Genomic DNA, 907650 nt, shown 5'->3' on the forward strand with positions numbered 1-907650 from the left:
GTGCGGGTACCCGTACGGCGTGCGGTACGCGACGCGGGCAATCCCGTACCCCACAGGATTTAGCAACTGAAGCCAAAGGCCGGTAGTGTACGCCTTTGGCCTGCCAGGCGGACCGTTACTGCGAGCTGAAGAATCAGAAGCGCTGGGTGACATCTGCTGCCAGATGTGACAAACCGGGCACTGGTGGGTACAACAAGGGGCGGCATACGACGGCGACGCATAACCCTGAACGGGAATCTTTACCGCCGACCGGACGTTGACCGGATGACGACGACAGCGACACCTGTCCTGTGGGCGACAAGCCCGGGAGGCACGATTCATGAGTGAGCGAGCTCTTCGCGGCACGCGCCTCGTGGTGACAAGCTACGAGACCGACCGCGGCATCGACCTGGCACCTCGCCAGGCCGTGGAGTACGCATGCCAGAACGGACATCGTTTCGAGATGCCGTTCTCGGTCGAGGCGGAGATCCCGCCGGAGTGGGAGTGCAAGGTCTGCGGGGCCCAGGCACTCCTCGTGGACGGCGACGGACCTGAGGAGAAGAAGGGCAAGCCGGCGCGTACGCACTGGGACATGCTCATGGAGCGCCGCACCCGAGAGGAGCTCGAAGAGGTCCTCGAGGAGCGACTCGCGGTTCTCCGGTCCGGTGCCATGAACATCGCGGTGCACCCGCGTGACAGCCGCAAGTCCGCCTGACGACGGACGCTGCGGCACACCGCATCACGAAGCACCAGGCACAACGCAGTACAAAAGGGCCGGGGCCACTGCTGAGCAGTGGCCCCGGCCCTTTTGCGTGTCCGGCCCTTCTTCGTGTCGGCACTCAATGGGGCAGCTGCGGGTCGTCCGGGCGCGGGCCGCGCATGGGCGGCTCGTCGTCCCTGATGACCTCACCCTGCACGACCTTGCCGTCGGGGCGGTGCATCCGCGCCTGCTGATAGGCGTCCCCCAGGCCGCCGGGCGTCGCCTCGCGCACCTTGCGCTCGAAGGTCCGCTCCGCGTACTTCCCCAGGGCCTTCTGGACCGGCGGGATGAGCAGGATCAGCCCCAGGGCGTCCGAGATGAGCCCCGGCAGGATGATCAGCAGGCCGCCCAGCATCGTCAGGGCGCCGCCTCCCCCGGTCTCCCGGGCGGGCGTCACACCGCTCTGCTGCTGTTGCACCGCCTCGCTGAGCTTCCGGAACGCCCGGCGCCCCGCGCGCTTGATCACCGCGGAGCCGAGCACGAGGCCGCCCACCAGGAGCAGGAAGACCACGAACCCGCTCGTGGCCCCCGCCACGACGGTGAGCAGCCAGATTTCCAGGACCAGCCACGCGGCGATGCCGAGCGGCAGGAACCTCAGGGGCCCGGAGCGCCGGGGCCGGGCGGGTCGGATGGGAGGCGGTGCGCCAGTCGTCATGCTCCCAGTGTGCCTGGGCCCGCCTCAGTCCGGCATAAGGGGATGATCAAGCCCCCTCCGCGCCTCAGTCCTGCTTGCGTCCGATCGCCTTGCCGACCTTGCCGACCCGCTCGCCCACACCCCAGGCCGTGACCCGCCAGAGCGCCTCGACGACGATGTTCTGGCTCATCTTGCTGTCGCCGAGCTCCCGCTCGACGAAGGTGATGGGCACCTCGACGACGTGGTGGCCCGCCTTGACCGCGCGCCTCGCCAGGTCGACCTGGAAGCAGTAGCCCTGCGACTCGACCTCGCCGAGTCCGAGGTTCTCGAGGGTCTCGCGGCGGAAGGCGCGGTAGCCGCCCGTCACGTCGCGGATCGGCACGTCGAGCAGGAGGCGCGAGTACGTGCTGCCGCCGCGGGAGATGAACTCGCGGTGCTTGGGCCAGTTGACGACCCGTCCGCCCGGCACCCAGCGCGAGCCGAGCACGAGGTCGGCGCCCTTCAGGGCGGTGAGCAGCCGGGGCAGCTCCTCCGGCTGGTGGGAGCCGTCCGCGTCCATCTCGACAAGCACGCCGTAGTCGTGGTCGAGGCCCCAGCGGAAGCCCGCGAGGTAGGCCGCGCCGAGCCCTTCCTTGCCCTTGCGGTGCAGGACGTGGACCTGCTCGTCCTCGGCCGCGAGCTCGTCGGCGATCTTGCCGGTGCCGTCGGGGCTGTTGTCGTCGGCGACCAGGATGTGCGCGTCCGGCACGGAGGCGCGCACCCGGCCGACGATGGACTGGATGTTCTCCGCCTCGTTGTAGGTCGGAATGATCACCAAGGCCGTGCCGAGCGGGCCGAACCGCCTCCCCTGGTCCCCTGCTTCGGAGACCCCGCCGCCGTCGTTCACTGATGCCCCTTCGTTCGTACGCAGAGGACCACCATAATGGCCGCTGCCTGCGACGCCGCGACGGCACGGGACGTACTGCGGATCGGGGCCCGGCGCCCTTCGGGCCGGCCCGGGACCCGCTGGCTGCGGATCGACCGAAAGCCGTTGTCTACTGAGCGTCCGGGCCCCACCCGGGTCACACCTGCCGATTCGGCTGATACGTTCCCTCGCCTCCGCGTCGCGGGCGCTGGACCTGGCTCCCAGTGGCGGTGCGCCGGTGCGGCACACCACCCGTGACCCAGCGGCGTTCGACGACTGCGTGGAGGTTCGCCGGTCGGACGTCCTGTGGTGGACCCGGCCGAACCTACCGGCCCACGGCGGCTCTCTGTCAATACCCGGCTGAGCTGGGGCGACTTAACGGACCGCCAGGTCAGTGCCGAGGATTCCCAGGTCGTACGGAGCCCTGACCGGCCACGATCGGCACCGCGCACCGCCGGGACATCACTCGTCCGGCCCCACGAACACGGTCCTTCCGCCCACCACCGTGCGCAGGCAGACAGGGAGTTCGGCGCCCGGCGAGAGGTCCGGCAGGCCGGGCGTGCCGGAGCGCGGGTCGGTCGACCAGCGGGCCACACGGTCGTCCGGGGCCTGCACCACCAGATCGGAGGTGCGCCACACGGCGTAGTCCGCGGGCGCGCCGGGCACCAGGATGCCCGCGTCGTCACGGCCGACGGCCCGCCAGCCGCCGCGGGTGTGCGCGGTGAACGCCGCCCGCACCGAGACCCGGTGCTCCGGCGTGCGGTGGAAGGCGGCGGCGCGGACGGTGCCCCAGGGGTCGAGGGGGGTGACGGGGCTGTCGGAGCCGAAGGCCAGCGGCACACCGGCGCGCAGGAGGGCCGCGTACGGATTGAGGGTGCGGGCGCGTTCGGCGCCGAGGCGCTGGGCGTACATGCCGTCCTCGCCGCCCCACAGGGCGTCGAAGACGGGCTGGACGGACGCGGTGAGGCCGAACTCGGCGAAGGCGGCGATCGTCTCCGGGGTGAGCATCTCGGCGTGCTCGACGCGGTGCCGCGCGGCGCGGACGCGGGCCGCACCGACCTTCTCGGCGGCTTGGCGCATGCCGTCGACCACCGCGGCCACCGCGGCGTCCCCGATGGCGTGGAAGCCCGCCTGGAGGCCTTCCTCGGTGCACGCCACGACGTGGGCGGCGACGGCCGCGGCGTCCAGGTACGCGGTGCCGGTGTGGGCCGCGTCGGCGTACGGCTCGTGCAGGCAGGCGGTGTGCGAGCCGAGGGCGCCGTCGACGAACAGGTCGCCGGCGGCACCGATCGCGCCGAGCTCCTTCGCGCGCCGCACGTCCCGCTCGGCCCAGTAGCCGACGACGCGCGGTCCCGGCTCGTCGGCGGCGAGCCGCAGCAGCCCGGTGAAGTCGTCCTCGTCGGAGATCTCGGGGCCCGCGCACTCGTGCACGGAGCCGATGCCGAGCGAGGCGGCGCGGCGGAGCGCGGCGCGCTGGGCCTCCGTGCGCTGCTGCGGGGTGATGGCGCCGAGTGCCGCCGCGCGCACGCCGTGGTGGGCGTCGGCGGTCAGCGGGGCGTCCGGGTGGTATCCGGCGCGCTCGGTGACGCCGGGCACCAGGTCGAGCAGCGCGGTGGTGACGACCGCCGAGTGGACGTCGATGCGGGAGAGGTAGAGGGGCCTGCCGCCGGCCGCCTCGTCGAGCTCCGCGCGCGTGGGCGGGCGGCCGCCGGGCCAGCGGGCCGCGTCCCAGCCGTGGCCGAGGAGGACGGTGTCGTGCGGCCGCGCGGCAGCGTGTTCGCGTACGGATACGAGTGCGTCGGCCAGCGAGCGGGCCCCGGTGAGGTCCAGGCCCGTCAGGGCGAGGCCGGTGGCCGTGGTGTGCACGTGGGCGTCCGTGAACGCCGGGGTGACCAGGGCTCCTTCGAGGTCGACGACGTCGTCGACGCCGTCGGCGAAGGCGTCGGCCGCGCCCTCGGAGCCGACCCAGGCGACATGTCCGCGCTCGACGACCATTGCGGTGGCGAACGGGTCGGCGGGGCTGTGGACGTCGCCGCCGCGCAGCAGCACGGTGCGGTGGTTCGATGGGTCGCGGGGGTCGTTCCCGGGGGCGGTGCTCTGGCTCATGGGACCAGTCTCGCCCCTGCGGCCGTGCGGCCGGCGCGGGGGTCACACCTGGGGCGGGCGCGCCTCGTACGGAGTGGAGAGGACGACCGTCGTGCGCGTGGAGACGCCCGCGAGCGCCCGCAGCCGGCTGAGCAGGTGCTCCAGCTCCAGCGGGGTGGCGACGCGGACCTTCAGGATGTAGTTCTCGTCGCCGGCGACGCTGTGGCACGCCTCGATCTCCGGGACGCCCGCGAGCCGTTCGGCGATGTCGTCGGGGGCGCTGGGGTCGAACGGTTTCACCGAGATGAAGGCCGTGAGCGGCAGCCCGACGGCCTCGGGGTCGACCACCGCGGCATAACCGCGGATGACACCCCGCTGCTCCAGCCTGCGCACCCGCTGGTGCACGGCCGAGGTGGACAGGCCCGTGGCCTTGCCCAAGTCGGTGTAGCTCATCCGCCCGTCCTTGACGAGCAGCTGCACGATCTGTCGGTCCAGCTCCTCCATGCGCCGAACCTACAGGGCTCTTGATCCGTTCGGATAGCCGACTCGTCTCCCCGCTCGAGGGCAACTTTAATTGGCATGTGACGAACGACACACCTCCGTGGCCGTGTCCGACGAGATGCAACGATTACCTCTACGACGGGACGGGAAGTGCTTGCTGTGGTCGAGGCCGCAGTGCCTTGTCGGCCCACCCGAGGGGGAGATTCCCATGCAGAATTTGAAGCGCCCCGGCCGGTCTGCCCGCGCCAAGCAGCAGCCGGTCGCCGAGCCCGAGCCGGAGGGCGTCGAACCGGCTGACGCCTTTCTCGACTCCTACGACACTTTTGAGATGTACCGGGTGAACTGCCCCGACTGCGGGCAGCCCATCGCGCTCCTCGCGGACGAGGACGTGCTGCCCGAGCACGCGCTGTGCCCCACGCCCTGGAACCCGTTCGGCCTCACGGTCTGTGCGGGCACCGGCCGCGCGGCGACCGACGCCGAGCCCACCGACGAGTCGATGGAGGCCCAGGAGCAGGACACCGCCCTGCTCCTGACGCTCCCTCAGGGGCTCGACTGGCGGACCCAGCCGTTCTCGCACGTGGGCGGTCCGGGCTCGCGCCCCATCCGGGTGCCGCAGCAGCACCGGCCCGCCGCCTGATTCACCAGTAGGTGCCCTGCACCATGGCGGCCAGGCTGTCGTGGTGCAGGATCAGCGTGTCCGCGGCCCTGGCGTCCGCCGGCACCGCGGCCTCGCCGAAGTGGACCTGCCGGTAGGCGACGCGCAGCATGACGATCGCGTGCCGCAGGGCCGCGTAGAGCGTGTAGAAGTCCATGTCGCGCGGTGTGTGTCCGGTGAGCCGGGCGTACGCCGCCTCGACGCGGTCGCGGCGCTGGAAGTCGGGCAGTCCCGGCTGGCCGAAGCTCACCGTCAGGTCCTGGAAGAAGCGGTGGAGGTAGACGGTCCAGCCGAGGTCGACCTCGCGCGGGGCGAACGCCGCCATCTCCCAGTCCAGGACGGCGGCGGGCTCGAAGCCGTCGTAGATGATGTTCCCGATGCGCGCGTCGCCCCAGTTGAGCACGGCGTCGCCCTCGTGGCGGGGCCACAGCTCGTCGAGACGGTCGAAGGCGCTCTCGATGAGGGGTGAGCGGGGCAGCCCGGCCACCACCCATGCGTAGTAGGCGCGTTGGGCCGTCACGTGGCGCCGCAGCGGGCTGCCGTCGCCCGGCGGCGTGAGGAACGAGGCCTTCTCCGGCGGAACTTGGTCGTGCAGGTGGGCGAGGACGCGGATGGAGGCCTCTTCGAGGTGCGCGCGTTCGGCGTCGGTCGCCGCGTGCAGCCAATTCCCCTCGTACGTATAGGGCATGACGTCCGGCGGGACGCGCCCTTCGATCCGCTCCATGACGAAGAACGGCGCCCCGAGCGCGCCCGGGTCCTCCTCCAGCCACAGCGCCCGCGGGACCGGCACGTCGGTGTGCTCGGCGACGAGCCGCATCGTGCGGTACTGACGCGGCATGTCGTAGACGGGGAAGATCGTGTACGCCGCCGGGTCCGCCGCGAGACGCAACGCGCAGGCGCCGACCGGCGGTTCGGGGTGTTCGAGGGTGAAGAGCAGGGTCTCGCTGGACATGCCGTTGGACTCGGGGACGGTCACGTCGGCCGCCTTGGCGCCGGGCAGCCGGGTGTCGAGCCAGGCGCCGAGGCGACGGGCGAGGTCTTCCGGGTCGCGTGTGGTGGTACGGGGGCGGGGTGCCGTTGCCATCTCCGTGCTCCTTCCTCCGGGTGCGGGCCCCGGGCGTGCTCTCAGGGCGCCACGGAGTCGAATCCGGTGAAGCCGCTCGGGTCGTGGCGGCCGAAGCAGCCGTGCTCGAAGATGCCGTAACCGGTGCGGCCTTCGAGGGTGAAGCGTGCGGCGTGGTCGATGACGCCGTACGCCGCGAGAGGGTGGGCGGCGGGGTCCGACAGGTCGTAGCTGCGGCGGTCGGTCCAGTCGCGGCCGCGCCAGGTGCCGTGCTGCCAGTCGTCGGCGGGCGGGTAGCCGGCGCCCACGGCCAGGGGCAGCGAGGCGAGCACCTCCACGCCGACCTCCAGGGGCTTGTGGCCGTCCGGGTCGGTGAGGTGGATGACGGCGCGCTCGGGGTGGCGGGTGCCGGAGCGGTAGGTGATGTCGGTGCGGGGCCAGCCGAGTTGGCGGTCGGGCCGGCCGGGGCGGACGAGAGTGGCGTCGTTGAGGGTGCGGTAGCCGTCCGCGTCCTCCTGGGCGATGACCATGAGGAAGCGGTCGTCGAGGTGGACGGGGCACCAGATCCAGTGGAAGCCCTCGGTGGCGAACTCCTCCTCCAGGCGGCCCCGTTCCTCGCCGGGGACGGGTCGCACGCCCCAGCTGCGGTCGCGGGTCGCGGTCCACTCCCCCGCCGTCACGGCGATCTCCTCGCCGCCCGCACGGATCGCTCCGGCGGGCCGTCCCGCCTGCACGAAGCGGCGCCCTTCGAGGGTGAGGCGGTCGCCGCGGCGCTGGATGTGGTGGGGCTCCCACAGGGCGGGGAAGTCGGCGGTCCACGTCAGGTCGTACGAGAGGGACGCGGGGTCGTTCGGGTCGGCGGCGCACGTCAGGCGGATGCGGTGCAGGGGTTCGTCGACGGTGATGCGGAGCGGGCCGACGCCGAGGTTCATCCGGTCCTCGCCCAGGGCGTCGCTCGCGCGTACGGCGTGGAGCGTGTCCCCGATGCGCAGAGTGGCGTACGCGTCGATGACGCCGAGGTTCGGATAGACGCCGAGCCCGAGGATGAGCAGGGCGCGGCCCTCGTGGTCGAAGAGGTGGAAGATGCACCGGTCGTAGGCGTTGCGGTCGCCCGTCGCGACGTACTTCATCGAGAGGGGGACCTGGTGCACGGGGTACTCGTCGAGCGGGACCGGACGGTCGTCTGCCACGGCAAACCTCCCTGGTCGCACGGCAGTTCAGGGTGGCGGGAGGCGGACGGGACCTCCGGCGCGGAGTTGACGGTACGTCAGTTCGCGGGGCGGAGCCAGACACGTGCGGGCCGGACGCGCAGGGAGCCGGACACATGCGGGGCGGACACATGCGGCGCCGGGCAGGCGCGGGGTCGGACGCGTGCGGGTCGGACACGTGCGGGTCGGACACGTGCAGGCGGGCACCTGCGGGGCCGGACGCCCGCGGAGCCGGACACCTCACCACGCCGCCGCGGGCCGGCGCGGAAACGGTCGCGGGCGGGCCAGGAACAGACGCTCGATTCCCCGAGGCGGTGACTTCCGCACGGCGGCGGGCGTTGGCCTTGCATGACCCCCACGGACATGGGACCGGCGCACTTCCCCACCGGACACCGGCGACGCACCCTGGTGACGGTGCCCGCCTCGGCAGAATCGGTTGCCCAGCGACCCCAAGGACCTCAGGAGCCCCCGCAGCACCAGGCTCCGTTCCAGTTCGTACAGCAGCTCCCGCACCATCCGCAGCACACGCACCAGCACGCGCCGCACCAGCAGCAGCCCGTGCACCAGCAGCACGCACCGCACGCGCACCACCCGCAGCAGCAGACGCATCAGGCCTATCCGCAGCAGACGTACCAGCAGCCGTACCAGCACCAGCAGCCCCCCGCGCCCTACCAGCAGCCCCACTTCCAGGACCCGCCGATCTACCGCGCCCTGATCCGCCACTGGGCGGACCGGGGCCGCACGCTGCCGGGGCACCACGACGCCGAGTGGGTCAGGCTCGCGGCGCCGCCGGTGCGCCACGGCCAGTTCAGCGCGAGTCGGGACCCGCGAGGTGACGTGCGATGACCATGCGCTGGATCTGATTCGTGCCCTCGACGATCTGCAGCACCTTCGCCTCGCGCATGAGGCGCTCCACCGGGAAGTCCGCCGTATAGCCGTACCCCCCGAGGACCTGCACGGCGTCCGTCGTCACCTTCATCGCGGCGTCCGTGCACAGCAGCTTGGCCATGGCCGCCTGCTTGGCGAAGGGCCGCCCCGCGTCCCGGAGCCGGGCCGCCGAGAGGTAGAGCGCCCGACCCGCCTCGATCTGCGTCGCCATGTCCGCGAGCATGAAGCGCAGCCCCTGGAAGTCCGCGATGGGCCTGCCGAACTGCCGGCGCTCGGTCGCGTACCGGACGGCCTCGTCGAGCGCCGCCTGAGCCACCCCGATCGCACAGGCCGCTATGCCGAGCCGCCCCGAGTCGAGCGCGGAGAGCGCGATGGCGAAGCCCTGGCCCTCGTCACCGATGCGGCGGGAGTCGGGGACGCGCACGCCGTCGAAGTTGATCTGGGCGGTGGGCGAGCCCTTCATGCCCATCTTCTTCTCGGGCACCGCGGCGCTCAGCCCCTCCGCGTCGCCCGGCACCAGGAAGGCCGTGATCCCGCGGGCGCCGTCCGCGCCCGTGCGGGCGAGCACGGTGTAGAAGTCGGCGACGCCGCCGTGCGTGATCCAGGCCTTGGTGCCGCTGATGACCCAGTCGTCGCCGTCCCGGACTGCCTTCGTGCGCAGCGAGGCGGCGTCCGATCCGGCCGCGGGCTCGGAGAGGCAGTACGCGCCGAGGAGACCGCCGCCGAGCATGGCGGGCAGGTGGTCGCTCTGCTGCTCCTTGGTGCCGTACCCGGCGAGGGCGTGGCAGGAGAGGGAGTGGACGCTGACGCCGAGACCCACGGTGAGACGCGCGGCGGCGAGCTCCTCAAGGACCTGGAGGTAGACCTCGTACGGCTGGTCGCCGCCGCCGAACTCGGAGTCGTAGGGCAGTCCGAGCAGGCCCGACTCGGAGAGCAGCGTGAAGAGCTCACGGGGGAAACGCCCGGCGTCCTCCTCCTCGGCCGCCTTCGGGACGATCTCGCGCTGGGCGATGTCCCGGACCAGCGAGAGCAGATCCCTGGCCTCATCCGTGGGCAGCTGACGCTCCACCGACTGCGTGATGTGGTCGGGCATGACGCTCTCCTCCCTGTGGGGCTGCGGCGGACGCCCGCGCTGGGTAGGGGCGGCGCCGCCGGGAAACGTGCCGAGCCGTGGTGGTCTTCCGGGTCTCGAAAGCAGCTGACCAGCGGCTCCGGCGCGTTGAGTATGCCCGATCGGCGGCGACCCGTCACTAGTTAACGACCGCTTACTCGAAAGATAGCTGAAGATCACTGGTGACCGGTTGGCGGGCACGGCCACGAGCGGGATCACGGGTGCCGTGGATTGGTACGAACCATTGACCGCACTGGTCTAGTCCTCCTACTGTTCCCCCGAACGCCTTAACGCGTTCATGCCAAGTCACACCCGCAGGTCCTCAGCAGCACTTTCCCCCTCCCGGTTTCCCCCCACGAGGAGTCACGATGCTCAGACCGCACACCTCCCGCGCCTCCTTCCGGGCGCTCGTCGCCACCACCTGTTGCGCCGTACTCGGCGCCGGTCTGCTGGCCGGCGCGGGCACCGCCTCCGCCGAACAGGACAAGGGCACCGCGACGAAGGCCGCCGCCGGCTCCAAGGTCGTCGGCTACTTCACCGAATGGGGCGTCTACGACCGGAACTACCACGTCAAGAACATCGAGACGTCGGGTTCGGCCAACAAGCTGACGCACATCAACTACTCCTTCGGCAATGTCCAGGGCGGCAAGTGCGCGATGGGCGACGCCTACGCGGCCACGGACAAGGCCTACACCGCCGACCAGTCCGTGGACGGCGTGGCCGACACCTGGGACCAGCCCCTGCGCGGCAACTTCAACCAGCTCCGCAAGCTGAAGAAGAAGCACCCGAACCTCAAGGTGCTGTGGTCCTTCGGCGGCTGGACCTGGTCGGGCGGGTTCACGGAGGCGGCGAAGAACCCCGCGGCCTTCGCCCAGTCCTGCTACGACCTGGTCGAGAACTCCAAGTGGGCCGACGTCTTCGACGGCATCGACATCGACTGGGAGTACCCCAACGCCTGCGGCCTGACCTGCGACACCAGCGGCCGTGACGCGTACAAGAAGCTGATGTCCGCGGTCCGTTCCAAGTTCGGCAGCGGCAACCTGGTGACCTCGGCGATCCCGGCCGACGCCTCCGCGGGCGGCAAGCTCGACGCCACCGACTACGCGGGCGCCGCCCAGTACGTCGACTGGTACAACCCGATGACGTACGACTACTTCGGCGCCTGGGACGCGAAGGGGCCGACCGCCCCGCACTCGCCGCTCACGTCCTACACCGGCATCCCGAAGGACGGTTACAACTCCGACGCCACCATCAAGAAGCTCAAGGGCCTCGGCATCCCGTCGAACAAGCTGCTGCTCGGCATCGGCTTCTACGGCCGCGGCTGGACGGGCGTCACGCAGAAGGCGCCCGGCGGCACCGCGACGGGCCCGGCGGCGGGCAAGTACGAGCAGGGCATCGACGACTACAAGGTCCTGAAGACGAAGTGCCCGGCCAACGGCACGGTCGGCGGGACCGCGTACGCGCACTGCGGCAACAACTGGTGGAGCTACGACACCCCGGCGACCATCGCGACCAAGATGAACTACAAGAACCAGCAGGGCCTCGGCGGCACGTTCTTCTGGGAGCTCAGCGGCGACACGTCCAACGGTGAGCTGATCAAGGCCATCAACTGATCAAGACCATCAACTGACGTACCGCACACAGCAGTAGGGGCGGGGGCCGCATCGGTCCCCGCCCCTTCGCGTGCGCCGGGTTCGCCCGCTCAGGGCCGCGCGGGCGCCGGGTACGACGGTTCGAAGTCCTCGATCACCCGCAGCGTATCCCCGAGCGTGCGCACCAGGAGGCAGCAGACCGTCTCCCGCGCCAGGCCGGGACGGTCGATCCAGTCCAGCGTGATGCCCTCCACGCCGCACAGCCAGCCGATCAGCGCTGTCCGCGCCAGCTGCGGGATGTCCTTGCGGCCGTACGTCCCTTCGGCGATCGCCCCAATCAGCGCCTCGCGCACCCCGTCCCGTATCGCGTGCACCTCGGCGTCGAAGCCGACGCCGCCGCTGATGATCGTGCGGTACGCCGCCTGGTGGTGCTCGGCGTAGCGGAGGTAGCCGTCGACGGTGCGCTGCACCCGCTCCACGGGCGGCAGGTCGTCGTGGCGGCCCGCACGGGCCACGAGGTCGGCGACGGAGTCCTCGATGATCGCGAGGTAGTAGCCGCGCTTGGACTTGAAGTAGTAGTAGATCAGCCCTTTGGCGACGCCCGCGTGCCCGGCGATGTCGTCCATCGACAGCGCGTCGTAGGACGTGTCGGCGAACAACTTCCGGCCGATGGCGATGAGTTCGGCACGGCGCGCCGCCGAGCGGTCGCTGCCGCGCTGTTGACTATTATTCAATTTCGGCCCTAGTCTCCAACTGCCTCGGAATCGTCCGCAGTATGGCAGAACGCCGCCATGCGCCGGTCGGCTCCCGACGGCTCTTCACGCACTCCCCTTACGCACGCTTGGCGACGCGGAACGACGTACGGGAGGAAGACAGTGAGCGCAGCACGCACCGCGTTACGCGAGGGCAGAACCTCCTGGAAGAAGACCGCCGCGATGGCCCTGCCGGCCGTCCTGGCCGTCGGTGTGATGGCCTCCGTGATGGCCGAGGGCGCGCTCGCCGCGTCCTTCGCGGTCTCCGGGACCAGCTTCCAGGTGTCCTCCGGGAAACTGACCAGCCAGGGCCTCTCCTCCTACGTACAGACCGACCGGGACATCGACGGCAAGGGGCACCCGGTGGCGCTCCTCGGGATCGGTGACGCGACCCTCTCCGACATCTGCCAGGCCGCCGAGGTCAAGACGCCGGTGGGCACCGTCGTGTTCAAGCTGACCGCGGGCGGCGACGCGGGCAACGTCACCGCGAGCAACCTGATCATCGACGGCGAGGACCTGGTGGGCGACGCCCGCTTCGGCACCGCGCAGATCGGCAGGGACGCCTCGACGCTCGACGAGGTGCCGGGCATCAAGGGCGAGAGGGGCAAGTTCGGACTGCAGGCCGGGGACATCACGGTCTCCGGGGTGAAGTCGCACGCCTGGTCGGCGACCGGCGGCAACTTCCGGCTCAAAGGCATGCGGGTCGACGTCAGCCTGGGCGGCAAGAAGTGCTTCTGACCGGCGGCGGCAGAAGCGGCGTCAGACCGTTCCGCACGGACGGCGGCGGCTGGCTCGACCGGCGGCTGCCGTGGCCCGACCAGCGCCGCGTGATCCGCAGATGGCGGCGCACCCGCCCGTTCTGGGCGGGTCTGCTGCTGATCCTCGGCGGCGCCGAGCTGCTCCTGATCCCGCTCTCCCCGCTGACCGTGCTCGTCAGCCTGGGACTCGGCGGCATCGCGGCCCTCGGCATCGGGATCGCGCTGGTCGTGGCGGGCCTCTTCCTGTGGCTGCTGCCGCACACGCACCACTACGTGAGCGTCAACGCCATGATCCTCTCGGTGCTCTCGTTCGCGGCGACGAACCTCGGCGGGTTCCTCGTCGGCATGCTGCTCGGCATCGCGGGCAGCGCCATGGGATTCGCGTGGACGCCGGTGCCGCGGGACGCCGAGGAGGATCCGGCGCGCCCCAGGGTGCGCGACGGGCAGGGCACCCGGACGCTGGCCGTGCTGCTGCCCGTGGCGATGGCCGCCGGGCTCGTCGCACACGGCGGCAGCAGGGCGGAGGCGGTTCCGGGGGCCGCGGCGGACGCGATCGTGGCGGCGCGCGTGCCGCCGACCGTCACCACGACGCTCTTCGCGCCGCAGGGCTTCCTCCTGGCCGGGGTCCGGGAGATCCCGACCGCGGACGGGCCGCTGAAGGTCATGGTGCTGCGGATGAAGGCCGCCTCGCTCACCGATTACCGGCTGAAGACACGTGATGGCAGCGACGAACTCGCCCTGGGCGCCGACACGCTGGACCTCAGCGGTGAGGTCACCCTCTACCTGACCAAGTTCAAGGGGTGCCTGGAGGGCATCCTCTGCCTGACCTTCACGCCCGACAAGCTGCCGGTGCCGCCCGTGGTGCCGCCCTTCGTCTTCATGACGGACGTGAGCGCCGAGCAGGCGCTGGTCACGTCGGACTCGATCGTGGCGGGCGGGCTGACGTTGAAGGCCACGGCATGATCCAGATTCAGGCGGCGCTGTTCTGGGCGTACGCGATCGGCGCGACGTTCGCCCTCTCCGCCGGGCGGCAGCTGCAGGTGTGGGAGCGGATCAACGCGGGCGAGGGCCCGCGCACCCGCAGCCGCGCCGCCAACCCCTACCTGGCGCTCACCGCGCTCTTCGCGTCCGTCCTCCTGGTGCCGACCGGGCTCTTCCTGCTCTGGCAGAACCCGTCCTGGTCGACCATGCACGTGGCGGACGGCCACGACGGCGTGTGGGCGGGGTTCGTCCTCTTCTACGCGGGCGGCATCCCGGTCGCCGCGATCCTCGGGTTCCTCGTGGCGCAGGGACTCGTGCTGGTCGGGGCCGGCTACTGGGCGTACCTGAACTGCGTCGGAGGGTATTTCCTGCTGTTCGGGACGCTGGTCCACGGGTGGGACGGGAGGGGGTACGAACGGTTCCTCTCGTCCGGTGCCGGGGACTTCGCCGACTGGCGCCGGGACAGCGTCGTCAACCACGTCCTGGACTTCGCGACGTCCGGGACGTTCCTCGCGCTGCTGCTCTTCGGGGCCGCCGTGATCGGCGTCATGCTGATGACGGAGATCGGCTGGCTCATGGAGGGCTGGTCGCTGCCCGGCGCGGACGAGGACCGCAGGGTGCCGCGGCTGCTCGCCGTCGCCATCGCGGCGGCGGGGGTGTACGGCCTGCCGTTCGTGGGCGCGGTCTTCGCGAGCGTCCTGGTGCGCCTGGTCGGCGGGTGGCTCGGGCTGCCGCTGTTCGCGGTCGTGGCGGGCGTCGTGCTGCTGCACGGGCGCTCGCCGGTGCGGTGGCTGTACGGCCTGGTGGGGGTGCCGAGGCGGCACTGGCGGGCCGGCCTCGACGAGACCGGCCGCGATCAGGAGACGGGCGTCACAACAGACCGGTCTGCGTGACGAGCATCGCGAGGACGACGACGAGGGTCCAGCCGGCGAAGTGCTCCAGCAGGTTCGGCCCGTCGTCCTTGGGGCCGCCGGTGCGGGCCTTCGCGCGGACGGCGGTGGCAGAGGTCGCGGTCATGTCTTTCTCACTGACGTTCGTCTGGCAGGGATCCCCCACGAGGTCCCGGTGACGGCTCCACCCCACGGGACCCCTCTACCTTGCCAGCAGGAGGCGCTCTTGCGGGCGAGACCTTGGTCACCCCACAACTACGGCGTCACGTTGCGCGTCTAAGTACCGACGGCGGGGTGTGACCCCGTCCGTCCGCCCGTGCACCGTACGACCGAGAGGTTTCCGATGAGCACGAACCGGACGATGCCCCGCCGCAGGGCGCGGCTCGCCCTCGCCGCCGCGATCACCGCGACGGCCGCCCTCACCGCCCCGGTCTCGCAGGCCGCCCCGGCCCCCGCGGAGAAGCCGTCACCGGGTGCGCCCGGACTCGGCGACCCGATGTTCCCGCTGGACGGGAACGGCGGATACCAGGTGGAGCGCTACTACCTGGACTTCGACTGGCAGGCGCCGAAGACCCCCTTCGAGGCGACGACGACGATCAAGGCCCGGTCCACGCAGGCGCTCTCGCGCTTCAACCTGGACTTCGGCGGCAACACCCTGCACAAGGTCACCGTCAACGGCTCCGCCGCGGGCACGTCGCGCGAAGGGGACGAGCTGGCGGTCACCCCCAAGTCGCCGATCACGAAGGGCAGTTCCTTCACCGTCAAGGTCGCCTACACCGCCGACCCGAACCAGACCCGGCACCGCGACGACGCGATCGAGGACTACGGCTGGATACCCACGCCCGACGGCACGGTGGTCTACCCGCAGCCGAACGGCGCGCGGCTGATCTTCCCGGCCAACGACCACCCCAGCCAGCGGGCACCGATCACCTTCCGGATCAATACGCCGGGCGACCGTACGGCGGTGGCCAACGGCAAGCTGGTCTCGCGTGTCACGCGGCCCGACGGGCGGGTGCAGTGGACGTACGACTCCGAACAGCCGCTCTCCACGCAGCTGGTGCAGCTGGCCGTCGGCAAGTTCCAGCTGGTCGACGGCGAGGGCCCCGGCGGCATCCCGCTGCGCGACGTCGTCCCCGACGCGCTGGTCGAGCCGACGGCCGCCTACCGCAAACTCACCCCGGACCACCTGAAGTGGCTGCAGGACAGGCTCGGCCCGTACCCCTTCAACCGCTACGGCCTGCTGGTCGGCGACACCGACCTCGGCGTGGCCCTGGAGACGCAGACCCTGTCGCTCGTCCCGAAGGCGGACCTGCTCGGCACGAAGGTCGACGCCGAGCGCAACATGGTGCACGAACTGACCCACCAGTGGTTCGGCGACAGCGTGGCCCTCGACAGCTGGTCCGACCTGTGGCTGAGCGAGGGGCATGCCCGCTTCTACGAGAGGGAGTACTCCGAGCAGCACGGCGGGGACAGCTTCGAGGCCGCCATGAAGACCGCCTACCAGGCCCACGACCAGTGGCGCAGGGACTACGGCGCCCCCGCGGAGCCCACCGAGCCGAACCTCTTCAAGCGCATGCGGTACGACGGCTCGGCCCTGGTCCTGTACGCGCTGCGCGAGGAAATCGGCGACGCGACGTTCCAGAAGCTCGAACGCGCCTGGGTGAACGGGTTCAAGGGGCGCACGGCGAGCACACGGCAGTTCGTCGACCTGGCGTCGAGGATCGCGGGCCGGGACCTGGCGGGCTTCCTGCACCCCTGGCTGTACGGAAGCAAGACGCCGCCGATGCCCGGGCACCCCGACTGGGTCGTGGACCCGGCCACCTGAGTCGATGAATCGTCCGAGATGCGGCCTTCGTCCACCGCTCATAGCGTGGAGGCATTCCTACCGAAGGAGCGTCATGGGCGAGAACGCCATGGACAAGGCAAAGGGCAAGGCCAAAGAGATGATGGGCAAGGCCTCCGGCAACGACCGCATGGCGGCCGAGGGCAAGACCGATCAGGCCAAGGGCAAGGCGAAGGACGCCGCGGACGACATGCGCGACAAGGCCGAGGGCGTGCGCGACTCGTTCCGCGAGGACCGCTGAACCCACGTCGTGTGCCCGCCCTCCGTTGAGAGGGCGGGCGCACACGCGTGCCCCGCCTTTCCGCGCCCGCGAGTGCAGGAAAGATCCAGGGCAACTCCACGTCCCCTACAGACGCGGTGGAGAGCGTGCCGGGCCACCCGCGACCTCGCCGCGCGCGCTGGCTAGGCTTGCGCCACGAACTGTGATCGCGTTGATGCCGACCTGCGGGCGACACGAAGGGGACGGGCAAGTGCAGCCGGACGAGCAGGACTTAGAAGGTTGGACGCCGATGGGTGCGGTCTGGCGGACGGTCGTCGAAGGAGTCACCGGCTCGATGGCCTACATCGCCGACAAGCACTGGAACGTCGTGGCGTGCAACGACGAGTTCAGAGCACTCATCCCGGACGGCGAGCCACCGACCAACATCATGCGGTGGATGCTCCTGGACGACCGGGCCCGCCACGACGTCCTCATGAACTGGACGGAGGACTGGGCGCGCGGCGCCTGCCCGGCCCTGCGGCGGGCCGTCACGAACCATCCGACCGACCCCACACTCATCGACCTGGCGAGCGACGTGCGGCGCGATCCCCTCGCGGGGCCCATCTACCTGGCGACCGCGAGCTCCCACGCCCTGCACCCCGACGGCGCCGTGCGGCAGGTCAACCACCCGACGAAGGGCCCCGGCTGGGTGATCGCGTCCGCCGCCAACCCCCTTCCCGAGACCGACGCCATGTTCGTGATGATGCAGTACAGGCCCGGTGAGGTCCGCCCGCACCAGCCACCACCGCTGAGCACGAACGCCCGCTGACGGACGCCCGGCAGGCCCGGCGGCGTCCGTCAGCGGATGCCGACCGCGGCCAACGCGGCGCGCTGACGCTCGGAGAGTTTCGTCGGGAAGTACAGATAGCAGACGCCTCCCGTGCCGGAGACGACCTTGCCCGAGGCGTTGTAGCGCTTCGTGCGCAGCCAGATGTTCTCCCACTCGCGCCGCTTGTAGACGCGGCGCACCGCCGCGTTGCTCGGCGACGCCGGGTCATTGGCGATCACGTCGCCGTCCGCCGTGAACCCGATGACGGTCATCAGATGGCCCGCCGTTCCATAGCCCGCGCCGGTCAGCTCGTCCCTGAGGAACGACTGGGACGTTATGGCCGGCAGGCCCGCCGCGATCAGGGACTCCAGCTCCGTGAGCGAGCCGAGCCGGGTCACCACGCCCTGGAGGTTCTTGTACGTCGAGGCGTACGCGGCGTTGAAGGGCCAGTTGCCGCAGCCGTTGTACTGGTAGTCGAACGTGTACCGGGCCGCGTGGCACACCTGCGGGTCCGCGTAGGCGGGGTCGACCCAGGCCAGGTCGTCCGCCGTCGGCTCACGCCCCCAGAACTCGATGATCATCTGCGAGGACGTGGGGCTGCACCAGGCCTCGCCCCCGTTGTCGTACTCCGGGTACTGGCCCGCGTGGATCTCCTGCGAGTACCGCGGCACGGCCAGCTCCTTGGCGAGGCCCGGCTGCGAGGCCGGGACCGTGAACCGGTCGGGGACCGCGGAGGCCATCGCGCCGATCCGCCAGACCGTGGGGGTCCCGGTGGAGCCGGGTTTGCGGTAGAGGGTCAGGCGCAGCTGGTACGAGACGACGCGCAGGCCCGTGGTCGCGTCGTCGAGGGAGAGCGTGTCCGTCCAGACCGTGGACTTGCCGTCGGTCTGGTCGTCGACCGAGGTCCGCCGGATGTCGGCCTCCTTGTCGTCGCCCGAGGTCCAGCGGCCCATGACGTACCAGGGCGTCTTCGTCCCGTCCGAGTACGTGCCACACAGCTCGACCTGGAGCCACGTCCCGGTCGGGGTGCGTGCGTTCCAGGACGCGATCAGCTCCGTGGCGGGGACGGTGGAGCGGTGCGCGGGCGTGGTCCAGCGGGCGTACTCCCAGGTGGCGGTCCTGCCGGTGTGCGGGTCCGCGTAGTCGGTGCGGCCCGCGGGCTTCACGATCCGCAGGCCGGGGCGGGCGCCCGCGACGGCGCCGGTGCCCTGGTGGGTGCCGGAGCTCCAGTCCTTGTGCGAGGTCCAGAAGCGGTTGTCCACGAGTCGGTCCGCCTTGGGCCCGCGGGCCGTGGAGCCGGTGGCGGCCAGGGCGGGCGCGGCGGCGGTGGCCGCGAGGGCGGCTGCGGCCGCCGCGGTGGCGAGCACGGTTCTGCGGGACATGTCGTCGGTTCGGTCGGTTCGGTCAGCTCGGTCAGCTCGGTCCATGGAGGGGACCCCCAGTCGACAAGGTTTCCGGCGGGATCCGGAAAGTCGGGTCAGGTGCACGGAAGTGGGCCAACTATGGCCGGTCCCCGCCGACTTCTGCCAGCGCTTCGGACACCGCCGTACGCACCAATATTGGCCTCAACCAATGGCATGACCTGCGACGGCGCGCGGAACACATCGTTCCGTGCGCCGTACCCTTGCCGTGATGACCGCGCACCCGCACACCCCGCTCCCCCGTCTCGCCGACACCCTGCGCCGCCTGCCGCCCTCCTGCGGCCCGGTCCGGCTCGTCGCCGTGGACGGACACGCGGGCTCCGGCAAGTCGACGTTCGCGGGCCGTCTGGCCGAGGCGCTCGGCGGCGCGCCCGTTCTGCGCCTCGACGACATCGCGAGTCACGACCGGCTCTTCGACTGGACGCAACGACTGCGGGAGCAGGTCCTCGGGCCGCTCTCCCGGGGCGAGACCGCGCACTACGCGACGTACGACTGGCACGCGCGGCGCTTCGGTCCCGCCGACCGGCCCCTGCCGCCCGCACCCGTGGTGCTCGTCGAGGGCGTCGGCGCCGGCCGCCTCGCGCTGCGCCCGTACCTCGCCGCCGTGCTGTGGATGGACGTGCCGCACGAGGAGGCGTGGCAGCGGGGGCGCCGACGGGACGGAGCGGTCCAGCGTGATTTCTGGGACGGATGGGAACCGGAGGAACTCCAGCACTTCACCGGGGACCCCACACGGCCCTTCGCGCACCTTCTGGTGCGCCAGTGTCCGGAGGGGTACGAGGTACTTCCGGGGCCCAATGTGACACTTACAGAGGCCTGAATCATCACGCTGAGTGAGCGATCATCGGCGGTCCGCTGAACCCCCGGAAACGCGCTTCCAGTTGACCCGACGAGTTTCGGCGAGTGCCTCAACTCTGCTTGACCCAGGGCCCTTACAGGACTTACGTTCTGAATGTGCGGTCTTGCGAGACCGCCCGCAGACGCGAAGCCCCCGGTTGTTCCCCCGTGATCGGGGGCTTCGTTCTGCCTTCCGGGCCCGAATTCCGGCCGCTGCGCGCCCCCATTCGCTCACCGTCGGTGACCGCCGGGCGGAACCTGCGGGGTCGCTTTCCGGCCGATCGTCCGGTGCGGCACCCTACGGCCGACCGCTCCCCCGCAGGTACGATGCATCTCGGTGCGCTTTTTCGGACGAGTGCTCTGCGCACCGGAACAACTGCCGTCCGCAGCACGATGGTTCAGCGCAGTCGCCGGCGGGCACCGGTCCGGCGGTACGCAAACGGGGGCACGGTTTGTGGGGGACCTGATGGACTTCGACGCGGTGGGCTCACCCGCCCCGGCCGACCTCGCCTGGCTGAGGGGCGTCGACGCCTACACGATGGGCGCCTATCCGCAGGCGGAGGACGAGTTCCGGACGGCGGTGCGGATGGATCCCGGGATGGCCGACGGCTGGCTCGGGCTGCACGCGCTGCGCATCGACACGACGACGGCGCTGCTGCGGATGTTCCAGCACAGGGACCGGTTCGGTGAACAGCGCACCCGGCACGGCCGCGCCCTCAACTCCTGGTACTGGCTGGGCTGGTGGGTGCAGCCCGTCCTGGAGAGCACCCGCGACCTGCTGCTCGCGCACGCCTCGCACTGGCTCGACGGCCGCCATGTCCCGGAGCTCGACCGGGCGTTGGCGGGGCTGCCGCCGGTCGACGCGGACCCGCAGGTGCGCTTCCTGCACGCCTGCCGCGCCTACCTGGTCAAGGACTGGGAGCAGCTGGTGCGGCACACGGACCCGCTGATCGACGACCCGATGCTGGGCATCGAGGCGGGGCTCTTCGGCGGCATGGCGCGCGTCCGCCTGGAGACGTACGGCCAGGCCGAACCGCTGCTGTCCGCCGCCCTCATGCGCTGCCGCAGCGAACAGCCGCAGCGCAAGGAGCTGCGCTACTGGCTGGCCCGCGCGCACGAGGGCACGGGCCGCTCGGCCGCGGCCCTGCCGCTGTACCGCGCGGTGCACCGGGTCGACGCCTCCTTCATGGACACCTCCGCGCGGCTCGCCGCGATCTCCGAGGGCGACGGGTACGACGAGGCCGCCGACCTCGCCGCCGCGATCAGCCTCACCGGGGCGGGCCAGGACGTGCTGGAGGGGCCCGACGGCATCGACGTCCTGTTCGGCCCCGAGGGACGCGACGTGAAGGTCACCGGTCCCGAGCTCCCCTCGAACGGCGGCCCTTCGGCCCCCAACGGCCCCGGCGCTCCCCCGGGTCCGCCGGGCACCAGTGGCCCCACGGGCGTCCAGGGGCCCTCCGGGTCCGCGGTGCCTCCCGACCCCGAGGCCGTCCGCGAGAAGGCGATCATCCCGATCAAGGCAGGCCCGCCGCAGCTGCCCCCGGGCCCCACCGACCCCGCGCTCCTGGAGGCCGCGCTCTCCGAGCTGGAGGGCATGGTCGGCATGGAGCCGGTGAAACGGCAGGTCAAGGCGCTCTCGGCGCAGCTGAACATGGCCCGTCTGCGGGCGGCACAGGGCCTCCCGGTGCAGCCGCCGAAACGACACTTCGTCTTCTCCGGCCCGTCGGGCACCGGCAAGACCACCGTGGCCCGCATCCTTGGCCGGGTCTTCTACGCCCTCGGCCTGCTCGGCGGCGACCACCTCGTGGAGGCGCAGCGCGCCGACCTCGTCGGTGAGTACCTGGGCCAGACCGCCGTGAAGGCCAACGAACTGATCGACTCGGCGATCGGCGGGGTCCTCTTCGTCGACGAGGCGTACTCGCTCTCCAACTCCGGCTACGGCAAGGGCGACGCGTACGGCGACGAGGCCCTGCAGGTCCTCCTCAAGCGCGCCGAGGACAACCGCGACCACCTCGTCGTGATCCTCGCCGGGTACCCCGAGGGCATGGACCGCCTCCTCGCGGCCAACCCGGGTCTGTCCTCCCGCTTCACGACGCGCGTCGACTTCCCCTCGTACCGCCCGCTCGAACTCACCGCCATCGGCGAGGTCCTCGCGGCGGACAACGGCGACGTGTGGGACGAGGAGGCGCTCGAAGAGCTGCGGTCCATCGCCGGGCACGTCGTCGACCAGTCCTGGATCGACGAGCTCGGCAACGGCCGCTTCCTGCGCACGCTGTACGAGAAGAGCTGCGCCTACCGCGACCTGCGGCTCTCCGGCTACCCCGGCGAACCGGGCCGCGACGACCTGTCGACCCTCCGGCTGCCCGACCTGATGCAGGCGTACGGCGAAGTGCTCTCGGGCCGCGGGCCGCAGGACACCCCGGGGATCTGACGGCCCCGGGGGTCCTGGCCGCGCTCAGCTCGCGCGGACGACGGCCAGCGCGGACTCCCTGGAGCCCTCCGGCGGGGTCCTCGGCACCGTGACCCGGTGCGTCGGGTCGCGGACCTCCCCCACCAGGAGTTCTAGGACGTCCTCCAGGGCCACCAGGCCGAGGACCTTCCCCGACGCGTCGGCGACCTGCGCCAGATGCGTCGCGGCGCGTCGCATCACGGTGAGGGCGTCGTCCAGCGGGAGCTCGGCGCCCAGCGTGGTCATCGGGCGCCACACCTGCTGCGGCACGGCCCGCTCGGTCTCCTCCAGGTCCAGTACGTCCTTGACGTGGAGGTACCCCATGAACGCGCCGTTCTCCGCGCGGACGGGGAAGCGGGAGTAGCCGGTGCGGCCGGTGAGCTCGATGACCCCGGCGGGGGTGACCGAGGGGCCGACGGTGATCAGCGAGACCGGGTCGAGCAGGACGTCGGTGACCGGGCGCGAACCCAGCTCCAGGGCGTCCTCAAGGCGCTCCTGCTCGACGGGGTCGAGCAGTCCGGCCTGGCCGGAGTCCTCGACGAGGCGGCCCAGCTGCACGCTGGTGAACACCGCCTCGACCTCGTCCTTGGGCTCCACCCCGAAGAGCCGGAGCACGACCCGCGCGCATGCGCCGAGCGCCGCGGTCACCGGCCGGCACAGCCGCGCGAAGGCGACCAGGCCGGGGCTGAACCAGAGGGCGGTCTTCTCGGGCGCCGCCATCGCCAGGTTCTTCGGGACCATCTCGCCGATGACGAGGTGGAGGAAGACGACGACGGCGAGCGCGATCACGTAGCCGAGGGGGTGGATCATGCCCTCGGGCAGGTGGACCGCCTCGAAGACCGGCTCCAGGAGGTGGGCCACGGTCGGCTCGGCGACCGCGCCGAGCGTCAGCGAGCAGACGGTGATGCCGAACTGGGCGGCCGCCATCATCTGCGGCAGGTGCTCCAGGCCGTAGAGGACCTGGCGGGACCGCTTGGTGTCCAAAGGCTCGATCTGGCTGCGGCGCACGGACACGAGTGCGAACTCGGCCCCCACGAAGAAGCCGTTGGCGAGCACGAGGAGAAGAGCGAAGAGGAGTTGCAGCAGGCTCATCGGAGTGCCTCCGCGGCTTCCATGACGGCGAGTGCCTCCTGGGTGCGTACGATCCGCACCCGCTCCGCGCGGTAGTGCCCGACCTGGCGCACCGAGAGCCGCAGGCCCGGGAGTTCGGCCCGGTCGCCGGGGGCCGGGATGCGGCCGAGCAGGTCGGCGACGAGTCCGGCCACCGTTTCGTACGGGCCCTCGGGCACGTCGAGGCCGATGCGCCGGAGCGTGTCGACGCGGCAGCTGCCGTCGGCGTCCCACGCCGCCCTGCCGTCCTCGGCGGGCGCCGGGCAGAGCTCGGGCAGGTCGAAGTGGTCGTGCTCGTCGCGGACCTCGCCGACGAGCTCCTCGACGATGTCCTCCAGGGTGACGACGCCCGCCGTGCCGCCGTACTCGTCGACGACGACGGCGATGGGCTGCTCGCTGCGCAGCCGCTCCAGGAGGGGCTGCACGGGCAGCGTCTCCGGGACGAGCAGCGGGGACTTCGCGATACGGCCCACGGGGGTCCTGAGGCGTGCGTGGGCGGGCACCGCGAGGGCGTCCTTGAGGTGGACCATGCCGACGACTTCGTCGATCCGCTCGGTGTAGACGGGGAAGCGGGACAGACCCGTGGCGCGGGTCAGGTTCACGACGTCCTCGGCGGTCGCCGACGACTGCAGCGCGCTGACCTTCACGCGCGGCGTCATGACGTGCTGCGCGGTCAGCTCCGCGAGGGAGAGCGTGCGCACGAACAGGTCGGCGGTGTCCTGTTCCAGGGCACCGGCCTGGGCCGAATGCCGGGCCAGGGAGACCAGTTCGCCGGGGGTGCGGGCCGAGGCCAGCTCCTCGGCGGGCTCGACGCCGAGCGTGCGCACCAGACGGTTGGCCACGGCGTTCAGGAGGGCGATCACGGGCCGGAAGAGCCGCGCGAACACGTGCTGCGGGCCCGCGACGAACCGCGCGACCTGCAGCGGCCGCGACACGGCCCAGTTCTTGGGCACGAGCTCGCCGACCACCATCTGCACGGCGGACGCGAGCAGCATGCCGACCACCACGGAGACACCGCCGACGGCTCCCTCGGGCACGCCGACGGCCGTGAACGGGCCCGCGAGCAGGTGCGCGAGGGCCGGTTCGGCGAGCATGCCGACGACGAGCGAGGTGATGGTGATGCCGAGCTGGGTGCCGGAGAGCTGGAAGGACAGCTCCTTGAGGGCGTCGACGACCGTACGGGCCCTTCGGTCGCCGTCCGCCGCGGCCTTCTCCGCGTCCGGCCGCTCGACGGTGACGAGGCCGAACTCGGCCGCCACGAAGAAGCCGTTGGCGAGAATCAGCAGGAATGCCGCCCCGAGAAGCAGCAGGGGCACTGTCATGCCGCCGCCTCTCCGGTCGTACCGGTCCCGGTATGTCGGGAGGGGGCGGCGCAGGTACTACAGGACGATCCGTCCATCGCCGGAGGGAGTCACTCCTCGGGTAGCAGGAGCCCCTGGGAGCCGGGCGGGCCCGTCAGGGGCGGGGCGGGCACTCCATGTGCGCCCCGCCACCAGATTAATCAAGACCGGGCGCGGAACGTCCAGTCGCGCGGGCGTCCGCGAGGGCACGCAGGGCGCGGGCGTCGCCGATCGCCTGCTGCTTGGCGATGCCCGGCTGGATGCCCAGGGCGGGCAGGCTGGTGCCGTCGCTGAGGTTCAGGAACACCCAGGGGTCGCCGGGACGCAGGTTGACCTGCACGATCTCGGCCCAGGCGAGGCGGCGGCTGGTCGCGATGTTGACGACGGTGACGCCGGACTCGTCGGCGACGACCTTGGGCCTGCTGAGCAGCACGAGCACGCCGCAGAGCAGCGCGCCGGTGAAGACGAAGCTGGTCCGCTCCCCCGGGCTGAGCGCGGGCAGCAGGAACGCGATGGCCGTGATGACCACGAAGATCGCGACGCCCGCGGTGAGCAGGACGGCCCGGGTCCGCGTCGGCCGGAAGGTGACGGGGAGGGCGGGGACGGCGGGGTTCTCGGTCATGCGGCGGGTGCTCCTGCCGGGTCGGGGCCGGTCAGAGGCGGCAGGCGTGGATGGCCGTGGTCAGGATGGCCCGCGCGCCGATGGCGTACAGGTCGTCCATGATCCGCTGGGCCTCCTTGGCGGGGACCATCGAGCGGACGGCGACCCAGCCCTCGTTGTGCAGCGGGGAGATCGTCGGCGACTCGAGGCCCGGGGTGAGGGCGACGGCCTGCTCCAGGTGCTCGGCGCGGCAGTCGTAGTCCATCATCACGTACGACCTGGCGACGAGGACGCCCTGGAGGCGGCGCAGGAACTGCTGCACCTTCGGGTTGTCGGTCTCGGCGCCGGTGCGTCGGATGACGACGGCCTCGGACTTCATGATGGGGTCGCCGAAGACCTCCAGGCCGGCGTTGCGCAGGGAGGTGCCGGTCTCGACGACGTCCGCGATGACCTGGGCGACGCCCAGCTCGATGGCGGTCTCGACGGCGCCGTCCAGGTGCACGACGGAGGCCTGGACGCCCTGCTCGGCGAGGTGCTTGGCGACGATGCCCTCATAGGACGTCGCGACGGTCTTGCCCGCGAGGTCCTGGATGTCGTCGGCCGTGCCGGGCTTCGCGGCGAAGCGGAAGGTGGAGCGGGCGAAGCCGAGCGGCAGGATCGCCTCGGCGTCGGCGCCGGAGTCGATCAGCAGGTCCTCACCGGTGATGCCGATGTCGAGCCTGCCGGTCGCGACGTAGATCGCGATGTCCTTGGGCCGCAGGTAGAAGAACTCGACCTCGTTGTCGGGGTCGACGAGGACGAGCTCCTTCGACTCCTTGCGCTGCTGGTAGCCGGCCTCATGGAGCATCGCCGACGCAGGTCCGGACAGTGAACCCTTGTTGGGGACGGCGATGCGCAGCATGAGGTCAGCTTCCTTAACTGGAGGGGTTACGGGAACGAGTTGAGCGTGCGGCTCAGAGGTGGGCGTAGACGTCGTCGAGGGAGATGCCGCGGGCGACCATCATCACCTGTACGTGGTACAGGAGCTGCGAGATCTCCTCGGCGGCGGCTTCCTTGCCCTCGTGCTCGGCGGCCATCCACACCTCGGCGGCCTCCTCGACGACCTTCTTGCCGATGGCATGGACGCCCTTGTCGACCAGCTCGGCGGTGCGGGAGGTCGCGGGGTCGCCGTTGGCGGCCTTGTGCTGGAGCTCGGCGAAGAGCTCCTCGAAAGTCTTCTTGGACATGATGGTCGCCACTCTACGCGGCCGGGCGGTCCCCCTCAGCGCCAGGGTTCGGAGACGGTACGGAGCGTGGTCGCGGTGGCGACCGCCGCGGTGACCGCTTCGTGGCCCTTGTCCTCGCTGGATCCCTCGATGCCCGCGCGGTCCAGCGCCTGCTCCTCCGTGTCGCAGGTCAGCACGCCGAAGCCGATCGGGACGCCGGTGTCGACGGAGACCTGGACGAGGCCCTGGGTGACGCCCTGGCACACGTACTCGAAGTGCGGGGTGCCGCCGCGGATGACGACGCCGAGCGCGACGATCGCGTCGTATCCGCGTCCGGCGAGGACCTTGGCGACGACGGGCAGCTCGAAGCTGCCGGGGACGCGCAGCACGGTCGGCTCGCTGATGCCGAGCTCGGTCAGGGCGCGCAGGGCGCCGTCGACGAGGCCGTCCATGACCTTGTCGTGCCACTGCGCCGCGATGACCGCGACCCGCAGGTCGCCGCAGTTCTTCACACTCAGTTCGGGTGCACCCTTGCCGCTCACGTGCTTCTCCTCAAGGTGTTCTCGACTTGGAGCCTGTGTCATGACCCCGCCCGGGTGGTCGCCGCCTGGCACGCACGCTCGCCGCGTTGCCGAAACGCCCAGGTAGCTCCGCTACCAGGACGCTCCGGCGCCTTGCGATCGCACGCACCAGACGACGCCCACTGATCCGACCGGGGTCATGACACAGGCTCTTACTGGTTGCCGCAGGCGGACACGTCGGTGGCGTCCAGCCAGGGCAGGTCGTGCCCCATCCGGTCCCGCTTCGTGCGCAGGTACCGAAGATTGTGTTCGCCGGCCTCGACGGGCATGGGCTCGCGCCCGGTGACCTTCAGGCCGTGCCGCAGGACCGCGTCGGTCTTGTCGGGGTTGTTGGTCATCAGACGGACACCGCGGACGCCGAGGTCGCGCAGGATCTGCGCGCCCGCGCCGTAGTCCCGGGCGTCGGCGGGCAGGCCGAGCTCCAGGTTGGCGTCGAGGGTGTCGCTGCCCTGCTCCTGGAGGGCATACGCGCGCAGCTTGGAGAGCAGGCCGATGCCGCGGCCCTCGTGGCCGCGCAGGTAGACGACGACGCCGCGGCCCTCGTCGGTGATGCGCCGCATGGACGCCTCCAGCTGCGGGCCGCAGTCGCAGCGCAGGGAGTGGAAGACGTCGCCGGTGAGGCACTCGGAGTGCAGGCGCACCAGGACGTCCTCGCCGTCGCCGAGGTCGCCGTGGACGAGGGCGACGTGCTCGACGCCGTCGACGATGGAGCGGTAGCCGTGCGCCGTGAACTCGCCGAAGGCGGTGGGCAGGCTGACCTCGGCCTCGCGGCGGACGGTGGGCTCCGCGGAGCGGCGGTAGGCGATGAGGTCCTCGATGGAGATGATCGTCAGGCCGTGCTTGCGGGCGAACGGGATCAGTTCGGGCAGGCGCAGCATCTTGCCGTCCTCGCCGGCGATCTCCACGATGGCGCCCGCGGGGCGCAGTCCGGCGAGCCGGGCGAGGTCGACGGCGGCCTCGGTGTGGCCGTCGCGGGTGAGGACGCCGCCGGGCTTGGCGCGCAGCGGGAAGATGTGGCCGGGGCGCACGAAGTCGTCGGCGGTGGCCGCGCCGCCCGCGAGGAGCCGGAGCGTGGTGGCGCGGTCGTCGGCGGAGATGCCGGTGCTGACGCCGTGTGCGGCGGACGCGTCGACGGAGACGGTGAAGGCGGTGCTCATCGACTCGGTGTTGTGCTCGACCATCTGCGGGAGCCGGAGCCGGTCGAGCTCATCGGCCTCCATGGGCGCGCAGATCAGGCCGCGGCACTCGCTCATCATGAACGCGACGATCTCGGGGGTCGCCTTCTCGGCGGCTACGACGAGGTCGCCCTCGTTCTCGCGGTCCTCGTCGTCGACGACCACGACGGGGCGGCCCGCGGCGATGTCGCGGATGGCCTGCTCGACGGGGTCGAGGGAGAGGTCGAGGGTGTCTTCTTCGCTGGCGGTGCCGTGCCAGACGGGTGCCACAGTCATGCCGGGGCTCCTTCCATGACGGGCTGCGAGGCGGCGGTGCGGGAGCGCAGCCACCAGTCGCGCAGGCCCCAGAGGACGAGGGCGAGGTAGACGACGTACACGAGTCCGGAGAAGGCGAGGCCGCTGCTGAAGGCGAGCGGCACGCCGACCACGTCGACGAGCAGCCAGGCGAACCAGAACTCGACGAGTCCGCGGGCCTGGGCGACCATCGCGGCGAGGGTGCCGACGAAGATGTACGCGTCGGGCCAGGGGTTCCAGGACAGGTCGGGGACGGCGCTGAACAGGGCGCCGACGGCGAGGGTGCCGACCGCGGTGCCCGCGACGAGGACGCCCCGCTCCTTCCAGGTGGCGAAGCGGATGGCGATGGAGCCGTCCTGCGCCTGCTGCCTGCCGCGCGTCCACTGCCGCCAGCCCCACAGCGCGACGCCGATGACGAGGAGCTGCTTGCCGACGCCGCCGGAGAGGTGCGCGGAGGCGTACGCGGCGACGAGGATGACGCCGGACAGGAACTGGGCGGGCCAGGTCCAGATCGAGCGCCGCCAGCCGAGCGCGAGGGCTATGAGGCCGACGGTGTTGCCGATCATGTCGGACCAGAGGATGTGCTGGTCGAAGGCCGCGAAGGCTTCGGAGTTGAGCCAGTTCACTGTGCGGCCCCCTGCTGGTGTGCGCGGTCGCCGAGCAGGCGCTCGACGTACTTGGCGATGACGTCGACCTCGAGGTTGACCGGGTCGCCGGGCTGTTTGATGCCGAGCGTGGTCAGCGCGAGGGTGGTGGGGATGAGGCTGATGGTGAAGAAGTCGGGGCCCGCGTCGACCACTGTGAGGCTGACGCCGTCGACGGTGATGGAGCCCTTCTCCACCACGTAGCGGGAGAGAGCGGCGGGGAGCGAGACCTTGACGATCTCCCAGTTGTCGGACGGCTTGCGCTCGACGATCTCGCCGGTGCCGTCGACGTGGCCCTGCACGATGTGTCCGCCGAGACGGGCGCCGACCGAAGTGGGGCGCTCCAGGTTGACGCGGGAGCCGACCGCGAGCGCCCCGAGGCTGGAGCGGTTCAGGGTCTCGGCCATCACGTCGGCGGTGAACTCGTCGCCCTCGTGCTCCACGACCGTCAGACAGACGCCGTTGACCGCGATGGAGTCGCCGTGCTTGGCGCCCTCGGTGACGACGGGGCCGCGCAGGCGGAAGCGAGAGGCGTCGGGGAGGTTCTCGACGGCGGTGATCTCGCCCAGCTCTTCGACGATTCCGGTGAACACTTCAGTGCTCCTTCGCTACGAGGGTCGCGGTGATGCGCAGGTCGGGGCCGATGCGGACGGTCTCGCTCACGTCGAGCCGCAACGCTTTGGTGATGGTCGTGATTCCGCCGCCGTCCAGGGCTGCGGGGCCCGCGCCGAGGAGGACGGGGGCGAGGTAGCCGACGACGCGGTCGACGCAGCCGGCGGCGACGAAGGCGCCGGCGAGGGTCGGTCCGCCTTCGAGGAGGACGGATCGCACGCCACGCGCGTGGAGCACGTCGAGGAGGGTTCGGATGTCCAACCCGCTTTCCGCGCGCGGGAGCCGCACGGTCTCGCCGTCGTGGGCGGGGGTGCTGTCCTCGGCGACGGCGATCAGGGTGGGTGCCGCGTCGTCGAGGACGCGGGCGCCCGGCGTGACGGCGGTGCCGTGGGTGTCGACGACGACGCGCAGCGGCTGTACGACACCTTCGACGCCGCGTACGGCGAGGTGGGGGTCGTCGGCGCGCTGGGTGCCGGAGCCGACGACGACGGCGTCGCACTCGGCGCGCAGCCGGTGCACGTCGGCGCGGGACTCGGCCGAGGTGATCCAGCGGCTCGTGCCGTCGGCGGCGGCGATGCGGCCGTCCAACGTGGCGGCGTACTTCCAGGTGACGTGCGGGCGGCCGAGCCGGACGGAGGTGAGCCAGGCGGCGTTCACCTCGGCGGCCTCGGCCTCCAACAGGCCCTGTTCGACGGCGATTCCGGCCGCGCGCAGGGTGTGCGCGCCGCCGGTCGCGGCCGGGTTCGGGTCGCCGACCGCGTAGACGACACGGGTGACGCCCGCGTCGATGAGGGCCTGTGCGCACGGTCCCGTGCGGCCGGTGTGGTTGCAGGGTTCGAGGGTGACGAGGGCGGTGCCGCCGCGGGCCCGTTCGCCGGCCGCGCGCAGGGCGTGGACCTCGGCGTGGGGGCCGCCGGCGCGCTGGTGCCAGCCCTCGCCGACGCTCTCGCCCGCGGCGTCGAGGACGACGCAGCCGACGACGGGGTTGGGGCTGGTGGAGCCGAGGCCGCGGGCGGCCAGCGTGATGGCGCGCCGCATGGCGGCTGCTTCGGCTACGGCGGTGGCCACCGGGTCCTCCTGCCTCTTCGGGCACGGACTCCGGGGCGCTGTCGATGACGACAGAACGTACGGACGAATACACCTGTGGCAACGCCTGCGCCGGATGACACCTGTCCCCGGAGATCCGGAGACCGTTCCGGGCCGAGGCCAGGAACGAGCCACTACGGCGGCGTGCACGGATGCCCGCCCGCCGCGCACTGCCTCCCATCCGGACTTTCACCGTCGGTCCAGGAATTTCACCTGGTCAACCGGTCACTGGAGGTGACCGGGTCGCGGACTGTAACCGCCGGTTCGGAATTACACCGACCCCGGAGTGCGCTGCTTCTGGTACGAGGCCAGTGTGCCATGACCGGATGTGGCCCATACGAGTGAACGTATGTGGGCTGGCTCACAGAATGACCATTCAACATCACATTCAACCAACTTGGTCCAGACCTATTGACGCACTGGTCTAGTCCTCTTAATCTCACCGTCACCTCCGAGGAGCCGGAGCCGACGGCGTGCACGCCCGGGGCCCCAGAACGATCCACATCTGTGCCAGTTGTGCTGTTCCGCCCCGCTCGTTCCGTGTCACGCCCCGCTCGTGTTCCGCACCTGCCCAGGAGGCTCCCTTGCCGTCCCTCTACCGCGCGAGACCCACGCTGCTCGCGTCCGGCGCGGCCGTCGCCGGACTGCTGCTCAGTCTGGTCTCCGGCGGCGCCGCCCCGGCCGCCGCAGCCGACGACGCGTCCTGTCGCCCCGACGGCCTCTACCAGACGCCCGGGGTGAACGTCCCCTACTGCTCCGTCTACGACAGCGACGGCCGCGAGAAGATGGGCGCCGACCACAAGCGCCGCACCATCGGCTACTTCACCGGCTGGCGCACCGGCAAGAACGGCGAGCCCGCCTACCTCGCCAAGGACATCCCGTGGGACAAGATCACCCACATCAACTACGCCTTCGCGCACGTCGACAAGGACAACAAGCTCTCCGTCGGCTCCGACAGCGGGACGAACGCCGCCACCGGCATGACGTGGCCCGGCGTCGCGGGCGCCGAGATGGATCCGGCGCTGCCCTACAAGGGTCACTTCAACCAGCTCACCAAGTTCAAGAAGCAGCACCCGGACGTCAAGACGCTGATCTCGGTCGGCGGCTGGGCCGAGACCGGCGGCTACTTCGGTGACGACGGCAAGCGCGTCAACTCCGGCGGCTTCTACTCGATGGCCACCAACGCGGACGGCTCCGTCAACCAGGCGGGCATCGACACGTTCGCCGACTCGGCGGTCGCCTTCATCAAGAAGTACGGATTCAACGGCGTCGACATCGACTACGAGTACCCGACCACGATGAAGGACGCGGGCAACCCGCTCGACTACTCGATCTCCAACGCCCGCCGCGGCGGCCTCGTCAAGGGCTACGCGGCGCTCATGAAGTCCCTGCGCCAGAAGCTGGACAAGGCGGGCGCGGCCGACGGCAAGCACTACATGCTGACGGTGGCGGCCCCCTCCTCCGGCTATCTGCTGCGCGGCATGGAGACCTTCCAGGTCCAGAAGTACCTGGACTACGTCAACATCATGTCGTACGACCTGCACGGCGCCTGGAACGAGTACGTGGGCCCCAACGCCTCGCTCTTCGACGACGGCAAGGACGCAGAACTGGCGGCCGCCAACGTCTACGGCAGCTCCCAGTACGGCGGCATCGGCTATCTGAACACCGACTGGGCCTACCACTACTTCCGCGGCTCGATGCCGGCGGGCCGCATCAACATCGGCCTGCCGTACTACACCCGCGGCTTCAAGAACGTGCAGGGCGGCACCGACGGCCTGTGGGGCAAGGCGGCCGCGACCAGCTGCCCGGCGGGCTCAGGACTGACCAAGTGCGGTGACGGCGCGGTCGGCATCGACAACCTCTGGCACGACAAGGACGACAACGGCAAAGAGTCCCCGGCGGGCTCCAACCCGATGTGGCACGCCAAGAACCTGGAGAAGGGGATCGTCGGCGACTACGTCACCAAGTACGGCTTCCCCGCGGACACCAAGCTGACCGGCACCTACGCCCGCAAGTACAGCTCCACGCTCGTCGCGCCGTGGCTGTGGAACGCGGACAAGAAGGTCTTCCTGTCCACGGAGGACGAGGAGTCGGTGGCGAAGAAGGCCGACTACGTGGTCGACCGGGGCATCGGCGGCACGATGATCTGGGAGATGGCGGGCGACTACCGCTGGAACGCCACCAAGGGCCAGTACGAGATGGGCGACACGCTCACCTCCCTGATGCACGACAAGTTCAAGAACGCGACGCCGTACGGCGCGAAGGTCTCGAACAAGGAGCTGCCCACCAAGGCCGTCGACATCGGCGTGGAGTTCGGCGACTTCAAACTGGGCGACTCCAACTACCCGATCACGCCCAAGGTGAAGATCACCAACAACACGAAGACGGCGCTGCCCGGCGGCACCGAGTTCCAGTTCGACTACTCCACCGCCGCTCCCGGCAACGCCTCCGACCAGTCCGGTTTCGGTACGAAGGTGATCAGCAGCGACCACACGGGAAGCAACGTCGGCGGCCTGAAGGGCGACTTCCACCGGGTCTCGCTGAAGCTCCCGGCCTGGCAGTCCCTCGCGCCCGGCGCCTCCGTGGACCTCTCCTTCAACTACTACCTGCCGACGTCCACGCCGTGGAACTGGACGGTGAACATCAGCGGCACGACGTACGCCCTCGCCGGTGACCTGGCGCGCGGCACCACGCTCGTCGAGCCGGGCGGCGGCACGGGCCCGACCGACCCGCCGGGCCCGACCGACCCGCCGACGCCGGGCAAGTGCACCGCGCCCGCGTGGGGTTCGGGCACCGAGTACGGCAGCGGGTCCACCGTGTCCCACAAGTCCCACACGTGGAAGGCCAAGTGGTGGACGAAGGGCGATGAGCCCGGCGCCGGCGGCCAATGGGGTGTTTGGCAGGATCTCGGCGCCTGCTGACTGTCCGCAGTGCTCACGCCCGTGGGATTTGGCACCCTATGGGCGTGAGCACTGCAACGGCACTGGCCGAGGAGTTCGAGTCACACCGCCCCCGGATGTTCGGCCTGGCCTACCGGATACTCGGCTCCGCGCAGGAGGCGGAGGACGCCGTTCAGGACGCGTATCTGCGGTGGAACGGCACGCGGCGCGAGGACATCGAACAGCCCGCCGCCTGGCTGGCCAAGACCGTCACGAACCTCTGCCTGAACCGGCTGACCTCGGCCCGCGCCCGCCGTGAGCAGTACGTGGGCACCTGGCTGCCCGAGCCCGTCATCACTTCCGGCGGCACGCTGGGGCCGCTGGAGTCCGCGGAGCAGCGGGAGGCGGTCTCGATGGCCCTGCTCGTCCTCCTGGAACGGCTGACGCCCAGGGAGCGCGCGGTCTACGTGCTGCGGGAGGCCTTCTCGTACAGCCACCGGGAGATCGCGGGCGTGCTCGACGCGAGCGAGGCGGGCTGCCGCCAGCTGTACCGCAGGGCGGCCCGGGCGGTCGCCGACGCGCGGCCCCGGTTCGCGCCGGGGCACGAGCTGCGGCAGCGGTTCGTCGAGTCGTTCGTCGCCGCGGCCCGCGACGGCGATGTCGTCGGCCTGGAGAAGATACTGGCCAGGGACGTCACGTGGTGGGGCGACGGCGGCGGCAAGGTCGCGGCGGCGACCGCACCGATCCTCGGGCGCGACAACGTCCTGCGGTTCCTGGCGGACATCATGGCGAAGTTCGGGTCCGCGGAGGTCTCGTACGCCGAGGTCAACGGCGCGCCCGCGATGGTCATGCGGGCGGCGGGACATCTGACGGCCGTCGCCTCCTTCGAAGGGGGCGACGGGGTGGTGACCGGGGTACGGTCGGTCGTCAATCCGGACAAGCTCGCGTTCGTGGAACGCCAGTTGGCCGCGGCATGACGGAAGGAGCCCTGTGATGAGCACGATCCTGGTGACCGGTGGCACGGGAACCCTCGGCCGCCTCGTCACGGAGCGGCTGCGCGCGGACGGCCACGAGGTGCGGGTGCTCAGCCGGCACACTCAGCCGTACGCCGTCGACCTGCGCGAGGGCACGGGTCTGGACGCGGCCGTCACGGGCGTGGACGTCGTCGTGCACTGCGCGACCACGGTGCGCGGCGGTGACGAGCGCGCCGCCCGGAACCTGATCGCGGCGGCCCGGAAGGCCGGCGTCGCCCATCTGGTCTACATCTCGATCGTCGGCATCGACCGGGTGCCGCTCGGCTACTACAAGTCGAAGCTCGCGGTGGAGCGGCTCATCGCCGAGTCCGGGCTCGGCTGGACGGTGCTGCGGACCACCCAGTTCCACGACCTGGTGCTGCGGATCCTGGAGGCCTCGGCGAGGCTCCCCGTCATGCTGCTGCCCGGCGGCGTCAGCGACCAGCCGATCGAGGTCGGCGAGGTCGCGGACCGGCTCGCGGAGCTGGCGGCGGCGCCTCCCGCGGGGCGGGTCGACGACATGGGAGGGCCCGAGGTCCGCACCTTCCCCGACCTGGCCCGCGCCTATCTGCGGGCGAGCGGGAAGCGGCGCCGGGTGCTGCCGGTGCCGCTCGCGGGCCGCACGTACCGCGCGGCACGGGCGGGCGGCCATCTGACGCCGGACCGGGCCGTGGGCAAGCGGACGTTCGAGGAATACCTGGCGGTCCGGTCGGGGCGCGCGGCCCCGTGAGGCGGCGCCGCGGGGGCTCAGAGCCTGTCTTTGAACCCCCGTCGTTCGCGCGGAGCGCGGGCGCAGCGGCGGTCGGTGCGTGCGATCGGTGTGCGGCGTCCCAGGTCATGTGGCGGAGCCACCTGTCCTGGGACGCCGCGCGCCGAGCGTGCGTGCCGGGCGTCGGGGCGCAGGCGGGGGTTCAAAGACAGGCTCTCAGATCCCGGGTCACCACCCCGGTCGGACCAGCGGGCGTCGTCCGGTGCGTGCCAGGCGGCGACTGCCCGGCCGGGGTCGTGACACAGGCTGCAGAGCCTTGTCGCAGCCCCCGTTCTCAGTGACCCGCGCGTGGTCCGAACAGCTCGTCCTGGGCCGCGTCCCGCGCCGCGAGCAGCGCCCCGCGCAGCACCGCGGCCCCGCCCAGCGTGCCGGCCCGCACCTCCGTGCGCAGGGGCGACATGGCCGTGACGCGGTCCGTGACGCGGGCGGCGAGTTCGGCGCCGCCCGCGCGGCCCACCTCGCCGCCGAGGACCACACAGCCCGGGTCGAGGATCGCGACCATCGCCGCCGCGCCGACGGCCACCCGGTCGGCGACGGCGTCCAGGAAGGCGTCCTCGCCGGTCTCGACGGCGCGCCGCACCACGTCGGCGCCGGACATGCCGGGCTCCAGGATGCCGTGCTCCGCGCCGAGTTCACGCAGGGCCGCCGCGCAGGCCAGCGAGTGGAAGCCGCCCTCGCAGCTGGTGGCCGAAGGCAGCGTGCTCGTGCCCGGCACCGGCAGGAAGCCGATCTCGCCGGTGCCGCCCGAGGCTCCCCTGCGCAGCACGCCGTCGAGCACGACGGCGGCGCCGACGCCGTCGCCGAGCCAGAGCAGCACGAACGTGTCCCGGTCGTGCGCGGCGCCGTCCCTGCGTTCGGCGCGGGCCGCGAGGTTGGTCTCGTTCTCCACGAGGACGCGGGCGCCGAGCCGCTCGTGGAGGGCGCCCGCGAGGCGGCGGTGCCAGGCGGGCAGCGAGGACGTGTCGTGCAGGTCGCCGGTGGCCGGGTCGATGAGGCCCGGGGCTCCGATACCGACGGTGTGCAGGCGCTGGACACCGCCCTCCGCGGCGGTGCGCTCGACGAGGGCGAGGGCGCGTTCGAGGGCGGGTCCGGTGTCCGTACTGCCGCCCATGGGCGCGGACGCCTCGGCGAGCACCGCGCCGAGCAGGTCGGTGACGACGACGGAGACGCTTTCGGTGCGCACGTCGAGCGCGGCGAGGTGGGCGCGGTCGGCGACTATGCCGTACAGACGGGCATTCGGGCCGCGCCGCCGGGCACCCGCCTCGCCGACGACCGTGATGAGCCCGGAGCCCTGCAGCCGCTCGACGAGATCGGCGACCGAGGGCCGCGACAACCCCGTGAGCTGCTTCAACTGGTTCGCGGTGAGCGGCCCTTCGCTCTGCAGGAGCCCCAGCGCGAGCCGGTCGTTGATGGCTCGGGCGGTACTCGGTGAGGCGGGCGACACAGGCATGGCCGGATCCTCCCACAGGAATCTTCTATTTATCAGGCAGGGTTCCTGATAGTTTACGTCGCCGGATCGGGACAGTACTCGGGAGGGCGGTACGGGATGAGTGAAGTGGTCTACGACAAACAGCGGTTGAAGCGGGCGCGGCTCGCCGTCGCGGCCGTCTTCTGCGTGCACGGCGCGGTCGCCGGGTCCTTCGCGACCCGGGTGCCCTGGATCCAGGACCACGCGGACGTCAGCGCGGGCATGCTCGGCCTGGCACTCGCCTTCCCCGCGATCGGCGCGTCCGTCGCCATGCCGCTCGCGAGCCGCATCAGCCACCGCTTCGGGGCCCGCAACGCCCTGCGCGGGCTCCTCGTGATGTGGACGCTCGCGCTGATCCTGCCGGCGCTCGCGCCGAACCTGCTCACGCTCTGCCTGGCACTCTTCGTCTACGGCGCGACCTCCGGCATGTCCGACGTGACGATGAACGCGATCGGCGTCGAGACCGAGGCCCGCATGCGGAAGTCGATCATGTCGGGCCTGCACGGCATGTGGAGCGTCGGCGCCCTGATCGGCTCCGCGGCGGGCACGGTCGCCGCCCACCTCGGCTCGGACGCCCGCCTCCACCACGTGCTGGCCTCCGCCACCCTGACCGTGCTCGGCCTCCTCGCCTGCCAGGGCGTCCTAGACCTGCAACCGGAACCCGAGGAGGAGGCCCCGCCCCGGTTCTCGCTGCCGCCCAAGTCGGCGCTGCTCATCGGCGCCGTCGGCTTCTGCGCGGTCTTCGCGGAGGGCGCGAGCCTCGACTGGTCGGCGGTCTACCTGCGGGACGTCCTGGACACGTCGGCCGCTGTCGCCGCCGCCTCCACCACGGGCTTCACGCTCACCATGGCCGTCGCACGGCTCGCGGGCGACAAGGTGGTCGACCGGTTCGGGGCGGTGCGCACGGTGCGGGCCGGTGGCGTCCTCGCGGCGGCCGGCGGCCTCCTCGTGGTCCTCGCCACGCATCCCGTGATGGCCATGGGCGGGTTCGCGCTGCTGGGCCTCGGCATCGCGGTCGTGGTGCCGCTCGCCTTCGCCGCGGCCGGGCACAGCGGCCCCAACCCCAGCCAGGCCATCGCGGGCGTCGCCACCATCACGTACACCTCCAGCCTGATCGCCCCCTCCGCGATCGGCGCGCTCGCCGAGGCCACGAGCCTCGTGGCCTCCTTCGGCCTGGTCACCCTGCTCGCCTGCGGCCTCACGGTCTTCGCGGGCGTCCTGCGCACGGGTGGCCGCAAGGCGGCGCAGGGGGCGCCCGCGGACACGGCGGCTCACGGACCGAGGTCCTGACCCTCGGGGGCACACGTCCCGATCCCGCCCGGAACACCCCGCGTAGGCGAGGACCGGCACTTACGTCGCATTAACATGGCGTCGATCATTTCCGGCCATCCGGCCGGGCCCGGTTCGGCGGACAGAAAGCGACTGACTCACCATGGATCTCGGCGTGCGCTGGAAGCTGCACGGCGACGGGCGCACCCCCGCGCCCGGAGCCGTCGTCCGTCCCGACGAGCGGCTCTCCTGGCCGCGCACCTTCGGGCTCGGCGCGCAGCACGTGGTCGCGATGTTCGGCGCGTCGTTCGTGGCCCCCGTGCTCATGGGCCTCGACCCGAACCTCGCGATCATGATGTCGGGTGTCGCCACCGTCATCTTCCTGCTCGCCACGCGCGGCCGGGTGCCCAGCTATCTGGGCTGTTCGCTCTCCTTCGTCGGCGTCGCCGCGGTCATCCGCGCGCAGGGCGGCTCCAGCGCGACGGTGACCGGTGCGGTCCTCGTCGTCGGCGCCGCGCTGTTCCTGGTGGGCCTGGCCGTGCAGAAGTTCGGCGCGCGGATCATCCACGCCGCGATGCCGCCGATCGTGACCGGCGCGGTCGTCATGCTGATCGGCTTCAACCTGGCGCCGGTGACGGCGTCGACGTACTGGCCGCAGGACCAGTGGACGGCGCTCCTGGTGATGCTGTTCACCGGCCTCGCCGTGGTGTGCCTGCGCGGCTTCTGGTCGCGCATCGCGATCTTCCTGGGCCTGATCTTCGGGTACGGCATCTCGTGGGTCTTCGACCAGGTCTTCGGCAAGATCCACTCGGCGGACGCCTCGGGCAAAGTCGTCGACCACTGGCGCCTCGACCTGTCCGCCGTGGGCGACGCCGACTGGATCGGCCTGCCCTCCTTCCACGCGCCGAGCTTCGAGTGGTCCGCGATCCTCGTGGCGCTGCCCGTCGTCATCGCGCTGATCGCCGAGAACGCGGGCCATGTGAAGGCCGTCGGCGAGATGACCGGCGACAACCTCGACGACAAGCTCGGCACGGCGATCTCCGCCGACGGCGCCGCGTCCGTGCTCTCCACCGCGGTCGGCGGCCCGCCCAACACCACGTACTCCGAGAACATCGGCGTGATGGCGGCGACCCGCGTCTACTCCACGGCCGCGTACTGGGCGGCGGCCTGCTTCGCCCTGCTCTTCGGCCTCTGCCCCAAGTTCGGCGCGGTCGTGGCCGCGATCCCCGGCGGCGTGCTCGGCGGCATCACCGTCATCCTGTACGGCATGATCGGCCTGCTCGGCGCCCAGATCTGGATCAACGCCAAGGTCGACCTGCGCAATCCGCTGAACCTCGTGCCGGCCGCCGCGGGCATCATCATCGGCGTCGGCGGCGTCTCCCTGAAGTTCACCGACAACTTCCAGCTGAGCGGGATCGCGCTCGGCACGATCGTCGTCATCACGGGCTACCACGTGCTGCGCGCCTTCGCGCCCGCCCACCTCAAGTCCCAGGAGCCGCTCCTGGATTCGGGCACGTCGACGTACGACGAAGAGGGCCGCGAGGACCGCGAGCGCCGCGGCTGAAACCGTTGGACGTGGTGCGTCACACCTGATTAGGGTGCGCACCATGTCCACTCCCGAGTCCGACAGACTCACGCCACCGGTCGTCCGGTGGCTTCCCGCGCCACAGCGCTGACGTGCCGGCCCCCGGGCCGCCGCCGCCACCGGATCACCGCCCCGTGCCCTGATCCTTTCGATCCACATCGTGGTTGCGGAGTCCTGCTGTGCCCTTTGCCCTGTATCTCCTCGGGCTCGCCGTTTTCGCGCAAGGAACCTCGGAGTTCATGCTGTCGGGGCTGATCCCCGACATCGCGCGCGACCTGTCCGTCTCCGTTCCGGCCGCGGGCCATCTGACCTCGGCGTTCGCCGTGGGAATGATCGTCGGTGCGCCGCTCATGGCCCTCCTGAGCCGCCGCTTCTCCCGCCGCGGCGCGCTCCTGGTCTTCCTCGTCACCTTCCTGCTCGTCCATGTCGTCGGCGCGCTGACGACGAGCTTCGCCGTGCTGCTCGTGACCCGCGTCGTGGGCGCCCTCGCCAACGCCGGGTTCCTCGCCGTCGCGCTGGTCACCGCCACGGGCATGGTCGGTCCCGACGCCAAGGGGCGCGCCACGTCGGCGCTGCTCGGCGGCGTGACCGTTGCCTGTGTGGCGGGCGTGCCCGCGGGCGCGCTGCTCGGCGAGGCGTGGGGCTGGCGCTCGGCGTTCTGGGCGGTGGCCCTGCTCTCGCTGCCCGCCGTGCTCGCCATCGCGCGGGCGGTACCGGCGGGGGCACCCGAGACCGGGAAAACCAGTGTGCTCGGGGAGCTGCGCGCGCTGCGCGGCCCGCGACTCCTGGTGACACTGCTGCTCGGCGCGCTGGTCAACGGCGCGACGTTCTGCACGTTCACCTACCTCTCCCCCGTCGTCACCCACGTCACCGGTCTCGGCTCGGGCTGGGTGCCCGCGATGCTCGCGCTGTTCGGCGTCGGCTCCTTCGTGGGCGTCACGGTGGCCGGACGCGTCGCAGACGTAAGCCCTCTGCCCGTCCTCATCTTCGGCTCGCTCGCGCTGCTCGCCGGATGGGTCCTGTTCGCCGTGACGGCGGCGCACCCGGTGGCGGTGGTCGTGCTGGTCCTCGTCCAGGGCGCACTGTCGTTCGGGGTCGGCTCCACGCTGATCGCGCGGGCACTGTACGCGGCGGCCGACGCGCCCCACCTGGCGGGCGGGTTCGCGACGGCCGCGTTCAACGTGGGCGCGGCCCTCGGCCCATGGCTCGGCGGCCTCGCGATCTCCGCGGATCTCGGCTACCGCTCACCGCTCTGGCTCAGCGCGACGCTGGTGGCGACGGCGCTGCTCGTCGGAGGCACGGCGGCCGGGCTCGACGGACGGCGCCCGCCCCGGGCCCCGGCCGGGGGTGCGGCGGCGGAACCGAACGGGTCCCTGGGCCGCTCGTAGGCGTACGTGGGGGTGGGCGTGGTTGGGTGTGTCCACTCCCCGCCCGGCCCGCGCGCCGTCCGTTCCCTCGTTTCGGGGAAGCGTCCGGTGCGCTGGCGTCCGGGGCGGGCCGGGGCTGGGACCCTGCCCCCATGGCGCAGGTGGAGCGTTTCGCAGAGTTCAGGGCCCCGGCCCGCGGGGCCGACGACGTCGACGGCGTGCTGGCGCGGATGCGGGCGCTCGGCGCCGACTGGCCGCCGCGCGACGGGGTCGCCGTCTTCAACCGTGTCTACCTCACGGTGACCGAGGAGGTCGCCCGGCACCTCGGCGGGGGCGCGTTCCCCGACGTACACGCGGCGTCGACCCTGGCCGTCCGCTTCGCCGGGCGGTACCTCGCGGCCGTCGACGCGGCGGCCGATGGTCGCCGCCCGCCCGCCTGCTGGCGCCCCCTGTTCCAGTACCGGCGCCACCCCGGCGTCCACCCCCTGCAGTTCGCACTCGCGGGCATCAACGCACACATCGGGCACGACCTCGCGCTCGCCGTCGTGGACAGCTGCCGTGCGCTCGGGTGCGAACCGGCCGATCTGGAGGACGAGTTCGACCGCGTGGGCGACTCACTCGTCTCCCTGGAGGAGCGCATCCGCGAGGAGCTGATGCCCGGCCCCGACCTCCTCCAGGTCGCCGACCCGCTGACGCACCTCGCCGGTTCCTGGAGCCTGGAGCGGGCCAGGGACGGCGCCTGGGCGTCGGGGCGGGCCCTGTGGGCGCTGCGGGAACTTCCGTGCGTGGCGGAGGAGTTCGGGGAACGGCTCGACGGGGCGGTGGGTCTGGTGGGCCGAATCCTGCTCACGCCGCTGCCGGACTGACGGCGGTCGTTGTACGTTGAAACGACCGTTCTCGACGTACCCGACGCAAAGGAGCACCGGTATGGCGACCCCTCTCGGACTCGGCCTTCCGCAGGGCAGTCAGTACGCGATCGGACGCGACGTCCCCGCGGTGGCACGGGCCGCCGAGGACATGGGATACGAAAGCCTGTGGGTCTACGAGCGCATCCTCTACCCGGAGCCCGCCACGGAGGGCCTGTACGGGATCCCGGGCCGCCCCTGGCCCGACACGTACCGCTCGGTCGCCGACCCCCTGGTCACCCTGACGCTGGCCGCCGCGGCCACGCAACGGGCGCGCCTCGGCACCAGCGTGCTGGTCGCCCCGCTCCACATCCCCTTCCAACTGGCCCGCTCACTGGCCTCGTTGGATGCGGCGAGCGGCGGCCGGGTCGTCGCGGGCTTCGGCACGGGCTGGTCCCGCGACGAGTACGCGGCCGCTTCCGTCGCACCCTACGAGCGGCGCGGCAGGGTCCTGGACGAGCTCCTGGACGTCTGCCACGCGGTGTGGGGCCCCGACCCGGTGGCGTACGAGGGCGAGCTGACCACCATCACGTCGTCCGTCGTGCGCCCCAAGCCCGCCCGGCCGATCCCGATCCTGCTGCCCGCCAACAGCCCCCGCGCCCTGCGCAGGCTGGTGGACCGCGCGGACGGCTGGATGCCGGTCGCCGCGGGCGCCGAAGCGCTCGCCGAACAGGCCCAGTCCCTGAAGGAACTGGCCGCCGAGCGCGGACGAACCCGCCCGGTCCGGACCGTCCTGCGGGCCAACACCCGCTACACCCCCAAGCCGTACGAGGGCGCCCGCCGCGCCCCCTTCCAGGGCAACGTCGCCCAGATCGTCGAAGACCTGGAAGCACACGCTGCCACAGGCGCGGTGGACGAGATCCTCATCGAACTGGCGGGCAGCACAAGGGACGCGGAGGAGCTGAAGGACGTGGCGGCGGAAATGTACGGGGCGGCGCGGGCGGCGGGGGTATAGGCCCAGGCTGCTAGTCCTCCGGCAGCTCGACGGGAGCAATCTCCTCGTACACATCCCCCGGCCCGGGATTCGTCGCGTCCGTCGCCCCGCCGAAGTGATGCATGACGCCCCACACCGCGTTCAGAGCGGTCTGCACCGCCCCCTCGGCCCACCCCGCCGTCCACGAGATGTCGTCGCCCGCGAGGAAGATCCCCCGCTTGTCCTCGGGCAGCGACTCCTGCATGAAGTGCGTGAACAGCCGCCGCTGGTAGCGGTAGTGACCCGGCAGGTTCGCCTTGAACGCGCCCATGAAGTAGGGCTCGTTCTCCCAGGACACGGTCACCGGGTTGCCGATGATGTGCTTCCGGATGTCGACCTTCGGGTAGATCTCGCCCAGCGACTTGAGCATGACCTCCATGCGCTCGTTCGCCGACAGCGGCAGCCACTTCAGGCTGTCGTCGCACCAGGTGTAGGAGAGGCAGATGACGGCGGGCTTGTCGGGCCCGTCGTCGAGCAGGTAGGTGCCACGCGTCATCCGGTCGGTGAGCGTCATCGACATGACGTCACGGCCGGTCTCCTCGTCCTTGTCGAGCCAGAACGGCCGGTCCACCGGAACAAACAGCTTCGAGGACTCCATGTAGTGGGTCCGCTCCATCGCCGTCCAGTGGTCGATGGGGAAGAGCGAGTCGTCGCACTCGATCTTCGAGAGCAGCAGCCACGACTGGGCGGTGAAGATCGCGGCCCGGTAGGTGCGGATGTCGCCGGACGCGTCGGTGACCGTCACACGGTTCCCGGCGGTGCGGTTGAGACGAGTCACGGCGGGCTTCGGCGCGCCGCCCTCGTGCAGCGAGGACAGGGACGTACCCGGCTCCCAGTGCACGATCTTCTGCGGCTCGCGATCCCACAGGCGCAGCGGCAGCTGCTGGCTGCCGCCGACGATGCCGCGGTGGTGGTCGTCGGCCTCGGTGTAGACGACGCGCAGGATCTCCAGGATGGAGTTCGGGAAGTCGGTGTCCCAGCCGCCCGTGCCGAAGCCGACCTGGCCGAAGATCTCGCGGTGCCGGAAGGACTTGAACGCCTCGGATTCGCAGAGGAAGCCGTAGAACGTCTGGTTGTCGAGCTTCTCGACGAGCTTCGACCAGATCTCGCGGATCTTCGGCACGTCGCGCTCGCGCAGGGCGCGGTTCATGTCGGAGAAGTCCGCGCCCTCTTCGAGGCAGTCGTTCCACGCCTTCGCGACGTCGCGGTAGACCTGCGGCAGGTCCTCGACGGTCTCGGCGTAGTGCGACTCGCCCTTGAGGTCCACGACGGTGGAGGGGGTCGACTCGGCGAGCGGGTTGGGGAACGCGCTGGTCTTCAGGCCCACGAGGTCGATGTAGTGCTGCAGCGCCGTCGACGACGGCGGGAAGCGCATCGCACCCATCTCGGCGGTCAGGTCGGCGTCGCAGCCCTCGAAGCCGACGGTGCGCAGCCGGCCGCCGATCTGGTCGGCTTCGTAGACGACGGGCTTGAGGCCCATCTTCATCAGCTCGTACGCGGCGATGATGCCGGAGAGACCGCCGCCGATGACGGCGACCTCGGTGCCGTGCTCGGTCGCGGGTATCTGGCCGAGGCCCGCGGGGTGGGCGAGGAAGTCGTCGTAGGCGTACGGGAAGTCCGGACCGAACATGGTGATCGGCGGCTGGGCGTCGGTGTGCTGGATGGCCGTGGGCACAGTGGACGTCATGGGGTACGGACTCCTTGCGGGGGAACTGGAGCAGAAGGCTGCGGGGCTGCGGGGGGGGCTCAGACGAGGGACGCGTACAGCCCGGGGCGGCGGTCGCGCAGGTACGGGTTGTTCTCGCGGGAGGCCCTCAGGAACTCCGGGTCGACGTCGCCGAGGACGATTTCCTCGCCGCGGCCGGCACGGGCACGCGACACGCCGTCGGGGCCGACCAGCGTGGAGAGCCCGACGAACTCGAACTCGCCCTCGGGTCCGACGCGGTTGACGTACGCGACGTACAGCTGGTTCTCGAAGGCGCGCACCGGTACGAGGGACTCGGCGACGAACTGGAAGGGATGCATCTGCGCGGTCGGCACGACCAGCAGGTCGGTACCCGCGAGGGCGTGCGCGCGGACGTTCTCGGGGAACTCCACGTCGTAGCAGATCATCAGGCCGACGCGGACGCCGCCGAGCTCGGCCTGGACGACGGTCTGTTCGCCGGGGGTGAAGGAGTCGCGCTCGAAGCCGCCGAAGAGGTGGGTCTTGCGGTAGTTCGCGAGGCGGGCCCCGTCCGGGCCGATCAGCTGGACGGAGTTGAAGACGAGGTCGCCCTCGCGCTCCGGGTAGCCGTAGGCGACGCCGACCGCGTGGCGGGCCGCGATCTCGGCGACGGCCTTCGCGGACTCCCCGTCGACGGGCTCGGCGAGCCGGGCGATGTCGTCGCCGATCGCGTACCCCGTGAGGTACAGCTCGGGCGCGATGAGCAGCCCGGCGCCCGCCGCGGCGGCGCGTCCGGCGGCCTCGTCGAGCGCCGCGAGGTTCGCGTCGACGGATCCGGGCCGCCCGGAGCTCTGGAGCAGGGCGGTGCGCAGCGCAGGCATGGCGGAACCTCGGGGCGTACGAAGGGGAAGGCGGGGTCGATAAGACGGTACGGTCGGCGGCTGTGCCCGGACAAGGCGCGACCGTTGCGGGCAGCTGCGTGATCCGTTGCGCGTGACCGGGCGTGCGCGGCGATTCGTTGCGTGCCCGCGTGGGCCCCGGGTATCAGGGGTGTCCTCCTGAAGGCGCAGGGTGCGGGTGAGGTTCCCCGCCGCGCGGCGGAAGAGGAGTGCGGCCCGTGGCCGGACGTGCCGGGCCCCCCATCCGCGAGAACGTGATCACGCCCGGACGGACCGGGTGCACGCACTCGAAGACGGAGGCCTTCCATGGGCCGCACGACCACCAGCCGCACAGCGACCACCCGCACCACCACCCCGCACCCCCGCGCCGTCGCCGTGGCGGCCGCGTTGCTGCTGACCGCGGGGGCGACGGGCGCGGCCGTCGCGTCGGCCGACGGAGGAACGCACGCGGTGACGGCGGCGAAGAAGGCACAGCAGCGCGAGGCCGCCGCCCTCACCGGCTCGGCGAAGATGTACCGCAAGACGACCGAGGACGTGACGTTCACGTTCGACGCGCATCTGGCGGCCAGGCACATCAAGGACCCGTCGAAGGCGACCGGCACCTTCCACTTCGTCCACCTCGACAGGCCGGGCGGCGAGGGAGGCTGGGCGAAGGGCCGTATCGACTGCCTGATGACGGGCGGCAAGGTGGCCACGGCGACCGGCATCATCACCGAGAGCAGCTTCAAGGAGATGAAGGGCAAGCGGGTCGGCTTCACCGTCGACGACCGGGGCCGCAACGACCGCGTCGGATACAGCTGGGCGGCCTACGGAGCCACGCAGGGCCAGCCCGACACCCTCGCCAAGTGCGCGAGCTCGGCCCCGTACGAGAAGGTCAGGAAGGGCACGGGCGACTTCGACGTCGTCCCGTGGAAGGTCCCGTACCCGGAGCCGCAGGGCTCCTAAGCGGGAGAGCCCGACGAGAAGCGGCGCATCAGGGGCGAGAGCACCAGCACGGACTTCGTCCGCTCCACGAACGGCTCCCCCGCGATCCGCTCCAGGACCCGTTCGAAGTGCCGCATGTCCGCGGCGAAGACCTGGACGATCGCGTCCGCGTCACCGGTGACGGTGGACGCGGACGCGATCTCCGGGTAGCGCTCCAGGCCTCGCTGGATCGCTTCCGGTGAGGTGTTGCGGCGACAGTAGATCTCGATGAACCCCTCGGTCTCCCAGCCGAGGGCCGCCGGGTCCACGCGGACCGTGAAGCCGGTGATGGCTCCGGTGGCCCGCAGCCGGTCCACGCGCCGCTTCACGGCGGGCGCGGAGAGTCCGACCAGCTGGCCGATGTCGGCGTAGGAGCGGCGGGCGTCCTCGGCGAGGGCGTGCACGATGCGTTCGTCGAGATCGTTCAGTCGCACGGGGGGTGGATCACTTCTCTGCTGTGGCCAATCGGGAGCGGCTCATGCCGTACAGGAAGTAGAACACGAGGCCGACGGCCATCCAGACACCGAAGACCTTCCAGGTCGCGGAGTCGAGGCTGAACATGTTGTACGCGCAGAAGCCGAAGCCGAGCACGGGGAAGAGCCAGCCGAGCGGCACCCGGAAGGTGCGCGGCATGTCGGGGCGGGTCCTGCGCAGCACGATGACGGCGATGTTGACCAGACCGAAGGCGAACAGGGTGCCGATGCTGGTGGCGTCGACGAGCTTGCCGAGCGGGATGACGGAGGCGAGGGCTCCGCAGAACAGCGACACGATGACGGTGTTCACGCGGGGCGTGCCCGTCTTCTTGCTGACCCTGCCGAACGCCTTGGGGACCAGGCCGTCGCGGGACATGGCGAACAGGACGCGGGTCTGGCCGTAGAGGACGGTGAGGACGACGGAGGCGATGGAGATGACCGCGCCGGCGGCGAGGATCGTGCCCCACATGTGCTGGCCGCTGACGTCGTTCATGATCGCGGCGAGCGTGGCCTCGGAGCCCTCGAAGTCCTTCCAGTTCCAGGCGCCGACGGCGACGGCGGCGACCAGGACGTAGAGGGCGGTGACGATGACCAGCGACAGCATGATCGCGCGGGGCAGGTCGCGCTGCGGGTTCTTCGCCTCCTCACCGGCGGTGGAGGCGGCGTCGAAGCCGATGTAGGAGAAGAAGAGGCTCGCGGCGGCGGCGCTGACGCCGGCCGTACCGAGCGGCATGAAGTCCGCGTAGTTGCCGGACTTGAAGCCCATGAAGCCGATGGTGCAGAAGAGCACGAGCGCGGCGATCTTCACGACGACCATGATCGTGTTGGCGGTCGCCGACTCCTTGGCGCCGCCGAGCAGGAACACCATGGCGAGCAGGACGACGATCAGGCCGGGCAGGTTGATGATCGCGCCGTCGACCTCGCCGGGCGCCGCGGAGAGCGCGTCGGGGATGGTGACGCCGATGGTCCCGTCGAGCAGCTCGTTGAGGTACTCGCCCCAGCCGACCGCGACCGCGGCGACCGAGACGCCGTACTCCAGGACCAGGCACCAGCCGCAGACCCAGGCGACGAGTTCACCCATCGTTGCGTACGCGTACGAGTACGAGGAACCGGCCACCGGGATGGACCCGGCCAGCTCCGCGTACGAGAGCGCGGAGAAGAGCGCGGTGAGTCCGGCGATCACGAAGGAGATGGTGACGGCCGGGCCGGCCTTGGGGACGCTCTCGCCGAGGACGACGAAGATGCCGGTGCCGAGCGTGGCACCGATGCTGATCATGGTCAGCTGCCACATGCCGAGCGAGCGGCGCAGCGATCCTCCGTCGCCCTGGCCACCCTCCTCGACCAGGCGTTCCACCGGCTTGCGGCGCATGAGACGGCTGCCGAGGCCAGGGCTGCCCGGGGGGCTTGGGCGGTTCTGCGGGGGTGCGCCTTGGTCGAGCACGCGCTGGCTCCTTCATCGCTGCCGGTCAGAGCGGCGAGGACCCGCGGCACCCGCGCTTGGCGACGGGAACCACCGAGCAGGCAGTCCCCGCCACACCACGTTCAGCGCCTGACTCTAGAGTCCATGGCTTCCCGACCGTAATGCAGCAACCTTGCGTACCGCCGAATGATCATTGCGCACTTCCGTCATATGCGTCTCTTCGTTGCGCGGTCCGTTTCGTCCGTTGCGTTCCGGGTCCCGCTCCGCGTACGACGAAGGCCCCCGCGGATGCTCCGCGGGGGCCTTCGTGCAGGTCGGGAAGGGTCAGCTCCAGCTGGCGTGCAGCGGCTTGCCCTCCGCGTAGCCAGCGGCGCTCTGGATGCCGACGGTGGCCTTCTCGGCGAACTCCTCGAGGGAGGCCGCGCCCGCGTACGTGCAGGACGAGCGGACGCCCGCGATGATCGAGTCGATCAGGTCCTCGACGCCGGGCCTCGCCGGGTCGAGGAACATCCGGGAGGTCGAGATGCCCTCCTCGAAGAGCGCCTTGCGGGCGCGGTCGTACGCGGACTCCTCGGAGGTGCGGTTGCGCACGGCGCGCGCGGAGGCCATGCCGAACGACTCCTTGTACGCGCGGCCCTGGGCGTCGTGCTGGAGGTCGCCCGGGGACTCGTAGGTGCCCGCGAACCAGGAGCCGACCATGACGTTCGAGGCGCCCGCGGCGAGCGCCATGGCGACGTCGCGGGGGTGGCGGACTCCGCCGTCGGCCCAGACGTGCTTGCCGAACTTCTTGGCCTCGGCGGCGCATTCGAGCACCGCGGAGAACTGCGGGCGGCCCACGCCGGTCATCATGCGGGTGGTGCACATGGCGCCGGGCCCGACACCCACCTTGATGATGTCGGCGCCGGCCTCGATGAGGTCGCGGACGCCCTCGGCGGCGACGATGTTGCCCGCCACGATCGGGACCTGCGGGTCGAGGGCGCGCACGGCCTTCACCGCGGCGATCATCGACTCCTGGTGACCGTGCGCGGTGTCGACGACGAGCGTGTCGACGCCCGCGTCGAGGAGCTGCTTGGCCTTGCCCGCCACATCGCCGTTGATGCCGACGGCGGCGGCGATGCGCAGACCGCCGTTGGCGTCGACGGCGGGGGTGTAGAGCGTCGCGCGCAGCGCGCCCGTACGGGTGAGGATGCCGGCGAGGCGGCCGTCCTTGTCCACCGCGGGTGCGTAACGCCGGTTGGCGGCGTCGAGCTTGTTGAAGGCGTCGCGCGGGTCGATGTCGGCGTCCAGGAGCAGCAGGTCCCTGGACATGACCTCGGAGAGCTGCGTGAAGCGGTCCACGCCCGTGAGGTCGGCGTCCGTGACGACACCGAGAGGCTTCTGGTCGGCGTCGACGACGACGCCCGCGTCGTGCGCGCGCTTGGGGAGCAGGGCGAGCGCGTCCGCGACGGTCTGCGTGGGGGCCAGGACGATGGGGGTGTCCAGGACGTGGTGGCGCGTCTTGACCCAGGAGACGACCTCGGTGACGACCTCGATCGGGATGTCCTGGGGGATGACGACGAGGCCGCCGCGGCGGGCGACGGTCTCGGCCATGCGCCGGCCGGCGATCGCGGTCATGTTGGCGACGACCAGCGGGATCGTGGTGCCGGTGCCGTCGGGCGACGAGAGGTCCACGCCCTGGCGGGATCCGACGGCGGAGCGCCTCGGGACCATGAAGACGTCGTCGTACGTCAGGTCGTACGCAGGCTGGATGTCATTGAGGAAGCGCACGTGCTGCTCATCCCAGTCGATCAGAGGTGGCCCCCGGACAGTTAGCCGGGGGAAAAGCACGTACTTCATTGTCCCATGCCGCCGGGGTTGTGCCGCCTGGGACGATCACCCAGGGGGCCGGGTGGGCCGCTGGTCCGATCGTCCAAGAGCCACCCCGAAGTGGAACAGCGGGTTCAGCGAGCGCCACGCTCCGTGACAGCGGGACCAGCGTCAGGACCGAGGTCAAGAACGATCTCAAGACCCGCCTCCGCCACACCCCGCCAGTGCTCGACGGCCGCCGAGAACACCTCCTGGGCGATCCGCCACTCCCCCGGCGCCGCGTCGGCGTACTCCTGCCATCCGGACACGACGAGCAGCCTCCCGCGCGCAGGGGACTCCCACGACAGATCGGTGAGGCAGTCGGCGAGCGCGTCCCAGTTGCGCCCGAACCAGTCGGGCAGGCCGAGCGCGCGGGCGCAGCGCTCCATGAAGGCGGCCTTGTCCGTGACTCCCGAGAGGGAGAGCGCCGTGGTGGCCCAGCCCGCGCCGCGCACGGCCTCCAGCACGGGCGCGAACGGGTCCCCGCCTACGTCGTGGCTCATTGCCTCAGCACCGCCTTGAAGGACGCGTAGTGGTCGTCGGTGTAGTAGACCTCGTCGTGGCTGCCGGTGACGATCCGCCGGGCCCCGCGGTTCCGTTCGCCGGGCGTACGGACGGTGTACTCGTGGTAGTAGCCACGCCTCTGCTTCGGCAGCTCACGCTCGTAGTTCCCGAAGACGGCACCGTCCTTCGGGTACGGGAAGGGCCCCCCGTCGTCGATGAGACGCAACGTCTTCCGCGCCTCGGCCGGCAGCCGCTCGGCCTGAACGGTGGCCATGCCACGGGCCCAGCCGGGGGCGTCCCGGCCGCCGCCCCCGGACGAGCACCCGGCGACGAAAACCGCGAGACAGACGAGCAGAGCTCCCACGACGCGGGGAACAAACCGGTACACCATGCGTCCGACCTTGCCACGGCGCCCTTAAAGGGGCGCGGGGAACTGCGCGAACAACCCCCACGACCCGCAGACGCTCAGCTCCCGTCCGGGTCCGCCCGGTTCAGCGCGGGCCGAGGCGCAGCCCCGGCGACAAGCAACTGATCAGCCGCAGCCGTATCCGTCACAAGGCTGGTGACAAGCCCGGACCGCAGCACCGCGTCAATCGCGGCAGCCTTCCGCTGCCCGCCCGCAATGGCGACGACTTCAGGAATCCGTCGGAGCCGATCCGCTTCGACAGTGATGCACCGCTCCCCCAGGTCCCGCCCGACCCGACGCCCCTCGGCGTCGAACAAGTGGGCCGACATCTCCGCCGCCACTCCCAGCGAAGCGTAATGCGCCCGCTCCTCGTCGCTGAGCATGTCGTGGACGGTGGAGATCCCCGGCTCCCAGGAGCCGATGGACACGCAGGCGACCGTGACCTTGTCGAAGTACTCGAAGGCGCGGGCGATCCCGGTCTGGTTGCGCAGCGCCGCCGCGGTCGCGGGGTCGGGCAGCAGCATCGGCGCGTAGATGGGGTGCGCCTCGCCGCCGGACACCTGGGCGGCGCGGCGGACGGCCTCGACGGAGCCGCGCTCCGCGGTCCCGGCGTCGTACACCCCCGTCAGCTGCACGACCGTGCACGGCGGCAGCTGGTCGAGCGCGGCCGCCATGTGGATCGTGGAGCGGCCCCAGGCGAGGCCGAGCACGTCGCCCTCGGTGACCAGCTCGCCGAGGAGGTCCGCCGCCACCTCCCCGAGGTTCTCCGGGTCGGGCGACTCGTCGATCTCGTCGGCGGGCGCCGGCGACTCGACGACGACGGCGTGCCGCAGGCCGTAGCGGGCGCGCAGCGCGTCGGAGCGCTCCGCGTCCAGCTCGGCGGGCACCCGGATCTCGATGCGCACGAGATCACGCTCCAGGGCGGTCTCCAGGACCCGGGCCACCTTGAAGCGGCTGACGCCGAACTCCTCGGCGATCTGGATCTTGGACTTGCCCTCGAGGTAGAAGCGGCGGGCCATGGCCGCCGCCTGCACCAGCTCCGCGGGTCCCATCCGCATGGCTGACCGACCCGCCGACATGGCCGACACGGCGCTCTCCTCACTGCTGTTCACAAACTGGATTCGCCGTTCATCCTTGCAGATCCGGCCTGGTCGATCAGCCCTGGCGGACTGCGTTCACGTTCCCTTGGCTCAGTGGTCGCACGCCCAGCCGCTTGACGAGGTCTTTGCCTCGGCTTGGGTGCGCAATGAACGTACCGCGTCCGCGGGATCCTTGGCGCCGTAGACGGCGGAGCCGGCGACGAAGACGTCGGCGCCCGCCTCGGCGCAGCGCTCGATGGTCTCGGCCGAGACACCACCGTCGACCTGCAGCCACATCTCCAGGCCGTGCTTGGCGATCAGCTCACGGGTGCGGCGGATCTTGGGCAGCATGATGTCGAGGAACGCCTGACCGCCGAAGCCGGGCTCCACCGTCATGATGAGCAGCATGTCGAGCTCGGGGAGCAGGTCCTCGAACGGCTCGATGGGGGTCGCGGGCTTCAGCGCCATCGAGGCGCGGGCGCCCTTGGCGCGGATCTCGCGCGCGAGCCGGACCGGCGCGGCGGCCGCCTCCGCGTGGAACGTGACGGATCCGGCGCCCGCCTCGACGTACTGCGGGGCCCAGCGATCGGGGTCCTCGATCATCAGGTGGCAGTCCAGCGGCGTGTCCGTCGCACGGGCCAGGGACTCTACGACCGGCACCCCGAGGGTGAGGTTCGGGACGAAGTGGTTGTCCATCACGTCGACGTGGAGCCAGTCGGCGCCTTCGACTGCCTTTGCCTCCTCGGCAAGACGGGCGAAGTCCGCGGACAGGATGCTGGGGTTGATCTGCACGGCCATGCCCCAAGCCTGCCATGCCCGGCGCTGGTTGCTGACCGCAGTCCACCGCCATGGGCACAACGGCTCCCGCGACCGCGTGCCCAGTGCCATGCTGGACGGTCCAGCGGCACCGCGCACGGCGAGCGGGGGGAAGCCATGGCGGAGGAACGGCGGCGGGAGCGGCGCGGCGTCGCGTGGCTGGTGTGCGGGCGGCGCACCAAGTGGCTGGTGGTGCTGTTCTGGCTGGTGGTGATCATCGTCGCCGCACCCCTGGCCCAGAAGCTCACCGACGCCCAGGAGAACGACGCGGAGTCATGGCTCCCCGGCTCCGCCGAATCGACCCAAGTCCTGGACATCTCGGCCGAGTTCAGGCCCGAGGTGATCCCCGCGATCATCGTGTACGCCCGCGAAGGCGGCCTCACCGCGGCGGACCGCGTGCAGATCGCGCAGGACGTGCGGCAGGCCAAGGAGCTGCGCGCCCACGGCATCCGCGGCGCCGAGACCCGCGGCCCTCTGTACGACGAGAAGGCGGGCGCCGAGGCGGCCCAGGTGGCCGTCCCGATCACCATGGACGCCGAGGGCTGGGAGCGCATCGGGCCCGCCGTCGACAGCATCCGGGAGCGGGTCGGGGACGGTGGCGACGGCCTCGCCGTGCACATCACCGGTCCCGGCGGCACGGGCGCGGACTCGGCCGAGGCGTTCGAGGGCATCGACTCGACGCTGCTGCTCGCGGCGGCCGGCATCGTGATCGTCATCCTGCTGTTCACCTACCGCAGCCCGACGCTGCTCCTGGCCCCGCTGCTCTCCGTGGTCACCGCGCTGTTCACCGCCCAGGCCCTCATCTACCTCCTGGCCGAACACGCGGACCTCACCGTCAACGGCCAGAGCGCGGGCATCCTGACGGTCCTCGTCTTCGGCGCGGGGACCGACTACGCGCTGCTCCTGGTCGCTCGCTATCGCGAAGAACTGCGCCGTCACGAGGACCGGCACGAGGCGATGGCCCTGGCCCTGCACCGGGCGGGCCCCGCGGTCCTCGCGTCGGGTGCGACGGTCGTCCTGAGCATGCTGGTGCTGCTGGCCGCCGAGATGAACTCGACGAGCGGTCTCGGTCCGGTCGCCGCGATCGGCGTCACGGTGGGGCTCCTGGCGATGCTGTCGCTCTTCCCGGCCCTCCTGGTCATCTTCGGCCGGTGGTTCTTCTGGCCGCTGATCCCGCACGTGGGCTCCCCCGAGCCGACCGAGCGCGGCCTGTGGGCGCGAACCGGCCGGCGCATCGACCGCCGCCCGCGGCTGATCTGGGGCGTCACGGCGGCGACCCTCGCCCTGCTCTCGCTCGGCCTCCTGCAACTGCGGGCCGACGGCCTCAGCAACGCGGACGCCTTCACCGACAAGCCGGACTCGATCACCGGCCAGGAGGTGCTCGCGCGGCACTTCCCCGCGGGCTCCGGCGATCCGCTGGTCATCGTGGCCGGTCAGGCCCAGGAAGACGCCGTCGCCCGCGTCGTACGGGACACCCGTGGCGTGGTGCCCGCGAGTGTCGCGCGGCCGCCGGGGACGAAGGCCGCATACGACGGCAAGGTCCTGTTCGAGGCGACGCTGACGGACTCGTCGGACAGCGCGGCCGCGAAGCGGACGGTGGAGCGGGTGCGGGACGCCGTCCACGCCGTACCCGAAGCGGACGCGCGGGTGGGCGGCGGCACGGCGGCCCTGGTCGACATGGAGCACGCCACGGCCCACGACAACAAGCTCATCATTCCGCTGGTCCTTGCCGTGGTCCTGCTGATCCTCGCCGTGCTGTTGCGCGCGGTGGTGGCCCCGCTGCTCCTCATCGCGACGGTGGTCCTGTCCTTCGCGACGGCGCTCGGGCTCAGCGCGCTCGCCTTCCGCCACCTCTTCGACTACGCGGGCGAGCCGACGGACTTCCCGCTCTTCGTCTTCGTGTTCCTGGTGGCGCTCGGCATCGACTACAACATCTTCCTGTCCACCCGCGTCCGCGAGGAGGCGGGCCGTCAGGGCACGCGCGCGGGCGTCCTGACGGGTCTCGCCGCGACCGGCGCGGTGATCACGTCGGCGGGCCTGGTCCTCGCGGGCACGTTCGCCGCGCTGGGCACGCTCCCGATGGTGGCGTTCGCCGAGATCGGCTTCGCGGTGGCGCTCGGCGTCCTGCTCGACACCTTCGTCGTACGTTCGGTCCTGGTGACGGCCCTGTTCCTGGACGTCGGCCCGAAGGTGTGGTGGCCGCACCCGCTGGCACGGCGTGGCGACTAGGCCTTCTTCGCCGCCCTCATGGGGATGGTGAGGCGCCGTACGTGTGGCAGTGCCAGCGGGAGCAGCGCCGCGGTGGTGACCGCGGCCGCGGCCCACGCGAGGGTGGTGTGCAGTCCGAGCCGGGCGGCGGCGGGGCCGGTGAGGAGGTAGGCGACGGGGATGGGCAGCATCTGGCCGAGCGTGGAGTACGACAGGACGCGGCTGAGGCGGTCGCCCGGGATGCGTTCCTGGAGCAGGGAGAGCCATACGACCATGGCGAGCTCCAGGCCCGCGCCCGCCACAACGAACGCGGCCACGAGCGCGGGCAGCGGGGCGCGGACGGCCATCGCGGCGAGGGGCAGGGCCAGCATCACGGTCCCGCCGCACACGACGGCGCCGGCGGCGGACGGCCGCCACGCCAGTGCCAGTGCGGCCCCCGCGATCAGGCCGCCGGTGAAGGCGGACACGACCACGCCCCACAGCGCGGCCCCGCCGAGGACCCGTTGCGCGTACAGCGGCCCGAGCATCTGGTAGCCCGCCAGCCACGCGGAGCCGGTGACAGCGGCCTGGCACACCATCACCGCCAGCCAGCGCCGCCGCCACACCTCCTGCCAGCCGCGGCCCATCTCGCCCCGCAGACCGGTGCCCGGCCTGCCCTCCCGCGGCGCCGTGGAGTCCGGGCGTACGGCCGCCCGGGGCACCTTGATCCGCGCGAACAGCACGGCCGACACCGCGAAGGTGACCGCGTCCCAGACGAGCGCGAGGGCGGGGCCCGCCGCGGCGATGAGCACACCGCCGAGCGCCGGGCCGGCCATCTTCCCCACGTTCTGCCCGAACTTCAGGAGCGCGTTGGCCGTGCGCCGCTGCTCGGCCGGTACCACCTGGACGACGGCGCCGTCCGCCGCCGGAGCGAAGAACGCGCCCGCGGCACCGCACACCCCCGACGTGACCGCGAGCTGCCACGTGTGGACGGCGCCGGACCAGATCAGACACGCGGCCGCCGTCTCGGCGAGCGCGCAGACGACGTTGGACCACACCATCACGCGGAAGCGGTGGTACCGGTCGGCGATGACACCGCCGACCGGCAGCAGGAAGATCTGCGGCAGGACACCGGCCGCGAGCACGATCCCCAGGGCCTGCGGGCCGCCGCCGGTGGCGAGCGCGGCGAACGCGAGGGCCAGCGGCGCGACGGCCGATCCGGCCCACGACAGCAGGTAGCCGCACCAGTGCAGCCGGAAGCCGCGCCGGGCGAGCGGCACGACGGCTTCACGCAGCCGGGCCCGCCCCTTGTTCCGTACACCGGGCCGGGGCTCCGTCGGATCCGGCGGCGCCGCGCTGACCGGCTTCATCCCGGAGACTCTAGGGCGGCGCCGGTCCCGCGCACGCCGGGCGCGCCAACCTCCCCCGAACGGTCAGCCATCCGAGGGAGAGCGAGCCGTACGCCTTGATCGTGCAGCCGTCAGGCGGTGCGCCGGATCAGCGCCAGATACATCGCGTCCGTGCCGTGCAGATGCGGCCACAGCTGTACGTCGGGTCCGTCGCCCAGCGCCGGGACGCCCGGCATCAGGGGCCGCGCGTCGACGAGTTCGGCGCCGCCGTTGTGCTTGAGGACGTCGTCCACGACGGCCCGCGTCTCGGCGAGGTGCGGGGAGCACGTGGCGTATCCGACGATGCCACCGACCCGCACCGACTCCAACGCCGTGCGCAGCAGCCCGCGCTGCAGCGGGGCGAAGCCGTCCAGGTCCTGCGGGCGGCGGCGCCAGCGGGCCTCGGGGCGGCGGCGCAGGGCGCCGAGTCCCGTGCAGGGCACGTCCATCAGGACGCGGTCGAACGTGCCGGGCCGCCACGGCGGGCGGGTGCCGTCGGCCGCGATGACCTGGTAGGGCCCGGGGTTCCCGGCGAGCGCCTGGGCGACGAGGCCGGCCCGGTGCGGCTGCTTCTCGGCGGCGAGAAGAGCGGCGCCGCGCTGGGCGGCGAGTCCGGCGAGCAGGGCCGCCTTGCCGCCGGGGCCCGCACAGCCGTCGAGCCACTTCTCGTCGGGTCCTTCGAGCGATGCGTTCGCGAGTGCGAGCGCGACCAGCTGGCTGCCCTCGTCCTGCACACCCGCGCGCCCCTCGCGCACCGCCTCCAGGGAGCCGGGCTCGCCGCCCTCGCTGAGCCGCACGGCATACGGCGACCAGCGTCCGGGCAGCGCGGAGTCCTCGCCGACGGAGTCGAGGAGTTCGTCGGCGGTGGTGCGGCCGGGGCGTGCCACGAGCGTCACCTCGGGCCGCTCGTTGTCCGCCTCCAGCAGGTCCTCGATGCCGGCGCGGCCGCCGCCGAGGGAGTCCCACAGCGCCGAGACGACCCAGCGGGGGTGCGAGTGGACGACGGCGAGGTGGTCCTCAGCGTCCTCGTCGTAGGACGGCGCGACCTTCGCCACCCAGCCGTCGAGGTCGTCCTGGGAGACCTTGCGCAGCACGGCGTTGACGAACTTGGCGCGCCCGTCACCGAGCACGACGCGGGCCAGCTCCACCGACGCGGAGACGGCGGCGTGCGTCGGGATGCGCGTGCCGAGCAGCTGGTGCACGCCGAGGTTGAGCACGTCGAGGACCGGCGGGTCGACCTCGCGCAGCGGCCGGTCGATGCAGGCCGCGACGATCGCGTCGTACGTCCCCTGACGGCGGAGCGTTCCGTAGACCAGCTCGGTGGCGAGCGCCGCGTCCCGCGTGTCGAAGTCGCCCTTGTCGCGCGCCTTCTTGAGGAGCGGCGGCAGCACGAGGTTGGCGTACGCGTCGCGCTCGTCGACCGCTCGCAGCGCCTCGAAGGCGAGGTAGCGGACGGGGTCCTTCTGCGGGCGGCGGTACGGCTTGCCGGACTTCCCGGAGGGTTTACGGGGTCGCCGGTTCGGCTGGTCGTTCAAAGGTGCTCCGCTGCTGGGATGGGTCGAATGCGGGGTGGTCCGGATGCCGAGGGGATCCGGGTGCCGGAGGGGTCCGGATGCCGGAATGGTCCGAACCCGCTCAGCCTACGTCGCCGCGCCCCATCCGCTCACCCGGGGCGATCCGGACCCCGCGCGCCCAGTCCGCGCCACGCATCGGCTTCTTGCCCTGCGGCTGGACCCAGAGCAGCTCGACGGCGTGCGAGCCGGAACCGACGTACACGTTGTTCTTGGCGGCGGAGATCTCACCGGGCGCGAGGTCGGTGCGGTCCTGGATTGGCGCTGCCTGGATGATCTTCAGCCGCTCGCCGCGGAAGACCGTCCAGGCGCCGGGCGCGGGGGTGCAGCCGCGCACGACGCGGTCCACCCGCATCGCGGGCGCCGCCCAGTCCACCTCGGCGTCCTCGACGGTGATCTTCGGGGCGAGGGTGACGCCGTCGGCGGGCTGCGACACCGCCTTGAGGCTGCCGTCCTCGATGCCGTCCATCGTCGCGACAAGCAGTCCGGAGCCCGCGAAGGCGAGGCGCGTGAGCAGGTCGCCGCTGGTGTCGGTGGGCCGCACCGCCTCGGTGACCGTCCCGTACACCGGCCCGGAGTCGAGACCCTGCTCGATCAGGAACGTCGAGGCTCCGGTGATCTCGTCGCCCGCCATCACCGCGTGCTGCACCGGCGCGGCACCGCGCCACGCGGGCAGCAGCGAGAAGTGCAGGTTGACCCAGCCGCGGGCCGGGATGTCCAGGGCGGCCTTCGGCAGCAGCGCGCCGTACGCGACGACGGGGCAGCAGTCCGGGCCGATCTCGCGCAGCCGCGCCAGGAAGTCCTCGTCGCGCGGCTTCGCGGGCTTCAGCACCTCGATGCCGGCCTCCTCGGCGCGCTCCGCGACCGGGCTCGCGACCAGCCTGCGGCCCCGCCCCGCGGGCGCGTCCGGGCGGGTCACCACGGCGGCCACCTCGTGCCGGTCGGAGGCGATCAGGGCGTCCAGTGCGGGGACGGCGACCTCGGGAGTGCCGGCGAAGACTAGCTTCACTGAGGGGTACCTCGGATCTCTGGTCAGTGGTGGTCGGTGGGTGGTGCGACGGCAGCACACCAGTCTATGGGCCGCGCACGGGCCCCGCCCGGGCCGGTCGTCCCCGCTGATGGGCGACGCTCCCCCGCCGGGGGCGTACGAAGCGGCGCGCGCCCTGTGCATATGCATATACGCCCCTGCACCGTGACCCCACACGAACTAGCGCGTTGGTCAAGAAAGAGTTGACCACAACGGGCCGCCGACGCGGCCCGATCCTTTTCAACGCCGGTTCGAGAGGCTTGTTCATGGCCGACCACGCAACCCACGACGCCCAGGCACGGGCCAGCCTGCACCTCCTGGTACGGGACATCGAGCGGGTCCGGCGGCAGGTGGACGCGCTGCGCACCCTCACCGCGCAGCTCGGCAACGTCTACCGCCCGCGCCGCTCCAGCCCGTCCGCGGGCTTCGTCGTGTACGGGCGGGCCCCCGCCCCGACCGTCCGTCTCGCCCAGGAACTCCGGGACAGCGTCGAGACGCTGGTCACGGCGGCGGTGGACTTCGACCGCTCGCTGGGGTTCTCGTGGGACGCGGTGGGCTCGGCCCTCGGCGTCACCAAGCAGGCGGTCCACCGCCGTTACGGCGCGCGACGGGCCACCACGCAGGCGGCGGCCGAGGCGGAGCGCGCGGCGGAGAACCCGACGCCCGCGGTCACGTCGACGGCGACGGCGACGCGTCCCCTCCCGGTCGGCGTACCGCTGCCGTCCGTGCCCGCGGCCCGCACGATGCCGACGCAGCCCACGGCGGGCAGCCCCACGCTCCGCGACGAGCCCAGGCCGACGGCTTTCCCCGGCCCCCGCAACGGCTGACCCCGCCCCACCGACCGCTGCCCCCTCGCTCCTCCGCCAAGGACGAGGGGGCAGCTTCACGTACAGACGTCGTCCACCGTCAGCTCAGAGCCGCGTCATCACCCGATGTCCAACGGATCCACCCGCACCCGCACGGGCTCTCCCCCGGCCTCCCTGGCACCCTTCGCCCCCCGCGCCATCCGCGCGGCCTGCGCCGTCTTCAGCGAGGCGGCGAGTGCGGCGCCGCTGCCGGGCGGCACCCGGATCAACACGCGCTCCCACGGCTCGGACCCGGGCGGCGCCCCGGCACCGCGCCGCGACCCCCCGGGACCGGCCCCCGCGGGCCCCCCAGCTGCCCCGCCCCGCACTGGAACCGGCCCCAACACCGCCGCGTCCGCGGGCAGTTCGGCACCCGCCAGGAACTCGGCGAGCGCCTCCGGCGGGCCGGACACCGACGCCATGCGCGACACCGGCGGGAAGCCCAGCTCGGCGCGTTCCGCGAGTTCACGCACCGCGTGGCCCACCGGATCCCACCGCACCAGCGCCTGCACCGGCCGCAGGGTCGGCTCGGCCACGACGACCACCGTGCCGCCCGCGCCCTGCGGCCGGACCAGTGACGCGGCGCCGACCCAGCGCCGCAGCGCGTCCTCGCCGGCCCGCAGGTCGGGGCGGCCCAGCATGGCCCAGCCGTCGAGCAGCAGGGCGGCCGCGTAACCGCCCTCGGCCACGGGCTCCGCACCCGGTGTGCTGACCACCAGCGCCGGCGCCCCCGGCACCGTGTCGAGCACCTGCTCACGGCCCGACGTCCGCACCGGCACCGCGGGGAACGCCCGGCCCAGCTCCTCCGCGGTCCTGCGTGCCCCGACGACCTGCGCCCGCAGCCGGAACCCGCCGCAGGACTCGCAGTGCCAGGCAGCCTCCTCCACCCCGCACCAGCCGCACCGCAGCGCGGACCCGCTCTCCTGCGCCTCCAGCGGCCCCGCGCACCGTCTGCACCGGGCCGGCTCACGACACCGCTCACAGGCGAGCCGCGGCACATAGCCACGCCGGGGCACCTGCACCAACACGGGACCGTGCTTCAGCCCCTCACGGGCGACCTGCCACGCCAGCGTCGGCAGCCGCGCGGCCCGTGCCGCCTCGTCCCGCGCGAGGTCCAGGTCGCCCACGGTCCGCACGAGCGGCGCGGCGCCCCGCACCTGCTCGCGGTCGGCGACGAGCGGCGCGGCCCACCCGCTCTCGACGAGCTGCGCCGCCTCGACCGTGCAGCTCCAACTCCCCAGCAGGAAAGCGCACTTGTCGCGCGTCGCCCGCAGTTCGAGCACTTCGCGCACATGCGGGAAGGGGGCCCGGTCGTCACTGTGGTTGGAGTCCCCGTCGTCCCAGACGACGACGAGGCCCAGGTCCCGTACGGGCGCGAACATGGCGGCCCGCGTGCCGACGACGGCCCGGACCGTCCCGCGCCGCACGGCGAGCCACTCCTGATAGCGCCGTTCCTGCCCGGCGTCGGCGGTGAGCAACGCGTGCTGTCCCGGACCGAGCAGCTCGCTCAGCGCCGCGTCCACACGCGCGGCGGGCCGCCCGGTCGGCACGACGACGAGCGCGCCCCGCCCTGAGGCGAGCGTGGCCTGCACGGCGCGGGCGATCTCCTCGGCCCACTGGGGCCCCGGCAACGCCGTCCACACGGCGCGGGGCGCGCCCCCGGAGGCCAGGGAGCGCAAGAAATCAACCCCGTGCCCGTACCTCCCCCAACTCCCCGGTTCGGGCGCGGTCGGCGGGGCGGGCGGCTCGGGAGCCGCCTTGGCCTCGGCGCGCGCGTGCCGGGGCGGCACGGCGAGCTGCAACACGTCGGCGAGGCTGCCCGCGTAGCGATCGGCCACGGCCCGCGCGAGTTCGAGCAGCCCCGAGTCGAGCACCGGCTCCGGCGACACGACCTGCGCGAGCGCCGCCAGGGGCCCGTTGTAGTCGGTCTCCGCGCACCGCTTGACGATGAACCCGTCGATCAGCCCGCCGCCCTCGCGCCGCCCCTCCCGCACGTTCCGCGACCCGGCCCCGAACCGCACCCGGACCCGCACCCCGGGCTGCGCCTCGGCGTCCAGCTCCTCCGGCACGGCGTAGTCGAAATAGCGGTCGAGGTGCAGCACACCCTTGTCCACGAGCACCCGCGCGACCGGCAGCTCCTTGGCCAGCGCGGCCCCCCGCCAGGTCCGGGGCTTGGCGCGCGGCACCTTGGCCCTGCGCACCGACTCCCGGATCAGCGCAAGCTGCTCCGGCTCCTCGGCTCCCCCACCCTCGCCCCCTGCATTCTCCCTGCTCACAGCTGCATTCCTACCAGACCGCACTGACACGGCCGCCCGGCCGCGGAGACGCCGAGGCCCGGCACCCCCGCAGGGGTACCGGGCCTCGACCGTGATCCGGTGGGGGCGGGGACTACAGCCCCGCCGCCTTCCGCAGCGCCTCCACCCGGTCCGTGCGCTCCCACGTGAAGTCGGGGATCGCACGGCCGAAGTGGCCGTACGCGGCGGTCTGCGAGTAGATCGGGCGGAGCAGGTCGAGGTCGCGGATGATCGCGGCCGGGCGGAGGTCGAAGACCTCGCTGATGGCCGTCTCGATCTTGTCCGTGTCGATCGTGGCCGTGCCGAACGTCTCGACGAAGAGACCGACCGGCTCGGCCTTGCCGATCGCGTACGCGACCTGGACCTCGCAGCGGGACGCAAGGCCCGCGGCGACGACGTTCTTGGCGACCCAGCGCATCGCGTACGCGGCGGAACGGTCGACCTTGGACGGGTCCTTGCCGGAGAAGGCGCCGCCGCCGTGGCGGGCCATGCCGCCGTACGTGTCGATGATGATCTTGCGGCCGGTGAGGCCCGCGTCGCCCATCGGACCGCCGATCTCGAAGCGGCCGGTGGGGTTGACCAGCAGGCGGTAGCCCTCGGTCTCCAGCTTGATGCCGTCCTCGAGGAGGGCCTTCAGCTCGGGCTCGACCACGAACTCGCGGATGTCGGGAGCGAGCAGCGAGTCCAGGTCGATGTCGCTCGCGTGCTGCGAGGAGACGACGACCGTGTCGAGACGGACGGCCTTGTCGCCGTCGTACTCGATGGTGACCTGGGTCTTGCCGTCGGGGCGCAGGTAGGGGATGGTCCCGTTCTTGCGGACCTCGGAGAGGCGGCGCGAGAGGCGGTGCGCGAGGTGGATCGGGAGCGGCATGAGCTCCGGGGTCTCGTCGCAGGCGTAGCCGAACATCAGGCCCTGGTCGCCCGCGCCCTGCTTGTCGAGCTCGTCCTCATCGCCCTCGACACGCTTCTCGTACGCCGTGTCGACGCCCTGCGCGATGTCGGGGGACTGCGAGCCGATGGACACCGAGACGCCACAGGAGGCGCCGTCGAAGCCCTTCTTCGAGGAGTCGTAACCGATCTCGAGGATCTTGTCGCGCACGAGCTGCGCGATCGGCGCGTACGCCTTCGTCGTGACCTCGCCGGCCACGTGGACGAGGCCCGTGGTGATCAGCGTCTCCACGGCGACCCGGGAGGTCGGGTCCTCCCGCAGAAGCGCGTCGAGAATGGTGTCGCTGATCTGGTCAGCGATCTTGTCGGGGTGACCCTCGGTCACAGACTCCGAGGTGAAGAGGCGCCGGGACACATCGCTCCCTGTGGTTGCAGCGGCTGCTGGCTGATCATGGGTGGACGGCCGGGAGCTGCGCCCGGCGTCGTCCGAGACCAGTTTATCGGTCACACTCGGCCGCCGGACCACATGTCTCGCCACTTGGGAGCCCTGTGACCTGCGACACTGCGTTGCGCGGTACGACGATCGGCCCTCGCCGGGAAGCCTCGTGCCCGATTTTGCCGGGTTTGAGGCGCCCGATGAGGCGAAGATGACATTGAGCCCTGCCCGTGGACACCTCGTCAAGACAGGTGCTCGAATATGGCCGAGTTCCGGATGGTGAGACGGGGAACACCGGCAGCACGGGGAACACGGGCAGTACCGAGCGGCCCTCAGACGAGGCGCTGTGCGACCAGGTCCCAGACCGTGTCCGCGAGGGCCTCCTTGGGGCCGTACGGCACCGGCGTCTCGCTGCCGTCCGCGCCGAGCACGACCGCTTCGTTCTCCTCGGAGCCGAACGTCTTGCGCTCGCCGACCTCGTTGACGACCAGCAGGTCGCACCCCTTGCGGGCGAGCTTGGCGCGGCCGTTGGCCAGCACGTCGTCGGTCTCGGCGGCGAATCCGACGATCACCTGGCCAGGGCGGGGCCGCTCCCCCGCGATCTCGGCGAGGACGTCGGGGTTGCGGACCAGCGCGATCGGCGCGGGCTCCTGGCCGTCCTTCTTCTTGATCTTCCCTGTGGCGTACGTCTCGGGGCGGAAGTCGGCCACTGCGGCGGCCATGACCACCGCGTCGGCGTCGGCCGCGGCCTTCACGACGGCCTCGCGCAGCTGCACGGCGGTGCCGACCGGCACGACGTCCACGCCGGCCGGGTCGGGCAGCGACGCGTTGGCCGCGACGAGCGTGACGCGGGCGCCGCGCGCGGCGGCGCTGCGGGCGAGCGCGTAGCCCTGCTTGCCGGAGGAGCGGTTGCCGAGGAAGCGGACCGGGTCGAGGGGTTCGCGGGTGCCGCCGGCGCTGACGACGACGTGGCGGCCCGCGAGGTCCTGGGCCAGGTCTCCTCGCGAGAGGACGCGACGTACGACCTCGAAGAGCTCGACGGGGTCCGGGAAACGGCCCTTGCCGGTGTCGACGCCGGTGAGGCGGCCGACGGCGGGCTCGACGACGAGGGCGCCGCGGCGGCGCAGGGTGGCCACGTTCTCCTGGGTGGCGGGGTGCTCCCACATCTCGGTGTGCATGGCGGGGGCGAAGACCACCGGACAGCGCGCCGTCAGGAGGGTGTTGGTGAGCAGGTCGTCGGCGAGTCCGTGGGCCGCCTTGGCGAGCATGTCGGCGGTGGCGGGGGCGACGATCACGAGGTCGGCGTGCTGGCCGATGCGGACGTGCGGCACCTCGTGGACGTCGGACCAGACCTCGGTGGAGACGGGGTTCCCGGAGAGCGCGGACCAGGTCGCGGCGCCGACGAAGTGCAGCGCCGACGCGGTCGGCACGACGCGTACGTCATGGCCTGACTCGGTGAGCCGCCGCAGCAGCTCGCACGCCTTGTAGGCGGCGATCCCGCCGCTGACCCCCAGGACTACCTTCGGCTTCTCGGCCACTGCCTCTGTCTCCCCGCACTCGGATGCGTACTGCTCCATGACACACCACAGGCCCGGCAGTCGTACTGCCGGGCCTGTGGTGAAGGTACGAAACGCTTACTGCGCGGGGCCCTCGATGGCCTCGGACGTCAGCAGGCCCGCGTTGATCTCGCGGAGCGCGATCGAGAGCGGCTTCTCGTGGACGTGCGTGTCCACGAGGGGGCCGACGTACTCCAGGAGGCCCTCACCGAGCTGCGAGTAGTACGCGTTGATCTGGCGCGCGCGCTTGGCGGCGTAGATCACGAGGCTGTACTTCGAGTCGGTGGCTTCGAGCAGCTCATCAATCGGCGGGTTGATGATGCCCTCGGGCGCGGTGATGGAAGAGGACACTCTTCGCCTTCCGATGGGGTCAAGACCAGAAGGGTCAAGACAGGGGTAAAGATCAAAGAACCTTCATCAAGGCTAGCAGCTCACGGGCCACGTCCTCGACGGAGGTGTTGACGAGCGTCGTATCGAACTCGGCTTCGGCGGCGAGCTCCACCTTGGCTGCGGCGAGCCTGCGCTCGATGACCTCGGGCGCCTCGGTGCCGCGGCCGGTGAGCCGGCGGACCAGCTCGTCCCAGCTCGGCGGGGCGAGGAAGACGAGCTGTGCCTCGGGCATCGACTCGCGCACCAGGCGGGCGCCCTGAAGGTCGATCTCCAGGAGGACGGGCTCGCCCGCCTCCAGGCGGTCGAGGACCGCGCGACGGGGGGTTCCGTAGCGATTGCCCGCGAACTCGGCCCACTCCAGGAGCTCGCCGTTGGCGATGAGCTTGTCCATCTCGTCGTCGGAGACGAAGAAGTACTGGACACCGTGCTTCTCACCGGGCCGCGGCTTGCGGGTGGTGGCCGAGACCGAGAGCCAGACCTCGGGGTGTTCTTTGCGCATATGAGCGACGACCGTGCTCTTGCCGACCCCGGAGGGGCCGGAGAGCACGGTCAGCCGCGGACGTACGTCCGGGGGCACGGGGGTCGTCCCCCGGGATGTTGCAGCCATGCAGCGATTATCCAGGTTCTCAGGAGTGCCTGAGAACATCAGCCGGCGGCACCCCCACCGAACTCTCGCTCGAGCGACGCGATCTGGTTGGAGCCGAGACCGCGCACACGGCGGCTCTCGGAGATGCCAAGACGCTCCATGATCTGCTTGGCACGGACCTTGCCCACGCCCGGCAGGGACTCCAGGAGGGCGGAGACCTTCATCTTGCCGATGACATCGTTCTCCTGGCCCTGCTTGATGACCTCGTGAAGCGAGGCACCGGAGTGCTTGAGTCGATTCTTGACCTCGGCCCGCTCCCGGCGAGCCGCGGCGGCCTTTTCGAGCGCGGCTGCGCGCTGTTCAGGGGTAAGGGGCGGAAGAGCCACGCCTACGTCACCTCGGATGTCGAACTGTCGGATACGGACCGGTGAGGAACCTAGTCGCCCCACACCTGGTGAGCAACGTGCAACGCGCTTGCCCGTTCGCTCTCGTCGGAGACTAGCGGGCATGGCCGCCAGAGTCAGCGAGAACAGACGAAAAGTCCTGGTCAGCCTGCGCCGAGCCGTACATATCGGGCATATCTCCCCGGATTTGGCCGGGGAGCTGTCAAGGAAACATAAGGACGGGCCCCTTCGCCCCGCTCAGCGCGGCTCGACAGCCGCCCTGATCTCGTCCGCGAAGCGCGTCGCGGAGTCCCGCAGCGCCGTGACGTCGGGTCCGTGCCGCAGCACTCCCCGGCTGACGTTCGGGACGACGTTGCGCACCGCCGCGCCGAACACCGAGGGAAGATCGGCCGGGGTCGCGCCCTGGGCGCCGATGCCGGGGGCGAGCAGCGGGCCGTTGATCGCCAGGTCGTACGAGGACAGGTCCCCGAGCGTGGCGCCGACGACCGCGCCGAAGGACCCGAGGGGCTCCGCGCCCGCGTTCTCGGCGGCGAGGTGCCCGAGGACGGTGGCGCCGACCGTGCGGCCGTCCTCGCGCACCGCGTGCTGCACCTCGGCGCCCTCGGGGTTGGAGGTGAGGGCGAGCACGAAGAGCCCGGCGCCGTTCTCGCGCGCGAGGTCGACGGCCGGCTTCAGGGAGCCGTAGCCGAGGTAGGGCGAGACGGTGAGCGCGTCGCTGAACAGCGGCGAGTCCTTGTGCAGGAAGGTCTCGGCGTACGCGGCCATGGTCGAGCCGATGTCGCCGCGCTTGGCGTCCATGACGGTCAGCGCGCCGGCCGCCCGCAGCTCCTCGACGGCCTTCTCCAGGACGGCGATGCCGCGCGACCCGAAGCGCTCGAAGAACGCGCTCTGCGGCTTGAACACCGCGACGGTCCCGGCGAGCGCCTCCACGACGGTGCGCGTGAACCGCTCCAGACCCGCGATGTCGTCGTTCAGTCCCCACGCGGTCAGGAGCGAGGCGTGCGGGTCGATGCCGACGCACAGGGGGCCGCGCTCGTCCATGGCGTGGCGCAGGCGCGTGCCGAAGGGCTCCAGGGGGCTCATGCGGTGACCTCGGGCTTCCTCACATCGGCGCCGACCGCGTCGGCGAGGGTGGCGTACGGGCTCGTGCGCAGGCGTGCGGCGAGGCCCTTGTGGATGGCGCGGCCCCAGAAGGGCCCTTCGTAGATGAAGGCGCTGTAGCCCTGGACGAGGGTGGCGCCCGCGAGGATGCGCTGCCAGGCGTCCTCGGCGTTCTCGATGCCGCCGACGCCCACGAGGGTGATCCGGTCCCCCACGCGCGCGTAGAGGCGCCTGAGGACCTCCAGGGAGCGCTCCTTCAGGGGTGCGCCCGACAACCCGCCGGTCTCTTCGTAGAGGGCGGGTGCGGAGGCGAGGCCCAGGCTTTCGCGGGCGATGGTGGTGTTCGTGGCGATGATGCCGTCCAGGCCGAGCTCGACGGCGAGGTCGGCGACCGCGTCGATGTCCTCGTCGGCCAGGTCCGGCGCGATCTTGACGAGCAGCGGGACGCGGCGGCCCTCGACACTGCGGTCGGCGGCCTCGCGCACGGCGGTCAGGAGGGGCCGCAGCGACTCGGTGGCCTGGAGGTTGCGCAGGCCCGGGGTGTTGGGCGAGGAGACGTTGACGACGAGGTAGTCGGCGTGGCGGGCGAGCCGCTCGGTCGACTTCACGTAGTCGGCGGCCGCCTCCTCCTCGGGGACGACCTTGGTCTTGCCGATGTTCACGCCGACGATGGTCTTGAAGACGGGCGTACGGGTCGCCAGGCGCTCCGCGACGGCCGCGGAGCCCTCGTTGTTGAAGCCCATGCGGTTGATCAGCGCGCGGTCCGCGACGAGGCGGAAGAGGCGCTTCTTGGGGTTGCCGGGCTGCGGCTCGCCGGTGACGGTGCCGATCTCGATGTGGTCGAAGCCGAGCATCGACATGCCGTCGATCGCGACGGCGTTCTTGTCGAAGCCGGCGGCGAGCCCGAAGGGGCCGTGCATCCGGAGCCCGAGGGCCTCGGTGCGCAGTTCCTTGTACCGGGGCGCGAGGACGGCCGCGACGAAGGTGCGCAGCACGGGGACGCGGGCGGCGAGGCGGATCCAGCGGAAGGCCGTGTAGTGGGCCCTCTCCGGGTCCATGCGCTTGAAGACGAGGTTGAAGAAGAGTTTGTACATGGTGGGGTCCTCGGAGGTCCTCAGGGTGCTCAGGGGTGCTCACCAGAAGGGGGACACCGTTTTCGGTGTCCCCCTTGTGGGCTGCTAGTCGCGGGTCGCGGTCAGGTGTTCCGCGTGTTCCTGGAGCGATCGGACGCCCACGCCGCCGTGGTTCAGCGCGTCGATGCCCTGGACGGCCGCGGCCAGCGCCTGGACGGTCGTCAGGCACGGCACGGAGCGCGCCACGGCGGCCGTGCGGATCTCGTAGCCGTCGAGGCGGCCACCGGTGCCGTACGGGGTGTTGACGATGAGGTCGACGCCGCCGTCGTGGATCAGCTGGACGATGGTCTTCTCGCCGTTCGGGCCCTCGCCCTCGGACTGCTTGCGCACGACCGTGGCGTTGATGCCGTTGCGCTTGAGGACCTCGGCCGTGCCGGAGGTGGCGAACAGCTCGAAGCCGTGCGCGACCAGTTCGCGCGCCGGGAAGATCATCGAGCGCTTGTCGCGGTTGGCGACGGAGATGAAGGCGCGGCCCTTGGTCGGCAGCGGGCCGTAGGCGCCGGCCTGCGACTTGGCGTACGCGGTGCCGAACACCGAGTCGATGCCCATGACCTCGCCCGTGGAGCGCATCTCCGGGCCGAGGACGGTGTCGACTCCCGCGCCGTGGATGTCGCGGAAGCGCGACCACGGCATGACGGCCTCCTTGACGGAGATCGGCGCGTCCATGGGGAGCGTGCCGCCGTCGCCGACGGCGGGGAGCATGCCCTCGGCGCGCAGCTCGGCGACGGTCGCGCCGAGGGAGATGCGCGCGGCTGCCTTGGCCAGCGGCACCGCAGTCGCCTTCGAGGTGAAGGGGACGGTGCGCGAGGCGCGCGGGTTGGCCTCGAGGACGTAGAGGATGTCGCCCGCCATGGCGAACTGGATGTTGATCAGTCCGCGTACGCCGACGCCCTTGGCGATGCCCTCCGTGGAGGCGCGCAGGCGCTTGATGTCGAAGCCGCCGAGCGTGATCGGGGGCAGCGCGCACGCCGAGTCGCCGGAGTGGATGCCGGCCTCCTCGATGTGCTCCATGACGCCGCCGAGATAGAGCTCCTCGCCGTCGTAGAGCGCGTCCACGTCGATCTCGATGGCGTCGTCGAGGAAGCGGTCGACGAGGACCGGCCGCGAGGGGCTGATCTCGGTGGACTCCTCGATGTACGCCGAGAGCCGGGTCTCGTCGTACACGATCTCCATGCCGCGGCCGCCGAGCACGTACGAGGGGCGCACCAGGACGGGGTAGCCGATCTCGTCGGCGATCGCCTTGGCTTCCGCGAACGTCGTGGCGGTGCCGTGCTTGGGCGCGGGGAGGCCGGCCTCGGCGAGCACACGGCCGAAGGCGCCGCGGTCCTCGGCGGCGTGGATGGCCTCGGGCGAGGTGCCGACGACCGGGACGCCGTTGTCCTTGAGGGCCTGCGCGAGGCCGAGCGGGGTCTGGCCGCCGAGCTGGACGATGACGCCCGCGATCGGTCCTGCCTGCGCCTCGGCGTGGACGATCTCCAGGACGTCCTCGAGCGTGAGCGGCTCGAAGTACAGGCGGTCGGAGGTGTCGTAGTCCGTCGAGACGGTCTCGGGGTTGCAGTTGACCATCACGGTCTCGTAGCCCGCGTCGCTGAGCGCGAAGGAGGCGTGGACGCAGGAGTAGTCGAACTCGATGCCCTGGCCGATGCGGTTCGGGCCCGAGCCGAGGATGATCACGGCGGGCTTCTCGCGCGGGGCGACCTCGCTCTCCTCGTCGTACGAGGAGTAGAAGTACGGGGTCTTCGCGGCGAACTCGGCGGCGCAGGTGTCGACCGTCTTGTAGACCGGGCGCACGCCGAGAGCCTGGCGCACCTCGCGCACCACGTCCTCGCGCAGGCCGCGGATCTCGGCGATCTGGGCGTCGGAGAAGCCGTGCCGCTTGGCCTCGGCCAGCAGGTCGGCGTCCAGGCGCTCGGTGGCGGCGAGCTCGTCCGCGATCTCCTTGATCAGGAAGAGCTGGTCGACGAACCAGGGGTCGATCTTCGTCGCGTCGAAGACCTCGTCGGGCGTGGCGCCCGCGCGGATGGCCTGCATGACGGAGTTGATACGGCCGTCGGTGGGGCGCACCGCCTCGCGCAGCAGTTCGGCCTTGTCGCCGGGCTCGCCGACGAAGGTGAACTGCGAGCCCTTCTTCTCCAGGGAGCGCAGCGCCTTCTGGAGCGCCTCGGTGAAGTTGCGGCCGATGGCCATGGCCTCGCCGACCGACTTCATGGTGGTCGTCAGGGTCGAGTCCGCCGAGGGGAACTTCTCGAAGGCGAAACGCGGCGCCTTGACGACCACGTAGTCGAGGGTCGGCTCGAAGGAGGCCGGCGTCTTCTCGGTGATGTCGTTCGGGATCTCGTCCAGCGTGTAGCCGACGGCCAGCTTGGCGGCGATCTTCGCGATCGGGAAGCCGGTGGCCTTGGAGGCGAGCGCGGAGGACCGGGACACACGCGGGTTCATCTCGATGACGATGACCCGGCCGTCCTCGGGGTTCACCGCGAACTGGATGTTGCAGCCGCCGGTGTCGACGCCGACCTCGCGGATGATCGCGATGCCGACGTCGCGCAGGATCTGGTACTCGCGGTCGGTCAGCGTCATGGCGGGCGCGACGGTGATCGAGTCGCCGGTGTGGACGCCCATCGGGTCGAAGTTCTCGATGGAGCAGACGACCACGACGTTGTCGTTCTTGTCGCGCATCAGCTCCAGCTCGTACTCCTTCCAGCCGAGGATGGACTCCTCGAGGAGCACCTCGGTGGTCGGCGAGAGGGTGAGGCCCTGGCCCGCGATGCGGCGCAGCTCCTCCTCGTCGTGCGCGAAGCCGGAGCCGGCGCCGCCCATGGTGAAGGAGGGGCGGACGACCACGGGGTAGCCGCCGAGCTCGTCGACGCCCTTGAGGACGTCGTCCATGGAGTGGCAGATGTACGAGCGGGCGGACTCGCCGTGCCCGATCTTCTTCTTGACCTCTTCGACGACGCCCTTGAAGAGGTCGCGGTCCTCGCCCTTGTTGATGGCCTCGACGTTGGCGCCGATGAGTTCGACGCCGTACTTCTCCAGGACGCCCTGCTCGTGCATGGAGATGGCCGTGTTGAGGGCCGTCTGGCCGCCCAGGGTGGGAAGCAGCGCGTCGGGGCGCTCCTTGGCGATGATCTTCTCGACGAACTCGGGGGTGATCGGCTCGACGTACGTGGCGTCGGCGATCTCCGGGTCGGTCATGATCGTCGCCGGGTTGGAGTTGACGAGGATGACGCGCAGGCCCTCGGACTTGAGGACGCGGCACGCCTGGGTGCCGGAGTAGTCGAACTCGGCGGCCTGGCCGATGACGATCGGGCCGGAGCCGATGACCAGGACGGACTGGATATCGGAGCGCTTAGGCACGCTGACCCTCCATCAGGGATACGAAGCGGTCGAAGAGGTACGCGGCGTCGTGCGGGCCCGCGGCCGCCTCGGGGTGGTACTGGACGGAGAAGGCCGGCTGGTCGAGCAGCTGGAGGCCTTCCACCACGTTGTCGTTCAGGCAGACGTGCGACACCTCGGCACGCCCGAAGGGGGTCTCGGCGGCCTTGTCGAGGGGCGCGTCGACGGCGAAGCCGTGGTTGTGCGCGGTGACCTCGACCTTGCCGGTCGTGCGGTCCTGCACCGGCTGGTTGATGCCGCGGTGGCCGTACTTCAGCTTGTACGTGCCGAAGCCGAGGGCGCGGCCGAGGATCTGGTTGCCGAAGCAGATGCCGAACAGCGGTGTCCTGCGCTTCAGGACGGCGCTCATCAGGGCGACGGGGCCTTCGGCGGTGGCCGGGTCGCCGGGGCCGTTGGAGAAGAAGACTCCGTCGGGGGCGACGGCGTAGACCTCCTCCTCGGTGGCCGTGGCGGGCAGCACGTGGACCTCGATGCCGCGCTCCGCCATGCGGTGCGGGGTCATGCCCTTGATGCCGAGGTCGATGGCGGCGACGGTGAACCGCTTCTCGCCGACCGCGGGGACGACGTAGGCCTCCTTGGTGGCGACCTCCTCGTACAGGCTCGCGCCCTTCATCTGGGGCTGTGCCTTGACGCGCTCGACGAGCTCGGCGTCGGCCGGCAGCGCCTCGCCGGAGAAGATGCCGGAGCGCATGGAGCCGCTCTCGCGCAGGTGGCGGGTGAGGGCGCGGGTGTCGATGCCGCTGATGCCGACGATGTCCTGGGCGGCCAGCTCGTCGTCGACTGAGCGCTTTGCGCGCCAGTTCGAGGGGATGCGGGCGGGGTCGCGGACCACGTAGCCGGAGACCCAGATGCGGCCCGACTCGTCGTCCTCGTCGTTCCAGCCCGTGTTGCCGATCTGCGGGGCGGTGGCGACGACGATCTGGCGGTCGTACGAGGGGTCGGTCAGGGTCTCCTGGTAGCCGGTCATGCCGGTGGAGAACACCGCTTCGCCGAAGGTCTCCCCCACGGCCCCGTAGGCGCGACCGCGGAAGATGCGGCCGTCCTCCAGGACGAGTACGGCGGGAACCTTGCTGGTTCCCCTGGTGGAGGTCGTCATCGTGCGGTGCCTTCCGTAGTGCTGTTCTTGTCGTTCGTGTCGTCGGGCGTACCGACCATGTTGTTGAGCGTCTCGACCCACTCCGCCTGCTCGGCGGCGTGGTCCGAGCGGAAGCCGGAGTCGAGCAGCTTGCCGCCGTGTTCCCACGTGACGATCAGGAGACCGCCCTCCGTGAGGACCTTGCCCGCGATGCCCTTGTCGAGGCGGGCCTCGCGCAGCCGGGCGACCGGGATGAAGAAGTCGGTCGCGCCGGGGCGTACGACGTCCAGGCCCGAGTCGGTGAGCGTCAGCTCGACGCGGCTGCGGGTGCCCAGGCCGTGCGCCACGATGCGGTCGAGCCACTGCCCTGCCGTGGTCGAGCCGTGGTACCTGCCGCTCAGCTCAAGTCTCGCCGGACCCTGCTCGCTCGGCGCGGTGGGCAGCTCGGGCAGGTCGCCCTGGAGCGTGCCGCGCCACTTCCAGCCCTCGCGCATCAGCCAGTAGACGAGCGCGATGAAGAGCAGCAGCCCCACGACCCAGCCGAGCCGCGCGGCCCAGTCGGTCACCTCCGCCGACTCCTTGTCGGCGGCCAGTTCCAGAAGTGATGTCACGTGAGCTTCCCGTCGACGAGCGTGGCCCGACCCCGGAGCCACGTGTGGGTGACGCGGCCCGGCAGCTCACGGCCCTCGTAGGGCGTGTTGCGGCTGCGCGAGGCGAAGCCCGCGGGGTCCACTGCCCCACGGTAATCGGCGTCGACCAGGACGAGGTTCGCGGGCTCACCTGCCGAGACGGGGCGTCCGTGACCGGCGGCGCCGCCGATGGCTGCGGGCTTGAAGGACATCCGGTCGGCGACGGCCTCCCAGGTGAGCAGGCCGGTCTCGACCATCGTCTGCTGCACCACGGACAGGGCGGTCTCCAGGCCGACCATTCCCATGGCCGCCGCGGCCCACTCGCAGTCCTTGTCCTCGTGCGGGTGCGGGGCGTGGTCGGTGGCGACGATGTCGATCGTGCCGTCGGCGAGGGCCTCGCGCAGCGCCATCACGTCGCGCTCCGTGCGCAGCGGAGGGTTCACCTTGTAGACGGGGTTGTAGGAGCGCACCAGCTCATCCGTGAGGAGGAGGTGGTGGGGGGTGACCTCGGCGGTGACGTCGATGCCGCGGGACTTGGCCCAGCGCACGATCTCGACCGATCCGGCAGTCGACAGGTGACAGATGTGCACCCGCGAGCCGACGTGCTCGGCGAGCAGCACGTCACGCGCGATGATCGACTCCTCGGCGACGGCGGGCCAGCCGCCGAGGCCCAGCTCGGCGGAGACGACGCCCTCGTTCATCTGGGCGCCCTCGGTGAGCCGCGGCTCCTGCGCGTGCTGGGCGACGACGCCGCCGAAGGCCTTCACGTACTCCAGGGCGCGGCGCATGATCACGGCGTCGTCGACGCACTTGCCGTCGTCGGAGAAGACGGTGACCCCGGCGGCGGACTCGTGCATGGCGCCGAGCTCGGCGAGCTTCTTGCCCTCGAGGCCGACGGTGACGGCGCCGATGGGCTGCACGTCGCAGTAGCCGGACTCCTTGCCGAGGCGGTAGACCTGCTCGACGACGCCGGCGGTGTCGGCGACGGGGAAGGTGTTGGCCATGGCGAACACGGCGGTGTAGCCACCGGAGGCAGCAGCGCGCGTGCCGGTGAGGACGGTCTCGGAGTCCTCGCGGCCCGGCTCGCGCAGGTGGGTGTGGAGGTCGACCAGGCCCGGCAGGAGCACCTTGCCGTCGGCCTCGACGATCTCGGCGCCTTCGGCGGAGAGCCCCGTGCCCACGGCCTCGATCGTCTCGCCGTCGATCAGGACGTCCTGCGCCTCGCCGCCGAGCACCTTCGCACCACGAATCAGGATCTTGCTCATGCTTACTTGCTCTCCTCGGAACGGGTGTGGGTGACGGCGGGCTCGTTGCCGCCCAGAAGCAGGTAGAGGACGGCCATGCGGATGGAGACGCCGTTGGCGACCTGCTCGACGACCGTGCAGCGGTCGGAGTCGGCGACCTCGGCGGTGATCTCCATGCCGCGGACCATCGGGCCGGGGTGCATGACGATGGCGTGCTCGGGCATCTTCGCCATGCGCTCGCCGTCCAGGCCGTAGCGGCGGGAGTACTCGCGCTCGGTGGGGAAGAACGCGGCGTTCATGCGCTCACGCTGCACCCGCAGCATCATCACGGCGTCGGACTTGGGCAGCACCCGGTCGAGGTCGTAGCTGACCTCGCAGGGCCACTGCTCGACGCCGACCGGTACGAGGGTGGGCGGGGCGACGAGGGTGACCTCGGCGCCGAGGGTGTGCAGCAGGTCGACGTTGGAGCGGGCGACGCGGCTGTGCAGGATGTCGCCGACCAGGGTGATGTGCTTGCCCGCCAGGTCCTGGCCGAGGCCGGCGTCGGGGCCGACGAGGCGGCGTCGCATGGTGAAGGCGTCGAGCAGGGCCTGGGTGGGGTGCTGGTGGGTGCCGTCGCCCGCGTTGATGACGGCGGCGTCGATCCAGCCGGAGGTCGCCAGGCGGTAGGGCGCTCCCGAGGCGCCGTGCCGGATGACGACGGCGTCGACGCCCATCGCCTCCAGGGTCTGCGCGGTGTCCTTCAGGGACTCGCCCTTGGAGACGCTGGAGCCCTTGGCGGCGAAGTTGATGACGTCGGCGGAGAGGCGCTTCTCGGCGGCCTCGAAGGAGATCCGGGTCCGGGTCGAGTCCTCGAAGAAGAGGTTGACGACGGTGCGGCCGCGCAGGGCGGGCAGTTTCTTGATCGGCCGGTCGGCGACGCGCGCCATCTCCTCGGCCGTGTCGAGGATGAGGACGGCGTCGTCGCGGGAGAGGTCGGCGGCCGAGATGAGGTGTCGCATCATCTGCGTGTACTCCGGTGTGTGGAGGTCTGCGGGCGCGCGGGCGCACAGGGGTGTGCCCCTGGGCCCGTGAGGGAGGAAACCGGTCCTATGCGGAGGCGGGCTTGGCGCCGAGCAGCACGGCGTCGCGGCCGTCCTCCTCGGCGAGCTGCACCTTGACCGTCTCCCGCAGCGACGTGGGGAGGTTCTTGCCCACGTAGTCGGCACGGATGGGCAGTTCGCGGTGGCCGCGGTCGACGAGGACGGCGAGCTGCACCGCGCGGGGGCGGCCGATGTCGTTCAGCGCGTCGAGGGCGGCGCGGATGGTGCGGCCGGAGAAGAGCACGTCGTCGACGAGGACGACCAGGCGGCCGTCGATGCCGTCACCGGGGATGTCGGTGCGGGCCAGCGCGCGCGGGGGGTGCATGCGCAGGTCGTCGCGGTACATGGTGATGTCGAGGGAGCCGACCGGGATCGTGCGGCCGGTGATCTCTTCGAGCTTCTCGGCGAGCCTGCGGGCGAGGAAGACGCCACGGGTGGGGATGCCGAGGAGGACCACGTCGTCGGCGCCCTTGGCGCGCTCGACGATCTCGTGGGCGATGCGGGTCAGTACCCGCGCGATGTCGGGGCCCTCGAGTACGGGGCGCGCGACAGCGGAGTCTTTGGTGTCCTGCGTGTCCATATGAAACGGACCTCCTTCTCCGCCTCACGGGACGGACATTAAAGGACGTCGAAATTGCGCCAGCCAGACTACCAGTACTTACGACCGAGCACGTCATGGGCCTCCACCGAAGGGGCGGTAAGGACCTTTCGGCTTGACGCAGGCAAGTAACGCTGCGTAACCTCACAGTGAGTTACCAGCCACGCGGCGGAGCCGCCTGATTGTCGCAGCGTCCGGGGAGCTATATGTCCAGCGAATACGCCAAGCAGCTCGGGGCCAAGCTCCGCGCGATCCGTACCCAGCAGGGCCTTTCCCTCCACGGAGTCGAGGAGAAGTCCCAGGGACGCTGGAAGGCGGTCGTCGTGGGGTCGTACGAGCGCGGCGACCGTGCCGTGACCGTGCAGCGCCTCGCCGAGCTGGCGGACTTCTACGGCGTCCCGGTCCAGGAGCTCCTGCCCGGTACGGCGCCCGGTGGCGCCGCCGAGCCGCCGCCGAAGCTCGTGCTCGACCTGGAGCGTCTTGCCCACGTCCCGCAGGAGAAGGCGGGCCCGCTGCAGCGGTATGCCGCCACGATCCAGTCGCAGCGCGGTGACTACAACGGCAAGGTGCTCTCGATCCGCCAGGACGACCTGCGCACCCTGGCCGTGATCTATGACCAGTCGCCCTCGGTCCTGACCGAGCAGCTCATCAGCTGGGGCGTCCTGGACGCGGACGCGCGCCGCGCCGTCGCCCACGAAGAGGTCTGAGCCCGCTCCGGGAGACTTCAGCAGAAACGTACCGCCGGGGTTGTGGTGGCCGAAAGGCCGCCGCAACCCCGGCGGTTTTCTGTGTTGTCGGAGGTTGTCGGACGTTGTCCGACAGAGAGGCCGTACGGAGAAAAGTCGGAGGGCCCGCAGCGTATTGCTGCGGGCCCTCCGGATGACGATACCGAGGTTTTACGCCTCGTCCCGGCGCAGGGACGGCTTCAGGTCCTTGAAGCGTCCGAGCAGACCGTTCACAAAGGACGGCGACTCGTCCGTGGAGAACTCCTTGGCGAGCTGGACCGCCTCGTCGAGCACCACCGCGTCGGGCGTGGCGTCGACCCAGACGAGTTCGTAGGCCCCGAGCCGCAGGATGTTCCGGTCGACGACCGGCATGCGGTCCAGGGTCCATCCGACGGCGTACTGCGAGATGAGTTCGTCGATGCGGCGTTCGTGCTCCGCGTATCCCTCGACGAGCTCCATCGTGTACTCGCTCACCGGCGGCTGCCGGGTGTCGGACCGCGAGTGGCGCACCCAGTCCGCGAGGACCGTCAGGACGTCGGTACCGCGCTGGTCTGCCTCGAAGAGGATCTGGAAGGCGCGCTTGCGGGCCGTGTTACGAGCAGCCACGGTTAGCTGTTCACCCGGCCGAGGTAGCTGCTGTCACGGGTGTCGACCTTGATCTTCTCGCCCGTGGTGATGAAGAGCGGCACCTGGATCTGGTGGCCGGTCTCCAGCGTGGCGGGCTTGGTGCCACCGGTGGAGCGGTCGCCCTGGACGCCCGGCTCGGTCTCCTGGATGACCAGCTCGACGGCGGCGGGGAGCTCGACGTAGAGCACCGAGCCCTCGTGCTGGGCGACGGAGGCGGTGAAGCCCTCGATCAGGAAGTTGGCGGCGTCGCCGACGGCCTTGCGGTCGACGTGCAGCTGGTCGTAGGTCTCCATGTCCATGAAGACGAAGTACTCGCCGTCCATGTAGGAGAACTGCATGTCGCGCTTGTCGATCGTGGCCGTGTCGACCTTGACGCCGGCGTTGAACGTCTTGTCGACGACCTTGCCGGAGAGCACGTTCTTGAGCTTGGTGCGCACGAAGGCCGGGCCCTTGCCGGGCTTGACGTGCTGGAACTCGACGACGGACCAGAGCTGGCCGCCTTCGAGCTTGAGCACCAGGCCGTTCTTGAGGTCGTTCGTGGAAGCCACGGTTGCGGAATCTCCTGCACTGACTGACTGGTGGACGACCCCGGGCGCGCACGCGCCTTCAGAGCGCGAGCAGTTCCTTGGTCGTGATGGTGAGTAGCTCGGGTCCGCCGTCCGCCTCGGGGCGCACGACGAGCGTGTCATCGATCCGGACACCACCCCGGCCAGGGAGGTGAACCCCCGGTTCGACGGTGACCGGCACGCAGACGTCCAGTTTACCCATGGCCGCGGGCGCCAATTGAGGGTCCTCGTCGATTTCGAGCCCCACACCGTGTCCGGTGCTGGGAGCGAGCCCTTCCGCATGGCCCGCGGAGTCCAGTACGTGGCGTGCGGCGCGGTCGACGTCGCGGCAGGCGGCGCCGGGTGCGAGGGCCTCGCGGCCGGCCCGCTGCGCGGCGAAGACGACGTCGTACAACTCGATCTGCCAGTCGGCGGGTGACGTGCCGATGACGAACGTACGCCCGATCTCGCAGCGATAGCCGCGGTAGCTGGCGCCCAGACATACGGAGAGGAAGTCCCCCTCCTCCACGCGCCGGTCGGTGGGCCGGTGGCCGCCCCTGCCGGAGTTCGGTCCTGTCCCGACGGAGGTCGCGAAGGCGGGTCCGTCCGCGCCGTGGTCGACGAGCCGCCGCTCCAGCTCCAGCGCCAGATGCCGCTCCGTTCGCCCGACGAGGATGGACTCGAGCAGCTCCCCCAACGCCTGATCGGCGATTTCGGCGGCGACCCGCAGACAGGAGAGCTCGTCCTCGTCCTTCACGAGCCGCAACTGCTCGACGGCCGTCCCGAGGTCCATGAGCCGCAGCCGCGGCGCGACGGAACCGACCGCCCGGTGCCGGGCGACGGTCAGGTGATGCTCCTCGACGGCGAGGGCGTCGACGCCCTGGGCGGTGGCGAGATCGGCTCCGGCGACGGCGGGGTCGGCACTCGGCTCGGCCAGCACCTGCACCCGAAGCGCCCCGTCGGCCCGTACCTGCCCCGACTCCCCGCCGGGCGGACGCCCGCACACCAGAACGTCCTGGTCCTCCCCCTGACCGACGAGAAGCACGGCGCCGTCGGGCGCCGCACCCGCGAGATACCGCACGTTGGCGGGCCGGGACACGAGCGCCGCCCCACCGCCCCCGGCAGCACACCGTTCCCGAACCCGCTCCCTGCGGACCGCGTACACCTCTGACATGGGGCGAGCCTAAGAGCCCACCCACGCGGGAGCCCGCCAGACGCGTCCGACCGGGCGTCACCCCTATGCCTGCCGAGAGGGCACAACCGCCCCCGCTACCACTGCGGCGGGCTCGCGATCGCTCGGGTCAGGACCTCGTCCAGGACTCGGGCCGTGGCGGGGACGTCCAGTTGGGAGTTGTCGATGATGGGGAGGCCCGAGCCGTACCAGCCGGCCATGCGGCCGTGGATGCGGGCCACTTCCTCGTCCGTGAGGCGGCGGTTGCCGCTGCGTTCCGCGTTGCGCTCCAGGACGATCTCCAGGCCGGGGAGGAGGACCACGGGGAGCAGGCCGGGGCCCACGTGCCGTTTCCAGCCGCCGAGGCCGACGACCGGGCGGTCCGGGAAGACCGCGTCGTCGAGGATGCACGAGATGCCGTTGGCCAGGAAGTTCCGCGCGGCGAAGCCGCAGGTGCGGCGGGCCAGGCGGTACTGCGCCTCGGAGTGGTCGTTCCAGCCCGACTGGGGGTCGGCGAACCCCGACCGCACCCATTCGCGTACGTCGTCGAGGCTGATGTGGGCCGTGGGCACGCGACGGTGCTCCGCCCAGTACTTGGCGACGCTCGTCTTGCCCGCGCCCGCGGGGCCGATGAGCAGGACCGCGAGTGTCGTGGCGCCGGTGTCCGTGGGGGCCGCTCCCTGCGGGGGGCTCGGCATGGCGACCGGGCCGCCCGGCGGGAGTTGGATGTGGCTCGTCGTGCCGACGGCGGGGGGTGGGGAGTCGGGCGTGGGAGGGACTGCGCCCGGTCCGTGCAGGGGGGCCTGCGGCATCGGGGGGCGGCCCTGCGCCTGCGGGGCGTGACCGCCCGCGAACCCGGGCGCGGGAGGCGCGTGCGGCGCCGCTCCGGGAGGCGGAGCGGTCGGGTGGTGTGCGGCCTGCGACCAGCCGGTGGCCGGTCCGTGCCCCGGCTGGTGGGGCGGCGGCAGCGGAGATCCCACTGCGTGCTGCATCCGGTGCCACTCCGTCTCGTGCGACTGTCGCTGGTAGGCAGCGACCTGGCCGCCCGTTACCGAACGGTACCGTCCCCGGCCGCTGTTGTGTGAACGGCCGGGGAGGCCGAGACGTGCCCGTGGCCGAATCAGAAGGCCACGGTGAGGGGGAGCGAGGGCTTCTACTGGCCCACTTCTCCGTACGCGGCCAGGAGCACCGCCGGGTCCGGACCCTCCAGGACGGTCGGCTTGCCGAGGCCGTCGAGGACGATGAAGCGCAGCAGGTCACCGCGGGACTTCTTGTCGACCTTCATGGTCTCGAGGAGCTTGGGCCACTGGTCGTAACGGTAGGTCAGCGGCAGACCCACCGATTCGAGCACCGTACGGTGCCTGTCGGCCGTCGCGTCGTCCAGCCGGCCCGCCAGACGGCCGAGTTCGGCCGCGAAGTGCATGCCGACGGAGACCGCGGCGCCGTGCCGCCACTTGTAGCGCTCGTTCTTCTCGATGGCGTGCGCGAGCGTGTGCCCGTAGTTGAGGATCTCGCGCAGGCCCGCCTCCTTCAGGTCTCCCGAGACGACCTCGGCCTTGACCCTGATGGAGCGCTCGATCAGTTCGGCGGTGTGCGGCCCGGCCGGGGTGCGCGCGGCCTGCGGGTCGGCCTCGATGAGTTCCAGGATCGCCGGGTCGGCGATGAAACCGGCCTTGATGATCTCCGCGAGCCCGGAGACGTAATCGTTGACCGGCAGCGAGTCGAGCGCCGCCAGGTCGCACAGGACTCCGGCCGGCGGATGGAACGCGCCCACCAGGTTCTTGCCCTCGGCGGTGTTGATGCCGGTCTTGCCGCCGACCGCCGCGTCCACCATGCCGAGCACCGTGGTCGGCACGGCGATCCACCGCACCCCGCGCAGCCAGGTCGCGGCCACGAACCCGGCGAGGTCCGTGGAGGCGCCGCCGCCGACGCCGACGATGACGTCGCTGCGCGTGAAGCCGGACTGGCCGAGGGCCTTCCAGCAGTACGCGGCGACCTCCGCCGTCTTGGCCTCCTCGGCGTTCGGCACCTGGATGGCGACCGCTTCGTAGCCCTGGTCGGCGAGGTCCTGGCGGAGCGCGTCGCCGGTCTCGGCGAGCGCCTCGGGGTGGATCACGGCGACCCGCTTGGCCTGGTCGCCGATGAGGCCGGGCAGCTCGCCGAGGAGCTGCCGACCGACCAGGACCTCGTACGGATCCGTGCCGGCGGTCCCACCGACGTGGATACGGGTGGGGGTCTGCTCCGTCGTCATGCTTCCTTCAACTCCAGTGCGTCGAGGACCGCCTGGGCGACCTCATCGGGGGTGCGGCCGTCGGTGGGGACGACCGCGCGGGCGACTTCGGCGTACAGCGGCCTGCGCGACTCCATCAGCTCGCGCCACTGCTTGCGCGGGTTGACCGCGAGCAGGGGGCGCGCCTGGTTGAGCCCGGTGCGCTGGACCGCTTCCTCGACGTCCATCGAGAGGCAGACGACGGGGTGCTCGGCGAGGAGCGCGCGTGTCGACTCGTCGAGGACGGCACCGCCGCCGAGGGCGAGGACGCCGTCGTGCTCGCCGAGGGCCGTCGCGACGGCGGCCTTCTCCAGGGCGCGGAAGTACGCCTCGCCCGCGTCGACGAAGATGTCGGAGATCTCCCGGCCCTGCGCGGCCACGATGTCGGCGTCGGTGTCCCGGAACGAGACGCCGAGACGTCCGGCCAGGAGCTCGCCCACGGTCGTCTTGCCGACGCCCATCGGCCCGACCAGGACCACCTTGGGACCGGTCACCGGATCTGCAGGTTGTCGAGGTAGGACTGCACGTTGCGGCGCGTCTCGGGAACGCTGTCCCCACCGAACTTCTCCGCCACCGCGTCGGCGAGCACCAGCGCGACCATCGCCTCCGCGACGATCCCGGCCGCCGGCACCGCACACACGTCCGAGCGCTGGTGATGCGCCTTGGCCGCCTCACCCGTCGCCACATCGATCGTCGCCAACGCCCGCGGCACGGTCGCGATCGGCTTCATCGCCGCCCGCACCCGCAACAACTCACCCGTGGTCAGACCACCCTCCGTACCACCCGAGCGACCCGAGGTACGCCGGATGCCGTCCTCGGTCGTGACGATCTCGTCGTGCGCCTTCGACCCCGGCACCCGCGCCAGGTCGAAGCCGTCGCCGACCTCCACACCCTTGATCGCCTGAATGCCCATCAGCGCGGCCGCCAGACGCGCGTCCAGACGCCGGTCCCAGTGCACATGCGAACCCAGCCCCACCGGCACCCCATACGCCAGGACCTCCACGACACCGCCCAGGGTGTCGCCGTCCTTGTGCGCCTGGTCGATCTCCGCGACCATCGCCTTCGACGCATCCGCATCCAGACAGCGCACCGGATCCGCGTCCAGCCTCTCCACATCCGCAGGCGTCGGGTACACCCCGTAGGGCGCCTTGGCCGCCGCCAGCTCCGTCACATGCGAGACGATCTCGATGCCCGCCGTCTCCTTCAGGAACGACCGCGCCACCGCACCCAGCGCCACCCGCGCCGCGGTCTCCCGCGCCGACGCCCGCTCAAGCACCGGACGCGCCTCGTCGAACCCGTACTTCTGCATCCCCGCCAGATCGGCGTGGCCGGGACGCGGCCGCGTCAGCGGGGCATTGCGGGCGAGGTCGGCCAGTACCTCCGGATCCACCGGATCGGCCGACATCACCTGCTCCCACTTGGGCCACTCCGTGTTGCCCACCATCACCGCGATCGGCGAGCCCATGCTCAGACCATGCCGGACCCCGCCCAAAAACGTGACCTCATCACGCTCGAACTTCATCCGCGCACCCCGGCCATACCCCAGCCGCCGCCGCGCCAGATGATCCGCCACCATCTCCGTCGTCACCGGAACGCCGGCGGGAAGACCCTCCAACGTCGCGACAAGCGCGGGTCCGTGCGACTCCCCCGCGGTCAGCCAACGCAACCTGCTCAACGGTGCTCCTCATGCTCGCGCCTCGAACTGCTGTCTTCGACGGCGCGGCCGGGTGCGCGGCCCTGGCCCGCCACCCCCGATCCTCCCACGACCTGAGGGGCGACCCGGCGTCCGGTCCATCTGACGGACGTCCCTCGGCCGCGCCTCGACCACGGCGCGACCAGGGATTTACCGTGCGGTCCGGGGTTTACCGTGCGGTCAGCGCGTGTTCCCCCGCCTTGCGCATGGCGGCGAGGGGCGCGGGGGTGTGTCCCGTCATCTGCTCGACCTGGAGCACGGCCTGGTGTACGAGGAGGTCGAGGCCGCTGACGACGGCCCCTCCGTACGCCGACCAGCGGGCGGCGAGCTCGGTGGGCCACGGGTTGTACAGGACGTCGAAGAGGGTGGCGGGCCGCTCGGGCACGGTGGCCGACAGCGCGTCCGTGGTCCCGGCCGGCGTCGTGGCGATCACCAGCGGCGCGTGCAGCGCCTCGGACGCGTCCTCCCAGGACTCGGTCCTGACCTGCACGTCGAGGCGGTCGCCCCACTCGCGCATCTCGGCGGCACGGGCGTCGCTGCGCACGTACGCGACGACCTCACCCGTGCAGATCCGCGCCAGCGCGGCCAGCGCGGACGACGCGGTGGCGCCCGCGCCCAGGATCGCGGCGGACTCGACCTGCTCGATGCCCCGCTCGCGGAGCGCGGCGACCATGCCGGGGATGTCGGTGTTGTCACCGACGCGCCTGCCGTCCGCGCCGAACACCACCGTGTTCACCGCCTCGACGGACGCCGCGGTCTCGCTGACCTGGTCGAGCAGCGGGATGATCGCCCGCTTCAACGGCATGGTCAGCGAGAGCCCGGCCCATTCGGGCCCCGCCTTCTCGATGAATTCCGGCAGCGCCGCCTCGTCGATCTCGAAACGGTCGTACGTCCAGCCGGTCAGACCCAGTTCCTCGTACGCGGCGCGGTGCAGCACCGGGGAGAGGGAATGGGCGATCGGGGAGCCGAGAACCGCGGCTCGTCGCTTTTCCGCGCTCACTGCCCCTCCAGGTATTTCTTGCGGTTCTGGTTCTGTTCCTCGTTCGTCTCGGCGAAGAGCGTCTTGTCCTCGCTGACGGAGACGAAGTAGTACCAATTCCCCTTGGCCGGATGCAGCGCCGAATTCAGCGCCACCTCGCCCGGGTTTCCGATCGGTCCGGGCGGCAGGCCCTTGATCTTGTACGTGTTGTACGGGTCATTGAGCTTGCGCAGCTCGTCGACCGAACCCGTCGCCAACTCGGACTTGCCGCGCAGGTAGTTGACCGTCGAGTCGAAGTCCAACAGGCCGTACGTTTCGGTGTTGTTGGGCTTGAGACGGTTGTAGACGACCGTGGCGACCTTTTCGAAGTCGTGTTTGTACTTTCCTTCGGCCTGGACCAGGCTCGCCACGGTGAGAACCTGGAGCGGATCCTTCAGGTTCAGTTCCTGGGCCTTCGACTTCAGGCCGAGCTCGTCGTACTTCTCCGTCGCGTGGGCCACCATGTTCTTGAGGACGTCAGCGGGCTTCTGGCCCTTGGCGACCGGATAACTGGAGGGATAGAGGAATCCTTCCAGCGGGTCCTTGATGTCCTTGTTGGTATTCGCCCAGTCGGGAAGCCCGAGAGTGCGCCAGTCCTTCTTGGCGACATTCTCCGTGGTGCCCTTGGGGACATGGAGGCGGCTGTCGATCTGCGCGTATACCCAGACGTTCCGCTTGCCCTCGGGAATGATGAGGTTGCTGCGGCTCTTCGGGCTGAGCATCAGCGCGACGGCGCTCTGCGCGGACATCTGCTTCTTGAGCGTGTAGACACCCGACTGGATGGACTGACCGTCCGGGTTCTTCTTCTGGGCGGAGACGAACGCGTCGACGCTCTTGACGACGCCCGCCGCCTTGAGCTTCTGGCCGATCGCGTAGCCGCCGGAGTCCTTGGGGATCTCGACGACGGCCGTACCCGAGCCCTCGCCCGCGAAGTCCGGCGCCGTGCCGAAACGGTCCTGGTAGAACTGGTAGCCGAAGTAGCTGACGCCGCCGAGGCCACCCGCGAAGACGAGGGTGACGACCAGACAGGCGCATCCGTTGCGGCGCTTCTTGGGCTTCTTCCCGCCACGACCGCGCCGGTCGCCGCCGCGGCGGCCGGGGTCGTCGTCGGAGTCGTCGTCGCCACCGGCGAAGAACGCGTGCTCTCCCTGGTCCGGCCCCGGGTCCCAGTCGGCCTCCGACTCGGGGTCCGCCTCGGCGGGCGCTGGCCTGCGGCGACCGGGCGGCTCCGGCGGGGAATAGGCGTCGGGCGTGGAGTAGTAGTCGTGGCTCTCCGAGCCGTAACCGGACTGCTGGCCGCCGTACGGATCCATGGGGTCGCCGCCGTACGGGACCTGCCCCTGACCGCCGGTGTCCCAACCGCCGTTCGAGTGGCCCTGGTCGGAACCGCCGCCGTACCCCTGATCGGGGTTCCCGTTGTAGCCGTACGCGGCCCCGCCGTCGTACTGCTGCTGTCCGTCGTACTGCTGCTGGCCATAGGCCTGCTGCTGCCCGGTGCTCCACTCCCCGCCGTACTGCTGCTGGGACTGGTGGGACTGCTGATGCTGGTGCGGCTGCTGCGGGTGGTACTGCCCCTGGCCGCCGTAGGTGGACGTGCCGCCCGCGGGCTGCTGTCCTCCCCATCCGCTGTCCCCGTACAACGGGTCCTCCGGATGCCACGGTTCGGAGCCTGGGCCCCGGCCATACTCAGTCATCGATCCCCTACATGCCGCGAGGCGGGGCCGCCGTCGGGATGGCCGGGCAACCGTTCCGCCTCTTGATGCTGTGCGGCAGCTGTTCGAACACCGCCGCATCGCGCGGAACGTTACCGTATCGCGATCAGATGACCACTTCGACGCCCTCGCCGGGAGCTTTACCTGACGCCCGTTCGGACTCCAGGGCCTGCTGAAGGATGATCACGGCCGCGGCCTGATCGATGACAGACCTGCCCTTTTTGGACTTCACGCCGGAGGCGCGCAGACCCTGACTGGCCGTCACTGTGGTCATCCTCTCGTCCACGAGCCTCACCGAAATGGGGGCGACCATGCGGGCGAGCTCCTGGGTGAAGGCGCGGATCTTGGCGGCCGCCGGGCCCTCGCCCCCGTTGAGGGAGCGAGGGAGGCCGACGACGATCTCGATCGGCTCGTACTCGTCGGCGAGCTGCTTCAGCCGACGCCGCGCCGCCGGGACGTCGCGTCCCGGCACGGTCTCGACCGGCGTGGCGAGGATCCCGTCGGGGTCGCACGAGGCGACCCCGATCCGGGCGTCACCGACGTCGATGGCGAGCCGACGGCCCCGGCGCATGCCCGGTGCAGGCTCGGTCATCAGGCCGTCTCGGTGACGAGGCGCTCGACGGCGGCGATGGCCTCGGGCACCGCGGCCGCGTTCTGACCGCCGCCCTGGGCGACGTCCGGCTTGCCGCCGCCACCGCCACCGAGGGTCTTGGCGGCCGTGCGGACCAGGTCACCGGCCTTGAGACCGCGCTCACGGGCCGCCTCGTTGGTGGCGATGACCGTCAGCGGGCGGCCGTTGGCCGTGGTGAAGAGGGCCACGACGGCCGGGCGGTCGCCCTGGATGCGGCCGCGCACGTCGAGGACCAGCTTGCGCAGGTCGTCGGCGCCCGTGCCGTCCGGCACCTGACCGGTGACGAGTGCGACACCGCGTACGTCCTTGGCGGACTCGACGAGACCGGCGGCGGCCTGGAGGACCTTCTCCGCGCGGAACTTCTCGATCTCCTTCTCGGCGTCCTTCAGCTTGGCGAGCATGCCGGAGATCTTCTCGGGGAGCTCCTCGGGACGGCCCTTGACCAGCTCCTGGAGCTGGGCGACGACCGTGTGCTCCTTGGCGAGGAAGTTGTACGCGTCCACGCCGACCAGTGCCTCGATGCGGCGCACACCGGAGCCGATGGAGGACTCGCCGAGCAGCTTCACCAGGCCGAGCTGAGCGGTGTTGTGCACGTGGGTGCCGCCGCAGAGCTCCTTGGAGAAGTCGCCGATGGTGACGACGCGCACGCGCTCGCCGTACTTCTCGCCGAACTCGGCGATGGCGCCCTGCTTCTTGGCGTCGTCGATCGACATGACCTCGGCCTGCACGTCCAGTTCCCTGGAGAGCACCGCGTTGATCTTCTGCTCGACGTCCGTCATCACGGCCGTGGGCACGGCGGACGGCGAACCGAAGTCGAAGCGGAAGCGGCCGGGCTGGTTCTCGGAACCGGCCTGGGCGGCCGTCGGGCCGAGCGCGTCGCGCAGCGCCTGGTGCGTGAGGTGCGTGGCGGAGTGGGCGCGGGCGATGGCGCGGCGGCGGTGCGCGTCGATCGAGGCCCAGACGGGGGCGCCGACGGTGATCTCGCCGACCTGGACGACACCCTTGTGGACGTGGACGCCGGGCACCGGCTTCTGCACGTCGCGGATCTCGACGACGGCGCCGCTGTCCGTGCGGATGCGGCCGGTGTCGCCGATCTGGCCGCCGCCCTCGGCGTAGAACGGGGTGCGGTCGAGGACGATCTCGACCTCGTCGCCCTCGGTGGCGGCGGGCGAGGAGACGCCGTTGACCAGCAGGCCGACGATCTGAGCCTCGTTCTCCGTGAGGGAGTAGCCCGTGAAGTCGGTGGCGCCGGCGGCGTCGGCGATCTCGCGGTAGGCGTGCAGGTCGGCGTGGCCGGTCTTCTTGGCCTTGGCGTCGGCCTTGGCGCGGTCCCGCTGCTCCTTCATCAGGCGGCGGAAGCCGTCCTCGTCCACGGAGAGGCCCTGTTCGGCGGCCATCTCCAGGGTGAGGTCGATGGGGAAGCCCCACGTGTCGTGCAGGAGGAACGCCTTGTCGCCGGAGAGGACCTTGCCGCCGGCGGCCTTGGTCTCGGTGACGGCGGTGTCGAGGATGTTCGTGCCGCCCTTGAGGGCCTTGAGGAAGGCGGCCTCTTCGGCGAGCGCGACGGTCTCGATGCGCTTGCGGTCGGTGACGAGCTCCGGGTACTGCTGGCCCATCGTGTCGATGACGACGTCGACGAGGGCCTTGACGACGGGACCCGTGGCGCCGAGCAGGCGCATGTTGCGGATGGCGCGGCGCATGATGCGGCGCAGCACGTATCCACGGCCCTCGTTGCCGGGGGTGACGCCGTCGCCGATGAGCATCGTGGACGTACGGATGTGGTCGGCGACGACGCGCAGGGAGACGTCCGAGCCGTGCTCCGCGCCGTAGCGCACGCCGGTCAGCTCGGTGGCCTTGTCCATGACGACGCGGAGGGTGTCCGTCTCGTACATGTTCTGCACGCCCTGCAGGATCATCGCGAGGCGCTCCAGGCCGAGGCCCGTGTCGATGTTCTTCGACGGCAGCTCGCCGAGGATCGGGAAGTCCTCCTTGCCGTCGCCCGCGCCGCGCTCGTACTGCATGAAGACCAGGTTCCAGATCTCCACGTAGCGCTCGTCGTTGACGGCGGGGCCGCCCTCTTCGCCGAACTCGGGGCCGCGGTCGTAGTTGATCTCGGAGCACGGGCCGCAGGGTCCGGGCACGCCCATGGACCAGAAGTTGTCCTTCTTGCCCAGGCGCTGGATGCGCTCGGCGGGGACGCCGACCTTCTCGCGCCAGATCTGCTCGGCCTCGTCGTCGTCGAGGTAGACGGTGATCCACAGGCGCTCGGGGTCGAGGCCGAAGCCGCCCTTCTCGACCGGGCTGGTCAGCAGCTCCCAGGAGAGCGTGATGGCGCCTTCCTTGAAGTAGTCGCCGAAGGAGAAGTTGCCGCACATCTGGAAGAACGTGCCGTGGCGCGTGGTCTTGCCGACCTCTTCGATGTCGGGCGTGCGCACGCACTTCTGCACGCTGGTGACGCGCGGCGCGGGCGGCTTGACCTCACCCAGGAAGTAGGGCTTGAACGGCACCATGCCGGCGGGGACGAGCAGCAGAGTCGGGTCGTCCGCGATGAGCGACGCCGAAGGGACGACGGTGTGCCCGCGCTCCTCGAAGAAGCTCAGCCAGCGGCGGCGGATTTCAGCCGACTCCATCAGTGGTCCTCATTCCGGTTGTACTGCGTCTTCATGTCGTTCTTGTAGCTGCTGTGGTTCTCGATGACCGCGAAGCGGCGCGGCGGGGCCAGTTCGGCCTCGGGGTCGTTCCGCAGGCCCAGCGCCTCGCCCAGTTCGGCTTCGCGCTCGACCATGCCGTCACGGATGTCGAGTGCGAAGTCCTTCAGGCGGTGCCCCGTCTCGATCGCCTTGTTCGCGGCCTGCGCGGCGAGGCTCTCGGGGGTCAGCTGCTTGAGCTTGCGGTTGACCTTGGTGGTGGCCCATACGCCGGCGGCTGCGCCCGCGGTGAACCAGAACGTACGGCGGAACATCGCTGCGTCAGTCCCTCTTGGTCCGGTTGGCCCGCTTGGTCCGTCGCGCGGACGGGACGGTGCGACCCACGATCACCGTACGACGGGACGGCTTGGCGGGCATGTCCTTTGTTTCGGGGGCGGTCTTGCGGCCGATGGCCCTGCGCACGCCGTAGCCGAACGCGGCGACTTTGACGAGCGGGCCGCCGAAGGTCGAGGCGACCGTCGTGGACAGCGCCGACGCGTTCGACGTGACCTCCTGGACGTCGGAGGCGATGGCGTCGACCCGGTCGATCTGCGTCTGCGCGGTGCGCACCGCGGTGGAGGCGTCGGCCAGGAGCGGGACCGCCTGCTCGGTCACGTCCGCGACGAGCTTGGTGGTCGCCCTGAGCGTCTGGGCCAGCCTCGCCAGTGCCACCGCGAGGAAGGAGACCAGGATCGCCCAGAAGACAGCCACCAGGATCCCGGCAACCTCTCCACCGGACACTTGGCACCGCTCCCTGGATCTCGTCCCTGAACTTCGTTCTGAACATCGAAAAGTCGTCCCCCGACCCTATCGCGCCGGGGGCGCCGCTCCGTACCGCATTCCTCCGCGCGCTTCCAGGAGTTGTCCGCAGCGATTGTACGGACCGCATACGGATGAGTACCCTCCGTACCCTATGCGACCTTCTCAGTCCGGCAATCTTCCCCTGGAACTGAACGCCTTCGTCGGTCGGGACACCGAACTCGCCGAACTCGCCACGGCTTTGGAGGCGGGTCGGCTGGTCACGGTGACGGGGGTCGGCGGGGTCGGGAAGTCGCGGCTCGCGGTGCGGGCGGCGGCGCGGAGCAGAGTGCGCGACGGCGCCTGGCTGGTGGATCTCACGGCGCTGCGGGACGCCGAGCTGCTCGAGCACGCGGTCGCCGACGCCCTGGGTCTCACGGACCACACGAAGCGGCCGCCGCGCCAGGTGCTGCTCGGGCACCTCGCGGAGCGGGAACTGCTCCTGGTCGTCGACGGCTTCGAGCTCCTCGTCGACGCGTGCGCCTCGCTGGTGCGCGATCTCCTTGTGCACTCCCCCGGCCTCCGCGTGCTCGCGGTGGGGCGCAGGCCGCTGGAGATCGAGGGCGAGCGGCTCTTCCCGCTCGCGCCGATGCCGGGCCCGGACGCCGCGGCGCTCTTCACCGACCGGGCGGTGGCGGGCCTGCCCGGCTTCGCCCTGGACGACGGCAACCGCGCGGACGTCATGGAGCTGTGCCGCCGTCTCGACGGGATTCCGCTCGCGGTGGAGCTGGCCGCGGGACGGCTGCGGGCGCTCTCGCCCGCGCAGCTGCTCGCCCGGCTCGACGACCGGTTCCGGCTGCTCACGGGCGTACGACGCGACGCGCCGCCGCGGCATCAGACACTGCGCACCGCCATCGGCTGGAGCCACGAGCTGTGCGCGCCGCGGGAGCGGCTGCTGTGGTCGCGCCTCTCGGTGTTCGCCGGGCAGTTCGACCTGGAGGCCGCCGAGTACATCTGCGCCGGGGACGGGCTGCCCGCCGACGACGTGCTCGACGTACTGGACGAGCTGCTCGCCCAGTCCATCGTGACCCGTGAGGTCGGGCCGTCGGGCGTGCGCTACCGCATGCTCGACACGGTCAGGGCGTACGGCGCCGACTGGCTGGCGGCGGCGGGCGAGAGCGGCCGGCTGCGGCGCAGGCACCGCGACTGGTTCATGGGGCTCGCCACCTGGTGCGAGCTGGACTGGTTCTCGCCGCGCCAGCCGGAGGTCGCCGCCCTCGTCGACCTCGAACTGCCCAACCTGCGCGCTGCCCTGGAGTTCTGTTTGACCGAGGACGACCAGACCCACCTGGGGCAGTACCTCGCCGGCACGCTCTGGTTCTACTGGGCGGGCTGCGGCCGTCTCGCGGAGGGCAGGCACTGGCTCGACCGGGCCCTTGAGCTGGACGGCGGGCACGACGACTCGCGGCTCAAGGCACTGTGGGTGCTCGGCTACGTGGCGGTGCTGCAGGGCGACACGGTCGCCGCGCTGGCCGCGCTGCACGAGTGCCGGGAGGGCGCGGAGCGGGCGGGCAGCGCGCTCGCGGCGGCGTACGCGGAGCACCGCATCGGCTGCCTGGCCCTGGTCACGGACGATCTGCCCCGCGCGGAGGCACTGCTGCGCTCGGCGCTGGAGCGGTACCGGGAGATCGGTGAGCTCAACAGCAACGTCCTCATGGGGCAGACCGAGCTCGCCATGGCGCTGGTCTTCCGGGGCGAGCTCGCGGTGGCGGTGGAGCTCTGCGAGGAGGTGCGCCGGGTCTGCGACGACCACGGGGAGCGCTGGACCCTCGCGTACGCCCTTTACGTGCTGGGGTTCGCGGCGTGGACCCGCGGTGAGGCGGGGACGGCGCGGGAGCTGCTCGCCGAGTCGCTCCGCACCGACCACCGCTTCCACGACCTGCTCGGCACGGTCCTGTCCATCGAGCTGCTGGCGCTGTTCACGGCAGCGGAGGGCGATCCGGCGGAGGCGGCGGTGCTGCAGGGCGCCGCGGCGAGCATCTGGCCGTCGGTGGGGCTGCCGCTGTTCGGCTCGGTGCACTTCGGCAGGCCGCATCTGATGTGCGAGCGGCAGGCGCGCGAGGCGCTGGGCGATGTGCGGTACGAGGAGTGCGTGCGGGCGGGTGCGGGCCTCGGCCTGGACGCGGCGGTCGCCCGGGCGCTGGGCAGCGGGCCCGGAAACGAGCGAACCCGCCGCCTGCCCCGCCGGGAAGGGCGGGGAGGCGACGGGCTGCAGCAGGGTGAGCTACGTCCGGGTCAGCGGGCGTAGTACTCGACGACGAGCTGCTCGTCGCAGATCACGGGGATCTCCTTGCGGTTCGGGTCGCGGTCCAGGCGGAAGGCCAGGGCCTTCAGGTTCACCTGGAGGTAGCGCGGGGTCTCACCGTCGGGGGCGAAGCCACCCTCGCGCGCGACCTGGAACAGCGGCTTCTCGCGGCTGCGCTCGCGGACCATCACGACGTCGTCGGGACGGACGCGGTACGACGGCTTGTCGACCTTGCCGCCGTTGACCTCGATGTGGCCGTGCACGACCATCTGGCGGGCCTGGTAGATCGTGCGGGCGATGCCCGAACGCAGAACCAGGGCGTCGAGACGACGCTCCAGCTCGATGACCAGGGCCTCACCGGTCTTGAGCTGCGTCTTGGACGCGCGCTCGTAGGCACGGACGAGCTGGCGCTCCGAGAGGTCGTACTGCGCGCGCAGCCGCTGCTTCTCGAGCAGACGGACCTTGTAGTCCGAGTTCTGCTTGCGCCCACGGCCGTGCTCGCCCGGCGGGTAGGGACGGGCCTCGAAGTACTTGACGGCCTTCGGGGTCAGCGCGATGCCGAGGGCACGCGACTTCTTGACCTTGGGGCGGGACTGGTTCGGCATGAACCAACCTCTCTGTTCTCTGTGAAATCGGCTTCACCAGGGTTAGGGGAGGTCGCAATCCGCAGCCTGGGAAACCTCGCGGGCCGTGGGCTCGAAAGCCGTGGGGCCGTGAGGCAGCCGCTCCCTGGTCTGGGCACAATGTGCAGCACGCGAGTGGCCCACCGACCGATTCCGCGGGGCCGTGGGCTCCGGGTGGTGGTGGGCTGCCCGCGACACCTTCGACGGTGCGCGACGCTCCTGGATCCCCTCGCGCCTTACGGCGGCGGGGTTCCGGCTGGATGTCCCGTTCTGGTGGTGCCGGTACGAGACCGGACACGGGACGCAGCACTTCGGGCAAGTGTACCGGGTACGGCGGGGTGCTTCAGCCCTCGGGCTGCTCGCCCCGCAGGCGGGCGCGGACCCGCTCGACCACGTCGGCGTACCGGGCCTCCGCGCCGTACCTCGTCGGGTGGTAGTAGCGCTTTCCCTCGATGGTGTCCGGTGCGTACTGCTGGGTGGCGATGCCGCCGGGGACGTCGTGCGGGTACACGTACCCCTGGGCGTGGCCCAGCTTGGCCGCGCCCTTGTAGTGCCCGTCGCGCAGGTGGGGCGGGACGGGGCCCGCGAGGCCACCGCGGACGTCGGCCTGGGCCTGCTGGATCGCGATCGTCGCGGCGTTCGACTTCGGGGCCAGGGCCAGCGCGATCGTGGCGTGGCTGAGGGTGAGCGCGGCCTCCGGGAAGCCGATCATGGCGACGGCCTGGGCGGCGGCGACCGCGGTGGGCAGGGCCGTCGGGTCGGCGAGGCCGATGTCCTCGCTGGCGGAGATCATGAGGCGCCGGGCGATGAAGCGGGGGTCCTCGCCCGCCTCGATCATGCGGGCCAGATAGTGCAGGGCGGCGTCCACGTCCGAGCCGCGGATGGATTTGATGAGGGCGCTCGCGACGTCGTAGTGCTGGTCGCCGTCGCGGTCGTACTTCACGGCGGCCCGGTCGACGGACTCCTCCAGCGTCTGGAGGGTGATCTCCTTCTCGCCCTTGGCGAGCGCCGAGCCCGCGCCCGCCTCCAGTGCGGTGAGCGCACGGCGGGCGTCGCCGCCCGCGATCCGCAGCAGGTGCTCCTCCGCCTCCTCGGGCAGCTCGACCGCGCCGGCCAGGCCCCGCTCGTCGACGATCGCCCGGCGCAGCAGGCCGCGCAGGTCGTCGTCGGTGAGCGGTTCGAGCGTGAGGAGCAGGGAGCGGGACAGGAGCGGCGAGATGATCGAGAAGTACGGATTCTCCGTCGTCGCCGCGATCAGCGTGACCCAGCGGTTCTCCACGGCGGGCAGCAAGGAGTCCTGCTGCGCCTTGCTGAAGCGGTGGATCTCGTCGAGGAAGAGGACGGTCTCCTTGCCGTGGCCGCCCATCGCCCGGCGGGCGCCGTCGATCACGGCGCGCACTTCCTTGACGCCCGCGGTGATCGCGGAGAGCTCGACGAAGCGCTTGTTCGTGGCCTTGGAGACCACGTACGCGAGGGTGGTCTTGCCGATGCCGGGCGGGCCCCACAGGAAGACCGAGGACGGTCCCGCGGGCCCTCCGCCGCCCTCGCCGACGAGGCGGCGCAGCGGCGAGCCGGGCTTCAGCAGGTGCTGCTGGCCGACGACCTCGTCGAGGGTGCGGGGGCGCATCCGGACGGCCAGGGGGCTGCTGGACGGGTCCTTCTCCTGGCGGTCTTCGGCTGCGGCGGTGAACAGATCGGGCTCCACGTCAAGAACCCTATGTCACCCCACTGACAATCCCTCCGGGCAGCCGGTCAGGCCCAGAGGTCGGCGCCCCAGCGGGTGAGGATCAGCATCGCGATGACGCCGGTGTGCATGACCGGCAGCGCCCAGGTGAAGTCCGCGAGGAAGCTCCTGGCCCAGGCGGGCGCGGGCAGGAAGCCGGCGCGGATGTTGGACGAGGTGACGTACCAGAACATGACGAGCGTCATGATCCAGGCGAGCGTGCACCAGAGGCAGAGCGCGTTGATGTGGTAGAGCGACTGGATCATCAGCCAGGTGCAGAAGCCGACGCCGAAGAGCGTGCCCGCGTTGAACGTGAGCCAGTACCAGCGGGGGAAGCGGGCTCCCGCGAGGAGGCTCATGCCGACGCAGATCACGATGCCGTAGGCGACCAGGCCCAGCATCGGGTTGGGGAAGCCGAACGCCTCGGCCTGCTCGCTCTTCATGATGCTGCCGCAGGCGACGACCGGGTTGATGCTGCAGCCCGGCTGGAAGTTCGGGTCCTTCAGGAGCTCGAACTTGTCGAGCGTGATGACCCAGGAGGCGAGCAGACCGCCCGCGCCGGTGATCACCAGGAGCAGGGCGAGCGCGCGGCTGCCGCCGACGGAACGGGGCGCGGCGGTGCGCTCCTGCTCGTCCAGGGCGCCGTCCTTCGCTGACATCGTTTTGCTCATCACGCCGTTCCGTCGCTTGTGGTGGCCGCGGGCAGGGACATTGTGCCGTACGTACCTGTGTGTCCGTCCCCGGAACGGCAACGCGGGGTCCGTTTCCGGACCCCGCGTGGAAAAGTGCCTCTCCGGCGCGCTACGCCAGCTTCGCCGTGAGCACCGCGACGATGTCATCGACCGCGACGGCGCTCTGCTCCCCGGACTCCATGTCCTTGAGCTGGACGACGCCTTCGGCGAGGTCGCGCTCACCGGCGACGACGGTGAAACGCGCGCCGCTGCGGTTGGCGTTCTTCATCGCGCCCTTGAGGCCCTTCCCGCCGTACGAGAAGTCCGCCGCGACGCCCGCCTTGCGCAGCTCGGTCACCTTGGCGAACAGGACGCGGCGCGCCTCGTCGCCGAGCGGCACCGCGAACACGCTGGTGGACGCGGGCAGTTCGAGCTCGACGCCCTCCGCCTCCAGGGCGAGCACCGTGCGGTCCACGCCGAGCGCCCAGCCGACCGAGGGCAGCGAGGGGCCGCCGATCATCTCGGAGAGGCCGTCGTAGCGCCCGCCGCCGCCGACCGCGGACTGCGAGCCGAGGCCGTCGTGGACGAACTCGAAGGTCGTGCGGGTGTAGTAGTCCAGGCCGCGGACGAGCTTCTCGTCGTCCTCGAAGGCGACGCCCGCCGCCGTGATCAGCTCGCGGACCTGCTCGTGGTACGCCTTGCAGGCGTCGCACAGGTAGTCGCGCAGCGAGGGCGCGCCGACGAGCTGCTTCTGGACGTCGGCCCGCTTGTCGTCGAGGACGCGCAGCGGGTTGATGTCGATACGTCGACGTGTCTCCTCGTCCAGGTCCAGGCCGCGCAGGAACTCCTGCAGCGCGGCGCGGTAGACGGGGCGGCACTCCTTGTCGCCGAGCGAGTTCAGCAGGATCCGGAAGTTCCGCAGGCCGAGGGCGCGGTACGCCTGGTCGGCCAGGATGATCAGCTCGGCGTCGAGCGCCGGGTCCTCGGCGCCGATCGCCTCGGCGCCGACCTGGGAGAAGTGCCTGTAGCGGCCCTTCTGGGGGCGCTCGTACCGGTAGTAGGAGCCGGAGTACCAGAGCTTGACGGGGAGGTTGCCCGCCTTGTGGAGGTTGCCCTCCAGGGCCGCGCGCAGGACGGAGGCGGTGCCTTCGGGGCGCAGCGCGAGCTCGTCGCCGCCCTTGGTGGTGAAGGCGTACATCTCCTTGGTGACGATGTCGGTGGACTCACCGACACCGCGCGCGAACAGCTCGACGTTCTCGAACCCGGGCGTCTCGATGTAGCCGTAGCCGGAGTTGCGCAGCGGCGCGGCGATGGCCTCGCGGACCGCGAGGAACTTCGCGGAGTCCGGCGGAAGCAGGTCGTACGTGCCCTTGGGGGCCTTGAAGGTGCTCACGGAATTTCTCTCGTCACATTCCTCGTCGCGGGCCGGACATGTCGCCCGGGCCCAGGCCGGCGGCCACCTGCCGCAGATACGGATTGGTGGCGCGCTCCTGGCCGATGGATGTCTGGGGGCCGTGGCCGGACAGCACCACGGTCGAGTCGTCGAGCGGCAGGCACACGCGGCCCAGCGATTCGAGGATCTCGGTGTGGCTGCCGCCGGGCAGGTCGGTGCGTCCGATGGAGCCGGCGAAGAGCAGGTCGCCCGAGAAGAAGACCGAGGGGATCTCCTCGGTCTCGGGCATCCGGAACGTCACCGACCCCTTCGTATGGCCCGGGGCGTGCGCGACGGAGAAGTCGAGGCCCGCCAGCTTCAGGTCGGCGCCGTCGGACAGCTCCCGCAGGTCGTCGGGCTCCCCCACCGTCAGCTCGCCCATGAGTGGCATCCCGATGGAGCGGCCGAGCGCCTTCTCGGGGTCGCTCATCATGTACCGGTCGGAGGGGTGGATCCACGCGGGTACGTCGTGCGCCCCGCAGACCGGGACGACCGAGGCGACGTGGTCAATGTGGCCGTGGGTGAGGATGACCGCGACGGGCTTGAGCCGATGCTTCTCGAGTGCGTCCTCGACTCCCTGGGCGGCCTGGTGGCCCGGGTCGATGATCACGCACTCCTCGCCTGCGGCGGGGGCGACCAGGTAGCAGTTGGTGCCCCAGGCCCCGGCGGGGAACCCGGCAATGAGCACGATCGTCCTTCGTTCGTCGTCCGGCGGCGGGTGACCGCGGCCCCCGGCGGGAGAACGCGGCAGATCAGAGCCTACCGGCGCTGCCGATTTCACAGGTAACCCATATACGGTACGGGGCACTACGCGGCGCATGCCGAGACATGCGCGGGAGAAGGGGAGAAAAGCCGGTGGTCAGCCAGGAACAGCGGCGCAAGCAGCTCGCCCGGGAGAAGATGGCGCGCCAGCAGGAGCGGCGAGAGGCCGCGCGGCGCAGGGCACGGGCGCGCAACGCGGTGATCGCGGGCGCCCTCGCGGTGGTCGTGGCGGGCGGCGCGGTGTCGTACGCCGCGGGAGCCTTCGACGGGGACGACACCAAGGACGACGCGAGCGCGAGTCCCAGCAGCACCCCGAAGGATCCGTGCGCGAAGGCGGCGCCCGGCAAGGTGAAGCCGCTGACCTTCGACAAGGAGCCCGCACTCAGCATCGACAAGTCCGCGGACTACACGATGGACTTGAGGACGACGTGCGGCGACATCGCCCTCGACCTGGACGCGGCGAAGGCCCCGCGCACGGTCAACTCCTTCAACTTCCTGGCGAAGAAGGGCTATCTCGACCACACCAAGTGCCACCGGCTGACGACCGGCGGCATCTACGTCCTGCAGTGCGGCGACCCCAAGGGCGACGGCACGGGCACTCCCGGCTACAAGATCCCGGACGAGAACCTCAAGGACGAGCGCCTCAAGGGCAAGGTGTATCCGGCGGGCACGGTCGCGATGGCGAACCAGTACAACGCGCAGACGAAGAAGGGCAGGAACAGCGGCGGGAGCCAGTTCTTCCTCGTCTACCAGGACAGTCAGCTGCCGCCCGACTACACACCGTTCGGGACCATTTCCGATTCGGGGATGAAGGTCCTGAAGAAGATCGCCGCCGCGGGCGAGAGCACCGGCCAGGGCGACGGCGCCCCGAACGCGACGGTCGTCATCGACAAGGCCACCGTCACCAGATCCTGAGCGCCGCCAGGCAAACTTCGGTCGTGCGGGATGCGGACAGCCGCCCCGCCGGTCGCCTATGTTGGCGGGGACGAAACTGTGGACGATGCCGGGGGCCCCGAGGCCCTGCGCAGGCATCATGTGGAGGAGGCGCTGTGAGCAGCGACCCGTGGGGCCGCGTCGACGAGACGGGGACCGTGTACGTGCGTACGGCCGACGGCGGCGAGCGAGTGGTCGGTTCGTGGCAGGCAGGATCCCCGGACGAGGCCCTGGCCTACTTCGAGCGCAAGTACGACGGTCTGGTCGTCGAGATCGGACTTCTCGAGCGCCGGGTGAAAACCACCGACCTGTCGGCCAAGGACGCGATGACCGCCATCGATCACCTGCGTCAGCAGGTCGACGAGGCGCACGCGGTCGGCGATCTGGACGCCCTGGGCAAGCGGCTCGACAAGCTCGTGGAGAGCGTCGAGGCGCGCCGCGAGGAGCGCAAGGTCCAGAAGGCCAAGCAGTCCGACGAGGCGCGTCACGCCAAGGAGGCGCTGGTCGTCGAGGCGGAGGAGCTGGCCCAGAGCGAGCAGTGGCGGGCGGCCGGCGAGCGGCTGCGGGCCCTGGTGGACACCTGGAAGGGGCTGCCGCGGCTCGACCGCAAGTCGGACGACGAGCTGTGGCACCGCTTCTCGCACGCCCGCTCGGCGTTCTCCAAGCGCCGCAAGGCGCACTTCGCGTCGCTGGACGCGCAGCGCGAGGAGGCCCGCAAGGCCAAGGAGAAGCTGGTCGGCGAGGCCGAGGCGCTGTCGAACTCGACGGACTGGGGTCCGACGGCCGCGCGCTACCGCGAGCTGATGGCCGACTGGAAGGCCGCGGGCCGCGCCCAGCGTGAGCACGAGGACGACCTGTGGAACCGGTTCCGCGGCGCCCAGGACGTGTTCTTCGCGGCGCGCAGCGCGGTCTTCGCGGAGCGCGACGCGGAGCAGGGCGAGAACCTGAAGCTGAAGGAGGAGCTGGCCGCCGAGGCGGAGAAGCTCGTCCCGGTGACGGACCTGAAGTCGGCCCGTGCCGCCTTCCGTGCCATCAACGAGCGGTGGGAGGCCATCGGCCACGTCCCGCGTGACGCGCGGCCGAAGGTCGAGGGCCGGATGCACGCCGTGGAGCGGGCGCTGCAGGAGTCCGAGGAGGCCGAGTGGCGCCGGACGAACCCGGAGGCGCGGGCTCGGGCCGCGGGCCTGACGGGGCAGCTGCAGGCGGCGGTGGACAAGCTGACGGAGCAGATCGAGAAGGCTCGCGCCGCGGGCAACAACGCCAAGGCCGACAAGCTCCAGAAGGAGCTCGACGGGCGCCAGGCGCTGCTCGACCAGGCCCTCAAGGGTCTGCACGAGTTCGGCGGCTGAGTTTTCGGCACGCTACGTAGAGGGGCTCCCGCACATCGCGTGCGGGAGCCCCTCTACGTAGTACCGCGTTTACGGCCTGCGCGCCGACGTCACCCGATAGACGTCGTAGACGCCCTCCACGCCCCTGACCGCCTTGAGCACGTGGCCGAGGTGCTTCGGGTCGCCCATCTCGAAGGTGAAGCGGGACGTGGCGACGCGGTCGCGGGAGGTCTGCACGGCCGCCGACAGGATGTTCACGTGCTGGTCCGAGAGGATGCGCGTGACGTCCGACAGGAGGCGCGAGCGGTCCAGGGCCTCGACCTGGATGGCGACCAGGAAGACCGAGGACTGGGTGGGCGCCCACTCGACCTCGAGGATGCGCTCGGGTTCGCGCGAGAGCGAGTCGACGTTCACGCAGTCGCTGCGGTGAACCGATACGCCGCTGCCGCGCGTGACGAAGCCGATGATGGGGTCGCCCGGCACGGGCGTGCAGCAGCGGGCCAGCTTGACCCACACGTCCTCGACGCCCTTGACGACGACGCCCGGGTCGGCGTTGGAGCGGCGCTTGCTGCGGCCGCGGGACGGCGGCGCGCTCTCGGCGATGTCCTCGTTGGCGGCCTCCTCGCCGCCGAGCGCCTGCACGAGCTTCTGCACGACGGACTGCGCGGTGACGTGGCCCTCGCCGATCGCCGCGTACAGCGAGGAGATGTCGGGGTAGCGCATCTCGTGGGCGAGGGTGACCAGCGAGTCGCCGGTGAGGATCCGCTGGATCGGCAGGTTCTGCTTGCGCATGGCGCGCGCGATGGCGTCCTTGCCCTGCTCGATGGCCTCGTCGCGGCGCTCCTTGGAGAACCACGCGCGGATCTTGTTGCGCGCCCGCGGTGACTTGACGAAGCCGAGCCAGTCGCGGGACGGGCCCGCGCCCGCCGCCTTGGAGGTGAAGACCTCCACCAGGTCGCCGTTGTCCAGGGTCGATTCGAGCGGTACGAGACGGCCGTTGACCCGCGCTCCTATGGTGCGGTGGCCGACCTCGGTGTGCACCGCGTACGAGAAGTCGACGGGGGTGGCGCCCGCCGGTAGCGCTATGACGTCGCCCTTCGGGGTGAAGACGAAGACCTCATTGCGCGACAGGTCGAAGCGCAGCGACTCCAGGAACTCGCTGGGGTCCTCGGTCTCCTTCTGCCAGTCCAGGAGCTGGCGCAGCCACGCCATGTCGTTGAGGTGGTCGTCCTTGCCGCCGGCCTTCTTCGGCACGTCGGTGCGCACCTTGGAGGCTCCTGCGACGGCTTCCTGCTTGTACTTCCAGTGCGCGGCGATGCCGTACTCGGCGCGGCGGTGCATGTCGAACGTACGGATCTGCAGCTCGACGGGCTTGCCGTTGGGGCCGATGACCGTCGTGTGCAGCGACTGGTACATGTTGAACTTCGGCATCGCGATGTAGTCCTTGAACCGGCCGGGGACCGGGTTCCATCGCGCGTGGACGGTGCCGAGGGCGGCGTAACAGTCGCGGACCGTGTCGACCAGGACACGGATCCCCACCAGGTCGTAGATCTCCGCGAAGTCACGGCCGCGGACGATCATCTTCTGGTAGACGCTGTAGTAGTGCTTGGGGCGTCCGGTGACGGTCGCCTTGATGCGGGCGGCGCGCAGGTCGGCCTGGACCTCGTCGGTCACTATGGCCAGGTACTCGTCGCGCTTGGGGGCGCGCTCGGCGACGAGCCGCACGATCTCGTCGTACATCTTGGGGTAGAGGATCGCGAAGGCGAGGTCCTCCAGCTCCCACTTGATGGTGTTCATGCCCAGGCGGTGCGCCAGCGGAGCGTAGATCTCCAGCGTCTCGCGGGCCTTCTTCTCCTGCTTCTCGCGCTTCAGATACCGCATCGTGCGCATGTTGTGCAGGCGGTCGGCGAGCTTGATGACCAGGACGCGGGGGTCCTTGGCCATGGCGACGACCATCTTGCGCACGGTCTCGGCCTGCGCGGCCTCGCCGAACTTGACCTTGTCCAGCTTGGTGACGCCGTCGACGAGCAGGGCGACCTGGTCGCCGAAGTCGCGCTTGAGGGTGTCCAGGCCGTACTCGGTGTCCTCGACGGTGTCGTGCAGGAGCCCGGCCATCAGGGTGGCGGGGTCCATGCCGAGCTCGGCGAGGATGGTCGTCACGGCGAGTGGGTGCGTGATGTACGGATCGCCGCTCTTGCGCTTCTGGCCGCGGTGCCAGCGCTCCGCGACCTGGTAGGCCCGCTCGATCTGGCGGAGCGTCGACGTCTCGATCTTGGGGTCGTTGCTGCGCACTATGCGCAGCAGGGGCTCCAGGACGGGGTTGTACGGGTTCGAGCGCTGGACGCCGAGGCGGGCGAGCCGGGCCCGTACGCGGTTGGAGGAACCGGAGCGCGAGGGCTGGCCGGTGGCGGGCCGGATCGCCGGAGCCGTCGGATGGTGGTCCGCGGGCGGCTTCGGGCGGGGCTGCTCGGCGGGCTTGTCGCCCCGGGACACCTCTCCCTGGACGCGCTGCGCGGACGTGCCGCCCTGCGCGCCCGCGGGCTTCTTCGCGGGCGCCACGGATCCGGCCGAGGCCTCCTTGCCCTGCTGGGCGGCCTTGGCGGCGGTGAGTGGCTGGGACTCGTCTGGCAAGAGCGCTCCCTGTGCGCGATCGGGGTCCCCCGGACAGGCCCCGAAGAGTCCATGGTATCGATCCTGGGGCGTCGGCTCTCCTCCGGCCGGTGAGACGCCTCTGTACTGGAGAAACGCGAAAGACGTACAGCAGATTCCCCCGGCCCCGTCCAGAGCGGGATCCGGCCGGAGACGACGACGGGCGTCCCGGTGGGTACCGGAACGCCCGTCGTGCTGTCCTGCGAGCCGTCTCAGACGGTGATCAGCGCCTCCAGCGGCGCCCCGTCCAGAGCCTGCTCCAGCCTGCGGCGGCCGTCGAGGAAGCCGAGCTCCATGAGGACCGCGACGCCGGCCACCTCGGCGCCCGAGCGCCGGACCAGGTCCAGCGAGGCCGCCGCGGTGCCGCCGGTGGCGAGGACGTCGTCGATGACCATGACGCGGTCGCCCGCCGCCAGGTCCTCGGCGTGCACCTCGATCTCGGCGCTGCCGTACTCCAGGTCGTAGCTCTGCCGGAGCGTCGCCCCGGGCAGCTTGCCCGCCTTGCGCACGGGGATGAAGCCGAGGCCCGCGCGGAGCGCGACGGGGGCGCCGAGGATGAAGCCGCGGGCCTCCAGGCCGACGATCTTCGTGGCGCCGTGCCGCGTGCTGAGGTCCGCCAGTGTCTCCGTGAGCGCCGCGAACGCGACCGGATCGGCGAGCAGCGGCGTGATGTCCTTGAACATCACGCCCGGCTTCGGGTAGTCCGGGACGTCACGGATGCGGCTGAGCAGCAGCTCCGTGACGCCTTCCAGCTCGGTCATCGGCGCTTCCCCGAGGGCCGGCCACGGCCGCGGTTGCGCGACGCGGGCTGGCTGCGGGGACCGACGACGGCAGGAGCGGCGTCACCGGGCACGGCGTCGTCCTGCGGCTCCTCGTCGGCGTAGGACTCCGGGGCCTCCGCGGACTCGCCCTTGGCGGCGGCCGCCGCGCGCTTGGCGAGCACCCGCTTCTTGAGGGCCTTCATCTGCGGCTCGCGCTCCTTGAAGTCGGCGACGAGCGGCGTGGCGATGAAGATCGAGGAGTACGCACCGGCCGCGAGGCCCACGAACAGCGACAGCGAGATGTCGTTGAGCATGCCCGCGCCGAGGGCGCCGCCACCGATGAACAGCAGGCCCGCCACCGGAAGCAGCGCGACGACCGTGGTGTTGATGGAGCGCACCAGGGTGCCGTTGATGCTGCGGTTGGCGAGCTCGCTGTAGGTGTACTTCGTCTGCTTGGTGATGTCCTTCGACTGCTCCTTCAAGCTGTCGAAGACCACCACCGTGTCGTAGAGCGAGTAACCGAGGATGGTCAGCAGACCGATCACCGTGCCCGGGGTGACCTCGAAGCCGACCAGCGCGTACACACCCACGGTGATGGTGATGTCGTGGATCAGCGCGATCAGTGCCGCCAGGGCCATGCGCCATTCGAAGGCGATGGCCAGGTAGATCACGACGAGGACCATGAAGATCGCCAGGCCCTGCCAGGCCTTATTGGCGATCTGGTCGCCCCAGCTGGGGCCGACGAGGTCGGCGTCGATGTCGCCGGCCTTGACGTCCAGGTCCTCGGCCAGCGACTTCTTGATCTGGTCGGACTTCTTGATGTCGACGCCCGCGATCTGGATGCGGAGCTTGTCGTCACCGAGCTTCTGGACGATCGCGTCGTGACCGGACGCCTTCTCCGCGGACTCCTCGGCCTGGGCGACCGAGACGCTGGTCTTCGGCGTGTTGAAGACGGCGCCGCCCTCGAACTCGATGCCCATGTTCAGGCCGCGCACCGCCAGGCCGACGATGGCCGTGATGGTGATCAGTATCGAGATGCCGTACCAGATCTTGCGCTTGCCGACGAAGTCGTAGCCGACCTCACCGCGGTAGAGCCTGGCGCCGAGATTGCCGAGCTTCGACATCTCACGCCTCCTTCGGGTCGACAGGGCCGGCGGGGGGAGCGGTGGTGCGGCGCGACCGGCGCAGCGGCGGCTTGGCGCCGAGCCGCTCCGGGTCGAGACCGGACCACTTGTGGCCGCTCGCGAAGAACTTCTTGCGCGCCATGAGCGTCATCAGCGGCTTGGTGAAGAAGAACACCACGACGACGTCGAGCAGCGTGGTCAGGCCGAGCGTGAACGCGAAGCCCTGCACCTTGCCGACGGTGACGACGAAGAGGACGGCGGCGGCGAGGAACGACACGAAGTCGGAGACCAGGATGGTGCGCCGGGCGCGCGGCCAGCCCCGCTCGACGGCGGGTCGCAGCGTGCGGCCCTCGCGGATCTCGTCCCGTACGCGTTCGAAGAACACGATGAACGAGTCCGCGGTGATACCGATCGCAACGATCGCACCACACACCGCGGGCAGGTTGAGCGCGAACTTAATGGTCGGGCCGAGCAGCGTCATGATCGTGTACGTCAGCGCCGCGGAGACCAGGAGGCTCGCGATGGCGATGAGCGAGAGGCCTCGGTAGTAGGCCACCAGGTAGATGATGACGAGCGCGAGGCCGATGGCGCCCGCGATCAGGCCCGCCTTGAGCTGCTCGCCGCCGAGGGCCGGGCTGACCGTGGTGACGCTCTGCTCGTGGAAGGTCAGCGGCAGGGCGCCGTACGACAGGATGTTCGCCAGGTCCTTGGCGGACTCCTGGTTGAAGCTGCCGGAGATCTCGGCGTTGGTGCTCAGGGTCGTGTTGACGCTGGGGGCCGAGGCCACTTCGCCGTCGAGGACGATCGCGAACTGGTTCTGCGGGGACTGCTGCTGCGACAGCTTGCTGGTGGTCTTCGAGAACTTCTTCGCGCCGCCCTTGGTGAACTCCATGTTGACGACCCAGGCACCGGACTGCTGGTTGATGACCGCCTTGGCGTCGTCGACGTCCTTACCGTTCAGCTCGGCCGGGGCCAGGATGAACTTGTCCCAGGTCTTGCCGTCGGGGCTCTTGCCGCACGCGATAGTGGGGTCCGAAGGCTTGATGCCACGGCCGGCCGCGGCACGCTGCTTCTTGTCGGTGCAGTCCAGCTTGGTGAACTGCTCCTGGAGCTTGGCGGTGGCCGGGTCGGGCTTGGGCGTCTCGTCCTTCTTGCCGCCCTTGTCCTTGTCCTTGTCCGAGGCGGACGGCGTCGGGTCGGCCTTCAGGGCCTCGCTGACGGCGCGGCCCTGGGAGGTGGGGGTGCCGCTCGGGGAGCCGGCCTTGTCGGTGGCCTTGTCGGTCGCCTTGTCGGTCGCCTTGTCCTTGTCCTTCTCCTTGTCCGTCCCGGACGAAGGGCTGGTGGACGGCTCCGGCGTGGGCTGACCGGGGGCCTGCGTGATCACCGGGCGGAAGTAGAGCTGAGCGGTCGTACCGACCTGCTCGCGCGCCTGCTTCTCGTTCGAACCCTTGGGGATGTTGACGATGATGTTCTTGTCGCCCTGGGTCTGAACCTCGGCCTCGGAGACACCCAGACCGTTGACACGGTTGTTGATGATGTCAACCGCGGTGTTCATGTTGTCCGGGTTGATCGCGTTCTTCTGACCCGGCTCGTTCTTCGCCTCGAGCGTGATGCTCGTACCACCGGCGAGGTCGATGCCCAGGCGTGGCGTCGTGTGCCCGGAAAGGAACATTCCCCCGGTCAGCGCCACGAGGGCAATCAGGATGAAGACCAGCGAGCGTCCCGGCTTGCCCGGGGCGCTCTGCCTTCGGCCCTTCTTCGGTGCTGCCACCTTCTCGTTCTCCCTGTCCAACCGCCCGGACTCCGGTCTGCCCCCCTGCAGTGCGGGAGCCCGGGCGGGCGGCCATGAAGTGGTGTCGAGATTCGGCGCGAAATGCACGTGGTCCGGTATCCGTGGCGCGCGAGCGGCGCGCCCCACGGATACCGGTCGTGACTACTTCGCGTCGGACTCGCCGTCGGTCTTCTTCGGCTCCGCGTCGTCGGCCCCGGCGGCCGCGTCCTTCTTGCCGAGGTCGATGGGCGAGTCGTCGGAGGCGTCGGCGGGCTCGTCGGTCTTCTCGGTGAGGGAGGAGGCGTCGTCCGGGACGACGGGGGCGTCCTCGTTCAGGTCGTCCTCGGTGCCGTGCACGATGCGGTTGTACTCGTCGTCGTCGAGGACGGCGCCGATCGAGTTCTTCGCGTACACCGCGTGGACACCGGGGGCCACCTCAAGGAGGACGGCTTCGTCGTGAACCTCCTTGACGGTGGCGTACATGCCACCGATCGTGCGGATGCCGGTGCCGGGCTGCATCTCGTTACGCATCTGCGCGGCGGCCTGCTGCTTCTTCTTGGCAGACCGGGTCATCAGGAACATGGCCCCGATGAGCACGATGAACGGGAGGAGGGTCACGATATTCACGGGACGGAGTTTCCTTCGCAGGCCGCGCAGGTAAGCGGCCATGGGGATGGGGGTGGGCACGCCGCCCACAAGGGCGGCATCGGCGGAGTCTAAGCGAGTCCGCACCTAACGAACAACGCTCAGCATGGCACCGCAGTTCCTGACGGGTCGACTCTCCGCGCCGTTGTTCTCCGGCCGCGGCGCTGTCTCGCCTTTATCACGTCCCGAACAAGTCCTGTTGTCCCTTTCCGCCCGCCTGACGCGGGGGAACGAGGCCGAGGTGCGCCCACGCGGCGGGCGTGGCGACGCGGCCGCGCGGGGTGCGGGCCAGCAGTCCCTCCCGTACCAGGAAGGGTTCCGCCACCTCCTCGACCGTCTCACGCTCCTCCCCCACCGCGACGGCGAGCGTCGACAGGCCGACCGGGCCGCCGCCGAACAGCTTGAGCAGGGCCTCCAGAACGGCGCGGTCGAGGCGGTCGAGACCGCGCCCGTCCACCTCGTAGACGGCAAGGGCCGCTGCGGCGATGTCCTGGGTGATCGAGCCGTCGGCCTTCACCTGCGCGTAGTCCCTGACGCGGCGCAGCAGGCGGTTGGCGATACGGGGCGTGCCGCGCGAGCGCCCCGCGATCTCGGCGGCGCCCCGCGGGTCGATCTCCACGTCGAGCAGCTGAGCGGAGCGGTGGACGACGCGCTCCAGCTCGGTGGGTTCGTAGAACTCCATGTGCGCGGTGAACCCGAAGCGGTCGCGGAGCGGCGGCGGGAGCAGGCCCGCGCGCGTGGTGGCGCCGACGAGCGTGAACGGGGGCAGTTCGAGGGGGATGGCGGTGGCGCCGGGACCCTTGCCGACGATCACGTCGACGCGGAAGTCCTCCATGGCCATGTAGAGCATTTCCTCGGCGGGCCGCGACATCCGGTGGATCTCGTCGAGGAAGAGGACCTCTCCCTCCTGGAGGGAGGAGAGGATCGCGGCCAGGTCGCCCGCGTGCTGGATGGCGGGGCCGCTGGTGATGCGGATGGGGGCGCCCATCTCGGCGGCGATGATCATCGAGAGGGTCGTCTTGCCGAGGCCGGGGGCTCCGGAGAGCAGGACGTGGTCGGCGGTGGCGCCGCGCGCGCGGGCCGCCCGCAGGACGAGGTCGAGCTGTTCGCGGACCTTCTCCTGGCCGATGAACTCGCCCAGGTCCTTGGGGCGCAGGGCGGCCTCGACCGCCTGGTCCTCGCCGTCGGCGGACGCACCGACGAGCCGCTCGGCCGCGTCGGCGGCTTCGGCGGCGTCGTGGGTGGGGTCGTCCCAGTTCATGCGGTGTGCCTCGCGATGCGGTCGGTTCCGGGGTGGTCGTCGGCGGGGGCCGACGGGCGGGGTGCCCGTGTCAGCGGGTGCGGTTCAGGGTCTGGAGTGCGGCCTTCAGGAGCTGGCCGACCTGCGGGGTGCCCTCCATGGCCTCGGCCTGGGGGGTGACGGCGACGACGGCCTCGTCGGCCTCGCGCGTGGCGTACCCGAGGCCGATGAGTGCCGCGTGCAGCTGGTCGCGCCAGCCCGCGGTGACGGCCTTGCCGATCGCGGGGCCGCCGGTGCCGAGGGGCTCGCCGAGGCGGTCCTTGTACTCCAGGAGGAGCTTCTGGGCGCCCTTCTTGCCGATGCCGGGGACGGCCGTGAGGGCCTTCTCGTCGCCGGTGGAGACCGCGCGGCGCAGGGCGTCGGGGCTGTGCACGGCGAGCATGGCCTGGGCGAGGCGCGGGCCGACACCGCTCGCGGTCTGCAGCAGCTCGAAGGTCTGGCGCTCGTCGTCGTCCGCGAAGCCGTACAGGGTGAGGGAGTCCTCGCGCACGACCAGGGAGGTGGCGAGCTTGGCCTGCTGGCCGACGCGGAGGGTGGAGAGCGTGTTCGGCGTGCACTGGACGGCCATGCCGATGCCGCCCACCTCGACCACCGCGGTATCGGGGGCGAGGGCGGCGACGGGGCCGCTGACGAAGGCGATCATGCGGTACGGCCTTTCTGTGCTGTCTGTGCAGGCTGTGTTGTCCGTGCCGGCTGTGCTGGCTGTGTTGTCCGTGCCGTCGGGTTCTTGGCTGCATGGGCGGCCACGGCCTGCTGGAGGCGGTTCTGGGCGACGGCCTGCTGCAGGCGGTTCTGCGCGGGGGCGCGCCAGATGTGGCAGATGGCCAGGGCGAGGGCGTCGGCGGCGTCCGCGGGCTTGGGCGGTGCGTCGAGCCTCAGGAGGCGGGTGACCATCGCGCCGACCTGCGCCTTGTCGGCGCGGCCGCTGCCGGTGACGGCGGCCTTGACCTCGCTGGGGGTGTGCAGGGCGACGGGGATGCCGCGGCGCGACGCGCAGAGCATGGCGACGGCGCTGGCCTGGGCGGTGCCCATGACCGTGCGCACGTTGTGCTGGCTGAAGACGCGCTCCACAGCGACGAATTCCGGCTGGTGCTCGTCGAGCCACTGCTCGATGCCGCGCTCGATGGCCACGAGCCGGTGCCCCAACTCCGCGTCGGCCGGGGTCCGCACGACTCCGACGCCGCGCATGGTCAGCGGGCGCCCCGCGACGCCCTCGACGACTCCCACACCGCACCGGGTCAGCCCCGGGTCGACCCCCAACACGCGCACGCAGCCCCTCCAATCGCCTGTCCGTGCAGGCTATCGGGTCCCTCTGACAACGCGATGGGCCGACGGGGCGTGTCCCGTCGGCCCATGCGCACACCCCAGAGGGGCGCGGGGAACTGCGCGAGTGCCGCTTACGCGTCGACCTTCGCCATGACCTCGTCCGAGACGTCGAAGTTGGCGAAGACGTTCTGCACGTCGTCGCTGTCCTCCAGCGCGTCGATCAGCTTGAAGATCTTGCGGGCGCCGTCCTCGTCCAGTTCGACCTGCATGGTCGGGACGAAGTTGGCGTCGGCCGAGTCGTACTCGATGCCGGCTTCCTGGAGCGCGGTGCGCACCGCGACCATGTCGGTGGCCTCGGAGAGGACCTCGAAGGACTCGCCCAGGTCGTTGACCTCTTCGGCGCCCGCGTCCAGGACGGCGCCGAGGACGTCGTCCTCGGACAGCTCGCCCTTGGGGACGATGACGACGCCCTTGCGGTTGAAGAGGTACGAGACGGAGCCCGGGTCGGCCATCGAGCCGCCGTTGCGCGTCATGGCGACACGCACGTCGGAGGCGGCGCGGTTGCGGTTGTCGGTGAGGCACTCGATGAGCACCGCGACGCCGTTCGGGCCGTAGCCCTCGTACATGATCGTCTCGTAGTCGGCGCCACCGGCTTCGAGACCGGCGCCGCGCTTGACCGCGGAGTCGATGTTCTTGTTCGGGACCGAGCTCTTCTTGGCCTTCTGGATGGCGTCGAAGAGCGTCGGGTTACCGGCGGGGTCGGCGCCGCCGGTACGGGCCGCGACCTCGATGTTCTTGATCATCTTCGCGAAGAGCTTGCCGCGCTTGGCGTCGATCACGGCCTTCTTGTGCTTCGTCGTAGCCCATTTAGAGTGGCCGGACATCTGCCTGTCTCCTTCGCGTTACCCAACAACCAGTAAGAACTCTCCCAGACCTTAAGGCTCCGGGGGGATCCCCGGAGATCCTACTAGGATCCCGCCTCCGGGTTACCGCGCGCCATCTCCACGAACAGCGCGTGGATCCGGTGGTCGCCCGTCAGCTCGGGGTGGAACGACGTGGCGAGGGCGTTCCCTTGGCGTACGGCGACGATGTGGCCCTCGTGCTCGGCGAGCACGTCGACCTCGGCGCCGACGGACTCCACCCAGGGGGCGCGGATGAAGACGCCCTCGACAGGGGCGCCTGCGACGCCCCGGACGTCGACGGCGGCCTCGAACGACTCGTTCTGCCGCCCGAACGCGTTGCGCCGCACGATCATGTCGATGCCGCCCACCGTCTCCTGGCCCGAGCGCGGGTCGAGGATCTTGTCGGCGAGCATGATCATGCCCGCGCAGCTGCCGTAGACCGGCATGCCGTCGCGCACGCGCGCGCGGAGGGGCTCCATCAGGCCGAAGAGGGTGGCCAGCTTGGAGATGGTGGTGGACTCGCCGCCGGGGATGACCAGGCCGTCGACCTCGGCGAGCTCCTCGGGGCGCCGGACCGGCCTGGCCACGGCGTCCGCCGCGGCCAGGGCGATCAGGTGCTCCCGTACGTCCCCCTGGAGGGCGAGGACGCCCACTACAGGGGTGTCCACCCTGGAGGTGTCACCTACGGGAGTGGTCATCACCAGCCCCGGTTCGCGTAGCGCTCGGTCTCCGGGAGGGTGTCGCAGTTGATGCCGACCATGGCCTCGCCGAGGTTGCGGGAGGCGTCGGCGATGATCTTCGGGTCGTCGAAGAACGTCGTGGCCTTCACGATGGCGGCGGCGCGGCGGGCCGGGTCGCCGGACTTGAAGATGCCGGAGCCGACGAAGACACCCTCGGCGCCGAGCTGGCGCATCAGGGCGGCGTCGGCGGGGGTGGCGACACCACCGGCGGAGAACAGGACCACCGGGAGCTTGCCGAGCTCGGCGGTCTCCTTGACCAGCTCGTACGGGGCGCGGAGGTCCTTGGCGGCGGCGTACAGCTCGTTGTTGTCGAAGCCGCGCAGCTTGGCGATCTCGTTCTTGATCTGGCGCAGGTGGCGGACGGCCTCGACGACGTTGCCGGTGCCGGCCTCGCCCTTGGAGCGGATCATCGCGGCGCCCTCGGCGATGCGGCGCAGGGCCTCGCCCAGGTTGGTGGCGCCACACACGAACGGCGTCGTGAAGGCGAACTTGTCGCTGTGGTTGACCTCGTCGGCCGGGGTGAGGACCTCGGACTCGTCGATGTAGTCGACGCCGAGGGACTGCAGGACCTGGGCCTCGACGAAGTGGCCGATGCGGGACTTGGCCATGACCGGGATCGAGACGGCCTCGATGATCTCTTCGATCATGTTCGGGTCGGACATCCGGGCCACGCCGCCGTCCTTGCGGATGTCGGCGGGCACGCGCTCCAGCGCCATGACGGCGACCGCGCCGGCGTCCTCGGCTATCTTCGCCTGCTCGGCGTTGACGACGTCCATGATCACGCCGCCCTTGAGCTGCTCGGCCATGCCGCGCTTGACGCGGGCGGTGCCGGTCTCGGGGGACGGGTTGTTGCTGGAGAGGGTGCTGGACACGGAGTTGACCTCACTCGCTGAAAGAGGATTTCTGCAGCTCCGAGGAAACTCCCGGTGACCAGGCCACAGCAAGGGCCAATGGGTGACCGGTGGCTCGTTTTTGGGGGATGTGCCTGGTCAGGGCGGTTTACGTGCCGCCGTGCCGCCATGGTTTGGCTGGTCCCGGCGTCATGCCGTCGCGCGGTCCGCCAGTGCCGTCGGCGGCTCGTCGTCCATCTCGAACGCCATCGGGAACGGGGCGTGACCCGCGAGCCGGAACCAGCGGACCGTGCGGTGGCGGCGGAGGGCGCGGGCGGCGCGTACGGCGTCGTTGTGGAAGCGGCGGGCCATCGGCACACGGCGTACGGCCGCGGCCAGCTCGGTGGCCGCCTCGTCGCCGCCGGGGGCCTCCCGTACGGCCTCGACCTGCTGGACCTCTCCGAAGATGGCGCGCAGCGCCTGGCTGAGCTCGCTCTCCGCGACCTCGCGCTGTTCCTCCTCCGCCTGGCGGGCCGCGTGCGCCGCTTCGTAGAGCACGATCGACGCGGCCGGATCGAGCACTCCGGAGGTGGCCAGCTCCTGGGCCACCGAGGCGCGGCGCAGCAGTTGGGCGTCCAGGGCGGCGCGTGCGGCGTCGATCCGCGCGTGCAGCCGGTCGAGTCGGCCGGCGGTCCAGCTCAGGTACAGGCCGATCGCGAAGAGGGCCGCCGCGATCCAGATCAAGGTGGAGGTCACAGGCCGAGGCTACCTTCGGGCGTGGTCGCCTTTGACCGGGCCTCGGCGCCCGGCACCCCACGCACCGTCTTCGGGGGCTCCGCCCCCTGGCCCCCGGTCCTCAAACGCCGGACGGGCTGAAATTCAGTGCCCGGCACCCTCCTCGGGGGCTCCGCCCCCGCACCCCCGGTCCTCAAACGCCGGACGGGCTGAAACTCGGCACCCCGGTCCGCAAAAGACCGGACCGGCTGAAACTCCGCACCCCGGTCCGCAAAAGACCGGACCGGCTGAAACTCGGCACCCCGGTCCGCACAAGACCGGACCGGCTGAAACTCGGCACCCCGGTCCGCAAAGGACCGGGCCGGCTGGAAAGCAGCCCCCTCACCCCTTCGACGCCAGCCCGAACCTCGCCCGCAGGCCCGAGCGTTCGTCCTCGGCGACGGCAGTCGCGCCGTCCGTCACCGTTTCGTAGACCGCGAGGATGTCGGAGCCGACCGTCGACCAGTCGAAGCGGCGGACGTGGGCGCTGCCGCGTTCGCGCAGGCCCTCTCGGCGTTCGGGGTCGGCGAGAAGGCGTACCGCGGACTTCGCGAGGGACTCCGCGTCCTCGTTGGTGAAGAGGTCGCCCGCCGCGCCCTGGTCCAGGACCTGCGCGAACGCGTCCAGGTCGCTGGCGAGCACGGGCGCGCCCGCGGACATCGCCTCGACCAGGATGATGCCGAAGCTCTCGCCGCCGGTGTTGGGCGCGACGTACAGGTCGACGCTGCGCAGCAGCCGCGCCTTGTCCTCGTCGCTGACCATGCCGAGGAACTCCACCCGGGGGCGCAGCTCTGTGGGGAGGGACGCGACCGCCTCCTCCTCGTCGCCGCGGCCCGCGACCAGCAGGCGGGCGTTCGGGCGCTCGGCGAAGATCTGCGGGAGGGCCCGCATGAGGACCGGCAGGCCCTTGCGGGGCTCGTCGATGCGGCCGATGAAGCCGATCGTCTCGCCCTGCCACTCGGGCCGCGGCTCGGCGTCGGCGAAGAAGTCGACGTCGACGCCGTTCGGGATGACGACCGCGTCGCCGCCGAGGTGTTCGACGAGGGTGCGGCGCGCGTACTCGCTCACCGCGATGCGTGCGCTGATCTTCTCCAGGGCGGGCTGGAGGATCGGGTACGCGGCGATCATCGCCCGCGAGCGCGGGTTGGACGTGTGGAACGTCGCGACGATGGGACCCTGCGCGGCCCAGCAGGTGAGCAGGCCGAGGGAGGGCGACGCGGGCTCGTGGATGTGGATGACGTCGAACGTGCCCTCGTGCAGCCAGCGGCGTACCCGCGCGGCCGACAGGAAGCCGAAGTTGAGGCGGGCCACCGAGCCGTTGTAAGGGACGGGAACGGCGCGTCCCGCCGAGACCACGTACGGCGGGAGGGGTGTCTCGTCGTCGGCCGGGGCGAGGACGGAGACCTCGTGCCCGAGGCGGATGAGGTGCTCCGCCAGATCGCGGATATGGAACTGGACGCCGCCCGGCACGTCCCACGAGTAGGGGCAGACGATGCCGATTCTCACGACGTCTCACCCGCCGGAGCGGCATCGGCGCGGGGTTCCAGGTCGGCGAGCCACAGACGCTGCAGCATGTGCCAGTCCTCCGGGTGTTCGGCGATACCGGTGGCGAAGGCGTCGGCCAGCGCCTGTGTCATGACAGACGTCTTCTCGGCCCGCGTACCTGTCTCGGGGACGTCGACGGGCGGGTGGACGCGGCCCTTCATGACGGGCGAATCGTCATACCAGAGGGTGACGGGCAGCAACAGGGCTCCGGTCTGCTGGGCGAGCATCGCGGGGCCCGCCGGCATCCGGGCGGTGTCTCCGAAGAACTTCACCTCGACGCCGGAGGCGGACAGATCGCGGTCGGCGACGAGGCAGACGAGGCCGCCGGCGCGCAGGCGCCGCGCCAGGGTCCCGAAGGCGGAGCCTCCGGTGTGGGGCAGGACCTCCATGCCGAGGCTCTCGCGGTAGGCGACGAAGCGGTCGTACAGCGTCTCGGGCTTGAGGCGCTCGGCGACCGTCGTGAAGGGGGTGTCGAGCTTGGTGGTGACCCAGGCTCCCGCGAGGTCCCAGTTGCCCAGGTGCGGCAGGGCGATGATGACGCCCTTGCCGGCGGCGAGCCCGTCGGTGAGGTGGTGGACGTCCTTGACGTCGAAGCCGTTCTTCACCCGCTCCTTGCTCCAGGACGGCAGCCGGAAGGACTCCATCCAGTAGCGCAGGTAGGAGCGCATGCCCGCCTTGGAGAGCTCGGTGAGCCGTTGCGGACTCGCGTCGGGCACCACGCGCGCGAGGTTGGACTCAAGGCGGAGCACGCCTTTGCCGCGGCGCTTCCAGACCGTGTCGGCGATGGTCCTGCCGAGCCGCGCGGCGACGGGTTCGGGGAGCTTCTTGACGGTGCTCCAGCCGAGCCCGTACAGCCCGTCGGTGAGTCGGTCCTTCACTGCGCGGCCTCACTCTCCTGGGCCCCGGATGCCGTGGCGGCGTCCGCCTCCGCGGACTCCCTGCGCACGGTCACCACGCGCTGGACGAGGGTGACCATGCTGCCTGCCGCGACGGCCCACAGGGCGATGGGCAGCAGGATCTGGATGCCCGGGACGCCGAACTTGTGCAGGCCCGCGAGGCCCGCGGCGACCAGCGTGATCACCAGGCGCTCGGCGCGCTCCACCAGGCCGTTGACGGCGACGGGCAGGCCGATCGCCTCGCCGCGCGCCTTCGTGTACGAGACCACCTGGCCGCTGGCCAGGCAGAAGATGGAGACGGCGCAGAGGATGTTGTCGTCGCCGGACCCTGCGTACCAGAGGGCGAGGCCGCCGAAGATGGCGCTGTCGGCCACCCGGTCGAGCGTCGAGTCCAGGAACGCGCCCCAGCGGCTGGAGCGGCCGAGCTGGCGGGCCATATTGCCGTCGACGAGGTCCGAGAAGACGAACGACGTGATGACGATCACGCCCCAGAAGAGCTCACCCCGGGGGAAGAAGACCAGCGCTCCCGCCACCACACCGGCCGTGCCGATGAAGGTGACCGCGTCGGGGCTGACCCCGCGGCGGATGAGAAACGCGGCGAACGGCGTGAGGACACGCGTGAAGAATGCACGCGCGTACTTGTTCAGCATGGCCTTCCCGAGGGTTCGGTGCGCCGCGCGGCCCCGTTGGCCACCGGCGGGCCCATCGTAGTCACGCTGTTGACGGACCGGCTCGCCCCCTCACGATCGCGTACGACGTATGGACGCACAGTGACCCGAGTGGAAAGCTCGAAAGCATGACGGGCGCCGCCGGTGCCGCCCCGCATCCGGCCCCGCGCGTCCACGAGCAGCCAGCATCCCCGAGGGGGCTGAGCCTCCTCACCGTGCACGTAACCGGGAGGCCAAGGCATGGGCGACAAGGCGAACGCACACCCCGGAGCCGCCGGCAGGGCAGCATCGGCCGACCACCCCGCGTCCGTACGGAATGTGGTGCTGGTCGGCCACAGCGGATCCGGCAAGACGACGCTGGTGGAGGCCCTCGCGCTGACGGCGGGGGCGGTGAACCGGGCGGGCCGCGTGGAGGACGGCGGCACCGTCTCCGACTACGACGAGATGGAGCACCGGCAGCAGCGTTCGGTGCAGCTGTCACTGGTTCCCGTCGAATGGGACGGGTTCAAGATCAACCTACTGGACACCCCGGGGTACGCCGATTTCGTCGGGGAGCTGAGGGCCGGTCTGCGCGCCGCGGACGCGGCCCTTTTCGTCGTCTCGGCGGCCGAGGGCGTCGAGGGCATCACGGGCGCGACGCGCATGGTGTGGGAGGAGTGCGCGGCGGTCGGCATGCCCCGGGCCATCGTGATCACGCACCTCGAGTCGGCCCGCGCGGACTTCGCCGCGATGACCCGCACCTGCGCGCAGGCGTTCGGCGGCGACGACCCGGACGCCGTGGTGCCGCTGTACCTGCCGCTCCACGGCGAGCCGGGACCGGACGGCCACGCCCCGGTGACCGGCCTGATCGGGCTGCTCTCGCAGCGGATATTCGACTACGCCTCCGGGGAGCGCAAGGAGTCCGAGCCGGGCGCCGACCAGCTTCCGCTGATCCAGGAGGCGCGCAACACGCTGATCGAGGGGATCATCGCCGAGAGCGAGGACGAGTCCCTCATGGACCGTTACCTCGGCGGCGAGGACATCGACTTCAAGACCTTGGTGGACGACCTGGAGCGCGCGGTGGCGCGCGGCATCTTCCATCCGGTGCTCGCCGCCGCGCCGGCCGCGGAGGGCGCCCGCCAGGGCATCGGCACGGTCGAGCTCCTGGAACTCATCACGGGCGGCTTCCCGACGCCGCTCGAACACCCCGCACCGGCCGTCACCACGCCCGACGGCACGGCGCGGCCCGCGCTGACCTGCGACCCCGAGGGCCCCCTCGTGGCCGAGGTCGTGAAGACCGCCTCCGACCCGTACGTGGGACGGGTCTCCCTCGTCCGTGTCTTCTCCGGCACCCTGCGTCCCGACGAGACGGTGCACGTCTCCGGGCACGGCCTCGCCGACCGCGGCCACGAGGACCACGACGTCGACGAGCGCGTCGGCGCGCTCTCCTCCCCCTTCGGCAAGCACCAGCGCACCCTCACGCACTGTGTGGCGGGTGACCTGGCGTGCGTGGCCAAGCTGAACCGCGCCGAGACCGGCGACACCCTCTCCGCCAAGGACGACCCGCTCCTCATGGAGCCCTGGGACATGCCGGACCCGCTGCTGCCCCTCGCGATCCAGGCGCACAGCAAGGCCGACGAGGACAAGCTGTCGCAGGGCCTGTCGCGGCTGGTCGCCGAGGACCCCACGATGCGGCTCGAACAGAACCAGGACACGCACCAGGTCGTCCTGTGGTGTCTGGGCGAGGCACACGCGGACGTCGCTCTGGAACGGCTGCGCAGCCGGTACGGCGTGCAGGTCGACGTGGTGCCGTACAAGGTCTCCCTCCGGGAGACGTTCGCGGGCAAGTCCGGTGGCCGGGGCCGCCATGTGAAGCAGTCCGGCGGGCACGGGCAGTACGCGATCTGTGAGATCGAGGTCGAGCCGCTGCCCGGCGGCAGCGGCATCGAGTTCGTCGACAAGGTCGTGGGCGGCGCGGTCCCGCGGCAGTTCATCCCGTCCGTCGAGAAGGGCGTGCGTGCGCAGGCGGCCAAGGGCGTCGCCGCCGGGTACGCGCTCATCGACGTCCGGATCACTCTCCTCGACGGCAAGGCGCACTCGGTGGACTCCTCCGACGCCGCGTTCCAGACGGCGGGCGCGCTGGCGCTGCGGGAGGCCGCGTCCGGCGCGAAGATCCATCTGCTCGAACCGGTCGCCGAGGTGCAGGTCCTCGTCGGCGACGACTATGTCGGGGCGGTGATGAGCGACCTGTCGGGGCGGCGGGGCCGGGTGGTCGGCACGGAGCAGGCGGCCGGCGGGCGCACCCTGGTGCGGGCCGAGGTGCCCGAGATCGAGATCGGCCGGTACGCGGTGGATCTGCGGTCCCTCTCGCAGGGCACCGCGCGCTTCAACCGTACGTACGCGCGCCACGAGCCGATGCCCCCGCAGCTCTCCGAGAAGATCCGCGAACGGGCGCACGACGCCTCGTAGTTGCGGAGCATGGGCGCATGCCGTCCGCCCCTCCCCCGAGGGCGGGCGGCATGCCGTTGCCCCCTGACGGATGTCGGTGCGCCCGGATACGCTGATGACCTGATCAACAGATGCGCCGGGCGGCAACAGGTGTGCCGGGCAGGGAAGTCGGGAAGAGCCGCAGCAGCGAAGGCACCGCGGCGATGGGGGCGGCAGTGGCGGACGATGTATTCGACTTCAGGCCCGGGGCCCAGGTTCCGCTGTCGGGCGCCGCGGGACAGACCGCGGCGACCCATGCCCTGGCCTCGGCCGCGTACCGCGACGGTGATGTCGACGGCATCCTCGCGGCCAACAACGAGTGGCACAAATCCGAGGTGAAGCCGGGCATTTGGTCGCTCTTCAAGCCGAATCTGGGCGAGGCGTTCGCGCGGACCGTGCAGGTGCGGATGCTGGGCGGCGGCCGCAGTCCGCTCATCCAGTCCTTCGGGACCGAGCCGCAGGCGGTCGTCGAGCACTGCCTCGCGGCGAACCGCATCCGCAAGGAGCGCGACAGCTGGCTGACCGCGGTGACGGTGCTGTGCGGAGTGCTCTTCCTGCCGGGATTCATCTTCTGGCTGCTGGTCTTCACCATCCGGCGGCAGGTCGCCAAGAGCGACGACAAGCGTGCGGGCGCGCTCGCGACGGCCGTGCTGGTCGCCGTGGGCGTGCTGGCCGCCGTCGCCCTGCTCAAGCTGCCGTTCGGCGGTTTCTGGGCCTGGTATCTGCGTGCGGCGATCGTGCTGCCCGTGGTGGGCTGGTTCTGGGCGAAGCAGATCGCCGAGCGCACCGCCAGGGACCTGCGCGACCGCTGGTCGGGCCTGCTCGCGGGCGGCGGCATCGGCGCCAAGATCCCCGAGGCGGTGCCCGGCAGCCCGGGCGAGACGGCCGCCGAGCGGCTCCGTCAGGGGCTCGCGAGGCTCTCCGCGGAGCAGCAGAGCAACTCCGTGTTCTACGCCGGGCCCAAGGGCATATTGGGCATGGGCACGCGGTGGGGCAGCTGGCAGCTGGCGGAGGAGCTGGTGCCGGCCGACCCGGCCAAGGAGATCCATCCCTTCCGCGCCTGGGACGTCATAAAGGCGGTGCACGACCAGCTGCGCATGCTGGAGCGCGGCCCGCTGCACACCGGCGGCTTCCCCACCCCCGACATAAACCACTGGATCGTCTCCCCCATCGGGGAGAACGCGAAGGCGGTGTCCCGCCCCACCGGCACGGACGTCGAGGCCTTCCAAATCCGCGGCCACGAGATACAGCGGATCTGCAACGAGCAGCAGTTCGGCAGCGGCAACCGGCACTATTTGGGCGTGCAGTTCACGCTCTGGGACGGCCAGCTGGTCATCACGATGCTGATCACGGTGACCGTGCTGCACGAGACGCTGCGCATCGAGGTCACGGGCCACGCCCTGGGCCCCGTGCACCCGCTGTTCACCACAAAGCCCTCGCCGAAGACGAAGACGGTCGCCAAGCCGATCAGGTTCTGGGAGACCACGACCCGCAACCTGCCGCTGATCGACGCGGACGAGGTGGTGCGCCTCGCGGTCCGCGCCCCCTTCACCTGGTATCCGCCGATCCTGGACCACCTCGGCGGCAAGCTGGTCCTGCCCGAGCCGTTCGGCCTGCGGCACGCCTGGGCCGACAAGCCGTGGCGGCACCGTTTCATGGCGGACGACGCGCTGCGCGCCGCCACGCCGGTGCTGCGCGTGGTCCACGCCGCCGCGATCAGGGTCCTCGACGAGAACGGCGTGAACACGGAGAAGTTCGGCGCGCGATCCGGCTTCCTCAGCGGGGCCATCCAGGACCCGATGCCGAGGAAGGCGGATGTCTACGACGCGTGAGGCGGCGGGCCGACGATCAGCCGGCCCGCCGCGGGTCGGTCAGATGGCCTGCCAGAGGGCGGGGACGTTCGGCGGCTCCCAGCCCGGATAGGCGGTGTGGCCCTGGATGCAGCGGTAGCGGACGCCGTTGTAGGTGACGACGTCCCCGGCCGCGTAGGTGGCGCCCAGCTGCCAGGTGGTCTCGCCGCCGCCGGGCACGGTCAGGGTGTAGGTCGTGGTGTGGGTGGCCTGGCCCGCACCGGTGAAGGTCAGCGTGTAGGTGCCGGCGGTGGTGCCCGCCGCGACCTCGACGGTGGCCGTCGCCGATTCGCCCGAGAGCACCGACTCCGGGTTGATGGAGACGCTCACTCCGGCCGGGGCCCCCGAGGCCGAGAGTCCCACCTTCTGTGCCTCCCCACTGGTCGTGGCGGTGGCGAGGGTGACCTTCGCGGAGGAGCCGGGCTGGACGGTGCCCGAGGCCGGGTCGGCGGCGAGGGAGAAGTCGTCCGTCGGGGCGGGCTTGTCGCCGACGGAGGTCTTCCAGAGCGCGTACGCGACACCGTCCGAGCTGCGGTCGAGCGCGGTGGCGCTCACGTTGGCGGTGGTGTCGCACGCGGAGTGGTAGCACGAGTCGTACGAACGGCCCGCGGTGCCGCCCCACTTCGCCGCCTCTGCCGCGGACTTCGTGGCGGAGGCGCCGGTTGCGTAGCCGGACGTCGGGATGCCGAGGCGCTGGAAGGAGGCGTCGTCCGACCGCCCCTGTCCCTCGACGTTCTCCTGGGGCGCGAGGTTGAGGGAGGTCCAGTAGTCCCGCAGCGGGACCGACGCCGCGGAGTTCACGTTGTTGATGAAGTACCCGGCGTTCGTCGAGCCGACCATGTCGAAGTTGTAGTACGCCTTGATCTTGGTGCGTTCCGCGGCCGGCAGCGACGAGGCGTAGTAGTCCGAGCCGTTGAGGCCCTGCTCCTCGTCGGTCCACCAGGCGAAGCGGACGCGGTTCTTCATGGTGGGGTTGTTCTGCGCCAGGGACAGCGCCGCCTCCAGGATCGCGGCGGATCCGGAGCCGTTGTCGTTGATGCCGGGCCCTGCCGCGACGCCGTCGAGGTGCGCGCCGAACATGTAGACGTTGTTCGCTTCGCCCTGCGGCCACTCGGCGATCAGGTTGTTGCCCGCGCCGGCGGAGCAGCCGGAGGCGCAGGTCTGCTCGGTGACCTTGTATCCGGCGGCCTCCAGCTTGCCCTTCACGTACGCGAGGGAGGCGCGGTAGCCGGCGCCGGTGGCGCGGCGGTTGCCGCCGTTCTGCGAGGCGATGGTGTTGAACTGGGCGAGGTGCGCCCGGACCTTCTCCACGTCGATGTCCGGCGGGGGCGTCGGGTTGCCGCCGCCGCCCACGGTCAGCGTGTACCGGGCGGTGTGCGTCTTGGTGCCCGCGGTGCCGGTGACGGTGATCGGATAGGTGCCTGCGGTGGTGGACCCGGCGGTCGTGATCTTCATGGTGGCGTTGGAGCCGGACGTGACGGTCGTCGGGTCGAACGTGACGTTCACGCCCGCCGGGGCGCCCGAGGCGGTCAGCGTGATCTGCTGGGCGCTGCCGGTGACGGTCGTGGTGTTGACCGTGCCGGTGGTCGAGGCGCCGGGTTCGACCTTGCCCGAGGCGGGGCTGAGCCCGAGGGAGAAGTCGTTCTGCTGCCCGGTGCAGGTCGGGTCACCGCTCTGGGCCGGGATGCTGATGGCGTCCCAGGCCGCCTTGGTGGCGTTGAACAGGTCGCAACTCGCGTCCAGGTTCTTCGCCGCGGTGAGCGTGGCGGTGCGGTAGCGCTTGTACGTCATGCCGCTGGTCTTGAGCAGCATGGCGCCGTAGAAGATCTTGCCGGCGTTCTTGACGCCCACGCCGGTCACCTGCTGGTTGTTGCAGGTGGGGCTGGAGGGCTTGCCGCCGCCGGGGTTGGAGCCCTCGGCGAGCAGGTAGAACCAGTGGTTCATGGGTCCGGCCGCCTTGTGCTCCTCCGTGTTGGGGATGGAGGCGGAGTAGCAGTTGGGGTCGTTGTTGACCCGGCTCGGGTCGTACATGTTGCGGATCGGGCCGCGCCCCTGGAGGTTGATCATCTCCCCGACCGTGTAGTCCGGGGTGTCGTAGGGGGCGGGCTGGTTGATGTACGCCTCGGTCAGGGCGCCCATGATGTCGCCGGTCGCCTCGCCCAGGCCGCTCTCGTGGTTGGCGCCGCCGGGCGTGTTGGAGTCGAGGCCGTGGCCGAACTCGTGGGCGACGACGTCGACTCCGGCGATCCACTCGTTGGCGCTGTTGTGGCCGATGGTGACGGAGGAGCCGTCCCAGTAGGCGTTCAGCTCGTTGAGGCCCACACTCACCGGCCAGCTGCCGCCGTTGCCGTTGTGTCCGTTGCGGCCGACCCACTCCTTGAGCATGTTCCACTGCTTCTGCGCGGCGAACATCACGTCGACGCAGCCGGTCTCCCGGCTCGTGGGGTTGCCGGTGCCCCAGTCGTCGGTCGCCTTGCTGAAGACGCTGCCCTGGTAGCTCGAACACTGGAGTCCGGGGCGGGTGGTGTCGCGCAGCACGTAGTTGCTGCCCGAGCGCGAGGTGTCGATGGTCAGCGGGTCGGGGCCGTTCCACTTGCTGTGTCCCGTGCCGGCGCGCACGTCGTCGTAGGTGTCGATGACCTTGCCGGTGAGCGCGTCGACGAAGACGTGCAGCCTGCTGGGGTCGCCGGCCTTCGTGCGGCCGGTCAGCTCGGTCTCCCAGGCGAGCGCGGGCGCGTCCTTCTTGACCCGGACCACGAGGCGCTTGGAGTCGACCTTCTTGACCTTCGCGAGCTTCGTACGGCTCGTCCTGACCGCCTGCGCGGCTGTCACCTTCGCCTCGGTGGTGACCGAGATCGTCGCGTCGGTGGCGGCCCGGACGGAGCGGACCTTCCCCTTGCCGTCGGCGAGGACCACCGCGTCGCCGCCCACGACCGGCAGCCCGCGGTAGGTGCGTTCGTACGCGACCGAGTAGAGGCCCTTGAGCCAGGGGGTGACCTGCTGGCGGTCGTACTGCTCCTGCGGCCCTCTGGCCAGCCCGTCGAGGCCGCTGCGCACCGCCTTGTCGGCGGCGGCGACGGCCTTGGCGAGGGGGTCCGGTCTGTCCGCGGTGGGTGCGGACCGCGCCGCCGATGCGAGGGAGGCGGGGACCGTCACCCCCGCCAGTGCCAGGGCCAGGGTTATCCCGGCCGCTGCGGATCGTCTGAGCATCACGGCTCCTTGTGAGAGGTGTTGCGGCTCGTTCGAGCCAGGGGGAGCCCGTGCGTCAGGCTGTGCGGTCGTACCCGCTGCTCCGCTTACGACCTGGCGGTGACATGACACCCTCGTGGCTGGCGGAACCCTCACACCGGCCCGGTCCCCGGTCAATGGATTCCAGCCCTCCGGAACACCCTGTCAAGAACTGGCAAGCGCGCCGGGACCGCGCCTGGCCTCACTCCGACACGGCCCGCACCCGTTCCCGGTACTCCCGCACCTCCGGCAGATCGCGCCACCGCCCCGCGAGCCGTCGGTGCAGCCCGCGCAGTTCGTCGGCGACCGTCAACTCCCGCGCGCCCAACGCCTCGTCCAGGACGGGCCCCGCCAGGGTCACCGCCGCGACGGGGTCGCCCGCGCACGCCCAGCTGTCCGCGAGACGCAGGGTCAGCAGCAGACGCGTGGAGCGCATCACCGGTGGCAGCAGCGCATACGACCGGGCCGTGGCCTCGACCGCGCGCCGGGCCACCGCCCGGTCCCCCGTCACCACGGACAGATCCCGCAGCGCGCCGCCCACCGCCGACTCCACCCGCAGCACACCCTCCGCACCCGAGAGCCAGGGCGCCTCGAGCCGGTCCCGGTCGTCGAGCCGGGCGAACCTGCGCCGCGCCGTCGACAGATGCCGTCGGCACGCGGCGACGTCGTGGCTCAGCGCGTACGCCCGCGCCTGATACAGGCCGGACAGCATCACCATCCAGCGCCGCCTGACGTCCACCGCCCCGATGGCCTGCGCGTACACGAGCATCGACGCGGGGTCCCCGTCGAGTCGCACAAGAGTCGACATGTCACTCAGGAGCGTGGCCCGCGCCTCGGCGTCCTGCGCGGCGTCCGCCCACCGCAGGCCGTGCCCGAACCAGGCCATGGCCACCCCGCTCTGCCCGCGCTCCATCCGCAGCCGCCCCGCGACCTGCGCGTACTGCGCGGCGAGCCGCAGCTGCCCGTACGGCAGCCGTCCCGCGGCGTTGTCCGCCTCCGCCCACCGCACCACCCCGCGCAGCAGCCGCTCCACGGTGCCCGCACCCGCGTCGGTGGCCCGGCCGGACGTCTCACGGATCAGGCAGGCCAGCACGGCGGTCAGACCGTGCAGCAGCTCGGCCTCGGCACCCGCCGTGTCGCCGACGCGGTCGTACGGTCCCGTCAGACCGGCCAGGAGGTCCGTCACCGCTTCCCGGTCGGGCGTCGCGCAGCCCACCCTGCCGTGCAGCGGACAGGCAAGACCCTCCGCGGGCAGCCGCACCGGCCAGGGCTGCGCGGTGAGAGAGGCCGGGTCGCCGGGAGCGTCGGTCCCGGGGATCGGCGCGAACAGCGTGGGCGACGCCGGGGGCAGGCCGGGCGCACACGGCGACGCGGGCGGCGAGGCGACGAGAGCGGCGAGCCGGCCACCTGTGCCCAGGACGGCGTCGAGCCGGTTCACCAGGTCGTAGGGCGGTTCCCGCAGCCCGCCCTCCAGCCTGCTGATGAACGTGTGGTGGTAGCCCACTCTGCTGCCGAGCTGCAGCTGGGTGAGCCCGGCCCGCCGGCGGTGGAACCGCAGCAGCCGCCCGAACTCCGCCCACCCCGGATCGACCGGGTCGGCCGCCCGTGACATGCCGACGGACATGACCCCTCCCTGACCAGGTGCTCCGCGAGGTGCTCCGTGAGGGCAGGGTGGCAGGTGGGGCAGCCGCCTCCAACCCCCCTCTTGGCACAGGGGGGTCGACGGTATGGAACGGCGTCAGCTGCCGCTCTGCGGCGTCGGCCAGGCGTCCGCCAGCATCTTGCGCGTGTCGGCGAGCAGCTGCGGCAGCACCTTGGTGTGCCCGACGACCGGCATGAAGTTGGTGTCGCCGCCCCAGCGCGGAACGATGTGCTGGTGCAGGTGGGCCGCGATGCCGGCGCCCGCCACGGCTCCCTGGTTCATGCCGATGTTGAAGCCGTGCGCGCCGGACGCGGTGCGCAGCGCCCGCATCGCCTGCTTGGTGAGCTCGCCGAGCTCGAGGGTCTCGGGGGCCGTCAGGTCCGTGTAGTCGGCGACGTGACGGTAGGGCACGACCATGAGGTGGCCGCCGTTGTACGGGTACAGGTTGAGGACCGCGTACACCTGCTCGCCGCGCGCGATGACCAGCCCGTCCTCGTCGGACTTGGCCGGGATCGAGCAGAAGGGACACCCGTCGTCGGCCCCCGGGCCCGTGGGCTTGTTCTCGCCCTGGATGTACGCCATCCGGTGGGGCGTCCACAGGCGCTGGAACGCGTCCTGCGACCCGACTCCGATCTGCTGCTCCGGCTCACTCGTCATGAGGTGAAGCATATGACCAGGCCCCGGGGAGAGGTCCCCGGGGCCCGAGCTCAACGCGGTGTCACCGTTCAGACCTGGACGCGGTCCTCGACGGCCTTGGCGATCTTCGCGATGGCCTCGTCGACGGGGATGCCGTTCTCCTGCGAGCCGTCGCGGTAGCGGAAGGACACGGAGCCGTTGCTCATGTCCTCGTCGCCCGCGATGACCATGAAGGGCACCTTCGCCTTCTGCTGGTTGCGGATCTTCTTCTGCATGCGGTCGGACGACGCGTCCACCTCGACCCGCAGCCCCTGCTCCTTCGCCTTCTCGGCGAACTCGCGGAGGTAGGGGATGTGCGCGTCGCCGATCGGGATGCCGACGGCCTGCACGGGCGCGAGCCACGCAGGGAACGCACCCGCGTAGTGCTCAAGGAGCACGCCGAAGAACCGCTCGATGGAGCCGAACAGGGCGCGGTGGATCATGACGGGCTGCTGGCGCGAGCCGTCCGCCGCCGTGTACTCCAGGTTGAACCGCTTGGGCTGGTTGAAGTCGACCTGGATGGTCGACATCTGCCAGGACCGCCCGATCGCGTCCTTGGCCTGCACCGAGATCTTCGGCCCGTAGTACGCGGCGCCGCCCGGGTCCGGCACCAGCGGCAGGTTCTGCTTCTCGGCGGCGAGCCGCAGCGCCTCCGTGGCCTCCGCCCAGTCCTCGTCCGTGCCGATGAACTTGTCGGAGTCGTCGCGGGTGGAGAGCTCCAGCTCGAACTCGGTCAGGCCGTAGTCACGCAGCAGGTCGAGCACGAAGGTCAGGAGCGTGTCGAGCTCCTGCGGCATCTGCTCCTTGGTGCAGTAGATGTGCGAGTCGTCCTGCGTGAAGCCGCGCGAGCGGGTCAGGCCGTGCACGACGCCCGACTTCTCGTACCGGTACACGGTGCCGAACTCGAAGAGGCGCAGCGGCAGCTCGCGGTAGGAGCGCCCGCGCGACTTGAAGATCAGGTTGTGCATCGGGCAGTTCATCGCCTTGAGGCGGTAGTTCTGCTCGTCGAACTCGATGGGCGGGAACATGCCCTCCGCGTAGTGCGGCAGGTGCCCCGAGATCTCGAAGAGCTTCTCCTTCGAGATGTGCGGGGTGTTCACGAACTCGTACCCGGAGACCTCGTGGCGGCGCCGCGAGTAGTCCTCCATGACCTTGCGGATCACACCGCCCTTGGGGTGGAAGACCGCGAGGCCCGGGCCGAGCTCCTCGGGGAAGGAGAAGAGGTCGAGCTCGGAGCCGAGCTTGCGGTGGTCGCGCTTCTCGGCCTCGGCGAGGAACTCCAGGTGCGCCTTCAGCTCGTCCTTCGACGGCCACGCGGTGCCGTAGATGCGCTGGAGCTGCGGGTTCTTCTCGCTGCCGCGCCAGTAGGCGGCGGCGGAGCGCATCAGCTTGAACGCGGGGATGACGCGGGTGCTGGGCAGGTGCGGGCCTCGGCAGAGGTCCTTCCAGCACAGCTCGCCGGTCTTCGCGTCGAGGTTGTCGTAGATGGTCAGCTCGCCCGCGCCCACCTCGGCGTCGGCGCCGTCGGCGGCCTGTGCGGCGTTGCCCTTGAGGCCGATGAGCTCCAGCTTGTACGGCTCGTCGGCGAGCTCGACGCGCGCGTCGTCGTCGGTGGTGACGCGCCGCGAGAACTTCTGCCCGCGCTTCTGGATCTCCTGCATCTTCTTCTCGATGCGCTTGAGGTCCTCGGGGGTGAAGGGCTCCTTGACGTCGAAGTCGTAGTAGAAGCCGTCCCGGATGGGCGGGCCGATGCCGAGCTTGGCGTCGGGGAAGAGCTCCTGCACGGCCTGCGCCATGACGTGCGCGGTCGAGTGGCGCAGGATGTTCAGGCCGTCCTCGGAGGAGATCTCGACGGGCTCGACCTCCTCGCCGTCGGCCGGCACGTACGCGAGGTCCTTCAGCTCGCCGGCCACGCGCACGGCGACGATGGTGCGCTCCCCGGGGAAGAGCTCGGCGGCCGTAGTGCCCGTCGTCACCACGCGCTCTTCCCGCTCGGAATCGCGTTGGATGATCACACGGACGTCTGACACCGGTCTCTCCTACCTGAAGGGGGCTGCGCCGCTCTCTGTCACGCGTACGCAAGGGGAATCGTACCGAGCCGCGGGGCCCGCCCGCGAAACGGATCTCTCCGTGCCCCCATCGGGCCCTTCAGTCCGTGCTGCACGCCTCCTCGAAGAAGTCGATGTTCTCCTGGAGCGACTTCATGAGCCGGTCGCGCTCCGCCTCGTCGACCTGCACGGGCACCACCCCGCTCGCCCCGGTCAGCCTGCGGAACCCGCCCCTGCTCTCCAGGCGCCCCTGCACCCGGATCGGCAGCCCGAGCAGGTGCGCGTGGCCCGCGATGCGGTACGCCTCCTCGTCCAGGGTCATCCGCACGTGCGGGACGTCGGCGCCCGCGATCACCCTGATCCGCACGGTGCCGTCCTCGTGGGGCGCCGACCGCCGCATCCGCACCACGGCGCCGGTGACCCGCACCGGCACCGACGGCTCGTCGCGGAGGTACCGGGCGCCCGCCTCGCGCAGCGCCGGGAGGTCGCCGGGCGAGAACTCGACGGGTTCGGCGCGGGCGGCACAGCCTTCGGGCACCCCGGCGCCCGGTGCCCACTCCACGGCGACGCGCGCTCCTTCGGTGCCGCGCACCATGGCGACGATCGCCTCGGTCAGCTCGTGGCTGACGCCCGCCTCGACCGCGCCGTCGAAAGCGTCCATGCCGCCGGTGGCGCGCTGGTAGTCGATGGCCTCGCGTGCGGCACACAGCGCCTGGTGGAGGCGGACCGTGAGGGGCCGCCCGGTGCTGACGGGCACGAAGGCGGTGAGCCGCTGCCCGCCCGTGGCGGGGCCGACGAGCACGTTCTCCAGGGACGCGGCGGCGGGTCCGCGGTGCCGCGCGCCGTAGTAGCCGGCGCGGCCGCGTGCGGCGAGCGCGCCGGCGAGGAGCATCTGCCGGGCGGCGGAGCGCAGCTGTTCCTCCTCGGGCCAGGTCGCGGTGTCGGCGGGCCCGCTCCGCACGTCGCGCGACCAGTGGATCTCGTCGCTGGGCACGGCGAGCCCGACGAGCACTTCGCGGGCGGCGGGCGAGGCGCTGCGGGACAGCGCGACGAGCGCTTCGGCGAGGAGGTCCTCGCAGTCGGGGAAAGCGCGGCTCTCGGGGACGAGCAGGCTGGTGCCGGTGCCGCCGGGGCCGGGGGGCGTCCAGCGTGCGTAGCGGCCGGGGGCGCCGCCGCGGCGCTGCCAGCCGTGCCGGGCGAGGAGCGCGCCGAGGACGGAGGGGTCGACGCGGGAGGGTTCGGGGGGTTCGGTCCAGCCGCCCGGGGCCGGGACGGGGTGCGGGCGGACGGGCGGGGCCGACGGGTCGTGGTCGAACTCGTCGTGGTCGAAGGGGCGGTGCATCAGGGTTTCCCTCCCGTTCCGACGCGCGTCATGATCTCGCAGAGGGCGCGGTCGTCGAAGATCCGCGAGGTCGGGACGCGCACGGTGGTCCTGCGCCGGCCGGTCACGGGGTGCCCGGCGAGATTGGTCCAGTAGCAGCAGTGCCGCAGGTCGAGCCGGTCGTGTCCGGCGCGCAGCCAGTCGTCCTGGGACCGGGGCACGAGCATCACGACCAGTATTTTGTGGACCGAGACCGGGGTGCGGGCGAGCTTCTCCAGGTGCGGGTTGTCGAGCGTGAAGGAGAAGGCGGGCCCGGCGGGCTTCGGCGGTATCTGGTACGTGCACTTGAGCTGGACCTTGATGGTGACCTCGTCGTCGACCGTGTGCCCGGGGGCGCTGTGGCTGACGTGCCAGTCGATGCCGTTGTCCGGAAAGGGCTGGGAGAGCGAGCAGCCCGCGGCCGCCGCGACGGCGTGCAGGTAGCCCACCTGAAGCGTCTCCATGCAGGCGGTGGTGGCGAGTGTGCCGCGCGGCGGTGCGATCCGCTCGGGCAGCAGCCCACCCTGGTCGGGCTGCGCGAGCGCCATGGTCAACGTGCCTTCCGAGCCTGGTAGTTGCGCCGAGGCGGTGAATTCAAAAGCCCCTCACCTCTGTTGTCTCCGGGCCGCGTACAGCGCAAACGGCCCGGGTATCACCTGCGTGGGCAGGGGACCGAACGTCATCTGCCGGGACCGAACGAGGAGTTGCACCACCATGACGTGCTGGTACGAGGGCCCCTTGGCCGCATTCGACACGGAGACCACGGGCGTCGACGTCGAGACCGACCGGATCGTGTCGGCCGCCGTCGTCGTCCAGCAGGGCGCGGGAACCCGGCCGCGCATCACTCGCTGGCTGGTGAATCCGGGCGTACCCGTGCCCGAGTCCGCCACCGCGGTGCACGGGCTGACGGAGGATCACCTGCAGCGCACGGGCCGCTGGCCGGCGCCGGTGATGGAGGAGATAGCGCGCGATCTGGCCGAGCAGGGAGCAGCGGGCCGACCCATCGTGGTGATGAACGCGCCGTTCGATCTGACCATTCTGGACCGGGAGTTGCGCAGGCACCGCGCCTCGTCGCTGAGCCGCTACACGGAGGGCTCCGCGCTGTGCGTGATCGACCCGCGGGTCCTGGACAAGCAGTTGGACCGGTACCGCAAGGGCCGCAGGACGCTCTCGGATCTGTGCGCGCACTACGAGGTGGAGCTGTCGGAGGCGCATGACGCCGCGGCGGACGCGCAGGCGGCCATGGATGTGGTGCGTGCGGTGGGGCGGCGCTTCGCGGGCCGTCTGGAGCGGCTCTCGCCGGCCGAGCTGCACACGTTGCAGGCGGTCTGGCACGCTGCTCAGGCGCGCGGTCTGCAGGCGTGGTTCGCGAAGAGCGGCACTCCGGAGACGGTGGACCCGGCGTGGCCGCTGCGTCCCGAGCTTCCGGCGGCGGCCTGAGCCGGGCACACCGAGCACGGACACAGGGCGCAGGCATGAAAAAACCGGTCCGTCTGCTGACGGACCGGCATTCTCCGGGTGGGCGATACTGGGTTCGAACCAGTGACCTCTTCGGTGTGAACGAAGCGCTCTCCCACTGAGCTAATCGCCCGGGAACGCACTGAACAATACAGGTCCCGGCGCCTTTCCTTCAAACCGTCTTCAAACCGCCTTCAGGCCGCCCGCAGCCGGGCCGCGAGGCCGCGCCGCCCGGCGCGCATCATCAGGGCGTGATTGAGCCGGAACAGTGGACGCCCGGGGACGGCGAGGCGCCGCATCAGGGCTTTGCGCACCTCGACCTCCTGGTCGTAGCGGGCCCGTGTGCCGGCCGCGGTGGCCGTGAGCGTCCAGCGCGCCCAGCCGTCCAGGTCCCCGCTCATGACGATCTCCAGGACCCCGGCCGCGGGGTCGTTGCGCCGCTCCCGTGCGGTGACGAACAGGTCGTACGGCAGGAAGGACCGGAAGCGGACGGTGCCGCCGCGGTCGTCGAGCCGTGTCACCTCGCGCACCTGCGGCCACCACAGCGGATAGTCCTCGGCCCGTTCCAGGGCGGCGAAGACGGCGGGGGGCGCGGCGGGGAGTTCCCAGACGCTGCGGAAGCGGTAGTGGCACCAGTCCATGGGCGGCAGTCTGCCGGACGCGCCGGGACCCGTACCCGATGACCCGTACCCGATCTGAGTACGTTCTGAGTATCCGCGCCCATGCCGTGCGGTGTGCCGCGGACCACACTCCCTGGCATGACGAACATTCCGCCTCCTGCCGAGGAGCTCCGCGTCCTCGACTGGGAGCTGCGCCAACTGGATGCGCGCAGGACGCAGTTGCTGCAGCGCCGGGCCTGGCTGCTCGGTGTCCTGCGCGCGGCGGGCCCGGCCGGGCCGCCCCCTCGTCCGGCCGGGCCGCCCGCCCCCGACGCCACGCCGCCGAGCGCGCAGAACGTCCTGCTCGCCCTGGGCGGGGTGCTCCTGACCGTCGCGGCGATCGCGTTCACGGTGGTGAGCTGGGGCCACTTGGGGATCGGGGGCCGCAGCGCGGTCCTCGGCGCGGTGACGCTCGCGGCGCTCGGCACGCCCGCGTTCCTGCTGCGCCGCTCGCTGCGCTCGACGGCGGAGGCGGTGGCGGGCCTCGGCCTGGCGCTGACGGTCCTCGACGCGTACGCGCTGCGCTACCTCGCGCTCCCGGACGTGAACGCCTTCGGCTACGCGGCCGCCACCTCGGCGGTCCTGGCCGCGATCTGGGCCGGGTACGGCCTGCTGCTCCGGGAGTTGCGCCTGCCGCTGCCGGTCGCGGTCGTGGCGGCGCAGCTTCCCCTGGTCCTGTGGGCGGGCGCGGCGCAGGCCGATGAGTACGTGATGACGGCCGCGCTGCTCGCGACGGCGGCCTTCGACACGGCGCTCGCGCTGTGGGCGGGGGTCCGTACGGTGCGGGTCGCCGCCGCGGCGGGGGCCGGTGTGCTGGGTCTGTGGGGTGCGGCGAGCGCCGGCTGGCTCTCCGTGCAGGCCTCGGACGCCGGTGAGGCGGCCCGCGCGGGCGTGCTGCTGCTGTTCGCCGCGGGGATCGCGCTGGCCGTCGCCCGGTGGGCGAAGGGCGCCGAGGTGGTGAGCGGCGCGGCGGGTGCGTGCGGTCTGCTGGTGGTGGCCGCGGCGGGCGGGGTGCTGCGGACCGTGCTGCCCGCGGCATGGACGGTGCCGGCGTATCTGGCGTGCGGCATGGCGCTCTTGGCCGTGGTCCGCGCCTCGCTGGCGTGGCCGCTGCGGCGCGGGGTCCTGGCGGCGTCGGCCGTGGTGCAGGGGCTCGCGGTGCTGTGGGCGCTGCCGGTCGCGGCGGTCGCTCTGCTCGGCCCGTTCGGCTGGGGGACCCGCGTCTGGTCGGGTGCGCACGGCGACGCCCGGGACGCGCTGCTGCTGGCACTGCCGCTCGCGCACCCGCTGCTCGCCCCGCTGGTGCTGGGCGCCGTCGCCGCCGTGCTCGCCGAGACGGCCGGGCCGCTGGGCGAGTCGGCGCGGCGGGCGGCACGGTACGGCGCGCCGGTGCTCCTGTGGTCCGCGGCCGTGGCGCTGCCGGCCGCGCTCCGCCTTCCCTACGGGGCCGGGGTGGCGACCCAGCTCCTGGTGGCCGCGGTCCTCCTGGGTGTGGCCGCGCGTGCCGCGTCGGCCGTTCCCGCGGTGACCGCGTCGGTTCTCGCGCTGGTGTCGTCGGCGAGCGTCGCGTTCCTGTCGCTGGCCACCGAGACGGCCACCCTCACCGCGCTCGGCGTCCTGGCGGCGCTGCATCTCGCGGCCTGTGTGCGCCTGGCGCGGGCCGGGTCGCCCGCTCCTGACACCGCGGCGCTCGCCGCCTGCGCCTCCCTGGTCTCGGCCCTCGCGCTGGTCTGCGCGTCGGGTGCCGCGTGGGGGCTGCGCCCCGAGCACATCGGGCTGCTCTCACTGACGGTCCCCGCGCTCGCCGCGGCGGCCGCCGCCCGTCTCGGTACGCATCCGCTGACGCCACCCGTGGAGATCATGGCGGCCGTCTCCGGAGCCGTCGCGGTCGTCCTGGCCGCGGGGGACGCTCCGGTCCTGTCGCTCGTCCTGGCGCTCTGCGGGGTCATCGCGTCCGGCACCGCGCTGCGGGCGGACCGGCATGACGTCGGGTACGCGGCCGGGGCGCTGTTCATCCTGGCGAGCTGGGTGCGCCTGGCGTCGTGGGAGGTGTCGGCCCCGGAGGCGTACACCCTGCCGGTGGCCATCCCCGCGCTGCTCATCGGGTGGCTGCGGCGCCGCCGCGACCCGGCGGCCTCTTCCTGGACCGCCTACGGTCCCGGCCTCGCGGTGACACTGCTCCCGAGTCTCGCGGCCGCGTGGAGCGACGTGCACTGGCTGCGTCCCCTGCTGCTCGGCACGGCGGCCCTCGCCGTATCGCTGGCGGGCGCTCATTACCGCCTGCGCGCCCCGCTGGTCCTGGGCGGCACGGTCCTCACCCTGGACGCGCTGCACGAATTGGCCCCGCACATCGTGCAGGTCGTGGACGCGCTGCCCCGCTGGCTGCCGCCCGCGCTCGCGGGTCTGCTGCTGCTCGCGGTCGGCGCCACGTACGAGCAACGGCTGCGTGACGCGCGCCGGTTCCGGAATGTCCTGAACCGAATGCACTGATTACCGGCCGCCGCGGAACATGTGGACCCGTCAATTCCCTTAAAGGGCGCGGGAATACGAGAACGGCCCGGAGGCTCAATAGCCTCCGGGCCGTAATCCGGGGTGGGCGATACTGGGTTCGAACCAGTGACCTCTTCGGTGTGAACGAAGCGCTCTCCCACTGAGCTAATCGCCCCGGGCGCAGGAAGAACATTACCGCATGTCAGCGGGTGCTCCCGACCGCCCCGGACCGGACGGTCACTCCTTGATCTTCCACGGCATCGTGATGCCGAACTTCCACACGTAGACGGCGACGAGCACCGCGACGATCACGAGGCCGATCGTGGTCAGGATGATGTTGCGGCGGCGGACCTTCGGGTCGAGTGCACGCTGTGCCGCCTCGGTGACCTTGCGTTTCGTCCAGCGGAGCACCAGCTGGGCCCAGACGAACTCGGTGGCCCAGATCGCCATGCCGCCGAAGATCACGAGCCAGCCGGGGCCCGGCAGCGGCAGCATGATGATGCCCGCGACGACGACCGCGAGACCGACGATGAAGACGCCCACCTGCCAGCTCAGGTGCAGCACCCGGCGGGACTGGACGTACTGCGGAGCCCGCGAACCGAGCGGCGGGTCGGACTTGGCTCCGGCGGTCGGATCCGTGACCCCCGCCGAATCGTTACTCCCCGTATTCATGCGGCCAAACCCTACCGGACGGAAACCCATCACCGGAATGGGTGCACGGGCGGATGGGACAATCCGCCATACGGGGCGTCTAAAGACACGCAAATCCCTCAGAGGGGTTTACAACGGCACCGTAGGTGGCATGTCGATTTCGCCGACGTGCGAATCCCCGAGCGCACACTGAGCGAAAGGCCCTGGCGCTTATGAACACCACGGTCAGCTGCGAGCTGCACCTGCGCCTCGTTGTGTCGAGCGAGTCCTCACTGCCTGTTCCCGCAGGACTGCGGTATGACACGGCCGATCCCTATGCCGTGCACGCCACCTTCCACACCGGAGCCGAGGAAACCGTCGAGTGGGTGTTCGCCCGCGACCTCCTCGCCGAGGGCCTGCACCGGCCCACCGGTACCGGCGACGTCCGAGTCTGGCCGTCCCGGAGCCACGGTCAGGGCGTCGTCTGCATCGCCCTGAGTTCCCCGGAAGGTGAGGCTCTGCTCGAGGCCCCGGCGCGGGCCCTGGAATCCTTCCTCAAGCGAACGGACGCAGCCGTGCCACCCGGCACGGAACACCGCCATTTCGACCTCGACACGGAGCTCTCCCACATCCTTGCCGAGAGCTGAGCGCCGCCCGGCGCGTCGAGGACCGCCACGCCGTCCGACTCGGGGCGACGGCGCAAGCAGTCACGACACAACGACACAAGGCGAACAGATGCAGACACCGGCGCCGTCGCCGCGGGCTCTCCCGCGGCGACGGCGCCGGTGCGTCCGCCGACGAAACCGCTAGCATCGGCCAGCATCGGCGGGCACCGGCCCGACCCCCAGGCCAGGGAGCAAATCGTGCTGATCACCCACGACACCCGGTGTTCTCTCGACGCCGTGGTCGATCTGGTGAACACCGCACCGGAGACGAACGGCACGGACGGGCTCGCGAGCGTGGCGGCGCTCGGTGATTTCGTACGCGGCCACGACGTCAGCGACGTCGGGACGCTCTCGGAGGGCGACCTCGCCGACGTGCACCGCATCCGCGCCCGCTTCGGCGAGGTCTTCGCGCACCCCGAACCGCAGGCCGCGTCCGCGATCCTCAACGACCTGATCGCGCGGGCCGGCACCACGCCCCGCCTCACCGACCACGACGGCTACGACTGGCACATCCACTACTTCGCGCCCGGCGCGTCCGTCGCGGACCACCTCGCGGCCGACTGCGGGATGGCCCTCGCGTTCTTCGTGGTCGCGGGCGAGCAGGAGCGGCTGCGGCGCTGCGAGGCACCGGACTGCCGGCACGCCTTCGTCGACCTCTCGCGCAACCGGTCCCGCCGCTACTGCGACAGCCGCACCTGCGGCAACCGCCTGCACGTCGCCGCGTACCGCGCCCGCCGCAAGGAGGCCTCGGGAGCCTCGGAGCAGAGCGTCCCCTAGGGCCTGTGTCCTAGAGCAGCAGCAGATCGTGGAGCGTCGCCACCAGGATCAAGGTGCTGATCACCGCCAGGAAGATCATCAAAGGTGGCTGGGAGAGGGCGAAGAGGCACCCCTGCCGCTCCTCGTCACCGTGGGGCAGCTCCGCTTCGCCGTCGGTGGCGGGCCGCTCGGCGGCCGCAGGTCGTCGCTCATGGGCCGGTGCCGTGGATTCGCCGTCGTCCGGCGGGGCGGCATCGCCCTCTGTGGTGGTGTCAAGCATCTCGCGGTGATGATGACGCACCGCGGGCGGGTTGCCGACCAACACGCCCGGTCGGGGCGGGAGTTCGCCGGCTCCCGTGAACAGGGAAAAGTCCAGCGCCGAGCGCGTGACGCCCCTCGCTCAGCCCCACGTCAGCCGTGGCACCGGGCCACCCCGTTCCTACCCGAACGAGGGAACCTCAGATGCCGTGCTTCTTCAGGATGGCCTCGATGTCGCTGAAGTCCTCGGCGGGCGCGGCCGACTGCGGCTTGGCCGCGGGCCTGCCCGCGGCCTGCCGGGTACCGCCGCCGAGCGAGGGCGCCGAAGCCGCGGGGGCGACGGCCTCACGCTGGGCGGCCTTCGCGGCCTTGCGCTCCTTGCGGGTCCCGCCGGTGCGCCGCTCCACGGCGCGCGTGCCGAGGAACACGAGCCAGGCCGCGCCGAGCATGCCGAAGCCGACCCACGCCTTGAGGCTGAACGCCGTGTCCGCCGCCCAGCCCACGACGCCCGTGAGCACCAGGCCTATCGGAACCAGCGCGTACCCGGCGAGGCGGGCGGCGGGCAGGAAACGCTTGCGGTAGGCCATGACCGCGGCGATGCCGAGCCCGGCCGCGGACACGGCGGAACAGACGGTCTCGGCAATCATCCGGTCCTCCAAGCGTGCAGGCGTACGTCGGGAAAAAACACTGTCGTCCCTTCCATCCTGCACCGGGTGGGCGCCGCTGAGCCACGTCCGGAGCGGACCTCGGGGACATTTCCGGGTCATCTCGGGGTCGGTCCTCCTCCGCAGGTGCCGGTCGGTGACGCCCTGTCCCGATTGGGGGGCGGATCCGCGGGCTGGGAGACTGTGCCCATGAGCGACTCCCCTGCCGACCGCCCCGCCCGTCCCGTCGTCATCGACGTCTGGTGCGAGCTGCAGTGCCCCGACTGCCGTACCGCCCTCGACGACGTGCGCGCCCTGCGCGCACGCTACGGCGACCGCGTCGAGCTGCGCCTGCGGCACTTCCCCCTCGAGAAGCACAAGCACTCCTTCGCCGCCGCGCAGGCCGCCGAGGAGGCGTTCGAGCAGGGCCAGGGATGGCCGTACGTGGAGGCCGCGCTGGCCGGGGTCGAAGACCTCGACCGCAAGGGCGAGGCCCACCTCGTGGACACGGCCCGGGAACTCGGCCTGGACGCGGAGGAGTTCGACACCGCCCTGATCGACGGGCGGCACATCCTGATCGTCGACGCCGACCAGGCCGAGGGCAAGGCCATCGGCGTCACCGGCACCCCGACGTACGTCGTCGGCGGCGAGCGCCTGGACGGCGGCAAGAGCCAGGAGGGCCTGCGCGCACGCGTCGAGGAGATCACCGACCGCCTCCTGGGCCTCTAGAGCAGCGGTTTCCAGAAGTAGTACGACGCCGGTTCGTAGCCGAGCGACGCGTACAGGTTCAGGGCCGGGGTGTTGTCGGAGAGGACGTTGAGGCCGATGCGGTCACGGCCCGCCGCGCGGCCCTGCACCTCCGCGAGGCGCATCAGGGACCGGCCGTGCCCGTGCCCGCGGTGGTCGGCGTGGACCGCGACGTCGTAGACGAACGCGTCGCCGTCGACGACGGAGAGCCACAGCGTGCCCACCTGGACGCCGTGGTGGGTGAGAACGCTCAGCCAGGTGTCCGATGTCGCGAGGCCGCGCGGCAGGGCGCGCGCGTGGTCGTCCTCGGCCTTGGCGCGCGCCTCGTCCTCGGGGAGGCCGCGGTCCGTCCAGGTGCTCGCGTAGAGCTCCTTCGCGCGCACCAGCCACGGTCCGGCCTCGGCCTCGGTCATGGGCCGGCCCTCGGTGCCGACGGGCAGGGCGGGCACCGGGTCCGTCAGCGGCTTCGTCAGCCGGCGGCTCCGCTCGACGTAACCGAGGGCCGTGACGAGCCGCAGCGCGGCGGCCGCGTCGGCGGGGACGGTCGTCTCGATGCGCGTACACCCCCAGCCGCGCGCCACTTCCTCGGCGGCCAGCGCCGCGACCGTGCCGCGGCCGCGCCTGCGGTCAGGCTCCGCGATCCGCAGGTCGTGGAGACGGCAGACGCGGGGTCCGAAGACCTCGTGGGTGGCGAGGCCTATGGACCCGACGGGACGGCTGTTGACGCAGACGTCGTACGTGCGCGCCTTGGCGCCGTCGGCGCCCTGCTGAAGCGGCCCGGTCGGCCGCAGGGTCGTGGTCATCCCTCTGGTTCTACCCGCACCGGGCCCGTACCGTCACCGGGGTTTCCCCGGACTTACGGCCTCACGGCCCTACGGGTCCAGGTCGTCGGCGGCACGCTCCGTGAAGATCCGCATCGCCTTGGTGGTCACCGGGCCCGGCGAGGCGGGAAGTTCGCGCTCGTCGACGCGGTGCACGCCCTGCACGTCGCGCAGCGTCGACGTCAGGAAGACCTCGTCGGCGCGGTCCAGGACGTCCAGCGGCAGGTCGGTCTCGCGTGCGCCGGTCCACTCGACGGCCAGCGCGCGCGTGATGCCCGCGAGGCACCCGGAGGCGACCGGCGGGGTGTGGATCTCGCCGTCGAGCACGACGAAGACGTTGGAGCCCGTGCCCTCGCAGAGCTGTCCGACGGTGTTGGCGAAGAGGGCTTCCGTGGCGCCGTGTTCGTGCGCGCGGGCCAGCGCCACGACGTTCTCCGCGTACGAGGTGGTCTTGAGGCCGGTCAGGGCGCCGCGTTCGTTGCGGGTCCACGGCACGGTGATCACGGCGGTGGTGTCGGGGCGCTGCTTGGCCTCGCCGAGGGCGACGACGAGCGTGGTGCCCTGGTCGCCTCGGTCGGAGCCGAGCGGTGAGAGACCGCCGGTGTAGGTGATCCGGAGCCGGCCGAGCGGGAGCGGGTTGGCGTCGAGGACGGCGGCGCAGGCGTGGCGCACCTCGTCGAGGTCCGGCTCGGGCAGTCCGAGGCCGCGCGCCGACTGCGCGAGCCGGGCCAGGTGGCGGGTCAGGGCGAAGGGGCGCCCCTCGACCGACTTCACCGTCTCGAAAATGCCGTCTCCCACCGTCAGCCCGTGGTCGAGCACGGAGACGCGGGCGTCGTCGAGGTCCTGCAGCCCGCCATTGAGCCATATCTTCACGTTGGGGTTCCTCCGCTCGCTGCGTACGTGCCCGACGCTACCGCCAGCAGGCGCGCGGCCTTCAGCTCGGTCTCCCGCCACTCCCCCTCGGGGTCCGAACCCCAGGTGATGCCCGCTCCGGTCCCGAAGCGCAGCACGCCCTCGCCCCGGTCGATCCAGAAGGTGCGGATGCCCACGGCGAGCTCTCCCGTCCCCCGGTCGGCGTCGACCCAGCCGATGCCGCCGCAGTACGGGCCGCGGGGCGCCGTCTCCAGCTCGTCGATGATCCGCAGGGCGCTGGACTTGGGGGCGCCGGTGACGGAGCCCGGCGGGAACGCCGCGTCGAACAGCTCCGGCCAGCCCGCCCCGGGGGGCAGCTCGCCCGCGACGGTGGAGACGAGGTGGACGAGCCCGGGGTGCTTCTCGACCACGCAGAGGTCGGGGACGGTGACGGAGCCGGTGGCGCAGACGCGTCCGAGGTCGTTGCGGACGAGGTCCACGATCATGACGTTCTCGGCGTAGTCCTTCTCCAGGAGGTCCGCCTCGGTGCGGCCGGTGCCCTTGATGGGGCCCGACTCCACGTGGCGCCCGTCGCGGCGCAGGAAGAGCTCCGGCGAGGCGGTGGCGAGCTCCACGCCGTGCTCGGGCAGCCGGATCGTTCCCGCGTACGGGGCGGGGTTCCCGCGCGCGAGGAGGGCGGTCAGGGCGTCCACGTCGGCGTCGGCGGGGACGGGCGCGGACAGGACGCGGCAGAGATTGGCCTGGTAGACCTCGCCGGCGGCTATGTACGCGCGTACCCGCCGAACGCCTTCCGTGTACGTGGCCCGGTCGAGGGACGACGTCCAGTCCCCGGCGGCCGGGCCGTGCCACCTGCCGGGGACGGGGGCGGGCACGTCCTCCTCGCGTACGTCGTCGAAGCGGGCGCAGACCATGCCGCCCTCGAAATCCGCGGACACCGCCCAGAAGCCCGTGGAGTCCAGGGCCGCGGGATCGCTGGTCACGTCGCGCAGACCGGTGGCCACGAGACGGCCGAAGCGCGCCATGGGAGGAAGCGCGGGAGACGTAGTCAGAGGGGGGTTGTGCACGGCTGCGAGTCTATGACCGGCGCGTCGGCGGCGCCTCGGACCAGGGACAGCGCAGCACGCTGCGCAAACGCGTTTTTGTACTGGCCCAGGAATCCGCTAGAGTTCAACACGTCGCCGGGACGCGCAAGCGGACCGGGAAAGACAAGCGGACGTAGCTCAGTTGGTAGAGCGCAACCTTGCCAAGGTTGAGGTCGCCAGTTCGAACCTGGTCGTCCGCTCGCAGGAAAGTGGGGGATCTTCCCGAACCCCCATACTCCTGGTGGAGTGGCCGAGAGGCGAGGCAACGGCCTGCAAAGCCGTCTACACGGGTTCAAATCCCGTCTCCACCTCCAAGCGCGATTAGCTCAGCGGGAGAGCGCTTCCCTGACACGGAAGAGGTCACTGGTTCAATCCCAGTATCGCGCACGCAGCCCAGCTCGGCTGGCAGCACAGCACAACCGAAGATCCGGTCCGCAAGGATCCCCGCGCGATTAGCTCAGCGGGAGAGCGCTTCCCTGACACGGAAGAGGTCACTGGTTCAATCCCAGTATCGCGCACGCAGTACGCAGCACACGCAGGTTCACCTGCGCGATTAGCTCAGCGGGAGAGCGCTTCCCTGACACGGAAGAGGTCACTGGTTCAATCCCAGTATCGCGCACCATCCACACGAAGCCCCGGCCGTTCTCACGGCCGGGGCTTCGTCGTGTGCTGGAGCTTTCGCCGCTTACGACGAGAAGAGCATGTGCCCGAAGCTCTTGTGGCGCTTGTGGCCGTAGTGGTCCCCGTGGCCGTGGTGACCGCCGTGCGGGGCGCCCCAGGCGGGGGCCGGGGCCGCGGGGTAGCCCTGGGGGGCGGTCGGAGGGGCGGGCGGCGGCGGGGCCTGCTGGCCCCACTGGGCCTCCAGGCGGGTCAGGGACTCCAGCTCGCCGTAGTCCAGGAATATCCCGCGGCAGCCGCTGCACTGCTCGATCTGGACGCCATTGCGGTTGTACGTGTGCATCGGTGCGTGACACTTGGGGCACTGCATGGACGGCTCAACTCCTCGCCGGTGGTGACTGCTTCGCCGGGAGACTGCCCGGCTTCGGTGCGTTGCACCCTACTTCGTGGCATCCGGGGCCAACTCTGGCGGGCGGACGTCGACTCCACTCATGCGCGCACAGGCGTCCACCAGGGCTTGCTCCACTTCGTCCAGGGCGCGGCGGCCCGCCACGGCCTTGCTGATCGCGAGTGCCGCGGTCTGCACGGTCAGGGCGCGGGCGGGGACGTCCAGGGCGGGCCAGGGGTCGGCGGCGCCGGCGGGGACGGCCGGGCCGCCGGCGTCCCGGTAGGCGTCCAGGAAGCGGGTCCACTCCCGCGGTGAGAGCAGGCCGCACGCGAACCAGGCGGCGGGACGGGCCAGGTCCCACGCCGGGTCGCCCATCCCCAGGTCATCCACGTCGATGAGCAGCCAGTGCCCGTCGGGGCCGCGCACGAGCTGGCCCAGATGCAGGTCGCCGTGGCAGAGGGCGAGGGGTCCTGGCGCGGCGGCCTCGTCGCGGGCCCAGGGCGGCAGGCCCGCCCAGGCCCGCAGGACCGGGGGCGCGGCGGGGTGCGGCTCGGCGGCCCGCAGCCGCGCCACGGCACGGGCCGCTTTGGCGGGCCCGCGCATGGGCGGGATCGTCCCCGGCACCGGGGCGGCGTGGAGCCGCGCGAGGAGAGCACCGGCGGCTTCCCAGGGGGCGGAGTCGGGATCGTCGCGGTCGACGGGGGTGCCGTGGGGCCAGAAGGTGACGAGGCGCCCGTGCAGGCGGGTGGCGCCGGGCGCGGAGGGCGCGAGCAGGACCCCGGGCAGCCGGGCGGCCACGTCGAGGCGCACGGCGAGCTCCGCGGGGTCGGTGTCCGGGGCATGCGCCTTCGCGACGACGTCCCCGTGCCGGACGACACTGGCATCCGCCCGGTCCGCGAGCACGGCGCCCCCGTCCCCACAGACACAGGCCCCACCGGACCGCCGGTGGGCGACGGCACGGGCGGAATCGGCAAGGGCGGCGAGCACGGGGACGGTCACGAAACTCCGTAGGTCGAGAGCAACGTCGAGAGCAACACGCCCGAAGCGTACGCACCCGGGCGAGGCCCGGGCCGACCTCTCCCTAGGGGCCCGGACCCGGGGGCCGGGTGTCCGTCGAGGAACGGCCCCGGTGTCGGCGCACCCACCGGGCAATCGCGGGGGCGGGCCCACAGGGCACCCGGCCGTGGGGTACAGCGGCCGACGCTCCCGGCGCCGGTCGCGGACCAGCGGATTTCCGGCAGGTGCCGGGGCGTAGGGCGTGCCGATCCGCACGAAGGGACGCGCCCCGCCTCGGGGCGCACCGAGGGCCGCCCCAGCGCCCGTTTCCGGCGGGTCAGGCAAGGGTGCGGACGTGGCTTCCCGTCCCGCGGGCCCAGCAGGGGGCGCCCCCTCCGGCAGGGGCTAGCCCCCGCGGGCCGGATGCCGCAAGGAACCCGTCGGGCGTCCCGCCGGACATGGCAATGCCCGCGCAGCTCCCCAGCTGCGCGGGCATTCTGCCGTCCGCCGCACCCCCGTCCCCACGGGGTTTCATGGCCGGATGTCCCCGCCCGGACCGCTCTTCCGGGCCTGGGGCGCCGCTCAGCGCCCCAGCATCACGCCCACGGACGACGCTTGTGTGACCACTGCTTCCCAGCCGCCGAAGACGACCACGAGCAGGGCTGCCAGGGGGAGGACCATGGCCGTCGCCACCAAGGGGTGGCGCGTGCCGGACGGGCGGACGCCGAACGCGGAGAACCTGCGCCCTTGCGTGCGGATCATGGTCCGCGGTGCCGTGTCCGCCATGATTCCTCTCCTGACCGCTTCGATGTGGTTTTGGCAAGCGGCGAGTGTCTGACCTCGGGGGACGAGTGCTACACCCGCCGCTTGACCTCAAATCTAGGTCCGCGGGACCTGCCGGGCGTCATGCCCTCGTACCGAATGCCTGGCCTCCCGGAGGATGACCGACCGGCGCGCACGTACTCCCGTGGGTGGAGACGGGGGCCTAGGACGTGGTCCTAGGACTCGGGGAAGACCCTGAGGGGACGGCTTTGACCTCGGAGGAGTCCTCCCTGGGGACCGGTTGCTCGACCAGGGCCAGGACCCGCGTGGCCATGAACCGCGCCGTGCGGACCACTGAGCCGCTGCGGGTGACTTCGCTCACTTCCACCACTCCCCTGCGCACCGCCGTCTCCACCCGGCGCCCCGCCCTGCTCGCCACCACTTCGTACGTCCGGGTCGTGTCACCGGCATCCACGACTATCTCCACACGGTCACCCTTCACGGGATCAATCCCCCTTCAGTGATGGACGGTTGGGGCAGGGGGCGGCGACAACGGCCCTGGCTTCCCCGGCCCCTGACCACTCTTCAAGTTTCCCACCCGGCACTGACAATCGATCGGCCCGCGAGGGCGCGGCCTCTGCACGTGCCCGGCCGCGGAAACGTAAGCTGTGGCTCGTCAGACGGACCGGGTAGCGGGGATGGACATGGCGATGATGCGGCTCCGGCGCGAGGACCCGCGTGTCGTCGGCTCGTTCAGGCTGCACAGGCGCCTGGGCGCCGGCGGCATGGGGGTCGTCTATTTGGGGTCGGACCGGCGGGGGCAGCGCGTCGCCCTCAAGGTGATCCGGCCCGACCTGGCGGAGGATCAGGAGTTCCGGTCGCGGTTCGCCCGCGAGGTCTCCGCCGCCCGCCGGATCAGGGGCGGCTGTACCGCGCGGCTCGTCGCCGCCGACCTCGACGCCGACCGGCCCTGGTTCGCCACGCAGTACGTCCCCGGGCCCTCCCTGCACGACAAGGTGGCCGCCGAGGGTCCGCTCTCCGCGGCCGACGTGGCCGTGGTCGGTTCGGCGCTCGCCGAGGGGCTCGTGGCCGTGCACGAGGCCGGTGTCGTACACCGCGACCTCAAGCCGTCCAACATCCTGCTGTCCCCCAAGGGGCCGCGGATCATCGACTTCGGCATCGCCTGGGCCACCGGCGCCTCGACGCTGACCCACGTCGGGACCGCCGTGGGCTCCCCCGGCTTCCTCGCTCCCGAGCAGGTGCGCGGCGCCGCCGTCACCCCCGCCACCGACGTCTTCGCGCTCGGCGCCACCCTGGCCTACGCGGGCATGGCGGACTCGCCCTTCGGGCACGGCAGTTCCGAGGTCATGCTCTACCGGGTGGTGCACGAGGAGGCGCAGCTGCACGGTGTGCCCGACGCGCTCGCGCCGCTCATCAGGGCCTGCCTGGCCAAGGACCCGGAGGAACGGCCCAGCACGCTGCAGCTGTCGCTGCGGCTCAAGGAGATCGCCGCCCGCGAGGCGCAGGGGATCAGCGACGTCCGGCCGCCCGCGCCCCGCCAGGACCACGACCGTCCCACGGGCCGGCTCGCCGACAGCTACCTGGACGAGCGCACACAGCGGCGTGCCGCCCCGGGCTCCACTCCCCCGCCGCGGTCCGGCGCGTCCAGGACGGCGGCGCCGCGGACCGGTCCCTCGCGGACCGGCTCGTCCCGTACGGGCGCCTCCCGGACCGGATCGTCGCGTACCGGATCATCGCGGACCGGGGCATCCAGGCCCGGCGCCCCGCGCTCGGGTCCGGGCTCCCGGCCCTCGGGGCCCCGCAACACGACGCGCGGTGGCTCAGGGCGTCCGGGGCCGCGGACCACGGGGACGGGCCGCAGGGGTCCCGCCAATCCGCGGCTGCTGCGTCAGCGGATCTTCGTGTTCGTGGTCGTGACGCTGCTCGTGGCACTCGGCATCGCCGCGGCGCAGGGGTGCCAGGGGCCCGCGCGGAGCCTCGGTGACACGGGCGTGCACCAGCAGCAGCCGTCACAGGCCGGGCCGATCGGGCCGGTGCAGCACGACCCCCGCGGCTGATCAGAGCTGCGGGCGGCCCGTCGCCACCGCGTAGAACGCGACCGCCGCGGCCGCGCCCACGTTGAGCGAGTCCACGCCGTGCGCCATCGGGATGCGGACCCATTCGTCGGCCGCGACCAGCGCCTGCGTGGAGAGGCCGTCGCCCTCCGCGCCGAGCATCAGCGCGATGCGGTCCATGCGGTGCGGTGCCGCCTCGTCCAGTGACTTGGCCTTCTCGTCGGGGGTGAGGGCGAGCAGGTTGAAGCCCGCCTCGCGCACTCCCTCCAGCCCCTTGGGCCAGGAGTCGAGACGGGCGTACGGCACGGAGAAGACCGCGCCCATCGAGACCTTCACCGAGCGGCGGTACAGCGGGTCCGCGCAGTCCGGCGAGAGCAGCACCGCGTCCATGCCCAGCGCGGCGGCCGAGCGGAAGATCGCACCGATGTTGGTGTGGTCGTTGACCGCCTCCATGACGACCACGCGGCGGGTCGTCGCGAGGAGCTCGTCGGCGGTGGGCAGCGGCTTGCGCTGCATGGAGGCGAGGGCGCCGCGGTGCACGTGGTAGCCGGTGACCCGCTCGGCGAGGTCGGGGCTGACCGCGTACACCGGGGCCGGGAGCTCGTCGATGACGTCGCGCATGACGTCGACCCACTTGGCCGAGAGCAGCATCGAGCGCATTTCGTACCCGGCGTCCTTGGCCCGTCTGATGACCTTCTCGCCCTCCGCGATGAACAGCCCCTCGGCCGGTTCGCGCTTGCGGCGCAGCTCCACGTCGGTCAGGCCTGTGTAGTCGCGCAGGCGCGGGTCGTCGGGGTCGTCGACGGTGATGAGATCAGCCACAGGGTGATACTGCCTTGTCCTGGGTGTGGTGCCAACGGCTGCGGACCGGTTCCGTTACCGCTGGTTACTTGGAGGTGGGCGGAGCGGACGCTACGCGAGGGGCTCGGGGCCGACCTTCACGACGTCGCCGATGACGATGACCGCGGGGGGCTTCACCTCGTGGGTGCGGACCGCTTCGGCGACCGTGCCAAGGGTCGCGTCGACGCGGCGCTGGGCGGCCGTCGTGCCCTCCTGGATCATGGCGAGCGGGGTGTCGGCGGACTTGCCGTGGGCGATCAGGGCCGCCGCGATCTTGCCGATCTTGTCGACGCCCATGAGGATCACGAGGGTGCCACGCAGCTTGGCGAGGGACTCCCAGTCGACGAGGGAGCGCTCGTCGTCCGGCGCCACATGGCCACTGACCACGGTGAACTCGTGGGCGACGCCGCGGTGGGTGACCGGGATGCCGACCGCCGAGGGGACCGAGATCGAGCTGGAGATGCCGGGTACGACGGTGCAGGTGATGCCCGCTTCGGCGAGGGCCTGGAGTTCCTCCATGCCGCGGCCGTAGACGTAAGGGTCGCCGCCCTTCAGGCGGACGACGGCCTTGCCCTGCTTGGCGTGCTCGATCAGGGCGTTGTTGATCGCCTCCTGGGCCATGAAACGGCCGTACGGAATCTTCGCGGCGTCGATGATCTCGACGTGCGGCGGCAGCTCGTCGAGGAGGTCGCGGGGGCCGAGGCGGTCGGCGATGACGACGTCGGCGGCGGCGAGGAGGCGGCGGCCGCGGACCGTGATGAGGTCGGGGTCGCCGGGGCCGCCGCCGACCAGGGCGACGCCGGGGGTACGGGTGCGCAGGTGCGGGGCGACGAGGCTGCCGTCGCGCAGGCCCTCGACGACCGCGTCGCGGATGGCGGCGGTGCGGCGGGGGTCGCGGTCGTTGATGTCGGAGGAGAGGACGGCGACCGTGACGCCCTCGGAGCGGCCCGTGGCCGGGGTCCAGGCGGTGGCCTCCTCGGCGTCGTCGGAGCGCACGCACCAGACGCGGTGGGCCTCGGCCTCGGCGGATGCGCGGGTGTTCGCCTCCGCGTCGCTGGTGGCGATCAACGCGTACCAGGCGTCCTGGAGGTCGCCCGTCTCGTACCTGCGCCGGGCCCAGGTGAGCTCGCCCGCGTCGGCCATCGCTTCCACGGAGGGGGTGGCCGAGGGAGATACGAGGGTGATGTCCGCGCCCGCCTTGATGAGCGCCGGGAGACGGCGCTGGGCGACCTGGCCGCCGCCGAGGACGACGACGCGGCGGCCCTTGAGGCGGAGGCCTACGGGGTAGGCGGGGTATTCGGCCATGGCTCTGGGGCTCCTCGTGCGGGGCGTTGCGGCTGCCGCTGCGGCGGTGGAGCGGCGAGGTGTTGACGTGCGGGTTCAGTATGGCTGGGGCGGTCGGGTTCTCTTCCCCGAGCCCGCCCCTTCCCGAAAGACGGGGCTTCGCCCCGGGCCCCGTCGTTCGTCTGCGGACCGTGGGCGTTTGTGCCCACGAACAGGACTGGTTACTTCTCGGTCACGCCCGCCGAGTCGAACGTGGCGACCTCGTGCATCGCGCGGGCCGCGCTCTGGACCACCGGGAGGGCCAGGAGTGCGCCCGTGCCCTCGCCGAGGCGTAGGTCCAGGTCGACCAGGGGGCGCAGGCCCAGCTTGTTGAGGGCCGCCACGTGGCCGGGCTCCGCGCTGCGGTGGCCCGCGATGCAGGCCGCGAGGACCTCGGGGGCGATCGCGCGGGCCACGAGCGCGGCGGCGCCGGCGCTGACGCCGTCCAGGATCACCGGCGTACGCAGGGACGCGCCGCCGAGGAGGAGGCCCACCATGGCCGCGTGCTCCAGGCCGCCGATGGCCGCGAGGACGCCGATCGGGTCCGCCGGGTCGGGCTGGTGGAGTTCCAGCGCGCGGCGGACGACCTCGACCTTGCGGGTGTGCATCTCGTCGTTGATGCCCGTACCACGACCGGTGACCTCGGCCGGGTCGGTGTCGGTGTAGACGGAGATGAGGGCCGCGGACGCCGTCGTGTTCGCGATGCCCATCTCGCCCGTGAGCAGCGCCTTGTTGCCTGCCGCGACGAGGTCGCGGGCCGTCTCGATGCCGACTTCGATGGCCGCCTTGACCTCTTCGCGGGTCAGGGCGGGCCCCGTCGTCATGTCGGCCGTGCCCGCGCGGACCTTGCGGGGCAGCAGGCCGGGGGTGGCGGGCAGTTCGCTCGCCACGCCGACGTCGATGACGCAGACCTCGGCGCCCACCTGGTTGGCGAAGGCGTTGCAGACCGCGCCGCCGCCGAGGAAGTTGGCGACCATCTGCGCGGTCACCTCCTGGGGCCAGGCGGTGACGCCCTGAGCGTGCACACCGTGGTCGCCCGCGAAGATCGCGACGGCCGCGGGCTCCGGGATGGGCGGCGGGCACATCCGGGAGAGACCGGAGAGCTGGGCGGAGATGATCTCCAGCATGCCGAGCGCGCCCGGCGGCTTCGTCATCCGCTTCTGCCGTTCCCACGCCTCGCCGAGCGCCTTGGCGTCCAGCGGGCGGATGTTGGCCACGGTCTCGGCGAGCAGGTCGTGCGGGTCCTCGCCGGGCAGGGCGCGGCGGCCGTACGTCTCCTCGTGGACGACCCAGGAGAGCGGGCGGCGCTTGGACCAGCCGGCCTGCATCAGCTCGGGCTCGTCCGGGAACTCGTCGACGTAGCCCACGCAGAGGTAGGCGACGACTTCGAGGTGCTCGGGCAGGCCGAGGGCGCGGACCATCTCGCGCTCGTCGAAGAAGCTGACCCAGCCGACGCCGAGGCCCTCGGCACGCGCGGCGAGCCAGAGGTTCTCGACGGCGAGCGCCGAGGAGTAGGGGGCCATCTGCGGCTGGGTGTGCCGGCCGAGGGTGTGGCGGCCGCCGCGGGTGGGGTCGGCGGTGACGACGATGTTCACCGGGGTGTCGAGGATGGCCTCGATCTTCAGTTCCTTGAACTGCTTGGCGCGGCCCTTGGGGAGGGACTTCGCGTACGCGTCGCGCTGGCGCGCGGCCAGTTCGTGCATCGAGCGCCGGGTCTCGGCGGACTTGATGACGACGAAGTCCCAGGGCTGGGAGTGGCCGACCGACGGCGCGGTGTGCGCGGCCTCCAGGACGCGGAGCAGCACCTCGTGCGGGATGGGGTCCGCGCGGAAGCCGTTGCGGATGTCGCGGCGCTCGCGCATGACGCGCAGGACGGCCTCGCGCTCGGCGTCGGCGTAGCCGGGAGCGGCGGTGCCGGGGGACGTGACGGGCTCGGCGGGCTCGGGGGCGGCCCCGGCGACGGCGGCGGTCTCGGTGTCGGTTCCGGCTGCGGGCGCGACCATCAGGATCTCCGGGGCGTCCGGGTCCTCGCCCTCCTCGGGGGCTTGCGCCGCGGCGGCGGGGGCGAGGAGCTCGGGGCCCTCGTGCTCCGCGGCCGCGGGAGCCGCGACGGCGTCGGCCGTCTCGGGCTGGGAGGCGGGCGCAGGCGCGGGTGCGGCTGCGGCCGGTACGGCTGCTTCAGGCGCTTCGGCCATCTCGGGTGCTTCGGCCACTTCGGTCACTTCGTTCGCTTCGATCGGTTCGAACGAGATGACTTCGTCGGCCTCGTCCAACTCGTCGGCCGGGTCGGCCGTCTCGGGGGCGGCCGGGAACTCGGTCGGAGCCGCCGCAGAGGAGACAATACGGGGCACACCGGAGACGGGCGGGACCTGGGGGGTCTCCGTGACCTCGGGCGATGCGTCGGGTGCGGCTTCGGGCGTCACGTCGAACGCTGCCCCGGACGTCGCCTCGGGTGCCGCCTCCCCCGTCGTCCCCTCCGGTACGGCGTCGGGCAGCGGCGTGGGCTGGGCGCCGTCGCGCGGGGCGGGGACGGTGACGGCGGGCTGCTGGACGGCCTCCGGCGTCACGTCGGCGTGCGCCGGGGCTTCCGGGGCGACGGGCTCGGCGGCCGGAACCTCGGCGACGGGTGCCTCTTCGACCGGAACCTCCGCGACCGGGGCCTCGGCTGCCTCGGCCTCGACCGGCGCGGGCGCCGCCTCCGTGACCTCGGCGCCCTCGGATGCGGGCTGCGGAGCCGGGTCCTCCCGCGGAACGGCCATGGGGTGCGGCGGCGTCGGCGCCAGGTGGGGCGTGGTCGGGACCGTGCCGTCCACCGGCACGAACTGGCCGATCGGCGCGGAGCCTTGGGCGCCCTCGAATCCGCCGGGAAGCGAGCCGTCCATGGGTGCGGCGGGGCCCTGCGCGGGCTGCCCCTCGGAGTGCTGCGGGCCCGGCGCGGCGTGCCGGGCCTCGACGGCGAAACCGGGCTGCGCGGTTTCGGCGGCGTGCGGGACCTGCGTGCCGTCCCAGGGCTGGGCGGAGGCGACGGCGAACGCGGGCACGGCCTGCGCGAACGCCGGCTGCTCCGCCGCGGGGAACTGCGGCTCCTCCGTCAGGACCTGGCCGAGCTCGGCGCCCTGCTGGGCCACCGGGCCGGCCTGACCGGCGCCGGCGTCGGCGGCGTGCGGGAAGTCGGGGGCTTCCACGGCGGCGGAGACGGGCGCCTCGGGTGCCACAGCCTCCGGGGCCGCGGTCTCGGGCCCCTCAGTGGGCAGCGCGAAAGAAACGGCGTCCTGGGCCTGCGGCGCTTCCGTTGCCTGTGGTGCCGGTGTGACGGATGCGTCGCCCGCGGCTTCCGGGGCCCCTGCGTCGACCGGGGCCTCTGCGACGGGTGGGACGACCGTTTCTGCTGGTCCGGCTTCCGCTGGTACGGCGTACGTCTCGGACCCGGTCTGCTCCTGCGGTGTCCCCCACGGCGTCCCGGCCTGCGGCGGGATCTCGCCGAGCTGCGGTCCCGGCAGCGGCTGCCCCGCGTCGTCCCGCGGGATGTCGAGGTACTCGGGTCCGGTCGGCGGCCCCGCGTGGCGGGCCGGCGCGGGCCCCCGGTCGGCGAGCGAACGCACCGGGCTCCCCGAGCCGTCCGGCACGGCGGGGCCCGACGGGCCGTGGTGCAGCGGACGCCTGGCGGGACCCGGGTGGGAGGGCGCGGGCGCCGAGCCGGGCAGCCGGACGCCGTTCAGGTCGACCGAACCGCTGTCCCTGCCGGACGTCTCGTGCGGTCCCGGCTGGTGGACGGCGTGCGCCGGCTGGCCGGCGTACCCGCCCTGCGCCGCGAGACCCTCGCCCCACGCGCCCTGGGCGCCCGGCATCAGCAGCAGGTCGTCCTCGTCGGCGGCAGCCGCGGGGGCCGCGGGGTCGGCAAAGGGATACGCACCCGGAGCGGGAACGCCCGGCTGCTGCGCCCCCATGCCCTGCACGGGCCCGGACGGCACATCGTTGCCTGCGCCCTCCGGCAGTCCCTCACCCGGGACCTGGCCGGTGTCGGTCATGCGTAACCCCTCGCCCATCGGTTAGTGCTTCTTCGACCGCCCCTCGGCCTTCGGCCGGGGAGGTCCCATCGCCCGGAGCGGCGCACCAACCGCCCGTCATCCTCAACGAGCGTGTGCGCCCCGCGGCACGAACCGCGCACCGGACAACAGGCATTGTCCCTGTCCGTCCGCCGCCGTGGCAGCTTGATCGGCCACGGCCCGCTGTGGACTGCGCCACGTTGCGCGTCCTCCGGTCATGCCGTACCACACACCCCCCGAAACCGGACGAGCTTTCCGGACATCGGCCAACGAACTGCTTGGCACCCGGGTGCAGTACAACGATCGGCCAGCCTACCCCGCACCGCGCGCCGGCAGGGTCACGGGGAACGGTCGGGCAACCGCCCCGAGAGCAGGAACACCACGGTCCGCTTCTCTTCGCGCCAGGCCCGTGTGTCGAGCTCGACGGATTGCAGGAGGGCGCACTCGACGGCGTATCCGTGCTCGCTCAGATCCCTGCCGATGAGTTCGGCGGCGTCGCGTGTCGCGGCGTGGGTCACGATGCGCTCGGGACGGCGGTCGGCGACCGCGGAGACCACCGCGGCTCCCCCGCCCCCGACGCGTACGACATCGGGTTCGGGCAGGTCTTCGAGGACGTGCGGCGCGACGCCGTGCACGGTCTGCGCCTGGACGCCGAAGCGGCGGACGGCGGCCGTCGTGCGGCCGAGGGCGTCGGGGTCGCTGTCGACCGCGATCACCGCGGCGCCGAACCGCGCCGCCTCGGCGGTGAAGGCGCCGCTGCCGCAGCCGATGTCCCAGACGAGGTCGCCCACGCGCGGCCCCAGGCGGGCGAGTTGCGCGGCCCGCAGCCGGTCGCTCTCGCCCTCGCCGAGCCAGATGTCGCCGCCGTACTCCGCGGCGGGCAGCGCCCAGCCGCGCGGTGCCGCACCGGGTTCGCGGCCCATGATCCAGCCGGTGTCGGCGGCCGCGGCGGCGCCGCCGATGACGATGACGACGTTCGGGTCGCGCCAGCTGTGGTCGGCGGCCTTCTCGGAGGTGACCACGGAGACCTGCTCGCGTTCGGTACCGAGCTCCTCGCAGATCACGAAGGTGCGGTGGACGCCCTGGAGCAGCAGGCCGAGCTCGGCGGGTCCGGCGCCGGGCGAGGTGAGGACGGCGACCTTGGGGTGGGCGCGGCAGACGTTCACGGCGCGGCGCAGGGTGCGGCGGTGGGCGACCACGACCTCGGCGTCGTCCCACGGCATGCCCGCGCGGGCGAAGGCCTGGGCGACGGAGGAGACGGCGGGCACCACTTCGACCTCCAGGCCGAATTCCGGGGCGCGCAGGGTGCGTACGACACCGAAGAAGCCGGGGTCGCCGTCGGCCAGGACGACGGCGGTGCCGCGGTGGGCGGCGATGCGGCGGGCGGCGAGGCCGACGCTGCCGAGGCGGATCCGTTCGGCGCGGGCGGGGATCTCGTCGAGTGCCAGGTGGTGGGCGGCGCCCGCCACGAGCGTGGCGGCACTGAGCGCGGAGCGTGCCGCGTCGGTCAGCGGCGTACCGTCCCAGCCGATCACCGTGACCCGGTCGGCCATCGTCGTCTGTCTCCTGGGTTCTCGCGGGTCGTCAGTGCGGGGGCGGCGGCTGCGGGGGTGGGGCAGGGCACCGGACCAGGGCGAGCGTACCCGCTGTGACCGGAGTCAGTTCCAGTCGGAGTAGGCGGAGAATCCGCTGTCGGCGAGCGCCTCGGAGACGCCTTCGAGGTCTTCGGGGAGCAGGCTCCACACGATGAGGTCGGTGCGCAGCTCGAGCCAGCCGCCGAACGGGTCGCCGCCGTTCCTCGTGCGCGCTATCCAGGCGCCGCGCAGGACGCCCTCGCTGATGCAGCCGATCTTCTGGGCGACCTGCTGGGCGGCGGTGTTGTCGGCGGCGGTGCGCAGCTCGATGCGTTCGAACTTCTGGTCGTGGAACAGCCATTGGGCGGTGGCGAGCGCCGCCTCGGATGCGTACCCCTCGCCGCGGGCCCAGGGGGCGACGACGTAACTCAGCTCGGTGGAGCGCACCCGCCAGTCGGTGGACCGGAGTTGGATGATGCCGACAAGTCGCTGGGTGAGGAACTCGGTGACGGCGAGGACGATGCCGCGGCCCTCGGAGCGTTCGGCGGGGGCGCGGTGGGCGATCCAGTCGCGTGCGACGGTCTCGGTGTAGGGCTGGGGCACGGAGGTCCAGGCCGTGACGAGTTCGTCGTTCATCATCTCCGCGTACGCGGGGACGTCCGCCTCTTCGAGAGGGCGCAGCACCAACCGCTCCGTGCTGATGGAGATGTCGGGGAACCCCGATGTGCCCGCTGTGCCCGAGGAGGCTGTAGTCATGCGCCGCTCCATACCCTTCATAGACCTGAAGGACCTTCACCTTTCGGTCTTCTGAAGTGCCCAGCATGCAGCATGCACGGGCACAGACGCACCACGGGGTCCTCTCCGGGTGGCGGAGAGGACCCCGTCGGCGTCACGCGCGCGGGAGGCCGTTCAGCCCGCCCCGACGGGCAGGACGGATCCCTTGTACTTGTCCTCGATGAACTTCTTCACCTCGGGCGAGCGGAGCAGTTTGGCGAGCTTGCGCACCCGCGGGTCGTCCTTGTCGCCCTTCTTGACGGCGAGGACGTTGTTGTAGGGATTGCCCTTCGACGACTCCAGGAGGATGGCGTCCTCCTTGGGGCTGAGGTCGGCGTCGAGCGCGTAGTTGTTGTTGATGACCGCCGCGTCGAGGTCGTCGAGCGAGCGCGGGAGCTGCGCGGGTTCGAGTGCCTTGACGGTGAGCTTCTTCGGGTTGGACGTGATGTCCTCGGGCGTGGCGGTGCCGCCGACGCCCTTCTTGAGCCCGATGAGGCCCTTGGAGGCGAGCAGCTGGAGTGCCCGTCCCTCGTTGGTCGTGTCGTTCGGGACGCCGACGGTCGCTCCCGCGGGGAGCTCGGCGATGTCCTTGATCTTCTTGGCGTACACGCCCATGGGGGGCAGGTACACCTCGGTGACCGGCACGAGGTCCGTCTTCTTGGACTTGTTGAAGTCTTCGAGGTACGGGGTGTGCTGGTACAGGTTGGCGTCGAGGGAGCCCTCTTGGAGCGCGGTGTTCGGCGTGACGTAGTCCGTGAACTCCGTGATCTTGAGGTCGAGCCCTTCCTTCTTCGCCAGGTTCTGCTGGATGTACGTGAGGACCTCGCCGGCCGGGGTCGGCGTGGCGCCGACCACGAGCGCGCCGTCGCTCCGGTCGTCCGCGCCGCACGCGGTGAGGCCGAGCGCGAGGGCCAGGGTCCCCGCCGCGGCGGCGATGGTGGACGTACGCACGGTCAGAACGCCGCGACGACGGCGCCGTCGTACTTCTCGTCGATGAACTTCTTGACCTCGGGCGAGGTGAGGAGCTTGGCGAGCTTCTTCACGCGCGGGTCGTTCTCATCGCCCTTCTTGACGGCGAGGAAGTTGCCGTAGGGGTTGCCCTTGGCGGGCTCGGCGACGAGGGCGTCCTTGGCGGGGCTGAGCGCGGGCTTGGCCTCCAGCGCGTAGTTGCCGTTGATCACCGCGGCGTCGACATCGCTCAGGGTGCGGGGCACCGTGGGGGCTTCGAGCTCCTTGAACTGGATGTTCTTGGGGTTCTTGGCGATGTCCTTGGGGGTGGCCTCGTAGCCCACGCCCTTCTTGAGCTCGATGATGCCGTTGTCCGCGAGCAGCTTGAGCGCGCGGGCCTCGTTGGTGGTGTCGTTGGGAATGGCGATGGTGGCGCCCTTCTCCAGCTCACCGAGCTTCTTGACCTTCTTCGAGTACACGCCGAGCGGCTCCAGGTGAACCGTGGCTCCCGGGACGGGCACGATGTCGGTGCCGCGCTTCTTGTTGAAGTCGTCCAGGTACGGCTTGTGCTGGAAGTAGTTGGCGAAGACCTCGCCCTGTTCCACGGCCGTGTTCGGCGTGACGTAGTCGGTGAATTCCTTCACCTCGAGGTCGAGGCCCGCCTTCTTGGCGAGGTTCTTCTGGACGTAGTCCAGGATCTGGCCCTGCGGCGTCGGGGTCGCGGCGACGACGAGCGGGCCGTCCTTGTCGCCGGAGCCCTTGTCGGAGCCGCAGGCGGAGAGTCCGAGGGTGAGGGCTCCGGCGGCGAGGACAGCGGTGGTGATCTTGGCGGTGTTACGCACGAAAAGTGCCTTTCTCCATGGGTGGTGCAGCCCCGCGGGGTGCGCGGGGAAGTCCTGGTGGCCGTGGGGCCGGGTGGCCGTCGCGTCAGCCGGTCTTGGTGACCGATTCGGCGGCGGCGGTGCCGGGCAGTACGCCCCGCAGCGGCCGGAACAGCAGCAGCGGGGCCGAGCCGCCGCCGCGCTTGTGCAGACGGCGGGCCGCGTAGTCGCCCGCGAACTGGATGATCGAGATGACCACGGCGAGGATCGCCACGGTGATCCACATCAGCTCGGTCTCGAAGCGCTGGTAGCCGTAGCGCAGGGCGAGGTCGCCGAGGCCGCCGCCGCCGACCGTGCCCGCCATGGCGGAGTAGCCGATGAGGGCGACGATCGTGGTGGTGGCGCCCGAGATCAGCGAGGGCAGCGACTCGGGGACGAGGACCTTGCGCACGACGGTCCAGGTGGAGCCGCCCATCGACTGCACGGCCTCGACGAGCCCGCCGTCGACCTCACGGATGGAGGTCTCGACCAGGCGCGCGAAGAACGGGATGGCGCCGACGGCGAGCGGCACGAGGGCGGCCTCGCGGCCGATCGTGGTGCCGGTGATCCACCGCGTGAAGCCCATCAGGGCGACCATCAGGATGATGAAGGGCATCGAGCGGGCGATGTTCACGATCTGCCCGATGACCTTGTTGAGGAAGGCGTTCTGCAGCAGTCCGCCGCGCTCGGTGAGGACGAGCAGGACGCCGAGCGGCAGTCCGGCCACGACGGCTATCAGCGTCGACCAGCCCACCATGTAGAGGGTGTCCCAACAGGCCTGCTCCAGCAGGGGCTGCATCTCCGACCAGGTCACTTGGCACCTTCCTTGACCAGCAGCGTCGCGTCCTTCGGCGTGGGCGCCGCGTCTTCGCCCGCGATGTCGACCTGGAGGCCCTGCTCGCGCAGGAAGCCGATGGGGACGACGTTCTCCTCGAAGCGGCCCGGCAGCTCGATGCGCATGCGGCCGACCTGCTTGCCCGCGACGGTGTCCATCGCGGCGCCGAGGATCGAGATGTCGATGTTGTACGTGCGCGACAGCTGGGAGATGACCGGCTGGGTCGCGGCCTCGCCGTGGAACGTCACGTCGACGACGGTGCGGTCGGCGCCTGTGGCCTCGCCGCTGACCGGGAAGAGCGCGGCGGCGAGTTCGGAGCCGGGGGTGGCGAGCAGCTCGCTGACGGTGCCGGACTCGATGATCTGTCCGCGCTCCATGAGGGCGGCGGAGTCGCAGACGCTCTTGACGACGTCCATCTCGTGCGTGATGAGCAGGACGGTCAGGCCGAGCTGCTGGTTGAGGTCGCGCAGGAGCTGGAGGATGGAGCGGGTGGTCTCGGGGTCGAGGGCGCTGGTCGCCTCGTCGGAGAGGAGCACCTTCGGGTCGCCTGCGAGGGCGCGGGCGATGCCGACGCGCTGCTTCTGGCCGCCGGAGAGCTGGGCCGGGTAGGACTTGGCCTTGTCGCCGAGTCCGACCAGGTCGAGGAGTTCGAGGGCCTTGCGGGAGCGCTCCTGGCCGGAGAGGCCGAGGATCTCCAGGGGCAGCTCGACGTTGTCCTGCACGGTGCGCGAGGACAGCAGGTTGAAGTGCTGGAAGACCATGCCGATGCGGCTGCGGGCCCGGCGCAGTTCCTTGCCGGCGCGGGGGCCGCGGCCCGCGAGGGCGGTGAGGTCCTGACCGGCGACGGTCACGGTGCCGGAGGTGGGGCGCTCCAGGAGGTTGACGCAGCGGATCAGGGAGGACTTGCCGGCGCCGGACTGGCCGATGACGCCGTACACCTCGCCCTCGCGGACGTGCAGGTCGACTCCGTCGAGGGCGGTTACTTCACGACCGCGTGAGCGGTAGACCTTGGTGAGGCCGGAAGTGGTGATCACAGGATTTCCGTCACTGTCGAGTGCGCGGCGCGGGGTGGCCGGGCACGGGGCATTCGTTCGGAACGCGGCACGGTTCTCGCGGTGGTGGTGCGGTGGAACCGGAGGACGTGTGCGCGGGGCAGGCTCGCTTCCTACGTCGACTTGTCGACTCCGTTGAGTGCGACGGTTGCGTCGGTCAGGAGCGCGGCACAGCGGCTTCGCTTCGGGGCGCGAGGCTCTTCAGTGGTGCGGGGGCCCTCAGAAGGCGCACATTCGACACATACAACGAGCACCGGGCGTCGTGATCGCCTCGGTCGCAAGGGTGCGGCTGCTCGTCGTGGTCATGGGCCCAAGTAAAACACGCGTGAGGTGGCTGTCCACCACCGCTGTCCGGTATACGGACAGCGGTGGGACGGCCGCGGACACCGGTGGCAGGCGGGTCAGTCGGCGACGACGATCTCCACGCCGCCCTCCGTGGCCTGCGCGGACACGGCGGAGAGGTCCTTGACGACGACGTCGGCGAGGCCGCCGGAGAGCTCGGACGCCGGGTGGGTTGTGGTCAACGCCACGGTCTTCATGCCGGCGGCGCGGCCCGCCTGCAGACCCGCGGGGGCGTCCTCGAAGACGACGCAGCGCGCGGGGTCGACGCCGAGCTTGGCGGCGGCGAGGAGGAAGGGCTCCGGGTCGGGCTTGCCGCGCGTGATGTCGTCGGCGGCGATGACGAGGCCGGGGCGCAGGCCGACCTCGGCGAGCCTGGCCTCGCCCAGGGCGCGGGTCGCGGAGGTCACCACGGCCCAGCGGTCGGCGGGCAGGGACTCCAGGAGCTCGCGGGTGCCGGGCAGCAGGACGACACCGCCCGCGACGTCGGCGACCTCCAGCTCATCGATGCGGGCGACGGCCTCGGCGAGCTTCTCCGGCGGCAGCAGGTCGGCGGCGATCTCGGCGGCGGGCCGCCCGTGCAGCTCGACCGCGGCGAACTCCTCGGCGGTGATCCCGTACTCCTGTGCCCACCGCGACCAGCAGCGGTACACCGACTCCAGGGAGGAGACGAGGGTGCCGTCGTTGTCGAACAGGAGCGCGTCAGCGTGGATCTTCATGACCATCGAGCCTACGGGGCGCCTCCGGGGGCCGTGCAACGGGCCGAGGGCCGCGCGCACCGGGCCGAAGGCCCCGTAATAAAGTCACGGACATGCTTGTTGCCCTGACGATCGCGGTCTCCGTGGCCGCGCTCGCCCTCGCCGCATGGTGCGGTTTCGCCGCTTACCGCGACCAGCCGACCAAGGACTGGCACTTCATCGGGATGGGTGTCGTGACCCTCCTGGCCGCCGTCCAGCTGATCGCCGGCATCGTCCAGCTCGCGCGCGGCGAGCACGCGGACCAGGGCACGACGATCTTCGTGGCGTATCTGATCGGCGCGTTCGCCTGTGTGCCCGCGGCCGGTTTCATGTCCCTCGCCGAGCGCACCCGCTGGGGCTCCCTGACGGTCGCCGCGGGCGGCGTGGTCCTCGCCGTGCTCGAAGTGCGGCTCTACGACATCTGGGGAGGCTGAGGTGACGGTGACCGGAGAGAGCGAGACCCCCGAGTCCCCCGGGACCCGCCAGAAGCTCATCACGGGGCCCGGCATCCTGCTGGTGTGGCTGTACGGCGTGATGGTGGTCGGCGCCGTGTCCCGCTCGGCCGTGCAGATCTCCACGGACTTCGACAAGGCCCCGCTCGCGTACTCGCTGTCCGCGGTCGCGGGCCTCGTCTACGGCTTCATCACGTACTCGCTGGTGCGCGGCGGCTCCACGGCCCGCACGGCGGCGCTGGTGTGCTGCGCCGCCGAGCTGGTGGGCGTGCTCGGCGTGGGCACGTGGACGCTGGTGGAGCCGTCCGCGTTCCCGGACGCCACGGTGTGGTCGGACTTCGGGATGGGCTACCTCTTCATCCCGGTGATCCTGCCGGTGACGGCGATCTTCTGGCTCAACCGGGCGCGGAAGGCTTCGGCGGAACGTTAGGCGCTGGCCACGTACGTCCCCGCGGCCGCCTCCTTCGCGAACGTCAGCACCGTGAGCCGGTCGTTCACGTGCTGGGTGCTCACCGGCGCGTACCCGTGCTTGCGGTAGAGCTGGAGGTTCTGCTCGCTGCGGTGACCGGCGGAGAGCTGGAAGCACTTGGCCGTGCCCCCGTCCCCGAGCCGGTGCTCGATCGCGTCGAGGAGGCGGCCGCCCAGGCCGTGGCGCTGCATCCTGGGGTGGACGATGAGCTTGCCGATGTGCGCCGTACCGTCGGCGTCGACCGTGCCGCGCACGGACGCCACCACCTCGGTGCCGAGCCGGGCGACGAGGACGGTGCCCGCGGCCAGTTCGCCCCTGAGGGACTCCAGGGACTGCGTCAGGGGTTCGATCGAGTAGTCGCCGTAGATCGCGGCCTCGCTCTGGTAGCAGAGGTACTGCAGTTTGAGGATCTGCTCGACGGCGTCCTGGTCGTCCGCCGCCGCCACCGAGATGGTCACGCTCATGCCCATGTGTGCATGCCTCCCGCTCACCTGCTCCACCGGTTGTCTAACGCTCCATTCCCCACGGTGCAGGAGCCGCAACCTCCGCCGCCAGCATTCTGCGCAGGCATCCCAGGCAACGGGAACGTTCCGGCCCCAGACTCCCCTGTGACATTCCCAACTCTCCTGCGATTTCGCGGTAGGTGAGGTCCTTGGGGGACAGCAGTGCGGCCATGAGGCCGGGGCAGCGTCCGGGCAGCCTGCGCACGGCGGCGTGCAGGATGCGGTTCCGGTCGGCGGACAGGGCGCGCTCCTCCGGGCCGCGCTCGGTGTCGTCCGCGGGTTCGGTGGCGTACGCCGCTTCCTGACGGCCCCTGCGCCGGGTGAGGAGCGCCTCGGCCTCCACGGCGCCGCGCAGCCACAGCGCGGGGTCGGCGGGCGGTCCGTCGGACTCCAGGCGCTCCAGGAGGCGGAGCCAGACGGCCTGTTCGAGGTCGCCGGGGTCCGTGCCGGAGCCGAGCGCCTCCGCGGACGCCTCGGCGGCGAGCAGCGGGCGCAGGGCGGGGATGAGCGTGGGGATGGGGTCGTACGTCATGCACGGCGGGACGCGGCCGCTCCGGCGCGAGGTTTCCGGAGCGGCCGTGTCTCACCCCAACCGGGGCCCATACCTCAGCGGTTGACGAAGTCCGCGGCCGCGAGCAGGGCGGTGTCGCAGTTGTCGGAGAAGATCCCGTCGATGCCCGTCTCGAAGTACGCCTTGAAGGCGCCGAAGGCGTCGCCGTAGGCCGTCGGGTCGGTGCCCTTCCTGAAGTTCGTGGGCAGGAAGGTGTTCTCGTTGCGCATCGTGTACGGGTGCAGGATCAGGTCCGCCGCGTGCGCGTCCCTGACCAGTGTGGTCGGGGTGCCGAGGCTGCCGTCGGCCTTGCGCGGGATGACCAGGTCGAGGGTCGGGCCGATGCCCTGGGCGAAGCCGGCCATCCAGCGCAGGCCCTTGGGCGTGATCAGGTCGGCGACGGTGCGCGGGTCGTTCGCCTCGACGAAGTCCCAGGGGCGGGAGTTCGCGGTGGACAGGAGCACGACGCGCGGCGCGGAGACCAGCTTGGCCAGGCGCTGGATGCTGCTGGGCTCGAAGGACTGGAGGAAGTTCGGCGAGTTCTTCTTGTGGCGGCCGTAGCGGCGCAGGAGCTTGGCGAGGGGCTCCTCCAGGCCGAGGCCCAGCTTGCGGAAGTAGGTGGGGTGCTTGGTCTCGATGTGCAGCCAGACGGGCTTGCCGCGCTTGCGGCCCTCCTTCTCGGCCCACCGGAAGACCTCTTCGAGGGTGGGCACGTCCCAGCGGCCGTCGTAGAGGGTGTTGCGCTGGCGGGTGCCGGGGATGCGCTCCTTGGCGCGCAGCGTCTTCAGCTCGGCGAGCGTGAAGTCCTCGGTGAACCAGCCGGTGAGCGAGGTGCCGTCCACGGACTTGGTGGTCTTGCGGGACGCGAACTCGGGGTGCGCCGAGACGTCCGTCGTCGCGGTGATGTCGTTCTCGTGACGGCAGACGAGGTGGCCGTCCTTGGTCGGCACCACGTCCTGCTCGATGACGTGTGCGCCCATGTCGAGGGCGAGCTGGTACGAGCCGAGGGTGTGTTCCGGCCGATAGCCGCTGGTGCCGCGGTGCGCGACGACGGTCGGTACGGGCAGGGACGTATATCCGCCATGTCCGCCGTGCCCGCCGTGTCCACCGCCGTGCCGCTCGCCGGCTCTCGCCACGCCGGGCAGTCCGACCGCGGCGGCGCCCGCACCGGCGATCGCCGCTCCCAGTAGCGCGCGGCGCCCCGGGCTCGTCCCCGGCTGCTGCTGACCCGAATCCTGCGTCGCCATTGGCGCTCCTCCCGATGTCTCGCTGCCTTGCACCTGACAAAGCGGGACTGATCGTAGGTGGCCGCGAGTGACGTGTGGGAGACCCTGGAGGGAACGGCGGGATGACGCGGCGTGGCGAGTGGGCGCACGATGGGCGTTGCGGCGCGTGTTCGGGGGCCGCCACGCTGAGCGAAGTGTGCGCGTGACAAGGACCACTACTTCGGGCCACACCCGCCCCAGGGGGATACGGTCGTCACACAGGCGACAACCCCGGGCAACACGGCACAGAATCAGGTCAACACTGTGTATCGGGTCCATGAACCCGATGTGCAAAGGGCGGTGACCCGCGAGTACCGTACTCACCTGCACTTACTCGTCGTCGACCCGTTGACACCGGAGGGCCTGTTGTCCCGTCTAGCGCTCATCAAGGCAGTGCTCGGACCGTTCTTGCGCCTGATGTTCCGCCCACGGGTAGAAGGCGCCGAGAACATCCCGGGGACCGGCCCCGTCATTCTGGCCGGAAACCACCTCACGTTCATCGACTCGATGATCCTGCCGCTGGTCACCAACCGTCCGGTGTTCTTCATCGGCAAGGACGAGTACGTCACCGGCAAGGGCCTCAAGGGCCGCCTCATGGCGTGGTTCTTCACGGGCGTCGGCATGATTCCCGTGGACCGTGACGGTGGGCGCGGAGGTGTCGCGGCGCTCATGACGGGGCGGCGGATCCTGGACGACGGCAAGGTGTTCGGCATCTACCCCGAGGGCACGCGTTCGCCCGACGGGCGGCTGTACCGGGGTCGTACGGGCATCGCCCGGCTCACCCTCATGACGGGCGCGCCCGTCGTCCCCTTCGCGATGATCGGCACGGACAAGCTCCAGCCGGGCGGCAAGGGGCTTCCCCGGCCGGGGAAGGTGACGGTCCGCTTCGGCGAGGCGATGGAGTTCTCGCGGTACGACGGGATGGACCGGGACCGGTATGTGCTGCGGGCGGTGACGGACTCCGTGATGACGGAGGTCATGTTGCTGTCGGGGCAGGAGTATGTGGACATGTACGCCACGAAGGCGAAAGCGGCGTAGCCGCTGGGTAACGGTTTTTACGGTGCGCCCGCACCGGGGCTGGGGTCTCTTCCCCCTGCGCCGGGGCGGGCGTTCGCGTTTCCTCGCCGCTTCGCGGGGGTGCCGGTGGCTTTGACCGCGGGCCGGTGGGGGCTGGTCGCGCAGTTCCCCGCGCCCCTGAGTGCCACCGCGCGTCGGTTGTTCGGTGCGGGTCGTGCCCCGTTAGGGGCGCGGGGAACTGCGCGATCAGCCCCCACCGGCCCGCACCCGAAAGCCCACCCCCGGGGACCCTAGTGCTCCACGCCGTCCTCCAGTTTCTGGTGTTTCAGGAGGAACCACGCCGCCGCCGCCGTGGCGAGGAGGACCCCCGCGCCGACGCCCGCCGCCAGGCGCAGGCCGTCGACGAAGGCCGACTGGGCGGAGTGGAGGAGGACGTCCGCCTGGGCGGAAGGAAGGGACGCCGAGGATTCCACCGCGCCGCCCAGCGACTCGTGCGCCGCCGACGCCACGTCAGCCGGCGTACCCGGCGGCGCGGTGAAGTCGCGGTAGACGCCGGTGACGATGGAACCGAGCAGCGCGATGCCGAGCGCCGCGCCCAGCTCGTACGCCGTCTCGGAGACCGCGGACGCCGCGCCCGCCTGCTCCTTGGGGACGCTGGACAGGATGACGTCGGCGGTGACGGTGAAGGAGAAGCCCGCGCCGATGCCCACCACCAGGAGCGCCGCTCCCAGGAGCGGATAGCCCGTGCTCTGGTCGAGTGCCGTGAGTACCGCGAGGGACAGGCCCACCGCCGCCAGGCCGCCGGCCACCACGATGCGTACCGAGAAGCGGCGGGCCACCATGCCCGCGATCAGGCCCGCCCCCACCGCGCCCACCGCCGCGGGCAGTTCGGCCAGGCCCGCCTCGAACGGCCGTCGCCCCTGTACGAGCTGCAGGAACTGGGAGAGGAAGAAGACCAGGCCGGAGAGGCCGAGGACGGTCAGCAGGTCGGCGAGGACCGCCCCGGAGAACCCGCGGTTGCGGAAGAGCCGCATGTCCAGGAGCGGCGCGGAGAGCGTGAGTTGGCGGCGTACGAACCAGACGAGCGCGGCGACGCCGACGACCGCCGCCGCGGCGACGTCCCAGCGCATCCCGTGCGCGGCCGCCTCCTTGATGGCGTACACGACAGCGATCATGCCGATGAGGGAGAGCACGACGCTGACCAGGTCCCAGGGGCCCGGCGCCGGGTTCTTGGACTCGGGCAGGAACTTGATGCCGACCAGGACGAGCACGGCCATCACGGGCAGGTTGATGAGGAAGACCGAGCCCCACCAGAAGTGTTCGAGCAGGAAGCCGCCGACGACGGGACCGACCGCGGCGCCCGCGGACGCCATGGCGCCCCAGATGCCGACAGCGAGGCTGCGTTCGCGCGGGTCGTGGAAGATGTTGCGGATCAGCGCCAGCGTCGACGGCATCAGCGTCGCGCCCGCGACCCCGAGCAGCGCGCGGGCCACGATCATCATCTCGGGACTGGTGGCGTAGGAGTTCAGGACCGACACCGCGCCGAAGGCGACCGCTCCGGTGAGCAGCAGCTTCTTGCGGCCGATGCGGTCGCCGAGGCTGCCCATGGAGACGAGCAGACCCGCGATGACGAACGAGTAGACGTCGCCGATCCAGAGGAGCTGGGTGCCGGAGGGCTTGAGGTCTTCGCTGATGTACGGCGTCGCCAGGCCGAGGACGGTCGCGTCGACGGCGACGAGGAGCACGGCCAGCGCGAGCACGGCGAGGGCGAGCCAGCGGCCGGGGCTGCGCTCGATCTCGGGTGCCGCGGCCTCCTTGTGGGTGCTGGTCATGATTCCACTCTCCGCTGTGCGCCGCCGATCAGCAGCTCGGCGATCATGTACGAGAAGTCGTTGGCGGCCACCCGGCCGTCCTGGACGGCCCACGCGCCGGAGCCGATGAGGCCGTAGAACGCCTCGGTGAGCCAGACGGGTGTCAGGTCGATACGGAACTCGCCGTTCTCCTGACCACGCCGGAAGAGGGCGGCGAGCCGGTCGTCGATGTGGGACCAGCCGTCGTTCTGCGCGTCGCCCTCGAAGAGCTGGTTCTCGGTGTAGAGGAACGCGAGCAGGCCCGCGGCGGGTTCGATCTCCTTCACCAGGCGCCGCAGCGCGTCCCCGGCGCCGTCGTCGTCGAGCCGGGCGCGGACGAGGGCGGCCTCGCACTCCTGGAGGCCGAGGTCTTCGAGGGCACGCACGAGCGCGTCGCGGCCCGCGAAGTGGCGGTGGAGGGTCGCCCTGCTGATGCCCGCGGCACGGGCGACCTCGTCCATGGTGGAGGTGGCTTTGCGGGTGAGCAGGGCGGCGGCGCTGCGCAGGACCTGGTCGCGATCGACTGACATGAGACAAGCATAAGCCGCGTGAGACATTCATGTCTCACGGGTTTCTCGCGGTGGCCTTCCCTCGTCCCGCTCCGCCCCCTCAGTTCCAGGGCAGCCGCGCGCGCCCCTCCCAGTACGCCGCCGGGTCCTGCGCCAGTCCCACCAGCCGTTCCACCTGACCGGCGTCGAGGTCGACGGCCGCGGCGTGGAGGTTGGAGACCAGCTGGGCCGACGTGGCCGCGCCGGAGAGGACGACGCCCGCCCACGGTTCGGCCAGGAGGACGGCGAGCGCCACCGCGTCGCAGCCGAGGCCCGTCTCCTCGGCGACCTCGCGCAGCGCGGTGGGCGCGTACGGGTCGGCGAGGCGGCCGTTGGCCAGGCCCTCCTTGACGAGCACGGTGAGGCCCGCGTCGTGCGCCTCGGCGAGCGCGCGGCCCGCGGAGGTCTCCAGGATGTTGTACGTCGCCTGGACGGTGCGGAAGAGCGGCTCGCCGTCGACGGTCACGTCGAGGGCGGCGCGGATCGCCGCGGCCTGCTGGGGGCCGCTGACGGAGAGGCCGACGGTGACGCCCTCCGCCGCGAGCGCGGCGAGGCGGGCGTGGAGTTCCTTGTCGGTGAGCGCGGGGCTCTCGGGCGTCACGGAGTGCACCTGGTAGAGGTCGAGCCGGTCGCCGAGGAGCTCGGCGGTCTCGGCGCGCTGCCGGTCGTACGCCGCCGGGCTGTGGTCCTTGACCTCGTGCGGGCCCTCGGCGTCGGTGCGCCAGTCCGCCGTGTACGTGTAGCCCCACTTGCTGCCGATGACGACGTCACGGATGTCCGGCCTGGACGTCAGCCAGTCGCCGAGGAATTCCTCGGAGCGGCCGTACGAGCGGGCCGCGTCGATGTAGCGGACCCCCGACGCGTAGGCGGCGTCGAGGAGTTCGAAGGTGCGTTCGCGCAGGGCCTCGACGGTGCGGGCGTGCGGCAGGTCGGTGTCGCGGCCCAGCGTGATGTAACCGGGCCTGCCGACGGCGGCGAGACCGAGCCCCAGGTGCGCGGTCGGGGTCGTGGCTGCGGCCAGCCTGGCGAAGGGCATCGCGGGCTCCTCGTTGTAGGGGATCTCCCCGCCAACGTAACCCGCGACGCCCTCTCGTCACTTGCGGGCGCCCGCCCACTCCTTCTGGACCGACAGGTCCGCCTTGACGTCGGCGAGCTGGTCGGCGACGGCCGAGGGGGCGGTGCCGCCGCGGCCGTTGCGGGAGGCGAGCGCGCCCGGCACGTTGAGGACGGTGCGCACCTCGGGCGTGAGGTGCGCGGAGATCTTCGCGAACTGGTCGTCGGTGAGGTCGTCGAGCTCCTTGCCCTCGGCCTCGGCGACCTTCACGCACTCACCCGCGACCTCGTGCGCGACACGGAACGGCACGCCCTGCTTGACGAGCCACTCGGCGATGTCGGTGGCGAGCGAGAAGCCGGCCGGGGCCAGCTCCTCCATGCGCTCGCGGTGGACGGTGAGCGTCGCCATCATGCCGGTGAAGGCGGGCAGCAGGATCTCCAGCTGGTCGCAGGAGTCGAAGACCGGCTCCTTGTCCTCCTGGAGGTCGCGGTTGTACGCGAGCGGCAGGGCCTTGAGGGTGGCGAGGAGGCCCGTCAGGTTGCCGATGAGGCGGCCGGACTTGCCCCGCGCCAGCTCGGCGATATCCGGGTTCTTCTTCTGCGGCATGATCGACGAGCCGGTCGAGAACGCGTCGTGGAGGGTGACGAAGGAGAACTCCTTCGTGTTCCAGATGATGACCTCCTCGGCGATCCGGGAGAGGTTCACGCCGATCATGGCGGTGATGAAGGCGAACTCCGCGACGAAGTCGCGCGAGGCCGTCCCGTCGATGGAGTTGGCCGACGAGCCGTGCTCGAACCCGAGGTCCTTGGCGACCGCTTCCGGGTCGAGGCCGAGCGAGGAGCCCGCGAGCGCGCCGGAGCCGTATGGCGACACGGCCGTCCGCGCGTCCCACTGCCGCAGCCGCTCGGCATCCCGGGACAGGGACTGGACGTGCGCGAGGACGTGGTGCGCGAAGAGGACCGGCTGGGCGTGCTGCAGGTGCGTGCGGCCCGGCATGGCGACGTCGGGATGCGCCTCGGCGAGGCCGACGAGCGCGCCCTGGAGTTCGGCGAGGAGGCCGCCGATGATGCGGGCGTGGTCGCGCAGGTACATCCGGAAGAGCGTCGCCACCTGGTCGTTGCGGGACCGGCCGGCCCGCAGCTTGCCGCCGAGGTCCGGGCCGAGCCGCTCCAGCAGGCCGCGCTCCAGGGCGGTGTGGACGTCCTCGTCGGCGATGGTGCCGACGAACGAGCCGTCGGCGACGTCGGCTTCGAGCCGGTCGAGTCCGTCCAGCATGCCGGTCAGCTCGTCCTCGGTCAGCAGGCCCGCCGTGTGGAGCACGCGCGCGTGGGCGCGGGATCCGGCGATGTCGTACGGGGCGAGGCGCCAGTCGAAGTGGACCGATGCCGACAGCTTCGCGAGGGCCTCCGCGGGTCCGTCGGCGAACCGTCCGCCCCAGAGCCGGACGTCACCGCCGTTGTTGCTGCTCACTGCACGTGCTCCTCAAGGCTGTCCGCTGGTGCAACCATCCACTGCTGTGCATGATTATGCAAAGGTTCGTATGTTTCGTCAACTCGACGACGGCGCGAGCATAGTCTTCGGACATGGGAAAGACACACGACCGCATAGACGGCAGGCTCCGCACCTTCATCGAGGAACAGCCCATGTTCTTCACGGCGACCGCGCCCCTCGCCGGCGACGGCACGATCAACCTCTCCCCCAAGGGCCTCAAGGGCTCCTTCGCGGTGGTCGACGAACGGACGGTCGCCTACCTGGACTTCGCGGGCAGCAACGCCGAGACCGTCGCCCATCTGAGGGAGAACGGCCGCATCACGCTGATGTGGTGCGCCTTCCAGGGACCGCCGAACATCGTGCGGGTGCACGGCCGCGGTGAGCCCGTCTTCCGCGACGACCCGCGCTTCACGGAGCTCCTCGGCCACTTCCCGGGCATCGATCCGGCCCCGCACGGGCTGCGCGCCGTCATCGTCGTGACGGCCGACCTCATCCGCGACACCTGCGGGTACGGGGTGCCCTTCACGACATACGACGAGGACCGCGACCTGCACGGCAAGCGGTTCGCGCGCGAGGACGACGTGTCGCTCAGCGCGTACTTCGCCAAGAAGGACCACATCGCGCAGAGCATCGACGGGCTTCCCGGCCTCCCCCTCCCCCTGCCGCCCACCCCCGCCCCGGCCGAACCCTCCGTGTAGCGACCACATATCGAGACGGGGTTGCACGCGCAGACGGCCGGGGCGTTGCATCGCGCCGTGCACCCCGAACAGATCACCGCGCAGACGGACCCGGCCGACAAGGCGGCCCGCCGCGCCGTCACCGTCTTCCCCGTCCTCGTCCTGGCCGCGGGCGCGCTCGGACTCGCCCTGCCGGACACGTTCGACGGCTGGGGCACGAACGTCCCGTACCTCCTCGGCGTGGTGATGTTCTGCATGGGCCTGACCATGACCCCGCTCGACTTCCAGGGCGTGGTCAGGCGGCCCTGGGCCGTCGCGCTCGGCCTGGTCGCTCATTACCTGATCATGCCGGGCCTCGGCTGGCTGATCGCCCACGCGCTCGGCCTGTCGCCGCAGTTGGCGGCCGGCGTGATCCTGGTGGGCTGCGCGCCGAGCGGCACCGCGTCCAACGTCGTGACGTATCTGGCACGCGGCGACGTGGCGCTTTCCGTCTCGGTCGCCACGGTCTCGACGGTCCTGGCCCCGCTCGTCACCCCACCCCTGACCCTGCTGCTCGCGGGCGAGTACCTCCCCGTCGACGCGGGCTCGATGGTCACGGACATCTTCAAGACCGTGCTGCTCCCGGTGATCGCGGGCCTGCTCGTACGCCTGCTCTTCGGGCGGTACGTCGACCGGGTGCTCGGCGCGCTGCCGTGGCTGTCGGCGCTGACCATCGCCGCGATCGTGGCGATCGTCGTCGCGGGCAGCGCCGCGGCGATCAAGTCGGCGGCGGCGCTGGTGTTCCTCGCGGTCTTCCTGCACAACGGCCTCGGCCTGGCACTGGGCTACGGCGCGGGCAGACTCTCCCGGCTCGGCCCGCCCGCGTCCCGCGCGATGGCGTTCGAGGTGGGCATGCAGAACTCAGGCCTGGCAGCCTCCCTGGCCACGGCCCACTTCAGCCCCCTCGCCGCCCTCCCGGCGGCGGTGTTCTCCGTGTGGCACAACGTCTCGGGGGCGTTGGTGGCGGCGTGGATGGCACATCGGGCGCGGCGGGACGGGCGGTCGCGGGACGGCGAACGCCTTCCGGCCTAGTGTTCGTTGGAGGCCAGGCGGAGCAGGTGGTCCGCCAGGGCCTGGCCTCCCGAGGGTTCCCTGCTGATGAGCATCAGCGTGTCGTCGCCCGCGATCGTGCCCAGGATGTCGTGGAGTTCGGCCTGGTCGATCGCGGAGGCCAGGAACTGGGCGGCGCCCGGTGGCGTGCGCAGGACGACGAGGTTGGCCGAGGCCTCCGCGGAGATCAGGAGTTCCGCGGAGAGGCGGCGCATCCGCTCCTCCTTGGCCGACTCGCCCAGCGGTGCGCGCGGGGTGCGGAAACCGCCCTCGCTCGGGACCGCGTAGATGAGGTCGCCCTCGGCGTTGCGGATCTTCACCGCGTTCAGCTCGTCCAGGTCGCGGGAGAGCGTCGCCTGAGTGACCGTCAGGCCGTCGTCGGCGAGCAGCTTCGCCAGCTGGCTCTGGGAGCGCACCGGCTGCCGGTTGAGGATGTCCACGATCCGGCGGTGACGTGCGGTGCGGGTCTGCGGCACGGCGGGACCCGCGTGGTCGGCGTGCTCGTTGCCTTGCGCCTGGCTCATCGTCGTCTCATTCTCCGGATCGTTCGTCCCCGTCGGCCTCAAGAGCCTTGTTCAGGATGCCGGGCAGGGCCCCGAGGAACGCGTCCACCTCTTCGTCGCGCACGTTCAGCGGCGGCATCAGCCGTACGACATCGGGGGCGGGCGCGTTCACGAGGAAGCCGGCGTCCTGAGCCACCTGCTGCACCTTCGGCGCGAGCGGCTCGGTGAGCACGATACCCAGCAGGAGGCCCGAGCCCCTTACATGCCGTACCAGCGGGTGTCCCTGTGACTCGATTCCGTCGCGCAGCTTCTCGCCCGCGCGCTTGGTGTTGTCGAGGAGGCCCTCCGCCTCGATCGTGTCGATCACGGCGCGGCCCGCGGCGCACGCGACGGGGTTCCCGCCGAACGTCGTGCCGTGGTGACCGGGCTTGAAGAGCTCGGCGGCGGTGCCGAACGCGACGGTCGCGCCGAGCGGGAGCCCGCCGCCCAGACCCTTCGCGAGCGTGACGACATCCGGCTGTACGCCGTCGTGCGCCAGGTACTCGAACCAGTGGCCTGTGCGGCCGATTCCGGTCTGCACCTCGTCGAGGACGAGGAGCGTCCCGGTGGCCTCGGTGATCTCCCTGGCCGCCTTGAGGTAGCCCGCGGGCGGCACGACGACGCCGTTCTCGCCCTGGATGGGTTCGATGATGACGAAGGCGGTGTCGGTGGTCACCGCTGCGCGCAGGGCGTCCACGTCGCCGTACGGGACGTGTGTCACCTCTCCCGGCAGCGGTACGAACGGCTCCTGCTTGCCGGGCTGTCCGGTGAGGGCGAGCGCGCCCATCGTGCGGCCGTGGAAGCCGCCCTGCGTGGCGACCATGTGCCGGCGGCCGGTCAGCCTGCCGAGCTTGAACGCGCCCTCGTTGGCCTCGGCGCCGGAGTTGCAGAAGTACACCCGGCCCTCGCGGCCGAAGAGCTGCAGCAGCTTCTCGGCGAGCGCGACGGGCGGCTCGGCGACGAAGAGGTTGGAGACGTGGCCGAGGGCGCCCATCTGGGCGCTCACGGCCTCGACGAGCGCCGGGTGGGCGTGGCCGAGCGCGTTGACCGCGATGCCGCCGACGAAGTCGAGGTACTCCTTGCCGTCGGCGTCCCACAGCTTGGTGCCCGCGCCGCGCACCAACGGCAGCCTCGGCGTGCCGTAGTTGTCCATGAGTGCGTCCCGCCAGCGCGCGGTCAGCTCCTGGTTGCTCATGACTCCCCCTCCGTACCGGTGCTCTCGTCGTCGGGCACGACCATCGTGCCGATGCCTTCGTCCGTGAAGATCTCCAGCAGGATCGAGTGCTGGACGCGCCCGTCGATCACGCGGGCCGTCTCGACGCCGTTGCGCACGGCGTGCAGGCAGCCCTCCATCTTCGGGACCATGCCGCTGGCCAGCTCGGGCAGGAGCTTCTCCAGCTCCTTCGCGGTGAGGCGGCTGATGACCTCGTCGGAGTTCGGCCAGTCCTCGTAGAGGCCCTCGACGTCGGTGAGGACCATCAGGGTCTCGGCACCAAGCGCCGCAGCGAGTGCCGAAGCCGCCGTATCAGCATTGACGTTGTAGACATGGTGATCGTCCTGGGAGCGGGCGATCGAGGAGACGACCGGGATGCGGCCGTCGGCGAGCAGCGCCTCGATGGCGCCCGTGTCGATCTCGGTGATCTCGCCGACCCGGCCGATGTCGACCAGTTCGCCCTCGATGCGGGGCTGGTGCTTGGTGGCGGTGATGGTGTGGGCGTCCTCGCCGGTGAGGCCGACGGCGAGCGGGCCGTGCTGGTTGAGCAGGCCGACGAGCTCGCGCTGCACCTGTCCGGCGAGCACCATGCGTACGACGTCCATGGCGTCCTCGGTGGTGACCCTGAGGCCCGCCTTGAACTCGCTGACGATGCCGTGCCGGTCGAGTGCCTTGCTGATCTGCGGTCCGCCGCCGTGCACGACGACGGGCTTGAGGCCCGCGTGGTGCAGGAAGACGACGTCCTGGGCAAAGGCGGCCTTGAGTGCCTCGTCGACCATGGCGTTGCCGCCGAACTTGATGACGACGGTCCTGCCGCGGTGCCGGGTCAGCCAGGGCAGCGCCTCGATGAGGGTCTGGGCCTTGGGGAGCGCGGTGTGCTTGCGCGCGGTGGGCGTGCTCATGAGCTGTACGCGCTGTTCTCGTGGACATAGTCCGCGGTGAGGTCGTTGGTCCAGATCGTCGCGGACTCGGTGCCCGCCGCCAGGTCGGCGGTGATGACGACCTCCCGGTAGCGCATGTCGACGAGTTCGCGGTCCTCGCCGACGGAGCCGTTCTTGCAGACCCAGACGCCGTTGATGGCGACGTTCAGCTGGTTCGGGTCGAAGGCGGCGGAGGTGGTGCCGATGGCGGAGAGCACCCGGCCCCAGTTGGGGTCCTCGCCGTGCAGGGCGCACTTGAGGAGGTTGTTGCGGGCGATGGAGCGGCCCACCTCGACGGCGTCGGCCTCGCTCGCGGCGTTGACCACGTCGACCTTGATGTCCTTGCTGGCGCCCTCGGCGTCGCCGATGAGCTGGCGGCCGAGGTCGGCGCAGACCTCGCGGACGGCGTCGGCGAACTCGGCGTACTCGGGGGTGACTTCGGCGGCACCGGAGGCGAGCAGCAGCACGGTGTCGTTGGTCGACATGCAGCCGTCGGAGTCGACGCGGTCGAAGGTGAGCCGGGTGGCGTCGCGCAGCGCACGGTCCAGGACGTCCGCCTCGACGTCGGCGTCGGTGGTCAGCACGACGAGCATCGTGGCGAGGCCGGGGGCGAGCATGCCCGCGCCCTTCGCCATGCCGCCGACGGTCCATCCGTCCTTCGTCACCACGGACGTCTTGTGCACGCTGTCGGTGGTCTTGATGGCGATGGCGGCCTTCTCGCCGCCGTGCGCGGAGAGTTCACCGGCGGCCTTGTCGACGCCCGGCAGGAGCTTGTCCATGGGGAGGGTCACGCCGATGAGTCCGGTCGACGCGACGGCGACCTCGCCCGCGTTCACGGAGAGGACGTCGGCGACCTTCTCGGCGGTGGCGTGCGTGTCCTGGAAGCCCTGCGGTCCCGTACAGGCGTTGGCGCCACCGGAGTTGAGGACGACGGCGGAGACGAGGCCGCCCTTGAGGACCTGCTCCGACCACAGGACGGGGGCGGCTTTGACGCGGTTGGAGGTGAAGACGCCCGCGGCGGCCAGGCGGGGCCCGGTGTTGACCACGAGGGCCAGGTCCGGGTTGCCGTTCTCCTTGATGCCGGCGGCGATGCCCGCCGCCGTGAATCCCTTGGCTGCCGTCACACTCACGGCGCGACTCCGATCGTAGTGAGCCCGGTGGCCTCGTCGAGGCCGAGGGCGATGTTCATGCTCTGCAGGGCGCCGCCCGCGGTGCCCTTGGTGAGGTTGTCGATGGCGCTGATGACGATGACGCGCCCGGCCGTCTCGTCGTACGCGACCTGGATCTGCACGGCGTTCGAGCCGTACACGGAGGCGGTGGCGGGCCACTGCCCCTCGGGGAGGAGCCGCACGAACGGCTCGTCGGCGAACGCCTTCGCGTACGCGTCCCGCACGGACTCGGCCGTGACGCCCGCCTTGGCCTTCGCGCTGCAGGTGGCGAGGATGCCGCGGGGCATCGGGGCCAGCGTCGGCGTGAAGGAGACGGTGACGGGGGCGCCCGCGGCGGCGGAGAGGTTCTGGACGATCTCGGGCGTGTGCCGGTGCCCTCCGCCGACGCCGTACGGGGACATGCTGCCCATGACCTCCGAGCCGAGGAGGTGCGGCTTGGCCGCCTTGCCCGCGCCGGAGGTGCCGGACGCCGCGACGATCACCGCTTCGGGCTCGACGAGGTCCGCGGCGTACGCGGGGAAGAGCGCGAGGGAGACGGCGGTGGGGTAGCAGCCGGGCACGGCGATGCGCTTGGTCCCGGCGAGCGCGGTGCGGGCACCCGGCAGTTCGGGCAGGCCGTAGGGCCAGGTCCCGGCGTGCGGGCTGCCGTAGAACTTCTCCCAGTCGCCCGCGTCCTCGAGTCGGAAGTCCGCGCCCATGTCGACGACGAGGACGTCCGGGCCGAGCTGCTCGGCGACGGCGGCGGACTGCCCGTGGGGCAGCGCGAGGAAGACGACGTCGTGTCCGGTGAGGACGTCCGCCGTGGTCGGCTCCAGGACCCGGTCGGCGAGCGGGTGGAGATGCGGCTGCAGCACACCGAGGCGCTGGCCCGCGTTCGAATTGCCGGTGAGGGCGCCGATCTCGACCTCGGGGTGCGCGAGCAGCAGACGCAGCAACTCGCCGCCCGCGTACCCACTCGCTCCTGCCACTGCTGCGCGTACCCTCATGGAACCCTCCTCTTGGATGGCATGACTATACGTATCGCCGCACTTTTATGCAATCCAAGAGGGTCGGAGCGTGATCGGAGGGCCGCGACGCCCGCGCTACGACAGGATCTCGACGTATCCGGATGTCCCGTGGACACGGATCCGCTGGCCGTCCCGGATCAGACGGGTCGCCTTCTCCACGCCCACCACGGCGGGCAGGCCGTACTCCCTGGCGATCACCGCGCCGTGCGTCATCAGGCCGCCCACCTCGGTCACCAGGCCCGCGACGGCGACGAACAGCGGCGACCAGCTGGGGTCGGTGAACGTGGTGACGAGGATGTCGCCCGCTTCGAGGTCGGCGTCCGCGATGTCGAGGATGACGCGGGCCCGCCCCTCGACGGTCCCGGCGGAGACCGCGAGGCCGGTCAGGGCGCCTTCGGGCACGTCGTCGCGACGGTACGCGCCGGTGAGGGCCTCGCCGTCCGAGGTCAGGACGCGGGGCGGCGTGAGCTCCTCGTGCCACCGGAAGTCGTCCTTGCGCCGCTGGACGAGCCCGGCGTCCAGGCGGTGCGTGCGCACGACGTCACGGAGTTCCTGGAAGGTGAGGTAGAAGACGTCCTCCTTCTCGGCCAGCACGCCCGCCCGCACGAGGCGTTCGGCCTCGCCCATCAGGGCCTGCTTGTAGACGGAGTAGCGCTGGATGATGCCGTACTTCGGGTACTCCCTGTACCCGATGAACGTCCTGACCCGGTCGATCATCCGCTTGGTCTCGTCGGCCTTCACGTCGCCGTCCGGCAGGGCCCGCAGCCGCGTCAGTACGTCGCGCTCCTTCTCCGCCGCCTTCCGCCGCCCCTGCTCGAAGCGGTGCGCGGCGGCACCGGGGCCGAAGTTCCTGACGTTGTCGAGGATGACGGGGACGAGCGCGGTGGGGCGCTCGCGCCACCGCGGCCTCGTGATGTCGATCTCGCCGACGCACCGCGCGCCGTACCGGTCGAGGTACGCCTCGATGGCGTCCCGCGCCTCGGCTCCGCCCGGGAGCGCCGCCAGTTCGCCGCCGCGCAGGAAGTCCTCGTCCTCGACGCCCTGCAGATACGCCACGACCTCCGGATGCGGTCGGACCGCGTCCGCCACGTCGAGCAGCGCGAGGCCCATCTCGGACGTGACGTTGTCCGGGGCGGACAAGGTGAGCGTGTCGGCCGCGTTCGTCTCGCCGAGCCATTCCCGCAGTCTCTCGTTGAGCCACCAGGTGGCATCCATGCCCGCCATCAGCGCCTGGAAGCTCAGCGGATCGCTGAGGACCTCCTTGTGCTCCACGAAGGCCTCTTCGAGGAAGTCGAACAGCTCCGGCCCTGTCTTCGTGCGGATGTCGCGTTGCAGGGCGGCGACGGACGCCTCGCTGCGGGCGATCAGCCCGGTGACGATGGCGGGGTCGGGGCCCGAGCCGAGGGCCGGGTCGGGGCCCGGGGCGGGTGCGGCTGCGTCCTGCTCATCCGGCTCGTTCGGCTCGTCCGGGAGCGCCGTTGCCACGAAGTCGCCGCGGTCGATGACGGTCTCCAGCGCGTCCCTGGTCAGCGGGTCGTGCTTCCCGATGGCATCGAGGAGGGCGGCGCGGGTGCCGGGCGCGGCCAGGCGCGGGGTCACGTCGACGAAGAGCCGTCCGCCGGCCTCGTACATGTCGGCCATGGCCGTCCGCTGCCACATCGAGTACCCGAGGGGCTTCATGGCGTCGGTCATCATCTGCTGGTGGCCGACGGAGACGTAGACGCGGTTCTCCGGGCCGCCGCCTTCGCCGGTCTCCCTCCCGGGGACGGGGAAGAGCGTGGTGATCGGTCGGCTCTGCACGATGTGGAAGCCGTCGTCCGTCAGACACCACTCGATGTCCTGCGGCCGCCCGAAGTGCGCCTCGATCCGCCGCCCGATCCGTACGAGCTCCACGACCTGGTCGTCCGTCAGCGACGGCTCCTTCTGCCGCCGCGCGTCGAGCGTCACTTCCTCCGTGCCGCCGGCGGGCAGGGCGTACACGGCGCGTTCCTTGGCGGCGATGGTCCTGTCGACGACCGCGCCGTCCCGCACGGTGAAGACGTCCGGGTTCACGATCCCGGAGACCAGGGCCTCGCCGAGGCCGAAGCCCGCGTCCACGGTGGCGGTCTTCCGGTCGCCCGTGACGGGGTCGGCGGTGAAGAGGATGCCCGCGGCGTCCGGGAGGACCATCCGCTGGACGACGACGGCCATGTGGACCGTCCGGTGGTCGACGCCGTTGCGCCGGCGGTAGATCACGGCGCGCTCGGTGTAGACGGAGGCCCAGCAGCGCGTGATGTGCCGGAGGATCTCCGCCGTCCCCACGACGTTGAGATACGTGTCCTGCTGGCCCGCGAACGACGCCGTCGGCTGGTCCTCGGCGGTCGCGCTGGACCGTACGGCATAGGCGGCCCGCTCGCCCCCGTCGGTACGGGCGAGCGCGCGGGTGACCGCTTCCGCGAGGACGTCCGGGAGGGCGATGCCCTCGATGACCCGGCGGATCTCCGCGCTCAGCGCCCGGACGCCCTCCTGGTCGTCCGGGCTCAGCCGCGCCAGACGGTCGAGCCGGTCGCCGAGGGCGGGCGTCTCGGCGACGATGTGCCGGTACGCGTCGGTGGTGACGCAGAAACCGGGCGGCACGTGGACGTCGCCGATCCGTGCCAGTGCGCCCAGATGCGCGCCCTTGCCGCCGACGGCGGCGGTCTGTCGCTCGTCGACTTCAGCGAGGTCGATTACGTACTGCGTGCCCATCGTTCGGCGCCCCGTTTCCGCAGGTAGTGGCTTCGGCCGACGATTGTGCGCCGTCCTGGGGGCCTTGTGGCAAGCCCCCCAGGACGCTATAAGTTGAGAGTGGCAAGGAGAGCTCGCTCTCCTTGCCTTTTTGTTTTTCTCCTCAAGCCACCACGCGTGGCACCATAACCCTTCGCGATGGCGCCACATGTGTGCCATGATGGCACCACAGGCGACACGAGGGATTGTCGCAACGGGGTTTACGGGGCAACGGGGTGGGGAGCCGGACATGGCATCGACAGAGCACGGAGAGAGACAGGGCCGAGGCCGGGGCCCCGGCGCCTTACACGCCTTCGCCCGCTTCGTGCTCTGCGGCGGCGGCGTGGGACTCGCCTCCAGCTTCGCCGTGGCGGGCCTCGCCCACTCGGTTCCGTGGGCCATGGCCAACGCGCTGGTCACCGTGGTGTCGACGCTTCTCGCCACCGAGCTGCACGCCCGCTTCACCTTCGGCGCGGGCGGCCGGGCGACCTGGCGCCAGCACGTGCAGTCAGCGGGATCCGCGGCGGCGGCGTACGTAGTGACCTGTGGAGCGATGCTGGTCCTGCACCAGGTGGTGGCCGCGCCCGGCGCGGTTCTGGAGCAGGTCGTCTACCTGTCCGCGTCCGCGCTCGCCGGGGTCGCGCGGTTCGCGGTGTTGCGCGCCATCGTCTTCGCCCGCACCCGCCGCCCGCGCCCCGCACCCGCCGACGCATCCCGCCCGGTCACCGTTGCCGCATCCCGCCCGGTCACCGTGCCCATGGCCCGCGCCGCCGCCCCGGCCGAGGCCGCGGCGCTCTGCCCCGCGGCCTGACCGGAGGGGCCACCCCGACCGCCCTGCCGTCTCTCCACGTCACACCGCGGACCTCGACTCCGCGGGACGTCGGCGCAGGGCCCGCGCCGTGAGCGAGGGCGGGGTCCACACGCCGTCCGGCGGGTAGATGTCGGTGCCGGGAGGCACGATCTCGTCGAGCCGGTCGAGGGTCGCGTCGTCCAGGGACACGGACGCCCCCTTGAGGGTGGCGCGCAGCTGCTCCATCGTGCGGGGACCGATGATCACCGACGTGACGGCGGGGTGCGCGAGCGGGAAGGCCGTCGCCAACTCCGGCAACGTACAGCCGAGTTCGTCCGCCACGGCGACGAGCTGCTCCACGACCTCCAGCTTCGCAGCCGTGCGCGGCGCCGCGGGGTCGAAGCGACCCGGGTGCAGGGTCGGACGGCCGCTGCTCAGATCGAGGGCCCGGCCCTTCCTGTACCGCCCGGTCAGGAACCCCGAGCCGAGCGGGCTCCACGTCAGCACCCCCATGCCGAGCCGCTGCGCCACCGGCAGCACGTGCCGCTCGATGCCCCGGGCGAGGAGCGAGTAGGGCGGCTGCTCGGTACGGAACCGCTGAAGCCCGCGCCGCTCGGCCACGTGGTACGCCTCGACGATGTCGTCGGCCGGGAACGTGGAGCACCCGAACGCCCTGATCTTGCCCTGCCGCACCAGGTCGGTGAGGGCGGAGAGGGTCTCCTCGACGTCGGTCGTGTGGTCCGGCCGGTGCACCTGGTAGAGGTCGATCCACTCCGTGCCGAGCCGCCGCAGACTGTCCTCGACCGCCCTGACGATCCAACGCCGCGAATTGCCGCCGCGGTTGGGCCCCTCCCCCATGGGGAAGTGCACCTTGGTCGCGAGCACCACGTCGTCGCGACGGCCCTTCAACGCCTTGCCGACGATCGTCTCCGACTCCCCCGCCGAGTACATGTCGGCGGTGTCGACGAAGTTGATCCCTTCGTCGAGCGCGGCATGGACGATCCGGGCACAGTCGTCGTGATCACCGTTGCCGACGTGCCCGAACATCATGGTGCCGAGGCAGTACGGGCTGACCTGGATCCCGGTCCCGCCCAGAACGCGGTAGCGCATGCAACTCTCCTTGGGGTTCGCCCTCTTGGAGCGCCAGACGTTACGACGTGGAGTGCGCTCCAGGGCAACAGCTCCGAGACGCAGGTCACATCCAGGTGTGTCACAGGGGGATCCGCTGTCTCGTCCCAGGGGGTGTAGAAGCCGGGGGTCGGGAAGGGCCGTCGGGGAACGTCACCGTAGGGAGCACAGCATGGACGCGCGACTGAACTACATGAGCCGGCCCAACGCCGGGAAGGCCATGAAGTACTTCCTGTCGGGGGTCAAGGCGCTGCAGGACACGACGCTGGCGCCGGCGACGCAGGAGCTGGTGGCGTTGCGGGTCAGTCAGATCAACGGGTGTGCGGGCTGCATCGACATGCACACCAAGGAGGCCGCGCTGGCGGGTGAGACCCCGGCGCGGCTGAATCTGGTGGCGGCGTGGCGCGAGGCCACCGTCTTCACCGAGGCCGAACGCGCCGCGCTGGAGCTGGCGGAGGAGGGCACCCGGGTCGCGGACGCGGCCGGTGGCGTGGCCGATGACGTGTGGGAGCGCGCCGCGCGCCACTACGACGAGGACGAACTCACCGCGCTGGTGGTCCACATCGGGTTCATGAATATGGTGAACCGGCTGAACGTCATCACGCGGCAGCCGGCGGGCGACTACGTGCCGGGACAGCTGCACTGACCGGGCCGAACAGGGAGCAACGGGGGGCCATATGAGCAAGGTCGAGGAGTTCGAGGAGCTGCGGCCGCTGCTGTTCTCGATCGCGTACCGGATCCTCGGCAGCGTGGGCGAGGCCGAGGACGCGGTGCAGGAGACATGGCTGCGCTTCGACGGCTCCACGACCCGGCCCGCGTCGACCAAGGCGTATCTGTCCGCCGCGGTCACGCGGGTCGCCATCGACGTGCTGCGGTCGGCGCGGGTGCGGCGCGAGCAGTACGTGGGTCCGTGGTTCCCCGAGCCGCTCCTGAACGATCCGTACGAGGATCCGGCGCGGGCGGCGGAGCTCGCCGAGTCGGTGTCGATGGCCGCGCTCGTCCTGCTGGAGCGGCTCAGTCCGCTGGAGCGGGCCGTGTTCGTGCTGCGGGACGTGTTCGGGTTCGAGTTCGACGAGGTCGCGGAGGCGGTGGAGCGGTCCCAGGCGGCCTGCCGGCAGCTCCTCGTGCGGGCGCGGCGGCACATGCGGGCGGGGCAGCCGCGGTTCGCTGCGGCGCGCGACGAGCGGGAGAGGCTGGCGTCCCGCTTCTTCGACGCGCTCAGCGAGGGCAACCTGGCCGGGCTGCGGGACCTGCTCTCCGCCGAGGTGTCGATGATCGGCGACGGCGGCGGCAACGCGCCGCAGCTGTCCAGGCCGCTCGCCGGTCCCGACCAGGTGGCCCGGATCCTTGCGATGGCGTTCCCGCGGATGGCGGGGATCGGCGTGACGTACGAGACGTACGAGATCAACAGCCGGCCCGGCGCGGTCTTCCGCGACCGCGACGGCAAGGTCGTCCACACGCTGGGCCTCGACGTGGCCGACGGGCGGATCCAGATGATCCGTCTCGTCATCAACCCCGACAAGCTGCGGCACCTGGGGCCGACGGCGGACATCTGGGCCATCGACCACGCGACGCGGCACGCGCATCGGCTCCCGCAGTCGGCGGAGTAGGCCCCCCGGAAGGCGCGGCCATCTTGGCCGCCTTGCCTCCGGACGCGCCCGCGGAGCATGCTCAGGTATGACGATCTTGAGCGATGCGCGGCGCGGCGCACGGTCCGGTGCCGTACTGGCCGCCGCCATCGCCGCCTTCGGCCTGACGGCCGGCTGCGGAGGCGGGGACGGGGACGGGGACGAGGGCGACGGTGCCCGGGGCGGGCTCGGTGCCGACCAGCGGCGGCGGGCGGACCAGCTGGTGAGCGTCTTCGAGAACGGCACCACCAGGATCCAGTACGCGTACGCGGAGAACCTCGGCGACGGCCGGGGCGTCACCGCGGGCCGCGCGGGCTTCACGACCGGCGACGGCGACGCGCTCGAAGTGGTCCGGGCCTACACGAAGCGGGTGCCGGACAATCCCTTCGCCCGCTTCGTCCCCGGTCTGGAACGCGAAGCCCGTGGGACCGGCGGGAAGGGTTCGGGCGGGTCCGGGGCGCCGTTCCCCGACGCCGAGTTCATCGCCGCCTGGAAGCGCGCCGCCGCCGACCCCGCGTTCCGCGACGTGCAGGACGCGCAGGTCGACGAGCGCTACTTCACGCCCGCCGCCCGGGCCGCCGAGAAGGCCGGTCTCCGCAGCCCGCTCGCGCTCGCCGAGCTGTACGACGCCTCGATCCAGCACGGCAACGGTCCCGACCGGGACGGGCTGCCCGCCCTGATCAAGCGGACGACGGCGGAGGCCGGGCCGCCGTCGAAGGCGGGCGAGAAGGCGTGGCTGGACGCGTTCTTCGACGTACGCGTCGACGATCTGACCCACCCCGCGAACCCTGACACCGCCGAGGAGTGGCGCAAGTCCGTCGATCGCGTCGAGGCGCTGCGCCGCATCGCGAAGAGCGGCAACCGCGACCTCGACGGGCCGTTCGAGGTCACCGCGTTCGGCAGTACGCACACGATCAAGTGAGGGCGGCCGACAGCCGGATCGGCGGCGCGGAACCGGTCAGTCGCGCGGGTCCTCGCCGCGTGCCGCCCGCTTCTCGGCCTGCTCCGCCTGCTTCTCCTTGATGCGCGCCGCGTCCTTGCGCACCTCGGCCTGCGTGGCGCGCTCCTGGCGCAGCCAGCCGGGCTGCTCCTCCTTCAGCGCGTCGATCTGCTCCGTGGTGAGCGGCTCGGTCACTCCGCCGCGCGCGAGGCCCGCGATGGAGACGCCGAGCTTGGCCGCGACGACGGGGCGCGGGTGCGGGCCGTTGCGCCGCAGTTCCTGGAGCCACTCGGGCGGGTCGGTCTGCAGCGCGTTGAGCTCGCTGCGCGAGACGACGCCCTCCTGGAACTCGGCGGGCGTGGCCTGGAGGTACACACCCAGCTTCTTCGCCGCGGTCGCGGGCTTCATGGTCTGGGTGGTCTGGTGCGACGTCATGGGTCCAGGGTATCGAGCATGTGCGCTGGTCCTGACCACGGCGGGTAGCCTGGCGAGGTGACAGGCTCGGAAGTATCCCCTTCGTTCCGGCTCGCCTACGTCCCGGGGGTGACGCCCGCCAAATGGGTGCGTATCTGGAACGAGCGGCTGCCCGACGTCCCGCTGACCCTCCGGACCGTGGCCGCCGCCGAGGTGCCCGACGTGCTGCGGGCGGGTGGCGCGGACGCCGGTTTCGTACGGCTGCCCATTGACCGTACGGACCTCAGCGCGATCCCCCTCTACACCGAGACGACGGTCGTCGTGATCCCCAAGGACCATGTCGTCGCCGCGGTCGACGAGGTGTCCGTCGACGATCTCGCCGACGAGGTCGTGTTCCATCCGCTGGACGAGACGCTGGAGTGGGAGCGGCGGCCGGGCCTGTCCGCGTACGAGCGTCCCGCGACGACCGAGGACGCGGTGGAGCTCGTGGCGGCGGGGGTGGGCCTCCTGGTCGTCCCGCAGTCGCTGGCCCGCTTGTACCACCGCAAGGACCTCACCTACCGGCCCGTCACGGGTGCGCCGGAGTCGCGCGTCGCCCTGTCGTGGCCGGAGGCCGAGACGACGGACCTGGTCGAGGACTTCATCGGGATCGTCCGCGGCCGGACGGTCAACAGCTCCCGGGGCCGCGCCCAGAACCCGCCGAAGGGCAAGGGCACGGGCACGGACAAGGACGTGGCCAGGGCGAAGGCCGCCCAGGCGGCCAAGGCCAAGCGGAAGCCGGGCGCCTCGTCCGGGAAGCCGAAGGCCAAGGGCGGGCAGGGCGGCCGCTCCGGCGGCGCACCCAAGCGCGGCAAGCCCCGCCGCCGCTCCTAGCCCACGACGAGGGGCCTCCCACCAGTAGGGCGGGAGGCCCCTCGCTCTTGTTGCCGCGCTACGGCAGCGTCAGGACGTCAGCCCAGGATCGACAGCGCCTGGTTGAACGTCGCGGACGGGCGCATGACCTTGGAGGCCTTCTCCACGTCCGGCTGGTAGTAGCCGCCGATGTCGGCCGGCGAGCCCTGCACGGCGATCAGCTCGTCGACGATGGTCTGCTCCTGCTCGCCCAGCGTCTTCGCGAGGGCCGTGAAGGCCTCGGCGAGCTGCGCGTCGTCGGTCTGCTGGGCCAGCTCCTGCGCCCAGTACAGGGCGAGGTAGAAGTGGCTGCCGCGGTTGTCGATGCCGCCGAGGCGACGCGACGGCGACTTGTTCTCGTTGAGGAACGTGCCCGTGGCGCGGTCGAGGGTGTCGGCGAGCACCTGGGCGCGCGCGTTGCCCGTCTTCGTGGCGAGGTGCTCGAAGCTGACCGCGAGGGCGAGGAACTCGCCCAGGCTGTCCCAGCGCAGGTAGTTCTCCTTGACCAGCTGCTGGACGTGCTTCGGGGCGGAGCCGCCGGCGCCCGTCTCGAAGAGGCCGCCGCCGTTCATCAGCGGGACGACCGACAGCATCTTGGCGCTGGTGCCCAGCTCCAGGATCGGGAAGAGGTCGGTGAGGTAGTCGCGCAGGACGTTGCCGGTGACGGAGATCGTGTCCTCGCCGCGGCGGATGCGCTCCAGGGAGAACGCGGTCGCCTCGACCGGCGCCATGATCCGGATGTCCAGGCCCTCGGTGTCGTGGTCGGCGAGGTACCGCTCGACCTTGCCGATGAGCACGGCGTCGTGGGCGCGGGTGTCGTCCAGCCAGAAGACGGCCGGGTTGCCGGTGGCGCGGGCACGCGTGACGGCGAGCTTCACCCAGTCCTGGATCGGCAGGTCCTTGGTCTGGCACATGCGGAAGATGTCACCGGCGGCGACGGTCTGCTCCAGGACGACGTTGCCCGCGCCGTCGAGGACCCGCACGTTGCCCGTGGTGGGGATCTCGAAGGTCTTGTCGTGGCTGCCGTACTCCTCGGCCTTCTGCGCCATGAGGCCGACGTTCGGGACGGAGCCCATCGTCGACGGGTCGTAGGCGCCGTTGGCGCGGCAGTCGTCGATGACGGCCTGGTAGATGCCCGCGTAGCTGCTGTCCGGCAGGACCGCGAGGGTGTCGTGCTCCTCGCCGTCCGGGCCCCACATGTGGCCGGAGGTGCGGATCATGGCCGGCATGGAGGCGTCGACGATGACGTCGCTGGGGACGTGCAGGTTGGTGATGCCCTTGTCGGAGTCGACCATGGCGAGCTCCGGGCCCTCGGCGAGCTCGGCCTCGAAGGACGCCTTGATCTCCGCGCCCTCGGGGAGCGACTCCAGGCCCTTGAAGATGCCGCCGAGACCGTCGTTCGGGGTCAGGCCGGCGGCGGCGAGGGTCTCGCCGTGCGCCGCGAAGGTCTTCGGGAAGAAGGCGCGGACGACGTGGCCGAAGACGATCGGGTCGGAGACCTTCATCATCGTGGCCTTGAGGTGCACGGAGAAGAGGACGCCGTCGGCCTTGGCGCGGGCGACCTGCTCCTTGAGGAACTCGCGCAGCGCGGCGACGCGCATGACGGAGGCGTCGACGACCTCGCCCTCGAGGACCGGTACGGACTCGCGCAGGACGGTGGTGGAGCCGTCGTCACCGGTGAGCTCGATGCGCAGCGAACCGGCCTCGGTGATCACCGCGGACTTCTCGGTCGAGCGGAAGTCGTTCTCGCCCATGGTGGCGACGTTCGTCTTCGAGTCGGCCGTCCAGGCGCCCATGCGGTGGGGGTGGGCCTTGGCGAAGTTCTTGACCGACGCGGGGGCGCGGCGGTCGGAGTTGCCCTCGCGCAGGACCGGGTTGACGGCGCTGCCCTTGACCTTGTCGTAGCGGGCGCGGATGTCGCGCTCCTCGTCGGTCTTCGGGTCGTCCGGGTAGTCGGGGAGCGCGTAGCCCTGGCCCTGCAGCTCGGCGATCGCGGCCTTGAGCTGCGGGATCGAGGCCGAGATGTTAGGCAGCTTGATGATGTTCGCCCCGGGCGTCTTGGCCAGCTCGCCGAGCTCGGCGAGGGCGTCGGAGATGCGCTGGCTCTCCTCCAGACGCTCCGGGAAGCTCGCGATGATGCGCCCCGCGAGCGAGATGTCGCGGGTCTCCACGCCGACACCGGCCGTCGAGGCGTAGGCCTGGACCACCGGCAAGAACGAATGGGTCGCCAGGGCCGGGGCCTCGTCAGTGTGGGTGTAGATGATGGTCGAGTCAGTCACCGGGTGCTCCGCTCCGCGTCTGCAACATTGCTCGACATCAAGATATCTCCTACCCACCCCCTTACGGACAGTGCCTTCCGGTCCGTTCTTCGTAGACACTGTCTACGAGGTGTAGTAGACAGTGTCTATGACCGAACGGGATGATCAAGAGGCCGGGCTGCGCGCCCGGCTCGTGGACGTGGGTGTCGAGCTCGTGGCGACGCAGGGGGTGCAGGCGCTGACCCTGCGGGAGATCGCACGCAGGGCGGGCGTCTCGCACGGCGCGCCCCGGCGGTACTTCCCCACGCATGTGTCGCTGCTCTCCGCCATCGCCCGGCGGGGCTTCGGGGAGCTGGCCGTCGAGGTGCGGAAGGCGGTGGGCGACGGTCCCGACGACGACGCCCGGGTACGGCTGCGTGCCCTGAGCCGCGCCTACCTCGGCTTCGCCGTGACCCGTCGCGGCATGTTCGAGCTGATGTTCCGGCACGACCTGCTGGAGAGCAATCAGCTCGGTCTCCGGGAGACCAGCCTCCCCCTCTTCGACGTCCTGACCGGCCTGGTCGCCGAGGCCCGCCCCGCGTCCGGCGCCGGAGCGCGGGTCGTCGCGGGCGCGCTGTGGGCGAACCTGCACGGCATCGCGCAGCTGTGGGGGTGGGGCAGCCTGAGCCTGGCGACGGGCGAGGACGACGTGGAGGCGCTGCTGGACGCGGCACTCGACGCGCACCTCGGGCCGGAGGCCTCGTGACGACCACCGCGGAGATACCGCCCCCGGAGATCCGGACCACGGGACTGCGGCACCGGCTCACCCTCGCCTGCAGCGTCGTCGGAGCCATGGTCGTCGCGCTGGACGGCACCGCGCTGACCGTCGTCCAACCCGCTCTGCAACGCGACCTGGACGCCTCCTTCGCACAGGTGCAGTGGACGAGCACCGGCTATCTGATCGCCGTCGCGAGCCTGCTCGTCTTCGCGGGGCGGCTCGGCGACCGGTACGGGCACGGGCGGCTCTTCGCCGTCGGAACGCTCGGGTTCGCCGCCGCCTCGGCGGGGGTCGGCCTGGCGTCCGGCATCGGCTGGGTGATCGCATTGCGCGTGGCCCAGGGTGTCTTCGGGGCGCTTCTGCAACCCGCGACGCTCGGGATGTTGCGGGCCGCATTCCCGCCGGACCGGCTCGGGATGCCGATCGCGCTGCGGATGAGCGCGATCGGGCTCGCGGCGGCCACGGGACCCCTGGTCGGCGGGGCTCTCGCCACGCACCTCGGCTGGCGTTCGGTGTTCTACCTGAGCGTGGTGCCCGCGGTGGTGATCGGCGTACTGGCGCTGGTGGTACGGGTACCGGCGGCACGCCGGGAGGCCCCCGCGCCCGGGCTCGACCTGCCCGGCGCGGGGCTGCTCGCGGTGACGCTGGCCTGCCTGGTGCACATCCTCGTGACGGTGCCGGAAGAGGGGTGGACGACGGTGGCCGTGGTGAGTCTCGTGGTGGCGACGGCCGCGGGAGGCGCGTTCGTACGGCACGAGAGGCGTGCCGCGAGCGCGCTGGTGCCGCCGCGCCTGCTCCGCTCGGCCGGGGTCGGGGCGGCGCTCGGCATCCTGGTCGCGGCGTCCGCGGCGATGTTCGGGGCGCTCTTCGTCGGCACGTACTTCCTTCAGGACGTCCTGGGCCTCGACCCGCTGGACTGCGCGCTGAGGGCGCTGCCGCTCGCCGTGATGATGGTGGTGAGCGCGCCGCTCGCGGCGGTGGTGCTGCGCAGGCATGGGCCGCGGCGGACGATCACGGCGGCGATGACGGTGCTCGCCGCGGGGATCCTGGCCCTGTCGCGCGTGGACGCGACGTCGGGCCCGGTGGCGACCGGTGCGGGGTTCCTGTTGCTCGGGGCGGGGTTCGGGACGGTGATGGTCGCGGCGACGGCGGTCGTCGTGCGCCATGCTCCGGTCGCCGACGCGGGGGTGGCGGGCGGCCTCCAGCAGACGGCGATGAACGTGGGCCCGACGGTGGGGGTCGCCGTGGCGACGACCCTGATGACGGCCCTGGCGCCGCGTACGGCGGAACGAGGCGCCCCCTGGCAGGACGCCGCGTTCCTCTCCGCGATGACTCCTACGCTCACGACGCTGGCGTCGGTGGCCGCGCTGGGCGCCCTGGCGGCGACGGGCCTGCCGCGACGGAACGCACCACGCCCGGAGCGCGCGGCGCCGGGCGCGTAGGCCTGGGCGGGGCGCAGGGCCGGGCGGGGGCGTTGGGCCGGGCGGGGGCGTTGGGCCCGCCGGGCACAGGCCGGGCGGGCACAGGGCCCGCCAGGCACAGACCCCGCCGGGCACAGGACCGGGCGAACGCAGACCCCGCCGGGCACAGGACTGGGCGGGCGCAGACCCCGCCGGGGGCAGGCCCGCCAGGCACAGACCCCGCCCCGAGAACAGCAGCGCCTCTCGGTGATCGCGCACCGGGACGGAGCACGGACGCTGAGCGCCTACCGCCGGGAGCAGGACACGCTCGGCGACCAGACCCAGGTCCGTGGTGTGCAGAAGGGTCGGGCACAGACCCGGGCGAATACAGACCCCGCCGGGCGCAGGCCCGGGCGGGTACAGGCCCGAGCGGACGCAAGCCCCGCCGGGCACAGACCCGGGCGGACGCAGACCCCGCCAGGCAGACGCAGGGCCGGGCGGACACAGACCCCACCGGGCACAGACCCCACCGGGCACAGACCCGAGCGAACACAGACCCCGCCAGGCGCAAGGCCGGGCGGGCGCAAGGCCGGGCGGGCGCAAGGCCGGGCGGGCGCAAGGCCGGGCGGGCGCAGGCCCGGGCCTACGTCGGGGTGGGGTGTTCGCCTACGCGTTCGTGCTCAACACCTCGTCCACCATCCCAAGCGCCGCCCGCGCCTGGCGCAGGTGGGTCTCCTCGCTGTCGAGGCGCAGCGTGAACGCCGCGGCGGTGACCGCCGTCGCGCCGTCCGGGGTCACGCCACCCTCGCTGACGTAGCCGAGGCTCGTGCCGCCGTGGAACCAGATGCCGTCATCGCGGCCGGCGAGAGGGCGGGAGGCGATGCCGAGGCCGTAGCGGACGCCGTCGGCGGGGATCCAGTCGCTCACCGGCACCGTCGACTTCATCGCCGCCAGCTGTGCGGGGCGCAGCAGTCGGCCGCCCAGGAGCGCCCGCAGGAAGGTGCCGTGGTCGTGTGTCGTCGAGATGAGGCAGCCGTCCGCTCCCCCGCCGAAGCCGAGCGTGGTCTCGGTGGGTCGCGTCTCGTCCGGGAAGTACGTGTAGCCCGTCGCCGTCGGCTGCGGCACGTACGACGAGGTCCCGGGGATGAGCGTGTGGCGCAGGCCGAGCGGTTCGATGATGCGCTCATGGACCTCCTGGGCCCAGGGGTGTCCGGTGACCGCCTCGACGAGCATCCCGGCGACGACGTAGTTGGTGTTGCAGTATCCCCAGCGCCGCTCCTCCGCCGGGTCGTCGGCGTCGGGCAGCCACTGCGGGGGCTCGGCGAGGGCCACCGCCAGCTGTTCCTGCGGGGACTGCGGACGGAAGCGGTTGCGCCGGTACGCGTCGGGGGTGAAGTCGCCGCTCTCCGCCGTGATGTATTCGTTGAGGCCGCTCGTCTGGCGCAGCAGGTTGGTGACGGTGATCCGGCGCCCGTCGTTGCCGTGTCCGCGGACCACGCCGGGCAGCCAGCGCTCCACGGTGTCCGTCAGCTTCAGCCGCCCCTCCCCGACCAGTTGGAGGACGACGGTCGCCGTGTACGTCTTGGTGTCGCTGCCGATGCGGTAGTACGCACCCCACGGCACGGGGCCCTTCGCCGGGGCGTCGAGGTCGCCGACTCCTGCCCGTGCGGTGGTGCGGCCGCGTGCGTCCTGCACCTCGGCGAGGACGCCGCTCGCCCCGGTGGCGCGGATGGCGTCGACGCCGCGCTGGAGGGCGCGTCCACGCGGGCCGTTCGGGGTACGCGGGGCGGCGGCCGACGCCGGGACGCCCGCCGTCCCCGCGAGAAGTGCGGCCGCGGCCGCCGTGAGGCCCGTGCGCCTGCTGATGTCGGTCATCGGGTCTTCTCCGTCGTGCTCGGGCTCGGCTTCAGGTTCGGCTTCAGGTTCGGCTTCGCGCAGGTGACGTCCGCCGCGGGCAGCTTGCCGTCGCGCAGGTAGGTGTTCACGGCGTCGTCGGCGCACGGGACGGGGGTGAGGCCGCTGGTGCCGCGTGCGTAGACGCCGTGGGAGCGGATGTCCGCCGTGACGAGTCGGGATCCCTTGAGCTTCTCGTGCAGGGCGAGAGCGCCCTCGTACGGGACGTTGTTGTCGTACTTGGCCTGGAGCAGCAGGACGGGCACGTCGTTGTGGATCTTCGTTCCGGGTTCGCGGGGCTCGGTCCCCCAGAACGCGCAGGGCGCGATCATTCCGTTGACGTACGGCCCGAAGACCGGCTGGGTGGCGCGGCTGCGCTGCATGTTCTTCCAGTACGTCGCCGGGTTCTTCGGCCAGCCGCCCGCCGGCCAGCCCCCGTCGCCGCACATGAAGATCGCGCCGCCCGTCATGCTGTCCGCCAGCTCGGGCGACGAGAGGAGGTCGAGGAGTCCGCTCAGCGCGGGCCCGGGTTCGAACTCCTCGCCCGCGGCGGCCTTCTTCAAGTCGTCGACGACGCTGATGAGTTGTGGGTCGTACTCCTCGTGCTGCACGAGCTGCTTGAGGAGCAGCCGCAGCAGTGGTGCGTCGAGGCGGACGTCCTTGACCGGGATGGGGTGCCGTTCGGCGCGCGCAAGGAGCTCCAGGACGTCGGAGCGCACGTGTCCGCCGAGTCCGTCGAGCGCCGCCTCCGCGGGCGCGCCGGACCGCTGGAACAGTTCGTACTGCGTGGCCGCCGGGTCGGTGGAGGAGTCCAGGACGATCCGGTCGCTGCGGCGCGGGAAGAGCTGGGTGTAGACGGCGCCCAGGTCGGCGCCGTACGAGATGCCGTAGTACGACAGTTTGCGCTCGCCGAGCGCCGCGCGGATGGCGTCCATGTCGCGGGCGACGTTCCTGGTCGACGCGTGCGGCAGCAGTTCGGCGTTGTCGCCGTGCTCCTGGCACCTGCGCGCGGTGTCGCGTGCGGACCGCACCGAGGCCTCGAAGTCCCGGCGCGGGGTGGTGGTTTCGGCGGGCGGCGTGGGCTGCGGGGCCTTGCCGCAGGTGACGGGGGTGCTCTCGCCGAGGAAGCGCGGGTCGAAGCCGATGAGGTCGTAGTGGTCGGCGACGTCCTTCAACGCGGGGCGCAGGGCGAGGGTGTTGGCGAGTCCCGTGCCGCCGGGCCCGCCGGGGTTCGAGAGCAGGATGCCGCGCCGCTCCTTCGGCGACTTCGCCCTGATGCGGGAGACGGCGATGTCGATCGTACGGCCGCGGGGGTCCGCGTAGTCGAGGGGTACGGCCACCTTCGCGCACTCCGCGCCCGCCTCGTTGAGCTCCTTCTGATCGGCGGAGCAGGCGCCCCAACTGACGGACGGGCTATGGGGCTTGGCCGCCCCGCCCCCGGTGAGGTCCGCGGCGGCCCCGGGGCCCGCGAGCAACCCGACGAGGCCCAGGCCCGCGGTGACTGCTGACACGACGCGCATCGTGCTCCTTGGTTCGGTGGGAAGTGATCAACGGTGGGAAGTGATCACCACGTTAGGAACGCGCGCGCCGCCGGACCATCGGGCTAGCGGGCCGGACCACCCGGGGGAAATCCCCCGGTTCCCCGCACGCCCTCGCCTTGACCTGGAGTCCGCTCCAACTTCTACTGTCGTCGACGATCACCGGGCACACTCAGGAGGTACCACCATGACCAGCCTTCCCGGCACCCTTCCCACGCGCCGCCTCGGCGCGCTGACCGTCTCGGCGCAGGGCCTCGGGTGCATGGGGATGAGCCACGGCTACGGCGCATCGGACGACGCGCAGTCCATCGCGACGATCCACCGAGCCCTCGACCTCGGCGTCACCCTGCTCGACACCTCCGACTTCTACGGCAGCGGCCACAACGAGGAGCTCATCGGGCGCGCCCTCGCCGGCCCGCGACGCGAACAGGCCGTCGTGGCGACGAAGTTCGGCTTCGCCAACCGGCTCGGGGAGCCCACGCTCATCCGCGGCGACGCGGCGTACGTACGACAGGCGTGCGACGCGTCGCTGCGCCGCCTCGGCATCGACCACATCGACCTGTACTACCAGCACCGGGTGGACACGACCGTGCCGATCGAGGAGACCGTCGGCGCGATGGCCGAGCTCGTCGCGGCGGGCAAGGTGCGCCACCTCGGGCTCTCCGAGGCGAGCGCGCGGACCCTGCGGCGGGCGCACGCCGTGCATCCCATCGCGGCGCTGCAGAGCGAGTGGTCGCTGTGGACCAGGGACCTGGAGGCGGAGATCGCGCCGGTCTGCCGCGAGCTCGGCATCGGCCTCGTGCCGTTCTCGCCGCTCGGGCGCGGCTTCCTCACCGGCCGCTACACCTCGGTCGAGGGGCTCCCGCAGGACGACGTGCGCCGCACCCAGCCCCGCTTCGCCGCCGGAAACCTGGAGCGGAATCTGTCCATCGTGGAGACCCTGGACGCGCTGGCCGCCGAGAAGGGTGTCACCGCGGGGCAGCTCGCGCTCGCCTGGGTGCAGCACCGCGGCGCCGACGTCGTGCCCATCCCCGGCACGCGCCGGCAGAAGTACCTGGAGGAGAACCTCGGGGCGGTCGCGATCGAACTGTCCGCCGACGAGCTGGCCGCGATCGACGCGGCGGCGCCCGCGGGCGGCGTGGCGGGCACGCGGTACGACGAGCGCAGCCTGGCCGTCGTCGACAAGTAGACAAGGCGTCCCGAACAGGCGGACGCGGAGGCAAGTAGCCTGCACGTATGACCGCGCCGTTGCCGTCGGACCTCACGTTCCGTCCCGTCCCCGACGTCCTCGCCCACCTAGCGGGTGAGTGGCACGTCGAGCGCACGGTCCGCGATCTCGCGGACGGCTCCGAGGGCCGCTTCACCGGTACGACGCGCTTCTCGCCGCTGCCCGCCCCGGACACCGGCGGGCTCCTGCACCACGAGTCCGGCACGTTCACCTGGCACGGGGTGACGCGCCCCGCCGAGCGCACGCTCCGCTTCCTGCCCGGCGAGGAGCCCGGCACCGCGCGCGTGGAGTTCGCCGACGGCCGCTTCTTCCACGACCTCGACCTGCGCGCGGGCCGTTGGACGACGGACCACCCCTGTTCGGACGATCTCTACCGCGGCGAGTTCGAGGTGGTCGACGCGGACCGCTGGCGCAGCCGGTGGCGGGTCGGCGGCCCGGCCAAGGACCTGCTGCTGGTCACGGAGTACCGGCGCGGATCATCCAGTCCTCGGGCGCCGGAAGGGCCGTGAAGCCGATCTTCTCGTAGACCCCGTGCGCGTCGGCCGTGGCGAGCAGCGTCCTGCGCAGCCCGAACGGCTCCAGGTGCGCGCAGACCTGGGTGACGAGCGCGACGCCGATGCCCTTGCCGCGTACGTCCGGGGAGACGTACACGTCGCAGAGATAGGCGAACGTGGCACGATCGGTCACCACGCGCGCGTACGCGACCTGCTCGCCCGAAACCTCTTCGTACACCCCGAAGTTGAGCGACCCGGCCATCGCCGCCTCGTGCTTGTCGCGGGGGCGTCCGATGGCCCAGTACGCGTCGGTGGAGAGCCAGTGGTGGACGCGAGCGGCGTCGATGCGGGCGGTGTCGGCGGATATCTCGTACCCGTCGGGTAGCGTGGCGCTTTCGTTCATACGGGCGAGCCTGGCAGCCGCGGCGCCATGGCGTCGACCGCATTTCACCAGGCGGGACGGCCGGATGACGGACACCTCGGAGGCAGGATCCCGCGGGCGCTGGTCCGCGGAGACCGACCGCGTACTGCGAGCGGCCGGCTGGCGACCCGGGCGATCCGTGCCGACGGCCGAGTGGGAGCGCGTCCTGCACGAGCACGGCGGCTTCGAGATGCATGAGGCGGCACGGCGCTTCCTCGCCGAGTTCGGCGGTCTGGCGAGTGAAGAGCGGGGCCCCGGGCGGACGATGGCCCGCATGGGCTTTCGGCTCGATCCGCTCGCGGCGGAATGGGACGACGAGATCTTCGACGTGCTCAGCGAGGAAGCGGGGGCGTATCTGTATCCCGTCGGCGAGGCCGATCGTCGCAACACCTACCTGGGGATCGCGCCGGACGGCAAGGTCTACGCCGGGATGGACAGCGTCACGCTGCTCGCCGAGACCGCCGACCGGGCGCTGGAGAAGCTCATGGAGGGGATCCGGTGAAGCGTGCGGTCAGCGGAGGTCCAACACCTCGTCGCAGGCCGCCCGCAAGCGACGTACCCCCTCCGTGATCTCCCCCACCCCCGGAACCGCGGCGAAGCTCAACCGGACGTGCCCCGCAGGGGGTTCGGCCGCGAAGTACGGGCGGCCCGGCGCCACCGCCACGCCCGCCCGCAGCGCCGCGGAGGCGAACGCCGCCTCGTCGGCGCCGTCGGGCAGCCGCACCCACAGGTGGTAGCCGCCCGCCGGGATGTGCTCCACCGTGAGCTCGGGCACCCGCAGCCGCAGCGCCGCCGACATGGCGTCCCTGCGTTCCTTCAACTCGCCCGCGACCGCCCGCAGATGGCGCGGCCAGGCCGGTGAGCCGACCAGTTCGAGTGCCGCCTCCTGGAGGGGGCGCGGCACGAAGAAGTGGTCGACGACCTGGATGGCGCGCAGCCGTTCGAGGACGGGGCCGCGGGCCGCGAGCGCGCTGACGCGGAAGCTCGGCGAGGTCGCCTTGGTGAGCGAGCAGACGTGGACGACGACTCCGTCGGGGTCGTCGGACGAGAGCGGGCGCGGCAGCGGCCCCGCGTCCTCGTGGACGAGGCGGCGCACGAAGTCGTCCTCGATGACGAACGCGCCCGCCTCGCGGGCGATCCGCAGGACCTCGGGGCGGCGCTCGGCGGAGAGCACGGCGCCGGTCGGGTTCTGGAAGAGCGGCTGGCAGACGAAGACCCGGGCGCCGGTCGCCCGAAAGGCGGCCTCCAGGAGCCGGGGCCGCACCCCGTCCGTGTCGACGGGCACCGGCACGGGACGCAGCCCCGCCGCCCGCGCGATGGCGAGCATGCCGGGATACGTCGGTGACTCGACGAGGACCGGCGCGCCGGGCGGGGCGAGCGCCCGCAGCGCGGTCGTCAGCGCGCTCTGGCCGCCCGCCGTGATCAGCACCTCGGCGGCGGTGACGGCCCCGCCGATCCCCCGCGCGAACCATTCGCGCAGCTCGGGCAGGCCGTCGACGGGCGGCCGCCCCCACGCGCCGGGCCGCCGTCCCGCGCGGGCGAGGGCCGCGGCCATCGCCTGTCCGGGCTGCAGTGCGGGGTCGAGATAGCCGCCGTTGAACTCGATGACGCCGGGCGGCGGGGCGGCGAGGGTGGCCAGGACGCCGGTCGCGTCGACCGAGCGCGGCACGAGCTCGGCCGCGGCGTCGGCGCTCAGCGTCACCTCCTGCCACGAGGTGTCCCCGGCGGGGGCGGCCGGTGCCGCGGGCTCGGCGCGGAAGACGCCCGCTCCGGGGCGGGTGACGACGAGGCCTTCGGCGGCGAGCTGCGCGAGGGCCCGCGACACGGTCACGGGGCTCACCCTGAACCGCTCCACGATCGCCCGGCTCGACGGCAGCTTTCCACCTGGCGAGTAGCGGTCCAGCTCACTCCGCAGCCGTTTCGCCAGTTCGCCCACACTGCTACTGTCATGCATGACAGCACAGGATAGCGCTACTCGCCCGACCCGGATAGCGGTCCCCGCCCCCGCGCCCCGCGGCCAGGCCCCCGCGGGGACGCACCGCACCGGCACCCTGATGGCCGCCCTCGGCGTCATCGCCTTCTCCCTCACGTTCCCCTCCACCGCCTGGGGCCTCGAAGGCATCGGCCCCTGGAGCTTCGTGACCCTGCGCGGGGTGCTCAGCGCGCTCGTCGCGGGCGGCTGTCTGCTCGCGCTGCGCGTCGCGGTCCCCGACCGCCGCCACTGGGCGGGCCTCGCGGTCGTCGGCGCCGGTGTCGTCGTCGGCTTCCCGCTGCTCACCACGCTCGCCCTGCAGACCTCGACGACCGCCCACGCGGCCGTGGTCGTCGGCCTGCTCCCCCTCACGACCGCGGTCTTCGCGGCGCTGCGCACGGGCGCCCGCCCGTCGCGCACGTTCTGGACGGCGGCGCTCGCCGGGGCCGCGGCCGTCATCGGGTTCACCGTGCAGCAGAGCGGCGGCGCCCTCACCACCGCCGACCTCTACCTCTTCGGCGCGCTGCTGATCTGCGCGGCCGGCTACACCGAGGGCGGCCGCCTGGCCCGCGAGATGCCCGGCTGGCAGGTCATCGGGTGGGCGCTGATCCTCTGCCTGCCGCTCAACATCGCGGGCGCCGCACTGGCCCTGCCCCACGAGTCCTTCCACCTCACCGGGCACAGCACGGCGGGCCTGCTCTACGCGGCGCTCGGCTCGCAGTTCCTCGGCCTGGTCGTCTGGTACCGGGGCATGGCGGCGATCGGCGTACCCAAAGCCAGCCAGCTGCAGCTCGCCCAGCCGCTCCTGACCCTGGTGTGGTCGGTCTTCCTGCTCGGCGAACACCTCACCGTCGCCGCGCCCCTCACGGCGGCCGCGGTCCTCGTCTGCATCGCGGTCACCCAACGCGCGCGCGGGTGAGAACCTGCCCGACGGGTCCCAACTCCCGCCACCCGTCGTACACTTGCCGCCACGGATCGCGACCGCAGAGCGGGACGAGGGGGCACTCCAGATGCGTGCAACCGTAGGCGACGAGCTGGTGGTGCACGGCAGGATCGTCGGGCAGCACGACAGGATCGCGCAGGTCGTCGAGGTGCTGGGGGCGAACGGCGGACCGCCGTACCGCGTCCGCTTCGAGGACGGCCACGAGACCGTGATGTCGCCGGGCCCCGACACCGTCGTACGGCATCAGGACCCGGCTTCCTGACAGACGAGGATCAGCGCGGCGGCTTCGCCGGCTTCTGGTAGTGGTCGGCGACCACCCGCGCCATCGCGCCGATCTTGTCGACGCCGACCTCCTTCGCCGAGAAGTAGACGTGCCCGCGCACCTCGTGGAAGCCCTCGGCGTACGTGAGGTGCCGGGACAGCTCCGCCGGGTCCTGCCAGGCGGCGGGCTGCGCCGGGTCGCCCGCCTTGTACAGGGCCTCGCCGATGTAGAGGTTCACACCCGTGCCGCGCACGACGTCGTTCCACCACGGGATGAGCTTCGCGTAGTCCGCGGCGGGGAATCCGATGTTCCAGTACACCTGCGGGACGATGTAGTCGATCCAGCCCTTCTTCACCCAGCCGCGGGTGTCCGCGTACAGGTCGTCGTAGGTCTGCACGCCCGCCCGGGTGTCCGAGCCCGTCGGGTCGGTGGCGATGTTCCGCCAGACCGCGAAGGGGCTGATCCCGAACTGGGTGCGGCCCCGCGCCTTCTTCACCCGCCGGGCCATCTCGCGCACCAGGCGGTCGATGTTGTCCCGCCGCCACGAGGCCCGGTCCGGGAAGCCGCCGCCGTACCGCTCGAAGGCGTCGTCGTCGTCGAAGACCTGGCCCGCGACGGGGTACGGGTAGAAGTAGTCGTCCCAGTGCACGGCGTCGATCGGATAGCGCCGCACCGCGTCGAGCATCGCGTCCTGCACGAAGCGCCGCACCGCGGGCAGCCCCGGGTTGTAGTACAGCTTCCCGCCGTACGGCACGACCCAGTCGGGGTGGACCCGCGCGGGGTGCGTGGCCACCAGACGGGACGGGTCCGTGTGGTTGGCGATCCGGAACGGGTTGAACCACGCGTGCAGCTCCAGGCCCCTGCGGTGCGCCTCGTGGACGGCCGTGCCCAGGGGATCCCAGCCCGGGTCCTTGCCCTGGACGCCGGTCAGATACTCCGACCACGGCTCGTAGGGCGATGGCCACAGGGCGTCCGCGGTGGGGCGCACCTGGAAGACCACCGCGTTGAGTCTGCGGTTCACGGCCGAGTCCAGATAGGCCAGCAACTCGCTGCGCTGCTGGGCCGCCGGGAGACCCGGCTTGGACGGCCAGTCACGGTTCACGACGCTCGCCAGCCACATGCCGCGCAGTTCGCGGCCGTCCTTCGGGCGTCGGCCGGACGCGGCGACCGCGTCACCCGCCGTCGCCAGGCCGGCCACCGTCGCGGCGGCCACCAGAGAGAAACCCCGACGTGACATACGCCTCATCTGCATGCCCCCTGAGCTCGCTGTGCACCGGCACCCCTTGCCGGTTGGGCACAGCATGCCCGACCCGGCCCGTCATGGCCCCCTCATTGCGGAGTAACGTTCACGGCCGAGGCAGGCACCGCATCCACATTCGGGGGGGGTCCTGCCGGCCCCGTTGATCAGCGAAAGGCACGAGGTGACCGACTCCATGACCGATATCGCACGCGTCGGAGTGGTGGGCTGTGGCCAGATGGGCGCCGGAATCGCAGAGGTCTGCGCCCGCTCCGGACTGGACGTGAAGGTCGCGGAGACCACCGGTGAAGCCCTGGAGATCGGCCGTACGCGGCTGTACAACTCCCTCTCCAAGGCGGCCGAGCGCGGCAAGATCTCCGAGGAGGAGCGCGACGCGACCCTGGACCGCCTGAGCTTCACCACCGACCTCGGCGAGTTCTCCGACCGTGACCTGGTCATCGAGGCCGTCGTCGAGAACGAGCAGGTCAAGACCGAGATCTTCCAGGTGCTCGACCAGGTGGTGACCCGGCAGGACGCGATCCTCGCCTCCAACACCTCCTCCATCCCGCTGGTGAAGCTGGCCGTCGCGACCTCGCGTCCCGACCAGGTCATCGGCATCCACTTCTTCAACCCGGCGCCGGTGCAGCAGCTCGTCGAGCTGATCCCCGCGCTGACCACGTCAGAGGGCACCATCAGCCGGGCGCAGGCCGTGGTCGAGAAGGTCCTCGGCAAGCACGCGATCCGCGCCCAGGACCGCTCGGGCTTCGTGGTGAACGCGCTGCTCATCCCGTACCTGCTCTCCGCCATCCGGATGTTCGAGTCGGGCATCGCGAGCCGCGAGGACATCGACAACGGCATGGAGATGGGCTGCGCCCACCCGATGGGTCCGCTGAAGCTCTCCGACCTGATCGGCCTGGACACGGTCGCCTCGGTCGCCGACTCCATGTACACCGAGTACAAGGAGCCGCTGTACGCCGCTCCCCCGCTGCTGCAGCGCATGGTGGACGCGGGCCGCCTCGGCCGGAAGTCCGGCTCGGGTTTCTACACGTACGCCTGACGACCCGTACGCCATGCGGCGTACGCGCGGATCACTCCCCGTACGAACACGCTCTGTACCCGACGGGCCCGGCACTCCTGCGAGTGCCGGGCCCGCGGCGTTCACACAGGGTGTGCGCCATGGGCTCGCATATGCCCTTCGCACACTCTCCCGCCCTGGTCACCACGCGAGTTGACTGCCGGTGCGGATGAAGGGGGGACGCGCCACTACAGAGAGGAGTGGACTCGTGACCATCGACGGCGAGAGTGCCGTGGTCCCGGAAGAACTCGCTGAGTTACGCCGAAGCCTGGAGGTGGGCCTGGCCCGCGTCGACGGACGGCTCGCGTTGCTCAGTCAGCACGACGAACAGACCGCCAAGAACGTGGAGACCATGGAGGCCCGGGTCGCCGCGCTGGAGAACACACGCTGGCCCCTGCCCACGATCGTCGCGCTCGCGGCGGTCGCGGCAATCGCGGTGTCGGTCTGGCAGGCACTCGGCCATTAGCTAGCGCGCGTCCTGGCCGAGGCGCAGATGGTGCAGGAGGAGGAGTGCCGCGGCCATGTTGGCGGCCGGGACCTCCCCACGGGTCACCATGTCGGGAACCAGTTTGAGCGGGACCCACTCGCGGCGGTCCGACTCGAAGGCGTCCTCGGGATGACCGATGTACGTCCCCTCGTCGGACCAGTAGATGTGGTGCCTCGCGTCAGTGAGCCCGTTGGACGGCTCGACGCTCATGAGGTGCCGCAGCGGGCCCGGTCGCCACCCGGTCTCCTCCTCCATTTCGCGTGCCGCCGCGTACGCGATGTCCTCGCCGTCCTCGACGACGCCTGCCGCGAGTTCCCAGCCCCAGCTGTCGGTGATGAAGCGGTGCCGCCACAGCAGGAGCACTTCGTTGGCGTCGTTGACGACGGTGGCCACGGCGACGGGCCGCATCCGTATGAGGAAGTGGTCCAGATGCCGGCCGTCGGGGAGTTCGACATCCGCGAGATTGACCGTGAACCACCGATTTCCATACACAGTTTGTTCGCTCTGTTTCGTCCACTGCACGGTTCTGCCACCTTCCGATCGGTAGATGGCAATATCGCAGCAGACAAAGTTCATGAGCAGCGTGTGTGCGCCTCGGAACGGTGAGTGCACGCGATCGCGGACCGGGGGCGCTGCGCGTTACAGGGGGACGCGCAGCGCCCCTGCGATGAGCTCGGCCGCCTCCGCCGTACCCGCGCAGTCGCTGCGGACCAGGTGCTCGCGCACAGCACGGAGTCGGTCGCGCAGCCGCTGGGACTCCATGCCCCGGGCCTGTTCCGCCATTTCCACGGCCGTGACCACCGCCTCGTCGGTGTTGCCCTGGCGCAGTTCGATCTGGCTGAGCATGGCCAGGCGGTGCACCCGCCCGCGGTCGTGCGCCGGAGTGTCCACGGCCGCCGCGGCGTGCTCCCGGGCGCTGGCGAGATCACCCAGACTGAGCAGCGCCTCCGCCACTTGCACGTTGACCAGGCCGGGCTGGACATAGCCCGTCTCGTCCGGCTCACGGCCGCGCAGGATCCGGTCGGCCGCCGCCTCCGCACGCCGGATGCAGGACAGCGCGCTCCTGCCGTCGCCCAGGTGCGCGTACGCCTTGGCCTGCATCGCGTACAGGTCGGAGGCGAGGGCCGGGGTGAGGTCGCGCCCGGCGGCCCGCAGCGCGGCCTCCGCGAACGCCACCGCCTGGCGGTACTCACGCATGAACAGCGACTGGTTGACCAGGAGCGCGATCACATACGCGCCGAGCCCGGTGTCGCCGCTGGCCTTGGAGAGGCGCAGCGCCTGGTGGAAGTAGCGCTGGGCCAGGCCGTGGGCGTCGGAGTCGTAGGCGCAGATCCCGGCGATGGCGACCAACCCGCCGGTGGAGCGGTGGAGTTGGCGGCCCATCTCGTCGGTGTAGCTGCCGCGCAGCAGGGGCGCGACCTCGGCGTTGAGGAAGCCGACGATGCGGGAGCGCGTCGCGATGCCGCCGGTCTTGCGGTACATCTGCTCGTAGTGGGCGCGGGCCGCGCGCATCATCTCGATGTCGGCGGTGCTCACGGGGTGCCGTCCACCGCGTGACACGTCGACGTCCTCGGGCGGGTTCTCCCACTCCCAGACCGGCATCACGGCGGGTGTGCCGGTGACGGCGGGCGCCCCGAGCAGGTGCGGGCGCTGCTGTTCGTCCGAGCGCCACAGCGCGGTGGCCCGCTCCACGAAGCCGGAGAGGGTGGAGGCGGCCGTTCCGGTCCGGGCGGCGGGAACACCGGGCAGGCCGAGGCCGATGTCGTCCAGGGTGACAGGTCGGTGCAGGCGGGCGGCGAGGACTTCGCAGATCAGGTCCGGCACCTGGCCGCGCGGCCGCTGGCCTTTCAACCAGCGTGACACGGCCGTGTGTTCGTAGCGGAGCGCGAGTCCTCTGGCCCTTCCGGCCTGGTTCACATGTGCGGCGAGTCCCGCGTGGGAGATGCCGGCCTCGTCGAGGATCGCGTCGAGCAGGGTGTTGGGCTGCATGGATGCCCTCCGGTGGCTCAGTGCTGCACACACTAATGGAGGTCCCTTCACACGGGGTGTGAACGGAGTGCCCGGATCCGGGGGGTGTGCGCTCTGCCGCATGGGGTGTGGGATCGCTTGACTGAGATGCCTCATCAGTTAAGGAGGCCGGCCGGGTCGCCGAGCTCCCCCCTCTTACAGTGCGGCGGCCCTCATCGGCGCCGTTCGTCCCGCCGTCTGCCCGACAACTCCATGGCGGGGCGGGCGGCGCATGCCGTCTCCCGTTGCTGTGGAGGGACCCGCGTGCGGTCGTTGCGCAGGACGAGGAGCGCCGTGTCGTCGGACGGCAACCGCCCGGTGTGGCGCAGGAGTCGGTCGTAGACCGCGCGGATGACGCCCTGCGGGGAGACCGGCGGGACGCGGGCCGCTTCGGTCAGCGCGGCCCGCAGCGGGAAGAACTCCCCCGCCGCGTCGCGGGCGTCCTCGATGCCGTCCGTGTGCAGGACGAGTGCCTCGCCGGGCAGCAACCGTCCGCAGCGGAGCACGGGCAGGTCGGCGGGGAGCGGGAAGGGTCCGAGCGGCGGCAGCGGATCGCTGTCCGTCAGGGGCCGCGCGGTGCCGCTGAGCAGATGGGGCCAGGGGTGGCCGCAGTTGAGGGCGGAGATCCGGCCGTCCCGGTCGATCTCCAGGAGCAGGACGGTGACGAACTCCTCGGCCACCGGGGTCTCCGGCGGGTCACCGCCGCACGCGGGGTGTTCGGCCCGCGCGCGTTCGCGCAGGTGCCGACCGAGGGCGCGCTCCAAACGGCGCAGGACCATGGGCAGTTCCGGTTCGTCGTGGGCGGCCTCGCGGAAACTGCCGAGCACGGCGGCGACGGTCGCGAGGGCGGCGAGACCGTGGCCCCGGACGTCGCCCATGACCACGCGCACGCCGTGCTCAGTGGCCGCCACCTCGTACAGGTCGCCCCCGACGGTGGCGCCCCGGGACGCGGAGAGCCGCCCGGCGGCGACAGCGAGGCCTTCGACGCGGGGCGGCAGGGGCCGCAGGAGTACGTTCTGCGCGGCCCCCGCGACCTCGCGCATCTGCCGCAGCTCCCGAAGCAGCGCCCGCCGGGCGTGGCATATCAGCGCGGTCCCGACGGCGAAGAAGACGGCGCTGCTGACGATCCGCGCCCCCATGCCCTCCTCCTGGGCGAGCGGACAGGCCAGTTTGTACGTGATGGCGACGGCACCCCACACCGCGGGCAGAGCCAGTGACCTCCCGAGACGGATCATGGCGGTGGCCCCCCTCCAGGGTTCAGCGCGCAGGCCCACCCCTACGGCCGGACTGATTCTGTCGACCGCATGGGCCGATCGGGTCAGGGCGCCGAATGAAGTCACTCGAACGAGTGAGGGGCTCATCCGGTGGTCCGGATAAGCCCCTCTTTGCGCCCCTTGTGCGCCTGTTATCGCCTACGGGCAGTCACTACGCTCCGCGCAGCACCGCTCCCGTCCGCTCGGCCGCCGCAGCGACGGCCGCGTCGCGGGCCGCCGAGGCCTCGTCGACGGTCAGCGTGCGGTCGGCGGCGCGGAAGCGCAGCGCGTACGCCAGCGACTTCTTGCCCTCGCCGATCTGCTCGCCCTCGAAGACGTCGAACAGCCGGATGGACTCCAGGAGTTCACCCGCGCCGCCGCGGAGGTAGTACTCGACCACGGCGGCCGGCACCTCCTTGTCGACGACCAGCGCGACGTCCTGCGTGGCCACGGGGAAGGTGGAGATCCGCGGCGCCCGCAGCTCCCCGTCCCGCGCCTGCTCCAGGCGGTCGAGGTCGAGCTCCATGGCGCAGGTGCGCGCGGGCACGCCGAGCGCCTTGACGACGCGCGGGTGCAGCTCACCGGCGTGGCCGACGGAGACGATGTCCCCGTCGACGACGACCTTCAGCTCGGCGCAGCGGCCCGGGTGCCACGGGCCGTACTGTCCCTGGTCGACGATGAGCTCGACATTGGCCTCGCGGGCGATGGTCCGCGCCGCCTCGACGGCGTCGGCCCAGTCGGCCGGGCGGCCCTTGCCCCACCAGCCGGCCTGCTCGCGGGCGCCCGCGAGGACGACGGCGGCGTGCCGGGGCTGGACGGGCAGCGCCGCGGTGAGGGACGCGATCTCCTCGTCGGTGGGACGCCGGTCGACGGGCAGCCGCCCGGCGATCTTCAGCTCGTCCTGCGGGTGGAAGACCAGCCCGGTCTCGAAGAGCGCCAGGTCGTGCGAGCCGCGGCCGTCGTTGCGGCGCAGCGCGGACAGCAGGCCCGGCAGCAGCGTCGTGCGGAGCGCGGGCTCCTCGTCGGAGAGCGGGTTGACGAGCTTGACCACGCGGCGGTTCGGGTCGTCCGCCTCCAGGCCCAGCTGGTCGAAGACGCCCTCACCGATGAAGGGGTAGCTCAGCGACTCCACGTAGCCCGCGCCGGCCAGCGCGCGGCCCACCCGGCGGTGCAGCCGCTGCCGCTCGGTCAGACCGCGGCCCGCGGGGGGCTTCGGCAGGGTCGAGGGCAGGTTCTCGTACCCCTCCAGGCGGATGACCTCTTCGGCGAGATCGTTCGGCTCGGCGAGGTCGGGGCGCCACGACGGGACGGTGACCGTCAGGTCGTCCTGGCCGTAGACGTCGCAGCCGACCTGCTGGAGGCGGCGTACGACGGTCTCGCGGCCGTAGGCCACACCGGCGACCTTGTCCGGGTGGTCGGCGGGCATCGTGATCGTGCGCGGCGCGGTCGGCGCGATGACCTCGGTGACGCCGGCCTCGGCGCTGCCGCCCGCGAGGAGCACGAGCAGGTCGACGGTGCGCTGCGCGGCGGCGGCCGCGGCCTGCGGGTCGACGCCGCGCTCGAAGCGCTTGGACGCCTCGGAGGCCAGCTTGTGGCGGCGCGCGGTGCGGGCGATGGAGATCGCGTCGAAGTGCGCGGCCTCGACGACGACCTCGGTGGTGCCGCGGACCTGCCCGGTCTCCGGGTCGGTCTCGGAGTCGGCGATCTCGGTGTTCGCGCCGCCCATGACGCCCGCGAGGCCGATCGGGCCGCGGTCGTCGGTGATGACCAGGTCACCGGCGTCCAGGACGCGCTTGGTGCCGTCGAGGGTGGTGAACTTCTCGCCCTGCTCGGCGCGGCGCACGCCGATCGTGCCCTGGATGCGGGAACGGTCGTACGCGTGCAGGGGCTGGCCGAGCTCCATCATCACGTAGTTGGTGATGTCGACGGCGAGCGAGATCGGGCGCATGCCGACCTTCTGCAGACGGCGCTGCAGCCAGATCGGGGAGCGCGCCTCGGGCTGCAGGCCCGTGACGGTGCGCGCGGTGAAGCGGTCGCAGCCGATCGGGTCGGCGATCTTGACGGGGTAGCCGAAGGAGTTCGGCGCGGGCACGTCCAGGAGCGCCGGGTCGCGCAGCGGCAGGCCGTACGCGATGGCGGTCTCGCGGGCGACGCCGCGCATCGAGAGCGCATAGCCGCGGTCGGGCGTGACGGCGATGTCCAGGACCTCGTCGACGAGCTCCAGGAGCTCGATGGCGTCGGTGCCGGCCTCGTGCTCGGGCGGCAGGACGATGATGCCGCCGCTGCCGTCGTCGCCCATGCCCAGCTCGTCGCCGGAGCAGATCATGCCGTGCGACGTCTTGCCGTACGTCTTGCGGGCGGCGATGGCGAAGTCGCCGGGCAGGACGGCGCCGGGCAGGACCACGACGACCTTGTCGCCGACCTGGAAGTTCCGGGCGCCGCAGACGATCTCCTGCGGCTCGCCGGTGCCGTTGGCCATGCCGACGTCGACGGTGCAGAAGCGGATGGGCTTCTTGAAGCCCTCCAGCTCCTCGATGGTGAGGACCTTGCCCACGACGAGCGGGCCCTTGAGGCCCGCGCCGAGCTGCTCGACGGTCTCGACCTCGAGGCCGACCTCGATCAGCTTGGCCTGCACGTCACGGCCGGTCTCGGTGGCGGGGAGGTCGACGTACTCCCGCAGCCAGGAAAGCGGGACCCGCATCAGATCTCCATCCCGAACGGCCGGGTGAACCGGATGTCACCCTCGACCATGTCTCGCATGTCTTCGACGTTGTGGCGGAACATCAGCATCCGCTCGATGCCGAACCCGAAGGCGAATCCGCTGTACTTCTTGGGGTCGACGCCGCAGGCGGTCAGCACCTTGGGGTTGACCATGCCGCAGCCGCCGAGCTCGATCCAGCCCTCGCTGCCGCAGGTGCGGCAGGCGCGGTCCGGGTTGCCGACGGACTCGCCGCGGCACACGTAGCAGACCATGTCCATCTCGGCGGACGGCTCGGTGAACGGGAAGTAGTTCGGCCGCAGCCGGGTCTTCATGTCCGGGCCGAAGAGCGCCTGGACCATGTGGTCGAGGGTGCCCTTGAGGTCGGCCATGGTGAGGCCCTCGTCGACGGCGAGCAGCTCGATCTGGTGGAAGACCGGGGTGTGCGTGGCGTCGAGCTCGTCCGTGCGGTACACGCGGCCGGGGCAGACGATGTAGACCGGCGGCTCACGGCGTTCCAGGAGCGCGCGGGCCTGCACGGGCGAGGTGTGCGTACGCAGCACGACACCGGACTCGTCGCCGTCAGTCCCCTTCGGGCCCTGGACGAAGAACGTGTCCTGCATCTGCCGGGCCGGGTGGTCGGGCGTGAAGTTCAGGGCGTCGAAGTTGAACCACTCCGCCTCGACCTCGGGACCCTCGGCGACCTCGTAGCCCATCGAGACGAAGACGTCGGCGACGCGCTCCATCATCGTGGTCAGCGGGTGCCGGGCGCCGGCGGGGATCCGGTCGTACGGCAGCGTGACGTCCACCGCCTCCTCGACCAGGACGCGGGCGTCGCGCTCGGCCTCGAGCTCGGTCTGGCGGGCGGCCAGGGCCTTGCTCACGGCGCCGCGCGCCATGCCCACGCGCTTGCCCGCCTCGGCCTTGGCCTGCGGGGGCAGCGCGCCGATCTCGCGGTTGGCGAGCGCCAGCGGCGACGTGCCGCCGGTGTGCGCGACCTTGGCCTCCTGGAGCGCTTCGAGGGAGTCCGCGGCGGCGAAGGCGGCGAGCGCCTCGTCCCGCATCCGCTCGATCTCTTCAGGTTTCAGTGCCTCGACCTCAACAGGGTCGTACGACTTGTTCGGTGCCGACATCTCTTCCCGTGCTTCCGGTTGGCTGGCGGATGGGTCCCCGTCAACGACTCGGAGACAAGCTGTCCCAGGTGTGGGGACACAAAGTGCCAACGACCGAGTCTAACGGGGGTGCGGTGAACGAATGAGCCCGCGGGCGACTCAGGGCGTCCTCGACAGGGTCACTGGAGATACGCCGGGGCCCCCACGGGCAACGTAAATCGGAATCGGGCGCCGCCGCCGGGTGCGCGGCCGACGGTGATCGTTCCGCCGTGCACTTCCACGATGCCCTTCACGATGTACAACCCCAGTCCCGTCCCGCCGCGCTTGCTGCCCCGCCAGAAGCGGGTGAAGACGCGGCCCATCGACTCCTCCGGAATGCCGGGACCTTCGTCGCTCACGGTCACGGCGGTCTCGGCGCCGCCCCGCTCGCGCGGAGACGAGGAGGGCGCCACCTCGATGGTGACGGTTCCCTCGCCGTGCCGCACGGCATTTTCCAGCAGGTTGCTGAGCACCTGGTCGACCTTGTCGGGGTCGGCCCAGCAGTCGGGCAGCGGACGCTGGACGCGGACGAGGAAGCGGTCCGCGTCCTGTCCGGCGGCGACGTGCGCCTGGATGTGGCGTCCGACGGCGGCGCCTATGTCGACGGGCTGACGGCGCAGCTCAAGCCGTCCGGAGTCGATGCGGGAGATGTCGAGGAGCTCGGCGATCAGCCGGGTGACGCGGTTCGCGTCGGCGTCGACGGTCTCCAGCATCAGTTTCTTCTGGTCGTCGGTGAACCGCTCCCACTTGGCGAGCAGCGTCGCGGTGAAGCCCTTGACGGAGGTGAGCGGCGAGCGGAGCTCGTGGGCGACCGTGGCGATCAGCTCGGCGTGGCTGCGCTCGGTGCGGCGGCGGGCCTCGGTGTCGCGCAGCGAGACGACGACGCGGCGGACGGGGCCGGTGCGGGCGGTGCGTACGTAGCGGGCGGAGACGAGGACTTCGCGGCCGCCGGGCAGGAGGAGGTTGCACTCGGGCTGGCCGACGCGGATGGCGAGGCCGCCGTAGGGATCGGTCAGCTGCCACCAGCGGCGGCCTTCGAGGTCTTCTAAGGGGAGCGCGTGCTCCAGGGGCGTGCCGAGGGCGTCGGCCGCCGGTACGGCGGTGATCCGCGCCGCCGCCGCGTTGAAGCAGATGACGTGGCCCGTCTCGTCCGCGACGACGAGCCCATCAGGCAGCTCGTCGGGGTCGAGTCCGAGGCCGCCGAGGTCACCGGAACCGCCGTGGTCCGCGCGAGCACGGACGAGGTCCTGTACCCCCGGTGCTCTGCTCGTGCCCACACTCATTCCCCGTACCCCACCTCTCGGACCTGTCGGGGCCCCCGAGCCCGTCACACTACTAGCTCGATGTGACGGAGCGGACCCCCTCAGCGAGTACCGGAGGCGCGCTGCGCACGGGCGGACGCATAGAGGCACACGGCGGCGGCCGTCGCGAGGTTGAGGCTCTCGGCTCTGCCGTGGATCGGAACGCGCACCACGGCGTCGGCGAGTGCGCGGGTCTCCTCCGGCAGCCCCCATGCCTCGTTGCCGAAGATCCAGGCGGTCGGGGTGCCCATGGTGCCCTGGTCGAGCTCCGCGTCGAGGTCGTCCTCACCCGCCCCGTCGGCGGCGAGGATCCGTACGCCCACGTCCTTGAGTCCCCGCACGGCCTGCTCCACGGGTACGCCCACGGCGACCGGCAGATGGAAGTGCGAGCCGACCGACGCGCGCACCGACTTGGGGTTGTAGAGGTCCACGGAGGCGTCCGTGAGGATCACGGCGTCGGCGCCCGCGGCATCGGCGCAGCGCAGGACGGTCCCCGCGTTCCCGGGGTCGCGGACGTTCGACAGGACGGCGACGAGCCGGGGCCGGGCGGCGAGGATCTCCTCGAACGGCACGTCGAGGAACCGGCAGACACCGACGAGGCCCTGCGGGGTGACGGTCGTCGAGATGTCGGCGATGACATCCTCGTCGGCGAGGTGCACGCGGGCGCCGGCGGCGCGGGCCTCCCCCACGATGTCGGCGTACCGCTCGGCGGCGTCGACGGTGGCGAACAGCTCGACGAGCGTCTGCCCGTGCCCGGCGGCCTCCCGCACGGCCTGCGGCCCCTCGGCGAGGAACAGCCGCTCCTTCCCCCGAAAGTTCCGCTTGGCCAACCGCCGCGCACCACTGACGCGGGGCGACTTGGGGGAGATCAACTCGGGAGCGGCGGGCATGGACTCACCTTCGACAGGGGGACGGCTGGGGCGCCCCGCCAGGGGCGCCTTCAGGGGCGCGGGGAACTGCGCGATCAGCCACAGCGGACCCGCGGGCGGGGGCGAACGGACCTTGGCACACGAGAAGCCGAACAAAGTCGGACCCGCAGGCCAGACGGCCTGCGGGTCCGAACCTCACGCTCAGCTCAGCGAAGCGTCACGCCGCCTTGGGGGCGTTGACGTCCGACGGCAGCGCCTTCTGCGCAACCTCGACGAGCGCGGCGAACGCGTTCTCGTCGTTGACGGCCAGCTCCGCGAGGATCTTGCGGTCCACCTCGATGTTGGCGGCCTTCAGACCCTGGATGAAGCGGTTGTAGGTGATGCCGTTGGCGCGGGCAGCGGCGTTGATGCGCTGGATCCACAGCTGACGGAAGTCGCCCTTGCGCTTCTTGCGGTCGTTGTAGTTGTAGACCAGGGAGTGGGTGACCTGCTCCTTGGCCTTGCGGTACAGGCGCGAACGCTGGCCGCGGTAGCCGCTGGCCGCTTCGAGGATCGCCCGACGCTTCTTGTGGGCGTTGACTGCCCGCTTGACGCGTGCCACTTGTTAACTCCTTGTAGCGGGGCCGTGGTTGGACTCACACGACCCGGTATCGATTGGGTCCCGGTCAGAGGTCAGGTGCCGTGTCCGGCACCCGAGCTCACTTGCCGAGAAGCTTCTTGATCTTCTTGGCGTCGCCCGGGGCCATCTCGGCGTTGCCGGTGAGGCGACGCGTCAGACGGGACGACTTGTGCTCGAGCAGGTGGCGCTTGCCGGCGCGCTCACGGAGCACCTTGCCGGAGCCGGTGACCTTGAAGCGCTTGCTGGCACCGCTGTGCGACTTGTTCTTCGGCATAGCGCCGTTCTCTCCTCGTCAGTGGCACTCCGATGCCCGGTCGTGAAACCGGGCATCCGGGAGCCATATGTGTCAGTTGCAATCCCCTGGGCCTGCGCCCCGGGGATCAGGCCTCGGCGGGAGCTTCGGCCGGGGCCTCGGCGGGAGCCTCGGAGGGCTCCTCCCCCTCGGCGGAGTTCTGCGAGCGGCCCGGGTTGGCCTTCGCGTCCGCCTTGCGGGCCGCCTGGGCCTCACGGGCCTCGGCCATCGCCTCGGTCTTCTTCTTGTGCGGACCGAGAACCATGATCATGTTTCGGCCGTCCTGCTTCGGGTTCGACTCGATGAACCCAAGGTCCTCGACGTCCGAAGCGAGGCGCTGCAGCAGTCGGAAGCCCAGCTCGGGGCGGGACTGCTCGCGACCACGGAACATGATCGTGATCTTGACCTTGTCGCCCTGCTTGAGGAACCGGACGACGTGACCCTTCTTGGTGTCATAGTCGTGCGGGTCGATCTTCGGCCGGAGCTTCATCTCCTTGATGACCGTGTGCGCCTGGTTCTTGCGCGCTTCACGGGCCTTCATGGCCGACTCGTACTTGAACTTCCCGTAGTCCATGAGCTTGCACACGGGCGGACGGGCGTTCGCCGCGACCTCAACCAGGTCGAGGTCGTACTCCTGCGCAAGCTCCAGGGCCTTGGCAAGCGGAACAATCCCGACCTGCTCGCCGCTGGGACCGACAAGTCGCACCTCGGGAACGCGAATCCGGTCGTTGATGCGGGGCTCGGCGCTGATGGATCCTCCTCGGTAGCACCACGCGACCGTCTGGCGGACAGCCGCGTTACGTCTGTTAACTGGACCAACCGCGCGGAGCCATAAAAAATGCCCCGACCGATCACTGAGGGGCTCCATGTACTACCGGAGCACCTCCGCGGTGATCGCGGGGCGCACATCGGGCGACCCGAAGCCTCGGGGACTTCGGCCGCCTGACCGGTGACCCGCCGCTCCGGGGAGCGGTCAGGTGGGAGAACGGAGCCTCCACTTGTGGGCCGGATCCTTGCGCTGACACGCGGGTATCCAGCCGGTCGTTACACAAGGTTAGCAGCTCCCCGGGGGTGGGGCGAACCACTGTGCGCAACCGCTCCCGCGGCTCGGGCGCTCCGTGGCTCGGCATATCGTGTGGGACATGAGCGACGCGACCCCCACCCCCGAGTCCGCGGCCCCCGGGCCCGACTCCCCCGACTTCGACACCCTGACCCGTGACATCGCGGACGTCCCCGCGGTCGAGGTGATCACCACGGTGGCGGTCCACCTGATGAGCGCCGCCGCGGTGAACCTCGGTCTCGCCGAGGGCGGCGAGGGCCACAAGGACCTGGACGAGGCCCGCAAGCTGATCCACTCGCTGGCCGGTCTGCTCGACGCGAGCGCCACCGAGGTCAGCTCGTTCCACGCGGCTCCGCTGCGCGACGGCCTGAAGTCGCTGCAGCTGGCGTTCCGCGAGGCGTCGGTGGTGCCGGACGAGCCCGGTCAGGGCCCCGGCGAGAAGTACACGGGCCCGGTCTTCGGCTGAGCCCGGCGCTTCACACCGTTCACTTGCGTACGTAGAGGGGCTCGCCCGGTGGCGTCGCCTCGGCCGGCAGGAGTGCCAGGTCGAGGCCGCGCACCAGGCGGGCCCTCAGTGTTTCGTCGGCGGCGATCCGCCGGGCCACGCGCTGGGCTGCCTCGGCCTGGTCGGCGGCGGGGTCGAGGACGAGGGCGAGGGTGCCGTCCGCGCTGCCGGGGCCGAGGTGGGCACGGAGCACGGCGGGCTCGGCGGCGACGGCGGCACGGACCGCTTCGGTGACGGCGGGGTCGGCGAGCGGGTCGGCGCTGGCGCGGCCCTCGGCGAGGGCGAGCAGCGCGGAGCGTCCCAGTTCGTAGGGGACGGGGCCCGCGAGGTCGAGGACGATGGTGTCGGCCTGCTCGTGGGCGGCGGCCTGGAGCGCCTGGTGGAGCGGTACGGCGACGGGGCGGGCGGCCGGGTCCCAGAGCGCGAGGGCCTCGATGGAGGTGAACGCGGGCAGCGCCTTGCGGTCGCCGGCCTTGAGGGTGGGGACGGCCATGTCGCTGGTCTTCTCGCGGCGCAGCCCGTTCTCGTCCTCCTCGACCTCGCCGAGCACGGCGACGACCGGCACGAGGAGCCTGGCTCCGACAAGAGCCTCAAGGACGGGCCCGTGGGCCGTGCGGTCCGCGGCCCACCCGGCGAGCGCGGCGGCCAGCCGGGGATCGGCGGTCCCGTCGTCGTCGGAGAAGCCGGGGTCGGGAATGTTCTTGTTCGCCGTGTTCGCCATGTTCACCACGGTGTCGACCCTACAGAGTGACCGTGCGGCCGGATCAGGCGCGTCGGGAGGTCCTCGGCCTGGTGCGCCAGAGGTGGACCGCCAGGGCCAGGAGGCCGATGCCGAGGGCGCCGGCCACGGGGCCCACCCAGCCCGCGGGACCGTCGTCGGACGCTGTCGCGTCCGGGCCGCTGCCGAAGTACTTCGTGCCGTACGTCGCCGTGCGCTGCCCCTGCGGCTCGGTCCGCGCGGCGCGGTCCAGCGCGGCCGCCGGGTCGATCAGGCCGAAGCCCCGGGAGTCGTCGCGGCCGCCGGAGGGTGCGTCGCGGGCCGTGTCCTCCAGCACCTCCTTGATCTGTGCGGGCTTCAGGCCGGGATGCGCGGCGCGGATCAGGGCGACGGCGCCCGATACGAACGCGGAGGCGGCGCTGGTGCCCCAGCCCTCGTAGTACTTGCGGTCGGGGTCGGCGATGACGATGTCGTCGCCGGGGGCCGCGACGGTGGCGTACCAGCGGCGGGTGGAGAAGGAGGCGCGGGCGCCGTTCTCGTCGACGGCCGTCGCGGCGATGACGCCGGGGTAGGCGGCGGGGTACGAGATGTGGTCGCCGCGCTCGCCGCCGTTGCCCGCGGAGGCGACGACGGCGACGCCCTTCTTCAGGGCGTACTGGACGGCGGCGTCCTCGGCCGGTTCGGGGTGGGCGGACTTGGAGTCGTCGCCGAGGGAGAGGTTGATGACGTCGGCGCCGTGGTCCGCGGCCCACCGGATGCCTTCGGCGAGGGCGTTGCCGCGCGTGTTGCGGGCCTTCTTGCGGGCGGGGTCGCCGTCTTCGAGGATCACGCGGATCGGCAGGATCTTGGCCTCGGGCGCGACGCCGAGCACGCCGTCCGCGCGGCCCTCCCCGTGTCCGTGGCCCGCGATGATGCCCGCCATGGCGGTGCCGTGCCTGGCCCAGGGCCGGTCGCCGCGACCCGCACCAAAGCCCACCATGTCGGTGCCTTCGAGGACGTTGCCCTCGAGGTCGGGGTGCTCGTCGTCTATGCCGGTGTCCAGGACGGCGACGGTGATGCCCTGGCCCTTCGTGGTCTGCCAGGCCCGGCCGGTGTGCAGGGCGTCGAGGGCCCACTGCTGGGCGCGGATGCCGTCGTCGGCGTGGGCGGTCGTGGCGGTGACGGGGACGAGTGCCGTGGCGGCGGCGAGGGCGGCCGCGACGAGGGGGCGGCGCACCCTCCGCACACGCTCTCCTTCCGCGGAGCCCCTCATGACGACTTCTCCGCGGCCGCGATGGTCTTGCGCAGGCCCCGCTCGACGCGGTCGGCGATGCCCTTCGCCTCGTGGCCGAGGCCGGACTGGGCGGGCGCGGACGTGGTGTTGCTCCCCATCGCCTCGGTGGCGGGTTCGGGGTCCGTGACGGCGCGGCCGTCGGCGAATCCGGAGACGGCGTACGCGACGACCGGCGCGTCCGGCAGCACGGACATGGTCCAGGACGCGCGCTGCGCGTCGCCGAAGCCTTCGGCGGCCGTGCCCTTGGCGGCGTACGCGCGGGGCATGAGGTCGGGGCGCCGGTCGAGGCCCTCCTCCGTGAAACGGTTCCGCAGCGTCTGCATGGCGTCGGCGTCCGCCTTCGTGAACAGCAGGCCGACGGTGGTGACGTGGCTGCGGGTCGCGTCCGCGTAGGTGGCGCGGAGCAGGCGCAGGCAGCCGACCGGTGCGAGCACCTTGCTCAGGAGCGGGTCGAAGGCGTCCGTGCAGCCGCTGTCCGGGGCGACGGCGATACGGGTCCAGGAGCGGTCGGCGCCGCCCGGGCCCGCGCCCTCGCCCTTCAGCTCGGGCGGGAAGAGCCGGTCGACGGGGACGCTGTGCCAGAGGGCGCCGGTGACGGTGTACGCACTGCGTGTGGTGCCGCCCGCCACGGACTCACCGGTCAGCCAACTCCCCGTAGCCGCACCGCCGATGAGCCCGAGCCCGAGCACGACGCAGACCACGGCGGCGGCCGCGCGGGGGCGGGCCCAGGTGCCGATGGGGCGCAGCCGGGTGGTGGTGTCGTCGTACACGGCGGGCCGCGCGAACGCCACGAAGGGCCGCCCGGCGCCGGGCCCCGGCGACAGGTCGACGGCTCCGACGGCCCGCCGCGCGGCGACGGCCCGGGGGTCATGCGACTCGTCCGGAACGGGCCGTAGCCGGGTGGTCGTCTCCTCGCGCGAGACGGGCGGCGCGTCGCCGGTACGTGAGGTGCCGGTGGCGGGTCGCGTGCCCTTCGGCGCCACGGAACCGGTCGGCGACGCGTCGGGCGCGGAGCGCGGCCGGACGGCGGGAACGGTGTCGGGCCGCCCGGGAAGGACCGGCCCGGGGTCCTCGGCCGGGGCCGACACGTGGGACCGGTGGGCCTGTTGGCCTTCCGTCACCGCAGGCGGCGCGGCCGCCTGAGCCACGGGGGGCTCGGTCCGCTGCGGCGGGGCACCATCGGCACGCGTGCGTGACGTGGTCGTGCGGAGCGGAGTGGCCGGTACCGGGGGGACGTCCGGGCGCGGGGGCGCGGGGAGCGCGGCTCCCTCACGGAGCAGGGACACACGCTCGGCCGGAGCCGAAACGTCATCACCCGCCAGGCCCGCGCCGTCCTCCCCGTCCACCGGCGCCGCACCGCTCACGCCGCCCTTTCCGGCCGCGGGGGTGCGCGGCGGGGCATCGGGCAGGCGGGCCGAGGACGGTGGGGGCGGGAGGGGGGACGTCGCACCTGACGCCTCGCGTTCCGCGCGGGCCTTTTCGAAGGGGGCCAGCAGGTCGTGGATGCGCGCCGCGCGGGTGGGCTCCGACTCGGCGCGGGAGGGTGCGAGCACCCAGTCCTCGTCCACGGGCGGGCGCACGTCGGGAAAGCGTGCGGACGCCACGGGCGGCGGCTCGACCGCTCCGTCGGACTGGTCCGCGACGGAAGCCGGCGGGGTCGAAGGGCGGGGTGGCGGGGCCGACGGGCGAGGTGGGGCGGTGGGGCGTGGGGGGACCGGGGTGCCTGGCGCCTCCGTGCTCATGCTCCCCCGTTTCCTCGCGCTCGGCCGGCCGGAGCGCTCGGCGGGCGAGGCTCCGTGCGCACCGCTCGGCCAGGCTCCGTGCGCGTCACTCTACGGGCAGACACAGGCCGTACGGGAACTCGGTCCGCACCCCCGGGCGATCTGCCCGGATCATCCCCCTACCCTCGGGTAATCGCGTCTGGCAGGCTTCGCCCATGACTGCCCGTGCCGCAGACCGTGCCACCGACCGGGCCCGTTACGACCGGGCCACCGCACACCTCGACGCCCCCGTCGCCGTCGTCGATCTGGACGCCTTCGACGCCAATGCCGACGATCTCGTGCGGCGGGCCGGGGGCAAGCCGATCCGGGTCGCCAGCAAGTCCGTGCGCTGCCGCGCCCTGCTCGAACGGGTCCTCGCCCGCGACGGTTTCGCCGGGATCATGTCGTTCACGCTCAGAGAGTCCCTGTGGCTGGCCCGCTCCGGCTTCGACGACGTGCTGCTCGCCTACCCCTCGGCCGACCGCGCCGGTTTCGCGGAGCTGGCCGGCGACCCCAAGCTCGCCGCCTCGGTGACCGTCATGGTCGACGATCCGGCGCAGCTGCGGTTGATCGACGACGCCAGGGATGGCGGGAGCGAGGAAGTGCGGGTCTGTCTGGAACTGGACACCTCCTTCAAGGCGCTGGGCGGCAAGGTGCGGATCGGCGCGCTCCGCTCACCGCTGCACTCGCCCGCGCAGGTCGCCGCGCTGGCCCGCGCCATCGAGCGGCGGCCCGGCTTCCGGCTGGTGGGCGTCATGGCGTACGAGGGACATGTCGCGGGCGTGGGCGACGCGGTCGAAGGGCATCCGGCGCGCTCGCGGGCGGTCCGTCTCATGCAGACCGCGGCCCGCAAGGAGCTCGCCGCGCGCCGCGCGGAGACGATCGCCGCGGTGCGGGCGGTCGCGCCGGACCTGGAGTTCGTGAACGGCGGCGGCACCGGCAGCGTGCAGCACACCGCAGCCGAGCGGGCCGTGACGGAAATCGCCGCCGGATCGGGGCTTTTCGTGCCGCGGCTCTTCGACAACTACACGTCGTTCAGCGGGCGTCCGGCCGCGCTGTTCGCGCAGCCCGTGGTGCGGCGGCCAGGACCGGGAACCGTGACGGTGCTCGGCGGCGGCTATCCGGCGTCGGGCGTCGCGGGCACGGACCGCTCGCCGGAGCCGTACCTCCCCGAGGGGCTGCGGTACGACGCGCAGGAGGGCGCGGGTGAGGTGCAGACGCCGCTGCACGGGCCGCCCGCGGACGACCTGCGGATCGGCGACAAGGTGTGGTTCCGGCACGCCAAGGCCGGGGAGTTGTGCGAGCGGTTCGAGACGCTGCACCTGGTCGAGGGCGACCGGGTGACGGGGAGCGTGCCGACGTACCGCGGCGAGGGCCACACCTTTCTCTGAGCGCCCCGGCCCCGGCCCCGGCCCCGTACGCGCTACGGCGTCGGCTCCACGTCGTTGCCCACGCCGCCGCCCGTCGCGCTGTCGTCGACCGAGCGGATCCCGTCGGTGATCTCGTCGAAGACGGAGACGGGCGGCGCGCCGTCGCCCGCGCCGACGCTGAAGCGGACCATGATCATCGACTCGGAGCCGACGCTCGACGCGAAGGACAGCGACTGGACGTATCCGCCGTCGCCCTTCGCCGTGTGGACGCGCCAGCGCACGAAGTATCCGGTGCGGCCCGCGACCGCGACCTGGCCTTCCTTGACCTTTTCGTGGCGGGTGATGCCGCCGTAGGGCTGTTGGTCCAGCTTGTCCTTGTCGTAGGCGGCGTCCGCCGCGTCCTTGATGTCGCCGAGGGCGAGGGCCTTGGGGTCCGTCTCGTCCTTGCCCGTGACGGTGGTGGACGTGACGGTGCCCTCGCGGCAGAGGCCGGAGTCGCCGGGGCAGTCGACGATGTCCGGCGTCTGGATGGTCGCGCCGCTGCCGAAGGAGTCGTCGTCCTTCTCCCAGCCGTCGGGCACGGGGAGCGTGATGCCGTTGAGGTCGTCGACGAGGGTGTCCGGGTCGGGGTCGGCCGTCGGCGACTTCGACTCCTCGTCCTTCGAGGCGACCGGCGTCGGGCCGTCCTTCGCGGACGTGCTCGGCGCCGGTGTGCCGCCCTGCGGGTCGTCGTCGCCCCCGGTGAGGGTGATGGCGCCCGCGACGATCGCTCCGACGAGGACGACCCCGGCGACGCCCAGCGCGACGACCTTCGCCCGGCCTCCTCCGCCGCCGCCCGACGCCACCGGCATGACCGACGTCGTGGCCTGCGGCGGCCCGAACCCCTGCTGTGCGGGGGCGGCTTGGGCGTACTCGGGAGTGCGCCGGTGCTCGGTCCAGGCGGAACCGTCCCACCAGCGCTCGACGGACGGCTGGTGCGGGTCCGGGTACCAGCCGGGCGGGGTCGACATGCTCATCCCGGCACTCTAAGCGCTTCGCCGAGGGGCAGGTGAAAGCAGGCCCCGGTGCCACCTGCGGGCCGGGGGTGGCTGGTCGCGCAGTTCCCCGCGCCCCTATCGGGGCACGGAAGACGCATGCACCGAATCGCCCTGGTCAGGCACGACGGAACCGTCCTCGCGCAGCACAGGCCCCTTGCTCCCGTCGTGCTCGTTGTACGCGGCCGTCGAGCACGGGTAGGTGCCGTCCTTCCGCGGCAGCGGTTCGATGAACATGGGGTTCACGACCCAGCGGCCGTCCGCGTTGTCGTACGCCCGGCACATGAACTCGCTCTTGTTGCGGTTCAGGACGAGGTGCGCGCCCGTGGCGTCGCCGACGAACGTCACGTCCGTGTCGGCATCGCCGCCGCCGAGAGCGATGCGGTGCCTGAAGTCCTGCTTGTCCCAGGCCTTCTTGCCCTTGATCTTGAAGATCTCCTGGTTGATCCAGCAGCGCTTGCCGTCGATGTACGGGATGGCCTCGCCCTTGTTGCGGGGGACGCCGCCGCAGCCCTCGTTCCAGGTGCTGATGCGGCCCTTGCGGTCCAGGACGGAGCGGATGGCGACGGTGTGCGCGCGGTCGATGCCGACACCCTTCGACCAGACCTCCGTCACCGGCTCCGAGCCCGCCGAGACGATGTAGACGTCGAAGCCGGCCTTCTTGAGGGTGCGGATCAGGTCGCGCTGCTGGTCGTAGTAGCGGACGTAGCCGGGGATCTCGTGCGTGCCGACGGTCTGCGTCGCGCCGATGGGCGCGGCGAGCGCCTCCTTGCGGGCCTTCGCGGCGTACGACTCCAGCTCGGGGACGGTGTGCCCGGCGAAGAGCTGCGGCACCCAGGCGTACTGCGGGACGGTGTGCCGGTGGTCCCACTCCCCCGCGAACGCGGGGGCGCCGCTCATCGTCTTTCCGTCCTCGCGGACCTCGAAGATCTCGTCGGCGCAGGCGGCGTTCCTGGAAGTGGGCAGCGGCTTGCCGACGGGCACCTTCGTGCCGCACGCCTCGGTGAGCGCGCGGTCCGCGTCGTCGGTCATCCACTTGCTGGTGGACTTCCAGCTCTTGGGGCGCAGGATCTTGTCGTGCCGCAGCGACCAGGCGATGGTCGCGTCGGTGACGTCGTTCTTCGTGATGGTGTTGTCCCAGTCGAACGCGGCGACCGGGCGCTTGCTCTTCCCGTGCCCGAGGTCCGGGTTCGCGCAGGTGCCGCGCTCGTCGATGGTCCGCTGGAGCTTGGTGCGGTTGTTTCCGTACCACTCCAGCTTCTTCGACAGCTGCGGGCAGTCGCCGCGCGCGGTGCGGGAGTTCGCGGGGTGCGCGGCCGTGGCGGCGGCCGCGGGGAGTGCTGCGGGCACGGCCGCCAGGGTGGCGGCCGCGGCCAGAGTCAGCGCCAAAATGTTTCTGTTACGCATGTGAGTGGACCGTACATCAGTCCTGTGGGCCTGACGATGCCGTCGACGCCCCGAACACCGTGTCCCTCTGATCGGGGATCACGGAGCCGTCCGTACGGCGCACCGGGCCCTGTCCGCCGTCCCGTTCGGTGTATCCGGTGGAGGCGCAGGGGTAGGGGTCGGCCTTGCGGCCCTTCGGCTCGATGAACATGGGGTTCACCAGCCAGCGTCCGTCGCCGTTCTCGTAGGCGCGGCACATCAGTTCGTTCTTGTTGCGGTTCAGGACGAGCCTGAGCGCGGTGGCGTCGCGCAGGAAGGAGATGTCCGTGTCGGAGTCGCCCGCCGCGAACACCTGTCGCCTCGCGGCCGGTTGGACCTTCTCGGCCGCCGCGCCGCGCACGCCGAGGATCTCCTTGTTGATCCAGCAGCGCTTGCCGTCGATGTACGTGATCATCGAGTCGTCGCCGTCCCGGACGGTGCCGCAGCCCTTGAGGTGCGCGGTCAGCTTCCCGCGCGCGGTGACGTTGCGGATGCCGAGGGTGTGGCGGGCGTCGATGCCCACGGCCTGGCCCCACACCTCGGCGACCGGCTCGGGCGACGCGGAGACGACGTGGACCGCGAACCCGGCCTTCTTGAGCGTGCGGATCAGGTCACGCTGCTGGTCGTAGTAGCGCACCCACCCGGTGACCTTGTGACTGCCGACCTTCTGCTCGGCCCCGACGGGCGCGGCGAGGTTCTCCTTGCGGGCGGCGGCCGCGAACTGCTTCACCTCGCGCGTGGACCAGCCGCGGGTGAGCTGGGCGAGCCAGGCGTACTGCGGCTCCATGCGCCGGTGGTCGAAGCCGGCGAAGGCGGCCTTGCCGGAGGTGGTGGTGCCCTCGGTGTAGACGGAGAGGATCTCATCGGCGCAGGCGGTGTCGCGCTGGGTGGGCAGGGTGGCGCGGGTGGCGGGGCAGGCCTTGGCGAGGGCCGTGGCGGCGGTGTCGGTGAGGTAGCGGCTGGTGGTGTGCCAGTCGCCGTGCTCGGGCGTGCGGATCTTGCCGTTCCGCAGCAGCCAGAACATGGTGGCGTCGCCGATGTCGTTCTTGATGACGGTGTTGTCCCAGTCGAAGGTGGCGACGGGCTTGGCGCCACCCTTGTGCCGCTGGGGCCCGCACTGGCCGTACGTGTCGATCATGCGCTGGAGCCGCGCCCTGTTCTTGCCGTACCAGCCCTCGGAGACGGTGAGTGTGGGGCACTTCGCGGCCTTCGGCCGGGCGTGCTGCGTGGCTTCGGCGGTGGCCTGTACGCCGAGGAGGCCCGCCCCCGCGACGGCGAGCACGGCGGCTGCGGCGGTGCAGCGGCGCTTGAGGTTCATGTACACGCTCCCATGTCTACGCAGGTCAGCCGGGCGTCGTGCGACGCCCGGCTGACGGGTGGGTGGCCCTGGGGTGAACTGTCCGGTGAGGCCTAGAGCGGCGTGACGTACGCCCCCGTGAGGCCACCGTCGACGAGGAAGTCCGTCGCGTTCACGAACGAGGAGTCGTCGCTGGCGAGGAACGCCACCGCGGACGCCATCTCCTCGGCCTCGGCGAAACGGCCCACGGGGATGTGCACGAGGCGGCGGGCGGCGCGCTCGGGGTCCTTGGCGAACAGCTCCTGGAGGAGCGGGGTGTTGACCGGCCCCGGGCAGAGCGCGTTGACGCGGATGCCCTCGCGGGCGAACTGCACGCCGAGCTCGCGGGACATGGCGAGGACGCCGCCCTTGGACGCGGTGTAGGAGATCTGCGAGGTCGCCGCGCCCATGCGGGCCACGAACGACGCGGTGTTGATGATGGAGCCCTTGCCCTGGCGCCGCATGTAGGGGATGGCGGCCTTGCAGCACAGATAGACGGAGGTGAGGTTGACGTCCTGAACGCGCTTCCAGGCCTCCAGGCCGGTGTCGAGGATGGAGTCGTCGTCCGGCGGCGAGATGCCCGCGTTGTTGAACGCGATGTCGACGGATCCGTAGGTGTCGAAGGCCGTCTTGAAGAGCGCCTCGACCTGCTCGGCGTCGGTGACGTCGACCTTCACGAAGGTCCCGCCCACCTCGTCCGCGGCGGCCTTGCCCGCGGTCTCGTCGATGTCGCCGCAGACCACGTTGGCGCCCTCGGAGGCGAGGCGGCGCGCGGTGGCGAGGCCGATGCCGCTGCCGGCGCCGGTGATGACGGCGGTGCGGCCCACGAGGCGGCGGCAGATGTTTTCTGTCATGGGGTCAGGCCTCCGTGCTGATGAAGACGTTCTTGGTCTCGGTGAATGCGGTGAGTGCGTCGGGGCCGAGTTCGCGGCCGAGCCCGGACTGCTTGTAGCCGCCGAACGGGGTCCAATAGCGCACGCTGGAGTGCGAGTTGACGGACAGGTTGCCTGCCCTGACCGCCCCGGACACGCGCAGGGCGCGCCCGACGTCGCGCGTCCAGACGGAGCCGGACAGGCCGTGGTCGGTGGCGTTGGCGAGGCGGATCGCGTCGGCCTCGTCGTCGAAGGGGATGACGACGGCGACGGGCCCGAAGACCTCCTCCGTGGCGACCGGCGCGTCCGGGTCGACATCGGTGAGCAGCGTCGGCGGGAACCAGAAGCCGGGGCCCTCGGGCGCCGTCCCGTGGATGCCGTCGCCGGGGGTGACGTGGGAGCGGACGCGGTCCAGCTGGGTCCGGGAGATCAGCGGTCCCATCTGCGTCTTCTCGTCGGTCGGGTCGCCCACGACGATGGACTCGACGGCGGGCGCGACGACCTCCAGGAACCGGTCGTACACCGAGCGCTGGACGAGGACACGGGTGCGGGCGCAGCAGTCCTGTCCCGAGTTGTCCAGGTACGCCATGGGGGCGGCGAGGGCCGCCGCTTCCACGTCGGCGTCGGCGAAGACGATGTTGGGGCTCTTGCCGCCGAGTTCGAGGGTCAGGCGCTTCACGCGGTCGGCGCACCGGGCCATGATCTGCTTGCCGACGCGCGTGGAGCCGGTGAACACGATCTTGGCGACACCGGGGTGCTCGACCAGCGCGTTGCCCGCGACTCCGCCCTCGCCGGGCAGGACCTGGAAGAGGTCTTCGGGCAGGCCTGCTTCGAGGGCGAGTTCGGCGAGGCGGAGCGCGGTGAGCGGGGTGGTCTCGGCGGGTTTGAGGATGACCGCGTTGCCGGCCGCGAGGGCGGGGGCGGTGCCCCACGCGGCGATCGGCATCGGGAAGTTCCAGGGGGCGATGACGCCGACGACGCCGAGGGGTTCGAGGACGGTGATGTTGAGGCCGCCGGGGGCCGGGATCTGGCGGCCGTTGAGGCGTTCCGCTCCCCCGGCGGCGTAGTCGAACAGGTCGCGGACGTTGCCTGCTTCCCAGCGGGCGTTGCCGATGAGGTGGCCCGCCTCGCGGACCTCAAGCCGGGCGAGCTCTTCGATGTGTTCGTCGACGGTGGTGGCGAAGCGGCGCAGGAGGCGTGCGCGGTCGGCGGGGGCGGTGGCCGCCCACTTCTCCTGGGCCCTGGCGGCCCGTGCGACGGCGGCGTCGACGTCCGCGGCGGTGGCGGCCGGGACGGACGCGACGACCTCTTCGGTCGCCGGGTTGAGTACCTGCAGCAAGTCGTTCCTCACATGCGTTCGAAGGAGCGGCGGAGCTCCCAGTCGGTCACCGCGGAGTCGAAGGCCTGCAGCTCGACCCGCGCCATGTTGCGGTAGTGCGCGACCACCTCGTCGCCGAAGGCGGCCTTGGCGATGGGGCTGTTCTCCCAGAGCTCGGCGGCCTCGCGCAGGGTGGTGGGGACGTGCTCGTACTCACCCGTGTAGGCGTTGCCGGTGCACTCCTCGGGCAGTTCGAGCTTTTCCTCTATGCCGTACAGGCCCGCGGCGACGAGGCCCGCGACGGCGAGGTGCGGGTTGACGTCTCCGCCGGGGAGCCGGTTCTCGAACCGCAGGGAGCGGCCGTGGCCGACGACGCGGAGTGCGCAGGTGCGGTTGTCGTATCCCCAGGCGGCGGCGGTCGGCGCGAACGTGCCGGGCTGGAACCGCTTGTAGGAGTTGATGTTGGGGGCGTAGAGGAGGGAGAAGTCGCGGAGGGCTGCGAGCTGGCCCGCGAGGAAGTGCCGCATGACGGGCGACATGCCTCCGGGGTCGTCCGCGGTGCCCGCCATGACGTTGGTGCCTTCGGCGTCCTGCAGCGAGAGGTGGATGTGACAGGAGTTGCCCTCGCGCTCGTTGAACTTGGCCATGAAGGTGAGGGAGACACCTTCCTGGGCCGCGATCTCCTTGGCGCCGGTCTTGTAGATGGCGTGCTGGTCGCAGGTGACGAGGGCTTCGTCGTACTTGAACACGATCTCGTGCTGGCCGGGGTTGCACTCGCCCTTGGCCGACTCGACGGTGAGCCCGGCGGCCGCCATGTCGTTGCGGATGCGGCGCAGCAGGGGCTCGATGCGGCCGGTGCCGAGGACGGAGTAGTCGATGTTGTACTGGTTGGCGGGTGTGAGGTCCTTGTACCCGGCGTCCCAGGCCTGTTCGTAGGTGTCCTTGAAGACGATGAACTCGAGCTCCGTGCCGACGTGCGCGGTGTAGCCGAGCTCCGCGAGCCGGTCGAGCTGGCGGCGCAGGATCTGCCGGGGCGCGGCGACCACGGGCGAGGAGTCGTTCCAGGCGAGGTCCGCGATCAGCATCGCGGTGCCCTCGTTCCAGGGGACCCGGCGCAGGGTGGAGAGGTCGGCGTGCATGGCGAAGTCGCCGTAGCCGCGGTCCCAGGAGGACATCGCGTAACCGTCGACGGTGTTCATGTCGGCGTCGACGGCGAGGAGGTAGTTGCAGCCCTCCGTGCCGTGTTCGAGGACCTCGTCGAGGAAGAAGCGGGCGGCGAACCGCTTGCCCTGGAGCCGTCCCTGCATGTCGGGGAAGGCCAGGACGACAGTGTCGATCTCGCCGCTCGCGACGAGGGCCTTCAGCTCCTCGACGGCCAGCGGGGGTGTGCGGTCTGCCACGGGAAAAGCCTCCTTGGGTCAGCCGGGAGCCATAAGGTATTGCCGAGAACCATTGCTTGGGAAGGGGGTACGGAGATGTCGCACCCGGAAGAGGGCACGGCGGCGTCCGCGCCGGACGACGAGCGCCTGACGGCGGTGCTGCGTCCGGTGCGGGCGGGCAACGGCTTCGAGGAGGCCCTGGAGCAGATCCTCCAGGTCGTCCGCCTCGGCCTGGTGCCCGGCGGCGAACGCCTGCCGTCGGAGCGGGAGCTGGCCGACCGCCTCGGCATCAGCAGGGTCACGCTGCGCGAGGTCCTGAAGGTGCTGCAGGACCAGGGCCTGGTCGAGTCGCGGCGCGGGCGGTACGGCGGCACGTTCGTGCGGCCGCGCCCCGAGGCGCAGGGCGAGGACGAGCTGCGGCGCCGCATCAAGGACGTCGACGTCGAGGACGCGCTGCGCTTCCGCGAGGTCCTGGAGGTCGGCGCGGCCGGGCTCTGCGCGGCGCACGGCCTGACCGGCGAGCAGGCGGACCGGCTGCGCACGGCGCTGGCCCGGACGCACGACGCGCCCCTCGCGGAGTACCGGCGGCAGGACACGCTGCTGCACCTCACGCTCGCCGAGCTGTGCGGATCGCCCTCCCTCACCGCGCAGTACGCGGCGGTCCGCGCGACCGTCAACGACCTCCTGGACTGCATCCCGCTGCTCGTACGGAACCTGGAGCACTCGCAGCGCCAGCACACGGCGCTCGTGGAGGCGGTGCTCGACGGGGACGCGGACGGCGCGCGGGAAATGATGCGGGAGCACTGCTCGGGGACGGCGGCGCTGCTGCGGGGCTTCTTGACGTGAGACGCGATTAACCGTCGCGTAACGCAAGGGTCTTGCTTTCTCCCACCCGGCACGGCAAAGGTATGCATCCGTTCCATTGAGTCACCCGCCAGCCGAGCCACAGTGCCGCAGAGGAGCCGCGCCATGACGACGGACCCCACCCCACCGAACCCGGCCCCGGCCCCGGCCGAACCGGCGGACGACTATCTGGAACGCAGGACACTGCGCCGGGGCAGCGCGGGCTGGCTGCTGCTCACCGGCCTCGGCGTCGCCTACGTCGTCTCCGGCGACTACTCGGGGTGGAACTTCGGTCTCGCGGAAGGCGGCTTCGGCGGCCTCGGCATCGCCATGGCGCTCATGGGCGTGATGTACGCGTGCATGGTGTTCTCACTCGCCGAGCTCTCGTCCGTCCTGCCGACGGCGGGCGGCGGCTACGGCTTCGCGCGGCGGGCGCTCGGCCCGTGGGGCGGGTTCCTGACCGGTACGGCGATCCTCATCGAGTACATCCTGGCGCCGGCCGCGATCTCCATCTTCATCGGTGACTACGTGGAGTCGCTCGGGCTCTTCGGCCTCAGCTCCGGCTGGCCGGTCCATCTGGCCTGCTTCGTGATCTTCATCGGCATCCATCTGTGGGGCGTCGGCGAGGCGCTGCGGTTCAGCTTCGTCGTCACCGGCATCGCGGTGGCCGCGCTGCTGATCTTCGCGGTCGGCGCGTTCATGGACTTCGACGCGTCGAAGCTGAACGACATCCCCGTGGAGGCGGACGCGTTCGGCGCCAACTCATGGCTGCCGATGGGCCTGTTGGGCATCTGGGCGGCGTTCCCGTTCGGCATGTGGTTCTTCCTGGGCGTGGAGGGCGTGCCGCTGGCCGCCGAGGAGACCAAGGACCCGGCGCGCACCCTGCCCCGCGCGATCCGCTGGTCGATGGCGATCCTCGTCGTCCTCGCGCTCCTCACCTTCTTCGCCTCGTCCGGCGCGCGGGGCGCGAACGCGATCCAGGACGCGGGCAATCCGCTGGTGGAGGCGTTGCAGCCGGACGGCGACGCGACGGCGCTCAGCCGCATCGTCAACTACGCGGGCCTCGCAGGACTGGTCGCCTCCTTCTTCTCCCTCATCTACGCGGGCTCGCGCCAGCTCTTCGCGCTCTCCCGCGCCGGCTACCTGCCCCGCTTCCTCTCGCTCACCAGCAGCCGCAAGGCCCCCTACCTGGGCCTGCTCGTTCCGGGCGCCATCGGTTTCAGTCTGGCCGCGGCGACGGGGGACGGCGCCCGGATGCTGAACGTCGCGGTGTTCGGCGCGACCATCTCGTACGCGCTGATGTCCCTGTCGCACATCGTCCTGCGCCGCCGCGAGCCCGCCCTCGAACGCCCCTACCGCACCCCGGGCGGCATCCTCACCTCGTCCGTGGCGCTGGTCCTCGCCTGCGCGGCGCTCGTCGCGACGTTCCTGGTGGACGTGACGGCGGCGCTCATCGCCCTCGGCGTGTACGTGGTCGCCCTCGCCTACTTCGGCGTCTACAGCCGCAAGCACCTGGTGGCGCGCGCACCGGAGGAGGAGTTCGCGGCGCTGGCGGCGGCCGAGGCAGAGTTGGAACGCGACTGATCGGCACGACCTGTGCACGACACCGAAGGAGAACGGCGAACGGTGGAGGAGAACGCAGTGACCGGCGGCAGACCACTGATCGGGGTCAGCACCTACCTCGACCCCTCGGTGAGCTGGGGCGTGTGGCAGCTGCCCGCGGCCGTGCTGCCGGCCGGGTATCCGCGCCTCGTACGGGCGGCGGGCGGCCTCACCGCGATGCTGCCGCCGGACGACCCCGCGCACGCCGCCGGGATCGTCGCCCGCCTGGACGGCGTGGTCGTCGCGGGCGGCCCCGACGTGGCACCCGAGCGGTACGGCGCGGCCCGCGACGCCCGCACAGGACCGCCCGCACCGGAACGGGACGCATGGGAACTGGCCCTGATCGAAGCGGCCTTGTCCTCCGGCACCCCGCTGCTCGGCATCTGCCGGGGCATGCAGCTCATGAACGTGGCACTCGGCGGCACGCTGATCCAGCACATGGACGGCCACGCGGGGGGAATCGGCGTCTTCGGCACCCACACGGTGAAGCCGGTCCCCGGCACGCTCTACGAGTCGATCGCCCCGGACGCCGCCACGGATGTCCCGACCTACCACCACCAGGCGGTGGACCGCCTCGGCCGGGACCTCGTGGCATCGGCGTACGCGGAGGACGGCACGATCGAAGCCGTCGAACTCCCCGCCCCGACCTGGGCGCTGGGCGTGCAGTGGCACCCAGAAATGGGCGAGGACACCCGCGTCATGACAGCCCTGGTCCGAGCCGCTTCCTGAGCCGGCCCGTGAGCGGGGAGGCGCTCCCGGGGGTGCGGGCTCCGGTGGCCGGGGACGCGGTGGGGAGCACGTCCTACTCCCCTTCCGCCGCCGTGCGCGACACCAGGCGTTCGTAGCGTTGGCGGGCCGCCTGGGGGGTGCCGAGGCCGAGGCCGAAGGCGATGTCGGGCCAGGTCATGCCGCGACCGCGGGCCATCTGGAGGAGGCCGGTCTCCAGTTCGTCCATTTCGCCGCGGGCCATGGGGAGGAGGGTGAGGGCGGCGGTGATGTCCGCCTGGTCCACGTCCGGCTCGCCGGGCACCGGCTTCGCGGCGCCGCTGAGCAGGAACGACACGATGCGGACCGCTTCGTGCGGGCCGAGGACGGTCGGGTGGACCTGTCGCTTGCGCTGGTCGTCGTCGGCGGCGTGGCGTTCGGCGATGCGCATGAGGGAGGCGTACGCGCGCCGGGCGCGGGCCTCGTCCGGGTGCGGGGGCGTGAAGGGGTCGGCGTCCTGGGGGTGTTCGGGGGGCGTCATGCATCCAGCATGGGATAGCGCACCGTTCGTGGTCAACGGTTTATTGTGAACGAGTTGTTTGCTTCGTGCGGGTGAGGGACAGCAGGTCCCGCCCCGGGCCCGCCGGGCGGTGACCCGTCGGCCACACCGCCCGCAGCTCCCTGCGCAGCCGCACCTCCGCCACGGGGATCTCCACCAGGCGCCGCGCCGCCAGCTCCTCGCCCACCGCGAGCTCGCTCAGGACCGAAGGACCCGCGCCGCTCACCGCGGACGCCTTCACCGCCGTCGTCGACGACAGCTCGATCAGCGGGCGGGCGAGACCACCGAGCGCCGCGTCCAGGACCTGGCGCGTCCCCGAGCCCTCCTCGCGCAGGATCAGCGGCGTCGCCGCGAGCTCGTCCGCGCCGAGCGGCTTCCTGCGCCGCGCCCACGGATGCCCCGGCGCCGTCACGACGACCAGACGGTCGTGGGCGATGACCACTTCGTCGAGCCCGCCGGGCACGGTGAGCCCTTCGACGAAGCCGAGGTCCGCCTCACCGGCGAGGAGCCGCGCCGCGACGGCCGTGGAGTTCCCGGCGAGCAGCGACACCGCCGTGTCCGGACGCTGCGTGCGCAGGGCGATCAGCCACCCCGGCAGCAGATACTCGGCGATCGTCATGCTGGCCGCCACCCGCAGCCGCGAGTCCCGTCGCACCCGCAGCGCCTGCGCCCCCGCGTCGAACGCCTCCGCCGCCTCCACGATCCGCCCCGCCCAGTCCGTGACCAGCGCACCCGCGTCCGTGAGGCGCGACCCGCGCGGCGACCGGTCGACGAGGGCGACGCCGAGCTGCCGCTCCATGGCCCGCACCCGGCTGCTCGCGGCGGGCTGGGTGATGCCCAGCTCGCGCGCCGCCCGCCCCAGACTGCCGAGTCTGGCGACGGCGAGCAGCAGCTGGAGCGCCCCGAGGTCGGGCACGCGGTGCGCGAGTGATGCCTCTGGGGTGGTGGACGGCTCGGGGGACGCAGGGGACGTACTCATAAAGTCAGCTTATGCCCTCATAGAAGGGTGCTCCCTGGTGGCGGACTCCCACCTTCCACGACCGTGGAACCATGGTCACCACCGCACATCCCGCCACCTCCGCCGGCGCCTCCCCCACGGTCACCGCCACCCGCGCCCCCGCGGTCCGCCACCTCGGACCGAACTGGTACGCCTCCGTCATGGGCACCGCCATCGTCGCCAACGCGGGCGCGACGCTGCCGTATCGGTTCGCGGGGCTCCGCACGGGCTGCACGATCGTGTGGGCGCTGTCCTTCCTCATGCTGGCCGTCCTGCTCACCGCCCGCGCCACGCACTTGATCCACCACCGCGACCAGGCCCGCACCCACCTCCTGGACCCGGCCGTCGCCCCGTTCTACGGCTGCCTGTCGATGGCGCTGCTCGCGGTCGGCGGCGGCACCCTCATCGTCGGCGAGGACTGGATCGGCACGCAGGCGGCCGTCGCGATCGATGCCGTGCTGTACGCCGCGGGCACGGTCATCGGCCTCGCCGCCGCCGTCGCCATCCCCTACCTGATGGTGGTCCGCCACCGCATCGCAGCCGACCAGGCCTCCCCGGTGTGGCTGCTGCCCGTCGTGGCCCCCATGGTGTCGGCGGCCGTCGGCCCGCTGCTCATCCCGCACCTGCCCGCGGGCCAGGCGCAGCAGACGATGCTGTACGCCTGTTTCGCGATGTTCGGCCTGAGCCTGCTCGCCACCCTGGTGATGCTCCCAGTGATCTTCGCCCGCCTGGTGACCGCGGGCCCGCTGCCCCTGGCCCTCACCCCCACCCTGTTCCTGGTCCTCGGCCCGCTGGGCCAGTCGACGACCGCCACCAACAAGTTCGCCGACTTCGCCCCGCACGTCGTGACGGCCCCCCTCGACCGGGGCTTCCTCGTCTTCGCCGTGCTCTACGGCGTGCCCGTCATCGGCTTCGCCCTGATGTGGCTGGCACTCGCCGGGGCGATGGTGGTGCGCGCGGGGCGTCGCGGCATGGGGTTCGCGATGACCTGGTGGGCGTTCACGTTCCCCGTCGGCACCTGCGTGACCGGCGCGGAGGGCCTCGGCAAGCACACGGGCCTCGCGGTCTTCGACTGGCTCGCGACCGCCCTCTTCGTGTTCCTCGTGACCGCCGTGGCGGTGGCCCTCGCCCACACCCTGAGGGGCGTCCTCACCGGACGGCTGCTCGCAGCGCCCCGCTGAGGACCGCCGGAGCCTCCACCAGCGACGGCCCGTACCACGTGAGGTGGCGGCCCCCGACCAGCGCGACCGGTGTGCCCGGGAACGCCTCGGGGCCGTCCTCGCGCGTGAAGCGGTACGGCTCGTCCGGGAGGACCACGAGGTCGAGGTCCGCCGACGCCAGCTCCTCGACCGGCACGCGCGGATAGCGGTCGGCGTGGTCCGCGTACGCGTTGTCCACGCCGAGGCGGGCGAGGACGTCCCCCGCGAAGGTGTCGCGGCCCAGGACCATCCACGGACGGCGCCAGATGGGGACGGCCGCCCGCAGCCGGGCGGCCGGGCGCGGGACCTCGGCCTCCCGCCACGCCGCCTCCGCCTCGTCCAGCCACCGCGGGCGTCCCGCACCGCACGCCGTGAGGACCCGCGCCAGCTCGCGGAACGCCTGGTCCAGCGTGCGCACCTCGGTCACGAGGACCTCGACGCCCGCCGCGCGGAGCGCCGCCAGGTCGGGGGCGCGGTTCTCCTCCTCGTTGGCGACGACGAGATCGGGCGCGAGGGCGACGATGCGCGGCACGTCGGGGTTCTTGGTGCCGCCCACCCGGGTGACGTCGAGGCCGGCCGGGTGACTGCACCAGTCCGTCGCACCGACCAGCACGTCCGGGACGGTGACGGCGACCGCCTCGGTCAGCGAGGGCACCAGCGAGACGACCCGGAGCGGGCCACGCGCGCGTGACGTATGAGCGGGTGGCGTGTCCGTGCGTGACACCTCAGCGCCCCTTGTCGTCCACGGCCTCGATGTGGTCCCCCACGGCGACCACCAGGACCCGGGTGTCCGGCACGGTGGCCCGCCAGCGGTGCCGCACCCCGCCCGTGAGGAACAGCGTGTCGCCGCGCCCGAGGCGGTAGGCCCGCCCCTCGGCCTCCATCTCCACGGCGCCCTCGACGACGTACATCAGCTCGTCGTTGCGGTGCTGGAACTCGCGCCCCTCGTCGTGGTCGCCGATGAATTCCAGGGCGTGCAGCTGGTGGTGGCCGCGGGTCAGTTCGCGGACGCGCGTGTCGGGCGTGGAGCCCTCCAGGTCCGTGTCGTCGGCGGCGCGCACCACCTCGACGGTGCGGGCCGGGTCGGCGGCGGCCAGGAGTTCCACGTCGGTGGTGCACAGGGCGTCGGCGACGCGCTGCAGTGAGCGCATGCTGGGGCGGGCCCGCTCGTTCTCGATCTGGCTGAGGAAGGGCACGGAGAGGCCGCTGCGCTCGGCGACGACCGCGAGGGTGAGCTCCAGCTGCCGGCGGCGGCGCCGCACGGCCGAGCCCACCCGGAGCGTCTCCTTGTGCTCGTCCATCGCCTCGACTCCCTTCAGCGCGTCGGCCCGCTCTCAACCCTGAGGGGTTTTCTGCACCCTACGCATGTTCGCCAAACGGTTTTGCCCCGTTGCCGAGACCGCCTTCTCCAGCTCGTGCCAGTAGAGCAGTTGTCCGGACTCGCCGGGGGCGGAACCCTCGGTCGGCACGAACACGCTGAGGAGCAGGGCGGGTTGACCCCGCGGGTCGGTGAGGAGGGTCGCCGAAGGGTTGGCGAAGGCGCGGCTGCCGCCGTGCGTCCTGATGTCGAGGCGGTCCGCGCGGCCACTTGAGGGGTCGTACGCGTACGTGCCCCAGCTGCCGAAGTCGCCGCGCCGCCCCTGTCCCTCGACGAGGACCACGCGCTGCCCGCCGAGCTCCACGGGCGCCCGGTCGCCGATGTTGCCGCCGTTGCCCCAGGCGTGCACGGCGCGGTCCAGGCGGCGGTCGGGCTCGGCGTGCCAGTGCCGGAAGCCGGTGAGGGTGGCGCGCAGCTGGCGGTCGGTGTCGCAGCCCGCGCGGTAGTGCCCGGTGAGGTGGACGGTGGCGCCGTGGACGTCGGTGACGCTGGGGGTGCCCTCGGCGCAGCGCGAGAGGGTCAGCGGTGCGTCGAAGGCGCGGCGGGCCCGGCCGTCGAGGAGCGCGGCCAGGTTCGCGTAGGCGCGTACGGCGATGTGGTTGCGCGGGTCCTTCTCGTACGCGAGGACGTATCCGCCGCGGCCGTCGGGGGCGAGCGAGGCCTGGTGGGTGCCGGGGCCGAAGTCGTGGCGGCGGTGCCAGTGGCGCAGGTCGGCGGAGGTGGCGACGGCCGCGTGGAAGCGTCCGTCGGCGAGGAGCGTGTGGTAGACGGCGAGGTAGCTGCCGTCCTGCGCCTGGGCGATCTGCGCGGCGTCCATGGTGCGGCCGGTGTGGTCGCGGGCGTCGTAGCGGTGGCCGTCGGCGGCGGTCACGTCCTCGGCGAGGGCGGCCAGGCGGGCGGTGCCCGCGGAGGCGGGGGCGGCGTCGGCCCGTGCGAGCTGCGCGACGAGCAGGGCGGCGGCCAGGGCCAGTACGGCGGCCACGACGAAGAGCGCGGTCCTGGGCTGCCTTGCGATCACGGGCGGATTCTCGCGTTCAGGTGTTCGAGACGGGGCGCAGTCGAGCGTATGGACTCGGGAGTCCCGCAGGAACGCCGAAGGGGGTGGGCTTCGCCACAAGGCGAGACCCACCCCCAGGACTACGGCGGCTTGTGACTACTTCACAGCCGTCATCTTCTCCTCGAAGCCCGGGTTCTTCTTCAGCCAGGCGTCGACGGCCTTGGGCTCGTTGTTCTTGCCCGCCTTGTTGATCTCGTTCTCCAGGCTCGCCAGTTCCTTCTCACTCATCTTGAAGTTCTTGAGCCACTTCGTGAGCTGCGGGTACTGGTTCGGGAAGTCCTTGCTGGAGAGCGACCGGATCGTGTTGCCCTTGCCGAAGCCACCCTTGGGGTCCTTCAGCTTGGTCAGGTCGTACTCGCTGTACGCCCAGTGCGGCGACCAGAGCAGAACCGCGACCGGCTCCTTCTTCGCGTACGCGGTCTTCAGCTCGGAGAGCATCGCCGGGGTCGAGCCCGCGGCGATCTCGTACTCGTCCTCCAGGCCGTAACCCGGCAGGACCTTGTCCTTGAGGGCCTGCATCACGCCGGTGCCCGGCTCGATGCCGATGATCTTGCCCTTGAACTTGTCGCCCTTGCCCTTGAGGTCCTCGAGCGACTTGACGTCCTTGACGTACGACGGGACGGCGACCTCCAGGGAGGTCGGGCTGTACCAGGACCCGAGGTCCTTCAGGTTCGCCTTGTTCTTGTCCCAGTACGTCTTCTGCGCGGTGGGCAGCCAGGCGTCCAGGTTGAGGTCGATGTCGCCCTGCGCGAGACCGGTGTAGGCGGGGCCCACGTCGGCCGGGGTCAGCTCCATCTTGTAGCCGCGCTTCTCCAGGACGCGCTTCCACAGGTTGGTGACGGCGACGTTCTCGTCCCAGGCGAAGTACGCGGCCTTCAGCGGGCGCTTCTTCTCCTCGCCACCGGAGTTCTTCGGCAGCGGGGCGAGCTTGTCGACGACCTTCGGGTTCTTCTTCAGCCAGGCGCGCACGGCGTCCTGCTGCTTGCCCTTGCCGGCCTTGTTGATCTCCGCTTCGAGGCTGGTGAGCTGCTTCTCTTCCAGCTTGAAGTTCTTGAGCCACTTGGCGAGCTGCGGGTTCTCCTTCGAGAAGCCCTTGCGCGCCAGCGAGTGCACGCCGTCACCCTTGCCCCAGGCACCCTTCGGGTCCTTGAGCTTCTTCAGGTCGAAGTCGTTGTACGCCCAGTGCGGCGACCAGAGCGGGACGACGATCGGCTCCTTCTTCGCGTACGCCGCCTTCAGCTCGGACAGCATCGCGGTGGTGGAGCCGTCGACGACCTTGTACTCCTTGTCGAGGCCATACTCCTTGAGGACCTTGCTCTTCAGGAGCTGCATCTCACCGGCGCTCGGCTCGATGCCGGTGATCTTGCCGTCGAACGTGCCGCCCTTGCCCTTGAGGTCGGCGAGCGAGTTCACGTCCTTCATGTACGACGGGACGGTCAGCTCCAGCGACGTCCGGTCGTACCAGGCGCCGAGGTCCTCCAGCTTGTCGCCGTACTTCTTCATGTACGTGGCGTGCGTCGTCGGCAGCCACGAGTCGGTCTGGAAGTCGACGTCGCCCTGGGCGAGCGAGGTGTAGAGCGGGCCCGCGTCGAGCAGGCTGGCGTTCACCTTGAAGCCGCGCTGCTCCAGGATCTCCTTCCAGAGGAAGGTGGAGGCGATGCCCTCGTCCCAGTTGATGTAGCCGATGTTGATTTCCTTGCCCTGACCGACGTTCTCGGAGTCGGCCACGGGCTCGGACTTGGTGCCGCCGAAGATGCTCATGCCGCCCGCGACGAGCGCGAGGACGACGACGCCGACCACCGCGACGACGGGCCGGGGGCGGTAGTTCCAGATGTTCAGACCCTGCGCGGCCCGCAGCTTGGCGAGCGCACGGCGGCCGAGCGGCGAGACCTGCCCGCCCAGGCCGCTGGTGACGCGGTCCAGGTAGATGGCGAGGATGACGATGGAGACGCCCGCCTCCGCGCCGAGACCGACGTCGAGCTGGCCGATGGCCGCGTTGACGTCCGCGCCGAGGCCCGGGGTGCCGACCATGCCGGTCAGCGCCGCCATGGAGAGGCCGAGCATGATGACCTGGTTGACACCGGCCATGATCGTCGGGAGCGCGAGCGGCAGCTGGACGCGGAACAGGGTGTTGCGGGGCGTGGTGCCGAACGCGTCGGCGGCCTCGACCAGCTCCTTGTCGACCTGCCGGATGCCGAGCTCGGTCATGCGCACACCGGGGGCGAGCGCGAAGACGATCGTGGCGACGATGCCCGCGGGGGCACCCATGCGGAAGAACAGCAGCGCCGGGATGAGGTAGATCATCGCGGGCAGCGTCTGCATGAAGTCGAGGACCGGCCGGACGATGCCGCTGACCGTCTTGGAGCGGGCCGCCCAGATGCCCACGGGCACGGCGATGACCAGCGCCACGAAGGTCGAGACGAGCACCAGGGACAGCGTCATCATCGCGTTGTCCCACAGCTCCAGGGACACGATGAAGGCAAATCCCGCGAAGGCGAGGACGCCGCCGAGCAGGCCGCGCAGCCAGAACGCGATGACGGCGAGGATGCCCGCCATCAGCAGCGGCTCGGGTCCGGAGAGGACGTCGAAGACGCCGTCCCACATGTTCTGGAAGATCGTCTTGATGAACGAGAACAGCCAGTCCATGTGGGTTCTCAGCCACTCGACCGAGTCATTGACCCAGTCGCCGAAAGGAATCCTAGGCACCGCTGCTCACCTTGCCCGCGCTCTTGCCGCCCGTGTCGTGGGCGTCGCCCTTCTCCTGGGCGGGTATGGAAGCCGCCGCCGCGTCTTCCGGTTCCTTCATCGGCTCGCCGAGCACGGCGAGCAGCCGCGCCCGCGGCACGACACCCACGAGCTCGCCGTCGGCGTCGGTCACGGCGACCGGCACCTCGCTGGTGGAGCACGGCGTGAACAGCTCGATGATCGGCGTGTCCTCGGCGACCGTCGCCGGTGCGTCGGCCCGCACGAAGTCCTTGTCGGCGTCGGCCATGATCGCGCCCGCCGTCAGCACGCGGGAGCGGTCGACGTCCTGCGTGAACGCGGCGACGTAGTCGTTGGCCGGCGTGACGAGGATGTCCTCGGCGTTGCCGATCTGGACGATGCGGCCGTCGCGCATGACGGCGATCTGGTCGCCCAGGCGCATGGCCTCGTTGAGGTCGTGGGTGATGAAGACGATGGTCTTCTTCAGCCGCTTCTGCAGCACGAGGAGCTGGTCCTGCATGTCGCGCCGGATCAGCGGGTCGAGTGCGCTGAACGACTCGTCCATGAGGAGCAGGTCGGCGTCGGTGGCGAGCGCGCGGGCGAGGCCCACGCGCTGCTGCATGCCGCCGGACAGCTCGTCGGGCCAGGACTTCTCCCAGCCCTTGAGGCCCGCGAGCTCCAGCGCCTCGGTGGCGCGCTTCTCGCGCTCGGCGCGGGGCACGCCCTGCACCTCGAGGCCGTAGCCGGCGTTCTCCAGGACACTGCGGTGCGGGAAGAGCGCGAAGTGCTGGAAGACCATGCTGATCTTCTTGGAACGCACCTCCCGCATCTCGCGGGCGCTCAGCTCGGTCAGATCCTGACCGTCGAAGCGGACATGACCGGCCGTCGGCTCCGACAGTCCGTTGAGCATGCGCAGCAACGTGGACTTGCCGGATCCGGAGAGACCCATGACGACGAAGATCTGGCCCGGCTCGACCTCGAAGGACGCGTCGATGACGGCAGCGGTGGTGCCGTTGGCGCGCAGCTCCTCTCGGTCGGCTCCGTGGCGGAGTTTCTCCACCGCGTCATCGGGTCGTCTGCCGAACACTTTGTACAAGTGCTCGGCCTGCAGCCTGGACACATACACCTCTCGGGTCGAACCAAGACGGCCCGCCTCCCCCGCCGGCGGGCCGTGGAGCGGCACGGGGTCTGCCCGCTTACCGATCGAAAAGTTGAATATGCGACCGGGTCCGCTCCGGCTGCGCACCTGCCCACGCTTGTTCGACCCAAACCGATGAGTGACCCACGTCACATCCGTTGCGCTGTCGGCACGGAGAGGCGCGATGCGCAACGCGGCCACACCGTCGTACGCAGCACGTTCGCACTGTCGGTGCCGTGCGGCATGATGCGCGATGTGACTCAGCGAACACGACGGCTCATGCTTCTCGACACGGCTTCCCTGTACTTCAGGGCGTACTTCGGCGTCCCGGAGTCCGTGAAGGCCCCGGACGGCACTCCGGTCAACGCCGTGCGCGGGCTGCTCGACTTCATCACGCGCCTCGTCCAGGACCACCGGCCGGACGACCTGGTCGCCTGCATGGACGCGGACTGGCGCCCACAGTGGCGGGTCGAGCTCATCCCCTCGTACAAGGCGCACCGCGTCGCCGAGGAGGTCGAGAGCGGCGCGGACGCCGAGGAGATCCCGGACACCCTCTCGCCGCAGGTCCCGGTCATCGAGCAGGTGCTCGACGCGCTCGGCATCGCGCGTGTGGGCGTCGAGGCGTACGAGGCGGACGACGTGATCGGCACGTTCACGGCGCGCGCCGCCGGTCCGGTCGACATCGTCACCGGCGACCGCGACCTCTACCAGCTGGTCGACGACAAGCGCGGCGTCCGCGTCCTCTATCCCCTCAAGGGCGTCGGCACCCTGCAGACGACCGACGAGGCGTGGCTGCGCGAGAAGTACGGCGTGGACGGGCCGGGCTACGTCGACCTGGCGCTGTTGCGCGGCGACCCGAGCGACGGCCTGCCGGGCGTCCCGGGCATCGGCGAGAAGACGGCCGCGAAACTCCTGGACGCCTTCGGCGACCTGGCCGGGATCATGGCTGCGGTCGACGACCCGAAGTCGAAGCTGACCCCGTCGCAGCGCAGGCGCCTCGACGAGTCGCGCGCCTACGTGGCGGTCGCGCCGAAGGTCGTACGAGTGGCGGACGATGTCCCGCTCCCGGAAGTGGACATCGCCCTTCCGGACACCCCCCACGACCCCGCCGCCCTGGATGAACTCGCGGCCCGCTGGAACCTGGGCGGCTCGCTGCAGCGACTGCTCTCCACCCTTCACCCCTGAGGTGTTAGCTTAGGTAAACCTAAGTACTGTGGATCAGGGGAGGCCGTCGCCATGGCAGAACGTCCGGCACGCAAAGCACCGAAGGCCCATGTCGCGCAGGTCGTCCGCACGGAGCGGCTGACCCCGCACATGCAGCGGGTGGTCCTCGGCGGCGAGGGCCTCGCCGAGTTCGCGGCCGGCGAGTGCACCGACCACTACGTGAAACTGCTCTTCGACGCGGAGGGCGTCACCTATCCCGAGCCCTTCGACATGCAGCGGATCCGCGAGGAGTTCCCGCGCGACCAGTGGCCGGTCACCCGCACGTACACGGTGCGCTCCTGGGACCCGGAGGCCCGCGAGCTCGCCCTCGACTTCGTGATCCACGGCGACGAGGGCCTCGCGGGGCCGTGGGCCCGCGACGTCCGGCCGGGCGCCACGATGCGCTTGCTCGGACCGGGCGGCGCGTACGCCCCGGACGCGGACGCCGACTGGCACCTGCTCGCCGGCGACGAGAGCGCACTGCCCGCGATCGCCGCGGCGGCGGAGGCCCTGCCCGAAGGCGCGGCGGCCCACATCTTCATCGAGGTCGAGGGCCAGGACGAGGAGCAGAAGATCGCCACGACAGCGGAGGTCACCTGGCTCCACCGCGGCGACCGGCCCGTCGGCGAACTCCTCATCGAGGCCGTCCGCTCCCTGGAGTTCCCCCCGGGGACCCTCCAGGCCTTCGTCCACGGCGAGGCGGGCTTCGTGAAGGAACTCCGCCGCTACCTCCGCATGGAACGCGAGATCCCCCGCGACCAGCTCTCCATCTCCGGCTACTGGCGCCTCGGCCACAACGAGGACGGCTGGCAGGCATCGAAGCGGGAGTGGAACGCGCAGGTGGAGGCGGAACAGGAGAAGGCGGCCTGACCCACGGGAGCGGCAGGTTCACACCGCCGTACCCGCCCGCTCCCCCCTGATCCGCGCATGCAGATGCATGTCGTGCCACCCGTCCTCGTGCAGCAGCGCACTCCGCTTCGTGCCCTCCGCCGCGAACCCCGTCTTCAGGGCGACGCGGCACGACGCCTCGTTCGCCGTGGAGTGGGTCAGTTCCAGGCGGTGCAGGCCCACCTCTTCGAACGCCCACTCCGCGAGCGCCTCCACGGCCCGGGGAGCGATGCCGCGGCCGCGGGCCGAGGGCATCGTCCAGTACGCCACCTCCGCCTGGCCGTCGGCGAGCACCATGCAGCGCAGCGCGACCCTGCCCACCACCTCGTCGGTTCCCGCGTCGGCGATCGCCCAGTACGCGTCGCGCTCGTCCGCCCACGCCGTGCGCCAGCCCTCTATCCAACCGCGCACCTCGCTCTCGGAGTCGGCCACGCGCGCGTGCCAGCGCTGTATCACGGGGTCCTGGAACGCTTCGTACACCGCGGGCACGTCAGTGATCGACCAGGGGCGCAGGACCAAACCGCCGGGGACGGGCAGCGTGGGCTGCGTGCGGCGGGCGAGGGTACCGGCCGCGACGATGTCGGAGATCTTGAAGGGCATGGGCGCATCGTGCCAGCGGGGACACGGGCGACGGCAGTGGTTTTCCGGGGCGCACGTGAGCCTGCGGGGCACGAGCTCGCGCGCCCCGCACACCCGCCCGCCCCGGAAGATCCGCGAACACCCCGACCGCTCCCGCCCACACCCCCCGTGACCTGGGCGGCCCCGTACGCTGACCCCCTGATGAGACGCAAGCGCCGCCTTCCGCCCGCCCCGCTCCCCCAGCGCGACGGCATCGACCCCGTGCGGGTCGCCCTGCCGGCCGACGGGCCGTGGCCGACCGTGCGCGCCTACCTGGTGGAGCGGCTCCCGGTCGGGCCCGGCGTCGTCGACGCGATGGTGCGGGACAGCCGTTTCGTCGGAGCGGACGGCGAACCGGTGGCGCCCGACACCCCTTACCTGCCGGGCGCCTCCGTCTGGTTCCACCGGGACCTCCCCGCCGAGGTCCCCGTCCCCTTCGCCCTCGACGTCGTCCACCGCGACGAGCACATCGTCGTCGCGGACAAGCCGCACTTCCTCGCCACGATGCCCCGCGGCAGCCACGTCACGCAGACGGCCCTCGCCCGGCTCCGCACGGAACTCGGCGTCCCGACGCTCGGCGCCGCCCACCGCCTGGACCGGCTGACCGCGGGACTGCTCCTGTTCACGGTGCGGCCCGAGGAACGCGGCGCGTACCAGACACTGTTCCGGGACCGACTCGTGCACAAGGAGTACGAGGCGGTGGCCCCGTACGACCCGGACGTGCCACTCCCCCGTACCGTGCGCAGCCATATCGTGAAGGAGCGCGGGATCATCGCCGCGTACGAGGTGGCGGGCGCCGAACCCAACAGCGAGAGCCGCGTCGAACTCGTCGAGCACCGCGCCGGCCTCGGCCGCTACCGTCTGACCCCGCACACCGGCCGCACCCACCAACTCCGCGTCCACATGAACGCGTTGGGCCTGCCGATCCTCGGCGACCCCGTCTATCCGGTGGTGGCCGGGCCCGTGCCGCCGGACGACTTCCGGCGGCCGCTGCAACTCCTGGCGCGTGTCCTGGAGTTCACGGACCCGGTCACGGGCGCCGCCCACCGCTTCACCAGCGAACGAACGCTGGAGGCCTGGGAGGCGTACGACACGTGGGCGCGGTAGCCGCCGTCAGTAGCCACGCCACCAGGTGAGGAAGCGCTGCCACGCCCCCTTGGGCCGCACGGCCTCGGGAGCCGGGGCCGGGGCGGCCGCCGGTGACGGCGGGGCGGCCGGGGCGGCGGGCGCCGCGGGGCGCGGTGCCGGGGACGACACGTGCCAGTCCCTGCGCGGAGGCGGCAGCTGCGCCGAAGGGCGGGCCGTGACGTCCTGCGGCGGGCGCGGCGCGAACTTGACCGGCAGCTCCACGAGGTGCCGCGACATGATGGACGAGGTCCACCGCAGATCCCGCTCGTCGATGGCGAGTTCGACGTCCGGCAGGCGCATCAGGAGCGCGTCGACACCGGTGTCGGCGATGGCGCGGCCGATGTCCTGTCCCGGGCACTCGTGCGGCCCGCCGCTGAACGCGAGGTGCGAGCGGTTGCCCTGCATGTTGGCGGCGAGATCGGGCCGCACGACCGGGTCGACGTTGCCCGGCGCGATGCCCATGATCAGGCCGTCGCCCGCGCGGATCTTCTGGCCGCCGAGCTGGGTGTCCTGCTTCGCGAAGTAGCCGACCATCGCGCTGAACGGCGGCTCGTCCCACAGGGACTGCTCGACCGCCTCGGGCACCGTCATCTGCCCGCCGCTGAGCTGCGCCCTGAAGCGCGGGTCGGTGAGGACCATCCGCACGACGTTCGCGATGAGGTTGGCGGTCGCCTCGTACGCGGCGATGAGCACGAGCCGCAGGTGCGCGCCGACCTCGTCGTCGGTGAGCTGCGCGGGGTGGGCGATGAGGCGGCTGGTGAAGTCCTCCTCGAGGTTGGCGCGGCGCCGCGCCACCAGCCCCATCAGGACCTCCATCACATACGCGTTGCTCGCGATGGCGGTCTCGGTGCCCTTGATCATGTCGCGGGCGGACTGCACGATGCGTTCGTTGTACTCCTCGGGCATGCCGAGGACGTGGCACATCACCATCATCGGCAGGTGCTCGGCGAACTGGCTGACGAGGTCGGCGTGGCCCTCCTGGCAGAAGTCGTTGAGCAGGTGGTTCGTGTAGCGGTTGATGTAGCGGCGGATGCCGCGGTGGTCGATGCCGGACATGGCGCCGGTGACCGCGCCGCGCAGCCGCTGGTGCTCGTCGCCCTCGACGAAGCTGCACATCGGCTGCCAGGTGAAGACGGGGGCGAGCGGGTGGTCGAGGCCGGCGGTGCCGTCCCGCACGGCGCGCCAGGTGCGCGAGTCGCGGGTGTACTGCGAGGGGGTGCGGACCATGTGGAGGTTCTCGCTGTGCCCGAGCACGACCCACATCGGCACGTCGTTGTGGATCAGCACGGGCGCGACCGGGCCGTGCTCGGCGCGCAGCTTCTCGTACAGGCCCGCGAGGTCGGTGTCCGCCTCGGGGCCGTAGATGCGGCGCAGGCCGCCGGGGCCGAGGCCGTGGGCGGGACAGCCGGGCGGTGCGGCACCGAGGTCGTCGGTGCCGGCCCAGGGGGAAGGGGGAGGGGTCGTCACGGTCGTCGCTCCGGGTTTCGCTGAGGAGGGGGCGGGGGGCTGGGTACGGGTGGGGGCACGGTCAGACGCGGGCCGCGGTCAGGGAGTGGAGGTAGCGCATCAGGGTCATCAGGACGTCCCTGCTGGATTCCTTGCGGCGGGCGTCGCACGCCATGATCGGCACGATCTCCTCCAGGTCGAGGGCCCTGCGCAGGGTCGCGACCGGGTGGTGGGGCGCGTCGGGGAAGTCGTTGACGGCGACGACGAACGGCACGCCGCGCTCCTCCAGGCGGCCGATGACGTCGAAGCTGACTTCGAGGCGGCGGGTGTCGATGAGCACGACCGCGCCGAGCGCGCCTTCGAAGAGGCCGTTCCACAGGAACCAGAAGCGTTCCTGGCCGGGGGTCCCGAAGAGGTAGAGGACGAGCTCCTCGGAGATGCTGATGCGGCCGAAGTCCATCGCCACGGTGGTGGCCGTCTTGGACTCGGAGCCGTAGTTGTCGTCGACGCCGATGCCCGCCTGGGTCATCGTCTCCTCGGTGGTCAGCGGGCGGATCTCGCTCACCGAGCCGACCATCGTCGTCTTGCCGACCCCGAACCCGCCCACGATCACGACCTTCACGGCGGCCGCGGCCGTGTGCGGCAGCACGTCCTCGCTGCGGGGGCCGGTGATCGTGTCCGTGTTCCTAGAGTTTCTGAAGTCCATGCATCACCGCTTCGAGGAGGGATCGGTCGGGGAGCGCGGAGCGGACGACGGGGGCGCGCGCCTGCACGAGGTCGGTCGCGAGTAACTCCGTCAGGACGACGGTCACGACGGAGAACGGCAGCGACATGTACGCCGAGAGCTCGGCGACGGACAGCGGCGTCGTGCACAGCCGCAGTACCGCCGAGTGTTCCGGCTGCGCCGTCGGGGACGCCTCGCCCTGCGCGACGATCAGGGTGACGAGGTCGAGCGGCGCGCGCTCGGAGTCCTCGCCCGTGAGGATGTACAGCCGCTCCGGGTTCGAGGGGCTGCGGCGCTCCCGCTGGGGAGTCGCACCGCCCTGCGGCGGGACATCGCCCTGTTGCGGGCCGCGTGGGGAGTCTTGCGGAGGAGTCATACGGCCTGCCCGTCACGCCGGGGCGGGCTGGTCAGATGCGCCCCGATGCGTACGACGAGGTCACGCATGCGGGTGCCGATGAGGCCCGCGTCGACGGTCTCGTCGGCGAGCACGGCGAGGTAGGCGCCCGCGCCCGCGGCCATCAGGTAGAAGTAGCCGCCGTTGATCTCGATGATGACCATCTTCATGCCGCCGTCGCTGCGGGGGATCTCGGTGGCGACGGCGGCGGCGAGGCTCTGCAGGCCCGCGCAGGCGGCGGCGATGCGGTCGGCCGCGTCGGGATCGCCGCCGTAGCGCGCGATGCGCAGGCCGTCCGCCGAGAGCACCACGATCTGCCGGGTCTGCGGCACTCCGTCGGCGAGCTCCTTCAGCATCCAGTCGAAGTTGGCGCGTTGCTGGATCACTGCCAGTCCCTCTCGTCGGCGTTGCCGTGGTTGTTCTGCGGGGGCACCGGACCGGACTCCTCCGGCTGGTCCGCGGCGGGGTCGCCCTTGACGCCCTTCATGAACGCCTCGATCCACAGGCCCGGTTCGGGTTCCTGCCGCTTGGGCGGTGCGGGGGGCTGTGCGGTGGCCGCGGCGTGGGCCTCGGCGACACGCTGGGCCTCGGCCTCCTGTGCGTACCGCTCGGCGAGGGAGATCTTGACGCGGCTGCGGCGCTGCGGGAGGCCTCCCTCCGTCCATTCGGTGACCTCGGGGACGTCGTCCTCCATGGTCGCGGTGAGCGGGGAGCGCAAGGGCGGGCCCGCGGTGACGACGCGCGGCTTCTTGCGGCGGATGTTGCGGGCGGGTTCCTCGATGGTGCGGCCGCTGTTGTCGACGCGGGGCACGGCGGAGGCGCCGATGCCGTGGGCGAGGCCGGGCGCGGGCCCGGTGGTCATCATCTCGCGCGGCACGATGAGCACCGCGCGGACGCCGCCGTACGCGGACTGCCGCAGGGAGACCTGGAGGTTGTACATCTGGGAGAGGCGGCCGACGACGGCCATGCCGAGGCGCGGCGTCTCCCCGAGGTCGTTGAGGTCGATGCCGGCCTGGGCCTGCGCCAGCATGCGTTCGGCGCGGGCCCGCGCCTCCTCGCTGAGGCTGACGCCGCCGTCCTCGATCTCGACGGCGATGCCGGTCTGCACCTCGACCGCGGTGACGTGCACCTTGGTCTGCGGGGGCGAGTACCGGGTGGCGTTGTCGAGGAGTTCGGCGCAGGCGTGGATGAGCGGCTCGACGGACGTGCCGAGGATGGCGACGTCGGCGATGGAGTGCAGTTCCACGCGCGGGTAGTCGAGGATCCGGGACATCGCGCCGCGCAGCACGCTGAACAGCCGGACGGGCTCGGGCCACTGGCGGCCCGGGCGCGCGCCGCCGAGCACCGTGATGGAGTCGGCGAGCCGGCCGATCAGCGCGGTGCCGTGGTCGATGCGCAGCAGGTCGTCGAAGACCTCGGGGTTGCGTCCGTGGAACTCCTCCATCTCACGGAGTTCCGCGGCCTGCTGGTGGACGATCGACTGGACGCGACGGGCGATGTTGACGAAGGCGCGCTGCGCGGATTCGCGCATCGCCTCCTCGTTGTCCAGGATCTCAAGGATGGACCGCAGCAAGTCGCGCTGAGATGCGGGGAGTTCGCGGTAGACCTCGTTCTTGTCGACGACGTTGCGGATGACTTCCGGGGGCGCTTCGCCCTGCCGGAGCCGCCAGAGCGCGTCGGGCAGGAGCTCCCTGCCCAGGCGCACGGTCTCGTCGTCGTGGGATGCGATGCGCCGTTCGAGGAAGGCGAGCCGCTCTGCGTACTGCGTGCGCTGCCCCCGGATGGTCCGGCCGCGGCGCACCGCTTCGGCGCCGACCGCGATGACCATGAGGGTCGCGACGGCGCCGCACCAGGTGACGGCGGGCCGGGCCGGCGGTGCCACCGAGGCGACGGCGGCTCCGGTCGCCGCCGCCATCAGCATGGCGGGCAGCAACAACACGCGCGCGTAAGGGACTTCTCGGCCACCGGGAGGCGATTGAACACTCACCATGTATGCCCTCTGAACACTCGTCTTGGGGGAATGTGACGTCTTGGGGAACGACGGAACATAGGGGAATGACGAAACGAACGATCGAAAGATTTGGGAACAAGCGCGCGAATCCGTTGCAACTCGTTCAACTCGCCGCGCTCCGGGCGAGCTTAGTCCGCCGGAATCATCGTCGTGTCATATTCGGCAACCCTCTGCACAGGGCCCGCCGAGAGGCATACACTCTGCCCTTTTGCACAGCTGGCGATCGTTCGAACACATGGAGTGACGCCTCGAAAACGTCGTGAAACGCCGAACGGGCGCGCCCCACGACCGAGTTGGTCGAGGAACGCGCCCGTGGCGCGACGGAGGTCCGGCTCAGCCCACCGAGCTGTACGCCACCACACCCCGCAGGAGCTGGTCGACGGCCTTGCGGGCGTTCTTCGCGACCGTGCTGCCCTCGCGCGGGGCAGCGGCGGAGATCTGCCCGAGGACGTCGATGACCTGCTTGCACCAGCGCACGAAGTCGCCGGCCGGCATCTCCGCCTCGCGCAGCACCTCGTCCAGGCCCTTGTCGTTGGCCCACATGTACGCCGCCCAGGCGAAGCCGAGGTCGGGCTCCCGCTGGCCGACGCCCTCCGTCTGACTGATCTTGAACTCTTCTTCCAGACCGTCGAGACGGCCCCAGATGCGCACCATCTCGCCGAGCGCCGCCTTCGCCGCGCCGGACGGCAGCTTGGGCGCGAGCGCGTCGTCGCCGACCCGCGCCTCGTACACCAACGCGGAGACACAGGCGGCCAGTTCGGCCGGGCTCAGGCCCTCCCACACACCGGCCCGCAGGCACTCGCTGGCCAGCAGATCCAGCTCCCCGTACAACCGGGCGAGCCGCTTGCCGTGCTCGGTGACCTCGTCGCCCCGCAGATAGTCGAGCTCGGTCAGGAGCGCGACGATCCGGTCGAAGGTGCGGGCGATCGTGTTCGTACGCCCCTCGATGCGGCGCTCCAGCTGCGAGGTGTCGCGCTTGAGGCGGTAATATCGCTCGGCCCAGCGCGCGTGGTCCTCGCGCTCGTCACAGCCGTGGCAGGGGTGCGCGCGCAGCTCCGCGCGCAACCGCGCGATCTCCTGGTCGTCGGCGGCCGTCGCGCGGCCCTTGCGGTGCCGGTCCGGGACGATGTGCCCGGCCTTGGTGCGCAGCGCGGACGCCAGGTCCCTGCGGGACTGCGGGGAGCGCGCGTTGAACGACTTCGGGATGCGCATCCGCTCCAGCGCCTCGACGGGCACCGGGAAGTCCATGGCCGCGAGCCGCTTGACCTGCCGCTCGGCCGTGAGCACCAGCGGCCGCGGCCCGTCGACGTGGTCGAACCCGCGGTGACCGTTGGCACGCCCGGCGGGCAGCCCCGGGTCCAGGACGAGCGCCAGGCCCGCGTACTTCCCCGTCGGCACGTGGATGACATCGCCCGGCTTCAGCTTCTCCAGGGCGGTGGCAGCAGCGGCCCTGCGCTGGGCCGCGCCCTGCTTGGCGAGCTCGTTCTCCCGGTCCTTCAGCTCGCGGCGCAGCCGCGCGTACTCGTCGAAGTCGCCCAGGTGGCAGGTCATGGAGGCCTTGTAGCCCTCGAGACCCACCTCGTTCTTCTGCACCTGACGGGAAATGCCCACGACCGACTTGTCGGCCTGGAACTGCGCGAACGACGTCTCCAGGAGCTCGCGCGAGCGGTGCCGCCCGAACTGCTCGACCAGGTTCACCGCCATGTTGTACGACGGCTTGAAGCTGGACCGCAGCGGGTACGTGCGCGTACCGGCGAGACCCGCCAGGTGCTCGGGGCTCATGGCGCGCTGCCAGAGCACCACCGCATGGCCCTCCACGTCGATGCCGCGGCGCCCGGCACGGCCCGTCAACTGCGTGTACTCACCCGGGGTGATGTCGGCGTGCTGCTCGCCGTTCCACTTGACGAGCTTCTCCAGCACCACGCTGCGCGCGGGCATGTTGATGCCGAGGGCGAGGGTCTCGGTGGCGAAGACCGCCTTGACCAGGCCGCGCACGAACAGCTCCTCGACGACCTCCTTGAAGGTCGGCAGCATGCCCGCGTGGTGCGCCGCGATGCCGCGCTCCAGGCCCTCCAGCCATTCGTAGTAGCCGAGGACGTGGAGGTCCTCGTTCGGGATCGAGGACGTGCGCTCCTCGACGATCCCGCGGACCGTCATCCGCGCCTCGTCGTCGTTCAGCCTGAGCCCCGCGTACAGACACTGCTGGACCGCGGCCTCGCAGCCGGCCCGGCTGAAGATGAACGTGATGGCGGGCAGCAGGCCCTCGGCGTCGAGCCGCTCGATGACCTCGGGCCTGCCCGGCGTCCAGATCCGGGACCGCTGCCGGCGCTCCCGCTCGCGGTCGGCCTCGCGGATCATCTTGCCCTTGCGGCGGTCCCGCGGGTTGTACGAGCGGCTGGCCTCCATCCGCGCCATGCGCGTGAGGTCGGGGTTGACCGTCTTCTTCCGGCCCTCGCCCTCCTCGAAGAGGTCGTACATCCGCCGTCCGGCCAGCACGTGCTGGAACAGCGGCACCGGCCGGTGCTCGGAGACGATCACCTGGGTGTCGCCGCGGACCGTGTCGAGCCAGTCACCGAACTCCTCCGCGTTCGACACCGTCGCCGACAGGGAGACCAGCGTGACCGACTCCTGGAGGTGGATGATCACCTCCTCCCAGACGGCGCCGCGGAAGCGGTCGGAGAGGTAGTGCACCTCGTCCATGACCACATAGCCGAGGTTGAGCAGCGACTGCGAGCCCGAATACAGCATGTTCCGCAGGACTTCGGTGGTCATGACGACCACCGGGGCGTCGCTGTTGACGCTGTTGTCGCCGGTGAGCAGGCCGACCTTGTCCGCGCCGTACCGCTTGGCGAGGTCGGAGTACTTCTGGTTGGAGAGCGCCTTGATCGGCGTGGTGTAGAAACACTTCTTGCCCTGCAGCAGGGCGAGGTGCACGGCGAACTCGCCGACGATCGTCTTGCCCGAGCCCGTGGGGGCGGCCACGAGCACGCCCTTGCCCGCCTCCAGCGCCTGGCAGGCCTCGATCTGGAAGGGGTCGAGGCCGAATTCGTACATCTCGCGGAAGGACGCGAGTGCGGTGGCCTGCTCGGCAGCGCGCTTGCGCGCCGCCGCGTACCGCTCGGCCGGTGAGAGGTCCTCTGTCATCGTGCTTTCGAGACTACCGGCCACCGCTGACAACGGACGATCATTATCGGAACGGCGGTGGAACGTGCCAGCTCAGGCGGCGCGCGTCGCGGCGCTCACGGCCCGAGGACGCGCACGGCCCCCGGCACGCACTCCGCGGTCAGCGGCAGCGCGCCGAGCGGTTCCCCGTCCGCGTAGCCGGTGATGCCGGGGGCGGCGAGCTCGACCCGGGCCGCGCGGTGCACGGTGACCTTCGGATGGTCGAGGTGCGTGCCCTTGTAGACCCGCGGGAAGACCTTCAGGAGCGTCGTGCGGGTGCAGTCGCCGACCACGGTGACGTCGAACAGACCGTCGCTCATGTCGGCCCCGGCACAGATCCGCATGCCGCCGCCGTACGAGGTTCCGTTGCCGACCGCGACGAGCGTGGCCTCGACCTCGTGGACGTCGCTGCCGTCCAGCGTGATGCGGTACGGGACGGGCCGGAACGCCGCGAGCTCCACGACCATCGCCAGGTCGTACTTGAAGCGCCCCGTGGGCCACCGCATCCGGTTGCCGCGGTCGTTGACCCGCGAGTCGAAGCCGGAGGCGAGCACGGTCCCGAACCACGTCCCGCCGACCCTCCCCAGATCGACGTCACGCGTGCGTGCCCCCTTCAGCGCCTCGGCGACGAGTTCCCCGGCGGCGGCCGGCTCCCGCACGGGCAGCCCGAGGGCTCGCGCGAAGTCGTTGCCGGTCCCCACCGCGATCACCCCCAGCGGGGTGCGGGTCCCGGCGACGGCCTGCAGCGCCAGGCTCGCCATGCCGTCGCCGCCGACGGCTATGAGGGCCCCCGTGCCGCCCTCGACGGCCGCACGGGCCCGGCGCAGCGCGTCGGGGGCGTCCTCACCGATGACCGTGCGCACGGAGAAGCCGCGGGCCCGCAGAGCGGAAGCGGCCGGCTGCGCCGCGTGGGCGCCCCGGCCGCGACCCGCGGTGGGATTGACGAAGAGGGTGATCTCGCTGGTCACTAAGGGTCCCCCCGGACGGAGTTTGAGGGAGGACCCTAGCAACGTCAGGTCACGTCGTCGAAACCGTTCACCCGCTGATCGCTGCGTCCGGCGTTCGCCTGCTCGGGCAGCGCCCGGGGCGGCCGCACCGCTTCGACGTCGTCGACGGCCTGCGGGGTCAGGTCGAGGTCGGACGCCTCGTCGTCGTCGAGCTCGGCGTCGGGGTTGTTGCGGCGACGGCGGCGGTCGTTCAGGAGGGAGATGCCGACCGCGATGAAGTACAGGACGACGATCGGTCCCGCGAGCGCGATCATGCCGACCGGGTCGGTCGTCGGGGTCGCCACCGCGCCGAAGATGAAGACGCCCATGACGACGCCGCGCCACCAGGTGGCCATGCGGCGCCCTGTCACCATGCCGGTCATGTTGAGCATCACCAGGAGCAGTGGGAGCTCGAACGAGATGCCGAAGATGAGGACCATCCTGACGGTGAAGTCGAGGATCTTGTCCATCGGCAGCAGGTTCGCCGCGCCGTCGGGTGTGATGCCGAGCAGGACACGCATGCTGACGGGAAGGATCGTGTAGGCCAGCCAGGCGCCCGCGAAGAAGAGCGGCACGGCGGCGGACACGAACCAGTACGTGTACTTGCGCTCGTTCTTGTGCAGACCGGGCGCGACGAACGCCCAGAGCTGGTACAGCCAGATCGGGCTTGAAACGATTATGCCGACCATGAGGCTGACCTTCACCGTGGTGGTGAAGGGCGAGAGCAGGTCGTTGAAGGTCACGGTCGCGCAGTGGCCACCGGTCTCCTTCATGCCGGGCTCGCAGCGCGGCACGGGATCAGCCAGGAACTCCATCAGTTCCTGGCTGTAGAACGCCGCCACGATCGACACGACCGTGATGGCGAGGAGCCCCTTGGCGAGCCGGTTGCGGAGCTCACGAAGGTGCTCCGCGAGGGACATCCGCCCCTCGGGGTCCTTCTCCTTCTTGCGGGCAGACTTGAGCAACCCACGTCCTCATCTCGTGCGGCAGGCCGGCCGTCGGCGCCGGCCTTGGATCAGCGCTGCGTCGTACGGTCGGTCGGCTCGGTGACCGGGCGCGAGCTGGTCACGTCGCCGGGGGCGGCCTGGATCGTGCGCTTCTGGACGGCCGGGTCGCTCGGCGGGTCGGCCGGAGCGGCGGTGTCGTCCTTGCTCTCGGACTTCATGGCCTTGGCCTCGCTCTTGAGGATGCGGGCCGACTTGCCGAGGGAGCGCGCCATGTCGGGCAGCTTCTTCGCACCGAAGAGCAGGACGATGACGACGAGGATGAGGATGATCTCGGTGGGGCCGAGCCTACCCATAGCTGTTTACCTTCTTCACCGAGGCGACAGGAGTCTGGTTGCTCGGCAGACCGGACATATATCCGATCTCCCGCGCATGGCAGCGATCGTAACCCCCCGGGGTAAACGCTCGGCAATCCCCGCGCATACTCCGAGTACGGCCCCCGCCTCGATCCCGGGCCGTATTCGCAGCGTACCCGTCCACCTCCGGGAGCCGACAGGCCGCGGACGCTAAAGAGCCCCGCGGCCCGCACGGGCCACACCGGCCGCTGCCTTCTCCAGGTCCTCCGCCGCGCGGTTGATCTGCCGTGTGGTCTCGGTCACTTGACGAGCGAGACGCTGCGCCTCCACAAACACCTTGATCGCCAGTACGCCGAGGACGGCGAGGCCCAAGAAGCCCGCCGCGATCGCGAGCATCGCCCAGAACATGCGCCGAGCCTAGACGGTGGAGTGCAGGCGCAGCGTCCGCACCCCGCCACCGGTGAGGAGTTCGACGATCCGCTCCCCCGCGGGCTTGCGCACCGCGGCCTCGCACTCGGGGCAGGTGAACGAGTAGAAGGTGGTGCGGGCGCTCGCGCCGATGGCGAGGCGCAGCGCGCCCGCGGACAGCTCGAAGCGGGCCCGGCAGTCGGGGCAGGCGGCCGTGAACAGGACGGGGACGGAGGCGGGCCGCGGCTGCGACGGCACCCCCGGAAGTCCGGACATCGTCGGTGTGCTCAACGCCCCGTCTCCTGACTGTCGTGATCCTCGTACGCCGCCGCTTCCCGCTCGTACGCGTCGAGGGCCTCGCGGGCCGCCTCCCGCGCGCTGTCGGCGAGCTGGGCCGGGGAGACGATCCGCCCGTCCCCGCCGAGCCGCAGCGCGAGCCGCCGCAGCGAGGCCGGGTCGGGGGTGCGCAGGGTGATCCGCAGGCCGCCGTCGGGCAGCTCGTCGGCGCTGTCGTGCGGGTAGTACTCGGCGACCCAGCGGCCGCCGGGACCCACCTCGACGACGACCTCGGGGTCCTCGGCCGCGGGCTGCACCAGTCCTTCGGAGAGGTCGCGCAGCTCCACCTCGGGCGGCGCGGACGGCTCGTCGAGGATCTTGATCTCGGCGACCCGGTCGAGGCGGAAGGTGCGCCGCGCCTCGGAGCGGCGGCACCACGCCTCCACGTAGGTGTGGCCGACGCTCACCAGGCGGATGGGGTCGATCTCCCGCTCGGTGAGCTCGTCGCGCGCCGGCGAGTAGTAGCGGATCCAGAGTCTGCGCCGCTCGGAGATGGCCCGGTCGACGTCGGCGAAGACGCCACCCTCGGACTCGAACGTCACCGACAGGCGGGAGCTGGCGCCCGCCGCCTCGCCGGCCGCGGTCTCCAGCTTCGCGGTGGCGCGCAGCAGCGCGAGGCGGTCGCTCTCGCGCAGGCCGGGCAGGGTGGACACGGCGCGGGCGGCCACCAGCAGGGCGGTCGCCTCGTCGGCGGCCAGGCGCAGCGGCGCCGCCACGTCGTCGGGGTTGTGCCACCAGATGCGGTCGCCGTCGGTGTCGATGTCCAGGAGGTCACCGCCGCGGAAGCTGGTTCCGCACAGCGGCAGCACGTCGAGGTCGGAGATCAGCTCGTCGGTGCTGATCCCGAAGGCGCGGGCGACGTCGCCGACGTGCGCCCCGGGGCGCTCCCGCAGATAGGTCACCAGCGACAGCATGCGCCGCGTCTGGTCGATGGCGTTCGAGGCCATTGCTCTGTCCGCTTCCCCTCAGCCCTTGGCCACGGCACGCAGCCGGTCCACGACGTCGGCCCGCAGCTCGGCGGGCTCGAGGACCACCACATCGGGCCCGAACTCCACCAGCCACGCATCCAGGCCGTGCCCGTACGGAATCTCCAGCTCGTCCCACCCGTCGTCGCCCACGCGCACCGCGACGGCCTTGGCGCGCAGCGGGTACCCGGCGTCCGTGCGCAGCCGGATCAGGGCGGTGCGGTCGGCGGTCTCCCCCGCCCAGCCCGCGACGGTCTCGCGGACCGTGACGACGTCCGGGACGTCGGCGGTGTACTTCCCCGCGCGGGCCCGCACCTTCCCGGTGATGCGGGAGAGCCGGAACACGCGCTCGGCGCCCCGGTCCCTGTCCCAGCCCGCCAGGTACCAGTGGCCGCGCCAGCACTCCAGCGCCCACGGCTCGACGTGCCGCTGCTCGGGGCGGGCGGCGGTGGCCTTGCGGTAGTCGAAGACGACGGGTCGGCGGTCCCGGCAGGCGAGCATCAGCGGTTCGAAGGACGCCTCGTGCGCGGGGATGCGCGGCTCCAGGGCGCTGTGCGACCCGTACGGGTCGACGTCCTCGGGCAGCCCGGCGGCGCGCAGCTTCTGCAGGGCACCGCTGGCGGCGCCGGCCAGGCGGGCCTGCTGCCAGACCTTCGCGGCCAGGCCGAGCGCCGCGGCCTCCTCGGCGTCCAGGGTGATGGCGGGCAGGCGGTTGCTGTCACGGCGGGCGAGGTAGCCGACCTCCCCCTCCAGGTTCTCCACGGTCTCGATGACCAGACCGAGCTCGCGCAGATCGTCCTTGTCGCGCTCGAACATCCGGTTGAAGGAGTCGTCGGACCCCGCCTCCAGATAGGCCTCGATCGACTCACGCAGCTCCCGCTTGCTGAGCGGCCGCCGGGTCCCGAGCAGGCACAGCGCAAGATTCATCAGCCGCTCGGCCTTGGCAATGGCCATCGACGCCCTTTCTCGGCTGTTCAGATTGTGCTTCCGACCGATGACCGTACCGCCCCGGGGTGTCCCGGCAAAAGCCGAGGGCCCATGCCGGACAGGCATGGACCCTCGGCGAAAGGATCAGGTCACAGACGTCCTCAGACGGAGACCAGATCGCAGACGAAGATCAGCGTCTCGCCGGGGGCGATGCGGCCGCCGCCGGCGCCGCGGTCGCCGTACGCGAGGTGGGCCGGGATGGTCAGCTCGCGCCGGCCACCGACCTTCATGCCCTGCACGCCCTGGTCCCAGCCGGAGATGACCTGACCGGCACCGAGCTGGAACTCCAGCGGGTTGCCGCGGTTCCAGCTCGCGTCGAACTCCTCGCCCGTGCTGAAGGCGACACCCACGTAGTGGACCTTGACGAAGTCGCCCGCCTTGGCGACCGCGCCGTCACCCTCCCAGATGTCCTTGATCTGCAGGTCGGCCGGCGGCTCGCCGACGGGGAAGTCGACCTCGGGCTTGTCAATGCTCACGAAAATGCTCCTGCTTTGATACGAAAGGTCAGCGCGGACAGTCTTACATCCCGCAGGACGTCACATCTTCGCGAGGATGTCCACGGTGAAGATCAGGGTGGAGTCCTTCTTGATGGAGCTGCCCTGAGGCGGCTGGTCGCCATACCCCAGCTCCGGCGGGATGACGATGAGGACGCGGCTGCCGACCTTCTTGCCCGTCAGACCCTGCGCCCAGCCCTTGACGACCTGCGCCAGCTGGAACGACGCGAGCTGCTTGCGCTTGTACGAGGAGTCGAACTCCTTGCCGTCGGCCCACAGCACGCCCTTGTACTGGCACAGGAGACTGTCGGTCTTCTTGACCTCGTCGCCGTCGCCCTCCAGGACGTACGACGCGACGAGCTCCTTCGGCGGCTTCGTCTTCGGGACGTCGACCGAGGGGGCCTTGCCGTCCGTGTTCGTGCCGACCTTGGGCAGGTCCTTGTTGGACTGCGCCACCTCCTTGCCCTTCGCGGAGCTGGTGGCGGAGAAGGTCCCCACGAGGTCGACGACGAAGACGAGGGTGTCCGTGCCCTTGATGCCCGCCTGCTTGTTGCCCTCCTCGCCATAGCCCATCTTCGGGGGGATGGCGAGCTCCACGCGGCTGTCGAGCTTCTTGCCGACCAGTGCCTGGTCCCAGCCGGGGATGACCTGGCCGGTGCCGATCGGGAAGACCGTGGGGTTCCCGCGGTCGTACGAGTTGTCGAAGACCTTGGCCGTCGCCCAGATCTGACCGAGGTAGTTGGCCTGCAGGTAGTCGCCCTTCGCGACCTCCTTGCCCTTGCCCTCGATGAGGGTCTTCACGGCGAGGTCGGATGACGGCTTGCCCGAGCCCTTGGCGACGGTCGGCTTCTCACCGAACTTCGTGCCCTTCGTGATCTCGGGCACCGGCCCGTCCACGATCTTCGCGGTCGGCGGCGCCGACGAGTCGTTGGTCGGGCTGTCGCTGGGCTTGGTCTTGTCGGCCTTGTCGGCCTTGTCGTCACCACAGCCTGCCAGCGTGAGCAGGCCGGCCGGGACGGCAAGGAGAAGTGAGCGTCGGCGCACGGTGGGGGCCTCGTATCGGTCGATCTTGTGGGTTGGCGTGCGCGCAACTCTACGGCGTGAGAAGGGCGCCGTACGAGGAACGTACGGCGCCCGTGTTGCGTTCCCGCAACGCCACACAGGACGTTGGGGCCACTTGGGTCACATTCCGGCGATCAGCTTCTCCACCCGGTCGTCCACGGACCGGAAGGGGTCCTTGCACAACACCGTGCGCTGCGCCTGGTCGTTGAGCTTGAGGTGGACCCAGTCGACCGTGAAGTCACGGCGCTGCTCCTGCGCCCGCCGGATGAAGTCGCCGCGCAGCCGGGCGCGGGTGGTCTGCGGCGGCACCGACTTGCCCTCGAAGATCTTCAAGTCGTTGCAGATCCGCGCGGCTTGCCCCTTCTTCTCCAGGAGGTAGTACAGCCCTCGCCGACGGTGGATGTCGTGGTAGGCGAGGTCTATCTGCGCGACCCGCGGATGCGACATGGTCATGTTGTTCTTCGCCCGGTACCGCTCGATGAGCTTGTACTTCATGACCCAGTCGATCTCGGTGCCGATGCGGTCGAGGTCCTCCGACTCGATCGCGTCCAGCGTGCGGCCCCACAGCTCCAGGACCTGTTCGACCGTCCCGGTGCGGATGCCGCGGCGGTCGACGAAGTCCACCGCCTTCTCGTAGTACTCACGCTGCACTTCGAGGGCCGAGGCCTCACGGCCACTGGCCAGACGCACCTTGCGGCGGCCCGTGATGTCGTGCGACACCTCACGGATGGCCCTGATCGGGTTCTCCAGAGTGAGATCCCGCATGACCGTGCCCGCCTCGATCATGCGCAGCACCAGATCGGTGGCGCCGACCTTGAGGAGCATGGTCGTCTCGGACATGTTCGAGTCACCCACGATGACGTGGAGCCTGCGGTACCGCTCGGCGTCCGCGTGCGGTTCGTCGCGGGTGTTGATGATCGGCCGGGAACGGGTGGTCGCGGAGGACACCCCTTCCCAGATGTGCTCGGCACGCTGGCTCACGCAGTACACGGCGCCGCGCGGAGTCTGCAGCACCTTGCCCGCGCCGCACAGCAGCTGCCGGGTGACGAGGAACGGGATGAGGATGTCCGCGAGCCGGGAGAACTCCCCGTGACGGGCCACCAGATAGTTCTCGTGGCACCCGTAGGAGTTTCCCGCCGAATCGGTGTTGTTCTTGAAAAGATAGACGTCGCCCGCGATTCCCTCCTCGTGCAGGCGGCGTTCGGCGTCGACGAGCAGGCCTTCCAGAATGCGCTCGCCCGCTTTGTCGTGGGTGACCAGCTCGGTCACGTTGTCACATTCCGGTGTCGCGTATTCCGGATGTGATCCCACGTCAAGATAGAGGCGGGCGCCGTTCCGCAGAAAGACGTTGCTGCTGCGGCCCCATGACACGACACGGCGGAAGAGGTAGCGCGCCACCTCGTCAGGCGACAGACGGCGCTGTCCCCTGAACGTGCACGTGACGCCGTACTCGTTCTCCAGCCCGAAAATGCGGCGGTCCATGTCTGAACATTACGCCTGATGCGGGGTACTGAAACCGGGTTCGGCAGCACCGTTTCGATCATTTTCCGATGAACCCGCAACAACCCCCGATTCTCCGGCCGGTACGAGTACCCGCGCCGTCGCCAGCAGAACCACCAGAGCGGCCGCTCCCGCCAGACCCGGCACCGCGAACCCCCACGCCGTCCCGCCCCACTCGACCACCGGACCCGCCGCCGCCGTCCCCAGCGACGCCCCCACCGTGAACGTCGTCACCAGCCACGAGAACGCCTCCGTCACCGTCCCGCGCGGAGCATGCCGGTCCACGATGATGAACGCGCACGCGAGCGCCGGCGCGAGAAACACCCCCGCGAGCGCCGTCAGCGCCGTCATCGCGACCGCGCCCGGAGTGAGCGTCAGCGGCCAGTAGAAGACCGCCAGCAGCGCCACCAGGACGCTCAACCGCCGCTCCGGCACACCACTCCACTGCCGCGCCCCATAGACGGACCCGCCGACCAGCGCACCGAGTCCGAGCGCCGCCATCATCCACCCGTAGACCGCGTCGCCGCCGTTCCCGTCCGCGTACGACACGCCCGCGACCGTGATGGAACCCAGCGCCATCCCGATGAACAGGAACGCGCCGAGGAGCGCGAGCAGCCCGCGCGAGCGCAGCGCCCCGAGCCAGTGCGCCTCCCTCGGCGCCGAACGCCACGCGCGCGAGGGCTGCGACACCACTACGGAGAGGGCGCCGAGGACACCCAGCGCGTTGACGACGAGCAGCGCCGCCTGCTCCGACCACAGCGCCACACACCCGGTCACCAGCAACGGGCCGACGGTGAACATCACTTCCTGCGCTATCGCGTCCATCGCGTACGCCGTGTGGACCTGCTCCTCCTTGCCGAGGACGCTCGGCCACAGCGCCCGCAGACCGCCCTCCAGAGGCGGCGTGAACAGCCCCGCGGCCGCCACCGCCCCGTAGGCGAGCGCCAACTGGTCGGGGCCCGTGAAGGCGAACAGGGCCATGCCGAGCGCGGAGAGGAGCGCGGCGGGCAGCTGGACGCGCGGCTGGCCGTGCAGGTCGACCAGACGCCCGAGCAGCGGCTGGCCGACCGCGTTGGCCACGCCGTACACCGCGGCCAGCGCACCGGCCAGGCTGTACGTGCCGCCCTCCGCCCGGATGAACAGCACGATCGCGATCGCCGCCGTCGCGTTCGGCAGCCGGCCCACCAGCGTCCCGGCCAGCAGCCGCGTCGCGTACCGCGTCCGGAGGATCTCCGCGTATCCCGCAGCCATGCTCTCCCGCCCTCCCCCCGCACGCCGAGCCGGGGTTTTACGTATAACGTCCGGCGTCATACGTACCATGAGCCCAGTCCGCAGGTCCACATCCGCGGGTCCACACCAGAACGGGAGGTGACAGTGGCCGGGCCACTACAAGAAGCCGGGGCCCCACGCCCCACCAGCCGCGACGTCGCCCGCGCGGCGGGCGTCTCCCAGGCCACCGTCTCCCTCGTGCTCGGCGACAAATGGCGCGGCCGCGTCGCCGAACCCACCGCCGAACGCGTCCGCGCCGCCGCCCGCGAACTCGGCTACCGCCCCAACCTCGCCGCCCGCAACCTCCGCCTCGGCCGCACCCGGACAGCTCTCCTCGTCGTCCCCGAACTCACCAACGAGTTCTTCGCCCACGTCTACACCGGAGTCGCCCGCATCGCCGCCCGCCACGGCTTCGGCGTCGTCCTCTACCCCTCCCCCGACGGCATCGGCCCCGCCCGCGACCCCTTCGCCTCCGCCCGCGCCTCCCTCGACGGCGTCCTCGCCTCCTCCATGGCCTCCGACGCCCTCGCCACCATCCGCGGCGACGACCTCCCCCTCGTCATGCTCGACAGCGACCCCGCGGGCAGCCTCGGCGCCGCCACCGTCAACCTCGACCTCGCCGACGGCATGCGCCGCGTCACCGAACACCTCCTCGCCCTCGGCCACCGCGACTTCCTCCACCTCGCCGCCGCCGTCGACTCCTGGACCTTCGACGTACGCGCCGAAGCGCTCGCCCGCACCCTGCGCGGCACCGACACCGCCGTACGCCGCGTCGCCGCCCCCCTGAACGTCGAGGGCGCCCGCGCCGTCGCCGAAGCCGCCCTCTCCGGCCCGGGACCCCGCCCCACCGCCATCGTCTGCGACGACGACTTCCTCTCCGCCGGCGCCTGCAAAGCGGCACGACGCCTCGGCCTGCGCGTCCCCGAGGACGTCTCGGTGACGGGCTTCGACGACCTCACCCTCGCAACCGCCGTCGAACCCGAACTCACCACCGTCCGACTCCCCGCCGAGCGCTTCGGCGAACGCGCCATGGAGTCCCTCGTCGCCGTCCTGGAGGGCCGCGAGCCCGACGCCACACCCCTCCCGGTCGAACTGGTCGTACGCGGCTCCACGGGCCCCGCGCGCTGACTCGGCACACGAAAAAGCGCCCCGCGCCCCGGCCCAGAGGCCGGAACACGGGGCGCACGCCCGCGTGGACTACTCGACGTCGCCGCCCGACTGCTGCGTGGACCCCGCGTCCCCGTCCGTGTCCGTATCGGTCGGCGCGTCCGTCGCACCGCCCTCGTCGAGCAGCCGCGACAGCTGACGCCCCACGATCCGCTTGAACTTACGCTGCTGAGGCCGCGTCCGGTCGAGCACCGCCACCTCGAGCCGCTCCGCGGGGATCTCCCGCTCACTGCCGTTGGTGTCGCGGGACAGCGCCTGCACCGCGAGCTTCAGCGCCTCCGCCAGCGTCATCCCGTCCCGGTGCCGCTGATCGAGATAGCTGCTGATCTGCTCGGCATTGCCACCGACCGCGACCGAACCGTGCTCATCCACGATCGAACCGTCATGCGGCAGGCGATAGATCTGATCACCGTCGGCCGTGGTGCCGACCTCGGCCACCACCAGCTCCACCTCGTACGGCTTCTCCGCATTGCTGGAGAAGATCGTGCCGAGCGTCTGCGCGTACACGTTCGCCAGGCCACGGGCCGTCACATCATCACGGTCGTACGTGTAACCGCGGAGGTCGGCATACCGCACGCCGCCGATCCGCAGATTCTCGTACTCGTTGTACTTACCGGCGGCCGCGAAGCCGATCCGGTCATAGATCTCGCTGAACTTGTGCAGCGCACGGGACGGGTTCTCGCCGACGAACACGATGCCGTCGGCAAACTGCATCACGACAAGGCTGCGGCCACGCGCGATGCCCTTCCGGGCGTATTCCGCCCGGTCGGCCATGGCCTGCTGGGGTGAGACATAGAACGGCGTCGACACCGGATCCGTCCCTTTCTGTCAAAAAACTTCAGTCAGTGGCGAATTCGGAACGCTCAGAGCAGCGCGGCCCGCGGGCCGTCAGGCTGCTCCAGACGCTTCTCCAGAATCGAACGCGCAATGGCCGACGACTCGTCGTCCGTCAGCCTGCGGAACCCCTCGTCGGAAATCACGGTGACGATGGGGTAGATCCGCCGCGCCACATCGGGACCGCCCGTCGCCGAGTCGTCGTCCGCGGCGTCGTACAACGCCTGGACGACCAGCGTCGTCGCCTGCTCCTCGGTCAGACCGTCGTGGTAGAGCTTCTTCATCGCACCGCGCGCGAAGACCGAACCCGAACCGGTCGCCGCGAAACCGTGCTCCTCCGAACGACCGCCCGTGACGTCGTACGAGAAGATGCGGCCCTTCTCGCGGTCCACGTCGTACCCCGCGAAGAGCGGCACCACGGCGAGGCCCTGCATGGCCATGCCGAGGTTGCTGCGGATCATCGTGGAGAGCCGGTTCGCCTTGCCCTCCAGCGACAGCGTGGCGCCTTCCACCTTCTCGAAGTGCTCCAGCTCCAGCTGGAAGAGCTTCACCATCTCCACGGCCAGACCCGCCGTACCGGCGATGCCCACCGCCGAGTACTCATCAGCCGGGAACACCTTCTCGATGTCACGCTGCGCGATGACATTGCCCATCGTCGCCCGCCGGTCGCCGGCGAGGACGACACCGCCGGGGAACGTCACGGCCACGATGGTCGTGCCGTGCGGCGCCTCGATGACGCCCTGCGTGGGCGGCAGTTGACGGTTGCCCGGCAGAATCTCGGGCTGATGCTCGGACAGGAAGTCCATGAAGGACGACGAACCAGGCGTCAGGAAGGCAGCTGGTAGACGCCCGGTGCTACGAGTGTTGGCTTCCACGAGGATCCTTCCAAGTAGGCGGCAGCCCGACGAACAGTGTCGGGATCGTCTCCCAACTTGCCGATGGCCGAATTGCAGTTGAAGCACAGTACGCCACGGACTTTACCCGTCTCGTGGCAGTGATCCACATGGATTGCGGGGGCAAAGGCCGCGCACCCCTGCCCCACACGAACCTTGGTTTCGAAGGGGAAAGGGCTCTACTGCCCACCCTTCTGAACGAAGGACCGCACGAAGTCCTCGGCGTTCTCCTCGAGCACATCATCGATTTCGTCCAGCACAGAGTCGACGTCGTCGCTCAGCTTCTCCTGGCGTTCCTTGAGGTCTTCCGAAGCCTGCGCGTCCTGCGTCTGCTCCTCGGTCTCCTCGGTGGGACGCGTCGCCTTCTGCTGTCCGCCGCCGGTGTCCTTGGTCGCCATCTACCTCACCCCGCTCGCTCGGTTAGACGTTCTTGATCAGACCCTACGCTTTGGGTCCGACATCGGCCCCGCAGTTGCCTCAACGTGCGGGGACCCACCTGTGTGATTCCCCCGCCGATGACCTTTCAGCCGCCCGAGAGGACCCGAACCAGGTCCTCTGCCGTGCGGCAGCGGTCCAGGAGTTCCTTGACGTGGTTCCTCGTGCCGCGCAGGGGCTCCAGCGTGGGGACCCGTTGCAGAGAGTCACGGCCGGGGAGGTCGAAGATGACCGAGTCCCAGGACGCCGCGGCCACGTCGTCCGCGTACTGCTCGAGGCAGCGGCCGCGGAAGTACGCGCGCGTGTCCTCGGGCGGCTTGGTGGTGGCCCGTTCGACGTCCGCCTCGTCGAGGAGCCGCTTCATCTTGCCCCGCGCCACCAGGCGGTTGTACAGGCCCTTCTCGGCCCGTACGTCCGCGTACTGAAGGTCGACGAGGTGGAGGCGTGCGGCGTCCCAGTCGAGGCTGTCGCGCCGGCGGTAGCCCTCCATGAGTTCTCGTTTGGCGACCCAGTCGAGCTCTCCGGAGAGGCTCATCGGGTCGCTCTCCAGGCGGCCGAGGACGTCTTCCCAGCGGGACAGGACGTCCTTGGTCTGGTCGTCCGCATCGGAGCCGTACCGCTCCTCGACGTATTTGCGGGCCAGCTCGAAGTACTCCATCTGGAGCTGCACCGCGGTGAGTGACCGGCCGCTACGAAGGGTGATGAGGTGCTTGAGGGACGGGTCGTGGGACACCTGGTGCAGCGTGCGCACGGGCTGGTCGACGGCGAGGTCGACGTTGATGAAGGCGTCCTCGATCATCGCGAGGACCAGGGACGTCGTGCCGAGCTTCAGGTACGTCGAGATCTCGGAGAGGTTGGCGTCGCCGATGATGACGTGGAGCCTGCGGTACTTCTCGGCGTCCGAGTGGGGCTCGTCGCGGGTGTTGATGATGGGGCGCTTGAGGGTGGTCTCCAGGCCGACCTCGACCTCGAAGTAGTCGGCGCGCTGGCTGAGCTGGAAGCCGTGTTCGTGGCCGTCCTGTCCGATCCCGACGCGTCCCGCTCCGGTGACGACCTGGCGGGAGACGAAGAACGGGGTCAGGTGCCGCACGATGTCGGAGAAGGGGGTGTCCCGCTTCATCAGGTAGTTCTCGTGCGTGCCGTAGGAGGCGCCCTTGTTGTCGGTGTTGTTCTTGTAGAGGTGGATCGGCTGGGCGCCGGGCAGTGCCGCGGCGCGCTCCGCGGCCTCGGCCATGATGCGTTCGCCGGCCTTGTCCCAGAGGACGGCGTCCCAGGGGTTGGTGATCTCCGGGGAGCTGTACTCGGGGTGTGCGTGGTCGACGTACAGGCGTGCGCCGTTGGTGAGGATGACGTTGGCGAGGCCGATGTCCTCGTCGGTCAGCTGGCTGGCGTCGGCGGCCTCGCGGGCGAGGTCGAAGCCCCGCGCGTCCCGCAGCGGGTTCTCTTCCTCGAAGTCCCAGCGGGCGCGTCGCGCCCGGTGCATCGCCGCGGCGTAGGCGTTGACGATCTGGGACGAGGTGAGCATGGCATTGGCGTTGGGGTGGCCGGGGACGGAGATGCCGTACTCCGTCTCGATGCCCATTACTCGCCGTACGGTCATGCGGCCCTCCTTGCCCGGCGGCGCTCCCGTTCGGGAACGGCGCTCAAGTACCGCTGGTGCTCCGGTGCGTGTGCGGTGCCCGTCCCCGCACTGCGCGACTCGGCGGTACCGAAGAGCCTAGAACGCCTTTGCGCTGGTGGGGAGATCATTGCTGTCATTGAAAAACAGACGGCTGCGGGTACCCGTGAAGGACACCCGCAGCCGCCCTGTGTTCTACAGGTACTGACCGGTGTTGGCCACCGTGTCGATGGAGCGTCCCGTGTCCGCGCCCTGCTTTCCGGTGACGAGGGTACGGATGTACACGATCCGTTCGCCCTTCTTTCCGGAGATCCTGGCCCAGTCGTCGGGGTTGGTGGTGTTGGGCAGGTCCTCGTTCTCCTTGAACTCGTCGATGCAAGCCTGGAGGAGGTGAGCGACCCGGAGGCCCTTCTGGTTCGCTTCGAGGAAGGCCTTGATGGCCATCTTCTTGGCGCGGCCCACGATGTTCTCGATCATGGCGCCGGAGTTGAAGTCCTTGAAGTAGAGGACTTCCTTGTCTCCGTTGGCGTACGTCACCTCGAGGAAGCGGTTCTCCTCGGACTCCGCGTACATCTGCTCGACGACGGACTGGATCATGCCGTCCACCGTGGCGCGCCGGTCGGCGCTGTGCTCGGCGAGGTCGTCGGCGTGCAGGGGGAGGCGTTCGGTGAGGTACTTGGCGAAGATGTCCTTGGCCGCTTCGGCGTCCGGGCGCTCGATCTTGATCTTGACGTCGAGTCGTCCGGGGCGAAGGATCGCGGGGTCGATCATGTCCTCGCGGTTGGAGGCGCCGATGACGATGACGTTCTCCAGGCCTTCCACGCCGTCGATCTCGGCGAGCAGCTGGGGGACGATGGTGTTCTCCACGTCCGAGCTGACGCCGGATCCGCGGGTGCGGAAGAGGGATTCCATCTCGTCGAAGAAGACGATGACGGGGGTGCCCTCGCTCGCCTTCTCGCGGGCACGCTGGAAGACCAGGCGGATGTGTCGCTCGGTCTCGCCGACGTACTTGTTGAGGAGCTCGGGGCCCTTGATGTTGAGGAAGTAGCTCTTCCCCGCGGGCTGGCCGGTCACCTCGGCGACCTTCTTGGCGAGCGAGTTGGCGACGGCCTTCGCGATCAGCGTCTTGCCGCAGCCGGGGGGCCCGTACAGCAGCACACCCTTGGGGGGCCGCAGTTCGTGCTCCTTGAAGAGGTCGGGGTAGAGGTACGGAAGTTCGACGGCGTCCCGGATCATTTCGATCTGGCCGCCGAGGCCGCCGATCTTTTCGTAGCTGATGTCGGGGACTTCTTCGAGGACGAGTTCTTCGACCTCGCTCTTGGGCACGACTTCGTAGACGTAGCCGGAGCGGGGTTCGAGAAGGAGGGCGTCGCCCGGTCGGATGGTGACGTCGAGGAGGGGTTCGGCGAGCCGGACCACTCGTTCTTCGTCGGTGTGTCCCACCACCAGGGCTCGGTCGCCGTCCTCGAGGATCTCCTTGAGGGTGACGATGTCGCCGACGCTCTCGTACTCCATGGCCTCGACCACGTTGAGCGCTTCGTTGAGCATGACTTCCTGGCCGCGCCTGAGCTCTTCGAGCTCCACGCCTGGGCTGACGTTCACCCGGAGCTTGCGGCCCCCGGTGAAGATGTCCGCCGTGCCGTCCTCGTTCGCCGCGAGGAAGACTCCGAAGCCGGCCGGTGGCTGTGCGAGCCGGTCGACTTCTTCCTTGAGGGCCACGATCTGGTCGCGGGCCTCACGGAGCGTGTTGGCGAGCCGCTCGTTCTGTGCGGACACGCCGGCCAGGTTGGTCTGCAGCTCGACGATCCGCTCTTCGAGAATCCTCGTATGACGCGGAGAGTCGGCGAGCTTGCGTCGCAGGACGGCGATTTCCTGCTCGAGATAGGCAACCTGACCGGCAGGGTCTTCAGACCCTCGCCCCGGCCGGATGCCGCGGTTGATGTCGTCGTCGTGGGCTGCCACGGTCCTCACCTCCTCCAAGGGGAGCTGGACGCTTCCTGACCCTACCTGGGTGGGTGTCGATTGAAACCCCTAGATCACAAAGACAGTGGGGGTGTGTCCGATCTTCACCCTTGCGCTCTCCCTCACACCAGGGGAATACCCACCCATCAACATCGGAAAGCGGGCGGTTGTATCGTCGAAGTGTTCAACACCCGTCAGGGCTGGCCCGACTTGCTGCATTGTCGGGCTGCTCGGCGCAGCGACCGGCAGGAGAGATGACCGTGCGGCACGAGGCCGAGACCGGCAGTGAGGGCCACGATCTGGAGGTCTGGATCGACCAGGACCTCTGTACCGGGGACGGCATCTGCGCGCAGTACGCGCCCGAGGTCTTCGAGCTGGACATCGATGGTCTGGCGTATGTGAAGAGCGCCGACGACGAGCTGTTGCAGGCTCCGGGGGCGACAACGCCCGTGCCGCTGACGCTCCTCAACGATGTGGTGGACTCGGCCAAGGAGTGTCCCGGGGACTGCATTCATGTGCGCCGCGTTTCGGACAGCGTCGAGGTGTACGGCCCCGACGCGGCCTGATTTCACCCCTGCGGCGGTGTCACACGCTGTGTGCCCCCGCGGGGGTGGTCCGCTCGAACGTGCCGTCCTTCCACTGCCACTTGGCCTTGTCCTTGCGGTCGGGGCAGCAGCGGGGCACGTCGGGTGAGGAGTAGCCGAGCAGGGTCGCGGTGACGGCGCCGTCGCGCAGGGCGAGGCCGGTGGCGTTCTGCCGGTCCTTGGGGTCGACGAGGGTGGCGACGACGCGGGGTTTGCCGGTGCGGGGCCCGGTGATGACGTAGATCCCGTCGGGCGGGGTGCCCGAGCCCGCTTCGCAGTGGACGACCGCGACGGTTTCGGGCCTGCCGTCGCCGTCGAGGTCGCCGGAGGCCTTCTTCTTCACGACGGGTTCCACGGGGCCGCAGGCGATCGGGAAGGTGACGGCGGCGGGGTCGGGCGCGGGGGCCGGGGCGGGTGCGCCGGCAGCGGCCCTGGAGTGTGTCTTGGGGCCGGTCTGGGCCGCGGTGGCGGCGTCGGGCTGCAGGACGGCGGAGCCCGCGACGACGGCGGCGAGTGCGGCCGCGGTGGCCAGCCAGTGGATGGGGCGGGTGGTGGTGTGTGCCAGTTCCGGGACCGCGGGGTGCTGCACGGGGAAGCGTCTCCTGTGAGGGCTGTGCCGGCGGGGAGGTGGCCAGCATCGTGCCATACGTCACAGTGAGGAGGAACACCGGGGTCCCGGTGGTTCTCGCGGTTCTCGCGGTACGGGGCTGGTGTTCTGCCAACGAAACGGCGCCGCCGCCGAGTTCCCTGGTCGGTCAGGGAACTCGGCGGCGGCGCCTGCTTTTTGGACGGGGCGTGCCGCGGCTCAGCGCGGGGAGCCGCCGTCGGCGTTGGGGCCCGAGTAGTCCTCGCCGTAGGCACCCTTGGCGGGGCGGCGGCGGCGCATGGGCGGCTCGACGCCGTCCGCGAGGCGGCGGGCGGTGAGGAGGAAGCCGGTGTGCCCGATCATGCGGTGGTCGGGGCGGACGGCGAGGCCCTCGATGTGCCAGTTGCGGATCATCGATTCCCAGGCGGTCGGCTCGTTGAAGCCGCCGATCTCACGGATGGACTCGACGGTCCGTGCGAGCTGGGTGGTGGTCGCGACATAGCAGCAGAGGATGCCGCCGGGGACGAGTGCCTTGGAGACGGCCTCCAGGCATTCCCAGGGGGCGAGCATGTCGAGGATGACCCGGTCGACCTCGGTGTCGCTGAGGTTGTCCTGGAGGTCGCCGACGGTGAGCTGCCAGGCGGGGTGCGGCCCGCCGAAGTAGCGCTCGACGTTCTGCTGGGCGATCTCGGCGAAGTCCTCGCGGCGCTCGTAGGAGTGCAGCATGCCCTGGTCGCCGATGGCGCGGAGCAGGAAGCTGCTCAGCGAACCGGAGCCCACGCCCGCCTCGACGACGCGTGCGCCGGGGAAGATGTCGGCGAAGGCCAGGATCTGCCCCGCGTCCTTGGGGTAGACCACGGCGGCGCCGCGGGGCATGGACAGGACGTAGTCGGGGAGCAGGGGTCGCAGCGCCAGGTAGGCGACGTTTCCCGTGGTTCGGACAACACTGCCCTCGGGAGCGCCGATCAGCTCGTCGTGGGGGAAGGAACCCTTGTGGGTGTGGAAGTTCTTCCCGGCCTCGAGCGTGAACGTGTAGTGGCGTCCCTTGGGGTCGGTGAGCTGGACCTGGTCCCCGACCTTGAAGGGCCCGCGACGGCGGGCGGCACCGGTCGGTTCGGACATGTGACCAGCCTACCGGCCTCCGCGCGGGCCGCCGACCACCGAGGCCCGCCTAGGTGGGGCGGGCCATGGCCTTGACGAAGGCGCGCTCGACGTCGGCGGCGGAGAGGACTCCGTAGATCTCGCCGGACTCCTCGACGACGAGGTATTCGGTGGCGGGCGTGGCGCGGAGGGTGTCGAGGAGTTCCTCGCCGGCGAGCTCGGCGGAGATGCGCATGCCTTCGGTGAGGTCCTGGGCGAGGCCGCCGACGCCGACCCAGGGGCGGCGGTGCTGGGGCACGGAGACGATGGCCGCTTCGCGGACGAGGGCCATGGGGTCGCCGTCGGTGTCGACGACGACGAGGGCGCGGGCGCCCGCGTCGTTGGCGCGGCGCAGTGCTTCGGAGAGGGGGGTCTCGCTCTCGACGGGGACGGCGCGGCGGGTCAGGGTGCGGGCGCGGAGTTCGGGCAGGTGCTCGCGGAGGCGGGCCATGCGGAGGCTGTTTCCGGCGCCGGTCCAGATGATCGCGGCGAGGATCGCGGCGAGGAGGGCGTCGGTGACGGTGTCCATGCCGCCGATGTCCTGGGCCTCGCCGCCGAGGGCGCCGGACTGGTTGAGCAGGGGCAGGCCGATGAGGACGGAGATGGCGAGGGCGCGGCCGACCCAGGCGGCTGCGACGGTGCCGCTCATGGGCTTGCCGGTGATCTTCCAGACGACGGCGCGCAGCATGCGGCCGCCGTCGAGGGGCAGTCCCGGCAGGAGGTTGAAGGCGGCGACGATGAGGTTGGAGATCATCAGGCCGGCGAGGAGGACGCCGGGGACGGTGCCCGCGTCGACGGCCTGCATGCCCGCGTAGAAGACGCCGGCGAGGACGAGGGAGAGGAGGGGGCCGACGAAGGCGAGGACGAATTCGCGGCCGGGGGTCTCGGACTCCTTCTCGATCTCGGAGACGCCGCCGAAGAACTGGAGCTGGATGCGGCGTACGGGGAGTTTGAAGCGGAGGGCCGCGACGGTGTGGGCGAGTTCGTGGACGAGTACGGAGGCGTAGAAGGCGACGGCGAAGAAGAGGGAGACGAGGTAGCGGGCGCCGCCGAGCTCGGGCAGGACGCGGTCGAGCTGGTTGCCGAAGACCCAGGTGATGAGGGCGGCGACGAGGAACCAGCTGGGGGCGACGTAGACGGGTACGCCGAAGGGTTTGCCCATGAGGAGTCCGCCGCCGGGGCCTTTCTGGGCCTTGGGCGGTACGGGGGTTCCCTTGCCGGGGCGGCCGGAGCGGGCGGCGCGGGGGCGCCGGTCTTCGGCGGGCCGCTCTCCCGCGGGCGCTTCGGTGCGCTGTGTTTCGGTGCGCGGCGTTTCGGTGCGCGGCGTTTCGGTGCGCGGCGTTTCGGTGCGCTGCGTCTCCGTGCGCTGCGTCTCCGTGCCTGGTGTCTTGGTGAGGGAGGTCCGGTTGTCGTCCGTCGACGGCTCGACCGGGCGCGTCGGCTCCTGGGAGCCGGGCGCGTGGTGCGGGCCGTGTGGCTCCGCCGGCCGCAGGCCCTCCGCGCCGTCGGACTGCGGCCCGCCGTTCTCGCCGCTTTCGTCCACGATGTCCCCTCGTTCGAAGCGTCCCTCGCCCCGGTCTGGCGTGGTTACCCGCACGATCATGCAGGGCGAGAGGGTCTGTCGTCGATGGTATGCGGCTGTTGTCAGTGTCGGGTCGTAGGGTCTGTCCCTATGGAAACCAGCTCCGACGATGCCGTGGCGGCCGTGCGCCCGGCGTCCTTGTCGCCCTCGCGTGCGGGCGATTTCATGCAGTGCCCGTTGCTGTACCGGTTCCGGGTGATCGACAAGCTGCCCGAGAAGCCGAGTGAGGCGGCGACGCGGGGCACTTTGGTGCATGCGGTGCTGGAGCGGCTCTTCGACGCGCCCGCGGGCGAGCGCACGGCGCCGCGGGCCAAGTCGCTCATTCCGGGGCAGTGGGACCGGCTGCGGGAGGCGAAGCCGGAGCTGTCGGAGCTGTTCGCGGACGATCCCGAGGGCGAGCGGATGGCGCGCTGGCTCTCGGACGCGGAGAAGCTGGTGGAGCGCTGGTTCACGCTGGAGGATCCGACGCGTCTCGAGCCCGCCGAGCGGGAGCTGTTCGTGCAGGCCGAGCTGGACTCGGGGCTGAAGCTGCGCGGGATCATCGACCGGGTGGACGTGGCGCCCTCGGGCGAGGTCCGCATCGTGGACTACAAGACGGGCAAGGCTCCGCGTCCCGAGTACGCGGAGGGCGCGCTGTTCCAGATGAAGTTCTACGCGCTGGTGGTGTGGCGGCTGAAGGGTGTGGTGCCGCGCCGTCTGCAGCTCGTGTATCTGGGCAGTGGTGATGTGATCACGTACGACCCGGTGGTGGCGGACCTGGAGCGGGTGGAGCGGAAGCTGCTCGCGCTGTGGGAGGCGATCGAGCTGGCGACGGAGACGGGGAACTGGCGGCCGCAGCCGACGAAATTGTGCGGTTGGTGCGATCATCAGGCGGTCTGTCCCGAATTCGGCGGGACTCCCCCGCCGTATCCGCTTCCTGTGAGGGCGCCCGAGTCGGCGGAGGGCGAGCAGGGCAGAATGGGCGCGGGCTAGCTGAAGGAGAGACACGTGGCCATCCGCGTCCTACTGGTCGATGACCAGCCGCTGTTGCGCACCGGGTTCCGGATGATTCTGGAGGCCGAGCAGGACATCGCGGTCGTCGGCGAGGCCGGAGACGGCCTGCAGGCTCAGGATCAGGTGCGGGCGCTGCAGCCCGACGTGGTCCTCATGGACATTCGTATGCCGCGGATGGACGGGGTCGAGGCGACGCGGCAGATCACCGGTCCGGGCCGGGACGGTCCGGCGAAGGTGCTGGTGCTGACCACGTTCGACCTGGACGAGTACGTGGTGGAGGCGCTGCGCGCGGGTGCCAGCGGCTTCCTCCTGAAGGATGCTCCGGCGAACGAGCTGGTGCAGGCGATCCGGGTGGTCGCGGCGGGTGAGGCGATGCTCGCGCCGAGCATCACGCGCCGCCTCCTGGACAAGTACTCGGCGCATCTGCCGTCGGGTGACGAGCCGGTGCCCGACACCTTGCACACGCTGACCGACCGTGAGGTCGAGGTGTTGAAGCTGGTCGCTCGCGGGCTGTCGAACGCGGAGATCGCCGCGGACCTGTTCGTGAGCGAGACGACGGTGAAGACCCATGTGGGTCACGTGCTGACGAAGCTGGGGCTGCGCGACCGGGTGCAGGCGGCTGTGTACGCGTACGAGAGCGGTCTGGTGCGTCCCGGCGCGCAGTGACGCCCTGCGGGGTGTGAACGAGGAAGGGCGGCCGTCCCCCGAGGGGGCGGCCGCCCTTCGCCGTGCGTCACCGTGTCAGCCCTTGCTGATCTCCCAGAAGCGGAAGACGGTGGAGGCGTCGAGGCAGGACTCCAGGCCGTAGACGCTGTCGCGGACGACGGCGTACTGCTTGGCCTGCCACACCGGCAGGATCGGCACCTGCTCGGCCACGATGTCCTGGAGGCGGCCGTACTGCTTGTCGGTCCTGGTGCGGTCGCTCTCGGTGGCGGTGCTCGGGATGATCTTCGAGGTGATGGTGTTGTTCTCGAAGTGGTTGCCGAGGACGTTGCCCTTGCCGAAGAACGGCTGGGTGAAGTTGTCGGCGTCCGGGTAGTCGGGGACCCAGCCCTTGACGTACACGCCGTACTTGCCGGCTTCGATGTCCTTCTCGTACTGCTCGAAGGCGACGGACTTCACGTCGGCGTCGAAGAGGCCGGAGGCGTTGAGCTGCTTGGCGATGGCCCGCAGCTCTTGGTCGGTGGCCGGGCCGTAGCGGGTGGGCGTCGACCAGAGGGTGAGCTTGACCTTGCCCTGGATGCCGTCGGAGCGGAGCGCGGCGGCGGCCTTGGCGCGCTGCGGGCGGGCGCCGTAGGTGTCGAAGAAGGCGGTGTTGTGGCCGCCGATGCCGGCGGGGACGATCGAGTACAGCGGCGTGGCCGTGTCCTGGTAGACCTCCTTGACCAGGGCGTCCCGGTCCAGCAGGTAGGCCATGGCCTTGCGGACGCCGAGCTTGCCCGCGACCGGGTCCTTCATGTTGAAGACCAGGTGCTGCACCTCGGCGCTGTTGCCCTCGACGATGTCGACGTCCTGGCCGGCCTTGGAGGTGTCCTGCTCGATGTCGGCGATGTCGGCGGGGGCGAGGCCTCGGTAGGCCACGTCGATCTTGCCGTCGAGGAGGGCCTGCTTGAGGCCCTTCTGGTCGCCGCGGAAGAACTTGATGGCGATGCCGTCGTTCTTCGTCTTCGCGGTGCCCTTGTACTCGGAGTTGACGGAGAAGACCGCCTGCTCCTTGCTGAACGAGTCCAGCTCGTACGGTCCGGAGCCGACGGCCTTGCCGTCCTCGCGGAGCCGGTTCATGTCGTACTCGGTGTGGTCCACGATCGAGCCCGCGCCCGAGGCGATCTTGCTGGGGAAGGTCGCGTCGGAGTACTTGAGCTTGAACACGACGGTCTTGGCGTCCGGCGTCTGCACCTGGTCCAGCATCGGGAACATCAGCGCCGGGCCGGCGTCGTCGTTGATCTTCCGCATGCGGTCGAAGGAGAACTTGACGTCCTTCGAGGTGAGCGCGTTGCCGTTGCTGAACTTCAGCCCGTCACGCAGCTCGCACTTGAAGACCTTCGCCTCCGTGTCGGTGAACCCGCACTCCTCGGCGGCCTCCGGCTCGGGCTCGGTGGCGCCCTTGGGGAAGCTGAGGAGCGACTGGAAGACGTTGTTGAACAGGAGCCAGGAGCCGGGGTCGTAGCCGGACGCCGGGTCGGTGGCGAGGATGTCGTCGGACATCCCCATCACTACCGCGTCGCCCGTGTCCCCCGCGCCGCCCGATTCCGTGCCGCAGCCGGTCAGCAGGGCGGCGGCCAGCCCTCCCGTGAGGGGAAGGGCCAGCCACTGGTTACGACATTTCACGTACGTGCCTTTGTTGGTGTGGTCGTTCGCTGGAACTTGAGGTGCCCTCGGAGCGCGGGGGGTCAGCCGCTGACGCCGCGGCCGAGCTCCCACAGCTGGAGGTTCGAGGAGGAGTTGAGGGCCCACTCGACGCCGGTGATGTCGTCGCGCGCCGCGATGTACTGCTTGCCCTGCCAGAGCGGAAGGACCGGGACGTCGTCGGCGACGAGGTCCTGGATCTTGCGGATGCTCTTGGAGGCGGCGAGCCGGTCGGCCTCGCGGCGGGACATCGGGATCAGCTGGTCGTTGATCGTGTCGTTGACGTACGGCGAGCCGAGGAAGTTGTCCTTGTCGAGGAACGGCGCGAGGAAGTTGTCGGCGTCGGGGAAGTCGGGGAACCAGCCCATGCCGTACGCCGCGTACTTGCCGTCGCGTTCGGCCGCGCGGAAGGTGTTCCACGGCACGCCCTTGACCGACACGTCGAACAGGCCGGAGTCGTTCAGCTGCTTCTGCAGCAGCTCGAACTCCTTCTTCGTGCCGGGGCCGTAGTGGTCGGTCGTGTAGTGCAGGGTCATCTTCACCGGCGTGGAGATGTTGGCCTTGTTGAGCAGGTTGCGGGCCTTGGCCGTGCTCGGGTTGCCGTACTTGTTGAAGAACGAGTTGGCGTGGCCGGTGATGGTCGAGGGCACCAGCGAGTACAGCGGGTCGGCCGTCGAGCCGTACACCGAGGAGGCGAGCGCGCCGCGGTCGACGAGCTGCGCGATGGCCTGGCGGACGGCCTTGTTCTTGGCCATGGGGGCGTCGGTGTTGAAGGCGAGGTAGCGGATCTCCAGGCCCTGCATGTCGACGAGGTCGATCTTCTTGCTCGTGGAGCCGTCGAGCTCCTTGACCTGCTCGGGCGACATGGTGCGCGTCATCAGGTCGATGTCGCCGTCCTCGAGCGCCTTGCCCATGGCGTCGGTGTCGGTGAAGTTGCTGAGCTCCACCTTGTCGCTCTGGATCTTGAACCCGCCCTTGTAGTGGGGGTTCTTGGTGAACACCGTCTTGACCAGGCGGTTGTCCTTGACCTCCTGCTCGGCGACGTACGGGCCGGAGCCGTCGACCTCGAAGCCGTCACGCAGCTTGTTCTTGCTGTAGTGCTCCTTGCTGATGATGCCCGCGGTGGGCGTCGCCAGCTTGAAGGGGAACGTCGCGTCGGGGGTCTTGAGGTGGAAGACGATGTCGCGGTCGCCCTGGACCTCGATCTCGTCGACGTTGGAGACCAGGCCGTCGGAGCCGCTGGGGTCCTTGAGCTTGATGTCGCGGACGCGCTCGATGGAGAACTTCACATCGGCGGCCGTCAGCGGTGAGCCGTCGGAGAACTTCAGCCCCTTGCGGAGGGTGCAGGCGTACCGCTCGTTGCCGGTGTCGGTGAAGCCGCACTGCTCGGCCGCCTCGGGCTGCGGGTCGCCGCCGCCGCGCGGCATGCCCATCAGCGTCTGCACGGTCTGGCGCAGGACGTTCCAGGAGCCCGCGTCGTAGGCGTACGCCGGGTCGAAGGGGGCCGGGACTTCCTTCGAGATGGCGAACGTGTCCGTGGTGCCGACCGCGATCGGCTTGTCGCCGTCGCCGCCGTCCGAGCCACCGCACGCGGCGAGCGCGGGGGCGAGCAGACCTATGACTGCCGGCAGCACCAAAGTCTTGCGGTTCATGCTCGACGTTCTCCAGAGCTCTTGAATCCCGTGAGTCCCGCAACGCGGGGTGTGGGTTGGTGGGGCACGGGGGGTGGGGCGATGTTCTCGCGACGAGATTAGTCCGCACCAGACGGGCGTCGGAGGGCGCATGAACGCGCTGTCGCTCACGCTGCGAAACCGGGCGTGGACACACCGATAACCCGACACCGGAAGGTTTCGTGCACGCTCCCACCAATCGGGACACAACGTCACGTCACACCGGACCCCGCAATCGCGGACAGCACACAAGGGCCCTACTGTCGACCCCCGTTCGGGTGGGAAACGTCACACACCGAAACAGGGTTGGCGATGAAACCGACGGAGCTGTCAGAGAGTCATCAGGCCTTGCAGGAAAGGCAGGTTGACGTGTTCGAGGGACGGCACGACCGTCCGGCCCGCGACGGCGGGGATGGGGGCGACCGACGGCACGGCCACCACGCGGCAGCCCGCGGCCTCCGCGGCGGCGACGCCGGTCGCGGTGTCCTCGATGACCGCGCATCTGGCGGGGTCCGCGCCGAGGCCCCTGGCCGCGAGGAGGTAGGGGTCGGGGTGGGGCTTGGTGCGGGCCACCTCGTCGCCGGCGACGGTGAGTTCGAAGTGGTGGGCGCCGATCGAGTCGAGGACGCGGTCGATGATGCGGCGGTGCGACGCGGACACCAGGGCCATCGGCACGCCGTGCGCGGCGAGTTCGGCGAGCAGGCGCGTGGCGCCCGGCATCAGCGGCAGGGTGCGGCTGATGCGGTTCTCGAAGCCGTCGTTGAGCAGCACGGTGAGCTCGGCGACGGTGATGTCGGCGCCGGTGGCCTCGATGAGGAAGCCGGCGCTGCGCGTCATGGGGCCGCCGACGACGACGTCGCGCCAGGCCTCGTCGAGAGCGTGGCCCAGGGAGGCGAATACCTCGACCTCGGCGTCCCACCAGAAGCCCTCGGTGTCCACGAGGGTGCCGTCCATGTCGAGGAGCACGCCCTGCAGGGCGGAGCTTTCGGCCATTGGGGTGCCGAGCGCGGGAACCGTACTGGTCAAGGCGACCACACCTTCCGTAAGGGACGAGAAGGCCGGTTGCCTCCTTTTCGCGGGAAGGCAACCGGCCTGCACTGGACCGACCAGTGTACGACTGCGCCGGATCAGCGCGCGTTGAAATATTTCGCCTCGGGGTGGTGGATGACGATCGCGTCGGTGGACTGCTCGGGGTGCAGCTGGAACTCCTCGGAAAGCTGTACGCCGATCCGCTCGGGCTGCAGGAGCTCGGCGATCTTGGCGCGGTCCTCCAGGTCGGGGCAGGCGCCGTAGCCGAGCGAGAAGCGCGCGCCGCGGTACTTCAGGGCGAACATGTCCTCCACGTCGGCGGGGTCCTCTCCCCCGAAGCCGAGTTCGGCGCGCACTCGGGCGTGCCAGTACTCCGCGAGGGCCTCGGCGAGCTGGACGGAGAGACCGTGCAGTTCGAGGTAGTCGCGGTAGGAGTCGGCGGCGAACAGTTCGGCGGTGGCCTCGCCGATCTTCGAGCCGACGGTGACCACCTGCAGTCCCACCACGTCCGTCTCGCCGGACTCCTCCGGGCGGAAGAAGTCGGCCAGGCACAGCCGGCGCCCGCGGCGCTGACGGGGGAAGGAGAAGCGGGTGCGCTCCGAACCGTCGTCGTTCAGGATGATCAGGTCGTCGCCCTTGGAGACGCACGGGAAGTAGCCGTAGACGACGGCCGCTTCCAGGAGGTTCTTGGTCTGCAGCTCATCCAGGAGACCGCGCAGGCGCGGGCGGCCCTCGCTCTCGACAAGCTCCTCGTACGTGGGTCCGTCCCCGGTACGGGCCTGCTTGAGGCCCCACTGCCCCTTGAACAGGGCGCCCTCGTCCAGCCAGGAGGCGTACTCCTTCAGCTGGATGCCCTTGATGACGCGGGTGCCCCAGAACGGCGGCGTGGGCAGCGGATTGTCGACGGCCACGTCGGAGCGCGAGGGGCCCTCCGGCTCCTCGACGACGACCGGGGCATCACGCTTGGGCACCCGGCGCTGCTTGAGCTCGGGCAGACTCGCGCCCGGCACGCCGCGCTTGACCGCGATGAGGGCGTCCATCAGGCGCAGGCCCTCGAACGCGTCGCGGGCGTAGCGCACTTCGCCCTCGTAGATCTCGTGCAGGTCCTGCTCGACGTAGGCGCGGGTGAGGGCGGCGCCGCCCAGGATGACGGGGTAGTCGGCGGCCATCTGGCGCTGGTTGAGCTCCTCCAGGTTCTCCTTCATGATCACCGTGGACTTGACCAGCAGCCCCGACATGCCGATGACGTCGGCCTTGTGCTCGGCGGCGGCGTCCAGGATCGCGGCGACCGGCTGCTTGATGCCGAGGTTGACGACGTTGTAGCCGTTGTTGGACAAGATGATGTCGACGAGGTTCTTGCCGATGTCGTGCACGTCGCCGCGGACGGTGGCCAGCACGATGGTGCCCTTGCCCTCCGCGTCCGACTTCTCCATGTGCGGCTCCAGATGCGCCACCGCCGTCTTCATCACCTCGGCCGACTGCAGCACGAAGGGCAGCTGCATCTGCCCGGAGCCGAACAGCTCACCGACGACCTTCATGCCCTCCAGCAGGGTGTTGTTGACGATGTCCAGGGCGGGGGTGTCCTGCAGCGCTTCGTCGAGGTCGGCCTCCAGGCCGTTCTTCTCGCCGTCGATGATGCGCCGCTGCAACCGCTCGTCCAATGGCAGGGCGAGGAGTTCCTCGGCCTTGCCCGCCTTCATCGACTTCGTCGAGACGCCCTCGAAGAGCTCCATCAGCTTTTGCAGCGGGTCATAACCCTCGGCGCGCCGGTCGTAGATCAGGTCGAGGGCGACCTTGACCTGCTCCTCCTCCAGCCGCGCGATCGGCAGGATTTTCGAGGCGTGCACGATCGCCGAATCCAGACCCGCCTTCACACACTCGTCCAGGAAGACGGAGTTGAGGACGACGCGGGCGGCCGGGTTGAGGCCGAAGGAGATGTTGGACAGGCCCAGCGTGGTCTGCACGTCCGGGTGGCGCTTCTTCAGCTCACGGATCGCCTCGATGGTGGCGATACCGTCCTTGCGGGACTCCTCCTGGCCGGTGCAGATGGTGAAGGTCAGGGTGTCGATGAGAAGGTCCGACTCCTGAATGCCCCAGTTCGTCGTCAAGTCCTCGATCAGGCGCTCGGCGATGGCGACCTTGTGCTCAGGGGTGCGGGCCTGGCCCTCCTCGTCGATGGTCAGCGCGATCAGCGCGGCGCCGTGCTCCTTGGCCAGCGCGGTGACCTTCGCGAAGCGGGACTCGGGGCCATCCCCGTCCTCGTAGTTGACGGAGTTGATGACCGCGCGGCCGCCCAGCTTCTCCAGGCCGGCCTGGATGACGGGGACCTCGGTGGAGTCCAGGACGATGGGCAGCGTGGAGGCGGTGGCGAAACGCCCGGCCAGCTCCTCCATGTCGGCCACGCCGTCGCGGCCCACATAGTCCACGCACAGGTCCAGCATGTGCGCGCCCTCACGGATCTGATCGCGCGCCATCTCCACACAGTCGTCCCAGCGCCCCTCCAGCATCGCCTCACGGAACTTCTTGGAGCCGTTGGCGTTGGTGCGCTCCCCGATCGCCATGTACGAGGTGTCCTGGCGGAACGGCACCGTCTGGTACAGCGACGCGGCGCCCGGCTCGGGGCGCGGGTCGCGCGGGGCCGTCTCGACACCCCGGACCCGCTCCACGACCTGGCGCAGGTGTTCCGGGGTGGTGCCGCAGCAGCCGCCGACCAGGGAGAGGCCGTAGTCGCGGACGAAGTTCTCCTGGGCGTCGGCCAGCTCCGAGGCCGACAGGGGGTAGTGCGCGCCGTCCTTGCCGAGGACCGGGAGGCCCGCGTTCGGCATGCAGGAGAGCGGGATGCGGGAGTGCCGGGCGAGGTAGCGCAGGTGCTCGCTCATCTCGGCGGGGCCGGTGGCGCAGTTCAGGCCGATCATGTCGATGCCCAGCGGCTCCAGGGCGGTCAGGGCCGCCCCGATCTCGGAGCCCAGGAGCATGGTGCCGGTCGTCTCGACGGTGACCGAGCAGATCAGCGGGAGGTTCGCGCCGGTGGCGTCCAGGGCGCGGCGGGCGCCGAGGATGGCGGCCTTCGTCTGCAGGAGGTCCTGGGTGGTCTCCACCAGGAGGGCGTCGGCGCCGCCGGCGATCATGCCTTCGGCGTTGGTCTGGTAGGCGTCGCGCAGGACGGTGTACGGGGCGTGGCCGAGCGTCGGCAGCTTCGTGCCGGGGCCCATGGAGCCGAGGACCCAGCGCTGCTGTCCGGTGGAGGCGGTGAACTCGTCGGCGACCTCGCGGGCGATGCGGACGCCCGCCTCGGAGAGCTCGAAGTTCCGGTCGGCGATGTCGTACTCGGTCAGCGCCGCAAAGTTCGCGCCGAAAGTGTTGGTCTCCACGCAGTCCACGCCGACCGCGAAGTACTCCTCGTGGACGGAGCGCACGATGTCGGGGCGGGTGACGTTGAGGATCTCGTTGCAGCCCTCGAGCTGCTGGAAGTCGTCGAGCGTCGGGTCCTGCGCCTGGAGCATGGTGCCCATCGCGCCGTCGGCCACCACCACGCGGGTGGCGAGGGCCTCGCGGAGGGCGTCGGCTCGGGTCCTGCTCTCGGACGAAACAGGCGTGGGCTGCGACGACGGGGTTGGCGACGAGGCCATGAAAGAGCTCCCTGGAGTGCGACGGCTGTCGGCTTTGCGTCCTCTGGCTGGAGGGCGCACTCGGTCAGGGTAGCCGGGACCATGGTCCCGTTGTGAAGTAGTCCACGGGACGGACGGGCCGGGCGGGTTCGGCCGGATCGGGTCACCGGGGTGGTCCTCGGGTACAGGACAGGCCGTCCGCGTATTAGCGGCAGGTCGACAACGACCGATAGTGTTCAGCATTGTCGAACGTCGAATTGGTGCTAGGGGACGGAGGTCGGGGCTGCGATGGCACGCAACATCCAGTCGCTCGAAAGGGCCGCGGCGATGCTGCGGCTGCTCGCGGGCGGCGAGCGACGGCTCGGCCTCTCCGAGATCGCCTCCGCCCTCGATCTCGCCAAGGGTACGGCGCACGGCATTCTGCGCACCCTGCAGGCGGAGGGCTTCGTGGAGCAGGACTCCGCGTCGGGCCGCTATCAGCTGGGCGCGGAGCTGCTGCGTCTCGGCAACAGCTATCTGGACGTGCACGAGCTGCGGGCGCGCGCCCTGGTGTGGACGGACGATCTGGCCCGTTCCAGCGGCGAGAGCGTGCACCTGGGGGTCCTGCACCAGCAGGGCGTGCTGATCGTCCACCACGTCTTCCGGCCCGACGACAGCCGTCAGGTCCTGGAGGTGGGGGCCATGCAGCCGCTGCACTCCACGGCGCTCGGCAAGGTCCTGTCGGCGTACGACCCGGTGGCGCACAACGAAGCCGTCGAGGTGGAGCGGAAGACGTTCACCGTACACACGGTGGCCGATCCCGAAGGGTTCGAGGGCGTCCTCGATCTGACTCGCGCGCGCGGGTACGCGTCGGACGTCGAGGAGACCTGGGAGGGCATCGCCTCCGTGGCCGCGCCCATTCACGACCGGCGGCGGATGCCGGTCGGCGCGGTCGGTGTCACGGGCGCCGTGGAGCGCGTGTGCAAGGACGGGGAGCTGCGGCCCGAGCTGATCGCCGCGGTGCGGGACTGCGCGCGTGCGGTGTCCCGGGATCTGGGCGCCGGGCGGTTCTGAGCCCGGCGGGCGGCAGGGCGGGGCGGCGGTTCGACGTGCAGGTGGCACGGGTTCGCGCGACGATCTATGGACGTATCCGGGCCCTGGGTGAACGGGCTTGGTCGGGTGTCGGACGGGTGGGTCCGGACCGATAGGTCGAAACGATCAATAACGATCGTGTTTTCAATAACAGAACTCTTGACGAGCGAGTAACCCCGGAGCGAGACTCGCGTCCATCGGTCGGCATTGTCGAACACCTACCGGCATTACGCGCTAGAGTGGGACAAGGCCAAGGGCCGGCAACGACCTCACCTGAGGTCGCGGACCACCGGAGGGACCCGGGGTTCGCCTTCCCCTGGACGAAGGACAAAGGAGTCGCGGGTGTCCAGCTCCGACATCTTCATCGGCGAGACCATCGGTACCGCCGTGCTCATCCTGCTCGGCGGTGGCGTGTGCGCCGCCGTCACGCTCAAGCGCTCAAAGGCCAAGGACGCCGGCTGGCTCGCGATCACCTTCGGGTGGGGCTTCGCGGTACTGACCGGTGCCTACCTCGCGGGCGGCGTCTCCGGCGCCCACCTGAACCCGGCGGTCACGCTCGGGCTCGCCATCGAGGGCGGCACCAAGTGGAGCGACGTTCCGCTCTACCTGGCCTCGCAGCTGCTGGGCGCGATGATCGGCGCCGTGCTGGTGTGGGTCACGTACATGGGCCAGTTCAAGGCCCACCTGACCGACCCCGAGATCCTCGCGGCGCAGCCCGTCGAGGAGGGCATGGTCGACCAGAAGGCCGCCCCCGCGGCGGGACCGGTGCTCGGGATCTTCTCGACGGGCCCCGAGATCCGCAACTACGTCCAGAACGTGCTCACGGAGATCATCGCCACGGTCGTCCTGGTCCTCGCCATCCTCACGCAGGGCCTCAACGACGGCGGCAACGGCCTCGGCGTCCTCGGCGCGCTCATCACCGCGCTCGTCGTGGTCGGCATCGGCCTCTCGCTCGGTGGCCCCACGGGCTACGCGATCAACCCCGTCCGTGACCTCGGTCCGCGCATCGTCCACTCCGTGCTCCCGCTGCCGAACAAGGGCAGCTCGGACTGGTCGTACGCCTGGGTTCCGATCGTCGGCCCGCTGATCGGCGGCGCCATCGCCGGCGGTCTCTACAACGTCGCGTTCAAGTAGACCCGCGACAGCGACCGATGACCGGCACAGACGCCGAGACCGACAGCCAAGAACTTCTGGAGCACACCGTGACCGACGCACACACCGCAGGCCCCTTCATCGCGGCCATCGACCAGGGCACCACCTCGAGCCGCTGCATCGTCTTCGACAAGGACGGCCGGATCGTCTCCGTCGACCAGAAGGAGCACGAGCAGATCTTCCCGAAGCCGGGATGGGTCGAGCACGACGCCGCCGAGATCTGGACCAACGTCCAGGAGGTCGTCGCCGGAGCCGTCTCCAAGGCCGGCATCACCCGCGACGACATCAAGGCGATCGGCATCACCAACCAGCGTGAGACCACGCTGCTGTGGGACAAGAACACCGGCGAGCCGGTGCACAACGCCATCGTCTGGCAGGACACCCGCACCGACGCGCTCTGCAAGGAGCTCGGGCGCAACGTCGGCCAGGACCGCTTCCGCCGCGAGACCGGCCTGCCGCTCGCCTCGTACTTCGCGGGTCCCAAGGCCCGCTGGCTGCTCGACCACGTCGACGGCCTGCGCGAGCGCGCCGAGGCCGGCGACATCCTCTTCGGCACCATGGACTCCTGGGTCATCTGGAACCTCACGGGCGGTGTGAACGGCGGCAAGCACGTCACCGACGTCACCAACGCCTCCCGCACCATGCTGATGAACCTCCACAAGATGGAGTGGGACGCCAGAATCTGTGAGTCCATCGGCGTGCCGATGGCGATGCTCCCCGAGATCCGCTCCTCCGCCGAGGTCTACGGCGAGGTCACCGGCGGACAGCTCGGCGACCTGCTCGGCGGCATCCCCGTCGCCTCCGCGCTCGGCGACCAGCAGGCGGCCCTGTTCGGCCAGACCTGCTTCGACGAGGGCGAGGCCAAGTCCACGTACGGCACCGGCACGTTCATGCTCCTGAACACCGGTGACAAGGCCATCAACTCCTACTCGGGCCTGCTGACCACGGTCGGCTACCAGATCGGCGACCAGAAGCCGGTCTACGCCCTGGAGGGCTCCATCGCCGTCACCGGTTCGCTGGTGCAGTGGATGCGCGACCAGATGGGCCTGATCAACTCCGCCGCCGAGATCGAGACGCTCGCGTCGTCGGTCGAGGACAACGGCGGCGCCTACTTCGTACCGGCCTTCTCCGGCCTGTTCGCCCCGTACTGGCGCTCCGACGCCCGCGGTGTGATCGCCGGTCTGACCCGGTACGTCACCAAGGCGCACATCGCGCGCGCCGTCCTGGAGGCCACGGCCTGGCAGACCCGTGAGATCACCGACGCCATGACGAAGGACTCCGGCGTCGAGCTCGCGGCACTCAAGGTCGACGGCGGCATGACCTCCAACAACCTGCTGATGCAGACCATCTCGGACTTCCTCGACGCACCCGTGGTGCGCCCGATGGTCGCCGAGACGACCTGCCTCGGTGCCGCCTACGCCGCCGGCCTCGCCGTCGGCTTCTGGTCCTCGACCGACGAGCTGCGCGCCAACTGGCGGCGGGCCGCGGAGTGGACCCCCCACATGGACGCGGGCACCCGCGACCGTGAGTACAAGAGCTGGCTCAAGGCCGTCGAGCGGTCCATGGGTTGGCTCGACGAGAGTGGCGAGGAGTAAGACACATGACCACCCTGCAGAGCGTCCCTGCCCTCGGGACGCATCCGGCCGCCGGTTCCCACCAGAGCCGCGCCGAGACCCGGGAGCAGCTTTCCAAGGCGACGTACGACCTCCTGGTGATCGGCGGCGGGATCCTGGGCATCTCCACCGCCTGGCATGCCGCGCAGTCGGGACTGCGGGTGGCCCTGGTGGACGCCGGTGACTTCGCCGGCGCCACCTCCTCAGCCTCCTCCAAGCTGCTCCACGGCGGTCTGCGCTACCTGCAGACCGGCGCGGTGAAGCTGGTCGCGGAGAACCACTTCGAGCGTCGCGCGGTCTCCCGTCAGGTGGCCCCCCACCTGGCGAACCCGCTCACGTTCTACCTGCCGGTCTACAAGGGCGGCCCGCACGGGGCCGCCAAGCTCGGCGCGGGCGTGTTCGCGTACAGCGCGCTCTCCGCGTTCGGCGACGGCGTCGGCCACCTCCTGTCGCCGTCGAAGGCCGCGCAGGACGTGCCGGAGCTGCGCACGGACAACCTGAAGGCCGTCGCGGTCTACGGCGACGACCAGATGAACGACGCCCGCATGGCCCTGATGACGGTCCGCGCGGCCGTCGAGGCCGGTGCCGCCGTCCTCAACCACGCCGAGGTCACGGGTCTGCGCTTCACCAAGGGCCGGGTCACGGGCGCTGAGCTCAAGGACCGCACGACCGGTGACGAGTTCGGTGTCAACGCCCGGCTGGTCCTGAACGCGACCGGACCCTGGGTCGACCACCTGCGCAAGATGGAGAACCCGGCCGCCGCGCCCTCCATCCGCCTGTCCAAGGGCGCGCACCTGGTCCTCAAGCGCACCGCCCCCTGGAAGGCCGCGCTGGCCACCCCGATCGACAAGTACCGCATCACGTTCGCCCTGCCGTGGGAGGACATGCTGCTGCTCGGCACCACGGACGAGGAGTTCGAGGGCGACCCGGCGGACGTGCGCGTCACCGAGGCCGACACCGCGCAGATCCTGGACGAGGCCGCGTTCTCCATCCGCGACCAGCAGCTGTCGCGGGACCTGATCACGTACTCCTTCGCGGGTCTGCGGGTGCTGCCCGGCGGCCCCGGCGACACCTCGAAGGCCAAGCGCGAGACGGTCGTCACCGAGGGCGCGGGCGGCATGCTGTCGGTCGCGGGCGGCAAGTGGACGACGTTCCGCCACATCGGCCGGACCATCATGAAGAAGCTGGAGTCGCTGCCGGGCCACCCGCTGGGCGACGACTACGAGCCGGTCTCCTCGCTGCCGAAGAAGCTGCCGCTGCCCGGCATCGCGAACCCGCGCGCCGTCGCCCACCGCCTCCTGGTGGACGGCCCGGCGCCCGGCCCGCGCATGGCCGCCGACACCGCCAAGCACCTGGCGACGCACTACGGCTCGCTCTCCTTCGACATCGCCCGCCTGGCGAACGAGAACCCGGAGCTCGCCGAGCGCGTCCACCCGGACGCCCCGGAGATCTGGGCCCAGGTCGTCTACGCCCGCGACAACGAGTGGGCCGAGACCGCGGACGACGTGCTGCGCCGCCGTACGACGCTGACGATCCGCGGCCTGGCCACGGACGAGGTGCGCGGCAAGGTCGAGGACCTGCTGAAGAAGAAGGCCTGACGGACATCTTCGTAGCAGGCCGGTAGAGGGTCGGTAAGGGGCGATCGCCATGGGCGGTCGCCCCTTACTCATGCCCTGCCGCTCATGCCCTGCCGCTCATGCCCTGCCGCTCATGCCCTGCCGCTCATGCCCTGCCGCTCATGCCCTGCCGCTCATGCCCTGCCGCTCATGCCCTGCCGCTCGTGCCACACCGCCGCCACAGCCCCGCAACGTTCGGCGCGCAGTGTTGAACCATGAAGTTTCAAGTGCTGTCCCTCATCTCCCACTCCCCGCATCCCCTGACCGGTGAACTTCCCTCCCCCGCCGAACGGTTCGAGGACGTCATCGAGATCGGTGTGACGGCGGAGCGGCTCGGGTACGACGCCTACGCCGTGGGCGAGCGGCACGCGGGGGCCTTCCTGTCGTCGAGCCCGACCGTCGTGCTCGGCGCCCTCGCCGCGCGCACCTCCCGGATCAGACTCCTGACCGGTGTCACCGTCGTCGCGATCCTCGACCCCGTGCGGGTCGCCGAGGACTACGCGACGCTCGACCAGATCTCGCGCGGCCGGGTGGAACTCGTCGTCGGCAAGGGCGCCGAAGCCGGGCACTTCGACCTGTTCGGGCTCGACGAGGCCCGGCAGTGGGACCTCCAGCGCGAGAAGTACGAACTGCTGCGCCGCCTGTGGGACGAGGAGAACGTCGACTGGGAGGGCGAGTTCCGGCCGCCGTTGAAGGACGTGACGACCGTCCCGCGCCCCTACGCGGGCACGCCGCGCGTCTGGCACGGTTCGGCGACCTCTCTCAACTCCCCCGAGCTGGCGGCCAAGCACGGCGACCCGCTCTTCACCGCCAACGCCATCCAGCCGCGTTCGGCGTACGCCTCGCTCATCGGCCATTACCGCGAGCGGTTCGAGGCGTACGGCCACGATCCGGCCCGCGCGCACGTGGCGGCGGGCTCCGGCGGGCTGCTCATCGCGGACACCGCCGAGCAGGCGGTGGCGCGCTACAAGGAGCTGTACGAGGCGAAGGTCGCCCAGACGTTCCGGCCCGACCTGGCGGGCAAGGCGGGTTACAACACGCCGTTCCGCACCATCGAGGACGCCATCGCGGACGGGCCTCAGCTCATCGGCTCACCGCAGCAGATCATCGACAAGATCCTCGGCTACCACGAGGTGTACGGCCACGACCTGCAGTCCATCTCGGTGGACGGCTTCGGACTCTCGCGCGGCGAGCAGACCGAGACGCTGCAACGGTTCGCGGAGGAGATCGCGCCGGTGGTGCGCAGGGCCGCGCCGTCCACGCTGTGGGACACCCTGTGACGCGCCGACGGCGCGGACTACGATCCGAAGAACAGCTCTGACCTGCCCTGGAGTGACCCATGACTCTCCTCACGACCTGGCCGGAAACCGGCCCCGAGACCGTCGTGCGCCGCACCTCGGACCCGGTCGAGATCGCCGCCGCGCTCGCCCCGGTCGGCGTGCGGTACGAGCAGTGGCCGGTGCGCGAGGACGTGCCCGCCGACGCCGACAGCGACACCGTGTTCGCGGCGTACCGCACGGAGATCGACAAGCTCAACGCCGAAGAGGGCTTCCGGACCGTGGACGTGGTGGCGCTGCACCCGCCGGTCGGCGACGACCCCGAGTGGGCCGGGAAGGCGCGGGCCGCCCGGCAGAAGTTCCTCGCCGAGCACACGCACGAGGACGATGACGAGGTGCGGTTCTTCGTCGCGGGCGCCGGGATCTTCTACCTCCACGTGGGCGGCGAGGTGCACGCCGTGTACTGCGAGAAGGGCGACCTGCTGGGCGTGCCGCGCGGTACGACGCACTGGTTCGACATGGGGACGTCCCCCGCGTTCACGGCGATCCGCTTCTTCCACGAGGAGGACGGCTGGATCGGCACGTTCACGGGCAGCCCGATCGCGGACCGCTTCCCCGACTTCGACGAGATCCACGCGGGGTACGCCGCGTGAGTGCCGTTCCGGTGCACGACGTGGACGCCGTGGTGCTCGACATCGAGGGCACCACGAGCGCCACGGGGTTCGTGGTCGACGTGCTGTACCCGTACGCCCGCGAGCGGTTCGGTGAGCTGCTCGCCTCGCGGGGCACCGAGCCGGAGGTGGCGCGGGCCGTCGCGCAGGTGCGGGCGGAGATCGGCGAGCCGGACGCGGACGCGGCGCGGGTGGAGAAGGTCCTCGGCGCCTGGGCCGACGCCGACCGCAAGGCGACGCCCCTGAAGACGCTCCAGGGCATCCTGTGGGCGGAGGGCTTCGCGCGCGGGGAGCTCGTCTCGCACTTCTACCCGGACGTCATCCCGGTGCTGCGGCGCTGGCACGCGGACGGAGTGCGGCTGTACGTGTACTCGTCCGGCTCCGTGTCCGCGCAGCGGGCGTGGTTCGCGCACTCCGCGGAGGGTGACCTGCTGGATCTCGTCAGCGGTCTGTACGACACGGAGAACGCGGGCCCCAAGCAGGAGGCGGCCTCCTACCGGGCCATCGCCTCGTCCACCGGAGTCGCCCCCGGGCGGCTGCTCTTCCTCTCCGACCGGCCCGGCGAGCTGGACGCGGCGCGGGCCGCGGGCTGGCGGTCGGTCGGGGTGCGCCGGGCCGGGGAGCCCTACGCCGACGCCGACTTCGGCGACCACCCGCAGGTCTCGGACTTCTCCGGGATCACCCTTGCCGCTAGGAGCAGTTCATGACCGAGACCACCGCCGCGGCCCTGGACCTGGAGGGGGCGGGGGCCGTGCTCGCCGCGGAGGCGGCGCGGTTCGCTTCCTTCGGCTGGATGCGCGGGACGTCGGGGAATCTGTCCCTGGTCCTGTCTCGGGACCCGCTGCGGCTGGCCGTCACGGCGAGCGGCCGGGACAAGGGCGAGCTGACGGCGTCGGACGTGGTGCTGACGGACGGCGCGGGCGTCGCGGTCGGACCCGGGCGCCCCTCCGCCGAAGCCGCCCTGCACGCGCGCGTGGTGCGGCTCACGGGGGCGGGCGCGGTGGTGCACGTGCACACCGTGGCGTCGGTGGTCATGGGGCAGCGGTCGCCCGCGGGGATCCCGTTCGAGAACCTGGAGATGTTGAAGGGGCTCGGGCATCCGACGCACGAGGTGGCGGCGGTGCTGCCGGTGATCGAGAACAGCCAGGACATGACCGTGCTCGGCGACCGCCTGGAGGCGGCGCTCCGGCCGGGGATGCCGGCGGTGGTGGTCGCCGGGCACGGGATCTATGTCTGGGGGGCGGATCCTCGCGAGGCGCGGCATCGGGCCGAGGTCGTGGAGTGGCTCCTCGAGCTGGCGGCGGTGCGGGGCTGAGGTTGTGCCTCCGGAGGTTTCTTCCCCGATCCCGCCCCTTCCCGAAACCGGGGCTCCGCCCCGGACCCCGCTCCTCAAACGCCGGAGGGGCTGAAACCTTCCTGCGGCAGCTCTCCGTCGGAGACCTCCAGCACGCCCCGTTCCGTGACCAGTGCCGTCACCAGGGACCCCGGCGTCACGTCGAACGCCGGGTTGTGGCCGCGGGAGGCCTTCGGGGTCGTGCGGATGCCCGCCCACTCCAGGACCTCGTCCTCCGAGCGGAGTTCGATGTGGATGTCGTCGCCCGTGGCCGTCGCGAGGTCGACCGTCGTGGTCGGTGCCGCCACCATGAACGGGATGCCCGCGTGCGCGCAGGCCAGGGCGACGCCGACCGTGCCGACCTTGTTGGCGGTGTCGCCGTTGGCCGCGACGCGGTCCGCGCCGACGATCGCCGCGTCGACCTCGCCGCGCAGGATCGTGCCGGCCGCCGCGCCGTCCGCCTGGACATAGTGCGGTATGCCTTCCTGGGCGAGTTCCCAGGCGGTCAGGCGGGCGCCTTGGAGGAGGGGGCGTGTCTCGTCGGCGTACACCGTCTCCAGGCGTCCCCTGGCGTGCAGTTCGCGGATGACGCCGAGTGCCGTGCCCCAGCCTGCCGTGGCGAGGGCGCCGGTGTTGCAGTGGGTGAGGATGCGCAGCGGGCGGTCCGTGCCGGGCGCCACGCGGTCGAGGAGCCAATCGGCTCCGTACGCGCCCATCGCGTGATTGGCCGCCAGGTCCTCGCGGACGATCGCGTCGGCCTCGGCGAGGACCGCGTCGATGCCCCGGTCGACGTGGGGCCGCACGCGGTCGACGCACACCATGAGGTTCACCGCGGTGGGCCTGGCCTCGCGGACGCGGGTGATCTCGGCGTCCAGGCGGGCCCGGTCCCAGCCCTCGCGTGCGGCCTGGGCCAGGGCGACGGCGACGCCGTAGGCACCGGCCGCGCCGATGGCGGGGGCGCCGCGCACGACGAGGCGGACGATCGCGTCGACCACGCCGTCGACGGTCGTGACGTCGAGGCGTTCCAGGGAGTGCGGGAGCGCCGTCTGGTCGATGAGGGAGAGGAACGGCACGCCGTCCTCCGCGGCGGCCGTCCAGGTCACGGCGCGCAGTTCCTGGCTGTTCATGGGGGTCAACTCCGAATGAAGGGGGGCGATTCCGGCCATGGGAGGAGGGGTGCCGTCACCGTACCCGACGTGCTCGAACCACACTTCGAGACGACCGCACGGCCGTCCGAATTCCAGTGTTACCCTCGCCGCCACCCGGGACAGATCGATCCGATCGACGGTGCGAGGAGGACAGCCATGGCCGCGAAAGCCGACGCGATGTGCTGCCCCGCCGTGTCCTGTGGCCGTCGAATGTGCCGCTGTCGCCGCTGTCCGTGCTGTTTCCGCTGCTGCGGCTGAGCGACACCGTTCCAGCACGTACGACTCTCCTTTCACCGCCCGTGCCCCGGGCACCTCCACGAAGGCGATGCCATGTCCCTGCTGTCTCCGCGTACGCGCACGCCCCTGAGACTCACCGCCGCGGCCGTCGGCGCCGTCCTGCTCGCCACCGGCTGCAACGCGGCGGCGAAGGACAGCGCTTCGGGCGGTGCGGAAGGCGGCAGGACGTTCACGCTCGTCACCCCCGACCCGGTCGCCCAGAACGAGTTCCTCAAGCTCGCCGTCTCCGGGGTGAAAGCGGCCGCGAAGGCGCACGACGGCTCACAGAAGGTCTTCCAGAGCAGCGACACCGACTCGCGGCAGCAGAACGTCGCCTCGGCCGTCGACTCCTCCCCCGACGTCATCGCGCTCGTCGGCTTCGAGTTCGCGGACATCGTGGCGCAGCAGGCCGAGGCCCATCCGAAGCAGCAGTTCCTGCTCGTCGACGCGTGCACGAAGAAGACGTACGAGAACGTCACATGCGCCGTGTTCCGCGAGCACGAGGCCGTCTTCCTCGCGGGCGCCGAGGCCGGACTGCTGACGAAGAGCAAGAAGGTCGGGGCCGTCGACGTGCTCGACACCCCGCAGTTCCGGCGGTACAGCGAGCCTTTCGCGGCCGGCGCGAAGAAGGTGAGCCCCGGTGTGCGGTCCCGGACACTGTTCGTCGGCGGGCAGTCGCCCTTCAACGACGCGGCGCGCGCCAAGGACCAGGCATCGACCCTCGCGTCGGGCGGCGCCGACCAGGTGATGGCCGCCGCGGCCGCCGGCAACACCGGTGTCTTCCAGGCCGCGAAGGCCAAGGGGTTCCGGGCGTACGGCGTGGACGCCAACCAGTGCCTGACCAGCCCCGGCGAGGTCGTCGACAACGTCCTGAAGAAGACCGACGTGGCCGTGGAGAAGGGCATCGGGCAGATCCTCGACGGCAAGGGCGGCACCACCGTGTCGTACGGCCTCAAGGAGGGCGGCATGTCGCTGACCGGTCTGGAGCCGGGTCTGAAGGACTCCGAGTGCCTGATCGCGGAGCCCGCCAACGCCGACGTCCTCGCGCGCGTCGAGAAGCTGCGCGACGACATCGCGGCCGGAAAGCTGACCGTCGATGACCCCGCGGCCTGAGCCTGACGGCGCACCCGACGCCGTCGAACTGCGGGGTATCACCAAGGAGTTCCCCGGCACCCTCGCCAACGACCGGGTCGACCTGACCGTCCGGCGCGGTGAGATCCACGCCCTGATGGGAGAGAACGGCGCGGGCAAGTCGACGCTGATGTCCGTCCTGTACGGGCTGCTGCGCCCGGACGCCGGGCAGATCGTGCTCGACGGGCGCGAGGTGTCGTTCGCGAGCCCGAGCGAGGCGATCGCCGCGGGCCTCGGCATGGTGCACCAGAGCTTCAAGCTGTTCCCGTCCTTCACGGTCGCCGAGAACGTCGTGTACGCGGCCGAGCCGCGCCGGTTTGGTCTCACGGACCGGGCGGAGGCGGTGCGGCGGGTCGCGAAGCTCGCCGAGGAGCACGGGCTCGCCGTCGATCCGGCGGCGAAGGTCGGTGACCTGCCGGTGGGGGTGCGCCAGCGGGTGGAGATCCTCAAGCTCCTGTACCGGGGCGCCCGGACGCTCATCCTGGACGAGCCGACGGCCGTGCTCACGCCGTCGGAGGCGGACGCGCTCTTCGGGGTGCTGCGCTCGCTCGCCGCCGAGGGCCGCACCGTCCTCCTGGTCACGCACAAGCTGCGCGAGGTCATGGAGGGCAGTGACGCGGTGACGGTGCTGCGGGACGGGCGGGTCGCGGCGCGCATGCGGACCGCCGACACGAGCGCGGACGCCATCGCGGCGGCCATGACGGGCCGCGCGGTGGAACTGGACCGGATCCATCCGGCGGGCGCCCCCGGCGGCGCCGTCCTCTCGGTCGAGTCCCTGACGGCGGACGGGGTGCGGGACGTGTCGCTCACCGTCCGCGCCGGGGAGATCGTCGGCATCGCGGGGGTCGCGGGCAACGGCCAGTCCGAACTCGCGGAGGCCGTTGCGGGGCTGCGGCCCGCCGTCGCGGGCCGGGTCACGCTCGCGGGGCAGGACATCACCGGTACGTCGGCCGCGGGACGGCGTGCGGCGGGGCTCGCGTACGTCCCCGAGGACCGGGCCGCGGTCGGCACGGCGCCGGCCGCGACCGTCGCGGAGAATCTCGCCATGGGCCACCACCGCGGGCACGGCCTGCTGCGCCCCGGGTGGCTCCGCGAGCACGCGCGCGTGCTCGTCGAACGCTTCGGTATCAAAACGGCGTCGTCGGGGCAGCCCGCGGGCTCGCTCTCCGGCGGCAACCTGCAGAAACTCGTGATCGGCCGTGAACTGGCCCACGAAGCACCCCTGTTGCTCGTCGAGCAGCCGACCCGGGGCGTGGACATCGGCGCCGTCCAGACGATCCACGACCATCTGATCGCGCACCGCGACGCGGGCCACGCGATCCTGCTCGTCTCCGCCGAGCTCAGCGAGATCCGCGGCCTCTCGGACCGGGTCCTCGTGATGTACGAGGGCGGGATCGCGGCGGAGTTCACCCGCGAGGAGGCGGACGAGCGGGCGCTGGGGCTCGCGATGGCGGGCGGCGCGCCGAAGGGCCCGCCCGAGACATCCGCCCAAGTACCTGTTCGCCCGCCCGTCCCCCTCAAGGAGGCCCCCTGACATGGCCGTCGAGAGCCTCTCCCGTCTGTACGGGGAACACTCCCCCGTCCGGCGGGCGCTCAGGTCGTCCGCCCTGCACTCCGTAGTCGCCGCGGTCGCCGTCGGGGCGCTGTTCCTCGTCGGCACGGGTGCCGAGCCGGTCGGCGCGTACGGATCCGTCCTCAGCGGCTCGCTCGGGCCCGACGGGATCGGGTCGACGCTGACCACCGGCACGAGCATCCTGGGCCTGGCCGTCGCGCTGGCCGTCCCGATGCGGGCGGGGCTCCTGAACCTGGGCGGTGACGGGCAGCTCGTGCTCGGTGGGATCGCCGCCGCGGCAATGGGGTTGTACGTTCCGCTGCCCGCGCCGCTCGCCGTGGTCGCCGCGCTGCTCGCCGGGATGCTGGCCGGCGCCCTGTACGCGGCGTTCGCCGCGGTCTGTCAGAACCGGTTCGGCGTGCCGCTGCTGGTGAGCAGTCTGCTGCTGAGCTATCCGGCGATGTCCTTCGCCTCGTACCTGGCGCGGTTCCCGCTGAAGGAGGAGGGGTCGAGCCTTCCGCAGACCCGGCGCCTCCCGGCCGGTGTAGAGCTGCCCGCCTTCGGTTCCTCGACGGTCACCGTCGGGCTCGTGCTCGTCGTGCTCGCCGCGGGCGTCTTCGTCTTCGCCGACGCCAGGACCGCCACCGGCTACGAGATCCGCATGACGGGGCTCAACCCGCGCTTCGCGGCGTACGCGGGGGTCGACGCGCCCCGGCTCACGCTGCGCCTCATGGCGGTGTCCGGCGCCGTCGCCGGGCTCGTCGGCGCGATCGGCGTGCTCAGTTTCCCGTACCGCTTCATCGACGGCTCGCTGACGGCCGCGGGGCACACCTGGACCGGTCTGACGGCCGCGCTCCTCGCCTCGGCCGCGCCCCTGGGCACCGCGCTCGCCGCGCTGTTCTTCGCCGCGCTCGACGTGGGCGGGCTCGCGATGGAGCGCGCCACGGAGGTGCCGCGCGAGCTGACGCAGGTGCTGCAGGCCGTCGTCATCGTCTTCCTCGCCGCGCGCCTGCGCTTCACCTGGCAGCGCGCCGAGAAGGCCGCCCTCAAGGCTCCCGAGGGGGACCTCTGATGTCCGTCGACTCCGCGCTGTTCCACTCGGCGCTCCTCGCCCTCACCCCGATCCTGCTCGCCGCGCTCGGCGGCGCGGTGTGCGAGCGGGCCGGCGTGTTCAACATCGGCCTCGAAGGGATGATGCTCATCGGCTGCTTCAGCGCGGTAGCGGGCAGCTGGTTCACCGGGAGCGCCTGGCTGGGTGTCCTGTTCGCGGCCCTGTCGTCCGCCGCGTACGCGATGATCCTCGCCGTGGGGACCATCAGTCTGCGGGGCGACGCCGTCGTCCTCGGTGTCGCGCTCAACCTCCTCGCCGTCGGGCTCACGGGGTTCCTGCTGCGTTCGGTCTTCGGCGTGCAGGGCACGTTCTCCGACCCGGGCCTCGCGGGGCTCGGCACCGTCGACCTCGCCTTCCTCGGGCCCATCCTGTCCGGGCACTCGCCGCTCGTGTACGTGTCCTGGGCGGCGGTCGCCGTCGCCTCCGTATTCCTCGCGCGCCACCCGTGGGGGCTGCGGCTCCGCGGGGTCGGCGAGGCGCCGGACGCGGCGGCGACGCTCGGGGTGAGCCCGGCGAAGTACCGGTACGCGGCCGTCCTCACCGGCGGGCTGCTCTGCGGTCTCGCCGGGGCACAACTCGCCCTCGGCAACGTCACGTTGTTCTCGGAGAACATGACGGCGGGGCGCGGCTGGATCGCCGTGGTCGCCGTGATGCTGGGCCGGGCGCTGCCTCTCGGGGTGCTGCTCGCCGGGCTGCTCTTCGGAATCGCGGAGGCCGTCGGGTTCCGGCTCCAGGGCAACGGTCTGCCGCCGCAGGCCACCGATGCCGCCCCCTACGTGGTGACCCTGGTCGCCCTCTTCCTTTCCACGGCGCGCCGCAGGCGCCGCAAGCATCCCGAGTCTCTGGTTGGAGCATCCACATGACGTCGCCCATCGACGCCCTGCCCATCACCCGTGTCCCCCGCACCGGCCTGCCCGCGCACGCGGTCGTCGTCGGCGACCCGGGCCGTGCGGCCGCCGTCGCCGATCTCCTGGCCGACGCGAAGGAGGTGTCGTACCACCGTGAGTACCGCACCTTCACCGGCACCTGGCAGGGCACGCCCGTCGTCGTCGCCTCGCACGGTGTGGGCGCACCCGGCGCGATCCTGCTCTTCCAGGAGCTCGCCGAGGCGGGCGTCAGCACGATCCTGCGGCTCGGCACGGCGGGCGCGATCCGGCCCGGCATCCGCGACGGCGACCTGGTGATCGCGGACGCCGCGGTGCGGGACGACGGTGTGACGCAGCAGCTGATCCCCGCCGAGTACCCGGCGTTCTCGGCGCCCGAGGCGGTGCTCGCCCTGCAGCGCGCGGCGCGGGCCGCCGGAGCCCCGTACCACCGCGGGGTGGTGTGGACGCGGGCCGCGTTCCAGCCGGGGTTCCTGCCGCTGCCCGGCGAGGCGTACGCGGCCGCCGGGATCGCGGCCATCGAGATGGAGCTCTCCGCGCTGTACGTCTTCGCCTCGACGCACGGTCTGACCGCGGGCGGCGCCCTGGTCGTGGACGGCGCGAACGCCGACGAGCTCGTCGACAAGGACGCCACGGGCGGGTACGACCCGCACCGCGCGGTGGTCGCCGACGGAGTCGACCGGGGCGCCCGGATAACCTTGGACGCGCTGCGCCTGCTGGCCTCCACCGAGCGCTGAACATCCGTGGCGAGCAGCCCGAAACCGAGGCGACCAGGGAGAACGGAACGATGCACCCCACTGACCTGCCGGCGCAGGACCGCGGTGGCTCCATAGACCTGCTGGTGCACGGCGGCGACGTGCTGACCGTCGACGCCGAGGGCACCGTCGTGACGGACGGGGCGGTCGCCGTCCGCGGCGGCCGCGTCGTCGAGGTGGGGCCCGCCGAGCGGCTGCGTGCCGCGTACGAGGCGGCCGAGGAGATCGACGCGCGGGGCTGCCTCGTCCTGCCGGGCCTGATCAACACGCACACGCACCTCGCCATGAACCTGATGCGCGGCATCGCCGACGACGTCACCCTGCAGGGGTTCCTGGGCCGGGTCATTCCGCGCGAGGCGGCGATCCTCTCGCCGGACACGGTGGCCACCGCGATGCGCGCCGCCGTCGCGGAGTCCGTACGGGGCGGGGTCACGACCGCGCTCGACATGTACTGGTTCCACGAGGCGGCCGAGGAAGCCGCCCGCGACGCCGGGTGGCGGCTGCTGACCGGGCCGACGTTCATGGACGTGCCGGGACCGCCCGACGGCAGGCCGTACGAGGAGCGGCTCGGCTGGGCGACCGCGCACCTGAAGGCGTACGTCCCGGCGCCGGGCACCCGGCCCGTCGTCTGCGCGCACTCCGCGTACACGCTGAACCCCGCGCAGCTCACCGAGATCACCGCGCTGGCCAGGGAGCACGGCGCGCTGCTGCACATCCACGCCTCCGAGAACGCCGCGGAGGTCGCGAACGTCGTCGAGCTCCACGGCATGCGCCCCGTGGAACTCCTCGACTCGCTCGGCGTGCTCGGCCCCGACACGCTGCTCGCGCACGCCGTGGACCTCACGGACGCCGAGATCGCGACGCTGGCCCGCACCGGCACGGCCGTGGCGCACTGCCCGGTGTCCAACCTCAAGCTGGGCTGCGGCATCGCGCGCGTGCCCGCCCTGCTCGACGCGGGCGTCACGGTGGGTCTCGGCACCGACGGCGCGGTGTCCTCCAACACACTCGACCTGCTGGGCGCGGTGAAGATCGCGGCGCTGGTGCACAAGGCGGGCGGCGACCCCACCGCGGTCGGCGCCGAGCAGGCCGTCCGGATGGCGACGGTCGAGTCGGCGCGTGCGCTCGGCCTCGGCGACCGCCTCGGTTCGCTGGAGCCCGGCAAGCAGGCCGACCTGATCGTCCTCGACCTGGACCGGCCGCACCTCGCGCCCCGGCACGACCCGTGGTCGACGCTGGCGTACGCGGCGTCCGCCGCCGATGTCCGGGACACTGTGGTGGACGGCCGTGTCCTGATGCGCGACCGGACGCTGCTCACCCTCGACGAGCGGGCGGTCCTGCGGGCCCTCCAGGACGCGGCGACCGCGACCGAAGTGACATCGACCCCCTCCGAACCGGCACCGACCCCCGAAGTGACACCCACCGCATGACGTTCGAACCCACCCGCGGCTTCACCGGCCGCGCCCGAGCCGCCGACCGCGACCCGCGGCTGCCCCCGGGGCAGTACGACGCGGGCGACGGTTGGCCCGTCCTGTCCGCCGAGGTCACCCCACGCCTCGCCGCCGCCGACTGGACGTTCCGCGTCGACGGTCTCGTCGCGGCCCCGCACACCTGGACCTGGGACGAGGCGCACGCGCTGCCCGCGTCCGAGTACCGGGGCGACATCCACTGCGTGACGAGCTGGTCCAAGTTCGGGGTGCGGTTCGGCGGGGTGAGCCTGGACACGTTCCTGGCCGCGGCCCGCCCGCTCCCCACGGCGACGCACGTCGTCGCGTACTCGCACACCGGCTACACCTCGAACCTGCCGCTGTCCGACGTGACGGACGGCAAGGCGTGGATCGTCTGGGAGTACGGCGACGGGCCGCTGCCCGCCGAGCACGGCGGCCCGGCCCGGCTGATCGTCCCCCACCTGTACTTCTGGAAGAGCGCCAAGTGGGTGGCGGGGCTGCGGCTCCTCGACCGCGACGAGCCCGGCTTCTGGGAGCAGAACGGCTACCACCACCGGGGCGACCCGTGGGCCGAGGAGCGTTACGCCGGTGACTGAACCACAGACCCGCCAGGATCGCTTCGTGCCGCCGACGGCGTTCGCCGTGCCCGGCCGCATCGAGGCGAGCAACCGTTCCGCGGCCGTGTGGCAGCGCGCGACCGTCGTGGAGATCCGCCGCGAGACGCCGCTCGTCTCCACGTTCCGCCTGAAGGTGCCCGACTGGCAGGGGCATGTGCCGGGCCAGCACCTGATGCTGCGGCTGACCGCCGAGGACGGTTACGTCGCCCAGCGGCACTACTCCATCGCCTCCGCGCCCGACGGCAGCGGCGAGATCGAGCTGACCCTCGACCACGTGCCGGACGGCGAGGTGTCGGGGCATCTGCACACCGTGGCGCACGTCGGCGACACCGTCGAGGTGCGCGGGCCGCTGTCCGGCTTCTTCGCCTGGCCGGGCGACCGGCCCGCGCTGCTGCTCGGGGCCGGCTCGGGCGTGGTGCCGCTGATGTCGATGGTCCGGCACCAGCGGCTCGCGGGGCTCGACGTGCCGGTGCGGCTCGTCATGTCGGCGCGCACGCCCGCGGACCTGATCTACGCGGACGAGTACGCGGACGAGACCACCGTCGTCCTGACCCGCTCCGAGGGCCGGCTCAACGCCGCCCACCTCGCGCCGTTCCTCGGTGCGGAGGGGCAGCCCGAGGGCGGCTGGGAGGCGTACATCTGCGGCTCCAACGGGTTCGCCGAGCACGCCTCGCGACTCCTGGTGGAGGGCGGCCAGCCGGTGGACCGGATCCGGATCGAACGCTTCGGCTGACCCCGGTCCATAATCGCCTGACACATCGGATGTCTATGAGGCGAGGTCCCCATGGCTGTCACCGACGAAGCCATCGAGAAGATCAAGGACATGATCGTCTCGGGCGCCCTGCGCCCGGGTGACCGGCTGCCCAAGGAGAGTGAACTCGCCGCCGAGCTGGGCCTTTCGCGCAACTCGCTGCGCGAGGCCGTGCGCGCCCTCGCCCTGATCCGCATCCTCGACGTGCGCCAGGGCGACGGCACGTACGTCACCAGCCTGGACCCCCAACTCCTCCTGGAGGCGCTGAGTTTCGTCGTCGACTTCCACCGCGACGACACGGTCCTGGAGTTCCTCGCGGTCCGCAGGATCCTGGAACCGGCGGCCACGGCGATGGCCTGCGCCCACATCTCCGACACCGAACTGGACGCCCTGTCGGAGCAGTTGGACGCGCTCGGCGCCGCTCCTTCGGTCGAGGAGCTGGTCGCCGCCGACCTGGAGTTCCACCGCCGCATCGTCCGGACGTCCGGCAACTCCGTCCTGTGCTCCCTCCTCGACGGCCTCTCGGGTCCCACCACCCGGGCCCGCGTCCGGCGCGGCCTGACCCAGGAGGACGCCGTCAGCCGCACCCTCCACGAGCACCGGGCGATCCTCACCGCGCTGCGCGACCGCGACGCGGATGCGGCCCGTTCGTGGGCGACGGTGCACATCGCGAGCGTCGAACAGTGGCTGCGCACGACGCTGTGAGACCGCCTCGCACCTGTGTGTGAAGGCGCTGTTTCCCGGGCCGGGGCGTGGGCAGTGATCACGCACTCCCCCACGCAAGGGGGCTGCGGACGGACCCCGCCGACGCCGTAAGGTTGGGGCGTACGCAAGGGAACGTCGGAAGGAGGCCTGGGTGATCGAGCTCGAGGGGGTACCCGAGCTGGTCGACCCGGTCATGGTGGCCGCGTTCGAGGGCTGGAACGACGCCGGCGACGCCGCCTCCGCCGCGGTCGCGCATCTCGACAAGGAGTGGAAGGGCGAGGTGTTCGCGGCGCTGGACGCCGAGGACTACTACGACTTCCAGGTCAACCGCCCCACCGTCTGGCTCGACGGCGGAGTGCGGAAGATCACGTGGCCGACGACCAGGCTCTCGGTGGTCCGTGTCGGCGGTGACAAGCCCCGCGACCTGGTCCTGGTGCGGGGCATCGAGCCGTCCATGCGCTGGCGGTCGTTCTGCAACGAGATCCTCGGCTTCGCGCACGAGCTGGGCGTCGAGCTGGTCGTGATCATGGGTGCGCTGCTCGGTGACACCCCGCACACCCGGCCCGTCCCGGTCAGCGGCGTGACGTCCGACCCGGACCTGGCGCGCACCATGGACCTGGAGGAGACCAAGTACGAGGGTCCGACGGGCATCGTCGGCATCCTCCAGGAGGCGTGCACGCACGCGGGCGTCCCGGCCGTCAGCCTGTGGGCCGCCGTGCCGCACTACGTGTCGCAGCCGCCCAACCCGAAGGCCACGCTGGCGCTCCTCAACCGCCTGGAGGACCTGGTCGGCCTGCGGATCCCGCTGGGCGAGCTGGCCGAGGACGCGCGCGCCTGGCAGGTGGGCGTGGACCAGCTGGCCGCCGAGGACAGCGAGGTCGCGGAGTACGTCCAGTCGCTGGAGGAGGCGCGGGACACCGCGGAGCTCCCCGAGGCGTCCGGTGAGGCCATCGCCCGCGAGTTCGAGCGGTACCTGCGGCGGCGCGACGGCGGGGAAGGCGGTGCGGGCGGAGCAGGCGGAGCGGCGTACCTGCGGGACTCGCCGAGCGACCGCACGCGGCCGCCGAAGCCGAAGCCGACGCAGCGGCCGGGACAGGGCGCGGAGGACGGCGAGGGCGAGAACGGCGACTCGAGCCCCCCGGATTCCTCGGACGACTGACCTTCTCAGCATCATGGGGCGGCACCTGTACGGGTGCCGCCCCATTGTGCTGCTCATGGCCGAAGTGCGACTGATGTGCGGCTCGTGGCCGAATTGCACGGGGTTCCCTTTTCAACTTCCTTTCAAACACTGTTGCTCGAAAGAGGGGTGGACGGCGCGGCCCGGCCGTAGCAGGGTGTGCCCCGGAAACCTGGCGCAGCGCACAGCACGGCACCCGAAGGACGGAAGGGAGCGGTGAAGCGATGACCGAGCAGGCAGACCCGGCGCGGGACCCCGGAGCCGGCGGACCGGGCCCCGACGGAATGGGATTCACCTACCGAGAAGCCCAACCAGAGCTGATCGTCGTCGCCCGGCCCGAGGCCCGGCTGCGCGCCGGCGAGCGGGACGTCCGCTCGGCCTCCGGCTCCGACGTATCGGCCCTGAACATGTTCCTCTCCGACGAACAGCTCACCCTGGAGCCGCTGTTCGGCAACGAGGACCGGCTGCGGGCCGCGGCGCCCTCGGCGGCGGGCGAGGACGACGTGCCCGACCTGGCCCTCTTCTACCGCGTCCGCGGCGGCGACGACCGGCCCGACGAGCTGCGCGCGCGGATGGCGGCGCTGCCGGGCATCGACACGGCGTACGTGAAGCCCGGCGCCGTACCGGCCTCCATCGAACCCTCGCCGACCCAGCCGCACGACCTGGACGAGGCGACCCGGCGGCGCAAGGAGGGCATGCCCGCCACACCCGACTTCACCAGCCGTCAGGGCTACTTGAAGCCGGCGCCCGAGGGAATCGACGCACGCTGGGCCTGGCAGCGCCTCGGCGGCTCCGGCGAGGGCGTCACCGTCGTCGACATCGAGGGCGCCTGGCAGCTGCGCCACGAGGACCTCGCCGCGAAGCTCGCGGGCGTCGTCGTCGGCACGCCCATCCAGGACCTGGCCTGGCGCAACCACGGCACCGCGGTGATCGGCGTCATCGGCGGCGACCGCAACTCCCTCGGCATCACCGGCATCGTGCCGGAGGCCGTGACGGCGGCCGCGTCCTTCCAGCCCCTCGGCACGGCCGCGACGATCCACGCGGCGGCGGAGCGGCTGAACCGCGGCGACATCATCCTGGTCGAACTGCACCGCCCCGGACCGAAGTACGACTTCGGGCCGCGCGACGACCAGAAGGGCTACATCGCCATCGAGTGGTGGCCCGACGATTACGCGGCGGTGCGGTACGCCACCGCGAAGGGCGTACTCGTCGTGGGCGCGGCGGGCAACGGCGCCGAGTCCCTGGACGACGCGGTGTACGAGCGCAGGCCGGACGGCTTCCCGTCCTGGTGGCGCAACCCGTTCAATCCCAGCAACCGTTCCTCCGGCGCGGTCCTGGTGGGCGCGGGCGCTCCCCCGCCCGGCACGCACGGCCGCGATCACGGCCCCGACCGCTCGCGTCTGGCCTTCTCCAACTACGGGGCGCGCGTGGACGCGCAGGGCTGGGGCCGTGAGACCACCACGACCGGCGGGTTCTGGGACCGGCCCGGCGATCTGCAGGGCGGCGCCGACGAAATCGCGTGGTACACGGACACGTTCTCCGGCACGTCCTCCGCGTCGCCGATCGTCGTGGGTGCCCTCGCCTCGCTGCAGGGCATGCTGAAGGCCGCGGGCCAGCAGCCGATGACGCCGGAGCGGGCCCGTGCGACGCTGCGCGCGACAGGCTCCCCGCAGCAGGACGCGCCGGGCAGGCCCGCGTCGCAGCGGATAGGCAACCGCCCCGACCTCAAGGCGGCGGTGACGAACCTGCTGCCGTCCGCGGTGGGTTCGGGTCAGGCCGAGCGGTACTGGGACGAGCTGCTTCCGTATCCGCCGGAACTTCCGCCGCGGCTCCGGCTGTTCGTGGCCGGGGAGTGGCGCAACCTCGACAACCCGTCCCCCGAGACGCGGCAGGCGGTGCACGCCGCCTTCGCCGGGGGGCGACCGGACGTACGTGTCTGGTTCTCGGACGACGAGGTCGTCGGCCTCGTCGTCACCGGCTGAATCAACCGATCAGTGAGGGAAGGTGGCACACGCATGAGCACCACCCCGCAGATGAGTCAACTGGGTCAGCAACAAGGACGGCAGTACGGACCGCAGCAGCAGTACGGGCCGCAACAGTACGGTCCCCAGCAGTACGGCCAGCAGCAGTACGGGTCGCAGCAGTACGGCCAGCAGCAGAGCCCCAGCACCGCCCCGCCGCAGCAGAGCCAGCAGCAGTACGGCATGCAGGGCCAGCAGGGCATGCAGGGCCAGCAGGGCATGCAGCAGGTCCCGCCGCAGCTGCGCCAGCAGCTCCAGCAGCTCGGCCAGCAGCAGCCGTTCCAGAACCTGCTCCAGCAGTTCGGCCGCGAGCAGGAGCAGCAGATCCCGCAGGCGCAGGCGCCGGAGATCTCCACCCAGGCCCTCGCGTCCAACGTCGCGACGGCGTTCTGGGACGTCGTCGAGCCGCTGCCCGGCCAGGCGTACATCCTCTATCTGCACGTCGACAACGCCTGGCGCGCCTTCGTCGACCCCAACCCGCACACCCACGACGAGGTCCAGGAGGCCTTCGCCTACGGGCACCAGGTGATCGGCTACTACGACACCAACAACCCGGGCTACCTGCTGGCCATCGTCATCACCAAGTGACGCACGCGGACGGCACGCCCCGGGCGTGACGACACGGCGGCGCCGGGCGGAGAGTTCCCCGCCCGGCGCCGCTCCATGTCGAGATGTCGACGTACGGCTCAGGCGCAGCTGAACCGGGCCGCCGCCCAGTCCGCGTGGTCCCCGCTCTTCGAGCCGTTGGTGTCGGACACCTTCAGCTCGACGTGCCGGGCGCCCCGCACGTCGACGTCGACCGGCACGGTCGCAGAGGCGCCCGTCACCTTGGGCGAGGTCCACAGCACCTTGCCGTCGGCCTCGACGGAGAAGGCGACCTCTCCGTAGCCGTTGATCTCGTCGTCGATGCCGACGTCCGCGGTGAACGTGGTGCAGCGGCCGCCCGCGTAGACCTCGATGACGGAATCGGCGTGCGTGCCGATCCCCTTCTCGTACGTCTTTCCGGCCAGCGTCAGCGTGTGACCGTCGTCGGCGCCGGACTCGCCGTTGCTGCGGTCGCGTTCGGCGGGCCCGTACCCGTTGGTGGACTTGAGCCACTTCATGTCGCTCGCCCAGGTGTCCTGGGAGGGCGCCTCGGGCATCACGCCGAGTGCGAACCGCTGGACGGCGGTGCGGTCCTGGCCGGCCGAGCGGTGGCGGACGGTCGCGGTGAGCGGCTGTTCGCTGATGTCCGCGTCCTTGGCGGGGGTGAGGGCCACCTCGACGCGGCGCGTGGTGCCGGCGGGGATCCGGTCGGCCTTCGCGGTGCCCGCGGTCCAGCCGGCCGGAACGTCGAGGGTGGCCTCGACGCCGGTGGCGTCCTTCGTGCCGGCCGTGATGTCGACGGCGACCTTGCCGGGCGTACCCGCGCCGAGCTCCTGACCGGCGGGGACACCGACGGTGGCCGGGGCGCCGGGCACGGCACCGCCGACGGCGCTGGTGTCGTCGAGCCGCAGCTCGAAGCCGCGATCGGTGCGCAGAGCAGCCGTCTTGACCTTCACGACACCGCCGCGGTCGTCACGGTCGTAGAACCACCCGACCCGCGCACGGTCGTAGGCGCCCTTGGAGGCGAACCGAGGCAGCCGCTGCCCACCCACCTCCACCCGACTGGGCGCGTCCCCGGTGTGCAGGGTGAAGGCATAGGCCCGGCTGCCGGGCTTCCCCTTGTACGTTCCCTTGCTCGCGCCGATCCGCACCCGCACGTCACCCGCTCCGGAGTGCGGCGCGCGGACCTCGGCGCGCTGGGTGGCGTACTTGCCGTCGCGGTGCTGCCGGGTCACGCCGTCGTCCTCGTACAGCTCGAAGGAGGAATTGCCCTGCGGGTAGACGTCCCAGGCGAGCGGGGAGTCCGCGGTGCGGTCCTGGTAGGAACGGATGCCGCCCGGCCACATGGGCACGGTGGCACCGCCTCGCACGAAGAGGGGCAGCGTGTCGAGGGGCGCGCTGTAGCCGTCGATCGTGGTCGGCCCCTGGTAGGTGCGCCCGGTCCAGTAGTCGGTCCAGGTGCCCTTGGGGAGGTAGATGCCGTCGCGGGTGGTGGTGTCCTTGTAGACGGGCGCGACGAGGAAGTCCTCGCCGGTCAGGAACTCGTACTTGGCGGCGTCGGTCGCGGCCTCGGGGTCATGGGGGTACTCCAAGGCGAGCGGCCGTACGGCACCGACTCCGGTCGAGGTCGCCTCATGGCCGTACGAGTACAGATACGGCAGCAGCGCTTCATGCAGCTTCAGGTACTTGCGGTTGATGGAGGTGTAGGGCTCCCCTTGCCGGAAGGGCTGCTTGTCGCTGGCGGCCCACCCGTCCATCGTCATGGTGACCGGCAGGAACATCTTCCACTGGAGGTCGCGCACGTACGTCTTGGGGCTGCCGCCGAAGATGCCGTCGACGTCACCGGTCGTGTAGGCGAGCCCGGACATGGTGGACCCGGCGTACGTCGGGATCTGCCAGCGGATGTACTCCCAGCTGCCGCTCTGGTCACCGGACCACTGCACGCCGCAGCGCTGCGCGCCGGACCAGCTCTCCGGGGCCCAGGTGAAGCCGCGGGCGTCGCTGTTGTCCTCGATCCCCCTGTAGGCGTCCTTGCAGCCGTCGAGCGCCTTCTTGTAGCCGTCGCCGACCCAGGCGACGTCGAGCTTGGCGACGCGCTGGCCGGCCTTGACCTGCTCGGCGATCTTGTCGAGCCCGTCCTCGGTCCACAGCCCCATCTTCATCTTGCGCTCGGCGAGCCCTTGGGCGGTCTCGGCGAGATCCTCATACCCGCAGCCGTAACCGTCGTTGACGAGCATCCACCCGTTGGGCATGTCGTTCTGGACGTACCCGTCGGCGACCTTGAGCGCGTCGAGGGTGTGCCGTTCACCGCGGTTGGCGTTGTGGAGGTAGCAGTCGGCGTCGCCGATCTCCATGCCGTAGACGGGCGGCAGGAAGGGCTTGCCGGTGAGCTTGGTGTACTGCCCGATGACGTCCTTGGCGGCGTCGCTGCCGCGCCCGGCGAAGTAGTAGGCGTCGAACCGCTGTTCCTTCGCGGTGGCGGTCACGGGCTCGGCGAAGTCATACGTGTTGGGCGCGTACGTGTTCCGAAAGACGCCGTACCCCTCGGAGGACAGGTAGAAGGGCACGGAGTTGGGGTGCCCCCCGTCGTCCCAGTCGTAGTCGACACTGACCTCGACCTTCTTGCCGCGGTGCGAGGTGTTGCCGCGCCCGTTCTGCATGCCGCCGCCGTAGAACTGCTCACCGGCACCGCGCGCGAGGCTCTGAGTGGTGCCGTCCTTGGTCCACGTCAGCCCCTTGGACTCGGCCCAGATCCGACTGCCGTCGCTCCGGTACAGCGCGAACCGCAGCGGCGACTTGTAGGCCCGCAACGTCACCTCGGCGGTGCTCATCTCATAACGGTCGCCCTTGTCGGCCCACTTGGTCCGGGGGGCCTTGCCCTGCGGCAGGACGATGTCGTCACCCGTGGGGTCGGTGAACTTCCCGTCCGGGGCGAGCTCGAGCCGGAAGGTCTCGGCCGACACGAAGCTGACACGGGCCTCGGCGTCGCCCGCGCTCAGCCGGTAGACGGCCTCTTCGGCGTCAAACCCGGTGACGTCGCCGACGGTGGTGGCAGCAGGCTCACCGGCAGCCTGCGCGGAGCCACCACCGGGCCCCGCGAACACCGCGAGAAGCCCCAGAAGAGCGACTGCGACCGCCGGTCTGAAGCGAGTAGGAGATCTCATGGCGGAGGTCTAGCGCGCCAACGGGCCCCGGGGCCATGGACTTTGCACCCCGGCTCGTGGATTTCCGGGGACGCATCCAGCCCGTCCGGCGCTTGAGGACGAGCCCGCAGGGCGATGGCCTGCACCCGCACGCAAAAACCGGACGGGCGGAAGAGAATCCAGCCCGTCCGGCGCTTGAGGACGAGCCCGGAGGGCGATACGGCCTCAGCAGAGGGAAACCGCTACAAGGCCACGCCAAGCAACGCGTCGACGGCGCGCGACACAACCCCCGGCGCCCCCTCGTCCGCCCCGCCGTCCGCACCCTGCCGAGCGGCCCACCGGTCGACCGCGGCCAGCGCGGCAGGCGCGTCCAGGTCGTTCGCGAGCGCCTCGCGGATCTCCTCGACGAGCGCCTCGGCGGACGGCCCGTCGGGACGGGACACAGCCGCACGCCAGCGCCCCAGCCGCTCCACCGCCTCCGCGAGCACCGCGTCCGTCCACTCCCAGTCCGCGCGGTAGTGGTGCGCGAGGAGTGCGAGCCGGATCGCTGCGGGGTCGACCCCGTCGCGCCGCAGCTGCGAGACGAAGACGAGGTTGCCCTTGGACTTGGACATCTTCGCGCCGTCCAGGCCGACCATGCCCGCGTGGACGTACGCCTTCGCGAAGGGGTACTCGCCGGTCAGCGCCTGCGCGTGCGACGCGCCCATCTCGTGGTGCGGGAACGCGAGGTCGGATCCGCCGCCCTGCACGTCGAAGCCCATGCCGAGGTGGTCGAGGGCGATGGCGACGCACTCGATGTGCCACCCGGGGCGCCCGCGGCCGAGGCTGCCGCCGTCCCAGCTCGGCTCGCCGTCGCGGGCCGCCATCCACAGCATCGGGTCGAGGGGGTTCTTCTTGCCGACGCGCTCCGGGTCGCCGCCGCGCTCGGCGGAGAGGAGCTTCATCGCGGCGGTGTCGAGCCCGGAGACCTCCCCGAAGTGGGCGTCGGACTCGACGGAGAAGTAGATGTCGCCCTCGAGTTCATAGGCGGCGCCCATGTCGCGGAGGCGTTCGACGAGCGGCACGATGCCGGGTATGGCCTCGACGGCGCCGATGTAGTGCTTCGGCGGCAGGAGGCGCAGCGCGGTCATGTCCTCGCGGAACAGCGCGGTCTCGCCCTCGGCGAGCTCGACCCAGTCCTTGCCGTCGCGATTGGCGCGTTCCAGGAGCGGGTCGTCCACGTCGGTCACGTTCTGGACGTAGTGAACCTGCCGCTTGGTGTCGAGCCACACGCGTTGCACGAGGTCGAACGCGTTGTAGGTCGCCGCGTGACCCATGTGGGTGGCGTCGTACGGGGTGATTCCGCAGACGTAGATACGGGCGACGGGACCGGGGTCGAGGGTGACGAGTCCACCGGTCGCGGTGTCGTGGATCCGGAGGTCGCGGCCCTTGCCGGGAAGGGCGGGGACCTCAGAAGCGGGCCAGGCATGCATGCCCTGAGCCTAACCGGACGGAGCGTCCGTATACGAGTGGGGGATCACGGCGGATACGAGTGGGGGATCACACGGGCGGCCAGGGAATAGCGGGCCACTCGCCGCTCGGCTCGGGGTGGCGCCCCGACTTCAGGAGTGCCGCCACCCGTGCGCGCAGCGCCTCGGTCTCCCTGGGGGTGATCAGCCCGGCCAGCCGTCCCGCGAGGCCCGCGCCCTCCGCGAGGCCGTCCTGGAGGCCCTGGAGGGCCTTCAGGGCCTCGTCGGTCAGGGGCTCCCCCGCCCAGCCCCACAGCAGCGTGCGCAGCTTGTTCTCGGCGTGGAAGGTGACTCCGTGGTCGATGCCGTAGAGGTGCCCGTCGGAGGGCAGCAGGTGGCCGCCCTTGCGGTCGCTGTTGTTGATCACCGCGTCGAGGACGGCGAGCCGCCGCAGCCGTACGTCGTCGGCGTGCACGAGGAGCGCCGTACGCTCCTCGTCGACCTGCGCGAGGCCGACCGCCTTCCAGCCCTCGCCGGGTTCGTCCCCGTCGACGAGGGCGAGGAGCTCCGCGTCGCCGGACGCCTCGATCCACAGCTGGCACATGCCCTCGCCGTGCGGTCCGTCGCGCAGCACGGTCGGCGGCACGAGGTCCCAGCCGGTGGCGAGCGACACCTCGTACGCGGCGACCTCGCGCTGGGCGAGCGTGCCGTCGGGGAAGTCCCACAGCGGGCGCTCGCCGGCGACCGGCTTGTAGACGCAGGCGGCCTCCTGGCCTTCGTACGCGACCGTGCAGTAGAGCACCGCGTTGGAGGCCTCGCGGATGCGGCCGCGCACGGTCAGCTCCCCGTGGGTGAGGAGCGCGAGGGGGTCGGCGACGGTCACGCTCCCCGCCGGTATCCGTTCTGGCGCGGGCATACGTGTCCTTCCGGGTCGAGCGGGAGGCTGCACAGCGGGCACGGCGGGCGGCCCGCGTTGACGACGTCGAGTGCGCGCTTGGCGAAGGCGCGGGCCTGCGCGCCGGTGAGCCGGACGCGCAGCATCGGCGGACCGTTCTCCTCGTCCTGCAGGAGCCTTTCTTCGGCTTCGGCGAGATCGTCCTCGGAGTCGGCGTCCAGCTCGACGAGGGCCTGTGCCTCGACGACCATCCGCTCCTCCTCGCCGTCCCAGGCGAGCGCCATCGTGCCGACGCGGAACTCCTCCTCCACGGGGGAGTCGAGCGGCGCGCTGTCGGAGACCTCGGACGGTGCGACGGCCGGCACCGGGGCGTTGCCCCCGCTGCGGCGCACGACCTCGTCGAGGAGCTCCTCCATGCGCTCGGCGAGCGCGGCCACCTGGGTCTTCTCCAGGGCGACGCTGGTCACCCTGACACCTGCGGAGGCCTGGAGGAAGAAGGTACGCCGTCCGGGCAGCCCTACCGTTCCCGCGACGAAGCGCTCCGGGGGGTCGTAGAGGAACACCTGACGGGACACGTCCTGTCTCCATTGATCGGCGGCAAAGTACGGAGGGCTGTTTCAGCCCGGTTCACCCTACTGCGGGGGACGATCACGGTGCGCCCGCACCGCCTCCCACGGTCGCGTCGTCGCCCGGCGGCTCCTCACGAGGCGCGAGGGAGGCGAAGTCGCCGGTGTCGCCGAGGCGTACGAGGAAGGGCCGCAGCCGGGTGTAGCGGATGGCGGTGACGGAGCAGGGCTCCACGGAGATGCGCTGGAACAGGTCGAGGTGGAGGCCGAGGGCTTCGGCGACGAGGGACTTGATGATGTCGCCGTGGGAGCACATCACGTAGACGGCGTCCTCGCCGTGTTCGCGCTCCACGCGCGCGTTCCACTCGCGGACCGCCTCGGCGGCGCGGGTCTGCATGGCGCGCATGGACTCGCCGCCGGGGAACGCGGCGGCGGACGGGTGCCGCTGGACGACCTCCATCAGCGGCTCGTCGGTGAGCTCGGCGAGCTTGCGGCCCGACCAGTCGCCGTAGTCGCATTCGCCGATGCGGTCCTCGGTGTGCTCCTGCAGTCCGGGCCGGGCGGCGAGCAGCGGCGCGACGGTCTCGCGGCAGCGCTGCAGAGGGCTGGTGACCACTTCGGATATGGGCAGCGCGGCGAGCCGGCCGGGGAGTGCGGCGGCCTGGGCGGAGCCGCGCTCGTCGAGGGCCACGCCGGGGGTCCACCCGGCGAGCAGGCCGGCGGTGTTGGCCGTGGAGCGTCCGTGCCGGACGAGGATCAGCGTGGGCATGCGGTTCAGCCTATGCGCCCCAGGTGGTGCAACCGCGGGAAGGCCGGGAAGAATCCCCTGTGTGATCGTCGACTGTGCCATCTACCGGGACGGGCGTCGGACCGAGGGCCCCGATGACCTCTCCGACGCCCTCGACCAGGCGCGGGCGGAGGGCGACGCGTTCGTGTGGATCGGGTTGCACGAGCCGACCGAGAAGGAGTTCGACCGGGTCACCCAGGAGTTCGGGCTGCATCCGCTGGCCGTGGAGGACGCCCTCAAGGCCCACCAGCGGCCGAAGCTGGAGGTCTACGACGACTCGCTGTTCATGGTCCTCAAGCCGGTCGTGTACGAGCAGGACAGCGACACCGTCACGTCGGGCGAGGTCATGATCTTCATGGGTGACTCGTTCGTGGTCACCGTCCGCCACGGCGAGGGCGCACCGCTCGGTGTCGTACGCCACCGTCTGGAGGCCGAACCCGATGTCCTGAAGCACGGTCCTACGTCGGTTCTGTACTCGATCGCCGACGCGTCCGTGGACCACTATCTGGAGGTCGCCGACGAGCTGCAGGCCGACCTGGAGGTCCTGGAGGCGGAGGTCTTCTCGCCGGAGGGCGGGAGCTCGTCGCGGAACACGGCGTCGCGGATCTACCGGTTCAAGCGGCAGATTTTGGAATTCCGGCGGGCGACGGGGCCCCTTGCGCTGCCGGTGGCACGGCTCTCCGGAGTGAACCCGTTGAGCCCTTCGGTGCCCTTCGTGGACGAGACGGCGCAGCCGTTCTTCCGGGACGTCAACGACCACCTCACGCGCGTCAACGAGTCCGTGGAGGGCCTGGACCGGCTGGTGTCGGACATCCTGTCCGCGCATCTGGCGCAGATGAGCGTGCGGCAGAACGACGACATGCGGAAGATCTCGGCGTGGGCGGCGATGGCGGCGGTGCCCACGATGATCGCGGGCATCTACGGCATGAACTTCGACCACATGCCCGAGCTGCACTGGTCGTGGACGTATCCGGCGGTGATCCTCCTGATGGTGGTCCTCGAGGTCGTCCTCTACCGCATGTTCAAGCGCCGCGGCTGGCTGTAGCTCACGCGAACTCGGTGGCCGCCTCGGCGGGTCCGCCGAGGGCGTCGCGCCGGCGGGGCATCTCCAGGGAGACCATGCGCCGCCAGCCGACGGCTCTCTCGTAGCCGTACAGGGCGTGGATGCCGGTGGTGAGCAGCTGCCGTTTGGCGTGCGGCCAGTGGAGGATGCGTCCCATGCGCTCCATCACCGCGAGGCTCACGTCGCGGTGGATGCGGATCTCGGCGTGGGCGCATGCGCGCAGGGTGTGCTGGATGGCGCGGCCGTGCCCCGCGCGCGCGAACCGGAGCAGTTCCTCGTGGCAGTACGCGAGGTGGTTGTCCTCGTCGTGGGAGATCATGCGCACGGCGCGGCCGATGTCGGGGTGGCCGTCGAAGTACTTGAGCAGCAGCCGCATCTGTTCGGAGGCGCGCTGTTCGGTGACCCTGCTGTGCGCGAGGTAAGTGACAATGTCCCGCACGGAGAGCTGCTCGTCCGCCTTCAGCTTGTCGTGCGCGAGGCCGATGCCGTGCTTCTCCAGGAGCATCGTGTAGTCGGTGTCGTGCGGCACCTCGACGGGTTGGAGGCCGCGCTTCTTGAGCAGCGCGTGGAAGATCCTGCCGTGCTTGTCCTCGTCGGCGCCGTGCCGGGCGATCTTGGGTGCGAGGGCGCGCTCGGTCTCGGGGACGAGCGCGGCGATGCGGCCGTTCTCCCAGCCGCCCTGTGCCTCGCCGCTGGCCGCGATGGAGCAGAAGAGCCGGAACGACTCGTCGTTGTCGAGGATCTCTTCGAAGACACTCCTGGCCGACAACATCACGGGCACCTCCATGGCCTGCGCGCGAACCTCGCAAAGAACGAGTCAAGTGCGAGGTTCCGCCAGGGGCAACAGCTGTACCGGCCGACTGCGCCGAACGAAGGACACCAGCACCGCCACGAGGCCGTAACCGAGGGCTTCTTGGAGCGTTGTTCCCCGTGACGGCCGTGGCGGGGAAGACCCCCCGAGCCCCCACCACGGCCGCGGACTTCCTCCCCCCTTGACTACGCCAGCCCGGCGCGCTCCAGGGCCTGTGTGCCCGCGCGCAGCGAGGCGAGCCGCTCGTCCAGCGTGAAGCCCGCGGGGGCCAGCGTCAGCGTGGTGACCCCGGCCGCGGCGTAGGCCTGCATGCGGTCGGCGATCCGGTCCACGGAGCCCAGCAGAGTGGTGGAGTCGATGAGCTGCCGTGGCACGGCCGCGGCCGCCCCCTCCTTGTCGCCCGCCAGGTACTTGTCCTGGATCTCGGCGGCCTCCTTCTCGTAGCCCATGCGCTGCGCCAGCTGGTTGTAGAAGTTCTGCTTGCGGCTGCCCATGCCGCCGACGTACAGGGCGGTGTACGGCCGGAACATGTCCGCGAGGGCGTCGACCTGCGTGTCCTCGCCGACGGCGAGCGGGACCGTCGGGACGACGTCGAAGCCGTCCATGGTCTTGCCCGCTTTCTCCCGTCCGGCGCGCAGGTGCCGGATCGCGGTGTCCTCAAGGTGCTCGGCGGCGGGGAAGATCAGCAGGGCGCCGTCGGCGATCTCGCCGGTCTGCTCCAGGTTCTTCGGGCCGATCGCGGCGACGTAGAGCGGGATGTGCTCGCGCTGGGGGTGGACGGTCAGCTTGATGGGCTTGCCGGGGCCGCCGGGCAGCGGCAGCGTCCAGTGCTCGCCCTCGTAGGAGAGGCGCTCGCGGGTCATCGCCTTGCGGACGATCTCGACGTACTCGCGCGTGCGGGCCAGGGGCTTGTCGAACTTGACGCCGTACCAGCCCTCGGAGACCTGCGGGCCCGAGACGCCGATGCCGAGGCGGAAGCGGCCGCCGGAGAGCGAGTCGAGGGTCGCCGCCGTCATGGCGGTCATCGCCGGCTGCCGGGCCGGGATCTGGAAGATGGCGGACCCGACGTCGATGCGTTCCGTCTGCGCCGCCACCCACGACAGCACCGTGGCGGCGTCCGACCCGTACGCCTCCGCGGCCCAGCAGACCGCATAACCCAGCTTGTCGGCCTCCTTCGCCACGGCGAGATTGTCCGCGTCCATCCCCGCGCCCCAGTAGCCGAGGTTGATCCCGAGCTGCATGACCGGTCCCCTTACCGCTGTACTCATGAGTAACGTGTCTGTGTCCGGGACTGTAGCGTGCGGCACCCGATCCGTCAGGGACGGCGGGGTGACCCGGTTCTCCACCATCGCTGGTTTGTCCACAGGCTCGCCCGCCGCGGGGGCCCGGCCAGTAATCTCAGCGCCCATGGAGCAGAGGCATCTCGGCCGGACCGGCCTGCGCGTGTCCCGCATCGGACTCGGAACCCTCACCTGGGGCCACACCGAGGAGAACGACGCCGCCGACCTGTTGAAGGTGTTCTGGGAAGCCGGCGGCACGCTCGTCGACACCGCCGATGTGTACGGCGACGGGGAGGCCGAGTACCTCATCGGCCGCCTGATCGAGCGGCTGGTGCCCCGCCGCGATCTGGTCATCGCGACGAAGGCGGGCAGCGTCCCGGACCCCGAGCGGCGCTTCGACGGCTCACGCGGCCACCTCCTGGCCGCCCTGGACGCCTCCCTCTCCCGCCTCGGCACGGACTACGTGGACCTGTGGCAGGTCCACGCCTTCGATCCGGGGACGCCCCTGGAGGAGACCCTGCAGGCCCTGGACATCGCGGTGAGCAGCGGGCGGGCCCGCTATGCGGGCGTCGCGGACTTCTGCGGCTGGCAGCTCGCCAAGGCCGCGACGTGGCAGCTCGCCGCGCCGGGCACCCGCACCCGCCTGGCCAGTACGCAGATGGAGTACTCGTTGCTGCAGCGCGGCGTGGAGCGCGAGGTGCTGCCCGCCGCCCGCGACCTGGGCGTCGGGCTGCTGCCGTCCTCGCCGCTCGGCCGAGGCGTGCTCACCGGGAAATACCGGCACTCCACGCCCGCCGACTCGCGCGGCGGCTCCGACCACATGGCACCCTTCGTCGCGCCGTACCTGGACGAGACGGCGGGGCATGTCGTCGACGCGGTCGCGACGGCCGCCGACGGGCTCGCTGCGACCCCGCTCCAGGTGGCCCTCGCCTGGGTGCGGGACCGACCGGGAGTGACGGCCCCGATCGTCGGCGCGCGCAACGCGCAGCAGCTCACGGCCGCATTGTCAGTGGAGACCCTTAGTCTTCCTGACGAGATCTGCAGGGCGCTCGACGACGTGTCGGCGCCGGTGCACCGCTATCCCGATCACGACTGGAGCACGCTGTGAGTACGGAACCCGCTGCCGCGGAGGACCCCGGGGCCGCTGCCGCGGAGGAGGCGGAGTCGCCCGGCGCGGAGGAAGCCGCGCCGGACGCCGAGGCCACGACGGACACCGGCGAGAGCGAGAGCGAGGGCCAGGAGGCGGACAAGGACAAGGCCGAGGGCGAGAGCACCGAGCTGTCCGAGGCCGAGGCCGAGATCGCCGCCCAGCGCGAACTGCGGGAGCGCATCGAGCAGCGGAAGGCCTCGAAGCAGGGCCCGATCGCGGCCGGTACGAAGCTGAGCGGCACCGCCGCCGACCTGCTGGCCGCCGTGCGCGCCGTGGAGAGCGGCGAGAAGCCCGTCGCGAGCGCGTTCCAGGAGCCGGAGCCCGCGCGCAGGCCCGCTCCGGCCCGCGCGCCCGAGCCCGTGCGCCCGCAGCAGCCCGTGGCCGACCGGGCGCCCGCGCAGGAGACCGTCGAGGCCGTCCGTGCCGTGCTCGCCGAAGGAGGCGCGCCGCCCGCGCTCGCCGAGCCGACGGCGGCCGTGCTCGGCGACGGCGCCGACGGGCACCTGCGTGCGGACCCGTGGCAGTTGCTGCGGGTCACCGGCGTGCGGCCCGAGCAGGCCGACGGGTTCGCCAGGGCGCTGCTCGGCGCGGAGTGCGGGCCCGACGACGAGCGCAGGGGCCGCGCGATCACCGTATGGCTCCTGGAGCAGGCCGCCGTCGCGGGGCACACGGCGCTCGACGCCGCCGCGCTGCACGCCGCACTCGGGCAGCGCGCGGTGCCGGACCCGGACGCGGCGGTGCAGGGCGCGCTCGCCGAGGGGGATGCCCTGGTCTTCCAGGACGCGCTCGAAGGGACCGAGGTGCCGGTCCAGCGCACGGACGACGGGGCCGCGCGGAACGACGGCGAGAACGAGAAGGACGGCGAGGGCGGTGAGGACGCGGAGCCGGAGCGCCCGGTCCGCGTCCTGATCGGCCTGGAGCGGTACGCACTCGCGGAGGAGAGCCTCGCCGACGGCCTCGCCCGCTTGATCAACTCCCTGCCCAAGGAGACCGACGACACCGCGGAATCGCAGGGGCCCGACTGGGAGGCGGCCGCCGCGCAGACGTCCGGGTCGGCCGCCGAGTTGATCCGCGCCGTCGCCGGGCACGGGCTCGTGCTGCACTCCGGCGGCGAGGAGGCCCGTGCCGAACCCGCGGCGCTGGTGACCGCGGCGGCGGCGCTGGGCCTGCGGGTGTGCGCGGCCGCCCACAGCGCCGACGGACGGCGCCGCCTCGCCCGGGCGACGGGCGCCGACGGCGCCGACAACACCGCAGTCACCGTGGCCGGACTCCTCGCGGGCGACGAGGGCCCCGGGCGCGACGCGGAGGGCGCGCTCGCGCTCGACCTCCTGGTCGTCCTGGACGCCCCGCAGCTGGACGTGGAGACCGCGGCGATGCTCGTCGAGTCGCTGCCGGACGGCGCCCGTCTGGTCCTCAGCGGCGACCCGGGCGTGCTCTGGTCGGCGGGTCCCGGGCGGGTCTTCGCCGACCTCCTCTCCGCTCGCTGCTGCCCGCAGGTCGTCTCGCGCACCCCGGACCCCGGCCCCGTCGGCGAGCTGACGTCCGGCATCGGCATCGGCGAGCTGAACCAGGTCGAGGCGCCCGGCAAGGAAGTCGTCCTCGTCCCGGTGCGCGACCCCGCCGAGGCGATCCACCGCACCGTCCAGCTCGTCGCGGACTCCGTGCCCCGGGCCATCGGGGTGCCCGCCGAGCACACGCAGGTCATCACGCCGGGACACGGCGGCGCCGCGGGCACGCGCGCGCTCAACGCCGCCCTGAAAGAACGGCTGAATCCGGGCCCCGGCCGGTTCGGCGGCTTCGATCCCGACGACCGCGTCGCACACGTCCCCGCCCCGGGCCGCACGACGCTCGGCCGCGTGGTGCGCGCCGACGCGGAAGGACTGCATCTGGAGTGCGGGGGCGCCCCCGTCGTCGTACCCAAGGAGCGGGTGGAGCGGGAGGTGCGGCACGGCTGGGCGCTCACCGCGCATCAGGCGACCGGGCAGCGCTGGCCCGCGGTCGTCGTGGTGCTGCCGGGCGACGCGGCCGAGGCGCTGTCCCGGCCGTGGGTGTACACCGCGTTCAGCCGCGCGGAGCGCCATCTGTCGGTCGTGCAGGGCGTGGAGCAGGCGCTGCCGCGCGCGGTGGCGGAGCGCCTCTGGAAGGACCGTACGACGCGCCTGCAGACGCTGCTGCGCCCGCAGGTGCCGACGACGACCGCCTGAGAGCCCGAGAACGCCGCGGACCCTGGCGAGCGCAGGAGCGATTCGCCGGGGTCCGCGGCGCTGGACGCAGCCGTCAGCGGCCGGCCTGTCGGGCGCCGGAAGGCCGTCCGACGTCGTCGGCGTCCTCGGTGTCGACCGTGTCGTCGGTGTCGTCGGTGTCGTCGAGCGGCACCGGCACGTCCGGGTCGATGTCCATGTCGACGTCGGTGTCCAAACCCTCCAGCCCGTCGTCGTCCAGTTCGTCGTCGAAGACCACGCTGACGTCGAAGCGGCACACCACCCGGTGCGGGTCGGCCTGGTCGAAGGGGGCGTCCAGCCACTCCCCCGGCTCGGCGGGCGTGTCCACCGCGGTGACCCAGAGCGTGGAATCTCCCTCCTCCAGGCCGAATTCCTTGTGCCGGGAGGAGATCTCGTCCGGTTCGAACTCCCCGAAGAGGACACCGAGCGCGCTGTGCACGGTGTCCGCCGACCCTGCGCCGCCCGTGCCGCCCGCTTCGAGGTCGGCGACCCGCTGGGCCTGGGCGAGGAGCCGCTGCGGCTCCACCACGGTGTAGTCGCGGCGGAGCAGCACGCTCAGCGCGTTGGCTTCGTCGGGGCCCTGGTACGGCGGGAGCGCGTCGTCGGTGCCGGGGATCTCGAAGGGGGTGACCTCGTCGTAGCGGTCGTAGAGGAGTTCGTCGTACTCCTCCGCGGCCGCGGCGAGTTCGTTGAACGCTTCGTAGACGGCCGGATCGTCCTCGCCCGACCTGCGTTCGACCGCGGCCAGGTGGCGGTCGAGCGCGGTCTTGACCGCCTCGGCGGCGGCACGTACCTCGGCAGCGGTGGGCTGCGCAGCATCAGACATAGTGCAGACGCTATCCGTACGAGGCCCGTGCCCGCACAATAGATGCGATGCCGGAATACGAATTTGTCGACGTGTATGTACCGCGCGGGGTCACCCGCAAGGAAGCCACGCGCCTGCTGACGGACCACGCGGAGTACGGACACTGGGAGCTGGACCGCTTGAGTCTGCGCCCCGACGGAAGTCGAAGAGTGCGCCTGAAACGGCGCATCATCCGCCAGTTGAGGGCCACCTGGTGAAACGAGACGGAGCGGGCCCCGCGACCGCGGGGCCCGCTCCGTTCGGCGTGCTGGTGGGCAGTGGCTCAGGCGGACGCCCGGGCCCTGCGGTAGAGCACGGCGCCCGCGAGCACCGCGCCCGCGCCGATGGGCAGCGCGAGACCGAGCGGCAGCTCGCTGCCGGTCGACGCGAGCTGTGACGTCCCCTCGGGCGGGGTGACGACCTGCGCCTGCGGGTTGTTCGGCATGGCGCGGTCCTGGATGGGCTTGACCGGGTCGTGCGGGGACTGGGAGCCCCCGGGGGTCTCCGGGTTGCCGGGGTGACCGGGGTGACCGGGATTGCCGGGTTCACCGGGCTTGCCGGGCTCACCCGGCTTGCCGGGCTTGCCGGGTTCCTCCGGGTTTCCGGGGTGTTCCGGCTTGCCCGGCTCCTCGGGCCCGGTCGGGGGCTTCTCACCGCCCGGAGGGGTGACCGTGGAACCGGATTCGTTGGTGCACTCGTTGCCCATGGCCGGGTTTCCGAGGCCGCCGATGGTGACGCTGTTGCCGCACACGTTCACCGGGGCGTTGATCGGCAACTGCACGTTGTTGCCGGAGCCGACGCCCGGCGAGTCACCGGCGTGACCGTGCGCCTTGGCGCCGCCGGACGGCTTGTGCGAACCGCCGCCCTTGTGGCCGCCGTTGACGCAGCTGTTGCCCATCGCCGGATTGAGGACGCCGACCACGTTCACGGTGTTCCCGCACACGTTGACCGGTGCGTCGACGGGAAGCTGGACATTGTTGCCCGACAACACGCCGGGCGAGTTCGTACTGCTTCCCTGGGCACCCGAGTCCGCGTGTGCGTAGCCGCCGGTCGCGGCGAGCACGCCGGTCGCGGCCGCCACGGTGATCAGGCCCTTGCGCGTGACCTGTCGCATAGCTGTTCCCTGCCTTCAACCTGCCGGAATGCGTACGGGCCCGCTGCCCGGACGCGGAATGCCCGTCGGCCCCGGAGCGCATGGCACGCACTCCGGGGCCGACGGACTCAGACCCTCAAGGGGTGAGGCACAACGACGTCACTTGTTGATGCAGGTGTTGCCGAAGGCGGGGTTCAGCAGCCCGATCACGGAGACCGTGTTGCCGCAGGCGTTCACCGGGATGTGCACGGGCACCTGGACGACGTTGCCCGAGACGACACCGGGAGAGCCCACGGCGGCACCCTGGGCGCCGGCGTCGGCGGTGGCGATGCCCGCACCCGCGAGCACGAGACCACCAGTGGCAGCCACAGCGGCGACGACCTTCTTGATCATTATTCCTCCTTGTTGGCAATGCAGTCCCAGCCGCGGACTGCATGACCTGTAACGAGGAGGAAGTGATGAAGCTACGAGTGGTCGCCGCCTTTCACTCTTCTCAGTCAAGTACGCACGCGCAGACGATTGTTGTCAGGACGCGTCGATGAACCGGTCGAGCACCCGGACGCCGAACTTGAGGCCGTCCACCGGCACCCGCTCGTCGACACCGTGGAACATCCCGGCGAAGTCCAGCTCCGGCGGCAGCTTCAGCGGCGCGAAGCCGAAGCCGCGGATGCCGAGGTCGTCGAAGGACTTGGCGTCCGTGCCGGCCGAGAGCATGTACGGCACGGCGCGGGCGATCGGGTCCTCGGCGCGCAGGGCGGTCTGCATGGCGTCGACGAGCGCACCGTCGAAGGTGGTCTCCAGTGCCTTGTCGGCATGAACGTCCTCGCGCTTGACCCGCGGGCCGAGAATCCGGTCGAGGTCGGCCAGGAACTCCTCCTCGTAGCCCGGCAGGTAGCGGCCGTCGACGTGCGCGGTGGCCTGGCCCGGAATCACGTTCACCTTGTAGCCCGCGCCGAGCTGCGTGGGGTTGGCGGTGTTCTGCAGGGAGGCGCCGATGAGCTTGGCGATGCCGCCGAGCTTGGCGAGCGTCTCGTCCATGTTCTCCGGGTCGAGCTCGGTGCCGAGGGCGTCGCCCAGCTCGTCCAGGAAGTGCCGGAGGGTCTTGGTGACACGCACCGGGAACTTGTGGCGGCCGAGCCGTCCGACGGCCTCGGAGAGCTCGGTGATCGCGTTGTCCTTGTGGATCATCGATCCGTGACCGGCGGTGCCGTCCACGGTGAGCTTCATCCAGTGCATGCCCTTCTGCGCGGTCTCGACGAGGTAGAGGCGCAGGTTCTCGTTGACGGTGAACGAGAAGCCGCCGACCTCGCTGATCGCCTCCGTGCACCCCTCGAAGAGGTCGGGGTGGTGGTCGACCAGGTGCCGCGCGCCGTACGTGCCGCCGGCCTCCTCGTCCGCGAGGAAGGCCAGGACGATGTCGCGCGGGGGCTTGCGGCCGGTGCGCATGCGCTCGCGGACGACCGCGAGGGTCATCGCGTCCATGTCCTTCATGTCGACCGCGCCACGGCCCCACACGCAGCCGTCCGCGATCTCCCCGGAGAAGGGGTGGTGCGTCCAGTCCGCGGCGTTGGCCGGGACGACGTCGGTGTGGCCGTGGATGAGGAGCGCGGGCCGCGACGGGTCCTCGCCCTCGATCCTGGCGACCGTGGAGGCCCGGCCCGGGTGGGATTCGAAGATCTTCGGTTCGAGGCCCACCTCGGCGAGCTTCTCCGCGACGTACTCGGCGGCCTTGCGCTCCCCCGGGCCCGAGTGGTCGCCGTAGTTGCTCGTATCGATCTGGATCAGTTCGCGACAGAGGTCGACGACCTCGTCCTCACCGGTGACGGCCTTGCCCGTGCTGGACCCGCTCACGCTGGTTCCTCCCGCATTCGCTGCTGGTGGTCCCCCTCATCCTCTCTCTCCGCGGCTCCGCGCCCAAGGGCGGGCGGGTGTCGTCATCCGCAGTTCACGAGGGGTGGCGGGGGTGATCGGGGACCCCTGGAAGCCTGGTAATGTTCTCTGTGTCGCCGCGGGAAACGCCCCGCGAAGACAGACACCTTGTCCGGGTGGCGGAATGGCAGACGCGCTAGCTTGAGGTGCTAGTGCCCTTTATCGGGCGTGGGGGTTCAAGTCCCCCCTCGGACACCAGCGAGGCCCCAGTCGAAAGACTGGGGCCTTTTGCGTTGCGTACGCGCATGGCGTGCGTGCTTCGCGTACGAGAGCGCGCCTATGCCGGGCCCGCGGTGTCCCGCCAGTACGCGTGGTTGCGGCGGGCCGCGCGCGTGTCGCCGTGTCGCTCGCCCAGCGAGGACCGGTAATTCTCGGCGAGCTCGGCGAAGGCCGCCGCGGCGCGCTCCGGGTGGCCGCTCACGCCCAGCCAGTGGGCGTGCTGCCATCGGCAGCTGAGCGCGCGCACGTCTTCGGGGCCCAGCGCTCCGGAGGCGTCCACGGCGAGCTCGGCGAAGAGGTCCGCGGCGGCCGCGGCGTCCCCGCCGATGCCGGCCCAGCGGGCGTGCTCGTGGCGCGCCTGGAGAGTGTCCGGGTGGCGTGGGCCGTGCTCGACGGCCAGTTGCTCGGCGAGCTGCGCGTACCGGGCGGCCGCTGCGGTCGCCCGGCCGTTCTCGCCCTCGGCGTGCGCGAGGGCCCGGTGGGTGAGGAGGGTGAGCTCGTGGCGGGCGCCGAGCACCCGGCCACACTGCTGCGCCAGGACGTTCAGGGCTTCCAGCGCTCCGGCCAGGTCGCCGGCCTCCCCCATGCCGACGGCGCCGGCGAGTCGCTCGGGCACGTCCTCGGGGGTCAGGTGACGGAACGCGGTGTTCGCGGCCAGGGCCAGTTGGTCGCTCGTCCCGGTGCCGCACCGCTGGGGCCTCGGCTCGCCCTTGGCGGCGAGGACGCGGGCCGTGTGGCGGTAGGCCGCGCCGAGGGTGAGCAGCTCGGGTTCCGCGGCGGAGCCGTCGCGCAGGAACGTGATCAGCTCGCCCGTGAAGAGCGTGTGGCGCTCGCCGAGGGGTGCGCGGGCCGGGGTGTTCGCGGGGGCGGAGGCGAGGACGAACGTACCGGCGATCTCCAGCTGCCCGAAGTAGAGCGACGCGGTGTCGCCCATGGCTTCGATGGCCCGCCCCGAGAAGCAGCAGTCGAGGAGCAGGACGCGGTTCCGGGCGGGGGCGGACGCCATGGTCTGGCGGATGAGGTCGAAGCGCAGGCTCGTCCAGCCGAGCAGCCGGGTGTCGCTCCCGGTGAGCAGGAGGTGCAGCAGTCCGTGTTCGTCCAGTGCGCCGTGGCCCGCGAAGTAGACGAGGAACATGTCCTCCACGCCGCTCGCGGCCCGGCTGAGCGCCGCCCCGACCTTCTGCGGTTCCCGTACGTCACGCAGGACCGTGCAGCGTTCCTCGGGGAGAGCGACGTTGCGGGGGCTGGTGAGCAGCGCCCGCAGGTCGTCGAGGTTGTTGCGGACCGCGGGGAGATGCGGCAGTTCCGCGTCGTCGTAGCTGCCGCAACCGATGAGCACTGCATGCGAGTTCGAACCGCCGGCCAACCGCACTTGGTCCCCCTCTTGCCGTGCCGTACCGCTGCCCAAATGATAGCGACGCAACTCATCTGAGGGGTGGCGCTCTTACCGCTGTCCGAGGTTTCGGGCATGCTGGCCAATCCGAAGTCGGCTGTGACGGGTGGGAGTTGTTATGGGGCGCTCGGACGTGCGGGACGACACGGACGCGTTAGAAGGCAGAGGCGGTGCGCACCCGGCTTCCGCGCACCGGGCTTCCGCCGTCTGTACGGCGTTCCAGAACCTGGTGGCCGATGCCGCTCTCGCGGTGGAGCCCGCCGCGTTCGCGTCGGCGGTACGGCTGTTCGACTCGGTCAGGACCAGCGGCAACTGTCTCTACGCGATCGGCAACGGCGGGAGCGCGGCGACGGCGGCCCACTTGGCGTGCGATCTCGCCATGACGTCGGGCCCACAGGCGGCGGGGCTGCGGACGAACGCGCTCACCGGCAACACTCCGCTGCTCACCGCGCTGGCCAACGACATCGGCTACGACCGCGTGTTCTCCGAGCAGTTGGCCCGGCTGCTGACGCCGGGCGACGTCGTGGTGGCCATCAGCGTCAGCGGCAACTCCCCGAACATCCTGGAGGGCCTGAAGACGGCGCGGGCGCGCGGGGTGCGCACGGTCGGGCTGCTCGGCGGCTCGGGCGGCAGCGCGGCCGCGCTCGTCGACGTGCCGCTGCTGGTCGACAGCGAGGTGTACGGCGTGGTGGAGACCGTCCACCTGGGTCTCGTGCACTCCCTGGCGCTCGCCCTGGGCACGGGCAGGGGACGCTCCCAGGACATTCTCGAGGCCTCCCTCGACGGAACGCAGGGCTGACGGTGGACCGTCGGTCCGCGCGGGGGGCGCGTACGGCCGATGTGGTGCTGGTGTCCGACCGGGGGCCCGTGACGTTCCGGGCCACCCCGTCGGGCCCGGTCGCGGAACGTCGCACCGGCAGTGTGACGGCGCTGCTCGACCGGTCCGCGCGGGCGCTCGACGGCGAGGTGTGCTGGCTGGCTCCGTCGGCGAGCGAGGAGGACCGGACGGCGGTACGGGACGGCCGGTTCGCCGGGCTCGGGCTGGGATACGCGTTCCGGCCGGTGCCCTTCCGGGTGGCGGACTACCGGCGGTACTACGAGGACGCGGGCGTACGCGGCCTCTGGTACGCGCTCCACGACCTGTGGGCGGACCTTCCGCGCGGCCTGGACGAGGAGGGCTCGGGGCCGCTCCGCGACGGCGCGGCGCTGCGGGCGTATCAGCAGGTGAACCGCGGTGTGGCCGCGGCGGCGGCGACGTACTGCCGTCCCGGTACCGTCGTCTGCTTCCAGGACTACCAGTTCGCCACGGCGCCCGGGTTCCTGCGCTCCCTGCTGCCCACGCAGACCGTGGGGCTCTTCGTGCACGCCGCGTTCGCCGGGCCCACGTCGCTCGCCGCGCTGCCGGGCGCGGCGCGTGGGCTGCTGCTGCGCGGCATGCTCGGGGCGGACGTGCTGGGCTTCCAGTGCGAGCGGTGGGCGGACTCCTTCCTCCGCTTCGCCGGGGAGGCCGGTCACGAGGTCGACGCGGCGGCCGGTGTGGTCCGTCACGCGGGCGGCCGGACGCTGGTCCGCCGCTATCCGGCGCCGCCGGACCAGGAGTACCTGTCCGGTGTGTTCGGCACGGCGGAGGCGGACCGGTGGTCCGGGACCTTCCGGCGGCTGCGGGAGGGGGCGGAGGCCGGGGCGCGGCTGCTGGTGCGGGTCGACCGGCTCGATCCCGCGAAGAACGTCCTGCGGGGGTTCGAGGCGTTCGCGCTGCTCCTCGCCGAGCGCCCGGAGCTGCGGCACGGGGTCAGGTTCGTGTGCTGTCTGACGCCGTCCCGGCCCGCCGTTCCCGAGTACGCGTGGTACGCGGCGCGTGTGCGGGAGGCGGTCGCCGCGATCCAGCGGGACCATCCCGGGGTCCTGACCGTGTACTGGGACGAGGACCGGGTGCGGGCCATGGCGGCGCTGCGGGAGTACGACGTCCTGCTGGTCAACTCCGTGCACGACGGGATGAATCTGGTCGCCCAGGAAGGGGTCCTGGTGAACGGGCGGGACGGGGCGGTCGTCCTGTCGGCCCGGACCGGGAGCGCCGAGCGGCTCGGCGCGGGTGCCGTCGTGGTCGACGATCCGCGTGACGTCCGCGAGACCGCGACGGCGCTCGGACAGGCCCTCGCCATGCCGCCCGCCGAGCGTGCGGCACGGGCCGGTCGGATGCGCGAGCCGCTGCTGCCCACCTCGCCCGAGAGCTGGCTGCGCGCGCAGCTGGCCGATCTCACGGAGGTGAGGGATCACAGCTCCTAGGCGTCCGGGGTCCACGGCGCGATGTCGTCGTCCAGGGCGCGGATCGCCTCCTTGACCGCTTCGGTGCGCGGGTCGCCGAGTCGTTCGAGGTCCTTGAGGGCCAGGGAGTAGTAGACGGCGGCCTCCTTCGGGCGGCCCATGGCGGCCAGAGTCGCGCCCAGGTTGACGGCGGTCGCGGCGGCGCCGGGTTCGTCGCCGAAGGAGCGCCTGATCCGCAGCGCCTCGTCGAACGTCGCCACGGCCTCGTCGTCGCGTCCGGCCGTGCGGTAGGCCTCGCCGAGGTGGTTGAGGGAGGTGCCCTGGCCGAAGAGGTCCTTGATCTCGCGCTGGATGACGAGGGCGTCGAGCCAGTAGGCGATCGCCTGCTCGATGCGGCCGAGGTCGCGGTAGGCCGTGCCGAGGCTGTTGAGGTCGATGCCCTCGTTCCAGCGGTCGCGGATGTCCCGGTGGATGGCGAGGGCCTTCTTGGAGCAGCGGATGGAGTCCTCGATGCGGTCCATCCGACGCAGCGCGCCCGCCAGGTTGTTGAGGGAGGTCCCTTCGCCGTACTTGTCGCCGATGCGGCGGCGGATGGCCAGGGCCTGTTCCCAGACCTCGACGGCCTTGTCGAACTCCAGCGTGCCGCGGTAGGCGTTGCCGAGGCTGTTCAGCGTCCACGCCTCGCCCTTGTGGCAGCCGGAACGGCGGGCGCCCGCCAGCCCCAGTTCATGGGTGACGATCCAGTCGCTCATCAGCTTGCGCACGTTGAAGAAGCTCCACAGGACCACGGGCAGCTGCCAGGCGATGGCGTCCTGCTCGCACTGCACGGCCTGGCGCACGAGGGCGATCAGGTGGGTGCGTTCGGTGTCGCACCACGTCAGGGCCTGCGCACCGTCGGCGAACCGGAGGGGTTCGCACCGGTCGGGCAGCGCGTCGAGGTCGATGGCGCGCCGGTGCGGCATCAGCTGCCGGTTCGCCGCGTCGGCGGTGTGCAGGTACCAGAGCAGGCAGCGCCTGATGGACTCCTCGCGGGACTCCTCGGACTCCTCCTCGTACGCGCGCTCGGCGGCGTAGTCGTGGATGAGGTCGTGGAAACGGAACCGGTCGGGCGCCACCTGTTCGAGGAGGTGGCAGTCGATCAGGCCGCGCAGGTACACGTTCGTGCGGGCCCGGGAGTCGCCGGTCGCGGCGGCCGCGGCCAGGAGGCTGAACTCGCCTGTGGGGTGCAGGCCGAGCATCCGGAAGCAGCGGGCGCTCCCGGCGCCGAGCGCGCGGTACGACCAGGAGAAGGCGACCCGCACCTCGCGCTGTTCGGCGCCGGTGTCCTCGCCGTCGGCGGCGAAGGTGTCGAGCCGGTGGCGCTCGGTGCCGAGGCCTTCCAGGAGGTCGGCTATGGGCCACTGCGGGTACGCGGCGACGCGCTCGCCCACGATGCTGAGGGCCAGCGGCAGATGGCCGCAGCCCGCCGCGAGTTCCTCGACCGCGCCGGGCTCGTGCAGCACGCGGTCGCCGCCGACGATCCCGGTCAGCAGCTCGACGGACTCGCGCTCGCTCAGGGTGTCGAGGCGGATGGAGCGCGCGCCGTAGGTCCCCACCAGGCCCTGGAGGCGGTTGCGGCTGGTCACGATGACCACGCAGGTGGCGCTGCCCGGCAGCAACGGAAGCACCTGCGCCGTGTCGCGGGCGTTGTCCAGGAGGAGCAGCATCTTCCGTTCGTGCAGCAGGGTGCGGAACATGGCCGCGCGCGGTTCGAGTTCCTGCGGCACCTTGGGCGAGGCCACGTCCAGCGCGTGCAGGAAGTCGGCGAGGACTTCGGCGGGTTCGAGGGGGATGCCCGGTCCGTAGCCCCGGAGGTTGACGTAGAGCTGGCCGTCCGGGAACGCGTCGCGCGAGCGGTGCGCCCAGTGGACCATCAGCGCGGTCTTGCCCACTCCGGGGGCGCCGCCGACGGAGGAGATCACGGCGGTGTCGGGGCCCGCCCCGCGGCCCTCCCCCAACAGCTGGTCCAGTTCGGCGATCTCGTCCTCGCGGCCGACGAACCCCGGGCGGTCGAGCGGCAGCTGGTGGGGGACGGGGAGCGGCGGCCGGTCCGCGGGCGCCGCCTCGGCCGGCCGGATCCGCAGCAGGCCCTCGATCAGCCGGCGGCCGAACTCCGGGTCCTCCGTGACGGCACGCGAAAGCTCCTCGACCGACCCGACCGCGGGACGCCGACGCTCCTCCGTGTCCGGTGCGTCCCGGACCCGCCGTCGGCCCGTGCGGTCGTCCACCAGCCTGCGGAGCCCCTCCCAGCTGGTCTGCGAGCCGGTCGCGGGCGCGTCGCGCGACGGCGCCCCCGCGACCGTTCCGTGAATTTCCCCTGCCGACACCGGTCCACCCCCGTGGGTCAAGCCAAGTGGAGCGAATTATACGGCTCGCGAAAGGTCGCGAGACGTGTCCCGGAGGGGTGGCTTGGGTATTCTCGCGGGCGTCGGGTTCTTCCTGAGGAGGGTGCGTGGCGAACGCATCGTCAGATGCCTTGGTTCTCTTCGGCGCGACCGGTGATCTGGCACGGCGAAAACTCTGGCCCGCCCTCTATCGTCTGTCACTCCCGTTTTCCGAACGGTGCACGCCTTTGATCGTCGCGGTCGGCCTGCCCGGCCTCGGCAGGGAGGGCTTCGAGAAGTTCGTGACGTCGGCCGTCCACGACATGTGCGGCCCCTCGGACGGCGTGACGGTCCACGGGCTGCTGGCCAGGACCTGCTACATCGAAGGGGACACGGCGCGGCGCGGCACCATGGAGGACGTGGCCCACGCGCTGCGCACCACGGACCGTCCCGTCTACTTCCTCGGCGTCCCGCCGCCGCTGGCGACCGGCACGATCGCGACGATGGGGGCCGTGGGCCTCCCGCCGGGCTCCGTGCTCGTCGAGAAACCCTTCGGCAACGATCTCCATTCGGCGCGGGCGCTCAACGAATCGCTGCTGAAAGTATTTTCGGCCGACTCCGTGCTGAGAATGGATCACTACCTCGGCAAGGAAGCGGTCGAAAACCTCCTGACTTTCCGTTTCTGCAATCCTTTCCTCGCCTCCGCGTGGGACAGGAACACCATTTCCCGCGTGCAGATCACGCATTGCGAGAGCAGGGGTGTCGACTCGCGCGGATCTCTGTACGAGGAGATCGGCGCGGTCCGTGACGTCGTCCAGAGCCATCTGCTGCAGCTCGTCGGGATAGTGGCGATGGACGCGCCCGCCGACGGCACCGCGGAGGCCTTTCGCGAGCGGATCGCCGAGGCCCTGGCCCGGGTGCGTCCGGTCGATCCGCGGCAGCTGGTGCGCGGGCAGTACGCGGGCTACCGGGCGGAGGCGGGTGTGGCCCGCGACTCGGCGGTGGAGACCTTCGCCGCGCTGCGCCTCGACATCGACGCGGAGCGCTGGCGGGGTGTGCCGTTCCTGCTGCGGTCCGGCAAGGGCATGGCGGCGACGGCGATCGAGGTGGTCGTGGACTTCGTGCCCGCCGAGCACCGGCTCTGGTTCACCCGGGAGGATCCGGGACCCGCGCGTCTGCGGTTCCGGCTGGGCGGTCACGGCGGGGCGGTGCTGACCGTCAACGCGCGCAGGCCCGGGGCGGATCCCGGGCCGATGCCGGTGGAGCTGGCCTTCGACCTGGAGGCGGCCGGGCCTTCGTGGGAGGCGTACACACACCTCCTGGCGGACGCGGTCCACGGCAGGACGGGCCGGTTCGTGTCGATGCGGACGGTGGAGGAGTCGTGGCGCATCGTGGCGCCCGCGCTGGACGTGCGGAACGCGCCGCTGCCCTACGCGCGCGGGTCGTGGGGTCCGGAGGAGTCGGCGCAGCTGCCGGGGGGCGACGGGTGGTGCGCGCCGCTGTAGGGCTGCGCCGCCTTGTGGGGCGTTCAGGACCCGTGCCCCTCCCCCAGCGCGTCCCGCGTCGCCAGGCGATACGCGCCGCGCACGCCCACCAGCGGGTCGAGGGCGAGGCGGACCGGGACCTCCGCGAGCAGGTCGTGGTGGCAGGCTCCGGGGCTGATGAAGCGGTCCAGGAACGCCGTCTGCGCGCACAGGAACTCCGCGACGCCGGGCGCCTGCAGCACCCCGCTCGTCAGGGTGACGACGCCGCCCGCGGGCATGCACACCAGGACCAGGCCGCGCAGGTACTGGCCGAAGAGGGCGGCGAACAGCCGGACGACGTCGCGGGCGCGGGGGTCGCCGGCCAGGGCCGCCGCGGTGATCAGCGGCGCGACGGCCGCGCCGGTCCGGCGCGCCTCGGTCACCGCGGCGTGCAGGGCGGGGGCGGGCGGCGCCGTGCTGCACACGTAGTCGTACATCCGGTCGAAGCCGCGGAGTCCGCCGATGGATTCCTCGACGGTGACGACCCCTTCGAGCCCTGCGCTCCCGGACCGGAGGAAGGCGAGGTACCCCGCTTCGGTGTCGTCCACCGGCTGCCAGGTGACGTGTCCCGACTCGGACGTGCGCACCGTCCCGTGGCCGTCGAGCAGGGCGCTGCCGACGCCGCTGCCCACGGAGACCGCGAGGAGTTCGTCGGCGCGCGAGGCGGCGTCGTGGTGGGTGAGGGGCCGCACCTCGTCCGGTGCGAGGTCCGCCATGCCGTGGGCGGTCGCCGTCATGTCGTTGACGACGCGGAGCCGGATGCCGTGTTCGGCCGCGAACACGTCCCTCTCGAACAGCGGCCAGTGCGGCAGGTTCGTCATCTGTACGTTGCCGTGCGCGGGGACGCGGCCCGCGACGGCGAGCACCACGGCCTCGGGGCGCAGGCCCGCCTCGCCGAGGGAGGCGGTCACGAGGTCCCCCAGCGAGGGGAAGTCGGCGGTCCGCACCTTCCACTCGCCGTACTCCGGTTCGCCGGCCCATCCGCCGCGCAGGCGGGAATTGGTACCACCCACGTCGAACGCGGCCACCGCTGTGCGCACTGTCTCACCACTTCGCCTCGGGTCGGCCCAATTCTCCCCCGTACGGGCCGAGTTGTCGTGGGGCACAGTATGACGAGACGTCCATGCGGACGCGTACACGCGGACACGTACACACGGATGCGGTGATGTCATGTCGGTACGGATCGAAGTGACGGGCCCCGCGGGCTCCGACGCGGCGCTGGTGCGGGATCTGCACGCCTGGCTGCAGCGGGAGGACGACCTGCGGGGCCGGGTCCGGCTCGCGGGCGGGGTGCCGGAGCCCGGCCAGATGGGGGCCGTGTCGGAGCTGGTCCTGACGACGGTCAGCAGCGGCACGGTCGCCGCGCTGGTGGCGTCGGCGCAGCTCTGGATCAAGCAGCGGCGCTCGAACCTCTCCATCGTCGTGCGGCACCCGGACGGCAAGGAGGTGGAGATCGACGCGGAGCAGATCTCGGGCGCCGAGGAATTCATCCGAACGGTGCTGCGGGACACGGACCCGGCGCCCTGAGCGTCACCCCTTGCCGGTGAGTTCCTTCAGGGCGATGTTGAGCTGGAGGACGTTGACGCGCGGTTCGCCGAGGAAGCCGAGGGTGCGTCCGTCGGTGTGTTCGTCGACCAGCTCCTGGACTCGTCGTACGGGCAGGTGGTTCTCGGCGGCCACGCGTCGGACCTGGAGGTCCGCGTACTCCGGGGAGATGTGCGGGTCGAGGCCCGAGCCGGAGGAGGTGACCGCGTCGGCGGGCACGTCGGCCGGGCTGATCCGGTGGCCGGGGGTGGAGTTGTCCTCGATGACGGCCGCCTTGGCGTCCTTCACTTGCTGGATCAGTTCCTTGTTGGCGCCGGAGAGGTTGGTGGCGCCGGACACGAGCAGGTCGTACTCGGTGTTGACGCCGTTGGCCCGGTTGGAGCCGAGGCCGTTGGAGGGGCGGGGCTGGAACCACTTGAGGTCCGGCTCGGCCGTCTCCTGGCCCTTCTTCAGCGGCAGGTCGTAGCGCTGGCCGATGAGTTCGGAGCCGACGGTCCTGCCGTCCGCCGTCACCTCGGAGCCGTTGGCCTTGTCGTGGAACAGGGCCTGGGCGACGCCGGTCACGGCGAGCGGGTAGAGGACGCCGCAGAGGACGGTGAGGACGAGGAGGGCACGCAGGCCCGCGCCGAACAGCCGGGCGGTGTTTCCTACGGAGTTGTTCATGGCTGCGTCACCCAATGCCGGGGATGAGGGAGATGAGTACGTCGATGATCTTGATGCCGATGAACGGGGCGATGAGCCCGCCCAGGCCGTAGAGGCCGAGGTTGCGCCGCAGCATCCTGTCGGCGCTCATCGGCCGGTACCGGACACCCTTGAGGGCGAGTGGCACGAGCGCGACGATGATCAGTGCGTTGAAGACGACCGCGGAGAGGATCGCGGACTCCGGCGACGACAGGTTCATGATGTTGAGCTTGTCGAGCGACGGGTAGGCGACCGCGAACATCGCCGGGATGATCGCGAAGTACTTCGCGACGTCGTTGGCGATCGAGAAGGTCGTCAGCGCGCCCCGGGTGATGAGGAGTTGCTTGCCGATCTCGACGATCTCGATGAGCTTCGTCGGGTCGGAGTCCAGGTCGACCATGTTCCCGGCCTCCTTGGCGGCGGAGGTGCCGGTGTTCATGGCGACGCCGACGTCGGCCTGGGCGAGCGCGGGGGCGTCGTTGGTGCCGTCGCCCGTCATCGCGACCAGCTTGCCGCCGGCCTGCTCGCGCTTGATGAGCGCCATCTTGTCCTCGGGCGTGGCCTCGGCGAGGAAGTCGTCCACGCCCGCCTCGTCCGCGATGGCCTTGGCGGTCAGCGGGTTGTCGCCCGTGATCATCACGGTCCTGATGCCCATGCGGCGCAGTTCGTCGAACCGCTCGCGCATGCCTTCCTTGACGACGTCCTTGAGGTGGATCACCCCGAGGACCCGTGCGCCGTCGGCGTCTTCCAGGGCCACGAGCAGCGGGGTGCCGCCGGCCTGGGAGATCCGGTCGTTCAGTTCCCGCGTGTCCTCGGCGACCTTGCCGCCACGTTCCTCGACCCAGGCGATGACCGAAGCGGTCGCGCCCTTGCGGACCTTGCGCCCGTCGACGTCGACGCCGGACATGCGGGTCTGTGCGGTGAAGGGCACCCACTCGGCGCCGGTCAGCTCGCCCTGGTGGCGCTCCCTGAGGCCGTACTCCTCCTTGGCGAGTACGACGACGGAGCGGCCCTCGGGCGTCTCGTCGGCCAGCGAGGAGAGCTGCGCGGCGTCGGCGACCTCGGCGGCGGTGGTGCCGCGCACCGGCACGAACTCGGCGGCCCGCCGGTTGCCGAGGGTGATGGTGCCGGTCTTGTCGAGGAGCAGCGTCGACACGTCGCCCGCGGCCTCGACCGCCCGTCCTGACATGGCGAGGACGTTGCGCTGGACCAGGCGGTCCATGCCGGCGATGCCGATCGCGGAGAGCAGGGCGCCGATGGTCGTCGGGATCAGGCAGACGAGGAGCGCCGCGAGGACGATCATCGAGGTCTGGTCGTCGGCGCCCGCGTAGATCGCGAAGGGCTTGAGGGTGACGACGGCGAGCAGGAAGACGATGGTGAGGGACGCCAGGAGGATGTTCAGGGCGATCTCGTTGGGCGTCTTCTGGCGGGCCGCGCCCTCGACCAGGTTGATCATGCGGTCGATGAACGTCTCGCCCGGCTTCGTCGTGATCTTGATGACGATGCGGTCGGAGAGGACCTTCGTGCCGCCCGTGACGGCGGAGCGGTCGCCGCCGGACTCACGGATGACGGGGGCCGATTCGCCGGTGATGGCGGACTCGTCGACGGAGGCCACGCCCTCGACGACGTCACCGTCGCCGGGGATGATGTCGCCGGCCTCGCAGACGACGAGGTCGCCGATGCGCAGGTCGGTGCCGGCCACAGACTCCTCGGTGGTGCCGGAGAGGCGGCGGGCGACGGTGTCGGACTTGGCCTTGCGCAGGGTGTCGGCCTGCGCCTTGCCGCGGCCCTCGGCGACGGCCTCCGCGAGGTTGGCGAAGACCGTGGTCAGCCAGAGCCAGGCGGTGATGGCCCAGCCGAACCAGTCCCCCGGGTCCTTGAGCGCGAGCACGGTGGTGACCACCGAGCCGATCAGGACGACGAACATGACGGGCGACTTGACCATCACGCGCGGATTCAGTTTGCGGAAGGCGTCCGGCAGCGACCTCAGGAGCTGGGCCGGGTCGAAGAGGCCCGCGCCGACCTTGCCGGGGCCACCGGCGCCGACGGTCTCGTGGCCGGTGGGGACGTGGTCGGTGGGGACGTCCACCTTGGTGTCTGTGCTCATGATGCGAGCCCCTCGGCAAGCGGTCCCAGCGCGAGCGCGGGGAAATAGGTCAGACCGGTGATGATCATGATCGTGCCGACCAGGAGACCGGTGAAGAGCGGCTTTTCGGTGCGCAGCGTCCCCGCCGTCTTGGGGACGGGCTGCTGCTCGGCCAGTGAACCGGCGAGCGCGAGGACGAACACCATCGGCAGGAAGCGGCCGAGCAGCATCGCGAGTCCGATCGTGCTGTTGAACCACTGCGTGTCGGCATTCAGGCCCGCGAAGGCCGAACCGTTGTTGTTGGCCCCTGAGGTATAGGCGTAGAGGATCTCGGAGAAGCCGTGGGCGCCGGTGTTCGTCATGGAGTCGCCCGGGGTGGGCAGGGCCATCGCGACGGCCGTGAAGCCGAGGACGAGCGCCGGGGTGACGAGGATGTAGCAGGCGGCCAGCTTGATCTCGCGGGTGCCGATCTTCTTGCCGAGGTACTCGGGGGTGCGGCCGACCATCAGTCCGGCGATGAACACGGCGATGATCGCCAGGATGAGCATGCCGTAGAGGCCGGATCCGGTGCCGCCGGGCGCGATCTCGCCGAGCTGCATGCCCAGCATCTGGATGCCGCCGCCGAAGCCGGTGTACGAGGAGTGGAAGGAGTTCACCGCGCCGGTGGAGGTGAGCGTGGTGGCCACGGAGAAAATCGCCGACCCCGCGATGCCGAACCGGTTCTCCTTGCCCTCCGTCGCCCCGCCCGCGAGGTCGAAGGCCGGGCCGCCGTGGTGGAACTCCGTCCACATCATCAGCGCGGTGAAGCCGAGCCAGATCGTCGCCATCGTGGCGAGGATCGCGTAGCCCTGCCGGAGGGAGCCGACCATCCTGCCGAAGGTCCGCGTCAGCGCGAACGGGATGAGCAGGATCAGGAAGATCTCGAACAGGTTCGAGAAGGGGGTGGGGTTCTCGAAGGGGTGGGCGGAGTTGGCGTTGAAGTAGCCGCCGCCGTTCGTGCCCAGCTCCTTGATGACCTCCTGGGAGGCGACGGCGCCGCCGTTCCACTGCTGCGAGCCACCCAGGAACTGCCCGACCTGGTGGATGCCGGAGAAGTTCTGCAGGGCGCCGCAGGCGACGAGGACGAGGGCGCCGAGCACGGAGATCGGGAGCAGGATGCGGACGGTGCCGCGCACGAGGTCGGCCCAGAAGTTGCCGAGCTCACCGGTGCGGGACCTCGCGAAGCCGCGTACGAGCGCCACCGCGACGGCGATGCCCACGGCGGCGGAGACGAAGTTCTGCACGGCCAGGCCGCCGGTCTGCACGACGTGGCCCATGGCCTGTTCGCCGGAGTACGACTGCCAGTTGGTGTTCGCGACGAACGACGCCGCGGTGTTGAACGCCTGGTCCGGGTCGATGGACTTGAAGCCGAGCGAGCCGGGCAGCGAGCCCTGGAGCCGCTGCAGCAGGTAGAGGAAGAGGACGCCGGCGGCGGAGAAGGCGAGGACGCCGCGCAGGTACGCGGGCCAGCGCATCTCCGCGTCGGGGTCGGCGCCGATGGCCTTGTAGATCCACTTCTCGGCACGGAGGTGCTTCTTCGAGCCGTAGACGCGGGCCATGTGGTCACCGAGCGGGCGGTATGCGAGGGCGAGCGCCGCCACGAGGGCGAGCAGCTGGAGCACACCGGCAAGAACGGGGCTCATATCCGTGCTCAGAACCTCTCCGGGAAGACGAGGGCGAGGACGAGATAGCCAAGGAGGGCGACGGCCACGACGAGGCCGACGATGTTCTCGGCGGTCACAGCTTGGTCACCCCCTTGGCGACGAGGGCCACCAGCGCGAAGAGCGCGAGCGTGGTGACGACGAAGGCCACGTCGGCCATCGTGAGCTCCTGAAGGAAGTGGACGGTGCAGTAGTTGCTCGGACGGTTAGAGGTAACCGCCCTTTTCGCCGTCCACGACCGGCGTTGACACCCTCCATACGGCGCGTTCGGCCGTCTTGACGGCTCCCATACGGAGGGTGCCGGTCCGCGCCCGTCCCGGGCCCTTCCCGCTATTCCCGCAGCTCGGCCAGGCGGGCGAGGGCGTCCCGCGCGGACTCCCGCTCCGCGTCGGTGAGCGGGAGGTCGGCGGCGCGCCGCAGGAGCCGCTCCGCCAGTCCTTCGTCGCCGAGGCGGCGGGCGATGTCGCCGCGCAGGACCAGGAGGCGCAGCTCCTGCTCGGGGGTGGGGTGCTCGTCGGCGAGACCGAGGGCCCGGTCGATGATCTTCGCGGCGCCGGGCAGGTCCTCCTTGGAGTCGGCGAACAGGTCGGCCATGTGCAGGGCCCGCGCGAAGGTCTCCTTGGGTGCGGGGCGCATGGACTGGTCCTCGCTGATCTGCTGCCCCACGCGGATGCTGTTGCCGCCGGGGTCGGTCATCAGGAACTGGCGCATGCCGTACGACATGTCCTTCAGCGGCCCGATGCGGGGCAGGCCGCGGGTGGGGATCCTGCCGTACGCCGCCTTGAGCCCGGCGCGGAAGGCGGTGTGCAGCGTCTCGACGTCGTCGGTCACGACGTAGCACCCGGAGTACGACTGCTGGGGGTCGTACTCCTTCATGGCGAAGAACTGCAGCTCGATGCGGCCGCGCTCGACGGCGGCGTACGGATAGGGGCTCTTCTGGAAGAACGTCGTCTCGAAACCGAGGGCGGTGTAGAAGTCGACCACCGGCTGGACGGCGCGGCACGGGAGGAGCGGAATCATCTTCTCTGGCATGCGCCCCAGTCTAGTCAAATTTGAATAGGCGTGCCTGTCGTCGCGTCCACGTGGTCCGGGATCTCGTCGTGGCGGTCGCCGACCGTCGGGGTGCCGGTGGGCTCGAAGAGGAGGATGCGGGCGCCCTCCGGGGCGTGGGGCCGGTGCTCGACGCCGCGCGGGACGGTGAAGAGCGAGCCCTGCGGGAGCGTGACCCGGCGCTCCCCGGCCGGCTCGCGCAGGTCGATGTGCAACTCGCCGCCGAGGACGAGGAAGAACTCGTCGGTGTCGTCGTGGACGTGCCAGATGTGGGTGCCCTCGACCTTGGCGACGCGTACGTCGTAGTCGTTGACGGAGGTGACGATGCGGGGGCTCCACAGGGCGTCGAAGGAGGCGAGGGCCTGGTCGAGGGCGATGGGTTCGCGGGTCATGGTGGTGCGTGCGTCGGTCATGGAGTGATCCTGCGACGTGACGCACCCGTGCGACGAGTGCTAGAAATCGCACATGCCGCAAGGATCCTCGCACGCGTCCGCCACGCGGCCGCCGCACCGCGTCGTCGTCATCGTCGACGAGAACTCCAATCCCTTCGAACTCGGCTGCGCGACGGAGGTGTTCGGCCTTCGCAGACCCGAACTCGGTCGCGAGCTGTACGACTTCACGCTCTGCTCGCCCGCTCCCGGAACCCTGATGCGGGACGGCTTCTTCACGCTGACCGGCGTGGCCGGGCTCGACGCCGCCGACTCCGCGGACACCCTGATCGTGCCCAACCGCCCGGACACCGACGTGCCGCGCCGCCCCGCCGTCCTCGACGCCGTCCGCCGCGCCCACGCGCGGGGCGCCCGCCTGGTGGGGTTCTGCAGCGGAGCGTTCACGCTCGCCGAGGCCGGGGTGCTCGACGGGCGGCGGGCCACCGCGCACTGGCAGTGGGCCGACTCCTTCCGGGAGCGGTTTCCGGCCGTGCAGCTCGAACCCGACGTGCTGTTCGTGGACGACGGCGACATCCTCACCGCGGCGGGCAGTACGGCCGCACTCGACCTCGGCCTGCACATCGTGCGCAAGGACTTCGGCGCCGAGGTCGCCAACTCCGTGAGCAGGCGGCTCGTGTTCGCCGCCCACCGTGACGGCGGGCAGCGGCAGTTCATCGAACGGCCCGTCCCCACGGTGCCGGACGAGTCCCTCGCGCCGGTCCTCGCCTGGGCGCAGGAGCGGCTCGGCGACCCGGTGACCGTGACCGGTCTCGCCGCCCGCGCCGGGATCAGCCCCGCCACCCTGCACCGCCGCTTCCGCGCCCAGCTCGGCACGACTCCGCTGGCCTGGCTCACGGGTGAGCGCGTGGCGCTGGCCTGCCGACTCATCGAGCGCGGCGAGGAGCGCCTCGACGTCGTCGCACACCGCAGCGGACTCGGCACCGCCGCCAATCTGCGGGCCCGGCTGCGCCGCGAGACGGGGCTCAGCCCGTCCGGCTACCGGCGCAGGTTCGGGCCAGGCGCGCCCGCACCGGCTGGCCGGATCCCGGCTGCCGCCACGGCCCGGACCCCGTGAAGACTGGCCTCCCCCACGCGCCGGGCGCCGTCGCCCACCGCGCGCCCTCGCCACCGAGCAGAGGCGGACCGCCATGCCGACCGGAGCGCAGATCCTGATCAACGGACTCGTGGACGGAGGCGTCCGCGCGTGCTTCGCCAACCCGGGCACCTCCGAGATGCACTTCGTGGCCGCACTGGACGAGGTGCCCGAGATGCGTCCCGTGCTCTGTCTCTTCGAGGGCGTGGCCACGGGCGCCGCCGACGGCTACGGACGCATGACGCGCCGCCCCGCCTGCACGCTCCTGCACCTCGGCCCCGGCCTCGCGGGCGGTCTGCCCAACCTGCACAACGCGCGCAGGGCCGCCACCCCCGTCGTCAACGTCGTCGGCGACCACGCCCTGCACCACAAGCGGCTCGACGCACCCCTGGAGTCCGACATCGGGGCGCTCGCCCGCACCGTCTCGGCCTGGACCCGGCGCACCTACTACGCCACGGAACTCGCCGGTGACGTGGCCGCCGCCGTCACCGCGGCGACCGGTCCGCCCGGCGCCGTCGCGACGCTCGTCGTGCCCGCCGACGTGTCGTGGTCGCAGGCGGGCGACGCACCGGCCGCCGCGCGTCCCGCCCCGGCACGGCACGGCCTCGTCTCCGTGGACGCCGTGACGGGCGCCGCCGGGGCGCTGCGGTCCGGCGAGGGCACCGCGCTGCTGCTGGGCGGGGACGCCGTGCGCGGGGCCGGTCTCGAGGCGGCCGGGCGGATCGCCGCGGCGACCGGCGCCAAGCTGCTCTGCGAGACCTTCCCCGCCCGCATGGAGCGGGGCGCGGGCCGGCCCGCCGTCGAGCGGCTGGCCTACCTCGCGGCCGGTGCGAGCCGTCAACTGGCGGGCGTACGGCACCTGGTGCTCGCCGGAGCCGCGTCGCCGGTCACCTTCTTCGCGTACCCCGGGCAGGGCGGCGCGCTGGTGCCGCAGGGGTGCGCGGTGCATACGCTCGCGGCCGGGGCGGAGGACGTGACGGCGGCGCTCGAAGGGCTCGCCGAGGTGGTCGGGCCCGGCGTGCGGCGCGTACGGGAGGAGGCGGCGCGGCCCGCGCTGCCCAGCGGTGGGCTGACGGCCGAGTCGGCGGCCGCGGTGCTCGGGGCGCTGCTGCCGGAGGGTGCCGTCGTCGTCGACGAGGCCAACACCTCCGGGCTGTGGCTGCCGGACGCGACCGCGGGCGCGCCGCCGCACGACTGGCTGACGCTGACCGGCGGCGCCATGGGGCAGGGGCTGCCGCTCGCGGTGGGCGCGGGGGTGGCCTGCCCGGACCGGCCCGTTCTCGCGCTGGTCGGGGACGGCGCGTCGATGTACACGCTGCAGGCGCTGTGGACGCAGGCGCGGGAGGGGCTCGACGTCACGACGGTCGTCTTCGACAACGGGTCGTACGCGATCCTCAATCTGGAGCTGGGCGCGGTGGGCGCGGTCGCGGGCGGGGAGCGGGCGCGCAGGCTCCTCGACCTGTCGGGGCCGCCCCTCGACTTCGTCGCGCTGGCGCGCGGGATGGGCGTACCTGCGGAACGGGCGGGCACGGCGGAGGAGTTCGCGGCGCTGCTGAAGCGGGGTCTGGCGGAACCGGGGCCCTTCCTGATCGCGTGCGTGGTCCCGCCGCTGGCCTGAGGGACGAGCCTGAGGGGGGTCTCAGGTGTCCCACAGTCCTTCGTGGTCGCGGTGCGCGTCCGTCAGGCCGTCCGCGAAGAACCGGTCGTAGTACTCGGACTCGACGTGGTGGACCTGGAGCCAGACGCCGGGGACGTGGATCGCGTCGGTGTGGGCGGGGAAGCGGCGGTGCGTGCGCAGGATGTACGTACAGATGTCCCGCGCGCAGTCGACGACGCGGTCCTCGTACTCGCTCGCCTCCGCGAGGTACCGCTGCCCGTACCCCTCCTTGTAGATGCGCGAGAAGACGTCCTTGTCGCCGTACGTTCCGCCGGGGCCGAACTTGGCGCGGATGACCGCGTCGACCGCCGCCGCCATCGTGCGGTGCGCCGGCGGGCACGCCGCCTCGATGAGCGCCTCGCCCTCGGGCGACCTCAGGCCCACGGGGTGGGAGCGCAGGTTGGCGTGCTTGGGCAGCGGGACGTGCCAGCGCCACACGTCCTGCGGGCGCCAGCGCGGGGTGACGAAGGTGAAGCCGAGCATGCGGCCGTAGGCGCGGGAGAACTTCGGGTCGCCCAGGGCTATCTGCGGGCTGATGGAAGCGTGGATCCACGCCCCGAGGCCCATCGCCTCCGCGGTCAGCATCAGGTTCTGCAGGAGCAGGTCGGCCTCGATCTGGGTGCGCAGCGGGCCGAGCGCGCCGAGCGGCAGCTTGATGTCGCCGTTCAGGAAGCCGTTGCGGACCCACTTCTGCACGCCCGCGGGGCGGTAGAAGTTGCGGTCGTCGACCAGGGTGGGGCGGACGTCGTCGGGCTGCGTGAGCAGGTACATCAGGGCGTTGATGTACTGGTGGGAGAGGTCGACCACGGGGAACAGGACGGTCGTGCCGGGCAGGTTGGACAGGAAGCGGTTCGAGTCCAGGTACGCCGGGAAGTCGCGCATGCCCTCGGCGACGTCGAGGCGGTGGTCCAGGACGCGGACCTTCGCCTGCCGCGCCCGCTCCACCAGGGCGGTGGCGTCGAGGGGGGTGGAGGGGGCCGGGGGCAGCCGGCGCAGGAAGTACGTGCCCGAGTCGTTGATCAGGAAGAAGTGTGTGCCCTGCGCGTTGTCGGGGCTGCCCGCGGTGCGGCCCGCCATGGTCATGTTGGGCTTGGCCATGATGGGCTTGCCGTCGCGCGGATCGTCGAAGGGGCGGTCGGGCATGGTGAGCCCGGTGCACCCCGTCAGCGCGATCAGCACCGCCTCCTCCAGCTCGGACAGGGGCCGCGGCTCATGCGGCGACCGATAACTCATCGACCCCGCGGGCACGGCGGCGCCTCGGCTCACCCGATGGGTACGGCGCCGCCAGACGGTCTCCAGAAGAGGCCGGGCGAACAGGTCCGCGAGCCCGGGGTGCCCGGGGCCGGGCCCTTCCTCCCGGCCCCCTCCTCGTCCCTCAGCCGTCGGCACGTCCGCCCTCGTCCCCGGCCGTCGTCTGCTGGACCTGGCGCCACGGGGCGAACGCGCTTGCGCCGCGCGGGAGCAGGCCCGCGAGGTCCGGGCAGTGGCGCAGCAGGACCGAGTTCATGCCGCCCTTCTGGACCCAGTCGATGCCGAGCGGCGTGTAGATCTCGGGGCGGAAGTCGACGGTCAGGAAGCGGTCGCTCTGCAGGCGCCGGGTGGCCATGAGGATGAAGATGCGGAACGCCGTGTCGCTGAAGCCGAAGCCGTGCGGCGGGTTCTCGGCGAACAGACCGACCACCGTGTCGATCTCGTCGACGGAGCGGTAGACGTCCTTGAGGCGGGCCACCGTCTCGGGGTCCTGCGACAGCTCCTCGAAGCGGCGGATGCGCTGCTTGTGCAGGCCCTCGCGGAAGTCGTTGTAGCGGGGCACACCGCGCCTGCGCGTGCGGACGAGGTCGACGACGGACAGGTCGATGAGCTCGCCGTCGCGCTCGAACTGCTGCAGCGCGCGCGGGAAGTTGTGCAGGGTGATCGCGCCGGGGTGGGCGATGCCGAAGGAGTAGAGCGTGTCGGTGAGGCCCGTCTTGCGGATGGCGCCCTCGGCGGCGCGGCCCTGGATGTCGTTGAACCCGAGGGTCTCCAGGCGCTGCCCGAAGCGGTGTTCGCGCAGTTCGTAGTCGTCGGGGATCAGCGGGTGCATGCGGTAGACGGTGACGAAGTCCTCCGTCAGGGAGTACGGCGCGCTGTGGTGGTCCGGCAGCGTCGCGGGGATGCCCGTCAGGGAGTGGGATTCGAGGAGCCAGAGGCCGAGCTTGTTGAGCCAGCTGTCGGGCGGGCCCTCCCAGTTGGTGTGCAGGCCTATGTCTATCGCCTCGGTGGCGAGGATCGCCGGGGTCCACTCCACCGTGTGGATCTTCGCGATGAGGGCGGAGACGACGAGGCGGGCCGTGTGGTAGACGCTCTCCTCGCCCATCGACGGATAGGCGTGGCGCAGCGCGTCGCAGACCGCGTTGTGCTCACGGGCGAAGAGCGTGTGCATGGCGCTGAGACCGAGCCACCAGTTGTCGGCGAACCCGGTGAGCGGCACGCCGTTCTGCGCGATGGGCAGATGGCCCTCTTCGAGGCGGAGCTTGGCGCCGCCGTCGGGCTCGCGCAGGAACCTGGCGGTGTGTTCGTTCTCGCCGTACACCTCGGAGCCGTCCCACCAGTGCGACGCGGTGTTGGCGAAGAGGAGCGGCGGCTGGTCGCCGGGGAGTTCGATGCCTTCGTTGTCGGCGAAGCGCATCACGTGCTCCGCGGGCCCGCCGGGCGTGTTGTGCCAGCTGGAGCCGGGCGGCAGCGGCACCTCGACGGACTTGCCGCCGGGCTTGTACCGCCGGTGGTTGACCCAGTCGTGGACCTGGAACTGGATCCACGCGGCGGCGAGGACGTTCAGCGACGTCGCGGGCAGGAACGTGTCGCGGTGCAGGAGCTGCCGGCTGACCGTGACGGGGTTCGGGACGTCGAACAGGTCGGGCCGGTAGACGGGCTTGAGGTTGCGGCCGAAGGGGGCGCCCACGGCTCCCATGGACGGCTTGGACAGGTCGTTGTACGTGCCGTCGTAGGAGCGGGCGGTGCGCAGCTGCTCGTCGACCGGCGCGGGTACCCGCATGGTCTTGGGCGGCGCCTCGTGCACGTCGGTGTCGATGAGGTTGAGGCGGCGCAGGGCCTTGCGGAGGAAGACGAGGTTGAGCAGGCCCGCCTCGACGGGCAGCCGGTGCCAGGGCACGTACCGGTTCAGGAGCCGGAAGGCGGCGGCGACGGGCACGCCGAGCACCGTGTTGCGCAGCGGTTCGCCGGTGACGAAGCGCAGGCCGTGGCGGTGTGCGGCGCTCGCTTCGTACGCGGCTTTGCGGGCCCGGTTGAGGTTGCCGAGCGGACGGAACTCGTCCGTGGTGAACCATGGGTTGAAGCCGATGACTTCGACGCGGCCGCCGGCGGCGCGCGCCTCCGCCGTGTCCAGGTCCTGGCTCGGCACGGTGAGGGTGGCCACGGGTACGGCGGGGGCCACCGACTCCAGCCACTCCACGGAGCCGTCCTCGACGGGGGTGCGCCGCTCGTCGACGTACCGCTGCAGGCACAGGTCGAAGGTGACGTCCTGCCGGGCGAGCCGGGTCTCCAGCTCGCGGCGCAGGTACTGCGGGTCGCGGCGCCCGGGGTCGGAACGGGTGGCGGTGGCGGTGGCGCTGCCGCCCGAGGGCCGCAGCAGGTAGCGGACCGGGCCCGCCTCGCCCCACAGGATGGCGCTGCGGCTCCAGTACGTCTCCGCGGCGAGGCTGTTCACGGTGTGCCGGGCGGCGGCCTGGACGTTGCGGCGCATGCGGGTGGCGGTGGCGACGCCGACGGCGAGCGGCAGCTTCACGAAGAGCCCGACGGCTTTCTGCAGCGTGGTCGTGGCGCCCGCCATGGCCTTGGCGAAGGCGACGAACTCGCGGGCGTCGCGGGCGTGCGACACCGGGTGGTTGGTGGCGAGCAGGTCGTGGCTCTCCTCGTCGGAGACGGCCACGCGCACGGCGGCGCCGCGCAGGTCGGGTGCGCCGTCGGCCTGCCGGATGCCGCTCGCGTTGGAGAGCCGCAGCGTCGCCGGGTACTCGGCGCCGGGCTGTGCGAAGCCGCTCCGCAGCGATGCGGGCAGATCGTCGTGGAAGCGCAGGCGGGCGTTCTCCACGCCGAGCGCGGCCTTGGCGTGCAGGGCGCGCTCCGGGGTGGCCGCCCGTGCCGCGCGCCGGTTCTTCTCCTGGACCTTCGTCAGTTCCTTGGCCAGGCGCTCGAAGAGGCGTCGCTCCGCTTCCGGGCTGCCGCCCATGTAGCGCTCGTAACTCTGCTGGTGCTGTCCGGTGTCGGCCATCGGGCGCCTCTTCCTTCGCACGGCTGGGCTGCGCGGGACTGCGTACGGAACGGACCTGCCCGCGGACGCGACCGCGTACGGGACAGGGGGCAGGCAGACGCTACTGGTGGTGACGGTCGGCCGCAGCGACGGTTCCCGCCTATGTGCGCGGCCGCCCCGGTACGTCGAACAGGCGGGCGGGCCAGGGCGTTTGGGCCCGTGGACGGCGGTCCGCGGGGTGCGCCGTGCCGGGCCGGGCGGCCGGTTCACACCCCGTGTGAATCCCCGCTCCCCACCAGCCCCACGTGCGCGGCGCACGCGGTGGCCGGGTCCCGTCGGGTGTCCGGCGTACGGGAGCCGCCGAGTTGACGGTGCGCCGGGCCGGTGGTGTGCTCGCAAGTCCGGTGCGGCCGCCGCGCGTCGCGGGGCCGGCCGCCGCTCGCCGTGGGGGGACGCCATGCGGGACGACTTCGCCAGGGGACCGGGCTTCGCCGAACTGCGCCCGCTCAAGGAGCCCACCGCGGGCGGGCCCGGCGGCTTCCCGGTCCACAAGGATCTCGTGGACCTGCTCGCCGCGGAGAAGGGTCCGCCCGAGACGGAGGGCCCCGTCCCGCACACCATGGCGACCTGCGCGGCGTACGCGTACGCGGGGGTCGGCCGGGTCGGCGACCCCGGCACCGTAGCGATGATCATGTCGAGGCTCGGTCTCGACGAGAACCGCTGCCGGGTCTTCGAGCAGCGGGTCGACGCCATGTACATCGCATCGGCCGCCTATCTGATCCAGGACAAGGACCGGCGGGTGGTGATCCTCTGCTACCGCGGCACCCAGCCCGAGGACATCATCAGCATCCTCACGGACGCCGACGTGCGCCCCGAGACGCTCTCCGTCGAACTGGCAGGCCGGCGATACGAGGTCCACGCCGGTTTCTACCGCAACATGCGCGCCACCCGTCACCTCATCATGCAGGCCCTGGAGCGGGCGGCGCGCGGCGAGTCGGTCGACCCCACGGAGGAGGGCGTGCGCGGCGACGGCATGGAGGCGCTGTACATCACCGGGCACAGCCTCGGCGGGGCGATGGCCGCGCTGATGGGCGTGGTCCTGACCCACGAGCCGCGCTACCACGCCGTCGCCGAACGGCTGCGGGCCGTCTACACCTTCGGCCAGCCGCTGCTCGGCGGCCCCGAGTTCGCCGAGGCGTGCGCGGCGGCGACCGACCACCGGGGCGAGCACGTCCTGCGCGACCGGCTCCTGCGCTACATCTTCGACCGCGACGTGGTGCCCGCGCTGCCGCCCAGGCCGGTCGGGCCGTACGCCCCTTTCGGCCGGGAGTTCCACTACCGCAGGCCGCGCGGCGTGACGGAGGGGGCGCTCGCGCTCGCCGCGGAGACGGCGATCGACGCGGTCTCGCTGCCGGGCGACCTGCTCCGCGGGCAGCTGCGCCGCAACGCGGGGCGCAGGGCGCGGGCGGCGGGGCGCTCGCTGTCCGAGCTCGCGCGGGGGCCGCGGGCGGGCGGCTGGGCCGAGGTGCACGACCCGGGCCTGCACTATCCGCAGATGGACAGCCTCGCGGGGCTCGCGGTGGTGGCGCCGCTCGCGTTCTTCGCGGCGCGGCTGGCGCTGACGCGGACGATCCCGTTCACGTACTCCTTCGAGGACCACGGGCCCGGCCACTACGTCAACGCGCTGGCTCCTGAGGGGGCCGTCAGCGAGTACGGGGACGTGCTGTGACGCTCCTGGCACGGCCCTCGCTCAGTCGATGAAGTCGCCGTCCACGTACAGCCACGAGCCGTCCACACGCTCGAACCTGCTCCGCTCGTGCAGGGAGTCCGGGCGGCCGCTGTCGGTGTACCGGGCCCGGAACGTCACCGTGCCGGTGCTGTGGAACGCGGAGCCCTCGGTGGTCTCCTCGATCTCCAGGCCGACCCAGCGCATCGCCGGGTCGAACTCGACACGAGGCGGGCGGGTGCGCGGGTGCCAGGTCCGCAGCAGGTACCCCTCGTCCCGCACGGCGAAGGCACTGTAGCGGGACCGCATCAGCTCTTCGGGCGTGGTCGCGGCGGTCTCGCCCCGGTGCAGCCTTCCGCAGCACTTCTCGTACGGCTGGGGGTGCCCGCAGGGGCAGGAGGCAGGGGTGGGGGCGGGGCGGCGGGCGCGTCGGGACATGGCGCCATTGTCGCCGACGGGGGCGGGCTCCCGGTTTCGGGGGATCAGGGATCAGGGCTCAGGGATCAGGGCGCCAGGATGTCCAGTTCCTCCAGGGCGCCGAGCGCGATCTCCCGCGTCAGGGCCTCCGCGCGGACCGCGTCGCCCTCCCTCACCGCCTCGGCGACCCGCACGTGCAGGGTGACGGCGGGCGGGTCCGGGTCCTCGAACATCACCTGATGCGCGGTACGTCCCGTCAGGACCTCGGCGACGACGTCCCCGAGCCGGGCGAACATCTCGTTGCCGGAGGCGTTGAGGATGACCCGGTGGAAGGCGACGTCGTGCTTGAGGTAGCCCTCCAGCTGGTGACCCCGGGAGTGGGCGACCATGCCGAGCGCGCACTCGGTGAGCTCCGCGCACTGCGCCGCCGTGGCGTACCGGGCGGCGAGCCCCGCGGCGACCGGCTCGACGGCGGACCGCAGGACGGTCAGCGAGCGCAGCTGCCGCGGCCGGTCGGCGCCCGCCAGCCGCCAACGGATGACCTGCGGGTCGTAGACGTTCCACTCCTCCGTGGGCAGCACGGTGACGCCCACGCGGCGCCGTGACGCGACGAGGTGCATGGACTCCAGGACCCGGACGGCCTCCCGCATCACCGAGCGGGACACCTCGAAGCGCTGGGCCAGCTCGTCCGTGCGCAACACGCTGCCCGGCGGGTACTCGCCCGCGGTGATGGCGGGCCCGAGGCTTTCCAGTACGCGGGAGTGCAGCCCTCGGGCCTGTGCGGTCATGACGGAAGCCTACGAGGAGCGGGACGCGGACAATAAGTCAGACTTTTATGTCACAGGCTCTTGAATTTGTCAGACCTAATGGGTTTCAGTGACGTGAACAACCGACCGAGGTCGATGAAGACAGCGAGGCAGGACGCGATGCAGGAACGGCGCACCCCCCACGTCGTCGTAGTCATGGGCGTGGCAGGGACCGGCAAGACCACGATCGGCCCCCTGCTCGCGGACCGGCTCGGCGTTCCGTACGCCGAGGGAGACGACTTCCACCCGCCGGAGAACATCCGGAAGATGTCGTCCGGCACGCCGCTCACGGACGACGACCGGTGGCCCTGGCTCGACGCGATCGGGTCCTGGGCGCACGGGCGGGCCGGGCTCGGCGGGGTGGTCAGCAGCTCCGCGCTGAAGCGCAGCTATCGCGACCGGCTGCGGGCGGCCGCGCCCGACGTCGTCTTCGTCCACCTCACCGGTGACCGGGCCCTCATCGAGGACCGGATGTCGCACCGGCAGGGGCACTTCATGCCTACGGCGTTGCTCGACTCCCAGTTCGCCACGTTGGAGCCTCTCGGGACGGACGAGGTGGGCGTCGACGTCGATGTCGCCGGGAGCCCGGATGACATCGCCGACCGGGCCGTCGAGGCGCTCGGTCGACTCGGCTGAGTGCTCCCGCCGGAAGGCTCTCAATCTGCGGGCCGCATGTGGCTGGTCGCGCAGTTCCCCGCGCCCCTGAAGGGGCGCCCCCCGCACCCTCGTACAAGGAAGCACCGTGACCCATCTCAGCGTCGAGATGTTGGCAGCGGAGTCCGTCGAGCCGATCACCTCGGCGGGCCATGCCCAGCTGGGGATCGCCGTCCTCGCGGGCATCGCCGTCATCGTCCTGCTCATCACCAAGTTCAAGCTGCACGCGTTCCTCGCGCTGACCGTCGGGTCGCTCGCGCTCGGCGCCTTCGCGGGTGCCCCGCTCGACAAGGCCATCGCCAGCTTCACCGCCGGGCTCGGCTCGACGGTCGCGGGCGTGGGCGTGCTCATCGCGCTCGGCGCGATCCTCGGCAAGCTGCTCGCGGACTCCGGGGGCGCCGACCAGATCGTCGACACGATCCTCGCGAAGGCGGGCGGGCGCGCCATGCCGTGGGCGATGGTGCTCATCGCCTCCGTCATCGGCCTGCCGCTCTTCTTCGAGGTCGGCATCGTGCTGCTGATCCCGGTCGTCCTGATGGTCGCCAAGCGCGGCAACTACTCGCTGATGCGGATCGGCATCCCGGCCCTCGCCGGTCTGTCCGTGATGCACGGGCTCATCCCGCCGCACCCCGGTCCGCTCGTCGCGATCGACGCGGTCAAGGCCAACCTCGGTGTCACGCTCGCGCTCGGTGTCCTCGTCGCCATCCCGACGGTGGTCATCGCCGGGCCGCTGTTCTCGAAGGTCGCGGCGCGCTGGGTGGACGTCCCCGCCCCCGAGAAGATGATCCCGCAGCGTCCCTCGGAGGACCTGGAGAAGCGACCCGGCTTCGGCGCGACGGTGGCCACCGTGCTGCTGCCCGTCGTCCTGATGCTGGCCAAGGCGCTGGTGGACATCGTGATCGACGACCCCGAGGCCACCGTGCAGCGGGTCTTCGATGTCATCGGGTCGCCGCTGATCGCGCTGCTCGCCGCGGTGATCGTGGGCATGTTCACGCTGGGCCGCGCGGCCGGGTTCACGAAGGACCGGCTCTCGACGACCGTCGAGAAGTCGCTCGCCCCGATCGCGGGCGTCCTGATGATCGTGGGCGCGGGCGGCGGCTTCAAGCAGACGCTCATCGACGTGGGCGTGGGCCAGATGATCCTGGACTTCTCCAAGGACTGGTCGATCCCGGCGCTGCTCCTGGCCTGGCTGATCGCGGTGGCGATCCGGCTCGCGACGGGTTCCGCGACGGTGGCGACGATCTCGGCGGCGGGCCTGGTGGCTCCGCTGGCCGCGGACATGTCGACCTCGCACACGGCCCTGCTGGTCCTCGCCATCGGTGCGGGCTCGCTGTTCTTCTCGCACGTGAACGATGCGGGGTTCTGGCTGGTCAAGGAGTACTTCGGCCTGGACGTCGGGCAGACGATCAAGACCTGGTCCGTCATGGAGACGATCATCTCCGTGGTGGCGGGCGGCCTGGTGCTGCTGCTGTCCCTGATCATTTAGCACGCCTGGGACCACCGGAACGACTGCGGCCGCGCTGGAGATTCCAGCGCGGCCGCAGATCATTGAGCCCGTCCGGCGATTGAGGACGAACTCGGCGGAGCCGGTGATCGACCGAGCCCCGTGGGACCCTTACGCCCCCGGCGAGGAAGACGCCTTCTCCAGCTGGAACGCCTCGTTGCCCAGTCCGATCCTCGCGTGGGCCTCCGGGTTCCTGGCCCGCAGGATCGCCCCGTAGACGACGCCGATCACCGCCGCCAGGAAGATGATCCCTGGAAGCGCCCAGCTCAGGGTGGAGTCGGGGCCCGCGCCGACCAGGACGTCGAAGTCCTTGACGGTGTAGCCGGCGATGACCAGGAGGCCGACCGCGGCGAGCGCGGAGGCCGCGATGCGCCAGGCCTGGGCGCGGGCCGCGCCCCTGCGGGCGAAGAAGACGATGACGGCGACGGACGCCGTGGCCATCAGCAGGATCACGCCGAGCGCGCCGATGTTGCCGCCCCACGTGAACAGGTGCAGGACGGGGGCGGTCGGGTCGCCCGCCTTGCCGTCGTCGGCGAGGGCGAAGCCGATCACGACCACGACGGACACGACGGTCTGGAGCAGCGAGCCCGTGCCCGGCGCGCCCGTGGACGTGTTCGTGCGGCCGAACGCGGCGGGCAGCAGGCCCTCGCGGCCCATCGCGAACGCGTACCGCGCGACGACGTTGTGGAAGCTGAGGATCGCCGCGAACATGCCGGTCACGAAGAGGACGTGGAGCACGTCGGTGAAGGTGCCGCCGAGCCGGGACTCGGTGAGGCCGAAGAGCAGCCCCGCGCTCTGTTCCTGTGCGGCGGGGACGATGCCGGAGGGGCCCGCCGCGACCGTCAGCGCCCAGGAGCTGAGCGCGAAGAAGACGGCGACGAAGCCGACGGCGAAGAACATCACCCGGGCGACGACGACCTGCGGGCGGCTGGTCTCCTCCGCGTACACGGGGGCCTGCTCGAAGCCGGTGAAGGCCGCGATGCAGAAGCAGAGCGAGGTGGCCACGCCCGCGCCGGTGAGCGTGTCCGGGTTGAACGCGTGCAGCGACAGGCCTTCCTTGGCCGGGTCGACGACGGCGGCGATGTCGAAGATGACGACGAGCGCCACCTCGATGAGGAGCAGCACGCCGAGCACGCGCGCGTTGAGGTCGATCTTCATCCAGGCCAGGACGCCCACGAGGGCCACGGTGACCAGCGCCGGGATCCACCAGGCGACCTCGACCTCGAAGTACGTCTGGAGCAGCCCGGACACCTCGAAGCCGAGCAGCCCGTACAGGCCCGCCTGCAGGGCGCTGTAGGCGACGAGCGCGACCAGCGCGGCGCCCGCGCCCGCGGTGCCGCCGAGGCCGCGGGATATGTACGCGTAGAACGCGCCGGCGTTGTGCACGTGGCGGCTCATCTCGGCGTACCCGAGGCTGAAGAGGGCGAGGACGACGCCGAGGATGAGGAAGAGGAGCGGCTGTCCGACGATGCCCATCACGCCGTACGTGGTGGGCATGACGCCGGCGACGACCATCAGGGGCCCGGTCGCGGCGAGCACGGAGAGCAGCAGGCCCGCGGTGCCGAGCCGGCCCGCGCGGAGCGCCTGCTCCTCTCCCTTGTACGTACTGATCCCGGTGGCGCCCGCTGGGTCGCCGGTGGATCTTGTGCCGCTCGGGCTCGAACTTCCCGTCGCCATGGCGCGGTGGTCCTTTCGGAGGTTCTTCAGAGGTTCGGTGAGTGCTTCAGACTGCAAGCTTCAGGTTCAGGCTTCAGGCTTCAGGCCGAGCCGAACGCGGCGGCCCGTGCGGCGGTGAACGCCGCGTACGGATCCCGGTCCGGGTACGACCAGGGGGCCGGGGTCGCGTGCCGTCCGATGCGGTGGAAGAGCGCGGCGGCTTCGGCCGCCCTGCCCTCGCAGGACTTCGCGTGGGCAAGGAAGTTGAGGTCGACGTGGCAGCGGGGGTGGCCCGGTTCGTCGGGCGTCTCCCACTCCAGCCACCAGTCGAAGGCGGCTTTCATGACGCCGCGGGCGCGGCGCCCGACCCAGTGCCCGGACGCGGCGGGGTCGGCGGATTCGAGGCCCGCGTGGGCGAGGACGCGGTACCGCTCGGCGTGCGCGACGACGGGCAGGACGGCGAGCGGCGAGTCGGCGGGGGCCTGCTCGGCGGCCCAGGACGCGAAGTCGTACACCTCGTGCATCGGGTCCTGGCCCGCGCCGGGGCGCCGCTCGGCGAGGCGGGCCACCATCAGGTGGTGGGCGTGGTGGTGTTCGGGGTGGCGGTGCCTGATCTCGTCGAAGAGGCGCACGACGTCCTCCTCGTGGCCCAGCGCGCGTTCGAGGATGAGCAGCGCGAGCCACGGGGTGGGGTCGGCGGGCACGCGGGCAGCGGCCTCGCGGCACCGCTCGCGCACCTTGCCCGAACGTTCCTTCCCGCGCAGCGCCTTGTGCACGGCGGCGAAGGCGAGCAGCACCTCGGCGTCGTGGCTCTCGGGCTCGGCGAGCCGCCAGTCGCGCGCCCACGCGGTGGTGGTGGGCTCCTGTGCGAGGACGTCGACGCGGTGTCCCCTGCGGTCCCAGTCGTCGCCGGTGGCGGCGAGCAGCGCGCGGACCTCGGTCCAGCGGCCCTGCGCCAAGGCCGCGCGCGCGGCGACGAGTTCGGCGTCGTCGAGTGCGGCGTCGAAGGCGTGCCCGGCGGCCTTCTTGCGGGAGCGGCCCAGTGGGGGCGGGGGTGGTGGCACCGCGGGACGTCCTCCCCGAGGCGGCTTGCGTACGGATGATCACGCACAGCAAAGCGGTAGGCACTGCTCCACGTCAAGGCCCGGTGGTCTCAGCGCCTTCACCAACTCATCTCAGAATGTGCAGACTTCACCCGCCACCTGGGCGAACTCTCTTACCACCCCGCACTGGAGAAACACTGGATCCACGCTCGACGCACACTCGGACCGCGCTCACTTCACCGCGCGGGCGGCGGCGCGGCCCGCCGTGCGGCCCGAGAAGAGGCAGCCGCCGAGGAAGGTCCCTTCGAGCGAGCGGTAGCCGTGCACTCCCCCGCCGCCGAATCCGGCGGCCTCCCCGGCCGCGTACACACCCGGGAGCGGCTGGCCGCCCTCGGTCAGGACGCGCGAGGACAGGTCGGTCTCCAGACCGCCGAGGGTCTTGCGGGTGAGGATGTTGAGGCGGACGGCGACGAGCGGGCCCGCCTTGGGGTCGAGGATGCGGTGCGGGGCGGCGGCGCGGATGAGCCGGTCGCCGAGGAACTTGCGGGCGCCGCGGATGGCCGTCACCTGGAGGTCCTTGGTGAAGGGGTTGGCGATCTCGCGGTCGCGGGCGGCGATGGTGCGGCGCAGGCTGTCCTCGTCGATGAGGGGCTTCTCGGTGAGGGCGTTCATGCCGCGCACGAGGGCGCCCAGGTCCTTCTCCACGACGAAGTCGACGCCGTGGTCCATGAACGCCTTGACGGGGCCGGGCACTTCGGAGCGCGCCCGGTCGATGACGCCGCGCACGGACTTGCCCGTCAGGTCGGGGTTCTGCTCGGAACCGCTGAGGGTGAACTCCTTGCCGATGATGCGCTGGTTGAGCACGAACCACGTGTAGTCGTGCCCGGTCCTCATGATGTGTTCGAGGGTGCCGAGCGTGTCGAATCCGGGGAACAGCGGCACGGGCAGCCGGTCGCCGCGCGCGTCCAGCCAGAGCGAGGAGGGGCCCGGCAGGATGCGGATGCCGTGCCGGTCCCAGATGGGGTTCCAGTTCTGGATGCCCTCGGTGTAGTGCCACATGCGGTCGCGGTTGATCAGGTGCGCGCCCGCGTCCTCGGCGATGCCGAGCATCCTGCCGTCCACGTGGGCGGGGACGCCGGAGATCATCTTCTGGGGCGGGGTGCCGAGCCGCTCGGGCCAGTTGGCGCGGACGAGGTCGTGGTTGCCGCCGATGCCGCCGGAGGTGACGATCACCGCCTGGGCCCGGAACTCGAAGTCGCCGGTCACCACGCGGCTGCTGGCCTCGCCCCGCTCGACGGCCGACGGTTCGAGCACCTCGCCGGAGACCGTGTCGACGCTGCCCGCGCTCCGCGTGAGACCCGTGACGCGGTGCCGGAACCGCAGCTGGACCAGGCCGCGCGCGACCCCGGCCCGCACCCGGCGCACGAACGGCGCGAGCAGCCCCGGGCCCGTGCCCCAGGTGATGTGGAAACGGGGCACCGAGTTGCCGTGGCCCTGCGCGTCGTAACCGCCGCGCTCCGCCCAGCCGACGACGGGGAAGAACCGCACGCCCTGCCCGTGCAGCCAGGACCGCTTCTCGCCGGCTGCGAAGTCGACGTACGCCTCCGCCCACTTGCGCGGCCAGTGGTCCTCCGGACGGTCGAACGCCGCCGTCCCCATCCAGTCCTGGAGCGCGAGCGCGTGCGAGTCCTTGATCCGCATTCGCCGCTGCTCGGGCGAGTCGACGAAGAACAGACCGCCGAAGGACCAGTGCGCCTGACCGCCGATCGCGTGCTCGGGCTCCTGGTCGACGAGGATGACCCGGCGGCCCGCGTCGACGAGCTCCGCGGTCGCCGCGAGTCCGGCGAGCCCTGCCCCGATCACGATCACATCTGCGTCGTACGCCATTGAGGTCGTCCTCCTCGACAGGGGTCCCGGACCGGGTCCGGAGTGGGCCCGCAACGTTACTGGTGGGTCATCTCGCGCTCAGGTCAGATCCTGGATAGCGGAGTGACGGACGTCAACCGACAGGGCGAGGGAGTTCGTCAAGCGAGAGGGCGCGCCGGGTGCGGGGGGCGGCTATCGTCGGCCTGATCCCCTGCCCCCTCCGCTTCGTCTGTCTGGTGCGTGACGTGTCGGTCCTGGTTCTCGTCCTCGCCGTCGGCGCCGCCTGCTGCCTCGGCTTCGGCTTCGTCCTCCAGCAGGACGCGGCGCGCCACGCCCCGCTGGGCGACTTCCTCTCGCCGCGGTTGCTCCTCGACCTGGTGCGGGTGCCGCGGTGGCTCGCCGGGATCGGCCTGATGGTGTGCGGCATGGCCCTCGGCGCGGTCGCCCTCGGGCGCGGGGAGATCTCACTCGTCGAGCCGCTCCTCGCCACGAACCTGCTCTTCGCCCTCGGCCTCTCCCGCTGCCGGACGAAGCAGCCACTGGGCCGCCAGGGCTGGGCGGGGCTCGCGCTGCTCGCGGGCGGCGTCACGGCGTTCATCGTGGCCGGCGAGCCGCGGGGCGGCGAGGCGGTGACCGATCCGGCGCGGCACTGGCTGATCGTCGGCGTGATGGTCGGCGGTGCGCTGCTCCTGACGGCGTACGCGAAGAAGTCCCGCCTCCGCGCCGCGCCCGTGCTGCTCGCGGTCGCGGCCGGGCTGCTGTACGGGGTGCAGGACGCGTTGACGCGGGTCAGCGGGGAGCGGTTCTCCGAGGGCGGGTTCGGGGAGCTGTTCGGCGGGTGGCAGCCGTACGGGGTGCTCGTGCTCGGCGTGGTGGGCCTCGTCCTCGTGCAGAGCGCGTTCGAGACGGCGCCGCTGCGGATGTCGCTGCCCGCGCTGACGGCCACGCAGCCGCTGGCCGGCATCGCGTGCGGCGTCGGCTTCCTCGGCGACCGGCTGCGCGCGGACACGGGGGCGCTCGCCTGGGAGGCGGCGGGGCTCGCGGCGATCGTGGTGGGGGTCGTGCTGCTGGGGTTGCACCCTGCCTTGCCGGGGGCTGACCGGGTCCTCTCCGTCAGCGTGAGGGGCTGACCTCCGACCGAGGCACCGTCGATCGCCGGCTTCGCCCGGCTCGTCCTCGAACGCCGGACGGGTCGAAACACCTGCCTGACGGGCTGCGACCACAGATCCCGTTTCGCTCGCTTTTTAATAATGGGCAGCATTAGTATCGGTCCATGGCCAGAACTTCAGGTCCCGAGACCCGGGAGAAGCTCATCCGTGCCGGGGAAGAGGTGTTCGCCGCGCAGGGCGTCGACGGGGCCCAGCTGCGGGACATCGTGCGGATCGCGGGGCAGAGCAACCCCTCCGCCGTGCAGTACCACTTCGGCTCCCGCGCCGGGCTCCTCGACGCCGTGATGGCCGCCCGCCAGCACCGCACCGAGCAGGTCCTCGCCGACGAGCTCGCCCGCGCGGGCGACGACATCGGTCTGCACGGACTCCTCACCGCCCTCGTCCGCACCGAGGCCACCGAGCTCCGCACCGAGCGCGGGCGCCGCTGTCTGCGGATCTCCGCCCAGCTCAGCCACGAGAGCGGCGTCCGCACCCGTACCCCGCATCCCACCCTCGACGGCACCGTCTACTGGACGCTGATCGGGCGGATCGAGGACTGCCTCGTCGACCTCGCCCCCGGCCTGCCCGAGCCGATCCGGCTGGAACGGCTCGACCTCGCGCTCACGCTGGTCGGCGCCGCGCTGGGCGACCGCGCGCGCCAGTACCTGGTCGGCGCCACCCCCCTGACCGGCGAGGACGTCTTCCTGGCCGACCTCGTCGCCACCACCGCAGCGCTGCTGCGGGCCCCGTATCCCACCCCCACCCCTGGAGACCCCTCATGAGCCAGCACGACCTCACCGGCCGCACCGTCATCATCACCGGCGCCGCGCGCGGCCTCGGCGCGGAGGCCGCCCGCCAGGCCGTCGTGGCGGGCGCCAACGTCGTCCTCACCGACGTCCTCGCCGACGAGGGCGAGGCCACCGCCGCCGAGCTCGGCGAGCGCGCCCGGTTCGCGCACCACGACGTGACGTCGGAGGAGGACTGGCAGCGCGTCGTCGACCTGGCCGTCACCGAGTTCGGCGGCGTGCACGGCCTGGTGAACAACGCCGGGATATCCACCGGCCAGTTCCTGGAGTCGGAGTCCGTCGAGCACTTCCGCAAGGTCCTCGACATCAACCTCACCGGCGTCTTCATCGGCATGAAGACCGTCGTGCCCGCCATGAAGGAGGCCGGGGGCGGCTCCATCGTGAACATCTCGTCCGCCGCCGGCCTGATGGGCCTCGCCCTCACCGCGGGCTACGGCGCGTCCAAGTGGGGCGTGCGCGGCCTCACCAAGATCGGCGCGGTGGAGCTCGGCACGGCCCGCATCCGCGTCAACTCCGTCCACCCCGGCATGACGTACACCCCGATGACCGCCCAGGTCGGCATCGAGAAGGGCGAGGGCAACTACCCCAACACCCCGATGGGCCGGGTCGGCGAGCCGCACGAGATCGCGGGCGCCATGGTCTTCCTCCTCTCCGACGCCGCCTCCTACGTCACGGGCGCCGAGCTCGCCGTCGACGGCGGCTGGACGGCGGGGCCGACGGTGAAGTACGTCATGGGGCAGTGATCGGGGCGGCGGGCCTGGCTCGGCGGTGTGGGGTCGGGTGGGGGCGAGGTTGGATGGGGGTGGGGTTGGATGGGGTGCATGACTGTCGGCAGCGGGCCCGCGCCCGACCCCCGTGAAGAGATGATCAGCATCGTCGACGAGCACGACGAGGTGGTCGGCTCGGCCCCGCGCGGTGAGGCGTACGCGCGCGGGCTGCGCCACCGTTGCACGTTCATCCTGGCGCGCGACGCCGAGGGGCGCGTCTTCGTGCACCGCCGCACCCCGACCAAGCTCGTCTTCCCCTCGCTGTACGACATGTTCGTCGGCGGCGTGGTCGGAGCCGGGGAGTCCTACGACGACGCGGCGCTGCGCGAGGCGGAGGAGGAGCTCGGCGTGCGTGGACTGCCGCGGCCCACCCCGCTGTTCAAGTTCCTGTACGACGACGGCGCCGGGAAGTCCTGGTGGTCCTACCTCTACGAAGTCCGCTGCGAGCTGCCCGTGCGGCCGCAGGCCGAGGAGGTCGCCTGGCACGCCTTCGTCACGGAGGACGAACTGGCGCGGCGGCTCGACGAGTGGGAGTGGGTGCCGGACGGGCTCGACGCCTACCACCGGCTGAGGGCCTTCCGCGCGGTGTGACCGACGGGGTTCGACGGGGCTTGATCAACACGGCCTATGGTGCGGCCGTGAGCTATTTCGTACAGAGCCTGAAGCTGTGGTTCGCGCCCGAGCGGATTCGCGAGGACGGCGACACCCCCGACTACCGCTTCTCCCTCGCCAACGAGCGCACCTTCCTGGCGTGGCTGCGCACCGCGCTCGCGCTGATCGGCGGCGGCTTCGCCGTGGACCAGTTCCTGCCGGATCTGCGCTGGGGGTGGCGGATCGGGCTCGCGCTCGCGCTGCTCGCCTCGGGTGTCCTCTGCTCGCTGCGCGCCGTCAACCACTGGGTGCGCTGCGAGCGGGCCATGCGGCGCGGCGAGGATCTGCCGTCCAGCCGCTTTCCGACGGTGCTGAGCCTGGCCGTCGCGGTGGTCGCGGTCGCCATGGTGGTGGTCGTGCTGTTCGGGTGGGAGGGGTGACGGAGGGGGCGGGGCGGGGGTCCGCGCGGGTCCGTGACCCCGGTCTTCAGCCGGAGCGCACCCGTCTGGCGTGGCGGCGTACGACTCTGTCGTGCACGGTGGCGGCGGTGCTCGGCGCCCGCGCGGTCCTGCACGACGGGGCCACGGCGTTCGGGGTACTCGCGTGTGCGCTGTGCCTGCTGCTCTGGCTCGGGTTCCTGGTGGTGGCCCACCGCCGGATGGTCACGCTGACCGTGGCCCGGCCGCGGACGATGTCGCTGCGGGCGGCGCGGGTCGCTGCGCTGTGCACGGTGGCGCTGGCGGTGTGTGCGGTGGTGATGCTGCTCTGAGGGCGCTTCGGGGTTGGTTTTAGGTGCGGCTGGGGCGCCTCGGGTTCGGTTGTGGGTGCGGGGCCGCGGGGGTATGTGCGTACTCGCCATCCCTGCGGCGGGGTCCGATGTTTCCGGGTGCCTCCGTGTGCTCGGTGCTCCGTGCGCACATACCCCCGCGTCCCCTCCCGTCTCGTGCGCGGGTGCGGGCCGGCTCCAACTCCCGGAGCGGGCTGTTCGGGCGGTGTGGGCGCGTCAGTCGCCCCACTCCACCGTGACCACGATCTTGCCTCTGGTCCGGCCCTCCTCGCTCAGGCGGTGTGCCTCCGCCGCCTGTTCCAGCGGGAACGTCTTGTCGACGTGGACGGTCACGACGTCCTGTTCGGCGAGTTCGGAGAGGCGTTGGAGGTCCTCGGCGACGGGGCGTACGAAGCAGTAGTGGCCGCCCAGGCCGATCACCCCGCCGTCCGCGATGGACGCAAGGCGGCCGCCCGGTGAGAGGAGCTCCGCGGACGCCTTCAGCGTGTCGCCGCCCACCGTGTCGAACGCCGCGTCGACGCCCTCCGGGGCGAGTCCGCGGACCCGGTCCACCAGGCCTTCTCCGTAGGTGACCGGCTCGGCGCCCAGCTCGCGCAGGTAGTCGTGGTTGCGTTCGCTCGCGGTGCCGATGACGCGGGCGCCCGCGTGCCGGGCCAGCTGCACGGCGATCGAGCCGACGCCGCCCGCCGCCGCGTGCAAGAGCACGACGTCGCCCTCGGTGACCTCGAGGGCCTGGTTGACGACCTGGTACGCGGTCAGGCCGGCGAGCGGGAGGCCCGCGGCCTCCTCGAACGTGAGGTTGCGCGGCTTGCGGGCCAAGGTGCGGATCGGCGCGGCGACGTACTCGGCGAACGTGCCGCGGGAGAGGAAGTCCTCGCGTACGTAGCCGATGACCTCGTCCCCCACCGCGAACTCCGGTGCCGCGGCGCCCGGTTGGACCACCACGCCGGAGACGTCCCAGCCGGGGATCACGGGGAAGACCGGGTCCAGGAGGCTGTCGAGGTGCCCTTCCCTGCACTTCCAGTCGACGGGGTTGACTGCGGCGGCGCGGACCTTCACCAGGACGGAGTCGGGGCCGACCTTGGGGTCGCGCACCTCTCCGTACTCGAGGACTTCGGGCCCGCCGTAGCTGCGGTAACTGATCGCCTTCATGAGGGGTCGCCTTCGCGGAGGTCGGGAGAAACATCGTCGAGGCTGACAAGGATCGCATATGGGAAATAAGCGGGCATTGGGGGCTAGCCTGAGAGGGTCAACCCTCCCCCGGAGCCCGAGAAGGTGCGCGTCATGACCACCCTCCACCACGAACACCCCGTGCACGACCACGTCCATGGCCCGGCCTGCGGCCACCCCGAGGTGCCGCACGGCGACCACGTCGACTACGCGCACGACGGCCACATGCACCGTCTGCACACCGACCACTACGACGAGTGCGACCCGACCGGCCACACCGCCCACCAGGGCCACGACCACCAGCACGGGGACGGCTGCGGCCACGACTCCGTGACGCACGGCGACCACGTCGACTATCTGCACGACGGCCACCGGCACGCGTCGCACGACGGGCACTGGGACGACCACTGAGAGCTCCGCCCGGCCCGCGCCCCACGACGGGGCGCGGTAGCCTCTGGACGGCATACCGACTGGTCGGCATCATGTAGGGCAGCCAGCAAGCAGTGGCACGCCACCACCATGCCGATCAGGAGCGAAGATGAGCTCAGACCATCCGCCGGGCCTCGACCTCGACCAATTGCGCGGCCACCTCGACCGCGAGCGGCCCGGCCTGGTCGGCGGCCCGCTCTCCGCCCGGCTCATCGAGGGCGGCCGGTCCAACCTCACGTACGCCGTCACCGACGGCACCGCGCGCTGGGTGGTCCGGCGCCCCCCGCTGGGCCACGTCCTCGCCACCGCGCACGACATGAAGCGCGAGCACCGGGTGATCGCAGCGCTGCACCCGACGGACGTGCCGGTGCCCGCGCCGGTGCTGCTCTGCGAGGACGAAGCCGTCATCGGGTCGCCGTTCTACGTCATGGAGTTCGTGGACGGAACCCCGTACCGCACCGCCGAGGAGCTCGCGCCGCTCGGCCCCGAGCGCACCCGTGACGCGGTGCTCGGTCTTGTCGACACCCTCGTCGACCTGCACGCCGTCGACCCGGCGGCCGTCGGGCTCGGCGACTTCGGGCGGCCCGAGGGCTTCCTCGACCGGCAGCTGCGCCGCTGGGGCAAGCAGCTCGACGCGTCCCGCAACCGCGAGCTCGCCGGCATCGACGAGCTGCACGCGGCGCTCGGCCGCTCGCTCCCCGACTCCCCCGCGCCCACCGTCATCCACGGCGACTACCGCCTGGACAACGTCCTCATAGGCGACGACGACCGGATCAAGGCCATCCTCGACTGGGAGATGTCCACGCTCGGCGATCCCCTCACGGACCTGGGCCTGCTCGTGATGTACAGCGCGAAGCTGGAGGTGCCCGACTCCCCCGTCAGCACCACCGCGGGCGCGCCCGGCCACCCGGACCCGGCCGAGCTGATCGAGCGGTACGCCGCGCGCTCGGGGCGCGACGTGTCGGCCGTCTCCTGGTACACGGCGTTCGCGTGGTTCAAGCTCGCCGTGATCCTGGAGGGCATCCACTACCGCTACACGCTGGGCCAGACGGTCGGTGCGGGCTTCGACCGGATCGGCGAGCTCGTGCCCGTCTTCATCCAGCACGGTCTGACGACCCTCCAGGAAGGCTGAGCCGCCGTGGACTTCGCATACGACGCGCGTACCGAGGAACTGCGCGGCAAGCTGCTCGCCTTCATGGACGACCACGTCTACCCCGCTGAGGCCGTCGCCGACGAGCAGCGCGCCGCGCTCGCCTCGCCGTGGGACACCCCCGCCGTGGTGGAGGAGTTGAAGGCCGAGGCGCGTCGGCAGGGGCTGTGGAATCTGTTCCTGCCCGATGCCGAGCACGGTGCCGGACTCACCAACCTCCAGTACGCACCGCTCGCCGAGATCACCGGTCGATCGCCACAGTTGGCGCCCACCGCGTTGAACTGCGCCGCGCCCGACACCGGCAACATGGAGGTGCTCGCGCAGTTCGGCAGCGGGGCGCAGCGGAAGCAGTGGCTGGAGCCGCTGCTCGCCGGGGAGATCCGCTCGGCGTTCGCGATGACCGAGCCGGACGTCGCCTCCTCCGACGCCACGAACATCACGACGCACATCGAGCGCGATGGCGACGACTACGTCATCAGCGGCCGCAAGTGGTACATCTCCGGGGCCATGAACCCCGACTGCAAGATCTTCATCGTGATGGGCAAGACCGACCCCGAGGGCGCCGACATCCGCCGCCAGCAGTCGATGGTGCTCGTCCCGCGCGACACCCCCGGGCTCGAAGTCCGGCGCGCCATGCGGGTGTACGGGTACGAGGACCACTACCACGGCGGTCACGCCGAGGTCGTCTTCGACCGCGTCCGCGTCCCCGTGTCGAACCTGATCGGCGAGGAGGGCGGCGGCTTCGCCATCGCGCAGGCGCGGCTCGGTCCTGGCCGCATCCACCACTGCATGCGGCTGATCGGCATGGCGGAGCGTGCCATCGAGCTGATGTGCCGGCGTGCCGTGTCGCGTACGGCGTTCGGGAAGCCGCTCGCCCAGCAGGGCGTCGTGCAGGAGTGGATCGCGGACGCGCGCGTCGCCGTCGAGCAGCTGCGCCTCCTTGTCCTGAAGACGGCGTGGCTGATGGACACGGTCGGCAACAAGGGCGCGCACACGGAGATCCAGTCCATCAAGATCGCGACGCCGCGCGCGGTGGTGGACATCCTCGACCGCGCGGTGCAGCTGCACGGGGCGGGCGGCGTCAGCCAGGACTTCCCGCTCGCCGAACTGTGGGCCGCGGCGCGGACGCTGCGCTTGGCGGACGGCCCGGACGAGGTTCATCTGCGATCGCTGGCCCGCCGCGAACTCAAGCGGTACGTGTAGCGACCTCAGGGGCGCGGGGAACTGCGCGCTCAGCCCCCACCGGGGCGCGGTCGCGTCTGCCGCGGCAGGTCCTACGGCGGGTGCGGCCCGGCGGGGCCGCTCGCGCAGTTCCCCGCGCCCCTCAGGGGGCCCGCAGGGCCCTCAGGAGGAGGTCGGCCAAGTGGTCCGCCACCTGTTGAGGGGAGAGCGGGCCCTCCGGGCGGTACCACGTGGACAGGTGGTGGACGGAGCCGAAGTGGTAGTCCACCACCAGGTCCGCGGGGGTGGCCTTGGAGAAGACGCCCGATTCCTGGCCCTCCTCGATCAGGGCCCGGAAACGTTCGTGGTAGCGGCGCCGCTCCGCCCGGACCTGCTTGTTCTTCTCCGGGCCGAGGTGGTGCATGGAGCGGAAGAAGATCGACGCGTCGTCGAGGTTGTCGATCGTGCTGACCACGACGTCCGCCGCCGCGTCGCGGACCCGGTCGGCGACCGGCGCGTCCGCGTCGGCGATGGCGTCGAGCCGCTCCTGCTGGACGCGGAGCAGCCGGGCGTAGACCTCGTGGAGCAGGTCGTCCTTGGAGCCGAAGTAGTGGTAGAGCGCGCCCTTGGTGACCCCGGCCGCCTCCACGATCTCCTGGACCGACGTCCGGTCGTAGCCCTGGTCGGCGAAGAGCCTGGTGGCGGCGGCGAGGAGTCGCTGCGGGACGGGCGTCCCGTCACCGTCCGTCGTTCTGGCCACTGCCGCCACCTGCCTTTCGCGTCACTTGCTGTCGGTCGGGCGGGAACGCAGTTCCCGCCGGAGGATCTTCCCACTTGTCGTCTTCGGCAACTCCTCCAGTACCTCGACCTCGCGCGGATACTTGTACGCGGCGAGCCGTTCCTTGCAGTACGCGGTCAGGTCCTCGGGTCCGGTGTCGCTGCCGGGACGCAGGCTGACGTACGCCTTCACCGTCTCGCCCCGGTAGCTGTCGGGGACACCGACGACGGCCGCCTCGCGGACGGCGGGGTGGGTGTAGAGGACGTCCTCGACCTCGCGGGGCCACACCTTGAAGCCGGACGCGTTGATCATGTCCTTCTTGCGGTCGACGACGTAGAGCCAGCCCGCCGGGTCCATGAACCCGATGTCGCCGGTGCGCAGTTCCCCGTCGGGGAAGGCCTCGGCGGTGGCGTCGGGGCGCTGCCAGTAGCCGGGGACGACCTGGGGGCCGCGGACGACGATCTCGCCGTGCTCCCCGAACGGCACCTCTGCGCCGAGGTCGTCCAGGATGCGTACGACCGTCTCGGGGCCCGGAACGCCGACGGCGAGGGTGCCCGAGACCGGGTCGACGGGGGCCTCCTGGCCGGGCGGCACGGAGGCGCAGGGGGCGGTGCACTCGGTGAGGCCGTACCCGTTGTGGAGGTAGGGGCCGAAGGAGGCGCGGAACTTCTCGACGAGGGCCGGGGGCAGCGGCGCGCCGCCGGAGGAGATCATCGCGAAGGAGTCGAAGTGGGCGCGGGTCACCGAGGGGTGGGCGGCGAGCGCCATGAAGGCGGTCGACGGGCCGACCGTGTAGGCGGGCCGGTGCTCGGTGAATGCGTCGAGGACCACCCCGGCCTCGAAGCGGTAGGCGAGCGCGAGCGTTCCGGCGTTGGCGATGCAGGCGGCGACCTGCGCGACCATGCCGGTGATGTGGAAGAGCGGCGCCATCGCGAAGTAGCAGGCGCCTTCGGGTATGCCGGACCCGGTGCGCTGGCGTTCCGCGTTGTAGGTGATGTTGCCGTGGGTGTTCATGGCGCCCTTGGGGGTGCCGCTGGTGCCCGAGGTGTAGCTGATCAGCGCCACGTCGGAGGGGGCGAGGGCGCGGTCGGCCGGGGCGGGGAGTCCTTGGCGGGCGACGGCGATCAGGTCTTCGGCGTCGTCGGCGACGGGCAGGCGTTCGAAGTCGAGGACCCGGGCGTCGTTCCGGGTCTGCAGGTCGAGCTGGCAGGCGGTGAGGACGACACGGACCGGTGAGTCGGCGGCGGTGTCGCGCAGGTACGTCTCCCAGGCACGGTCGGAGCAGACCAGCGCGGTCACTCCGGCGTCGGCGAGGACGTGCCCGACCTCCGCCGTGCGGTACATGGGGTTGACGGGGACGACGGTGGCGCCCGCCTTCCAGGCGCCGAGGAGCGCGAGCACGAAGTGCGGGGTGTTCTGCAGGAGGATCGCGACGCGGTCGCCGCGGGCGACGCCGCGGGCGGCGAGGTGCCCGGCCACGGAGTCGCTGAGGGCGTCGGTCTCGCGGTAGGTCAGGCGTCCGTCGAAGTAGGCGAGCGCGGTGTGGTCGGGGGCGCGCTCGACGGCGGCGCGGAACGCGTCGGGCACGGAGGGCGCGGGGTGCACGGGCGCGCGCTGGGCGTCGTTGAGCCGGGCCAGCCAGGGCTTGGCGGCGTACGGGGACCCGAGGGGCAGGTGGTCGTTCACCGCTCGTTCTCCTCCCACTTCTGCTGGATGTGGTTCATGCCCTTGAGCCACTTGTCGGGGGTCTCGGCGCGGGCCCGGTAGAACGCGGCCACCTCGGGGTGCGGCAGGATCAGGAAGCGGTCCTCCGCCATGCCGGCGAAGAGCGCGGCGGCGACGTCGTCCGGTTCGATGGCGGTGGGGGTGAGCACGAGGTCGCCCGCGGTGCCGGTGGCGGCGAGCATGTCGGTGCGGACGCCCTGCGGGCAGATCGCGTGGACCTTGATGCCGCGGTGGCGGTACGTGAGGGAGAGCCACTCGGCGAACGCGTACGCGCCGTGCTTGGTGACGCTGTAGGGCGCGGCGCCGATCATCGTGAGCAGGCCGGCCGCGGAGACGGTGGAGACGAAGCGGCCGCTGCCGCGCTCCAGCCAGTCGGGCAGCAGCGCGTGGGCCGCCCGCACGTGCGCCATGACGTTGACGTCCCAGGCGGCGGCCCAGACCTCTTCGGGCGCGGCCTCACTGCCGCCGGAGCCGAGCCCGGCGTTGGCGCAGTACACGTCGACGGTGCCGCCGAGCGCGTCGCGGGCCTCGGGCACGATCGTGGACGCGTCGCCGGGCACGGCGATGCCGCCGATCTCGTCGGCGACGGTCTTCGCCTTGGCGGCGTCGAGGTCGTTGACGACGACGCGCGCCCCTTCGGCGGCGAAGCGGCGGGCGAGCGCGGCCCCGATGCCGCCCCCTCCGCCCGTGACGACGACGCCCTTGTCCAGCAGGGTTTCCACGATCGTTCTCCTTCGCCCGCGGCTCGGCTTCGCTGGCAGACTAACCAGTCGGTATGTCGCGGGGAAAGGGGTGCGGAGGCCCGGGTTCAGGGCCCCCGGGCCCTACGGCCTGCCGACCATGCTCGCGTGCAGGATCCGGGCCAGCTCGCGCGGCTGGGAGAACATCGGCCAGTGCCCGGTGTCCATCTCGACGAGCCGCCAGGGCTCGCTCTTGAGCAGGTCGGCCACGTCGTCGGACGGCTCTTCGCCGTCGAGCAGGCACTTCACGTACGTCGCGGGCAGTTCGGCCAGCGAGCGCTCCAGGACGGCGGGCTCGGTCAGGGTGGCGCCCGGGTGCGGTGTCGCGCCGCTCGCGATTCTGGCGACCTGCTCGCTGTCGAGCCCCTGTCCGTCGAACTCCGCCGCGTGGGGGAGCCACCAGCCGTCGCCGTCGTCGAGGATGCCCTCGAACGCCTGCTGGCCCTGCCACCACAGGGAGGCGAACGACTCGCCGTCGACCGGCACGACGGCGTCCACGAACACGACGCGGGCCAGCCGGTCGCCGATGCGCTCGGCCGCCTGGCCGACGGGGATGCCCGCGTAGCTGTGCCCGACGAGGACGACGTCGCGCAGGTCGAGACGTTCGACCTCGGCGACGATGTCGTCCACGTGGGTCCGCTGCCCGGCGGGGACTTCCTGCTTGTCGGCGAGGCCGGAGAGGGTCAGGGGGTGGGCGCCGTGTCCGGCGGCCCGCAGGTCCCGTGCCACGTCCTCCCATGCCCAGGAGCCGAGCCACGCGCCTGCCACCAGTATGTATTCCGCCATGGCGGAGAACGTACACGCTCGGGGCGAAACGGGGCAGACCCCTCCGGTGGCCGTCGTCGCACACGCGTCCCTGCCGCACATCTGGTCAGGTGCCCCGGGCGGCAGGACCATACCGGCGTGGAGCCCTACTGGGAATTGACCTTCGACGCCGACGGCGACGTCGACACCGCTCAGCGCGCGCAGCTGCTGGCCGGCGCGGAACGTGAACGCGTCACCGATCTGCTGGTCTTCGCGCACGGCTGGAACAACGAGAAGAAGGACGCCCGGAAGCTGTACGGGCGTTTCTTCACCCCCTGCCAGGATCTCGCCGGGACGGGGGTGCGCCTCGGCTACGTGGGAGTGATGTGGCCCGCGATCCGCTTCCCCGACGAGCCCATCCCCGACTTCGACCCGTCGGCCGCGCCCGTCGCCGCCACCCCGCCGGGCGAGCCCGTGCTCGACGCGACCACACGGGAGGTGCTCGACCGCGCCTTCCCCGACCACGCGGCGACCCTCGACCGGATCGCCGAACTGCTCGCCGAACGCTCCGAAGTACCGACCCGCATCTATGAGTTCGGGCGGCACGTGCGTGAGCTGGTGTCCCTGCGCGAGACCCATCCGGCCCGCCACTTCGGGCAGGACACCGGGGCGGGCGAGCCCGCCATGCTCACCGACGACGCGGTCAAGGTCTGCGAGGTGTTCGCCGCCGCGCGCGCCGACACCGGCGAGCCCCTCCTCCTCAGCGACCTGCGCAACCGTCTGTGGGACGGCGCGTACGAACTGCTGCGCCAAGGCACGTACTACGCGATGAAGCGCCGTGCGGGCGCCGTCGGACAGCTGGGGCTCGGGCCCGCGATCGGCCTGCTCGCCGCGGACGTGCCGAGGGTGCGGGTGCACCTCATCGGGCACAGCTTCGGCGGCAGGCTCGTGTCGTACGCGCTGCGCGGCATGCCTGCCGACGTGCGCGCGGTGAAGTCGGTGACCCTCCTTCAAGGCGCCTTCTCGCACTACACGTTCGCGGAACGGCTGCCTCACGACACGTCGCGCGGCGGAGCGCTGCACGGGATGCAGAAGCGCATCGACGGGCCGCTGGTCTCCTGCTACTCGCACCACGACGACGCGCTCGGCCGGCTGTACCCCCTCGCGTCGAAGCTGGCCGGGGACTCCTCCAGCTTCCTCAACCTGTGGGAGCGGTGGGGCGCCGTCGGCTACAACGGCATCCGGTCCGTGACCGGCACCAAACGCATCAAGCTCGGCGAGAAGGTGCCGGTCACGGGCTGTGTGAGCATCGACGCGGCGTCGGTGGTGCGCCGGGGCGGTCCGCCCTCCGGCGCGCACAGCGACGTGTGCCACGAGGAGCTGGCACGCGTCGTGTTCGCGGCGGGGCGGATCGCCCGGTCGTAGGAGCCCGTCCTTGCGGGCGGCCCGGCCTACCGGTGGCGGGGGAACTCGACGACCTGCTGGTACGTCGGGCGGTTCTGCCACTGGATCGGCTTGTGCGTGATGCCGCCGAGCGCCCGGTGGATGACGGAGTCCGCGCACCACTGGTCGCCCGCCTTGCACGCGTCGTCACCGGGGTAGACCTCGGTGGCGGGCTTCGCGGCGGCCTGCCCGAGGGTGGTGAGCAGGGCGTCGCGGCAGGCGTCGAGCTCGCCGCCGCCGCAGTAGGTGTCGGCGAGCTCGCCCTTCACCGGCTGTCCGAGGACCTTGCGCAGATCCTTGTCGGCGTAGCCCCACCAGCCGTACTGGAAGGCCGATCCGGCGTGCGCCCCCGTCGGCCCGTGCCCGGCGGACGGCGCCTCGTCGGTGGCGAGCTGGGAGGTGAGGGCGTCGTAGAGCTCCTTGCCGAGGCCCGGCTTGAACTCGGCCTCGATCAGCCGCGGCCACCAGGCGTCCATGATGCGTACGGCGTCGGGGTGTGCGTACGTCTTGGCGCCCGCCGCCGTCTGGTTGCGCTGGGCGCCGGCCTTGCCCCACGCCTCCAACTGCTCGACGGCTTTGGCCTGTTGCGGGTCGGTGATCGGCTTGCTGCGCAGCACCTTCAGGAGCTCGGGCAGCACCTGTTCGCCGCGCAGGTCGGTGACGGCGGCCTCGGACATGGCCCGGGTGAGCGAGGCGCGGGTGACACCGCCCTGTTCGGTGAGCTTCTTGACGCGTCCGTCGAGCAGATCGCCGCGGTGCACGGCGCTGACACCGAAGCCCGCCGTGCTGAAGTCCTTGGCCTGCTTGTTGTTCCAGGAGATGTAGTAGTCCTGGTTGACGGACTGCGGGTGCTGGGCGGGCGGTGTCTGCGCGGAGGTGTTGTCCGCCGGGTCGAAGTCCCGCCATTCGAGGTCCTGTTGGGCCTTGACGGGCAGGGCCGGGTCGACGCTTTCGGCACGCTCGGGGTTGGCGCCGCTGTTGTAGTACGCGATGTCGCGCGAGTCGACGTAGAACCAGTTGAAGGCGTAGCTGATGTTCTGCGCGGCCTTCTTGAACGTCGCGGAGTCCTTGACGTACGTGGGGTCGTTCAGCATCTGGAAGCCGATGATGGAGTCGGCCTCATGGCGGTAGGTGGAGCGCAGCGAGACGTACGCGACGGGCTTGCCGTCGATGCTCGCGCGGTGCGTCACGATGCCGTACTTCGTGCGGAAGACCTGCATGCGGTAGGAGCCCGCGGCCGTGGAGTCGGCGACGGTCGGCTTCCAGGCGTTCTTGCGCTCCATCTTCTCCATGGGGGTGCAGGTGCCGCGGTACAGGTAACCGGCCGACTGCTTGGTGGGGGCTCCCCCGCCCGGCTCGCACAGCTCCACGGCGTACGTGTCGGTGATGTCCTGTCCCGCGGAGGTGGCCGACCAGGCGTAGTCCTGGCCGCGCCCCAGCTGGACGTACATGCCGACGCCCGCGAAGGAGACGCCGCGCGCGCTGATGCCGGGGCCCTGGAGTTCCTGCTGCATGAGGAGCTGGGGTGCGAAGTAGCCGGTCTGCGGGCCGAAGACGGCGACGGGGTTGCCGCTCGCGGTGTGCTTCCCGGAGACGAGCAGGGCGTTGGACATGCCCTTCTTGTGGCCGTCGGCCCGGAACAGGTCCGGGGGCAGGACGCCCTTGTCGTACATGCCCTGCGCGGGCCTCAGCTTCTTCGGCGCCTTCACGGGGTCCTTGGCGCCGGTCCTGGCGCCGCCCTCGCGGTCGTACACGAGCTGTTCGCGCTCGACCGAGCCCGGGTCGGGCAGGGCGGTGCCACGCGCCTTCTCCGGCTTGCCCGCGTAGGGGAAGCCCGTGCCGTCGTGGATGGTCTGGACGGCCTCGGGGTCGTTGCGGGCGCGGAAGGACTCCCAGACCTTCGTGCCCTTCTCGACGCCGTACTTCTTCTGGGACTCCAGGAGGGAGAGGGCGGACTCGACCTCTCCGCCGCCGCCGTTGCCGAAGAGCCCGCCGACCACCGAGGCCAGCGCGATCATGTCGGTGATCTTGAAGGGTTCTATCTCGCCGACGTTGGTGATCGCGTCTATCTTGCCGGTCAGGACGTACTCGCCGGGGAAGTAGCGGCCGTTCTTCGACTTCGTGCGGTACGCGTTGAGGCCGTCGATGTAGGCCTGCGCGTCCTCCATCGCCTGCTTGCCGCGCTCGCCCTGGGTCGTCCTGATGTACTCGACCTGTTTCTCCAGGTCCTTCTCCGTGTACGGGGCCTGCGGCCAGAACTGCTGCTCCAGGCCCTGGTTGGCGGGGGCGCCGCCCGCGAACGAGGTGAGCTGGCCGCGCCCGATGTGCCGGAACAGGTCGATGAGCCAGAGCCGGTCCTGCCCGGCGGCGAAGCCCGCGCCGAACTCGGTGCCGTAGCGCGTGGTGCCCTTGATGTGCGGGACGCCGTACTTCTTGTCCCGGGTGATCGTCACGTCGTCGCGCGGCTTCGTGACGGAGTCGACCTGGTCGCCGGGCACCCCGAAGGAGGCATCATTGAAGAACTCGGTGAGCTTGTCGTCGGTGAGCGACGGATAGCCGGAGGACAGCGCGTCGTACGGACCCAACTGGTCGTCGGCGTGCTTGGGCTGAGTGCCGAGGACACGGTGGGCGAGGATCTCGGCGAGCGTGGCGTTGCCGCTTGCGCCGGGCGGCAGGACGTCGGCGCACTGGCCCCCGCAGTAGTCGGTGTCCTCGGCGGAGCGCTCCTTCGGGGCCGGCTCCCGGGGGCCGGCGACGGCGCCCGGCAGGGGCGCGAGCAGGGAGGCGCCGAGCGCGAGCGCCGCCCCCGCGGTGAGTGTTCTGAGCCTGACGATGCGTCGTCGCATGGGTGCTCCTCCGGTTGCTGCGGAAGACCGATGCGGCGGAGGCTACTGGCGGGTTGCCCAACGTGAAAGATGAACAAGCGTCGCCTTTTCCGAATCACCACAACGCGCCCCCCATGCGCCTGCATCACCACAGCTCGTGCGGGCAGGCGAAAAACGGTCGCGCGATGAGGGAGCCGAATCGCGTGTCGATACGTCTACTCGGCGACGTCGTGACGAACTCGATGGACTCGACTCGACATCGACGCCGGCGAATGCGGAACACGGGTACCAGTACGGAAGTACGTGTGACGGAGGTGCAGGGCGATGGCCGGATTCCGGAGTCTCGCGAGACAGGTGCGTGATCCGAAGAGCGACCTGGCACTGCGGCGGTACTCGCTGCGCAAGTGCCTGGAGAGGTTCGCCCCCTACGGTCACCGGGCGACCTGGGACCATCTGTGCGCCCGGGCGGGGTTCGGGCCCGAGGACAGGTCGCCCGACCCGGTGCGGCTGGTGGCGGCACTGAACGAACTGGAGGCGGCTCGGGCGGTGTGGCTCGCCTATGAGGCGGACTTCGCCGAACGCCGCCGCAAGGAGAAGCACGACGGGCTCAGGCGCCCCGGCAGCGTCGACGACTGGCACCGCTGCACGTGGGGCGGGTGCGGCGTGGCCTGGTGCGACGACCCCGACATCCACCCGGACGAACCCCTCGCCGAGGTCCTGCGCCGGCTCATCGCGGCGCTGGAGCGGGAGCCGGGCACGAGCTGCCCCGTCTGTGCGGACACCACTCTCACCTGGAAGCACGGCCTGGCGCACGAGCCGTCGTCGGGAGCGGTCTGCACGGGCTGCGGCATCGTCGTGCCCGGCCCGGTCCTCACGGCCGACGCCGTGGACCGGGCGCGCGCGAGGCGGCTGCGTCCCCTGGTGTCGGCGTGAGGAACGGTGCGGTCAGGGCGTGACCACATCCGTGTGGATCGCCAGCTTGAACTGGGCGTGGATCAGCGGCGTGCGGAGCTTCACGTCTCCCACGCCGCGTGCCGAGATCTTCAGGCCCAGCGGTGTGCCCGGGTGCACGAACATCTGCCAGAGGTAGGTCCTGTACTGCCCTCCCCTGGTCGGCGCGGAGTCGGTCGTCGCGGTCGAGTCGTACCCCGTCGAGTGGTTCAGCGGGTCACGGACGTACCGCGAGCGGTACTCGATCGCCTTCGCGTCCGCCTCCCAGAAGACCATCGCGGACAGCAGGCCCCACCCCTCGTGGCTGGGCCATATCAGCCCCGAGCGGGCGTCCGGGTACTCCGAAGGGCTCGTGAGGCCCTTCGCCGGGTCGTGCATGCGCCACGGGTCGTAGGACTCGGCCCCGGCGCTGTACGGGAAGCGCACCAGGTGGTAGCCGTCACTGTCGTACTTGACGGTCTGCTTCCCGTGGCGTGCGGCGTCCCACAGCAATGAGCAAACGACGACGGACATCGACTCTCCCCCGTTCTGTGCCTGTGGCTGTGACTGTGCCTGTGTCTGTGTCTGTGTCTGTGTCGACGGTCTCGCTTCCTACTCCTACTGCTTGCGGGGTTTGCGGTCCACCAGCAGGCGGGAGCCACTGTGCCGCTCGCCGAAGACGTCGTCGGGGTTGGAGAGCACACAGGTGTCCAGGGACAGGCAGCCGCAGCCGATGCAGTCGGTCAGGTGGTCGCGGAGCCTGCCCAGCTGTTTGATGCGCTTGTCCAGCTCCGAGCGCCAGCCCTCGGAGAGCCGGGCCCAGTCCTCGCGGGTGGGCGTGCGCTCCTCGGGGAGCGAGTCGAGGGCCTCGCGAATCGTGGAGAGCGGGATGCCGACGCGCTGGGAGGCGCGGACGAAGGCGACGCGGCGGAGCGTGTCCCGGTGGTAGCGGCGCTGGTTGCCGGAGGTGCGGCGGCTGGTGATGAGGCCCTTGGACTCGTAGAAGTGCAGGGCGGACACGGCGACGCCGCTGCGGTCGGCGAGCTGGCCGACGGTGAGTTCGTGGACGTTCTCCGGTATCTGGGGCACAGCACAAACCTAATGGCTGGTCCGTTGACACGCGTCGACCCACGCACCATGCTGAGCAAGCGCTTAGTCTGCATACGTCTAGGAGGCCAGGGACATGGCGGAGCCGAGGATCTTCACGTCGCCCGAGGAGCTGCGCGCCGGTGTCGGCGAGCAGCTCGGATACAGCGACTGGCTGGAGATCGACCAGAAGCGGATCGACCTCTTCGCGGAGGCGACCGGCGATCACCAGTGGATCCACGTGGACGCCGAGAAGGCGGCGCAGGGCCCCTTCGGGACGACCATCGCGCACGGCTATCTGACGCTGTCGCTGCTGCCGATCCTGGTGCCGCAGACGCTGCGCGTCGAGGGCATGAAGATGGGCCTCAACTACGGCACGGAGAAGGTCCGCTTCCCCTCCCCCGTGCCGGTCGGCTCGCGGCTGCGCGCGACCACCGTGCTCACGGACGTCACGCCGACCAAGGACGGCGGCGTACAGGTGACGGCGAAGGTCACCGTGGAGCGCGAGGGCGGCGACAAGCCGGCGTGCGTGGCGGAGTCGGTGTCGCGCTACTACTTCTGAGGTTCCACCGCTCCTGAAGTTCCGCTACTTCTGGAGGTCGGTGGGCCGTGCGCCCACCATGCGCAGCACGAGGTCGGCGTAGAGCGCGCCGACCTCGTCGGGCGTCCGGTGTCCCGCCGCGTTGAACCAGCGGGCGACGTCGATGCAGAGCGACAGGACGGCGAGCGTGGTGCCCGGCACGTCGGGGACGTCGAACTCCCCCGTCCGCACGCCGTCGTTGATGATGTCGCGCACGGCCGCGTCCGACTTGCGGCGCAGCGCGACGATCTCCGTGCGGTGCTCGTCGCCGAGCGCGTCCAGCTCGTACTGCACGACCCGCGCGGTCGTGTGGTGGGCGGCGTGCCAGCCGACGAAGGAGCGCACGGCCTCCTGGAGCCGTTCGGCGGGGCCGCCGTCGCCGTCCGCAGCGGTCCGCAGGATCGTCAGGGCCTTGTCGTGGCCGATCCGGCTGATGCGGTGGAGCAGCTCTTCCTTCGTCTTGTAGTGGATGTAGAGCGCGGCGGGGCTCATTCCGGCGCGGCCCGCGATGTCCCGGGTCGTCGTCGCGTGGTACCCGCGCTCGGCGAAGGCCTCGACGGCGGCGACCAGCAGCCGCCTGGCCGCGTCGGGGCTGACCTCGCCCCACGGCTGCTCCTCGCCGGGCGTCTCCTCCGCCGTACCCATGTCCACTCCTTCACCGTTCGGGAGGGACACCATACCCCTGACGGTGAGCAAGCGCTTAGCGTGCGGGGCAGGTCAGAAGGCCGAAACCCCCGTCAGCGCGCGCCCGATGACGAGTTTCTGTATCTGGCTGGTGCCTTCGTAGAGGGTCATCACGCGGGCGTCGCGGAGCAGCTTGCCCGCCGGGTACTCGTCGATGTAGCCGTACCCGCCGAAGACCTGGAGCGCGTTGTTCGCGGCGCGCACCGCCGCCTCGGAGGCGAACAGCTTGGCCTTCGAGGACTCCGTGGCGAACGGCTGCCCGCGGTCGATGAGGTCGGCGACCCGCCAGGTCAGGAGGCGCGCGGCGTCCACGTCGACCGCGATGTCGCTGATCAGCTCCTGCACCAGCTGGTGGTGGGCGATGGTCTTGCCGAACTGCTCGCGCTCGCCTGCGTACCGCACCGCCGCGTCCAGGGCGGCCCGCGCGATGCCCACACAGCCCGCCGCCACCGACATGCGGCCCTTCGCGAGGGCCGACATGGCGACGGAGAAGCCCTTGCCCTCGGGCGCCATCATGGCCGACGCGGGCACGCGCACGTCCTCAAGGACGAGTTCGGCGGTGGCCTGACCGCGCAGGCCGAGCTTGCCGTGCAGGGTGCGGCGGGTGAGGCCGGGGGTGTCGGTGGGGACGAGGAAGGCGGAGACGCCCTTGTGGCCGGGCGCGTCGCCGGTGCGGGCGAAGAGGAGCACGACGTCGGCCCAGGTGCCGTTCGTGATGAACATCTTGGTGCCGTTGACGACGTACGCGTCGCCGTCGCGCACCGCCCTGGTGGTGAGGTTGCCCGCGTCGGATCCGGTGCCCGGTTCGGTGAGCCCGAAGCATCCGACGTACTCGCCGGAGGTGAGCCCCGGCAGCCACTGCCGCTTCTGCTCCTCGCTGCCCCAGTGCGCGATGGTCTTGGCGACAAGACCGAGCGAGACGGAGACGATGCCGCGCACGGAGGAGTCCCCGCGTCCGAGTTCCTCGGTCACCAGGCAGTACGCGAGGTGGTCGCCGCCCGAGCCGCCGTACTCCTCGTCGATGGTGAGCCCGAGGAAGCCGACCTCGCCGAGCTTCTTCACGAGGCCGCGGTCGACGCTCTCCGCGCGGTCCCACTCGACGACGTGCGGTGCGATCTCGCGCGCGACGAAGTCCTCGGCCAGCTCCCGGACGGCGGTCTGCTCGTCGCTGAGCTCCAGGTTCATCGGGGGCACCTCTCCGGTCGGGGTCGTGACGGCGGGGCCGTCTCCGCGTGACGTCGAATTTTAAATTAGCACTGCTAGTTTGTTCCGGCAGCCCTACTATGTGCCGCATGGCCCGACCGCGCAAGCCCCTCCTGAGCCGAGAACGCATCGTCGACACGGCGCGCGCACTCGTGGACGCCGAGGGTCTCGCGGCCGTCTCGACGCGCCGCCTCGCCGCCGAACTCGGCGTCAGCGGGCCCTCCCTCTACAACCACTTCCGCACCAAGGACCAGATCCTGGAGGCCGTCGCCGACTCGGTGAGCGCACAGGTCGACCTGTCGATGTTCGAGCCCGACGACGCGCGGGACTGGCGCACGGCCCTGCACGACTGGGCGGTCTCCTACCGGGCCGCCCTCACCCTGCACCCGAACATCGTGCCGGTGCTCGCGCGCGGCCCCGGGCGCAGGCCGGCCGGGCTGCGGCTCGCGGACGCGGTGTTCGGCGCGATGGTCGACGCGGGCTGGCCCGCCGCGCAGGCCACGTCGATCGGCGCGCTGATGCGGTACTTCGTCATGGGCTCCGCGATCGGCTCGTTCGCCGGGGGCTTCGTGGACGACGAGGCGGCGTACGACCCCGCCGACTACCCGCACCTCGGCCAGGCCCACCTGCTCGCCGACCGCCAGCAGGTCATCGACGAGCGGGCCTTCGAGGCGGGCCTGCGGGCGCTGCTCGACGGCCTTGCGCTGCAGTACGAGCAGGTGGCGGCGCGAGCGTAAGGGGGGGCCTGCCTGCGCGTTCGCCGCGTACCCCGGCATCGACGGCCTCGGCGCCGTCGATGGCCTGAAGGGTCGCGTCACTCCGTGACGATGCGGTCCACGGCGGCCGTGACCAGGGCGTCGCGCTCGGCGTCGGTGAGGAAGTCGGGCAGGGTGAGCTGTTCGACGATGAGCCAGTTGAAGGCGAGGTAGAGGAGCTTGACGGCGGTGGCGTCGCCGGGCAGCCCCGACGCCTCGTGGTACGAGAGGTTCGCCTCCAGGTCGGCCCGGACCCGCTCGGTGAGGACGGCGCGGAGCTCCGGGCGGCGGGTGGCCTCCAGGCGCAGTTCGAGCAGCGCCAGATAGCCCGTACGGAAGCCGCTGACGCGGCCGACGACCTCCCGCATCAGCTCGACGTAGGTCTCCTTGTCCCGCTTGGCGGCACGCTGCCGTTCGACCTCGGCGGGTTCGGGCGTCAGGCGCTCGTAGACCCGGGCGCCGGCCTGGGTGAGCAGGTCGTCGCGGTTGGCGAAGTAGTTGGACGCGGTCCCGGTGGGAACGCCCGCCTCGGTGTCCACGGACCGGAAGGTCAGCCCGCGCGCACCGTCCCTGGCGAGCACCTCGATGGCGCCGTCGACCAGAGCCGCCCGCCGCCCGTCATTCCTGCGCACCATTGACACCACTCCATTCGCAGTACTACGTTCCGACCACTACAGCTTGAGTACTACAGGGGGAGTAACGGAATGCGCAAGCTGGTCTACTACATCGGCGCCTCGGTCGACGGGTACATCGCGGGCCCCAGGGAGTTCGACTCCGCTTCGACACGGTCCTGATGGGTCACGGAACCTCTCTCAAACAGCGGCCGGGCAGGACATCTGGCTGTGCGGCGGCGGACGGGTCGCGGCCGCGCCGCTCCCCGACATCGACGAGCTGATCGTCAAGAGTTACCCCGTCGTCGCGGGCGACGGAATCCCCGTCTTCGGCGGGAAGTCCGACCCGACGCGGTTCCGCGTGACGGCTCGCGAGGCGTTCGACAACGACGTCCTGATGACGTGGTTCGAAGCGGCCCGGTAGATGTAATCTGCATCCGTCTCGTCGGGCGGTATGGGCCGGACGGTTGAGGGACGTGGGGTGGGGGTGGCCGTGGGGCACGCGACGGATGCGGTGGATGCCGGTGGTTCGGTCGGCGGACCGGAGGACTCGGCCGGGGGCCGGGGCCGGGCGCACACCCCGGCCCGCCTCAGGGACTTCGCGGCGCAGGTGCTGCGCGGTCAGGGCCAGGTCACGTTTCTGCCGAACGCTGCCACCGGCGCCCTCTTCGCCGTTGCGCTGTTCGCGGCGGGCTGGGAGTACGGGGTGTACGGCCTGGCCGGCACCGCCGTCGGGACGGCCACCGCACGGCTCCTCGGCGTGGACCACGACCGCGTCGCGGCCGGGCTCGAGGGCTTCAACGCCTGCCTGACGGCGCTCTGTTTCGCGGTCTTCCTCGGCGCGGCCCACATGTCGACGGCGCTGCTCGCGGTCGCGGGCTGTGTGGTCGTGACGGTCGTGACGGCGGCCGTCGTCCGGGGGCTCGGCGTCTGGGGCCTGCCCTCGCTCACGCTCCCCTACTGCCTGCTCGCCACCGCCGTGACCATCGCCGCACCCGGCTTCGGACGGCTCTGGCACACCGGACAGGGCGTGGCCGCGCTCCCGCTGCCCGCGTCGGGCACGACCTCCGTCGAAGCGGGCGAGCTGGCGCGCGGTTTCCTCGCCGGTTTCGCCCAGATCTTCTTCATGCCGCAGTGGTACGTGGGCGCCCTGCTGTTGCTCGGCCTGCTCGTCGCGGGCCCCCGCACGGCCGCCGTCGCATGCCTCGGCAACGCCGTGGGCGTCGCCACCGCGTGGGCCCTCGGCGCGCCCGCGGCACGGATCGCCGACGGCACGATGGGCTACAACGCCGTGCTCGTCGCCCTCGCCCTGTGCGGCGTCTTCCTGCCCGCCCGCGCGGCGACCCTCACGTACGCACTCGTGGCGGCCGCCGCCGCGACGGCGCTCGGACCCGCGGTCTCGGCCCTCTTCGCGCCGTCCGGCGGCCACGCCTTCACCTGGCCGTTCGTCCTGACGACGTTCGTGTTCCTGGCGGCGGCCAAGTCCTTCCCCCGGCTGACCGGTTCGGACCACGCGGACTAGTCGGGGACGGGCGTCGGTCAGAAGATGACCAGCGCCCGACCCCCCTTGCCCGCCAGCATGTTCTCGAACGCCGCCGGGATGCCGTCGAGTCCGATGCGGTCGGTCACGAGGGCGCCCAGGTCCAGGCGGCCCGCCCTGACGTGTTCCGCGAGGACCGGCAGGTCGACCGTCGGGTCGCAGTTGCCGTACACGCAGCCGGAGAGGGTCCTGCCCCAGTGGAAGAGCTCCAGGGCGTTGAACGTGACCTGCTGGTCCTTGCCGCCGATGCCGACGACCGTGGTGCGGCCGCCGCGCCGCGTCGACTCCCAGGCCGTACGGATCGTCACCGCGCGGCCCACGCACTCCACCGCCACGTCGACGCCCTGGCCACCGGTGAGTTTGCGGATCTCGCGGGCCGTCGTGTCCGAGGCGACCACGTAGTCCGTGGCGCCCGCCGAGCGGGCCAGCTCCTCCTTCTCCGGGGAGACGTCGACGGCGACGATCGGCCCGGCGCCCGCGATCCGCGCCGCCTGCAGCGTGGCGAGGCCGACGCCGCCGACGCCGAAGACGGCGACGCTCTCGCCCTCGCGGACCCGCGCCGAGTGGTGCACCGCGCCGTACCCGGTCAGGACGGCGCAGCCGAGCAGCGCCGCGTCGGTCAGCGGGACGCCGTCCGGCACCGGCAGGACGCAGTTGGCGGCGACCACCGTCTCCTCGGCGAACGCGGCGACGTTCAGGCCGGGGTGGAGGTCGCTGCCGTCCGGGCGCCGGGCGTAGACGTCCGCGGCGCCCGCGAGGGCGTTGCCGCAGAGCCACACCTCGCCGATCGAGCAGGCGTGGCAGCCGCCGCAGGACGGCGCCCAGTTGAGGACGACCCCATCGCCGGGCGCGACGTGCGTGACGCCCTCGCCGACGGAGACCACGGTGCCCGCCCCCTCGTGGCCGAGGACCGCGGGCACCGGCACCCGCATCGTGCCGTTGGACAGGGACAGGTCGGAGTGGCAGACCCCGGCGGCTGCGAGACGCACCCGGACCTGGCCGGGGCCCGGCTCCGGGAGGTCGATCTCCGCGATCTCCAGCGGGGAGCCGACGGCGGGCAGGATGGCGGCGCGGACCACGTTCACGTACTCCTTGGGTCGGGGGGCGGGGCGGGATGGCGCTGACGTACGGGGTGGGGTGTCAGAACTGCAGGGACTTCGTCTGGAGGTACTCGGTCAGGCCGTGCGCGCCCAGTTCGCGGCCGACGCCCGACTGCTTGTACCCGCCGAAGGGGGCGAGCGGGTTGAAGCTGCCGCCGTTGATGTCGACCTGGCCGGTGTCCATGCGGCGGGCGAACGCCACGGCCTCCGCGTCGTCGGCCGCCCACACCGCGCCCGCGAGCCCGTACACGGTGCCGTTGGCGATGCGCAGGGCGTCGTCCTCGTCCTCGTACCGGATGACGGAGACCACCGGGCCGAAGATCTCCTCCTGGGCGATGGTCATCCCGGGCGTGACGTCGGCGAAGACGGTGGGCTGGACGTAGTAGCCCTTGTCCTTGCCCTCGGGCGCCTCGGGGCCGCCCGCGACGATGCGTGCGCCCTCCTCGACGCCCTTCTCGATGTAGCCGCGCACGCGCTCCCGCTGCTTGGCGTTGACGACGGGGCCGATGCGGTCGCCGTACTTGGCGGCGGCCGCCGCGGCGAGCTCCACCGCCTCGTCGTACCGGTCGGTGTGGACCAGCATGCGGGTCCACGCGCTGCACGTCTGGCCGGAGTTGGACATGACGTTGGCGACGCCCACGTTGACGGCCTTGGCGAGGTCCGCGCTCGGCAGGATGACGTTGGCGGACTTGCCGCCGAGCTCCAGGGCGACGCGCTTGACGGCCGCGCCCGCGGTCGCGCCGATCCGCTTGCCGACCGCCGTCGACCCGGTGAACGAGACGAGGTCGACGCCCTCGTGCTCGGCGAGTGCCTGTCCGGCGACCGGGCCGAGCCCGGTGACGAGGTTGAACACGCCCGCGGGCACGCCCGCCTCGTCGACCGCCTCGGCGAAGAGCTGGGCGGTGAGGGGGGTGTCCTCGGCGGGCTTGAGGACGACGGTGCAGCCCGCGGCGAGCGCGGGGGCCACCTTGTTGACGATCTGGTGGAGGGGATAGTTCCAGGGGGTGATCGCGCCGACCACGCCGACCGGCTCCAGGTAGACGGTGGAGTTGCCGACCTTCTCCTGGAAGGGGTGCGTCGCGGCGAGTTCGGCGTACGAACCGGAGACCAGGATCGGTACGCCCGCGTGCACGGCCTGCGAGAAGGGCAGCGGCGCCCCCAGCTCGGCGGTGACGGTCTCGGCGACCTCGTCCTTGCGGGCGACGAGGCGGTCACGGAGCGCGCCGATCAGGGCGGCGCGTTCGGCGGGCGGGGTGGCGGCCCAGCCGGGCAGGGCGGCGCGGGCGGCACGGACCGCGGCGTCGACGTCCTCGGCGGTGCCGGCGGGGACCTGGCCGACGGGCTGTTCGTCGGCGGGGTTCAGGACCGTGATGGTGTCGGTGCCCGCGGCCGGCCGCCAGGCACCGTCGATGTACATCCCGTCGTGGGCCTTCATGGCATTCCTCCAGGTGGACGACCGGTAGACGACCGCATACAAACTAGCGCTGATAGTTTTCCGGCACCAGGGGCATCTGGTGCGGGGCGCTCGGCTGTGCTGAGGTGCGGGGACGGCACGCCTGTGCCGACCGCATCCGGCACGCCCGCGCCACGCGCCCCAGGAGAGTGACCTTGCGCAATCTGACCTTCGTCATCGGCACCGGCCGCAGCGGCTCCACCGCGCTGTCCCGCATCCTCAACGGCCACCCCGACGTGCTCAGCCTCAACGAATACATGGCCTCGGTCGGCGACGCGGCCTTCCCCGAAGGGGTGCTGTCGGGCGAGGAGTTCTGGGAGACGCTCTTCCGGCCCACGCCGTACTTCGCGGGGATGCTCCGCAGCGGGGTGCCGATGCCGGAGTTCCTCTACACCCGCACTCCCGGCGGCCGGTACGCCCCGGAGACGACCGGCATCCCCGCCCTCTCCCTCATGGTGCTGCCCCACCTCACGGACGACCCCGACGGTCTGCTCGACGAGGTCCGCACGGCGGTCGTCGAGTGGCCCGTCCGCGCCGCCGCGGCGCACCACGAGGCGCTCTTCGACTTCCTGGCCGCCCGGTTCGGCCGCTCCGCCGTCGTGGAGCGCTCCGGCTACTCGACGGGCTGGGCGCCGCGGCTGCGCGCCGCCTTTCCGTACGCGAAGTTCGTGCACCTCTTCCGGAACGGGCCGGACTGCGCGCTGTCCATGAGCCGCCATCCCGGGTACCGCGTGATCACACTCATGCGGGAGATCGCGGAGCGGACGGGTGTCGAGAGCCTCGGCGACCTCACGGAGGAGCAGGTGCGCTCCCTGCCGCCGGATCTCGCGCCGCTGCTCGGCGAACGCTTCGATCCGGCTCTCGTGCGGGACCGCGCGTTTCCGGTGCGGCCGTTCGGCGACCTGTGGTCCGAACTCGTCCTCGACGGCGTACGTTTCCTCGACGACCTGCCGACGGGCCGGCGCATGACGCTCGCCTACGAGGACCTGCTCGACGCCCCGCACGACGAGCTGACCCGGCTCGCCGCCTTCGTCGGGGTCGAGCCGGACCCGCGCTGGCTGAAGGACGCGAGCACCCGACTCGACCACGGCCGCCGCGACTCGGCCCGCAAACAACTCCCGCCCACGGAGTACGACGCCTTGCGGGAGGCGTGTACGAAGGGCACCCGTGCCCTGTCCCAGACGAATCCACGCACAGGCGGGTGAGCCGCACCCCCCCACCCCGGGCAGGCCACGCCGCTCCACCCCGCGGCGTTCCGGTTGTGCCCCGTCTCACGGCCCCCGCGCCGTTCCGGTTGTGCCGCGTCGGCAGGCTCGGCGCGGGCGACACCGGCCGCCGTCTCCAGCCCGCGTCGAGCGCCGCTCCAACCCGCCTTCAGGCCTGCGCAAGGCCTCCGACCAGCGATTTGTCCGGTCAGCGGACATCGCGGCGCGCGTGCGCGGCGCACGCACCCCGCTTCGTCCCGCGCTGTTTTCCGGACACACCCCACCGATTCCGCCCGTATTCGATTTCAGAAACGTGAAAGTGGCATGACAAGGCGTCAACTCTCTTGCCCGGGACGGGTGGAGCGGCCACGCTACTGATCGCGACGGGAGCGGCACACACCGCTCCCATCTGTGTGTGCGAACCCGCGCGCACCCCCCACAGTCGCGTCGCCCACCCCCCGGGCACGCCGCCTATGAGGAGGACTCCCTCGTAATGGCCATGCTCCGCAGCAAGAAGACCGTGATCGCCGCCGCGATCTCGACCGCCACCGCCGCCGCCGTCCTCGGTGCGGTCACCGCCCTGCCCGCCCAGGCCGCGCCTGCCGAGGGCCACGTGATCACGGCGGGTTCCGCCGACGCGGTCAAGGGCAGCTACCTCGTCACGCTGAAGGACGGCTCCGGCCTCAAGGCCGCCTCGAGCCAGGGCAAGGACCTCATAGCCGAGTACGGCGGCTCCGTGCAGAAGACCTTCAAGTCCGCGCTCAACGGCTACTCCGCGAAGCTGAGCGCGGCGGAGGCCCGCAGACTCGCCGCCGACCCCGCCGTCGCCTCGGTCGAGCAGAACCAGAGACTCCACGTCGCCGCGACCCAGTCCAACGCGCCCTGGGGCCTGGACCGCATCGACCAGGCGAAGCTGCCGCTGTCCGGCACCTACACCTACCCGGACAGCGCCGGATCCGGCGTCACCGCGTACGTCATCGACACCGGCGTGCGCATCACGCACTCCGAGATCAGCGGCCGCGCGGTGAACGGCTACGACGCCGTGGACGGCGACAACACCGCCCAGGACGGCAACGGCCACGGCACGCACGTCGCCACGACCATCGCGGGCACGACGTACGGCGTCGCGAAGAAGGCCAAGATCGTGGCCGTCCGCGTCCTCGACAACAACGGCTCCGGCACCACCGCCGGCGTCGTCGCGGGCATCGACTGGGTGACGAGCAACCACGCCGCGGGCGCCCCCGCCGTGGCCAACATGTCGCTCGGCGGCGGCGCGTCCACCACGCTCGACAACGCGGTGAAGAAGTCCATCGCCGACGGCGTCACCTACGCGGTCGCGGCGGGCAACTCCAACACCAACGCCGCCAACACCTCCCCGGCCCGCGTGCCGGAGGCCGTCACCGTGGGCGCCACCAGCAACACGGACGCCCGCGCCAGCTTCTCCAACTACGGTTCGGTCCTGGACATCTTCGCGCCCGGCGTGAACATCAAGGCGGGCTGGAACACCGGCGACACGGCGACCAACACCATCTCCGGTACGTCGATGGCCACCCCGCACGTCGCGGGCGCCGCCGCCGTCTACCTCGCGGGCCACACCTCGGCCACGCCCGCGCAGGTCTCCTCGGCGCTGGTGAACGGTGCCACGCCGAACGTGGTGACCAGCCCCGGCTCGGGTTCGCCGAACAAGCTGCTCAAGATCGTTCAGTAACTCTCCGCTCAGGACGGTCGGTACCGTCAGTACGGCCAGTTGCGCCCCGGGGGGTTTCCGCGTCCCCGGGGCGCTTCCGCTTCCGTACGCCCAGCGCCGCCGCCGCGAACAACAGCCCGCCCAGCATCACGAACGGCGCGGCCACACCCGCGACCCCCGCGATCAGGCCCGCCGCCGCGGGCGCGGCGACCTGCCCGAGCCGGTTGCCGGTGAGCCGCAGCGCGAGCGCCGTGGAGCGGGCGCCGTCCGGTGCCGCCTGGACGACCGTCGTCATGGACAGCGGCTGGCCGACGCCGAGGCAGAACCCGAGCACCGCGAGCACGAGCGCGAGACCCCACACCGGCAGGGGCAGCGCGATGCCCGCGCAGAGCAGCCCGGCGACGAGGCAGGTGGTGGTCAGCAGCGCCGTCCTGCCCAGGAGCCGGATCAGCGGCGTCATCACGAGGCGGCACGCGATGGTCGCCGCCGCCCGCAGGGACAGGAGCAGCCCCACCGTGGCGGGCGCGATGCCCCGGTGCTCGCCGACCACCGGCAGGTACGCCGTGAGGATGTCCGTCGCGGAGAGCACGGCGAGGCTGATGAAGATGCCCGCGGGCACGCCCCGCGTGCGCAGGATGCCGAGAACCGGGACGCGCTCGGCGCGCGCCGGGGCGGTCGGCTTCGGCCGCTTGTGCTCGATGCGCCACAGCGAGCCTAGGGAGACCGCGGCGACCGCCGCCGACACGAGCAGGGCGAGCGCGCTGGTGCGGTCCATGTCGGCGCCGATCAGCGCACCGGCGGCGATCGGTCCGATCAGCTGGCCGAGGGAGGCGCCGATGGTGAAGTGACCGAAGTTGCGGTCCTGTTCGGCGGGTGCGGACTGCCGGGCGACGATCGACTGCGCGCCGATCACGAAGCAGAGGTGGCCGAGCCCCATGACACCGCTCCAGGCCGCCATCGCGGCGAGCGAGCCCGCGATGCCGCTGAGGGCACAGCCCCCGGAGATCAGGACGACGCCGACGGGCAGGAGCGGCGCGCACCGGCCGTGGTCCGTCCTGCGCCCGAGCGGCACGGCGGCGAAGAGCGGAAGCAGCGCGTAGACGCCCGCGATGACGCCGATGGCCCGCTCGTCGGCGCCGAGCGCGAGGGCCCGGTAGGAGACGGCGGGCCGCGCCATGGACACCGCCCCCTGCGCGAAGCTGAAGGCGATGACGAGACGGAGCAGCCAGCCCCTGCCACCGGGCCCGGATGACGCGTGTGGCATCAGATGATGCCGAAGAGGATGCCGGAGCCGAGCACCACCAGCGAGGTGAGCACGGCCCATTTGACGGTGAACTTGGTGTGGTCGCCGAACTCGACCTTGGCCATGCCGACGAGGACGTACACGGCGGGCACGAGCGGGCTCGACATGTGCAGGGCCTGGCCGGCGATGGAGGCGCGGGCGATCTCCAGGGTGCCGACGCCGTGCGCCTGGCCGGCCTCGGCGAGGACGGGCAGGACGCCGAAGTAGAAGCCGTCGTTGGACATGAAGTACGTGAGCGGGATGGAGAGCAGCCCGGTGACCAGGCCCATCTGCGGTCCCATGCCCTCGGGGATGGCGTCGACGAGCCAGTCGGCCATGTGGTCGACCATGCCGGTGCCCTGGAGCACGCCGGTGAAGACGGCGGCCGCGAAGACCATGCCGGTGACGTTGAGGACGTTCTCGGCGTGGGCGCCGATGCGGGCCTTCTGGTCGGGCATGTGCGGGAAGTTGACGGTGAGGGCGAGCGCGGCGCCGAGCAGGAAGAGGACCGGGATCGGCAGCCACTCCATGATCATGGCGGTGAGCAGGAGGACGGTGAGGGCCGCGTTGAACCAGTAGAGCTTGGGGCGCAGGGTGGGCCGGTCGGGGTCGAGCCCCAGGAACCCGTCGTCGTCGGTGTCGCTGTCGGGTGCGTCGGTGCCGTCGCCCGCGCCCCCGGTGGCCTTCTTCGTGAGCGACGTACGGCTGTCGCCGTCGCCCCCCGCGCCGACGAGGACCGTCTCGTCGGCCGTCTCCGTCTCCTTCTCCAGGACCTCGTCCAGCGAGAGGATGCCGAGCCGCTTGCGCTCGCGCAGACCCAGGGCGTACGCGAGGAGGAAGACGGCGACGAGCCCCATGGCGAGTGCCGGGATCATCGGTACGAAGATGTCGGCGGCGTCGACCTTGAGCGCGGTCGCGGCGCGGGCGGTCGGGCCGCCCCAGGGCAGGGTGTTCATGACGCCGTTGGCGGTCGCGGCGACACCCGTCATCACGACGAGGCTCATCTTGAGGCGCTTGTACAGCGGATACATCGCCGAGACCGTGATCATGAAGGTCGTCGAGCCGTCGCCGTCGAGGGAGACGATCGCGGCGAGCACGGCGGTGCCGACCACGATGCGCACCGGGTCCGCCTTGCAGAAGCGCAGGATGCCCCGGACGATCGGGTCGAAGAGGCCGACGTCGATCATGACGCCGAAGTACACGATGGCGAACATGAGCATGGCCGCCGTGGGCGCGAGATTGCCGACGCCTTCGAGGACGTAGTCCCCGAGATGGGCTCCCTTTCCTACGAACACGCAGAAGAGCGCGGGGATCAGCACCAGTGCCGCGATCGGCGACATCTTCTTCATCATGATCAGCACCAGGAAGGTGGCGATCATGACGAATCCGAGGATTGTCAGCATGGGGGCTACCTAACGTTCACCATCGAACTCCCACCAGGTCTGGCGGTCCGGACGACGTTAGGACTCGCCATCAGCCGTTAACAAGATGTTGACGCGCGAGCAATAAGCGCAAAACTCCTGGTCACGGCGGGGTGTCGGGGATGTCGACAAGGATGACGCCGTTGCGGGTGGCGACGGCGAGCTCGCCCTCCGGTCCCGTGGCCAGGCCCGTACAGACGGAGGGGAGCTCGACCCGGACGTGGACGGCGCCGTCGAGGACTCCGGCGACGACGAGTGCACGGCCGCCCACCGTCGCGTACGTCCGGGCTCCGGGGAGCACGACGGCGTGGCGCCCGGGGATCGGGGACTCGTGCTCGGTCACGGTACGCACGTGGAGCCGCTGCACGCGCCCGACCGGGCCGTCGAGCCCGGCCAGGATGGGGGCGACGGGCACCACGGCGGTCCTGCGCTCGCCGACGAGCACCAGTGCGTCCTCGGGTCCGCCCGGGAACGGGGCCAGGGCCCGTACGTCGCCCCGGCCGGGCAGCAACAGTCGGTGCCAGGTCTCCACGTCGATGAGGTAGAGGCCCAGGGAGGCCGGGACGGCCAGAAACCACCGGCCTCCACAGCACACCGATGCCGAGCCGCCGGCGAGCAGGAGCCGAGGGGCGGCGATCAGCAGCCCTTCGCGGAGCGGGCCGCGGTCGACGTCGTGCACGGCGAGCGAGAAGGGGGGCCGCCAGTAGTCGAGCGCCAGCGCCACATCCCTGTCGTACGCGGACCGCCCCGGCAGGCGCGCCAACGACGACAGCGTGCCGTTGCCGCTCAGCACGACGCCGCGCCGCACCTGCCTGGCCGGATGCGCGCCCGCCGGGCCACCGAGCCCCCAGCTCTCCACCACCCCCTGCTCGCTGCGGGTGAAGAGCATGCGCTGCGGCGGCTCACCGGGCCCGGCCCCCCGCGCCGCCATCAGCTCGACGACCGCGCTCTGGCAGGCGGGCCGCAGCTGGTGGAGCAGCGCGCCATCCCTGCCGTCCCGCACCTGGACCGTCCCGTCGGACCCGCCGACCGCGACGGCGGTGCCCCCGTCCACGGCGAACGCCGCGACGGCCGTGGCGCTCGGCACGGCGTCCAGCGCCTCGGTCAGTTTCCAGCCCCCGGCGCGCTCGGCACGCTCGTCCAGCCGCCACAGCGTGCCCCGCTCGTCACCGCAGAGCAGCCCGCCACCGGCCGCCTCCCCCATGGACCGCAGGGGCAACGGAAGCCGACGTTCCCACGCGCCATCGCCACCGGTCAGCGCGACGAGACGGCGGTCACCACCCGCGCTGAAGGCCCGCGTGCCGCGCGTCCCCCGGGCGAAGGCGAGGGTGTGCACAGGCGCGTCGTGCACGCGGCGCGGCGCGCCGAGCGGGCGGCAGGCGGGCAGCGTCCATTCCCGTACGGTGCCGTCGTCCGTGCCCGCGAACAGGCGCCCCGAGCCGTCGGGGTCGAGGGCCAACGCCGTCACCCAGGAGGGCCGTTCGGGCTCGGGGCCGAGCCCGTACCACCGGCCGTGCGTGACGTCCCAGCAGGCGACGCGCCCGGTACCGGTGGCGGCCACCACCACGTCACGGCCGCACACCGTCCCCGTCGTCACGGCGGTGACGATGCCGGGGACGGCGAACTCCCCCTCACCCAGCGGCACTCCACCCGGCAGCGTCACCACCGACACCCGGCCGCTGACCTCCCCCGTCACCACCAGACCGTGCCCCTCGCGGGTGCGCCCGACCGTCGCGCAGGTCACCAGCGAGTACGTCCACGGCTGCGCGTGCCGCAGCTCCCTGCGCCACAGCTCCCGCTGCTGCACGAGATCCCAGCAGCGGATCCGGTGGTCCCGCCCGACGCTCACCAGGGCGCTGCCCGCGTCCCGGCCCTGCACCGCGCCGACGGCAATCACCGGCGCCTCGTGCGCGTCGATCCGCGTGGAGTCGGCGGCGTGCACGCCGGACCAGAGCCGGATCACCCCGTCGTCCCCGCCGATCACCGCCGTATCGCCCACCGCGCACACGGCCGCCGCCTCGTGCAGCCCCTCCTGCCCGCCGACGCGGTCCCCGGTGACCAGGTCGTACAGCTGGAGTCCCCGCCCCGAACCCTGCACGCTCACACACTCGGCCGAGCCGAGCCGGAACGTCGCGAGCCGCACCCGGCCGTCGCTCCCGATCCGCAGCGGCAGGCCCACGGGGCGTCCGCTGTCCAGGTCGAGGCGGTGCAGCAGGCCGTCCGAGGTGGCGACGGCGACGATCCACTGGCGGCCCACCCGGTGCACGGCGAACGTGCGGGGCAGCGGGACGTGTTCGAGCAGCGTGCGCACGGGAACCTCGCCGGTCAGCGAAGTCAGACGGACCGTGCCGTCGGCGCCCAGGGTGACGACGAGTTCGCCCTGCGCGTGCCCGGGGACGTGGGCGAGGGCGAGGATGTCGCCGTGGTGCGCGGTCTGCACGGCCGGGCCGAACTCTTCGAGGTCGGTGATCCGTACGGTGGCGTCCGAGTACCCCGTGAGCATCTTGTGGCCGTACTCCGAGGGCAGGGCGGCCAGTGCGGTGATCCGTTCCGCCGTCCCCGAACGCGCGTCGCCCGGCTCGGAACGGCCCGTACACGACGACTCGAGCTGCAGCTCCAGCCGCTCCAGCCGTTCCCTCTCGTAATCGAGCAGAGCACGTCGACGGCGCCGCGACATCCGGGGCTCGGAACTCTTCCGGTTCAGCGTGTACGTGAGACAGTCGCCGTCGCCGAAGCGCAGGACCACGTGGGTCGGCGGGCCCGCCCATTCCGCGTCGCGCCACACATGTATGTGCTCGGGCAGGCGTAGCCCCCGGCGTTCGTGCCCGGCATCGGCCGCGTGGTGGGGCAGCAGACGCCAGCACCAGTAGCGGTTCCGTGTCGCGTCGAAGACGTGCAGCAGCCGCCACTGCCGGGAGCGCAGTTCACCCTCTCCGAAAGTCACGTGCCGGTCGTTCGACAGCGCCACCGCGTAGCCCGGCAGTTGAGGCGGCGCCGTCCACGTGGAGCCGAAGACGAACTCGGCGGTGGCCCGCTGGTCCGATAGATCACCGGTGTCCAGGTCCCGGACCACGGCCCTGTTCCAGTACGACCGCTTCTCCAGGAAATACGCCCCCTCCCCCACCGGCACCACGACCCCACTCCCCGGCCCCGCCTCCATCCCCTCGTACCGTCGCGCACCCCCATGCGGATTCCACGCCGCCCACCGCGCCCGCCACGGCAGATCCCCCCGGTCGCACGACGCGGCCAGCGCGGTCGCCTTGCGGCAGACGGCGGCGAGCCGGAGCCTGGCCCGGCTCCCGGGGTCGGCGGTGCGCACCCGGCGGCTCCGCAGCACCTCCTCCACGTCCCGAACGGCCCGCCCGGCCCGCCGCCCGTCCGCCGTGCGCAGGCGGGGCAGCGCGGCGAGGAGCTGGTCCGGGTCGGCGGTCAGGACGAAGTCCGCGTCCTCCACCAGCGGGTCGAGGACGCCGCCCTCCGCCGCGTGCAGCGCGAGATACCGGCGTACGTAGGCGTGATCCAGATCCTTCAGCACACCCGCGACCACGGCCTGCACCCGCTGGACGCTCCGGCTCTCCCGCAGGTACTCCACCAGCGCCCGGTGGTAGATCCGGTAGACGGACCCGCCGTCCTCCGCGTGCTCGATGTCCTCGACCACGTACGACCCGGCGGCCTGCGTCAGCCAGACCACGTCCTCGTCCCCGTACACCCGTCCGCTGATCGCCGTCGCGAGCCGCGGCCACACCCCGCCCCACGGCAGACCCACGCCCTGCGCGAAGGCGAGCGGCCGCAGGAGATCGCGTGCCCGGTCCGCCAGCGGGCCGAGGCGCTGCTCCAGGTCGCGTTCCATCGCCTCGCCGGGCAGGCGGGGCAGTTCGTCGCGCCAGTGGCGGTCGTCCGGGTCGGGCACGCGCGTCTCGCGGGCGGTGGTGCGTGCGGTGATGCGGGCGACCAGGAAGGAGCGGCCCGCCGCTTCGGCGATGGCCCCGGCGACGGCGTCCACGCGGTCGGGCGGCGCCGTGCACAGCACGGACCCCGGCGTGGTGAGCAGCTTGCGGGTGTAGGCACGGACGGCCTGCGGGTCGCCGTGCCGCTCGTCGTCCAGGTCGATGCGGCTCGCCGACGCGGGCAGCAGGCGGGCGATGTGGGGGCGGGCGCCGACGAGGAGGCGCAGCGGGAGCTGGCGTCTGGGGTCGATGAGCGGGGCGATGAGTTCCTCGACGGTGTCGTGCGGGTCGAGCGCCTCGTCGAGGGAGTCCATGAGGACGACGAGCGGCTCGGTGCGTGCCTGGAGGTGGGCGGCGAGCGCGCCGAGGGACGCGGCCGCGCAGCCGGAGGCGGCGGCGAGCGCGTCGAGGAGCTGTCGTTTCGTCTTGTGGGACGCGTTGACGGCGACGTCCACGGCGCCCGGTTCGGGGAGGCGTGCGGGCAGGCCCGCGCGGACCACGGCGGCGGCGTGGGCCGCGTCGGTGAGCACGGTGACCATGCCGAGCAGGGAGGACTTGCCGGAGCCGGGGTCCCCGGTGACCACGCACAGGCGGTCGGCCGCGCGATGGGGCGCGAGCCAGTCGGTGATGTCGGTCAGGGCGGTGTGCCGTCCTGTGAAGTCCCAGACCTCTTCGGTGGGTACGTCGGTGCCGCGCGCCCTGGGCAGGAAGAACCCGGTCAACTCGGCGGTCCGGGCGCGACGTTCGCGTGCGGTGAGGTCGATGATCCGGTCGATCTCCTCCAGCTTCAGGCCGGAGGCGCCGGGGACGTGGCGGGGGTTGGACAGGAAGTCGGGAATGTCGGCGACGGCGTGGGTCACGGACCAGTTGGCCCGCTGGGTCGGTGGGACGAGGGGGTCTTCCCTGATGGCGCGCATGACCTGGCCGATGCCGATGTGGGCGGGCGCGTGCCCCGCGGTGGCCTGGCTGCGGACCGCCCGGTCGAACGCGGCCGACAGGGCCCCGGCGACCGCCTCCTCCTTGCGCCGGGAGGCTGCGATGATCACCAGGCCGGTGCTGGTGGGGTCGGTGACGGAGTTCCCGGTGCGGCGCGCTTCGAGGGCGGTGCGCAGCGCGCTGTCGGCGCCCTCCTCGGCGTAGCAGGCGTCGATGAGCACGAGGAGCCGCGCCACGGGGGTGTCCTCCCACAGCAGGCCGACGAGGTCCTCGGTGGGGAGGGCGGTGCCGCGCAGGTCGCGGGTGTCGCTGTCGGCGAGCAGCAGGTAGTGGCGGCCGCTGTGTTCGGCGGTGACTCCGTGGCAGGCGAGGTAGAGGACGACGTAGTCGTCGGGGGCGCGGTCGGGGGCGGTGGCGAATGCGCGCAGGGTTTTGATGAGTTGTTCGCGGGTCGGGTTCAGGGCCAGGTCCGCGCCCCTGCGGTAGCCGAGTTCGCCGAGGAAGAGCCGGTCGATGCGGGCCGCGTCGTCGGCGAGCTCGGGGCGTGCGGCCTCCGGGTGGGCGTGGACGTCCGTGACCGCCGTCGACAGGAGGAAGCGCCGCGCCGACGCGGGCGGCGGAGTGAGGGTGCCGTCAGCCGTCACCGCATCCCTCCCCCACCGCTCTCCCCGCCTCCTCGGTGCACAGGTAGCGGGTCACGTCGTGTGCCCTGGAGCCGTTGTGGACCAGGTGGCCGCGGACCCGGTCGCCGAACAGGGGGCGCAGGTCCTTGACGAGGGCGACGACGTCCCCCGCGTCGGCGATGTTGGTCCAGTGCTCGACGCGGCCCGGCCAGTCCCCCGGGCTTCCGTCCTCGCCCACGCGCAGCCGGTCGAAGACGAGGTGCCGGATGCCCAGCGGCGAGCCGAGCGTCAGGAGGGCGCGGGCGGGCCATTCGGGGTGGGCACAGAGCGCTTCGTAGGCGACGACGCTGCCCAGGGAGTGGCCGATGACGACCCGCGTGTCGTCGGTGACGGCGGCCGCGACCCGACACTGGACCTCGGCGCGGACGGCCGGGTCCGTGAGGTAGGCGCGCACCTGCTTGAGGTCGAGCACCAGGGAGCGCAGCGCGACGTCGGCGAAGAACCGGGAGCGGCTCAGTGCGTTCAGCGCGCGCTGCACGGTGCGTGGGGTACGGGCGAGGGTGCGGGCGTCGGGCGGCAGGACGGCGGGGTCGGTGCGGGCCGCCTCCGCCCACCACTGGAGGAGCAGCTCGCTCTCCAGGCCCTCGGCGACGTCGGAGGCGTCAAGGGGCGGGTCCTGGACGCTCAGGGTGCGGCCCGGGGGACGGAACAGGTCGCCGTAGAAGACGCAGGTCACGTCCGTGGCGGCCAGCGGCGGGGCGGCGGCGCGGGTCAGTCCGTCGGCGAGCGCGGGGCGCCAGGCGGCGTACAACTGGCTTTCGCCCACGTGCTGCTGCCCGATCCCGTGGACGCACACCACCCGCGCCATGGTCCCCCTCGGCCCGCCGATGACTTCGATCGCCTCAGTGTCGAGCCCGGCGCCCGCCTCAGTCCAGGGACAGCGCGAAGTAGGCGTGCAGCAGGATCCGTGCCTCGTCGACGAGTGCCGGGTCCCCCGACGGGTCGGCGCGGAAGGCGAGTTGGAGGACCGCGTCGACCGCTTCGACGCCGACGAGGATGGTGCGGCGCAGGGCGGCGTCCAGCGGGCGGTTGAGGTGGAGGGCGAGGAGGGCGGCCACCCGGTCGGCGACCTGCGAGTTGGCGTCCGGCATCGCGTCCGGCGCGGAGGGGACGCCGAAGTCGACGAGGCCGAAGCCGGGGACGGTGCGCATCATCACCAGGTACTCGTCGAAGGCCGCGTCGACGGCGCCGCGCCAGTCGCCGTGCTCGATGCCGGTCACGCGGGCGGCCACCCGTTCCGCGTACGCGTCGAGGTTGCGGTGGGCCAGCGCGTCCGTGAGGGCCCTCTTGTTGCCGAAGAAGCGGTAGACCGAGCCGATGGGGACGCCGGCGCGCTGGGCGACGGCGCGGGTGGTGAGGCCGTCGTAGCCGGTCTCGTCCAGGACGGCGGCGCAGGCGTCGAGGATCCGCGTCAGGCGCTCGGCGCTGCGCTCCTGCACGGGGAGGCGGCGCATGGAGGACGGGACTCGTGGACCCTCGGGCGGGTTCGGGTGGGACATTCCGGGAGAGTAGAGCATCGCTCACCTTGCCGCTTCCTCTTCGCTTCCTCTTGCGGAAGGAAAACGTGAATCCTACGGTGTCCCATAGGAATCAATGATGAGGGAGCGGTGTGATGAGCGGGCACCACGCAGACAACGCGGGCCGAGCGGACACGGGCGACGCACGCAAGATCGCCGAAGGGCTGGCCTACCTCTCCGGCTTCGGCAACGAACACAGCTCCGAAGCCGTGCCCGGCGCCCTGCCGCACGGCCGCAACTCCCCGCAGCGCGCTCCCCTCGGGCTCTACGCCGAGCAGCTGAGCGGCAGCGCCTTCACCGAGCCCCGCGCGCACAACCGCCGCTCGTGGCTGTACCGCATCCGCCCCTCGGCCGCGCACCCGCAGTTCACGCGCGCCGACAACGGCGCGCTCCGCACGGCCCCCTTCACGGAGTCGGTGCCCGACCCGAACCGGCTGCGCTGGAACCCGCTTCCCGATCCCGCGCCCGGCACGGACTTCCTCGCAGGCCTGTGGACGCTGGGCGGCAACGGCGACGCGACGCAGCGCACCGGCATGGGCATCCACCTCTACCACGCCAACTCCTCGATGCGGGACCGGGTGTTCAGCGACGCCGACGGCGAGCTGCTGATCGTGCCCGAGCGCGGCGGGCTGCTCCTGCGCACCGAGTTCGGGCTGCTGCACGCCGAGCCGGGCGAGGTCGCGCTGATCCCGCGCGGCGTCCGCTTCCGCGTGGAGCTCCTCGACGAGACCGCCCGCGGCTATGTGTGCGAGAACTACGGCGCGCCGTTCCAGCTCCCCGACCTCGGCCCGATCGGCGCCAACGGGCTCGCCAACGCGCGCGACTTCCGGGCGCCCGTCGCGGCGTACGAGGACGTCGAGGGCCCGGTCGAGGTGGTGAACAAGTTCTGCGGCAACCTGTGGCGCGCCACGTACGACCACTCGCCGCTCGACGTGGTCGCCTGGCACGGCAACCACGTCCCGTACGTCTACGACCTGCACCGCTTCAACGTGATCGGCTCGATCAGCTACGACCACCCGGACCCCTCGATCTTCACCGTGCTCACCTCGCCGTCCGACACCCCGGGCCTCGCGGGCGTCGACTTCGTGGTGTTCGCGCCGCGCTGGCTGGTGGGCGAGGACACCTTCCGTCCGCCGTACTTCCACCGGAACGTGATGAGCGAGTACATGGGCCTGATCGAGGGTGCGTACGACGCGAAGGCGGAAGGTTTCGTGCCCGGCGGCGGCTCGCTGCACAACATGATGTCGGCGCACGGCCCGGACCGCGAGACGTTCGAGAAGGCGTCCGCCGCCGAGCTGAAGCCGCAGAAGATCGACGACGGCCTCGCCTTCATGTTCGAGACGCGGTGGCCGGTGACGGCGACGGAACAGGCGGCCGGGGCGTCCCACCTGCAGCGCGGCTACGACGACGTATGGCAGGGTCTGGAGCGTCACTTCCGCAACTGACGCGACACCACCTGATTCGGAGAGATTGTGACCGCTTTCGCCCCGGACTCGATCGTCCTGAATCGGAAGCTTCCCCTCTGGTATCAGGTGTCGCAGTCCTTGCGCGCTTCGATACTGGGCCGCTCCCCCGATGCCCCGCTCCGGCTGCCCACCGAGGAGCAGCTGGCGGGGCATTACGGGGTGAGCGTGCTGACCATGCGGCAGGCGCTCAAGGAGCTGGAGGACGAGGGGCTGATCACCCGCCACCGGCGGCGCGGCACCTTCATCGAGCCGAGCGCGCGGCGCGGCGCCCCCGTCCGCCTGCTCGGCTCGGTCGACGCGATCGTGGCCCAGCAGTCGGGCATGACCACCCGCCTCCTCGACCACGGCGCCGGCCTGCCCCCCGCCGATCTGGCCGCGCACTTCCCGGGTTCGGCGGAGGTCGCGACGTACCACCGGCTGCGCTGCGACGAGAAGACGGGCGAGCCCACCAACCACGCCCGCAACTACATCCGGCCCGAACTGGCGTCCCGCATCGACCTGGACGACCTGGTGCGCTGGCCCATGACGAAGGTCCTGCGCGACGTGGTGGGCGTCCGCATCAGCCGGATCACGGACACCGTCGAGGCCACCCTCGCCGACCCGGAGACCGCGCGGCTCCTCGAAGTGCCGCTGCTCAGCCCGATCCTGCACTACACCGGCATCACGTACGACGAGGACGGCCGCACGCTGGACGTGGCCCGCATCCACTACCGCGGCGACCGCTTCTCGTTCTCGGTCACGCTCGACGCGACGTGACGGGACCGGGCGGACACGTCGTACGATGCCGGGCGTGACGCACGACGAAGCGCCGCTGCTCGCGGACCTCATGCCGTGGTCCGTCGCACCGCTCCGGCCGGGCCGCGGGTGGCCGATGGGCCCGGACCCGGCTTCCCTGCGGGCCCGTTGGAGCGCGTTCGTCCGCGCCGAGGGACCGGACCGCGAGGCCCTCTTCCGCCCCACCCGCGCCCGCACCCTGCACACGGCGGTCGCCCAGCTGCCCGGCCACGGCGGCGGAACGGGCCGACTGGCCAGGGAGGCGGGGCCCTGCCCCGAGCCCGTGCGCGTCCTGCACGGCCCCTTCGACGAGCAGTGGCTGATCCCCGACCACCGCCTCATCGACGTCGCCCGCCCCGAGCTGTGGCGGGTGGCGGGCGAGGGCCAGCTCTTCGCGGTCGAGCAGGGGTACGTCCCCGGGGCCCCGGGACCCGCCGTCCTCGCGTCGGGGGTGCTGCCGGACGGCCGCTCCCCGGCCGGGCGCCCGGGACGTATACGCCCCCTGTTCCGGCGCCCCGGAGGCCGGGAGCCCAATGTGGCCCCGGGTCTGCTCGCCCACCTGACGGACCTCCTCGGCCAGGAGGTCACCGCACGCGACCTCCTCGCATGGGTCCTCGCGGCCGGCACCGGCTCCGCGGCGGGCTGCCGGGTACCGCTCACCCGCGACACCGACGTCTGGACGCGTGGCGTGGAGCTCGGCCGACGGCTGCTCCGTCTTCAACTCCGCGGCGACGGCGAGCGCCCGAAGCTCCCCGGCGGCCGCAGGCCGTACGTCCGCGCACCGCTCCCCGCCCGGCCCGCCGTCCTGTCGTACGACACCGACGAGGAGATCCTCCACGTCGGCGAAGAGGGCGTCATCTCGCCGGTGCCGCGGGAGGCGTGGGAGTACGAGGTGAGCGGGGTACGGGTCGTGGAGCGCTGGTTCGCGCTGCGCACGGAGGCGGGCGAGAGGGGCACGCTGGAGGCGATCCGCCCCACGACGTGGCCCCAGACATGGACGTCCGAGCTCCTCGAACTCATCACGGTGCTGGCGCTGCTCGCCGAACTGCGACCCGAGCAGGAGGCGTTGCGGTCGGCGCCGGGAGCCGGGGTCAGCGGGGGCGAGCTGCACGACGCGGGCATCCTGCCCGTCCCCGACGCGGCGCGGCGCCCCGCCTCCGTCCTCGACCACCACGAAGAGGGCCCGGACGGCCAGTTCGCCCTGCTCTAGGGCCTGTGTCTCCCGAGGGGAGCAAGTACGGCAAAACCGCACCGACCGGGGGAGTTTGGGCGGCTCGGCCCAGCGGTCGATGCGGTTCTGGCTGAAACTTTTCGGTTCAACGGGTGCACGCGGCACGGGTGATGCGTGCGGGGGTGTTGGGTGACTGGGGGGCGGAGCGGAGTGGGGGGAAAGATCCGCCGCGGAGCGGCGGTTCAGTCCCGGGGACCACCCGCGGTCAGCGTCCGCCGAACAGCGAACGCCGCAACCGGCGCAGCGGCGCGAAGAGCGAGACGCGGCTCACTCGGGCACCCCTGCTGCTGCGGGCGTGCGCGGCGTCACGTGAGGTCAGCTCACGCATCAGCAGCGTCGCCTCGTGCGCCTCGCGCTGCGGGACGGCGGGACCGCCCAGCACCGAGAGGTGACGATCGAGACGCGAACTGCTCGCGCTGCTGCCACAAGTGATCGCAGGGACACGCGCCCTGCTGCGCACTGTTATCTGTTCCATGTCACTCCCCACCCGTACGAGGGCACCCGGCCCAGGGCAGGTTAACCCTATCGCCCCATCGGTACACGCGTGTATCCCGGTCACAGGATTCACCTACCCCGCAAGGAGGTTGACGATTACTCTCCGAATCCAACTGATTCCAGGGCGAGTTGGACAAAGGGTTCGACAGTGGGTCGGAGGGCGTCCGATCGCCCCGCGGGAGCGGGTGGAGAGCGGTCGGCCGATACGTTTCGGCGGATCGGGACGTGGGCTATCTCACGTGCGGATTCCGCCCCCTCACGGCGCGCCGACGATGACGGACACGGGGAGCGGGGACCGGTCCGGGCACGCACAGCTGCCGGGGCCCTCCCGGAGCGTTCGGCGTACGGCAGCCCGCCCCCGTTCCCGCAGGGCGGGCGGCGCCGGGGCGGAGGCCGCGCACGCCAGGCGTACGGCGGGCCGCCCGCCCCCTCGGCCCCCTTCGCCCTCCTCACCGGGCCGCCTCACAGGACGGTCTCCAGGCAGGCCCGCAGCCTCAGCAGCCCGTCACGCATCCGGGTCTTGACCGTGCCGAGCGGCACGGACAGGCGCCGGGCCACCTCGCGGTAGGTGCAGCCGTCGTAGTACGCGAGCACGACCGCCTGGCGCTGCAGGTCGGTGAGGCTGCCGAGGCAGCCGCGCACCCACTCGCGCTCCAGACCCGCCTCGACCGCCTCGGCGACCTGGTCGAAGGCGGGGCCCTCGCCGCGCCGCGCCGCCCGCGCCTCCCGCTCGGTCGCGGCCCGCACGCTGCGCACCCGGTCCACTGCCCTGCGATGCGCGAGCGTGAGGATCCACGGCAGGGCGCGGCCGCGCGCCGGGTCGAACCGGGGAGCGGAACGCCAGAGTTCGACGAGCACTTCCTGGGTCACCTCCTCGGACTGCGCGTGGTCGCGCAGGACTCTGCGCACCAGGCCGAACACCTGCCCCGACACCAGGCCGTACAGCTCCTCGAACGCCTCCTGGTCCCCTGTCGCGACCCTCGGCAGCAGTTCGTCCGCTTCCATCCGTTCCCCCGTCCCCCGACGTCCGGCGGCCGCTCGTGCGGCTGCCCGGCATTCGGCGCGGGGGCCGCGGCGGATGGAAATCCGCGCCAATCCGCCTGTGCGGCAGCCCCGAATGGGCTGTGTCAGTCGGCCCGTGCGCACCAGTCGGCCGGGTCGGATCGAGTGCATCGGACACGCAAGGACGGATGCGATGACAGCACATGCCAGGAGCCGGCAGGGGCGTCGCGGCCTCGCCGCGCTGGTCTGCGGCGCACTCGCCGCCGGGGGGCTCGCAGCCGCCGGGGTGAGTGCGCTGGAGCCCGGCTCCGCGCGGGCCTCCAGTCACCGGGAGGCCCCGCTGATCTCGGGTCAGCCGCAGTACGACAACACGGACGTGTACGCGTTCGTGAGCCCGGACAAGCCGGACACCACGACCCTCGTGGCGAACTGGACCCCGTTCGAGGAGCCCGCGGGCGGGCCCAACTTCTATCCCTTCCCCGAGGACGCCCAGTACGACATCCACATCGACAGCGACGGCGACGCGCAGGGCGATCTGGTCTACCGCTGGACGTTCGACAGCAAGGTCAAGAACGGCAACACCTTCCTGTACAACACCGGCCAGGTGACGAGCCTCGACGACCCCGACCTCAACTTCACGCAGACGTACGACATCGACCTGCTGAAGCTGAAGGACCAGAAGGTCGTCTCCACGAAGAAGCTCGCGAACAACCTGCCGGTCGCGCCGTCGCGGGTGGGCGACGCCTCGATGCCCGACTACAAGAAGCTCCGCGACCAGGCGGTGCGGAAGGTCGCGGGCGGCGGCACGTCGTACGTCGGGCAGGCCGACGACCCGTTCTTCCTCGATCTGCAGGTGTTCGACTCGCTGTACGGCGGCGACCTCTCGCAGGTCGGCGACGACACCCTCAAGGGGTACAGCGTGAACTCGGTCGCGCTGCAGGTCCCGACCGCCGAGATACGCCAGTCGGAGAAGCAGCCGACGGTCGGCGTCTGGTCGACGACCCAGCGCAAGAACGCCAAGGGCGACTACACGCAGGTGTCGCGGCTCGGCAACCCGCTGGTCAACGAGCTCGTGGTGCCGTTGCGCGACAAGGACAAGTTCAACGCGTCCTCGCCGTGGAACGACGCGGACTTCCTGCAGTACGTGCAGAAGCCCGAGCTGGCGAGGCTCCTGGAGAAGGTCTACGGCATCAAGGCGGCGCCCGAGCCCAGGAAGGACCTGGTCTCCGTCTTCCTGACCGGCGTGAAGGACCTCAACCAGCCGCCGAACGTGCGTCCGGCGGAGGCGCTGCGGCTCAACACCTCCATCAAGCCGTCGGACGACCCGAAGCGGCTCGGCGTCCTCGACGGGGACACCGCGGGATTCCCGAACGGGCGGCGGCTCGCCGACGACGTCGTCGACATCGAGCTGCAGGCCGTCGCGGGTGAACTCGTGGGCAACAAGAACGACCTGGGCGACGCGGTCGACACGAACGACATGGCGTTCGGCAAGACGTTCCCGTACCTGGCACTGCCCACGTCCCCGACGCACGCGCCGGCGACCAAGGGCGGCGGCGACAACACCTCGATGCGCGGCGCGCTCGGGGGCGGGGCGAAGGTCCAGGGCCCGTCGGCGTCCGACGGGTCCGGCGGATCCGACGCGGTGCTGATCGCCTCCGCGGCGGCCGGGGCCGCGGGTGTCCTCCTCGTCGGGCTCGGGCTCGCGTGGTGGCGGGCGCGGAGGCGGGGTGTCGGCGGGGTCCTCTGAGCCCCTCCGAGGCCCTTCGGGGTCTCCTTGCCCACTCCTCCCTCCCTGAACGGGCGCGGTCCGCACCTGATCCCCCCGCGGACCGCGCCTCCTCCCTCTCCCGCTTCTCCCGCTTCTTTCGCTTCTCCCGAACGATTGGTTCTCTCCATGGCACGCATGTCCGTACGGAGCGCCGTGGCCGCCGTCGCGCTGGCCCTCGCGCTCACCTCGGGCGCCGTCATCGTCAGCGGCGGTGGCGGCGACAGCGACGACGGGGCGGGGCGGTCGACGCCCGTCGCGGTCGGGCCCGCGGCGCCGCTCGACGGTTTGCGCGGCGGCGACCTGGACCGGGGCGTGGAGGCGCTCAGGACCCGGCTGCGCGATCAGCCGAAGGACTTCAAGTCCTGGGCCACGCTCGGCACGGCCTACGTCGAACAGGCCCGCACCCGCGGCGACCCGGCCCTCTACCGCGCGGCCGACCGCGCCCTGGACCGCTCGCTGGAGCTGCGGCCCCGTTACGACGCGGCGCTCGCGGGGCGCGCCGCCGTCGCCGCCGCCCGGCACGACTTCCGCGGCGCGCTGCGCCACGCCGAGGCCGCCCTCGCCGAGAACCCGTACGGCGAACGGGCCCTGGCCACCCGCATCGACGCCCTCGTCGAACTCGGGCGCTACGGCGCGGCGTCCCGGGCGGCCGACGAGGCGGACGCTCGGCGCCCCGGCATCCCCGTCTTCACGCGGTACGCGTACGTACGCGAGCTGCGCGGCGACACGGCGACCGCGCGGCGCGTCCTGGAGCGGGCGCTCGACGGGGCGACCGCACGCGGCGATGTCGCGTACGTGGCGACCGCCCTCGGGCAACTGGCCTGGCGGCAGGGCGAGTACAAGACCGCGCTGCGCCGCTGCGGGGCCGCGCTGCGGGCGGATTCCACGTACCTGCCCGCCCTGGAGTGCCGGGCCAGGGCGCGGGCGGCACGGGGCGGAAGGGCCGCGGCGGTGGCCGGGCTGCGCGATGTCGTCGGACGGCAGCCGCTGCCCGGTCCTGTCGTCGCGCTCGGCGAGCTGTACGAGGCGAAGGGCGACCTGGCGCGGGCCCGTGAGCAGTACCGGCTCGTGGACGTGTGGGCCGCGCTGGCCCGGGCCAACGGAGTCGACCCCGACCTGGACACGGCTCTCGCGGAGGCCGACCACGGGGACAGGGCGGAGGCGCTGCGGGCGGCGCGCGCCGAGTGGGGACGGCGCAGGACCGTCCACACGGCGGACGCGCTGGGGTGGGCGCTGCACGTGAACGGGCGGGACGAGGAGGCGCTGCCGTACGCGCGGCGCGCGACGGCCACGGGGTTCAAGGAGGCGGCGTTCCGCTACCACCGCGGGATGATCGAACGGGCCGTGGGCGACAAGGAGGCGGCGCGCGGGTCGCTGGCGTCGGCCTTGAAGCTGAACCCCGGTTTCTCGCCGGTGGGTGCGCGCGAGGCGCGGGAGGCGTTGCGGTCGCTCGGGGGTGACGCGTCGTGAGGCGCCGGAAGCTGTGGGCGTGCTGGGCCTGCCTCGTGCTCGGGGTGATCGTCGCGCTCGGCGGGCTCGGCGGCACCGCGCACGCGCATCCGCTGGGCAACTTCACCGTCAGCCGGTACGACGGACTCGTCGCCGGGCCGGGTCGCCTCACGGTCGACCACGTGGAGGACCTCGCCGAGATCCCCGCCGCGCAGGCCGCCCCGCGCATCCGTGAGGTCGGCCGCGCCCGCTGGGCCGGGCAGCGCTGCCGGGCCGCCGCCGACGACGCCCGTGTCACCGTGGCCGGACGGGACGCGGAGCTGACCGTGGGCGCCGCGCGGGCGCTCGACCGGCCGGGGCAGGCGGGGCTCGACACGCTCCGCGTCGAATGCGCCTTCACCGCTCCGCTGCCACGGAAGGACGGAGTGACCGTCGAATTCCGCAGCGGCACGCGGGACGGCACCGGCTGGCGCGAGATCACCGCACGCGGCGACCGGATGACCCTCGCCCGCTCCGACGTGCCGGAGACGTCCGCGTCGGTACGGCTCACCCGCTATCCGAAGCAGCGGCGCTCCGCCCCGCCCGACACCGCGTCCGCGTCGCTGCGGATCACACCGGGCGGCCCCGCCCTCGCGGACACCCGCCCCGGGGAGAGCGAGAGCGGCGTGACCTCCGTGCTGCCCCGTGGCGCCGACCGCTGGGCGCAGGCCCTCACCGGTCTCGTCGGCCGGCACGCACTCACCCCGGCCTTCGCGGCGCTCGCCCTCGGCACCGCCGTGCTCCTCGGCGCCCTGCACGCGCTCGCGCCGGGCCACGGCAAGACCCTCATGGCCGCCACCGCCGCCGCCCGCGGCCGTGCCTCCGTGCGGGACGTGCTGCCGCTCGCCGCGTCCGTGACCGTCACGCACACCCTGGGCGTGCTCGCCCTCGGGCTGCTGGTGAGCGGGGGCTCCGCCGCGGCCCCGTCGGTGGTCGCCTGGCTCGGCGTGGTCAGCGGGCTGCTCGTCACGGGCGCGGGGGTGCTGCTCGTGCGCAGGGCGTGGCTGCGACGGCGCGGGACGGACCACGAGCACACACATGACCACGGTCATACGCACGACCACGGCCATCACCACCACGCCCACGGCCACCACCACGCGCACAGCCATCGCCACTCCCCCGGCACCGGCCTGCGCGGCACGCTGTTCCTCGGTTTCGCCGGGGGGCTCGTGCCGAGTCCGTCCGCCGTCGTCGTGCTGGTCGGCGCCGCCGCGCTCGGGGAGGCGTGGTTCGGGCTGCTGCTCGTGGCGGCGTACGGGGTGGGGCTCGCGGCCACGCTGACGGCCGCCGGGTTCCTCGTCGTGCGCGTGGGGTCGTTCGCGGGGCGGCGCGTGGGCCCGGAGTGGGTGCGCCGGGGCACGCGGCGGTTCCTCCCGCTCGGTTCGGCCTGCGTGGTTCTCGCCCTTGGGTGCGGATTGGTGTTCAAGGGGGCTGCAACAGCGCTCGGTTGAGCTACTTTTGTGGAGAATCGCACCGCTGCGGATGGGGGGCGCCCGTGAGCCGGCCAGAGCGCGTGATCGCCGGACGGTACCGCCTCCTTGCCCCGTTGGGCGAGGGCGGCATGGGCACCGTGTGGCGTGCCAGGGACGAGGTGCTCGGCCGCGAGGTGGCCGTCAAGGAAGTGCGCGCCCCCGCCGGGCTCCCGGCGCCCGACGTGGACCGCCTGTACGCGCGCCTGGAGCGGGAGGCCTGGGCCGCGGCCCGCATCCCGCACCGGAACGTGGTGACGGTCTACGACGTCGCGAGCGAGCACGGCCGCCCCTGGATCGTCATGGAGCTGGTGCGCGGCCTGTCCCTCTCCGACGTGCTGGAGGCCGAGGGCGCGCTCACCCCGCAGCGGACCGCCGAGATCGGCGCCGAGGTCCTCGGCGCCCTGCGCGCCGCGCACGACGCCGGTGTCCTGCACCGCGACGTGAAGCCCGGCAACGTACTGATCGCGAACGACGGCCGTGTCGTCCTGACGGACTTCGGGATCGCGCTGGTCGAGGGGAGTTCGGCGCTGACGATGACCGGCGAGGTCGTCGGATCGCCCGAATTCCTCGCGCCGGAGCGGGCGTTGGGGCAGCGGCCGGGGCCCGCGTCCGACCTGTGGTCGCTCGGCGTGCTGCTGTACGCCGCGGTGGAGGGCAGCTCGCCGTTCCGTCAGGACACGCCGTTGAGCACGTTGCGTGCGGTGGTGGACGAGGAGTTGCCGCCCGCCCGCCGTGCCGGTCCTCTCGCGTCGGTCATCGAGGGGCTGCTCCGGAAGAACCCGGACGAGCGGATGTCCGCCGCCGAGGCCGAGCGCGATCTGCGGATCGTGGCCGGGGGCGGCACCCCCCGCACGGAGGCGGCGTTCCCCTACATGCCGACGACGACGGCCGAGGCGACGCCGCCCGCGCCCTACCCGGCTCCGCCGCCGGGTCCTGCCACGGTGGTCGGCACCCCGGCGGACGAACCGCACAAGGACCGCCGGGCGAGGGTCGCCCTGATCGCGGGTCTCGTCGCGCTGGCGCTGGCGCTGGGCGGCATCACGTACGCCCTGGTCGGCCGGGACGACGGCGGCGGGGGCGGCGGCTCCGAGGGGAGCCAGAACAACGGCGCGGGGACGAACGGGTCCACGGGCGGCAAGGACGGGGGCGGGTCGGGCGGGTCCACGGGCGGGAAGGACGACGGCGGCTCCACGGGCGGCGGCAGCGGAGGCGACGGCGGGAGCAGCGGGGGCGGCGGCGACAACGGCGGGAGCACCGGAAACAACGGCAATGGCGGCAGCAGCGGCGGCAGCGGTGGCAGCACCAAACCGCCCGCCCAGAGCGTGAAGGTGCACGTCGTGGGTGCCCACACGCAGTACGACGGCGCATGCCCGCCGGCGGCCGGTCAGGCGCCGTCGTTCACCGCGACGTTCACGGTGGGGCGCGTCCCCACCACGGTCGAGTACCGCTGGGTCACGACGTCCGGCGAGTCCGGCGACCCGGGCTGGAAGACGCTGTCCTTCTCGTCGGGCGGCGGGAAGACCCGGCAGGTGAACCACGTGGAGACCGCGTACGACGAGGGCGGCGGGACGTATGAGAACTCCGTCCACGTCCAGGTGCGCAAGCCGGTGTCGGCGACGTCGAACTCGGTCGCGTACATGGTGACGTGCGAGGAGGAGACCCCGACGGGCGGGGCCTCCTACACGCCGAACGGGTAGCGGGAGCCGGCGGGGGTCAGGCCGCGGCGGTGAACACCGGGAGGTAGCCACCGGACTGACCGGCGGCGGTGGGGTGGTAGGACTCGCCGATGTTGGTCCAGTTCACGCTGTGCAGCCAGGGGCTGCCCGAGCAGATCTCGTGCCCGGAGAAGGCCGACGTGACGTTGCCGAAAGCGAAGCCGTGGTCGGCGGCGCGCTTGGCGGTGGCCGTGTTGAGGTAGTCGGATGCGTCGTTGATGGCGGCCCGCTCGCGCTCGGAGAGGCCGGCGATACAGCTGCCGTTCAGCTTGTAGAAGCGGGGGTAACCGAGCACGACGACGCGGGCGGAGGGCGCCTTCGCGCTGATCGCGTCGTACACCTTGTCGAGGTTGCCGGGGAGCGTGGAGTCCACGTACTGACGGGCCTTGTCGACGCGGGCGATGCAGTTGCTCTCGGACTGCAGGACGCACGTGGTCATGACGTCGGCGAAGCCCGCGTCGTTGCCGCCGATGGAGATCGAGACGAGTCCGGTGCCGCTGCCGAGCGGGCCCAGCTGGTTCGCCAGAACATCACCCGTACGAGCACCCGAGCACGCCGTGAAGTTGAAGCTGGAGGGTGAGTGGGCGGCGGCCCAGAGCGCCGGATAGGCGCGGGTGCTGCGCTTGCAGTTGCCGCTTCCGCCGTCGTAGCTGCCCGCGCCGACACCCGAGGAGTAGGAGTCGCCGAGGGCCACGTAACCGGTGGCTGCGGCCTTCTGGTCGGCCGCCTGGTCCGCGTGGGCCGCTGCCGCGCCGGTGAGCGCGAAGGCGGCCGCAAGGAGGAGCGAGGACATGTATGCCGTGATTCTGGACAATTTCATGGAACCTCCCTTAGCAGGGTTTCTGCCTCGACCGTGGTAGCACCGCTCCCCCGGCCGCCGATAGTGTCCATGTCAATGAATTCCTCAACAATTCCCTTTCCCACGTGGGAAGTTCATCTACCGCGCAGGGGGGTGGCAGGGAACATCTGCACACAGCCTCCGCATCTTGACGGGCCGCCGCGGACTGCGCGACATTGAGGCCCGGCATCCGGTGCGTCGGGGGGCAAAGTCACCAATGCAGACCATCAGGATCAAGGCCCTGACAGCAGACACGGGGCAACAGACCGGACAGGGCTCGGCGAAGGACCCACAGCTGGCGAAGGACCTGCTGCCGCTGCTCGCCGGGGCGGCCGTCGCCGTGGGCGGCGTCGGCGCGGCGCTCGCGCTCGTCGACCTGAGCTCACCGCTGCGCGCCCCCTTCACCCTCTTCTTCCTGCTCGCCGCGCCGGGCGCCGCGATCGGCGCCGCGCTGGGCGCCCTCACACCGTGGGGCCGGGCCGTGGTCTCCGTCGCCGGGGCGATGGCCCTCGACCTGCTCGTCGCCCAGACGATGCTGGCGCTGCACGCGTGGTCGGTGCGGGGCGGGGTCGCCACGGTCGCGGCGCTCAGCTCGCTCATCCTCCTGCTGACCGCGGGACAGCGGCTGCGCCACCGCACGGCGACGCGGCGGACCTCCTGACGTGGACATCACCGTGCACCGTGCCGGTGAACTCACCGCGGCCGACCGGGCGGCGTGGACCGCGCTGCAGTCCAAGGCGCACCTCGACGGCGCGCCCGAGCTCGGCAACCCCTTCCTCTCCCCCGAATTCGCACTCGCGATCGGGCACGAGCGGCGCGGCGTGCGGATCGCCGTCGTGCGCGAGGAGGGCGAGCGGGCCGCGTTCCTGCCCTTCCAGCGCTCCGTCACCGGTGTCGGCCGCGCCATCGGCCTCGGCGTCTCGGACTGCCAGGGCCTGGTCCACCGGCCGGGTCTCGACTGGGACGCGCGTGACCTGCTGCGGGCCTGCGGCCTCTCGGTGTGGGAGTTCGACCACCTGGTGGGCGGGCAGGCACCGTTCGAGGCGAGCGCGTCCGGCTCCTTCCCGTCCCCCGTCATGGACGTCGACCGGGGCTATGCGGCCTATCTGAGCCAACTTCGCACGTGCGCACCGAAGTTCACTCGCACCACACTGGCCAAGGAGCGCAGGCTCGGCCGCGACCACGGTCCGGTGCGCTATGTGCACGACGAGCGCGACCCCGCGGTCCTGACGACGCTGATGGGCTGGAAGTCCGCGCAGTACCGCAGGACCGGCCGCAGCGACCGCTTCGCCCATCCGTGGATCGCCCACCTGGTGCGCCGGCTCTTCCACACCCGCTCCGACTCGTTCGCCGGAGTCCTCTCGGTCCTCTACGCCGGGGACGCGCCGGTCGCCGCGCACTTCGGGCTGCGCTCCGAACGGATCCTCGCCTGCTGGTTTCCCGCGTACGACCCGGCGTTCGCCAAGTACTCGCCCGGCCTGGTCCTGCATCTGCGGATGGCCGAGGCCGCGGCGGCCGACGGCATCGCGTATCTCGATCTCGGGCGCGGCCAGAAGGCGTACAAGGACTCCCTCAAGACCCGTGATCTCACCGTCTCCGAGGGATGGGTGGCGCTCCGGCACCCGGTGGCGTTCGGACACCTCGCGCGGCGCGCACCGGTCAGGGCGGTGCGGAACACTGTGCAATCACGACCGGAATTCTTCGAACCGGCCGACAAACTGCTCAAGCGGCTGGGGAGAATTCGATCTAGCGGCGGGGAATTTCGATCTAGGGGCCAGGAATAAGGCAGTCCGAATGTGATCGCACAGATTACTCAAATCATGTGAAACGTGGGACCACGTTCCAGGTCTTGCCATACAGTCTCAATCATCAATACCGTCGTACATCCACCCGCAACGGTCCATCACGCAATGCGATCCGGGGGAGGGCTCAGGATCGCGGTGGCACCCGAGCGGGGCGCGGTAGGGGGGTGCCGTGCTCGGTGACCGCTCTTCGGCCGAGTCACGTCCCGCGCAATGCCAGCTCACTCGGCATGCACGGAGATCCATTTCGGCATGCTCAGGTGTGAACCCCCCTTTCGAACCGGATCAATTGCCGGACCGCCCGGGGGCGGGCGGTCCACCGGACGAGAGGGACCACCGGACTCATGAGTTCGTTTGTGCGCCCGGCAGATGCCGGACAAGACCCGTTGAAAGAGATCTCGGGAAACTACCGTCCGATCTCGACGCATTTGGCGATCACGCCGCCGGTCAGTGTGGTCATACCCGCCATGAACGAAGCGGAGAATCTTCCGTACGTCTTCAAGACGCTGCCCGACTGGATCCATGAGGTCGTCCTCGTGGACGGCAACTCCACCGACGACACGGTGGCCGTGGCCCGCGACCTGTGGCCGGACGTCAAGGTCGTCCGCCAGCTCGGCAAGGGCAAGGGCGACGCGCTCATCACCGGCTTCGCCGCGTGCACGGGCGACATCATCGTGATGGTCGACGCGGACGGCTCGGCCGACGGCCAGGAGATCGTCTCCTACGTCTCCGCCCTCGTCTCGGGCGCCGACTTCGCCAAGGGCTCCCGCTTCGCCAACGGCGGCGGCACGGACGACATGACGCCGATCCGCAAGCTCGGCAACCACGTCCTGTGCTCCGTCGTGAACACCAAGTTCGGGGCCCGCTACACCGACCTGTGCTACGGCTACAACGCCTTCTGGCGGCACTGCCTCGACAAGATCGAGCTCGACTGCACCGGCTTCGAGGTCGAGACCCTGATGAACATCCGGGTCGTCAAGGCGGGGCTGAAGGTCCAGGAGATACCGAGCCACGAGTACCTGCGGATCCACGGCGCCAGCAACCTCAGGGCCGTCCGTGACGGCATCCGCGTACTGAAGGTGATCCTCTCGGAGCGCTCCAACCGCGACAGACGCGGCGGGCGGCGCAAGGCCGCCCGCGCCCTGCCCCTCCCGTCGGGGCGGGGAGAAACGTCTTGAGCACGGAGACCGGCGCCGGGTTCTCCGTCGTCATCTGCGTGTACACGGAGGACCGCTGGGAGGACATCCTCGCGGCGGTCTCCTCCGTCCGCGCGCAGTCGCTGACGGCCCGCGAGACGCTCCTCGTGGTCGACCACAACCCCACGCTCCTGGCACGGCTCACCACGGAGTACGCGGCCACCGCGGGCGTGCGGGTACTCGCCAACGCGGGCCCGCGCGGCCTCTCGGCGGGACGCAACACCGGGATCGCCGCGGCCCGCGGCGACCTCATCGCCTTCCTCGACGACGACGCCGTCGCCGAACGGGACTGGCTGCGGTACTTCGCCGAGGGGTTCGACGACCCGCGGGTCCTCGCCGTCGGCGGCCGCACCCTGCCCGCCTGGGAGTCCGGCGGGCGGCCCGCCTGGTTCCCCGAGGAGTTCGACTGGGTCGTCGGCTGTACGTACAAGGGGCTCCCCCGCGGCCGGGTGCGGGTGCGCAACGTCCTCGGCGGCAACGCCTCGTTCCGGCGCGCCGCGTTCGACGCGGCGGGCGGCTTCGCCACGGGCATCGGACGGGACGGCGACAAGCGTCCGCTGGGCTGCGAGGAGACGGAGTTCTGCATCCGCCTCACCCATGCCGTCCCGGACGCGGTCCTGCTCATCGACGACCGCTCGGTGATCCACCACCGGGTGCCCGCCGCCCGGGAACGGTTCGGCTACTTCCGTACGAGGACGTACGCGGAAGGCCTCTCCAAGGCGCTCGTCGCCCGCAGCGTCGGCGCGGCGAAGGGCCTCGAGTCCGAGCGCCGTTACACCACGCGCGTGCTGCCCTCCGGCGTCGGCCGCGGCCTGCGCGACGCCCTGCTCGGGCGGCCCGGCGGTGCGGGCCGGGCGGGGGCCATCGTGGCGGGAGTGCTCGCCGCGACGGGAGGGTACGTACTCGGGAGCGTCCGCGCGCGCAGGGGAGGCGCGGCGTTCTCGGCAGCGCCGGTCGGCGACACCGACGGGCGTGCCGGGGGCGTGCGGAGCACGGGTGGCGAGGGGGCTGCCGCATGAGCACGGAGACCGTGCCGATCCTGATGTACCACTCCGTGGCGCGCGTGCCGAGCGCGGCGACCCACGCGCTTTCGGTGTCGCCCGACGCGTTCGCGCGCCAGATGGAGGTGCTCGGCGAGCAGGGGTTCACCCCGCTCACGACCGCCCAGCTGGCCGCCGTCTGGCGGTCGCCGGGGAAGGCGCTGCCCGAGCGGCCCGTCCTGATCACCTTCGACGACGGCTACGAGGGCGTGCACCGGTACGCGCTGCCCGTCCTCGCCAAGCACGGTTTCGCGTCGACCCTGTTCGTCTCCACCGGCTGGCTGCGCGGCGAGTACGACACCGGCGGCGGCCTCGACCGCATGCTCGACTGGGACCAGGTCCGCGAACTCGCCGCCGACGGCGCGGAGATCGGCGGGCACAGCCACACGCACCCCGAGCTCGACCAGCTGGACGAGGGCGCGCTCCGGTACGAACTGCGGCGCTGCCGCGACATCGTCGCCGACCAGCTGGGCACACGACCCGTTTCGTTCGCGTACCCCTACGGCTACTCCAGCCGGCGGGTCCGTGAGCGGGTCCGCGAGACGGGGTTCCGGCAGGCGCTCGCCGTCGGCAACGGCCTGGCCCGCCGCGCCCAGGGGCCGTACGCCCTGCGGCGCGTCACCGTGCGTCGCGCCACCGGGGCCGACGAGTTCGAGCGTCTGGTGACAGGACGCGCGCTCGGCCGCGCCTTCGCCAAGGACCGCGCCCTGACCAAGGGGTACGCCCTGGTCCGCAGAGCCCGACAGATCCGCCGGAAGGCAATCGGTTCCCGTGTCTGACACGACCACGGCCCATACCGGCGTCTCCGGACCCGGTTCCGGGGACTCCGGGAAGCGGACGCCGGCCGGTACGTCCGGCGGGCGCCGCGGAATGCGCCTGCCCGGCCGCGGCGGCGGCAACAGCCCGCTGTTCCGCAACGCGTACGCGCTGATGCTCAACACCGGCATCTCCGGCGTGCTCGGCGTCGGCTTCTGGCTCGCGGCCGCCCGCTACTACTCGGAGTCGGCGGTCGGCCAGGGATCGGCGGCGATCGCGGCCATGAAGCTCCTCGCGGGGCTCACCGCCGTGACGCTGACGGGCGCCCTCGCACGGTTCATCCCCATCGCCGGGCGCGCCACGGGCAGGCTCATCTTCCGGACGTACGCGGGCAGTTCCGTGGCGGTGGCGCTCGCCGCCGCCGTCTTCCTCCTCACGCTCGACCTGTGGGGGCCCTCGTACCGCTTCCTGGACGGGCCCGTCCACGGCATCGGGTTCATCCTCGCCGTCGTGGCCTGGTCGGTCCTGACGCTGCAGGACGGTGTCCTGACCGGGTTGCGCAGCGCGCTCTGGGTGCCCGTCGGCAACACCGTCTTCTCCGTCGCCAAGCTGGGCCTGCTCATCGCGATCGCCGCGGCGATCCCCACCGCCGGGGTCTTCGTCTCCTGGGTCGCCTCGATCCTCGTGTCGGTGATCCCGCTCGGCTGGCTGGTCTTCCGGCGGCTGGTGCCGCGCCACGTGAAGGCCACGGACGGGAAGGCGCGTCCGCCGACGCTGCGCGAGATCGGCCGCTTCCTGGCCGGCGACTACACCGGCTCGCTCTTCTCGCTCGCCGTGGTCTACCTCGTCCCGGTCATCGTCGCCTCGCAGGTCAGCTCGGTCGACAACGCGTACTTCTACATCACCACCACCATCGGCGGCACCGTCAACCTCCTCGCCATCAACATGGGCGCCTCCCTGACCGTGGAGGGCGCGCACGATCCGGCGCTGCTCGCCGCCAACACCCGCGCGGCGCTGCGCCGCATGGCGACGATCATGCTGCCGGTCTGCGGGATCCTCTTCCTCGCGGCGCCGCTGATCCTGCGCATGTTCGGCCAGGGGTACGCGGACGCGGCCACTCCCCTGCTGCGCTGGTTCGCGGTGGGCGCGCTGCTGCGCGTCGTCATGGAGACGTACTTCGCGGTGCAGCGCGCGCAGAGCAGGACCTCCGGGATCGCCTGGCTGCAGGGCCTGCTGTGCGTCCTGGTGCTCGGCCTCACGCTGCTCCTGCTGCCGCGCATGGGGCTGACCGGCGCGGGCATCGCGGAGATCTCCAGCCTCGCCGTGATCGTGGCCGTCGCGGCGCCGAAGCTGTACCGCGTGGTGCGGGCCGCGCCCGCGGCGAAGGCGGAACGCGCCGCACCCGACGGGGACCTGGCCGACCTGGGGACGCCGGACGCGCCCACGGTGCGGATGCGGGTGCGCGAGTCGCTCGACTCGCCGACCCTCCAGCTCGCCGTGCAGCTCGACTTCGACCACCAGGAGCGGCGGCCGGACGTGCGGCCGGGTCCTGGCACGCCTGCCGCTGACACATCTGCCCGCACGGGGCCCGCGGCGCGGAGCGAGGGGGACGACATGGAGCACCGGCCGACCTGGGCACTGAGATCCCCTGCCGGACCCGAGACCGCGGAGCCCGTGGAGCCGGTCGAGCCGGTCGAGGCCGTGGAGCCGGTGGAGCTCGCCGAGCCCGTGGAGCCTGCGGAACCCGTCCGGCCCAAGGCGCCGGAGGCGCCCGAGGCACCCGCCGAGCCCGAGGCGCCCGCCGAACCCGAGGACCAGCCCACCCCCCGCCACAACGTCCTCATCATGGCGATGCTCCTCACCGCCGCGCTCGTCCTCTATTGGCTGCCGACCCTCCGCCTCGGCGAGCAGGACCTGGACGGCATGGGCGGGCTCGGGCTCATCTCCGTGCTGCCCACGCCGACACTGATCGGCGCCGCCCTCCTCGTCGTCGTGTTCACCGCGCTGCTCTGGATGGACCGGCCGGTCAAGAGCCTCCTCCTGGTCACCCTGCTCGCGACCGTGGTGTCCTTGCACGCGCTGCCCGCCGTCATCGAGACCGAACCGCGGTTCGCCACGGCCTGGCAGCACCTGGGGTTCCTGGAGTACATCGACAGGACCGGCACCGCCGTGCCCGACCTGGACGCGCGCTGGAGCTGGCCCGGGTTCTTCGCCGCGGCCGCCTTCGTCGCGAAGGCGTGCGGCGTCTCGGACCTGACCGAGGTGATCCGCTGGTGGCCGACGGCCGTCCAACTCCTCTACCTGGCGCCGATGTTCCTGCTCGTGCGCTCCATGCGGGCGTCCTGGCGCGCCAAGTGGACGGGCCTGTGGATCTTCGTCCTGAGCGGCTGGGTGGGGCAGGACTACTTCTCGCCGCAGGGCTTCACCTTCCTGCTCTACATCGCCTTCGTCGCCGTCCTGATGGTGTGGTTCCGTGCGCCGCGCATGCTGTGGGCCAAGCGGCGGCCCGGCGAGACCGAGGTCGAGCCGGCGGGCCGCAAGGAGCGCGCCGTGCTGCTCCTGGTCCTCATGGGCCTCTTCGCCGCGACGGTCCCCGCCCACCAGCTCACGCCCTTCGTGATGCTCGGCGTCCTCACCGTCCTCGTCCTGGTCGGCCGGTCCGAGCTGCGCGGGCTGCCGATCCTGTTCGGCGTGCTCGTCGCCGTCTGGCTCGGCTTCCTCGCCGAACCGTACTGGTCGGGCCATTTCGACGAGCTGTTCGGCGGGGTCGGCGGCGTCGGCGGCAATGTGTCGTCATCGGTCTCCGGGCGCATCGAGGGCGGCAGTTCGACCCATCAGCTGGTGCTGTACGTGCGGGTGGCGATGGCGGGCGCCGTGCTGGCGTTCGCGTGCTGGGGCTGGTGGCGGCGGCACTTCTGCAAGTACAGCGAGCGCTCGCTGCTCGTCCTGACCTTCGTGCCGTTCCTGGGCTTCGGCATGCAGTCGTACGGCGGCGAGATGGCCCTGCGCGTCTTCATGTTCGCGCTGCCGGGCGCCGCCCTGCTCGCCGGACTCGCGCTGTTCCCGCGCGCGGGCATCACCCCGGACGAGCGCGACCGCGACCGGGTGAGCCTCGCGCCGCTGGCCGCGCTGCTGGCCGGGCTCGTCCTGATGGGCGGATTCCTGGTGGCCCGCTGGGGCAACGAGCCCTTCGAGCGCATCCGGCCCGGCGAGGTCGCGGCGATGGAGTACGTGTACGCGCACGACCACCCGACGGCTCGGCTGCTGTGGATGAGCGACGACCCGGTCGAGAACGTCACCCCGTCGATGCCGTGGGGCGCCCGCGACATGGAGAGGATGGAGTACGTCCCCACGCTCGCGCCCGCCGACCCGGTCCTGGTGTCGGGCCTGGTGAAGGCGCTCAAGGACGCGGGCCCCAACTCGTATCTGATGGTCAACCGGAGCCAGACGACCTATCTGCAACTGGACGCCGGCTACGCGAAGTCCTGGGAACCGCGGCTGCTCCGCAACCTGAACGACCGCGAGGACCTCAGGAAGGTCTACTCCAACGCCGACGCGACCCTCTACACCCTGAGCGAGCGGCCGGACGGCGGGGCCGCGCAGCCCGACCCCGGTCCCGCGGGGCCCAAGGTGACGTGGACGCCGTGGTCGGTCGTGGGCGGGCTCGCCGCGGTGGCGCTCATCCTGCTGCTCGGGGCGCGCGAGCTGGTGCGGGTCGCGGCGGCGCCGAGCGTGCGGCAGCAGCGGTGGCTGCAGGGCAGCTTCTGGTTCTCGCTGCCGCTGCTCGCGGTGCTGCTCGCCTCGCTGATCCAGCGGTTCGTGACGATGGCGTGATCCATGACGACGGCATAATTCGTGACGGTGGCGTAAGAGGGTTACCTCTTCAGCCACTTCACCTCGTACCCCGCCAGGTCGAGGCGCCGTCCGTCGACCTTCGCGCTGGTCCGCCGGTCGAGGGTGTTGACCACGAGGACGGCCTTGTCGTCGGCGAGGACGCGGACGTGCGGCCGGTCGGCGGCGGCGACGGACACCTTCTCGTACGTCGTGCCGGGCCCGAACTCCTCGCCGAACCGCCCGATGAGCCCGAGCATCGGCAGCCCGGTCCCTCCGTCGGGCAGCTCGGTCGAGGTCCAGAGGCAGCCCGCGCATTTCTTGCCGCGTTTCTGCGGGTTCCAGTAGAAGCCGCTCGTGGCGCCGCCGCGGACCATCGCCATCAGACCGGTCGCCTGGACGGCGACGCGGTGCGCCTCGGACCAGTCGTCGCGGTTGTCCTGGCTGTCGCCCGGCTCCACGTAGTACTCGGCCCACCACAGCGGCAGGTCGCCGGTCCGCTCCCGCAGCCACTTGCCGACGTCCGTGAACTTCTGGGTGGCCCCGAACTCGTCGGGGAGCAGTTCGTCGTCCGCGGTGTAGCTGGAGCCGTCGACGACGACGAAGTCGGCGCCCGCCTTGTTCTTGTTCCAGTGGTCGAAGGCGTCGAGGATCCGCTGGTCCATGCGGCCCCAGGGGCCCTTCGGCTCCTTGGCGACGCCGTGGGTCTGGCGCGGGTCGACGCTGTTCATCACCAGGTAGGGGCCGCCGACCATGATGTCCTCGTCGACCTTCTTGAGCTCTCGGTAGACGAGGTTGTAGAGCTCGGTGTACCCCTCGTAGTCCCAGCGGCCCCGCTCGTCGTTCCAGAAGCCCTTGAACTCGTTCCAGACGACGAAGTGCCGCACGTCGGGGTAGCGCTTCGCGACGGTCGCGGCGAGCTTCGCGAAGTCCTTGTAGTGCGCGCGCTCGGGGGCGGTCTCAAGGGAGCGCCGGCTCCAGTCCGTGTTGTCGGCGCCGGGCTCGCCGCCCTTCATCCAGTCGGGCGCGCAGCACAGCGTGACGACGGGGGTGCCCTCGCTCGCCCGGACGAAATCCATCCGGCGGTCCATGGCCGAGAAGTCGTAACGCCCCTTCACCGGCTCGGGGTTGCCCGCGCCCCAGCCCATGATGTGCTGGATCTGCGGGACGGACCCGAGGTCCGCGAGCTCGGTGCGGACGCGCTCGACGGCCTTGTCGCCGCCCTCGTCCGCGCTGTACTGGGTGTGGGTGAAGCCCCAGCCCACCTGCGGCTCGGCCGCGCCGGGCGGGACGACGGGCGTGCCGTGCACCTTGTCCCCGTCCGGGGTGGTGCCCGCGGTGCTGCCCCGGTCGCCGGGCACCGTGTTGACCAGCGTGATCACCAGGGCCAGTGCGGTCAGACCGACGCCGAGGAGAGCGGTGAGACGCCACCGCCGTGCGGTCGAATTCCACTCATGTCGTCCCATCGTCGGCCAGGCTAGCGGGGCCGGTCGGCGGCGGAACAGGTTCCGGACGCGGGCGCACGGCGGAAAACGGGTGCACAACGGCGCACACGTGCCGGATCATGTCGGCATGCCCGCGAACCCGCAGGACGCCCTGCCGATCCGGCTCACCGTCGACGACAGCGACTCCCCCACGGATGTCGTGGACGCCCTCTTCCTCGGCCGCTTCGCCACCGGCGAGCAGCCCTTCTCGCACAGCGCCAACATCGACCGCGTCAAGTCCGGTTCCACGCTGCTGCCGCCCGGCGCGAAGGTGCTGCGCGCCGCCCGCGACGACGACCGCAGCGCCACGCTCGCCGAGGGCGACGGCTGGACGCTGCTGGTCTCGCGCTGGAACCGCGGCGCGGACGTCACGGTGACGGCGACCACGGCCGAACTCGCCGAGACGGTCCTCGGGCAGGCCACGGACGGCGCGCAGGACGAGCCGGAACCCCAGCCGGAGAACGTGACGATGGGCTTCTGGTACGTCTCGCCGCGGCGCGGCCCGCACCGCACCACCCGCCAGATCTCGGCCGGCACGTGGGACGAGGTGCGGGCCAACTACACGGCGCCGGTCGCCGACGCCATGGACACGCTGATGAAGACGACCCCCGAGGACATCTCGGGGCGTCTGCTGCTGCTCCACGGGCCGCCGGGCACCGGCAAGACGTCGGCGCTGCGGACGCTCGCGCGCTCGTGGCGCGACTGGTGCCAGGTGGACTGCGTGCTTGACCCGGAGCGCCTGTTCAGCGACGTCGGCTACCTCATGGACATCGCGATCGGCGAGGACGACGGGACGGCGAAGGGCCGCTGGCGGCTGCTGCTCCTGGAGGACTGCGACGAACTGATCCGTGGCGAGGCCAAGCACACGGCGGGCCAGGCCCTGTCGCGGCTGCTCAACCTGACGGACGGCCTGCTCGGCCAGGGCAGGAACGTTCTGGTGGGCGTCACGACCAACGAGGACCTGGAGCGCCTGCACCCCGCGGTGGTCCGCCCCGGCCGCTGCCTGGCCCGCGTCGAGGTGGGACCGCTGACCCGCCCCGAGGCGGTGGAGTGGCTCGGCACGGAGGAGGGTGTGCCCCGCGAGGGGGCGACCCTCGCGGAGCTGTTCGCCCTGCGCAGGGGGACGTCGCCGACGTCGGTGCCGGGGCAGCGGGAGGGAGCGGACGCGGGGCTGTACCTGTAGACGCGCGTGGGCTCTACGGTCTCTACCCGGAGTTCCCGTACGCCGCGCGCAGCGCGTCCCGCACCGCCGCGAGTGCGGCGTCCTCCGTGAGGCCGATCCTGCGGGCCCGCTCGGCGTATGCCTGCGCCTCGGCCGACGCGGCCCGTGCGGCCGCGTCCCCCGCCGCCGCGACGAACGTTCCGTTGCGCCCCCGGGTCTCGATGACCCCGTCGGCCTCCAGCGCCCGGTAGGCCTTGGCCACCGTGTTCGGGGCGAGTCCGAGGGATTCGGCGAGCCCGCGCACGGTGGGCAGCTTGTAGCCGGCGGGCAGCGCTCCGGACCTGGCCTGTTCGGCGATCCGGGCGCGCACCTGCTCGTACGGCGCGTCGCTCGCGCCCCCATCGATGTCGATCTTCAGCGTCACGGGGTGATTGTCCCGCACGGCGGCGGAAAACGAGGGGTGGAGCACCCCGCGAAAAATGAGGAGCGACACAGCGCCGCCCGCCCGTACCGTGCCGCGCATGACAGTGATCGTCCGAGCCCTCGACGACGACGGGCCGACCACCGCCGCGGACGACGCGGGTTTCGCCGCCGTGCGCCGGGCCTGTGTGCCCGCCATGCTCGCGACGCCCGCGTCGGTCGCCTTCGACCGCGCCCACGCCCATCCGGACGCCGGTTACCGGCAGTTGATCGCGGAGTCCGGGGGCGAGGTCATCGGCACGGCGCAGGTCGGCGTCGCCCACGACAGCCCCGAGCCGGGCCAGGGCTTCGCCAACATCTACGTACATCCCGAGCGGCTCGGCCTGGGCGCGGGGACGCTGCTCCTGCGCACGGCGGAGGAGTATCTCGCCGACGCGGGCGTGCGGGACGTCTACTCATGGGTCCTCGACGGGCCCGCCAACCTCGCCTTCGCCGCCCGCCATGGCTACCGGTCGCGGCGCAGCGCGCACTTCCTCCGCCTCGACCTGGCGCAGGGCACGCTGCCGCTCCGCAGCGAGCCTCCGGCCGGGGTCGAGCTGGTGCCGGGCTCGGTGTTCGCGGACGACGCGCGCCCGCTCTTCGCGCTGGACGCGGAGACGGTGGCGGACGAACCGAGCGATGTGGGCGCCGAGTTCACGGACTACGAGCACTGGCTCGCCGAGACCTGGCGCCACCCGTTGATCAGCCAGGAGCTCACCACGGTGGCCCTCGTCGACGGGCGTCCGGCCGCGTTCAGCCTGGCCCGCACGGACGGCGCGGGGCGCTACGCGTCCAACATGACCGGCACCGCGCGTGCCCACCGCGGCCGCGGCCTGGCCAAGCTCGCCAAGAACGACTCTCTGCACCGGGCCCGCGCGGCGGGCTGCACGGAGGCGTTCACGGGCAACGACGCGGGGAACGAGCCGATGCTGGCGATCAACAAGTGGTTCGGTTACGAGATCTGCGCGACGGAGGTCCGCCATGTCCGCACCCTCGGCTGACGGCGTGGAGGTCGCGCTCGTCAAGGCGGGCCGTACGAAGATCCGTTACCCCGCGGCGCTGCTGCGCGACGACGGCAACCACCTGACCGTCCGGGCACCGTGGGCGGCTCCCGGGGTCCGCGACTTCGGCTTCGTGCGCTTCGAGCCGGGCGACGTCTTCGTGGAGCACTACTGGCGCGACCGCTGGTACGCGATCAAGGAGGTGTACGCCGCGGACGGCACCCTCAAGGGCTGGTACTGCGACGTGACCCGCCCCGCCGTCCGCGACGGCGCCGTCCTCACGGTCGAGGACCTGGACCTGGACCTGTGGGTCTCGGCCGACCGCGACTCGGTACTGCGCCTGGACGAGGACGAGTTCGCGGAGAGCGGCCTGGCCGCCACGGACCCGGAGGCGGCAGCCGCGGCGGTCCGCGCCCTGGACGAGCTGGAGGCACTGGCGCTGGGCGACGGGTTCGACCTGAGCTGAGACGGCCCGCCCGGCCCGAGCCAGGGTGTGGGCTATTCGGCGACCAGCTCCACCTCATACCCCCACGCGTCCTCCAGGTACGCCGCGTACCGGCCCTCGCCGCCCGCGTGCGGGTGGCGGTCCGCGAAGAGGAGGGACCAGCCGTGGTCGGGTGCGGCGGTCACGAGCCGGTCGAGCTCGGCCCGGCCCGACACGTGGAACGCCAGGTGGTTGAGGCCGGGGCGGTGCCGGTCGTGGCCGCCGGGCCGCAGGTCCGGGGAGCGTTCGAGGACGACGTACGTCTCGTCGCGCCGCCAGCTCCTGCCGTGGCCCCAGCTCTGGAACGGCACATGGCCCAGCGCGCCGAGCAGCCACCCCCACGGACCTTCGGCCGCCGTCAGATCGGGCACTCACAGCTCCACGTGGTGGATCCCGCCCGTCCGCGTCACGGGGGCAAGGGATTCCGGCGCCGTGGTGCGTCCGCCCTCATAGCCCACGGCTTCTCCGTCGGACTGCCAGTGCACGAGGAACCGCTCGCCCGCGCGCCAGGCGGCCAGGCCCGCCCTGCAGTACGCCACCATGTCGTGCGGCAGCGCGGACAGGGGATGCCAGACGAGCTCGGCGCACTTGTCCGGCTCGGCGTTCACCGGTTCGCCGCCCGCGCCGTGCTCCGCCGAGAAGAACCAGCCGGTGCGCGGCGCCCCGCCGGGGCCGCGGTGCTGGACGACCGCCTCCATGCGCAGGTCGGCGGGGTCGAGGTCGAGCCCGATCTCCTCGCGCGCCTCCCGGATCATGGCCGCGCGGACGTCCTCGCCGTCCTCCACATGGCCGGAGGGCAGGTGCAGGAGGCCGTCCCCGTACCCCGTACCGGCGCGGCGGGCGAGCAGCACGTCGGCGCCGCGGCGCAGGATCAGGTGGACGTCGACGACCTCGGTGTGCCGGGCCGGGGCGTCCGGCACCACGCCCACCAGCGCGTACCGCTCGTCGTCGACGCGTCTGCCCCACAGCCGGGCGTCCCCCGAGAGCCGCTCGGAGTGGATCCGGGCGACGAGCGGGGTGAGGGCTTCGACCAGGCGGGACAGGGGAAGCCCGGACGGGCTCACGGTCCCCCACACGCCCTCGACGAGGATCAGTCGCCCGCCGGGCCGCAGCAGGCCGCGCCAGTGCCGCAGGGTCGCCTCGGGGTCCGGGAAGGTCCACAGGACGTGGCGGGCCAGCACGACGTCGAACCGCCGTCCCTGGACGGGCGGCCGGTCCGCGTCGCCGACCAGCACCTCGGCGTCCCGGCCCGCCAGCTTCTCGCGGGCGAGGTCCACCATGTCCGGCGACAGGTCGACGCCCGTGATCCGGTGCCCCTCCTCGGCGGCGAGCAGGGCGAGGCTGCCGGTGCCGCAGCCCAGGTCGAGGACGTCGCCGGGGGTGTCCGGCAGCCAGTCCCGCAGCCGGTCCGCCCAGGCCGCGCGCACCGTGTCGTCGCGCAGACCGTGGTCCGGTTCGTCGTCGAAGGTGGCCGCCGCGGCATCCCAATCGATGGGCCCCGGCACCTCGTTGCTCGTCATGCCCCGATGGTCGCAGCTGCCACTGACATTCGGCCCTCGATCAGAAAGCGGGCGCCAAGAGGTCTACGACAGGCCTTGGATGGACATCGGTAAGTCAGGAAGCAGAAGGCAGGGAGGCCGCGATGCGCCGAGTGACCACGCACAAACCCGCCGCCAAGACCGTCAGCCGTCAGGTGCGGGAGCGTCAGGAGGCGGAGTCCCGGCCGCAGGAGAGGCCCGAGGTCCGCAAGGACGTCCAGCGGACGTGGTGGCCGGACGGCTGAGATGCCGCGGGTGCCGCCCGGTCGTCGCGGCCGCGCCGGTCAGCGGTCCCGGAGGCGCTTGCGGTAGTGGACGCGGTCGTACGGGCCGTCCACGCGTCGCTCGACGACCTCGTACCCGTACCGTTCGTAGATCTTCTGGTTCTCCCACATGAGCGCGTTGGTGTAGAGCCGGATCTCGGGAAGGCCCAGCTCGCGCGCGTGGGCTTCGACGAAGGAGAGCAGACGGCGGCCCACCCCCTGCCCCGCGGCATCGGGGTGGACCGCGATCGATTCCAGGAGGAGGCGTCCTTCGTAGGGGCGCGGGACGAGCACCAGGAGCCCCACCACGGGGTCCCCGGTGACGTACACGAAACCCGCCGCCACATCGGCCGCGTGGTCGGCCTCCATCGGGCGGGGGACGAGCCCGATGCGTTCGATGTAGTGGTGGTAGGCCGCGTCGGTGACCGCCCGCACGGCGGGCACGTCGGCGGCGGTGGCGAGGCGGATGTCCGTGGGGCCCTCGGTGGTGGTCATGCCTCTACGTCTACGGCACGGCGTCGCGCCCGCACCACCGCCTTCTTCAACAAGGGCCAGGCCACGATCAGGACGATGAGGCCATAGACCGTGACGGAGAACGGCGTGAGGAGGCCGCCGGCGTCTCCGTCGCTGATCTGCAGGGCGCGGCGCAGCTGTTGCTCGGCGTTCGGGCCGAGGATGACGCCGATGACGGCGGGCAGCACCGGCAGTCCGTAGCGCCGCATGCCGAAGCCGATGAGGCCGATGACGAGGAGGACGACGAGGTCGAGCGCCTCGCCGCCGACCGCGTAGGCGCCGACGGCCGCGAAGAAGAGGATGCCCGCGTAGAGGTAGGGGCGCGGGATGCGCAGGAGCTTCGCCCAGACCGGGGCGAGCGGCAGGTTGAGGGCCAGCAGGAGCATCATGCCGACGAACAGGGAGGCGATGAGGCCCCAGACGAGGTCCGCCTCGCGTTCGAAGAGGAGCGGGCCCGGCTGGATGCCGTACTGCTGGAACGCGGCGAGCATCACGGCGGCGACGGCGGTCGTGGGCAGGCCGAGCGTGAGCATGGAGACGAGGGTGCCCGCCGCCGACGCGGAGGCCGCCGACTCCGGGCCCGCGACGCCCTCGATGGCGCCCTTGCCCCACTCGTCCTTGTGCTTCGACAGCCGCTTCTCCGTCACGTACGACAGGAACGTCGGGATCTCCGCGCCGCCCGCCGGGATCGCGCCGAACGGGAAGCCGATGAGGGGGCCGCGCAGCCAGGACTTCCAGGTGCGCTTCACGTCGTCCCCGCCGAGCCAGGGGCGCCCGACGGGGATCGCCTGTCCGCTGGTGCGGCGCAGGTGGGCGGCGACCCACAGGGCCTCACCGATGGCGAAGAGGCCCACCGCGACGATGACGACGTCGATGCCGTCGGCGAGTTGGAGCGAGCCGAAGGTGAGCCGCTGCTGGCCCGTCATCTGGTCGAGGCCGACCAGGCCGATGGTCAGGCCGATGAGGAGCGAGGCGAGGCCGCGGATGCGGGACGAGCCCAGCACGGAGGTGACGGCGATGAACGCGAGCACCATGATGGCGAAGTAGTCGGGCGCGCCGATGTCGACGGCGAGGTCGGCGACGGTGGGGGCGAGCGCGACCAGGAGCAGCGTGCCGATCATGCCGCCGGCGAAGTGCCCGATGGCGGCGGCCGCGAGGGCCTGCGCCCCACGCCCCGCCTTGGCCATCGGGTGGCCTTCCATGGCGGCGACGACGGCGGCGCTCTCGCCGGGCGTATTGAGCAGGATGGAGGTCGTCGAGCCGCCGAACATCGCGCCGTAGTAGATGCCGGCGAACATGATGAAGGCGCCGGTCGGTTCGAGTCCGTACGTCACGGGGAGCAGCAGGGCGACGGCCATGGCGGGCCCGATGCCGGGAAGCACGCCGATCGCGGTGCCGAGGAGCACGCCGACGGCGGCCCACAGGAGGTTGATGGGGGTCAGGGCCGTGCCGAAGCCGTCCATGAGGGAGGTGAAGGCGTCCATGTCACAGCACTCCCATCAGGGGGCCGCCCGGCAGGGGCACGCCGAGCAGGTTGTTGAAGACTTCGTACGTGACGACGGACAGCCCGGCGGCGATGAGCGGGTCGCGGTCGAGGTGGCGGCTGCCGAGGGCGTAGGCCGCGCCCCAGAAGAGCAGCGCCCCGGCGATGGGGAAGCCGGCCGGTTCGATGAGGACGGCGGCGGCGAGGAAGACACCGGCGAGCAGCAGTACGGTGCGCCAGTCGGCGGGTTCGGACAGGTCGACGTCCTCGCCGCCCTCGGCCTCGCCGCGCCCGCCGCGCAGCACGTCGACGGCGAGCAGCAGCGCGACGACGAGCAGCCCGGCCCCGACCACGATCGGCACGGTCTTCGGGCCGATGGGGCCGCGCTGGGCGATCTCGACGTCCATGGTGAGGGCGTCGGTGAGGACGAGGGTGCCGAGCGCGAGGAGCAGGACGCACACGCCGAGTTCGGAGTGTTCGCGCAGCCAGGCGCGGCGGCCGCGCGGCGCGTCGGGGCTGTCGGGGCGGTCGGGAACTTCGGTCGTGGTCACAGTCCCAGCTCCTTCAGTACGGAGACGACGCGCTGGTCCTGGGCTTTCAGGAAGTCGCCGAAGTCGTCGCCGGTCAGGAAGGCGTCGTCCCATCCGTTCTTCTTCAGGGACTCCCGCCACTCCTTGGAGGCGTGCAGTTTCCTGACGAGCCCGGTGAGCTTCTTGCGCTCGGCGTCGCTGAGGCCCGGCGGGGCGACGATGCCGCGCCAGTTGGTGAAGTCCACGTCGTAGCCGGACTCCTTGAGGGTGGGGCCGTCCAGGCCCTTGACCCGCGCGGGCCCGGTGACGGCGAGCAGCCGGAGCTCCCCCGACTTGATCTGGTCCAGGTACTCACCGACCCCCGAGACCCCGAAGGCGACCTTGCTCCCGAGGATGGAGGCGAGAAGTTCACCACCCCCGTCGAAGGGGACGTAGTTGACCTTTTTCGGGTCGATGCCGGCGGCGCGGGCCATGAGCATCGGTGCGAGGTGGTCGGGCCCACCGGGCGAGGACCCCCCACCTACGGGCACCTTCCCCGGATCCTCCTTCCAGGCGTCGACGAGCTGCTTGATGGTCTTGTACGGGGAGTTCTTGGCGACCACGACGACGTCCTGCTCCTCGGTGAGCCGGGCGATGGGGGTCGTGTCGGCGAGGGTCTTCGGCGAGTCGTTGGAGCGGGCGGCGCCGACGACGCCGAGCCCCATGGACATGGCGAGCTTGCCGTTGCCGTGCTCGCCGACGAGCCGGGTCAGGCCGACGGTGCCACCCGCGCCGGGCAGGTTGAACACCTCGATGTTGTGGGTGAGTCCGGCGTCCTCGGCGTTCTTCGCGGCGGTGCGCGCGGTGATGTCGTAGCCGCCGCCGGGCGTGTTGGGGACCATGAAGCGCAGGCCGGGGATCTGCGTGCCGGTGTCGGCGCCGCTGCCCGTGGTGAGCAGCGGCGGCGCCACGAGCACGAGGAGCGCGGCCCCGGACAGGGCGAGAGGGGTGCGCAGGCGCACGTGTGCCACCACCTGTCGGCGTGTAGTCGGGTGTGGGACAAGCTCTGAGGTGGCCCACATGTTGCCCGGGTGTTAACAACCTGTCGCTCTTCCGGAATCAACGGACGTTGTGGTCGTTGTGGTCGCGCCCATAGCCTGCGGCGATGACGAGGGTGCTGGTCGTGGACGACGACTTCATGGTCGCCAAGCTGCACAGTCGCTACGTCGCGACGGTGCCCGGCTTCACGGTGGTCGGGGTCGCGCACACCGGCGCGGAGGCGGTGCGCCTCGCCGCGGACGTCCGCCCCGACCTCGTACTCCTCGACGTCTATCTGCCCGACATGGATGGCATCGCGGTCCTGCGCGAGCTGCGGGCGGCGGAGGAGCGGGAGCCGGGGCGCGAGCCGGTGGACGCCCTGTTCATCACGGCGGCGCGGGACGCGGAGGTGGTGCGGGCGGCGCTGCGGGCGGGTGCGCTGCACTACCTGATCAAGCCGTTCAACCAGGCGGCGCTGCAGGAGCAGTTGCGCCACGTCGCCGCGCTGCGGGCCCGCCTGGACGGCCTGGCGGAGGCCCGCCAGGAGGACGTCGACCAGATCTTCGGCACCCGCCCGCCGGGTTCCCGGGAACTCCCCAAGGGCCTGGCGCCCCACACGGCGGACCTGGTGGAACAGACCCTCCGCAACCATCCGTCCGGCCTCTCGGCGTCGGAGTGCGCGGAGGCGGGCTCCCTCTCCCGCGTGAGCGCCCGCCGCTACCTGGAATTCTTCGCGTCCACGCGCCGGGCAGAGGTGACGCTTCGGTACGGGGGGACGGGGCGGCCCGAGCGGCGGTACCGGTGGCTGGGTGAGGGCAATTCGGGCACGACCTGAGCGGAGTCCGAAGGCTTCCTTAACCGCACCATAAGGATCTCCATCCCCCGCCCTCAGCAGGGGGTTTCGCGGATTTCAGGGGCTAGTTTTCAGGTCGCCCTGAACCGCCGTTTGAGGAGAACCCCCATGTCTGCACGCCGCAAGGTCGCACGCCTCGCCGCCGTCGGTGTCGCGCCGCTCGCTCTGACCGCCCTCTCGGTCGCGCCCGCCGCCGCGCACGGCTCGATGACGGACCCGGTCAGCCGGGTCTCCGCCTGTTTCCAGGAGGGGCCGGAGTCGCCCAGGTCGGCCGCCTGCAAGGCAGCCGTCGCGGCCAGTGGCGCGCAGGCCTTCTACGACTGGAACGGCGTGAACATCGCCAACGCCGCCGGGAAGTCGAAGGAGATCATCCCGGACGGGAAGCTGTGCAGCGCCGGGAACGACAAGTACAAGGGGCTCGACCTGCCGCGCGGCGACTGGCCCTCCAGCAAGCTGTCCGCGGGCAACCACACGTTCCGCTACAAGGGCACCGCCCCGCACAAGGGCTCCTTCGAGCTGTTCGTCACGAAGGAGTCGTACGACCCGTCGAAGCCCCTGAAGTGGTCGGACCTGGAGGAGAAGCCCTTCGTCAAGGTCACCGACCCGAAGATGGAGAACGGCGACTACGTCTTCGACGGCAAGATCCCCGCCCGTGAGGGCCGGCACCTGATCTACTCGATCTGGCAGCGCTCCGATTCCCCCGAGGCGTTCTACACCTGCTCCGACGTCGTCTTCGGGAAGGACGACGGGGGTTCGGGCGGCTCCGCTCCGGCCCCCGCCGCCTCCGCGCCCACCGACCAGGACATCGAGGCCGGCGCCGACAAGTCCTCCGTCGAGCACCACGGCCACGGGGACGCCGACGCCAGGACGGGCGCCGAGGCCACCGGCGCCGCGCCCGCCGCCCCCGCCGCGGACGAGGCCACCGGCGACAACCGGCCGGAGGTGAACGGCGGCGCCGAGAAGCCGGTCACCACGGCGGACGGCAACCTCGCCGAGACCGGCGGCGACAGCACCACGCCGTACATCGCCATGGGCGGCGCCGCGATTCTGGCGGTCGGTGCCGCGGCGATGTTCGCGACGACCCGCCGCCGGGCCTCCGGACGCCACGGCCGCTGAGAGCCTGTGTCGTAGCCCCGGACCGGTCAGCGGAGACGACGCCGGGCGCGTGTCAGGACAGGCACGTGCTCGGCGTCGCGTGTGCCGGGTCCAGGGCGTTCGCCACCTCGTGGTGGGCGACGCGGTCCGTGATGCCGATCGCGACGTGCTCGGACAGGGCCACGGGGCACAGGTCCTGGAGGGTGACGTTGTGGACGTCCGGGCCGGTCAGGAACTGGGTGCGGTACGGGGTGACGACCTCGTCGTACTTCGTGGCGATGACGGTGTAGCGCACACCGGGCACCGTGTCGCCGCCCTCGTTGAGCTTGGTCAGGAAGGGCGAGCCCGCGACCTGGTCGGCGAGGCTCGGGGTCTTGGTGGTCAGCAGGTCCTCGATGCCGGGGAAGTACGGCAGCAGCTTGGTGAGGCCGAGCAGCGTGGTGCCGTGGTTGTCGGGGGCGAGGCCGATCAGGGCGTTCACCTTCGCGGCGCCGCCGAGGAACTTGAGGTAGTGGCGCGGCATCATGCCGCCCTGCGAGTGGCCGACGAGGTCCGCCTTCTTCGCGCCCGTCGAGGCGAGCACCTTGTCGACGAAGACGTCGAGCTGCTCGGCCGACTTGTCGATGGGGCCGAGGCCGTTGAAGAACGGGACGCCCGGCAGCTGGCCGTAGTCCAGGGAGTAGACGCAGTAGCCGCGCTTGACCAGGTAGGGCGCGAGGACGAGCCAGTTGTCGACGGAGTTCCCGAACGTGCCGTGCACGAGGACGACCGGTCGGGGGTGGGCGGCGGACGGCCGGCAGTCGTAGTCGTTCCAGCCTCGGGACGTCGAGGCCTGCGGCGTGTCGGCCGCGGCCGTGGCGGCGGGGGTGAGGGTGACCGCGCCCGTGACGAGCAGGGCGGCGGCGAGCGCGCGCAGCGCTCGTCTCCAGGGCAGCATCGTGTGATCTCCTTGCGGCTCAAGGGAGGTGCGGAAGGAGGTGCGGTGGCGATACGCCTGGTGATCCGGATCAGCAGGATGCCGTGCTCACGTCAAATTACGCGCGAGTAGGTGAAGAGTGAAGCGGCGCGTCACAAAAAGTTCCAGCGTTCACTGGCGCGGTCACGACGCGGGCCCCGGCGCCGTCACGCCGCCAGCGTTCCCGGCACGATCGCGCCCGGACCGAACTTCGCCCGCGCCCGGTCCGCGACCTCCTCGATGCGGCGGGTCTTCTCGTCCGTCGGGTCGAACGACAGCTGATGGGTGGCGCGTTCGGCGGAGGTGAGGCCTTCCGCGCGCAGGGAGAGGGCGCGCACCCGGGCCCGCTGGAGGCCGAGCGCCTCGTACATGCGGTATGCGGCCTTGGCCAGCTCGGTGGAGTGGGCGGTCTGCTCGGGGAGGGCCTTGGAACGGGTGGTGGTGGACCGGTCGGCGTACCGCACCGTGAGGACCAGCGTGCGGCACACCTGGTCCTCGCCGCGCATCCGCGCCCCCAGCTCCTCCGCGCCGGAGAGCAGCGCGCGCCGGTGCCGGAAGGGGTCGAGTTCGTCGCGCGGGAAGGGCCGTTCGACGGAGAGCGAGCGCGCGGCGGCGTTCGGCACGACCCGCGTACGGTCGACACCCCGCGCCTTCTCGCTCAGCTCACGGCCCGCGCGGGCGCCGACGAGCCGCTGCAGGGTGGACAGGGGCGCGGCGCCGACCTTCCCGAGGGTGTCGAGGCCGTACTCGCAGAGGGTGCGGGCGGTGGCGCGGCCGATGCCGGGCAGCTCGCCGACCGGCCGTTCGACGAGGAACTCCCGTACGCCGCCGTCCCCTTCGGGCACCGAGCGGGTCACGCCGGGGGCGGCGCCGCGCGCGGCCATCCGCGCCAGCATCGGCCCCGGCCCGGCGCCGATCGCGCACTCCACCCCGTACAGCGCGAGCGCCCGTACCCGGATCAGCGCGGCGAGGTCGACGGCGCTCCGGCCGAAGTAGCGCCGCGCGCCCCGGACGTCGACGAGCGCGGCGTCGGGCGGGAGCGCCTCGACCTGCGGGGTGAACTCGCGGAGCAGGGCAAGGAGTTGGGGTAGGAGCGCTTCGTGCATGGGAGGCAGCAGGAAGCGTACGTAAAGGGTGGTGACGCCATTGTGCATCCCGCGCCCCCCGTCGCTCATCCCGCGCTCGCCGTCGCTCATCCCGCGCTCCCCGGACTCCGGTGCCACAGCTTCCTCGTCGTCGCCGTCCCTTCACCCGCCGGGCGCAGGTCGGCCCAGGGGTGCATCTCGAAGCCGTTGGCCAGCCGGATGCGGCGGCCGCCGGCCGGGTCCTTGTCCTGCTCCTCCCCTTCGGGGTCCGGCTCCGCCAAGCGCAGTGCCACCGCGTCGAGGCCCCCCTCCGCACGTACCTCCGCCAGCTCCGCCAGGTTCCACGCCGCCGCGCCCACCACGCTGAGGCTGCGCGGCCCGCGGCGCTGCACCACGCCGCGTACGAGCAGCAGCCAGGAGTGGAAGACGGTGTGCGCGCACCGCTCGTGGGCGTCGTCGAAGAAGGCCAGGTCGATGAGGCCCGTGCCGTCGTCCAGGGTGGTGAAGATGACGCGCTTGCCGGAGCGGATCGGCGGGGTCTGCGTGGCGGCCTTGGCGCCCGCGACCAGGACGGTCGCGCCGTGTTCGGCTTCGCGCAGGCGCCGGGCGCTGAGCGCGCCGAGCTCGTCGAGGAAGGCGCGGTGGTCGCCCATGAGGTGGCGCGAGGAGTCCATGCCGAGGACGCCGAGTTCGGCGCTGAGCCGCTCCGCGTCGTCCAGGTCGGGCAGGCCCGCGGGGGCCGTCTTCCGCCCGCCCGCCAGGGGCAGTTGGGCGCCGGCCGCGCCGCGCGCGCCGCGCCGCAGTTCGGCCAGGTGGAGCTGCAGGTCGCGGCGGTTGGCGCCGAACGCGTCGAGCGCGCCGACCTGCGCGAGCCGCTGGGCGACCGGCTTGGAAGGCCTGGCACGCTCCCAGAAGTCGACGAGGGAGGTGTAGGGCTGACCGTCGGCGATCCGGGCGGCCTCGGCCTCGCTGATGCCGTGCACGTCGGAGAGCGCGAGCCGCAGCCCCCACCGGTCCGGAGCCCTCTCGGAACCGGAACCGGATTCAGAACCGGATTCAGAACCAGAACCAGACACCAGTTCGATACGGTGGGCGACCGCGGACCGGTTCACGTCCAGGGGAAGGATCGGCACCCCCCGCCGCCGCGCGTCCGCGAGCAGCAGCCGCTTCGGGTACATCCCGGGGTCGTGCGTGAGCAGCCCGGCGTAGAACGCGGCCGGGTGATGGGCCTTCAGCCACGCCGACTGGTAGGTGGGCACGGCGAAGGCCACCGCGTGCGCCTTGCAGAAGCCGTACGAGCCGAAGGCCTCGACGATCCCCCAGGTGCGGCCGATGGTCTCCGCGTCGTACCCCCTGGCCGCCGCGTGCTGCGCGAACCAGAAGCGGATCCGGCCCTGCGACTCGGGGTCGGAGAGCCCGCGCCGCACCCGGTCCGCCTCGTCGCGCCCGCAGCCGGTCATGATGTCGACGATCTGGATGACCTGCTCGTGGAAGACGACGACGCCGTACGTCTCCTTCAGGGGCTCCGCGAGGTCCGGGTGCGGGTAGCGGACGGGCGCGCGGCCGTGCCGGGACTCGATGAAGGGCCGGACCATGTCGGCGGCGACCGGTCCAGGACGGAACAGCGAGATGTCGACCACCAGGTCGTGGAAGGTCGCAGGCTGGAGCCGCCCGACCAGATCGCGCTGGCCCGGCGACTCGATCTGGAAGCAGCCCAGCGTCTCGGTGGACTTGATGAGTTGATACGTCGCCGGGTCGCCCGGCGGCACCTGGCGCGGGTCGTCGAGGTCCACGGCGTCGCCCGTGGCCCGCTCGACCTCCGCCACCGCGTGCGCCATCGCCGACTGCATCCGCACGCCGAGCACGTCCAGCTTGAGCAGGCCGAGGTCCTCGACGTCGTCCTTGTCGAACTGCGACATGGGCAGGCCCTCGCCGCTGGTCGGCATCACGGGGGTGCGGGCGAGCAGCGACGCGTCGGAGAGCAGCACCCCGCACGGGTGCATGGCGACCCCGCGCGGCAGCGCGTCCAGCGCCTCGACGAGGTCCCACAGCCGGTCGCGGTCCCCCAGCTCCTCGGCGATCTCCCGGAGTTCGGGCAGCTCCTTCATCGCGGAGCGTGCGTCGCGGGCGCGGATGTGCGGGAAGGCCTTGGCGATCCGGTCGATGTCGGCCGGGTCCATGGACAGGGCGGCGCCCACGTCGCGTACGGCGTGGCGCACCCGGTACGTCTCGGGCATGGCGACCGTCGCGACGCGCTCGGGGCCGAAGCGGTCGATGATCGCGCGGTAGACCTCCAGGCGGCGGGCCGACTCGACGTCGATGTCGATGTCCGGCAGGACGTGCCGCCGCTTGGACAGGAACCGCTCCATGAGCAGCCCGTGCTCGACGGGGTCGGCGTGCGCGATGCCGATGAGGTGGTTGACCAGGGACCCGGCGCCCGAGCCGCGCGCCGCGACCCGGATGCCCAGGCCGCGCACGTCGTCGACGACCTGGGCCACGGTCAGGAAGTACGAGGCGTATCCGTGGTGGTCGATGATGTCCAGCTCGTGGTGCATCCGCTCCCAGTAGTCGCGCCGTGAGTCGTAGCCGCGCAGGATCATGCCCGCCGCGGCCCGCGAGGCAAGGACGCGCTGCGCGGTGCGGCGCCCGGCGCCGACGAGGTGCGGTTCGGGGAAGCGTACGGAGCCGATGCCGATGTCGTCCTCCGGGTCGACGAGGCATTCGGCGGCGGCCGCCCTGGTCTGTTCGACGAGGCGGTGGGCGGTGTCGCGGCGGAAGCCCGCGGCCTCGACGACGCGTTCGGCGACCTGCAGCATGGCGTCGGCGCCTTTCAGCCACCGCTCGCCGCTGTCGAGTTCCTTGGTCGGGTCGACGGGGACGAGGCGGCGGGCGGCGTCGAGGACGTCCGCGACGGGGCCCTGGCCGGGGTCGGCGTAGCGCACGGCGTTGCTGAGGACGGGGCGCACGCCCTGCTCGGCGGCGAAGCCGACGGTGCGCGCGGCCAGGCGCAGCGAGCCGGGGCCCGTGCCCTCGCGGCCGTGCCAGACGGATTCCAGGCGCAGCGCGTCGCCGTACCGCTCGCGCCAGGGGGCGAGGAGGCGGGCGGCCCGGTCGGGGCGGCCCGCGGCGAGCGCGCGGCCCACGTCGGACGCGGGGCCGAGCAGCACGGTGAGGCCCTCGCCGTGGTTCTCCTGCCACGGCAGGACGGGCTGCCCCTGTCCCTGCCCTTGCCCCTGCTCCGCGCCGTCGCGGTGCGCGGCGGTGACGAGGCGGCAGAGCGCGGCCCAGCCGGTGGCGCCGTCCCTGGCGAGGAAGGTGACGCGGGGTGTCGACTCGTCGATGAAGGCGCCGCCGCGCACGGGGGTCCGCCGGTGCTCGCCCCGCGCGGGGGCGGGCGCGCCCACCGCGAGCTCGGCACCGAACAGCGGCCGTACGCCCGCCTTGGCCGCGGCCTTGGCGAACCGGACGGTGCCCGCGAGGGTGTCGCGGTCGGTGAGCGCGAGGGCGTCCATGCCGCGTTCGGCGGCGCGCTCGGCGAGCCGCTCCGGGTGCGACGCGCCGTACCGCAGGGAGAATCCGGAGACGGTGTGCAGATGCGTGAACCCGGGCACACGCACCTCCTGACACTCCGAACCGATCCGATCTGGCCATCCCCCGTCTCCACCATAGACCAGTTTCGAATACACGTACGACACATACGTTCGATTACCGTGCGAGGGCTGCCCCCGTCGGCCCCCGGCGCCCTCGTATCGTCCGTTCGGCCCATCCCACCTGCGTAAACGCTCCACACACCGGAGCGTGGACGCATGAGGTTCGCCGACGAATTGAAAAGCGCCGTCACCCCGCGAGCAGCCCTGCTCGTCATCGGCGTACTCGCCCTGCAGCTGCTGTTCATCGCCTCCTACGTAGGGGCCCTGCACAACCCGAAACCCAGAGACGTGCCCTTCGGAGTCGTCGCCCCGGGGGCCGCGGCCGAGCAGACCGCCGACAAGCTGAAGAAGCTCCCCGGCGACCCGCTCGACCCGCGCGTCCTCAAGGACGAGGCCGCGGCCCGCCACCAGATCATGAACCGTGACATCGACGGCGCCCTGCTCGTCGACCCGCGCGGCACCACCGACACCCTCCTGGTCGCCTCCGGCGGCGGCACCGCCCTCTCCAGGACCCTCACCGGCCTCGCCACCGACGTCGACGCCGCCGAGAAGCGCACGGTGAAGACCGTCGACGTGGCACCCGCCTCCGACCAGGACTTCAACGGCCTCTCGTCGTTCTACCTGGTCGTCGGCTGGTGCGTCGGCGGCTACCTGTGCGCGTCGATCCTCGCGATCAGCGCGGGCTCCCGGGCCTCCAACGTGCCCCGCGCGGTCATCAGGCTCGGCACCATGGCGCTCTACGCGATCGTCGGCGGGCTCGGCGGCGCGATCATCATCGGGCCGATCCTCGGCGCCCTGCCCGGCAGCGTCCTCGGCCTGTGGGGTCTCGGCGCGCTGGTGATCTTCGGGGTCGGCGCGATCACCCTCGCCCTCCAGGCGCTGACCGGCATCGTCGGCATCGGCCTCGCCGTCCTCCTCGTCGTCATCGGCGGCAACCCCAGCGCGGGCGGCGCCTTCCCGCTGCCGATGCTGCCGCCCTTCTGGGAGGCGATCGGACCCTGGCTGCAACCGGGCGCGGGCACGTGGGTCGCCCGCTCCATCGCGTACTTCGACGGGAACTCGATCACCCGCCCGCTCCTCGTCCTCGCCGCCTGGGCGGTCCTCGGCACCGTCGTCACCCTCGCCCTGTCCGCCCGCCGCAAGACGCACAACAGCGGCACCATCGACCTCAGCGGCACGAACTACGGCAGCGGAAACGGCAGCGGCAGCAGGCGCTTCGAATGACGTGAGCGCCGGGCGTTGTCAGAGCCGGGTGCAAGGCTGAGACGCATGATCCGCACACTCGCCGTCGAGAACTACCGCTCCCTGCGCAAGCTGATCGTCCCGCTGGACCGGCTGAACGTGATCACGGGCGCGAACGGCACGGGCAAGTCCAGCCTGTACCGCTCCCTGCGTCTGCTCGCCGACTCCGCCACGGGCGGCGCGGTCGCGGCGCTGGCCCGCGAGGGCGGCCTGCCCTCCGCGCTCTGGGCGGGCGAGCGGAAGGCCGAGCCCATGGGGCTGAGGCTCGGCTTCGCCGGCGACGAGTTCGGGTACGCGGTGGACTTCGGCCTCCCCCAGTCCAGCGGCGCGGGCCCCAAGGGCGCGCCGTCCCTGTTCCGGCTCGACCCGGAGATCAAGCGCGAGTCCACCTGGGCGGGCCCCGTCCTGCGGCCCGCGGCGCTGCTCTGCGACCGCGCGGGCCCCGCGGTCCGCACGCGCACGGCCGACGGCGGCTGGCACCGCAGCCAGGGCATCCGTCCGTACGACAGCATGCTGAGCGAGTTCGCCGACCCGCAGCTGGCACCCGACCTGCTGCGGCTGCGCGAGCTGATCCGCTCCTGGCGGTTCTACGACCACGTGCGCACCGACGCCGACGCGCCCGCCCGCGCCGCCCGCATCGGCACCCGCACGTCGGTCCTCGCCCACGACGGCGCGGATCTGGCCGCCGCCCTGCAGACCATCCGCGAGATCGGCGACGACGAGGCGCTCGACGACGCGGTGGACGACGCCTTCCCCGGCAGCCGGGTCCGCGTCGTCGACAACGGCGGCCGGTTCGAGCTCCAGCTGCACCAGCACGGGTTGCTGCGCCCGCTGGGCCCCGCGGAGCTCTCCGACGGCACGCTGCGCTACCTCCTGTGGACCGCCGCGCTGCTGACCCCACGGCCGCCCGCGCTGCTCGTCCTGAACGAGCCGGAGACGAGCCTGCACCCGGACCTGCTGCGTCCGCTCGCGGACCTGATCGTCGCCGCGACGAAGGACACGCAGGTCGTCCTGGTGACCCACGCCCGCCCTCTCGCCGAGGCGGTGGCCAAGGGCGCGGCCCGCCACCGTGTCGACGTCAACTCCATCGAACTGACGAAGGAGTCGGGCCGAACGACGGTGGCGGGCCGGGAGAGCCTCCTGGACGAGCCGCTGTGGTACTGGCCGAAGCGGTGAGCCCGCGCCCCGTAAGGGGCGCGGGGAACTGCGCGACAAGCCACAGCGAACCCGCAGCCGGGAACCGGGATCAGGCCCCTCCCCCGTCCCCGTAGTACGCCTGGCGCATGAGCTGTTGCATCTCGTCGAGCATCGGCATGCGGGGGTTGGCCGGCGCACACTGATCCGCGTACGCGTTCATCGCCTGCTGCGGCAGCGCCGCGAGAAACGCCGCCTCGTCGACGCCCTCCTCGGCGAAGGACGCAGGAATCCCGCACTTGGCGCGCAGCTCCTCGACCGCCCGGGCGTAGGACTCGACGCCCTCCTCCGGGGAGCCCGCCGGCAGGCCCAGCATGCGGGCGATCTCCTGGAACCGTTCTGGCGCCCGGTAGACCTCGGCCTTCGGCCAGGGCGTCGCCTTGCCGGTCACCGTGCCGTTGTGCCGGATGACGTGCGGCAGGAGCAGCGCGTTGGTGCGGCCGTGGGCGACGTGGAACGTGTTGCCGAGGGTGTGCGCCATCGCGTGCACCAGGCCGAGGAAGGCGTTGGCGAAGGCCATGCCCGCGACGGTCGAGGCGTTGTGCATCTTCTCGCGCGCCTCGGGGTCCTCCGCCCCGTTCACGACGCACCGCTCCAGGTTCTCGAAGATCAGCTTGATGGCCTGGAGGCAGAGCCCGTCGGTGTAGTCGTTCGCGTACGCCGAGACGTACGCCTCCGTGGCGTGGGTCAGCGCGTCGAAGCCGGAGTCGGCGGTGACGGTCGCCGGGAGCCGCAGCGGCAGGGTGGGGTCGACGATCGCGACGTTCGGGGTGAGCGCGTAGTCGGCGAGGGGGTACTTCTGCGCGGCCGCCGGGTCGGAGATGACCGCGAACGGGGTGACCTCCGAGCCGGTGCCCGACGTCGTCGGGACGGCCACGAGCTGCGCCTTCTCACCGAGCCCGGGGAACTTGAACGCCCGCTTGCGGATGTCGAAGAACTTCTCCTTGGTGTCCGCGAACTCGACCTCGGGGTGCTCGTACATGAGCCACATGATCTTCGCCGCGTCCATCGGCGAGCCGCCGCCGAGCGCGATGATCGTGTCCGGCTCGAAGTCCCGCATCCGCGCGGCGCCCGCCCGCACCGTGGAGAGCTCCGGGTTGGGCTCGACGTCGTCGATGACCTGGACGGTGACGGCCGACGGGCGGGCCGCGAGGATGTCGGTCACACGGGCGACGAAGCCGAGGGCCGACATGGTCTTGTCGGTGACGATCGAGACCCGCTTGATGCCGTCCATCTCACCGAGGTAGCGGAGCGCGTTGCGCTCGAAGTAGATCTTCGGCGGGACCTTGAACCACTGCATGTTGTTGTTGCGCCGTCCGATCCGCTTGATGTTGACCAGATTGACCGCGGAGACGTTGTTGGACACCGAGTTGTGTCCGTAGCTGCCGCAGCCGAGGGTGAGCGAGGGGAGGAAGGAGTTGTAGACGTCGCCGATGCCGCCGAAGGTGGAGGGCGCGTTGACGATGACGCGGACCGCCTTGACGCGCCTGCCGAACTCCTCGGCGAGCTCCTCGTCCTCGGTGTGGATGGCGGCGCTGTGCCCGAGTCCGTGGAACTCGACCATCTGGGCTGCCAGTTCGAGGCCGTGCTCGGTGGTGTCGGCCTTCAGGGCGGCGAGGACCGGGGAGAGCTTCTCGCGGGTGAGCGGTTCGCCCTCGCCGACCTCGGCGCACTCGGCGACGATGACCGATGTGCCCTCGGGGACCTCGAATCCGGCCTGTTCCGCGATCCACCGCGGGGACCTGCCGACGACGTCCGCGTTCAGTTCGGCGCCCGCGCAGTTGTTGGCGAAGGCGGTCGTGCCGAAGACGAACTCCTCCAGCTTGGTCTTCTCGGCCGCCGTGACGACGTACGCGCCGAGCCGCCGGAACTCCTCGATCCCCTCGTCGTAGATCTCCTTGTCGAGGATGACGGCCTGCTCGGAGGCGCAGATCATGCCGTGGTCGAAGGCCTTGGAGAGCACGATGTCGTGCACGGCACGGCGCAGCTTGCCGCTGCGTGCGACGTATGCGGGTACGTTGCCCGCGCCGACGCCGAGCGCGGGCTTGCCGCAGGAGTAGGCGGCCTTCACCATCGCGTTGCCGCCGGTGGCGAGGATCGTGGAGATGCCGTCGTGGTGCATGAGGAGGCCGGTGGCCTCCATCGAGGGTTCCTCGATCCACTGCACGCAGTCCTCGGGGGCGCCCGCCTCGACCGCCGCGTCCCGCACGATCCGCGCGGCCTCGGCGGAGCAGCGCTGGGCGCTCGGGTGGAAGGCGAAGACGATCGGGTTGCGGGTCTTGAGGGCGATGAGCGCCTTGAAGATCGTGGTGGAGGTCGGGTTGGTGACCGGGGTCATCGCGCAGACGACGCCCACCGGTTCGGCGATCTCGGTGACGCCGTTCAGTTCGTCGCGGGAGACGACGCCCGCCGTCTTCAGACCGCGCAGCGAGTTGACGACGTGCTCGCAGGCGAAGAGGTTCTTGACGGCCTTGTCCTCGAAGAGGCCGCGGCCGGTCTCCTCGACCGCCTGCCGCGCGAGCTCCCCGTGCCGGCTCAGCGCGGCGAGGGAGGCCTTCTTGACGATGTGATCGACCTGCTCCTGGTCGTACGCCGCGAACCGGCCGAGGGCCGTGAGCGCCCTTTCGACCAGTCCGTCCACCATCTCGTTGGCCTGCATGGTGGCACTCCTTCGTCGGATTCGTCGGAATCTTTTCGCTCCACCTCAATTCCACACCTGCATGCCTCCTGAGAGGCGCCGAAAAGGGCCTCAGCCGCCGGGCAGAAGGTCCTTCCGGGGACACCTGAACGCCTCCGAAGTGGCGCCTGAGCTGCGTAAACAGTGCGGGACCTTAGACCCATGCGCGCTTGTGAAACCTTTCACAAGAAATACGGAAAAACCCCGCCCCCGATTTCTCGGGGGCGGGGCATCGAGCGTCCTGCGAGGTCAGCCGATTTCCGCTCCGTAGGCCGAGAGGGCCTCCGGAACCGGCTGGAAGAAGGTCTCGCCGCCGGACGAGCAGTCGCCGCTGCCGCCCGAGGTGAGGCCGAGCGCGGTGTCGCCGGCGAAGAGCGCGCCGCCGCTGTCACCGGGCTCGGCGCAAACCGTGGTCTGGATCAGACCGTCGACCTGGCCCTCCTGGTAGTTGACCGTGGCGTCGAGCGCGGTGACGTCACCGTCGTGGACCTGGGTGGTGCTGCCGCTGCGCGTCACCTTCTGGCCGACCGTGGCGTCCCCCGCCTTGCTGATCGCCTGGGTGCCGCCGTAGAGGTTCACCTCGCTGGGGTGCGGGGTGTCGGCCGTGTACTTCACGATGGCGTAGTCGTTGCCCGGGAAGCTGGACTCCTCCGTGGCGCCGATCTCCGAGCCGCCCTGCGAGTCGGACCAGCTCTTGACCGCGTTGCCGCAGTGTCCCGCCGTCAGGAAGTACGGCTCGCCGCCCTTGGTGACGTTGAACCCGAGCGAGCAGCGCGAGCCGCTCCCCCAGATCGCGTCGCCGCCGGCGATGAAGGCCTTGTACTCGCCCTTGCTGCGCTTGAGCTCGGCCTTGCCGCCGAGGCTCTTCACGATCGAGCCGACCTTGTCGAGCTGCGCGCCCTTGACCGTGCGGTCGGCCGTGACGACGACCTTGTTGGTGGCCGGGTCCATCGCCCACGAGGTGCCGGGCACGGCCGCCTTGGCGTCGAGCGTCGCGCGGGCGCTCTTCAGCTCGGCGAGGGAGTTCTCGACGATTCTGGCCTTGCCGCCCGCCGACTCGACGGCGTCCGCGGCACTCTCGTCGAGCACGTTCACGACGAGGGACTTGGCCTTCGCGTCGTAGTACGTGCCCGCCGCGTCCGCGCCGAGCTCCTTGCCGAGAGACGAGGCGAGCTTTCCGGCCTCGGCCACGGAGAGGGTGTCGGGGGTGGGGGTGGGGGAGTTCTCGCTCGCGTTCGCAGTCTGGAAGGTGATTCCCGCGGCGACCAGCGCGGCGATGCCCGCGCCTGCCACGGCGGCACGGCGCTTGGGTATGCGTCGGTGCTTCAAAGCTCACGACCTCCTGTGGGGGGACCGACCCGTCCGGCGTGGGGGCCTCGCGGGTCGCGGGTCTTGCGCAGCACGGAACCACCACGCTGAATTAGCCGCGTCCATGCCAAGTTGACCCGCTAACTATCCCGACGCCATCCGGTCGCACACAAGGTCCACTTCAGGACGCGCATGCGGGAACGGCCGCGCGCCCCCTGTGCGTTGAGTGAGCCGGGTCACAGCACGTCGGTCCCCATCGCAAACACCGCGTGCGAGGAAAGGTCGTCAGCGGGTGAGGACTAGTCCTGTCCGGTTCTCGACCCCGCGGCGGGGCCGAGCTCTCCGACTTCCGCGTCCCCCGCTCCGGATTCCGGCGGCTTCCCGGGCTCCGCGTGGTTCCCCTGGGACTGCGGCTGCGGCTGCGGCTGCGTCGGCACGGCCTGCTGGGCCCGCTCCAGGAAGCGGAGGAGCTCCACCGGGAAGGGCAGGACGAGGGTGGAGTTCTTCTCGGCGGCGACGGCCACCACGGTCTGCAGGAGCCGGAGTTGGAGCGCGGCGGGCTCCTCGGACATCTCGTGGGCGGCCTCGGCGAGCTTCTTGGATGCCTGGAGCTCGGCGTCGGCGTTGATGACGCGGGCGCGCCGCTCGCGGTCGGCCTCGGCCTGGCGGGCCATGGACCGCTTCATCGTCTCGGGCAGCGACACGTCCTTGATCTCGACGCGGTCGATCTGCACGCCCCACCCGATGGCCGGGGAGTCGATCATCAGCTCCAGGCCCTGGTTGAGCTTCTCGCGGTTGGACAGCAGGTCGTCCAGGTTGCTCTTGCCGATGATGGAGCGCAGCGACGTCTGCGCCATCTGCGAGACCGCGAAGCGGTAGTCCTCCACCTCGACGACCGCCTCGGCGGCGTCCATGACCTTGAAGTAGATGACGGCGTCCACGCGGACCGTGACGTTGTCGCGCGTGATGCCGTCCTGGGCGGGCACCGGCATCGTCACGATCTGCATGTTGACCCGGTGGAGCCGGTCCACCAGGGGCACGATCATGGTGAACCCGGGGCCGCGCACGGAGCTCTGGAGCTTTCCGAGGCGCAGCACCACACCTCGCTCGTACTGTTTGATGACGCGCGCCGCCGCCATCGCGTAGACCGCTCCGAGCGACCCTAGGGTCAGCCCCACCGCCACCAGCTCCTCGACCATGCCGGCCCCCCAGGGTCCGAATTGGGCGTGTTGCGCGCTCCTTCGAAGGTAGCTCTCCCCCCGGGCAAGAGCGAGCCCCCGCCCGGTGTCCGGACGGGGGCCTGGTGCGGTGGAACTCTGCCGGTGGGCGATGTGCCGGCAGACGCCGCTGTGTCAGTAGACGCTGACGTTGTACGCGCGCAGCGCCTCGGTGACCGGCTGGAAGAACGTGGTGCCGCCCGACGAGCAGTTGCCGCTGCCGCCGGAGGTCAGACCGAGGGCCGTGGAGCCCGAGTACAGCGGGCCGCCGCTGTCGCCCGGCTCGGCGCAGACCGTGGTCTTGATCATGCCGTAGACGACGTCGCCGCCGCCGTAGTTCACCGTCTGGTTCAGCGCGGTGACGCGGCCGCTGTGCGTACCGGTCGTGGAACCGCGCCGGGTGACGCTCTGCCCGACGGTCGGGTCGGCGGCGCGGGTGATGTCCTGGCTGCCCACGGTGCCGGACTTGGTCACGGAGTCGTTCGTGTACTTGACGATGCCGTAGTCGTTGGTCGGGAAGCTGGAGCCCGACGTGGTGCCGAGCACGGTGGTCTTCGCCGAGTTGGACCACCAGGTGCCCGCGCCGTCGGTGCAGTGGCCGGCGGTCAGGAAGTAGTAGGTGCTGCCGCTGCGCACGTTGAAGCCGAGCGAACAGCGCCAGCTGCTCGCGTAGATCGCGTCGCCGCCGGAGATGTACTTCTGGAAGGTGCCCGGGGTGCGCTCGATCTTCAGCGCGTCGGCGTTGCTGCCCGCCGCTTCCTTGAGCTTCGCGATCTCGGCCTTGGAGACCGTGCTGTCGGCGGTCACGACGACCTGCTTGGTCTTCGGGTCGACGCCCCAGGCGGTGCCCGCGACGTCGGCGCCGAGGACGGCGTCACTGGCCTGTTCCAGCTGCGACATGCTGAAGGTCGCGGCGCCGTCCTGCGCGGTGGCCGCGGGTACGGCGAGCGCTCCGGCGGCCACGAGCCCGGTGGCCACGGCGAGCAGACGGGTGTGTCTTGATATGCCGTTGTGGGGGATGGTGCGCTTGATCCTCACGTTTGTTCCTCCCGAGGGAAGTCAGTGGGTCCTTGTGGGTTGAGGACCCGTGAGGCGCAGCCAAAGAGACAGCCCGGATTCCGGTTACGCCGTGCTCCTGACAAGCGCTGCTCGGGAGTATTGGGGGGTGGACACGAGCCGCACAAGGGCGCCTTTCGGCCGAGACGCCACAGGCCCTAGGCGGCTCGCAGGTTCCGCTCCCCCGCCGCGATGTCGACGGGCAGCGTGTTGCCGGGCGGCGGGAAGGGGCAGATGAAGTGGTCGGCGAAGGCGCACGGGGGCAGCAGCGCACGGTTGAAGTCGACGGTGGTGCGCCCGTCGGCGTCGGGCGCGGCGGGCCGCAGGAAGCGGAAGCGGTAGCTGGAGACGCCGCTGGTGGCATCCGCGAAGACCGCCCACAGCGACCCGTCGGCCTCGACGCTCACCTTGAGGGCGTGCTCGACTCCCCCGATCCTGAAGGAGAGTTCACCGCCGAGTCCGAGCCCGCGCTCCTTGCCGTCCGCGTTGCCGACCGTGACGGTGCGGTCCTCGTCGTACGGGATGAAGCGCCCCGGCGCCGCCCAGCGCTCGTCGTACGCGGTGGCGTCGATGCCGCGGAAGGCGCGGCGCGCGGCGGCGTCCGGGTCGAAGTCGCGCACCGCCCACAGCCCTTCGCGCCGGATGACGACGAGGCGGCGCCCGCCGACCGCGACACGGGCGTCGGCGACAGGACCGCCGTCGGCGCCGAGGCGGGCCTCGCCGGTGAGGGGCGCGCCGTCCACCGTGAGGCCGTCGTCGGGACCCGCCGTCAGGACGAGCGCGTCGGGCGTCTCCGCCCAGTGCCCCGGGATGTCCGGCAGGTGTCCCTCCGGGTGGTCGGCGAGCCAGTGCGTGCCGGTGAGGGAGAGCGGCCCGTAGGGGGCCGACACCGTCTCCGTCCGCTGCTCGTGCCAGTGCTTCCAGTCCTGTGCCGCGTCCGCGGGGTGTCCGGTGCTCATGGTGATCAACCCTTCCATACCGGCTCGCGCAGCCCGAGGTGGGAGCGGAGCGTCGTGCCCTCGTACGCCGTGCGGTACGCGCCGCGCTCCTGGAGCAGCGGCACCACCCGGTCCACGAAGTCGTCGAGGCCGCCGGGGGTGAGGTGCGGCACGAGGATGAAGCCGTCGGCGGCGTCGGTGCGCACGAACTCCGTCAGATCGGCGGCGACCCGGTCCGGGGTGCCGATGAAGGACTGGCGAGCCGTGGTCTCGATGACGGTCTGGCGGATGGAGAGCCCCTTGGCCTCGGACAGCGCACGCCACTTGGCGGCGACGGCGAACGGGTCGCCGATCTTCACCCGGCCCTGGACGAGCTCGGAGTCCGGGTCCGGATCGATGTCGGGCAGCGGCCCGTCCGGGTCGTACGCGGAGAGGTCGACGCCCCAGACCTGCTCGAGGGCGAGGATCGCGTTCTGCGGGGAGACCTGCTTGCGGCGGATCTCGGTGGCCTTCTCCTGCGCCTCGGCCGCGGTGTCGCCGAGGACGAAGGTGACACCGGGCATGATCTTCAGGTCGTCGGCGGAGCGCCCGTACTTCGCGAGGCGGCCCTTCACGTCGGCGTAGAACGCGCGGCCCGCCTCCGGGGTGCCGTGCCGAGTGAAGATCACGTCGGCGGCGGACGCGGCGAACTCGCGCCCCTCCGGCGAGTCGCCCGCCTGGATGACGACGGGGTGCCCCTGTGGGGAGCGGGGCGCGGTGAACTCGCCCTCGACGGAGAAGTGCCGCCCGTGGTGCGCGAACGGCTGCGGCCTGCCGTCCGGCGTCCAGGAGTCCCACAGTTCACGGGCGGTCGTCAGGAACTCGGCGGCGCGGGTGTACCGGTCGGCCCGGTCGAGGTAGCCGCCGCGCCGGAAATTCTCGCCGGTGAAGGCGTCCGATGTGGTGACCACGTTCCAGGCGGCGCGTCCCGCGCTCAAGTGGTCAAGAGCGGCGAATCTGCGGGCTAGCTCGAAGGGTTCGTTGAAGGTGGCGTTGACGGTGCCGGCGAGCCCGAGCCGTTCGGTGACGGCGGCGAGCGCGCTCAGGACGGTCAGCGACTCGGGCCGGCCGACGACGTCCAGGTCGTGGATGCGCCCCTTGTGCTCGCGCAGCCGCAGCCCTTCGGCGAGGAAGAAGAAGTCGAAGAGGCCGCGCTCGGCGGTGCGGGCGAGCGACGCGAAGGACGAGAAGTCGATGTGCGAGCCGGAGGCGGGGTCGGACCAGACGGTGGTGCTGTTGACGCCGGGGAAGTGGGCGGCCAGATGAATCTGCTTGGGTCGCTGTGTCATGCGGACTCCCCCGTGAGCGCTGCGTATCGGTTGACGGGCCGGGCGAGCCCCAGGTGTTCGCGGAGCGTGCTGCCCGGATAGAAGGTGCGGAACAGGCCGCGGTGCTGGAGCAGCGCGACGGTGCCGTTGACGAGCCGCTCCAGGTCACGGCGGGGCTCGGCGGGCGTGAGGTGGAAACCGTCGACGGCGCCCGCGCGGTGCCAGTCGGCGATGAGCTCGGCGAGGTCGACGGGTCCGCCGCGGTAGGCGGGCCCTTCGGCGGTGGGCAGCGGGCCGCCGCCGTGGCCCGGTTCGGCGGCGTGCTCGCCGCCGCCGAGGTCGACGTCGAGGGCGGCGAACACGAGGAGGGTGTGCGGGTCGCGCCCGTACCGGGCGGCCAGGCCGCGCAGTTCGGCGCGTGCGGCGTCGGCCCGTTCGGCGGAGGCGGCGCGCACCAGGGCGACGTCCGCGTACCGGGCGGCGGTCTCGCGGGCCTGCGGCGCGGTCGCGTCGACGACCCGCACCGGGTGGCCCTGGGGCGGCCGCGGCACGATGGAGGGCCCGCGCACCGAGAACGTACGCCCCGCGAAGTCGGCGTAGTGCAGCTTGTCCCTGTCGATGAAGCGGCCGGTCGCCACGTCCCGTATCTCCGCGTCGTCCTCCCAGCTGTCCCACAGCAGGGCGGCGGCTTCGGCGACGTCACCTGCCTCCTGCCACAGCTCCTCGCGCGGCGCGGCGCGGCGGCGCCCGAAGAGCCGTGCCTCGGCCTCCGTCGCCGAGACGTCGAGCGCCCAGCCGGCCCGCCCGTGGCTGACCCAGTCGAGGGTCGCCACGGCGGCCTGCACGTGGAACGGCTCGGTGTGCGTGGTCGTGACGGTCGGCACGAGGCCGATGCGCGCGGTGCGGGGCGCGATCCTGGCGGCGACGGCGAGCGCGTCGGGTCCGGGGCGCGCGAACGAGTCGTGGAGCGTCACGAAGTCGAGCGCCCCGTGCTCGGCGAGGAGCGCCGATTCGAGGTAGGGCGCGGCGTCGTGGGTGTCGGGCCGGTCGATGGCGACGGCGAGGTGGAGGGAAGGCATGCGTACTCCCGGAGGACTGGAGGGCCTAGAGGACCTTGGAGAGGAAGGCGCGCGTGCGGTCGTGGCGCGGCCTGTCGAGTACGTCGGCGGGGGCGCCCTGTTCGACGACGCGGCCGTCGTCCATGAAGACGACGGTGTCGGCCACCTCGCGGGCGAAGCCGATCTCGTGCGTGACGACGATCATGGTGGTGCCCTGCCGGGCGAGGTCCTTGATGACGTCGAGGACCTCGCCGACCAGTTCGGGGTCGAGAGCCGATGTCGGCTCGTCGAAGAGGAGCAGGTGCGGTTCGAGGGCGAGCGCGCGGGCGATGGCGACGCGCTGCTGCTGGCCGCCGGAGAGCTGTCGCGGGTAGGCGCCGGCCTTGTCGGCGAGACCGACGCGCTCCAGGAGCTCCCGCGCGGCCCGCTCCGCGCCGGGCCGCGGCCGTTTGAGCGCCGAGACGGGCGCCTCGACGATGTTCTCAAGCACGGTCAGGTGCGGGAAGAGGTTGAAGTTCTGGAAGACGAAGCCGATCCGGGTGCGCTGCTTGAGCACCTCGCGTTCGGGCAGCTCGTACAGCTTGTCGCCGGAGCGCCGGTAGCCGATGAGCGAGCCGTCGACGGTGATCCGTCCCGCGTCGACCTTCTCCAGGTGGTTGATGGTCCGCAGGAGCGTGGACTTGCCGGACCCCGAAGGGCCGATGACGACGGTGACCTCGCCCCTGCCGACGTGCAGGTCGACGCCCTTCAGGACCCGCACGGAGCCGAAGGACTTGTGCACGGAACGGACGTCGACCATGGGGGTGTCACTGGGCTGGGTCATGGGTTCCTCGGATCGTGGTCATGGCCGTGAGGGTGCGCAGCCGTCGGGGCACGCAGGAAGTCGAGTACGGCGCGTGCCGTGGCGTCGTTCTGCCGGAAGGTGGGGCTGTTGGTGCGGGGCCGGGTGAACGCTCCGGCGCCGCGCGCGTCGGTGTGCGGGCCGAGTGCGAAGCGGCGCGGATGCGGTGTGCCCGCCCGGTCGAGCACGCGTCCGTCGGCAGGGTCGACGGCGAGCAGCCCGGCCGCGGTCGACGCGGCGCCCTCGGCGTGCAGGGCGCGCAGGAGCGGGTCGCGGGTGCGGGCGAGAGTGGGCTGCGGGAGCCGTGCCTCGACGAGCGCGCGGGCCTCGGTGACCTGTCCCGGCAGGGTGGGGCTCTGGGCGCGGAACACCCCGTCCTCTGCGGTGACCTGCACGTCCGCGCCGAGGAACCGGACGACTCCGGCCCGTGAGAGGGCGAGCAGCTGTGTCAGCCGGGGGCCCGGCGGCCCCGACGCGAGGTAGCTGAAGAAGCCGTGCCACCACGTCCCGACGTCGCCGAGCCGCACCAGCTGCCCGTACACGGAGAGCAGTCCGAGGAAGACGGCGAGGTCGGGGCTGTGTCCGGGGTCGTGTCTGCGCGCGAGGTCGTCGGCGATGTGGGCGCGCAGGCCGTCCTGCAGTGTCGCGTACGAGGTGTGCCGCACCCCGGCCAGCGGGTGGTCGAGCGCGGTGAGGTCGAGCCGGTCGGCGGGGTCGGGCACGGCGGAGGCGACGAGGGCGTCGAGTTCGGGACTGCCGGGGTCGCAGACCGCGTACTTCTCGTCGAAGTCCGTCCAGGCGGTGCGGGTGCGTTCGGGGTGGGCGGTGAAGAGGCGGTGGTAGTGGGCGAAGCCGAGCTCCTTCTCGACGAGCGGCCAGACGTCGCGCCGGAAGTCGTACCCGCCGGGTCTCGCGAGGAGCCCGTCGATCTCGGCGGGGCCCAAGTAGCGGGGCAGCGGCGGCCGTTCGCCTTCCCAGTCGTAGCCGATCTTCGAGCGGTAGGGGACGCCGCGCCGGGAGCCGACGTACAGGACGGGCTCGCGGCCCGAGGGGTGGTACGTGTCCCCTTCGTACCGTCCGCCGCGCCCCTCGGTGAGGAGCACCATCAGGTCGACGAAGGCGAGGCCGAAGCCGCGCACGATGACGGGTGCGCCGGGTTCGAGCGGCGAGAGGTCGGTGTCGGCGGTGAAGTCGGGCGGCAGGTGGACGAGGCCGGTGCGCACGGCGTACGCGGCCAAGTCGGCCTGTTCGGCGTCGAGTTCGGCGTCCAGGTGTCCTTGCGCGAGGATGACGAGGTCGGCGGCGAGCGGTGCGTCGACGCCTTCGAGCACCACCTCCTGGCGGGTGTCGCGCTCCCCGGTGACGCGCAGGGCCCTGCGCCGGTGGTGGTGGACGACGACGCCTTCGGGCAGGGCGGCGACGGCCTTCTCGTATACCCAGCGCAGGTAGGCGCTCTGCTCGCGGCGGCCGAGGAAGGCGCGCCCGTCGCGCCCGGTCCACTCGTGGAGCGCGGGCCCCGGCAGGACGGGTCCCGTGACCTCCACCGTCTCGTCGGTGAACATCGTGACGTCCTGGGCCTGCGAGTTCATCCAGAGCAGCGGCGACTGGTCGTGCCGCCAGATGCGGCCGCCACCCGGCGGGTAGGGGTCGACGAGGTGGATGTCGAGCCCCGAACCGCCGTACAGCTCGGCGGCGTTGGCGCCGAGCCGCTCCAGGATGCCGGTGGCGCGCGGCCCCGCGCCCACGATGACCAGTGACCGCCGCACCGGCGACCGGCTCATCGGGCACGCTCCGAGCCCTTGGCGTAGTGCCGCTCGACGTAGTACTGGCCGACGCTGAGCACCGAGGTGACCACGACGTACCAGATGGTGGCGACCATGAGGAGCGGGATCACCTGGTAGGTGCGGTGGTAGACGAGCTGCACGGAGTAGAGCAGGTCCTGCACGGCGATGACGGAGACGATCGAGGTGCCCTTGAGGGTGCCGATCAGCATGTTCCCGGCCGGCGGCACGATCGACCGCATGGCCTGCGGCAGGACGATCCGCCGCCACCTGCGCCACCGCCCGAGACCCAGCGACTGCGCGGCCTCGGTCTGCCCGCGGTCGACGGAGAGGATCCCGCCGCGCACCACTTCGGCGGCGTACGCGGCCTCGTGCAGGGTGAGTCCGATGACGGCGATGGTGACCGGGCCGAGCAGGTTCACCGTCTTCACGCCGAACAGCTGCGGATACAGCGCCCCGATGTTGAACCAGAAGAGCAGCTGCACCAGGATCGGCATCGACCTGAAGAACCAGACGTAACCCCAACTCACCGCCCGCAGGACGGGGTTGGCGGAGAGCCTGCCCAGGGCGAGGAGAGTGCCGAGGGCGAAGCCGAGCGCCATGACGAGGGCGGTCAGCCAGAGCGTGAGCCCGAGGCCGCGCAGCACGGACGCCGAGGTGAAGTACTCACCGACGACGTCCCATTGGAACGCCTCGTTGCGTACGACGGAGTTGGCGGCCAGCGCGAGCAGCACCAGGACGACGGCGGCCGCCGTCCACTGTCCCGCGCGGGGGCGTGGAACGATGCGCGGCTCGGCGGGGAGTTCGGCGGTTTCGCGGGGCTCGGGGACCGGCGCCGGTTTGGCGAGGGTGTCGGAAGACATGCGGAAGGCTCCGTGGATACAGAAGATCGAACACGGGTGACGCCTTCACACGGACCGAGCCCCTCAGCACGATCCGCCTCGACATTACGGTGCCGCGCACACGCGTTGTCAAGGCTGTCCAGGATGTGAGCCTTACGTCTCACGGCAGTTGACGCGGAAACGGATGCCTGTTCCACTTGGCCCATGCATCCGCAGCAGTGGCTGGTCACGCGCTCCCACATCGACTTCGGTCGAGTGTGGTCGGCGTCTTGTTGATGCCCTTCTGAGCCGACCCCCTGCGCGCCGGGGCCCGTTCCGGGCCCGCCTCTCTCCTTCTCCACGGACTCCACGGACCGGTCGGTCTTCCGCGTACGTCCGACGCCCGCGCCGCCGCGCGCCGTCGCCCCCGCCTTCACACGCGTACGTCACCGCTCCCCCGTCACGAGCGGTGACACCCCTCCCCTCGTACGTCCCGCATATCTCGTACGTCTCGTACGTCCGCTTCGCCCTGCCCTGCCGAGCTGGAGACCGTCACGCCATGAGCACGCCCCCGCAGTCCCGTCGCATCCCGGCGGCCTTCGCCCTGATCACCGCGGCCACCCTCGCCCTGACCGCATGCGGGTCGGGCGGTGACGCCGCGGGACCGGCCGGTGCCGCGGCCCCGGCCGGCAAGAGCGCGAAGATCCCGGCCACGGATGTCGTGTCCTCGGTCGAGAAGAACGAGACGGCGGCGCGCCTGCTCCCCGATGACGTACGCGCCCGCGGCTCGCTGTCCATCGCCTCCTCCGTCGGCGGCACACCGCCCGGCGCGCTCTACCTGGAGGACGGCAGGACGATCGTCGGCCAGGACATCGACTTCGCGGACGCGGTCGCCAAGGTCCTCGGCCTGAAGCTGAAGCGGGAGGCCGCGAGCTTCGAGGCGATCCTGCCTGCCCTGGGCAGCGGCAAGTACGACCTGGGCACCGGCAACTTCGGCGTGACCGACGAGCGCCGGAAGACGATCGACTTCGTCACGTACATCAACGACGGCCAGGGCTTCGCCGTCCGCAAGGACAGCAAGCTGACGAAGGTCACCGACTTCGAGCAGCTGTGCGGCCTGAACGTGGCGACCGGGGCGGGCACCACCTTCGAGGTCACGCTGGAGGACAACAAGCACGTCTGCGAGGACGCGGGCAAGAAGCCGTACAGCGTGAAGACATACGCCGAGCAGGGCGCGATCTGGGCCGCGCTCCAGCAGGGCCGCGCCGACGTGGTGATGTCCACCATCAACGGTCTGCGCTACGCCGTGAAGCAGCAGGAGGGCCTGAAGTTCCTCGGCGAGTACCGGCGGCTCGACGTCGGCTTCGCCTTCAAGAAGGGCTCGGAGCTCGCGCCCGCGTTCAGGGCTGCGGTCGACCGGCTGATCAAGGACGGCACGTACGACCGCATCCTGAAGAAGTGGGGCACGCAGGGCTCGGCGATCGAGAAGTCCCGGATCTCCCCGCCGGAGATCAAGGACTGACCTACGCCTGCCGCGAGGGTCAGAGCCCGCAGTCGCAGCAGGAGCAGCACTCACAGATGCCGCAGCAGCCGCAGTCGCAGTCCCCGCAGTTGTTGCAGCAGCCCTCGCGCTTCTTGCGGGACCAGGGGCCCTCGTACGAGTCGGCGCAGCACATCTTGCAGGTGCAGCAGAGCCCGATGGCGACGGCGCACCCCGCCCAGAAGCCGCGCTTGCCGGGTTTCGGTGGCTGCGGCTCGAAGGCGGGCCCACCGCCGAAGCCACCGGGACCGACCGGTCCACCGGGGCCGCCGGGAGCCCCGCCCCCGTAAGGGTTGCCACCCCCGTACGGATTCCCGTCCCCGTAGGGCCCGCCCTGCCCGTAAGGCCCGCCCTGCGGCGGCGTACCGTACGCACCCCCCTGCGGCGGCCCGAAGGACCCGCCCTGATGCGCCGTCACTTCATGAGTGTGCCCGCAGCCCACCGTGCCGAAGGCGCGGTCGATCGACGTGCCCAGCTCGTGCGCGAGCAGCCGGTGCGCCAGCTTGCCGTCGGTGAACTCCGCGTCACGCAGTGCGAGCCTGATGCCGTGCAGCGCGTCGTCGGCGAGACGGCGCGCCTCGGCCAGTGACGTACCGGTCGCGGTGAGCGGGTTCCACGCGCCCGACGCGGCGTCAGCTTCCTTGTCCTCGACGGCGTCGAGGAGGTGGGCGAGCCTGCCGAAGAGGCGGCCCGCCTCGGCGAGCGGCGCCGCGTTGCCGGGCCGCCCGGCGAGCACGGCGGTGTGTGCGAAGGCCGCGGCGGTCGCGGTCTCCGTCGGCTCGGTGACCGTCAGCAGCGAGGCGCCGGGGCCCGCCAAGGCCTCGACGCCGGCCTGCCGTTCGACGGCGTCGACCAGGACCGCCGTGTCGAAGCCCACATCGGCGCCGGTCCGCGCGCCGGCCCGGTCCCAGTTGCGTGCCACGCGGCGGGCGGCGACGGCCACCGGCCTGCGCGCCAGGATCCCGTCGCCGTCGACGACATGGTCACGGACCTTCGCCGACGCGAGGACCAGCGAGACGGCGGCGGCGAGCCGTGCCCCCTCCCCCTGGGCGACGGAGGCGGTCCGCATCCCGCGCAGCGGGCAGGGCCCGGCGGTGCGCCGCCAGCCGGTCGACCGCTCGGCCTGAGCCTCCGTCAGGACCGAGATGATCAGGCCGTCGTAGTTGGTGACGACGCGGGCGAACTGCCCGTGGTCCCCGCGCAGGGCTAGGCAGAGCCCGCACAGGTGCGCCATCCACTGGGTCTTGAGCCCTTCGCCGAGGCGGTGGCTGCAGGGCCTGACGATTCCGAACAAGACGACTCCCCCGAGAGGCCCGTATGTGATCAACCCCGGCATCGTAGCCAGCGGCTCGTTCACCCGTACGCACCGGCCGTCACCCGTACGCCGTGAAGAATCATATTTCACTCACTGTCAGCAGCCGTGCACAGCACGACCCTTGGAGCGCACCGCACATCGGCGTGTTGACTCTGCACCAGTACCGTCACGAAAACCCCGCGCGGCGACTATCCACTTGGCGCATCATCCGCATCATGGACGACGATAGGGATGCGGAATTCAGGGAAACCGCTGCGAGAGGAGGCGTCCATGGGATCGGTGCGCAAGGCGAGTGCTTGGCTTGGCCTCGTCGACGACAACAACGACGAGCGTTACTACGACGACGGCTACGAAGACGACCGGAGCGAGGGGCCCGACCAGCCGGAGGCCTGGGTCACCGACCCGCGTGTGCGGGTGGCGAGCGAGAAGGCCCAGGAGCAGGAACACCGGATCGGGACCGTGACCCCGGACAGCTTCCGGGACGCCCGCCGCATCGGTGAGCTCTTCCGGGACGGCGTCCCGGTCATCATGAACCTGACGTCCATGGAGCCCACCGACGCCAAGCGCGTGGTCGACTTCGCGGCGGGCCTCACCTTCGGCCTGCGCGGTTCGATCGAGCGGGTGGCCACGCGGGTCTTCCTGCTGACACCGGCCGACACGCAGATCGTCAACGGCGAGGCCGGGAGCCGCGCGTCGGACGGCTTCTTCAACCAGAGCTAGGCGAGGCCGCTCACCGGAAGGCGTCGAGGCCGGTGAGCGCCTTGCCCAGCACCAGCTGATGCATCTCGGACGTGCCCTCGTAGGTGAGGACGGACTCGAGGTTCGTCGCGTGCCGCATGACGGGGTACTCCAGCGAGATCCCGTTGGCGCCCAGGATGGTCCTGGCCGTGCGGCAGATCTCGATCGCCTCACGGGCGTTGTTGAGCTTGCCGAAGCTGATCTGCTCGGGGCGCAGCTTCCCCGCGTCCATGCGCCGTCCCAGGTGGTGGGCGAGCAGGACGCCCTTGTGCAGCTCGACCGCCATGTCGGCGATCTTGGCCTGGGTGAGCTGGAAGCCGCCGATGGCCCGGCCGAACTGCTCGCGGCCGCGCGCGTAGTCGACGGCTGCCTCGAAGGAGGAGCGGGCCGCGCCCATGGCGCCCCAGACGATGCCGTAGCGGGCGTGCGAGAGACAGCTCAGCGGGCCCTTCAGGCCCACGACCTCGGGCAGCACCGCGTCGGCGGGCAGCCGCACCTCGTCGAGGACGAGCTCGCTGGTGACGCTCGCGCGCAGCGACCACTTGTGCTTGATCTCGGGCGCCGAGAAACCGGGACTGTCCGTCGGTACGACGAACCCCCTGATGCCGTCGTCCGTCTGCGCCCAGACGACGGCGACGCCGGCCACGGATCCGTTCGTGATCCACATCTTCCGGCCGGTGAGCACCCAGTCGGTGCCGTCCTTCTTGGCGTGCGTCCGCATGGACGCCGGGTCGGAGCCGTGGTCCGGCTCGGTCAGACCGAAGCAGCCGATGATCTCTCCGGCGGCCATGCCCGGCAGCCAGCGCTGCTTCTGCTCCTCGGAGCCGAAGCGGTGGATGGCGTACATGGCGAGGGAGCCCTGCACGGAGACGAGGGAGCGGATGCCGGAGTCGGCGGCCTCCAGCTCCAGACAGGCGAGCCCGTACTGCACGGCGCTGGCGCCCGCGCAGCCGTACCCCTCAAGGGACATCCCGAGCGCCCCGATGGAACCGAGCTCACGGGCCAGCTCACGGATACCGGGCAGCTCACCCTTCTCGTACCAGTCGGCGATGTGCGGCAGGACGCGGTCGGCGGCCCAGGTCCGGACGGTGTCCCGGATCGCGAGGTCCTCGGGGTCGAGGAGGTCGTCGATGCCGAGGGGGTCGGCGGGGTCGAAGGGCGGCAGAGGGATGCGGGCGCTTGCGGACATGCGGGCCTCCGGCAACACAAAACTAGCACTGTTAGTTAGCACACTCGCGCCGACGTTACGACGCCCACACCCTCACGTCCAGACCATCCCTCGCCGTGGGGCGAGCCCCACGGGGGCGCGCCTCGTAGGGGCGCGGGGAACTGCGCAAAAAACCCCGCCGCAGGTCAGACGTCGACAGACGACCCCGCCCCGACCCGCGCAGGGTCCCGAGGCGCCGGCACCTGCTCAGCCCGCCCCGCAGGGGCAGAACCCCCGCACTCCATCCCCCGCGGCAGCCGCAGCGCAGCCACCGCCCCCAGCAACAGCAGCCCCGCACTGACCAGCAAGGTCACATGCAGCCCATGCACGAAAGAGTCCCGAGCCGCGCTCCGCAGCGCGTCCCCCGCCCCGCCCCCGACCCGCGCGGCGACCTCGTACGCCTCCCCCAGTGAGTGCCCCGCCGCCGCACTGTCCGCGGCGGACACCCCCTGCACGGACGAGAGCCCCGGCGCGTACGCCGCGTTCATGACGCTGCCGAGCAGCGCGATGCCGATCCCCGCACCGAGCTGGTACGACGTCTCGCCGATCGCCGCCGCGCCGCCTGCCTGCGCCTGCGGCGCCTCGCTCAGCATCGACTCGTACGCACCGAAGAGCGTCGTCTCCAGACCGAACCCCAGCAGCACGAACCCGACGAGAAGCAGCGCATCGTTCGCGTGGCCGCCCATACCCGTGAGCAGCAGCACGGCGAACGCGGTCAGACAGAACCCGGCGCAGACCATCGTGCGCGGCCCGAGGCCACCGAGCATCTTCGAGCCCGCGAGCCCCGCGGCCATCGCCGCGACCGTCAGCGGGAGCAGCCGCAGCCCCGTCTCCAGCGGAGAGAGGCCCAGCACCAGCTGGAGGTACTGCGCGGCGATCAGTTCCAGGCCCACGAGGGCCAGCATGGCGAGGACGATGCAGCCGACCGACGTGCTGAACGCGGGCCGCATGAACATCGACAGGTCGACCAGCGGATGCTTGCGCCGCCGCTGTCTGCGGACGAACCCGATGAGCAGGGCGCCGCCGAGGAAGAGGGAGAGGAGGGTCGTGAGGCCGAGGGGGTCCTCGCCGCCGCCGAGCCGCTTCACGCCGAGGACGAGCCCGAAGAGCCCGGTCGCGGCCATCAGCGCGCCGACGACGTCCCACGGCCCGTCCCTGTCGCCGGTCGACTCGGGCAGCAGCCAGCGGCCGATGGGCAGGCTGACCAGCATCAGCGGGATGTTTATGAGGAAGACCGAGCCCCACCAGAAGTGCTCCAGGAGGAACCCGCCGAGCAGCGGTCCGACGGCCGCGCCCACCGCGGCGACCGCGCTCCAGAGGCCGATGGCGACGGCCCGCTCGCGCCGGTCGGGGAAGACCTGGCGCAGGATCGACAGCGTCGCGGGCATGATCATCGCCCCGCCGACGCCGAGCAGCGCACGGGCCGCGATGAGGACCTGCGCGTTGTCCGCGAGGGCCGCGACCGCGGAGGCGACGCCGAAGAGGGCGTATCCGAGGAGGAGGACGCGTCTGCGGCCGACGCGGTCGCCGAGCGTGCCGAAGAGGATGAGGAGCGAGGCGCAGACGAGTGGATAGATGTCGACGATCCACAGCAGTTCTATGGCGCCGGGCTTCAGGTCCTCGGTGACCGCGGGCACCGCGACGTGCAGGACGGTGGCGTCGACGGCGACGAGCAGCAGGCTCACGCAGAGGACGACGAGCACGACCCAGCGGTTGGCCCCGGCACCGGCCCCGGATCCCCGACGGCCCTGCGGTGCTGCGGCCGTGGTCGTCCCGGACATGTGCGTACCTCCCAGTGGTCCCTCGCATCGGCGGCCTGCGGGGTGGTGAACTCCCGGCCTCGGCGGCGCGAACAGGGCGAGTGAGCCGTCAGAGTACGCGAGTCCGCGCCCGGGGCGCGTGGCGGACCTCTCACGGTTGTACGGATGTGATGTGGCATGCACCACGCCCGCCCCGATCCCGCCATAATCATCCGCGCGGGTCCGCGGTGATCGAAGGGGAAATTCCGCGCCAGGACCCGGTGAACGGATTGATAAGGGGCATAAAACCGCTACGAAAATGATCAACCAATTGACTAAGGAAGTCGGTGAGGAATTAACAAACCTCTGGAATAAACCTCGCGTTGAGATCAATCCCACATCACATCGTCATCACAAAGACACTGATTCGGCCTAGTGCCGCACTCACTCGCTGTAACGTCGATTGGGTGCGTACCGAACGAAACCTCACCCGTCTTGACCGGGTCTTCGCCCGGCTGGACCGTGAGCCGGAACGACCGGCCCACCTCGATGTGCCGAGGATGAGCCGGCACAGGGTCGTGCTCTTCAGCGCGACCCTGGCCTTCTACCTCGCCACGGTCGTCGCCGTGCTGACCACCTCGTGGCTGGTGCGGTTCGACTGGCAGGTCATGTTCTTCCGGCCCTACCAGCAGTGGCCGGAGATCCACGCCTTCCTCGACTACTGGGTCGTGCTGGGCCAGCGCGGCCCGACGGCCGTGATGGTCGCGGCCTGGCTCGGCTGGCGCTCCTGGCGGCAGCACACGCTGCGCCCGCTCCTCATGTTCGGCGCCGCCCTGCTCCTGCTCAACGTCACCGTGGGCGCCGCGAAGCTCGGCATGGGCCGCCTCGGCCCGCACTACGCCACCGCGATCGGCTCGAACGAGATGTGGCTCGGCGGCGATATATTCCCCTCGGGCCACACCGCCAACGCCGTCGTGACCTGGGGAATCCTGGCCTACCTCGCCTCGACCCCGCGCACCCGCCGCTATCTGTCGGCGCTCTCCGCGGTGGTCTCCCTGAGCGTCGGCCTCACCACCGTCTACCTCGGTACGCACTGGCTGAGCGACGTCCTCCTCGGCTGGGCCGCGGGTCTGCTCATCCTGCTGGCGCTCCCCTGGTTCGAGACGCTGATCGCCCGGGTCGAGGCCGTGATCTTCAGCCTCCGCGAGTCCTGGCGGGCCCGCCGCACCGGCATCATCACGGTGCCGGAGGCCGGCCCGTCGCCGGTGGGCGCCTCCGCCATGGTCCCGCAGCGCTCGGCCCCGGACGGGGACGCGCCGGGGCGCGAGCCGGTCGCGGCCGCCCGCGGCGCACGCCCCGTGGGCTATCTGGCCCCAGGGCCGCACACGGCCCGCTCGGAGCGCACCCCGGTCACCCCGACGGGCAGCCGCCGCCCGCCGCACTCCGACCGGGTCCCGCGCGGCACGACGTCGGCCCGCCCGGTGGCGGGCGGCTGACCCACGACAGCGGGGGCCGGTACGCACAGCCCATCCCCCGCACCGCGAAGGCCCCGGTTCCGTCTCGGAACCGGGGCCTTCCGCCGTCCGCGCGCCCGTCGTCTCCCGTCGTTGCCCGCCGGTCGGCTCAGCCCTTCCAGCAGCGCGCCACGACGCCGTCCTTGACCTCGAAGTTGAGCCGCCCCGCGAGGTACTCCATCGTGATGATCGCGCCCGGCCGCAGCGACCTGACGGTGGACCAGCCGCGCTCGCGCGCCTGCCGCTCGGCGCCGTCGGCCGGCAGACCGACGTAACCTTCCGGGCTGTCCTGGGGCTCTGTGGGAGGGGTCGGGATAGGTGCCATGCCCGCCACGGTAGGCGAGCGCGCCCCCGCCCGTGAAGGCCGGGAGGCGTACACCTTGCGTCACGGATACCTCTCCGGTCACGCTTTCGTCACAGGATCACGACGTGTGTTTTGGTCGAACTCCGTCACACGTACGGGCGGTTCCGGACTTGTACCGACGTAATTCACGAGTGTCCGGACGTCACTCGGAAGGGTTCTCCCATACGCCCGGAAAAGACCGGTCCGAATAAGATCGCGCCCCCTCCTCACGCCCTTTTCCGGACGCCTTCTTTCCTGAATCCCGGTGCCCGCGCGGAAGGTGACGAAGTGTGGAGGAATTCGCCATTCCGGCTCGCCCTCTGTCGGTCACGCGGCGACGCGAGCATCATGGGTGGGCTTCGAACAGCTTCGGGCGGGCGGCTGCGGGCGGCTCCGGAACGCGAGGGCGAAGGGGCGGGCGATGGGGACCGAGACGGCGCGGGCGGCCGAACGACCGGTGCGGGACCGCCGTCCCGGCCGGATCGTCGTGGACTGGCTGACGACCACGGACCACAAGAAGATCGGGCACCTCTACCTGATCACGTCGTTCGTCTTCTTCCTGCTCGCCGGCGCGCTCGCCCTGCTCATGCGGGCCGAACTGGCCCGCCCCGGCCTGCAGCTGATGAGCAACGAGGAGTTCAACCAGGCCTTCACCATGCACGGCACGATCATGCTGCTGCTCTTCGCGACGCCGACGTTCGCGGGGTTCGCCAACGAGATCATGCCGCTGCAGATCGGCTCGCCCGACGTCGCCTTCCCGCGGCTGAACATGCTCTCGTACTGGCTGTTCCTCTTCGGCGGCCTGATGGTGCTCGGCTCGCTCCTCGTGCCGAGCGGGCCCGCCGCGTTCGGCTGGTTCGCGTACGCCCCGCTCAACAGCATGGAGCGGTCGCCCGGCATCGGCGCCGACCTGTGGATCATGGGCCTCGCGCTCTCCGGCTTCGGCACGATCCTCGGCTCGGTGAACTTCCTGACCACCATCATCGGCATGCGGGCGCCCGGCATGACGATGTTCCGAATGCCCATCTTCACCTGGAACGTCCTGTTCACGTCGATCCTGGTGCTGATCGCGTTCCCCGTGCTCGCCGCCGCACTGCTCGTCCTGGAGGCGGACCGGCGGTTCGGCTCGGTGGTCTTCGAGGCGGAGTTCGGCGGTGCGCTGCTCTGGCAGCACCTCTTCTGGTTCTTCGGGCATCCCGAGGTCTACATCATCGCGCTGCCGTTCTTCGGCATCATCACGGAGATCATCCCCGTCTTCAGCCGGAAGCCGATCTTCGGCTATCTGCCGCTGGTCGGCGCGACGACGGCCATCACCGGTCTCTCCGTGGTCGTCTGGGCACACCACATGTTCGCCACCGGCGCGGTCCTGCTGCCGTTCTTCTCCTTCATGTCCTTCCTCATCGCCGTCCCGACGGGCGTCAAGTTCTTCAACTGGACGGGCACGATGCTCAAGGGCTCGCTGTCCTTCGAGACGCCCATGCTGTGGTCGGTCGGGTTCCTGGTGAGCTTCCTGTTCGGCGGTCTCACCGGCGTCCTGCTCGCCTCGCCACCCATCGACTTCCACGTCACGGACACGTACTTCGTCGTCGCGCACTTCCACTACGTCGTGTTCGGCACCGTCGTCTTCGCGACCTTCGGCGGCTTCTACTTCTGGTGGCCGAAGCTGACCGGCAAGATGCTCGACGAACGGCTCGGGAAGATCCACTTCTGGACGCTCTTCGTCGGGTTCCACACGACGTTCCTCGTCCAGCACTGGCTGGGCGCCGAGGGCATGCCGCGACGGTACGCGGACTACCTGGCGGCGGACGGCTTCACGGTGCTCAACACCGTCTCGTCCATCGGCGCGTTCCTGCTCGGCATGTCGACGCTGCCGTTCCTCTACAACGTCTGGAAGACCGCCAAGTACGGCGAGAAGGTCGAGGTCGACGATCCCTGGGGCTTCGGCCGTTCCCTGGAGTGGGCGACCTCCTGCCCGCCGCCGCGGCACAACTTCGTCACGCTGCCCCGGGTCCGCTCCGAGTCCCCGGCGTTCGATCTGCACCATCCCGAGTACGCGGCGTACGAGGCGCGGGACCAGGACCGGCCGCGTCAGGATCCGCAGACCGAGCACCCCGGTCCAGGGCCCGGCTCAGGAGGTCCCTCGCCGACCTGACTCGGTCGGCGAGCTCCAGGGGCTCGACGACCTCGAACTCGATGCCCAGGAACAGCACGTGGAAGACCATCACGTCCAGGCTCGTCGCGCCCGTGCGCAGCAGACACGTCTCCGCGGTCTCGGCCTCCAGGGTGCCGTCGGCGGGCGAGAGCCGCTGGGCCGCCTCCGCCACGGGGACGAGGAGGCGGACGACGGCGTGCGTGGCGTACGCGCGCGTGGAGAGGCCCTGCGCGACGTACGCGGCGAGGTCCTCGGCCGGTGGGGTGCGCGGTGCGAAGCGGGGGCCGTGCGGCGGTCTCGGCTCGATGCGGTCCGCGCGGAACGTACGCCAGTCCTCGCGGTCGAGGTCCCAGGCCACGAGGTACCAGCGGCGCTCGGTGCAGACCAGGCGGTGCGGCTCCACCGTCCTGCGGGAGGAACTGCCGCCGTGGTCGCGGTAGTCGAAGCGCAGCCGCTCCGAGTCCCGGCAGAGGTCGGCGAGTTCGGTGAGGACCGCCGGGTCGACGCCCTCCCTCCGCGGGGCGCGCAGCAGCGGCACGGTGAACGCGTTCAGGGCGCCGACGCGGCGGCGCAGCCGGTTCGGCAGCACCTGTTCGAGCTTGGAGAGCGCGCGGACCGAGCTCTCGCCGATGCCCTCGACGCCCTGCCCCGCCGCGGTCCGCAGCCCGACGGCGACCGCGACCGCCTCGTCGTCGTCCAGGAGCAGCGGCGGCAGCTCGGCCCCCGCGCCGAGCTGGTAGCCGCCTCCGGTACCCGGGCTCGCGTTCACGGGGTAGCCGAGCTCGCGCAGCCTGTCCACGTCGCGCCGGACCGTGCGCGGGGTGACGCCGAGCCGTTCGGCGAGGTCCGCGCCGGACCAGTCACGGTGGGCCTGCAGCAGGGAGAGCAGGCGGAGCAGTCGTGCGGAGGTCTCCAACATGGAGGTGATTGTGCCCGTGGGCGAGCCTCCCCTACGCGCCGGCCTCGCGCACCCGCACGGACAGGTCGTTGTCGAGCGTGTAGTACGGGCCCGCCTCCAGCGTGCCGTGCTCCTCCGTCACGCACGGCGCCACCGGGTACGTGAAGATCGCCTTCTTGTCCGGGACGTCGTCCAGGAGCCGGGCGAGGCGCACGCGCGGCCCGCTCTCGCCTGCGGGGCGCAGCCACAGGTCCCAGGGTCCCGCTCCGCGCTCGGCGAGCGGGCCGTAGGGCAGCGCGAAGGAGAACTCCGGTCCCTCGGCGGTGATCTGAGCCCGCTGGACGGCGTCGCGCTCGTCGCGCCGGACGGCCTCGACGTATCCGTCGTCGGTGAGCGCGGTGCCGTAGACCCGGCCCCGCACGGTCATGGCGGCGCCGGATATCTCTATCTCGCCGGTCTCGGCGTGCGGGGCCCGCAGCCAGCTGCGCACCGAGAGGTTGCCCTGCTTCGTCGCGTACGGGATGCGCACCGCGACATGGCCGCGGCTGCCGCTCGGCGCGCGGTCGACCAGGGAGCGCAGGTCGTTGACGCCCGGCATGAGGCGGCGCGGTTCGCCGCCCGCGACCTGCGCGAACGCGTTCCAGCGGCCCTCGGCGAGCTCGACGCTGCTGGGCAGCGCGGCCCGCAGTCTGCCGTCGCCCGACGGGGTCAGCGGCAGCCGTACGTCATCCTCGGCGGAGTCGGCGTCGCGCAGGCGCAGCACGAGGTGCGCGACGGCCTCCGTGCCCGGCTCGCCGGGGTCGGTGACGTCGAACGTGAGCCCACCGGCGGAGTCCGCGATGCAGTCGGCACGCGGCGCCCCCGACGCCTCCTGGTCGTCCCCGGCGTGCGCCGCCTGCGAGGTGGCCAAGGCCGTCATGCGGTCGATCCCTTCGTCTGTGCCCGGCCGAGGTCCCGCACGGCGTAGGCGCCCCCGAGCAGCGCGCCACGCGTGCGGTGCAGGGTGCCGCGCATCCGGCCCCCCACCGAGCTCCCCCGGGCGAGCATCCCGGTGAACATGGTGTCGTAGCGCTCGGCGATGCGTTCCGGGTCGAAGCGCTCGGAGTCCTGCAGCGCCGCGCCCGCCATCTGCTGCCTGAGCGAGTCGTTGTTGATCAGTTCGAGCAGTCCGCCGGCGATGGCGTCGGCGTTGCCGACCTCGACGAGCCGGCCGTCGACGCCGTTGGAGATGATCTCGCCGGGTCCGTGCGGGCAGTCGGTGGCGACGACGGGGAGTCCGCACCGCATCGCCTCGACGATCGTCATGCCGAAGGACTCCAGGCTGGAGGTGACGGCGGCGATGGAGCCCTTGGCCCACTCGGGCTCGATCGGATGGGCGGGGCCCATGAGGAAGACGTGGTTGTACAGGCCGAGCTCGTCGATCAGGGCGCGCAGCTTGTCCTTCTGCTTGCCGCCCCCGTAGATCCGCAGCCGCCAGTCGGGTCGCTCGCGCCGCACCTTGTCGAAGGCCCTGATCAGCAGGTCGTACCGCTTCACCGGGGCGAGGCGGCCTGCCGCGACGACCCACTTGTGGGAGCCGTCGGCGGGCTCGATGCCGGGCGCGGGGACGGGGTTCGGAACGGCCTGGACGTGTACGCCGGGCAGCCGCATCTTGCGGGTGTACGCGCGGGCGTCGGCCTCGGTCGTCGTGGTCAGGACGTCGAGGCGGGGGTAGACGCTGCGGAGCTGGCGGCGCAGCTCCTTGCTGTGGCTGTCGAGCGTGAGGTGCTCCTGGCCGACGCGCAGCGGCCCGCGCGCGGTCTGGCGGGCGAGGTGCACGTTGAGGCCGGGCCGGGTGCCGATGACGACGTCCGCGTCGACGCCCGCGAGGTGCGCGGCGATGCGCCGGTCGGTCAGGGCGCTGTACTGGTTGTAGCGGCCCTCGGCGCTGGGGAACGTCCGGGCGGGGCGCAGGTGCTCGGGGTCGTCTCCCTCGTAGCCGGCCGTGTTCTTGCGCAGGTCGACGAGGTGGCTCAGTCGGACGCGCTGGTCAGGCGCGAAGACGGGCTCGTCACGGTGCCGGAAGACGGATACGACCTCGACGTCATGCTGTTGGGCCAGCGTGTTCGCCAGGTTGTACGTCGTCCGGATCGTCCCTCCGATTCCGTACGCGTTGTGTATGAGGAAAGAGATGTGCATGCGTCCCCGTATTCCGCGCTTCCATGCGGACAGTCCCCCTCGTCCGCCTACCGCAGGGTTAGACGGGGATTCCTGGCCAAGGGTTGGGTTTCCTCACCATCCTGTTCCCGAACAGATGCGTGATCGGTAGCCATGAATGGGAACCTTTCTGCGGTCTCGTGCATCAAGGCTGGTACGCGAGCTGGGGCACGTCGAAACATTCCTTGTTCATGTCGCCCTGCGTGACCCATCCCTCACCGTCCCGCCAGCGCGCGACGGACAGACACGTCCTGCGGGTCCTCGGCGGCTCCGTCCGGTGTTCGAACGTCACGGGGATCAGCAGCCCCCGCGCCGAATACGGCTTGTTCCGGTTCATGAAACGGTCCACGCACGCGCGCGTGACATCGCTCCCGCCACCGCTCAGGCAGGACTTCGCGGCGTCGGTGAACCACATGGCGGCGGCCCAGCCCTCCAGCTGCCACTGTGACAAGTCCTTGCCACGCATGGCGGCACGGAACGCGCGTACGGCCGGGTGCCCGGTGTCCTCGTAGTTCCTGCTCGACCCGGTGGCCCACAGGGCGTTGCGGCAGCGGGGGGCGTCCTTGTAGTCGTCGCCGACGGAGGAGGTCCAGTTCTGCACGTTGGTGACCTTGGCGGTGACCTCCGCGCCGACGTCGTCCATCGCCTCGCACAGCCGGGCGTTGCCGTGCGTGTCCATCGCGTCGAAGACCAGGTCGGCGCCCTGTTCCTTGAGGTCGGCCGCGGCGGCGCGGAAGTTGGGCAGCGCGAAGTCGACCTGTTCGGTGACCACCTTGTAGCCCTCGGCCTCGAGGCCCCGGGTGACGAGCCGGGCGTACGCGGCGGAGGCGGCCTGGTTGTAGGAGACGACGGCCGCGGTCCGCGCGCCCTGCTCCCGCTTGAAGTAGCGGTAGACCTCGGTCCCCCCGTAAAGCTCGCCATCCCACCCCGGCTTCCCCTTGCGCGGGGCAAGACTCCCGTAGATCCCATAGAGATGCGGATACGTCTCGTAGGCCGCCCCGATGGGCTGCCCCCCGATGTCGGGCACGCCGGCCCGCGAGACACGGGCGGCGCCCGCGTAGTCCAGGGCCGACGTGGCGACGAGCGCGACGACCTTCTCCTCCTCGACGAGCCGGTGCACGCAGTCGTTGTTGCCGACGCCGCTGCCGCCGTCGTCGCAGGTGCGCACCTCGACCTTGCGCCCCCCGACGCCGCCCCGCGCGTTCAGCCGGTCGAAATAGGCCTTCGCCCCGTCGCGCGGCCCGGTGAACGCGGCGCCGCCGACCGGGCTGGTCGCGCTGGTGATGACGCCGACCCTGACCGGCGCTCCCCCGACCGGTGCGGGCGCCGGGCCGCGCCGCTCGAAGTCGCTCTCGGGCAGCCGGCTCCCGCAGGCCGCGCCCACCAGCAGGACCGCGACGACGAGCAGCGTCTCAACAGCCGGGGCCCGGCGACTCATTGCCGCTCAGCTTCACCAGGGCGCAGAGGGTCTTGACGGAGACCTTCCAGGTGTCGTCCTGGTTGACGGCCGTCCCCGAGGCGTCGGGCAGCGCGGTGGCGCCCTTCAGCGTCAGCGCGTACGTCACGTCCGCCTCCGTCGCCGAGCCGAACCCGACCTCGGTGACGTCCGCCGCGACCTGCCTGCCGCGCTCGTCGCCGCTGAAGCTCTCCAGGACGTCGCGCATCTCGGGACCGTTCTCCAGGACGGTCTCCTTCTCCTTCAGCGATGTCTTCGGGTCGAAGAACTTCTCCCAGTTCTCCGTGACCTCTTTCTCCGCGGCCGCCGGATCGGCGGGAGCGGACGCGGACCCGCGGCCACCCGGCTCACTGCTCTTCTCCACGGACGGCTCGGGCGGCGAGGCCCCGCCTCCGCCCCCACTGTCGTCCCCGCAGGCCACGGCGCCCGGCCCGATGAGCAGGACCGCGACGGCCACCGGCCCCACCCCCCGGGCCCGCCCCCGCCCTCCCCGCATCCCCCGCCTGGGGCTGATCCCGAGAACCATCTGGTCACCACCGGGTATCGGTCCGGACCGAGCGGGCCCGGAGCTTTCAGCGTCGGCTTGCAGAAGGCATAGTGCAAGCCATCGGCTGACATGGACAGCCCACCGACGTCACTGATGTGACCGACGACGTGTCCCAGGGGGCCTCGATGCGGGCGGATCGGACAGCTCGGACGGACGGTGCGGCACGCCTGCGGGCCGTGCACCCCATGCTGTGGGCGGCCTTCGCGTCGCTCGCCGTCGGTGCGGTGCTCTGCGTACTCGGCTGGTACGGCATGTCCGGGGAGCGGTTCGCCGAGCGCCAACTGCCCTACCTGGCGTCCTGCACGGTGCCGGGCGCCGCGCTGATCATCGCGGGCACGCTGCTGCTGACGCACGGCAGAAGCGTCCTGGCGGCGGCACGAGTGGAAGAGCTGTACGGCCTGCTGGTGACCACACAACCACCGCCGCCCCCGCAACAAACCCCCACCACAGCCGACAGCACGCCCCTCATGATCCCCGGCGGCACGCTCTGGCACCGGGCGGACTGCCCACTGATAGCAGGGAAACCGCAAGCGGTCCCCGCGGACGCCACGGCCCTCTCCGCCCAGGCCCTGGCCCCCTGCCCGATCTGCGAACCACCCCGCCCTCCGGACCCCGCCACCCCGGAGCAGTGACGCGGTGGCGTCCCTGAGCTACGACCTCACCCTGGCCGGGCTCTCGGTCGGCAGCGCGGCCGCCCTCACCGGCATCGGCCTGATCGTCACCCACCGCGCGACCGGCGTCCTCAACTTCGCGCACGGCGCGGTGGCGATGCTCTGCGCCTACGTCCTGCGCCACCTGACGACCGAATGGCACTGGCCGCTCCCCCTGGCCGCGACAGCAACGCTCCTCCTGTTCGCACCGGCCATCGGCCTGCTCCTGGACCGCGCGGTCTTCCGCCCACTGGCGGTGCTCGGCGGGGACCCGGCCCGCACCCTGGTCGCCTCCATCGGCGTCTTCGTCCTGCTCGTCGGCGGAGCGGCACTCGTCTGGGGCCCCGGCGCCCGCGACGACGCACCCGAACTCCTCCCGGGGGAACCCTGGACCCAGCTGGGCGCGGCCGTCGCCCTCGCCGCAGCGGTGGGCGCGCTGACCCGCTGGACCCGCTTCGGCACGGATCTGCGGGCGGTCGTCGACAACCGCCGCCTGGCCGTGCTCTCCGGCATCGACGCGGACCGGGTGGCCGCGGCGGGCTGGGCGTTCGGCTCCTTCACGGCGGGCCTCACGGGCGTCCTGCTCGCCCCCTACGTACGTCTCGACCCGTACGGCATGCCGCTCCTCGTCATGGAGGTGGTGGCGGTCGCCGTGCTCGCCGGCATGCGCAGCCTGCCCGTGGCCATGGCGGTCGCGCTCGCCCTGGGCGTGGCCCAGAGCCAGCTGACACGCCTGCACCCGGGCGGCCTCCCGGAGCAACTGCTCCAAACCGCGAGCGCGAACCTCTTCGTCATCGCCCTCCTGGCCGCGGCCCTGCTCTTCCCCGGCATCGGCTCCCAGGACGCCCTGCCCCGCACGGCGACGGCCCGCGTCCCCACGCCCCCGGGGGCGTGGACCGTGGCGGCGGTGCTCTTCCTCATCCCGCTCGGCTTCGCGGGCTCCGACCTGACGACCGCGGTCCAGGTCCCCGCACTCGCCGTGATCCTCCTCTCCCTCGTGATCGTCACGGGCAGGGGCGGCCAGATCTCACTCGGGCAGGCGGCGTACGCGGGCCTGGGCGCCCTCTTCACGGCCCTCCTCACGGCGGGCCGCTTCCCCGGCCTCCCCGAACTCCCGCACCTGCCCGCCCTGGCCGTGGCGGTCCTCCTCGTCGCCCCCCTCGGCGTCCTCACCGGCTGGCCCGCGATCAGCCGCCACGGCCTGTCCCTCGCGCTCGCCACCTTCGCGGTGGGCGTGGGAGTCAGCCGCTTCGTCTTCACCCAGCCGTACGCGACATCGGCCCTGACCCTGGACCGCCCCGCGGCCTTCACCAGCGACCGCACCTACTACCTCCTGGAACTGGCCCTCCTGGCCACCTCCCTCCTCCTGGTCATCGCCCTGCGCAGGGGCCGCACAGGCCGGGCGCTCGCGGCGATGCGGGACCACGAGGCGGGCGCCGCGGCAGCAGGCGTACCGGTCCCGGCCCTCAAACTCACCGCGTTCGTGACGGGAGCGGCGCTGGCGGCACTCGGCGGCGGCATGCTGGCAATGGGCCAACGGGCGTTCGACGCGGAGGCGTACGACCCCATACGCGGCCTGCTCTGGTTCGCCGCGATCACCGTCCTGGGCGCGGACAGCGTGCTCGGCGCATTGACGGCAGCAGCCCTCCTGGTGGGCCTGGACGCGGGAACACAAGGCGGCCTGGCAGCAGCCCTGATAGGCCTCCTGGCAGTCCTGATCGGCCGCTTCCCGGGCGGCCCCTACGAGGCCCTGCGCAAAGCAACCCACCACTTCCACCGCACCCCCCGCCTGACCCCGACAGGCGAACGAACCCGCAAGGCCCTCCCGCCACCCCCCACCGCCCCGCAGCCGCCCAACCGACGGGAGGGGCCGCGGGGGTTTCTGCGCGCGCAGCACAGTGGCCCCGATGACAGAGCCAATGGAGAAGAACCTCACCGCAGGGATGGCGAGCACGCAGAAACCCCCGCGGCCCCGCACCCGAAACAAACCGCGCGCGGGGCCGGCACCCTGACGGCCCACCACCTCACCGTCACCTACGACGGCTTCACGGCCCTGAACGACGTAACCCTCACCGTCCCACCCGGCCGGATCACCGCCATCGTGGGCCCCAACGGCGCAGGCAAAAGCACCCTGTTCCACTGCTTGGCCGGCACCCTCAGCCCCACATCCGGACGCATGGAACTAGGCACCCGCGACATCACGGCGCTCCCCGCACACGCCCGCACCCGCGCCGGCCTGGCCCGCACCTTCCAAGACGTGGCGGTCTTCCCGTCCCTGACGATCGCGGAGAACGTCCAGGTGGGCGCGGATCGGCAGAGCAACCCCCAAAGCACCGTCGCCCAGATCCTCCGCCTCCTGGACCTCACGACCCTCCGCACCAGCCCCGCGACAGACCTCCCCACCGGAACCCTCAGACGCACGGAACTGGCCAGAGCCCTGGCCGGCACCCCCCACACCCTCCTCCTGGACGAACCCGCCGCGGGCCTGGACGCAGCAGAGGTCACCACACTCGCCACCCTCCTGAGGGCCCTCGCCGCCGACGGCATGGCACTCCTCGTGGTCGAACACGACCTCGACCTCGTCGCGGGCCTCGCCGACACCGTGCACGTGATGGCGGCGGGCCGCATCGTGACGAGCGGCCCCGCGGGCCAGGTACTGGAAGAGGCGCACTGAATGCACGGCATCGAACTGCGTGACGCCCGCGTGCATTACGGCCCCCTGGAGGCCCTGCACGGCATCACACTGGCCGCTCCCGCCGCCGCCCTCACCGTCCTCATCGGCCGCAACGGCGCGGGCAGGACCACCGTTCTGCGCGCCCTGGCCGGCACGGTCCCGCTCTCCGCGGGCACCGTCGTCCGCGACGGACGGGACATCACGCGCCGACCGGCGCACGAACGGGCCGCCCAGGGCCTCTGCTTCGTACCGGACCGGGCAGCCGTGTTCTCCTCCCTCACCGTCGCGGAGAACCTCGCCCTCGCCCACCCCTCCGGGTCCCCCGCACGCGCGCTGGACGCCTACCCCGAGCTGCGCCCGCTCCTGTCCCGCCGCGCGGGCACCCTCTCGGGGGGCGAACAGCGCATGCTGGCCCTCTCCAGAGCACTGCTGGCCCACGCCACCGTCATCCTCCTGGATGAGCCGACGCAGGGCATGTCACCCGCCGTCGCGACCCGCACGTACGCCCTCCTGGAGAGCCTCGACGCCTGCGTGGTCCTCGCCGAGCAGCGGTTGCCGCCCGGCCTGCGGAAGGGCACGGGCCGGACGGCGGTCGTGCACGAACTACGCCGGGGCGCGGTCGTGTTCAGCGGAGAGGCGGCAGAGCTCAGCCCCGCCCGGTCGCGGTACGCCCCGGAATGACGAGGAGCGTGCCGACGGCGAGCCGTTCGGGACGGCTCCCGACCTTGTCCCGGTTGGCCTCGTACAGGGCCTTCCAGCCTCCCTTCACGTCGTAGCGGCGGGCGACCGAACTCAGCGTCTCGCCCGGCTTCACCGTGTGGACGCGTCTGTCGAACCGCTCGATGCGCACCGCCTTGGAACAGGCGGGCCACGCCTTCCAGCCCTGGGTGCGCAACACCTTCTCGGCGACCTTGATCTGTTCTTCCCGGGTGGCGAGATCGGCGCGCGGCGCGTACTTGAGCCCGCCGTGCTCCTCCCAGGTGGGCTGCCAGAACTGCAGTCCTCCGTAGAAGCCGTTGCCCGTGTTGGTCTGCCATCGTCCGTTGCTCTCGCACTCGGCGAGGCAGTGCCACGGGCCCTTGTCCAGGGAGCAGTCGTACGGCTTCGGAGCGGCGTAGGCGGCGCCCGACGGCAGCGCCACCGCCGCCGCGAGAACCGCGCCGACGACCAGGGACACGGACCTGACACGCTGAATCGACTTACGGTGCATCGGGTCACGCTAGGCAGCTCCGCGACGGGCCCACGGCCTGCCGCGCCGCCGCGGAGCCGGCCCCCACCCGGTCGGACGATCCGATCAGAGGCTCAGCCGCTGCCCCGGCACGATCATGTCCGGGTCACCGCCGATGACCTGCCGGTTGGCCGCGTACACCCACCGCCAGTCCGTCCCGTGCCGGGCCGCGATGACGCTGAGGGTGTCGCCCGGCCGGACGGTGTAGCTGCCGGAGGTGCCGCGCAAGGGGCCCCGGTGGGAGCGGTCCGCGGTCCCACCGGGCCGCTGCCCGACCGCCTTGGGTGCGGGCTTCGCGGCCCTGGGTGCGGGTTTCGCCGCCTTCGGCACCGGTGCGGCACCGCCCGGCGCGCTTCCATACGCCCCGGCCCGAGCCGAGCAGGAGGGCCAGGCCCCCCACCCCTGCGCCCGCTGCACCTTGGCGGCGACGGCGATCTGCTGCGCCTTCGACGCCCTGTCGGCGGTCGGCGCATAGGCCCCGCCGCCGTACGCACGCCACGTACCGGCGGAGAACTGCAGCCCGCCGTAGTAGCCGTTGCCCGTGTTGGTCTGCCAGTTTCCGCCGCTCTCGCACCGTGCGATGCGGTCCCACACTCCGCTGTCCGCGGCTCCGGCCTGGCCGGTCGCGGCGAGCAGGCCCAGCGGGGCCAGGAGCGCGGCCCCTCCGATCACTGCCATGGTGCGCGTGCCCTTGGGACGTGCGGACATGAATTTCCCTCTCGCAGGACCCGGGCTCCCCCAGGGCCGTGCGACCCCTCACGCATCCGGCGCCTGGGGTCCGGCCGGCCCCGCCCGCCGGTGTCGGTGCTCGAGCTGGCTGATGCGACCGGCGGACGTACCCGAGCGGTGCTCGCTGCACACGGCGGTGGAATCTAGGAGTCCTTCCGCCCCGTATCAACCAAGTCCTTGTCATTCCAGGCCAGTTGGGCGTTACCAGCGGTATCAGCGACTTCAGGCCACCCACTTCATTGGCCGATATCCGGATTTAGTGACCGCCACTACCAGCGATCTGTGACCCAGCTCACCGCCCCAACCTCCGTGCGCCCAGCACCTGTTGGCGCGGAGTGACACATTCCGCCGCCCGTTTCACCCTCCGCTGCGGATGGTTCGATTCCGTTCGCCTTCGTGCGTGACTTGCGCCACTGATCCGCCGTTGAGTCCTTATGAGCCGGACACGGTCCGGCCCGTCACACCCTCCCCATGCACCCCATATGACGATCCCGAGGAGCCCCCCGTGCCGCGCATGCTGGACGTCAGCGACGACGTACGCGCCGAGATCGGCGACGAAGAAGCCGACCGGCTGCTCGCCGGAGACAACACCCCGGGCAGCTACGACTGCACGTCCTGCCGCACCCCCGGCGACGCGGAACAGGAGCGCACCAGCACCGTCCTGTTCGTCGGCGACGAGACGGCCGTGCTGGCCTTCGCCCACGCCACCTGCCTGCCCTCCCAGATCGTCACGGTCACCGAGGAGCAGCTGCAGGGCGCCGTCCGTTCGATCACCGGCGACGACGGCGCCACGGCGGACGACGCGGCGCCGAGCCAGGCCGTGCTCGGCGTGACCAGCGGCCTCGTCCTGATCGAGGGCGAGCTGCGCCCCGCCCTCGTCGTGGAGCCGACCGGGGCCATCGCCCGCCCCGGCAGCGAGCCGGGCGGCGGCGACGAGTTCCTGTCGCTCCTGATCGAGCAGGGCTTCATGCCCGTGGCCTCCCTCGACAGCGTGCCGCCCGCGCTGCCCGGCTGGTCGGTGCTGCTCGCCATGGGCCAGCTGCACGCCATCCTGCAGCCCGGCACCAGCGGCGGCTCCCCCGTCGCCTGGTGGCAGGCGCACCACCCGCTCCAGGTCACCGAGGACTGGCGGACCGCGGCCAACAAGACCCAGACCGTGCTGCTCTTCGCGGCCCCCGTCGGCTCCATCGGCCGGCAGCCGCGCGAGGACATGCTGCGGGACGCGCTGGACAAGGCGGCGACCCACGGCCGGCTCGTCGCGAGCGCGCTGCCGCTCGCCGGAACCTGAGCGGCCGGCCACCCGCGAGGGCCGCCCCGGGCCCCGAACGCGCCGGTCACACTGGTGCCGGACGGGGAAACCGGTGCGGCCCCCCGCATCCGGGGAGCGCCCGTTTCGTTGGCACATACGTGCATCCATACGACCCCTCCCGCCACCGGCCGGCGTACCAGAGCCCCATCCCGTCCATGCGCACCGCGCAGGACTCGACGGGCCACCACTCGGCCACACCCATCTACGACGCGCTGTACTCGGAGTACCTCAGGTCCTTCAGGGCCCTGCCGGGCGACCGGAGCGGCGAGGAGGACCTGGGGTTCACCGCCTTCGCCCCGGGGCCGTACGGCGGGCAGCACCGCATGGACGCACGGCACGACCCGCGCTACAGCCCGTTCCACATGGCGCGCCCCGGTCAGTACGAGCACCACGGCACGAGCCACCACCCGTTCCCCGCGGCGCTGCCGCCCGGCCCGCGCCGCGGGCACTGAGCGCGTTCCCCCGGACAGCCGAATGCCCGGCCTCCCCACGACGGGGGGCCGGGCATTCGGCTTGCGTACGGAGACGCCCGCGGGCGGTGCTACTTCTTGCGGCCGCGCTTCTCGCGCACCCGCACCGAGATGTGGATCGGCGTGCCCTCGAAGCCGAACTCCTCGCGCAGACGGCGCTCGAGGAAGCGGCGGTAGCCCGCCTCGATGAAGCCGGAGGCGAAGAAGACGAACCGCGGCGGCTTGGTGCCGGCCTGCGTGCCGAAGAGGATGCGGGGCTGCTTGCCGCCGCGGACCGGGTGCGGGTGCGAGGCGACGATCTCGCCGAGGAACGCGTTCAGACGCCCGGTCGGCACGCGCGTCTCCCAGCCCTCCAGGGCCGCCTCGATCGCCGGGACCAGCTTCTCCATGTGGCGCCCCGTGGCCGCCGACACGTTGACGCGCGGTGCCCAGGCCACCTGGCCGAGCTCCGTCTCGATCTCCCGCTCCAGGTAGTAGCGGCGCTCCTCGTCGAGGGTGTCCCACTTGTTGTACGCGACGACGATCGCACGGCCCGCCTCGACGGCCATGGTCACGATGCGCTGGTCCTGGACCGAGATGGTCTCGGAGGCGTCGATGAGGATCACCGCGACCTCCGCCTTCTCGACGGCGGCCGCGGTGCGCAGCGAGGCGTAGTAGTCCGCGCCCTGCTGGAGGTGGACGCGCTTGCGGATGCCCGCCGTGTCGACGAACTTCCAGGTCACGCCGCCCAGCTCGATGAGCTCGTCGACCGGGTCGCGGGTGGTGCCCGCCAGCTCGTTGACGACCACGCGGTCCTCGTTGGCCACCTTGTTGAGCAGCGAGGACTTGCCGACGTTCGGACGGCCGATGAGCGCGATGCGGCGCGGTCCGCCGATGGCCGTGCCGAAGGTCTGCGCGGGCGCCTCGGGCAGCGCCTCCAGGACGGCGTCCAGCATGTCGCCGGTGCCGCGGCCGTGCAGCGCGGAGATCGGGTGCGGCTCGCCGAGGCCAAGGGACCACAGGGCGGTGGCGTCGGCCTCGCCGGACGGGCCATCGACCTTGTTGGCGCAGAGCACGACGGGCTTGCCGGCCTTGCGGAGCAGGCGCACGACGGCCTCGTCCGTGTCGGTGGCGCCGACCGTGGCGTCGACGACGAAGACCACGGCGTCCGCGGCCTCGATCGCGTACTCCGCCTGGGCGGCGACGGACGCGTCGATGCCGAGCACGTCCTGCTCCCAGCCGCCGGTGTCGACGAGCTTGAAGCGGCGGCCCGACCACTCGGCCTCATAGGTGACGCGGTCGCGGGTCACGCCGGGGCGGTCCTCCACGACGGCCTCGCGGCGGCCGATGATGCGGTTCACCAGAGTCGACTTGCCGACATTGGGGCGGCCGATGACGGCGAGGACGGGCAGCGGGCCGTGGCCCGCCTCCTCGATGGCGCCCTCGACGTCCTCGATGTCGAAGCCCTCTTCGGCGGCGAGCTCCATGAACTGTGCGTACTCGGCGTCGCCGAGCGCCCCGTGGTCGTGCTCGGCGAAGCCGTCGCCCTCGGGCTGGATCTGGTCGTTCATGAAGTCCGTACCTCGTCGTTCATCGTGGTGATCGGTGCACCGGCCTCGTGTCGGTCCTGCGCACTACTTGATAAGTCTCGCTCAGCGCCCGGTCAGGCGCCTGGCGTTTTCCAGGTGGCCGGTGAGCCGCTCCTGGATGCGCACGGTCGCCTCGTCGAGCGCCTTGCGCGTGCGGCGGCCGCTGCCGTCGCCCGCGTCGAAGGGGTCTCCGAAGACGACGTCGACGCGGCTGCGGAGCGGGGGCAGCTGCTTTATCAACCGGCCGGGCCGCTCGGTGCTTCCCAGCACCGCGACCGGCACGATCGGGGCGCCCGCCCGCACCGCGAAGTACGCGAGCCCGGCCCGCAGCGACGCGAAGTCTCCCTCGCCCCGGGTGCCCTCCGGGAAGATGCCCAGGACGCCGCCCTGCTCCAGGACGCCGAGCGCCCGGGTGATCGCCGTGCGGTCGGCGACCGAGCGGTCGACCTTCAGCTGGCCGATGCCGTGCAGGAAGGAGCCGAGGGGCCCGATGAACGCTTCCTTCTTGATCAGGAAGTGCGTGGGCCGGGGGGCGACGCCCATGACCATCGGGCCGTCGACGTTGTGCGAGTGGTTGACGGCCAGGATCACGGGGCCGCTCGCGGGCACCCGCCAGGCGCCGAGCACCCGCGGCTTCCACAGGCCGTACATGAGGCCGACGCCGATCCGGCGGCCGACCTCCGCGCCCCGCTCGGAAGCACCCTCTGTCACTTGCCGGCCCGCTTCTCCTCGACGAGGGTGACGACGCACTCGATGACCTGCTGGAGCGTGAGCTCGGTGGTGTCGACCTCGACGGCGTCGTCCGCCTTGGCCAGCGGGGACGTCTTGCGGCTGGAGTCGGCCGCGTCCCGCTTGATCAGGGCTTCCTGCGTCGCCTTGATGTCGGCGCCCTTCAGCTCGCCGGAGCGGCGGGCGGCGCGCGCCTCGGGCGACGCGGTGAGGAAGATCTTCAGGTCGGCGTCGGGCAGCACGGTCGTGCCGATGTCACGGCCCTCGACGACGATGCCCTTCTCGGCCGAGACCGCGATGGTGCGCTGCAGCTCGGTGATGCGGGTGCGGACCTCGGGGACGGCGCTGACCGCGCTGACCTTCGAGGTGACGTCGGTGGTGCGGATCGGCCCTGCGACGTCCGTGCCGTCGACCGTGATGGTCGGGGCGGCCGGGTCGGTGCCGGAGACGATCTCGGGCTTGCCCGCGACGGCGGCGATGGCGGTCGGGTCGGTGAGGTCGATGCCGTTGTGCACCATCCACCAGGTGATGGCCCGGTACTGGGCGCCGGTGTCCAGGTAGCTGAGGCCGAGCTGGGCGGCGACAGCCTTCGAGGTGCTCGACTTGCCCGTGCCGGACGGTCCGTCGATGGCGACGATCACGGCTGCCGGGGCGGCGGTTTCGGCTGTTTCCACGGGGCTGTGGGCACCTTTCGCATGACGCGGGCCAGGGAGGCGGGGCGCGAACGCGCCCCGCACAAGGTTACTGGCTCGCACACCCTGCCCCGACAGCCCCCGCACGGGCCCGCTACTGCCGGATGGACCAGCCCCGCTCCCGCAGCGCCGCCGTGAGCACCGGCACGGACCTCGGCTCGACCATGAGCTGCACCAGACCGGCCTGCTGACCGGTCGCGTGCTCGATGCGGACGTCCTCGATGTTGACGCCCGCGCTGTCCGCGTCGGCGAAGATGCGGGCCAGCTGGCCGGGCTGGTCGTTGATGAGCACCGCGACGACCTCGTACGCGGCCGGGGCGGCGCCGTGCTTGCCGGGCACCCTGACCTGTCCCGCGTTGCCGCGCCGCAGCATGCTCTCGACGCCTGCGGCGCCCTCGGCCCACTTCGCGCCGTCGGCGGACTGCAGCGCGCGCAGCGCCGTCACCGTGTCGTCGAGGTCGGCGGCGACCTCCGCGAGCAGGTCGGCGACCGGGCCGGGGTTGGCGGAGAGGATGTCGATCCACATCCGCGGGTCGGACGCGGCGATCCGCGTGACGTCGCGGATGCCCTGGCCGCAGAGGCGTACCGCGGACTCCTCGGCGTTCTCCAGGCGGGCCGCGACCATGCTGGAGACCAGGTGCGGCATGTGCGAGACGAGGGCGACCGCACGGTCGTGGGCATCGGCGTCCATGACGACGGGCACGGCGCGGCAGAAGGCGACGAGCTCCAGAGCGAGGTTGAGGACCTCGGTGTCGGTGTCCCGGGTCGGCGTGAGCACCCAGGGCCGGCCCTCGAAGAGGTCGGCGGTGGCGGCCAGCGGGCCGCTGCGCTCGCGCCCGGACATGGGGTGCGTGCCGATGTACGGGGTGAGGTCGAGGCCGAGCGCCTCCAGCTCGCGGCGCGGGCCGCCCTTGACGCTGGCCACGTCGATGTAGGCGCGCGCGAGGCCGCGGCCCATCGCGTCGGCGAGCGAGGTGGCGACGTGCGCGGGCGGCACGGCGACGACGCAGAGGTCGACGACGCCCGCGGGCGCCTCGTCCGTGCCCGCGCCGAGCGCGGCGGCGGTGCGGGCCTGCTCCGGGTCGTGGTCCGCGAGGTGCACGGCGACGCCGCGGGAGGCGAGGGCCAGGGCTGCGGAGGTGCCGATCAGGCCGGTGCCGATGACGAGGGCGGTTCTCACTGGGCGATGTCCTTGCGGAGTGCGGCCGCGGCGCCGAGGTACACGTGGGTGACCTCGGAGCGGGTCCGGTCGGTGTCGATGTGCGCGAGTATGCGGACGACGCGGGGCAGGGCGCCCTCGACGTCCAGCTCCTGCGCGCAGATCAGCGGTACGTCGACGATGCCGAGTCCGCGGGCGGCGGCCGCGGGGAAGTCGCAGTGCAGGTCAGGCGTGGCCGTGAACCAGATGCTGATCAGGTCCTCCTGCGTCAGCCCGTTCCGCTCCAGGACGGCGGTGAGCAGCGCGCCGACCTGCTCGGCCATGTGCCCGGCCTCGTCCCGTTCCAGCTGGACGGCGCCCCGGACCGCTCGTACCGCCACGTCGCTCCTCTTCTCGTATTGCGTACGCAATAGGTGGACGGCAAGCCTATCCAGCGCCCGGAAGCGCGGCGCGCGGCGCCCGCCCACCGAGACGTACAGGGCGCACCGGTGTCGCCGCGATCCCCCCTCTCCATCTTGTGGGCCGATCGGGGGTTGCTCAGCCCTGGACGAGTGGGTCGTGGGTCCGCTTGCATGGGGGTCGGCAGGTGCCGCGCCTCGGGGGAGGCCCGTATGAAGCGCTCAGGTCCACTGCTCACTCTTCTGACCGGGCTGCTGCTCGCCCTGTTCATGCTGTCGCTCAACGCGACGACGGAGACGGGCGCCTCGTCGTACGGGGAGGACGCGCCCGCCCCCGCGACGCCCTCTCCCACGAAGCCGTCCACCAAGCCCAGCGACAAACCCGCCGACAGGCCCGCCGGCAAGCCGCCGGCCAAGGCCGACTACGCGGGCCGTACCGACGACGACACCTCCGCGGTCTCGATCTCGGTGCGTGACGGCAAGGCCATCGCGTACTACTGCGACGGCCGCGACACCGAGTCCTGGCTCAAGGGGAACGTCGAGGACGACGGCTCGATGCGCCTCACCGGCAGGCACGGCGCGAAGCTCGACGGTCGGATCATCGGCAAGAAGGTCCGCGGCACCGTCGATGTCGACAAAGAGGCCCACAAGTTCACCGCCGACAAGGCCGTCAAGCCGTCCGGGCTCTACCGCGCCACGACCGAGGTGCGCGGCGCGAAGCTCGACGGCGCCTGGATCGTCCTGCCCGACGGCCGCCAGGTCGGCATCCTCAAGCGCGGCGACGAACCCCGGAAGGCCCCGCGCCTCGACCCCGAGACCCGCACCGTCCGCGTCGACGGCGACGTCATCACCGCCCGTCCAGTGACGCCCTAGCGCTTCATACCGCCGTTTCACCCGTGGAGGGAGACCCGTATGAGCGTCGACCCGAGCGCCCCCACCCAGGGCGGCTTCCCCGTGCCCCCGGGCGCGGGCGGCCACCGCGCGCCGAGCGCCGCCCGCTACCTGGTGCCGGCGCTGGTCGCCGCCGCCGTGGCGGTCGGCCTCAGTGCGTACGGCAAGGTCCACGACCCGGCGGGCACCGCCTTCAACCTCGCCGGGTTCAGCAGCACGAGCGCGGTGAAGTCCTGGCTGGCCACGGCGGCGTTCGCGTTCGTGCCGGTCCAGGTCGTGTCGGCGCTGATGCTGTACGGGAAGGTCCCCGGGCCCTCCTGGTCGGCGGCGCTGCACCGCTGGTCGGGCCGGATCGCGTTCCTGGTCTCCGTGCCCGTGGCGGTGCACTGCCTCTATGCGCTCGGCTACCAGACGTACTCCACGCGCGTGCTGTGGCACTCACTGCTCGGCTGCTTCTTCTACGGGGCGTTCAGCGCCAAGATGCTGCTCCTGCGCACGGAGCGGCTGCCCGGTTGGCTGCTCCCCCTGGTCGCCGGCCTGGTCTTCGCCGCCCTTACGGGGATCTGGCTGTCGTCCGCGCTGTGGTTCTTCCGGACGTTCGGGGTGACGACATGAGCGGTGGCGGGGGCAGGGGCGGAAGCGGGGGCACGTCGCGGCGGGCGGTCCTGGCGGCGGGCGCGGTGGCGCTCGCGGCGGGGTGCACCGAGTACGGCGACGAGGGCGCGGAGCCGGAGCCGCCGGACTCCGCCGCGCCCGACGGCTCCACGCCCGCCTCGCGGACTCCCCCGGCGGGCGACGAGCCGCCCGCGGGCCCCGAGCTGGCGAAGACCTCCGAGGTGCCGGTGGGCGGCGGCAAGGTCGTCAAGGACAAGAAGGTCGTCGTGACGCAGCCGGAGAGCGGCACCTTCAAGGCGTTCTCGGCGGTCTGCACCCACTCGGGCTGCCTGGTCGCGGAGGTCGCGGACGGCACGATCAACTGCCCGTGTCACGGCAGCAAGTACCGGGTGGCCGACGCGTCGGTGGCGGACGGGCCCGCCCCGCGCCCGCTGTCCGAGGAGAAGATCACGGTCACCGGAAATTCGATCACCCTGGGCTGATCCGGGCCCGTACGCTCCCTGCATGCACCCTCAGGACCTGGTACGCGACCACACCGTCTACTCCTGCGTGATGGGTTCGCGCGCCTTCGGCCTGGCCACGGACGACAGCGACACGGACCGCAGGGGCATCTTCCTGGCCCCCACGCCGCTGTTCTGGCGCTTCGACAAACCCCCGACGCACGTGGACGGCCCCGCCGACGAGCAGTTCAGCTGGGAGCTGGAGCGGTTCTGCGAGCTCGCGCTGCGCGCCAACCCGAACATCCTGGAGTGCCTGCACTCGCCGCTCGTGGAGCACGTCACGGAGACCGGGCGGGAACTGCTCTCGCTGCGCGGCGCGTTCCTCTCCCGCCAGGCCCACGACACCTTCGCCCGTTACGCACTGGGCCAGCGCAAGAAGCTCGACGCCGACGTCCGCACGCACGGCGCCCCGCGCTGGAAGCACGCCATGCACCTGCTGCGGCTGCTGATGTCCTGCCGCGACCTGCTGCGCACCGGCGTGCTGACCATCGACGTCGGCGACCAGCGGGAGCCGCTGCTCGCGGTGAAGCGCGGCGAGCTCTCCTGGCCTCAGGTCGAGTCCTGGATGAACCGGCTCGCCGCGGAGTCGGAGGACGCGGCCGTGCACACCCCGCTCCCGGCCGAACCCGACCGGGAGCGGATCGAGGACTTCCTGTTCCGCACGCGCCGGACGTCAGCCCTGAAGCCCGTTGAGCCCCTGGAGCCGCACGCGGACGACGAGGTCGTGCAGCGCGTCGTACGCCGTGTGGGAACCGGGCAGCACTGACGCCGCCTGCGCCTCGTCGAGGACGGCGTGCAGCCGCTCCACGTCGGCGGCCACGCGCGCGTGGCCCACGTCGGCACCGCCGTGCTCCGCCTCGGCCTTGGCGGCGACGAGGTCCGGCAGATAGGCAGGGGCATCCACCTCGCCGATCAGCGTGGGCAGGTGGGCCACCACGACGCCGCTGCGCATCAGATGGATCCCGGTGAGCAGCACGCGGAACGTGTAGAGCAGCGGCTTGAGCTCGCCGTTCTTCTCGAAGAGCCGCCACTGGGTGTTGGCGAAGCCCCGGTAGTGGTGGGCGTGGTTGCTGGTGAGGACGTCCGGTGCGAGCGCGACGAGCTCCGCGTGCGTGTCGGTGGTGTGCACGACCAGCGGCGAGAGCAGCTGCTCAAGGACGTATCCGTTGTTGCGCAGCATCAGCCGGACGAACTTGCGCAGGTCGTGGGTGACGAGGTCCATCTCGACGCCGTCCCTGAACCACATCCTCGACCGCGTCTCCTCCGGCTCCCGCAGCCCCACCAGATCGGTCACGGGCAGCAGGTGCACGCCCCGCATGTCCACGTCCGAGTCGCGCGAGGGGAAGCCGTACAGGTGCGCCCCGGAGACCGTCGCGAAGAGCAGCGGGTCGCGCTGCTCGGCGACGACGGAGGTCAGGTCGGTGTCCAGGTCGGGGCCGAGGTCCACAGTCATGGCTCAAGCGTCCCAGAGCGCCCCGAACCCCTGAAGCTCGACCCTGTGTTCGACGCGGCCCACCCACTCCGCCGGCCACGCGTCCGCGCCGAGGTGGGCCCCCGCGAACGCGCCCGTGAGGCAGGCGATCGAGTCCGAGTCGCCCGACGTGCAGGCCGCCCTGCGCAGCGCGGTGAGCGGTTCGTCGACGAACATCAGGAAGCAGAGCAGACCCGTGGCGAAGGCCTCCTCGGCGATCCACCCCTCGCCCGTCGCGAGGCAGGGGTCGGTCTCCGGCGAGGGCGAGCGGAGCGCGTCGCGGAGCCGCTCCAGGACACCGAGGCACTCGTCCCAGCCGCGCGCGACGAAAGCCCGGGGCGACGGGTCCCCGCCCCGCCTCCACAGCTCGCCGAGCCAGCGTTCGTGATACGTCTCACGGTTCTCGTACGCGTACGAGCGAAGCAGCCCGACCAGGCCCGTCGGCTCGGCGCCCTCGGCGAGCAGCCGCACGGCGTGGGCGGTGAGGTCGGAGGCGGCGAGCGCGGTCGGGTGGCCGTGGGTGAGGGCGGACTGGAGCTGGGCGGCGCCCGCCCGCTGCTCGTCGGTGAGCCCGGGCGCGAGTCCGACCGGCGCGACGCGCATGTTGGCGCCGCACCCCTTGGAGTGCAGCTGGCTCGCCTCCTCCCACGGCTTGCCGGTCTTGAGGAGGCAGCAGGCCTTGAGGCAGGTGTTGCCGGGCGCGCGGTTGTTCTCCGGCGACTGGTACCAGTCCACGAACTCCTCGCGCAGCGGCCGCTCGAGGCGCTCGGGTCCGAGCGGTCCGCGGTCCATGGCGGTGCGCAGGCCTCGGCTCAGGGCGAGCGTCATCTGCGTGTCGTCGGTGATGTACGCCGGGTCGGGCAGCGCCATCTCGCGCCAGGGCCCGCACTTGGCGAGGATCGAGGGCACGTCGTCGAACTCGGTCGGGAAGCCGAGCGCGTCCCCGAGGGCGAGACCCATGAGGGATCCCGTGGCGGCACGCTTCATGAGGTCTGTCCTTCCGGGGCGGGGCGCAGCAGGGGCGGGTGCAGGGCGGAGGCGGCGCCGGCCCGGAAGAGGGCGGCGGGCTTCCCGCGTCCGCCGGTCAGCCGCGCGGCGCCGGGCACGGCCTCCACGAGCCCGGCGGTGCCGACGACCTTGCGGCGGAAGTTGGCGGGGTCGAGCTCGGCGCCCCACACCGCTTCGTAGACCTGGCGCAGCTCACCGAGGGTGAACTCGGGCGCGCAGAAGGCGGTGGCGAGTCCGGTGTACTCCAGCTTGGCGCCGACCCGGTCGTGGGCGTCGGCGAGGATCCGGTCGTGGTCGAAGGCGAGCGGGCGGTAGGTGGCGGGGCTGTAGGGCAGCCAGGCGGCGCGGGCCGCGTCGCCCCCGCCGTGCACCTCCGGCGGGTCGGGGACGAGGGCCGCGAAGGCGACGGAGACGACCCGCATGCGCGGATCACGGTCGGGGTCGCTGTAGGTGCGCACCTGCTCCAGGTGCAGCCGCCCGACGTCGGCGATCCCGGTCTCCTCGGCGAGCTCACGCCCCGCGGCCGCTTCGGCGGACTCGTCGGGCAGCACGAAGCCGCCGGGCAGCGCCCAGCGCCCCTCGTACGGCTCCTGGCCGCGCTCGACCAGCAGGACGTGCAGCGCGCCGTCGCGGATGGTGAACACGGCCAGGTCCACGGTGACGGCGAACGGCTCGAAGGCGTGCTTGTCGTACTCCTGCATGCACGACCACCCCCCTCTCTTTATGGTCCTGATGACTATAAAGAGAGGGGGGTGGGCCGCGCAAGGGCTTCCCGAAGGCCTACCGCCTACAGGTCGACCTCCTGCATCAGCATCCCGACCTCGGTGTTGGAGAGCCGCCGCAGCCAGCCCGACTTCTGGTCGCCCAGGGTGATCGGCCCGAAGGCCACCCGTACCAGCTTGTCGACGGGGAAGCCCGCCTCGGCGAGCATGCGCCGCACGATGTGCTTGCGGCCCTCGTGGAGGGTGACCTCGACGAGGTAGTTCTTGCCGGTCTGCTCGACGACGCGGAAGTGGTCCGCGCGGGCGTACCCGTCCTCCAGCTGGATGCCGTCCTTGAGCTGCTTGCCCAGGTCGCGCGGGATGGGGCCCACGATGTGCGCGAGGTAGACCTTCTTCACGCCGTACTTGGGGTGGGTCAGGCGGTGCGCCAGCTCGCCGTGGTTGGTGAGCAGGATGACACCCTCGGTCTCGGTGTCGAGCCGCCCCACGTGGAAGAGCCGCGTCTCGCGGTTGGTCACGTAGTCGCCCAGGCACTGGCGGCCCTCGGTGTCCTCCATGGTGGAGACGACGCCCGCGGGCTTGTTCAGCGAGAAGAACTGGTACGACTGCGTGGCCACGGTCAGGCCGTCGACCTTGATCTCGTCCTTCTCCGGGTCGACGCGCAGCCCCTGCTCCAGGACGATCTCGCCGTTGACCTCGACACGGGCCTCCTCGACCAGCTCCTCGCAGGCGCGGCGCGAGCCGTAACCCGCACGGGCCAGGACCTTCTGCAGCCGCTCGCCCTCCTGCTCGGCGCCCGGGAAGGTCTTGGGCAGGTTGGTCTTCGGCTTGCCCGCGTACCGCTCGCGGTTGCGCTCCTCCGCCCGCGCGTCGTACTCACGGGACGTGGCCGGGGCCCAACGCCCCCGCCCGGTGCCCTGGCCCTGCTTGGGCCCGCCCTTGGCGCCGCCGCGCGCCGAGGCGCCACGGCCCGACTTCGGACCGTTGCGCGTGCCGTCGGCGCCTACGTCGTAGCGCCGCTCCTCCGGACGCGGCTTCTTCGGACGGCCGGCGCCGCCCTGCTTGTCATCGCGGTTGTTGCCGGCCGCGCGGGGGTTACCGCGGCCACCGCTGCTCCCGCCGCGGCCGCCGCTGTTGCCACCACGGCTCCCGCCGTTGTTTCCGCTGCTGTTCCTGCCGCTGCTGCTTCGCATCAAATTTCCGTCTAGTCGGCTGTGTCCTGGGTGTACCCGTACCCCGGCGCATCGGGTGCGTCCGGGTCGAACGACGGGACGCCCTCCTGCGTCTCTCCCTCGATCGCGTCCGCCTCGGGGAGGAAGGGCGCGAGCTCCGGGAGCTCGTCCAGGCCGCGCAGGCCCATCCGCTCCAGGAAGTAGTTCGTCGTCCTGTACAGGATCGCACCTGTTTCGGGTTCCGCGCCCGCCTCCTCCACCAGACCCCTCTGGAGGAGCGTGCGCATCACGCCGTCACAGTTCACCCCGCGCACCGCGGAGACCCGGGAGCGGCTGACCGGCTGGCGGTACGCGACGACGGCGAGGGTCTCCAGGGCCGCCTGGGTGAGCCGGGCCTGCTGCCCGTCCAGGACGAAGCCCTCCACGGCGGCGGCGTACTCGGGCCGCGTGTAGAACCGCCACCCGCCGGCCACGAGCCGCAGCTCGAAGCCGCGCTTCTGCACGGTGTACTCGTCGGCGAGCTCCCGCAGCGCGACGGCGACGGCACGCCGCGGCCGCTGCAGGATCTTCGCGAGGTGTTCCTCGGTGGCCGGCTCGTCGACGACCATCAGGACGGCCTCCAGGGCGGGCCGCAGCTCCAGGTCGGCCACGGCACCGGCAAGCTCCCCCACGGGGCTCTGCGCGCTCACGCCTTCTCCTCCAAGGGCTCGGGTGCCCGGTCGAACTCGTCGGTCACGGTCGGCTCCGCGGCGCCGTCCCCGCCGGTCCAGCGCACCATCAGCTCGCCCAGGGGGTCCTCCTGGTCCAGGGCGACGGCCTTCTCGCGGTAGAGCTCCAGGAGGGCGAGGAAGCGGGCGACGACGGTGAGGGTGTCCCCCGCGTCCGCCACGAGCACCTGGAAGCTGGCCTCGCCCTGCTCCCGCAGCCGGGCGACGACGAGCCCGGCCTGTTCCTGCACGGAGACGAGCGGGGCGTGGATGTGTTCCACGTACACCTGTGGCTTCGCGCGGGGCTGCATCGCCTTCACGGCGAGCTTGGCGAATCCTTCCGCCCCGATGCTGATGACGACTTCCGGGAGCAGTTCGGCGTGGTGCGGTTCGAGGCCCACGGTCCGCGGATAGCGCCGCGCCTCGTCGTCGAGCCGCCCGCTGAAGATGTCCGCGACCTGTTTGTACGCGCGGTACTGCAGGAGGCGGGCGAACAGCAGGTCCCGCGCCTCGAGGAGCGCGAGATCGGCCTCGTCCTCGACTTCGGCGGTGGGCAGCAGCCGCGCCGCCTTCAGGTCGAGCAGCGTGGCGGCGACGACCAGGAACTCGGTCGTCTGGTCCAGGTCCCAGTCGGCTCCCATGGCCCGGATGTGCGCCATGAACTCGTCGGTGACCTTGGAGAGCGCGACCTCGGTGACGTCCAGCTTGTGCTTCGAGATCAGCTGCAGCAGCAGATCGAAGGGCCCCTCGAAGTTGGCGAGCCGAACCGTGAACCGCCCGTCGTCGGGTTCGGCGGCTTCCGCGGGCTCGGCCGGGGGCTCCGGCTCAGCGGCAGAGGCCCCTGGACCGCGCCCCAGGGTGCGGCGCCGAGCGGCGGACGGTACGGATTCACTGTTCGCGGCCATGAGGCCTAAAACGCTACCCCTACCGCCCGCGCAACCGTCGCACGAGGATGCTCGCGTCCCCGCGGGACTCCAGATCGGCGAGGACGACGGCGACCGCCTCCCGCACGATCCGCCCGCGGTCGACCGCGAGCCCGTGCTCGCCGCGCAGCACGAGCCGCGCGTGTTCGAGGTCCATCAGCTCCTCGGCGGAGACGTACACGGTGATCTTCTCGTCGTGCCGCTCGCGCCCGCTGGGCCGCCGGTTCGCCGCGCGTGCCCGCCGCCGCGCCTGCGCGGTGGACGAGCCGCCGGACTTGCCGCCCTGGGCGGCCGAACCTTCCTGCGCCGTTCCCGAGCGCCGTGCGGCACCCTTGTCGCCCTCGGCGCCGGCCGCCCTCGCGCGCGACTCGGTGCCCGACTCCGCGTCCGATGCCGCGTGTTCGGCGGGCTCACCGTCGCCCTGCGCCGCGTCCTCGGCCGAGGCCGCCGCCTCGTCGCTCTCGCCCGCCGGAGCGGGCACCTTCGCCTCGCCGTTCGCCTGGCGTCGCGGCGACGACGCCTGCAGCGCCATCCCCCCGGTCGTACGGAACAGTTCGTCGGCCCCCGGCAGACTCACTCGGCGTGACACCGGGCGAGCACCTCCCTGGCGAGCTGGCGATAGGCGGCCGCGCCGACCGAGTTGGAGGCGTACGTGGTGATCGGCTCACCGGCGACCGTGGTCTCCGGGAAGCGGACCGTACGGCCGATGACCGTGTGGTAGACGTGGTCGTCGAAGGCCTCGACCACGCGCGCGAGCACCTCACGGCTGTGCACCGTGCGGGAGTCGTACATGGTCGCGAGGATGCCGTCGAGCTCCAGGTCGGGGTTGAGCCGCTCCTGGACCTTCTCGATGGTCTCCGTCAGCAGGGCCACACCGCGCAGCGCGAAGAACTCGCACTCGAGCGGCACGATCACCTTGTGAGCCGCCGTCAGGGCGTTCACGGTGAGCAGGCCGAGCGAGGGCTGACAGTCGATCACGATGTAGTCGTAGTCCTGCATGAGCGGCTTCAGGGCGCGCTGCAGGGTGGACTCGCGCGCGACCTCGCTCACCAGCTGCACTTCGGCGGCCGACAGGTCGATGTTGCTGGGCAGCAGGTCCATGTTGGGGACCGCCGTCTTAAGGAGCACCTCGTCCGCGGACATGCCGCGCTCCATGAGGAGGTTGTAGACCGTCAGGTCCAGCTCCATCGGGTTGACCCCGAGGCCCACGGAGAGGGCGCCCTGCGGGTCGAAGTCGACGAGCAGGACCCGGCGTCCGTACTCCGCGAGGGCCGCGCCCAGGTTGATGGTCGACGTCGTCTTGCCGACGCCGCCCTTCTGGTTGCACATCGCGATGATCTTCGCGGGACCGTGGTCGGTCAGCGGGCCCGGAATCGGGAAGTACGGCAGCGGGCGTCCCGTCGGGCCGATGCGCTCACGGCGCTGACGGGCGGCGTCCGGCGCGAGCGTGGCCGCGTACTCCGGATCGGGCTCGTACTCGGCGTCGGGGTCGTAGAAGTGCCCCTGGGGCAGTTCCTCGTAGTCGGCGAGGTGGGTGTGGGTGTTATCGCCACTCCGGTCGCCGGCCATGGCGTTCACGTGATGGCCATCCATGCTCTGGGGTGCTGACTGTGTCGGCTGGGGGCCCTGCCGGGCTTCGAAGGTGCGGACAGCGACCGAGCCGACGGCTTCGAGCCCCTCGGAACCCTGGTCCCGCACAGACGTTCCTGGTTGACCACCCCCGGGAGCAAATGTCGACTCATTCACAAGTCGTCTTACCTCCTTGGTGACCAGGAAATTTCTCGATAGGTCAGCGTGGCACCATGCCGACGGTTGGCGACTCTATGGCGTGTCACCGCTCCGCAGCAACACAATCCGCCGGACCCGGCCCGATGTGTCGGCAATGGAACACCCTTGTGTCAAGGGTGTGCGGCCTGCCATCGCCGCGTTTCGGGGGTGGGCGAAACGGTTAAAGGGTTACGTTCAAGGCCAGTTGAGCGTGTCCACACTGATACGCATACGGCCGGACCCCTCTCAAGGTCCGGCCGCGGGCGTGAGATTGACGACTTTCGTTGACGAAAGCGGTCAGGTTCAGCCGAGGAGCGACTCCAGCTCGACGTGGTCGAGACCGTGGGCCTCCGCGACCTCCTTGTAAACGACCTTGCCGTCATGCGTGTTGAGACCCAGCGCGAGGGCGTGGTCGCGGCGCAGCGCCTCGGCCCAGCCGTTGTTCGCCAGGGACACGATGTACGGCATGGTCGCGTTGGTCAGCGCGTACGTCGACGTGTTGGGCACGGCGCCGGGCATGTTGGCGACGCAGTAGAAGACCGAGTTGTGGACCGGGAAGGTCGGCTCCGCGTGCGTGGTCGCGTGCGAGTCCTCGAAGCAGCCGCCCTGGTCGATCGCGATGTCGACAAGGACACTTCCGGGCTTCATGCGCGAGACGAGCTCGTTGGTGACCAGCTTCGGGGCCTTGGCGCCCGGGATGAGGACGGCACCGATGACGAGGTCGGCCTCGAGGCAGGCCTTCTCCAGCTCGAAGGCGTTGGAGACGACGGTCTGGATCTTCGTGCCGAAGATCTTGTCGGCTTCCTTGAGCTTGTTGATGTCCTTGTCGAGCAGGGTCACGTGGAAGCCCATGCCGATGGCGATCTGCGCGGCGTTCCAGCCGGAGACGCCACCGCCGATGACGACGGCCTTGCCCGCGGCCACACCGGGGACACCGCCCGGCAGGACGCCGCGGCCGCCGTTGGCGGCCATCAGGTGGTAGGCGCCGACCTGCGGGGCCAGGCGGCCCGCGACCTCGGACATCGGGGCGAGCAGCGGGAGCGCGCGGTTGGCGGTCTCGACCGTCTCGTAGGCGATGGCGGTGGTGCCCGACTCCAGGAGCGCGTCCGTGCACTCCTTGGACGCGGCCAGGTGGAGGTAGGTGAAGAGGGTCTGGTCCTTGCGGAGGCGGTGGTACTCCTCCGCGATGGGCTCCTTGACCTTCAGGAGCAGGTCCGCGGTGGCCCAGACCTCATCGGCGCTGTCCAGGATCTTGGCGCCCGCCGAGACGTACTCGGCGTCCGTGATCGAGGAGCCGACGCCGGCGTTCCGCTCGATGACGACCTCGTGGCCGTGGCGCACGAGCTCGTGCACGCCGGCGGGGGTGATGGCCACCCGGAACTCGTTGTTCTTGACCTCGCGGGGGATGCCGACCTTCATCGTCGATCACGGTCCTTGGCTCAGGGGATTTCTCGGGCAATACAACGCATACCGGTGCGCGTGGGGGCGCAGCGGGAGACACCGCAGAGGTATGCGGCGGAGCCAGTCTAATGAAGGATTTCTCGCTGTCTAGCCTTTCAATACTTCAATCTTCTGTCGAAGCACTACGGATTTCGTAGGCGGAAGGGGCTGCTCCACCGTTCGTTTCAAGCCTTGCGGCCTGCGGAAGCTCCTCTCCCAGCATGCGCTCGGCCGCGCCGCGGTGCAGCCGGGCGGCCGCCGGGTCGCCGAGCCGCTCCAGGGTGTCCGCGAGCCGGAGCTGCAGCGCCGCCTGCAGCCGTACGTCCTCGGCGTGCCGCGCGAGCTCGACGGCCTCCTGGCAGGTCCGCAACGACTCCTCGGGCCGTCCCGCGTACTCCTGCACGCGGGCCATCTCGCTCAACGCCCGCGCCTGGGCGGCCACATCGCCGCTCCTGCGGTACCCGGTGACGGCCGAACTCCAGTTGCGCAGCGCCTCTCCGTAGCGCCCCGCGTACGTGTGCGCCGCGCCGATCCGGCCGTACAGCCGGGCGGCGTCCGTGCGCTCGCCCCGGGCAAGGCGCTGGGCCAGCGCCCTGCCGAACCAGTCGGAGGCCCTCGACCAGTCCCCCAGTTCCTGGTAGGCCCCGCCTACGGATTCCATCGCGCGTCCGGTCGCGTACGGATCACCGGCCGCACGTCCCGCGTCCAGGGCGGCCCGGTAACGGGCCAGCGCGTCCTGCGTACGTCCCGTCTGCGCGTCCAGATCCGCCAGGTTCAGCAGCGCCGCGGCCTGCTCGCGCGGCAGGTTCCGCCGCTCGGCGACGTCCAGGACAAGACGGTGGATGCCGTACAGATCCGGGGCCGCCTCCTCCGTGCCTCGGTGTGCCACCAGGGCTCTGACCAGGGCGGCCATCAGGCGCCGCGCGAGGGTGTCGAGCTCGCCGTCGGCCACCGCGAGGCGTGCGGCGGCGAGCAGCGCGGGCCGGCGGATGCGCAGCCACTCGGCGGCCGCCCGGGGTCCTGGGAAGCGCAGGGCGCGCGGCATCCCGGCGAGCTTCTTGCGGGCGGCGGAGGCATCCGGCTCCGTGACCGCCCGGCAGGACTGGAGCAGGCGCACGGTCCGCTCCAGCATGCGGGCGCGGGCCAGCTGGATCTCGGCGGGCCGGTCCTGGCTCTCGGTGCGGGCCTTCAGGAGCGGCACCAGGCAGCCCGGCACCTCGTACTGCGGCAGCGGCGATTCGACGGCCCGCACGAGCCCGAGGGCGACGAAGTCGTCGAGGGTGGTCCTGGCCGCGGAGACCGAGCAGCCCGCGAGCGCGGACGCGGTGTGCGGGTCGACGTGGCCCGCCGGGGCAAGCGAGAGGAACCGCAGTATGCGGGCGGCGGGCGCGGGCAGCGAGGCGTAGGTGTGAGCGAAGACACGGGCCAGGGGCGAGCCCTCGTCCGGCGAGTCGTGCACCTGCTTGGCCAGATCGGCGACGGCCGCCTTGGGCCGGCCCCCGAGCCAGCCGCCGGCCAGGACGAGCGCCGCCGGATGGGCCGCGCACGCCTCGACGAGGGACTCCGCGGAGCGCGGGTCCACGGTGATGCGGACGGGCCCCGCGGCGCGCGAGAGGAGCTCGACGGCGGCCGCCTTGTCCAGGCCGCCGAGCGTGCAGGGCCGCACGTCGGGGATGCCGGTGAGCGGGCCCTCGGCGACCGCGACGACCAGGCAGTCCGGGGTGTCGGGAAGGAGCGGGTCGACCTGCTCGGCGTCCGTGGCGTCGTCGAGCAGGAGCAGCGCCCTGCGTTCGGAGAGCGTGTCCCTGAGGATTCCGGTGAGGTCGTCCTCGGCCGCTCCGGGGGGTGCGCCGACGCCAAGTGCGTCCAGGAGTTCGCGGGCGGTGCGTTCGGTGGGCACGCGGCCGCCGTCGGGGTCCGTGAGGCGAGCGCGCAGCACACCGTCGGGGTAGTCCCCCGCGAGCTGCCGGGCGAGTTCCTCGGCGAGCGAGGTGCGCCCTGAGCCGGGGCGGCCCGCGACGAGCAGGACGCGCGCGCGGGGCGCCTTGCGGCCCGAGAGGGTGTCGAGGCCCGCGCGGTCGATGTCCGCGCGGAGTTCCTTCAACTCGCGGCGTCTGCCGACGAACTGACCCCTTGTCGGCTCCAGGGCACTCGCGGGCTGCGGCACGGCGCCGCCCGCCGTCGCACCATCGGTGTCGACCGCCTGATCCGTCACGGGCCACGCTCCCGTCCGCCTGCGCACGAACCCGCCGGGACTCCGGGCGGGACGCTTTCAGAGCCTAGTTCAGGCCCTGTGGCGGTTACGGTCGCACGGCGCGCACAAGTCGCCCGATCGGATCAGTGGATCGTCATATCGGAACCCGTGCGCGCTTCTAAGGGGACTACGCGTCGAAGGGCCGGGCGGGCCAGGGCGCCTCGGCCGGGCGCAGCGCGTCGAGCCCGTCGCCGTGCTGGGCCGCGACCAGCGACAGCACGCCGACGACGAGGCAGTTGTTGTGCAGCTCACCGGCGAGCACACCGCGAACGAGCTCGTCGAGGGGCACCCGGGCGAGCTCCATGTCGGACTCCTCCTCCTCGACCGCGAAGCGCTCCCCCTCGGCCTCGGACAGGTCGCGGGCGAGGAAGATCCGCACGGCTTCGTCGCAGCCGCCGGGGGTGGTGTAGACGTCGGTGAGGACACGCCAGTCCTCGGCCTTGACGTGCGCCTCTTCATAGAGCTCGCGCTGGGCGGCGTGCAGGGGGTTCTCGCCGGGGACGTCGAGGAGGCCCGCGGGGATCTCCCAGAGCTTGTGGCGGACCGGGTGGCGGTACTGGCGGATGACCAGGACGCGGCCGGTGTCGTCGAGGGCGAGGACGGCGACCGACCCGGGGTGGACCTGGTAGTCGCGGCGGACGACCGAGCCGTCGGGCATGACCACGTCGTCGGTGCGGACGGAGGTCTTGTTCCCGACGAACGGGGTCTCCGTCGCCGTGACCTGCCACTCCTCGGCGGTGTCCTTGATCGTCATGTCGACCTGTCCTCCCACACGTACAAAAAGAAACCGGGGTGCGCGTCCCTCAGGACACACACCCCGGCAACCGTACCGCTCCGGTGTTACTTGCCGGACTTGCCGCCGGACTTCCGCTCGCCCTGCTGGCGCTCGACGGCGGCCTTCACCAGACCCGCGAAGAGCGGGTGCGGGCGGGTCGGACGCGACCGCAGCTCCGGGTGGGCCTGCGTGGCGACCAGGTAGGGGTGGACCTCGCGCGGGTACTCGACGTACTCGACGAGCTTGCCGTCCGGGGAGGTGCCGGAGAACAGGATCCCGGCCTTCTTCTCCAGGTCCGCGCGGTAGGCGTTGTTCACCTCGTAGCGGTGGCGGTGGCGCTCCTCGACGTACTCCTTGCCCTCGTACACCTCGCGCACGATGGAGCCCTCGGCGAGCTTGGCCGGGTACATGCCCAGGCGCATCGTGCCGCCCATGTCGCCCTCACCGGCGACGATGTCGAGCTGCTCGGCCATGGTGGAGATCACCGGGTGGCCGGTGGCCGCGTCGAACTCCGTGGAGTTCGCGTCGGGGATGTCCGCGAGGTTGCGGGCGGCCTCGATGACGATGCACTGCAGGCCGAGGCAGATGCCGAGCAGCGGCACCTTGTTCTCGCGGGCGTACTGGATCGCGCCGACCTTGCCGGAGACACCGCGGTCGCCGAACCCGCCGGGGATCAGGATCGCGTCGCAGTCGGCGAGCTGCTTCTTGGCGCCGGCCGGGGTCTTGCAGTCGTCCGAGGTGACCCACTTGACCTTGACGCGGGCCTTGTTGGCGAAGCCGCCGGCGCGCATGGCCTCGGTGATCGAGAGGTAGGCGTCGGGCAGGTCGATGTACTTGCCGACGAGCGCGACGGTGACCTCGTGCTGCGGGTTGTGCACGCGGTCGAGCAGGTCGTCCCACTGCGTCCAGTCGACGTCGCGGAACGGCAGGTCGAGCTTGCGCACCACGTAGGCGTCGAGGCCCTCGGTGTGCAGCACCTTCGGGATGTCGTAGATCGACTTGGCGTCGATGGCGGCGACCACGGCGGCCTCGTCGACGTCGCACATCAGCGAGATCTTGCGCTTGATGGCGGTCGGCACCTCGCGGTCGGCGCGCAGGACGATGGCGTCCGGCTGGATGCCGATGTTGCGCAGCGCGGCGACGGAGTGCTGGGTCGGCTTGGTCTTCAGCTCGCCGGAGGGGCCGATGTAGGGCAGCAGCGAGATGTGCACCACGAAGACGTTGTCGCGGCCGACCTCGTGGCGGACCTGGCGGACGGTCTCCAGGAACGGCAGCGACTCGATGTCGCCGACCGTGCCGCCGACCTCGGTGATGACGACGTCGACGTCGTCGGTCGCCATGCGGCGGATGCGGTGCTTGATCTCGTTGGTGATGTGCGGGATGACCTGGACGGTGTCGCCCAGGTACTCGCCGCGCCGCTCCTTGGCGATCACCTGCGAGTAGACCTGGCCGGTGGTGACGTTGGCCGAGCCGTCGAGGTCGACGTCGAGGAAGCGCTCGTAGTGGCCGATGTCCAGGTCGGTCTCGGCGCCGTCGTTCGTGACGAACACCTCACCGTGCTGGAAGGGGTTCATCGTGCCCGGGTCGACGTTCAGGTACGGGTCGAGCTTCTGCATCGTGACGCGCAGGCCCCTGGCCTTCAGCAGCGCACCGAGACTCGACGCAGTCAGGCCCTTGCCGAGGGAAGAGGCGACACCCCCGGTGACGAAGATGTGCTTGGTCGTCGTGGCTGTGCTGTTTCGAAAAGCAGCAGGCTGCATAGCCAAAGGGGGGCTCCCGTGGTCGCGGTCTGGAAGGGTGCGTACCGGCGCTCCCGCCTGAGGTTCGGGGAGGTGCCGTCGCTGCGGTTCGGGGGTTCTATGACCACCGGCTCACGGGCTACCAGGGTATCAGCGCCGGACCGAGCCCGCGTCCGGCCACGCTCCGCCATCAGGCGCACACAACTCGGTCACGGGACCCGCACGCCCCCAGTTTTCCCCGCCGCACCGCCTCTCACCTGCCGCTCACCCGTTCGGCGGAGCCTCGTTGCCGGGAGGGGCGCGCAGATCACTAGGGTGCGTCGTATCCTGCTCGGACAATCGCTGCCGAGCCCATCCGGCACACGGCACCATCCCGCCTTGACCCCGGAACAAGCGCTCGTCGACGATCACTTGACCGCTGATCTGTAAGCGCCCCGCGGGGCGAACGTGGCCGTTCGACTGGAGATAGACGTGGCCGGGCGCATCGAGGACTACGCACTCATCGGAGACATGCAGACCGCAGCCCTGGTCTGCCGGGACGGCACAGTCGACTGGCTGTGCCTGCCCCGCTTCGATTCCCACGCCATTTTTGCCGGCCTGCTGGGCACCGAGGAGCACGGCTTCTGGCGCCTTGGGCCCGCACACGACCCGGACGCGCAGCCACCCACTGCCGCGCGCCGCAGCTACCGCGGCGACTCCCTGGTGCTCGAATCCGAGTGGGACACGACGCGCGGAACCGTCCGCGTGATCGATTTCATGCCTCCGCGCGACACCGACGCGCCGCAGCTGGTGCGGATCGTCGAGGGTGTCAGCGGCCGGGTGCCGATGCGCTCGGCCCTGCGGATGCGTTTCAGCTACGGCCGTGTGGTGCCCTGGGTGCACAAGGTCGACGGACGCACCGTGGCCGTCGCGGGCCCCGACTCGGTCTGGCACGACGCCGACACCGAGACCTACGGCAAGGACCTGACGACGTACTCCGACTTCACCGTCTCGCCGGGTGAGCGGATCGCGTTCACCATCTCGTGGCAGCCGTCCCACAAGGACCAGCCGGCGCTGCCGGAGCCCGAGAACGCGCTCACCGCGACGGAGGACTTCTGGCGGGAGTGGGTCGACCACTGCACGTACCACGGCCCCTACCGCGAGGCCGTGGTCCGCTCGCTGATCACGCTCAAGGCGCTCACCTACGCGCCGACCGGCGGCATCGTCGCGGCGCCGACCACCTCGCTCCCCGAGGACGTGGGCGGCTCCCGCAACTGGGACTACCGCTTCACGTGGCTGCGCGACGCGGCGATCACGCTCTCCTCGCTGCTGCGCACCGGCTACCGCGAGGAGGCCCGCGCGTGGCGCGAGTGGCTGCTGCGGGCGGTCGCGGGCGACCCGGAGAACCTGCAGATCATGTACGGCATCGCGGGCGAGCGCGAGCTCGGCGAGACGGAGCTGGACTGGCTGCCGGGGTACGAGGACTCGCAGCCGGTCCGGGCGGGCAACGGCGCGGCGGGCCAGCTGCAGCTCGACGTGTACGGCGAGGTGACCGAGGCGCTGCACCTGGCCCACATGACGGGCCTGGCCCGCAACGACTACGCGTCACTCCTCCAGCTCAAGCTGATCAAGTATCTCGAGGACCACTGGGACGAGCCGGACGAGGGCATCTGGGAGGTGCGCGGTCCGCGCCGTCACTTCGTTCACTCGAAGGTGATGGCGTGGGTCGCGGTGGACCGCACCATCAAGCTCATCGAGTCCGGTGACGCGGACGGCCCGCTGGAGGAGTGGCGCAAGCTGCGCGACGACATCCACCGGGACGTGTGCGAGCGGGGCTACGACAAGGAGCGGAACACCTTCACGCAGTCGTACGGCTCGAAGGAGCTGGACGCGTCGCTGCTGCTGATTCCGCAGATGGGCTTCCTGCCGCCGGACGACAAGCGCGTCATCGGCACGATCGAGGCGATCCAGCGGGAGCTGTCCACGCCGGACGGGTTCATCCTGCGCTACCCGACCTCCAGCGACGAGGAGAACCTGGACGGCCTGGAGGGCGACGAGGGGGCGTTCCTCGCCTGCTCGTTCTGGATGGCCGACGACCTCGCGATGATCGGCCGGGTCGACGAGGCCCGCAAGCTCTTCGAGAAGCTCCTCGCCCTCCGCAACGACCTGGGCCTGCTCGCCGAGGAGTGGGACCCGCGCCTCCAGCGGCAGGTCGGCAACTTCCCGCAGGCGTTCAGCCACGTGCCGCTGATCGACACGGCACTGCGGCTGACGGCCTCGGGGGCGTACGGGGGCTAGCGCCCTCCGCACCCGGCACCGGCACCCCCGCTCCCTGTGGCGTACGTCACAGAGGGTGGGGGTGTCCGCAATTGCCGCCCGGAATCCACGAGTTGCCGGGCGGCCGTCACCTGTGGCCTGCCCTGTGATCGTCCGGAGATGTTCGCCGGAGGCGTGCCCCGGTAGCGTCCGCGCCATGGACAGTCAGGGCACTCAGGGCGGCATCACGGTGCAGCGCGCGCTGGAACTTCCGGGGCTGCGCGGCGGGCTCCCCGAGGTCGTCGCGGGCGCGGAGCGGCTCCAGCGGACCGTGCGGTGGGTGCACGCGGGCGAGGTGCCCAACATCGCCTCGCTGCTCAAGGGCGGCGAGCTGCTGCTCACCACGGGGCTCGGGCTCGGTGCCCGCCCCGCCGAGCAGCGCGCCTTCGTGCGCAACCTCGCCGAGCGCGGCATCGCGGCGCTCGTCGTCGAGCTGGGCCCGCGCTTCACCCGGCTGCCCGCCGCGATCGTGGAGACGGCGCGCTCCGCCGGTCTTCCGCTGGTGCAGCTGCACCGCGAGGTGCCGTTCGTGACGGTCACCGAGGAAGTGCACACCGAGATCGTCAACGGCCACTACGCGCTCCTCCAGCAGGCCGAGGAGGTGCACAGGCGCTGCACGGAGGCGCTGCTCGGTGGGGGCGGCACGCCGCAGGTCCTTGCCATCCTCGCGGAGTTCAGCGGCAACCCGGTGTTCCTGGAGACGGCGGACGGCCAGCTCCTGTACGCCGCGGGGGCGGGCACCGAGTGCGCGGACCCGCTCCAGGTGTGGGAGGGGCTGCGGGGACGCGCCGTCGAACGGGAGGGACCGCCCGCGAGCGCGGTCATCGTCGACGTGCCGGGCGGCGGTCCGGGCGCGGGGTCGGTGCGGGCCAGGCTCGTCCTGCTGGCCGTGGAGTCGGCGCCGCTGCCGGTGCACCGCATCGCCGCGGAGCGGGCGGCGAGCAGCCTCGCGGTGGTCCTGATGCAGGCACGCCAGGAGGAGGAGCTCGCCGCGCGCGGTCGCGGGGACTTCCTCACCGACCTCGCGGAGGGCCGCATCGCCGCCGACGACGCCCCGGCGCAGGCCCGCGTCCTCGGTTTCCGGCCCGGCTCGGCCGACAGCCCGCTGCTGCCGGTGGTGATGCGGCTCGCGGACGGCCTGCCGACCGGCGGCGGGTGGGCGGTCCTCGCGCGGGCGGTCGCGGAGGAGCTGGCGTCGGTGGGCGTGCCCGCGCTGCTCGGCGTGCGTCCCGTGGAGGGGCGGGTACCGCTGCTGCTGGGACTGCGCTCGGAGTCGGAGCGGACCGCGGTGGCGGACCGGGTCGCCGCCGCGCTGCGGGCCGGTGTCGAGCGGGCCGGGATGCAGCGGCCGGGTGCGCAGCCGCCGGTCGTGGTGGTCGGGGTCGCGGGCGGCTGGGCGGCGGCGTCGGCGGGGCTGCGGCACGCGGCGGAGACGGCGACGGCCGCGCAGGGGCTCTCCGACCGGCCCTGGTACGACGCGCGGCGGCTCGACATCGACCTGCTGCTGTGGCGGCTGCACCGGCACGACGAGGACGGGGTCCTCGCGGCGTTCGTGGACCGGGCGATCGGCCCGCTGCGCGCCCACGACCAGCGGTCCAAGCCGCCGCTGCTGCCGACGCTGCAGACGTATCTGGCGCATGCGGGACGCAAGGCGGAGACCGCGCGCGAACTGCATCTGAACCGGCAGACCCTGTACAACCGGCTCGCGCGGATCAGCGAGTTGCTGGGCACGGATCTCGACGACCCGCAGACGGTGCTCGCGTTGAGCCTGGCGCTGCGGGCACGCAGGCACGTCGCATAGTTCCAGCAGGAGGATTGTGAGGCCTCAGGTGTACGGCAGGGGCTGCGTCAACTCGTCGTAGATGCTGAGGACTTGTGTGACCGTTTCGTCCTCGGTCGGCCACGTGGCGGCCTGGGCCGCTCCCCTGTCCCTGAGCTCCGCACGGCGGACGGGGTCGGCGAGGAGGCGTGCGACGGCGGTGGCGAGGGCCTCCGCGTCGCCGTACGCGACGAGTTCGGCCGCGTCGCCGACGAGTTCGGGGATGCCGCCGACCGCGGTCGCGACGAGCGGCACGCGCGCGTGGAGCGCTTCCTGGGCGAGCACGGAGCGGGACTCCCAGCTGCTGGGCAGCACGGCGAGGTCGGCCGCGGCGAGGAGTTCGGGGACGTCGTCGCGCCGCCCGACGAGCCGGACCGGCAGCAGCTCCTCCTCGATGCGGCGCTGCAGGGCGGCCCGTTCGGGTCCCTCCCCCGCGATGACGAGCAGCGGCAGCGGGTCCAGATGGCGCCACGCGCGCGTGGCGTCCAGCAGGACGTCGTAGCCGCCGCCTCGTTCGAGGGCGCCCACGGCGAGGATCAACGGCCGGTCCACGGCGCCGACTTCGGCGCGGGCCTTGTGGAGGAGGCCGCCGGGCTCCTCGGCGGGTGCCGGGCGGCGCGGCGCGGGCAGGGCGACGGCGGCGAGGCGGGCGTCGCGCGCGCCGCGGCTGCGGGCGCGGTCGACCAGATCGGACGAGGTGCCGAGGACGACGGCCGCGGCCTTGGCGACGCGCCGCTCCAGGAGGCGCAGCAGGCGGGCGCGGGCGCCCTCCGCCTGCGCGCGGGTGTGCCAGGTGACGACGAGGGGGACGCGCCGCCCGGTGAGCGCGAGGGCGGCGCGGAGGGCCGCGTGCAGCCCGTGCGCGTGCACGAGGTCGGCGTCGGCGCAGGCGGCGCGGAGGGCGGCGACGGAGGCGGGGTCGCCGCTGCGGGGCACGGGGATGTGGCGGGCGCCGGCGCCGGTGAAGTCGTAGGTGCGGGCGGCCTCGTCGGGGGCGCAGACGGTGACCCGCAGGCCCCGGGCGCTGAGTCCCGCGGCGAGCGATCTGACGTGCGCGCTGCTGCCCGCGCTGCCACCTCCGAGGACCTGAACGGTGTGCAGCGGCGTCTGTCCGTGCGGCGAGTGGCTGCTCACGTGGCTCACGTGGCGGGGGCTCCTGGGTCTGCGTCGGTGGGTGCTCGGACGGGTACTCGGGCAGATGCTGCGCCAAGGATGCCAGGAGGCACGGTCGTTCCGGCACTGCCGAAAGGTCACTTCCGCATTTGGCAGGGCAACTCCGCGAGCGGGATCACCCACACGGGGGAGAGATATGGGAGGTTGCGGACACCTTGCGGGGTCACCCCTGGAACGGCTGCCCGAACGGGCCGTCCTGGATGAGGCCGTACACCGCGCGCGGCCACGCAACGATCATGATCCGCCCCTGCTGTCCGCGTACGCCGCCACAGCCACCAGCGCCGCCGCGTGCACGGCAAGACCCGCCCGGCCGTTGCCCGCGGCGATGGCCGCGCCGAGTGCCGCGCCCAGGGCGTGCGCGCCCGCGTCGCCGAGCATCGTGCGCTCGCCGATGTCGTCGGGCAGGACGGCGGCCGCGGCCCCCATGGACGCGGCGGCGACGGCCGCGCCCGGCCCCTTGCGCAGCAGCCCCGGCGCTCCCAGGGCGAGCACGGCCGCACCGGCCTGCCCCGGGCGTACGTCCACGAGGTTCACGAGGTGGGCGGTGCCCGCGATGACCACGCCCGCGAGGACCTTGTCCGCGGACCGTTCCTTGAGGAGGGCCCCGGCGGCGAGTCCCGCGGCGGAGATGCCGAACAGCTTCACGGCGCCGCTGGTGATCTCGCCGTCCCGCAGCGCCCCGAGGTGCGCTCGGAACCCGCGGCGTGCGTCTCCGGCCCCCGCCACGTCGTCGTAGCCCCCGCAGGCACCGGCGCCGAGCACGGCCAGCGCGGCGGCCGCACGCGCCCTCGCGGGGAGCGCGGCGACACCGGCGGTCGCACCGACGGCGACGGCGGGCCCCGCGTACAGGCCGACGCTCCTGCCCGCGTAGTTCTTCCGTGTCCACCGCTCGGCGCCACCTGGCGCGAGGGACCGCAGTGCGGCGGTCACCGCACGGGTGGCGGCAGCGGCGACGGCCGCGGCACCGAGGCGCGACCCGAGCTTGCGTTCGATCATGCGGTCACCCTACGAGGCGACCGCGAACACCCCACCCGTCACCGGCTCACCCGTCGCCGGGTCATCCATCACCGGGTCACCCATCGCCGCGGGCGGTCGCCAGCAACTCCTCCGCGTGGGCGCGTGCCGTCTCCGAGTCCTCCTGCCCCGCCAGCATGCGCGACAGTTCGCGCACCCGGTCCTCGCCCTCAAGGACCTGCACTCCGGAGCGCGTCACCATGCCGTCGTTGGTCTTCTCCACGAGCAGCTGACGGTCGGCGAAGGCCGCGACCTGCGGGAGATGGGTGACGACCACGACCTGCGCCGACTTGGCGAGGCGTGCGAGGCGCCGGCCGATCTCGACCGCCGCCTTGCCGCCGACGCCCGCGTCGACCTCGTCGAAGAGGTACGTCGGGACGGGGTCCGTGCCCGCGAAGACCACCTCGACGGCGAGCATCACGCGCGACAGCTCACCGCCCGACGCGCCCTTGGCGATGGGCCGGGGCGGGGCGCCCGGGTGCGGGGCGAGCAGCAGCTCCACCTCGTCGACGCCCGCGGGTCCGTACGCCACGGTGCGGCCGCCGACCTCCACGCCGTCGGCGCCCTCCGGGACCTCCGTGCTGCTGATGGCGATCGACACGCGCGCGTGGGGCATCGCCAGCGAGGCGAGTTCCTCGGTGACGGCCGCCGCGAACCGCGTGGCCGCCTCCTGACGGGCGTCGGTCAGCGCCTGCGCGAGCCCGGCCAGTTCGGCGCGCAGCGCGTCGCGCTCGGCGGTCAGCTCCCCGAGCCGGTCGTCGTCGCCCTCCAGCTCCGTGAGGCGCGCCGCGCCCTCCTCGGCCCACGTGAGGACGGCGTCGATGTCCTCGCCGTACTTCCGGGTGAGCTGGGTCAGCGCGGCCCTGCGCTCCTCGACCGCGGCGAGCCGCAGCGGGTCGGCGTCGAGGTCGTCCGCGTACCCGGCGAGCTCGCCCGCCACGTCGCCGAGGAGGATGCCGATCTCGCCGAGGCGGTCGGCCAGGGCGGACAGGGCGGGGTCGTGGGAACGTACGGCCTCAAGGGCCCGTGAGGCGCCCGCGACCAGCGTCGAGGCGTCCACGACCTCCGGGTCCTCGGGGTTGCCCGCGAGCGCGGCGTGCGCGGACGTGGCGGCGGAGGCGAGCGCCTCCGCGTGTCCGAGCCGCTCGGCCTCCGCGGCGAGTTCGGTGTCCTCGCCCGCACGCGGTTCGACGCCCCCGATCTCCTCCAGGCCGAAGCGCAGCAGATCCGCTTCCTGGGCACGCTCCCGCGCGCGGGTGGTGATCTCCTCGACCTCGGTGGTGACGGCCCGCAGCCTGCGGTACGCGGCCGTGTACTTGGCGAGCGGCACGGTGACGGCGTCGCCCGCGTACCGGTCGAGGGCGGCGCGCTGCCGGGCCGGTCTGAGCAGGCCCTGCTGGTCGGTCTGGCCGTGCACGGCGACGAGGTCGTCCGCGAGTTCGGACAGCAGGCCGACGGGCACGGAGCGCCCGCCGAGGTGCGCCCGTGAGCGGCCTTCCGCCGAGACGGTACGGCTGATGAGCAGCGCGCCGTCGTCGAGCTCCGCGCCGGCCTCCTCCGCGCGCACGACCGCCGAGGTGCCGGCGGGCACGGCGATGCGGCCCTCCACCACCGCCGACTTCGCGCCGATCCGCACCAGGGCGGGGTCGGCGCGCCCGCCGAGCAGCAGGCCAAGGCTGGTGACCACCATCGTCTTGCCCGCACCGGTCTCACCCGTCACGGCGGTGAAGCCCGGTGACAGCTCGACGACCGCGTCGTCGATGACTCCGAGCGACCGTATCCGCATCTCCTCCAACACGGACACGACCTTACGAGGTCAGAGGGCCGGTGTGCGACGGGCCCTGGGCCCCTCCTGTGAAGACGCAGGTCGAAGCGGCGTACCGAACACGGCTGTCACCCGCTGGAGTGGGCCTCCGGAACACGCGTCCCGCACGTCGCGCCGGAGGGTGGGGCCACCCCCCGCAAGATCCACCGGTTCTCCACATGGCGCCGCTCCCGCACCCGGCGGGACCATGATCCACATGGCAACTGGACTGGCCCGGGCGGCCTTGCGCGCGCACCGCCCGGCTTTCGTGGGGACGGCGGTGGCCGCGCTCTTCGCGGCGACGGTGGTGAGTGCGTCGACGATGATGCTCGGCACGACGAGCACGGACCGCGGCGACCTCTCGCCGGCGGCCCGCAGACAGATCGCGGAGAACGGCGTGGGCGACATGGCCGTCGTCCTGTTGATCGGCTCGGTCTACATGTCGATATTCGTGGTCGTGTCGACCATGGGCACGGCCGTCGCGCAGCAGCACCGCGAGCTGGCGATGGTGCGCTCGATCGGCGCCCGACCCCGCCAGATCCGCCGCGCGGTGGCCGCACAGGCCCTGGCGGCGTCGATCCCCGCCGCACTCCTCGGCTTCGTGCTCGGCGGCTTCGGCGCCCGCTGGTGGCACGCGGGAATGGTCGACCACGGGCTGCTCCCCACCGAGGCCGGCTTCCGCTTCAGCTGGGTCGCCCTGCCGGTGTGCCTCGGCGTGGCCGTGGTGACGACGACGCTCGCCGCGCTGCTGTCCGCCCTGCGGTTCTCCCTGCTCCGCCCGGCCCGCGCGCTCAGCGAGGCGGCGACGGGCCGCCGTGGCCTGGGCCTGCTCCGCGCCCCGCTCGGCGTCCTGGCGGTGGCAGGAGCCTGCGCCGTCGCGGTACTCCTGTCCTCCCAACCGGCGGAGGAGGCGGGCGAGGGCGCGTTCCTGGTCCTCATCCTCTTCTGCGTGGGCGCGGGCCTTCTCGGTCCGCGGATCATCGGCCCCGCGGCCTGGCTGGTCTCATCACTGGTCGGCCGGTTCGGCCCGAGCGCGCGCCTGGCGATGCTCAACGTCCGCTCGCAGCCCCGCCGCTTCTCCGCCGCGGTGGTCCCGCTCGTCCTGGTCGTGGGCTTCGGCCTCACCAAGATCGGCATGCACACGACGGCCCAGCACCACACGGGTTCGGCGGGCGACCGCGGCGAGGTCTGGCTCGACTACGTGGGCACGGGCCTGTACGCGGGCTTCGCCGCCATCGCCGCGGCGAACACCCTCGCGATGATCTCCTTCGAACGCCGCCGCGACGTGGCGCTGCTGCGGGTCGTCGGCAGCCGACGGGCGCAGGTCGGCGCGATGGCGGCGTGGGAGGCGGTGGTGGTGGCGGGCACGGCCCTCCTCCTGGGCACGACGATCGCCCTGGCCACGCTGGCCCCCATCCTCAGCACGGCGTTCGACTCCGCACTCCCGTACGTGCCGTGGCCGGTACCCACAGCAGTGGCGACAGCCACCCTGCTCCTCACGCTCCTGGCAACGGGCATCCCGGTCCGCACAGCAATGCGCAGACGAGCAATCTCCGTACTGAGCACTACGTAGAAGCGCCGGGGGCGCGAAGGGTAGCCAAGGGGCGCGGGGAACTGCGCGACAACCCCCACCACCCGCACCCCACAACCGCCCCCGGCGAGCACCCGCTACTGAGGCGCCCCCCGCCACCCAGAAACCGGCAACGCGAACTTGGCGACAAGTCGGTCCGTGAACGACGCATGATGCAGCCGCGCGAGCCGAACCGGCACCTCACCCCGCCGCACCTCGACCCGCGCCCCGGAGGGCAACTCCAGCGTCCGCCGCCCGTCACACCACAGCACCCCGTGCGGCGTATGCGGCTGAACCTCGACGGCGAGCACGGAGTCCGGCGACGTCACCAAGGGCTTCGCGAAGAGCGCGTGCGCACTGATCGGCACCATGAGCAGCGCCTCCACCTCCGGCCACACCACGGGCCCACCCGCGGAGAACGCGTACGCCGTGGACCCCGTGGGCGTCGCGCAGACGATGCCGTCGCAGCCGAACCCCGTGACGGGCCGCCCGTCGATCTCCAGGACGACTTCGAGCATCCGCTCGGGCGACACCTTCTGCACCGCCGCCTCGTTCAGCGCCCAGTCGCGGTGCACGACGTCACCGTTGCGGTGCACGACGACGTCGATCGTCATGCGCTCCTCGACCTCGTACGCCTTGGTGACGACCCGGTCGACGACCTTGTCGAGGTCGTCGCGCTCGGCCTCCGCGAGGAAGCCGACCCGTCCGAGGTTCACGCCGAGCATCGGCACGCCGGACGCCCGCGCGAATTCGGCGCCCCGCAGCAGCGTCCCGTCGCCGCCGAGGACGACGATGAGCTCGCAGTCGTCGATGCAGTCGGCCGTGGCCTCCGCGACCGTCTCGACCTCGGCGGGCAGCGGCAGGTCGACCGCCTCCGCCGCAAGGACCCGCACGCCGAGGCCGCTGCGCAGCAGCCCCTGGACGACGAGTTCGGCGCTGCGGATGGCCGCGGGCCGCCCGGTGTGCGCGAGCAGGAAGACGGTACGAGCTCGGGTCTGGGTCACTCGGGTCTGGGTCAACGGGGCCCCTCCGCCACGGCACGGTCAACATCCGCCGGGTCCAGCGCATCGGCCCCGGCGCGCAGCCACAGAAAGTACTCGACGTTCCCGGAGGGTCCGGGCAGCGGGCTCGCGGTGACCCCGCGCACCCCGAGGCCGAGCCCCCACGCCTGCCGTGCCACGCCCCGCACGGCGTCCGCCCGCAGTTCGGCGCTGCGCACCACGCCGCCGCTGCCGAGCCGTTCCTTGCCGACCTCGAACTGCGGCTTGACCATGAGGACGAGGTCCGCGTCGGGCGCCGCGCACCGCACGAGGGCGGGCAGCACCAGGCCGAGCGGAATGAAGGAGAGGTCGCCGACGACCACGTCGACCGGGATCCCGTCAACCGCCTCGAGCGTCAACTCGCGTACGTTCGTACGGTCCTTCACGGTGACCCGGTCGTCGCTCTGCAGCGACCAGGCGAGCTGCCCGTAGCCGACGTCGACGGCGACGACGTGCGCGACGCCCGCGCGCAGCAGCACATCGGTGAAGCCGCCGGTGGAAGCGCCCGCGTCCAGCGCGCGGCGCCCCTCGACGGTCAGCCCCTGCGGCCCGAAGGCGGCGAGGGCACCCGCGAGCTTGTGCCCGCCGCGCGAGACGTAGTCGGGGTCGCTGTCGTCCTGCGTCACCACGATCGCGGCGGCCGTCTCGACCTGTGTCGCCGCCTTGGTCGCGACGGTCTTGCCGACCGCGACCCGGCCTGCGGCGATCAGCTGGCTCGCGTGCTCGCGCGAGCGCGCGAGCTTCCTGCGGACGAGCTCGGCGTCGAGGCGGCGTCGTGCCACTCCTGCCACGTTCGGTTCAGCTCCTGTCGTACGAAGATCGGTGTGCCGGTGCCCCGGTGGGTGCCGGCGGACCGGGGCGCGCGTCGAGCGCGGTCAGCGCGTCGCGCAGGCCCCTGTGTACATCCTCGTACACCTCGATGTGGCCGTCCGTGGCGAGGTGGTCCGCGTCGCCGAGGCGGGCGAGACACGCGTCCACCTCGGCGTCGCCGGTGGGCGTGCGCTCGACGCCCAGGGGCGCGGGGGCTGCGGGGTCGTACGAAGGGTCGTCCGGAGCCTGCCGCTCCGGCTCCACCGCCGCCCCCTGTCCGGGGCCCGCGAAAGAGTCGCTCATGGCACGACGCTACCGCGAAGGCCTGGGGTACCGTCGATCACGATGGCGACCATGGCGGAGTGCCGTACGGCACTCGACAAACTCTCCGACAATCTCGCGTCGGCCGACGGCGACGTGCGCAGTGCCGCTGCCCTGAACCGCTCGCTGAGCTGCCACATCACCGATCTCGACGCCACCTTCACGGGCCGGCTCGAGAACGGCCGGATCACGGTGCTCGACAGCCACGAGGGGCCGCCGCGCGAGAAGGCGGAGATCCGTCTCGCGATGAGCGGGGACGATCTGCTGGCGATGGTGGACGGCGAGCTCAATTTCGCGAAGGCGTGGGCGTCGGGCCGGGTGAAACTGGAAGCGGGCTTCCGCGACCTGCTGCGCCTCAGGTCGCTGCTTTAGCGGTGGTGCGACGCCCGGCGCGCGCCGCGGGCACCACCAGCGGCGTCCCCGTCTCCGGGTCGTCGATGATCTGGCAGTCGATCCCGAACGCTTCCTGCACGAGCTCCGCCGTGACGATCTCGGACGGCGGGCCCTCGGCGAGCACCGCGCCGTCGCGCAGCGCGATGAGGTGCGTGGCGTAGCGGGCGGCGTGGTTGAGGTCGTGCAGGACGGCGACGAGCGTGCGGCCCTGCTCCTCGTGGAGCTCGGCGCACAGGTCGAGGACGTCGAGCTGGTGCTGGATGTCGAGGAACGTCGTCGGCTCGTCGAGGAGCAGCAGCGGCGTCTGCTGGGCGAGCGCCATGGCGATCCAGACGCGCTGGCGCTGGCCGCCGGAGAGCTCGTCGACGTACCGCTCGGCGAGCTCGCCCACGCCCGTCGAGGCCATGGACTCGTTGACGATGCGCTCGTCGTCCTCGGACCACTGCCGCAGCAGCCCCTGGTGGGGGTAGCGGCCGCGGGCGACGAGGTCGCCGACGGTGATGCCGTCGGGCGCGACGGACGACTGCGGGAGCAGCCCCAGCGTCCTTGCGACCTTCTTCGCCGGCATCGACTGGATGACGTTCCCGTCGAGCAGGACGCGCCCGGTGGACGGCTTCAGCATGCGGGACAGGGCGCGCAGCAGCGTGGACTTGCCGCAGGCGTTGGGGCCCACGATCACGGTGAAGGAGTTGTCGGGGATCTCGACGGACAGCTTCTCCGCGATGACGCGCTGGTCATAGCCGAGGGTGACGTCGTCGGCGATGAGCCGGTTCACAGCAGCACGCTCCTGGTCGTGGGGTGGTACGAGGTCGCGGCGGGGCTTCATATGCGTCCCGCCTTGCGCTGGCTGACGAGCAGCCACAGCAGGTAGACGCCGCCGAGCACGCCGGTGACGACGCCGACGGGCAGCTGGTCGGCGCCGAAGGCCCGCTGCGAGGCCCAGTCCGCGACGATCAGGAGCGTGGCGCCCATGAACATGGCGGGCATCAGGTTGGGTCCGGGCGCGCGCGTGAGGCGGCGCGCCAGCTGGGGCGCGGTGAGCGCGACGAAGCTGACGGGGCCCGCGGCGGCGGTCGCGGCCGCGGTGAGCAGCACGGAGGCGCCCAGGAGTACGAACCGGGTGCGTTCGACGCGTACGCCGAGCGAGTTCGCGACGTCGTCGCCCATCTCCAGCATCCGCAGCGGACGCCCGTACAGAAGTACGAGCGGTACGAGGACGGCGCAGAGCACGAGCAGCGGCCAGACCTGCTGCCAGTCGCGGCCGTTGAGGGAGCCGGTCATCCAGACCACGGAACGCGCGGCATCGACGAAGTCCGCTTTGGTCAGTAGGTAGCCGTTGATGGCGGTGATGAACGCGGAGACGCCGATGCCGACGAGGACGAGGCGGTAGCCGTGCACGCCGCGCTTCCACGCGAGCAGATAGATCGCGAGGCCGGTGACGAGACCGCCGACGAGCGCGCCCGCCGCGACCTGCACCGCGCTGCCCTGGAACAGGACGATCATGGTGAGCGCCCCGGCGGTCGAGCCCTGACCGAGGCCGAGGACGTCCGGGCTGCCCAGCGGATTGCGCGCGATGGACTGGAACAGCGCGCCGCCGAGCCCGAGGGCCGCGCCCACCAGGAGCCCGACGAGGACCCGCGGCAGCCGCAGGTCGTTGATGATGAACTCCTGCCCCGCGTCGCCGTTGCCGAGCAGGGTGCGGACGACGTCCGCGGCCGGGATGTCGAAGTCGCCGGTGCCGATCAGGACGACGCCCGAGACGAGCGCGGCGACCACGAGGAGGGTGACGACCACGGCCGTGCGGACGTCGAGACGGACGGAGAGGCCGCCCCGGGTGCGTATCGCCTTCACAGCTGGGCCACCTTGCGCCGACGTACGAGGAACACGAAGACCGGCGCCCCGATGACCGCGGTCACGATGCCGACCTGGAGTTCGGCGGGCCGGGCCACGACGCGCCCGACGACGTCCGCGCCGAGCAGCAGGACGGGCGAGAGGACGGCCGAGTACGGCAGGATCCAGCGCATGTCGGGCCCGGTGAAGGAGCGCACCATGTGCGGCACCATCAGGCCGACGAACACGATCGGGCCGCAGGCGGCGGTCGCGGCGCCGCAGAGCAGGGTCGCCGCCGCCATGGACAGGACGCGGGTGCGCGTGAGGTGGGCGCCGAGCGCGCGGGCGGTGTCGTCGCCCATGGCCATGGCGTTCAGCGGCCGGGCCAGGGAGAGGGCGAGCACGGTGCCGATCGCGAGGAAGGGCAGCACCTGCTTGATGGTGTCCATGTGGGCGGAGGCCAGCGAGCCGACGGTCCAGAAGCGCATCTTGTTCAGCGCCGCGCCGTCCATGATCATGACGGCCTGCAGATAGCCGTAGAGGGCGGCGCTGAGCGCGGTGCCCGCCAGCGCGAGCCGGACCGGGGTCGCGCCGCGCGATCCGCCGAGGAAGTAGAGCAGTACGCCGACGAGCAGCGCGCCGGTGAAGGCGAACCACACGTAGCCGCTGAGCGAGGTGACGCCGAAGAAGCTGATCGCGCTGACGACGGCGGCGGAAGCGCCGAGGTTGATGCCGAGCAGTCCGGGGTCGGCCAGCGGGTTGCGGGTGAGCGCCTGGAGTACGGCGCCGGAGAGGCCGAGCGCGACTCCGGCGAGCAGTCCGAGGAGGCTGCGGGCGAGTCGCTCGCCGACCACGACGTCCCCGTACGTCCCGGTGTCCTGGAACAGTCCGTGCCAGACCTGGTCCATGGACATCGATTTCGCACCGACCGCGATGCTCGCGAGGAACACGAACAGCAGGACGGCCAGCGCGACGAGCAACCCGACGCCGCGTATAGCGCGGCGTCCGGGGGGCGCGGCGGCGATCTCCGCGCGCGATTCTGGGGGACTGTCGACCAACACCTGGTTAGGTTAGCCTACCCTCGCACTGGGCTGGGATGACGGGCATCCCCAACCAGATGTCCGTCGGCACATACGTCGCCGTCCCCGACTCGAAGAGGCTCCAGCGATGACAGACTCCCCGTACCGGTTCTTCGACGTCGACGTGGTGCGCGCCGAGCACATCACCCCCGCCATGATCCGCGTGACGTTCACCGGCGCCGACCTGCCCGGCATGGCGACCGCGGGCCTCGACCAGCGCGTCAAGATCTTCCTGCCGCACCCGGGCCAGGACGCCCCGGTCATGCCGGACACCTCGTCGGGGGACGCCCTTGAGTGGTACGCCGCCTGGTGCGACCTCGACCCTTCGGTACGGGGCATCATGCGCACGTACACGACCCGTGAACTGCGCCGCGACCCGGACGAGCTGATCATCGACTTCGCGGTGCACAGCCCCGCCCCGTCGCCCGCCGACGGCCCGGCGACCAGCTGGGCGCGGACCGCGCGGCCCGGCTCCCGCATCGGCGTCCTCGCGCCGGTCGAGGAGGAGAACTCGGCGTACGACTTCCGCCTCCCCGACGACACGGACTGGCTGCTCCTGGCCGCCGACGAGTCGGCGCTCCCCGCCGTCGCCAACATCCTCGACACCCTCCCGGCAGGCCTGCCGACCCGCGTCTGGATCGAGGTCCACGACCTCGCCGACCGCCAGGAACTGCCCACCAAGGCGGACGTCGAGATCCACTGGCTGACGCGGTCGGGCACCACCGCGGACGCGATCCGCGGCACGGACCTCCCCGAAGGCACCCCCTATGCCTGGATCGCCGGCGAGTCCGCGACCGTCAAGGCCGTCCGCCGCCACCTGGTCGGCGACCGCGGCCACGACCGCAAGCGGGTCGCGTTCTCGGGCTACTGGCGGGCAGGAACGATTACGGACCAGCTGATCGACTCCGGCGAAGCCGCCTGACAAGCCCCGCGCGGCGCGCGGGCGCCCCGCCCGCACCTCACAACCCCAGCCGCGACAACGCCTTCCCCGCGTCGAGACCGCACGTCCCGTCCCCCGCCTCCGTCCAGGCCGCCGCGCACAACGCCCGCAGCCCGTCGATGGCCTCGCCCTCGCCGTCCAGCGCCAGCTCCTCGCCGCGCACCGAAGCGGTCCAGCCGCCGCAGCCGAAGCCGCCGTCCACCGGCGTGACCTCCGGCTGACCCGTGAGCATGCCGCGCAGATCCGCGTCCACATACGTCGGCCGGTGCTCGGGAGGCGCGGCGAGCAGCTGCGCGCCGTCCGTCACGCCGGTCAGCACGAGCAGCGAGTCCACCTCGCCGTTGAAAGCCCCCTCGATGTCCGTGTCGAGCCGGTCGCCCACCACGAGCGGCCGCTCCGCACCGGTCCGCAGGATCGTCTCCCGATGCATCGGGGGCAACGGCTTCCCCGCCACCCGCGGCTCCGCGCCCGTCGCGATCCGGACGACCTCGACCGCCGCACCGTTGCCGGGAGCGATGCCACGGGCGCTCGGAATCGTCAGGTCCGTGTTCGACGCGAACCATGGCACCCCGCGCGCGATGGCGAAACACGCCTCCGCGAAGCGCCCCCACGCCATGTCCGGGCCGCCATACCCCTGCACCACCGCCGCCGGATCGTCGTCCGCCGACTCGACCGGCTCCAGACCCCGCTCGCGCAGCGCGACCCGCAGCCCCTCCCCACCGATCACGAGGACCCGCGCACCCTGCGGCACATGCTCGCTCACCAGACGGGCCGCGGCCTGCGCCGACGTGATGACGTCCGATCCTTCGGTCGCGATCCCCAGCTCCGTCAGGTGCTCGGCCACCGCGTCCGGCGTCCGCAGCGCGTTGTTCGTGACGTACGCGAGGTGCATACCGCCGTCGCGCGCGGTGCCCAGCGACTCGACGGCGTGCGCGATCGCGTGCCCACCCGCGTAGACCACCCCGTCGAGGTCGAGGAGAGCCGTGTCGTAGACCTCACTCAGCGCCCGCTCGCTGCCATCGGGGCACGTCCTGACACGGTCACCCGCATTACCGCTCGCGGCCTGGCTCATTACGCATCGCTCCTCGCTCGATCCCACTCCCCCGATCATCGCTCATGCCACTGACACACATACGATGCCCTAATGAACACAGCGGGTCACAACGACGTCACCGGCCTCGATCTGATCCCGTTCCGGGGTGTGCGCTACGTCCCCGAACGGGTCGGCAGTCTCGCCGCGGTGACCTCACCGCCGTACGACGTGGTCGTACGGCCGGACGGCCTGCTCCACCTGGAATCCGCCGACCCGCACAACATCGTCCGGCTGATCCTCCCGCAGGCCACCACCCCGGCAACCCGCAACCAGCAGGCCGCCGACACCCTCCACACCTGGCTCGCCGAGGGCGTCCTCGCCCCCGACGCCGAACCCAGCCTGTACGTCTACGAACAGCGGGACAGCGAGATCCTGCAGCGCGGCGTCATCGGCGCGCTCCGCCTCTCGGAGGCCGCGGACGGCGTCGTCCTCCCCCACGAGGGCGTCATGCCGCACGTCGTCGAGGACCGCGCCGCTCTTATGCGGGCGACGTCCGCGAACCTGGAACCGCTGCTCCTGACGTACCGCAGCGACGACCCCGCCGACGGCGAGACCGAGCCCGACGGAGCGGTGGCCGTCGTCGAACGCACCGCCCGCCGCGAACCGCTCCTCTCGACGACCACGGAAGACGGCTTCCACCACCGCCTGTGGGCGGTCACGGACCCCGCGGAGATCGCCGAGATCCAGTCGGACCTCGCCCACCACCAGGCCCTGATCGCGGACGGCCACCACCGCTGGGCGACCAACCTGCGCCTGCGCGCCGAGCACCCGTCACCGAGCGCCTGGGACTACGGCCTGGTCCTCCTCGTCGACACGGTCCGCTACCCGCTGCGCGTCCGCGCCATCCACCGCTACCTCCACCGGCTGCCGGTCTCCGACGCCCTCGCCGCCCTCGGGGACTCCTTCCGCATACGAACCGTCGAAGGACCGCTCGACCACGCCCTCGAAGCACTGGCCGAAACGGCGGCGAAGGGCAACGCCTTCCTGCTCGCCGGCGACGGCGCCTTCCACCTCATCGACCAGCCGTCCCCCGAACTCCTCGCCCGCACGGTCCCGAACGACCACCCCGTCGCCTGGCGCACCCTCGACGCGACGGTCCTGCACTCCACGCTCCTCGACCACGTGTGGCAGATCCCGGACACCCCGGACCACATCGCGTACATCCACGACACCGCCGCGACGGTCGAGAAGGCGGAACGCGACGGCGGCACGGCGATCCTCATGCATCCGGTACGCGAGGAAGTCGTCCGCGACCTGGCCCGGCAGGGCGTCACGATGCCCCGCAAGTCGACATCGTTCGGCCCGAAGCCGGCGACGGGCCTGGTACTCCGGGATCTCACTTTCTGAAACGCAGAAGGGCGGGCCCCTCGGAGAGGAGCCCGCCCTTCTGTGGTGCCTACGCGTCAGTCCTTGTCGCGATCATCGGCCTCGTCCGCCTCATCAGCGTCACCGGCCTCATCGACCTCCTCATCAAGGTCGACGAACTCGACTCCGTCCAGCTCGGCGAGCCGGTCCGACGCGTCGGTGCTGCCGTCCTTGTCGGACTCGATGACCTTCGCGAACCACTCCCGCGCCTCGTCCTCGCGTCCGGCCGCGAGCAGTGCGTCGGCGTACGCGTACCGCAGACGGGCCGTCCAGGGCTGCACGGAGTTCGAGGCCAGCTCGGGGCTCTGCAGGGTGACGATGGCGGCGTCGATCTGGTCCAGGTCGCGGCGCGCCCCGGCGGCGACGAGCCGCATCTCGACCTGTCCGGCCTTGTCGAGCTTGTGCACCTCGGGGGCGCCGGCCATCTCCAGGGCCTTCTCGGGCCTGCCGAGCCCGCGCTCGCAGTCGGCCATGACGGGCCACAGCTCGACGCTGCCGGTCATGCGCCGCGCGGCACGGAACTCGGCGAGCGCTTCGCTGTACTTCTGGTTCGCGTACGCGGCGAAGCCGGCGGCCTCACGTACGGCGGCGACCCTGGAGGCGAGCCGCAGGGCGATCCGCGAGTAGGCGTACGCCTGCTCGGGCTCCTCGTCGATGAGCTTGGCGACCATCACCAGGTTCTTGGCGACGTCCTCAGCGAGCCCCTTGGGAAGGCTCTGCAGCTCCTGCTGTACGTCCTTGTCGATCTCGTAGCCCGTGACGTCCTCGGGGATCGGCAGCCGCCTGATGGGCTCGCGATCACGGTCGTCACGCCCGCCGCGGTATCCACCGCGGTCCCCGTCACGCCGGTCGTCACGCCCACGGAACCCGCCGCCACCGGGCCGCCCGCCACGGTCGTCACGACGCGGCCCGCGCCCGCGGTCGTCACGACCCCTGTCGTCACGACCCCGGTCGTCCCGCCCGCGGTAACCGCCGCCACGGTTGTCGTCACGGCGGAACCCACCGCGGTCGCCGTCACGCCGATCGTCACGACGCTCGAAGGGACGGTCGTCCCGACGGTCGTCCCGGCCTCGGAAGCCACCACCACGGTTGTCATCACGCCGGTCATCCCGACGGAAACCACCACGGTCATCACGGCGATCATCGCGACGAGGCCCACCGGACCGGTCGTCACGACGGAACCCACCGCGATCACCATCGCGTCGCTCATCGCGCCCGCGGTAGCCACCGCCGCCCCCGCCACGGTTGTCGTCACGCCGGTCGTCGCGTCGGTCGTCACGGCGGAACCCACCGCGGTCGCCGTCACGCCGATCGTCACGACGCTCGAAGGGACGGTCGTCCCGACGGTCGTCCCGGCCTCGGAAGCCACCACCACGGTTGTCGTCACGCCGGTCATCGCGCCGGAAACCACCACGGTCATCACGGCGATCGTCCCGACGAGGCGCACCGGACCGGTCGTCACGCCCACGGTAGCCACCGCCACCGCCGCCACGGTTGTCGTCGCGCCGGTCATCACGCCGGAAACCACCCCGGTCACCGTCACGCCGGTCATCACGACGCTCGAAGGAACGATCATCCCGGCGGTCCTCCCGACGGAACGCGGGCCGGTCGCCGTCACGGCGGTCGTCGCGACGGAACCCACCACGGTCGTTGTCGCGCCGGTCGTCACGACGGGGTCCACCGGACCGGTCGTCGCGCCGGAACGGCGGACGGCCGCCACGGTCACGGTCACCGTCGCGACGGTCGTCACGACGGTCGTCGCGACCTCGGTAGCCGCCGCCACCGCCGCGGTTGTCGTCGCGCCGGTCGTCACGACGGAAGCCTCCGCGGTCACCACCGCGGTCGCCGCGGTCGTTGTCCCGTCGGGGAGCCGCTCCGCGGTATCCGCCCCGGTCACCACTGTCCCTGCGGCGCTGGTCGCGCTCGGGTCGCTCGTCGGGAGAGTTGGGGGACATGGGTGACTCCTAGTCTTCGGTACCGCAGTCATTCTCGCGCAGCCGGGGTGCCGGCGCGCTTCGACAAAAACAAAAGGACCCCTGGTCCCAGCGTGAACGCTGGGACCAGGGGTCCTCCAAAGATTGTTCGGCGGCGTCCTACTCTCCCACAGGGTCCCCCCTGCAGTACCATCGGCGCTTTGAGGCTTAGCTTCCGGGTTCGGAATGTAACCGGGCGTTTCCCTCACGCTATGACCACCGAAACCCTATGAAATATCCCGCGGAAACGCAGGATCTCAAACAGGGCAGCGAACAAGCACACTTTTCAATTAATTAGTGACGCTGTTCAGCCGACACAACTGTTCGTTGTTTCAGAACCAACACAGTGGACGCGAGCAACTGAGGACAAGCCCTCGGCCTATTAGTACCAGTCACCTCCACCCGTTACCGGGCTTCCAGATCTGGCCTATCAACCCAGTCGTCTACTGGGAGCCTTAACCCCTCAAAGGGGGTGGGAATACTCATCTCGAAGCAGGCTTCCCGCTTAGATGCTTTCAGCGGTTATCCTTTCCGAACGTAGCCAACCAGCCATGCCCTTGGCAGGACAACTGGCACACCAGAGGTTCGTCCGTCCCGGTCCTCTCGTACTAGGGACAGCCCTTCTCAATATTCCTACGCGCACAGAGGATAGGGACCGAACTGTCTCACGACGTTCTAAACCCAGCTCGCGTACCGCTTTAATGGGCGAACAGCCCAACCCTTGGGACCGACTCCAGCCCCAGGATGCGACGAGCCGACATCGAGGTGCCAAACCATCCCGTCGATATGGACTCTTGGGGAAGATCAGCCTGTTATCCCCGGGGTACCTTTTATCCGTTGAGCGACGGCGCTTCCACAAGCCACCGCCGGATCACTAGTCCCGACTTTCGTCCCTGCTCGACCCGTCGGTCTCACAGTCAAGCTCCCTTGTGCACTTACACTCAACACCTGATTACCAACCAGGCTGAGGGAACCTTTGGGCGCCTCCGTTACCCTTTGGGAGGCAACCGCCCCAGTTAAACTACCCATCAGACACTGTCCCTGATCCGGATCACGGACCGAGGTTAGACATCCAGCACGACCAGAGTGGTATTTCAACGTCGACTCCACGAACACTGGCGTGCCCGCTTCACAGTCTCCCACCTATCCTACACAAGCCGAACCGAACACCAATATCAAACTGTAGTAAAGGTCCCGGGGTCTTTCCGTCCTTCTGCGCGAAACGAGCATCTTTACTCGTAGTGCAATTTCACCGGGCCTATGGTTGAGACAGTCGAGAAGTCGTTACGCCATTCGTGCAGGTCGGAACTTACCCGACAAGGAATTTCGCTACCTTAGGATGGTTATAGTTACCACCGCCGTTTACTGGCGCTTAAGTTCTCAGCTTCGCACGCCCGAAAGCGCACTAACCGGTCCCCTTAACGTTCCAGCACCGGGCAGGCGTCAGTCCGTATACATCGCCTTACGGCTTCGCACGGACCTGTGTTTTTAGTAAACAGTCGCTTCTCGCTGGTCTCTGCGGCCACCCCCAGCTCAGAGTGCAAGACTCATCACCGGTGATGGCCCCCCTTCTCCCGAAGTTACGGGGGCATTTTGCCGAGTTCCTTAACCATAGTTCACCCGAACGCCTCGGTATTCTCTACCTGACCACCTGAGTCGGTTTAGGGTACGGGCCGCCATGAAACTCGCTAGAGGCTTTTCTCGACAGCATAGGATCATCCACTTCACCACAATCGGCTCGGCATCAGGTCTCAGCCTCGTGTGCGACGGATTTACCTACCGCACGGCCTACACCCTTACCCCGGGACAACCACCGCCCGGGCTGGACTACCTTCCTGCGTCACCCCATCACTCACCTACTACAAGTCTGGTCCGTCGGCTCCACCACTCCCCTTTGCCCGAAGGCTCCGGGGCGGCTTCACGGACTTAGCATCGCCTGATTCGATGTTTGACGCTTCACAGCGGGTACCGGAATATCAACCGGTTATCCATCGACTACGCCTGTCGGCCTCGCCTTAGGTCCCGACTTACCCTGGGCAGATCAGCTTGACCCAGGAACCCTTAGTCAATCGGCGCACACGTTTCTCACGTATGTATCGCTACTCATGCCTGCATTCTCACTCGTGAACCGTCCACCACTGCCTTCCGGCGCAGCTTCACCCGGCACACGACGCTCCCCTACCCATCCCAGCACCCGTTGGGGCTTATTGCTGGAATGACACGACTTCGGCGGTACGCTTGAGCCCCGCTACATTGTCGGCGCGGAATCACTAGACCAGTGAGCTATTACGCACTCTTTCAAGGGTGGCTGCTTCTAAGCCAACCTCCTGGTTGTCTCTGCGACTCCACATCCTTTCCCACTTAGCGTACGCTTAGGGGCCTTAGTCGATGCTCTGGGCTGTTTCCCTCTCGACCATGGAGCTTATCCCCCACAGTCTCACTGCCGCGCTCTCACTTACCGGCATTCGGAGTTTGGCTAAGGTCAGTAACCCGGTAGGGCCCATCGCCTATCCAGTGCTCTACCTCCGGCAAGAAACACACGACGCTGCACCTAAATGCATTTCGGGGAGAACCAGCTATCACGGAGTTTGATTGGCCTTTCACCCCTAACCACAGGTCATCCCCCAGGTTTTCAACCCTGGTGGGTTCGGTCCTCCACGACCTCTTACAGCCGCTTCAACCTGCCCATGGCTAGATCACTCCGCTTCGGGTCTTGAGCGCGCTACTGAATCGCCCTGTTCGGACTCGCTTTCGCTACGGCTTCCCCACACGGGTTAACCTCGCAACACACCGCAAACTCGCAGGCTCATTCTTCAAAAGGCACGCAGTCACGAGGATGGAGCAAGCTCCATCCCGACGCTCCCACGGCTTGTAGGCACACGGTTTCAGGTACTATTTCACTCCGCTCCCGCGGTACTTTTCACCATTCCCTCACGGTACTATCCGCTATCGGTCACCAGGGAATATTTAGGCTTAACGGGTGGTCCCGCCAGATTCACACGGGATTTCTCGGGCCCCGTGCTACTTGGGTGTCTCTCAAACGAGCCGCTGACGTTTCGACTACGGGGGTCTTACCCTCTACGCCGGACCTTTCGCATGTCCTTCGTCTACATCAACGGTTTCTGACTCGTCTCACAGCCGGCAGACTGTGAAAGAGAGATCCCACAACCCCGTATGCGCAACCCCTGCCGGGTCTCACACGCATACGGTTTGGCCTCATCCGGTTTCGCTCGCCACTACTCCCGGAATCACGGTTGTTTTCTCTTCCTGCGGGTACTGAGATGTTTCACTTCCCCGCGTTCCCTCCACACTGCCTATGTGTTCAGCAGCGGGTGACAGCCCATGACGACTGCCGGGTTTCCCCATTCGGAAACCCCCGGATCAAAGCCTGGTTGACGACTCCCCGGGGACTATCGTGGCCTCCCACGTCCTTCATCGGTTCCTGGTGCCAAGGCATCCACCGTGCGCCCTTAAAAACTTGGCCACAGATGCTCGCGTCCACTGTGCAGTTCTCAAACAACGACCAACCACCCATCACCCCACTGGAAAACCAGTGAGTGCACCGGGGTCGGCATCCCGAAGGACAGGCTTTACAGCCCGTACCCTCAGATACCCAACAGCGTGCCCGACACCCTTCACCGCTTCCCTCAACGCTCCACGCTCTGACGAGCAGTACTAGAAGGAGAAGACGATCAAGTGTGCCGAGTAGTCAACGTTCCACCCATGAGCAACCACCGTCGAACGTTTGCCGACGTAGTGGCCTCTGACCGAGCGGACTCGGTAAGAAGTGCTCCTTAGAAAGGAGGTGATCCAGCCGCACCTTCCGGTACGGCTACCTTGTTACGACTTCGTCCCAATCGCCAGTCCCACCTTCGACAGCTCCCTCCCACAAGGGGTTGGGCCACCGGCTTCGGGTGTTACCGACTTTCGTGACGTGACGGGCGGTGTGTACAAGGCCCGGGAACGTATTCACCGCAGCAATGCTGATCTGCGATTACTAGCAACTCCAACTTCATGGGGTCGAGTTGCAGACCCCAATCCGAACTGAGACCGACTTTTTGAGATTCGCTCCACCTCACGGTATCGCAGCTCATTGTATCGGCCATTGTAGCACGTGTGCAGCCCAAGACATAAGGGGCATGATGACTTGACGTCGTCCCCACCTTCCTCCGAGTTGACCCCGGCGGTCTCCTGTGAGTCCCCATCACCCCGAAGGGCATGCTGGCAACACAGAACAAGGGTTGCGCTCGTTGCGGGACTTAACCCAACATCTCACGACACGAGCTGACGACAGCCATGCACCACCTGTACACCGACCACAAGGGGGCGACCATCTCTGGCCGTTTCCGGTGTATGTCAAGCCTTGGTAAGGTTCTTCGCGTTGCGTCGAATTAAGCCACATGCTCCGCTGCTTGTGCGGGCCCCCGTCAATTCCTTTGAGTTTTAGCCTTGCGGCCGTACTCCCCAGGCGGGGAACTTAATGCGTTAGCTGCGGCACCGACGACGTGGAATGTCGCCAACACCTAGTTCCCACCGTTTACGGCGTGGACTACCAGGGTATCTAATCCTGTTCGCTCCCCACGCTTTCGCTCCTCAGCGTCAGTAATGGCCCAGAGATCCGCCTTCGCCACCGGTGTTCCTCCTGATATCTGCGCATTTCACCGCTACACCAGGAATTCCGATCTCCCCTACCACACTCTAGCTAGCCCGTATCGACTGCAGACTCGGGGTTAAGCCCCGAGCTTTCACAATCGACGTGACAAGCCGCCTACGAGCTCTTTACGCCCAATAATTCCGGACAACGCTTGCGCCCTACGTATTACCGCGGCTGCTGGCACGTAGTTAGCCGGCGCTTCTTCTGCAGGTACCGTCACTTTCGCTTCTTCCCTGCTGAAAGAGGTTTACAACCCGAAGGCCGTCATCCCTCACGCGGCGTCGCTGCATCAGGCTTTCGCCCATTGTGCAATATTCCCCACTGCTGCCTCCCGTAGGAGTCTGGGCCGTGTCTCAGTCCCAGTGTGGCCGGTCGCCCTCTCAGGCCGGCTACCCGTCGTCGCCTTGGTGAGCTTCTACCTCACCAACAAGCTGATAGGCCGCGGGCTCATCCTTCACCGCCGGAGCTTTCAACCCTCTCCCATGCGAGAGAAGGTGTTATCCGGTATTAGACCCCGTTTCCAGGGCTTGTCCCAGAGTGAAGGGCAGATTGCCCACGTGTTACTCACCCGTTCGCCACTAATCCCCACCGAAGTGGTTCATCGTTCGACTTGCATGTGTTAAGCACGCCGCCAGCGTTCGTCCTGAGCCAGGATCAAACTCTCCGTGAATGTGTACCGGTAATCCGGTGACACAGCACGAGAGCGGAACGGTCGGGAGGAATAATCCCGTCCGTTCACAGCGTCCTCGCTGTGTTTTTTCAAAGGAACCTCCAACTCACCGAAGTGAGCCGGGGTTATCAACATATCTGGCGTTGACTTTTGGCACGCTGTTGAGTTCTCAAGGAACGGACGCTTCCTTTGTACTCACCCTCTCGGGCTTTCCTCCGGGCGCTTCCCTTCGGTATTTCGTGTTTCCAACCTTACCAGATCCGTTTTCCGTTCCGTTTCCGGTTCGGATTTCATTTCCGGTGGCCGCTGGAGGGCCTTTGCCTTTCGGCGTGTTCACTACTTTAGCGGATTCCCTCCGCAACTCATAATCGAGTTTCGCGAGTTCGAATTACGGCATGCGGACACGCCGAATAAGACCCCGCCGAGGGGAAGTTGTCAGGTAGTGGTTGGCCGCTTCCGGGCTGACGGCAGATTGCCGTACCCGGTTCAAGCGACTTGGACTACCTTACGGAGGCACCAAGGCCGCGTCAAGTTCGGCGGCGGCGGGGGACGTGGGCCCGATAGGGGCTGACCGTAGGGTCGTTGGTCATCCAGAAGCGCCACGGGTGGACGCCGCCCTCCCCCGCGACGCCCGTGCGGGGTCCGCTGCTGACCTGGTCGGACGGGGTGGGTGTGCCGGTCAGTACGGAGAAGGGGGACGACGGGTCCCCGCAGACGTCGGCGCCGTCGAGCCGGCGGTCCACGTCCAGGGCGGTGGCCAGGCGGGCGGGGCCTTTGGCCAGTTCCTTGTCGTTACGGGCCGAGAGTCGTCGTTTGCGGGCGAGCTCCATGCCCTCGGTGATCTCGCCCGCACGCAGCAGGACCGCGCCCGCCTTGCCCTCGGGACCGCACACCAGGTTCATGCAGTGCCACATGCCGTAGGTGAAGTAGACGTACATGTGTCCGCCCTGTCCGAACATCACGCTGTTGCGGGCGGTGCGGCCGCGGTAGGCATGGGAGCCGGGGTCGACCTCGCCGGCGTACGCCTCCACCTCTGTCAGGCGCACTTCGATCGGGCCGTCAGCGGAGTCCCGTACGAGGATCCGGCCGAGCAGGTCCGGGGCGACCTCCAGGACCGGTCGGTCGAAGAAGTCTCGGGTCAGGGGCGTACGGTCAGGGCTCGCGATCATGCCGTACGAGCGTAATGCACTTGTCTTCATCCATGGGTGGCCCACGGGCCGCCGGGTTGCCAGGGTGAGGGTGCGGAACCGCGGACGGTTCCCTCGCGTTTCTATCGATCAAGTATTCAAGTCGCGACGAGCCACAGGCGGCGGCCTGGGGATGGAGTGTCATGGGGTTCAAGAAGCTGCTCGCGAGTCTGGGTGCCGGTGGCGCCTCGGTGGAGACCGTGCTGGCCGAGGTCAACGTGGTTCCGGGCGGCGTCGTCCAGGGTGAGGTGCGGATCCAGGGCGGTTCGGTGGACCAGGAGATCGAGGGTCTCTCCGTCGGTCTGCAGGCACGGGTCGAGGTCGAGAGCGGCGACCAGGAGACCAAGCAGGACATCGAGTTCACCAAGGTGCGGCTCGGCGGTGCCTTCACGCTGCGGGCCAATCAGGTGCACGCCGTCCAGTTCACCCTGGAGATCCCGTGGGAGACCCCGGTCACGAGCATCGACGGGCAGCAGCTGCGCGGCATGAACATCGGTGTGACCACCGAGCTGGAGATCGCGCGCGCCGTGGACTCCAGTGACCTGGACCCGATCAACGTGCACCCGCTGCCGGCGCAGCAGGCCATCCTGGACGCCTTCATCCAGCTGGGCTTCCGCTTCAAGAGCGCGGACATGGAGCGCGGTCACATCCGCGGTACGCGGCAGAAGCTCCCCTTCTACCAGGAGATCGAGTTCTTCCCGCCGCAGCAGTACCGCGGTCTCAACCAGGTCGAGCTGAGCTTCGTCGCCGACGACCGCGAGATGGACGTCGTCCTGGAGATGGACAAGAAGCCGGGGCTGTTCAGCGAGGGCAGCGACTCGTTCCGCTCGTTCAAGGTGGGGCTGAACGACTTCCAGGGCACGGACTGGGCGGCGTACCTGAACGAGTGGCTGTCCCAGGTCGGCAGCAAGCGCAACTGGTTCTAGGCTCGGAAGGGATCAGCAAGACCCGGCAATCAACCAGGAGGTGCCTACGTGAGCGAGCTCAAGAGGCCGCCGCTTCCCCACGACTTCCATCCGCCCGTGCCGTCCTTCACGGTCACGAGCGAGGACTTCGAGCCGGGTGCGGTCCTCAAGGACGCTCAGGTCTACGCGGCCGGGAACACCTCGCCGCAGCTGCGGTGGGAGGGCTTCCCGCCGGAGACCAAGAGCTTCGCCGTGACGTGCTTCGACCCGGACGCCCCGACGGGCAGCGGGTTCTGGCACTGGACCGTCTTCGACATCCCGGTCTCGGTGACCGAGCTGCCGGGCGGTGCGGGCAGCGGGAAGTTCGAGGGGCTGCCCGAGGGCGCGGTGCAGGTGCGCAACGACTTCGGGACGAAGGACTTCGGGGGTGCGGCGCCGCCTGCGGGCGACCGGCCGCACCGTTATGTGTTCACCGTGTACGCGGTGGACCAGGAGAAGCTGGGTCCCGACTCGGACGCGCCGCCCGCTTTCGTGGGCTTCAACCTCCGGTTCCACACGCTGGCGCGCGCCCAGGTGATCGCCGAGTACGCGGCTCCCGCGGAGAGCTGAGTGACTGTCAGGTACTGAGTGTTCACTCAGTGTTTGCCCGCCTCTGGTCATGGAAGTGATCAGAGGCGGGCATTTTTTATTGCGTTGTCCATCTCGGCGTGCCCGGCCAGAGTTGATCCCCAGCCCGCCAGCCGGTGGGCCGGTGCATACGGGAGGTGGGCAGGTTGATGCGGGACACGCTGGTGCTGAACGCGAGCTTCGAGCCGCTCTCGACGGTGTCGCTCAACCGGGCCGTCGTTCTGGTGCTCCAGGACAAGGCCGTGGTTGAGCACGCCCACCCCGGACTGCGTGTGCGCGCGGCGGCGATCGACATACCCGTGCCCCGGGTGATCAGGCTCTGCAGATACGTACGGGTGCCGTTCCGAAGACAGGCACCGTGGTCGAGACGGGGCGTGCTGGTCAGGGACCGGCACCGGTGCGCGTACTGCGGGAGGCGCGCCACGACCGTGGACCACGTGGTGCCGCGGTCGCAGGGCGGCGCCGATTCCTGGCTGAACACGGTCGCCTCGTGCGCGCTGGACAATCACCGCAAGGCGAACCGGACTCCGGAGGAGGCCGGGATGCCGCTGCTCCGGCAGCCGTTCGAGCCGACACCGGCCGACGCGATGCTCCTGTCGCTCGGCAGGGACGAGCTGGCCTCGCTGCCGGAGTGGCTGGCGCAGCCCGCCGCCTAGCGTCCCTGCCGCGTACGGATCGTGCGTATCAGTCGATCGGGGGCTGTTCGCGGCGCTCGGTGGCGGGGGCCGAGCCGCCGGAACCGCCGCCCAGCGGGCCGAAGTTGCCGAGCGCGCCGCCGAGGCCCTTGAGGGCGTCGCCGATCTCGCTGGGCACGATCCAGAGTTTGTTGGCGTCGCCCTCGGCGATCTTCGGGAGCATCTGGAGGTACTGGTAGGACAGGAGCTTCTGGTCGGGGTCGCCCGCGTGGATCGACTCGAAGACCGTGCGGATCGCCTGGGCCTCGCCCTCGGCGCGCAGGGCGGCGGCCTTGGCCTCACCTTCGGCGCGCAGGATCGCGGACTGCTTCTCGCCCTCGGCGCGCAGGATCTCCGACTGCCGCACACCCTCGGCCTGGAGGATCGCGGCGCGCTTGTCGCGGTCGGCGCGCATCTGCTTCTCCATCGAGTCCTGGATGGAGGTCGGCGGCTCGATCGCCTTGAGCTCGACGCGGTTGACGCGGATGCCCCACTTGCCGGTCGCCTCGTCGAGGACGCCGCGCAGGGCCGCGTTGATCTCCTCGCGGGAGGTGAGGGTCCGCTCCAGGTCCATGCCACCGATGATGTTGCGCAGGGTGGTGACGGTGAGCTGCTCGATCGCCTGGATATAGCTGGCGACCTCGTACGTCGCGGCCCTGGCGTCGGTCACCTGGTAGTAGATGACGGTGTCGATGTTGACCACCAGGTTGTCCTGGGTGATCACGGGTTGCGGCGGGAAGGGGACGACCTGTTCACGCAGGTCGATGCGGTTGCGGATCGAGTCGATGAACGGGACGACGATGTTCAGTCCGGCGTTCAGCGTGCGGGTGTAGCGGCCGAAGCGCTCGACGATGGCGGCGCTGGCCTGTGGGATGACCTGGATGGTCTTGATCAGGGCGATGAATACCAGCACCACCAGAATGATCAGGACGATGATGATTGGTTGCATCGTGGTTCCCCGTACCCTTCATGCCTCGGTGTTCCCGAAAGATTCCGCGTTCCCGAAAGATTCCGCGCGGCCGCGAAGATCTTGCTGGTCGAGTCTGTCAGACCGTCGTACCGCCCGTGGGGCATTCACATGACGACGGCCGTCGCTCCGTCGATCTCGACGACGTCGACCTCCTGGCCGGCTTCGTAGGCACGGTCGGTGTCCAGGGCGCGGGCCGACCAGATCTCACCCGCCAGCTTGATGCGTCCGCCGGAGCCGTCGACCCGTTCGAGGACGAGCGCGGATCTGCCCTTCAGGGCGTCGACTCCGGTGACCAGTTCGGGTCGGTCGGCCCGGTGCCGGGTCGCGATGGGGCGCACGACGGCGATGAGCGCCACCGATACCGCGGCGAAGACGACGACTTGGAGCACGGCGCCGCCGCCGAGGCCCGCGGTCACGGAGGCCGCGACGGCGCCCACGGCGAGCATGCCGAGCTCCGGCATCGCGGTCAGTACGAGCGGGATTCCGAGTGCGGCGGCCCCGATCAGCCACCACACCCATGCGTCGATGTCCACGTGGTCATCGTAGGACCGCGGGTCCCTCCGGGGACAGGGCGCCGATCAGCTGAGCGGGAGGCCCGTGGCGGTCCAGCGGTCATTCTTCTGGTCCACGACGAGCGGGAGACCGAAGCAGAGGCTGAGGTTGCGGGAGGTGAGTTCCAGCTCCAGCGGGCCCGCGGCGAGGACCTTGCCCTGGCGGATCATCAGGACGTGGGTGAAGCCGGGCGCGATCTCCTCGACGTGGTGCGTGACCATGATCATGGAGGGGGCGATCGGGTCGCGGGCGAGGCGGCCGAGGCGGCGTACGAGGTCCTCGCGGCCGCCGAGGTCGAGGCCCGCGGCGGGCTCGTCGAGGAGGAGCAGCTCGGGGTCGGTCATCAGGGCGCGGGCGATCAGGGTGCGCTTGCGCTCGCCCTCGGAGAGGGTGCCGAACCTGCGGTCGAGGTAGTCGCTCATGCCGAGGCGGTCGAGGAAGGCGCGGGCGCGCTGCTCGTCCACGTCCTCGTAGTCCTCGTGCCAGCCGGCGGTCATTCCGTAGGCGGCGGTGAGGACCGTCTGGAGGACGGTCTGGCGCTTGGGCAGCTTCTCCGCCATCGCGATGCCGGCGACGCCGATGCGCGGGCGCAGTTCGAAGACGTCCGTGCCGGGCTTGCCGAGGGTCTCGCCGAGGATGGTCGCGGTGCCGGTGCTCGGGTAGAGGTAGCTGGACGCGACGTTGAGGAGGGTGGTCTTGCCGGCGCCGTTGGGGCCGAGGATGACCCAGCGCTCCCCTTCCTTGACCGACCAGGAGACCTGGTCCACCAGAGCCCGGCCCTCGCGGACCACAGATACGTCCTCAAGCTCCAGTACATCGCTCATGAGCGCGCTGTCTCCCATTGCAGTCTCGGTCGTCGCTCGCGCCTGTGGACGCGGCCCCCGGATAAAACCTACGCCACCGGCCGACCGTTCCTGTCGTGAGCCCGGTCCTTAGGCTGTGTGCATGCTCTCGGAACCACGCTCAGGACGCCTGGCCGCATGGGGAAATGCCCTTTTGGCCGGACTTGTTTCTCCGGATGACGCCGTGCTCGCGATGGTCGGCGACGACGCGGTGCACCGGGTCGAAGGACTTCCCGGGGAATCCGGCCCGGTCGGGCTGACCCTCGCGATGGGGCGGCTGCGCTCCCTGGGGGTGACCGGTCTGCGGGTGGCGCTGCCCGCACCGGGGCATCCGCTGGGGCTGAGCGGGCCGCCCGAGTTCAACGCGCGCGCCCTGGAGGCGGAGGAGGCGGTCGTCGGTTTCGGCGCGCCGTACGGTCTCGTGCCCGAGGTGTACGAGGCGGGGCCCGACGGCGACGTACATGTGGAGGTCGTCTGGCACTGTCTGACGGTGCGTGAGGCGCCGCCCGCCGACGTGCCCTCGCTGGGCGAGGCGGAGCGGGAGCTCGCGGAGGCGCTGCGGGAGGCGACGGAGGTGCTGTCGCGGCTCGATGTCGCCGGGTCGGGGCCGGTGGCCGAGGCGGCGCTCGACGCGTACCGGGCACGGGCGGAGCGCGGGCGCGAGCTGCTTGCGCCGGGCTACCCGCCGCGGGCGGTGAGAGTGCTCGAGCTGGCCCAGCGGGTCGGTCTGCTGATCTCACTGGCGTACGAGAACGGGCCCGGCGGGGCCGTGAGCGCGTCGGAGATGGCCGCGCGGGGGCAGGCGTTGCGGCCCGTGGAGCGGACGGCGCGGCGGGCGCAGGTGGCCGCGTACAACGCGTATGTGGAGGAGCGGGAGCGGGGCGGCGGGCGCTGAGAGCCGGTCCCCGTGCAATGACGCGGGCCCCGCGGACCTTGTCGGTCCGCGGGGCCCGCGCCGGGGCTTGTGCCTCAGTGGTTCACCGTGTGGTTGGCGAACGCCGGGTTGAGGACGCCGATGACGTTCACGCTGTTGCCGGTGGCGTTGACCGGGACGTCGACCGGCACCTGGACGAGGTTGCCGGAACCGACGCCCGGGGACTTCGTGGCGACACCGTCGGCCTGGGCGTCCGAGGTGGCGGAGGCGACTCCGGCGGACGCGCCCGCGGCGAGACCGGCGGCGACGACGGCGAGGGCGGCCTTCTTGGCGATGCTGTTCATGGGACGTGCTCCTCCTGCTGACATGGGCGACCCCGGAGATGACGGGGTCAGGGGGCGTGCTGCTCGCAGGATGCGATCAGAAGTTCTTGCAGACGTTGCCGAACACCGGGTTGAGGCCGCCGATGACGGTGACGGTGTTGCCGCAGGCGTTCACCGGGACGTGGACCGGGGCCTGGACCAGGTTGCCCGAGACGACACCGGGGGAGTTCTTGGCGACTCCGTCGGCGTGCGCGCCACCGTGGGCGGAAGCCATGCCGGCGCCGGCCGCAACCAGGCCGCCGGCCACCATCGTGACGGCAGCGGCCTTCTTCAGGTTCTTCACTTCTACGTTCCTCCTGAGCAGAAGCTGCGGCCAGCCGCCGCAGCACGCACTGGAGAACGCCCGAACGTCCCGGGGGATACGCCATCCGGGGGACATCCACACGACGGTATGAATCTCAGACCGCAAGTCGACGGTCGACGGAGCTCTCAGCCGGCCACGCCGTGGCGTACGGCCCAGAGCGCGGCCTGGGTGCGGTCGGCCAGGTCCAGCTTCATCAGGATGTTCGAGACGTGGGTCTTGACGGTCTTCTCTGAGAGGACGAGGGCGCGGGCGATCTCGCGGTTCGAGCGGCCGTCGGCGATGAGGCCGAGGACCTCGCGTTCGCGCTCGGTGAGCGAACCGCCCCTGCCCTGCCCGCCGCCCGTCTCCTCCTGGGAGAGGAGGGCGCCCGCCACCTCGGGCTGCAGGAGCACGTGCCCGGCGTGCACGGAGCGGATGGCGCCGGCGAGGGCGTCCGGGTCGATGTCCTTGTACACGTATCCCGCCGCGCCGGCGCGCAGGGCCGGGACGACCGTGCGCTGCTCGGTGAAGCTGGTGACGATGAGCACGCGCGCGGGGTTGCCCAGTTCGCGGAGCCTGCGCAGCGCCTCGACGCCGTCCATGCCGGGCATCTTGACGTCCATGAGGACGACGTCCGGCTTGAGCTCCTCGGCCTGTGCGACTCCTTCGGCGCCGTCCGACGCCTCTCCGACGACGTCGATGTCGTCCTGGATCTCCAGGAACGTGCGCAGGCCGCGCCGGACCACCTGGTGGTCGTCGACCAGCAGCACCCGGATCCCTGTCCCCTCATTGACCGCGTTGACCGTGTCGCGCACCGCGTCAGCCACCGGGCACCTCCATCTCGATCGTCGTGCCCTTGCCGGGCTCCGATTCCACGGTCAGCCGTCCGCCGACCCCGCTCGCCCGGTCCCGCATGGAGACCAGGCCGAGGTGGCGCCCCGCGCGCCGGACCGTCCTCGGGTCGAAGCCCGAGCCGTCGTCGACGACGCGCAGGGCGGCACCGGCGCCGCGCTTGTCCAGGAGCACGGCGACGTGCTCGGCGCCGGAGTGACGCAGAGCGTTGTGCAGGGCCTCCTGGGCGACCCGCAGCATGGCTTCTTCCTGGGAGGCGGGCAGGGCCCGCACTCCGTTGCTCTCGAAGGTGACCTCGGCGGAGTGCGCACGGTGCAGCACCTGGGTGTGGGTGCGCAGGGTGGCCACCAGGCCGTCCTCGTCGAGGGCGGCGGGGCGCAGCTCGACGACGGCCGCGCGCAGTTCGTCGGCGGCTTCGGCGGCGAGCACCGCCACCTGCTGCAGTTCGCCCTTGGCCCGGCAGGGGTCGCGGTCCACCAGGGCGGTGGCGGCCTGGGCGGTCAGGCGCAGCGAGAAGAGTTTCTGGCTGACGGCGTCGTGGAGTTCGTGGGCGAGGCGGGAGCGTTCCTCGGCGATGGTCAGCTCGCGGCTGCGCTCGTACAGGCGGGCGTTGGTGAGGGCGATGGCGGCGTGCTGGGCGAGGATGGCGAGGAGTTCGGCGTCGTCCTCGGTGAAGCCGCACATCCCCTGGGGCTTGGGGCACTTCTTGTTGGCGAGGAAGAGGGCGCCGAGCGTCTCGTCGTCGGAGCGGATGGGTACGCCCAGGAAGTCGGACATGTCCGGGTGGGCGGAGGGCCAGCCGCCGAAGCGCGGGTCCTCACGCACGTCGCCGAGGCGGACGGTCTCGCCCTTCTGGAGCATGGAGGCGAGGATGCCGTGCTGCCGGGGCAGGGGGCCGATGGCCTTCCACTGGTCGTCGCTGACTCCGTCGACGACGAACTGGGCGAAGCCGCCGTGGTCGTCGGGGACCCCCAGCGCGGCGTACTCGGCGTCGAGCAGCTCGCGGGCCGAGGCGACGATCGTCTTGAGGACGTCGCGCACCTCGAGGTGCCTGCTCATGGCGAGGAGCGCGGAGCTCACCGCGGTCAGGCCGGATCGGGGTCCTTGACTCATGGACACACGCTACCGGCGGGGTGTCACCGTGCGTATCCGACCTGTGGAGGCCTGCGCCTAGGGCGCGGGGCCTAGGTCCATGGTCCGTACGCGACCTCTGGGCACTCCTCACGGAGAGCGTTGCTCGGGCAACTCTTGGTGAGACTGTTACGCGTTCGATGTGAGCCCGCGCATAGGACGCACATCACGTACGAAGGTCCCTAGGAGATAAAGAATCCCTTTATGTCACGGGGATGCGTGCCACCGGAGGCTTGTACGGATCCGCTGATCCACTATGCGCGATCGTACGTCACACCTTTGCCACAGATTTTTGCGGCCGCTAAGAATTGCTCCCGTCGCTCGGCGCCGCGGTCTCTGCACCGCGGCGTTTGTGCCGGAGAAGCACCTTGTCCCCCGCCGGCCCAGAGCGACCTCCGCTATCCGAAGAGGTCCATCTCGCATGTCCAAGTACAGCCTTCCTGGTCATAGTCGCTCGACCGTGACCAAGAGCCAGAAGCTCTCGATCGCCGGTGTCGCCACGCTCGGCGCCGCCGCCCTCGCGTTCTCCCTCGTGCCGGGCAACTCCGAGGCCACCACCCAGGCCGCGGGCGACGTCTCCCCCGTCGCCTTCTCCGCGGGCACCGACGCGCAGCAGGCCGTCCACGCCAGCGTCTCGAAGCAGCAGTCCAACGCCGACAAGCAGGCCAAGGACGCCGCCGAGAAGGCCAGCGCCGAGAAGAAGAAGGCCGACGAGGCCAAGAAGCGCGCCGACGAGGCCGCCGCGAAGAAGAAGGCCGAGGACGAGCGCAAGGCCAAGGAGGCCGCCAGCCGCGCCGCCGCCCGCAAGCCCGTCTACGCCAACAACCTCGACGGCTGGATCCGCCAGTCCCTCGACATCATGAAGGCCAAGGGCATCCCCGGCACCTACGAGGGCCTGCACCGCAACATCATCCGGGAGTCCTCGGGCAACCCGAACGCCGTGAACGGCTGGGACATCAACGCCATCAACGGCACCCCGTCGATCGGCCTGCTCCAGGTCATCCAGCCGACGTTCAACGCGTACCACGTCGACGGCACCTCGACGAACATCTACGACCCGGTCGCCAACATCACGGCCGCGGCCAACTACGCCGCCGACCGGTACGGCTCGATGGACAACGTGAACGGCGCCTACTGAGCCTTGATCGCCTGATCACTGGACCTCTTCAGCCGAAGCTGAGGTTCGCGAGACGCCGAAGGGCGGCACCCCGTGCGGGGTGCCGCCCTTCTCGTGTGCCCGAGGGCACCGGTCACTTGCGCATGACCTCCGGCTCGTGGCGGCGCAGCAGGCGCGCGACCGCGAAGCCGCAGATGACGCCGAGCAGGATCAGGACCGTGATGTTGAGGCCCCACTGGCCTGCCGAGTGCTCCCACAGCGGGTCGAGGTCGCCCGGCTTCTTCGGGTCCCACGGCGGCATGAGGTGCGCCAGGTCGAGCGTGGCGCCCGCGCCGGCGATGGCCCAGCGGGACGGCATGAGCCAGGCGAACTGCTCCAGGCCCGGCGAGCCGTAGATCTGGAAGAGGACGCCGGTGAACACGACCTGGACGATCGCGAACATGACCAGGAGCGGCATGGTCTTCTCGGAGGTCTTCACCAGCGAGGAGATGACCAGGCCGAACATCATCGACGTGAAGCCGAGCGCGATGATCGTCAGGCAGATCTCCACGGCCGGGGGCATGAGGAGCCCCTCCTCCGGCAGCTCGCGGGGGGCGAAGCCGATGCCGCAGATGATGACGCCCTGGAGGGCCGTGATCACGCCGAGGACGATGACCTTGGACATCAGATACGCCGAGCGGGACAGGCCGGTGGCCCGTTCCCGTTCGTAGATGACCCGTTCCTTGATCAGTTCACGTACGGAGTTGGCCGCGCCGGAGAAGCACATGCCGACCGCGAGGATCAGCATGATGGTGCCGGCGTCGCCGTTGAACTTGATCGGCGGTTTCGGTGGCGCGAGGCCGAAGTCGGCCGGGATCACGACGCTGACGATGCCGAGGACCGCGGGCAGAATCACCATCAGGCCCATGAAGCCCTTGTCGGAGGCGATCACCGAGACGTAGCGCCGGATCAGGGTCCACAGCTGTGACCCCCAGCCCTGCGGTTTCGGCGGCTTCACGGCCTGGGGCGGCGGCATCTGTACGGACTGCGCGGCGACGGCGTCGATGTCCGCGGCGTACATCTGGTAGTGCTGCGAGCCCTTCCAGCGGCCCGCCCAGTCGTAGTCGCGGTAGTTCTCGAAGGCGGAGAAGACGTCGGCCCAGGTGCTGTAGCCGAAGAAGTTGAGGGCTTCCTCCGGCGGGCCGAAGTACGCCACCGAACCGCCGGGCGCCATCACGAGGAGCTTGTCGCAGATCGCCAGCTCGGCGACCGAGTGCGTGACGACGAGGACCGTGCGGCCGTCGTCGGCGAGGCCGCGCAGGAGCTGCATGACGTCGCGGTCCATGCCCGGGTCGAGGCCGGAGGTCGGCTCGTCCAGGAAGATCAGCGACGGCTTGGTCAGGAGCTCCAGGGCCACGGACACGCGCTTGCGCTGGCCGCCGGAGAGGGAGGTGACCTTCTTCTCCTTGTGGATGTCCAGCTTGAGCTCGCGCAGGACCTCGTCGATGCGGGACTCGCGCTCGGCCTCCGTGGTGTCCGCGGGGAAGCGCAGCTTGGCCGCGTACTTGAGGGCCTTCTTGACGGTCAGCTCCTTGTGCAGGATGTCGTCCTGCGGGACCAGACCGATGCGCTGACGCAGCTCCGCGAACTGCTTGTACAGGTTCCTGTTGTCGTACAGGACGTCGCCCTGGTTGGCGGGCCGGTAGCCGGTGAGCGCCTTGAGCAGGGTGGACTTGCCGGAACCCGAGGGGCCGATGACCGCGATGAGCGACTTCTCCGGGACGCCGAAGGAGACGTCCTTGAGGATCTGCTTGCCGCCGTCGACCGTGACCGTGAGGTGGCGGGCCGAGAAGGAGACGTCACCGGTGTCGACGAACTCCTCGAGCTGTCCGCCGACGATGCGGAAGGTCGAGTGGCCGACGCCGACGATGTCGTTCGGGCCGATGGTGACGGTCGAGGACTTCGCGATCGGCTGGCCGTTGACGTACGTGCCGTTGTGGGATCCGAGGTCGTGGATCTCGAAGCGGCCGTCGGGCGTCGCGGTGAACTCGGCGTGGTGGCGCGAGACCTGCAGGTCGGAGACGACCAGCTCGTTCTCGAGCGCACGGCCGATGCGCATCTTGCGGCCCAGCGCCAGCTGGTGGAACGTCGTGGGGCTGCGGTCGCCGTAGACCGGCGGGGCCCCCGCGACGCCGCCGGAACCCGGAGTTTTCTGTGCGTACTGCTCGGACGGGCCGCCCTGCTGCTGGGGCACGTGCGACTGGTGCTGCTGCTGAGGCGGGTGCTGCTGATGCGCCGGTGCCTGGTGCTGCTGCGGTGGCTGCTGTTGCTGCTGCCAGCCCTGCTGCTGCGGCTGGTACGGGGCCTGCTGCTGGGGTGCCTGCTGCTGCGGGGTCTGGCCGGCCCAGCCGGGTGCTCCCTGCTGGTGCTGCTGGGGCGCATGCTGCGGCGCGGCCTGCTGCTGGGCGTGCTGCGGCGCGGAGACGGCCGCGGCGCCCGCGCCCGCGGCGCCACCGGACACGTTCACCAGCGGGCCGTCGGTCGCGTTGCCGAGGTGCACGGCCGTGCCCGGACCGATTTCCATCTGGTGGATCCGCTGGCCCTGCACGAAGGTGCCATTGGTGCTGCCGTGGTCCTCGATGACCCAACTGCGGCCGCTCCAGCTGATCGTCGCGTGGCGCCAGGACACCCTGGCGTCGTCGAGCGAGATATCCCCCTGCGGATCGCGTCCGAGGGTGTACGGCCTGGACGCGTCCAGCGTCCAGGTCCTGCCATTCAATTCCAGTACGAGTTCCGGCACTCCAGCCCCACTGAGTTGTCCCCCGAGCTAGCCCCCATCGATGGGGAGTCTAGGGATGTCGAACATCGGGAGGAACTATTTCAGGCGGAGGGCTCTGACCGAAAGTCGGGCCTTGTGAAGACTGCGTACGCGCGTGACGGGTTGCCCCGTTGACGGAGAAGAAATCACCCCGGAGAGTAGTAAGCGCCCATCAGTGCATACGGATCATGCTCATTGAGAGCATTAAGTGCATTCAGGGCAACGCGCTGCGGTCCGGGGGGTCCTGATGCAGGCCGAGGAACGGAACGGCGAGAGCCGGGGCGTGCGGTGGGGCGATGTGCTGCTCTCCGCGATCGCCGCGGTCAGTTGGGCGCTGGTGGGGATGGCGGGGACGGCCGCGCTCGCCCTGCACCTGCTCGGCGCGGACGCGGTGGCCGCGCTCGGACCGCTGACGGCGGCGACCGTGGCGCTGGGGGCGGGAGGTTCAGTCACGCCGTCCGGCGACGTCTCCGCGTTCGGCCTGGACGACGCCGAGGCGACGACAACAGTCGATATTGCGCCACTCGGTGTGGGTTTGGTCGGAGCGCTCCTGCTCGCGCACTTCTTCCTGCGTTCTCTGCGCGGCGCGGGTGCCGTGATCGCACCCGCCGAACTCCTCGCCCGTGCGGGCGCGGTGATCGCTCTCTTCCTCGGGATGCTCGCGGGGCTCGCCTGGGCCGGTCACGACATCGTCACGATCGACGGCAAGCAGCTCGGCATCGACGAGGGGATCGAGAAGGGCATCGACGAGCTGCCGGGCGGCATCGGCGACAAGCTGCCCGGCGGGATCGGGGACATCGGCGGGCTGCTGCCGGGCCGGCTCGGGGACCTCGTGGACGCGAAGGCGTCGGTCGGGTTCACCGTCGACACCGGTCCGACGCTGCTCGGCGGCGCGGTCTGGGTCACGGGCGTCCTGCTCATCGCCCTCCTCGCCTCGCGCCGCACGCCGTTGCCGCGCGCCCTGGACGGCCTGCACCGGGTGGTGCGGCCCGCCGCGTCCGCGCTGGTCACGGTGGTGCTGGTCGCCGTCGCCGCGGGGTTCGCCGCGGCGGCGTACGCGATGATCGGCGACGACCATCCGAAGCGGATCGCGGGCGCGGCGCTGCTGGGGGCGCCGAACGGTGTCTGGCTCGCCCTGCCGGTCGGCCTTCTCGTCCCGTGGGACGGCCAGGCGACGGGCGCGCTCACCCGCTTCCTGCCGGCCCCGGTGGACGACCTCCTGACGGGCCCTTCCGACAAGCCGCTCACGCTCGGCCGCCTCGCCGAACTGGACGGGAGAGTCTGGCTGCTGGGCGTCGCGGCGGCGATGGCGATGCTGTTCGCGGGGGTACTGACGGCGGTACGCACGCCACGCGCCCGGGACACGGTGTCCGCGGTGGGATTCGCGGGGCGGTGCGGGGTGCGGCTGGGGGTCGTGACGGCGCTGGGGCTGCCGCTGTTGGTGTGGCTGACGGAGGTGTCGGCCGACGCTTCCCTCTCCGTCTTCGGCTTCGACGCGTTCGGTGCGGGGGTCGAGCTGCACGGACGGGTGGGGATGGCGGCGGTGCTGGGGGCGGCGTGGGGGTTCGGGGCGGGCCTGCTCGGGGCGTTTCTCGCGGTGGCGACGGGGGCGGCGGGCGACCGAGCGGCGCCGTTGGCCCTCGCCTCCGGCGCGGGGGGTCTCTTTGGGGGTGGGGGTTCCGCTGCGGTGCCTGCGGGGGCGGGGGCGGGGGCGGGGCCGTATGCGCCTCGGGATCCGGGGGCGGGGGCATACGGGTCCGGCGACTCGGGGGCGGGGCCATATGGGTCCGGCGACTCGGGGGCGGGGCCGTACGGGCCCGGCGACTCGGGGGCGGGGCCGTACGGGCCCGGCGACTCGGGGGCGGGGCCGTACGGGCCCGGCGACTCGGGGGCGGGGCCGTACGCGCCTGGGGCGCCGTACCGGCCGCCGAACCCGGACACGAACCCGTACTTGCGCACGGATTCGGGGGGCGCGGGGCCGGTCAGGTCTGGTGGCCCGCCAGGGTCTGGTGGCCCACCGGAGTCCCGTGAGGCGCCGGAGTCCCGTGAGACGCCGCCCGCTTCTGGCTCCGACCGGGACGTCTCCGGAGCCCCCACCGTCCTGGGCCCGGTGGTCCCCCCTCCCCCACCATCCCGACGCCGCTCCCGCTCCGCAGACTGGCCACCCCCGCCTCCACCTCCGCCACCACCCCCCAAGACCCCGCGGAGGCCCGACTGAACGGCCCCCGGCACCGTGGGTTGTGCCCACCCGTGCCGCCCTGCGGCACACCTGCCCACAACGGGAGGGCGGGGTCCCGGGACGCGAGGCTGGGGGGGTGGGCGCTCGTCTCTTACCCAGGGGAACCACGGATGACGTCCAGCAGGTGAACTCGGGGCACGACGCCGAGCCACGGGCGGCGTCCGGCAGGCGGGCTGGGGGGAACCGGGGCGGGATCGCCGGGGGCGTCCGGTAGACGAGCGGGGGGGGAACCGGTGCGGGATCGCTGGGGGCGTCCGGCAGGCGGGCTGCGGGAATCGGTGCGGGATCGCCGGGGGTGTCCGGGAGGCGGGCGGGGGGAATCGGGGCGGGGTCGTTGGGGCGTCCGGCAGGCGGACTGGGGGGCGCGGGTGAGAAGAGGGCGGATACCGTAGGGATCACCATGAGTGCTTCGCAGCCCCCTCAGCCCGCCGACATCCCGACGCTCCTCGTCAAGATCTTCGGCAAGGACCGCCCCGGCATCACCGCCGGGCTCTTCGACACCCTCGCCGCCTACTCCGTCGACGTCGTCGACATCGAGCAGGTCGTCACCCGTGGCCGGATCGTGCTGTGCGCGCTCGTGACCGAGCCGCCCGCCGGTCTGGAGGGTGATCTGCGCGCCACCGTCCACAGCTGGGCGGAGTCCATGAAGATGCAGGCCGAGATCATCTCGGGCATCGGCGACAACCGGCCCCGAGGCCTCGGGCGTTCGCTGGTGACCGTCCTCGGCCACCCGCTGACCTCCGAGTCGACGGCCGCGATCGCCGCGAGCATCACCGCCACCGGCGGCAACATCGACCGTATCTTCCGGCTCGCCAAGTACCCGGTCACCGCAGTCGAGTTCGCCGTGTCCGGCACCGAGACGGAGCCGCTGCGCACCGCCCTCGCCATAGAGGCCGCCCGGCTCGGCGTGGACGTCGCCGTCGTGGCGGCGGGCCTGCACCGCCGCGCCCAGCGCCTGGTCGTGATGGACGTCGACTCGACGCTCATCCAGGACGAGGTCATCGAACTCTTCGCCGCGCACGCCGGATGCGAGGCCGAGGTCGCCGAGGTGACGGCGGCGGCGATGCGCGGGGAGCTGGACTTCGAGCAGTCGCTGCACGCCCGCGTGGCGCTCCTCGCGGGTCTCGACGCCTCGGTCGTGGACAAGGTCCGCTCCGAGGTACGGCTCACGCCGGGCGCCCGCACCCTGATCCGTACCCTCAAGCGCCTCGGCTACCAAGTGGGCGTCGTCTCGGGCGGGTTCACTCAGGTCACCGACGATCTGAAGGAACGTCTCGGCCTCGACTTCGCCCAGGCCAACACCCTGGAGATCGTCGACGGCAAGCTCACCGGCAAGGTGACCGGCGAGATCGTCGACCGCGCGGGCAAGGCCAGGCTGCTGCGGCGCTTCGCCACGGAGGCCGGCGTCCCGCTGGAGCAGACCGTCGCGATCGGCGACGGCGCGAACGACCTGGACATGCTGAACGCGGCGGGCCTCGGCGTCGCCTTCAACGCCAAGCCCGTGGTCCGCGAGGCGGCGCACACCGCGGTGAACGTCCCCTTCCTGGACACCGTCCTCTACCTCCTCGGCATCACCCGCGAAGAGGTCGAGGCGGCGGACACGCACACGGACTGAGGCCACGGCGCGGATCGCCTACGTCGCGGCGGATCGCGTACGTCACGGCGGATCGCGTACGTCAAAGGGGCCCGGCACCGCACAGGTGCCGGGCCCCTTGCCACGGGTGGGTGGGGAGAGGGGCTACTCGGACGGCGCCCAGTAGTCGACGAGCGTGGCCACGCCCGGCTCCAGCGCCTTCCACGAACCCGAGTACGTCAGGACGGCGAAGGCCGCGGTCGGGAAGCCCCTGCGGTTGAGGCGCGTTCTGGCGTCGCCCTCGGAGTCCCCCGCGAGGACGTCGGTGAGGCCCTGGATGCCGGGGTTGTGGCCGATCAGGACGAGGTCCCGCACGTCGTCCGGGGTTTCGTTGAGCACGGCGATCAGCTCACCGGGAGAGGCTTCGTACACCCGATCTTCGTAGACGGTCTTCGGGCGCTGCGGGAGTTCCTGGACGGCGAGCTTCCAGGTCTCACGGGTCCGGGCGGCGGTCGAGCAGAGGGCCATGTCGAAGGCGATGCCGCTGTCGGCCAGCTTGCGCCCGGCGACGGGGGCGTCCCGGCGTCCGCGCTCGGCGAGCGGCCTCTCGTGGTCGGAAACCTGCGGCCAGTCGGCCTTCGCATGCCGGAAGAGGACAATCCTGCGGGGTTCTGCGACGCTCATGCTTCCCAGCTTCGCATGAAACGCGCCACGGGGCGCAGGGAGTTGGTGCGGTCCCCCGACGCGGGTGACGGCGCCCCTGGGAACCAGGTCAGGAAGCCGTGCGCAGGATCATCGTCCGTATCCGCTCCAGGAGATTGGTGATCACCGGCTCGCTGGATGCGGCGTGCGCGTCCACGGGGTTCAGGATCAGCAGGAGCAGCGCGGCGAAGGCGACGGCGGGGAGGGCGATCGCCCACCAGGGAAGCTGGACCTCGATGCTGCCCGACTTCGCCGGGTCGCGCAGGGTGTGCGATCGGGCCGACATTGACGCCTCCGTGGTCCTCGAGTGCTCCGTGCCGCGTCTTCGCGGCCACAACTCGAAGTTAGGCGATCGGCGCCCCTCAACCCATCCGGAGATCCACCCACTTGACCCTGACACTGACCCCCTAGGGGATGGTGGTGCTAGCCCCACCACCGTCCGCCCGGGGGCCGGTTCACGGCGAGGCGATCGACGCGATGATGCCGATGATCACGGTGATGGCCAGCATCGAGCCGAGCACGATGAGCAGCTTCTTCTGGCCGTTCTGGGGGTTCGGGTCAAGGACGGGCATACGGCCAGTCTCGCACCCTTTGCCCGCCCCCTCTCCGCCGGGGTCAGGCCGCAGCGGCCCTCGTCGCCGCCACCTCGTCCTCGACCGTGCGGTTGCGGCCCGCGAGGGTGCCGACGACGATCTGCGGCACCATGAGGCCGGCCATGAGCGTCAGGGGCAGCCCCCAGCCGCCGCTGTGCTGGTAGAGCACGCCCACGAGGAGCGGGCCCGGGATCGAGATCAGGTAGCCCGTGCTCTGCGCGAAGGCGGACAGCTTGGCCACGCCCACGCTGCTCTTGGCGCGCATGCCGACCATGGTGAGGGCGAGCGGGAAGGCGCAGTTGGAGATGCCGAGCAGCAGGGCCCAGGCCCAGGCGCCGCCCGCGGGGGCGAGGTAGAGACCCGCGTACCCGGCGAGACCGCACGCACCGAGGACGATCACGACTGGGCCCTGGTTGGTGAGGCGCGTGGCGACCCGGGGGATGACGAACGCCAGGGGCACGCCCATGGCCATCGTGACGGCGAGCAGGACGCCCGCCTCGCCCGCGGGGACGCCCGCGTCGCGGAAGATCTGCGGCATCCAGCCCATCGTGATGTACGCGGCGGTGGCCTGGAGGCCGAAGAAGACGGCGAGCGCCCAGGCGGTGCGGCTGGAGGTGATGCGCAGCCCGTCGTCCTCACGTCGTACAGCGGCGCTGACGTGCTCCGGCACAGCTGCGGCGGTCTGGCTGCGGTCGCGGACGAGCGGGATCCAGGGGATGACGGCGACGACGGCGAGCAGGGCCCACACGGCGAGGCCGGTCTGCCAGCGTCCCCCGAGGCCGTCGGTGACGGGCACGGTGAGGGCGGCCGCGAGGGACGTGCCGAGGGCGAGTGCCATCGAGTACAGGCCGGTCATGGAGCCGACGCGGTCGGGGAACCAGCGCTTGACGATGACGGGCATCAGGACGTTGCTGACGGCGATGCCCGCGAGGGCGAGTGCGGTGGCGGCGAGGAAGCCCGCGGTGCCGCCGATGAAGGGCCGGATCACCAGGCCGGCGGCGATGGCGGCCATGCCGACGCAGACGACCGCGCTCGGGCCGAAGCGCTTGGCGAGGCGGGGCGCCATCACGCCGAAGAACGCGAAGCAGAGCGGCGGCACGGAGGTGAGCAGGCCCGCGAGGGTGCCGCTCATGCCGAGGCCGTCGCGGACCTCTTCGAGGAGGGCGCCGAGGCTGGTGATGGCCGGGCGGAGGTTCATGGCGGCCAGGACGATGCCGACGATGACGAGTCGCGTCGCCCACGCGCGCGTGGGGGCCTGTTTCTCGCCGCTGTCGGTCGGTAGGGGGGACTTCGCCGTCGGGGTCATCGTCTCGGTGTTCTCGCTAGCCATGGGGTCATCATAGAATCATGGGATGATTGGCTGTCCAATCGATTGCGTCACACTGCTCTCCACAGGCAACCGTCCCGCTCCCGAGTAACCACCCATCCACCGGCCACGCACGAAGGAACGTCATGCCGCTGACCACCCCTCGCCGTTCGGCACTCTCCGAACAGGTCATCTCCGAGCTGCGCAACCAGATCTCGTCGGGCGAGTGGCCGGTCGGTTCCCGCATCCCCACCGAGCCCGAGCTGGTCGACCAGCTGGGCGTGGCCAGGAACACCGTCAGGGAGGCCGTGCGCGCCCTCGCGCACAACGGCCTGCTCGACATCCGCCAGGGCTCGGGCACGTACGTCGTCGCGACGAGCGAGCTCGCGGGCGTGATGCAGCGCAGGTTCGCCGACGCGGACCCGCGGCACATCGCGGAGCTGCGCAGCACGCTGGAGTCCAGTGCCGCGAAGCTCGCTGCCGAGCGCCGCACCGAGCGGGACCTGAAGCAGCTGGACGCGCTTCTCGTGCGCCGCGAGGAGGTGTGGGCGTCCGGGGACGCGGAGGCGTTCGTGACGGCCGACGCGACGTTCCACATGGCCGTCGTCGCCGCGTCGCACAACGACGTCATGACGGCGCTCTACGCGGACCTCGGCGAGGTGCTGCGGGACTGGCTGCGCGAGGACATCGGCGAGGAGCTGACGCCCGAGGCGCACATGGACCACGCGCGGCTGGTCGACGCGATCCGCACGGGCGACGCGGAGGCCGCCGCCACGGAGGCCGCGGGCTACCCGTTCATGTGCCGCCCGGAGCGTTTCACTTCCAGCGGCTGACCGCTCACTTCTGGTGGCTGACCCAGACCGAGCGGACCTCTTTCCAGCACCGCCCGGTGAGACGCACCGTCATCGCGGCGTCCGCGTCGACGGGCCTGGAGTCCGTGTCGATGTCCCACCACCGGTCGCACTCCACGTGCAGGCGGACCCGGTCGGTCTCCGGGTAGGGGTTGTGGCAGTACGCGACGACGTGGGAGCCGGCGACACCGGTGCGGCACTCCGACCCGAAGGGGCGCGGCTTCTCGCCGGCCTCCCCACGCGCGTGGGGAGAGCCCTGCGGCGCGGCGCTCGGCGCGGCGACCACAAGAGCGAGAGCCACGAGCACCGCACCTGTAAGACGCACACTTCAGAGTGCCGGTCACTCCCCCGTCGCCGCCCGGCAAGGGGGCCGAACGGGTGAGGCCCCGCCACCCGCGCGCTGCGGGTGACGGGGCCTCGAAAAACGTACGCAGAGCGAGCGCCGGATCAGGCACCCATCATGTGCACGCCGCCGTCGACGTGGATGATCTCGCCGGTGGTCTTCGGGAAGAAGTCCGAGAGCAGGGCGACGACGCCGCGGCCCGCGGGCTCCGGGTCGGCCATGTCCCAGTTCAGCGGGGAGCGGGTGTTCCAGACGTCGGCGAGCTCCTCGAAGCCCGGGATCGACTTGGCGGCCATGGAGCCGAGCGGACCCGCCGAGATCAGGTTGCAGCGGATGTCCTCCTTGCCCAGGTCGCGGGCGAGGTAGCGGCTGGTGGCCTCCAGGGCGGCCTTGGCCGGGCCCATCCAGTCGTACTTCGGCCAGGCGTACTGGGCGTCGAAGGTGAGGCCGACGACCGAGGCGCCGCCCTCGAACAGCGGGCGGCAGGCCATGGTGAGCGACTTCAGGGAGTACGCCGAGACGTGCATCGCGGTGGACACGTCCTCGAAGGACGCCTCCAGGAAGTTGAACGCCCCCTGCGGCGCGAAGCCGATGGAGTGCACGATGCCGTCGAGGCCGCCAAGCTCCTCCTTGACGACGCCCGCGAGGCGGTCGAGGTGCTCCTGGTTGGTCACGTCGAGCTCGATGACCTTGGCGGGCCTGGGGAGCTTCTTGGCGATGCGCTCGGTGAGCGTGGGCCGCGGGAAAGCGGTCAGAATGACCTCCGCGCCCTGCTCCTGGGCGACCTTGGCCGCGTGGAAGGCGATGGAGGACTCCGTCAGCACACCCGTGATGAGGATGCGCTTGCCGTCGAGAATTCCGCTCATGTGATCAGTGACCCATGCCCAATCCGCCGTCAACGGGGATGACGGCTCCAGTGATGTAAGAAGCGTCGTCCGACGCGAGGAACTTCACCGCGGCGGCGATCTCCTCGGGCTGCGCGTAACGGCCGAGCGGCACCTGAGAGACGATGCCCTCACGCTGCTCGTCCGTCAGCACCTTGGTCATGTCGGTGTCGACAAAACCGGGGGCGACGACGTTGAAGGTGAGGTTGCGCGAACCGAGCTCGCGGGCGAGCGAACGCGCGAAGCCGACCAGACCCGCCTTGGAGGCGGCGTAGTTCGCCTGCCCGGCGCCGCCCAGCAGGCCGACGACCGAGGAGATGAGGACGACGCGGCCCTTCTTGGCGCGCAGCATGCCGCGGTTGGCACGCTTGACGACGCGGAAGGTGCCGGTGAGGTTGGTGTCGAGGACGGACGTGAAGTCCTCCTCGGACATGCGCATCAGGAGCTGGTCCTTGGTGATGCCGGCGTTGGCGACCAGGACCTCGACGTTCCCGTGCTTCTCCTCGATCTCCTTGTAGGCCTGCTCCACCTGTTCGGCGTCGGTGATGTCGCACTTGACGGCGAGGACACCGGCGTCGGTGAGGAGCTTCGGCGGCTCACCCGAGCGGTAGGTGATCGCGACCTTGTCGCCGGCGTCGGCGAAGGCGCGGGCGATGGCGAGGCCGATGCCCCGGTTTCCTCCGGTGACGAGAACCGAGCGGCTCAACGGATCACCCTTTCCTTGGTGGTCTGGTACCTCGAAAACCTATCGGTACCTGTCGCGATACGGAGAATCGACGACCGACAGTGGCTCAGAGGACTCGCTGTCGGATCCCTACAGAAACCTCTGGCCGCCGGGGCACCGGGCGCGACATGATCGGGGCTGACCGGAGCCGACAGCAGGGAGACATCCGTGCCTCATTCCATCGATGAAGCCTTCACGGCGCTGCCGCTGCGGGCTCTCGCCGACGCCGCGCTGGCCCGCGCGCGGGCGCTCGGCGCCGACCACGCGGACTTCCGCCTGGAGCGGGTGCGCAGCGCGTCCTGGCTGCTGCGCGACGCCAGGCCGGCGGGCAGCTCCGACACCACGGACCTCGGGTACGCGGTCCGTGTGGTGCACGGCGGCACCTGGGGTTTCGCCTCCGGTGTCGACATGACGATGGACGCGGCGGCGCGCGTCGCCTCGCAGGCCGTGGCCATGGCGAAGCTGTCCGCTCAGGTCATCGAGGCCGCGGGGTCCGATGAGCGTGTGGAGCTCGCGGACGAGCCGGTGCACGCGGACAAGACGTGGGTCTCCTCGTACGAGATCGATCCGTTCTCCGTGCCGGGCGAGGAGAAGGCGGGGCTGCTCGCCGACTGGAGCGCGCGGCTGCTGGCCGCCGACGGGGTCACGCACGTCGACGCGTCGCTGATGACCGTGCACGAGAACAAGTTCTACGCGGACACGGCGGGCACGTCGACCACGCAGCAGCGCGTGCGGCTGCATCCGCAGCTGACCGCGGTGGCCGTCGACGGGTCGAGCGGTGAGTTCGATTCGATGCGGACGATCGCGCCGCCGGTCGGCCGCGGCTGGGAGTACCTCACGGGGACGGGCTGGGACTGGGCGGCGGAGCTCGCCGAGATCCCGGAGCTTTTGGCGGAGAAGATGCGGGCGCCGAGCGTCCGGGCGGGTTCGTACGACCTCGTCGTCGATCCGTCGAACCTGTGGCTGACGATCCACGAGTCCATCGGCCATGCCACGGAGCTGGACCGCGCGCTCGGCTACGAGGCGGCGTACGCGGGCACGTCCTTCGCCACCTTCGACCAGCTGGGCAAGCTGGCGTACGGCTCCTCGCTGATGAACGTGACGGGCGACCGGACGGCCGAGCACGGCCTCGCGACGATCGGGTACGACGACGAGGGCGTGGCAGGCCAGTCCTGGGACCTGGTCAAGGACGGCACGCTGGTCGGCTACCAGCTGGACCGGCGCATCGCGAAGCTCACCGGCTTCGAACGCTCCAACGGCTGCGCGTACGCCGACTCCCCCGGCCACGTCCCGGTGCAGCGCATGGCGAACGTGTCGCTCCAGCCGGACCCCGGCGGGCTCTCCACGGAGGATCTGATCGCGGGCGTGGACCGCGGCATCTACGTGGTCGGGGACCGGTCGTGGTCGATCGACATGCAGAGGTACAACTTTCAATTCACCGGGCAGCGCTTCTACCGCATCGAGAACGGCCGTCTCGCCGGGCAGCTGCGCGACGTCGCCTACCAGGCGACGACCACCGACTTCTGGGGCTCGATGGCCGCGGTCGGCGGCCCGCAGACGTACGTCCTCGGCGGCGCCTTCAACTGCGGCAAGGCCCAGCCCGGCCAGATCGCCGCGGTCTCGCACGGCTGCCCGTCCGCCCTGTTCCGGGGCGTGAACATTCTGAACACCACGCAGGAGGCCGGTCGATGAGCCGCAGCGCCACCAAGCCCCACGAGATCGTCGAGCGCGCCCTCGAACTGTCCACCGCCGACGGCTGCGTCGTGATCGCCGACGAGGAGTCGACCGCGAACCTGCGCTGGGCGGGCAACGCGCTGACCACCAACGGCGTCACGCGCGGACGCACCCTCACCGTCATCGCGACCGTCGACGGCAAGGAGGGCACCGCCTCCGGCGTCGTGACGCGCTCCGCCGTGACCGCGGACGACCTGGAGCCGCTGGTGCGGGCCGCCGAGGAGGCCGCGCGCGCGGCCGGGCCCGCCGAGGACGCGCAGCCGCTGGTGAGCGGCACGGCCGCCTCCCCCGACTTCACCGAGGCGCCCGTCGAGACGTCCTCGGCGGTCTTCGCGGAGTTCGCCCCGGCGCTCGGCGAGGCCTTCGCGCGGGCCCGTGCGGGCGGCCGGGAGCTGTACGGCTTCGCGAACCACGAGTTCGTGTCGAGCTACCTCGGTACGTCGACGGGGCTCCGCCTCCGCCACGACCAGCCCAACGGCACCCTGGAGCTCAACGCCAAGTCGCCCGACCGCACCAGGTCCGCGTGGGCCGGGCGCGCCACCCGCGACTTCAAGGACGTCGACCCGGCCGCCCTCGACGCGGAGCTCGACCGGCGCCTCGGGTGGGCGCAGCGCCGCATCGACCTGCCCGCCGGGCGGTATGAGACGCTGCTGCCGCCGACCGCCGTCGCCGACCTGCTGATCTACCAGCTGTGGCAGTCCTCGGCGCGCGACGCCGCCGAAGGCCGCACGGTGTTCTCCAAGCCGGGCGGCGCGACGCGGCTCGGCGAGCGGATCGCCGAGCTGCCGCTCACGCTGCGCAGCGACCCGCACGAGCCGGGCCTGGAGTCGGCGCCCTTCGTGCTCGCGCACGCCTCCGGCGGCGACGCCTCGGTCTTCGACAACGGCCTGCCGCTGTCCGCCACCGAGTGGATCCGCGCCGGTGAGCTCGCTCACCTCGCCACCAGCCGGCACAGCGCCGAGCTGACCGGGCTCCCGGTGACGCCGGCCGTCGACAACCTCGTCCTGGACGGCGGCGGCGAGCGCACGCTGGACGAGATGGTCGCGGCCACCGGGCGCGGGCTGCTGCTGACCTGCCTCTGGTACATCCGCGAGGTGGACCCGGCGACGCTGCTGCTCACGGGGCTGACCAGGGACGGCGTGTACCTCGTCGAGAACGGCGAGGTCGTGGGCGAGGTGAACAACTTCCGGTTCAACGAGTCGCCCGTGGACCTGCTCGGCCGGGCGACGGAGGCGGGCCGTACGGAGAAGACGCTGCCGCGCGAGTGGGGCGACTACTTCACCCGGGCCGCGATGCCCGCGCTGCGCGTCCCCGATTTCAATATGAGTTCGGTCAGCCCGGGCGTATAACCTCGGACCCTGCACTCACCTGTGCACCCTTCCGTACACCCAAGGAGACGCGAGACCCGTGACGGACATCGTCGACGAGCTGAAGTGGCGGGGGCTCTTCGCCCTGTCCACCGATGAAGACGCACTGCGCAAGGCGCTCGCGGACGGTCCCGTCACGTTCTATTGCGGCTTCGACCCGACTGCGGCGAGCCTGCACGTCGGGCACCTCGTGCAGGTCCTCACCGTCCGGCGGCTCCAGCAGGCGGGCCACCGCCCGCTGGCGCTCGTCGGCGGGGCCACGGGCCAGATCGGCGACCCGCGGCCGACCGCGGAGCGCACCCTGAACGACCCGGAGACGGTCGCGAACTGGGTGGCGCGGCTGCGCTCGCAGATCGAGCCGTTCCTGTCCTTCGAGGGCGAGAACGCCGCGACGATGGTGAACAACCTGGACTGGACCGCGGGCATGTCCGCGATCGAGTTCCTGCGCGACATCGGCAAGCACTTCCGGGTGAACAAGATGCTGACCAAGGACTCCGTGGCCCGCCGCCTGGAGTCCCAGGAGGGCATCTCGTACACGGAATTCAGCTACCAGCTGCTGCAGGGCATGGACTTCCTGGAGCTCTACCGGCGGTACGGCTGCACGCTGCAGACCGGCGGCAGCGACCAGTGGGGCAACCTCACGGCGGGCATCGACCTGATCCACCGCCTGGAGCCGGACGCCGTGGTCCACGCGCTCGGCACGCCGCTGATGCTCAAGTCCGACGGCACCAAGTTCGGCAAGTCCGAGGGCGGCGCGGTCTGGCTCGACCCGACGATGACGACGCCGTACGCGTTCTACCAGTTCTGGCTGAACACGGACGACCGGGACATCTCGACGTACATGCGGATCCTGTCCTTCAAGTCCCGCGAGGAGCTGGAGGAGATCGAGAAGCAGACGGAGGAGCGTCCGCAGGCGCGCGCCGCGCAGCGCGCGCTCGCCGAGGAGCTGACCACGCTGGTGCACGGCGCGGACCAGTGCGCCGCGGTGATCGCCGCGTCCAAGGCGCTCTTCGGGCAGGGCGACCTCGGTGACCTGGACGAGGCGACGCTGGCCGCCGCGCTCTCCGAGCTGCCGCGCGTCGAGGTCGCCGAGCTCGGCCCGGTCGTGGACCTGCTCGCCGAGGTGGGCCTCGTGGCGAGCAAGTCCGCCGCCCGGCGCACGGTCAAGGAGGGCGGTGCCTACGTGAACAACGTGAAGGTCGCCGCCGAGGACGCCGTGCCGGCCCGCGAGGAGCTGCTGCACGGCCGGTGGCTGGTGCTGCGCCGCGGCAAGAAGAACCTGGCGGCGGTCGAGGTCACGCGGTAGCCGTCATCCGCACGCGGGAAGGGGGCCGGTCCTGGTGGACCGGCCCCCTTCCCTTTGCTGCGAGGCGGCTACGCCCTGCGTTTGTTGCCGCGGAGCATGGTGTACGCCGCGTCACCGAGGCCGACGACGACGAGCGCCGCGACCAGCTGGAGCGCGTGCCGGCCCCAGTCGATGCCCTTGGTCTCATTGATGCCGAACTGCGTCGCGAGCCAGTTGCCCAGGACGGCTCCGATGATGCCGAACACCGTGGTCAGCCAGAGAGGACTGTGCTGCTTGCCGGGCAGAATCGCCTTGGCAATAAGACCCAGCACGAATCCCACGATGATCGCCCACAACCAGCCCATAGCTGCCTCCTAGTCGGCTCTACATGAGCGTTACGGCCAGTCTCGTCCCGTACGCCATACGGCGCATGTCGGGCGGCTCCATACGTGGCACGGCGCAGGCAGGGCACCGAGGTGAGGGCTGCCCCGGTCTCGTAGGCGGCGCAGCCGCGGCGTAACGTTGGACGGGTCGGACCAGGGGTGGATTCCAGGGAGAGTCCGGCACAGCGGACAGGGCGGTGGAACGTGATGCGGAAGCAGAGCAGCGGCCAGGTCTTCCGGATCACCGGGGCCCGGCAGGGTCTGGCGGAGGACGTGCGGGGCAGGCAGCGCCGCTATGTGATCTCCATGTCGGTGCGGACCGTGTCGGTGGTGGCCGCCGCGGTGCTCTGGAACGTCGAGCGACACGTCGCGCTCGTCGCACTGGTGCTCGGTGTCCTCCTGCCGTACATCTCCGTCGTGATCGCCAACGCCGGGCGGGAGAGTCCGCCTTCGCTGCCGTCGACGTTCGTGCCCGCTCCTTCTCGGCCAATGCTGGCGCCGCCCGTCGCGGCCGCCGCCGCGGAATCCGTCCCGGAAGATCCCCCGGGGCCCGCGTACGACCAGCGGCGCGACGCCGCGGCCGAACCGAGCTGACCGTCGACGTTGCGCCAAGCTCAAGAAAACCTCAGATCAATCATGTAGTTCCGGTGCCAGTAGCCGGGTCCCCCATGACATACTTCGTACGCGCTCCGCATCCCCCGTCGGAGCGACAGACCGACGCCGGGCAGCTCCCCCCGTGGCTGCTCGGCGTCGCCTTGTTTGAAGCACTTTTTGGACGCGCCTGTGAGTGACGAAAACCCGATCTGTTCCGCCAAGGGCTGCCGCGTCGACGCGGTCTGGGTACTCGCCTGGAACAACTCGAAGATCCACACCCCGGAGCGCCGCAAGACGTGGCTCGCGTGCGACGAACACCGCGAACACCTCTCCCAGTTCCTGGGTGTCCGCGGGTTCCTGAAGGACGTCGTGACGCTGGAGGAGTGGCAGGCGGGCCGGCCGCCCACCGCCGCGGGCTAGCCGCCGATCGCCGACATCGGGCGGTCCGGCTGCAGGAAGGTCGGGTCGTCCAGGCCCGAGCCCGCCTTCTTGCCCCACATGGCCTGCTTCCAGATGCGGGCGATGGCCTCGTCGGAGCCGCCCTCGGTGTCTTCGGGGGCCGCGCGGAGCGCCGCGCGCAGGTCCGTCTCCTCGGTGGCGAAGAGGCAGGTGCGGACCTGGCCGTCGGCCGTGAGGCGGGTGCGGTCGCAGGCCGAGCAGAACGGGCGGGTGACGGAGGCGATGACGCCGACGCGGTGCGGTCCGCCGTCCACGATCCAGCGCTCGGCGGGGGCCGAGCCGCGCTCCGTGGAGCCCTCCTCGGTGAGGTCGAAGCGGGTGCGCAGGGACTGCAGGATGTCACCCGCGGTGATCATGCCGTCGCGCTTCCAGCCGTGCTGGGCGTCCAGGGGCATCTGCTCGATGAAGCGGAGTTCGTAGTCGTTCTCCACCGCCCAGGCCAGCAGGTCCGGCGCCTCGTCGTCGTTCAGGCCCGGCATCAGGACGGTGTTGACCTTGACCGGGGTGAGGCCCGCGTCGCGGGCGGCTTCGAGGCCTTCGAGGACGTCCTTGTGGCGGTCTCGGCGGGTGAGCGTCTTGAAGACGTCGGGGCGCAGCGTGTCCAGGGAGACGTTGACCCGGTCCAGGCCCGCGGCCTTGAGGGCCTTCGCGGTGCGCTTGAGTCCGATGCCGTTCGTCGTCAGGGACATCTTGGGGCGGGGCTCCAGCTGGGCGCAGCGCTCGACGATGCCGACGAGGCCGGGGCGGAGCAGGGGCTCGCCGCCGGTGAAGCGGACCTCGCGGATGCCCAGGTGGGTGACGGCGACCCGGACGAGGCGGACGATCTCGTCGTCCGTGAGCAGGTCCGGCTTGGCCAGCCACTGCAGGCCCTCTTCCGGCATGCAGTACGTACAGCGCAGATTGCAGCGGTCGGTCAGTGAAACGCGCAGGTCAGTGGCTACACGGCCAAATGTGTCGATGAGCACTGCGGCCCCCTCCCCGGCGGTTGGATGTTCTGGGTCCACTGCTTTCGACCTTACGCGACGCCTCTGACATCCTCATGGGCCATTTGCCACGAGGAACGGTACGGCCGCGTCGTAGGACTCTACGACGCGGCCGCTACGAACGTGTGAACAAGGGCGGGTCGGTGAACCCCTGGGTCAGTGGGCTCCGACGCCCGTGAGGGACTTGACCTCCAGCTCCGCGTACTTGCCCTTGTCCGGCTCCTCCTTGGAGAGGAGCGAGCCGAGCCAGCCGAGCAGGAAGCCCAGCGGGATGGAGATGAGGCCCGGGTTCTCCAGCGGGAAGAAGTCGAAGTTCGCGTCGGGGAACATCGAGGAGGGCTTGCCGGAGACGACCGGTGAGAACAGCACCAGGCCGACCGCGGCGATGAGGCCTCCGTAGATGGACCAGAGGGCGCCCTGCGTGGTGAACCTCTTCCAGAACAGGCTGTAGAGGATCGTCGGCAGGTTGGCGGAGGCCGCGACCGCGAAGGCGAGGGCGACCAGGCCCGCCACGTTGAGGTCGCGGGCCAGCGCGCCGAGCGCGATGGAGACGATGCCGATGAACACGGTCGACCAGCGGGCCGCCTTCATCTCCTCCTTCTCCGTGGCCTTGCCCTTCTTGATGACGTTCGCGTAGATGTCGTGGGCGAACGAGGACGACGAGGCGAGGGTGAGGCCCGCGACGACCGCGAGGATCGTGGCGAAGGCGACCGCGGAGATCACCGCGAGCAGGATCGCGCCGCCGGTCGAGTCGCCACCGCCGCCGATCTCCAGGGCGGCGAGCGGCGCCGCCGTGTTGCCCGCCTTGTTGGAGGCGATGATCTCGCCGGGCTTGAGCAGGGCGGCTGCCCCGAAGCCGAGGACGATCGTCATCAGGTAGAAGGCGCCGATGATGCCGATCGCCCAGTTCACGGACTTACGGGCGGCCTTGGCCGTGGGCACGGTGTAGAAGCGGATCAGGATGTGCGGCAGGCCCGCGGTGCCGAGGACCAGGGCGATGCCCAGCGAGATGAAGTCCAGCTTCGAGGTGCCGGTCGCGCCGTACTTGAGGCCGGGCTCCAGGAACGCCGAGCCCTTGCCGCTGTTGGAGGCGGCCGTACCGAGCAGGTCGGAGACGTTGAAGTTGAACTTCAGGAGGATCAGGAAGGTGATGAGGACGGTGCCGGTGATGAGCAGGACGGCCTTGACCATCTGCACCCAGGTGGTGCCCTTCATGCCGCCGATGGTGACGTAGACGATCATCAGAACACCGACGAGGGCGACGATGAGGATCTTTCCGGCGTCACTGGTGATGCCGAGCAGCAGCGAGACGAGGACGCCCGCGCCCGCCATCTGCGCGAGCAGGTAGAAGATCGACACGACGATGGTGGAGGTGCCCGCGGCGGTGCGGACCGGGCGCTGGCGCATGCGGTACGCGAGGACGTCGCCCATCGTGTAGCGCCCGGAGTTGCGCAGCGGTTCGGCGACCAGGAGGAGCGCCACGAGCCAGGCGACCAGGAAGCCGATGGAGTAGAGGAACCCGTCGTAGCCGAAGAGGGCGATGGCGCCCGCGATGCCGAGGAAGGACGCGGCGGACATGTAGTCGCCGGAGATCGCCAGGCCGTTCTGGAAGCCGGTGAACTGGCGGCCGCCCGCGTAGAAGTCGGCGGCGCTCTTGGTCTGCCGGCCCGCCCAGACGGTGATGAAGAGGGTCGCGACGACGAAGGCCGCGAAGAGGCTGATGATCAGTGTCCGGTGCTCGGAGGCGTCGGACGCGGCCGCCAGCTCGATGACGGCGGGGTGCGCGGGGCTCATGCGTCGCCCTCCAGGCGGGTCTGCGGGCGGTCCAGGGGGTTCTGCGGGCCGTGCTCCATGCGGGCCCGGATCGCCTCGGCCTTCGGGTCGAGCTTCGAGGCGGCGTGGCGCGAGTAGAACCAGGCGATGAGGAACGTGGTCAGGAACTGCCCGAGGCCGAGGACCAGGGCGACGTTGATGTTGCCGAAGAGCTTGGTGCCCATGAACTCGCCCGCGTAGTTGGAGAGCAGGACGTACACGAGGTACCAGGCGATGAAGGCGACGGTGAGCGGGAAGGCGAACGAGCGGTGCGCGGAGCGCAGTTCACCGAATTCCGCGCTCTCCTGCACCTCGGTGAACTCCTCCGTGGAGGGCGCGTGGGGAGCGGGTTCTTTTCCTGCGCCACCCTTCGAAGGGGGCGGTGCGTCGGTGGCCACGGAGTCTCCTCGTGGTGCGGGTGGGGTGGGGACGGACAGTTGTTCCATGGGCTCCGGTCTCATCCAGCGTGACGCGGATCACGTGAGCCACGGATGGCGATGCTAAGGCCATGGGACGTGATCCGACAGGGGGTTGATGTTGTTTCCGTTCTCTGCTCAACGTCCCTGGGGCGCGTCCGACGTGGCCGAACTCCCCCATTTCTTCGGTAAGTCATTGCTGGCCTGGGAGTTTCAGGGTTAGCTTCACCCTGAACCACCCGTCATGTACCTGCCCGAGCACCGGTCGTGTTCGGGCAGTTCCGTATGCGATTCCGTATGCGGTTCCGTCTCCGGATGATGTGGAGATCCCATGGCTCATCTGCGTTCCAGACGTCGTACGGCACTGATCGTGCCGCTCGGCCTCGCGCTCGCCGCCTCGGTCGGTTTCGTGCCCGGCGCCGCGACCGCGGCCCCGAACGAGTCGCCCGCCCCGGTGTCGGCGAAGGCCGCGGAGGACGCCCCCGTCTTCGCGTACGTCGTCAACACCCGTACCGACCGCAAGACGCTCGCGTACGTCGAGAAGGCGATCGCCAAGGCCGGTGGCTCCGTCGTCGTCACGTACGAGAAGATCGGCGTCATCGTCGCGCACTCGTCGAACCCGAAGTTCGGCGAGCAGATACGCGCCGTCCGCGGTGTCCAGTCCGCGGGCGCGACCCACACCTCGCCCCTGAAGGCCGCCGGCACCACGGACGACGGCAAGGCGAAGCTGCTCTCCAAGTCCGAGGCCAAGGCCCTGAAGCGGAGCGCCGCCCCCGGCGCCGAGCCGCTGGAGGCCGACCAGTGGGATCTGCGCGCGATCGACGCCGACAAGGCCGCGAAGATCAACCCGGGCAGCAAGAAGGTCACCGTCGCCGTGATCGACACCGGCGTCGACGACACCCACCCCGACCTCTCGGCCAACTTCTCGCCGTCGCAGTCGGCGAGCTGTGTCGGCGGCAAGGCGGACACCTCGGCGGGGTCCTGGCGCCCGTCGTCGAAGGACAGCTACCACGGCACGCACGTGGCCGGTGAGATCGCCGCCGCGCGCAACGGCGTCGGCGTCGCGGGCGTGGCGCCCGGCGTGAAGATCTCCGCCATCAGGGTCGCCGACCCGGTCGACGAGCTGTTCTACCCGGAGAACGTGGTCTGCGCCTTCGTGTTCGCCGCCGACCACGGCGTCGAGATCACGAACAACAGCTACTACGTGGACCCGTGGCTGTACAACTGCAAGGACGACCCGGACCAGAAGGCGATCCTCGACGCGGTCAACCGCGCGCAGCTGTACGGCCAGAAGAAGGGCACCCTGCACGTCGCCTCCGCGGGCAACTCCAACCACGACCTGGACTCCGACGCGATCGTCGACAGCTCCAGCCCGGACGACTCCACCCCGGTGACCCGCACCATCGACCCGCACGAGTGCCTCGACGTGCCGACCCAGCTGCCGGGCGTCGTCACCACCAGCGCGACGGGCGTGAAGGACCTGAAGTCGATCTACTCCAGCTACGGCAAGGGTGTCGTCGACATCGCGGCCCCGGGCGGCGACAAGTGGCAGATCCCGTCGGACACCCCGTCGAAGAACGGCCGCATCCTCTCCACCATGCCGGGCGGCGAGTACGGCTGGCTGCAGGGCACCTCGATGGCCGCGCCGCACGCCTCGGGCGTCGCCGCGCTGATCAAGTCCACGCACCCCAAGGCGAGCCCCGCCGAAGTGCAGCGGCTCCTGAAGAAGCAGGCCGACCGTCTCGAGTGCCCGTCGGGTTACGACCCCGACGGTGACGGCGACGTCGACGCGGTCTGCCAGAGCGGCGGCAAGCACGACAACGGCTTCTACGGCAGCGGTCTCGTCGACGCGCTCGACGCCGTGAAGAAGAAGTGACGGGGAGAGAGAACGTGCACAAGTCCCACATATCGGCGACGGCCTTCCTGCGCTCACGACGCGCGCTGGCCCTGCCGCTCGGCGTCGCGCTGGTCTCGGCCGTCGCCTTCCTGCCGGGCACGGCCTCGGCCCGGCCCGCGGGGATCCCGGACGCCCCGGCCTCGGTGTCGGCGGCCCTGGGGCTGCCGTCCGCGGACGCCGCTTCCATGAGCTACGTCGTGAACGTCCGCCCCGGCAAGGGGAGTGCGGAGCGCGCGAAGAAGGCCATCGCCAAGGCGGGCGGCGACGTCGTCATCGCGTACGACCGGATCGGCGTCATCGTCGTCCACTCGGCCGACCCCGACTTCGCCAAGACGATCCGCAAGGTCAAGGGCGTCGACTCGGCGGGCGCGACGCGGACGGCGCCGCTGTCGGCGCAGGCCGACGACGCCCTGGAGTCGGAGCGGCCGCTGACCGCCCAGGAGGCGAAGGCCGCCGCGGGCAAGGCGTCGGCGGGCCAGGACGAGCTGGAGCCGCTGCAGTGGGACCTGCCCGCCATGAAGGCGGACAAGGCGCACAAGATCTCGCTCGGCAGCAGCAAGGTCACGGTCGGCGTCCTCGACTCCGGGGTCGACGACACGCACCCCGACATCGCGCCGAACTTCGACCGCGGGGCGTCCGCGAGCTGCCTGGGCGGCGTGCCCGTCCAGAAGGGCGACGCGTGGCGGCCGGTGGCCGGGGAGAGCGACCACGGCATGCACGTGGCGGGCACCATCGCCGCGGCGAAGAACGGCACCGGCGTCACGGGTGTCGCGCCGGGCGTGAAGGTGGCGAGCCTGAAGGTGGCCGAGCCGGCGACCGGCATGTACTACACGGAGGCCGTGGTCTGTGGCTTCGTGTGGGCGGCCGACCACGGCGTCGACGTCACCAACAGCAGCTACTACACCGACCCGTGGCTGTTCAACTGCAAGACCGACGCCGACCAGAAGGCGCTGGTCGACGCGGTCGGGCGGGCCTCGAAGTACGCGGAGCGCAAGGGCGCGGTGAACGTCGCGGCCGCGGGCAACGCGAAGACGGACCTCGCTCAGGACGAGATCCTCGACGATTCGAGCCCCGACGACACCACTCCGGTGCCGCGGACCATCAAGACCAAGGACTGCCTCGACCTTCCGTCGCAGCTGCCCGGTGTCGTGACGGTCTCGGCGACCGGCGCGAAGGGCATCAAGTCGTCGTACTCGAACTACGGCAACGGCGTCGTGGACATCGCGGCTCCGGGCGGCGACTCCACGAAGTACCAGGCGCCGGACGCGCCGGCCGTCGACGGCCGCATCCTGTCGACGCTGCCGGGCGGCAAGTTCGGCTACAAGGCCGGTACGTCGATGGCGTCGCCGCACGCCGCGGGCGTCGCCGCGCTCCTGAAGTCGACGCATCCGCACGCGTCGGCGGCGCGCATCAAGGCGCTCCTGTACCGCCAGGCGGACGCGATGGCCTGCACGAAGCCGTACGACTACGACGGTGACGGCAAGGCCGACGCGGTCTGCGAGGGCGGCCGGAACAAGAACGGCTTCTACGGCGTGGGCATGGCCGACGCACTGGAAGCCGTGCGCAAGTAGCACCGTCAGACGGTGAGGTGGGGCCGGGCGGCCAGGGGCCGCCCGGCCCCTTCCCGTCGGCCCACGAGAGGATCTCGTGTCATGTACGAGTACAAGAACTCCGAGTTCGTCGCCTCCGGCACGGAGCACTGGGTGGCGTGGCCCACCCGGCCCCGATGGCAGCTGGTGGCCCGGTTCGTCGCGACCGTGCTGTTCCTGCCGCTCTGGGTCGTCCTCGGGATCGCGATCTTCCTCTGCACCCTCGCCATCGGTCTGGCCACCGAGGTGATCACGGCGGTGAGCTCGTCGTACGACAAGGCCTTCGACCGGTTCATGGACAAGGCGCTGGGCCGCGTCTTCACGCTGCCCCGCTGGTGCGTGCTCTGGTCCGAGATGCGGTACGAGGGGGACGCCGCGCACTACCGCGCGAGGGTCGACGAGCTCGTCGCCAAGTGGACCGCCAGGGCGTCGGCCCCGCGGCGGCCCAAGAAGCCGCTGCCGCCCTCCGAGTGCGAGATCCCGCGGCGCGCCTACCGCGGCTGTGGTGGGCACTACGTCGTCCAGGTGGCTACCGCCCAGGGGTGGGAGCTGCGGCCCTCCGAGCCGGAGAAGTCGGTCAGGCTGTGGTGGTCGGCGAGCAGCTGATGGATGAGTGACGGGGTCCGATCGGAACGGCTATGCACCAGTTGTCCCCCAGGACTTGCCCACCGCCGGAAGCCCTGGTGAAGATCATGTGGTGAGCTCCATACGACCGTCCGTCGAGCCCGGAGGCGATGCCGCGACCGGCATACCGGCCACTGCCGCCACCGCTCCCGTCTCGCACCGCGCCCCGCGCCGCCGGCCCTCCGTCGGCCGCGCCGCGGCCGTGCTCGTCCTCGTGGCCGTCGCCGCGCTGATCCCCCTGCTCGGCCCTTCGGCGGCGCTGCACGAGACCGGGGAGGCACGGGCGCCCGGCACCGGCGGGATCACGTTCCTGCGGGCGGTCCTGTTCGCCGCCCTGTGCGTGCAGTGGGGCGAGGTGTTCGCGGTGCGGCTCGCGCGCCGGGTCCCGGGGGCGCCGCTCGACCGGGCGCCGGGCAGTTGGTCGGCGTATGCGGCGTGGGCCGGGTGCGCCGCGGCGCTGGGGCTCGCGGCGATCGTGGCGAACGGCAATCTGGTCCCGCAGGCGCTCTCGGACCTGGACATCGGGCGGCTGTACGACACCCGGGACGGGCGGCTCGCCCTCCTGGAGGTCAACGCGTTCATCGTGGCCGCGCTGTGCGCGCGCTCCCGGCGCCCGGCGTGGGCGGCGCTCCCGCTGGCCGCGGTGATCGTCGCGGAGGCGCTGCGGGCCCACCCTCCGGTGGAGGACTCCCCGCTCCTCGGCAGCGGCCTCACGCTCGTCCACCTGACGTGCGGCGCGCTGTGGGCGGGTGGGCTGCTGTACGTCCTGCGCATCCTGCGCCGGTGGCGGACGTCCTCTCCGGAGCAGGCCGTCGCGGTATTGGGGCTCTACGCGCGCGTGGCCGCCGTCCTGTTCGCCGCGATCACGGCGACCGGGGTGTGCAGCACACTGCGCCGGATGCCCGCGGACACGATCGTGGACCAGCTCACCGGAACGGCCTACGGCCGCACCCTGCTCGCGAAGGTGCTGCTCGTCCTCGCCGTCGCGCTGCTCGCGGTCCTTGCGCGTCGTCGGCTGCGCGGCGCGGCCGACCGCGCCTCGGCCTACGTTCCCGCGCGCGGGGAGGTGGTCGCGCTGGGCGTCGTCGTGGTGCTTTCGGCGCTGCTGACCGCGGTGCCGGTGCCGATTCGCTGGTGAGCGGCCAGCACCCCTTGGGCCAGCAGGAACTGGGCCGCTATGTAGGTGAGCATGATCGCGAAGTCGGGCCGGGGCAGCTGGGGCCAGTCGGCGACACCGGTCGCGATCAGGGTGTCCGAGAGCAGGAAGAGTGCCCCTCCCGCGGCCGCCGCGGGACCGAGCCTGGTGGCGCCGAACGCCATGGCGGTGAGCAACAGGCTGTAGCCCGCGACGGGCCCGCGCATGTCGGCCGGCAGATCGGGCCAGAGCAGCGCCACGGTGCCGATGAGCGCGACTGCGTACGCGGCCACAAGCCCCGCCCCACGCGCGCGGGGCGCCCGTACCCCGTACCTCTTGAAGAGCACGAGGTAGCAGACGTGCCCGGCGGCGAAGGAGCCCATCCCCGCGAGGAAGGCGGGCTCCGCGTCGAAGAGCAGGAAGGTGTCGCCGCCCCACCCGAAGAGCAGGGCGGCGATCAGCGGCCGGGGTCCGTTCCGCAGGGCGACGTACGCCGCGAGGAGCGGCATGAGCAGCGGCTTGCAGACGGCGTGGCCAGGACCGAAGTCCGCGAGGAGCACGAGGAGGTCACCGAGCGCGGCGACACCGAAGGCGCAGAGCACCGTGCGCGGCGCGGGCCACCGCGTCACGCGGCGCGCTCCGGGACGGGGGTGTCGGAGGCGGGCAGGGCTGCTGTCGGGGACGCCTCGGGGGTGGTTTCCGCAGCCTCAGGGGCCGCCGGCTGCCAGCCAGGGCCTCCGAAGACGCGTCCCGCCCGTTCGCGCCAACCGGTGGCCGCCTTCAGGTCCCTGGCGATGGCGGCGTACTCGTGGGTGGCCACGCGCAGCGGGTTGTACGTGTGGATGTTCTTCGTGAGCCCGTACACGGGACGGTCGGTCTCGGCGACCCAGGAGCCGAACACGCGGTCCCAGATGATCAGGATGCCGCCGAAGTTGCGGTCGAGGTAGCCGCCCTGGGACGCGTGGTGCACGCGGTGGTGCGAGGGCGTGTTGAAGACGTACTCGACGGGACGGGGCAGTTTCCCGATGCGCTCGGTGTGGATCCAGAACTGGTAGACCAGGTTGGCCGACGAGCAGAACGCGAGCGCCGCCGGGTGGACGCCGAGGGCGATCAGCGGCAGGTAGAACGGCCACACCGTCAGGCTCGTCCAGGGCTGGCGGAGCGCGGTGGTGAGGTTGAACTTCTCGCTGGAGTGGTGCACCACGTGACAGGCCCACAGGACGCGGATCACGTGGTGGCCGCGGTGCGACCAGTAGTAGAAGAAGTCCTGCGCGAGGAGCATCAGCGGGATCGTCCACCACAGGACGGGCACGCGCAGCGGCGTCAGCGCGTACACGCCCGAGTAGATCGCGACGATGGGGATCTTCCACAGGAAGTCGAAGACGAGGCTGCCGAGCCCCATGGTGATGCTGGTCGCGGCGTCCTTGGTCTCGTACCCCGCGGCATCCTCGTCGGGATGGATCCGGTGGCTCACGATCTCGACGACGGTGAGCAGCACGAAGGCCGGGATGGACCACAGCACGACATCGGGCAGGTTCGGGGACATGCAGGCACCGTAGAACGGCTATTCGCCCACGACTAGGGGTTGTTACCGACAAGTATTACCGGCGGTACGGGTGTGGATGTTGGTGATCCTCACCAAAGATCCGGCTTCAAACGGGCGGCGAGCGGGCGGGGGCGCCTCGAACCCCCGGCCCGCTCACCGGCCCCGCCCGCTCACCAGACCCGTACCGACCCTCCCGTCGCGAACACCGGACTCGTCGCGTCGGCGGGCGGCTCCTTCAGGGGTTCGTCCAGTTCTCCAACCGTCGGTCCCACGCGCGCGGCGATCTCGTCGAGCCGTTCGAGGTCGAAGCCGTAGACGCGGGCCGCGTTGCCGCCGACCATGGCGGCGATCTCCTCCCTGGGGAGGCCGGCGTAGGCGACGCGCAGGCCTTCGCGCGAGTAGGGGTACGTTCCCTCGTCGTGCGGATAGTCGCTGCCCCACATGATCTTGTCGAGGCCGATGCGGTCACGCAGGGCCGCCTCGTGGGGGCGCATGAAGCTCGCGCCCACGAAGCAGTTGTCGCGCCACACTTCGGAGGGTCCCTTGCCCATCGCGTCGGCGAGGCCCGCGCCGAACTTCGACTCGGCGGTCTCGGTCGTCTCCGTGCCGCCCGCCCGGCGCGCCGCGGCGACCAGGCGCCCGTGGTAGTAGTCCAGCATGTCGAGGACGCCGGGGATCCACCCCGAGCCCTGTTCGGTGAGGACCAGTTTGAGGTCCGGGTGGCGGCGGAAGGCCCCGCCGAAGGCGAGGTGCCACAGCGCGCGGTGGGAGAACCACGTCGTCTCGACCATGAACACCGCGCGGGCGGCCGGTTCCTCGCCGAGCGGCGGCGAGGCCGAGCCCGCGTGATGGTTGACGGGCACGCCCAGCTCGGCGCAGGCGGCCCAGATCGGGTCGTACGCCGATGAGTAGAGCTCGGGAAGGCCTGAGCCGGGTGGGGTGCCGGGGAGCATGAGGCCGCCTGTCAGGCCCGCCTCCACGGAGCGGTGGATCTCCTCCACCGCCAGGTCGACGTCGTTGAGGAGGATCTGGAAGACGCCCGCCCTGCGGCCCGGTGCGGCGGCGCAGAAGTCCGCGAGCCAGCGGTTGTGGGCGCGCAGACCGGCCCAGCGCTGTTCGAACTCCTCGCGGGTCGGCGCCGGTGCCATGAGGGACGCCGAGGGGAAGAACGGCGGGATGGTGTTGGGGAAGACGACCTCGGCGACGATGCCGTCCGCCTCGAGCTCGGCGACCCGGCGGTCGGAGTTCCAGTTGCGGTCGGCCGTGTCGGCGAGGAGGTCCTCGTACGGGTTGACGTAGGTGGCCGCCCAGGCGTCGAACGCGTCGTGATGGCGCGACTCCAAGTACGGCCGGTAGTCGAGGAGATCGGCGCCCGCGTGGCAGTCCGCGGAGATGACGGTGTAGCGGTCCTCGGTCGTCCGTGATGCGGTCATGCGTCCGCCCCCAGTACCGGGAAGTCGTGGTCGGTCAGCCAGTGGCGGCCCACCGCGCGCGAGCGGGCCCAGGACGCCTCGACGGACGTCTGGTCGGCGTCCTGGCCGAGGTCGGCGGGGGTCGGTCCGATGCGCTGGGCCAGAGGCGCGAGTGCCGCCGTGTCGAAGCCGAAGACCTCGGCGGCGGCGAGCCCCAGCATGCGGCGGCTCTCCGCCACGGGGATGTCGTGGAAGGTTTTCCGCAGCCACGCGCGCGTGTCGGGCCAGGTGCCCTCGGGGTGCGGGAAGTCGCTGCCCCACAGGATGTTGTCGACGCCGATCTCGTACCGCTGGGCGAGTTCGCGCCGCTTGGTGTTGGTGGCGCAGACGAAGATCTGCCGGTCCAGGTACTCGTGCGGTGGCCGCTTCAGCTCCTCGAACGGGGAGAGCTTCTTGCCGCCGTGCGCGCCCAGGTAGAGGCGGTCCATGAACCACAGGAGGTTCGGCAGCCACCAGCAGCCGGACTCGGCGACGCCGAATTTCAGCCCCGGGTGGCGTTCGAAGACGCCGGACCAGAGCATGAACCACAGGGGGCGGGCGGGCCACCAGGTCACTTCGGAGACGTAGATCCCGAGGTGGTCGCCGTACTCGTGGCGGGGCGCCGCTCCGGAGTGGGTGACCACGGGCATCGCGCACTCGGCCGCCGCCGCCCACACGGGGTCGTAGCGACGGTCGTGGTAGGGCGCCTTGTCGACCCACATGGAGGGGATCATCAGAGCGCCGAGCCCCGACTCCTTGGCGCGGTGGATCTCGGCGACGACGCGGTCGACGTCCCCGGTGATGGGCAACAGGGCCACGCCGCAGTGCCGTTCGGGATGCTCGGACACGAAGTCGGCCAGCCACCGGTTGTGGGCCTGGGCGCCCGCCATGCCGAGCTCGGGGTCCTGGTCGCCGGAGAGGCCGAGGCCGACGCCGAAGGGCGCGGCGGTGCGGCTGTCGACGGCGTCCGCGTCGGGGAAGACGACCTCGGCGGCCACCCCGTCGCCGTCGAGCTCCTTGAGGCGCTGTGCGGCGTCCCAGCCGCCGCGCAGGCCCTCTTCGTTGTCCTGGAACCACTTGGCGGCGAAGGCGTCGTTGCGGATGCCGAGCCGCGTGGCTTCCTCGCGGCGGGCGTCGCGCTCGCCGAGGAAGTCGTCGAAGTCGCGGTGGAAGCGGCGGTCGAGGTAGGGCCGGTACTCCTCGGTGGGGAGTCCGGCGTGGCAGTCGGAGGAGATGATCAGGTACGGGTCCTGAGCGCTCACCTGCTGAGCCCCCTTCGGTCCAGTCAGTCGAGGATGAAGTTCTCCAGGTACGCCGGGTCGGCGCGGTCGAGCATGGAGCGCGACCTCGCCTTGATCTGCCGGTCGCTGTGCTCGCTCGCCGGGAGCAGCCAGAAGCGTCCTGCCGTGATGCCGTCGGCCACGAAGTCCGCGACCTCCTCGACCGGTGTGAACGCGATCTCCTGGCCCGCCTCCTTCATGGCGGTCTCCCACTGGTCGAGGCTGCGGTAAGGCGTCCTGCGGGGGCGGGACTTGGCGTACCGATCGGGCCGGTTGCGGTGTGACTCCCACAGGCCGGTGCGGAGCATGTGGGGGCCCGGGAAGAGCACGGAGGCGCCCACGCGCGCGTGCTCCGCCTTCAGGTGGGCGTACAGCGACTCGGTCATCGTGACGACGGCGGCCTTGGTGACCGCGTACACGGAGGCGGTGGGCAGCGGCGCGATACCGCCGTCGCCGGACGAGGTGTTGACGACGTGTCCCGGCTCGCCGCCCGCGATCATGCGGGGCACGAAGGCCTGGATGCCGTGGAAGACGCCCCAGACGTTGACCTCGAAAGCCCACTTCCAGTCGTTCGGGTCGTGCTCCCACATGCGCCCCTCGGCGCCCGACCCGACCCCCGCGTTGTTGCACAGCACATGGACGGCGCCGAACTTGTCGTACGCCTCCTCGGCGAGGGCGAAGACCTGCTCGCGCACTCCGACGTCCACCACGCGCGCGTGCACCGTCGCGCCGTCCTCCCGCAGGGAGACGGCCGCCTTCTCCAAGGCGCTCTCCTCGACGTCCGCGAGGACCACTTTCAGGCCGTCCGCCGCGAACCGGCGCGCCATGGCGAGCCCGATGCCGCTCGCCGCGCCCGTGACGACCGCGACCCGGCCCGTGCGCAGCTCCATGTCAGGCGCTCCCCTCGGGCGGGCCGTCGAGGATCTGCGCGGGGTCGTCGTAGCGCTGGTGGATGTAGGGCAGCAGGGACTGCGCGCTGACGCGCTCGACGACGCGGCCCTGCTGGTCGGTGGTCTTCTCGCCGATGGTGATCTCGACGAGGGAGCGCACCGGCAGGTCGGCCACGGGGTCGTACATCGACTCGCGCAGCACCACGTCCCCGGTGACGGCCTCCAGCTTGCGGACCTTCTCGTTGCGTACGCAGTGCACGAGCACCGGTTCCGCGTCGAAGCCCGAACCGTCCACCGCGGGCAGGAACTTGAAGTAGAAGTCGGTCTTCTGGGTCGGCTCGGGCAGCGGCAGGTCGCCGCTGACCGCGCCCCGCACCTCCACGAAGGCGATGCCGTGCCGGGCGAGGCGGGCCCGTACCACCAGGCCGTCCCGCTCGACCTCCACCTCGCCGAGCTTCTTCGGCTCCCCGAACACCTCGCGCCCGCCGATGAGGGCACGCTCGTGGGTCATCGGCATCACCAGCGGATACCAGCCCGCCACTCCCCCGTGCTCGGCGGCGACGGCGACCGAGCCCGCGCCCAGCGGATAGCCCGGCAGGTCGACCTTGCTGATGTTCGCCCGCACGAGCGGCCGTCCGGCGGACTTCAGCGGCGGCGGGAGGACCGCGGCGACCACGTCCGGGTCCGTCTCCCAGACGGCCACGACACCCGTGGACCAGATGTCGGGGAGCCTGGAACTCGCGGCCCGTGCGGCGGCGATCTCCGCCTCGTCACGTGCTCCGTAGCGAATACGTGCCATGTCGTACCACCCTTCGTCGGCGCGGACCCGGGGTCCGCGGGCGGGACTTGCGGCAGTTCTGTAACACAGTTACAACAGGACTCGTGAAGGGTAAAGAGACGCGCACGCAGCTGAACCGGGCCGTCGTGCTCGACACCGCCGCGCACCTCGTCAAGCGGCACGGTCCGCAGGCCCTGACGATGCGGGCGCTCGCCGCCGAGCTCGGCACCGCCGTCACCTCCATCTACTGGCACGTCGGCAACCGCGAGTCGCTCCTGGACGCCCTCGTCGAGCGCACCCTCGCCGACCTCGGCGAGATCCGCGCCACAGGACGCACCCCCGTCCAGCGCGTCGCCTCCGTGGCCCGCGCCCTGCGCCATCAGCTCCTCGACCACCCGCACCTCGTCGCGATGGTCCACGAACGCGGCCTGACGGAAAGGATGTTCCTGCCCGCCCAGCGCACCCTCGTCCACGAGGTCCACGAGGCGGGGCTGCGCGGCGCTCGCGCAGCCGAGGCCGTGCGCGCCGTCCAGGTCCACGTCGTCGGTCATGTCCTCGTCGAGCGGGCCCGCGAACGGGCGCCCGTGCAGCGGCCCGGCGAGGAGGAGTTGTGGACGGAGCAGACGGCGGAGCAGGACGCCGCGCTCGCCCGCGCGCTCGCGGGACCGGTCGATCCGGAGGCGGTTTTCGCCACCTCCGTGAGGGCTCTGGTGGCCGGGCTTCTCGGACCGGGGCCCTGACTGTCGGTCGCGGCCCGTATCCTCATGGACCATGCTCGAAGACCGCACGACCGCAGCGTCCGCAGTGCCCTGGCCGGCCGCGTATCCAACGGGGTACGCGGTCGTCGACGTGGAGACCACCGGCCTGGCCCGCGACGACCGCATAGTGTCGGCCGCCGTCTACCGCGTGAGCGCCCGCGGCGACATCGAGGACCACTGGTACACGCTGGTGAACCCCCAGCGCGACCCGGGCCCCGTCTGGATCCACGGGCTCACCAGCGAGATGCTCGCGGACGCCCCGCTCTTCAAGGACGTCGCCGAGGAGTTCGCGGCCCGCCTCGACGGACGTGTCCTCGTCGCGCACAACGCCGTCTTCGACTGGTCGATGATCGCGAGGGAGTACGCGCGCGCGGAGCGCACCGCCCCCGTGCGCCAACGCCTGTGCACCATCGCGCTCTCCAAGGAGCTCGCGCTCCCGCTGCCCAACCACAAGCTGGAGTCCCTGGCCGCGCACTTCGGCGTCGAGCAGCGCCACGCGCACAACGCCCTGGACGACGCGCGCGTGCTGGCCGAGGCGTTCCGTCCCAGTCTGCTGGCGGCGGCCGGCGGCAATGTCCGCCTGCCGCTCCTGGAGTGCAGGCCGCTCACCGAGTGGTCGGACGGCGCGCCCCGCATCGTCCGCCAGTCGACGGGCCCGACGCCCGCCTCGTCGTACCGGCCCGGAAGTTGGCGCCCCTCGCGGAAGCGCCCGCCGTGCCCGTACCCGAACCCGGGGCGTTACGAACCGGGCAAACCGCTCAAGCAGGGCATGCGGGTCGCGTTCTCCGGGGACACCTCCGTGGAACGTGAACTCCTGGAGGACCGCGCGGTGGAGGCCGGGCTGCACATCGCGACGAGTGTGTCGCGCCTCACGAGCCTGCTCGTCACGAACGACCCGGACTCCGGCACCTCCAAGACCGTCAAGGCCCGCTCGTTCGGCACGCCCGTCATCGACGAGGCGGCGTTCGGACAGCTCCTCCAGGACGTGGCGCCCGCCACGGAGCCATAACCGTCGGACGCGTGACCGTCGGACGCGTAACCGTCAGACGGGTGATTGCCGCGCGACTCGCCCGCCGACCGCTCGCCCCGCACCGCCGCCGCGTCCCACCCTGAGGCGCATGGCACGTTGCGAGGTCTGCGGAAACGACTACGGCATGTCCTTCGAAGTGCACGCCCAAGGGGCGGTGCACGTCTTCGACTGCTTCTCCTGCGCCATCCACCGCATGGCGCCCATCTGCGAGCACTGCCGGTGCCGCATCATCGGCCAGGGCGTCGAGGTGGAGGGCCACTGGTACTGCGGCGCCCACTGCTCGCGCGCGGAGGGGCGGGTGGGCATCGTCGACAACGTCTGACCGGACCCCGCCGCCGGGCACCCCACGACCCGAGAGGTACCGTCGTGGGGTGTACCGCTTCCTGTTGTCCCGGCAGTGGGTGATCCTCACCCTCATCGCCCTCGTTCTCATCCCCGTGATGGTCGAGCTCGGCTTCTGGCAGCTGCACCGCCATGAGAACCGGGTCGCCCAGAACCAGCGGATCTCGGACGCGCTCAACGCCGACCCGGTCCCGGCCGAGAAGCTCACCTCGCCCGGCCACGAGGTGCCCAGGGAAGACCTCTACCGCCGGGTGAGCGCCAAGGGGACGTTCGACGCGAAGCACGAGGTCGTGGTGCGGCGCCGCACCAACTCCGACGACGCGGTCGGCTTCCACGTCCTGACCCCGTTCGTCCTCGGCGACGGCAAGGTCCTGCTCGTCAACCGCGGCTGGATCCCCGCCGACGGCCCGCAGACCGCCTTCCCGAAGATCCCCGCCCCGCCCAAGGGCGAGATCACCGTCACCGGCCGCCTCATGGCCGACGAGACGTCCGCGGCCAGCGGCATCAAGGACGTCCGCGGCCTTCCGGACCGTCAGATCATGCTGATCAGCAGCGGGCAGCAGGCCGACGCCCTCGGCAAGCAGGTTCTCGGCGGCTACGTCGAGCTGTCCGCTCCCGAGGCGAAGGGCGGCTCCCCCGAGCTGATCGGCGAGCCCGACCACAGCAGCATCGGCGCCCACATGGCGTACGCGGTCCAGTGGTGGCTGTTCGCCACGGGCGTCCCCATCGGCTGGGTGGTCCTGGTCCGCAGGGAGCGGCGCGACCGCGCGGCGGCCGCGGAAGCCACGGCTCCGGAAGCGACGCCCGCGGCCGTCTAGGACTTCAGGGTCTGCGCCAGGGCTCCAGGGGCTGCGCCGTGCTCCAGGGTCTGCGCCGGAAGTCCCGCATTCCGCCAGATTGACGCGGCCCGACTCCGGGAAACCGTCATCCGTGTCCCGCCACATCGAAGACCTCGCGCCCGCCACCGACCTCCCGCCCGCCGAACAGCTCGTGCCCATCGAGGACCTCGCGCTGATCGGCGACCACCAGACCGCCGCCCTCGTCGGCAGGGACGGCTCCATCGGATGGCTCTGCCTGCCCCGCTTCGACTCGCCCGCCTGCTTCGCCGCACTGCTCGGCGACGAGGAGAACGGGCACTGGCGCATGGCGCCCAAGGGCGCGGGGGCGTGCACCCGCCGCGCCTACCGTCCCGACTCCCTCGTCCTCGACTCGGAGTGGGACACGGAGGACGGGTCCGTCCGTGTCACGGACTTCATGCCGCAGCGCGACCGCGCCCCCGACGTCATCCGCATCGTCGAGGGCCTCAAGGGCCGCGTCACCGTGCGCAGCACGCTCCGGCTCCGGTTCGACTACGGCTCGGTCGTGCCCTGGATGCGCCAGAAGGACGGCCACCGCGTCGCCGTGGCGGGCCCCGACTCCGTGTGGCTGCGCAGCGAGCCGTCCGTGCACACGTGGGGTCACGCCTTCGGCACGCACTCCGAGTTCACGGTCGAGGAGGGCGAAAAGGTCGCTTTCGTCCTGACCTGGCACCCCTCGCACGAACCGCGTCCCTCGCTCGTCGACCCGTACGAGTCGCTGGAACACAGCCTGGAGGACTGGCGCGCCTGGACGTCCCTCTGCCACTACGAAGGACCGCACCGGGACGCGGTCATCCGCTCCCTCATCACCCTCAAGGCCCTCACGTACGCCCCGACGGGCGGCATCGTCGCCGCCCCCACCACCTCGCTGCCCGAGGAACCCGGCGGCGTGCGCAACTGGGACTACCGCTTCTGCTGGCTGCGCGACTCCACCCTCACCCTGGGCGCGCTGCTCGCCGCCGGCTTCTCGGAGGAGGCCGAGGCATGGCGCGACTGGCTGCTGCGCGCCGTCGCGGGCAACCCCGCGGACCTGCAGATCGTGTACGGCCTCTCCGGAGAGCGCCGCTTGCCGGAGTACGAGGTTCCATGGCTGTCCGGGTACGCGGACTCCACCCCGGTACGCATCGGCAACGAAGCGGTCGAACAGCTGCAGCTCGACGTGTACGGCGAGGTCGTCGACTCCCTCGCCCTGGCGGACCGTTACGGCCTCTCCACTCCCCCGCACGCCTGGCACCTCCAGCTGTCCCTGCTCGAATTCCTGCACAAGAAGTGGCGGGAGCCGGACCAGGGCCTGTGGGAGGTGCGCGGCCCGCGCCGGCACTTCGTGTACTCGAAGGTGATGGTCTGGGTCGCCGCCGACCGCACGGTGCGCTCCTTGGAGAAGAACCCGAAGCTCCGCGGCGACGTCGACCGGTGGCGGAAGCTGCGGGACGAGGTGCACCGCGAGGTCTGCGAGCGCGGCTACGACCCGGAGCGCAACACGTTCACGCAGTCCTACGGCTCGACCGAACTGGACGCGTCGCTGCTGCTCATACCGCGTGTGGGGTTCCTGCCGCCCGACGACCCGCGCGTCATCGGCACCATCGACGCAGTGCACGCCGAGCTCGGCCACGGCGGGCTCCTGCGCCGCTACACCGCCGACCAGACGGTCATCGACGGCCTGCCGGGCCAGGAGGGCGTCTTCGTCGTCTGCTCGTTCTGGCTGGCGGACGCGCTGCACATGACGGGCCGTACGAAGGAGGCGCGCGAGCTGTTCGAACGCCTGCTCGCGCTCCGCAACGACGTGGGGCTGCTGGCGGAGGAGTACGACCCCACCTCCCGCCGTCAGCTCGGCAACTTCCCGCAGGCATTCAGCCACATCGGCCTGGTGAATACCGCCCTCGCGCTCTACGGGGCGGACGCGGGAGACTAGGGCCATGGATCTTGGACTGGAAAACCGTGTCTACGTAGTCACCGGCGCCACCCGTGGCCTCGGCAACGCCACCGCCCGCGAGCTCGTCGCGGACGGCGCGAAGGTCGTGGTCACGGGCCGTCAGCAGAAGACGGTCGACGAGGCGGCCGCCGAGCTCGGCCCGAACGCGGTGGGTGTCGTCGCGGACAACGCCGACCCGGACTCCGCGGCCGCGCTCGTCGCCGCCGCGCGTGAGCACTTCGGGCGCTTCGACGGCGTGCTGATCAGCGTCGGCGGGCCCGCGCCGGGCTTCGTCGCGGACAACACCGACGAGCAGTGGCAGACGGCGTTCGAGTCGGTGTTCCTCGGCGCGGTGCGCCTCGCCCGGACCGCGGCGGCCGAGCTCGGCGAGGGCGGCGTCATCGGCTTCGTGCTCTCCGGTTCGGTGTACGAGCCGATCGCGGGCCTGACGATCTCCAACGGTCTGCGGCCGGGGCTCGCCGGGTTCGCCAAGTCCCTCGCGGACGAGCTCGGCCCGCGCGGCATCCGGGTGGTCGGCGTGCTGCCCGGCCGGATCGGCACCGACCGCATGCGCCAGCTGGACGGCCTCTCCCCCGACCCGGAGGCCACCCGCGCCGCCAACGAGGCGGGCATCCCCCTGCGGCGCTACGGCACCCCGCAGGAGTTCGGCCGCACCGCGGCGTTCCTGCTCTCGCCCGCGGCCTCTTACCTGACGGGGATCATGGTGCCGGTGGACGGCGGTTCACGCGCCGGGTTCTGACGGCGTGCGGCTCAGCTGACCCTCTCCGCCCGGTGCTTGGCTGCGCGCAGCCGGACCGTGGCGGGCAGGGAGGCGAGGCCCGCCGAGTCGCGGGCCCGGCCGAGTGTGTCGGCGGAGAGCCGGTGCAGCGCGTCGGACGGGGTGGCGTGGGGGGCCAGGGTGAGGTCCACGCGTGCCCGCGGTGCGCTGCGTCGGCCGGTGAGGACGGCCTGGGCCCGGTCGACGCCGTCCAGGGCCTCGGCCTCGCCGGCCAGGACGCTCTCCATGGCCCGGCCGCGCAGCAGCGCGCCCTCGCCGTCCCCGGTCTCCACCAGGACCTCGGCGAGGCGGCGCCTGCGCAGCTGGGCGGAGAGCCACCACAGCGCGAGCAGCACGCACACCGCCAGGGCGGCGATGACCGTGGGCCAGAACCATCCGTCGCCCCGCCACCGCGCCCGGTCGGCGGCGCTGACCAGCACGTCGTGCCGGCCGTCGTGGATCCACCAGGAGGGCGGCGACGCGCCGAGTCCGACGGCGAGCACGGAGCCGCCGAGGACGAGCAGGACGAGCCCGACGAGGGCGAGGACGACGCGGTTGACCGTACGCAGCACGCCGCTCACCCCTTCCTGCCGGGCCGGGCCACATGGACGGAGAGCCCGGGGGCGCGGGCGAGGCCCAGGTCGCGGATGCCGTCGGCGAGCGTCGCGTCCAAGTCGCCGCGTACGTCGTCGAGTTCACGGAAGTGGGACACCGCGCGCACGTCGACTTTCGAGCGCTTCATGCGGACCCGCACGGACTGCACGCCGGGCACGTCCATGGCCCGGTCGCGCAGCACCATGGCGGCGGCGCCGCGGTACAGGCCGCCGCGCACGTCGGAGTGGGTGCGGCGCATCGGCAGGATGCCGCGCTGGCCGGGTGTCACGGCGAGCACGAGGAGCCAGAGGCCGAGGAGCGCGGCGACCCCGGCCCCGACGAGCACCGCGGTGTCGTCGAGGGGCCGCCTGCCGAGCTGGTGGGCCAGTTCGCGCCGCCAGTGCATGGCGGGGTGGTCGGCCCGGACGGCGACGACGTCGTAGAGGAGCAGTCCCGCGGCGCCGAGGACCAGCAGGGCGAGGAGGGCGGCGGGCACCCGGCGGTTCGACCAGAACCGGGAGGCCTTCTCCTCGTCGTCGGAGAGCGTGGGCAGCGGGTCGTAGGCCGTCGCGGACGCCGACTGGCGCCACTCGTCCTCCGACTGTTCGACGACCGGGAGCGGTCGGGTGCCGCCCCCGTGGGGTTCACTCATCGTGTCCTCCCCTGTGCCGCGGCGCGTACCTGCGCGGAGTGCAGCCGCTCCACCTGAACGGCCACCTCGGGTACGTCCATCCCCGCCAACGCCTCTACCCGTTCGGTGACATGGCGACGCACCGCGCCGCACTGCCCGCCGATGTCGCAGGGGTACTCCAGCTCGAGGCTGACGCGGATGCGGGCCGCCTCGTGGTGGACGGAGACGGTGGCGCGGGGCGGCGATCCTTCGGCCGGGACCGCGTCCACCGCCTCACGTGCCGCTCTCGCGGCGATCTTCGCGACGACCCGGTCGGCGATCCGGGTCGCGCCGCGCTCCCGGGGCGCGACCTGTGCCGCCACCGCTCACCGCCGCCGGTCGCCGCGGGTGCGGAAGAACTCGCCGGGTTCCAGGTCTCCGTCGAGGAACTTGCCGGCGACGAAGCCGATGGCGCCCAGGGCGGCCACCAGCAGGAACGCCCCGAATCCGCCGAAGTATCCGGCGAAGCCCAGAGCCATTCCCGCGATCATGCCGATCACGGCCATACTCATGTGCGCTCCCTACTCGTGTGCGCCGGCTACTGAAGGCGTCCTTGTTGCTCGTCGTCGTCCTCGTCGGGCAGCTTCACGTCGCTCACCGCGATGTTGACCTCGACGACTTCCAGGCCTGTCATGCGCTCGACGGCCGTGATCACGTTCTCCCGTACGTCCTGGGTGACGTCCGCGATCGAGACGCCGTACTCGACGACGATCTCCAGGTCGATCGCGGTCTGCACCTCGCCGACCTCGGCCTTCACACCGCGCGACACGGACTTCGAGCCGCCCGGCACGCGGTCGCGCACGGCGCCGAAGGTCCGGGCCAGGCCACCGCCCATCGCGTGCACGCCGTCGACGTCACGCGCGGCGAGACCGGCGATCTTCTCGACGACGCCGTCGGCGATGGTGGTGCGGCCGCGGCTGCCGGGGTCACCGCCGCCCCGGCCGGGCGCGGACCGGGCCGCGCTCTCCTCCGGTGAGTTCGGGGAGTCCTTCTGCAGCGTCTGCGACGCCTTCCGCTGTCCGGTGTCGGTCATGGCCGTCCCGTCCCTTTCGAAAGGGGAACTGCCCGAGTGGGGCTGCTTCTCCGCCCACATTAAGCGCGGCCCCGCGCCCGCGCGCCCGGGATGCGGCAGGCTGGGGTCATGACCGGAGAGGGTTGGACGCAGGCGGTGCGCCGACAGCTGGGACTGGGCCGGGTGCTGCCGCTCGGCGGTGCCGCGGACGGCGCGTGGGTGACGGAATCGGCGGCGGACGGCGCGTTGCGCCAGATGGCTGAGCGGGTCCCCGGGGTACGGCTCGGCACGCTGCGCATCGCGCTCGCGGCGCCTGCCGAGGCGGGCACCCCGGCTGTCCCGCCGCCCCCGAGCGCGCTGCCGCCCGGGCCGCTGCGGATCACCGGGGAGTTCGCGGCGGTCGCCGCCGAACCACTCCCCGCGGCGGCGGACCGGCTGCGCGCGGCGCTGTACGAGGCGGCGGCCGGGCTCGGCCTGGTCGCGGCCGAGGTGGACCTGAAGGTGACGGCGCTTCTCGACGAGACGGACGGGACGGACGACGCCCCGACGCGGCAGACCGAGGCCCCGGCGCGACAGACCGACGACCCCCCGTATCCGCCCACCACGGATGAACCCGACAGCGGCGACGAGGACGAGGCACGCGCCGGACGTGCCGCCCTGGCGGTCCCCGGAGTGACCCGCCTGACCGGCGTCCTGGGCCGCGCCGTCCACTTCGAGGAGCCCGCGGCGACGGGCACGCTGCCGCGCCGCCACGCGCGCGTGGAGCTCGCGACGGACCACGAGCACCGCGCCCTGGACGTGGCACTGGCGGTCCGCGAGGCGGTCGGCGCGGCCCTGCCGGACAGCCCGTCGGTGGCGGTACTCGTCACCGAGGTGGGGTAGGAACGGGGATCCGGCGGCAGCGGATAGGTCAGTCGCCGAGGCCCGCGAGGTCGCGCAGGCGGCGGCCCTGGGCGGCGCGTTCGGCGACGCGCTGCTCTTCGTAGGAGCGGCCCACCGCCCCCTGGAGCAGGGCCTTCGTCTCGATGACCGCGTCGCGGGGCGCGGCGACGAGCGCGGCGGCCAGGTCCGTGGCGGCCGCGTCGAGCTGGTCGGCGGGCACGACGAGGTTGGCGAGGCCCACCCGCTCGGCCTCGTCCGCGTGGACGAAGCGCCCGGTGGCGCAGATCTCCAGCGCACGGGCATAGCCGACGAGCCCCACCAGCGGGTGCGTGCCGGTGAGGTCGGGGACCAGGCCCAGGCTGGTCTCGCGCATGGCGAACTGCACGTCGTCGGCCGCGATCCGCAGATCGCAGGCGAGCGCGAGCTGGAAGCCGGCGCCGATGGCGTGGCCCTGGACGGCGGCGATGGACACGATGTCGCTCCGCCGCCACCAGGTGAACGCTTCCTGGTACTCGGTGATCGTGGCGTCGAGAAGGCCGTCCTCACCGCGTGCCAGATCGATGAAGGACGGTTCGCCGTCGAAGCCCTCGGGCGTGAACGCCTGCCGGTCGAGGCCCGCGGAGAAGGACTTGCCCTCTCCGCGCAGCACCACGACGCGGACGCTGCCCGGCAACAGCTGACCGGCCTCGACCAACGCCCTCCACAGCGCGGGAGATTGGGCGTTGCGCTTGGCCGGATTGGTCAGCGTCACCGTGGCGACGGCCTCGTCGATGGTGAGGCGTACGCCGTCCTTGTCGAGAACCGGTGCGAGCTCGCTGTCGGACGAAGCCATGGGGTGCCTCCGATGGGGGTGCGGTCGGGCCGGACGCCGGAAGCGCCCGTAAGTGACTGCACAGTAACCACCCGGCCAGTCGGCTGACGGACCGGGTGGTCACCATCGGACCATGGGACAGCGTGCCGCCCGCCGTCAGCCGGCGGCGGCCTTCTTGCCTCGCGTCGCCCCGCCGCGTCCCCGCAGCGTGACGCCGGATTCGCTGAGCATGCGGTGCACAAAGCCGTACGAGCGGCCGGTCTCCTCGGCCAACGCCCGGATGCTCGCACCGCCGTCGTACTTCTTCTTCAGGTCTGCCGCGAGCTTGTCGCGCGCGGCGCCGGTTACCCGGCTGCCCTTCTTCAGAGTCTCGGCCACCCGTGCCTCCTCATGGGAAGTGCGCTCTGGACTTCTCATGATCACCCCTCCCGGGCTTCCTGGCCACCCATTCGACAAGGTCCGTACGCCGGGGTTCGTCCCTTCGGGGACGGACATCACGAGCGGAGTGAACGATTCCGCGTGCCGTCCCGCGCACGGCGGAGCGCACGGAACGGAGAATCCCCAGGTCAGCGCCGTGGCCCCGGCCGAGGTGCGTCTTGTCGCAGCTCAGCGCGGAAATCCGTGTATGCCACACCTCGGTACGAGGCCGGCTCACACAGATGAGGGATCACGGATCGGCCGAATGATCCATACCCAGTGGATCAGTGGTTCGATCAAGCGGGGTGGACGGCCTCAGGCGAGGGCGACCAGGTCCGCGTAGTCCTGACCCCACAGGTCCTCGACGCCGTCGGGCAGCAGGATGATGCGCTCCGGCTGGAGCGCTTCGACGGCGCCCTCGTCGTGCGTGACGAGGACGACGGCTCCCTTGTAGGTGCGCAGCGCGCCGAGGATCTCCTCGCGGCTGGCCGGGTCGAGGTTGTTCGTGGGCTCGTCGAGGAGGAGGACGTTGGCCGAGGAGACGACGAGGGTCGCGAGCGCGAGCCGCGTCTTCTCGCCGCCGGAGAGCACGCCGGCGGGCTTGTCGACGTCGTCCCCGGAGAAGAGGAACGAGCCGAGCGTCTTGCGCACCTCGACGAGGTCGAGGTCGGGGGCGGCCGAGCGCATGTTCTCCAGGACCGTGCGCTCGGGGTCGAGCGTCTCGTGCTCCTGCGCGTAGTACCCGAGCTTCAGGCCGTGGCCCTCGATGACCTGGCCGGTGTCGGGCTTCTCGGCGCCGCCGAGGAGCCGGAGCAGCGTGGTCTTGCCCGCACCGTTGAGGCCGAGGATGACGACGCGCGAACCCTTGTCGATGGCGAGGTCGACGTCGGTGAAGATCTCCAGCGAGCCGTACGACTTCGAGAGGCCCTCGGCCATCAGCGGCGTCTTGCCGCACGGCGCGGGCTCGGGGAAGCGCAGCTTGGCGACTTTGTCGTTCTGGCGCACCGCCTCCAGGCCCGCGAGGAGCTTGTCGGCGCGCTTGGCCATGTTCTGGGCGGCGACGGTCTTGGTGGCCTTGGCGCGCATCTTGTCGGCCTGCGAGTGCAGCGTCGCGGCCTTCTTCTCGGCGTTCTGCCGCTCGCGCTTGCGGCGCTTCTCGTCGGACTCGCGCTGCTGCTGGTAGAGCTTCCAGCCCATGTTGTAGACGTCGATCTGGGCGCGGTTGGCGTCCAGGTAGAAGACCTTGTTCACGACCGTCTCGACGAGGTCGACGTCGTGGGAGATCACGATGAAGCCGCCGCGGTACGTCTTCAGGTAGTCCCGCAGCCAGACGATCGAGTCGGCGTCGAGGTGGTTGGTCGGCTCGTCGAGGAGGAGCGTGTCGGCGTCCGAGAAGAGGATGCGGGCCAGCTCGATGCGGCGGCGCTGACCACCGGAGAGCGTGTGCAGGGGCTGGCCGAGCACGCGGTCCGGGAGGTTGAGCGCGGCGGCGATGGTGGCGGCCTCGGCCTCGGCGGCGTACCCGCCCTTGGTGAGGAACTCCGTCTCCTGGCGCTCGTACTGCTTGAGGGCCTTCTCGCGGGTGGCGCCCGAGCCGTTCGCGATGCGCTGTTCGTTCTCGCGCATCTTGCGGATCAGTACGTCGAGGCCGCGCGCGGAGAGGATGCGGTTGCGGGCGAGCACGTCGAGGTCGCCGGTGCGGGGGTCCTGCGGGAGGTAGCCGACCTCTCCGGAGCGGGAGATGGTGCCGCCCGCGGGCATGCCCTCACCCGCCAGGCACTTGGTGAGGGTGGTCTTGCCCGCGCCGTTGCGGCCGACGAGGCCGATGCGGTCGCCCTTCGCGATGCGGAAGGTGGCGTTCTCGATGAGGATGCGGGCGCCGGCGCGCAGCTCGATGCCGGAAGCGGTGATCACGGGGTTCTCCTGAAACAGAGTGGACGGCGAGAGGGACGACTGAGGTGCTCAGGAACCGGTGTCTATGCCGTCCAACTGAGGAGAGGTGCTGCCATGGCAGCCAGTCTAACGGGCCGTCGCAACTAGTTTTCCGGGCTCCCGGCGCCGTCGGGGTCCCGCCGCAGGTCGCCGTTGCCCAGCGGGGTGCGGCCCGGAACGATTCTGCCGTAGTCGTCCACCGCGACGACCTGCGCGGTCCAGGCGGCCGGGCCCGTGCAGGGCTGGGCTACCAGGAGCGCCCCGCCCCGGCGGACGGCGCGTGCCGGTTCGAAGGCGCAGCCTGTCCTCGCGGGCAGCACCCAGCGCAGATCGCCGTCCGACGTGCGGTAGGCGGCGATGCGGTGTGGGGTGACGACGGCGAGCATGCCGGCGTCCGGGGTGAGCGGCTGGAGGACTCCGGCGCCGGCGCGGGCGGCCGGGGTGCGCAGCCAGTCGGCGCTCGCGGGGACGGCGCGGTGCCAGCGCACGGAGCCGCCGTCGGCCCGCGCGGTGTCGGTGACCAGGCCGTCGCTCCAGAGCGTGATGGCGTGGCCGGGCGCCGACAGGAGGGTGACGGGACGGCGTCCCGCGCGGGTGTAGGTCCAGCGCGGGGTGCCGCTCTCCTTGTCGTACGCCTGGACGGCCCGGCCCGTCGCACGCAGGGCGGGTTCCCGGTCGGGCCGGGCGTCGTCCACGCGCGCGTGGACGGTGAGCCGGTCTCCGTAGGGGGCGGGCCGCGAGTGGTGGGCGGCGGTGATGAGCGGCAGGGCGAGCACGGCGAGGGCGACGGGCAGCGCGATGCGTGTGCCCCGACGGGCCGGGGCGTGGCCCGTCGCGTCGAGCGGCAGAGCGGCCATGACGCCCCCTTCGGTACCACTGCCCCACAGATCAGGCGCAGAGCGTAGCCGCGAGGGGCCGGGGTACCTGCCATGCGGCGGAGCGACACGGCGCGGGAAGTGCTTCGTGTCCCCCGTTCGGACCTCCCTCCGGAGCCCGGCGGGGGCGGACGTATCAGGATGAAGTGGCCGGTGGTCCGGCGCGGGACGGCGGGTGCCGTTCCGGATGCGCGGCAGAGGGGTGCGCCCATGCAGTTCGACGACGACGCCGATCTGGACACCTCGGAGGTGCAGGATGTGCGCGGCAGTCGGATCCCCGGCGGCCGGGCGACGGTGGGCGGCGGCATCGCCGGTCTGATCGCCCTGCTCCTCGGCCTCTTCTTCGGGGTCGGCCCCGACCAGCTGGGGCTGTCCTCCGGCAACGACGAGCCCGCGGCCACCTCCTCGTCCCTCGCGCAGGTGCAGCAGACCTGCCACAAGGGGCGGGACGCGAACAGCAAGGAGGACTGCCGCATCGTGGCGGTGGTCAACAGCGTGCAGGACTTCTGGCGGCCCGAGTTCCAGCGCCGGGAGGGCTCGTACTCCCCCGCGCGGACCATCCTGTTCACGGGCCGGGTGGGCACCGCGTGCGGCGCCGCCACGTCGGCGGTCGGGCCGTTCTACTGCCCCGGTGACCGGAAGGTCTATCTGGACCTGGACTTCTTCGACGACCTGCGGACCAAGTTCGGGTCGAGCGGCGGGCCCTTCGCGCAGGCGTACGTCGTGGCGCACGAGTACGGGCACCACGTGCAGAACCTGACGGGCATCCTGCAGCGCTCCCAGGACGGCCGCACGGGCCGGGACAGCAACGCCGTGAAGGTCGAGCTGCAGGCCGACTGCTACGCCGGGGTGTGGGCGCGGCACGCGACGCGCAGCCCGGACGACCGCACGGGCAAGCCGCTGATCAGCAGCCTCGACGACAACGACATCCGCGACGGCCTGGACGCGGCCGCCGCGGTGGGCGACGACCGGATCCAGGAGAAGTTCCAGGGCCGGGTCACCCCGGAGTCCTGGACGCACGGCTCGGCACAGCAGCGCCAGCAGTGGTTCTACGAGGGGTACCGCACCGGCGACATGGGCCGGTGCGACACCTTCCGCTGAGCCGCTGGACGTGGGCCGCTGACGCGCCGCGGCTCACTCGCCGCCGGTGTGGACCTGGAAGGCCGCTCGGCGCACGGCCTTGGCGAGGGCCGGGTCGGGGTGGGCCGCGGCGAGGGCGACGAGGACCTGCACGGTGCGGGGGTGCCCGACGCGGCGGACCTCGTCGAGGAGGGCGGGGACCGTGGGCTGCACCGCCGACTCCAGGTGCCGGACGAGGAGTTCGGCCTCTCCGTGGTCGGCGACGGCCGCCGCGGTGTCGACCCAGAGCCAGGTGGACTCCTCGCGGGTCAGCACGAGGTGGACGTCCTCGGGGTCGGCGCCCTCCTGCTCGGCGAGCCACAGCAGCGCGTAGGGCCGCAGGGAGGACTCCTCGACGACGGCCCTGACATCCGCCTCGGCCGGTGCGCCGACGACGCGCAGCGCCTCGAAGGCGAGGCCGCGCAGCAGGGCGTCCTCGCCGCGTGCGGCGGTGAGGAGGTCGGTGACGGCGCTGCCGACGGGGCGCGCGGCGAGCCAGGCGCGGTATTCGGCGCGGGCCGCGTTGGGGCGCAGCCGTGTGCAGCCGCGCAGCATGTCCTCGGCGGACTGCTCGAAGTGCCCGGCGGGGCTCTGTGCGGCGACGCAGATCTGTTCGAGCTTGACCCAGACCGCCCAGCTGCCGAGCGGGGTGAGCGTGGCTTGTCCGTCGGCGCAGGTGAGCGCTCCCACGGCGGCGAGGCCGTGCAGGGCCCAGTCGAGGAGGGCGTCGAGCGGGGCGTCCTGCGGGGTCTCGGCGGGGGCTTCCGGTCCGGCGCCGTGCGGGATCTCGCAGCGCTCGGTGCGGAGCTCCGTGACGCGCTGGTCGAGGAGGTCGAGGAGCTGCGGCACGGGGACGGGGCCCGCCGACAGCTGGAGCAGGGACAGGACCTGCGGCATGGCCTCGACGGTCTCGGCGACGGCCGCGGGGGCCAGGTCGTCGGGCGCGGGGTGGGCGAGCGACCAGGCGTCGAAGAGGGCGACCCAGCCGCGCAGGACGGCGGTGTCGTCGCGGTCCCACACGCGCAGCCGCCAGCCGGGGCGTGCGCTGTCGCCGTGCACCTCGACGAGGCCGGAGAGACGGGCGGTGTCCCAGTCGGCGCGGACCTGAGCGGGGGTCAGTCCCAGTTCGGCGGCGGCCCGTTCGGCGGTGGCGTCGGAGAGGGTGCCCTTTCCGTCGGGGGTCGCGCCGGTGCCGCCGGGGCCCGGGCGCAGGGCCGCGTCGGCCCAGCGGGCGACCCGTGCGGCGGCGGCGAGGACGGCTCGTGCGCCCCGCGCGAGCTCCGCGGGAGCGGGCGTGCCCTCCGGCGGGCGGGGGGCGGGACGGCGCGTGCGGCGGTTGCCCATCGCGCCGGGCGCGGCGGACAGGGGCCGTGCTGGGTCGCGCCGGGCCTCTCCTCGCTCTTCGGCCCTCTGGCGGGGCGCGCGGACAAGTCGGAGCCTGGAGTCGCGCGGGGTACGGGACGTCACAGGAGCAGTCTTCCTGTTGACGGTCCGAAAACCCAAACGGAATGGCGGCGCAGGCCTTCGAAGGCGATGTGCGGCCGTCGCGGGGGCAGGTTTCCTAAGGGTCAGACCAGGGGCGTGAGGAAGCGGCGCAGCACCTCTTCGTAGGCCGCCGGGTCCGCGTTCCACATGGCGCCGTGCGGCGCGTCCGATACGGGGTGCAACGTGACCAGGTCCGGGCGCTGTTCGGCCATCCTGCGGGAGAAGACCCAGGGCGCGACGGTGTCGTCGGGTCCGTGCACGACGAGAGTCGGGACCTTCAGCGCGTCGCCGCCCCCGGACTCCAGCAGGCGGTCGCCGCGCAGACCCGTGCGCCCCTGTGCCGCACGGACCGCAAGCGGAAGGAGCGGCCCCGGGGTGTGGCGGGCACCAGCGAGGGCCCGCAGGGTGGCCTCCCAGTTCAGGACCGGCGAGTCCAGGACGAGGCCGCTGATGCGTTCGCGGAGCGCCGAGTGCGCCGCGGCGTGCAGGCACATGGCGGCGCCGGTGGACCAGCCGTGCAGGACGACGCGCTCGGCGCCGTTGCGCACGGCGTAGCGGATGGCGGCGTCCAGGTCGCGCCACTCGGTCTCGCCGAGGTGGCCGAGGCCGTCCGGGGAGCGGGGCGCGCCGAGGTCGCCGCGGTAGGCGAGGTCGAGGACGGGGACCCGCATGCGGTGCAGGAAGTCCATGACGACCATGGGGTGCTCGCGGGTGGTGCCGAGGCCGTGCACCGCGATGACCCAGGTGTCCCGGGTGGCGGGCACGAACCAGGCGGGCAGGCTGCCGAGTTCGCCGGGGATGTCGACGTCCGCGTGGTCGAGGCCGAGCGCGGTGCGCGGGTCGCCGATGTGGACCTGCGGGGTGAGCCGGACGCGGGCGCCGGGTTCCATCGCGCCTCGCGTGACGGCTTCGAGGCGGCGTACGACGGTGTCGGCCTCGTGCGGGGCGGAGTCCAGGACGGGTCCGACGATCGCGTGGGTGCCGTTGCCGCTCAGGCCGTACGTGCCGGGGCGCAGGCTCGCCAGGGCGCGGGTGAGGCTGATCTGGCCCGCGGCCGTGGCGTGCACGGTGAGGCGTGGCTCGGTGGGCAGGGGTCGGCCCGCGGGCGCCTTGAGGGCGGCGTCGCTGGCGAAACGGCCCGCCGCGATGGCGGCCGCGGCCGTCCCCAGGGCGGCTGTTACTGCGGTGACGGCCGCTGCCGTCGCTTTGGCTGGGCGCACCGTCCCAGTGTTATGGGCGGAGGGCTCCGGGGCCAGTGGGCGATGCCCCTGGGGTGACCGGATCACTCGGGTGCTGGCCGTACCCCTTCAGCCGCTCCTCCGCTTCGCGCAGCTGGGAGGGGGAGAGGAGGGCCGGGGCGTGGCCCGGGACCGCGGCGGCGGTGAGCCAGAGGCGGGACATCCATTCCAGTTGGGCCGTTCGGTCGTACGCCTGGGAGAGGGTGTCTCCGTAGGTGACCGTTCCGTGGTTCTGGAGGAGGCAGCCCGTGCGGTCGCGCAGGGCGCGGAGCATGTTCTCGGCCAGCTCCTCGGTGCCGTAGAGCGCGTAGGGGGCGACGCGGGGCGGGCCGCCGAGGATGCCGGCCATGTAGTGGACCGGGGGGAGCTCGGGGACCAGCATCGAGACGGCCGTGGCGTGCACCGCGTGGGTGTGGACGACGGCGCCCGCGGAGGTGTTGCGGTAGATCGCGAGGTGCATGGGGAGCTCGCTGGTCGGCGAGAGGTCACCGATGAGCTGCCGTCCTTCGAGGTCGACGCCGACCGCGTCCTCCGGCCGCAGGCGGTCGTAGGGCACTCCGCTCGGGGTGACGAGGACGGTGTCGCCGACCCGTACCGAGACGTTGCCCGAGGTGCCGACGACCAGGCCGTCCGCGACGGTCCTGCGGGCCGCGTCGACGAGCTCGTCCCAGGCCCTCGCGACGGCGTCACCCTCTCCGTACTGCTGCTCAGTCATGCGGGCGATCCTGCCAGCCGTCCGTCGCGCACCGGAGGGCGCGGGAGGCGGGGTGATCAGTATCTCTTCGACGGGCTTGTCGGACTGTTCGAAGCGGCGTGGCGCGGGGGGCGGCGGCCGGATGGCGGAGCCCGACACTCCGCCCGGTTTGCGGGCCCCCGGCCCCCGCTCTCTACGATCGCTCTCGAACGCCCGGAACAGACCAGGTGAGGGCACTCCGCTTCGAGTCACCGCACCGCCCGGCCCAGTTCACTTTCCGTTCACCCGGAATGCCTACGTTCAACTTGCCACTGACGTCCAACAGAAGCCTGGGTAAATGGAACACATCACGCTTCTCCTCGGGATCGTGATCGTCACCGCTCTCGTGTTCGATTTCACGAACGGTTTCCACGACACTGCCAACGCGATGGCGACGACCATCTCGACCGGCGCTCTGAAGCCCAAGACGGCGGTGGCCATGTCCGCCGTGCTCAACCTCGTCGGTGCCTTCCTCTCGGTGGAAGTCGCCAAGACGATCTCCGGCGGCATCGTCAACGAGGACGGCCTCAAGACAGAGGTCATCTTCGCCGCGCTCGTCGGCGCGATTCTCTGGAACCTCCTCACCTGGCTGGTGGGCCTGCCCTCCAGCTCCTCCCACGCGCTCTTCGGCGGCCTCATCGGCGCCGCGGTCATGTCGATGGGCTGGTCGTCGATCAACGGCGGCACCGTCGTCACCAAGATCCTGATCCCGGCCCTCGCCGCGCCGCTCGTAGCGGGTATCGCCGCGCTGCTGGCCACGCGCCTGACGTACCGGATCGGCCGCAACACCGACACCAAGGCCACCGCCAAGGGCTACCGCGTGGGTCAGATCGCCTCCGCGGGCCTCGTCTCGCTGGCGCACGGCACCAACGACGCGCAGAAGACCATGGGCATCATCACGCTCGCCCTGGTCACCGGCGGTGTCCTCAACCCCGGCGCGAACCCTCCGATGTGGGTCATCGTCTCGGCCGGTGTGGCCATCGCGCTCGGCACCTACCTCGGCGGCTGGCGCATCATCCGCACCATGGGCAAGGGCCTCACCGACCTCCAGCCGCAGCAGGGCTTCGCCGCCCAGACCAGCGCCGCGACGGTCATCCTCGCCTCCTCGCACCTGGGCTTCTCGCTCTCCACCACCCAGTCCTGCTCCGGCGCCGTGATGGGCGCGGGCCTCGGCCGCAAGGGCGGCGTCGTCCGCTGGTCGACCGCGACCCGCATGTTCGTCGCGTGGGGCCTGACCCTGCCGGCCGCCGGTCTGGTCGGCGCGGGCGCCGAGTTCCTCACCAAGCAGGGCCCCTGGGGCATCACGGCCACGGCCGCGCTCCTCGTCGGCGGCTCCGCCGTCATCTGGGTGCTCTCGCGGCGCAACGCCGTCACCCACACCAACGTCACCGACGACGAGATCCGCGCGGACGCCCCGGCCGAGGAGCCCGCGGGTGTCGTGACCACCGCGATCGCCGCCGTCACGCCGCCCCCCGCGGGCACCCTGGCCGCCTCGCCCGTCACGGACGGGACCGTCAAGGCCGGCGTCTCGGCCCCGACCACGACCACGACCGGCGCCATGGCGGACCCCGCCCGGCCCGCGACGGTGTAAGGACACATCAGCATGAGCATCGACTGGGCAGCTCTCGGCTCCGTCTTCGGCGTCAGCCTCGCGGTGACGGTGGCCCTGGTGGGCCTCTTCACCCTCGGCATCGTCGGCCTCTCGCAGCAGGAGAAGGCGACCACCGCCTCCGGCGGCTCGGCGGCCATGGCGCGCACCGGCGCGTACGCGTGCTTCGCGCTGTGCGCGGCGGCCGTGGCGTACGGGATCTATCTGATCGTCGCCTGACGGCAAGCTTTCCCGGAGGGGTGCGGAGCGTACGAAACGCTCCGCACCCCTCTTGCGTACGGGCCCTGCGCAAGAGGCCTGCGTACGAGCCCCCGTGTGGGTCCCAACACACTCCCCCGCCGCAGGTCAACAGCGAGTTGACGGGCATTCGCGGGGCGTGGTGGACTTCCCGGGCCAACTACGGCGGCAGAAGAGGAAGCCGGTGCGAATCCGGCGCGGTCCCGCCACTGTCACCGGGGAGCCACTCCCCGGGAGCCAGGAACTCTTGTCGCCGATTCACGTCGAACCAGGGCGCGGACACCCTGAGTGAGGACACACAACGCCATGAGTGCCGACCGCGATTTCGCGTACGGCGCCGCCGCCGGATTCCTCGGCGACCTGCTGCTCGGCGATCCCCGCCGAGGCCATCCGGTCGCCGCGTTCGGGCGGGCGGCGGGCGCCGTCGAACAGGTGCTGTGGCGGGACCACCGCGGATGGGGCGCCCTGCACACCGCGGTGTGCGCCGGGGGCGCGGCAGGCGCCGCCGCGCTGGCCTCCGCTCTCGTACGCCGCTCCGCCGCGGGCCGTGCCGGATCCGTGGCGCTCACCGCCGCCGCGACCTGGGCCGTGCTCGGCGGCACCTCGCTGGGCCGCGAGGCGCGGGCCGTCGGCGGCGCCCTGGAAGCGGGGGACATCGAGGTCGCCCGGGAGCGGCTGCCCCATCTGTGCGGGCGGGACCCGCAGGCCCTGGACGCCGACGGGATCGCGCGGGCCGTCGTCGAGTCCGTCGCCGAGAACACCTCCGACGCCGTGGTGGGAGCCCTCGTGTGGGGCGCGCTCGGCGGCGTGCCGGGGCTCGTCGCCTTCCGTGCCGTGAACACCCTCGACGCGATGGTCGGCCACAAGTCCGCGCGCCACCGGCGCTACGGATGGGCGTCCGCGCGGCTCGACGACGTCTTCGGCTGGCCCGGGGCGCGGCTCACCGCCGCGCTGGCGGTGGTCGCGGGCGACGCGCCCGCCGGGGCGGTGCGCGCCTGGCGCTCCGACGCCGCCAAGCACCCGAGCCCCAACGCCGGTCCCGTCGAGGCCGCGTTCGCCGGGGCTTTGGGCGTACGCCTCGGGGGGACCCTCTCGTACGCGGGACGGGTCGAGCACCGGCCCGTGCTCAACGCGGACGGGCGCGACGTGCGGGTGGAGGACATCGAGCGGGCGGTGAGGCTGTCCCGGCGGGTGAGCGGGCTCGCTCTCGGCGTCGCGGTCGTCGCGGGCGTCGCCCGACTGAGGTCAAGGAGAGCTTCGTGAGCGGTGGACTGCTCGTCGCCGGAACCACGTCGGACGCCGGGAAGAGCGTCGTCACCGCCGGCATCTGCCGGTGGCTGGCGCGCAAGGGTGTGTCCGTCGCGCCGTTCAAGGCGCAGAACATGTCCCTCAACTCGTTCGTGACGCGCGAGGGCGCCGAGATCGGGCGGGCGCAGGCCATGCAGGCGCAGGCCGCCCGCGTCGAGCCGAGCGCGCTGATGAACCCCGTGCTGCTGAAGCCGGGCGGCGACCGCTCCAGTCAGGTCGTCCTCATGGGCAAGCCCGTGGGCGAGATGAGCGCGCGCGGCTACCACGGGGGCCGCCAGGCGGCGCTTCTCGACACCGTCGTGGGCTGCCTGGAGGAGCTCAGGAGCACGTACGACGCCGTGATCTGCGAGGGCGCGGGCAGCCCCGCCGAGATCAACCTGCGGCGCACCGACATCGTGAACATGGGCATAGCGCGGGCCGCCCGCTTCCCCGTCCTGGTGGTCGGGGACATCGACAGGGGCGGGGTGTTCGCGTCGTTCTTCGGGACGACGGCGCTGCTGAGCGCCGCCGACCAGGAGCTGGTCGCCGGGTACTTGGTGAACAAGTTCCGCGGCGACGTCTCTCTCCTCGAACCCGGGCTCGACATGCTGCTCGGTCTCACGGGACGGCGCACGTACGGCGTGCTGCCGTTCCAGCACGGGCTCGGCATCGACGAGGAGGACGGCCTGCGCGTGTCCCTGCGGGGTGCCGTGCGGGAGTCCGTGGTGGCGCCGCCGGTCGGTGAGGACGTGCTGCGGGTCGCCGTGTGCGCCGTGCCGCTGATGTCCAACTTCACCGATGTGGACGCGCTCGCCGCCGAACCCGGTGTCGTCGTGCGGTTCGTGGACCGCGCCGAGGAACTCGTCGACGCCGACCTGGTGGTGGTACCGGGCACCCGCGGCACCGTGAAGGCCCTGCGGTGGCTGCGCGAGCGCGGCCTCGCGGACGCCCTCGCGCGCCGCGCCGCCGAGGGACGCCCCGTGCTCGGCATCTGCGGCGGTTTCCAGGTGCTCGGCGCGCACATCGAGGACGAGGTCGAGTCGAAGGCCGGCTCCGTCGACGGGCTCGGACTGCTGCCGGTGCGGGTGCGGTTCGCCCGCGAGAAGACCCTCGCCCGGCCGGTCGGCGAGGCCCTCGGCGAACCCGTCGAGGGGTACGAGATCCACCACGGCGTCGCCGAAGTGACGGGCGGCGAACCCTTCCTGGACGGCTGCCGGGTCGGCGAGGTGTGGGGCACGCACTGGCACGGGTCGCTGGAGAGCGACGCGTTCCGGCGCCGGTTCCTCACCGAGGTCGCCCGCGCGGCCGGACGCCGCTTCGTGCCCGCCCCCGACACCAGCTTCGGCGCGCTGCGCGAGGAGCAGCTCGACCTGCTGGGCGACCTGATCGAAGAACACGCGGACACGGACGCGCTGTGGAACCTGATCGAGCGGGGCCCGCAGGCCGGCCTGCCGTTCATCGCGCCCGGCGCGCCGCCGGCAGCACCAGAACGCACCAAGGAGGCTCTGTGAGTACCCCGTATCCGTTCACCGCCCTCGTCGGGCAGGACGACCTGCGGCTCGCGCTCTTGCTGAACGCCGTATCGCCCGCCGTGGGAGGCGTGCTCGTACGGGGAGAGAAGGGCACCGCCAAGTCCACCGCCGTGCGCGCGCTCTCCGCGCTGCTTCCGGAGGTGCCGGTCGTCGCCGGGTGCCGCTTCTCGTGCGACCCTGCGGCCCCCGACCCCAACTGCCCCGACGGCCCGCACGAGTCGGCCGGCGCCACCGCGCGCCCCGCGCGCATGGTGGAGCTGCCGGTCGGCGCCTCCGAGGACCGGCTCGTCGGCGCCCTCGACATCGAACGGGCCCTCGCGGAGGGGGTGAAGGCCTTCGAGCCCGGACTGCTCGCCGACGCGCACCGCGGCATCCTGTACGTGGACGAGGTCAACCTCCTCCACGACCACCTGGTCGACCTGCTGCTCGACGCCGCCGCGATGGGCGCCTCGTACGTCGAGCGCGAAGGCGTGTCCGTGCGGCACGCCGCGCGGTTCCTGCTCGTCGGCACGATGAACCCCGAAGAGGGCGAGCTGCGGCCGCAGTTGCTCGACCGGTTCGGTCTCACCGTCGAGGTGGCCGCGTCCCGCGAGACGGACCAGCGCGTCGAGGTCGTACGGCGACGGCTCGCGTACGACGACGACCCCGAGGGCTTCGCGGGCCGCTGGTCCGAGGACGAGTCGGCGCTGCGCGACCGCGTCGTGGCGGCCCGCGCGCTCCTGCCCCAGGTCGTCCTGGGCGACGGCGCGCTGCGGCAGATCGCGGCGACCTGCGCGGCGTTCGAGGTCGACGGGATGCGCGCGGACATCGTGATGGCGCGCACGGCGACGGCGCTCGCCGCGTGGGCGGGCCGCACGGACGTGCTGAGCGAGGACGTGCGGCAGGCCGCGCTGCTCGCGCTGCCGCACCGCAGGCGCCGCAACCCCTTCGACGCGCCCGGACTCGACGAGGACAAGCTCGACGAGACGCTGGAGGACGCGCGCGAGGACGAGGAGCCCGAGCCGCCGGAGGGCGACGACGACCCCGACGGGGGCGGCGGCCCCGACGGCGATGGTCCGGACGGCGGCGGCGGACAGCCCCCGGCCGGGGACGGCCCCGACTCCCCCGAGCTGCCCTCGCAGAACCAGGGCCCGGACGCGCAGGACGCCGACGACTCCCCGGCCCCGCAGGAGCCCGCCCCCACGGCGGGCGCCCCCTCCGGCCCCGGCGAGCAGCAGGCCGTGCGCGCCGCCGAACCGTTCCGCACCAAGATGCTGAGCGTGCCCGGCATCGGCGAGGGCGCCGCGGGACGGCGTTCGCGCGCCCGCACCGAGCACGGCCGCACCACGGGTTCGCGGCGCCCCCGCGGCGCCCTGACCAAGCTGCATCTGGCGGCCACCGTGCAGGCCGCGGCCCCGCACCAGAAGGCGCGCGGGCGCTCCGGCGCCGGTCTCGTCGTACGCCGTGACGATCTGCGGCAGGCGACGCGGGAGGGCCGCGAGGGCAACCTCGTGCTGTTCGTCGTGGACGCCTCCGGGTCGATGGCGGCGCGGCAGCGGATGAGCGCCGTCAAGGGCGCCGTGCTCTCGCTCCTCCTCGACGCCTACCAGCGGCGCGACAAGGTGGGGCTCGTGACGTTCCGCGGCACGGAGGCGGAGGTGGCGCTGCCGCCGACGTCGTCGGTGGACGCGGCGGCCGCCCGCCTCGAATCGCTGCCGACGGGCGGCCGCACCCCGCTGGCCGCGGGCCTGCTGAAGGCGCACGACGTGCTGCGCGTCGAACGCCTGCGGGACGCCGCGCGCCGTCCGCTCGTGGTCGTGGTGACGGACGGACGGGCGACCGGGGGCGTGGAGCCGGTGGCCCGTGCGGGCCGCGCGGCCCGGCTGTTCGCGGCCGAAGGCGTCGCCTCGGTCGTCGTGGACTGCGAGTCGGGCTACGTACGGCTCGGCCTCGCGGGGCAGCTCGCGGGCGAGCTCGGCGGGACGGTCGTGACCCTCGACGAGCTGCGGGCGGACTCGATCGCCGGCCTCGTCAAGGACGTACAGGGAATGAACTCGCCTTCGAGGAGGGCCGCTTAATGCCGCAGGGACAGCCGAGCGTCGTGCCGGACGACGGTCTCACGACGCGCCAGCGCCGCAACCGTCCGCTCGTCTTCGTCCACACGGGCGTCGGCAAGGGCAAGTCGACCGCCGCGTTCGGGCTCGCGCTGCGGGCCTGGAATCAGGGGTGGCCGATCGGCGTCTTCCAGTTCGTGAAGTCGGCGAAGTGGAAGGTCGGCGAGGAGAACGCGCTGAAGGTCCTCGGTGCCACGGGCGAGGGCGGCACGGTCGCCTGGCACAAGATGGGCGAGGGCTGGTCGTGGATCCAGCGCGCCCCCGCCGAGGGCGAGTTGACCAATGAGGACAAGGCCCGTGAGGGCTGGGAGCAGGTCAAGCGGGACCTCGCCGAGGAGACGTACAAGCTGTACGTCCTCGACGAGTTCGCGTACCCCATGCACTGGGGCTGGATCGACACGGACGAGGTCGTGGAGGTCCTGCGCGACCGTCCGGGGACGCAGCACGTGGTCATCACCGGCCGCAACGCGCCGCAGAAGCTCATCGACTTCGCCGACCTCGTGACCGACATGTCGAAGATCAAGCACCCGATGGACGCCGGGCAGAAGGGCCAGAGGGGCATCGAGTGGTAGCTCGCCTCGTCATCGCGGCGCCGTCGTCGGGCAGTGGCAAGACGACCGTCGCGACGGGCCTGATGGCCGCGTTCTCGGCGGCCGGGCTCGCCGTCTCGCCGCACAAGGTCGGGCCCGACTACATCGACCCCGGCTACCACGCGCTGGCGACGGGACGCCCGGGGCGCAACCTCGACGCGTACCTGTGCGGGCCCGACCTCGTCGCGCCGCTCTTCGCGCACGGCGCGGCCGGATGCGACATCGCCGTGGTCGAGGGCGTGATGGGCATGTACGACGGGGCCGCGGGCCAAGGCGAGCTGGCCTCCACCGCGCACGTCGCGAAGCTGCTGCGGGCGCCGGTCGTCCTGGTCGTCGACGCGTCGTCGCAGTCGCGGTCGGTGGCGGCGCTGGTGCACGGCTTCGCGTCGTGGGACCCGGAGGTGCGGGTCGCGGGCGTCATCCTGAACAAGGTGGGCTCGGACCGGCACGAGGCGCTGCTGCGGGAGGCGTTGGACGAGGCGGGGGTGCCGGTCCTCGGCGCGCTGCGGCGCGCCGCTCAAGTCCGGACTCCTTCGCGGCACCTGGGGCTCGTGCCGGTCGCCGAGCGGCGGGGCGATGCGGTGGAGTCGGTGGCGGCGTTGGCTTCGCGGGTGCGGGAGGGGTGTGACCTGGAGGGGCTTCTCGCGCTGGCGCGGAGTGCGCCATCCCTGCGGGGCGAGGCGTGGGACCCCCACACGGGGCTCGGTCGGTCACCGGCTTCGCCGGGTTCGTCCTCAAGCGCCGGACGGGCTGGAGATCCCACAGACGCCGGACGGACCGGAGATCCCAAGCCTGTCGTCGCCGTCGCCGGCGGGGCCGCCTTCACCTTCTCCTATGCCGAGCACGCCGAGTTGCTCGGCGCCGCCGGGGCGGAGGTCGTCACCTTCGACCCCCTCCACGACGAGCAGCTGCCCGACGGGACCGCCGGGGTGGTCATCGGGGGCGGGTTCCCCGAGGTGTACGCGCCGGAGTTGTCCGCCAACGAGGTGCTGCGGAAGGCCGTGGCCGAGCTCGCCCGCTCCGGGGCGCCCGTCGCCGCCGAGTGCGCGGGGCTGCTCTACCTCTCCCGCGAGCTGGACGGGAAGCCGATGTGCGGGGTCCTCGACGCCGGGGCGCGGATGTCGGAGCGGCTGACGCTCGGGTACCGCGAGGCCGTCGCCGTGTCGGACAGCGTCCTCGCGCCCGCGGGCACGCGCATGCGAGGGCACGAGTTCCACCGCACGGTCATGGAGCCCGGGGCAGGAGCCTCGCCCGCCTGGGGGCTTCACCAACCCCAGCGGCGCGTCGAAGGCTTCGTACAGGGCAATGTGCACGCCAGCTACCTGCACACGCACTGGGCCGCCGCGCCGGACGTCGCGCGCCGGTTCGTCGAGCGGTGCACACCGTGACGACGGACGCCGCCTCAGCCCGCGATGCCCACCACCAGCCAGATGAACGCCGCGCCCGCCACCGTGCACAGCAGCGTCGAGCGGGCCGGGTGGTCGTGGTGCGCCTCGGGCAGGATCTCCGCCGCCGCGAGATAGAGCAGCGCGCCGCCGAAGAAGCCCAGATAGCTGCCGAGCAGCTGCTCCGGAATGGTGAAGAGCAGCGTCGACGCGGCGCCCACCACGGGGGCCGCCGCGTCCGCGAACAGCATTGCGAGCGCCTTGCGGCGGGCGTTCCCGTACAGGCTCGTGAGCGTGTACGTGTTGAAGCCGTCCGCGAAGTCATGGGCGACGACGGCCAGCGCCACGGCCACGCCCATGCCGCCGCCCACCTGGAACGCCGCGCCGATCGCGACGCCGTCCATCACGCTGTGCCCGACCATCGCGGCGGCGGCCGTGAGCCCCACCTCGGGCACCCGCCCGCCCTCGTGCTCGTCGGCGCCGTGGGCGGCCCTGCGGCCCGCGAGGAGCCGTTCCACCAGATGGGCGACGAGGAAGCCGGCCACGAACAGGAGCAGGGCAGCCGGTACGCCGAAGACGGGCTGCCCCGCGGCGTCCAGCGCCTCCGGCAGCAGGTCCAGGCCGACGACGCCGAGCATCAGGCCGCCCGCGAGTCCCAGGACGAGGTGGCGCCGGTCGGTGACCCGCTGGGCCGTCCAGCCGCCCACCAGGGTCATGAGGAAGGCGCCGAGCGCCACGAACACCGCCATGGCCCCTTGCTAGCCGATTGACCCCCTGCTCCGCACATCCACTGCCCCCACCCCACACGAAAGGACCCACTCCATGGAGGACGTCGTGCTCGTCGTCGGCGTCGGCGCCTGCGAGGACGCGCCGGTGGAGGAGGTGCTCGGCCTCGTCCGGGACGCGGTCCGCGAGGCGGGCCTCTCCGAGGGCGCGGTCGCGGAGCTGGCGACGGTCGACGTGAAGGGCGCGGAGCCGGGGATCGTCGGGGCGGCGGCGCGGCTCGGGGTGCCGCTCGTGACGTACACGGCGGCGGAGCTTTCGGACGTGACGGTGCCGAACCCGACCGCGCGGTCCCGTGCGGCGGTCGGTACGCCCTCCGTGGCGGAGGCGGCGGCGCTGCGGGGTGGCGGCGAACTCCTCGTACCGAAGCGGAAGTCGGCGCCGGCGGGCCGCCCGGCGATGGCGACGTGCGCGGTCGCGGCGCGCCCGCGGGTTCCGGTAGCCCCCTTCGATCTGCGTCACCACGGGGACGCGGAGGTACGCGACGACGGCGCGGACCTCACCGACCTCGCCGTGAACGTACGTTCCGACACTCCCCCGGTGTGGCTCAAGGAGCTCATCGCCGCGTCCCTGGACGACCTGGCGGCGTATCCGGACGGCCGGGAGGCGCGCGAGGCGGTGGCGGCACGCCATGGCCTCACCCCGGACCGCGTGCTGCTCACGGCGGGGGCGGCGGAGGCGTTCGTCCTGCTGGCCCGCGCGCTGAAGGTCCGACGCCCCTATGTCGTCCACCCGCAGTTCACGGAGCCCGAGGCGGCGCTGCGGGACGCGGGGCACGAGGTGGGCCGGGTGCTGCTGCGCGAGGAGGACGGCTTCCGGCTGGACCCGGCGGCGGTGCCGGAGGAAGCGGACCTGGTGGTCATCGGCAACCCCACGAATCCGACGTCCGTGCTCCATTCGGCCGCGTCGATCGCTCAACTGGCCCGCCCGGGGCGGACCTTGGTGGTCGACGAGGCGTTCATGGACGCGGTGCCGGGTGAGCGGGAGGCACTGGCGGGCCGTACGGACGTACCCGGGCTCGTCGTCCTGCGCAGCCTCACGAAGACGTGGGGGCTCGCGGGGCTGCGGATCGGATACGTCCTTGCCTCCCCCGACACGATCGGCACCCTCGCACAGGCGCAGCCGCTGTGGCCGGTGTCGACGCCCGCGCTCGTGGCGGCGCGGGCGTGCGTGGGGCCCCGGGCGGTGGCGGAGGCGGGGCATGCGGCGCACCGGGTCGCCTCGGACCGCGCGCATCTCCTCGCGGGGCTCGACGAGTTGGCCCCCTTCGGGGTCCGCGCGGTGGGGCCCGCGGAGGGGCCGTTCCTGCTGGTGCGGGTGCCGGGGGCCGATGTGGTCCGGGAACGGCTTCGGGGGCGGGGGTTTGCTGTGCGGCGTGGCGATACGTTTCCTGGCCTGGGGCCTGACTGGATACGGCTTGCCGTCAGGGGGCGGGAGACGTCGACGGCGTTTCTCGCTGCGCTGAGGGGGGTGCTGGGCGGCGACGCCCTGCCGGCGTAGGGGCGCCAACCCGTTCCCCCCGCGACGTCCAGCCCGGGTAGGGGCACCAACCCCGCCGCTCCGCGGCGGATACTCCCCACCCACCCACCCGTTTGCCCCGCGACGTCCAGCGGGAGTAGGGGCGGGTGGGTGCCGCAGTACCCCCGCGGCGGGGACAGCCCGACCCGCCCCCACCCGGCCCGCACCCGCTCGCGAGACGGGAGGGGACGTGGGGGTATGTGCGCACGGAGCACCGAGCTAACCACCGCGGCCGGGAATGTCGGGCGGGGCGCAGGGATGGCGAGTACGCACATACCCCCGCGGCCCCGCCCCCACAGACGCAGCCCAGGCGCCCCCGCCAGAACTAGCCCCGACTGCGCCGCGCCAGCGTCACCGCTCCCCCGCCCGCCACCAGAAGAACCACCGCACCCCCCGCCACATACGGCGTCATCGAGCTGCCCCCCGTCTCCGCGAGGTTCGCCTCCGTCTTCGGCGGCTGAACCGGTTTGCCCGGCTTGCCCTGCGGCTTCTCCTCCGCTTCCTTCGGCGGCGTCACGCCCACCGGCGTCTCACACCCCGCCCCGGCCAGCGTCACCGTCCCCGTCACCTCGGCCACGTTCAGCTTCAACGGGTTCACGGACACCGTGAGTTCCAGCGCCGACGCCGCCGCCGTGCGCGAGGTGGTCCGCGTCTTCGAGAGAGCGAGAGTGACCTCGCCAACCCCCGGCACCTTCACCTCCGTCGTCCCCTTCGCCGTCAACGTCACCTTCTTGCCGAGCACCGTCACGCCACCCAGCAGATTCGATTCGGCAACCGGCCGCTCGCCCTCCGTGCAGACCGCCTTCGACGTGACCTGCTCGACCTCGACGAGGGAGAGGAGAGGCAGACCCGGCACGTGCACCTTGGCGCGCGCGATGTTGCTGTAACCCCGCGCCGTGCCACCCCGCACCGTCGCCTTGGCCGTGGCGACGTCCGCGCGCAGCACGCTGAAGGGCCGCCCGCCGTCGACGCCGTCGAGACGGGCCGTCAGCGCGGTCTTCTCCGCACTCGCGGGCGCCCGCACCTCGTTGAGGGCGACCTTGAGCGGGACGTTCACGGTCTTGTTGAGCAGGGCGACGTTCAGCCCGGTGCGCAGCACGACGGCGTCGGCCCGCCCGCCCTTGTGGCTGTCGCCGCCCGTGGCCTGCGCGGACCCCGCACCCGCGAGCGCCGCGGGACCGGCGGCGAGCGCGGTGGCGACGGCGACGACGGAGAGGCGGCGGCCGTGTGCACGGACGGCGTCACTGAAGGTGTGGCTGGAGCAGGTGTGGCTGTTCACTGTGTGGGACCTCACGAGAGAAAGGAGCCACCAACCGCGCACGCCACATGGGGACATCGCGTGCGCGCCGATGGCGTCGTCCGACATCGACGAGGGACGACGCCGGAATCTTTACGCACACAGAGTGAACGGTCAGCAACCTGACGTGAGTTCACTCCAACGGGATGATTCCGGCCTTCCATTCGAATCCTGCGGCACAGACGTTCCCAGAGAGCACCTCAGCAACAGTCCGGTCGAAGCCCAGGAGCACCCGCGCCGCGCCCGCGCCGCATCCGCGGCCACACCCAACGACCCGCACCACCCCCACGTAACGCCCAGGTCAACTCAACGCTCAACCCTCAACCCGCAGCCACTCAACCCACCACCCGCCCGTTCAGCACGACCCTCCGCGGCGCCCCCAGCACCCGCACGTCGTCCCGCGGATCCGCCTCGTACACCACGAGGTCCGCCGGCGCCCCCTCCGTGAGCCCGGGGCGGCCCAGCCACTCCCGCGCACCCCAGGTCGTCGCCGAGAGCGCGTCGAGCGCCGGGATGCCCGCGCGGGTCAGCTCGACGATCTCCGCCGCGACAAGGCCGTGCGGCAGCGAGCCGCCCGCGTCGGTGCCCGCGAAGACGGGGATGCCCGCGTCGTACGCGGCCCGCACCGTGTCGTAGCGGCGGGCGTGGAGCCGGCGCATGTGGTCCGACCAGCGGGGGAACTTCTTCTCGCCGCCCGCGGCGAGGTCCGGGAACGTGGCGATGTTGACGAGCGTGGGGACGATCGCGACGCCGCGCTCCGCGAAGAGCGGGATCGTGTCCTCCGTGAGGCCCGTCGCGTGCTCGATGCAGTCGATGCCCGCCTCGACGAGGTCCCGCAGGGAGTCCTCGGCGAAGCAGTGGGCGGTGACGCGGGCTCCCAGGCGGTGCGCCTCCGCGATGGCCGCGCGGACCGCGTCACGGGGCCAGCACGCCGTGAGGTCGCCCGCGTCGCGGTCGATCCAGTCGCCGACGAGCTTGACCCAGCCGTCGCCGCGCCGGGCCTCCTGCGCGACGTACGCGACGAGTTCGTCGGGCTCGATCTCGTGGGCGTAGTTGCGGATGTAGCGGCGGGTGCGCGCGATGTGGCGGCCCGCGCGGATGATCTTCGGGAGGTCGTCGCGGTCGTCGATCCAGTGGGTGTCGGAGGGTGAGCCCGCGTCGCGCAGCAGGAGGGCGCCGATCTCGCGGTCGGTGAGGGCCTGCTTCTCCGCGGTGTCCGCGTCGACGGGCCCGTGCGCGTCGAGGCCGACGTGGCAGTGGGCGTCGACCAGGCCGGGCAGGGTCCAGCCCTCGACCGTGCGGACGTCGTCGGCGGCGGTGCCGACGGGGCGGTCGTAGGTGACCCTCCCCCCGACCACCCACAGCTCGTCCCGTACGTCGTCGGGCCCGACGAGCACCCGCCCCTTCACGTGCAGCACCGCGTGATCGCTCATGGCAGCAGCTTAGGAGGCGCCCGGAACGCCCGGTACGGACCAGGCCAGTACGCCGGGTACAGGCCAGGCCAGTACGCCAGGTACAGGCCAGGCCGGTACGCCCGGTTACAGGCCGATCGGTACGCTCGGTACGGCATCCCGAACGAACTCGTGAGCGAAGTGAGCTGTGACGTGAGCAGTACTGTGACGCACCCCTTTCTGGACCTGGCGCCGCTGAGCGCCCAGCAGTTCGCCGCCATCGAGGCCCGGGTGGCCGGGCTGCTCGCCACCGAGCAGGACGTCGTGATCATGCAGGGCGAGGCGCTGCTGCCCCTGGAGGGGTGCATCCGGGGCGCGGCCGGGCCGGGCACGACCGCGCTGAACGTGATCACCGGTCCGTACGGCCAGACGTTCGGCGACTGGCTGCGCGACTGCGGGGCGACCGTCATCGATCTGGCCGTGCCGTTCCACACCGCGGTCACGGCCGAGCAGGTGCGGCAGGCGTTCGCCGAGCACCCGGAGATCGACTTCGTGTCGCTGGTGCACGCGGAGGCGGCGACCGGGAACACCAACCCCGTCGCGGAGATCGGCGCCGTCGTGCGGGAGCACGGTGCGCTGTTCATGCTGGACGCGGTCGCCTCGGTGGCCGCCGAGCCGCTGCTGCCGGACGCGTGGGGCGTGGACCTGTGCGTGATCGGCGCGCAGAAGGCGATGGGCGGGCCCGCGGGTGTCTCCGCGGTGTCCGTGAGCGCGCGGGCGTGGGAGCGCATCGCCGCGAACCCGCGGGCGCCGCGCCGTTCGTACCTCTCCCTCCTGGACTGGAAGGAGCGGTGGATCGACGGCGGCAGGAAGGCGCTGCTGCACGCGCCCGCGCAGCTGGAGATGCTGGCGCTCGAGGCGTGTGTGGAGCGCATCGAGGCGGAGGGCCTCGAGGCGCTCATGGCGCGGCACGCCGCGGCAGCGGCGGCGGTCCGCGCGGGGGCGATCGCGCTCGGCGGGGGTCTTGAGCCGTACGTGCACGACGCGGTGGACGCGGCGCCGGTCGCCACGACGCTGCGGACACCGGCGGGCGTCGACGCGTCGGCGCTGGTGGCCCGGGCGCTCGCCGCCGATCCGGTGCTTCCGCTGGTCGCCGGGGGCGGGGCGCTCGCGAAGGAGATGATCAGGGTCAACCACTACGGCCCCGACGCGACCCGGGGCGTCGTCCACGCGTCGCTGGCGGCGCTGGGGGCCGCGCTGGGCGAGACGGGCGTCGCGGTGGACCTGGAGGGCGCCCGCCGCGCGGTGACGGACGTCTTCACGACGGCCTGATCCCACCCCCGTTCCGCACGGAACACCTGCGGCCGTCCGCCGCCTCATGGCACCGTGCATGCCGTGACCACGCTTCCGGACGGCCGCATCATTCCGCCCCTGACCGCCGACGAGCCCACGATGCTCACGAGCTGGCTGGACCTGCACCGCGCCACGCTGGCGGTGAAGTGTGCCGGGCTCGACGACGAGCAGACGCTGCGGACGCCCGTCGAGCCGTCCCCGCTCTCGCTGTTCGGTCTGGTGCAGCATCTCGCCGAGGTGGAGCGGAACTGGATCCAGCGCATCTTCGCGGGGCGTGACGTGCCGCCGATCTACGGGGACCGCAGCGGTTTCGCCCTGGACCGGTCCCGGACGTTCGCCGAGGTCCTCGCCGTGTGGGAGCGGGAGGTCGCGGTGAACCGGCGGATCTGCGCGGGGCGTTCGCTCGACGACACGGGGCGGCTCGACGCCGACTCCGCGGCCGTCATGGGGGGCGAGGACGTCGTGAGTCTGCGCTGGATCCTGGTGCACCTGATCGAGGAGTACGCCCGGCACAACGGTCACGCCGATCTGCTCCGGGAGCGCGTCGACGGAACCACCGGAACGTGAATCCACGCCTCCGCTCCTTTGCCTCACTTTGAATTCCCGCGCACGTTCTCACGAATTATTTATAAACTGAGAAGCACAGCTTCCCGTATTCTTCTGCCCGCTTTCCCGGGACCTAAACGCTAAGATTTCGACAGCATCAAACCCCGCAATTCGGACGCGCGCAAGACGAGTCTCAGCCATGTGACGCACTCCACATCGCGTCCGTTTCGCGCGGTTTGTGCGGGTCAAAGTACCCCAAAAGGTCAAGACCTCATGCGGGCGCGCACCCACGCCTGATAACACATGAGGCGCCCTTGTGTAACCCCTCCCCCCGATGCAATTCAAGAAATTGCTCGGTAAATTCAATCCGCATGACCGCTGCACAAGCCGATCTACCGACCGACCTGCGAGCGAAATTCCAAAAACTGCCGGAGGGGCTGCGACTCGACAGTCCCGATGTCGCCGACGGTGCCGCGATCTGGCGGATCGCCCGCGACTCGAAGGTGCTCGACCTGAACTCGTCCTACAGCTATCTGCTGTGGTGTCGCGATTTCGCGGCCACGTCCGTCGTGGCCCGGGACGCCGACGGGGAGACGGTCGGCTTCATCACCGGCTACATCCGGCCCGAGCACCCCGACGTCCTGATGGTCTGGCAGGTGGCCGTCGATCACGGTCAGCGTGGCCGCGGCCTCGCCGGCGCCCTGCTCGAAGGACTGACCGCGAGGGTCGCCGCGGGCCGTGCGCTGACCAGGATCGAGACGACGATCGCGCCCTCGAACACCGCGTCCGAGCGGCTCTTCCTCTCCTTCGCGCGGCGACACGGCGCGTCGGTCGAGCGGAAGGTCCTGTTCGACGCGGGGCTCTTCCCCGACGACGGCCACGAGCCCGAGGTGCTGTACCGCATCGGTCCGCTCGACCACTGATCCGCCCTCGCTCCCCCCAGCGATGCCCGCGAGACACGCACCACCCGTAACTCCCCCCACCTCCCACGCCTTTCCATCTCCCAGGAGATCTGCTGTGACCATCACCCAGCCCGACCTGAGCGTCTTCGAGACCCTGGAGTCGGAGGTGCGCAGCTACTGCCGCGGTTGGCCTACGGTCTTCGACCGCGCGCAGGGCAGCCGCATGTACGACGAGGACGGCCACGAGTACCTCGACTTCTTCGCCGGAGCCGGATCGCTCAATTACGGCCACAACAACCCGGTCCTGAAACGCGCTCTCATCGACTACATCGAGCGCGACGGCGTCACGCACGGCCTCGACATGTCGACGACCGCGAAGCGCGCCTTCCTGGAGACCTTCCAGAACGTCATCCTGCGCCCGCGCGACCTGCCGTACAAGGTCATGTTCCCGGGCCCGACGGGCACCAACGCCGTGGAGTCGGCGCTGAAGCTGGCCCGCAAGGTCAAGGGCCGCGAGTCGATCGTGTCGTTCACGAACGCCTTCCACGGCATGTCGCTCGGCTCGCTCGCGGTGACCGGCAACGCCTTCAAGCGCGCCGGCGCCGGCATCCCGCTGGTGCACGGCACCCCGATGCCGTTCGACAACTACCTCGACGGCCGGACCCCCGACTTCATCTGGTTCGAGCGCCTCCTGGAGGACTCCGGCTCGGGCCTGAACACCCCCGCCGCCGTGATCGTCGAGACGGTGCAGGGAGAGGGCGGCATCAACGTCGCCCGCGCCGAGTGGCTGCGCAAGCTCGCCGACGTGTGCGAGCGCTGGGACATGCTCCTGATCGTCGACGACATCCAGATGGGCTGCGGCCGCACCGGCGCGTTCTTCTCCTTCGAGGAGGCGGGCATCACGCCGGACATCGTGACGGTGTCGAAGTCCATCAGCGGCTACGGCCTGCCCATGTCGCTCTGCCTGTTCAAGCCGGAGCTCGACGTGTGGGAGCCGGGCGAGCACAACGGCACGTTCCGCGGCAACAACCCCGCGTTCGTGACGGCCGCCGCCGCCCTGGAGACGTACTGGACCGACGGCCCGGCGATGGAGAAGCAGACCCGCGCCCGCGGCGAGCAGATCGAGCAGGCGCTGACCTCGATCGTCGACGAGAACCGCGCGGCCATCAAGGAGTGGCGCGGCCGCGGCATGGTCTGGGGCGTGGAGTTCCACGACAAGGACCGCGCGGGAGCCGTGGCCAAGCGGGCCTTCGAACTGGGCCTGCTCATCGAGACCTCCGGCCCCGAGAGCGAGGTCGTCAAGCTCCTTCCGGCGCTGACGATCACGCCCGACGAGCTGGACGAGGGGCTGCGCACGCTGGCCCGCGCGGTCCGCGAGACCGCCTGAGCGAGCGCCCTACCGAGCCCCGGCACCGTAAGAGAAAAGGAACCAACTCACCGTGATCGTCCGTTCGTTCAAGGACATTGAAGGCACCGACCGGCATGTGAAGGCCGCTTCGGGCACCTGGGAGAGCAAGCGCATCGTCCTCGCCAAGGAGCGGGTGGGCTTCTCCGTCCACGAGACCATCCTGTACGCGGGCACGGAGACGTCGATGTGGTACGCGAACCACATCGAGGCCGTCGTCTGCACCAAGGGTGAGGCGGAGCTGACCGACGACACGACCGGCGAGAAGTACACGATCACGCCGGGCACCATGTACCTGCTCGACGGGCACGAGAAGCACACGATGCGGATCAAGGAGGACTTCCACTGCATCTGTGTCTTCAACCCGCCCGTCACGGGTCGTGAGGACCACGACGAGAACGGCGTGTACCCGCTGCTCACGGAGCCGGAAGCGGACTGACACCACCTACATCCCGAACAGGGCCGTACGAGAGGAGAGGCAGGCAACACCATGACCACCGCACCCGAACGCACCAGTGACCTGTACCCGACCCGAGGCACCGAAGAGGTGCTGATCGAGCGCAAGGACCCCGTCGTGTGGTCCGAGCCGGGTGCAGCGGGGCCGATCACGGCCGGGGATCTGGCCGGGTTCGAGCGGGACGGTTTCCTGGCGATCGACCAGTTGATCACCCCGGACGAAGTGGGCGTCTACCACGCCGAGCTGGAGCGTCTCATCAACGATCCGGCGATGCGCGAGAACGAGCGCTCCATCGTCGAGCCGCGCTCCCAGGAGATCCGGTCGATCTTCGAGGTGCACAAGATCAGTGAGGTCTTCGCCAGGCTGGCGGCGGACCCGCGGGTCGTCGGCAGGGCGCGGCAGATCCTCGGCTCGGACGTGTACGTCCACCAGTCGCGGATCAACGTGAAGCCGGGCTTCGGTGCCTCCGGGTTCTACTGGCACTCGGACTTCGAGACCTGGCACGCGGAGGACGGCCTGCCGAACATGCGGACCGTCTCGGTGTCCATCGCGCTGACGAAGAACTACGACACCAACGGTGGTCTCATGATCATGCCGGGGTCGCACAAGACGTTCCTCGGCTGTGCGGGCGCCACGCCGAAGGACAACTACAAGCGGTCGCTGCAGATGCAGGACGCGGGCATCCCGTCGGACGAGACGCTCACGCACCTCGCGTCCGACTACGGCATCCGCCTGTTCACGGGCGAGGCCGGTTCGGCGACGTGGTTCGACTGCAACGCCATGCACGGCTCGGGGGACAACATCACCCCGTACCCGCGCAGCAACGTCTTCATCGTGTTCAACAGCGTGGAGAACACGGCGGTGGAGCCGTTTGCGGCGCCGGTGCGCAGGCCCGAGTACATCGGGGCGCGGGACTTCACCCCGGTGAAGTGACGCGGTAGGTGAGCGAGTCCGGCCCGGTTCCCCTTCTCGGGGGCCGGGCCGTTCGCCGTTCCGCCTTCCGGACTACCGCGGCAGGGAGGCGTAGTCCGTGTAGCCCTTCTCGGTGCCGCCGTAGTAGGTGGCGCGGTCCGGGGTGTTGTACGGGCCGCCGGCCTTCAGGCGGGCCGGAAGGTCCGGGTTGGCGAGGAACAGGGCGCCGAACGTGATGATGTCCGCGGTGCCGTCCTCGACGAGGGCGAGCGCGTCGGGGCCGGTGGGGCCCTCGCTGTGCGGGTTCAGGACGAGCGTGCCGCCGAAGTCCTGCCGCAGCCGTGCGGTGAGCTCGCGGACGCCTTCGACCTCCATGATGTGCAGGTACGCGAGGTCGAGCGGGGCCAGCTCCTTGGCGAGAGCGGTGTACACGGGCTCGGGGTCGGGCTCGGAGATGCCGTTGGCGGTGTTGCCGGGCGAGATGCGCAGGGCGGTGCGGGAGGCGCCTATCTCCTCGGCCACGGCGGTGGTGACCTCGACGGCGAACCGGATGAGGTTCTCGGGCGAGCCGCCCCACGCGTCGGTGCGGTGGTTGGCGCCGGGGGCGAGGAACTGGTGGATCAGGTAGCCGTTGGCGCCATGCAGCTCCACGCCATCGAAGCCCGCGTCGATCGCGTTGCGGGCGGCGGTCGCGAAGTCGGCGATGGTGGCGCGGATCTCGGCGTCGGTGAGCTCGTGCGGGGTGACGAAGTCCTTGAGGCCCTCGGCGGTGTAGACCTGCCCTTCGGCCGCGATCGGTGAGGGGGCGACGTTGATCAGTCCGTCGGGCAGGAGGACGGGGTGGCCGACGCGGCCCGCGTGCATGAGCTGGGCGAAGATCGTGCCCCCGGCGGCGTGCACGGCGTCGGTGACCTTGCGCCAGGCAGCGATCTGCTCGGCGCTGTGCAGGCCCGGGGTGTCCGGATATCCCTGGCCGACCACGGAAGGCTGGATGCCCTCGGTGACGATGAGGCCCGCGGAGGCGCGCTGGACGTAGTACTCGGCGGTCAGATCGGTGGCGACACCGCCCTCACCGGCGCGGCTCCGGGTCATGGGGGCCATGGCGATGCGGTTGCGGAGCGGGGTGCCGGACAGGTCGATCGGGTCGAACGCGGTGGTCATCAGAACTCCCGGGCTGAGGTACGACAGAAATATGTGGTCGGCCAATCATTCGCGCCGAGAGCACTGTAACCCATTTCTTGGCCGACCAAGGTAATCTTTCGGCAGACGTCTCACGATCGACGAATCGACGACACACAGGAGCGCGCGATGAGGGCCGACACCGTCCAGGCACCCCCGGCCGACCCCGTCTGTAGGCCCGGCGCGTCCGGTGTCGCCGCCGCGGGACCCGTCAGTCTCGCCGTCAGCCGGGTCGCCCGGCTGCACCGCATCGCCGCGGGCAAGCTGCTGAAGGGCCTCGGCCTCTACCCCGGCCAGGAGTTCGTGATGATGCACCTGTGGGAGGCGGGCGCGGTCCGGCAGTCGGAGCTGATCAAGGCGGTCGAGCTCGACCCCTCGACGGTCACGAAGATGCTGCAGCGCCTGGAACAGGCGGGCCACGTGCGCCGCCGCCCCGACCCGGCCGACCGCCGCGCGGTCCTGGTCGAGGCGAGCGCGGCGAGCTGCGGCCTGCTCGCGCAGGTGGAACAGGCGTGGGGCGACCTGGAGGGCCACACGCTGGCGGGCCTGGACGAGGCGGAACGCGCGGACCTGGCGCGGCTCCTCGCGAAAGTGGAGACGAACCTGTGCAAGGAGACGGAGGACTGCCCGGAGCGCAAGGGCCGGGACTGAGAGCGTGTGGGCGTCCTGAAGGCGTCAGGGCTTCCGCGCTGCTTCCCGCCGCTTCCGCGCTGCCTCCCGCCGCTTCCGCGCTACAGCCAGGACAGCGATGCCGCCCGCGTCAGGACGTTCTCGGCCGCCGCCTCGTCGCCCGACGTGCCGCGCGGGACCTCGTCCGGGGTGCGGCGGCCGCCGATCAACAGGCAGAAGTCGACCGGGTCGAGGACCAGCTGCGCCCGCACCGGATCGTCCCCGCTGCCCAGGATCCACTCCGTCTCGCCGCCTTCGCCGGAGACCGTCAGGGCGACGGGCGGGGCCTTGGGGCCGAGCGCGGGGCCGAGGATGCGGACGGCGAAGCGGACCAGCTGCCACAGGTGCGGGGCGGGCGGCGGGGGGACGGGCAGGTCGAGGGCGGTGCCGATGTCGCGGGCGTGCACCCACGCCTCGAAGGCGCGGGCCAGGAAGTGGTCGGCGACGGGCAGCCGGCCGCCCGCGAGCAGCACAGTGCGGGCGGCGAGTTCGGGGTCGTGGGCGGCACGGGACGAGAGCAGCCCGGCGGCCTGGTTGCGCCACGTGGCGACGGTCTGTGCGGGCGTGCGGGCCCGTTCGCGGAGGATCACCTCGCGGGTGCGCGCCGCCCACTCGACGCGCCACGGGGGCGGCGGCCCGGACGGGGCCGGGGGCGGCGCCGGGACCCGCCCGTTCCTGTCCACGTGCCGGGCCAGCGGCTCGTCCGCGGCGATCAGATGCGCGACCGTGTCGTGCACGTCCCATGCGTGGACGACGGGCGTCCCCCACGCCCCGTGCTCGTCCAGCTCGCCGAGGAGCGCCTTGAGCCCGGCCACCGCGGCGGCGTAGGGCGCGGCGTGCGGGGCGGTGCGCAGGGCGGGGGCGCGGCTGCGCAGGGCGAGGGAGAGCCCGTGCGTGCCGGGGGCCGTGTCCGGGTCCGGCGGCGGGCCGGGCGCGGCGGGGCCGTCCAGGTGCCGCACGGTGGCCCGCAGCCGTGCCGCCTCGGCCGCGCAGTGCTCGCACTCCCCCAGGTGTCGTGCGACGGTGGTCTCGTCGCCCGGCATGAGGGCGTCGAGGGCCCAGGCGCCGAGGAGTTCGCGTACCGCGTCGTGGGGGGTGGTCATGGGTGCTCACCTCGCAGGGGTGGGTCCGCGAGGGTCTCGGCCAGGGTGCGCAGGGCCGTTCGCAGGCGGGTCTTCGCGGTGCCTTCGGGGATGCCGAGCTCGACGGCGGCCTGCCGGTAGGTGCGCCCTGCGAAGTAGGCGAGGTGCACCACCTGTTGCTGGGGCAGCGGGAGGCGGGCGAGGGCGGAGTGCAGGAGCAGGGAGCGCTCCTGTTCCAGGATCGCCTCGTCCGGGGAGGGGCCGGGTGCCGGGACGGTCCGCAGGGACGTCTCGTCGGCGTGGGTGGCCTTGCGGTGGCGTTCCTCGCCGCGGACCCAGTCCACGGCGCGCCGGTGGGCGAGCATCGACAGCCAGCCGCGCAGGCTGCCGCGGCGCGCGTCGAACGTGTAGGGCCTGGTCCACAAGTGGGCGAAGACCTCCTGGGTGACGTCCTCGGCGGCGGTGCGGTTGCGGGTGACGCGGGTGGCGACGCGGTGGACGAGCACGCCGTACGCGGCGTAGGCGTCGGCGAGCGCCGCCTCCTCGCCGTAGACGAGCCGTCGGTGCAGCTCGGCGTCGACGGGCGCCCTCGCCGCGCCGGACGGCAGGTCCGACGTGCCCGGCCTCTCGGCGGACGGCTCCACCGGCACCACCACCTCGTGCGGCCCGCGCGGCCGCGTAGCACTGCCAAGCCTGGCGCCCCGCGGCCCGCCGCGCCAGGCTTCAGCCCGACAGCACGTCGAGGAGACGGTCCACATCCGCCTCGGTGTTGTACAGGTGGAACGCGGACCTCAGGTGTCCCGCCCGTGCCGACGTCAGAATGCCCGCACGGGTCAACTCCGGTGCGCGGTCGGCGAGTCCGGGCACGGAGACGATGGGCGAGGTGCCGGGCACGGGGGTGTGGCCGAGGGTGGCGAGTCCCGCGCGGAAACGGGCGGCGAGCGCCGTGTCGTGGGCGTGTATCGCGTCGACGCCGGTCTCCTCGACGAGGGCGAGGGACGCGGCGGCCCCGTGGTAGGCGAGGAAGGCGACGGGTTCGTCGAACCGGCGGGCGTCGGGGGCGAGTTCGGCGAGCGGGCCGTACGTGGAGTCCGAGGTGTCGGCCGCGGCCAGCAGGCCCGCGTGCAGCGGGACGAGGGTTTCCTGGGCGTCCTCGCGCACGGTCAGGAAGGACACGCCGCGCGGGCACAGCAGCCACTTGAAGGCGCCGGTGAGGGTGTAGTCGTACGCGTCGGCGGCCAGCGGCAGCCAGCCCACGGCCTGCGTCGCGTCGAGGAGGGTGCGCGCCCCGTGGACGGCGGCCGCGGCGCGGACGGCGGGCAGGTCGGCGGTGCGGCCGTCGGCGGACTGGACGGCGGAGAAGGAGACGAGCGCGGTCGTGGGCCGGACCGCCGCGGCGAGCTCCGCCAGCGGCGCGTACCGCACCTTGAGGTCGCCGCGCAGCACGAAGGGGTTGATGATGGAGGCGAAGTCCCCCTCGGGCACGAGGACTTCGGCGCCCGGCGGCAGGGAAGCGGCGATCAGCCCGGCATGCACGGCGACGGATCCGCCGACCGCCACGCGCCCCTCGGCCACGCCGACGACGCGGGCGAAGGCGGCCCGTGCCGCGTCGACCGTCTCGGAGTCACCGGAGCCGCCCGGCCGCCCCGCACCGTTCTCCACGGCGAGCGTGCGGATCGCGTCGACGGCGCGACGCGGCAGCAGCCCGCAAGCGGCGGTGTTCAGATAGGTCGAGGTGGGAGCGAATTCCGTACCGGCGTTGATCCCCATGGTGTTCATGGGGATCAACTTATGCGGCGTGTCAGGCCTGCGGAACCGCGCACCCGTCGGGCCCGCACGCGTCGCCGCCGTCGGCCGACGCGAGGGTGGTGAGCGGCGCGCGCTCGCCCCACGCCTGCTCCAGGGCCTGCGTGAAGACCTCGGCGGGCTGGGCGCCGGAGATGCCGTACTTGCGGTCGAGGACGAAGAACGGCACGCCGTTCGCGCCCAGCTCGGCGGCCTCGCGCTCGTCCGCGCGGACTTCGTCGGCGTACCGGTCGGGGTCGGCGAGAACGGCCCGCACCTCGGCCTCCTCCAGACCCGCCTCGACGGCGAGCTCGACGACGCGCGTGTCGTCCGCGAAGACGGACCGCTCCTCGGCGAAGTTCGCGCGGTAGAGCAGCCCGATCAGCTCGTGCTGCCTGCCCTGCTCCTTGGCGAGGTGCAGCAGGCGGTGCATGTCGAAGGTGTTGCCGTGGTCGCGGCCCTCGGTGCGGTAGTCGAGGCCCTCGGCGGCCGCGTTCTCCCCGAGCCGCCGCTCGCCCTCGCGGGCCTGCTCCTCGCTCATGCCGTACTTCTGCATCAGCATCGGCAGGACGAGCCCGGTGTCGCCCTTGGCGCGCCCCGGGTCCAGCTCGAAGGAGCGGTGCACGACCTCGACGCCGTCACGGTGCGGGAAGGCGGCGAGCGCCTTCTCGAAGCGGGCCTTGCCCACGTAGCACCAGGGGCAGGCGATGTCGCTCCAGATCTCGACGCGCATGTGTGTGGCTCTCTTCAGGTCGTACGTCAGGTCGGCGCGGAGGTGGCCCCCGCTCCTGCCGTCAACGTACGGGCAAAGCACCGCATTCCCCCGGCCTCACCGGGCCGCCGTGAAGCTCCCCGCGTTCGCCCTGATCCAGGTGCGCAGGTGGGCGAGGGGTTCCAGGGCGCCGCGGCCGAGGTCGGTCAGCGCGTACTCGACGCGGGGCGGCACCTCGGCGTGGACCGTGCGGGTCACGAGGCCGTGGTCCTCCAGGCGGCGCAGGGTCTGGGTGAGCACCTTCGGGCTGACGCCCTCCAGCTTGCGGCGGAGCTCGCCGAAGCGGCGCGGCCCGTCCTCCAGGGCGGTGATGGCGAGGCCGGTCCACTTGTTGACGAGCAGCTCGAAGATCGCGCGGCCCGGGCAGAGCAGGCCGTAGATGTCGTGCGGGGCGGAGCGGTCTTCAGGGGTCTGACCAGTCATGGTTTCCAAAATATAGTTGGGTCCCTTGCGGGTGATCAGGGGGTGGCTCCTACCGTGCCGGGCATGAACTCCTTCCCCGCTCCCGTCCGTGTCGGTCTCGTCGGCCTCTCCGCCCGCGGCGGCTGGGCGCCGCACTCCCACGTCCCCGCGCTGGCCCTGCTCGACGGGTACGAGCTGCGCGCGCTGTCCGCGTCGAGCGATGCCTCGGCGCGGGCCGCGGGCGCCCGGTACGGGGTGCCGCTGGCCTTCGGCTCGACCGCGGAGCTCGTCCGCAGCGACGAGGTGGATCTCGTCGTGGTGAGCGTGCGGGTGCCGCTGCACCGCGAGGTGGTCCTCGGCGCGCTGGACGCGGGCAAGGCGGTGCTCTGCGAGTGGCCGCTCGGCAACGGCCTCGCCGAGGCGGAGGAGCTCGCGGGGGCCGCGGCGCGGGCGGGGGTGCGGACGTTCGTGGGGCTGCAGGCCCGCTCGGCGCCGGCGGTGCGGTTCGTGCGCGACCTCGTCGAGGAGGGGTACGTCGGGGAGGTCCTGTCGACGAGTCTCGTGGCGTCGGGACGGCGCTGGGGGCCCGTCTTCGAACCGTCCGGGGAGTACCTCCTGGACCGGCGGAACGGCGGGACCATGCTGACCATCCCCTTCGGCCACACCATCGACGCCGTCTCGATGGTGCTCGGCGAGTTCACCGAGGTCTCCGCGACCCTCGCGACCCGGCGCCCCGTGGTGCACGAGGAGGGCACGGGCCGCCCGGCCGCGATGACCGTCGACGACCAGATCGCGGTGAGCGGGCGGCTCGCCTCGGGTGCCGTCGCCTCGGTGCACTTCCGGGCCGGGCTCTCGCGGGGCACGGACTTCCACTGGGAGATCAACGGCACGGAAGGCGACCTCGTGGTCACGGGCGACTCGGGTCATCTGCAGCAGGCGTCCCTGACGGTGCGGGGCGGACGCGGCACGGACACGGGCGTCTCCGAACTCCCGGTGCCCGCGCGCTGCTTCGACGTTCCCGCGATCGATGAGCTGCGGGGACTGCCCGCGTACAACGTGGGGGCGCAGTACGCGCAGGTCCTCGCCGACCTCACCGAAGGCACCGCGCACGCACCGGACTTCGCGCACGCGGCGCGGCGCCAGCGCCTCCTCGACGCGATCGAGCACTCGGCCGCGACCGGCACCCGCGTCCGACTCCAGGGTTCCGGGCCTACGAGCCGTCCCGCAGCCCCTTCGGCCAGTTCGGGCGGAACTCGATGTGGTCGTACGTCACCGCGCAGCCCTCCCCCACCGGCGACTGCGCCATGAAACCGACCAGGGCGGCGCCCGCCGCCTCCTCGTCGCCGAGGGAGAAGATCCGCACGAACGTCCAGCGCTCGCCGTCCGTCGACGCGTGGAACGCGAACGCCGACCCCGTACGGCTGATGCGCAGCCAGGCGCTGCTGCCGTCCACGACGAACGCGTTGGCGTCGTCGGAGTGGCCGCGGGTGACGACCGTGCAGATCGTGGGCTCGTCCGGGGAGCGCTCCAGGCAGAGCTTGGCCCACTCGCGCTCCCCCACGTGCAGGTACAGCACGCCCGCGTCGAAGGCGGCGGCGAAGCCGACCGTGACGCGGGCGATCAGCTGGAAGTCGCCCTCGGGGGCGCCGAGGAGGCGCGGCGCGTCGGACGCGGGCTCCACGACGGCGCCCGTCGGGGGCACGAAGCGGTCCTGGCGGGGGCCCGCCCGGCCGGTGAGGACGCCGTCCTCGTGGGACCAGTCGCCGTCGGGGCCGTAGGTGCGCAGCGGGAAGGGCAGTTCGGGGATCGTGACGTCCATGGGCTCAGTGTTGCAGGCGCCCGTCGTAACGCCGGGGCAGTCCCAGCGGGTTGGCGTCGCGCAGCTCCGGCGGGAGCAGCGGCTCGGGGGTGTTCTGGTACGCGACCGGGCGCAGCCACCGTTCGACGGCCGTGCCGCCCACGCTCGTCGAGGTCGACGTGGTGGCGGGGTAGGGGCCGCCGTGGTGCTGGGCGGGGGCGACGGCGACGCCGGTCGGCCAGCCGTCGACGAGGACGCGTCCGGCGAGCGGGGTGAGCTCGGCGAGCAGCTCGGCGCCGCGGCCGCTCTCCCCCGCCGCCTCGTCCGAGGACAGCTGCACGGTGGCGGTGAGGTTGCCGGGCAGGCGGGAGAGGACGGCGGTGATCTCCGCGTCGTCGGCGTAGCGCGCGACGACGGTGACCGGGCCGAAGCACTCCTCCAGGAGCAGGTCGTGCGCCCCTTCGGCGGCGAGGCGCGCGGCAGGGACGGTGAGGAAGCCCGCGCTGACGGTGTGCTCGCCGCCCGCGCCGGGGGTGACCGGCGCGTCCACGTCGGGCAGTGCGGCGCGCTCGCGCACCCCGGCGACGAAGTTGTCCCGCATCCGGTGGTCGAGGAGCACCCCCGACTCGGTGTTGCTGACCGCGTCGGTCAGGGACTTGACGAGCCGGTCGCCGCCCGCGCCCTCGGGGGCGAGGACCAGACCGGGCTTGACGCAGAACTGGCCGACGCCGAGCGTCATGGAGCCCGCGAGTCCGGTGCCGATCTGCTCGCCGCGCTCGGCGGCCGCGGCCTCGGTGACGACGACGGGGTTGAGGGAGCCGAGCTCGCCGTGGAAGGGGATCGGCACGGGCCGTGCGGCGGCCGCGTCGAAGAGGGCGCGCCCGCCGCGGATGGAGCCGGTGAAGCCGGCTCCTGCGACCAGCGGGTGCCGGACGAGTTCGACGCCCGCGTCGAAGCCGTGCACGAGGCCGAGGACGCCTTCGGGGATGCCGTGCCGGACGGCGGCCCTGCGCAGCACGGAGGCGACCAGCTCGGAGGTGCCGGGGTGGTCGGGGTGGGCCTTGACCACGACGGGGCAGCCCGCGGCGAGGGCGCTCGCGGTGTCGCCGCCGGGCACGGAGAAGGCGAACGGGAAGTTGGAGGCGGAGTAGACCGCGACGACGCCGAGGGGGATCTTGTAGCGGCGCAGGTCGGGGATGGGCGGGGTCGCCGAGGCGTCGGGGTGGTCGATGACGATGCCGAGGAACGCGCCCTCGTCGACGATGTCCGCGAAGGCGCGCAACTGGTAGCAGGTGCGGGCGAGTTCGCCGGTGAGCCGGACGGGGCCGAGTGCGGTCTCCGCGTCCGCGGCCTCGACGAGGTGGTCCTTCGCTTCTTCGAGGAGGTCCGCCGCGGTGCGCAGGAAGGCGGCGCGGACCGTGCGGTCGGCGAGGGCGGACGCGGCGTCGGCGGCGGCGCGGACCGCGACGTCGACCTCTTCGGCTGTGGCCTCCACCGCAACCTGCTCGCGCTGCTTCCCGGTTCGGGGGTCGACACTCCAGACTGGTGCTGCTGCCACCGCGGATTCCCTTTCCAGAGGTATGCCACTCACCAGGGCTGTTCGATATGCTGAACGCTGTCCTCGCTGGTGAATGGCGGAGACTTCGGAGACTATTTCTCGGCGTTCAAAGGGGTCAAGGGCGATGTCGGCTGGCGAGACCGGAGGCGGCGCGCAGGTCAAGTCCGCGGTGCGGACGGTGGAATTGCTCGAGTACTTCGCGGGCCGTCCCGGAATGCACTCCCTGGCCGCGGTCCAGGAGGCCGTCGGCTACCCCAAGTCGAGCCTCTACATGCTGCTGCGCACCCTGGTGGAGCTCGGCTGGGTGGAGACGGACGCGACCGGCACGCGGTACGGCATCGGGGTGCGGGCGCTGCTCGTCGGCACGTCGTACATCGACGGCGACGAGGTCGTGGCCGCCGCCCGCCCGACCCTCGACCGGCTCTCCGACGACACCACGGAGACCATCCACCTCGCGCGGCTCGACGGCACCAACGTCGTCTACCTCGCCACCCGCCAGTCGCAGCACTACCTGCGCCCCTTCACGCGCGTCGGCCGCCGCCTGCCCGCGCACTCCACGTCGCTCGGCAAGGCGCTGCTCGCCACGTACACCGACGAGCAGGTCCGCAAGATGCTCCCCGAGACGCTGCCCGCGCTCACCGAGCACACCATCACCGACCGCGAGAAGCTCATCGATGAGCTGCGCGCGGTCCGCGAGCAGGGCTTCGCGGTGGACCGCGAGGAGAACACGCTCGGCCTGCGCTGCTTCGGCGTGGCCATCCCCTACCGCACGCCCGCGCGCGACGCGATCAGCTGCTCGGTGCCGGTGGCGCGGCTCACGCCCGCGCACGAACAGATGGTGAAGGACGCGCTCTTCGACGCGCGCGACCGGCTGTCACTGGCTACTCGTAGGCTCTGACGCATGGATGTCAGCCTGCGCGAAGTCCACGACAGCGATCTGCCCGTCTTCTTCCGGCAGATGAACGACCCCGAGGCGACCCACATGGCCGCGTTCACCCCGGAGGACCCGGCCGATCACGACGCCTTCGAGGCGCACTGGACGAAGATGCGGGCCTCCGCCGACATCGCCATCCGCACGGTCCTCGCGGACGGGGACGTGGTGGGGAACGCGGGGGTGTACGGGGCGCCGGGCGAGCGGGAGGTCACGTACTGGATCGACCGCGCGTACTGGGGCCGCGGCCTGGCCACGGCGGCCCTGCGCGGCCTCCTGGAACTGGAGCCGGACCGCCCGCTCTACGCCCGCGCGGCGGCGGACAACGCGGCGTCGATAAGGGTCCTGGAAAAGTGCGGCTTCGAGATCTCCGCGCAGGACCGCGGGTACGCCCCGGCCCGCGGAACGGAGATCGACGAGGTCGTCCTCGTCCTGCGCGGCGGCTGAGTCTCCGCCGCGCGGCGGAGGCGGATCGTCGCGGGGCAGGAGGTGCGGAGGGGTGGTCGGGCGGGAGCGTTGAGGCATGTCGCAGAGCCTGTCCCCCGCATCGCCGTCGGCCGCCCCGCCCGCCGGGCCTCCTCCCGCCGCGCCCACGGCGCTCGGCCTCAGCCGGCCCCGGCGCGCCCTCCGGTTCGTCTCCGTGGTCTCCTGCGTGCCGTATCTCGCCCTCAAGGCCGCCTGGATCGGCGGGAGTCACCTCGGGATTCCCGACGGCAGTCCCCTGCTGGAGCACCGGCTCACGATGATCGTCGCCAACGGGCTGACCGTCCTCATGGACGCGGGCGTCATCGTGCTCGCGCTGCTGCTGACCCGGCCGTGGGGGCGTCGGATGCCCGCCTGGCTGCTCGCGGGCCCGATGTGGGTCGCCACCGGGCTGCTGACGCCGATCATGGCCGGGTTTCCGCTGCAGCTCGTGGTCAGGGCGTTCGGCGGCAGCGACGGAGGGTCGGGCGGCGGCAGCGGGGACGAGCCGTTCCTCGACGGCTGGGTCTTCGGCGTCGTGTATACCGGGTTCATCCTGCAGGGCGTCGCGCTCGGCTCCCTCTTCGCGCTCTACGCGCGGGACCGCTGGGGGCACCTGTGGCGCGGGCGGGTCGGGGAGGGGCCGCCGTCCGTCGGCGACCGGTGGACGCGGACCGCCGTGGCCGTCGCCGCACTGCTCGCCCTCTTCCCCGCCGGCCTGCACGCCCTGTGGGCCGCGGGCTCCACAGCGGGGCTCGACGCGGGGCGGGCCCGGGAGCGTACGGCCGACTTCCACGTACTGGAGTCCCTGGACGTCGGCTACCTCGTCGCCGCCGTGGGCGGCGCCCTCGTACTGGCCTTCCGGCTGCTTCCCGCGCTCCCCGTGAAGGTGCCGCTCGCCCTGGCCTGGGCGGGCTCGGGGGCAGCGGGCTGCTGGGGCGCCTGGCTGCTCGCCGCCTCACTCACCGGCCCCGCGGACGATCTCACCGCGGGCCCCTCCGGCCCGATGGTTCTGACCTACGCTGTGCAGATGATCACCGGGTTGCTCGTGGCCGCCGCCGGAGCCCGCCACCTGACGCGGCGGGCGAGGTCCGCGGCGTGACGTCACCGGCCACCGCCCTCTTCGGGCGTCGGACACGCCGCCGGTGGATCCACCTCATCCTCGGCGGCGCCCTCGCCATGCCGTACGTCTTCGTCGGCTCCGTCGTCGTCGGACCGCTCTTCGGCGACAAGACGTTCTTCGGCTCGCTCGGCGCCCAGCTCAGCGCGTTCGCGGTGGGCCTGCCGCTCGCCGCGATCACCGCGCTGTTCCCGCTGACCCGGCCCATGTCGGTGGCCGCCGTGCGCGCCCTGTGCGCGGTGCCGGACGAGTCGCTCGCCGACGGGCCCGCGCGGACCCGCGCGGCGCGCGGCCGCACCGTCGCCTGGTTCACGCTGCACCTCGGCCTCGGCGGGGTCATCAGCGGCATGTCGCTCGCGCTGCCGCCGTTCGCGGCGTTTCTCGTCGCGCTGCCGTTCGTCCCCGCGCTGCGGGACGACAGCACGGGGGCGCCCCCGTTCTTCGACGAGCCATGGTGGCTCGTCCTCTCCCCCGTCGCCGGCCTCCTCTCGCTCGCCGCGCTCGCCGCCTGCGCCGCCGCGGCCGGCGGACTCCTCGCACGCCGGGCGCCCGACCTGCTCGGGCCGACGCCCGCCGACCGGCTCGCGGCCGCCGAGCGCCGCGCCGCCGACCTCGCCGTGCGCAACCGCCTCGCGCGCGAGCTGCACGACTCGGTCGGCCATGCCCTGAGCGCCGTCACCCTCCAGGCGAGCGCGGCCCGCCGGGTCCTCGACCACGACCCGGAGTTCGTGCGCGATGCGCTCGCCGCCATTGAGGACACCACGCGTCGCACGGTCGGCGAACTGGACGCCGTGCTCGGCGTGCTGCGGGAGACCGGCGAGGGCACCGGCGCCCGCCCGACGGCCCCCGCGCCCACACTCGCCGCCGACCTCGAAGGGCTGCTTCGCCGCACCCGCGCGGGCGGCCTGCGCGTGTCCGCGACGGTGGACGCGGACCTCGGCACGGACCCCGACGCGCTGCCCCCGCAGGTCTCCCGCGAGGCCTACCGCATCGTCCAGGAGGCCCTGAGCAACGCGCTGCGGCACGGCGACGACGCCACCTCCGTGACCCTGCGCATCGCCATGGACGGCACCGACCTGACCGTCACCGCCGAGAACCCGCTCCCGGCCCGGCCCACCACCGCCGCCTCCTCCCGGCCCGGCGGCGGCCACGGCCTGCGCGGCATCGCCGACCGGGCCCGGCTGCTCGGCGGCACGGCGGACGCGGGCCCCCGGGACGGCACGTGGCGACTGGACGTACGACTTCCCCTGACAGGTGAGCGAGTGGAGAGACAGCGATGACCGCGAACGGCATCAGGGTCGTCCTCGCCGACGACGAACGCATGGTCCGCACCGCCCTGCGCGCGATCCTCTCGGCCGAGCAGGGCATCGAGGTGGTCGGCGAGGCGGCGACAGGTGCCGAGGCGGTCTCCGTCGTACGGGACCTGAAGCCCGACGTGGTCCTGATGGACGTCCGCATGCCGGAGGTCGACGGCATCCGCGCCACCGAGCAGATCCTGCGGACGATGTCCGGGCCGCCGCGCGTCGTCGTCGTGACGACCTTCGAGAACGACGCGTACGTGTACGAGGCGCTGCGCGCCGGAGCCGCCGGGTTCCTCCTCAAACGCGCGGACGCGGACGAGCTCGTCCAGGCGGTCCGGCTCGTCGCGCGCAGCGACTCGCTGCTCTTTCCCTCGGCGGTCCGCGCCCTGGCCGCGGAGTACGGCCGCGCCGAGCCCGCCCCGCCCGCCTGGGTGGCCCGCCTCACCGGCCGCGAGAGCGAGGTGCTGCGGCTGATGGCGGCGGGTCTGACCAACGCGGAGATCGCCGGACGGATGGGCGTGGGCGCGGCGACGGTGAAGACCCACGTGGCGTCCGTCCTCGCCAAGACGGGGGCGCGGGACCGCACGCAGGCGGTGATCGCGGCGTACGAGGCGGGCTTCATGAAGGCTGGATGAGAAAACGGTCTCAAGCACGGCAGAAGGGAACGAAACCCTTCCCTCCGTTCGTCCTCCCACGGGATGAACAAGACGATCAGGCGCGCCTCGGTCTTCGCGCTGCTGCTCGTGCTCGCCCTGCTGGTGCGGGCGACATGGGTGCAGTTCCACGACTCGACGGCTCTCGCGGACGACAAGCACAACCGGCGGAACGTGATGGCGCAGTACGCGAATCCGCTGGGCGACATCATCGTGGGCGGTGAGGCCATCACCGGCTCCGAACGGACGAAGGGAGGAGACCTCGCGTACAAGCGCACGTACAAGAACGGCGACCTCTACTCGCCCATCACGGGGTACAGCTCGCAGGTGTACGGCGCCACACAGCTCGAAGGCATCTACAAGGACCTGCTCGACGGCACCGACAACCGCCTGAAGAACCCCCTCGACGTGCTCACCAACAAGCGGGCCGCCCCCGGTGACGTGGTCACGACGATCGATCCGGCGGTGCAGAAGGCCGGGTACAAGGCGCTCGGCGACACCAAGGGCGCCGCCGTGGCCATCGACCCCAAGACCGGCCGCATCCTCGGCATGGTCTCGACCCCGTCGTACGACCCGTCGAGGATCAGCGGCTCGTCGGACTCCAAGGCGTGGAAGGAGCTGACCACCGACAAGGAGAAGCCGATGGTCAACCGCGCGATGCGGCAGCCGCTCCCGCCCGGCTCCACCTTCAAGCTGGTCGTCGCGGCGGCGGCCCTGGAGGACGGTCTCTACGGCTCGGTGGACGAGCGGACGAGCAGCCCGAACCCGTACACGCTGCCCGGCACGCGCACGGTCCTCAGGAACGAGAACCAGTCGGCTCCCTGCGAGGACGCGAACATCCGCACGGCGCTGCAGTACTCGTGCAACAACGTCTTCGCGAAGATGGCCGTCGACCTGGGCCAGGACAAGGTCAAGGCGATGGCGGACAAGATGGGCTTCGACACGGACAAGCTGGACGTGCCCGTGCGCGCGGCCGAGAGCGTCTACCCCTCCGACATGGACAAGGCGCAGACCGCGCTCAGCGGCATCGGCCAGTTCGACGTCACGGCGACGCCGCTCCAGATGTCGATGGTCTCCGCGGCCATCGCCAACGGCGGCGTGCTGGCGAAGCCGCACATGGTGTCGCAGATCAGCGACTCCGGCGGCGACGTCCTGGAGAAGTACGACGACGGCGCGTCCCAGCGCGTGATGGACGCGTCGACCGCCGAGGGCCTGCAGTCCGCGATGCGGACGGTCGTGGAGAAGGGCACCGGCACCAACGCGAAGATCGACGGCGCGACGGTGGGCGGCAAGACCGGTACGGCGCAGCACGGCGAGAACAACAGCAAGACGCCGTACGCCTGGTTCACGTCGTATGCCAAGGGCGGCGACGGCAAGGAGGTGGCGGTCGCGGTGATGATCGAGTCGTCGAGCGCGGCGCGCGACGAGGTCAGCGGCAACGGTCTGGCGGCGCCGATCGCCAAGGCGATGATGGCGGCGGCGCTGAAGTCCTGAGCTCCTGCCCCCGGCCCTTCCCGGGTCAGGGGCGGCGCCCCCGCCACATCTGCAGGGCCCATGCCGCACCCACGACCGCGCCCCCTCCGGCGAGCAGCCCCACCACGAAGCCGTATCCGCTGCTCGCCTCCCCGTCGTCGACGGCTACGGAGACACCGGCGACGGCCACCGCGAGGGCGAGCACGGCGAGGAGCACGGAGAACTTGCGGCTGAAGAAGCGGGACCGCTCCGGCGCCGGCGGCGGCGACTCCAGCCGCGCCGCGGGGCCGAGGCTCGCCGCCCGCGGCCGCTTGAACCAGGCATAGACGACCCACGTCCCGCAGGCCTCCCAGCCGTCGGGGGCGAGCCGCTCGTCGAGGCCCTCGCGCCCGCGCGTGATCAGCTCGCGCCGGTACTCCCAGCGCTGCGGCTGCGCCAGGTCCCGATGGCTGACGAAGCGGCCGATGGCGTCGACGCGTTCGACCTCCCAGCCCTCGTCGCCGAAGCGGTTGAGGAGCTCCTCGTCGACGTAGGTGTCGGCGATCCAGCGCCAGGTCTCCACCGTCTCGCCCGCGCCGTCCGGCTCGCCCGGCTCGTCCGCCGCCCCTGGTGCCCGCACCCCCGTGCCGGGCACCAGTTGGGCGGCGAACGCGTCGGCGGGCCCGAACTCGGACTCCGCGTCCTCGGCGCCGGACTCGTCGAGGTGCGCGGCGAGGTCGGTGACGGTCGCCTCGACACGGTCGGCGGGCAGGCCGCGCGCCTGGAGCCGCTCGGCGAGGTCGATGAGGTAACCGTCGCGCGCGTACTGCGTGTCCTGCTTGTACTGATTGCTCATCGTGGTTCCACTCCCGCCTTCGCGAGGACGTCGCGTACGGATCCGTCGAAGGCGAGCCACAGGCCGCCCTGTTCGCCGAGGGTCTCGCGCCCGGCATCGGTGAGCCGGTAGTAGCGCCGCCCGGGGCCCTTCTCGGTGGCGCGGAACTCCGCGGCGACCAGGTCCGCCTCCTCCAGGCGGTTGAGCACGGGATAGAGCGTGCCGCCCTTGATCTGGCCGAAGCCCGCGGCTCCGAGCCGCTTGGCGATCTCGTAGCCGTAGCTCTCGCCGTCGGTGAGGGCGGCGAGGACGAGCAGGTCGAGGACGCCCTTGAACCAGCTGGCGCGGCGGTCGGTCGTCACGTCGGAACTCCCTCTCAGACGGCGGCTTCGGGCGCGGCGCGCAGCTTCTCCGGCGCGGGCAGCGTCAGGTCGCGCACGGAGAGGAAGACGTGCACGGCGACGGGGAGCAGGAGGCTGCCCGAGGCGAGGTAGAGACCCGCGAACACGACGCCGAAGAACGCGAAGGCGAGGACGCCCCGGCGGCCCTGGTAGAACCCGGCGACGGCGTAGACGAGCACCGAGAAGGCCGCCGCCACATACGGGTCGAGGCCGAGCGCTCCGACGCCGAAGGCGATGAGGAGGCCGCGGTAGACGAGCTCGGCACCGATGCCGTCGGTCACGGCGACGGCGATCGCGAGCCTGCGCTCCTGCTCCGTGCGCGGCAGCATCGCCTCGATGGAGGCGAGCCCCGGCACGTTCTTGCCCTGCTCGGCGAGGGCGCGGAAGTTCCGCCCGGACGTCACGGCGATCGCTCCGGCGAGGAGGACGGCGGTGACGGCGTACACGGGCCGGTCCGGCATCGCGAGGCCGAAGTCGGCGGCGTCCGTGCCGGGCGAGAGCAGCAGGGCGGCGACGGCGAGGGCGGCGAAGGCCCACCACAGGGTGAGGACGAGGCCGAAGTAGCGGACCAGGGCGCGCGGTTCGGTGTCCCTGCGGCGGGCCAGCGACTCGTACATGCGCCGTCCCGCCCACGGCTCCCCGAGGAGCAGGTACGCGGCGAGCACGGCGGTGACGGCCGTCGAGGCGGCCGAGAAGTCCGGCGAGATGGTCATGGGGTTCCCCCTACCCTGAGCGACTGAGCTACCTAGACCGTATGCCGACCTAGTCAGGATTACAACCTATCTCGCGCCGCGACCCCTCGACGGCCGTCACCCGAGCAGCGGTCAGCCCACGAAGTACGTCGGGTTCGGGAGCTTGTACGTCCGGTCCGCGTAGCCGCCGGCGAGGTCGGAGACCTGGTCGCCGAAGCTGCCGATGATGTTGTAGCCGGTGGACTCGATGTGCTTGCGCGTGCCTTCCTTGAACTGGACGGTGTCGCACTTCCAGGCGTCGGGCGTGGCGCAGTGGCTCAGGTAGGCGGGCGGGTTCGGCTTGTTCTTGGTGAACACGTGCGTGCGGTCGAGCGGCGTCTTGTAGCCCGCCTTGGCGAGGTTGGTGACGGCGCCCTCGCGCTGCGACTCGGCGAGGCCGGTGAGGAAGAAGACCTCGACGCCGTGGCGCTTCGCGTACGCCACGAGCTCGGGCATGCCGAACACGGCGGGGCGCTTGGCCGCCTTGACGTACGCGTCCCAACTTTCGTTGTTGTACGTGTAGTTGGTGGACTTCTCGTAGTCGAAGCTGAGCAGGGCGGTGTCGTCCACGTCGAGGACGATGGCCGGCTTCTCGCCGTGCCCGCGGTGCGGGTGCCGCGCCGCCTTCCTGATGTCCTTCTTCGCCTTGTCCTGGATGCGGGCCAGGTCCTTGGCGTACGGGCTGTCGGGCGAGGACTTCCAGACGCCGTCCGCGCCCTTGGTCGCGCCGTAGTACTCGTCGATCTCGCCGACGAGCAGGCCTATGTTGTGGGGCTCCTTGGTGGGCCGGGGCCGGGCCTGGTCGGCACTGGCGGCGCCGGTGGTGTAGAGGGCGGCGCCGGCGACGGTGCAGGCAGTGGCCAGGCCGGCCACACGTAGGGACTTGCGCATGTGTTGCGTCTCCGCATCAGGGTTCGGGCAGGTCAAGGACTGTCTACGCGCATCGACCCGCCCCTGGGGAGCCCATGGCCCGACCCTTTACCTGATCCATACCTGGGTCAGGAGCGCGCTGCCCAGTGCGGGTCGCGCCCGCTGAGCCCGATCACCCGGTCGAGGAGGGGCGCGTCGTCGGCGACGGGAACGGGCGTCCCGAAGAACCCGCTGTCGTCCCCGTCGCCGCCCTCGACAGGCGTGAGGAGCGCCTCGGCGGCCCGCAGGCTCGCCTCGTCGGGGGCGTACTCCTGGCCGGTGGCGCGCGCCAGGTCCCAGCCGTGCACGACGAGTTCGTCGAGGGCGACGAGTCCGGCGACCTCGCCGGGCAGGTCGATGCCGCCCGCGCGGGTCATGCCCTCCCAGGCGGCCGGGTCGCGCCAGGCGTCGGCGAGGGTGGCGAGGGCCTTCGGCAGGTCGGCGCGCCAGCCCGGACCGACGTCCGGGAGCGTGCTGCCCGGGTCGCGGTCGAGTTCGGGCACGAAGTCCTTGTGCGCGGCCCGGTCGAAGGCGTGGGAGAGGCCGAGCACATGGCCCAGTACGTTGCGCACCGCGTACTCGGGGCAGGGGGTGGGCGCCGCGAGCTGCTCGTCGGTGATGTGTTCGGCGATGCGCGCCACGAGGCGGGCCTGCGGCCCGAAGTCGAACATGTCGGCCATGGGATGTCCTTCTGAGGATGCGAATACGGTACGTCTCCCCTTGTAGACCGCCCCCGCGCCCCGAACTCATCGCACCTGCTCGGTCAGTCGCCCGATACCGGGCAGGGGTCCTTAGACACCACCATCACCACCCATGGAAACTTCGATCGGGCGCGTCCTGCGGGACCGCAACGCGGGTCTGTACCTGGGTGCCGTGCTGGTCTCCGGCTTCGGGACCTCCGCGCTGTGGCTGGCCTCCGGGATCTGGGTGAAGGAGCTGACGGGTTCGGACGGACTCGCCGCCCTCTGCCAGCTCGCGCTGTGGGCCCCCACCCTCGCCGGCCCCCTCCTCGGCACCCTCGCCGACCGCACACGCCGCAGACCGCTCCTGGTGACGACCAACCTGGCCCTGGCCGCCCTGCTCCTCGCCCTCTTCACCGTGGACACACCGGCCCGCCTGTGGATCCTCTTCACGGTCCTCGTGGTGTACGGGGCGTGCGGCGTCGTCACCGACGCGGCGGAGGCGGCCCTGGCCGCGACGGCACTCGACAAGGACCTCCTCGGCGACTTCAACGGCCTGCGGATGTCCGCGAACGAGGGCATGAAGCTGGTGGCACCGCTCGCCGGGGCGGGCCTGTACGCCGCGTACGGCGGCGCCCGGGTGGCCCTCCTGGACGCGGTGACGTTCGTGCTGGCGGCGGGCATGTTCGCGCTGCTGCGGGTCCGGGAGACAGCGCCTGCGCCCGACCCCACGCCGCTGCGCGCAAGAACGGGAGACGGAGCCCGCCATCTCTGGGGGCACGCCCGCCTGCGCCCTCTCGTGGTGGCGGGCGGCCTGACGATGCTGACCTCGGGCATCAGCGGCGCCACGGTCTACGCCATCGCCGAGAACCTCGGCCGCCCCGCTTCCTACGCGGGCGTGCTGTACGTCGCCCAGGGCGTCGGTTCCGTCGCGGTGGGCGTGGCGTCGGGGGCGCTGATCCGCCGGTTCGGGGCGCGCCGATTCGGCGGCGCGGGCATCGCTCTGACCGCCGTGGCGGCCGCCCTCTCGGCGGTCCCGAACGACGCGTCGGCCCTCGCCGGAAGCCTCACGAACGGCGTCGGACTCCCGTGCGTCCTGATCGCCGGCCTGACCGCGGTGCAGCGCGAGACACCGGACGCACTCCTCGGCCGGGTGGCGGCCACGGCCAGCACGCTGATGTTCGCCCCGACCGCCCTCGGCATCGCGACGGGCGCGGCCCTGGTGGAGACCGTCGACATCGCGGTACTGCTCCCGGTGCTCGCAGGGGCACGACTGCTGATCGCCGCACCCCTGCTGAGGCCCTCCCGGGCCCGGGTTACTGCACGTTCGCCCAGCGCTTGATGGTCGCGACGGCCTTCGCCTGCTCCGCTGCGGGGAGCTTCGCGATCGAGGCACCGTGGTTGGCGCCGGGGACCACGTAGCGGTAGGAGTCGTGGCGGCTCGGGGTGAACTTCTCGGCGCTCCACGGGTCGTTCTCGCCGTAGATGAACATCATGCGCTCACCGCGCTTCTTCACCCAGCGGTCGACGTCCGCGATGGTCCTGTTGTCGTACGTGCCGCGCATGGCGGCGGGCAGCACCGAGTTGGGCTGGTAGATGTCCGGGTAGTGGCGGACGTCCTTGAGGTGCTGGAACCTGAGGTCGGCCCAGCCGAGTTGGGTGGCGGCCTGGCGGTAGTAGGGGCCCGTGCCGTTGGTGCCGAGGGACTCGTCCTGGTAGACGCTGAAGCCGTGCTCCTTCGACCAGGAGTAGAGCTCGTCGTCGGTGGCCTTCTTCGCGTCGGGCACGGTCGGGCAGTCGGCGGCGGTGCCGGACTGCCAGAAGTTCCAGACCTGGTCGAGGACCGCGAACTCGTAGGCGCGGTCGGTGGTGCCGAGGGTCTCCTCGAACGTGTCACCCGCGGCCTTCGCGTCCGCCTCGAACTTGGGAAGGAGCGCGTCGCGGCGTACGAGCATCTCGCGCTGCACGGCGTTCAGCGCGGTCCTGCACTGCTGGTCGCCGACTGTCCGGAAGAAGCGTTCGTACCCGGAGTCGTCGCGGTTGTCCGCGTCGTTCGGCGCGACGAACGCGACGACCGCGTCGAGGTCCCGGGGGTAGAAGCGCTCGTGGTACGTCGCGGTCATGCCGCCCTTGCTGGCGCCGGTGCCGAGCCACTTGCCCTTCTCGATGGTGCGCAGGGCCCGGGTGAGGCGGTGCTCGTCGGCGGCCTCCTGCTCGACGGTCATCTTGGACCAGTCGTCGCCCGCGGCGCCCTTGGGCCGCGACTCGGCGAAGTAGCGGTGCTCGACGCTGACCTGGTTGGCGTCGATGAGCTTGGTGAGGGCGGTCGTGCCGCCTGCGAGGGTGTAGCCGCCGGTGTACAGGACGGTCGGCTTGTCCGTGGCCTTGTGCCAGAGCGTGGCGCGCTGCGTGAAGGTGGCGCCGTGGGGCCTGCGGTGGTCGACGGGCTGCCTGTACGTGAGCGTGTAGAGGGGGTGGCCCTCCTTGTCCGCCACGGAGACGACCGTCAGGCCCGGTATTCGCTCCAGGCGCTCGCGGATGTGGTCACGAGTGTCGGAGGCGGTGGTTCCGGCCGTGGTGTCCTTGCCGGTCGCCGTGGCCTCCTTGCCGGGTGCCGCGGCCGCCTCGTGAGCTGCCGTCGGCTGCGCGGCCGCGGACGGCGCGGCGCCGAACGCCGCGGCGCCCGCCATCACTCCGGCGCAGACCAGCGCGGATATCCCCTTGTTGCGCACTCTTCCCCCTCTGTCCCGTGGTACGGGAGTGACGGTTGTGGTGCGCGGATCGTATCGGTGATCACTTCGCGTGCGACAGGGCCTTCGCGATGTGCGCGAGGTCGGCGTCCGAGGCCAATCCCGCGTGGTAGAGCCGCAGTTCCGTGGCGCCGAGCTCGGCCGCCCGTGCGGCGTCCGCAGCGAGGGTCGCGGGGCTGCCGCCCATGCCGCTCACGACGGTGAGGTTGGCCGCGAGGACCGCGTCGTCCCCGGCCCGCGCGGCGAACGGCTCCAGGAGGTGCGCGCCGCCCGTGCAGGGCACGACCACGCCGTCGGCGACGGAGAGGATGTGCCCGGGGTCGACGCCCGCGTTGGCGCCGCAGTGGTAGGGCACCGGGTCGGCGTGGAGCAGTACCTGGAAGCCGGTCGGGGCCGCCGCGCGGACGGCGACGACGACGGTCTCCTGGAGGGTGCGGGCGGTTTCCTCGCGCCACGCGCGCGTGGCCGCCGCCCGGTCCGCGCCGAGCAGCTTCTCGACGGCAGGCCAACCGTCGCCCCCCTCGCCGCCGCGCCACACCGGCTCCAGGCCGCCGCGCACGGCCCGGGCCAGCTCGTCGGGGTCGAGGCCCTGTCCCGCGTACCCCTCCCGGCAGGAGCCGCAGAAGCAGAGTGACATCAGGTACTGCCCGGCCTCGCCGAGGGTGACGCCGCCGATCTTGTCGTGGGCGTGCAGGTGCGCCAGGCCGTACCAGCCGCAGGACTCCAGTTCGGTGCCGCGCGTCTCCTGCCCGGGGCGTACGGCTGCCTCGGCCGCGAGAGCGGTGAGGTACGCGCGCGTGGCGGGCTGCGCGATGCAGGGCGCCCAGGGATAGCGGTCTCCGTAGGCGTTGACCACCGAGGTCGCCGGGTGCTCGGCGCCCATGCGGGAGTTGTGGGCGAGGACCACCCAGCTGTGGACGTCCAGCCCGGCGTCGCGCAGGGCTCGCTCCGCCTCTCCGTAGGCGTCGCCCGGCGCCCAGTCCCCGGCCGCGTACGGCCGCAGCTCGCGGCCGCGCCAGCGGTCGCCCGGCGGGTAGAGCACCGCGGCGTGCGCGGCCGTGACGACGCGGTGGCGCGGGTGGCGCGGGGTCAGCGCGCGCGTGGAGTGGTAGGCGGAGGCGAGGGTGACCTGGCGGATGCCGAGGTCGGCGAGGCGTGCGGGCGCGTCGGGGTCGCCGACGACGTCCCACGGGTAGAGGAACGCGGCGGCCTTCACGCGCCCGCCCCCGGGTGCGTGGTCCCGAGCAGCTCCCGGCCCTGCGCGACGAGTTCGGCGAGGCGCTTGACGTGTTCGCCGGCCGGCTCGTGCAGCGGCGGCCGCACGGGCCCGACGTCCAGACCACCCAGGCGCACGCCCGCCTTGACGAGGGAGACCGCGTACCCCCGGCCGAGGCCGCGCAGCTCCACGAAGGGCCGGTAGAAGCCGTCGACGAGGCGGTTCACCAGGGCGTCCCCCTCCGGCGTACCGGCGTTGAACGCGCGGTGGAAGGCGAGCGCGATGTCCGGCGCGAAGCAGAAGACCGCCGAGGAGTAGAGGGTCACGCCGATGCCGCGGTAGGCGAGGCCGGTCAGCTCGGCGGTCGGCAGGCCGTTGAAGTACAGGAAGTCGCCCGGCACCTCGGCGCGCACGGCGCTGACCGTGCGCTGCATCAGGTCCATGTCGCCGAGGCCGTCCTTGAAGCCGATGATCCCGTCCGCGCGGGCGAGTTCGACGACCGTCTCCGGGGTGAGGACGGCGTTGTCGCGCTGGTAGACGATGACGTCCAGGGAGGTGGCGGCGGCCAGCTCCGTGTAGTGCCGGACGAGCCCCTCCTGCTCGGCGACGACGAGGTAGGGCGGCATGGCGAGCAGCCCGTCGGCGCCCGCCTCCTCGGCGAGGCGCGCGTACCGCACGGCGAGCGCGGTGCCGTATCCGGCGCCCGCGACCACCGGCACCCGGCCCGCCGTCTCCTCGACCGCGGCGGTGACGCACTCCTGGAACTCCTCGGGGGTCAGCGCGTGGAACTCGCCCGTGCCGCAGCACGCGAACACGGCCGCCGCCCCGGCCTCGATGCCGCCGCGCACATGGGTGCGGAAGGTCTCCACGTCGAGGGAGCCATCGGGCCCGTATGCGGTGACCGGGAAGAACAGCGGCCCGCTGGGGACGCGCAGTCGGGAAGCGAGGGAAGCTGACGTCACGGACTCTCCCTAGGCGTGCACGTTTCTGATTCACGTCCATATCTCTGAACAGCACCACGCTAAGGCGCCCCATCGGCGCCGGTCAAGCGGCTGAACTGCCCGCGGCGAGACGGACACACCGCCCCCCACGTCTCCTTGACGCCACTCGGCGGAGATCCTTAACCTGCCACTCGTCCATACATGTGAATCTCGTACGCGCATGAGTACGCGCGCACGTACGCCGCCCGAGGAGACCCGCATGCCCGCTCCCCGCACCGTCCTGCTCACCGGCGCAGCCGGCGGCCTCGGCACCCTGATGCGCGGCCTCCTGCCCGCGTACGGCTACGACCTGCGCCTGCTGGACGTCCGCCCCGTCGACGGCGAGCCGGACGCCCGCAAGGCCGACCTCGCCGACCGGGACGCCCTGCGCGACGCCGTGCGCGGGACCGACGCCGTACTCCACCTCGCGGGCATCTCCCTGGAGTCCACCTTCGACAAGATCCTCAAGGCCAACATCGAGGGCACGTACCACCTGTACGAGGCGGCCCGCGAGGAAGGCGTCCGGCGGATCGTCTTCGCCTCCTCCAACCACGCCGTGGGCTTCACCCCGCGTCCCCAAGGCGACGATCCGCTGATCCCGGTCGACACACCGCGCCGTCCCGACACCTTCTACGGCCTGTCGAAGTCGTTCGGCGAGGACCTGGCCCAGTTCTACTGGGACAAGCACGGCATCGAGACCGTGTCGGTCCGCATCGGATCGTGCTTCCCCGAGCCGACGAGCGTGCGGATGCTGTCGGTCTGGATGAGCCCCGAGGACGGCGCCCGGCTCTTCCACGCGGCCCTCACCGCCGAGGACGTGCGGCACACCGTGGTGTACGGCTCGTCGGCCAACACCCGCCTGTGGTGGGACCTCTCCTCCGCGCGGGCGCTCGGTTACGACCCGCGGGACGACTCCGAGCAGTACGCGCCGAAGCTGCTCGCCGAGCAGGGCGAACTGGACCCCGCGAACCCGGACCACGCACACCTGGGCGGCCACTTCTGCACGAACCCGCCGGTCTGGCCGTACTGAGGAATCCGCGCCCCGATCCGCGCCCGCCCGCCCCCGTTCGGGCACCGAACGGGCACACCGTGCCCCTTAAACGGGCACGCCCGCACCCCGCACCCCTGGCCCCCGCCCCGCCAAGCGGGCAGATACGGGCATCATCGTGCCCGCTCGGAGCCTGGTAACCCCCCTCGTCCGCGCTGTAGAACTTCCCCACAGGCCCGAACGGGCACCGCGCCGGACCACGGACCGCAGCCCGCGGACCGCAGACCCAGGGGAAGAAGGTGGCGCCGATGACCGCGGAGGAACGTCAGCGGCGGATCGTCAACGCGGCCCGGCACGCCGGCTCCGTCGACGTGACGGCCCTCGCCGGTGAGCTCGGCGTCGCCAAGGAGACCGTCCGCCGCGACCTGCGGGCCCTGGAGGACCACGGCCTGGTCCGCCGCACCCACGGCGGCGCCTATCCCGTGGAGAGCGCGGGGTTCGAGACCACCCTCGCCTTCCGCACGACCATGCACGTCCCGGAGAAGCGGCGCATCGCCGCTGCCGCCGCCGAACTCCTCGGCGACGCCGAGACGGTCTTCGTCGACGAGGGCTTCACCCCGCAACTGATCGCCGAGTCGCTGCCCGGGGCCGCGGCGGGCCGCCCGCTCACCGTCGTCACCGCCTCCCTGGCCACCGCGGGGTCCCTCGCCGAGGCCGAGAACATCACCGTGCTGTTGCTCGGCGGCCGGGTGCGGCCCGGCACGCTCGCCACCGTCGACCACTGGACGACCCGCATGCTCGCCGGGTTCGTCATCGACCTGGCGTACATCGGCGCCAACGGCATCTCCCGCGAACACGGCCTGACGACGCCCGATCCCGCCGTCAGCGAGGTGAAGGCGCAGGCCATCAGGGCGTCGCGGCGCACGGTGTTCATGGGCGTGCACACCAAGTTCGGGGCGACGAGCTTCTGCCGGTTCGCGGGGATCGGCGACCTCGACACGATCGTCACGAGCAGTCGTCTTCCCGCGTCCGAAGCGCACCGCTACTCCCTCCTGGGCCCGCAGGTCCTCCGCGTCTGACGCCCACCCCGTCCCTTTTCCGCCCACGGTCACCACTCCCCACTCCCCTCCCCCATTCCCCGTACGCCGATCCGGGGTCCCGCACGCCCCGAAACACCCTCAGGAGCTTTCATGCGAACCCCGAGCCGACGGAGGCCGCGCGCGCTCGCCGCGGCCGCCGCAGGGGCGCTGCTCGTCCCGCTGCTCGCCGGCTGCTGGGCCGGCGCCGGCGGGGCAGGTTCAGGCGACTCCATCAACGTCCTCATGGTGAACAACCCGCAGATGGTGGAGTTGCGCAAGCTCACCGCCGCCCACTTCACCGAGGAGACGGGCATCAAGGTGAACTTCACCGTCCTGCCCGAGAACGACGTCCGCGACAAGATCAGCCAGGACTTCGCCAACCAGGCGGGCCAGTACGACGTCGCGACGCTCAGCAACTACGAGATACCGATCTACGCCAAGAACGGCTGGCTGCACGAGGTCGGTTCGTACGCGCGCAAGGACAGGACGTACGACGAGAAGGACATCCTGCCGCCCATGCGCCAGTCGCTCACCGGCAGCGACGGCAAGCTCTACGGACAGCCCTTCTACGGAGAGTCGTCCTTCCTGATGTACCGCAAGGACGTCTTCGCGAAGGCCGGCCTGACCATGCCGAAGCACCCCACCTGGCAGCAGGTCGCGGACCTCGCCGCCCGCGTGGACGGTAAGGAACCGGGGATGAAGGGCATCTGTCTGCGCGGACTCCCCGGCTGGGGCGAGGTGATGGCACCGCTCACGACCGTGGTGAACACCTTCGGGGGCACCTGGTTCGACAAGGACTGGAAGGCCCGACTGGACTCCCCCGAGTTCGAAAAGGCAACCCGCTTCTACGTAGACCTCGTCCGCGAGCACGGCGAGTCCGGAGCCGCGCAGTCCGGCTATGCCGAGTGCCTCAACAACCTCACCCAGGGCAAGACGGCCATGTGGTACGACGCCACGGCCGCCGCCGGGTCCCTGGAGTCCGCCAAGTCCCCGGTCAAGGGCAAGATCGGCTACGTACCGGCCCCCGTGGCGAAGACCGGGAACTCCGGCTGGCTCTACACCTGGGCCTGGGGCATGCAGAAGGCCTCCCGCAACCCGGACAAGGCCTGGAAGTTCATCTCCTGGGCCTCCGGCAAGGAGTACGAGAAGCTCGTCGGCGAGAAGATCGGCTGGTCGAACGTCCCCGCGGGCAAGCGCGCGTCGACCTACGCCAACCCCGCGTACCGCGAGGAGGCCGCCGCCTTCCAGGACGTCACCCGCGCCGCCATCGAAGGCGCCAGGCCCCGCGACCCCGGCGTGCAGCCACGCCCGGCGCCCGGCATCCAGTTCGTGGGCATCCCCGAGTTCACCGACCTCGGCACCAAGGTCTCCCAGGAGATCAGCGCGGCCATCGCCGGACGCCAGTCCGTCGATTCGGCCCTCAAGAAATCACAGGACCTCGCCGAGAAGATCTCCGAGGAGTACGAGGGACGATGACCGCCACCGCGAACACCCCCACCGTGCGGCACACGCGCGTGCCCACCCCCAAGACCGCGTCACCCTCGAACCGACTGCGCGCCTGGGCCACCAGGGCGCCCCTGCTGCCCGCCCTCATCTTCATGATCGCCGTGACCCAACTGCCCTTCGTGGCGACCCTGGTGATCTCCTTCTTCGACTGGAACGCCCTCTACCCCGACGCCCGCAGCTTCACCGGGTTCGGCAACTACTCCGAGGTCCTCACCGACCCCGACCTGCGCAAGTCCGTGCTCACCACGATCCTCCTGACCGCGACCGTGGTGCTCGCGAGCCTGGTACTCGGACTCGGTCTCGCCCTGCTCCTGAACCGGAGGTTCAAGGGGCGCGGCCTGGTCCGCACACTGCTCATCGCGCCGTTCCTGCTGGTCCCCGTGGCCGCCGCGCTGCTGTGGAAGCACGTGCTCTACAACCCCGAGTACGGGCTCTTCAACGGGCTGCTGCACTGGGTCGGCGGGGACTCGGCGGCCCAGCCGGACTGGATCTCCGACACGCCGCTCCTGGCCATCGAGGCGTCCCTCGTGTGGCAGTGGACGCCCTTCATGATGCTGATCCTGCTCGCGGGGCTGCAGAGCCGCGACTCCGAGCTGATCGAGGCGGCCCGCATGGACGGCGCGAGCAACTGGCAGGTCTTCCGCCATCTGACGCTGCCGCATCTGCGCCGCTACCTCGAACTGGGCGCGCTGCTCGGCTCGATCTACATCGTGCAGAACTTCGACGCCGTCTTCACCCTCACCTCGGGCGGCCTCGGCACGGCGAACCTGCCGTACACCGTCTACCAGAGCTTCTACCAGGCCCACGAGAACGGCCTGGCGTCCGCGGCGGGCGTGCTCGTCGTCATCGGATCGATCATCATCGCGACGTTCGCCCTGCGGGTCGTCTCGTCCCTGTTCCGTGAGGAGGTGTCCCGCTGATGAAGAACGCGCGCGGCAAGGGAATCGGCCTGGGGCTCACCGCCTGGCTCGCCGGGATCCTGTTCTTCCTGCCCATCGCCTGGATGGCCCTGACCTCCTTCCACTCGGAGGAGGACGCCGCGACCAACCCGCCCTCGCTGGCCGCCCCGCTCACCCTCGACGGCTACCGGGACTTCTTCGGGACGGGCGGCGGCGCGAGCCCCTGGCCGTCCCTGATCAACTCGACCGTCGCCTCGCTCGCCTCGACCCTGCTGGTCCTCGTCCTCGCGCTGCCGGCCGCGTACGCCCTGTCCCTTCGGCCCGTGAAGAAGTGGACGGACGTGCTCTTCTTCTTCCTGTCGACGAAGATGCTGCCGGTCGTGGCGGGTCTTCTGCCGATCTACCTCTTCGCCAAGAACACCGGCCTGCTGGACAACATCTGGCTGCTCGTCCTGCTCTACACCTCGATGAACCTGCCGATCGCGGTGTGGATGATGCAGTCGTTCCTCGCCGAGGTGCCCAGACCCGTCGTCGAGGCCGCGCAGATCGACGGGGCGCGGCTGCCGACGATCCTCACGCGCGTGGTGGCGCCCATCGCGCTCCCCGGGATCGCCGCGACCTCCCTGATCTGCTTCATCTTCAGCTGGAACGAGCTGCTCTTCGCGCGGGTCCTCACGGGCGTCGTCGCCCAGACCGCGCCCGTCTTCCTGACCGGCTTCATCACCAGCCAGGGCCTGTTCCTGGCGAAGGTGTGCGCCGCGTCGCTCGTGATCTCCCTGCCGGTGCTCGCCGCGGGGTTCGCCGCCCAGGACAAGCTGGTCCAGGGCCTGTCGTTGGGAGCCGTCAAATGAACCAGGGAGCCGCCAAGTGAAGGCCGCCATCATCGAGTCCGTGGGCAAGGCCGTCGTCGGGGAAGTGCCCGACCCGACCCCGGGCCCCCGTGACGTCGTCGTCGAGGTCGCCGCGTGCGGCCTGTGCGGCACCGATCTGCACATCCTCCAGGGGGAGTTCGCACCGACCCTGCCGGTCGTGCCGGGGCACGAGTTCGCCGGGGAGGTCGTCGCGCTCGGCAGCGACGTCCGGACCCTCGCCGTCGGCGACCGGGTCGCCGTGGACCCCTCGCTGCACTGCCACGAGTGCCGCTACTGCCGGGACGGCCGGGGCAACCTCTGCGAGCGGTGGGCCGCGATCGGCGTGACCACCGCGGGCGGCGCGGCCCAGTACGCGGTGGCGCCCGCCGCCAACTGCGTACGCCTGCCCGACCATGTCCGCACCCAGGACGCCGCCCTCATCGAGCCGCTGTCCTGCGCGGTGCGCGGCTACGACGTGCTGCGCTCCCGGCTCGGCGCCCACGTCCTGATCTACGGCTCCGGGACGATGGGCCTGATGATGCTGGAACTCGCCAAGCGCACGGGCGCGGCGAGCGTGGACGTCGTGGACCTGAACGCGGACCGGCTCGCGACGGCACGACGCCTCGGCGTCTCCGGGTCGGCGGCCGGCGCGGACGAGCTGGACCGCCCCCAGGGCTGGGACGTCGTCATCGACGCGACCGGCAACGCAGCCGCGATCCAGGACGGTCTCGAACGGGTCGCCAAGGCGGGCACGTTCCTGCAGTTCGGCGTCGCCGACTACGCCACACGGGTGCGGATCGACCCGTACCGCATCTACAACCAGGAGATCACCATCACCGGTTCGATGGCGGTCCTGCACAGCTACGAGCGGGCGGCGGAACTCTTCGCGGCCGGCGTCCTCGACCCCGACGTCTTCATCAGCGACCGGCTGCCCCTGACGGAGTACCCGGAGGCACTCGAACGGTTCGCCGCCGGGGTGGGACGGAAGATCGTGGTCGTGCCGTAATTCGGTACCGCGCGGGCGGGCCGGGACATACGCTCCCGGCCATGCCGAGACCTCATGGATTCACGTACGAAGAGCGCGTCGACGGAACCGTCCTGATCACCCACGGCGGACGTGCCGCGGGAACGCTGCGCGGCGGCCGCGCCGAGCAGTTCCTCGGCGAGGTGACGGGCGGCGACCCGCAGCTGGTGATGGCCCGCTGGACCGGGAACTACAAGCGAGGCAACGAACGCGTGGCCCGCGCGCACCCGCGCAACCGCGGCTGAAAAAACCTTCGCCGGGTAAGGGAACGGCAAAGCGGGATCGTTCGTTACCCCTGGCATGACAGCTATGACCCCCGGCTCGAACATCCCGCTGACCGCCGCCCGCGTGGCGGTGGACGTCGCCGCTCCGGTGCGGCTCGACGTATCGGGCCTGCTGCTCACCGCCGACGGCAAGGTGCGCTCCGACGACGACTTCATCTTCTTCAACCAGCCCTCCGGGCCCGGCGTGACCTACCAGTCGGGCGGCGGCACGACCCCCGACAAGGTCACCGTCGACACGGCCGCCGTGCCGTCCGGCATCGAGAAGATCGTCGTGACCGCGAGCCCGGACGCCGCGGGCCAGACCTTCCAGGGCATCGAGCCGACCGCCACGATCCGCAACGCCGACGACGGTTCGGTGCTCGCCACCTTCACGCCGCCGCAGCTCGGCACCGAGACCGCCCTCGTGATCGTCGAGATCTACCTGCGCAACGGCGCGTGGAAGGCCCGCGCGGTCGGCCAGGGGTACTCCAACGGTCTCGCGGGCATCGCCACGGACTTCGGCGTCTCGGTGGAGGAGCCCGCCCCGGCCCCGGCCGCCGCGCCCGTGGCACCTCCCGCTCCCCCGGCTCCTCCGGTGGGTCAGCCGGTGCAGGGCCCGCCCCCGCCGGTCGCCGACCCGCGTCAGGCCGCGCCCGTCGCCGCGGCGGCCCCCGCCGCGCCCGCGCCCGGCGCCGGGAAGATCAACCTGGACAAGGGCCGCGTCAGCCTCCAGAAGAACCAGACGGTGTCCCTGGTCAAGGGCGGCCGTCCGCTGCTCTCGCAGGTCAAGATGGGTCTCGGCTGGGAGCCCGCGTTCCGCGGCAAGGACATCGACCTCGACGCGTCCGTCATCGCGTACGGCCCGCAGCGCAACCACGTCGACAGCTGCTACTTCGGCAAGCTGTCGATCGTGAACGGCGCGATCAAGCACTCCGGCGACAACCTCACGGGCGAGGGCGGCGGTGACGACGAGGTGATCGTCGTCGACCTCGGCCGTCTCCCGCAGGACGTCACGGGCCTGGTCTTCACGGTGAACTCGTTCTCCGGCCAGAAGTTCACGGAGGTCGCGAAGGCGTACTGCCGCCTGATCGACGCGGCGTCCGGCGAGGAGCTGGTCCGCTTCGACCTCACCAACGCCGAGGCGCAGACGGGCGTCATGATGGCGAAGCTGATCAAGCAGTTCACCGGCGAGTGGGAGATGACCGGTATGGGGCAGTTCGTCAAGTCCCGTACGGTGCGCGGCATGGTGAAGCCGGCGGCGCAGGCGCTCTGAGGCCCCCAGGAACACGCCGAGGGGCGGCGGTCCGCATCAGCGGTCCGCCGCCCCTCGGGCGGTTCGGGTCACGGCATCAACATCGGCATCGACGTCGTCGGTGTCAGAGCTTGGCCAGCTTCGGATAAGGGCTCAGGAACCGTCCCTGACGGCCGGCGAAGTCGATGACGACCGCGTCCTCTCCCTCGACGCCCACGATCCTTCCCAGGCCGTACTGGTCGTGGGAGACCCTGTCACCCACCTCGAAGTGCTCCACGGGTGGGGCGGGCGGGGCAGGCACGTTGAAGGGACTGTTCGGCAGGTGTCGGCGCGAGCCGGGGGGCCTCGTCATATTCGCAGTATGGGCCTTCGGGGACCCGCGGCACCATGCTCTGTACTGACACTGCCCTCACATCGGTATGGAACAGACACACAAGTCACGGTGTGTGCGCCATCGGCGACGGTCCGGATACGACCCGAACGGGGGATGCGCCCGACGGTTCACGGTCAGTGATCGTTCCCCCGCTCAGCGCCGCTGCCGCTTCCACGGGCCGGTGATGGCGAGCATGATGCCGGGGGTCTGGATGTTGGCGTAGAGCGTCCGGCCGTCGGGGGAGAACGTGACGCCGGTGAACTCGCTGTACTCCGGCTTCTCCGCCGTGCCCGCGTTGAGTTCGTTGCGCGCGATCGGGTACGTGCGGCCGCTCTCCGTCGCGCCGAACAGGTGCTGGATGCCGTCGCCGTCCTCGGCGATGACGAGGCCGCCGTAGGGCGAGACGGTGATGTTGTCGGGGCCGTCGAAGGCGCCGTCCTTGCCGGGCTCGCGGTTCACGCCGAGGAGCACCTTCAGGGTGAGGGTGCGGCGGCCCGGGTGGTAGAACCACACCTGCCCGTCGTGCGGGACGGGGCTCTCGCCGCGGGCGAAGGACGCGACGATGTAGACGCCGCCGTCGCCCCACCACATGCCTTCGAGCTTGCGGGCGCGCGTGATGTCGCCGTCGTCGAACTGCTCGCGCACGGGCACGGTCCGCGCGTCGCGGTCGGGGACCTCGACCCAGTCCACGCCGTAGACCGTGCCGGTCTTCGTGGCGCGGGACAGGTCGTCGACGAAGCGGCCGCCGGAGTCGTAGCACTTGGGGGCCTTCAGGACGCCCGCGTCGTCGGCGAGGGTGCGCAGCCTGCCGCGACCGTGCGCGAAGCCGCGGGGTGGGGTCCAGCGGTAGAGGAGCCCGTTCGGCCCGGAGGCGTCCTCGGTGAGGTAGAGGTGGCCGCGCTTGGGGTCGACGACGACGGCTTCGTGGGCGTAGCGGCCCAGCGCCTTGATGGGCTTGGGGGCGCGGTTGGCACGCCGGTCGAGGGGGTCGACCTCGAAGACGTAGCCGTGGTCCTTGGTCATGCCGTTCTGACCGGCCCGGTCCTCGGTCTCCTCGCAGGTGAGCCAGGTGCCCCACGGGGTGCTGCCGCCCCCGCAGTTGGTGGCGGTGCCGGCTATGCCGACCCACTCGGCGACGCGCCCGTCGGGGCGCACCTCGACGACGGTGCAGCCGCCGGACGCGGCGGGGTCGTAGACGAGGCCGTCGGTGAGCGGTACGGGGTGCTTCCACTTGCTGCGGGGGCCGCCCAGCTCGTGGTTGTTGACGAGGAGCGTGGTGCCGCGCGGGCCGCGGAAGGTGGCGGTGCCGTCGTGGTGGGAGGGCGTGAACTCGCCGCTCTCCAGCTTCGTCCTCCCGCTGTGCGTGAGGACGCGGTACGAGAATCCGGCGGGCAGGGCGAGGAGGCCGTCGGGGTCGGGGATCAGCGGACCGTAACCGGGGCCGTGGTGACCGTGGTGACCGTGACCCTGGGCGTCCTCCGCGTCGTGCACGCTGTCGACGTCCGTCGCGGCGAGGGCCCCGGGGGCCGTGGCGAGCGCGCCGACGCTGCCGGCCAGGGCGACCCCGGCCCCGGTGAGCGCGGAGTGTCTGGCGAAATCCCTGCGGGTGAGCGACATCGTTTCTCCTGAGGCGCGAAGGTGGCTGCGTACGGCCGGGCTGCTGTCGGCGTCACCGTCCCGCTCGCGTATAAACGGCGGTTGAACACCGTTCGACGTCGAGGGGCCTCCTTCCATGAACCTGCCCATGAACCCGTCAGGCACCGGTCGCCGCGTCCTGATCAGCGGGGCCTCCCGGGGTCTCGGCCGCGCGCTCGCGCGGGCCTTCGCGGAGAACGGCGACCGGGTCGCCGTGCACTACGGCTCGCGTGAGGAGGACGCGCGGGCGACGCTCGACTCGCTGGCGGGCGAGGGGCACGTGCTGGTGGGCGGCGACCTGTCGGACCCGGCGGGCGCGGCGGACGTCGCGGGACGCGCGGCCGAGGCGCTCGGCGGCATCGACGTCCTGGTCAACAACGCCGCCGTGAACCTGCCGCACCCCCTCGCCGACACGCCGTACGAGGAGTGGGCGGCCCTGTGGCAGCGGCACGTCTCCGTGAACCTGCTCGCCACGGCGAACCTCAGCCACCTCGCCGCCCGCCGCATGATCGACCAGGGCACGGGCGGCCGGATCGTGAACATCGGCTCGCGGGGCGCGTTCCGCGGCGAGCCGGACCACCCGGCGTACGGCGCGACGAAGGCCGCCGTCCACGCGCTCGGCCAGTCCCTCGCGGTCTCCCTCGCGCCGCACGGGATCGCGGTGGCGTCGGTGGCGCCCGGGTTCTTCGGTACGGAGCGGGTGGCGCACCGCCTCAGCGGCGCCGAGGGCGAGGCGATCCGCGCGCAGAGCCCGTTCGGGCGGGCGGGCACGGCGGAGGAGATCGCGGCCGCCGTGCTGTGGCTGGCGTCCCCGGTCGCCGAGTGGGCGTCGGGCGCGGTGCTCGACCTCAACGGCGCGTCGCACCTGCGTACGTGAGCGTGTCGTGCCTGCGTACGTGAACGTAAAGCCAAGAATCACCGCAGAACACCTTGACCCGGGATGCACACCGCAATAGACATCACCTACGTGCAGTGCTGCACCACCCGCACGGGGAGGCGAGCCGAGTGGACGCACATCAGGCACGCAGCCTCCATGAGGGCCGGCTGATGAGGCTGGCCAATGTCACCGGAGTCGGCACCGGTAGAGACGAACACACGGGTCAGGACGTGATCGTCGTCTTTGTCACCCACCTGGTGCCCCGTGACCGTCTCCGTGACGCAGATGTGGTTCCGGACACGCTCGAAGGCGTCCCCGTACGCGTACTCGCCATCGGCGAGGTCGACGCCCACGACGGCGGGGCGTAGCGGGAACGACACCCCGACGCCCCCGGCGCGCCCGGAACTCCCACCCTTCAAAGGGGAAGAGGTGGTCTGGCGTGGTGAGCCAGCCCGAATTGATGCGAGGACCCACCGGCGGTCAGCTGAGCGACAGCTCCCGCCAGCAGGCGATGTCCGACTTCCTGCGGCCCCAGCAGCCGCTCTCCAACGTGGTCGGCTTCGGCCACGGCGTGAAGTGGAGCGACGGGGAGCCCACGGGCGAGCCCGCCGTCATCGTGTTCGTCACCCAGAAGGTCCCGGAGTCCATGCTCCCGGAGCGGGACGTCGTCCCGCGCCAGATGGACGACGGCACCCCGACCGACGTCGTCGCGGTGGGCCACATCGCGGCGCAGCGCCAGCAGAGCCGCGCGGGCGGCCGGCGTGCCGACGACCGCGCCTCGGTGACGTACGGACCGGACGGCAGCGTCAGCGAGCAGCTCTCGGGGCTCGGGCAGCCGCAGCTCGAGGAGCTCGCCGGGCGCGGCGCGTTCGAGCCGCAGCTGTTGAAGCGCCGGATGCGTCCGTGCCCCTCGGGCTTCTCGGTCGGCAACGTCCGGGTGACCGCGGGCACGCTCGGCAGCGTGGTCTACGACTTCCTGCCCGGCGCCTCCGTCGACCCGCCCGGCGCCGGTCTCGGCGTACCGGCGAAGTTCTACATCCTGTCCAACAACCACGTGCTCGCGGACTCCAACCGGGCGCAGCTGGGCAGCGCGATCGTGCAGCCCGGTGTCTTCGACGGCGGCCAGGACCCGGCCGACCGGATCGCGACCCTGGAGCGGTTCATCACGATCCAGTTCGCCCCGCAGATCCCGGTGGAGCGGCACAACAACATCGTGGACGCGGCGCTCGGCGCGGTCGACTTCCAGGACGCGACGCGCGAGCAGTACTTCAGCGGCGCCCCGCGCGCCTGGCGACGCAAGGCCAACGTGGCCGTCGGCGACCTGGTGAAGAAGACCGGCAGGACGACGAACATCAGCTTCGGCCGGATCATCGCGGTCGACGCGACGGTCGACGTGAACTACGGCACGGCGGGCACGGCCCGCTTCAAGGACCAGATCGTCACGACGAACATCTCCGCGGGCGGCGACTCCGGTTCGCTGGTCACCTCGCAGGACGACGTCGCGGTGGGTCTGCTCTTCGCCGGTTCGTCGGTCGCGACCATCGTCAACCACATCGAGAACGTCCGCGCGCTGCTGCGTGTGGAGATCGCCGAGCTGCTGGCCTGACGGTCAGGACGGGAGGAGGGTTTTCCATGACCACTCAGGCACGTAGGCAGAAGGGCGGCCAGACGCGGACGGAGCACCGCTTCCACAATCCGCAGGGCGCCGAGGTCAAGACGCGCGACGAGGCGTTCGCCGCGCCGATGGCCGAGGTGTCGGCCGAGGCGCTGTCGACGGAGTGCAAGCTGACGCTCCACGCGGGCGCGGTCACGTTCGTCCTCGAGGTGAAGTACAACCCCAACACCTATCCGCACGTGGTGACGGGCGGGCAGATCACGTCCGGCATCTGCGGCGCGCCGTGGGACATCACGGGCGGCACGCTCGGCGAGACGATGCGGCTCGACGCGAAGCGGGCGGGGCAGGGGTCGTGCGCGAACACGATCACGATCGTGGGCGAGTACCAGAATCCTCCGGCGTACCGGGGGACGTACGGGTTCGACGGTGCGACGTCGTCGTTCAAGCACACGACGCGGTACGAATGTTGATCTGAGCGGGACTCGGGTGGGCCTGGACCGTTGCGTACAGGCCCACCCGGGGTGCCGTTCATCGCCCTTCGGGCTCGTCCTCAATCGCCGGACGGGCTCAATCGCTCAGAGGTTCCTCGCCTTGAACGCCGCCTTGCGGGCCTCCTTCGCCACCTTCTTGTCGGGGTGCAGGCGGCCCATCGCCTCCAGGACGTCGGCCGTGGCGGGGTGTTCGACGCGCCATGCCGTGGCGAAGAAGCCGCTGTGCTGCTGGGCGAGGCCCTCGACGAGGCCCTGCAGTTCGTCCGAGTTGCCCTCGACGGAGAGCTGCGCGGCGAGCGTGTCAATGGTGAGCCAGAAGATGAGCTCCTCCGACGGCGCGGGCACGTCCGTGGCGCCGTGCTCGGCGAGCCAGACCCGGGCGAGGCCGCCGAGCTGCGGGTCGTCGAGGACGTCGCGCAGCGCCGGTTCCGCCTCGTCGCCGACCAGGGAGAGCGCCTGCTGGCAACGGAGCCTGCGCAGCGGTGCGCCCTCGTCGGCGCCGCGCGCCGCGGCCAGCAACTCCCGCGCCGCGACCAGCGGTTCGTGCCGGCCGAGCCACTGCTCGATCTCCGCCTGCGCGGCGTGCTGCGGGAAGCCGGACGTGCCGTCGAGCAGCGCGTCCGCGCCCTTGTCCGCGAGGTCGCCGACGGCGGGCGCGTCGACGCCGGCCTCCAGCATGCGGGCGCGGACGCCGTACAGGCCGAGCGGGGTGAGGCGGACCATGCCGTAGCGGCTGACGTCCTCGTCGTCGACGGGCGCGGGCCCGGGCCGGTCCGTCTCGTCGTCGATGTCGGCCATGAGCGCCTCGTCGACCGGCTGGTACTCGACGAGGCCGAGCGGCTCGAAGAGCCGGAACTGGTCGTCGAGCTTCATCATCGCGTCCGACACCTGCTCAAGGATGTCGTCCGTGGGCTCGCCCATGTCGTCGGGGACGATCATCGAGGCGGCGAGCGCGGGCAGCGGCACGGGGCTCTCGCCGCCCGCGGCGTCGCCGACGGTGAGCAAGTAGAGGTTGCCGAGGACGCCGTCGAGGAAGTCGGCCTCGGCCTGCGGGTCCCAGCCGAGCTCGTCGAAGTCGACCTGGCCGTTCTCCTCCAGGACGTCGAGGAGGTTCTCCATGTCGGGCACGGTCGCGTCCGCGTACACGGTGTCGAGGGCGCCGAGCCAGATGCCGAGGACGTCCTGCGGGCTGCCCTCGGAGAGCAGCGCGAGGTCCTCGCCCTGGGTGACGGTGCCGTCCGCGCCCTCCTCCTCGGCGTCCGTGACGTCGATGAGCCCGGTGTCCACGGCGACCCGCCACGCCTCGCTCGCGTACGCGGCCGCGTCTGCGCCCTCGACGGCATCCGCCGAGAGGCCCAGCTCGGCCGCGGCGGCCGGGAGCTGTGCGTCGACGAGTTCGCCGCCCGCGCCGACGCGCGTCTCCGGTCCCGCCCAGCGGGCGAGGCGCACGGCGCGGGAGAGCAGCGGCGTGGCGAGCGCGGCCCGCGCGAGTTCCGCTTCGGAGTGCAGCAGCACCGGCGGCAGGGTGGCGGGGCTTACGGACATCGGCTGGTTCTCCTCCGGAGGGGCGGGCTCTGCAGTGGGCAAGCCTAGACGGATTTGGGACCATGCCGCCCGGTTCATGTCCCTGTCAGGGAACGTACAACGTGGGAACACCCTCAGAACCTTGACAACTCCCCTGGTCACACAAGAGATTGACGCGCGTAGAGCGCCCGACCGGCCCTGCACCGCCGCAGCTTCGTTCCCACACCCTCATCCGGAGTTCCCTGATGTCTCACATATCGTCGCCCCGCGTTCCGAGATCAGCCGCCGTCGGCGCGGTGGTCGCCGCCGCCCTGGCGGCGGGCCTGCTCGCCGTCACCTCGTCCCCGGCCTCCGCCGACGGGGTCCGCATCCACGACATCCAGGGCACCACGCGTACGTCGCCCCTGGTGGGGCAGCAGGTCAGCGACGTGCCCGGCATCGTGACGGGCGTGCGCGGCTACGGCTCCAAGGGCTTCTGGATCCAGTCCGCCGAGGGGACCGCCGACGACGACGCGGCCACCAGCGAGGGCATCTTCGTCTTCACCGGCTCCGCGCCGCTCACGGTGAAGGCGGGCGACGCGGTACGGGTCTCCGGCACCGTCGGCGAGTATGTGCCCGGGGGCACCGGATCCGGCAACCAGTCCCTCACTCAGATCACCAGGCCGACGGTGACCGTGGACTCCGCAGGCAACGCGCTGCCCGCCCCGGTCGCGGTCACCGCGAAGTCCGTGCCCGGCCGTTACGCGCCCGCGGGCGACCCCGCGCAGGGCGGCAGCATCAACGCGCTGCCGCTGAAGCCGCGCTCGTACGCCCTCGACCTCTACGAGTCCCTCGAGGGCATGAACGTACGGATCGGGAGCTCCCGCGTCGTCGGTGCGACCGACGCGTACAACGAGCTCTGGGTGACGGTGAAGAAGCACGAGAACCCGAACCGGCGCGGCGGCACCGTCTACGGCTCGTACGACGCGCAGAACGGCGGACGCCTCCAGATCCAGCAGCTCGCCCCCGTCTCCGAGCAGCCGTTCCCCAAGGCGAACGTCGGTGACGTCCTGCGCGGCGGCGCCGAAGGCCCCATGGACTTCAACCAGTTCGGCGGCTACACCCTCGTGGCGCGCGAGCTCGGCACCGTCGACGACAAGGGTCTGAAGCGCGAGAAGACGCGGAAGCAGGCCAAGGGCGAGCTCGCCGTGGCCACGTACAACGTCGAGAACCTCGACCCGACCGACCCGCAGACGAAGTTCGACGCGCTGGCGGGCGCGGTCGTCGCGAACCTCTCCTCGCCCGACATCGTGGCCCTTGAGGAGATCCAGGACGACAACGGGGCGAAGAACGACGGCACGGTCTCCGCCGAGACGACGCTGAAGAAGTTCACGGACGCGATCGTCGCCGCGGGCGGACCGCGCTACGCGTGGCGGTCCGTCGACCCGCAGAACAACAAGGACGGCGGCGAGCCCGGCGGCAACATCCGCCAGGTCTTCCTCTACAACCCGGAGCGCGTCTCGTTCACCGAGCGCGCGCCCGGCGACGCGACGACGCCCACCGAGGTCGTGCGCGAGGGCGGCCGCGCCGCGCTGAGCCACTCCCCCGGGCGCGTCGCCCCGGGCAACGCGGCGTGGGCGGACAGCCGCAAGCCGCTGGCCGGCGAGTTCACGTTCCGCGGCCGCACCGTCTTCGTGATCGCCAACCACTTCGGGTCCAAGGGCGGCGACGAGTCGCTGACCTCGCACCACCAGCCGCCGGTGCGCTCCTCCGAGGCCAAGCGGCTGCTGCAGGCGCAGGCGGTGAACGGGTTCGTGAAGGACATCCGCAAGGTCCAGCGGAACGCCGACGTCGTCGTGCTCGGCGACATCAACGACTTCGAGTTCTCGGCCGCCACCAAGGCCCTGGAGGACGGCGGCGCGCTGCGCTCGGCCGTCCGCTCGCTGCCGAGGAGCGAGCGCTACTCGTACGTCTACCAGGGCAACTCGCAGGTCCTGGACCAGATCCTGACCAGCCCGGGGGTGGGCGACGCGGACGACTTCAGCTTCGACAGCGTGCACATCAACGCGGAGTTCGCGGAGCAGAACAGCGACCACGACCCGCAGGTGCTGCGCTTCAGGCCCTGACCCGGTACGGGCCGGCGGACCGCCTCAGCCGTAGAGGTGGTCCAGCCAGTCCTGCCACGCCAGTTCGGTGCGCTTGGCGTCGGCGTGCGCGCCGAAGTCGTGGACGCTGACGCCGACCGGGGCGCCGAAGTGGTTGCGGCCGTAGAAGCGGTGCAGCGTCTCGTCGGCGCGCAGCCCGATGAAGTACCGGCTGCGGAAGTCGATGATCGCGTCCAGTTCCCCGCCCGGGGCCTGCACCCGTACACGCGCGCCGTCCGTGGCGTCGTCGGGCAGGCCCAGCGCCCTGGCCAGTCTGACGAAGGCGTCCGGGGCGGCGGAGGCGCGCGGTCCGTGCGGGGCGGAGTAGGCGACGGGGCGGCCCTCGAAGTGCGCCATGTACTGGCCCAGGGTGTGCAGGTGGAAGTCGGTGTGCTGCACCGCGCCGTCGTACTGCGTGTCCCAGTCGCCGGTGAAGATGCCGCTGTGCAGGTGGCGCAGCCAGGAGCGGCGGCCGCCGTCGCGCGGCTCGATGACGTGGTCGAGCTCGTCGAGGGTCTGGCCGGGTATGCCGTCCGGGTCCTCGACGCGTGCGGTGAGGCGGTGGGGCGGGTCCCAGCGGGTGACGGTGCCGCCGGAGGGGGCGGCGCCGCCCTCGCGGGGCTCGTACTCCATGGGCCGCAGCCAGCCGCCGGTGCCGGTGGTGAGGGCGGCCCAGAGCCTGGCCGGGGAGCCCTCGACCTCCAGCTCGCGGACGATCTCGAAGGCCTTGCCGGTGGCGCCGTTCCCGCTCATGGCCCCACCGTCCCGCCGCCCCCGGGGGCTGTCCAGGAGAGCGGCGCGGGTGGCGTCGCGGGGCGGGGAAAATCTACGCCTTGCTCGGTACGAAGCCGTACGCGAACCGGTACCGGGCGCCTTCTCCGCCGCCCTCGGCGTAGGTGATGACGCGCTTGCCGTCCAGGGTGAGGTGGAAGTGCGCGGCATGCGGGCCGGGGGTGTCGGCGGCGTCCCCGGCCAGGGCCTCGGCCGCCCGGTCCGCCCAGGCGCGCTGCTCTTCGGGGCCGGGGTTCTCGAGGTCGGTCAGGGCGATCGCCACCGTGCCGGGCTCGCCGCCGCTGCCCCCGTCCCAACTGCGGTACAGCCGCGTCTTGTTGAGGCCGAGCCGCTCGATGCCGGGCACGGCCGCGTCGATCTCCGTGTTCCTGGCGTCCCTGCCGTTGGCGACGCCCGCGAAGAAGTCCTGGTACGCCTCTTCGTCCCGCCACTGCGAGTAGTGCAAGACGGTCGCCCCGTCGGCGCCCGCGTACACCGTGTAGGAAAGGAGCCCTTCGTGCGGCCAGGGGCGGGTCTCCCAGGCCTTCGCGACGGCGTCCAGGGTGGCCCGCAGCCGCTCGGGCGAGCCGGTGCTCCACGTGCTGATGAAGGTGAGGCCTCCGTCGGCGCGGGCCGGGTCGGGGAGGGTGCCGGTGCTGAGGGTGGTGGTCGCGGGCATGGTGTGGTCCGTCCGTCTCGGTCGAGGTTGTGCGTTCCACACTCCGACCTCAACCGAGGTTGAGGTCAAGCCCGTTCGGGATGGGCGACCGTCACCGCCTCCAGCGCGGGGCGTTTCGCCTCCCGGCCGTCGCCCGAGGAGCGGCCCCGCACCCGCCGCCACACCCAGGGGCCCATGAACCCGGCGAACCACCGCGCCTCCGCCGTCACCGCCCCGAACACCGAGACGGGGGCGAGCGGCGGCAGCGGGCTGAGCCAGCTCTCGTGTCCTGCGAGGCCGAGCGCGTCCGCCATGCCCGCGGCGATCCGCGCGTGGCCGAGCGGGCTCGCGTGCATGCGGTCGCGGCTCCACAGCCGCGGATCGGTGGTGATGCGGTGCGGGAACGTGTCGAAGACGGTCACGCCGTGCCGGTCGGCGGCCGCGCGGATCCGGGCGTTGAGGTCCAGGACGCGGGGCAGCGCGCGCCGCGCCATCGGCGAGACGCGCCCGATGTCGGGAAAGGTGACGGTGGCCACGCGCGCGCCCGCCGCGGTGAGCTCGGTGAACATCTCCTCGACGTCCGCGGCGACACGCGCCGCGTCGTAACCCGGCCGCACCAGGTCGTTCATGCCCGCCATGACGGTCACGAGGTCCGGCTTCAGGGCGAGGGCGGGGCCGAGCTGCTCCGCCTTGATCAGCGCCGTCCGACGGCCGCGCACGGCGAGGTTGGCGTAAGTGAAGTCCGGGTGCCCGGCGGCGAGGATCTCGGCGAGCCGGTCGGCCCAGCCGCGGTAGCCGCGCTCCTCGTCGCCGTCCCCGAGGCCCTCCGTCTGACTGTCGCCGATCGCGACGTACCGCGCGTACGGATGCTGCTGCGTCGTGGCCATGGCCCGAGCTTCCTCCGGGCGTCCGGCCCCGTCAACGCGTCCCTTTCGCGGCTAGAGGAGGTGGCCGCCGCCGTCGACGAGGAGCACTTCGCCGGTGATGTACGAGGAGTTGGTCAGGTCGGCCACCGCCTCGGCGATGTCCTCCGGACGGCCCACGCGGCCCAGCGGCAGCCGCCCGGCCACCGCCTCCATGGACGCCTCGATGCCCTCGACGCCGTCGAACCACGGTGTGTCGATCATGCCGGGCGCCACCGCGTTGACCCGTACGGCCGGGCCGAGCGTCTTGGCGAGCAGCTTGGTCATGTGGTTCACGGCCGCCTTGCTCACCGCGTACGGGATGGAGCTGCCGTTCGGGCGCACGCCCGCCTGCGAGGAGATGTTGACGATGCTGCCCGAGCCGCTCGCGCGCAGGTGCGGGACGGCGGCCGTGATGGTCTGCCACACGCCGATGACGTTGACGTCGTACAGCTCCCGCCACACGTCGGGGCTCGCCGCCGCCAGGTCGTCGTGGTCGATGAAGCACGTGGTGCCCGCGCAGTTGACCAGGATGTCCAGGCGGCCGTACGTGTCGACGGCGGTCCGCACGAGCCGCGCGGCGTCGGCCTCGTCGGCGACGCTCGCCTGTACGTAGACGGCGTCCGGCAGTTCGGCCGCCAGCTTCTCGCCCGCCTCGACCGAGCGGGCGGAGTTGACGACGACGCGGACGCCGGCGGCGGCGAGCCGGCGGGCGACGGCGGCGCCGATGCCGGACGAGGAGCCCGTCACCAGTGCGACGCGGCGCTCGTCCCGGCCGACGCCGTCGCCGCCGCCGTGGGTGCTGCTGTGTTCAGTGTTGTTCATCGTGCCTTGGCCTCTGTGTCGGTCCGGCCTGTCGGCGCCCGCGCCGATCATGTCAGACGGACCCGGCCGGGGTGATGACACAGGCTCCTAGCCCGGCCAGCGGCCCGTCACGCGCCGCACGCCGATCGCGCCGCCGCGGTCCACCGCGGCCTTGACCACGGCGAAGATGGCGCCCTGGAGCGCGGCGGCGACGAGGATCTCGTTCCAGGAGCGCTCCTCGTCGTGCGCGTCCGGCGCGTCGTCCTCGCCCGCCACGGCCTTCCAGGTGCGGCGGAACACCGCGCCCGCGACCGCGCCGCCCAGCATGCCGAAGGCCATGCCGAGCGGCTTGTAGAGGATCGTGGCCCCGCTCATCAGCGGCCGTTCCTCTTGCCGCGGCGGAGCACCAGCCAGGCCACCAGGACACCCGCCCCGGCCGCGGCGACCGTCCGCGGGTGGCGGCCGCCGATCCGCGCGACGCTGCTCGCGGCGGCCCGCACGGGCTCGGGCGCGCCGTCCTGCACGCGGCGCGCGGCCTCGGCGACCTTCTCCTCGGCCTGGACCACGGCGGGGTACTGTTCCGCGCGCGCCTTGCCCTCGAGCACGGCGCCCTTCGCGCGTCCGGCGCCCTCGGCCGCGATGCCCTTGGCGCGTCCGGCGCCTTCCGCCGCCAGGCCCTTCGCCCGGGCGGCGCCCTCGACCGCCTTGCTCTTGGCGCCTGCCACGCCATCGGCCGCCATGGTCTTGGCGCCTGCCGCGGTCTCGGCCGTGGCGTCCTTCGCCTGTCCGGCCCCGTCCGCGGCCTTGCCCTTGGCGCGCGCCGCCTGTTCCGTCACCTTGTCCTTCACCTGTGCCGCCGTCCCTTGTACGTGGTCCTTCACCGCCGCGGCCCGTTCCCGGGCGCGGGCCTTCACATCCGCCTTCGCGGCGAGTTCCTCGACGGTCTCGCCGAGGTTGCCGCGGGTCTCCTCGATCTGCCGGCGCAGTTCGTCGGGACCCTTCGCGCCGGCGTCCTTCTTCGCGTCCTTGGGGGTGTCCGTCATCGGTGCGCCCTTTCCTTGATCTCCTCGACATCCGCCTTGACGCTGTCCATCGCCTGCTGGGGCACGGGGGGCACCGCGCGGGCCAGCTGCTTGCGGCCCAGCGCGGCGAGCACCCCGGCCACGACGAAGAGCACGCCGGTGACGATGAGGGCCGCGCCCCAGACGGGCAGCGTGAGTGCGAGTGCCGCGACCGCCGTGGCCGCGAGCGCCATGAGTCCGACGTACGAGACCGCGCCGGCCGCTCCGAGGAGCCCTCCGCCGCGGCCCGCGCGTTTGCCCTTGGCCGCCATCTCCTGTCCGGCGAGCCGCATCTCCTGGCGTACGAGTTCCGAAAGCTGCGCGGTGGCACGTTCGACGAGCTCTCCCACCGAGTGCTGCGCGTGATCGCGCGTCGGCTGCTCGCCCATGGTCCCGGTCACGGGGTCCGCCTCCCTTCTGGCTGGGATGGCCGAGTACCCGCGCCGGGCGACGCTATCCCCGCTGATCCCCGGAACCCGGCTCGTCGCCGGAGAACCGCGCCAACTCCGCCTGGAAATGGTCGAGTCGCGCCTGGAGGAGCGCGGCCTCCGCCATCAGCTCGGGCATCCCGAGCCCCGGGAGCCCGTCCCCGGTCGCGGGCGGATCCGCCGCGACGACCGTCACCCCCTCCCCCGCGAGCCGCGCGAACCCCGCGACGGACCGCGCCTGCCGCCCGCCCCGGCACCGCCCGCACACCCCCTCGACGACCCGCCACCCGGGCCTGCCCCAGCCGGCGTCGGCGAGCAGCGTGGCGGCGGCGCCGCAGCCGCACGGCGGCAGGGTGACGTGGCGCACCCGCTGGCGCGCGTACCGGAAGCCGCGCTCGAACCGTATGTAGGCGCCGAGCACGGTCACTTCGAGGAGCACGGCCCCGCGGTGCCCGGCGGTGCACAGGAGGGCCTCGGCGGTCGTCCGGTCGTGGACGCAGTGGAAGCCGCAGTCGCAGCGGCGGTGCGGGGCGCGGTGCCTCCTGCCGTAGACGCAGGCGGCCTCGGCGAGGACTCCGTAGGGCAGGGCCGCGCCGAGGGAGACGCCGGTGAAGCCCGCCCGGGTGCCGTCGTGGGACAGCACCGGGCGGGCGATCTTGTATCCGGTGGGCGGCTCCGTCGGGTGTTCCTCGGGGAGCCGCAGCCTCATCGGACGGCCGCGGCCTCGACGCCGACTCCGGCCGCGACGCCGACTCCGGTCTCGACCGCGGCCCCGGTCTCGACGCGGGCCTCGGTCTCGACCGGGGTCCGCTGCTCCGGGGCGGGCTCCTCGTGCCGCGACGGACGCTCTTCGGCGATTCCGGTGGAGAGTGCCTTGCCGAGCCTCATGACGCCTCCTAGGGACCGACTGTCCCGCCATAGTGGCCTACATGGGGGCGAGTTGGCACCAGTGCATGCCGAGTCCCGACGCGCTCCTCGTAGCGCTCCTGTCCATTACCTCGTAGAAGAATTAAGTGGAGCTTCAGCGTCGGCGCACCGAGACTGCTGCCATGACCTCCCGAACCGCGGCGCCCTTCGGCCGCGCCCTCTGCGCGATGATCACCCCCTTCACCGCCGCGGGCTCCCTCGACCTCGACGGCGCACGGCACCTCGCCGACCACCTCGTGTCGCGGGGCTGCGACGGGCTCGTCCTGTCCGGCACGACCGGCGAGTCGCCGACCACCTCCGACGCCGAGAAGGCGGCTCTCATCCGGGCCGTGGCCGATACGGTCGGCGACCGCGCCGCCATCGTCGCGGGCGTCGGCAGCAACGACACCCGGCACGCCGTCGAGCAGGCGCGGGAGGCCGAGAAGGCGGGCGCCGACGGCCTGTTGGTGCTCACCCCGTCCTACAGCCTGCCGCCGCAGGACGCCGTCGAGGCCCACTTCCGCACGGTGGCCGACAGCTGCGGGCTGCCCGTGCTGCTCTACGACATCCCGGGCCGCACCGGCACCCGCATCGCGACGGAGACGGTGCTGCGGCTCGCGGACCACCCGCGCGTCGTCGGCGTGAAGGACTGCGCGTACGACATCCTCGGCAGCCAGAAGGTCATCTCCCGCACGGACCTGGCGTACTACGCGGGCTGCGACGAGTTCAACCTCGCGCTGTACGCGGTGGGCGGCGCGGGCTGCGTCAGCACCGTGGCCAACGTGCTCCCCGGCCGCCCCCGCGAGATCTTCGACGCGTTCGACGCCGGTGACACGGAGGGCGCGCGCCGGGCGCAGCTGGCCGCGACCCCGCTGATCGAGGCGATGATGGCGTCGGGCCTGCCGGGCGCCGTCACGGCGAAGGCGCTGCTCGGCGCGCTCGGTCTGCCGTCGGGTCCGGTACGGGCACCGCTGCTGCCCGCCGGCCGTGAGGCGACCGACGGGCTGCTCGCCGCGTACGGGGGGTGATCAGCGCTTCGCGAAGATCGGCGTCCAGCGCCCGACGCGGTCGGCCTTCGAGGAGCGGTAGCCGCTGAGCGGGACGGTCTTCTTGCTCCCGATGGTGACCAGGACGAGCCGGTTGCGGTACTCGCTCGTGCCGGGGGCGATGTCCCAGGCGATGAGCCGCTTGTCGTCGGCCCAGGCGAGCAGCTGCTGACCGGGGATCTTGGCGACCCGCTTGCCGGTGAGGGGGTCGAGGACCTCCGTGGCGGTGGTCTTTGCCCCGCCCGCGAAGTCGCCCGCGGCGAGCTTCCCGTTCGGGGAGAGGCGCGCGTCGACGTGCCAGGCCAGGTGCCTCTCCCGCGGCGGGGGGCTCTTCTTCCGTCCCCGGAAGTCGTAGTACTGCTGGGCGGGTTCGCGGATGCGGCCCGTGTAGACCAGCGAGCCGTCCCGGCTGAAGTCGAAGTCCTGCCGGGTGTTGATGTCCGCGAGACCCCACCCGCCGCGCTTGGTCTTCACCTCGCTCCAACCGCCGTCCCCCGAGGCCACGTCGAGGACGTAGAAGCCGGTCCTTGTGGGGTCGGCGGGGCCCGGCTCCTCGTGCTTGCCGTCGTTGATCGGCCGGTCGCCGTCGAGCCGGTCGGGGTTCTCGGCGTACGTCGTGGCGACGAGCTTCCTGCCGTCGGGCGAGAACTCGACGCCGCCGACCCCGTGCCGCACGGGGAGCCACCGGTCGACCTTGCCGGTGATCAGGTTCAGCAGGCCGATCCTCTTGACGGGGAGCCCTTGCTCCAGGACGGCGGCGGTCCGCATGCCGGGCGCGACGTCGACCCAGGACCAGCGGGCGTCCTCGCGGTAGGTGCCGGTCTTCTGGTCGAGCAGCCGGTAGGTACGGGTGACGATGGCGTCGCCGTCGGGCTGCTTGACGTCCTTGCTCGTGCTGTACGCGGCGAGCGCCGTGCCGCCCGCGGCGATCAGCTCGCGCGGCGGTGTCTGGCCGGGGTGGGCGATGACGTCGTCGGTCTGCGACGCACTGGCCGGGCGCGGGCCCCGCTCGTCGGAGTCGGAGTGGATGGCGGGCACCGCCACGCCCACGACGGCGGCCGTGGCCACGGCGAGCGCGGCGCCCACCGTCGTCCGGTTCCTGCGCCGCCGGCGCACGGCCAGCACACGGTCGGCGAAATCGCCCGGCACGGGCGGCCCTTGGTCCGCCTGCTCCCGCAGCGACTCGCGCACCAGTTCTGCCACGTTCACGGTGATACCTCCATGGGCGAGAAGTCGCGGGAGTGGGGGGAAGCCTCGGCGGGGCCGGACCGGTCGAGCTGCGCGAGCTCGGGCGCGAGGCCGCGGAGCCGGGCGAGCGAGCGGTGCGTGGTGCTGCGCACCGTGCCGACGGAGCAGCCGAGCACGGCGGCGACCTCCGCCTCCGGCAGGTCCTCGTAGTAGCGCAGGACGAGTACGGTCCGCTGCCGCGCGGTGAGCTTGGCGAGGGCCCCGCGCATCACGATGCGCAGCTCCGCCGCGGCCGTGCCGTCCCCCGACGCGGCACGCTCCGGCGGTTCGGCGACGGCCAGTTCGCGCCGCGGCCACTTCAGCCGCCACCGGCCGACCTGCTGCCGGTACAGGATCCGGCGTACGTACGCCTCCGGCTCGTCGATCCGCTGCCACCGCCCGGCCGCCTTGACGAGCGCGTTCTGCAGCAGGTCCTCGCCCGCGTGCCGGTCGCCCCCGCTGAGCAGTACGGCGGTCTTCAGCAGCGCCGACGATCTGGTCGCCACGAATTCCCGGAAACTGTCCTGCTCATGGGCATCCATCGTCACCTTCGCTCCCTGGTGGGCCTGTTGCCCTCCCGCATGGATGAGGACGGGTCCGGAGGGCCCCCGCTATGCCTCTCCGGCGCGGAAAGTTGACGGGCGAAGAAAACGGAGCGGCCACCCCGTGAAGGGGTGGCCGCTCCGGTCGAGGTGCGCGTCAGCGTGGAGCGGGGAACCCCGCCGCCTTGGTCCAGCGCAGCGTGTCGCTGCCCCGGCTGAACGTGACCTTCTTGCCTCCGGGGGCGACGACGATCTTCTCCCAGCCGTCGAAGTCCTTGGTGAGGTGCTTGTCCCACGTGGTCAGCGGGCCCACGGCCACCGCGGCGACCGACTCGGTCGGCGGCTCGCCGTCCGCGCAGTACGTGCCGAAGTCACCGAAGGCCGCGACCGTGCCGTCCTTGGCCTTGAGCGTGATGCCCTGGCAGGCGTCGGTCTTCGTCCCGTACACGAGGGCCGGCTTGGACCAGCCCTTCGCGCGGGGGCTGTAGTCCTGCACGAACAGGCCCTTGCCGCGCATGTAGTGCATGGCCACGCGGCGCCCGTCGGCGAGCTTGATCTGCGCGTTGAACGGGCTGGGGCTGCCGCTCCAGGGGATGTCGCTCTTGCGCAGCGGGTGGCCGTGGTCGCCGGTGGCCGCGCGACTCGCCTGGTGTGCGCCGCCGCGGACGTCGTCGCGGGGCTGGCCCACGCTCTGTCCGCACCCGGCCACCAGGCCGAGCACCGCGGCGGCGCCGACGGCCAGTGCCCTCGCACCCGTTCTGTTCATGTCGTTCCCCCTGAAACTGCGTTGGTCGGTGGCGACTAGTTGTGGCTGTGCAGTACGTCGTTCAGCCCGCCCCACACCGCGTTGTTCGGGCGGGCCTCGACGGCGCCGGTGACCGAGTTGCGGCGGAAGAGGATGTTCGAGGCGCCGGAGAGCTCGCGGGCCTTGACGATCTGTCCGTCGGGCATGGTCACGCGCGTGCCCGCGGTGACGTACAGGCCGGCCTCGACGACGCACTCGTCGCCGAGCGCGATGCCCACGCCCGCCTCGGCACCGACCAGGCAGCGCTCGCCGATGACGATGCGCACGTTGCCGCCGCCGGAGAGCGTGCCCATGGTGGACGCGCCGCCGCCGATGTCCGAGCCGTTGCCCACGACGACACCGGCGGAGATGCGGCCCTCGACCATGGAGGTGCCGAGCGTGCCCGCGTTGAAGTTCACGAAGCCCTCGTGCATGACCGTGGTGCCCTCGGCGAGGTGCGCGCCGAGCCGCACGCGGTCGGCGTCGGCGATGCGGACGCCCTTCGGCGTGACGTAGTCCGTCATGCGCGGGAACTTGTCGATGGACGTCACCGCGAGGTGGAGGCCCTCGGCGCGGGCGTTGAGGCGCACCTTCTCGACGTCGTCGACGGCGACCGGGCCGAGCGAGGTCCACGCGACGTTGGCGAGGAAGGCGAACTGGCCGTCGAGGTTCACGCCGTGCGGCTTGACCAGGCGGTGCGAAAGCAGGTGCAGGCGCAGGTAGACGTCGTGCGCGTCCAGCGGCTTGTCGTCGAGGGACCCGATGACCGTACGGACCGCGATGATCTCCACGCCACGGCGGGCGTCAGGGCCGATGGCCTTGGCGGCGCCCTCACCGAGCAGTTCCACGGCGCGCTCGGCGGTGAGCCGCTCGCTGCCGGCGGGGCCCGGCTCGGCGGCGAGCTCGGGGGCGGGGAACCAGGTGTCGAGAACGGTGCCGTCGGCGGTGACGGTGGCGAGGCCTGCGGCGACGGCGCCGGTGGTGCGGGAAGCGTTCGTGTCGGTCATGGGTGAAACCTAACCGGAGGTGCGCCGCGCGGGCGAACCGGTCTCAAGGTCCGGGCCGGCCACGGTGCCGCCCGCGGCCACGGCTGCGGGCACCGCCGCGGAGGGCTGTCGCGCGCGGCCCCGGCCCGCCGCGAGGACCAGGCATCCCGCCGCCCCCGCGACCGCCGCGCAGACCGGCCACAGCAGCCCCGGCGCCACGGAGTAGAGCGCCCCGCCGAGCGGTGCCGACAGCACGACGCCGCTGACCGAGACGCCCGAGTACAGGCTCTGGAAGCGGCCCTGCACGTGCGCGGGCGCGTGGTCGGCGACGTACGCGGTGGCCGGGGTCTTGTAGAGGATCTCCCCCGCGGTGAGCAGCAGCATCATCGCCACGGCGGTGCCGAGCCCGGTGCCGAGGGCGAGCACGGCGCAGCCCGCGCCGACGAGCAGCAGGCCGGAGCCGATGATGCGCAGCGGTGCCCGGTCGCGCAGGGCGAGGGTGGCGGGGAGTTCGAGGAGCAGGATGACGCCGCCGTTGATCGCGAGAAGCCATCCGTAGACGCCGGTGCCGAGTCCGTGCCGGTCGAGGTCGACGGGGAGGGTCGAGTACTGCTGCCGGTAGACGAGGTCGGTGAGGAGGATGGCGACGAGGAGGACGAGGACGGTGGGCCGCTCGCGCAGGGTGGCGAAGACCCCCTGCCGCGGCCCTTCCTTGGCCTCCGCGCGGTCCGCTCCGGTGCGGGCGGCACCGCGGGCGGGCAGGATCCGCGCGGCGTACCCGGCGAAGATCAGCGTGCCGATGCCGTCGATGACGAAGAGCCAGGTGTACGACGTGTGGGCGATGAGGAGCGCGCCGAGCGGGGGTCCGACGGTGAAGCCCGCGTTGCCCGCGAACCGGTGCACCGCGAACCCCTGACGGCGGGCGCCCTCCGGCACGGACACGGCGACGAGGGCGCCGGTGGCGGCGCGCACGCAGCCGCCCGCGTACTGGCTCAGCGGCGGCACGACGTACAGCAGCTCGACCGGCAGGAACGGCAGCGCCAGCACGCCCGCGCCGCCGATCAGCGATCCGGCGAGCAGGACGCGCCGGTGGCCGGAGCGGTCGCCGAACCAGCCGCCGGTGAAGTTGCCCACGACCATGCCGACGCCGCCGATGCCGCTGATCAGTCCGGCCTGGGCGACGGGGAGGCCGCGTTCGTCCGTCAGGTAGACGAAGAAGTAGACGAAGGTGAAGGCGACGACCATGTTGAAGAACTGACCGGCGGCGAGCAGCCACACGGTCCTCGGCACATCACGCACGTCGCCCCCCGGCAGATCGGTGGACCGCCCCCTCAGGGGCGGTCCGCAGCCCCCAGGGGTCAGTTCCTTTTGGGAACGGACTATGTCAGCATGTGCGTCATGGCGCAACGGACCCGACTCGACGACGACCACTGCGCGATCGCGCAGGCCCTGGACGTCGTGGGCGACTGGTGGACCCTGCTGATCGTGCGCGACGCGGCGCGGGGGGTGCGCCGCTTCGACGAGATGCAGCGCGAACTGGGCGTGTCCCGCAAGGTGTTGAGCGAGCGGCTGAAGCTCCTGGTGGAGGCGGACGTCGTCACGCGCGTCCCGTACCAGGACCGCCCGGTGCGCCATGAGTACCGCCTGACGCCACGCGGCCGCGCGCTGCTGCCCGTCCTGGTCGCCCTCCAGGACTGGGGGGACACATGGGTTCTGGGAGAGGGAGAGACGATGGCGACGGCGGCGGAGACCTCACGGGAGGCGCAGCGGGTGCACGCGCTGCTCGGCACGCGCCTGCCGGAGCTGCGGCTCGTGGGCCACGACGGGGAGCTGCTCGACCCGGTGGCCACGGACACGCCGTTCACGGTCCTGTACTGCTTCCCCGGCGCGTACGCCCGCAAGGACGCCTACCCGCCGGGCTGGGCCCGGATTCCCGGCGCGCGCGGTTGCACGCTGGAGTCCTGCTCGTACCGCGACCAGCTGGCGGAGTTCACCGCGGCGGGCGCGACGGTGCACGGGGTGTCGTCGCAGCGCCCGGACGAACAGCGGGCGTTCGCGGAGAAGGAGGGCCTGCGCTTCCCGCTCCTCTCGGACGCGGACCTGGCCCTCACGGCGGCTCTGCGCCTGCCGACGTTCCGCGCGGCGGGGGTGAGCCGTCTGAAGCGCCTGACGCTGGTGCTCGACGGCGACCGGACCGTCCGTGACGTGCAGTACCCGATCACGGACGTCACGGCGAGCGTCGAGGCGGCGCTGCGGACGGTCAGGGGCCTCGCGTCCCGCTCCGGCTGAGGGTGCGCGCCGGAGCGGAACGAGCGAGTGACACCGCATCACGCATGACGCGCCGCATTCACTGGGACTGCGCGCGCTCCCGCATGAAACGCAGCCCGAAGAAAACCATTCCCGCTGCTCCGGCCACCGCCGCGACGACACACAGCACGACCGCCCACTGAGCCAATTCCCGAGTCATCCAGAGAAGGCCTACGGCGACCAATGCAAGAGAGAGCAGAAATCGTTCGCCATTTCCCGGAGCACGTCCGGAAGCGCGTCCGGGAGTGCGGCTCTCGTTCAGTCCCTTGTCGCGGTGCACGAGTACTTGACGCCCTTCATTTTGATGGTCCGCCATCCTGCCATCACCCCCACCGTCGACGTGGAATTCACCGGGGCGACATCGGTCCCGCCACCACCGCCGCCGCCCTGCTTCCGGCAGTAATAGCCGAGGGCGTCGAGCTTCTTGAGGTCACTCATCGCCTGGTACTTCTTGTACGACTTGATCATGGCCGCACGCTTCTGCGCAGGCGTCGCTTCCTTGGCCTTCGTGTACGCGTAGCAACCGACGCTGGCGCCGATCCCTACCCACGATGCCCCCTTGGCCAGCGCTTTGGCAAGGCCTGCCGCCCCGCTGCCTATCCCGAGGACGGCACAGATCTCGTCCGCGCCGAGGGCCTGCCGCTGCGTCGCCTCCGCCGGCTCCGAAGCCGCGTACGCCGCACTTCCCGCTACCCCGGTCAAGGCGCAGGCAATCACGACGGAAATACCTTTATGACGCATGCTCATGAACTCGTTCCCCCAAGTTCTCGCAATTGCTTGGTCAATGCACGCGGGACGCTACCAGCGGGAACTCGGCGCACGCAATGATCTTTGTCAGCAAATAGCGATTCCTTCACGCATCTACACAAGCAGCCGTCCGAGCATCTGCCGCGCATACTCCTCGTCGTACGCGCCGCCCGTGAGAAGCACGTGCAGACTGATTCCGTCCATCAGCGCGACGAGGGCGCGCGCGGTGACCGGGTCGGTGCGGAGCTCGATGACGTCGGTGAGCCCCGCGCACCATTCGGCGGCCACGGGCCGCAGCGCGGGCCGTCGCACGGCGGCGAGATAGAGCTCGTACTCCAGCTCCACCCCCGCCCGCTCCCCCGCGAACCACTCGCCGAGGACGCGCGCGAGCCCGCGGGCAAGATCGGCGAGGTCGGCCGCCGGATCCTCGAACACGTCACTGGCGGCCATCACCTTCGCGAAGCCCTCGTTGCTCTGCCGCAGCGCGGCTATGAGCAGCTCGTCGAGCGTCTTGAAGTGGTACGTGGTCGACCCGAGCGGCACGTCGGCCTCGGCGGCGACCGAGCGGTGACTGAGCCCGCCGATCCCCTTCGCCCCGACCACGCGGATCGCGGCGTCGATGATCCGCTGCCGCCGCTCGGGATCGTAACGGCGCCCCATCAGTGGGCCCCGCCCAGATTGAGCACGACGACCCCCGCGATGACGAGCGCGATCCCCGCGATCTTGACCATGTTGGCCGACTCCCCCAGGAAGACCATGCCGATGGCGGCCACGGCGGCGGTGCCGATGCCGGCCCAGATCGCGTAGGCAGTCCCGACGGACAGGGTCTTCAGGGTCTGCGCGAGCAGCGTGAACGCGAGCAGATACCCCGCGACCGTGATCAGCGAGGGAACCAGCTTGCTGAACCCCTCGCTGTACTTCATGGCCGTGGTCCCGGCCACCTCCGCCGCGATGGCCCCGGCCAGCAGTGCGTATCCCATGCGTACGAGTGTACATATCGATGCGTACACCCGTACACAACTGGCTACAACCCGGAGGGTACGGTGACACTCCTGCTTGCACTGAACCTCGCTCAGCTCGCGCGGCGGTCTTCCTCCCCCATGGTGACCGCACTCCTGTACCTGGACCGACGCATCCGCACCGAAGGCCTGGCCCACACGTCACCGAGGGCATGGAAACCAGAAATCCACGGCATGCGCGTTCACTGCGGGTACGGCGCTGAGCAATGATGCACAACATGCCGCCGAACCACCTCCCTACCCCGCAAGGAGCTCGTGAGCAGTTCGCGTCACTGTTGCAAGAAGAGCTCAAGGGGTTGGGCAGCCCCACGCTCGTCCAGATCGTGGAAGCCGGCCGCGCTCGCAGATCAGCGCCGCTCAACAAGTCCTCGGTAAGTGAATGGCGGCGAGGCAAAAGCCTGCCCGAGACTACAGAGCTCCTGGAGTCGCTGTTGTGCGCACTCGACCGCATATCCGGTGTACGAGGGCGCGTGGACCGCGAAGTATGGCTTCGCGCCTACGCCGCCGCACAGCGTGAGACACCTGTACCGTCTCTGACCCATCCCCTCACGGTGAGGGACGCTGGAGCCCTAGAACTCGGTGTGCACCGAGCTCAGTCCTTGGCGGGCATGACACTCGTGCCGTCATACATCCCCCGGGATCTGGACGGCCAGGTGCGCGGGGCACTCAGCCGGCTGATCGGAGAGGGCGGGATGCTTCTCCTCACTGGCGACTCCGCGGTCGGCAAGACGCGAACCGCGCACCAGGCCATGCTGGACACCGTTCCGGACCACGTGCTCCTGGCCCCGGAGAGCAGTACACACCTCGAGCGATCCATCGCCTCGGCAATTGATCACGCGTCGAGTGGCATTCCCACCCTGCTCTGGCTGAACGACGCCGAGCGGTTTCTGGGCCCTCAAGGTCTTGGCATGCAGGAGTTCCGTACACTCCGGTCCGCTCGTGTCGTCATCGTGGCCACCATGCGCGATTCGTTCCGACTGCGCCTGGTCAGGGAACGCGTCTCCGTAGACATCTTGAACTTGGCCGAAGAGATCCACCTCGAGCGCATCTGGTCTCCTGACGAACTGGCACGCACACGGAAGAGTCTTGAGACGGAGCGCGACCCCCGCGTCGCGGAGGCCCTGCGGGCAGCGCGCGAACACGGGGTAGCGGAGTACCTGGCGGCAGGTCCTCAACTCTGGCGGGAGCTCCAGGAGGCGCCCCGGGTTCATGGGCACCCGCGAGGAGCAGCGCTGGTGCATGCGGCGATCGACCTGGCCAGGGCGGGGATCAGCAGCCCGATTTCGCTCCAGGACCTGACCGACCTCCACGAGGAATACCTCCCCGGCAGCAACAAGTCCCTCATCTCGCCCGAGTCGCTCGACGAGGCGCTGACCTGGGCCACGGAACCACGCTACGGAGTCACGCGGCACCTGCTACCTGCGAGCGGCGGGTGGCACGCCTTCGACTTCCTGGTAGACGCCCAACTACGCAGAGAGCAGTCGCCTCCCCTGCCGGACCGGACTTGGGACGCAGCGCTGGCCATTGCGACTGAGGACCACCATCACCACGACGTGGCGCTCGCGGCCTTCGCAAACGACCGTCCAGACATCGGAGACCGAGCCCTGGTCCCACTGGCGAAGAAGGGCAATGCGGTCGCCATGCGCTCCCTTGGGGTCCTTCACCGGAGAGCCGATCCCAAGCAGGCGAGGAAGTGGCTGAAGCGAGCGATCAACGCTGGTGACGTCGTGGCCATGCGACTGCTTGGCAACCAGCACGTCTTCCAGAATGAATGGGACAAGGGTGTCAAGTGGTACCGAAGAGCGGCCAAAGCCGGGGATGCCGAGTCCGTGGCCTACTTCTGCGAACCGTTCATCTACCAACAGCCGAACCCCACGGCGCCGCCCGCCCCCGACGACGAGGACTACGAGGAAAACAGCGAACCGTGGGCTCCAACTCCCCGCACGCTCAAGGTTCTTGAAGCAGCGCTGGATATCGCCTGCGACATGACGTACGACGAGATCGAGGAACACGGCGGCAAGCCCATGAAGGCCGGCAAGGTCAACAAGGGCTGGTACTTCATGCTCGGATACCTGCCGTCCCAGGCCTGGCGCCAGACCCGGCGATGGCGCCGTGAGTTCGCCCGATGCTACGACGATCTGGCCAACGACATCCGGACCGGACAGACACCTCGACCTACATGCACCGGGGAAGAACTGGCTCTGCACATCGCGCTACTGCACGCATCGGCGATGACGCTCGACGAAATGGATTTCGTCGACGAGCTGACCACCGGCCTACCTGAGTCATCACAGGATTTCGACTGGGACGCGTGCAAGGACCTGCTCTTCGAGGACCACGACGTTCTCTGGCTCTACTGGCCCTGGATGTCAGGAATCGAAGATCCCGCGAACCCAATCAACGAGTTCGCACGCGTCGCACATCTGCGGCCGGACGACTGGTTCCTGCCGTTTCGTGAGGCCCATACCCGAGATCCACACCGGGGACACCGTCGGTGACGGCTTCCTTCCGGTCCGGAATTCCGTACGACCGTTGCTGACCTGCGGCTACAAGCCAGCACCGAACACACGACGAGCCGGCGGCCACAGGCAGCGCGTTCACTGAGAGACGCCAACGCATCCGAGCGATGGCCGATGTTCCCGAAAGGTATGTCCACAATGGCCTCAGTCAGCGACATCATGCCCCTGCTCATCGCGCTGGCGGCACTGGCACTACTCGTCTTGCTGGTGTGCACGTTGGTAGCCCTACGCGGCCTTCACAGTGAGCAACGCGTAGCCGTGTACCGCTCCTTCCTCCGTGCTCTTCGGCGGTAGCCGAGCACGCGAAGAGGAGTAAAGCCCTGTGGGGTGCCACTGGAACAGTGACACCCCACAGGGGAACAGACGCAAGGACTCCTCAGACGTTGAACCCGAGCGCCCGAAGCTGCTCGCGCCCGTCGTCCGTGATCTTGTCGGGGCCCCACGGCGGCATCCAGACCCAGTTGATCCGGAGCTCGTTGACGATGCCCTCCGTCGCCGACTTCGCCTGGTCCTCGATGACGTCGGTCAGCGGGCAGGCCGCGGACGTGAGCGTCATGTCGATCGTGGCGATGTTGGCGTCGTCGATGTGCACGCCGTAGATCAGGCCGAGGTTGACGACGTCGATGCCCAGTTCGGGGTCGACGACGTCGTACAGCGCCTCGCGGACCTCTTCCTCGGAAGCGGGCTTCGTGGTCAGGGTCTCGTTCTCGCTCATGCGGTCTTCCTCTCGGCGACGGCGGCGTCGGTGCCCAACGCCTGAGCCGTCGCGTCCTTCCACGCCATCCAGCTCAGCAGAGCACACTTCACGCGCGCCGGGTACTTGGAGACCCCGGCGAACGCCACCGCGTCCTCCAGGACCTCCTCCATCGCGTCGTCCGGCTCCAGCTTGCCCTTGGACTGCATCAGCTCCAGGAAGACCTCCTGGATCTGCTGCGCCTGCGCGAGCTCCTTGCCGACCAGGAGGTCGTTCAGGACGGACGCGCTGGCTTGGCTGATGGAGCAGCCCTGGCCCTCGTACGACACGTCGGCGATCGTCGACCCGTCGTACTTGACGCGCAGCGTGATCTCGTCGCCGCACGTCGGGTTGACGTGGTGCACCTCGGCGTCGCCATCGCGCAGACCACGCCCGTGCGGGTGCTTGTAGTGGTCCAGGATGACTTCCTGGTACATCGAATCCAGCTTCACGTTCCCAGCCAGCCCCTCAGCCGAAGAAGTTCCGTACGTGCTCCAGGCCGTCGACGAGAGCGTCGATCTCGCCGGGCGTGGAGTACAGATAGAACGACGCTCGCGTGGTCGCAGGAATTCCGTACCGGAGACAGACCGGACGCGCGCAGTGGTGTCCCACGCGCACCGCGATGCCCTGCTCGTCGAGGACCTGGCCCACGTCGTGCGGGTGGATGTCGCCGAGCGTGAAGGAGATCGCGGCGCCGCGCTCCTCGGCCGTGGTCGGGCCGATGATCCGGAGGTCGGGGACCTCCAGGAGGCGCTTGACCGCGTACTCGGTGATCGCCTGCTCGTGCGCGGCGATCTTGTCCATGCCGATGGCCGTGAGGTAGTCCACGGCCGCGCCCAGGCCGACGGCCTGGGAGACCGGCGGCGTGCCGGCCTCGAACTTGTGCGGCGCGGGAGCGTACGTCGACGAGTTCATCGACACGGTCTCGATCATCTCGCCGCCACCCAGGAACGGGGGCAGGTCCTCCAGGAGCTCCTGGCGGCCCCACAGCACGCCGATACCCGTCGGGCCGCACATCTTGTGGCCGGTGAAGGCCACGAAGTCGGCCTGCAGCGCCTGCACGTCCAGCGGCATGTGCGGGGCGGCCTGCGAGGCATCGATGAGGACGAGCGCGCCGACCTCCTGGGCGCGGCGCACGATGGCCTCGACCGGGTTGTGCGTGCCCAGGATGTTGGAGACGAGCACGAAGGAGACGATCTTCGTCTTCTCGGTGATGACCTCGTCGATGTTGGAGAGGTCCAGACGGCCGTCGTCGGTGAGGCCGAACCACTTCAGCTTCGCGCCGGTGCGCTGCGACAGCAGCTGCCACGGAACGATGTTGGAGTGGTGCTCCATCTCCGTGATGACGATCTCGGTCTCGTGGTCCACGCGGTAGGGCTCGTCGGCCCAGCCCAGCATGTTGGCCACGAGGTTGAGCGACTCCGAGGCGTTCTTGGTGAAGATCACCTCGTCGCGGCTGGGCGCGTTGATGAACTCCGCGACCTTGTCACGGGCGCCCTCGTACAGCGCCGTGGCCTCCTCGGCGAGGACGTGCACGCCGCGGTGAACGTTGGCGTTGTGCTGCTCGTAGTACTCGTTCAGTACGTCGAGGACCTGCCGCGGGGTCTGCGAGGTCGCCGCGTTGTCCAGGTACACGAGCTTCTTGCCGTCGTGGATCGTGCGATCCAGGATCGGGAAGTCCTTGCGGATCGCCTCGGTGTCGAGGAGGCCCGGCAGCTGTGTCACGAAGATGCGCCGCCCTTCGTGTAGGCCTCGTAGCCCTCGGCCTCGAGCTTGTCGGCGAGCTCGGCGCCGCCGGACTCGGCGATGCGGCCGTTCGCGAAGACGTGCACGAAGTCGGGCTTGATGTAGCGCAGGATGCGCGTGTAGTGCGTGATCAGCAGGGTGCCGACCTCGCCCGTCTCGCGGACGCGGTTGACGCCGTCCGAGACCTGGCGGAGCGCGTCGACGTCCAGACCGGAGTCCGTCTCGTCGAGGATCGCGATCTTCGGCTTGAGGAGCTCCATCTGGAGGATCTCGTGGCGCTTCTTCTCACCGCCGGAGAAGCCCTCGTTCACGTTGCGCTCGGCGAAGGCCGGGTCCATCTGGAGCTGCTCCATCGCGGACTTGACCTCCTTCACCCAGGTGCGCAGCTTGGGGGCCTCGCCGCGGATCGCCGTCGCCGACGTGCGCAGGAAGTTGGAGACCGAGACGCCGGGGACCTCGACCGGGTACTGCATGGCCAGGAACATGCCGGCGCGGGCGCGCTCGTCGACGGACATCTCGAGGACGTCCTCGCCGTCGAGGGTCACGCTGCCCTGGGTGATCGTGTACTTGGGGTGACCCGCGACCGAGTAGGCGAGCGTCGACTTGCCGGAGCCGTTCGGGCCCATGATGGCGTGGGTCTCGCCCTGCTTCACGGTCAGGTCGACGCCCTTGAGGATCTCCTTCGTGGCGTTGTCGGCCTCGACGGTGACGTGCAGGTCCTTGATTTCAAGCGTTGCCATGGGTGCCTCAGGACTCCTGGGAAAGGGAGGCGTGCACGTCAACGAGTACATCGCCCCCTTCGATCTTTACGGGGTATACGGGGACGGGGCGCGTCGCGGGGAGGCCGGACGGCTTGCCGGTGCGGAGGTCGAAGCTGGAGCCGTGCAGCCAGCACTCGATCTGACAGTCCTCCACCTCGCCCTCGGAGAGGGAGACGTTCGCGTGCGAGCAGATGTCGTGGATCGCGTACACCTCGCCCTCGGTGTGGACGACCGAGACCGGCGTGCCGTCGAGTTCCACCCGCTTCGGGGTGTCCTCCTCCAGCTCGCTCAGTCCGCACGCCCGAACGAATCGGGCCTGGTCGATGCTCATGCGACCGTCGCCTCCAGCTCCTCTTCGATTTTCGCGATGAGGCGCTCCTCGACGTCGGGCAGGCCGATCTGCTGGACCAGCTCGGCGAAGAAGCCGCGGACGACGAGGCGGCGGGCCTCCTCCTCCGGGATGCCGCGCGACTGCAGATAGAAGAGCTGCTCGTCGTCGAAGCGGCCGGTCGCCGAGGCGTGGCCCGCGCCGACGATCTCGCCGGTCTCGATCTCGAGGTTCGGCACCGAGTCGACCCGGGCGCCGTCGGTCAGAACCAGGTTGCGGTTCATCTCGTACGTGTCCGTGCCCTCGGCGGCGGCCTCGATGAGGACGTCGCCGATCCACACCGCGTGGGCTTCGTCGCCCTGGAGCGCGCCCTTGTAGACGACGTTCGACTTGCAGTGCGGCGTGTTGTGGTCGACCAGGAGGCGGTGCTCCTGGTGCTGGCCGGCGTCGGTGACGTACAGGCCGAAGAGCTCGGCCTCGCCGCCGGTGCCCGCGTAGTTCACGCGCGGGTGGAGGCGGACCAGGTCGCCGCCGAAGGTGACGACCACGGACTTGAAGGACGCGTCACGGCCGACCAGCGCGTTGTGCTGGGCGACGTGCACCGCGGTGTCGTCCCAGTCCTGGACGGAGACGACGGTGAGCTTGGCGCCGTCGCCGACGACGAAGTCGACGTTGGCGGCGAGCACGGCGTCACCGGTGTGGTCGATGACGACGAGGGCCTCGGCGAACGCGCCGAGCTCGACGACCTGGTGCGCGAAGGCGGTGCCGCCCTCGCCGTGCACGGCGATGCGGATGGGCTCGGTGAGCACCGTGTCCTTGGGGACGGTCACGACCGAGGCCTTCTCGAAGGAGGAGTAGGCCTGGGCGGCGACGCGGTCGACGGGCTTGCCGGCCTTGCCGACGCGGGCGTCGTCGCGGCCGACGGTCTCCTGAGTGACGCCCTCGGGGGCGCTCACCTCGACGCGGATGCCGCCGTCGGCGACCGCGGTGCCGTCGTGCAGCCCGCGCAGGCGCTCCAGCGGCGTGAACCGCCACTCCTCCTCCCGGCCGTGCGGGACCGGGAAGCTGTCCACGTCGTAGGACGGGGGCGCGCTCATGCGGGTGGCGACGGTGGACTCGGCGGCCACCGCGATCGATCCGGCGGTGGTGCTCCCCACCGGGATGTTCTGAGCCTCAGCCATGGCTGTCGTCGTGCTCTCTCTCTGCGTAAGAAGTCAGTCGCTGCGGGGACGGTGTCCGGTCTTAGCCGACCGAACCCTCCATCTGCAGCTCGATCAGCCGGTTGAGCTCCAGGGCGTACTCCATGGGGAGCTCCTTGGCGATCGGCTCGACGAAGCCGCGCACGATCATCGCCATGGCCTCGAACTCCGTCATGCCGCGGCTCATCAGGTAGAAGAGCTGGTCGTCGGAGACCTTGGAGACGGTGGCCTCGTGTCCCATGGAGACGTCGTCCTCGCGGACGTCGACGTAGGGGTAGGTGTCCGAGCGCGAGATCGTGTCGACGAGCAGTGCGTCGCAGAGCACGTTCGACTTCGATCCGGCGGCGCCCTCACCGATCTCGACGAGGCCGCGGTACGACGTACGGCCGCCGCCGCGCGCCACCGACTTGGAGACGATGTTGGAGGACGTGTTCGGCGCCATGTGGACCATCTTGGAGCCGGCGTCCTGGTGCTGGCCCTCGCCCGCGAAGGCGATGGACAGGGTTTCGCCCTTGGCGTGCTCGCCCATGAGGTAGACGGCGGGGTACTTCATCGTCACCTTGGAGCCGATGTTGCCGTCGATCCACTCCATGGTCGCGCCCTCGTACGCCACGGCGCGCTTGGTGACCAGGTTGTAGACGTTGTTCGACCAGTTCTGGATCGTCGTGTAGCGGCAGCGGCCGCCCTTCTTGACGATGATCTCGACGACGGCGGAGTGCAGCGAGTCCGACTTGTAGATCGGGGCGGTGCAGCCCTCGACGTAGTGAACGTACGCGTCCTCGTCGACGATGATCAGGGTCCGCTCGAACTGGCCCATGTTCTCCGTGTTGATGCGGAAGTAGGCCTGGAGCGGGATCTCGACGTGCACGCCCTTGGGGACGTAGATGAACGAGCCACCGGACCAGACGGCGCTGTTCAGCGAGGCGAACTTGTTGTCACCGACGGGGATGACGGTGCCGAAGTACTCCTTGAAGAGCTCCGGGTGCTCCTTCAGCGCCGTGTCGGTGTCGAGGAAGATGACGCCCTGCTCCTCCAGGTCCTCGCGGATCTGGTGGTAGACGACCTCGGACTCGTACTGGGCCGCGACACCTGCGACGAGGCGCTGCTTCTCCGCCTCGGGGATGCCGAGCTTGTCGTACGTGTTCTTGATGTCCTCGGGCAGGTCCTCCCAGGACTCCGCCTGCTTCTCCGTGGAGCGCACGAAGTACTTGATGTTGTCGAAGTCGATGCCCGAGAGGTCCGAGCCCCAGTTGGGCATGGGCTTCTTGTCGAAGAGGCGCAGGCCCTTGAGGCGGAGCTTGGTCATCCACTCCGGCTCGTTCTTCTTCGCCGAGATGTCGCGGACGACGTCCTCGTTGATGCCGCGCTTGGCAGAGGCACCGGCGACGTCGGAGTCGGCCCAGCCGTATTCGTAGTTGCCCAGGCCCTCGAGTTCGGGGTGGGCAGTCTCCGTGGGGAGCGTCATGCGGGGTTCCTCCCGGCCGTGCTTGCTGATGCTGGTGTGGTGGCTTGCCTGGTGGTGGTGCTGCCGCTGCCGCCGCTGCGCGGAATGAACGTCGTGCAGACGCCGTCTCCGTGGGCGATGGTGGCGAGGCGCTGCACATGCGTGCCGAGGAGTTCGGAGAACATCTCCGTCTCCGCCTCGCAGAGCTGCGGAAACTGTTCGGCGACATGGGCGACCGGGCAGTGGTGCTGGCAGAGCTGTTCGCCGACCGGTGCGCTGCGCGCCGTAGCAGCGTACCCGTCGGCGGTCAACGCCTTCGCCAGAGCCTCGGTGCGCTGTTCGGGGGACGCGGCGTCGATCGCCTGCCGGTACGTCTCCGCCTGGGCGGTGATCCTCGCGCGGGCGAACGCGACGACGGCCTCTTCGCCGTGGTGCTCGGTGATCCACCGCAGCGCTTCCGCGGCCAGCTTGTCGTACGACTGGTCGAAGGCATCGCGCCCGCAGTCGGTCAGCGCGAAGACCTTGGCGGGGCGGCCACGGGTCCTGGCGCCGTAGACCCGCTGTTCGCGGGGCTCGACCACGTTCTCGTGGGCGAGGGCGTCCAGGTGCCTGCGGACGGCCGCCTGGGTGAGGCCGAGGCGCTTCGCGAGATCGGCGACGGTGGACGGGCCGTGATCCAGGATGGACCGCGCGACACGGTTGCGCGTCGAACGCTCACCGGTCGCGAGTTCCTCCTGCGGAGCCTCGCCAACGTTTTTCACAACGCCATTGTTGCGTAATTCCTCAGAGCCTGACAACCCGCGTCCTGATCACCGGACGGTGCGCTGCATCACTTAGGCAAACCTAAGCTGACCTGCGGAAACGATCACTGATCGATCAATTCGGTGGCGCTCGCGCGCTCCGTCCAGGAGACTCCCTGACCATGCCGACACCCCCTCCCACCGGCCCTTTGTGCACGCGCGAGTCGCTCACGCGCGAGCTGCTCGCGCTCGGTGTGCGCCCCGGAGAGACCCTCCTCGCCCACACCTCGCTCAGCGCGCTCGGCTGGGTGAGCGGTGGCGCCGTAGCCCTCGTCCAGGCCCTCCTGGACGCCCTGGGCCCCGAGGGCACGCTCGTGGTCCCCGCCCATTCCGGCGACAACTCCGAACCATCGGTGTGGCAGAACCCGCCCGTGCCCGAGGACTGGTGGCCGGTGCTGCGCGCGTCGATGCCCGCGTACGACCCGCTGACCTCGCCCACGTACGGCGTCGGCATCGTCCCGGAGACCGTCCGCACCTGGCCCGGCGCCCTGCGCAGCGCCCACCCGCAGACGTCGTTCGCCGCGCTCGGCCCCGCCGCCGCCACGATCACCGCCGGGCACGCCCGCGACTGCCGCCTCGGCGAGCGCAGCCCCCTGGCCCGCCTGGAGAAGGCGGGCGCCCGCGTCCTCCTCCTCGGCGCGGGCTACGGCTCGTGCACCTCGTTCCACCTGGCCGAATACCGCATCCCCGGCCCGGAGGAGGAGAACTCCTTCGCCGCGATGACCTCGCGGGGCCGCGTCTGGAAGACCGTGCGGGAGCGCTCGATCGACGAGGAGGACTTCGGCGAGCTCGGCGCGGCCTTCGAAAAGGACACGGAGGTCGTACGCGGCTTCGTCGGCGCCGCCGAGTCGCGCCTCTTCCCCGTGGCCGACGCCGTGGCGTACGCGGAGCGGTGGCTTGCGGCGAACCGCCCCGCGCATCCGGGACCCCAGGACCGTCCCTAGACTTGCTCACCATGCGAAACGAGCCCGTCGTCCAGGTCGAGAATCTGGTCATGCGGTACGGCCCCAAGACCGCGGTGGACGGTCTCGACCTGACGGCGGGGGTCGGCATCACCGCCGTCCTCGGCCCCAACGGTGCGGGCAAGACCACCACGATCGAGACCTGCGAGGGCTACCGGAAGCCGGACTCCGGCACCGTCCGCGTCCTCGGCCTCGACCCGGTCCGCGAGGCGCGGGCGCTGCGGCCCCGCGTCGGCGTGATGCTCCAGTCCGGCGGCGTCTACTCCGGCGCCCGCGCCGACGAGATGCTCCGTCACGTGGCCAAGCTCCACGCGCACCCGCTCGACGTCGACGCGCTGATCGAGCGCCTCGGCCTCGGCGGCTGCGGCCGCACCACCTACCGGCGGCTCTCCGGCGGCCAGCAGCAGCGCCTCGCGCTCGCCATGGCCGTCGTCGGCAGGCCCGAGCTGGTCTTCCTCGACGAGCCGACCGCGGGCCTCGACCCGCAGGCGCGCCGGGCGACCTGGGAGCTCGTGCGGGACCTGCGCCGCGACGGGGTCTCCGTCATCCTCACCACGCATCACATGGACGAGGCCGAGGAGCTCTCCGACGACGTCGCGATCGTCGACGCGGGCAAGGTCATCGCCCAGGGCAGCCCCGACGAGCTGTGCCGCGGCGGCGCCGAGAACACCCTGCGCTTCACCGGCCGCCCCGGCCTCGACGTCGGCTCGCTCCTCAAGGCGCTGCCCCCGGACTCCGCCGCCGCCGAACTCACCCCCGGCAGCTACCGCGTGAGCGGCACGGTCGACCCGCAGCTGCTCGCCACGGTCACCTCGTGGTGCGCCCAGCACGGCGTCATGCCGGACCGCATCTCGGTCGAACGCCACACCTTGGAAGACGTCTTCTTGGAGCTCACGGGTAAGGAGCTGCGCGGATGAGCGCCGCCGGAACGTACACGCCGGAGCCGGGCGCCGCCCCGCTCCCCCGCATGATCGCGGCGCAGGCGGCCCTGGAGACGAAGATGCTGCTGCGCAACGGCGAGCAGTTGCTCCTCACGGTCATCATCCCGACGCTGCTCCTGGTGCTGTTCAGCGCGGTCGACATCGTCGACACCGGCAAGGGCGAGGCGGTGGACTTCCTCGCGCCCGGCATCCTCGCGCTCGCCGTGATGTCGACGGCGTTCACCGGGCAGGCCATCGCGACGGGCTTCGAGCGCCGGTACGGAGTGCTCAAGCGGCTCGGCGCGTCACCGCTGCCGCGCTGGGGCCTGATGACGGCCAAGACGCTCTCGGTGCTTGTCACCGAGGTGCTCCAGGTCGTGCTCGTCACGGTCATCGCGTTCGCGCTCGGCTGGTCGCCGCACGGCAACCCGTTCGCCGTCCTGCTGCTCCTGGTGCTCGGCACGGCGGCGTTCTCCGGGCTCGGCCTGCTGATGGCGGGCACGCTCAAGGCGGAGGCGACGCTGGCCGCCGCGAACCTCGTCTTCCTGCTGCTGCTCATGGGCGGCGGCGTGATCGTCCCGCTCGACAAGTTCCCCGACGCGGCCCAGACGCTCCTCGGGCTGCTCCCCATCTCCGCGCTCTCGGACGGCCTGCGCGACGTTCTGCAGCACGGCGCGGGCATGCCGTGGGGCGACCTCGGGATCCTCGCCGTATGGGCGGTGCTCGGGCTCGGCGCGGCGGCGAAGTTCTTCCGCTGGGAGTGAGGGCGCGCCCGGCGTAACCGCGGTCACAGAAGCGCCGGATACGTCCCCCTCGTGAAGCCGTGCACAAGCGGCCCCCTACGATGGGGCCCGTGCCAAACGTGACCCGAGCCGACATCGCTCAAGCCGTGCGGAACCCGCTCGCCTTCATCGCCGAGCGCTGGACCCCCACCCAGCGGACCGTCCAGCAGGCGGCCCTGATCTCCCTCGTCATGACGGTCCTCATCGTGGTGACGGGTGGCGCCGTCCGCCTGACCGGCTCGGGCCTCGGCTGCCCGACCTGGCCCAAGTGCACGGACGACTCGCTGACCGCGACCCACGAGATGGGCGTCCACGGCGCCATCGAGTTCGGCAACCGCATGCTGGCGTACGTGCTCTCCGCGGCCGTCGGCTGGGCGATCATCGCGGCCCGCTCGCAGAAGCCCCTGCGGCGCAGCCTCGTCCGCCTCGGCTGGGCGCAGTTCTGGCTGGTCATGGGCAACGCGGTGCTCGGCGGCATCGTCGTGCTCGTCGGCCTCAACCCGTACACGGTCGCGGCACACTTCCTGCTCTCCTCCGCCCTGATCGCGGTCGCCGTCGTCATGTGGCAGCGGGCGCAGGAGGGCGACGCGGAGCCCCGGCCGCTGGTCGGCAAGGCCGTGGCGCAGCTCGTGTGGTTCCTGGTCGCGGCGTCCGCCCTGCTGATCGTGGTGGGCACCGTCGTGACGGGCGCGGGCCCGCATGCGGGCGACTCGAGCGACGTGCCGCGGATGGGCGTCGACTGGGAGGCGGTCGCCAAGCTGCACGCGGTCCTCGCGTGGATCGTGGTGACGCTGACGTTCGCGCTGTGGTTCGTCCTGAAGGCCGTCGACGCGCCGCCGGGACCGCTGACCCGCACCCGCCAGCTGTTCCTGATCCTGCTGTCGCAGGGCGCGATCGGTTACGTCCAGTACTTCACGGACCTGCCGGAGCTCCTCGTCGGCCTGCACATGCTCGGCTCCTGCGTCGTGTGGATCGCCGTGCTGCGCGTCCTGCTCTCGCTGCGGGAGCGCCCGCTCACCACGGCCGACCTGCCCGCCCAGGCGGACGACTCACGGCTCTCGGCCGTCTGAGAGCCGCTGCCTGGGCCCGTCCGGCAGGCCGTACACCCGCCGTGCGTTGCCCGCGGCGATGAGACCCGCCACGCGCTGCGCGTCGGTGAGCGACCAGGCGCCCTCCGCGACCCAGGTGCCGAGCACCCGTCCGAGGGCCTCCCTGAACAGCTGTGCCCCGACGACGTGCAGCTCGGGCAGGCCGTGGGCGCCGCTGGAGAACAGCAGCTTGCCGAACGGCGCGAGTTCCAGGATCTCGGCGAGCACGGCCGCCGCGCGGGCCCCGGTGCGCACCAGCGCGGGGCCCAGATCCGCGTACACGTGCGGGAAGACGGCCGCGAGGTGCGCGGCGCCGCGATGGTACGGGTAGCCGTGCAGCAGCACCAGGTCGGTGCCGAGCCCGGCGGTGGCCCGCGCGAACTCCCCGAAGTACGTCTGCGGGTCCCCGGCGCCCGCGTGCAGTTGGAGCGGCCGTCCCGAGGCCACCGCGATCCACAGCAGGTGCCGCAGCAGCACCGGGTCGGCGAGCACCCCGCCGACCTGCCGCCCCGCCAGCCAGCGCCCCACCGCGCCCCGCACCTCGCCCGGCCCGGGCGGTTCCGGGGCGAGGGCGAGCGGATGCCGTGCGCCCGCGACGGAGGTGAAGGCGACGGCCCCTACGGCGGCCGCGTGCACGGACTCGGCGAGGTTGGCGAGGAACGAGTCGGCGGTGCCCGAGGTGTCCGCGACCTGCTCGGCCAGTAATTCCAGGCGGACGATCTCGCGCGCGTCGGCGCCGCCGGCGGACGCCATCTCGCGGGGCCCCGTGAGGTCCCCGGGAAGTCCCGTGTCGACGAGGTACGTGGTGATGCCGCTGCCGCGCAGGAGGCGCCGCCCCGACTCCAGGACGCCCAGTTCGCGGCGGCGGGCGAGATAGCGGGCCGGCGGGCAGTGCGGTTCGATGCCGAGCAGCGGCGGGCACCAGCGGCGCACCGCGAAGCCGGTCTGGGTGTCGAAGAAGGTGGTGCCGGGGGCGGGCGGCCCCTCGCCCCGGCCGAGGTGGGCCTCGAAGGTGCCGAGGCCCAGCTCCGTGCGGAGGACGCCATGGCAGTACTGGTCCACCAGGGACGGCGTTTCGATCATCCGGACTCCCGATCGGTGGACCTTGCTTCTACGGTCCTAACGGGTGACCCGGGTGTCAGGTGTTGCTTTCGGCGTTTATCGGCGGAAGCGGTTGGCGGCTGCCGTCAGCCGTTGCTGGGGCCGCCGACCTGGATGCCGGCCATGCGCGTCCATTCGTAGGGTCCGGTCTTCACCTTGGCGGCGAATTCCCCGGCGAACTCCTCGTGGACGGTGATACCGGCCTTCTCCACGGCGCTCTGCGCGACGGCGTAGGTGGGCGCCACCAGGTCGCCCCAGCCGCCGTCCTCGCCGACGAGGAGGATCCGGGTGCCCTCGTGCCCGATGTACGCGATCTGCCCCTCGGCGCCGCCGTGGGCCTGCGCGAAGGCACCGATCTCCTTGGCGAGCCGGGCGGCCTTGCGCTCGGCACGAGCTGCCTGCTTGCTGTCCTCAACCTGCTGGATCTCTGCCATGGCCAGGATGCTACCGACGGGTAGCCAACTTGACTAGCGCAGGAAGGGGTCCACCGCCACGGCCACGAAGAGCAGCGACACGTAGGTGATCGACCAGTGGAAGAGGCGCATCTCCTTGAGCTTGCCGCCCGTGACCTCGGCCTTGGCGCGGTTCTGCAGCCCGTGCGCCTCCCACAGCCACCAGCCGCCGGTCACCAGCGCCACCGCGGTGTAGAACCAGCCGGTGTAGCCGAGGGGCTGGAGCAGCAGCGAGACGGCCACCATGACCCAGCTGTAGAGGACGATCTGGCGGGCGACCACCTTGTTGGAGGCGATGACCGGCAGCATCGGCACGCCGACGCGCGCGTAGTCGTCCTTGACCTTCATGGAGAGCGGCCAGTAGTGCGGCGGCGTCCAGAAGAACATCACCATGAAGAGGACGATCGGCGCCCACGACATGGAGTTGGTGACCGAGGACCAGCCGATGAGGACCGGCAGGCAGCCCGCGATGCCGCCCCAGACGATGTTCTGCGAGGTCCGGCGCTTCAGGATCATCGTGTAGACGACCACGTAGAAGAGCAGGGCGCCGAGCGACAGCCAGGCGGAGAGCCAGTTGACGGCGAAGCCGAACAGCAGCGTCGAGACGACCGCGAGGGTGATGCCGAAGACCAGGCACTCGCGTGGGCTGACCATGCCGGTCACGAGCGGCCGCTGCGACGTGCGGTCCATCAGCGCGTCGATGTCGCGGTCGATGTACATGTTGAGGGCGTTTGCGCCCCCCGCGGAGAGGTACCCGCCCAGACAGGTCACGAAGACCAGCCACAGGTCGGGCACGCCCTGCTCGGCGAGGAACATCACCGGAACGGTGGTGATGAGCAGAAGCTCGATGATCCGCGGCTTGGTCAGCGCCACGAACGCCTTGACACGAGCCCCGAACGGCCGATGGCTCGGGCTAAGGTCCGTCCCGGAAACCCCCGCTGGACGGGATTCAACGGCCGTCACGCACACCCCTGACAGAGACATCCCAGCAGGCCGACCAGCACCTTCTGACATGAAGATCCGGTAAAGCCCGCGCGTACCACGCCACTGTAGACGTTGCCCATACCTCGCCCTTCGCGGGGGTGGGTTCGTGTTGGGCGACCGGCCGAACGGCGTCCGGGGCGGTCCGGGTCGCCACATGAGCGGAACCGTGCGTTCATTGAGCGGACAAATGGGCGATACCTATGGCCTTTTGAGCGGACATATGAGCGAGCCCGTATTCACTTGCGGAATGCCTCCGCTTTCCTTTCGGGAGGCGCGTCCTCGCATGTCGCTGCAGTCTGGAATGACTCGAAAAAATGAGCGTTCTAGCAGCGGTAGGCTCGACAACGGCCGGTGGGATCTACGCCGCCGGCATTCGACATGTGGAGAGGAGCCCTGACTCAGGGTGAGCACCAAGCCGACCACCACAGACCTCGAGTGGACCGAACTGGACCAGCGGGCCGTTGACACCGCCCGCGTCCTGGCCATGGATTCCGTACAGAAGGTCGGCAACGGCCATCCCGGTACGGCCATGAGCCTCGCGCCCGCCGCGTACACCCTTTTCCAGAAGGTGATGCGCCACGACCCCGCGGACGCCGACTGGACCGGCCGCGACCGGTTCGTCCTCTCTGCGGGACACTCGTCCCTGACCCTCTACATCCAGCTGTACCTGGCCGGTTTCGGCCTGGAGCTGGACGACCTGAAGGCCTTCCGCACCTGGGGCTCGAAGACCCCGGGCCACCCGGAGTACGGCCACACGGTGGGCGTGGAGACGACCACGGGGCCGCTGGGCCAGGGCGTGGCCAACGCCGTGGGCATGGCGATGGCCGCCCGCTACGAGCGCGGCCTGTTCGACCCGGAGACGACGGACGGCTCGTCCCCGTTCGACCACTACGTGTACGCCATCGCCGGTGACGGCTGCCTCCAGGAGGGCATCTCCGGCGAGGCCTCGTCGCTGGCCGGGCACCAGAAGCTCGGCAACCTGATCCTGCTGTGGGACGACAACCACATCTCGATCGAGGGCGACACCGAGACCGCCGTCTCCGAGGACACCCTCAAGCGGTACGAGGCGTACGGCTGGCACGTCCAGCGCGTGGCCCCCAAGGAGGACGGCGACCTCGACCCCGCCGCGCTCTACGCCGCGATCGAGGCCGCCAAGGCCGAGACCGAGCGCCCCTCCTTCATCGCGATGCGTTCGATCATCGCCTGGCCCGCCCCGAACGCGCAGAACACCGAGGCCGCGCACGGCTCGGCGCTCGGCGAGGAGGAAGTGGCCGCCACCAAGCGCGTCCTCGGCTTCGACCCGGAGCAGACCTTCGAGGTCTCCGACGAGGTCCTCGCGCACACCCGCAAGGCGCTCGACCGGGGCCGTGAGGCCAAGGCCGAGTGGGAGAAGGGCTTCGCCTCGTGGCGCAGCGCCGACCCGACGCGCGCGGCCGAGTTCGACCGCATCGCCGCGGGCGAGCTGCCCGAGGGCTGGGAGGAGAAGCTGCCGGAGTTCGAGACCGGCAAGGGCGTCGCCACGCGCGCCGCGTCCGGCAAGGTCCTCCAGGCGCTCGGCGCGGTCATCCCCGAGCTGTGGGGCGGCTCCGCCGACCTCGCGGGCTCGAACAACACGACGATCGACAAGACGTCGTCGTTCCTGCCGAAGGGCAACCCGCTGCCGGGCGCCGACCCGTACGGCCGCACGATCCACTTCGGCATCCGCGAGCACTCCATGGCCGCGGAGATGAACGGCATCGCGCTGCACGGCAACACGCGCATCTACGGCGGCACCTTCCTGGTGTTCTCCGACTACATGCGCAACGCCGTGCGTCTGTCCGCGCTGATGCACCTGCCGGTGACGTACGTGTGGACGCACGACTCCATCGGTCTCGGCGAGGACGGCCCGACCCACCAGCCGGTCGAGCACCTGGCCTCGCTGCGCGCCATCCCGGGCCTGAACGTCGTGCGCCCGGCCGACGCGAACGAGACCGCCATCGCCTGGCGCGAGATCCTCAAGCGCTACACCAAGGAGTTCGGCAAGGGCGCCCCGCACGGCCTCGCGCTGACCCGCCAGGGCGTGCCGACGTACGAGCGCAACGAGGACGCCGCCAAGGGTGGCTACGTCCTGTTCGAGGCCGAAGGGCCCGACGGAAAGAGCACAGCGCCCGAGGTCGTGCTCATCGGCACCGGCTCCGAGGTCCAGCTCGCCGTCGAGGCGCGCGAGCAGCTGCAGGCCGCAGGCGTGCCGACGCGTGTCGTCTCGATGCCGTCGGTCGAGTGGTTCGAGGAGCAGGACCAGGGGTACCGGGACGCGGTGCTGCCTCCGTCGGTGAAGGCGCGCGTGGCGGTCGAGGCGGGCATCGGCCTGACCTGGCACCGCTTCGTGGGCGACGCCGGACGCATCGTCTCGCTGGAGCACTTCGGTGCCTCGGCGGATGCCAAGGTGCTGTTCCGCGAGTTCGGTTTCACCGCTGACGCGGTGGCCGAGGCGGCGCGGGAATCGATCGCCGCCGCTCAGCGCTGACGCCCATATACGACCAAGTAGGAGATGTAATTCCATGACAGACGCACTCAAGCGCCTTTCAGAAGAAGGCGTCGCGATCTGGCTGGACGACCTGTCGCGCAAGCGGATCACGTCCGGCAACCTCGCCGAGCTGATCGACCAGCAGCACGTCGTGGGCGTCACGACCAACCCCTCGATCTTCCAGAAGGCGATCTCGCAGGGCGACGGTTACGACCAGCAGCTGTCGGACCTCGCCGCGCGCGAGGTCACCGTCGAAGAGGCCATCCGCATGATCACGACGGCGGACGTCCGTGACGCCGCCGACATCCTGCGCCCGGTCTTCGACGCCACCGGCGGCCAGGACGGCCGGGTGTCGATCGAGGTCGACCCGCGGCTCGCGCACAACACGAAGGCGACGGTCGCCGAGGCCAAGCAGCTCGCGTGGCTGGTGGACCGGCCGAACGCGCTGATCAAGATCCCGGCCACCAAGGCGGGCATCCCGGCGATCACCGAGGTCATCGGCCTCGGCATCAGCGTCAACGTGACGCTGATCTTCTCGCTCGAGCGCTACCGCATGGTGATGGACGCGTACCTGGCGGGCCTGGAGAAGGCCAAGGAGCGCGGCCTGGACCTGTCGAAGATCCACTCGGTGGCGTCCTTCTTCGTGTCCCGCGTGGACACCGAGATCGACAAGCGCCTGGACGGCATCGGCACGGACGAGGCCAAGTCCCTCAAGGGCAAGGCCGCGCTCGCCAACGCCCGGCTCGCGTACGAGGCGTACGAGGAGGTCTTCTCCTCGGACCGCTGGGCCGCCCTGGACAAGGCGCAGGCCAACAAGCAGCGTCCGCTGTGGGCCTCGACCGGCGTCAAGGACCCGGCGTACAAGGACACCCTGTACGTCGACGAGCTCGTCGCGCCGAACACGGTGAACACGATGCCCGAGGCGACCCTGGAGGCCACGGCCGACCACGGGCAGATCACGGGCAACACCATCGCGGGCACGTACGACCAGGCGCGCGCCGAGATCGCCGCGGTGGAGAAGCTCGGCATCGGCTACGACGAGGTCGTGCAGCTCCTCGAGGACGAGGGCGTCGAGAAGTTCGAGGCGTCCTGGACCGACCTGCTCAAGTCCACCGAGGCCGAGCTCAAGCGCCTCGCTCCCGCGAAGGGCTGACCCACTTTGTCAAGCAGCAATCCGCTGCGTGACGCCGCAGACCGACGGCTCCCGCGTATCGCGGGGCCGTCGGGCCTGGTCATTTTCGGCGTCACGGGCGATTTGTCCCGTAAAAAGTTGATGCCTGCCGTGTACGACCTCGCCAACCGGGGTCTCCTGCCGCCGGGCTTCGCCCTCATCGGCTTCGCCCGCCGCGAGTGGCAGGACGAGGACTTCGCGCAGGAGGTGCACGACGCCGTCAAGCAGCACGCGCGCACGCCCTTCCGCGAGGAGGTCTGGCAGCAGCTCATCCAGGGCATGCGCTTCGTCCAGGGCAACTTCGACGACGACGAGGCCTTCGAGCAGCTGAAGGCCACCATCCAGGAGCTGGACAAGGCGCAGGGAACGGGCGGCAACTTCGCCTTCTACCTCTCCGTGCCCCCCAAGTTCTTCCCCCAGGTCGTCCAGCAGCTCAAGAAGCACGAGCTCGCGGACGCCCCCGAGGGCTCCTGGCGGCGCGCCGTCATCGAGAAGCCGTTCGGCCACGACCTGGCGTCGGCCCAGGACCTCAACGCGATCGTGCACGAGGTGTTCGACCCGGACCAGGTGTTCCGGATCGACCACTACCTCGGCAAGGAGACCGTCCAGAACATCCTGGCGCTCCGCTTCGCCAACCAGATGTTCGAGCCGATCTGGAACCGGTCGTACGTGGACCACGTCCAGATCACGATGGCCGAGGACATCGGCATCGGCGGCCGCGCCGGCTACTACGACGGCATCGGCGCCGCCCGTGACGTCATCCAGAACCACCTGCTCCAGCTGATGGCGCTGACCGCGATGGAGGAGCCCGCCTCCTTCGACGCCGACGCGCTCGTCGCGGAGAAGGCGAAGGTGCTCGGCGCCGTCCGGCTGCCGAAGGACCTCGGCAAGGACACGGTGCGCGGGCAGTACGCCGCGGGCTGGCAGGGCGGCGAGAAGGCCGTCGGCTACCTCCAGGAAGACGGCATCGACCCCAAGTCGAAGACCGACACCTATGCCGCGATCAAGCTGCAGGTGGACAACCGCCGCTGGGCGGGCGTCCCGTTCTACCTGCGCACCGGCAAGCGCCTCGGCCGGCGCGTCACGGAGATCGCGGTCGTCTTCCAGCGCGCGCCGCACTCCCCCTTCGACCACACCGCCACCGAGGAGCTCGGGCAGAACGCGATCGTCATCCGCGTCCAGCCCGACGAGGGCATCACGGTGCGGTTCGGCTCGAAGGTGCCCGGCACCTCCATGGAGATCCGGGACGTCTCGATGGACTTCGCGTACGGCGAGTCCTTCACCGAGTCCAGCCCGGAGGCGTACGAGCGTCTGATCCTCGACGTCCTGCTCGGCGACGCCAACCTCTTCCCGCGCACGGAGGAGGTCGAGCTGTCCTGGAACATCCTCGACCCGATCGAGGAGTACTGGGACAAGCACGGCAAGCCCGCGCAGTACCCGGCCGGCACCTGGGGCCCGACCGAAGCGGACGAAATGCTCGCACGAGACGGACGGAGCTGGCGCCGGCCATGAAGATCGACCTCACGGACACCACGTCCAGCAAGATCAACAAGGCGCTCGTGCAGGGCCGCCGCGCGATCGGCACCCCGGCCGTCGGCATGGTCCTCACCCTCGTCATCGTCACCGACGAGGAGAACGCCTACGACTCCCTGAAGGCGGCGAGCGAGGCCTCCCGCGAGCACCCCTCGCGCACCCTCGTGGTCATCAAGCGCGCCGCCCGCTCGCCCCGCGACCGCACCACCTCGCGCCTCGACGCCGAGGTCAGGGTCGGCGCGGACGCGGGCACCGGCGAGACGGTGATCCTGCGGCTCTACGGCGAGGGCATCAACCACGCCCAGTCCGTCGTCCTGCCGCTGCTGCTCCCCGACGCCCCCGTGGTCGCCTGGTGGCCGGTGAACGCCCCGCTGGACCCCGCCAAGGACCCGCTGGGCGCCCTGGCCCAGCGCCGCGTCACGGACACGTACGCCGCCGAGCAGCCGATCCACGAGCTGACCGCGCGCGCCGAGGCCTACAGCCCCGGCGACACGGACCTGTCCTGGACCCGCATCACGCCGTGGCGCTCCATGCTGGCCGCCGCGCTCGACCAGGTCACCTGCAAGGTCACCTCGGTACAGGTGGAGGGCGAGGAGTTCAACCCGAGCTGCGAGCTGCTCGCCATGTGGCTCGCGGACCGCCTCGACGTCCCGGTGAAGCGCACGCTGTCGGCGGGCCCCGGTCTGACCGGCGTCCGCATGGAGACCACCTGCGGTCCCATCGTGCTCGACCGCGCCGACGGCTCGCTCGCCACGCTCTCCATCGAGGGGCAGCCCGACCGCGCGGTGGCGCTCAAGCGCCGCGAGGTGGCCGAGCTGATCGCCGAGGAGCTGCGCCGCCTCGACCCGGACGACACCTACGCGTCCGCGCTGAAGTACGGCGTGGACCGTCTCGGCGACCCGGCGGACCGCCCGGACTCGCTCCGTGACGAGAAGCCGTCCGAGGACGCGAAGGAAGAGGCCGAGGCCAAGGCGGCCGCGTCGGAGGAGCCGAAGCAGGCTCCGGCCAAGAAGGCGCCGGCCAAGAAGACCGCCACCAAGAAGGCGGCGGCGAAGTGACCGCGGCCCCGCAGCTCGTCGTCCACCGCGACAAGGAGCTGATGGCGCAGGCCGCCGCGGCCCGCCTCATCACGAAGATCGTCGACGCGCAGGCCGCCCGCGGCCACGCGTCGGTGGTCCTCACCGGCGGCCGCAACGGCAACGGCGTCCTCGCGGCGCTCGCCGCGTCCCCCGCGAAGGACGCGATCGACTGGTCGCGGCTCGACCTATGGTGGGGCGACGAGCGCTTCCTGCCGGACGGCGACCCGGAGCGCAACTACACCCAGGCCAAGGAGGCGCTGCTCGACTCGGTGCCCCTCAACCCGGCCCGGGTGCACCCGATGCCGGCCTCGGACGGCGCGTACGAGGTGGACGCGGCGGCGGAGATCTACGCCGCCGAGCTCACCGCGGCCGCGGGCCCGGAGGACCACGGTCCGGTGCCGACGTTCGACGTCCTGATGCTCGGCGTCGGCCCGGACACGCATGTCGCGTCGCTCTTCCCTGAGCTTCCGGCTGTGCGGGAGACGGAGCGCTCGGTGGTCGGCGTGCACGGCGCGCCGAAGCCCCCGCCGACCCGTGTCACGCTCACGCTCCCGGCGATCCGGGCGGCCCGCGAGGTGTGGCTGCTCGCGGCGGGCGAGGACAAGGCGAACGCCGCGGCGATCGCCCTGTCCGGCGCGGGCGAGGTGCAGGCCCCCGCGGCCGGTGCCTACGGCCGCTCGCGGACGCTGTGGCTCCTGGACGCCGCGGCGGCCTCCCAGCTCCCCCCGGAGCTGTACCCGCCGGCCGTCGCCTGACGGTTCACCGCGTCACGTCCCTGAGGGCCCCACACCATCCCGGTGCGGGGCCCTCAGTCGTTCACTCCTCAGGCGTCGGCGAGGACGCGTCGGTAGCTGCTGCCGTCCTGGGCGCGGACGAGGAGGCCGTCGGTGACGCAGTATCGGCGCAGGGCCGCCGTGTCGTCGTGGACGGTGCGGAACGCCTCGTTGACCTCGACCTCGCTGTAGGTGCGGTCGGCGTCGAAGAGGGTGTCCGTGAGGTGGACGAGGAGTTCGTGGCGCACGACGGGGCGGACCGGTATGGCGGTGAGGCGGCCATGCGTGAAGAAGCCGGTGAGGCGGCGCGGCACCGTGGGACGGTCGTGCGCGTCGACGGGGTCGGGCGAGCGCCGGAAGACGGCGGCGTCGGCCCGCAGCGAGCCGTCGGGCAGCCGCTCCACGAGGCCGGTGGCGAGGAGGCGTCCCAGGTGCTTGCGGGCGACGGCCGAGTCGGCCTCGCGGGGCGGCAGGTCGTCGAGGACGATCCGCGCGTACAGCCTGAGTCTCTCGGGGTCGGCGAGCGCGGCGTGCAGCTGGTCCATGACGGGGTCCCTCCCGGCGGGTGACGGAGCCGAAGCAGTGTCACCCGCCGGGCGGGCGGGCCGCATCCGATTAACAGAGGTGAGACTCGACTGGTGAGACTCAACGCCCGCGCAGATCGCGGTACTTGGCGACCAGCGCCGTGGTCGACCCGTCCAGGTCGGGCACCTCGGCGCCCTCGGTCAGCGCGGGCTCGACGCGCTTGGCGAGGACCTTGCCGAGCTCGACGCCCCACTGGTCGAAGGAGTCGATGTTCCACACGGCGCCCTGCACGAAGACCTTGTGCTCGTACAGCGCGATGAGCTGGCCGAGGACCGAGGGGGTCAGTTCCTTGGCGAGGATCGTCGTGGTGGGGTGGTTGCCCTTGAACGTCTTGTGCGGGACGAGCTCCTCCGCGACGCCCTCGGCGCGCACCTCGTCCGGCGTCTTGCCGAACGCCAGCGCCTGGGTCTGCGCGAAGAAGTTGGCCATCAGCAGGTCGTGCTGGGCGACCAGGCCGGGCAGCAGGTCGGCGACGGGCTCGGCGAAGCCGATGAAGTCCGCCGGGATCAACTTCGTGCCCTGGTGGATGAGTTGGTAGTAGGCGTGCTGGCCGTTGGTGCCGGGCGTGCCCCAGACGACCGGGCCCGTCTGCCAGTCGACCGGCTTTCCGTCGCGGTCGACGGACTTGCCGTTGGACTCCATGTCCAGCTGCTGGAGGTACGCGGTGAACTTGGAGAGGTAGTGCGAGTACGGCAGGACGGCGTGCGACTGCGCGTCGTGGAAGTTGCCGTACCAGACGCCCAACAGGCCCATCAGGAGCGGCACGTTGGACTCGGCGGGCGCCGTACGGAAGTGCTCGTCGACGAGGTGGAAGCCGTCGAGCATCTCGCGGAAGCGGTCGGGCCCGATGGCGATCATCAGGGAGAGGCCGATCGCCGAGTCGTACGAGTAGCGGCCGCCGACCCAGTCCCAGAACTCGAACATGTTGTCCGTGTCGATGCCGAAGTCGGAGACCTTCTCGGCGTTGGTCGACAGGGCCACGAAGTGCTTGGCGACGGCGTCCTGGCCTGCTTTCAGCTCGGTCAGCAGCCAGTCGCGCGCGGAGGTGGCGTTGGTGATCGTCTCGATGGTGGTGAACGTCTTCGAGGCGATGATGAACAGCGTCTCGGCGGCGTCCAGGTCCCGCACGGCCTCGTGCAGGTCCGCGCCGTCCACGTTCGACACGAAGCGGACCGTGAGGCCGCGGTCGGTGAAGGAGCGCAGCGCCTCGTACGCCATCGCGGGGCCGAGGTCGGAGCCGCCGATGCCGATGTTGACGACGTTCTTGATGCGCTTGCCGGTGTGACCGGTCCACTCGCCGGAGCGGACCTTCTCGGAGAAGGCGCTCATCTTGACGAGGACGGCGTGCACGGCGGGCACCACATTCTCGCCGTCGACCTCGATGACGGCGTCCCGCGGGGCGCGCAGCGCCGTGTGCAGGACGGCCCGGCCCTCGGTGGTGTTGATCTTCTCGCCGCGGAACATGGCGTCCCGCAGCCCGAAGACGTCGGTGGCGGCCGCCAGGTCGCGCAGGAGCGTCAGCGTCTCGTCGGTGACGAGGTGCTTGGAGTAGTCGATGTGCAGGTCGCCGACCTGGAGGGTGTACGCCGTGCCGCGCGCCGGGTCCGCGGCGAAGAGCTCTCGCAGCTGCACCTCCCCCAGCCGGTCACGGTGCTCGGTGAGCGCCGTCCACTCGGGAATCCGGTCGAGCCTGGCGCGGCTTTCTGCGTTCATCTCGGACTTCAGCCTTCTCTCGTACGTGCGTACGTTAATTGCCCCGCTGCACCCTCCAACCTAATCGATCAGGGAGCGGGATGAGATGTCCGAAACTGTCTCTCCGCACACGTACCGGAACAGCGAAACCGGCCGGACACTTTTCGTTGTCCGGCCGGTTCCGTTGTCGTATTCAAGTGCTAGATCTCGCCCCGCAGTTTGGCGAGCGCTTCCGCGAGGATGGCCTCCCCGTCCGCGTCGCTGCGCCGCTCGCGTACATACGCCAGGTGCGTCTTGTACGGCTCGGTGCGCGGCGGGTCCGGCGGGTTGTCCCGGTCCTGACCTGCCGGAAAGCCGCAGCGGGGACAGTCCCACGTATCGGGGACCTGCGCGTCGCTGGCGAAGCTCGGCTGCGTCTCGTGCCCGTTGGAGCACCAGAAGGAGATGCGCAGTCGCGGCGCGGACTCACCGCGCTCGGCCTCGCCCATCGGCCCCGCCCCGACCCGACTTCCTCGGATCGCGTTGCCACTTGCCACGGTCGTAACTCCCTGCGTGATGGTGCTGCTGCGGGCGCCTCAGTTTACGTAAGGCCCAACGCGCGTCCAGTGTTGGGAGTTACACCCCACCCCCGGACGCAAGCCCCATGATAAGCCGCACACGCGGGCTCGCACCGGACAAGCGACCAGTGGCTGACGCTAGTTGTTCGCCTTCATGAGAAGGCCGAGCGCGACAATGCACGCGAACCACAGCAGACCGACCACGACCGTGATGCGGTCGAGGTTGCGCTCGGCGACGGAGGATCCGCCGACGGACGACTGCATGCCGCCACCGAACATGTCGGAAAGACCGCCGCCCTTGCCCTTGTGCATCAGCACCAGCAACATCAGCAAGGCGCTGAAGACGATCAGGGCGATCGAGAACCCCATAACCACGGCTGGACCAACTTCCTCGGATCTGAATCGACGACGGGGGCCGAAGGCTTCGAGCTTCGACCCCCGTCAGGGTACGACGTAACGCCGCTAGCGCATACTCACTGGTCGCCGAAGCGAACGATCTTGACGAACTCGTCCGAGTCCAGCGCCGCGCCACCGACGAGCGCGCCGTCCACGTCGGGCTGCGCCATGATGTCGGCGACGTTCTTCGCCTTCACCGAGCCGCCGTACTGGATGCGGACCTTGTCGGCGAGCTCCTGCGAGTACAGCTCGGCGAGGCGGCCGCGGATCGCGCCGCAGACCTCCTGCGCGTCCTCGGGGGTCGCGACCTCGCCGGTGCCGATGGCCCAGACCGGCTCGTAGGCGATGACGATGGTCTCGGCCTGCTCGGCCGGGATGTCCTTCAGGCCGCCGTCGATCTGGTTCAGCGTGTACTGGACCTGCTGGCCCGCCTTGCGGATGTCCAGGCCCTCGCCGACGCAGAGGATCGGGGTCAGACCGTGCTTGTACGCGGCCTTCACCTTGGCGTTGCAGATCTCGTCGGTCTCGTTGTGGTACTGGCGGCGCTCGGAGTGGCCCACGGCGACGTAGGTGCACTTCAGCTTGGCCAGCATCGGGCCCGAGATCTCGCCGGTGTAGGCACCGGAGTCGTGCGCCGAGATGTCCTGGGCGCCGTACTTGATCTTGAGCTTGTCGCCGTCGACCAGGGTCTGCACGGAGCGCAGGTCGGTGAAGGGCGGCAGGACGGCGACCTCACAGGCCTCGTAGTCCTTGTCCGCCAGGGCGAAGGCGAGCTTCTGGACGTGGGCGATGGCCTCGAGGTGGTTGAGGTTCATCTTCCAGTTGCCCGCCATCAGCGGGGTACGCGTAGTCATCAGGTGTCAGTTCTCCAGTGCGGCGAGGCCGGGGAGCGTCTTGCCCTCGAGGTATTCGAGGGAGGCGCCGCCGCCGGTCGAGATGTGGCCGAATGCGTTTTCGTCGAAGCCCAGGTTACGTACGGCCGCGGCCGAGTCGCCGCCACCCACCACGGTGAAGCCGTCACAGTTGAGCAGGGCCCGCGCGACCGCGGCGGTGCCGTTCGCGTAGTCGGGGTGCTCGGCGACGCCGACCGGGCCGTTCCAGAACACGGTCTCGGCGTCGGCGATCTTGGAGGCGAAGAGCTCACGCGTCTTCGGGCCGATGTCCAGGCCCTCCTTGTCCGACGGGATCTTGTCCGCGTCGACGGTCTCGAAGTCCGCCGGAGCCTTCGTCTTCAGGTCGGGGAACTCCGTGGAGACCAGGACGTCCACGGGAAGGACGAGCTCGACGCCGTTCTTCTCGGCGCGCTCCATGTACTCCGTGACGGTCGCGATCTGATCCTCCTGGAGGAGGGAGATGCCGACCTCGTACCCCTTGGCCTTGAGGAAGGTGTACGCCATGCCGCCGCCGATGAGGAGGCGGTCGGCCTTGCCGAGCAGCTCGTCGATGACGGCGAGCTTGTCGGAGACCTTGGCGCCGCCGAGGATGACGGTGTACGGGCGCTTCACGTCCTCGGTGAGCTTCTTGAGGACACCGACCTCGGTGGCGATCAGGTAGCCCGCGTAGTGCGGGAGCTTCGCCGGCAGGTCGTACACGGAGGCGTGCTTGCGGTGCACGGCGCCGAAGCCGTCGCCCACGTAGACGTCGGCGAGGGCGGCCAGCTGATCGGCGAACTCGCCGCGCTCGGCGTCGTCCTTGGACGTCTCACCGGCGTTGAAGCGGAGGTTCTCGACGACGGCGACCTGACCGGGCTGCAGGCCCTTGACCGCGTCGTGCGCGGCGGGGCCGACGGTGTCCTGCGCGAACGCGACGGGCGCGCCGAGGAGTTCACCGAGCCGCTCGGCGGCGGGCAGCAGCGAGAAGGCCGGATCCGGGGCGCCCTTGGGGCGGCCCAGGTGCGAGGCCACGACCACCTTGGCGCCCGCGTCGGCGAGGGCCTTGACGGTCGGCAGGACGGCGCGGATGCGGCCGTCGTCGGTGATGGTGCCGTCGGCGAGCGGCACGTTGAGGTCGGCGCGGACGAAGACCCGCTTGCCGTCGACTCCTTCGGCGAGAAGTTCGTCGATCGTCTTCATGAACTGGACTCCTTGGGTGGGCTGACGCGCAACAGGGCCCGGAGCGCGCCTCGTTGCGCGGTCCGGACCCTGTGCTCACATCTAGGTGCCTGCTCTGGTGACTAGAGCTGACCGCCGACGAAGACGGTGAGGTCGACGAGGCGGTTCGAGTAGCCCCACTCGTTGTCGTACCAGCCGAGGATCTTCACCGTCTTGCCCTCCTGGACCATGGTCAGGGAGGAGTCGAAGGTGCAGGACGCCGGGTCGCCGACGATGTCGGACGACACGATCGGGTCCTCGGTGTAGTAGAGGATGCCCTTCAGGTCGCCGTCGTCCGCGGCCTTCTTGAACGCGGCGTTGACCTCGTCCTTGGTGACCTCGCGCTGCAGCTCGACGACCAGGTCGGTGGCGGAGCCGGTCGGGACCGGGACGCGCATCGCGATGCCGTCGAGCTTGCCCTTGAGCTGGGGCAGGACCAGGGCGGTGGCCTTCGCGGCACCGGTCGTGGTCGGAATGATGTTCTCGGCGGCGGCGCGGGCGCGGCGCAGGTCCGAGTGCGGGAAGTCCAGGATGCGCTGGTCGTTGGTGTACGCGTGGACCGTGGTCATCAGGCCCTTGACGATGCCGAAGTTCTCGTCGAGAACCTTGGCCATCGGCGCCACACAGTTGGTGGTGCAGGAGGCGTTGGAGATGACGTGGTGGTTGGCCGCGTCGTACTTGTCCTGGTTGACGCCCATCACGATCGTGATGTCCTCGTCCTTGGCCGGAGCCGAGATGAGGACCTTCTTGGCGCCGCCGGCGATGTGCTTCTCGGCGTCGGCCTTCTTGGTGAAGATACCGGTGGACTCGATGACCACGTCGACGCCCAGCTGACCCCACGGGATGTCGGCGGGGTTGCGCTCGGACAGCACCTTGATGGTGTGGCCGTCGACGGTGATGGTGTCCTCGGTGTGCGACACCTCGGCCTTGAGGCGGCCCAGAATGGTGTCGTACTTCAGCAGGTGCGCCGTGGTCGCGGTGTCACCCAGGTCGTTGACAGCCACGATCTCGATGTCCGCACCCTGCTCGAGCAGCGCGCGGAAGTAGTTGCGACCGATGCGGCCAAAGCCGTTGATGCCTACGCGGATCGTCACGAAACCGATCTCCTCGTTGGTACGCCGGTTTTAGACGCCGGCGAGTTGTATGGGATGTCCCCGACCGCCTCCGACCCTACCTCTCTGAAGCCTCTGAGGTGACATCGAGAGGGGCCGTTGGCGGCACAAAGGCCCGTACCCCGCAGTAGGGGTACGGGCCACCGGGACCTTGGTCCCGATTACGCACTGTCAGCTGCGCAGATGTGCCAGGGAGGCGCCCATAAGAGCGGCCCTTTCGGCGTCCGAGGGCACGTGCTCGAAGCCGAAGCCGAGGAGCACGCTGTCACGCGCTGTGACCGCCGCGAAGGAGCGGAAGAGCTCGCCGGTCCGCGCCCAGTCGCCTGTGATATTGGGGCTTCCGGCCGGGGGCGGCGCAACGCTCCAGGAGCCGAGCGAGGTCTCGAATCCCTCGGTCTCCGTGGCGTTGCCGTTGATGACGATTTGCGCGTTGTCGGCGAAGAGGCCGCGGCCTCCGGTCGAGGGGTCGGTGACGGAGCTGAGCGCCACCTCGATCTTCTTGCCCGCGTAGGGGCTGAGGTCGAAGGCGACGGGCTTCCAGCCGCCGGAGGAGCCGGTGAAGCTGTTCCAGGTGCCGCTGGTGCCGGACGCCGTGCAGCTGTCGGCACCGACCGTCAGGTAGTGCCGCAGGAACGGGTGGCCGTTGACGAAGAAGCCGGCCGCGCACTCGGCGGGGACGGCGGCGGACGAGTTGCCGTTCTTGTCGGGCAGCGTCGTCCAGTCGTCGGCTCCGGTGGTATGCGCCTCCAGCAGGCCGTGGTCGTAACCGGTCTCCAGGTTCCAGTTGAGGGCGAGGCGCAGCTCGGGCGCGTCGGCCGCCGTGACGCCGGTCAGGTCGATGGTGCGGGTGAGCCGCTTCCAGTCCTGGTCGGCGTGGGTGGCGGAGGCCATGCCCTGGCCCTCGAAGGGTGCGTACGGGTTGGTGAGGCCGGGGTAGGAGCCCGCGGCCGCGCTCTTGAACTGCGGGAACTTGTCGGCGGGCAGCGTCTCGGAGGTGACGGCGAAGCGGCCTGCCTTGTCCAGCGGGTTGGTGTCGGTGCCGGCGAGCGGCGTGGTCACCCCGGAGAGTGCGCCGCTCCCCTTGAAGCTGGTGACGCCCGGCGCGTTGAGCCGCTGGTAGGCGCCCAGGTAGTACTGCGCGAAGTCGTCCGTAAGGGCTTCGCCGAGGTCGACGTTGCCGCCGGTGCGCTCGCCGGACTCGATGAGCTTGCCGCCCTCGTTGAGGTAGTCGCGCAGGGCGAGTTGGGTGGGCGCGCCGGGGACGGGGTCGCCGGTGTAGTGGACGACGGCGGAGAAGTGCGACAGGACGCCGAGCGGGTGCGGGACGCCCTGCTTGGCGACGTCCCAGACGGCGGCGGTGCGTCCGTTGGCCTTGATGGCGTCGACGTACTTCTGGGTCTGGGTGGCCGTCGCGCCCTCCTCGGCGACGACGAGCGTGTTCGCCTTGGGGCGCTCGGCGACGGTGTAGGTGAAGTGCTCGCTCGTGGTGCGGCCCTTCTCGGCGCGTCCGGTGAACCACACCTCCACCTTGTCGCCGACGCGCGCGCCCTCGATCTCGGCGCGGTACTCGTCGAAGTGAAGGTTGTCGTCGCCGCCGTAGGTCTCGCCGCCCTTCCAGGCCTTGAGGTCCTCATCGTGCGTGCGGCCGCCGTTGATCCGGTAGTTGAGCTCCTTGTCGCGCACCGACTTGCGGGCGGTGACGGCGACTTCCTGGTCGCCTCCGCGGGCGTAGGAGGTGGTGAAGGAGTCGGGGGTGAAGTCGGGGGCCTCGATGCCGGTGACGGAGACCGGCTGGTCGGGGTGGAGCGCCGTCTCGGCGACGGCGAGCGCGAACGGGACGTTCTTGGCGAACTCCTGCTGGATCAGCTTCTCGTCGTCCGGGAAGGTGAAGATCGAGGCGCAGTCCTCGGGCTTCCACGCGTCGTTGGGGTCCACGTTCGACGCGGTCTGGCAGGTGGACATCTCCGGGGTGAACATCGAGATGCCGTTGACGTTGCCCGCGTGGCCGTCGGCCTCACCGTTGGTGGTGTACAGCTCGGAGGAGACCTGTGGGTGGTAGCCGGGGACGGCGGGCTTCTCCGGGGTGCCGTTCAGCGCGCGGTAGAGCACGTCGTCCGGGGTCGGCGTGGCGACCTGCCAGCCCACTCCGTAGAGGAGCAGTTCGGCCGCGGAGTGGTAGTTGATGCCGTACGTGAAGCCGATGCGCTTCTGGAAGCGGTCGAGCGCCTTGGTCTCGGGCTCGGACATCGGGCCCGTGCCGCGGTACGTCTCGGAGGACGGCTCCGGGGACGAGCCCTCGTTGTCGTAGCCCCACTTGTAGGCGAAGTTGCGGTTGAGGTCGACGCCGTCGCCCGGCGCGATCCTGCCGTCGCCGTCGATGTCGCGCAGGTTCTTGCGCCACTGGCGGTTGCCGCCGACGGCGTGCGTGTAGTCGTAGCCGTCGGGGTTGGCGGACAGCACGAACCACAGCTCGGTGGAGTCCACGAGCCTGGTGATGCGCTTGTCCTTGCCGTAGTTGTCCAGGTAGTGGTGCATGAGGCGGCGGGTCATCTCGGGGGTGATCCACTCGCGCGCGTGCTGGTTGGACATGTACAGCGTGGAGGGCTTGGAGCCGTCCTTGGACTTCTTGGCGTTCTTGGAGAGCTTCAGGGCGAGGATGTCCTTGCCCTGGAGGGTCTTGCCGATGGAGACGACCTTGGTGATGCCGGGGTTCGCCTGCCCGGTCTTGACGATCTCCTCCTGGAGACCGCCCTTTCCGCTGTACGGACGGAAAACGCCGTCCCCCGCGGCCTTGAGCCGCTTCTGCGTCGCCGCCGACACCTTGTGTTCGCTGAGCTCGACGCCCTTGCGTTCGATGGCCTTGGCCTGGCCCTTGGTCAAATACAGCTCGACGCGGCCGGTGCCGCTCTCGGGTGTCTGCCCGGCGAGTTCGTGGGCGTCCTGGCCGGCCTCGACGAGAATGGGTATCTGCTTCTTGGTGACCTCTGCCTGGTAGACCTGCAGGGCCGCCGGATCGTCGGCGGCCGGGGCCTGGCCCGGGCCGCTGGCCTGGGCGGTCGGTGCGGCGGCGAGGCCGCCGATGAGCAGTGCGCCGGTGGCGAGAACGGATCTCGCGCTCGCTCTTCGTCTCATGAGCCCCCCTTGCGGTTGTCCGGCACAGATATGCCGGATGCCAGGCTCGTGACAGTGCATGATCATGTCAATACGGCGGGTGAAGGCGTGCGGGACAGGCATGCGAAAGCCGCCGGTGCCCCGTGGGACACCAGCGGCTTACGAGGCGTATGCGCGCAGCGGGTCAGACCGCCATGTTGTCCGCGAGCTCCTCGCTCAGGTTGGACTCCGTGCCCGGAATGCCCAGGTCCTGGGCGCGCTTGTCGGCCATGGCGAGCAGGCGCCGGATGCGGCCCGCGACGGCGTCCTTCGTCAGCACCGGGTCGGCGAGCGCGCCCAGCTCCTCCAGGGAGGCCTGCTTGTGCTCCATGCGCAGCCGTCCGGCGGCCGCGAGGTGCTCCGGCACCTCGTCGCCGAGGATCTCCAGGGCGCGCTGCACCCGGGCGCCCGCCGCGACGGCCGCGCGGGCCGAGCGGCGCAGGTTCGCGTCGTCGAAGTTGGCCAGCCGGTTGGCGGTGGCCCGCACCTCGCGGCGCATCCGCCGCTCCTCCCAGGCGAGCACCGATTCGTGTGCCCCCAGACGGGTGAGCAGCGCGCCGATCGCGTCTCCGTCGCGTACGACCACGCGGTCCACGCCCCGCACCTCGCGGGCCTTGCTCGCGATCTGCAGCCTGCGCGCGGCGCCGACCAGCGCGAGCGCGGCCTCCGGGCCCGGGCAGGTCACCTCCAGGGAGGAGGACCGACCGGGCTCGGTGAGCGAGCCGTGGGCGAGGAACGCGCCGCGCCAGGCCGCCTCCGCGTCGCAGGTGGCCCCCGAGACCACCTGCGGCGGCAGGCCCCGGATGGGACGGCCGCGGCCGTCGACGAGACCCGTCTGGCGGGCCAGCTGGTCGCCGCCCGCGACGACCCGGACCACGTAGCGCGAGCCGCGCCTGAGGCCGCCGGGGGCCATCACGATCAGCTCCGAGCTGTGCCCGAAGATCTCCAGGATGTCCCGCTTGAGCCGCCGTGCGGCCATCGCGGTGTCCAGCTCCGCCTCGATCACGATGCGGCCGCTCACCAGGTGAAGGCCGCCCGCGAACCGCAGGATCGCCGAGACCTCTGCTTTTCTGCAGCAGGTCCGGGTGACGGGGAGCCGGGAGATCTCGTCCTTCACCGCTGCCGTCATCGCCATGGGCCGATCCTTCCATGCATCCGAAAAATACGGTCGTACGCGGCTGCCAGGAGCTCCGGGTCGTGCCTCGGAGTTCCGTCGGGCCGGGCCACCGGCGCCAGCTCGACCGTGGCACCGAGCCGCTTGGCGGCATCGGTCAGTGACTCACGGTCGGGCACGGCGGCCTCGTCGGCCAGCACCACGTCCAGGGCGAGTTTAGGGGCGTGTCGGGCCAAAACCTCCAAATGACGCTGCGGAGAGAACCCCTCGGTTTCTCCCGGTTGCGGCGCGAGGTTGAGCGAGAGGACCTTGCGGGCCTTCGTCTCGGTGAGCGCGTCGAGCAGTTCGGGGACCAGGAGGTGCGGGATCACCGAGGAGAACCAGGAGCCCGGACCGAGGACTACCCAGTCCGCGTCGAGCACGGCGGCGACCGCTTCCGGGACCGCCGGCGGGTCGTGCGGGACGACGTGCACGGACTGGACCTCGCCGGGCGTGAGGGCGACCGTGGCCTGCCCTCGCACGGTGTCCACGTCGTCCGGACGCTCCGGGTCGTGGCCCCTGACCAGGGCCTGGAGCTCCAGCGGCACGGCCGACATGGGCAGCACGCGGCCCTGCGCGCCGAGCAGCCTGCCGACGAGGTCGAGCGCCTGCACGTGGTCGCCCAGCTGCTCCCACAGGGCGACGATCAGCAGATTGCCGACCGCGTGTTCGTGCAGGTCGCCCTTGGACTGGAAGCGGTGCTGGATGACGCGGGACCAGGTCTGCCCCCAGTCGTCGTCGCCGCAGAGCGCGGCGAGGGCCTTGCGCAGGTCGCCGGGGGGCAGCACGCCCAGCTCGTCGCGGAGCCGGCCGCTGGAGCCGCCGTCGTCGGCGACCGTGACGACGGCGGTGAGGTCTCCGGCGCCGGTGATGCGGCGCAGCGCGGCGAGCGAGGCGGACAGGCCCATGCCACCGCCGAGGGCGACCACCTTCGGCTGGGTGCCCCGTTTGCGGCCCAGCCTGCTCAGGCGGACGCTCCGGCGGTTCGGGGTCATTCGCGCCCCATGTCCCGGTGGACGATGACCGTCTCCACGCCCTCGGACGCCAGGCGCGCCGCGAGCTTCTCCGACATGGCGACGGAGCGGTGCTTGCCGCCCGTGCAGCCGACCGCGATCGTCACGTAGCGCTTGCCCTCGCGGCGGTAGCCCGCGGCGATGAGCTGGAGCATCTCCGCGTACCTGTCGAGGAACTCCTTGGCACCCGGCTGGTTGAAGACGTACGCCGCCACCTCTTCGTTGAGGCCGGTGTACTGGCGCAGCTCGGGGACCCAGTGGGGGTTCGGCAGGAAGCGCATGTCCACGACCAGGTCGGCGTCGACCGGCAGGCCGTACTTGAAGCCGAAGGACATGACGGTGGCCCGCAGCTCGGGCTCCTCCTCGCCCGCGAACGAGGCGTCCATCTTGGCCCGCAGCTCGTGCACGTTCAGGCTGGAGGTGTCGATGACCAGGTCGGCGTCGCCGCGCAGCTCGCGCAGCAGGTCGCGCTCGGCCGCGATGCCGTCGACGATGCGGCCGTCGCCCTGCAGCGGGTGCGGGCGGCGGACCGACTCGAAGCGGCGGACCAGGGCCTCGTCGGAGGACTCCAGGAAGACGATGCGCCGGGTGACGTTCTTCGACTCCAGCTCGGCGAGGGACTCGCGGAGGTTGTCGAAGAACCGCCTGCCGCGCACGTCGACGACGACCGCGATACGGGCGACGTTGCCCTGCGAGCGGGCGCCGAGCTCCACCATCGTGGGGATCAGCGCGGGCGGCAGGTTGTCGACCACGAACCAGCCGAGGTCCTCCAGGCACTTCGCGGCGGTGCTCCGTCCGGCGCCGGACATGCCCGAGATGATCACCAGCTCGGGAATGGCGGCGTCCGGGACGGCCGGCGTCTCCATGGGCGTGCCCGCACTCACTTGCTCTCCACCTTCGTCGTGCTCGGTCATGTCTCCAGCCCCCGTCGTTCTTCCGGGGTGCCCGCGGTCACGGGCTCCCCGCTCCCATTCTCCCCGGACCCGACCTCGACGGTCGGCTCCCAGCCCTCTTCGACCCCGACGGCCGACTCATCGACGGTCGGCTCCCGGCCCTCTTCGGCCCCGACGGCCGACTCATCGGCGGCCGGCTCCCGGTCCTCTTCGACCACAGCGGCCGGCTCGTCGGCGGCCGGCTTCTCTTCGGCCATGGCGATCGACTCGTCGGCTATCCGCCTGTCGGCGAGCGTCTCCTCTTCAACCGCGGCGGGCGACTCGTCAGCCGTCGGCTCGTCGGCGAGCGGCTTCTCTTCGGCCACGGCGATCCGCTCGTCGGCAGTCGGCTCGGCGGTGGTCGGCTCGGCGGCGGTCGGCTTCTCTTCGGCCGCGGCCCGCTCGACGGCCGTCGGCTCGTCGGCGGTCGGCTCCTCTGCGGCCGCGGCCGTCGGCTCGTCGGCGGACGGCTCCTCCTCGGCCGCGGCGGTCGGCTCCTCTTCGGCCGCAGCGGCCGGCTCGTCAGCCGTCGGCTCGTCGGCGAGCGGCTCCTCTGCGGCCGCGGCGATCCGCTCGTCGGCGGTCGGCTTCTCCTCGGCCGTGGCGGTCGGCTCGGCGTCGTCCAGGATCTCGCCCGTGGTCATGTTGACCGCGGGGGCCGCGGGTGCCGCCTGGGCCAGGGCCACCGCGATCGCCTCGGCCGTCTTGCGGCCCACTCCGGGAACCTCGCAGATCTGGTCGATCGTCGCGGCCCGCAGCCGCTTCACCGAACCGAAGTGCTTGATCACCGTCCGTTTCCGGGCGTCACCGAGGCCGCGCACCTCGTCCAGCGGTCCGGCCTTGAAGCGCTTGGCCCGCTTGGTCCGCTGGTAGGTGATCGCGAAGCGGTGCGCCTCGTCACGGACCCGCTGGAGGAGGTACAGACCCTCGCTCGTGCGCGGCAGGACCACCGGGTCGTCCTCGTCGGGGACCCAGACCTCCTCAAGCCGCTTGGCGAGCCCGCACACAGCGATATCGTCGATCCCGAGCTCGTCCAGGGCTCGCTTGGCGGCCGCGACCTGCGGCTGCCCGCCGTCGACCACGACGAGCTGCGGCGGGTACGCGAACCGCTTGGGGCGGCCGTCCTCCTCCGTGGGCCCGAGGTCGGCGACCTCACCGGTCTCCTCGTCGACCCACTCCCCACTGCGCTCCTTCTCCGCGAGGTAGCGCTTGAAGCGGCGCGTGATCACCTCGTGCATGGAGCGGACGTCGTCCTGGCCCTCGAAGCCCTTGATCTGGAAGCGGCGGTACTCGCTCTTCCTGGCGAGGCCGTCCTCGAAGACGACCATCGACGCCACGACGTCGTCGCCCTGGAGGTGCGAGATGTCGTAGCACTCGATGCGCAGCGGGACGCTGTCCAGCTCCAGGGCGGTGGCGATCTCCTCCAGGGCGCGCGAGCGCGTGGTGAGGTCGGACGCCCGCTTGGTCTTGTGCAGGACGAGGGACTGCTGCGCGTTGCGCGCGACGGTCTCCATCAGGGCCTTCTTGTCGCCGCGCTGCGGGATCCGCAGCGAGACGTGAGCGCCGCGGCGCTCGGTGAGCCACTCCTGGACCGGCTCTATGGGGTCGGGCAGCGCGGGAACGAGGACCTCCTTGGGCACGGCGTCGCCGCGCTCCTCCCCGTACAGCTGCTGGAGGGCGTGCTCGACGAGGTCGCCGCTGGTGACCGCCTCGACCTTGTCGGTGACCCAGCCGCGCTGACCGCGCACGCGCCCGCCGCGGACGTGGAAGATCTGCACGGCCGCCTCCAGCTCGTCCTCGGCGAGGGCGATGAGGTCGGCGTCGGTGGCGTCGGCGAGGACGACGGCGCTCTTCTCCATGGCCTTCTTGAGGGCCTCGATGTCGTCGCGCAGGCGTCCCGCCCGCTCGTACTCCATCTCCTCGGCCGCCTCCGTCATCTGCCGCTCCAGACGGCGGATGTACGTGCCCGTGCGGCCGCCCATGAAGTCGCAGAAGTCCTCGGCGAGTTCACGGTGCTCCTCGGCCGTCACGCGCTCCACGCACGGCGCCGAGCACTTGCCGATGTAGCCGAGCAGGCAGGGGCGGCCGGTGCGGGCGGCGTTCTTGAACACGCCCGCCGAACACGTACGGACCGGGAAGGCGCGCAGGAGCAGGTCGACGGTGTCGCGGATCGCCCACGCGTGGCCGTAGGGCCCGAAGTAGCGCACGCCCTTCTTCTTGGCGCCGCGCATCACCTGCACGCGCGGGAACTGCTCGTTCATCGTCACCGCGAGGTACGGATAGCTCTTGTCGTCGCGGTACTTGACGTTGAACCGGGGGTCGAACTCCTTGATCCAGGTGTACTCCAGCTGGAGCGCCTCGACCTCGTTGGTGACGACCGTCCACTCGACGGAGGCGGCCGTCGTCACCATGGAGCGGGTCCGCGGGTGGAGCCCGGCCAGGTCCTGGAAGTAGTTGGCCAGGCGCTGGCGCAGGCTCTTGGCCTTCCCGACGTAGATCACCCGGCGGTGCTCGTCGCGGAATTTGTAGACCCCGGGGGCGTCGGGGATCTGTCCCGGCTTGGGGCGGTAGCTGGAAGGGTCGGCCATGTCGGACAGCCTACTGGCGGCCGCTGACAGTCCGGGTCAGCGAGCGGGGCGGCCGGCGCGGACGGTGATCACGTCGCCTGGTTCGACGCGGTCGTGGAACGTGCGGGCGTCCTCCGTGCGCAGGCCGATCCAGCCCTTGGTGACGTCCATGGCGCCCGGCGCCTTCTCGTTGTAGGTCAGGGCGACGACGTAGTTGGTGCCGCCGTCGGGGGTGCGCAGCTCGACGACCCACGGCAGCGTCATGTCGTACTTGTCGAGGCCCACGTTCCCCGCTGTCATGCGCTTCTCGGGGTACGTGGCGACGACCGTCATCCGGCCGGTGGGGGTCGGGTGCGCCGCGGTGCCCGCGGAGACGGGCAGCTCTTGGCCGCCGAGCGTCATGCGATGGCGGGCCAGGTCGACGGTGGCGGCGGGTTCGCGGGCGCTGTCCGTGGCGACGGGCGCCGGTTTCCTGTGGGGACGCGGGTCGTCGTCGGAGCCGGTGAGGAGTCCGGCGACGACGGTCACGGCGACGGCCGCCGTGGCGAGCGTCACTCCCGCGGCCGCGGCGCGGCGGCGGCGTCCGCGCACCACGGCACGGCGGCGGATCTCGGCGCCGGGCACGGGCGGCGGTGTCGCGTGGTCCGCCGCCAGGTCGTGGAGCGCGGAGGTCAGGTCATCGGACACGGCCACTCTCCTTCGCGCTCCGCCCGTCGCCGTCGTCGTCACGTGCGCCGGTCGCGTCCCGTCCGTCCGGCCCGGCGTCCGACCCCGACAACTGCGCGGCGAGCGCCGCTCTGCCGCGCGAGAGGCGGGCCTTGACCGTCCCGACGGGCGAGCCGGTCTCGGAGGCTACCTGCTCAACACTCAGGTCGCACAGATGGTGCAGGACGACGGCCGTGCGCTGCGCCTCGGGGAGGGTCCGCAGCGCCTGCACCAGGGCGGTGCGTTCGGGCCCCGGCCCCGGGACGCGGTCGGCGGGCGGGTTCCTGCGCACCAGGTCGACCCAGCGCCGGGCCCGGCGCCAGCGGCTGACGGCGAGGCGCATGGCGACGGTGCGGATCCAGGCCTCGGGGGCCTCGTCGGCGAGGAAGCTCCGGCGGCGGTCCCAGGCCCGTACGAACGCCTCCTGGACGACGTCCTGCGCCTCGCCGTGATCCCCGGTCAGCGCGTACAGCTGGCCGACCAGACGCGGGAAGGCAGCGGCGTAGAACGCGTCGAACTCGTCCTCCGTCATGCCCCGCGCCCCCGTCCGGCCCCACCGGATCACGTGTTCAGAAATTTCCCGCGTCTCGCGTGCAACCCGCCGCCTCTGCCGTGCGTACAGGTCGCGTATATCGAAACACAGCCCAGGGGGACCGATGACCACAGGAATGACGACGAGGCGTGGCACGCGCGCGTGGGGGGCCGCGGTGCTCTGTTCGCTCGCGCTGGCGGGGTGCTCCGCGCAGGGCGGGGCGGACGAGGGGCGGGCGTCGGACCCGAAGCCGGCGCCGACCTCGGCGGACCGCGCGGCCGCGCGGCAGGAGCCCACGAAGAAGCCCGCTCCGGATCCCGCCGCCCTGAAGAACGTGCGGGTCAACGTCTTGGACGGCCAGACCGTCGGCGTAGGCATGCCGATATCGCTCACCTTCGACCGTCCGGTGCCCGAGGCGGAACGGGCCGCGGTCGAGCGGCGCCTGAAGGTGACGACCGACCCCGGTGTGACGGGGTCGTGGAGCTGGGTGAAGGACCGCAACCTGCACGAGGGCCAGCGCGTCGACTACCGGCCGCGCGAGCCGTGGAAGCCCGGCACGAAGGTCACCGTCCGCGCGGGTTCGCGGACCACCCGGACGTTCGAGGTGGGCCGTTCGCTCGTCGCCACGGTGGACGTGCGGACCCACACCATGAAGGTGGTGAAGGACGGCAGGACGCGCGAGGTGAAGGTGACCGCGGGCGCCCCGGGCATGGACACCTGGAACGGCACGATGGTCGTCCTCGACAAGCAGTCCCGGGTGCTCATGGACTCCCGGACCGTGGGCTACGGAAAGGCGTACAAGGACTACTACAACTACGCGGTGCACCTGACGACTTCGGGTACGTACCTGCACGAGAACCCGAACGCGAACGCGACGGCCGGGGAAAGGAACGTCACGCACGGCTGCATAGGCCTGCCCACCGACGGGACCGCGCGGCGCTTCTACGAAGAGGTGATCCCGGGCGACATCGTGCGGGTCGTCGGCTCCAAGGAGACCGTGGCGCCGGGCAACGGGTACGGCGACTGGAACGTGGACTGGAAGCAGTGGCGGGCGGGCAGCGCGCTGCACTGAGGACGCGGTGGAACGCGAGCGGCGGCCGGCGTCCCGGCCGCCGCTCCCCCGGATCAGCCCCGCTGCCGGGCGCCGCGGCGCCTGACGAGTGCCGCTCCGGAGAGGCCGAGGGCGACCAGGGCCCCCGCGCCCGCCAGCGACGAGGCCACCGTGACCGGGGCGCCGTCGTCCGTCTTCGGTCCCGGCGCGGGCTCGTCGTAGCCGCCCGCCTTGCCCGACTTCTCGTACGCGGAGCCCGGCAGCTTGTCGGCGTACGCCTCCCGCACGCGCTCGCGGTAGGCGGCGACCGAGGTGCCCTTCGCGCCGACGGCACGTATCGCGTCCTTGTCGAGGGGCAGCACGCGCGCGTGAGTGCCGTCCAGGACGTACCAGGCGTTGATCTGCGGCTCGTGGAAGACGGTGCCTCCGGGAGCCTTTTTCGCGCCCACGCGCGTGTAGTGGGTCTCGTCGTCGCCGGTGGCGATGTTCACGACCTGCCAGGCGCCGCCCTGCCGGACGGTCCAGAGGGACGCCTCCTGGCCGTCCGAGGAGACCGCCTTGCTGGCGAGGAACTCCAGGCGGGCGATGGGCGCGTCCTTCTTGCCCGCGACGAAGTCCGGCGAGAGGTAGTACACGGGCACGGCCTCGCCCTCGACGCGCGGGTCGGCCGCGGCCTTGGTGACCGCTCCCTCCCTGGCGAAGAAGCGGGAGAGCGTGTCGAGGTTCTTCGGCGCCTCTGCCGCCCGGTGCGCGGCGTCCCTGGACGCGGCGGACGGCGCGGCGGGCCCGGTGTCGGCGGAGGCCGCGGGGGCGGCGAGGCCGAGGAGCAGGGTGGCGGCGGTGCCCGCGAGCGCGGCGCTCACCAGTCGGCCGGGCACGGGGCGGGAAGGGGCGAGCGGGCGGGAAGGGTGACGGGTCATCGCTCTCACGCCCCGATCCGGTAGAGCGAGTGGGTCCAGGAGAAGGTGTTGTTGTCGACGTACCAGGCGTGCGACGCCCAGTTGTAGCGGTCGCTGGAGGGCCAGGGGTCGCCCCAGTAGACCCAGCTGCTCGCGTCGTCGTAGCCGTAGAGGACGTGCATGTGGCCGCCGCCGTTGGACCACTGGATGCGGGTCTCGACCGGGCGGCCCGCGTCGATCTCGGCCTTCACGGTCGGATAGCGCAGCCATCCGGTGACGTACGAGCCGGGGTTGATGCCCGCCCAGCGCAGGCCGCTCTGCACATTGCCGAGGGTGGCCTGGTTGTTGGGGCACTCGGTGTTCTGGCTGCGCCCGAAGGCGGCGTTGCAGAACTGGTTCTGGCTGTAGCTGCGGCCCATGTAGGTCGCGATGGTGTTGCCGCCCGCGGCCCAGCACCAGTTGGTCTTCTGCTGGGCCTGCATGGTGATGTTCAGCCGCTTGGCGGCGAGAACGGACGGGTCGGTGCTCGCCGTGCGGGCCTCGGGCGCGGCCGACGTGGCGGGGGCGGGGTGGATCGGGGCCGCCGTGGCCGTGGCCACCGGCGCGGCGAACAGGGCCGCCGTGACGACGGCGAGCGCGGAAAGGCACCTCTGCCTGCCGGTGCCGCCGCTCCTGCTGTGTGGTGAGCGCATCGCGTTCCTCCCATGCGGGTGGGGTTGGAGGAGCGCGTCCGGACGCTGCGATTGAGCATCAAGTGTTGTCGGGTGCAGGTCAACACGCTTCAATGCGGAATTACTTGGGCCGTGAACGGCGGCGTACGGATGTGAACGCGGGCCGTACGTCCACCTGGCAGCCCGCCCCCACCGGCGCGAACGCCGGAACGGCAGATGTGAACGTTCACAAGAGGAGCCCGTTTTGCGGCACGGCACACCACTCGCGGCGGAACCCGGGCCCGAGGCGCCCGCGGACCTGGAGGCCGCTCTGCGCACCGGCCCCTTCCACCTCGCGCTGCGCACCGCCATCGCCGCGCGGCGCCTGCCCCTGCAGCGCATCCGCCACCATCTGGTCCGGCACGGCGTCAACGTAGGGGTGACGAGCCTCAGTTACTGGCAGCAGGGCGCCCGTCGGCCGCAGCGCCCGGAGTCCCTGCGCGCCGTACGCGCCCTGGAGGAGATCCTCCAGCTCCCGGAGGAGTCACTGATCAGGCTGCTCGTGCGCCCGGCGGAGCGCACGGACGGGGCCCGACCCGCCGCCCGCTCCTACCGCTCCCTGGTGGAGGCGTCCGACGTGCTGCGGTCCCTCCTGACCGACCTCGGCTCGCCGGTCGACGGCGGGCTGCACACCATCGGCCACCACGAACGGGTGCGGATCGGCGCGGCACGCGAGCTGCTCGGCCGCGAATCGCAGCACGTCGTGCGCGCCCACCGCGACGGCGTGGACCGCTATGTGGCCATCCACCACGGCGATCCGGGGTGTGCCCCCGACCGCGTACGGGTGCTCGCCCTGGAGAACTGCCGCACGGGCAGGGTGCGCTGGCACATGGGCACCGGGGTGCTCGTCGCCGAGCTGCTCTTCGACGCCCGGCTGCGCGCGGGCGACACGCATCTGTTCGGCTACGGCTTCGAGGACGGCACGGCCGGGGTCGCCACCGAGTACACGCGCGGCTTCACCTACGCGGGCGGGCAGTACGCGCTGCAGATCCGGTACGACGAGACGGCTCTGCCCGTACGCTGCCACCGCTTCACCCAGCAGTCGGCGGCGGCCCCGCGCGGCGGTCGGCAGGAACTGACGCTGAGCGGCAGCCACCGGTCGGTGCACACGGTCGAGCCGCAGGTGCGGGCGGGGATCCTGGGGATCGCGTGGGACTGGGAGTGACAGCCGAAGGGGCGCCAGGGTTCCTCAGGCCTTCTTCGCCGGACCCGCGATGATCTTGCCGTTGGCCACCTTCACCGGCACCTCGGGGAGCGGCTCATTGGCCGGCTCGTGCAGCACCTTGCCGTTGGTGGCGTCGAACTCACTGCCGTGACACTGGCAGATCAGCTTGTGCCCCTCCAGGTTCTGGATGGGGCAGCGCGCGTGGGTGCAGATCGTGCTGTACGCCTTGTACTCGTCGTCGGAGATCCGGCTGACCACGACATTGCTGTCCTTGTAGAGCTTCGACGCGCCCACCTTCACGTCGTCGGCCTTCCCGAGGTCCACCGGCGCGGTCGGCGCCGACCGGTTCGACCCGTCGCCGGACGAGCAGGCGGTGAGACCGAGTCCGACGGCCGGGGCGAGAGCGGCGGCCCGCAGCACGGTGCGGCGGGCGTGGGGGGTGCCGGACATGGTGTCTCCACAGGTCAGGAGGGCATCGGTGACGGATCAGACCATACCGGTGCACCGTGCTGCGACCGGGTCGGGCACGACCGTGCCCGAGTCCTGCCCGGTCCCGCACGCGGCGCCGCGCACGGCCTAGCCTGGGCGCGGCGAGCCCACCCGGACGGTGCCCGAGAGGAATGACCCGTGATTGTCGTCGCAGGAGAGGCCCTGATCGACCTCGTGCCGCAGGACGCGGGCGAGAAGCCGGACGGCGGACGGCAGGCGCCCGCGCCCGGCGCGGCCGGGGGCGCGGGGCTGCCCGCGCTCGCGCCGCGCCTCGGCGGCGGCCCGTACAACACCGCCGTGGCGCTCGGCCGGCTCGGCGCCCCCGTGGCCTTCTGCTCCCGTGTCTCCCGCGACGTGTTCGGCGAGGCACTCCTGGACGGGCTGCGGGCGGCCGGTGTCGACGTGACGCCCGTGCAGCGCGGTCCGGAGCCGACGACGCTCGCCGTCGCCTCGATCGGCGCGGACGGCTCGGCGGGTTACTCCTTCTACGTGGAGGGCACGGCCGACCGCCTCTTCGAAACGCCCGACCACGACTCCCTTCCCGACGGGGTGCGGGCGATGTCGTTCGGCACCTGCTCGCTCGTCCTTGAGCCGGGCGCGAGCGCGTACGAGGAGCTGATGCGGCGGGCGGCGGCGACCGGCGTCCTCACGGCCCTCGACCCGAACGTACGCGCGGGTCTGATCCCCGACGCGGACGCCTACCGCACCCGCTTCAAGAGCTGGCTGCCGTCGGTGACCCTGCTCAAGCTGTCGCAGGAGGACGCCGACTGGCTCGGCGGCACCCCGCACGAGTGGCTGGCCGCCGGGCCCGCGGCCGTGGTGGTCACGCACGGCGGGGACGGCCTCTCGCTGTACACACGGGACGGTACGGAGCTACGGGTGCCCGGCGAGAAGGTCGACGTGGTCGACACGATCGGCGCGGGCGACACCGTCAACGCGGCGCTGCTGCACGGCCTTCGCGCGCGGGACGCACTGTCGGACGGGGCGCTGGCCGCACTCGGCGCGGAGGGCTGGACCGACGTACTCCGGTTCGCGGCGCGCGCGGCGGCGCTCACGTGCTCCCGGGCGGGCGCGGAGCCCCCGTACGCGGCAGAGCTGGCCTGACCCCACCCATCATCGGTCGGCCCGCGTGCCGTCAGCCGTTGACGACGTGCAGGCCGCCGGGTCTGCGGCCGTTGAGCCGGTCCAGCGCGGCCGCGGTGGCGGCGTCCGCCGGTACGTAGACGATCAGACGCTGCGGGTCGGCGTCGGGCAGCGTCAGCGTCTCGTACTCCAGGCGGAGCGGGCCCGCGTCGGGGTGGATCATCCGCTGGACGCCGCTGCGCCGGGGCAGCACGGGCGCGCCGGTGATCCGGTCGGCGAAGGGCGCGCCCGCGTCGACGGTCAGCTCGTCGATGAAGCCCCGCACATGGGAGTCGTCGAGCATCGAGTCGGTCCTCAGATGTCCGACCAGGTCGTCGGCGAGCCGGTCCCACTCGGGGTGGGCGGCGCGGGCCCGCTCATCGGTGAAGACGTACCGGGCGAGGTTGGGGCGCGCGCCGTCCAGGACGCCGAGCGGTTCCGCGATCCGCCGGTAGCCCGTCGTGCAGGCCAGCACGTCCGCGAGGCGGTTCAGGAGGACGGCGGGCGTGGGCTCCATGCCGTCCAGGATGGCGCGCACGGTGGGCCGGACCGACTCGGCCGGGGCGACGGCGGCCGGGCAGCAGGGGTCCGCGCCGCTCTCCTTCTCCAGGCGGCGCAGGTGGACACGCTCCTCGACGCGCAGCCGGAGCGCGTCGGCGAGCGCGCCGAGCACCTGGGCGGAGGGGTGGCGGTCCCTGCCCTGTTCGAGCCGGGTGAGGTACTCGACGCTGATGCCGGCGAGGGTCGCGACCTCGGAGCGGCGCAGACCGGGCGTGCGGCGGCGGGGGCCGGTGGGCAGGCCGACCTCGGTGGGCGTGACGGCTTCCCGTCGCGCCCGCAGAAAGGCACCCAGCTCGTTCTCGCTCACGGCTTCTTCTCGCTCACGTTGCGAACGTACCAACGGCCGGGCTGCGGATCGTGGCCCTGTCACTACCAGCCTCGGCTCGGCCTCCCTGGCGGCCGGGCGGCGGCGCAAGGTGGGGTCATGACTGTGAAAGCGACCAGCCCCGTAGAACCGACGAACCCCGCCTCCGCCCCGGCGCTGCCACTGGCCGCCGGGGTCTGGGAGATCGAGCCCCTGCACTCCGCCGTCAACTTCTCCATCCGCCACCTCGGCATCTCCAAGGTGCGCGGCCGCTTCGCCGACGTACAGGCGAAGTTGAGGGTGGGCGAGCGTGCCGAGGACTCCTCGGTGACGGCCACCATCGCCCTCGCCTCGATCGACACGGGCAACAAGGACCGGGACGCGCACGTGGTGTCCTCGGATCTGCTCGACGTCGAGAAGCGGCCCACGATGACGTTCCGGTCGACGCGGATCGCGGGCGCGGACGAGGAGTGGGTCATGGAGGGCGAGCTGACCATCGGCGACGTGACCAGGCCGGTGACGCTGGACGTGGAGTTCGGCGGCGTCGAGGGCTTCCCCGGCCAGGAGCGCCGGCACGCCGGGTTCGAGGCGTCGGGCGAGATCCGCCGCGGCGACTTCGGACTCGACTTCGCCCCCGGGCTGCTCGGCGACGTCGTGAAGATCCAGCTGGACATGCAGTTCCTGGAGCCGGTCGCGGAGCGCTGAACACGACCGTGTCACCGGGCTGCCCTGTCACCGGGCTCAACGCCCGTTGAACGCCCCGTGCCGCCCCGCTCCCGCGGCGAACCGCGCCGCTCCTTGTGCCGCCTCCGCCAGGGAGCGCAGGCCGTGGGCCAGCTCGCCGGCCATCGCCTCCTCCTCGGGCAGGCCGCTCTGTTCGAGCACGGAGAGCCGGTCGTGCCGCAGGCAGGTCTGCGGGAACGCGGCGATCTCGGCGGCGAGGCGCTCGGCCGCGGCGCGCGAGGTGCCCGTGGGCACGGTCCGGTTGACCAGGCCCATGCCCAGCGCCTCCGCGGCGCCCACCGGGCGGCCGGTGAGGATCAGGTCCAGCGCGCGCCCCTCGCCGATCAGCCTAGGCAGCCGCACCGTCCCGCCGTCGATGAGCGGGACGCCCCAGCGGCGGCAGAACACCCCGAGGACGGCGTCCTCCTCGGCGACGCGCAGATCGCACCAGAGGGCGAGTTCGAGGCCGCCCGCGACGGCGTGGCCGGAGATCGCCGCGATCACCGGCTTCGTCAGGCGCATCCGGGTGGGGCCCATGGGTCCGTCCCCGTCCTCGGTGACCTGGTTGCCATCGGGCGTGCCGATCGCCTTGAGGTCCGCGCCCGCGCAGAAGGTGCCGCCCTCGCCCCACAGCACAGCGACGGAGGCGTGCGGGTCGGCGTCGAAGTCGCGGAAGGCGTCGGCGAGGGCGCGGGCGGTGGGCCCGTCGACGGCGTTCCGCGCGGCGGGGCGGGACAGCACGATGGTGGTGACGGGGCCTGCGCGTTCGCTGCGTACGGGCATGGGCCAAGCCGACCATGGGAACGGGGCGCCGGACAAGGTGTCTTCGGGCCGCCACTCCCCCACGTACGACGACGCGCCCCACCCCTGGTGAGGGCGGGGCGCGTCGTACAGGGGCGCGGGTCAGGCCTTGCGGGCCCGCGTCGTCTTCTTCGCGGCCGCCTTCTTGGTGGGGGCGGCCTTCTTGGTGGAGGCGGCCTTCTTGGCAGCCGCACCCGTCCGCGCCGTGGCCGTCTTCTTCGTGGCCGTGGCGCTCGCCGCCACCACCTTCTTGGCGGTGGCCTTCTTGGCGGCGGACTTCTTCGCGGCGGACTTCTTCGCGGGAGCCTTCTTCGCCGTACCGCGGCCCCGCGCGGGCACCGCGTCGCTGATCCGGTCCGCCGCGATGATGTCCCGCAGGAACTTGCCCGTGTGGCTGGCCGGGACGCCCGCGACCTCCTCCGGCGTGCCTTCGGCGACGACCAGACCGCCGCCGTTGCCGCCCTCGGGGCCCATGTCGACGACCCAGTCGGCCGTCTTGATCACGTCGAGGTTGTGCTCGATGACGATGACCGTGTTGCCCTTGTCGACCAGGCCGGAGAGGACCGTGATCAGCTTGCTGATGTCCTCGAAGTGCAGACCGGTGGTCGGCTCGTCCAGGACGTACACGGTCCGGCCCGTCGACCGCTTCTGGAGTTCGGAGGCCAGCTTCACTCGCTGGGCCTCGCCTCCGGAGAGCGTGGGCGCCGACTGGCCGAGGCGCACGTATCCGAGGCCGACGTCGTGGAGCGTCCTCAGGTGACGGGCGATGGCGGGCACGGCCTCGAAGAAGTCGAGCGCCTCCTCGATCGGCATGTCGAGGACCTCGGCGATGGACTTGCCCTTGTAGTGCACGTCCAGCGTCTCGCGGTTGTAGCGCGCGCCGTGGCAGACCTCGCACGGCACGTACACATCCGGGAGGAAGTTCATCTCGATCTTGATCGTGCCGTCACCGGAGCAGTTCTCGCAGCGGCCGCCCTTGACGTTGAAGGAGAAGCGGCCGGGCAGATAGCCCCGCACCTTCGCCTCCGTGGTCTCCGCGAAGAGCCTGCGGACGTGGTCGAAGACTCCCGTGTACGTCGCCGGGTTCGACCGCGGGGTGCGGCCGATGGGCGACTGGTCGACGTGCACGACCTTGTCGACCTGGTCGTCGCCGTCCACGCGCGTGTGACGGCCCGGGACGGACCGGGCACCGTTGAGCTCGCGGGCCAGGTGCGTGTACAGGATGTCGTTGACGAGCGTCGACTTGCCGGAGCCCGAGACACCCGTGACCGCGGTGAGGACGCCGAGCGGGAAGGAGACGTCGATGTCCTGGAGGTTGTTCTCGCGGGCGCCGTGCACCGTGAGCTGCCGGGACGGGTCGGCCGGGCGGCGCACGTCCGGCACCGGGATGGCCTTCTTGCCCGACAGGTACTGCCCGGTGATCGACTTGTCGTTGGCGAGCAGCTCCTTCATGGAGCCGCTGTGGACGACCTTGCCGCCGTGCTCGCCCGCGCCGGGGCCGATGTCGACGACCCAGTCGGCGACCTTGATCGTGTCCTCGTCGTGCTCGACGACGATGAGGGTGTTGCCCATGTCGCGGAGGCGGACGAGGGTCTCGATCAGGCGGTGGTTGTCGCGCTGGTGGAGGCCGATCGACGGCTCGTCCAGGACGTACAGCACACCGACAAGACCGGAGCCGATCTGGGTGGCCAGGCGGATGCGCTGGGCCTCGCCTCCGGAGAGGGTGCCCGCGGCGCGGTTCAGCGAGAGGTAGTCCAGGCCGACGTCGACCAGGAACCGCAGGCGTTCGTTGACCTCCTTGAGGACCCGCTCGGCGATCTTCTTGTCGCGGGCGCCCAGCCTCAGCTCGGCGAGGAAGTCCGCGCAGTCGCTGATGGACATCGCGGAGACCTCGGCGATGGACTTCCCCATCACCGTGACGGCCAGGACGATCGGCTTGAGGCGGGTGCCCTCACAGGTGGGGCAGGGCACCTCGCGCATGTACCCCTCGAAGCGCTCGCGGCTCGCGTCGCTCTCGGCCTCGCTGTGGCGGCGCTTGACGAAGGGGACGGCACCTTCGAAGGCGGTGGTGTAGACCCGCTCGCGGCCGTACCGGTTGCGGTAGCGGACCTCGATCTGCGTCTTGTGGCCGTTGAGGAGGGCCTTCTTGGCGCGCTGCGGGAGTCCGGCCCACGGCATGTCGGTGGAGAACCCGAGGGCGTCGGCGAGGGCTCCGACGAGCCGGCCGAAGTACTCCTTGGTGTGGCCGTGCGACCAGGGGTGGATGGCGCCCTCGTCGAGGGACTTGTCCTCGTCGGGGACGATCAGCTCGGGGTCGACCTCCATGCGCGTGCCGATGCCGGTGCAGTCCGGGCAGGCGCCGAAGGGCGAGTTGAAGGAGAAGGAGCGGGGCTCGAGCTCCTCGAAGGACAGGTCGTCGTACGGGCAGTAGAGGTGCTCCGAGTACATCCGCTCGCGCTCGGGGTCGTCCTCGGGGAGGTCGACGAAGTCGAGCACGACCATGCCGCCGGAGAGGCCGAGGGCCGTCTCCACGGAGTCGGTCAGGCGGCGCTTGGCGGAGTCCTTCACCGTGAGGCGGTCGACGACGACCTCGATGGTGTGCTTCTCCTGCTTCTTGAGCGTGGGCGGCTCGGAGAGCTGGACCGTCTGGCCGTCGACCCGCGCGCGGGAGTACCCCTTCGTCTGGAGGTCGGCGAAGAGGTCGACGAACTCGCCCTTGCGCTCGCGCACGAGCGGCGAGAGGACCTGGAAGCGGCTGCCCTCGGGCAGCTCGAGGACCTTGTCGACGATGGCCTGCGGCGACTGCCGCGAGATCGGGCGGCCGCACTCGGGACAGTGCGGCTTGCCGATGCGCGCGAAGAGCAGACGCAGGTAGTCGTACACCTCGGTGATCGTGCCGACCGTGGAGCGCGGGTTGCGCGACGTCGACTTCTGGTCGATGGAGACCGCGGGCGAGAGGCCCTCGATGAAGTCGACGTCCGGCTTGTCCATCTGACCGAGGAACTGCCGGGCGTACGAGGAGAGGGACTCCACGTACCGCCGCTGGCCCTCGGCGAAGATCGTGTCGAACGCGAGCGAGGACTTGCCCGACCCGGAGAGTCCGGTGAAAACGATGAGTGAGTCGCGCGGGAGGTCGAGCGAGACGTTCTTGAGATTGTGCTCGCGCGCGCCACGGACGATGAGACGGTCGGCCACGCCGGGTCCGCACCTTTCTTGAGAGAGAGACAGGGGGCAGAACCCCCGTCGTTCACAGACTAGGGCGAGCCACTGACAACGCCGGGCCGCTTCCCTGGTTCCACATGCACAACAAACCCGGACCTTCAAGAATGCCCGATGCCGCACTCGACCATATAGCACGCGTATTCGATTTGCGGCCGTCCCGAGAGCCCTTCACCCGAACGTGTGGCGCAGCTATCGTCGACCGCATGATTGATCATGTGCGCGACCTGGCGTCTGTACGTGACGCGACCGACCGGCTGCTCAGCGCAGCGGCGAAACTGAACAACGATTCGACTGCCGAGCCGTCACGGCTCCCCGGCTGGAGCCGCGGCCACGTCCTCGCCCACCTCGCGCGGAACGCGGACGCGCTGGTGAACGTCCTCGCCGGACAGCCGATGTACGAGAGCGCGCAGGCCAGGGACGCGGACATCGAGCGGGACGCCCCGCGGCCGCTGGACGCGCAGCTGGCGGACGTGCGCGAGAGCGGCGCCCGCTTCCTGGCCGAGGGCGAGCGGGACGCCGACTGGTCCCGCACCGTGGAGCTGCGCAACGGCGTCACGGATTCGGCGGCGCGGGTGCCCTTCCGGCGCTGGGTCGAGGTCGAGCTGCACCACGTCGACCTCGGCATCGGGTACGAGCTGGAGGACCTGCCGGCGGAGTTCGTGCAGCGGGAGATCGCGTTCCTGACGGCACGCTTCTCGGGGAACCCGGACGTCCCGCCCACCCGCGTCACGGACGGCACGCACGCGTGGGACACCGGCAGGGAGGGCACTCCCGAAGTCACCGTCTCCGGGTCGGCGCCCGACGTGGTCGGCTGGCTGGCGGGCCGCCGGGACGGCACCGCGCTCACGGCCGAAGGCGGCCTCCTGCCCGCCCTGCCCCCGCTATAGGCTGGCGCACATGACGTACAGCGGAGCGGTGAAGGTCGGCGGACCCGCGGATGTGCACGAGCTGCCGGACCTGATGATCTCGAAGGTCGCGGTCGGGCCGATGGACAACAACGCCTACCTGTTGCGCTGCCGGGCCACCGGCGAGCAGCTGCTGATCGACGCGGCGAACGACGCCGAGACGCTGCTGACGCTGATCGGTGACGACGGCATCGCGTCCGTCGTCACCACGCATCAGCACGGCGACCACTGGCAGGCCCTCGCGGCCGTCGTCGGGGCCACCCGGGCGCGGACGTACGCGGGGCGCGAGGACGCGACGGGCATCCCCGTCCCGACGGACGTCCTGGTCGACGACGGCGACACGGTCACGGTCGGCCGCGTCACGCTGACCGCGCGGCACCTGGTGGGCCACACGCCGGGCTCGATCGCGCTGGTCTACGACGACCCGCACGGCCACCCGCACGTGTTCACCGGCGACTGCCTCTTCCCGGGCGGCGTCGGCAATACGTGGAAGGACCCGAACGCCTTCGCGAGCCTCATCGACGACGTGGAGACGAAGATCTTCGGGACGCTGCCGGACGAGACGTGGGTCTACCCCGGCCACGGCGGCGACACGACGCTGGGCGCCGAGCGGCCGCACCTCGCCGAGTGGCGCGCGCGGGGCTGGTGATCCGGAGGGGTACGCGTCACGCCCCGGCGGCCACCAGCGCCGCCACCCGCTCCACCGCGAACGCGTACCCCTGCACACCGCATCCCGCGATGACGCCGTCGGCGCGCTGCGAGACGTAGCTGTGGTGCCGGAACACCTCGCGCTGGTGGATGTTGGAGATGTGCACCTCCACCACGGGCATGCCGTCACAGGTGTTGAGGGCGTCGAGGAGCGCGACGGACGTGTGGGAGTAGGCCGCGGGGTTGATGACGATGCCCGCGTGGTGCTCGCGTGCCTCGTGGATCCAGTCGACCAGCTCGCCCTCGTGGTTGCTCTGCCGCAGGTCCACGGTCCCGCCGTGCGCGGCGGCCGCCTTGGCGCACAGGGCCTCGACGTCGGCGAGGGTGTCCGTGCCGTAGATCTCGGGCTGGCGGCGGCCGAGGAGGTTCAGGTTCGGGCCGTTCAGGATCATGATCGGGGCGGTGGCGAGGCTGCGCGTCATACGGGAGGTCTATCACGCACTCCACGCGCGGGAACACCGCCCCCTGTGACGCGAGTTGGTTGCGATGCGTTACGGGAGGTCACCGTGGGTAGTTGACGCGGCATGCACCGAAGCGCACCACCCTCACTGCCGCGTCTCGCCGCCGCCTCGCTCGCCGGGACCGCCATCGAGTTCTACGACTTCTTCATCTACGGGACGGCGGCGGCACTGGTCCTCGGGCCGCTGTTCTTCCCCACGTTCTCGCCGCTCGCGGGAACTCTCGCCGCGTTCGCGACCTTCGGAGTGGGGTTCGTCGCGCGCCCGCTCGGATCCGTCCTCTTCGGGCACATCGGCGACCGGCACGGGCGGCGGCCCGTCCTCATCGGGTCGCTGCTCCTGACCGGCGTCGCCACGGTCGCCGTCGGCTGCGTGCCCACGTACGAGTCGATCGGGATCGCCGCGCCCGTGCTGCTCCTGGTCCTTCGCTTCCTGCAGGGGCTCGGGCTCGGGGGCGAGTGGGGCGGTGCCGTGCTGCTGACCGCGGAGCACGCGCCGGCCGAGCGGCGCGGGCTGTGGGCGAGCTTCCCGCAGATCGGCCCGTCGGTCGGGTTCCTGCTGGCCAACGGCATCATGCTGGGCCTGTCCGCGACGCTCAGCGAGGCGCAGTTCGCGGCCTGGGGGTGGCGGGTGCCGTTCTGGATCGCGGGGCTGCTCGTGGCCGTGGGCCTGGCGCTGCGCAGTTCGCTCGCCGAGAGCCCGGACTTCCTGGACCTGCGCGAGCACGCGCGCGTGCCGCTCGCCGAGGTGGTGCGCGACCACTGGCGCCTCGTCCTCCTCACGGCGGGCGCGCTCGCGGTCGGCTACGCGGTGTTCTACGCCGTGACGACCTGGTCGCTGTCGTACGGCGTGGAGGAACTCGGCGTCAGCCGCACCGTCATGCTCGGCTGCATCATGGCCGTGGTGGTGGTGAAGGGCGCGCTGACACCGGTGGTCGCCGTGCTCGGCGACCGGTACGGGCGGCGGCCGCTGTGCCTGCTCGGGTGCGCCGCGACGGCCCTGTGGATGTTCCCGATGATCGCGCTGCTCTCGACCGGGGAGCCGCTGCTGATGTTCACCGGGTTCCTGGTGGCGATGCTCGCGTTCATCGCGATGTTCGCGGTGATCGGCGCGTATCTGCCGGAGCTGTACGAGCCCCGCATGCGGTGCACGGGCGCCGCGGTCGGCTACAACCTGGGCGGGGTGGTCGGCGGCGCGCTCACTCCGATCGTGGCGACGGCGGCGGCGCAGGGCGAAGGGACGCCGTGGGGTGTGGCCGCGTATCTGACGGGCATCGCGCTGCTGAGCCTCGGCTGCTTCGCGCTGCTGCCGGAGACCCGTCCCGCCGCGGCCCCCGATCCGGCCGCCGCTACGGGGTGACGGCGAGCTCCAGGAACGCCGCGAACAGCACGAGGTGGACGCCGCCCTGCAACGGGGTGGCGCGTCCGGGCACGACGGTGAGCGTGCCGACGATCACGGTGAGCGCGAGCAGCACCATGTGGGTGGAGCTCAGTCCGAGCACGAGCGGTCCCGACAGCCATACGGAGGCGACGGCGACGGCCGGGATGGTCAGCCCGATGCTGGCCATCGCCGAGCCGAGGGCGAGGTTCAGGCTGGTCTGGACGCGGTCGCGGCGGGCGGCGCGCACGGCCGCGATGGTCTCGGGGAGCAGCACGAGCAGCGCGATGATCACGCCGACGACGGCGTGCGGCATGCCGGCGCTCTCCACGCCCGACTCGATCGTCGGGGACACGCCCTTGGCGAGGCCGACCACGCCGATCAGCGCGAGCCCGAGCAGCCCGAGGCTCAGCAGCGCCGCCTTGGACGAGGGGCCCTTGGCGTGGCCGTCGGTGTCGATGACCTCGCCCTGCTCGGTGAGGGGCAGGAAGTACTCGCGGTGCCGCACGGTCTGGGTGGTCACGAAGAGGCCGTAGAGGACGATCGAGGCGATCGCGGCGAAGGTGAGCTGGGCCGTGGAGAACTCGGGGCCCTGCTTGGTGGTGGTGAACGTCGGCAGGACCAGGCAGAGCGTGGCCAGCGTCGCGACGGTGGCGAGGGCGGCGCCGGTGCCCTCGGGGTTGAAGACGGCGACGCGGTGGCGGAGCGCGCCCACCAGGAGGCAGAGTCCGACGATGCCGTTGCAGGTGATCATGACGGCGGCGAAGACGGTGTCCCGCGCGAGGGTGGAGCTCTTGTCGCCGCCGTCGGCCATGAGGGTGACGATCAGCGCCACCTCGATGATGGTGACGGCGACCGCGAGGACGAGTGAGCCGAAGGGTTCGCCGACGCGGTGTGCGATGACCTCGGCGTGGTGGACGGCGGCGAGCACCGCTCCGGCGAGGATCAGCGTCACCACGGCGACGACCACGCCGGGCAGGTCCCGCCCCCAGGTGAGGGCGAGGAGAACGATGGCGACGACCGGCACCACGGCCGTCCACTGCGTGCCGAGCGCCCGGAGCCGAGTGACCATGACTCGATGCTGCCCCGGGCGCTCTGGTGCCGCTACTCGGTCCCTCCCGCCCGGGATCGGGCGGGAGGGGTGCCGTCAGGCCTCGACGCTGTCCTTGCGGGCGTCGTCCCCGGCCTCGGCGGCGGCCTGCCGCTCCTGCTTCTTGGAGGCGATGAGGCTGGTGATCGTGGTGATCACCAGGACGCCGCAGATGACGCCCAGCGAGACGGGGATGGAGATCTCGGGGACGTGCACCCCGTTCTCGTGCAGGGCGTGCAGGACGAGCTTCACGCCGATGAAGCCGAGGATCACCGACAGGCCGTAGCTGAGGTGGACCAGCTTCCTGAGGAGTCCGCCGATGAGGAAGTACAGCTGGCGGAGGCCCATCAGGGCGAAGGCGTTGGCGGTGAAGACGATGTACGGGTCCTGGGTGAGGCCGAAGATCGCCGGGATGGAGTCCATCGCGAAGAGCACGTCGGTGGTGCCGATGGCGAGCATGACGACCATGAGCGGCGTCATGATCTTCTTGCCGTTCTTCTTGACGAACAGCTTCGTGCCCTCGTACCGGTCCGAGACGCCGAACTTCTTCTCGATGGACTTCAGGAGGCGGTTCTCCTCCCAGTCCTCTTCCTCCTCGTCGGCGCGGGCCTCCTGGATGAGCTTCCAGGCGGTGTAGATGAGGAACGCGCCGAAGATGTAGAAGACCCACGAGAAGTTGGCGATGACCGCGGCACCGGCGGCGATGAAGATCGCGCGCAGGACCAGCGCTATCAGCACACCGAACAGCAGCACGCGCTGCTGCAGGTGTGAGGGGACCGAGAACTTCGCCATGATCAGGATGAAGACGAAGAGGTTGTCCACGGAGAGGGACTTCTCGGTGATGAAGCCGGCGAAGAACTCGCCGGACGCCTGGCTCTCGCCCGCGATGAGCAGGCCGAGCCCGAAGAGCGCCGCGAGGACGATCCAGACGACCGTCCAGATTCCGGCTTCCTTGATCGACACGTCATGGGGCTTGCGCCCGATGAAGAAGTCGACCGCGATCAGGGCACACAGACCGAGAACGGTCGTCACCCACAGGGTCATTGAAACGTCCACTGCGCCTCCGGCGTCGTACGGCTACTGATCAGCGTCGTCGCTGCCGGAGGTCTCTTCCACCCGAGGCGGTCGCCGCCATGAGTCGGGCCGACGCCCCGGGACCGATGGCGGTCCGTATTGACGGGTACGTCGCAGCCGGGAGTACTCCCCTCCGCAGGTAGAAGCGTACGCGAAATACCAAGCATTGGTAAAGGAGACGGCAAACAAGAGCCAAAAGGCCTGGTCAGGGCGGTAAAAAAGTCGCTTTGACGTCAACGCCCGCCGTTGCGCCGGGCCGTCGCGATCCGGTCGAGGAGCTGCCGCAGGATCTGGCTGTTCGACGGGATCACCGGCGGGTCGTACGTCCATGTGTGCCCGACCCAGGGGTCGGCGAGGTGGTCGTCGGGCACCGGCGTCAGCCGCAGCAGCGCACGCCACAGCGGGTCGAGCAGCGGGCCGTACGCCGCGGCGTCCTCGCGGTCGGCGACCATCATGAGGTGGACGCCGACGGCCGGCCCCTCGTCCGCGAGGTAGCGCAGCTGCGTCACGGCCCGGTCGTCAAAGCCGTGCGGGAAGTCGTTGACGATCAGGAGCTGCTCGGCGATGTCCAGATCCGGCGGCAGCGCGTCGGCGGCGCCCCCGCGGACGGCCATCTGGACCAGGTCCACGCGCTGGGTGAGCCCGCCGAGGACGTCCGCGACACCGGCCGCCCCGGTGGCCGGGGGCCCGGCGAGCACACCGGCGTCCACGAGCGGCGCGAGCGAGGACGCGGCGGCGCCCGCCGCGTCGATGACGTGCACCTGGAACTCGCCCGCCGGATACGCCGCGAGGAGCCGCGCCGCGTGCGCGACGGCGGTGTCCATGGCCAGCCTGCGCAGCTCGGCGGGGTCGGTGAAGGCGTTGGTGAGGGCTTTGCCGCTGTCGATCCACAGGCCGCGCTCAAGCGGCAGCCGGACGAGCATCGGGATGCGCAGGTCGACGCGCTCGGGCAGATGGAGGTCGCCGAGGCGCAGCGCCATGGGGATCTCCATCGGCGCGCGGTAGGCGTGCCAGGCGGGGCTGCTCCACGACGCGTACGCCGGGGGCAGGGCGGGCTCGACCACCTCGGCCTCGGCGGCGAGCTGGGCGAGGTCGCGGTCGAGGGCGGCCCTGGCCCGGGCGACGAGGTCGGCGTGCTTGGCGCGGGCGCTCTCGCGTGCGGCGTCACCGGCGCCGCCGATGCGGCCGCGCGGGTCGGAGAGGACCTTGTCGAGCTCCTGCTCCATGCGGGAGTCGGCGAAGTCGACAGCGCTGCGGTACGCCGCCGTGGTGCGGGCCAGGTCCTCGAACATGCCCCACACCTGGTTGTAGAGCCGCTCCTCCATGGACCAGCCGGTGGCGTCGCCCGCGACCGGCTGGGCGTGCTCGCCGGGGCGGGCCGGGGGCACGGTGGGCGCGGGCGGCGGGGGCGCGGTGGTCTGGCGCCTCGGGTGCGCGTAGTTGACGGGCCCGCCGCTCGGCTGGTCGGCGGGGGCGAGGGGCGTGTCGTCGCCGGGCTGTCGCGGGGGGCGGCTCTGCCCGACGTCGGGGTGGCCGTCGGGCTGCGGGGCGGGGTGGCCGTCCTGGCCCTGGGACGCGGTGCGCACCCGGGTGCCGTCGGCGGGGCGGGGCGGCGGGGCGGCCACGGAACGGGCCAGGCCCTTGGCGACCGCTTCGTTGATCGCGGCGGCCAGCTCGCGGGCCTCGGACAGGCCTTGGTCGATGAGCATGTCGGCGAGGCCGCCCGCGTATCCCTGACCGACGGCGCGGACCTTCCAGGCGCCCTGGCGGCGGTAGAGCTCCAGGGCGACGACGGCGGACTCGGCGTCCAGGTCGGTGATGGTGTAGCTGGCGATCTCGGTGCCGTCGAGTCCGGTGACCGCGACGAAGGGGGCGGCGAGGGCGCGGAACGTGGCCGGGCCCTCGACGCCGACGGGCAGCGCGAGCAGGACGCTGACGCGGTGGACGGTGTCCTGGAGCGCGCCGAGGTCGACGGCGAGGCGGTGGTCGGCGGCCGCCTGCTTGGACACCTCAAGGCCCGGCAGGTTGGGCGAGCCGGGGTGGGCCACCCATTCCACGCCGTGGACCCGGCCCCGTTCGTCGCCGAGCGTGGCGCCCGCGACGACGGGCCGGCCTGCCGACACGCGGATCTCCAGGCGGGTCCCGGGAAGCGGGTGGTTCTGCCCCCGCACCAGCTCGGCCGTCATCGCGTTCGTTCCCCCTTGTACGTACGGATGGTGCTTGTGGTGCTCGTGGTGCTTTACAGGTGCGGCAGGATCGACGGCATCAGGTCCTGGAAGGTACGGCCGTTGGCCGGGGTGCCGATGGCGGTCATCTGCCAGCCGGCGCCCGAGCGGTGGACCTTCGCCATGATCTGCGCGGTGTACTGGCCGCCGCCGTCCAGGGTGTAGCGCGCGAGCTCCTGGCCGTTGGTCTCGTCGACGAGGCGGCAGAACGCGTTCTGCACCTCCTGGAAGGTCTGACCGGTGAACGAGTTCACCGTGAAGACGATCTGGTCGATGTGGACGGGGATCCGCTGGAGGTCGACGAGGATCGCCTCATCGTCCCCGCCCGCGCCGACGCCGCCCACGAGGTTGTCGCCGGTGTGCCGCACGGAGCCGTCGTCGCTGACCAGGTGGCGGAAGAACACGACGTCCACCGGCTGCTTGTCGGCGAACAGCACCGCCGAGGCATCCAGATCGACCTCACGGGTCCGCGAGCCGAACAGACCGCGGCGCGGAGCCGCCTGCCACCCCAGTCCCATGCGCACCGCGGTCAGGGCGCCCCCGTCGTCCTTCTGCAGGCTGATGGCCTGACCCTTGGTCATGTTGACCGTCACGCGCTGTCCCCTCTCGAACTGCCTGGGCAACCGCCTCTTGCGGTTGCCCAGCACCTTATGCACTCCGACCTGCGAAGCAGCAGTCCGGGCCGTACTTTGTGGCGGCTTTGCAACAGACCGGGCAGTACGCCGTTTCCCGCGCCCCAGGCGTGCTCTCCGGGCCCTGCCGTCACAGCCTCACGCCGGCCTCAGGCCTGGCCCGCCTCCCGCATCTGCCGCAGCTCCTTCTTCATCTCCGACACCTCGTCGCGCAGCCGGGCCGCGATCTCGAACTGCAGGTCGGCGGCGGCCGCGCGCATGCGCTCGGTCATCTCGTCGATCTGCTCGGCCAGTTCGGCGGCGGGGCGGTTCGTCGGGACGGTGTCCGCGCCCTTCTTGCCCTTCGCCTTGCCCTTGGCGGGCGCGGCGGCCTTGCCGGCCTTGGCCGCGTCGCCGCCGAGCGAGGGCACGGGGGCCTTGCCGGCCTTCGCCTTGCGGTAGTCGGAGCCGAGGAGCTGCTCGGTGTCGACTTCCTCGCGGGCGATCTGCGACACGATGTCGTTGATCTTCTTGCGGAGGGGCTGCGGGTCGATGCCCTTCTCCTTGTTGTACGCGATCTGCTTCTCCCGGCGCCGGTTGGTCTCGTCGATGGCCTTCTCCATCGCCGGGGTGATCTTGTCCGCGTACATGTGGACCTGGCCCGAGACGTTGCGCGCCGCGCGGCCGATGGTCTGGATCAGGGAGGTGCCGGAGCGCAGGAAGCCCTCCTTGTCGGCGTCGAGGATCGCCACGAGGGAGACCTCGGGGAGGTCGAGTCCCTCGCGGAGGAGGTTGATGCCGACCAGGACGTCGTACTCCCCCGCCCGCAGTTCGCGCAGGAGCTCCACGCGGCGCAGGGTGTCGACGTCGCTGTGGAGGTAGCGGACCTGGATGCCGAGCTCCAGGAAGTAGTCCGTGAGGTCCTCGGCCATCTTCTTGGTGAGCGTGGTGACCAGGACGCGCTCGTCCTTCTCGACGCGCGTGCGGATCTCGTGCACGAGGTCGTCGATCTGGCCCTCGGTGGGCTTGACGACGACTTCGGGGTCGACGAGGCCGGTGGGGCGGATGATCTGCTCGACGAAGCCGTCGCCGCGCGAGAGCTCGTACTTCCCCGGGGTCGCCGAGAGGTAGACCGTCTGCCCGATGCGGCCGAGGAACTCCTCCCACTTCAGGGGGCGGTTGTCCAGGGCCGAGGGCAGCCGGAAGCCGTGGTCGACGAGGGTGCGCTTGCGGGAGGCGTCGCCCTCGTACATCGCGCCGATCTGCGGGACCGTGACGTGCGACTCGTCGAGGACCAGGAGGAAGTCCTCCGGGAAGTAGTCCAGGAGGGTGTTGGGGGCGGTGCCCGGGGCGCGGTCGTCGAAGTGCATCGAGTAGTTCTCGACGCCGGAGCAGGAGCCGATCTGGCGGAGCATCTCCAGGTCGTACGTCGTGCGCATGCGCAGGCGCTGGGCCTCCAGCATCTTGCCCTGCTTCTCCAGCTCGGCGAGGCGCTCGGTGAGCTCCTTCTCGATGCCGGTGACCGCCTTCTCCAGGCGCTCGGGACCCGCTACGTAGTGCGACGCCGGGAAGACGTACAGGTGGTCGTCGTCGCTGATGACCTCGCCGGTGAGCGGGTGCAGGGTGGAGAGCGCCTCGATCTCGTCGCCGAACATCTCGATGCGCACGGCCAGCTCTTCGTAGACCGGGAAGATCTCGATGGTGTCGCCGCGGACGCGGAAGGTGCCGCGGGTGAACGCCAGGTCGTTGCGCGTGTACTGGATGTCGACGAAGCGGCGCAGGAGCTGGTCGCGGTCGATCTCCTCGCCGACCTTGAGGGGGACCATGCGGTCCACGTACTCCTGCGGGGTGCCGAGGCCGTAGATGCAGGAGACGGAGGCGACCACGACCACGTCGCGGCGGGTCAGCAGCGAGTTCGTGGCGGAGTGGCGCAGGCGCTCCACCTCCTCGTTGATCGAGGAGTCCTTCTCGATGTACGTGTCCGACTGCGGGACGTACGCCTCGGGCTGGTAGTAGTCGTAGTACGAGACGAAGTACTCGACGGCGTTGTTCGGCAGGAGCTCGCGGAACTCGTTCGCCAGCTGGGCGGCCAGTGTCTTGTTCGGCGCCATCACGAGGGTGGGGCGCTGGAGCTTCTCGATCATCCACGCGGTGGTGGCGGACTTGCCGGTGCCGGTCGCGCCGAGCAGGACGACATCCTTCTCACCTGCGCGGATGCGCCGCTCGAGGTCGGCGATGGCGGTCGGCTGGTCGCCGCTGGGCTGGTACGGACTGACGACCTCGAAAGGTGCCACCGTGCGTTCGATCTTGGATACGGGCCGCATGGAATCAACCGTACGACTCCGCACTGACAACGGGGCGGGACCGGCTGACGGGCGGCGCCCCGATTCGGTGCCGCGGGGCGCGGCCGGGCTCACCAGTTCTGCGGGGTCCTGGAGCCGGGGCGGGTGCGGGAGCGGGGCCGGGTCCTGCGGCGGGAGACGGGCACGTGGCGGTCGCCCGAGCGCGGGACCGGGTAGGCCTGCCGGGTGCGGTTGCCGTTCGCGGGGTTCCTGACGTCGGCCTGGCCGCCCATCACCATGAGCGGGTCGAACATCACGATGACGCCCGCGAGGAGCAGGAAGGCGAGGGGGCCGATCATCATGGGCGCGAGGATCTCGGCGGGCGAGTCGCCGGGCGGGGCGGCGCCCGAACCGTGCAGATGGACGCTGAGGCCCGCCATGCCCATGTAGTGCATGCCGCTCACGGCCAGCCCCATGACGAGGCTGGCGCCGAGGCTCCACAGGATTCCCCTGACCTGTCCGGCCGCCCAGAGCGCGGCGGTCGCGGCGACCATGGCGATGACCACGGACGCGGCGACGGTCAGGGTGTTGTACTCCAGCGTCCCGCGAAGACGCATACCGGCCATTCCCAGGTAGTGCATCGTGGCGACGCCAAGCCCCGTGATCGTCCCGCCGGTGAAGAGAGCGGTGCCCGTCGCGCCGCGGTAGCCGACGATGAAGATCCCGATGCCGACCATGACGATGGCGACGGCGAGGCTCGCGAAGGTCAGCGCCTTGTCGTAGTGGATCGGGGCCTCCTCCACGGTGAAGCCCATCATCGCCACGAAGTGCATGGTCCAGATCCCGGAGCCGATCGCGGCCGCGCCGAGTGCCAGCCAGCCGGGTCGCCAGGAGTGCTCCACGAGGAGCGATCTGGTCGTGCAGCGCAGTCCGAGCGCCCCTCCCAGGCACGCCATGAGGTAGGCCACCACCGGTGTGACGACTCCGTAGCTGAACCCGTCGACCGTGCCCTGCATGCCCGGTAGCCCTTCCGCCTGGTGTGACCAAATGCCCTGAATACGCCCCATGCACCCCCGTCCGGCGGCCATCTGAAAGACCGTCGGCTGAGGCTGAGAGTAAAGCTCAGCCCGGAACGTAAGAACGATTTTCCGGCAAAGAATCGCCATCCCCACGCGCGGGTTCCTTGTCTTTGACGACTCCGTTCAACCTGTGGCCATCCTGCACCTGTCTCCCGTTGGCCGTGGACTGTCACTCTCAAGCGGTCCGCGATCACACGACGCGAGGAGTACCCGTGTACGCACGTGCTGCCGCCACCACCGCTGCCCTCCTGGGAGCCGGTGCACTCGTCCTCCCCACCGCCACCGCCACCGCGCAGACCCCGGCGCCGAGCACCGTCCGGCACGACCAGCCGCTGGTCGTCGCCCACCGCGGCGCGTCCGCCTACGCCCCGGAGAACACCTTCGCGGCCATCGACAAGGCCCGCGACATGGGGTTCCGCTGGGTCGAGAACGACGTCCAGCGCACCAAGGACGGCGAGCTGGTGATCATGCACGACGACACCCTGAAGCGGACGACGAACGTCGAGGAGCTCTACCCCGACCGCGCCCCCTGGAAGGTCAAGGACTTCACGGCGGCCGAGATAGCCAGGCTCGACGCGGGCAGCTGGTTCAGCGAGAAGTACGCGGGTCAGCGCGTGCCGACCCTCAAGCAGTACATGCGGCGGGTCTCGCACAACCACCAGAAGCTGGTCTTCGAGTTCAAGAAGCCCGAGCTGTACCCCGGCATCGAGAAGCAGGGCCTGCGGATCCTGCGCAACGAGGGCTGGCTCGACAAGCACCATGTGAAGAGCAAGCTGGTCATCCAGAGCTTCAGCGCGGACAGTGTGAAGACGGTGCACAAGCTGCGGCCCGACGTGAAGACCGGTTTCCTCGGCACTCCCTCGGTCGCCGAGCTGCCCGCCTACGCACGCTTCGCCGACCAGATCAACTCGTCGCACACGACCATCTCGGCCGCGTACGTCTCCGCGATCCACGCCCTCAAGGGCCCGCACGGCAAGCCGCTGGAGATCTTCACGTGGACCGTGAACGACGCCGCGAACGCCAAGCGGGCCGCGGGCTTCGGCGTGGACGGGATCATCACCAACACGCCGGACGTCGTGCGCGAGGCACTGCGCGACGACTGACCGCGCCGCCCGTCGGCGACTGACGGCGTTGTCAGTGGGCGGTCGTACGGTGTCGTCATGAACGCCACTGCGCAGGACCGGCGTACGGCCGCCGTGTGGACCGTCGTCGACAGCGACATCGGACCGCTGCTGCTCGCCGCGACCGGCGAGGGACTGGTCACCGTGGGTTTCCACGCCACGGAGGCCGTGCGCGAGAAGACCCTGGACCGGCTCGGCTCCCGCCTGGGCGCCGAGCCGGTCCTCGCGCCGGACTCACCGCTGCTCGCCGAGGCGATACGCCGGCTCGGGGAGTACTTCGCGGGCGAGCGGCACGACTTCGAGCTGCCGCTCGACTGGTCCCTGGTCACGGGCTTCAACCGGCAGGTGCTGCGCGAACTCGCGACCGGCGTGCCGTACGGCGCGGTGGTGGGCTATGGGGACCTCGCCCGCCGCGTCGGCAGTCCGGGCGCGGCCCAGGCCGTGGGACTCGCCATGGGCGCCAATCCGCTGCCGGTCGTGGTGCCGTGCCACCGTGTGGTGGAGAGCGACGGCGGGATCGGGGGTTTCGGGGGCGGTCTGGAGACCAAACGGCAGCTGCTCGCCCTGGAAGGGGTGCTTCCCCAGCCACTGTTCTGACCGCGGCCTGGCCGACGGTTCTCTGTTTCGGGCGTGCGAACGCCCTGGCAGACTGCGTCAGTGACTTCGACCGTCGACGCCCCTGACATACCCGGCCCGGAGGCGCTCGCCGCCCTGCGGCGCCGCACGAACGCGGTACTGATCGCCAGTCAGATCCTGGGAGGTCTGGGGGTGCCGATCGGCATCGCCCTGGCCCCGATGCTGGCCGCCGACGTGAGCGGGACGGAGGCGCTGTCCGGCCTCGCGCCGACGGCCTCCGTTGCGGGCACGGCCGTCCTCTCGCTGCCGCTCGCCGCACTGATGAACGCGCGCGGACGCCGCGCAGGACTCGTCCTCGCCTATGTGATCGGCGCGCTGGGCGCGGGACTCGTCGTGCTCGCCTCGGTCGCCGAGAGCTTCCCGCTGCTGCTGCTCGGCATGGCGGCCTACGGCGCGGGCTCGCTGGCGACGCTGCAGGCACGGTTCGCCGCGGCCGACCTCGTGGAGCCCGACCGGCGCGGGCGGGCCATCTCGCACGTCATCTGGGCCACGACGGTCGGCTCCGTCCTCGGGCCGAACATCTCCGCGCCCGCGAGCCGGGTCTTCACCGACACCTCGATCCCCGAGGAGGCGGGACCCTTCCTCTTCGCCGCCGGGATCTTCGCGGCAGCCGCCGTAATGGTGGCGGTGCTGCTGCGCCCCGATCCGCTGCTCACGGCCCGCGCGCTGGCGCCCCAGGAGAGCGGGACCGCGCAGAGCCGCTCGCTGAAGGCCGGCATCGCCGCGGTGGCCGCATCGCCGATGGCACGTCTCGCCCTCGTCACGGTGGCCGCCTCGCACACCGTGATGGTCTCGATCATGGTGATGACCCCGGTCGACCTGGGGCACCACGGGGCGAGCCTGCAGCTGGTCGGCCTGGTCATCAGCGGCCACATCGCGGGCATGTACGCGTTCTCGCCGGTGATGGGGTGGCTCGCCGACCGGTTCGGCAGGCTCTCCGTGATCGGACTCGCGGTGGGGCTGCTGTGCTGCGCCGCGCTGCTCGCCGGCACGGCGGGGCCCAGCCACGGCCAGACCGCCGCCGGGCTCTTCCTGCTGGGCCTCGGCTGGTCCGCGGGCCTGGTCTCCGGCTCGGCGCTGCTCACCGACTCGGTGCCGCCGCCCGCGCGGGCGGCCGTGCAGGGGCTCTCGGACCTGACGATGAACGCGGCGGCGGGCATCGGCGGCGCCGCCGCGGGTCTGATCGTCGCGCGCGCCGGTTACGGCTGGCTCAACCTGATCGGCGTCTGCGTGCTGCTGCCGATGGCCGCGCTCGCCGTGCGGCGGGCTCTCAAGAAGGCGTGAGCTCCGGGCACGGTGCGGGGCGGGCGTGAGACGGGGTCACGGGAGCGTGATGTGGTACGCCTTGCGCAGCGTCTCGTGCACCGTCCACGTGGTGCGGTCGCCCTCGCGCAGCACGGCCGCGTCGCCCGGGCCGATCTCCAGGGTGTCGCCGCCCTCGACCGCGACGGTGGCGCGGCCGCTGACGACCACGAAGAGTTCGTTGGCCTCGGTGTCGGTGACCACGCCCGGCGTGATCTGCCAGATGCCGCGCAGCTGCTTGCCGTCGGCGGACTCCCACAGCACCTTGCCGGTCACCACCGGGTCTCCGGAGACGATCTGCGCCGGATCGAGCGGCTCGACCTCCAGCTCGACATCCGGAATGTGCACGGCAAAAGACGGAACAGTCTGATCATTCGTGGTCATGGCCGGTCACCCTAGCCCGGGGCCCGGCGGACCCTCGGCAGCGGGGGTTTGACGGGAGGCACCGCCCGCCAGGGATGAGGAGGAGACCCGACAGGCAGGAGGCAGGCCCGTGCTGGTGGTGTCCGAAGAGGTGCGGAGGGCGGTCGCGGAGCGCCGTCCCGTGGTGGCCCTGGAGTCCACGATCATCGCGCACGGCCTGCCGCGGCCGCGCAATCTCCAGGTGGCCGAGGAGCTCGAAGCGGTCGTACGGGACGAGGGTGCCGTACCCGCGACGATCGCCGTACTGGACGGGGTGCCGCGCGTCGGCCTGACCAAGGATCAGCTCCAGCGCATCGCAAACGACGACGGCATCCGCAAGCTGGGCCACCGCGACCTGCCCCTCGCCGTCGCGACGGCCGCGAGCGGGGCCACGACGGTGTCGGCGACGGCGCTGCTCGCCGCACGTGCGGGCGTGCGCGTGTTCGCCACGGGCGGGCTCGGCGGGGTGCACCGGGAGTGGTCCCAGTCGCAGGACGAGTCGGCGGACCCGGGGCTGCTCGCCCGCACGCGGATCGCGGTGGTGTGCGCGGGCGTGAAGTCGATCCTGGACGTCGGGGCGACGCTGGAACGCCTGGAGACGCTGGGTGTCGCCGTGGCGGGGTACGGGACCGACCGCTTCCCGGGCTTCTATCTCGCCGACTCCGGGCACCCGGTGGACTGGACGCTGCGCACGCCCGGCGAGGTCGCCGAGGTGATACGGGCCCAGGACGCGCTCGGCGGCCCCGATTCGGCGCTCATCGTGGCCAATCCGGTGCCGCGCGCCGAGCAGCTCGATCCCGCGCTCCACGCGCGCGTGCTCGCCGAGGCGCTGGCGGCGTGCGAGGAGCAGGGCATCACGGGGCAGGCGATCACGCCGTTCCTGCTCGGCGAGTTGGTGCGGCGCACCGGGGGCGCGTCACTGGAGGCAAACCTCGCGGCGGTCCGCGGCAACGTGCGCCTCGCGGGGCGGGTGGCGACGGCCTGGGCGGAGCGTTGAGCGCGGGGGCCGGGGTGTCGGGCGTGGAGGGTGGTGGGGTGGGCTCGGGTGCGTTGTTGGTCGTCGGGGACGTCGTCACCGACATTGTGGCCCGGCACCGTGCACCGCTCGCGCCGGGCACCGATACGGTCGCGGCCATCCGCACCGTGCCGGGTGGCGCGGGCGCCAACGTGGCGTGCTGGGCCGCGTATCGGGGCTGTCCCGACGTACGGCTCATCGGCCGGGTCGGCGCCGACTCGGCGGCCTGGCACGAGGCGGCTCTCACGCGCGCGGGCGTACGGTCCCGGCTCGTCGTCGACGCGGAGGCGCCGACGGGGACGGTGATCTGTCTGGTGGACGGGGGCGCCGCGGCGGAGCGGACGTTCCTCACGGACAGCGGTGCCGCGCTGCGCCTCTCCCCCGCCGACTGGTCGCCCCGGGACCTCGACGGCGTGGCCCTCTTGCACCTCTCGGGCTACCTGTTCTTCGCGGAACCGAGTCGGGCGGCGGCCCGCGCGGCACTGTCGGGCGCCCACGCGCGTGGAGTGCCGGTGAGCGTGGATCCCGCGTCGGCGGGGTTCCTCGCGGAGACGGGGCCTGAACGGTTCCTGTCGGCGGTGGACGGAGTGGCGGTCCTGCTCCCCAGCCGGGACGAGGCGGAACTGCTCACGGGCCTGCCCGACCCGGAGGACGCGGCAGCCAAGCTGAGCCACCAGTTCCCGACGGTGGTCGTCAAACTGGGCGCGGAGGGAGCCCTGGTGGCCCGGAACGGCGAACTCCCGCACCGCGTACCCGCACCCCCCGCGCGGGCCCGCGACACGACGGGCGCGGGCGACGCCTTCACCGGCGCGTTCCTGGCCGCCCGCCTGACCGGCGCGGACCTGCGCGAAGCGGTGTCTCAGGGATGCGAGGCGGGGGCCCGAGCGGTGGAACTGACCGGCGGCAGACCCCCGGACCCGGCGACGGCGGCGTAACCCGGAGCCATCACGTAGGGCGCCCGTCCCCGCGCTCTCCTACGCCTTCCTCCCCCAGGCCGAGACCAGCGGTGCCGTCGTCAGGTCCAAGGCTCCTGTTGCCGTCGTCGACAGGTGGTGGTCGATGTCCTCGGGTGTGGCCAGGCCCGCCGCGGTGAGGTCCGGGCGCAGGTGCTGGAGCGTGGCCGTTTCGAGGGCCGCGGCGGCCGGGGAGGCCAGCGGGAAGTACACGTCGGACGCCACCTGGCGCAGCCCCGCGTCGCGCAGGAGGCGGGGCAGCCGGCGGCCGTACGCGAGGTCCGTGCCCCGCTCCGTGCGGAGTGCGTGCACCCCGCGGCGCAGCCGGTTCGCCGCCTCCTGGGCGGGACCGTGCTCGTCGGGGCAGGCCAGCGGCTGGAGCGCGAAGTCCGGCTCCTCGATGAGGAGTCTGCCGCCGGGCCGCAGCGCCCTGAGCATCGACGCCAGCGCCCGCTCCCGGTCGGACACATCGGCGAGGACGAGCCGCGCGTGCACGAGGTCGAAGCCGCCGACGGGCGGCGGGTCGGCCGCGATGTCGTGGATCCGCACCTCCAGCGGCGAGCGCGCGGCCCGCGTCTGCCAGGAGATGTCGATGTCGGTCGCGAGGACCCGCCCCGTGGGCCCGACCCGCTTGGCGAGCCAGGAGATCACGGACGTACCGCCCGCCCCGACCTCCCAGCAGCGCCAGCCCGGCCCGATGCCGAGGCGTTCCACGTGCCCGAAGGTCGTGGCGTCGAAGAGCGCGGCGAAGGCGTCGGAGCACGACCGCGCCCCGGACGACCGGGAGTCGGAGAGCTGACGGTGGTCGGAGAGCTGACGGGGGCCTGCGTACTGCCGGGGGTCGAGGAGATGACCGTCGATTCGCGTCATGCCGAGATCATCCCAGTTGTCCCGCTTCCTCCCGGGAGGCAGAACCGGACAACACGGAACGGAGTCCTCCGTTCCCCCAGGCCTTGGCGTGCCGTCGGACCGTACTGGCAGACTGGCACGCCAAATCGTCGGTGCGAGGAGCCCACATGTCGATGGCAGGCAATCTGCGCAAGGTGACCGGCCTGCGCAAGGTCGGCGGCCTGCGCGGGGTCGGCGGTCTCCGGAAGGTCGCGCGGCTGGCCCGCCGCGGCACACGGGTCGATTTGAGCCACCCGGCCCGTTCCCCGCTGGGCTCGTCGGTGGTGAACTGCGTGACGTACCGGGAAGGGGTGCGCCAGCCGCCCGGCCGCGACCTGGTCGAGTCGGTGGAGCGCATCCGCAAGACCGGTGACGGCTTCGTCTGGCTGGGTCTGCACGAGCCGACGGAGGACGAGTTCGCCGACATCGCCGACCTCTTCGGCCTGCACCCCCTGGCCGTCGAGGACGCGGTCCACGCCCACCAGCGCCCGAAGGTGGAGCGGTACGACCAGACGCTGTTCGCCGTCTTCAAGACGGTCTGCTACGTGGAGCACACCGAACTGACCGCGACCAGCGAGGTGGTGGACACCGGCGAGATCATGGTCTTCGTCGGCCGGGACTTCGTCATCACGGTCCGGCACGGCCGGCACGGCTCGCTCGGGCCGATGCGCGAGGAGCTCGAAGCCTCGCCCGAGCAGCTCGCCCAGGGCCCGGCGGCCGTACTGCACGCCCTCGCGGACCACGTGGTGGACGACTATCTCGCGGCGACGGACGCCGTGCAGTCGGACATCGACCAGGTCGAGACCGACGTGTTCGCCCCGGACGGCGCCCGGACCGACCCCGGCCGCATCTACCAGCTCAAGCGCGAACTCCTGGAACTGAAGCGGGCGGTGGTGCCGCTCGGCCGCCCGCTCCAGGTGCTCGCCACCCAGCCGATGCGCGTCATCGCCCCGGAGATACAGGCGTACTTCCGGGACGTCGACGACCACCTGAAGCGGGCCACCGAACAGATCGCCGCCTTCGACGAGTTGCTCAACTCGATCCTCCAGGCGCACCTGGCCCAGGTGACGGTCGCACAGAACGAGGACATGCGGAAGATCACCGCATGGGCGGCCGTCATCGCGGTGCCGACCATGGTGTGCGGCATGTACGGCATGAACTTCGACCACATGCCGGAGCTGCACTGGCGGTTCGGCTATCCGCTGGCCATGTCGTTGATCGTGGTGGCGTGTGTGGCGCTGTACCGCGGTTTCCGGAGGAACGGCTGGCTCTGAGCCGGACCCCCTTGCCCGGCAGATCCGCCGACGTCACCCCTTGGCGTACACGCTCTCGACCCAGCCCGCGAGCTGGTCGTCGGTGAGGTGGACGGCCAGGTCGGCCTCGCTGATCATGCCGACGAGCCGCTTGTTCTCGATCACCGGCAGCCTGCGGATCCGGTGGCCCTGCATCTCCCGCAGGACCTCGTCGACACCGGCGCCCGCATCGATCCAGCGCGGGGTGCCCTTGGCCATCTCGCCCGCGGTGATCTTGGACGGGTCGTGTCCCATCGCCACACAGCCGACGACGATGTCGCGGTCGGTGAGGATGCCGCAGAGCCGTTCGTTCTCGTCGCTGATGGGCAGGGCCCCCACGTCGAGTTCCCTCATCAGCTGCGCGGCGCGGTCCAGGGTCTCGTGCTTCGGGATCCACTGGGCACCCCGGTGCATGATGTCTCCGGCGGTGGTCATCACTGCCTCCCGTTGCCGGGCGGTGTCCGGAGCGGCGACGCGAGGGCGCGCCTGGTCCCGGCACCGTCCATTGTCCCGGCGGGCGGATCGTCACGCATCCGGAGTCGTGCTGTCATCCCCTCCACGTCATCTCCTCCACGCCGGATGCCGCGGGTCGTCCGCGCGTACGACCACATCGGCGGTCGCCGCGGGGTCGACCTCCGACTCGTACCGCTCGAAAGCGGGCAGCGTCCACCGCTCGCCCTCCGGCGTGCGCCGCGCCAGGGCGCCGGGCGAGAGCCGCACGTGCAGGGTCAGGTCGAACGGGAACCAGTGGCCGAGGAGCAGCGGACCGTGCAGCAACAGGACGCCGCCGGGCGGCAGCCTTACGTACGGGCTCCGGGTCGCCCGGTCGGCCACCGGGTCCCACAGGTCGGGCAGGACCTGCCCCGTGCCGCCGGGGTCGAGCGGCCCGAAGACCTCGCGCCACAGGGCGCCGGTGTCGAACCACCCGCTGTAGTACGCCTCCACGTCCTCGTGGCCGTACTCGAAGCGCAGCGACGCGGGTCGCAGGAAGCCCTCCGTACCGACCACGAGGGCGCTCCGGCCCCGCAGCCGCAGCGCGTCGGCCACCCGGTGCGCCAGCTCGCCGGTGCCGCCCGCGCCGTCGGCCGGCGCCCCGTCCACGGCGACGCGCGGCCAGGAGCCTCCGTCGGCCGGCTTCAGGTCGAGCAGCCGGTCGGCGAGTGTGTCGGCCAGTCGTTCCCAGGTGATCGGTTCGAGTCGCACGGGCCCATGATGCCGCGCGGGGGCGGAGGCACGGCTTCGCGGGGAGCGGTGCCGCTTCGCAGGGAGCGGCCCCGGGGATGAACAGGGCATGGCAGGCCCACCCGACACGTCCGCGGCCCCCGCCGGGCCCCTGGTCATCCAGCCCCTGAAGCGGCGGCACTGCGCGGAGTGCGGCGTCGGACCGCTCACGCTGCTCACCCTGGAGGGCGGCGGACCGCGCTGCCTGGACTGTGCCGACCTCGGGCACCTCGTGTACCTGCCGCGCGGCGACACCGCGCTGACCCGGCGGGCCCGTGAGGGCAGCGGGCTCGCGGCGGTGGTCGTCCGGTTCCACCGGCGCCGCGGGCGGTACGAGCGGCAGGGCGTCCTCGTCGAGGAGGCGGCGCTCGCCCGCGCCGAGCAGCGCTGCCTCGCGGACGCGGAGGCGCGGGCACGGCGCCGGGTCCGGGACGCGGCGCGCCGGGCCGCGGAGGACGTGCGGTTCACGGAGGCGTTCGCCGCGGAGATCCACCGGCTCTTCCCCGGCTGCCCCCTGGACCGCGCCCGCGCCATCGCCGCGCACGCGTCGGTGCGGGGCAGCGGCCGGGTGGGGCGGAGCGCGGCGGGGCGGGCCCTGTCGAAGGGGGCGGTGACGGCGGCGGTCACGGCGGCGGTGCGCCACACGGCAACGCCCTACGACCAGCTGCTGATGAGCGGAGTGCCCCGCGGGGAGGCACGCCGCCGGATAGCCGCCGCGGTGGATTCGACCCTGCGCGCGTGGCGCGCACCGTGACACACGCTCGGTGGGAGACGACGGCGCATGCGGCCGCGAGCATCGCGTATGGCCTTCGAAGAGCTGCGGCAATTGACTTGTGGTGACGGGGTGAAGCCCTGGAGGATCACTCGCCCCGCCCACCATCCGGCGCAACCGCCGCAGGCCTCACGGGAGTTGTCATGATCGACGGACCGTACTTCGTGCTCACCGTGCTCGGGGCGCTCGCCTGCGGCCTCGCCGCCGGGGTCTTCGCCGCGTTCTCGACCTTCGTGATGAAGGGTCTCGCCGCGCTGCCACCGGCGCAGGGCATCGCCGCGATGAACCGCGTCAACGTCGCCGCGGTCGCCCCGGCCTTCATGGCGATATTCCTCGGCGCGACGGGGCTGTGCGTGGTGCTGGCCGTGGTGACGTTCGTGCTCTGGCCCGACGAGGGCACCGTCGAGCTGCTGCTCGGCAGCGCGCTCTACGTCGTCGGCTCGTTCGGGGTGACCGTCGTGGCGAACGTTCCGCGCAACGACGCCCTCGCGAAGGTGGACCCGGACAGCGCGGAAGGCGCCGCGTACTGGCGTACGTACGTCCGTGAGTGGACCGTGTGGAACCACGTCCGCACCGGCGCGTCGCTCGCCGCGACGGCGGCCTTCATCCTGGCCCTGACCTGACCGGCGACCGGTGACCGGTCGCCGCGAAGAGGACGCGCGTCAGGGCTTGCGCGCCACCGCTCCGTACCCCGGCGTGGGGCCGTCCGCCGACTCCGGTGTCCACTCGCCCAGTTCCGGCTTCCAGCGGTCGAGCACCGCCACGCCGGGCGCCACCAGCTCGTACCCCTCGAAGAAGCGTTCCACCTCGGCCTGCGTGCGCAGCGCCAGCGTCATCCCGCGCGCCTTGTACAGCTCGCCGGCCTGTTTCGCCGTCTCCGGGGTGAAGTCGGACGTGCCGTGCGACAGCATCAGGTGGCTGCCGGCGGGCAGCGCCCGCATCAGCCGGTCCACCAGGTCGTACGCGCCGTCCTCGTCCGCGATGAAGTGCAGCAGCGCGACGAGGCACAGGGCGACGGGCCGTTCGAGGTCGAGGACCTTCGCGGCCTCTGCCAGGATTCTCTCCGGCTCGCGGAAGTCCGCCTGGATGTACTCGGTGACGCCCTGCGGCGTCGAGCGCAGCAGCGCCTCCGCGTGGGCGAGGACGATGGGGTCGTTGTCGCAGTAGACGATCCGGGACTCGGGGGCGATTCCCTGGGCGATCTGGTGGAGGTTCGGCTCGGTCGGTATGCCGGTGCCGATGTCGAGGAACTGCCGCACGCCCTGGGAGGCGAGCCACCGGGTGGCGCGCTGCATGAACGCGCGGTTGGCCCGCGCCGTCGTCAGGACCCGCCCGTCCATCGCGACGAGCTGCCGGCCCATCTCCTCGTCCACGGGGTAGTTGTCCTTGCCCCCGAGGAACCAGTCGTACATCCGTGCGGGGTGCGGCTTGCTGGTGTCGATGTACGACGAGTCGGTCATGCGAACTCCAAGAGGGCGACGACGGCGGGGACCCGGAGACGTACCGCGGCTACGACAGCAGGAAGTCCGCCTCGCCGGCCTTCGCGCCCTGGATGAACGCGTTGATCTCCCCGTGGGTGTAGATGAGCGCGGGACCGTCGGGGTCGGCGGACTGGCGCACGGCGACGCGCCCGTCGTCCAGCTTCATGGCTTCCAGGCAGTTGCCGCCGTTGCCGCCGCTCCAGGGCTTGTGCCAGCCCTCGGTGCCCAGGTCGCGGGCGGGCATGCCGTTGTAGATCCGGGACTCCCTGATCTCACTGCGCGAGTCGTCGCGGGCCCCGGGTGAACGCGGACCGGCAGGGCGCGTTCCGGATCGGTGTCGGTCCATGTCACAGCTCCTTGCGGAGGTCCCGGAGGAACTCCTTCGTGCGTTGTGCGGTGGCGGCCTGCGCCGCCATGCGGTCCATGACCTCCAGGTGGGTGGCCACCTCTGTGCGCGCGTCGAGGTAGACGGCGCCGGTCAGGTACTCGCTGTAGACCATGTCGGGCAGTTCCGCCATGGCGAAGCGGAAGAGCACGAACGGTCCGAACGTGCCGGGATGCGGGCCCGCCGCGAAGGTCGCGACCTGCAGGGTGACGTGGGGCAGTTCGGCGGCTTCGAGGAGCCGGTCGACCTGGTCCCGCATCAGGTCCGCGTCGCCGACGGGCCTGCGCAGCGCGGTCTCGTCCATCACCACCCACAGGCGGGGCGCGTCCTCACGGGTGAGCAGCGCCTGACGCTCCATCCGGAGCGCCACGTACCGCTCGATGTCCGCGGGCCGGGTCTGGCCGATCGCGCCGGAGCGCATCACCGCTCGCGCGTACTCCTCGGTCTGCAGGAGTCCCGGCACGAAGTGGGGTTCGTACGACCTGATGAGGCTCGCGGCCCCCTCCAGGCTGACGTACATGCTGAACCAGTTCGGCAGGATGTCGTGGAACCGCTGCCACCAGCCGGGCTTGTTGGCCTCTTCGGCGAGCATGACGAAGGCGTCGGCCTCGTCGTCCGCGACTCCGTACGACTTCAGGAGCAGCTGGAGGTACGGGATCTTCAGCGCGACCTCGGCCGTCTCCATCCGCCGGACGGTGGCGGGGGCGACGCGCAGGATCTTCGCCGCTTCCTCGCGTTTCAGACCCGCGCCCTCGCGCAGGTCCTGCAGGCGACGACCGAGAACGACCTGGCCGACGGTCGGCGCGGACCGCGGTTCGCTCACGTCTCCTACCTCCACCTGACTCCGCGTTGCCTCAACTCACACCGCACCGCGAGCTGTAGCGAGCAGTGTGCCATGCGCCGTCTCGGAGGAACACGCCACTGTGCACTTTTCAGAGTGGGTCTTGCCAAGGTGTTCGGGGCGGGGCGATAGTGGAGAGCGTGACTCCGCCCGCGCCGTTACGAACCGAAGCCACCGAAGGCCGTCCTGGCGATCTCGCCGAGGCGTGGCCCGAGGGCGCCGAGGTATGCGTCAGTTTCGCCCTCGCACCTCGTCCGGGCTCCGTCGCACAGGCCAGACGCCTGATGCGGACGCAGCTGGACGGGTGGTCGGTGCGCGACGACGACGCCTGCGACGCGGCGGCACTCGTTATCTCCGAACTGGTCACCAATGCCGTGGTGCACACCGCGAGCCGGCGGATCATCTGCGAGCTCTGCGCGGATTCGGAGAAGCTGCGCATAGCCGTACGTGACGAAGGCTGCGGTTCAGGGATGCCGCGCCCGGTGCACAGGGGGGCCGACGATGAGCACGGGAGGGGATTGCTTCTCGTCGACGCGGTGAGCAGCGCGTGGGGCGTCCACGAAGCGGGGCCCGATATCGGGCGCACGGTGTGGGCGGAGTTGCGGCGGACGGCGCCGTCGGTGACGACGACAGCGGCGGCGTACGCGTAGAGGCACGGAACGGAACGATCGAGCGTGGCAGTTGCAGGGGCAGTGACAGTGGCTGCGGAGGCAGTGGCACGGGCGGGGGGCATGTGAGCGCGGGTACGGTGCGGCCGTTGGACTTGAACACCTTGGTCCGTCTGTCGCGACGGCGGCAGCGCGCCGGGAGACGACCGGCACCGCGGCCCCTGCGGCTCGACCTGCCCGAGGGGATGACCGAGCCGCTCGGCTGCGACGCGGTGACGGTGCCCGCGGCCCTGGGCCCCGGACTGATGTCCCGGCTGCCCCGGGTGGGGTGTGTGTACGAGGACGGGGCGCGGTGGTGGTGGATCGTGCCGGCGGACTCCGACGTGGCGATGGAGTGGCCGGCGCCGGTCGCGTACTCGGCGGGGGCGGTGGTGCGGGACGCGGACTGTCGTCCGGTGCTCATCAACCGTCCTGCGGACGACGTTCCCTATACGCCGCCGATTCCGTTGTATCTGGCGCTGTGCCGGGTCACGGGGACGGTGCCGGGGTGGTCCCGGGCCCTCACGGTGTAGCTCCGCCGGGTTCGGGGCGGCTGGGGGGGGCGTCGCACGTCTGCGGGTGCGTGGGGGCTTGTCGCGCAGTTCCCCGCGCCCCTGGGTGGGCCTGCTTGCTCGGCGCTTGAAGGGGTGCGTCCCTGGGTGGGTCTAGGCGGCCGGTGCCATCGTCTTGGTTTCGTTCGGTGCGCGCACGATCACCAGGAAGGCGTCCGACGCGAGGTCCATGACGACCTCGGCGGGCTGGCCCTCCTGCCGTCGGTTCCGTGCGAACTCCTCCGCGGGCCACGAGCCGCGCGGTCCGCCCGCGGGAAAGCGTTCCAGTACCACTCGTCCGTTCATCATGATCCCTGTCCCCCGTCGTCGTTCCGTCGCGCGCGCCGTCGTTGCGTGCGCCGTATCGAAGAGAACGCGTGGGACGGTCCCATGGATGCGCGACGTGACGGAATCGAGACGGAGTCGGGGCATTTCCCAGGGTTCTCCCCGGGGGGACGGCCCGGTCACCGCTCAGTCGTCGTACTCGTCGTGGTACCGGACCCGTGCGCTGCCCGCCGGCGCCCCGAACACCGACGCGCGGCCCGCGGGTCGCTCCCACTCCTCCTGCCGGCCGAGCGCGGTGAGGTCGAGGAGGCTCGTGGTGGAGCCGATGCCGTCCAGGCCGCGGGCGAACGTCGCGTACGTGTGGAAGATCCGGTCGCCGTACCGCAGGAAGCAGTTGATCGCGGGCACGTCGTGCGGCTCCTCGGTCGAGGACGCGAGGAAGTCGTAGTTGAAGTCGCCGCCGTTCGTCGAATACCAGGGCACGGTCCAGCCCATGCGGGCCTTGAACGTCAGCAGCTTGGTGAACGGCGCGCGGGACACGGCGACGAAGTTCGTGTTGCGGGCCCGCAGGTGCGCGAGGTGCCCGATCTGGTCGAGGAAACCTGAGCAGCTTCGGCAGCCCGCGTCCCACTCCGGGGCGAACATGAAGTGGTAGACGATCAGTTGGTCCCTGCCGTCGAAGAGGTCGAGCAGGGTCGCTTTCCCGTCGTAACCGTCGAAGTAGTACTCCTTGTCGACCTCGACCATCGGCAGGCCGCGCCGCTCGGCGTTGAGCGCGTCACGCGCGCGCGTGGCGGCCTTCTCCTTGGCCAGCAGCTCCGCACGCGCGGTGAGCCACTCCTCGCGCGTGACGATGTCCGGAAGTCCCATGGTGTGTCTCCTCCACCCGTCGGGCGCGTACGTCCTCGATACGGCTTCGATACGTCTGCGAAGGGTGGACCGGCGGGCTTCGCGGAACTCATCGCTCGCGGGCGAAGAAGTTCCGGAGAACTTTCAGAACGTCACGGGGAGTTCCCGCAGCCCCCTGGAACGCATCGACGGACGCCACCGGATCTCGTCCCTGGGAACGGCGAGGGCGAGGCGCGGGAAGCGCTCGACGAGGGCGCCGACCGCGATCTCGGTCTCCAGCCGGGCGAGAGGCGCGCCGAGGCAGTGGTGGATGCCGTGGCCGAGGGCGACGTGTCCGGCCGTGGCACGGTCGAGGTCGAGGCGGTCCGGGTCGGGGAAACGGCCGGGGTCGCGGTTGGCGGAGCCGAGCGAGAGCAGCACGGTCTCGCCCGCGGGCACGGTGACGCCCGCGATCGTGATGTCCTCCACGGGGAAGCGGCGGATGGCGAGGGGCGCGGGTCCGTCGTAGCGCTGGAACTCCTCGACGGCGGCGGGGAGTCGGCCGGGGTCGTCGCGCAGCGCGGCGAACTGTTCCGGGTGGTCGAGGAGTGCGAGGGCGGCGTTGCCGATGAGGTGGACGGTGTTCTCGTACCCGGCGAAGAGGATGAGGAAGGCGAGCGACATCAGCTCGTCCTCGCTCAGCCGGTCCCCCGCGTCCCGGACCGCGACCAGGTCGGAGAGGAGGTCGTCGGCAGGGTGCCGCCGCTTGTCGGCGAGGAGCCCGGTGAAGAAGCCGAGCAGGGCGACGACGGCGTGCTTCGCCTTCTCCGGGTGGGCGGGGTCGGGTGACAGGAGGGCGTCGGTCCACTCGCGGAAGTCGCGTCGGCCGTCGTCCGGCACGCCGAGGAGGTCGCAGATGACGGTGATGGGCAGCGGCGCGGCGTACGCGGCGACGAGGTCTGCGTGGCCGAGCGGCTCGACGGCGTCGAGGAGTGCGTCGGCGGTACGCCGGATGGGGACGCGCAACTGTTCGACGCGGCGCCGGGTGAAGGCACGGCCGACCAGGCTCCGGATGCGGGTGTGGTCCGGCGGGTCCATGTTGAGGAGGTTCGCGTCGAGGGCGGGCGGCAGGGCGAGGCCGCGGTAACCGCCGGGCAGGGCATGGCTCTTGTCGAGCGAGAGCAGCGGGTTCGCGAGGGCCTCGCGGACGTCGTCGTACCGGGTGACGAGCCAGGCGGGCCTGCCGTCGGTGCCGACGGTGCGGTGCACGGGGGCGGTGTCGCGGAGCCGCGCGTACGTGGCGTAGGGGTCGTCGACGATCCCGTGGGCGGGGTCCTGGTATTGGTCTCGGTCTTGAGTGCTCGTCGCCATGCGTCCCACCTTAGGCAGCCGCTTTACCCTTCGTACTCCTGGATCCGCTTCCCGTGACTGCGGTCGACGAGTTCGGGCAGCAGACCGCTCAACTCGCCGACGATGTCCGGCACATCGAGGGTCAGCAATTCGCGGTCGCGCATCAGTACTCGTCCGGCCACGATCGTCGTCCGTACGTCGCCGGAGCGCGCGCTGTGCACGAGCGTGGCCGCGAGGTCGTGCACGGGCTGGGTGTGCGGACCCGTCATGTCGACGAGGACGAGGTCGGCCCGGCGCCCGGCGGTGAGACTGCCGATCTCGTCGCCCAGTCCGACGGCCCGCGCGCTCTGCAGCGTGGCGTGGTCGAGGGCCTGGCGGGCGGTGAGCCAGGTCGGGTCGCGCTCCACGGACTTCTGGACGAGGGCGGTGAGCGTCATGGACTCCCATACGTCGAGGGTGTTGTTGGACGCGGCGCCGTCGGTGGCCAGGCCGACCGGGACGCCCGCTTCGCGCAGGGCCCGTACGGGTGTCGTGTCCCAGCCGAACTTCAGATAGCCGCGGGGCGCGGAGGCGACGGCGACGCGGCCTCCGGAGCGCTTAGCGGCCCGGCGCAGGACGGGCAGGTCGCGGGCGGTGTCGAGGCCGGTGACGTGGGCGAGGAGCACGTCGGTGTCGAGGAGCCCGGCCCGTTCCAGGATCTCGATGGGGGTGCGGCCGTGGCGGGCCAGGCTGTTGGCGGTCTGCTCCTGGTTCTCGGCGGCGTGGATGTGGACCAGGAGGCCGTGCTGCCGCGCGAGTTCGGCGGTGGCGGCGAGGTCGGGCCCGTCGACGGTGTAGGGGGCGTGCGGGGCGAGGCAGGTGGTGATGCGCCCGTCGGCCGCGCCGCGCTGCCGGAGCGCGAAGTCGAGGGAGGCGGCGCGGCCTTCGGGGCCCTGCGTGCTGAAGTAGGCCTGGCCGAGGACGGCGCGCAGGCCGCTCTCGTCGGTGGCGGCGGCGACCTCGTCCATCGCGAAGTAGTGGTCGGCGAAGATGGTGACGCCGCCGCGGATCATCTCGGCACAGGCGAGCCGCGCGCCGAGCCCGACGACGCGCTCGGTGAGGTTGGACTCGACGGGCCAAATCCAGTCGTTGAACCACGCGTGTGCCGGCAGATCCTCGGCGAGCCCGCGCAGGGCGACCATCGGTGTGTGGGTGTGGCAGTTGATGAGGCCGGGGAGGGCGAGGGTGCCGCGGCCGTCGATGTGGGTGTGCGGGGTGGGGGTGGGGCCGCGCTCAGGGCCGGGGGCGGCTGCTGTGACCGAAGCGATGATTCCGTCCCGTACGGCGATCGTCGCGTCCTCGACGAAGACGATCCGCCCCTGCGGGTCGTGGGTGAGCGCGGTGCAGCCGGTGATGACGAGATCGGCGGGACCTTCGGGGCCTTCGCCGTCGACGGGGCCTTGCGGGGTGAGTCCTGCGGGTCCGGGCGCGGGAGGCGGCGTCATCTTTTCAAGGTAGTGCGAGTGCGCATCCGGCAGCCCTGTCGCGGGGACGGTTTCGCGGGCACGCTGGCCCTACCCGCCGATCGGCCGAGGGGACACGGACCAGGCAGTCGGACCAACCGGTCGGACCGGGCAGTCGGACGAGGGAGTCGGCGATGATCATCGGCACGTGGAACCTGGAGAACCTCTACCGCCCCGGCGCGCCGTTCGGCCCCAAGGACAAGGCCGCGTACGAGGCGAAGCTGGCCTCGCTCGCGGCGACGATCACCGCGTTGCGGCCGAGCGTCCTCGGGGTGCAGGAGGTCGGCGACCCGGCGGCGCTCGAGGATCTGGCGGGCCTGCTGGAGGGCACCTGGCACGTCACGCTGTCGCAGCACGCGGACGACCGGGGCATCCGGGTCGGCTTCCTCACCAGCCTCCCCGTCTTCGTCGTCGCCGACGAGGCCGGACTGCCCGAGCAGGTGCGGCCGGTACAGGTCGACGACTCGGGCCGGACGACGGCGCGGGCCGGGCGAGGCGTCCTCGCGGTGACGGTGTCGACGCGGGCGTTCTTCTTCGACGCGGTCGTGTGCCACCTCAAGTCGAAGCTGCTGTCGTACCCCGGCGGGCGCTTCTTCCCGCACGACGAGGGCGAGCGCGCGCGGTACGGCGCGTACGCCTTGTACCGCCGGGCGGCCGAGGCGACCGCGGTCCGTGCCGTCGCCGATCAGCGGCTGCGGGGCGACGGCCGGGAGCACGGGGTCGCCGTGCTCGGGGACCTCAACGACGAGGTCGGGGCCGCGACGACGCAGATCCTGGTGGGCCCGCCCGGCTCCGAGATCGGCACGCCGGGCTTCGACCGCCCGGACAAGGGTGACGCCGCACGGCTGTGGAACGTCGCGCCGTTGATCCCGGCCGACCAGCGCTTCTCCCGCATCCACGCGGGCCGCCGCGAACTCATCGACCACGTGCTGGTGAGCCGCGGCCTGATGGACCAGGTCCGCGGCGCGGGCACGGGCGCGCCCGGCGCCGCGGCGAGCGCGCTGCCGTCGGTGGAGGACGGGGATCCGGCGGTACGGAGGGAGGCGTCGGGGTCGGATCACGCGCCGGTGTGGATACGGATTCAGCCGTAGGGCGGGGGGTCAGGGCCCTAGGGGGCGCGGCCCGTAAGGGGGTTCGGGGTAGCGGGGCAGGTGGGTTGAGGTCGAGCAGCGAGGGAAGCCCTAGGCTTCGCCCAGCACCACACCAACGACCCCACTGCTCGCCCGCCCCCAGGAGCCCCACGTGTTCGATCCCGCGCCGGAGCACGGATCCGCGTCCCCGTCCGCGTCCCCGTCTGCTTCCCCCTACCCCTACGCCGAGAGCCACAGCGGCGACCCCGAGGCGGCGCCCGCCCCGCACGCGCTGCTCACGCCCGTGCTCGGGCTGCTGGGCCGGTGGCGCGGCCGGGGCCGGGGCGAGTACCCGACGCTGCCCGCGGACTTCACGTACGCGCAGGAGGTGACGTTCAGCCACGACGGCCGGCCCTTCCTCCGGTACGAGGCCAGGGCCTGGCTGCTCGACGCCGACGACGCCCCGCTGCGGCCCGCGGCGCGGGAAAGCGGCTGGTGGCGGCTGCAGCCCGACGGCCGCGTGGAGGCGCTGGTCACCCAGCCCACCGGCATCGCGGAGATCGCGGTCGGCCATGCGGCGGAGGGCACGGTCGACCTCGCCACGCACGACGTGGCGCTCACTCCCACCGCCAAGGACGTCACGGCGACCCGCCGCCGCTACACGCTGACCGACGACGGCACGCTGACCTTCACCCACGACATGGCGGCGGTGGACCAGCCGCTGCAGCACCACCTCTCGGCACGCCTGCGCCGCACGCGGTGAGCACGGGGACACGCGAACGCGAGGAAGCGGCGGAGGAGGCGGCCGAGGCACCGGAGGCGGTAGCGCCGGCGCAAGCATCGCCGGAACCGGAGCCGGAGACGCAGACGCAGACGGAGCCGGAACCGGCAGAGGCCGGAGCGGCGGACCCGCGCGGCTGGCCCGACCTCCCCGGCGACACGGCCCTGACGATCCGCGTCCCCGAGGCGAACCCGCTGGTACGAGCCGGTTTCCCCGCCCACGTGACGGTGCTCTACCCGTTCCTCAACGCGTCCCGCTTCACCTCAACCACCCACGCCGACCTGACGGACCTCTTCGCCGCCCACCCCGCTTTCACCCTCACGTTCGACGAGTTCCGCCGCTACCCGGGCGTCCTGTACCTCGCCCCGACCCCGGAGACCCCCGTGAGCGCCCTGACCCGGTCCCTCACGGACCGCTGGCCGGAAGCGCTCCCCTACCGCGGCATCTTCATCCCACCCCTGGCCCCCCACCTCACCCTGGCGAACGACGAGGGCCCGGACACCTGCGAAGCGGCCTACGACACCCTGCAGTCCCGGCTCGCCCCGTCCCTCCCCCTGACGAGCCACGTGGACACCGTCCACCTGATCGTGACGGACGGCCCGGGGAAGGGCTGGCGGGACCTCAAGACGTACCGGCTGGGAACGGGGCGAGTGTCACGCCCGCGTGAAACCTACGGAGGGCCAAACAGGCCATAACGCAGGAAGATGGGCATCAGGCGCGCCCGGCTCCGCTACGGTTTGCCGCCATGGCCCTCACCTTCCCCCGCCTCTCCGGTACCCGCCTCGCCGTGGCCGCCGCGGCGACCGCCGTGCTGGCCGTCGGCGCGCCTGCCGCCTACGCCTCTCTGGACGACGACACGAAGTCCACGTCTTCCTCGCCTTCCTCTTCTTCCTCGCCTTCCTCTTCTTCCTCGTCTTCCTCGTCGACAGCCGCCGCGTCGACCGTCGCCCGCGGCAAGCCGTACACCGAGACGCGGCTCTTCTTCGGCACGGAACGCCCCGACGGCGGGCCCGCCGTGACGGACAAGCAGTTCATGGCCTTCGTCGACAAGGAGGTCACGCCGGGCTTCCCCGACGGGCTGACCATCCAGAACGGGCGCGGGCAGTGGCGCGACTCCAACGGCAGGATCGAACGCGAGCGTTCGTACGAGCTGATCCTGCTGTATCCGACGACCGAGAACCGCAAGCGGGACGTCCAGATCGAGGAGATCCGCAGCGACTACGAGAAGAAGTTCGCGCAGGACTCGGTGGCGCGGCTGGACGAGCGGACCCGGGTGGACTTCTGAGGACGTCGGGGATCCCTCCAACGCCTCCAATGCCTCCCAACGCCCCCCATCGCCTCCCTCCCGGGCGTAATTCGCTGGCGCACCATCTCTGGCGACTGCAGGCTGATCCCCCATGAACCACCGGATACGCGCCCTGCACACCGACACGACCATCACCGTCTACCAGGCGTACTCCCCGGAACTCGGTGTCCCGGCGGCCCGCACCGGGCGGTTCCCCGCCGCCTGGAAGCGGGACCGCATGACGTGGATCAAACCGTCCTTTCTGTGGATGATGTACCGCTGCGGTTACGCGACCAAAGAGGGTCAACAGACGGTCCTGGCCGTCGAGATCACCCGTGAGGGCTTCGACTGGGCGCTGCGCCACGCGTGCCTCTCCCACTACGTGCGCGGCCTCCACGCCGATCAGGCCGCGTGGCAGCGCGAGTTGCGACGCTCCCCCGCCCGCGTCCAGTGGGACCCGGAACGGGACCTCCACCTCAACGCTCTTCCGTACCGGAGCCTGCAATTGGGCCTCTCCGGCGAGGCGTCCCGCCGCTTCGCGGACGAGTGGACGGTCTCGATCACCGACGTCACCGACCGAGCGCGGGAGATCCACGGGCTCGTGCGGGCCGGGGACGAGGAGGCGGCGACGCGCCTGCTGCCGGAGGAGCGCGCGTACCCGGCGGGCGACGACCTCCTGTCGCACCTACGCGCCTGATCCGACTCCCTGCCTCACGCCTCCGCCACGCCGGCCAGCGCTCCCACCGGGTCGACGTCCGCCTCCCCTTCGGGCCACCAGTCGTCTCCGCCCGGCTCGCTCCGGTACGGGTACCAGCGGCCGTCCGTCCCGTAACGGAGTTGGAGCGTGCCCTCCGCGTTGGTGAGCTGGTTGCGGTGGATCGTCATCCGGGGCAGATCGGCGGCGACGAGGGCGCCGCGGGCTCGGTCGAAGGGCCCGGCCGGCGGGTCCCAGGAGGTCTCCAGGGTCGCCAGCCCCGCCTCGCCGCCCTGCCGCCAGGCGGCGGCCGCGCGGGAGAGGTCGGCGGGGGTGCGCCCCACGGACCTGGCCAGCTCGGCGAACTGACGACTGAAGGTGCGGCGGCCCGTGAGCCCGGGATGCGAGGCCGCGAGACGGACGGCGTCGTGCCAGGCTGAGCCGTCCCCCGGGAACGCCTCCGCACCGGCCTCCCCCGCGAGAAACGCGTGGGCCCTGCGCGCGGCGTCCGTGATCAGAAACTCCAACGCCGTCGGATCCGGAGCTCCGGAAAGAGCAGGCAACACGGGGGGCTCACCGGGCTGCACGGGCACCGGCATGGGCGCGGGCAACGGCGAGCGATACGCCGCACCGAGAACCTCCCGGGCGAGGACTCCGGGGAGGACGGGACGGTTATCCGGGTTGTCCGGGGGCGAGGGTTGCTCGCCGGGGAGGGCAGGGGTGCTGTCCGGGCGCGACGGTTGCTCGCCGGGGAGGGCAGCGGTGCTGTCCGGGCACGGCTGCCGCCCGCCGGGCAGGGCAGAGCCACCATCCACGTGCAGCTGCTGGCCGTTCGCGGGGTCGGGGGCGCCGGCCGGGTGCGGTTGCTGTCCCCCGGGCAGGGCCGAAGCGCTGTCCGAGTGGGACTGCCGTCCGCCATGCGGGGCAGACCCGCCACCCGCCTGCAGCTCCTGCTCGCCGGGACCGACGGGACCACCGTCCGCGTGCAGTTGCTGACCGCCCGCAGGGCCGGTGCCGTCGGACGGGTGCGGTTGCTGGCCGCCGGGCAGGGCGGGAGCGGCGTCCGGGCTGGACTGCCGTCCGCCATGCGGGGCAGACCCGCCACCCGCCTGCAGCTGCTGCTCGCCGGGAGAGACGGGACCACCGTCCGCGTGCAGTTGCTGACCGCCCGCAGGGCCGGTGCCGTCGGACGGGTGTGGTTGCTGTCCCCCGGGCAGGGTCGGAGCGCTGTGGCGGCTTGGCTGGTGTTCGTTTGGAGGGGTGGCGTCGTTGGTGGGGTCCGCTTGGCCGACCGGGTGTTTCCCGCTCGGCTCCGCGCCACGGAGCTCCCCCGCCGCGAAGCGGCGACCTCCCGTGGCCCCCGCGACGCGGGGGTCGTCCGTGGCACCCGCGGTGCCAGGTTCCTCCGAGGCCTCCGCCCCGCGCAGCGGACCCCGCAGCGGACCCCGCCGCGCGTCCGCCGCCTCCGCCGCTCCCCTGCGCGCGTTTCTCCGGGAGAGTTCGTCCAGGAGGTCCTGTTCCTCGCCGCCGCGCAGGAGCAGGAGGACGAACGGGTCCGCGTCCAGGAGGCGGGCCGTCTGGTAGGCGAGGGCTGCCGCGTGTTTGCAGGGGTGGCCGCGGTCCGGGCACGTGCAGGAGGGGGACAGTTCGCGGGCGCCGGGGAGGAGGGGGACGTCCGCCCGGTCCGCCGCGTCGGCCAGCGCGTGCGGCATCTCCTGGTCGAGCAGCGCGGCGATACGCGCGGGATCCGTGGCGACCACGTCCAGGAAGCGGTCCCAGTGCTCGGGCAGCATCGTCCGCATGCGGATCTCCGCGCGGTACGGCCGGGGACGGCTCCCGTGGACGTACGCGACGATGCGGCCCGGCGCGACGGTGATCGTGTCGACCGCGCCCTCGCGCGCATACGTACGGCCGCGGGCCAGCCGCGCCTGGTCCAGGGCGCTCTCCTCCAGCGCGTCGATCCACGCGTTGCCCCACCAGGACGTGGCGAACGGCGCCCCGGGGTCGGGGTGCTTCGGCAGGGCCGGGAAGACGCGGCCGCTGCCCATGCGGCTCGTCTCGCTCATGCCGCTGGCCCAGCCCAGACCACCGCCCCGCCCCGGCCTGCCGCCCCGTTCCGGCCCACCGCCCCGCCCCGGCCGTCCGCTGCCCCGCGGCGTCATGCCGCCCTCCTCAGTGCGACCAGGTCCGCCAGTTCCGCGTCGGACAGTTCCGTGAGCGCCGCCTCGCCGCCGTCGCCGAGCACCGCGTCCGCCAACGCCTGCTTCGCGGCGAGGAGTTCGGCGATGCGGTCCTCGACCGTTCCCTCGGTGACCAGCCGGTGGACCTGCACGGGCTGGGTCTGGCCGATGCGGTACGCGCGGTCGGTGGCCTGCTCCTCGACCGCCGGGTTCCACCAGCGGTCGTAGTGGATCACATGGCCCGCGCGGGTCAGGTTCAGACCCGTGCCCGCAGCCTTCAGGGAGAGCAGGAAGACAGGGACCTCGCCCGACTGGAAGCGGTCCACCATCTCCTCACGGCGCGCGACCGGCGTACCGCCATGCAGGAGCTGGGAGGTGATGCCGCGCGCGGCCATGTGCGCCTCCAGGAGGCGCGCCATCTCCACGTACTGCGTGAAGATCAGGACCGCGCCCGCGCTCTCCGACTCGGCGAGGATCGTGTCGAGGAGCTCGTCCAGGAGTTCCAGCTTGCCCGAGCGCGGACGGCCCGTCCGGGTCGTGAGCATGCCGTCCTTCAGGTACTGCGCCGGGTGGTTGCAGATCTGCTTGAGCGCCATCAGCAGCTTCATGACCAGGCCGCGCCGCGCCATGCCGTCCGACGCCTCGATCCGGGCGAGGGTCTCGCGGACCACCGCCTCGTACAGCGACGCCTGCTCGCGGGTGAGGGTCACCGGGTGGTCGGTCTCCGTCTTCGGCGGGAGCTCCGGCGCGATACCGGGGTCCGACTTCTTGCGGCGGAGGAGGAAGGGGCGGACCAGACGGGCGAGGCGGTCCAGCGCCTCCTCGTCCGCTCCGGTCCCGGAGGGATCGCCGCCCTCCACCAGTCGTGCGTGGCGGGCCCGGAACGCCTTCAGGGGCCCGAGCAGACCCGGCGTCGTCCAGTCGAGCAGTGCCCACAGCTCGGAGAGGTTGTTCTCGACAGGGGTGCCGGTGAGCGCGACCCGCGCCGGGGAGGGGATCGTGCGCAGCGCCTTCGCCGTCGCCGCGTACGGATTCTTGACGTGCTGGGCCTCGTCCGCGACGACGAGGCCCCACTTCTGGGTGGCCAGTTCGGCGGCGCTCGTGCGCATCGTGCCGTACGTGGTGAGGACGAAGCCGCCGGTCAGGCCGGTGAGGGTGCGACCCGTGCCGTGGAAGCGGCGGACCGGCTCACCGGGCGCGAACCGTTCGATCTCGCGCTGCCAGTTGCCGAGCAGCGAGGCCGGGCAGACCACGAGCGTGGGCGCGTCCTGCGCGCGGTGCAGGTGCAGGGCGATGACGGTGATCGTCTTGCCGAGGCCCATGTCGTCGGCGAGACAGCCGCCGAGGCCGAGGGAGGTCATGCGGTCGAGCCAGGCGAGACCCTTGAGCTGGTAGTCGCGGAGGGTCGCGCGCAGGCCCGGCGGCGGGGCCGGTACGTCGAGGTCTCCCGTCACGCGTTCGCGCAGCCTCGCCAGCGCGCCGACCGGCACGGCGGGCACCTGCTCGCCGTCCACCTCGGCGGTGCCGGTCAGCGCGACCGACAGGGCGTCCACCGGGTCGAGCAACCCGAGGTCCCGCTTGCGCGCCTTGCGGACGAGCGCGGGGTCGACCAGGACCCACTGGTCCCGGAGCCGGACGACCGGGCGGTGCGCCTCCGCGAGGAGGTCGAGCTCCGCCTCGGTCAGCGGGTCGTCCGCCTGGTCGCCGAGCGCCAACTGCCAGCGGAATTCGAGGAGTTCCTCGGTCTTGAAGAAGTCGAAGTTGTCGGCGGCGGTGCCGGGGGCGGGGCGGACGACGGCGGTGGCGGTGAGCCCGCGGGTGAGCTCCCTGGGCCAGTGGACGGCCACGCCCGCCGCGGCGAGCCGACCGGCGGCGGCGCCCAGGAGGTCGTACAACTCCTCCTCGCCCAGCGGTAGCACGTCGGGCCGCGGCCGCTCCAGGAGTCTGCCGAGCGGGGGCCACACGCGGGCCGCGCGGCGCAGCGCGAGCAGCGTGTCGACGCGGGCGCGCGGCCCGAAGTGATCGGTACCGGCCCAGAGCTCGGGCACGTCCGCGACGAGCGCGGGGTCGGCGAGGCTGTGCACCTGGACGACGGCGGCGGCGGGACTGGCGACGGAGGCGCGGACCTCCGCGCGGTCGGCCGCCGCGTCGGCGACCTCCACGGCCGCCTCCGCGTCGCCCCCACCCCGGGAGCCCTCGCCCCCGTCGAACACCTCGTGCGCCCGCAGGTCGAGGCGGAGTGACACGCGTACCCCCGCGTCCATGCCGGCGGCCACCTCGGCCGCCCACTCCCGGGCACCCGGCAGGTGCTGCGGCTCGCGCGCGGCGAAGGGGGCGCCGACCGCGTGCGCGGCGGCGGGTGTGCGGGGCAGGGCGTCGAGCACTGCGTCCACGAACGCTCTGATCAGGGCGAACGGCTGCGGGAGGAGCAGGGGGCCCGGCCCGTGCCCCGGCAGCGGCACCGCGTGCGCCTCCGCGGGGAGCGCCGCGGCGATGGCGCGCAGATGGACGACGTCGGCCTCGTCCAGCGGGCCCGCCCGCCACGCGTCCACGTCCCCCGGAGTCAGCCCGGGCAGCAGCCTGCCCCGCGCCGCCAGGTGCAGCGCGTGCCGGGCGGCGGCGCCCCAGCAGGCCACCGCGGGGTGCGGGCGCTCGGCGCGGAGCAGCAGCGGCACGGCTTCGGCGACGGGCAGGAACAGCGCGGGCACCGTGCGGCTCCGCGCGCCGTTGCCGTGCTTGCGGGCGACGACCAGGTCACCGCGTACGCCGATATCGGTGTCGTCGAGCTCGGCCTCCGCGTCCGGGCCGGGGTTCCAGAAAGCGACCCGCCCCTCCCGCGGCACCTCCGCCGGGAGGAAGACGGCGGCACAGGAACGCACGAGCGCGGCACGGGAGCGTGCGAGGGCGGCGCCGTCGCGCCCCTCAGGCACCTCGACCCCCATCGTCACCACCGCCTAGCTCAGCCCCTGCTCACGCACCTGCCACTCGTGCTCGCCACCCTAGGCGAGGCCACTGACAACGCCGCCGCAACCGGCCTGCCGCCCACCGGCACCCCGGCACCTGGTCTCCCACGCGTCCCACCCGCCCCGCCCGCCCCACATGAACACTGGCAGGAAACTTTCCTAACAATAATTCATCCCAAGTTATTGACGCGCACATGCCGCGTCGCCAGGATTCCGGATTGACGGTTCGGCACCCCCCACGCCTCCCGAGGAGACGGACATGCCGCTCACTCCGCGCACCACCACTTCCCGCCCGAATTCCCGCACCCGCAAGGCCCGCCTCGGCATCCCCATCGCCGCAGGCGCCTCGCTCGCCCTCGTCGGCGGCGTACTGCTCTGGTCCCCCGCCGGTGAGGCCGACGCCTCCCCCGCCGCGGCGCCCGCCGCGGCCCGCGCCGGGTTCACCGCGGTCGCCGCCGGTGACATCGCCGAGCAGTGCACGGCGAGCAGCAGCAGCTGCAAGCACGCCAAGACCGCCGCTCTGGTCAAGCAGATCAACCCGTCCTTCGTGATGACCATGGGCGACAACCAGTACGACGACGCGCGCCTGAAGGACTTCCAGAAGTACTACGACAAGACTTGGGGCGCCTTCAAGAGCAAGACGCGGCCCGTGCCCGGCAACCACGAGAGCTACGACCCGGCGGGCGCGTTCAAGGGCTACAAGTCCTACTTCGGGTCCGTCGCCTACCCCGACGGCGAGGCCTACTACAGCTTCGACCAGGGCAACTGGCACTTCATCGCCCTCGACTCCAACAACTTCGACGACGACGAGCAGATCGACTGGCTCAAGGACGACCTCGCCGCCAACTCCAAGAAGTGCGTGGCCGCGTACTGGCACCACCCGCTCTTCTCCTCCGGCGAGCACGGCAACGACCCGGTCGGCCGCCCGGTCTGGAAACTGCTCCAGGCCAACAAGGCCGAGCTGGTCCTCAACGGACACGACCACCACTACGAGCGGTTCGCCCCGCAGAACGCGGACGGCAAGGCCGACGCCAACGGCATCGTCGAGCTGCTCGGCGGCATGGGCGGCGCCAACCCGTACGACATCGAGGAGGTCCAGCCCAACAGCCAGAAGCGGCTCACCGACACCTTCGGTGTCGTGAAGCTGAACTTCACCGACACCGGGTTCTCCTGGAACCTCGTCGGCACGGACGGCTCCACGAAGGACACCAGCCCGTCCTACAACTGCCGCTGAGCCGGACGAACGCGAACGCCATGTATCTGGCCACCACCGACGCGGTCGCCAAGGCCTCGGAGCAGGAACAGTCCGAGGCCCGGCGCGGCCGCGTCGCGGGACCCGTCCTCGCGCTCGGCGCGGTCAGCCTGGTCACGGACATCTCCTCCGAGATGGTCACGGCCGTCCTGCCGCTCTACTTCGTCCTCCAACTCGGCCTCTCCCCTCTCCAGTTCGGTTTCCTCGACGGGCTCTACAACGGAGTCACGGCCCTGGTACGCCTGGCCGGCGGGTACGCCGCCGACCGCGGTGGCCGGCACAAACTCGTCGCGGGCGGCGGGTACGCCCTCTCCGCGCTCTCCCGCCTCGGGCTGCTCCTCGCGGGCGGCGCCACCGCCGGGATCGGCGCGGCGCTCGCCGCCGACCGCATCGGCAAGGGCGTGCGCACCGCCCCGCGCGACGCCCTCATCTCGCTGAGCAGCCCGCCCGACACGCTGGGCCGCGCCTTCGGTGTGCACCGGGCGATGGACACGACGGGCGCGCTGCTCGGGCCGCTCGCCGCGTTCGCGCTGCTGTGGGCGACGGCGGACGCGTACGACGCCGTGTTCGTCGTCAGCTTCTGCTTCGGGCTGCTCGGAGTGCTGATGCTGGTCGCCTTCGTGCCGGGACACCTGTCGCAGGTCTCACTGCGACCACCACGCCAGGACCCCGAACGACACCGGCCCGCCGCCGCACGTCCTCGCGCCCTCGCCCTGCTCCGCGTCCCCGCCTTCCGACGCGTCCTCCTCGCGGCGGCGCTGCTCGGCGCCGCCACCATCGGCGACGCGTTCCTCTACCTCCTCCTCCAGCGACGGCTCGACTTCGCCATCTCGTGGTTCCCGCTCCTGCCGCTGGGCGCCGCCGCCGTCTACCTGCTGCTCGCCATCCCGGCCGGGCGGCTCGGCGACCGCATCGGGCGCCGCGTGCCGTTCCTCGCCGGACACGTCGCGCTGCTCGGCGGCTACGTCCTCCTGCTCGCGCCCACCGACGGCTGGCCGCTCCTCATCGGCGTACTGCTGCTCCTCGGTGTCTTCTACGCGGCCACCGACGGCGTCCTCATGGCGCTGGTCGCCCCCGTGGTCGCCCAGGAGCGGCGGGCGAGCGGCATGGCCGTCCTGCAGACAGGACAGGCCCTCGCCCGGCTCGTCGCCGCGGCCGGGTTCGGTGCCGCGTGGACGCTGTGGGGCGTCGAGACCGCGCTGACCTGCGCGGTGGTCGCACTGACAGTGGCGGTCGCCGGGGCGGCGGTGCTGCTCCCGCGGTCGGACACATCTTCCGGAGGCACCTCGTGAAGCCACAGTCCCCCTCCCCGCTCTCCTCCCTCCGCTCCCGCGTCGTCGCCGTGGCCGCGGCGGCCGCGGTCCTCGCGGGCGTCGCCGTCACGTACACGCTGCAGGCGGCCGAACGCGCCGAATCGGCCGACGCGACCTCGGAGTTCGGCCTGGACCGGGGCAAGCTCTACTTCCGCAGTACGACAGAAGCGGCGGGCCGGGTCGCCCGCGTCCCGGTCTCCGAGGACGGGGGCGGCGGCGCGCGCACCACCGGCGGCCCGTCCTGCGAGCGCTTCTACGCCGCCGCGGGCACGGGACTCTGCCTGCAGCGCAGGGCGGGGATCCCGCCCAAGTCGTACGCGGTCGTCCTGGACGACCGGCTCCGCGAGAAGCGCCGGATCGCCCTGACCGGCATCCCCAACCGGGCGCGCGTCTCGGCGTCGGGGCGGATGCTGTCCTGGACGATGTTCGCGACGGGCGACTCGTACGCGGGCTCGTCGTTCTCCACCCGTACGTCGATCCTGGACACCCGTACGGGTTACCTCATCAAGAACATGGAGGAGATCCCCCTCACCCTCGACGGCCGCCGCTACCACTCCCCCGACGTCAACTACTGGGGCGTGACCTTCGCGAAGGACGACAACCGCTTCTACGCGACGGTGTCGACGAAGGGCAAGACGTACCTCGTACGGGGCGACATGGCGAAGTGGTCGGCGACCGCGCTGCGTTCGAACGTCGAGTGTCCCTCGCTCTCCCCGGACAACACGCGCATCGCCTTCAAGAAGCGGGTGCGGAAGGGCACGCGGGACCCGTGGCGGCTGTACGTCCTCGACCTCCGCACGATGCGCGAGCACCCGCTCGCCGAACGGCACAGCGTCGACGACCAGGCGGCCTGGCTGGACGACGACACGCTCGCGTACGCCCTGCCGGGCGCGGACGGCCGTAAACAGGACATCTGGACGTCCCGGGCGGACGGCTCGGGGGACCCTGTTCTGCGGGTACGCGGCGGCAGTTCACCGGCGGCGGTGCGGTGACCCCCTGGGCGGAAAATCGGATGCGTACGCGCCGCCGACCCCGCACGCTCACCCCATGACCACATCCGAACGCACCGTCGTCCCCACCCTCTTCCCGCCTCCCGGATACGCCCACGCCGCCGTCGTCGAGGCCGGTACGCGGCTCGCCTTCATGGCGGGCTCCGTCCCGCTCGACCCCGAGGGGAAACTCGTGGGCGAGGGCGACATCGCCCGGCAGACCGCGCAGGTCATCGCCAACCTCGACGAGGCCCTGCGCGCGGTGGGCAGCGACCTGTCACAGGTGGTCGCCAGCACGGTGTACGTGGTCGGCGACGAGCCCGCGGCGCTCAGCACGGCGTGGGAGGTCGTGCGCGGTTCCGCCCTGCACGACGGGCCGCACACATCCACCCTGCTCGGCACGTCCTGCCTCGGCTATTCGGGGCAGCTCGTCGAGATCACCGCCACCGCAGTCGTCCCCGACCCGGCTTAGCCCCGCGTCCTAGCCGCGGGCCCGGCCGGCCAGGCCCAAGGCGTACTCCGGCCACCACTGGCCCGCCTTCGGGCCGCCCCGGCACGTTCCGTCCGACTCGCCGGGGCGCTTGATCCACAGGTAGGCGTCGAGGGAGGGGTCGCCTGTATTGGTGGTGGGGGGCGTGCCGAGGGCGCGGCCCGGCGGGTTGCACCAGGACTGGGCGCCTCGGTACGGGCCGTTTCCGTTACGGCTACTGTCGATGACGAAGCGCTTGCCGCCGCCGAGCGCTCGGGCGAGGCGGTGCCCGTACACGGAACTGACGGCGTCGGTCTGGTAGTTGGAGACGTTCAGGGCGAAGCCGTCGGCCTCCGCGATGCCCGCGCCGCGCAGCGGGGCGACCAGGCGGCGTTCGTCGGGGATCCAGCCCGCGTTGCCCGCGTCGACGTACACCTTCGTGTGCGGCTGACGCTTCAGGCGCTCGACCGCGTGGGCGAGCAGCCCGTACCGCTCGGCCGCGTTCGCGCCCGGGCAGCCCGCCACCAGGTGGGCGACGGCGTCCGGTTCGACGATCACGTACGCGCCGTGCGAGCCGAGGCCGGCGGCGAAGTCGTCGATCCACCGGCGGTAGTGCGCGGCGTCGCGGGCCCCGCCCGACGAGTACGCGCCGCAGTCCCGGTGCGGCACGAAGTACGCCACGAGGACCGCCGTACGCCCCGCCGCGGCCGCCGCCTCGACGTGCTCCCGCACCACGGCACCGGCACCGTCGCTGTGCAGCCAGAACGCCTGCGGCCGCCCGGCGATGCGCTCGATGAGCCGGGCGTCCCCCTCCCTGCCCGCCCGCCGCCACTCCGCGGCCTGACGGGCGGCGGCGCTCTGCGGGTCGACCCAGAACACGGAGGCGGTGTCGCCGGGGGCGGTGTCGCCGGGGGTGAGAGCGAAGCCTGGTGCGCCCAGAAGCAGTGCCGTGGCAAGGGCCACGCGGAGGCGGAGGCGGCGGGAGGACGACGGGGACACCGGGCGGCTCCAGTGGCTCGGCACCGGTCCTGCCCGGCGCTTTCCCGGAGTCTGGGGTCGGCCCGCCCCGACGGCACCGCACGCCCCCGCCGCCGCGACCGCGGTTCACCCGAAAATCACTCCGACGGCGGCTCCGGCATCACGCCTGCCGGAACCGGTCCGTCGCCGCCCTCAGCTCCTCCGCGATGCCGCGCGCCCCCGCGTTGTGGCCCGCGAGGTCGACGAGCACCAACTCGCTGTCGGGCCACGCCTCCCGCAGCCGCCACGGAATGCCGAGCAGGTTCCCGAAGTCCAGGGTGCCCTGCACCATCACGCCCGGGATCCCCCGCAGGGAATCCGCGTCCCGCAGGACGACCTCGTCACCGCCGAGCCAGTGGTCGTGGGCGAAGTAGTGCGTGACGGTGCGCGCGAAGCCGGCCCGGAACGCCGCGTCCTCGTAGCGCGGCACGGACCGCGGCGGCGCCGGTACGAACGCCGTCTCCCAGTCCGTCCAGGCTCGCGCCGCGGCAGCCCGTACGTCGGGGTCGGGTGACTCCAGGAGGCGGTTGTAGGCGGCGGCCAGGTCTCCGTCGCGCTCCCCTTCCGGCACTCCGTCGCGGAACGCCTCCCACGCCTCGGGAAAGATCCGCCCGAGCCCTCGTGTCAGCAGGTCGACCTCGGCGCGGCTGCCCGTGGCGACCCCCGTGAGGACCAGCTCCGAGACGCGGTCGGGGTACGTCTGCGCGTACCGCAGGCCCAGCACCGAACCGAACGAGGCGCCCCACACGAGCCACCGCCCGATGCCCAGGTGGCGCCGCAGCAGCTCCAGGTCGGCCGTCAGATGCTTGATCGTGTTGACGGACATGTCGGTCGCCGGATCGCTCGCGTGCGGCGTGGAACGGCCCGCGCCGCGCTGGTCGAGCAGGACGATCCGGTACGCGTCGGGGTCGAAGTAGCGGCGGGAGAAGGGCGTGCAGCCGGAACCGGGTCCTCCGTGCAGCACCACGGCCGGCTTGCCGTGCGGGTTTCCGCAGGTCTCCCAGTACACGCGGTTGCCGTCACCGACGTCGAGCATGCCGTGGTCGTAGGGTTCGATGTCCGGATAGAGAGCCATCGGGGCAGGGTAACCGCGCCCCCGCTCACTCCGCCTTCGCGTTTCGCATGCGCCCGTACGCGTACACGCAGCCCGCGAGCGCCAGGTCGGAGAGAAGCATGAAGCCGATGGAGTACGAGTCCTTGGCGCTGTAGATCGCGCCCATGACCAGCGGCGGCAGGAACCCGCCGAGACCGCCCACCGCGCCCACGATGCCCGTGACGGAGCCGACCTGCGGCTGCGGGGTGACCTGCGAGACGAGGGCGAAGACGCTGCCGCTCGCGGTGCCGAGGCCCGCCGCCATGCACAGGAAGCAGATCGTGCCCATCGGGTTCAGCGTCGGGTCGAAGGCCTGCACGACGGCGAAGAACGCGACGACCGCGAGGGCGACCGTGGTGACCGTGGCCGGGTGGATCCGGTCGGAGAGCCAGCCGCCGATGGGCCGGAAGATCACGGTGACGAGTGCGAAACCGGCGGCCTTGGTGCCCGCGTCGGTGGGCGACAGGTCGTACCAGGTCTTCAGATACGTGGGCAGGTACACCCCGAACGCGACGATCCCGCCGAAGCCGATCGCGTAGAGGGCGGAGAGCTCCCACGTCACCCGCAGCCGTCCCGCCTGCCCGAGGCGGGTGCCGAGGGAGCTGGTGGGGACGGGACGGTCGGGGCGGTCGGAGATGAGGAAGAAGGCGAGCACCGCGAAGGCGGCGAGCGCGATCGCCACGACGACGAACGGCAGGTTCTCGCCGTGCTTGGCGATGCGCGGGGTGAAGTAGCCGGAGAGTGCCACGCCACCCATGCCCATGCCGAAGACCCCGAGCGCGAAGCCCCTGCGGGCGGGCGGGAACCAGGAGTTCACCAGCGGGATGCCGATGGCGAACGTCGTCCCGCCGAGGCCGAGCAGGAAACCCACCGCGAGCATCGCGCCGAAGCTGTGCTTGGCCGGGATGATCAGCAGCACCGGGACGATGGTGAGCGCCGAGACGAGCGGGAACATCTTCTTGGCGCCGTAGCGGTCGGTGAGCGCGCCGACGGGCACGCGGCCCAGCGAGCCGACGATCACCGGCACGGCGACCAGGAGCGACTGCTCGAAGGAGCTCAGGTTCAGCCGGTCCTTGAAGTCGCTGCCGAGGGGGGCCACCAGGTCCCACGCCCAGAAGGTGAGCGTGAAGCCGATGGTCGCCAGCACCAGGTTGCGGTAGGCGGCGCCGGGGGGCTTGGCTGCGCGAGTCTCGTCCACGTCCTCACGTTAGGAATGGGTGCCCAGTGCGGCTACTTCGCTGGGCTGTTCGGGTGGAGCCCCGCCTCGAAGGCCGCCGTGCGCAGCACCTCCCGCAGCATCTCCGGGGTGAGGCGGCCGGTGAACGTGTTGCGCTGGCTGACGTGGAAGCAACCGAAGACGTCCAGCGGCTCCTGCGCCTCCTGCTCCGGGCGTTGTGGGTGTTCCGGGTCGACCGCGAGCCGTACGTGCGCCCCGTGCCCGAACGTCGGGCGCGGCCTCGGCACCTGCCAGCCCGCGGCGGCGAAGGCGGGGAACGCGGCCTGCCAGCCGAAGCCGCCGAGCACGACGACCGCCCTGAGCGTCGGGGCGAGCAGCTTCAGCTCGCTCACCAGCCAGGAGCGGCATGTGTCACGTTCCTCCGTGGTGGGCTTGTTGGCGGGCGGCGCGCAGTGCACGGGCGAGGTGATGCGGGTGCCGTACAGCGTCAGGCCGTCGTCGGCGCTCTCGGCCGTGGGCCGGGAGGCGAGCCCGACGTTGTACAGCGCCGGGTAGAGGAACGCGCCCGAACGGTCGCCGGTGAACATCCGTCCCGTGCGGTTGGCGCCGTGCGCGGCGGGCGCGAGGCCGACGATGAGGAGCGCGGCGTCGTGCGGCCCGAAGCCGGGCACGGGCCGCCCCCAATAATCCCAGTCCTCGAACGCCGCGCGCTTGGTGCGCGCCACCTCCTCGCGCCACGCGACGAGCCGGGGGCAGGCGCGGCACTCGGTGATCCGCTGGTCCAGTTCGCTCAGGCCGTCCATGCCCCCACCGTACGTACGTCCGCGCCCGCACCCGCGCCGGGCCCGCTCAGGTCGCCACGGCCCCCAGCGCCACGAACCCGCAGATCAGCACGGCGAGAACGACGAGGAGCGGCCACACGAACCGCAGGTACTTGTCGTAGCCGACCTTCGCGAGCGCCACGCCGCCGATGGTGACGGCCGTCGTCGGCACCCACAGGTTCATCCAGCCGCTGGCCGCCTGCCAGGCCGTCACGACGACCGCCCGCGAGACGCCCGCGAAGTCGGCGAGCGGGGCGAGGATCGGCATGGCGAGCGTGGCGTGGCCGGAGGTGGAGGGGATCAGGAAGGCCAGCGGCAGGTTCACCAGGAAGACGATGACGGCGAAGAGCCCCGAGGACGTTCCCTTCACGACCCCTTCGATGGAGTGCAGCACGGTGTCCGTGATCTTCGAGTTGTTCATGATCGCCGTGACGCCGCGGGCGAGCAGGATGACCAGCGCGGGCGAGACGAAATCGGCCGCGCCCTGGATGATCGTCGAGCTCAGCCGCTGCTCCCCCATGCGCGCGACGAGCCCGACGAGGACCGCCGCGCACAGGAAGAGCGCGGCCAGCTGCGGGAAGGACCAGCCGAGTTCGAATCCGTACGGTGTCGCGTCGGCCTTGCCCGTCAGCGCGCTCGACCACGGCACGACCGAGAAGATCATGAAGGCGAAGACGAGGCCCGTGGTGACGAGCACGGCCTTGTGCAGACCGGTGAGCTCGGGCACGTCGGAGTCGTCATCGGAGATCCGATCCCGATCCCGGTCCCGGTCCCGGTCGTGGTCCCGGTTCCGGTCGCCGGGCAGGAATCCGGAGAGGGAGCGCTCGGGGTCGCGCCGGACGCGTTGCGCATAGCGGATGACGTACGCGACGGTGACGCCGGTCAGCACGATCCACATGGCGGAGCGGAGCACGATGCCGTCGCCGAGCGAGATGCCCGCAGCGGACGAGGCGACGCCCGTCGCGAAGGGGTTCACCGTCGAGCAGAGCACCCCGACGCCCGCACCGAGGATGATCACGCCGACCGCGGTCATGCGGTCGTACCCGAGGGCGAGCATCAACGGCACGATCAGACCGTAGAAGCCGAGCGTCTCCTCGGCGAAGCCCTCGACCGTGCCGAGCAGCGAGAACACGACCATGACGCCGGCGATGAGCAGCGCCCCGCGCTCACGCAGCCGGTGCGCGAGCCGTCCGATGCCGCGGTCGAGCGCGCCGGTCGCGAAGACGACGGTGATGAACGCGCCGATGGCGAGGACGAAGAGGAACACACCGGCGCTGCCGTACAGCGCTCCCGTGTTGTCGGGCGCGACCAGCGCGGTCTTCTCGTCCTGGATGCCGTAGAGCCCGTTGACGGGCGACAGGAAGAGGTCGTTGAGGCGGTCGACGAAGGACTGCCCGGAGTCGACGCGGTGGTAGGTGCCCTCTACGGGGGCGCCGGCTCTGTCGCGGTCGTACTGTCCCGAGGGGACGAGGAAGGCGAGCAGCCAGACGGCGACGGTGACGATCGCGAGGACGGTCAGGGCGCTGGGGAAGGCGAACTTGGCCTTCGTGGGCGGCTTTTCTTCCGAAGGTGCGGACGCGGTGCTCATGCGGCACCGCCGCGCGACTCTCCCGGCCGCCCGTCCTGACCGCCCTCACCGCCCTGACCGCCCTGACCGCCCTCACCGCCCTGCCCGCCGAAGCCGGCCGCGTACTCCCTTACGAAGGCGCACAGCGCGATGACCGTGCCGCGCAGCTCCGAGAAGAGGACGCGCTCGTTCGGGGCGTGCAGATTGCACATGCTGTCCTGCGCGCCGAAGAGCAGCACCTCGGCGCCGGGGGCCGCCTTGGCGAGCCCGTTGACGAGCGGAATGGACCCGCCGGTCGCCACGTACGAGGCGTCCTGCCCCCAGCCCTCCCGCAGGGCGGCGAGCGCGGCGCGGTGGGCGGGGCCCCCGGTGGCGGCCTCGAAGCCGGGCCCGGTGTCGCCGGGCGTGACGGTGAGCGGAACGCCGAAGGGCCTGAGGGAGCGCAGGTGCTCGACGAGCCTGTGCTGCGCCTCCCTCGGGTCCTGCCTCGGGTGGAAGCGGAGGTTCAGTTTGGCTCTGGCGTGCGGCACCACGGCGGAGGCGGCGTGCTGCACGCCGGGCGCGTCCAGACCGATGACGGTGATCGCGGGCCCGCTCCACAGCCGTTCGCCGAGGCTGCCGCTGCCCACGAGCGGCACGCCCTCGCGTACGCCCGCGAGCGAGCGGAACTCTTCCTCTGTGTACGAGGTGCCGGTCCACTCCTCGCGTCGCAGCCCTTCGACGGCGACGTCTCCGTGGACGTCGTGCAGGGTGGCGAGGGCCTTGAGGAGGACGAGCAGCGCGTCGGGGGCCGCGCCGCCGAACTCGCCGCTGTGGCGCGGCTCGTCGAGGGTGCGGACCTCGACGGTCACCTCGGCGGCGCCGCGCAGTCCGGTGGTGAGGGTGGGGGTGCCGGGGCGCAGGTTGCCGAGGTCGGCGATGACCATGGCGTCGCAGGCGAACCGATCCGGGTCGGTGGGCGGGTAGTCGTCGAAGGAGCCCCCGTACTCCTCCTGTCCCTCGATGACGAACTTGACCCCGACCGGCGGCCGCCCCTCGTAGGCCCGCACCATCCCGAGGTGCGCGATCACGTTGGACTTGTCGTCCGCGATGCCCCGGGCGCGCAGCCCGCCCTCGACCGGCGTGGGCTCGAAGGGCGGGGACTTCCAGAGCGACGCGTCGCCGGGCGGCTGCACGTCGTAGTGGCCGTAGAGCAGGACGGTCGGCGCGTCCGGCGACGGGGGCGGGATCTCCCCGTAGATCACGGGGGCGGTGTCCGGCAGGTCGAGCCGCTCGACGTGCGGGACACCGGCGTCGCGCAGCAGCCCGGCCACCAGGTCGTGCGCCTCCTCGACCGGCCCGGCGGGGAAGCCGGGGAACGCGATCGAGGGGATCGCGGCGAGCCGTTCCAGGTCGGCGCGGAGTCCGTCCATCAGACCGTCGACGGTGGCTTCGAAAGACGTCATGGGCAGCGCTCCCGGGAGTGGCGACCGATTTGATGCGATCGGTCCGCATTATCGGCGGCCGGGCTCAGCGGATTCCGGACGGCTCGCCGGGAGGCAGACATGCCGCACCGAAGCCGGACTAAGGTCGACACATGGCTTCGGAGACTTCAGGGGACGGCGGCCGGGGCGCCGCGCCGGGCGGTGGTTCGACGGGGGAGGGTTCCGTGCGGGTCGATGCGTGGATCTGGTCGGTCCGTCTCGCCAAGACCCGTTCGGCGGGCGCCGCCGCGTGCAAGGGCGGCCACGTCCGGGTCAACGGGGAGCGCGTCAAGCCCGCGTACGGCCTGCACGTGGGCGACGAGGTGCGCGTACGCCAGGCCGGCGGCCGGGAGCGCATCGTCGTCGTGAAGCGCCTCATCCGCAAGCGCGTCGGCGCGCCCGTCGCCGTCGAGTGCTACGTCGACAACTCGCCGCCCCCGCCGCCCCGCGAGGCGGTCGCCCCCGCGGGCATCCGCGACCGCGGCACCGGCCGCCCCACGAAGCGGGACCGCCGCGAGATGGAGCGGCTGCGGGGAGCGGAGGGCTAGGAGCGTGGAGCTGGGGGCTATGGGATAGGGGCTAGAGGGCCACCGGGACCGCCCGCACCCACGTGCCGTCCTCCGTCAGGTACGCGTCGACCTTCAGGCCCGCCTCCGTGAGCGCCGTCTCGAACTGCTCCCGGTCGAGGGGTCTGGCCCGGAACGTCTGGGTCCACTCGGCGTCCGGGAAGACGTACTCCGCGCGCACCTCGTTCACGCCGTCGCCGACCGGCGTCGCCGACACGATCCGCACCGTGTAGCCCCCCGGGTCGACCCGCTCTCTCGGCAGGTTCGTGTGGTAGTCCGCGCCCTCCCGCTGGATCAGCACGCAGCCCTGGTCCGTGACGTGGCTGCGGCAGACGCGCAGCATCCCGCGCCGGACGGCCTCGTCGCCCGTGTGCACGAGGAACGACGCGAGCATCACCACGGGGAACTTCTCGTCCAGGTCGAGCTTCTCTATGGGGCTGCGGACCGTCCGCACCCCGCCGTCGAGCACGGCGACCTTCTCCAGCATCTCGGCGGACTCGTCCACGGCCGTGACCCGGAAGCCCCGCTCCAGGAGCGGGCGGGTCACCCGGCCCGCACCACAGCCGAGTTCCAGGATGTGCGCCCCGGCGGGCGCCGCGGCCTCGATGACATCGGGCTCGTCCCCGACGGACAGGCGCGTGTACAGCTCGACCGCGCACCCGTCCGGCGTGATCGCGCCGGGTCCTGTCCCCTCGTATCCCTCACGCATCTCCACGCTCATGCCCGCCCAACGAAGCGTGCGGCACGTCCGGTTCCCGGCGCCCGCACCGTCCCGCCCGCTACAGCGGGAACCAGCCATGCCCCGTGTACCAGTGGCCACCCGCCCGCACGTGGTCGCCGACGGCCCGCTCCACCCGCGTGCGCCTGGGAAGTTCGGCCACGGGAAGGTCCCGGTCGCCGAAGACGAAGCCGATCGGGTCGCCGTCCGACGGCTCCCGCCCATACCCCGCCGCGAGACGGAATCGCCGCTGGAAGCGGACGATGTTCGAGTCGTCGGGAAGGTAGGTCCGCAGCTGCGGGTCGAGCAGCCAGGAATGGCAGACGGCTGTCTCGAAACGTTCCTCGGGGAAGTGGCGGGCGAAGAACTCCCGCGCCAGGGACAGCGACCGGTCACAGGCCTCCGGCGTCAACGCGCCCCGGAAGTCGGTGATGTGGATGTTCAGGCACAGGTCCCCCGGTCCCGCCCGGTGCCCGGCCGCCGCGGCCGCGCCGCCCATGCGCTCGCCCAGCACGGCCCGCTGGAACTGCAGCCTCCCCAACTGGTACAGCTCGCCCCGGAAGTGCAGAGCGAGCCAGTCCGGCACGAGGAGCCCCCGGCTGCCGCGCGCCCTGCGGTGCACCGCCAGATGGCGCCCGAGGTCGGCGAGGGTGCGCCGCGAGACGTCGTCGGGGATGCCGCGTCCGCGGTGGTACGCGCGTACGTGCTCCAGCGCCGCCACGTACACGTACACGGAGAAGCAGCGCCCCAGCTCGCCCCACGCCTCGGGCAGCACGGGCGGCGCGGACAGCTGCCCTCCGACGACCTTTCCCATGTCGCGCACGACGGCGTCCGTGCACCGGTCGAGCAGCCAGCGCGCCTCCGGGTCCGCCCACAGCCGGCCGCGCAGCGCCACGAGCGGGTTGATGTCCTCGTGCGGCACGGCGAGGTCGAGGAGCACCTCCGGCAGCTCGTCGGCGTCCGGAAGCACCGCGGCGGCCTGCGGCTCACCCGCGTCCTCCAGCTCCCTCAGCCACGCGGCTAGGTTTTCGTCGGCCCTGAGCGCTTCCAGCACGTTCCCACCCTCTTTATCCTGTAAAGGAGGAGATGACCTCACATGATGCGTACAGGCAGTGAACCGGTGACCGCGCGCAGTCCCCTGCGGATGCGTTTCTGGTTCAGCGTATGGGGCCTGGCCTGGGCCGTCTTCGGCACCGTGGCCTTCGCGCTCGCCGGCCGCACGGGGTGGGCCGCGGTGTGCGGGGCGCTGCTCGTCGTGATCGCCGCCGATATGGCGTGGGTCGTACACCGGATGCGGCAGGGCCCGCACTACCAGCCGGGCAGGGGCGTGCCGCCGTACGAACCGCCCGGCGCCCGGTAGTCACCGGGCGCCGGGCAGGACAGTGTGCGCCTACTCGTCGTCGAAGCGGGCCGCCGCCAGGTACTCGGGCTGCGGGTCGAGAGCGGCCGCGAGCCGGAAGTGGCGGCGCGCCTGCTCTGGCCGCGCGCCGCGTTGGTAGGTGCGGGCCAGCGCGAAGTGCGCGAACGCGTTGTCCGGCTCGCGCTCCAGGACGATGCTGAACTCCAGCTCGGCGGCGCGCAGTTGCGCGGCGGCGAAGAAGGCGCGGGCCCGCAGCAGACGGGCGGCCGTGTTCTCGGGGTGGGCGGCGATGACGGTGTCGAGCAGTTTCACCGCGCCGCGCGGATCCCGGGCGGCAAGAAGCTGCTCAGCCGCCCGGAAGTCGATGACATGGGTCTCCGGGGTGATTTCGGGCACGCCGGGCTCCTTCCCTCGCTCCCCCGCGTCAACGCCCGCCGCACCCCGGCCTATTCCGCACGCACGGGAACACGTGCCCCACGCGCGCGTGGCGATCTCTCCCGTGCCGACCGCTGTGCGGGTGCTACGCGCGTGCCCTGCGTTCCAGGTCCGCCCAGACCTCAGCGACCCGCTTCGGGAGACCTTCCAGCGGGCCGTCGTTGTCGATCACGATGTCCGCGATCTCCAGGCGCTTCTCGCGGGTGGCCTGGGCTGCCATCCGCGCGCGGGCGTCCTCTTCGCTCATGCCACGCAGGCGCACCAGGCGGTCCAGCTGGGTGGCGGGGCTCGCGTCGACGACGATCACGAGGTCGTAGAGCGGCGCGAGGCCGTTCTCGGTGAGGAGGGGCACGTCGTGGACGACGACGGCGTCGCCGGACGCGGCCTGTTCGAGCTCGGCGGAGCGGGCGCCCACCAGGGGGTGCACGATCGCGTTGAGCGCGGCCAGCTTCTCGGCGTCCGCGAAGACGACCGCGCCCAGCTTCGGCCGGTCGAGCGAGCCGTCCGGAGCGAGGACGTCCGCGCCGAAAGCCTCGACGACGGCCGCCAGACCGGGAGTTCCGGGCTCCACGACTTCCCGCGCGATCTTGTCCGCGTCGATCAACACGGCACCCGCCGCGACGAGCAGCCGCGACACCTCACTCTTACCGGCACCGATGCCGCCGGTCAGGCCAACTTTCAGCATGCACGGAAGCCTAGGGCCTGGCCCTACGCGTCGCCCTCGCGCTCGGCGAGGAAGCGTTCGAAGTCACGGCCGATCTCGTCCGCCGACGGGATGTCCACCGGCTCGGCGAGCATGTTGCCCCGCTCCTGCGCGCCCGCCGCGGCGTCGTACTGGTGCTCGAGGCCCTGGACGAGCGCGACGAGTTCCTCGTCGCCCTCCTGGATCTGCCGGTCGATCTCGGTCTGCGTCCGGTGCGCCTCGGTGCGCAGCCCGTGGGCGACGCTCGGCAGCACCAGTCCGGTAGCCCCCGTTATGGCCTCCAGGACCGTCAGGGCGGCGTCGGGGTACGCGGAGCGCGCGATGTAGTGCGGCACGTGCGCGGCGACGCCCAGCACGTCGTGGCCCGCCTCCAGGAGGCGGTACTCGACGAGGGACGCGGCACTGCCCGGCACCTGCGCCTCGTCGAAGGGACTGCGGTGTCCCGGCACCAGGTCGGTGCGGTTGCCGTGCGGGGTGAGTCCTACGGGGCGGGTGTGCGGCACCCCCATGGGGATGCCGTGGAAGTTCACGGAGAGCCGCACGCCGAGCCGCTCCACGATCTGCTGGACGGCCGTCGCGAACCGCTCCCACTCGACGTCGGGCTCGGGCCCGGAAAGCAGCAGGAAGGGCGCGCCGGTGGCGTCCTGGACGAGGCGGACGTCGAGCGTCGGCACTTCGTAGTCGCTCCAGCGGTCGCGCCGGAAGGTGAGCAGCGGGCGGCGGGCGCGGTAGTCCACGAGCCGGTCGTGGTCGAACCTGGCCACCACCTGCCCGGGCAGGCTGTCCGTGAGCCGCTCGACGATCTGGTCGCCGGTTTCGCCCGCGTCGATGTATCCGTCGAAGTGGTAGAGCATGACAAGTCCGGCCGACTCCTGGGCGAGCGCCATGTCGACGACGGCGAGGCCCTTCGGCTCCCATGCGTACAAACCCTGCGGATCAAGCACTGTGACCGCTCCTCCTCGTGTTCGTAGTGGAGAACACGCGCAGCGTCACGGGCATTCCCGGCCTTCCTTGCCCAGTCGACGAGTTGAAGAGCTGGTCCATACCTTGACGCGGACATGCCCCGCCTCTACGTTCATGGGTACGTCCAGTGTTCATGTACAAGAACTTACTCAAGAACACACCTCAGCCTCAGCCGACGGGAAGGCCACCCCCATGCGCACCCGACGCCCCCTGCTCACCGCCCTGTTCGCCACGACAGCCACCACCGCACTCCTGGCCGCGCCCTCCGCCGCGACCGCGTCATCCGCCCCGACGCGGACCATCGAGGTGTCCACGGCCGCCGAGCTGAAGGCGGCGCTGGGCGACGCCTCCCCCGGCGACACGATCCACGTCGCCGACGGAACGTACTCCGGGAACTTCAAGACCTCCGTGGCGGCGAGCGCCAACTCCCGCATCACGCTGACCGGTTCGTCGAAGGCGGTGCTCAAGGCGGGCGGCGGCTACGGCCTCCATCTGAACGGCGCCGCGTACTGGACGGTGAAGGGCCTCACCGTCACCGGCGGCCAGAAGGGCATCATGATCGACTCCGCGCGGGGCGTCGTCGTGGACACCGTCACCGTCCACGGCCTCGACATGGAAGGCGTCCACTTCCGCACGTCGAGCAGCGACGGCGTGATCAAGAACTCGCGGATCTACGACACCGGGAACGACGACCGCGGCATGGGAGAGGGCGTCTACGTAGGCACCGCCAACACGCTCTCCGACAAGAGCGACCGCGTCCAGATCCTCGGCAACACCATCGGCCCGGACGTGGGCGGCGAGGCGGTCGACCTCAAGGAGGGCACCACCGGCGGCAAGGTCTCGGGCAACACGTTCGACGGCAGGGGCCTGACCGGCAACCATTACGACGACTCGTGGATCGACGTGAAGGGCAACAACTACGTCATCGAGAACAACACGGGCAAGAACACCACGAACAACGGCTACGAAACCCACTCCCAGCAGTCCGGCTGGGGCTGCGGCACGGTCTTCCGCGCCAACAGGTCCACCCTGACGGGCGCCACGGGCGACAAACAACTGGCCATCAACGTGACGAACCAGAGCACGTCGTGCAAGACGACGGTCTACGCGAGCAACACGGTGACGGGCGGCAGGGGCCTGACGAACATCCCGGTGACCCCCTAGAAGCAGGTCCCGAAGGGACAAGCTTTTAGGGGCGCGGGGAACTGCGCGCCCAGCCCCCACCGAACCGGCACCCGAAAACACAGAAGCGGGCCCGCACCTCCGAAGAGGTACGGGCCCGCAACGTTCAACTACCGCCTAGAGAGAGCGACGCGAGGTCAGCTCTGACCGCCGGCGAGCTTCTCACGCAGCGCGGCAAGCGCCTCGTCGGAAGCAAGGGCGCCGGAGTTGTCGTCCGACTCCGAGGAGTACGAACCGCCGCCACCGGTACCGGCGGACGGGGCCGCGCCGGCCGGAGCCGCCGCACCCTCGGCCTCGGCCTGGGCGTCCGCCTCGCGGGACTTGATGACCTGGGCCTGGTGCTGCTCGAAGCGCTGCTGCGCCTCGGCGTACTGGCCCTCCCAAGCCTCGCGCTGGGTCTCGAAGCCCTCGAGCCAGTCGTTCGTCTCGGGGTCGAAGCCCTCGGGGTAGATGTAGTTGCCCTGGTCGTCGTAGGACGCGGCCATGCCGTACAGGGTCGGGTCGAACTCGACGGCCGACGGGTCGGCGCCGAAGGACTCGTTGGCCTGCTTCAGCGACAGCGAGATCCGGCGACGCTCGAGGTCGATGTCGATGACCTTGACGAAGATCTCGTCGTTGACCTGGACGACCTGCTCCGGGATCTCCACGTGGCGCTCGGCCAGCTCGGAGATGTGGACCAGGCCCTCGATGCCCTCGTCGACGCGCACGAACGCACCGAACGGAACGAGCTTGGTGACCTTACCGGGAACGACCTGCCCGATCTGGTGCGTGCGGGCGAACTGCTGCCACGGGTCTTCCTGCGTCGCCTTGAGCGACAGGGAGACACGCTCGCGGTCCATGTCCACGTCGAGAACCTCGACGGTGACTTCCTGGCCGACCTCGACAACCTCGGAGGGGTGGTCGATGTGCTTCCAGGAGAGCTCGGAGACGTGGACGAGACCGTCGACGCCGCCGAGGTCCACGAACGCACCGAAGTTGACGATCGAGGAAACGACGCCGGAGCGGACCTGGCCCTTCTGCAGGGTCGTGAGGAAGGTCTGGCGGACCTCGCTCTGGGTCTGCTCGAGCCAGGCACGGCGGGACAGGACCACGTTGTTGCGGTTCTTGTCCAGCTCGATGATCTTGGCCTCGAGCTCCTTGCCCACGTAGGGCTGAAGGTCGCGGACGCGGCGCATCTCGACGAGGGAGGCCGGCAGGAAGCCACGGAGGCCGATGTCGAGGATGAGACCACCCTTGACGACCTCGATGACGGTACCGGTGACGATGCCGTCTTCTTCCTTGATCTTCTCGATCGTGCCCCAGGCACGCTCGTACTGAGCGCGCTTCTTGGACAGGATCAGACGGCCTTCCTTGTCCTCCTTCTGGAGAACCAGGGCCTCGATCTCGTCACCGACGGCGACGACCTCGTTCGGGTCGACGTCGTGCTTGATGGAGAGCTCGCGGCTGGGGATGACGCCTTCGGTCTTGTAACCGATGTCGAGCAGGACCTCGTCCCGGTCGACCTTCACGATGACGCCGTCGACGATGTCGCCGTCGTTGAAGTACTTGATCGTCTCGTCGATCGCGGCGAGGAAGGCTTCCTCGTTACCGATGTCGTTGACCGCTACCTGCGGAGTGGTGGCGGTGGTCTCGGTGCTGCTCGTCATGTGGGAAAGGGCTCCGGTACGGACATTGAAGTCGTAGGTACTGCAACGCCGGAGCCGATTTCGCACTCTGTAGAAGCCGGACAGCCTAGGAAGCGCGACTCCCGCGAAACGGAAGGCGCCTCGACAACCGAGGGGACATACAACAGACGCGAGCGCAGCCTGCTATGTCTGAGGAGCGCAGGCTCGCAGCGCAACTTGTAGCATACGGGGGCAGCCGGACAGGGTCAATGCGCGAAGGCGCACACCCGGGGCGGATCGCCGCATACCCGGCACAAAACCTGTCGCATGAGGCCACACGGGCCGCACCGCGCCCCCTTCGCGACGAGGTTCGACGGAAGACACGGAAGAGTACGACGATGGAGCCGATCATCCAAGAGTCCGAGCTGCCCGAACCCGAAGCCACCCGGCGTGACGCGAACGTCACGGAGAGCAGCCGCGCGAACCGCGGCTGGTGGGACCGGAATGCCGACGAGTACCAGATCGAGCACGGCACGTTCCTCGGGGACGACCGCTTCGTGTGGGGTCCCGAAGGGCTCGACGAGGTCGAAGCCGAGCTGCTCGGTCCGCCCGAGGAGCTCAAGGGCAAGGACATCCTGGAGATCGGCGCGGGCGCCGCGCAGTGCTCGCGCTGGCTGGTCTCGCAGGGCGCCAGGCCGGTCGCGCTCGACCTCTCGCACCGCCAGCTCCAGCACGCCCTGCGGATCGGCGGAAACGTTCCCCTGGTGCAGGCCGACGCCGGGGTGCTCCCCTTCAAGGACGGCTCCTTCGACCTCGCCTGCTCCGCCTATGGAGCGCTGCCCTTCGTGGCCGACCCCGTGCTCGTCCTCAAGGAGGTGCGGCGCGTGCTGCGGCCCGGCGGCCGCTTCGTCTTCTCCGCGACGCACCCGATCCGCTGGGCCTTCCCCGACGAGCCGGGTCCGGAGGGCCTCTCCGTAGCGGCCTCCTATTTCGACCGCACTCCTTATGTGGAGCAGGACGAGCAGGGCAACGCGGTCTACGTGGAGCATCACAGGACGATCGGCGACCGGGTGCGGGACATCGTGGCCGCCGGGCTGCGTCTCGTCGACATCGTGGAGCCGGAGTGGCCCGCCTGGAACACCCAGGAGTGGGGCGGCTGGTCCCCGCTGCGCGGAAACCTGATCCCGGGGACGGCCATCTACGTGTGCGTACGAGACTGAGTACGTGACCGGTCTCCGTAACGAAGCGCTGGACCTGCCCGTACGCGACGCGCTGCCCGCCCTCCGCTCCGCTCTGGAGGGGCCGGGCAGCGCCGTGCTGTGTGCCCCGCCGGGGACGGGCAAGACGACGCTGGTGCCGCTGGACCTGGCCGGGCTGCTCGATGCCTCGCGGGGGTCGCGCCGGGTCGTCGTCGCCGAGCCGCGGCGGATCGCCGCGCGGGCGGCCGCCCGGCGGATGGCGTGGCTGCTCGGCGAGAAGGTGGGCGACAGCGTCGGCTACACCGTGCGCGGTGAGCGCGTGGTGGGCGCGCGCACGCGCGTGGAGGTCGTCACGACCGGTGTCCTGCTGCAGCGGCTCCAGCGCGACCAGGAGCTGGCCGGCGTCGACGTGGTCATCCTCGACGAGTGCCACGAGCGGCATCTGGACGCGGACACCGTGGCGGCGTTCCTGGTGGACGTGCGGGCGGCGCTGCGGCCCGAGCTGCGGCTGGTGGCGGCGTCCGCGACGACCGACGCGGAGGGCTGGGCGCGGCTCCTCGGGGACGCGCCCGTGGTGGAGGCGCGCGGGACCGCGCACCCCGTGGAGGTGGTGTGGGCGCCGCCGCCGCGCGCGGTGCGGCCGCCGCACGGGATGCGGGTGGATCCCGCGCTGCTGTCCCATGTGGCGTCGGTGGTGCGGCGGGCGCTGGCCGAGCGGGACGGGGACGTCCTCTGTTTCCTGCCCGGGGTCGGCGAGATCGCGCGGGTCGCCGGGCAGCTGACGGGCCTCGGCGACGTGGAGGTGCTGCAGGTCCACGGGCGGGCACCCGCGGCGGTGCAGGACGCGGTGCTCACCGGGTCGGCGGGCCGGCGCGTGGTGCTCGCGACGTCGGTGGCCGAGTCGTCGTTGACGGTGCCCGGGGTGCGGGTGGTCGTGGACTCGGGGCTCGCGCGGGAGCCGCGGGTGGACCACGCGCGCGGGCTGAGCGCGCTGGCGACGGTGCGGGCCTCGCAGGCGGCGGGGCGGCAGCGGGCGGGCCGGGCCGGGCGTGAGGCGCCGGGGGCGGTGTACCGGTGCTGGGCCGAGGCCGAGGACGGGCGTCTGCCGCGTTTTCCCGCCCCGGAGATCAAAGTGGCCGACCTCGCGGCGTTCGCGCTCCAGGCGGCCTGCTGGGGCGATCCCGACGCCTCCGGGCTCGCACTCCTCGATGCACCGCCGGGCGGCGCGATGGCGGCGGCCCGTGAGGTGCTCGCCGCGGTCGGCGCGGTGGACGCGGGCACGGGCCGTGCGACGGAGCGGGGGACGCGGATGTCCCGGGTGGGACTGCATCCCCGGCTCGCGCGGGCCCTGCTCGACGCCGCGCCGCGGGTCGGCGCCCGCCGTGCGGCGGAGGCGGTGGCGCTCCTGAGCGAGGAACCGCCGCGCGAGTACGGCGACGACCTGGCGGGCGCGTGGCGGGCGGCGCGCGCCAGCAAGGACGCGTACGGGTCGCGGTGGCGGACCGAGGCGAGGCGCCTCGCGTCATCGGCGCCCGGAGGCCCCTCCGAGGGCGCCGGCAGCGACGAGTACGTGGCCGGTCTGGTGGCCGCTCTCGCGTTTCCGGAGCGGGTGGCCCGGAGTGTGGGCGGCGGGACGTATCTGATGGCGGGCGGGACCCGCGCCGAGGTCCGGCAGGGCTCCGCGCTGTCCGGGGCGCGATGGCTCGCGGTGGCCGTGGCCGACCGTCCGGTGGGCGCGGGCCACGCGCGCGTGCTCCTTGCCGGGCACGTCGACGAGGGCGTGGCGCGTGACGCGGCGGCCCCGCTGCACTCCGAGGGCGACGAGGTGGCGTGGAGCGGCGGTGACGTGGTGGCGCGGCACGTGGAGCGGCTCGGCGCGGTGGAGCTCGCGGTGCGCCCTTTGAAGGAGTCCGCTCCGCGGCTGGTGCGGGAGGCGCTGTTGGCCGGTCTTCGGGAGGAGGGGACGGGGCTTCTGAAGTGGTCGCGTGGCGCGCGGGAGCTGCGGGAGCGGCTCGCGTTCCTGCACCGCCACCTCGGGGCGCCCTGGCCCGACGTATCGGAGAACGCGCTGCACGCGCGCGTGGACGAGTGGCTGGAGCCGGAGCTCTCCCGGTCGGCGCGCCGGGCCGATCTCGGACGCATCGACGCCGGGCAGGCCCTTGGGCGGCTGCTGCCGTGGGCGACGGGCGAGGCGACGCGCCTCGACGAGCTCGCCCCTGAGCGCCTTGAGGTGCCGAGCGGGTCCCGGATCCGGATCGACTACTCCGACCCCGAGCAGCCGGTGCTCGCCGTCAAGCTGCAGGAGATGTTCGGCCTCGCCGACACCCCGCGCATCGCGGACGGCAGGGTCCCCGTCGTCGTCCACCTCCTGTCCCCCGCGGGGCGTCCTGCGGCCGTCACCGCCGACCTCGCCTCCTTCTGGCGGTCCGGCTACCGCGCGGTCCGTTCCGACCTGCGCGGCCGCTACCCGAAGCACCCGTGGCCGGAGGACCCGGCGACGGCCGAGCCGACCCGCCACACCAAGGCCCGGCAGGCCGCGCGGGGCTCTGAGGGGTAGCAGCCGCGGGACGGGGCCCTAGGCGTTGACGGGTTCCGGTTCGGGGTCGCTCTCCGCCGTGGGCGCCGGATCGCCGGGCCTGCGGCTGCGGGCCTCCAGCCAGAGCGCGAGGGCCAGCAGAAGGATGCCGAGGGTCAGGAATCCCCAGGGGAGGTACGAGGTCAGCAGGAGGACCAGGACGCGCTGGGACTTGACCAGGTCGACGGTGTCCTTGATGTAGTCCTCGCGCATCTTCACGTGCCCGGAGAAGACGGTGACCTTGTCGCGGTCGCCGAGGAGGGTGCCGCCGCGGAGTTCGTTGTTCTGGATCTCCTCTCCGTAGACGGGCGCTCCGGTGGTGGGTTCGACCCAGAACTTGCGGACGGTGGTGTACCAGCGGGTGGTGCCCGTCTTGGCGAGGGACTCCGGAGTGATGCCTTTGACGGGCATCGTCTTCGGGAAGGGCACTTTGGTCCAGGGGATGGTCTGCTCGAAGTAGTAGACCTCCAGGCCGCGGAAGTTCTGGGTGCCCTTGTAGTGGATGGGGCGGGTGACGCGGGCCTGCGCGTCGAAGTACTCGTAGTCGCGCTTCTCGGTGAGGAAGGGCCACTTGAACTCGATGCCCTCGCGTTTGACGGGGTCCCCGTCGACCGCTTCTCCCGTGGCGTGGACGGGTTCCTGGCTGTGCGCGTCGAAGATGTACCGCTCGGGGATCTTGGAGACCATCTTGCCGTCGGCGTCCTGGACGTAGGAGAGGGCGTCCCAGACCACGACGTCGCGGTCCGCCGTCTTCTCGATCTTCTCGGAGGCCTCGACGTTGCCCTTGAGGGTCTGCACGATGGTGACCTTGTCGATCTTCTCGGCCTTCATGGAGCCGTAGTCGATGAGGGTCGGGTCGTCCGCCTCCAGGACCGCCTCCTGGTACTGGCTCGGCGGGATCTTGGCGAGCCGCGGGAAGGCGTACCAGCGCATGAGCGGGGACATGGCCGTGCAGAACACGGCGAAGGCGAGCAGGACGAGGCTGGCCTTGCGGCGCATCGCGGCGGCCCTCCCTACGTCTATGGGTGCTTGGGGACAGTGGTGAGGAGCGGCTCGGGGGACGTCTCGCCCGATGGGGCGCCGATCGCCGTGATGGTCAGGACCAGGGCGAGCGCGGCGGCGAGACCTGCGGCGGCGGCGATGAGAGCGCGCATGCGGGGCCTCCCGATTCGGCGTACGGCCGGAACTGATAGGTCGTCAGGCCGGGCACCGTAGCAACGGACGGGCGAGATGAGAACACGTTGCACAACACAGGACCGCCCCTCCGCCGTGGTGGCGGAGGGGCGGTCCTTGTCGCCGCGTGGCGGGCCCGCGCGGGCCCGTCCGGTCAGGCGCCGGGCGAAGCGCTCGTGGAGGCGCTCGGCGACGCGCTGGGCGAGGCACTCGCGGAGTCCGACGGCGACGGCGTCGCGTCGGGCTCCGGCGCGGTCACCTTCAGCTCGACGGTCAGCGTGGCGCCGCCCTCCGTGACGATGCGCAGCAGGTACGTGCCGGCCGCGCCGTCCGCGTACATCTTCGGGAGCTTCAGCACGCCGTTCGGGCCGGTCTTCAGGCCCGTCAGGGTGCGGACCGGGTTGCCGTCCGCGCCCTTGAAGTACGGGCCCTTGTCGTTGGCGGAGGCGTCCGTCGCCGACTTGATCATCGTGGCGGTCGCCGCGACGCCGTCCGCGACCTTGCCCTTGTGCGTCGCCCTGACCTCGACCTGGTCGGCGAACTCCTTGCCCGTCTCGCAGACGAGCGCCTTGTCGCTGGTCCTGGCGAGCGCGTCGGCGACGCGGGCGAGGGTCTGCGCCTCGAAGTCGACGCGGGACGCCGCCTTGCCCGGGACCCGGGCCTGCACGACGAACTTGCCGGCCTTCTGCCCCGCCTTCAGCACCGGCGCGGTGGCCTTGCCCCGGGAGTCCGTGGTGACGGTGACGCTCCGCGCGCCGCCCTCGAAGCGGGCGTCCGTGTCACCGGACACCGTGAACCGCACCTTCACCTTGGGCACGAAGGCGCCCGACTCGGTCAGGGCACGCACCGCGACGCGCTCGCCGAAGGCGTTGCCCGTCTTCGCGACGAGGTCGCCCGTCCCGGCGTTCGCCAGCATGTCGACGTCCGCGGGCTTCGGCTTCTCCGAGCCGCCACCGCTCGGCGGCGTCGGCTTGGAGCTGCCGCCGCCGTTGTTGCCCGGCTTGTCGGCGCCGGAGCCGGGCCGCGGCTTCGGCTTGGACGACGGGGAGTTCGACGGCGTCGGGTCCGGGCGCAGGCCCGGGTAGCGGGTGTCGCTGCGGTCGTCCGGCAGAACACCTGTGCCGTCGGGGATCTCGTGGGTGCCCTTGCGGTAGTACTCCAGCCACGACAGGACCGTGTTCAGGTAGTCCGTCGACCGGTTGTAGCTCAGGATCGCCTTGTGCAGGTCGGCCTCGACGGACAGGTCGCGGTCGTTCGCACACAGATAACGGCCCGCGGCGAGCGCCGCGTCGTAGATGTTGTTGGGGTCCTTCTCGCCGTCGCCGTTGCCGTCCTGGCCCCAGGTCGCCCACGTCGACGGAATGAACTGCATCGGGCCGACGGCACGGTCGTGCGTGGTGTCCCCGTCGTACGCGCCCCTGTCGGTGTCGGTGATCTTCGCGAAGCCGTTGCCGTTCAGGGGCGGGCCGAGGATCGGCTTGATCGTCGTGCCGTTCGCGTCGACACGGCCGCCGCGGGCCTGGCCGGACTCCACCTTGCCGATGGCCGCGAGGAGTTGCCAGGGCAGGTTGCAGCCGGGCTTGTCCTTGTTGAGGGCCGTCTCGGCCTTCTTGTACGCGTCGAGGACCGTGACGGGCAGGCCCGCTTCCTGCTTGGTGTTCCCGCCGTTCGGCGGGACGGGGCTCTTCAGCTCCGGCAGGTCGGTGTAGTACGGGGAGTCGCCGGTCGCGGAATCACCGGACGGCGGTGGGGTGTCGGCCGCGCCCGCCGCCGGCCCCTCGCGTCCCACGTCCGTCACGCCCGGTGCCTGCGACGCGGCGAGGGCCGCCACCGCCGCCGCGGCGACCGCGGCGGTCACCGTTCCTCTGCGCAGCCGCCTGCCGATTACCGGCCCCATGACCGAGCCACCCCTCCCCATTGACGACTGTTGCGCGTCGCCCCACCCCCGGTGCACGCTTGCTTTCGCACGCGCGTGCTCTCAGTGGATCGACTCAGCCGACACTACGACAACTTCACGCGCCCAGGCACCCGTTCGTGCCCGGTTTTTACCGGTTGGCAGGACCGCCGCGACAGGTCTGTTACGCAGCGGGGTCCCAGGTCTCCCCCTCCGGCTCCACCGAGCCGTCCGGGACCTCACTGATCTCACTCTCCGGGGTCAGCCCCTGCACGGCGGAACGGCCCTTGTTCAGACCGCGGTGGACGGCCTGCGCGATGCGCTCGACGGTCCGCACGCCGTACGCCATCGACGGGTTCCCGTGGCTGAGCACGACGATCCGGTACGTCCGTCCCTCGCCCTTGAACACCCCGACGCTGTGCACGCGCCAGCCCAGGGTCGCACGGGGCAGCCAGCCGTTCTTGAGGTGGGCGCGGACACCGCGCGGCATACCGGCGGGCACTCCCCAGCGCTGGTCGCGCCGTACGTCGGCCATCTGCCGCAGGCCGTACGCACGCGCCCGCTCCTTCAGTACGTCACGTGCGCGACCGGCGCCCGTCAGCACGCCGAGGAGCCGCATCTGGTCGGCGGCGGTGGTCCGGGTCAGGCCCCAACGGCCGTACGGGCCGAGCGTGGTGGCCGTCGTGCCGACGCGGCGCAGGAAACGGGAGAGGTAGGGGTGGCCGAGGTCGTTCCAGAGCCGTCCTGCCGCGTTGTTGTCCGACGTGGTGATCATGGGGCGGATGTGGCGGCGTTCCCACGCGGTGAGGTCGCGGCTCCACTCCTGCGCGCGGCGCAGTGCCGCCTCCATCATCAGGACCTTGGTGACGCTCGCCGCGTCGTAGCGCCGGTTCCCGGCGAGGTCGCAGGTGAGGCCGGTGCGGGTGTCGTGGACGGACACGGAGACGCTGCCCGCCCTGGACGACAGCGCCGCCCGGATGTCCTTGGACACCCGGGCGGCGAGAGCACGGTCCTGGCCCGCCGTGCAGAGGGCGGCGCCGCTGCCGTGCTGGGGGCGGCTGGCCTCGGCGGCGGTGACGGGTATGGGGGCGAGGAGGGCCGTGGTGAGCGCGGCGGCGAACGCTGCGCGGGGCTTTCGCAGGTGAGGAGCCATGCGGTCATCCTGACGCGGGGGTCAGGGGGCGGCGCCTGCTTGGGGGCCACGCGGGTGAGCCCGCGTTTTCCCGTGCGGGTGCGTGGGGGCTCGTCGCGCAGTTCCCCGCGCCCCTGGAAGCCGGGCCGCCTTCCGGCTGCGGGTGCGTGGGGGGTGCTCGCGCCGTTCCCCGCGCCCCTAAAAGCCGGGCCGCCTTTTGGGTGCGGGTGTGTGGGGGGGGGTGCTCGCGCAGTTCCCCGCGCCCCTAAAAGCCGGGCCGCCTTTTGGGTGCGGGTGTGTGGGGGGTGCTCGCGCCGTTCCCCGCGCCCCTGGGTGGGGCTCCTGGGCGTTCCGGTATGTGTCGCGTCTCTGGGCGGGACGAGCGTGTGGCCCTCGGGTGGACGAGTCAGGGGCGCGGGGAACTGCGCGACCAGCCACAGCTGGCCCGCAGTCGAAAGCGCACCCCCCGCAGAGCGGATCCGGTCCCCGGCCCAGGAGGGCTAGTGCGCTGCGGATTCCCAGTCCGGCCCAACCCCCACCGACACATCCAACGGCGCTCGAAGCGACACCGCCCCGGCCATCTCCCTCCGCACCAGCTCCTCCACCTTCGCCCGCTCGCCCGGCGCGATCTCCAGGACGATTTCGTCGTGGACCTGGAGCAGCATCCGGGAGTCCAGCTTCGCCTCCGTGAGCGCCCCGTGGACGTTCAGCATCGCGATCTTGACGATGTCCGCCGCCGTGCCCTGGATCGGCGCGTTCAGCGCCATCCGCTCCGCCATCTCGCGCCGCTGGCGGTTGTCGCTGTTGAGGTCAGGCAGGTAGCGCCGGCGACCGAGCATCGTCTCCGTGTAGCCCGTGGCGCGGGCCTCGTCGACCGCGCGGCGGAGGTAGTCCCGCACCCCACCGAACCGTTCGAAGTACGTGTCCATCAGCGCACGCGCCTCGCCCGCCTCGATGTTCAGCTGCTGGGAGAGGCCGAACGCGGACAGGCCGTACGCCAACCCGTACGACATCGCCTTGATCTTGCGCCGCATCTCCGCGTCGACCGCCGAACCGTCCACGCCGAACACCTGCGAGGCGACGGTCGTGTGCAGGTCCTCGCCGGAGGAGAACGCCTCCAGGAGGCCCTCGTCCTCGGAAAGGTGCGCCATCACGCGCAGTTCGATCTGGCTGTAGTCCGCGGTCATGAGGGACTCGAAGCCCTCGCCGACCACGAAGCCGCGGCGGATCGCCCGGCCCTCGTCCGTGCGGACGGGGATGTTCTGCAGGTTCGGGTCCGTGGAGGAGAGCCGGCCCGTCGCCGCCACCGTCTGGTTGAACGTGGTGTGGATACGGCCGTCCGCGGCGGTCGTCTTGATCAGACCCTCGACCGTGACGCGCAGCTTCGCCTGCTCGCGGTGGCGCAGCATGATGACCGGCAGTTCGTTCTCGGTCTGCGCCGCGAGCCACGCCAGCGCGTCCGCGTCCGTGGTGTACCCGGTCTTCGTCTTCTTCGTCTTGGGGAGGTTCAGCTCGCCGAAGAGGACTTCCTGGAGCTGCTTGGGCGAGCCCAAGTTGAACTCGTGGCCCGCCGCCGCGTGCGCCTCCTTCACGGCCTGCTGCACCGCGCCCGCGAACTGCTGCTCCATGGACTGCAGATGCTCGCGGTCCGCCGCGATGCCGTGCCGCTCCAGGCGGGCCAGGAGCGCGGACGTCGGCAGCTCGATGTCCGTGAGGAGATCGCTCGCGCCGACCTCCGTCAGCTTCTCGCCGAACGCGGTGCCGAGGTCGAGGATGGTGCGGGCCTGCGACATCAGGGAGTCGGCCTCGGCCCGGTCGTCCTCCTCCGTACCGAAGGCGAGCTGTCCGTCGGCCGCCGAGGCGGGCGCCAACTCACGGCCCAGGTACTCCAGGGACAGCGCGTCCAGCGCGAAGGAACGACGGCCGGGCTTCACCAGGTACGCGGCGAGTGCCGTGTCCATGGTGACGCCCGCCACCGACCACCCGTGCTCGGGGAAGACCCGCATGACCGCCTTGGCGTTGTGCAGCACCTTCGGCTTGGCCGGGTCGGCGATCCACGCGGCGAACGCGTTCTCATCGGCCTCGTCCAGCGTCGCCGGGTCGAACCAGGCGGCCGCCCCGCCGGCCGCGGCGAGCGCGACCTCGGTGACCGTGCCCGTGCCCAGCTGCCAGGTGTCGACCGTGGCCAGACCCAGGACCGCGTTGCCGTGCTCCGCCAGCCACGGCGCCAGCTCACCCGCGCCCAGCACCGAACCGTCCAGCTCCACACCCGGCTCGGCAGGGGCCTGCTCGGCCTCCGCCGCGCCCGGGTCGACGGCCAGCAGCCGCTCCCGCAGCGACGGGTTGCGGATCTCCAGGGTGTCCAGGACCATCGCCAGCGCCGTACGGTCGTACGGAGCGCGCTCCAAGTCGGCGACCGTCTTGGGAAGTTCGACGTCGCGCACCATCTCCGTCAGGACACGGTTCAGCTTGACCGCCTCCAGATGGTCGCGGAAGTTCTGCCCCGCCTTGCCCTTGACCTCCTCGGCACGCTCGACGAGGTCGGCGAACGAACCGAACTGGTTGATCCACTTCGCGGCGGTCTTCTCACCCACACCGGGGATGCCGGGCAGGTTGTCCGACGGGTCGCCGCGCAGCGCCGCGAAGTCGGGGTACTGGCTCGGGGAAAGCCCGTACTTCTCCTGGACCTTCTCCGGCGTGAACCGCGTCAGCTCCGAGACGCCCTTCGTCGGATACAGCACCGTCACGTGGTCGGTGATCAGCTGGAACGAGTCACGGTCACCCGTGACGATCAGCACGTCAAAACCGGCCGCCTCCGCCTGCGTGGCCAGCGTGGCGATCACGTCGTCCGCCTCGAAACCGTCGACCGCGAACCGCACCGCGTGCATCGCGTCGAGCATCTCGCCGATCAGCTCGACCTGCCCCTTGAACTCGTCGGGCGTCTTCGAACGGTTCGCCTTGTACTCCGGGAACTCCGTGGAGCGCCACGTCTTGCGCGACACGTCGAACGCCACCGCGAAGTGCGTGGGCGCCTCGTCACGCAGCGTGTTCGCCAGCATCGACGCGAAGCCGTAGATCGCGTTCGTCGGCTGGCCCGTCGCGGTCGTGAAATTCTCCGCGGGCAGCGCGAAGAACGCCCGGTACGCCAGGGAGTGCCCGTCCATGAGCATCAGGAGCGGGCGCCGCTCACCACCGGCCTGCCCGGCCTTCGCCGCCGCCGTCTCGGACTTCTTCTTCGCTGCTGTTTCTGCCACGTCCCCGATCCTGCCACGCCCCACTGACACTCCGGCTCCACCGAACCCCGACCCCCGGCATTGTCACCGGCACGTGGGAGGATCGGAGACGTAGCTCACGTACGTGCTCGAAGGGGAGCCGACCATGGCAAGCAAGCCGCCCAAGGGCGATCCGGTCCAGGACGCACCGCAGGTCGCCGAGGTCCAGCACGCGGCCGCCGGCCTTCCCGCCATCGGTCACACCCTGCGCATGGCACAGCAGCAGATGGGCGTGCGCCGCACCGCCCTCACCCTGCTCCGCGTCAACCAGAAGGACGGCTTCGACTGCCCCGGCTGCGCCTGGCCCGAGCCGGACCACCGCCACAAGGCGGAGTTCTGCGAGAACGGCGCGAAGGCCGTCGCCGAGGAAGCCACGCTGCGCCGCGTCACCCCCGACTTCTTCGCCGCGCACCCCGTCGCGGACCTCGCCACCCGCAGTGGGTACTGGCTGGGCCAGCAGGGCCGCCTCACCCACCCCATGTACCTTGCGGAGGGCGCCGAGCGGTACGAGCCCGTGTCCTGGGACCGCGCCTTCGACATCATCGCGGAAGAGATCGCCGCCCTCGACTCCCCCGACGAGTCCGTCTTCTACACCTCGGGCAGGACCAGCAACGAAGCCGCGTTCCTGTACCAGCTGTTCGCCCGCGAGCTCGGCACGAACAACCTGCCCGACTGCTCGAACATGTGCCACGAGTCGTCCGGCTCCGCACTCACCGAGACCATCGGCATCGGCAAGGGCAGCGTCCTCCTGGAGGACCTCTACACATCGGATCTGATCATCGTCGCCGGGCAGAACCCCGGCACGAACCACCCGCGCATGCTCTCCGCCCTGGAGAAGGCCAAGAACAACGGCGCGAAGATCATCACGGTCAATCCGCTGCCCGAAGCGGGCATGGAACGCTTCAAGAACCCGCAGACCGCACAGGGCATGCTCAAGGGCACCGCCCTCACGGACCTCTTCCTGCAGATCCGCCTCGGCGGCGACCAGGCCCTCTTCCGCCTCCTCAACAAACTCATCCTGGAGACAGAGGGCGCGGTCGACGAAGAGTTCGTCCGCGAGCACACCCACGGCTACGAGGACTTCGTCGCCGCCGCACAGGACGCCGACTGGGACGACACCCTGCGCGCCACCGGCCTCGACCGCGCACGCATCGAGGAAGCGCTGAGCATGATCCTCGCGTCGAAGCGCACCGTCGTGTGCTGGGCCATGGGCCTCACCCAGCACAAGCACTCCGTGCCGACCATCCGCGAAGTCGTCAACTTCCTGCTGCTGCGCGGCAACATCGGCCGCCCCGGCGCCGGCGTCTGCCCCGTCCGCGGCCACTCCAACGTGCAGGGCGACCGCACCATGGGCATCTTCGAACGCCCCGCGCCCGCCTTCCTCGACGCCCTGGAGAAGGAGTTCGGCTTCGCACCGCCCCGCCACCACGGCCTCGACGTCGTCCGCGCCATCCGCGCCCTCCGCGACGGCGACGCGAAAGTCTTCTTTGCCATGGGCGGCAACTTCGTCTCCGCGTCCCCCGACACCGACGTCACCGAGGCAGCCATGCGCCGCGCCCGCCTCACCGTGCACGTCTCCACGAAACTCAACCGCTCCCACGCCGTCACCGGCGCCCGCGCCCTCATCCTGCCCACCCTCGGCCGCACCGAGCGCGACGTCCAGGCAAGCGGCGAACAGGTCGTGACCGTCGAGGACTCCATGGGCATGGTCCACGCCTCCCGAGGCCGCCTGGAGCCCGCGAGCAAGCAGCTCCTCTCCGAGCCCGCCATCGTGTGCCGCCTCGCCCGCCGCGTACTCGGCGAGACGTCCCGCACACCGTGGGAGGAGTTCGAGAAGGACTACGCCACCGTCCGCGACCGAATCGCGCGCGTGATCCCCGGCTTCGACGACTTCAACGCCAAGATCGCCCGGCCCGGAGGGTTCGCCCTGCCCCACGCTCCCCGCGACGAGCGCCGCTTCCCCACCGCCACCGGCAAGGCCAACTTCACCGCCGCCCCCGTCGAGTACCCGGCCGTTCCGAAGGGACGGCTGCTGCTCCAGACCATCCGCTCCCACGACCAGTACAACACCACGATCTACGGCCTCGACGACCGCTACCGCGGCATCAAGAACGGCCGCCGCGTCGTCCTCGTCCACCCCGACGACGCGGCCGACCTCGGCCTCGCCGAAGGAACGTACGCCGACCTCGTCAGCGAATGGCAGGACGGCGTGGAGCGCCGCGCCCCCGGCTTCCGCGTCGTGCACTACCCGACGGCCCGCGGCTGCGCCGCCGCGTACTACCCCGAGACCAACGTCCTGGTGCCGCTCGACGCCACCGCGGACACCAGCAACACCCCCGCCAGCAAGTCCGTCGTCGTCCGCCTGGAACAATCGGCCGTCGACTGAGCGTTTGCTCAGCGACAGCGCGACGACGAACGAACGGAGCCGGGCCCCATGGGCGAGCAGCACAGCGTGAAGTTCCCGCAGGAAGTCCTCGACGAGTACGCATCGCTCGGGGTCGACCTGCCCTCCCTGTTCTCCGCCGGACACCTCGGCACCCGCATGGGCGTACAGATCCTGGAAGCCTCGGCAGAGCGCGTCGTCGGCACCATGCCGGTCGAGGGCAACACCCAGCCGTACGGACTCCTGCACGGCGGCGCGTCCGCGGTGCTCGCCGAGACCCTCGGCTCGGTCGGCGCGATGCTCCACGGCGGCGCGCAGAAGCTCGCCGTCGGCGTCGACCTCAACTGCACGCACCACCGCGGCGCCCGCTCCGGCCTGGTCACCGGCGTCGCGACGCCCGTGCACCGGGGCCGCTCCACGGCGACGTACGAGATCGCGATCACCGACGAGCACGACAAGCGGGTGTGCACCGCACGCCTGACGTGCATGCTGCGGGACGCGCAGAGCGCCGCGGGCTGACCCCACGAGGGCGGCGGCGCGGGCGCGTCGAGGGCGTGCGCATTGTCGTAGCGGGCGCTTCGGTCTAGCGTCACTTCATGAGGCACCGGATATCGCTCTGTGCGCTCGTCCTCGCCGCCCTCACCGCCGTCGCCGGATGCAGTGATTCCGGAACCGGCGAACCGGACGCGGCCCGCAGCCCCTCCCAGGGCTCCACCTCCCCCGCCGACCTGTGCGCCACGATCATCACCAAGTGGGCGCACAAGATCTACGACGCCGGGGACAAGACCTACGGCGACTACCAGTCGATGGGCCTGTCGAACGGGCAGTACCTCATCCTGCGCGACATCCTCGACGCCGCACGCGCCGAACGCAGGCGTGAAACAGCCGCCTCGGGACGCAAATTGATCGACCGTCAGGCGCGCGAGCGGTGCGCGGAACGGTACCGCGACGGCGGGCCGAGCGGCGGGCCGTGGACATGATGGCCATCGGACCGGTCGAGCCGGGCGAGGACACCTACGACCACGAGGCCACGCCCCCTCGCAGCACCCGGCCGGGCCCCCGCAGGTTCCGCCGCACCACGCTCGCCGCCACCACGGCCGCGATCATCGGCGCCGCCGCGATCACCTTCTACGTGACGCGACCGGAACCGCCACCCCCACCGCCCACGCCCTGGCCGTCACAGAGCGTCTCCGTGACGTACGAGGGCGACATGTCCCGCCCCCGCGCCGGGGACCGCACCTTCACGTTCGCCGTCGCGTTCGCGCAGGAGTCGGGACCACCCGCGACCGTCCGCCGCGTCGGCCAGCCCTCCACGGCCCTTTCGGTCAGCACATCCCCTCTCACCCCTTTCGAGGTCAAAACGGGATCACCCCGGAAGTTGATCATTACGATGCACATTCGCGAATGCGGAGAAGTGCCCCGGAACGCAGGACTCCCTTTTCTCGAAGTAACACTGCGTAATGTGCTCGCAATGGAGAAGCAGAGTTACATCCTGGGTCCGGAATACGCGAATGATCTTTCCGCCGCCCTGACGGCCGCATGCCCATGAACACCACTGTCATGAGTCAAACCGCATGACAGTCCTGCAAGTTGCCCTGGGGATTCTCAGCATGCGGATACGTCTAGATCCACCGAACAAGGCCATATTCAGCCCCAACCGCCCCCCGCGTTCCAGCCCGGAATACTCCGTGGCATAACAAGAGCGTCACAGCCTTGGACGACCACTCCACCAAGAACAAAGGCGCCCTTAGAGTCACGGCCAGTCACCGCGCCCACCGGATTCCTCTCAGTTCGGTTCCGCGCTCGACTCGGCATCCCAACAAGGGACAGCCGTGCCAGGGGAAAGGACTGATCGTGCGTCAACGTTCGCTCATAGCCATCACCGCTGCACTCACCGCGGGGGCTCTCACCCTCACCGCCTGTGGCTCGCGCGACGACAAGGACGACGGAGACGAAGCCGGTGGCGGCACCACCGTGGTCATCGGTGTCGACGCGCCACTGACCGGCGAACTCTCCGCGCTGGGCCTCGGCATCCGCAACTCCGTCGACCTCGCCACCAAGCAGGCAAACCAGAAGAAGTACGTCGACGGCGTCACGTTCAAGATCGAAGCCCTCGACGACCAGGGACAGCCCTCGTCCGGCCAGACCAACGCCACCAAACTCGTCGCCGACAAGGACGTCCTCGGCGCCGTCGGCCCCCTGAACTCCTCCGTCGCCGAATCGATGCAGAAGGTCTTCGACGACGCCAAACTCGTCCAGGTCTCCCCCGCCAACACCAACCCCGCCCTCACCCAGGGCCCGGACTGGAACGGCGGCAAGAAGGCACGCCCCTACAAGTCCTACTTCCGCACCGCCACCACGGACGCCATCCAGGGCCCCTTCGCCGCGCAGTACCTGTACAACAAGGCCAAGAAGAAGAAGGTCTTCGTCGTCGACGACAAGAAGACCTACGGCGCCGGACTCGCCGCCACCTTCAAGGACGAGTTCACCAAACTCGGCGGCAAGGTCGTCGGCACCGAACACATCAACCCCGACACCAAGGACTTCGGCGCCGTCGCCACCAAGATCCGCAACAGCGACGCCGACCTCGTCTACTACGGCGGCGAATACCCCCAGGCCGGACCCCTCAGCAAGCAGATGAAGCAAGCCGGATCCAAAGCCCCCCTCGTCGGCGGCGACGGCATCTACAGCGCCGACTTCATCAAACTCTCCGGCAAGCAGGGCGTCGGCGACTACGCCACCTCCGTCGGCCAGCCCGTCGAAGAACTCCCCTCCGCCAAGGAGTTCATCGCCAACTACAAGAAGGCCGGCTTCAAGGAAGCCTACGAAGCCTACGGCGGCTACTCCTACGACAGCGCCTGGGCCATCATCGAAGCCGTCAAGAAGGTCGTCGACGACAACGACGGCAAACTCCCCGACGACGCCCGCGCCAAGGTCATCGACGCCATGAAGGACGTCTCCTTCGACGGCGTCACCGGCAAGGTCTCCTTCGACGAATACGGCGACGCCACCAACAAGCAGCTCACCGTCTACCAGGTCAAGACCACCGACCCCAAGAGCGGCTGGAAGCCCGTCGAGTCCGGCACCTACACCGGGACCAACTAGCCCCCGGCACGTAGCCCACACGACAACCCCCGCGCGGGGCGCCGCAGACAAGCGCCCCGCGCGGCGTCGCATCCGTCGCACGAAAGACTCGGAGGACTGCGGTGCACGAACTGCCGCAACAGCTGGTCAACGGCCTGCTACTGGGATCCATGTACGGCCTCATCGCCATCGGCTACACAATGGTCTACGGCATCGTCCAGCTCATCAACTTCGCCCACGGCGAGATCTTCATGACCGGCGGATTCGGCGCCCTCACCGTCTGGCTCTGGCTCCCCGCCGGCACCAGCGTCTGGGCCGCCCTGCCCCTCATGCTCATAGGCGCCATCTTCGTCTCCACCACCATCGCCATCGGCGCCGAACGCTTCGCCTACCGACCCCTGCGCGGAGCACCACGCCTCGCCCCGCTCATCACCGCCATCGGCCTCTCCCTCGCCCTCCAGCAAGCCGTCTGGGCCTGGTACCCCGAAGCCAAATCCGCCCGCTCCTTCCCCGAACTCCCCGGCGGATCCATCCACATCGGCTCCGTCACCATGCAACCCGGCGACATCTTCCTCCTCATCACCGCCCCCATCTGCATGATCGCCCTCGGCTACTTCGTCATGAAGACCCGCATCGGACGCGGCATGCAAGCCACCGCCCAAGACCCAGACACCGCCAAACTCATGGGCATCAACACCGACCGCGTCATCGTCGTCGCCTTCGCCATCGGCGCCGCCTTCGCCGGCATCGCCGCCGTCGCCCGCGGACTCAAATACGGCCAGATCGACTTCCGCATGGGATTCATCCTCGGCCTCAAAGCCTTCACCGCAGCCGTACTCGGCGGCATCGGCAACATCTACGGCGCCATGATCGGCGGCGTCGTCCTCGGCCTCGCCGAATCCATGGCCACCGCCTACATCAACGACGTACCCGGCATGGACAAGCTCGGCGGCCAGTCCTGGGCCGACGTCTGGGCGTTCGTACTCCTCATCGTCGTACTCCTCGTCAGGCCCCAAGGCCTCCTCGGCGAGCGCGTCGCGGACAGGGCGTGACACCAATGACCACACACACCACCACGGCCGACACCCCCCAGCCGCACAAGGAAAAGCCCCCCACCGGGCTCATCCCCATCCCCGTCGTCCCCGCCCGCGCCCTCGCCACCGGCGGCGGCATCCTCACCATCATCTCCACGTTCATGGCCTGGACCTGGACCGCCAAATTCCCCGGCGACCTCACCGTCAACGGCTACCCCGGCGGCCTCCAAGTCCTCGTCCTCATCGCCGGCGCCCTCACCACACTCCTCGGACTCGCCTCCTACGGAGTAAAGGGCCTCCGCACCATCGCCCCCGCCGGCACCGACGCCGCCCTCAAATACGCCGCACTCGCCGCATTCACCACCGCCTGGTACACGATCTTCGCCATCAGCGACACCCTCGGCGGACTCGCCAACCTTGAACCCGGCGGCTGGGTCGCAGCCATCGCCACCCTCACCGCCCTCACCGGCGCCCTCGCCCTCCCCTTCACCCGACCCCACACCTACCCGGTCGACGAAGAAGACAGCACCTGGGAACAGTTCAAACACCGCTGCCGCAACGCCAGCACCATCATCAAGGGCGCCTTCACCGCCGACACCACCCCGGCACCGCCCCGCAAACTCAACTCGTACCTCGAAATCCTCGTCATCATCGCCGCACTCGCCATCGGACTGCTCGTCTTCACCTACGGCATCGGCACCGAATACGACGAACTCTTCATCGGCTTCCTCCTCACCGTCGGCTTCTGCTTCGCCGCACTCGCCAAAGCAGGACTCGTCGCCCAGGTCTCCACCTACACGGCACGCCACCGCAACGTCACCCTCACCGGCTCCTTCCTCGCCGCCGCCGCATTCCCCTTCACCCAGAGCGACGACCAATACGCCACCATCGGCGTCTACATCCTCATCTTCGCCACCGTCGCCCTCGGCCTGAACATCGTCGTCGGACTCGCAGGCCTCCTCGACCTCGGATACGTCGCCTTCCTCGGCGTCGGCGCCTACGCCGCATCCATGGTCTCCGGATCCCCCAGCTCCCCCTTCGACATCCACCTCCCCTTCTGGGGCGCCATCCTCGTCGGCGCAGGCGCATCCCTCATATTCGGCGTCCTCATCGGCGCCCCCACACTCCGCCTCCGCGGCGACTACCTCGCCATCGTCACCCTCGGATTCGGCGAAATCTTCCGCCTCGCCGCCAACAACTCCGACGGCTCCTCCGGACCCGACATCACCAACGGATCCAACGGAATCTCCTCCATCCCCAACCTCAAAATCTTCGGCTTCGACTTCGGCGTAGAACACAGCATCCTCGGCCAGACCATCGGCCGCTTCGCCAACTACTTCTTCCTGATGCTGCTCATCACCCTCGTCGTCGTCCTCGTCTTCCGACGCAGCGAGAACAGCCGCATCGGACGCGCCTGGGTCGCCATCCGCGAAGACGAAACCGCCGCACTCGCCATGGGCATCAACGGCTTCCGCGTCAAACTCATCGCCTTCGCCCTCGGCGCCTCACTCGCAGGACTCGCAGGCACGGTCCAGGCACACGTGACGTACACGGTCACACCCGAGCAATACCAATTCGCGAACTCCGTACCGCCCAACTCCGCCTTCCTCCTGGCAGCCGTCGTCCTCGGCGGCATGGGCACCATCAGCGGCCCCCTCGTCGGCGCCGCACTCCTCTACCTCATCCCCAACAAACTCCAATTCCTCGGCGACTACCAGCTCTTCGCCTTCGGACTCGCACTCGTCCTCCTCATGCGCTTCCGCCCCGAAGGCCTCATCCCCAACCGCCGCCGCCAACTCGAATTCCACGAGGCCGAACTCAGCCCCGGCGAGACGCCGCCACCCGCAGCCCTCAGCAAGACAGGGGTCTGACCCATGACCACCAACACCACCAAAGAGGACCGCACCCCCGCCACCCCCACCGGCGAAAACGTCCTCGACGCCCGCGGCGTCACCATGCGCTTCGGCGGCCTCACCGCCGTACGCTCCGTCGACCTCACCGTCAACAGCGGCGAAATCGTCGGCCTCATCGGCCCCAACGGCGCAGGCAAAACCACCTTCTTCAACTGCCTCACCGGCCTCTACATACCGACCGAAGGCGAAGTCCGCTACAAAGGCGACATCCTCCCCGCCAAATCCTTCAAGGTCACCGCGGCAGGCATCGCCCGCACCTTCCAGAACATCCGCCTCTTCGCCAACATGACGGTCCTCGAAAACGTCCTCGTCGGCCGCCACACGCGAACGAAGGAAGGCCTCTGGTCCGCCCTGCTCCGCGGCCCCGGCTTCCACAAGGCGGAGGCGGCCTCCAAGGCCCGCGCCCTGGAACTCCTCGAATTCGTCGGCCTCGCCGACAAAGCCGAACACCTCTCGCGCAACCTCCCCTACGGAGAACAGCGCAAGCTCGAGATCGCCCGAGCCCTCGCCAGCGAACCGGGCCTCCTCCTCCTCGACGAGCCCACCGCCGGCATGAACCCGCAGGAAACCCGCGCCACCGAAGAACTCGTCTTCGCCATCCGCGACATGGGCATCGCCGTCCTCGTCATCGAGCACGACATGCGCTTCATCTTCAACCTCTGCGACCGCGTCGCCGTCCTCGTCCAAGGCGAAAAACTCGTCGAAGGCAGCAGCGAAACCGTGCAACAGGACGACCGCGTCATCGCCGCGTACCTCGGCGAACCCTTCGAGGAGAACAACAAATGACCGCACTCCTTGAGGTCGAGGACCTCCGCGTCGCCTACGGCAAGATCGAAGCCGTCAAAGGCATCAGCTTCAAAGTCGACGCCGGAGAAGTCGTCACCCTGATCGGCACGAACGGCGCGGGCAAGACGACAACGCTCCGCACGCTGTCAGGACTGTTGAAGCCGGTCGGCGGCTCCATCAAATTCAACGGCAAGCCGCTACGTAAATACCGCGCCGACCAAATCGTCGCGCAAGGCCTCGCCCACTCCCCCGAAGGCCGCCACATCTTCCCCCGCATGACCATCGAGAACAACCTCCGCCTCGGCGCCTACCTCCGCAGCGACAAAGCAGGCATCGAAAAGGACATCAACCGCGCCTACGAACTCTTCCCCATCCTCGGAGAACGGAAGAAACAGGCCGCGGGCACGCTGTCCGGCGGCGAACAACAAATGCTCGCCATGGGGCGCGCCCTCATGTCCCAGCCCAAGCTCCTCATGCTCGACGAGCCCTCCATGGGCCTCTCACCGATCATGATGCAGAAGATCATGGCGACGATCTCCGAGCTCAAGGCCAACGGCACGACGATCCTGTTGGTCGAGCAGAACGCGCAGGCCGCGCTCTCCCTCGCCGACCACGGCCACGTCATGGAGGTCGGCAAGATCGTCCTCTCGGGGACGGGAGGCGACCTCCTGCACGACGAATCCGTGCGGAAGGCGTACCTGGGCGAGGACTGAGCCCATACGCGACGAGGCCCGCACCCCATCCTGGGGGTGCGGGCCTCGTCGTACGTACTGCGCGGGGCTAGCCCTTCGACGCCTTCTTCTCCTCGGCGTCCTCGATGACCGCCTCCGCCACCTGCTGCATCGACAGACGGCGGTCCATCGACGTCTTCTGGATCCACCGGAACGCGGCGGGCTCCGTCAGGCCGTACTCCGTCTGCAGGATCGACTTCGCCCGGTCGACCAGCTTCCGCGTCTCCAGACGCTGGGAGAGGTCCGCGACCTCCTGCTCCAGCGCCTTCAGCTCCGTGAAGCGGGACACGGCCATCTCGATCGCCGGGACCACGTCGCTCTTACTGAACGGCTTCACGAGGTACGCCATCGCGCCGGCGTCCCTCGCGCGCTCCACGAGGTCGCGCTGCGAGAACGCGGTCAGCATCAGTACGGGGGCGATGGACTCCTCGGCGATCTTCTCGGCCGCGGAGATGCCGTCCAGGACGGGCATCTTCACGTCCAGGATCACGAGGTCCGGCTTGTGCTCGCGGGCGAGCTCGACGGCCGCCTGACCGTCGCCGGCCTCGCCGACGACGCTGTAGCCCTCTTCCTCGAGCATCTCTTTGAGGTCGAGCCGGATCAGGGCCTCGTCCTCGGCGATGACGACGCGGGTCGTCAGCGGAGGCACGTGCGACTTGTCGTCGTCCGACGCGTCGGTGGGCTGGGGCGACTCGGGGGCGGTCACGGGGGCTCCTCGTTCATGGCAGGTGCGCTGCCCCTGCAGCCTACCTAGCTGCGTCGCCGCCCGGTGACCCGGTACACTTCCGGCAGCGCCTGGCCGGGTTGGTGGAACGGCATACACGGAGGTCTCAAACACCTCTGCCTGAGAGGGCTTGCGGGTTCGAATCCCGCACCCGGCACCGCTGTAAGCGGAGGTCCACGTTCTCGTGGACCTCCGCTTTTTGCTGCTCCCGGCGACGAACCGTGACTCAGAGTGGCCGTATGAACTTCCACGGCACAGAGGTGCGGCAGCAAGCCTTGACGTTGCTGCGCAACGGGACCAAGAACGCGGACGTCGCCCGAACGCTCGATATCCCGCTCGGGACCATCAGCTACTGGAAGCACGAGGACCGGGCAAAACGCGGGGAGTGCCCCGGCAGACCGATTCCCAGTTGCCCCCGCTGCGACGGCCGCGTCCTGGACACGAGCGCGTACGCCTACCTGCTGGGGCTCTATCTCGGCGACGGCCACATCATCCAGTACTCAGCACACCGCGTTCCCAGCCTCATGATCACCTGCGACAACGCATGGCCGGGCCTCAAGGACGACTGCGAGCGGGCCATACACGCGGTCTTCCCTGACAACTCCGTCTGCCGGGTCCGCAAGACCGGCTGCCAGAACATCAAGGTCTACTCGCGGCACCTGTGGTGCATGTTCCCCCAGCACGGGCCGGGCAAGAAGCACGAGCGGAAGATCGCCCTGGAACCCTGGCAGCAGGAGATCGTCGACGCCCACCCGTGGGAGTTCGTCCGGGGGCTCATCCACTCCGACGGGTGCCGCATCACCAACTGGACGACTCGCCTCGTCGGCGGCGTACGCAAGCGCTACGAATATCCCCGGTACTTCTTCACCAACGTCTCCGACGACATCCGCGACCTCTTCACCCGCACCCTCGACACCCTCGGCGTCGGCTGGACGCACTGCACCCGGCACGGGAATCCGTACAACATCTCCATCGCCCGCAAAGCCGACGTGGCCCTCATGGACGTCCACGTCGGCCCGAAACACTGAACCGTCCCACCCGCTACTTCGGGCTGTCGTCCTCGCCGATGTGGTGGATGCGGACCAGGTTCGTGGAGCCGGGGACCCCAGGCGGGGAGCCGGCCGTGATGACGACCGTGTCGCCCTTCTGGCAGCGGCCGATCTTGAGGAGGAGCTCGTCCACCTGGTCGACCATCGCGTCAGTGGAGTCGACGTGCGGGCCGAGCAGCGTTTCGACGCCCCACGTCAGGTTCAGCTGGGAGCGCGTCGCCTTGTCGGGGGTGAAGGCGAGGAGCGGGATCGGCGAACGGTAGCGGGAGAGGCGGCGGACCGTGTCGCCGGACTGGGTGAAGGCGACGAGGAATTTCGCGCCGAGGAAGTCGCCCATTTCCGCCGCCGCGCGGGCGACCGCGCCGCCCTGCGTGCGGGGCTTGTTGCGTTCCGTGAGCGGCGGGAGGCCCTTCGCGAGGATGTCCTCTTCCGCCGCTTCGACGATGCGGCCCATCGTCTTGACGGTCTCGATGGGGTACTTGCCGACGCTCGTCTCGCCGGAGAGCATCACCGCGTCCGTGCCGTCGATGACGGCGTTCGCCACGTCGCTCGCTTCCGCCCTCGTGGGGCGGGAGTTGTCGATCATGGAGTCGAGCATCTGCGTGGCGACGATGACGGGCTTGGCGTTGCGCTTGGCGAGTTTGATCGCGCGCTTCTGGACGATCGGGACTTGTTCGAGGGGCATTTCGACGCCGAGGTCGCCGCGGGCGACCATGATGCCGTCGAAGGCGGCGACGATGTCTTCGATGTTGTCGACCGCTTGGGGTTTTTCGACTTTGGCGATGACGGGGAGGCGGTGGCCTTCTTCGTCCATGATGCGGTGGACGTCCTCGATGTCGCGTCCGCTGCGTACGAAGGAGAGGGCGATGACGTCGAAGCCTGAACGCAGGGCCCAGCGGAGGTCGTCCTGGTCCTTGTCGGAGAGGGCGGGGACGGAGACGGCGACGCCGGGGAGGTTGAGGCCTTTGTGGTCGGAGACCATGCCGCCTTCGATGACGGTGGTGGTGAGGCGGGGGCCGTCGACGGCGGTGACTTCGAGGGTCACTTTGCCGTCGTCGACGAGGATGCGTTCGCCGGTGGTGACGTCGTCGGCGAGGCCTTCGTAGGTGGTGCCGCAGTGTTGGCGGTCGCCTTCGATGCCGTTTTCGACGGTGATGGTGAACTCGTCGCCGCGTTCGAGTAGTACGGGTCCTTCGCGGAAGCGGCCGAGGCGGATCTTCGGGCCTTGAAGGTCGGCGAGGATGCCGACGCTGCGTCCTGTCTCTTCGGAGGCCTTTCGCACGCGCTGGTAGCGCTCCTCGTGCTCGGCGTGGGTGCCGTGGCTGAGGTTGAAGCGTGCCACGTCCATTCCGGCTTCGACCAGGGCCTTGATCTGGTCGTACGAGTCGGTCGCGGGTCCCAGGGTGCAGACGATTTTTGCTCGGCGCATGGTTCGACCCTAGGCCTTACCCGTGGGTAGAGAATTGGTCGGGGGTGACTACTCAACAACCTTTGCATGAAGGGTTATTGACAAGTGTTGAATTGTGCGGGGCGCCGCTCCTATGAGCGTTCCGGGGGTGGCGGGAGGGGGTCCTGAGGGGGGTCAGCGCGTCAGATGCGGTGGGGTCATCGTGAAGCGTGCGTTGACGGTCGCGTAGACGTGTTGGCGTTGGGGTTCGAGGTCGAGGGGCGGGGCTTCGGCGAGGTCGGGGGCGGATCCGTAGGCGACGGCGGAGCGCATGCCGCCGGCGAATCCTCCGTAACTCGGCGTGGGGGGACTGTCCGCGCCGATGTCGGCGAGTTCGACGAGGGCGGCGAGTCCGGTGCCGAGTGCTTCGGCGTATTCGCGGGCGCGTTGGACGGCTTCGCGGACGGCTTGCTGCCTGGCCTGGCGGTGGGTGGGTGAGTCGGGGCGCAGCGCCCACCAGGGGCCTTCGACTTGGGTGAGGTCGAGGTCAGCGAGGCGGGTGGTGAGTTCGCCGAGTGCGGTGAAGTCGGTGAGTTCGGCGGTGGTGTGGACGCGGCCGTGGTAGGCGCGGATGCGTTCGCCGCGGCCGTGTTTGGTGAGTTGGGGGCTGATGGAGAAGGTGCCGGTCTCGATCTTCTCGACTGCTTCGCCGTAGGTCTTGATGAGGTCGAGGACGGTGGTGTTGCGGTGGGTGAGGTCGTTGAGTGCGTCGCGGCGGTCGGTGCCGCGGGCTTGGACGGTGATGCCGATGCGGGCGATTTCGGGGTCGACTTCGAGGTGTGCTTCGCCGCGGACGGCGAGGCGGGGGGCGTCGGGGGTGCCGTAGGGGGTGGCGGGGGCCGTAGAGGCGACGGTGGGGTGCGGGTCCGTGTCCATGTGGTCACTCTCGCATCGCGCGGACGTACCGGACAGTCATCGGATCGCAACCTGCGGGGTCTGTTGCCCGTGGGGGCGGCAGGGACAGAATCTACGCGCGTTAACCATGTGCGTTGAGTGGGTCCTGTTGAGTGGCCCTGGCGAGGAGTACAGAGATGCCGTTGAACCGCAGGAAGTTCCTGGGCACGTCCGCCGCGACCGGTGTGGGGGTGGCGGTGACGGGTGCGGCGGTCGCGCCGTCGACCGCGTCCGCGCTCGGGTCCGGGAAGCCCTCGCGGCGCGAGCGCCGGTACTCGTTCACGGTGCTCGGCACGACGGACCTGCACGGCAACGTCTTCAACTGGGACTACTTCACGGACAAGGAGTTCGACGACAAGGACCACAACGATGTGGGCCTGGCGAAGATCTCCACGCTGGTGAACCGGATCCGTAAGGAGAAGGGTCGCCGGAACACGCTGCTGATCGACGCGGGCGACACGATTCAGGGTACGCAGCTGTCGTACTACTACGCGAAGGTCGATCCGATCACGGCGAAGCGTGGTCCGGTGCATCCGATGGCGCAGGCGATGAACGCGATCGGGTACGACGCGGCGGCGCTCGGCAATCACGAGTTCAATTACGGTATTCCGGTGTTGCGGAAGTTCGAGGAGCAGTGTGATTTCCCGCTGCTGGGGGCGAACGCGCTGGATGCGAAGACGCAGAAGCCGGCGTTTCCGCCGTACTTCATGAAGCGGCTTCGTACGCCGCACGGCCGTGATGTAAAGGTGGCGGTCCTGGGTCTGACCAATCCGGGGATCGCGATCTGGGACAAGGCGAACGTGCAGGGGAGGATGACGTTCCCGGGTCTTGAGGAGCAGGCGGCGAAGTGGGTGCCGAAGCTGCGGTCGATGGGCGCGGATGTGGTGATCGTGTCGGCGCATTCGGGGTCGAGTGGCACGTCGTCGTACGGTGATCAGTTGCCGTATGTGGAGAATGCGGCGGGTCTGGTGGCGGAGCAGGTGCCGGGGATCGATGCGATTCTGGTGGGGCATGCGCACACGGAGATTCCCGAGTACTTCGTGGAGAACAAGGAGACCGGTAAGAAGGTCGTGCTGTCGGAGCCGTTGAAGTGGGGGCAGCGGTTGACGTTGTTCGACTTCGATCTGGTGTGGTCGAAGGGCCGCTGGACGGTGGAGAGGGTCGGCGCGAAGGTCCTGAACTCGAATACGGTCGAGGAGGACAAGAAGGTCACGCGGCTGCTCGCGGACGAGCACAAGAAGGTCGTGGCGTACGTCAATCAGGTGATCGGTACGTCGACGGCGGCGATGAGCACGGCCGAGGGTCCGGTGAAGGATGTCGCGATCATCGACCTGATCAACCTCGTCCAGCGGGAGACGGTCGCGGAGGCGCTTAAGGGTGGTGCATACGCGGCGCTGCCCGTGCTGTCGCAGGCGTCGTGTTTCTCGCGTACGGCGCAGATCCCTGCGGGTGAGGTGACGATCCGGGATGCGGCGGGTCTTTACCCGTTCGAGAACACCCTCGAAGCTCGGCTGCTCACGGGTGCGCAGGTGAGGGAGTATCTGGAGTTCTCGGCGCGGTATTACGTGCAGACGCCGGCGGGTGGTCCTGTGGATCCGGCGAAGCTGACGAATGCCGGGAACACGCCGGATTACAACTATGACGCGGTGAGCGGTCTGACGTATGAGATCGATATCGCGAAGCCGGTGGGTTCGCGGATCGTGAACCTGCGGTTCGAGGGCAAGGAGCTGGATCCGAAGGCGGAGTTCGTGCTCGCTGTGAACAATTATCGGGCGAGTGGTGGCGGTAACTTCCCGCACATCGCGAGGGCCAAGCAGCTGTGGGCGAATTCGGAGGAGATCCGGAACACGATCATTGGCTGGGTGAAGGCGAAGGGGACGGTGGACCCGGGTCAGTTCGCTTCGGTGGACTGGAAGCTGACCCGGGACGGCACGCCGGTCTTCTAGATCTTCAGGGTGGCGAGGTCGACGCTGTCGGCGAGGGCCTTGGCTCCGGCGTCGTTGACGTGCAGGCCGTCGCCGCTGTCGTAGTCGTCGTGGATCCGGTCGGGGTCGGCCGGGTCCGCGACGGCGGCGGCGAAGTCGGCGTAGTGGTCGAAGGGGCTGTCGGTGCCGCGGATCCAGTCGTTGACTTCGCGGGCGACGGCGAGGCCTTCGGGGGTGGAGTAGCCCTCGTAGACCGTGTCCTTGTAGGGGCCGACGGTGGTGACGGTGGCGGTGAGCCCGGCGGCGTGGATGCGGTCGGCGAGTGTGGTGAGGCCCGCGATGAGGTCGGCGGCGGTGGGGATGGGTGCGGGCTCGGGGTAGGCCTCCTGGCCGGGGATGCCGAGGTCGTTGAGGCCGAAGTGGATGAGGACGTGGGTGACGCCGGGGATGTCGAGGGCGTCGCGGTCCAGTCGGGCCAGGGCGTGTTCGCCGACCTCGTCGGTGAGCAGGCGGTTGGCGGAGAGGCCCTGGTTGACCACCCAGCCGGTGTTTCCGGCGGCGCGCAGGCGGTTGTTGAGCAGGTCGGGGAAGCGCTGGTCGGTGTCGTTCGTGGTGCCGTTGCCCTCGAACCAGGAGTCTCCGAAGGCGACGGCGATGCGGGTGCCGGTGGGGGCGAGGACGTCGGCGCCGCTGATGAAGTGGCGGGTGGCGAGCTCTTCCAGGCCTTCGGTGCCGTCGAGGGTGGGTGCGGTGAGGGCGTTGCCGGGGACGGTGTAGCCGGTGCGCAGGGGGACGAGGGAGTAGGTGGAGAGGCCGGTGTCGTCGGGCAGCCAGAGGGTGAGGGCGAGTTCGTCTCCGGCAGTGAACGTGCCGTGGACGGGGTCGCTGATGGCTTCCTCTCCGACGGGGACGGTGAACTCCTCGGCGCCGCCGAAGCGGACGGCGGTGTCGCTGCCGGTTTCGATGCCGCTTCCTTGGGTGCGCCTGGCGAGGTGGGCGCCGCCGATGCGCAGGGGCTCTTTGCCGTAGCGGTTGGTGAGGCGGATGCGCAGGGCGCTGCCGCCGCCGTCGAGGCGGATGATCTGGCGGAGGGTCTGGTCGGTGAAGCCGCGGAGCTCGACGAGTTCGATGGTTTCGTGGGGGCTGGCGACGGCGGAGCGGAAGGCTGCGGTCCAGGAGGCCGTGGAGTCGGTGGTCATGGTCGTCCGAACCGGGTGGTGGTGCCTGTTATTTCGGTGGTCGGCGCTTTTCCTGGAGGAATATTCGGGGGCGTCGGGGCGCTTGGGGCCGGACAATTCAGGTCATGGACGAGGAACTTGCTGCTGTGCTGGAGCCGGTGCTCCGCGATCTGAGGGCGACGTGCGCGGTGCGTCCCGTGGTGCGGGAGGAGCGGGACGACACGATCGGGGAGCTGGTGATGCTGTATGAGCCGGACGGGTCGGGTGTGGGGCTCGTCCCGCGGTTCGGCGGGAGTGCGGCGGAGCGGACGGCGGATTTCGCGGATCAGGCGCAGGACTGGGCGGTCGAGGCGTTGTGTGCGGAGTTGCGGCCGGCGGTGTGGCCGGAGTGTCCGGATCACCCCGACTCGCATCCGTTGGCGGCCGGGGTGGTGCGGGGGGTCGCGGTGTGGTCGTGTCCGCGGTCGCGGCGGGTGGCGGCCCGGGTCGGGGAGCTCGGGGGTCCTGTCATGTCTTGAGGCGTACGAGGTTTCCGCGTTGTTCGCCGATGCGGCCGGTGGCGCTGGTGGGCCGGTCGGGGGTGTGGAGGCCGAAGCTGGTGAAGGCGGTGCGGTGGGGCTGGGGGTAGGGGTTTCGGCCGGTGAGGTTGTTGAGGATGGTGGCGCTGCGCCAGGCAGCGAGTCCTAGGTCGGGGGTGCCGACGCCGTGGGTGTGGCGTTCGGCGTTCTGTACGTAGACGGTGCCGGTGACGCTGGGGTCGAGGACGAGGCGGTATTGGTCGTCGATGCGGGGGCGGGCGGAGGAGTCCTTGCGGATGTAGGGGTCGAGGCCGGCGAGGAGTTGGTCGAGGGGGCGTTCGCGGTAGCCGGTGGCGAGGACGACGGCGTCGGTGGTGAGGCGGGATCGGGTGCCTTGTTGGAGGTGTTCGAGGTGGAGTTCGACGCGGGTGGTGGCGACGCGTCCTGCGGTGCGTACGGAGACGCCGGGGGTGAGGACGGCGTCGGGCCAGCCGCCGTGGAGGGTGCGGCGGTAGAGCTCGTCGTGGATGGCGGTGATGGTGTCGGTGTCGATGCCTTTGTGGAGTTGCCATTGGTGGGGGACGAGGCCGTCGCGTACGGCTTCGGGGAGTGCGTGGAAGTAGCGGGTGTAGTCGGGGGTGAAGTGTTCGAGGCCGAGCTTGGAGTACTCCATGGGGGCGAAGGCTTCGGTGCGGGCGAGCCAGTGGATTTTTTCGTGTCCGTGGGGGCGGGCGCGGAGGAGGTCGAGGAAGATTTCGGCGCCGGACTGGCCTGAGCCGATGACAGTGATGTGGTCGGCGGTGAGGAGTTGTTCGCGGTGGTCGAGGTAGTCGGCTGAGTGGATGACGGGGACGCTGGGGGCTTCGGCGAGGGGTTTGAGGGGGTCGGGGATGTGGGGGGCGGTGCCGATGCCGAGGGCGATGTTGCGGGTGTGGGTGCGTCCCAGGGCTTCGGCTTCGCCTTCGGTGTCGAGTTGGGTGTAGTCGACTTCGAAGAGGTCGCGTTCGGGGTTCCAGCGGACGGCGTCGATCTGGTGTCCGAAGTGGAGTGGGGGGAGGTTTTCGCTGACCCAGCGGCAGTAGGCGTCGTATTCGGCGCGTTGGATGTGGAAGCGCTCGGCGAAGTAGAAGGGGAAGAGGCGTTCGCGGGTTTTGAGGTAGTTGAGGAAGGTCCAGGGGCTGGTGGGGTCGGCGAGGGTGACGAGGTCGGCGAGGAAGGGGACTTGGAGGGTGGCGCCTTCGATGAGGAGTCCGGGGTGCCAGTGGAATGCGGGGCGTTGTTCGTAGAAGGCGGTGTCGAGTTCGGTGAGGGGGTGGGCGAGGGCGGCGAGGGAGAGGTTGAAGGGGCCGATGCCGATGCCGACGAGGTCGCGGGGGTTTTCGGGGGTGGTGGTCGGCGGTTGGGGGCCGGGGTGGTCGGGGGTGCCGGTCATCGGGGGGTGGTTCCTTTCACGTGCTGCGCGGCTTCTTCGACGAGTTTGAGGAGTGCGGTGAGGTCGGCGGGGCGGGTGTGGGGGTTGAGGAGGGTGGCTTTGAGCCAGCGGCGTCCGTCGAGGTGGGCGCGGCCGAGGACGGCGGTGCCTTCGGTGAGGAGGTGTCGTCGTATGTGGGCGATGTGGTGGTCGGTGGTGTCGGTGGGGCGGAAGAGGACGGTGCTGATGGTGGGGGTGTCGTAGAGCTCGAAGGCGGGGTGGGCGTCGATGAGTTCGGCGAAGTGTTGTGCCTGGTCGCAGACTTGGTCGACGAGGTGGCCGAGTCCGGTGCGGCCGTATGCCTTGAGGGTGACGGCGATTTTGAGGACGTCGGGGCGTCGGGTGGTGCGCAGGGAGCGGCCGAGGAGGTCGGGGAGGCCTGCGTCGGTGTCGTCGTCGGCGTTGAGGTATTCGGCGTGGTGGTCGAGGGCGTGGAGGTCGTGGGGGTCGCGGACGGCGATGAGGCCTGCGGCGGCGGGTTGCCAGCCGAGTTTGTGGAGGTCGAGGGCGACGGTGTCGGCGCGGCTGAGGCCGTGGAGCTGCGTTTTGCGGGTGTCGCTGAAGAGGAGTCCTCCGCCGTAGGCGGCGTCGATGTGGAGGCGGGCGCCGTGGGCCGCGCAGAGGTCGGCGATGTCGTCGAGGGGGTCGATGAGGCCTGCGTCGGTGGTGCCTGCGGTGGCGGCGACGAGGTGGGTGCCCGGGGGGCCGCCGAGTTCGGTGAGGGCGTCGTCGAGGGCGGCGGGGTCGAGGGTGCCGGCTGGGGCGGGCACGGTGACGGGTTCGGGGAGTCCGAGGAGCCAGGCGGCGCGGGTGAGGCTGTGGTGTGCGTTGGCGCCGGTGATGAGGCGGATGGGGCCGCGGGTGGTGGGGGCTTCGCGGGCGAGGAGGAGGGCGAGTTGGTTGGCTTCGGTGCCGCCGGTGGTGATGAGGGCGTCGCCGCCGGGGTGGATCTCGTCGGCGAGTGCGCGGGTGACGAGGGCTTCGAGTTCGGTCGCTGCGGGTGCCTGGTCCCAGGAGTCCATGGAGGGGTTGAGGGCGGAGGCGGCGAGGTCGGCGGCGGTGGCGACGGCGAGGGGTGGGCAGTGGAGGTGGGCGGCGCAGTGGGGTTCGGCGGGGTCGGCGGCGCCTTCGGTGAGGGCGTGGACGAGGGTGCGGAGCGCGGTTTCGGGTCCGGTGCCGTGGTCGGGGAGTACGGGGTGGGCGGCGGCGCGCACGTGTGTGGCGACGGTTTCGGGGCCGCCGGCGGGGAGGGGTCCGCCGCGGGCGGTGGCGCCGGTGCGGAGGGCGGCGAGCGCGATGTCGAGCAACGGCTCCAGGGCATCGGCTCCTTGGGCGCCTCCGGCGAGGGGCGGTGGGGTGCGCGGGGTACTCATGGGGCTGTCCTTCGGGTGCGCGTACAGGGGCACCAGCCTGTATGCCGCGTGGGGGCTTCGCCCGAGTAGCGGGGCGAAGGGAACCCGAAAGTGGTACTGCCGTGCGGAGAAAACGTGTTGGGGGTGCGGGGGGTGCTAGGGGTGCCCCTCAAGGGTGGGGCCGCGATCTTGCAGCCCCTCGGGGGGGCACCCCTGGCCGACGTCAGTCCACCTCGCCCTCCGTTCCTGCCCCGTTCTCCCGTACGCGCAGCGCCCGTGCCAGGTCGTCGAGTTGGTCGACGAGTTTGCGGCGCAGGGCCGGGGTGGGGTCGGCGTCGCGCAGGCAGCGTTCGCCGAGGTGGAGGGTTTCGGGGTCGACGAGGGGGGCGGGGAAGGCGTGGCGGCCCGCGGCTTCGGCCATGGCGGGGCCGCGGCGTGCGGCGAGGGCGACGGCGTCTTCGTAGTAGCGGGGGATGTATTCCCTTACGAGGTCGGCCTGTTCGGGTTGCCAGAAGCCTTGGGCGGTGGCGGTGAAGAGGTAGTTGGAGAGGTCGTCGGAGCCGAACATGGCGTCCCAGGCGGCGCGTTTGGCGGCGGCGTCGGGGAGGGCGGCGCGGCAGCGTGCGGCGCCTTCCTGGCCGGTGGCGCTGGGGTCGCGTTCGAGTTCGGCGGCGATGGCGGTCTCGTCGGTGGCGTCGAGGACGGCGAGGCGGGTGAGGATGCGCCAGCGCAGTTCGGGGTCGAGTTCGGGTCCGCCGGGGACGGTGCCTTCGGTGAGCCAGGCCTGGAGGGGTGCGGGCTGGGTGGCGACGTCGATGAAGCCGCGGACGGCGGTGAGGCGCAGGCCGGGGTTGCTGCCGTCCTCGGTGCGGCGGATCAGGTCGCGGCAGAGGTCGCCGAGGACGGCGAGGGCTGCGGGGCGCTGGTCGGGGGTGGTGAAGCGGTCGGCGATGTGGAGTGTGGCGAAGCCGAGGACGCCTTGGACGATGGCGAGGTCGGTTTCCTCGGGGAGGTGGGCGCGGGCGGTTTCCAGGTAGGTGTCGCCTTCGAGTTCGCCGTCGCGGACCATGTCGCGGAGGCTGTTCCACAGGACGGCGCGGGTGAGGGCGTCGGGTACGCCGGAGAGGCCGCGCAGGGCGGTTTCCTCGGAGACGTCGTCGAGGCGGATCTTGGCGTAGGTGAGGTCCTGGTCGTTGGGGACGATGAGGGCGGGGCGGCCGCCGTCGCGGGGGGTTTCGGTGCCGGTGGCGGGGATGTCGGTCTCGAAGCGTTCGCGCAGGACGAGGGCGGGGGCGCCGGAGAGGTCGCGGTCGTAGACGCCGACGGCGATGCGGTGGGGGCGGCCGGCGTCGTGGTCGGTGCCGCCGTCGCGGTCGACGGTGAGGGTCCAGGTGCGGCCGGTGTGGGTGACCTTGGGGGTGAGGGTGTCGACGCCGGTGGTGCGCAGCCATGCTTCGGCCCAGGCGTGGACGTCGCGGTCGGTGGCGTGGGCGAGGGAGTCGATGAAGTCGGCGAGGGTGGCGTTGCCGAATTTGTGGCGGGCGAAGTGGGTGTTGATGCCGGCGAGGAAGTCCTTTTCGCCGAGCCAGGCGACGAGTTGGCGGAGGGCGCCGGCTCCCTTGGCGTAGGAGATCCCGTCGAAGTTGAGCATGGCGGACGCGGTGTCGGGGACGGCGTCGGGGTCGGGGGCGACGGGGTGGGTGGAGGGGCGTTGGTCGGCGTCGTAGCCCCAGGATTTGCGGGTGATGCCGAAGTCGGTCCAGGGGTCTTTGAAGCGGGTGGCTTCGGCGGTGGTCTGGAAGCCCATGTACTCGGCGAAGGACTCGTTGAGCCAGATGTCGTCCCACCAGCGGAGGGTGACGAGGTCGCCGAACCACATGTGGGCCATTTCGTGGGCGATGACCATGGCGCGGGTCTGGCGTTCGGTGTCGGTGACGGCGGAGCGGTAGATGAATTCGTCGCGGAAGGTGACGAGTCCGGGGTTCTCCATGGCGCCGGCGTTGAATTCGGGGACGAACGCCTGGTCGTAGGAGTCGAAGGGGTAGGGCTCGTCGAATTTCTCGTGGTAGCGGTCGTAGCAGGCGCGGGTGATGTCGAGGATTTCCTCGGCGTCGGCGTCCATGGCGGGGCCGAGGGAGCGTCGGCAGTGGATGCCGAAGGGCAGGCCGCGGTGTTCGGTGCGGACGGTGTGCCAGGGTCCTGCGGCGACGGCGACGAGGTAGGTGGAGATGAGGGGGGTGGGTGCGGCGCGCCAGGTGCCTGCGCCGAGGTGTTCGGTGATGCCGTTGGCGAGGACGGTCCACTGTTCGGGGGCGGTGACGGTCAGCTCGAAGACGGCTTTGAGGTCGGGCTGGTCGAAGGCGGCGAAGACGCGTTGTACGTCTTCCATGAAGAGCTGGGTGTAGAGGTACGTTTCGCCGTCGGTGGGGTCGGTGAAGCGGTGCATGCCTTCGCCGGTGCGGGAGTACCGCATGGCGGTGTCGATGCGGAGTTCGTGTTCGCCGGGGGTGAGGTCGTCGAGGGGGAGCCGGTTGTCGGCGAGTGCGGTGGGGTCCAGCGGGTGCCCGTCGAGGGTGACGGTGCGCAGCTCGGCGGGCTTGAGTTCGACGAAGGTGGCGCCTTGGGTGCGGGCGCTGAAGCGGATGACGGTGCGGGAGTCGAAGGTGTCGCGGGCGGGGTCGGCCGCCCGGGTCAGATCGAGCTCGACCGTGTACCGGTGGACGTCGATGAGCTGGGCACGGGTCTGCGCTTCGTCGCGCGTCAGTACGGGCATGGGGCCATGCTGCCCGATGGTGCGGGGGCGGGTGTAGGGCCGTCCTCTGTGGGCGGACCGCCTGCCCCGGCGGGCAGGTGGTCGGGGGCGGCTGGGCGACGTAGCCGTGGTTCGCTGTTTCCGTTGCTGGTCAGGGGCTCGTCAGGGGCTGCTCGGCGATCTGCTCGTGGTGCCTGATGACCTCGGCGATGATGAAGTTGAGGAGTTTCTCCGCGAAGGCCGGGTCGAGTTTGGCGCTCTCGGCGAGTTCGCGGAGGCGGGCGATCTGGCGGGACTCGCGGCTCGGGTCGGCGGGCGGCAGGTGGTGCTGGGCCTTGAGGTGGCCGACCTGCTGGGTGCACTTGAAGCGCTCGGCGAGCATGTGGACGACGGCGGCGTCGATGTTGTCGATGCTGTCGCGCAGGCGGGACAGCTCGGCGCGCACGGCGTCGTCCGCGGCCTGTGCGGAATGCGCGGTGTGCGCGGGGTCCGCGGCGTGTGCGGGGCTCGTGCCGTTCACGTTGTCGTCGCTGGTGTGGCTGGTGGTCATGGTCCTTGAGCCTACGTGGCCGGTCCGGGGCCGCCACCGGCGGAAGAGCGCAAAATGGGTGGGTGCTCGGGGTCGGGTATCCGGTGGGACCAGCCGCCGGGTACGGCCCTTCCCTGCTGGTCGCGGAAGCGTACGGGGGCCATTCCGACCCGGCGGGTGAAAAGGCGTGAAAAGTACGCCGGGTCGTCGTAGCCGACGCGGCGGGCGATGGCGGCGACGGGGAGCTCGGTGGCGGCGAGGAGTTCCTTGGCGCGGCCCAGGCGGATGCCGAGGAGGTAGTCCTTGGGGCTGCAGCCCGCGCCGCGTCGCACGGCGGTGCGGAGTTCGGCGGGGGTCATGCCGTGCCGGGCGGCGTGTTCGGCGACGGACAGGGGCTGGAAGGCGTCGCGGGCGAGGGCCTGGAGGACGGGGTCGCCGTCGGGGGCGATGTCGGCGCGGGCGCGGCGCAGGGCGACGAGGAGTTCGTGGACGGCGGCGCCGGTCTCGACTTCGAGGAGGGGGTTGCCGCGGCGGGCGGCGCGGGCGATGCGGGCGACGACGGCGCGGGCGCCGGCCCCGTCGGAGAGCGGTACGACGGGCCGGCTGGGTTCGATGTAGCCGAGTTCGGTGTACGTGGTGGTGGCGGGTCCGGTGAAGTCGACGAAGCACTCGTCCCAGCCGGTGTCGGGGTCGGGTCCGTAGTGGTGGCGGGTGCCGGGGGTGAGCCAGATCAGGGCGGGTGCGGTGACGGTGGTGCGGCGGCCGTCGGGGCCGCGGAACCAGCCGCCGCCGGAGCTGATGACGACGGCGACGTGGTGGTCGAGGGTGCGGGGGCCGACGGTCGGCAGGTGGCCGTGCTGGAGGCCGACGCCGAGGCAGGCGAGGCCGAGTTTGTGGTGGGCGGGGCTGGGAGTGAAATACCGCATCCACGTGTGGTACATCCGCGTGCGTCCCTTTCATCCGGGCGCTGGCCCGCTCCTTGCGTCCAACCGGGCTCGATCTTTGTCCATGGACCCTGCGCCCCGCCAGAGGTGATCGTGGGCGGGACGTGAGCGAGAGGACGCGATGAACGGGTTCAGGGTCGGCGAGGACGATTTCGAGGTGGACGGGCGGCCGGTGCGGCTGCTGTCCGGTGCCATGCACTACTTCCGGGTGCACGAGGCGCAGTGGGGTCACCGTCTCGCGATGCTGCGGGCGATGGGCCTGAACTGTGTGGAGACGTACGTCCCGTGGAATCTGCACGAGCCGTGTCCGGGCACGTATCGCGACGTCGAGGCGCTCGGCCGGTTCCTGGACGCGGCGCACGAGGCGGGTCTGTGGGCGATCGTGCGGCCGGGCCCGTACATCTGCGCGGAGTGGGAGAACGGTGGGCTTCCGCACTGGTTGACGGGGGCGGTGGGGGCGCGGGCGCGGACACGTGACGAGGAGTATCTGGGGCATGTGGGCCGCTGGTTCCGGCGGGTGTTGCCGCAGGTCGTGGGGCGTCAGTGGCACCGGGGCGGTCCGGTGATCATGGTGCAGGTCGAGAACGAGTACGGCAGTTACGGCTCGGACGGCGTGTATCTGCGGCGGCTCGCGGATCTGCTGCTCGCGGAGGGTGTGGAAGTGCCGTTGTTCACGTCCGACGGGCCCGAGGACCACATGCTGACCGGGGGGTCGATTCCCGGGATCCTGGCGACGGCCAACTTCGGTTCGGGTGCCCGTGCGGGTTTCGCGACGTTGCGCAGGCATCGGCCGAAGGGGCCGCTGATGTGCATGGAGTTCTGGTGCGGCTGGTTCGACCACTGGGGTGCGGAGCATGTGGCGCGGGGTGCGGAGGACGCCGCGGGGGCGCTGCGGGAGATCCTGGAATGCGGTGCGTCGGTGAACCTGTACATGGCGCACGGCGGGACGAACTTCGCGGGCTGGGCGGGCGCCAACCGTGGCGGTGGTTCGCTGCACGACGGTGAGCTGCAGCCGGATGTCACGTCGTACGACTATGACGCGCCCGTCGACGAGTTCGGCCGGGCGACGCCCAAGTTCTGGGCGTTCCGGAAGGTCCTCGCGGAGTACGCGTCCGCTCCCCTGCCGGAGCCGCCTGCGCCGCCGCCGTCGCTGGAGGAGCCCGTGTCGGCGGTCCTGTCGGAGTGGGCGCCGTTGGACGCGGTCCTGGACGCGCTCGGCTCACCGGAGGCCGAGTATGCCGTTCCGCCGACGTTCGAGGAGCTGGACGTGGACCGCGGTCTGGTGCGGTACGCGGTGACGGTGCCGGGGCCGCGCGAGCCGTATCCGCTGAGTGTGCGGGGGCTGCGGGACCGGGCGGTGGTGTACGTCGACGGGGTGCGGGCCGGCGTTCTCACCGAGGGCACGCCCACGCTGCTGGACCCGGTGGCGGGGCACGCGCGCGTGGAGCTGTGGGTGGAGTCCTTGGGGAGGGTCAATTACGGGCCGCGAACGGGTGAGTCCAAGGGGATCACCGGGGGGATCCTGCACGAGCGGCAGTATCTGCACGGGGTGCGGGCGCGGGCGTTGCGCCTGGACGCGTTCGACGTGCCGTCGGCGGTGCGGGGGATTGCTTCGGCGGGTGCCGGTGAGGGGCGGCCCGGCCTGTACCGGGGCACGGTGGAGGTCCACTCCCCCGGTGACGCGTCCCTCGGCCTGCCGGGCTGGACGCGCGGCTTCGTGTGGGTGAACGGCTTCAACCTGGGCCGGTACTGGTCGGCGGGCCCGCAGACGACGCTGTACGTGCCGGGTCCGGTGCTGCGGGCGGGGGCGAACGAGGTGTGGGTGCTTGAGCTGGAGGAGAGCGGGGGGACGGTCCGGCTGGCGTGAGCTTCCCGCTACGACTGGGCCCGCCCCCTCCACAGGAGAGGGGGCGGGCCCGTTTCGCAGGTCGGGTTCTCAGACCTCCCTCACCTCGAACGCGTCGAGGACGAACTCCGCCTTGCCGTCGTCCCCGGTCTTGCGCAGGCCCACCCAGGCCTCGCCCTTGGCGGGGGCGGTGAACTCGTAGGAGTGCGTGGTGGGTGCGGTGGCGATCGGGAGGTCCTCGCGGTCGAGTTCGCGGGGTGCCGGTTCGTCGACGGCGGTGATCCAGGCGTACTGGCCCGCCTTCTCGTTCTCGTACCGGAAGGAGACCCGGTACCGCTTGCCGGGTTCGAAGCGGACGGTGTGCGGGACGGTGCGGTACACGAGTCCGGTGTTCTCGCCGCGTGACTTCAGGGAGTTCGTGCCGTCGATGACGTCGTCGATCGCCTTGCCGTTCCAGCCGCGCTGCGTGTACGGGGCGTGGCGCTGCGCGATGTGGGTGCGCGGGTCGGTGACGTCGCCCGCGTCGCCCTTCACGAAGGGGCCCCAGCCCTGCGGGACGTGTTCGAAGTCCTCGTGGACGAGGGTGGCGCGGGGCAGTGTGGCGGGGCGCGGGGTTGCGACGATGCGTACGTTGTCGAAGCGCACGCGCGCGTCGCCCGCCGCGGCGCGCAGCGTCAGCTCGGCCGTGCCGCCGCCTTCGGGGACGGTGAAGTGGGTGAACATGCGCTGGAAGCGGGTGCCGTGTTTGCGGTCGGCGGCGACGTAGTTGCCCGCGGTGGAGGTGTCGGTGGAGTTGGTGGCGGTGATGCCGTCGGCGGTGCGCACTTCCAGGGAGGCGGTGCGCCGCTCCCCCGGCTTCTCGCCGACCTCGACCTGCACGGACGCGACGTAGGTGCCGGCCTTGAGGCGGGCGAGGCGCTGCCCGACGGAGACCGCGCCGCCCGCACCGATGACCAGTTCGTGGTCGCCGAGGGCGCTGAGCCGCACCGTGGCGGGGCCGCTGACCTTCCAGCCTGCCAGGGACCCGGAGTGGAAGCTCGGGTCGTGCAGGGGGGTGCCCTGGCCCCAGTGCGGGTCGGGCAGGGCCGCGGCGCGCTCTCGGTGGAGGACGTAGGGCTGCTTCGGCTCTGCCTTGAGGGTGACTTTTCCGGCCGCTACGGAGACGTACGTTTCGAAGACGCGCCCTTGGTCGGTGAGCCGGTACAGCGCCACGCGGGAGCGGCGTGCCCAGCCGCGGGGCAGCTGCCAGGTGCTCGTGCCTCCGGAGGGGTTGTAGTGGTACAGCTTGGCGGGGTCGTGTGCCGTGCGGGGTTCCCAGGGCAGGAGGTAGCGGCCGTCTTCGTAGACGACGTTTCCGTCCGTGGTGATGCGGCGTTTCCCGGTGGCGTCGGAGACCGTGGTGGCCGCTCCGGACCGCTTGTCTCCGTAGAAGGTGATTTCGTGCTCGTCCCACTTCTTGATGGGGTACGCCTGGAGGTACTTGGCGGGCAGTGAGTGGGTCCAGATGAGGTCGTAGAAGGCGTGCCAGTCGGTCTTGCCGACCCAGCCCTCGAAGTTGCCCATGCGGGCCACGCCGAGGAGGGTGGGCCATTTGTCGGCGAAGACGTCCTTCTGGTGGTTGCGGACGAAGCGGATGAGGCGGGAGTTGATGCCGCGGGAGGTGTCGCCGCCGTAGTCGGTCTCGGTGGCCCAGTGCGACCAGATCGCGGAGCGTTCGAAGCCGTGGCCCCACTCCGTGGTGATGGTCCAGCCCTGTTCGCGGAAGGCGCGCTGGAGGCGGTCGGAGGTCCAGCCGGACTCGCGGAACACGTCGATGTAGAGGGCGTTCAGGCCGGGGTGCGTCTGGGCGCGCAGGTCGGCGAAGCGTTTGACGATGTCCCCGGAGACGAGGTCGCGGCGCTGGTCGATGCGGTAGCTCTGGTCGAGCCAGTCCCACTGTTCGTTGTTCTTGTCGACGAGCTTGTCGGAGAACGCGTTGGCGACGGGGTACGACTCGGTGGCGTTGACGTGCACGCTGAAGTCGCTGTTCCACTTTGTGCCCTCGCGGACCAGGGTGTTGAGGTCGTCGAGGCCGCCCGCGCGCGTGTTGTAGTTGTCCGCGTAGTCGGGGTGGGCGGAGTCGTGGCCCTCGGACTGGTAGCCCTTGAGGAGCGTGTACTGGCGCAGGCCGTCGGTCGCCAGGTGGATGCGCTTGACGTTGTCGAGGGTGGCGAGGAACGGGTTGGTGGCCTGCGAGGCGAAGTTGAAGGGGATGTGCGGGACGACCCGCAGGTGCTGCTCGTCGGCGCCGAGGGGGGTGACCATGATGTCGCGGAAGGCGATGGCGGCGTCCTGCCAGTCGACCTTGCCGTCGCCGTTGCGGTCGCCGGTGATGACGACGGTGGCGTACGGGAGGGGTTCGGTGGCGTCCACGGGGGCGGTCGCGGCGCGGTGCGTCCACTGTCCGGGGCTCAGCCGGGCCTCTACGTAGTCGGCGTTTTCGGTGGGCCGCACCGTCTCGCGCCACAGGCGGCCGTTCTCCCAGGTGGTGCCGGCCTCGGAGGTGGGCTTGTCGTAGACGGTGTTCGTCTCGACGGCGCCGCCGAGCCGGTCGTGCGCGACGACGGCGTACGCGCATCCGGTCGGCGCCTGCGCGGGCGTGTCCTTCGTGGGCTGTACGAGGGTGTCGCCGCTCTTGGCCTTGTCGAGCTGCACCCTGGCGGCGAGGAGGGCGGCGCCGGGCTGGTCGCTGCGTACGGCGAGGAGGGTGAGTCCGGGGATGCGCAGGGTCCCGACGCGCAGCGCGGCCGTGTCGGCGATCTTCGTGACGCGCCAGTGGACCTGCCGGCCCTCGACCGTGATCTCCACGTCGATCCGGGTGCCGCCGTCGAAGGTCAGGACGTACGCGGCGCGTGAGCGGCTCGTCGTGACGGTGACCTTCGGGGTGTGCTCGGCCTCGTCGATGAGGACGGTGGCGGGGGTGTCCGCGCGGCCGTGCAGCACGGCGCGGGTCGCGCGGTCGGTGTACGAGACGATGCTCGGGAAGACGGTGGCGACGCGCACGTCGAGGTCTTTCGAGCGCAGGACCACCTCGTCGGCGTGGGGCCCGGCGGGGGCACCCCGGCCCCTGGTCGCGCCCTGGGCGAACGCGCTGCCGCCCGCGCCGAGCGCGGCCCCCACCCCGGCGATCGCGCCGGTGGCGACCACGACTCGACGGCTCGGTCCTGACCTGTCTGACGGCGGCATGCGGCACCCCTCCACGGGACGGAATTCGTGCCGCTCACCATGCGTCGGGTGGGGTGGACGCGCCCATGGACAAAGGAGGGACAGGTCTTGGACTAACCGTCGGGACCTCACGGCGTGGCATGAGGTCCCGACGACGTCCGGTCTCAGAGCTGTGCGGCCGCCGTGGCTATGGTGCTCGCGAAGGTCGACACCTCGGTGTAGACGCCGGGGTACTGCGGCCGCGCGCAGCCGTTGCCCCAGCTGACGATGCCGACCTGGATGTACGCGCCGGTGTCGTCCTTGCGGAACATGGGGCCGCCCGAGTCGCCCTGGCAGGTGTCCACGCCGCCCTGGGCGAGCCTGCCCGCGCAGATCTCCTCGCCGGGCGTCAGCTCGTTGCCGTAGGCGGCCTGGCAGTCGGCGTCACTGACGAACGGGACGGTCGCCTTCATGAGGTAGCGCTGCTGGGCGCCGCCTTCCCTGGTGGCGCCCCAGCCCGCGACGGTGAAGTCGCCCTTGTTGTACGTGGTGTTCTTGGCGATCTTCAGGGTGGGCAGGTCGATCGGCTTCGCCAGCTTGATGAGCGCCCAGTCCTTGCCCTTGCCGTTGTAGCCGGGGGCCTGGAGGACCTTGGTGGACTTCACCTTGATCGCGGAGCTGCTCTGCAGGTCCACGGTGCCGGCGGTCGCGGCGATGCTGGTGTTGTTGCCGGAGCCGTCCACACAGTGGGCGGCGGTCAGCACGATGTTCTGCGCGTACAGCGCGCCGCCGCAGCCCATCGAGAGACGGACCATGAACGGGAACTCGCCCTGCTGGGCGCGGGTGCCGCCGACGACACTCTCGCTCGGCTGCGGGCCCGGGTGCGGGGCCGCCTGGGCGGCCACGGGCTGAAGGCTGACGGTGGCGAGCGCGATCGCTCCGAGGGTGGCGGCTCTCTTGACTCCACGCATCTTGGTCTTCAACTGACTCTCCTTGGTGGGGGGTTCGCGGGGCGGTGCACGCGTGACGAACCCTGCCGTCCCGGTCGCGCCGTCGCCGGAATGCGCGTGGGTGACATGTGCCCGCCAAAGCGTTGTTGCGGATTATGGAGATCGGTGTCCGCTCAGGACAAGGGGCCGTTTCCGGCCAGATCCGTCGAGCGGGGTGGCCCGCGACGCGTACGAGGCCCGTACAACAGGGCGCGACGCCCGTAGAGTGGTGGGCGATTCGCGGTGTCCCGGTGGAGTCCTCAGGGGGTGCGGATGTGACGGTCACCGGCGGTCCGGTCGTGCACGGCTACCCCCATCTGGAGACCGTGCGCGCCGCTGTCACAGCGCTCTACAAACGCCTGTCGTACGACACCGTGCACTCCTTCGACACCAGCGTGGCCCCCGCCGACGTGGCCTTCGGCGACCACGACGACCTGCACCTCGGCGCGCAGCGGGTGGCCCGCGAGATGGTCCGGCACCTGCATCTGCCGGACGCCCGGATGATCGTCGGCTTCCGCGACATGCAGCACGCCGCGTCCGTCGAACTCGCCGCCGGGCCCGAGTACTTCATCGAGCTCAACGACCGTTTCCGCACGCACCGCAGGGACATCGGCGCGGCCCTCGCCCACGAGGTCATGCACGTGTACCTGCACCGGCTCGACCTGTCGTTCCCCGGCACGCGCGACAACGAGATCCTGACCGACACCGCCACCGCCTACCTGGGCGCGGGCTGGCTGCTGCTCGACGCCTACCGCGAGGACGGCGCCTCCTCGCAGAAGCTCGGCTATCTGACCCCCGAGGAGTTCGGATACGTCCTGGCCAAGCGGGCGTTGGCGTTCGGCGAGGCGCCGGAGACGTGGTTCACCAGCGCGCAGGCCTACACGGCGTACACGAAGGGGCTCGCCCAGGCCCGCCGCGACGAGCAGCAGCCGCCGCTGGCGGCCGCGGGGTGGGCGGGGCGGCGGCGGTACGCGAAGGACCGGCGGTACGCGCGTGACCACGGGTCGGCGGTACGGGCCGGGGCCGCGGGGACGAACGGCGGGGTCGGGTCGTCCGGGGCGGCCGGTGTGAACGGGGCGTACAGCTTCTCCGGCGACGGTCTCGGCGCGCTCCGCGTGACGTTCCCCTGCCCCACCTGCCACCAGCGGATCCGGGTGCCCGTGCGGGGGCGGATGCGGGTGCGGTGCACGCTGTGCCGGACGGTGCTGGAGTGCGACACGTGACGGACGACGTCCGGGCTCTCAGTCCTGCGACCAGTGCCCGGGACGGTGGAGTGCGTCGGGAAGCTTCGTGCGGTCGTCGCCCTTGGCCGCGTTCACCTGCGACTGGGTGAGGAAGAGCGCGCCGGTCAGGTCGGCGCCGCGCAGGTCCGCGTCGCGGAAATCCGCGCCGATGAGGTCGGCCGCCCGCAGGTCGGCGTCGCGCAGATCGGCGCCGATGAGGTACGCGCCGCGCAGGTCGACACCCATGAGGTCGGCGCCGGTGAGCCGCGCGCCGATGAGGTCGGCGCCCCTGCGGTCCCACTTCTTGCCGCCCTTGCCGGCCTTGCCGCCGCGACCGCGCTTGCCGCCCTTCGCACCGCCGCCGCCCTGGCCGCGGTGCTCGGCGCGGACGAGTTCGCTGGTGCGCAGCAGGAGCGTGTTGACGACCTGGCGGTGGGCGGCGACGTCCGTCCCCGCGACCTCGTCAGGGCTGCCCTGGGCCAGCCGCTCCGTGTCCGCGAGAACGCGCTTGAGGTCGGCGGCGAGCGGCCGGGTCTGCGGGTAGGTGAGCGCCTCGGTCAGGTACCAGAGCAGTTCGTGGATCTGCCGCATGAGCGGGAAGACCTCGAACATCTGCCGCGCGGTGGCCGGATCCCGACGCCAGTCGCGCCCCTCGAAGGTGCCCTGGGAGACCCGCTGCCCCGCGCCGAAGCAGTCGTACACGGTGCAGCCCCGGTACCCCTTGTCCCGCAGGTCGCGGTGGATGCCGCACCGGAAGTCCTCCGCGAGGTTGCCGCAGGGCTTCCCCGCGTCCTTGTTCACGGGGAAGTCCGCGGACTTGGAGAAGGTGAGCGCCACGCAGCACAGCCCGGAGCAGCTGCCGCAGTCGGCGCGCAGGGCCGCGCGGTCGTCGTCGAGCAGGCGCAGGGCGCCGGGTTCGCGCTCCGGTGTCATCGGGCGGGCTCCTTGTCACGCGCCCGCGGCCTCGGGAAAGGCCGCGGGCGGCTCTCGTACGGGTACGACGGGGGTGCGGCGTCAGGCCGCGGAGCGGCGGCCTCCCTGCGCCCCGCCACCGGCGCGACCGCGGCGGGCACGGCCACCGCCACCGCTGCCGCCGGTACCGGCGGAACCGCTCCTGGCCTGGCCGCCCTGGCTCTGTCCGCCCTGGCCCTGGCCCTGACGGGGAACCCTGCGCTGGCCCTGCCCCTGGCCCTGGCCCGCGGCGGCGCCACCGGCGCCACGGGGACGGCGGCGGCGTTGAGCGGCGCCTCCGCGTGCGGCGGGCTGCTGCTGCGGCTGCGGCACCTCGATGACGACCGGCACGCCGGAGGGCTCGCGCGCCCCGGTGATCCGCACGAGCTCCTCGTCGGAAGAGGTGACGCGCGCCGTGTTCGGCCGGATCTCGGCGTCGGTCATGAGCCGCGTCATCTCGCGCTTCTCGTCGGGCAGGACGAGGGTGACGACGCTGCCGGACTCGCCCGCGCGAGCGGTGCGGCCGCCGCGGTGGAGGTAGTCCTTGTGGTCGGTGGGCGGGTCGACGTTGACGACGAGGTCGAGGTCGTCGACGTGGATGCCGCGGGCCGCGACGTTCGTCGCGATCAACGCGGTGACCTGGCCGTTCTTGAACTGGTCGAGGGTCCGGTTGCGCTGCGGCTGGGAGCGTCCGCCGTGCAGTCCGGAGGCGCGGACGCCGTTGGCGAGGAGCCGCTTGGTGAAGCGGTCCACGGCGCGCTTGGTGTCCAGGAACATGATCACGCGGCCTTCGCGGGCGGCGATGCGCATGGCGACGGCCTTCTTGTCCGTCTCGTCGGCGACGTAGAGCACGTGGTGCTCCATCGTCGTCACCGCACCCGCGGACGGGTCGACGGAGTGCACGACGGGATCGGTCAGGAACATCCGTACGAGCCGGTCGATGTTCTTGTCGAGCGTCGCCGAGAACAGCATCGTCTGGCCGCCCTGCTCGACCTGCTTGAGCAGCGCCGTGACCTGCGGCATGAAGCCCATGTCGGCCATCTGGTCGGCCTCGTCGAGGACGGTGACGCGGACTCGGGACAGGTCGCAGTCGCCGCGCTCGATGAGGTCCTTGAGGCGGCCGGGGGTGGCGACGAGGACCTCGGCACCGCGGCGGAGCGTGCTCGCCTGGCGGGTGATGGAGAGGCCGCCGACGACGGTGGCGAGGCGGAGGTTGACCGCCGTCGCGTACGGGGTGAGCGCGTCCGTGACCTGCTGGGCCAGCTCGCGCGTGGGGACCAGGACCATGGCGAGCGGCGACTTCGGCTCGGCGCGGTGTCCTGCCGTGCGGGCGAGGAGGGCCAGGCCGAAGGCGAGGGTCTTGCCGGAGCCGGTCCGTCCGCGGCCAAGGATGTCGCGCCCGGCGAGGGAGTTGGGGAGCGTGGCGGCCTGGATCGGGAAGGGGTCGGTGACTCCCTGGGCGGCCAGCGTCTTCAGGAGGGCCTCGGGCATGTCGAGGTCGCCGAAGGCCTCGACGGCGGGCAGGGCGGGCGTGACGCTCTCGGGCAGGGCGAACTCGCCGCCCTGGGCCGGCTTCGGCCTGCGGCTGCCGGACTTCCTCGCGGAGTTCGCGGCGCCCTTCGCCTGGCCGGACGGCCGTCCCCTGCCGCCTGCGCTGCCGCCCGCGTTTCCGCCGGAGGTGGCGGGGCGCTTGCGGGCGGGGCGTGCCGGGCGTTCGGAGCGGTTCATGCAGTAATGCCTTCCTGGTCGCTGGACTTCCGGACCTCTGAGCCGGTGCGGCTCTGGGCCCGGTTGGGCCCGATGACAGCGCAAGCCGAGGCCCGCACCTTCCGGTGCGGGCCTCGGCTGTGAGGTTCGCGCGCTGCGACGATCAGGCAGGAACGATGTTCTCGGCCTGCAGGCCCTTCTGGCCCTGGGTCACCTCGAAGGAGACCTTCTGGCCCTCGAGGAGCTCACGGAAGCCCGAGGACGCGATGTTCGAGTAGTGGGCGAAGACGTCGGGGCCGCCGCCGTCCTGCTCGATGAAGCCGAAGCCCTTTTCCGAGTTGAACCACTTAACGGTGCCGGTTGCCATGTCAATCTCCTCAACAGGGGCAGTGAATGGAGACACACCGAATTGCGTGACTCCAGCGCTGCAATGACCCCCATACCGGAGAGAACCGGAAAAACAATAATGCGCCCTCGGAGCATTCCCGTCAGGCGCACATAAAGTTCATGGGTACCAAAACTGCAACACATAACCCTAACATGCTCACGGTCCGGCTCGCACGGCGGCTCCTCGCGCACGCCCCTTCCCCCCTCAAGATCACGTCGCTACCTTCGGCCTAACAATCGCTTGGTAGGCCGCAGGAAGGCGGACCGATGCGTATCTCCCGTACCCGTACCGCAACCGGACTGGCGATCTCCGCGCTCGCCCTGGGCACGCTGCCCGCCTGGGCGGCCCCCTCGGAAGCCGCCGCGCCCACGGCACCCCGCCACACGGCCACCGCCTCCGTGGCCGACGGCCGCCAGATCCCCCTCCAGGGCGCGGTCAACGTCCGGGACGTCGGTGGCTACCGGACGTACGACGGAGAGCGCGTCCGCGAAGGACGCGTCTACCGCGCCGACGGCCTCAGCGAACTCACCGACGCCGACCTCGGCACGCTCGCGACGCTCGGCCTGACGAAGGTCATCGACTTCCGGGTGCCCGCCGAGGTGCAGTACGACGGGGTGGACCGGCTGCCCGCCGGGCTCTCCCCCACCGCACGGCCGATCACCGACAACGGCCTGTTCACCCGGCTGCTCACCGCCATCGGCTCCCGGGACCCGGTCAAGCAGGAGGAGATGCTCGGCAACGGCAAGGCGGCCGCGTTCATGCGCGACGTCTACCGCACGTTCGTCACCGACGCGACCAACCGCGCGCAGTTCGCGGCGACCCTGCGCGACGTCGCCGCGAGCCGGTCGCCGCTGCTCTACCACTGCACCTCCGGCAAGGACCGCACCGGCTGGACGACGTATCTGCTGCTGCGTCTCGTGGGCGTCCCCGAGCGGACCGCGGCCGGCGACTACCTGGCCTCCAACACCTACCGGGCCGCGTACGACGCGAAGGTCCGCGAGGCGCTGAAGCAGGGCGGGCTCATGCAGAACCCGGACCTGATCATCCCCCTCCAGGAGGTCCGCGCCGACTACCTCGACACGGCACTCACCGAGGCAACACAGCGTTACGGCGGCTTCCAGGGCTACCTGACGAAGGGGCTCGGCCTGGACGCCCGCACGATCCTGCAGTTGCGCGACCGCATGGTGGGCTAGCCGCCCGCGGAGACGTTCGCGGGGGCGGCGATCCCGCTCGCCCGCGCCGCCGCGAGCCACGCGGGGAACTCGCCCACCAGCCGGTCGTAGAGCTCGTCGTCCGGCACCGCGAGCGGGTCCTCGCCCGCGTGGAAGAACCCCGCGTTGTCGACCGGGCGCTTGGCGGGGACGACCAGTTCGTCGAGCTTGCGCAGATAGTCGAACTGCTTGCTCTTCGGGTCGCCGAACCCTATGAACTGCCAGAACAGAGGGAGCCTCGCCGCCTTGCACAGATAGCGCTCGGCGGCGAGCTTGTTGATGGGACCGCCGTCGGTCTGGAAGACGACAAGGGCGGGCGCGGTGGAACCGCTCTCTACGTAGTGGTCGATCACGGCGTCCATCGCCAGGTGGTAGCTGGTCTTCCCCATGTGCCCGAGCCCGGCGACGATCTCGTCGACGCGGCCGCGGTGGTTGTCCAGCGCGATGTCCGTCACCGCGTCGACGTCGGTCGAGAAGAAGACGGTGGGCACGACCCCGTCGTCGTCCAGGTGCGCGGAGAGGCCGAGGACGCGGTCGGCGAGGGCCTGGACGCTGCCGTCCTTGTAGTACGGCTTCATGGAACCGGAGTAATCGACGACGAGGTAGACGGCGGCCCGCACCCCGTCCAGGCCGTGTTTGCGCAGGGAGACCCCGGCGCTCTTGTACAGGCTGACCAGAGCCGGCGCCGAGTCCTCCACCTTGCGCAGACTGATCGCGGATCCCATGTCCCGCCCCGCCCTTCCACCTTGCACATATGACTGCTAGACACATGCCGATTCGGCACGTACGGACCTACGGAGGATGACATGAACCATGGCCTGGACGGCAGAGTCGTGCTCATCACCGGGGCCGGGCGGGGGCAGGGCGCCGCGGAGGCGCGGCTCTTCGCGGCGGCCGGGGCGCGGGTCGTGGTGACGGACGTGCGGGAGGAGGAGGGCCGCGAGGTCGCCGGATCGCTGGGCGGGCAGGGCCTGTTCGTACGTCACGACGTCACGGACGCGGAGAGCTGGGGGTCGGCCGTGGCGGGGGCGCTCGGTGCGTTCGGGCGGCTCGACGTCCTGGTCAACAATGCCGCGCTGTGGCGGACGGCGTCCGTGGAGGACGAGACGTACGCGAACTTCGAGGAGTTGGTGCGGGTCAATCTCCTGGGGCCCTTCCTGGGCATCCAGGCGGTGCTGCCCGCGCTGAAGGAGACGGGCGGCGGGTCGGTCGTGAACGTGTCGTCGACGGCGGGGCTCGTCGGCATCCCGGGGCACGCGGCGTACGGGTCGACGAAGTTCGGGCTGCGGGGGCTGACCCGTTCCTCGGCGCTGGACCTGGCGAAGTACCGGGTGCGGGTCAACTCCGTGCATCCGGGGGCGGTCGACACGCCGATGATCTCCGCCGCCTCCGCCGGGCGGGACTGGTCGCACCTGCCGCTGGGCAGGATGGGCCGCCCGGAGGAGGTCGGGGAGCTGGTGCTGTTCCTGGCGTCGGACGCGTCGTCGTACGTCACGGGGGCGGAGTTCACCGTGGACGGTGGGTCGACGACGGGGTGACGGCGGGGTGACGGCGCAGGTGGTGGGTCAGTGGCGGTCGGACAGGTACACCGAGCGCAGCTTGAGGCGGTCGGTCGCGGGCCTGCCGTGCGGGCGCAGCGTCCAGGAGTCGCCGGTGCAGTCCGGCTCGGTGAACACCATCGCCCACACGTCGGTGTCGTTGTGCGGGGCGAACGCGGGCTCGGAGGCGCCCGGGTCGGCGACCTCGGGGAGCGTGAGGCAGCCGGGGCTCTGCGGGTCGTGGAGGGTGATGGACTGCGGGTGACCGTCGGGACCGACGAACTTGTAGGAGAAGTCGCCGGTGGCGGCGGTCGCGGAGGTCGGCAGGGTGACGACGAGGGCGAATGCGGCGAGGGGGGCGGCGAGGGTGTGGCGGAGGCGCATGGGGTCCGTTTCGGTGAGGGGGCCGGACGCGGTGGGCGTCCGGTGGCGGGGGTGGGCGGACCCGTCGTTGCGTGACGGGCCCTGGCCCGCTCTCCCCGGTCGCCGTGGTGCGTATGCGCGGTGTCACCCGTGCGGGGCTGGGGAATCGATCCTGCGACGTCCGGTCGGCCTACCGTCGTCCTGTCCGCCCGGCGGGGCGGGGGCTTTCGGGTGCGGGCCCGTCGTGGCTGATCGCGCAGTTCCCCGCGCCCCTGAGGTCACACCGCCTGCCCGGCGACGACTGCCAGGGCCCGCCCCTGTCCGCCCCGGGGGCAGGGGGTCTTCGGGTGCGGGTGCGTCGTGGCTGATCGCGCAGTTCCCCGCGCCCCTGAAGCACGACCGGTCGCCCGGCGATGAGCCCGCGCCCCCGAGGCAGGCGCGAACCGGCGCCCGGCGACGCCCCCTCGCCCCGAGGCACGAACCGTCGTCCGGCGGCGATCCGCGTGCCCCGGGTGTGGCCGCGGGTTGCTCGGTGTTTATGTTTCCGGCTGGTCCTGGAACGCCGGCAGCATGAAGATGCGGGTCTTCGCGTCGTCGTCCATCAGCTCTACGAGCGGCATGACCAGGTCCCAGAGGTTCTGTTTGTCGACCTCGCGGGCCAGGGCGTCCAGGTCGGGGGTGGGCAGTGTGCCCGCCGTGTCGGCGACGGTCTTGCGGGAGTCGGCGGGCAGCGCGTCCACCAGGGGCAGGAACTCCGCCCAGAGGGTCGTGGCGGCGACCGCGCGGACCACGCCGGCGAGCACGTCCGTGTCTCTCAGTGACGGGAGTTCAGCCACCGTGCGCCGTTCCTCCTCGCTCAGCAGCGCGACCAGCGGCAGCAGGGACTCCCAGAGGTCCTGGTCCGCCACCGTCAGGACGAGGGTGTCCAGGTGGTCCCGGGGCTGGGCCGCGGTGAGGGAGGCGATGCGGGCGCGTCGGGACCCGGGCACCATGCCCGCGACGGCCAGCGCTTCGGGCCAGAGGCCGGATGCGGGCGCGGAGGCGATGATCGACGCCAGGCGTTCCTCGCCCAGGAGGTCGATGATGTGGCCGAGTCGTTCGGGGGCGTCGATCACGTAACCGGTTCGGAGGACCGTCGCGTCGTCGATCTGCGGCAGGATCCGGCGCAATGCCGCGTCGGAGAGGTGGCCGACGAAGCGGCCCATCGTGAGGTGGTCGCCGCGTTCGGCGAGGGCGACGGCGATGCGGACGACCAGGTTCTCGTCGAGGCGGCCCACGATGCCCTCGATACGGCGCGGGTCGAGGTGGGCGCAGGACTCCGCGGTGAACGTCACCGGAAGCTTCTCGATGATGTCGGCGGCGCGTGCGGGGTCGAGGCGTCCCGCGACGGCGGCGGCCAGGCGCGGGCCGAGGGCTTTCTGCGAGATGGCGGCCGCGACCCCCGAGGGGACGAGCTTGGTCGCCGCCGCGATGCGGTCGAGCATGTCGGGGGCCCGGTCGAAGAGCGCCGCGACGGTCTGGGCGCGGAAGCGGCGTACGTCGTCGACGGGGAGGCCCTGCAGGAAGGTGAGGGCGTGCGGTTCGATGTCGAGCAGGTGGGCGATCTTGAGGGTCTCCGCCCTGCCGCGCAGTTTGTCCATGGTGACTCCTGACTCCTGTCGGCCGACACAGGCCCTAGCGGAAGAGGATGCGGCGGAAGGGGCCGCGGGCCAGGGCGGGCACGAGTTCGAGTGCCTTCTCGGCGGCCTCGTTCAGGCCCGCGGCGCGGCTCTCGCGCTGCCGCTCCAGTGCGTCGGCCAGTGCGGTCAGGTGCTGGGGCGCCAGCTGTGCGAAGGATTCCGGTGGGTCGTCGCGCAGTTCGCCGGCGAGTCGGTCGCGTGGTTCCCGCGCTTCGGTGGTCACGTCGCCTCCCGGGGTGGCGTGTCGGCCGGGGTCGGAAACCGAGAGTGGCGCCGCTTTGACTAATAGTCAATAGCGGCGCCACCCAGACGGAGACGCGGGCCTCAGCCCTTGACGGCTCCCGCCGCCAGGCCCGAGCCGAGCTTCCGGTGGACGATCACGAAGAAGATCATCACCGGTACGGTGACGAGCGTGGAGCTGGCCATGACCGGGCCCCAGGCCGTGGAGTTCTCACCGAAGAACTGGTAGATGCCCACGGCCGCCGTGTACTTGTCGCTGCCCTTCATGAACGTGTACGCGAACACGAACTCGTTCCACGCCGTGATGAACGCGAAGATGGACGTGGCGACGAGCCCCGGCGCGACCAGCGGAAGCAGCACCGACCAGAACATCCGCGGCCAGGACGCCCCGTCGATGTAGGCGGCCTCCTCGACCTCCTTGGGGATGGTGGCGACGAAGCCGCGCAGCGTCCAGATCGCGAAGGGGAGCGAGAGGGCGATGTAGACGATGCTCAGGCCCAGCAGGGAGTTGAGCATGTCGTAGTCCCGCATCTGGATGAAGAGCGGGATGACGAGGGCCTCCAGCGGCACCATCTGCACGATCAGGATCATGATCAGCACGGAGGTGCGGAAGCGGAACTTGAACCGTGCCACCGCGATAGCGGCGAAGAGCGCGAGCAGCGCCGCCGCGACGATCGTGGCGAGGCCGACGATCGCCGAGTTCAGCAGGTACGTGCCGAAGTTCCCCTTGTCGAAGACGAACTCGAAGTGCTCGAAGCTGATCCCGCTGGGCAGGACGTCCGAGCCGCGCAGCGACGCCTTCGGGTCGAGCGCCGTGGAGACCATCCAGTAGACGGGGAAGAGCGTGAAGAGGAGGAGTCCGATGACCGCGGCCGGCAGGCCGATGCGTGAGGCGAGTGTGGTGCGGCGGGTCGTGGTCACAGGTCCTCCTCCCCCTGGCGGAACAGCGTGCGGATGTAGACGACGGTGATGGCCAGGAGCAGCACGGTCAGCAGGACCGCCGCCGCGGCGCCCGTGCCGTAGTCGTTCTTGGCGAAGGCCTGGATGTACGAGAAGACGCCCAGGTTGTAGACCTCTTCGTTGGAGCCGTCGCCGCCGGGTTGCAGGTACACCTGGGTGAAGACCTTGAAGTCCCAGATCGTGGAGAGGATGGTCACCACGAGGAAGACGGGCTTGATGGTCGGCACGGTGATGTTCCAGAACCGCTGCCAGGCGTTGGCGCCGTCCAGTTCCCCGGCTTCGTACAGCTCCTTGGGGATCGTCAGAAGTCCCGCGAAGACGGTGATGGCGACGAACGGGAAGCCGTGGTGGACGACGTTGAGCGTGGCGATGGCGTAGAACGGGCCGCGCTCGGTGAACCAGTTGGTGGTCTCCGGGTCGATCAGGCCGACCGATCCCGCGATCTGGCTGACCATGCCGTCCTGCGGCTGGAAGAGCCAGATCCATACGTACGTGCCCGTCACCGCCGGCATGGCCCAGGCGGCGAGGATCGCGATGGAGCAGATCATCCGCCAGGTGGCGCCGAGGCGGTTGAGGAGCAGTGCGACGAGGGTGCCGAGCGCGACGGTGAGGCCGACGCAGGCGAAGGCGAAGAAGACGGTGTTGGGCAGGACCGTCTTCCACAGCAGGCTGCTGGTGAGCAGGTCGCTGTAGTGGTCGAAGCCGGTGAACGTGCCGACGCCGCCGCCGAACTTGACCTCGTAGTCCTGCAGGGAGAGCTTGCCGACCTGGATCAGCGGCCACAGGAGCAGGCCCGCGAGGACCACGAGGGAGGGCGCGAGGAGGAGCCAGGGGCGGGTGAGTGTGATGAGTTTCTTGCGGCGGCGGGCCGCTTCGGCGCCGCCGTCGGGGGGCCGGGGACCGCGGGGAGCCGGGATCTTCGGCTCCCCGCTGACGAGCGTGTCTTTCACGGTAAGTCCTTCACAGTGCCGAACTCGCCCTTGTCTACTCGTCCTTGGCGAAGATCGCGTCCATGTCCTTGGCCGCCTTGTCCGCCGCTTCCTTCACGGACGCCTTGCCGGTGAGGATCGACTGGACCATGCCGGGGATGACCTTGGAGGCCTGGATCTCGCCGTACGCCTTGGTCTTCGGGACGGTCGCGCCGGCTTCCAGCATCTGCTTGGCGAAGGGCTCGACGAGCGGGTCCTTCTTCACCTCGATCTTCTTCAGTTCGGAGTTCTGGCCGGGGAAGTAGTTGGTCTCCTCGGCCCACTTGGCGGCGAACTCGCCGGTGGTCACCATCTTCACGAACTCCCAGGCGAGATCCTTCTTGTCCGTGTTGAAGGTGGACAGGTAGGAGCCGCCGAGGAAGGACTTGCTCATGCCGCCGTTCTGGCCAGGGATCGGCACCGCGCCGAGCTTGCCCTTGAGGTCGGGGTTGTTGTCGACGATGGCCTTCGGGGTCCAGTTGCCGCCGATGGCCATGGCGATCTCGCCCTTGTTCCAGGCGTCGCCGACCTCCTTCTCGGTCCAGGTGTTGACCTTGGCCGGGGAGACCTTGTCCTTGGTGGCGAGGCCGGTGTAGAACTCGAGGCCCTTGATGGCGTCGGGCGAGTTCACGCCGGACTTCCACTTGCCGCCGGACTCGGTGGCGAGTTCGCCGCCCGCACCCCAGATGAAGGGGGCCGCGAACATCTCGGCGCCGCCCGCGACGGGGAAGGAGACGAGCTTGGGCTCCTTCTCCTTGAGCGTCTTGGCGGTCTCCTGGAGCTCCTTCCACGTGGTCGGGGGCTTCAGGTCGTGCTTCTCGAAGATGTCCTTGCGGTAGACGATCGAGCGGACGCCCGCGTACCAGGGCATGCCGTACTGCTTGCCGTCGAGCGTGCCCGCGTCCTTGAGGCCCTCGACGAGGTCGTCGTTCAGGCCCGACTTCTTCACTTCGTCCGTGACGTCGACGAGGGCGTCGGTCTCGGCGAACTGCGGCACCCAGGTGGTGCCGACCTCCGCGACGTCGGGCACCTGGTCCGCGCCGCCCTCGATGGCGGTCGTGAACTTCTTCTGGGCGCTGGCCCACTGCTGGTACTCGACCTTGATCTTGGCGCCGGTCTTCTTGGTGAAGGCCTTCTCGGCCTCCTCGAAGAAGGGGCGCGCGTCGGGGTTGGTGCCCTCCATGATCCACACGGTGAGGGTCTTGCCCTTGCCGTCGGTGGCCTTGTCGCCCGAGTCGCCGTCATCCCCACCGCACGCCGTGGCGGTCAGTCCGAGACTCATGGCGATACAACCAGCGGCGATGACACGTCGATTCATGCCGGCCCCCTCCAGGTTCCGATTGGTGGGAGCGATTGTGGTCACACCAGACGGGAGCGGTCTAGACCCATTGGTATAAGCGGCCGAACCGTAATGAGGGTTGCGGGTGACGCAACATACGCTCATAGCATTGCGCCCCATGCAACGCTCTGGTCGCACAAACGGGCGTAAACGCCACGACGCCCGCCTCTGGTCCGGTCGGGGACGAGGCGGGCGTCGCTCAGTTCCGTACGCCGTTGTACGGGACGTATGAGGGGTCGTACGGGATCAACCGTACGGGGTCGGGCCGGTAGGGCCGTCAGACGGTCAGGGCGCGGTCCGTGGGGCGGATCGGGGCCGGCAGGTCGCTCGCGCCGGTGAGGAAGCGGTCCACGCCGCGCGCCGCCGAGCGGCCCTCGGCGATCGCCCACACGATGAGCGACTGGCCGCGGCCCGCGTCACCGGCGACGAAGACGCCGGGGACGTTCGTCTGGAACTCGCCGTCGCGCGCGATGTTGCCGCGCTCGTCGAGCTCCAGGGCGAACTGGTCCACGAGGCCGTTCTCTCGGTCGGTGCCGGTGAAGCCCATCGCGAGGGTGACGAGCTGCGCGGGGATCTTCCGCTCGGTGCCGGGCTTCGGGGTCAGCTTGCCCTCGATGAACTCCACCTCGACGAGATGCAGGAACTGGACGTTGCCGTCCTCGTCGCCCTCGAAGTGCGTGGTGTTGACGGCGTAGACCCGCTCGCCGCCCTCCTCGTGCGCGGAGGTGACCTTGTACAGCATGGGGAAGGTCGGCCACGGCTGGTGCGGGGCACGCTCCTCGCCCGGCTTCGGCATGATCTCCAGCTGCGTCACGGAGGCCGCGCCCTGGCGGTGGGCGGTGCCCACGCAGTCCGCGCCCGTGTCGCCGCCGCCGATGACGACGACGTGCTTGCCCTCGGCGGAGACGGGCGTGGTGACGTAGTCGCCCTCCTGGACCTTGTTGGCCAGGGGCAGGTACTCCATCGCCTGGTAGATGCCCTTGAGCTCACGGCCGGGGACGGGCAGGTCGCGGGCGGTGGTGGAGCCCGCCGCGATGACGACCGCGTCGTAGCGCCTGCGGAGCTTCGCCGCGTCGATGTCGCGGCCGATCTCCACACCGGTGCGGAACTTGGTGCCCTCCGCGCGCATCTGCTCGATGCGGCGGTTGATGTGGCGCTTCTCCATCTTGAACTCGGGGATGCCGTAGCGGAGGAGGCCGCCGATGCGGTCGGCGCGCTCGTACACGGCGACGGTGTGGCCCGCCCGGGTCAGCTGCTGGGCGGCGGCGAGACCCGCCGGGCCCGAGCCGATCACGGCGACGGTCTTGCCGGAGAGCCGCTCGGGCGCCTGCGGCTTGACGTCGTTGGCGTCCCACGCCTTGTCGATGATGGAGACTTCGACGTTCTTGATGGTGACGGCCGGCTGGTTGATGCCGAGTACGCACGCCGCCTCACAGGGCGCCGGGCACAGGCGGCCCGTGAACTCCGGGAAGTTGTTCGTGGCGTGCAGGCGCTCGGAGGCCGCCGACCAGTCCTCGCGGTACGCGTAGTCGTTCCACTCCGGGATCAGGTTCCCGAGCGGGCAGCCGTTGTGGCAGAACGGGATGCCGCAGTCCATGCAGCGCGAGGCCTGCTTGGAGATGATCGGGAGGAGCGAGCCGGGAACGTAGACCTCGTTCCAGTCCTTGACGCGCTCGCCGACCGGGCGGGTCTGCGCGACCTCGCGGCCGTGGTTAAGGAAGCCCTTGGGATCAGCCATTGGTCGCCGCCTCCATCATCTTCTCGGTGATCTCGGTCTCGGAGAGACCGGCTCGCTCGGCGGCGTCCTTGGCGGCGAGCACTGCCTTGTACGTGCTGGGGATGATCCTGCTGAAGCGGTCCACCGCGGTGTCCCACTCGGCCAGGAGCTTCTCGGCGACGGTCGAGCCCGTCTCCTCGTGGTGGCGGCGCACGACGTCGTGCAGCCACTGCTTGTCGGTCTCGTCCAGCGGCTCGACGGCCGCCAGGTTCCCGGCGTTGACGTTGTCGCGGTCGAGGTCGATCACGTACGCGATGCCGCCCGACATGCCGGCCGCGAAGTTGCGGCCCGTCTCGCCGAGGATCACCGCGTGACCACCGGTCATGTACTCGCAGCCGTGGTCGCCCACGCCCTCCGAGACCACCGTCGCACCCGAGTTGCGGACGCAGAACCGCTCACCGGTGCGGCCGCGCAGGAACAGCTCGCCGCCGGTCGCGCCGTACGCGATGGTGTTGCCCGCGATCGTGGAGTACTCGGCGAGGTGGTCGGCGCCTCGGTCCGGGCGGACGATGATCCGGCCGCCGGAGAGGCCCTTGCCGACGTAGTCGTTGGCGTCGCCCTCCAGGCGCAGTGTCACACCGCGCGGCACGAACGCGCCGAACGACTGGCCCGCGGAGCCGGTGAAGGTGATGTCGATGGTGTCGTCGGGCAGACCCGCGCCGCCGAACTTCTTCGTCACCTCGTGGCCGAGCATGGTGCCGACCGTGCGGTTGATGTTGCGGATGGCGACCTGCGCGCGGACCGGGTGGGCGTCCGTCGCGCTGGACGCGGCGAGGGCGTCGGCGGCGAGCTTGATCAGCTCGTTGTCGAGCGCCTTCTCCAGGCCGTGGTCCTGGACCGTGACCTGGTGCCGGACGGCGCCCGCCGGCAGCGCCGGCACGTGGAACAGCGGCTCCAGGTCGAGGCCCTGCGCCTTCCAGTGGCTGACGGCCTTCTCGGTGTCGAGGAGCTCGGCGTGGCCGACGGCCTCCTCGATGGAGCGGAAGCCGAGCTCGGCGAGGAGCTCGCGGACCTCCTCGGCGATGAACTCGAAGAAGTTGACGATGTACTCGGCCTTGCCGGAGAACCGCTCGCGCAGCGCCGGGTTCTGCGTGGCGATGCCGACCGGGCAGGTGTCCAGGTGGCAGACGCGCATCATGACGCAGCCGGAGACGACGAGCGGCGCGGTCGCGAAACCGAACTCCTCGGCGCCGAGCAGCGCGGCGATGATGACGTCGCGGCCGGTCTTCAGCTGGCCGTCGGTCTGCACGACGATGCGGTCGCGCAGGCCGTTGAGCAGCAGCGTCTGCTGGGTCTCGGCGAGGCCGAGCTCCCAGGGGCCGCCCGCGTGCTTCAGGGAGGTCAGCGGGGAGGCGCCGGTGCCGCCGTCGTGGCCGGAGATGAGGACGACGTCCGCGTGGGCCTTGGAGACGCCCGCGGCGACCGTGCCGACGCCGACCTCGGAGACCAGCTTGACGTGGATCCGCGCCTGCGGGTTCGCGTTCTTCAGGTCGTGGATCAGCTGGGCGAGGTCTTCGATGGAGTAGATGTCGTGGTGCGGCGGCGGCGAGATGAGGCCGACGCCGGGCGTCGAGTGACGCGTCTTCGCGACCCACGGGTAGACCTTGTGGCCGGGCAGCTGGCCGCCCTCGCCGGGCTTGGCGCCCTGCGCCATCTTGATCTGGATGTCGTCGGCGTTGACGAGGTACTCGCTGGTCACACCGAAGCGGCCGGAGGCGACCTGCTTGATGGACGAGCGGCGCGCCGGGTCGTACAGGCGCTCCGGGTCCTCGCCGCCCTCACCGGTGTTGGACTTGCCGCCCAGCTGGTTCATGGCGATGGCGAGGGTCTCGTGCGCCTCCTTGGAGATGGAGCCGTACGACATGGCGCCGGTCGAGAACCGCTTGACGATCTCCGAGACGGGCTCGACCTCGTCGATGGAGATCGGCTTGCGGCCGGACTTGAAGCCGAAGAGTCCGCGGAGCGTCATCAGGCGCTCGGACTGCTCGTTCACGCGGCCCGTGTACTGCTTGAAGATGTCGTAGCGGCGGCCGCGCGTGGAGTGCTGGAGGCGGAAGACCGTCTCGGGGTCGAACAGGTGCGGCTCGCCCTCGCGGCGCCACTGGTACTCGCCGCCGATGTCGAGGGCGCGGTGCGCGGAGGGGACGCCGGAGGCGGGGTAGGCCTTGGCGTGCCGGGCGGCGACCTCCTGGGCGATGACGTCGAGCCCGGCGCCGCCGATCTTCGTCGTCGTGCCGCTGAAGTACCGCTCCACGAAGGCGGATTCGAGACCGACGGCCTCGAAGACCTGGGCGCCGCGGTAGGAGGCGACGGTGGAGATGCCCATCTTGGACATGACCTTCAGGACGCCCTTGCCGAGGGCGTAGATGAGGTTGCGGATGGCCTGTTCGGCGCCGCCGTCGACGGACTCCAGGAAGGTGCCCGCGCGGACGAGGTCCTCGACGGACTCCATCGCGAGGTAGGGGTTGACGGCCGCGGCGCCGTAGCCGATGAGGAGGGCCACGTGGTGGACCTCGCGGACGTCGCCCGCCTCGACGAGCAGGCCCACCTGGGTGCGCTGCTTGGTGCGGATGAGGTGGTGGTGGACGGCCGAGGTGAGCAGCAGCGAGGGGATCGGCGCGTGCTCGGCGTCGGAGTGCCGGTCGGAGAGCACGATCAGGCGGGCGCCTGCCTCGATGGCGGCGTCGGCCTCGGTGCAGATCTCGTCGATGCGGGCGGCGAGGGCGTCGCCGCCGCCGCCGACGCGGTAGAGGCCGGAGAGCGTCGCGGCCTTCATGCCGGGCATGTCGCCGTCGGCGTTGATGTGGATGAGCTTGGCGAGCTCGTCGTTGTCGATCACCGGGAAGGGCAGGGTGACGCTGCGACACGACGCGGCGGTCGGGTCGAGCAGGTTGCCCTGGGGGCCCAGCGAGCTGTGCAGCGAGGTGACGAGCTCTTCACGGATGGCGTCCAGCGGCGGGTTGGTGACCTGCGCGAACAGCTGCGTGAAGTAGTCGAAGATCAGCCGTGGGCGGGCGGAGAGGGCCGCGATGGGGGTGTCCGTGCCCATGGAGCCGAGCGGCTCGCCGCCGGTCTTGGCCATCGGCGCGAGGATGATGCGGAGCTCTTCCTCGGTGTAGCCGAAGGTCTGCTGGCGGCGCGTGACGGAGGCGTGCGTGTGCACGATGTGCTCGCGCTCGGGCAGGTCGGACAGCTCGATCTCGCCGGCCTCCAGCCACTCCTGGTACGGCTTCTCGGCGGCGAGGCCGGCCTTGATCTCGTCGTCCTCGACGATGCGGTGCTCGGCGGTGTCGACGAGGAACATGCGGCCGGGCTGGAGGCGGCCCTTGCGGACGACCTTGGCGGGGTCGATGTCGAGGACGCCGACCTCGGAGCCGAGGACGACGAGGCCGTCGTCGGTGACCCAGTAGCGGCCTGGGCGCAGACCGTTGCGGTCGAGGACCGCGCCGACCTGCGTGCCGTCGGTGAAGGTGACGCAGGCGGGGCCGTCCCAGGGCTCCATCATCGTGGAGTGGTACTGGTAGAAGGCGCGGCGTGCCGGGTCCATGGAGGCGTGGTTCTCCCAGGCCTCCGGGATCATCATCAGCACGGAGTGGGGCAGCGAGCGGCCGCCGAGGTGGAGGAGTTCGAGCACCTCGTCGAAGGACGCGGAGTCGGAGGCGTCGGGCGTGCAGATCGGGAAGATCCGCTCCAGCTTGTCCGCCTGGCCGTCGGCGCCGAAGAGCTCGGAGGCGAGCTGCGACTCGCGGGCCCGCATCCAGTTGCGGTTGCCCTTGACGGTGTTGATCTCACCGTTGTGCGCGACGAAGCGGTACGGGTGCGCGAGCGGCCAGCTCGGGAACGTGTTCGTCGAGAAACGGGAGTGGACGAGCGCGACGGCCGTGGCGAAGCGGCGGTCGGACAGGTCGGGGAAGAAGGGCTCCAGCTGGCCGGTGGTCAGCATGCCCTTGTAGACGATGGTGCGGGACGACAGGGAGGGGAAGTACGTCCCCGCCTCGCGCTCGGCGCGCTTGCGCAGCACGAACGCCTTGCGGTCGAGAGCCAGGCCCTCGGTGTCACCGTCGGCGACGAAGATCTGCCGGAAGACGGGCATCGTCGAGCGGGCGGTGGCGCCGAGGAGCTCGGGGGCGACGGGGACGTCGCGCCAGCCGAGGACGGTCAGGCCCTCTTCGGAGGCGATCGTCTCGATCTGTGAGACGGCGCCGTCCGTGGTGCCCGCGGTGTCGACCGGCAGGAAGGCGATGCCGACGGCGTAGGCGCCGGCCGCGGGCAGCTCGAATCCGGCCACCTCGCGCAGGAAGGCGTCGGGAACCTGGAGCAGGATGCCCGCACCGTCACCCGAGTCCGGCTCGGAGCCGGTGGCGCCGCGGTGCTCGAGATTGCGCAGTACGGTCAGCGCCTGTTCGACCAGTTCATGGCTGGCCACACCGGTAAGAGTGGCCACGAATCCGACACCGCAGGCGTCGTGTTCGTTGCGGGGGTCGTACATGCCCTGGGGGGCGGGGCGACCGTCCATGGGCGACCAGGCGTGGGTACGCATCGGCACTCCCGTCGTCGTCGGGGCAACTACATGGGGCAAGGGACGACGTTGGCCCTGGCAAAATTTCGTGCAGATTACATGATGGAACGCTTCTCGAAAAGCGGATAGCTGGTTCCACCATGTGGACACCGCTCGTGGAGGTGGGAGCGGTACGGAGGGGACCTCTGCGGGCAGATCCATGACCGAAGGCCCGGCGCGGCACAGGCCTCATTGCCCGCAGCGCTTACGGCTCATGCCCAGTGATCACGGGTTCGAAACCGCCGAGTAACGACTACTTATGCAAGGTCCCGCATAGGCCTGCAAGGACTCATCCTGCGGCGGTACCGAACAGACTGCCCAGGGCGTACGTCACACCGGCGGCCGCCCCGCCGAGCGCGAGCTGCCGCAGACCGCTGAACCACCACGACCTCGCGGTCACCTTGGCCACCACCGCACCGCAGGCGAAGAGCCCGATGAACGCCAGCATCAGGGCGGGCCACAGCACGGTGGCACCCAGCAGATACGGCAGTACGGGGAGCAGGGCGCCCAGCGCGAACGAGCCGAAGGACGACACCGCGGCGACGGTCGGCGAGGGCAGGTCGCCCGGGTCGATGCCGAGCTCCTCGCGGGCGTGGATCTCCAGGGCCTGCTCGGGGTCCTTGGACAGCTGGCGGGCGACCTCGCGGGCCAGGTCGGGCTCGACGCCGCGCGAGACGTACAGCTCGGCGAGCTCCCGCTCCTCGTCCTGCGGGTGCTTGCGCAGCTCGCGCCGCTCCACGTCCAGCTCGGCCTGGACGAGCTCGCGCTGCGACGCCACCGAGGTGTACTCGCCCGCCGCCATCGAGAAGGCGCCCGCGGCGAGCCCCGCGAGACCGGTGATGACGATGGTCTCCCGCGACACGGCGCCGCCCGCGACGCCGGTCATCAGCGCGAGGTTGGAGACGAGCCCGTCCATCGCCCCGAAGACCGCGGGACGCAGCCAGCCGCCGTTCACATCGCGGTGCGTGTGGTTGTCGCGGTGCGCCTCGTGCAGTGCCGCTTCGGTCTCGATGATCGCCATGGTGGACCCCCTCGTACGTGTTGGACGACCTCGAAAGTACGCGCGAAAAAAATCTCCCGCCAGCAAGGAAGGCCGTACTTACCTGCGAAAACGCGCCGAAGGGGTGATCTGAGCTCACGCATGCTCTTTTGAGCGCTCGGCGTGGCAGAGATGCACCAAGCACCGCATCCAGCGGGCCGCTCCACTGGAGGTGGCCCGCACACAAGGGAGGCACGGCATGGCGTCCACCGCATGCGTTCCCTCGGTCCCGGCGCCCGGTGACGCCGAGGACCTCCGCGAGCGGGCGCGCGGCGCGCTCCTCGGCCTCGCGGTCGGCGACGCGCTCGGCGCGCCCGCCGAGAACATGAAACCGTCCGAGATCCGCCGCCGCTGGGGCCGCATCACGGGCTACGTCGCCGAACACCCGGCGGGCACGGACGACACGGAGTACGCGATCTTCTCCGGTCTCCTGCTCGCCCGGCACGGCTCCGCGCTCACGGTCGCACACGTCGAGAAGGCCTGGCACCAGTGGATCGCCGACCTGGACGAGGGCCCGTTCCGCGGGGCGGGCTTCAGTGAACGCGGCACCCTGGAGAACCTGCGCAGAGGGCTCGCCGCCCCGATCTCCGCCCAGCACCGGCACGCGTGGAGCGACGGCCTCGCGATGCGGGCCGCGCCCTTCGGCGTCTTCGCCGCGGGCGACCCGCACGAAGCGGCCCGCCTCGTCGCGATCGACGGCTCCGTCAGCCACGACGGCGAGGGCATCCACGGCGGCCGGGCGGTGGCGGCGGGGGTCGCGGCGGCCATGGCGGGCGCACCGGTGGAGGCGGTGGTCGCCGCGGCACTCTCGGTCGTCCCCGAGGACTCCTGGACGTCCCGCTCGCTGCACCGCGCGGTGGCGGCCGCCGACCGCGGCGAACGCGCGGTGCGCTCCGCGGTGGTCATCGGCGGCTACCCCTGGACGGACCTCGCCCCCGAGGCGGTCGGGCTCGCGTTCGGGGCGTACGCGGTGGCGCGCGGGGACTTCGGCGACGCGGTGCTCTGCGCGGTGAACATGGGCCGGGACGCGGACACGACGGCGGCGGTGGCGGGCGCTCTCTCCGGCGCGACGTGCGGCGCCTCGGCGATCCCCCTCCCCTGGTCAACGGCGATCGGCCCGGCACGGGGCAGCTGTCTGCCGTCGATGCGGGGCCACCACGTGTTGGACGTGGCGGATCTCCTTACCCCGGATCCCGAGCCGGTGCGGGCATGACCACGGCGGGCAGGGAAGCCTTTACCACTGTGGGCAGGCGTGCCGCAGGGCGATGGGGGTCCCCCCTGCTCGAGCGGAGCCGAGAGCTTGGGGGAGGGTGGGCACAGCCCACGGTGCAGGGCATGGCATACGGAGGCGCCCAGGAGTGCAACGCCTCCGGCGCCGAAGCGCTCCTGCTCGGCCTGGCCGCAGGCGACGCCGCCGGATGGCCCGCAGCCCGCCACAGAGCATCCCGCATGCCCGAGTGGACACGGCGGCTCACCCGCGAGTTGGACACCTTCGCCGAGCAGAACGCCACAACCACCCTCCCCGTCCCCATCGCCCTGAACCAGCCCCCGGAACCCCTCCGCCTCGGCCCCTCCGACGACGCGGAATGGGCGGCGTTCACCGCGGAGTCCGTACTCCGCGCCGGACCACACCGCGAACACGACATCCGCACCGCACTCGACCTCGCCTGGACCACCCTCGCCGCCGAGATCGCCGCCGCCGCGGACCGCGCCCCCGAGGTCGAGTCCGCCGTACTCCCCCTGCGCGCCCGCATCTCCGTCCGTGCCGGACTCGGCAACCTCGCCACCGGCCTGCGCCCGCCCGCCACCGGCCACGACAACCCGCACTACTTCGACGACGCGGCCTGTGTACGGGCGTGCGTGCTCGCCCTGGTCCACCCCGGCGACCCCGAACGCGCCGCCGCCCTCGCGGAGTTCGACGCCCGCTACACCCAGGACGGCGACGGCGTGCACGGCGCCCGCGCCATGGCCGCCGCCGTCGCGGCCGCCCTCGGGGACGCCGACGTCGACACCGCCGTGGACCGCGCGCTCGACCAGCTGCCCGAGCACTCGGAGATCGGCAGGAACGCCCGGCACGCCGTGCAGGCGGCCCGCGCCCAGCCGGCGGAGGACGGCGCCTTCGCCCTCGTACCGTTCCTGGAGCACCAGATCGTCGACCACGTCTACAGCTACGGCATCGCGGCCGCCGAGACCGTGCCGGTCGCCCTCGCCCTGGCGACCGCCGCGCGCGGCCGCATCGCCGAGGCGGTGCCCGCCGCCGCCTGTCTGTCCCGCGTCGCGGACTCCGCGCCCGCGCTTGCCGGGGCGCTGACCGGCGTCCTGGGCACGGCGGCCGCGATCCCCGCCGCCTGGCGCGACGCCTGCCGCACCCTGTCGGGCTGCGCGCTCCCCCGGCTCGCCGGCACCGACCTGGTGGAACTCGCCGGGCGCCTGACAGCCACGGAACAGGCCCCCGCCGGTGGACAATCCCGACATGACGTCTGTGACGACTCAAACAGCCACGAAAGCACCGACGGACACGACGAAGCCCGCGGCGCGCCCTGAACCCGCACTGTCCGACCGCATCACCGGCTGCCTCGTCGGCGCCGCCGTCGGCGACGCGCTCGGCGGCCCCGTCGAGGGGTACGCGCCCGAGCAGATCGCCGAGCGGCACGGCGGCCGCTTGACCGGCGTCGTCGGCCCCTGGAACGGCGACAGCTGGCGCACCGCCCGGCCGATCGCGCCGTATCACAAGGGCGACGGGCACGTCACCGACGACACCCTGATGACCCACGCGCTGGTCCGCGTGTACGCCACCGTCCGCGATCACCTCGACGCCTACGCCGTGGCCGACCACCTGGTCCCCGACCTGATGACGACCCCGCGCTGGATCCCGGAGCTGGAGGCCGACGCGCTCCTCCTGCACCGGATCTTCCTCGCCGAGAAGTGGCTCGTGGCCCGCCTGCACTACGGCCACGTCGACCCGCGGGAGGCCGGTACCGGGAACATCGTCAACTGCGGTGCGGCGATGTACATGGCGCCGGTCGGCCTCGTCAACGCGGCCGACCCGAGGAGCGCGTACGCCGAGGCCCTCGACATCGCGGGCGCCCACCAGTCGTCGTACGGCAGAGAGGCGGCCGGTGTCTTCGCGGCGGCGGTCGCGGCGGCCTGTACGCCGGGCGCCACCGCGGAGTCGGTGGTCGACGCGTGCCTCGCCCTGGCCAAGGACGGCACACGCGCCGCGATCGAGGCGGTGACCGAAGTCGCCGCACGGCACCGGGACTTCGAGACGGCGCTCGCCCCCATCCGTGCCGCGGTCGCCCCCTTCGACACGGTCGGGCCCGACTACCGCGCCCCGTCCCTCGGCGCCCGCCGCCCCTCCCGGCTGCACGCCATCGAGGAGCTCCCCGTCGCCCTCGGCATGCTCCTGGTCGGCGGCGCCGACTACCGCCGCACCGTGCTCGGGTCCGTCAACTACGGCCGCGACTGCGACTCCATCGCGACGATGGCCGGTGCGATCGTGGGCGCGCTGCACGGCGAGAACGCGGTGCCCGACGACTGGTCCACGCAGGTCGCCGGGGCCAGCCGCCTCGACCTGCGCGCACCGGCGGCGGCCCTGACGGAGGTGGCGCGGGAGATCTTCGTCCGTGACACCGGGCGGCGCCGCGCCCACGAGGCGGCGTTCGCGGCCCTGACGGGCGGCACTCCGTCCGGGGCGATGGACGCTGCTCCCGCCCGGACCGCACGGTGATCCGCCTGACCTGGGTCCAGCCGGAGGACCTCGTCGGCCACGAGCTGCGCCAGGCCGAGCTGGAGGGGCGCGACGTGGCGGCGGTGCGGTGCCGCTGGCTGACGGCGGGCGGCGAGACGGCCCCGGCGACGGCGGGCGCGTCCCCGGCCCCGGCCCCGGCCCGCCTCCGGCTCCTCGCCGAGCGGCTCCTGGACGAGCTGCGGCCTCCCCCGTGGCACGGCGGGCCGAACCTTCCCGCGCCGGACCCCGACTCCGACCCCGGCCGCGCGGCCGGACTGCGCGACCGGCTGCACGCCGCCTGGCTCGGCAGGGCCGCCGGCTGCGTCCTCGGCAAGCCGGTGGAGAAGCTCCCCCTCGACGGCATCCGGAGCCTCGCGAAGGCGACCGGCAACTGGCCGCTCACCACCTGGTTCACGGAGCGCGGCGTCCCGCCGAAGCTCAGGGCGGCGTACCCCTGGAACCGCCGCTCCGCCGCGACCTCCCTCGCCGAGAACATCGACGGCATGCCCGAGGACGACGACCTCAACTTCCCGCTCCTGAACCTGGTCCTGCTCCAGCGCCACGGCAAGGGCTTCACCACCGACGACGTGGCGCGGCTCTGGCTGGACGAACTCCCCGCGGGCCGCACCTTCACCGCCGAACGCGTCGCCTACCGCAACCTCCTCCAGGGCATCGAACCCCCGCACACCGCCACCCACCGCAATCCGTTCCGCGAGTGGATCGGCGCCCTGATCCGCGCCGACGTGCACGGCTGGACCAACCCGGGGGCGCCCGCGGCGGCCGCCGGACAGGCCCGCCGCGACGCCGTCCTCAGCCACACGGAGAACGGCGTGTACGGCGCCATGTTCACCGCGGCCACGATCGCGGCGGCAGCGGGCGGCCACGCCGACGTCCACGCCTGTCTGGACGCGGGCCTCTCCGTCGTACCACCCGAGTCGCGCCTGGCCCGCGCGGTCCGTCACGCCATTCGACTCGCCCACGACACACCGGACTTCGACGACGTCGTGGACGACCTCCACGCACGCCACGGCACCCACCACTGGGTCCACGTCGTCCCCAACGCCGCCCTGCTCGCCGCCGCGCTCACCCACGCCGACGGCGACTTCACCGGCGCCATCACCCGTGCGGTGTCCGGCGGCTGGGACACCGACTCCAACGGCGCGACCGCGGGCTCCGTAGCCGGACTGCTCGCCGGCCGCGCCGACGCGCTCCCCGACCGGTGGACGGCGCCCCTCAAGAACCGGCTCGCCACCTCCGTGGGCGACTTCAACGGCATCGGCTTCGACGCCCTGGCCGACCTCACCACCGAACTCTCCACCCGGGAGGCACCCCCCTCATGACCCGCACGCCCCACATCGCCGTCCTCGGCAGCGCCAACATGGATCTCGTCGCGTACGTCGCCAAGGCCCCGCGGCGCGGCGAGACCGTGACGGGCCGCGAGTTCCGCACCGTCCCCGGCGGCAAGGGCGCCAACCAGGCCGTCGCTGCGGCCCGCGCGGGCGCCACCGTCTCGATGATCGGCGCCGTCGGGAACGACGCGTACGGCACACAGCTCAGGGCCGCCCTCGAACACTCCGGCATCGAGACCGACTCCCTGCGCACCGTCGAGACACCCACCGGCACCGCGCACATCGTCGTCGACGACGAGGGCGGCAACGCGATCGTCGTCGTGCCCGGCGCGAACGGCACCGTCACCTGCCTCACCCCCGGCGACGAGGGCCTGATCGCCTCCGCCGACGCGCTCCTTCTCCAGCTGGAGGTGCCGCTCGAAGGGGTGCTCGCCGCCGCGGAGGCCGCCCGGCGCCACGACGTCCGCACGATCCTCACCCCGGCCCCGGCGCAGCCCCTGCCGCCCGAACTCCTCGCCGCCGTCGACCTGTTGCTCCCCAACGAGCACGAGGCCGCCACCCTCACCGGTATCGCCGACGACCCGCACGCCGCCGCCCGCGCCCTGCTCTCCCAGGTGCCCGAGGTCGTCATCACCCTCGGCTCGCGCGGCAGCCTGTACGCGTCGCGCGACGCCGAACCCGTGACGGTGCCCGCCCGGCAGGTCGCCGCGGTCGACACCACAGGCGCGGGCGACACCTTCGCGGGCACGCTCGCCGTGGCGCTCGCGGAGGGCAACTCGGTGGCCGACGCGCTCGGTTGGGCGTCGTCGGCGGCGGCGCTCTCCGTGCAGCGACCGGGTGCGTCGGCCTCCATGCCGTACCGCAAGGAGATCGACGAGGAGGCGGGCACCACGTCATGACCCCTCCCGGAACAGCCCTCAAGACAGCCCCCGCCCCCCTCACCGGCCTCCGCGTCCTCGACCTCGCCACGCTCTTCGCGGGCCCCCTCGCCGCCACGATGCTCGGCGACTTCGGTGCGGAGGTCATCAAGGTCGAACACCCCACGCGCCCCGACCCCTCGCGCGGCCACGGCCCCGCCAAGGACGGCGTCGGCCTGTGGTGGAAGCTCCTCGGCCGCAACAAGCGCACGACGACCCTTGACCTGTCGAAGCCGGGCGGCCGCGCCACCCTCCTGCGCCTGGCCGCCACCAGTGACGTGATCATCGAGAACTTCCGCCCCGGCACGCTGGAGAAGTGGGACCTGGGCTGGGAGGAGCTGAGCGCGGCCAACCCGCGCCTCGTCCTCGCCCGCGTCACGGGGTTCGGCCAGTTCGGCCCGTACGCGCGCCGCCCCGGCTTCGGCACGCTCGCCGAGGCGATGAGCGGCTTCGCCGCGATCACCGGGGAGCCGGACGGGCCGCCGACCCTGCCACCGTTCGGCCTCGCCGACTCGATCGCGGGCCTGGCGACGGCGTACGCGGTGATGACGGCCCTCGCGGCACGCGACCGCACGGGCGAGGGCCAGGTGGTCGACATGGCGATCATCGAGCCGATCCTCACGGTCCTCGGCCCGCAGCCGCTCTGGTACGACCAACTGGGCCACGTACAGCCCCGCACCGGCAACCGCTCCACCAACAACGCGCCGCGCAACACCTACCGCACGGCGGACGACAAGTGGGTCGCCGTCTCCACGTCGGCGCAGTCGATCGCGGAACGGCTCATGCGTCTGGTCGGCCGGCCCGAACTGATCGCCGAGCCGTGGTTCGCGACGGGCGCGGAGCGGGCCCGGCACGCGGACGTCCTGGACGGGGCGGTCGGCGCGTGGATCGCGCAGCACAGCCGCGCCGAGGTGATCGAGGCCTTCGAGAAGGCGGAGGCGGCGGTCGCCCCGATCCAGGACGTACGCGACGTCATGACCGACCCGCAATACGCGGCCCTCGACACCCTCACGACGGTCGACGACCCGGAACTCGGCCCCCTGCGCATGCAGAACGTCCTCTTCCGCCTCTCCGCGACCCCGGGCGCCATCCACTGGGCGGGCCGCCCCCACGGCGCCGACACGGACACGGTCCTCACGGAACTGGGCCTGACGACGGACGAGATCACCGCTCTCCGCAAGGAAGGCACCCTGTGACCGCCCCTCCCCCGTTGACCTGGCTCTATGCCCCCGGCGACCGGCCCGACGTCATCGCCAAGGCCCTCCGCGCGGGAGCCGACGCCGTCATCGTCGACCTGGAGGACGCCGTCGCCCCCGACCGCAAGGAGTACGCGCGAGCCGCGGCGGTCGAGCTCCTCTCCGTGCCCCAGCCGCTGCCCGTCCACGTACGCGTGAACGCCCTGGACGGGCCCCTCGCCGAGGACGATCTGCGGGCCGTCGCCCCGCTGCCGGGCGTGGCCGGGCTGCGGCTGCCCAAGGTGACCACGCGCGCCGAGGTCATCCGCGTCGCCGAACGCGCCGTCCCCGCCGACGGCGGCGCCCCCGCGCTGCACGCCCTCGTCGAGTCCGCGCTAGGCCTCGAACACGCCTTCGCCATCGCCACCGCGCACCCCGCCCTGCGCGGCATCTCCCTCGGCGAAGCCGACCTCCGCGCCGACCTGGGCGTACGCGACGACGCGGGGCTCGACTGGGCCCGTTCCCGCGTCGTGGTCGCCGCGCGGGCGGCAGGACTCGCACCGCCCGCGCAGTCGGTCCACCCGGACATCCGCGACCTGGCGGGACTCGCCGCGTCCTGCGCCCGGGGCCGCACCCTCGGCTTCCTGGGGCGCGCGGCCATCCACCCCCGCCAGCTCCCCGTGATCGAACGGGCCTACCTCCCCACCCCCGCGGAGATCGAGCGGGCGGAGGAGATCACCGAGGCGGCGGCGACGGACGAGGGCGCCCTGGCCCTGCCCGACGGCCGCTTCGTGGACAAGGCGGTGGTGGAGGGGGCGCGGAGGGTCCTGGCGCTGGCCCGCAGGAGGTGACCGTGCGTGGAGCGCCGGGGAACGCGAGGGGGCGCCGGATCACGTGATCCGGCGCCCCCTCGGCATACGACCGACGAACGTCAGCTCTTCTTGGCCGACCCGGCTTCCTTGTCGGAGGCGACGGCCTTGGCATCCACCTTCGAGGCGTCGGCCTTCGTGGCGTCTGCCGTCGAAGCACCGGCCTCGGAGGTCTTGTCCTCGGACTTCGTGAGCTTCGGCGAGCCGGCGCCGCCGGCCTCCGCCTCCGCCGGGTCCGCCGGGTCCGCCGGCTCCACGATCTCCTCGCGCCCCGGGTGCTTCTTCGCCGACACCACGAAGTACGCGACCGCGAGCAGGAACACCACGATGGCGGTCCACACGTTCAGACGCAGGCCGAGCACGTGGTGCGCGTCGTCGACCCGCATGTACTCGATCCAGCCGCGCCCCGCGCAGTACGCCGCGACGTACAGCGCGAACGCCCGGCCGTGGCCGAGCTTGAAGCGGCGGTCGGCCCAGATGACCAGGACGGCGACGCCGATGCACCACAGCGATTCGTACAGGAACGTCGGGTGGTACGTGCCGGGGACCCGGCCGTCCTCCGCCGACGTGATCTTGAGCGCCCAGGGAACGTCCGTCGCCTTGCCGTACAGCTCCTGGTTGAACCAGTTGCCCCACCGGCCGATGGCCTGGGCGAGGGCGATGCCGGGGGCCAGCGCGTCGGCCCAGGCCGGCAGCGGGATCCCGCGGCGGCGACAGCCGATCCACGCGCCGACCGCGCCGAGCGCGATCGCGCCCCAGATGCCGAGGCCGCCCTCCCAGATCTTGAAGGCGTCCACCCAGTCACGGCCGTCGCTGAAGTACAGCTGGTAGTCCGTGATCACGTGGTAGAGGCGTCCGCCGACGAGACCGAACGGCACGGCCCACACGGCGATGTCGGCCACGGTGCCTGACCGGCCCCCGCGATCGATCCACCGCTTGTTGCCGAGCCAGACGGCCACGAAGACGCCGATGATGATGCAGAACGCGTAGCCGCGCAACGGGATGGGTCCGAGTTCGACCACACCGCGCGACGGACTGGGAATGAAGGCAAGGTCCATGACACGACCGACGCTACCGTGCCGCGCAACGGGGGCGGCAACCGGTCCGGCTACGGGTCCATAACAGACCGTGCCGTTCCGGTCGCCGCTCCGCGCGTCAGTTCCGGTTCGCCTCTTCGACCTTCTGCTTCAGCTTCTGGGGCGACAGCGGGTTGTTCTGGTCCCCGAAGATGTCCTTGCCGTTGAGCCGCACCGTGGGCGTGCCCCGCAGCTTGGCGTCCTGGAACGCCTTGTGGGACTTGTCGACCCAGCTGTCGTGCCTGCCGTCCTCGACGCACTTCTTGAAGGAGTCGTTGTCCAGGCCGTCGACCTGTCCGGCGAGCTCGATCAGCTTGCCGTTCTTGCTGAACGCGTCGTCCGTTTCGGCGGGCTGGTTCTTGAACAGCACGTCGTGGTACGGCCGGAACTTGCCCTCGTCCTGGGCGCAGGCCGCGGCGTTGGCCGCGCGCTTGGAGCCGCTGCCGCCCATGTTCCCGTCGATGAGCGTCGCCAGGTGATACTCGACCTTGAGCTGTCCCTTGTCGGCCAGCTCATGGATCGTCGAGCGGTAGCCGTCCTCGAAGCCCTTGCAGGCCGGGCAGCGGAAGTCCTCCCAGATGGTGAGGGTGGACTTGGCGCTCTCCTTGCCGACGGGGATCGCGGGCCCGTCCTTGTCGCTCACTCCCTTGGGCGCGACCACCGGCCCCGCCGTGTCGCTCTTGTCGTCGTCGCCGGAGTTGGCGGCGAGCAGCCCCACCACGGCGGCGAGTCCGAGGACGCCGACCACCGCGGCGCCCACGATCAGTGCCCGGCGCTGCTTGTCGCGCGCCTTCTGCCGGTCCCGCTCTTCCGCCAGCCGCTCACGGGCCGATCGTTTTCCCTCACGGTTCTTCTCGCTCACACCCCGCCAAACGAACCGGGGAGGCACGAGCGTGCCTCCCCGGTCCAGGTCCACCCGTACGAGTTACGCCTTCCCGCGGACCCCGTCCGCGAGTTCACCGGCGAGCGCGCGCACGGCGGCGAGGCCGGCGGCCTCGTCCGGCGCGTCGAGCATCCGCTGGACGAACGCGGAGCCGACGATCACGCCGTCGGCGAAGCCCGCGACCTCGACGGCCTGGCGTGCGTTGGAGACGCCGAGGCCGACGCAGACCGGCAGTTCGGTGGTGGCCTTGGTGCGCACCACCAGGTCCTGCGCCTGGGCGCCCACCGACTCACGGGTTCCGGTGACGCCCATCAGGGACGCCGCGTAGACGAAGCCGGAGCCCGCCGCGGTGATCGTGGCGAGCCGCTCGTCCTTGCTGCTCGGCGCGACGACGAAGACCGTCGCCAGGTCGTGCTTCTCGGCGTGCTCCCGCCACAGCGCGGACTCCTGGACGGGCAGGTCCGGCAGGATGCAGCCCGCGCCGCCCGCCTCGGCGAGCTCGGCGGTGAAGCGCTCCACTCCGTAGCGGTCGATCGGGTTCCAGTACGTCATGACGAGCACCGGCTTGCCGGTCGCCGCGTGGGCCTCGCGGACGGTGCGCATGACGTCGCGGATCTTGAGGCCGCCGCGCAGCGCGATGTCGTCGGCGGTCTGGATGACCGGCCCGTCGAGCACCGGGTCGGAGTGCGGCAGGCCGACCTCGACCACGTCGGCGCCGCCGTCGAAGACCGCCTTGACGGCCTCGATGCCGCCGTCGACGGTGGGGAAGCCCGCGGGCAGGTAGGCGATGAGGGCGGCGCGGCCCTCGGCCTTGGCGCCGGCCAGGGCGTCGTTCAACAGCTGGATGTTGCCGCTCACTTGGCGTCCCCCTGGATCTCCGCACCGGTGCCGGGCTCGTCCGCCTCGACGACGGCGTCCGTGTCGTACAGGCCGAAGTAGCGCGCGGCCGTGTCCATGTCCTTGTCGCCCCGCCCCGACAGGTTGACGACGATCAGGCCGTCCTCGCCGAGTTCCCGGCCCACCTCCAGGGCGCCCGCGAGCGCGTGCGCGCTCTCGATCGCCGGGATGATGCCCTCGGTGCGCGAGAGCAGCCGCAGGGCCTGCATGGCGGCGTCGTCCGTGACCGCCCGGTACTCGCCGCGGCCGCTGTCCTTGAGGTAGGCGTGCTCGGGGCCGATGCCGGGGTAGTCGAGTCCGGCCGAGATCGAGTAGGGCTCGGTGATCTGGCCCTCCTCGTCCTGGAGCACGTACGAACGGGAGCCGTGCAGGATGCCCGGCTCGCCCGCGGTCAGTGTGGCCGCGTGCTCGCCCGTCTCGACGCCGTGCCCTGCGGGCTCGCAGCCGATGAGGCGTACGCCGCTGTCCGGGATGAAGGCGTGGAAGAGGCCGATGGCGTTGGAGCCGCCGCCCACGCAGGCGACGGCGGCGTCGGGCAGGCGTCCGGCGCGCTCCAGGATCTGCCGCCTGGCCTCGACGCCGATGACGCGGTGGAAGTCGCGCACCATGGCGGGGAAGGGGTGCGGTCCCGCCACGGTCCCGAAGAGGTAGTGGGTGCGGTCCACGTTGGCGACCCAGTCGCGGAACGCCTCGTTGATGGCGTCCTTGAGGGTGCGGCTGCCGGACTTCACGGCGACGACCTCGGCGCCGAGCATGCGCATGCGGGCCACGTTCAGGGCCTGGCGCTCGGTGTCGATCTCGCCCATGTAGATGGTGCATTCGAGCCCGAAGAGCGCGCAGGCGGTGGCCGTGGCGACGCCGTGCTGGCCCGCGCCGGTCTCGGCGATGACGCGGGTCTTGCCCATGCGCCTGGTGAGCAGGGCCTGGCCGAGCACGTTGTTGATCTTGTGCGAGCCGGTGTGGTTCAGGTCCTCGCGCTTGAGGAAGACGCGGGCGCCGCCGGCGTGCGTCGCGAACCGGGGTACCTCGGTGAGGCTGCTGGGCCTGCCGGTGTAATGGACGAGCAGGTCGTCGAGCTCGGCGGCGAAGGCGGGGTCGCTCTTGGCCTTGTCGTACTCGACGGCGACCTCGTCCACGGCGGCGACGAGGGCCTCCGGGATGAACTTGCCGCCGAACGCGCCGAAGTACCCTTCGGCGCTGGGGATGTGACCCTCCGGGTCGGGGATGAAGTACTCGCTGGACATGCGGAAACCTCGCAATGGCTGGCGTTGGCGTCTGACATGAAATCGCCCAGTCGCCGTGGCTGGAGCAGGTTCCGTCGCGACCATCGCCCGGCGTGGGCCGGTCGCGCAGTTCCCCGCGCCCCTGAAGGGGCGCCCTCAGCTCTGTCGGCGCTCAGGGCGCCGTCGCCATCGCATCCCGGGGATCTGGCCCGGCTCCGAGCCGATGTGGTACCGCACTCGCCGGCCCCGCACGCGCCGCGCGGGCGCCCGGCAGCCGCGGGGGCGGCAGCCGGGTGCGAGGCGGGCGGCGATCGACATGGGGAGGGTCAGCTCCGTCCGTGCCGGAGCGCCGGGTGCGTGCCCGCGGCGACGAGGTCGGCGACCGCGCCCTTCGGGTCGCGGCCGGTGACCAGGGACTCGCCCACGAGCACCGCGTCGGCGCCCGCGTTGGCGAACGCGATGAGGTCGTGCGGGCCGCGCACACCGGACTCGGCGATCTTCACGACGCCGTCCGGCAGCTCGGGGGCGACGCGCTCGAAGGTGGAGCGGTCGACCTTGAGGGTCTTCAGGTCGCGGTTGTTGACGCCGATGACCCGGGCGCCCGCGTCGACGGCGCGCTCGGCCTCGTCCTCGTCGTGGACCTCGACGATCGGCGTGAGGCCGATCGACTCGGCGCGCTCGATGAGGGACTCCAGGGCGGGCTGCTCCAGGGCGGCCACGATCAGCAGGGCGAGGTCGGCGCCGTACGCCCTGGCCTCCCACAGCTGGTACGAGGTGACGATGAAGTCCTTGCGCAGCACCGGGATGTCGACCTTGGCGCGGACGGCCTCCAGGTCGGCGAGCGAACCTCCGAAGCGGCGCTCCTCGGTGAGCACGGAGATGACGGCGGCGCCGCCCGCTTCGTAGTCCGCGGCGAGACCCGCCGGGTCGGCGATCGCGGCGAGCGCGCCCTTGGAGGGGCTGGAGCGCTTCACCTCGCAGATGACCTTGACGCCGTCGCCGCGCAGGGCCGCCGCGCCGTCCTTGGCCGCGGGAGCCTTGGCCGCACGCTCCTTGAGCTCGTCGAGGCTGACGCGTGCCTGCCGCTCCGCGAGGTCGGCACGGACTCCGTCGATGATCTCGTCGAGCACACTCACGCGAGCGGCCCCCTTCCTGACGGTTGAGCTGACGTTCAAGCTGGTGATTGCGATGGTATCCGCAGGAGGGCGAAGGGCCCGCATCCGGTTGACGCCCGTCCCACGACCTGGACAGGCCCTGGGGCCGCTGCCTGCGGTTTCAGGGGTGCAGCCATGACCCGAACGGCAGATTGCGCGCCACGGTGAAAACGGCGATGAGGGCGCCCAGACCCCACAGCTGCACCGGCCCCAACGTGATCCGCAACGGCCGCCCGCGCACCGCCGCGGCCACCCACACGGTCCACACGGCGGCGAAGAGGACGTACCCGGCGACGGCGAGCGCGTTGGCGCCGAGGGCCGCCGTGAGGTCGCCGTGGACGAAGGCGTGCGCGCTGCGCAGACCGCCGCAGCCGGGGCAGTAGATGCCGGTGAGGCGCAGCAGCGGGCAGGCGGGGTAGTGGCCGGGTTCGTTGGGGTCGACGGCGCCGACGTAGGCGAAGGCTCCGGCGACCGAGGCGAGCAGTCCCGCGGGGACGAGCAGGCGGGTCAGGGCGGCGGGCGCGGCGCCCTCGGGTTCGGCGGTCACCCGTGCATTGTGCCGCGCGGCCGGGCGCGTCGCCCGGTGGCCCGGCCGGGGGTCCGGCGGGGAGCCCTGCAGTGAGTCCGCACCCGCTCGGACGAGAAGAGGCGGCCCCGGCACCTGCCGGACCCGCCTCTCGTCACACTCCTCGTACGGCTCGCACGGCTCGTACGGCGGGGTCAGCTCCGGGCGCTCGCCGTCTGGCGGTGCGGACGCTTCTCCTGGCCGAGGCCCGCGAGGCGCATGGCGCCGCCCACGAGGGCACCGATGGCGATGATCGCCATGCCGGCCCAGAAGCCGGGCACGTTGGCCATCACCATGAAGACGCCCGCGACGCAGAAGCCGACGAAGGCGATGATGGAACCGGTCCAGGCAGCCGGGGTGTGTCCGTGGCCGTGCGCCATGAAAGTGCTCCTTGTTGCTGTGTGCGCGGCGGTCGCTGGGGAGCCCGTCGCGCTGCGGACGCTCACTGTCATTGTCCCGTACTCGCGCGTATGCCCCGAGCGCGGGGGGTCATGTTCCGTGCGTCGGGTCCTCGCCGCGGTCGAGGGCCTTCCACAGCTCCTCGGGCCGTTCCGGGTCCGGGGCGCGGCGTGCCTTGCGGGGGCTCGGCGTGCCGTCGCGTTCGTAGCGCCCCGACATGGCGGGCCACGAGCGGCCGTAGGTGAGGGCGAGGAGGCCGGCGAGGAATATCAGCGCGCCGGCGGCGGCCGCGGCGTAGGGCCAGCCGGTGTGCGACAGGTCGCCGATGGTGGTGGCGGCGTCGCCGGAGGCGGTGGCGGCCTTCTCGTCGAGCGCGTCGCTGTCCTCGGCGCCGAGGAGGGCCGCGGCCACGATGCCGGCGCCGCTCGAGGTGAGCAGCAGGGAGACGAGGAAGCGGCCGGCGCGGCGGACCGCGAAGACCGCGACGAGGGCGGCGAGGCCCACTATCGCGAGGGCCGCGGGCACGCCCGTGACGTCGCTGCCCGTGGCGGTCAGCGGCAGCTCGCCGCCGGCCACCGACGCGGTGCCGTGGGCCCAGGCCTGGCGGGACGCGAGCAGCGCGAGGGCCGCGCCGACGGCGCCCAGCAGCAGCGCGGCGGCGATGCTGCGTCTGCTGCTGCGCTGGGCCGGGCTCTCGGACGTGTCCTCGGTACGGGGCGGAGGTACGGCAGAAGTCACCTGTCCACTATCCCTCACCGCTCGAACGGTCGTGCAATCGGTTCGCCGTGTGGATGGCGCGGAGCACCGCGGCGGCCTTGTTGCGGCACTCGGTGTCCTCGGCGACGGGGTCGGAGTCGGCGACGACTCCGGCTCCGGCCTGCACGTATGCCGTGCCGTCGCGGAGCAGGGCGGTGCGGATGGCGATGGCGGTGTCGGAGTCGCCCGCGAAGTCGAGGTAGCCGACGCAGCCGCCGTAGAGCCCCCGGCGGGACGGCTCCAGCTCGTCGATGATCTGCATGGCGCGGGGCTTGGGCGCGCCGGAGAGGGTGCCCGCGGGGAAGCAGGCGGTGAGCACGTCGAAGGCGATGCGGCCCTGGGCGACCTGGCCGGTGACCGTCGACACGATGTGCATGACGTGGGAGTACTTCTCGATCGACATGAAGTCGACGACCTCGACGGAGCCCGGCTCGCAGACCCGGCCCAGGTCGTTGCGGCCGAGGTCGACGAGCATCAGGTGCTCGGCGCGCTCCTTGGGGTCGGCGAGCAGTTCGTCGGCGAGGGCCTGGTCCTCCTGCGGGGTGGCGCCGCGGTGCCGGGTGCCCGCGATGGGGTGGACCATGGCGCGGCCGTCCTCGACCTTGACGAGGGCCTCGGGCGAGGAGCCCACGACGTCGAACCCGTCGAAGCGGAAGAGGTACATGTACGGCGACGGGTTGGTGGCGCGCAGGACGCGGTAGACGTCCAGCGCGCTCGCCGTGCAGGGGGTCTCGAAGCGCTGCGAGGGCACGACCTGGAAGGCCTCGCCGGCCCGGATGCGCTCCTTGATGTCCTCGACGGCCTCCTGGTACTGCGCGCCGCCCCACAGGGCGGTGTACTCGGGGAGCTCGGAGGGCGGCAGGGCGGCGGGGGGCTGGGAGACGGGCCGGGAGAGGTCGGCCTCCATGGCGTCGAGCCGGGCGACCGCGTCGGCGTACGCGTCGTCGACGCCCGTCTCCAGGTCGTTGTGGTTGATCGCGTTGGCGATCAGGAGCACCGAGCCGTCCCAGTGGTCGAGGACGGCGAGGTCGCTGGTGAGGAGCATGGTCAGCTCGGGGAGCCGCAGGTCGTCCCGCTCCCCCGGGCCGATCTTCTCCAGGCGGCGCACGATGTCGTAGCCGAGGTAGCCGACCATGCCGCCGGTGAAGGGCGGCAGGCCGTGGGCGCTGACGACGTCGCGGGGGGTGTGCAGTATCCCGATGGTGGCGCGCAGCGCTGCGAGCGGGTCGCCGGTGGTGGGCACGCCGACGGGCGGGGTGCCGAGCCAGTGGGCCTCGCCGTCGCGGACGGTGAGGGCGGCGGCGCTGCGGACGCCGACGAAGGAGTAGCGAGACCACGAGCGCCCGTTCTCCGCGGATTCCAGGAGGAACGTGCCGGGGCGTTCGGCGGCGAGTTTGCGGTAGAGGCCGACGGGGGTGTCGCCGTCCGCGAGGAGTTTGCGGCTGACGGGGATGACGCGGCGGTCGGACGCCAGCTTGCGGAAGGTCTCGAGGTCCATGGCAGCCGACCCTACTGACCGGGGGCGGGCTCGCCGGGCACGGACCGCACGGGCAGCACGTCGGTGTCGAAGCAGGTGCGGGTGCCGGTGTGGCAGGCGGCGCCGATCTGGTCGACCTGGACGAGGACGGTGTCCGCGTCGCAGTCGAGCGCGACCTCCTTGACGTACTGGAAGTGTCCCGAGGTGTCGCCCTTGACCCAGTACTCCTGGCGGCTGCGCGACCAGTAGGTGCAGCGGCCCGTGGTGAGGGTGCGGTGCAGCGCCTCGTCGTCCATCCAGCCGAGCATGAGCACCTCACCGGTGTCGTACTGCTGGGCGATGGCGGGGACGAGCCCGTCGGCGCTGCGCCTGAGGCGCGCGGCGATGTCCGGGTCGAGGCTGCTGCTGGGCGGGGGCACGCTGGTCATGGGCCCATTGTGCCGCGCCGGGCGGGCCGTCCCCGGCGGCGTCCACTGTCCGGACCGTGTGGCCGGTCGTAGGGTGGCCGTATGTCGACCCATGCGAAGCGTGAACGACTTCTCCTTGCCGATCTGTTGGAGGCCGAGGGCCCGGAGGCGCCCACTTTGTGCGAGGGCTGGCGGACGCGGGACCTCGCGGCCCACGTGGTGGTGCGCGAGCGCCGCGCGGACGCGGCGGGCGGGCTCCTGATCAAGCAGCTCGCGCCGCGCCTGGAGCGGGTGCAGGCCGAGTTCGCCGCGAAGCCGTACGAGGAACTGATCCAGCTGATCCGTACGGGACCGCCGCGGTTCTCGCCCTTCTCCCTCAAGCAGATCGACGAGCTGTCGAACGCCGTCGAGTTCTACATCCACACGGAGGACGTGCGCCGCGCCCGGCCCGACTGGACGCCCCGCGAGCTGGACCCGGTCTTCGCGGACACCCTCTGGTCCCGCCTGGAGCGCTCGGCCCGCCTGGTGGGCCGCAAGGCCCCGGTGGGGCTTGTGCTGCGCCGCCCGGACGGCCAGACGGTGGTGGCGCACCGGGGTGCGCCGGTGGTGACGGTGACGGGTGAGCCGTCCGAGCTGCTGCTGTACGTGTACGGCAGGCAGGAGGTGGCGGACGTGGCGCTGGACGGCGACAAGCAGGCGATCGCCACGCTGCACGATTCGAAGCAGCTGGGTCTGTGAGCCGTGCTCGCCTCGAACCGCACCGCTCAGCGCGGGAGTTCGGCGCGGCGCAGGGTGCGTGAGCAGAGGCCGATGACGCCGCCCGTCGCGCTGAGCGCGGCGCACACGGCGTACACCGGCTCGACGCCCCACGCCCCGATCGCCGCGCCGACGACCGGGTAGCAGAGCGGTGCGACGCCCATGGTGAACAGGGTGGCGACGGAGGTGACGCGCCCCAGATAGGCGGGGTCGGCGGCGGTCTGCATCAGTGCCGCGACGAGGGCGCCGCCGAGCCCGGTGCACAGCCCCACGCAGAGTCCTGCGGCGGTGGCCGCCGCGACCGAGGGCGCGAAGCCGATGCAGCCCAGGGCGACCGCGCCGGCGATGACGCCCGCGGACAGCACCGCCCCGGCCCGGGGTATCCGTCCGCGTACGGCGAGCAGGAGGGCGGCGAGCCCCGCGCCGACGCCGAACCCCGCGATGATCCAGCCCATCCCCGACGCGCCCCAGCCGCGCCGGTCGGCGAGGAGCACCAGGCCGATGTTGGCGGGCCCTGCGAAGCCCAGCTCCGTCACCGCCGCGACGAGCGTCAGCGGCGCGAGGAGCCGGTGCCCGCGGATGTACCGCAGCCCGTCGGCGAGCTGCCGCACGGGCGAGCCGCCGCGCGCGGCGGCGTCGTCGGCGGGCAGCGGACGCAGCCGTACGGCGGCCAGCAGCCCCAGCGAGACGACGAACAGCGCGCCGCCGACGGCGAACGCGGCCGCGGGCCCGCCGAGCGCCACGGCGAGGCCGCCGAGGGGCGCCGCGACGACGGTGGCGACGCGCTGCGCGAGGCCCCGCATGCCCTGGACCCGTCCCAGCTGGTCGGGCGCGGTGATGCGGGGCGGCAGCGCGCCCACGCTCGGCAGGAACAGGGCGTCGACGGCGCCGAAGACGAGGGCGAGGCAGGCGAGCAGCCAGATGCCGGGCGAGGCGACGAGGAGCAGCAGGGCGGCCGCGAGGAGCACGGCGCAGCGGACGGCGTCGCTGCCGATCACGACGCGGCGGGGGCCGAGTCGGTCGGCGACGACTCCCCCGCCGAGCATGAGCACGGCGCGCGGCACGGCTCCGACGGCGAGGACGAGACCGGCCTGTCCGGGGCTGCCGCCGCGGGCCGCGGCCCAGGACAGCGCGACGAAGTAGATCCCGTCACCGACCATGGACGTGGTGTAGGCACCGAGCCAGCGCAGGACGTTGGGGTCGCGGTGGGCGGGGCGGGCCGGTGCGGCGACGGGGGCGGCCGTGGTGGTCATGGCGTGGCCTCTCAGAGCCGGAACGGGAAGCTGGCCAGGTGGACGGCGACGTTCTCGCGGCCCTCGGTGTCCCCTGCGGCCTCGGCGGCCTTGCCGCGTTCCGTGTACGTCTGCACGAGGGCGGAGATCTCGGCGTTCAGGGCCGTCAGTTCGGCGGGGTTGAGGCGGGCGAGGAAGTCGGACTGGTCGGCCGCCCTGCGCCACTCGGCGCCCCAGGCCGCCTGCTGGTCGAGGTACGTCTCGTACTGCTCCCTGCGGTGCGCGATCAGGCCGCGGATGACGGCCGCGTGGGTGGCCGCCCCCTCGGGCGTGTCCTTGAAGTCCTCGTGGCGGAAGCTGAGCGTGTCCTGTGCGGCCTGCCACCACCGCTCCCGCGCGTCCTCGCTCTGGACGTCGGCCTCCTCGATGAGGCCGTGCTCGGCGAGCTTGCGCAGGTGGTAGCTGACGAGCGAGACGGCCTCGTCGACCTGTGCGGCGAGGTGCGAGGCGGTCGCGGGGCCGCCCACGCGCAGCGTGCTGTAGAGCTTCATGCGCAGGGGGTTGCCGAAGGCCTTCAGAGTGCCCAGATCCGTGATCCGGCGACGGTTCTCCATACCCCCACCGTAGATACGAAAGAAAAGTTGCACAACAAATATTGCGCAACTTTCCCTTCGTATCTGAACATGAAAAAGCCCCGGCCACCCCACCGGGCAACCGGGACCAGTCAGAAACGAACCGCTAGCGGACCGGGTGGCCCGCCCCCCGCAGCGTCTCCTTGACCTCGCCGATCCGCAGATCGCCGAAGTGGAAGACCGACGCCGCGAGCACCGCGTCCGCGCCCGCCGCGACGGCCGGCGGGAAGTGCTCCAGGCGGCCCGCGCCACCGGAGGCGATCACGGGCACGGTCACGTGCTTGCGTACCGCCGAGATCATCTCGATGTCGTAGCCGTCCTTCGTGCCGTCCGCGTCCATCGAGTTGAGCAGGATCTCCCCCGCGCCGAGCTCCGCGGCCCGGTGCGCCCACTCGACCGCGTCGATCCCCGCGGACTTGCGCCCGCCGTGGGTGGTGACCTCGAAGGACCCGGACGGCGTGCGCCGCGCGTCCACGGAGAGCACGAGCACCTGGCGGCCGAACCGCTCCGCGATCTCGCGGATCAGCTCGGGGCGCGCGATCGCCGCCGTGTTGACGCCGACCTTGTCCGCACCCGCGCGCAGCAGCTTGTCGACGTCCTCGGCCGTGCGGACGCCGCCGCCCACCGTGAGCGGGATGAAGACCTGCTCGGCGGTGCGGCGGACCACGTCGTACGTCGTCTCGCGGTTGCCGGACGACGCGGTGATGTCCAGGAAGGTGAGCTCGTCGGCGCCCTCGGCGTCGTACACCTTGGCCATCTCGACGGGGTCGCCCGCGTCGCGCAGGTTCTGGAAGTTGACGCCCTTGACGACGCGGCCGTTGTCCACGTCGAGGCAGGGGATCACGCGTACCGCGAGCGTCATGCGGGGGCTCCTCGGAAGGCTTCCAGTTCCACTTCGACCAGGATGCGCGGGTCGACGAAGCCGGAGACGACCGCCATGGTCATCACCGGACGCACGGAGTCGAAGACCTCCTTGTGGGCGCGGCCCACCTCGTCGACGTCGCGCGCGTGGGTCAGGAATATGCGGACGCGGATCACGGACTCGGCTCCGGCGCCGAGCTCGCCCATCGCCTCCAGCGCGTTGCCGATGGCGACCCGCGTCTGTTCGTAGGGGTCGCCCTCGCCGTACAGGACATCACCCTTGAAGGAGGTGGTGCCGCCGACCACGATCCGGTCGCCCGCCTGGACGGCGCGGGCGAAGCCGAACGCCTCCTCCCAGGGGCTGCCGCTCTGCACTCGTCGCACCTCGGTCATCGCGACACGGCCTCCAGCGCTTCCTCCAGCGTGAACGCCTTCGCGTACAGCGCCTTGCCGACGATGGAGCCCTCGACGCCCTGCGGGACGAGCTCGGCGATGGCGCGCAGGTCGTCGAGGGACGAGACGCCACCGGAGGCCACCACCGGGCGGTCCGTCGCCGCGCAGACGTTCTTCAGGAGCTCCAGGTTGGGGCCCTGCAGCGTGCCGTCCTTGGCGATGTCCGTGACCACGTACCGCGCGCAGCCCTCGGCGTTCAGGCGCTCCAGGGTCTCGTAGAGGTCGCCGCCGTCGCGCGTCCAGCCGCGGCCGCGCAGCGTCGTGCCGCGTACGTCGAGACCGACCGCGATCTTGTCGCCGTGCTCGGCGATGACCTTGGCGACCCACTCCGGGGTCTCCAGGGCGGCCGTGCCCAGGTTGACGCGGGTGCAGCCGGTGGCGAGCGCCGCGGCCAGCGAGGCGTCGTCGCGGATGCCGCCGGAGAGTTCCACCTTGATGTCCATGGCGCCCGCGACCTCGGCGATCAGGGCGCGGTTGTCGCCGGTGCCGAACGCGGCGTCCAGGTCGACCAGGTGCAGCCACTCGGCGCCCGACCGCTGCCAGGCGAGGGCGGCCTCCAGCGGGGAGCCGTAGGAGGTCTCCGTGCCGGACTCGCCGTGGACGAGGCGTACGGCCTGGCCGTCGCGGACGTCGACGGCGGGAAGGAGTTCGAGGGTGCTCACAGGGTTCCGATCCAGTTGGTGAGGAGCTGGGCGCCGGCGTCGCCGGACTTCTCGGGGTGGAACTGGGTGGCGCTCAGGGCGCCGTTCTCGACGGCCGCCACGAAGGGCTCGCCGTGCGTGGACCAGTGCACGTAGGGGGCGCGCATCGCCGGGTTCGCGACCTCCAGGGACCAGTCGTGAACCGCGTAGGAGTGCACGAAGTAGAAGCGCGCCTCGTCGTCCAGGTCCTTGAAGAGCGGGGAGCCCGCCGACGCCTGGACCGTGTTCCAGCCCATGTGCGGCACGATCTCGGCCCTCAGCGGCTCGACCGTGCCGGGCCACTCGTCGAGGCCCTCGGTCTCCACGCCGTGCTCGATGCCGCGCGCGAAGAGGATCTGCATGCCGACGCAGATGCCCATGACGGGGCGCCCGCCGGACAGGCGGCGGCCCACGATCCAGTCGCCGCGCGCCTCCTTCAGCCCCTGCATGCAGGCGGCGAAGGCGCCGACGCCGGGGACGAGCAGGCCGTCGGCGTTCATGGCCCTGTCGTAGTCGCGGGTGATCTCGACGTCGGCGCCCGCGCGCGCGAGGGCGCGCTCGGCGGAGCGCACGTTGCCGAAGCCGTAGTCGAAGACGACGACCTTCTTGGGAGTGCTCATGTCCGTACGCCTCCCGTCAGTTCCAGTAGTCGAGGCGGAGGATGCCCGCGGCCAGACACATCACGGCGGCGATGGAGAGCAGCGTGATGAGGCTCTTGGGCATGCCCTGCTTGACGAAGGAGATGATGCCGCCGATCAGGAAGAGACCGACGACGATGAGGATGGTGTTGAGCCCGGTCATGGGTTACAGCGCGCCCTTCGTGGAAGGAAGGATGCCCTCGGCGCGCGGGTCGCGCTCGGAGGCGTACCGCAGGGCGCGGGCCAGGGCCTTGAACTGGCACTCCACGATGTGGTGGGCGTTGCGTCCGTACGGCACGTGGACGTGCAGCGCGATCTGGGCCTGCGCGACGAAGGACTCCAGGATGTGCCGGGTCATCGTCGTGTCGTACGCGCCGATCATGGGCGCCATGTTCTCGGGCTCGGTGTGCACGAGGTACGGGCGGCCGGACAGGTCGACGGTCACCTGGGCGAGCGACTCGTCCAGCGGGACGGTGCAGTTGCCGAAGCGGTAGATGCCGACCTTGTCGCCGAGCGCCTGCTTGAAGGCGGCGCCGAGGGCGAGCGCGGTGTCCTCGATGGTGTGGTGCGAGTCGATGTGCAGGTCGCCGTCGGTCTTGACCGTCAGGTCGAAGAGGCCGTGGCGGCCGAGCTGGTCGAGCATGTGGTCGTAGAAGCCGACCCCGGTCGACACGTCGACCTTGCCGGTGCCGTCGAGGTCGATCTCGACGACGACGGAGGTCTCCTTGGTGGTCCGCTCGATTCTTCCGACGCGGCTTTCGCGGGTCATGCGCTCTGCTCCTTCTTGAGTTCGCGTACCGCATCGAGGAACGCGTCGTTTTCTTCGGGGGTCCCGGTGGACACGCGCAGCCATCCCGGCACGCCGTTGTCCCGCACCAGGACACCCCGGTCGAGGATCTGCTGCCACACCTCATGGGAGTCGGCGAACCGCCCGAACTGCACGAAGTTGGCGTCGGAGTCGGTCACTTCGTACCCCGTCGCGCGCAGCTCCGTGACGATGCGGTCGCGCTCGCCCTTGAGCTGCTCGACGTACTTCAGGAGCGTGTCGGTGTGCTCCAGAGCGGCCAGCGCGGTGGCCTGGGTGACGGCCGACAGGTGGTAGGGCAGGCGTACGAGCTGCACCGCGTCGACGACCGCCGGGTCGGCGGCGAGGTAGCCCAGGCGCAGCCCCGCCGCGCCAAAGGCCTTCGACATGGTGCGGGAGACGACGAGGTGCGGCCGCCCCTCGATCAGCGGGAGCAGCGAGTCGCCGTGGCTGAACTCCACGTACGCCTCGTCGATGACGACGATCGACGGCTTCGCGGCCTGCGCCGCCTCGTACAGGGCGAGGACGGCGTCGGCCGGGACGGCGTTGCCGGTGGGGTTGTTGGGCGTGGTGATGAAGACGACGTCGGGGCGGTGCTCGGCGATGGCCTTGGCGGCCGCGTCGACGTCGATGGTGAAGTCGTCGTGGCGCGGCCCCGAGATCCAGCCGGTGCCGGTGCCGCGGGCGATGAGGCCGTGCATCGAGTACGAGGGCTCGAAGCCGATGGCCGTGCGGCCCGGCCCGCCGAAGGTCTGCAGGAGCTGCTGGATGACTTCGTTGGAGCCGTTGGCCGCCCACACGTGGGCGCGCGTCACCTCGTGCCCGCCGGTGCGGGTGAGGTAGCGGGCGAGCTCGGTGCGCAGCTCGACGGCGTCCCGGTCGGGGTAGCGGTTGAGGTCGCGGGCGGCCTCGCGGACCCGCTCGGCGATGCGCTCGACCAGGGGCTCGGGCAGCGGGTAGGGGTTCTCGTTGGTGTTGAGGCGTACGGGCACGTCGAGCTGGGGTGCGCCGTAGGGGGACTTGCCGCGCAGCTCGTCGCGCACGGGCAGGTCGTCGATCCGGACGTTCACGTGGTCGGCACCTTCCATCCGCTGTGCCAGCCTGGTTCGCCTTCGGCAAAACGCGCCTTGACCGCCGCGCCGTGCGCGGGCAGGTCCTCCGCCTCGGCGAGCGTCACGACGTGGTGCGCGACGTCGGCGAGGGCCTCGCGGGTGTAGTCGACGATGTGGATGCCGCGCAGGAACGACTGGACGCTGAGCCCCGAGGAGTGGCAGGCGCAGCCGCCGGTGGGCAGGACGTGGTTGGAGCCCGCGCAGTAGTCGCCGAGGGAGACGGGCGCCCAGGGGCCGACGAAGATCGCGCCGGCGTTCTTGACGCGCCCCGCGACGGCGGCCGCGTCATCGGTCTGGATCTCCAGGTGCTCCGCGCCGTACGCGTCGACGACCTTGAGGCCTTCCTCCAGGCCGTCGACCAGGACGATCGCGGACTGGCGCCCGCGCAGCGCGGGGACGATGCGGTCCTCGACGTGCTTGGTGGCGGCGACCTGCGGCGCCAGCTCCTTCTCGACCGCGTCGGCGAGCGCGAGGGAGTCCGTGACGAGGACGGCGGCCGCGAGCGGGTCGTGCTCGGCCTGGCTGATCAGGTCGGACGCGACGTGCGCCGGGTCGGCGGTGTCGTCGGCGAGGACGGCGATCTCGGTCGGGCCCGCCTCGGTGTCGATGCCGATGCGTCCGGTGAAGTAGCGCTTGGCGGCCGCGACCCAGATGTTGCCGGGTCCTGTGACCATGTTGGCGGGGGCGCAGGTCTCGGTGCCGTACGCGAACATCGCGACGGCCTGGGCGCCGCCGACCGCGTACACCTCGTCGATGCCGAGGAGCGCGCAGGCGGCGAGGATCGTCGGGTGCGGAAGGCCACCGAAGTCGGCCTGCGGCGGGGATGCGAGCGCCATCGACTCGACGCCGGCCTCCTGCGCCGGGACGGCGTTCATGATCACGGAGGAGGGGTAGACGGACCGGCCGCCCGGTGCGTAGAGCCCGACGCGCTCGACGGGCACCCACTTCTCGGTGACGGTGCCGCCGGGGACGACCTGCGTGGTGTGCGGGGCGCGGCGCTGCTCGCGGTGGACGGTGCGGGCGCGGCGGATGGACTCCTCCAGGGCCGCGCGCACGGCCGGGTCGAGTCCTTCGAGGGCCTCGGTGAGGGCGGCGGCGGGGACGCGGACCTGGTCCAGGCGCACGCCGTCGAACTTCTCCGCGTAGTCGATCAGGGCCGCGTCGCCACGATGATGCACGTCCTCGCAGATGGGCCGCACCTTCTCCAGGGCGGCCGCGACGTCGAAGTCGGCACGGGGCAGCAGGGCGCGCAGGGCGGGACCCGACGGAAACTCCGTGAGGGCATCGCCGCGCAGATCGATTCGAGAGATCACACGGCCAATTCTCTCAGACCTTCATTCGAGGCCGGACGCGCGTATCACTGGCTGATATGAACCCCGCGGCACCCCGTTGACCACTAGGGTCTCGCTGGCTTTCAGCCGGTCGCCGAACGGGCATGAAACAGGTGTACGAGAGACGTGCGCCGCAGGACGGAGGGCATCAGGAGTGGTCGACGACGCCGGCACCGGGGATCCGCCGGACGGGCTGACCGCCGCGGAGATCGGCATGTGGCAGGCCTTCCGCAACGGCAGTGTGTACGACCTGAGATCGGGCGATCCGGCCGTCGACGATCCGCACGGCGGGCACCCCTGGGGCCCCGAGCGGAGCGTGCGGGCCCGCATCGTGTGCTGGCTGCTGCTCGACGGCCCGCCGGCGCTCGCGGGCCGCGTCTCGTCCCTGAAGCTGGCGGGCGTGCAGATCACCGATCCGCTCGACCTCGCGGGCGGCACGGTCGTCCCGTATACCGAGATGAAGCACTGCCGCTTCGAGAAGGAGGTCCTCCTTCCCGAGGCCCGCTTCGCCACGCTGCGGCTCGTCGACTGCTCGATCCCGCGCGTCGAGGCGGCCCGGCTGCACACCGAGGGCGATCTGCACCTGCCGCGCTGCCGCATCCACAACGGCATCCGCCTCACCGACGCCCACATCGGCACCGACCTGCTCCTGAACCAGGCCGTGGTCTACCGCGACCGGCGCAGCCACTCCATCACCGGCGACGGCCTCACCGTCGGCCAGGACCTCCAGGCCGAGATGATGGAGTCGCACGGCGAGCTGAGCCTGCGCGGCGCGAAGATCGGCGTGTCCCTGAGCCTGCGCGGCAGCAGGCTGGTGAACCAGTACGGCAGGCACGCGCTGAACGCCCCGCAGATGACCGTCGAGCGCACCCTGTACCTGACCCCGGCCGCCGTCGGCAATCCCCCGCAGACCAGCGGCACCACACCCGCCCGCGGCACCCGCGTCCAGCGCTTCGAGTGCGAGGGCGGCATCCGCCTCGACGACGGCCGCTTCGGCGACGCCATCGACTTCGCGCACGCCCGCCTCACGCTCCAGAACGACCAGGAGATCTCGCTGCGCCGCGTCCAGACGCCGGAGCTCCGCTTCCTCGGCGAGGCGCCGCGCGCCGGGAAGGTCGTCCTGTCCGGCGCCCGGGTCGTCAACCTCATCGACCGGGCGTCGAGCTGGCCGGGGCCCGGCGGCCTGCAGATGGGCGGTTTCACGTACGAGAACCTCGTGCCGCAGGGCAGCTTCCCGCTCTCCCGGCGGCTCGACTGGGTGATGGCCGCGACCGCCGAGTACAACCCCGAGCCGTACGAGAAGCTCGCCACCGTCCTGCGCAACGGCGGCGAGGACGCCGACGCCCGCGAGGTGCTCCTCGCCAAGCAGCGGCGGCGCCGCGAGACCCTCCCCCTTGCGGCGAAGCTCTGGGGCTACGCGCAGGACTGGACCGTCGCCTACGGCTACCGGCCGGGGCGGGCCGCGGTCTGGATGGCCGTGCTGTGGGCGGTCAGCGCGGTGGCGTTCTCGCGCGCCGAGCATCCGGCGATCAAGCCGGGCGAGCACCCGAATTGGAACCCCGCCCTGTTCTCCCTCGACCTGCTGCTGCCCGTCATCAACCTCGGGCAGGACACCTACTGGCAGCTGAACGGCGGCTGGCAGTGGTTCTCGACCGCGCTGATCCTGCTCGGCTGGATCCTGGCGACCACGGTGGCAGCCGGCGCCACCCGCCTCCTGCGCCGCAGCTGAGCCCTCCGGCCGCCTCCGAGGTCCCCCTCGGCGGCCGGAACCCGTGGCCTTCGGCCGAACCGTTACGCAACCGCGGGCAACCATCCCCCGCCGTGGGCCGTCATCCCTGCGACCGACGAACAACCACAACGGTGACCGGTGCGTCCGCGCGAGCGGCGCCGGTCGATGCGCAAAGGAGGGCACGGTGCTGCGTGCCTTCATCCGTACCGCCCGCATGGTCCGGCACACCCCGCGGCTCGCCGACGGCCTCCCGCCGGACGACGAGGTGCTCCTCGACGTGCCCGACGAGCGGCTTGCCCCCGCCCTCGTCGCCGCCGGACGCGGTGACTACGGCCCGGCCTCGAAGCTCCTCGCGACCACCCGCGAGGCCGCCGAGTGGGAGAACCGCGACCGCTACACCACGCGGCTCGCCGCCTTCGCCCGCTCCCGCCCCGAGTGGTTCGACGACTGGCTCGGCGCGTCCCCGCACGACCCGGACGCCCTGCTCGTCAAGGCCGAGCTCGCGGTGGTGCGCGGCTGGGAGTCGCCGGCCCGCGCCGAACTCCTGCGCGAGTCGGGCCCGCTGCTCACCGCGGCCGCCGAGGCCGACCCGCGCGACCCGGTGCCGTGGCGGATCGCCCTCGACCACGCCCGCGGCACGCACGCCTCGCACACCGTGTTCGAGCAGCTGTGGGAGGAGGCGGTGCGCCGCTCCTCGTACCACTACGGCTGCCACGCCTCGGCCCTGCAGTACCTGTCGGCGGCCTGGTACGGCTCGCACCGCGAGTGCTTCGACTTCGCCGAGCGCGCCGCGGGCGACGCGCTGCCCGGCTCGCTGATACAGGTCCTACCGGCGCGGGCCGCCTTCGCCTATCTGACGAGCCCCTCGGGGAACCTGCCGCGCGAGCGCCTGGACGCGGCGGCCGACCTCGCGATCGCCCTGTCGCGGGAGTACGCCGCCGGGGACCCGTGGCCCGCCGAGGTCCGCAATCTCCTCACCTACGTCCTGGTCCGCCTGGAGCGGTGGGACGACGCCCTGGAGCAGCTGCGCCTGATCGGGCCCTACGCGACGTCGTTCCCCTGGGACCGGATGGCGGACGATCCGCTCGGCCAGTTCCTGGAGCTGCGCGACGGCGTGCGCATCGAAGTGGCATCACGGACTCCGCTGCGCGGTCCGCGGGGACGCGACCGCTCCGGCGACCATTAGGCTTGCCGGTCGTGACCACCCGGCTTCCGCTCTTTCCGCTCAACTCGGTGCTGTTCCCCGGCCTCGTGCTGCCGCTGAACGTCTTCGAGGAGCGATATCGCGCCATGATGCGCGAGCTGCTCAAGACCCCCGAGGAGGAGCAGCGCCAGTTCGCCGTCGTCGCGATCCGCGACGGCCAGGAGGTGGCGCCGAGCGCGCCGGGCCTCCCCGACCAGACGGCGCTGCCCGAGCTCGGGCCCGCCGCGGGGTTCGGCGACGATCCGATCAAGGCGTTCCACACCATGGGGTGCGTGGCGGACGCCGCGACGATCAGGGAGCGCGACGACGGCGGCTTCGAGGTCCTCGCGACGGGCACGACCCGGGTGCGCATCACCTCGGTCGACGCCTCGGGGCCCTTCCTCACCGCCGAGGTCGAGGAGGTGCCCGAGGAGTCCGGCGAGGGCGCGGGCACGCTCGCCGAGGGTGTCCTGCGCGCCTTCCGCTCCTACCAGAAGCGGCTGGCCGGGGCCCGGGAGCGGTCGCTGTCGACGGGCGCCGAGCTGCCCGACGACCCGTCCGTCGTCTCGTACCTGGTCGCCGCGGCGGCCGTCCTGGACACCGGCACGAAGCAGCGGCTCCTGGAGGCGCGGGACACGGCGTCGCGGCTGCGGGACGAGCTGACCCTGCTGCGCTCCGAGACCGCGATCATCCGTAACCTGCCCTCGCTGCCCGCGACGGACCTGACGCGCGGGACGACGAGCCTCAACTGACGCGGGGCCTCAGGGCCTGTCCGTGAACCGACGTAAGGCACGAGCACCTTGGCGAAGAAGCAGAAAAAACAGCCGGCACAGGCCGGAGGGACGCCCGCGACGGTCGCGCTGACCGCGGCCGGCACGCCCTTCACGGTCCACTCCTACGACCACGACCCGTCCCACCCCTCGTACGGTGAGGAGGCCGCGGAGGCGATGGGCGTGTCGCCCGACCGCGTCTTCAAGACGCTGGTCGCCGACGTCGACGGCGCGCTCACCGTGGCGGTCGTCCCGGTGGCGGGCACCCTCGACCTGAAGGCGCTGGCCGCCGCGGTCTCCGGCAAGAAGGCCGTGATGGCCGACCCGGCCGCCGCCGAGCGCACCACGGGCTACGTACGGGGCGGCATCTCGCCGCTCGGCCAGCGCAAGAAGCTGCGCACGGTCCTGGACGACTCGGCGTCGGCGCACGCCACGATCTGCGTCTCGGCGGGCCGCCGGGGTCTTGAGGTGGAGCTGGCGCCGGGCGACCTGGCGTCGCTCACGGACGCGGTCCTCGCGCCGATCGGCCGGGCGTAGGTCCGCCCGGCGGGTCGACGTGAAAGCGCCCTCGACACCCGTCCCGTACGGGACTAGTACCGAGGGCATGTCGAAGAAGACGCGCATGCGGAAGTGGCGGGCCAAGAAGCGCAAGGCCAACCACGGCAAACGTCCCGCTTAGGACCCCGTGCCCGGGGCTCACGGCCCCGGGTACGGCTCCGGGCCCCTCGGGTACGACTCAGGGTCCCTCGGGTACGGCTCCGGGTCCCGCGGACCGAACAGTCCCGTGAGGCCGAGGTGCACGGCCAGCGCGGCCACCGGCCAGGCGAGGACCGTGCCCATCGCCTTGAGCTCCAGCGGCGCGTCGAAGACGACGCCCTTGCCGACGGACTTGGCGTGCGCGACCACGTCCGTCTCGGGGCCGAGGAAGATGCCGACCCGCCACGCGAGCAGCGCGCCGAGGAGGCTGCCGACCGCGAGCCCCGCGACCAGGGGGATGCCGCCGCGCCTGCGGAGCAGGAAGACGACGACACCGCTGACCAGGCCGAAGCCGAGCGACAGCAGGGTGAACGTTCCGTCTGTCCCGATGGCCTGCTCGCCCTCGGTGTCCTTCAGGTACACCGCCTTGCCGTCCGAGACGAGCGGCACCCGCGGGGCGAGCCACATCCACAGCGCGCCGAGCAGCACGCCGGCCACGGCCACCGCGACCATGATCACCGCGGCCTGCACCACTTCGGCCCGCAGGCCGTCACCGTCCCGCTCGTGCCCGTGGGGAGCCGTCGCTCCGCCCGGGTACGCGGGGCTCTGCCAGGGGTCGTGCGGGGGTTGTTCGTCCGGCGGCGGTGAGGGAGTCAACGGTGCGGTCACCCCCACATCGTGCCAGCACAGCCTGTGCGGCGCGTCACCGGACGGCCGCCCGGCGGAACGCCCACGTGGCGACGGCCAGGGAGACGACGCCGACGCCCGCGCAGACCGCGAGGTCCAGGGCGACGACGGCCCAGTCCGGGTCAGGACCGAACGTCCGGGCGAAGGCCTCCACGCCGTACGTCGACGGCAGCAGGTCACGCGCGTACTGCAGCACCGTCGGCATGCGGTCGGCCGGGAGCACGCCGAGCAGCAGCGCCGCCGACATGCCCATCTGACCGAGCAGCGTGGCCAGTTCGGGCCGGGGCGCGAGCAGGCCGAGGGCCGCGCCGAGCCCCGCGAGGGCGGCACCGGCCAGCGGGATCACCGCGAGCAGCACCCACAGGTGGGTGAAGGGCAGCCCGAAGAGCCCGCACCCGACGATCGCGGTCACGAACGTCCCGGGCACCGTGAACGAGGCGTACGCCGCGGCGGCCCCGAGGACCACGGCCGCGGGGGGCACGGGGAGCGTGGCGTAGTGGTCGAGCCCGCCGTCGGAGCGGAGCTGCCCGAAGTACTGGGCGAGCAGGTTGAGGGCGACGAACGCGACGACGAGCACGGAGGACCCGGCGACGACGGCGCGCGCCTCACCGCCCCCGTCGACGACGCCGCGCATCAGGATCATGATGCCGACGGACTGGAAGGTCGCCACGAAGAGCAGCGGGATGCGGGCGACCCGGGCCCGCGAGAGCTGGGCGCGGTAGACCGCCGAGAGCGCCGGCAGGAGCCGGGCGGGCGGCCCGAGGGGCGCCGGCTCCGGACCGGCCGCCTCGGCACGCCCGTCGGCCCGCACCACGGCTTCGAGGGGAACGGCACTCACCGGGCAACCCTTCTGTCGCTGTTCCTACGCACTGTGCTCGGTGTCACGCCTTCACCAGCCCCCGTCCGCTGCCGCCGAGGGCGAGGTAGACGTCCTCCAGGCTGGGCGTGGCCAGCGTGAAGTCGTCCAGCGCGGCGAACGCGGCACCACCGGTGACGGCGGCCACGGCGGCCCGCGCCTCGTCCGGGGCGAGCCGCAGGGACCAGCGGCGCCCCGACTCCACCGCGGAGGACCGCAGCGCGGCCACCTCGGGCACGTCGAGCGGCGCCCGCTCCCGCCACACCAGTTCCACCCTGACCTCGTCCGCGACCTTCTCCTTGAGCCCGGCGGGGCTGTCGCAGGCGATGACCTTGCCCTGGTCGAGCACGGCGACGCGGTCGAGGACGGTCTCCGCCTCGATGACGTTGTGGGTCACGAGGACCACCGTCGTGCCGCGCTCGGCCCTGCGCCAGTCGATGGCCGCCCAGACGGCGCGCCGCGCGACCGGGTCCATGCCGGTGGTGGGTTCGTCCAGGACGAGCAGCTGCCGCTCCCCCACCAGCGCGGTGGCGAAGCAGGCGAGCCTGCGCTGCCCGCCGGAGAGCTTCTTCAGCGGCCGCGAGGCCAGCGGTGTGAGCCCGAGCTCCTCCAGGACCGCGTCCCGCTCGGCCCGCGCCCGCGGCACGTCGAGGCCACGCAGCCGCCCGGTCGTCTCGACGGCGAGCGACACGGTCAGCTCGTCGAGAGCGGTGGACTCCTGACCGAGGTACGCGAGGATCCGCGCGGCCCGCTCGGGGTGCCGCACGATGTCGTGGCCGAGGATCTCGACGCTGCCGCTGTCGGGCCGCATGAGCCCGGTCAGCTGGCGTACGAGGGTGGATTTGCCGGCGCCGTTGGGACCGAGCAGACCGAAGATCTCGCCGCGTCCGACCGTGAGACCGATCCCGTCGGTGGCGCGGACCTCGGGGGTCGCGGGCCTGCCGCGCCGGGCGCGGGCGGCCGGATAGGTCTTCACCAGGTCGCGCACCGCGCAGACGGCGTCGTTGCCGTGTTCCTGACGGAGTCCCTGTCGGACTGCCGGTGTCGGGCGCGTACTCACGAAGGACGAGCCTACGGGGTCGGCGGTCACGGACTGCGCCCGGGGCGCCCCGTACGTCCGTATCAATCCCCTGCGCGGTCCCCCGCGGGCGCGTGCTCGGTGGCCGTGCGTGCGTCGACCTCGCGCCAGAAGCCGGCCCTGATCGCGTACCGGTCGTGCTCGTCGATCTGGTCGTCCTTGTGCGCGAGCAGGCCGAACCGTGCGGCGTAGCGGAGCAGCTCGCCGTCGACGCGGTGCGGGATGCGGGGGTACATCGTCGACAGCTTCTGCAGGCTGTGCTGCTCGGGGAGGCGCGCCATCCAGCGCCGGGCGAACACCTGTCCGACCTCGAAGGGGTCGCCGCCGACGGTGGTGATGTCCTCCTCGCGGTCGGCCCAGCGCTGCTCGGCCGTGGTCAGCTGGGCGAGGGTGGGCAGGGCCGCGGCCTCGGCGCCCTCGGCGGCGGCGCCGGGGCGCTCGACCCAGCCCTTGTCGGAGGACCAGCGCAGCGTCGCGTTGGTGGGGTGCTGCGCGGGCTGGGTGCCGGGGCCGCGCAGGGCGGCGAGGTCCTTGGGGGTGGGCACGCCCTTGCCGGGCGGCATGCGGTGCTCGTCGGGCCGCCTGCCGTTGGCGGCGGGTTCGGGGTGGTGGTCCTGGGGCTCTTCCTCGGTGTGCTGCGCGGCGGCGGCGAGCGCGGACTCCGGCAGCGGGGCGGAGAGGATCGCGGCGATCTCGGGGCGCGGCACGGGCGGGGGCGCGCAGATGCCGGTGAGCTCCTTGGGGCGGACGGCCTTGGTGATCCAGGCGCGGTCGAGGACGCGCCGCTCGTCTGCCTCGGCGACCAGGTCCTCGGACTGGTTGTAGTCGCCGTCGGCGGCCTGTACGGCCCACAGGTGGACGGCGACGCCGTGTTCCTTGGCGGCCATCATGCCGGGCAGCAGATCGCCGTCGCCGGTGACGAGCACGACGTCGGAGCAGGCGCGGTTGCGGGCCAGCTCGGTCAGTTCGGCGTGCATGGCGGCGTCGACGCCCTTCTGGGCCCACCGGCCGTCGCTGCGGGTCAGGGCGCCCAGGCGGACGGTGACGCGCGGCATGACGCGCAGCCTGCGGTGTTCGGGCTGGGGTACGCGGTCGGGCGCGCCGTCGAACCAGTAGATGCGCAGGAGGGGGCGTTCGGTGTCGGCTTCCGCGCGTTCGCGCAGGCCCTGGATGAGGGCGGAGTGATCGACGGTGATCCGGGACCTGGACGGTTCGCCCGCGAGGAGACTCGCGGCGGCACCCAGCAGATAACCGGCGTCCACCAGGACGATGCAGCGATCCACGCGGTCCACCCTCTTTCCCTGGAGGTTCCCTGACGTGCCTGGAGGGGGTTCCCTTCGAGTCTGCCCGACCCGGCGGAGGTTAACGGCCGGAACTCGATCTTCGGCGTGGCGCATCGGCGGATCGCTTCCCGACTGGGCTTATTACGCACGGTAATTCTCTGAAATGCACACTTTGTCGCCATATGTGAATCTGGTCGCGTCCTGGCCCCCAGATCCCCCTCAGGAGGAAGATCACCATGGCCAAGAACAAGAACCGCAAGCAGGGCGGCCAGCAGGACCGCTCCTCGCAGGCCGAGCAGGCGCAGGAGCAGGCCAAGTCGACCGCGGTGGACGCACAGCAGTCGATGCAGTCGCAGGCCCAGGGCAGCCCTGCTGATGTTGCCCGTAAGCACCAGCGACGCTTCGGTCACAACTGACGCACACCCAGGCACACATGGCACGCATGAGGGGCGCACCCGTTTCGGGTGCGCCCCTCATGGCATGCGGCAGCCGGTGAAGGCGGGCCGGGTCAGCCCGCCAGGCAGGACGGGCCGAGCAGCACCTTCAGGTCGCCGAAGAGCGCCGGGTCCGGCTTCACCCGGTGCCGGTCGAGCCGCAGCACGGTGGTCTTCTGCGCCCCCTGGAGCTTGATCCGCACCTCGCTGTTGCCGCGGTGGTGGCTGAGGACCTCGCCGAGGCGGGTGATCATCGGCGGGCTCACCTTGACCGTCGGGATCGTGATGATCACAGGCGCGTTGGTGCCCGCGTTCGACAGGTCGGGGACCTGCATCTCCATCGCGACGAGCCGCGGCACGTCCTCGCGCTTGTCGAGGCGTCCCTTGACGAACACCACGGCGTCCTCGACGAGTTGCGTCGACACCAGCTGGTACGTGGCCGGGAAGAACATGCACTCGATGGAGCCCGCGAGATCCTCGACGGTGGCGATCGCCCAGGCGTTGCCCTGCTTGGTCATCTTGCGCTGCAGGCCCGAGATGATGCCGCCGATGGTCACGACCGACCCGTCGGAGAAGTCACCGCCGGTGAGCTGCCCGATGCCCGCGTCCGCCTTGTCGGACAGGACGTGCTCCAGGCCGAAGAGCGGGTGGTCGGAGACGTACAGGCCGAGCATCTCGCGCTCCTGGGCGAGCAGGTAGGTCTTCTCCCACTCCTCCTCGGAGAACTCCACGTCGAGACCGAAGCCCGGCTCGTCGCCGCCGGACTCGTCCCCCATCCCTCCGAAGAGGTCGAACTGGCCCTCGGCCTCCTTGCGCTTGACCGCGACCACGTTGTCGATCATCGGTTCGTACTGCGCGGTGAGGCCCTTGCGGGTGTGCCCCATCGTGTCGAAGGCGCCCGCCTTGATGAGCGACTCCGTGGTGCGCTTGTTGCAGGCGGTGGCCTCGACCTTGTCCAGGTAGTCGGGGAAGGACGTGAACTTCCCCTTCGCCTTGCGCGACCGGATGATCGACTCCACCACGTTCGAACCGACGTTCCTGACGGCCTCCAGACCGAACAGGATCGTGTCGTCGCCCTGGGCGGCGAAGTTGTGCACCGACTCGTTCACGTTCGGCGGGAGCACCTTGATGCCCATGCGGCGGCACTCGTTCAGATAGACGGCCGACTTGTCCTTGTCGTCCTTCACCGAGGTGAGCAGGGCGGCCATGTACTCGGCCGGGTAGTTCGCCTTCAGGTAGGCGGTCCAGTAGGTGACCAGGCCGTACGCGGAGGAGTGCGCCTTGTTGAACGCGTATCCGGCGAACGGGACCAGGACGTCCCACAGGGCCTGGATCGCCTCGTCCGAGTAGCCGTTCTTGCGGGCGCCCGCCTGGAAGAGGACGAAGTTCTTCTCCAGCTCCTCGGGCTTCTTCTTGCCCATCACGCGGCGCAGGATGTCGGCTTCGCCGAGCGAGTACCCGGCGACGATCTGCGCGGCCTTCTGCACCTGCTCCTGGTACACGATGAGGCCGTAGGTGAGGCCGAGCGTCTCCTTCAGGGGCTCTTCGAGCTCCGGGTGGATCGGCGTGATCTCCTGGCGGCCGTTCTTGCGCTCGGCGTAGTTCGTGTGCGAGTTCATGCCCATCGGGCCCGGCCGGTACAGGGCCGAGACGGCGGAAATGTCCTCGAAGTTGTCGGGCTGCATCTGGCGAAGCAGCGAGCGCATCGGGCCGCCGTCGAACTGGAAGACGCCGAGCGTGTCACCGCGGCAGAGCAGTTCGAACGTCTTCGGGTCGTCGAGCGGGAGGGAGAGCATCTCCAGGTCGATGCCCTTGCCCGCCCGCACCATCTTGACGGCGTCATCCATGATGGTCAGGTTGCGCAGGCCCAGGAAGTCCATCTTGAGCAGGCCGAGCGACTCGCACTGGGGGTAGTCCCACTGCGTGATGGTCACGCCGTCGGTGTGCCGGGTCCAGAGCGGGGCGTGGTCGACGATCGGCTCGCTGGACATGATCACGCCGGCCGCGTGCACACCCATCTGCCGGACGAGTCCCTCGACGCCCTTCGCGGTGTCGATGACCTTCTTCACGTCCGGCTCGTTCTCGTACATCCCCCGGATCTCGCCCGCCTCGCTGTAGCGCGGGTGCTTGGGGTCGGTGATGCCGGAGAGGTCGATGCCCTTGCCGAGGACGTCGGCGGGCATCGCCTTGGTGAGGCGGTCGCCCATCGCGTACGGATATCCGAGCACGCGCGCGGAGTCCTTGATCGCGTTCTTCGCCTTGATCTTGCCGTACGTACCGATCATGGCGACCTTGTCGGCGCCGTACTTCTCCGTCACGTACCTGATCACCTCGACGCGCCTGCGCTCGTCGAAGTCGATGTCGACATCGGGCATGGAGACGCGCTCGGGGTTGAGGAACCGCTCGAAGATCAGTCCGTGCGTGATCGGGTCGAGGTCGGTGATGCCCATCGCGTACGCCACGATCGAACCGGCCGCGGAGCCTCGGCCCGGGCCGACCGCGATGCCGTTGTTCTTGGCCCACATGATGAAGTCGGCGACGACCAGGAAGTACCCCGGGAACCCCATCTGGATGATGATGTCCATCTCGTACTCGGCCTGCTTCTGCCGGTCCTCGGGGACACCGCCCGGGTAGCGGCGCTCCATGCCGCGGCGGACCTCCTCCTGGAACCAGGTGACCTCGGTGAAGCCCTCCGGGATGTCGAACTTCGGCATCAGGTCGCGCTTCTCGAACATGCCCGTGGTGTCGATCTGCTCGGCCACCAGGAGCGTGTTGCGGCAGCCCTCCTGCCACGCGTCCGAGGAGTCGATGGCGTACATCTCGTCCGTGGACTTCAGGTAGTAGCCCGTTCCGTCGAAGCGGAAGCGGTCCGGGTCCGAGAGGTTCTTGCCGGTCTGGATGCAGAGCAGCGCGTCGTGCGCCACGGACTCGTGCGCGTACGTGTAGTGCGAGTCGTTCGTCACCAGGGGCGGGATGCCGAGCTTCTTGCCGACCCGGAGCAGGTCGTCGCGGACCCGGCGCTCGATGTCGATGCCGTGGTCCATCAGCTCCAGGAAGTACCGGTCCTTGCCGAAGATGTCCTGGTACTCGGCGGCGGCCTTCACCGCCTCGTCGAACTGGCCGAGCCGCAGCCGCGTCTGCAGCTCGCCCGAGGGGCAGCCGGTGGAGGCGATGAGACCCTCCGACCACTGGGAGATGGTCTCCTTGTCCATGCGGGGCCACTTCTGCAGCCAGCCCTCCGCGTAGGCGTCCGAGGAGAGCCGGAAGAGGTTGTGCAGGCCCGTCTTGTTCGCCGCCCAGATCGTTTTGTGCGTGTAACCACCCGAACCGGACACGTCGTCGCGCTTCTGGTGCGGCTGGCCCCACTGGATCTTCCGCTTGTTGCGGCGCGACTCCGGCGCCACGTACGCCTCGATGCCGATGATCGGCGTGACGCCCGCCTTCTGCGCCGAGTGGAAGAAGTCGTACGCCCCGTGCAGGTTGCCGTGGTCGGACATGGCGATGTGCGTCATGCCCATCTCATTGGCCGCGTCGAACATGTCCTTGAGCCGCGCGGCACCGTCAAGCAGCGAGTACTGGGTGTGCACGTGCAGGTGCGTGAAGGGCGGCTTGGTCACGGTGGGAGGCCTCCGGAGAACGGTGGGCTACAGGCTGCGGACAGTCTGGGGGGACAGCGTGGAAGTCTAATCCGGAGCGCCGACAGCCGACGGGCACTCGGAGGTACGGTCGAGCGTTGGAAGGGGCGGAACACCTGTCCCGAGGGGGCGGAAAATCCCCCTGTCCCCGGGGGCGGAATGTCCGTCCCTGTGTCACGCACCACCCCTGTACCAGGAGGCACCCAGCGATGTCGGTCCCGCAGCCCACGGCTGAGCAGCGCGGCGAGGAGATCCTCGCCGTCTTCGACACCGCGTTCGGCGAGCTGCTCGCCGCGGACCCCGCCGCGTTCCGGGTCAAGTTCCGGAAGATGGCCTCCTCCGCCTTCGCGTTCTACCGCGGCACGGCCTGCCTGTTCTACGGCGACCTGGAGCGCGAGCAGCACGGCGGGCCCTACCTCGACGACCGCACGGGCCGGGTGTGGATCCACGGCGACCTGCACGCCGAGAACTTCGGTACGTACATGGACGCGCAGGGCCGTCTGATCTTCAACGTGAACGACTTCGACGAGGCGTACGTGGGCCCCTTCACCTGGGACCTGAAGCGCTTCGCCGCCTCCGTGGCTCTGATCGGGTACACGAAGGCGCTCGGCGACGACCAGATCACCGACCTCGTGCGGACGTACGCGGCGGCGTACCGCGAGCGGATCCACGACCTGGCGACGGGCGCCAAGAGCGACGAGGTGCCGCCCTTCACGCTGGACACCGCCCAGGGCCCGCTCCTGGACGCGCTGCGCGACGCCCGCTCCCTGACCCGCTTCGGGCTGCTCGACTCGATGACCGAGATCCGCGACTTCGAGCGCCGCTTCGCGGCCGGCGGCGGCTCCATCGAGCTCGACGCCGCCACGCGGTACAAGGTGCTCGCCGCGTTCGACGGCTATCTGGAGACGCTGCCGGAGTCCTCGCTCACCCGCCCCGACTCGTACCGCGTGAAGGACGTCGTGGGCCGTCGCGGCATCGGCATCGGCTCCGCGGGCCTCCCGTCGTACAACATCCTCCTGGAGGGCAACAGCGACGCCCTGGAGAACGACGTCGTGATCTACCTCAAGCAGGCGCAGACCCCCGCCGTCTCGCGCCACATCACGGACCCGGCCGTCCGGGGCTACTTCCAGCACGAGGGCCACCGCACGGTCATCTCGCAGCGCGCGCTCCAGGCCCACGCCGACCCGTGGCTCGGCTGGACCGAGCTGGACGGCGCGGGCCAGCTCGTCGCCGAGGTGTCGCCGTACGCCGTGGACCTGGACTGGTCGGACATCGACGACCTCGACGAGATCTCCTCCGTCGTCGCGGACCTGGGCCGCGCCACGGCCACGATGCACGCCGCCGCGGACGACGAGAGCGGCCACTCCGACCTGGTGCCGTTCTCCACGGAGCGCGCCATCGACGCCGCGATCGCCGCGGACGAGGACGGCTTCGCGGAGCTGCTCGTCGACTTCGCGCACTCATACGGCGCACGGGCGCGTGCCGACCACCAGATCTTCGTCGACCTGTTCCGCAACGGCCGGATCCCGGGGCTGTAGGGACCGCTCACAGGAACGCATGGCACACTCCTCCGCGATGGACATATCCGGGATTCAGCTCAGAGTGGTGCGCGCGGCGCTCTTCACGGCACTCGTCGTGACGCTGTCCGCCGCGTCGCACGTGCTGCTGTCCCGCGTTCCCCTGCCGCTGACCACCGTCGCGGCGATCGCCGCCGCCGTCTTCGTCATCGCGTACGCGACGGCGGGGCGCGAGCGCGGGTACGGACGGATCGCGGCCCTCCTGATCCCCCTGGAGCTGGCCGCCGACACGGTGTTCACCGCGGGGCAGCACGTCTGTTACGGCGAGGCGGGCGGCCCCGTTGCGGGCCCGCTGCGCGCCGTCGGCTTCGACGTGCTGTGCGGCGGGGCGCCCGTGGGGACCCCGCTGGCCAGGATGACCGCCGAGGGGCACGGCGCCGCCGCGCTCCTCGCCGACGTGGACCCGGGCGCGGCCTGGCTGCTGCTCGGGGCGCACGTCGGGGTGGGCCTCCTCGCTGCGGCCTGGCTGCGGCGCGGCGAGCGGGCGCTGGCCCAGCTGCTCCGCGCGGTCGCCGCGGCGACGTTCCGCCCCCTGCTGATCGCGGTCGCCGCGGTCACCACCTCCCGCCCGCCCGTACGCCGCCTGCCGCGCCCCGCGCGCCGGGTGCCGGCGGCGCGCACGCGGCTCCTCGTGCACTTCGTGGGGCGGCGTGGACCGCCGTGCTCGGCCGTCCTCGCCTGAGCACAGCACCCCACGCAGTTCATCCACACGGAGAAAAAGATCATGAGCAAGCGCAACAGCCAGGCCGCCAAGTCCGCAGCGCGCGAGCGCATCCGCGCCCAGCAGGAGGCCGAGCGCAAGCGCGAGAAGCGCAAGCGCGGCGCCATCGTCGCCGGTGCGATCGTCGGTGTCCTCGCCATAGCCGGCGGCGTCGGCTACGCCGTCATGCAGTCCAACGCCCCCTCGAAGTGGGAGGAGGCCGCCGACGCCAAGGTCGTCACCCCGGCGAACACCTCGGGCAAGGACGGCACCACCGTCACGATCGGCAAGTCCGACACGAAGAACACGGTCCACCTCTACGAGGACCCGCGCTGCCCCGGCTGCGCGGCCATGGAGCAGTCCATCGGCTCCGCGGTCGACAAGGGCATGAAGGACGGCGACTACAAGCTGACCTTCACCATCGGCACGTTCCTCGACAACAACCTCCAGGGTGAGGGGTCGAAGAACGCCCTCAGCGCGCTCGGCGCCGCCCTGGACGTCAGCTCCGACGCGTTCCTGGAGTACAAGACCGCGCTGTACTCGGCGAAGTACCACCCGTCGGAGTCCACCGACGACTTCGCCAAGGACGAGTACCTGATCAAGGTCGCGAACACCGTGGACGCCCTCAAGGACAACAAGAAGTTCAAGAGCGCCGTGGAGAAGGGGAAGTTCGACCCCTGGGCCATGAAGATGAGCGACTCCTTCCAGTCGGCGAAGGGCGTGGAGTCCACCCCGACCATCAAGATCAACGACAAGGTCGTCGAGACGCCGAAGACCCCCGACGCCTGGAAGGCCGCCCTGAAGAAGGCGGGCGTCACGAAGTAGCGGGCCATCAACCCCGCGCGGTAGCGGGCTGATCACCCAACAGGGGGGCGGACTTCACGCGTTCGCCCCCCTCGTGCGATTACCGCTCAGTATCGTGATCGCCCGTGACCAGTCGAAACGATCTTCAGTCGTCGCTCAACTCCGCGGCACCCAGCCGCCGTACGGTCGTCAAGGCCGCGGCCGCCACCGCCGCCCTCGGCGCCCCGCTCGCCGCGATACCCGCCCACGCGGCCGACGGACCCGCCTTCCACCACGGAGTCGCCTCGGGCGACCCGCTGCCCGACGGCGTCCTGCTGTGGACCCGCGTGACGCCCACCCCGGACGCCGTGCCCGGCTCCGGCAAGGGACCCGACACCGAGGTGAGCTGGGAGGTGGCCGAGGACAAGGGGTTCACCCGCGTCGTCGGCCGCGGCAGCACCACCGCACGGGCGGAGTCGGACCATACGGTCAAGGCCGACGTAAGGGGCCTGCACCAGGCGACCACCTATTACTTCCGCTTCTCCGTGGGAGACGTCCACTCCCCCGTGGGCCGCACCCGCACCACGCCCGCGCACGACGCCTCCGCGCACGGCGTCCGCTTCGGAGTGGTGTCCTGCGCCAACTGGGAGGCCGGCCACTTCTCCCCGTACCGCCACCTCGCCGCCCGCACCGAACTCGACGCGGTCCTCCACCTCGGCGACTACATCTACGAGTACAAGAGCGGCGAGTACCCCTCCGCCGAGAACGTCGTACGACCGCACGAGCCGAGGCACGAGATCAGGACGCTCGCCGACTACCGCACCCGGCACGGCGTCCACAAGACCGACCCCGACGCGCAGGCGATGCACGCCACGCACCCGGTCATCGCGATCTGGGACGACCACGAGTTCGCCGACAACGCCTGGTCGGGCGGGGCCGTGAACCACTCGCCGGAGACCGAGGGCGACTGGGCGGGCCGCATGGCGGCGGCCAAGCGCGCCTACTTCGAGTGGATGCCCGTACGCCCCTCGACCGAGGGCACCGTCTACCGCCGCGTCCGCTACGGCAAGCTCGCCGATCTGCACCTGCTCGACCTGCGGTCCTTCCGCTCCGAGCAGGCGAAGTTCGGCAGCGGCGAGGTCGACGACCCGGACCGCACGATCACCGGCCGCGCGCAGCTCGACTGGCTGAAGTCGGGCCTGGCCGGCTCCGACGCCGCCTGGAAGCTGGTCGGCACCTCGGTGATGATCACGCCGGTCGCCTTCGGCTCCCTGCCCGCCCATCTCCTCAAGCCCCTGGCGGAGTTGCTGGGCCTGCCCGGCGAGGGACTGGCCATCAACACCGACCAGTGGGACGGCTACACGGACGACCGCAGGGAACTCATCGCCCACCTGCGCGACAACAAGATCCACAACACCGTCTTCCTGACCGGTGACATCCACATGGCCTGGGCGAACGACGTGCCGGTCAAGGCCGCCACGTACCCCTTCTCGGCGTCCGCCGCGACCGAGTTCGTCGTCACGTCGGTGAGCTCCGACAACATCGACGACATGCTCCACGTCGCCCCGCACACGGTCTCCCTCGTGGCGGCCGGCGCGCTGAAGGCCGCCAACCGGCACGTGAAGTGGCTCGACATGGACTCGCACGGCTACGGCGTGCTCGACGTCACCGCCGAGCGCTCGCAGATGGACTACTACGTCATCTCGGACCGGACCGACCCGGCGGCCACCTCGTCGTGGGCGCGTTCCTACCGCACGCTCAGCGGCACGCAGAAGGCCGAGCGCGTGTACGCCCCGGTCCGCTGACCGGCGCGCGCGAGCTCTAGAGGGTCTCCAGGAAGCCGAGCGCCGTGCGCCACGTCGCCTCCGTGGCCTCGGCGTCGTAGTCGTCGAGGTCCGGGTCGGTGTAGAGGTGCCCGGCGCCCGCGTACCGGTAGATCTCCACGTCGGCGCCCGCCCGGCCCATCCGCAGGTACCAGGCGCTCAGCCAGTCGTCGGACTCGAACGGGTCGGGCTCGGCGACGTGCAGCTGCACGGGCAGCTCGTCCACGGAAGCGTTCTCCGCGAGGTCGGAGGTGCCGTGCAGGAGCAGCAGCCCGCGCGCCTTCTCGTCGCCGAGGGCGAGGGTCTGCGCGGTCGCGGCGCCGAGCGCGAAGCCCGCGTAGACGAGCCCCCGCTCCGAATAGGGCGCGGCGGCGAGGATCGCGCGTTTCAGGATCTCGTCCTTGCCGAGCTCGTTCTGGAAGCTCCTGCCCTCCTCGACGCTGTCGAAGACGCGGCCCTCGAAGAGGTCGGGCGTCCACACCTCGTGCCCGGCGGCACGCAGCCGGTCCGCCGCCGCGTGCACCGCGGGCCGCAGACCGTACGTCGAATGGAAAAGCACGATGTTCATGGGGCCATCGTGCCATCCGTGCCGTCCCCTACCCTCGGAGGCATGGAGAACGTACTGCGTCCGTTGATCGTGGTCGGCGGCTCGGTCGTGCTCACGGTGGTCGTCGGCTATCTGGTCGACATACTGCTGCGCCGGGCCGACGAGCGGCACCACGAGACCCCGCTGTGGGGGCTGCTGCGCCGCTGCCGCGTACCGCTGCAACTCGTCCTGTGCACCGCCATCCTGAGAGGGTCCTACGAACAGACGAAGATCGCCAAGGATCACTCCGCGGCCATCAGCCGCACGCTCACCCTCGTCCTCATCGGCTCCGCCGCCTGGCTCGTGGTGCGGATCGCGGCGGCCATAGTCGAGTCGTCGTACGCGCGCTACGCGGCCATGCACCGCGATCCGGCCCGCGTCCGGCGCGTCCGCACGCAGGTGACCCTCATCCAGCGGGTGGTCACCGCGATCGTCGGTGTCGTGGCCGTCGCCGCGATGCTCCTGACGTTCCCCGCCATGCAGGCGGCGGGCGCCTCACTGCTCGCCTCCGCCGGCATCCTCGGCATCGTCGCCGGTGTCGCCGCCCAGTCCACCCTCGGCAACCTCTTCGCCGGGTTGCAGATCGCGTTCGGCGACATGGTGCGGCTCGGCGACACGGTGGTGGTGAACGGCGAGTGGGGCACGGTCGACGAGATCACGCTGACCTTCCTGACCGTCCGCACGTGGGACGAGCGCCGGATCACCATGCCCGTGTCGTACTTCACGTCGAAGCCGTTCGAGAACTGGTCGCGCGGCGGCGTCGAAATGACCGGCACGGTCTTCTTCCACCTGGACCACTCGGCGCCCATCGCGCTGATGCGCGACCGGCTCCACGACATCCTGCGCGACTGCGCCGCGTGGGACGGCAGGGACTGGGGCCTCGCGGTGACGGACACCACACCGACGACGATCCAGGTCCGCGCCCTGGTCACCGCGAAGGACGCGGACGACATATGGACGGTGCGGGTCACGGTCCGCGAGCAGATGATCCGCTGGCTCACCGAGCACCACGCCTACGCGCTGCCGCGGGTCACCACCGCCACCGCCGAGCCGGCGCCGAACGGCCACCGGCCGCACTTCGAGAAGTTCACGCCGGACGCGCCCCGCACGGGACGCGGCTGAGCCGAGGGGCGCCCGCGGCCGGGCCGGACCGTGGGCGCCCCTCCGTCACCGCAGACTCCGTATGTCGAGGTGGTGCAGGACCCGGTCGACGACCTCCGGGTCGGCGCCGGGTTCGCTGCGCGCCGCGAGCACCTCGTGGCGGGCGGCGGACATCATCTCGCGCTGGATGCGCTGGACCGCCTTCCACCGGTCGACGCGCTTGGCGTACCGCTCGCGGCGCTCGTCGTCGACCAGGTCCGGGCTGATCCGGGCCCCGATGTCGAACGCACCGCGCTGCAGCCGCTCCGTGACGTCCTCGGGGAGCTCCTCGACCTCCTCGATCTCCTTGAGGCGGCGCTTGGCGGCCTTGGCGGCGCGCAGGGCGAGCGTGCGCTCCAGCTCGCGCTCCTTGTCGGCGTCGGCGCGCACCCCGAGCCTGCGCACGAGCCAGGGCAGGGTGAGCCCCTGGGCGATGAGGGTCGCCATGATCACGCAGAACGCGATGAAGATGATCTCGTCGCGGGCCGGGAACGGACTCCCGTCCTCCGTCTTGAGCGGAATGGCGAGCGCCAGCGCGACCGACGCCACACCACGCATCCCCGACCACCACATGACGACGGTCTCGCGCCAGGTGGTCGGGATCTCCTCGTCGACGTCGCGCAGCTTGTGCAGCCGCTTGGCCAGCCAGGTCGCGGGCAGCAGCCACAGCAGGCGTACGCCGACGACCACGGCGACGATCGCCGCGCCCCAGCCGAACATCTGCCACTGGTGGCCGCTCGCGATGCCGAAGACGTTGTGCAGCTCCAGGCCGATGAGGCCGAAGGCGATGCCGGTGACCAGGGTGTCGACGATCTGCCAGAACGTCTGCCCGGTGATCCGGCCGAGCACGTCGTCGGCGTCGACGGCGTTCTCCGCGAGGTAGAGCGCGGTGACGAGGACCGCGAGCACACCGGATCCGTGCAGTTCCTCGGCGAGTACGTAGCTGACGAAGGGCACGAGGAGGGTGAGCCCGGTCTGCAGGGTGGCCTCGCCGAGGAGTCCCATGAGCTTGTTGGTGAGCCAGCCGAGCACGAGGCCCACGGCGACGGCGACCACGGCCGACAGGACGAGGAGCCCCACGGCGGAGGGCCAGGAGAAGGAGCCGCTCACCGCCGCCGTGATCGCCACGTGGTAGAGCACGATGGCCGTGACGTCGTTGAAGAGCCCCTCGCCCTCCAGGATCGACACGAGCCTGCGCGGCAGCCCGAGCGACCCGGCGACCGCGGTCGCCGCGACGGGGTCGGGCGGCGCGACGAGCGCCCCCAGTGCCACGGCCGCCGCGATGGGCAGCCCCGGCACGAACGAGTTGGCGACCGCCGCGACGGCCGCGGTCGTCACGAAGACGAGGGCCACGGCGAGCAGCAGGATCGGTCGGATGTTGGCGGTGAACTGCCGCCAGGACGTGCGCTGCACGGCGGCGTAGAGCAGCGGCGGGAGCACCAGCGGAAGGATGTAGTCCGGCGGGATCTCCACATTGGGCACGAACGGCAGCAGCGCCATGCCGATGCCGGCCAACGTCATCAGGACCGGCGCGGGCAGCCCGAGCCGGTCCCCCAGGGGCACGGTGACCACGGCACCGAGCAGCAAGATGAGCACCAGCGCCAGTTGATCCACGTGTGCACTCCGGCGGTCGAGACTTGGACGATCAAGACCTCAACCCTGCCACGCCGTCCCCGCCAACCGGAGCAGCGCGCTCGCTCGGCTCGCTACCGGGCTCGTCAGGTGAGTGACTTCCGCATCGCGCGGTGCGGAATTCCGGCGTCGGGGAACTCCGGTCCGTACACCTCGTAGCCGAGGCGTTCGTAGAAGCCCAGGGCGTGGGTCTGCGCGTGCAGGTCGACCGCGCTCAGGCCACGCGCGCGTGCCGCGTCCTCGATGGCACGGACCAGGGCGGCGCCCACGCCGAGCCCCCGCGCGGCCCGCGTCACCGCGAGCCTGCCGAGGGCGCCCACGGTGGTGTCCCCGCCGTTCTTGGCGGCCGCGGCGGATCCGGTCAGGAGCCGGCCCGTGCCGAGCGGGACGCCGTCCTCGCGGACGGCCAGGACGTGCACCGCGCGGGCGTCGTACTCGTCGTACTCCAGCTCTTCGGGGACCCGCTGCTCGGCCACGAAGACGTCCCTGCGGACGGCGAAGCAGGCCTCCACGTCGTCGGTGTGCTCGGCGACGCGGACCGTCACTCCGCTCACGAGCTCTCCGCCCGCACGCGGTCCAGGGCCTGCTGCAGATCGTCCGGGTAGCCGCTCTCGTACTCCACCCACTGGCCGTCGCCCGGGTGCTCGAAGCCGAGCCGGACCGCGTGCAGCCACTGGCGGGTGAGGCCGAGGCGCTTGGCGAGGGTGGGGTCGGCGCCATACGTCAGGTCGCCCACGCACGGGTGCCGGTGGGCCGACATGTGCACGCGGATCTGGTGCGTGCGGCCCGTCTCCAGCTTGATGTCGAGCAGGGAGGCGGCGCGGAAGGCCTCGATGAGGTCGTAGTGCGTCACGGAGGGCTTGCCCTCGGCCGTGACCGCCCACTTGTAGTCGTGGTTCGGGTGGCGGCCGATGGGGGCATCGATGGTGCCGCTCATCGGGTCGGGGTGGCCCTGGACCAGCGCGTTGTAGCGCTTGTCGACCGTGCGCTCCTTGAACTGGCGCTTCAGGGAGGTGTACGCCCGCTCCGACTTGGCGACGACCATCAGGCCGGACGTGCCCACGTCGAGGCGGTGCACGATGCCCTGGCGCTCGGCGGCACCGGAGGTGGAGATCCGATACCCGGCCGCCGCGAGGCCGCCGATCACGGTCGTGCCCGTCCAGCCGGGGCTCGGGTGCGCGGCCACGCCGACCGGCTTGACGATCACGACGATGTCGTCGTCGTCATGGACGATCTCCATGCCCTCGACGGGTTCGGCGACGATCTGCACCGGAGCGGCCGCCTGCGGCATCTCCACTTCCAGCCAGGCGCCGCCGTGCACCCGCTCGGACTTGCCGACCACCGAGCCGTCGACCGAGACCTTCCCCGCCGCGGCGAGCTCGGCGGCCTTCGTACGGGAGAACCCGAACATGCGCGAGATGGCGGCGTCGACGCGCTCGCCCTCCAGGCCGTCCGGCACGGGCAGGGTACGGATCTCGGGAATCGTGCTCACCCATTGAGTATGCAGGAGCGCACCGACACTCCCGCACCACAGGGCTCCCGCGGGCGCCTCAGTCCTTGTGGACGGTGCCGTCCGGGTCCAGGCCGCGGAAGGAGAGCAGGACGATCAGGATGCCGCCGCAGACGATCGCCGAGTCCGCGAGGTTGAACACCGCGAAGCCCTTGGGGGCGATGAAGTCGACGACCGCGCCCTCGAAGACGCCGGGGGCGCGGAAGAGGCGGTCGGTGAGGTTGCCGAGGGCGCCGCCGAGCAGCAGGCCGAGGGCGATCGCCCACGGCAGGCTGTACAGCTTGCGGGCGAGCCGCGCGATCACCACGATGACCGCCGCGGCGATGCACGTGAAGATGATGGTGAAGGCCTCGCCGAAGCCGAAGGCCGCGCCCGCGTTACGGATCGCGGAGAGGCGGAGCCAGTCGCCGATCAGGTCGATCGGCTCGTGGTGCTCCAGCTTGGCGACCACGATCATCTTGCTGATCAGGTCGAAGGCGTACGCGACGACGGCCACGGCGAAGAGCACGGCGATCTTCCGCTTGCCCTTGCCGGCGCTCGCGGCGCCGGTCTCGGCGTCGGCCACGCCTTCGCCCTCGGGCTTGGGCTCGCCCTCGGACTCGGGCTCGGGCTCGGACCCAGTCCGCTGCCCGTCCTGCTCGGCCGCCGCCGTCTCCCCGGAGTCCGGACCGGACTGCTCCGGCCCGTCCCCGGCCGCCTCAGGGATGTCCGGCGTACCGATGATGCGCTCCGCCTCTGCCACGTGAGTCCCTCAACCTAGGTACCTGACTGGGGACGAGAGTACGGCACACACGTACGGTCCCCGGCGCCCAGGCCGCGCTCAGTAGCGGCGTTCCTGCTTCTGCTTGCACTCCACGCACAGCGTCGCGCGCGGGAAGGCCTGCATCCGCGCCTTGCCGATCGCGTTGCCGCAGTTCTCGCAGAGGCCGTACGTCCCCGCGTCGAGGCGCTCCAGGGCCCGCTCGGTCTGCAGGAGCATCTCGCGCGCGTTGGCGGCCAGCGCCATCTCGTGCTCCCGCGTGATGTTCTTCGTGCCGGTGTCCGCGTCGTCGTCGCCCGCCCCGTCCCCGGAGTCCCGCATCAGCCCCGCGAGGGCGTCCTCGGAGGACGCGATCTCGCTGCCGAGCCGCAGCACCTCGCTCTGCAGCTCCGTACGGGCCTCGGCGACCTCTTCCGGGGTCCAGGGGTCCTCCCCGGGCCGGACCGCGAGCTCGCCGGGCTCCGCCGCGGCGGCGCGTGCCTTGGGCACGGCCGTCGGCTGCTTCGCTGCTGTCGCCGTGCCCGGAGTCTTCTTCGCAACCACCGTCGTGGCTCCCGTCGTCTCCGCGGCCTCAGCCGCATCCTCGGCCGCGGACGCGGCCGTCTTCTTGGCCGTGCTCTTCTTGGCGGTGCTCTTCTTGCCCGTGCTCTTGTGCGCGGTGCTCTTCTTGGCGGCCGTCTTCTTGGCAGGTACGGCCTTGGCAGCGCTCTCCGGGGCCTCGTCGGCACCCGCTCGCCGAGCGGCCTCGTCGTGGTCACCCGCCTCGCCGGCACTGTCCGTGCCGGCGACTTTCCCGGCCGCCGTCTTCTTGACCGCCGTGTTCTTGGCAGCTGTCTTCTTGGCGCCGGCCTTCTTGGCCGCCGTGGCCTTGCCGGCGGCGCTCTGCAGAGGCTTGGCCTCAGCAGCCGTCTTCTCGGAGGCCGCGACCTTCGTGGCCGTGCCCTTCGAAGCCGTGGTCCCGACCGCCGTCTTCTTGGCGGCCGTGCTCTTGGAAGCCGTGGTCTTGGTCGGCGTGCCCTTGGCCGCCGACTTCGACGCCGTGCCCTTGGCCGACGTCGTCTTCGGCGCCGTGGTCCTGGAGCCCGCTCCCGTCGTCGCCCCGGCGGCTGGCGCCTTCGCCGCGGCCGCGCCTGTGGATCTGCCGGACGCCGACTGCTGTACGGCGGTCTTCTTCGCCACCATGGCCGCGGCCCCTTCACATATTGTGATCTTGCTCGCGAATCGTGCTGGGACGATAAATCGACTCCAGGCCCGCGGCAACGGGGCACGCCGCCCGATCCCCCCGCCCCACGGGTGCCGCGAGGCGAGTCTGCATGCGTTGTGCCCAACTCCCTGCCGGGTAATCCGCAGGACGGAACGCGCCCGGAACCGCTCGCCCCGCATGTCGCCATTCGGGTCAGTCGCCGCCTCCTCCCCCGCCCGCCCCGGGACTCCCGGAAAACCGGTCGGAGTCCCCTCCCCGCGCGCCGTACACTGGACGGCAGCGAGAAGCGTGGATGGGGACGAGTAGCGGCGTACGCAGCCATGAGCGACCCGGGGACGGTGCGAGCCCGGGGGCCGGCGCGACGTGAAGATCACCCCGGAGCCGCCGGAAGAACGCCGAGGCGAGACAGCCGAGGCCAGTAGACCCGGTATCGCGACCCCAATGAGGGGGCTCACCGGTGCGAACCCCGCGCCGGAGGGCCAAGGAGGGTGGTACCGCGGGAGCGCGCCGCACCAGGCGCACACGGCTCTCGTCCCTCCGACGGAAGGCAGCACATCCGCCGGAGGACTCGTTGAATACGCCGCCGCAGTACCGTCAGGTGCCCGCCCAGGTCGACCTGCCCGCCCTCGAGCACGCCGTGCTCGACTTCTGGCGCGAGCAGAAGATCTTCGCCCGGAGCCTCGAACAGTCCGAGGGCCGCCCCGAGTGGGTGTTCTACGAAGGCCCGCCCACCGCCAACGGCATGCCGGGCGCCCACCACATCGAGGCCCGCGTCTTCAAGGACGTCTTCCCGCGCTTCCGCACGATGCGGGGCTACCACGTGGCCCGCAAGGCCGGCTGGGACTGCCACGGCCTCCCCGTCGAGCTCGCGGTCGAGAAGGAGCTCGGGTTCAACGGCAAGAAGGACATCGAGGCGTACGGCATCGCCGAGTTCAACGCCAAGTGCCGCGAGTCCGTGACCCGGCACACCGACGCCTTCGCCGAGCTCACGACCCGCATGGGGTACTGGGTCGACCTCGACGACGCGTACCGCACGATGAACCCCGAGTACGTCGACTCGGTCTGGTGGTCGCTGAAGGAGATCTTCAACAAGGACCTCCTCGTCCAGGACCACCGCGTCGCCCCCTGGTGCCCCCGCTGCGGCACCGGCCTCTCGGACCACGAGCTGGCGCAGGGGTACGAGACGGTCGTCGACCCCTCCGTCTACGTCCGTTTCCCCCTCACCTCCGGACCTCTCGCGGGCGAAGCCGCCCTCCTGGTCTGGACGACGACCCCGTGGACCCTCGTCTCGAACACCGCCGTCGCCGCGCACCCCGACGTCACCTACGTCGTCGCGACGGACGGCGAAGAGAAGCTGGTCGTCGCCCAGCCGCTCGTCGAGAAGTCCCTCGGCGAGGGATGGGAGACCACCGGCGAGACCTTCACCGGCGCCGAGATGGAGCGCTGGAACTACCAACGTCCCTTCGAGCTCGTGGAGTTCCCGGCCCCCGCGCACTACGTGGTGAACGCCGAGTACGTGACGACCGAGGACGGCACCGGTCTCGTCCACCAGTCCCCCGCCTTCGGTGAGGACGACCTCAAGGTCTGCCGTGCGTACGGCCTGCCGGTCGTCAACCCCGTCCGCCCGGACGGCACCTTCGAAGAGGACGTCCCGCTCGTCGGCGGTGTCTTCTTCAAGAAGGCCGACGAAAGCCTCACCAAGGACCTCGACGACCGCGGTCTGCTCTTCAAGCACATCGCCTACGAGCACAGCTACCCGCACTGCTGGCGCTGCCACACGGCCCTGCTCTACTACGCGCAGCCGTCCTGGTACATCCGCACCACGGCCATCAAGGACCGCCTCCTCCAGGAGAACGAGAAGACCAACTGGTTCCCGGAGTCGGTCAAGCACGGCCGCTTCGGCGACTGGCTGACCAACAACGTCGACTGGGCGCTGTCCCGCAACCGCTACTGGGGCACCCCGCTGCCCATCTGGCGCTGCGAGGAGGACCACCTCACCTGCGTCGGCTCCCGCGCCGAGCTCTCCGACCTGACGGGCACCGACCAGTCGGACCTGGACCCGCACCGCCCGTACATCGACGCGGTCACCTTCCCCTGCCCGCAGGAGGGCTGCGGAACGACCGCCACGCGCGTGCCCGAGGTCATCGACGCCTGGTACGACTCGGGCTCGATGCCGTTCGCGCAGTGGGGCTATCCGCACAAGAACAAGGAACTCTTCGAGAGCCGCTACCCCGCGCAGTTCATCTCGGAGGCCATCGACCAGACCCGCGGCTGGTTCTACACGCTGATGGCCGTCGGCACCCTGGTCTTCGACAAGTCGTCCTACGAGAACGTGGTCTGTCTCGGCCACATCCTCGCCGAGGACGGCCGCAAGATGTCCAAGCACCTGGGCAACACCCTGGACCCGGTCCCGCTCATGGACCAGCACGGCGCCGACGCGGTCCGCTGGTTCATGGCGGCCGGCGGCTCCCCCTGGGCGGCCCGCCGCGTGGGCCACGGCACCATCCAGGAGGTCGTCCGCAAGACCCTCCTCACGTACTGGAACACGGTCGCCTTCCAGGCGCTCTACGCCCGTACGTCGAAATGGGCGCCCAGCGCCGCCGACCCGGCGCCCGCCGACCGCCCGCTCCTGGACCGCTGGCTGCTCAGCGAGCTGCACGCGCTCACCGACCAGGTCACCCAGGCCCTGGAGAGCTACGACACCCAGCGCGCGGGCAAGCTCCTGTCCGTCTTCGTCGACAACCTCTCGAACTGGTACGTCCGCCGCTCCCGCCGCCGCTTCTGGCAGGGCGACAAGGCGGCGCTGCGCACCCTGCACGAGGTCGTCGAGACGGTCACGCGCCTGCTGGCCCCGCTGACGCCGTTCATCACGGAGCGTGTCTGGCAGGACCTGATCGTGCCGGTGACGCCCGACGCCCCGGAGTCGGTGCACCTGTCCAGCTGGCCGGAGGCGGATCTCTCCGCCATCGACCCGGACCTGTCCCAGCAGATGGTCCTCGTCCGCCGGCTCGTCGAGCTGGGCCGCGCCACACGCGCGGAGTCGGGCGTCAAGACCCGCCAGCCGCTGTCCCGCGCGCTGATCGCGGCGACGGGCTTCGAGTCCCTCAACCCGGAGCTGCACGCCCAGATCACCGAGGAGCTCAACGTCTCCTCGCTGGCGTCGCTCTCCGAGGTCGGCGGTTCACTGGTCGACACCACGGCCAAGGCGAACTTCCGTGCGCTCGGCAAGCGGTTCGGCAAGGGTGTCCAGGCGGTCGCCAAGGCCGTCGCCGAGGCCGACGCCGCCGCGCTGTCCCTCGCCCTGCGCGAGGGCACGGCCTCCGTGGAGGTCGACGGCGAGACGGTGACACTGGCCCCGGACGAGGTCATCATCACGGAGACCCCGCGCGAGGGCTGGTCGGTGGCGTCCGAGTCCGGCGCCACGGTCGCCCTCGACCTGGAGATCACCGACGAGCTGCGCCGGGCAGGACTGGCCCGCGATGCGATCCGTCTGATCCAGGAGGCCCGCAAGAACAGCGGTCTGGACGTCGCGGACCGGATCGCCCTGCGCTGGACCTCCCCGGACGATGCGGTCGTCACCGCCCTCTCCGAGCACGCCGAGCTCATCGCGGACGAGGTCCTCGCGACCGACTTCTCCCAGGGCGAGGCGGACGACACCTACGGAGAGCCGTTCACCGACGAGCCCCTGAAGCTGACCTTCCGCCTCCGCAAGGCGTAAGCGCCCGCACCGAAGGCCCGGCCCCGAGGGGGCCGGGCCTTTCGCGCATCCGCCTCCGGGCACCCGCCTCCGGGCACACAAAAGGGCCGGGCCCCCGGAAACTCCGGGGGCCCGGCCCTGAACGCTGCCGACGCCTAGGGCGTGGTCACGCCCGTCAGTTGTCGTCCTCGTCGATGAGGAAGCCGCGCATCGGCGACGGAGCCTGCTGCATCGGCGCGGGGCCCTGCGGCCGCACCGGCGCCATCGGCTGCGTCATCGCGGGAGACATCTGCTGCTGGCCGCCGTAGGACGGGCCGCCGTTGGGCTGGTTGTTGCCGCCCATCGACTGGTTGCCGCCGTAGGACGGGGCACCCGCACCGGCCGGAGCCATCGACGGCGCCGGGGACGGCGGCAGCGAGGCGGTGGCCGGAGTGCGCGGCGGAGCCAGCGAGTCGTCGGCCTGGGTCTCCAGCTGACGCAGCTGCGACTCCAGGTACGACTTCAGACGCGTGCGGTACTCGCGCTCGAAGCCGCGCAGGTCCTCGACCTTGCGCTCCAGCGTGGCGCGGGCGGACTCCAGGGAGCCCATCGCGACGCGGTGCTTCTCCTGCGCGTCCCGCTCCAGGGCGTCGGCCTTGGCACGGGCGTCACGCTCAAGACCCTCGGCGCGCGAACGGGCCTCGCCGACGATCTTGTTGGCCTCGGAACGGGCCTCCGCGATCGCCTGGTCGGCGGTCTGCTGCGCAAGGGAGAGCACACGGGCGGCGCTGTCGCCGCCGGGGCCCTGACCGGGCTGCGGCATCTGCGGGCCGTGGCCGCCCATCGGACCGCCCATGGGGCCACCCATCGGACCCTGACCCATCGGGCCCGGACCCTGCGGACCGCCCTGCGGACCGTGTCCACTGGGGCCTGCGGGCAGCTGCGGAGCGCCACCGGGCAGCTGCGGCGGGCCGCCCATGGGGCCACCCATCTGCTGCTGATGCTGCTGCGGCGGGACCGGCTGCGGACCCGATATTGCGGCGGGCACGGGGGCACCGGGACCGCGCTGGTCCTGGGGGCCGGGGCCGTCGGGGCCCTTGCGCATCCCGCCCTGCTGCTGGTTCTGCGCGGCGGCACGGGTGGCCGCAGCGAGCTTGGCGCGCAGGTCCTCGTTCTCACGGAGGAGCCGCGTCAGTTCGGCTTCGACCTCATCGAGGAAGGCATCGACCTCGTCCTCGTCATAGCCTTCTCGGAGGCGGACGGTCGTGAACTGTTTGTTCCGCACGTCCTCGGGGGTCAACGGCATCTCTTCACCTCAACGTAGTCGTCGGCATTCGGCAAGACCGTATTAGACATCGCACTCATCACAGCTGACTCACGATGTGGATCAGGATGTAGACGATGATCATCAGTACGAAGAAGGACAGGTCGAGCGCCACGCCCCCGAGACGCAGCGGCGGAATGAACCGCCGCAGGAGCTTGAGCGGTGGATCAGTGACAGTGTAGGTGGCCTCCAGAACGACCACCATCGGCTTGCCGGGTTGCCATGAGCGGGCGAACTGGAAGACGTAGTCCATGACCAGCCGGAAGATCAGCACGATGAGGAAGCACATCAGCGCGATGTAAAGCACCTGCACGACCACGCTCATGTTCGCGGTTCCCTCTCCCCTGTTACTCGTACTTCGTCGATCCGGTACTGCGGTTACGGCAACTACTGCATCACTGCGTCTCAGCTCTGGTTGAAGAACCCGCCCTCTGCGATGCGAGCCTTGTCCTCCGCCGTTACATCGACGTTAGCAGGCGACAACAGGAACACCTTCTGCGTCACTCGCTCAATGCTGCCATGCAGGCCGAAGACCAGACCGGCGGCAAAGTCGACAAGTCGCTTCGCGTCCGTGTCGTCCATCTCCGTCAGATTCATGATCACCGGAGTGCCTTCACGGAAGTGTTCCCCGATGGTACGGGCCTCGTTGTAGGTCCGGGGGTGCAATGTGGTGATGCGGTAGGGCTCCCGCTCGGACACGACCTTGGGCATGATCACCGGTGCGTTCTTCTCCAGGCTCTGGCGTTCAGGTGTGATGGATGCCACGGGGGCGATTCGTGCCGGACGTCCGGATTCCGCGGCTGGCGAAGCGGAATGGGACGCCGGCTCGCGCGGGGCGGGCGGCTGCACCACTCGCACCGATTCGTCCCTTTGTGACTGGTGGGACTGGTGCGACTGATGCGACGGTTCGTGCCTCCTGCGGTCACGCTCCGGCTCAGGCTCGGGTTCGAACTCGTCATCGGGGTCGAACCCCGGACCGTCGTACCCATCGTCCTCCACGAGGCCGAGGTAGACCGCCATCTTGCGCATCGCGCCGGCCATGCTCTGAGTCCTCCGCTCTGTGGTGGATCGGCTGTCGTCACCAACTGCTCGCGATCCACGAGGTATCCCCGCCCAACAGCGAGAATGACCATATTTTCTGCTGTGGTCCGACTTCTTGGCGACGTTACCCGAGCCCGGGTCGGACTCCGAGTACCGCCGTTCCGACGCGCACATGTGTCGCCCCGGCCGCAACAGCCTGTTCGAGGTCCGCACTCATCCCTGCCGACACCATGTTCGCAGCAGGATGAGCCGCGCGCATGAGGGTTGAGAATTCCATCAACCGCTCGAACGCCGCCTGTTGCCGGCCCGCGTACGGCCCGGTGAGCGGGGCGACGGTCATCAGACCGTCGAGCCGCAGCCCCGGCGCCCCGGCCACGAGACCGGCCAACTCTTCGATTCCGCCCGGCCCGACGCCCCCGCGCTCGCCCCGGCCGTTCTCCTCCGCGTCGAGTGCGACCTGGATCAGGCAGCCGAGCTCGCGCTCCGCGCGCACCGCGGCCGCCGACAGAGCTGTGACGAGTTTGGGACGATCGACGGACTGCACCAGATCGGCATAACCGACCACGGAACGGACCTTATTGGTCTGCAACTGTCCGACGAAGTGCCAGGTGAGGGGGAGGTCGGCGCACTCGGCCGCCTTCGGCGCCGCGTCCTGGTCGCGGTTCTCCGCGACGTGCCGCACACCGAGTTCGGACAGGATTCGCACATCGCTCGCGGGATAGGTCTTCGTGACCACGATCAGGGTCACTTCTTCCCGCTTGCGTCCGGCCGCGGCGCACGCCGCGGCGATGCGCTCCTCGACCTGCGCGAGATTCGCTGCGAGTTGGGACTTTCGCTCCGTCATGCCCTATCAGTCCAGCCAGACATAGCCCGCGAGACGACCGGTGGTCCGGTCGCGGCGGTACGAGAAATGGTCACCGGATTCCAGGGTGCACGCCGGCGACTGCTCCCGGTCGCGCACCCCGAGCCGCTCCAGCTGGGCGTGCACCCCGGCGGTCACGTCGACCGCGGGCGTGCCCCAGCTCGTCTCGGCGTGCGCCGCGGGCTCGATCGCGGCGGCGTCGGCGCGCATCGCCTCCGGCACTTCGTAACAGCGTCCGCAGACGGCGGGGCCGGTGCGGGCGACGATGCGGCCGGGCTCCGCGCCGAGTTCCACCATGGCCTCGACGGCGGCGGGAACGACGCCCGCCAGCATCCCGGGACGGCCCGCGTGCGCCGCGGCCGCCACCCCGGCGACCGGGTCGGCGAGCAGAACGGGCGTGCAGTCGGCGGTGAGGACGGCGAGGGCGAGACCCCTGCGGGCGGTCACCACCGCGTCGACGGCCGGGATCTCGGCGTCCGGGCCCCAGGGCCCGTCGACCACCGCGACGTCGCGGCCGTGCACCTGGTTCATCCAGACGACGCGGACCGGGTCGAGGTCGAGGGACTTGGCGGCGAGCGCACGGTTGGCACGCACGGCCTCGGGGTCGTCACCGACCGCGCCACCCAGGTTGAGCTCTTCGTACGGAACGGCGCTCACCCCGCCCCACCTGTCGGTGAAGGCGAAGTGCGCGCCGCTCACGGTGCTGTGCTTGCTTATCACTTCAAGAAGTCCGGCACGTCCAGCTCTTCGGCCTGGCTGTCCTGGTAGGGACGGGCCGGCGGGACCTGCGGCGGGGCCGAGGGCGCGGACGGGGTCTCGCTCACCGGGGCCGCCTCCACGGGCTCCGGGGCGGCGGGCTCGTCGCGCGGTGTGACCGAGCCGAGTCCGCCGAAGGCCGGGCGGGACGATTCGGCAGGCCGGGCGGGCGTGGCGGGCTCTTCCCGCTTGGCCTGACCGGACGATGCCGAGCCGAGGACCTGGTCGCGCTTGGACGGCGGCTGCCCGCCGTCGAAGCCCGCCGCGATGACGGTGACCCTGACCTCGTCGCCGAGCGCGTCGTCGATGACGGCGCCGAAGATGATGTTGGCCTCGGGGTGCGCGGCCTCGCTGACCAGCTGGGCCGCTTCGTTGATCTCGAAGAGACCGAGGTCGGAGCCGCCGGAGATGGAGAGCAGCACGCCGCGCGCCCCGTCGATGGAGGCTTCGAGCAGCGGTGAGGAGATCGCCATCTCGGCCGCGGCCACCGCGCGGTCGTCGCCGCGGGCCGAGCCGATGCCCATGAGCGCCGAACCGGCCTCGGACATGACCGACTTGACGTCGGCGAAGTCGAGGTTGATCAGGCCGGGCGTGGTGATGAGGTCGGTGATGCCCTGGACACCGGAGAGCAGGACCTGGTCCGCCGACTTGAAGGCGTCGAGGACGGAGACCTGGCGGTCCGAGATGGACAGGAGCCGGTCGTTGGGGATGACGATGAGGGTGTCGACCTCTTCGCGCAGCTCCGCGATGCCGTCCTCGGCCTGGTTGGCACGGCGGCGGCCTTCGAAGGTGAAGGGCCGGGTGACCACGCCGATGGTGAGGGCGCCGAGCGAGCGCGCGATGTTGGCGACGACGGGTGCGCCGCCGGTGCCGGTGCCGCCGCCTTCGCCGGCGGTGACGAAGACCATGTCGGCCCCCTTGAGGACCTCCTCGATCTCCTCGCGGTGGTCCTCTGCGGCCTTGCGGCCGACGGCCGGGTTGGCGCCGGCGCCGAGTCCGCGGGTGAGTTCACGGCCCACGTCGAGCTTGACGTCGGCGTCGCTCATCAACAGGGCTTGCGCGTCGGTGTTGATGGCGATGAACTCGACGCCCTTGAGACCGACCTCGATCATCCGGTTGATGGCATTGACACCACCGCCGCCGACACCGATGACTTTGATGACTGCGAGGTAGTTCTGCGGTGCTGCCACGTCGAAGGCCTCTCGCCTCGAGTTACGTGTCGCCGTTTCGCTCTGACGCGATACGACGACTGATGCCGAATGGGACGGTCCGAACGCCGACCCGAACCCTAACGTTGAAGTTTAGGGTTACCAGTGTGTCTGTTCCCTGGACTCTTCCGAACAGGACACTAAGTCGACAAGTGGCGCACGTTCAACGAACACGCCGAACCTCCCGTTTTTCTTTTCACCCTATGTGATCAGCCGTAGCGCTGCCGAACCAGGGTGCTGGCCTGCGACGATATGCGTCAACTGCCCGCCGATGCGGGGGCGGTGGGGACGCTCACGTCGAAGTGCCGTGCCTTGGGTGCCGCTTTCATGAGCGCGGTGAGGGTAGTGGCCTTGGAACGCCCCTTCTCGCCGCTGCCCCAGTCGACGGTTCGTCCGCCCTTCAACTCCAGCGAGATGGAGTCGTACGAACGGACCTTGACGTTCCGGGTATCGCGGGCGACCGCTTCGGGCAGGTCACCGGCGACCCGCACCGCCTCGCGCAGCAGCCGGTCCGTGCCGAAGCGGCGCAGACTGGCCGCCGCGCTGTCCCGGTCCACCCTCAATTCAAGCTTCGGGACTCCCCCGGGCGCGCGTCCGACCGTGGCGAATCGCACTCCCTTGGCGTCCACTTCGACGAACTTTCCGCCCTTTTCGATGAGGAGAACCGGCTTGCGTTCCGTCACTTTGAGTCCGATTCCGTGCGGCCAGGAGCGGACGACGTCAACCGAGTCAATTCGGGGCAATTTTGAGCGCAGCCGGTCTTCGAGCGCATCCGTATCGACCGAAATCAGTGGTGCCCCGACGGGTGCGTCGGCCGCCTCGCGGACTTCTTCGGGCGTCAGGACGCGCGTTCCCGACGTCTTCACGTCCTCGAGACGGAGCCACTGCGAGCCGTAGAGCGCCCAGACCGCTCCGGCGCCGAGCAGCACGGCGAGCACCGAAACGATGATCACAGTGCGCGAACGCGGCAGCCGGAGGCGGCGGGTGCGCTGCGGGCGGGGCGGGCCGGACTTCTTCTGCTGCCGTTCGGCGGTGGTCGGTCCGGCCACGGTCCCCTGCCTTCTCACGCGTTGCGGCGTGACGCAATCGCCTCGTACACCATGCCGACGAGCAGCTCGTCGGCGTCCCTGCGGCCGAACTCCGAGGCCGCGCGGGACATCTCGTACAGCCGGTGCGGGTCGGCGAGGACGGGCAGCACGTTGCCCTGGACCCACTCGGGCGTCAGTTCCGCGTCGTCGACCAGCAGTCCGCCGCCGGCCTTGACCACCGGCTGGGCGTTCAGCCGCTGTTCGCCGTTGCCGATCGGCAGCGGGACGTAGGCGGCGGGGAGCCCGACGGCGGAGAGTTCGGCCACGGTCATCGCGCCCGCGCGGCAGAGCATCATGTCGGCCGCGGCGTACGCGAGGTCCATCCGGTCCACGTACGGTACCGGGATGTAGGGGGGCATCCCCGGCATCTGGTGCACCTGCGGCAATTCGTTCTTCGGGCCGACCGCGTGCAGGATCTGGATGCCCGCGCGCTGCAGGACCGGAGCGACCTGCTGGACGACCTCGTTGAGGCGCCGGGCGCCCTGCGAGCCGCCCGAGACGAGCAGCGTGGGCAGGTTGGGATCGAGGCCGAAGGCGGCACGCGCCTCCGGGCGGACCCGGGCCCGGTCCAGCGTGGCGATGGTGTGCCGCAACGGGATGCCGATGTAGCGGGAGTTGCGCAGCTTGCTGTCGGGGGTGGCGACGGCCACCCCGTGCGCGTACCGCGAACCGATCTTGTTGGCGAGGCCGGGGCGCGCGTTGGCCTCGTGCACGACGATCGGCGTCCCGGTCCGCTTGGCCGCGAGGTAGCCGGGCAGGGCCACATAGCCGCCGAAGCCGACGACGCAGTCCGCCTTGGTGCGCTCCAGGATCTGCTCGGCCGCCTTGATGGTGCCGCGCAGCCGCCCCGGGACGGTGATCAGTTCAGGGGTGGGCTTGCGCGGCAGCGGGACGGCCGGGATCAGCGCGAGTTCGTAGCCCCGCTCGGGTACGAGTCGGGTCTCGAGTCCACGCTCCGTGCCCAGGGCCGTGATGCCCACGGTCGGGTCCTGCCTCCGCAGGGCGTCCGCGAGGGCGAGCGCGGGCTCGATGTGGCCGGCGGTCCCCCCACCGGCGAGTACGACATGCACCGAAATTCACCGCTCTCCGGACGAACGCGCCTTGACGCGCCGTCGCATCGTGTTCCATCTCACCCGAGGTTGCCGCATGGCCAGGGCCGCCTTCGCCGCCGGGTCCGACCGCGCGAAGGCGATCAGGAGTCCGATGGCGAACATGGTCGGCAGCAGGGCCGAACCCCCGTAGGAGAACAGCGGGAGCGGGACACCGGCGATCGGCAGCAGACCGAGCACCGCACCGACGTTGATCACGGCCTGCGCCGTGATCCAGGTGGTCACGCCTCCCGCGGCATACCGTACGAAGGGGTCCTCCGTGCGTCCGGCCACGCGGATACCCGCATAGCCTAGAGCCGCGAACAGGGCGAGCACCGACAGTGTCCCTGCCAGGCCGAGTTCCTCCCCGGTGATGGCGAAGATGAAGTCGGTGTGCGGTTCCGGCAGTTGACCCCATTTTTCCACACTCGCGCCGAGTCCGGAACCGAAGAATCCGCCGGAGGCCAAGGCGTAGATGCCGTGCACGGCCTGCCAGCACTGGTCGCCGGGGCCCGGATCCGTGGCGCCGATGCAGCCGAGCCTGGCCATGCGGTTGGGGCTGGTCTTGATGAGGATCACACCGAGGACCGCCGCGATGCTGAGCACCCCCGCGAAGAGCCGGGTGGGCGCTCCGGCCAGCCAGAGCAGCCCGAAGAGGATCGCGGTGAGGATGATCGCCGTGCCCATGTCGCCGCCGAGCATGATGAGTCCGAGCAGCATGAAGGCGACGGGGACGAGCGGGACCAGCATGTGCTTCCACTGGGCGAGGAGCCGTTTGTCGTGCTTGCGCGCGAGCAGGTCGGCACCCCACAGGACCAGGGCGAGCTTGCCGAACTCGCTGGGCTGGAGCTGGAACGGGCCGCCCAGGTAGATCCAGTTCTGGTTGCCGTTGACGCTGCGCCCTATGCCCGGGATCTGCACGAGGGCCATCAGGAAGACGGTCACCGCGAGGATCGGGTAGGCGAGCGCCCGGTGCAGTTTGATCGGCATCCGCATGGCGACCAGGAGCAGGACGGTGCCGAGGACGGCGGCCACGAACTGCTTGCGGAAGAAGTACGACGCGGGCAGGTTCAGCTGCAGCGCCTGGATCATCGAGGCCGAGTAGACCATCACCAGGCCGAGGACGGTGATGAGCAGGCTGCTGCCGAAAATCAGGTAGTACGCGGTGAGCGGCCTGTCCCAGGCCTTGCGTGCCCTGTTGTAGAGCCGCCTCGGCCCGCTCTCGCCCGGAGGCTGGGAGGCTCCTCTGGCGCGTACCGGAGCCGGTCGCCTCGCGACCCGCACGGAAGACCTGGCCACGTTCCCCTCCCAAGGGTGTGCCCGGCGCCCCGCCGGGCGGAAAGCCCGGTCAGGCGCTCGTGGAGCCGAGCTCGCGGACGGCGTCCGCGAACGCTTCACCACGCTTGTTGTAGTTGGTGAACATGTCCATCGACGCACAGGCCGGAGCCATCAGCACGGTGTCCCCCGGCTGGGCAAGATCCGCCGCCCGGCGTACCGCCTCGGACATCGCACCAGTGTCGGTCCGGTCGAGGTCGACGACCGGGACCTCGGGCGCGTGTCGCGCGAGGGCTTCCCGGATCAGCGCGCGGTCGGCGCCGATGAGGACGGCGCCGCGCAGCCGCTTCGCCGCGTTCTCGACGAGTCCGTCGAAGGTGGCGCCCTTGGCGAGGCCGCCCGCGATCCAGACGATCGACTCGTACGCCGCCAACGACGCCTCGGCGGCGTGGGTGTTGGTGGCCTTGGAGTCGTCGACGTACGCGACGCCCTCGACGTCGGCGACGTGTTCGATGCGGTGGGCGTCCGGGCGGAAGGCCCGCAGCCCGTCCCGGACGGCCGTCGCCTGCACGCCGAAGGCGCGGGCGAGGGCCGCCGCGGCCAGCGCGTTGGCGATGTTGTGCGGCGCGGGCGGCTGGACGTCCGAGACCTCGGCGAGCTCCTGGGCCTGCTTCTGGCGGTCCGGCACGAAGGCACGGTCGACCAGGATGCCGTCCACGACTCCCAGTTGCGAGGGCGCGGGCGCATTCAGCGTGAAACCGATGGCGCGGCAACCCTCCTCGACGTCGGCGTCGCGGACCAGGTCCTCGGTGGCCCTGTCGGCGACGTTGTAGACGCAGGCGATCGTGTTGCCCTCGTAAACGCGCCCCTTGTCGGCGCTGTACGCCTCCATGGAGCCGTGCCAGTCCAGGTGGTCCGGCGCGAGGTTGAGGACCGCCGCGGAGTGGGCGCGTACCGAGGGCGCCCAGTGCAGCTGGTACGAGGAGAGCTCGACGGCGAGCACGTCGTACGCGTCGTCGCCCTCCAGGATGACGTCCACGATCGGGGTGCCGATGTTGCCGACGGCCGCCGTGCGCAGGCCGCCCGCCGTCAGGATCGAGGCGAGCATCTGGGTGGTCGTGGTCTTGCCGTTGGTGCCCGTGATGGCGAGCCAGGGTGCCGCGTCGGGGCCGCGCAGGCGCCAGGCGATCTCGACGTCGCCGACGACGTCCACGCCCGCGTCCGCGGCCGCCGCGAAGAGCGGTGAGGAGGGCTTCCAGCCGGGCGAGGTGACCACGAGGTCGGTGCCCGCGGGAAGCGTCTGCGCGTCTCCAAGGCGTACGGAGATGCCCTCGCCCTCCAGGGAGGCGGCGCGCTCCTTGTGCGCCTCCGAGGAGCCGCCGTCCACGACGGTGACCGTCGCGCCGAGGCCGGCCAGGGCGCGGGCGGCGCTGATGCCGCTCACGCCGAGACCGGCGACGGTGATGTTCTTGCCCTGCCACTCGGACACAGTGGTCACTTTTCAGCTGCCCATCCCGCGTAGAAGAGTCCGAGACCGACGATCACGCACATGCCCTGGATGATCCAGAAGCGGACCACCACAAGGACCTCGGACCACCCCTTGAGTTCGAAGTGGTGCTGGAGGGGTGCCATGCGGAAGACGCGCTTGCCGGTCAGCTTGAACGAGCCGACCTGGATGACGACCGACATGGTGATCATCACGAAGAGGCCGCCGAGGAGCGCGAGGAGCAGCTCCGTGCGGGAGCAGATCGCGAGGCCGGCGAGCGCGCCGCCGAGAGCCAGCGAGCCGGTGTCACCCATGAAGATCTTGGCGGGCGAGGTGTTCCACCACAGGAAGCCGAAGCAGGCGCCCATGAGCGCGGAGGCGACCACCGCGAGGTCGAGCGGGTCCCTCACCTCGAAGCACGCCTGGGGGTTGGTCAGGGTGACCGCGTTGGCGCAGGACTCCTGGTACTGCCAGACGCCGATGAACGTGTAGGCGCCGAAGACCATCACGGAGGCGCCGGTGGCGAGGCCGTCCAGACCGTCGGTGAGGTTCACGCCGTTCGACATCGCGAGGATCATGAACAGCGCCCAGACCACGAACAGGACCGGGCCGATCGACCAGCCGAAGTCCGTGACGAACGACAGCTTGGTGGAGGCCGGGGTCTGGTTGCGGTTGTCCGGCCAGTTCAGCGCGAGCACGGCGAAGCCGATGCCGACGATCAGCTGACCGGCCATCTTCGCCTTGGCGCGCAGACCGAGCGAGCGCTGCTTGACGATCTTGATGTAGTCGTCGAGGAAGCCGACGAGGCCCATGCCCGCCATCAGGAAGAGCACCAGGAGGCCGGAGAGCGTGGTCTCCGTGCCGGTGATGACCTTCGTGAGGAAGTACGCGATGAGCGTGGCCAGGATGAAGGCGATACCACCCATGGTCGGCGTACCGCGCTTGCTGTGGTGCTCGCGCGGGCCGTCGTCCCGGATGAACTGGCCGTAGCCCTTGCGGGCCAGGAGCTTGATCAGCAGCGGCGTACCGACCAGGGTCAGGAAGAGCCCGATCACACCCGCGAAGAGGATCTGCCTCATCGGCCGGAGACCTGCCCCTCGGAAGACACCGCGGCGTCGTCGAGAAGCGCCGTGGCGACCTTCTCGAGACCGACCGATCTGGACGCCTTCACCAGCACGACGTCACCTGGGCGCAGTTCATTGCGCAGCAGGTCGATCGCCGCCTGTGCGTCGGACACGTGCACCGACTCCTCACCCCACGAACCCTCGTTGTATGCGCCCAGTTGGAGCCAGGACGCTTCCCTGCCCCCGACTGCCACGAGCTTGCTCACGTTGAGCCGGACGGCAAGGCGTCCGACCGCGTCGTGCTCGGCGAGCCCCTCGTCCCCGAGCTCGGCCATGTGACCGAGCACCGCCCACGTACGACGTCCCTTGCCCATGGCCACGAGCGCGCGCAGGGCGGCTCGCATGGACTCGGGGTTCGCGTTGTAGGCGTCGTTGACGACCGTCACGCCGTCCGGGCGCTCGGTGACCTCCATCCGCCAGCGGGACAGCGTGCCCGCCTCGGAGAGCGCGAGGGCGATCTCGTCCACGGACATGCCCAGCTCATGGGCGACGGCGGCCGCGGCAAGCGCGTTCGACACGTGGTGCTCACCGTACAGCCGCAAGGTCACGTCGCTGCACCCGGAGGGTGTGTGCAGCGTAAAAGCGGGCTGTCCGTTCTCTGTGAGCCGGACATTTTCCGCCCGTACGTCGGCGTCGTCGGACTCCCCGAAGAGGAGGACGCGGGCCTTCGTGCGGGAAGCCATGGCGCGGACGAGCGGGTCGTCGGCGTTGAGGATCGCGGCACCGTCCGCGGGCAGCGACTCGACCAGCTCACCCTTCGCGACCGCGATCTGCTCGCGGCCGCCGAACTCGCCGATGTGGGCGGTGCCGACGTTCAGGACGAGCCCGATCTTCGGCGGGGTGAGTCCGGTGAGGTACCGGATGTGGCCGATTCCGCGCGCTCCCATCTCCAGGATGAGGTAGCGCGTCTCGTCGGTGGCGCTGAGCGCGGTGAGCGGCAGGCCGATCTCGTTGTTGAACGAGCCCGGCGTGAAGACGGTGGGCGCCTTGCGCTGGAGCACCTGCGCGAGGAGGTCCTTGGAGCTGGTCTTGCCGACCGAGCCCGTCAGCGCCACGAGGGTGGCGCCGAGCCGCTCCACGACGTGGCGCGCAAGGGCTCCGAGGGCCGCCTGCACGTCGTCGACGACGACGGCGGGCACGCCGACGGGCCGCGACGCGAGCACGGCGACCGCGCCCGCGGCGACCACGTCGGCCGCGTAGTCGTGGCCGTCGACGCGCTCGCCGACGAAGGCGACGAAGAGGCTGCCGGGCTCCACCTCACGGGAGTCCCGGACGACGGGTCCGGTGACCTGGACGGCCGGATCCGGTATGTCGTACGTCTGCCCGCCGACGACGGTGGCGATCTCGGCGAGGGAGAGGGCGATCACAACTTCATCCCTGGGTTTGCTGGATAGCTTCGCGAAGCACCTGGCGGTCGTCGAAGGGACGCACCACCCCGGCGATGTCCTGTCCCTGCTCGTGGCCCTTGCCCGCGACCAGGACGGTGTCGCCCGGCTTCGCGCGGACGACGGCGGCGCGGATGGCGGCGGCCCGGTCCTCGAAGACGGCCACGTCGCCGCGTTCGTGGGCCGGCACGTCGGCGGCGCCTGCGAGCATCGTGGCGAGGATCGCGAGGGGGTCCTCGCCACGCGGGTTGTCCGATGTCAGTACGGCGGTGTCGGCGAGGCGGGCCGCGGCCGCGCCCATCGGCATCCGCTTGGTCTTGTCGCGGTCGCCGCCGCAGCCGAGCACGATGTGCAGCTTGCCCTCGGTGACCTTGCGCAGGGCGCGCAGGACCGATTCGACGGCGTCCGTCTTGTGGGCGTAGTCGACGACGGCGAGGTAGGGCTGGCCCTCGTCGATGCGCTCCAGGCGGCCGGGGACGCCGGGCACCGCGGCGACGCCGTCGGCGGCCTGCTGCGGGTCGATCCCCGCGACGGCCAGCGAGACGATCGCGGCGAGGGTGTTGGCGACGTTGAAGGGGCCCGCGAGCGGCGACTTGGCGGTGATCCGCTCGCCCTTGGGGCCGACGGCGACGAACGTCGAGTCGAGCGGCCCGACCTCGACGTCCTCGGCGCGCCAGTCGGCGTCGGGGTGGCCCTCGGCGGAGAAGGTGGTGACGGGCACCTCCGACTCGGTGATGAGCCTGCGCCCGTACTCGTCGTCGAAGTTGACCACGCCGACGCGCGAGCGGCGCTCGGTGAACAGCTGCGCCTTGGCCTGGAAGTAGTCCTCCATGCCGTCGTGGAACTCCATGTGCTCCGGGCTGAGGTTGTTGAAGACGGCGACGTCGAAGACGCAGCCGTCCACCCGGCCCAGCACCAGCGCGTGGCTGGAGACCTCCATGGCGACCGCCTCGACCCCGCGCTCGCGCATCACCGCGAAAAGCGCCTGGAGGTCGGTGGCTTCGGGGGTCGTCCGCTCGGACTTGATGCGCTCGTCGCCGATGCGCATCTCGACCGTGCCGATGAGCCCCGTCGAGCGCACGCCCTTGAGGCCGCCCTCGATGAGGTACGCGGTCGTGGTCTTGCCGGACGTGCCGGTGATGCCGATCTGCAGGAGGTCACGGCCTGGGTGGCCGTAGACCGTCGCCGCGAGCTCGCCCATGCTGCCGCGCGGGTCGTCGACGACCAGGACCGGCAGGCCGGTGGCGGCCGCGCGCTCGGCGCCCGTCGGGTCGGTGAGCACCGCGGCGGCGCCGAGGTCCGCGGCCTGCGCGACGAAGTCGGCGCCGTGCATGCGGGCACCCGGCAGCGCGGCGTAGATGTCGCCGGGGCGGACTGCGCGCGAGTCGTGCGTGATGCCCGTGATCTGCGCGCTGCCCGGGTCGGCGACGCCCAGCCGGCCTGCGAGCTCGGTCAGCGAGGTCGGCGAGACCCGGTCCGGCCGCGGCGGTCCCGGATAGGTCACGGGAGCGCCCTTCTGGGTGGTTTGGGACTGATCAGCGTGTGGCACGGCGGTGAGCGTACCGGGCGTACCCCTCTCGGAGCGAAGTGAGGGGCGCGCCGGGGGGCGGTTCCCCGGGTCGGGGGTGATCGTTGTCACGGGTGGTTCCTGGTCGGTCTCAGGGCTTGAAGGTCACCGGCAGACGGGCCGGGCCGCTTCCTGTGGGCGGGACTTGGAGCGTCTTGAGGGCGAACTCCATGACTTCCTTGTAGATGGGGCCGCAGATCTGGCCGCCGAAGTAGCTGCCCTTGGTGGCGTTCTGGATCGCGCAGTAGACCGTGACGCGCGGCTTGTCGGCGGGCGCGAAGCCGGCGAACGACGAGGTGTAGCCCTTGTAGCGGCCGGTCTCGGGATCGACCCGGTTGGCCGTACCGGTCTTGCCCGCGACGCGGTAGCCCGGGATGCGGGCCTTGGTGCCGGTGCCCTCCTCGTCGTCGACGACGGACTCCAGCATCTGCGCCACGGTCTTCGCGGTCTTCTCGCTGACGACCCGGTTCTTCTTCGGTCTGGGCGCCGGCGTGAAGCGGCCGTCGGGGCCCTTCGTGCCGCGCACCAGGGTGGGCTCGACGCGGACGCCGCCGTTGGCGATGGTCGAGTAGACGGAGGCGGCCTGCATGGCGTTGAGGGAGAAGCCCTGGCCGAACGGGATCGTGAACTGCTGCGACGTGGACCACTTGGACGGGCGCGCGAGGATGCCGGACGTCTCGCCGGGGAAGTCGAGCCCGGATTCCTTGCCGAGGCCGAAGTCGCGCAGGTACTTGTAGAGGACCTTGTTGACGTCCTTCTGTGTCTTGCCCAGTTCCCCGGTGGCGAGGATCGTGCCGATGTTGGACGACTTGGCGAGGACGCCGTTGAGCGTCAGGTGCCAGGTGGGGTGGTCGATGTCGTCCTGGAAGAGCCGGTCGCCGCGGTGCAGCCGGTTGGGCACCGTCACGTGCGTGCCGGGCGTCGCCGCCTCCTCCTCCAGGACGGCGGCCATCGACATGACCTTGGCGGTGGACCCGGGTTCGTACGCGTCCTGGAGGGCGGCGTTGCCGAGGGCCGCGCCGTTGGCCTGGGAGAGGTCGTTCGGGTCGAAGCCGGGGGCGTTGGCCATGGCGAGGACCTCGCCGGTGCGGGTGTCCTGCACTATCACGTAGCCGCGGTCCGCCTTGGACTTCTTGACCTGCTCGCTGATCGCGTTCTGCGCGGCCCACTGGATGTCGCGGTCGATGGTGAGCTCGACGTCGGAGCCGGGCACGGCGGGCGTCTCCGTGGAGCCCGCGGTCGGCACCTGGCGGCCGCCGGACTGGGCGTAGCGGATCTTGCCGTCCTCGCCCGCCAGCTGCTTGTCGAGCTGTGCCTCCAGGCCGCCCGCGCCCTTGCCGTCGGAGTTGACCCAGCCCAGTATCCCGGCGCCCAGCTCGTCGTTCGGGTAGACCCGTTTGCTGCTCGGGTCGGCGAGGACGCCGGCGAGGACGTTCGGGGAGGCCGGGTCGGTGCCCGCCCGCTCGGCGAGCGCGCCGCGCAGGTCCTTGATCTGCTTCCACACCTGGGGGGTCTGGCGGCGGGCGAGCAGGACGTAGCGGGTGTCGGGGGTCTTGAGCTTCTTGGTGAGCTCGGCGGCGTCCTTGCCGAGGATGGGGGCCAGGAGCGCGGCGGCCTGTTCGGGCGCGTCCTTGGTCTTGGCCTCCTTGGGCGCGAAGAGCGTGGGGTCGGCCGTGATGTCGTACGCGTCGACGCTGGCGGCCAGCTCGACGCCGCCGCGGTCGGTGATGCGTCCGCGTTCGGCGGCGAGGGTGTGGGTGAAGTAGCGGTTCTTCTCGGCCTTGGCGGCGTACGCGCTCGCGTCGACGGCCTGTACCTGCAGCAGCCGTACGACGAAGGCCAGCATCACCAGGGTGAGGCCGAGGCTGACCATGCGCAGGCGCGGCCGGGGGCTGCCGAGGCGGATGGTGCGGGCCTTGGCCTTTCCCTTGGCGGCGGGGCGGCGGGCGGCGGGGCGGCCGCCCTGGGCAGGCCGTCGGGGCGCGCCGGGCCGGGCGGGCCTGACGGGCCTCGCGGGTCCTGGCACCCGGCGCCGCGGGGGTTCCCTGTCGGACACTTGCGTCACCTGCCGGAGGTCGTCGTGGGCCGGGGAGTCGTGGGGGCCTGGGCAGCGGGCGTCTCGGCGGGCTGCGCGGGCGGTGGTGTGGCGGAGGCCGGTGCGGCGGGGTCCGGGGCGGCGGGGGACGCCGGGGGCGTGACCGGGACGGAGACGGAGGCGGCGGGGGACGCGACCTCCTGCGGGCGGGGCGCGGGGTACGAAAGGGAGGAGGGGCGGGCCGCGGTGCCGGGGACGCCGCGCACGGTGCCGTCGGGGTTCAGGAAGGCCGGGTCGCCGCCGGGGACCATGCCGAGTTCCTGGGCGCGGCGCTGCAGGGCGTCGGGGGCGGCGTAGCCGTCGACCTCGCGCTGGAGCTCCTGCTTCTCCTCGGTGAGGTCCTTGGTCTCCTTCTTCAGCTCGCTCAGCTGGAAGGAGCCCTCGTTGAGGGAGGAGTTCAGGATCAGCAGCGCGATCAGGCCGCCGCCGAGGAGCAGGACGACGAGGAGCACGAAGGGGGTCCGTGCGGCCTGGCTCGGGCCCTGGGGCAGCAGCCGCGCGAGGCGGGCGGCCCTCCCCCGCAGCTCGGGCTTCTTGCTCATGGAGCCTCCTCGCGGCCTGACGATCAGCGGGTTCTGCGCGGGACAGCGGCTATCCGACGTCCTCGCGGATGCGCTGGGCGCCCCGCAGCCGGGCCGGTGCCGCCCTGCGGTTCTCGGCGACCTCTTCCTCGGTGGGGAGTTCGGCACCTCGGGTCAGGAGCTTGAGCCGCGGCTGGTAGCGCTCGGGGACGACGGGCAGGCCGGGCGGCGCGGTCGTGGCGGCGCCGGCCGCGAACACCTGCTTGACGAGGCGGTCCTCCAGCGAGTGGTACGAGAGGACGGCGATCCTGCCGCCGACGGCGAGCGACTTCACGGCCGCGGGGACGGCCCGCTCCAGGACGCTCAGCTCGCCGTTGACCTCGATGCGCAGGGCCTGGAAGGTGCGCTTGGCGGGGTTGCCGCCGGTGCGCTTGGCGGCCTGCGGCAGGGAGTCGCGGATGAGCTCGACGAGCCGTGCGCTGTTGCTGAACGGCTCCTTCTCGCGCTCGCGCACGACGGCGCTCACGATGCGCTTGGCCTGCTTCTCCTCGCCGTACGCCCGCAGGATCCGCACCAGTTCGCCCGGCGGGTAGGTGTTGAGGACCTCGGCGGCGCTGACCCCGGTCGTCTGGTCCATGCGCATGTCGAGGGGGGCGTCCTGGGCGTACGCGAAGCCGCGGTCCGCCTCGTCGAGCTGCATGGAGGAGACGCCGAGGTCGAAGAGGACGCCCTGGACGCGCGGGATGTCCAGGCGGTCGAGTACGTCGGGGAGTTCGTCGTAGACCGCGTGGACGAGGGTGGCCCGGTCGCCGTAGGGCGCGAGGCGCTCGCCGGACAGGCGCAGCGCCTCCTTGTCGCGGTCCAGGGCGACGAGGCGGACCGCGGGGAAGGTGGCGAGGAGGGCTTCGCTGTGGCCGCCGAGGCCCAGGGTGCAGTCGACGACGACGGCGCCCGGCTCGGCGAGCGCGGGGGCCAGCATGTCCAGGCACCGCTGAAGCATCACCGGGACGTGTCGGCTGTTGTCGCTCAAGGGGCCCTCTCAGGTCCGGCGCGGCGTGCGTACGCACCGCCGGGTCCCCACCCGCTCCGTGAAGGGGAATGGACTGCTGGCGCCGGGGAAGTGGCGTCAGCCGACCGGGAGCGGGAGGAGGCCGAGCCGTACGTACGCGCCGCGCACGTGGGGGGATTCTGGGAATCCCCGGGATGTGCGGTCCAGCGGGGAGCAGGTCACGTCTCCCGCTTCGCGTCACTTTAGTCCACCGTGTCTCCCGGTCAATCAACCGGCCTGCGCGTCGCGGCGGGGTCCATGACGGGGGTCAGGCACCGGCCGGGTCACCCGTTCAGCTGCATCTTCGCGACGTCCTGTGGGTTAGCTCACAACAAAGGTCTTTGACGTTCTTTGTCCCTCCTCACAGCGAGCCCGGACGATCAGCGCGCATTAACGTCGTAGCCATGTCGACTTCCGCAGCCTCCCCGGACCGCAGCACGCCCGACACGACCGGCGCCATAACCGTCGGAGACGTCACCGACCGCCTGGTCGAAGCCAACGAGAAGTACGCCTCCCGGTTCACCGACCCCGGCATGGACGCACGCCCCGTCCTTCAGGTCGCCGTCGTCGCGTGCATGGACGCCCGGCTCGACCTGCACGGCGCCCTCGGTCTCGAACTCGGTGACTGCCACACCATCCGCAACGCGGGCGGCGTGGTCACCGACGACGTCATCCGCTCCCTGACCATCAGCCAGCGCGCGCTCGGCACCCGCAGCGTGGTCCTGATCCACCACACCACGTGCGGCCTGGAGTCCCTCACCGAGGAGTTCCGGCACGACCTGGAGATGGAGGTCGGCCAGCGCCCCTCCTGGGCGGTGGAGGCCTTCCGGGACGTGGACCAGGACGTGCGGCAGTCGATGGAGCGCGTGCGGACCTCGCCGTTCCTGCTGCACACGGACGACGTCCGGGGCTTTGTGTTCGACGTGAAGACGGGTCTGCTGCGGGAGATCGACCCCGCGTGACCGACAAGGGGCGTGACTGACAAAGGGCCGCAAGGTCCTACAAATCGCCGCCAGTTATCCACAGGCGAGTGACACGGCCCGGTATGCCCAACAACAATGCGGGGGTGGCATCACGCGGAACCATTCCCGCGTGCTGCCGGTGAATTCTGGGTGGACCGGGTCGTGCGCGCGAGCGTCCGGCCCGGACATGGGGTATCCCCTGCTCCTCGTGAGCTCGGGGAAGGGCCGAGGAGGGCCGGGTGACGACCTATGACGATCGAGCGAGCCTCACAGATCTGACCACGACCGCGGAGCGTGTCCGCAGGTCGGTGGAGGGTGTGATCGAGGGCAAGCCAGAGGTCGTACGGCTTTCGCTGACCGTGCTCCTGGCGGAGGGGCACCTGCTCATCGAGGATGTGCCGGGCGTGGGCAAGACCATGCTCGCCAAGGCACTCGCGCGGTCCATCGACTGCTCCGTGCGGCGGATCCAGTTCACTCCGGATCTGCTGCCGTCGGACATCACCGGGGTGTCCATCTTCGATCAGCAGCGCAGGGACTTCGAGTTCAAGCCGGGTGCGATCTTCGCGCAGATCGTGATCGGCGACGAGATCAACCGCGCGTCCCCGAAGACGCAGTCCGCGCTCCTGGAGTCCATGGAGGAGCGCCAGGTCACCATCGACGGTCAGACGTACGAACTGCCGAGCCCCTTCATGGTGGTGGCCACGCAGAACCCCGTCGAGATGGAGGGGACCTATCCCCTGCCGGAGGCGCAGCGCGACCGCTTCATGGCGCGCGTCTCGATCGGCTATCCGGGCCCGGAGGCCGAGCTGCAGATGCTCGACATCCACGGCGGTGTGTCGCCCCTGGACGACCTCCAGCCGGTGGCGCACGCGCACGAGATCGTGAAGCTCATCGACGCGGTGCGCACGGTCCACGTGGCCGAGCCCGTGCGGAGGTACGCGGTGGACCTGGTCGCCGCGACCCGCAACCACCCGGACCTCAGACTCGGGGCTTCCCCGCGCGCGACGCTGCACCTGCTGCGCGCCGCCAAGGCCTCCGCCGCCCTCAGCGGCCGTGAGTTCGCCCTCCCGGACGACGTACAGGCCCTGGCCGTCGCGGTCCTCGCACACCGCCTGCTGCCCACGGCACAGGCCCAGTTGAACCGGCGTACCGCCGAATCCGTCGTCCTGGAGATCCTCCAGCACACCCCGGTGCCCGCGGCCGTGCAGCCAGGCCCCAACGCCTACTTCAACCAGCAGCCGCCCGGCGCCCGGAGGCTGTGATGACGGCCGGGGGGCCGGCGGGCCAGGCCGAGAGCGAGAAGGGCGGGGTGCGCACGGCTCTCGCGGGGCTGACCACCCGCGGACGTTCCTTCCTCGCGGCCGGTGTCGCCGCCGCCATCTGTGCCTACGTCCTCGGCCAGAGCGACCTGCTGCGCGTCGGGCTGCTGCTCGCCGTGCTGCCCCTGGTGTGCGCCACCGTCCTGTTCCGCACCCGGTACCGCGTGGCGGGCAGCCGCAGGCTCTCCCCCGCGCGCGTGCCCGCCGGCTCGGAGGCCCGCGTCCATCTGCGGATGGACAACGTCTCGCGGCTGCCCACCGGGCTCCTCATGCTCCAGGACCGGGTGCCGTACGTGCTCGGGCCGCGGCCCCGGTTCGTGCTCGACCGCGTGGAGGCGGGCGGGCGGCGCGAGGTGTCCTACCGCGTCCGCTCCGACCTGCGCGGCCGCTATCCGCTGGGCCCGCTGCAGCTGCGCCTGACGGACCCGTTCGGCATGTGCGAGCTGACGCGCTCCTTCTCGACGTACGACACCCTGACGGTCATCCCGCGCGTGGAGGCGCTGCCTCCGGTGCGACTCACGGGTGAGGCGAAGGGATACGGCGACGGGCGCAACCGCTCGCTCGCCCTGGCCGGTGAGGACGACGTCATTCCGCGTGGCTACCGGCACGGCGACGACCTGCGCCGCGTCCACTGGCGCTCCACGGCGCGCTACGGCGAGCTGATGGTGCGCCGCGAGGAACAGCCGCAGCGCGCCCGCTGCACGGTGCTCCTGGACACCCGGGGCGCCGGATTCCGGGGCGCGGGGCCCGACTCGGCCTTCGAGTGGGCGGTGTCGGGCACGGCGTCGACCCTGGTGCACATGCTGGAACGGGGCTTCTCGGTGCGCCTCCTCACCGACACGGGCGCCTCGGTGCCGGGTGAGGGCTCGGACGGCTTCGCGGGGGCCAGCCAGGAGTCGGCGGACGCGGCAGGACTGATGATGGACACGCTCGCGGTCGTCGACCACTCGGACGGCGCGGGGCTCTCCCGCGCGTACGACGTGCTGCGCGGCGGGAACGAAGGGCTCCTCGTCGCCTTCCTCGGCGACCTGGACGAGGAGCAGGCCGCGGTGGTCGCCAAGATGCGCCGGCGCAGCGGCTCGGCCGTCGCGTTCGTGCTGGACGGTGCGGCCTGGGCGCAGGGCCCCGGCGCCCTGCCGTCCGGCGCCGGCGAGGCGCGCGTGCAGATGCTCCGCGAAGCGGGGTGGGCGGCGCTGATGGTGCCGCCCGGGGCGGGCTTCGCGGACCTGTGGCGGCAGGCGGACCACGCCCGCGCGGCCGCGGGTCCGGCACCCGCGGCGGGCGCGGGGAACCTTTGGAGCATGGGGGGACTTTCATGAGCGGAGGCGCGCGGCTCGCGGTCTGCGCCACGGCGGCCACGCTGATGGCGTCGGGCTCGCTGTTGCCGCTCGTCGATCCGGCGACGTGGTTCCTGCAGGCGATCGTCCTGCTCGTGCTGCAGAGCGGGGTGGGCGCACTGGCCCGGCGGGTGCCGCTGGCCAGGCCCCTCACCGTGGCGGTGCAGGCGCTGGTGTCGCTGCTCCTGCTGACGCTGGTGTTCGCCCGGGAACAGGCGCCGGCGGGGATCGTGCCGGGACCGGACGTGTTCCGCCGGTTCGGCCTGCTCCTGGAGGCGGGCGGCAACGACGTCAGTCAGTACATGATCCCGGCGCCCCTCAGCGACGGCATCCGGCTGATGCTGGTCGGCGGCGTGCTGGTGATCGGCCTCGCGGTGGACGCGCTCGCGGTGACCTTCCGTACGGCGGCGCCCGCGGGACTTCCGCTGCTCGCCCTGTACTCGGTCGCGGCGGGGCTCTCCGACGGCGGCGCCGGATGGCTGTGGTTCCTGCTGGCCGCCGCCGGATATCTGCTGCTGCTCCTGGCCGAGGGCCGGGACCGGCTCTCGCAGTGGGGCCGTGTCTTCGGTGGCGCGGCGCGCGCGCCGGGGCGGGTCAGCGGCGGCCTGGAGAGCAACGGCGGGGCGCTCGCCCCGGTCCGCACGGGGCGCCGCATCGGGGCGGTCGCCCTGGGCATCGCCCTGGTGGTGCCGCTCGCGCTGCCCGCCCTCGACGGCGGCCTGCTGGACGGCTCCGGCGGTGCGGGCGGCGACGGTTCGGGCGGCGGCGGGACGATCTCGGCGGTCAATCCGCTGGTCGCCCTCCAGGACAGCCTGAACCAGCCGGAGGACCGCGAGGTCCTGTCGTACCGCACGAACGCGGAGACGACCGACGAGATGTATCTGCGGATCGTCTCGCTCGACCAGTTCGACGGCACGACGTGGAAGACCACCGTCCGGCGCATCCAGGACGTGCCGTCGCCACTGGAGAACCCCCAGGGCCTGCGGCCCGACGTGCGCAGGACCGAGATCCAGACGAACATCGCGGCCGCCGACAGCTACGCGCAGAACTGGCTGCCGATGCCGTTCCCGGCGAGCCAGGTGGAGATCGACGGCCGCTGGCGGTACGAGCCGGTGGGCCGCGCCCTCGTCGGCGACCGGGGCCAGACCACGCGGGGCGCGCAGTACAAGGTGAAGAGCCTGGTCGTGGAGCCCACGGCCGAGCAGCTCGCGGCCGCGCCCGAGCCGCCCGACGATCTGCGGCGCGAGTTCACGAAGGTGCCGGACTCGCTGCCCCAGCTGGTCGCGGACCGGGCCCGGCAGGTCACCAAGGGTGCCGGGAACCCGTACGAGCAGGCGGTCAAGCTCCAGGACTACTTCGCCTCGGACGGCGGGTTCACGTACAACACGCAGGTGCGTGCGGGCAGCGGCCCCTCGGCGATCGAGCGGTTCCTGAAGCAGAAGGAGGGCTTCTGCGTCCACTTCTCGTTCGCGATGGCCTCCATGGCGCGGACGCTGGGGATACCGGCCCGGGTCGCGGTGGGCTTCACCCCGGGCACGGCCCAGGGGGACGGTTCGATGTCGGTGGGGCTGCGGGACGCGCACGCCTGGCCGGAGCTGTACTTCGAAGGCGTGGGCTGGACCCGTTTCGAGCCGACGCCGAGCCGCGGCACGGTGCCGGACTACACCCGCGCGGACGTCCCGTCCGGGGACACGGACGACCCGGACACCCCGGAGCCTTCCACCTCCTCCGAGCCCTCCACGGCGCCGTCCGCCTCGGACACCTGCCCGCCCGACCAGAAGAAGCAGGGCGGCTGCGCGAGCATCGCGCCGGCGATCGCGACCGGGTCCGGCGGCGACGGACCGCCCGTCGCGATGATCGTGGGCGTTTCCCTGGCGGCGCTGCTCGTCCTCGCGCTGCCTCTGCTGCCGCTGCTCTGGCGGACCAGGGCCCGCGCCGTGCGTCTGGGATCCGGGGGGCGCACCCCGGCGGACGCGGCGGCGCGGACGCTGGCCGCCTGGCTGGAAGTGACCGACACGGCCTGGGACCACGGCATTGCGCCGGACGAGTCACAGACCCCGCGCAAGGCCGCCGCGCGAATCGTCCGCGCGGGGCAGCTGACCAGCGGTCCCGCGGAGGCCGTCCACCGGCTGGCGGCCGCGGTGGAGCAGGTGCTGTACGCCCCGCATCCGCAGCCCGCGGCGGGTCTCGCCGAGGATGTCCGGCGCGTCCAGGACGGCCTGAACGCTTCGGTGGGCCGGCTGACGCGACTGCGGGTGACGCTCGCGCCGCGTTCGGCCGCCCGGGTGGTGTGGGCGGTCTCGGACCGGTGGACGGCGTTCGGGGAGCGCTGGCGGGACCGGGCAGCCAAGCGGTGGTCGGTGCTCGCGCGGAAGCTGCCGCGGCGGGCCGGCCAGGAGGGCTGAGGTCCGGGCCCCGCACGTGCGGGGCCCGGACCCGCACGCCTGAGAGGGCACATGCGAGAGGGGCGGCCACCCGGTGGGTGGCCGCCCCTCTCGCATGCCTACGTATGTTCGGTCAGTCGTGAGCCGCCGGGCTCACTGACCGCCCTGCTGTTCGTCGCGGCGACGCTGCCACCGCTGCTCGATACGGTTCATGACGGAGCGGCGCTGCCTCGCCTGCCGCGGGGCCGCGGCCCCGCCTGGCGCGGCGGCCGTGCCCGAAGCCTGCTCGCCCGGTTTCGGCGCTTTGCGCCAGCCGGTGACGGCGAGCACCGCGCAGCCCAGCATGACGAGGAACCCCACCACGCTGATCCAGATCTGCTGGGCGACCATTCCGGACATGAGAAGGGCGATGCCCACAAGGAAGCCCACGACCGCTTGGTAGACCCGCTTCCGGGTGTACGTGCGCAGCCCGCTTCCCTCAAGCGCTGTCGCGAACTTGGGATCTTCGGCGTACAGCGCTCGCTCCATTTGCTCGAGCATGCGCTGCTCGTGCTCCGAGAGCGGCACGGAGTCCTCCTCATCGTGCAGTCGCCGGGGCGACCGGGGGTCCCCTTCAGGATAGGCAGGGAATCGCCCCCGTGAAACCCGCCCCTCTACGCCAACTTCGCCAAACCGGACCTTCACTCCGCTCCGGCTCGCTGAAGCGTGCATTCCCCAGCGGCCGAACCGTCATGCAGAACGGTGTCCCTCGATCATACGGCGCCCGTAGCCCGTTCGGGGGGCCTGTGGCGTACTCCATGTGCGGCTGCGTCCCTGATCAGCGGGCGAGCCACGGCAGCGGCTCAGGCCCCGGACGTCTCCCGCGCCTCACCGAGCACGTGCAGCTGGGTGGCCACGGCGTGGAAGGCGGGCAGCTCGGCCGCGGCGGCCTCCAGCTGCAGGAGGGCCTCCATGGCCCCCGGCTCGGTGTCCACGAGGACGCCGGGGACCAGGTCGGCGAAGACCCGCACGCCGTGCACCGCGTCGACGCGCACGCCCGCGGCCTCGACGAGCGCGGTGAGCTGCTCGGCGGTGAAGCGGCGCGGCACGGGGTCGCCCGCGCCCCAGCGGCCCGCCGGGTCGGCGAGGGCGGTCTGCGCCTCCTTGAAGTGCCCGGCGAGGGCCCGGGCGAGCACGGCGCCGCCGAGGCCCGCCCCGAGCAGGCTCAGGATGCCGGCGGGGCGCAGCGCGTCGACGGCGAGCCGCACGCCCTCGGCGGGGTCGTCCACGTACTCCAGGACGCCGTGGCACAGGACCGCGTCGAAGCCGCCCCGCTCGACGACGTCGAAGAGGCCGAGGATGTCGCCCTGGACGCCGCGGACCCGGTCGGCGACGCCCGCTTCGGCGGCCCTGCGCTCCAGCGCGAACAGCGCGTTCGGGCTGGGGTCGACGACCGTGACGCGGTGGCCGAGCCGGGCGACGGGCACGGCGAAGTTGCCGCTGCCGCCGCCGGTGTCGAGCACGTCGAGTCCGGTGCGCGACTCCTCGCCGGTGGCATCCTTGCCGGTGGCCTTGACCCGGCGGTCGAGGGCGTCCTCCAGGACGTCCCAGACCACAGCTGTACGAAGAGAAGCGCGGGGGCGCATCGGGTCCGACACGGCAGGTGACTCCTCGGCGCGTGGGGTGCGGATATGTCTCCACCCTATTGCCTGCGCCGAGGTGCCCGGGCCACGTGTCCCACCGTGCGGACGCGCCGGTCAGCCCGCGTCCGGCGGCTCCCGGCCCGCGTCCTGTGACTCCTGCCGGGGCTGGGGCAGCACGGGCTGGAGCACGAGCATCCGCTCGACGATGCGCAGGAACATCGCGACGTCGCGCAGCAGGTCGTCGGCGTCGCGCGCGGTGGCGGCGGCCGCTATGCCCGCCTCGGCGCGGGCCCTGCGGGCGGCGCCCGAGGCGAACAGGGCGCTCCACTCGGTCAGTTCGGGGGCTATCTCGGGGAGGACTTCCCAGGCGCTGCGGATGCGCTGCCTGCGGCGCGCGGTCGTCTCGGGGCGGCCGCGGGCGGCCAGGACGGCGGCGGCGGTGCGCAGGGCTGCGAGGTGTGCGGTGGCGTAGCGCTCGTGGGGGGCTTCCAGGCGGGCGGCCTCGTCGAGTCCGGCGCGGGCCTGGGCGAGCAGTTCGAGGGCGGCGGGCGGGGCGGTCGCGCGGCGCAGGACGGGGTGGACATCGCTCGCCGGGCCGGTCAGTGAGGGAGCAGGGCCGACGGCGCGGTGCCGGCGGGCGGCTGCGGAAGTGCTGGCCATGACGAACCTCCTGTCGTCGTGTGACGGCGCAGTGGCCGTATGTGCCCATCGTGGAGTACGCCACTGACAATCGGCTCTGACCTGGGGCTTTGCCTCGATCGCGGGTTCGGGCTTACTTTTGTACTGACCAGTCAGTTCAAAAGGCCGGTGTGGCGCTGTGCGGTGCGCCCCGGTGCGACGAAGGGGCAGGGGGGGACTGTGGACGGTCCGACCGACGGCGCGCGCGGAGCCGCCGTCACCGCAGAGGGCTTCGGGCTCGAGGGCCCGCGCGGCTGGGCGTTCCGCGGCATCGGGTTCCGTGCGGAGTCCGGGTCGCTGATCGCGGTGGAGGGCCCTTCGGGGTCGGGCCGCACCTGTCTTCTGCTCGCGTTGACCGGGCGTATGCGTGCCACCGAGGGCCAGGCGTCCGTGGGCCGCTTCCGGCTGCCGAAGCAGCTGGCCGCGGTGCGCGGCATCAGCGGGCTCGGGCCCGTGCCCGGCGTCACCGACCTCGATCCGGCCCTGACCGTCGCCGAGCACCTGCACGAACGCGCACTCCTGCAGCGGCGGTTCGGGGGCTCGCTGCGCGGGCTGCTGCGGCCGCGCAGCGAGCGGCGGAACGAGACGCGGCTGCGCGTCGAGGCCGCGCTGGCCGCCGCCGGGCTCGACATGGAGGCGCTGCCCAAGGGGCGCAGGACCGCCGTGCGCGACCTGGAGAGGCTCGAAGTGCTGCGGCTCTCCGTGGCGCTGGCCCTGATCGGCCGCCCGCGCGTGCTGGGCGTCGACGACACCGACCTGAAGCTCTCCGACGCCGAACGGGCCGAGGCCTGGGCGATGCTGACGTCCCTCACGGAGCAGGGCATGACCGTCGTGGCGGTGTGCAGCGAGGCGCCCGAGGGTGCGGTCGTGGTCCGCACCGGCGCCCGTCCCGAAGAGGCTCCGCACATCGCGGCCGAACGCCCCGACGCCGACAGCACCGACGACGACAAGGAGACGGCGGATGCGCTCGCCGAAGCTCGCCGCGCTTGAGCTCAGGCGCTTCGGCAGGGGGAAGCTGCCGCGCGCCGCGCTGGTCGCGCTCCTGCTGCTGCCACTGCTGTACGGCGCCCTGTACCTGTGGTCCTTCTGGGACCCCTACGGCCGCCTCGACCGCATCCCCGTGGCCCTCGTCAACGACGACAAGGGAGCCACCGCGCAGGGCAAGAAGCTCGCGGCGGGCGACAACATCGTCGAGGGGCTGCACGACAGCAAGACCTTCGAGTGGCACGAGGTGACCGACGCCGAGGCCCGCGAGGGCGTCGAGAACGGCACGTACTACCTGTCCCTGACGATGCCCGCGGACTTCAGCAAGCGCATCGCGTCGAGTTCGGGGGACTCCCCGGAGACAGGCGCCCTGCGCGTCCGTACGAACGACGCCAACAACTACATCGTCGGGCAGATCTCGCGGACGGTCTTCTCCGAGGTGCGCTCCGCCGCGTCCACCAAGGCGTCGCGCTCGTTCCTCGACAAGATCTTCATCTCGTTCTCCGACATCCACGGGGCGACGCAGAAGGCCGCCGACGGCGCCGACAAGCTGGACACCGGCATCGGCAAGGCGAAGAAGGGCTCCAAGGACCTCGCGAACGGCCTCGGGGACGCCAAGGACGGCAGCGGCGAGCTGGCGGGCGGCATCGAGAAGCTCGACAAGGGCGCGGGCAGGCTCCAGACCGGTTCGAAGAAGGTCGCCGACGGTACGCAGAAGCTGGCCGACAAGGTCAATGGCACGGCGGACCAGGTGCGGCCCTTCCTGAAGGACAACGGCAAGACGATCGGGGACACGGCACAGCTCCTCGCCGACTCCTCCAAGGCGATGCGCCACAACCTGTCCACCTGGGTCAAGCTGGCGCCCGCGGCGGCCGAGGGCGCCAGGGACGGCTCCCGGATCATCGGCGACTTCTACCGCGAGCGGTGCGAGAAGGCCCCCGTCCCCGACCCCCACTGCGCACGGTTCAAGAAGGCGAAGACGGCCGCCGAGAACGTGTCGACCATCGCGGACGACATGAACACCGTGATCAAGGACCAGAACGGCGACGTCAAGAAGCTCGACAAGCACCTGGCCACCCTGCAGAAGAAGTCCCAGGCGCTCGCCGACCGCGCCCCGCACCTCGACGAGGACCTGAACACCGCCGTCACCCAGATCAACGACCTCAACAAGGGCGCGGGCGAGGTCGCCAAGGGCGCCAAGAAGATCCACATGGGCCTCGGCACCGCGCGGACCGGCGCCACCGACCTCGACGAGAGCATCGGCAAGCTGGAGACCGGCGCCGACGACCTCAAGGGCGGCATGTTCAAGCTGGCCGACGGCTCGTCGAAGCTGTCCGGCGGGCTGCACGACGGCGTCAAGAAGATCCCGGACTACGACAAGAAGGACCGTGACGAGCGCACCGGCGTCATGTCCGACCCCGTGCAGCTGGCCTCCCAGTCCCTGCACAAGGCGCCCAACTACGGCACCGGTTTCGCCCCCTACTTCATCCCGCTGTCCCTGTGGGTCGGCGCGATGGTGGCGTACATGTTGATCCAGCCGCTCAACCGGCGCGCGCTCGCCGCGGGCGCCTCCGCGTGGCGCATCGCGCTCGCGGGGTGGCTTCCGGTGGCCGCCCTCGGCGTGCTGCAGACCGCGGCGCTGCTCTCCGTACTGCACTGGGGCATCGGTCTGCAGATGGAGCGGGCCGCTGGGACGGTGGGCTTCCTGTTCCTGGTGACGGCGTGCTTCGCGGCGATCGTGCAGTGGCTCAACGCCCGCTTCGGAGCGGCCGGACGGATCCTCGTCCTCGCCGCGCTGATGCTGCAGCTGACGTCGGCGGGCGGCACGTACCCCGTTCAGACGAGTCCCGGCTTCTTCAGCGCGATCCACCCCTTCCTGCCGATGAGTTACGTCGTCGAGGCGCTCCGGAGACTCATCACGGGCGGCGGTCTCGGTCCCGTCTGGCAGGGCTGCGCGGTCCTGACGGCCTTCACCCTGGGCGCCCTCGCCCTCACCGCGCTCTCCGCGCGCCGCAAGCAGGTGTGGACCCTCGACCGGCTGCACCCGGAGCTGACGCTGTGAGCGGGGCCCACTCCGTACGCACGGCGGGACCGGACGGCCCGGCACGACCTGTGAGAATCAGGACCATGGACAGCAGTACAGGCAGCACCCGCCGCGAGGCCACCCGGCAGAAGCTCTACGAGGCCGCCGTCACCCTCATCGCGGAACAGGGCTTCTCGGCCACGACGGTCGATGAGATCGCGGAGCGGGCCGGAGTCGCGAAGGGCACCGTCTACTACAACTTCGCGAGCAAATCGGTCCTCTTCGAAGAGCTGCTGCGGCACGGTGTCGGCCTGCTGACCGCCTCCCTGAAGGAGGCCTCGGAGGGGGCGGCGAGGAACGGCGGCGGCGCGGTCGACGCCCTCGACGCGATGATCAGGGCCGGCCTGGTCTTCATCAACCGCTACCCGGCCTTCACCCAGCTCTACGTGGCCGAGCTGTGGCGGACCAACCGTGCCTGGCAGTCCACGCTGCTCGTGGTCAGGCAGCAGGCCGTCGCGGTGGTCGAGGACGTACTGAGGACGGGTGTGGAGAGCGGTGAGCTCAGCGACGAGATCGACATCCCGCTGACGGCCGCCGCGCTCGTCGGCATGGTGCTGGTCGCCGCGCTGGACTGGCAGGCCTTCCAGCCGGAGCGCTCGCTCGACGACGTGCACGCGGCGCTGTCCCGGCTGCTGCAGGGCCGGGTGAGCGGCACGCGCGCGTAGACCTGCTTCTTCGATCTCTCCAGGACGGCCAAGGGCGCGGTGCCGTTCCGCCGCCCCGTGTCGGCGGTACCGGCGACCGCGCCCTTCTCCGTGCCCCACACTCTTCCGTCTCCGCAGGTGGGGGCCCATCCGTGCGGGTACTCATCTCACGCACTAGGTACGGATACTCAGTCGTCCGTGTTCATCCCCAGGCCGATACGTTCACAAATGGTTACGATCACGTCCGTGTCCGTACTCCCCCTGGTGTTCACCAGCGGCTGGGCGAGCGGGATCAACGCGTACGCCGTGGTCCTGTTGCTCGGCGTCTTCGGCGCGACCGGTGTGAGCGACGAGGTCCCCGAGGCGCTCCAGCGCCCCGATGTCCTGGTCGCGGCCGGCGTGCTCTTCCTGTGCGAGGCCGTCGCCGACAAGATCCCGTACGTCGACTCGGTCTGGGACTCGGTGCACACCGTGATCCGGCCGGTGTCCGGCGCCGTGGTGGGGGCGCTCCTCGCGGGCCAGAGCGGGTCTCTCCCGGATCTGGCGGCGGGCGCGGTGGGCGGGTCGACCGCGCTGGCCAGCCATGCGGTGAAGGCCGGGACGCGGATGGCGATCAACACGTCGCCGGAGCCGTTCAGCAACGTCGTGATGAGCACGGCCGAGGATCTCGGGGTCGGCGGCCTCATCAGCTTCGCGATGTTCTACCCGGAGGCCGCGGCGATCATCGCGGCGGTGCTCCTGGTGATCGGGCTGTTCCTGCTGTTCTTCCTCGTCTCGCGGATCCGCCGGTTCTGGCGGCGCAGGGCGCAACGGCGCGAGGAGAAGCGGCTCGCGGAGCGGGTGGGGGCGCCGCCGCCCTGACTCCGTGACTGTCAGTGGCTGCCGATAAAGTCCCTGGCATGGCACGGATTGTGGTGATCGGCGCAGGTCTCGGCGCGATGTCGGCGGCCGCCCGGCTGGCCGTCGCGGGCCACCGGGTGGTGGTGTACGAACGCGGGGAGACGTTCGGCGGCGCGGTGGGCCGCGTCGAGCGGGACGGCTTCTCCTTCGACACGGGCCCGGGGCTGCTGCACCTCCCCGCGGTGTACCGCGACTTGTTCGTCAAGACGGGCAAGGAGCCCCTGGAGAAGTGCGTCGAGCTCTCCCAGGTGGAGCCCGCCGTGCGCCACGTCTTCGCGGACGGCACGGCGGCCGACCTGCCGAACGCGTCGCGCGCGGGCGTGGGCGAGGCGCTGGACACCGCGCTCGGCGCGGGCGCGGGCGCGCGCTGGTCGGCGTTCATGAACCGCGCCAGGGAGGCCTGGGACCGCACCCGCCGTCCCCTCCTCGAAGAGCCCCTGTGGCCGAACTGGGAGGTGCTCGCCGACCGCGAGCCCTACCCCGCGGTGCCCCACAAGCGCCTCCTGCGCCGCGAGCGCAGGGCGGCCACGCTCAGCGAGATCGGCGAGCTGGAACTGGGCGGCGACGCGCGGCTGGTCGCGCTCCTCGAGCAGTTCGCGCTGGCGCAGGGCCTCGATCCCCGTACGACACCGGCGAGCGCCGCGGTCCTGCCCTACCTGGAGCAGACGTTCGGCACGTGGTCCGCGCGCGGCGGCATGCGCGCGCTGGCCCGCGCGGTGCACGAGCGGTGTGTGGCCCGACGGGTCGAGTTCGTCTTCGGGGCGACGGTGACGCGGATCGTCGAGAAGGACGGCAAGGCGGCGGGCGTGGAGCTCGCGGACGGCACCACCGCCGACGCGGACTTCGTGGTCGCCGGGGTCGCGCCCTCGGTCCTGGACGGGATGCTCGCCGGTGTGAACATACGGTCGGAGGGTGACGTTCCGGCGCGTTCCGGTCTGCCGAGCCGTCTGACGATCTTCCTGGCCCTGTCCAGCGCACGCCCCACGGACACCCCGCTGCGCACGGTGCTGCACTCCGCCGACCGTCAGGACGAGCTCGACCGCCTCTTCGGCGAGCGGCCCGGACTGCCCGCCTCCCCCACGCTCGCGGTGCTCCGCCCCGACGACCCGGAGCTGACGCCGGACGCCGCACACGAGGCGGTGACGCTCACGGCGACGGTCCCCGCCCACCTGGAGGTCACCGCAGAGGACGTGCAGCGGGTGATCACCCGCGCCGAGGCCGTGGTCCCCGAGCTGCGGGACCGTCTGCTGTGGCACGAGGTCCGCACCCCGGCCGATGTGGCGGAGGCCACCGGCGCGGACGGCGGCGCCGTTCCCGCGCCGGCGCTCGCCGCGGCCGACGGGAGGCTCCTGCAGCCGTCGAACAGCACCCGTCTGCCGGGGCTCTTCGCGGTCGGCGGCTGGGCCCACCCGGGCGGCGGCCTGCCCCATGCGGGCATGTCGGGCACGCTGGTGGCGGGGCTGATCGTCGAGGGCCCGGAGTTCCGCGGCTCCCAGTGACCTGGGCTCGGGCTCAGTAGCGGTACTGCTGCTCGTTGTAGCCCGAGCCGTCGTGGTGGTCGCCCGGGTGCCCGCCCTGGTACGGGTACGGCTGCTCGGGCGGCAGTTCGCCGCTGTACTGGTCATCCGTGCTGCGCTGCTGGGGCACCCAGACGCCGCCGGGAGGCGTGTCCGTGTACGCGCTGTCGGAGTACGCGCCGTCGCTGTACGTCCCGCCGAGGCCGCCGCTGTACGTGTCGCCTCCGTAGGGGGCGTACTGCTGCTGGTCGCCGTACGTGTCGTAGCTCTGCCGCGCGCCGTAGGTCTGCGTGCCGATGTACGGGTCGGAGTAGGCGGCGTACTGCTGCCCGCCCGTTTCGTCGTAGCCGTAGTTCTGCTGGTCGTAGCCGCCGAAGGCCGCCGCGTCATAGCCGTGGCCCTCGCCCTGGTGGGCGTCGCCCGCGACGGGCGGGGCGTAGGCCGCGTCGCTGTACACGCCGTACTCGCTGGTGTCGTCGGGCATCGGCTCCGGCTCGTACACCCCGTCGCCGGGGACGTCGGGGCCGTGCGCGGGCGGCGGCGGGGCCGGCTCGTACTCCAGGTCGGAGACCTGCAGCGTCGGCTCCTTCACGTCCTTCGCGTCCTTCGCGGCGTCCCGGGAGGATGCCCTGCGGCGCTTGCTCAGGCCCGGCCGGCCGCCGAGCGCCCAGCCCGTGGAGAAGCCCTTGCGGAACGACAGCGTCACGTACGTCTGGCCCGTGGCGAAGGCGATGGCGCCGAGCCCGATGATCCACACCGACGGGATCAGCACACCGACGACGACGCCGAGGAAGCCGACGAAGGCCAGCAGGCGCCAGCGCAGCCTGGCCTTGTACTGCAGCAGCACCTCGCCGAGCAGCCACAGCGCGACGAATCCGAACGCGATGTAGAGGACCGTCCAGCCCATGTACGCCCCTCTCCCCTGCGGCCGCCCGCGGGTACGGGTACGGGTACGGCCGTTTCAGGCCTGGTGGTGCAGGCCCAGATTTTCGTAGATCTCCAGCGTCGCCGTGGAGTTGTTCAGCGTGATGAAGTGCAGCCCCGGCACACCTTCGGCCAGCAGCCGCGCGCAGAACTCCGTCGCGAACTCGATGCCAATGGAGCGTACAGCGGCGGGATCGTCTTTGACCGCGAGGATCCTCTCTTTCAGCTCCGCCGGGAACACGGCGTTGCTGAGCTGGGGCAGCCGGTCGAGCTGGCGGACGTTGGTGACCGGCATCATCTCGGGGATGATCGGCGTCGCGCAGCCCGCGGCCTCGACGCGGTCGCGCAGCCGCAGATACTCCTCCGGGTCGAAGAACATCTGCGTGATCGCGTAGTCCGCGCCGGCCCGGCACTTGTCGATGAAGTGCCGGGTGTCGGACTCCCAGTCGGGCGAGCGCGGGTGCATCGCCGGGAAGGCGGCGACGCCCACGCAGAAGTCGCCGGACTCCTTGATCAGTTCGACCAGTTCGGCGGCGTAGGTGAGTCCCTCGGGGTGGGCGATCCAGTCGCCGAGCGGATCGCCGGGCGGGTCGCCGCGGACCGCGAGCATGTTCCTGATGCCCGCGTCCGCGTACTGCCCGATGATGTTGCGCAGCTCGGCCACGGAGTGGTCGACCGCGGTCAGGTGCGCGACGGGCGTCAGCGTCGTGTCGGCGACGATCTGCTGGGTCTCCTTGACCGTGCCGGTACGGGTGGAACCACCCGCTCCGTAGGTCACGGAGACGAAGTCCGGGGCGACCGCCTCGACCCTGCGCAGCGCGTTCCAGAGGTTCCGCTCCCCCTTCGGGGTTTTCGGCGCGGAGAACTCGAACGAGAACGTCGTCTTACCGGTCGCGAGCATGTCGCGAACCGTGCGCGCGCGGTCAGTCCTGGTCGAAGCTGTGCCTAGGGCCATATGGGCAGGTTAGCCAGGCCTGAGCGGTCCCCCAACCGGGCCCGGGAGTTTTGGCCGGTTTGCCGGTTTCTTGTCCACGGATCGGACACTCCCGGGACATGCCTCACCCGGCGCCGCGCAGCCGCTTCGCGAACTCCGCGGCCGCCGCTCCGGGGTCGTCGGCCTCGGTGATCGCCCGTACGACCACGACGCGCCGCGCGCCCGCCTCGAGCACCTCGTCGAGGTTGCCCGCGTCGATGCCGCCGATGGCGAACCAGGGGCGGTCCATGCCGAGCGAGGCCGTGTACCGGACGAGGTCGAGGCCGGGGGCGTGCCGGCCCGGCTTGGTGGGCGTGGGCCAGCAGGGTCCCGTGCAGAAGTAGTCCACGCCCTCCTGGACGGCGGCCGCGGCGGCCTCCGACTCGGCGTGCGTGGAGCGGCCGATCAGCACGTCGTCGCTGCCGCCGAGGATGGCGCGGGCGGCGGGGACGGGCAGGTCGCCCTGGCCCAGGTGCAGCACGTCCGCGCCGATGGCGTGGGCGACGTCCGCGCGGTCGTTCACGGCGAAGAGCTTGCCGTGCCTGCGGGCGGCGTCCGCGAAGACCTGGAGGTGCTCCAGCTCCTCGCCGGCCTCCATGCCCTTGTCGCGCAGCTGCACGATGTCGACGCCGCCCGCGAGGACGGCGTCGAGGAACTCGGGGAGGTCCCCCTGGCGCCTGCGGGCGTCCGTGCACAGGTAGAGCCGGGCGTCGGCGAGCCGGTCGCGGCGGTCTGCGGCCATGGAGAAGTCCCCCCGTTGTCGATCGTGCGTTCAGGTCAGACGGCGAGCGCCTGGGCGCGGCGCTTCACCTCCGTGCCGCGATTCTCGCTCAGCGCCTGCGCGGGGGTGCCGGGCAGGCTCGGGTCGGGGGTGAAGAGCCATTCGAGCATCTCTTCGTCGGAGAAACCGTCGTCCCGGAGGAGCGTCAGGGTGCCGCTGAGGCCCTTGACGACCTTGTCGCCGTCGATGAAGGCGGCCGGCACCTGGAGCGCCCGGTTCTCACCGCGGCGCACGGCGATCAGCTGGCCCTCCTTGACCAGCTGGCGCACACGGGTCACCTCGATGTCGAGCATCTCCGCGATGTCGGGGAGGTGCAGCCACTCGGGGACGAGAGCATCGGTCTTTGCGTCAATCTCGGTCACGGGACAAGGGTATCTCCGGCCACTGACACGCACCGGATGGCACCGCCCCACCGGTGAGCGCCCCGCTACAGCACCGCCTTCTTCAGGGGAATCGCCGGGTCCGCCGTCAGTGCCGGGTCCAGGCGCGCGCCCGACTCGATCAGGCGGCGGCCCTGGGCCAGGTCCCTGGGGCGGCCCACCGCGAGGACCGCGACCAGGGCGCCGTCCCGCAGCCAGCACACCGACCAGGCCATGCCGTCCGGGTCGCCGCGCCACACCAGTTCGTCGGCCCCGGCGTGGTGGCCCGCGTACTGCACGAAGCGGCCGAACTGCTCCGACCAGAAGTACGGCACGGGGTCGTACGCGGCCGGGGTCTCGCCGATGATGTTGGCGGCCACCGTGCGCGGCCCCTGGAGCGCGTTGTCCCAGTGGTGCACAAGGAGCCGCTCGCCGTACCGGCCCGAGGGGAACGAGGAGCAGTCGCCGACCGCGTACACGTCGGGCGCCGACGTGCGCAGGCCCTCGTCGGTGACGACCTCGCGGTGCGTGCCCAGCTCGATGCCCGAATCCGCGAGCCAGCCCGTCGCGGGTCGCGCCCCGATGCCGACGACGACGGCGGTCGCGGGCAGCGTGGTCCCGTCGGACAGGACGACGGCGCCGGGTTCGACGCGCTCCACGCGCGCGTGGGTGCGCAGGACCGCCCCGGAGTCCGCGTACCAGCCCGCCATGGGAGCCGCGACCTCCTCGGGGAGCGCCCCGGCGAGGGGCCGGCCCGCGGCCTCGACGACGGTGACGGAGCACCCCGCCTCGCGCGCGGCGGTCGCGAACTCCGCGCCGATCCACCCCGCCCCGACGACCACGACGTCGTGCTGCCCCGCGAGGACCGGGCGCAGCCGTTCGGCGTCGTCCAGGGTGCGCAGGAGGTGCACCCCGGGGACGCCCTCGGTGCCGGGCAGGCGGATGGGTTCGGCGCCGGTCGCGAGGACCAGGACGTCGTACGCGACGGGCCCGTCGGCGGTGTCCAGCTCGTGGTCGGCGGGGCGTACGCCGGTGACCTCGCGGCCGAGGTGCAGCTCGATGCCGAGCGCCTCGAAGTCGATGTCGAACGTCGAGCCGTCCGCCTTGCCGAGCAGCACCGCCTTGGACAGCGGCGGCCTGTCGTACGGCGGATGCGGTTCGGCGCCGACGAGGGTGACCGTCCCCGTGAAGCCCTGCTCGCGCAGGGCCACCGCGGTCTGTACGCCGGCCATGCCCGCGCCGACGATGACGACGCGCCGCTCCGCCTGCCGCTGCTTCTCGGTCCGCCCGTGCTGTTCGCTCTGCCGCTGCTGCTCGCTCTGGCTCTGCTGCTCGCTCACCCGATCACTGTAGGACGGTTGTCGAGGGCGCCCTCAGATGCCGTCGAGGAGATCTCTGACACACCGTCATCGTCCATACCCGGACAGCTCCCCTACTGCCGCGCGAGGCGACGGGCTAGGGTGGCCCGTGCAGAGCACTCGCGGGAGCCCGGACGCACCGGGCTGAGAGGGAGGCTGGACGGCCTCCGACCGTACGAACCTGATCCGGGTCATGCCGGCGAAGGGAGGGGCTGGACGCCCATGCATCCACGTACGACATCACCATCCGCCACCTCTGACGTCCTGATCGTCGGAGGCGGCATCATCGGCCTGGTCACCGCCTGGCGGACCGCGCAACGCGGGCTCTCCGTGGCGGTCGTGGACCCCGAGCCGGGCGGCGGCGCCGCCCAGGTCGCGGCGGGCATGCTGGCCGCCGTCACCGAACTCCACTACGGCGAGCAGACGCTGCTCGGCCTCAACATCGCGTCCGCGCGGCGCTATCCGGCCTTCGCCGACGAGCTGACCGAGGCGAGCGGCCACGACCTCGGCTACCGCGCGTGCGGCACGCTCGCCGTCGCGCTCGACGCCGACGACCGCGCCCATCTGCGCGAACTGCACGCCCTGCAGCAGCGTTCGGGCCTGGAGTCCGAGTGGCTGAGCGGCCGCGAGTGCCGCCGCCTGGAGCCGATGCTCGCGCCGGGTGTGCGCGGCGGGCTGCGGGTCGACGGCGACCACCAGATCGACCCGCGGCGGCTCGCGGGCGCGCTCGTGGCGGCCTGTGAGCGGGCCGGTGTGGTCTTCCACCGCGCCTGGGCCGAGCGCCTCTCCGTCGTACGCGACCGGGCGCGCGGCGTCGTCCTCGCGGACGGCACCGAGCCGACCGCGGGTCTGACCGTCCTCGCGGCGGGCAGCCTCAGCGGGCGCCTCGCGGGCGTTCCCGACGACGTCCTGCCACCCGTGCGGCCCGTGAAGGGGCAGGTCGTGCGCCTTTCGGTGCCGAAGCCGTACGCCCCGTTCCTGAGCCGCACCGTGCGGGCCGTGGTGCGCGGCAGCCACGTCTACCTCGTGCCGCGCGAGAACGGCGAGCTCGTCGTCGGGGCGACCAGCGAGGAGCTCGGCTGGGACACCACGGTCACCGCGGGCGGCGTGTACGAACTCCTGCGGGACGCCCACGAACTCGTGCCCGGCATCACCGAGCTGCCGTTGACCGAGACCCGCGCGGGACTGCGCCCCGGCTCGCCCGACAACGCGCCGATGCTCGGCCCGACCCGCCTCGACGGGCTCCACCTGGCCACCGGGCACTACCGCAACGGCGTCCTCCTGACCCCTGTCACGGGCGACGTCATGGCGCACGCCCTGACCACCGGTGAACTCCCCGACGAGGCGCGCGCGTTCACCCCGTGCCGCTTCGACGGCACGTCCCCCGAGATCCCCGCCCCGGCCCGCACGCAGCACGACACGGAGCAGCCCGCATGAGCACACCCTTCGCCGTTTCCGTCAACGGGGAGGAACGCGATGTGGCCTCGGGCACCACGCTCGAAGCCCTCGTGGCCACCCTCTCCTCGGCGCACTCCGGTGTCGCCGCCGCCCTCAACGAAACCGTCGTCCCGCGCGCGCAGTGGCCCACCACGCCCCTCTCCGCGGGCGACCGCGTCGAAGTACTCACCGCCGTCCAGGGAGGCTGAACACCATGGCAGACGACCCCTTCGTCATCGGCGGGCTCACCCTCTCCTCGCGCCTGATCATGGGCACGGGCGGGGCGCCGAGCCTCGACGTCCTGGAGCGGTCCCTCGTCGCGTCCGGCACGGAGCTGACCACGGTCGCGATGCGCAGGCTCGACCCGGGCGTCCAGGGCTCCGTGCTCTCCGTGCTCGACCGGCTCGGCATCCGCGTCCTGCCCAACACCGCGGGCTGCTTCACGGCGGGCGAGGCCGTCCTCACCGCCCGGCTCGCGCGGGAGGCGCTCGGCACGGATCTGGTGAAGCTGGAGGTGATCGCCGACGAGCGCACCCTGCTGCCCGACCCCGTCGAGCTCCTGGACGCCGCGGAGACCCTGGTGGACGACGGCTTCACGGTCCTGCCGTACACGAACGACGACCCGGTCCTCGCGCGGAAGCTGGAGGACGTGGGCTGCGCGGCGATCATGCCGCTCGGGTCGCCCATCGGCTCCGGTCTCGGCATCCGCAACCCGCACAACTTCCAGCTGATCGTGGAGCACGCGCGCGTGCCGGTGATCCTCGACGCGGGCGCGGGCACGGCGTCCGACGCGGCGATCGCGATGGAGCTGGGGTGCGCGGGCGTGATGCTCGCCTCCGCGGTGACGCGGGCGCAGGAGCCGGTCCTGATGGCCGAGGCGATGCGGTACGGCGTGGAGGCGGGGCGGCTCGCGCACCGGGCCGGGCGGATTCCGCGCCGGCACTTCGCGGAGGCGTCCTCTCCCGCGGAGGGAATGGCCCGGCTCGATCCGGAGCGGCCCGCCTTCGGAGCGTCTCAGGGCTTCGGAGCGTCTTAGGGGATGCGGGGCTCTGATCGCTCGCGGCTGCCCGCCGGTGGGGGCTTGTCGCGCAGTTCCCCGCGCCCCTGACGGGGCGCCCCGCGCCGTCGCCTGTCACAGCTCGGCTGCAGTAGCACCGTGAGCGTGCCCGCCCCGGTCGGCGTGTCGGTGGCTGCTCGTAGACTCCCTCTGTGGACACGACCCTTCAGGACCCGCTCGTCGGGCAGCTGCTCGACAGCCGTTACCGCATCGACGGGCGCATCGCGGTCGGCGGGATGGCCACGGTCTACCGGGCCGTGGACACCCGCCTCGACCGCGTGCTCGCGCTCAAGGTGATGCATCCGACGCTGGCGGCGGACGCCTCCTTCGTCGACCGCTTCATCCGCGAGGCCAAGTCGGTGGCCCGCCTCTCCCATCCGAACGTGGTCGGCGTCTTCGACCAGGGCACGGACGGGTCGTACGTCTACCTCGCGATGGAGTACATCGCGGGCTGCACCCTGCGTGACGTGCTGCGCGAGCGCGGCGCGCTGCAGCCGCGGGCCGCGCTCGACATCCTGGAGCCGGTCCTCGCCGCGCTCGGCGCCGCGCACCGCGCGGGCTTCGTGCACCGCGACATGAAGCCGGAGAACGTCCTCATAGGGGACGACGGTCGCGTGAAGGTCGCCGACTTCGGGCTCGTCCGCGCGGTGGACACGGTCACGAACACGACGGGCACCGTCCTCGGCACCGTCTCCTACCTCGCCCCCGAGCAGATCGAGCACGGCACGGCGGACACCCGCGTGGACGTGTACGCGTGCGGGGTCGTGCTCTACGAAATGCTGACCGGCGCCAAGCCGCACTCCGGGGACTCCCCCGCCCAGGTCCTCTACCAGCACCTCAACGAGGACGTCCCGCCCCCGTCGGCGGCCGTCCCCGGGCTCGCGTTCGCGCTCGACGAGCTGGTCGCCTCCGCCACGGCGCGCCATCCCGACGTCCGTCCGTACGACGCGGTGGCGCTGCTCGCCCAGACCAGGGAGGCGCGTGCCGCCCTGACCGAGGAGCAGCTGGACGCGGTCCCGCCGCAGGCGCACCCGGCGGACCACGACGGTTCGGAGGACCGTACGAGCGTCATCCCGCGCGCGGGACGTCCCGTCCAGCTGCCGCTGCCCGCCGAGGGCGAGCGGAGCGGCGGGGGCGGCACGGGCGGCGAGGACGCGCTGAACCGCACCAGCATCCTGGCGACGCCGCCCGCGGGACCGCCCGCGCCGCCCGGCCCGCCCGCAGGCGCCCGCGCCGCCCGCCGGCGGTTCGACCCGCGCCGGCGCACCCTCATGGTCATAGCCGGCG

General features: G+C 71.4%; 823 protein-coding genes, 9 tRNA genes, 3 rRNA genes, 5 pseudogenes and 3 riboswitches (2 of these 843 running past the window's edge). Of the genes and pseudogenes, 316 read left to right on the plus strand and 524 right to left on the minus strand.

The annotated features are described in order from the left end of the window. Together DEJ49_RS04935 and DEJ49_RS04940 are read left to right on the plus strand one after the other, a co-directional pair. Positions 1-63, plus strand: partial view of an MFS transporter gene (locus DEJ49_RS04935; RefSeq protein ID WP_150182725.1) — the 3' portion only. It extends 1299 nt beyond the left edge of the window; the window shows 63 of its 1362 coding nt (coding positions 1300-1362); its start codon lies off the left edge, out of view; its stop codon occupies positions 61-63. A 256-nt stretch (positions 64-319) separates the two neighbouring features. Further along, positions 320-694, plus strand: a complete 375-nt coding sequence (locus DEJ49_RS04940) for an RNA polymerase-binding protein RbpA (protein ID WP_030360404.1) — start codon at positions 320-322, stop codon at positions 692-694. Positions 695-818: 124 nt separating this feature from the next. Here the strand turns inward: DEJ49_RS04940 and fxsA are convergent, their stop codons facing one another. The 4 genes from fxsA to DEJ49_RS04960 all read right to left on the minus strand — a co-directional run bounded on the left by fxsA (position 819) and on the right by DEJ49_RS04960 (position 4866). Then, entirely contained in the window at positions 819-1394 is a 576-nt protein-coding gene (gene fxsA, locus DEJ49_RS04945) for an FxsA family membrane protein (RefSeq protein WP_150182727.1), read from the minus strand. A 64-nt stretch (positions 1395-1458) separates the two neighbouring features. Then, positions 1459-2259 carry a polyprenol monophosphomannose synthase gene (locus DEJ49_RS04950; protein ID WP_150182729.1) on the minus strand — a complete coding sequence of 267 codons (801 nt, stop codon included), beginning with the start codon at positions 2257-2259 and terminating at the stop codon, positions 1459-1461. A gap of 480 nt (positions 2260-2739) precedes the next feature. Next, positions 2740-4383 carry an amidohydrolase gene (locus tag DEJ49_RS04955; protein WP_150182731.1) on the minus strand — a complete coding sequence of 548 codons (1644 nt, stop codon included), beginning with the start codon at positions 4381-4383 and terminating at the stop codon, positions 2740-2742. 42 nt (positions 4384-4425) lie between these two features. Continuing rightward, a complete protein-coding gene (locus tag DEJ49_RS04960) occupies positions 4426-4866 on the minus strand; it encodes an Lrp/AsnC family transcriptional regulator (RefSeq protein WP_030789227.1) in 441 nt (146 codons plus the stop codon). A 205-nt stretch (positions 4867-5071) separates the two neighbouring features. On the opposite strand from DEJ49_RS04960, the gene DEJ49_RS04965 reads away from it, so the two are divergent. Continuing rightward, a complete protein-coding gene (locus DEJ49_RS04965; protein WP_150182733.1) occupies positions 5072-5500 on the plus strand; it encodes a hypothetical protein in 429 nt (142 codons plus the stop codon). 1 nt (position 5501) lies between these two features. Here the strand turns inward: DEJ49_RS04965 and DEJ49_RS04970 are convergent, their stop codons facing one another. Beyond that, the gene (locus tag DEJ49_RS04970) at positions 5502-6602 is read right to left on the minus strand and encodes a phosphotransferase family protein (RefSeq protein ID WP_150182734.1); all 1101 of its coding nucleotides are present in this window, start codon (positions 6600-6602) and stop codon (positions 5502-5504) included. Positions 6603-6643: 41 nt separating this feature from the next. Further along, entirely contained in the window at positions 6644-7771 is a 1128-nt protein-coding gene (locus tag DEJ49_RS04975) for a hypothetical protein (protein WP_150182736.1), read from the minus strand. Positions 7772-8137: 366 nt separating this feature from the next. On the opposite strand from DEJ49_RS04975, the gene DEJ49_RS04980 reads away from it, so the two are divergent. Beyond that, on the plus strand, positions 8138-8635 hold the full coding sequence (locus DEJ49_RS04980) for a hypothetical protein (RefSeq protein ID WP_150182738.1): 498 nt from the start codon (positions 8138-8140) through the stop codon (positions 8633-8635). Here DEJ49_RS04980 and DEJ49_RS04985 read toward each other — a convergent pair. After that, positions 8598-9770 (minus strand): acyl-CoA dehydrogenase family protein, encoded by a 1173-nt coding sequence (locus DEJ49_RS04985; protein ID WP_150182740.1) that lies wholly within the window; start codon positions 9768-9770, stop codon positions 8598-8600. The two genes, DEJ49_RS04980 and DEJ49_RS04985, sit on opposite strands and share 38 nt — an antisense overlap. A 386-nt stretch (positions 9771-10156) precedes the next feature. On the opposite strand from DEJ49_RS04985, the gene DEJ49_RS04990 reads away from it, so the two are divergent. Beyond that, positions 10157-11401: a glycoside hydrolase family 18 protein gene (locus tag DEJ49_RS04990; RefSeq protein WP_150182742.1), complete on the plus strand. Its 1245-nt coding sequence runs from the start codon at positions 10157-10159 to the stop codon at positions 11399-11401. Between the two features lie 89 nt (positions 11402-11490). Here the strand turns inward: DEJ49_RS04990 and DEJ49_RS04995 are convergent, their stop codons facing one another. After that, complete coding sequence (locus tag DEJ49_RS04995) at positions 11491-12114, minus strand: TetR/AcrR family transcriptional regulator (RefSeq protein ID WP_150182744.1); 624 nt, start codon at positions 12112-12114, stop codon at positions 11491-11493. A 201-nt stretch (positions 12115-12315) separates the two neighbouring features. Between DEJ49_RS04995 and DEJ49_RS05000 the strand changes: the two genes are divergently transcribed. The 3 genes from DEJ49_RS05000 to DEJ49_RS05010 are packed head-to-tail and all read left to right on the plus strand — an operon-like array spanning position 12316 to position 14764. Further along, the gene (locus DEJ49_RS05000) at positions 12316-12870 is read left to right on the plus strand and encodes a DUF6230 family protein (RefSeq protein ID WP_150175451.1); all 555 of its coding nucleotides are present in this window, start codon (positions 12316-12318) and stop codon (positions 12868-12870) included. Beyond that, entirely contained in the window at positions 12861-13853 is a 993-nt protein-coding gene (locus DEJ49_RS05005; RefSeq protein ID WP_411757138.1) for a DUF6114 domain-containing protein, read from the plus strand. The genes DEJ49_RS05000 and DEJ49_RS05005 overlap by 10 nt, the downstream gene beginning before the upstream one ends. Next, positions 13850-14764 carry a hypothetical protein gene (locus tag DEJ49_RS05010; RefSeq protein ID WP_150182746.1) on the plus strand — a complete coding sequence of 305 codons (915 nt, stop codon included), beginning with the start codon at positions 13850-13852 and terminating at the stop codon, positions 14762-14764. Before DEJ49_RS05005 ends, DEJ49_RS05010 begins: the two co-directional genes overlap by 4 nt. On the opposite strand, the gene DEJ49_RS05015 is transcribed toward DEJ49_RS05010, so the two are convergent. Continuing rightward, positions 14742-14888: an SCO1431 family membrane protein gene (locus tag DEJ49_RS05015; RefSeq protein WP_107097967.1), complete on the minus strand. Its 147-nt coding sequence runs from the start codon at positions 14886-14888 to the stop codon at positions 14742-14744. The two genes, DEJ49_RS05010 and DEJ49_RS05015, sit on opposite strands and share 23 nt — an antisense overlap. 216 nt (positions 14889-15104) lie before the next feature. Between DEJ49_RS05015 and DEJ49_RS05020 the strand changes: the two genes are divergently transcribed. The 3 genes from DEJ49_RS05020 to DEJ49_RS05030 all read left to right on the plus strand — a co-directional run bounded on the left by DEJ49_RS05020 (position 15105) and on the right by DEJ49_RS05030 (position 17632). Next, positions 15105-16586, plus strand: a complete 1482-nt coding sequence (locus DEJ49_RS05020) for a M1 family metallopeptidase (protein ID WP_190329269.1) — start codon at positions 15105-15107, stop codon at positions 16584-16586. A 73-nt stretch (positions 16587-16659) separates the two neighbouring features. Beyond that, entirely contained in the window at positions 16660-16845 is a 186-nt protein-coding gene (locus tag DEJ49_RS05025; protein ID WP_150182748.1) for a CsbD family protein, read from the plus strand. A gap of 268 nt (positions 16846-17113) precedes the next feature. Then, the gene (locus DEJ49_RS05030; RefSeq protein ID WP_150182749.1) at positions 17114-17632 is read left to right on the plus strand and encodes a hypothetical protein; all 519 of its coding nucleotides are present in this window, start codon (positions 17114-17116) and stop codon (positions 17630-17632) included. A 29-nt stretch (positions 17633-17661) separates the two neighbouring features. On the opposite strand, the gene DEJ49_RS05035 is transcribed toward DEJ49_RS05030, so the two are convergent. After that, complete coding sequence (locus tag DEJ49_RS05035; RefSeq protein WP_150182751.1) at positions 17662-19014, minus strand: peptidase C39 family protein; 1353 nt, start codon at positions 19012-19014, stop codon at positions 17662-17664. 250 nt (positions 19015-19264) lie between these two features. Here DEJ49_RS05035 and DEJ49_RS05040 point away from each other — a divergent pair, with 250 nt between their 5' ends. Next, positions 19265-19873 (plus strand): uridine kinase, encoded by a 609-nt coding sequence (locus tag DEJ49_RS05040; RefSeq protein WP_150182752.1) that lies wholly within the window; start codon positions 19265-19267, stop codon positions 19871-19873. 483 nt (positions 19874-20356) lie between these two features. Further along, positions 20357-22321, plus strand: coding sequence for an AAA family ATPase (locus DEJ49_RS05045; protein ID WP_150182754.1), 1965 nt, complete (start codon positions 20357-20359; stop codon positions 22319-22321). A gap of 24 nt (positions 22322-22345) precedes the next feature. On the opposite strand, the gene DEJ49_RS05050 is transcribed toward DEJ49_RS05045, so the two are convergent. From DEJ49_RS05050 to ribD, 10 genes are all read right to left on the minus strand, one after another. Then, entirely contained in the window at positions 22346-23431 is a 1086-nt protein-coding gene (locus tag DEJ49_RS05050; RefSeq protein WP_150182756.1) for a hemolysin family protein, read from the minus strand. Then, complete coding sequence (locus tag DEJ49_RS05055; protein WP_150182758.1) at positions 23428-24771, minus strand: hemolysin family protein; 1344 nt, start codon at positions 24769-24771, stop codon at positions 23428-23430. Before DEJ49_RS05055 ends, DEJ49_RS05050 begins: the two co-directional genes overlap by 4 nt. 175 nt (positions 24772-24946) lie before the next feature. Continuing rightward, positions 24947-25411: a PH domain-containing protein gene (locus tag DEJ49_RS05060; RefSeq protein ID WP_150182760.1), complete on the minus strand. Its 465-nt coding sequence runs from the start codon at positions 25409-25411 to the stop codon at positions 24947-24949. A gap of 31 nt (positions 25412-25442) precedes the next feature. After that, positions 25443-26291: an ATP phosphoribosyltransferase gene (gene hisG, locus DEJ49_RS05065; RefSeq protein ID WP_150182762.1), complete on the minus strand. Its 849-nt coding sequence runs from the start codon at positions 26289-26291 to the stop codon at positions 25443-25445. A gap of 52 nt (positions 26292-26343) precedes the next feature. Beyond that, on the minus strand, positions 26344-26616 hold the full coding sequence (locus DEJ49_RS05070) for a phosphoribosyl-ATP diphosphatase (RefSeq protein ID WP_135330016.1): 273 nt from the start codon (positions 26614-26616) through the stop codon (positions 26344-26346). A 35-nt stretch (positions 26617-26651) separates the two neighbouring features. Beyond that, the gene (gene ribH, locus DEJ49_RS05075) at positions 26652-27137 is read right to left on the minus strand and encodes a 6,7-dimethyl-8-ribityllumazine synthase (protein WP_150182764.1); all 486 of its coding nucleotides are present in this window, start codon (positions 27135-27137) and stop codon (positions 26652-26654) included. A 191-nt stretch (positions 27138-27328) separates the two neighbouring features. Then, positions 27329-28627, minus strand: coding sequence for a bifunctional 3,4-dihydroxy-2-butanone-4-phosphate synthase/GTP cyclohydrolase II (locus DEJ49_RS05080; RefSeq protein ID WP_150182766.1), 1299 nt, complete (start codon positions 28625-28627; stop codon positions 27329-27331). After that, positions 28624-29211, minus strand: coding sequence for a nicotinamide riboside transporter PnuC (locus DEJ49_RS05085; RefSeq protein ID WP_150188056.1), 588 nt, complete (start codon positions 29209-29211; stop codon positions 28624-28626). The genes DEJ49_RS05080 and DEJ49_RS05085 overlap by 4 nt, the downstream gene beginning before the upstream one ends. A 56-nt stretch (positions 29212-29267) precedes the next feature. Continuing rightward, positions 29268-29882, minus strand: coding sequence for a riboflavin synthase (locus DEJ49_RS05090; RefSeq protein ID WP_150182768.1), 615 nt, complete (start codon positions 29880-29882; stop codon positions 29268-29270). 1 nt (position 29883) lies between these two features. Then, entirely contained in the window at positions 29884-30939 is a 1056-nt protein-coding gene (gene ribD / locus DEJ49_RS05095; RefSeq protein WP_150188057.1) for a bifunctional diaminohydroxyphosphoribosylaminopyrimidine deaminase/5-amino-6-(5-phosphoribosylamino)uracil reductase RibD, read from the minus strand. A 211-nt stretch (positions 30940-31150) separates the two neighbouring features. Beyond that, positions 31151-31281: riboswitch (FMN riboswitch) on the minus strand. A 290-nt stretch (positions 31282-31571) separates the two neighbouring features. Here ribD and DEJ49_RS05100 point away from each other — a divergent pair. From DEJ49_RS05100 to DEJ49_RS05110, 3 genes are read left to right on the plus strand one after another with little or no spacing between them, the layout of a single operon-like run. Further along, entirely contained in the window at positions 31572-33908 is a 2337-nt protein-coding gene (locus DEJ49_RS05100; protein WP_150182770.1) for a chitinase C-terminal domain-containing protein, read from the plus strand. A gap of 38 nt (positions 33909-33946) precedes the next feature. After that, positions 33947-34843 (plus strand): RNA polymerase sigma-70 factor, encoded by an 897-nt coding sequence (locus DEJ49_RS05105; RefSeq protein ID WP_150182772.1) that lies wholly within the window; start codon positions 33947-33949, stop codon positions 34841-34843. Positions 34844-34859: 16 nt separating this feature from the next. Continuing rightward, the gene (locus tag DEJ49_RS05110; RefSeq protein ID WP_150182773.1) at positions 34860-35609 is read left to right on the plus strand and encodes an SDR family oxidoreductase; all 750 of its coding nucleotides are present in this window, start codon (positions 34860-34862) and stop codon (positions 35607-35609) included. Positions 35610-35922: 313 nt separating this feature from the next. Here DEJ49_RS05110 and DEJ49_RS05115 read toward each other — a convergent pair whose 3' ends face one another. Continuing rightward, positions 35923-37098 carry an ROK family transcriptional regulator gene (locus DEJ49_RS05115; protein ID WP_150182775.1) on the minus strand — a complete coding sequence of 392 codons (1176 nt, stop codon included), beginning with the start codon at positions 37096-37098 and terminating at the stop codon, positions 35923-35925. A 96-nt stretch (positions 37099-37194) separates the two neighbouring features. Here DEJ49_RS05115 and DEJ49_RS05120 point away from each other — a divergent pair, with 96 nt between their 5' ends. From DEJ49_RS05120 to DEJ49_RS05140, 5 genes are all read left to right on the plus strand, one after another. Beyond that, positions 37195-38406 (plus strand): MFS transporter, encoded by a 1212-nt coding sequence (locus tag DEJ49_RS05120; protein WP_150182777.1) that lies wholly within the window; start codon positions 37195-37197, stop codon positions 38404-38406. Between the two features lie 142 nt (positions 38407-38548). Next, entirely contained in the window at positions 38549-39949 is a 1401-nt protein-coding gene (locus DEJ49_RS05125) for a uracil-xanthine permease family protein (RefSeq protein ID WP_150182779.1), read from the plus strand. A 200-nt stretch (positions 39950-40149) separates the two neighbouring features. Next, positions 40150-41358, plus strand: a complete 1209-nt coding sequence (locus tag DEJ49_RS05130; RefSeq protein ID WP_150182781.1) for a Cmx/CmrA family chloramphenicol efflux MFS transporter — start codon at positions 40150-40152, stop codon at positions 41356-41358. A 131-nt stretch (positions 41359-41489) separates the two neighbouring features. Beyond that, entirely contained in the window at positions 41490-42203 is a 714-nt protein-coding gene (locus DEJ49_RS05135) for a DUF5995 family protein (RefSeq protein WP_150182783.1), read from the plus strand. A 61-nt stretch (positions 42204-42264) separates the two neighbouring features. Further along, the gene (locus tag DEJ49_RS05140) at positions 42265-43197 is read left to right on the plus strand and encodes an LLM class F420-dependent oxidoreductase (protein ID WP_150182785.1); all 933 of its coding nucleotides are present in this window, start codon (positions 42265-42267) and stop codon (positions 43195-43197) included. 10 nt (positions 43198-43207) lie between these two features. On the opposite strand, the gene DEJ49_RS05145 is transcribed toward DEJ49_RS05140, so the two are convergent. After that, entirely contained in the window at positions 43208-44902 is a 1695-nt protein-coding gene (locus tag DEJ49_RS05145) for a flavin monoamine oxidase family protein (RefSeq protein ID WP_150182787.1), read from the minus strand. Between the two features lie 59 nt (positions 44903-44961). Continuing rightward, on the minus strand, positions 44962-45750 hold the full coding sequence (locus DEJ49_RS05150) for a carbon-nitrogen hydrolase family protein (RefSeq protein WP_150188058.1): 789 nt from the start codon (positions 45748-45750) through the stop codon (positions 44962-44964). Between the two features lie 333 nt (positions 45751-46083). Between DEJ49_RS05150 and DEJ49_RS05155 the strand changes: the two genes are divergently transcribed. Then, the gene (locus DEJ49_RS05155; protein WP_150182788.1) at positions 46084-46722 is read left to right on the plus strand and encodes a Repetin; all 639 of its coding nucleotides are present in this window, start codon (positions 46084-46086) and stop codon (positions 46720-46722) included. Here DEJ49_RS05155 and DEJ49_RS05160 read toward each other — a convergent pair. The 7 genes from DEJ49_RS05160 to rpe form a co-directional block, all read right to left on the minus strand. Continuing rightward, the gene (locus DEJ49_RS05160; RefSeq protein WP_055564807.1) at positions 46719-47174 is read right to left on the minus strand and encodes an Lrp/AsnC family transcriptional regulator; all 456 of its coding nucleotides are present in this window, start codon (positions 47172-47174) and stop codon (positions 46719-46721) included. The genes DEJ49_RS05155 and DEJ49_RS05160 overlap by 4 nt on opposite strands. Positions 47175-47184: 10 nt before the next feature. Beyond that, on the minus strand, positions 47185-48654 hold the full coding sequence (locus DEJ49_RS05165) for an amino acid permease (RefSeq protein WP_150182789.1): 1470 nt from the start codon (positions 48652-48654) through the stop codon (positions 47185-47187). A gap of 303 nt (positions 48655-48957) precedes the next feature. Further along, entirely contained in the window at positions 48958-50400 is a 1443-nt protein-coding gene (locus DEJ49_RS05170) for a GuaB1 family IMP dehydrogenase-related protein (protein ID WP_150182791.1), read from the minus strand. A gap of 173 nt (positions 50401-50573) precedes the next feature. Then, entirely contained in the window at positions 50574-50981 is a 408-nt protein-coding gene (locus tag DEJ49_RS05175) for a barstar family protein (protein ID WP_150182793.1), read from the minus strand. Continuing rightward, the gene (locus DEJ49_RS05180; protein WP_150182795.1) at positions 50978-51373 is read right to left on the minus strand and encodes a ribonuclease domain-containing protein; all 396 of its coding nucleotides are present in this window, start codon (positions 51371-51373) and stop codon (positions 50978-50980) included. Before DEJ49_RS05180 ends, DEJ49_RS05175 begins: the two co-directional genes overlap by 4 nt. 74 nt (positions 51374-51447) lie before the next feature. Next, on the minus strand, positions 51448-52500 hold the full coding sequence (locus DEJ49_RS05185; RefSeq protein ID WP_055564812.1) for a sugar-binding transcriptional regulator: 1053 nt from the start codon (positions 52498-52500) through the stop codon (positions 51448-51450). Between the two features lie 78 nt (positions 52501-52578). Further along, entirely contained in the window at positions 52579-53265 is a 687-nt protein-coding gene (gene rpe / locus DEJ49_RS05190; protein ID WP_150182797.1) for a ribulose-phosphate 3-epimerase, read from the minus strand. 135 nt (positions 53266-53400) lie between these two features. Here rpe and DEJ49_RS05195 point away from each other — a divergent pair, with 135 nt between their 5' ends. Then, entirely contained in the window at positions 53401-55512 is a 2112-nt protein-coding gene (locus tag DEJ49_RS05195) for an MMPL family transporter (protein WP_150182799.1), read from the plus strand. On the opposite strand, the gene DEJ49_RS05200 is transcribed toward DEJ49_RS05195, so the two are convergent. From DEJ49_RS05200 to fmt, 3 genes are all read right to left on the minus strand, one after another. Further along, positions 55509-56840, minus strand: coding sequence for an MFS transporter (locus DEJ49_RS05200; RefSeq protein ID WP_150182801.1), 1332 nt, complete (start codon positions 56838-56840; stop codon positions 55509-55511). The two genes, DEJ49_RS05195 and DEJ49_RS05200, sit on opposite strands and share 4 nt — an antisense overlap. A gap of 110 nt (positions 56841-56950) precedes the next feature. Then, positions 56951-58393 (minus strand): RsmB/NOP family class I SAM-dependent RNA methyltransferase, encoded by a 1443-nt coding sequence (locus DEJ49_RS05205; protein WP_150182803.1) that lies wholly within the window; start codon positions 58391-58393, stop codon positions 56951-56953. Positions 58394-58493: 100 nt separating this feature from the next. Continuing rightward, positions 58494-59438 carry a methionyl-tRNA formyltransferase gene (gene fmt, locus DEJ49_RS05210; protein WP_150182804.1) on the minus strand — a complete coding sequence of 315 codons (945 nt, stop codon included), beginning with the start codon at positions 59436-59438 and terminating at the stop codon, positions 58494-58496. A gap of 284 nt (positions 59439-59722) precedes the next feature. On the opposite strand from fmt, the gene DEJ49_RS05215 reads away from it, so the two are divergent. Then, positions 59723-60283: a hypothetical protein gene (locus DEJ49_RS05215; protein ID WP_150182806.1), complete on the plus strand. Its 561-nt coding sequence runs from the start codon at positions 59723-59725 to the stop codon at positions 60281-60283. A gap of 98 nt (positions 60284-60381) precedes the next feature. Here the strand turns inward: DEJ49_RS05215 and DEJ49_RS05220 are convergent, their stop codons facing one another. The 14 genes from DEJ49_RS05220 to pyrR all read right to left on the minus strand — a co-directional run bounded on the left by DEJ49_RS05220 (position 60382) and on the right by pyrR (position 77092). Continuing rightward, complete coding sequence (locus tag DEJ49_RS05220) at positions 60382-62577, minus strand: primosomal protein N' (protein ID WP_150182808.1); 2196 nt, start codon at positions 62575-62577, stop codon at positions 60382-60384. A 112-nt stretch (positions 62578-62689) separates the two neighbouring features. Next, a complete protein-coding gene (gene metK / locus DEJ49_RS05225) occupies positions 62690-63898 on the minus strand; it encodes a methionine adenosyltransferase (RefSeq protein ID WP_150182810.1) in 1209 nt (402 codons plus the stop codon). 353 nt (positions 63899-64251) lie between these two features. Further along, positions 64252-65496: a bifunctional phosphopantothenoylcysteine decarboxylase/phosphopantothenate--cysteine ligase CoaBC gene (coaBC, locus tag DEJ49_RS05230; RefSeq protein WP_150182811.1), complete on the minus strand. Its 1245-nt coding sequence runs from the start codon at positions 65494-65496 to the stop codon at positions 64252-64254. Between the two features lie 57 nt (positions 65497-65553). Continuing rightward, on the minus strand, positions 65554-65826 hold the full coding sequence (gene rpoZ / locus DEJ49_RS05235; protein WP_005319902.1) for a DNA-directed RNA polymerase subunit omega: 273 nt from the start codon (positions 65824-65826) through the stop codon (positions 65554-65556). 52 nt (positions 65827-65878) lie between these two features. After that, positions 65879-66472, minus strand: a complete 594-nt coding sequence (gmk, locus tag DEJ49_RS05240) for a guanylate kinase (RefSeq protein ID WP_150165581.1) — start codon at positions 66470-66472, stop codon at positions 65879-65881. A gap of 38 nt (positions 66473-66510) precedes the next feature. Further along, positions 66511-66837, minus strand: a complete 327-nt coding sequence (locus DEJ49_RS05245; RefSeq protein WP_055564204.1) for an integration host factor — start codon at positions 66835-66837, stop codon at positions 66511-66513. A gap of 255 nt (positions 66838-67092) precedes the next feature. Continuing rightward, positions 67093-67938: an orotidine-5'-phosphate decarboxylase gene (gene pyrF, locus DEJ49_RS05250; RefSeq protein ID WP_190329270.1), complete on the minus strand. Its 846-nt coding sequence runs from the start codon at positions 67936-67938 to the stop codon at positions 67093-67095. After that, complete coding sequence (locus DEJ49_RS05255) at positions 67935-69050, minus strand: quinone-dependent dihydroorotate dehydrogenase (RefSeq protein ID WP_150182813.1); 1116 nt, start codon at positions 69048-69050, stop codon at positions 67935-67937. Before DEJ49_RS05255 ends, pyrF begins: the two co-directional genes overlap by 4 nt. 84 nt (positions 69051-69134) lie before the next feature. Beyond that, on the minus strand, positions 69135-72443 hold the full coding sequence (carB, locus tag DEJ49_RS05260) for a carbamoyl-phosphate synthase large subunit (RefSeq protein ID WP_150182815.1): 3309 nt from the start codon (positions 72441-72443) through the stop codon (positions 69135-69137). Then, positions 72436-73578 carry a glutamine-hydrolyzing carbamoyl-phosphate synthase small subunit gene (gene carA, locus DEJ49_RS05265; protein WP_150182817.1) on the minus strand — a complete coding sequence of 381 codons (1143 nt, stop codon included), beginning with the start codon at positions 73576-73578 and terminating at the stop codon, positions 72436-72438. The genes carB and carA overlap by 8 nt, the downstream gene beginning before the upstream one ends. Beyond that, complete coding sequence (locus DEJ49_RS05270) at positions 73575-74168, minus strand: hypothetical protein (protein WP_150182819.1); 594 nt, start codon at positions 74166-74168, stop codon at positions 73575-73577. Before DEJ49_RS05270 ends, carA begins: the two co-directional genes overlap by 4 nt. Continuing rightward, positions 74165-75451, minus strand: a complete 1287-nt coding sequence (locus tag DEJ49_RS05275) for a dihydroorotase (protein WP_150182821.1) — start codon at positions 75449-75451, stop codon at positions 74165-74167. The genes DEJ49_RS05270 and DEJ49_RS05275 overlap by 4 nt, the downstream gene beginning before the upstream one ends. A gap of 2 nt (positions 75452-75453) precedes the next feature. Further along, positions 75454-76434 carry an aspartate carbamoyltransferase catalytic subunit gene (locus DEJ49_RS05280; RefSeq protein ID WP_150182823.1) on the minus strand — a complete coding sequence of 327 codons (981 nt, stop codon included), beginning with the start codon at positions 76432-76434 and terminating at the stop codon, positions 75454-75456. Positions 76435-76519: 85 nt separating this feature from the next. Next, the gene (pyrR, locus tag DEJ49_RS05285) at positions 76520-77092 is read right to left on the minus strand and encodes a bifunctional pyr operon transcriptional regulator/uracil phosphoribosyltransferase PyrR (protein ID WP_150182825.1); all 573 of its coding nucleotides are present in this window, start codon (positions 77090-77092) and stop codon (positions 76520-76522) included. Between the two features lie 224 nt (positions 77093-77316). Between pyrR and bldD the strand changes: the two genes are divergently transcribed. Beyond that, positions 77317-77817 carry a transcriptional regulator BldD gene (gene bldD / locus DEJ49_RS05290; RefSeq protein ID WP_030787240.1) on the plus strand — a complete coding sequence of 167 codons (501 nt, stop codon included), beginning with the start codon at positions 77317-77319 and terminating at the stop codon, positions 77815-77817. 189 nt (positions 77818-78006) lie between these two features. Here the strand turns inward: bldD and nusB are convergent, their stop codons facing one another. The 13 genes from nusB to DEJ49_RS05355 form a co-directional block, all read right to left on the minus strand. Then, positions 78007-78441 (minus strand): transcription antitermination factor NusB, encoded by a 435-nt coding sequence (nusB, locus tag DEJ49_RS05295; protein ID WP_055564194.1) that lies wholly within the window; start codon positions 78439-78441, stop codon positions 78007-78009. Positions 78442-78443: 2 nt separating this feature from the next. Further along, positions 78444-79010: an elongation factor P gene (efp, locus tag DEJ49_RS05300; RefSeq protein ID WP_150182827.1), complete on the minus strand. Its 567-nt coding sequence runs from the start codon at positions 79008-79010 to the stop codon at positions 78444-78446. Between the two features lie 58 nt (positions 79011-79068). Then, complete coding sequence (locus tag DEJ49_RS05305) at positions 79069-80181, minus strand: aminopeptidase P family protein (RefSeq protein WP_150182829.1); 1113 nt, start codon at positions 80179-80181, stop codon at positions 79069-79071. 95 nt (positions 80182-80276) lie between these two features. Next, complete coding sequence (locus DEJ49_RS05310) at positions 80277-81170, minus strand: Pro-rich N-terminal domain-containing protein (protein ID WP_150182831.1); 894 nt, start codon at positions 81168-81170, stop codon at positions 80277-80279. 161 nt (positions 81171-81331) lie between these two features. Next, positions 81332-82429 (minus strand): 3-dehydroquinate synthase, encoded by a 1098-nt coding sequence (aroB, locus tag DEJ49_RS05315; RefSeq protein WP_150182833.1) that lies wholly within the window; start codon positions 82427-82429, stop codon positions 81332-81334. After that, positions 82426-82941: a shikimate kinase gene (locus tag DEJ49_RS05320; RefSeq protein WP_150182835.1), complete on the minus strand. Its 516-nt coding sequence runs from the start codon at positions 82939-82941 to the stop codon at positions 82426-82428. Before DEJ49_RS05320 ends, aroB begins: the two co-directional genes overlap by 4 nt. Then, on the minus strand, positions 82938-84122 hold the full coding sequence (gene aroC / locus DEJ49_RS05325) for a chorismate synthase (protein WP_150182837.1): 1185 nt from the start codon (positions 84120-84122) through the stop codon (positions 82938-82940). The genes DEJ49_RS05320 and aroC overlap by 4 nt, the downstream gene beginning before the upstream one ends. Before the next feature lie 187 nt (positions 84123-84309). Further along, positions 84310-85140 carry a shikimate dehydrogenase gene (locus tag DEJ49_RS05330; RefSeq protein WP_150182839.1) on the minus strand — a complete coding sequence of 277 codons (831 nt, stop codon included), beginning with the start codon at positions 85138-85140 and terminating at the stop codon, positions 84310-84312. Then, positions 85137-86852: an endolytic transglycosylase MltG gene (mltG, locus tag DEJ49_RS05335; RefSeq protein ID WP_150182840.1), complete on the minus strand. Its 1716-nt coding sequence runs from the start codon at positions 86850-86852 to the stop codon at positions 85137-85139. Before mltG ends, DEJ49_RS05330 begins: the two co-directional genes overlap by 4 nt. 124 nt (positions 86853-86976) lie before the next feature. Further along, positions 86977-87462: a Holliday junction resolvase RuvX gene (gene ruvX, locus DEJ49_RS05340; RefSeq protein WP_150182842.1), complete on the minus strand. Its 486-nt coding sequence runs from the start codon at positions 87460-87462 to the stop codon at positions 86977-86979. After that, complete coding sequence (gene alaS / locus DEJ49_RS05345) at positions 87462-90131, minus strand: alanine--tRNA ligase (RefSeq protein ID WP_150182844.1); 2670 nt, start codon at positions 90129-90131, stop codon at positions 87462-87464. The genes ruvX and alaS overlap by 1 nt, the downstream gene beginning before the upstream one ends. After that, the gene (locus DEJ49_RS05350) at positions 90131-90463 is read right to left on the minus strand and encodes a DUF6167 family protein (protein ID WP_150182846.1); all 333 of its coding nucleotides are present in this window, start codon (positions 90461-90463) and stop codon (positions 90131-90133) included. Before DEJ49_RS05350 ends, alaS begins: the two co-directional genes overlap by 1 nt. 7 nt (positions 90464-90470) lie before the next feature. Continuing rightward, entirely contained in the window at positions 90471-90929 is a 459-nt protein-coding gene (locus DEJ49_RS05355; protein ID WP_150165621.1) for a DUF948 domain-containing protein, read from the minus strand. A 172-nt stretch (positions 90930-91101) separates the two neighbouring features. Here DEJ49_RS05355 and DEJ49_RS05360 point away from each other — a divergent pair. Next, a pseudogene (locus DEJ49_RS05360) lies at positions 91102-93196 on the plus strand (ATP-binding protein); the annotation flags it as partial. A gap of 25 nt (positions 93197-93221) precedes the next feature. Here DEJ49_RS05360 and rpsD read toward each other — a convergent pair. The 5 genes from rpsD to DEJ49_RS05385 form a co-directional block, all read right to left on the minus strand. After that, positions 93222-93836, minus strand: a complete 615-nt coding sequence (gene rpsD / locus DEJ49_RS05365; RefSeq protein WP_055563995.1) for a 30S ribosomal protein S4 — start codon at positions 93834-93836, stop codon at positions 93222-93224. Positions 93837-94197: 361 nt separating this feature from the next. Then, entirely contained in the window at positions 94198-95559 is a 1362-nt protein-coding gene (locus tag DEJ49_RS05370; protein ID WP_150182847.1) for a replication-associated recombination protein A, read from the minus strand. 47 nt (positions 95560-95606) lie between these two features. Continuing rightward, positions 95607-96248, minus strand: coding sequence for a vitamin K epoxide reductase family protein (locus tag DEJ49_RS05375; RefSeq protein ID WP_150182849.1), 642 nt, complete (start codon positions 96246-96248; stop codon positions 95607-95609). Positions 96249-96378: 130 nt separating this feature from the next. Next, positions 96379-97641, minus strand: coding sequence for a histidine--tRNA ligase (gene hisS / locus DEJ49_RS05380; RefSeq protein WP_150182851.1), 1263 nt, complete (start codon positions 97639-97641; stop codon positions 96379-96381). A gap of 13 nt (positions 97642-97654) precedes the next feature. Further along, complete coding sequence (locus DEJ49_RS05385; RefSeq protein WP_150182853.1) at positions 97655-98368, minus strand: MBL fold metallo-hydrolase; 714 nt, start codon at positions 98366-98368, stop codon at positions 97655-97657. Positions 98369-98535: 167 nt separating this feature from the next. Here DEJ49_RS05385 and DEJ49_RS05390 point away from each other — a divergent pair, with 167 nt between their 5' ends. Together DEJ49_RS05390 and DEJ49_RS05395 are read left to right on the plus strand one after the other, a co-directional pair. Beyond that, a complete protein-coding gene (locus tag DEJ49_RS05390; RefSeq protein WP_150182854.1) occupies positions 98536-99357 on the plus strand; it encodes a peptidylprolyl isomerase in 822 nt (273 codons plus the stop codon). 134 nt (positions 99358-99491) lie between these two features. Further along, positions 99492-100724, plus strand: coding sequence for a DUF349 domain-containing protein (locus tag DEJ49_RS05395; protein WP_150182856.1), 1233 nt, complete (start codon positions 99492-99494; stop codon positions 100722-100724). Between the two features lie 69 nt (positions 100725-100793). Here the strand turns inward: DEJ49_RS05395 and DEJ49_RS05400 are convergent, their stop codons facing one another. The 15 genes and pseudogenes from DEJ49_RS05400 to pgsA form a co-directional block, all read right to left on the minus strand. Further along, positions 100794-103334 (minus strand): RelA/SpoT family protein, encoded by a 2541-nt coding sequence (locus DEJ49_RS05400; protein WP_150182858.1) that lies wholly within the window; start codon positions 103332-103334, stop codon positions 100794-100796. Between the two features lie 230 nt (positions 103335-103564). Further along, positions 103565-104113 (minus strand): adenine phosphoribosyltransferase, encoded by a 549-nt coding sequence (locus DEJ49_RS05405; RefSeq protein WP_150182859.1) that lies wholly within the window; start codon positions 104111-104113, stop codon positions 103565-103567. Next, complete coding sequence (gene secF / locus DEJ49_RS05410; RefSeq protein ID WP_150182861.1) at positions 104110-105237, minus strand: protein translocase subunit SecF; 1128 nt, start codon at positions 105235-105237, stop codon at positions 104110-104112. Before secF ends, DEJ49_RS05405 begins: the two co-directional genes overlap by 4 nt. A 1-nt stretch (position 105238) precedes the next feature. Beyond that, on the minus strand, positions 105239-107008 hold the full coding sequence (gene secD / locus DEJ49_RS05415) for a protein translocase subunit SecD (RefSeq protein WP_150182863.1): 1770 nt from the start codon (positions 107006-107008) through the stop codon (positions 105239-105241). Positions 107009-107170: 162 nt separating this feature from the next. After that, positions 107171-107635 carry a preprotein translocase subunit YajC gene (gene yajC, locus DEJ49_RS05420; RefSeq protein WP_150182865.1) on the minus strand — a complete coding sequence of 155 codons (465 nt, stop codon included), beginning with the start codon at positions 107633-107635 and terminating at the stop codon, positions 107171-107173. A 196-nt stretch (positions 107636-107831) separates the two neighbouring features. Next, positions 107832-108914: a Holliday junction branch migration DNA helicase RuvB gene (gene ruvB / locus DEJ49_RS05425; protein WP_150182867.1), complete on the minus strand. Its 1083-nt coding sequence runs from the start codon at positions 108912-108914 to the stop codon at positions 107832-107834. 70 nt (positions 108915-108984) lie between these two features. After that, positions 108985-109596, minus strand: a complete 612-nt coding sequence (ruvA, locus tag DEJ49_RS05430) for a Holliday junction branch migration protein RuvA (RefSeq protein WP_150182869.1) — start codon at positions 109594-109596, stop codon at positions 108985-108987. After that, positions 109593-110222 (minus strand): crossover junction endodeoxyribonuclease RuvC, encoded by a 630-nt coding sequence (ruvC, locus tag DEJ49_RS05435; protein WP_150182870.1) that lies wholly within the window; start codon positions 110220-110222, stop codon positions 109593-109595. The genes ruvA and ruvC overlap by 4 nt, the downstream gene beginning before the upstream one ends. 128 nt (positions 110223-110350) lie before the next feature. Beyond that, entirely contained in the window at positions 110351-111103 is a 753-nt protein-coding gene (locus tag DEJ49_RS05440; RefSeq protein WP_150182872.1) for a YebC/PmpR family DNA-binding transcriptional regulator, read from the minus strand. 83 nt (positions 111104-111186) lie between these two features. Beyond that, entirely contained in the window at positions 111187-111819 is a 633-nt protein-coding gene (gene pdxT / locus DEJ49_RS05445) for a pyridoxal 5'-phosphate synthase glutaminase subunit PdxT (protein WP_150182874.1), read from the minus strand. Beyond that, positions 111819-112733: a pyridoxal 5'-phosphate synthase lyase subunit PdxS gene (pdxS, locus tag DEJ49_RS05450; protein ID WP_150182876.1), complete on the minus strand. Its 915-nt coding sequence runs from the start codon at positions 112731-112733 to the stop codon at positions 111819-111821. The genes pdxT and pdxS overlap by 1 nt, the downstream gene beginning before the upstream one ends. Before the next feature lie 168 nt (positions 112734-112901). Next, on the minus strand, positions 112902-113447 hold the full coding sequence (locus tag DEJ49_RS05455; RefSeq protein WP_150182878.1) for a hypothetical protein: 546 nt from the start codon (positions 113445-113447) through the stop codon (positions 112902-112904). Positions 113448-113807: 360 nt separating this feature from the next. Then, complete coding sequence (locus DEJ49_RS05460; RefSeq protein WP_150182879.1) at positions 113808-114971, minus strand: glycosyltransferase family 4 protein; 1164 nt, start codon at positions 114969-114971, stop codon at positions 113808-113810. Continuing rightward, a complete protein-coding gene (locus tag DEJ49_RS05465; RefSeq protein WP_150182881.1) occupies positions 114968-115888 on the minus strand; it encodes a phosphatidylinositol mannoside acyltransferase in 921 nt (306 codons plus the stop codon). The genes DEJ49_RS05460 and DEJ49_RS05465 overlap by 4 nt, the downstream gene beginning before the upstream one ends. Continuing rightward, a pseudogene (gene pgsA, locus DEJ49_RS05470) lies at positions 115885-116612 on the minus strand (phosphatidylinositol phosphate synthase). The gene DEJ49_RS05465 and the pseudogene pgsA overlap by 4 nt, the downstream one beginning before the upstream one ends. A 202-nt stretch (positions 116613-116814) precedes the next feature. On the opposite strand from pgsA, the gene DEJ49_RS05475 reads away from it, so the two are divergent. Further along, positions 116815-119022 carry an elongation factor G-like protein EF-G2 gene (locus DEJ49_RS05475; RefSeq protein ID WP_150182886.1) on the plus strand — a complete coding sequence of 736 codons (2208 nt, stop codon included), beginning with the start codon at positions 116815-116817 and terminating at the stop codon, positions 119020-119022. A gap of 182 nt (positions 119023-119204) precedes the next feature. Continuing rightward, the gene (locus DEJ49_RS05480) at positions 119205-120872 is read left to right on the plus strand and encodes a hypothetical protein (RefSeq protein ID WP_150182888.1); all 1668 of its coding nucleotides are present in this window, start codon (positions 119205-119207) and stop codon (positions 120870-120872) included. Between the two features lie 39 nt (positions 120873-120911). Here the strand turns inward: DEJ49_RS05480 and DEJ49_RS05485 are convergent, their stop codons facing one another. From DEJ49_RS05485 to DEJ49_RS05510, 6 genes are all read right to left on the minus strand, one after another. Next, positions 120912-124100, minus strand: a complete 3189-nt coding sequence (locus DEJ49_RS05485; protein WP_150182889.1) for a M20/M25/M40 family metallo-hydrolase — start codon at positions 124098-124100, stop codon at positions 120912-120914. 220 nt (positions 124101-124320) lie between these two features. Then, positions 124321-125742 carry a helix-turn-helix domain-containing protein gene (locus DEJ49_RS05490; RefSeq protein ID WP_150182891.1) on the minus strand — a complete coding sequence of 474 codons (1422 nt, stop codon included), beginning with the start codon at positions 125740-125742 and terminating at the stop codon, positions 124321-124323. Positions 125743-125856: 114 nt separating this feature from the next. Continuing rightward, positions 125857-126429 (minus strand): HIT family protein, encoded by a 573-nt coding sequence (locus tag DEJ49_RS05495; protein ID WP_150182893.1) that lies wholly within the window; start codon positions 126427-126429, stop codon positions 125857-125859. Positions 126430-126485: 56 nt separating this feature from the next. Next, on the minus strand, positions 126486-128465 hold the full coding sequence (gene thrS, locus DEJ49_RS05500; protein WP_150182895.1) for a threonine--tRNA ligase: 1980 nt from the start codon (positions 128463-128465) through the stop codon (positions 126486-126488). Between the two features lie 118 nt (positions 128466-128583). Continuing rightward, positions 128584-129825 carry a hypothetical protein gene (locus DEJ49_RS05505; RefSeq protein ID WP_150182896.1) on the minus strand — a complete coding sequence of 414 codons (1242 nt, stop codon included), beginning with the start codon at positions 129823-129825 and terminating at the stop codon, positions 128584-128586. Continuing rightward, on the minus strand, positions 129825-130391 hold the full coding sequence (locus DEJ49_RS05510) for a DUF4365 domain-containing protein (RefSeq protein WP_150182898.1): 567 nt from the start codon (positions 130389-130391) through the stop codon (positions 129825-129827). Before DEJ49_RS05510 ends, DEJ49_RS05505 begins: the two co-directional genes overlap by 1 nt. Before the next feature lie 166 nt (positions 130392-130557). Here DEJ49_RS05510 and DEJ49_RS05515 point away from each other — a divergent pair, with 166 nt between their 5' ends. Beyond that, entirely contained in the window at positions 130558-131283 is a 726-nt protein-coding gene (locus DEJ49_RS05515) for a 3'-5' exonuclease (RefSeq protein WP_150182899.1), read from the plus strand. A gap of 79 nt (positions 131284-131362) precedes the next feature. Here the strand turns inward: DEJ49_RS05515 and DEJ49_RS05520 are convergent. Together DEJ49_RS05520 and DEJ49_RS05525 are read right to left on the minus strand one after the other, a co-directional pair. After that, positions 131363-131434 (minus strand) — tRNA-Val (locus tag DEJ49_RS05520). A 61-nt stretch (positions 131435-131495) separates the two neighbouring features. Further along, positions 131496-131942: an SRPBCC family protein gene (locus tag DEJ49_RS05525; protein WP_150182901.1), complete on the minus strand. Its 447-nt coding sequence runs from the start codon at positions 131940-131942 to the stop codon at positions 131496-131498. A gap of 117 nt (positions 131943-132059) precedes the next feature. On the opposite strand from DEJ49_RS05525, the gene DEJ49_RS05530 reads away from it, so the two are divergent. After that, positions 132060-134450 (plus strand): SCO7613 C-terminal domain-containing membrane protein, encoded by a 2391-nt coding sequence (locus tag DEJ49_RS05530; protein ID WP_150182903.1) that lies wholly within the window; start codon positions 132060-132062, stop codon positions 134448-134450. Positions 134451-134553: 103 nt separating this feature from the next. Here DEJ49_RS05530 and DEJ49_RS05535 read toward each other — a convergent pair. Further along, positions 134554-134625: transfer RNA gene (locus DEJ49_RS05535), tRNA-Val, on the minus strand. 62 nt (positions 134626-134687) lie between these two features. Continuing rightward, positions 134688-135122 carry a TIGR02611 family protein gene (locus tag DEJ49_RS05540; protein ID WP_150182904.1) on the minus strand — a complete coding sequence of 145 codons (435 nt, stop codon included), beginning with the start codon at positions 135120-135122 and terminating at the stop codon, positions 134688-134690. A 191-nt stretch (positions 135123-135313) separates the two neighbouring features. Between DEJ49_RS05540 and DEJ49_RS05545 the strand changes: the two genes are divergently transcribed. Both DEJ49_RS05545 and DEJ49_RS05550 read left to right on the plus strand, forming a co-directional pair. Then, on the plus strand, positions 135314-135727 hold the full coding sequence (locus DEJ49_RS05545) for an SsgA family sporulation/cell division regulator (protein ID WP_003959770.1): 414 nt from the start codon (positions 135314-135316) through the stop codon (positions 135725-135727). A gap of 216 nt (positions 135728-135943) precedes the next feature. Then, positions 135944-136522, plus strand: a complete 579-nt coding sequence (locus tag DEJ49_RS05550; RefSeq protein WP_150182906.1) for a CGNR zinc finger domain-containing protein — start codon at positions 135944-135946, stop codon at positions 136520-136522. Between the two features lie 10 nt (positions 136523-136532). On the opposite strand, the gene DEJ49_RS05555 is transcribed toward DEJ49_RS05550, so the two are convergent. Both DEJ49_RS05555 and DEJ49_RS05560 read right to left on the minus strand, forming a co-directional pair. Then, on the minus strand, positions 136533-136781 hold the full coding sequence (locus DEJ49_RS05555; RefSeq protein ID WP_150182907.1) for a hypothetical protein: 249 nt from the start codon (positions 136779-136781) through the stop codon (positions 136533-136535). A gap of 178 nt (positions 136782-136959) precedes the next feature. Then, positions 136960-137406: a hypothetical protein gene (locus DEJ49_RS05560; RefSeq protein ID WP_150182909.1), complete on the minus strand. Its 447-nt coding sequence runs from the start codon at positions 137404-137406 to the stop codon at positions 136960-136962. A 207-nt stretch (positions 137407-137613) separates the two neighbouring features. Here DEJ49_RS05560 and DEJ49_RS05565 point away from each other — a divergent pair, with 207 nt between their 5' ends. Beyond that, positions 137614-138132 carry a DsbA family protein gene (locus tag DEJ49_RS05565; RefSeq protein ID WP_150182911.1) on the plus strand — a complete coding sequence of 173 codons (519 nt, stop codon included), beginning with the start codon at positions 137614-137616 and terminating at the stop codon, positions 138130-138132. On the opposite strand, the gene DEJ49_RS05570 is transcribed toward DEJ49_RS05565, so the two are convergent. From DEJ49_RS05570 to DEJ49_RS05580, 3 genes are all read right to left on the minus strand, one after another. Beyond that, positions 138129-138953 carry a GNAT family N-acetyltransferase gene (locus tag DEJ49_RS05570; RefSeq protein ID WP_150182913.1) on the minus strand — a complete coding sequence of 275 codons (825 nt, stop codon included), beginning with the start codon at positions 138951-138953 and terminating at the stop codon, positions 138129-138131. The two genes, DEJ49_RS05565 and DEJ49_RS05570, sit on opposite strands and share 4 nt — an antisense overlap. A gap of 69 nt (positions 138954-139022) precedes the next feature. Next, a complete protein-coding gene (locus DEJ49_RS05575) occupies positions 139023-139844 on the minus strand; it encodes an aminotransferase class IV (protein WP_150182915.1) in 822 nt (273 codons plus the stop codon). Then, positions 139841-140866, minus strand: a complete 1026-nt coding sequence (locus DEJ49_RS05580; RefSeq protein WP_150182917.1) for a chorismate-binding protein — start codon at positions 140864-140866, stop codon at positions 139841-139843. The genes DEJ49_RS05575 and DEJ49_RS05580 overlap by 4 nt, the downstream gene beginning before the upstream one ends. 187 nt (positions 140867-141053) lie before the next feature. On the opposite strand from DEJ49_RS05580, the gene DEJ49_RS05585 reads away from it, so the two are divergent. The 5 genes from DEJ49_RS05585 (at position 141054) to DEJ49_RS05605 (ending at position 141548) form a co-directional block, all read left to right on the plus strand. Beyond that, positions 141054-141126: transfer RNA gene (locus DEJ49_RS05585), tRNA-Gly, on the plus strand. Positions 141127-141166: 40 nt separating this feature from the next. Beyond that, a tRNA-Cys gene (locus DEJ49_RS05590) sits at positions 141167-141240 on the plus strand. A 1-nt stretch (position 141241) separates the two neighbouring features. Beyond that, a tRNA-Val gene (locus tag DEJ49_RS05595) sits at positions 141242-141313 on the plus strand. Positions 141314-141372: 59 nt separating this feature from the next. After that, a tRNA-Val gene (locus tag DEJ49_RS05600) sits at positions 141373-141444 on the plus strand. Between the two features lie 29 nt (positions 141445-141473). Then, positions 141474-141548 (plus strand) — tRNA-Val (locus DEJ49_RS05605). A gap of 63 nt (positions 141549-141611) precedes the next feature. Here DEJ49_RS05605 and DEJ49_RS05610 read toward each other — a convergent pair. The 4 genes from DEJ49_RS05610 to DEJ49_RS05625 form a co-directional block, all read right to left on the minus strand. Further along, a complete protein-coding gene (locus DEJ49_RS05610; RefSeq protein ID WP_150182919.1) occupies positions 141612-141914 on the minus strand; it encodes a zf-TFIIB domain-containing protein in 303 nt (100 codons plus the stop codon). A 69-nt stretch (positions 141915-141983) separates the two neighbouring features. Then, positions 141984-142931, minus strand: a complete 948-nt coding sequence (locus DEJ49_RS05615; protein WP_150182920.1) for an aminoglycoside phosphotransferase family protein — start codon at positions 142929-142931, stop codon at positions 141984-141986. A 579-nt stretch (positions 142932-143510) separates the two neighbouring features. Continuing rightward, positions 143511-143714 (minus strand): hypothetical protein, encoded by a 204-nt coding sequence (locus DEJ49_RS05620; protein ID WP_055569527.1) that lies wholly within the window; start codon positions 143712-143714, stop codon positions 143511-143513. Between the two features lie 199 nt (positions 143715-143913). Next, positions 143914-144192 (minus strand): hypothetical protein, encoded by a 279-nt coding sequence (locus tag DEJ49_RS05625; RefSeq protein WP_150165703.1) that lies wholly within the window; start codon positions 144190-144192, stop codon positions 143914-143916. A gap of 196 nt (positions 144193-144388) precedes the next feature. Between DEJ49_RS05625 and DEJ49_RS05630 the strand changes: the two genes are divergently transcribed. Then, positions 144389-145768 carry a protein kinase domain-containing protein gene (locus DEJ49_RS05630; RefSeq protein ID WP_190329569.1) on the plus strand — a complete coding sequence of 460 codons (1380 nt, stop codon included), beginning with the start codon at positions 144389-144391 and terminating at the stop codon, positions 145766-145768. Here the strand turns inward: DEJ49_RS05630 and DEJ49_RS05635 are convergent, their stop codons facing one another. The 10 genes from DEJ49_RS05635 to DEJ49_RS05680 form a co-directional block, all read right to left on the minus strand. Then, the gene (locus DEJ49_RS05635) at positions 145769-146587 is read right to left on the minus strand and encodes a TrmH family RNA methyltransferase (RefSeq protein ID WP_150182924.1); all 819 of its coding nucleotides are present in this window, start codon (positions 146585-146587) and stop codon (positions 145769-145771) included. Positions 146588-146677: 90 nt separating this feature from the next. Then, positions 146678-147910: a uroporphyrinogen-III C-methyltransferase gene (gene cobA, locus DEJ49_RS05640; protein WP_150182926.1), complete on the minus strand. Its 1233-nt coding sequence runs from the start codon at positions 147908-147910 to the stop codon at positions 146678-146680. Positions 147911-148110: 200 nt separating this feature from the next. Further along, complete coding sequence (gene cobT, locus DEJ49_RS05645; RefSeq protein ID WP_150182928.1) at positions 148111-151956, minus strand: nicotinate-nucleotide--dimethylbenzimidazole phosphoribosyltransferase; 3846 nt, start codon at positions 151954-151956, stop codon at positions 148111-148113. A 356-nt stretch (positions 151957-152312) separates the two neighbouring features. After that, complete coding sequence (gene cbiE / locus DEJ49_RS05650; RefSeq protein WP_150182930.1) at positions 152313-153527, minus strand: precorrin-6y C5,15-methyltransferase (decarboxylating) subunit CbiE; 1215 nt, start codon at positions 153525-153527, stop codon at positions 152313-152315. A gap of 105 nt (positions 153528-153632) precedes the next feature. After that, positions 153633-154316 (minus strand): GNAT family N-acetyltransferase, encoded by a 684-nt coding sequence (locus DEJ49_RS05655; protein WP_150188060.1) that lies wholly within the window; start codon positions 154314-154316, stop codon positions 153633-153635. A 141-nt stretch (positions 154317-154457) separates the two neighbouring features. Next, a complete protein-coding gene (locus DEJ49_RS05660; RefSeq protein WP_150182931.1) occupies positions 154458-155273 on the minus strand; it encodes a MetQ/NlpA family ABC transporter substrate-binding protein in 816 nt (271 codons plus the stop codon). Between the two features lie 2 nt (positions 155274-155275). Further along, positions 155276-156112, minus strand: coding sequence for a MetQ/NlpA family ABC transporter substrate-binding protein (locus tag DEJ49_RS05665; protein WP_150182933.1), 837 nt, complete (start codon positions 156110-156112; stop codon positions 155276-155278). An 85-nt stretch (positions 156113-156197) separates the two neighbouring features. After that, entirely contained in the window at positions 156198-156944 is a 747-nt protein-coding gene (locus DEJ49_RS05670; protein WP_150182935.1) for a methionine ABC transporter permease, read from the minus strand. Then, the gene (locus DEJ49_RS05675; protein ID WP_150182937.1) at positions 156941-157999 is read right to left on the minus strand and encodes a methionine ABC transporter ATP-binding protein; all 1059 of its coding nucleotides are present in this window, start codon (positions 157997-157999) and stop codon (positions 156941-156943) included. Before DEJ49_RS05675 ends, DEJ49_RS05670 begins: the two co-directional genes overlap by 4 nt. A gap of 419 nt (positions 158000-158418) precedes the next feature. After that, positions 158419-159075 carry an HAD family hydrolase gene (locus DEJ49_RS05680; RefSeq protein WP_150182939.1) on the minus strand — a complete coding sequence of 219 codons (657 nt, stop codon included), beginning with the start codon at positions 159073-159075 and terminating at the stop codon, positions 158419-158421. A gap of 92 nt (positions 159076-159167) precedes the next feature. Between DEJ49_RS05680 and DEJ49_RS05685 the strand changes: the two genes are divergently transcribed. Together DEJ49_RS05685 and DEJ49_RS05690 are read left to right on the plus strand one after the other, a co-directional pair. Then, positions 159168-159527 (plus strand): hypothetical protein, encoded by a 360-nt coding sequence (locus tag DEJ49_RS05685; protein WP_150182941.1) that lies wholly within the window; start codon positions 159168-159170, stop codon positions 159525-159527. 1 nt (position 159528) lies between these two features. Further along, entirely contained in the window at positions 159529-159975 is a 447-nt protein-coding gene (locus DEJ49_RS05690) for a hypothetical protein (RefSeq protein WP_223832732.1), read from the plus strand. Here the strand turns inward: DEJ49_RS05690 and DEJ49_RS05695 are convergent. The 3 genes from DEJ49_RS05695 to DEJ49_RS05705 form a co-directional block, all read right to left on the minus strand. Further along, entirely contained in the window at positions 159972-160484 is a 513-nt protein-coding gene (locus DEJ49_RS05695; RefSeq protein WP_150182943.1) for a GNAT family N-acetyltransferase, read from the minus strand. The genes DEJ49_RS05690 and DEJ49_RS05695 overlap by 4 nt on opposite strands. A gap of 37 nt (positions 160485-160521) precedes the next feature. Further along, positions 160522-161049, minus strand: a complete 528-nt coding sequence (locus DEJ49_RS05700) for a sigma-70 family RNA polymerase sigma factor (RefSeq protein WP_150182944.1) — start codon at positions 161047-161049, stop codon at positions 160522-160524. Positions 161050-161123: 74 nt separating this feature from the next. Continuing rightward, positions 161124-162314 carry a glycerophosphodiester phosphodiesterase gene (locus DEJ49_RS05705; protein WP_150182946.1) on the minus strand — a complete coding sequence of 397 codons (1191 nt, stop codon included), beginning with the start codon at positions 162312-162314 and terminating at the stop codon, positions 161124-161126. A gap of 318 nt (positions 162315-162632) precedes the next feature. Here DEJ49_RS05705 and DEJ49_RS05710 point away from each other — a divergent pair, with 318 nt between their 5' ends. Next, positions 162633-163370 (plus strand): lysophospholipid acyltransferase family protein, encoded by a 738-nt coding sequence (locus tag DEJ49_RS05710; protein WP_150182948.1) that lies wholly within the window; start codon positions 162633-162635, stop codon positions 163368-163370. Between the two features lie 269 nt (positions 163371-163639). On the opposite strand, the gene DEJ49_RS05715 is transcribed toward DEJ49_RS05710, so the two are convergent. The 4 genes from DEJ49_RS05715 to argH all read right to left on the minus strand — a co-directional run bounded on the left by DEJ49_RS05715 (position 163640) and on the right by argH (position 168271). Continuing rightward, positions 163640-165181 carry an MFS transporter gene (locus DEJ49_RS05715; protein ID WP_150182950.1) on the minus strand — a complete coding sequence of 514 codons (1542 nt, stop codon included), beginning with the start codon at positions 165179-165181 and terminating at the stop codon, positions 163640-163642. Then, complete coding sequence (locus tag DEJ49_RS05720; protein WP_223832733.1) at positions 165178-165729, minus strand: TetR/AcrR family transcriptional regulator; 552 nt, start codon at positions 165727-165729, stop codon at positions 165178-165180. Before DEJ49_RS05720 ends, DEJ49_RS05715 begins: the two co-directional genes overlap by 4 nt. 79 nt (positions 165730-165808) lie before the next feature. Next, positions 165809-166783, minus strand: coding sequence for an aldo/keto reductase (locus tag DEJ49_RS05725; protein ID WP_150182953.1), 975 nt, complete (start codon positions 166781-166783; stop codon positions 165809-165811). 57 nt (positions 166784-166840) lie between these two features. Further along, the gene (argH, locus tag DEJ49_RS05730) at positions 166841-168271 is read right to left on the minus strand and encodes an argininosuccinate lyase (protein WP_150182955.1); all 1431 of its coding nucleotides are present in this window, start codon (positions 168269-168271) and stop codon (positions 166841-166843) included. A gap of 113 nt (positions 168272-168384) precedes the next feature. Here argH and DEJ49_RS05735 point away from each other — a divergent pair, with 113 nt between their 5' ends. Continuing rightward, positions 168385-168990 carry a pyridoxamine 5'-phosphate oxidase family protein gene (locus DEJ49_RS05735; RefSeq protein WP_150182957.1) on the plus strand — a complete coding sequence of 202 codons (606 nt, stop codon included), beginning with the start codon at positions 168385-168387 and terminating at the stop codon, positions 168988-168990. A gap of 57 nt (positions 168991-169047) precedes the next feature. After that, positions 169048-170040: a bile acid:sodium symporter family protein gene (locus tag DEJ49_RS05740; RefSeq protein ID WP_150188062.1), complete on the plus strand. Its 993-nt coding sequence runs from the start codon at positions 169048-169050 to the stop codon at positions 170038-170040. Here the strand turns inward: DEJ49_RS05740 and DEJ49_RS05745 are convergent. From DEJ49_RS05745 to rph, 6 genes are all read right to left on the minus strand, one after another. Further along, positions 170037-170582, minus strand: a complete 546-nt coding sequence (locus DEJ49_RS05745) for an arginine repressor (RefSeq protein ID WP_150182959.1) — start codon at positions 170580-170582, stop codon at positions 170037-170039. The genes DEJ49_RS05740 and DEJ49_RS05745 overlap by 4 nt on opposite strands. Positions 170583-170589: 7 nt before the next feature. Next, positions 170590-171795, minus strand: coding sequence for an acetylornithine transaminase (locus DEJ49_RS05750; RefSeq protein WP_150182961.1), 1206 nt, complete (start codon positions 171793-171795; stop codon positions 170590-170592). Next, positions 171792-172715 (minus strand): acetylglutamate kinase, encoded by a 924-nt coding sequence (gene argB, locus DEJ49_RS05755; RefSeq protein WP_150182962.1) that lies wholly within the window; start codon positions 172713-172715, stop codon positions 171792-171794. Before argB ends, DEJ49_RS05750 begins: the two co-directional genes overlap by 4 nt. Then, positions 172712-173863 carry a bifunctional glutamate N-acetyltransferase/amino-acid acetyltransferase ArgJ gene (argJ, locus tag DEJ49_RS05760; RefSeq protein ID WP_150182964.1) on the minus strand — a complete coding sequence of 384 codons (1152 nt, stop codon included), beginning with the start codon at positions 173861-173863 and terminating at the stop codon, positions 172712-172714. The genes argB and argJ overlap by 4 nt, the downstream gene beginning before the upstream one ends. Beyond that, complete coding sequence (argC, locus tag DEJ49_RS05765; protein WP_150182966.1) at positions 173860-174888, minus strand: N-acetyl-gamma-glutamyl-phosphate reductase; 1029 nt, start codon at positions 174886-174888, stop codon at positions 173860-173862. The genes argJ and argC overlap by 4 nt, the downstream gene beginning before the upstream one ends. 96 nt (positions 174889-174984) lie before the next feature. After that, entirely contained in the window at positions 174985-177636 is a 2652-nt protein-coding gene (gene rph / locus DEJ49_RS05770) for a rifamycin-inactivating phosphotransferase (protein WP_150182968.1), read from the minus strand. Between the two features lie 268 nt (positions 177637-177904). On the opposite strand from rph, the gene DEJ49_RS05775 reads away from it, so the two are divergent. Beyond that, a complete protein-coding gene (locus DEJ49_RS05775) occupies positions 177905-178465 on the plus strand; it encodes a GtrA family protein (protein WP_150182970.1) in 561 nt (186 codons plus the stop codon). A 39-nt stretch (positions 178466-178504) separates the two neighbouring features. Here the strand turns inward: DEJ49_RS05775 and DEJ49_RS05780 are convergent, their stop codons facing one another. Further along, positions 178505-179554: an aldo/keto reductase gene (locus DEJ49_RS05780; RefSeq protein WP_150182972.1), complete on the minus strand. Its 1050-nt coding sequence runs from the start codon at positions 179552-179554 to the stop codon at positions 178505-178507. 190 nt (positions 179555-179744) lie between these two features. On the opposite strand from DEJ49_RS05780, the gene DEJ49_RS05785 reads away from it, so the two are divergent. From DEJ49_RS05785 to DEJ49_RS05795, 3 genes are all read left to right on the plus strand, one after another. Beyond that, entirely contained in the window at positions 179745-180218 is a 474-nt protein-coding gene (locus DEJ49_RS05785) for a carboxymuconolactone decarboxylase family protein (protein WP_150182974.1), read from the plus strand. Between the two features lie 31 nt (positions 180219-180249). Further along, a complete protein-coding gene (locus DEJ49_RS05790) occupies positions 180250-181182 on the plus strand; it encodes an RNA polymerase sigma-70 factor (RefSeq protein WP_150182976.1) in 933 nt (310 codons plus the stop codon). 67 nt (positions 181183-181249) lie between these two features. Further along, positions 181250-182122: a chitosanase gene (locus DEJ49_RS05795; RefSeq protein WP_150182977.1), complete on the plus strand. Its 873-nt coding sequence runs from the start codon at positions 181250-181252 to the stop codon at positions 182120-182122. 36 nt (positions 182123-182158) lie between these two features. Here DEJ49_RS05795 and DEJ49_RS05800 read toward each other — a convergent pair whose 3' ends face one another. Continuing rightward, positions 182159-182575 carry a DUF5997 family protein gene (locus DEJ49_RS05800; RefSeq protein ID WP_150182979.1) on the minus strand — a complete coding sequence of 139 codons (417 nt, stop codon included), beginning with the start codon at positions 182573-182575 and terminating at the stop codon, positions 182159-182161. Between the two features lie 57 nt (positions 182576-182632). Here DEJ49_RS05800 and DEJ49_RS05805 point away from each other — a divergent pair, with 57 nt between their 5' ends. Then, positions 182633-183427, plus strand: coding sequence for a LysR family substrate-binding domain-containing protein (locus tag DEJ49_RS05805; protein WP_150182981.1), 795 nt, complete (start codon positions 182633-182635; stop codon positions 183425-183427). Between the two features lie 77 nt (positions 183428-183504). On the opposite strand, the gene DEJ49_RS05810 is transcribed toward DEJ49_RS05805, so the two are convergent. Then, positions 183505-185724, minus strand: coding sequence for an NADP-dependent isocitrate dehydrogenase (locus DEJ49_RS05810; RefSeq protein WP_150182983.1), 2220 nt, complete (start codon positions 185722-185724; stop codon positions 183505-183507). A gap of 127 nt (positions 185725-185851) precedes the next feature. Between DEJ49_RS05810 and DEJ49_RS05815 the strand changes: the two genes are divergently transcribed. Both DEJ49_RS05815 and DEJ49_RS05820 read left to right on the plus strand, forming a co-directional pair. Continuing rightward, complete coding sequence (locus DEJ49_RS05815) at positions 185852-186448, plus strand: TetR/AcrR family transcriptional regulator (RefSeq protein ID WP_150182985.1); 597 nt, start codon at positions 185852-185854, stop codon at positions 186446-186448. Between the two features lie 86 nt (positions 186449-186534). Continuing rightward, positions 186535-187902: an MFS transporter gene (locus DEJ49_RS05820; protein WP_150188063.1), complete on the plus strand. Its 1368-nt coding sequence runs from the start codon at positions 186535-186537 to the stop codon at positions 187900-187902. A gap of 624 nt (positions 187903-188526) precedes the next feature. Here DEJ49_RS05820 and DEJ49_RS05825 read toward each other — a convergent pair. Both DEJ49_RS05825 and DEJ49_RS05830 read right to left on the minus strand, forming a co-directional pair. After that, on the minus strand, positions 188527-189735 hold the full coding sequence (locus DEJ49_RS05825) for a serine hydrolase domain-containing protein (protein ID WP_150182987.1): 1209 nt from the start codon (positions 189733-189735) through the stop codon (positions 188527-188529). After that, positions 189732-191273, minus strand: a complete 1542-nt coding sequence (locus DEJ49_RS05830; protein ID WP_150182989.1) for an alpha/beta hydrolase — start codon at positions 191271-191273, stop codon at positions 189732-189734. The genes DEJ49_RS05825 and DEJ49_RS05830 overlap by 4 nt, the downstream gene beginning before the upstream one ends. A gap of 205 nt (positions 191274-191478) precedes the next feature. Here DEJ49_RS05830 and DEJ49_RS05835 point away from each other — a divergent pair, with 205 nt between their 5' ends. Together DEJ49_RS05835 and DEJ49_RS05840 are read left to right on the plus strand one after the other, a co-directional pair. Continuing rightward, positions 191479-192480: an aldo/keto reductase gene (locus tag DEJ49_RS05835; protein WP_150182990.1), complete on the plus strand. Its 1002-nt coding sequence runs from the start codon at positions 191479-191481 to the stop codon at positions 192478-192480. 47 nt (positions 192481-192527) lie between these two features. Continuing rightward, a complete protein-coding gene (locus tag DEJ49_RS05840; protein ID WP_150182992.1) occupies positions 192528-193028 on the plus strand; it encodes a DUF6314 family protein in 501 nt (166 codons plus the stop codon). Here DEJ49_RS05840 and DEJ49_RS05845 read toward each other — a convergent pair. Continuing rightward, on the minus strand, positions 192976-193416 hold the full coding sequence (locus DEJ49_RS05845) for a GNAT family N-acetyltransferase (RefSeq protein WP_150182994.1): 441 nt from the start codon (positions 193414-193416) through the stop codon (positions 192976-192978). The genes DEJ49_RS05840 and DEJ49_RS05845 overlap by 53 nt on opposite strands. A gap of 64 nt (positions 193417-193480) precedes the next feature. Between DEJ49_RS05845 and DEJ49_RS05850 the strand changes: the two genes are divergently transcribed. Further along, a complete protein-coding gene (locus DEJ49_RS05850; RefSeq protein WP_223832734.1) occupies positions 193481-193936 on the plus strand; it encodes an SUKH-3 domain-containing protein in 456 nt (151 codons plus the stop codon). Positions 193937-193945: 9 nt separating this feature from the next. Here DEJ49_RS05850 and DEJ49_RS05855 read toward each other — a convergent pair whose 3' ends face one another. After that, entirely contained in the window at positions 193946-195388 is a 1443-nt protein-coding gene (locus DEJ49_RS05855; RefSeq protein WP_150182998.1) for a PLP-dependent aminotransferase family protein, read from the minus strand. Between DEJ49_RS05855 and DEJ49_RS05860 the strand changes: the two genes are divergently transcribed. Together DEJ49_RS05860 and DEJ49_RS05865 are read left to right on the plus strand one after the other, a co-directional pair. Next, positions 195387-196325, plus strand: a complete 939-nt coding sequence (locus DEJ49_RS05860) for a DMT family transporter (RefSeq protein WP_150183000.1) — start codon at positions 195387-195389, stop codon at positions 196323-196325. The genes DEJ49_RS05855 and DEJ49_RS05860 overlap by 2 nt on opposite strands. 91 nt (positions 196326-196416) lie before the next feature. Continuing rightward, positions 196417-196611 carry a DUF1918 domain-containing protein gene (locus tag DEJ49_RS05865; RefSeq protein WP_150165791.1) on the plus strand — a complete coding sequence of 65 codons (195 nt, stop codon included), beginning with the start codon at positions 196417-196419 and terminating at the stop codon, positions 196609-196611. Between the two features lie 10 nt (positions 196612-196621). Here the strand turns inward: DEJ49_RS05865 and DEJ49_RS05870 are convergent, their stop codons facing one another. Further along, complete coding sequence (locus tag DEJ49_RS05870) at positions 196622-197857, minus strand: glycoside hydrolase family 10 protein (protein ID WP_150183002.1); 1236 nt, start codon at positions 197855-197857, stop codon at positions 196622-196624. A 187-nt stretch (positions 197858-198044) separates the two neighbouring features. Here DEJ49_RS05870 and DEJ49_RS05875 point away from each other — a divergent pair, with 187 nt between their 5' ends. Further along, the gene (locus DEJ49_RS05875; RefSeq protein ID WP_150165795.1) at positions 198045-198905 is read left to right on the plus strand and encodes a 3-hydroxybutyryl-CoA dehydrogenase; all 861 of its coding nucleotides are present in this window, start codon (positions 198045-198047) and stop codon (positions 198903-198905) included. A 226-nt stretch (positions 198906-199131) separates the two neighbouring features. After that, positions 199132-199389, plus strand: a complete 258-nt coding sequence (locus tag DEJ49_RS05880; protein WP_150165797.1) for a hypothetical protein — start codon at positions 199132-199134, stop codon at positions 199387-199389. Here the strand turns inward: DEJ49_RS05880 and DEJ49_RS05885 are convergent, their stop codons facing one another. From DEJ49_RS05885 to infC, 10 genes are all read right to left on the minus strand, one after another. Further along, on the minus strand, positions 199390-199932 hold the full coding sequence (locus DEJ49_RS05885; RefSeq protein ID WP_150165798.1) for an NUDIX hydrolase: 543 nt from the start codon (positions 199930-199932) through the stop codon (positions 199390-199392). It lies immediately after the preceding gene. Positions 199933-200049: 117 nt separating this feature from the next. Then, positions 200050-201399 (minus strand): transcriptional regulator, encoded by a 1350-nt coding sequence (locus DEJ49_RS05890; protein ID WP_150183004.1) that lies wholly within the window; start codon positions 201397-201399, stop codon positions 200050-200052. 191 nt (positions 201400-201590) lie between these two features. After that, the gene (locus tag DEJ49_RS05895) at positions 201591-202652 is read right to left on the minus strand and encodes a PP2C family protein-serine/threonine phosphatase (protein ID WP_150183005.1); all 1062 of its coding nucleotides are present in this window, start codon (positions 202650-202652) and stop codon (positions 201591-201593) included. A gap of 190 nt (positions 202653-202842) precedes the next feature. Beyond that, positions 202843-205371, minus strand: coding sequence for a phenylalanine--tRNA ligase subunit beta (gene pheT / locus DEJ49_RS05900; protein WP_150183007.1), 2529 nt, complete (start codon positions 205369-205371; stop codon positions 202843-202845). After that, entirely contained in the window at positions 205371-206501 is a 1131-nt protein-coding gene (gene pheS, locus DEJ49_RS05905; protein ID WP_150183009.1) for a phenylalanine--tRNA ligase subunit alpha, read from the minus strand. The genes pheT and pheS overlap by 1 nt, the downstream gene beginning before the upstream one ends. A gap of 158 nt (positions 206502-206659) precedes the next feature. Continuing rightward, the gene (locus tag DEJ49_RS05910; RefSeq protein WP_150183011.1) at positions 206660-207802 is read right to left on the minus strand and encodes an ATP-binding protein; all 1143 of its coding nucleotides are present in this window, start codon (positions 207800-207802) and stop codon (positions 206660-206662) included. Between the two features lie 80 nt (positions 207803-207882). After that, on the minus strand, positions 207883-208710 hold the full coding sequence (locus DEJ49_RS05915; protein WP_150183013.1) for a TrmH family RNA methyltransferase: 828 nt from the start codon (positions 208708-208710) through the stop codon (positions 207883-207885). Between the two features lie 196 nt (positions 208711-208906). Then, a complete protein-coding gene (rplT, locus tag DEJ49_RS05920) occupies positions 208907-209290 on the minus strand; it encodes a 50S ribosomal protein L20 (protein ID WP_055564129.1) in 384 nt (127 codons plus the stop codon). A gap of 97 nt (positions 209291-209387) precedes the next feature. After that, entirely contained in the window at positions 209388-209582 is a 195-nt protein-coding gene (rpmI, locus tag DEJ49_RS05925) for a 50S ribosomal protein L35 (RefSeq protein WP_007829094.1), read from the minus strand. A gap of 106 nt (positions 209583-209688) precedes the next feature. Beyond that, positions 209689-210351: a translation initiation factor IF-3 gene (infC, locus tag DEJ49_RS05930; RefSeq protein WP_150188064.1), complete on the minus strand. Its 663-nt coding sequence runs from the start codon at positions 210349-210351 to the stop codon at positions 209689-209691. 391 nt (positions 210352-210742) lie between these two features. On the opposite strand from infC, the gene DEJ49_RS05935 reads away from it, so the two are divergent. Then, complete coding sequence (locus tag DEJ49_RS05935; protein ID WP_150183015.1) at positions 210743-211126, plus strand: DUF1844 domain-containing protein; 384 nt, start codon at positions 210743-210745, stop codon at positions 211124-211126. Positions 211127-211145: 19 nt separating this feature from the next. On the opposite strand, the gene DEJ49_RS05940 is transcribed toward DEJ49_RS05935, so the two are convergent. The 3 genes from DEJ49_RS05940 to DEJ49_RS36845 are packed head-to-tail and all read right to left on the minus strand — an operon-like array spanning position 211146 to position 214736. After that, positions 211146-211886: an SseB family protein gene (locus tag DEJ49_RS05940; RefSeq protein ID WP_150183017.1), complete on the minus strand. Its 741-nt coding sequence runs from the start codon at positions 211884-211886 to the stop codon at positions 211146-211148. Positions 211887-211929: 43 nt separating this feature from the next. After that, positions 211930-213135 (minus strand): type VII secretion-associated serine protease mycosin, encoded by a 1206-nt coding sequence (gene mycP, locus DEJ49_RS05945; protein ID WP_150183019.1) that lies wholly within the window; start codon positions 213133-213135, stop codon positions 211930-211932. Further along, a complete protein-coding gene (locus DEJ49_RS36845; RefSeq protein ID WP_317850442.1) occupies positions 213132-214736 on the minus strand; it encodes a hypothetical protein in 1605 nt (534 codons plus the stop codon). Before DEJ49_RS36845 ends, mycP begins: the two co-directional genes overlap by 4 nt. Before the next feature lie 356 nt (positions 214737-215092). Here DEJ49_RS36845 and DEJ49_RS05955 point away from each other — a divergent pair, with 356 nt between their 5' ends. Then, the gene (locus tag DEJ49_RS05955) at positions 215093-216307 is read left to right on the plus strand and encodes an amino acid deaminase/aldolase (RefSeq protein WP_150183021.1); all 1215 of its coding nucleotides are present in this window, start codon (positions 215093-215095) and stop codon (positions 216305-216307) included. 32 nt (positions 216308-216339) lie between these two features. Here DEJ49_RS05955 and DEJ49_RS05960 read toward each other — a convergent pair whose 3' ends face one another. The 6 genes from DEJ49_RS05960 to DEJ49_RS05985 form a co-directional block, all read right to left on the minus strand. After that, positions 216340-217302: a DUF2510 domain-containing protein gene (locus tag DEJ49_RS05960; RefSeq protein WP_150183022.1), complete on the minus strand. Its 963-nt coding sequence runs from the start codon at positions 217300-217302 to the stop codon at positions 216340-216342. Between the two features lie 96 nt (positions 217303-217398). Next, entirely contained in the window at positions 217399-218727 is a 1329-nt protein-coding gene (locus tag DEJ49_RS05965) for a haloacid dehalogenase-like hydrolase (RefSeq protein ID WP_150183024.1), read from the minus strand. 16 nt (positions 218728-218743) lie between these two features. After that, positions 218744-220063, minus strand: a complete 1320-nt coding sequence (locus DEJ49_RS05970; protein WP_150183026.1) for a haloacid dehalogenase-like hydrolase — start codon at positions 220061-220063, stop codon at positions 218744-218746. A gap of 92 nt (positions 220064-220155) precedes the next feature. Then, positions 220156-220935: a 3-oxoacyl-ACP reductase gene (locus DEJ49_RS05975; protein ID WP_150183027.1), complete on the minus strand. Its 780-nt coding sequence runs from the start codon at positions 220933-220935 to the stop codon at positions 220156-220158. Between the two features lie 4 nt (positions 220936-220939). Beyond that, positions 220940-222292, minus strand: a complete 1353-nt coding sequence (locus tag DEJ49_RS05980) for an aldehyde dehydrogenase family protein (RefSeq protein WP_190329271.1) — start codon at positions 222290-222292, stop codon at positions 220940-220942. Positions 222293-222300: 8 nt separating this feature from the next. Further along, a complete protein-coding gene (locus DEJ49_RS05985) occupies positions 222301-223671 on the minus strand; it encodes a glutamine synthetase family protein (RefSeq protein ID WP_150183031.1) in 1371 nt (456 codons plus the stop codon). 75 nt (positions 223672-223746) lie between these two features. Between DEJ49_RS05985 and DEJ49_RS05990 the strand changes: the two genes are divergently transcribed. The 3 genes from DEJ49_RS05990 to DEJ49_RS06000 all read left to right on the plus strand — a co-directional run bounded on the left by DEJ49_RS05990 (position 223747) and on the right by DEJ49_RS06000 (position 226824). Then, a complete protein-coding gene (locus DEJ49_RS05990; RefSeq protein WP_150183032.1) occupies positions 223747-224496 on the plus strand; it encodes a FadR/GntR family transcriptional regulator in 750 nt (249 codons plus the stop codon). 123 nt (positions 224497-224619) lie between these two features. Then, entirely contained in the window at positions 224620-226077 is a 1458-nt protein-coding gene (gene eat, locus DEJ49_RS05995; protein ID WP_150183034.1) for an ethanolamine permease, read from the plus strand. 42 nt (positions 226078-226119) lie between these two features. Further along, on the plus strand, positions 226120-226824 hold the full coding sequence (locus DEJ49_RS06000) for a gamma-glutamyl-gamma-aminobutyrate hydrolase family protein (RefSeq protein WP_223832736.1): 705 nt from the start codon (positions 226120-226122) through the stop codon (positions 226822-226824). Positions 226825-226897: 73 nt separating this feature from the next. On the opposite strand, the gene DEJ49_RS06005 is transcribed toward DEJ49_RS06000, so the two are convergent. Both DEJ49_RS06005 and DEJ49_RS06010 read right to left on the minus strand, forming a co-directional pair. Continuing rightward, positions 226898-227341 (minus strand): DNA-binding protein, encoded by a 444-nt coding sequence (locus tag DEJ49_RS06005; RefSeq protein WP_150183036.1) that lies wholly within the window; start codon positions 227339-227341, stop codon positions 226898-226900. A 40-nt stretch (positions 227342-227381) separates the two neighbouring features. Then, positions 227382-228338, minus strand: a complete 957-nt coding sequence (locus tag DEJ49_RS06010; RefSeq protein ID WP_150183038.1) for a LysR family transcriptional regulator — start codon at positions 228336-228338, stop codon at positions 227382-227384. Between the two features lie 71 nt (positions 228339-228409). On the opposite strand from DEJ49_RS06010, the gene DEJ49_RS06015 reads away from it, so the two are divergent. Then, a complete protein-coding gene (locus DEJ49_RS06015; RefSeq protein WP_150183040.1) occupies positions 228410-229537 on the plus strand; it encodes a TDT family transporter in 1128 nt (375 codons plus the stop codon). Here DEJ49_RS06015 and DEJ49_RS06020 read toward each other — a convergent pair. The 5 genes from DEJ49_RS06020 to DEJ49_RS06040 all read right to left on the minus strand — a co-directional run bounded on the left by DEJ49_RS06020 (position 229506) and on the right by DEJ49_RS06040 (position 235813). Beyond that, positions 229506-230279 (minus strand): helical backbone metal receptor, encoded by a 774-nt coding sequence (locus tag DEJ49_RS06020; RefSeq protein WP_150183041.1) that lies wholly within the window; start codon positions 230277-230279, stop codon positions 229506-229508. The genes DEJ49_RS06015 and DEJ49_RS06020 overlap by 32 nt on opposite strands. Before the next feature lies 1 nt (position 230280). Beyond that, positions 230281-230856, minus strand: a complete 576-nt coding sequence (locus tag DEJ49_RS06025; protein ID WP_150183043.1) for a helix-turn-helix domain-containing protein — start codon at positions 230854-230856, stop codon at positions 230281-230283. 33 nt (positions 230857-230889) lie between these two features. After that, positions 230890-231951, minus strand: coding sequence for a hypothetical protein (locus DEJ49_RS06030; RefSeq protein WP_223832737.1), 1062 nt, complete (start codon positions 231949-231951; stop codon positions 230890-230892). A 135-nt stretch (positions 231952-232086) separates the two neighbouring features. Then, a complete protein-coding gene (locus DEJ49_RS06035; RefSeq protein ID WP_150183045.1) occupies positions 232087-234696 on the minus strand; it encodes an ABC transporter permease/substrate binding protein in 2610 nt (869 codons plus the stop codon). Then, positions 234689-235813, minus strand: coding sequence for a glycine betaine/L-proline ABC transporter ATP-binding protein (locus tag DEJ49_RS06040; protein WP_223832738.1), 1125 nt, complete (start codon positions 235811-235813; stop codon positions 234689-234691). Before DEJ49_RS06040 ends, DEJ49_RS06035 begins: the two co-directional genes overlap by 8 nt. A 264-nt stretch (positions 235814-236077) precedes the next feature. On the opposite strand from DEJ49_RS06040, the gene DEJ49_RS06045 reads away from it, so the two are divergent. Together DEJ49_RS06045 and DEJ49_RS06050 are read left to right on the plus strand one after the other, a co-directional pair. Then, a complete protein-coding gene (locus DEJ49_RS06045) occupies positions 236078-237016 on the plus strand; it encodes a 5'-3' exonuclease H3TH domain-containing protein (RefSeq protein WP_411757139.1) in 939 nt (312 codons plus the stop codon). 51 nt (positions 237017-237067) lie between these two features. Continuing rightward, on the plus strand, positions 237068-237904 hold the full coding sequence (locus tag DEJ49_RS06050) for a siderophore-interacting protein (RefSeq protein ID WP_150183049.1): 837 nt from the start codon (positions 237068-237070) through the stop codon (positions 237902-237904). Between the two features lie 18 nt (positions 237905-237922). On the opposite strand, the gene DEJ49_RS06055 is transcribed toward DEJ49_RS06050, so the two are convergent. Beyond that, positions 237923-238522, minus strand: coding sequence for a GNAT family N-acetyltransferase (locus DEJ49_RS06055; protein ID WP_150183051.1), 600 nt, complete (start codon positions 238520-238522; stop codon positions 237923-237925). A gap of 180 nt (positions 238523-238702) precedes the next feature. Between DEJ49_RS06055 and DEJ49_RS06060 the strand changes: the two genes are divergently transcribed. Next, complete coding sequence (locus DEJ49_RS06060; RefSeq protein WP_150183053.1) at positions 238703-239647, plus strand: RluA family pseudouridine synthase; 945 nt, start codon at positions 238703-238705, stop codon at positions 239645-239647. Between the two features lie 6 nt (positions 239648-239653). Here the strand turns inward: DEJ49_RS06060 and DEJ49_RS06065 are convergent, their stop codons facing one another. The 17 genes from DEJ49_RS06065 to DEJ49_RS06145 all read right to left on the minus strand — a co-directional run bounded on the left by DEJ49_RS06065 (position 239654) and on the right by DEJ49_RS06145 (position 256694). Continuing rightward, on the minus strand, positions 239654-241135 hold the full coding sequence (locus DEJ49_RS06065) for a cytochrome P450 (RefSeq protein ID WP_150183055.1): 1482 nt from the start codon (positions 241133-241135) through the stop codon (positions 239654-239656). 61 nt (positions 241136-241196) lie between these two features. Beyond that, positions 241197-241820 (minus strand): GTP-binding protein, encoded by a 624-nt coding sequence (locus DEJ49_RS06070; protein ID WP_150183057.1) that lies wholly within the window; start codon positions 241818-241820, stop codon positions 241197-241199. After that, positions 241801-242214: a DUF742 domain-containing protein gene (locus tag DEJ49_RS06075; protein ID WP_150183058.1), complete on the minus strand. Its 414-nt coding sequence runs from the start codon at positions 242212-242214 to the stop codon at positions 241801-241803. Before DEJ49_RS06075 ends, DEJ49_RS06070 begins: the two co-directional genes overlap by 20 nt. Next, on the minus strand, positions 242211-242618 hold the full coding sequence (locus DEJ49_RS06080; RefSeq protein WP_150183060.1) for a roadblock/LC7 domain-containing protein: 408 nt from the start codon (positions 242616-242618) through the stop codon (positions 242211-242213). The genes DEJ49_RS06075 and DEJ49_RS06080 overlap by 4 nt, the downstream gene beginning before the upstream one ends. Then, positions 242615-244222 carry a sensor histidine kinase gene (locus tag DEJ49_RS06085; protein ID WP_223832739.1) on the minus strand — a complete coding sequence of 536 codons (1608 nt, stop codon included), beginning with the start codon at positions 244220-244222 and terminating at the stop codon, positions 242615-242617. The genes DEJ49_RS06080 and DEJ49_RS06085 overlap by 4 nt, the downstream gene beginning before the upstream one ends. Positions 244223-244576: 354 nt before the next feature. Continuing rightward, positions 244577-247387 carry a DEAD/DEAH box helicase gene (locus DEJ49_RS06090; RefSeq protein ID WP_150183064.1) on the minus strand — a complete coding sequence of 937 codons (2811 nt, stop codon included), beginning with the start codon at positions 247385-247387 and terminating at the stop codon, positions 244577-244579. A gap of 95 nt (positions 247388-247482) precedes the next feature. After that, complete coding sequence (locus DEJ49_RS06095) at positions 247483-248373, minus strand: diacylglycerol kinase (protein WP_150183066.1); 891 nt, start codon at positions 248371-248373, stop codon at positions 247483-247485. Between the two features lie 44 nt (positions 248374-248417). Further along, complete coding sequence (tatC, locus tag DEJ49_RS06100; RefSeq protein ID WP_150188068.1) at positions 248418-249311, minus strand: twin-arginine translocase subunit TatC; 894 nt, start codon at positions 249309-249311, stop codon at positions 248418-248420. 95 nt (positions 249312-249406) lie between these two features. Further along, the gene (gene tatA / locus DEJ49_RS06105) at positions 249407-249691 is read right to left on the minus strand and encodes a Sec-independent protein translocase subunit TatA (RefSeq protein WP_150165866.1); all 285 of its coding nucleotides are present in this window, start codon (positions 249689-249691) and stop codon (positions 249407-249409) included. 210 nt (positions 249692-249901) lie between these two features. Then, positions 249902-250099: a hypothetical protein gene (locus DEJ49_RS06110; RefSeq protein ID WP_150183068.1), complete on the minus strand. Its 198-nt coding sequence runs from the start codon at positions 250097-250099 to the stop codon at positions 249902-249904. 9 nt (positions 250100-250108) lie between these two features. Next, positions 250109-250375 (minus strand): hypothetical protein, encoded by a 267-nt coding sequence (locus tag DEJ49_RS06115; RefSeq protein ID WP_150188069.1) that lies wholly within the window; start codon positions 250373-250375, stop codon positions 250109-250111. An 11-nt stretch (positions 250376-250386) separates the two neighbouring features. Then, positions 250387-251382, minus strand: a complete 996-nt coding sequence (locus DEJ49_RS06120; protein WP_150183070.1) for a helix-turn-helix transcriptional regulator — start codon at positions 251380-251382, stop codon at positions 250387-250389. Between the two features lie 18 nt (positions 251383-251400). Then, positions 251401-252354, minus strand: coding sequence for a helix-turn-helix transcriptional regulator (locus DEJ49_RS06125; protein WP_150183072.1), 954 nt, complete (start codon positions 252352-252354; stop codon positions 251401-251403). A 134-nt stretch (positions 252355-252488) separates the two neighbouring features. Next, positions 252489-252863 (minus strand): FKBP-type peptidyl-prolyl cis-trans isomerase, encoded by a 375-nt coding sequence (locus DEJ49_RS06130; protein ID WP_055567247.1) that lies wholly within the window; start codon positions 252861-252863, stop codon positions 252489-252491. Positions 252864-252923: 60 nt separating this feature from the next. Continuing rightward, positions 252924-253925, minus strand: a complete 1002-nt coding sequence (locus DEJ49_RS06135) for an FKBP-type peptidyl-prolyl cis-trans isomerase (protein ID WP_150183074.1) — start codon at positions 253923-253925, stop codon at positions 252924-252926. 138 nt (positions 253926-254063) lie between these two features. Continuing rightward, entirely contained in the window at positions 254064-255425 is a 1362-nt protein-coding gene (pafA, locus tag DEJ49_RS06140; protein ID WP_055567245.1) for a Pup--protein ligase, read from the minus strand. Positions 255426-255434: 9 nt separating this feature from the next. Beyond that, the gene (locus DEJ49_RS06145) at positions 255435-256694 is read right to left on the minus strand and encodes an MFS transporter (RefSeq protein ID WP_150183075.1); all 1260 of its coding nucleotides are present in this window, start codon (positions 256692-256694) and stop codon (positions 255435-255437) included. A 123-nt stretch (positions 256695-256817) separates the two neighbouring features. Between DEJ49_RS06145 and DEJ49_RS06150 the strand changes: the two genes are divergently transcribed. Continuing rightward, a complete protein-coding gene (locus DEJ49_RS06150) occupies positions 256818-257840 on the plus strand; it encodes a LacI family DNA-binding transcriptional regulator (protein ID WP_150183078.1) in 1023 nt (340 codons plus the stop codon). A 69-nt stretch (positions 257841-257909) separates the two neighbouring features. On the opposite strand, the gene prcA is transcribed toward DEJ49_RS06150, so the two are convergent. The 6 genes and pseudogenes from prcA to arc form a co-directional block, all read right to left on the minus strand. Further along, positions 257910-258689, minus strand: a complete 780-nt coding sequence (gene prcA / locus DEJ49_RS06155) for a proteasome subunit alpha (protein WP_150183079.1) — start codon at positions 258687-258689, stop codon at positions 257910-257912. A 53-nt stretch (positions 258690-258742) separates the two neighbouring features. After that, the gene (gene prcB, locus DEJ49_RS06160; protein WP_150183081.1) at positions 258743-259588 is read right to left on the minus strand and encodes a proteasome subunit beta; all 846 of its coding nucleotides are present in this window, start codon (positions 259586-259588) and stop codon (positions 258743-258745) included. After that, positions 259540-259731 (minus strand): annotated as a pseudogene (locus tag DEJ49_RS06165) (endonuclease VII domain-containing protein); the annotation flags it as partial. The pseudogene DEJ49_RS06165 and the gene prcB, both read right to left, overlap by 49 nt. Before the next feature lie 54 nt (positions 259732-259785). Beyond that, positions 259786-260004, minus strand: coding sequence for a ubiquitin-like protein Pup (locus tag DEJ49_RS06170; protein ID WP_150165888.1), 219 nt, complete (start codon positions 260002-260004; stop codon positions 259786-259788). Between the two features lie 125 nt (positions 260005-260129). Further along, entirely contained in the window at positions 260130-261641 is a 1512-nt protein-coding gene (dop, locus tag DEJ49_RS06175; RefSeq protein ID WP_150183083.1) for a depupylase/deamidase Dop, read from the minus strand. Positions 261642-261854: 213 nt separating this feature from the next. Next, positions 261855-263621 carry a proteasome ATPase gene (gene arc, locus DEJ49_RS06180; RefSeq protein ID WP_150183085.1) on the minus strand — a complete coding sequence of 589 codons (1767 nt, stop codon included), beginning with the start codon at positions 263619-263621 and terminating at the stop codon, positions 261855-261857. Positions 263622-263875: 254 nt separating this feature from the next. Between arc and DEJ49_RS06190 the strand changes: the two genes are divergently transcribed. Further along, on the plus strand, positions 263876-264187 hold the full coding sequence (locus DEJ49_RS06190) for a ferredoxin (protein WP_150165892.1): 312 nt from the start codon (positions 263876-263878) through the stop codon (positions 264185-264187). 19 nt (positions 264188-264206) lie between these two features. Here the strand turns inward: DEJ49_RS06190 and DEJ49_RS06195 are convergent, their stop codons facing one another. The 3 genes from DEJ49_RS06195 to DEJ49_RS06205 all read right to left on the minus strand — a co-directional run bounded on the left by DEJ49_RS06195 (position 264207) and on the right by DEJ49_RS06205 (position 267474). After that, positions 264207-264794, minus strand: a complete 588-nt coding sequence (locus DEJ49_RS06195; RefSeq protein ID WP_150183087.1) for a hypothetical protein — start codon at positions 264792-264794, stop codon at positions 264207-264209. A gap of 216 nt (positions 264795-265010) precedes the next feature. Continuing rightward, positions 265011-265913 (minus strand): tRNA (adenine-N1)-methyltransferase, encoded by a 903-nt coding sequence (locus tag DEJ49_RS06200; RefSeq protein WP_055567236.1) that lies wholly within the window; start codon positions 265911-265913, stop codon positions 265011-265013. Positions 265914-265962: 49 nt separating this feature from the next. After that, entirely contained in the window at positions 265963-267474 is a 1512-nt protein-coding gene (locus DEJ49_RS06205) for a site-2 protease family protein (protein ID WP_150183089.1), read from the minus strand. A 129-nt stretch (positions 267475-267603) separates the two neighbouring features. Between DEJ49_RS06205 and DEJ49_RS06210 the strand changes: the two genes are divergently transcribed. Together DEJ49_RS06210 and DEJ49_RS06215 are read left to right on the plus strand one after the other, a co-directional pair. Beyond that, entirely contained in the window at positions 267604-268485 is an 882-nt protein-coding gene (locus tag DEJ49_RS06210; RefSeq protein WP_150183091.1) for a RecB family exonuclease, read from the plus strand. A gap of 15 nt (positions 268486-268500) precedes the next feature. Continuing rightward, a complete protein-coding gene (locus tag DEJ49_RS06215) occupies positions 268501-269172 on the plus strand; it encodes a response regulator (RefSeq protein ID WP_150165899.1) in 672 nt (223 codons plus the stop codon). Positions 269173-269247: 75 nt separating this feature from the next. Here DEJ49_RS06215 and DEJ49_RS06220 read toward each other — a convergent pair whose 3' ends face one another. The 4 genes from DEJ49_RS06220 to metH all read right to left on the minus strand — a co-directional run bounded on the left by DEJ49_RS06220 (position 269248) and on the right by metH (position 277180). Then, positions 269248-270834: an ABC transporter substrate-binding protein gene (locus DEJ49_RS06220; protein WP_150183093.1), complete on the minus strand. Its 1587-nt coding sequence runs from the start codon at positions 270832-270834 to the stop codon at positions 269248-269250. A 62-nt stretch (positions 270835-270896) separates the two neighbouring features. Then, on the minus strand, positions 270897-272504 hold the full coding sequence (locus DEJ49_RS06225) for an ABC transporter substrate-binding protein (protein WP_150183095.1): 1608 nt from the start codon (positions 272502-272504) through the stop codon (positions 270897-270899). Between the two features lie 348 nt (positions 272505-272852). Then, positions 272853-273548 carry an HAD family hydrolase gene (locus tag DEJ49_RS06230; RefSeq protein WP_150183096.1) on the minus strand — a complete coding sequence of 232 codons (696 nt, stop codon included), beginning with the start codon at positions 273546-273548 and terminating at the stop codon, positions 272853-272855. A 101-nt stretch (positions 273549-273649) separates the two neighbouring features. Continuing rightward, entirely contained in the window at positions 273650-277180 is a 3531-nt protein-coding gene (gene metH / locus DEJ49_RS06235) for a methionine synthase (RefSeq protein WP_150183098.1), read from the minus strand. Between the two features lie 267 nt (positions 277181-277447). Between metH and DEJ49_RS06240 the strand changes: the two genes are divergently transcribed. From DEJ49_RS06240 to mtnB, 8 genes are all read left to right on the plus strand, one after another. Continuing rightward, positions 277448-278212, plus strand: coding sequence for an IclR family transcriptional regulator (locus DEJ49_RS06240; RefSeq protein ID WP_150183100.1), 765 nt, complete (start codon positions 277448-277450; stop codon positions 278210-278212). A 360-nt stretch (positions 278213-278572) separates the two neighbouring features. Continuing rightward, positions 278573-279364 carry an MIP/aquaporin family protein gene (locus tag DEJ49_RS06245; protein ID WP_150183101.1) on the plus strand — a complete coding sequence of 264 codons (792 nt, stop codon included), beginning with the start codon at positions 278573-278575 and terminating at the stop codon, positions 279362-279364. Between the two features lie 68 nt (positions 279365-279432). Next, positions 279433-280977: a glycerol kinase GlpK gene (gene glpK, locus DEJ49_RS06250; RefSeq protein ID WP_150183102.1), complete on the plus strand. Its 1545-nt coding sequence runs from the start codon at positions 279433-279435 to the stop codon at positions 280975-280977. A 5-nt stretch (positions 280978-280982) separates the two neighbouring features. Beyond that, complete coding sequence (locus DEJ49_RS06255) at positions 280983-282593, plus strand: glycerol-3-phosphate dehydrogenase/oxidase (RefSeq protein WP_150183104.1); 1611 nt, start codon at positions 280983-280985, stop codon at positions 282591-282593. A gap of 233 nt (positions 282594-282826) precedes the next feature. Then, the gene (locus DEJ49_RS06260) at positions 282827-283891 is read left to right on the plus strand and encodes an LLM class flavin-dependent oxidoreductase (RefSeq protein ID WP_150183106.1); all 1065 of its coding nucleotides are present in this window, start codon (positions 282827-282829) and stop codon (positions 283889-283891) included. 59 nt (positions 283892-283950) lie between these two features. Next, on the plus strand, positions 283951-284541 hold the full coding sequence (locus tag DEJ49_RS06265) for a 1,2-dihydroxy-3-keto-5-methylthiopentene dioxygenase (RefSeq protein ID WP_150183108.1): 591 nt from the start codon (positions 283951-283953) through the stop codon (positions 284539-284541). Beyond that, positions 284538-285266: an acireductone synthase gene (gene mtnC, locus DEJ49_RS06270; RefSeq protein WP_190329272.1), complete on the plus strand. Its 729-nt coding sequence runs from the start codon at positions 284538-284540 to the stop codon at positions 285264-285266. The genes DEJ49_RS06265 and mtnC overlap by 4 nt, the downstream gene beginning before the upstream one ends. Further along, positions 285263-285874, plus strand: a complete 612-nt coding sequence (mtnB, locus tag DEJ49_RS06275) for a methylthioribulose 1-phosphate dehydratase (protein ID WP_150183109.1) — start codon at positions 285263-285265, stop codon at positions 285872-285874. The genes mtnC and mtnB overlap by 4 nt, the downstream gene beginning before the upstream one ends. Before the next feature lie 74 nt (positions 285875-285948). Here the strand turns inward: mtnB and mtnA are convergent, their stop codons facing one another. Further along, entirely contained in the window at positions 285949-287019 is a 1071-nt protein-coding gene (gene mtnA, locus DEJ49_RS06280) for an S-methyl-5-thioribose-1-phosphate isomerase (RefSeq protein ID WP_150183111.1), read from the minus strand. Between the two features lie 360 nt (positions 287020-287379). Here mtnA and DEJ49_RS06285 point away from each other — a divergent pair, with 360 nt between their 5' ends. From DEJ49_RS06285 to DEJ49_RS06340, 12 genes are all read left to right on the plus strand, one after another. Beyond that, positions 287380-288429: a BMP family ABC transporter substrate-binding protein gene (locus DEJ49_RS06285; protein ID WP_150188071.1), complete on the plus strand. Its 1050-nt coding sequence runs from the start codon at positions 287380-287382 to the stop codon at positions 288427-288429. Continuing rightward, positions 288413-289981 carry an ABC transporter ATP-binding protein gene (locus DEJ49_RS06290; RefSeq protein ID WP_150183113.1) on the plus strand — a complete coding sequence of 523 codons (1569 nt, stop codon included), beginning with the start codon at positions 288413-288415 and terminating at the stop codon, positions 289979-289981. The genes DEJ49_RS06285 and DEJ49_RS06290 overlap by 17 nt, the downstream gene beginning before the upstream one ends. 1 nt (position 289982) lies before the next feature. Next, positions 289983-291071 carry an ABC transporter permease gene (locus DEJ49_RS06295; RefSeq protein ID WP_150183115.1) on the plus strand — a complete coding sequence of 363 codons (1089 nt, stop codon included), beginning with the start codon at positions 289983-289985 and terminating at the stop codon, positions 291069-291071. After that, positions 291071-291973 (plus strand): ABC transporter permease, encoded by a 903-nt coding sequence (locus DEJ49_RS06300; protein WP_150183117.1) that lies wholly within the window; start codon positions 291071-291073, stop codon positions 291971-291973. Before DEJ49_RS06295 ends, DEJ49_RS06300 begins: the two co-directional genes overlap by 1 nt. After that, positions 291970-292731: a nucleoside phosphorylase gene (locus tag DEJ49_RS06305; protein WP_150183119.1), complete on the plus strand. Its 762-nt coding sequence runs from the start codon at positions 291970-291972 to the stop codon at positions 292729-292731. The genes DEJ49_RS06300 and DEJ49_RS06305 overlap by 4 nt, the downstream gene beginning before the upstream one ends. Before the next feature lie 50 nt (positions 292732-292781). Beyond that, entirely contained in the window at positions 292782-294176 is a 1395-nt protein-coding gene (locus tag DEJ49_RS06310; RefSeq protein ID WP_150183121.1) for an amidohydrolase, read from the plus strand. Then, positions 294173-294790, plus strand: coding sequence for a sulfite oxidase-like oxidoreductase (locus tag DEJ49_RS06315; protein WP_150183123.1), 618 nt, complete (start codon positions 294173-294175; stop codon positions 294788-294790). Before DEJ49_RS06310 ends, DEJ49_RS06315 begins: the two co-directional genes overlap by 4 nt. Continuing rightward, the gene (locus tag DEJ49_RS06320) at positions 294783-295544 is read left to right on the plus strand and encodes a ferredoxin reductase (protein ID WP_150183125.1); all 762 of its coding nucleotides are present in this window, start codon (positions 294783-294785) and stop codon (positions 295542-295544) included. Before DEJ49_RS06315 ends, DEJ49_RS06320 begins: the two co-directional genes overlap by 8 nt. Before the next feature lie 51 nt (positions 295545-295595). After that, on the plus strand, positions 295596-296267 hold the full coding sequence (locus DEJ49_RS06325) for a FadR/GntR family transcriptional regulator (RefSeq protein ID WP_150183127.1): 672 nt from the start codon (positions 295596-295598) through the stop codon (positions 296265-296267). A 151-nt stretch (positions 296268-296418) separates the two neighbouring features. Continuing rightward, positions 296419-297426 carry a PAC2 family protein gene (locus DEJ49_RS06330; RefSeq protein ID WP_150183129.1) on the plus strand — a complete coding sequence of 336 codons (1008 nt, stop codon included), beginning with the start codon at positions 296419-296421 and terminating at the stop codon, positions 297424-297426. A gap of 242 nt (positions 297427-297668) precedes the next feature. Further along, complete coding sequence (locus DEJ49_RS06335; RefSeq protein ID WP_150183131.1) at positions 297669-299426, plus strand: S8 family peptidase; 1758 nt, start codon at positions 297669-297671, stop codon at positions 299424-299426. Between the two features lie 33 nt (positions 299427-299459). Further along, positions 299460-300053 carry a hypothetical protein gene (locus DEJ49_RS06340; RefSeq protein WP_150183133.1) on the plus strand — a complete coding sequence of 198 codons (594 nt, stop codon included), beginning with the start codon at positions 299460-299462 and terminating at the stop codon, positions 300051-300053. Between the two features lie 98 nt (positions 300054-300151). Here DEJ49_RS06340 and DEJ49_RS06345 read toward each other — a convergent pair whose 3' ends face one another. From DEJ49_RS06345 to DEJ49_RS06365, 5 genes are all read right to left on the minus strand, one after another. After that, positions 300152-303214 carry an NPCBM/NEW2 domain-containing protein gene (locus tag DEJ49_RS06345; protein ID WP_150183135.1) on the minus strand — a complete coding sequence of 1021 codons (3063 nt, stop codon included), beginning with the start codon at positions 303212-303214 and terminating at the stop codon, positions 300152-300154. Positions 303215-303435: 221 nt separating this feature from the next. After that, entirely contained in the window at positions 303436-304665 is a 1230-nt protein-coding gene (gene mshC, locus DEJ49_RS06350) for a cysteine--1-D-myo-inosityl 2-amino-2-deoxy-alpha-D-glucopyranoside ligase (protein ID WP_150183137.1), read from the minus strand. A gap of 67 nt (positions 304666-304732) precedes the next feature. Next, positions 304733-305557, minus strand: a complete 825-nt coding sequence (locus DEJ49_RS06355) for an SCO1664 family protein (RefSeq protein WP_150183138.1) — start codon at positions 305555-305557, stop codon at positions 304733-304735. Beyond that, positions 305521-306111, minus strand: a complete 591-nt coding sequence (locus DEJ49_RS06360) for a DUF3090 domain-containing protein (RefSeq protein ID WP_150183140.1) — start codon at positions 306109-306111, stop codon at positions 305521-305523. Before DEJ49_RS06360 ends, DEJ49_RS06355 begins: the two co-directional genes overlap by 37 nt. A 73-nt stretch (positions 306112-306184) precedes the next feature. Beyond that, complete coding sequence (locus DEJ49_RS06365; protein WP_150183142.1) at positions 306185-306871, minus strand: histidine phosphatase family protein; 687 nt, start codon at positions 306869-306871, stop codon at positions 306185-306187. 61 nt (positions 306872-306932) lie between these two features. Between DEJ49_RS06365 and corA the strand changes: the two genes are divergently transcribed. Then, positions 306933-307934, plus strand: coding sequence for a magnesium/cobalt transporter CorA (gene corA, locus DEJ49_RS06370; protein WP_150183144.1), 1002 nt, complete (start codon positions 306933-306935; stop codon positions 307932-307934). Between the two features lies 1 nt (position 307935). Here corA and DEJ49_RS06375 read toward each other — a convergent pair whose 3' ends face one another. Beyond that, positions 307936-308724 carry a ferritin-like domain-containing protein gene (locus DEJ49_RS06375; protein WP_150183146.1) on the minus strand — a complete coding sequence of 263 codons (789 nt, stop codon included), beginning with the start codon at positions 308722-308724 and terminating at the stop codon, positions 307936-307938. Positions 308725-308948: 224 nt separating this feature from the next. Then, entirely contained in the window at positions 308949-310004 is a 1056-nt protein-coding gene (locus tag DEJ49_RS06380) for an LLM class F420-dependent oxidoreductase (RefSeq protein ID WP_150183148.1), read from the minus strand. Between the two features lie 166 nt (positions 310005-310170). On the opposite strand from DEJ49_RS06380, the gene DEJ49_RS06385 reads away from it, so the two are divergent. Continuing rightward, complete coding sequence (locus DEJ49_RS06385; RefSeq protein WP_150183150.1) at positions 310171-311151, plus strand: aldo/keto reductase; 981 nt, start codon at positions 310171-310173, stop codon at positions 311149-311151. Further along, a complete protein-coding gene (locus DEJ49_RS06390; RefSeq protein ID WP_150183152.1) occupies positions 311148-313397 on the plus strand; it encodes an ATP-binding domain-containing protein in 2250 nt (749 codons plus the stop codon). The genes DEJ49_RS06385 and DEJ49_RS06390 overlap by 4 nt, the downstream gene beginning before the upstream one ends. A gap of 73 nt (positions 313398-313470) precedes the next feature. Here DEJ49_RS06390 and DEJ49_RS06395 read toward each other — a convergent pair whose 3' ends face one another. Continuing rightward, positions 313471-314241, minus strand: coding sequence for a hypothetical protein (locus DEJ49_RS06395; protein ID WP_150183154.1), 771 nt, complete (start codon positions 314239-314241; stop codon positions 313471-313473). A 47-nt stretch (positions 314242-314288) separates the two neighbouring features. Here DEJ49_RS06395 and DEJ49_RS06400 point away from each other — a divergent pair, with 47 nt between their 5' ends. Then, positions 314289-314477: a DUF5703 family protein gene (locus DEJ49_RS06400; protein WP_079074641.1), complete on the plus strand. Its 189-nt coding sequence runs from the start codon at positions 314289-314291 to the stop codon at positions 314475-314477. A gap of 65 nt (positions 314478-314542) precedes the next feature. Here the strand turns inward: DEJ49_RS06400 and DEJ49_RS06405 are convergent, their stop codons facing one another. From DEJ49_RS06405 to DEJ49_RS06415, 3 genes are all read right to left on the minus strand, one after another. Beyond that, on the minus strand, positions 314543-315373 hold the full coding sequence (locus tag DEJ49_RS06405; protein ID WP_150183156.1) for a chaplin: 831 nt from the start codon (positions 315371-315373) through the stop codon (positions 314543-314545). Positions 315374-315511: 138 nt separating this feature from the next. Then, the gene (gene chpH / locus DEJ49_RS06410) at positions 315512-315745 is read right to left on the minus strand and encodes a chaplin ChpH (protein WP_150183158.1); all 234 of its coding nucleotides are present in this window, start codon (positions 315743-315745) and stop codon (positions 315512-315514) included. Between the two features lie 132 nt (positions 315746-315877). Beyond that, on the minus strand, positions 315878-317203 hold the full coding sequence (locus DEJ49_RS06415; protein WP_150183160.1) for a M20/M25/M40 family metallo-hydrolase: 1326 nt from the start codon (positions 317201-317203) through the stop codon (positions 315878-315880). A 188-nt stretch (positions 317204-317391) separates the two neighbouring features. Between DEJ49_RS06415 and DEJ49_RS06420 the strand changes: the two genes are divergently transcribed. Then, a tRNA-Leu gene (locus DEJ49_RS06420) sits at positions 317392-317479 on the plus strand. A 79-nt stretch (positions 317480-317558) separates the two neighbouring features. Here the strand turns inward: DEJ49_RS06420 and DEJ49_RS06425 are convergent. Next, positions 317559-318872, minus strand: a complete 1314-nt coding sequence (locus DEJ49_RS06425) for a caspase domain-containing protein (protein ID WP_223832740.1) — start codon at positions 318870-318872, stop codon at positions 317559-317561. Positions 318873-319122: 250 nt separating this feature from the next. On the opposite strand from DEJ49_RS06425, the gene DEJ49_RS06430 reads away from it, so the two are divergent. Both DEJ49_RS06430 and DEJ49_RS06435 read left to right on the plus strand, forming a co-directional pair. Next, positions 319123-319692: an SIS domain-containing protein gene (locus tag DEJ49_RS06430; protein ID WP_190329275.1), complete on the plus strand. Its 570-nt coding sequence runs from the start codon at positions 319123-319125 to the stop codon at positions 319690-319692. Positions 319693-319694: 2 nt separating this feature from the next. Further along, the gene (locus DEJ49_RS06435) at positions 319695-321179 is read left to right on the plus strand and encodes a trehalose-6-phosphate synthase (RefSeq protein ID WP_223832741.1); all 1485 of its coding nucleotides are present in this window, start codon (positions 319695-319697) and stop codon (positions 321177-321179) included. Here DEJ49_RS06435 and DEJ49_RS06440 read toward each other — a convergent pair. Then, positions 321176-323524 carry an ATP-binding protein gene (locus DEJ49_RS06440; RefSeq protein ID WP_150183167.1) on the minus strand — a complete coding sequence of 783 codons (2349 nt, stop codon included), beginning with the start codon at positions 323522-323524 and terminating at the stop codon, positions 321176-321178. The two genes, DEJ49_RS06435 and DEJ49_RS06440, sit on opposite strands and share 4 nt — an antisense overlap. A gap of 125 nt (positions 323525-323649) precedes the next feature. Here DEJ49_RS06440 and DEJ49_RS06445 point away from each other — a divergent pair, with 125 nt between their 5' ends. After that, positions 323650-325026, plus strand: coding sequence for a glucose-6-phosphate dehydrogenase (locus DEJ49_RS06445; protein ID WP_150183169.1), 1377 nt, complete (start codon positions 323650-323652; stop codon positions 325024-325026). A gap of 23 nt (positions 325027-325049) precedes the next feature. Here DEJ49_RS06445 and DEJ49_RS06450 read toward each other — a convergent pair whose 3' ends face one another. Then, positions 325050-326084: a glucokinase gene (locus DEJ49_RS06450; RefSeq protein ID WP_190329277.1), complete on the minus strand. Its 1035-nt coding sequence runs from the start codon at positions 326082-326084 to the stop codon at positions 325050-325052. Between the two features lie 130 nt (positions 326085-326214). Here DEJ49_RS06450 and DEJ49_RS35880 point away from each other — a divergent pair, with 130 nt between their 5' ends. After that, a complete protein-coding gene (locus tag DEJ49_RS35880; RefSeq protein ID WP_190329278.1) occupies positions 326215-326571 on the plus strand; it encodes an effector-associated constant component EACC1 in 357 nt (118 codons plus the stop codon). Positions 326572-326574: 3 nt separating this feature from the next. On the opposite strand, the gene DEJ49_RS06455 is transcribed toward DEJ49_RS35880, so the two are convergent. The 6 genes from DEJ49_RS06455 to DEJ49_RS06480 form a co-directional block, all read right to left on the minus strand. Beyond that, positions 326575-327252: a potassium-transporting ATPase subunit C gene (locus DEJ49_RS06455; protein WP_150183173.1), complete on the minus strand. Its 678-nt coding sequence runs from the start codon at positions 327250-327252 to the stop codon at positions 326575-326577. Positions 327253-327259: 7 nt separating this feature from the next. After that, positions 327260-329377, minus strand: a complete 2118-nt coding sequence (kdpB, locus tag DEJ49_RS06460; protein ID WP_223832742.1) for a potassium-transporting ATPase subunit KdpB — start codon at positions 329375-329377, stop codon at positions 327260-327262. Continuing rightward, on the minus strand, positions 329374-331038 hold the full coding sequence (gene kdpA, locus DEJ49_RS06465) for a potassium-transporting ATPase subunit KdpA (RefSeq protein ID WP_150183175.1): 1665 nt from the start codon (positions 331036-331038) through the stop codon (positions 329374-329376). Before kdpA ends, kdpB begins: the two co-directional genes overlap by 4 nt. A gap of 8 nt (positions 331039-331046) precedes the next feature. Then, positions 331047-331136: a K(+)-transporting ATPase subunit F gene (gene kdpF, locus DEJ49_RS06470; RefSeq protein ID WP_033264828.1), complete on the minus strand. Its 90-nt coding sequence runs from the start codon at positions 331134-331136 to the stop codon at positions 331047-331049. A gap of 250 nt (positions 331137-331386) precedes the next feature. After that, the gene (locus DEJ49_RS06475) at positions 331387-332088 is read right to left on the minus strand and encodes a bleomycin resistance protein (protein ID WP_150183177.1); all 702 of its coding nucleotides are present in this window, start codon (positions 332086-332088) and stop codon (positions 331387-331389) included. 14 nt (positions 332089-332102) lie between these two features. Next, entirely contained in the window at positions 332103-332498 is a 396-nt protein-coding gene (locus tag DEJ49_RS06480) for a cupin domain-containing protein (RefSeq protein ID WP_150188072.1), read from the minus strand. Between the two features lie 73 nt (positions 332499-332571). Between DEJ49_RS06480 and DEJ49_RS06485 the strand changes: the two genes are divergently transcribed. Together DEJ49_RS06485 and DEJ49_RS06490 are read left to right on the plus strand one after the other, a co-directional pair. After that, positions 332572-333609, plus strand: a complete 1038-nt coding sequence (locus DEJ49_RS06485) for a GlxA family transcriptional regulator (protein WP_150183179.1) — start codon at positions 332572-332574, stop codon at positions 333607-333609. A 73-nt stretch (positions 333610-333682) separates the two neighbouring features. Next, the gene (locus tag DEJ49_RS06490) at positions 333683-335245 is read left to right on the plus strand and encodes an acetolactate synthase large subunit (RefSeq protein WP_150183181.1); all 1563 of its coding nucleotides are present in this window, start codon (positions 333683-333685) and stop codon (positions 335243-335245) included. 21 nt (positions 335246-335266) lie between these two features. On the opposite strand, the gene DEJ49_RS06495 is transcribed toward DEJ49_RS06490, so the two are convergent. Together DEJ49_RS06495 and DEJ49_RS06500 are read right to left on the minus strand one after the other, a co-directional pair. Beyond that, positions 335267-336550, minus strand: coding sequence for a hypothetical protein (locus tag DEJ49_RS06495; protein WP_223832743.1), 1284 nt, complete (start codon positions 336548-336550; stop codon positions 335267-335269). Between the two features lie 109 nt (positions 336551-336659). Continuing rightward, positions 336660-339554 carry a peroxidase family protein gene (locus tag DEJ49_RS06500; protein WP_150183185.1) on the minus strand — a complete coding sequence of 965 codons (2895 nt, stop codon included), beginning with the start codon at positions 339552-339554 and terminating at the stop codon, positions 336660-336662. A gap of 436 nt (positions 339555-339990) precedes the next feature. On the opposite strand from DEJ49_RS06500, the gene DEJ49_RS06505 reads away from it, so the two are divergent. Beyond that, complete coding sequence (locus tag DEJ49_RS06505; protein WP_150183187.1) at positions 339991-341262, plus strand: lipase family protein; 1272 nt, start codon at positions 339991-339993, stop codon at positions 341260-341262. Positions 341263-341283: 21 nt separating this feature from the next. On the opposite strand, the gene DEJ49_RS06510 is transcribed toward DEJ49_RS06505, so the two are convergent. Beyond that, complete coding sequence (locus DEJ49_RS06510) at positions 341284-341697, minus strand: YchJ family protein (RefSeq protein WP_150183189.1); 414 nt, start codon at positions 341695-341697, stop codon at positions 341284-341286. A 65-nt stretch (positions 341698-341762) separates the two neighbouring features. After that, positions 341763-342464, minus strand: a complete 702-nt coding sequence (locus DEJ49_RS06515) for a FadR/GntR family transcriptional regulator (protein ID WP_150183190.1) — start codon at positions 342462-342464, stop codon at positions 341763-341765. Positions 342465-342602: 138 nt separating this feature from the next. Between DEJ49_RS06515 and DEJ49_RS06520 the strand changes: the two genes are divergently transcribed. Then, positions 342603-343118, plus strand: coding sequence for a gluconokinase (locus tag DEJ49_RS06520; RefSeq protein ID WP_150188073.1), 516 nt, complete (start codon positions 342603-342605; stop codon positions 343116-343118). Positions 343119-343224: 106 nt separating this feature from the next. Beyond that, a complete protein-coding gene (locus tag DEJ49_RS06525; RefSeq protein ID WP_150183192.1) occupies positions 343225-344622 on the plus strand; it encodes a gluconate:H+ symporter in 1398 nt (465 codons plus the stop codon). Between the two features lie 129 nt (positions 344623-344751). Here the strand turns inward: DEJ49_RS06525 and DEJ49_RS06530 are convergent, their stop codons facing one another. The 3 genes from DEJ49_RS06530 to DEJ49_RS06540 form a co-directional block, all read right to left on the minus strand. Then, positions 344752-346317 carry an APC family permease gene (locus tag DEJ49_RS06530; protein ID WP_150183194.1) on the minus strand — a complete coding sequence of 522 codons (1566 nt, stop codon included), beginning with the start codon at positions 346315-346317 and terminating at the stop codon, positions 344752-344754. Between the two features lie 80 nt (positions 346318-346397). Continuing rightward, positions 346398-347360, minus strand: a complete 963-nt coding sequence (locus DEJ49_RS06535) for a hypothetical protein (protein WP_150183196.1) — start codon at positions 347358-347360, stop codon at positions 346398-346400. Between the two features lie 210 nt (positions 347361-347570). Further along, positions 347571-349226 carry an FAD-binding dehydrogenase gene (locus DEJ49_RS06540; RefSeq protein ID WP_150183198.1) on the minus strand — a complete coding sequence of 552 codons (1656 nt, stop codon included), beginning with the start codon at positions 349224-349226 and terminating at the stop codon, positions 347571-347573. Positions 349227-349450: 224 nt separating this feature from the next. Here DEJ49_RS06540 and DEJ49_RS06545 point away from each other — a divergent pair, with 224 nt between their 5' ends. The 6 genes from DEJ49_RS06545 (at position 349451) to DEJ49_RS06570 (ending at position 353286) form a co-directional block, all read left to right on the plus strand. Beyond that, positions 349451-350335, plus strand: a complete 885-nt coding sequence (locus tag DEJ49_RS06545) for a DMT family transporter (RefSeq protein WP_150183200.1) — start codon at positions 349451-349453, stop codon at positions 350333-350335. 143 nt (positions 350336-350478) lie between these two features. Next, positions 350479-351135, plus strand: a complete 657-nt coding sequence (locus DEJ49_RS06550; RefSeq protein ID WP_150183202.1) for a TetR family transcriptional regulator — start codon at positions 350479-350481, stop codon at positions 351133-351135. Further along, on the plus strand, positions 351132-351902 hold the full coding sequence (locus DEJ49_RS06555; protein ID WP_150183203.1) for an SDR family oxidoreductase: 771 nt from the start codon (positions 351132-351134) through the stop codon (positions 351900-351902). The genes DEJ49_RS06550 and DEJ49_RS06555 overlap by 4 nt, the downstream gene beginning before the upstream one ends. Before the next feature lie 78 nt (positions 351903-351980). Then, positions 351981-352517, plus strand: coding sequence for an NUDIX hydrolase (locus DEJ49_RS06560; RefSeq protein ID WP_223832744.1), 537 nt, complete (start codon positions 351981-351983; stop codon positions 352515-352517). Positions 352518-352564: 47 nt separating this feature from the next. Continuing rightward, positions 352565-352957, plus strand: a complete 393-nt coding sequence (locus DEJ49_RS06565; RefSeq protein ID WP_150183207.1) for a YidH family protein — start codon at positions 352565-352567, stop codon at positions 352955-352957. After that, positions 352954-353286 carry a DUF202 domain-containing protein gene (locus DEJ49_RS06570; RefSeq protein ID WP_150183209.1) on the plus strand — a complete coding sequence of 111 codons (333 nt, stop codon included), beginning with the start codon at positions 352954-352956 and terminating at the stop codon, positions 353284-353286. Before DEJ49_RS06565 ends, DEJ49_RS06570 begins: the two co-directional genes overlap by 4 nt. A 234-nt stretch (positions 353287-353520) precedes the next feature. Here DEJ49_RS06570 and DEJ49_RS06575 read toward each other — a convergent pair whose 3' ends face one another. Beyond that, on the minus strand, positions 353521-354456 hold the full coding sequence (locus DEJ49_RS06575; RefSeq protein ID WP_150183210.1) for an NADP-dependent oxidoreductase: 936 nt from the start codon (positions 354454-354456) through the stop codon (positions 353521-353523). A 132-nt stretch (positions 354457-354588) separates the two neighbouring features. Here DEJ49_RS06575 and DEJ49_RS06580 point away from each other — a divergent pair, with 132 nt between their 5' ends. The 3 genes from DEJ49_RS06580 to DEJ49_RS06590 all read left to right on the plus strand — a co-directional run bounded on the left by DEJ49_RS06580 (position 354589) and on the right by DEJ49_RS06590 (position 357256). Next, on the plus strand, positions 354589-354885 hold the full coding sequence (locus DEJ49_RS06580) for a hypothetical protein (RefSeq protein ID WP_150183212.1): 297 nt from the start codon (positions 354589-354591) through the stop codon (positions 354883-354885). Between the two features lie 127 nt (positions 354886-355012). Further along, the gene (locus DEJ49_RS06585; RefSeq protein ID WP_150183214.1) at positions 355013-356035 is read left to right on the plus strand and encodes a phosphotransferase family protein; all 1023 of its coding nucleotides are present in this window, start codon (positions 355013-355015) and stop codon (positions 356033-356035) included. Between the two features lie 6 nt (positions 356036-356041). Further along, complete coding sequence (locus DEJ49_RS06590) at positions 356042-357256, plus strand: acyl-CoA dehydrogenase family protein (RefSeq protein WP_150183216.1); 1215 nt, start codon at positions 356042-356044, stop codon at positions 357254-357256. Positions 357257-357377: 121 nt separating this feature from the next. Here DEJ49_RS06590 and DEJ49_RS06595 read toward each other — a convergent pair whose 3' ends face one another. The 4 genes from DEJ49_RS06595 to DEJ49_RS06610 all read right to left on the minus strand — a co-directional run bounded on the left by DEJ49_RS06595 (position 357378) and on the right by DEJ49_RS06610 (position 361243). After that, complete coding sequence (locus DEJ49_RS06595) at positions 357378-357974, minus strand: TetR/AcrR family transcriptional regulator (protein ID WP_150183218.1); 597 nt, start codon at positions 357972-357974, stop codon at positions 357378-357380. Between the two features lie 21 nt (positions 357975-357995). After that, positions 357996-359678 (minus strand): class I adenylate-forming enzyme family protein, encoded by a 1683-nt coding sequence (locus DEJ49_RS06600; RefSeq protein WP_223832745.1) that lies wholly within the window; start codon positions 359676-359678, stop codon positions 357996-357998. After that, a complete protein-coding gene (locus tag DEJ49_RS06605; RefSeq protein WP_150183219.1) occupies positions 359675-360442 on the minus strand; it encodes an SDR family oxidoreductase in 768 nt (255 codons plus the stop codon). The genes DEJ49_RS06600 and DEJ49_RS06605 overlap by 4 nt, the downstream gene beginning before the upstream one ends. Before the next feature lie 99 nt (positions 360443-360541). Beyond that, entirely contained in the window at positions 360542-361243 is a 702-nt protein-coding gene (locus tag DEJ49_RS06610) for an alpha/beta fold hydrolase (protein WP_150183221.1), read from the minus strand. 117 nt (positions 361244-361360) lie between these two features. Between DEJ49_RS06610 and DEJ49_RS06615 the strand changes: the two genes are divergently transcribed. Further along, positions 361361-362626 carry a serine-threonine protein kinase gene (locus tag DEJ49_RS06615; RefSeq protein WP_150183223.1) on the plus strand — a complete coding sequence of 422 codons (1266 nt, stop codon included), beginning with the start codon at positions 361361-361363 and terminating at the stop codon, positions 362624-362626. Positions 362627-362652: 26 nt separating this feature from the next. On the opposite strand, the gene DEJ49_RS06620 is transcribed toward DEJ49_RS06615, so the two are convergent. After that, positions 362653-365490, minus strand: a complete 2838-nt coding sequence (locus tag DEJ49_RS06620) for a penicillin acylase family protein (RefSeq protein ID WP_150183225.1) — start codon at positions 365488-365490, stop codon at positions 362653-362655. A gap of 303 nt (positions 365491-365793) precedes the next feature. On the opposite strand from DEJ49_RS06620, the gene DEJ49_RS06625 reads away from it, so the two are divergent. Then, positions 365794-366402: a hypothetical protein gene (locus DEJ49_RS06625; protein WP_150183227.1), complete on the plus strand. Its 609-nt coding sequence runs from the start codon at positions 365794-365796 to the stop codon at positions 366400-366402. A gap of 12 nt (positions 366403-366414) precedes the next feature. Here the strand turns inward: DEJ49_RS06625 and DEJ49_RS06630 are convergent, their stop codons facing one another. Next, positions 366415-366933 (minus strand): hypothetical protein, encoded by a 519-nt coding sequence (locus DEJ49_RS06630; RefSeq protein WP_150183229.1) that lies wholly within the window; start codon positions 366931-366933, stop codon positions 366415-366417. 84 nt (positions 366934-367017) lie between these two features. Continuing rightward, positions 367018-367488, minus strand: coding sequence for a redox-sensitive transcriptional activator SoxR (gene soxR, locus DEJ49_RS06635; protein ID WP_150183231.1), 471 nt, complete (start codon positions 367486-367488; stop codon positions 367018-367020). 94 nt (positions 367489-367582) lie between these two features. Here soxR and DEJ49_RS06640 point away from each other — a divergent pair, with 94 nt between their 5' ends. Continuing rightward, positions 367583-368047 (plus strand): MaoC family dehydratase, encoded by a 465-nt coding sequence (locus DEJ49_RS06640; RefSeq protein WP_150183233.1) that lies wholly within the window; start codon positions 367583-367585, stop codon positions 368045-368047. Between the two features lie 24 nt (positions 368048-368071). Here DEJ49_RS06640 and DEJ49_RS06645 read toward each other — a convergent pair whose 3' ends face one another. Both DEJ49_RS06645 and DEJ49_RS06650 read right to left on the minus strand, forming a co-directional pair. Continuing rightward, positions 368072-368710, minus strand: a complete 639-nt coding sequence (locus DEJ49_RS06645; RefSeq protein WP_150183235.1) for a TetR/AcrR family transcriptional regulator — start codon at positions 368708-368710, stop codon at positions 368072-368074. A 72-nt stretch (positions 368711-368782) separates the two neighbouring features. Next, entirely contained in the window at positions 368783-369934 is a 1152-nt protein-coding gene (locus DEJ49_RS06650; RefSeq protein ID WP_150183237.1) for an acyl-CoA dehydrogenase family protein, read from the minus strand. 107 nt (positions 369935-370041) lie between these two features. Between DEJ49_RS06650 and DEJ49_RS06655 the strand changes: the two genes are divergently transcribed. Further along, positions 370042-370689 (plus strand): TetR/AcrR family transcriptional regulator, encoded by a 648-nt coding sequence (locus DEJ49_RS06655; protein ID WP_150183239.1) that lies wholly within the window; start codon positions 370042-370044, stop codon positions 370687-370689. Between the two features lie 77 nt (positions 370690-370766). On the opposite strand, the gene DEJ49_RS06660 is transcribed toward DEJ49_RS06655, so the two are convergent. Then, positions 370767-371342: a TetR/AcrR family transcriptional regulator gene (locus tag DEJ49_RS06660; protein WP_150183241.1), complete on the minus strand. Its 576-nt coding sequence runs from the start codon at positions 371340-371342 to the stop codon at positions 370767-370769. 469 nt (positions 371343-371811) lie between these two features. Between DEJ49_RS06660 and DEJ49_RS06670 the strand changes: the two genes are divergently transcribed. Next, on the plus strand, positions 371812-372840 hold the full coding sequence (locus DEJ49_RS06670) for an urea transporter (RefSeq protein ID WP_223832746.1): 1029 nt from the start codon (positions 371812-371814) through the stop codon (positions 372838-372840). Between the two features lie 17 nt (positions 372841-372857). Here DEJ49_RS06670 and DEJ49_RS06675 read toward each other — a convergent pair whose 3' ends face one another. Both DEJ49_RS06675 and DEJ49_RS06680 read right to left on the minus strand, forming a co-directional pair. After that, entirely contained in the window at positions 372858-373937 is a 1080-nt protein-coding gene (locus DEJ49_RS06675) for a Zn-dependent alcohol dehydrogenase (RefSeq protein ID WP_150188075.1), read from the minus strand. Between the two features lie 61 nt (positions 373938-373998). Then, positions 373999-375393, minus strand: a complete 1395-nt coding sequence (locus DEJ49_RS06680) for an aldehyde dehydrogenase family protein (protein WP_150183245.1) — start codon at positions 375391-375393, stop codon at positions 373999-374001. A gap of 167 nt (positions 375394-375560) precedes the next feature. Between DEJ49_RS06680 and DEJ49_RS06685 the strand changes: the two genes are divergently transcribed. Both DEJ49_RS06685 and DEJ49_RS06690 read left to right on the plus strand, forming a co-directional pair. After that, on the plus strand, positions 375561-376616 hold the full coding sequence (locus tag DEJ49_RS06685; RefSeq protein WP_223832747.1) for a sulfotransferase: 1056 nt from the start codon (positions 375561-375563) through the stop codon (positions 376614-376616). A 493-nt stretch (positions 376617-377109) separates the two neighbouring features. Next, positions 377110-378324, plus strand: coding sequence for a S8 family peptidase (locus DEJ49_RS06690; RefSeq protein ID WP_150183248.1), 1215 nt, complete (start codon positions 377110-377112; stop codon positions 378322-378324). On the opposite strand, the gene DEJ49_RS06695 is transcribed toward DEJ49_RS06690, so the two are convergent. The 5 genes from DEJ49_RS06695 to DEJ49_RS06715 form a co-directional block, all read right to left on the minus strand. Next, positions 378308-379567, minus strand: a complete 1260-nt coding sequence (locus DEJ49_RS06695; protein ID WP_150183250.1) for an MFS transporter — start codon at positions 379565-379567, stop codon at positions 378308-378310. The genes DEJ49_RS06690 and DEJ49_RS06695 overlap by 17 nt on opposite strands. Then, positions 379567-380988 carry a CitMHS family transporter gene (locus DEJ49_RS06700; RefSeq protein WP_150183252.1) on the minus strand — a complete coding sequence of 474 codons (1422 nt, stop codon included), beginning with the start codon at positions 380986-380988 and terminating at the stop codon, positions 379567-379569. The genes DEJ49_RS06695 and DEJ49_RS06700 overlap by 1 nt, the downstream gene beginning before the upstream one ends. A gap of 121 nt (positions 380989-381109) precedes the next feature. Then, positions 381110-386533 carry a caspase family protein gene (locus DEJ49_RS06705; RefSeq protein WP_150183254.1) on the minus strand — a complete coding sequence of 1808 codons (5424 nt, stop codon included), beginning with the start codon at positions 386531-386533 and terminating at the stop codon, positions 381110-381112. Beyond that, positions 386523-387380: a hypothetical protein gene (locus tag DEJ49_RS06710; protein ID WP_190329280.1), complete on the minus strand. Its 858-nt coding sequence runs from the start codon at positions 387378-387380 to the stop codon at positions 386523-386525. The genes DEJ49_RS06705 and DEJ49_RS06710 overlap by 11 nt, the downstream gene beginning before the upstream one ends. A gap of 58 nt (positions 387381-387438) precedes the next feature. After that, positions 387439-388071: a TetR/AcrR family transcriptional regulator gene (locus DEJ49_RS06715; RefSeq protein ID WP_150183255.1), complete on the minus strand. Its 633-nt coding sequence runs from the start codon at positions 388069-388071 to the stop codon at positions 387439-387441. Positions 388072-388184: 113 nt separating this feature from the next. On the opposite strand from DEJ49_RS06715, the gene hmgA reads away from it, so the two are divergent. From hmgA to DEJ49_RS06730, 3 genes are read left to right on the plus strand one after another with little or no spacing between them, the layout of a single operon-like run. After that, positions 388185-389534 (plus strand): homogentisate 1,2-dioxygenase, encoded by a 1350-nt coding sequence (gene hmgA, locus DEJ49_RS06720; RefSeq protein WP_150183257.1) that lies wholly within the window; start codon positions 388185-388187, stop codon positions 389532-389534. A gap of 27 nt (positions 389535-389561) precedes the next feature. Continuing rightward, complete coding sequence (locus DEJ49_RS06725) at positions 389562-390311, plus strand: GntR family transcriptional regulator (RefSeq protein ID WP_150183259.1); 750 nt, start codon at positions 389562-389564, stop codon at positions 390309-390311. 25 nt (positions 390312-390336) lie between these two features. Beyond that, the gene (locus DEJ49_RS06730; RefSeq protein ID WP_190329281.1) at positions 390337-391539 is read left to right on the plus strand and encodes a type ISP restriction/modification enzyme; all 1203 of its coding nucleotides are present in this window, start codon (positions 390337-390339) and stop codon (positions 391537-391539) included. Positions 391540-391765: 226 nt separating this feature from the next. Here DEJ49_RS06730 and DEJ49_RS06735 read toward each other — a convergent pair whose 3' ends face one another. Both DEJ49_RS06735 and sigK read right to left on the minus strand, forming a co-directional pair. Further along, entirely contained in the window at positions 391766-392035 is a 270-nt protein-coding gene (locus DEJ49_RS06735) for a hypothetical protein (protein ID WP_150166078.1), read from the minus strand. Positions 392036-392517: 482 nt separating this feature from the next. After that, entirely contained in the window at positions 392518-393141 is a 624-nt protein-coding gene (gene sigK, locus DEJ49_RS06745) for an ECF RNA polymerase sigma factor SigK (protein ID WP_411757226.1), read from the minus strand. 109 nt (positions 393142-393250) lie between these two features. Here sigK and DEJ49_RS06750 point away from each other — a divergent pair, with 109 nt between their 5' ends. The 4 genes from DEJ49_RS06750 to DEJ49_RS06765 all read left to right on the plus strand — a co-directional run bounded on the left by DEJ49_RS06750 (position 393251) and on the right by DEJ49_RS06765 (position 399482). Further along, on the plus strand, positions 393251-394804 hold the full coding sequence (locus DEJ49_RS06750; RefSeq protein WP_150183265.1) for a DUF4331 domain-containing protein: 1554 nt from the start codon (positions 393251-393253) through the stop codon (positions 394802-394804). A gap of 156 nt (positions 394805-394960) precedes the next feature. Beyond that, positions 394961-396295, plus strand: coding sequence for a tetratricopeptide repeat protein (locus DEJ49_RS06755; protein ID WP_223832748.1), 1335 nt, complete (start codon positions 394961-394963; stop codon positions 396293-396295). Further along, a complete protein-coding gene (locus DEJ49_RS06760) occupies positions 396292-397764 on the plus strand; it encodes a nickel transporter (protein WP_411757140.1) in 1473 nt (490 codons plus the stop codon). The genes DEJ49_RS06755 and DEJ49_RS06760 overlap by 4 nt, the downstream gene beginning before the upstream one ends. 110 nt (positions 397765-397874) lie before the next feature. Beyond that, complete coding sequence (locus DEJ49_RS06765) at positions 397875-399482, plus strand: serine/threonine-protein kinase (protein WP_411757227.1); 1608 nt, start codon at positions 397875-397877, stop codon at positions 399480-399482. Positions 399483-399498: 16 nt separating this feature from the next. Here the strand turns inward: DEJ49_RS06765 and DEJ49_RS06770 are convergent, their stop codons facing one another. Beyond that, entirely contained in the window at positions 399499-400320 is an 822-nt protein-coding gene (locus tag DEJ49_RS06770; RefSeq protein WP_150183271.1) for an SGNH/GDSL hydrolase family protein, read from the minus strand. Positions 400321-400555: 235 nt separating this feature from the next. Here DEJ49_RS06770 and DEJ49_RS06775 point away from each other — a divergent pair, with 235 nt between their 5' ends. The 6 genes from DEJ49_RS06775 (at position 400556) to DEJ49_RS06800 (ending at position 408966) form a co-directional block, all read left to right on the plus strand. Then, positions 400556-400999 carry a hypothetical protein gene (locus tag DEJ49_RS06775; protein WP_223832749.1) on the plus strand — a complete coding sequence of 148 codons (444 nt, stop codon included), beginning with the start codon at positions 400556-400558 and terminating at the stop codon, positions 400997-400999. Position 401000: 1 nt separating this feature from the next. Then, positions 401001-402122, plus strand: a complete 1122-nt coding sequence (locus DEJ49_RS06780; protein WP_150183273.1) for a GNAT family N-acetyltransferase — start codon at positions 401001-401003, stop codon at positions 402120-402122. Between the two features lie 362 nt (positions 402123-402484). Beyond that, positions 402485-403318: a glycosyltransferase family 2 protein gene (locus DEJ49_RS06785; RefSeq protein ID WP_150183274.1), complete on the plus strand. Its 834-nt coding sequence runs from the start codon at positions 402485-402487 to the stop codon at positions 403316-403318. Further along, positions 403315-404355, plus strand: a complete 1041-nt coding sequence (locus DEJ49_RS06790) for a glycosyltransferase family 2 protein (RefSeq protein ID WP_150183276.1) — start codon at positions 403315-403317, stop codon at positions 404353-404355. The genes DEJ49_RS06785 and DEJ49_RS06790 overlap by 4 nt, the downstream gene beginning before the upstream one ends. Beyond that, entirely contained in the window at positions 404352-405155 is an 804-nt protein-coding gene (locus DEJ49_RS06795) for a polysaccharide deacetylase family protein (RefSeq protein WP_190329282.1), read from the plus strand. Before DEJ49_RS06790 ends, DEJ49_RS06795 begins: the two co-directional genes overlap by 4 nt. Beyond that, complete coding sequence (locus tag DEJ49_RS06800; protein ID WP_411757141.1) at positions 405148-408966, plus strand: lipopolysaccharide biosynthesis protein; 3819 nt, start codon at positions 405148-405150, stop codon at positions 408964-408966. The genes DEJ49_RS06795 and DEJ49_RS06800 overlap by 8 nt, the downstream gene beginning before the upstream one ends. Positions 408967-409007: 41 nt before the next feature. Here DEJ49_RS06800 and DEJ49_RS06805 read toward each other — a convergent pair whose 3' ends face one another. Then, positions 409008-410429: a GH39 family glycosyl hydrolase gene (locus tag DEJ49_RS06805; RefSeq protein WP_150183278.1), complete on the minus strand. Its 1422-nt coding sequence runs from the start codon at positions 410427-410429 to the stop codon at positions 409008-409010. A gap of 106 nt (positions 410430-410535) precedes the next feature. On the opposite strand from DEJ49_RS06805, the gene DEJ49_RS06810 reads away from it, so the two are divergent. After that, a complete protein-coding gene (locus DEJ49_RS06810; protein ID WP_150183280.1) occupies positions 410536-411630 on the plus strand; it encodes a DUF5925 domain-containing protein in 1095 nt (364 codons plus the stop codon). A gap of 22 nt (positions 411631-411652) precedes the next feature. Here the strand turns inward: DEJ49_RS06810 and DEJ49_RS06815 are convergent, their stop codons facing one another. After that, the gene (locus DEJ49_RS06815; protein WP_190329283.1) at positions 411653-412033 is read right to left on the minus strand and encodes a GntR family transcriptional regulator; all 381 of its coding nucleotides are present in this window, start codon (positions 412031-412033) and stop codon (positions 411653-411655) included. A gap of 97 nt (positions 412034-412130) precedes the next feature. Here DEJ49_RS06815 and DEJ49_RS06820 point away from each other — a divergent pair, with 97 nt between their 5' ends. Further along, entirely contained in the window at positions 412131-413069 is a 939-nt protein-coding gene (locus tag DEJ49_RS06820; RefSeq protein ID WP_150183284.1) for a GNAT family N-acetyltransferase, read from the plus strand. Further along, positions 413050-413535, plus strand: coding sequence for a DUF402 domain-containing protein (locus DEJ49_RS06825; protein ID WP_150183286.1), 486 nt, complete (start codon positions 413050-413052; stop codon positions 413533-413535). Before DEJ49_RS06820 ends, DEJ49_RS06825 begins: the two co-directional genes overlap by 20 nt. Before the next feature lie 32 nt (positions 413536-413567). Here DEJ49_RS06825 and DEJ49_RS06835 read toward each other — a convergent pair. After that, positions 413568-415073: pseudogene (locus DEJ49_RS06835) on the minus strand (trifunctional class I SAM-dependent methyltransferase/NUDIX hydrolase/VOC family protein). Between the two features lie 122 nt (positions 415074-415195). On the opposite strand from DEJ49_RS06835, the gene DEJ49_RS35885 reads away from it, so the two are divergent. Continuing rightward, positions 415196-415336: a hypothetical protein gene (locus tag DEJ49_RS35885; RefSeq protein WP_190329284.1), complete on the plus strand. Its 141-nt coding sequence runs from the start codon at positions 415196-415198 to the stop codon at positions 415334-415336. A gap of 39 nt (positions 415337-415375) precedes the next feature. On the opposite strand, the gene DEJ49_RS06840 is transcribed toward DEJ49_RS35885, so the two are convergent. Genes DEJ49_RS06840 through DEJ49_RS06855 form a run of 4 tightly spaced genes read right to left on the minus strand, consistent with a single transcriptional unit; the run spans position 415376 to position 418881 of the window. Continuing rightward, positions 415376-415849: a GNAT family N-acetyltransferase gene (locus DEJ49_RS06840; RefSeq protein ID WP_150183290.1), complete on the minus strand. Its 474-nt coding sequence runs from the start codon at positions 415847-415849 to the stop codon at positions 415376-415378. Next, complete coding sequence (locus tag DEJ49_RS06845; protein ID WP_150183291.1) at positions 415846-417351, minus strand: tripartite tricarboxylate transporter permease; 1506 nt, start codon at positions 417349-417351, stop codon at positions 415846-415848. Before DEJ49_RS06845 ends, DEJ49_RS06840 begins: the two co-directional genes overlap by 4 nt. Position 417352: 1 nt before the next feature. Continuing rightward, positions 417353-417901, minus strand: coding sequence for a tripartite tricarboxylate transporter TctB family protein (locus tag DEJ49_RS06850; RefSeq protein WP_223832750.1), 549 nt, complete (start codon positions 417899-417901; stop codon positions 417353-417355). Next, the gene (locus tag DEJ49_RS06855) at positions 417898-418881 is read right to left on the minus strand and encodes a Bug family tripartite tricarboxylate transporter substrate binding protein (RefSeq protein WP_150188081.1); all 984 of its coding nucleotides are present in this window, start codon (positions 418879-418881) and stop codon (positions 417898-417900) included. Before DEJ49_RS06855 ends, DEJ49_RS06850 begins: the two co-directional genes overlap by 4 nt. 143 nt (positions 418882-419024) lie before the next feature. Between DEJ49_RS06855 and DEJ49_RS06860 the strand changes: the two genes are divergently transcribed. After that, on the plus strand, positions 419025-419732 hold the full coding sequence (locus DEJ49_RS06860) for a response regulator (protein ID WP_150183293.1): 708 nt from the start codon (positions 419025-419027) through the stop codon (positions 419730-419732). 126 nt (positions 419733-419858) lie between these two features. After that, positions 419859-420866, plus strand: coding sequence for a lytic polysaccharide monooxygenase (locus DEJ49_RS06865; RefSeq protein WP_150183294.1), 1008 nt, complete (start codon positions 419859-419861; stop codon positions 420864-420866). Positions 420867-420918: 52 nt separating this feature from the next. Here the strand turns inward: DEJ49_RS06865 and DEJ49_RS06870 are convergent, their stop codons facing one another. The 3 genes from DEJ49_RS06870 to DEJ49_RS06880 form a co-directional block, all read right to left on the minus strand. Beyond that, complete coding sequence (locus DEJ49_RS06870) at positions 420919-421782, minus strand: esterase/lipase family protein (RefSeq protein WP_150183295.1); 864 nt, start codon at positions 421780-421782, stop codon at positions 420919-420921. 185 nt (positions 421783-421967) lie between these two features. Then, complete coding sequence (locus DEJ49_RS06875) at positions 421968-422996, minus strand: DNA polymerase thumb domain-containing protein (protein ID WP_223832751.1); 1029 nt, start codon at positions 422994-422996, stop codon at positions 421968-421970. Beyond that, positions 422993-426496, minus strand: coding sequence for a DNA polymerase III subunit alpha (locus DEJ49_RS06880; protein ID WP_150183296.1), 3504 nt, complete (start codon positions 426494-426496; stop codon positions 422993-422995). Before DEJ49_RS06880 ends, DEJ49_RS06875 begins: the two co-directional genes overlap by 4 nt. A 195-nt stretch (positions 426497-426691) precedes the next feature. Here DEJ49_RS06880 and DEJ49_RS06885 point away from each other — a divergent pair, with 195 nt between their 5' ends. After that, positions 426692-427759: a DUF3533 domain-containing protein gene (locus DEJ49_RS06885; RefSeq protein ID WP_223832752.1), complete on the plus strand. Its 1068-nt coding sequence runs from the start codon at positions 426692-426694 to the stop codon at positions 427757-427759. A gap of 45 nt (positions 427760-427804) precedes the next feature. After that, on the plus strand, positions 427805-428953 hold the full coding sequence (locus DEJ49_RS06890) for an AAA family ATPase (protein WP_150183297.1): 1149 nt from the start codon (positions 427805-427807) through the stop codon (positions 428951-428953). 70 nt (positions 428954-429023) lie between these two features. Here DEJ49_RS06890 and adhE read toward each other — a convergent pair whose 3' ends face one another. The 10 genes from adhE to DEJ49_RS06940 form a co-directional block, all read right to left on the minus strand. After that, on the minus strand, positions 429024-431630 hold the full coding sequence (gene adhE, locus DEJ49_RS06895) for a bifunctional acetaldehyde-CoA/alcohol dehydrogenase (protein ID WP_150183298.1): 2607 nt from the start codon (positions 431628-431630) through the stop codon (positions 429024-429026). A gap of 267 nt (positions 431631-431897) precedes the next feature. Beyond that, complete coding sequence (locus tag DEJ49_RS06900) at positions 431898-432977, minus strand: S1 family peptidase (protein ID WP_150183299.1); 1080 nt, start codon at positions 432975-432977, stop codon at positions 431898-431900. Between the two features lie 278 nt (positions 432978-433255). Beyond that, positions 433256-434155: a slipin family protein gene (locus DEJ49_RS06905; RefSeq protein WP_150183300.1), complete on the minus strand. Its 900-nt coding sequence runs from the start codon at positions 434153-434155 to the stop codon at positions 433256-433258. Positions 434156-434308: 153 nt separating this feature from the next. Continuing rightward, positions 434309-435211, minus strand: coding sequence for a S1 family peptidase (locus DEJ49_RS06910; protein WP_150183301.1), 903 nt, complete (start codon positions 435209-435211; stop codon positions 434309-434311). 176 nt (positions 435212-435387) lie between these two features. Then, on the minus strand, positions 435388-436188 hold the full coding sequence (locus DEJ49_RS06915; RefSeq protein WP_150183302.1) for a DUF1684 domain-containing protein: 801 nt from the start codon (positions 436186-436188) through the stop codon (positions 435388-435390). A 5-nt stretch (positions 436189-436193) separates the two neighbouring features. Then, positions 436194-437495, minus strand: a complete 1302-nt coding sequence (locus DEJ49_RS06920; protein ID WP_150183303.1) for an NtaA/DmoA family FMN-dependent monooxygenase — start codon at positions 437493-437495, stop codon at positions 436194-436196. Continuing rightward, positions 437492-438553 (minus strand): LLM class flavin-dependent oxidoreductase, encoded by a 1062-nt coding sequence (locus DEJ49_RS06925; protein ID WP_150183304.1) that lies wholly within the window; start codon positions 438551-438553, stop codon positions 437492-437494. The genes DEJ49_RS06920 and DEJ49_RS06925 overlap by 4 nt, the downstream gene beginning before the upstream one ends. 25 nt (positions 438554-438578) lie before the next feature. Then, complete coding sequence (locus DEJ49_RS06930; protein ID WP_317850443.1) at positions 438579-439355, minus strand: amino acid ABC transporter ATP-binding protein; 777 nt, start codon at positions 439353-439355, stop codon at positions 438579-438581. After that, entirely contained in the window at positions 439352-441154 is a 1803-nt protein-coding gene (locus tag DEJ49_RS06935; RefSeq protein WP_190329285.1) for an FAD/NAD(P)-binding protein, read from the minus strand. Before DEJ49_RS06935 ends, DEJ49_RS06930 begins: the two co-directional genes overlap by 4 nt. Further along, positions 441151-442017, minus strand: a complete 867-nt coding sequence (locus DEJ49_RS06940) for an amino acid ABC transporter permease (RefSeq protein WP_150183305.1) — start codon at positions 442015-442017, stop codon at positions 441151-441153. The genes DEJ49_RS06935 and DEJ49_RS06940 overlap by 4 nt, the downstream gene beginning before the upstream one ends. 517 nt (positions 442018-442534) lie before the next feature. Here DEJ49_RS06940 and DEJ49_RS06945 point away from each other — a divergent pair. Then, on the plus strand, positions 442535-443497 hold the full coding sequence (locus DEJ49_RS06945; RefSeq protein ID WP_150183306.1) for an ABC transporter substrate-binding protein: 963 nt from the start codon (positions 442535-442537) through the stop codon (positions 443495-443497). A 19-nt stretch (positions 443498-443516) separates the two neighbouring features. On the opposite strand, the gene DEJ49_RS06950 is transcribed toward DEJ49_RS06945, so the two are convergent. Next, positions 443517-444809 (minus strand): DUF5685 family protein, encoded by a 1293-nt coding sequence (locus DEJ49_RS06950; protein ID WP_190329286.1) that lies wholly within the window; start codon positions 444807-444809, stop codon positions 443517-443519. A gap of 291 nt (positions 444810-445100) precedes the next feature. Between DEJ49_RS06950 and DEJ49_RS06955 the strand changes: the two genes are divergently transcribed. Next, a complete protein-coding gene (locus DEJ49_RS06955; protein ID WP_150166149.1) occupies positions 445101-445550 on the plus strand; it encodes a cell division protein SepF in 450 nt (149 codons plus the stop codon). A 10-nt stretch (positions 445551-445560) separates the two neighbouring features. Here DEJ49_RS06955 and DEJ49_RS06960 read toward each other — a convergent pair whose 3' ends face one another. Both DEJ49_RS06960 and DEJ49_RS06965 read right to left on the minus strand, forming a co-directional pair. Next, the gene (locus DEJ49_RS06960) at positions 445561-446757 is read right to left on the minus strand and encodes an acyl-CoA dehydrogenase family protein (RefSeq protein ID WP_150183308.1); all 1197 of its coding nucleotides are present in this window, start codon (positions 446755-446757) and stop codon (positions 445561-445563) included. A gap of 164 nt (positions 446758-446921) precedes the next feature. Further along, positions 446922-448556, minus strand: a complete 1635-nt coding sequence (locus tag DEJ49_RS06965; protein ID WP_150183309.1) for an MFS transporter — start codon at positions 448554-448556, stop codon at positions 446922-446924. 425 nt (positions 448557-448981) lie between these two features. On the opposite strand from DEJ49_RS06965, the gene DEJ49_RS06970 reads away from it, so the two are divergent. Next, entirely contained in the window at positions 448982-450010 is a 1029-nt protein-coding gene (locus DEJ49_RS06970; RefSeq protein ID WP_150183310.1) for a phosphatase PAP2 family protein, read from the plus strand. A gap of 127 nt (positions 450011-450137) precedes the next feature. Here DEJ49_RS06970 and DEJ49_RS06975 read toward each other — a convergent pair whose 3' ends face one another. Next, positions 450138-450353 (minus strand): I78 family peptidase inhibitor, encoded by a 216-nt coding sequence (locus DEJ49_RS06975; protein WP_150183311.1) that lies wholly within the window; start codon positions 450351-450353, stop codon positions 450138-450140. 439 nt (positions 450354-450792) lie between these two features. On the opposite strand from DEJ49_RS06975, the pseudogene ctaD reads away from it, so the two are divergent. Continuing rightward, positions 450793-452322: pseudogene (gene ctaD / locus DEJ49_RS06980) on the plus strand (cytochrome c oxidase subunit I); the annotation flags it as partial. Positions 452323-452365: 43 nt separating this feature from the next. Here ctaD and DEJ49_RS06985 read toward each other — a convergent pair. From DEJ49_RS06985 to DEJ49_RS07005, 5 genes are all read right to left on the minus strand, one after another. Further along, positions 452366-453442, minus strand: coding sequence for a helix-turn-helix transcriptional regulator (locus tag DEJ49_RS06985; protein WP_150183312.1), 1077 nt, complete (start codon positions 453440-453442; stop codon positions 452366-452368). 31 nt (positions 453443-453473) lie between these two features. Then, positions 453474-454340 (minus strand): FixH family protein, encoded by an 867-nt coding sequence (locus DEJ49_RS06990; protein WP_150183313.1) that lies wholly within the window; start codon positions 454338-454340, stop codon positions 453474-453476. Beyond that, positions 454337-455599 (minus strand): glycosyltransferase family 4 protein, encoded by a 1263-nt coding sequence (locus tag DEJ49_RS06995; protein ID WP_150183314.1) that lies wholly within the window; start codon positions 455597-455599, stop codon positions 454337-454339. Before DEJ49_RS06995 ends, DEJ49_RS06990 begins: the two co-directional genes overlap by 4 nt. Before the next feature lie 163 nt (positions 455600-455762). Next, complete coding sequence (locus DEJ49_RS07000; protein ID WP_150183315.1) at positions 455763-457055, minus strand: ABC transporter substrate-binding protein; 1293 nt, start codon at positions 457053-457055, stop codon at positions 455763-455765. After that, positions 457030-457599 carry a hypothetical protein gene (locus DEJ49_RS07005; protein WP_411757142.1) on the minus strand — a complete coding sequence of 190 codons (570 nt, stop codon included), beginning with the start codon at positions 457597-457599 and terminating at the stop codon, positions 457030-457032. Before DEJ49_RS07005 ends, DEJ49_RS07000 begins: the two co-directional genes overlap by 26 nt. A gap of 146 nt (positions 457600-457745) precedes the next feature. On the opposite strand from DEJ49_RS07005, the gene DEJ49_RS07010 reads away from it, so the two are divergent. The 3 genes from DEJ49_RS07010 to DEJ49_RS07020 are packed head-to-tail and all read left to right on the plus strand — an operon-like array spanning position 457746 to position 461625. Next, positions 457746-458252 (plus strand): hypothetical protein, encoded by a 507-nt coding sequence (locus DEJ49_RS07010; RefSeq protein WP_150188086.1) that lies wholly within the window; start codon positions 457746-457748, stop codon positions 458250-458252. Positions 458253-458256: 4 nt separating this feature from the next. Further along, on the plus strand, positions 458257-460944 hold the full coding sequence (locus DEJ49_RS07015; protein WP_150183316.1) for an ABC transporter permease subunit: 2688 nt from the start codon (positions 458257-458259) through the stop codon (positions 460942-460944). Then, positions 460945-461625, plus strand: coding sequence for an ATP-binding cassette domain-containing protein (locus DEJ49_RS07020; protein WP_150183317.1), 681 nt, complete (start codon positions 460945-460947; stop codon positions 461623-461625). Here DEJ49_RS07020 and DEJ49_RS07025 read toward each other — a convergent pair. Together DEJ49_RS07025 and DEJ49_RS07030 are read right to left on the minus strand one after the other, a co-directional pair. Then, complete coding sequence (locus tag DEJ49_RS07025) at positions 461591-462154, minus strand: transglycosylase family protein (protein ID WP_150183318.1); 564 nt, start codon at positions 462152-462154, stop codon at positions 461591-461593. The genes DEJ49_RS07020 and DEJ49_RS07025 overlap by 35 nt on opposite strands. A gap of 84 nt (positions 462155-462238) precedes the next feature. Next, positions 462239-462880, minus strand: a complete 642-nt coding sequence (locus DEJ49_RS07030) for a transglycosylase family protein (protein WP_150183319.1) — start codon at positions 462878-462880, stop codon at positions 462239-462241. A 526-nt stretch (positions 462881-463406) separates the two neighbouring features. Here DEJ49_RS07030 and DEJ49_RS07035 point away from each other — a divergent pair. Both DEJ49_RS07035 and DEJ49_RS07040 read left to right on the plus strand, forming a co-directional pair. Continuing rightward, a complete protein-coding gene (locus DEJ49_RS07035) occupies positions 463407-464189 on the plus strand; it encodes a hypothetical protein (RefSeq protein WP_150183320.1) in 783 nt (260 codons plus the stop codon). 176 nt (positions 464190-464365) lie between these two features. Further along, the gene (locus tag DEJ49_RS07040; RefSeq protein WP_409237103.1) at positions 464366-464662 is read left to right on the plus strand and encodes a hypothetical protein; all 297 of its coding nucleotides are present in this window, start codon (positions 464366-464368) and stop codon (positions 464660-464662) included. 89 nt (positions 464663-464751) lie between these two features. Here DEJ49_RS07040 and der read toward each other — a convergent pair whose 3' ends face one another. From der to aroH, 5 genes are all read right to left on the minus strand, one after another. After that, positions 464752-466230 carry a ribosome biogenesis GTPase Der gene (gene der, locus DEJ49_RS07045; RefSeq protein ID WP_150183322.1) on the minus strand — a complete coding sequence of 493 codons (1479 nt, stop codon included), beginning with the start codon at positions 466228-466230 and terminating at the stop codon, positions 464752-464754. Positions 466231-466311: 81 nt separating this feature from the next. Beyond that, positions 466312-466899 (minus strand): lysophospholipid acyltransferase family protein, encoded by a 588-nt coding sequence (locus DEJ49_RS07050; RefSeq protein ID WP_409237279.1) that lies wholly within the window; start codon positions 466897-466899, stop codon positions 466312-466314. Positions 466900-466955: 56 nt separating this feature from the next. Next, on the minus strand, positions 466956-467651 hold the full coding sequence (cmk, locus tag DEJ49_RS07055) for a (d)CMP kinase (protein WP_150183324.1): 696 nt from the start codon (positions 467649-467651) through the stop codon (positions 466956-466958). Between the two features lie 112 nt (positions 467652-467763). Next, positions 467764-468849, minus strand: a complete 1086-nt coding sequence (locus DEJ49_RS07060; RefSeq protein WP_150183325.1) for a prephenate dehydrogenase — start codon at positions 468847-468849, stop codon at positions 467764-467766. After that, entirely contained in the window at positions 468846-469208 is a 363-nt protein-coding gene (gene aroH / locus DEJ49_RS07065; protein WP_150183326.1) for a chorismate mutase, read from the minus strand. Before aroH ends, DEJ49_RS07060 begins: the two co-directional genes overlap by 4 nt. A 231-nt stretch (positions 469209-469439) precedes the next feature. Between aroH and DEJ49_RS07070 the strand changes: the two genes are divergently transcribed. The 4 genes from DEJ49_RS07070 to DEJ49_RS07085 are packed head-to-tail and all read left to right on the plus strand — an operon-like array spanning position 469440 to position 471998. After that, positions 469440-470099, plus strand: coding sequence for a hypothetical protein (locus DEJ49_RS07070; protein WP_150183327.1), 660 nt, complete (start codon positions 469440-469442; stop codon positions 470097-470099). A gap of 39 nt (positions 470100-470138) precedes the next feature. Next, complete coding sequence (locus DEJ49_RS07075) at positions 470139-470732, plus strand: DUF6529 family protein (RefSeq protein WP_150183328.1); 594 nt, start codon at positions 470139-470141, stop codon at positions 470730-470732. Beyond that, positions 470729-471214 (plus strand): Rieske (2Fe-2S) protein, encoded by a 486-nt coding sequence (locus tag DEJ49_RS07080; protein WP_150183329.1) that lies wholly within the window; start codon positions 470729-470731, stop codon positions 471212-471214. Before DEJ49_RS07075 ends, DEJ49_RS07080 begins: the two co-directional genes overlap by 4 nt. Before the next feature lie 22 nt (positions 471215-471236). Next, on the plus strand, positions 471237-471998 hold the full coding sequence (locus tag DEJ49_RS07085) for a DNA polymerase beta superfamily protein (protein WP_150183330.1): 762 nt from the start codon (positions 471237-471239) through the stop codon (positions 471996-471998). Here the strand turns inward: DEJ49_RS07085 and DEJ49_RS07090 are convergent. From DEJ49_RS07090 to DEJ49_RS07145, 12 genes are all read right to left on the minus strand, one after another. Beyond that, complete coding sequence (locus tag DEJ49_RS07090) at positions 471906-472685, minus strand: DNA polymerase beta superfamily protein (RefSeq protein WP_150183331.1); 780 nt, start codon at positions 472683-472685, stop codon at positions 471906-471908. The two genes, DEJ49_RS07085 and DEJ49_RS07090, sit on opposite strands and share 93 nt — an antisense overlap. 3 nt (positions 472686-472688) lie before the next feature. Next, positions 472689-473690 carry an ADP-ribosylglycohydrolase family protein gene (locus tag DEJ49_RS07095; protein WP_150183332.1) on the minus strand — a complete coding sequence of 334 codons (1002 nt, stop codon included), beginning with the start codon at positions 473688-473690 and terminating at the stop codon, positions 472689-472691. Continuing rightward, positions 473687-474412: an NUDIX hydrolase gene (locus tag DEJ49_RS07100; protein WP_150183333.1), complete on the minus strand. Its 726-nt coding sequence runs from the start codon at positions 474410-474412 to the stop codon at positions 473687-473689. Before DEJ49_RS07100 ends, DEJ49_RS07095 begins: the two co-directional genes overlap by 4 nt. An 86-nt stretch (positions 474413-474498) precedes the next feature. Beyond that, positions 474499-475626 (minus strand): pseudouridine synthase, encoded by a 1128-nt coding sequence (locus DEJ49_RS07105; protein ID WP_150183334.1) that lies wholly within the window; start codon positions 475624-475626, stop codon positions 474499-474501. Positions 475627-475637: 11 nt separating this feature from the next. Beyond that, a complete protein-coding gene (gene scpB / locus DEJ49_RS07110) occupies positions 475638-476294 on the minus strand; it encodes an SMC-Scp complex subunit ScpB (RefSeq protein ID WP_223832753.1) in 657 nt (218 codons plus the stop codon). Next, positions 476291-477217 carry a segregation and condensation protein A gene (locus DEJ49_RS07115; protein WP_150183335.1) on the minus strand — a complete coding sequence of 309 codons (927 nt, stop codon included), beginning with the start codon at positions 477215-477217 and terminating at the stop codon, positions 476291-476293. The genes scpB and DEJ49_RS07115 overlap by 4 nt, the downstream gene beginning before the upstream one ends. Positions 477218-477236: 19 nt before the next feature. After that, a complete protein-coding gene (locus DEJ49_RS07120) occupies positions 477237-477824 on the minus strand; it encodes a hypothetical protein (protein WP_150183336.1) in 588 nt (195 codons plus the stop codon). After that, on the minus strand, positions 477809-478981 hold the full coding sequence (locus tag DEJ49_RS07125) for a ParA family protein (protein WP_223828263.1): 1173 nt from the start codon (positions 478979-478981) through the stop codon (positions 477809-477811). Before DEJ49_RS07125 ends, DEJ49_RS07120 begins: the two co-directional genes overlap by 16 nt. A gap of 324 nt (positions 478982-479305) precedes the next feature. Continuing rightward, positions 479306-480421, minus strand: a complete 1116-nt coding sequence (gene ald / locus DEJ49_RS07130; RefSeq protein ID WP_150183337.1) for an alanine dehydrogenase — start codon at positions 480419-480421, stop codon at positions 479306-479308. A gap of 145 nt (positions 480422-480566) precedes the next feature. After that, a complete protein-coding gene (locus DEJ49_RS07135) occupies positions 480567-482657 on the minus strand; it encodes a tetratricopeptide repeat protein (RefSeq protein ID WP_190329287.1) in 2091 nt (696 codons plus the stop codon). A 166-nt stretch (positions 482658-482823) separates the two neighbouring features. Next, entirely contained in the window at positions 482824-483450 is a 627-nt protein-coding gene (locus DEJ49_RS07140; protein WP_150183338.1) for an NUDIX domain-containing protein, read from the minus strand. Between the two features lie 86 nt (positions 483451-483536). Next, positions 483537-485231, minus strand: a complete 1695-nt coding sequence (locus tag DEJ49_RS07145) for a CTP synthase (RefSeq protein WP_150183339.1) — start codon at positions 485229-485231, stop codon at positions 483537-483539. Between the two features lie 444 nt (positions 485232-485675). On the opposite strand from DEJ49_RS07145, the gene DEJ49_RS07150 reads away from it, so the two are divergent. Beyond that, a complete protein-coding gene (locus DEJ49_RS07150) occupies positions 485676-487487 on the plus strand; it encodes a glycoside hydrolase family 15 protein (RefSeq protein ID WP_150188089.1) in 1812 nt (603 codons plus the stop codon). A 175-nt stretch (positions 487488-487662) separates the two neighbouring features. After that, a complete protein-coding gene (locus DEJ49_RS07155; protein ID WP_150183340.1) occupies positions 487663-489306 on the plus strand; it encodes a PucR family transcriptional regulator in 1644 nt (547 codons plus the stop codon). 24 nt (positions 489307-489330) lie between these two features. Here DEJ49_RS07155 and DEJ49_RS07160 read toward each other — a convergent pair whose 3' ends face one another. From DEJ49_RS07160 to recN, 3 genes are all read right to left on the minus strand, one after another. Continuing rightward, on the minus strand, positions 489331-490467 hold the full coding sequence (locus DEJ49_RS07160; RefSeq protein ID WP_150183341.1) for a glycosyltransferase family 4 protein: 1137 nt from the start codon (positions 490465-490467) through the stop codon (positions 489331-489333). Positions 490468-490731: 264 nt separating this feature from the next. Further along, positions 490732-491493 carry a hypothetical protein gene (locus DEJ49_RS07165; RefSeq protein WP_150183342.1) on the minus strand — a complete coding sequence of 254 codons (762 nt, stop codon included), beginning with the start codon at positions 491491-491493 and terminating at the stop codon, positions 490732-490734. 76 nt (positions 491494-491569) lie between these two features. Continuing rightward, positions 491570-493297, minus strand: a complete 1728-nt coding sequence (recN, locus tag DEJ49_RS07170; protein ID WP_150188090.1) for a DNA repair protein RecN — start codon at positions 493295-493297, stop codon at positions 491570-491572. Positions 493298-493532: 235 nt separating this feature from the next. Here recN and DEJ49_RS07175 point away from each other — a divergent pair, with 235 nt between their 5' ends. Further along, positions 493533-494888, plus strand: a complete 1356-nt coding sequence (locus DEJ49_RS07175; RefSeq protein ID WP_223832754.1) for an ABC transporter permease — start codon at positions 493533-493535, stop codon at positions 494886-494888. Between the two features lie 95 nt (positions 494889-494983). Here DEJ49_RS07175 and DEJ49_RS07180 read toward each other — a convergent pair whose 3' ends face one another. Genes DEJ49_RS07180 through DEJ49_RS07190 form a run of 3 tightly spaced genes read right to left on the minus strand, consistent with a single transcriptional unit; the run spans position 494984 to position 497038 of the window. Beyond that, positions 494984-495889 (minus strand): NAD kinase, encoded by a 906-nt coding sequence (locus DEJ49_RS07180; RefSeq protein ID WP_150183344.1) that lies wholly within the window; start codon positions 495887-495889, stop codon positions 494984-494986. Positions 495890-495900: 11 nt separating this feature from the next. After that, complete coding sequence (locus DEJ49_RS07185; RefSeq protein WP_150183345.1) at positions 495901-496716, minus strand: TlyA family RNA methyltransferase; 816 nt, start codon at positions 496714-496716, stop codon at positions 495901-495903. Positions 496717-496723: 7 nt separating this feature from the next. Continuing rightward, the gene (locus DEJ49_RS07190) at positions 496724-497038 is read right to left on the minus strand and encodes a hypothetical protein (protein ID WP_150183346.1); all 315 of its coding nucleotides are present in this window, start codon (positions 497036-497038) and stop codon (positions 496724-496726) included. A 42-nt stretch (positions 497039-497080) separates the two neighbouring features. Here DEJ49_RS07190 and DEJ49_RS07195 point away from each other — a divergent pair, with 42 nt between their 5' ends. Beyond that, on the plus strand, positions 497081-497428 hold the full coding sequence (locus DEJ49_RS07195; RefSeq protein WP_150183347.1) for an alkyl sulfatase C-terminal domain-containing protein: 348 nt from the start codon (positions 497081-497083) through the stop codon (positions 497426-497428). Here DEJ49_RS07195 and DEJ49_RS07200 read toward each other — a convergent pair. The 3 genes from DEJ49_RS07200 to DEJ49_RS07210 are packed head-to-tail and all read right to left on the minus strand — an operon-like array spanning position 497412 to position 500340. Then, positions 497412-498275 (minus strand): ABC transporter ATP-binding protein, encoded by an 864-nt coding sequence (locus DEJ49_RS07200; RefSeq protein WP_150183348.1) that lies wholly within the window; start codon positions 498273-498275, stop codon positions 497412-497414. The two genes, DEJ49_RS07195 and DEJ49_RS07200, sit on opposite strands and share 17 nt — an antisense overlap. Continuing rightward, positions 498272-499300, minus strand: a complete 1029-nt coding sequence (locus tag DEJ49_RS07205; RefSeq protein ID WP_150183349.1) for a FecCD family ABC transporter permease — start codon at positions 499298-499300, stop codon at positions 498272-498274. The genes DEJ49_RS07200 and DEJ49_RS07205 overlap by 4 nt, the downstream gene beginning before the upstream one ends. Continuing rightward, a complete protein-coding gene (locus DEJ49_RS07210; RefSeq protein ID WP_150183350.1) occupies positions 499297-500340 on the minus strand; it encodes a FecCD family ABC transporter permease in 1044 nt (347 codons plus the stop codon). The genes DEJ49_RS07205 and DEJ49_RS07210 overlap by 4 nt, the downstream gene beginning before the upstream one ends. 106 nt (positions 500341-500446) lie before the next feature. Between DEJ49_RS07210 and DEJ49_RS07215 the strand changes: the two genes are divergently transcribed. Further along, a complete protein-coding gene (locus DEJ49_RS07215) occupies positions 500447-501280 on the plus strand; it encodes a siderophore-interacting protein (protein WP_150183351.1) in 834 nt (277 codons plus the stop codon). Between the two features lie 37 nt (positions 501281-501317). Here the strand turns inward: DEJ49_RS07215 and DEJ49_RS07220 are convergent, their stop codons facing one another. Continuing rightward, the gene (locus DEJ49_RS07220; RefSeq protein ID WP_150183352.1) at positions 501318-502370 is read right to left on the minus strand and encodes an HAD hydrolase-like protein; all 1053 of its coding nucleotides are present in this window, start codon (positions 502368-502370) and stop codon (positions 501318-501320) included. 72 nt (positions 502371-502442) lie between these two features. Between DEJ49_RS07220 and DEJ49_RS07225 the strand changes: the two genes are divergently transcribed. Beyond that, positions 502443-503738 carry a DUF1015 family protein gene (locus tag DEJ49_RS07225; protein WP_150183353.1) on the plus strand — a complete coding sequence of 432 codons (1296 nt, stop codon included), beginning with the start codon at positions 502443-502445 and terminating at the stop codon, positions 503736-503738. Positions 503739-503794: 56 nt separating this feature from the next. Here the strand turns inward: DEJ49_RS07225 and DEJ49_RS36305 are convergent, their stop codons facing one another. From DEJ49_RS36305 to DEJ49_RS07250, 6 genes are all read right to left on the minus strand, one after another. Next, a complete protein-coding gene (locus DEJ49_RS36305; RefSeq protein ID WP_223833163.1) occupies positions 503795-504535 on the minus strand; it encodes a tetratricopeptide repeat protein in 741 nt (246 codons plus the stop codon). Beyond that, positions 504427-505653: a hypothetical protein gene (locus DEJ49_RS36310; protein WP_223833264.1), complete on the minus strand. Its 1227-nt coding sequence runs from the start codon at positions 505651-505653 to the stop codon at positions 504427-504429. Before DEJ49_RS36310 ends, DEJ49_RS36305 begins: the two co-directional genes overlap by 109 nt. Before the next feature lie 183 nt (positions 505654-505836). Beyond that, a 5S ribosomal RNA gene (gene rrf, locus DEJ49_RS07235) occupies positions 505837-505953 on the minus strand. Between the two features lie 138 nt (positions 505954-506091). Continuing rightward, a 23S ribosomal RNA gene (locus tag DEJ49_RS07240) occupies positions 506092-509213 on the minus strand. Positions 509214-509527: 314 nt separating this feature from the next. After that, a 16S ribosomal RNA gene (locus tag DEJ49_RS07245) occupies positions 509528-511053 on the minus strand. Together the 16S, 23S and 5S rRNA genes form the textbook arrangement of a ribosomal RNA operon. 527 nt (positions 511054-511580) lie before the next feature. Further along, the gene (locus tag DEJ49_RS07250; protein ID WP_150183355.1) at positions 511581-512222 is read right to left on the minus strand and encodes a DNA-3-methyladenine glycosylase; all 642 of its coding nucleotides are present in this window, start codon (positions 512220-512222) and stop codon (positions 511581-511583) included. 161 nt (positions 512223-512383) lie between these two features. Here DEJ49_RS07250 and DEJ49_RS07255 point away from each other — a divergent pair, with 161 nt between their 5' ends. From DEJ49_RS07255 to DEJ49_RS07265, 3 genes are all read left to right on the plus strand, one after another. Beyond that, entirely contained in the window at positions 512384-513166 is a 783-nt protein-coding gene (locus DEJ49_RS07255) for a sporulation protein (protein ID WP_150183356.1), read from the plus strand. A 48-nt stretch (positions 513167-513214) separates the two neighbouring features. Then, on the plus strand, positions 513215-513754 hold the full coding sequence (locus DEJ49_RS07260) for a YbhB/YbcL family Raf kinase inhibitor-like protein (protein WP_150166247.1): 540 nt from the start codon (positions 513215-513217) through the stop codon (positions 513752-513754). Between the two features lie 167 nt (positions 513755-513921). Beyond that, positions 513922-514428, plus strand: coding sequence for an HNH endonuclease (locus DEJ49_RS07265; RefSeq protein WP_150183357.1), 507 nt, complete (start codon positions 513922-513924; stop codon positions 514426-514428). Positions 514429-514456: 28 nt separating this feature from the next. Here DEJ49_RS07265 and DEJ49_RS07270 read toward each other — a convergent pair whose 3' ends face one another. The 3 genes from DEJ49_RS07270 to DEJ49_RS07280 form a co-directional block, all read right to left on the minus strand. Further along, on the minus strand, positions 514457-515395 hold the full coding sequence (locus DEJ49_RS07270; protein ID WP_150166251.1) for an SPFH domain-containing protein: 939 nt from the start codon (positions 515393-515395) through the stop codon (positions 514457-514459). Positions 515396-515520: 125 nt separating this feature from the next. Beyond that, complete coding sequence (locus DEJ49_RS07275; RefSeq protein ID WP_150183358.1) at positions 515521-515949, minus strand: NfeD family protein; 429 nt, start codon at positions 515947-515949, stop codon at positions 515521-515523. A gap of 45 nt (positions 515950-515994) precedes the next feature. Then, positions 515995-516792 carry an ABC transporter ATP-binding protein gene (locus DEJ49_RS07280; RefSeq protein ID WP_150183359.1) on the minus strand — a complete coding sequence of 266 codons (798 nt, stop codon included), beginning with the start codon at positions 516790-516792 and terminating at the stop codon, positions 515995-515997. 121 nt (positions 516793-516913) lie between these two features. On the opposite strand from DEJ49_RS07280, the gene DEJ49_RS07285 reads away from it, so the two are divergent. After that, positions 516914-517705, plus strand: coding sequence for a hypothetical protein (locus DEJ49_RS07285; RefSeq protein WP_150183360.1), 792 nt, complete (start codon positions 516914-516916; stop codon positions 517703-517705). A 74-nt stretch (positions 517706-517779) separates the two neighbouring features. On the opposite strand, the gene DEJ49_RS07290 is transcribed toward DEJ49_RS07285, so the two are convergent. The 4 genes from DEJ49_RS07290 to DEJ49_RS07305 all read right to left on the minus strand — a co-directional run bounded on the left by DEJ49_RS07290 (position 517780) and on the right by DEJ49_RS07305 (position 520315). After that, positions 517780-518028: a chaplin gene (locus DEJ49_RS07290; RefSeq protein ID WP_150183361.1), complete on the minus strand. Its 249-nt coding sequence runs from the start codon at positions 518026-518028 to the stop codon at positions 517780-517782. A gap of 76 nt (positions 518029-518104) precedes the next feature. Continuing rightward, positions 518105-518350, minus strand: coding sequence for a chaplin (locus DEJ49_RS07295; protein ID WP_150183362.1), 246 nt, complete (start codon positions 518348-518350; stop codon positions 518105-518107). Between the two features lie 146 nt (positions 518351-518496). Then, positions 518497-519177 carry a response regulator transcription factor gene (locus DEJ49_RS07300; protein WP_317850444.1) on the minus strand — a complete coding sequence of 227 codons (681 nt, stop codon included), beginning with the start codon at positions 519175-519177 and terminating at the stop codon, positions 518497-518499. Then, positions 519170-520315, minus strand: a complete 1146-nt coding sequence (locus DEJ49_RS07305) for a GAF domain-containing sensor histidine kinase (protein WP_150183363.1) — start codon at positions 520313-520315, stop codon at positions 519170-519172. The genes DEJ49_RS07300 and DEJ49_RS07305 overlap by 8 nt, the downstream gene beginning before the upstream one ends. Before the next feature lie 439 nt (positions 520316-520754). Here DEJ49_RS07305 and DEJ49_RS07310 point away from each other — a divergent pair, with 439 nt between their 5' ends. Next, a complete protein-coding gene (locus DEJ49_RS07310) occupies positions 520755-521471 on the plus strand; it encodes a transglycosylase SLT domain-containing protein (protein WP_150183364.1) in 717 nt (238 codons plus the stop codon). A 112-nt stretch (positions 521472-521583) separates the two neighbouring features. Here the strand turns inward: DEJ49_RS07310 and DEJ49_RS07315 are convergent, their stop codons facing one another. After that, positions 521584-524229: an FHA domain-containing protein gene (locus DEJ49_RS07315; protein WP_150183365.1), complete on the minus strand. Its 2646-nt coding sequence runs from the start codon at positions 524227-524229 to the stop codon at positions 521584-521586. A gap of 265 nt (positions 524230-524494) precedes the next feature. Between DEJ49_RS07315 and DEJ49_RS07320 the strand changes: the two genes are divergently transcribed. After that, positions 524495-526465, plus strand: a complete 1971-nt coding sequence (locus tag DEJ49_RS07320; RefSeq protein WP_150183366.1) for a streptophobe family protein — start codon at positions 524495-524497, stop codon at positions 526463-526465. 421 nt (positions 526466-526886) lie between these two features. Beyond that, positions 526887-528101 carry a phosphoserine phosphatase SerB gene (gene serB / locus DEJ49_RS07325; protein ID WP_150166271.1) on the plus strand — a complete coding sequence of 405 codons (1215 nt, stop codon included), beginning with the start codon at positions 526887-526889 and terminating at the stop codon, positions 528099-528101. Between the two features lie 123 nt (positions 528102-528224). On the opposite strand, the gene DEJ49_RS07330 is transcribed toward serB, so the two are convergent. The 4 genes from DEJ49_RS07330 to DEJ49_RS07345 all read right to left on the minus strand — a co-directional run bounded on the left by DEJ49_RS07330 (position 528225) and on the right by DEJ49_RS07345 (position 530684). Beyond that, positions 528225-528743 carry a SixA phosphatase family protein gene (locus tag DEJ49_RS07330; protein ID WP_150183367.1) on the minus strand — a complete coding sequence of 173 codons (519 nt, stop codon included), beginning with the start codon at positions 528741-528743 and terminating at the stop codon, positions 528225-528227. 88 nt (positions 528744-528831) lie between these two features. After that, a complete protein-coding gene (locus DEJ49_RS07335; RefSeq protein WP_150183368.1) occupies positions 528832-529047 on the minus strand; it encodes a hypothetical protein in 216 nt (71 codons plus the stop codon). Between the two features lie 169 nt (positions 529048-529216). Then, complete coding sequence (locus tag DEJ49_RS36715; RefSeq protein ID WP_150166275.1) at positions 529217-529333, minus strand: SGM_5486 family transporter-associated protein; 117 nt, start codon at positions 529331-529333, stop codon at positions 529217-529219. A 43-nt stretch (positions 529334-529376) separates the two neighbouring features. Then, positions 529377-530684, minus strand: coding sequence for a CynX/NimT family MFS transporter (locus tag DEJ49_RS07345; protein WP_190329289.1), 1308 nt, complete (start codon positions 530682-530684; stop codon positions 529377-529379). A 122-nt stretch (positions 530685-530806) separates the two neighbouring features. On the opposite strand from DEJ49_RS07345, the gene DEJ49_RS07350 reads away from it, so the two are divergent. Beyond that, complete coding sequence (locus DEJ49_RS07350; RefSeq protein ID WP_150183369.1) at positions 530807-531493, plus strand: FadR/GntR family transcriptional regulator; 687 nt, start codon at positions 530807-530809, stop codon at positions 531491-531493. A gap of 4 nt (positions 531494-531497) precedes the next feature. On the opposite strand, the gene DEJ49_RS07355 is transcribed toward DEJ49_RS07350, so the two are convergent. From DEJ49_RS07355 to fabG, 3 genes are all read right to left on the minus strand, one after another. Continuing rightward, positions 531498-531818, minus strand: a complete 321-nt coding sequence (locus DEJ49_RS07355) for a hypothetical protein (RefSeq protein WP_223832755.1) — start codon at positions 531816-531818, stop codon at positions 531498-531500. A gap of 140 nt (positions 531819-531958) precedes the next feature. After that, positions 531959-532720, minus strand: a complete 762-nt coding sequence (gene fabI / locus DEJ49_RS07360) for an enoyl-ACP reductase FabI (RefSeq protein WP_150183371.1) — start codon at positions 532718-532720, stop codon at positions 531959-531961. Between the two features lie 4 nt (positions 532721-532724). Beyond that, a complete protein-coding gene (gene fabG / locus DEJ49_RS07365) occupies positions 532725-533444 on the minus strand; it encodes a 3-oxoacyl-[acyl-carrier-protein] reductase (protein WP_150166284.1) in 720 nt (239 codons plus the stop codon). Positions 533445-533630: 186 nt separating this feature from the next. On the opposite strand from fabG, the gene DEJ49_RS07370 reads away from it, so the two are divergent. The 3 genes from DEJ49_RS07370 to tyrS are packed head-to-tail and all read left to right on the plus strand — an operon-like array spanning position 533631 to position 537869. Then, complete coding sequence (locus DEJ49_RS07370) at positions 533631-535154, plus strand: TldD/PmbA family protein (protein ID WP_150183372.1); 1524 nt, start codon at positions 533631-533633, stop codon at positions 535152-535154. Next, positions 535151-536545 (plus strand): metallopeptidase TldD-related protein, encoded by a 1395-nt coding sequence (locus DEJ49_RS07375; protein ID WP_150183373.1) that lies wholly within the window; start codon positions 535151-535153, stop codon positions 536543-536545. The genes DEJ49_RS07370 and DEJ49_RS07375 overlap by 4 nt, the downstream gene beginning before the upstream one ends. A gap of 58 nt (positions 536546-536603) precedes the next feature. Continuing rightward, the gene (gene tyrS / locus DEJ49_RS07380; RefSeq protein WP_150183374.1) at positions 536604-537869 is read left to right on the plus strand and encodes a tyrosine--tRNA ligase; all 1266 of its coding nucleotides are present in this window, start codon (positions 536604-536606) and stop codon (positions 537867-537869) included. A 68-nt stretch (positions 537870-537937) separates the two neighbouring features. On the opposite strand, the gene DEJ49_RS07385 is transcribed toward tyrS, so the two are convergent. Beyond that, complete coding sequence (locus DEJ49_RS07385; RefSeq protein WP_150183375.1) at positions 537938-538213, minus strand: GlsB/YeaQ/YmgE family stress response membrane protein; 276 nt, start codon at positions 538211-538213, stop codon at positions 537938-537940. Positions 538214-538438: 225 nt separating this feature from the next. Between DEJ49_RS07385 and DEJ49_RS07390 the strand changes: the two genes are divergently transcribed. After that, positions 538439-538825: a DUF3099 domain-containing protein gene (locus tag DEJ49_RS07390; RefSeq protein ID WP_150183376.1), complete on the plus strand. Its 387-nt coding sequence runs from the start codon at positions 538439-538441 to the stop codon at positions 538823-538825. A 189-nt stretch (positions 538826-539014) separates the two neighbouring features. Further along, positions 539015-539245 (plus strand): hypothetical protein, encoded by a 231-nt coding sequence (locus DEJ49_RS07395; protein WP_150183377.1) that lies wholly within the window; start codon positions 539015-539017, stop codon positions 539243-539245. Here DEJ49_RS07395 and moaA read toward each other — a convergent pair. The 3 genes from moaA to DEJ49_RS07410 form a co-directional block, all read right to left on the minus strand. Further along, positions 539242-540249, minus strand: coding sequence for a GTP 3',8-cyclase MoaA (gene moaA / locus DEJ49_RS07400; protein WP_223832756.1), 1008 nt, complete (start codon positions 540247-540249; stop codon positions 539242-539244). The two genes, DEJ49_RS07395 and moaA, sit on opposite strands and share 4 nt — an antisense overlap. 174 nt (positions 540250-540423) lie before the next feature. Then, a complete protein-coding gene (locus tag DEJ49_RS07405; RefSeq protein WP_150183379.1) occupies positions 540424-542061 on the minus strand; it encodes a cation acetate symporter in 1638 nt (545 codons plus the stop codon). Beyond that, positions 542058-542477 carry a DUF485 domain-containing protein gene (locus DEJ49_RS07410; protein WP_150183380.1) on the minus strand — a complete coding sequence of 140 codons (420 nt, stop codon included), beginning with the start codon at positions 542475-542477 and terminating at the stop codon, positions 542058-542060. Before DEJ49_RS07410 ends, DEJ49_RS07405 begins: the two co-directional genes overlap by 4 nt. 349 nt (positions 542478-542826) lie before the next feature. Between DEJ49_RS07410 and DEJ49_RS07415 the strand changes: the two genes are divergently transcribed. The 4 genes from DEJ49_RS07415 to DEJ49_RS07430 all read left to right on the plus strand — a co-directional run bounded on the left by DEJ49_RS07415 (position 542827) and on the right by DEJ49_RS07430 (position 547743). After that, positions 542827-544371 carry a S8 family peptidase gene (locus DEJ49_RS07415; RefSeq protein ID WP_150183381.1) on the plus strand — a complete coding sequence of 515 codons (1545 nt, stop codon included), beginning with the start codon at positions 542827-542829 and terminating at the stop codon, positions 544369-544371. Positions 544372-544385: 14 nt separating this feature from the next. After that, complete coding sequence (locus DEJ49_RS07420) at positions 544386-545963, plus strand: S8 family serine peptidase (protein WP_223832757.1); 1578 nt, start codon at positions 544386-544388, stop codon at positions 545961-545963. An 81-nt stretch (positions 545964-546044) separates the two neighbouring features. Then, positions 546045-546587, plus strand: coding sequence for a hypothetical protein (locus tag DEJ49_RS07425; protein ID WP_150183382.1), 543 nt, complete (start codon positions 546045-546047; stop codon positions 546585-546587). A gap of 142 nt (positions 546588-546729) precedes the next feature. Continuing rightward, positions 546730-547743 (plus strand): CopD family protein, encoded by a 1014-nt coding sequence (locus DEJ49_RS07430; protein ID WP_223833164.1) that lies wholly within the window; start codon positions 546730-546732, stop codon positions 547741-547743. On the opposite strand, the gene DEJ49_RS07435 is transcribed toward DEJ49_RS07430, so the two are convergent. The 6 genes from DEJ49_RS07435 to DEJ49_RS07460 form a co-directional block, all read right to left on the minus strand. Then, positions 547650-548369: a lysoplasmalogenase gene (locus DEJ49_RS07435; protein ID WP_150183384.1), complete on the minus strand. Its 720-nt coding sequence runs from the start codon at positions 548367-548369 to the stop codon at positions 547650-547652. The genes DEJ49_RS07430 and DEJ49_RS07435 overlap by 94 nt on opposite strands. Beyond that, positions 548366-549286 carry a sterol desaturase family protein gene (locus DEJ49_RS07440; protein ID WP_150183385.1) on the minus strand — a complete coding sequence of 307 codons (921 nt, stop codon included), beginning with the start codon at positions 549284-549286 and terminating at the stop codon, positions 548366-548368. The genes DEJ49_RS07435 and DEJ49_RS07440 overlap by 4 nt, the downstream gene beginning before the upstream one ends. A gap of 170 nt (positions 549287-549456) precedes the next feature. Then, the gene (locus tag DEJ49_RS07445) at positions 549457-550719 is read right to left on the minus strand and encodes an amidohydrolase family protein (RefSeq protein WP_150183386.1); all 1263 of its coding nucleotides are present in this window, start codon (positions 550717-550719) and stop codon (positions 549457-549459) included. Beyond that, positions 550716-551999 carry an amidohydrolase family protein gene (locus tag DEJ49_RS07450; protein ID WP_150183387.1) on the minus strand — a complete coding sequence of 428 codons (1284 nt, stop codon included), beginning with the start codon at positions 551997-551999 and terminating at the stop codon, positions 550716-550718. Before DEJ49_RS07450 ends, DEJ49_RS07445 begins: the two co-directional genes overlap by 4 nt. 23 nt (positions 552000-552022) lie before the next feature. Further along, positions 552023-552907 (minus strand): SDR family NAD(P)-dependent oxidoreductase, encoded by an 885-nt coding sequence (locus DEJ49_RS07455; RefSeq protein WP_150183388.1) that lies wholly within the window; start codon positions 552905-552907, stop codon positions 552023-552025. A 1-nt stretch (position 552908) separates the two neighbouring features. After that, positions 552909-553706 (minus strand): acetoacetate decarboxylase family protein, encoded by a 798-nt coding sequence (locus DEJ49_RS07460; RefSeq protein WP_150183389.1) that lies wholly within the window; start codon positions 553704-553706, stop codon positions 552909-552911. An 83-nt stretch (positions 553707-553789) separates the two neighbouring features. On the opposite strand from DEJ49_RS07460, the gene DEJ49_RS07465 reads away from it, so the two are divergent. The 6 genes from DEJ49_RS07465 to DEJ49_RS07490 all read left to right on the plus strand — a co-directional run bounded on the left by DEJ49_RS07465 (position 553790) and on the right by DEJ49_RS07490 (position 559344). Next, positions 553790-554425 (plus strand): TetR/AcrR family transcriptional regulator, encoded by a 636-nt coding sequence (locus tag DEJ49_RS07465; protein WP_150183390.1) that lies wholly within the window; start codon positions 553790-553792, stop codon positions 554423-554425. Positions 554426-554456: 31 nt separating this feature from the next. Next, positions 554457-555452 (plus strand): DEDDh family exonuclease, encoded by a 996-nt coding sequence (locus DEJ49_RS07470; protein WP_150183391.1) that lies wholly within the window; start codon positions 554457-554459, stop codon positions 555450-555452. Between the two features lie 109 nt (positions 555453-555561). Beyond that, the gene (locus DEJ49_RS07475) at positions 555562-555795 is read left to right on the plus strand and encodes a hypothetical protein (RefSeq protein WP_150166323.1); all 234 of its coding nucleotides are present in this window, start codon (positions 555562-555564) and stop codon (positions 555793-555795) included. Between the two features lie 49 nt (positions 555796-555844). Then, positions 555845-556633: an SURF1 family protein gene (locus tag DEJ49_RS07480; protein WP_150183392.1), complete on the plus strand. Its 789-nt coding sequence runs from the start codon at positions 555845-555847 to the stop codon at positions 556631-556633. 172 nt (positions 556634-556805) lie between these two features. Further along, positions 556806-558584 (plus strand): glycoside hydrolase family 15 protein, encoded by a 1779-nt coding sequence (locus DEJ49_RS07485; protein ID WP_411757228.1) that lies wholly within the window; start codon positions 556806-556808, stop codon positions 558582-558584. 4 nt (positions 558585-558588) lie between these two features. Further along, positions 558589-559344, plus strand: a complete 756-nt coding sequence (locus tag DEJ49_RS07490) for an SDR family oxidoreductase (protein ID WP_150183393.1) — start codon at positions 558589-558591, stop codon at positions 559342-559344. A gap of 11 nt (positions 559345-559355) precedes the next feature. Here DEJ49_RS07490 and amaP read toward each other — a convergent pair whose 3' ends face one another. Genes amaP through DEJ49_RS07515 form a run of 5 tightly spaced genes read right to left on the minus strand, consistent with a single transcriptional unit; the run spans position 559356 to position 561659 of the window. Beyond that, positions 559356-559943, minus strand: a complete 588-nt coding sequence (gene amaP, locus DEJ49_RS07495; protein ID WP_150183394.1) for an alkaline shock response membrane anchor protein AmaP — start codon at positions 559941-559943, stop codon at positions 559356-559358. Continuing rightward, positions 559940-560608, minus strand: coding sequence for a DUF6286 domain-containing protein (locus DEJ49_RS07500; RefSeq protein ID WP_150183395.1), 669 nt, complete (start codon positions 560606-560608; stop codon positions 559940-559942). The genes amaP and DEJ49_RS07500 overlap by 4 nt, the downstream gene beginning before the upstream one ends. After that, positions 560605-560949, minus strand: a complete 345-nt coding sequence (locus tag DEJ49_RS07505; protein ID WP_150183396.1) for an Asp23/Gls24 family envelope stress response protein — start codon at positions 560947-560949, stop codon at positions 560605-560607. The genes DEJ49_RS07500 and DEJ49_RS07505 overlap by 4 nt, the downstream gene beginning before the upstream one ends. Before the next feature lie 3 nt (positions 560950-560952). Then, positions 560953-561138, minus strand: coding sequence for a hypothetical protein (locus DEJ49_RS07510; protein WP_150166335.1), 186 nt, complete (start codon positions 561136-561138; stop codon positions 560953-560955). 26 nt (positions 561139-561164) lie between these two features. Further along, positions 561165-561659, minus strand: coding sequence for an Asp23/Gls24 family envelope stress response protein (locus DEJ49_RS07515; RefSeq protein ID WP_150183397.1), 495 nt, complete (start codon positions 561657-561659; stop codon positions 561165-561167). A gap of 108 nt (positions 561660-561767) precedes the next feature. Here DEJ49_RS07515 and DEJ49_RS07520 point away from each other — a divergent pair, with 108 nt between their 5' ends. Continuing rightward, on the plus strand, positions 561768-562520 hold the full coding sequence (locus DEJ49_RS07520; RefSeq protein ID WP_150183398.1) for a nucleopolyhedrovirus P10 family protein: 753 nt from the start codon (positions 561768-561770) through the stop codon (positions 562518-562520). Positions 562521-562548: 28 nt separating this feature from the next. Here DEJ49_RS07520 and DEJ49_RS07525 read toward each other — a convergent pair whose 3' ends face one another. From DEJ49_RS07525 to DEJ49_RS07540, 4 genes are all read right to left on the minus strand, one after another. Beyond that, on the minus strand, positions 562549-563352 hold the full coding sequence (locus tag DEJ49_RS07525; RefSeq protein WP_150183399.1) for an enoyl-CoA hydratase/isomerase family protein: 804 nt from the start codon (positions 563350-563352) through the stop codon (positions 562549-562551). 135 nt (positions 563353-563487) lie between these two features. Continuing rightward, a complete protein-coding gene (locus DEJ49_RS07530) occupies positions 563488-563709 on the minus strand; it encodes a helix-turn-helix domain-containing protein (protein ID WP_055550175.1) in 222 nt (73 codons plus the stop codon). A gap of 354 nt (positions 563710-564063) precedes the next feature. After that, positions 564064-565662 (minus strand): ABC-F family ATP-binding cassette domain-containing protein, encoded by a 1599-nt coding sequence (locus DEJ49_RS07535; protein WP_150183400.1) that lies wholly within the window; start codon positions 565660-565662, stop codon positions 564064-564066. Between the two features lie 122 nt (positions 565663-565784). Further along, entirely contained in the window at positions 565785-566537 is a 753-nt protein-coding gene (locus DEJ49_RS07540; protein ID WP_150183401.1) for a hypothetical protein, read from the minus strand. A gap of 228 nt (positions 566538-566765) precedes the next feature. On the opposite strand from DEJ49_RS07540, the gene DEJ49_RS07545 reads away from it, so the two are divergent. Further along, positions 566766-567656, plus strand: a complete 891-nt coding sequence (locus DEJ49_RS07545; protein ID WP_150183402.1) for a neutral zinc metallopeptidase — start codon at positions 566766-566768, stop codon at positions 567654-567656. A gap of 33 nt (positions 567657-567689) precedes the next feature. Here the strand turns inward: DEJ49_RS07545 and DEJ49_RS07550 are convergent, their stop codons facing one another. From DEJ49_RS07550 to DEJ49_RS07560, 3 genes are all read right to left on the minus strand, one after another. After that, entirely contained in the window at positions 567690-569141 is a 1452-nt protein-coding gene (locus tag DEJ49_RS07550; protein ID WP_190329290.1) for a hypothetical protein, read from the minus strand. A 101-nt stretch (positions 569142-569242) separates the two neighbouring features. Further along, positions 569243-570379: an alpha/beta hydrolase family protein gene (locus tag DEJ49_RS07555; protein ID WP_150183403.1), complete on the minus strand. Its 1137-nt coding sequence runs from the start codon at positions 570377-570379 to the stop codon at positions 569243-569245. 10 nt (positions 570380-570389) lie between these two features. Beyond that, positions 570390-571112 (minus strand): class II aldolase/adducin family protein, encoded by a 723-nt coding sequence (locus tag DEJ49_RS07560; protein WP_150183404.1) that lies wholly within the window; start codon positions 571110-571112, stop codon positions 570390-570392. 316 nt (positions 571113-571428) lie between these two features. On the opposite strand from DEJ49_RS07560, the gene DEJ49_RS07565 reads away from it, so the two are divergent. The 7 genes from DEJ49_RS07565 (at position 571429) to DEJ49_RS07595 (ending at position 579866) form a co-directional block, all read left to right on the plus strand. Continuing rightward, positions 571429-572721: an inorganic phosphate transporter gene (locus DEJ49_RS07565; RefSeq protein WP_150183405.1), complete on the plus strand. Its 1293-nt coding sequence runs from the start codon at positions 571429-571431 to the stop codon at positions 572719-572721. A 12-nt stretch (positions 572722-572733) separates the two neighbouring features. Then, positions 572734-572958 (plus strand): hypothetical protein, encoded by a 225-nt coding sequence (locus DEJ49_RS07570; RefSeq protein WP_150183406.1) that lies wholly within the window; start codon positions 572734-572736, stop codon positions 572956-572958. A 147-nt stretch (positions 572959-573105) separates the two neighbouring features. Beyond that, positions 573106-573244: riboswitch (cobalamin riboswitch) on the plus strand. A gap of 38 nt (positions 573245-573282) precedes the next feature. Continuing rightward, positions 573283-574239: a cobalamin biosynthesis protein gene (locus tag DEJ49_RS07575; protein WP_150183407.1), complete on the plus strand. Its 957-nt coding sequence runs from the start codon at positions 573283-573285 to the stop codon at positions 574237-574239. After that, a complete protein-coding gene (locus tag DEJ49_RS07580; protein WP_150183408.1) occupies positions 574236-575774 on the plus strand; it encodes a cobyric acid synthase in 1539 nt (512 codons plus the stop codon). Before DEJ49_RS07575 ends, DEJ49_RS07580 begins: the two co-directional genes overlap by 4 nt. Further along, positions 575771-577852: a putative cobaltochelatase gene (locus DEJ49_RS07585; RefSeq protein WP_150183409.1), complete on the plus strand. Its 2082-nt coding sequence runs from the start codon at positions 575771-575773 to the stop codon at positions 577850-577852. The genes DEJ49_RS07580 and DEJ49_RS07585 overlap by 4 nt, the downstream gene beginning before the upstream one ends. Then, positions 577852-578460: a cob(I)yrinic acid a,c-diamide adenosyltransferase gene (cobO, locus tag DEJ49_RS07590; RefSeq protein ID WP_150183410.1), complete on the plus strand. Its 609-nt coding sequence runs from the start codon at positions 577852-577854 to the stop codon at positions 578458-578460. Before DEJ49_RS07585 ends, cobO begins: the two co-directional genes overlap by 1 nt. Continuing rightward, positions 578454-579866: a cobyrinate a,c-diamide synthase gene (locus DEJ49_RS07595; RefSeq protein WP_150183411.1), complete on the plus strand. Its 1413-nt coding sequence runs from the start codon at positions 578454-578456 to the stop codon at positions 579864-579866. Before cobO ends, DEJ49_RS07595 begins: the two co-directional genes overlap by 7 nt. 14 nt (positions 579867-579880) lie before the next feature. Here the strand turns inward: DEJ49_RS07595 and DEJ49_RS07600 are convergent, their stop codons facing one another. After that, positions 579881-580612: a ZIP family metal transporter gene (locus tag DEJ49_RS07600; protein ID WP_150183412.1), complete on the minus strand. Its 732-nt coding sequence runs from the start codon at positions 580610-580612 to the stop codon at positions 579881-579883. Between the two features lie 73 nt (positions 580613-580685). Here DEJ49_RS07600 and cobC point away from each other — a divergent pair, with 73 nt between their 5' ends. Further along, positions 580686-582146, plus strand: a complete 1461-nt coding sequence (cobC, locus tag DEJ49_RS07605; protein ID WP_150183413.1) for an Rv2231c family pyridoxal phosphate-dependent protein CobC — start codon at positions 580686-580688, stop codon at positions 582144-582146. 343 nt (positions 582147-582489) lie between these two features. Here the strand turns inward: cobC and DEJ49_RS07610 are convergent, their stop codons facing one another. Then, on the minus strand, positions 582490-583443 hold the full coding sequence (locus tag DEJ49_RS07610) for an SCO1860 family LAETG-anchored protein (RefSeq protein ID WP_190329291.1): 954 nt from the start codon (positions 583441-583443) through the stop codon (positions 582490-582492). A 353-nt stretch (positions 583444-583796) separates the two neighbouring features. Further along, positions 583797-584894: an amidohydrolase family protein gene (locus DEJ49_RS07615; protein ID WP_150183414.1), complete on the minus strand. Its 1098-nt coding sequence runs from the start codon at positions 584892-584894 to the stop codon at positions 583797-583799. A 183-nt stretch (positions 584895-585077) separates the two neighbouring features. Here DEJ49_RS07615 and DEJ49_RS07620 point away from each other — a divergent pair, with 183 nt between their 5' ends. From DEJ49_RS07620 to thpD, 6 genes are all read left to right on the plus strand, one after another. Continuing rightward, positions 585078-586184 (plus strand): pyridoxal-phosphate-dependent aminotransferase family protein, encoded by a 1107-nt coding sequence (locus tag DEJ49_RS07620; protein ID WP_150188097.1) that lies wholly within the window; start codon positions 585078-585080, stop codon positions 586182-586184. A 63-nt stretch (positions 586185-586247) separates the two neighbouring features. Then, entirely contained in the window at positions 586248-586772 is a 525-nt protein-coding gene (locus tag DEJ49_RS07625) for a DinB family protein (RefSeq protein ID WP_223832759.1), read from the plus strand. 350 nt (positions 586773-587122) lie between these two features. Further along, the gene (ectA, locus tag DEJ49_RS07630) at positions 587123-587674 is read left to right on the plus strand and encodes a diaminobutyrate acetyltransferase (protein WP_150183415.1); all 552 of its coding nucleotides are present in this window, start codon (positions 587123-587125) and stop codon (positions 587672-587674) included. Positions 587675-587768: 94 nt separating this feature from the next. Continuing rightward, positions 587769-589040 carry a diaminobutyrate--2-oxoglutarate transaminase gene (gene ectB, locus DEJ49_RS07635; RefSeq protein ID WP_150183416.1) on the plus strand — a complete coding sequence of 424 codons (1272 nt, stop codon included), beginning with the start codon at positions 587769-587771 and terminating at the stop codon, positions 589038-589040. Positions 589041-589092: 52 nt separating this feature from the next. Beyond that, positions 589093-589497 (plus strand): ectoine synthase, encoded by a 405-nt coding sequence (locus DEJ49_RS07640; protein ID WP_150166377.1) that lies wholly within the window; start codon positions 589093-589095, stop codon positions 589495-589497. 51 nt (positions 589498-589548) lie between these two features. Then, positions 589549-590448, plus strand: coding sequence for an ectoine hydroxylase (gene thpD, locus DEJ49_RS07645; RefSeq protein ID WP_150183417.1), 900 nt, complete (start codon positions 589549-589551; stop codon positions 590446-590448). Between the two features lie 72 nt (positions 590449-590520). Here thpD and DEJ49_RS07650 read toward each other — a convergent pair whose 3' ends face one another. Continuing rightward, on the minus strand, positions 590521-591588 hold the full coding sequence (locus tag DEJ49_RS07650) for an alkene reductase (protein ID WP_150183418.1): 1068 nt from the start codon (positions 591586-591588) through the stop codon (positions 590521-590523). A gap of 147 nt (positions 591589-591735) precedes the next feature. Here DEJ49_RS07650 and DEJ49_RS07655 point away from each other — a divergent pair, with 147 nt between their 5' ends. Then, entirely contained in the window at positions 591736-592257 is a 522-nt protein-coding gene (locus tag DEJ49_RS07655) for a MarR family winged helix-turn-helix transcriptional regulator (RefSeq protein ID WP_150183419.1), read from the plus strand. A gap of 80 nt (positions 592258-592337) precedes the next feature. Here DEJ49_RS07655 and DEJ49_RS07660 read toward each other — a convergent pair whose 3' ends face one another. From DEJ49_RS07660 to DEJ49_RS07680, 5 genes are all read right to left on the minus strand, one after another. Beyond that, entirely contained in the window at positions 592338-593378 is a 1041-nt protein-coding gene (locus tag DEJ49_RS07660; RefSeq protein WP_150183420.1) for a maleylpyruvate isomerase family mycothiol-dependent enzyme, read from the minus strand. Next, entirely contained in the window at positions 593375-594013 is a 639-nt protein-coding gene (locus tag DEJ49_RS07665; RefSeq protein ID WP_411757143.1) for a sigma-70 family RNA polymerase sigma factor, read from the minus strand. Before DEJ49_RS07665 ends, DEJ49_RS07660 begins: the two co-directional genes overlap by 4 nt. Positions 594014-594080: 67 nt before the next feature. Next, positions 594081-595136: an aminotransferase class V-fold PLP-dependent enzyme gene (locus DEJ49_RS07670; protein WP_150183422.1), complete on the minus strand. Its 1056-nt coding sequence runs from the start codon at positions 595134-595136 to the stop codon at positions 594081-594083. Between the two features lie 22 nt (positions 595137-595158). Next, positions 595159-595875 (minus strand): DsbA family oxidoreductase, encoded by a 717-nt coding sequence (locus DEJ49_RS07675; protein WP_150183423.1) that lies wholly within the window; start codon positions 595873-595875, stop codon positions 595159-595161. Between the two features lie 96 nt (positions 595876-595971). Continuing rightward, on the minus strand, positions 595972-596337 hold the full coding sequence (locus DEJ49_RS07680; RefSeq protein ID WP_150183424.1) for a winged helix-turn-helix transcriptional regulator: 366 nt from the start codon (positions 596335-596337) through the stop codon (positions 595972-595974). 63 nt (positions 596338-596400) lie between these two features. Here DEJ49_RS07680 and DEJ49_RS07685 point away from each other — a divergent pair, with 63 nt between their 5' ends. Beyond that, the gene (locus DEJ49_RS07685) at positions 596401-597624 is read left to right on the plus strand and encodes a Gfo/Idh/MocA family protein (RefSeq protein WP_150183425.1); all 1224 of its coding nucleotides are present in this window, start codon (positions 596401-596403) and stop codon (positions 597622-597624) included. Here the strand turns inward: DEJ49_RS07685 and DEJ49_RS07690 are convergent. Then, positions 597527-598135: a DUF1349 domain-containing protein gene (locus DEJ49_RS07690; protein ID WP_150183426.1), complete on the minus strand. Its 609-nt coding sequence runs from the start codon at positions 598133-598135 to the stop codon at positions 597527-597529. The genes DEJ49_RS07685 and DEJ49_RS07690 overlap by 98 nt on opposite strands. 4 nt (positions 598136-598139) lie before the next feature. Further along, positions 598140-599672: an aldehyde dehydrogenase (NADP(+)) gene (locus tag DEJ49_RS07695; RefSeq protein WP_150183427.1), complete on the minus strand. Its 1533-nt coding sequence runs from the start codon at positions 599670-599672 to the stop codon at positions 598140-598142. Positions 599673-599796: 124 nt separating this feature from the next. Between DEJ49_RS07695 and DEJ49_RS07700 the strand changes: the two genes are divergently transcribed. The 6 genes from DEJ49_RS07700 (at position 599797) to DEJ49_RS07725 (ending at position 605633) form a co-directional block, all read left to right on the plus strand. Then, on the plus strand, positions 599797-600570 hold the full coding sequence (locus tag DEJ49_RS07700; protein WP_150183428.1) for an IclR family transcriptional regulator: 774 nt from the start codon (positions 599797-599799) through the stop codon (positions 600568-600570). A 3-nt stretch (positions 600571-600573) separates the two neighbouring features. Continuing rightward, a complete protein-coding gene (locus tag DEJ49_RS07705; RefSeq protein WP_150183429.1) occupies positions 600574-601050 on the plus strand; it encodes a GNAT family N-acetyltransferase in 477 nt (158 codons plus the stop codon). 76 nt (positions 601051-601126) lie between these two features. Continuing rightward, positions 601127-602167, plus strand: a complete 1041-nt coding sequence (locus tag DEJ49_RS07710; protein WP_190329292.1) for a hypothetical protein — start codon at positions 601127-601129, stop codon at positions 602165-602167. Then, positions 602164-603465 (plus strand): sensor histidine kinase, encoded by a 1302-nt coding sequence (locus tag DEJ49_RS07715; RefSeq protein ID WP_223832760.1) that lies wholly within the window; start codon positions 602164-602166, stop codon positions 603463-603465. The genes DEJ49_RS07710 and DEJ49_RS07715 overlap by 4 nt, the downstream gene beginning before the upstream one ends. Then, the gene (locus DEJ49_RS07720) at positions 603462-604121 is read left to right on the plus strand and encodes a response regulator transcription factor (protein ID WP_150183430.1); all 660 of its coding nucleotides are present in this window, start codon (positions 603462-603464) and stop codon (positions 604119-604121) included. The genes DEJ49_RS07715 and DEJ49_RS07720 overlap by 4 nt, the downstream gene beginning before the upstream one ends. Before the next feature lie 63 nt (positions 604122-604184). Further along, positions 604185-605633, plus strand: coding sequence for a peptidoglycan D,D-transpeptidase FtsI family protein (locus tag DEJ49_RS07725; protein ID WP_150183431.1), 1449 nt, complete (start codon positions 604185-604187; stop codon positions 605631-605633). 25 nt (positions 605634-605658) lie between these two features. Here DEJ49_RS07725 and DEJ49_RS07730 read toward each other — a convergent pair whose 3' ends face one another. From DEJ49_RS07730 to DEJ49_RS07750, 5 genes are all read right to left on the minus strand, one after another. After that, positions 605659-606447, minus strand: a complete 789-nt coding sequence (locus DEJ49_RS07730; protein WP_150183432.1) for a hypothetical protein — start codon at positions 606445-606447, stop codon at positions 605659-605661. Beyond that, entirely contained in the window at positions 606444-606788 is a 345-nt protein-coding gene (locus DEJ49_RS07735; RefSeq protein ID WP_150183433.1) for a PadR family transcriptional regulator, read from the minus strand. Before DEJ49_RS07735 ends, DEJ49_RS07730 begins: the two co-directional genes overlap by 4 nt. Before the next feature lie 14 nt (positions 606789-606802). Then, complete coding sequence (locus DEJ49_RS07740) at positions 606803-607540, minus strand: CPBP family intramembrane glutamic endopeptidase (protein WP_150183434.1); 738 nt, start codon at positions 607538-607540, stop codon at positions 606803-606805. A gap of 111 nt (positions 607541-607651) precedes the next feature. Further along, positions 607652-608449 (minus strand): HAD family acid phosphatase, encoded by a 798-nt coding sequence (locus DEJ49_RS07745; protein WP_150183435.1) that lies wholly within the window; start codon positions 608447-608449, stop codon positions 607652-607654. Positions 608450-608556: 107 nt separating this feature from the next. Further along, positions 608557-609147, minus strand: coding sequence for a TIGR03086 family metal-binding protein (locus DEJ49_RS07750; protein ID WP_190329293.1), 591 nt, complete (start codon positions 609145-609147; stop codon positions 608557-608559). Positions 609148-609280: 133 nt separating this feature from the next. Between DEJ49_RS07750 and DEJ49_RS07755 the strand changes: the two genes are divergently transcribed. After that, a complete protein-coding gene (locus DEJ49_RS07755; RefSeq protein ID WP_150183436.1) occupies positions 609281-610489 on the plus strand; it encodes an MFS transporter in 1209 nt (402 codons plus the stop codon). Here DEJ49_RS07755 and DEJ49_RS07760 read toward each other — a convergent pair. From DEJ49_RS07760 to DEJ49_RS07770, 3 genes are all read right to left on the minus strand, one after another. Further along, positions 610464-611879 carry a S28 family serine protease gene (locus tag DEJ49_RS07760; protein WP_150183437.1) on the minus strand — a complete coding sequence of 472 codons (1416 nt, stop codon included), beginning with the start codon at positions 611877-611879 and terminating at the stop codon, positions 610464-610466. The two genes, DEJ49_RS07755 and DEJ49_RS07760, sit on opposite strands and share 26 nt — an antisense overlap. A 61-nt stretch (positions 611880-611940) precedes the next feature. After that, the gene (locus tag DEJ49_RS07765; protein WP_150183438.1) at positions 611941-613113 is read right to left on the minus strand and encodes a hypothetical protein; all 1173 of its coding nucleotides are present in this window, start codon (positions 613111-613113) and stop codon (positions 611941-611943) included. Beyond that, on the minus strand, positions 613110-614075 hold the full coding sequence (locus DEJ49_RS07770) for a 5-dehydro-4-deoxyglucarate dehydratase (protein WP_150183439.1): 966 nt from the start codon (positions 614073-614075) through the stop codon (positions 613110-613112). Before DEJ49_RS07770 ends, DEJ49_RS07765 begins: the two co-directional genes overlap by 4 nt. Positions 614076-614313: 238 nt before the next feature. On the opposite strand from DEJ49_RS07770, the gene DEJ49_RS07775 reads away from it, so the two are divergent. From DEJ49_RS07775 to DEJ49_RS07810, 8 genes are all read left to right on the plus strand, one after another. Further along, on the plus strand, positions 614314-615123 hold the full coding sequence (locus DEJ49_RS07775; RefSeq protein WP_150188102.1) for an NAD-dependent epimerase/dehydratase family protein: 810 nt from the start codon (positions 614314-614316) through the stop codon (positions 615121-615123). A 266-nt stretch (positions 615124-615389) separates the two neighbouring features. Next, complete coding sequence (locus DEJ49_RS07780) at positions 615390-616160, plus strand: DeoR/GlpR family DNA-binding transcription regulator (protein WP_190329294.1); 771 nt, start codon at positions 615390-615392, stop codon at positions 616158-616160. A 111-nt stretch (positions 616161-616271) separates the two neighbouring features. Continuing rightward, positions 616272-617636 (plus strand): ABC transporter substrate-binding protein, encoded by a 1365-nt coding sequence (locus DEJ49_RS07785; RefSeq protein WP_150183441.1) that lies wholly within the window; start codon positions 616272-616274, stop codon positions 617634-617636. Next, a complete protein-coding gene (locus DEJ49_RS07790) occupies positions 617633-618586 on the plus strand; it encodes a carbohydrate ABC transporter permease (RefSeq protein WP_223832761.1) in 954 nt (317 codons plus the stop codon). The genes DEJ49_RS07785 and DEJ49_RS07790 overlap by 4 nt, the downstream gene beginning before the upstream one ends. After that, positions 618586-619416: a carbohydrate ABC transporter permease gene (locus DEJ49_RS07795; RefSeq protein WP_150183442.1), complete on the plus strand. Its 831-nt coding sequence runs from the start codon at positions 618586-618588 to the stop codon at positions 619414-619416. Before DEJ49_RS07790 ends, DEJ49_RS07795 begins: the two co-directional genes overlap by 1 nt. 16 nt (positions 619417-619432) lie before the next feature. Continuing rightward, positions 619433-620422, plus strand: coding sequence for a zinc-dependent alcohol dehydrogenase family protein (locus tag DEJ49_RS07800; protein WP_150183443.1), 990 nt, complete (start codon positions 619433-619435; stop codon positions 620420-620422). A 41-nt stretch (positions 620423-620463) separates the two neighbouring features. Then, positions 620464-620685 (plus strand): hypothetical protein, encoded by a 222-nt coding sequence (locus tag DEJ49_RS07805; RefSeq protein ID WP_150183444.1) that lies wholly within the window; start codon positions 620464-620466, stop codon positions 620683-620685. A 64-nt stretch (positions 620686-620749) separates the two neighbouring features. Further along, on the plus strand, positions 620750-621976 hold the full coding sequence (locus DEJ49_RS07810; protein WP_190329574.1) for a TerD family protein: 1227 nt from the start codon (positions 620750-620752) through the stop codon (positions 621974-621976). A 103-nt stretch (positions 621977-622079) separates the two neighbouring features. Here the strand turns inward: DEJ49_RS07810 and DEJ49_RS07815 are convergent, their stop codons facing one another. Then, positions 622080-622307, minus strand: a complete 228-nt coding sequence (locus DEJ49_RS07815; protein ID WP_055564387.1) for a CarD family transcriptional regulator — start codon at positions 622305-622307, stop codon at positions 622080-622082. A gap of 174 nt (positions 622308-622481) precedes the next feature. Beyond that, positions 622482-623945 (minus strand): alkaline phosphatase PhoX, encoded by a 1464-nt coding sequence (locus DEJ49_RS07820; protein WP_150183446.1) that lies wholly within the window; start codon positions 623943-623945, stop codon positions 622482-622484. Positions 623946-624072: 127 nt separating this feature from the next. Between DEJ49_RS07820 and DEJ49_RS07825 the strand changes: the two genes are divergently transcribed. From DEJ49_RS07825 to DEJ49_RS07840, 4 genes are all read left to right on the plus strand, one after another. After that, a complete protein-coding gene (locus DEJ49_RS07825) occupies positions 624073-624840 on the plus strand; it encodes an SDR family NAD(P)-dependent oxidoreductase (RefSeq protein WP_411757229.1) in 768 nt (255 codons plus the stop codon). 170 nt (positions 624841-625010) lie between these two features. Next, positions 625011-625208, plus strand: a complete 198-nt coding sequence (locus DEJ49_RS07830) for a hypothetical protein (RefSeq protein WP_165283749.1) — start codon at positions 625011-625013, stop codon at positions 625206-625208. Between the two features lie 74 nt (positions 625209-625282). Continuing rightward, positions 625283-626446 (plus strand): S1 family peptidase, encoded by a 1164-nt coding sequence (locus DEJ49_RS07835; protein ID WP_223832762.1) that lies wholly within the window; start codon positions 625283-625285, stop codon positions 626444-626446. Positions 626447-626472: 26 nt separating this feature from the next. Further along, positions 626473-626925: a hypothetical protein gene (locus DEJ49_RS07840; protein ID WP_150183448.1), complete on the plus strand. Its 453-nt coding sequence runs from the start codon at positions 626473-626475 to the stop codon at positions 626923-626925. Between the two features lie 105 nt (positions 626926-627030). Here DEJ49_RS07840 and DEJ49_RS07845 read toward each other — a convergent pair whose 3' ends face one another. Next, on the minus strand, positions 627031-628491 hold the full coding sequence (locus DEJ49_RS07845) for a hypothetical protein (RefSeq protein WP_150183449.1): 1461 nt from the start codon (positions 628489-628491) through the stop codon (positions 627031-627033). 224 nt (positions 628492-628715) lie between these two features. Between DEJ49_RS07845 and DEJ49_RS07850 the strand changes: the two genes are divergently transcribed. Then, complete coding sequence (locus DEJ49_RS07850) at positions 628716-630575, plus strand: endonuclease/exonuclease/phosphatase family protein (RefSeq protein WP_150183450.1); 1860 nt, start codon at positions 628716-628718, stop codon at positions 630573-630575. A gap of 24 nt (positions 630576-630599) precedes the next feature. Here DEJ49_RS07850 and DEJ49_RS07855 read toward each other — a convergent pair whose 3' ends face one another. The 9 genes from DEJ49_RS07855 to DEJ49_RS35890 all read right to left on the minus strand — a co-directional run bounded on the left by DEJ49_RS07855 (position 630600) and on the right by DEJ49_RS35890 (position 636105). Next, positions 630600-631346 carry an SRPBCC domain-containing protein gene (locus tag DEJ49_RS07855; RefSeq protein ID WP_150183451.1) on the minus strand — a complete coding sequence of 249 codons (747 nt, stop codon included), beginning with the start codon at positions 631344-631346 and terminating at the stop codon, positions 630600-630602. A 73-nt stretch (positions 631347-631419) separates the two neighbouring features. Continuing rightward, positions 631420-632043, minus strand: a complete 624-nt coding sequence (locus DEJ49_RS07860; RefSeq protein ID WP_150183452.1) for an antibiotic biosynthesis monooxygenase — start codon at positions 632041-632043, stop codon at positions 631420-631422. A 65-nt stretch (positions 632044-632108) separates the two neighbouring features. After that, positions 632109-632909 (minus strand): SGNH/GDSL hydrolase family protein, encoded by an 801-nt coding sequence (locus tag DEJ49_RS07865; RefSeq protein WP_150183453.1) that lies wholly within the window; start codon positions 632907-632909, stop codon positions 632109-632111. 51 nt (positions 632910-632960) lie between these two features. Further along, positions 632961-633749 carry an SDR family NAD(P)-dependent oxidoreductase gene (locus tag DEJ49_RS07870; RefSeq protein WP_150183454.1) on the minus strand — a complete coding sequence of 263 codons (789 nt, stop codon included), beginning with the start codon at positions 633747-633749 and terminating at the stop codon, positions 632961-632963. 87 nt (positions 633750-633836) lie between these two features. After that, positions 633837-634103, minus strand: coding sequence for a DUF4235 domain-containing protein (locus DEJ49_RS07875; RefSeq protein ID WP_150183455.1), 267 nt, complete (start codon positions 634101-634103; stop codon positions 633837-633839). After that, a complete protein-coding gene (locus DEJ49_RS36315) occupies positions 634103-634771 on the minus strand; it encodes a DUF3618 domain-containing protein (protein WP_223832763.1) in 669 nt (222 codons plus the stop codon). Before DEJ49_RS36315 ends, DEJ49_RS07875 begins: the two co-directional genes overlap by 1 nt. Next, complete coding sequence (locus DEJ49_RS07885) at positions 634768-635190, minus strand: phage holin family protein (protein ID WP_409237538.1); 423 nt, start codon at positions 635188-635190, stop codon at positions 634768-634770. Before DEJ49_RS07885 ends, DEJ49_RS36315 begins: the two co-directional genes overlap by 4 nt. Before the next feature lie 52 nt (positions 635191-635242). Further along, positions 635243-635926, minus strand: a complete 684-nt coding sequence (locus DEJ49_RS07890) for a hypothetical protein (RefSeq protein ID WP_150188106.1) — start codon at positions 635924-635926, stop codon at positions 635243-635245. Beyond that, positions 635923-636105, minus strand: a complete 183-nt coding sequence (locus DEJ49_RS35890) for a hypothetical protein (protein WP_190329295.1) — start codon at positions 636103-636105, stop codon at positions 635923-635925. The genes DEJ49_RS07890 and DEJ49_RS35890 overlap by 4 nt, the downstream gene beginning before the upstream one ends. 161 nt (positions 636106-636266) lie before the next feature. Here DEJ49_RS35890 and dapA point away from each other — a divergent pair, with 161 nt between their 5' ends. Further along, positions 636267-637151 (plus strand): 4-hydroxy-tetrahydrodipicolinate synthase, encoded by an 885-nt coding sequence (dapA, locus tag DEJ49_RS07900; protein ID WP_150183456.1) that lies wholly within the window; start codon positions 636267-636269, stop codon positions 637149-637151. On the opposite strand, the gene DEJ49_RS07905 is transcribed toward dapA, so the two are convergent. From DEJ49_RS07905 to DEJ49_RS07925, 5 genes are all read right to left on the minus strand, one after another. Further along, positions 637152-638378 carry a WD40 repeat domain-containing protein gene (locus DEJ49_RS07905; protein ID WP_150183457.1) on the minus strand — a complete coding sequence of 409 codons (1227 nt, stop codon included), beginning with the start codon at positions 638376-638378 and terminating at the stop codon, positions 637152-637154. Continuing rightward, positions 638375-638938: a SigE family RNA polymerase sigma factor gene (locus DEJ49_RS07910; protein ID WP_150183458.1), complete on the minus strand. Its 564-nt coding sequence runs from the start codon at positions 638936-638938 to the stop codon at positions 638375-638377. Before DEJ49_RS07910 ends, DEJ49_RS07905 begins: the two co-directional genes overlap by 4 nt. A 157-nt stretch (positions 638939-639095) precedes the next feature. Beyond that, a complete protein-coding gene (locus DEJ49_RS07915) occupies positions 639096-639704 on the minus strand; it encodes a hypothetical protein (RefSeq protein WP_223832764.1) in 609 nt (202 codons plus the stop codon). Positions 639705-639739: 35 nt separating this feature from the next. Continuing rightward, a complete protein-coding gene (gene dapD, locus DEJ49_RS07920; RefSeq protein ID WP_150183459.1) occupies positions 639740-640729 on the minus strand; it encodes a 2,3,4,5-tetrahydropyridine-2,6-dicarboxylate N-succinyltransferase in 990 nt (329 codons plus the stop codon). A gap of 9 nt (positions 640730-640738) precedes the next feature. After that, positions 640739-641953 (minus strand): MFS transporter, encoded by a 1215-nt coding sequence (locus DEJ49_RS07925; protein WP_411757230.1) that lies wholly within the window; start codon positions 641951-641953, stop codon positions 640739-640741. Positions 641954-642106: 153 nt separating this feature from the next. Here DEJ49_RS07925 and DEJ49_RS07930 point away from each other — a divergent pair, with 153 nt between their 5' ends. Next, the gene (locus DEJ49_RS07930) at positions 642107-642997 is read left to right on the plus strand and encodes a winged helix-turn-helix transcriptional regulator (RefSeq protein ID WP_150183461.1); all 891 of its coding nucleotides are present in this window, start codon (positions 642107-642109) and stop codon (positions 642995-642997) included. A 276-nt stretch (positions 642998-643273) separates the two neighbouring features. On the opposite strand, the gene DEJ49_RS07940 is transcribed toward DEJ49_RS07930, so the two are convergent. The 3 genes from DEJ49_RS07940 to DEJ49_RS07950 form a co-directional block, all read right to left on the minus strand. Next, entirely contained in the window at positions 643274-643762 is a 489-nt protein-coding gene (locus DEJ49_RS07940) for a hypothetical protein (protein WP_150183462.1), read from the minus strand. Positions 643763-643876: 114 nt separating this feature from the next. Continuing rightward, positions 643877-644422: a TetR/AcrR family transcriptional regulator gene (locus tag DEJ49_RS07945; RefSeq protein ID WP_150183463.1), complete on the minus strand. Its 546-nt coding sequence runs from the start codon at positions 644420-644422 to the stop codon at positions 643877-643879. Further along, positions 644422-644742, minus strand: a complete 321-nt coding sequence (locus DEJ49_RS07950) for a DMT family transporter (protein WP_150183464.1) — start codon at positions 644740-644742, stop codon at positions 644422-644424. The genes DEJ49_RS07945 and DEJ49_RS07950 overlap by 1 nt, the downstream gene beginning before the upstream one ends. Positions 644743-645389: 647 nt before the next feature. Between DEJ49_RS07950 and DEJ49_RS07955 the strand changes: the two genes are divergently transcribed. Continuing rightward, the gene (locus DEJ49_RS07955; protein WP_150183465.1) at positions 645390-647279 is read left to right on the plus strand and encodes a tetratricopeptide repeat protein; all 1890 of its coding nucleotides are present in this window, start codon (positions 645390-645392) and stop codon (positions 647277-647279) included. A 397-nt stretch (positions 647280-647676) separates the two neighbouring features. Here DEJ49_RS07955 and DEJ49_RS07960 read toward each other — a convergent pair whose 3' ends face one another. From DEJ49_RS07960 to DEJ49_RS07995, 8 genes are all read right to left on the minus strand, one after another. Beyond that, the gene (locus DEJ49_RS07960; RefSeq protein WP_030358830.1) at positions 647677-648015 is read right to left on the minus strand and encodes a metal-sulfur cluster assembly factor; all 339 of its coding nucleotides are present in this window, start codon (positions 648013-648015) and stop codon (positions 647677-647679) included. Then, positions 648012-648485 (minus strand): Fe-S cluster assembly sulfur transfer protein SufU, encoded by a 474-nt coding sequence (sufU, locus tag DEJ49_RS07965; RefSeq protein ID WP_150183466.1) that lies wholly within the window; start codon positions 648483-648485, stop codon positions 648012-648014. The genes DEJ49_RS07960 and sufU overlap by 4 nt, the downstream gene beginning before the upstream one ends. Before the next feature lie 16 nt (positions 648486-648501). Beyond that, positions 648502-649758, minus strand: coding sequence for a cysteine desulfurase (locus DEJ49_RS07970; protein ID WP_150183467.1), 1257 nt, complete (start codon positions 649756-649758; stop codon positions 648502-648504). Then, positions 649755-650519, minus strand: a complete 765-nt coding sequence (gene sufC / locus DEJ49_RS07975) for a Fe-S cluster assembly ATPase SufC (protein ID WP_150166480.1) — start codon at positions 650517-650519, stop codon at positions 649755-649757. The genes DEJ49_RS07970 and sufC overlap by 4 nt, the downstream gene beginning before the upstream one ends. Before the next feature lie 7 nt (positions 650520-650526). After that, a complete protein-coding gene (locus tag DEJ49_RS07980; protein ID WP_150183468.1) occupies positions 650527-650871 on the minus strand; it encodes a bifunctional 3-phenylpropionate/cinnamic acid dioxygenase ferredoxin subunit in 345 nt (114 codons plus the stop codon). Continuing rightward, a complete protein-coding gene (gene sufD, locus DEJ49_RS07985) occupies positions 650868-652049 on the minus strand; it encodes a Fe-S cluster assembly protein SufD (protein ID WP_150183469.1) in 1182 nt (393 codons plus the stop codon). The genes DEJ49_RS07980 and sufD overlap by 4 nt, the downstream gene beginning before the upstream one ends. Positions 652050-652110: 61 nt before the next feature. Next, complete coding sequence (gene sufB / locus DEJ49_RS07990; protein WP_062776871.1) at positions 652111-653532, minus strand: Fe-S cluster assembly protein SufB; 1422 nt, start codon at positions 653530-653532, stop codon at positions 652111-652113. Continuing rightward, positions 653529-654272 carry a helix-turn-helix transcriptional regulator gene (locus tag DEJ49_RS07995; protein WP_150183470.1) on the minus strand — a complete coding sequence of 248 codons (744 nt, stop codon included), beginning with the start codon at positions 654270-654272 and terminating at the stop codon, positions 653529-653531. Before DEJ49_RS07995 ends, sufB begins: the two co-directional genes overlap by 4 nt. 161 nt (positions 654273-654433) lie before the next feature. Here DEJ49_RS07995 and DEJ49_RS08000 point away from each other — a divergent pair, with 161 nt between their 5' ends. The 4 genes from DEJ49_RS08000 to DEJ49_RS08015 all read left to right on the plus strand — a co-directional run bounded on the left by DEJ49_RS08000 (position 654434) and on the right by DEJ49_RS08015 (position 658045). After that, positions 654434-655255 (plus strand): aminoglycoside N(3)-acetyltransferase, encoded by an 822-nt coding sequence (locus DEJ49_RS08000; RefSeq protein WP_150183471.1) that lies wholly within the window; start codon positions 654434-654436, stop codon positions 655253-655255. Between the two features lie 11 nt (positions 655256-655266). Further along, complete coding sequence (locus tag DEJ49_RS08005) at positions 655267-656190, plus strand: ABC transporter ATP-binding protein (RefSeq protein WP_150183472.1); 924 nt, start codon at positions 655267-655269, stop codon at positions 656188-656190. Then, positions 656187-656957, plus strand: coding sequence for an ABC transporter permease (locus tag DEJ49_RS08010; RefSeq protein WP_150183473.1), 771 nt, complete (start codon positions 656187-656189; stop codon positions 656955-656957). The genes DEJ49_RS08005 and DEJ49_RS08010 overlap by 4 nt, the downstream gene beginning before the upstream one ends. A gap of 80 nt (positions 656958-657037) precedes the next feature. Continuing rightward, a complete protein-coding gene (locus DEJ49_RS08015; protein ID WP_150183474.1) occupies positions 657038-658045 on the plus strand; it encodes a COX15/CtaA family protein in 1008 nt (335 codons plus the stop codon). Here the strand turns inward: DEJ49_RS08015 and DEJ49_RS08020 are convergent. From DEJ49_RS08020 to DEJ49_RS08030, 3 genes are all read right to left on the minus strand, one after another. Beyond that, positions 658025-659146 (minus strand): amidohydrolase family protein, encoded by a 1122-nt coding sequence (locus DEJ49_RS08020; RefSeq protein WP_150183475.1) that lies wholly within the window; start codon positions 659144-659146, stop codon positions 658025-658027. The genes DEJ49_RS08015 and DEJ49_RS08020 overlap by 21 nt on opposite strands. A gap of 104 nt (positions 659147-659250) precedes the next feature. Then, positions 659251-659598 carry a hypothetical protein gene (locus tag DEJ49_RS08025; protein WP_150183476.1) on the minus strand — a complete coding sequence of 116 codons (348 nt, stop codon included), beginning with the start codon at positions 659596-659598 and terminating at the stop codon, positions 659251-659253. A gap of 33 nt (positions 659599-659631) precedes the next feature. Then, complete coding sequence (locus tag DEJ49_RS08030; protein WP_190329575.1) at positions 659632-660585, minus strand: heme o synthase; 954 nt, start codon at positions 660583-660585, stop codon at positions 659632-659634. Positions 660586-661003: 418 nt separating this feature from the next. On the opposite strand from DEJ49_RS08030, the gene tkt reads away from it, so the two are divergent. The 5 genes from tkt to pgl are packed head-to-tail and all read left to right on the plus strand — an operon-like array spanning position 661004 to position 667644. After that, complete coding sequence (tkt, locus tag DEJ49_RS08035; RefSeq protein ID WP_150183478.1) at positions 661004-663106, plus strand: transketolase; 2103 nt, start codon at positions 661004-661006, stop codon at positions 663104-663106. A 34-nt stretch (positions 663107-663140) separates the two neighbouring features. Next, positions 663141-664259 carry a transaldolase gene (gene tal / locus DEJ49_RS08040; protein ID WP_150183479.1) on the plus strand — a complete coding sequence of 373 codons (1119 nt, stop codon included), beginning with the start codon at positions 663141-663143 and terminating at the stop codon, positions 664257-664259. Between the two features lie 6 nt (positions 664260-664265). Continuing rightward, positions 664266-665789: a glucose-6-phosphate dehydrogenase gene (zwf, locus tag DEJ49_RS08045; protein ID WP_150166505.1), complete on the plus strand. Its 1524-nt coding sequence runs from the start codon at positions 664266-664268 to the stop codon at positions 665787-665789. Next, on the plus strand, positions 665786-666868 hold the full coding sequence (opcA, locus tag DEJ49_RS08050) for a glucose-6-phosphate dehydrogenase assembly protein OpcA (RefSeq protein WP_150183480.1): 1083 nt from the start codon (positions 665786-665788) through the stop codon (positions 666866-666868). The genes zwf and opcA overlap by 4 nt, the downstream gene beginning before the upstream one ends. After that, positions 666865-667644: a 6-phosphogluconolactonase gene (gene pgl, locus DEJ49_RS08055; RefSeq protein ID WP_150183481.1), complete on the plus strand. Its 780-nt coding sequence runs from the start codon at positions 666865-666867 to the stop codon at positions 667642-667644. Before opcA ends, pgl begins: the two co-directional genes overlap by 4 nt. Before the next feature lie 68 nt (positions 667645-667712). Here pgl and DEJ49_RS36945 read toward each other — a convergent pair whose 3' ends face one another. The 14 genes from DEJ49_RS36945 to DEJ49_RS08125 form a co-directional block, all read right to left on the minus strand. After that, entirely contained in the window at positions 667713-668207 is a 495-nt protein-coding gene (locus DEJ49_RS36945; RefSeq protein WP_150183482.1) for a DUF2087 domain-containing protein, read from the minus strand. Between the two features lie 100 nt (positions 668208-668307). Then, on the minus strand, positions 668308-669960 hold the full coding sequence (pgi, locus tag DEJ49_RS08065) for a glucose-6-phosphate isomerase (protein WP_150183483.1): 1653 nt from the start codon (positions 669958-669960) through the stop codon (positions 668308-668310). A 179-nt stretch (positions 669961-670139) separates the two neighbouring features. Further along, positions 670140-670475 (minus strand): RNA polymerase-binding protein RbpA, encoded by a 336-nt coding sequence (locus DEJ49_RS08070; RefSeq protein ID WP_003957010.1) that lies wholly within the window; start codon positions 670473-670475, stop codon positions 670140-670142. Between the two features lie 159 nt (positions 670476-670634). After that, on the minus strand, positions 670635-670865 hold the full coding sequence (secG, locus tag DEJ49_RS08075) for a preprotein translocase subunit SecG (protein WP_150166510.1): 231 nt from the start codon (positions 670863-670865) through the stop codon (positions 670635-670637). A 104-nt stretch (positions 670866-670969) separates the two neighbouring features. Then, positions 670970-671746 (minus strand): triose-phosphate isomerase, encoded by a 777-nt coding sequence (gene tpiA, locus DEJ49_RS36325; RefSeq protein ID WP_150183484.1) that lies wholly within the window; start codon positions 671744-671746, stop codon positions 670970-670972. A gap of 6 nt (positions 671747-671752) precedes the next feature. Further along, on the minus strand, positions 671753-672964 hold the full coding sequence (locus DEJ49_RS36330) for a phosphoglycerate kinase (RefSeq protein WP_150183485.1): 1212 nt from the start codon (positions 672962-672964) through the stop codon (positions 671753-671755). A 101-nt stretch (positions 672965-673065) separates the two neighbouring features. Next, complete coding sequence (gap, locus tag DEJ49_RS08090) at positions 673066-674076, minus strand: type I glyceraldehyde-3-phosphate dehydrogenase (protein ID WP_150183486.1); 1011 nt, start codon at positions 674074-674076, stop codon at positions 673066-673068. 189 nt (positions 674077-674265) lie between these two features. Further along, complete coding sequence (locus DEJ49_RS08095) at positions 674266-677226, minus strand: M14 family metallopeptidase (protein WP_150183487.1); 2961 nt, start codon at positions 677224-677226, stop codon at positions 674266-674268. 163 nt (positions 677227-677389) lie between these two features. Next, the gene (whiA, locus tag DEJ49_RS08100; protein ID WP_150166515.1) at positions 677390-678379 is read right to left on the minus strand and encodes a DNA-binding protein WhiA; all 990 of its coding nucleotides are present in this window, start codon (positions 678377-678379) and stop codon (positions 677390-677392) included. Next, positions 678370-679392, minus strand: a complete 1023-nt coding sequence (locus DEJ49_RS08105; RefSeq protein WP_150183488.1) for a uridine diphosphate-N-acetylglucosamine-binding protein YvcK — start codon at positions 679390-679392, stop codon at positions 678370-678372. The genes whiA and DEJ49_RS08105 overlap by 10 nt, the downstream gene beginning before the upstream one ends. Next, positions 679389-680324 carry an RNase adapter RapZ gene (rapZ, locus tag DEJ49_RS08110; protein ID WP_150166520.1) on the minus strand — a complete coding sequence of 312 codons (936 nt, stop codon included), beginning with the start codon at positions 680322-680324 and terminating at the stop codon, positions 679389-679391. The genes DEJ49_RS08105 and rapZ overlap by 4 nt, the downstream gene beginning before the upstream one ends. Then, a complete protein-coding gene (uvrC, locus tag DEJ49_RS08115) occupies positions 680321-682930 on the minus strand; it encodes an excinuclease ABC subunit UvrC (RefSeq protein WP_223832765.1) in 2610 nt (869 codons plus the stop codon). Before uvrC ends, rapZ begins: the two co-directional genes overlap by 4 nt. Before the next feature lie 36 nt (positions 682931-682966). Beyond that, a complete protein-coding gene (locus DEJ49_RS08120; protein WP_150183489.1) occupies positions 682967-683596 on the minus strand; it encodes a L,D-transpeptidase in 630 nt (209 codons plus the stop codon). Beyond that, complete coding sequence (locus DEJ49_RS08125) at positions 683586-684146, minus strand: SigE family RNA polymerase sigma factor (RefSeq protein WP_150183490.1); 561 nt, start codon at positions 684144-684146, stop codon at positions 683586-683588. The genes DEJ49_RS08120 and DEJ49_RS08125 overlap by 11 nt, the downstream gene beginning before the upstream one ends. Positions 684147-684270: 124 nt before the next feature. On the opposite strand from DEJ49_RS08125, the gene DEJ49_RS08130 reads away from it, so the two are divergent. Beyond that, on the plus strand, positions 684271-685218 hold the full coding sequence (locus tag DEJ49_RS08130) for an Ig-like domain-containing protein (protein WP_223832766.1): 948 nt from the start codon (positions 684271-684273) through the stop codon (positions 685216-685218). A gap of 53 nt (positions 685219-685271) precedes the next feature. On the opposite strand, the gene DEJ49_RS08135 is transcribed toward DEJ49_RS08130, so the two are convergent. Continuing rightward, positions 685272-686117, minus strand: a complete 846-nt coding sequence (locus tag DEJ49_RS08135; protein WP_150183491.1) for a hypothetical protein — start codon at positions 686115-686117, stop codon at positions 685272-685274. Between the two features lie 5 nt (positions 686118-686122). Continuing rightward, the gene (locus DEJ49_RS08140; protein ID WP_150183492.1) at positions 686123-686788 is read right to left on the minus strand and encodes a papain-like cysteine protease family protein; all 666 of its coding nucleotides are present in this window, start codon (positions 686786-686788) and stop codon (positions 686123-686125) included. Between the two features lie 223 nt (positions 686789-687011). On the opposite strand from DEJ49_RS08140, the gene DEJ49_RS08145 reads away from it, so the two are divergent. Then, a complete protein-coding gene (locus DEJ49_RS08145) occupies positions 687012-687971 on the plus strand; it encodes a hypothetical protein (RefSeq protein ID WP_150183493.1) in 960 nt (319 codons plus the stop codon). A 24-nt stretch (positions 687972-687995) separates the two neighbouring features. Here DEJ49_RS08145 and DEJ49_RS08150 read toward each other — a convergent pair whose 3' ends face one another. Next, positions 687996-688421: a Rieske (2Fe-2S) protein gene (locus DEJ49_RS08150; protein ID WP_150183494.1), complete on the minus strand. Its 426-nt coding sequence runs from the start codon at positions 688419-688421 to the stop codon at positions 687996-687998. 177 nt (positions 688422-688598) lie between these two features. On the opposite strand from DEJ49_RS08150, the gene DEJ49_RS08155 reads away from it, so the two are divergent. After that, on the plus strand, positions 688599-689564 hold the full coding sequence (locus DEJ49_RS08155; protein WP_150183495.1) for a carbohydrate kinase family protein: 966 nt from the start codon (positions 688599-688601) through the stop codon (positions 689562-689564). A 31-nt stretch (positions 689565-689595) separates the two neighbouring features. Here the strand turns inward: DEJ49_RS08155 and DEJ49_RS08160 are convergent, their stop codons facing one another. After that, positions 689596-690450 (minus strand): helix-turn-helix transcriptional regulator, encoded by an 855-nt coding sequence (locus DEJ49_RS08160; RefSeq protein WP_150183496.1) that lies wholly within the window; start codon positions 690448-690450, stop codon positions 689596-689598. Positions 690451-690567: 117 nt separating this feature from the next. Here DEJ49_RS08160 and DEJ49_RS08165 point away from each other — a divergent pair, with 117 nt between their 5' ends. Beyond that, positions 690568-691152 (plus strand): YceI family protein, encoded by a 585-nt coding sequence (locus DEJ49_RS08165; RefSeq protein WP_150183497.1) that lies wholly within the window; start codon positions 690568-690570, stop codon positions 691150-691152. 36 nt (positions 691153-691188) lie between these two features. Here DEJ49_RS08165 and DEJ49_RS08170 read toward each other — a convergent pair whose 3' ends face one another. Continuing rightward, positions 691189-691953, minus strand: a complete 765-nt coding sequence (locus DEJ49_RS08170) for a crotonase/enoyl-CoA hydratase family protein (RefSeq protein ID WP_150183498.1) — start codon at positions 691951-691953, stop codon at positions 691189-691191. A 120-nt stretch (positions 691954-692073) separates the two neighbouring features. Next, on the minus strand, positions 692074-695166 hold the full coding sequence (gene uvrA, locus DEJ49_RS08175) for an excinuclease ABC subunit UvrA (RefSeq protein ID WP_150183499.1): 3093 nt from the start codon (positions 695164-695166) through the stop codon (positions 692074-692076). Positions 695167-695396: 230 nt separating this feature from the next. Between uvrA and DEJ49_RS08180 the strand changes: the two genes are divergently transcribed. Together DEJ49_RS08180 and DEJ49_RS08185 are read left to right on the plus strand one after the other, a co-directional pair. Then, on the plus strand, positions 695397-696080 hold the full coding sequence (locus DEJ49_RS08180; RefSeq protein ID WP_150183500.1) for a maleylpyruvate isomerase family mycothiol-dependent enzyme: 684 nt from the start codon (positions 695397-695399) through the stop codon (positions 696078-696080). Positions 696081-696090: 10 nt separating this feature from the next. Further along, positions 696091-696747 (plus strand): MBL fold metallo-hydrolase, encoded by a 657-nt coding sequence (locus DEJ49_RS08185; RefSeq protein ID WP_150183501.1) that lies wholly within the window; start codon positions 696091-696093, stop codon positions 696745-696747. A 16-nt stretch (positions 696748-696763) separates the two neighbouring features. Here DEJ49_RS08185 and aroQ read toward each other — a convergent pair whose 3' ends face one another. Then, positions 696764-697228 carry a type II 3-dehydroquinate dehydratase gene (gene aroQ, locus DEJ49_RS08190; protein ID WP_150183502.1) on the minus strand — a complete coding sequence of 155 codons (465 nt, stop codon included), beginning with the start codon at positions 697226-697228 and terminating at the stop codon, positions 696764-696766. A 102-nt stretch (positions 697229-697330) separates the two neighbouring features. Between aroQ and DEJ49_RS08195 the strand changes: the two genes are divergently transcribed. Then, positions 697331-698623, plus strand: coding sequence for an MFS transporter (locus DEJ49_RS08195; protein WP_223832767.1), 1293 nt, complete (start codon positions 697331-697333; stop codon positions 698621-698623). On the opposite strand, the gene DEJ49_RS08200 is transcribed toward DEJ49_RS08195, so the two are convergent. The 6 genes from DEJ49_RS08200 to DEJ49_RS08225 form a co-directional block, all read right to left on the minus strand. Next, positions 698613-699713, minus strand: a complete 1101-nt coding sequence (locus tag DEJ49_RS08200; RefSeq protein WP_150183503.1) for a calcium:proton antiporter — start codon at positions 699711-699713, stop codon at positions 698613-698615. The two genes, DEJ49_RS08195 and DEJ49_RS08200, sit on opposite strands and share 11 nt — an antisense overlap. Before the next feature lie 75 nt (positions 699714-699788). Then, on the minus strand, positions 699789-700787 hold the full coding sequence (locus DEJ49_RS08205) for a TerC family protein (RefSeq protein ID WP_150183504.1): 999 nt from the start codon (positions 700785-700787) through the stop codon (positions 699789-699791). A 251-nt stretch (positions 700788-701038) separates the two neighbouring features. Continuing rightward, positions 701039-702991: a TerD family protein gene (locus DEJ49_RS08210; RefSeq protein WP_150183505.1), complete on the minus strand. Its 1953-nt coding sequence runs from the start codon at positions 702989-702991 to the stop codon at positions 701039-701041. Positions 702992-703044: 53 nt separating this feature from the next. Then, positions 703045-703623 carry a TerD family protein gene (locus DEJ49_RS08215; protein ID WP_150183506.1) on the minus strand — a complete coding sequence of 193 codons (579 nt, stop codon included), beginning with the start codon at positions 703621-703623 and terminating at the stop codon, positions 703045-703047. A 188-nt stretch (positions 703624-703811) separates the two neighbouring features. Continuing rightward, positions 703812-705965, minus strand: coding sequence for an excinuclease ABC subunit UvrB (uvrB, locus tag DEJ49_RS08220; protein WP_150183507.1), 2154 nt, complete (start codon positions 705963-705965; stop codon positions 703812-703814). A gap of 89 nt (positions 705966-706054) precedes the next feature. Continuing rightward, entirely contained in the window at positions 706055-706939 is an 885-nt protein-coding gene (locus DEJ49_RS08225; protein WP_150183508.1) for an MHYT domain-containing protein, read from the minus strand. A gap of 275 nt (positions 706940-707214) precedes the next feature. Between DEJ49_RS08225 and DEJ49_RS08230 the strand changes: the two genes are divergently transcribed. From DEJ49_RS08230 to DEJ49_RS08240, 3 genes are read left to right on the plus strand one after another with little or no spacing between them, the layout of a single operon-like run. Next, positions 707215-708105 (plus strand): glycerophosphodiester phosphodiesterase family protein, encoded by an 891-nt coding sequence (locus DEJ49_RS08230; RefSeq protein ID WP_150183509.1) that lies wholly within the window; start codon positions 707215-707217, stop codon positions 708103-708105. Positions 708106-708162: 57 nt separating this feature from the next. Beyond that, positions 708163-708720 (plus strand): methylated-DNA--[protein]-cysteine S-methyltransferase, encoded by a 558-nt coding sequence (locus DEJ49_RS08235; protein WP_150183510.1) that lies wholly within the window; start codon positions 708163-708165, stop codon positions 708718-708720. A 60-nt stretch (positions 708721-708780) separates the two neighbouring features. After that, complete coding sequence (locus DEJ49_RS08240) at positions 708781-710043, plus strand: MFS transporter (RefSeq protein ID WP_150183511.1); 1263 nt, start codon at positions 708781-708783, stop codon at positions 710041-710043. 36 nt (positions 710044-710079) lie between these two features. On the opposite strand, the gene DEJ49_RS08245 is transcribed toward DEJ49_RS08240, so the two are convergent. Beyond that, complete coding sequence (locus tag DEJ49_RS08245; protein ID WP_150183512.1) at positions 710080-710445, minus strand: cupin domain-containing protein; 366 nt, start codon at positions 710443-710445, stop codon at positions 710080-710082. A 109-nt stretch (positions 710446-710554) separates the two neighbouring features. Here DEJ49_RS08245 and DEJ49_RS08250 point away from each other — a divergent pair, with 109 nt between their 5' ends. Then, a complete protein-coding gene (locus DEJ49_RS08250) occupies positions 710555-711460 on the plus strand; it encodes a pseudouridine-5'-phosphate glycosidase (RefSeq protein WP_150183513.1) in 906 nt (301 codons plus the stop codon). A gap of 23 nt (positions 711461-711483) precedes the next feature. Continuing rightward, a complete protein-coding gene (locus tag DEJ49_RS08255) occupies positions 711484-712413 on the plus strand; it encodes a carbohydrate kinase family protein (protein WP_223832768.1) in 930 nt (309 codons plus the stop codon). Between the two features lie 39 nt (positions 712414-712452). On the opposite strand, the gene DEJ49_RS08260 is transcribed toward DEJ49_RS08255, so the two are convergent. Beyond that, a complete protein-coding gene (locus tag DEJ49_RS08260) occupies positions 712453-713301 on the minus strand; it encodes a methyltransferase domain-containing protein (RefSeq protein WP_150183514.1) in 849 nt (282 codons plus the stop codon). A gap of 146 nt (positions 713302-713447) precedes the next feature. Here DEJ49_RS08260 and DEJ49_RS08265 point away from each other — a divergent pair, with 146 nt between their 5' ends. Continuing rightward, positions 713448-714593 (plus strand): magnesium and cobalt transport protein CorA, encoded by a 1146-nt coding sequence (locus DEJ49_RS08265; protein WP_150183515.1) that lies wholly within the window; start codon positions 713448-713450, stop codon positions 714591-714593. A 33-nt stretch (positions 714594-714626) separates the two neighbouring features. On the opposite strand, the gene DEJ49_RS08270 is transcribed toward DEJ49_RS08265, so the two are convergent. Both DEJ49_RS08270 and DEJ49_RS08275 read right to left on the minus strand, forming a co-directional pair. Further along, on the minus strand, positions 714627-715046 hold the full coding sequence (locus DEJ49_RS08270) for a CBS domain-containing protein (RefSeq protein ID WP_150183516.1): 420 nt from the start codon (positions 715044-715046) through the stop codon (positions 714627-714629). Positions 715047-715172: 126 nt separating this feature from the next. Next, the gene (locus DEJ49_RS08275) at positions 715173-715814 is read right to left on the minus strand and encodes a uridine kinase (RefSeq protein ID WP_150183517.1); all 642 of its coding nucleotides are present in this window, start codon (positions 715812-715814) and stop codon (positions 715173-715175) included. An 88-nt stretch (positions 715815-715902) separates the two neighbouring features. Between DEJ49_RS08275 and DEJ49_RS08280 the strand changes: the two genes are divergently transcribed. Together DEJ49_RS08280 and DEJ49_RS08285 are read left to right on the plus strand one after the other, a co-directional pair. Then, positions 715903-716586 carry a DUF2293 domain-containing protein gene (locus tag DEJ49_RS08280; RefSeq protein ID WP_150183518.1) on the plus strand — a complete coding sequence of 228 codons (684 nt, stop codon included), beginning with the start codon at positions 715903-715905 and terminating at the stop codon, positions 716584-716586. Positions 716587-716747: 161 nt separating this feature from the next. Then, complete coding sequence (locus DEJ49_RS08285) at positions 716748-717227, plus strand: DUF1772 domain-containing protein (protein ID WP_150183519.1); 480 nt, start codon at positions 716748-716750, stop codon at positions 717225-717227. Between the two features lie 39 nt (positions 717228-717266). Here the strand turns inward: DEJ49_RS08285 and DEJ49_RS08290 are convergent, their stop codons facing one another. From DEJ49_RS08290 to DEJ49_RS08300, 3 genes are all read right to left on the minus strand, one after another. Then, a complete protein-coding gene (locus tag DEJ49_RS08290) occupies positions 717267-718064 on the minus strand; it encodes an SAM-dependent methyltransferase (protein ID WP_150183520.1) in 798 nt (265 codons plus the stop codon). Between the two features lie 49 nt (positions 718065-718113). After that, complete coding sequence (locus DEJ49_RS08295; RefSeq protein ID WP_223828681.1) at positions 718114-718329, minus strand: DUF397 domain-containing protein; 216 nt, start codon at positions 718327-718329, stop codon at positions 718114-718116. Between the two features lie 103 nt (positions 718330-718432). Beyond that, positions 718433-719293 (minus strand): helix-turn-helix domain-containing protein, encoded by an 861-nt coding sequence (locus DEJ49_RS08300; RefSeq protein ID WP_150183521.1) that lies wholly within the window; start codon positions 719291-719293, stop codon positions 718433-718435. Positions 719294-719451: 158 nt separating this feature from the next. On the opposite strand from DEJ49_RS08300, the gene DEJ49_RS08305 reads away from it, so the two are divergent. Both DEJ49_RS08305 and DEJ49_RS08310 read left to right on the plus strand, forming a co-directional pair. Then, positions 719452-719961, plus strand: coding sequence for an ATP-binding protein (locus DEJ49_RS08305; RefSeq protein ID WP_223832769.1), 510 nt, complete (start codon positions 719452-719454; stop codon positions 719959-719961). A 107-nt stretch (positions 719962-720068) separates the two neighbouring features. Next, a complete protein-coding gene (locus DEJ49_RS08310) occupies positions 720069-720491 on the plus strand; it encodes a hypothetical protein (RefSeq protein WP_223832770.1) in 423 nt (140 codons plus the stop codon). A gap of 132 nt (positions 720492-720623) precedes the next feature. On the opposite strand, the gene DEJ49_RS08315 is transcribed toward DEJ49_RS08310, so the two are convergent. The 4 genes from DEJ49_RS08315 to DEJ49_RS08330 all read right to left on the minus strand — a co-directional run bounded on the left by DEJ49_RS08315 (position 720624) and on the right by DEJ49_RS08330 (position 724456). Further along, entirely contained in the window at positions 720624-720815 is a 192-nt protein-coding gene (locus DEJ49_RS08315) for a hypothetical protein (RefSeq protein WP_150188112.1), read from the minus strand. 165 nt (positions 720816-720980) lie between these two features. Then, entirely contained in the window at positions 720981-721664 is a 684-nt protein-coding gene (locus DEJ49_RS08320) for a DUF899 domain-containing protein (RefSeq protein WP_150183524.1), read from the minus strand. Between the two features lie 123 nt (positions 721665-721787). Then, complete coding sequence (locus DEJ49_RS08325) at positions 721788-722993, minus strand: cytochrome P450 family protein (protein ID WP_150183525.1); 1206 nt, start codon at positions 722991-722993, stop codon at positions 721788-721790. 23 nt (positions 722994-723016) lie between these two features. Beyond that, positions 723017-724456, minus strand: a complete 1440-nt coding sequence (locus DEJ49_RS08330) for an amidohydrolase (protein WP_150183526.1) — start codon at positions 724454-724456, stop codon at positions 723017-723019. Between the two features lie 152 nt (positions 724457-724608). Here DEJ49_RS08330 and DEJ49_RS08335 point away from each other — a divergent pair, with 152 nt between their 5' ends. From DEJ49_RS08335 to DEJ49_RS08355, 5 genes are all read left to right on the plus strand, one after another. Then, positions 724609-725565, plus strand: coding sequence for an endonuclease/exonuclease/phosphatase family protein (locus DEJ49_RS08335; protein WP_150183527.1), 957 nt, complete (start codon positions 724609-724611; stop codon positions 725563-725565). Positions 725566-725716: 151 nt separating this feature from the next. Next, entirely contained in the window at positions 725717-726307 is a 591-nt protein-coding gene (locus tag DEJ49_RS08340; RefSeq protein ID WP_150183528.1) for an FABP family protein, read from the plus strand. After that, a complete protein-coding gene (locus DEJ49_RS08345; RefSeq protein ID WP_150183529.1) occupies positions 726304-727020 on the plus strand; it encodes a 2'-5' RNA ligase family protein in 717 nt (238 codons plus the stop codon). The genes DEJ49_RS08340 and DEJ49_RS08345 overlap by 4 nt, the downstream gene beginning before the upstream one ends. A 50-nt stretch (positions 727021-727070) precedes the next feature. Beyond that, positions 727071-727610 carry a DUF3574 domain-containing protein gene (locus tag DEJ49_RS08350; protein ID WP_150183530.1) on the plus strand — a complete coding sequence of 180 codons (540 nt, stop codon included), beginning with the start codon at positions 727071-727073 and terminating at the stop codon, positions 727608-727610. A gap of 112 nt (positions 727611-727722) precedes the next feature. Next, on the plus strand, positions 727723-728307 hold the full coding sequence (locus DEJ49_RS08355) for a DUF4291 domain-containing protein (protein WP_150183531.1): 585 nt from the start codon (positions 727723-727725) through the stop codon (positions 728305-728307). A gap of 14 nt (positions 728308-728321) precedes the next feature. On the opposite strand, the gene DEJ49_RS36950 is transcribed toward DEJ49_RS08355, so the two are convergent. Next, positions 728322-730466 carry an SWIM zinc finger family protein gene (locus DEJ49_RS36950; RefSeq protein WP_411757144.1) on the minus strand — a complete coding sequence of 715 codons (2145 nt, stop codon included), beginning with the start codon at positions 730464-730466 and terminating at the stop codon, positions 728322-728324. After that, a complete protein-coding gene (locus DEJ49_RS08370) occupies positions 730463-733426 on the minus strand; it encodes a DEAD/DEAH box helicase (RefSeq protein WP_150183532.1) in 2964 nt (987 codons plus the stop codon). Before DEJ49_RS08370 ends, DEJ49_RS36950 begins: the two co-directional genes overlap by 4 nt. Positions 733427-733706: 280 nt before the next feature. On the opposite strand from DEJ49_RS08370, the gene DEJ49_RS08375 reads away from it, so the two are divergent. From DEJ49_RS08375 to DEJ49_RS08390, 4 genes are read left to right on the plus strand one after another with little or no spacing between them, the layout of a single operon-like run. Next, on the plus strand, positions 733707-734681 hold the full coding sequence (locus DEJ49_RS08375; RefSeq protein ID WP_150183533.1) for a metallophosphoesterase family protein: 975 nt from the start codon (positions 733707-733709) through the stop codon (positions 734679-734681). Between the two features lie 20 nt (positions 734682-734701). Beyond that, entirely contained in the window at positions 734702-735991 is a 1290-nt protein-coding gene (locus tag DEJ49_RS08380) for an MFS transporter (protein ID WP_150183534.1), read from the plus strand. Beyond that, complete coding sequence (locus DEJ49_RS08385; RefSeq protein WP_150183535.1) at positions 735988-737004, plus strand: hypothetical protein; 1017 nt, start codon at positions 735988-735990, stop codon at positions 737002-737004. Before DEJ49_RS08380 ends, DEJ49_RS08385 begins: the two co-directional genes overlap by 4 nt. A 55-nt stretch (positions 737005-737059) precedes the next feature. Then, positions 737060-737473, plus strand: a complete 414-nt coding sequence (locus DEJ49_RS08390; RefSeq protein ID WP_150183536.1) for a RidA family protein — start codon at positions 737060-737062, stop codon at positions 737471-737473. A gap of 9 nt (positions 737474-737482) precedes the next feature. Here the strand turns inward: DEJ49_RS08390 and DEJ49_RS08395 are convergent, their stop codons facing one another. From DEJ49_RS08395 to DEJ49_RS08420, 6 genes are all read right to left on the minus strand, one after another. Beyond that, complete coding sequence (locus tag DEJ49_RS08395) at positions 737483-738469, minus strand: glycoside hydrolase family 6 protein (RefSeq protein WP_190329296.1); 987 nt, start codon at positions 738467-738469, stop codon at positions 737483-737485. 139 nt (positions 738470-738608) lie between these two features. Further along, complete coding sequence (gene pip, locus DEJ49_RS08400) at positions 738609-739562, minus strand: prolyl aminopeptidase (protein ID WP_150183537.1); 954 nt, start codon at positions 739560-739562, stop codon at positions 738609-738611. 25 nt (positions 739563-739587) lie between these two features. Continuing rightward, positions 739588-740778 carry a nitrate/nitrite transporter gene (locus DEJ49_RS08405; RefSeq protein WP_150183538.1) on the minus strand — a complete coding sequence of 397 codons (1191 nt, stop codon included), beginning with the start codon at positions 740776-740778 and terminating at the stop codon, positions 739588-739590. A 32-nt stretch (positions 740779-740810) separates the two neighbouring features. Then, positions 740811-741560 (minus strand): uracil-DNA glycosylase, encoded by a 750-nt coding sequence (locus DEJ49_RS08410; protein ID WP_150183539.1) that lies wholly within the window; start codon positions 741558-741560, stop codon positions 740811-740813. A 46-nt stretch (positions 741561-741606) separates the two neighbouring features. After that, positions 741607-743166, minus strand: coding sequence for a YfcC family protein (locus DEJ49_RS08415; RefSeq protein WP_150183540.1), 1560 nt, complete (start codon positions 743164-743166; stop codon positions 741607-741609). Next, positions 743163-744590: a M20/M25/M40 family metallo-hydrolase gene (locus tag DEJ49_RS08420; protein ID WP_150183541.1), complete on the minus strand. Its 1428-nt coding sequence runs from the start codon at positions 744588-744590 to the stop codon at positions 743163-743165. Before DEJ49_RS08420 ends, DEJ49_RS08415 begins: the two co-directional genes overlap by 4 nt. 131 nt (positions 744591-744721) lie before the next feature. Here DEJ49_RS08420 and DEJ49_RS08425 point away from each other — a divergent pair, with 131 nt between their 5' ends. Continuing rightward, positions 744722-745156 (plus strand): RNA-binding S4 domain-containing protein, encoded by a 435-nt coding sequence (locus DEJ49_RS08425; protein ID WP_150183542.1) that lies wholly within the window; start codon positions 744722-744724, stop codon positions 745154-745156. Positions 745157-745187: 31 nt separating this feature from the next. Here DEJ49_RS08425 and DEJ49_RS08430 read toward each other — a convergent pair whose 3' ends face one another. Together DEJ49_RS08430 and DEJ49_RS08435 are read right to left on the minus strand one after the other, a co-directional pair. Next, on the minus strand, positions 745188-745895 hold the full coding sequence (locus tag DEJ49_RS08430; protein ID WP_223832771.1) for a class I SAM-dependent methyltransferase: 708 nt from the start codon (positions 745893-745895) through the stop codon (positions 745188-745190). A 58-nt stretch (positions 745896-745953) separates the two neighbouring features. Then, a complete protein-coding gene (locus DEJ49_RS08435) occupies positions 745954-746862 on the minus strand; it encodes an acyltransferase domain-containing protein (protein ID WP_150188115.1) in 909 nt (302 codons plus the stop codon). Between the two features lie 129 nt (positions 746863-746991). Here DEJ49_RS08435 and DEJ49_RS08440 point away from each other — a divergent pair, with 129 nt between their 5' ends. Next, positions 746992-747252: a DUF6343 family protein gene (locus DEJ49_RS08440; protein ID WP_150188116.1), complete on the plus strand. Its 261-nt coding sequence runs from the start codon at positions 746992-746994 to the stop codon at positions 747250-747252. 30 nt (positions 747253-747282) lie between these two features. Here DEJ49_RS08440 and DEJ49_RS08445 read toward each other — a convergent pair whose 3' ends face one another. From DEJ49_RS08445 to DEJ49_RS08455, 3 genes are all read right to left on the minus strand, one after another. Further along, positions 747283-747648 carry a tetratricopeptide repeat protein gene (locus tag DEJ49_RS08445; protein ID WP_150183543.1) on the minus strand — a complete coding sequence of 122 codons (366 nt, stop codon included), beginning with the start codon at positions 747646-747648 and terminating at the stop codon, positions 747283-747285. Between the two features lie 124 nt (positions 747649-747772). Beyond that, the gene (gene coaE, locus DEJ49_RS08450; RefSeq protein ID WP_150183544.1) at positions 747773-748372 is read right to left on the minus strand and encodes a dephospho-CoA kinase; all 600 of its coding nucleotides are present in this window, start codon (positions 748370-748372) and stop codon (positions 747773-747775) included. A 23-nt stretch (positions 748373-748395) separates the two neighbouring features. Then, positions 748396-749334: a PAC2 family protein gene (locus DEJ49_RS08455; protein WP_150183545.1), complete on the minus strand. Its 939-nt coding sequence runs from the start codon at positions 749332-749334 to the stop codon at positions 748396-748398. Between the two features lie 211 nt (positions 749335-749545). Between DEJ49_RS08455 and DEJ49_RS08460 the strand changes: the two genes are divergently transcribed. After that, positions 749546-750517 (plus strand): right-handed parallel beta-helix repeat-containing protein, encoded by a 972-nt coding sequence (locus tag DEJ49_RS08460; protein WP_150183546.1) that lies wholly within the window; start codon positions 749546-749548, stop codon positions 750515-750517. 155 nt (positions 750518-750672) lie between these two features. Here the strand turns inward: DEJ49_RS08460 and rpsA are convergent, their stop codons facing one another. Further along, positions 750673-752181, minus strand: coding sequence for a 30S ribosomal protein S1 (gene rpsA / locus DEJ49_RS08465; protein WP_150183547.1), 1509 nt, complete (start codon positions 752179-752181; stop codon positions 750673-750675). A gap of 356 nt (positions 752182-752537) precedes the next feature. On the opposite strand from rpsA, the gene DEJ49_RS08470 reads away from it, so the two are divergent. After that, positions 752538-753359 (plus strand): class I SAM-dependent methyltransferase, encoded by an 822-nt coding sequence (locus DEJ49_RS08470; RefSeq protein WP_150183548.1) that lies wholly within the window; start codon positions 752538-752540, stop codon positions 753357-753359. 4 nt (positions 753360-753363) lie between these two features. Then, on the plus strand, positions 753364-755895 hold the full coding sequence (gene hrpB, locus DEJ49_RS08475) for an ATP-dependent helicase HrpB (RefSeq protein WP_150183549.1): 2532 nt from the start codon (positions 753364-753366) through the stop codon (positions 755893-755895). 18 nt (positions 755896-755913) lie between these two features. Here hrpB and DEJ49_RS08480 read toward each other — a convergent pair whose 3' ends face one another. The 5 genes from DEJ49_RS08480 to polA all read right to left on the minus strand — a co-directional run bounded on the left by DEJ49_RS08480 (position 755914) and on the right by polA (position 763282). Beyond that, positions 755914-756912, minus strand: a complete 999-nt coding sequence (locus tag DEJ49_RS08480) for a DUF3068 domain-containing protein (protein WP_150183550.1) — start codon at positions 756910-756912, stop codon at positions 755914-755916. Between the two features lie 20 nt (positions 756913-756932). Then, entirely contained in the window at positions 756933-757067 is a 135-nt protein-coding gene (locus tag DEJ49_RS08485) for an SPW_0924 family protein (protein WP_150183551.1), read from the minus strand. Between the two features lie 173 nt (positions 757068-757240). Next, on the minus strand, positions 757241-758983 hold the full coding sequence (locus tag DEJ49_RS08490) for a lytic murein transglycosylase (protein WP_150183552.1): 1743 nt from the start codon (positions 758981-758983) through the stop codon (positions 757241-757243). Between the two features lie 181 nt (positions 758984-759164). Then, positions 759165-760133, minus strand: coding sequence for a serine hydrolase (locus DEJ49_RS08495; RefSeq protein ID WP_150183553.1), 969 nt, complete (start codon positions 760131-760133; stop codon positions 759165-759167). Positions 760134-760612: 479 nt separating this feature from the next. Then, positions 760613-763282: a DNA polymerase I gene (polA, locus tag DEJ49_RS08500; RefSeq protein WP_411757231.1), complete on the minus strand. Its 2670-nt coding sequence runs from the start codon at positions 763280-763282 to the stop codon at positions 760613-760615. A 208-nt stretch (positions 763283-763490) separates the two neighbouring features. Here polA and DEJ49_RS08505 point away from each other — a divergent pair, with 208 nt between their 5' ends. From DEJ49_RS08505 to DEJ49_RS08545, 9 genes are all read left to right on the plus strand, one after another. Beyond that, entirely contained in the window at positions 763491-765770 is a 2280-nt protein-coding gene (locus tag DEJ49_RS08505) for an FdhF/YdeP family oxidoreductase (RefSeq protein WP_150183555.1), read from the plus strand. A gap of 48 nt (positions 765771-765818) precedes the next feature. Further along, positions 765819-766286 carry a PaaI family thioesterase gene (locus tag DEJ49_RS08510; protein WP_150183556.1) on the plus strand — a complete coding sequence of 156 codons (468 nt, stop codon included), beginning with the start codon at positions 765819-765821 and terminating at the stop codon, positions 766284-766286. Positions 766287-766363: 77 nt separating this feature from the next. Then, on the plus strand, positions 766364-766747 hold the full coding sequence (locus DEJ49_RS08515) for a hypothetical protein (protein WP_150183557.1): 384 nt from the start codon (positions 766364-766366) through the stop codon (positions 766745-766747). After that, on the plus strand, positions 766744-767316 hold the full coding sequence (locus tag DEJ49_RS08520; RefSeq protein ID WP_150188117.1) for a Tat pathway signal sequence domain protein: 573 nt from the start codon (positions 766744-766746) through the stop codon (positions 767314-767316). The genes DEJ49_RS08515 and DEJ49_RS08520 overlap by 4 nt, the downstream gene beginning before the upstream one ends. A gap of 305 nt (positions 767317-767621) precedes the next feature. After that, a complete protein-coding gene (locus DEJ49_RS08525) occupies positions 767622-768872 on the plus strand; it encodes a branched-chain amino acid ABC transporter substrate-binding protein (RefSeq protein ID WP_150183558.1) in 1251 nt (416 codons plus the stop codon). 101 nt (positions 768873-768973) lie between these two features. Further along, positions 768974-769903: a branched-chain amino acid ABC transporter permease gene (locus DEJ49_RS08530; protein WP_150183559.1), complete on the plus strand. Its 930-nt coding sequence runs from the start codon at positions 768974-768976 to the stop codon at positions 769901-769903. A 5-nt stretch (positions 769904-769908) separates the two neighbouring features. Continuing rightward, positions 769909-771756: a branched-chain amino acid ABC transporter permease gene (locus tag DEJ49_RS08535; protein WP_150183560.1), complete on the plus strand. Its 1848-nt coding sequence runs from the start codon at positions 769909-769911 to the stop codon at positions 771754-771756. Between the two features lie 3 nt (positions 771757-771759). Then, positions 771760-772584, plus strand: a complete 825-nt coding sequence (locus DEJ49_RS08540) for an ABC transporter ATP-binding protein (protein ID WP_223832772.1) — start codon at positions 771760-771762, stop codon at positions 772582-772584. After that, the gene (locus DEJ49_RS08545; protein WP_150166661.1) at positions 772581-773297 is read left to right on the plus strand and encodes an ABC transporter ATP-binding protein; all 717 of its coding nucleotides are present in this window, start codon (positions 772581-772583) and stop codon (positions 773295-773297) included. The genes DEJ49_RS08540 and DEJ49_RS08545 overlap by 4 nt, the downstream gene beginning before the upstream one ends. A gap of 67 nt (positions 773298-773364) precedes the next feature. On the opposite strand, the gene DEJ49_RS08550 is transcribed toward DEJ49_RS08545, so the two are convergent. Next, complete coding sequence (locus DEJ49_RS08550) at positions 773365-774021, minus strand: ANTAR domain-containing response regulator (protein ID WP_150183561.1); 657 nt, start codon at positions 774019-774021, stop codon at positions 773365-773367. 92 nt (positions 774022-774113) lie between these two features. On the opposite strand from DEJ49_RS08550, the gene DEJ49_RS08555 reads away from it, so the two are divergent. Continuing rightward, a tRNA-Leu gene (locus tag DEJ49_RS08555) sits at positions 774114-774196 on the plus strand. 82 nt (positions 774197-774278) lie between these two features. Continuing rightward, entirely contained in the window at positions 774279-775067 is a 789-nt protein-coding gene (locus tag DEJ49_RS08560) for a helix-turn-helix domain-containing protein (protein WP_150183562.1), read from the plus strand. Between the two features lie 13 nt (positions 775068-775080). Here the strand turns inward: DEJ49_RS08560 and pyk are convergent, their stop codons facing one another. Both pyk and DEJ49_RS08570 read right to left on the minus strand, forming a co-directional pair. Further along, the gene (gene pyk, locus DEJ49_RS08565; RefSeq protein WP_150183563.1) at positions 775081-776517 is read right to left on the minus strand and encodes a pyruvate kinase; all 1437 of its coding nucleotides are present in this window, start codon (positions 776515-776517) and stop codon (positions 775081-775083) included. Between the two features lie 153 nt (positions 776518-776670). After that, on the minus strand, positions 776671-777411 hold the full coding sequence (locus DEJ49_RS08570; RefSeq protein ID WP_150183564.1) for an SIMPL domain-containing protein: 741 nt from the start codon (positions 777409-777411) through the stop codon (positions 776671-776673). A 155-nt stretch (positions 777412-777566) separates the two neighbouring features. Between DEJ49_RS08570 and DEJ49_RS08575 the strand changes: the two genes are divergently transcribed. Further along, positions 777567-779375 (plus strand): bifunctional metallophosphatase/5'-nucleotidase, encoded by a 1809-nt coding sequence (locus DEJ49_RS08575; RefSeq protein WP_150183565.1) that lies wholly within the window; start codon positions 777567-777569, stop codon positions 779373-779375. On the opposite strand, the gene DEJ49_RS08580 is transcribed toward DEJ49_RS08575, so the two are convergent. Continuing rightward, the gene (locus tag DEJ49_RS08580; protein WP_150183566.1) at positions 779372-780553 is read right to left on the minus strand and encodes a GDSL-type esterase/lipase family protein; all 1182 of its coding nucleotides are present in this window, start codon (positions 780551-780553) and stop codon (positions 779372-779374) included. The two genes, DEJ49_RS08575 and DEJ49_RS08580, sit on opposite strands and share 4 nt — an antisense overlap. Before the next feature lie 104 nt (positions 780554-780657). On the opposite strand from DEJ49_RS08580, the gene DEJ49_RS08585 reads away from it, so the two are divergent. Next, positions 780658-781050 (plus strand): hypothetical protein, encoded by a 393-nt coding sequence (locus DEJ49_RS08585; protein WP_150183567.1) that lies wholly within the window; start codon positions 780658-780660, stop codon positions 781048-781050. Here the strand turns inward: DEJ49_RS08585 and DEJ49_RS08590 are convergent. The 5 genes from DEJ49_RS08590 to DEJ49_RS08610 form a co-directional block, all read right to left on the minus strand. Continuing rightward, positions 781040-782482, minus strand: coding sequence for a lysine N(6)-hydroxylase/L-ornithine N(5)-oxygenase family protein (locus tag DEJ49_RS08590; RefSeq protein WP_150183568.1), 1443 nt, complete (start codon positions 782480-782482; stop codon positions 781040-781042). The two genes, DEJ49_RS08585 and DEJ49_RS08590, sit on opposite strands and share 11 nt — an antisense overlap. Further along, complete coding sequence (locus DEJ49_RS08595) at positions 782479-783894, minus strand: pyridoxal phosphate-dependent decarboxylase family protein (protein WP_150183569.1); 1416 nt, start codon at positions 783892-783894, stop codon at positions 782479-782481. Before DEJ49_RS08595 ends, DEJ49_RS08590 begins: the two co-directional genes overlap by 4 nt. A 202-nt stretch (positions 783895-784096) precedes the next feature. Beyond that, complete coding sequence (gene pepN / locus DEJ49_RS08600) at positions 784097-786646, minus strand: aminopeptidase N (protein ID WP_150183570.1); 2550 nt, start codon at positions 786644-786646, stop codon at positions 784097-784099. A gap of 130 nt (positions 786647-786776) precedes the next feature. After that, positions 786777-787175, minus strand: a complete 399-nt coding sequence (locus DEJ49_RS08605) for a chorismate mutase (protein WP_223832773.1) — start codon at positions 787173-787175, stop codon at positions 786777-786779. An 11-nt stretch (positions 787176-787186) separates the two neighbouring features. Continuing rightward, positions 787187-788095, minus strand: a complete 909-nt coding sequence (locus DEJ49_RS08610; RefSeq protein ID WP_150183571.1) for a helix-turn-helix domain-containing protein — start codon at positions 788093-788095, stop codon at positions 787187-787189. Positions 788096-788219: 124 nt separating this feature from the next. Between DEJ49_RS08610 and DEJ49_RS08615 the strand changes: the two genes are divergently transcribed. Then, positions 788220-789965 (plus strand): glycoside hydrolase family 35 protein, encoded by a 1746-nt coding sequence (locus DEJ49_RS08615; RefSeq protein ID WP_150183572.1) that lies wholly within the window; start codon positions 788220-788222, stop codon positions 789963-789965. 69 nt (positions 789966-790034) lie between these two features. On the opposite strand, the gene DEJ49_RS08620 is transcribed toward DEJ49_RS08615, so the two are convergent. Together DEJ49_RS08620 and DEJ49_RS08625 are read right to left on the minus strand one after the other, a co-directional pair. After that, a complete protein-coding gene (locus DEJ49_RS08620) occupies positions 790035-793169 on the minus strand; it encodes an endo-alpha-N-acetylgalactosaminidase family protein (RefSeq protein ID WP_150183573.1) in 3135 nt (1044 codons plus the stop codon). 143 nt (positions 793170-793312) lie between these two features. Beyond that, entirely contained in the window at positions 793313-794098 is a 786-nt protein-coding gene (locus DEJ49_RS08625) for a S1 family peptidase (RefSeq protein ID WP_411757232.1), read from the minus strand. Positions 794099-794391: 293 nt separating this feature from the next. Between DEJ49_RS08625 and DEJ49_RS08630 the strand changes: the two genes are divergently transcribed. Continuing rightward, positions 794392-795339, plus strand: a complete 948-nt coding sequence (locus tag DEJ49_RS08630) for a hypothetical protein (RefSeq protein ID WP_150183575.1) — start codon at positions 794392-794394, stop codon at positions 795337-795339. A gap of 18 nt (positions 795340-795357) precedes the next feature. On the opposite strand, the gene DEJ49_RS08635 is transcribed toward DEJ49_RS08630, so the two are convergent. The 3 genes from DEJ49_RS08635 to DEJ49_RS08645 all read right to left on the minus strand — a co-directional run bounded on the left by DEJ49_RS08635 (position 795358) and on the right by DEJ49_RS08645 (position 798364). Further along, positions 795358-796272 carry a pentapeptide repeat-containing protein gene (locus DEJ49_RS08635; protein ID WP_150183576.1) on the minus strand — a complete coding sequence of 305 codons (915 nt, stop codon included), beginning with the start codon at positions 796270-796272 and terminating at the stop codon, positions 795358-795360. An 81-nt stretch (positions 796273-796353) separates the two neighbouring features. After that, entirely contained in the window at positions 796354-798018 is a 1665-nt protein-coding gene (locus DEJ49_RS08640; RefSeq protein WP_150183577.1) for a DEAD/DEAH box helicase, read from the minus strand. 142 nt (positions 798019-798160) lie between these two features. Next, complete coding sequence (locus DEJ49_RS08645) at positions 798161-798364, minus strand: cold-shock protein (RefSeq protein WP_030362889.1); 204 nt, start codon at positions 798362-798364, stop codon at positions 798161-798163. 287 nt (positions 798365-798651) lie between these two features. Between DEJ49_RS08645 and DEJ49_RS08650 the strand changes: the two genes are divergently transcribed. Continuing rightward, entirely contained in the window at positions 798652-799578 is a 927-nt protein-coding gene (locus DEJ49_RS08650; RefSeq protein WP_150183578.1) for a tyrosine-protein phosphatase, read from the plus strand. On the opposite strand, the gene DEJ49_RS08655 is transcribed toward DEJ49_RS08650, so the two are convergent. Next, positions 799575-800321: a VWA domain-containing protein gene (locus tag DEJ49_RS08655; RefSeq protein ID WP_150183579.1), complete on the minus strand. Its 747-nt coding sequence runs from the start codon at positions 800319-800321 to the stop codon at positions 799575-799577. The two genes, DEJ49_RS08650 and DEJ49_RS08655, sit on opposite strands and share 4 nt — an antisense overlap. 81 nt (positions 800322-800402) lie before the next feature. Here DEJ49_RS08655 and DEJ49_RS08660 point away from each other — a divergent pair, with 81 nt between their 5' ends. After that, complete coding sequence (locus DEJ49_RS08660) at positions 800403-801134, plus strand: SDR family NAD(P)-dependent oxidoreductase (protein WP_150183580.1); 732 nt, start codon at positions 800403-800405, stop codon at positions 801132-801134. Positions 801135-801161: 27 nt separating this feature from the next. Here DEJ49_RS08660 and DEJ49_RS08665 read toward each other — a convergent pair whose 3' ends face one another. The 9 genes from DEJ49_RS08665 to DEJ49_RS08705 all read right to left on the minus strand — a co-directional run bounded on the left by DEJ49_RS08665 (position 801162) and on the right by DEJ49_RS08705 (position 814039). Further along, positions 801162-801518, minus strand: coding sequence for a hypothetical protein (locus tag DEJ49_RS08665; RefSeq protein ID WP_150183581.1), 357 nt, complete (start codon positions 801516-801518; stop codon positions 801162-801164). Between the two features lie 515 nt (positions 801519-802033). Then, on the minus strand, positions 802034-803137 hold the full coding sequence (locus tag DEJ49_RS08670) for a hypothetical protein (protein WP_150183582.1): 1104 nt from the start codon (positions 803135-803137) through the stop codon (positions 802034-802036). Positions 803138-803171: 34 nt separating this feature from the next. Further along, positions 803172-803399, minus strand: a complete 228-nt coding sequence (locus tag DEJ49_RS08675) for a hypothetical protein (protein ID WP_150183583.1) — start codon at positions 803397-803399, stop codon at positions 803172-803174. A 101-nt stretch (positions 803400-803500) separates the two neighbouring features. Continuing rightward, complete coding sequence (locus tag DEJ49_RS08680; protein WP_150183584.1) at positions 803501-804337, minus strand: carbohydrate ABC transporter permease; 837 nt, start codon at positions 804335-804337, stop codon at positions 803501-803503. After that, positions 804334-805326, minus strand: coding sequence for a carbohydrate ABC transporter permease (locus DEJ49_RS08685; RefSeq protein ID WP_150183585.1), 993 nt, complete (start codon positions 805324-805326; stop codon positions 804334-804336). Before DEJ49_RS08685 ends, DEJ49_RS08680 begins: the two co-directional genes overlap by 4 nt. A 34-nt stretch (positions 805327-805360) precedes the next feature. Next, positions 805361-806626 carry a sugar ABC transporter substrate-binding protein gene (locus DEJ49_RS08690; protein WP_223832774.1) on the minus strand — a complete coding sequence of 422 codons (1266 nt, stop codon included), beginning with the start codon at positions 806624-806626 and terminating at the stop codon, positions 805361-805363. Between the two features lie 334 nt (positions 806627-806960). After that, positions 806961-808421 carry a glutamate synthase subunit beta gene (locus DEJ49_RS08695; protein ID WP_150166708.1) on the minus strand — a complete coding sequence of 487 codons (1461 nt, stop codon included), beginning with the start codon at positions 808419-808421 and terminating at the stop codon, positions 806961-806963. Continuing rightward, positions 808414-813000 (minus strand): glutamate synthase large subunit, encoded by a 4587-nt coding sequence (gltB, locus tag DEJ49_RS08700; protein WP_150183587.1) that lies wholly within the window; start codon positions 812998-813000, stop codon positions 808414-808416. Before gltB ends, DEJ49_RS08695 begins: the two co-directional genes overlap by 8 nt. 307 nt (positions 813001-813307) lie before the next feature. Next, positions 813308-814039 carry a VIT1/CCC1 transporter family protein gene (locus DEJ49_RS08705; RefSeq protein ID WP_150183588.1) on the minus strand — a complete coding sequence of 244 codons (732 nt, stop codon included), beginning with the start codon at positions 814037-814039 and terminating at the stop codon, positions 813308-813310. 217 nt (positions 814040-814256) lie between these two features. Between DEJ49_RS08705 and DEJ49_RS08710 the strand changes: the two genes are divergently transcribed. The 7 genes from DEJ49_RS08710 (at position 814257) to DEJ49_RS08740 (ending at position 822079) form a co-directional block, all read left to right on the plus strand. Beyond that, positions 814257-815270 carry an ADP-ribosylglycohydrolase family protein gene (locus tag DEJ49_RS08710; RefSeq protein WP_150183589.1) on the plus strand — a complete coding sequence of 338 codons (1014 nt, stop codon included), beginning with the start codon at positions 814257-814259 and terminating at the stop codon, positions 815268-815270. 122 nt (positions 815271-815392) lie between these two features. After that, a complete protein-coding gene (locus DEJ49_RS08715) occupies positions 815393-816601 on the plus strand; it encodes an ADP-ribosylglycohydrolase family protein (protein WP_150183590.1) in 1209 nt (402 codons plus the stop codon). Next, positions 816531-817787 (plus strand): ADP-ribosylglycohydrolase family protein, encoded by a 1257-nt coding sequence (locus DEJ49_RS08720; RefSeq protein ID WP_150183591.1) that lies wholly within the window; start codon positions 816531-816533, stop codon positions 817785-817787. Before DEJ49_RS08715 ends, DEJ49_RS08720 begins: the two co-directional genes overlap by 71 nt. Then, positions 817784-819127: an ADP-ribosylglycohydrolase family protein gene (locus tag DEJ49_RS08725; protein ID WP_150183592.1), complete on the plus strand. Its 1344-nt coding sequence runs from the start codon at positions 817784-817786 to the stop codon at positions 819125-819127. The genes DEJ49_RS08720 and DEJ49_RS08725 overlap by 4 nt, the downstream gene beginning before the upstream one ends. After that, the gene (gene rbsK / locus DEJ49_RS08730; protein WP_150183593.1) at positions 819124-820035 is read left to right on the plus strand and encodes a ribokinase; all 912 of its coding nucleotides are present in this window, start codon (positions 819124-819126) and stop codon (positions 820033-820035) included. Before DEJ49_RS08725 ends, rbsK begins: the two co-directional genes overlap by 4 nt. After that, positions 820032-821249, plus strand: a complete 1218-nt coding sequence (locus tag DEJ49_RS08735; protein WP_150183594.1) for a CaiB/BaiF CoA transferase family protein — start codon at positions 820032-820034, stop codon at positions 821247-821249. Before rbsK ends, DEJ49_RS08735 begins: the two co-directional genes overlap by 4 nt. After that, on the plus strand, positions 821246-822079 hold the full coding sequence (locus DEJ49_RS08740) for an HpcH/HpaI aldolase/citrate lyase family protein (protein WP_150183595.1): 834 nt from the start codon (positions 821246-821248) through the stop codon (positions 822077-822079). Before DEJ49_RS08735 ends, DEJ49_RS08740 begins: the two co-directional genes overlap by 4 nt. Positions 822080-822159: 80 nt before the next feature. Here the strand turns inward: DEJ49_RS08740 and lgt are convergent, their stop codons facing one another. From lgt to hisI, 11 genes are all read right to left on the minus strand, one after another. Beyond that, entirely contained in the window at positions 822160-823155 is a 996-nt protein-coding gene (gene lgt / locus DEJ49_RS08745) for a prolipoprotein diacylglyceryl transferase (protein WP_150183596.1), read from the minus strand. 97 nt (positions 823156-823252) lie between these two features. After that, positions 823253-824035: a DsbA family protein gene (locus tag DEJ49_RS08750; RefSeq protein WP_150183597.1), complete on the minus strand. Its 783-nt coding sequence runs from the start codon at positions 824033-824035 to the stop codon at positions 823253-823255. 63 nt (positions 824036-824098) lie between these two features. Beyond that, positions 824099-824914: a tryptophan synthase subunit alpha gene (gene trpA, locus DEJ49_RS08755; RefSeq protein ID WP_150183598.1), complete on the minus strand. Its 816-nt coding sequence runs from the start codon at positions 824912-824914 to the stop codon at positions 824099-824101. Then, positions 824911-826197, minus strand: a complete 1287-nt coding sequence (gene trpB, locus DEJ49_RS08760; RefSeq protein WP_150183599.1) for a tryptophan synthase subunit beta — start codon at positions 826195-826197, stop codon at positions 824911-824913. The genes trpA and trpB overlap by 4 nt, the downstream gene beginning before the upstream one ends. Positions 826198-826332: 135 nt before the next feature. After that, positions 826333-826494, minus strand: a complete 162-nt coding sequence (trpM, locus tag DEJ49_RS36955) for a tryptophan biosynthesis modulator TrpM (RefSeq protein ID WP_411757145.1) — start codon at positions 826492-826494, stop codon at positions 826333-826335. A gap of 8 nt (positions 826495-826502) precedes the next feature. Continuing rightward, positions 826503-827312, minus strand: coding sequence for an indole-3-glycerol phosphate synthase TrpC (gene trpC, locus DEJ49_RS08765; RefSeq protein WP_150166735.1), 810 nt, complete (start codon positions 827310-827312; stop codon positions 826503-826505). Between the two features lie 139 nt (positions 827313-827451). After that, a complete protein-coding gene (locus DEJ49_RS08770; RefSeq protein ID WP_223832775.1) occupies positions 827452-827877 on the minus strand; it encodes a DUF2752 domain-containing protein in 426 nt (141 codons plus the stop codon). Positions 827878-828050: 173 nt separating this feature from the next. Next, the gene (locus DEJ49_RS08775; protein ID WP_150183601.1) at positions 828051-828275 is read right to left on the minus strand and encodes an HGxxPAAW family protein; all 225 of its coding nucleotides are present in this window, start codon (positions 828273-828275) and stop codon (positions 828051-828053) included. 109 nt (positions 828276-828384) lie between these two features. After that, complete coding sequence (locus DEJ49_RS08780) at positions 828385-829032, minus strand: TIGR02234 family membrane protein (protein ID WP_150183602.1); 648 nt, start codon at positions 829030-829032, stop codon at positions 828385-828387. Positions 829033-829039: 7 nt separating this feature from the next. Then, the gene (locus DEJ49_RS08785) at positions 829040-830548 is read right to left on the minus strand and encodes an anthranilate synthase component I (RefSeq protein WP_150183603.1); all 1509 of its coding nucleotides are present in this window, start codon (positions 830546-830548) and stop codon (positions 829040-829042) included. 11 nt (positions 830549-830559) lie between these two features. Then, a complete protein-coding gene (hisI, locus tag DEJ49_RS08790; RefSeq protein WP_150183604.1) occupies positions 830560-830955 on the minus strand; it encodes a phosphoribosyl-AMP cyclohydrolase in 396 nt (131 codons plus the stop codon). 81 nt (positions 830956-831036) lie between these two features. Here hisI and DEJ49_RS08795 point away from each other — a divergent pair, with 81 nt between their 5' ends. Next, positions 831037-831672: a TIGR03085 family metal-binding protein gene (locus tag DEJ49_RS08795; RefSeq protein ID WP_150183605.1), complete on the plus strand. Its 636-nt coding sequence runs from the start codon at positions 831037-831039 to the stop codon at positions 831670-831672. Between the two features lie 26 nt (positions 831673-831698). Here DEJ49_RS08795 and DEJ49_RS08800 read toward each other — a convergent pair whose 3' ends face one another. The 10 genes from DEJ49_RS08800 to hisD all read right to left on the minus strand — a co-directional run bounded on the left by DEJ49_RS08800 (position 831699) and on the right by hisD (position 839416). Next, positions 831699-832943 carry an MFS transporter gene (locus tag DEJ49_RS08800; RefSeq protein ID WP_150183606.1) on the minus strand — a complete coding sequence of 415 codons (1245 nt, stop codon included), beginning with the start codon at positions 832941-832943 and terminating at the stop codon, positions 831699-831701. A gap of 11 nt (positions 832944-832954) precedes the next feature. Continuing rightward, the gene (locus DEJ49_RS08805) at positions 832955-833536 is read right to left on the minus strand and encodes an ArsR/SmtB family transcription factor (protein WP_150183607.1); all 582 of its coding nucleotides are present in this window, start codon (positions 833534-833536) and stop codon (positions 832955-832957) included. 124 nt (positions 833537-833660) lie between these two features. Next, entirely contained in the window at positions 833661-834416 is a 756-nt protein-coding gene (gene hisF, locus DEJ49_RS08810; protein ID WP_150166749.1) for an imidazole glycerol phosphate synthase subunit HisF, read from the minus strand. Beyond that, entirely contained in the window at positions 834413-834808 is a 396-nt protein-coding gene (locus DEJ49_RS08815) for a RidA family protein (protein ID WP_150183608.1), read from the minus strand. Before DEJ49_RS08815 ends, hisF begins: the two co-directional genes overlap by 4 nt. Further along, positions 834805-835530 carry a bifunctional 1-(5-phosphoribosyl)-5-((5-phosphoribosylamino)methylideneamino)imidazole-4-carboxamide isomerase/phosphoribosylanthranilate isomerase PriA gene (gene priA, locus DEJ49_RS08820; protein WP_055563288.1) on the minus strand — a complete coding sequence of 242 codons (726 nt, stop codon included), beginning with the start codon at positions 835528-835530 and terminating at the stop codon, positions 834805-834807. Before priA ends, DEJ49_RS08815 begins: the two co-directional genes overlap by 4 nt. Next, positions 835527-836168, minus strand: coding sequence for an imidazole glycerol phosphate synthase subunit HisH (hisH, locus tag DEJ49_RS08825; protein ID WP_150183609.1), 642 nt, complete (start codon positions 836166-836168; stop codon positions 835527-835529). Before hisH ends, priA begins: the two co-directional genes overlap by 4 nt. Before the next feature lie 16 nt (positions 836169-836184). After that, positions 836185-836349 (minus strand): hypothetical protein, encoded by a 165-nt coding sequence (locus DEJ49_RS35900; protein WP_055527442.1) that lies wholly within the window; start codon positions 836347-836349, stop codon positions 836185-836187. A 3-nt stretch (positions 836350-836352) separates the two neighbouring features. After that, a complete protein-coding gene (hisB, locus tag DEJ49_RS08830; protein ID WP_150183610.1) occupies positions 836353-836955 on the minus strand; it encodes an imidazoleglycerol-phosphate dehydratase HisB in 603 nt (200 codons plus the stop codon). Then, positions 836952-838061, minus strand: a complete 1110-nt coding sequence (locus DEJ49_RS08835) for a histidinol-phosphate transaminase (protein WP_150183611.1) — start codon at positions 838059-838061, stop codon at positions 836952-836954. Before DEJ49_RS08835 ends, hisB begins: the two co-directional genes overlap by 4 nt. Further along, positions 838058-839416 (minus strand): histidinol dehydrogenase, encoded by a 1359-nt coding sequence (hisD, locus tag DEJ49_RS08840; RefSeq protein ID WP_150183612.1) that lies wholly within the window; start codon positions 839414-839416, stop codon positions 838058-838060. Before hisD ends, DEJ49_RS08835 begins: the two co-directional genes overlap by 4 nt. A 232-nt stretch (positions 839417-839648) precedes the next feature. Between hisD and DEJ49_RS08845 the strand changes: the two genes are divergently transcribed. The 4 genes from DEJ49_RS08845 (at position 839649) to ybaK (ending at position 843653) form a co-directional block, all read left to right on the plus strand. After that, on the plus strand, positions 839649-841163 hold the full coding sequence (locus DEJ49_RS08845; protein ID WP_223833170.1) for an oxidoreductase: 1515 nt from the start codon (positions 839649-839651) through the stop codon (positions 841161-841163). A gap of 214 nt (positions 841164-841377) precedes the next feature. Beyond that, complete coding sequence (locus DEJ49_RS08850) at positions 841378-842349, plus strand: hypothetical protein (RefSeq protein ID WP_150188118.1); 972 nt, start codon at positions 841378-841380, stop codon at positions 842347-842349. Between the two features lie 2 nt (positions 842350-842351). Then, complete coding sequence (locus DEJ49_RS08855; RefSeq protein WP_150183614.1) at positions 842352-843098, plus strand: LON peptidase substrate-binding domain-containing protein; 747 nt, start codon at positions 842352-842354, stop codon at positions 843096-843098. A 48-nt stretch (positions 843099-843146) separates the two neighbouring features. After that, complete coding sequence (ybaK, locus tag DEJ49_RS08860; RefSeq protein WP_150183615.1) at positions 843147-843653, plus strand: Cys-tRNA(Pro) deacylase; 507 nt, start codon at positions 843147-843149, stop codon at positions 843651-843653. Positions 843654-843812: 159 nt separating this feature from the next. On the opposite strand, the gene DEJ49_RS08865 is transcribed toward ybaK, so the two are convergent. The 4 genes from DEJ49_RS08865 to DEJ49_RS08880 form a co-directional block, all read right to left on the minus strand. Next, positions 843813-844481, minus strand: a complete 669-nt coding sequence (locus tag DEJ49_RS08865) for a DUF2567 domain-containing protein (protein WP_150183616.1) — start codon at positions 844479-844481, stop codon at positions 843813-843815. Positions 844482-844515: 34 nt separating this feature from the next. Continuing rightward, positions 844516-845337 carry an ABC transporter permease gene (locus DEJ49_RS08870; protein ID WP_150183617.1) on the minus strand — a complete coding sequence of 274 codons (822 nt, stop codon included), beginning with the start codon at positions 845335-845337 and terminating at the stop codon, positions 844516-844518. A gap of 43 nt (positions 845338-845380) precedes the next feature. Further along, positions 845381-846415, minus strand: coding sequence for an ABC transporter ATP-binding protein (locus DEJ49_RS08875; protein WP_150183618.1), 1035 nt, complete (start codon positions 846413-846415; stop codon positions 845381-845383). Between the two features lie 62 nt (positions 846416-846477). Beyond that, the gene (locus DEJ49_RS08880; RefSeq protein WP_150183619.1) at positions 846478-847716 is read right to left on the minus strand and encodes an NYN domain-containing protein; all 1239 of its coding nucleotides are present in this window, start codon (positions 847714-847716) and stop codon (positions 846478-846480) included. Positions 847717-847952: 236 nt separating this feature from the next. Here DEJ49_RS08880 and DEJ49_RS08885 point away from each other — a divergent pair, with 236 nt between their 5' ends. Continuing rightward, complete coding sequence (locus DEJ49_RS08885; protein WP_150183620.1) at positions 847953-848132, plus strand: hypothetical protein; 180 nt, start codon at positions 847953-847955, stop codon at positions 848130-848132. Positions 848133-848224: 92 nt separating this feature from the next. Here DEJ49_RS08885 and dnaE read toward each other — a convergent pair whose 3' ends face one another. Beyond that, positions 848225-851767: a DNA polymerase III subunit alpha gene (gene dnaE / locus DEJ49_RS08890; protein WP_150183621.1), complete on the minus strand. Its 3543-nt coding sequence runs from the start codon at positions 851765-851767 to the stop codon at positions 848225-848227. Positions 851768-851994: 227 nt separating this feature from the next. On the opposite strand from dnaE, the gene DEJ49_RS08895 reads away from it, so the two are divergent. The 4 genes from DEJ49_RS08895 (at position 851995) to DEJ49_RS08910 (ending at position 856650) form a co-directional block, all read left to right on the plus strand. Next, a complete protein-coding gene (locus tag DEJ49_RS08895; RefSeq protein ID WP_150183622.1) occupies positions 851995-853323 on the plus strand; it encodes a DUF2252 domain-containing protein in 1329 nt (442 codons plus the stop codon). Positions 853324-853360: 37 nt separating this feature from the next. Continuing rightward, positions 853361-854044: a hypothetical protein gene (locus DEJ49_RS08900; protein WP_150188119.1), complete on the plus strand. Its 684-nt coding sequence runs from the start codon at positions 853361-853363 to the stop codon at positions 854042-854044. Positions 854045-854086: 42 nt separating this feature from the next. Further along, positions 854087-854887, plus strand: coding sequence for a DsbA family protein (locus DEJ49_RS08905; protein ID WP_150183623.1), 801 nt, complete (start codon positions 854087-854089; stop codon positions 854885-854887). A 104-nt stretch (positions 854888-854991) separates the two neighbouring features. Then, positions 854992-856650: an alkaline phosphatase D family protein gene (locus DEJ49_RS08910; protein WP_150183624.1), complete on the plus strand. Its 1659-nt coding sequence runs from the start codon at positions 854992-854994 to the stop codon at positions 856648-856650. 16 nt (positions 856651-856666) lie between these two features. On the opposite strand, the gene DEJ49_RS08915 is transcribed toward DEJ49_RS08910, so the two are convergent. Then, positions 856667-857236 (minus strand): dienelactone hydrolase family protein, encoded by a 570-nt coding sequence (locus tag DEJ49_RS08915; RefSeq protein ID WP_150183625.1) that lies wholly within the window; start codon positions 857234-857236, stop codon positions 856667-856669. 42 nt (positions 857237-857278) lie between these two features. Between DEJ49_RS08915 and DEJ49_RS08920 the strand changes: the two genes are divergently transcribed. Continuing rightward, complete coding sequence (locus DEJ49_RS08920; protein WP_150183626.1) at positions 857279-858376, plus strand: mechanosensitive ion channel family protein; 1098 nt, start codon at positions 857279-857281, stop codon at positions 858374-858376. Between the two features lie 45 nt (positions 858377-858421). On the opposite strand, the gene DEJ49_RS08925 is transcribed toward DEJ49_RS08920, so the two are convergent. The 5 genes from DEJ49_RS08925 to DEJ49_RS08945 all read right to left on the minus strand — a co-directional run bounded on the left by DEJ49_RS08925 (position 858422) and on the right by DEJ49_RS08945 (position 863478). Next, entirely contained in the window at positions 858422-860008 is a 1587-nt protein-coding gene (locus DEJ49_RS08925) for a Na+/H+ antiporter (RefSeq protein ID WP_150183627.1), read from the minus strand. Positions 860009-860112: 104 nt separating this feature from the next. Beyond that, entirely contained in the window at positions 860113-860580 is a 468-nt protein-coding gene (locus DEJ49_RS08930; protein ID WP_150183628.1) for a GNAT family N-acetyltransferase, read from the minus strand. Continuing rightward, the gene (locus DEJ49_RS08935) at positions 860577-861518 is read right to left on the minus strand and encodes an RluA family pseudouridine synthase (protein ID WP_150183629.1); all 942 of its coding nucleotides are present in this window, start codon (positions 861516-861518) and stop codon (positions 860577-860579) included. Before DEJ49_RS08935 ends, DEJ49_RS08930 begins: the two co-directional genes overlap by 4 nt. A 58-nt stretch (positions 861519-861576) precedes the next feature. Then, positions 861577-862278, minus strand: coding sequence for a signal peptidase II (gene lspA, locus DEJ49_RS08940; RefSeq protein ID WP_150183630.1), 702 nt, complete (start codon positions 862276-862278; stop codon positions 861577-861579). Between the two features lie 78 nt (positions 862279-862356). Beyond that, complete coding sequence (locus DEJ49_RS08945) at positions 862357-863478, minus strand: TraR/DksA family transcriptional regulator (RefSeq protein WP_150183631.1); 1122 nt, start codon at positions 863476-863478, stop codon at positions 862357-862359. Positions 863479-864071: 593 nt separating this feature from the next. On the opposite strand from DEJ49_RS08945, the gene ileS reads away from it, so the two are divergent. After that, positions 864072-867218 carry an isoleucine--tRNA ligase gene (ileS, locus tag DEJ49_RS08950; protein WP_150183632.1) on the plus strand — a complete coding sequence of 1049 codons (3147 nt, stop codon included), beginning with the start codon at positions 864072-864074 and terminating at the stop codon, positions 867216-867218. A gap of 154 nt (positions 867219-867372) precedes the next feature. On the opposite strand, the gene DEJ49_RS08955 is transcribed toward ileS, so the two are convergent. The 16 genes from DEJ49_RS08955 to rsmH form a co-directional block, all read right to left on the minus strand. Next, positions 867373-868482 carry a DivIVA domain-containing protein gene (locus DEJ49_RS08955; RefSeq protein WP_150183633.1) on the minus strand — a complete coding sequence of 370 codons (1110 nt, stop codon included), beginning with the start codon at positions 868480-868482 and terminating at the stop codon, positions 867373-867375. A 58-nt stretch (positions 868483-868540) separates the two neighbouring features. Next, positions 868541-868825: a YggT family protein gene (locus DEJ49_RS08960; protein WP_150166801.1), complete on the minus strand. Its 285-nt coding sequence runs from the start codon at positions 868823-868825 to the stop codon at positions 868541-868543. 80 nt (positions 868826-868905) lie between these two features. After that, the gene (locus tag DEJ49_RS08965) at positions 868906-869541 is read right to left on the minus strand and encodes a cell division protein SepF (protein WP_150183634.1); all 636 of its coding nucleotides are present in this window, start codon (positions 869539-869541) and stop codon (positions 868906-868908) included. 124 nt (positions 869542-869665) lie between these two features. Next, positions 869666-870385 carry a YggS family pyridoxal phosphate-dependent enzyme gene (locus DEJ49_RS08970; protein ID WP_150183635.1) on the minus strand — a complete coding sequence of 240 codons (720 nt, stop codon included), beginning with the start codon at positions 870383-870385 and terminating at the stop codon, positions 869666-869668. A gap of 6 nt (positions 870386-870391) precedes the next feature. Next, complete coding sequence (gene pgeF / locus DEJ49_RS08975; RefSeq protein ID WP_411757146.1) at positions 870392-871102, minus strand: peptidoglycan editing factor PgeF; 711 nt, start codon at positions 871100-871102, stop codon at positions 870392-870394. A 17-nt stretch (positions 871103-871119) separates the two neighbouring features. Further along, positions 871120-872349 carry a cell division protein FtsZ gene (gene ftsZ / locus DEJ49_RS08980; protein WP_150183637.1) on the minus strand — a complete coding sequence of 410 codons (1230 nt, stop codon included), beginning with the start codon at positions 872347-872349 and terminating at the stop codon, positions 871120-871122. Between the two features lie 275 nt (positions 872350-872624). Next, a complete protein-coding gene (locus DEJ49_RS08990) occupies positions 872625-873416 on the minus strand; it encodes a cell division protein FtsQ/DivIB (protein WP_150183638.1) in 792 nt (263 codons plus the stop codon). Positions 873417-873430: 14 nt separating this feature from the next. Further along, on the minus strand, positions 873431-874525 hold the full coding sequence (gene murG, locus DEJ49_RS08995) for an undecaprenyldiphospho-muramoylpentapeptide beta-N-acetylglucosaminyltransferase (RefSeq protein ID WP_150166815.1): 1095 nt from the start codon (positions 874523-874525) through the stop codon (positions 873431-873433). A gap of 6 nt (positions 874526-874531) precedes the next feature. Next, positions 874532-875827, minus strand: coding sequence for a putative lipid II flippase FtsW (ftsW, locus tag DEJ49_RS09000; RefSeq protein WP_411757233.1), 1296 nt, complete (start codon positions 875825-875827; stop codon positions 874532-874534). 64 nt (positions 875828-875891) lie between these two features. Next, on the minus strand, positions 875892-877307 hold the full coding sequence (murD, locus tag DEJ49_RS09005; protein ID WP_190329581.1) for a UDP-N-acetylmuramoyl-L-alanine--D-glutamate ligase: 1416 nt from the start codon (positions 877305-877307) through the stop codon (positions 875892-875894). A gap of 5 nt (positions 877308-877312) precedes the next feature. Further along, on the minus strand, positions 877313-878383 hold the full coding sequence (mraY, locus tag DEJ49_RS09010) for a phospho-N-acetylmuramoyl-pentapeptide-transferase (protein WP_055565239.1): 1071 nt from the start codon (positions 878381-878383) through the stop codon (positions 877313-877315). Next, on the minus strand, positions 878380-879795 hold the full coding sequence (locus DEJ49_RS09015; protein ID WP_150183641.1) for a UDP-N-acetylmuramoyl-tripeptide--D-alanyl-D-alanine ligase: 1416 nt from the start codon (positions 879793-879795) through the stop codon (positions 878380-878382). Before DEJ49_RS09015 ends, mraY begins: the two co-directional genes overlap by 4 nt. 4 nt (positions 879796-879799) lie before the next feature. Beyond that, positions 879800-881452, minus strand: a complete 1653-nt coding sequence (locus tag DEJ49_RS09020; protein ID WP_150183642.1) for a UDP-N-acetylmuramoyl-L-alanyl-D-glutamate--2,6-diaminopimelate ligase — start codon at positions 881450-881452, stop codon at positions 879800-879802. A gap of 19 nt (positions 881453-881471) precedes the next feature. Next, complete coding sequence (locus DEJ49_RS09025; RefSeq protein ID WP_317850445.1) at positions 881472-883436, minus strand: peptidoglycan D,D-transpeptidase FtsI family protein; 1965 nt, start codon at positions 883434-883436, stop codon at positions 881472-881474. Positions 883437-883441: 5 nt separating this feature from the next. Next, positions 883442-884017 carry a septum formation initiator family protein gene (locus DEJ49_RS35905; RefSeq protein WP_190329298.1) on the minus strand — a complete coding sequence of 192 codons (576 nt, stop codon included), beginning with the start codon at positions 884015-884017 and terminating at the stop codon, positions 883442-883444. 49 nt (positions 884018-884066) lie between these two features. Continuing rightward, positions 884067-885026, minus strand: coding sequence for a 16S rRNA (cytosine(1402)-N(4))-methyltransferase RsmH (gene rsmH, locus DEJ49_RS09030; protein ID WP_150183644.1), 960 nt, complete (start codon positions 885024-885026; stop codon positions 884067-884069). A 422-nt stretch (positions 885027-885448) separates the two neighbouring features. Here rsmH and DEJ49_RS09035 point away from each other — a divergent pair, with 422 nt between their 5' ends. The 4 genes from DEJ49_RS09035 (at position 885449) to DEJ49_RS09050 (ending at position 891067) form a co-directional block, all read left to right on the plus strand. Further along, entirely contained in the window at positions 885449-886006 is a 558-nt protein-coding gene (locus DEJ49_RS09035) for a beta-class carbonic anhydrase (RefSeq protein ID WP_190329299.1), read from the plus strand. 239 nt (positions 886007-886245) lie between these two features. Further along, positions 886246-887268, plus strand: a complete 1023-nt coding sequence (locus tag DEJ49_RS09040; RefSeq protein WP_150183646.1) for an AAA family ATPase — start codon at positions 886246-886248, stop codon at positions 887266-887268. Further along, entirely contained in the window at positions 887268-888644 is a 1377-nt protein-coding gene (locus DEJ49_RS09045) for a DUF58 domain-containing protein (RefSeq protein ID WP_150183647.1), read from the plus strand. The genes DEJ49_RS09040 and DEJ49_RS09045 overlap by 1 nt, the downstream gene beginning before the upstream one ends. Further along, positions 888641-891067 (plus strand): DUF3488 and DUF4129 domain-containing transglutaminase family protein, encoded by a 2427-nt coding sequence (locus DEJ49_RS09050; protein WP_150183648.1) that lies wholly within the window; start codon positions 888641-888643, stop codon positions 891065-891067. Before DEJ49_RS09045 ends, DEJ49_RS09050 begins: the two co-directional genes overlap by 4 nt. Before the next feature lie 132 nt (positions 891068-891199). Here the strand turns inward: DEJ49_RS09050 and DEJ49_RS09055 are convergent, their stop codons facing one another. The 3 genes from DEJ49_RS09055 to DEJ49_RS09065 form a co-directional block, all read right to left on the minus strand. Beyond that, the gene (locus tag DEJ49_RS09055) at positions 891200-891613 is read right to left on the minus strand and encodes a DUF3040 domain-containing protein (protein WP_150166839.1); all 414 of its coding nucleotides are present in this window, start codon (positions 891611-891613) and stop codon (positions 891200-891202) included. Between the two features lie 275 nt (positions 891614-891888). Then, positions 891889-892683 carry a methyltransferase gene (locus DEJ49_RS09060; protein WP_150183649.1) on the minus strand — a complete coding sequence of 265 codons (795 nt, stop codon included), beginning with the start codon at positions 892681-892683 and terminating at the stop codon, positions 891889-891891. A 99-nt stretch (positions 892684-892782) separates the two neighbouring features. After that, on the minus strand, positions 892783-893328 hold the full coding sequence (locus DEJ49_RS09065; RefSeq protein WP_150183650.1) for an SAV_6107 family HEPN domain-containing protein: 546 nt from the start codon (positions 893326-893328) through the stop codon (positions 892783-892785). A gap of 198 nt (positions 893329-893526) precedes the next feature. Here DEJ49_RS09065 and DEJ49_RS09070 point away from each other — a divergent pair, with 198 nt between their 5' ends. The 5 genes from DEJ49_RS09070 (at position 893527) to DEJ49_RS09090 (ending at position 899456) form a co-directional block, all read left to right on the plus strand. Further along, a complete protein-coding gene (locus DEJ49_RS09070; RefSeq protein ID WP_150183651.1) occupies positions 893527-894336 on the plus strand; it encodes an ATP-binding cassette domain-containing protein in 810 nt (269 codons plus the stop codon). Further along, positions 894308-896392 carry a YhgE/Pip family protein gene (locus DEJ49_RS09075; RefSeq protein WP_150183652.1) on the plus strand — a complete coding sequence of 695 codons (2085 nt, stop codon included), beginning with the start codon at positions 894308-894310 and terminating at the stop codon, positions 896390-896392. The genes DEJ49_RS09070 and DEJ49_RS09075 overlap by 29 nt, the downstream gene beginning before the upstream one ends. Positions 896393-896457: 65 nt before the next feature. Further along, positions 896458-897078 (plus strand): TetR/AcrR family transcriptional regulator, encoded by a 621-nt coding sequence (locus DEJ49_RS09080; protein WP_150183653.1) that lies wholly within the window; start codon positions 896458-896460, stop codon positions 897076-897078. A 225-nt stretch (positions 897079-897303) separates the two neighbouring features. After that, the gene (locus tag DEJ49_RS09085; protein WP_150183654.1) at positions 897304-897918 is read left to right on the plus strand and encodes a DUF4126 domain-containing protein; all 615 of its coding nucleotides are present in this window, start codon (positions 897304-897306) and stop codon (positions 897916-897918) included. A 38-nt stretch (positions 897919-897956) separates the two neighbouring features. Continuing rightward, positions 897957-899456 carry a phytoene desaturase family protein gene (locus tag DEJ49_RS09090; RefSeq protein WP_150183655.1) on the plus strand — a complete coding sequence of 500 codons (1500 nt, stop codon included), beginning with the start codon at positions 897957-897959 and terminating at the stop codon, positions 899454-899456. A gap of 13 nt (positions 899457-899469) precedes the next feature. Here the strand turns inward: DEJ49_RS09090 and DEJ49_RS09095 are convergent, their stop codons facing one another. The 5 genes from DEJ49_RS09095 to DEJ49_RS09115 form a co-directional block, all read right to left on the minus strand. Then, the gene (locus DEJ49_RS09095; RefSeq protein WP_150183656.1) at positions 899470-900381 is read right to left on the minus strand and encodes a hypothetical protein; all 912 of its coding nucleotides are present in this window, start codon (positions 900379-900381) and stop codon (positions 899470-899472) included. A 54-nt stretch (positions 900382-900435) separates the two neighbouring features. Next, complete coding sequence (gene metF, locus DEJ49_RS09100) at positions 900436-901353, minus strand: methylenetetrahydrofolate reductase [NAD(P)H] (protein ID WP_150166855.1); 918 nt, start codon at positions 901351-901353, stop codon at positions 900436-900438. Between the two features lie 103 nt (positions 901354-901456). Continuing rightward, positions 901457-902113 carry a thiamine phosphate synthase gene (thiE, locus tag DEJ49_RS09105; protein WP_150183657.1) on the minus strand — a complete coding sequence of 219 codons (657 nt, stop codon included), beginning with the start codon at positions 902111-902113 and terminating at the stop codon, positions 901457-901459. 35 nt (positions 902114-902148) lie between these two features. Beyond that, a complete protein-coding gene (locus tag DEJ49_RS09110) occupies positions 902149-902514 on the minus strand; it encodes an Rv2175c family DNA-binding protein (protein ID WP_150166859.1) in 366 nt (121 codons plus the stop codon). A gap of 65 nt (positions 902515-902579) precedes the next feature. Further along, positions 902580-903743, minus strand: a complete 1164-nt coding sequence (locus tag DEJ49_RS09115; RefSeq protein ID WP_263398825.1) for an NAD(P)/FAD-dependent oxidoreductase — start codon at positions 903741-903743, stop codon at positions 902580-902582. 238 nt (positions 903744-903981) lie between these two features. Continuing rightward, a riboswitch (TPP riboswitch) is annotated at positions 903982-904094 on the plus strand. On the opposite strand from DEJ49_RS09115, the gene thiO reads away from it, so the two are divergent. From thiO to pknB, 4 genes are all read left to right on the plus strand, one after another. Next, positions 904092-905306 carry a glycine oxidase ThiO gene (thiO, locus tag DEJ49_RS09120; protein WP_150183659.1) on the plus strand — a complete coding sequence of 405 codons (1215 nt, stop codon included), beginning with the start codon at positions 904092-904094 and terminating at the stop codon, positions 905304-905306. It overlaps the preceding riboswitch by 3 nt. Continuing rightward, a complete protein-coding gene (gene thiS, locus DEJ49_RS09125; protein WP_150183660.1) occupies positions 905303-905515 on the plus strand; it encodes a sulfur carrier protein ThiS in 213 nt (70 codons plus the stop codon). The genes thiO and thiS overlap by 4 nt, the downstream gene beginning before the upstream one ends. Before the next feature lie 5 nt (positions 905516-905520). Then, positions 905521-906342 carry a thiazole synthase gene (locus DEJ49_RS09130; RefSeq protein WP_150183661.1) on the plus strand — a complete coding sequence of 274 codons (822 nt, stop codon included), beginning with the start codon at positions 905521-905523 and terminating at the stop codon, positions 906340-906342. 173 nt (positions 906343-906515) lie between these two features. After that, positions 906516-907650: the 5' portion of a Stk1 family PASTA domain-containing Ser/Thr kinase gene (pknB, locus tag DEJ49_RS09135; protein ID WP_150183662.1), read on the plus strand. 851 nt of this gene lie beyond the right edge of the window; 1135 of the gene's 1986 nt are visible here — the first part of the coding sequence; its start codon is at positions 906516-906518; its stop codon lies beyond the right edge, outside the window.

This window comes from Streptomyces venezuelae (genome assembly GCF_008642335.1).
Classification (GTDB): domain Bacteria; phylum Actinomycetota; class Actinomycetes; order Streptomycetales; family Streptomycetaceae; genus Streptomyces; species Streptomyces venezuelae_F.

Excerpts from the sequence above, each read along its gene's own strand:
- DEJ49_RS07910 (WP_150183458.1), bottom strand. The coding sequence starts at position 638,938 with ATGGATGCCCATGAGCAGGACAGTTTCCGGGAATTCGTGGCGACCAGA.
- cbiE (WP_150182930.1), bottom strand. The coding sequence starts at position 153,527 with ATGGCCGACCGGGTCACGGTGATCGGCTGGGACGGTACGCCGCTGACC.
- DEJ49_RS06515 (WP_150183190.1), bottom strand. The coding sequence starts at position 342,464 with ATGACCGCACAGGCCCGAGGGCTGCACTCCCGCGTACTGGAAAGCCTC.
- DEJ49_RS07145 (WP_150183339.1), bottom strand. The coding sequence starts at position 485,231 with ATGCAGCCTGCTGCTTTTCGAAACAGCACAGCCACGACGACCAAGCAC.
- DEJ49_RS07175 (WP_223832754.1), top strand. The coding sequence starts at position 493,533 with ATGGCAACTGGACTGGCCCGGGCGGCCTTGCGCGCGCACCGCCCGGCT.
- DEJ49_RS07870 (WP_150183454.1), bottom strand. The coding sequence starts at position 633,749 with ATGAACAACACTGAACACAGCAGCACCCACGGCGGCGGCGACGGCGTC.
- DEJ49_RS07615 (WP_150183414.1), bottom strand. The coding sequence starts at position 584,894 with ATGAGCGATCACGCGGTGCTGCACGTGAAGGGGCGGGTGCTCGTCGGG.
- DEJ49_RS07285 (WP_150183360.1), top strand. The coding sequence starts at position 516,914 with ATGCTCTCGGAACCACGCTCAGGACGCCTGGCCGCATGGGGAAATGCC.
- DEJ49_RS07930 (WP_150183461.1), top strand. The coding sequence starts at position 642,107 with ATGGCGCAACGGACCCGACTCGACGACGACCACTGCGCGATCGCGCAG.
- DEJ49_RS06955 (WP_150166149.1), top strand. The coding sequence starts at position 445,101 with ATGGGATCGGTGCGCAAGGCGAGTGCTTGGCTTGGCCTCGTCGACGAC.
- DEJ49_RS08655 (WP_150183579.1), bottom strand. The coding sequence starts at position 800,321 with ATGGGATCCGCGATCAGTCTGCGCAAGGTGGAGGACTCGGCGCCGGCT.
- DEJ49_RS06475 (WP_150183177.1), bottom strand. The coding sequence starts at position 332,088 with ATGCCAGAGAAGATGATTCCGCTCCTCCCGTGCCGCGCCGTCCAGCCG.
- rpmI (WP_007829094.1), bottom strand. The coding sequence starts at position 209,582 with ATGCCGAAGAACAAGTCGCACAGCGGTGCCAGCAAGCGCTTCAAGGTC.
- DEJ49_RS05850 (WP_223832734.1), top strand. The coding sequence starts at position 193,481 with ATGACGGACACCTCGGAGGCAGGATCCCGCGGGCGCTGGTCCGCGGAG.
- DEJ49_RS09065 (WP_150183650.1), bottom strand. The coding sequence starts at position 893,328 with ATGGCCAGCACTTCCGCAGCCGCCCGCCGGCACCGCGCCGTCGGCCCT.
- DEJ49_RS08470 (WP_150183548.1), top strand. The coding sequence starts at position 752,538 with ATGGAGCCGATCATCCAAGAGTCCGAGCTGCCCGAACCCGAAGCCACC.
- DEJ49_RS08295 (WP_223828681.1), bottom strand. The coding sequence starts at position 718,329 with ATGCCCGCCCGCGACCTGGGCACCGAGGGCTGGCACAAGCCCTGGAGC.
- DEJ49_RS08570 (WP_150183564.1), bottom strand. The coding sequence starts at position 777,411 with ATGGACACGGACCCGCACCCCACCGTCGCCTCTACGGCCCCCGCCACC.
- DEJ49_RS06085 (WP_223832739.1), bottom strand. The coding sequence starts at position 244,222 with ATGGTGAGTGTTCAATCGCCTCCCGGTGGCCGAGAAGTCCCTTACGCG.
- uvrC (WP_223832765.1), bottom strand. The coding sequence starts at position 682,930 with ATGGCCGACCCTTCCAGCTACCGCCCCAAGCCGGGACAGATCCCCGAC.
- secF (WP_150182861.1), bottom strand. The coding sequence starts at position 105,237 with ATGTCGAAGCTCGGCAATCTCGGCGCCAGGCTCTACCGCGGTGAGGTC.
- DEJ49_RS05775 (WP_150182970.1), top strand. The coding sequence starts at position 177,905 with ATGGCATCGACAGAGCACGGAGAGAGACAGGGCCGAGGCCGGGGCCCC.
- DEJ49_RS08845 (WP_223833170.1), top strand. The coding sequence starts at position 839,649 with ATGTGGCAGGCCTTCCGCAACGGCAGTGTGTACGACCTGAGATCGGGC.
- DEJ49_RS08140 (WP_150183492.1), bottom strand. The coding sequence starts at position 686,788 with ATGCGCTCACCACACAGCAGGAGCGGCGGCACCGGCAGGCAGAGGTGC.
- DEJ49_RS07675 (WP_150183423.1), bottom strand. The coding sequence starts at position 595,875 with ATGCGCGTCGAGATCTGGAGCGACATCGCCTGCCCCTGGTGCTACGTG.
- DEJ49_RS05540 (WP_150182904.1), bottom strand. The coding sequence starts at position 135,122 with ATGAATACGGGGAGTAACGATTCGGCGGGGGTCACGGATCCGACCGCC.
- DEJ49_RS07830 (WP_165283749.1), top strand. The coding sequence starts at position 625,011 with ATGAGGCTGGCCAATGTCACCGGAGTCGGCACCGGTAGAGACGAACAC.
- DEJ49_RS06485 (WP_150183179.1), top strand. The coding sequence starts at position 332,572 with ATGCCGCAAGGATCCTCGCACGCGTCCGCCACGCGGCCGCCGCACCGC.
- DEJ49_RS36330 (WP_150183485.1), bottom strand. The coding sequence starts at position 672,964 with ATGAAGACGATCGACGAACTTCTCGCCGAAGGAGTCGACGGCAAGCGG.
- DEJ49_RS07475 (WP_150166323.1), top strand. The coding sequence starts at position 555,562 with ATGGCACGTTGCGAGGTCTGCGGAAACGACTACGGCATGTCCTTCGAA.
- DEJ49_RS05510 (WP_150182898.1), bottom strand. The coding sequence starts at position 130,391 with ATGGCGCTCGCGCAGCCCGACCAGGGTGGGCTGCTGCCCGAGCGGATC.
- DEJ49_RS05135 (WP_150182783.1), top strand. The coding sequence starts at position 41,490 with ATGGCGCAGGTGGAGCGTTTCGCAGAGTTCAGGGCCCCGGCCCGCGGG.
- DEJ49_RS08490 (WP_150183552.1), bottom strand. The coding sequence starts at position 758,983 with ATGGGGCCGGTAATCGGCAGGCGGCTGCGCAGAGGAACGGTGACCGCC.
- aroQ (WP_150183502.1), bottom strand. The coding sequence starts at position 697,228 with ATGACGCGCAGCCTCGCCACCGCCCCGATCATGATCCTGAACGGCCCG.
- DEJ49_RS08410 (WP_150183539.1), bottom strand. The coding sequence starts at position 741,560 with ATGGACGGCCTGAGCGAACTGGACCAGCGGATCACCGAGTGCCGCGCC.
- DEJ49_RS08005 (WP_150183472.1), top strand. The coding sequence starts at position 655,267 with ATGCGAAACGAGCCCGTCGTCCAGGTCGAGAATCTGGTCATGCGGTAC.
- DEJ49_RS05895 (WP_150183005.1), bottom strand. The coding sequence starts at position 202,652 with ATGATCCGTCTCGGGAGGTCACTGGCTCTGCCCGCGGTGTGGGGTGCC.
- DEJ49_RS05545 (WP_003959770.1), top strand. The coding sequence starts at position 135,314 with ATGAACACCACGGTCAGCTGCGAGCTGCACCTGCGCCTCGTTGTGTCG.
- gmk (WP_150165581.1), bottom strand. The coding sequence starts at position 66,472 with ATGGCTGCAACATCCCGGGGGACGACCCCCGTGCCCCCGGACGTACGT.
- DEJ49_RS07705 (WP_150183429.1), top strand. The coding sequence starts at position 600,574 with ATGGATGTCAGCCTGCGCGAAGTCCACGACAGCGATCTGCCCGTCTTC.
- DEJ49_RS06785 (WP_150183274.1), top strand. The coding sequence starts at position 402,485 with ATGAGTTCGTTTGTGCGCCCGGCAGATGCCGGACAAGACCCGTTGAAA.
- DEJ49_RS07405 (WP_150183379.1), bottom strand. The coding sequence starts at position 542,061 with ATGAGCCCCGCGCACCCCGCCGTCATCGAGCTGGCGGCCGCGTCCGAC.
- DEJ49_RS07685 (WP_150183425.1), top strand. The coding sequence starts at position 596,401 with ATGAACTCCTTCCCCGCTCCCGTCCGTGTCGGTCTCGTCGGCCTCTCC.
- DEJ49_RS06620 (WP_150183225.1), bottom strand. The coding sequence starts at position 365,490 with ATGCGACGACGCATCGTCAGGCTCAGAACACTCACCGCGGGGGCGGCG.
- DEJ49_RS35905 (WP_190329298.1), bottom strand. The coding sequence starts at position 884,017 with ATGAGCAAGAAGCCCGAGCTGCGGGGGAGGGCCGCCCGCCTCGCGCGG.
- alaS (WP_150182844.1), bottom strand. The coding sequence starts at position 90,131 with ATGGAGTCGGCTGAAATCCGCCGCCGCTGGCTGAGCTTCTTCGAGGAG.
- DEJ49_RS05795 (WP_150182977.1), top strand. The coding sequence starts at position 181,250 with ATGACGATCTTGAGCGATGCGCGGCGCGGCGCACGGTCCGGTGCCGTA.
- DEJ49_RS08595 (WP_150183569.1), bottom strand. The coding sequence starts at position 783,894 with ATGAGTACCCCGCGCACCCCACCGCCCCTCGCCGGAGGCGCCCAAGGA.
- DEJ49_RS06015 (WP_150183040.1), top strand. The coding sequence starts at position 228,410 with ATGGTCACCACCGCACATCCCGCCACCTCCGCCGGCGCCTCCCCCACG.
- DEJ49_RS05350 (WP_150182846.1), bottom strand. The coding sequence starts at position 90,463 with ATGTTCCGCCGTACGTTCTGGTTCACCGCGGGCGCAGCCGCCGGCGTA.
- DEJ49_RS07075 (WP_150183328.1), top strand. The coding sequence starts at position 470,139 with ATGAGCGTCGACCCGAGCGCCCCCACCCAGGGCGGCTTCCCCGTGCCC.
- DEJ49_RS06870 (WP_150183295.1), bottom strand. The coding sequence starts at position 421,782 with ATGCTGCCCTGGAGACGAGCGCTGCGCGCGCTCGCCGCCGCCCTGCTC.
- ruvX (WP_150182842.1), bottom strand. The coding sequence starts at position 87,462 with ATGACCGAGCCTGCACCGGGCATGCGCCGGGGCCGTCGGCTCGCCATC.
- DEJ49_RS06305 (WP_150183119.1), top strand. The coding sequence starts at position 291,970 with ATGACGTCGCCCATCGACGCCCTGCCCATCACCCGTGTCCCCCGCACC.
- DEJ49_RS36315 (WP_223832763.1), bottom strand. The coding sequence starts at position 634,771 with ATGACGGACACCCCCAAGGACGCGAAGAAGGACGCCGGCGCGAAGGGT.
- DEJ49_RS07915 (WP_223832764.1), bottom strand. The coding sequence starts at position 639,704 with ATGAACAGAACGGGTGCGAGGGCACTGGCCGTCGGCGCCGCCGCGGTG.
- DEJ49_RS08575 (WP_150183565.1), top strand. The coding sequence starts at position 777,567 with ATGCCGTTGAACCGCAGGAAGTTCCTGGGCACGTCCGCCGCGACCGGT.
- DEJ49_RS06375 (WP_150183146.1), bottom strand. The coding sequence starts at position 308,724 with ATGTTGTCGGCCAGGAGTGTCTTCGAAGAGATCCTCGACAACGACGAG.
- DEJ49_RS07815 (WP_055564387.1), bottom strand. The coding sequence starts at position 622,307 with ATGACGAGGCCCCCCGGCTCGCGCCGACACCTGCCGAACAGTCCCTTC.
- DEJ49_RS05845 (WP_150182994.1), bottom strand. The coding sequence starts at position 193,416 with ATGAACGAAAGCGCCACGCTACCCGACGGGTACGAGATATCCGCCGAC.
- DEJ49_RS06585 (WP_150183214.1), top strand. The coding sequence starts at position 355,013 with ATGAGCTCAGACCATCCGCCGGGCCTCGACCTCGACCAATTGCGCGGC.
- DEJ49_RS05825 (WP_150182987.1), bottom strand. The coding sequence starts at position 189,735 with ATGACCGACATCAGCAGGCGCACGGGCCTCACGGCGGCCGCGGCCGCA.
- DEJ49_RS06610 (WP_150183221.1), bottom strand. The coding sequence starts at position 361,243 with ATGGCGGAATACATACTGGTGGCAGGCGCGTGGCTCGGCTCCTGGGCA.
- DEJ49_RS07750 (WP_190329293.1), bottom strand. The coding sequence starts at position 609,147 with ATGGCCGACATGTTCGACTTCGGGCCGCAGGCCCGCCTCGTGGCGCGC.
- DEJ49_RS06750 (WP_150183265.1), top strand. The coding sequence starts at position 393,251 with ATGACAGCACATGCCAGGAGCCGGCAGGGGCGTCGCGGCCTCGCCGCG.
- whiA (WP_150166515.1), bottom strand. The coding sequence starts at position 678,379 with ATGGCGATGACGGCAGCGGTGAAGGACGAGATCTCCCGGCTCCCCGTC.
- DEJ49_RS07455 (WP_150183388.1), bottom strand. The coding sequence starts at position 552,907 with ATGGAGCTGCGCACGGGCCGGGTCGCGGTCGTCACGGGCGCGGCGAGC.
- DEJ49_RS07375 (WP_150183373.1), top strand. The coding sequence starts at position 535,151 with ATGAGCCGCAGCGCCACCAAGCCCCACGAGATCGTCGAGCGCGCCCTC.
- DEJ49_RS07080 (WP_150183329.1), top strand. The coding sequence starts at position 470,729 with ATGAGCGGTGGCGGGGGCAGGGGCGGAAGCGGGGGCACGTCGCGGCGG.
- serB (WP_150166271.1), top strand. The coding sequence starts at position 526,887 with ATGAGTGCTTCGCAGCCCCCTCAGCCCGCCGACATCCCGACGCTCCTC.
- DEJ49_RS08010 (WP_150183473.1), top strand. The coding sequence starts at position 656,187 with ATGAGCGCCGCCGGAACGTACACGCCGGAGCCGGGCGCCGCCCCGCTC.
- DEJ49_RS07925 (WP_411757230.1), bottom strand. The coding sequence starts at position 641,953 with ATGGTCGTCGCCTTCACCTTCGTCTACTTCTTCGTCTACCTGACGGAC.
- ectA (WP_150183415.1), top strand. The coding sequence starts at position 587,123 with ATGACCGCTGCACAAGCCGATCTACCGACCGACCTGCGAGCGAAATTC.
- chpH (WP_150183158.1), bottom strand. The coding sequence starts at position 315,745 with ATGATCAAGAAGGTCGTCGCCGCTGTGGCTGCCACTGGTGGTCTCGTG.
- DEJ49_RS08785 (WP_150183603.1), bottom strand. The coding sequence starts at position 830,548 with ATGGACCTCGAGACCTTCCGCAAGCTGGCGTCCGACCGCCGCGTCATC.
- DEJ49_RS05800 (WP_150182979.1), bottom strand. The coding sequence starts at position 182,575 with ATGACGTCGCACCAGACCACCCAGACCATGAAGCCCGCGACCGCGGCG.
- cobA (WP_150182926.1), bottom strand. The coding sequence starts at position 147,910 with ATGGCCGAATACCCCGCCTACCCCGTAGGCCTCCGCCTCAAGGGCCGC.
- DEJ49_RS05610 (WP_150182919.1), bottom strand. The coding sequence starts at position 141,914 with ATGCAGTGCCCCAAGTGTCACGCACCGATGCACACGTACAACCGCAAT.
- DEJ49_RS06925 (WP_150183304.1), bottom strand. The coding sequence starts at position 438,553 with ATGCCTTCCCTCCACCTCGCCGTCGCCATCGACCGGCCCGACACCCAC.
- DEJ49_RS06680 (WP_150183245.1), bottom strand. The coding sequence starts at position 375,393 with ATGAAGGCCCACGACGGGATGTACATCGACGGTGCCTGGCGGCCGGCC.
- thiE (WP_150183657.1), bottom strand. The coding sequence starts at position 902,113 with ATGGCCGCAGACCGCCGCGACCGGCTCGCCGACGCCCGGCTCTACCTG.
- DEJ49_RS06865 (WP_150183294.1), top strand. The coding sequence starts at position 419,859 with ATGTCTGCACGCCGCAAGGTCGCACGCCTCGCCGCCGTCGGTGTCGCG.
- DEJ49_RS06500 (WP_150183185.1), bottom strand. The coding sequence starts at position 339,554 with ATGGCCGACACCGGACAGCACCAGCAGAGTTACGAGCGCTACATGGGC.
- DEJ49_RS07850 (WP_150183450.1), top strand. The coding sequence starts at position 628,716 with ATGTCTCACATATCGTCGCCCCGCGTTCCGAGATCAGCCGCCGTCGGC.
- DEJ49_RS08480 (WP_150183550.1), bottom strand. The coding sequence starts at position 756,912 with ATGCGCCGCAAGGCCAGCCTCGTCCTGCTCGCCTTCGCCGTGTTCTGC.
- DEJ49_RS08800 (WP_150183606.1), bottom strand. The coding sequence starts at position 832,943 with ATGACCACCACGGCCGCCCCCGTCGCCGCACCGGCCCGCCCCGCCCAC.
- DEJ49_RS07020 (WP_150183317.1), top strand. The coding sequence starts at position 460,945 with ATGCACGGCATCGAACTGCGTGACGCCCGCGTGCATTACGGCCCCCTG.
- DEJ49_RS06265 (WP_150183108.1), top strand. The coding sequence starts at position 283,951 with ATGACTCTCCTCACGACCTGGCCGGAAACCGGCCCCGAGACCGTCGTG.
- DEJ49_RS06025 (WP_150183043.1), bottom strand. The coding sequence starts at position 230,856 with ATGGACGAGCACAAGGAGACGCTCCGGGTGGGCTCGGCCGTGCGGCGC.
- dapD (WP_150183459.1), bottom strand. The coding sequence starts at position 640,729 with ATGACCGACACGAACGCTTCCCGCACCACCGGCGCCGTCGCCGCAGGC.
- DEJ49_RS05935 (WP_150183015.1), top strand. The coding sequence starts at position 210,743 with ATGAGCGACGCGACCCCCACCCCCGAGTCCGCGGCCCCCGGGCCCGAC.
- DEJ49_RS05480 (WP_150182888.1), top strand. The coding sequence starts at position 119,205 with ATGGGGGCGGCAGTGGCGGACGATGTATTCGACTTCAGGCCCGGGGCC.
- DEJ49_RS05040 (WP_150182752.1), top strand. The coding sequence starts at position 19,265 with ATGACCGCGCACCCGCACACCCCGCTCCCCCGTCTCGCCGACACCCTG.
- DEJ49_RS07710 (WP_190329292.1), top strand. The coding sequence starts at position 601,127 with ATGTCGCAGAGCCTGTCCCCCGCATCGCCGTCGGCCGCCCCGCCCGCC.
- DEJ49_RS06380 (WP_150183148.1), bottom strand. The coding sequence starts at position 310,004 with ATGCAGCTCGGGATCAACCTCGGCTACTGGGGCGCGGGGATGGACGCG.
- pyrR (WP_150182825.1), bottom strand. The coding sequence starts at position 77,092 with ATGGACACGCAGGACACCAAAGACTCCGCTGTCGCGCGCCCCGTACTC.
- DEJ49_RS04965 (WP_150182733.1), top strand. The coding sequence starts at position 5,072 with ATGCAGAATTTGAAGCGCCCCGGCCGGTCTGCCCGCGCCAAGCAGCAG.
- DEJ49_RS08130 (WP_223832766.1), top strand. The coding sequence starts at position 684,271 with ATGACCACAGGAATGACGACGAGGCGTGGCACGCGCGCGTGGGGGGCC.
- DEJ49_RS05940 (WP_150183017.1), bottom strand. The coding sequence starts at position 211,886 with ATGGCGAACACGGCGAACAAGAACATTCCCGACCCCGGCTTCTCCGAC.
- DEJ49_RS06310 (WP_150183121.1), top strand. The coding sequence starts at position 292,782 with ATGCACCCCACTGACCTGCCGGCGCAGGACCGCGGTGGCTCCATAGAC.
- DEJ49_RS09095 (WP_150183656.1), bottom strand. The coding sequence starts at position 900,381 with ATGGGCTGGACGGTCCTCTACATCGCGTTCGGATTCGTCGCGCTGTGG.
- DEJ49_RS07525 (WP_150183399.1), bottom strand. The coding sequence starts at position 563,352 with ATGGCTTCGTCCGACAGCGAGCTCGCACCGGTTCTCGACAAGGACGGC.
- DEJ49_RS04970 (WP_150182734.1), bottom strand. The coding sequence starts at position 6,602 with ATGGCAACGGCACCCCGCCCCCGTACCACCACACGCGACCCGGAAGAC.
- DEJ49_RS08535 (WP_150183560.1), top strand. The coding sequence starts at position 769,909 with ATGACCACACACACCACCACGGCCGACACCCCCCAGCCGCACAAGGAA.
- DEJ49_RS08645 (WP_030362889.1), bottom strand. The coding sequence starts at position 798,364 with ATGGCAACCGGCACCGTTAAGTGGTTCAACTCGGAAAAGGGCTTCGGC.
- DEJ49_RS08580 (WP_150183566.1), bottom strand. The coding sequence starts at position 780,553 with ATGACCACCGACTCCACGGCCTCCTGGACCGCAGCCTTCCGCTCCGCC.
- DEJ49_RS08955 (WP_150183633.1), bottom strand. The coding sequence starts at position 868,482 with ATGCCGTTGACCCCCGAGGACGTGCGGAACAAACAGTTCACGACCGTC.
- DEJ49_RS08125 (WP_150183490.1), bottom strand. The coding sequence starts at position 684,146 with ATGACGGAGGACGAGTTCGACGCGTTCTACGCCGCTGCCTTCCCGCGT.
- DEJ49_RS05070 (WP_135330016.1), bottom strand. The coding sequence starts at position 26,616 with ATGTCCAAGAAGACTTTCGAGGAGCTCTTCGCCGAGCTCCAGCACAAG.
- gltB (WP_150183587.1), bottom strand. The coding sequence starts at position 813,000 with ATGCGTACCCACGCCTGGTCGCCCATGGACGGTCGCCCCGCCCCCCAG.
- rbsK (WP_150183593.1), top strand. The coding sequence starts at position 819,124 with ATGACCCGCACGCCCCACATCGCCGTCCTCGGCAGCGCCAACATGGAT.
- DEJ49_RS08105 (WP_150183488.1), bottom strand. The coding sequence starts at position 679,392 with ATGACCCCGAACCGCCGGAGCGTCCGCCTGAGCAGGCTGGGCCGCAAA.
- DEJ49_RS05910 (WP_150183011.1), bottom strand. The coding sequence starts at position 207,802 with ATGAGTGTGGGCACGAGCAGAGCACCGGGGGTACAGGACCTCGTCCGT.
- DEJ49_RS06940 (WP_150183305.1), bottom strand. The coding sequence starts at position 442,017 with ATGTCTTCCGACACCCTCGCCAAACCGGCGCCGGTCCCCGAGCCCCGC.
- DEJ49_RS07490 (WP_150183393.1), top strand. The coding sequence starts at position 558,589 with ATGGATCTTGGACTGGAAAACCGTGTCTACGTAGTCACCGGCGCCACC.
- DEJ49_RS07510 (WP_150166335.1), bottom strand. The coding sequence starts at position 561,138 with ATGAGTATGGCCGTGATCGGCATGATCGCGGGAATGGCTCTGGGCTTC.
- DEJ49_RS07745 (WP_150183435.1), bottom strand. The coding sequence starts at position 608,449 with ATGCGCAAGTCCCTACGTGTGGCCGGCCTGGCCACTGCCTGCACCGTC.
- DEJ49_RS08315 (WP_150188112.1), bottom strand. The coding sequence starts at position 720,815 with ATGAACGGACGAGTGGTACTGGAACGCTTTCCCGCGGGCGGACCGCGC.
- DEJ49_RS08330 (WP_150183526.1), bottom strand. The coding sequence starts at position 724,456 with ATGACGCCGCCTCCCGCGCCCGGACCCGCAGGACTCACCCCGCAAGGC.
- dop (WP_150183083.1), bottom strand. The coding sequence starts at position 261,641 with ATGACCGTACGGCGAGTAATGGGCATCGAGACGGAGTACGGCATCTCC.
- DEJ49_RS08585 (WP_150183567.1), top strand. The coding sequence starts at position 780,658 with ATGGACGAGGAACTTGCTGCTGTGCTGGAGCCGGTGCTCCGCGATCTG.
- mtnB (WP_150183109.1), top strand. The coding sequence starts at position 285,263 with ATGACCGAGACCACCGCCGCGGCCCTGGACCTGGAGGGGGCGGGGGCC.
- DEJ49_RS07115 (WP_150183335.1), bottom strand. The coding sequence starts at position 477,217 with ATGGCCGCGAACAGTGAATCCGTACCGTCCGCCGCTCGGCGCCGCACC.
- DEJ49_RS05045 (WP_150182754.1), top strand. The coding sequence starts at position 20,357 with ATGGACTTCGACGCGGTGGGCTCACCCGCCCCGGCCGACCTCGCCTGG.
- DEJ49_RS04990 (WP_150182742.1), top strand. The coding sequence starts at position 10,157 with ATGCTCAGACCGCACACCTCCCGCGCCTCCTTCCGGGCGCTCGTCGCC.
- DEJ49_RS07660 (WP_150183420.1), bottom strand. The coding sequence starts at position 593,378 with ATGACCACCCCCCACGACGCGGTACGCGAACTCCTCGGCGCCTGGGCC.
- DEJ49_RS08635 (WP_150183576.1), bottom strand. The coding sequence starts at position 796,272 with ATGACACCGGAGCGCGAACCCGGCGCCCTGCGCCTGCTCGACGACGAC.
- DEJ49_RS06050 (WP_150183049.1), top strand. The coding sequence starts at position 237,068 with ATGGCAGAACGTCCGGCACGCAAAGCACCGAAGGCCCATGTCGCGCAG.
- DEJ49_RS06775 (WP_223832749.1), top strand. The coding sequence starts at position 400,556 with ATGCAGACCATCAGGATCAAGGCCCTGACAGCAGACACGGGGCAACAG.
- DEJ49_RS05620 (WP_055569527.1), bottom strand. The coding sequence starts at position 143,714 with ATGGCGGACACGGCACCGCGGACCATGATCCGCACGCAAGGGCGCAGG.
- DEJ49_RS06890 (WP_150183297.1), top strand. The coding sequence starts at position 427,805 with ATGATCCGCACACTCGCCGTCGAGAACTACCGCTCCCTGCGCAAGCTG.
- DEJ49_RS09075 (WP_150183652.1), top strand. The coding sequence starts at position 894,308 with ATGCGCTCGCCGAAGCTCGCCGCGCTTGAGCTCAGGCGCTTCGGCAGG.
- DEJ49_RS07690 (WP_150183426.1), bottom strand. The coding sequence starts at position 598,135 with ATGGACGTCACGATCCCCGAACTGCCCTTCCCGCTGCGCACCTACGGC.
- hisB (WP_150183610.1), bottom strand. The coding sequence starts at position 836,955 with ATGACCCGCGAAAGCCGCGTCGGAAGAATCGAGCGGACCACCAAGGAG.
- DEJ49_RS06995 (WP_150183314.1), bottom strand. The coding sequence starts at position 455,599 with ATGCACATCTCTTTCCTCATACACAACGCGTACGGAATCGGAGGGACG.
- DEJ49_RS05555 (WP_150182907.1), bottom strand. The coding sequence starts at position 136,781 with ATGCTTGACACCACCACAGAGGGCGATGCCGCCCCGCCGGACGACGGC.
- DEJ49_RS07165 (WP_150183342.1), bottom strand. The coding sequence starts at position 491,493 with ATGATCGAACGCAAGCTCGGGTCGCGCCTCGGTGCCGCGGCCGTCGCC.
- cobO (WP_150183410.1), top strand. The coding sequence starts at position 577,852 with ATGCCGCAGGGACAGCCGAGCGTCGTGCCGGACGACGGTCTCACGACG.
- DEJ49_RS05515 (WP_150182899.1), top strand. The coding sequence starts at position 130,558 with ATGACGTGCTGGTACGAGGGCCCCTTGGCCGCATTCGACACGGAGACC.
- DEJ49_RS07305 (WP_150183363.1), bottom strand. The coding sequence starts at position 520,315 with ATGAGTCAAGGACCCCGATCCGGCCTGACCGCGGTGAGCTCCGCGCTC.
- DEJ49_RS05890 (WP_150183004.1), bottom strand. The coding sequence starts at position 201,399 with ATGCAGCCCAACACCCTGCTCGACGCGATCCTCGACGAGGCCGGCATC.
- DEJ49_RS08460 (WP_150183546.1), top strand. The coding sequence starts at position 749,546 with ATGCGCACCCGACGCCCCCTGCTCACCGCCCTGTTCGCCACGACAGCC.
- DEJ49_RS05175 (WP_150182793.1), bottom strand. The coding sequence starts at position 50,981 with ATGAGCCACGACGTAGGCGGGGACCCGTTCGCGCCCGTGCTGGAGGCC.
- DEJ49_RS05305 (WP_150182829.1), bottom strand. The coding sequence starts at position 80,181 with ATGTCAGAGGTGTACGCGGTCCGCAGGGAGCGGGTTCGGGAACGGTGT.
- ribD (WP_150188057.1), bottom strand. The coding sequence starts at position 30,939 with ATGCGGCGCGCCATCACGCTGGCCGCCCGCGGCCTCGGCTCCACCAGC.
- recN (WP_150188090.1), bottom strand. The coding sequence starts at position 493,297 with ATGCGGATACGGTCGCTCGGAGTCATCGACGACGCGGTCGTCGAGCTG.
- DEJ49_RS06960 (WP_150183308.1), bottom strand. The coding sequence starts at position 446,757 with ATGTCCGCAAGCGCCCGCATCCCTCTGCCGCCCTTCGACCCCGCCGAC.
- DEJ49_RS08805 (WP_150183607.1), bottom strand. The coding sequence starts at position 833,536 with ATGGAGAACCGTCGCCGGATCACGGATCTGGGCACTCTGAAGGCCTTC.
- DEJ49_RS05855 (WP_150182998.1), bottom strand. The coding sequence starts at position 195,388 with ATGCATGACAGTAGCAGTGTGGGCGAACTGGCGAAACGGCTGCGGAGT.
- DEJ49_RS06010 (WP_150183038.1), bottom strand. The coding sequence starts at position 228,338 with ATGAGTACGTCCCCTGCGTCCCCCGAGCCGTCCACCACCCCAGAGGCA.
- DEJ49_RS05080 (WP_150182766.1), bottom strand. The coding sequence starts at position 28,627 with ATGACTGTGGCACCCGTCTGGCACGGCACCGCCAGCGAAGAAGACACC.
- DEJ49_RS08775 (WP_150183601.1), bottom strand. The coding sequence starts at position 828,275 with ATGGCGCACGGCCACGGACACACCCCGGCTGCCTGGACCGGTTCCATC.
- DEJ49_RS08650 (WP_150183578.1), top strand. The coding sequence starts at position 798,652 with ATGCGTATCTCCCGTACCCGTACCGCAACCGGACTGGCGATCTCCGCG.
- DEJ49_RS07290 (WP_150183361.1), bottom strand. The coding sequence starts at position 518,028 with ATGAACAGCATCGCCAAGAAGGCCGCCCTCGCCGTCGTCGCCGCCGGT.
- DEJ49_RS08415 (WP_150183540.1), bottom strand. The coding sequence starts at position 743,166 with ATGAGCACCGCGTCCGCACCTTCGGAAGAAAAGCCGCCCACGAAGGCC.
- DEJ49_RS08375 (WP_150183533.1), top strand. The coding sequence starts at position 733,707 with ATGCCGCTCACTCCGCGCACCACCACTTCCCGCCCGAATTCCCGCACC.
- DEJ49_RS08690 (WP_223832774.1), bottom strand. The coding sequence starts at position 806,626 with ATGAGTCTCGGACTGACCGCCACGGCGTGCGGTGGGGATGACGGCGAC.
- DEJ49_RS08615 (WP_150183572.1), top strand. The coding sequence starts at position 788,220 with ATGAACGGGTTCAGGGTCGGCGAGGACGATTTCGAGGTGGACGGGCGG.
- sufB (WP_062776871.1), bottom strand. The coding sequence starts at position 653,532 with ATGACGCTCCCCACGGAGACTGCCCACCCCGAACTCGAGGGCCTGGGC.
- DEJ49_RS08485 (WP_150183551.1), bottom strand. The coding sequence starts at position 757,067 with ATGCGCGCTCTCATCGCCGCCGCCGCAGGTCTCGCCGCCGCGCTCGCC.
- DEJ49_RS05495 (WP_150182893.1), bottom strand. The coding sequence starts at position 126,429 with ATGCTTCACCTCATGACGAGTGAGCCGGAGCAGCAGATCGGAGTCGGG.
- DEJ49_RS06510 (WP_150183189.1), bottom strand. The coding sequence starts at position 341,697 with ATGTCCCGACGCGCCCGCCGCCCCGCCCCCACCCCTGCCTCCTGCCCC.
- DEJ49_RS06975 (WP_150183311.1), bottom strand. The coding sequence starts at position 450,353 with ATGGCACCTATCCCGACCCCTCCCACAGAGCCCCAGGACAGCCCGGAA.
- DEJ49_RS07520 (WP_150183398.1), top strand. The coding sequence starts at position 561,768 with ATGACCGGAGAGGGTTGGACGCAGGCGGTGCGCCGACAGCTGGGACTG.
- DEJ49_RS08505 (WP_150183555.1), top strand. The coding sequence starts at position 763,491 with ATGGCAAGCAAGCCGCCCAAGGGCGATCCGGTCCAGGACGCACCGCAG.
- DEJ49_RS05955 (WP_150183021.1), top strand. The coding sequence starts at position 215,093 with ATGACTGCCCGTGCCGCAGACCGTGCCACCGACCGGGCCCGTTACGAC.
- DEJ49_RS04955 (WP_150182731.1), bottom strand. The coding sequence starts at position 4,383 with ATGAGCCAGAGCACCGCCCCCGGGAACGACCCCCGCGACCCATCGAAC.
- DEJ49_RS07345 (WP_190329289.1), bottom strand. The coding sequence starts at position 530,684 with ATGGCTAGCGAGAACACCGAGACGATGACCCCGACGGCGAAGTCCCCC.
- DEJ49_RS07700 (WP_150183428.1), top strand. The coding sequence starts at position 599,797 with ATGTCGGCTGGCGAGACCGGAGGCGGCGCGCAGGTCAAGTCCGCGGTG.
- metF (WP_150166855.1), bottom strand. The coding sequence starts at position 901,353 with ATGGCCCTAGGCACAGCTTCGACCAGGACTGACCGCGCGCGCACGGTT.
- DEJ49_RS05310 (WP_150182831.1), bottom strand. The coding sequence starts at position 81,170 with ATGCAGCACGCAGTGGGATCTCCGCTGCCGCCGCCCCACCAGCCGGGG.
- DEJ49_RS05685 (WP_150182941.1), top strand. The coding sequence starts at position 159,168 with ATGCTTGTTGCCCTGACGATCGCGGTCTCCGTGGCCGCGCTCGCCCTC.
- pheT (WP_150183007.1), bottom strand. The coding sequence starts at position 205,371 with ATGCGGGTCCCGCTTTCCTGGCTGCGGGAGTACGTCGACCTCCCCGCC.
- DEJ49_RS06655 (WP_150183239.1), top strand. The coding sequence starts at position 370,042 with ATGGCCCGACCGCGCAAGCCCCTCCTGAGCCGAGAACGCATCGTCGAC.
- DEJ49_RS07960 (WP_030358830.1), bottom strand. The coding sequence starts at position 648,015 with ATGAGCGAGAACGAGACCCTGACCACGAAGCCCGCTTCCGAGGAAGAG.
- DEJ49_RS06555 (WP_150183203.1), top strand. The coding sequence starts at position 351,132 with ATGAGCCAGCACGACCTCACCGGCCGCACCGTCATCATCACCGGCGCC.
- rph (WP_150182968.1), bottom strand. The coding sequence starts at position 177,636 with ATGGGCACGCAGTACGTAATCGACCTCGCTGAAGTCGACGAGCGACAG.
- DEJ49_RS06560 (WP_223832744.1), top strand. The coding sequence starts at position 351,981 with ATGACTGTCGGCAGCGGGCCCGCGCCCGACCCCCGTGAAGAGATGATC.
- DEJ49_RS05505 (WP_150182896.1), bottom strand. The coding sequence starts at position 129,825 with ATGCACCGCCCCTTCGACCACGACGAGTTCGACCACGACCCGTCGGCC.
- DEJ49_RS09080 (WP_150183653.1), top strand. The coding sequence starts at position 896,458 with ATGGACAGCAGTACAGGCAGCACCCGCCGCGAGGCCACCCGGCAGAAG.
- DEJ49_RS08430 (WP_223832771.1), bottom strand. The coding sequence starts at position 745,895 with ATGAGCGTGGAGATGCGTGAGGGATACGAGGGGACAGGACCCGGCGCG.
- DEJ49_RS06090 (WP_150183064.1), bottom strand. The coding sequence starts at position 247,387 with ATGACAGAGGACCTCTCACCGGCCGAGCGGTACGCGGCGGCGCGCAAG.
- DEJ49_RS08440 (WP_150188116.1), top strand. The coding sequence starts at position 746,992 with ATGCGTACAGGCAGTGAACCGGTGACCGCGCGCAGTCCCCTGCGGATG.
- DEJ49_RS07845 (WP_150183449.1), bottom strand. The coding sequence starts at position 628,491 with ATGTCCGTAAGCCCCGCCACCCTGCCGCCGGTGCTGCTGCACTCCGAA.
- DEJ49_RS05375 (WP_150182849.1), bottom strand. The coding sequence starts at position 96,248 with ATGAGCAAAACGATGTCAGCGAAGGACGGCGCCCTGGACGAGCAGGAG.
- DEJ49_RS08660 (WP_150183580.1), top strand. The coding sequence starts at position 800,403 with ATGAACCATGGCCTGGACGGCAGAGTCGTGCTCATCACCGGGGCCGGG.
- DEJ49_RS06345 (WP_150183135.1), bottom strand. The coding sequence starts at position 303,214 with ATGAGATCTCCTACTCGCTTCAGACCGGCGGTCGCAGTCGCTCTTCTG.
- DEJ49_RS07005 (WP_411757142.1), bottom strand. The coding sequence starts at position 457,599 with ATGGTTCTCGGGATCAGCCCCAGGCGGGGGATGCGGGGAGGGCGGGGG.
- DEJ49_RS06645 (WP_150183235.1), bottom strand. The coding sequence starts at position 368,710 with ATGGGTACGGCGGAGGAGACGCCCGGCGAGGAGCAGCCGTGGGGCGAG.
- DEJ49_RS06190 (WP_150165892.1), top strand. The coding sequence starts at position 263,876 with ATGACCGTGCGGCACGAGGCCGAGACCGGCAGTGAGGGCCACGATCTG.
- DEJ49_RS05975 (WP_150183027.1), bottom strand. The coding sequence starts at position 220,935 with ATGACAGAAAACATCTGCCGCCGCCTCGTGGGCCGCACCGCCGTCATC.
- DEJ49_RS08200 (WP_150183503.1), bottom strand. The coding sequence starts at position 699,713 with ATGGTCACTCGGCTCCGGGCGCTCGGCACGCAGTGGACGGCCGTGGTG.
- DEJ49_RS06365 (WP_150183142.1), bottom strand. The coding sequence starts at position 306,871 with ATGCCCACGCTGATCCTCGTCCGGCACGGACGCTCCACGGCCAACACC.
- DEJ49_RS07940 (WP_150183462.1), bottom strand. The coding sequence starts at position 643,762 with ATGAGCATGCGTCATAAAGGTATTTCCGTCGTGATTGCCTGCGCCTTG.
- DEJ49_RS06825 (WP_150183286.1), top strand. The coding sequence starts at position 413,050 with ATGTCCGCACCCTCGGCTGACGGCGTGGAGGTCGCGCTCGTCAAGGCG.
- DEJ49_RS08370 (WP_150183532.1), bottom strand. The coding sequence starts at position 733,426 with ATGGGGGTCGAGGTGCCTGAGGGGCGCGACGGCGCCGCCCTCGCACGC.
- DEJ49_RS08150 (WP_150183494.1), bottom strand. The coding sequence starts at position 688,421 with ATGTCCGGCACCCCCCACGCCCGCCGCACCGTGCTGCGGGCCGCCGCT.
- DEJ49_RS07195 (WP_150183347.1), top strand. The coding sequence starts at position 497,081 with ATGGCGACCATGGCGGAGTGCCGTACGGCACTCGACAAACTCTCCGAC.
- polA (WP_411757231.1), bottom strand. The coding sequence starts at position 763,282 with ATGCTCATGGACGGGCACTCCCTGGCGTACCGGGCGTTCTTCGCGCTG.
- DEJ49_RS08795 (WP_150183605.1), top strand. The coding sequence starts at position 831,037 with ATGTCGACCCATGCGAAGCGTGAACGACTTCTCCTTGCCGATCTGTTG.
- DEJ49_RS07155 (WP_150183340.1), top strand. The coding sequence starts at position 487,663 with ATGGACAGTCAGGGCACTCAGGGCGGCATCACGGTGCAGCGCGCGCTG.
- DEJ49_RS07560 (WP_150183404.1), bottom strand. The coding sequence starts at position 571,112 with ATGACTGAGCAGCAGTACGGAGAGGGTGACGCCGTCGCGAGGGCCTGG.
- DEJ49_RS07250 (WP_150183355.1), bottom strand. The coding sequence starts at position 512,222 with ATGATCGCGAGCCCTGACCGTACGCCCCTGACCCGAGACTTCTTCGAC.
- DEJ49_RS05195 (WP_150182799.1), top strand. The coding sequence starts at position 53,401 with ATGGCGGAGGAACGGCGGCGGGAGCGGCGCGGCGTCGCGTGGCTGGTG.
- DEJ49_RS07945 (WP_150183463.1), bottom strand. The coding sequence starts at position 644,422 with ATGGGGCGCCGTTACGATCCCGAGCGGCGGCAGCGGATCATCGACGCC.
- DEJ49_RS04980 (WP_150182738.1), top strand. The coding sequence starts at position 8,138 with ATGACCCCCACGGACATGGGACCGGCGCACTTCCCCACCGGACACCGG.
- DEJ49_RS08000 (WP_150183471.1), top strand. The coding sequence starts at position 654,434 with ATGCCGACACCCCCTCCCACCGGCCCTTTGTGCACGCGCGAGTCGCTC.
- DEJ49_RS07460 (WP_150183389.1), bottom strand. The coding sequence starts at position 553,706 with ATGGCACGTATTCGCTACGGAGCACGTGACGAGGCGGAGATCGCCGCC.
- DEJ49_RS08195 (WP_223832767.1), top strand. The coding sequence starts at position 697,331 with ATGCACCGAAGCGCACCACCCTCACTGCCGCGTCTCGCCGCCGCCTCG.
- DEJ49_RS06755 (WP_223832748.1), top strand. The coding sequence starts at position 394,961 with ATGTCCGTACGGAGCGCCGTGGCCGCCGTCGCGCTGGCCCTCGCGCTC.
- secG (WP_150166510.1), bottom strand. The coding sequence starts at position 670,865 with ATGGGGTTCTCGATCGCCCTGATCGTCTTCAGCGCCTTGCTGATGTTG.
- DEJ49_RS08015 (WP_150183474.1), top strand. The coding sequence starts at position 657,038 with ATGGGGCCCGTGCCAAACGTGACCCGAGCCGACATCGCTCAAGCCGTG.
- DEJ49_RS05180 (WP_150182795.1), bottom strand. The coding sequence starts at position 51,373 with ATGGTGTACCGGTTTGTTCCCCGCGTCGTGGGAGCTCTGCTCGTCTGT.
- DEJ49_RS06200 (WP_055567236.1), bottom strand. The coding sequence starts at position 265,913 with ATGTCCGAACCGACCGGTGCCGCCCGCCGTCGCGGGCCCTTCAAGGTC.
- DEJ49_RS08850 (WP_150188118.1), top strand. The coding sequence starts at position 841,378 with ATGGTCCGGCACACCCCGCGGCTCGCCGACGGCCTCCCGCCGGACGAC.
- DEJ49_RS05780 (WP_150182972.1), bottom strand. The coding sequence starts at position 179,554 with ATGCGCTACCGCGTTCTGGGCGGGACCGGGATCCAGGTCAGCCCGTAC.
- DEJ49_RS35890 (WP_190329295.1), bottom strand. The coding sequence starts at position 636,105 with ATGAGGCTCGGCAAGGCACTCTCCACCGGAATCGCCGAAGAGCGTCCG.
- DEJ49_RS06915 (WP_150183302.1), bottom strand. The coding sequence starts at position 436,188 with ATGAGCACCGGACACCCCGCGGACGCGGCACAGGACTGGAAGCACTGG.
- DEJ49_RS06985 (WP_150183312.1), bottom strand. The coding sequence starts at position 453,442 with ATGTTGGAGACCTCCGCACGACTGCTCCGCCTGCTCTCCCTGCTGCAG.
- DEJ49_RS07440 (WP_150183385.1), bottom strand. The coding sequence starts at position 549,286 with ATGTCCCCGAACCTGCCCGATGTCGTGCTGTGGTCCATCCCGGCCTTC.
- DEJ49_RS05010 (WP_150182746.1), top strand. The coding sequence starts at position 13,850 with ATGATCCAGATTCAGGCGGCGCTGTTCTGGGCGTACGCGATCGGCGCG.
- DEJ49_RS05055 (WP_150182758.1), bottom strand. The coding sequence starts at position 24,771 with ATGACAGTGCCCCTGCTGCTTCTCGGGGCGGCATTCCTGCTGATTCTC.
- DEJ49_RS04960 (WP_030789227.1), bottom strand. The coding sequence starts at position 4,866 with ATGGAGGAGCTGGACCGACAGATCGTGCAGCTGCTCGTCAAGGACGGG.
- DEJ49_RS08225 (WP_150183508.1), bottom strand. The coding sequence starts at position 706,939 with ATGCAGGGCACGGTCGACGGGTTCAGCTACGGAGTCGTCACACCGGTG.
- DEJ49_RS06540 (WP_150183198.1), bottom strand. The coding sequence starts at position 349,226 with ATGGCGTACGACGCAGATGTGATCGTGATCGGGGCAGGGCTCGCCGGA.
- DEJ49_RS08380 (WP_150183534.1), top strand. The coding sequence starts at position 734,702 with ATGTATCTGGCCACCACCGACGCGGTCGCCAAGGCCTCGGAGCAGGAA.
- DEJ49_RS08180 (WP_150183500.1), top strand. The coding sequence starts at position 695,397 with ATGATTGATCATGTGCGCGACCTGGCGTCTGTACGTGACGCGACCGAC.
- DEJ49_RS08515 (WP_150183557.1), top strand. The coding sequence starts at position 766,364 with ATGAGGCACCGGATATCGCTCTGTGCGCTCGTCCTCGCCGCCCTCACC.
- DEJ49_RS07310 (WP_150183364.1), top strand. The coding sequence starts at position 520,755 with ATGTCCAAGTACAGCCTTCCTGGTCATAGTCGCTCGACCGTGACCAAG.
- DEJ49_RS06710 (WP_190329280.1), bottom strand. The coding sequence starts at position 387,380 with ATGGCGCGGGTGGTGTGCGTCCACGGGATCGGGCAGCAGCACGTGGGC.
- DEJ49_RS09115 (WP_263398825.1), bottom strand. The coding sequence starts at position 903,743 with ATGGCCGGCGTACAGACCGCGGTGGCCCTGCGCGAGCAGGGCTTCACG.
- DEJ49_RS07000 (WP_150183315.1), bottom strand. The coding sequence starts at position 457,055 with ATGAGTCGCCGGGCCCCGGCTGTTGAGACGCTGCTCGTCGTCGCGGTC.
- uvrB (WP_150183507.1), bottom strand. The coding sequence starts at position 705,965 with ATGCGGCCCGTATCCAAGATCGAACGCACGGTGGCACCTTTCGAGGTC.
- DEJ49_RS07720 (WP_150183430.1), top strand. The coding sequence starts at position 603,462 with ATGACCGCGAACGGCATCAGGGTCGTCCTCGCCGACGACGAACGCATG.
- DEJ49_RS05790 (WP_150182976.1), top strand. The coding sequence starts at position 180,250 with ATGAGCAAGGTCGAGGAGTTCGAGGAGCTGCGGCCGCTGCTGTTCTCG.
- DEJ49_RS07255 (WP_150183356.1), top strand. The coding sequence starts at position 512,384 with ATGGGGTTCAAGAAGCTGCTCGCGAGTCTGGGTGCCGGTGGCGCCTCG.
- kdpB (WP_223832742.1), bottom strand. The coding sequence starts at position 329,377 with ATGAGCACAGACACCAAGGTGGACGTCCCCACCGACCACGTCCCCACC.
- DEJ49_RS35885 (WP_190329284.1), top strand. The coding sequence starts at position 415,196 with ATGCGCCGAGTGACCACGCACAAACCCGCCGCCAAGACCGTCAGCCGT.
- mltG (WP_150182840.1), bottom strand. The coding sequence starts at position 86,852 with ATGACTGAGTATGGCCGGGGCCCAGGCTCCGAACCGTGGCATCCGGAG.
- DEJ49_RS07670 (WP_150183422.1), bottom strand. The coding sequence starts at position 595,136 with ATGAACACCATGGGGATCAACGCCGGTACGGAATTCGCTCCCACCTCG.
- DEJ49_RS05655 (WP_150188060.1), bottom strand. The coding sequence starts at position 154,316 with ATGGAGCGGCGCATGACTACAGCCTCCTCGGGCACAGCGGGCACATCG.
- DEJ49_RS05835 (WP_150182990.1), top strand. The coding sequence starts at position 191,479 with ATGACCAGCCTTCCCGGCACCCTTCCCACGCGCCGCCTCGGCGCGCTG.
- DEJ49_RS08815 (WP_150183608.1), bottom strand. The coding sequence starts at position 834,808 with ATGACCGAGGTGCGACGAGTGCAGAGCGGCAGCCCCTGGGAGGAGGCG.
- DEJ49_RS08965 (WP_150183634.1), bottom strand. The coding sequence starts at position 869,541 with ATGGCCGGCGCGATGCGCAAGATGGCGGTCTACCTCGGCCTCGTGGAG.
- DEJ49_RS05125 (WP_150182779.1), top strand. The coding sequence starts at position 38,549 with ATGGATCTCGGCGTGCGCTGGAAGCTGCACGGCGACGGGCGCACCCCC.
- DEJ49_RS07220 (WP_150183352.1), bottom strand. The coding sequence starts at position 502,370 with ATGAGCCAGGCCGCGAGCGGTAATGCGGGTGACCGTGTCAGGACGTGC.
- DEJ49_RS09090 (WP_150183655.1), top strand. The coding sequence starts at position 897,957 with ATGGCACGGATTGTGGTGATCGGCGCAGGTCTCGGCGCGATGTCGGCG.
- mycP (WP_150183019.1), bottom strand. The coding sequence starts at position 213,135 with ATGAGGGGCTCCGCGGAAGGAGAGCGTGTGCGGAGGGTGCGCCGCCCC.
- eat (WP_150183034.1), top strand. The coding sequence starts at position 224,620 with ATGACGACGGACCCCACCCCACCGAACCCGGCCCCGGCCCCGGCCGAA.
- pdxT (WP_150182874.1), bottom strand. The coding sequence starts at position 111,819 with ATGACCACTCCCGTAGGTGACACCTCCAGGGTGGACACCCCTGTAGTG.
- DEJ49_RS06905 (WP_150183300.1), bottom strand. The coding sequence starts at position 434,155 with ATGGTCGAGGAGCTGGTGGCGGTGGGGCTGACCCTAGGGTCGCTCGGA.
- cobC (WP_150183413.1), top strand. The coding sequence starts at position 580,686 with ATGGAGGACGTCGTGCTCGTCGTCGGCGTCGGCGCCTGCGAGGACGCG.
- hisH (WP_150183609.1), bottom strand. The coding sequence starts at position 836,168 with ATGAGCACTCCCAAGAAGGTCGTCGTCTTCGACTACGGCTTCGGCAAC.
- DEJ49_RS05530 (WP_150182903.1), top strand. The coding sequence starts at position 132,060 with ATGACGAACATTCCGCCTCCTGCCGAGGAGCTCCGCGTCCTCGACTGG.
- DEJ49_RS06520 (WP_150188073.1), top strand. The coding sequence starts at position 342,603 with ATGCAGGAACGGCGCACCCCCCACGTCGTCGTAGTCATGGGCGTGGCA.
- DEJ49_RS05840 (WP_150182992.1), top strand. The coding sequence starts at position 192,528 with ATGACCGCGCCGTTGCCGTCGGACCTCACGTTCCGTCCCGTCCCCGAC.
- DEJ49_RS06530 (WP_150183194.1), bottom strand. The coding sequence starts at position 346,317 with ATGGCGACGGGAAGTTCGAGCCCGAGCGGCACAAGATCCACCGGCGAC.
- DEJ49_RS05525 (WP_150182901.1), bottom strand. The coding sequence starts at position 131,942 with ATGGACTGGTGCCACTACCGCTTCCGCAGCGTCTGGGAACTCCCCGCC.
- pafA (WP_055567245.1), bottom strand. The coding sequence starts at position 255,425 with ATGGACCGCCGCATTTTCGGGCTGGAGAACGAGTACGGCGTCACGTGC.
- DEJ49_RS05630 (WP_190329569.1), top strand. The coding sequence starts at position 144,389 with ATGGACATGGCGATGATGCGGCTCCGGCGCGAGGACCCGCGTGTCGTC.
- DEJ49_RS06060 (WP_150183053.1), top strand. The coding sequence starts at position 238,703 with ATGAGACGCAAGCGCCGCCTTCCGCCCGCCCCGCTCCCCCAGCGCGAC.
- DEJ49_RS08520 (WP_150188117.1), top strand. The coding sequence starts at position 766,744 with ATGATGGCCATCGGACCGGTCGAGCCGGGCGAGGACACCTACGACCAC.
- DEJ49_RS05275 (WP_150182821.1), bottom strand. The coding sequence starts at position 75,451 with ATGAGCAAGATCCTGATTCGTGGTGCGAAGGTGCTCGGCGGCGAGGCG.
- DEJ49_RS05820 (WP_150188063.1), top strand. The coding sequence starts at position 186,535 with ATGGTCGTCGCGCTGGACGGCACCGCGCTGACCGTCGTCCAACCCGCT.
- DEJ49_RS07725 (WP_150183431.1), top strand. The coding sequence starts at position 604,185 with ATGAACAAGACGATCAGGCGCGCCTCGGTCTTCGCGCTGCTGCTCGTG.
- bldD (WP_030787240.1), top strand. The coding sequence starts at position 77,317 with ATGTCCAGCGAATACGCCAAGCAGCTCGGGGCCAAGCTCCGCGCGATC.
- mshC (WP_150183137.1), bottom strand. The coding sequence starts at position 304,665 with ATGCATGCCTGGCCCGCTTCTGAGGTCCCCGCCCTTCCCGGCAAGGGC.
- DEJ49_RS06115 (WP_150188069.1), bottom strand. The coding sequence starts at position 250,375 with ATGTCCGGACTTCCGGGGGTGCCGTCGCAGCCGCGGCCCGCCTCCGTC.
- argC (WP_150182966.1), bottom strand. The coding sequence starts at position 174,888 with ATGAGGGTACGCGCAGCAGTGGCAGGAGCGAGTGGGTACGCGGGCGGC.
- rpsD (WP_055563995.1), bottom strand. The coding sequence starts at position 93,836 with ATGCCGAACCAGTCCCGCCCCAAGGTCAAGAAGTCGCGTGCCCTCGGC.
- DEJ49_RS06120 (WP_150183070.1), bottom strand. The coding sequence starts at position 251,382 with ATGGCCTCGAACGCCATCGACCAGACGCGGCGCATGCTGTCGCTGGTG.
- carA (WP_150182817.1), bottom strand. The coding sequence starts at position 73,578 with ATGACGACCTCCACCAGGGGAACCAGCAAGGTTCCCGCCGTACTCGTC.
- kdpA (WP_150183175.1), bottom strand. The coding sequence starts at position 331,038 with ATGAGCCCCGTTCTTGCCGGTGTGCTCCAGCTGCTCGCCCTCGTGGCG.
- DEJ49_RS07820 (WP_150183446.1), bottom strand. The coding sequence starts at position 623,945 with ATGTCGCTCACCCGCAGGGATTTCGCCAGACACTCCGCGCTCACCGGG.
- fxsA (WP_150182727.1), bottom strand. The coding sequence starts at position 1,394 with ATGACGACTGGCGCACCGCCTCCCATCCGACCCGCCCGGCCCCGGCGC.
- DEJ49_RS06295 (WP_150183115.1), top strand. The coding sequence starts at position 289,983 with ATGGCCGTCGAGAGCCTCTCCCGTCTGTACGGGGAACACTCCCCCGTC.
- DEJ49_RS06810 (WP_150183280.1), top strand. The coding sequence starts at position 410,536 with ATGCCCGCGAACCCGCAGGACGCCCTGCCGATCCGGCTCACCGTCGAC.
- DEJ49_RS05915 (WP_150183013.1), bottom strand. The coding sequence starts at position 208,710 with ATGCCCGCCGCTCCCGAGTTGATCTCCCCCAAGTCGCCCCGCGTCAGT.
- DEJ49_RS06110 (WP_150183068.1), bottom strand. The coding sequence starts at position 250,099 with ATGTTCTGGGCGATGCTCGCGATCGCGGCGGGCTTCTTGGGCCTCGCC.
- DEJ49_RS05680 (WP_150182939.1), bottom strand. The coding sequence starts at position 159,075 with ATGAAGATCCACGCTGACGCGCTCCTGTTCGACAACGACGGCACCCTC.
- DEJ49_RS07030 (WP_150183319.1), bottom strand. The coding sequence starts at position 462,880 with ATGTCCGCACGTCCCAAGGGCACGCGCACCATGGCAGTGATCGGAGGG.
- DEJ49_RS06965 (WP_150183309.1), bottom strand. The coding sequence starts at position 448,556 with ATGTCCGGGACGACCACGGCCGCAGCACCGCAGGGCCGTCGGGGATCC.
- DEJ49_RS08710 (WP_150183589.1), top strand. The coding sequence starts at position 814,257 with ATGGCGTCCACCGCATGCGTTCCCTCGGTCCCGGCGCCCGGTGACGCC.
- DEJ49_RS07570 (WP_150183406.1), top strand. The coding sequence starts at position 572,734 with ATGAGCATCGACTGGGCAGCTCTCGGCTCCGTCTTCGGCGTCAGCCTC.
- lgt (WP_150183596.1), bottom strand. The coding sequence starts at position 823,155 with ATGGACCTTGCCTTCATTCCCAGTCCGTCGCGCGGTGTGGTCGAACTC.
- DEJ49_RS06735 (WP_150166078.1), bottom strand. The coding sequence starts at position 392,035 with ATGGAACAGATAACAGTGCGCAGCAGGGCGCGTGTCCCTGCGATCACT.
- DEJ49_RS07755 (WP_150183436.1), top strand. The coding sequence starts at position 609,281 with ATGGAAACTTCGATCGGGCGCGTCCTGCGGGACCGCAACGCGGGTCTG.
- hisF (WP_150166749.1), bottom strand. The coding sequence starts at position 834,416 with ATGACGCTCGCGGTACGCGTGATCCCCTGCCTCGACGTGGACAACGGC.
- ruvB (WP_150182867.1), bottom strand. The coding sequence starts at position 108,914 with ATGAACTGGGACGACCCCACCCACGACGCCGCCGAAGCCGCCGACGCG.
- DEJ49_RS07565 (WP_150183405.1), top strand. The coding sequence starts at position 571,429 with ATGGAACACATCACGCTTCTCCTCGGGATCGTGATCGTCACCGCTCTC.
- sufD (WP_150183469.1), bottom strand. The coding sequence starts at position 652,049 with ATGGCTGAGGCTCAGAACATCCCGGTGGGGAGCACCACCGCCGGATCG.
- DEJ49_RS06145 (WP_150183075.1), bottom strand. The coding sequence starts at position 256,694 with ATGGCTGCGGGATACGCGGAGATCCTCCGGACGCGGTACGCGACGCGG.
- dapA (WP_150183456.1), top strand. The coding sequence starts at position 636,267 with ATGACCTCCCGAACCGCGGCGCCCTTCGGCCGCGCCCTCTGCGCGATG.
- DEJ49_RS05745 (WP_150182959.1), bottom strand. The coding sequence starts at position 170,582 with ATGAGCCAGGCGCAAGGCAACGAGCACGCCGACCACGCGGGTCCCGCC.
- rapZ (WP_150166520.1), bottom strand. The coding sequence starts at position 680,324 with ATGACCGAGCACGACGAAGGTGGAGAGCAAGTGAGTGCGGGCACGCCC.
- DEJ49_RS07095 (WP_150183332.1), bottom strand. The coding sequence starts at position 473,690 with ATGAAGCGTGCCGCCACGGGATCCCTCATGGGTCTCGCCCTCGGGGAC.
- DEJ49_RS05215 (WP_150182806.1), top strand. The coding sequence starts at position 59,723 with ATGGCCGACCACGCAACCCACGACGCCCAGGCACGGGCCAGCCTGCAC.
- DEJ49_RS05715 (WP_150182950.1), bottom strand. The coding sequence starts at position 165,181 with ATGACCAGCACCCACAAGGAGGCCGCGGCACCCGAGATCGAGCGCAGC.
- DEJ49_RS05200 (WP_150182801.1), bottom strand. The coding sequence starts at position 56,840 with ATGAAGCCGGTCAGCGCGGCGCCGCCGGATCCGACGGAGCCCCGGCCC.
- DEJ49_RS06820 (WP_150183284.1), top strand. The coding sequence starts at position 412,131 with ATGACAGTGATCGTCCGAGCCCTCGACGACGACGGGCCGACCACCGCC.
- DEJ49_RS08170 (WP_150183498.1), bottom strand. The coding sequence starts at position 691,953 with ATGCCCGTACGCAGCGAACGCGCAGGCCCCGTCACCACCATCGTGCTG.
- DEJ49_RS08960 (WP_150166801.1), bottom strand. The coding sequence starts at position 868,825 with ATGAGCGTGGTCGTGCAGGTGCTTTACATCGCGCTGATGTGCTTCCTC.
- DEJ49_RS07545 (WP_150183402.1), top strand. The coding sequence starts at position 566,766 with ATGCAGTTCGACGACGACGCCGATCTGGACACCTCGGAGGTGCAGGAT.
- sufC (WP_150166480.1), bottom strand. The coding sequence starts at position 650,519 with ATGGCAACGCTTGAAATCAAGGACCTGCACGTCACCGTCGAGGCCGAC.
- thiO (WP_150183659.1), top strand. The coding sequence starts at position 904,092 with ATGCATCCACGTACGACATCACCATCCGCCACCTCTGACGTCCTGATC.
- DEJ49_RS06340 (WP_150183133.1), top strand. The coding sequence starts at position 299,460 with ATGAGCACCACCCCGCAGATGAGTCAACTGGGTCAGCAACAAGGACGG.
- DEJ49_RS06255 (WP_150183104.1), top strand. The coding sequence starts at position 280,983 with ATGACCACCCTGCAGAGCGTCCCTGCCCTCGGGACGCATCCGGCCGCC.
- tpiA (WP_150183484.1), bottom strand. The coding sequence starts at position 671,746 with ATGACTACGCGTACCCCGCTGATGGCGGGCAACTGGAAGATGAACCTC.
- DEJ49_RS06385 (WP_150183150.1), top strand. The coding sequence starts at position 310,171 with ATGGAGCAGAGGCATCTCGGCCGGACCGGCCTGCGCGTGTCCCGCATC.
- DEJ49_RS07730 (WP_150183432.1), bottom strand. The coding sequence starts at position 606,447 with ATGAGCAATCAGTACAAGCAGGACACGCAGTACGCGCGCGACGGTTAC.
- DEJ49_RS08425 (WP_150183542.1), top strand. The coding sequence starts at position 744,722 with ATGGCTTCGGAGACTTCAGGGGACGGCGGCCGGGGCGCCGCGCCGGGC.
- der (WP_150183322.1), bottom strand. The coding sequence starts at position 466,230 with ATGAACGACCAGATCCAGCCCGAGGGCGACGGCTTCGCCGAGCACGAC.
- coaE (WP_150183544.1), bottom strand. The coding sequence starts at position 748,372 with ATGCTGAAAGTTGGCCTGACCGGCGGCATCGGTGCCGGTAAGAGTGAG.
- DEJ49_RS05280 (WP_150182823.1), bottom strand. The coding sequence starts at position 76,434 with ATGATGCGACACCTCATCTCGGCCGCCGACCTCTCCCGCGACGACGCC.
- DEJ49_RS08720 (WP_150183591.1), top strand. The coding sequence starts at position 816,531 with ATGACGTCTGTGACGACTCAAACAGCCACGAAAGCACCGACGGACACG.
- DEJ49_RS06935 (WP_190329285.1), bottom strand. The coding sequence starts at position 441,154 with ATGAGCCGGTCGCCGGTGCGGCGGTCACTGGTCATCGTGGGCGCGGGG.
- DEJ49_RS08390 (WP_150183536.1), top strand. The coding sequence starts at position 737,060 with ATGACCACATCCGAACGCACCGTCGTCCCCACCCTCTTCCCGCCTCCC.
- DEJ49_RS07575 (WP_150183407.1), top strand. The coding sequence starts at position 573,283 with ATGAGTGCCGACCGCGATTTCGCGTACGGCGCCGCCGCCGGATTCCTC.
- DEJ49_RS05140 (WP_150182785.1), top strand. The coding sequence starts at position 42,265 with ATGGCGACCCCTCTCGGACTCGGCCTTCCGCAGGGCAGTCAGTACGCG.
- DEJ49_RS08270 (WP_150183516.1), bottom strand. The coding sequence starts at position 715,046 with ATGACCACCGCCGGAGACATCATGCACCGGGGTGCCCAGTGGATCCCG.
- ruvA (WP_150182869.1), bottom strand. The coding sequence starts at position 109,596 with ATGATCGCCTTCGTCAGCGGCCCCGTCGCCGCCCTCGCCCCCGATACC.
- DEJ49_RS07050 (WP_409237279.1), bottom strand. The coding sequence starts at position 466,899 with ATGTACGGCCTGTGGAAGCCGCGGGTGCTCGGCGCCTGGCGGGTGCCC.
- DEJ49_RS05705 (WP_150182946.1), bottom strand. The coding sequence starts at position 162,314 with ATGGCGACGCAGGATTCGGGTCAGCAGCAGCCGGGGACGAGCCCGGGG.
- DEJ49_RS07540 (WP_150183401.1), bottom strand. The coding sequence starts at position 566,537 with ATGGCCGCTCTGCCGCTCGACGCGACGGGCCACGCCCCGGCCCGTCGG.
- DEJ49_RS05865 (WP_150165791.1), top strand. The coding sequence starts at position 196,417 with ATGCGTGCAACCGTAGGCGACGAGCTGGTGGTGCACGGCAGGATCGTC.
- DEJ49_RS08885 (WP_150183620.1), top strand. The coding sequence starts at position 847,953 with ATGGCCAAGAACAAGAACCGCAAGCAGGGCGGCCAGCAGGACCGCTCC.
- DEJ49_RS06875 (WP_223832751.1), bottom strand. The coding sequence starts at position 422,996 with ATGAGCGACGGCGAGCGCGGGATGAGCGACGGGGGGCGCGGGATGCAC.
- DEJ49_RS07025 (WP_150183318.1), bottom strand. The coding sequence starts at position 462,154 with ATGCACCGTAAGTCGATTCAGCGTGTCAGGTCCGTGTCCCTGGTCGTC.
- DEJ49_RS07385 (WP_150183375.1), bottom strand. The coding sequence starts at position 538,213 with ATGGGCTGGTTGTGGGCGATCATCGTGGGATTCGTGCTGGGTCTTATT.
- DEJ49_RS08590 (WP_150183568.1), bottom strand. The coding sequence starts at position 782,482 with ATGACCGGCACCCCCGACCACCCCGGCCCCCAACCGCCGACCACCACC.
- coaBC (WP_150182811.1), bottom strand. The coding sequence starts at position 65,496 with ATGGAGCAGTACGCATCCGAGTGCGGGGAGACAGAGGCAGTGGCCGAG.
- DEJ49_RS05405 (WP_150182859.1), bottom strand. The coding sequence starts at position 104,113 with ATGACCGAGCTGGAAGGCGTCACGGAGCTGCTGCTCAGCCGCATCCGT.
- DEJ49_RS07390 (WP_150183376.1), top strand. The coding sequence starts at position 538,439 with ATGCGGAAGCAGAGCAGCGGCCAGGTCTTCCGGATCACCGGGGCCCGG.
- DEJ49_RS07280 (WP_150183359.1), bottom strand. The coding sequence starts at position 516,792 with ATGAGCGATGTACTGGAGCTTGAGGACGTATCTGTGGTCCGCGAGGGC.
- DEJ49_RS05110 (WP_150182773.1), top strand. The coding sequence starts at position 34,860 with ATGAGCACGATCCTGGTGACCGGTGGCACGGGAACCCTCGGCCGCCTC.
- DEJ49_RS07655 (WP_150183419.1), top strand. The coding sequence starts at position 591,736 with ATGAGGGCCGACACCGTCCAGGCACCCCCGGCCGACCCCGTCTGTAGG.
- DEJ49_RS05440 (WP_150182872.1), bottom strand. The coding sequence starts at position 111,103 with ATGTCCGGCCACTCTAAATGGGCTACGACGAAGCACAAGAAGGCCGTG.
- DEJ49_RS08325 (WP_150183525.1), bottom strand. The coding sequence starts at position 722,993 with ATGGCGACGAGCACTCAAGACCGAGACCAATACCAGGACCCCGCCCAC.
- DEJ49_RS07740 (WP_150183434.1), bottom strand. The coding sequence starts at position 607,540 with ATGACCATCTCGCCGGACTTCTCGGCCGCCTCGACGGCCGTCACCGCC.
- DEJ49_RS06170 (WP_150165888.1), bottom strand. The coding sequence starts at position 260,004 with ATGGCGACCAAGGACACCGGCGGCGGACAGCAGAAGGCGACGCGTCCC.
- DEJ49_RS36945 (WP_150183482.1), bottom strand. The coding sequence starts at position 668,207 with ATGGACCAGCTGCACGCCGCGCTCGCCGACCCCGAGAGACTCAGGCTG.
- DEJ49_RS08235 (WP_150183510.1), top strand. The coding sequence starts at position 708,163 with ATGAACGCCACTGCGCAGGACCGGCGTACGGCCGCCGTGTGGACCGTC.
- DEJ49_RS04940 (WP_030360404.1), top strand. The coding sequence starts at position 320 with ATGAGTGAGCGAGCTCTTCGCGGCACGCGCCTCGTGGTGACAAGCTAC.
- DEJ49_RS05145 (WP_150182787.1), bottom strand. The coding sequence starts at position 44,902 with ATGACGTCCACTGTGCCCACGGCCATCCAGCACACCGACGCCCAGCCG.
- DEJ49_RS08510 (WP_150183556.1), top strand. The coding sequence starts at position 765,819 with ATGGGCGAGCAGCACAGCGTGAAGTTCCCGCAGGAAGTCCTCGACGAG.
- DEJ49_RS06700 (WP_150183252.1), bottom strand. The coding sequence starts at position 380,988 with ATGCTGACAATCCTCGGATTCGTCATGATCGCCACCTTCCTGGTGCTG.
- DEJ49_RS08605 (WP_223832773.1), bottom strand. The coding sequence starts at position 787,175 with ATGACCACCAGCCACACCAGCGACGACAACGTGAACGGCACGAGCCCC.
- DEJ49_RS06990 (WP_150183313.1), bottom strand. The coding sequence starts at position 454,340 with ATGACGGCCTTGGCCACCTCGCAGGCGGCGCACGCCGGGGACGACCAG.
- DEJ49_RS06930 (WP_317850443.1), bottom strand. The coding sequence starts at position 439,355 with ATGACCCAGCCCAGTGACACCCCCATGGTCGACGTCCGTTCCGTGCAC.
- DEJ49_RS07515 (WP_150183397.1), bottom strand. The coding sequence starts at position 561,659 with ATGACCGACACCGGACAGCGGAAGGCGTCGCAGACGCTGCAGAAGGAC.
- DEJ49_RS09130 (WP_150183661.1), top strand. The coding sequence starts at position 905,521 with ATGGCAGACGACCCCTTCGTCATCGGCGGGCTCACCCTCTCCTCGCGC.
- DEJ49_RS08335 (WP_150183527.1), top strand. The coding sequence starts at position 724,609 with ATGATCATCGGCACGTGGAACCTGGAGAACCTCTACCGCCCCGGCGCG.
- DEJ49_RS08695 (WP_150166708.1), bottom strand. The coding sequence starts at position 808,421 with ATGGCTGATCCCAAGGGCTTCCTTAACCACGGCCGCGAGGTCGCGCAG.
- DEJ49_RS06355 (WP_150183138.1), bottom strand. The coding sequence starts at position 305,557 with ATGCCCGCGCCAGAACGGATACCGGCGGGGAGCGTGACCGTCGCCGAC.
- DEJ49_RS05960 (WP_150183022.1), bottom strand. The coding sequence starts at position 217,302 with ATGAGCATGTCGACCCCGCCCGGCTGGTACCCGGACCCGCACCAGCCG.
- DEJ49_RS08245 (WP_150183512.1), bottom strand. The coding sequence starts at position 710,445 with ATGACCACGAATGATCAGACTGTTCCGTCTTTTGCCGTGCACATTCCG.
- DEJ49_RS35880 (WP_190329278.1), top strand. The coding sequence starts at position 326,215 with ATGTCGGTACGGATCGAAGTGACGGGCCCCGCGGGCTCCGACGCGGCG.
- DEJ49_RS07470 (WP_150183391.1), top strand. The coding sequence starts at position 554,457 with ATGCTCGAAGACCGCACGACCGCAGCGTCCGCAGTGCCCTGGCCGGCC.
- thiS (WP_150183660.1), top strand. The coding sequence starts at position 905,303 with ATGAGCACACCCTTCGCCGTTTCCGTCAACGGGGAGGAACGCGATGTG.
- DEJ49_RS06405 (WP_150183156.1), bottom strand. The coding sequence starts at position 315,373 with ATGCGACAGGTCACGCGCAAGGGCCTGATCACCGTGGCGGCCGCGACC.
- DEJ49_RS06455 (WP_150183173.1), bottom strand. The coding sequence starts at position 327,252 with ATGAACAACTCCGTAGGAAACACCGCCCGGCTGTTCGGCGCGGGCCTG.
- DEJ49_RS06860 (WP_150183293.1), top strand. The coding sequence starts at position 419,025 with ATGACGAGGGTGCTGGTCGTGGACGACGACTTCATGGTCGCCAAGCTG.
- DEJ49_RS07090 (WP_150183331.1), bottom strand. The coding sequence starts at position 472,685 with ATGACTGTGGACCTCGGCCCCGACCTGGACACCGACCTGACCTCCGTC.
- DEJ49_RS08320 (WP_150183524.1), bottom strand. The coding sequence starts at position 721,664 with ATGGGACTTCCGGACATCGTCACGCGCGAGGAGTGGCTCACCGCGCGT.
- DEJ49_RS08210 (WP_150183505.1), bottom strand. The coding sequence starts at position 702,991 with ATGACGGCCGAGCTGGTGCGGGGGCAGAACCACCCGCTTCCCGGGACC.
- hisG (WP_150182762.1), bottom strand. The coding sequence starts at position 26,291 with ATGCTGCGCATCGCCGTCCCCAACAAGGGTTCACTGTCCGGACCTGCG.
- DEJ49_RS06730 (WP_190329281.1), top strand. The coding sequence starts at position 390,337 with ATGCCGGGCGTGACGCACGACGAAGCGCCGCTGCTCGCGGACCTCATG.
- DEJ49_RS06695 (WP_150183250.1), bottom strand. The coding sequence starts at position 379,567 with ATGCCACACGCGTCATCCGGGCCCGGTGGCAGGGGCTGGCTGCTCCGT.
- DEJ49_RS08420 (WP_150183541.1), bottom strand. The coding sequence starts at position 744,590 with ATGACGTCTTTCGAAGCCACCGTCGACGGTCTGATGGACGGACTCCGC.
- DEJ49_RS05735 (WP_150182957.1), top strand. The coding sequence starts at position 168,385 with ATGGGAAAGACACACGACCGCATAGACGGCAGGCTCCGCACCTTCATC.
- DEJ49_RS07445 (WP_150183386.1), bottom strand. The coding sequence starts at position 550,719 with ATGACCGCATCACGGACGACCGAGGACCGCTACACCGTCATCTCCGCG.
- DEJ49_RS06840 (WP_150183290.1), bottom strand. The coding sequence starts at position 415,849 with ATGACCACCACCGAGGGCCCCACGGACATCCGCCTCGCCACCGCCGCC.
- DEJ49_RS07890 (WP_150188106.1), bottom strand. The coding sequence starts at position 635,926 with ATGAGGCTGCGGCTCCCCGAGGAACACCCGACGGAGCCGCCCACCGGA.
- DEJ49_RS07010 (WP_150188086.1), top strand. The coding sequence starts at position 457,746 with ATGCGGGCGGATCGGACAGCTCGGACGGACGGTGCGGCACGCCTGCGG.
- mtnA (WP_150183111.1), bottom strand. The coding sequence starts at position 287,019 with ATGAACAGCCAGGAACTGCGCGCCGTGACCTGGACGGCCGCCGCGGAG.
- DEJ49_RS06650 (WP_150183237.1), bottom strand. The coding sequence starts at position 369,934 with ATGAACCTGGAGCTCAGCGACGAGCAGACCGCCGTCCGGGAGCTGGCC.
- DEJ49_RS05475 (WP_150182886.1), top strand. The coding sequence starts at position 116,815 with ATGGGCGACAAGGCGAACGCACACCCCGGAGCCGCCGGCAGGGCAGCA.
- tal (WP_150183479.1), top strand. The coding sequence starts at position 663,141 with ATGACAGACGCACTCAAGCGCCTTTCAGAAGAAGGCGTCGCGATCTGG.
- DEJ49_RS08610 (WP_150183571.1), bottom strand. The coding sequence starts at position 788,095 with ATGTACCACACGTGGATGCGGTATTTCACTCCCAGCCCCGCCCACCAC.
- DEJ49_RS06690 (WP_150183248.1), top strand. The coding sequence starts at position 377,110 with ATGGCCATGCTCCGCAGCAAGAAGACCGTGATCGCCGCCGCGATCTCG.
- DEJ49_RS06290 (WP_150183113.1), top strand. The coding sequence starts at position 288,413 with ATGACCCCGCGGCCTGAGCCTGACGGCGCACCCGACGCCGTCGAACTG.
- DEJ49_RS06575 (WP_150183210.1), bottom strand. The coding sequence starts at position 354,456 with ATGAAGGCGATCAGTTACCGCAGCTACGGCGGGCCCGAAGTCCTCGAG.
- aroB (WP_150182833.1), bottom strand. The coding sequence starts at position 82,429 with ATGACGACGGAGCAGACCCCCACCCGTATCCACGTCGGTGGGACCGCC.
- DEJ49_RS07980 (WP_150183468.1), bottom strand. The coding sequence starts at position 650,871 with ATGAGCATCGACCAGGCCCGATTCGTTCGGGCGTGCGGACTGAGCGAG.
- DEJ49_RS05015 (WP_107097967.1), bottom strand. The coding sequence starts at position 14,888 with ATGACCGCGACCTCTGCCACCGCCGTCCGCGCGAAGGCCCGCACCGGC.
- DEJ49_RS07955 (WP_150183465.1), top strand. The coding sequence starts at position 645,390 with ATGACACTCGTGCCGTCATACATCCCCCGGGATCTGGACGGCCAGGTG.
- DEJ49_RS06625 (WP_150183227.1), top strand. The coding sequence starts at position 365,794 with ATGGCCGGATTCCGGAGTCTCGCGAGACAGGTGCGTGATCCGAAGAGC.
- rpe (WP_150182797.1), bottom strand. The coding sequence starts at position 53,265 with ATGGCCGTGCAGATCAACCCCAGCATCCTGTCCGCGGACTTCGCCCGT.
- DEJ49_RS05255 (WP_150182813.1), bottom strand. The coding sequence starts at position 69,050 with ATGTACAAACTCTTCTTCAACCTCGTCTTCAAGCGCATGGACCCGGAG.
- DEJ49_RS08640 (WP_150183577.1), bottom strand. The coding sequence starts at position 798,018 with ATGAACCGCTCCGAACGCCCGGCACGCCCCGCCCGCAAGCGCCCCGCC.
- DEJ49_RS08665 (WP_150183581.1), bottom strand. The coding sequence starts at position 801,518 with ATGCGCCTCCGCCACACCCTCGCCGCCCCCCTCGCCGCATTCGCCCTC.
- DEJ49_RS06660 (WP_150183241.1), bottom strand. The coding sequence starts at position 371,342 with ATGGTGCGCAGGAATGACGGGCGGCGGGCGGCTCTGGTCGACGGCGCC.
- DEJ49_RS06045 (WP_411757139.1), top strand. The coding sequence starts at position 236,078 with ATGCGCGATGTGACTCAGCGAACACGACGGCTCATGCTTCTCGACACG.
- DEJ49_RS07795 (WP_150183442.1), top strand. The coding sequence starts at position 618,586 with ATGAAGAACGCGCGCGGCAAGGGAATCGGCCTGGGGCTCACCGCCTGG.
- DEJ49_RS05990 (WP_150183032.1), top strand. The coding sequence starts at position 223,747 with ATGTCGCACCCGGAAGAGGGCACGGCGGCGTCCGCGCCGGACGACGAG.
- DEJ49_RS08560 (WP_150183562.1), top strand. The coding sequence starts at position 774,279 with ATGAACTTCCACGGCACAGAGGTGCGGCAGCAAGCCTTGACGTTGCTG.
- thpD (WP_150183417.1), top strand. The coding sequence starts at position 589,549 with ATGACCACCGCACCCGAACGCACCAGTGACCTGTACCCGACCCGAGGC.
- DEJ49_RS06630 (WP_150183229.1), bottom strand. The coding sequence starts at position 366,933 with ATGTCCGTCGTCGTTTGCTCATTGCTGTGGGACGCCGCACGCCACGGG.
- DEJ49_RS08920 (WP_150183626.1), top strand. The coding sequence starts at position 857,279 with ATGGAGAACGTACTGCGTCCGTTGATCGTGGTCGGCGGCTCGGTCGTG.
- mraY (WP_055565239.1), bottom strand. The coding sequence starts at position 878,383 with ATGAGGCAGATCCTCTTCGCGGGTGTGATCGGGCTCTTCCTGACCCTG.
- DEJ49_RS08625 (WP_411757232.1), bottom strand. The coding sequence starts at position 794,098 with ATGCGTGGAGTCAAGAGAGCCGCCACCCTCGGAGCGATCGCGCTCGCC.
- DEJ49_RS05720 (WP_223832733.1), bottom strand. The coding sequence starts at position 165,729 with ATGTCAGTCGATCGCGACCAGGTCCTGCGCAGCGCCGCCGCCCTGCTC.
- DEJ49_RS05000 (WP_150175451.1), top strand. The coding sequence starts at position 12,316 with ATGGCCCTGCCGGCCGTCCTGGCCGTCGGTGTGATGGCCTCCGTGATG.
- DEJ49_RS09050 (WP_150183648.1), top strand. The coding sequence starts at position 888,641 with ATGAGCGGAGGCGCGCGGCTCGCGGTCTGCGCCACGGCGGCCACGCTG.
- DEJ49_RS07855 (WP_150183451.1), bottom strand. The coding sequence starts at position 631,346 with ATGAGCGGGAACGGCGCCACCGGCAAGGCCTTCGAGATCGTCCGCGAG.
- DEJ49_RS06795 (WP_190329282.1), top strand. The coding sequence starts at position 404,352 with ATGAGCACGGAGACCGTGCCGATCCTGATGTACCACTCCGTGGCGCGC.
- DEJ49_RS05030 (WP_150182749.1), top strand. The coding sequence starts at position 17,114 with ATGGGTGCGGTCTGGCGGACGGTCGTCGAAGGAGTCACCGGCTCGATG.
- DEJ49_RS08915 (WP_150183625.1), bottom strand. The coding sequence starts at position 857,236 with ATGAACATCGTGCTTTTCCATTCGACGTACGGTCTGCGGCCCGCGGTG.
- DEJ49_RS05970 (WP_150183026.1), bottom strand. The coding sequence starts at position 220,063 with ATGAACCTCAAGCGCCGCTGCACCGCCGCAGCCGCCGTGCTCGCCGTC.
- fabI (WP_150183371.1), bottom strand. The coding sequence starts at position 532,720 with ATGAGCGGAATTCTCGACGGCAAGCGCATCCTCATCACGGGTGTGCTG.
- cobT (WP_150182928.1), bottom strand. The coding sequence starts at position 151,956 with ATGACCGACACCGGCCAGGTCCCGGGTGAGGGACTGCCGGAGGGCGCA.
- tatC (WP_150188068.1), bottom strand. The coding sequence starts at position 249,311 with ATGTCCCTCGCGGAGCACCTTCGTGAGCTCCGCAACCGGCTCGCCAAG.
- DEJ49_RS07785 (WP_150183441.1), top strand. The coding sequence starts at position 616,272 with ATGCGAACCCCGAGCCGACGGAGGCCGCGCGCGCTCGCCGCGGCCGCC.
- DEJ49_RS05115 (WP_150182775.1), bottom strand. The coding sequence starts at position 37,098 with ATGCCTGTGTCGCCCGCCTCACCGAGTACCGCCCGAGCCATCAACGAC.
- DEJ49_RS08165 (WP_150183497.1), top strand. The coding sequence starts at position 690,568 with ATGACTGTGAAAGCGACCAGCCCCGTAGAACCGACGAACCCCGCCTCC.
- DEJ49_RS07270 (WP_150166251.1), bottom strand. The coding sequence starts at position 515,395 with ATGCAACCAATCATCATCGTCCTGATCATTCTGGTGGTGCTGGTATTC.
- DEJ49_RS06300 (WP_150183117.1), top strand. The coding sequence starts at position 291,071 with ATGTCCGTCGACTCCGCGCTGTTCCACTCGGCGCTCCTCGCCCTCACC.
- DEJ49_RS07810 (WP_190329574.1), top strand. The coding sequence starts at position 620,750 with ATGACCCCCGGCTCGAACATCCCGCTGACCGCCGCCCGCGTGGCGGTG.
- DEJ49_RS09045 (WP_150183647.1), top strand. The coding sequence starts at position 887,268 with ATGACGGCCGGGGGGCCGGCGGGCCAGGCCGAGAGCGAGAAGGGCGGG.
- DEJ49_RS06580 (WP_150183212.1), top strand. The coding sequence starts at position 354,589 with ATGACCACCCTCCACCACGAACACCCCGTGCACGACCACGTCCATGGC.
- DEJ49_RS08185 (WP_150183501.1), top strand. The coding sequence starts at position 696,091 with ATGACGTACAGCGGAGCGGTGAAGGTCGGCGGACCCGCGGATGTGCAC.
- DEJ49_RS05750 (WP_150182961.1), bottom strand. The coding sequence starts at position 171,795 with ATGAGCAACCAGGAGCTGACCGCGCGCTGGCGGGACGCACTCATGGAC.
- DEJ49_RS05695 (WP_150182943.1), bottom strand. The coding sequence starts at position 160,484 with ATGGGCATGAGCGTGACCATCTCGGTGGCGGCGGCGGACGACCAGGAC.
- DEJ49_RS08900 (WP_150188119.1), top strand. The coding sequence starts at position 853,361 with ATGGACATATCCGGGATTCAGCTCAGAGTGGTGCGCGCGGCGCTCTTC.
- DEJ49_RS05490 (WP_150182891.1), bottom strand. The coding sequence starts at position 125,742 with ATGTCCGTCGGCATGTCACGGGCGGCCGACCCGGTCGATCCGGGGTGG.
- trpB (WP_150183599.1), bottom strand. The coding sequence starts at position 826,197 with ATGTCCAGCGAGTACTTCATCCCCGACCCGGAGGGTCACATCCCCAGC.
- DEJ49_RS06480 (WP_150188072.1), bottom strand. The coding sequence starts at position 332,498 with ATGACCCGCGAACCCATCGCCCTCGACCAGGCCCTCGCCTCCTTCGAC.
- DEJ49_RS06845 (WP_150183291.1), bottom strand. The coding sequence starts at position 417,351 with ATGGACGCCTTCACCTCCCTCATGGACGGCTTCGGCACGGCCCTGACC.
- DEJ49_RS05875 (WP_150165795.1), top strand. The coding sequence starts at position 198,045 with ATGACCGATATCGCACGCGTCGGAGTGGTGGGCTGTGGCCAGATGGGC.
- pyk (WP_150183563.1), bottom strand. The coding sequence starts at position 776,517 with ATGCGCCGAGCAAAAATCGTCTGCACCCTGGGACCCGCGACCGACTCG.
- DEJ49_RS07140 (WP_150183338.1), bottom strand. The coding sequence starts at position 483,450 with ATGACGATCAAGGACACCGCCGAGGAGTGGCAGGTCACGGCGACGGAG.
- DEJ49_RS08545 (WP_150166661.1), top strand. The coding sequence starts at position 772,581 with ATGACCGCACTCCTTGAGGTCGAGGACCTCCGCGTCGCCTACGGCAAG.
- DEJ49_RS07040 (WP_409237103.1), top strand. The coding sequence starts at position 464,366 with ATGCGCACCGCGCAGGACTCGACGGGCCACCACTCGGCCACACCCATC.
- DEJ49_RS07320 (WP_150183366.1), top strand. The coding sequence starts at position 524,495 with ATGCAGGCCGAGGAACGGAACGGCGAGAGCCGGGGCGTGCGGTGGGGC.
- DEJ49_RS06640 (WP_150183233.1), top strand. The coding sequence starts at position 367,583 with ATGGCGGAGCCGAGGATCTTCACGTCGCCCGAGGAGCTGCGCGCCGGT.
- metH (WP_150183098.1), bottom strand. The coding sequence starts at position 277,180 with ATGGCCTCGTCGCCAACCCCGTCGTCGCAGCCCACGCCTGTTTCGTCC.
- pyrF (WP_190329270.1), bottom strand. The coding sequence starts at position 67,938 with ATGAGCCCCCTGGAGCCCTTCGGCACGCGCCTGCGCCACGCCATGGAC.
- DEJ49_RS07875 (WP_150183455.1), bottom strand. The coding sequence starts at position 634,103 with ATGAGCGGGGCCACGATCCTCTACAAGCCGCTCGGCATGGCCTTCGGC.
- DEJ49_RS05035 (WP_150182751.1), bottom strand. The coding sequence starts at position 19,014 with ATGTCCCGCAGAACCGTGCTCGCCACCGCGGCGGCCGCAGCCGCCCTC.
- DEJ49_RS07860 (WP_150183452.1), bottom strand. The coding sequence starts at position 632,043 with ATGCCCGCGACCACCACCCTCAGCACCGGCACCCTCCCCGACCCGGCC.
- DEJ49_RS06765 (WP_411757227.1), top strand. The coding sequence starts at position 397,875 with ATGGGCACCGTGTGGCGTGCCAGGGACGAGGTGCTCGGCCGCGAGGTG.
- DEJ49_RS07190 (WP_150183346.1), bottom strand. The coding sequence starts at position 497,038 with ATGAGCGACTCTTTCGCGGGCCCCGGACAGGGGGCGGCGGTGGAGCCG.
- DEJ49_RS08350 (WP_150183530.1), top strand. The coding sequence starts at position 727,071 with ATGGCCCTCACCTTCCCCCGCCTCTCCGGTACCCGCCTCGCCGTGGCC.
- DEJ49_RS05700 (WP_150182944.1), bottom strand. The coding sequence starts at position 161,049 with ATGACGTACGACCCCATCCCCACGCTCATCCCCGCCCTGCGCCCGCTG.
- DEJ49_RS07650 (WP_150183418.1), bottom strand. The coding sequence starts at position 591,588 with ATGACCACCGCGTTCGACCCGATCGACCTGTCCGGCACCCCGCTCCGC.
- DEJ49_RS05725 (WP_150182953.1), bottom strand. The coding sequence starts at position 166,783 with ATGCCCTTCGCCAGGCTGGCCGCAGCCACGACCCCGACCGCGCACCTG.
- DEJ49_RS07825 (WP_411757229.1), top strand. The coding sequence starts at position 624,073 with ATGAACCCGTCAGGCACCGGTCGCCGCGTCCTGATCAGCGGGGCCTCC.
- DEJ49_RS08020 (WP_150183475.1), bottom strand. The coding sequence starts at position 659,146 with ATGATCGAAACGCCGTCCCTGGTGGACCAGTACTGCCATGGCGTCCTC.
- DEJ49_RS07085 (WP_150183330.1), top strand. The coding sequence starts at position 471,237 with ATGCACCCTCAGGACCTGGTACGCGACCACACCGTCTACTCCTGCGTG.
- trpM (WP_411757145.1), bottom strand. The coding sequence starts at position 826,494 with ATGTCGATCGCCGCCCGCCTCGCACCCGGCTGCCGCCCCCGCGGCTGC.
- hisI (WP_150183604.1), bottom strand. The coding sequence starts at position 830,955 with ATGACCAGCGTGCCCCCGCCCAGCAGCAGCCTCGACCCGGACATCGCC.
- adhE (WP_150183298.1), bottom strand. The coding sequence starts at position 431,630 with ATGCAGGCCAACGAGATGGTGGACGGACTGGTCGAAAGGGCGCTCACG.
- DEJ49_RS05560 (WP_150182909.1), bottom strand. The coding sequence starts at position 137,406 with ATGATTGCCGAGACCGTCTGTTCCGCCGTGTCCGCGGCCGGGCTCGGC.
- pepN (WP_150183570.1), bottom strand. The coding sequence starts at position 786,646 with ATGCCCGTACTGACGCGCGACGAAGCGCAGACCCGTGCCCAGCTCATC.
- DEJ49_RS06260 (WP_150183106.1), top strand. The coding sequence starts at position 282,827 with ATGAAGTTTCAAGTGCTGTCCCTCATCTCCCACTCCCCGCATCCCCTG.
- DEJ49_RS08905 (WP_150183623.1), top strand. The coding sequence starts at position 854,087 with ATGAGCAAGCGCAACAGCCAGGCCGCCAAGTCCGCAGCGCGCGAGCGC.
- DEJ49_RS07425 (WP_150183382.1), top strand. The coding sequence starts at position 546,045 with ATGTACGAGTACAAGAACTCCGAGTTCGTCGCCTCCGGCACGGAGCAC.
- DEJ49_RS06770 (WP_150183271.1), bottom strand. The coding sequence starts at position 400,320 with ATGAAATTGTCCAGAATCACGGCATACATGTCCTCGCTCCTCCTTGCG.
- DEJ49_RS05830 (WP_150182989.1), bottom strand. The coding sequence starts at position 191,273 with ATGCGCGTCGTGTCAGCAGTCACCGCGGGCCTGGGCCTCGTCGGGTTG.
- DEJ49_RS08970 (WP_150183635.1), bottom strand. The coding sequence starts at position 870,385 with ATGACGGAGCGAAAGTCCCAACTCGCAGCGAATCTCGCGCAGGTCGAG.
- DEJ49_RS08540 (WP_223832772.1), top strand. The coding sequence starts at position 771,760 with ATGACCACCAACACCACCAAAGAGGACCGCACCCCCGCCACCCCCACC.
- DEJ49_RS08265 (WP_150183515.1), top strand. The coding sequence starts at position 713,448 with ATGTCGATGGCAGGCAATCTGCGCAAGGTGACCGGCCTGCGCAAGGTC.
- DEJ49_RS07600 (WP_150183412.1), bottom strand. The coding sequence starts at position 580,612 with ATGGCGGTGTTCGTGGCGCTCGGCGCCTTCCTCATGACCCTGGTGGGC.
- DEJ49_RS08285 (WP_150183519.1), top strand. The coding sequence starts at position 716,748 with ATGATCGACGGACCGTACTTCGTGCTCACCGTGCTCGGGGCGCTCGCC.
- DEJ49_RS08280 (WP_150183518.1), top strand. The coding sequence starts at position 715,903 with ATGGCAGGCCCACCCGACACGTCCGCGGCCCCCGCCGGGCCCCTGGTC.
- DEJ49_RS07840 (WP_150183448.1), top strand. The coding sequence starts at position 626,473 with ATGACCACTCAGGCACGTAGGCAGAAGGGCGGCCAGACGCGGACGGAG.
- hmgA (WP_150183257.1), top strand. The coding sequence starts at position 388,185 with ATGAGCGGGCACCACGCAGACAACGCGGGCCGAGCGGACACGGGCGAC.
- DEJ49_RS07200 (WP_150183348.1), bottom strand. The coding sequence starts at position 498,275 with ATGAAGCCCCGCCGCGACCTCGTACCACCCCACGACCAGGAGCGTGCT.
- DEJ49_RS05965 (WP_150183024.1), bottom strand. The coding sequence starts at position 218,727 with ATGCGTAACAGAAACATTTTGGCGCTGACTCTGGCCGCGGCCGCCACC.
- DEJ49_RS08260 (WP_150183514.1), bottom strand. The coding sequence starts at position 713,301 with ATGACGCGAATCGACGGTCATCTCCTCGACCCCCGGCAGTACGCAGGC.
- DEJ49_RS05785 (WP_150182974.1), top strand. The coding sequence starts at position 179,745 with ATGGACGCGCGACTGAACTACATGAGCCGGCCCAACGCCGGGAAGGCC.
- DEJ49_RS05120 (WP_150182777.1), top strand. The coding sequence starts at position 37,195 with ATGAGTGAAGTGGTCTACGACAAACAGCGGTTGAAGCGGGCGCGGCTC.
- DEJ49_RS06920 (WP_150183303.1), bottom strand. The coding sequence starts at position 437,495 with ATGACACAGCGACCCAAGCAGATTCATCTGGCCGCCCACTTCCCCGGC.
- DEJ49_RS06240 (WP_150183100.1), top strand. The coding sequence starts at position 277,448 with ATGGCACGCAACATCCAGTCGCTCGAAAGGGCCGCGGCGATGCTGCGG.
- DEJ49_RS07350 (WP_150183369.1), top strand. The coding sequence starts at position 530,807 with ATGCCGCTGACCACCCCTCGCCGTTCGGCACTCTCCGAACAGGTCATC.
- rpsA (WP_150183547.1), bottom strand. The coding sequence starts at position 752,181 with ATGACGAGCAGCACCGAGACCACCGCCACCACTCCGCAGGTAGCGGTC.
- DEJ49_RS07500 (WP_150183395.1), bottom strand. The coding sequence starts at position 560,608 with ATGAGTGAACCCCACGGGGGCGGCACCCGACCGCTCCCGGTCGTCGAA.
- DEJ49_RS07265 (WP_150183357.1), top strand. The coding sequence starts at position 513,922 with ATGCGGGACACGCTGGTGCTGAACGCGAGCTTCGAGCCGCTCTCGACG.
- DEJ49_RS06055 (WP_150183051.1), bottom strand. The coding sequence starts at position 238,522 with ATGCCCTTCAAGATCTCCGACATCGTCGCGGCCGGTACCCTCGCCCGC.
- DEJ49_RS08715 (WP_150183590.1), top strand. The coding sequence starts at position 815,393 with ATGGCATACGGAGGCGCCCAGGAGTGCAACGCCTCCGGCGCCGAAGCG.
- DEJ49_RS06210 (WP_150183091.1), top strand. The coding sequence starts at position 267,604 with ATGGAAACCAGCTCCGACGATGCCGTGGCGGCCGTGCGCCCGGCGTCC.
- DEJ49_RS06505 (WP_150183187.1), top strand. The coding sequence starts at position 339,991 with ATGCGGGACGACTTCGCCAGGGGACCGGGCTTCGCCGAACTGCGCCCG.
- DEJ49_RS08095 (WP_150183487.1), bottom strand. The coding sequence starts at position 677,226 with ATGAGACGAAGAGCGAGCGCGAGATCCGTTCTCGCCACCGGCGCACTG.
- DEJ49_RS05020 (WP_190329269.1), top strand. The coding sequence starts at position 15,105 with ATGAGCACGAACCGGACGATGCCCCGCCGCAGGGCGCGGCTCGCCCTC.
- DEJ49_RS05815 (WP_150182985.1), top strand. The coding sequence starts at position 185,852 with ATGACCGAACGGGATGATCAAGAGGCCGGGCTGCGCGCCCGGCTCGTG.
- DEJ49_RS05085 (WP_150188056.1), bottom strand. The coding sequence starts at position 29,211 with ATGATCGGCAACACCGTCGGCCTCATAGCCCTCGCGCTCGGCTGGCGG.
- DEJ49_RS08290 (WP_150183520.1), bottom strand. The coding sequence starts at position 718,064 with ATGACCGACTCGTCGTACATCGACACCAGCAAGCCGCACCCCGCACGG.
- DEJ49_RS35900 (WP_055527442.1), bottom strand. The coding sequence starts at position 836,349 with ATGACCGGGCTCAACACCATCCTCATCGTCGTCGGTCTCTTCCTGATC.
- DEJ49_RS07225 (WP_150183353.1), top strand. The coding sequence starts at position 502,443 with ATGAACACAGCGGGTCACAACGACGTCACCGGCCTCGATCTGATCCCG.
- tatA (WP_150165866.1), bottom strand. The coding sequence starts at position 249,691 with ATGGGTAGGCTCGGCCCCACCGAGATCATCCTCATCCTCGTCGTCATC.
- DEJ49_RS08135 (WP_150183491.1), bottom strand. The coding sequence starts at position 686,117 with ATGACCCGTCACCCTTCCCGCCCGCTCGCCCCTTCCCGCCCCGTGCCC.
- DEJ49_RS06715 (WP_150183255.1), bottom strand. The coding sequence starts at position 388,071 with ATGTCCCACCCGAACCCGCCCGAGGGTCCACGAGTCCCGTCCTCCATG.
- DEJ49_RS05860 (WP_150183000.1), top strand. The coding sequence starts at position 195,387 with ATGACAGCACAGGATAGCGCTACTCGCCCGACCCGGATAGCGGTCCCC.
- DEJ49_RS07215 (WP_150183351.1), top strand. The coding sequence starts at position 500,447 with ATGACAGACTCCCCGTACCGGTTCTTCGACGTCGACGTGGTGCGCGCC.
- DEJ49_RS36715 (WP_150166275.1), bottom strand. The coding sequence starts at position 529,333 with ATGCCCGTCCTTGACCCGAACCCCCAGAACGGCCAGAAGAAGCTGCTC.
- DEJ49_RS09035 (WP_190329299.1), top strand. The coding sequence starts at position 885,449 with ATGTCGACTTCCGCAGCCTCCCCGGACCGCAGCACGCCCGACACGACC.
- DEJ49_RS05870 (WP_150183002.1), bottom strand. The coding sequence starts at position 197,857 with ATGAGGCGTATGTCACGTCGGGGTTTCTCTCTGGTGGCCGCCGCGACG.
- DEJ49_RS06395 (WP_150183154.1), bottom strand. The coding sequence starts at position 314,241 with ATGTCTGATGCTGCGCAGCCCACCGCTGCCGAGGTACGTGCCGCCGCC.
- DEJ49_RS06805 (WP_150183278.1), bottom strand. The coding sequence starts at position 410,429 with ATGGGACGACATGAGTGGAATTCGACCGCACGGCGGTGGCGTCTCACC.
- pgi (WP_150183483.1), bottom strand. The coding sequence starts at position 669,960 with ATGAACGCAGAAAGCCGCGCCAGGCTCGACCGGATTCCCGAGTGGACG.
- opcA (WP_150183480.1), top strand. The coding sequence starts at position 665,786 with ATGAAGATCGACCTCACGGACACCACGTCCAGCAAGATCAACAAGGCG.
- DEJ49_RS06315 (WP_150183123.1), top strand. The coding sequence starts at position 294,173 with ATGACGTTCGAACCCACCCGCGGCTTCACCGGCCGCGCCCGAGCCGCC.
- DEJ49_RS07070 (WP_150183327.1), top strand. The coding sequence starts at position 469,440 with ATGAAGCGCTCAGGTCCACTGCTCACTCTTCTGACCGGGCTGCTGCTC.
- DEJ49_RS08495 (WP_150183553.1), bottom strand. The coding sequence starts at position 760,133 with ATGGCTCCTCACCTGCGAAAGCCCCGCGCAGCGTTCGCCGCCGCGCTC.
- DEJ49_RS08705 (WP_150183588.1), bottom strand. The coding sequence starts at position 814,039 with ATGGCGATCATCGAGACCGAAGCGGCACTGCACGAGGCGCACCGCGAC.
- DEJ49_RS05025 (WP_150182748.1), top strand. The coding sequence starts at position 16,660 with ATGGGCGAGAACGCCATGGACAAGGCAAAGGGCAAGGCCAAAGAGATG.
- DEJ49_RS06335 (WP_150183131.1), top strand. The coding sequence starts at position 297,669 with ATGACCGAGCAGGCAGACCCGGCGCGGGACCCCGGAGCCGGCGGACCG.
- DEJ49_RS07415 (WP_150183381.1), top strand. The coding sequence starts at position 542,827 with ATGGCTCATCTGCGTTCCAGACGTCGTACGGCACTGATCGTGCCGCTC.
- DEJ49_RS08355 (WP_150183531.1), top strand. The coding sequence starts at position 727,723 with ATGAACCACCGGATACGCGCCCTGCACACCGACACGACCATCACCGTC.
- DEJ49_RS06125 (WP_150183072.1), bottom strand. The coding sequence starts at position 252,354 with ATGGCCATTGCCAAGGCCGAGCGGCTGATGAATCTTGCGCTGTGCCTG.
- DEJ49_RS06885 (WP_223832752.1), top strand. The coding sequence starts at position 426,692 with ATGAGGTTCGCCGACGAATTGAAAAGCGCCGTCACCCCGCGAGCAGCC.
- DEJ49_RS06075 (WP_150183058.1), bottom strand. The coding sequence starts at position 242,214 with ATGACTCCTCCGCAAGACTCCCCACGCGGCCCGCAACAGGGCGATGTC.
- DEJ49_RS07335 (WP_150183368.1), bottom strand. The coding sequence starts at position 529,047 with ATGTCGGCCCGATCGCACACCCTGCGCGACCCGGCGAAGTCGGGCAGC.
- DEJ49_RS06325 (WP_150183127.1), top strand. The coding sequence starts at position 295,596 with ATGGCTGTCACCGACGAAGCCATCGAGAAGATCAAGGACATGATCGTC.
- ald (WP_150183337.1), bottom strand. The coding sequence starts at position 480,421 with ATGAAGGTCGGCATCCCCCGCGAGGTCAAGAACAACGAGTTCCGGGTG.
- DEJ49_RS08670 (WP_150183582.1), bottom strand. The coding sequence starts at position 803,137 with ATGGACAAACTGCGCGGCAGGGCGGAGACCCTCAAGATCGCCCACCTG.
- DEJ49_RS08895 (WP_150183622.1), top strand. The coding sequence starts at position 851,995 with ATGTCGGTCCCGCAGCCCACGGCTGAGCAGCGCGGCGAGGAGATCCTC.
- DEJ49_RS06400 (WP_079074641.1), top strand. The coding sequence starts at position 314,289 with ATGCCGGAATACGAATTTGTCGACGTGTATGTACCGCGCGGGGTCACC.
- DEJ49_RS05060 (WP_150182760.1), bottom strand. The coding sequence starts at position 25,411 with ATGACCGAGAACCCCGCCGTCCCCGCCCTCCCCGTCACCTTCCGGCCG.
- pheS (WP_150183009.1), bottom strand. The coding sequence starts at position 206,501 with ATGTCGGCACCGAACAAGTCGTACGACCCTGTTGAGGTCGAGGCACTG.
- DEJ49_RS07865 (WP_150183453.1), bottom strand. The coding sequence starts at position 632,909 with ATGGCCACGACGCAGCAGCATCCGTACGCGCGGTACGTCGCGATCGGC.
- DEJ49_RS05050 (WP_150182756.1), bottom strand. The coding sequence starts at position 23,431 with ATGAGCCTGCTGCAACTCCTCTTCGCTCTTCTCCTCGTGCTCGCCAAC.
- DEJ49_RS06490 (WP_150183181.1), top strand. The coding sequence starts at position 333,683 with ATGCCGACCGGAGCGCAGATCCTGATCAACGGACTCGTGGACGGAGGC.
- DEJ49_RS05580 (WP_150182917.1), bottom strand. The coding sequence starts at position 140,866 with ATGGCGCGCTTCGGCCGTCTCGTGGCCACCGGTCTGCGCGACGTGACC.
- DEJ49_RS06550 (WP_150183202.1), top strand. The coding sequence starts at position 350,479 with ATGGCCAGAACTTCAGGTCCCGAGACCCGGGAGAAGCTCATCCGTGCC.
- DEJ49_RS05570 (WP_150182913.1), bottom strand. The coding sequence starts at position 138,953 with ATGACCACGACCCTGCGGCCGACCGGGCCGCTTCAGCAGGGCGCCGAC.
- DEJ49_RS07775 (WP_150188102.1), top strand. The coding sequence starts at position 614,314 with ATGCCCGCTCCCCGCACCGTCCTGCTCACCGGCGCAGCCGGCGGCCTC.
- DEJ49_RS07100 (WP_150183333.1), bottom strand. The coding sequence starts at position 474,412 with ATGCAGGAGTACGACAAGCACGCCTTCGAGCCGTTCGCCGTCACCGTG.
- DEJ49_RS08945 (WP_150183631.1), bottom strand. The coding sequence starts at position 863,478 with ATGGTGGCGAAGAAGACCGCCGTACAGCAGTCGGCGTCCGGCAGATCC.
- DEJ49_RS07950 (WP_150183464.1), bottom strand. The coding sequence starts at position 644,742 with ATGGGATACGCACTGCTGGCCGGGGCCATCGCGGCGGAGGTGGCCGGG.
- DEJ49_RS07805 (WP_150183444.1), top strand. The coding sequence starts at position 620,464 with ATGCCGAGACCTCATGGATTCACGTACGAAGAGCGCGTCGACGGAACC.
- DEJ49_RS04985 (WP_150182740.1), bottom strand. The coding sequence starts at position 9,770 with ATGCCCGACCACATCACGCAGTCGGTGGAGCGTCAGCTGCCCACGGAT.
- DEJ49_RS05155 (WP_150182788.1), top strand. The coding sequence starts at position 46,084 with ATGGGCCGCACGACCACCAGCCGCACAGCGACCACCCGCACCACCACC.
- DEJ49_RS05105 (WP_150182772.1), top strand. The coding sequence starts at position 33,947 with ATGGGCGTGAGCACTGCAACGGCACTGGCCGAGGAGTTCGAGTCACAC.
- DEJ49_RS08620 (WP_150183573.1), bottom strand. The coding sequence starts at position 793,169 with ATGCCGCCGTCAGACAGGTCAGGACCGAGCCGTCGAGTCGTGGTCGCC.
- argB (WP_150182962.1), bottom strand. The coding sequence starts at position 172,715 with ATGAGCACGCCCACCGCGCGCAAGCACACCGCGCTCCCCAAGGCCCAG.
- DEJ49_RS07330 (WP_150183367.1), bottom strand. The coding sequence starts at position 528,743 with ATGAGCGTCGCAGAACCCCGCAGGATTGTCCTCTTCCGGCATGCGAAG.
- DEJ49_RS06005 (WP_150183036.1), bottom strand. The coding sequence starts at position 227,341 with ATGACGCCCCCCGAACACCCCCAGGACGCCGACCCCTTCACGCCCCCG.
- DEJ49_RS08025 (WP_150183476.1), bottom strand. The coding sequence starts at position 659,598 with ATGGCAGAGATCCAGCAGGTTGAGGACAGCAAGCAGGCAGCTCGTGCC.
- DEJ49_RS08735 (WP_150183594.1), top strand. The coding sequence starts at position 820,032 with ATGACCCCTCCCGGAACAGCCCTCAAGACAGCCCCCGCCCCCCTCACC.
- DEJ49_RS07105 (WP_150183334.1), bottom strand. The coding sequence starts at position 475,626 with ATGCGAAGCAGCAGCGGCAGGAACAGCAGCGGAAACAACGGCGGGAGC.
- DEJ49_RS07790 (WP_223832761.1), top strand. The coding sequence starts at position 617,633 with ATGACCGCCACCGCGAACACCCCCACCGTGCGGCACACGCGCGTGCCC.
- DEJ49_RS05565 (WP_150182911.1), top strand. The coding sequence starts at position 137,614 with ATGAGCGACTCCCCTGCCGACCGCCCCGCCCGTCCCGTCGTCATCGAC.
- DEJ49_RS36950 (WP_411757144.1), bottom strand. The coding sequence starts at position 730,466 with ATGACGCCGCGGGGCAGCGGACGGCCGGGGCGGGGCGGTGGGCCGGAA.
- DEJ49_RS06225 (WP_150183095.1), bottom strand. The coding sequence starts at position 272,504 with ATGAACCGCAAGACTTTGGTGCTGCCGGCAGTCATAGGTCTGCTCGCC.
- DEJ49_RS07780 (WP_190329294.1), top strand. The coding sequence starts at position 615,390 with ATGACCGCGGAGGAACGTCAGCGGCGGATCGTCAACGCGGCCCGGCAC.
- DEJ49_RS05485 (WP_150182889.1), bottom strand. The coding sequence starts at position 124,100 with ATGCTCAGACGATCCGCAGCGGCCGGGATAACCCTGGCCCTGGCACTG.
- DEJ49_RS07680 (WP_150183424.1), bottom strand. The coding sequence starts at position 596,337 with ATGACTGGTCAGACCCCTGAAGACCGCTCCGCCCCGCACGACATCTAC.
- pip (WP_150183537.1), bottom strand. The coding sequence starts at position 739,562 with ATGGCTCTCTATCCGGACATCGAACCCTACGACCACGGCATGCTCGAC.
- DEJ49_RS06070 (WP_150183057.1), bottom strand. The coding sequence starts at position 241,820 with ATGGACTTCAGAAACTCTAGGAACACGGACACGATCACCGGCCCCCGC.
- DEJ49_RS06945 (WP_150183306.1), top strand. The coding sequence starts at position 442,535 with ATGAGCACGCCCCCGCAGTCCCGTCGCATCCCGGCGGCCTTCGCCCTG.